Origin of the sequence: Saccharopolyspora sp. ID03-671 (assembly GCF_045278815.1) — a bacterium.
Taxonomy (GTDB): domain Bacteria; phylum Actinomycetota; class Actinomycetes; order Mycobacteriales; family Pseudonocardiaceae; genus Saccharopolyspora; species Saccharopolyspora ipomoeae.
This window is the reverse complement of record NZ_CP134054.1, coordinates 4121115-5043860: the sequence shown is the minus strand read 5'-3', so window position 1 is coordinate 5043860 and position 922746 is coordinate 4121115. Positions and strand designations below refer to the sequence as shown.

The window sequence follows — 922746 nt, the reverse complement described above, 5'->3', positions numbered from 1 at the left end:
CGACCCGCAGCGTGCCGCGCTGGACCAGGACCGTGGCCACCGGGCCGCGACCGCGGTCCAGGTGCGCCTCGATCGCGACGCCCTGCGCCGACATGTCCGGGTTGGCCCGGAGGTCGAGCGAGGCGTCGGCGGTCAGCAGGATCGCCTCCAGCAGACCGTCGATGTTGGTGCCCTGCTTGGCGGAGATCTCGACGAACATCGTCTCGCCGCCGTACTCCTCGGCCACCAGGTTGTACTCGGTCAGCTGCTGGCGGATCTTGTCCGGGTTCGCGCCCTCGACGTCGATCTTGTTGACCGCGACCACGATCGGCACACCGGCGGCCTGGGCGTGGTTGATCGCCTCGACCGTCTGCGGCATGACGCCGTCGTCCGCGGCGACCACCAGCACGGCGATGTCCGTCGACTTCGCACCGCGGGCACGCATGGCGGTGAACGCCTCGTGACCCGGGGTGTCGATGAAGGTGACGGGCCGCTCGTTGCCCTCCAGCTCGGTGACGACCTGGTAGGCACCGATGTGCTGCGTGATGCCGCCGGCCTCGCCGGCCTGCACGTTCGCCTTCCGGATGGTGTCCAGCAGTCGCGTCTTACCGTGGTCGACGTGACCCATGACGGTCACGACCGGCGGACGCGCCGCCAGCTCCTCGTCGGAGGAGCCCGGGTCGCCGTAGCTGATGTCGAACGACTGCAGCAGCTCCCGGTCCTCGTCCTCGGGCGAGACCATCTCGACCTTGTAGTTCATCTCCTGGCCGAGGAGCTCGAGGATCTCGTCGGAGACGGACTGGGTCGCGGTGACCATCTCGCCGAGGTGGAACATCGCCTGCACCAGCGAGGCCGGGTTGGCGTTGATCTTCTCGGCGAAGTCGGTCAGCGAAGCACCGCGGCGCAGGCGAAGGACTTCGCCGTTACCGCGCGGGAGGCGGACGCCGCCGACCGACGGCGCCTGCATGTTCTCCATGTACTCCTGGCGCTTCTGCCGCTTCGACTTGCGACCGCGCTTCGCGGGCCCGCCGGGACGACCGAAGGCACCCGCGGTACCGCCGCGACCACCGGGACCGCCCGGACGGCCACCGCCACCGGGACGACCGCGGAAGCCACCGCCGGCCGGAGCTCCACCCGGAGCGCCACCGCCGCCACCGGGGCGGAATCCACCGCCACCGCCGCCGGGACGACCGCCGCCACCGGGACCGCGGCCACCGCCGCCGCCACCACCGGGACCGCCGCGACCGCGACCGCCACCGGGGCCGCCGTTGCCGCTGCGAGCAGGGCGGGGCGGCATCATGCCCGGGTTCGGGCGCGGCGGCATCATGCCCGGGTTCGGGCGCGAACCGCCGCCACCGCCGCCTTCACCGCGCGGGGCGTTGCCGCCACCGGCGGGAGCGGTGCCGGCACCCTGGCCGCCACCACCGCGGCGCTGGTCGTCACGACCGCGACCGGGGCCCTGCTGGCCGCCGCGGTCCTGACGCGGGCCCGGACCGGGACGACCCGGGCGCTGCTGCGGAGCACCCTGGCCGACGCCGAACGGGTTGTTGCCGACGCGCGGGGCCTTCGGACCCGGCTTCGGCGCCTTCGGGCGCGCGGCGTCGCCGTCGCCACCGGGCTTCGGACCGGGCTTGGGGCCCGGCTTCGGGCCCGGCTTGGGCCGGTCGCCCTGGGACTCCGGCTTGGGCTGCTCGGTCTTGGGCTGCTCGAACCGGGGCTCTTCGACCTTGGGGGCCTGCTGCTTCGGCTCGGCCTCGGCGGCCGGGGCCGGCTCGGCCTTCGGTTCGGGCTTGGGAGTCGGTTTGGGACCCGGCTTCGGGCCGGGCTTGGGTGCCTCGGCGCGCGGGCCGGGCTTGGGTCCGGGCTTGGGCGCCGGGGTTCCGGCAGCCGCCCCTCCGGTACTGACCGCCTTCGACTCGCCCTGAGCGGGCTTGCCGCTGTCGCCGCCGCTCTTCTTCGACGACTTCGTGTAGGCGTCGCGAAGCCTGCGAGCCACCGGGGCTTCCACGGTGGACGACGCCGACTTGACGTACTCGCCCTGCTCGGCGAGCTTGTTCAGTACTTCCTTGCTGGTGACACCGAGCTCTTTCGCGAGCTCATGTACGCGGGCCTTGCCTGCCACTGCTCTCCTCATCTGGGTGAGGCCGGGCGGCAGTCCCGCTCGACCTCGTCCTATCGCCGATGCGCGTTCATGGCTTCAGCTTCACGGCTGATTCATGACGGGTCGACCTGCTTTCCTTCGGTTGCCTGGCGCGGGACGGATCCCGCGTCGGTCATGTCTTGAGCCGCGACGGACGGTTGTCCGGCACTCAAGTGGTCCTGCACAGCTGAGGTGTCGAGAGATCCCGGCACGCGAAGTGCCCGCGGAAAAGCCCGGCGCCGTTCGGCCAGACGAAGGCAAGCCGGATCGGGATGCAACCAGGCTCCCCGACCCGCTCGCCGATGCCGCGGATCGGGAACCACGAGGGGACCCGAACCACCGACCTCAGCCACCACGCGTAGCAGCTCAACGGCCGACGTCCGAGTACGACAACCCACACAGGTACGAACCGGCACATGGCGTCCGCCATTCCCGGGTGCACTGGTGTGGATTGATCGCTCCCCTCGCGTCGAGCCTCAGCTATCGATTCTAACCCGACGGCGTCACTCGGCCGAACCCACGGTGGGCAGTCCCTCAACCGCGGGGTCCGGACCGGTCGGCTGCACGGGCGCCTGACCGCTCGTGGTGGTCGGCGACGACGGGTCGGCATCGCTGCGGATGTCGATCCGCCAGCCGGTCAGCCGGGCCGCCAGCCGGGCGTTCTGGCCTTCCTTGCCGATCGCCAGCGACAGCTGGAAGTCCGGCACGATCACCCGCGCGGTCTTGGTCCGCTCGTCGACCACCTCGACCGAGACGACCTTGGCGGGCGAGAGCGCGTTGCCGACGAACGTGGCCGGGTCGTCCGAGTAGTCGATGATGTCGATCTTCTCGCCACCCAGCTCGCTCATCACGTTGCGCACCCGCGCACCCATCGGGCCGATGCAGGCGCCCTTGGCGTTGACACCGCTGACCGCGGACCGCACCGCGATCTTGGACCGGTGGCCGGCCTCCCGCGCCACGGCCGGGATCTCGACGGTGCCGTCGGCGATCTCCGGGACCTCCAGCGCGAACAGCCGCCGGACCAGGTTCGGGTGGGTGCGCGACAGCGAGATCTGCGGCCCGCGGGCGCTGCGCGCCACGCCGTAGACGTAGCACTTGATCCGCGTGCCGTGCTCGTAGTTCTCCCCCGGCACCTGCTCGGCGCCCGGGATGACGCCCTCGCTGTCACCGATCTGCACGATCACCATGCCGCGCGAGTTGGCCCGCGCGTCGCGCTGGATCACGCCGCCGATGATCTCGCCTTCCTTGGCGGCGAACTCGCCGAAGGTCCGCTCGTGCTCCGCGTCGCGCAACCGCTGCAGGATGACCTGCCGCGCGGTCGTCGCCGCGATCCGCCCGAACCCCTCCGGCGTGTCGTCCCACTCCTCCGAAACGCTGCCGTCGGCGTTGAGGGAGTGCGCGATGACCCGCACGATGCCGGTCTTGCGGTCGACCTCCACCCGCGCGTGCGGCTGGTGCCCCTCGGTGTGACGGTATGCGGTGAGCAGTGCCGATTCGATCGCTTCCAGGACCGTCTCGAACGGGATGTCCTTGTCGCGTTCGATCGCCCGCAGCGCCGCGATGTCGACGTTCACCTCGACTCCTCCGTGTCTTCCCGGTCGTCCCCCTGCTGGGAAACGCCGCTCGCAGCCCGCTCCAGCTTGCGCAACTCCTCCGCGGGTGGCTGCTGGAACTCCACCTCGACCACCGCGCGCTCCACCTCACGGTAGGCCACCTGGCGCAGCTCGGCGCCCACCAGCACCTGCACGCTCTCATCGCCGGCGTCGCCGACCCGCGCCACCAGCTGCTCGCCGCCGGTCAGCCGGATCTTGACCAGCCGGTAGCGGGCGCGCTTCCAGTGTCGCTGCTTGGTCAGGGGCCGGTCCACGCCGGGCGAGGTGACCTCCAGCGTGTAGGAACCGGCCAGCACGTGCTCGTGCGCGTCCAGGACCTTGGCGACCGAGCGGCTCACCTCGGTGATGTCGTCGAGGCCGACACCGCCATCGGAGTCGATGACGACCTTGACCAGCCGGCGACGACCGGCCTGCTGCACGTCGAGTTCTTCGAGGTCGAAGCCCTGCTCGGCCACGGCCTCGGCGACGACGGGCTCCAGCTGCGCGGTGATCTCACCACGCGGCGGGCTGGACACGTTGGCACTCCTAGGTTTCGGTTCTGGTCTGGTTCAGACCCCATGCGTGGCGACCCGGGCTCGTCCGCGGGCGCGATCGGCCCGCGTCCGGTGCACCCCGGCCGCGGTCGCCCAGGGTATCGCGTCCGCCCGCACCCGAGCGCGACGTGGGACCCCAACGATCGGCGGATCCCGCACGACCCCGAACGGGTCACCGGTTCGACCGCTCCCGCGGTGGCACCCAGGGTGCGCGCGATGATCGCGGGTGCTGGCAGGATAGGTCGGCGTGGAACTCTCCCGCGCATCCCGTTCGGTCGTCGAGCGTCGGCGCGTGCTGCGGTGGATCGCGGCGGCACCCGCGGTGGCCGCGCTGACCGCCTGCGGCACCGGCTCCGACGAGCCCGATCAGCTGCTCCCGCTGGCCGCGGCGGCCAAGGCCGACGCCGCGCTGGCCGACGCGATCGCGCGGACCCACTCCGGACTCGCCGAGACCGCCCGCGAGCTGGCGGCCGCGCGCACCGCGCACGCCACCGCGCTGCAGCGGGAGATCGACCGCCTCGCCCCGCGCGACCCCGAGGACCCGCCGTCGGTGCCCGACCCGGCGCCGAAGAAGGCGCCCTCCTCGGCGTCCGCGGCCGCCGACGCGCTCCGCACCGCGGCGCGCGAGGGGCAGCAGCAGGCGGCGAACCTCGTTCCCGGGCTGCCCGGCTACCGCGCGGGCCTGGTCGCCTCGATCTCGGCCGGCTGCGCGTGCTTGCAGGAGGTGCTGGGATGAGCGAGCTGTCCGAGCAGGCGGGCAAGGCGCTCGGCGACGCGCTGGGCGCGGAGCACGCCGCGCTGTGGGTCTACGGCCTGGCCAACGCCTTCATCGGCGAAGCGCGGGTGCGCGACGCGGTCGAGGACGCCGTCGACCAGCACGAACGGCTGCGCGACACCGCCGAGCAGGCGATGCGGGAGGCCGGCCTGACGCCCACCCCCGCGCAGCCCGCGTACGACGTCGGTGGCGGTGTGCAGAACCAGTCGAGCGCGATCGAGCTGCTCATCACCGCCGAGGGCGACTGCGAGGTCGGCTGGCGCTCGGTGCTGGACAACACCGAGGACCCGGGCCTGCGCCGGACCGCCCTGGACGGGCTGACGACCTCGGCCGCCCGCGCCACCCGCTGGCGGCTGACGCTGGGACGCCAGCCCGCCGTGGAGCACTTCCCCGGCCAGCGCTGATTCGGGCCCGGCTCACTTCGGGGCCCGGCTCACTTCGGGGCTTGGTCCTGGGGCCAGCCCAGCTTGAGGGCCTCGTTGGTGACGTCGCTCAGCGCCGGGTCCTTCTTCGAGGACTTGCCGAAGAACGCCGAGTCGCCGATCACCACGAGCCGGTCCTGACGTCCCGAGGCGTAGGCCGCGTCGTCGAGGTCGGGCATGTCCTTGGTGCCGTCGCGCTCGTCGTCGACCAGGTCCCGGATGTTGCCGGTGCCGTCCTTGGTGGTGAGCTCGTTGAGCTGCCCCGCGACCTGCGGCGTCGGCATCAGCACGGTGATCACCGAGGTGAGCACGCGGCGGCCGTCGGGCAGCGTCGTGGTGTACAGGGCGCGGGTGAGGTGGTCGCACTCCTGCTTGGCGAAGTACTTCTGGATGTCGTCGGTGGAGACGCCCTTGCAGCCCTGGAACGCCTCTTCCTTGCGGACCAGGGTGAAGTCGTAGCGCAGCTGCGGCGGCGCGGGCGCGGCGACCTCGTCGTCGGGCTTGATGGCGCTCCAGATCAGACCGGACACCACCGCGACGAGCACCAGGACGAGCCCGCGCAGGGCCCAGCCCATCGGCGTGACCCGCTGCTGCGGGCGCTGCTGCGGTGGCGGCGGTGGCGCGGGCTGTCTGCTGGTGCCCGGGTAGGACTGCTGCGGTGCCTGGTGCGGCGGCTGCTGCGGCGTCGGCGGGTGCGTGATCACCGGCCGGGTCGCGTGGTCCGGGGTCGGCGTGGCCACCTGGCGGTCCTGCCTGATGTAGGAGTTGTCCCGCCGCAGCGGCGCCGTCTCGCGCTGCGTGTTGCCTTGCGCTCCCGTCACGTCCTCGGGCACACCCTGTCGGTCTGACACGAGTGCCTACGGTAGCGGTTACGGATTACGGGACGGATACCCCGATGCCCGGTTGCGCTGATCAGAGCAGTGCGCGCACCGCCCGTTCGACGTCGTCGGCGGTGTTGTAGAGGTGGAAGGACACCCTGGTCCGGCCGCCCCTGCTGGCGCACGCCAGACCGGCCCCGGTGAGCTTGGCCACCGCGTCGGGCCTGGCCAGCGACACGATCGCCGAGCCGGCGGGTTCCTCGCCGAGCTCGGCGAGGAACCCGTCCGCCAGTCCCGTGCAGTGCGCGGCGATCTCGGCGAGATCCCGACAGGCCAGCCACTCCATCGACGCGGCCGCACCGACCTGCGCGAGCCACACCGGGGAGAGGTCCAGTCCGCGCGCGTCGTCGGCCAACCGGAGCGGCAGGCCGTAGGTGGCCTCCCACGGGTCGTCGGCGGCGTACCAGTTGGCGCTGTGCGGCACCGGGCGCGGCGCGTCGGGGTGCACGGCCAGCCACGCGGAGCCGCGCGGCGCCATCAGCCACTTGTAGCCCGCGGCGGCGACCCAGTCGGCCCAGTCCAGGCTCAGCGGCATCCAGCCCGCGGCCTGGGTGACGTCGAGCAGGACCCGGGTGCCGTGCTCGCGCCTGGCGAGTTCGAGGGCCTCGAAGTCGGCGATGCGGCCGTCCTTGGACTGCACGGCGCTGACGGCGACGACGTCGAAATCCGGTGCGCGCGCAGCGATCTCGTCCAGCTCGACCTCGGTGACGGTGACGCCCCGGCCGGCCTGAGCGGCGAACGGGAACAGCACGCTGGTGAAGTCGTCGGTGGCCACCAGCACCCGCGCCCCGTCCGGCACGCTCGCGGCCACGAGGCCGATCACCTGGGAAGCGCTGGCCCCGATGGCGACCCGGTCGGCGGGCACGCCGACGAGGCGGGCGAAGGCGTCGCGGGCGGTGGCGACGTGCTCGTCGAAGTCGCCGGGCCGGTCCAGGCCGCTGCCCCAGCGCTGCACGGCTTCGGCGACCTTGCGCACGGTCTCGGTCGGCGGGATGCCGATGCTGGCGGTGTTGAGATACCCGTCGGGAACGTCGAAAACCGCGTCGAAGGCCTTCCGCATGGTCGACATCCTCGCACCGATCGGGCCGTCGCGGGGAGGTCGAGCCTACGGTTGGGACATGCACAGCGAAGAGATCGAGATCCGCACCGGGAGCCGCGAGGTGGTTCGCGACCTGCGCGACGAGTGCGCGCGGTTCCTCGCTTCGGCCGGTGCCGGCGACGGGCTGCTCAACCTGTGGGTGCCGCACGCGACGGCGGGCCTGGCGATCATCGAGACCGGCGCGGGCAGCGACGACGACCTGCTCACCGCCCTGCGGGACCTCCTGCCGGGCGACGACCGCTGGCGGCACCGCCACGGCTCCCCCGGCCACGGCCGCGACCACGTCATGCCCGCGTTCGTCCCGCCCTACGCCACGATCCCGGTCCTCGACGGCCGCATGACCCTCGGCACCTGGCAATCGGTCTGCCTCGTGGACACCAACATCGACAACCCCACCCGCAAGATCCGCCTCAGCTACCTCCCCGGCTGAGCGACCCCCGATCGAAAACCGCAACCTTCATCGCGTCGAAAACCGCGGTTTTCGTGCGACGAATGTTGCGGTTTTCGCGCGATGAATATGGGAGTTTTCGACGCGGGTGGGGGTTTCAGCTGGTCAGGAACTCCTGGAGGCCGGCCAGGTCGTCGGAGTTGATGTGGTCGACGCCGACCTCCCGCAGGACGCCCCAGACGGCGTCGCGTTCGGCGCCCTCGCTGTCGGGGGTCGCCCAGAAGCGGACTCGCTGTCCTGCGGCGTGGGCGTCGCCGACGATCTGCTCCAGCTTCTCGCGCTCCTCGGCGGGCATGTCGCCCGAGCCGTTCCAGCCGAACACCTCGGTCCAGTCGTCCGAGACCAGCGGCACCAGGTTCGGGTCGGCACCGATCGAACCGCCGGTGCCGCCGTCGAGGAACGCGTAGCGGTCGGTCTGGCCCTCGACGTACTCGGTGGGCTTCTCACCCGAGATCACCACGGTCACCGGGCCCTTCGTGACGGTGCCGTTGTCGTAGTGGGTGAACAGACCCGCGTACTCGTCGTCGCGCATGATCTCGTCGAGCCGCTTGTAGCCGTCCTCGCCGAAGGTCTTGAAGTCGACCAGCAGCTGGAAGTCGACGTCGTGGCCCGGGTAGAGGCCACCCGCGTTGACGCTCTCCACCAGCGGGTCGAGGTAGAGCGACTCGATGGTCCGGTCGGGGCGGAGCTGGAACGGGTCGTGGCCCACCAGCAGCTGATCGCCCAGCGGGTAGATGTCGGCCTCGACGCTGGTGAAGCCGTGGTCGAGCGCGTCCAGCAGCGGGCGTTCGTGCAGGTAGTCGTTGTGCGCGTGCGCCTGGGCCAGCGGCTCGACCTCGGCCGGAGCGGCGTGGGCGCTGGGGGCGAGCAGGGTCAGCGCCGCGATCGCGGGTAACAGGAAACGCGTGGGGGAACGCATGGAAAAAGGCCTCCGGTGGTGATCAGTCGATCACCACCGGAGGCTAGTGCGCTCGCCCAGCTCAGCGGGCTCGCTGACGTGATTTACCCACGCACGACGCCGATGAGGTGCGACACGGCCTCGTCCGCGGCGACCTCGGTGCGCTCACCGGAGATCCGGTCGCGGACCTCGACGACGCCGTTGGCCAGGCCCTTGCCGACCACCAGGATCGACGGGATGCCGACGAGCTCAGCGTCGGCGAACTTCACGCCCGGCGAGACCGTGCGGTCGTCCAGCATCACCTGCACACCGGCCCGGTCGAGCTCGGCGGCCATCTCCTCGGCGCGGGAACGGACCGCCTCGTCCTTGCCCGCGATGACCACGTGCACGTCTGCCGGGGCGACCTCGCGCGGCCACGCCAGGCCCATGTCGTCGTGGCTCTGCTCGGCGATAGCCGCCACCAGGCGGGACACGCCGACGCCGTAGGAGCCCATCGTGATGCGCTTGGGCTTGCCGTCCTGGCCGAGCGCGTCCAGGCCGAACGCGTCGGAGTACTTGCGGCCCAGCTGGAAGATGTGGCCGATCTCGATGCCGCGCGCGGCGACCAGCGTGCCCTGGCCGTCGGGCGACGGGTCGCCCTCGCGGACCTCCGCGGCCTCGATCGTGCCGTCCGGGGTGAAGTCGCGGCCGCACACCAGGTCCAGCACGTGGTGATCGGTCTTGTCCGCGCCGGTCACCCACGCGGTGCCGGTGACCACGCGCGGGTCGACGACGTAGCGAACACCGTTGTCCTGCAGGGCCTTCGGGCCGATGTAGCCCTTGACCAGGAACGGGTTGGCGGCGAAGTCGGACTCCTCCAGCAGCGCCACCTCGGCGGGCTCGACGGCCGCCTCGAGGCGCTTCATGTCGACCTCGCGGTCGCCGGGGACGCCGATGGCCAGCAGCTCCCACTCCTGCGCACCCGGCCGGCGGGTCTTGACCAGCACGTTCTTCAGGGTGTCAGCGGCGGTGAACTTGCGGTCGGTGTTGGCGTTGAGGAAGTCGACCAGCGACTCGATCGTCGGCGTGCTGGGCGTGTGGTGGACCTCGGCGGCCGGCTTGTCCTCGACGGACTCCGCGGGCGGCGCGGGCGTGACCACGGCCTCGACGTTCGCGGCGAAGCCGGAGCCGGTGCTGCGGACGAAGGTGTCCTCACCGGTCTCGCTCTCGGCCAGGAACTCCTCGGAGGCCGACCCGCCCATCGCACCCGAGGTGGCGGCCACGATCACGTAGCGCAGGCCCACCCGGTCGAAGATCCGGATGTAGGCGTCGCGGTGCTTGCGGTAGGACTCCGACAGGCCCTCGTCGTCGATGTCGAACGAGTAGGAGTCCTTCATCACGAACTCGCGGCCGCGCAGGATGCCCGCGCGGGGCCGCTCCTCGTCCCGGTACTTGGTCTGGATCTGGTACAGCATGACCGGGTAGTCCTTGTAGGAGCTGTACTCGCCCTTGACGGTGAGCGTGAACAGCTCCTCGTGCGTCGGACCGAGGAGGTAGTCGGCGTTCTTGCGGTCCTTGAGGCGGAACAGGTTGGGGCCGTACTCGGTCCACCGGTTGGTCGCCTCGTAGGGCTCCTTGGGCAGCAGCGCCGGGAAGTGGATCTCCTGCGCGCCGATCGCGTCCATCTCCTGGCGCACGACCTCCTCGACGCGCCGCAGCACGCGCAGCCCCAGCGGCAACCACGAGTAGATGCCGGGCGCGATGCGCCGCACGTAGCCGGCCCGCACGAGCAGCTTGTGGCTCGGCACCTCGGCGTCGGCCGGATCCTCGCGCAACGTACGCAGGAACAACGTCGACATCCTCGTGATCACGGCTACCGGCTCCTAGTTCGACCGAAGTAAGGGAATACAGGCAGGGTAGCGACCCCCCGGTCTCGCAACGCTGTGCGGTTGCGGATGGCGCGACATCCGATGCTCCCGCACCCCGAACAACCTGGTCAAACGAATATCAACCCTCCCGAGAACCCACCACCCGGCCACACCCCGCCACCGGAGGTGACGGATTACGGCCGCAATCGGCACCAGGAATGCTCCCGTAACCAGGAACCGGATTACGGCCGGATTCGGCGACCCGATTACGCCCGTAGTCCGTTCCCCGATTACGGGCGTAATCCGGGTCCCCAAGCGCACTCCCCGGATTACGCCCGTAATCGGGGTGCGGGTTACGGGCGTAATCCGTACCACCACGTCGAGGACCCGTGCTCGAATCACTCCTTGAGGGTGTATCCGCGTCAAAACCGGCGTCCGGTGTATCTGGGGAAGGGTCTCGTTCCTCTTTATCGGTGTGAGAGTCCAACAACCGCCTCCGGTCATCGACGACCTTCCGATCACCGTCTTCCGCCGATGCGACGCGCTGGCTGCGGGCCTGACCGACGAGCAGATCTACGCGCGCTTCCTCCGCGTGTTCCACGGCGTCTACACCACGCCCACCACTCCCCTGACCCATCAGCTGAAATCCGCGGCAGCGGCGGTGATCCTCCCCAAGGGCTCGGTCATCACCGGCAGATCCGCCGCAACCCTGCGCGGCGTGGATCTCGCCGGATTCGGAAACCCCGTGGAGGTGATCGTCCCGACGAAGGACCTTCTTATGCGCAGGCAAGGGCTGCGCTGCTCCTCGGTGCGGATCGGCGAGTTCGAGCATTCGCCGTGGCGTGGTGTTGGGGTGGCGGGGTTCCCGCGGATCGCGTTCGACCTGCTCAAGCAGCGGGCCATCACGCAGGCCGTCGCCTGCTGCGACGCGCTGCTGCACGCCGGCGTCATCACCGCGGACGAGATCGCCGGTTCTCTCGTCGGCCGCCACGACCACGGGATCCGACGTGCGCGGATGCGACTCCCCTACCTGGACGGACGGGCCGAGTCGATCCCCGAATCCGTCCTGCGGGTCGAGCTCGTGCTCCGCGGGCTGCACCCGGTTCCGCAGCTGGAGGTCTTCGACGGGGACCGGTTCGTCGCCCGGCTGGACTTGGCGTTCGAAGAGGCGAAGGTCGCGGTTGAGTACGACGGGGGCTGGCACGCTGACCCCGCGCAGGTCGAGCACGATCGCCGTCGCCGGGACAGGCTGCGCGGGCTCGGGTGGACGGTGATCGTCGTGACCAACGATCAGCTGCGAGACGGCGTGGAACGGGTCATCGCCGAGGTGGCGGCTGCTGTGAGGTGGCGGGGAGGGGTGGCTGCGTGACGCTTACCCTGGTGGGGTGTTGGTTCTGCTGCCTCCTTCGGAGACCAAGGCCGCGGGTGGGGACGGTGCTCCGCTGGAGCTGGACGCCCTGTCGCACCCGGAGCTGAACGGGACTCGCCGCGAGCTCGTCGACGCTCTGTCCACTTTGGCCGGTGATGTGCCGCGAAGCCTTGAGGTGCTGGGGATTTCCGAGCGCCAGGTCGACGAGGTCGAGCGCAACGCCGAGCTGTGGACGTCCCCGACGACGCCCGCACTGGAGCGCTACACCGGCGTGCTCTACGACGCCCTGGACGTCGGCTCGCTGGAGCCCGCGCAGCGCAAGCAGGCCGATGCGCGGCTCGCGGTGGCCTCGGCGCTGTTCGGGCTGGTGCGCGGCACCGACTCGATCCCCGCCTACCGGCTCTCCGGCGGAGGTTCGCTGCCGGGCCTGGGCACGTTGCGCAGCGTGTGGCGGCCGGTGCTGGAACCGGTGCTGGCGGCAGCCGACGATCTCGTGCTCGACCTGCGATCGGGCGCCTACGCGGCGCTGGCCAAGGTCCCCGGCGCGGTCGAGGTGCGGGTGCTGTCCGAGGACGCCGCCGGCAAGCGCAAGGTCGTCAGCCACCACAACAAGTCGCACAAGGGACGCCTGGCGCGGGCGCTGGCCTGCGCCGCGGAGGAACCGGCCACCGTCGAGGACGTCCTGGAGGTCGCCGCCGAGGCGGGACTGCGGGTGGAGCGCGAGGCCGACCGCAAGCTGTGCGTCGTCGTCAACGCCTGAGACGTTCCGCACAGCCGACTCCTGCGGCCCGGCGGCCGCGGCCGGTCGGATAGACTGCGGGGTGTCCGCGGCCGGAACTCGGCCGCAATGCGAGCGGCGTCCGCCGCGTTCGCCCACCCATCGGCGCGAGATCGCGCCGGGCTCGTCCTCGTGATCGCCCGCGGAATGGCCCGCGAAGCTCTCCCCGTGACGTGCCTACTTCCGGGGAGTGCTCTTCGTGCCTTCTTCTTCCGCCACGCCCGCACGCCGCAACCAGCAGGGACGTCCGCGTCGGCGTCGCCCGCAGGCCAAGGCGGGCAACGCCAAGCCGGCGAAGCGCAGCCTGTTCGACGAGGTCGGCGTGACCGCCGTCGACCCGGCGCCGTTCGCCGACCTGGGCCTGCCGAAGCGACTGGTGCGCGCCCTGCACGACAACGGCATGCGGGAAGCCTTCCCGATCCAGGCCGCCACGATCCCGGACGCGCTGACCGGCCGCGACGTGCTCGGCCGCGGCCAGACTGGGTCCGGCAAGACGCTTGCGTTCGGGCTGCCGCTGCTGGCGATGCAGACCGAGAACGCGCGCCCGATGCGTCCGCGCGCGCTGGTCCTGGTGCCGACCCGCGAGCTGGCCACGCAGGTCACCGATTCGCTCAAGCCGCTGGCCAAGTCGCTGGGCCTCTACGTCCGCGAGGTCGTGGGCGGCACGTCGTTCAACCGGCAGGTCGACACGCTGCGGCGCGGCGTGGACGTCCTGGTGGCCACGCCCGGCCGGCTCAACGACCACCTGCGGCAGGGCACCTGCGATCTGTCCGAAGTGGAGCGCACCGCGCTCGACGAGGCCGACCAGATGGCCGACATGGGTTTTCTCCCGCAGGTGCGGGAAATCCTCGACCTGGTGCCCGCCGACGGTCAGCGACTGCTGTTCTCGGCGACCCTCGACGGTGACGTCGACAAGCTGGTCGAGCGGTACATGACCGACCCGGTGGTGCACTCGCTGGCGCCGCCGTCGGCGAGCGTGGACAGCATGGAGCACCACCAGTTCCTGGTGTCGACGACCGACAAGCAGTCGGTGCTGGCCCGCATCGCAGCGCGCGACGGCCGGACCATCATGTTCGTGCGCACCAAGCACCACGCCGACCGGCTCGCCAAGAAGCTGCGCGCGGTCGGCGTCGAGGCCGGTGCGCTGCACGGCGGGAAGGCGCAGAACGCGCGCACCCGCATCCTCGACGAGTTCAAGAACGCCTCGTCGAGCACGCTGGTGGCCACCAACGTCGCGGCGCGCGGCATCCACATCGACGACGTGAGCCTGGTGGTGCACGTCGAGCCGCCGGCGGACCCGAAGGACTACCTGCACCGCGCCGGTCGCACCGCCCGCGCCGGTTCCAGCGGCACGGTGGTGACGCTGGTGACCGACGACCAGAAGCAGGCGTTCCGCGCGATGGCCAACCAGGCCGGTGTCACGGCCATCACGACCGAGATCCGGCCGCACGACGCCGAACTCGCCCGCCTCACCGGCGCCCGCGAACCGTCCGGCACCCCGCTGGCCGCCCCGCAGCGCCAGCAGCCCAAGCCCGCGAAGTCCCGCGGCGAACACCGCCCCCAGCGCGCCCCGCGGGGCACCGAACCCTCCCGCCGGGGCGGAGATTCGCCCCGCCGCGGCACCGGCTCGGGCTCCGGGAACAACCGCGCCCGCCGAGGCGGCACCAACGGCGGCCGCACGGGGGCTCAGCAACGACCTCGCCGCTCCAACTCCCCCCGCTGACCCCTCCTCACCAACACGGGCGACCACGAATGCCGTTGTGGTCGCCCGTGTGCTGCCCGCTGCGGGTGTTTCACGATTTCAATGGAAGTCGGAACCCCGATTTCAATGGGAATCAGGCGTCTGAGTTCCATTGAAATCGTGAAACCCGGTGCGGGATCCCAACGGCAGATGTCCCTGGCGAGTGAGTGCTCGCCAGGGACATCTGCCGTTGGGGATCCGTTGTGCGGTCAGTCCTTGAGGGCCGCTACCGGGCCGATGACGATGACCGCCGGGGGTTTGATGTCGTGGGCGCGGACGTCGTCGGCGACCTGGGCGAGGGTGGTCTTCAGGGAGCGCTGGGTGTCGGTGGTGGCTTCCTGGACGACCGCGACCGGGGTGTCGGCCGGGCGGCCGTTCTTGATCAGCACCTCGGCGAACGCCTCGATGCGCTGGACCGCCATCAGCAGCACCAGGGTGCCGCGCAGCCGGGCCAGGGCCTCCCAGTCGACCAGCGAGCGCTCGTCGTCGGGGGCGACGTGGCCGGAGACCACGACCGCCTCGTGCGCCACCCCGCGGTGCGTGACCGGCACGTCGGCCATCGCCGGGGCCGAGAACGCGCTGGTGATGCCCGGGACGACCGTCACCGGCACACCGGCTTCGGCGCAGGCCAGCAGCTCCTCGAAGCCCCGCCCGAACAGGTACGGGTCGCCGCCCTTGAGCCGGGCGACGAACTTGCCCGCGCGGACCTTCTCGATCAGCGTCTCGTTGATCACCTGCTGGCTCGCCGAACGCCCGTAGGGGATCTTCGAGACGTCGATGACCTCGACGTGCGAGCCCAGTTCCTCCAGCAGCTCGCGCGGCGCCAGGTGGTCGGTGAGCACCACGTCGGCCTTGGCCAGCAGCCGCCGCCCGCGCACCGTGATCAGGTCGGGGGCACCGGGCCCGCCGCCGATCAGCGCGACGCCGGGGGCGTGCGGTTCGGGGTGCTCGTCGACGACGCCGGACTGCACGGCCTCCAGCAGCGCGTCGCGGACGCCGGCGCTGCGGCGCGGCTTGCCGCCCGCGAGCACGCCGAGCAGCAGCCCGTCGTGCTCGGCGACGGCGGGCGTGACGGCGCTGCCCTCGGTGGCGTTGTCGGAGCGGACGCAGAACACCCGGTCGCGCTCGGCTTCCGCGCCGACGGCCGCGTTGACCTCGTCGGACGAGGTCGCGGCCACGGCGTACCAGGCGCCGTCGAGGTCGCCGTCGCGGTAGTCGCGGCGATGCCAGGTGATCTCGCCTGCGTCGGCGAGCGCCTCGACCGCGGGCGTCGCCTGCGGGGCGATCACCTCGACGGCGGCGCCCGCCTTGATCAGCCGGGGAAGCCGCCGCTGCGCGACGGGCCCGGCACCGACCACCACGACGCGGCGACCGGTGAGGTCGAGTCCGGCGAGGTAGTGGTTATCCGATGGAGTGGCCATGTGCGTGTCCGTGTGCGTGACCGTGTCCGGTCGGGTCGTCGGGGTGGTGGTGCGGCGTCTGCGGCGCACCCAGTTTGTCCTCGAATCCCGGCAGCAGCACCCGGTACGCGCAGGTGTCGCAGTTCATCCGGATGTCGCCGTGGAGGGCCTCGTGGTAGCGCTCCACGACGAGGTCGACCAGGGCGTCGCAGTCTCCCAGGTATCCGGCGACCCGGACGTCGATGTCCTGCGCGGTGTCGGCCCACTCGCGCGCCTGCGTCACGACGCGCTGCGGCAGCACGCCGTCGAACAGGAAGTACGGGGCCACCACGACGCGCTTGGCCCCGAGCTTGCGAGCCCGGTCCAGCCCGCCGGGGACGTCCGGCGATGCCAGGGAGATGAACGCGGTCTCAACAGTGTCGAAGCCGCAGGTCTCCTGCAAGAGGCGTGAGACCTTGCACACCTCGGCGTTGGCGTCGGGGTCGGTGGAGCCGCGGCCGACGAGAACCACTGCGGTGTCGGCCCATTCCTCGCGCGGGACCTGCTCGGCGATCCGCTCGGCGAGCAGGTCCAGCAGGATCGGGTGCGGCCCGAGGGGACGGCCGAAGACGAACGACGTGCCCGGGTGGCGGCGGACCTCGCGCTCCAGCGCGGCGGGGATGTCGCCCTTGCCGTGGCCCGCGGCGACGAGCACCAGCGGCACGGCGGCCATCCGGCGGTGGCCCTTGTCGGTGAGTTCGGTCCAGGACTCGGTGACCGCGGGGGCGGACAGCTCGATGAAGCCGCCGGAGGCGTCGACTCCGGCGGCGGTCATGCGCGCCTTGAGCCGCTCCAGGAAGGAGTGGAACTCGGCCACTCCGCGCTCGTCCACCGTGCCGTGGCCCACGACCAGCAGCGGTTCGGTCACCGGTTACCTCCAGGTTCTGCCCAGTAGAGCAGGGCGTTGACGGCGGCTGCGGCGATCGCCGCGCCACCGCGTTCGGTCAGGGTGCTCACGGCCGGCAGGCCGCTGCGCCGCAGAGCGGCCTTGCTGTCGACGGCGCCGACGAACCCGACGGGCACGCCGATGATCAGCGCCGGTTCCAGCTCGCCGTGGTCGGCGAGCCGGAGGAGCTCGGTGAGCGCGGTGGGTGCGTTGCCGACCGCCCACACCGCGCCGCGCGGGTGCTCCCGGGTGGCCAGCCGCATCCCGGCCGCGGAGCGGGTGAGCCCGTCGGACGCGGCCAGGTCGGCAACGCCCGGGAAGTCCAGTCCGATGGTGACCTCGCGGGCGGTGACGCCGGAGGCGACCATGCGCACGTCGGTGATCAGCGGCGCGCCGGAGAGCAGGGCCTCGCGGCCCTGCCGCAGGGCGTCCTCGTCGGCGACGACCTCACCGGTCCAGCTGGGGTCGGCGGTGGTGTGCACGACGCGTTCGACGACCGCGCGGGTCAGCGGTGCGAACCGGTCGAAGTCGGCTCGGGACCGCATGATCCGGTAGGACTCGGTCTCGATCGGATGGACTGCGCGCCTCATGGTCTTCCCTGTTCCCTATCCGATTTCCGCGCTTTTTCGTGCGGTGAACCGCCACCACATCGCCGCACCGCCCCAGACCAGCAGGAACAGCGCCAAGGTCAGGTAGCCGAGCAGCTCGAACTGGTCCGAGATGGCCGCGATCCCGCTCAAGAAGTCCACGCCCAGGTCGGCCAGCAGGCCGCAGAGGACGACGAAGGCGACCAGGGCGGCGAGCCCGACGGTCAGCGCGGTGGTGGTGACGTTCACCCACAGCCGCCGCAGCGGGCGGGCCAGCGACCAGGTGTAGGCGCGGGACATCAGCATTCCGTCCACGCTGTCGACAGTGCACATCCCGGCGGCGAACAGCAGCGGGAGGCTCAGCACGGCGATGGCCGAGAGGTTCGCACCCGGGGTGACCATCGCCAGCACGGTGATCTCGGTGGCGGTCTGCATCCCGAGGCCGAACAGCAGGCCGATGCCGAACAGGTGCCAGGAGCGGGCGACGCCCTGCATTCGGCCGCGCAGCACGCGCGCGAGCAGTCCGCGCCGTCCCAGGACGAGTTCGACCTCGTCCTCGTCGACGGCGCCGCTGCGGGCGCGGCGCAGCAGCCGCCAGGCGTCGCGCAGCACGAGTCCGTTGAGCACCGCGAGGGCGGTCAGCACGATGACGACGATCAGGTGGACGAAGGTGGCCATCCGCACGCCGGTCTGCTCGGCCCACTGCTGGGCGGCGGGTCCGGCGATGAAGGCGACGGCGCAGGCCAGCAGCAGCACGACGCTGGCGTGGCCGAGGGCGAACCACATGCCGGTGGACACCGGGCGCCTGCCGCGCTGCATGAGCAGCCGGGTGGCGTCGTCGATGACGGCGACGTGGTCGGCGTCGAAGCCGTGCCGCAGGCCTAGCAGGTAGGCGGTGGTGCCGGCGGCGGCGAGGCCCCCGGCGGCGCTGAACGCCTGTTCGTGCAGCAGGTAGGCACCCCAGCCCGCGAGGTGCAGTGCTCCGATGGCGGCCAGCAGGGCCGCTGATTTCCGGCGCTCGCGTGCGCCCCAGCCGGCGGTGCGCCGGCTCACTTCGGCATCCCGACTCATGGGATCTCCGACCTCCTGGGTTCTCCCGCCCGGGGTTCGGTGGCCGCGCGCCGCGGGTTCGCGGCACGGGGCCGGCGCGCAGTGTCCTGACTCCCGGATCGGCGTGGTTCCCCCGCCTTCCAGCTGGTGGCAGCCGTGGCGATGGGTGGGGACCACTCCCCGGTCACAGTGGCGGGACCGTCCCGGATTCGCACCGGGTTCCTGCACTGTCGGCGACAGTCATCCTTGCCTGATCTACGGTCCGAGGTCAAACCTGGTGAAATCGATCACGTTGCGTGATCTAGTCGGCCGCACCCTTCGACCGAAGGCGCTTTCAACCGGCTCGATCGGGGTACTCGGTCGGGTGAGCCCGTTGCTCGGCTCGACGCGCGTCAAGGAGGTCATCATGAACGAGACGCACTCGATCACGCTGAACATGCAGGTCGTGGAGGCGGGAGCGAAGACGACGGCCGACGTCGGACTCACCACGCCGAGCGGGCAGCCGCTGCACGGTCACGGCACGGCGCGCAGGCACCCCGACGATCCCGAGGTACCGCAGATCGGCGACGAGATCGCCATCGCCCGCGCCCTGTTCGAGCTCGGCCACAAGCTCCTCGACCACGCCTCCGACGACATCGGGGACCGCCTCCACCGGCGGGTCCACCTCCCGGCCTGAGGCCGGACCCCACCCCACCGAGAACGGGAGGTTTTCATGAAAACCTCCCCACCACCTGGAGGTGAACACCCCCACGATCCCCTCGGGGGAGTCGAAGTTCTCATGAAAACGTCGTCCTCTCGGAGTGGGGGAGGTTTTCATGAGAACCTCCCTGTTCCCTCGTGAACGGAGGCCTTCCGGCACTCGATCCCCTTCGGGGAAATGACAGTTTTCATGAAAACTTCCCCCACCCTGGGAACGGACGGTTTTCATGAGAACTGTCGCGAGTGGGTGATCACGCGACCGCCGTGAGGACGTCGCGGACGACTCGGGCGGCGACCGCGGGGACGTCCGGGAGCAGGCCCGGGCGGGCGCGGACGCGCAGCTCGACGGGGTCGAGGCGAGGCAGGTCGCGGCGCTCGACCAGACCGACCGGCCGCGTCCGCGTCGAGGGCAGGAGCGTGACGCCGAGGCCCGCGCGGGTCGCCGCGAGGACGCCGGAGAGATCGGCGGCCTCGCACACCAGGTCCGGGCCTCGGCCGAGCGCGTCCACCGCTGCGATCGCGTGCCTGCGCAGGGTGCACGGTTGGTCGAACACCACCATCGGCAGCGGCCGGTCCTCGGTCGGCGGCTCCCAGCCCGGTGCGGAGAACCACTCCAGCCGGAACCGGCCCGCGTCGAAGCTGCGCTCGTCGACGGTGTCGTCGATGAGCAGCGCGATGTCGATGCCACCGCGATCGACGGAGTCGGCCAGCCGGGCCGTGCGGTCGAGGCGGAAGCGGATCTCGCGGTCCGGGAACGCCGCGCGCAGCCCGGAGGCCAGCTCGGGCAGGAAGCGGTCGGCGGCGTGCTCGGTGGAGCCGAACACGAGCGTGCCGCGCCCCTCCGCGCCGAGCCTGCGCACCGCGTCGTCGTGCACGTCGAGGATGCGGCGGGCCTCGGCGAGCAGCAGTTCGCCCTCGGCGGTGAAGCGGGCCTGCCTGCCCTCGCGGACGACCAGCTTGCGGTCCAGGGTCCGCTCCAGCTTGCGCAGGTGCTGGCTGATCGCGGACTGCGTCAGGTACAGCGCCGCCGCGGCCCGGTGGAACCCGCCGCAGTCGGCGACGGCCACCAGGCTGCGCAGCGCGACGACGTCGAGCACTGCACTCATGCGCCCAGCCTAGACCGATCAGCATCCGCGATCGATCGCGATCGCTTATCGTTGTTGGACGCCGAGCTGTTCGAGGCCGGATTCTGTTAGCCATGCAAACCTCGCGGTCGATACCGCTCTCGCTGGCCGCCCCGATCGTCTTCTTCTGGGCCAGCGGCTACCCGACCGGAGCGCTGGGCGTGGCCGCCGCGTCGCCGTTCCTGCTCACCGCCGTCCGACTGACGCTGGCCGCGGCGATCCTGTCGGCGATCGCGCTGGTCGGACGGGCCGTGTGGCCCAGCGGCGGGGCCATCGGGCACAGCGCCGTGGCGGGACTTCTGACGCACGCCACGCAGTTCGGCGGCTGCTACGGCGGCATGGCCGCCGGGGTTCCCGCGTCCGTGACGGCCCTGGTGATCTCGATGAACCCGGTGCTCACGGCCGCGCTGGCGGCGCTGCTGCTGCGCGAGCGGCTGAGCCGGTCCCGGCTGCTCGGGCTCGTGCTGGGCGTGCTGGCGGTGCTGGTCACCCTCGGCGGGCAGGTGGCGGCCGAGGGCGAGTGGAACCCGGCGATCCTGCTGACGCTGCTGGGGCTGCTCGGCTTCTCGGCCGGCGGCCTCTACCAGCAGCGCTACTGCGGCGGCATCGACATCCGCTCCGGCGCCGCCGTGCAGACGATCGCCGGGGCACTGGTCATCGCCGCCATCGCGGTCGTCGAGGACGGCCACGTGACGGAGTGGGCGCAGGCGGGGGTCGCGGTGCTGTGGCTGGTGATCACGGGGTCGGTGCTGGGCGTGAGCTGCTACCTGCGGGCGGTGGCGGTCGGCGGGGCGGCGCGGGCCAGCGCCCTGTTCAGCGCCGTGCCGCCGCTGACCGCCGTGATCGCCTGGCCGGTGCTCGGCGAAACCCCTTCGCTCGCAGTGCTTCTCGGCATCGCCCTGGCGACCGCGGCGTGCGTGCTGGGCACTCGCGCACCGGTTCAGGCGGTGCGGCGGATCTGATCCCAGGCCGCTTCGACGTGCCTGCGCTCGGTGGCGGGCGAGCCGATGGCCAGCCGCAGCCACGTCCGGCCGTCGATCTTGGTGTGGGTGAGGAAGAGCTCGCCGGAGTCGTTGAGCGCGTCCATCACCCGGTGGGTGCGCGCGTTGGCCTCCTCGACCGCCAGGTCCGGGTAGCGCGGCCGGAAGCACACCAGCCCGAGCGGATGCGGCTCCAGCAGCGCGAAATCGGGGTCGTCGCGCACCCGTCCGGCGAACTCCTGGGCGAGCGCGACGGTGCCGCGGATGTGCTCGCGCAGCCCTTCGGCGCCGTACCAGCGCAGCACCGACCACAGCTTCAGGGACCGGAACCGGCGACCTAGCGGCACCTGCCAGTCCCGGTAGTCGATCACCTCGCCGGATTCGCTGGCCGCGTTGCGCAGGTACTCCGGCAGGATCGACAGCGCCTCGATCATCGGCGCCCGGTCGGCCAGCCACAGCGCGCTGCAGTCGAAGTTCGTCAGCAGCCACTTGTGCGGGTTGGTGCAGTAGGAGTCGGCGAACTCGGCGACGCCGTCGTTGATCCAGCGCAGCTCCGGGCACACCGCCGCCACGCCCGCGTAGGCGGCGTCGACGTGCAGCCACACCCCGCGCCTGCGGCAGACCTCGCCGATCTCGCGCACCGGGTCGATCGCGGTGGTGGAGGTGGTGCCGATCGTCGCGCACACCACCGTCGGCACCGCACCGGATTCGAGGTCGGCGGCGATGAGCTCGTCGAGGTGGCGGACGTCCATGCCGAGCGAGTCCGGGGCGGTGTCGACCACGCGCACGTTGTCGGCCCCGATCCCGGTCATCCGCGCGGCACGCTCCAGCGAGGAGTGGGTGTGCGCGGAGACGTAGAGGACGTGGCGGCGGGTGATGCCGCGCCGCGCGACGTCCTCACCGGTCCGCTGCAGCGCCGCCAGGCAGGCCACGAGCACGGCGCTGGACGCGGAGTCCTGGATGACCCCGCCCCCGGCCGCGTCGGTGCGGAAGTGCGGTGGCAGACCGAGGAGTTCGACCAGCCAGTCCATCACGACGGTCTCCAGCTCGGTGCAGGCCGGGCTGGTCGCCCACACCATGCCCTGCACGCCGAGACCGCTGGAGAGCAGGTCGCCGAGGACGGAGGGACCGGTGGCGTTCGACGGGAAGTAGGCGAAGAACCCCGGGTGCTGCCAGTGCGTCACCCCCGGCAGGAGGATCTCGTCGAGGTCCCGGAGGACCTGGTCGAACCCCTCACCGCGCTCCGGCGGGTGCGCGGGCAACTTCGCCCGCACCTCCCCCGGCCCCACCTGCGACCGCACCGGGAACGACTCGATCCCCGCCCGGTAGTCCGCGATCCAATCCACGACCTGCTTGCCCCAACGCCGGAACTCCTCCGGCGACATCTCCCCGCTCACCGAACCACCCTCGCACCCCGCACGAGCTCAGCGCAGCAGGTCGATGGCGTCCCTGGGGCAGATCTCGACGCATTCCCCGCAGGACGTGCAGGCTTCGGCGACGACCCGGGGGCGGCCCGGAGCCGGGCGGAGGGCGTGTTCCGGGCAGGTGAGCAGGCACGCGCCGCAGGCGGTGCAGGCGTCGGTGATCGTCAGCGGGTCAACGGACATCGCCCGCCATCCAGCGGTAGCCGCGCGGGGTGACCATCCGGCGACCGACCACGGTGGACTGCGAGGAGCCGACGACGACCGTCGTGAACATGTCCACCTCGGCCGGGTCGAACTCGGCGATCGGGGCGCACCAGACCTTCTCGTCCGCGCGGCTGGCCTGACGGACCGCGCCGACCGGGGTGGTCGCCGGGCGGTGCTCGGCGAGGATCTCCAGGGCCCGGCCGAGCTGCCAGTGCCGCTGCACCGAACGCGGGTTGTAGAAGCACACCACGAGGTCGCCCTCGGCGGCGGCGCGCACCCGGCGCTCGATCATCTCCCACGGCGTGTGCAGGTCGGACAGGCTGATCAGGGCGTGGTCGTGGCCGAGCGGAGCGCCCAGCAGCGACGACGCCGACAGCGCCGCCGTCACGCCCGGAACGCCGACGACCTCGATGTCCACGTCGGCCTTCTCCAGCGCCGGGCTGGCCATCGCGTACACGCCCGCGTCGCCCGAGCCGATCAGCGCGACCGCGCGACCCTGCTTGGCGAGCTCCACCGCCTCGGCCGCGCGCGCCTCCTCGGCGCCCAGGCCGGTGGCGCGCTCCTCGGTGCCGGGGCGAAGCAGGTGCCGGACCTGGTCGAGGTACTGGTCCAGGCCCACGACCACCGAGGCGCGGCGCAGCTCGGCGTCGGCGCGCGGGGTGCGCAGGTCGGGAGCGCCGGGCCCGATGCCGACGATGGCGAGCCTGCCGCGCGGGCTGATGCGGGCCGCGGCGACGGTGACGTTCTCGCCCTTGATCTTGTCGGCGACCAGCTCGACCGGGGCGCCGTAGGCGAGCTCGTCGGCCGCGTGCAGCGCGGAGGCCTCGGCGACGCTGGGCGTGCCGACCTCGCTGCGCACCACCTCGCTCGGGTTCGGCACCTCGACCCCGGCCAGCACGTCGGCGGAGTAGGTCAGCAGCGACAGCTCCTCGCCCTCACCGGAGTGCCGAAGCCCAGGTCCTGCACGGCGTCGAGGATGCCGGCCTCGTCCGCCTTGAGGTCGACGCTGGCGAAGGCGCGGATGGCGCGCGGGTCCAGCCCGTGCTCGCTGTCGAGCCGGGCGATGGTCTCGGTGACCGCGGTGCGCGAGACGCCGCGCGCGGACCCGACGCCGACGACCAGGGTGCGCGGGATGAGGCGCAGCGTGCGCTCCTCGTCCTCGACCGGGCGGCGGTCGTCGATCACCACCGTCCACGCCGGGTTCGCCACGTCGGCGGCGACGTTGGACGGCAAGGCGGGCAGCGGGAAGCCGTGCGGGTTGACCAGCCGGACCGGCTCGCCGTCGAGGATCGCCACCCCGCAGGACGGCAGGTCGCCGTCGACGGTCGCGTCGAGCTGGTCGACGAGCTCGTCGAGCGCGGTCGTGCCGGTGGAGTCGGTGGCGGTGGTGATGACCGGGGTGCAGCCGAAGACCTCGGCGACCTGCTCCGCCAGCTCGTTCGCACCGCCGCCGTGGCCGCCGGCCAGGGCGATGGCGAAGCGCTGCGCCTCGTCGACGCTGACGATGCCCGGGTCGGTGTGCTTGTCCTGCAGCAGCGGCGCGACCAGGCGGATCGTGGCGCCGCTGGCGAGGAAGAACACCGCCGCGTCGAGGTGGTCCCAGAGCCGGCGGACGGCCGGTCCGATCGGACCGTCGGCGACCAGGGCTTCCGGCCCCAGCCGTCCGGCGAGTTCGGCGGCCGCCCGCCGTCCCGCCGCGGTCACCGCGAACAGACCGATCACTGCTACTCCCCTACCTCGTTCGTCTCGTTCCCCGGATCGGGTGAAAACACCCTACGACACTCCGAGCCGGGGGCAGTTTTCGCCAGAACTGCCCATGATCAATACCCGTTTTGCCCGGACAGTTCTCACTAAAACCGTCCCCTGGCGACCGAGGCCCGCGCGGAACCCCGCTCCCCGGACGGAGGTCAGGGCTTCTTGGTGCCTGTGAGGAGGACCACGGGGTTGGCGGCTTCCAGGCGGGAGGAGCCGTCCGGGAGTTCCGCGAGGCGGGAGGACGCGAGCTGGACGCCCTCGACCGCGTAGCCCGCCGAGCGCAGCGTCTCCCGGGACGGGCCGACCCGGTCCAGGGCCGCCAGGGCCACCACGACGCGCGACGCTCCCGCGTGGGCGCAGGCGGTGACGACCTCGTTGCCGCCGCCACCCACGAAGATCGCGTCCGGCTTGGGCAGCTCGCGCAGCGCCTGCGGCGCCTTGCCCTCCTCGATCCGCACGTCCACGCCGTGCCCCGCGGCGTTGGTGACCATCCGGACCACCTGCGCCTCGTCGGACTCGATGGCGATGGTCGCCGCGCCCATCCGGGCGCACTCCACGGCCACCGAACCCGAGCCCGCACCGACGTCCCAGACCAGCACGCCCGGGCGCGGGGCCAGCCGGGCCAGCGCCACGGCGCGCACCTCGGCCTTGGTGATCATGCCGTCGCGGTGCGAGAACTCGTCCTCCGACAGGGCCCACCCGGTCGCGGGCGGGACCGGCTCGCCACCGGCCATCCAGCCGCGCTGCGGCACCTCGTCGGCATCGGCCAGGCACAGCACCACGTTCGGCTCGAACCAGGTGCGCTTGGCCGCGTCGGCCGGGTCGATGGTCACCACCGACTCGTTCGGCCCGCCCAGGTCCTCGCCGACGATCATGGTGCGCCGCCAGCCCGCCAGCCCGGACGCGATCTGCGCCGGACCCGACTTCGGCGCGGTCAGCACCGCCACCGCCGGGCGCGCCCGGCAGACGTTGATCGCCGCGCCCAGGTCGCGCCCGTGCGCGCTGACCACCACGACGTCGTCCCAGGACCGGCCCGCGCGCGCCATCAGCCGCTGCACGCTGGACGTCGCGGGCAGCACCGCGCACCGGACGCCGCGCTCGCGCAGCGCGCGCACCGCGCCGAAGAAGCCCGGGTCACCGGAGGCCAGCACCACGCCCTGCTCGTCGCCGGAGAGCGAGGACAGCGCGTTGAGCGCCGGTTCCAGCGGTCCGAGTTCGAGCCGCTTCGCGTGCTCGGGCGCGTGCGCGTCCAGGTGCCGCTTGCCTCCCACGACCAGCCGCGCCTGCTCCAGGACCTCCGCGCCACCCGGCGGCAGCGCTGCCCCGTCGACCCCGATCACCGTGACTGCCACGTCACCCACCTCGCCTCGGTGGCCGCGACCACGTGCTCACCCTCGAAGTCGACCATGGCGACCCGAACACGCAGCCTGCGACCGCACTCCTCGCTGAACCGCTCCAATACTGCTGCCACCAGCTCGCACAACCGGTGCGCACACGCCGAGAAGAAGTCACCGCGCTGCCACACCTCGTACGCGCGGCGGGCCGTGGCGGCCTCGCTGACCTCGGCGACGTCCTGCTCGCTGCCGCCGAACTCCGCCGTCAGCCGACCGAGCAGACCGGTGTCCACCTTGGACCGCGTGTAGTGCGTCATCACCACGCCGGAGGCGAGCTTGGTGAGCTTGCCGATCATGCCGACGAACACGACCTCCTCCAGCCCGTGCTCCACCGCCCGGCGCACGGCGGCGCCGGTGAAGTCGCCGACCTCGATGAAGGCGACCTCGGGTTCGTCGGGCAGCAGCCGCATCGCGACCCGCTCGGTGCGCCCGCCGGTGGACAGCACGGCCACCCGGCCCCGCTGCGCGGACAGCACCGACACGGCCTGCTCGACGCTGGAGCGCCACGACGCGGTGGAGAACGGCCGGACGATGCCGGTGGTGCCGAGGATCGAGATGCCGCCGAAGATGCCCAGCCGCCGGTTGGTGGTCTTGTAGGCCATCTTCTCGCCGCCGGGCACCGTGATCGTGACGTCCGCGCCGCGCTCGCCGAGCACCTCGCGGACCGAATCGGTGATCATCTGCCGGGGCACCGGGTTGATCGCCGGGCCGCCGACCTCCAGCCCCAGGCCGGGTTTGGTGACGGTGCCGACGCCCTCGCCACCGTGCAGCACGACCTCGCCGTCCTCGCGGGACGTCACGGAGACCGTCAGCCGCGCGCCGTGCGTGACGTCGGGATCGTCGCCCGCGTCCTTGACCACCACGGCCGTGGCCGGCTCGGCACTGCCGGAGTCGACCGGGAAGCGCCGCCGCTTGCCGTCCGGGAAACCGATGTCCACGGTGGCCGGGAGCTCGCCGGTGACCAGCAGCTCGGCCGCCGCCCTGGCCGCCGCCGCGGAGCAGGCACCGGTGGTGAAACCGGTGCGCAGCGCCTTGGGCCGGACCTTCGCGGTGCGCGGGAGGTCCGGCTCGCGCAGCGGCGGCTGCGGATCACTCTGACTGCTCATCCGGCTTCGCCGCGGGCTTGCGCTTGGCAGGCTGCTTGGACTTCGCCGCCGGCTTGGCCGGGGCCTTGCGCTTGGTCGTGCCGGACTTCGCGGTGCCGGTCGACTTGCGCGCGGTACCGGTCTTGGCGGCCGTGCGAGTGGTCGTGGCGGTCGATTCCGCCTGCGGCGCAGCGGTTTCCGGAGCCGCCTGCTCCGGTTCGGCTGCGTCCTCGGCGGTGAACAGCTCGGACTGCGACTCGTCGGCCTGGCGGATCGGAATGGAGCGGTTCGCGCCGAAGCGCGCCGCGCCGCGCGCGGTCTCCTGCCAGTCGCGCACCGCCCACCAGGCCGCGTCGGACTCCTTGAGCTGCGTGGCAGCGTCCGCCGCGGCCACGTCGGCCTTCGCCGTCTCGGCCTTCGCCGGGGCTGTCTCAGCCTTCGTCGGGGCCGGGGCCGGGTCGGGCTCCTGCGGCTTGTCGGCCCGGCGGGAGGAGCGCTCGGCGCGCAGCGCGCGGCGGGCCTCCTTGTCGGCCTTGCGGAAGGTGTGGAAGTGGCCCGCGTGGTACAGGTGCGAGCGCGTGCCACCGGCGGTGAGGCCCTTGCCGATGATGAACAGCGTGTGCCGCCACAGCTTGTGCTTCTTGCAGTCCGCCTCCAGCTGCCCCAGCGTGCTGCGCACCAGCAGCTCGTCCGGCCAGGTCACCTTGTAGGCCACCAGCACCGGGGTGTCGTCCGGGTAGCCGCCCGCGCGCAGCTCCTCGACCAGCTGGCCGGTGCGCGCTGCGGACAGGAACAGCGCCATCGTGGTGCCGTGCTTGGCGAACTCGCGCACCTTCTCGCCGTCGGGCATCGGCGTCTTGCCGCCCTCCAGGCGGGTCAGCACCAGCGACTGGGCGACCTCTGGGACGGTCAGCTCGCGGCCGATGGACGCCGCGGCGGCAGAGAACGCTGCGACGCCGGGCACGATCTCGACTTCCAGGTTCATCTTGATCGCGGAGTCGTACTGCTCCTGCACCGCGCCCCACAGCGAGGGGTCACCGGAGTGCACGCGGGCGACGTTGAGCTTGTCGCGCTCGGCGCGCCGGTAGATCTCCAGCGCCTGCTCGTGGGTGAGCCGGGAGGAGTCGACGAGCTCGGCGTCCGAGCGCGCGTGCTCCTGCACGCACTCCGGCGTGACCAGGCTCGCGGCCCAGACCACGATGTCGGCTTCGGCGATTCGCTTGGCGCCGCGGACCGTGATCAGGTCGGCCGCGCCGGGTCCGGCGCCGATGAACGAGATCCGGCCAGTCACCATTGCTCTCCTCTTCCGCCTCGGGGTGGCAGCACTACCACTGTCGACAAGTAAGGCGCATCGTCCACATCGGACACTTCAGCAAGCGGTAGTACCCGCGCATCCGGCGTGCCCAGGTGCTCGGCGTAGACCGAGCGGTCCAGAGCTCCGCTCTCGCCGATCGCGTCGCGCAGCTCACCCAGGCGTCGCCCGCCTTTGTAGGCAACGACCGTACCGCGCGACCGCAACGCCTCCCGCAGCGCGGTGACGTCGCGCAGCACCGGCATCACGGTGAGTGGTTCCGAGCCCTCGGTGAGCGCGATGCCCGCCTGCGACGCGGTCGCCTGCATCGCGGTGATCCCGGGCACCGTCGCGATCTCGACCTCGGGCAACAGCTCGGCGACGGCCGCTGCCAGATAGCTGAAGGTGGAGTACACGGCGGGGTCGCCCAAGGTGGCGAAGGCCACCGTGCCGCCCTGATCACGCAGTCGCTTCGCGACGGTCTCGGCCGCGTCGTCCCAGTGCCTGCGGCGGCGTTCCTGCGGCCCGTCGACCGGATCGGCGAGCGCGAACACGAGCCGCTGGACGCGGGTGTCCGCGCCCAGGTGCGCGCGCACGATCGCTTCGGCGCGCCCCTGCTCCTCGGGGGCGAGGACGGGCACGTACACGGTGTCGGCGTCGCGGATCTCGCGCAGCGCCTTCAGGGTCAGCATCTCCGGGTCGCCGGGTCCGACCCCGACTCCGACGAGTCTCATCGCAGGCACCTCTCGACGAATCGGGCCACCGCGCCGGGATTCCCGGCCGGGTGGGTGTGCAGGTAGGAGGCGTGCACCCCGCCGCGGACGAATCCCTCGCGGTGCGCGCCGGAGGGACCGCGCCAGAACCAGGCCGGCGGATCGCCGTGGCCGGGTTCGGTTGCGGTGCGGTGGAATTCGTGGCCGCTCACGCGGGCCCCCTCGGCGAACAGCGGGGATTCGCCCGCGGCGACGGCGTCGCGGTAGCCGAGGGTGAGCCGCGGCGACATGGCCGCGCGCACCGGCAGCGCCCCGCACATCGGCTCGCCGTCGAGGGATTCGCCGAGGTAGAGCAGCCCGCCGCACTCGGCGTGCACGGGGGCGCCGGAGGCGGCGAAGGCGCGGATCTGGTCGCGCAGCGCGGTGTTCGCCGACAGCGCGGAGGCGTGCTGCTCCGGGAACCCGCCCGGCAGCACGAGCCCGGCGGTGCGCTCGGGCAGTCGCTCGTCGCGCAGCGGGTCGACGAGCGCGACCTCGGCCCCGGCGGCTTCGAGGAGTTCGACGTGCTCGGCGTAGCCGAAGCTGAACGCGCGCCCGCCGGCCACGGCGACCACCGGTCGCCCCTGCGGGGTAACTTCGGCGTCCGGGTCCCAGGCGGATCCGGGCAGGTCACCGGCGGTGCGGGCGAGCGCGGTGACGGCGTCGAGGTCGACCGAGCGCTCGACGACGTCGGTCATCGCCTCCACGGCCCGCAGCGCTTCGGCGCCGTGCTCGACAGCGGTCACCAGGCCGAGGTGCCGCGAGGGCACCTCCAGGTCGTCGGTGCGCGGGATGGCGCCGAGCACCGGTAAGCCCGCGTTGTCGGCGGCGGTGCGCAGCACCTCCTCGTGACGCGGCGAGCCGACGCGGTTGAGCAGCACCCCGGCCACCCGCACCTGCGGCCGGTAGGCGCGGAAGCCGTGCAGCAGCGCGGCGAGGCTGTGGCTCTGCCCCTTGGCGTCGACGACGAGCACCACGGGTGCGTCGATTAGCTGCGCGACGTGCGCGGTCGAGCCGAAGGCGACCTCCTCGTCACCCCCTATGCGGCCGTCGAACAGGCCCATCACGCCTTCCACCACGGACAGGTCGGCACCGGCCGACCCGTGGTGCAGCAGCGGTGCGATGCGGTCGGCGCCGACCAGCACCGGGTCGAGGTTGCGCGCGGTCCGGCCCGCGGCGATCCGGTGGTACCCGGGGTCGATGTAGTCGGGTCCCACCTTGAAGGGCGCGACGCGGTCACCGCGTCTGCGCAGCGCACCGAGCAGGCCGGTCACCGCGGTGGTCTTGCCCTGCCCCGATGCCGGGGCGGCGAAGACCACCCGGTCGGGGTTCACCACTCGATGCCCTTCTGGCCCTTCTGCCCGGCGTCCATCGGGTGCTTGACCTTGCCGGTCTCCATCACGAGGTCGGCGGCGTCGATGAGGGCCTGCGGCGCGTAGCGGCCGGTGATGACGACGTGCTGGTGGCCTTCGCGCTCGCGGAGCTTGGCGACGACCTCGTCGACGTCGACCCAGCCCCAGTGCAGCGGGTAGGTGAACTCGTCGAGGACGTAGAGGCCGTGGCGCTGCTCGTCGAGGCGGCGGGCGATCTCCTGCCAGCCTTCGAGCGCGGCGGCGGCGTGGTCCTCCTCGGTGCCCTTCTTGCGGGTCCAGGACCAGCCCTCGCCCATCTTGTGCCACTCGACCGGTCCGCCTTCGCCGGTCTCCTCGTGCAGGCGGCCGAGCGCCCGGAACGCGGACTCCTCGCCGACCTTCCACTTGGCGGACTTGACGAACTGGAAGACGCCGATGTCCCAGCCCTGGTTCCAGCCGCGCAGCGCGAGCCCGAACGCGGCGGTGGACTTGCCCTTCATCTCACCGGTGTGCACCACGACCAACGGCCGGTTGCGGCGCTGGCGAGTGGTCAGTCCATCGGCTGGCACGGAAGAAGGCTGTCCCTGAGGCATGCACTGACCCTAACCAAGAGCATCCCCAGCGCACGGCCCCGCATGAGGTGGGCAACTTCACCGCCGCATCCGGCGTTCGAGGCGTGAAGATGGACGAGCGTCCCAGAACTAGGAGCCGCCGCATGCCCACCAGACCGCCTCTGGTGTTGTCCACAGCCTCGTTCATCAGCAGTTTCGACCGGTTCGCCGTGACCCCGATGCTGGTGCTGATCGCGCTGAGCATGCACGTCCCGATGGCTTCGGCAGTGACGGTGGCCAGCGGCTACTTCCTGGCCTACGGCCTGTCGCAGCCGGTGTGGGGCATCCTGTCGGACCGCTTCGGCCGCATCCCGATCATGCGCGCGACGCTGCTGGCGGCGGCCGCGACCGGCCTGATCTCCACGTTCGCCCCGTCGCTGCCGGTGCTGATCGGGGCCCGGGTGCTGGCGGGCGCGTTCATGGGCGCGGTGGTTCCGACGACGCTGACCTACGTCGGCGACACGGTCTCCCAGGAGCGGAGGCAGGGCGCGCTGTCGGACCTGATGGCCGCTCAGGCGCTGGGCACGGCGATGGCGATGGCGGTGGGCGGCGTCCTGGCGCACTGGCTGGACTGGCGCGTGGTCTTCGCGGTGCCGGCGGTGTTCGCGGCGATCTGCGCGCTGCTGCTGCGGAACCTGCCGGAGCCGCAGCGCGCGGCGGTGACCGGCGGTGTGGGCGCCCACATCGGCGGCGTGCTCCGCAACCGCTGGGCCCTGCTGGTCTTCGGCCTGGTCTTCGTGGAGGGCGCGGTGCTGCTCGGCACCATGACTTTCCTGGCATCGGCCCTGGTCAGCGCAGGCCTGGACGTGGCGGTCGCGGGCCTGGCCACCGGCGCCTACGGCGTGGGCGTCCTGATCTTCTCCCGCGTCGTCAAGGCGATCAACTCGAAGCTCCCGGTCTCCCGCCTGATCGCCATCGGCGGCACCCAGATGGTCGTCGGCTACGCCCTGGTCAGCCTCGACACGAACCTCACCACGACGATCATCACGGCCCTCCTGCTCGGCGGCGGCTGGTCCTTCATGCACTCCTCCCTCCAGGCCTGGGCCACCGAGGTCGCCCCGGAGGCGAGAGGAACAGCGGTGGCCCTCTTCGCCTGCGCCCTCTTCCTCGGCAGCGCAGCAGCCTCAGCAGCAGCAGGCCCCCTTGCGGACCACGACCAGTACACGATCCTGTTCGCCACAGCAGGAGCAGTAGCGATCCCCCTGGTAACCACAGCCACATACGCCAGAAACCGCTACAAGAACAAACAACCACAACCAGCCTGAACAGCAAGAACGTCAGGCAAGCACCGAAGGTGCTTTCTCCTTACCCCACCTAGGACGCTTGCACCGCCGCGGGTTCTCAGACGTTCTCTGGGGAGGACAGCCGTAGCGCCGTGTATTGGCATACATAAGTCTCGGATCCCGGAGCCAGAGGGCGTCTGAGGTTCCGCTACTGGCACCGCCAAGCAACCCAGCCACCGGAGTAATCCCGTCGAAAAAAGAGCCCCGCGCTCAACCGGCCTGGGGGTCGCTGGGAGCGCGGGGCACTTTGGAGGTCCACCCCTGGGGGTCAGGTGGACTGGTCGTCACCGTACCAATCCGACCGAAGGGTCGGTACTCGCAGGGTTGAATCTCGTAACCAAAACGAGACTAAGCCGCCAACCCGCTGTCACCGCTGACGGCCCGGACGACTCCGGCGACGTTCTCGGCGGAGAGCTCTTCGAGCCGCAGGCTGGGCCCGCCCAGGGCTGTGGCCAGCTGGTTCGCGAGTCCGAGCTTGACGGCACCGTTCTCGCAGTCGACGACGACGGAGGCGGTTCCGGTGCTCGCGAGGACGCGGGCGGCGCGCAGGGAGTCGTCGACGGCCTGCTTGGTGCCGGTGGTCCCGCCGACGCCGACGGTGGCCTTGCCGTCGGTGAGCAGCACGACGAGGGGCCGGCGCTGCGGGTCGCGGGTGGCTTCGGTGCGGATGACGTGCTGGGTGCGCAGCAGCCCGTCGGCGAGCGGGGTGCGCCCGCCGGTGCGGAGGCTGCGCAGCCGGGCGGCGGCGATGTCGACGGACGAGGTGGGCGGCAGGGCGAGTTCGGCCTTGTCGCCGCGGAAGGTGATCACGCCGACCTTGTCGCGCCGCTGGTAGGCGTCGCGCAGCAGGGACAGGACGGCGCCGCTGACGGCGCTCATCCGGTCGCGTGCGGCCATGGAGCCGGAGGCGTCGACGGCGAAGAGCACGAGGTTGCCCTCGCGGCCTTCGCGCAGGGCCCGGCGGACGTCGTCGGAGCGCAGGACCAGACCGGGTCCGCTGCGGCCGCGCGCGGCCTGGTGGGGCGCGGCGGCGGCGAGGGTGGCGGTGACGTGCAGGCCATGGCCGTCGACGGTGGTGGCGCGGGTGGTGCGTCCGCTGCGGGAGCGGGCGCGGGACCGGCGTCCGGGCGCGCCTTCGCCGAGCCCGGGCACTTCCAGCAGCCGGGCGCGGAAGGACTGCCCGGCGCCGACCGGGGAGCGTTCGGAGTCCCCACCTCCGGGCTGTTCCTGCTGCTCACCGCCTCCGCCGCCGTTCGGTCCGGTGGGCTCGTCCTGGGGTTCGCCGCCTCCACCGGGGCCGCCGTCGCCGCCTCCGTCGGGGTCGTCGTCCGGGTCTTCCGGCGCCTGGTCGTCGGCCTGCTCGGCGGCGTCGGACATCGCCTGCTGGAGCTGGTCCTCGGCCATGCCGGGCTCGTCGAACGGGTCGCGGCGGCGCCGGTGCGGCAGCGCGAGCCGGGCGGCGGCCTCGACGTCCTCCTCGGCGACGGCCCCGGCGCCGCGCCAGGCGGCGTGGGCGACGGCGGTGCGGGCGAGCACGAGGTCGGCGCGCATCCCGTCGACGTCGAAGGCGGCGCACAGCGCGGAGATCCGGCGCAGTTCGGAGTCGGGCAGCACGACGGTCTCGACGCGGTCGCGGGCGGCGCGGATGTGCTCGGCGAGTTCGGCGTCGGCGTCGGCCCACCGGGCGGCGAACCCGGCGGGGTCGGCTTCGAAGGCGAGCCTGCGGCGGACGACCTCGGTGCGGGTGCTGACCTCGCGGCTGGCGGCGACCTGCACGGTGAGGCCGAAGCGGTCGAGCAGCTGCGGCCGCAGCTCGCCTTCCTCGGGGTTCATGGTGCCGACGAGCAGGAACGACGCGGCGTGCGAGACGGAGACGCCGTCGCGCTCGACGTGCGCGCGGCCCATGGCGGCGGCGTCGAGCAGCAGGTCCACGAGGTGGTCGTGCAGCAGGTTGACCTCGTCGACGTAGAGGACGCCGCGGTGCGCTCCGGCGAGCAGGCCGGGCTGGAAGGCGCGGACGCCTTCGGTGAGCGCGCGTTCGAGGTCCAGGGAGCCGATGAGCCGGTCCTCGGTGGCGCCGACGGGCAGTTCGACGAGCTGCGCGGGCTTGCGGGTGGCGGTCTCGCCGTGCGGGGCGTCCGGGCACTGCGGGTCGGGGGCGGTGGGGTCGCAGCCGAAGCGGCAGTCGTCGACGACGTCCAGCGCGGGCAGCAGCGACGCCAGTGCGCGCACGACGGTCGACTTGGCCGTGCCCTTCTCGCCGCGCACCAGCACACCGCCGATGCGCGGGTGCACCGCGTTGAGCAGCAGCGCGAGCCGCAGGTCGTCGTGGCCGACCACGGCGGAGAAGGGGAAGCGGGGGGCAGCGGACATGCCGGTGTGGTTCCTTCCTCGGGGTGCGGACGCCCCGCTGTCGGGAACAAGGGGCCGCAGTGTCCTGACTCCCGGATCGTCACGTCCCTCCGGCCTTCCCAGGTCACCCCGGTGGCTCGCGCGGGAGGTCCGCTCCTCGGTCACAGTGGCGCCGACCGTGCCGGACTCGCACCGGCTTCCTGCCAACACCCCTTGCAAACGGATTCAGCTCGATGATCCCAGAAGGAGATCAAGCACCCAACCGCCGGCGCGGGAACTCACAGTTTCACGAGCTTGGCGGTGCGGGTAGCGGAACCTGATCGGCTCCGCGGACTCCGCGCGCCGCTCCTGATGCACGCCGACACGGAGTACTCGCCACGAAGAGGGAACCTCAACGACCGGCGGTGACGCTTGCTCGGCGGGGTTCGCGGCGCATGTCGACGTGCGGGATGCCGTCTTCGAGGTATTCGTCGCCGACCTCGACGAAGCCGAAGGACGCGTAGAAGCCCTTGGCGTAGGTCTGGGCGGACAGCACCGCGGGCGAGTTCTGCACCTCGGCGACGGCGGCGCGCATGAGCTTGCGGGCGATGCCGAGGCCGCGGGCGCTCTTGGCGGTGCAGACGCGGCCGATGCGGTAGGTGCCGTCGGGGTCCTCCAGCAGCCGGAGGTAGCCGAGCACGTAGTCGTCGGCGGAGTCGACCCAGAAGTGGCGGGTCGAGTCCTCCAGGTCGCGGCCGTCGAGCTCGGGGTACGGGCACTCCTGCTCGACCACGAAGACGTCGACGCGCAACCGCAGCATCCGGTAGAAGTCCGAGGCGTCGAGGTCTGCGGTGTAGGCGCGTTGCACGGCTGTCGCGAGCGGCTGAAGGGTCACCCTTACCTGGATATCACAGGGCTTCCCCGATCCCAGCATTCGCGGGCGCCGGGAGTTGTGCAGACCACTCGCCCCGCATCACGGCGCGTAGCTGGCCAGGCGGGTGTAGACGCCGGGCGTTCCGGGACGGCCGCAGCCGGTGCCGTAGGACACCACGCCTATGAGCCTGCCGTCGGCGACGATCGGGCCGCCGGAGTCCCCGCGCACGCGTCGCGGCCGCCTTCGGGGTAACCGGCGCAGAACATGCTGCGCGGGTCGTAGGTCGGGTAGGCGGAGCGGCAGGAGTCGTCGGGGGCGACGGGCACCTCCACGGAGCGCAGCGTGTCGGAGGCGGGCCCGTCCTCGCTGGTGCGGCCCCAGCCGTAGACGCGCGCCGCGGTGCCCGGCCGGTACGGCTCGGTGTCGCCGGGGGTGACGACGGGCAGCGGGCGCTGCGGCAGCGACGTGGCGAGTTCGAGCACGGCGAGGTCGTCGCCGGTGGTGAAGTCCTCGTAGCCGGGGTGCACCTTCACCTCGTCGACCTCGGCCTCGGTGCCCTCGGTGCTGCGCAGGTCGGTGCGCCCGGCGATCACGCGGATGTCCTTCGGGGAGCGCTCGGCCCCGGTGAGCGGGTCGTGCGCGCAGTGCGCGGCGGTGATGACCTCACCGGCGCGGATGAGGGTGCCGCCGCAGTACTGGTTGCCGTAGCGGTCGGTGAGCGCGACGACCCACGGCGCGTCCTCGGTGCTGGCGCCGGAGCCGCCGAGGATCCGGGACTGCGGCTGGTCGTCGCCGGTGATCGCCGGCCCGGCGTGGGCGACGGGGCTCCCGACTGCCATCGCGGTGACGGTTCCGGCGAGGGCGAGCGCGCGCAGCGCCCGGTTCTTGTCGATCGGTCCGTGGTCGTCGCGGCCCAATGCGGGTGCCTCCAGCTGTCGCGGTGATCGTGCGGAGCGGACACACCGTAATCACCCGCACACCGAAACATCACGAGGCGCAACTCACAGGTTCGCGGGAAAATATTTCGTTAAACTTGGTTCCGGAAACAAATCCTTTCGCGCTTGTCGCCGTCGACCGGCGCGCCTCCATCCCGCGGCGACGCGGACCCGGGGTCCCTCCACCACCGGCGTCCGCCGATTTCGCCTGACCGGATGACGAGATGAACCTGATCAAGCGACGCAGCAGCGGTTGCTGCCCGATTCGGAGAGGACTCCGCCGTGCTCCTGGACCTGACGCCGTTGCCCGCCTTCCTGCTGGCGAGCGCCGTCGTGATCATCACACCGGGAGTGGACGTCTTCCTGCTGCTGCGCACATCGCTCAACCACGGCCGCAAGGCCGGGCTGCTGGCGCTGGCCGGCATCCACACCGCCAGCGCGTTGCAGGTCGCGCTGGTCATCTCCGGGCTGGGGGCGCTGATCACCAGCGCGCCGGGCGTCATGGTGGCGCTGAAGTGGGTCGGCGCGGCCTACCTGCTCTACCTCGCGGCGACGATCGTGCGCGGCTACTGGCTGACCCGCCGCGAGACCGGCTCGCTGGACGTGCCGCCGCCGGAGGACGCCAACCCCTACCTGCGGGGACTGCTCAGCAACCTCACCAACCCGAAGATGCTGCTGTTCAGCCTCGCGTTCCTGCCGCAGTTCGTCGGCGCCTCGACGCAACCGGCGCTGCAGCTGGTCGCGCTGGGCGCGGTGTTCCTGCTGCTCGCCGCGATCTGGGAGGTGACGATCGTGCTCTCGGCCGCCGGGATCGCCGACCGGCTAAAGAACCCCCGAGTCTCGAAGTCGCTGGACGCGCTGAGCGCGACGGCCTTCGTGACCATCTCCATCGGCCTCGTCGCGAGCTGACAGCAGCGTCAGCAGCGCGAGCCCGGCCAGCACCAGCAGCACGACCGGCACCGACACCACCCCGGAGAGCAGGCTGATGACGAACGGCGTGCAGAAGCCCAGGTAGGCCAGCACCCACATGATCGCGGTCAGCCCGGCCAGCTCGGCGGGCCCGGCGATCCGGCCGACCATCGTCAGGCAGTAGGTCGACACGAAGCCGTAGCCGGTGCCCAGCGTCAGCGAGGCCAGCAGCCCCAGCCACGGCTGCACCTGCCACGCCGCGATCGCCGCCAGCACCAGCCCGGCGGCGATCGCCGGGAGCCCGAACACTGCCGTGGCCCGCACCCCGTTGCGGGCGATCCGGCGCGCCCACGGCTGCACGACCGCCCCGAAACCCGGCGCGCACAGCGTCGACAAGCCCGCGTAGAGCACCTCGAAGCCGGGTGCGTGGGCGGTGACCTGCGCGGGAAGGACCGCGAAACCGACGGTCGGGCACAGGAAGATCCACGGCGCCACCGGCGCCACCCGCCGCAGGAAGCGCGGGTCGCGCGCACCCCGCCCGCGCGGCGCCCCGGCCGCGTGCTCGACGCGGGTCTCCGGGCAGCGCCACGCAAGCGGCAGCGTCACCGCGCACAGCAGCAGGTGCGGAACGTAGGCGCTGACCAGCGGGAACGGGCCCCAGGTAGCGACCAGCGCGGAGGCCAGCCCGCTCACGCTGAAGCCGACGGCCAGCAGCACCCCGGCCCGACGCGCACCGGCCCCGTCCTCGGTCGCGGTCCCGAACGGCGGGTGCGACAGGTCCCGCACCCACGCGCTCCCGGCGGCCAGCACGGCCCCGGTGCTCACCCCCACCAGCAACCGGCCGATCACCAGCCCCGGCACGACGTGCGCCCCGAGCATCAGCGCGACGGTGGCCGCAGCGTTGATCACGATCGACCAGAGCACCACCGGCCTGCGCCCCCGCCGGTCCGCCAGCGGACCCCCGAACAGCAACCCGGGCACGAGCCCCACGACGTACAAGGCCAACAACCCGGTCGCCGCCGAGGGGCTCAACCCCAGTTCACCCCGATAAGCCCCCAGCAACGGCGAGAACTGGTTAGCACCCCACCCGGCCACCATCAACAACAGACCAGCAGGCACCCAAACGCTTCGCACCCCTAACGTTCTACGTCCCCGAACCACCCCAATGCCCCCACCGTTCGGTTTTCCCGAACGACTACGCCTCTCCAAGACGCTCCAGGCCCGTGCGAATCGATCGAGGCCCTCGTCGAGAACGGAATCGATCCGTCTCATCACGTCCTCCCGTTGGGAACCGTCGGTTCGCGGGTTCTCCACGATCGGCTCAGCTTCGAAGCCGCTGATGCTGCGGGGGTTCGTCGTTATGCGTGCCTCTTTCGCTGGTTTCGGGGTATCGCCGGTCGTAGCTTGCTCGTATGGAGTTCCGGCGGTTGGAGACTTTGCTCGCGGTGGCCGAGGAGGGGCACTTCGGGCGGGCCGCTGAGCGGTTGTTCCTGGCGAAGGCGACCGTGACCGAGCACGTCAAGCAGCTGGAGCAGGACTTCGGGGTGCCGTTGCTGGAGCGCGGGCCGGTGCGGTTGACGCCCGCCGGGCACCGGCTCGCGCGGCACGCGCGAGCGCTCCTGGCCGCCGCCGAGCTCGCCCGCGAGGACGTCGCCGAGGCGGCGACGGCGCAGCCGGGCGTGCTGCGGGTCGGCGTGATGGGGCACGGCTCGGCCGAGCTGACCCCGGCGACCGTGCGGGCGTTCCGGACCGCCCACCCCGAGATCGACCTGCGGCTGGTGCCGCTGGACTTCACCGAGCACGTGTCGGCGCTGCTGGAGCACCGGGTGGACGTGGCCTTCGTGCGCCCGGCGCCGGAGGACGAGCGCGTCGAGATCGACGTGCTCACCACCGAGCGGCGGATCGTCGTCGTCTCGGCCCGCTGGGAACTGGCCGACGCGCCCGAGGTGCGGTTGGCCGACGTGCTCGACCTGCCGTTCATCCGGCTACCCGAGCGCACGCCGCGGCCGTTCAGCGACTACCTGTACTTCACCGCGGCGCGGGGCGGGGAAGCCCCGCGCCGCGGTCGGGACGACGCCGTCACCCCGCACGAGGTGCTGGCCACCGCGGCCGCCGGGCGCGGGGCGGGGTCTGCGCTGGAGTCCTTCGAGCGCTTCTACCCGTGGCCCGGCACCCGGTGCGTGCCGGTGGCCGACGCGCCGTGGGAGCACAGCGTGCTGGTCAGCCGCGCCGGTGACCCGGACCCGCAGGTCCGGGCCTTCCGGACGCTGGCCGCCGGCCTGGCCCGGGAACTCGGCCCCGGACTGCGGCTGACCCCGGCTTGATCAGCACGACCGGTGGTCAGCGCTGCGCCGTGAGCTGGGCCTGGATGTCCGGCTGGTAGGCGGCGGTGCGGGTGTAGATGCCCGGGCTTCCCGGCCGGGCGCAGCCGTTGCCGGTGGAGACGATGCCGACGAGCTTGCCGTCGACCACCAGCGGGCCGCCGGAGTCGCCCTGGCAGCTGTCCACGCCGCCTTCGGGGAACCCGGCGCAGACCATCGCCTTCGGGTCGTACTGCTCGTAAGCCTTCTTGCAGTCGGCGTCCGAGGTCAGCGGCACCTCGGCCTTCTGCAGGGTCTCGGAGGCGTCGCCGCCCTCGGAGGTGGCGCCCCAGCCGAGCACGGCGGCCATCTTGCCCGGCTCGTAGGCGGCGGTGTCCTCCGGCGTGGCGACCGGCAGCGGGGCCTGGGGCAGTTCCTGGTCGAGGGTCAGCACCGCGACGTCGGAGCCGGTGTTGGCGTCCTGGTAGCCGGGGTGCACCCAGATGTCGGTGACCGCGGCTTCGACGCCCTCGGTGGTGGACTTGTCCTCGCGGCCCGCGACGACCTTGACCGCCGTGGGCTGCTCGCCCTCGACGCAGTGAGCGGCGGTGATGACCTTGTTGGCCGCGCCGATCGTGCCGCCGCAGAACTGGTTGCCCTGGTTGTCGGCCAGGAAGACCACCCACGGGTGGTCGGCGATCGGGGCCTGCTGCCCGCCGACGATCGGCGGTGCGGCCGCGCCCTGCTCGGAGGCGTGCGCGCTGGTCGTCAGCAGCCCGCCGAGCAGGCTCATCGCCGCGAGCGTTCCGGCCGCCGCCCGCGCCCCGAATTTCGTGTCCGACATGGTTCGTCTCCTCCCCCGGAGCCTCCCCGGCGGCCGTCCGACCGCCGCTCCGGCTCGTCCAAAGTGTCCACGAGTAAGAGGAGATGAACCCCCTGTCAGATACACCTCGACCGTGAGCGCAACACGAACGAGTGGAATTCTGCGGTACTTTCCACCCGAACGGCCCACCGCATCAGTCCACTGTGGAGAGACAGGAGAAGGTACATTCCGCCCGGGACCGGCACCCCGGTCCCGGGCGGACGATCAGTCCTCCAACTGGCCTTCCAGCTCCAGGTACACCGACCGCAGGTCGTCGAGGACCTGCTCGTCCGGCTCGGCCCACAGCCCCCGGTCGGCGGCCTCCAGCAGGCGCTCGGTCATGCCGCGCAGCGCCCACGGGTTGGAGTTGCGCAGGAACTGCTGCACCTGCTCGTCGAAGACGTAGGACTCGGCCAGCTTGGTGTACATCCAGTCGTCGACGACCCCGGCGGTGGCGTCGAAGCCGAACAGGTAGTCCACGGTCGCCGCGAGCTCGAACGCGCCCTTGTAGCCGTGGCGCTGCATCGCCGAGATCCACTTCGGGTTGACCACCCGGGCCCGGAAGACCCGCTTGGTCTCCTCGCCCAGCGTCCGCGTCTTGACCGCGTGCGGCACCGCCGAGTCACCCACGTAGGCGGCCGGGTTCTGCCCGGACAGCGAGCGCACCATCGCGACCATGCCGCCGTGGTACTGGAAGTAGTCGTCGGAGTCGGCGATGTCGTGCTCGCGGGTGTCGACGTTCTTGGCCGCCACCTGGATGCGCTTGAACGCCGTCTCCATGTCGCCGCGCGCCTCGCGCCCGTCCAGGCCCCGCCCGTAGGCGTAGCCGCCCCAGGTCGCGTAGACCTCGGCGAGGTCGGCGTCGCTGCGCCAGTTGCGGGCGTCGATCAGCGGCAGCAGACCGGCACCGTAGGCGCCCGGCTTCGAGCCGAAGATGCGGGTGGAGGCCCGGCGGTCGTCGCCGTGCTCCGCCCTGTCGGCGCGGTAGTGGGCGGCGACGTAGTTGTCCTCGTCGGGCTCGTCGAGGACGGCCACGGTCTGCACCGCGTCGTCGATCAGCGACACCACGTGCGGGAACGCGTCGCGGAAGAAGCCGGAGATGCGCACCACCACGTCGATGCGCGGGCGCCCCAGCTCGGCGACCGGGACGACCTCGAAGCCGGTGACCCGGCGGGACGCGTCGTCCCACTTCGGGCGGCAGCCCAGCAGCCACAGGATCTCGGCGATGTCGTCGCCCTGGGTCCGCATCGCCGAGGTGCCCCACACGGTCAGGCCGACCGAGCGCGGGTTCTCCCCGGTGTCGGCGACGTGCCGGGCGATCAGCGACTCGGCCAGCGCGGAGCCGACGTCGAAGGCGTTGCGGGACGGGATCGCCTTGGGGTCCACCGAGTAGAAGTTGCGGCCGGTCGGCAGCACCGAGATCAGACCGCGGGTCGGCGACCCGGACGGCCCGGCGGGCACGAAACCGCCGTCGAGCGCGTGCAGCACGTTGTCGACCTCGTCGGTGGTGCGCGCCAGCCGCGGCACCAGCTCGGCGCAGGCGAACCGCAGGATGCGGCCGACGTCGGCGATCTCGGCGCCGATCACGCCGGTGACGACCTCCTCGGCCCGCTCGGCGTCCCAGCCGGTGTCGGCGAGCGCCTCGACGAGCCTGCGCGCCAACGACTCCAGCAGGTCCACCGCGTCCGACGCCGAGGCCGACGGGCCCTCGACGAGCTTCGTCAGCTCGGCCGGGACGTCCGCGCGCGCACCGGGTTCGGCCAGCAGCGCCTGCTCGTCGAGTCCGAAGTGGACCGACAGCGCGGAGCGCAGGCCGGGCAGCGCGCCGACCGTGCCGCCGAAGACCTGCTTGGCGCGCAGGATCGCCAGCACGTCGTTGACCAGCTCCTCGTCGCGCGGCGCACGGCCGAGGATGTGCAGGCCGTCGCGGATCTGCACGTCCTTGATCTCGCACAGGTAGCCGTCGACGTGCATCACGAAGTCGTCGAAGGACTCCTCGTCCGGCTGACCCTCCTGGTGCAGGTCGTGGTGCAGCTCGGCGTGGGTGATCAGCTCCCAGATCTGGTTGCGCAGCGCCGGCTTCTTCTCCGGGTCCAGGTCTGTGACCAGGGCGTACTCGTCGAGCAGCTGCTCCAGCTTGGCGATGTCGCCGTAGGCGTCTGCGCGCGCCATCGGCGGGATCATGTGGTCGACCACGGTCGCGTGGCCGCGCCGCTTGGCCTGCGTGCCCTCGCCCGGGTCGTTGACGATGAACGGGTAGACGAACGGCATGTCGCCCAGCACCGCGTCCGGCGCGCAGTCCGCGGCCAGGCCCAGCCCCTTGCCGGGCAGCCACTCCAGGGTGCCGTGCTTGCCGAGGTGGATCACCGCGTCGGCGCCGAACTCCTCGTCCAGCCAGCGGTAGGCGGCCAGGTACTGGTGCGACGGCGGCAGGTCCGGGTCGTGGTAGATCGCGATCGGGTTCTCGCCGAACCCGCGCGGCGGCTGAATCAGGATCACCACGTTGCCGAAGCGCAGCGCGGCGACGTAGAGGTAGCCCTCGTCGTCGACGTAGAGGCTGCCGGGCGGGGCGCCCCAGTGCTCGGTCATCGACGCGCGCAGCTCCTCGGGCAGCGCGTCGAACCACTCGCGGTAGCGCGGCGCCGGGACGCGGATCGCGGCCTCGGCCATCTGCTCCTCGGTCAGCCACTCCACGTCGTGCCCACCTGCGGAGATGAGCCGGTGGATGAGGGTGTCGCCGTCCAGGCCGGCCACGTCCAGCCCGCCGAGGTCGTAGCCCGCGGCCTCCAGCGCGCGCAGCAGCACCACCGCGGAGGCCGGGGTGTCCAGGCCGACGGCGTTGCCGACGCGGGAGTGCTTGGTCGGGTAGGACGAGAGCACGACGCCGAGGCGCTTGGCGGAATTGTCGACGTGCCTCAGCCGCGCCAGCGACACCGCGGTGGAGGCCACCCGCGCCGCGCGCTCGGCGTCGGCGACGTAGACCGGGATGCCCTCCGGGCCCTCCTCCTTGAAGGAGAACGGGACGCTGATCAACCGGCCGTCGAACTCCGGCACCGCGACCTGCATCGCGGCGTCCATCGGCGACAGCGCGGCGTCGCTGTCGGCCCACACCGCGCGGCTGGTCGTCAGGCACAGGCCCTGCAGCACCGGGATGTCGAGCTCGGCCAGCGCACCCGCGTCCCAGGAGTCCTCGTCGCCGCCCGCGCTGGCGTCGGCGGCCACGGCACCGCCCGCGGCCAGGACGGTGGCGATCAGGGTGTCGCAGCCGGCCAGCAGCTCGCGCAGACCGGCGGCGTCGGACAGGCCGCGCAGCGAACCGCAGAACACCGGCACGACGTTGGCCCCGGCGGCTTCGACCTGGTCGGCGAGGGTGTCGACGAAGGCGGTGTTGCCCGACAGGGCGTGCGCCCGGTAGAAGACCACGCCGATCGTGGGCTTCGACGGGTCGTGGGCGCGCTCGCCGTGCAGCCCGAACTCGGGCATCGACTGCGGCTCGGTGAACCCGGTGCCGGTCAGCAGCACCGTGTCGGACAGGAAGTTCGCCAGCTGCGCGAGGTTCTCCGGACCGCCTTCGACCAGGTAAGCCAGGGCCTGGGTGGACACACCGGCGGGCACCGTGGACAGCGTCATCAGCTCGGCGTCCGGGGTCGCCTCACCGCCCAGCGCCACGGTCGGGAGGCCGGAGGCCAGCACGGCGTCCAGGCCCTCCTCCCAGGCGCGACGGCCGCCGAGCAGGCGCACGACCACGACGTCGACGCCGTCGAGCAGCGCGGGAACGTCCTCGGCGGCCACCCGGGAGGGGTTGGCGACGCGGTAGTCGGCCTCGGCGGCGCGGGCGGCCAGCAGGTCGGTGTCCGCAGTGGACAGCAGCAGAACTCGGGCGTCGCGGGCAGGCTCGCTCACGGTGATCCTCTCTCGGGGTGCGCGCCCCGGCGGGGGTCACGGCGGCAGGAGTTCCTGGCTCCCGGATCCTCGCGGGGTCCCCGCCTTCCAGCCTGTCAGGGCCGTGGCTGCCAGGGGCCCGCTCCCCGGTCACAGTGGCGCGACCGCCCCGGCCTCACACCGGGTTCCTCCACGTCACCGCCGTACTGGCGAAGCCATCCTATCGATCGAGAGACCCCTCACCACCCACCGCGCGATTTCGCGAGAAAGATCTCGTTCCCCGCTCAGTACCCGGCGGTCACGTCGACCAGCCCGAGGAGGGGCTGACCTGCGATGTGGCGGCGGACGTTCTCCTCGACGCGGCGTGCCAGGGCCGGCATCTGCAGGTGCGGCGGGTTGGCCGTGTGCGGGGAGATCAGCGCGCGCGGGTGGCCGAACAGCGGGTGGCCGTCGGGCAGCGGCTCCGGATCGGTGACGTCGAGCGCGGCACCGCCGATGCGGCCCGCGTCCAGAGCCTCGACCAGCGCGTCGGTGTCGACCAGGGAGCCGCGCGCGATGTTGATCAGCCACGCGTCGGACTTCATGGTCTCCAGCGCGGCGGCGTCGACGAGCTTCGAGGTGGCCGAGGTCGCCGGGGCCGCGACCACGACGAAGTCCGAATTGGCGAGCAGCTCCCGCATCCCGTCGGCGTCGTCGGCGGGCCAGGTCCGCTCGGCGCCCAGCACCGGCTTGCCGGAGCGGTTCACCGCCAGCACCCGCACCTGGAAGGGACGGAGCATCTCGATCAGCGCCTTGCCGATGCCACCGGCACCGATGATGCCGACGGTCGATCCGGTGAGGCTGCGCATTCCCTCGGGACGCTGCCAGGTGGTGGCCCGCGCCATCGCGGCGAGCTGCCGCGCGCCGGACAGCATCAGGCCGAGGGTGTGCTCGGCGACGGTCTGGGCGAAGGTGCCCGCGGCGGAGGTGAAGGTCAGGTCCTCGCGCAGCACCCCGGAGGCCACCCAGGACTCGATGCCCGCCGAGGGCAGCTGCACCCACTCCAGCCCCGGGCGGTCGTACTCGGCGAACCGGTTCGGCTCGGCACCGAACCACACCAGCGCGTTCGCGTCCTCGGCGGAGCTCAGCTCGGCCCCCGCCGCCACCACGGCGGCCTCCAGATCGGGCTGCGACACCGGACCAACGTGGACCTTCACGACTTCTCCTCCATCACACGACGTTCCCGAGACCCCACCACGACCGGGTTGTGGGGACGGTTCTCATGAAAACCTCCCCTCACCCAGACACCGGGAGGTTTTCATGAAAACTTCCCCCACCACGCGACGAGACCCTCCGTGAGGTGGGAGAACGTCACCAGGTGTTCCCCACACCACGTCGAACTCATCCGGGGTTGGGGGAGGTTTTCATGAAAACTTCCCCTACCTCTCGATGAGGTCGGCGAGGGCGGGGAGTTGGGTTTCATCTTCCAGGGCCGAGCCGACTGCGACGACGTCGGCTCCCGCCGCCAGGAACTCGGGGGCGTTGCGGGCGTTCATGCCGCCGGTGGCGACCACGCGCAGCGCGGGGAACGGGCCCTTCATCGCGCGGAACCAGCTGCTGCCCAGCTCGGCGGCGGGGAACGCCTTGACCCAGCTCAACCCGAGGCGCAGCGCCTGCTGGATCTCGCTGGGGGTGGCGACGCCGGGCACGTGCGGCAGGTCGAGTTCGGCGCTGAGCCGCACGATCTCGGCGTCGAGCCCGGGCGCGATGGTGAAGGCCGCACCCAGGTCGCGGGCGGTGCGCAGCTGCTCGGGGGTGACGATGGTGCCCGCGCCGACCGGGCGGCCGCGCTCGGCTCCGGCGCGCACGGCGGCGGCCAGCGACGGTTCGGCCTTCGGCGTCTCGATCGGCACCTCGACGGCGTCGATGCCCAGGTCCCAGGCGCGTTCGGCGAGTTCGACCGTCCGCTGCGGGTCCATGCCGCGCAGGATCGCCATCACCGGCCGGGCGAAGAGGTCTTCCAGGAAGGGCACTTCTCACTCGCTCCCGTCGAATCGCAGTGCGCCCCAGCGCTGTTCGTCGAGCCCCAGCCAGCGCTCCAGCGACTCGGCGTCCGGCGCGGCGGCGTGGTCCTCGGTGCTGCGCAGGCTGTGCGCGGCCAGCAGGTGGCCGCGGCGCAGGCAGCGCTGGTCGTCCTCGCCGCGCAGCACGCCGGAGAGGAACCCGGCGGCGAAGGCGTCCCCGGCTCCGACCGGTTCGACGACCTCGACGGTCGGCGCGGGCACGGCGGTGTTGCGCTCGCCGAGCGCGTAGGCCGCCTCGGCACCGTCCTTGACCACGACCGTGACCGGTCCGTCGAGGAGTTCCCGCACGTCATCGGCGGTCTTCACGCCCCACAGGGCGGCGGCCTCGTCGAGGCCGACGAAGACCACGTCGGCGAGCTGGGCGAGCTCGGCGAGGACCGGGGCGGCCCGGCGAGCCGACCACAGCGCGGGCCGGTGGTTGACGTCGAAGGAGATCGGGGCGCGGCGCGGCCGGGTCAGCAACCGCCGGATCAGCCGGTCGCAGCCCTCCGACAGGGCCGGGGTGATGCCGCTGATGTGCAGGACGCGCGCGGCGTCGACGACTTCGTCGGCGAGGAAGTCCTCATCCATCGTGGAGGCGGCCGAACCCGCGCGGTAGTAGTGCACGCGGGTTCCCTCGGGCCGGGGGTCCTTGAAGTAGACGCCGGTGGGCGCGTCGGCGCGCACCTCGACCAGGCCGGTGTCGACTCCGGCGGCGGCGATCGAGGCGACCAGGCGGCGTCCGAGCGGGTCGTCGCCGACGCGGCCGGCCCACTGCGCGCGGTGCCCGAGCGAGGCCAGGTGCACGGCCACGTTGGACTCGGCGCCCCCGGCGGAGAGCGTGAAGGAGGGGGCTCGTTCGAGCGGCGCCGGGGCGGCCGGAGCGACCAGCGACATCGTCTCGCCCAGGCACAACACCTCGGCCTCGTTGCCCGGCTGCACCACGTGTCCTCCCGTTCATCACTGGGTCGGGCGACAGCTTAGCGACACCGCGATGCAGGATGCACACTCCCCATTGCGCATCGCGCAACGAAGCCGATAGATCCGGCGCGCTCGGCCCGCGTGGGTTCTCCTAGGCTGGGCCCGGTGATCGCCGACGATCACCCCCTAGCCACAGGAAAAGGAGGATGCTCGCATGAGTCTGGAGCGCCCGATCGATCCTGATCCGTACTCGTTCCTGCCCGCGGTTCCCGAGTTCACCGTCACCTCCAGCGACGTGGCCGACGGCCGGGCGATGTCCAAGGCCCAGGCCTTCGACGGCATGGGAGCGGACGGTCAGAACCTCTCGCCGCAGCTGAGCTGGTCGGGGTTCCCGGAGACCGCGAAGAGCTTCGTGGTCACCTGCTTCGACCCGGACGCGCCGATCCCGGGCGGTTTCTGGCACTGGATCCTGGTCGACGTCCCGGCCGACGTCACCGAGCTGGCCACCGACGCGGGCAACCGCAGCGGCCAGAACATCCCGGCCGGTTCGTTCCACGTCTCCAACGACATGGGCGAGCGCGCCTTCGGCGGTGCCGCTCCGCCGCCCGGTGACCGGCCGCACCGCTACTACTTCGTGGTGCACGCGGTCGACACCGACAAGCTGGGCGTGGACGAGAACGCCTCGGCGGCGGTGGTCAGCTTCAACCTGGCCTTCCACACCGTCGGTCGCGCCGTCATCACCCCCACCTACCAGCACTGAGGCCGGTCCTCGTCGAGCCCGCCCGGAACGCTCCGGGCGGGCTCGACGTCGTTTTCACCCGTTCGAGATGTATTTCCGGAGGGGGTTCGCGCCTCTTTACAAGTGGGGGAGGTGCGAGAGATGAGTCTGCTGCCGGGGTCCGCCGCCGTCGTGATCGCGACCGGTGTCGCCGCGCTGCTGTTCCCGTCGTTCGTCGCCGGTCAGCACCGGCGGCACGGCGAGCTGCGCGCGGGAGAGGCCGTGCTGCGCTTCGCCGCGCTGCTCTACGCGATCGCGCTGGCCTGCTACGTGCTGCCGCCTGCGGGGACGACCTGCTTCGCGGCGCAGCTGCGACCGCTGGCGAGGCTGTCCAGCGCGGTCGGGTTAGGGCAGTTCGCCTGCAACGTCGCGCTGTTCGTCCCGCTGGGCGCTCTGCTGCGGCGGGCACCACCGGTGGCGGTGCTGGCCGGGGCGGGCCTGTCGGTGTTCATCGAGGTCACCCAGCTGACCGGGTTGTGGTTCCGCTTCCCGTGCCCGGTGCGGGTGTTCGACGTCGACGACGTCCTCGCCAACACCCTCGGCGCGGTGCTCGGCGGCCTGCTGGTCCCGCTGCTGCCTCGGCCCTCCCCCGTCACCGGACCGGCCGGTGCGCCACGTCCGGTGACGGCCGGTCGACGGCTGCTGGGGATGAGCTGCGACGGCCTCCTGCTGTGGTGGCTGGGCGCGGTCTGCGCGACCGCGACCGGTGCCGTGCTGCGCTGGTCCGGGGTCGTGGCCACGCCGCTGCTGCAGGTGGGCGCGACCTGGCTCGCCCCCGCGCTGATCCTGCTGGTCGCGAGCCTGCGCGCGGACGGCACACCAGGTCAGCGGCTCGTGCTGCTGCGCGCCCGAGCGCCGAACCGGTGGTCGGTGGTGCTGCGCTGGGCGCTGGGGACCGGTGGCCTCGCGCTGCTGCAGGCGGGCTGCGAGCTGGTGCGCGGTGCGCCCGGCGCAGCGCTCGGCGTGCTGTGGTGCGCCGGGCACGCTCTCGGCGCGCTCCGGAACCAGCGCGGAATCACAGATCCGCGCGGAATCACCGGCAGGCTCGCCGGGTTGGAACTGACCGACGTCCGCGGACCGGCGACGGCCCGCACCCCGTGAGGCAGGATGGAACCGTGCGGCACTTCGACCTAGTCATCATCGGCTCCGGCTCCGGCAACTCGATCCTCGACGACCGGTTCGCCGACTGGAACGTGGCCATCGTCGAGAAGGGCATCGGCCCGAACGACGCCTACGGCGGCACCTGCCTCAACGTCGGCTGCATCCCGACGAAGATGTTCGTGCACACCGCGGACATCGCCGGCGCCCCCGACGCCGGTGCCGGGCTGGGGGTCGACCTGGAGCGCCGGGGCGTGCGCTGGCCGGAGATCCGGGACCGGATCTTCGGCCGCATCGACCCGATCTCCGAAGGAGGTCGCCAGTACCGCGCGGAGGGCTCGCCCAACGTCACGCTGCTGACCGGCAACGCCCGGTTCACCGACGTCAAGCAGCTCACGGTGCAGACCGCCGACGGCGCCGAGACGATCACCGCCGACCGGTTCGTGGTGGCCGCGGGCGGCCGCCCGGTCATCCCGGCCGTCCCCGGCCTGGACCAGGTGGAGGTGCGCACCAGCGACACCGTGATGCGCCTGGACGAGCTGCCCAGCAGCATGATCATCATGGGCACCGGGTTCATCGGCGCCGAGTTCGCGCACGTCTTCAGCTCCCTCGGCGTGCGGGTCACCATGATCGGCCGGTCCGGCCGCGTGCTGCGCGCCGAAGACGAGGACGTCTCGGCCCGGTTCACCGAGATCGCCGACCGGCGCTGGGACCTGCGGCTCCACCGCAAGGTCGTCGCCGCCGAGAAGGCCGGCGGGCAGGTCCGGCTGAAGTTGGAGGGCCCGGACGGCGAGGAGACCGTCGAGGCCGAGGAGCTGCTGGTCGCGGTGGGCCGCACCCCCAACGCGGACCTGATCGACGCGGCCGCGGGCGGCCTGGAGCTCACCGACGACGGCAAGATCGCCGTCGACGACACCCAGCGCACCTCGGTGGAGGGCGTGTGGGCGCTCGGCGACATCAGCTCCGACCACGAGCTCAAGCACGTCGCCAACCACGAGACCCGCGTCGTGCAGCACAACCTGCTGCACCCGGACGCGCCGATCTCCTCCGACCACCGCTTCGTGCCGCACGCGGTGTTCTCGGGTCCGCAGATCGCCTCGGTCGGCCTCACCGAGCGGGAGGCCCGGGACAAGGGCGTCGACTACGTGACCTCCACCCAGGACTACGCGGGCATCGCCTACGGCTGGGCGATGGAGGACACGACCGGTTTCGCCAAGCTGCTGGCCGACCCGAGCAGCGGGCTGCTGATCGGCGCGCACATCATCGGCCCGCAGGCGCCGACGCTGCTGCAGCCGATCATCCAGGCGATGCACTTCGGTCTGGACGCGCGCAGCATGGCGCGCGGCCAGTACTGGATCCACCCGGCGATGCCGGAGCTGCTGGAGAACGCCCTCCTGGACCTCCCCCTGGGCTGAACCTGCCGCTCAGCTGAGTCGTCGCACGTCAAGCGGGGTTTCGACCGCGGTCCCGTCGGGCCCGCGGTCGACCCGGTAGGCCCCGGCCCGACCCCGCTCGGCGAGCGCTTCGACGAGCTCGGTGCCCCGGTAGAGCAGACCGGCCCCGTCGTCGGTGGCGTAGCCGGGCGGCAGCGCGCCCTCGGCGATGAGCCGCTGGAACAGCGGGCGCCGCTGCGGCTCGCTGTCGTAGTGCACGCCGTTGGAGTGCGGCAGCAGGCCGAGCCCGTCGGTGATCGGCCGCAGGTCGGGGCCGAACGAGTCGGTGGTGCCGCCGATGTGCCAGCAGATCGATCCGGCCGACACCCCGGTGAGCACCACCCCCGCCTGCCACGCCTCGCGGAAGATCTCGTCGAGCCCGTGCAGCCGCCACATCGCCAGCAGCCCGGCGACGCTGCCGCCCCACACCCACACGACGTCCCTGCTCAGCAGGTGTTCCCGCACCTCGGCCAGGTTCGGCATCGGGAACAGCGCCAGGTGACTGGCCTGCCACCCCTCGGCGGCCGCGTTGGCGTAGAAGGTGCTGATCGTCTTCGGGTCGTCGCCGACGGCGGTGGCCAGCAGGCACACGCGCGGCGCGCGGCCGCTGGTCCCGGCGAGGTCGACGGCGTGCCGGGTGAGCGGAGCGACCTCCCACTGCAGGCGCTGCGCCGCGCGCAGACCACCGCTGGTGGCGAGGATCGTCGGGGCGTCAGCGGGCATGGGCGGAGGCTATCCGGCTCGGCGGGAGCATCGGCGCCGCTCGCTCACGCGGTCCCCGGATCGGACCAGTAGTCGGTCCCCACGTCGAAGGTCCCGCCGTCGTGCGGGGCGACCCACGAGGCGGCGACGACGCCGGCGGCGAAGGCACCGCCGCGCTGCGCGGGCACGGGTGACGGTTCCAGCGACACGGCGGGCGCGCCGAAGCGCGTGATCACGACGTGCTCGCCGGCCTCGGCGCGGTCGATCAGCTCGGTCAGCCGCTCGCGGGCTTCGTCCACGGAAAACTCAACAGCCATGCCGACAAGTTACCCGCATCACACGGATGTTGAGACCATTTCGGGTAGTGGTGTGGGCGGTTCTACCTAGTCCGAAACCGACGAACGCGACATCTGGCCCAGTGAAGCGCGCACCTGCGGCAGCCCCTTCGGCGGGCCGTCGTCGAGGAGCCTGCGCAGCGCGTCGGTGTCGAGGTGCCGGGCGACGAGATCGCCGAGCAGGTCGAGCTGGGCGGCGCGGATGTCGGCGAAGACGGTGTCCTCGGCCGCCCGGAACCCGTCGCGTCCGGCACGCAGCGCCGCCCAGGTCAGGAACTCGCGGCGGAACGCGTCGTTCTCGAACAGGCCGTGCCAGTGCGTGCCCAGGACGGGACCCGAGATGCCGCCCTCCCCTTCACCGTCGGGCAGGGTCACCAGCGGCGGCAGGTCGCCGCGCCGGACCGCGACGCCGTGGTGGATCTCGTACCCCGCGACGGCCTCGCCGAAGGCGGCCCCGCGCGGTGTGGCCAGGGTCTTGTCCGGCGCGAAGTCGATCTCCAGGTCGAGGAGGCCGAGGCCGTCGACCGCGCCGGTGCGGGACTCGACCTCGTCGTGGATGCGCTGGGACAGCATCTGGAACCCGCCGCAGATCCCGGCGACCGGCAGTCCGGCGCGCGCGTGCTCGCGGATCGCTTCGGCAAGCCCGGTCTCCCGCAGCCAGGCCAGGTCGGCGACGGTCGCCTTCGACCCGGGCAGCACAACCAGGTCGGCGTCGGACAGCCTCGACGGCTCGGTCACGAACCGCACGGCCACGCCGGGTTCGGCGGCGAGCGCCTCGACGTCGGTGGCGTTGGAGATCCGGGGCAGCCGGGGCACGGCGACCCGCAGCCACTGCCCGCCGCGCGGCGGTGCCGGTCGGCCCACGACGCCGTCGGCGACGTAGGACAGCGAGTCCTCGGCGTCGAGCCACAGGTCCTCGGCCCACGGCAGCACTCCGTGCACGGGCCGCCCGGTCAGCGCCCGCAGCTGGTCCAGGCCCGGCCGCAGCAGCTCGGGGTCGCCGCGGAACTTGTTGATCACGAATCCGGCGACCAGCGCCTGATCGGCGGCGTCGAGCAGCGACAGGGTGCCGAAGAGCTGCGCGAACACGCCGCCCCGGTCGATGTCGCCGACGACGACCACCGGCAGCCGCGCGGCCTGCGCGAGCCCCATGTTGGCGATGTCGCTGGCCCGCAGGTTGATCTCCGCGGGCGACCCGGCCCCTTCGCAGATCACGTGGTCGTAGTCGCGCCGCAGATCATCCAAAGTGGACGAGACGGTTTCCAGCAGCGCGGCCTTGCGCTCCCGGTAGGACATCGCGGTCACCTCACCGGCGACCCGCCCCAGCACCACGACCTGCGACTGCCGGTCGCTGCCGGGCTTGAGCAGCACCGGGTTGAACCGCACCGAGGGCTCGATCCCGCACGCCGCGGCCTGCACCGCCTGCGCCCGCCCGATCTCCCCGCCATCGGGCGTGACGACGGAGTTGTTCGACATGTTCTGCGCCTTGAACGGCGCCACCCGAACCCCGGACCGGGCCAACCACCGGCAGATCCCAGCGGTCACCACGCTCTTCCCAGCATCCGACGTCGTCCCAGCGACCAACAGCGCATTCACAACCACGTTCCTACCCCATGCACCTGGCACGGGGACCAACCCCCGAAACCCGGACACAGGACGAATCGCCTCAACTACTCTCCCGGTTGGCCCGACCACTCCGACCCCACGGATTCCGATGACCACACCTGACGACTACAACGCCAAGCTGCAGGTCAGATGGCCGAGGTCGGGCAGCAGTTCGTCGGCGGCAGTGCCACCCTCGCATTCGTCGAGAACCGCATCCCCCACCGCTACGCGGGCGATGACCCCAAAAGACCCCGGACAACCATGCGATTCAAGGCACCGGGCGGGGTTTGGAAGGCAGCACGCCAGCGCTGCGAAGGACGCGTGGGCTGAGCTTCAAGTGAGAAAGGAATCTCCTACGTCATGGGACTGTGGAACTCGAACAACCTCGCGGTCCGACTGACGAAGCTGATCGGTGGGCTCACAGTCACGGCGGCCATCCTGATGTTGTGGCCGACAGTCGTCTTCTCCTTCCCGCAGAAACACGAAAAGCCGAACTCGACGGCGCATGTCCAGTCATGCGAAGACACCGGCCCTATCACCAGACGCGGATTCGGGAGCAACTGGAACTGCGCTGTCACGATTCGCGATGATGAAACCAGCGAGACCTGGACAACCGACCTGGACATGAACTTCTTCACCCCAGATGACGTGGGAAAGGAGAAGCGCCTCACCTGGGGGTATGGCGGTGGCCGTTTCAACAGCAACAAGGAACTGCGGAGGTCAAAGCAGCACGCCGGAGGGCGAGGGAGCAGCGGAAGGCCGCCCGCAAGCGAAGCAGTTCGGGTCCGAACTCTGCGACTGGACCGGGTGGAGGCGGTTCCGGGAGAACCGCCCCTCCGTCGTCTCAGGGTTGGGTGAGGATTTCGTTGCCGTCTTCGGTGATGAGGATGGTGTGCTCGAACTGGGCGGTCCAGCTCTTGTCCTTGGTGGTGACCGTCCAGCCGTCGTCCCACATGTCGTACTCGTGGGTGCCGAGGGTGATCATCGGCTCGATGGTGAAGGTCATGCCGGGTTCGAGGACGGTCTGCACCGACGGCTCGTCGTAGTGCAGGATCACCAGTCCGCTGTGGAACGAGCGGCCGATGCCGTGGCCCGTGAAGTCGCGGACCACGCCGTAGCCGAAGCGCTTGGCGTAGGACTCGATGACGCGACCGATCACGTTGAGCTGGCGGCCCGGCTTGGCGGCCTTGATGCCGCGCATCGTCGCCTCGTGGGTGCGCTCGACCAGCAGGCGGGCCTCCTCGGAGACGTCGCCCGCCAGGAACGTCGCGTTCGTGTCGCCGTGCACGCCGCCGATGAAGCCGGTGACGTCGACGTTGACGATGTCGCCGTCCTCGATGATCGTGGAGTCCGGGATGCCGTGGCAGATCACCTCGTTGATCGAGGTGCAGCAGGACTTCTGGAAGCCCCGGTAACCCAGCGTCGACGGGTACGCACCGTGGTCGAGCAGGTACTCGTGCACCACGGCGTCGACGGAATCGGTGGTCACACCCGGTTCGATCGCCTTGCCCGCCTCAGCCAGGGCCTGCGCCGCGATCTTGCTCGCGTACCGCATCGCCTCGATGACCTCGGGCGGCTGCACGTCGGGGTCGGTGTTGCGCTGGGGAGCCGGTTTGTCCACGTACTCGGGACGCTCGATGTGCGCTGGGACTTGGCGGCGCGGCGTCGCAACGCCTGGCTTCAACGGGGCTCGAACCGGCATGCCCCCACTCTAACCACGCTCACCGGACCCGACTCCGGGCGGTAACCGCGGGTGGGCGAAGTTTCAGCGGGAACTCCGCCCACGCGGTCGGAACGACTCTCAGGCCGGGGACGCGGTGGCCAGGCCCGCTTCCTTGGCCGCTTCCAGCAGCGCCGGGTCGTAGGAGACGTAGGTCACCGGCTCGTTGCGGATGCCGCAGGCCGAGGCGAGGTGGATGGCCTCCACCGGGCCGAGGTCCGCGCGCAGCTCGCTGGCGCTGTCGAGCACCTCCTGCTGCACGGGCAGCGTGTCGAGCTTCGACACCACGATCGAGGCCAGGTCCTCGGCCGCCGGGCCCTGCTCGCGGAAGTTGCGCAGCACGTCGACCTTGGACAGCGCGCTGGTCACCCGCGGCTGCTCCCAGCGGTCGCGGATCCACTGGCTCAGCGCCTGGCTCTCCGGTTCGGGGGCGATCATCTTGATCAGCGCGGAAGAATCGAAGTAGATCAAAACCACTCCTGTTCACACCTGGGCGGCGCCGGCGACCTTCGGGGGAGGCGTTGCCGGCACGGTTCGTCGGGGATGCCCGCCGCCGGCGGAGCGGCGGCGCGATGCGCGTCCGGACAGGCCGGACACCGGGCCGCCGTCGCCCACAGCCGCAACGCAGCGTGGCGGCCGGATCGCGCGTCAGTGGCGCTCAACCGGTGACGACCCCACGAGAACAGCAACGAGACCCCGCTGCTGCGCTCGATGGGCTACAACCTAGCACCCAACTGACCCTAAGTGATCACCCAATCACGTGAAGCGACCGCGTTTCCCCCGCACGGCGGTGCCGGGCGGGGGAACGACGACGCCGCCCGGCTCTCCGAGAACCGGGCGGCGTCGCGATGATCAACCCTCAGGGGCGACCCACCGTCACAGGCCGCCGAGGAACCTCTTCGCCGCGTCGACCGACGGGCCCGAAGCGCCCGCGTCGGTGATGAGCACCGCGAACGCGACGTCGTCGCGGTAGCCGACGAACCAGCCGTGCGAGTGCGTGCCGTCGCCGAACTGCGCGGTACCGGTCTTGCCCCGGACCTCGCCCGACCCGGCCAGGCCGCGCGCCGTCCCGCCGGTGACGACCTCGCGCATCATCGAGCGGAGCTGGTCCAGCGCCGCGGGCGAGACCTTCTCCGGGGTGGCGTCGGCCTTGGTCTCCTGGCCGCGCATCAGCGTCGGCGTCGGCATGCCGCCGTTGGCCACCGACGCCGCGGCCAGCGCCATCCCGAACGGGCTGGCCAGCACCTTGCCCTGGCCGATGCCGTTCGCCGCGTGCTGGGTGACGGTCTCGGCGTTGGTGACCTTGCCGGTGATCGTCGTCGCGCCCGGCATGTCGAAGTCCACGCCCAGGCCGAACTTCGCGGCCTCCTTCGGCAGCGCGTCGTCGGGCAGGTCCACCGACAGCTGCGCGAACGTGGTGTTGCAGGACTGGGCGAACGCCGTGTGCAGCGGCACCCGGCCCAGGTCGAACTCCTTGTCGTTGGGCAGGGTCATGCCGTCGAAGACCTTCTTCGCCGGGCACTCCACCGGGGTGTCGGCGCGGACCTTGCCCGACTCCAGCGCGGCCGCGCCGGTGACCATCTTGAACGTCGACCCCGGCGGGTACTGCCCGGACAGCGCCATCGGGCCCTGCGCGTCGGCCGGGTCGTTCTGCGCGACCGCCAGCACCTCGCCGTTGGAGGGCTTCATCGCCACGATCATCGCGGCCTGCGGGATCGGGTCCAGCGCCTTCTCGGCGGCGCGCTGGGTGCGGTCCGACAGCGTCACCGAGGTCGGCGGGACCGGCTTCTCGGCGACGGTGTGCAGCTTGCGGACCTCGGTGCCCTTGCCATCGGTGATGGCCACCTGCCACCCGGCGTTGGCCTTGACCTGCTCGTCGACCTTCTTCGAGACGCCCGCCAGCACCTGGGAGGCGTAGCCGCGCTCGGCGGCGAGCAGCCGCATCTGCGCCGGGAACCGCACGCCCGGCAGGTCGTAGATGCTCGCGCGCACCTTGTCGTAGTCGGCCTGCCGCAGCGTGACGACCTGGTACGGCTGGCCGGGCGGGGTCTTGCCGACTCCCTCGACGATGGACTGCTGGGTGATCGCCGGTTCGATCGGGCTCAGCGCCTGGGCCAGCTTCCCGGCCACGCCCGGAACGTCACCGGCCTCCTGGCCGTTGAGGCTGACCGTCACCACCGGCTCCGGCCCCATCAGCTGCCGGCCCTCGGATCCCGTCACGGCTCCGGGAGCGGGCAGCACCTCGCTGTAGGCGAGCGTCTGACCGGGCTTGAGGTCGGGGTGCAGCACCGACGGCGCCCACAGCACCTTCCAGCCCTCGGACTCGTCGACGAGCTGCACGGTGCTGGTGTAGCGCCAGACCTTGCCCTCGCCGAAGTCCCAGGAGAGATCGACCTTCGCCGACGCGCCCTGCTCGTTCTCGGTGACCTGGCCGAGAGCGGCGTGCGAAGCGGTCGGGGCGAGGGTCTTGCGCGCCTGCTCCAGTCCGCGGCGCGCGGCGTCGGGATTGTTGGTCTGGGCCGCCGCGCCCGCCGCGTCACCTGCGGCGACGGCGTTGACGAACGAGGTGGCCACGTCCTTCTCGGATGGTCCGGTGCTGCACCCCGCCACTGGAACCAGCAGCAGTGCGGTGAGCCCGACCATGATCCGCGAGGCAAGCATGCCCGCGAGTATGCCGAACCTTTGTGCGGCACCGAATCCGGGTTCCGGCACACCGGGCGAAAACCGTCACGGGGACGTCCGGTTCAGGTCACAGCAGGACGGTCGCGAACTCCCCGACGCGGCGGAAGCCGACCTTCTCGTAAGCGGCCCGGGCGGCGACGTTGAAATCGTTGACGTACAGGCTCGCGGTCCGCCCCAGCCCCCGCACCAGCCGGTCGGCGACCGCCGCGGTGCCCGCGGTGCCCAGGCCCGTGCTGCGGCGGTCCGGGTGCACCCAGACGCCCTGGATCTGGCCGACCGTCGACGACAGCGCCCCGATCTCGGCCTTGAACACGACCTCGCCGTCCTCGAAGCGCGCGAACGCCCGCCCGGAGGTGATGAGATCGGCCACCCGCGCCCGGTAGCCCGCACCGCCGCCGTCGGTGGAGGGGTCGACGCCGACCTCCTCGGTGAACATGGCTACCGCGGCCGGCAGGTAGCGCTCCAGCTCCTCCAGCCGCACCGGGCGCACCAGCGGGTCCGGCTGCACGCGCGGGGCGCTCGGAGAGCACCATGAGCGGCTGCTCCGCGCGGACCTCCCGGGCGGGACCCCACTGGGCCTCGACCTCGTCCCACAGCATCAGCACCTGCTCGGCGGGTCCGACCAGCGAGGAGCACACCCGGCGGCGGCGCAGCGCGCGGTCGGCGAACGCCCGCATCGCGTCCGCGCCACCGCGCAGCGGGACCAGGTTCGCCCCGGAGAAGCACATGCCGGTCAGCCGGGTTCCGTGGCCCCAGAGCTCGCCGCCGAGGCGCAGCGGGTGCACCCCGGCCTCCTCGACGCGCGCGGCGACCATGCAGGCGGCGACGGGCGCGGAGTCCAGCACGGAGCGGACCAGGTTCGCGTCGCGTTCCTCCAGCAGGCGGGCACCGGCAACCTTGAGCACCAGCCAAGACTGCCAGAAATGCCACGCTAACGGCTGACCGGTGGAGATCCACCACATCCGGCACGGCCGTGCTCACCCGTTCGGAGCAGCGGAAACGCCGTGGAAACGGATCAGCCGCCCGGAGCGCGTCCGGGCGGCTGATCGGTGCGGGAGTCAGCTGACGGTGACGGTCGGGCTCGCGCCCTCCTCCACGGTCTCGCCCATGTCCTCGGCGATGCGCATGGCCTCTTCGATCAGGGTCTCGACGATCTGGTGCTCGGGCACGGTCTTGATGACCTCGCCCTTGACGAAGATCTGGCCCTTGCCGTTGCCGGAGGCCACGCCCAGGTCGGCCTCGCGGGCCTCACCGGGGCCGTTGACGACGCAGCCCATGACCGCGACGCGCAGCGGCACCTCCATGCCCTCCAGACCGGCGGTGACCTCGTCGGCGAGCTTGTAAACGTCGACCTGGGCGCGTCCGCAGGACGGGCAGGAGACGATCTCCAGCTTGCGCGGCCGCAGGTTCAGCGACTGCAGGATCTGGGCACCGACCTTGATCTCCTCGACCGGCGGGGCCGACAGGGAGACGCGGATCGTGTCGCCGATGCCCTGGCGCAGCAGCGCGCCGAAGGCGGTCGCCGACTTGATGGTGCCCTGGAAGGCCGGGCCGGCCTCGGTGACACCGAGGTGCAGCGGGTAGTCGCACTGCTCGGCGAGGATCTCGTAGGCGCGCACCATGACCACCGGGTCGTTGTGCTTCACCGAGATCTTGATGTCGTGGAAGTCGTGCTCGGCGAACAGGCCCGCTTCCCACAGCGCCGACTCGGCCAGCGCCTCGGGGGTGGCCTTCCCGTACTTCTCCATCAGGCGCGGGTCGAGGGAACCGGCGTTGACGCCGATCCGGATCGGCGTGCCGTGGTCCTTGGCGGCCTGCGCGATCTCCTTGACCTTGTCGTCGAACTTCTTGATGTTGCCGGGGTTCACGCGCACCGCCGCGCAACCCGCTTCGATCGCCGCGAAGACGTACTTCGGCTGGAAGTGAATGTCGGCGATGACCGGGATCTGCGACTTCTTCGCGATGGCCGGCAGGGCTTCGGCGTCGTCGGCGCTCGGGCACGCGACCCGGACGATGTCGCAGCCCGCGGCGGTGAGTTCGGCGATCTGCTGCAGCGTGCTGTTGACGTCAGCGGTGACGGTCGTGGTCATGGTCTGCACGGAGATGGGGCTCTCGCTGCCCACTCCGACCGGTCCGACCTGCAACTGGCGAGTCTTGCGCCGCTCCGCGAGCACCGGGGCGGGGCCCGCGGGCATGCCCAGATCGACGGTCATCGATACCTCTCCACCTCTTCTGGTGTGCTTCGGACGGTGTCCCGCCCGCATTCCACGATACCGGCGCACCTTCATCCGGCTGGACGTCCGGGCGTCTGACGGATCACGTTGGGTGATCGACATCGGCCGTTCATGTCCCGTTCGGCCCACGAATTCGAGCCGCGGATCACCCTATCGGTGATCTTGCGCTCACAACGACGCACCACTGCCGTCGCTAAGCCCGACGCACCCTCCCCCGCTGTGAACCCCCTCCACCACAGCGGTGAACTTTCCAGGGCGAAGTCTCCGGGCGGCTAGTACAGCGTCACCGGGTTGACGATGTCGGCGACCAGCACCAGCAGCGAGTACGCGATGAACACCAGGCTGACCGCGTAGGCCAGCGGCATCAGCCGAGCCGTGTCGAACGGGCCCGGGTCGGGGCGCCTGACCAGCTTGGCGAAGCCGCGCCGGATCGACTCCCACAGCGCGCCCGCGACGTGCCCGCCGTCCAGCGGCAGCAACGGCAGCATGTTGAACACGAACAGCGACAGGTTCACGCCCGCGAGCAGGTTGAACATCAGGATGATCCGGTCGTCGACCGCGATCTGGTCCGTGGCCAGCACCTCACCGCCGAGGCGGCTGGCGCCGACGATGCCCACCGGCGAGTCCTTGTGACGCTCGCCTCCGAAGATGGCCGAGACCAGGTCCGGGATCCGCTGCGGCAGCTCGACGATCTTCTGCGCGGTCAGGCTGACGAAATCACCGATCGTGTTGGCCACGCCGCCGATGTCCTGCTTGACCAGCACCGACGTCGGCGACAAGCCCAGGAAGCCGACCGTCTCGTACTCGCTGGTCGAGTTCAGCTTGGGCCGCTCGGTCTGCATCAGGTCGGCGGTCAGCGTCTGCCGGTGCCCCTCGCGCTCGACCACCACCGGGACCGTGCCCTTCGAGGTGCGGATCTCCTGCTGGAGGTCCTCCCACGTCTGGAACGGCTTGCCGTTGAACTCCAGGATCCGGTCACCCGGCTTGAACCCGGCCGCGGCGGCCGGCGAGGGCTTCGCGCCGGGCGGGCACTTCTGCGTGTCGGGGGCGTCGGCGGGCAGCACGCACTCGCTGACCGTGGACACCGTCAGCGTCGGGGTGTTGAGGCCGTGCCCCATCAGGATCGCGGCGAAGATGCCGACCGCCAGGATCAGGTTCATCACCGGGCCGGCCATCATCACGATGATCCGCTTCCACGGCGAGCGCTGGTAGAACTGCCGGTGCGCGTCCTCGGGCTTGACGTCCTCGGCCGACATCTGCCGCGCGTCGTCGATCATCGCCCGGAACGGCGAGGACGAAGCGGAGCGGCCCATCTCCTCGTCCTTCTGCGGCGGGAACATGCCGATCATGCGGATGTAGCCGCCGAACGGGATGAGCTTCACCCCGTACTCGGTCTCGCCCTTCTTGCGGGACCAGATGGTCCGGCCGAAGCCCACCATGTACTCGGTGACCTTGACGCCGAACATCTTCGCGGTCGCCAGGTGCCCCAGCTCGTGCCACGCGATGGAGAACAGCAGCCCGAAGAAGAAGATCAGAATGCCAACGACGACCAGCACTTACTCCGCCTTCCCTCCGGCCAGCTCACGCGCCCGGGTCCGCGCCCACTCCTCGGCCGCGAAGACCTCGTCGAGCTCCGACGGTGCGCCGCGCCACTGGTCGGCTGCCCCGAGCGTGTCACTGACAGTCTGCACGATCTGCGGGAACCGGAGGCGGCCGTCGACGAACGCCGCCAGCGCCTCCTCGTTCGCCGCGTTGTAGATGGCGGGCAGGCATCCTCCGCCGGAACCGGCCGCCCGGGCCAGCTCGACTGCCGGGAACGTCTCGTCGTCCAGCGGTTCGAAGGTCCACTCCTGGGCGTCGGCGAAGTCCAGCCGCGGCGCGACGCCGGGGACCCGGCGCGGCCACTCCAGGCCCATCGCGATCGGGATCTTCATGTTCGGCGGGCTGGCCTGGGCGATCGTGGCGCCGTCGGTGTAGGTGACCATCGAGTGCACGATCGACTGCGGGTGCACCACCACGTCGATGCGCGGGTACTCGATGCCGAACAGCAGGTGCGCCTCGATGAGCTCCAGGCCCTTGTTGACCAGGGTCGCGGAGTTGATCGTGACGACGTTGCCCATCGCCCACGTCGGGTGCGCCAGCGCCTGCTGCACGGTGACCTCGGCGAGTTCGTCGCGCTTGCGGCCCCGGAACGGGCCGCCGGAGGCGGTCAGCACCAACCGGTCCACGTCGGCGTTGTCGTTGCCCAGCAGGCACTGGGCGAGCGCGGAGTGCTCGGAGTCGACCGGCACCAGCTGCCCGGGCGCGGCCTTGTCCAGCACCAGCGCACCGCCCGCGACCAGCGATTCCTTGTTGGCCAGCGCGAGCTGGGCGCCGGTGTCCAGGGCGGCCAGCGTCAGCCGCAGACCGCGCGAGCCGTCGACGCCGTTGAGCACCACGTCGGCCGGGGCGGCCTCGATGAGCTCCAGCGCGGACTCGGGCCCGGCCAGCAGCCGGGGGAGCTTGAACTCGCCCTCGGCGTAGCCCCGCTTCTGCGCCTCGGAGTAGAGGGCGAGCTGGACGTCCTCGGCGGCTGTGCCCTTGGCCACGGCCACGACCGGGACCTCGAACTCCAGCGCCTGCGCGGCCAGCGCCTGCGGGTCGCTCCCGCCCGCGGCCAGCCCCACGACCCGGAACCGGTCCGGGTTGTCGCGCATCACGTCGAGTGCCTGGGTACCGATGGAACCGGTCGATCCGAGCACCAGAACGGTGCGCGGGGTGTCGCTCTGTGTGCTGGTGTCCGCGTGCATCGACGCCATTGTCCCCGAAGGAGGTGAGCCGGTGCCCCTCGCGGTGCACAAATCACCTTCGGGCGTCACGATCGGGGTATCGGCGCTGCCTGACGAATGAAGGAGGCCGTCATGGGCATCATCGGATGGATCGTTCTCGGCTTGATCGTGGGGGCCATCGCGAAGCTGATCATGCCGGGCAAGGACCCGGGCGGCATCATCGTCACCATGCTGCTCGGAGTCGTCGGGGCCTTCCTCGGCGGACTGCTCGGTCAGTGGCTCTTCGGCATCGGCCTCGAGACGTTCTGGTCGCTGCAGACCTGGATCGTGGCGATCATCGGATCGGTCGTCGTCCTCGGCATCTACCGCGTGATCGTCGGTCGCAAGGCGGTCAAGGGGTAGTCACCGCTCACCGTTCACCGGGGTGCCGCGCGAGCCGGGTTCGCGCGGCACCTTTTTCGCTGCTGATGCCGGGCAGGTGGCCGACCGGGCCCCGATCGGGTGTGCGAGGATGAGGGCGATCGTGGATCGCCGTCCGGCGGTGCGCGAAACCCAAGCAACAGGCTTTCCGGCCGCGGGTGGCCGGTGTGGCGCAGGAGGGGAACGTGGCGAGCACCGAGCTGGAGAAGAAGCCCAGCCAGGCCATCGACCCGGCCGAGGAACCGTCGGTCGAGTGGGGCTGGCACGGCGGTTTCCCGAAGGGCACCCAGATCGCCGGCTGGTTCTCGGTCGTCGCGATCCTGCTCATGCTGATCGGCAACCACCAGGGCATCCTCAGCGGTGGCGGGCACTTCAAGATGGAGGACCTCTGGCTGATCGGCACCGCCGCGGTGCTGGCCGTCGGCCTCTTCTACGACCTGGCCAAGAACAAGCGCCGCCGCTGACCGCAACTCCGCGAAGAGCCGCCCCTCGGTTTCGAGGGGCGGCTCTTCGCCGTTTCGCACCCCGAGCAGCGGTGCCTCGCGGCGGTGGAGGGGGAATCGCGTTCCGCGGTGCTCACCAGCGGACAGTTTTAGCCATAATTGTCCGGGCAAAACGGACATTGATCATGGGTGATTATGGCTAAAACTGTCCCCTGCCGCGTTCAGCGCAACGAGTGGCGCGAGAAGAAGTCCATGATCAGCGGTGTCGCGTCGATCGGAGCGGGAGCGTCGGAGTCCGGGTTGGGGTGCGTCGCGGGCCAGTCGTGAGCGACGGAGTCCATCCGGTAGTGCACGACCTCCGCACCGCCGTCGCAGCCGCGGTGCTCGACGCGGTGCACCCCGTCCCCCTCGTCGCGGGTGACGGGCTCCGCCCGGCAGCCGTTGCGCTCGGCCCAACCGGCCAGCCAGTCCGGGATCGGCGGGAGCCCTCGTTCCTCGTCGCCGTCGTAGGGGATCGTCTCGTCGACCGCCCCGTGGAAGTCGAGGATCGGCGCCGGGCGATCCGGGTCGCACTCCCCGCCCTGCGGGTAGAAGGCACCGGACACCGGCGCGAACGCGGCGATCCGGTCGCTCATCCGGCAGGCCAGCACACCGGTGAACCCGCCGCCGTTGGACTTGCCCGCCGCGTAGATCCGCGCCGGGTCGACGCACAGGTCGCGCTCCAGCTCGTCGAGCACGTCCCCGGTGAACCGCACGTCGTCGACGTCGGCCGAGTACGGCGCGCCCTGCCAGGCGGTCTCACCGTCGGTCCCGACGAGCCCCTGCGGGTAGACCGCGATGACGTCAGTGCCGGAGAACTCCGACAGCTCCTCCTGGTAGGCGGAGTCCCGCGAATGGCCGTGGAACGACAGCACCACGGGCGTCGGCCGCGCAGGCGCGTAGCTCTCCGGCACGTGCAGCAGGTAGCTGCGGGCGACCCCGCCGGAGACGATCTCCCTGCTCACCGTCTCCCCCGGCCGCACGTCACCGTTCCCGCACCCCGACGTCCCGGGCGCCCCGGGCACTTCGGCGTGGGCGGGCGCGGCGAGCAGCACCACCGCCGCCGCGACGATCGAATGAACCGCAATGCCACGAACTCTCAGGTCAGGCACCGTTGCCTCCCAGCTCGACCACTCGGACCTGAGGATCATCGACCACCGGAAGCCGGCTCACCCGCTTCTGTTCATTGCGGTCACGAGATCAGGGTTTCAGGCGCCACAACGCATCCATGGGAATCGCGCGCAGCTTGTCCCCGAACGGCAGGGTCTGCTGCCCGGTGTAGAGCACGTAACCGGCGACGAAGCGATCACCCACCTGTTTCTCCAGATGCCGTATGCCCGCCAGGTCTTCGCCGCGCACCGTCGAGCCCGCCTTCACCTCGATCCCGATCACGCGGCCGTCCGGAGTCTCGATCACCGCGTCGACCTCGACCTTGTCCTTGGTTCGGTAGTGGAACAGCTGTCCCCGCACCTCGGACCAGGTCAGCTGCCTCGCGAGCTCCATGACCACGAGGTTCTCCAGCACCGATCCGGCCGCACCGCCGGGTTCGGCCAGGCGGTTCACGTCCTGCCCCAGCAGGTGGCAGGCAACACCGGTATCGGTGAACGCGAGCTTCGGCGTGCTCACCGCGCGATGCGTGTGACCCGAGGACCACGCAGGGATCCGCTTGATCAGGAAGACCGATCCCAGCAGATCCAGGTAGCGCGTCAACGTGGTCCTCGGGATGCCCGCCTGGTTCGACAGCGCCGACGGAACGAGCAAACCGCCCACCCGTCCTGCGAGCAGTGAAAGCAGCCGCATCAGCTCACCGTGACGCTCGATGCTGGCCAGTTCCAGGACGTCTCGTTCGATGAGCGTGGACAGGTAGGAGTCGAAGAACGCGCTGCGCCTGCGCGGATTTCGCCGGACGGCCTCGGGAAATCCGCCGATCGTCGCCCGTTCCAGGTAGTCCCGGCGCTTCAGCGTCGACGAGTGATCGAGATCAGGCCCGTGCGCGAACGCGGCGTCGATGAAACCGTCCGGCTCGCCGTCGATCTCGCCCTGCGAGAAGGGCCAGAGCTCGATGATCTCCATCCGTCCGGGAAGCGCATCGGGCAGCGCCCGCAGCGCGAGCACCCGGGACGACCCGGTGAGCAGGAACCTGCCGGGACGCGGGTCGCGGTCGACGGTCAGCTTGATGGAGCTGAGCAGTTCTGGAGCCAGCTGGATCTCGTCGATCACCATCAGACCGTCGTGCTCGACGAAATCGGCCGGCGCCTCGCTCGCGGACTTCGCCGTCGTGGGGTCGTCGAGGAAGCGCATCACCGGGTCGTCGGCACGGCCTGCGGTGAGCCGAGTGAGCGTGCTCTTCCCCGCCTGCCGCGCACCGTTGACGAGCACCACCCGGGTATCGTCTAGAGCTTCGACCACAAGCCCCTCAGCATGCCGGTCGACCAGCGAGTTCTTCTTTCCCACGACACCATGGTAGACGATCAGTGGTCAATTAGCCGCTGCGTTCGTGGACACCTGGCCGCTGGGTTCGTGGGCGGTTGGCCGGGTCACTCCTCGGCTGCGAGCTGGCCGCAGGCCGCTGCGATCTCCTGGCCCCGGGTGTCGCGGACCGTGCAGGAGACGCCGGATTCGCGGACCCGGCGGACGAACTCGCGCTCGACCGGCTTGGGGCTGGCGTCCCACTTGCTGCCCGGGGTCGGGTTCAGCGGGATCAGGTTGACGTGCGCGAACTGGCCGAGGTGCTTCTTGAGCAGCTTGCCGAGCAGGTCGGCGCGCCACGGCTGGTCGTTGATGTCGCGGATCAGCGCGTACTCGATCGAGACCCGGCGGCCGGTGTGGTCGGCGTAGCCGCGGGCCGCGTCGAGGACCTCGGCGACCTTCCAGCGGTTGTTGACCGGCACCAGCGTGTCGCGCAGCTCGTCGTCCGGGGTGTGCAGCGACACCGCGAGGGTGACGTGCAGGTCCTCGGCCGTCATCTTCCGGATCGCCGGGACCAGGCCGACCGTGGAGACCGTCACCGAGCGCTGCGACAGGCCCAGGCCGTCCGGCGCCGGGTCGCAGATGCGGTGCACCGCGTCGATCACCCGGCGGTAGTTCGCCAGCGGCTCGCCCATGCCCATGAACACGACGTTCGACAGCCGCCCCGGCCCGCCCGGGACGTCGCCGTCGCGCATCATCGCCGCCGCCGAGCGGACCTGGTCGACGATCTCGGCGGTGGACAGGTTCCGCTGCAGCCCGCCCTGGCCGGTCGCGCAGAACGGGCAGGCCATGCCGCACCCGGCCTGGCTGGAGATGCACACCGTCGCGCGGTCCGGGTAGCGCATCAGGACGCTCTCCAGCAGGGTCCCGTCGTGCGCCTTCCACAGCGTCTTGCGGGTCGTGCCCTCGTCGGTGTCGAGGTTGCGGACCGGGCTGAGCAGCTGCGGCAGCAGGGCTGCGCCCAGCGCCTCGCGGCTGCCCGCCGGGATGTCGGTCATCGACGCGACGTCGGCGTTGAGCCTGCCGAAGTAGTGGTTGGCGAGCTGCTTGGCGCGGAACGGCTTCTCCCCCAGCTCGGCGACGACGGCCTTCCGCTCCTCGGCGGAGAGGTCGGCGAGGTGGCGCGGCGGCTTGCCGCGGCGCGGGGCGTCGAAGACGAGCGGCAGGGATTTCGTAGACATAGCGCCCCACAGTGTCCCACGTCGGCGAACGATCTCTCCGGGCAGCCGGGGCACCGTCCGCCGTTGGACATTCCGGTGCGCCGAGGTAGGGTTTTCGGCGTGGCGAAACCCGAACTCGCGAGCCGCCGAAACATGGCCGTGCTGGCCGTGCTCGCGATGCTCGTGTCGGGCTGCGGCACCGGGCTGAGCCGGCCCGATGACGACCGCAAGCACGTGGTCACCACCTTCACCGTGCTCGCCGACATGGCCCGCAACGTCGCCGGTGACGCGCTGGTCGTCGAGTCCATCACCAAGCCCGGCTCCGAGATCCACGAGTACGAGCCCACCCCCAGCGACATGCTCAAGGCCGCCAAGGCCGACGTGGTGCTGGACAACGGCCTCGGCCTGGAGCGCTGGTTCGACCGGTTCGTGCAGCGCAGCGAGGCCCGGCACGTGACGCTGACCGAAGGCGTCGAGCCCATCCCGATCCGCAGCGGCGAGTACCAGGGCAAGGCGAACCCGCACGCGTGGATGTCGCCGCGCACCGCCGCCACCTACGTCACCAACATCCGGGACGCCTTCATCCGGCTCGACCCCGCGCACGAGGCGACCTTCCGCGCGAACGCCGACGCCTACCTGGCCCGGCTCGCCGAGATCGACCGCTACCTGCACGACGAGCTCGCGTCGCTGCCCGCCTCGCAGCGCGCGCTGGTCAGCTGCGAGGGGGCCTTCTCCTACCTCGCGCGGGACGCCGGGCTCTCCGAGGCTTACCTGTGGCCGGTCAACAGCGAGTCCGAGGGCACCCCGCGGCAGATCCGGTCCACCGCCGAGTTCGTGCAGGCCAACCGGGTTCCGACTGTGTTCTGCGAGTCCACCGTCAACGACGGGCCGCAGCGCCAGGTCGCCCGCGAGACCGGCGCCCGGCTGGGCGAGAAGCTCTACGTCGACTCGCTGTCCGGCCCCGAGGGAACGGTGCCCACCTACCTGGACCTGCTGCGCCACGACGCGCGCGCCATCGTCTCCGGCCTGCGCGGAGGAGCCCCGTGAAACCGACCGACGCCGTGAAACCGAACGCCATCAGCGCCCACCACGTCACCGTCCGCTACGGCGACGTCCTCGCCCTCGACGACGTGTCGGTGGAGGTCGGCGAAGGACGCATCTGCGGCCTGCTCGGGATGAACGGGTCCGGCAAGTCCACCCTGTTCAAATCCCTGATGGGCCTGGTCAAGCCGGACACCGGCGACATCCGGATCATGGGCCGGAACCGCAAGCAGGCGCGGCGCGAAGGACTGCTCGCCTACGTTCCGCAGTCCGAGGCCGTGGACTGGACGTTCCCGGTGACGGTCGCCGACGTGGTGCTGATGGGCCGCTACGGGCACCTCGGCCTCACCCGCCGTCCCCGCCGCGCCGACAAGACCGCGATGCGCGCTGCCCTGACCCGGGTGGGGCTCACCGAGCTCGCCGACCGGCCCATCGGCGAGCTCTCCGGCGGCCAGCGCAAGCGGGCCTTCGTCGCGCGCGGCATCGCCCAGGACGCGCGGCTGCTCTTCCTCGACGAGCCCTTCGCCGGGGTCGACAAGAAGTCCGAGGCCATGATCAGCGCCCTGCTGCGGGAGCTGCGCGACGAAGGGCGCACCGTGATCATCTCCACCCACGACCTGGCCAGCGTCCCCGAGCTGTGCGACGAGGCGGTCCTGCTGCAGCAGCGGGTGATCGCCCACGGCCCGATCGATGAGGTGCTGGCGCCCGAGACGCTGGCCCGCACGTTCGGGGTGGAGGCGCGATGATCGAGTTCCTGCTCGAACCCCTCCAGTTCGGGTTCATGCAGCGCGCGCTGCTGGTCAGCCTCGCCGCCGGGCTGGTGTGCGCGGTGCTGTCGTGCTGGGTGACGCTGATCGGCTGGTCGCTGCTGGGCGACGCCGTCTCGCACGCCGTGCTGCCCGGGGTCGTGCTCGCCTACGTGCTGGGGATGCCGTTCTCGGTCGGCGCGTTCCTGTTCGGCGGCCTGGCGGTCGGGTTGATCGCGGGCGTGCGCAGCACCACGCGGCTCAAGGGCGACGCGGCGATCGGCGTGGTGTTCACCGGCCTGTTCGCGCTCGGGCTGGTGCTGGTGTCGCGGATCCCCAGCCAGGTCGACCTCAACCACATCCTGTTCGGGAACGTCCTGGGCGTCACCGACTTCGACATCGCGCAGGTGCTGATCATCGCCGCGGCGGTGCTGGCCGTGGCGGTGCTCAAGCGGCGCGACCTGACCCTCTACGCCTTCGACCCCACCCACGCGCACGCGGTCGGCATCTCGCCGCGCCGGGTCAGCGCGCTGCTGCTGACGATGCTGGCGCTGACGGTCGTGGTCGCGCTGCAGGCGGTCGGGGTCGTGCTGGTCACGGCCATGCTGATCACGCCGGGCGCGACCGCGTTCCTGCTGACCAAGCGCTTCCCGAAGATGCTGCTGACGGCTGCGGTCCTGTCGGTGCTGTGCGCGATCACCGGCACCTACCTGAGCTTCCACATCGACACCTCGACCGGCGGGATGATCGTGGTCTGCCAGGCCGCGCTGTTCGCGCTGGTCTACCTGCTGGCGCCGACGCAGGGCGTGATCCCCCGTGCGCTGCGACGACGCACGCTGATCGCCGACCGGACGACCGCGGGCACCGGCGCGCCCGTATCGTGAAAGTATGCCGAGCGAAACCGAGCGACCCTCGTCTTCGGTGGAGGACTACCTCCGAGCCATCTACGGCCTCCGCGAACGGGGCGAACAGGTCACCAACGCGACGCTGACGGCTCGCCTGGGACTCAGCCCCTCCTCGGTCTCCGGGATGATCAACAAGCTGGACCAGCTGGGCCTGGTCACCCACGTCCGCTACCGCAGCGTCGAACTCACCCCCGAAGGGCTCCGGCTCGCGCACGCCGTGCTGCGCAGGCACCGGCTGATCGAGCTGTTCCTGGTCGAGGAGCTCGACTACAGCTGGGACGCCGTGCACCGCGAGGCCGACGCGCTGGAGCACGCCGTCTCCGACGAGCTCGTCGAGCACATCGCCGCCAAGCTCGGCAACCCCACCACCGACCCGCACGGCGACCCGATCCCCACCGCCGACGGCGAGCTCGCCGCGCCCCGCACGCGCCAGCTCGACCAGATCGAACCCGGCACCACCGGCATCATCGCGCGCGTCTGGGACACCGACTCCGAGCTGCTGCGCTACCTCACCGAGCACGGGCTCACGCTCGGGGCGCGCATCGAGATCGTGGAGCGCAAGCCCTTCGGCGGCCCGCTCGTGGTGCGCGTCGGCGACCCCGAGAAGGCCGAAACCCACTTCGTCGGCGACGAGATCGCAGCAGCCCTCTCGATCAGCGTGCAGAACTGAGGACTTGCTCCGCTCAGCGGTGCGGGTAGCGGAACCTGAGCGCCTCCGCGGACTCCGTGCGCCGCTCCTGCATCAACAACCCCCAGGGTCGGCCGTCAAGCGCGAACCGACCGCGTGCGGGGGACCACCTGCTGCGCGGGGGCCTCCGGCTCGACCTGGGCGATCTCCTCGCCGTAGATCTGCTCGGTGATCAGCCTGCTGTGCAGCTCGTCGGTGCGGTGCGCGCCGAGCACCGCCATGAGCAGGTCGAAGCGGCTGTTGGTCAGCGTCACCGCGACGTAGCAGAAACCGCCCATGCCCGCGAAGACCAGGCTCGCCACGATCCACATGTCGAATCCCTGCGCCAAGGTCATCACCGAGGCGCCCAGGGCCACCGCGGAACCGAAGGCGACACCGCGCGCGATCAGCGCCTGCCGGAACATCGACCGGAACACCGGGTACTGGTGGCACAGCTGGCGCACCAGGCGCGCGCGCTCATCGCGATCGAGTTGAGCGAGCCGGCTCAGACCCGCGGTCACCGGCTGCGCCGCGCGGAATGACATGGCCGCTCCCGAAGAAGACCCGTGTGCGTGCAGACGACGCTTCCCAGTCGATCACGTGGTTCGGCGGCTATCAAGGCGTCATTCGGGGGCTTCGCATTGCGGGCGGGCGGTGCAGACGTGACGCTGCCTACAACGACAGGGTTTGGCGGGGGTGATCGTCGTGGGCATCGCACCGGGAGCGCCCGGATGGGCCGATCTGGCATCGCACGAGACCGAAGCCGTGCACGAGTTCTACACGGGGTTGTTCGGCTGGCGCTGGGTGCAGCGCTGCGACTGCTCGGTGGCCCTGGCCGGGGACGTCCCGGTGGCCGGGCTGGTGCCACCGGAATCCGACGACGTCCCGGCCGCGTGGACGCTGTACCTGGAGTGCGGTTCGACCCGGCGCGCGACCGAGCAGGTCCGCGCGCTGGGCGGCAAGGTCATCGTGCCACCGACCGAAACCCCTGGTGACGAGATGTTCCTCGTCGCCGAGGACCCGACCGGCGCGGTCGTGGGCCTGTGGGAAGCACCGGAGAACGCGACGTTCGGCTGGGAGCGCGCGGGCGCGCTGTGCTGGGCCGAGCTGCACACCCGCGACGCCTCGGCCGCCGACCCGTTCTACGCCGACCTGCTGGGATACCGGCAGCAGCAGATCGGCGAGCCGGGCGGCGCCTTCGACTACGCGGTCTGGCAGGTCGGCGACCGGCCGCTGCTGGGTCGCCTCGACGCGAGCTCGTCGCTGCCGGACGGCGTTCCACCGCACTGGCAGCTGTACTTCCAGGTCGACCCCGATCACGACGCCGACTCGGCGGTCGGCAAGGTGCGGGCGCTGGGCGGCGAGGTGCTGCGCGAACCCACCGACTCCCCGCACGGCCGGCTGGCGGTCGTGCGCGACGTGGTGGGCGCGAGCTTCACCCTCATCGACACCTCGCAGCGCAGCGGCTGACCTACTCCAGCACCAGCGGGTCGAGTTCGGCGATGTGGTCGCGGTCAGCGATCACCTCGATCTCGGTGATCCGGCCGTCGCGGAAGGTCAGCAGGAACACCGAGTGGGCCTTGCCGCGCGGCGCGTAGGCCGCACCGATGGTGTCGGCGATCAGCGCCGGGCGGGCCAGCTTCGCCCCGCCGTGGAAGACCTCGGCCACCGCGTTCGCGCCGCGCGCCTCGGCGGCGAGGTCCGGGGCACCGGCCTTGCGGGCGCGGGCGGCCAGGTCCACGGCCTGGTCGTCGGCGCGCAGCACCACGTCCGGGTCGAGCACGTGGAGCAGACCCTCGAAATCGCCTTCCCTGGCCGCGCGCAGGAAGGCCTCGACGACCTCGCGCTGAGCGAGCGGGTCCGGTTCGGGGCTGCCGCCGCTGCGGACCCGGCGGCGGGCGCGGCTGGCGAGCTGACGGGTGGCCGCCGGGCTGCGGCCGACGATCGCGGCGATGTCGTCGAAGGGCACCGCGAACATGTCGTGCAGGACGAACGCCAGGCGCTCGGCCGGTTCGAGGGTGTCGAGGACGACGAACAGCGCCAGCCCCAGCGAATCGGCCATCACCGCCTCGGACTCCGGCGTGGGCCCCTCGGAGCGCTCCGGCAGCTCCTCGGCGGGCTGCTCGGGCCGGGAGCGTCGGGCGCGGAGCACGTCGAGGCAGATGCGGCCGACGATCGTGGTCAGCCAGCCGCCGAGGTTGGCGACGTCGTCGGCGCCCGCCCGGTCCACCCGCAACCACGCCTCCTGCACCGCGTCCTCGGCTTCGGCGTGGCTGCCGAGCATGCGCAGCGCCACCGCCTTCAACCGCGCGCGGTGCTGCTCGAACCGCCTGGCCAGGAACTCGCTGTCGTCCATCGGTCACATTCCCTCGTCGTCGGCCGTCATGGGGGTGGACGAGCCGGACACGGCTCTTGTGACAGGGAGGTCCCCATGCAAGCACGAGTGAACAACCCGGCGATGCTCCTTCCGGGCGCGTTCGAGGCGATCCAGGCGTTGATGAAGACCATTCACGCGGCTGACGTCCCGGCGGAGACGCTGGAGCTGGTGCACCTTCGGTCGAGCCAGATCAACGGGTGCAGCTTCTGCGCGCACTACAGCTCGAAGCAGCTCAAGCAGCTCGGGTGCGACGACGACCGGCTGTGGGCGGTGGCGGCGTGGCGGGAGGCCCCGTACTTCACCGACGCCGAGCGCGTCGCCCTGGAGCTCGCCGAGGCCACGACCCGCGTCGCCGACCGCGGAGACCCGGTCGACGACGACCTCTGGAACCGCGTCACCGAGCACTACACCGAGGAGCAGATCGCGGCCCTCACCCTCATGATCGGGCTGTCCAACCTCTTCAACCGCGTCAACGCCGTCACCCGGCAACCCGCGGGCCAAACCTTCTGAGCCCTCCGCCACTTCACCCCCGGGTGCCTCGCGCTCGGGGGACGAGGGCGCGGCGGGGGAGGGTTCTAGTGAGAACTGTCCCGACATTTCGGGCATTGATCATGGGTGATTCGAGGAAAAACTGTCCCCTGCCCGGAAGGGCACCCACCGGGACCCAGGGCACGAAGGTCAGGGTGAGATCAGGCCCGCGGGTTTGGTGCGGGTTCGGAGGCGGTAGGTGACCGGGAGGGTGCGGCCCGGGGACTCGGCGACCGCGCGGGCGGCGGTCTTGGCGGAGAACTCGATGCGCAGCACCGCTTCGAGGGTCTCGCGGTCGTGGAAGCGCCAGAGCGTGGAGACCGTCGTGCTGGTGAAGTGGTGGCGGGTGAAGAACGACTCGATGGCCACCGGGTCGATCTGCGGGGCGTCGGCGCGCATCCAGTCGCCGTACGGCCGGGACGCCGTGTCCAGGTCGATGATCGCGAGCGTGCCGCCCGGCCGCAGCACCCGCTCCGCCTCGGCCAGACCCGGCTCGCAGCCCGGCCCGAAGAAGTACGCCGTCCGCGCGTGCAGCAGGTCAGCGCTGCCGTCGGCCAGCGGGAGCCGCTGTGCGGGAGCCACGCGCACGTCGACGCCCGGCGTGCCGGACATGCGGGTGCGGGCGCGCTCGGCCAGCGGTTCGTGCGGTTCCACCCCGATCACCGAACGCGCGGTGGCGGCGAAGAACGGCAGGTGGAAGCCGTCACCGCACCCGACGTCGACGACGTCCAGACCGGCCCAGTCGCGCTCGGCGCGCAACGCCGCCCACAGCGCGCCGGTCGAGTCCTGGGCGCGGTTCTCCGCCTCGTAGACCTCCGGCCAGTTCCAGATGTTCGGGCTCGGAGTGACCTCGGGAACCCGCTTCTCGCGCCAGGCCCGCATCAGCTCGGGATGAGCCAGAACAGCATCATCCAGGCCAGCGGAGCCGACGGCAGCAGCGAATCCATCCGGTCCATCAGACCGCCGTGCCCGGGCAGCAGGTTGCCCATGTCCTTGATGCCCAGATCGCGCTTGATCACCGACTCCATCAGGTCGCCGATCGTCGCGCTGCACACCAGCGCCGCGCCGACCAGCGCACCCATCCACCACTGGCCGTCGAGCATCAGCCACACCGACAGCACACCGGCCAGCACACCGCCGACCATCGACCCGCCGAAGCCCTCCCAGGACTTCTTCGGGCTGATCACCGGGGCCATCGGGTGCTTGCCGAACAGCACCCGAACGCGTACCCGCCGGTGTCGGAGGCGACCACGCAGATCAAGAACACCAGCGCCCGGAAGGCTCCGTCCTCCGGGCGCACCAGCATCGCGGCGAACGCCGTGAACAGCGGCACGTAGGCCGCGGTGAACACCGACGCCGTGACGTCGCGCAGGTAGCCGTCGACGCCGTCGCGGAAACGCCAGACCAGGCAGCCCAGCACAGTGATCGCGAACGAGATGAGGATGCCGCGCAGCCCGAACGGCCAGGACAGCCACATCATGGCCTGCCCGCCGACCAGCACCGGGACCAGCGAGACGCGGATGCCCGCCGCGCGTCGCACGGCTTGGGCCAGCTCGACGGTCGAGACCAGAGCGGCCGCTGCGGCGATGCCGATGAACACGAAACGGACCATCAGCAACGAGAGGATGACGGCCGCCCCGAGCACGACCCCGACACCGATGGCGGCGCGGAGGTCACGACCGGCCCGGGATGGACGCGAAGGCGGGTCCGGAATGCCGTCGGCCGACATTCCGGACTCGTCTGCACACTGGCCGGGCGTCACCACTCAGACCTCGAGGAGTTCCGCTTCCTTGTGCTTGAGCAGCTCGTCGACCTGACCGGTGTAGCGGTGGGTCAGGTTCTCGAGTTCCTTCTCCGCACGCGAACCCTCGTCCTCGCCGGCTTCGCCGTCCTTGACGATGCGCTCGATCTCTTCCTTGACCTTGCGGCGGATGCCGCGGATGGTGACCCGGCCTTCCTCGCCCTTGCTCTTGGCGACCTTGACCATCTCCTTGCGGCGCTCCTCGGTCATCTGCGGGATCGCGACGCGGATGAGCTGACCGTCGTTGGAGGGGTTGACGCCGAGGTCGGAATCGCGGATCGCCTTCTCCATCGCCTGGATCTGGCTGCCGTCGTAGGGCTTGATGACGACCAGCCGCGCCTCCGGGACGGAGATGCTGGCGAGCTGGTTCAGCGGCGTCGGCGATCCGTAGTAGTCGACGACGATGCCGGAGAACATCGCGGGGTTCGCGCGACCGGTGCGGACGGAGGCCAGCTCGTCCTTGGCCACCTCCACAGCCTTTTGCATCTTCTCCTCGCCTTCGAGAAGAGCTTCGTCGATCACGGCTGCTCCTTAAGTCTGCCGACCAGTGGACTTTGCAAGTGTGGCGTGTCGCTCGGCCGGCCGAACCGGCGGCCCCGCGACCAGATCAGGATCCAGCACCGTCACAGCTTCTCGGCGCCCGGGGTGCTGACCAGCGTGCCGATCTTCTCACCGCCGACCGCGCGGGCGATGTTGCCTTCCTCCAGGAGGTTGAACACCAGGATGGGCATGTGGTTGTCCATGCACAGGCTGAACGCCGTCGCATCGGCGACCTTCAGACCCTTCTCGAGCACCTCGCGGTGGGTGATGTGCTCGAACAGCTTCGCGTCCGGCGTGGTCTTGGGGTCGGCGGTGTAGACGCCGTCGACGGCCTTGGCCATCAGCACCACGTCGCAGCCGATCTCCAGGGCCCGCTGCGCGGCGGTGGTGTCGGTGGAGAAGTACGGCATGCCGGTGCCGGCGCCGAAGATGACGACGCGGCCCTTCTCCATGTGCCGCATCGCGCGCCGCGGGATGTAGGGCTCGGCGACCTGGCCCATGGTGATCGCGGTCATCACGCGGGTGTCGATGCCGTGCTCGCGTTCCAGGAAGTCCTGCAGCGCCAGGCAGTTCATCACGGTGCCCAGCATCGCCATGTAGTCGCCGCGCGCGCGGTCCATGCCGCGCTGCTGCAGCTCGGCGCCGCGGAAGAAGTTCCCGCCGCCGATCACGATGGCCACCTCGACCCCGTCGGCGACGATCTCGCCGATCTGCCGGGCCACGGTGGCGACCACCTCGGGATCGATTCCGACGCTGCCGCCGCCGAACATCTCGCCGCCGAGCTTGAGCAGCACGCGACCGTAACCGCGCTTAGCCGGGCCGTCGTCGGTCACTTGAATCCTCCCGCGAGGTCTTGATTGTGCACGTCATCAGGTGTTGTGCGGGTCGTGAACCGGATACCCGCCTCGTGAGCGACCGATACCCGTCGCGGCCCCGCCGAGGCGGGACCGCCGTGTCGTGAAGCGCCCGGAGGAGGCAAAAGTGGCCACCTCTGCAAAAGCGCCCCGCCTCCGGGCTGAAGGCGGGGCGCGGTGCCGTCTTGCACGGCCGCCGGGGCCGGGTGCGCCGGCCGGCCCGTCACCGGGCGCGACCGGCCTCCGCCGCGGCGTGGATCAGGCCTGGCCGACCTCGAACCGGACGAATCCGGTCACGGTCACGCCGGCCTCGTCCAGCAGGGCCTTGACGGTCTTCTTGTTGTCCTGCACGGACGGCTGGTCCAGCAGGCAGTTCTCCTTGAAGAAGCCGTTGAGGCGACCCTCGATGATCTTCGGCAGGGCCTTCTCCGGCTTGCCCTCCTCCTTGGCGGTCTCCTCGGCGATCCGGCGCTCGTTGGCCTGGATGTCCTCGGGGACCTCGTCGCGCGAGAGGTAGGTGGGCTTGAGCGCGGCGACCTGCATCGCGGCGCCGCGGGCGGCCTCCGCGTCGTCACCGGTGTACTCGACCAGCACGCCGACCGCCGGGGGCAGGTCCGCGGAACGGCGGTGCAGGTAGGTGGCCACCTGACCGTCGAACTTCTTGACCCGGCGCAGCTCCAGCTTCTCACCGATCTTGGCGGAGAGCTCCTGGATGACGTCGGCGACGGTCTTGTCGTCGAGCTTGGCGGCCAGCGCCGAGTCGACGTCGGTCGCGCCCGCGGCGGCCGCGGCGGCGACGACCTTGTTGGCCAGCTCGATGAACTCGTCGTTCTTGGCGACGAAGTCGGTCTCGCTGTTGATCTCGATCAGCACGCCGCCCTCGGCGACGACCAGGCCCTCGGCGGTCGCGCGCTCGGCGCGCTTGCCGACGTCCTTGGCACCCTTGATGCGCAGGCTCTCGACGGCCTTGTCGAAGTCGCCCTCGTTCTGCTCAAGAGCCTTCTTGCAGTCCATCATGCCGGCGCCGGTCAGCTCGCGAAGACGCTTGACGTCGGCCGCACTGAAGTTCGCCATCGTGCGTAGTCCGTCCCTGTTGATACGGAATTGGAAGATCTTTCCGAAATGTCGGACCCGACACCGCGCGATGCGCCGCGATCAGCGGCCGTGCTCTCGGCCCGGCGTGGGTCCGGTTGCCAGTGTGACTGGCGGGCAGCCTGATCGCGCTGCGCACCCGCCGAAGGTTCAGCGGGTGCGCAGCGCGGGTGATCAGGACTGCGCGGGCTGCTGCTCGCCGCCCTCGGCAGCCTGGCCGGAACCGGCCAGGAGCTCCTTCTCCCACTCGGCCAGCGGCTCGCCACCGGCCGGCTTCTCCTCGCCGCTCTCGGCGGCGGGGGAGCCGTTGTTGCGGCCGGAGCGGGCCATCAGGCCCTCGGCAACACCGTCGGCGACCACGCGGGTCAGCAGCGCGGCGGAGCGGATCGCGTCGTCGTTGCCCGGGATCGGGTAGTCGACCTCGTCGGGGTCGCAGTTGGTGTCCAGGATCGCGACGACCGGGATACCGAGCTTGCGAGCCTCGCCGACGGCGATGTGCTCCTTCTTGGTGTCCACGATCCACACGGCGCTGGGCACCTTGGACATGTCGCGGATACCGCCGAGCGTCTTCTCCAGCTTGTCCTTCTCGCGGGTCAGCATCAAGATCTCCTTCTTGGTGCGACCCTCGAAGCCACCGGTCTGCTCCATGGTCTCGAGTTCCTTGAGACGCTGCAGACGCTTGTGGACGGTCTGGAAGTTCGTCAGCATGCCGCCCAGCCAGCGCTGGTTGACGTACGGCATGCCGACCCGCAGGGCCTGCTCGGCGATCGCTTCCTGCGCCTGCTTCTTGGTGCCGACGAACAGGATCGTGCCGCCGTGGGCGACGGTCTGCTTGATGAAGTCGAACGCACCATCGATGTAGGTCAGCGTCTGCTGCAGGTCGATGATGTAGATGCCGTTGCGCTCGGTGAAGATGTAGCGCTTCATCTTCGGGTTCCAGCGACGGGTCTGGTGCCCGAAGTGCACGCCGCTGTCGAGCAGCTGCTTCATGGTGACGACGGCCATGGCCTGTGTTCACCTCTTGAGTCGGGCGCATCCCGGTCCGGGGACGCGCGTTGGGTTGCCGCGACGAGCCGGGTGACTCGCCGCCCTGGTGCCCGGCCCGGCTCCCCCACCCGCCCTGGAAGGGGCGGGACCGCGAGGGACCCGGCTGGTCTGCTGCGCGGACCCCGGAACGATCCGGAGGACCTGCGCGGCGACGTACGCGCGGGCACGCGTAGTCGGTTCGTGCGCACACGAAACCGCGTGGACAGTGTACTGGACGCGCAACCCACCACCCGATCGCGCACCGGCAGTTGTCCACAGCCGCCCGGTTTGTCCACAGATTCGCCGTCGGTCCTGGTCATCGCCGACGCGCGCGGGTCAGGTTGGAGGCATGCGCATCCTGATCGCGATCCTGCTCGGCGCCGCCCTCGCCTGCTCCGCCGGACTGGCCGTCGCCGCCGCTCCTTCCGCGCCCCCGGAACCGTCCGGACCGGTGGCGCTCGGGTGGCCGCTGGAACCGCCGGAGGTCCTCCGGCCGTTCGACGAGCCCGGCTCCGCGTTCGGTCCGGGGCATCGCGGGGTCGATCTGGCCGGGCGGCCCGGGCAACCGGTGCTGGCCTCCGCCGACGGCGTCGTCGCGCACGCGGGGTGGCTGGTGGACCGCGGCGTGGTCTCCGTCGAGCACGCCGCGGGACTGCGCACCAGCTACGAGCCGCTCGCGCCGACCGTCTCCCCCGGCGACCGCGTCACGCGCGGGCAGGTGATCGGCCACCTCGAAGCCGGGCATCCCGGCTGCGCGGCACCGGCCTGCCTGCACTGGGGTGCGCGGGAGGGCGATCGGTACCGGGACCCGCTCGAACTCGTCGCCGGCTCCCGGGTGCGGCTGCTGCCCTGGTGATCCCTCCGGGCGATCAGACCTGCTCGGTGAGCTTGGTCCGCAGGCGCAGGACGGCGCGGGTGTGCAGCTGGCAGACCCGCGACTCGGTGACGCCCAGGACCCGGCCGATCTCGGCGAGGGTCAGGTTCTCGAAGTAGTAGAGGGTGACGACGACCCGGTCGCGCTCGCTGAGCCGCTCGACGGCCTCGGCGAGCTGGCGGCGGCTGTCGCGATCGACCAGCGCGGCCACCGGGTCCTCGGCGCGGTCGTCGGGCAGCGTCTCGGCCAGGGAGGACTGCGCGTGCCCGGCGCCGATCAGGTCGTCCAGCGCGACGACGCTGGTCATCTGCAGCTGGGCGAACAACTCGCGCAGCTCCTCGATGGACAGCTCCAGCTCCTCGGCCAGCTCCGAGTCGGTCGCGGTGCGCTGCAGCTTCGCCTCCAGCCGCTCCAGCGCGCGCTCCACGTCGCGGGCGCGGCTGCGCACCGAGCGCGGCACCCAGTCCTGGGCGCGCAGGTCGTCGAGGATCGCGCCGCGGATGCGCTGCATCGCGTAGGTCTCGAACTTCAACCCGCGCTCGGGTTCGAACTTCTCGATCGCGTCGACCAGGCCGAAGATCCCGGACTGGATCAGGTCCGAAACCTCCACGTGCGACGGCAGACCGGTGCCCACCCGCCCGGCGACGTACTTCACCAGCGGCGCGTAGTGCAGCACCAGCCGGTCGCGCAGCTCCTGGGTGGGACGTTCCCCGAACGCCTGCCACAGCGCGACGATGCCCGCCTCGACCTCGTCACCGCTGCGCTGGCCGCCTGCGTCCCACGCCGACTCGACGGTGGCCAGAGCCAGCGCACCGGGGAGCTTCGGTCGGTGGCCATTGGCCGCACCGCCGTGGTCGCGGGCGTTCACCGGTGCCGAGTTCGCACTCGCGGCCACCGTGTCGGCGCCGCCCCCGGCATGGTCAGGAACGGGGGTGGGTTCGGTCATGGATCGCCTTCAGCCGTTCAACGGTCACGTGGGTGTAAAGCTGGGTCGTTGCGAGCGTAGCGTGACCAAGCAACTCCTGAACGCTACGGAGGTCTGCGCCACCTTCCAACAAATGGGTCGCAGCCGAGTGCCGAAGTCCGTGCGGCCCGAGATCGGGCGCGCCACCGACCGCGCCGACGGCGTCGTGCACGGTCCGGCGCACTGCCCTGGGATCGAGCCGTCCACCCCGGACTCCCAGGAACAACGCGGTGTTCGACGGTTCCCGCAGCAGTTTAGGCCGTCCGTCGCGGAGCCATCGATCGAGTGCCGCATCGGCGGGTACACCGAACGGCACAACCCGCTCCTTGTCCCCTTTACCGATCACGCGCAGGACCCGTCGTTCGCGATCCACATCACCGACGTCCAACCCGCACAGCTCGGCGACCCGAACACCGGTGGCGTACAGGACCTCCACGACCGCGTGATCACGGAGAGCGACCGGATCGCCCTGCTCGGCGCCGGACGCCGAGGCGCTCATCGCCTCGCCCGCCTGGTCGGCGCGCAGCACCGGCGGCAACCTGCGCGGACGCGACGGCACCGCCAGTCGCGGACCCGGGTCGGCGGGCAGCAGCCCGGCCTTGAACGCCCAGGCCGTGAAGGCCCGCGCCGACGCCGTCCGGCGAGCCAGCGTGGATCTGCTGACGCCCGCGCCGTGCTGCGCGGACAGCCATTCCCGCAGCACCGACAGGTCGAGGCCGCTCAGGCCCGCGTCACCCGCGACCTCGGCCACGCGGGCCAGCAGCGAGACGACGTCGGCCACGTAGCCGCGCACGGTGTGGACGGACAGACCGCGCTCGGCGGAGAGGTGCCGCTCGAAGGAGTCCACAGCGGAGCCCAGTTGTTCGGGCAGCCCGGCCCGGACCTCGCCGAGGTCGGGCCGACTGGCTCGCGGGCGTCCAGCGGTCATACCTCGACGCTCGTCGCAATCGATTCTCCGGTCAAGCATCGCCACGCGAATTCCGCTGTTTCCGAAGTCACGTTGCGAAATGATGCCATTACATGTTGTCACGAAATGCGCTGGGCACGACGACCGTCCATGCTGGAACTCGCTGATCGGAGTCGGTTCTCCCTTCCATTCCCCGGAATCCCTTTCATCGAGCTTTCACCCGTCTTTCTCTTCACCTCTTTGTCGCAGTCCACCCGCTTTCCGTTCGTCGCGCGAAGCCGTCGAGTTCCAGTTCGGGCAGCACCGCGCGCACCCGGCCGAGCCGCAGCCCGCAGTCGCGGGCCAGTTCCTCGTCGCTCGCCGAGTCCATTCCGGTCATCGCGTCCAGCACCCGCCGCGCGTCCGGGTGCAGCCGGTCCGTGGCGCGCGAGCACCCCTCCCGCTCCTCGGCCGGCCGCACGCCCAGCGGGCTGAGCAGCTCCACGATCTCCTCGGTCCGCGTGACCAGCACCGCCTGCCCGGACCGCACCATGCCGTGGCAGCCCACCGAGTTCTGCGAGGTCACCGGCCCCGGCACCGCCAGCAGCGGTCTCCCCAGCAGGTCCGCGGTGTTGGCCGTGTTCGCCGCGCCGCTGCGCGCCCCCGCCTCCACCACCACGGTGGCCTGGCCCATCGCTGCGATCAACCGGTTGCGCACCAGGAACCGGTGCTTGCGCGGCGGCGTTCCCGGCGGGTACTCGCTGACCACCGCGCCCTGATCGGCGATCGCGCGCAGCAGCCTGCCGTGCCCGGCCGGGTAGTCCAGGTCGGCGCCGCAGGCCAGGAACGCCACCGTGCGCCCGCCCGCCGACAGCGCGCCGCGATGCGCCGCCCCGTCGATGCCGTAGGCGGCCCCGGAGATCACCGCGAACCCCGCCTGCGACAGCCCGTGCCCGAACTCGGCGGCCACGTGCTCGCCGTACCCGGACGCCGCGCGGGCGCCCACGACCGCCACCGCCCGCTCGGCGAGCTCGGAGAGCTCGACCCGGCCCCGCACCCACAGCGCCAGCGGCTCGGCCATGTCCGGCAGCTCCACCTCCCGCGCTCCGGCGAGCTCGGCGAACGCCTCCTGCGGCCAGCCGGGGCCCTCCGGGACCAGCAGCCGCAACCCGGCCTCCTCCCCGGCCCGCAGCACACGCTCACCGGAGAGCTCACCGCGCCGCGACTCCACCTCCGCCAGCACCTGCGCGGGCGCCCGCTCGCGCAGGATCGCGTCCACGGCACCGCGCGCCCCGCGCTCGGCGACGAACCCGGCCAGCGCCTGCGCCGGTGGCTCGGCCACCGCCGACAGGAACGCCCTCGCGCGCAGCAGTTCCTGCCGGGTCTTCTCGCCCAGCGACGCCCACCTGCCCATCAGGCCGCCCTCCTGTCCCGGAACTCGAGCGCGGCGGCGACGTGGTCCGCCGCCGGCCGCGGACTGCCGTCGAGGTCGGCCAGCGTCCAAGCCACCCGCAGGCAGCGGTCGGCGCCGCGCGCGGTGATCGCCCCCGCTTCCAGACCTCGTTCCAGCAGGGCCGTGGTCTCCTCCGGCAGCGCGAACTCCTTGCGCAGCACCGGACCCGGCACCTCGGTGTTGGTCTGCCAGCCGTGGTCGGCCCACCGCTCGCGCGCCACCTCCCGCGCCCGCTCGACCCGCTCGCGGACCACCGCCGTGCTCTCCGGCTCGGCACCGACCGCGGTGCTCATCGCCGAGATCGGCCGGGTGCGCACCCGCAGGTCCACCCGGTCCAGCAGCGGACCGGACAGCTTGCCCAGGTAGCGCCGCCGCTGCTGCGGAGCGCACTGGCAGTCCAGCTCGCGCGCGGGCGCGCACGGGCACGGGTTGGTCGCCAGCACCAGCTGGAAGCGCGCCGGGTAGCGCAGCGTGCCGTCGCGGCGGGCCAGCCTGATCTCGCCCTCCTCCAGCGCCGTGCGCAACGCCTCCAGCCGCTTCGGCCCCAACTCGCAGGCCTCGTCGAGCAGGAGGATGCCCCGGTGCGCGCGGCTGACCGCGCCCGGGCGGGCCAGGCCGGTCCCGCCGCCGATCAGCGCCGGGATCGACAGCGACGGGTGCGGGGCGACGAACGGTGGTCGGCGGACCAGGAACTCGGTGGACTCGTCCCCCAGCGAGCGCAGAGCCGTGACCTCCAGCGACTCCGCTCTCGTCAGCTCCGGCAGCAGCCCGCACAGCCGCTTGGCCAGCATCGTCTTGCCCGTCCCCGGCGGCCCCACCATGAGCAGGTGGTGCCCGCCGGCGGCGGCGACCTCCAGCGCCCACCGGGCCTCCGGCTGGCCGAGCACGTCGGCCAGGTCCGGCACCTCCTCTGCCCGTGCCTCGGTCGGCGGCGGGGCGTCCTCGCGCAGGTCGGCGAGCTCGCGCAGCCAGGCGATCACCTCCCGCAGGTGGTCGGCGCCGAGGATCTCGATGCCGTCCACCAGGTGCGCCTCGGCCAAGCCCTCGACCGGCACCACCGCGCGCCGCACGCCGTAGCGGCGCGCCGCCAGCAGCGCGGGCAGCAGCCCGCACACGCGGCGCAGCCGTCCGTCCAAGGCGAGCTCGCCGAACAGGACCGTGCCCTGCAACCGGTGCGCGGGGACCTGCTCGCTGGCCGCCAGGACCGCGCACGCCAGCGCCAGGTCGTAGGTCGTGCCGCCCTTGGGCAGCGCGGCCGGGGACAGCGCGAGCGTGATGACCCGGTCCACGGGCCAGTCCTCCCGGCAGTTCTGGATCGCCGCCGCGACCCGGTTCTTGGCCTCCTTCAACGCGTTGTCCGGCAGGCCGATGAGCTGCACCGAGGGCAACCCCGAGCGCACGTCGGCCTCGATCTCCACCAGCACGCCGTCGACCCCGAACAGCGCGATCGCCCACGTCTTGCGCAGCGCCACTCAGAACACCCCCTCCAGGTGCTCGACGCGCGCGGGCTCGCCCGGTGGCCACAGCACCGACACGACGTCGAAGCGCACCCGGCAACCGACCAGGTCGCGCTCGGCCAGCCAGGCTCGCGCCACGCTGCGGACGCGGGCCACCTTGTCCGGGCCGATCGCGCCCAGCGGGCCGCCGTAGTCCATCCCCGATCGGGCCTTGACCTCGCAGAACACCACCAGGTCGCCGTCGGTGGCGACGATGTCGAGCTCGCCGCGCGGACAGCTCCAGTTGCGGTCGAGCACGGTCAGCCCGGTGCTCTCCAGCAGCTCGGCGGCGATCCGCTCGCCGACCCTGCCCAGCTCGTGCCTGCGCCCGCCCACCAGGTGGTCGGACAGCGGCGCGGTGATCTTGTCGGTGCGCACGAGAACCTCCCCCGGATTCGACACGACTCCCGACCCGGCGGCCGAAAGGAGTTCGGCACCAACGATTCCGGGAACGGGATGAGCACCACGCTGCCCACCTGGAACCGAAATGCCAAGCAGATTTCCGAATCTGTGGATGAATTCGTCTGCTGTGGACAAACACCACTCACACCTACGTGTGGTGGATTTCGTGTATCCGGGTATTCGTTCATCGAATCCGATCGCGCAGCGCGCACGAAAAAGCCCGGGCGGCCGAATTCGACCGCCCGGGCATCACATCTCGTGATCCTCGTTCGTCAGGAACCGAAGGGACCGTTCTCCGGCAACCGGAGGTCCGGCTTGTCGAGCTCCTCGACGTTGACGTCCTTGAAGGTGATCACCCGGACGTTCTTGACGAACCGAGCCGGGCGGTACATGTCCCAGACCCAGGCGTCGGACATCGACACCTCGAAGTAGACCTCCGAGTCGGAGTTGCGCACCTGCACGTCGACGACGTTGGCCAGGTAGAAGCGCCGTTCGGTCTCCACGACGTAGGTGAACTGACCGACGATGTCGCGGTACTCCTTGTAGAGCTGCAGCTCCATCTCGGTCTCGTACTTTTCGAGATCCTCGGCGCTCATCGGTGTGCGAGCCCTTCTGCGTTTCCGGTCGGACTACAAGGCCACATTGTCCACCACATCCCCCTCCGAGGCATCGAACAGACCGGGCTTGCTGGTCACAGCGCGCGGCGAGCGCATCCCGTGCCGCGTCGCGGCGGCCACGACGTTGGCGTAGGACCAGCGGTGCTGGACCGACGGACCGTGCTCGGTCAACCGCGCCGAGTGCAGCGGCGTGCTGTAGCCCTTGTGCACGTCGAAGGCGTACTCGGGGAAGTGTTCGTGCAGCTCACCCGCCATCAACCGGTCCCGGGTGACCTTCGCCAGCACCGACGCCGCCGCCACGCAGGCCGCCACCAGGTCGCCCTTGACGACCGCGACGCTCGGCGTCGCCAGGCCCTGCACCTTGAAACCGTCGGTGAGCACGTAGCCGGGGTGCTCGGTCAGCTGCGCCACCGAGCGGCGCATGCCCTCCAGGTTGGCCACGTGGATGCCCAGCGCGTCGACGTCCTCGGCCGGGATGACCACCGTCGACCAGCTCAGCGCGCGGGCGGTGATGCGGTCGTGGAGCCGATCCCGATCGGCCTCGCTGAGCACCTTGGAGTCGGTCAGGCCGTCGAACCGCTTCCCGTCGCCCGGCTTGAGCACGCACGCGGCCACCACCAGCGGCCCGGCGCACGCGCCGCGCCCCGCCTCGTCGACGCCGGCGACCGGGCCCAGCCCCCGGCGGTCCAGGGCGCTCTGCAGCGCCCAGTTGCCGCTGCTGCGCCGGATCACCGACCGGGGTGGCCGGAACTCCGTCACCGTCACTTCGATGTCACTCCGAGTGCCGTCGCTTGCTCGCTGCACCGAGAAGCCTACGACCTGCCCAGACCGCGGGGAACGCCGCGGCGAAGCCCACGCCCAGCGGCAGCCCGTGCTGCCAGGCGGGCGCGCCCAGCGCCTGCGACTGCGGGTTGGGCTCCGGGATGCTCTGCCAGCGGGTCGGCGGCAGCACGATGACCTGCGCCTTGCCGATCACGTTGTCCACCGGGACGGCGCCGTTGGTGCCGCCGCCGCCCTGCACGCGGGAGTCGGCGGAGTCGTTGCGGTTGTCACCCATCACCCACAGGTGCCCCGGGGGCACCGTGACCGGCGCGAACTCGTCCTGGCCGACCCCGCGACCCGGCTCCCAGTAGACGTAGGGCTCGGTGAGCGGCTTGCCGTCGACCAGCACCCGGTTCTGCGCGTCGCAGCACTCGACGGTCTGGCCGCCGGTGGCGATGACCCGCTTGACGAAGTCCTTCTCGTCCGGGGCGCCGAAGCCCAGCAGCGAGGCCGCGCCCTGGAAGAAGCCGGCGACCGGGTTGGTGGACTCCTGGGCGGTGAACTCGTTCTGCACCCACGGCTGCGGTCCGCGGAAGACCACCACGTCGCCGGGTTCGGGGTCGGAGAACCGGTAGGAGACCTTGTCGACCAGCACCCGGTCGTTACTGCACCCGGTGCAGCCGTGCAGGGTCTGCTCCATCGACTGCGACGGGATCACGTACACCCGGGCGAGGAACGCCTGGATGAGCACGGTGAGCACCAGGGCGGTCACGATCAGGATGGGCAACTCCACCCAGAAGGAAGACTTCTTCTTCCCCTTCGGCTTCCGGTTCCGAGCCGCTTCGCCGGGAGCACCCTCACGGTGCTCCGAGTCGTGGGGCTCTTCCGCTGATCCGCTGCGCATGACGTCGGCCACCCGGCCAGGCTACTCGAACCGCCTGCGGGCCCGTCGCGCTGCCCCGGCGCGGCGGGACGGAAAACCCGCCCGGTTACGACCCGATGACGTGCTCTTTTCCGCTTGATCCCGTTCCACCGGCACCTCCCGCATCCGTTGGGCCTGCATTGATCACCCGAAGGTGGAACAGCAGGAGGGCCCGAGCGCTGATCGCGCCCGGGCCCTCCGGTACTGCTCGTCTCGCGTCGATCAGGACGCAGCGGTCTCCCGCTTCTCCTTGATCTTCGCCGCCTTGCCGCGCCGGTCGCGCAGGTAGTACAGCTTCGCCCGCCGGACATCGCCGCGCGAGACGACCTCGATCTGCGCGATGTTCGGGGTGTGCACCGGGAAAGTCCGCTCCACACCGACACCGAAGGAAACCTTGCGCACGGTGAAGGTCTCCCGGATGCCATCGCCCTGGCGGCGGATGACTGCGCCCTGGAAGACCTGAGTCCGCTCGCGCGAACCCTCGATGACGCGGACGTGAACCTTCAGCGTGTCACCGGGCCGGAAGGCCGGGATGTCGGAACGCAGCGACTGGGCGTCCAACGCGTCCAGGGTGTTCATCGGTGGTCCGTCCTCATCCGTGTCGAAGGCACCCGTGTTCTCACATGTCGATGACCCGACCTGGAAGGTGGGCACCGCCCGACACGGGGTGAACTTGCTCTTTGCGCATGTCGAACCAGGTGGCTCGACTGCATCAACCTGTCCAGTGTGCCAGATCCGCATCTCGGCGCCTGATCCGGCCCCCAGCAGAGGGTCTCTGGAGAGGGCCGTCAGCGCGACGCGTCACCGGTCTCACCGGAACCGCCGGAAGCTTCCGACTCCCGCAGTTTATCGAGCTGTTTCCGGTCGGCCTTATCCAGGTCCCCCTCCGGCAGCGCCGCGAGGAGCTCCGGCCGCCGGTGGAAGGTGCGCTCCAGCGCCTGATCGCGCCGCCAGCGGTCGATCGCCGCGTGGTTGCCGGAGCGCAGCACGTCCGGCACCGGCCGGCCGCGCCACACCTCGGGACGCGTGTAGCAGGGGCCTTCCAGCAGCCCGTCGGAGAAGGAGTCCTGCTCGGCCGACAGCGGGTTGCCCAGCACCCCGGGCAGCAGCCGCACCACGGCCTCGATCATGGTCAGCGCCGCGACCTCACCGCCGACCAGCACGTAGTCGCCGATCGAGACCTCCTCGACCGGCATCCGGGTCGCGGCGTCGTCGATGACCCGCTGGTCGATGCCCTCGTAGCGGCCGCAGGCGAACACCAGCCACGGGTCCTTCGACCAGCGCACCGCGGTCTTCTGGTCGAACGGGCGGCCCGCCGGGGTCGGCACGACCAGCCGGGGCGTGGCCTCCTGGGGACTGCAGACCTCGTCGAGGGCCTCGCCCCAGACGTCGGGCTTCATCACCATGCCCGGGCCGCCGCCGTAGGGGCTGTCGTCGACCGCGCGGTGCACGTCGTGGGTCCAGTCGCGCAGGTCGTGCACGCCCACCGAGATGCGCTCGCGCTCGATGGCCTTGCCCAGCAGCGCTTCCCGCAGCGGGTTCAGGTAGTCGGGGAAGATCGTGATGACGTCGATGCGCATGAGATGGCCTCGTCTGGAAGTGCCCGAAGACGTATGTCTGGCGGTGGATCTTGCAAGCGGCGGAGCCGCTTTCTCCTCCACCACCCCAGCAACTCGCACCGCCGCGGGTTCTGAGGTGGTTCTCCTGCGAGGACGCCGCGACACCGTGCATCGGCCACACACCAGGAGTGGCGCCCGGAGCAGGAGGGCCGCCTCAGGTTCCGCTACCTGCGCCGCCACGCACGGCGACCACAACCTTATGCCTGGTCCAGCAGGCCTTCGGGCGGGTCCAGAACGACCCTGCCGTTGTCGAGGTCGACCTCGGGGACGATGGCGGAGACGAAGGGGACCAGGGCCTCCCGCTCGCCCTTGTCGGCCTCGGGATCGGGGATGGCGATCGCGAGGAGCTCGCCGGCGGGCGAGTGCAGCACGTCGCGCACCACGCCCACCTCGTCACCGGAGACCAGCTGCGCGCGCAGCCCGATCAACTCGGTGTCGTGGAACTCGTCGGGGTCCTCGGGGGACTCGGCCTCGTCGGAGGACACCGTGAGCAGGGCGCCGCGCAGCTCCTCGGCGGCGTCGCGACCGTCCACGCCCTCCGCGCGCACCAGCAGCCGCCCGGCGTGGTGCCGGGCGGCTGTCACGGTGAGGCTCTGCGCGCTGGACTTCCTGCCTTGACCGGATCGGCGCTTCAGACCGAGCACCGATCCGGGAACGAACCGCAGCTCCGGGCTGTCGGTGAGCACCTCGACGACGAGCTCGCCCCGCACGCCGTGCGGCCGCACCACGCGCCCCACTGCGAGGGCCTCCGGCTGGAGTTCGTTCATGCCGGTCAGCGGTCGGTGTCGACCACGTCGACCCGGATGCCGCGACCACCGATACCGGTCATCACGGTCCGCAGCGCGGTGGCGGTGCGCCCGCCCCGGCCGATGACCTTGCCCAGGTCATCCGGGTTGACGTGCACCTCGAGGGTGCGACCGCGCCGGGTCGTCAGCAGCTGGACGCGGACATCGTCGGGGTTGTCGACGATGCCGCGCACCAGGTGTTCAAGCGCGTCCGAGAGGACCGTCACGCCTGACCGTCCTCGGACTTCTGCTCGTCGGCCTTCTCCTCGGCCTTGGCCTCGTCGGCCTTGGCGTCGTCGGCCTTGGCCTCGGACTTCTTGCCACCCTTCTTCTTCGGGGTGGTGGCCTCGACGGTGGGCTCCTCGCCGGCGGCGGCCAGGGCCTCCTCGAACAGCTCCTGCTTGGACTTCTTGGCCTCGGCGACCTTGAGGGTGCCCTCGGCGCCCGGCAGGCCCTTGTACTTCTGCCAGTCGCCGGTGATCTCCAGGATGTTGCGCACCGGTTCGGTCGGCTGCGCGCCGACACCCAGCCAGTACTGCGCCCGCTCCGAGTCGACGATGATGCCGCTCGGGTTCTCCTTCGGGTGGTACTGGCCGATCGTCTCGATGACCCGGCCGTTGCGACGGGGTGCGGGCGTCCGCGATGACGATGCGGTAGTGCGGCTCCCGGATCTTGCCGATCCGCGCGAGCTTGATCTTCACAGCCACGGGTGCTGGTGCTCCTCAGACTCTCATTGATGCTCCGGTGAGCCATGCGCCAACGCGTGGGGCAGCGATCCGCAGGACTCCAGGTCAAATCGCCGGACGAGGAGTGAGAGGGACTCCTCGCAGCGAACAGCAACCCATTCTGCCAGACAGTTTTCCTCGATGACGACGGGGTCGGCTGCTCAGCGGTGCGGGTGGGGGATCCTCAGACGTCCTCCGGGTCCGGAGAGAGCGGCTACGCCGCTTGCCCGACGATCGGGCTCAGGTCGGCATCAGGCCCAGGGACACCAGCAGCAGGCCGAGCGCGGGCAGGAAGTTGTTGACCTGGTGGGCGATCACGCTGGCGGTGAGGCGGCCGGTGACCATGCGGGCCACGCCGATCGGGATGGTGATCACCAGCAGCAGCCAGGTGCGGGCCGGCTCCAGGTGACCGATCGCGAACACCGCCGTGCTCAGCACGAACACGTTGAGCTGGCTCCAGCGCAGCCGCTCCATCGCACCCCACAGCAGGCCGCGGTAGAGCAGTTCCTCGCACAGCGGCGCGATCAGCCAGATGTGCAGGAACACCAGCACCGCCACCACCGGCGGCAACCGGACGCCGTCCAGGACGCTGCTGACCGTCGAGGTCTGACCGGGATCGGCCCACTGCGTCCACAGCATCGTGGCGATCGTGGTGGTGACCAGCCCGACACCGCCGATGGCCAGCCCGATCCGCACGTCCGACCAGCGCCACTGCAACCCGAAGTCCAGCATCGGGCCGTTGCCCCGCACCACCGTGATGAGCACTGCGAGCCCGCCGGCCAGCACGGTCGGCAGCACCAGCATCAGCACGATCGACCAGACCCCGGGCGCGCCGAAGGCCGCGGCCAGCACCACCGAGGTCAGCACGAACACGGCCTCGGCCAGGAAGAACGCGCCCAGCCCCCAGCGGTGCGTGCGAACGGGCGGCACGGCCACCCAGGTGCGGCCCGCGGGTTCCCCCGCGACGTCGGATTCTTGCGTTGAGTGCACGAGCGCCTCCGTGATGCCGAGCAGCGGGTCGACGACCCGCGTGACGATGTCGGCGGACACCGGCGGAGCCGTCAGGCTATACCGGGCCCCCGCCCCACCACGATCAACACGAGGTGCGGCGGAGTGTTCATCGGGCCACAGCCTTTCCTCCGGCAGCGGCGATCCATCGGGTGGCGTTTCATCTCGCGACGGCGAACAGCAGCAGGGCGGGCAGGAAGTTGTTGGTGGCGTGGGCGACCATGCTCGCCGAGACCCGCCCGGTGATCATCCGGGCCATGCCGATGGCCAGGCCTCCCACGAACAGCACAGGCGTGCGCCAGACCTCCTGGTGGATCAGCGCGAAGATCACCGAGGTCAGGACGAGGATCACCACGCGCGGGATCCGGTAGTGCTCCAGCGCTCCCCACAGGGCGCCGCGCATCAGCAGCTCCTCGGTCAGCGGGGCGCCGAGGAACGCGAACAGGGCGAACAGGAACAGCCAGACCGTCCGGTCGCCCTGCATGAGCCGGGCCAGGTCCGTCTCCGGTGGTGGGCCGGAGACCGCGATGATCACCAGCGTCACCGTCCACGACCCGACCAGCGCGCAGAGCCCGCAGATCAGGCCGATCTTGAGGTCGCGGCGGCGCGGCAGGATCCCGAAGTCGGCGCGCAGGCCGTGCCCGCGCCACCAGGAGAAGACCGCCGGGACGAGTCCGAGCAGGACGTTCGGGGCGAACGCGAGCAGCAGCAGCGGACCGGTGTTGGGCGGCTGCGACGGGTCGAATCCGCCGTGGGGGTGGGGGCGCAGGGCGCCGAGGACGACCACGGCCAGGTAGTAGCCGCCGTAGCCGACGAAGAAGGCCGCGAAACCCCAGGCCAGCGAACCGCGTCTGGCCGCCTCCAGCTGCGCCTCCCAGAACGGGGGGTGCGCGTCGACGGCGTCGTCCACCCGGCGCATCGGCTGAAGGTAAGGATCCCGCTTCTCCCCCACAAGACGCTCCCCTCGACCCTTCAACCCTAAGGGGTCGCACAGGCCGACGCCGCTTTCACCGACGCGCGGTGGAAACGATTGCGAGAGCCGTTTTCAGCCTGTTCGAAGAGCTAGAAGACCCTGCCACCCAGCAGGATCCGCTCGGGGGCTCGCAGGACGTCGAGGTCCTTGCGGGGGTCGGCCTGGTAGCAGACCAGGTCGGCGACGGCGCCGTGCTCGACGCTCGACCAGCCCAGCCACTCGCGCGCGCCCCAGGAGGCGGCGGCCAGCGCCTGCTCGACCGACATGCCCACCCGGTGCAGCGCGGCGACCTCGTCGGCCAGCACACCGTGCGGGATGCCGCCGCCCGCGTCGGTGCCCGCGTAGACCGGGATGCCCGCCTCGATGGCCTTGCCGACCGTGCGGTCGGCGCGCTCGTAGAGGTCGGTCATGTGGGTGGCGTAGTCCGGGTACTTCGTCGCGGCGGCCGCGAAGCCCGGGAAGTTCTCCACGTTGACCAGGGTCGGGACCAGCGCGGTGCCGCGTGCGGCCATCAGTTCGACGGTCTCGTCGGTCAGGCCGGTGCCGTGCTCGATGCAGTCGATGCCCGCGTTGATCAGGCCCGGCAGCGCGTCCTCGCCGAACACGTGGGCGGTGACGCGGGCGCCGAGCCGGTGCGCGGTGTCGATGGCCTCGGCCAGCACCTCGTCGCTCCACAGCGGCGCGAGGTCCCCCACCGAGCGGTCGATCCAGTCTCCGACGAGCTTGATCCAGCCGTCGCCGTAGGCCGCCTGCTCGGCGACCGCGGCGGGCAGGTCCTGCTCGTCGTCGAGGTCGTCGGACAGCTTCGGGATGTAGCGCTTGGGCCGGGCCAGGTGCTTGCCCGCGCGGATGATGCGCGGCAGGTCGTCGCGCTGCTGCAGCGGCCGGGTGTCGATCGGCGCGCCGCAGTCGCGGATGAGCAGGGTGCCGGCGTCGCGGTCGGTCTCGGCCTGGGTGACTGCCTCGTCGAGCTCGACCGGGCCCTGCGTGCCGATGCCGACGTGGCAGTGCGCGTCGACCAGGCCGGGCAGCACGTAGCCGCCGTCGAAGACGGTCTCAGCTCCGGCGACCGGTTCCAGGGAGATCCGGCCGTCGGCGATCCAGAGGTCCCGCTGCGCGCCGTCGGGCAGCACGGTGGCGCGCAGGTGCAGCGCCGTCACTGGTCCTTCTTGCCGAAGTTGAGCTTGGACGGGTCGAAGCCGGGCGGCAGCTGGTTCGCCGTCGGGTCCAGTTTGGACAGGTCCGGGCCGGCGCCCGTGCCGGGCATGCCGCCCGGGGGCAGGCCGGGGAAGCCGCCGGGCATGCCCTTCATGCCCTTCGGCGGGGTCGGGCCGCCCTTGCCCTTCTTGCCCTTCTTCCCCTTCTTGCCCTTGCGGTTCTTGGAACCGCCGCCTCCGCCGCCGAAGCCGCCGAACTGGCCGGCCATCCGCTGCATCATCTTGCGGGCCTCGAAGAACCGGTTGACCAGGTCGTTGATGTCGCCGACGGTCACACCCGAACCGCGCGCGATGCGCTGGCGGCGGGAAGCGTTGATGATCTTCGGGTCGGCGCGCTCGGCCGGGGTCATGCCGCGGATGATCGCCTGGATGCGGTCGAGCTGCTTCTCGTCGAAGTTGGCCAGCTGGTCCTTCATCTGGCCCGCGCCCGGCAGCATGCCCAGCAGGTTCTGCAGCGGACCCATCCGCCGCACCGCCTGCATCTGCTCCAGGAAGTCCTCCAGGGTCAGCTGGCCGGTGCCCAGCTTCTCCGCGGCCTTCTCGGCCTGCTCCTGGTCGAAGGCCTGCTCGGCCTGCTCGATCAGGGTGAGCACGTCGCCCATGCCCAGGATCCGGTTCGCCATCCGGTCCGGGTGGAAGACGTCGAAGTCCTCCAGCTTCTCGCCGCTGGAGGCGAACATGATCGGCTGGCCGGTGACCTCGCGGACCGACAGCGCGGCACCACCGCGGGCGTCGCCGTCGAGCTTGGTCAGCACCACGCCGGAGAAGCCGACGCCGTCGCGGAAGGCCTCGGCGGTGGTCACCGCGTCCTGACCGATCATCGCGTCCAGGACGAACAGGATCTCGTCCGGCGAGACCGCGTCCCGGATGTCGGCGGCCTGCTTCATCATCTCCTCGTCGACGCCCAGCCGGCCGGCGGTGTCGACGATGACGATGTCGTGCTGGGCGCGCTTGGCCTCGTCGATGCTGTCGCGGGAGACCTGCACCGGGTCGCCGACGCCGTTGCCCGGCTCGGGCGCGAACACCGGGACCCCGGCGCGCTCACCGACGACCTGCAGCTGGTTGACGGCGTTGGGGCGCTGCAGGTCGCAGGCCACCAGCATCGGCGTGTGCCCCTGGCCGGAGAGCCACTTGGCGAGTTTGCCCGCCAGCGTCGTCTTACCGGCACCCTGCAGACCCGCGAGCATGATCACCGTCGGCGGGTTCTTGGCCAGCTCGATCCGCCGGGTCTCCCCGCCGAGGACGGTGACCAGTTCCTCGTTGACGATCTTGACGACCTGCTGCGCCGGGTTCAGCGCCTGCGAGACCTCGGCACCCTTGGCCCGCTCCTTGACACCCTTGATGAACCCGCGCACGACGGGGAGCGCCACGTCCGCTTCGAGCAGGGCGATGCGGATCTCCCGCGCGGTGGCGTCGATGTCGGCTTCGGACAGCCGCCCCTTTCCGCGCAGGTTCGTCAGGACCGAGGTGAGCCGGTCGGAGAGAGTGTCGAACACGGGTTCACGGGCTCCAGAGTCGAGAGGATGTACCTGGGTACCTGTGCGAGGGTAGCCGGTCCGCGCCAGGACCTGGCGCGGACCGGCCACCGAAGAAGGCCCCGATCAATTCAGCTGGCTCGATGAGCACACGGCGTGCGTGCAAGCGGCAGCGCCGCGAGCAGTGGAAACCACCCTCGCAGCCCGCACCGCCGCGGGTTCCGCTACCGGCACCGCCGAGCAGCGGGACCACGGACAATTCCCATGTCACGCACCGGTGTGGCGGAGGTCCCGCTTCGGTCCCGAGCGGTGCTGCTGCGGGGAGCGCTGACCACCGGTGCCCTGGCCCTTGCGGTGCGGGCGCGGCTTGTCGCCGCGGTCGCGGTTCCCGGCGGGGCGGCGCGGGCGGCGGGAGATGATCTCGCCGTCGGCGCGGGTGATCTTCAGGCCGCGACCGGCGACCTGCGTGGTGCGCAGCTTGCTGAGCAGCTCCTCGGGCAGGTCCGCGGGCAGCTCGATGAGCGTGTGCTCGTTGCGGATGTCGATGTGCCCGATGTTCTTGCTGGGCACCCCGCCCTCGTTGGCCAGCGCGCCGACCAGCGCGCGCGGCGTGACCCGGTTCCGGCGGCCGACCTCGACCCGGTAGGTCTCGGTATCGGCGCTGCTGGTGTGGAACATCGGGCCGTCCCGGCGAGCGGGCTCCGGCTCGGGCTCCAGCAGCAGCGGGCGGTCGCCCTGGGCCATCGCGGCCAGCGCGGCGGCGATCTCCGCGGCGGGCACGTCGTGGGTGCGCTCGTACTCGGCGACCAGCTCCTGGAAGACCTCCAGGCCGCCCTTGGCCAGCGTGTCGGTGATGCTCTGCGCGAACTTGGCGAGCCTGCGGTCGTTGACCGCGTCGATGCTCGGCAGCTCCATCTGCGGGATCTGCTGGCGGGTGGCCCGCTCGATGGCGCGCAGCAGGTGGCGCTCGCGCGGGGAGACGAACAGGATCGCCTCGCCGCTGCGCCCGGCACGACCGGTGCGGCCCACGCGGTGCACGTAGGACTCGGTGTCGTGCGGGATGTCGTAGTTGAGCACGTGCGAGATGCGCTCGACGTCGAGACCGCGGGCGGCGACGTCGGTGGCCACCAGGATGTCGATCTTGCCGTCGCGGAGGTGCCCGATGGTGCGCTCGCGCTGGGCCTGGGCGATGTCGCCGTTGATGGCCGAGGCGCTGAACCCGCGCGCCTGCAGCTTCTCCGCGAGCTCCTCGGTGAGCTGCTTGGTGCGCACGAACACGATCATCGCGTCGAAGTCCTCGACCTCGAGGATGCGGGTCATCGCGTCCAGCTTGTTGGACGCGCGCACCGGCACGTGCCGCTGGTTGATGTTGGTTGCCGTGGAGGTCTTGGTCTTGACCGAGATCTCCGCCGGGTTGTTCAGGTAGTTCTGCGTGATCTTGCGGATGCCCTGCGGCATGGTCGCCGAGAACAGCGCGACCTGGCGCTGGGAGGGCACCGACTGCAGGATCTTCTCGACGTCCTCGATGAAGCCCATGCGCAGCATCTCGTCGGCCTCGTCGAGCACCAGGTTCTTCAGCCCGGTCAGGTCCAGCGAACCCTTCTCCAGGTGGTCGATCAGGCGACCCGGGGTGCCGACGACGACCTGCGCGCCGCGGCGCAGACCGGCCAGCTGCGGGCCGTAACCGGTGCCGCCGTAGATCGGCAGCACGTGGAAGCCGGGCAGGTGCGAGGCGTAGCGCTGGAAGGCCTCGGAGACCTGGATCGCCAGCTCGCGCGTGGGCGCCAGCACCAGGGCCTGCGGCTTGGTGGCGTTGAGGTCCATCTTGGACAGGATCGGCAGCGCGAACGCGGCGGTCTTGCCGGTTCCGGTCTGCGCCAGGCCCAGCACGTCGCGGCCTTCCAGCAGCAGCGGGATCGTCTGCTCCTGGATCGGCGACGGGGCCTCGTACCCGATCTCGGCCAGCGTCTTCTGGACGCGCTCGTCGAGGTCGAGTTCAGCGAAAGTAGGCATGCGGAAAGCAGGTCTCCCTAGGTGGGTCGGCGGGGGGCTGATCGCGGAAAGAGGTCCGGCGCCCACCCCGCGCGTGCTGACGGGGCGTTGCGTCCACTCGGCGGCGTGCGGCGAACCTGTGTCGACTCCGCTTGCGCTTGACGAACCGCGCGCTCCACCCGACGCACACCCTGTTGCCAGTGACCCGCAGCTCGAAAAATCTCAGCCTGGTACCACGACATCCGGCCGTGGCACCGGACATCCAGGGTAGTCATCGCGATCAGTTGATGTCGGGGCGCCCCCGCCCAACGGGACGCAGGTCACGTCTCGACGTCCAACCGCAGGCCACCGGCCACCTGCTCGCGGGTGAACAGGTGCACCCGGCGCCACCCGGGCAGCGTCTCCCCGGCCAGCAGCCTGCGGTGCATCCGCTCGGCGCGCAGCACGTGCCGCCGGAACGAACCGGAGCGGATCAGCCTGCCCCGCGCGCGCTGCCCGTCCAGCGCCGAGCCGGCGTCGGCGTGCAGCCACACCAGCACCGTGCGCCGCCCGGTGAGGCGGGCGAACACCAGCAGCAGCATCCGGGTGCTGGCCCGGGTGGCGGGCTCGTGCGCCACCACCGGACCCCGCGCGACCAGGCAGGACCAGGCGATCCGGGAGCGGTGCGCGAGGTGCACCAGCGGCCGGTAGTAGCGGTAGGCGACGCCGGGCGAGAGCTCCCGCAACCGGGCGCGGACCTGCTCGGAGTCCAGCCGGACGACGTCGGAGCTCGCGCGCAGCTTGGCCAGCACCGTGCTCTTGCCCGCACCGGGCACGCCCGCGAGCACGACCAGCGTGCGACGGCCCACCCGCACCGAGGGCGTGGGGTGGGCGGAAACCGGGGATGCGTCCGAAATGTCCACGACCGCTCCAGATTACGCGGAACCGATCATGGACGGGCGAGATCGTGATCACGCACGAGAAGAGGCGGCCCGCTCCCCCAAGGGCGGGCCGCCTCATCGGAACTCCCGGTGCGTTACGGGGTCCCGCACCCGGTCACCGCGTGGGAGGCACGTTCCCCCCGCCTCCCACGCTCCCCCGCGATCGCGGAGCCCCCGGAAAGCCCGCCCGACCCCCAGTGCGGGCGCGTTCCCCGGTTCCTCCCTGATCACCGCGTCGCACTGAAGAGTCTGCCCGGACCAGCGGCGATGCGAGACCGTGACAATGCCCGAGTAGGGCTGCGTAGTTGTACGCATTCCCACCCCGGGAACCTGCTGAGAACGCGCGAAGGGGCGCCTCCCGATCGAGTCGGGAGGCGCCCCTTCGCGGACTGCTCCGCGAGATCAGATCGCGGCCACGCCGGTCTCGCCGGTGCGCACCCGCACCACGCTCTCCACGGCGGTCACCCAGACCTTCCCGTCGCCGACCTTGCCGGTGCGGGCGGCGTTGACGATCCCGTCCACCACCTTGTCGACGTCGGTCTCGTCGACCAGGACCTCCACGCGGGACTTCTCGACGAAGTCCACCGAGAACTCGGCACCCCGGTAGACCTCGGTGTGGCCCTTCTGGCGGCCGTAGCCCTCAACAGCGCTGACGGTCATGCCCAGCACGCCGAGCTTGCCGAGCTCCTCCTTGAGATCGTCCACCTTCTGCGGCTGAACGATCGCGGTCACCAACTTCATGCGCGGCTGCCCTCCAGCTTGCGGTCATCGACGTCGCCGGCAGAAGCCGAGGCGCGGCGGGCGGATCGGCCGTCACCGAAGTGGTACGCGGTCTCCGCGTGCTCGGTCTCGTCGATGCCCTCGGCCTCGTCCTCCTCGCTCAGCCGGAAGCCGATGGTCGCCTTGACGATCAGCGCCAGGATGAGGCTGAGCACGAAGGAGTAAATCAGCACCGCGAAGGCTCCGACAGCCTGTCGCCACAACTGATCCACACCGCCGCCGTAGAACAGGCCCGCGACGCCCGCCGGGGCCTCCGCCGAGGCGAACAGGCCGACCAGCAGCGTGCCCATCAGACCACCGACGAGGTGGACGCCGACCACGTCGAGCGAGTCGTCGTAGCCGAACTTGAACTTCAGGCTCACCGCCAGCGCGCAGACCGCGCCGGTGATCGCGCCGACCGCGATGGCGCCCAGCGGCGTCACCGACGAGCAGGCCGGGGTGATGGCGACCAGACCGGCCACGATGCCCGACGCGGCGCCCAGCGTGGTGGCGTGGCCGTCGCGGATGCGCTCGATGAGCAGCCAGCCCAGCATCGCCGCGCTGGTGGCGACCAGGGTGTTGACCAGGGTGAAGGCCGCGGTGTTGTCGGCGGCCAGGGCCGAACCGGAGTTGAAGCCGAACCAGCCGAACCACAGCAGACCGGCGCCGAGCACCACGAACGGCAGGTTGTGCGGCTTGCCGACGCCCTTGGGCCAGTTCCGGCGCTTGCCCAGCACCAGCACCAGGGCCAGCGCGGCGGCACCGGCGTTGATGTGGACCGCCGTGCCACCGGCGAAGTCGATCGCGGCCAGGCGGTTGGCGATCCAGCCGCCGACCGCGGTCACGTTGCCCGCGTCGTCGGTGTCGTCGAAGTCGAAGACCCAGTGCGCGACCGGGAAGTACACCACGACCGCCCACAGCGCGGCGAACAGCAGCCACGGGCCGAAGCGCGCGCGGTCGGCGATGGCGCCGGAGATCAGCGCGACCGTGAGGATCGCGAACATCGCCTGGAAACCGACGAACGCCAGCGACGGGATCGTGCCGGACAGCGAGTCCTCACCCAGCAGCCCCGACAGGCCGAAGTTCTCGAAGGGGTTCGCGAGCAGGCCCAGACCACCGATGTCGGTGGAGAACGCCATCGAGTAGCCGAACAGCACCCACAGCACGCCGACCACGCCGATGGAGCCGAGGCTCATCATCAGCATGTTCAGCACGCCCCGGGACCGGACCATGCCGCCGTAGAAGAACGCCAGACCTGGTGTCATCAGCAGGACCAGAGCGGCGCTCACGAGCACCCATGCGGTGTCGCCTGAATTCACATTGCCTCCCCGTGCGGACCGAGTTGCGCCGCATCTTGGGAAATGGCTGTTTCAGACGCACCGTTCTGGTGTTACGGGGGCGTGAAAAGGAGCCTGCCCGCGGTTACGCCGATGTTGACGCGTCAATTCCGTGTTACGCGGCCGATCACGGACGGGACCTGGACCGGTCGCCCGACCGATAGTCCGCACGCCAACCAGCCCGCTGAGCAGGCCAGGATCAGCACCAGCGGCACCGTCCAGGCATCGGTGAGGTCGTGCAGCAGACCGATCAGCAGCGGACCCGCCGCGGCGATGAGATATCCCCCACCTTGTGCCATACCGGACAAGGCGGTCGTGGTGTCGCTGTCCGGGGAGCGCAGGCCCAGCAGCGTCAGCGCCAGACCGAACGCCGCGCCCTGCGCGAGGCCCAGCACGACCACCGCGGGCCAGGCCAGCGACGACGGGCCCAGCAGGATGCCCCCGAAACCGGCCATGAGCATCAGCGCCAGCACCACGATGATGCCCCGCTGGTCGCGCAACCTCCGGCACAGCACCGGGATCGACATCGACCCGATCGCCTGGATCGCCGCCTGCACGCCCAGCGCCAGCCCCGCCAGCTCCGGGCTCATGCCGCGGCTCTGCAGCATCGTGGGCAGCCAGCCGAACACCACGTAGGCCAGCGAGGACTGCAGACCCATGAAGAAGGTGACCTGCCAGGCCAGCGAGCTGCGCCAGAGGATGCCGGGGCTCACCGGCTTCGGGGCGGCGACGGCGCTGCCGCGCACCGCGACCAGGCTGATCACCAGGGCGACGAGCACCGGAACGGCCAGCAGGCCCAGCGGCGCCCGCCACGCCGAGCCCAGCGCCTGCCCGATCGGCACCACGGCGGCCGCGGCCATCGCGCCGCCCAGCGTCAGGCACATCGTGTAGACGGCGGTGACCACCGGGACCGTGTGCGGGAAGTCGCGCTTGATCAGGCCGGGAACGGCGACGTTGGCGACCGCGATGCCCGCGCCGACGACGACCGTGCCCGCCAGCAGCGTCGCGACGCTGCCGAAGGCGCGCAGCGAGTTGCCGATCAGCAGCACCACCAGGCAGCCCAGCAGCACCCGCTCGTCGCCGAAGCGCTGCCGCAGCTTCGGCGCGATGAACGCGAACGCGCCCAGGCACACCACCGGCAGCGTGGTCAGGACACCGCTGAACGTGCCGGACACGCCCAGGTCGTGCTGGATGCGCTCCAGCAGCGGCGCCACCGCGGTGAACGGCGGCCGCAACGCCAGCGCCACCAGCACCACCACGATCACGGTCACGATCGCGGTGACCCGCTGGGTCCGCGGCGTTCCCCTGGACTCCCGTGTCCACGCAACATCCCTTCGATGAAAAGAGCTGGTCCGCGACGAGATCCGCTCCCAGCGGCGTCGCGGGCACAACTCAACTACATGGAACGGCCGTACCACAAACTCTCCCGCAGTGAACCTCTGCACACTTGCCGCGGGAATACCCCCGAACAGCCCAAAACCCCCTCACCAGCCACGACGCGGCTTCCCCCGGACACGAGCGAGCCCCCGGCGACGGGTCGCCGGGGGCTCGCTCCGGAAGCGGGATCAGTTCAGCAGGGCGTCGACGAAGGCGCCCGGCTCGAACGGGGCCAGGTCGTCCGGTCCCTCGCCGAGGCCGACGAGCTTGACCGGGACGCCGAGCTCGCGCTGCACCTGGAAGACGATGCCGCCCTTGGCGGTGCCGTCGAGCTTGGTCAGCACGATCCCGGTGACGTCGACGACCTCGGAGAACACCCGGGCCTGCATGAGCCCGTTCTGGCCGGTCGTCGCGTCCAGCACCAGCAGGACCTCGTCGACCTGCGCCTTCTTCTCCACGACGCGCTTGACCTTGCCGAGCTCGTCCATCAGGCCGGTCTTGGTGTGCAGCCGCCCGGCCGTGTCGACCAGGACCGCGTCCACGGCGCTGTCGCTGCCCCGGCTGACCGCCTCGAACGCCACGCTGGCCGGGTCGGCGCCCTCGTTGCCGCGCACCACCTCGGCACCGACGCGCTCGCCCCAGGTCGCCAGCTGCTCGACCGCGGCGGCGCGGAAGGTGTCGGCCGCGCCCAGCAGCACCGTGCGGCCGTCGGCGACCAGCACGCGGGCCAGCTTGCCGGTGGTGGTGGTCTTGCCGGTGCCGTTGACGCCCACGACCAGCAGCACCGCGGGCTTGCCGCCGTCGGCGGGATCGCCGTGCGGCAGGGCCCGCACCGAGCGCTCCATGTCCTGACCGAGCGCGTCGACGAGCACCTCGCGCAGGACCGCGCGGGCCTCCTCCGGGCTGCGGACGGCGCGGGAGGCGATCTCGCCGCGCAGCCGCTCGATGATCTCGGTGGTCGTGGCCGCGCCCAAGTCGGCCATCAGCAGGGTGTCCTCGATCTCCTCCCAGGAGTCCTCGTCGAGGTCACCCGCGCCGAGCAGGCCCAGCAGGCTCTGCCCGAAGGTCGTGCGGGAGCGGGAGAGCCGTCCGCGCAGCCGCTCCAGGCGACCGCTGGTGGGCTCGATCTCCTCCGGCTCGACCGCGGGCTTCTCCGGCTCCGGCGGCGCGACCGGTTCGGCGGCCGGCTCCGTCGTGGGCTCGGGTGCCGCGGGCTGGGCCGGGACCTCGGGCTCGGTGAGCGGCTCGGCCGTCGCGGTATCACCGGAACCGGCGGGCTCCTCGGGGAGCTCGACGTCGACGATGCCGCGCCGCTCGGTGTCGCGCGGGACCGCCGCGTCGTCACCGACGCCCGGCTGCCCCTCCACCTCGGTGCGCTCCTCGACCGGGTGTTCGGGAGCAGCCGGCTCGGCAGGCCCGGCGGTCTCGGGTTCGGCGGTGGCGGCGCCGCTGGCGAAGCTGATGCCCCCGCCCGCCTGGTAACCGCCGCCCTTGACCTCGGGGCGGGCTTCGGCTTCGTCCTTCTCGCGGAGGCTGATCCGCCGACGGCGGTTGAGCACCACACCGGCGACCACGGCGAGAGCCAGCACCAGCGCGACAACGACGACGATCGCAATCAGGGTTGAGGTGGTCACCCGGCCATCCTCCCACCTGCTCTAACCGCCTCGACCAGGCACCTGCCAGGCGGTTCCGTGAGCAATTCACCAACAATGCGTGCCAAGTGCTTGCTTTTTCATGTCCGAGTGCAATACACCACAGGTATGCGCTGGTGGCGAGTGGTGGGACTGCTCTCGGGGACCTCGATGGACGGCATCGACGTGGTCGCCGCCGAGATGGCCCTCGACGGCGAGGCGATCCTGCTCCGGCCGCTCGGCGACACCACCCTCGACTACCCCGCCGACCTGCGCGAACAGCTGCGCGACGCGCTGCCGCCCGGTGAGCTCGACGCCGCGGCGCTCTGCCGCCTCGACACGCACGTCGGCCAGGCCTTCGCCGACGCCGCCCGCGTCGGCGTCCAGCTCGCCGGTGGTGAGGCCGATTTCATCGCCTCGCTCGGCCAGACGCTCTACCACTGGGTCGAGGGCGACCGAGCCCTCGGCACCCTGCAGATCGGCCAGCCCTCCTGGATCGCCGAGACCACCGGGCTGCCGGTGATCTCCGACCTGCGGACCCGCGACGTCGCCGCCTCCGGCCACGGCGCACCGCTGGCCGGAGTCCTCGACGCCCTCTGGCTCGGCGGAGCGGAAACCCAGGTCGCGGTGAACATCGGCGGGATCGCGAACATCACGGTGGTCGGCGGGCCCGAGCCGCTGGCCTACGACACCGGGCCCGGCAACGCGCTCATCGACCTCGCCGCGCACCAGCGGACCGGCCGCGCGCAGGACACCGACGGAGCCCTGGCCGCCTCCGGGACACCCGACGAGGACCTGCTCAAGCTCCTGCTCGACGAGCCCTACTACGCGCTGCCCGCGCCGAAGTCGACCGGCAAGGAGCACTTCAACGCCGCCCACCTCGACCGCGCCCTCACCGAGCTCGGCAGGCCGGTCGACGACGGCGACCTGCTGGCGACCCTCACCGAGCTGACCGCGGCCACCGTCGCCGACGCCTGCCGCGCCGAGGGCGCCCACCGCGTCGTCGTCTCCGGCGGCGGCGTGCACAACCCCGTGCTGCTGGCGGCACTGCGCCGACGGCTGGACGTCCCGGTGCTGGTCAGCAACGATCTCGGGATGCCCGCCGACAGCAAGGAGGCCCTGCTGACCGCGCTGCTCGGCTTCCTCACCTGGCACGGCCTGCCCGGCAACACTCCCGGGACCACCGGAGCGGCCGGCCCCCGAATCCTCGGCAGCATCACCCCCGGCCGCACCGCCCTGCGGCTGCCGGAACCCGCCACCACCCCGCCCCGGCGGCTGATCGTGCGATCAGCCGCGACGAACTAGGAGGCCAGATGCGATCGCTCGACCTCGTCGTGATCGGCTTGTACCTGATCGCGATGCCGGCGCTGGGATTGCTGCTCAGCGGCAAGCAGCGGAGTTCGCAGGACTACTTCGTCGGCGGCAGGCGACTGCCCTGGTGGGCGGTGTGCTTCTCGGTGGTGGCCACCGAGACCTCCACGCTGACCGTGATCAGCGTGCCGACGGTGGCCTACCTCGGCAGCTTCACCTACCTGCAGCTGGCGATCGGCTACCTCATCGGCCGCATCATCGTCTCGTTCGTGCTGCTGCCCCGGTACTTCGCCGGGAACCTGGTCAGCGCCTACGCGTTCCTCGGGCAGCGCTTCGGCAACGGGCTGCAGGGCACGGCGTCGGTGACGTTCCTGATCACCCGGCTGCTGGCCGACGGTCTGCGGCTGTTCGCCACCGCCATCCCGGTCAAGGTGATGCTGGCGGCCTTCGACGTCCACCTGGCGTACTGGCAGATCATCGCGCTGCTGTCGGTGCTCACCGTCGTCTACACCTACTTCGGCGGCATCCGGGCCGTGGTGTGGGTCGACGCGATCCAGATGATCGTCTACGTCGGCGGCGCCGTCGTCGCCGGGGTCATCCTGTTCGGCGAGCTGCCCGGTGACTGGTTCTCCACGGCGATGGCCGAGGGCAAGTTCCAGCTCTTCGACTTCTCCTCGTCGATCATCACCGACCAGTACGCGTTCTTCACCGCCGTGATCGGTGGCGCGGTGTTCGCGATGGCCTCGCACGGCGCCGACCAGCTCATGGTGCAGCGGCTGCTGGCCTGCAAGGACCTCAAGGACGGTCGCCGCGCGCTGATCACCAGCGGTGTCGTGGTCGCGCTGCAGTTCGCGCTGTTCCTGTTCATCGGCACGATGCTGTGGGCCTTCTACAAGGGCGCCACCCCGGACTCGATGGGCCTTTCCAGCTCCGACGAGCTGTTCCCGCGGTTCATCGTCAACGACCTGCCGCCGGGCGTCTCGGGCCTGTTCATCGCGGGCATCCTCGCCGCCGCGATGAGCACCCTCGCGTCGTCGCTGAACTCGCTGTCGACCTCCACCGTCAGCGACCTCTACCAGCGGCTCTCGAAGAAGCCGCTCGACGACGCCTCGGTCCTGAGGATGGGCAAGTTGTGGACCCTGGTGTGGGCGGTCGTGTTCGTGGCGTTCGCGTCGATGTTCACCAGCACCGAGAACCCGGTCGTCGAGGTCGGTCTCAGCATCGCCAGCTACACCTACGGCGCGCTGCTGGGCTCGTTCCTGCTGGGATTGCTGGTCAAGCGGGCCCGGCAGGCGGACGCGATCATCGCGTTCGTCGCGACCCTCGCGGTGGTGCTGTACTTCGTCGTCGGGGTGAGCTTCCCCGACGGCGAAGGCGGCGAGACGTCGCTGGCGTTCCCCTGGTACACGCCGCTCGGCGTGATCGTCACCCTCGTCGTCGGCGGCCTACTGTCGCTGCGCCACAGCGACGAGGAGGAGCGGACGCCGGAAACCGTCTGACCACGACGCGGAACGGCCCCCGGTGCGATCACCGGGGGCCGTTCCTCTCGTCCGTCAGAGGGCCAGCGGGAGCAGGCCGACGAGCAGGACCAGGACGAACACGGCGATGCTGACGCCGATGGTCAAGCCCATGCCCGGGGTCGCCTGCGGGGTCGGGCCGATCGCGCCGTCGACGAAGACCATCGCGGGCGCCCGGTAGAAGACGTCGAGCTGCTGACCCGCGCCGACCGGGATCACCGCAGTCGCGTGGCCGATCTTCCACAGGTAGTTCACGTGCACCTGGATCTGGTGCTGTCCCGGCGGCAGGTCGATCGGGTTCTTGCCCCAGGTCAGCACCGGCCCCGGCTGGCCGTTGATCGTCACCTGCGGCTTGAACAGCAGGAACGCCCAGCCCAGCCAGTGGAACGAGCAGTCGATCAGCAACCGGCCCATGCCCGGCGGGGGCGGCGGGAACTGCGGCGGCATCTGCTGCTGCGGGGGCGGCTGCTGCTGGGGCATCGGGCCGGACTGCGGGTAGCCCTGCAGCTGGGGGTATCCCTGCGGCGGCGACGGCGGCTGCTGCGGGTACCCCTGCTGCGGATAGCCCTGCTGGGGATACCCGGGCGGCTGCTGCTGGGGCATCGGCTGCTGGGGCATCGGCCCGGACTGCGGGTAGCCGGGCGGCACGCCCTGCTGCGGGTATGGCGACTGCCCTGGCGGCGGGCCGTACGGGTTGGTCATCACGATCTCCTAGTGCCACGACGCCTCGCGGGATGCCGGATCGAACCCATCTTCGCGCATGCGTTCGCCGGTTCCCGCACCCCCGTCCGCTACAGCTCTTCAGGTTCGCGGTTCGGAAGCCGATCAAGGGGCAATGGGGATGTTCGTCCGCAGGCGGATCGGAGCGGGGACCGACCACGGGGAGTTCCAGCGCAGGCTCGACGCCTACGCGGCCGGTGAGCTCGACGACGTCGACTGGCTGATGATGCGCACGCACCTCGCCGAGTGCGCGCACTGCCAATCCCAGCTGCGCCGGCCCGCGCTGCTCAACCGCGCCGCACCGCAGCGCATCCTCGCCGACCACGACCCCGGTCGGAGAACCATGCGCGACACCGCCCCCGGCTGGACCATCGTGCTCGGCGTCGTCCTGGTCGCGGCCCTGGTCGCCTTCAGCATCGGGTACGCCCTCGGCGGCGTCTAGTCATGCGGCGGAAGCCCTAGGGTTCCGCACCGCGACCCACGAGCCGGTTCCTAGTCCAGAACCGCTGCGACGTCGCCTTCTTCCGGGGTGCCTTCCTCCGGGGCGCCTTCGGGTTTCGGTTCGCCGTCCGACTTGCCCTTGAGGCGTTGTGAGATGACCTGGGTGATGCCGTCGCCGCGCATGGTGACGCCGTAGAGCGCGTCGGCGATCTCCATCGTCGGCTTCTGGTGCGTGATGATGATCAGCTGCGAGGTCGTGCGCAGCTGGTCCAGCAAGGTGATCAGGCGGCGCAGGTTGGTGTCGTCCAGCGCGGCCTCGACCTCGTCCATCACGTAGAACGGCGAGGGCCGGGCGCGGAAGATCGCCACCAGCATCGCCACCGCCGTCAGCGACTTCTCGCCACCGGACAGCAGCGACAGCCGCTTGACCTTCTTGCCCGGGGGACGCGCCTCGACCTCGACGCCGGTGGTCAGCATGTCCTCGGGGTCGGTGAGCGTCAGGCGCCCGTCACCGCCGGGGAACAGGACCTTGAAGACGACCTCGAACTCCTTGGCCACGTCCTCGAACGCCGAGGAGAAGACCTCCAGGATCTTCTCGTCGACCTCCTTGACGACGCTGAGCAGATCGCGGCGGCTGTCCTTGAGGTCTTCGAGCTGGGTGGACAGGAACTTGTAGCGCTCCTCCAGCGCCGCGAACTCCTCCAGCGCCAGCGGGTTCACCTTGCCCAGCAGCGACAGGTCCTTCTCGGCGCGCTTGGCGCGGCGCTCCTGGGTGGCGCGGTCGTAGGGCACCGGCGGCGGGGCGCTGACCTCGTCGCCGCGCTCCTTGGCGGCCTCGTACTCGGCGACCTCGGCGGGGCTCGGCGGGACCGGGACGGTCGGGCCGTACTCGTCGACCAGGTCGTCCAGGCCGATGCCGAAGTCCTCGATGATCTTGGTTTCGAGCTGCTCGATGCGCAACCGCTGCTCGGCCCGCACGACCTCGTCGCGGTGCACGGCGTCGGTGAGCTTCTCCAGCTCGCCGGACAGCTCGCGCACCCGCGCGCGGATCACGCCGAGCGCCTGCTCGTGCTCGCTCTGCTTGGCCTGCGCGACGTCGCGCTCCTCGGTCGCGGCCTGCAGCGACACCGTGATCCGCTCCAGCGCGGTCTCGGCCCCGTCGACGACGGCGCGGGTGACGCGGGCGGCGCGCTCGCGGGCCTCGCGAGCCGCTTCGGCGCGGGCGCGGGCCTCCCGCTCGTGGCGAGCGGCGCGCCGCAGCTGGTCGGCGCGGCCCTGCACGGCGCGGGCGCGTTCCTCCGCTGTGCGCTGCGTCAGCCGCGCGTCCATCTCCTGCTGCCGCACACCGGTGAGCTCGGTGGAGAGCCGATCGCGCTCGTCGGTGTCGGGCTCGGCGGCCTCCTCCTGCTCGTTCTTGACCGCGTCGAGCCGCTCCTCCAGCTCGGCGAGCTTGGTCAGCGACTGGTCGCGGGTCTGCTCGACCTTGACGCGCTGCTCGGAGATCCGCTCGACCTCGGACGTGGCGTTGCGGGCGGCGCGCTGCAGGCTGGAGAGCCGCTCGGTGCTGCGGGCGCGGGCGACCTTGGCCTCGTTGATCTGCTCCTGCGCGGCGCGGGCCTCGGCCCGGCGCGATTCCTCCTCGGCGCGAGCGCCTTCCAGCGCCGCCGAGTGCTGCTCCAGGCGCCGCTCGGCGGCGGCGAGCTCGGCCTCGGCCTCGTCGACGGCGGCCCGGACCTCGATGACGCTCTGCTCGTCGTCGGAACCACCGGTGGCCCAGTGCGCGCCGAGCACGTCACCCGCCGAGGTCACCGCCCGCACGCTCGGCTGGGCCTGCACCAGGTCCTTCGCCGCGTCCAGGGTGTCGACCACCGCGACCCGGTCCAGCGCGCTGAGCACCGCTCCGCGCAGCTCGTCCGGCGCGCTGACCAGGTCGACCGCCCAGCGGGCGGACCCGGTCAGCTGCGGCCATCGCGAGCGGTCGACGTCGGCGTCCGACCCGACGACCACGCCGGACCGCCCGGCGTCGTCGGACTTGAGCAGCTCCAGCGCGGTGACCGCGTCGGTGACGCCGCGGACCACGACGGCGTCGGCGACCGAGCCCAGCGCCGCGGCGAGCGCCGCCTCGGCACCGGTCTCGACGGTGAGCAGCGCGGCGACCGACCCGAGCAGACCGGGCACCCGGTCCCCGGCCGCGAGCAGGGCGCCCGCGCCGTCCTTGCGCTGCAGGCCCATCGACAGCGCTTCGACGCGGGCCTTCCAGGACGCGATCTCCCGCTCGGCGGCCCGCTCCTGCTTGACCAGCTCCTCCACCCGGGCTCGGGCGGCGTCGCGGGCCTGCGCGGCGGCCTCGCGGCGCTCCTGCAGGCCGGCGTCGTCGGAGTCCTGGCCGCCGCTCTCCTCCTCGGCGTCGGCGAGCGCGCTGTGCGCCTCCTCGGCGCGGGCGGTGGCCTCCTCCAGGGACTCGGAGAGCCGCTCGATCTCGTCGGCGCTGTCGCTGACCTTGCCGCGCAACGACTCGACCTGACCGGACAGCCGCGCGGCGCCCTCGCGCCGGTCGGCGATGGCCCGGACCGCGGCCATGTGGGCCTGCTCGGCCTGCTTGAGCTGCGATTCCAGCTCGGAGCGGCGCTGCACCACCTCCTGGAGGGCTTCGCGCGCCTCCTCGACCTGCTCGCGGAGCTCGATCTCCTGCTCGGCGGCCTCCTCGGCCTCGGCGTCGAGCTGGTCGGGGTCCCGGCCGGAGCGCTGCTCCTCGCCCTGCTCGGTGAGGTGCTTGTGCCGCTCGGCGGCCAGCCGCAGCGTGCCGCGCAGGCGCTCTTCCAGCGCGGACAGGCGGTACCAGGTCTCCTGCGCCTTGTTCAGGCGCGGCGCGTCGGCGGCGACGGCCTCTTCGAGGGTCTTCTCCTCGGACTGGGCGAACTGCAGGGCACGCTCGACCTCGGTGCGCTTGGCGCGCGCGGTCTCCTGGTCCGCCTCGTCGCGGGCCAGGTCGGCGCGTGCGGTGACCAGGTCGTCGGCGATCAGCCGCAGCCGCGCGTCGCGCAGGTCGGCCTGCACGGTCTGCGCCTTGCGGGCGATCTCGGCCTGCTTGCCCAGCGGTTTGAGCTGCCGCCGCAGCTCGCTGGTGAGGTCGGTCAGACGCGTCAGGTTGGCCTGCATCGCGTCGAGCTTGCGGAGCGCCTTCTCCTTGCGCTTGCGGTGCTTCAGCACACCCGCGGCCTCCTCGATGAGGCGGCGGTTCTCGTCGGGCTTGGCCTGCAGGATCGACGCGAGCTGGCCCTGACCGACGATGACGTGCATCTCGCGGCCGATGCCGGAGTCCGACAGCAGTTCCTGCACGTCCATCAACCGGCACGAGTTGCCGTTGATCTCGTACTCGCTGGCGCCGTCGCGGAACATCCGCCGCGTGATGGAGACCTCGGTGTACTCGATCGGCAGCGCGCCGTCGGCGTTGTCGATGGTCAGCGTGACCTCGGCGCGGCCCAGCGGGGCGCGACCCGCGGTGCCCGCGAAGATCACGTCCTCCATCTTGCCGCCGCGCAGGTCCTTGGCGCCCTGCTCGCCCATCACCCAGCGCAGCGCGTCGAGCACGTTGGACTTGCCCGAGCCGTTGGGTCCGACGACGCAGGTGATGCCGGGTTCGAAGCGCAGCGTGGTGGCCGAGGCGAAGGACTTGAACCCCTTCAGCGTCAGGCTCTTGAGATGCACGGCTGCCGTCGACCTTTCCCGTCGGTTACGCGACCACGTCCGGGAGACTCTACCGTCGATCGACCTCGACTCGACGCAGAACCGCTGGTTCTAGCGCTCGACGAAGCCGTCCAAACCGCCCTTGGCTTCCATCCAGAGCTCGGCGACGTGGTCCACGCGGCCGGGCGTGCGACCGGAACGCAGGGCTTCCAGGAGCTTCTCGCAGTCCTCCCGGGGCCCCTCGGCGACGACCTCGACGCGGTTGGCGGGCAGGTTGGTGGCGCTGCCGACCAGCCCCAGCTCCAGCGCGCGCGAACGCGTCCACCAGCGAAAACCCACGCCCTGCACGTGTCCGTGCACGCGTGCGAGCAGTCGTACCGGCTCCTGTTCCGTCACGGTCCCCGATGATGCCGCGCGCCTTCCGAGGTCACATCACCGGCTGTTGATCGAGGCGAATCCGGCCCCCGGTATGATCCGCCAGATCCCGGCGCGCCGGGACACCGGGGGACGAGGACGAACCGACACGAGTTGGGGCACCGATGGACCCGTTAGACGTGGAAGACCCGGACGCCCGGCCGAAGCGCCTGGTGATGCTCGCCGCGTCCGGCATCGCCGTCGCCACGATCTTCGCCACCACCGCCGTCGTCGTAGCAGGCTCCAGCCAGCAGCGGGAATCAGCCGGACCGGGCATCACGCTCCACCCCAGCACCTCTCGGACCACCACGTCGTGGACGACGGCGCCGCCGATGCCTCCGGGCCCGCCGATCACCGGCACCACCAGCTCGGAGACGACCAGCAGCGAGAGGACGTCGGCCACCCGCACGTCGACCTCCACCAGCCCGTCGTCGACGCTGCCGCCGCCTCCGCCGCCCACGACCACGACGCCGTCGTCGCCGCGCCCGACGCCGACCCGGCCGTCCCCGACGCGCCCGTCGCCGACGCCGACGTCCACGACCGAGCCCACGACGCCGGAGCCGACGCCCTCGCCCGGCCCGAGCGCGAGCACGACCTCCCACTGATGTCGCTGGCGGTGCACGCGTGCCGGTCGCTGTGCTCCTGGCACCGGACGCCCAAGGAGCTCAACGGTCTTCCGCTGCTGGCCTGCCGCGGCTGCGGTTCGCAGTGGATCCGCAGCGAGGCGTGGACGCCGATCGACCACACCGGCCGGATCCCCGACGACGTCCGCGCCGAGCTCCGCGAGCGCTGAGGTTCAGCTCGGGTCGCCGTCGATCACCAGGTCCGCGCGGTCGCGCGTGGCGGCCACGATCGCGGCGTTGCGCTCGTCGCTGCGCTGCACCCACTCCGCGGCATCCTCGGGCGTGCGGCCGTAGTGGACGTGCCGGTCGACGAGGCGCTGCACGCGCTGCTCGTCGTCAGGGGCGAGGAACCAGCACTCGTCGAGCAGGCCGCGCACCGGCGCCCAGGGCGGGGTGTCGAGGAGCAGGTAGTTGCCCTCGGTGATGACCAGCGGAACCTCGGGGTCCACGGCGATCTCGGCCGCGAAGGACTCCTCGATCTCGCGGTGGAAGTTCGGTGCGAAGACGGTCTCGGCGCCTTCCCGGATCCGCCGCAGCAGCGCGACGTACCCGGCGGCGTCGAAGGTGTCCGGCGCCCCCTTGCGCTCGGCCCGCCCCAACCGCCGCAACTGCGCGTTCGCCAGGTGGAACCCGTCCATCGGAACGAGAACCGCGCGGTCCCCGAGCTCGGACATGACCCGCTCGGCCACGGTCCCCTTCCCGGCCCCCGGCGCCCCGGCGATCCCGAGGACCCGCCGCTGCCCACCATCAGCGAGCCGCTTCGCCCGCGAGATCAACTCCGAGTACACGCCCCCACCCTAGTTCGCGTCCCGTCCCCACCCGCGTCACCACGGGACAGTTTTAGCCACAACTGTCCGGACAAAACGGACATTGATCATGGGTGATTATGGCGAAACCCGTCCCCTGCCCACCACCACTCCCACCGCCACCACGACTCCACTCCCCACCCCGCGCGAAAACCCCGGTTTTCATCGCGCGAAAACCCCGGTTTTCGCGCGACGAATGTTGCGGTTCTTGACAGGGGGATGGGGATCGGGTGTCAGAGGAAGGTGGGGGTGGTGAAGTCGTGGGGTGTTGTGGAGGAGCCGTGGGTGGTGGGGTCGTCCCAGACTTCGGTGAGGAGTTCTCGGGTGTAGGTGGCCAGGCGGGCGTTGTCGGCCGGGGCGATGGTGCTCCAGGCGCGGCCGTCGCCGCTGGGGCGGACGACGTGCAGGTAGCGGCCTCGGTCGGTGTCGTGGAAGGCGACGACCCGACCGGCGCGGTCCGGTTTGCCGCGACCGGGGTTGCCCTCGGCGCCGAACTGGCCGCGAATCCCCATGTTGTCGGCCATGTTCGCGACGTCCGCGGCGTCGTCGTGGCCGATGCCCAGGATCCGCAGCTCGTCGGTGAGCACCAGGGGTCCGCGGGCACCCGCGGCTTCGGATGCCTTGCGCAGCACGTCGTGGGGCAGGCTCACCGCCCGTCCCGGCCCGGGCGGCACGTCGCCGGCCACCGACACGGCGGCCTCCGCCAGCGAGCCGCCGCGGATCGGGGTCATCTCGACTACGTCTCCGTCGACGACCGTCAGCAGCCCCTCACCACCGTTGGCGCAGGCCAGCGCGCGGATCGAGCGGTCCGCCCAGATCCGGACGTCGACGCTGCGCTGCGGCCGGTCCAGCAGGCCGAGCAGGTCGGCGAACTCGACCTCCACCCGGTCCCGCTTCGCCTCGGCAAGACGCTTGTGCCGCAAAGACTCCCAGGCCTGCGCGACCAGTTCAGCGCGCTCGGTGAAGGTCCTGCCGGGGCTGGGCACGTCGAGGATGATGTGCCGCCGCGCGTCGAGTCCCGCCGCCTCGCAGACGACGTCGAACTCCAGGACCGACAGGGTGATCGACTCGGATTCGGCTCCAGGGCGCACCGTCAGTCCCGCTTCTCCGGGTCGTCGTCCCCGTCCTCAGCCCCGTCGTCGGCGGCGTCCTCGGCCTTCGGCTCGACGTGCCCGAGCACGGCGGGAGCGACCAACCGGTCGTCGTCGAACGGGGTTTCCTCGGCGGTGTACTTGTTGTCGTGCTCGGCGTCCTCACCGGGCTTCTCGCCGCGCGTGGCCGCCGGCGACATCATCGACCCCGGCGCGGGCCTGCTGCCCGGAGTCCCGCCCGCGGCCTTGCCCGCCACGGTGTCACCCGGACCGCCGCCGATCGTCCCGCCGCGCGTCGCGGGAGCCTTCGGCTCGGCCCCCGGGACGACCTTGGGCCCGGCGGTCGCGGGGGCGCGGCCGCCGAGGGCCCGGCTGGCGGCGTACGCGCCGATCCCGGCCACGGCCGCGCCACCCGCGGCGACGCCGAGAACGGTGCCGGTGCTGATCCCGCCACCGGTGTCCGCGCCCGCCTGCGGGTCCGGCTCGGTGTCGAACTCGGCGGCGTGCTCGTCCTCGCCGTGATCCGGACGCTCTTCACCCGGAGGCCGCTCACCGGGTCGCTGGCCGGGTCGCTGACCGGAAGGTGGTTGTGCCGCAGGTGTTTTCGGATCCACCGGACGTTCCCCGCCGACCCGGCCACCGCCGACGCTGCCCCCGACCACGGCACCGGAGACGTCCCCGGACCCGCCCGGAGCGGATCCGAACGATCCGATCCCGGCCGAGGGGACCGATCCGGCCGACGCCGCGGGTGCGACCACGGCCGCGGGCATCGTCGGCAGCGGCTGGTAGGCCTGGGCCTGCTCGACCGAGGTGTCGCGGTAGTTCGACAGCGCCGCCTGCGCGGCCTGCTTCTGCGCCTCGATCTGCTTGGCCTCCTGGTCGTAGTCGCTCTCGTACCCGAAAGCGCCTCCGGCCCACTCGAAGACGTTCTCCGACCGGCTGTGCCGCAGCTCCTCGGCGTTGGGCAGCGTGTGCCGCGCCGACTCGTACCCACCGGCCTGCGCGTCGACGCTGCTCGCCGACACCGCGAGCGGGTCGGGCGCGTCGCCGAGGGCCACGCTCTGCTGCCGGGTCGCCTCGGCCGCGAGACTTCCCGCGCTGCCCTCCCACTCGACCTGCAGCTTCGCGAGTTCGCGGTGCAGCGTGTCGTCGAGGTCGACGACGACCTGCACGCACTTGTCGAGCGCGCGCACGGCCCCCTGCATCGCCTGGGTGCCCTGACCCTGCTTGATCTGGGCGATCCACTGCTGCAGCTCGGGGATGTCCATCCCCTTGAAGCGGATGTCGCGGATCGGATCGATGTAGGTCACGCCAGCCCCCTAGCTCTGAGCCTGCACCGTGCTGACGACGGAATGCGCCGCCGTCTGGGCTTTCTCGCACATCTGGTCGTTGTTCATGGCGTTCGGCGTCTGCAGCTGCATGTTGATCCACACCGTCTGGCCCTGCGCCGCGTCGACGAACGCATCGCACCCGAGGCTCTCGCCGCCGTTGATCTGGGACTGCACGGTCCCGAAACCGTTGAGCGCGTACACCTGCCGAGTTCCGGGACTGGAGTTGATCTTGTTCAAGAACTCCTCGATCGGCTCGGGGATGATCCGCACCCCGATCGCGAAACGCGCCGCGCCGGTGTCGCCGAGATAGCCACACCCGTTGTAGTTGCTGCCGTCCTTGGGAAGCGGCTCGCCGGGCCCGACCTGCAAGGACTTCGCTTGCTCGGTGCTCATCCAGCCGCACACGTCGGCGTCCTGCTTGCCTGCGACCGCGAGGTCGCTCGGCCGCTGCGGAAGATCCAGCGCATCGGACGCGGGCGCGGGTGCCGGTGGCACCGGGTCAGGACCGTTCACCGTGCAACCCGCCAACGCGATCACGGCGACAGCGGAGCCCACCGCTGCGAACCGACTACCGAAACGCACCGGAAGTCCTCTCACGACATGCTCCGCTTCGACTGGAACGAAGCGCTGATCTCTTCGTCGGTGTACCCGTACTGCTTCGCCGCTTCGCCCAACTGCTCGCCGAGCGCGATCACGTTGTCCACGTACTGCTGCAACCGCTTGAAGTGCGAGTCGGGGTTCCCGAGCAGGTTCGCGGTCCAGACGGCCGCGGCGCGCTTCGAGATCTCGTCGCCGGCCGGCGGGCTGACCGCCAGGCTCGGTGCGAGATCGTTCAGGCGCTCAACGGCGTCCTCGGCCGCGGACAGGATGGTCTTGCGGACCTCGAGGACGTTGTCCTCGTTGACCGTGATGGTCTGCGCGGCCGCTCCCGAATCCGGCGCGGGAGGCGGCGGCACTGGCGTCGTCATCGCGGAAACCCCCAGGTCGCGGCGGCATCTGATCACCGGGTCGGGACCGACAGTAGCAGCGCCCGAAGACGCCGAGCACCGGGTTCGGCGAACTTCCCACCCCTATTCGCAACCGCGCATGCGACGTCCTCAGGGCTCCAGCCGATACCCCATCCCGGGCTCGGTCAGCAGGTGGCGCGGGCGGCTCGGGTCGGGTTCCAGCTTCCGGCGGAGCTGGGCGAGGTAGACGCGCAGGTAGTGCGTCTCGTTGGCGTACTGCGGCCCCCAGACCTCGTGCAGCAGCTGCTTCTGCGCCACGAGACGACCCCGGTTGCGGGCCAGCAGTTCCAGCATTCCCCACTCGGTCGGCGTGAGGTGGATCTCGATGCCGTCGCGGAGGACCTTCTTCGCCGACAGGTCGACGGTGAAGGTCGCCGTCTCCACCACCGGCTGATCGGCGTCGCCGGTGGTGCTGGCCCGGCGGACCGCGGCGCGCAGCCGCGCCAGCAGCTCGTCCATCCCGAAGGGCTTGGTGACGTAGTCGTCGGCCCCGGCGTCGAGCGCGTGCACCTTGTCGGTCGAGTCGGTGCGCGCGGACAGCACGATGATGGGAACCGTCGTCCAACCGCGCAGCCCGGCGATCACCTCGCTGCCGTCGATGTCGGGGAGCCCCAGGTCGAGCACGACCACGTCGGGTTTGCCGTCCCCGGCGGCGCGCAGCGCCGAGGCGCCGTCGACGGCGGTGAGCACCTCGTACCCACGTGCGGAGAGGTTGATGCGCAGGGCGCGCAGCAGCTGCGGTTCGTCGTCGACGACCAGCACCTTCGTCATCTATTCCCCCTGTTCCGCCGCGGGCAGCGCGACCACGATCGTCAGTCCGCCGCCCGGGGTGTCCTCCGCGCGGATGGTTCCCCGCATCGCGTCCACGAAACCCTGCGCCACGTTCAGCCCGAGCCCGACACCGGCCGGTCCGGAGTCGCCGCGCTCGCCGTGCTCGCCGAGCCGCTCGAAGGGCGCGAACGCGGTGTCGGCGGCCCCGGCGGGAAGTCCCGGACCGTGGTCGACGACCCGCAGTTCCACTCGCGCGGCGTGCTCGCTGGCGCTGACCCGGATGCGTCCTTCTTCCGGCCGCCCGTACTTGAGCGCGTTCTGCACGACGTTGGCCACCACCCGCTCCAGCAGCCCGGTGTCGGCCCGGACGCGCGGCAGGCGTTCGGAGATGTCGACGTCGACGAGGTGCCGTCCGTCGAGCCCGGCCAGCGCGCGGGCCACGACCTCGTCGTAGCCGACGGGGTGCAGCTGCGGGGTGACGGCTCCGGTGGCCAGGCGCGAGGAATCCAGCAGGTTGTCGACGAGCTCGGTGAGCCGGTCGGCGGATTCCTCCACTCCCGCCAGCAGTTCGGCGGTGTCGTCGGGCGAGAGCCGCAGGTCGGGGGCGCGCAGGCTGCTCACCGAGGCCTTGATCGAGGCCAGCGGGGTGCGCAGGTCGTGGCCTACGGCCGACAGCAGGGCGGTGCGCAGCTCGTTGGCGTCGGCGCGGCGCTGGGCTTCGCGCGCGTCGTCGGCCATCCGCTGCTGCCGCAGCGCCAGCAGCGCCTGCCCCGCCGCGCCTTCCAGGACCACGCGGTCGGCGGCGGGAAGCGGCCGCTCACCGGCGCGGCGCAACGACAGGTGGGCGTCCTCGGTCACCTCGATGTCCACATCGGACTCGTCGGGTCGCAGGCACGGGTCGACGCCGGTGCTGGCCGCGACCATCCAGCCGCCCTCGGTGCGCTCCAGCAGCGCGACCGAGGTGAGGTTGAAGTTCTCGGCGACCTTCTCCAGCAACCGCGCCAAGGGGTCGGGATGGGTCAGCACGGTGCGCGCGTAGGAGGCGAGCAAGGCCGCTTCCGTGCCGGCGCGCGCCGCCTGCTCGGCCAGCCGCGCGGCGCGGTCGACGGTGAAGGCCATCAGCACCCCGACCACCATCATCGCCACCAGCGTGATCACGTTCTCCGGATCGGCCACCAGCAGCGTGTAGCGGGGCTCGGTGAGGAAGAAGTTCAGCAACCCGCCCGCCAGCAGCGCGGCCGCGATGGAGGGCGCCATCCCGCCCACCAGCGCCACCATGATCGTGGCCAGGAAGTAGCCGACGACGTCGGTGGACAGCGACACGCTGCTCGACGCGGTGCCGAGAACGGTGACCAGCGAGGGCAGCAGCGCGGCCAGCGCCCACCCCCACAGCCGGCGGCCCGGCGACAGCGGGCTGCGGGCCGGGCTCTTGGCCAGCCGCCGGGTTCCCGCCTCGTCGTGGGTGACCATGTGCACGTCGATCGGCCCCGACTTCTGCACGGTGGTGGCCCCGATGCCCTCGTCGAGCACCCGCGCCCAGCGCGATCGGCGGGAGGTTCCCACCACCAGCTGGGTGGCGTCGGCGGCGCGGGCGAACTCCAGCAGCGCCTCCGGCACGTCGTCGCCCACGACGGTGTGGAAGCTGGCACCGAGCGCGTCGGCGACCTCGCGGGCCTTGGCCAGCGCGCGCGGCGACGCCCCGGCCAGGCCGTCGCCGCGCAGCACGTGCACGCACTGCAGCTCCGCCCCGGCGCGGGAGGCGATCCGGCGGGCCCGGCGGATCAGGGTCTCGCTCTCCGGTCCGCCGGTCACCGCGACGACCACGCGCTCGCGGGCCTCCCAGGTGGCGGTGATCTGCTCCTCGGCCCGGTAGCGGCGCAGCGCCACGTCGACCTGGTCGGCCAGCCACAGCAGTGCCAGCTCGCGCAGCGCGGTGAGGTTGCCGGTGCGGAAGTAGTTGCCCAGCGCGGCGTCGACCCGCTCGGCCGGGTAGACGTTGCCGTGGGCCATGCGGCGGCGCAGCGCCTGCGGGGTGATGTCGACCAGCTCGATCTGCCCGGCGCGGCGGACGACCTCGTCGGGGACGGTTTCCCGCTGCCGCACACCGGTGATGGTCTCCACGACGTCGTTGAGACCTTCGAGGTGCTGGACGTTGACCGTGGAGAGCACGGTGATGCCGGCGTCGAGGAGCTCGTCGACGTCCTTCCAGCGCTTGTCGTTGCGGCTGCCGGGCGCGTTGGTGTGGGCGAGTTCGTCGACCACGGCGACCTCGGGGGCGCGCGCGAGCATCCCGTCCACGTCGAACTCGGTCAGCGCGACGCCGCGGTGCGTCACGGTCGCCCTCGGCAGCTCGTCGAGGCCGTCGAGCAGTGCCGCGGTCTTGGGCCGCCCGTGGTCCTCGACGAACCCGACGACCACGTCGGTCCCGCGCGCGACCCTGCGGTGCGCCTCGTTGAGCATCGCGTAGGTCTTGCCGACCCCCGGCGCCGCCCCGAGGTAGATCCGCAGCTCACCGCGCTTGCGCCCCTGCTCCACGACTCCAGTCTCCTACTGCCCGCTGCTATTAACGACGATCATCACCCACTACCAACGCCCACGCCTCACCAGCACCGGGGAGGGATCCTCCCGACCTGGTGGGAGGAATCCTGTCACGACGTGAGGAGCGAAGTTCTCATGAAAACTTCCCCACCCCGAAGGGGGAGTCCCGTCCCGGGTCGAGGCGGAAGTTCCCACGACACCCCGATTCCGGAGGACCTCCCGTCCGGAGGTGGGGAACGTTTTCATGAAAACCTCCCGATCCGGAGGGACCTCACGTCTGGTAGTGGGTGGGGAAGTTTTCATGAAAACTTCCCCACCCCAGGTCAGCGGGTGGCCGCGTGGACCGCCGCGTTGAGGGTGGTGACGTTGACGATCCGGGGTGAGAGGAAACCTCCCTCCTCGTTGTCGGCGACGAGGGCCTGGACCTGCATGACGGGGAGTCCTGTCACGCGGGCGACGCGCGGGACTTGGAGAGCGGCGTAGGCGGGGCTGATGTGCGGGTCGACTCCGCTGGCGGAGGCGGTGACCGCGTCGGCCGGGACCGCGTCGGGGACGACTCCCTCGCGGGCCGCGATCGCCGCGCGGCGCTCCTGGACGACAGCGAGGAGCCCTTCGTCGAAGCCGCCGAGGTTGGTGCCGCCGGAGGTGGCCGGGTCGCCGGGACCGAGGGAACCTTCCGCCGACGCCGACGGGCGGGTGTGGAAGAAAGGATCCCTTGCTCCGCTCGCGGGCACGGGGTCGATCCCGATCAGCGACGAACCGACTACGCGGCCGTCGGCGACGATCTGCGAGCCCTCGGCCCTCCCCGCCAGGCCCGGCAGGTGGCCGACTCCCCAGATCGCCAGCGGGTAGCCGACGCCGAGCAGGACCGTGGCCACCAGCAGGAGCCGGAGACCGGCCCAGGTCTGCCGCAACAACGCGTTCACTCCCTTCACCCGATTCCGGGGACGAAACGGATCACCAGGTCGATCAGCCAGATCCCGGCGAACGGCGCGACCACCCCGCCCAGGCCGTAGACCAGCAGGTTCCGCCGCAGCAGGACGGCCGCGGTGGACGGGCGGTAGCGGACTCCGCGCAGCGCCAGCGGGATCAGCGCGACGATGATCAGCGCGTTGAACACCACCGCCGACAGCACCGCCGAGTCCGGGCTGGCCAGTCGCATCACGTTCAGCGCGTCGAGCTGCGGGTAGATCGCCACGAACAGCGCGGGCAGGATCGCGAAGTACTTGGCCAGGTCGTTGGCGATGCTGAAGGTCGTCAACGCACCGCGGGTGATGAGCAGCTGCTTGCCGATCTCGACGATCTCGATCAGCTTCGTCGGATCCGAGTCGAGGTCGACCATGTTGCCGGCCTCCTTGGCGGCGGCCGTGCCCGTGTTCATCGCGACCCCGACGTCGGCTTGGGCGAGGGCGGGGGCGTCGTTGGTGCCGTCGCCGGTCATGGCCACCATCCGCCCACCGGCCTGCTCGGCCTTGATCAAGGCCATCTTGTCCTCCGGCCGGGCTTCGGCGAGGTAGTCGTCCACCCCGGCCTCGACCGCGATGGCGCGGGCGGTGAGCTCGTTGTCCCCGGTGATCATCACCGTGCGGATGCCCATCGCGCGCAGCTCGGCGAAACGTTCCCGCATCCCCGGTTTGACCACGTCGGACAACCGGATCACGCCCATCACCCGGTCGTTCTCGGCGATGACCAGCGGTGTCGCACCGGCCGCGGCGATCTCCTCGGCGCAGCGCACGACCTGATCGGGAAGTTCCCCGACCAGGTCCGCGACCGCGCCGGTGGCTCCCTTGCGGATGCGGCGGCCGTCGAGGTCGATGCCGCTCATCCGGGTCTGCGCGGTGAAGGGAACCTTCCGCGCACCGACCTCGGCACCGACGGGACCTTCGGGCAGGCCGAACTCGGCGGCGCAGAAGGCCACCACGCTGCTGCCCTCCGGCGTGGGGTCGGCGAGGCTCGACAGGCGGGCGACCTCCGCGAGCTGCGCGGGCGGGACGCCGTCGACGGGGACGAGTTCGGTGCAGCGCCGGTTGCCGAAGGTGATGGTCCCGGTCTTGTCGAGCAGCAGCGTGTCCACGTCACCGGCGGCTTCCACCGCGCGACCGGACTTGGCCAGGACGTTGCGCTGCACGAGCCGGTCCATGCCCGCGATGCCGATCGCCGACAGCAGCGCGCCGATCGTGGTGGGGATCAGGCACACCAGCAGCGCGGTCAGGGTGGTGACCTCGATGAGCGACCCGGAGTAGGCCGCCATCGGCTGCAGGGCGACCACCGCGAGCAGGAAGATGATCGTCAACGTGGACAGCAGGATCGTCAGCGCGATCTCGTTGGGCGTCTTCTGCCGCTGCGCGCCTTCGACGAGCGCGATCATCCGGTCCACGAAGGTCTCGCCCGGCGCGGCGGTGACGCGCACGACGATCCGGTCCGACAGCACGGTGGTGCCGGCGGTGACGGCGGAGCGGTCGCCGCCGGATTCCCGGATGACGGGGGCGGATTCGCCGGTGATGGCCGACTCGTCGACGGTCGCGATGCCCTCGACGACGTCGCCGTCGCCGGGGATGGTCTCGCCCGCCTCGACCACGACGTGGTCGCCGACGGCCAGTGCGGTGCCGGGAACCTTCCGCTCACCGCCCTCGACGAACTTGCGGGCGACCGCCTCGGTCCTGGTGCGCCGCAACGATTCCGCCTGCGCCCGGCCGCGTCCCTCGGCGACGGCCTCGGCGAGGTTGGCGAACAGCACCGTGAACCACAGCCACGCGGCGACGGCGATGGCGAAGGCGCTCGGGGAGAACGCGGCCAGCGCTGTGGTGAGCACCGAACCGGCCCAGACCACGAACATCACCGGGTTGCGCAGCTGGTGCCGCGGGTCGAGCTTGCGCAGCGCCTCGGGCGCGGAGGTGAGCAGTTGTCGTGGCCGGAAGGTTCCCGCTGCGGCGCGCCTGGGCGTCGTGGTGGGAACGTCGAGATCGGGTTCGAGGGTGGTGGTCATGCCAGGGCCTCCGCGATCGGGCCGAGCGCGAGCGCGGGCAGGAACGTCAGCGCTGCGACGAGAACGACCGTGCCGCCGAGCAGTCCGGCGAACAGCGGTCCGGTGGTGGGCAGGGTTCCGGCGGTGGCGGGAATCCGCTGCTGCTGCGCGACGCAGCCGGCGAGCATGAGCACCGCCAGGATCAGCACGAACCTTCCCAGCAGCATCGCGATGCTCAGCGCGACCTGGAAGAACGGGCTGGTGACGGTGAGTCCGGCGAAGGCGCTGCCGTTGTTGTTGCCCGCCGAGGCGAACGCGTAGAGCACTTCGGAAAGACCGTGCGCGCCGGTGTTGTTCAGCGCGTCGCGGGTGGCGGGAAGCGCCATCGCGAGCCCGGCGCCGAGCAGCACGACCGTCGGCATCGCCAGCACCGACAGTGCGGCGGCCGTCACCTCGCGGCGGCCGAGCTTCTTGCCGAGGTACTCCGGTGTGCGGCCGACCATGAGACCCGCGAGGAACACGGCGATCACCGCGAGCACGAGGATCCCGTAGAGCCCGGCTCCGACACCTCCGGGCGCGACCTCGCCGAGGAGCATGGTGAGCAGCACGGTCCCGCCGCCGAGCCCCGTGAAGCTGTCGTGCATGGCGTTGACCGCTCCGGTGGAGGTCCCGGTCGTGCTCACCGCCCACAGCACCGAGGCGTCGATGCCGAAGCGCGCCTCCTTGCCCTCCATCGCGGCTCCGGCGGCCAGGGCGGCGGGCCCGTTGGGGTGCGTCTCGGCCCACCAGGTCGCCGCCAGCATCGCCGCCCACAGGGTTCCCATCACCGCGAGCAGCGCGTGGCCCTGCCTGCGGTCGCCGACCAGGACGCCGAAGGTGCGGGTCAGCGAGACGGGGATGACCAGCAGCAGGAAGTTCTCCAGCAGGTTGGACGCACCGCCGGGGTTGGACAGCGGGTGCGCGGAGTTGGCGTTGAGCACACCGCCGCCGTTGGTGCCGAGCTCCTTGATGGCCTCCTGGCTCGCGATCGGAGCGGTGGCGATGGTGTGCGCGTGCCCGTCGAGCCCGGTGACCTCGATGCCGGGCGCGAAGCTCATGGCCACGCCGAGCGCGATCAGCACGATCGCGGCCGCGGCGGCGACGGGCACCAGGACGCGGGTGCAGCCGCGGGTGATGTCGACCCACACGTTGCCGATCCGTCCGGTCCCGTCACCGGTGAAGCCGCGCACGAGGGCGACCGCCACGGCCATGCCGACCGCGGCCGACAGGAAGTTCTGCACGGTCAGCCCGGCCATCTGGACGCCGTGGCCGAGGACCTCCTCGGGCGCGTAGGACTGCCAGTTGGTGTTGGTGACGAAGCTGACCGCGGTGTTGAAGGCCATCTCCGGCGGCACCGCGCCGCGCCCGAGGTTCAGCGGCAGCAGCGGTTGCAGCCGCTGCATCGCGTGGAGCAGGGCGATGGAGGCCATCGAGAGACCGAGCACGCCGGCGGCGTAGCTGGTCCAGCGCTGGCGCGCGGTGGGGTCGACGCCGACCAGGCGGTAGACGATCTTCTCGATCAGCCAGTCGGTTTCGCTCGTGTAGACGCGAGCCATGTAGTCCCCGAAGGGCTTGTGCGCGATCGCGAGGGCGGCGACGAGCAGGCCCGCTTGCAGCAGCACCATCAGAACCTCTCCGGGCGGACGAGCGCGACGAACAGGTATCCGATGAGCAGCAGCGCCAGCACTCCGCCGGCGGCGTTGGCGATCACGACGCTCACAACCGCTCCAAACCGCGCAGCAGCAGCGCCAGGATCAGGAATCCGCCGACCAGCAACGCCGCGAAGGCGAGATCGACCACGACCGGTTCTCCTCTCGGGTTTTCTTCCTCGTGGTCCAGCCAAGTCCTTCACGACGTGCGCGGTCGAGGCCCATGACGAGTCCTTGACGCGGCGGTGGGAGGCCTTGACGCATTTTTGATGTGAGTCGCTTTTCTTCCGCTTTCGGTGAATCTGAACGATTTGTGAGTGGGTGACTTCACTCGGTTAGTTGGTTTCACCGATGCAACGATCTCGTTACTCTCGCTAACAAGCCGTGGCGCTGAAATCTCCTGGAAAAGCGCCTGAAAACGGTAGGAAACAAACGAGATTGGGGATACGTCCGGAAATGTGCGGAATCTCCGGCTGGATCGACTTCCAGCGCGACCTGACCCAGCACCGCGCCACCGTCGACGCCATGTGCGAGACCATGACCTGCCGCGGCCCGGACGCCGGGGACACCTGGGTCAGCGCGCACGCCGCGCTCGGGCACCGGCGACTGGCCATCATCGACCTGCCCGGAGGCGCGCAGCCGATGGAGGCCGAGAGCGGCCAGGTCGCCATCGTCTACAGCGGTGAGGCCTACAACTTCACCGAGCTGCGCGACGAACTCCGCCGCCGCGGCCACCGCTTCGACACCGACAGCGACACCGAGGTCGTGCTGCACGGCTACCTCGAATGGGGCGCGCAGGTCGCCGAGCACCTGAACGGCATGTTCGCCTTCGCCGTCTGGGATTCCCGCGAGGACAAGCTGCTGCTCATCCGCGACCGGATGGGCATCAAGCCGCTGTACTACTACCCGACCGAGGACGGCGTGCTCTTCGGCTCGGAGCCCAAGGCCATCCTCGCCAACCCGCTGGCCGAGAAGGTCGTCGACGCCGACGGCATGCGCGAGCTGTTCGGCATGGTCAAGACCCCCGGCCAGGCCGTGTGGTCAGGTATGCGGGAGGTCGAGCCGGGCACGATCGTCACCCTCGACCGCAAGGGCCTGCGCGAGCAGGCCTACTGGAAGCTGCAGGCCACCGAGCACACCGACGACCAGCAGTCCTCGGTGTCGCACGTCCGCGAGCTCCTCGACGACATCGTGCAGCGCCAGCTCGTCTCCGACGTGCCTCGCTGCGTGCTGCTCTCCGGCGGCCTGGACTCCAGCGCCATCACCGCGCTGTCCGGACTGCACCTGGCCAAGAGCGGCGAGCAGGTGCGCAGCTTCGCGGTCGACTTCCTCGGCCAGACCGAGAACTTCGTCCCCGACCCGATGCGCGCCACCCCCGACGGGCCCTACGTGCGCGACGTCGCCGAGCACGTCGGCTCGCAGCACCAGGACATCGTGCTGGACCCCGACACCCTCGCCGACCCCGACGTGCGCCGCGCGACCGTGCAGGCGCGCGACTTCCCGATGGGCCTGGGCGACATGGACCAGTCGCTGTACCTGCTGTTCAAGGCGATCCGGCAGCACTCCACGGTCGCGCTGTCCGGCGAGTCCGCCGACGAGGTCTTCGGCGGCTACAAGTGGTTCCACGACCCGGACGTGCGCGCGGCCGACACCTTCCCGTGGCTGGCCGCCGTGCAGAGCCAAGGCCAGGGCTACGACATGCTCGACCCCGACGTCGCCGCCGCGCTCGACATCCCGTCGTTCATCGCCGACGGCTACCGCACCGCGATCGGCGAGGTCCCGACCCTCGACGGGGAGAGCGACCTGGAGCGGCGGATGCGGGAGATCTGCTACCTGCACCTGACCCGCTTCGTGCGCATCCTGCTCGACCGCAAGGACCGGATGAGCATGGCCGTGGGCCTGGAGGTGCGCGTGCCCTTCTGCGACCACCGCCTGGTCGAGTACGTCTTCAACACCCCGTGGTCGCTGAAGACCTTCGACGGCCGCGAGAAGAGCCTGCTGCGCCACGCCACCGCCGACACGCTGCCCCGGTCGGTCGTCGAGCGCGTCAAGAGCCCGTACCCGTCGACCCAGGACCCTGAGTACGCGGCGGTGCTGCAGCGCCAGGTCCGCGACCTGGTCAAGGCCGACAGCCCGGCGCTGTCGCTGCTCAACAAGCAGTGGGTCGCCGAGGCCGTGGAGCAGGACCCGGCCCACATCGAGATGGCCGCCCGCTACACCTTCGAGCGCGCCCTCGACCTCGCGATGTGGTTCGACATCCACAACCCCACGGTCAAGCTCTGACCTGAAAAGCCCAGGGGGGAGCCGTCTTCCGCGACGGCTCCCCTCTCAGGTCAGGGGGAGCAGCAGGCGGAACGTGCTGCCGCCGCCGGGCGCGGCGTGCAGTTCGAGGCGGCCGTTGTGGGCCTGGGCGAGGGCCGCCGTGATGGCCAGGCCCAGGCCGCTGCCACCCGCCGCCCTCGTCCGGCCGTCGTCGACGCGGTAGAAGCGGTCGAAGATCCGCACCGCGTGCTCCGGCGGGATGCCCGGGCCGCTGTCGCTCACCGACACCGCCGCCATCCGCGTTCCCGGGCCCGGCTCGGCGCCGACCGCCGCGATCGCCCGGTCGCTCGCGGCTTCGTGGCCGACGTCGACGGTGATCGGCGAGCCCGCGGGCGTGTGCACCAGAGCGTTGTTGACCAGGTTGGTCAGCACCTGCCGCAACCGCGCCCCGTCACCGAGAACGCGCAGGTCATCAGGGCTGTTCAAGGTGATCTCGCGCTCCGGGTCGCGAGCCCGGGCGTCGTGCACCACGTCGTCGGCCAGCGGCACCAGGTCCAGCTCGACCAGGTCCGCGGTGCGCTCCCGGTCCAGCCGGGCCAGCAGCAGCATGTCCTCGACCAGGCCGCCCATCCGCACCGACTCCGACTCGATGCGGCCCATCATCATCCGCACGTCCTCCGGCCGGTGCTCCTCGCTGCGCCGGTAGAGCTCGGCGAAACCGCGGATCGAGGTCAGCGGCGTGCGCAGCTCGTGCGAGGCGTCGGCGACGAACCGGCGCAACCGGTCCTCGGAGCGCTCCCGCTGCTGCAGCGCATCGGTGAGCCTGCCCAGCATCGTGTTCAGCGCCTCGCCCAACCGGCCCGTCTCCGTGCTCGGATCCTGATCCGGCACCCGACGATCCAGCTGACCTGCGGCGATGGCGTCGGCGGTGTCCTCGATGCGCGCCAGCGGGCGCAGGCTCAGCCGCACCGTGACCGCCGCGGCCAGCGCCAGCACCAGCAGCACGGCCCCGCCCACGGCCAGTTCGATGACCACCAGCTGGTGCACGGTGGCCTGGGCGGTGCCCAGCGACAGCGCCAGCACCGCGGTCCGCCCGTCCGGCAGCGCCACCCGGCGCACCCGCCAGTCGGTGCCGCCCGCCTTGTCCGGCACGGTGCCCACCTCCGGGCCCCGCTCGGGGTTGAGCACCACCGGGCCGCCGGCCTCGCCGTCCTCGGCACCGATCATGCCGCCCAGCTGCGCACCGGAGGAGTCGAAGATCAGCACCCGGAACTCGGTCGGCAGCTCGCCGCGCGTCGGCCCGTCGGGATGCCTGCGCGCCGGGTCGGGAGGCGGCATGCGTCCCTCCTCCCAGGGCATCGACATCTCGGCCAGCCGGTCGTCGGTGCGCTCCACCAGCGACCGGTTGAGCAGCGCGACGCTGGTGAAGCCCATCAGCAGCAGGCCGACCACCAGGGCGCCGACCAGCACGAGCACCAGCCGCCCGCGGAGCGTGCGCAGGAACGTCATCGGCCTCACCGGTTCTCGGGAGGCAGTCGCAGGACGTAGCCGACCCCGCGGATGGTGTGGATCAGCGGCGGCGACACCGAGTCGATCTTGCGCCGCAGGTAGCTGATGTAGGACTCGACGATCCGGGAATCCCCGCCGAACTCGTAGTTCCACACCCGGTCGAGGATCTGCACCTTGCTGACCACCTTCTCGGCGTTGATGAGCAGGTAGCGCAGCAGCTTGAACTCCGTCGGCGAGAGGCTGATCAGCTGCCCGGCCCGGCGGACCTCGTAGGTGTCCTCGTCGAGCTCCAGGTCCTGGTAGCGCAGCGTCGCGCCGTCGTCCTGCTCGGGACGGACCCGGCGCAGGATCGCGCGCAGCCGCAGCACCACCTCGTCCAGGCTGAACGGCTTGGTGACGTAGTCGTCGCCACCGGCGGTCAAACCGGCGATGCGGTCCTCCACCGCGTCGCGCGCGGTGAGGAACAGCACCGGGACGGTGTTGCCGCCGCCGCGCAGCTCGGTGGCCACGGAGAAGCCGTCGCGGTCCGGCAGCATCACGTCCAGCACCACGATGTCGGGGTGGAACTCGGCGGCCGCCCGCAACGACTCCGCGCCCGTGGCCGCGCTGCGGACCTCGAAGCCGCTCAGGCGCAGCGCCGCGGCCAGCAGTTCCAGGATGTTCGGCTCGTCGTCGACGACGAGCACTCGCGCTCCGTTGCTCTCCACCACGCCCTCCAGCATCCCCGAGCTCCCTGGGAAAACCCTGGAAACCCGCTGAACACCGCTCACCAGGTCACCCCACCACTCGATGAGGTGAGGAGGGGGCAGTTTTTCCTCGAACTATCCGGACAAAACGGACGCCAACCCCTGGCAATTCGAGGAAGAACTGCCCCCTCCCGCACCACCCCTCCCGGGAGCGCCCCGAGGAACGGGATTACCGCCGTGTACCGAGTGGCGGAACACGGCGGTAATCGGGTCTCACCCGCAGACGTAGAGCTGCTGGGAGGAGTCCGTCGAACCGCCGTAGGCGGCGGGGTCGACGAGGGTGCAGTTCTGCTTCACCCAGTTCTCCCGGTCCGTGGATGCCTGACCGCCCGGGCCGCCTCCGCCGAAGCCGCCGCCTGGGAAACCGCCCTGCCTGCCGCTCTGGCCCTGGCCGTCCTGGCCCTGACCGTCCTGGCCCTGACCGTCCTGGCCCTGACCGTCCTGGGCGTCGCCTCCGCGCATGCCGGGCATGCCCCCGCCGCCCGGGCCTCCGCCGAGGAGGACGAAACCGAGTTGGCCGGTGTTCTTCCACTCGGTGAGCTGGGCGACCGACGGTGCGTCGTCGGATCCCATGAAGCCGCCCATGCCGACCACGGTCAGATCCGTGTTGATGATGTAGCTCGACGCGCCGTTCGCGCCGCCCGACACCGCCAGCGGGATCTCCTTGTCACCCGCGTTCGCCTTCACGTAGTCGACGAGCTTGAGCTGCTCCGAGCTCAGCGAGGCACCACCCGGGCCGCCCATCATCCCGCCGCCCATGCCACCGCTCCCCATGCCATCGGGGCGGCCTTGATCCCCGGACATCCCGGGAGGCATCTGCCCGTTCATCCCGGGAGGCATCTGGCCGTCCGCGCCCGGCATGCGGCCGTCGCGCGAGCCGCCACCGGGGCCGCCCATCGACGTCTGCGGCCCGGCCATCGGGTTGACGCCGCCCATCATGCCGCTGCTGCCGCCGACGGCCCCGATCGCCGACCACGCCGTGGGCACGGTCAGCATCGCCGCCAGCGCGAGCGCGAACCCGGTCCTGGCCAGTCCGGCACGGCCGCGACGGCCGAGCAGCAGCACCACCAGCGCCAGCGCACCGAGCCCGACCGCGAGGTACCCGGCCCACGCGTTCCAGCTCAGATCCCGCGCCACCAGCGCCATCGCCCACGCCGCGGTGATCGCCACGCCGACGGGCAGCAACACCCACGCCTTCCCGCTCGGCTGCCGGTACCACTGCCAGAACCGCACCAGCCCGGCACCGACCACCGCGCCGATCGCGGGCGCCAGCATCGTCGTGTAGTAGGGGTGCATGGTGCCCTGCGCGAAGCTGAACATCACGCCGATGACGACCAGCCATCCGCCCCACAGCACCCAGCCCGCCGTCCGCTCGCGCTGCAGCGCACCACCGGACCGCCAGTGCCGGACGCCCAGCACGAGCATCGCGACCAGGATCAACGCGCTCAGCGGCAACAGCCAGCTGATCTGTCCGGCCAGCTGTTCGTTGAACAGCCGCAGCACCCCGGCGGTCCCGGAGAAACCCCCGCCCCCGCCAGGTCCGCCCCCGCCACCGGGTCCCCCGCCGCCGTTGCCTTCGCTGTTGCCGAGGATCCGGCCGAAGCCGTTGTACCCGAAGATCAGGTCCAGAGCCGTGCCGTCGGTGCTACCACCGATGTAGGGCTTCGGCGAGGGCCACAGCATGGTCGCCACCACCCACCAGAACGAGCTGACCAGCAGCACCACGGCCGCCACGCCGAGGTCGAGAACCTTGCGCCCCCAACCGTTGCGGCTGCCGATCAGGTAGGCGGCGACGAACGCCGGCAGCACCATCCAGGCCTGCAGCATCTTCGTCATGAAGCCGCAGCCGACCAGGACCGCGGCCAGCGCGATCCAGCCGGTCGAGCGGCGGTCGGAACTCGCCCGCGTCATCGCGTAGGCGGCGGCCACCACCAGCAGCACCAGCAGGGTGTCCGGGTTGTTGTCGCGGTTGATCAGCACCGTGATCGGGCTCAGCGCCAGCACCAGCGAGGCGATCAGCGCAGCGTTCTCCCCCGCCCACCGGCGCACCGCGCGGTGCAGCAGGAACACCGCGGCGACCCCGCACACGACCTGCGGGAACAGCACCGCGAACTGGTTGAACCCGAAGATCTTCACCGAGATGACCTGCAACCACAGCGCCATCGGGGGCTTGTCGACGGTGACCACGCCGGCCGCGTCGAACGATCCGAAGAAGAACGCCTCGAAGTTCGAGGCCATCGACTTCACGGCCGCCGTGTAGTAGCTGTTGCCCCAGGAACTCCCGATGCCCCAGAGGTAGAGCACGGCCGCGAGCGCGCAGGTCCCGGCCAGTGCGAGGCGCCGCCACATCGGGGGGCTGCCGCTGCTCGCCGCTGTCCGCGGCGCGGCCTCGTCGACTGCGATCATGACATTTCCTCTTCCTTGGCCGGGGCCGCGAAGACCCACGAGCGGAGCAGTACGAACCTAAGTGCGGTACCGATCACGGAGGACAGGACGAGCACCAGGACCTCCAGCCAGCGCGACGGGTTCACCGCGTAGGCCTGCAACCCGAGCAGCGCGCCGGAGGTGACGACGTAGTACAGCGCGAACACGATCAACCCCTGCGCGTGCACCCGGCCCGAGGAGCCGCGCTGCTGCAGGAACGTGTAGCGCCGGTTGGCCTCGGTGTTCCACAACGTGGTGACCGTCAGCGCCACCAGGTTCGCCAGCAGCGGCGGCCACCACCCGCGCAGGACCGCGTAGAGCACCGATGTGAGCACTGTGGACACCAGGCCGATCGCGCCGAACGAGACCAGTTGCCACAGCAGGCCGTTCTCCCGCTTGGCCAGCACGGCCTGCGGGTGCGCGGCGCGCGGCGCGGGCCGCTGCGGCAAGCCCTCGACCCGAGCGGCGCCGGTGATCTTCGCGCGCGCGACCCGCACCAGCCCGGCGATGTCGTCGGTGGCGGTGCGCACCACGTTCACCCGCGTGTCGACGTCCTCGACCCAGTCCACCGGCACCTCGTGCACCCGAAGGCCGTTGTGCTCGGCCAGCAGCAGCAGTTCGGTGTCGAAGAACCACGAGTCGTCGCGCACCTGCCGCAGCAGCGGGCGGATGACGTCGGTGCGGGCCGCCTTGAACCCGCACTGGGCGTCGGTGAACCGCGCGCCGTGGCTCCACCGGATCATCTTGTTGTAGCCGCGGGAGATCATCTCCCGCTTCCCGCCTCGCACGGTGCGCGCGCCGGGCGCCAGCCGGGAACCGATGGCCAGGTCGGAGTGGCCGTTGACCAGCGGCGCGACCAGCGGCAGCAGGGCGTCCAACCCCGTCGACAGGTCGACGTCCATGTAGACCACGACGTCGGCGTCGCTGTAGCCCCACGCGGTGCGCAGCGCCAGACCGCGTCCCTTGCGGTCCAGGTGCAGCACCCGCACGTTCGGGATCGACCGGGCCAGCCCGTGCGCCACGTCCAGCGTCGCGTCGGTGCTCGCGTTGTCGACGACGGTGATCGACCACGAGAAGGGGAACCCCTCGCCCAGGTACCGGCTCAGCACCTCCAGGCACCCGGGAAGGGAACGTTCCTCGTTGTAGACCGGGATCACCACGTCGACCGTCGCTGTCCGGTTCGACCCGGCACCACCCGGCGCCGTCTCGGCGCCGAGCTGCGGCACGGCACTCATCTTCCACCACCTCTCATCCGGTTCCGCATCCATCAAGCCGGACGCAGGTGCGAGCCCCGTTGACGGAACCTGGGAATCGGCTGGGAGTCGGGCACCCGGCGGACGTGCAGCGGACTCACACGGTCCTCCCAGCCGGAGCGGCCACCCTCGTCGCGGGAAGTTCCGCTCCGGAGAGGAATTCGCATGTCCGCTGCTCCACCGCCCGCCCGCACCGGGGAACCGAGGTGGTCGCGTCCCGCTCGCTGGGCGGTCCTGGCGTTGGCCGCTTTCCTCGACACGTGGGCGCTGTCGATCAACGAGTGGGCCAACACCTACTACTCGGCCGCGGTGCTGGGGATGACGCAGAGCTGGAAGGCGTTCTTCTACGGCGCGATGGACGCGGGCTCGTTCATCACGGTCGACAAGCCGCCGCTGGCACTGTGGGTGCAGGCGCTGTCGGCGCGGGTCTTCGGGTTCAACACCTGGAGCCTGCTGGTGCCGCAGGCCGTCGCGGGCGTGGCCGCGGTGTGGGTGGTGCAGCACGTGGTGCGCCGCGGCTTCGGGCCCGTCGCAGGCGTGCTGGCGGGTTCGGCGCTGGCGGTGACGCCGATCGCGGTGGTGATGGCCCGGCACAACAACCCGGACATGCTGCTGACCCTGTTGCTGGCGCTGTCGCTGTGGGCGGCCTCCAACGCGATCCGGTCGGGAAAGCTGATGCCGCTGGTGTGGTGCGCGGTCGCGATCGGTCTGGCGTTCAACGTCAAGATGCTGCAGGCGTTCTTCGCGGTCCCGGTGATCGCCCTGGTCTACCTGGTGGCGGCTCGTCCGGCGTGGCCGCGCAAGCTGCTCAACCTGGTCGTGGCGGGCGTCGCGCTGGCAGCGGTGAGCCTGTCGTGGCTGGTGGTGGTCGACCTCGTGCCGAGCTCGGCCCGGCCGTACGTGGGCGGCAGCAGGGACAACACGGTCCTCGACCTGCTGCTGGGCTACAACGGCCTCGGCCGCGTGGAAGGGCAGGCCCAGATCATGTCGCCCGGGATGATGGGCGGTGGCGGATCACCCGGCGGCGGTCCCGGCGGCGGGATGCCCAATGGCGGAATGCCCGGCGGCGGGACACCTCCGGCCGGTGGCGTGCCCCCGGGTGGTGGCGGACCCGGCGGTGGCGGGATGGACGGCGCCGGCCTGGCACGGCTGTTCAGCGGCGAGGTCGCTCCGCAGATCGGCTGGCTGTACCCGCTGGCGCTGTTCGGCGCGATCGCCGTGATCGTGCACCTCCGGCGCCGACCCCGGCACGACGCCCAGCGCGCCGACTTCCTGCTGTGGGCCGGAACCCTGCTGGTCACCGCAGGCGTGTTCACCTTCGCCTCGGGCATCTGGCACACCTACTACACGGTCGCCCTGGCCGCCCCGCTGGCCGCGGTCGTCGGCATGGGCATGATCGCGATGTGGCGCCTGACCCGCGACACCGAGTGGTGGGGTCTGCTGCTCCCGGCCTCGATCATCACCACCGGCCTCTGGAGCGCCCACCTGCTCGGCCAGGACGAGGACTTCCTGCCGTGGATGGGAACCTTCGTCGCAGTCGTCTCGGTGATCGCCGGTGTTGGGATGACGGTTCCCCTGCTCCTGCCCCGCGAGCGGCGCGCTGGGAAGAACCGTGTCATCGCCGCCGGTGCGCTGGTGGGAATCCTCGTGTCACTGGCGGGCCCGACGGCCTACGCGGTGACTCCGCTGTCGACCCCGGTGCAAGCAACGTTCCCCTCCGCCGGTCCCGGCAACAGCGGTCCCGGCAACAGCGGTCCGGGTGGCGGCGGCCGCGGGATGCCCGACGGCACAAGGCAAGCGGGCGGGATGCCGCCGGACGGCATGAGCGGGAACCGGCCGGACGGAACGCGCGGCGAACGCGGAGAGCGGTCGAGCGGCGAGCAGGTCAGCCCGCAGCTCATGCGCTACCTCACCGACCACCAGGAGAACGAGACGTGGCTGGTCGCGGTGGTGGGATCGATGGTCGCGGCACCGGTGATCCTGGAGACCGGCCGGCCGGTGATGGCCGTCGGCGGCTACAACGGCAACGACCCCACCCCGACGGTCGAACAGCTCGAGCAGCACATCGCCGACGGGGAGCTCCGCTACGTCTGGACCAGCGGCTCCTCGGGAGTCCAGAGCATGGGCGGCGACGTCGACACAGCGGTCGTCGACACCACGATGTCCTGGGTCGCCCACCACTGCCCGGTCGTCAACCCCACCGACTACGGCGGCAACCCCACAACCACCACCCACCTCCACGACTGCCGCGGCGCGGTGTGATTCACAGGTGGGCGTTGCGGGGTTTGGGTTGGCAGTGGGGGCAGGTGTAGGCGGAGCGGTTCATCCACGGGTCTCGGCGGATCGAGGTGCCGCAGCGCGGGCAGGGGCTGCCGCCTTGGCCGTAGACCGCCAGGGAGCGGTCGAAGTAGCCCGACTCGCCGTTGACGTTGACGTAGAGGGCGTCGAAGGAAGTCCCGCCTGCGTGCAGCGCTTCACCGATGACGTCGGTGACGGCCTCCATCAGCTCGCGCACCTTGGGACGGGTCATGGTCGAGGTCGGGCGGGCCCAGTGCAGCTTGGCGCGCCACAGGGCCTCGTCGGCGTAGATGTTGCCGATGCCGGAGACCAGGCTCTGGTCCAGCAGCGCGCGCTTGATGCCGGTCCGGCGAGCGCGGAGCCGCTCCGTCAGCCTCGCCAGGTCGAACACCGGTTCCAGCGGGTCCGGGGCGATGTGGGCCACCGGCTCCGGCAGCAGCACGCCGTCGACCTCGACCAGCTCGGCCAGCTGCAGGCCCCCGAACGTGCGCTGGTCGACGAACCGCAGCTCAGGACCGCCGTCGACGAAGCGCATCCGCACCCGCAGGTGCTTCTCGTCGGGCGCGTCGACGGGCTGCACGAGCAGCTGCCCGCTCATGCCGAGGTGCACGACGAGACCTTCGCCGTCGGGGTGCCCCGAGCTGTCGCCGAGCTCGATCCACAGGTACTTGCCGCGCCGCCGGGCAGCGGTGAGCACCCGACCGGCAAGCCTGGCCGCCAGGTCCTGGGCGCCGAGGACGTGGCGGCGCACGGCGCGCGGGTGCAGGACTTCGACGCTGGAGAGCTTCCGGTTCACGGCGTGTTCGGCGACACCGCGGCGGACCACCTCGACCTCGGGCAACTCGGGCACGAGCACATCCTGTCCCACGCCCCGAACGCCCTCGACACCGGGAGGGACGTGAAACCCGCTCCAGGACGCGAAAAAGGGACATGATCAGGGGCCGGGCGGTTCTGCGAACCGGTCCCTGATCACGTCCCTCTCAGGCGTTGCCGCCCGACCTCACGACGAGGCGTCCGCCGAGCCCTCTTCCGCCGCCTTGGCGGCGTTGACCTGCTCGTCGAGCTGGCGCCAGGCCGCCTCGGCGGCCTTCTGCTCGGCTTCCTTCTTGGTGCTGCCGTCGCCGCGACCGTAGGTCTGCCCGCCGACGGAGACGAAGGCGCTGAACTCCTTGCGGTGGTCCGGCCCCTCCTCCTCGACGCGGTACTCGGGCACGCCGAGCGCCGCGGAGGCGGTGAGCTCCTGCAGGCTGGTCTTCCAGTCCAGGCCGGCACCGCGCCGCGGCGCCTCGGCCAGCAGCGGCTGGAAGAGCTTGTGCACGACGGCGCGTGCGACATCGATGCCCTCGGCCAGGTAGACGGCGCCGAGCACCGCTTCCAGACCGTCCGCGAGGATGCTCGCCTTGTCCCGGCCCCCCGTGAGCTCCTCGCCGCGTCCCAGCAGCAGGTACTCGCCGAGACCGCCCTCACCGAGCCCGCGCGCCACTCCGGCCAGCGCGTGCATGTTGACCACGCTGGCGCGCAGCTTCGCGAGCTGCCCCTCCGGCAGGTCGGGGTGCTCGTTGTAGAGGTGATCGGTGATCACCAGTCCGAGCACCGCGTCGCCGAGGAACTCAAGCCGCTCGTTCGGCGGAAGCCCGCCGTTCTCGTACGCGTACGAACGGTGGGTGAGGGCAAGGGTGAGCAGCTCGGCGTCCAACTCGACGCCGAGCGCTGCCAACAACGGGGCCCGGTCGATCTGACGGGCCCTCGACTGCTTTCCCCCCACTACGTGACCGCCGCTCAGGCGGGCTGGACGACCTGACGGCCGTCGTACTGACCGCAGGCCGGGCAGACGACGTGCGGCAGCTTCTGCTCGCGGCAGGAGCGGTTCGAGCACTCGGTCAGCGTCGGCGCCGAGGTCTTCCACGACGAACGGCGGTGACGGGTGTTGGCCCGGGACATCTTGCGCTTCGGGACGGCCACGACTACTTCTCCTCTTCGGTACCGCCGAACCGCTCTTGAAGCGCGGCCCAGCGAGGATCAATGGTCTCATGCGTGTGCTCGGGGGCGAGTTCGGCCCACTTCACGCCGCACCCGGAGCACAGCCCCTGGCAGTCCGGCGAGCACAACGGTGCCGAGGGAAGCGACAGCAGCATCGCGTCCCGCACCACCGGTTCGAGGTCGATCAGGTCGTCCACGACCCGCTCCACCTCGTCGTCATCGGTGCTGGTGTCGGTGGCGCTGTCCGGGTAGGCGAACAGCTCGCGGACCTCCACCTCGATCTCCTCGGAGACCGGGTCCAGGCAGCGGGAGCATTCGCCGGACAGCTCGGCCGAAGCCGTGCCGGACACCAGCACGCCCTCCACCACGGACTCGGCCAGCAGATCGAGTTCGACCGGCTCGCCTTCCGGCACCTTGATCATGTCCAGCCCGAAGCCGGCCGGTGCCGGGGCGTTGCGCGTGTAGGCACGGCTGCTGCCGGCCCGGTGGCCGATTTCCCGGGTGTCGATCACCCAAGGGCCGGCTTGCGCGGTGCGCGTTTCATGGCTCTGAGACATCACGAGTTTCGGTGCTTGATGAACGGGCATGGGGCCGACGTTGGGAACGACCCCCGACAGGATCGGGCATTGCGCCCCAAGTCAGCCCTCCCAGCGTACGTGACGCCCGGCCGCGAACGACACCAACCCCTGTTCAGCGCACCGCCACCCCACCCGAGCGGTTGGACCGTTCAGCTGAGTCCCTCGACCGGCGGGCAGAACTTCCCCTCCCGCCATCAGCGGATTAGGGTGCTGGGAAATCCATCGGTCGGGGAATTTCACGAGGCATGGACTGACCCCATGAACGAGGACGGATCCCGACTCACCACGCCCGTCTACCGGTTCGTCGACCTCGCGCCCGAGGAATTGCGGCGGATCCGGAGCCAGTGCACGTGGCTGGGCTCGATCGCGACCGCGCTGAGCACCGCGGTCGGCGCGCTGATCCTGACCTGCGGTTACCGCGTGCCGAGCGCCACGGTCGCCACCCAGATCCTCACCGTCGGCCTGGGCACCGTGGCCACCGTCATCTGCCTGCTGAGCGCGCTGACCCTGCTCACCGGCGGGCGCAACGTCCGCACCGGCCGCTCCAACGCGGGCGAGGCCGCGCAGGCGCGTCAGGTGACCGTGGCCTACTGGATGATGACGCTGCTGACCTCGACGGTCTCGGCGTTGTCGTTCCACAGCGCCGTCCGGGTCGACGGCATCGCCTACGGCCACCACCTGGAGTACACGGCACCGGTGATGGCCTACCTGATGCTGCTGATCTCCCCGCTGCTGGTGGCCACCGCCACCACCGTCGCGACCCACCAGGTCCTCAAGGCGCCGACCTCAGTTGGCACCCGCTGAGGGCTGCCACTCCTCGTAGTCGAACGGGGCGCCCATCGGGCTGCGGAGCTGCTGGCGGCCCTTGCCGACGGTGCGCAGCGTGCGGCCGAGCAGGTCCTCGAAGTCGGCCAGCCGGGAGTCGACGTAGGCGTCGCACTCGCTGCGCAGCCGCTCCGCCTCCTCGCCGGCCTCCTCCGCGATGCGCTTGGCCTCGTTGTTCGCGGCCTGCACGACCTCGGTGTCGGTGACCAGGCGCGCCTGCTCGGTCTTGCCCTCGTGCACCGACTGCTCGTAGGCGGCGCGCCCGGCCTGCACCATGCGGTCCGCCTCGGACTGGGCCCGGCTCACGTAGTCCTCGTACTCGCGACGACCGGCGGTGACGGCCTGCTCGGCCTGACCGCGCGCGTCCGACAGCAGGTGGTCGGCCTGCTCCCGGGCCTCGGCCAGCAGCTGCTCGGCTTCCGCGCGGGCCTCGGCCAGCGTGCGCTGCGCCTCGGACTGGGCCTCCGCGACCGACTTGTCGGCCTCGGTCTGCGCCTTGGTGACCACCTCGTCGCGGTGGTCCAGGACGTCCTGCGCGTCGTCGAGCTCCTGCGGGATCGCGTCCCGCACGTCGTCGAGCAGCTCCAGCACGTCACCGCGGGGCACCACACAACCCGAGGTCATGGGGACGCCACGCGCCTCTTCGACGATCGTCACGAGCTCGTCGAGGGCCTCGAACACCCGGTACACCATGATCTCCCTGCAGTCGTCCAGCGCCGCGCCGCTCAAGCATCTCAGAACACCGCGCGATGCCGATCACGGGCCGTTCCCCGTCCAGTCTGCCTGCACGACCCCCGTACCCGGCGGAAATCCACCGTCCGCGTGTCAAACCCCGGACGCGAGGAGGGGAACCTCCCCGCCACCGAGGTGGCAGGAAGGTTCCCCTGCTGCGGTCACGACCTCACGCGTTGATGTCGGTGATGGAGAAGCTCTCGTAGTGGTCGTCGGTCCAGAAGAACTCCCCGTTCTCACCCACGACGAAGCGGCGGGCACCGCGGTCGTCGCTGCCGGGGGTCTCGACGGTGTACTCCTTGTAGTAGCCCTCCGCGCAGTCGGGCAGCAGCCCCTCGCGGTTGCCGAAGGTCTGCCCGTCCTCCGGGTACGGGAACGGCCCTCCGGCCTGGATGAGGTCGACCGTCTCCGCGGCCTCCGGCGGCAGCGACGACAGCGCGACCTGCTCGAAACCGGTGGTGTCGCCGCACTCGGCCTGCGCGACGGCGGCCGGGGCGGGTGCGACGGAGAAGGCGCTGGACTGGAAGCCGACGAGCCCCGCCACGGCGAGCAGGGCGGCCAGCAGGATCTGCATGGACTTCTTCATGCCGGTGACGCTAACGGCGCCGACCCACCCACCAGCGGAAATGGCGGGAATGCGAAGGGATCACCGCACGATCAGCGGAAGTTCGCGCGACCGGCGGACGTCGCGGAGGTTAACCGTTCTCAGCGAGGCGCTCGCGCAGCCGCTGCTCGATCGTCGCCGGGAGCAGGTTGGAGACGTCACCACCGTAGGTGGCGACCTCCTTGACCAGCGACGACGCCAGGAAGCTGTAGAGCGGGTTGGTCGACATGAACATCGTCTCGACCCCGGACAGCTGCTGGTTCATCTGCGCCATCTGCAGCTCGTAGTCGAAGTCGCTGACCGCGCGCAGACCCTTGACGATCGCGCCGATCTCGTTGGCCTTGCAGTAGTCGACCAGCAGGCCGTGCCAGGAGTCGATGCGCACGTTCGGCCACGGGGCCGTGACCTCGCGCAGCATGTCGAGCCGCTCGTCGACCGAGAACAGGCCCTTCTTGCTCTTGTTGATCAGCACCGCGACGACGACCTCGTCGAACAGGCCGGACGCTCGCTCGATGATGTCCAGATGACCGTTGGTGACGGGGTCGTAGGAACCTGGACATACCGCACGCCTCATGGCCAGGGACGTTAGCAGCCGGATCAGCGAACCCCCAGGACGACGTGGCCCGCCTCACCGCTGTTCGATCACGGCCCAGTGCACCGCCGTGTCGCCGTAGCGCTTCGAACGCAACCCCTCGAGGGGAGCCGGCCAGTCCGGATCCCCGCTGCGGACCGCGCGCTCGACGATCACCACGCCGCCCGGCCCCACCCAGCCGTTCTCGACGAGCCCGTCCAGCACCCGCTGCAGCAGCTCGGCCGAGAGGTCGTAGGGCGGATCGGCCAGCACCACGTCGAAAGGCTCGGCCGCAGGCGAGGCCGTCAGCGTCTCGGCCTTGGCCTGCTCCACCCGCACGTCGCGAAAACCCAGCGAAGCCGCGTTGCGCTTGAGGATCTGCGCCGCGCGACGATCCGACTCGACGAACGTGGCGTGCCCGGCACCGCGCGAGAGCGCCTCCAGACCGAGCGCCCCCGAACCGCCGTAGAGGTCGAGGACCCGCAGCCCGTCGATGTCGAGCATCGTCTCCAGCGAGTTGAACAGCGCCTCGCGCACCCGCTCCGAGGTCGGCCTGGTTCCCTTCGGGGGCACGTCCAGGCGTCTTCCGCCCGCGCTGCCCGCCACGATCCGAGTCACCGTCACATCGTCGCGCACCGCCGGTGGGCAGGTGTTTCGCGGGTGGTGAGCCACTCCGGATTCTACGCCCGGCGACCTCCCCCGGTGGCAGGCGGGACGCGTGGGGCCGCCCGGGATCGCGCGTAGTCTGTTAGGTCTGCCCACCGCGCCAGACCGGGAGAAAGTCACAGGTGTCCGAAGCATCCGAAAAGCAGGCCGAGATCGCGGTCGAGCAGGAGCACGTGGACCGCGTCTACGCCCGGCTCGACGAGCTGCGCTCCGACGCCGAGGCGATGCGCGACAAGAGCTACGAGTACGGCAAGGAGGCCACGCCCGAAGCGCTCAACGAGCGGGACGTGATGCTCCACCACGCCAACCGGACGCTGCAGGCCCTCAACGCCGAATCCGAGGGCCTGGTGTTCGGCCGGCTGGACCTGGGAACCGGCGACGCGGTGCACATCGGCCGTCTGGGCATCCGCGACCAGCGCTTCGACAACCTGCTGGTGGACTGGCGCGCCCCGCTGGCCGCCGCCTTCTACCAGGCCACCCCCGAACACCCGCAGGACGTGATCCGGCGCCGCGTGATCCGCTGCTCCCGGGAGAAGGTCATCGACGTCTCCGACGACCTGCTCGACCCCGACCGCGCGCCGTCGGACATGCGCGTGATCGGCGACGGCGCGCTGATGGCGGCTCTGACCCGCTCGCGCGGCGAGACGATGCGCAACATCGTCGCCACCATCCAGAAGGAGCAGGACGAGGCGATCCGCGCTCCCGAGAGCGGTGTCACCGAGATCACCGGCGGACCGGGCACCGGCAAGACCGCCGTCGCGCTGCACCGCGCCGCCTACCTGCTCTACCGCGAGCAGCGCAAGCTCGGCGGGCCGGGCGTGCTGGTCATCGGTCCGTCACCGGTGTTCATGAGCTACATCTCGCGGGTGCTGCCGTCGATGGGCGAGCACAACGTGGAGCTGCGCGCGCTCGGCGAGGTGCTCGACGGCATCAGCACCGCCCGGATCGACGAGCCGCGCACCGCCGAGATCAAGGGTTCCTCCCGGATGGTCAAGGTGCTGCGCCGCGCGCTGCGCCTGCCCCCACCGGAAGCCCCCGAGGCGCTGCAGCTGTTCTACCGGGGCGCGGTGCTCAAGCTGGAGGCCGACGAGCTCAAGCGGATCCGCCGCACCCTGCACAACAAGGGCGGCCAGCCCAACAAGTTCCGGATGAAGGCCGCCGACGCGCTGCTGGAAGCCCTGTGGCAGCAGGCGAAAGGCCTGGCGGGCGGCGACTTCCAGCCCGACCGGGACCGGCTGATCAGCGAGATCGGCGAGCGCATCGAGTTCCACCGCTTCCTCGTCGCCTGGTGGCCCGCGCTGTACCCGATGCAGGTGCTGCGCTGGCTGTCGGACCCGGAGCGCCTGTCCCGCGCGCCCGGCGGCTGCTGGCCGCCGAGGAGGTCGAGCTGCTGGCGAAGTCCTGGGCTTCCCTCAGCGATTCGGACGTCACCGAGTGGACGGTCGCCGACATCGCGCTGATCGACGAGCTGCGGACGATGATCGGCCCGCCGCCGAAGCGCCCCGTCCGCACCGAGCCGGACGCCGAGCAGCCGCGCCGCGCCGTCAACTACGACGAGTACGCACACGTCGTCGTCGACGAGGCCCAGGACCTCTCGCCGATGCAGTGGCGGATGGTCGGCCGCCGCGGCAGGCACGCGAGCTGGACGATCGTCGGCGACCCGGTGCAGTCGTCGTGGCCGGACCCGGCCGAGGCGGCGACCGCGCGCGAGGAGGCGCTCAGCGCCCAGCGCACCCACCGCACGTTCACGCTGCGCACGAACTACCGGAACTCGGCGGAGATCTTCGAGCACGCCTGCGACGCGGTCCGCGACCTGGTCGACCCGGACGACCTGCCGACGGCGGTGCGCACCACCGGCGTCGAGCCCGACGTCCGCGAGGTCGAGGCGGAGGAGCTGCCGGCCGCGGCCCGCGAGGCCGCGCTCGACCTGCTGCAGCGCGCGGAGGGCACGATCGGGGTCATCACCACGATGTCGCGCCGGGACGAGGTCCGCGCCTGGTTGTCCGATGTGGACGACCCGAGGCTGCGGGTGGTGGGCAGCCTCGACTCCAAGGGCATGGAGTACGACGCGGTCGCCGTCGTCGACCCCGACGGTCTGGCCACCGAGTCGACCACCGGCCGCAGGGCGCTCTACGTCGCCCTCAGCCGCGCCACGCAGTTCCTGACCGTGCTCAAACCCGCCTGACCTCGTCGGCTTCGAGCCGGTACCACCGGTTCGAAGCCGCCACCCCGTTGACCGCGCACGACGCGGCCGCCTACCTTGGAATATCAGATATCATGCGGCACGACGGGGTGGTTGCATGCACGAACCCGTTCCCACCGCTTCCGACGTGGAGGAGAAGCGGCCCGCGGGCAAGCGTTCCCAGATCCGCTGGTTGATGGTCGTCCTCGTCGCCCTGGCGACGGCCATCGCCTACATCGACCGGGCGAACCTCAGCGTCGCCGCCGATTCCATGCAGCAGGAGCTCCAGTTCTCCGACGAGCTCAAGGGAATCATGCTGTCGTCCTTCTTCTGGACCTACGCGATCTTCCAGCTGCCCGGCGGCTGGCTGGTGGACCGCTACGGACCGCGCGCGCTCTACGCGATCGCGGTGGTGTGGTGGTCGATCGGCACCGCGGCGACCGCGTTGACCAGGGGGTTCGCCGGGGTGATCGGGTGCAGGCTGGCGCTGGGCGTCGGCGAGGCACCCGTGCAGTCGGCCAACGCCCGCGTGGTCTCGGAGTGGTTCCCGCGCAAGGAGCGGGCCTTCGCGTCCTCGATCTTCGACACCGGTTCGGAGTTCGGCAGCGCGCTGTCGGTGCCGCTGGTGACGTTGCTGATCGCGCTCGTCGGCTGGCGCGGCTCGTTCGTGGTCACCGGTGCGCTCGGGCTGGTCTGGGTCGCGGTGTGGCTGCTGGTCTACCGCTCGCCGCGCAAGCAGCGCTGGGCCAACCGGGCCGAGATCGACTACATCGAGCAGGGCGGTGGCCGCACCGAGGAGAAGGAGCTCAAGGAGGGCGGCAAGGAACCGATGAAGTGGCGCGACCTGTTCCGCTACTCCACCACCTGGGCGCTGGTCGCGGGCTACACCTGTCGCGGTGTGATCATCTACTTCTTCATCACGTGGTACCCGGATTTCCTGGTCGACCAGCAGGGTTTCTCGCTGCTGGAGCTCGGATTGTTCGGCGCCATCCCCGGTTTGGCGGCGATGGTGGCGAACTGGCTCGGCGGGCTGTTCTCCGACTGGCTCGTGCGGCGCGGCACCCCGCTGGCGATGGCGCGCAAGATCCCGTTGGTCATCGGCATGCTCGGGGCCTCCACGATCGCGCTGGCCTCGATCGCGCCGAACCCGGTGTGGGCGCTGGTGTTCCTGACCGTCTCCTACTGCAGCGCGGCGGTGTCCACGGGAGCGCTGCTGTCGCTGCCTGCGGACGTGGCGCCGACGCCGCGCAACGTGGCCTCGCTGACCGGCGTGCAGAACTTCGGGTCGCAGCTGGGCGGCATCATCGGGCCGATCGTGATCGGATTCCTGCTGGGAACCGGGCAGTTCGCCTACGTGTGGCCGCTGGTCTTCGCGGGCGCGATGTGCGTGCTGGGCGCGTTCTTCTACGCGTTCGTGGTGCAGGTCAAGCCCCTGAACGAGCAGCGACCGATGTTCGGCTGATCAGGACTCGGACTTCTCGGCGGCTTCGAGGTTGGTGAGCGAGCGTTGGATGTGCTCGCTCACAAGCCGTTCGGCCTCGTCGGCGTTGCCGTCGTTGACGGCCGCGAGGATCTCGGCGTGCTCGACGAACTCCTCCCGCCAGGTGGGCCAGCGGTCCCACAGCAGGTTGACCACGCCGAGGGCGGTGAGGTCCTGCAGGTCGTCGAGCTGGTCGATGACCAGGGCGTTGCCGCAGCCCGCGTAGAGCGCCCGGTGGAACCGGCGGTTGGCCATGCTCAGGTCGTGGTTGTTGCCCGCGCTGAGCAGCCCGGCGGCCTCGTTGAGCGCATCCTGCGCGCGGTGCACGACGTCGGCGGCACCGGCGGTGGTGGTCATCCGGGCGGCCCACGGTTCGAGCAGCCTGCGGACCTCGTAGACCTTGCGGACGTCCTCCAGCGAGAGCGTGCGGACGGTGATCCCCTTGTTGGGCACGACGGTGACCAGGCCGGTGTGGGCCATGCCGATGAGCGCCTCGCGCACCGGCGTCTTCGACACGCCGAGCAGTTCCGACAGGCGCCGCTCGACCAGCGTCTCCCCGGGGCGCAGCTCGCCGGCCAGGATCGCGGTGCGGATGGAGTCCGCGACCAGGTCGGTGCGGCTGGCGGGCCCGCTGAGGGGACGCAGTCCGGAGGAATCGCTGGCCAGCTGTGTCACATCGCCGATGATATATCACCGCCTCCCAACACACCCGGGCGACCTGCTGATTCCACTCCTCCTCGGCCACCTGGTGTATGATATCTCAGGATCGAACCGGACATTGCGAGGGAACCATGCGCACAGTCGCTCAGGCCGTCGCCCGCGTGCTCGCCGACGCGGGGGTCGAACACGGCTTCACCGTGCCCGGCGAGTCGTTCTTGGGCCTGCTCGACGCGTTCGCCGAAGCCCCGGAGCTGACCTTGGTGTCGACGCGGCACGAGAGCGGCGCGTCCTTCATGGCCGAGGCGTGCGGCAAGCTGCGCGGCGTTCCAGCGGTGGCGATGGCCAGCCGGGGCCCGGGCGCGACGAACCTGTCCATCGGCGTGCACACGGCGCAGCAGGACGGCACCCCGATGGTGGTGCTGCTCGGCCAGGTCCCCTCGACCAAGCTCGGTCGCGAGAGCTTCCAGGAGGTCGACCTCGCCGCGATGTACGCACCGCTGGCCACCTCCGCCACCCAGCCCGCCACGGCCGCCGAGGTGCCGGGGGCGGTCGCGGAGGCGCTCGCGCGAGCCACCGGACCACGTCCGGGACCTGCGGTGGTGGCGGTGCCGAGCGACTTCTGGGACGAGCCCTTCCCCGGCCCGCTCCCGGTGCCCGAACGCGCCGCGACTCCGGAACCCGACGTCGCCGGAGTGGCCGAAAGGCTCGGCGCCGCGCGCGGTCCCGTGGTGATCACCGGTGCTCGCGACCCGGAGAGCCATCGCGAGCTCGTCGCCACCGCCGAGGCGCTCGGCCTCGCCGTCTACACCGGTTTCCGGCGGCAGGACTCCTTCCCGGAGGACCACCCGCAGTTCGCCGGGCACCTCGGGCTGTCGGTGCCCGACGCGCAGCTCAAGGCCCTGGAGGACGCAGACGTCGTGCTCACCGTCGGGATGCGGCTCGACGAGGTGACCAGCCAGGGATTCCGCTTCCCGCTGCCCGAGCAGGAGCACCTCGCGCTGCCGTCGTCAGCGCTCGCCGAGCTGCGCGCGAAGACCCCGGCGCGGCGGCGGGACTGGTCGGTCGCGCACGAGGCGGTCCGGGAGTTCACGACCCCACCGGAGTTCGCCCCCGGCTCTCCCCTGCACCCGACGGAGGTGGTGCGCGCCCTTCGCCGGCTCGCGCCGCGCGACGCGGTGGTCACCAACGACGCGGGGAACTTCTCCGGGTTCGCGCACCGCTACTGGTGCTTCACCGGGCCGCGCACCCAGCTCGGCCCGTGCAACGGGGCGATGGGCTACGCGGTCCCCGCCGCGGTGGCCGCCCAGCTCCTCGAACCCCGGCGCGCGGTGATCGCGATGGTCGGCGACGGCGGCGCGCTGATGACCGGCCAGGAGATCGAGACCGCGGTTCGGCACGAGGCCCCGATCGTCGTCGTGGTGTTCCAGAACGGCCTGTACGGCACGATCGCGCTGCACCAGGTCAAGAGCAGCCGACCGATGTCGGCGGTGGACATCGGCGCCGTGGACTTCGCCGGGTGGGCGCGGAGCCTCGGGGCGGCCGGGCACACCGTGGACACCCGCGAGCAGCTGGAACCGGCGATCAGCGCGGCGCTGGCCGAGCGGCGACCATGCGTGCTCGACGTCCGCACCGACCCCGACGTGCTCACCGCCGAGGCGAGGCTGGGTGACTTCCTGGAGAGCGGGGCGACTTCCTAGAGAGCTGACCGCACGCCGGCGCGCTCGGCGACACCGCGCAGCTGCTCGACGAGCGCGTCCGGTAGCGGAATCCCGTTCCGGGACCGCTCTCGTCGAGCGGCGGCCTGCGGATCTCCCGCCACCAGAACGGGTTCGTCCTCCTTGAGCGGCGGTGTGGCGTGGAGCCGGTCGACGGCGTCGTCGAGGTCGTCCTCGAACTCGCCGGGCGGGCGGAACCCGCTCGGGTCGAGGGCGAGGAAGAAGTGCCCGATGTTGTGCGGTTCCCCGGGTTCGCGGCTCGCCGGGAACGTCCCGCCGCACAGCGTCGCGGCCAGGACGTGGGCCATCATGCTCAGCCCGTACCCCTTGTGCGAGCCCATCTCCGGTGTGCCGCCGAGCGGGGTCAGCCCGCCGATGTCGTCGTGGCGCAGGATGCCCAGCGCCTCGTGGGCGTTGGTGACGGGCCGGTTGGCGGCGTCGACCACCCAGCCCTCGGGGAGGGGTTCGTCGTGGAAGTCGTAGACCTTGACCTTGTTCACGGCCGCGGTGGTGGTGGCGATGTCGAGCAGGAAGTGCGGGTTGCGCCGAGCGGGAGCGGCGAAGGCGATCGGGTTGGTGGCCAGCATCGGCACCACCGATCCGGTCGGTGGCGAGGCGGGCAGGTTCGCCGAGCTGGTGACCAGGCCGATCAGTCCCTGGCGCGCGGCCATCTCGGCGTAGTGGCCGGCGGCGCCGAAGTGGTGCGAGTTGACCACCGAGACCACGCCGACGGTGCCGGTCTTCGCCTTGTCGATGGCCCTGCGCATGGCGAACTCGCTCGCCGGGTGGCCGATGCCGCCGCGGGCGTCGACCAGAGCCGATGCGGCGTTCTCGCGCACCACGGCGGGTCTGGCGCGCAGGTCGATCCGGCCTTCGGCTCGGAAGTTCTCGTAGGTCATCAGCATCGACACCCCGTGCGAGTCGATGCCCGCCAGGTCGGTCTCGGCCATCACCTCGGCCGTGATGACGGCCAGGTCGTGGTCCATGCCCCACGCGGTGAGGACCTGGGTGATCAGTTCGCGCACTGCCTCGACGGAAACCCGCACCAGATGACTCCCAACATCCGACGATGAGAAGAAAGAGCGCTAATGCCAGGGGTTCTCGGACGCCCACCGCTCGTACTCGGCCCGGGTGGCCTCGTCCGGCGGGTACGTGCCGCGAAGCGGCAGGCCGGAGTCCACTTTGGAGAGCACGAACTCCTCGAGGTGCTCTTGCGCGGCAGCGGCTTCGGCGACCTCGTCGGCCAGGTGACGCGGGATGACCACGACGCCGTCGTGGTCGCCGACCAGCACGTCGCCCGGGTAGACGGCGACTTCACCGCACCCGATCGGCACCTGCGCGTCCACGGCGTGGTGCTGGATCAGGTTGGTGTTGGCCGAGGGGTTGCGCGCGAAGGTCGGCATCGCCAGCTCGGCGAAGCCGTCGGAGTCGCGCACCGAGCCGTCGGTGACCACGCCCGCGCACCCCCGGTGCAGCAGCCGGGTCGCCAGGATGTGGCCGAGCGAGGCGGCGCGCTGCTGCCCGCGCGAGTCGATGACCAGGACCTCGCCCGGGTTCACCGATTCCACGGCCTTGCGCTGCGGGTGGTCGTAGTCCTGGAACACCGCGAGCACGTCGAGGTCCTCGCGCGCCGGGATGTAGCGCAGGGTGAAGGCGACGCCGACCATGCGGGACCGCTCGGGGTTGAGGGCCCGCAAGCCCTGCACGAGCTGGTTGCGCAGGCCGCGGGAGAGCAGCTGCGTGGTGATGGTCGCCGTGCTGGCGTAGCGGAGGGCGCGCAGGGTGCGCTCCGGCAGCGGATCGGAAGCCTGGATCGAGCTGTCCACCATCTTCGGCCCTTCGCATCGTCGGACGTCTGAGATATCATATACCGGGCTGGCAAGGGGGCGTCCCGGACGATCTCCAGCCAAGCCCTGCGAACAGCGAGGTTCCAGACTCCGGAAAGGAGTTCGCCGGCCATGTCCCGTCCCAGGCTCACCGCCGAGCAGCTGCGCAGTCACCGCTGGTTCGGCGTGGACACCATGCGTTCCTTCGGGCACAAGTCCCGCGCCAAGCAGATGGGCTACGACGCCGAGGACTACTCGGGCAAGCCGGTGATCGGCATCGTCAACACCTGGAGCGAGATCAACCCGTGCCACCGGCACTTCCGGGAGCGAGCCGAGGACGTCAAGCGCGGCGTCCTGCAGGCGGGCGGGTTCCCGCTGGAGCTGCCCGCGATGTCGCTGTCAGAGCCGTTCCAGAAGCCGACGACGATGCTCTACCGGAACATGCTCGCGATGGAGACCGAGGAGCTGCTGCGCTCCTACCCGGTCGACGGCTGCGTGCTCATGGGCGGCTGCGACAAGACCACTCCGGGCCTGATCATGGGCGCGACCAGCGCGGACGTGCCGTCGATCTTCCTGCCTGCCGGGCCGATGCTCAAGGGGCGCTGGAAGGGCGTGACGCTGGGCAGCGGTTCGGACACCTGGAAGTACTGGGCGCAGCGGCGCGCGGGCACCCTCGGCGAGCGGGAGTGGGGCGAGATCGAGGACGGCATCGCCCGCTCCCCCGGTCACTGCATGACGATGGGCACGGCCTCGACGATGACGGCCGCGGCCGAGGCCCTGGGGCTGACGCTGACCGGCGGTTCCTCGATCCCGGCGGCGTTCTCGCACCACCCGCAGCTGGCCGTGGCCACCGGGCGCCGGATCGTCGATCTGGTCTGGGAGGACTTCCGGCCGCGCGAGTTCCTCACCCGGGAGGCGTTCGAGAACGCCGTCGCGGTGGTGATGGCGATGGGCGGTTCCACGAACGCGGTCATCCACCTGGTAGCGATGGCCGGTCGCGCGGAGGTCGAGCTGCCGCTGGAGGTCTTCGACGAGCTGTCCCGGAAGGTCCCGGCGCTGGCCAACATCCGCCCGTCGGGCGACTACCTGATGGAGGACTTCCACGACGCGGGCGGGCTGCGCGGGTTGATGGCCGAGCTCGGCGAGCTGCTGCACCGCGACGCGATCACGGTCACCGGCCGCGCGCTGGGCGAGGACCTCGACGGCGCGGAGGTCCACGACACCGACGTGATCCGCCGCCGCGAGGACCCCCTGTCCGAGCAGGGAGGGCTGGCCGTGCTGCGCGGGTCGCTGGCACCCGACGGCTGCGTGATCAAGACCAGCGCGGCCGGCCCCGAGCTGCTGCGGCACCGGGGCCGGGCGGTGGTGTTCGACTCCTACGAGGACATGGAGGCTCGCATCGACGCCGACGACCTCGACGTCGACGCGAGCTCGGTGCTGATCCTGCGCGGCGCGGGCCCGCTGGGCGGCCCGGGCATGCCGGAGTGGGGCATGCTGCCGATCCCGAAGAAGCTGCTGCGCGAGGGCGTCACCGACATGGTGCGGATCTCCGACGCGCGGATGAGCGGCACCAGCTACGGCACCTGCGTGCTGCACGTGGCTCCTGAGTCGTTCGCGGGAGGCCCGTTGGCGCTGGTGCGCGACGGCGACGTCGTCGAGCTCGACGTCGACGGCCGGAGGCTGGACCTGCGCGTCGACGAGGCGGAGCTGGAGCGCAGGCGCGCGGAGTGGACGCCACCGGAACCGGTCTTCGCGCGCGGCTACGGGAAGTTGTTCGCCCAGCACATCACCCAGGCCGACCGGGGCTGCGACTTCGACTTCCTCGAAGGCTCCGGCGGGGCGCCCGAACCGGCCATCCACTGAGACGACCGGACGACCGAGACGACCGGACGACCAAGACGACCGGCCACTGAGACGAGCGGAGACGACGATGGCGACCAGCGTCGACGCGCTGCGCGGGGTCACCGCGATCACCGTGACCCCGTTCGACGGGGCGGGCGCCCCGGACTGGTCCGGCTACGAGGCGATCGTGGCGCGGATGGGTGAGGCCGGGGTGCAGGTGATCACGCCGAACGGCAACACCAGCGAGTTCTACGCGCTGTCCCGCACCGAGTGGCAGCGGGCCAACGAGGTCACCGCGGCCGCGGCGGGCGCGTCGGTGGTGATGCCGGGCGTCGGCTACGACGTCGGCACCGCCAAGGACATGGCGGTGGCGGTGCAGCAGCTCGGGGCGCCGCTGGCGATGCTGCACCAGCCGGTGCACCCGCACCAGTCGGTGGCCGGGTGGGTCGCCTACAACCGGGAGATCGCCCAGTCCGCGCCCGGGCTCGGGTTCGTGCTCTACGTCAAGGACGCCCGGATCGGCTCCGACGCGCTGGGCTCGCTGTTCGACGCCTGCCCGAACGTGGTCGGCATCAAGTACGCGGTGCCCGATCCGCTGCGCTTCGGCGAGATCTGCGCGTCGCTGGGCACGGACCGGGTGGCCTGGTCGTGCGGGCTGGCCGAGCGCTGGGCGCCGTCGTTCTGGCCGCTGGGCGCGGCCGGGTTCACCTCGGGCGGTGTCAACGTCGCACCGAGGTTGTCGCTGGACTACCTGGCCGCGCTGCGCTCCGGCGACCAGGGGGAGGTCCGGCGGCTGTGGGCGTTGATCGCGCCGTTCGAGGAGCTGCGCGCCGAGGACGCCACGGCCCGCAACGTCGCGGTGGTCAAGGAGGCGCTGGCCCAGCAGGGCCTGTGCGGGGCGACGGTGCGGCCACCGGCTGGTGACCTGTCGCCGCAGCAGCGGGAGCGGGTCACCGAGATCCTCGCGTCCTGGGCCGAGGCGGGTTACTGACCGCCGATCCGCACGAACACCGGGCCGACGAAGGGCAATCGGTGTTGCCCTGGGGCGCTGAGGGGCTGAGAAGCGTTCAGGCACAAGAAGCGGGCCGCTCCCTCGGGGGAGGGAGCGGCCCGTTCCGGGGTCCGGCTCAGGTTGTGCGATGGGGGGCTTTCTCCTGGATCGTCCCCCACCCCGGGATCAGCCGAGTTCGATGATGAGGTCTCCGCCCTCGACCTGCTGCACCGCACCGATGGCGAGGCGCTTGACCTGGCCGCTCTGCGGGGCGGTGATCGCGGCCTCCATCTTCATGGCCTCGATCGTGGCGACGGTCTGACCCGACTCGACGGCGTCGCCCTCTGCGACGGCCAGCGTGACCACGCCCGCGAACGGGGCGGGCACGTGACCCGGGTTGCCGCGGTCCGCCTTCTCGGCGACCGGCAGGTCGGTGGCCACCGAGCGGTCGCGGACCTGGATCGGCCGCAGCTGCCCGTTGAGCACCGCCATGACGGTGCGCATGCCGCGCTCGTCGGGTTCGCTGATGGCCTCCAGCCCGATGAGCAGCCGCACGCCGGGCTCCAGGTCCACCGAGTACTCCTCCCCCGGCTTGAGGCCGTAGAAGAAGTCCTTGCTGCGCAGCAGCGAGGTGTCGCCGTAGGCGTCGCGGTGGTCCTGGAACTCCTTGGTGGGCTTGGCGAACATCAGCCGGTTGAGCGTGTTGCGCCGGTCGTTGACCAGCCCGTCGCGGTCCTCGGTGGACAGTTCCGCGACCTTGCGGGTGCTGGTGCGGCCTTCCAGCGCGCGGGTGCGGAACGGCTCCGGCCACCCGGCGGGCGGGTCGCCCAGCTCGCCCTGCAGGAACCCGATCACCGAGTCGGGGATGTCGAACTTGCGCGGCTCGGCCTCGAAGTCGGACGGGTCGACGCCCGCACCGACCAGGTGCAGCGCCAGGTCACCGACGACCTTCGAGGACGGGGTGACCTTGACCAGTCGGCCGAGGATCCGGTCCGCGGCGGCGTACATGGCCTCGATCTCCTCGAACTTGTCGCCGAGGCCGAGCGCCACCGCCTGGGTGCGCAGGTTGGACAGCTGGCCGCCGGGGATCTCGTGCGAGTAGACGCGGCCGGTCGGCGAGGCCAGGCCGGCCTCGAAGGGCTGGTAGATCTTGCGGACCGATTCCCAGTAGGGCTCCAGGTCGCACACCGACTGCAGGTCCAGGCCGGTGGTGCGCTCGGTGTAGTCGGTCGCGGCCACCAGCGAGGACAGCGCGGGCTGCGAGGTGGTGCCCGCCATCGACGCGGTCGCCGCGTCCACGGCGTCCACACCGGACCGGATGGCGGCCGTGTAGGTGGCCAGCTGCCCGCCCGCGGTGTCGTGGGTGTGCAGGTGCACCGGCAGGTCGAACTCCTTGCGCAGCGCGGTGACCAGCTTCTCCGCGGCGGGGGCCCGCAGCAGTCCGGCCATGTCCTTGATGGCCAGCACGTGCGCACCGGCCTCGACGATCTGCTCCGCGAGGCGCAGGTAGTAGTCCAGTGTGTACAGCTTCTCGTCCGGGTTGGACAGATCAGCGGTGTAGCACAGCGCGACCTCGGCCACGGACTTCCCGGTGTTGCGCACGGCTTCGATGGCCGGGCGCATCTGCTCGACGTCGTTGAGCGCGTCGAAGATCCGGAAGATGTCGATGCCGGTGTCGGTGGCCTCCTGCACGAAGTGCTCGGTGACCTCCGTCGGGTACGGCGTGTAGCCGACGGTGTTGCGGCCGCGCAGCAGCATCTGCAGGCAGATGTTGGGGACGGCTTCGCGCAGCTTGGCCAGCCGCTCCCACGGGTCCTCGGCGAGGAACCGCAGCGCGACGTCGTAGGTGGCCCCGCCCCAGCACTCCAGCGACAGCAGGTCGGGGGTCATCCGGGCCACGTGCGGCGCGACGGCCAGCAGGTCCTTGCTGCGCACCCGGGTGGCCAGCAGCGACTGGTGGGCGTCGCGGAAGGTGGTGTCGGTGACGCCGACGTGGTTGGCCTCGCGCATCCACCGCGCGAAGCCCTCGGGGCCGAGCTCGGTGAGCTTCTGCTTGGAGCCGGGCAGCGGCGCGGCGGTGAGGTCGACCTCGGGGAGCTTGAAGCTCGGGTCGGCGGCGCTCGGGCGCGGACCGTTGGGCTGGTTGACGGTGACGTCGGCGAGGTAGCTGAGCATCCGCGTGCCGCGGTCGGCGGAGTGCCGGGCGGTGAGCAGGTGCGGGCGCTCGTCGATGAACGAGGTGGTGACGCGACCCGCGCCGAAGTCGTCGTCGTCGAGCACCGCCTGCAGGAACGGGATGTTCGTGGCGACGCCGCGGATCCGGAACTCGGCGAGGGCGCGGCGGGCGCGGCCGACGGCGGTCGGGAAGTCCCGGCCGCGGCAGGACAGCTTGACCAGCATCGAGTCGAAGTGCGCGCTGATGCTGGTGCCGGCGAAGGCGGTGCCGCCGTCGAGGCGGATGCCCGCGCCGCCGGGCGAGCGGTAGGCGCTGATCATGCCGGTGTCGGGGCGGAACCCGTTGGCCGGGTCCTCGGTGGTGATGCGGCACTGCAGGGCGGCGCCGCGCAGCCGGATCTTGTCCTGGGTCATGCCCAGGTCCTCCAGCGTCTCACCGGCGGCGATGCGCAGCTGCGACTGCACGAGGTCGGCGTCGGTGACCTCCTCGGTCACGGTGTGCTCGACCTGGATGCGCGGGTTCATCTCGATGAACACGTGGTTGCCGCGCTCGTCGACGAGGAACTCGACGGTTCCGGCGTTGACGTAGCCGATCTTGCGAGCGAAGGCGACCGCGTCGGCGCAGATCCGCTCCCGCAGCTCCGGGTCGAGGTTGGGGGCCGGGGCGATCTCGATGACCTTCTGGTGGCGCCGCTGCACCGAGCAGTCGCGCTCGAAGAGGTGCACGACGTTGCCGTGCCCGTCGGCGAGGATCTGCACCTCGATGTGCCGCGGGTTGACCACGGCCTGCTCCAGGAACACCGTCGGGTCGCCGAAGGCGGACTCGGCTTCGCGCATGGCGGCTTCGAGGGCCTCGCGCAGCGCGGAGGGCTCGTCGACGCGGCGCATGCCGCGACCGCCACCACCGGCGACGGCCTTGACGAAGACCGGGAAGGTCATCTGCTCGGACGCGGCGAGCAGTTCGTCGAGGTCGCGGGACGGCGCGGAGGAGTCCAGCACCGGGACGCCTGCTTCGCGCGCGGCGGCGACGGCGGTGGCCTTGTTGCCGGTCATCTCGAGGATCTGCTGGCGCGGGCCGACGAAGGTGATGCCGGCTTCGTGGCAGGCCTTGGCCAGCTCGGGGTTCTCCGAGAGGAAGCCGTAGCCCGGGTAGACCGCGTCGGCGCCCGCCTGGCGCGCAGCCTTGATGATCTCGTCGACGGAGAGGTAGGCCCGGACCGGGTGGCCGGGTTCGCCGATCTCGTACGACTCGTCGGCTTTCAGCCGGTGCAGCGAGTTGCGGTCTTCATGCGGGAAGACCGCGACGGTCCCCGCCCCCAGCTCGTAGGCGGCGCGAAAAGCGCGAATCGCAATCTCGCCGCGGTTCGCGACGAGCACCTTGCGGAACATGCCGGCTCCCTCGGATAACAGGCGTCGGTCGGTGCAGGAGACACTACCGCGAAAATTCCCCGTTACGGGAGAACCCGTCAGGTGACGAAGACCTCGACACCCCTTATGACCAGCCCAAACGCCGGTTGTGCACAAGCTGTAGCGGAAAGAAAATCATGCGATTTTTCCACTGGCGGAACTTTCGCTCACCTATTCGAGGCTTGGAGGCCGCCGCGAGGTCACTAGCCGACGATTTTCGCCGCGATCGCCCGGTGTCGATCTTTTCCAAGATTCGGGCAGTTCTCGCCAGAACCGCCCAGCATCCGGGATTTTCACCCGATTCGGAAGATGATCACGACTTTTCGAGGTACTCAGCGCGCTCCTCGTCGACCACCTCGGCCACCATCCGCGCCAGTCCCGGATGCTCCCGCAACTCCGGATCCACCGCCACCACGCGGTCCGCCTCGTCACGCGCCTGGGCGATCACGTCCTCGTCCCGCAGCAGCGACAGCATCTTCAACCCGGACTTGCGACCGGACTGGGCCGCACCCAGGATGTCGCCCTCGCGGCGCAGCTCCAGGTCCAGCCGCGCCAGCTCGAAACCGTCCGTCGTGGAGGCGACCGCGTCCAGCCGCTCCCGCGTGGTGGTGCCGCCCATCGCCTCGGTGACCAGCAGGCACAGGCCCGGCGCGCTGCCCCGGCCAACCCGGCCGCGCAGCTGGTGCAGCTGCGAGACGCCGAACCGGTCCGCGTCCATGATCACCATGACGGTCGCGTTGGGGACGTTGACGCCGACCTCGATCACCGTGGTCGCCACCAGCACGTCCAGCTCGCCCGCGGCGAACGAGCGCATCACCGCGTCCTTGTCGTCGGGCGCGAGCCTGCCGTGCAGGATTCCCAGCCGCAGCCCCGAAAGCGGACCCGCCGCCAGCTGCTCGGCCACGTCGATCACCGCGACCGGCGGGCGCCGCTGCTCCCCGCCGTCGTCGTCCGGCGGCGGCTCCTCACCGTCACCGTCATCCACAGTGGACTTCTTCTTCGACTTCTTGCCCTTGCCCGAGGGCTCCTCGTCGTCGCCGATGCGCGGGCACACAACGTACACCTGGTGCCCGGCGGCGACCTCCTCGTGGATCCGCGCCCACGCGCGGTCCAGCCACGCCGGCTTCTCCGACACCGGGACCACGCTGGTGCTGATCGGCGAACGCCCTTGCGGGAGCTCGCGAAGCGCCGAGGTCTCCAGATCGCCGTAGACCGTCATCGCCACCGTGCGCGGGATCGGCGTCGCCGTCATCACCAGCACGTGCGGCGCGGTCTCCTCGCCCCCGCGCGCCCGCAGCGCGTCGCGCTGCTCGACTCCGAAGCGGTGCTGCTCGTCGACCACCACCAGCCCGAGATCGGCGAAGGACACCTTGTCCTGGATCAACGCGTGCGTGCCGACCACGATCCCGGCCTCACCCGAGGCCGCCTCCAGCATCGCCTGACGCCGCTGCGCGGTGCTGAGCGAACCGGTCAGCAGCGTCACCCGGGTCGCGTTCTCCGCCCCGCCCAGCTCACCGGCCATCGCCAGCTCGCCGAGCAGCTCGCGCAGCGACCGCGCGTGCTGGGCGGCCAGGACCTCCGTCGGCGCGAGCATCGCCGCCTGCCGACCGGCGTCGACGACCTGCAGCATCGCGCGCAGCGCCACGATCGTCTTGCCGCTGCCGACCTCGCCCTGGACCAGGCGGTTCATCGGGTGCGCGGTGCCCAGGTCGGCGGCGATCTGCTCGCCGATCTCCTGCTGCCCCCGGGTGAGCTGGAACGGCATCCGCTCGTCGAAGGCCGCCCGCACCCCGTCGTCGCGGCGCTCGCACACCGGCGCCGGGCGCTCCTCGATGGCGCTGCGGCGCTGGGCGAGGATCAGCTGCACGGCCAGCGCCTCGTCCCACTTGAGCCGGTCCTGCGCAGCGGCGACCTCGCCGAAGTTCTGCGGCCGGTGGATCTTGCGCAGCGCGTCCTCCAACGAGGACATGCCCAGGCGCTCGCGCAGCTCGGTGGGCAGCGGGTCATCGGTGCCGTCCCAGACGTCGAGGACCTGACCGACGCACCGGGCGATCGACCACGACGGCAGTCCCTGCGCCGACGGGTAGACCGGCAGCAGCGCGGCCGCGAACTCCTCGGCCGCCGCCCCCACGTCGGTGGCCTCCGAGTCGAACAGCTGGTACTCGGGGTGCGACAGCTGCAGCTGCTCGCGGAACGCGGTCACCTTGCCCGCGAACATGCCGCGCTTGCCCGGGATGAGCTCCCGCTCCCGCCACGCCTGGTTGAAGAACGTGCACGACAGCGAGCGGTGCCCGTCGGTGATGCGGGCCTCGACGATGGTGCCGCGGCGGGACTTCATGGTCCGCTTGGTGACCCGCTCGACCTTGGCCAGCACGGTCGCGTGCTCGCCGAGCTCCAGCCCGGCGATCGCGGTCAGCTCACCGCGCTCGGCGTAGCGGCGCGGGTAATGCCGCAGCAGGTCGCCGACGGTGACCAGGCCCAGCGCGGATTCGAGCGCCTTACCGGTCTTGGCCCCCAACAACCGGTCGAGCTTGGCGTCCAATGTGGTCACTGAAAGTCCTCCGCCTGCGTCCTCGGATGGCACCGCGAGCTACTCGGCGGTGCCCGCGGTCTCCCGGCCGCCGAACCGCCAGCCCGCCCACGCCATCGGCAGCGCCCCGAGCAGCAGCCAGCCCTCACCGGAGAGCTCACCGGCGTCGCGGAAGTCCGGCGCGTCGACGTTGGCCCACGTCGTCAGCACCACGGTCCCCAGCATCACCCAGCCGAACACCGCGATCACGGCCCCCGCCACCGCCGTGGCACGCGTCCGCAGCACACCCCGCAGCACCAGCGCACCCCACACGGCGGCGACCACCAGCCACCACACCAGCTTGCCGACCAGGAAATCGCGCAGCGAACTCGACGTCTCCGGCGTCCCGGTCGAGGTCCACTCGACGGCGATCGGCTCGGGCAACCGAGCCCGCAGCGCCATCGGCACGGCGAGCATCAGCACGGCCACGAGCAGCGTCCAGCCGGTGATCAACCACAGGTACCGGCTCCGGATTCGCACTGCTGGCTCCCTCGACGACTCGCACCGGATTAGCGGCACACCCCGACGACCCGTCCCACCACCCGCGACGACGCGCGGACGACGACAGAAAGGTTCCCATCCCCAGGTGAGAGGAACACCCCCTCCGTGGATGGCAGGAAAGTTCCCATGCACCGGTGGCACAGAGGTCCCCTTCCTCCCACGGCGTGACAGGAAGGTTCCCGTGCTCACATCGAGCGCTCCGCGAGCAGGGCGTTGACCAGTTCGGCTCCGCGTTCGGGCTTGTCGACGCTGATGACGAAGTCGCGGCCGGAGGTCAGGCGCAGGACCAGGCACTCGCCGCCGCGCAACATGATCGCCGTGGTGGCGGGGAGGACGCGGTAGCCCCAGCCACCGACTTCCAGGGCGCGGTGGTTCGCGACGCTCGCGACGCGGATCTGGTCGAGGCGGATGCGGCGGACCGGGTAGCGCTGCAGACCGAAGGCGACGTGCACGCCTCGCTCGTCGACCCGGACGCGGGCCGAGGACAGGGCCGCCACCAGCAGTCCGATCAGCAACACCGGTACGCCGACGGGCGGGTTCACCAGCAGGACCAGTCCCACCGCGACGAGCATCGTCGCCGCACCGACCGCGATGAGCACCGGGCTGGACACCGGCGAGATCCAGACCTCGCGCCGACCGGGTGCCAGGTCGAGCTCGCCGGCCGCCTCGGGTTCGGCGCCGGGCTCGTCGGGGCCGCGGTTGCCGAGCAGCCAGCCGATCCACGCGGCGACGGCCGCCCCGCCCAGCACCGGGAGCAGGTGCCACATCGGCAGCCGGACGTCCTGCCAGGCGACGTGGTCGAGGTTGACCCACACCGTCGAGCCCAGAATTCCCGCGAAGAACAGGGCACCCGCACCCAGTACCGCGGCGCTGCTGGCCCGATGGACGCGGCGCTCACCGGCGGTTCCGGCGATCACCGCGAACACCGCCAGCAGCAGCCAACCCGGCATCATGACCAGCGGGAACCGTGCCAGCGGGATGGAGTCGTCGGCGACGCCGTCGAAGCTCCAGTGGCTGGCGATCGGGTCCGGAAGCCGGTCGCGCAGCAGCACCAGCGGCGCGATCAGGGCGACCGTCACGAGCACCGACCACAGCAGCGAGACGACCAGGAACGTCTTCCGGTGGTTCACGATTCCTCCTCGATCCACCGCACGAGGTCGGCGGCGGTGTAGCCGTGGCGGTGCGCTTCGGCGAGCAGTTCGCGCGCCCGGGATCGCAGGGCCGCCTCCGGGTCCGGCTTGCGCAGCACCGTCACCCCGCGGCCGCGGCGGAACTCCAGCAGTCCTTCGGCCCGCAGTTCGCGCAGCGCGCGCAGCACGGTGTTGGCGTTGACGCGCATCGCGTCGGCGAGGTCGCGCGCGGGCGGCAACCGATCGCCCGGCTCGACCTCCCCGTCGGCGATAGCGCGCCGGATCGCGTCAGCGGCCTGCTCGTGCAGCGGCCGCTCGTCCTCAAGATCCAACGAGAGCAACATGGTGCTAATGACACTAGCACCATCGATGTCATCCTGGAACGAAGACGAGGAAGGGAACCTTCCTGCCGTGACAGAAAGGTTCCCTTCCTCGCAGAACGGGTTACTCGATGCCGATCAGCAGCAAGGCGTCCAGGGCACCCGCGGGGTAGGTGGCCATCTCCACCTCCGGGTGGGCGCGGCGGAGGTGAGCGGAAAGTTCCCCGGGCAGGTCAGCGGGAGTGTTGTCGCCCACCAGGGCGGTCAGCAGCTCGCCGCCGAGCGCCAGCATCCGGGTCAGCAGCTCCTGGGCCGTGACCGTGAGGTCCTCGCCGATGAGCACGACCTCGCCGTCGATCAGACCGAGGATGTCGCCGGGACGACAGCGACCCACCCACGTCAAGGCCTCCACGTCGGCGACGTAGAGCTCCCCGCGCCGGGTCGCCGCGGCGGCCTCGGCCATCGCGACCTGGTCGTCGGCGCGACGCCGGTACGCGTCGTGCACCGCGAGCGCGGCCAGGCCCTGCACCGGCGAGGCCGTCGGCACCACCACGACCTCCGGCGCTCCCTTGGGCAGATCGGTGACCGCGCGCTCCACCACCAGAGCCGTGTCCAGGTCGTTGGGCAGCACCACCACGTGGCCCGCGCCGGTGCCGGTGAAGGCCTCCCGCCACTCGGCCGGGACCGGCATCGACTCCACGACCAGCACGTCCGCGCCCTCGGCGGCGAAGATCTCGCCCAGGGCCTCACTGGGCACGCACGCCAGCACCGCCACGTCGCGGGCGTAGGCCTCCTGCTGATCGGCGAAGCGCGTCACCTTGATCCGGTGCACCCGGCCCGACTCGACGCCCGCCTCGATCGCTCCCCCGATCTCGTCGCAGTGCACGTGCACCGCCCACGACCCGGACCCGTCACCCACGACCGAAACGCAGTCGCCCATCTCCCCCAGCCGCTCGCGCAGCGCCTCCGCGCGGCCCGCGTCGGTGTCGGCCAGCAGGTACATGACCTCGTAGTCGAAGCTCGACTCGTGCTCCAGCAGATCCGCCTCCGCCGGAACCGGGGAGCTCGGAGCCAGCCACTCGCCGTCCCGGACCACCGCGTTCAACGCGTCCAGCAGGACCACCACGCCCCGACCGCCCGCGTCCACCACACCCGCGTCGGACAGCACCGGCAGCTGCGCCGGGGTCGCGGCCAGCGCCTCGACCGCGGCCCGGGTCGAACCCCGCACCACCTCGGCCAGCTCGTCGGTGCCCCGGGCGCCGTGCGCGGCTGCGCGCAGCACCGACAGCACGGTCCCCTCCTGCGGTTCCGCGACCGCGCGGCGAGCCAGCTGCTCCGCCCGCGTCAACGCCTCCCGCCACAGCGGACCGTCGGCCGTGACCGCGTCCCGCAGCTGCTCGGCCACGCCCCGCAACGCCTGCGACAGCAGCATCCCGGAGTTCCCGCACGCCCCGCCCAGCGCGCCCTTCGCCAACGCGTCCAGCACACCGCCGAGCGTGTCCGGCGCGGACTCGTCCAAGGTGAGCACCGCCGCCCGCATCGTCTGCAGCAGGTTCGTGCCGGTGTCGCCGTCGGCGACCGGGAAGACGTTGATGCGGTCGATCGACTCGCGCTCGGCGGTCAACGCCGACAGGGCCAGGTCCGCCCAGCGGCGGGCAGCCGCCGCGTTCAGCGTCCGCAACACCCGGGAACCTCCCACGCACGTTACGATCGGTTGGAACCGAGACTATCCGCAGTCGGCGCGCTCGCGGTGCTCCGCCGCACATCGGCCCCCACCTCGGAAGGAGCCGGTGGCGGTGGGCTAGACTGACCCGGTCCCAGGGTGGCGATGACCCCGGGCGACCGGGTTCTCCGGGCTCAGGCCGCCGCACGGCGGTGAGCAGGAAGCGCTCCCGCAGGTGCCTCTCCGCTTCGGCGTGGCACGACTGCAGAGCTCTCATCGCTGTAACCGTCAAGCAAAGTAAGGGGTGTCTGACGTGGCTGCCGTCTGCGACGTCTGTGGCAAGGGACCAGGCTTCGGCAACTCGGTCTCGCACTCCCACCGGAAGACCAAGCGCCGGTGGAACCCGAACATTCAGACCGTGCACGCCAAGATCGGTCTGTCCCAGCGCAAGCGCATGAACGTCTGCACGTCCTGCATGAAGGCCGGCAAGATCGTCCGCGGCTGAGGGTTTTGAGTCTGGGAGCCCCGAGGTGGTTGCGCCTCGGGGTTTTCTGCTGTTCAGGGCAGGAAGGACGAGCTCGTCAGGCAACCGGCGAAGCCGGTTCCTCCTTGCCCCACCCTCGCAACCCGCACCGCCGCGGGTTCTCAGAGGTCTTCTGGGGAGACAACCGACATGTCGTGTATCGGCCCATGCACAAGCCTCGGATCCCGGAGCCAGAAGGCGTCTGAGGTTCCGCTACCCGCACCGCCAAGCACAGGGACCACAGAGCAGTTGCTCTAGATCAGGGCAACTTCCAGTCGATCGGCTCCCAGCCCTTGCTCTCCAAGATCTCGTTGGTCCTGGAGAAGGGTTTCGACCCGAAGAAGCCTCGGTCTGCTGACATGGGGCTCGGGTGCGGGGATTCGACGCACTCCACGCCGGGCATCAGGGGCCGGAGGTCTCGGGCGTCGCGGCCCCAGAGGATCGCGACCAGGGGCTCCTCCCGGGCGGCGAGGGCCTTGATGGCCTGGGCGGTGACCTGCTCCCAGCCCTTGCCGCGGTGCGAGCCGGGCTTGCCGGGGCTGACGGTGAGGGAGCGGTTGAGCAGCAGCACGCCGCGCTCGGTCCACGGGGTGAGGTCGCCGCTGGACGGCTTCGGGTGGCCGAGGTCCTCGCAGTACTCCCGGAAGATGTTGACCAGGCTGCGCGGCGGTGCGACGCCCGGGGCGACCGAGAAGCTGAGCCCGACCGGGTGCCCCGGCGTCGGGTAGGGGTCCTGGCCCACGATCAGCACCCGCACGTCGTGGAACGGCTGCTGGAACGCGCGCAGCACGTTCTCCGGGGCGGGCAGGTAGGTGCGGCCCTCGGCGACCTCGGCGCGCAGGAAGTCCCCCATCGCCGCGATCTGATCCGCGACCGGCGCGAGCGCCTCCGCCCAGCCGGACTCGACGGTTTCGTGCAGTGGACGTGCTGCCATGCCGAGCAGATTAGCGATCGACTCCGAGGCGGTCGCGCACAGCCCCACGACCACCCAGAAGTGTCACACGTCACATACCGATGACGTAACGATGATCGCGAGTTCGCTCACATGCGTAATCGGAACTACTCCGAAAGCGCCATTTTCGCCCGTCATCGCGGAAATTCGTCTGTCAAATCAGTGACGCTGCGACAGGACGTTTCCGGCGCTCGGACAGCGCCGTTCCGCGAAAAGGAAATAACAGCGGAATGCTCGATCCAGCAGTTTTGGTGGCCTCGCCCAAGCCACTCGGCTAGGTTCTGGCGAAGTTCCAAATCGACCACGGCCGTGGAGACAAACACCCGGAGGTGGGCCGCACGTCATGACTTCTCAGCAACCAGCCGAAACAGAGGCCGAGCAGAAGTCGTTGCTGCGCCGCGCGGTCGGCGCAGCGGCAATCGGTAACTGCACGGAGTGGTACGACTTCGGCGTCTACGCCTACGTGGCCGCCTACGTCGGTCACCAGTTCTTCCCCGGCCCTTGGGAGACCGTCTCCGCGTTCGGCGTCTTCGCCATCTCCTTCCTGTTCCGACCGCTGGGCAGCCTGTTCTTCGGCCCGCTCGGCGACCGGATCGGCAGGCAGAAGGTGCTCGCCGTGACGATTCTGCTCATGTCGGGTTCGACGTTCCTCATCGGTCTGCTGCCGACCTACGGCGCCATCGGCATCCTCGCGCCGATGCTGCTGCTGTTGTGCCGGTTGGTGCAGGGCTTCTCCACCGGTGGCGAGTACGGCGGTGCCGCGACTTACATCGCCGAGTACGCCCCGGACCGCAAGCGCGGTTTCTGGGGTAGCTGGCTCGAATTCGGCACCCTGGTCGGATTCGGATTGGGCGCGCTGGTGCCGACGATCCTGATCCTGACGCTGGACAGCACCTCGATGGAGACCTGGGGCTGGCGCATTCCGTTCCTCATCGCCGGTCCGCTCGGCGGTGTCGGTCTGTACCTGCGGTCCAAGCTGGAGGACACCCCGGCGTTCAAGCAGCTGGAGAACACCCACCAGGTGGCCAAGTCGCCGCTGAAGGACCTGATCCGCGAGTGGTGGCGTCAGCTGCTGATCCTGATGGGCATCGTGGTGCTCATCAACGTCGCCAACTACACGATCCTCACCTACATGGAGACCTACCTGTCGGACACGCTCGAAGTGCCTGACGGGCAGGAGCACCAGGTGCTGATCCCGCTGCTGCTGACGGTCGTGTTCATGCTGGTCATCATCACGCCGGTCGGCGCGCTGTCGGACCGCATCGGCCGCAAGCCGCTGTTCGTGTCCGCGGCCATCTGCTTCCTGATCCTGCCGGTGCCCGCGTTCTGGCTCATCGGCCAGGGAACGGTGCTGACCACGATCCTGGGCCTGGCGCTGCTGGCGATCGGGCACGTGCAGCTGATCGGACCGCTGGCCTCGACGCTGCCGGCGATGTTCCCGACCAAGGTCCGCTACGCGGCCTTCTCGGTCGGCTATAACATCTCCACAGCCGCCTTCGGTGGTACTGCGCCGCTGATCAACGACGCTGTCGTGACCAACACCGGCAACAGCTACTTCCCCGCCTTCTACCTGATGGGCGCGGCACTGGTCGCACTGGTGCCGATCCTGCTCATGAAGGAGACCGCGAGGAAGCCGCTCATGCAGGACGCCCCGGCGGCGACGGCGAGCTGACGCCGGACCCACCACAGTCGAGAACGCCCCCGGATCTCATCCGGGGGCGTTCTCCACGCTCAGCGCCAGTGCTCCCAGCCGGTGGGGCCGACGTAGGGGTTGCCGTCGACGGTCACGCCCGTTCCCTCGGTCACGACGCCGATCTCGCGGAAGTCCGGCGGCAGCGGGCGGTTGGCGGGGAACGTCGCGATCAGGGCCTGGTCCTCGCCGCCGGTGAGCACCCAGTGGCGGGCGTCGGCACCGAGCGCGGAGGCGACCTCGGTGAGCCGCTGCGGCACCTCCACCTGCTCCATGCGCAGGTCGACGGCCACGCCGGAGGCGGTGGCGATGTGGCCGAGGTCGGCCAGCAGCCCGTCGGAGGTGTCCACCATGGACGTGGCGCCCGCGACGGCGGCCTGCGGGCCGGCGCCGTAGGGCGGTTCGGGCACGCGGTGCGCGCCGACGACGGCGACCGGGGAGCGGAAACCGCGCCCCAGCACGGCTAAGCCGGCCGCCGACCAGCCGAGCCTGCCGGCGACCGCGACGACGTCGCCCGGTCGGGCACCCGAGCGGGTGACGGGTTCCCTGCCCTGCAGATCACCGAGGGCTGTGATCGAGATCGTCAGTGACGGCGACGACACCATGTCACCGCCGACGATCCCGATCCCGGCCTGCTGTGCCTCTTCCCACAGGCCGTCGGACAGCTCGTCGACGACCGCCGCCGGGGTGTCCGGCGGACATCCGAGGCCGACCAGCACTCCGGTGGGCACCGCACCCATCGCGTTGATGTCGGAGAGGTTCACGGCGACCGCCTTGCGGCCCACCTGGTGCGGCGTCGACCAGTCGAAACGGAAGTGGACCTGTTCCACCAGCACATCGGTGCTGGCCACCACGCGACCGTCGGGAGCGGCGAGCACCGCGGCGTCATCGCCGGGGCCGAGCAGCGTGCCCGGTGACTGCTGACGGCCGGCCGTCACTCGATCGATGAGATCGAACTCACCCACCTGGGAAATGGTCTGTGGTTCCTGGGACGAGTCAGGACCCAACTGGGACCTTCCTTCCTTGAGCATCAGCTCGGTCAGATGGGGTAGCTTTCTGCCAGTTTCCTACCCCGAGCACATGGGCTAGACGAAGGGGCACGCCGTGGTTCAGGCATACATCCTCATCCAGACCGAGGTCGGCAAGGCAGCCGCCGTCGCGGGCGAGATCTCCGGGTCGGCCGGCGTCATCAGCGCCGAGGACGTCACCGGTCCCTACGACGTCATCGTGCGCGCCGAGGCCGAGAACGTCGACCTCCTCGGCAAGATGGTCGTCGCGAAGATCCAGAACGTCGAGGGCATCACGCGGACGCTGACCTGTCCGGTGGTTCACCTCTGAGCTGACCCCATCGCGGTCGGTGCGCGGCGTGGTGCTGTAGTGGGAACGTGGTTGAGCACGAGGGTTCCGGCGTCCCCAAGCCGGTTTTGATCGTCGCGATCGCGCTCGGCGTGCTGCTCGCGGTCGGCGTGGCCGGTGTCGGCGTCTACGGCTGGTACGGCGAGCACCGGGCGCGGGAAGAGGCCGAGGCCGCTCAGGCCGCCCGCCGCACCGGCCCGCTGGCGGCCGCGCCGATCCCGGCGCCGCGGGCCGAGTCACCGGAGTGCGCCTCGGTGATGTCCGCGCTGCCCGCCGAGCTGATGGTCGGCGGAGCCCCGGTGCCGCGCAGGCCCCTGGCCCAGCCCGCCCCGGCCGCGACGGTGGCGTGGGGCGACGCCGAGCACGACCCGATCACCGTGCGCTGCGGCATCGACGCCCCCGCCGAGCTCACCCCGACGTCGCAGCTCATGGACGTCTCCGGGGTCAGCTGGCTGGAGATCAACCAGGGCGGCGACTCCTCCTGGCTCGCCGTGGACCGCCCGGTCTACGTGGCGCTGAGCGCCCCCGCCGACACCGGCACGGGTCCCCTCCAGGACCTCTCCAAGCTCATCGGCACCAAGCTCCCGAAACAACCCGTCTTCCCCTGACCCGATCCCTCCTCCGGTCGAGAACCCCGGTTCTCGTCGCGCGAGAACCGGGGTTCTTGCCAGGAGGGATCAGCGGAGGCCGGTGCCTCGGGCTTGGGCCGTGTCGATCAGGGTGGTCAGCAGGGTCGGGTAGTCGATGCCGCTGTGGGCCCACATGCGCGGGTAGAGCGAGATCGGGGTGAAGCCCGGCATCGTGTTGACCTCGTTGATGATCAACGTGCCCTCGTCGGAGAGGAAGAAGTCCACGCGGGCCAGGCCCTGGCACTCCAGGGCGGCGAAGGCGCGGACGGCCATGTCGCGCAGCTGCGCGGTGTGCTCGTCGCTGATCTTGGCGGGCAGGTCGAACTCGGTGACGTCGTCGAGGTACTTCGACTCGTAGTCGTACCAGTCGGTCTCACCGGTGACGCGCAGCTCGGCGGGCTGCGAGGCCTCGACGCGGCCGTCGGGGAACTCCAGGACGCCGCACTCGATCTCGCGGCCGCTCACCCCGGTCTCGATGATGACCTTCGGGTCGGTCTTGCGGGCCTCGGCGATCGCGGCGTCCAGCTCGGACCAGTCACCGACCTTGGTGATGCCCAGCGACGAACCGGCGCGGGCGGGCTTGACGAACACCGGCAGCGTCAGCCGCTCGCGCTGCGCGTCGGTCAGCGTCCGCTGTCCGCGCCGCAGCACCTCGTAGGTGCCGACCTCGATGCCCTCGGCCGCCAGCAGCTTCTTGGTGTACTCCTTGTCCATCGACACCGCGCTGGAGAGCACGCCCGGGCCCACGTAGGGCACGTCGGCCATCTCCAGCAGGCCCTGGATGGTGCCGTCCTCGCCGAAAGCGCCGTGCAGCACCGGGAAGACGACGTCGACGCCGGAGAGCACCTCGCCGCCCTTCCCGGGTTCGAGCAGGACCAGCTCCTGGCGCGTCGGGTCGCCCGGCAGGGCCAGCGCGGTGCCGGAGACGACCTCGGGTTCCTTGCGGTCGCGGATCTCCAGCTGCTTCGGGTCGTCGGTGCCGAGGACCCAGGCGCCTTCCTGGGTGATGCCCACCGGCACGATCTCGAAGCGGTCCTGGTCCAGGTGGGCGAGAACGCTGCCGCCGGAGACGCAGGAGATGCCGTGCTCGGTGCTGCGCCCGCCGAAAACGACGGCCACCCGGGTCTTGCGCGAAGTCATGCGCCGGACCATACCCCGCGTGCGCTCAGGTCGTTCTACGAAGCCCTCCCGCTGACGACACGATGCGGTATCAGGGCGTTCCGCGGCACAACCGGGCCACGATCGGCAGGGCCGATCGGAGCTCATGACGACTGCAGGCGGCGTAGCCGAGGACCAGTCCGCACCAGCGCTGCGGTCCGTCGTGGTGCCGTCGCAGCCCGTCGAGGACCAGCCCCTCCTCCGCGCCGTCGTCGAGGACGCGCCGCTCGGTGTCGGCGTCGGGCAGCGGCAGCACGACGTGCGCGCCCGCGCGGTCGCCGAACACCTCGACGTCCTCGGCCGCGAGGGTCTCGACGACCAGCGCCCGGCGCTGCGACAGCTCGCGGCGCAACCGCCTCAGGTGCCGGCCGAGGTCGCCGTGGCGGGCGAACTCGACCAGCACGCGCTGGCCCGCCAGCGCCGGGCCCTGGCCGATGCGCTCGCGGTGCCGCTGCACGGCGGTGGTGATCCGCTCGGCGGCCAGCATCCAGCCGACGCCGAGCGTGGGAGTGAGGATCTTGCTGGTGGTGCCCAGGTGCACCACGACGTCGGGGGCCATCGACGCCAGCACCGGCAGCGGGGCGACGTCGTAGCGCAGCTCGCCGTCGTAGTCGTCCTCGACGATCAGCCACCCCTCGTCGCGGGCGCGCTCGATGAGCGCGATGCGGCGCTCGGCGGGCAGCCTGCCGCCGATCGGGAACTGGTGCGCCGGTGAGCAGTAGACGGCCGCGATCCCGCCGGGGATGTCGTCGACGACGAGCCCGGAGTGGTCGACGGGCGCGGGCACGACCTCCACGCCCGCTGCCTTGAGGGCACCGACCGCGCGCTGGTAGCCGGGTTCCTCGACGGCGACCTTCGCGCCGCGCGGCAGCACGGCGGCGGCGAGTTCGCCGAGGGCGGTGCTGGTGCCGCCGGTGGCCAGCACGTTCTCGGCGGTCCAGCCGCCGACGACCAGACCCCGGTGTCGCAGCAGGTGTTCCACGACGGCCTCGCGGTAGCTGAGCAGCCCCGCCCGCTGCGGTCGCAGGTCGGGGGCGGTGTCGGCGGCGGCGCGCCACGCCCGGCGCCACGCGGCGCGGTCGATCCCGTCCGCCCACGGGACCCCGGCGAACAGCTGCACCATCGGGCGTTCGGCGTGCTTGCGCTCCAGCACCGGCGGCGCGACGGCGTCGCTGCGGGCACCGGGCGGGCTGGTGGTGACGAAGGTGCCCGATCCGCGCCGCCCGACGATCCAGCCCTCGGCGTGCAGCTGCTCGTAGGCGGCGGCGGTGACGGTGCGGCTCACCGCCAGGTGCCGGGCCAGGGCGCGCGTGGACGGCAGCCGGTCGCCGCCGCGCAGCTGGCCGATCGTGGCCGCGTGCCGCAGGGCGTCGGCGAGCTGGACCGCGAGCGGCAGATCACCGTCCCGGTGCAGGTCGATGGGCAGCTCCAGCAGCGGGGAGCTCGCCGCGGGCACGTCATGTGGCATTCTGGAATTCTCGCAGATTGGCACTTCGATGAGGCCACTTGTCCGGGTGATGCTGGCGACGTGACTACGCAGCTCTCCCCCACGGAACGCTCCACCGTCCGCCGCGGCGCCCACCGGGCCAGCACCGACCGCGCCGACCTGCACGCCACCCTCGACGCCGGGCTGATCTGCCACCTGGCGATGGTCGTCGACGGTTCCCCGCGCGTGCTGCCCACCGGCTACGGGCGCCTCGACGACACCCTCTACCTGCACGGATCGAGCGGGGCCCGCAGCCTGCGGGAGGCCGACGAGGTGTGCGCGTCGGTGACCGTCGTGGACGGCGTCGTGTACTCGCGGTCGATGATGCACCACTCGATGAACTACCGGTCGGCGGTGGTCCACGGCCGCGCCCGGCGCGTCACCGACCCCGGCGAGCGCTGGGAGGCGCTGCGGGTGATCACCGAGCACCTCGCCCCCGGTTCCTGGGACCACGCGCGGCAGCCGAACAAGAAGGAGCTCGCCGCCACCGCCGTGATCGCCCTCGACCTCGGCGAGTCCTCGGTGAAGATCCGCGCCGGAGGCCCCGGCGACGACGCCGAGGACGTCGAGGCGAACGCGGCGTGGGCCGGGGTCCTGCCGCTGCACCGGACCTGGGGCGAGCCGGTGCCCGCGGCCGACCTCGTCACCGACCTGCCCGTTCCCGAGCACGTGCTGCGCCGGAGCTGATCAGCCCCGGATCGTGCGGTTGGCGCGCTGCGGCCGGTAGACGTGGATCGTCACCGCCGGATCGACGCCGAGGTTGCTGACCTGGTGGGCGTAGTGCGGGCCGAACACCCGCGACTGGCCCGCGCTCAGCGAGTGCAGCACCTCCGCGTCCCCGGCGCGGGCGACCCGCTCGGTCAGAACCCCTTGCACGACGGTGAAAGCACCGGTGGCGCCGCCGTGATCGTGCAGATCGGTGCGCTGGCCGGGCAGCCAGCTCAGCAGCCACGCCTCGTAGGCGTCGGTGCGGGCGAGCAGCCCGGCCCAGCGCTCATCGGCGTCGTAGCGCAGCAGGTGCGCCCAGGACGCGCGGTCGGCGGCGAACTCTCGGGCGATGCGGGCCGGGTGCGCGATGGTCAGGTCGGCGGGCGCGGCCACGGTGTTGGGCGGAACGGCGAACACGGTTGTGGTCCTTCGGAGATCGTGAACGAACCCCGGGGCGCAGGCGCGCGAGGACGCCGCGATCAACCCGGGAACTGGATGAGATCGATCAACACGAAGAACACGAACACAGCGCGCTGGCGACGCGGTGCAGGTCGATGTGACCCCGTCGGCCGGTGATTGCGCGCTTCAACACGCCCAGCACTCAACCAGTCCCCCACCCCGCCGTCAACCAACTCCCCACCGCACCCCCACACCCAGCGACCCACTTCACACCCGACGGGGTGAAGGTGACGCGATTGCTCCCGCATTCCGGTCCCGGATTGCGGCGGCGTTCCGTCCCGAACCCGGATTACTCCCGTATTCCGTTGACGGAGTACGGGAGTAATCCCGTCCCCACCCGACCGAGGTGAGGGTGGCGAGGACGGGTGGGTCAGGAGAGGGCCCCGGTGAGGAGAGGGCCCCGGTGGGGCTCCGGTCAGGAGAGGGCCCCGGTGGGGCTCCGGTCAGGAGAGGGCTTGGAGGACGTCTGGGACGAGGTCGTGGGGGTCTTCGCAGCCCGCCGAGAAGCGGACGAAGCCCTCCGGGACCTGGTCCCCCCACTGGGCTCGGCGGTCCGCGGTGGAGTGGAGTCCTCCGAAGCTGGTGGCCGCGACGACGAGGCGGGACCGGGCGATGAACGAGTTGACCGCCTCGGCGTCGGCGAGTTCGAAGCGGAAGACGCCGCCGAAGCGGCGCATCTGCTTGCTCGCCAGCTCGTGCGCCGGGTCCTGGGACCAGCCCGGCCAGCGCAGACCGCTCACCGCCGGGTGTCCCGAGAGGGCCTCGACCAGGGCGGCGGCGTTCTCGGCCTGCCGGGACAGGCGCAGGTCGAGGGTGCCCATGCTGCGGTGCGCCAGCCACGTCTCGAACGGGCCGGGGATCGCGCCGGACAGCGACCGGGCGCGCACCAGCCGGTCGGCGAGCTCGTCGTCGCGGACCGAGACGTGCCCCAGCAGGATGTCGCTGTGCCCCGCCAGCGCCTTGGTGTCGCTGGCGATCACGATGTCCGCACCCAGCTCCAGCGGACGCTGCCCCAGCGGCGTCGCCGTGGTGTTGTCGACCGCCAGCAACGCGCCCGCGGCGTGGGCCCGCTCGGCGAGCTCGGCGATGTCGCAGACGTCGCCGCCCGGGTTGGACGGGGTTTCCAGCAGCACCAGCCGGGCGCCGTCGAAGACGTCGTCGGTCCACGGCCCCGGCGTGGGGATCTCCCGCACGTCCAGGTCCAGCTCGCCCATCTCGTCGGCGACGAACTGGCGGGACGCGTAGTAGCCGTCCGAGGGCAGGACCAGCTTGTCACCGGTGCGCAGCACCGAGCGCAGCAGCGTGCTGATCGCCGCCATCCCCGAGGGCAGCAGAACGCAACGCCCGCCGTCGAGCTCGCCGATCGCCGACTCCAGCGCGCGCCAGGTGGGGTTGCCCGCGCGGCCGTAGAAGTCACCGCTCGGTCCGGACTCGCCCAGGTGGTACGGCGCGGCGAACACCGGCCCCGGCAGCAGCGGAGTTCCCGCCTCGGGCTCCGGGTGCCCGCCGTGCACGACGCGCGTCCCGTCGCCGAAATCCCCAAGATTCACTGTGGTCACTCCCGCACTCGCGATCGACGCGAGCACGGCGACCGGATCATTCGGCCTTGCGCTCGCGTCCCAGCAGCTCCGCCGTGGCCGGGCCCGGCTCCAGCCCCTCGTGGCACACCCGGTGCACCACGTCGGTGATGGGCATCTCCACGCCGTGCCGGTCGGCCAGCTGGCGGATCGAGGAGCAGGATTTCACGCCCTCCGACACCTGGCCGTGGGCGGCCTCCTGCGCTTGGGCCAGCGTCTCTCCCCTGCCCAGCCGCTCGCCGAAGGTCCGGTTGCGGGACAGCGGCGACGAGCACGTCGCCACCAGGTCGCCCAGACCGGCCAGGCCGGCGAAGGTCATCGGGTCGGCGCCCAGCGCCACCCCGAGCCGAGTCGTCTCGGCCAGCCCCCGGGTGATCAGCGACGACATCGTGTTGTGCCCGAACCCGAGCCCCGCCGCGATGCCGCAGGCCAGGGCGATGACGTTCTTGCAGGCGCCCGAGATCTCGATGCCGACCATGTCGGTGTTGGTGTAGGGCCGGAAGTACGGCGTGAAGCAGGCCTTCTGCAGCGCCACCGCCCGCTCCTCGTCCGGGCAGGCCACGACCGTCGCGGTCGGCTGCCCGGCGGCGATCTCCTTGGCCAGGTTCGGCCCGGACACCACGGCGACCTGATGCATCGGCACGTCGGCGACCTCGCCGACGACCTGGCTCATCCGCTTGAGCGTGCTCAGTTCCACGCCCTTGGCCAGGCTCACCAGCGTCGCGTCCGCCGGCAGCAGCGGCTGCCAGCCCGCGAGGTTCTCGCGCAGCGTCTGGCTCGGCACCGCCAGCACCACGACCTCCGCGGCGTGCACGGCCTCCGCCGCGTCGTCGGTGGCGCGCAGCCGCTCCGGCAGCTCGATGCCCGGCAGGTAGGAACCGTTGCGCCGGGTCTCGTTGATCTCCTGCGCCACCTGCGGGCGCCGGGCCCACAGCGCGACGTCGTTGCCCGCGTCGGCCAGCACCTTCGCGAACGTCGTCCCCCAGGATCCGGCGCCCAGCACCGCGATCCGCTCAGGCTGCGCCATCGGTTCCCTTCTTCTTCTTGCGGGCGGGGGCGTAGAACTCGGTGGGCGGCTGCTCCTCGCGGATCTCGCCGAGCAGGTCGCGGACCCGACTCATCACGAGGTTCGTGACCTCGCGGATCGTCTCCACGTCCGGGTCGCCGCCGCGGTAGGCCGACAGGTCCAGCGGTTCGCCGAAGACGTAGTTCACCGTCTTGCGCGGGAAGGGCCGGAACTTCTTGTTGTAGTGGTCGTAGAGCTCGCGGGTGCCGTAGCGGGCGGCCGGGATCACCGGGATGTCGTTGGCCAGCGCCAACCGGGCCACTCCGACCTTCGGCGTCATCGGCCAGCCGTCGGGGTCCTTGGTGATGGTGCCGTCCGGGTAGATCACCAGGACCTTGCCGTTCTCCAGCCCCGCGTGCGCGTCGCGCAGGCTCTTCTGCGCGTCCGCGGTGCCCCGGTAGACCGGGATCTGCTCGACGCCGACCAGCACGTTCTTGAGCACCGGCACGTTCCACAGGCTGTTCTTGGCCATGAACCGCGGCACCCGGGCCGCGCGGTGCACGGTGACCGCGTCGAAGATCGGGTCGAGGTGGGAGACGTGGTTGAGCACGATCAGCGCGCCGCCCTCGGCCGGGATGTGGTGCACCCCGCGCACCCGGACGCGCGCCAGCAGGCAGGTCAGCGGGTAGAACACCCAGCGGGCCAGGCCCAGCCAGAAGATGCCCATCCCGTGTGCCTTCTCGCTGGTCGTCCTCCGCCGGCGTCGGAGGTTCCTCGGTTCCACCACGGCCATTCCTCCAAGTCTCGAGCGCCCGTCAAATTACCCGGCACGGGGCACCGGCTCGTCAACCAGGCGGCAGTTGACCGGCCCGCCACCGCATCGGCGGACGTTGACGCAAGATGGACCCGTGACCGCCGCCGACACGCCCGACAGCACCGGGGTGCACCTGCTCGTCCCGCTCAAGCCCCTGAACCGCGCCAAGTCCCGGCTGCTGGCCGGGCGCGGACCCGCCGGGCACGCCGAGCTGGTCACCGCGATGGCGCTGGACACCGTCGCCGCCGCCCGCCGCGCCCGCGGAGTCGCCGGGGTCGTGGTGGTCTCCTCCGATCGCGCGCTGACCGAGTCCTTCACCGCGCTCGGCGTCGAGGTCCTGCCCGACGAACCGGCCGACGGCCTCAACGCCGCGCTGCGCCACGGCGACGAGGTGCTGCGCGCTCGCGGCGCGTTCCGCGTCGGCGCGCTGCAGGCCGACCTGCCCGCGCTGCGCTCCGGCGAACTCGGGTGGGCGCTGCGCGCGGCGGGAACCGATCGCTCGTTCTGCCCCGACCTGCCCGGCGACGGCACGACGCTGCTGCTGGCCGAACCCGGCCTGCCGCTGGACCCGCGCTTCGGCCCCGGCTCCGCCGATGCCCACTCCGAGTCGGGCGCGAAAACCCTGCTCGGCCCGTGGGAGTCGCTGCGCCGCGACGTCGACACCGAAGCCGACCTGACCTCGGCGAAGACCACCGGCCTCGGCCCCCGCACCCGCGCCCGGGTCGCGTCGGCGGAGTGAGCGAAAGGTTCCCACGCACCGCTGACGACGGTGGTGACACGAAGGTTCCCCTCCTCGCGCCGACCGCGTGAAGCGTCCCCTCCGGAGGCCCGGCGTGAGAGGAAGGTTCCCTCGTGCACGTCACGCACGGTGCGGCTGTGCTCAGACGAACATCGCGTGAACGTCCGCGGCGGTCGATCTGAAACGGTTTTTTGAGTGACAATGGGCCGGTGAGCACGAACAGCAGCGACCCGTCGCCGAAGCGGCCCGCCAAGCGCACCTCGTCGTCCAGCGGCAAGGCGTCGTCCAGCGGCAAGGCGTCGTCCAGCGGCAAGGCGTCCTCCAGCGGCAAGGCCTCGTCCAGCGCCAAGGCGTCCGCTGGCAACGCCTCCGCCGGGAAGGCGTCCAGCAGCAGGGCCTCCGCCGCCAGGAGGTCCAACGGCGGGGCGGCCAACGGCAAGGCCGCGAACCGCGCGCCGCGTCCTGCTCGCCGCGCCGCCGGCTCCGACACCGCGCCGCCTCCGCCGGCCAACGACGGCGCGCGGGTTCCCTCCGCGCCGCCGGCCGTCACCCGAGCAGCGGCGACCACCGACCTGCCGGAGGACCGCTACCTCAACCGGGAGCTGTCCTGGCTGGACTTCAACGCGCGCGTGCTCGCCTTCGCCGAGGACCGGTCGCAGCCGGTGCTGGAGCGGGCGAAGTTCATGGCGATCTTCGCCTCCAACCTGGACGAGTTCTACATGGTGCGGGTGGCCGGGCTGAAGCGCCGCGAGGAGACCGGGCTGTCGGTGCGCAGCGCGGACGGGCTCACCCCGCACGAGCAGCTGGTGCGCATCGCCGCCCGCAACCAGGACCTGATGGAGAAGCTCGGGCGCGTGTTCGTCGACGAGCTGCTGCCGGAGCTCGACGCGAGCGGCATCCGCATCCTGGACTGGTCCGAGCTCGACACCGACGACCAGGTCAAGCTCACCCGCTACTTCGAGGACCACATCTTCCCCGTCCTCACCCCGCTGGCCGTGGACCCGGCGCACCCGTTCCCCTACATCTCCGGGCTGTCGCTGAACCTCGCGGTGACGGTGACCGATCCGGACGCCGGGCTGCGCCGCTTCGCGCGCGTGAAGGTCCCCGACAACGTGCCCCGGCTGATCCGGGTGGAGGCCGACCGCGAGAACGAGCTGGCCACCTTCCTGCCGCTGGAAGAGCTCATCGCCGCGCACCTGGGCAAGCTGTTCCCGGGAATGCGGGTCTCCGAGCACCACATCTTCCGCGTCACCCGCAACGCCGACCTGGAGGTCGAGGAGGACCGCGACGAGGACCTCCTGCAAGCGATGGAGCGGGAGCTCGCGCGCCGCCGGTTCGGGCCGCCGGTGCGGCTGGAAGTCACCGACACCATGAGCGAGAACATGCTCGAACTCCTGCTGCGCGAGCTGGAGGTCGACCAGCACGACGTGGTGGAGGTCAAGGGGCTGCTCGACCTGTCCTGCCTGTTCCAGCTCGACAAGCTGCAGCGCCCGGACCTGAAGAACTCGCCGTTCGTGCCCGCCACGCACCCCGCGTTCGCCGAGGGCCAGACGCCCAAGAGCATCTTCTCCACGCTGCGCGAGGGCGACGTGCTGGTGCACCACCCCTACGACTCGTTCTCCACCTCGGTGCAGCGCTTCATCGAGCAGGCCGCCGCCGACCCGCACGTGCTGGCCATCAAGCAGACCCTCTACCGCACCTCCGGCGACTCGCCGATCGTCAACGCCCTCATCGACGCCGCCGAAGCGGGCAAGCAGGTGGTGGCGCTGGTGGAGCTCAAGGCGCGGTTCGACGAGCAGGCCAACATCCAGTGGGCGCGCACCCTGGAGCGCGCGGGCGTGCACGTCGTCTACGGCCTGGTCGGCTTGAAGACGCACTGCAAGACCTCGCTCGTGGTGCGCCAGGAGGGTTCGACGATCCGCCGCTACTGCCACCTGGGCACCGGCAACTACAACCCGAAGACCGCCCGCATCTACGAGGACCTGGGCCTGCTGACGGCCTCTCCGGAGATCGGCGCCGACCTCACCGACCTGTTCAACGTGCTCACCGGCTACGCCCGGCACGGCGACTACCGGAGGATCCTGGTGTCGCCGCAGGGCATCCGCACCGGCATCGTCGAGCGCATCGAGGCCGAGATCGAGCGCGCCCGGCAGGGTTTGAGCTGCGGCGTGCGGATGAAGGTGAACTCGCTGGTCGACGAGCAGATCATCGACGCCCTCTACCGCGCATCGCAGGCCGGTGTGCCGGTGCAGGTCGTGGTGCGCGGCATCTGCGCGCTCAAGGCCGGTGTCGACGGGCTCAGCGACAACATCGAGGTCCGGTCCATCCTGGGGCGTTTCCTGGAGCACTCGCGGGTGTTCCACTTCGTCGGCATCGACGAGCACTGGCTGGGCAGCGCCGACATGATGCACCGCAACCTGGACCGCCGCATCGAGACCCAGGTCCGCGTCACCGACCCGAAGCTGACCGCCCAGATGGACGCGATGATGGACTCCGCGCTGCACCCCTCGACCCGCTGCTGGGTGCTCAACGCCAAGGGCGACTGGGAAGCCTCCCCGCGCAGCGGCGAACAGGTCCGCGACCACCAGACCGAAATGCTCTCCGGCCACGGCGCCAAGGTTTCCCAGTGATGCTCAGCCCAGCGGTGCGGGCAGGAGGGGCTGAGCGGCTCCGCGGACTGCCGGCGACAACTCGTTCCCCAGGCTCGTTGAGGAAGTAGATCGTGACCGACATCCCGGTGACCGAAGCGGTGCGCGCCGCGGGGGCCGTGCTGTGGCGCCCCGGCATGCAGGGCCCCGAGGTGGTGCTGGTGCACCGCCCCCGCTACGACGACTGGTCGCTGCCCAAGGGAAAGCTCGACCCGGGTGAGCTCGCCGCGCACGCCGCCGTGCGCGAGGTCGCCGAGGAGACGGGGTTTTCGACCGCGCTCACCCGTCCCCTCACGCAGGTGCGCTACACGGCGCCCGCGCGCGGTGGCCGGACCGCGCCGAAGGTCGTGGACTACTTCTCCGCGCACCTGCTCGGTGGCGAGTTCACGCCCAATGACGAAGTGGACGAACTCCGCTGGCTACCGTTGAAGGAGGCGCGAGCGGAGTTGACCTATCCGCATGATGCGCGAGTGCTCGACGCATTCGCCGAGTCCTGCTCCGAAACGGCGACCGTATTGCTGGTTAGGCACGCAAAAGCGGGCAAACGATCCGAATGGTCAGGAGATGACGCTCTTCGTCCGCTCAGCGAAGCGGGGCGCCGACAACGGGACGCATTGCATTCCCTGTTGCCGTTGTTCGCGCCTTCCCGCGTCTATTCCGCGCCTCGCGTGCGCTGCGAACAAACCGTGGCCCCGGTGGCCCGCGACCGCGGAATCGACGTCGTGAGCGAACCGCTGTTCTCCGAAGAGGTCTATTCCGCCGATCCCGACGCGGGCGTGCGGGCGATGCTGGAGGTGGCCGGCCGCGGCGGCACCAGCGTGGTGTGCAGCCAGGGCGGGGTCATCCCGGATCTGGTGACGCGGCTGGCCGATTCAGCGGGTCTGCGCCTGGACGAGGTCGCTGCGCGCAAGGGCAGCGTGTGGACCCTCTCGTTCCGGCCCGGCGAAGTGGGGCCCGGCGAACTGGAGAACGGCGAACTGGGGAACGGCGCGATCTCGGGGAACGGTCAGGCACCGAACCTGAGCCTGGCGGCGGCCGATTACCTTCCGGATCCGCAGGCATGACCGTGAAGAACCCCTGACGGGCGCTGATCGCGCCGCTGCGCAGCGCTGCGGTCGCGTCCGCCGCAGGGGTCCGGCAACGCCGTTTCCGGCGCTCTGCGCGCTTCTCAGCGCGCGTCAACTCGGAACGGGATGCGACCCCCGCCGCCCGCGGTGCGGCGGGTTCTCGCGCGTCCCGAGCGCTGTGAGCGGGCGGCGGCACGCCCCGAAAGACGGGGCTATGCGGCCGCCCGCCCGGTCCACCTGAGCTCGCAAGCGAGGCGAGCGGTCACTTCTTGGTGGACTTGCGCGTCGTCGTGGCCTTCTTGGTGGCCGGGCGAGTGGTCTTCGCCGTGGTCTTCGGCGCCGCCTTGGTGGTGGCCTTGGCGGTGCTGGCCCGCTTCGTGGTGGAGGCCTTCGCCGGAGTCGCCTTGGCCGTGGAGGCCTTGGTGGTGGCGCGCTTCGGGGCCGCCTTGGCGGTGCTGGCCTTGGCCGTCGAGGCCTTGGCGGTGCTCGCCTTGGTGGTGGAGGCCTTGGTGGCCTTGGCGGTCGAAGCCTTCGCGGTGGAGGCCTTAGCCGTGGTGCGGGTGGCGGTCTTGCTGGCCGCGGCACGCGTGGTGGTGGGCTTGCGAGCGGTCGTGGTCTTGCTCGCCGAGGCGGTGCGCGTGGTCACGCCGCGCGTGGTGGCCGCCTTGCCCGAGGTGGTCGCGCGCGGGAGCTTCCGCTGGCCGCCCACGACTTCCTTGAACTGGGTGCCGGCGCGGAACGCGGGAACGTTGGTCTTCTTGACCTTCACGCTCTCACCGGTGCGCGGGTTGCGCGCGACGCGAGCCGCGCGAGCGCGCTTCTCGAAAACGCCAAAACCGGTGATGTTGACCTTCTCGCCTTTGTTGACGTTGCGAACGATGATGTCGACGACGTCTTCCACGGCCTGGCTGGCGGTCTTCTTGTCTCCGAGGCGTTCTGCCAGAGCCTCGATCAGTTGGGCCTTGTTCACTTCAGTCCCTCCCAGGACACAACAACGGCCCCGTTGGGCCGACTCAATGTCAACGGTAAAGCCCCGGAACAACAAATGCCATTCGCCACGCCCCATTTTTTCCTTGGGGCGCGGGCATTCGAGTCCGGGCAACGGGGTCCGAGCAGTGCTCCGAGCGAGTCTGGAGTTGTCCCTCCCGGGACGGATTTTTCCTGCTGTGAAAGGAAAAACCCGTCCCGGGCCGGGTTGGCCTCAGCCCTGGCGGGCGGGCAGCGTGGCGGGCTTGAAACTCTGGCGCCCGCGCTCAAAAGTGTCGATCGTCTCGGCGTGGCGCAGCGTCAAACCGATGTCGTCGAGGCCTTCCAGCAGCCGCCAGCGGGTGTAGTCGTCGATGCTGAAGGGCACTGTGAGGTCCTTGGCGTGCACGGTGAGTGCTTGAAGATCCACCGTGACAGCGGTACCGGGTTCGTTCTCCAGCAGCTTCCAGAGCAGTTCCACATCGGACTGCTCGCACTGGGCGGCCAGCAGGCCCTGCTTGCCCGAGTTCCCGCGGAAGATGTCGGCGAAACGGCTGGAGATGACCACTCGGAAGCCGTAGTCCTTCAACGCCCAGACGGCGTGCTCGCGGGACGAACCGGTGCCGAAGTCGGGTCCGGCGACCAGCACGCTGCCGTTCTTGAAGGGTTCCTGATTGAGGATGAAGTCCTCGTCACCGCGCCAGGCGGCGAACAGCGCATCCTCGAAGCCGGTGCGCGAGACCCGCTTGAGGTAGACGGCGGGGATGATCTGGTCGGTGTCCACGTTGGACCGGCGCAGCGGGACGCCGACCCCGGTGTGCGTCTTGAACGGTTCCATCGTCACTGCTCCTGGTGGTGGGGCGGTCAGTCGAGGTCTTCGGGCGAGGACAGGGTTCCGCGCACGGCGGTCGCGGCGGCGACCAGCGGGGAGACCAGGTGGGTGCGGCCGCCCTTGCCCTGCCTGCCCTCGAAGTTGCGGTTGGAGGTCGAGGCGCTGCGCTCGCCCGGGTCCAGCTGATCCGGGTTCATGCCCAGGCACATCGAACAACCGGCCGAACGCCATTCCGCCCCGGCGGAGGTGAAAACCTCGTGGAGGCCTTCGCTCTCGGCCTGCATCCGGACCTTCATCGAGCCGGGCACCACGAGCATCCGGGTGTCGGCGGCGACCTTGCGGCCCTTGATGACCTCCGCGGCGGCCCGCAGGTCCTCGATGCGGCCGTTGGTGCAGGAGCCGAGGAAGACCGTGTCGACGCTGACCTCGCGCAGCGGCATGCCCGCGGTCAAGCCCATGTAGTCCAACGCCTTTTCGGCGGCGTAGCGCTCGCCCTCGTCGGCGATGGCCGCGGGGTCCGGCACGTTCTCGCCCAGCGGCAGGCCCTGACCGGGGTTGGTGCCCCAGGTGACGAACGGGGTGAGCTCGTCGGCGTTGAGCGTGACCTCGGCGTCGAAGGTCGCGTCGTCGTCGGTGCGCAGCGTCTTCCAGTACTCGACGGCGGCGTCCCACTCGGCGCCCTCGGGGGCGTGCGGACGGCCCTTGATGTACTCGAAAGTCGTTTCGTCGGGCGCGATCATGCCCGCGCGCGCACCGGCTTCGATCGACATATTGCAGATGGTCATGCGGGATTCCATCGACAGCTGCCGCACGGCCTCGCCGCGGTACTCCAGGACGTAGCCCTGGCCGCCGCCGGTGCCGATCTTGGCGATGACGGCGAGGATGACGTCCTTGCTCGTCACGCCGGGGCGCAGCGATCCCTCGATGTTGATCGCCATCGTCTTGAACGGCCGCAGCGGCAGCGTCTGGGTGGCCAGCACGTGCTCGACCTCGGACGTGCCGATGCCGAAGGCCAGCGCGCCGAACGCGCCGTGCGTGGAGGTGTGGCTGTCACCGCAGACGACGGTGGTTCCGGGCTGGGTGAGGCCGAGCTGCGGGCCGACGACGTGCACGATGCCCTGCTCGGCGTCGCCCATCGGGTGCAGCCGGATGCCGAACTCGTCGCAGTTCTTGCGCAGCGTGTCGACCTGGGTGCGCGAGACCGGGTCCGCGATCGGCAGGTCGAGCCCCACGGTGGGGACGTTGTGGTCTTCGGTGGCGATCGTCAGGTCGGGGCGCCGCACCTCGCGGCCGGCCAGCCGGAGCCCTTCGAATGCCTGCGGGCTGGTGACTTCGTGCACCAGGTGGAGATCGATGTAGAGCAGGTCGGGCTCGTGCCCTTCACCCTGGCGCACGATGTGCGCTTCCCACACCTTCTCCGCGAGCGTTTTTCCCATCACTGCTCCAGTCGAGCGCGCCGAGACCCGAGGAAGGGGTCTCTCCCACAGAGTGGACTTCCCAGATGCCGGGAAGTTAGTATCGGTACGTGGGACAGCATAGCGGCATCGGAGTATTGGACAAGGCAGTGGCCGTTCTGCAGGCGGTGGCTCAGGAGCCGTGCGGCCTGGCGGAACTGTGCAGCCGGACGGGGCTGCCGCGCGCGACTGCGCACCGGTTGGCGGTGGGTCTGGAGACGCATCGCCTGCTGCGCCGCGGTTCGGATGGCCGGTGGCGGCCCGGCGCGGCTCTGGCGGAGCTGGCGGGCGGCGCGGTGGATCCGCTGCTGGAGGCGGCGTCCACGGTGCTGCCCAAACTCCGGGATGTCACCGGGGAAAGCGTCCAACTGTACCGCCGGGACGGGATGCAGCGCTTGTGCATCTCCTCGGCGGAGCCGCCGAGCGGTTTGCGGGACACGGTGCCGGTGGGCACGCCGCTGTCGATGACGGCGGGTTCGGGCGCGAAGGTCTTGGCGGCGTGGGCGGATCCGGCGACGCAGCGCGCGGTGCTCGCGGAGGCGGTGTTCGGTGAGCGCACGCTCCTGGAGGTTCGCCGCAGGGGCTGGGCCCAGAGCGTCGCGGAGCGGGAGGCGGGCGTGGCGAGCGTCTCAGCGCCCGTGCGGGACTCCCAGGGCACGGTCATCGCGGCCATCTCGGTCTCGGGCCCCATCGACCGCATGGGGAGGCGGCCGGGCGCCAGGTGGGCGGCGGACCTGCTGGCAGCAGCAGAGGGCCTGCAGAACAGGTTGTGAGCGACCCCGGGGAACAGCAGGAGCGAGAACGAGAAGAGGGGCCTCCCGGCGAACCGGGAGGCCCCTCTGCGTTGTAGTCCCGACGGGATTTGAACCCGCGCTACCGCCTTGAGAGGGCGGCGTCCTAGGCCGCTAGACGACGGGACCGCGCAACGGGCATAACTTTACAACACCCCCGAACCCCCAAGAACAACCCCCCACCCCAACCCCAAGACCAGCAAAAACAACAACCCGAGTGACCCGAACAACAAGAAGGAAAGAAGAGGAACTCCGAGCACCGAGCCCAAGACCAAAGAACAAAAGACGCAAGGAGGAGAACAGAACAACCAAACCCAACAGCAACACCCGCAGCCAAGCGAAGCGCAGCCAAGAAGCAAAGAACCAACCGAGGGCGAAGCCCGAGCAACAGAAGCACAGCAGCGCAGAGCAGGAGCGCAGCGCAGAAGAGCAGCAGCAGTGCAACGGCACGGAACCGAGGATGGCTGGTCGGCAACCCAGGCCGGAAACGCCACGACAACCGAGGAGCACTCCCCACGCCACCACCGCACCGTGGGGGGCTTGGGGGGTTCGACCCCCCAATACAATGACGAAGGAGGCGCGGCCTGCGAAATCCGCAGGCACACGCCTCCCACCTCTGTAGTCCCGACGGGATTTGAACCCGCGCTACCGCCTTGAGAGGGCGGCGTCCTAGGCCGCTAGACGACGGGACCGCGTGAGAGATCACCGGAGTGATCCGCTCGCTGGGGTACCAGGACTCGAACCTAGACTAACTGAACCAGAATCAGTCGTGCTGCCGATTACACCATACCCCATGGTGACCGACGGCCAGTTGTCTGGAATTCCGATCTCCGCTGGGAGTTCGGGCTCCGGACTTCTGTCCGCCGCGTTGGTGAATATATTAGACCACCGTTGAGAGGCCCTTCCCGGCACCCCCCTCTTTTGGGGTTGCCGCAGGTGAAGGGCCGTTTTCAGGGTGCTTGGCCGACGAGGTCGGCGAAGTGGGGCGCGGCGATCTCGGTGACGAGGAGTTCGGGGAGTTCGCGGAGTCCGGCGATGGTCGCGACTTCCCCGGCGTCGTGGGTGTCCGCGTCATGGGTGTCCGCGCCGCGGGTTCGGGGTGCGGGGATCTGGTCGCGGTTGAGCCAGATGCCGCGGAGGCCGGCGCGGGTGGCGCCTCGGGCGTCGGTGCTGAGCCGGTCGCCGACGTGGGCGACTTCGCTCGGCTGGAGGCCGAGGCGTTCGCAGGCGGTGTGGAAGATCCGCGGGTCGGGTTTGGCGATGCCGATCTCGCCGGAGATGACGACGGCGTCGAAGGCGTCGGCGAGTCCGACGGCGGCGAGCTTCTTGCGCTGGTAGGCGCCGGGGGCGTTGGTGACGGCGGCGAGCTTGAGGCCGGTGGCGCGCATCCAGTCGAGGGTGTCGACGACGTCGTCGAAGAGGCCCCAGGCGCGTTGCATGGCGGCCATGCGCCGGGTTTCGCGGCGGCGGGCTTCGTCGTGGTCGATGCGTTCGCCGAAGGCGGCGAAGAAGGCGCGGGTGCGTTCGACGCACATGTCGTCGAAGGTGAGCTGTCCGGTGACGAATCGCCCGTAGTAGCGGTCGGTGGTGCGCTGCCACACCGGCCACGCCCGGTCGGTGCCGAGGAGCTCCCTGAGGGAGCTGCGCGCTGCGCTCCGGCTGTCGAGCAAGGTGTCGTCGATGTCGAGGCAGACGGCCTTGATCTGCGCCGGATTGATCTGGGCGGGATTGCGGGGATTCGATTCGTCAGCCGCGGATGTCACCCCGAGAGGCTAGGCGTTCACGGACCGCGTCCGACTCTGCCAACCTAGTGAAGTCTGGTGTGGGAGTGCGAACACTGTGCAACCACCGGCGGGACTCATTCCGTCTTAGCAGTCGGGCTCGGACGCGTGGCGGACGATTCCGCTGGTGAGACGACGACGCCGCCGCGCGCTCAGGTGAGCGGTGCGGCGGCGTCGTGGTGTCGCGGGTTCGTTCAGCCGAGCGCCTTGCGGAGCCGGGTGAGCGAGACGTCGCGGCCGAGCAGTTCCATCGATTCGTACAGCGGCGGCGAGACGGTGCGGCCGGTGATGGCGACGCGGACGGGCGCGAACGCCTTGCGCGGCTTGATGCCGAGGCCGTCGACGACGGAGACCTTGAGGGCCTCTTCGATGGCGGCGGTGGTCCAGTCCGGGAGCGCTTCGAGCGAGCCGATGGCGGCTTCCAGGACGGGTCGGGCGTCTTCGCCGAGGGCCTTCTGCGCGGAGGCTTCCTCGGGCTGGAAGTCGTCGCCGGCGAACAGGAAGCCCATCATGCCGACGGCGTCGGAGAGCACGATGAGCCGCTCCTGCACCAGGGGCGCGGCGGCGCGGACGGTGGCCAGCTGCTCCTCGGTGGGTTGTGCGGGCAGCACTCCGCCGTCGACGAGGTAGGGCACGATCCGCTCGACGAAGTCGTCGGGCGCCAGGGCGCGCAGGTGCGCGGAGTTGATGGCGTCGGCCTTCTTCTGGTCGAAGCGGGCCGGGTTGGAGCTCACGCGGGAGATGTCGAAGGCTTCGACCATCTCGTCGAGGGTGAACACGTCGCGGTCGTCGCCGATGGACCAGCCGAGCAGCGCGAGGTAGTTGAGCAGGCCCTCGGGCAGGAAGCCGCGGTCGCGGTGGTGGAACAGGTTGGACTGCGGGTCGCGCTTGGACAGCTTCTTGTTGCCCTCGCCCATGACGAACGGCAGGTGCCCGAACTCGGGGGTGAAGCCGGTGACGCCGATGCGCTGCAGCGCCTCGTAGAGGGCGATCTGGCGGGGCGTGGACGACAGCAGGTCTTCACCGCGCAGCACGTGGGTGATCTGCATGAGCGCGTCGTCGACGGGGTTGGTGAGCGTGTAGAGCGGGTCGCCGTTGCCGCGCACCAGCACCGGGTCGGGGACGCTGCCCGCGGGGAAGGTGATCTCGCCGCGCACCAGGTCGGTGAAGGTGATGTCGCGGGCGGGCATCTTCAGGCGCAGCACGGGCTTGCGGCCTTCGGCCCGGTAGGCGTCGCGCTGCTCGTCGGTGAGGTCGCGGTCGTGGTTGTCGTAGCCGAGCTTGGGGTCGCGTCCGGCGGCCTTGTGGCGGGCTTCGACCTCGTCGGGGCTGGAGTAGGACTCGTAGAGCTCCCCGGCGGCGAGCAGGCGCTGGGCGACGTCGGTGTAGATGTCGCGCCGCTCGCTCTGCCGGTAGGGGCCGTACTCGCCGCCGACCTCGGGGCCTTCGTCCCAGTCGAGGCCCAGCCAGCGCAGCGCGTCGAGCAGCGCCTGGTAGGACTCCTCGCTGTCCCGGGCGGCGTCGGTGTCCTCGATGCGGAACACCAGCTTGCCCTTGTTGTGCCGGGCGAACGCCCAGTTGTAGAGGGCGGTGCGGATCAGGCCGACGTGCGGCGTTCCGGTCGGCGACGGGCAGAAGCGGGCGCGAACCTGCCCCGCTGCCCCTTCCTTGGCTGCGTCTGTGCTGGCTTCTGGCGTGCTCATAACGGATTCAGCGTAGCCAGGCGCTTGACCGGGGCACCCGGTAGGTGCATGCTGAGTTTATTCAACGGGCGTTGAAAACTCGGGAGGGGATCGCGATGGAGCGCACCACCTGCTGCGTCGTCGGCGGCGGACCCGCCGGCATGGTGCTCGGACTGCTGCTGGCCAGGGCCGGGGTCGACGTCGTCGTCCTGGAGAAGCACGGCGATTTCCTGCGCGACTTCCGCGGCGACACCGTGCACCCCTCGACCCTGCAGCTGCTCGACGACCTCGGCCTGGCGGAGCGCTTCGAGCAGCTCCCGCAGAGCCGGATCACCAAGATCCAGCTGCCGCTGGGGCCGGACGGGGCGTTGTTCACGATGGGCGACTTCGGGCTGCTGCGGATCAAGTACAACTACGTCGCGATGGTTCCGCAGTGGGACCTGCTGGACATGCTCGCCGAGGAGGGCAAGGCCGAGCCGGCGTTCGGGCTGCGGATGAACACCGAGGCCACCGAGCTCATCCGGGAGGGTGGCCGGGTGCGCGGCGTGCGCTACCGCACCGCCTCGGGCGAGACCGGGGAGCTGCGCGCCGACATCACGGTGGCCTGCGACGGCCGCAAGTCGTTCGTGCGCGACCTGCCGGAGCTGGAGCTGCGGGACTTCCCCACTCCGATGGACGTCCGCTGGTTCCGCCTGCCGCGCCAGGAGGGCGACCCGAGCGGGATCGTCGGGGTGCTGCGCACGCGGGCGTTCCAGGTGCTCATCGACCGGCGCGACTACTTCCAGGTCGCCTCGATCATCCACAAGGGCACCGACGGCGAGGGCCGGTCGGGGCCGGTCGAGGACTTCAACGCCCAGCTCAGGCGGGAGATCCCGTGGCTGGGTGACCGGGAGCTGGTGCGGTCCTGGGACGACGTGAAGCTGCTGCACGTGACGCTGGACCGGTTGCGCAAGTGGCACGTGCCGGGGTTGCTGTGCATCGGGGACGCGGCGCACGCGATGTCACCGGTCGGCGGCGTGGGCATCAACCTCGCGGTGCAGGACGCGGTCGCGGCGGCCCGCCACCTGGCCCGCCCGCTGCGCGAAGGACGGCTGCGCCGCAGGCACGTGGCGGCGATCCAGCGCCGCCGCTGGCTCACCACGGTGCTGATCCAGGGTTTCCAGCGGGTGGTCCACGAGAACGTGGTCGGTCCGGCGCTGCGCGGCGAGATCGACCTCGGCGACTCGGCCCGGCTGCCGCGCCCGGTGCGCGCGATCTCTCGCGTGCCCTACCTCCGCCGCTTCCCGCCCTACCTCCTCGCCTACGGCGCGCTCCGCGAGCGCCCACCCCGCGACGCCCTCCAGGGGAGCCCCCACCCGCGAAAGCACAGCGGAGCGGGGCACCGAGGGGCGCGTGAGCGCGGCAGGGGACAGTTTTAGTTAAAACTGTCCGGACAAAAGGGACATCGGAGGCGGGAAATTCGAGGAAAAACTGCCCGCCTCCAGAGGCTCACCACCCGGAGTTGACCAGCCGAGGCCACCCGGGGACGGGAGAGGTCAGGCGTTCTGGACGGGGTTCGTGAGGGCGCCGAGGCCGTCGATGGCGACGGTGACCTTCTGGCCGTCGGTCATCGGGCCGACGCCGGCCGGGGTCCCGGTGAGGATGACGTCGCCGGGCAGCAGCGTCATGATCCGCGAAACCCACGAGACCAGGCCGCCGATGCCGTGCACCAGCTGCGAGGTGCGGCCGTCCTGCTGCACCTCGCCGTCCAGGTCGGTGCGGATCGACAGGTCCGACGGGTCGATCTCGGTGTCGATCCACGGCCCCAGCGGGCAGAACGTGTCGTAGCCCTTGGCGCGGGTCCACTGCCCGTCGGCCTTCTGCTGGTCGCGAGCCGTGACGTCGTTGGCGATCGTGTAGCCCAGCAGCACCTCGGTGCCGCGAGCCTCCGGGACGTCCTTGCAGGGCTGGCCGATGATCGCGGCCAGCTCGCCCTCGAAGTCCACCCGCTCGGAGTTCGGCGGCAGCTTGATCGGCGAGTTCGGGCCGATCACCGACGTCGAGGGCTTCATGAAGATCAGCGGGTTCTCCGGCGCCTCGCTGCCCATCTCGGCGGCGTGGTCGGCGTAGTTCTTGCCGACGCAGATCACCTTGCTCGGCAGGATCGGCGCCAGCAGCCGCACGTCGGCCATCGGCCACTTGCGACCCGTGTACGTGGGCGTGCCGAACGGGTGCTGGTCGATCTCGACCGCGACGATCTTCTCGCGCGGCGCAGCCGGATCCGGCTCCAGCGCCACGAAGGACACCCCGTCAGAGTGGGCGACACGAGCCAACCGCAAGACAAAACCTCCGCACGATCTGCTGTGGACTTAGCCCAACATACTCGGCCACGCAGGCCCACCACCGCATTCGGGGGTTCAGCGCGAGGCAGCGGTCACGTTCCGGCGCAACGACTTGTAGCTCAGCGCATCGGACAGCGCCAGCCAGCTGGCCTCGACGATGTTGGCGTGCACGCCGACGGTGGTCCACTCCTGCTCGCCGTCGCGGGACTCCACCAGCACGCGGGTGACCGCGTCGGTGCCGGGTTCGTCGACGAGGATGCGGACCTTGTAGTCGGCCAGCTCAACCGATTCCAGCCACGGCAGGCGCGGCACGAGGGCCTGGCGCAGCGCCGCGTCGAGGGCGTTGACGGGCCCGTTGCCCTCGGCGGTGGCGATCACCCGCTCCCCCGACACGATCACCCGCACGGTCGCCTCGGACACGACCTCGCCGTCGTCGCGGTGGTCGAGCAGCACCCGGTAGGACTCCAGCTCGAACGGCGCGTCGAGCGCCGCGTCGCCGCTCTCGCGGCGCAGCAGCAGTTCCAGCGACGCGTCGGCGGCCTCGAAGGACCAGCCGCGCGCCTCCAGCTCCTTGACCTTGCGCACGGCATCGCCGACGGCCTCCGGCGACAGCTCCAGCCCGAGCTCGGCTCCCTTGAGCTCCAGGCTGGCGCGACCGGCCATCTCCGTCACCAGGACCCGCATGTCGTTGCCGACATCGACCGGGTCGAGGTGGTTGTAGAGCTCGGGGTCCACTTTGATCGCGCTGGCGTGCAGACCCGCCTTGTGCGCGAACGCCGAGTGCCCGACGTAGGCCTGGTGGGTGTCCGGGGCGAGGTTGGCGATCTCGGCCAGCGCGTGCGAAACCCGCGTCAGCTCGGCGAGTTTCCCTTCCGGCAGCACGGGTTTGCCGAGCTTCGCCCCGAGATTCCCCAGCACCGCGAACAGATCCGCGTTGCCCGCGCGCTCCCCGTAGCCGTTGGCGGTGCACTGCACGTGGCTGGCGCCGGCCTGCACGGCGGCGACGCTGTTGGCCACGGCGCACCCGGTGTCGTCCTGGCAGTGGATGCCGACGCGCAGGCCCGTGCGCGCGATGACCTCCTCGACCGTCTCGGCGAGCTGCAGCGGGAGCTGACCGCCGTTGGTGTCGCACAGCACCACCACATCGGCTCCGGCACCGGCGGCGGCGTCGAGCACGCGCAGCGAGGTGTCGGGGTCGAACGCGTAGCCGTCGAAGAAGTGCTCCGCGTCGAGGAACACGCGCCTGCCGCGCTCGACGAGGTACCGGACGGTGTCGGCGACCATCGCGCAGTTCTCGGCGACGTCGGTGCGCAGCGCGCGTTCGACGTGCCTGCGGTCCGATTTGGCCACCAACGTCACCACCGGAGCGCCGGAATCCAGCAGTGCCGCGACTTGACGATCTTCCTCCACAGTGGACCCCGCTCGGCGGGTGGAGCCGAACGCGACGAGAGCGGCGTGATCGAGCTCCAGTTCCCCTTGCGCCGCGCGGTGGAAGAACTCGGTGTCCTTGGGAAGCGCTCCGGGCCAACCACCTTCGATGAACCCGACGCCGAGACCGTCGAGCAGGCGCGCCACGGCGAGCTTGTCGGTCACCGAGTACGAGATCCCCTCGCGCTGCGCGCCGTCCCGCAGCGTCGTGTCGTAGACGTGGAAGTCATCGCCCAGGGGCGTGCCTGCCGGGTGGGTGCGGGTCACTGGATCGTCTCCCGTCGAGAGGGGTCGGTTCGGGGTGGACTGGCAGCGGGCAACAAAAAAGACCCCCCGCGGGATGCGAGAGGTCAGCGCGTCGGGATGCGGAGATGTTTACCCGACGCGCTCGCCAATAATGATCACACTGCGGAGAGCCACGAACCCATGCTGCACACCTCGCGCCCCGATGTCCATCGAACGCGGCGGACTTCTCACGATCCGGAAAAGCCGAAGGGCGCCTTCCCCACGGGGAAGACGCCCTTCGAGGCGGAAGAACATCAGGGCTGGGGCGCCACCTCGCGGGAGGACACCAGCGCCGCCAGCCGGTCGCCGATGGCGAACGTGGCGCCCGGCGACGAGTGGTCGCGGGTCGCCAGGTCGAAGGCCACGGAGGCCTCGACGCGCTTGCTGGCCTCGGTCAGTCCGACGTGGTCGAGCAGCATGGCGATCGACAGCACCGCGGCGGTCGGGTCGGCCACGCCCTGCCCGGCGATGTCCGGGGCGCTGCCGTGCACCGGCTCGAACATGCTCGGGTTGCGGCGGGTGGCGTCGATGTTGCCGCTGGCCGCCAGGCCGATGCCACCGGTGATCGCGCCGGAGAGGTCGGTGATGATGTCGCCGAAGAGGTTGTCGGTGACGATCACGTCGAACCGGCCCGGGTCGGTGACCATGTGGATCGTGGTGGCGTCGACGTGCTGGTAGGCCACCGTGACGTCCGGGTACTGCAGCGAGACCTCTTCGACCACGCGCGACCACAACGAGCCGGCGTGCGTGAGCACGTTGGTCTTGTGCACCAGGGTCAGGTGCTTGCGCGGCCGCGAGGCGGCGCGGGCGAACGCGTCGCGCACGACCCGCTCGACGCCGAACGCGGTGTTGATGCTGCCCTCGGTGGCGATCTCGTGCGTGGTGTCCTTGCGCAGCAGGCCGCCGTTGCCCGCGTACGGCCCCTCGGTCCCCTCGCGCACGATGACCATGTCGACCTCACCCGGGTCGGCCACCGGGCTCTTCACGCCCGGGTAGAGCCGCGCGGGGCGCAGGTTCACGTGGTGGTCGAGCTCGAAGCGCAGCCGCAGCAGCAGGCCGCGCTCCAGGATGCCGCTGGGCACCGACGGGTCGCCGACCGCGCCGAGCAGGATCGCGTCGTGCTGGCGGAGCTCGCCGAGCACGGACTCGGGGAGCAGCTCCCCCGTCGCGTGCCAGCGAGCGGCGCCGAGGTCGTAACGGGTGATCTCGGTATCCGGCACCACCTCGCCGAGCACCTTGAGTGCCTCGGCAACGACCTCCGGCCCGATCCCGTCGCCGGGGATCACAGCGAGCCGCATCTACACACCTCCCGAGAACCACCCCGAACTGCGGGGCTCGAACTGTTGAGCCGAAGGCTACCGGCATGGCCGCGCGGCGCGGCACGCCGGGCCCACCAAGTGGATGATAAGTCCCGAACTGTGGGACACCCAGATGGGTGAAGCACTGTTTCGGTCCAGGTACGCGTGAGGGGCCGTCCCAGAGACTGGAACGACCCCTCTTCACGCTTCCGAGTTATTCAGCGTGCGAACTCGGCGTCGAGCACCTACGCAGCGACACCTCGTTGCGCGCTCAAAACCCGCTCACTCGAAGCTGACCGTGCGCACGATCCGGGCGCCCACGGCGGCCCCGATCGGCTCCAGCACGCCCTGCTCGACCGGGCGGTCCACGCGCAGCAGCATGATCGCTTCCGAGCGCTCGGTGGTCTGGCTGACCGTGGCGGCCTCGATGTTCACGCCGACCTCGCCCAGCAGCGTGCCGACCTTGCCCATCACGCCCGGGCGGTCCGGGTACTCCAGCAGCAGCACGTTGCCCTCGGCCCGCAGGTCGAAGTGGCGGCCGTTGACCTCGACCAGCTTCTCCACCTCGTTCGGACCCGACAGGGCACCCGAGACGACCGAGGTGGTGCCGTCGGCCATGTGCGCGCGCAGCGACACGACGCTGCGGTGGTTCGGGCTCTCCGAGGTCGTCTTGACCTCGACCTGAACACCCAGCTCCTCGGCCAGCTGCGGAGCGTTGACGAAGGTCACCTGGCTCTCGACCGCGCCGGAGAACACACCGCGCAGCGCCGCGAGCTGCAGCACCGAGACGTCCTCGTCGGCGAGCTCGCCGCGGGCCTCGATGGTCACCGAGCTCGGGGTGCCGCCCTGCAGCGCGGCCAGCAGCTGCCCCAGCTTCTGGGTCAGCGACAGGTACGGGCGGACCTCCTCGCCGACCGCGCCGCCCTGGACGTTGACCGCGTCCGGCACGAAGTCGCCGCGCAGCGCCAGCCGCACCGACTTGGCCACGTCGGTGCCCGCCCGGTCCTGGGCCTCGGCGGTGGAGGCGCCCAGGTGCGGGGTGACCACGGCGTTGTCCAGCTCGAACAGCGGGCTGTCGGTGATCGGCTCGGACTTGAACACGTCGATGCCCGCACCGGCGATGGTGCCGTTGCGCAGGGCCTCGACCAGCGCGTCCTCGTCCACCAGACCACCGCGGGCGGCGTTGATGATGATGAGGTTCGGCTTGGCCTTCTTGAGCTCCTCGGCACCGATGAGACCCAGGGTCTCAGCGGTCTTCGGGAGGTGGATCGACAGCGCGTCGGCGCGGGTGAGCAGCTCCTCCAGGGAGACCAGCTCGATGCCCAGCTGCGCGGCGCGGGCCGGCGACACGTAGGGGTCGTAGGCGATGAGCTTGGTGCCGAAGGCGGCGACGCGGGCGGCGAACAGCTGCCCGATCTTGCCGAGGCCGACGACACCGATGGTCTTGCCGTTGAGCTCGACGCCGCCGTAGGAGCTGCGCTTCCAGGCGCCGCCCTTCAGGCTCGCGTCGGCCTGCGGCACGTTGCGGGCGACCGCGAGCAGCAGCGCCATGGCGTGCTCGGCGGCGGAGACGATGTTGGAGGTGGGGGCGTTGACCACCATGACACCGCGCTCGGTGGCGGCGGGGACCTCGACGTTGTCGAGCCCGACGCCGGCGCGGGCGACGACCTTGAGGTTCTTGGCGGCCGACAGGACTTCGGCATCGACCTTGGTTGCGGAACGGACCAGCAGCGCATCGGCGTCGGCGACAGCGTCGAGCAGCGCCGGACGGTCGGTGCCGTCCACGTTGCGGATCTCGACCTCTTCGCCGAGGGCGTCGATCACGGACGGGGCCAGCTTCTCGGCGAGAAGTACGACAGGACGGCTTGCGTTGGTCACGGGCGAACTCCAAGCTGGAAGATCACGATCGGCACGACGATGTGCCCGGACGTTGGGAGTTTAACGGGAGATTGAGAAAGCGTTCACAAGGGTGTAGCTCGGATCACCGCTCGATCCAACTCCTCGGTACCGCCCGCTCTTCCAGCATTCTCGCAGATCACCCGCCCTGCGAGGGCCTTCCGTTCCAGAGTGCGAGAAATGCGATCGCCACCCGAACGGGCCCGCACCGCCCTCCCCGACGGCACGAGACCCGAGCGGCGGCCGGACTCACGGTTCGTCGAATTCGCCGTCCTTGGCTCCCGCGACGAACGCGTCCCATTCCTCGGGGGTGAAAACGAGAACCGGCCCTTCCGGATCCGCCCCGTTCCGCATCCCGATATAACCGTCGACGAAGGCGATCTCCACGCCCGGTTCGTCCGGATCGTCGGTGCTCGTGATCCACTCTGCGACCGAGAAGTCCAGCTGGTCACGGATGTGCGCTTTGTCGTCGACGATCTCGTTCTCTGCACTCACGATGCGTACCGTATCCCTCACTCCTAGCGATATCCCGTTGTGGGAGACCCGCCCGGCGGAAACCTACCCACCACACCCGCGACGCGCGAGGCCCGGTGAAACCTCTTTCACAAGGTTTCACCGGGCCACGCGGAACACGGCTGCCGAGCGCTGGGAGCGCCCCGAGATCAACTCACTTGTTGGTCCAGGACATCAGCGAGCGCAGCTTCTTGCCGACCTCTTCGATCTGGTGGGCGTTGCCCTCGGCCTGCAGCTTGGTGAAGTTCGGGCGACCGGACTCGTCCTCGGCCACCCACTCCTTGGCGAAGGTGCCGTCCTGGATCTCGCCCAGCACCTTGCGCATCGATTCCTTGACGTGCGAGTCGATGACGCGCGGGCCCCGGGTGAGGTCGCCGTACTCGGCGGTGTCGGAGCAGGAGTAGCGCTGACCGGCGATGCCGCCCTCCCACATCAGGTCCACGATCAGCTTGAGCTCGTGCAGGACCTCGAAGTAGGCGATCTCCGGCTGGTAACCGGCCTCGACCAGCACCTCGAAGCCGTTCTGCACGAGCGCGGAGGCACCACCGCAGAGGACGGCCTGCTCGCCGAACAGGTCGGTCTCGGTCTCCTCCTTGAAGGTGGTCTTGATGACGCCGGCGCGGGCACCGCCGATGGCGGCCGCGTAGGACAGCGCCAGGGCCTGGGCGCTGCCCGAGGCGTCCTGCTCGACGGCGATCAGGCACGGCACGCCCTTGCCGTCGACGAACTGGCGGCGGACCAGGTGACCCGGGCCCTTCGGCGCGACCATCGCGACGTCGACGTCGGCCGGCGGCTGGATCAGGCCGTAGCGGATGTTGAATCCGTGGCCGAAGAACAGCGCGTCACCCTGCTTGAGGTTCGGGGCGACGTCGTTGGCGTAGATCTCGCGCTGCTTGGTGTCGGGCGCCAGGATCATGATCAGGTCGGCCTCGGCCGACGCCTCGGACGGGGTCAGGACCTTCAGACCCTCCTCCTCCGCCTTGGCGCGGGACTTCGAGCCCTCCGGCAGGCCGATCCGCACGTCCACACCCGAGTCCCGGAGGCTCAGCGCGTGGGCGTGGCCCTGGCTGCCGTAGCCGATGACGGCGACCTTGCGGCCCTGCACGATGCCCAGGTCCGCGTCCGCGTCGTAGAAGATTTCAACTGCCATGGTGATTCAGCGTTTCCTTTCGGGACTTCATCGGTTGTCGGCCGTGGCTGGCAACCGCTAGCTCATGAGCCTGGTGGGCCCTGTGTGGCGGGGTCGCCGGTTGTCAGCGCACTGCGGTGGCCGTGATGGAGCGGGGGCCTCGGCCGATCGCGATCGTTCCCGACTGCACCATCTCGCGGACGCCGTAGGGTTCCAGCATTCGCAGCAACGCGTCGAGCTTATCGGCGGTGCCGGTGGCCTCGATCGTCAGCGCCTCGGGCGAGACGTCGACCACCTTCGCGCGGAACAGCTGCACGGTCTCCAGGACCTGGCTGCGCACCGAGGAGTCGGCGCGGACCTTGACCAGCAGCAGCTCGCGCTGCACCGCGGCGTCGTCCTCCAGCTCCACGATCTTGATCACGTTCACCAGCTTGTTGAGCTGCTTGGTGACCTGCTCCAGCGGCTGGTCGCTGACGGCGACCACGATCGTCATCCGGGAGATCTCCGGGTGCTCGGTCGGGCCGACCGCGAGCGACTCGATGTTGAAGCTGCGCCGCGAGAAGAGACCGCTCACCCGGGCGAGGACACCGGGCACGTTCTCGACCAGCACGCTCAAGGTATGCCTAGTCACGCCTCGTCCTCCTCGAAAAGCGGGCGGATCCCGCGTGCCGCCATGATCTCGTCGTTGCCGGTGCCCGCGGCCACCATCGGCCACACCTGGGCGTCCTTGCCCACCACGAAGTCGATCACGACCGGTCGGTCGTTGATCTCCATAGCCCGCTGGATGACGCTGTCGACGTCCTCTTTGGACTCACACCGCAGGCCTGCGCACCCGTAGGCGTCGGCGAGCAGCTTGAAGTCCGGGATGCGGTGCTTGTGGGTGCCGAGGTCGCTGTGTGAGTAACGCTCGGCGTAAAACAGGTTCTGCCACTGCCGGACCATACCCAGGTTGCCGTTGTCGATGACGGCGACCTTGATGGGGATGTCCTCGATCGCGCAGGTGGCGAGCTCCTGGTTGGTCATCTGGAAGCAGCCGTCGCCGTCGATCGCCCACACGACCTTGTCCGGCTCACCGGCCTTGGCGCCCATCGCGGCCGGGACCGCGTAGCCCATCGTGCCGAGGCCACCGGAGTTGAGCCAGGAGCGCGGGTTGTCGTAGCCGATGAACTGCGCGGCCCACATCTGGTGCTGGCCCACGCCCGCGGCGTAGATCGCGTCGGTGCCGGCGATCGCGCCCAGGCGCTCGATGACGTACTCCGGCGACAGGCTGCCGTCGTCGGGCTCGCTGTAGCCCAGCGGGAACCGGCCGCGGATGTCGTCGAGCATCTCCCACCAGGGCTTGAGGTCGGCGGTGCCGTCCTCGGCCTCGGCGGCCTCGAAGGCGTCGGTCAGCTCGGCGATGACGTCCTTGCAGTCACCGACGATCGGGACGTCGGCGTAGCGGTTCTTGGAGATCTCGGCCGGGTCGATGTCGGCGTGCACGACCTTGGCGTCCGGCGCGAACGACGAGAGCTGCCCGGTGACCCGGTCGTCGAACCGGGCGCCCAGCGCGATCAGCAGGTCGGAGCGCTGCATCGCGGCGACCGCCGCGACCGTGCCGTGCATGCCCGGCATGCCCAGGTGCTGCGGGTGCGAGTCCGGGAACGCGCCGCGCGCCATGAGCGTGGTGACCACCGGGATGCCGGTCCGCTCGGCCAGCTTGCGCAGCTCGGCGTGCGCCTCGGCCTTGATGACCCCACCACCGACGTAGAACACCGGGTGCTTGGCCTCGACCATGAGCTTCGCGGCCTCGCGGACCTGCTTGCCGTGCGGCTTGCTGGTCGGCCGGTAGCCCGGCAGCTTCATCTCCGGCGGCCAGGAGAAGGACATGGTGGCCTGCTGGACGTCCTTGGGGATGTCGACCAGCACCGGTCCGGGACGGCCGCTGGCGGCGATGTAGAACGCCTCGGCGATGATCCGTGGGATGTCCTCGGGGTCGGTGACCAGGAAGTTGTGCTTGGTGATGGGCAGCGTGATGCCGCAGATGTCGGCTTCCTGGAAGGCGTCGGTGCCGATCAGGCCGGTGGCCTGCTGACCGGTGATCGCCACGACCGGGACCGAGTCCATGTGCGCGTCGGCGAGCGGGGTGACCAGGTTCGTCGCGCCCGGACCGGAGGTCGCCATGCACACCCCGACCTTGCCGGTGGCCTGCGCGTACCCGGTCGCCGCGTGCCCGCCGCCCTGCTCGTGGCGCACCAGCACGTGCCGGACCTTCTCGGAGTCGAGCAGCGGGTCGTAGGACGGGAGGATGGTGCCACCCGGAATCCCGAAGACGACCTCGCAACCCACGGACTCCAGCGAGCGCACGAGCGCCTGCGCACCCGTCATCTTCACCGGAGCACCGCTGGGCGGCGCGGGCTTGGGTCGGCGTCCTGGCGGGGGCGCCGGGACCGGATTCTGCCTGGTATTGGCGCTGGTCATCGGGTCAACCTCGGTGGTTGGGAGTGGGACCGGACACGAAAAAACCCCCGCAGGCCACACAATGGCCCAACGAGGGTTGGCGCGTCGACGCTGCGGTACTTCCTCAGGCGTCGACGCGCCGGGGAAGTACGAGAATGTCGTGCAGTCGCAGCATGGCCAGGACGTTAATGGGATCAGGAGCGCCGCGTCAAACCATCCGGGACGATCGTCCCGCATGCTGGGCACCCGTTCGGGCTACCTCGATCTTGCCGATCCGTGGTTTCCGCAGTTCAACAATGCCGTCTCGGCTCGATTTCCGGCCGGTGTGATGCGCGCCGCTCCCCTCGTCCCAGCGGGCGGGAAAGCGGTGCCCGTTCAACCGGATCGGGCCAGGTGAGACCATCGAGGCGTGAGCGAGACACCCCACGACGCCGGGCGGGACGACGACGCCGCCGAGCAGAGCACCGAATCCCACCCCGAGGAGAAGGCCCAGGACGAGACGGGCCAGACCGAGGCGGTCCAGGACGAGACGGTCCAGGACGAATCGGGGCAGGACGAATCGGGGGAGGACGAGCAGCCGCTCGACATCCCGGAGTCGCTGAACTTCCGGGTTCCCCGGGTGTCGCTGCTGGCCGTGCTCGCGGTCGCGGCCTGCGCGGTGCCGCTGGCCACCACCTCCGGTCCGCTGGGCCCGCTGGTCTTCCTCATCCCGCTCGCCCTGCTGTGGCTCGTGCTGCGCCCGCGCACCACCGTCGACGCCGAGCGGATCAAGGTCCGCGGCCTGGTGAGCGGCCGCACCCTGCCGTGGGAATCGTTGCAGGGCCTGGCCATCGTCAAGCAGTCCCAGGTGCGCGCCAGCACCACCAAGGGCGGCGAGGTCACGCTGCCCAACGTGCGCCCGCGCGACCTCCCGGCGATCGCCCTGGTGTCCCGGGGACACCTCCCGGACCCCACCGCCGAGTCCTCCGACGAGGGCTGACACCGGCCCCCCGCCGCGTAATCCGGACGACATGCGTGGTCAACCGCGCTGTTCGGAGGAGTAGGGTCACGAGCACACCACCACGCTTAGCGCCCACAAGGCGATGTCAGCGGGATGGGCCGATCGCGTCGAAGCTCCGCCTCCGCGCTCGGCGCTGATCCGCACCACGAGCCTGGAATCGAAGAAGGTCTCCCAAATGCCCCAGCTGCGTTCCCGAACCACGACTCACGGCCGGAATGCCGCCGGCGCCCGTTCGCTGTGGCGCGCCACCGGCATGACCGACGACGACTTCGGCAAGCCGATCGTCGCCATCGCCAACTCCTACACCCAGTTCGTGCCCGGGCACGTGCACCTGCGCGACCTCGGTGACGTGGTGGCCGAGACGGTCCGCGAGTCCGGGGGCGTGCCGCGCGAGTTCCACACCATCGCCGTCGACGACGGCATCGCGATGGGCCACAGCGGCATGCTCTACTCGCTGCCCTCGCGCGAGATCATCGCCGACTCCGTGGAGTACATGGTCAACGCCCACCAGGCGGACGCGCTGGTGTGCATCTCCAACTGCGACAAGATCACCCCGGGGATGCTCAACGCCGCGATGCGGCTCAACATCCCGACGGTGTTCGTCTCCGGCGGGCCGATGGAGGCCGGCAAGGCCGTCGTGGTCGAGGGCGTCGCGCACGCGCCGACCGACCTGATCACCACCATCTCCGCCTCGGCGAACTCGGCGATCGACGACGAGGGACTGTCCGAGGTGGAGCGCTCCGCGTGCCCGACCTGCGGTTCCTGCTCCGGCATGTTCACCGCGAACTCGATGAACTGCCTGACCGAGGCGCTGGGCCTGGCGCTGCCGGGCAACGGCTCGACGCTGGCCACCCACGCGCTGCGCCGCGAGCTGTTCCAGGAGGCCGGGCGCACGGTCGTCAACATCGCCAAGCGCTACTACCAGGACGACGACGAGACGGTCCTGCCGCGCTCGGTGGCGAGCAAGAAGGCCTTCGAGAACGCGATGGCGCTGGACATGGCGATGGGCGGCTCCACCAACACGGTGCTGCACACCCTCGCCGCCGCGCAGGAGGGCGAGATCGACTTCACCCTCGACGACATCGCCGAGACCAGCCGCCGCGTGCCGTGCCTGTCGAAGGTCGCGCCGAACTCCGACTACCACATGGAGGACGTGCACCGGGCCGGCGGCATCAGCGCGATCATGGGCGAGCTGGACCGCGCGGGCCTGCTGCACCGCGACGTGGCCTCGGTGCACAGCGCGAGCCTGACCGAGTGGCTGTCGACCTGGGACGTGCGCGGCGAATCGCCGTCGGAGAAGGCCCTCGAACTCTTCCACGCCGCCCCGGGCGGGGTGCGCACCACGCAGGCGTTCTCCACCGAGAACCGCTGGTCCTCGCTGGACACCGACGCCGCCAACGGTTGCATCCGCGACGTCGAGCACGCCTACACCGTCGACGGCGGACTGGCCGTGCTCAAGGGCAACCTGGCCACCGACGGCGCGGTCATCAAGGCGGCCGGTGTCGAGGAGGAGCTCTGGCACTTCCAGGGCCCGGCCCGCGTGCTGGAGAGCCAGGAGCAGGCCGTCTCGGCGATCCTGAACAAGGAGATCCAGCCCGGTGAGGTGCTGGTGATCCGCTACGAGGGACCCGCCGGTGGTCCCGGCATGCAGGAGATGCTGCACCCGACCGCGTTCCTCAAGGGCTCCGGCCTGGGCAAGAAGTGCGCGCTGATCACCGACGGCCGGTTCTCCGGCGGCTCCTCGGGCCTGTCGGTCGGCCACATCTCGCCGGAGGCCGCGGGCGGCGGCACGATCGGCCTGGTCGAGAACGGCGACCAGATCCTCATCGACGTCCACCAGCGCAAGCTGGAGCTGCTGGTCGACGAGCAGGTCCTGGCCGAGCGCCGCGCCAAGATGGAGGCCAGCGAGAACCCCTGGCACCCGGTCGGCCGCGAGCGCAAGGTCACCACCGCGCTGCGCGCCTACGCCAAGCTCGCCACCTCGGCGTCCTACGGCGCGGTCCGCGACGTGAACAAGTGATCTTCTTTATCCCGGTGGTCGCCTTGCTTGGCGGTGCGGGTAGGGGAACCTGAGCGGCTCCGTGGACTCCGCGCGTCGCTCCTGATGTATGTCCAATACACGGCGTCACGACGTGCCCGCCACGAAACCGCTCAGAACCCCCGGCGGTGCCGGTTGCTTGCGTGGTGAACGAGAAAGCGCCTCCGGCGCTTGCCTGACGTGAAATCGGGCCCCGCTCCTCGGTTGGAGCGGGGCCCGATTCGTGTCGGTGCGCGTCGTGTCAGGGGCGGTGGAACAGGATCAGGATCGCCGCGGCCGCGCCAGCCGCGATGATCAGCCCGAAGAAGCCGAATCCCAACGGGCGGCGGAACCACACTCGCCCGTAGTCCAAGGCCACCCGGCCGGGACCGGTGAACAACAAGCCGATCCCGACGGCGCCGAGGATGGCGTCCATCTCGAAACCGCCGTCGGCGTTGAAGAAACCGGCACCCAGCTTGACGAACACCGCGCTGGCCATCAGCCCCACCACACCGGCCGCGGCGGCCGGCGTGAACAGGCCCAGGACCAGCAGCGCACCGGCACCGAGCTCGGTGCCGCCGGTCACCAGCGAGAGCGCCGCGCTCTGCTGGAAGCCCATGCCGGAGAGAACCTCCGCGAAGCCCTCCGGGCCCGGACCGCCGAACGCGCCGAACAGCTTCTGCGCGCCGTGCAGCAGGAAGACCCCGCCCAGCGCCAGTCGCAGGACCAGCAGACCGAGGTCGGTTCCCCGTTCCAGGCGAACGGCTTGCGCTGCTTGCCGAGTTCCTCGGCGTAACCGGAGTCTTCACCGACGCCGCCCACCAGCGAGGTCGCTTCACCTGCGCTGTAGCCGTCGTCTTCGTCGTAGTAGTTGTGTTGGCGTGCGCCGAGGCTCTGCGTGCTCTTGGCCGCACCCTTCGCGCCGCGCGGCCGCTGGGCGTGCGCGCCGTAGCTGCGATCGTCGGGGGAGCCGCCCGCACCGCCGGGGCGATCGTCTTGGATCCTCACGCCGCAGGAGGCTAGGGCATCTTCACCCGATAGTGCGACCCCTGGGGAGAAAACCTTTCCCACACGTGACAGGTTCGATACCACTCGTCTCCGACCAGGGGGAAAATGTGCCGATGGAAGACCTGGAATTCCGCGAGCGCATGTCCGGAGATCTCGACGTCTCCGCAGGTCAGGAGCATTTCCGGGAAATCCGTGACGATCGGCCGTGGAGCGTCGCGGCTCCGCGGGCGGTTCTCGTGCTCCCCGAACTGGTTTCGGCGCCGGAATTGCTTCCGCTCGATTGCGCGACCCAGGTCCTGAATTGGTCCCCGGAACGCATTTCCTCCGGCACCACCGGTGATCGCATCGCCGACGTCCTCACCGTTCTCGACGACGCGGGCGCACCCGACTGCGTGGTCCTGGCCTGGTCCGGAGGCACCGCGCTCGCCGTGGAGCTCGCCGCCCGCCACCCCGACCGGGTGCGCGGGCTGCTGCTGCTCGCCGGCCCTCCCACCGCGGGCGCCGAAGCGCTGCTGGCCGGGATCGGCGTGCCCGGGCGGCTGCGGCGACTGCTCGCCGCCACCGGGTCGGCCTCGCTGCGGCTGACCGGTGACCTGGTGGAATCGGTGACCGCGCAGCTGCCCGTCGGCGACTGGCCGGGCCACCTGCTGCGCCAGGCCGGGCTGCTGCCCGCCGACTCCGACCGCGCCGCCACCGCGGCCGCGCTGCGCAACCTCGTGCGGCGCGACTGGCGCACGCACGCCGAGCTCGCCCTGGCCTGGAGCTCCTCGGTCCGCGACGGCCTGCCCGGCATCACCTGCCCGCTCACCCTGCTGGCCGGGCGCTGGGACCCCCTCGGCGAGCCGCTGACCACCGCGAAGCAGGTCGGTTCCCTCCCGCAGGCCCGGGTGCGGATGCTGGAGACCTCGCACTTCATCCCGCTGGAGGCTCCCGACACCGTCCGCGCGGAGTTCGACCTGCTGCTGCGCCGCGTCGAGGCCGTCGAGTGCGCCCGCCGCGGCATCGACCCGCCACCCCCACCGGTCCGCAGGCTCCGCATCCCCCTGCCCCAACCCCGCCGACGCCGCAGAACCCTCCACCCACCACCCCACCACCGGTGACCCGACTTCGATGGAAGTCGGAACCTCGTGGGGATCGGGTCCTGGAGGCTCACCCCGGGTTCACCGGGGGACGGATAGGGTCGGGGGCGTGATGGGTCGGTCTCGTGTGCTGGTGGGCGCCTGCGCGGTGCTCGGTGTCGTGCTGAGCGGCTGCGCCGAGTTCCCGAACGAGCACACCCGGCCGTTCGCCGACCAGCCGTCGCTGGAACCGCAGGCCGGACCGCAACCGTCCTTCGAGAGCGAGCCGCCCCCGTCGGAGGCGCCCGGCGCGCCGCAACCGCAGCAGCCCCCGCAGGCGGTGGGCTGCGAGGACCCCGACCCGGCGGTGATCACGACCTGCCTGGACCCGGTCGGGGCGATCGCGGTGCTGCCGGACGGGCAGAGCGCGCTCGTCGGCGAGCGCACCACGGGCCGCGTGCTGCGCGTGCAGAAGGGCGCGGAACCCGTTGAGCTGGCCCGGATTCCGGTGGACTCCAGCAGCGGCGGCGGCCTCACCGGTCTCGCGCTGTCGCCGACCTACCACGAGGACGAGCTCTTCTACGCCTACATCACCACGGGTTCGGACAACCAGGTCGTGCGCGTGGCCAGCGGCGATCGGCCGAAACCGGTGCTGACCGGCATCCCGAAGGGCTCCACCGGCAACTCGGGCGCGCTGCTCGACGACGGCAAGGGCGCCCTGCTGGTGGCCACGGGCAGCGCCGGTGATCCGGGCAACGCGGCCGACCCGACGTCGCTGGCCGGGAAGCTGCTGCGCATCGACGGTTTCGGGAAGCCGGCCGAGGGCAACCCGAAGCAGGACTCGCCGGTGGTGACCTCGGGGCTGAACGAGCCGACCGGTCTCTGCGGCACGTCCGCGCTCGACATGTTCTGGGTGACCGACCGCAACGGCGGCCAGGACGCCCTGCACCGGGTGAAGTTCGGTGAGCCGCTGGGCGATCCGGCGTGGACCTGGTCGGACCGGCCTGGCGTGTCGGGCTGCGCGGCGGACCCGTCGACGGTGATCGTGGCGCTGCGCGACGCCTCCGCGCTCTACACGCTGCACCCGGCTCCGGACGGCAGCTTCACCGGTCAGCCCACCAAGGTCCTGGAGAACCGCTACGGCCGCTTCGCCACCGCGGCCCTGGCCCCGGACGGCCTGGTCTGGCTCGGCACCACCAACCGCGACGGCGACCGCCCGGTCCCCAGCGACGACCGGGTCCTCCGCCTGGAACCCCCGACCGGCGGAACCGCGGGCAAGGACTGAGGACCGGTCCGTGGTCGCGCTGCTCGGCGGTGCGGGTGGCGGAACCTGACCGGCGGCGGTTGCTCAGGTGGTGGGATGCGGCTCCGCCGCGTGCGCGAACAGCACCTACCCGTTGACGCCTCGGTCGATCATGCCCGTGAGCAGGTCGATCGCGTCCTCGTCGGTGAGCGCGGCGAGCAGGGGCTGTTCCTCGACGAGCTTGGTGTGGGCGAACTGCTGGCAGAGCCCGGCGATGGCCAGCGCCGTGGCCTCGGGCCGTTCGCAGTGCGCCAGGTGGTCGGCGAGGTGGTGCACGTCGGGTTCGAGGAGCTCGGCGGCGCGGTCGGCGAAGCGCTGGTCGACCAAGGCAGCCTGGCGCAGCGCGATGAGCACGGCCCGGTGCTCGCGGAAGAAGCCCCAGTACTGGGCGACGTGCCAGCGGATGGCGGCGCGGTCGCGCAGGTCCGCCGAGTGCTCCTCGGAGGTGAGCACGTCCTGGTCCCCGGCCTCCAGCAGGTCGGCGAGCAGTGATTCGAGGAGTTCTTCCTTGCTCTTGAAGTGGTTGTAGAAGGACCCGGCGGACCGGCCCGCTTCGGCGGTGATGTCGGTGATCTTGGTGTTGAGGTAGCCCTGCCGGTCGAAGACGCGCACGGCCGCGGTCTTGAGCGCCGCCTCGGTCTCGGCAGCTTGCGCCTTGCGGATGCTTCCCGGCATCGCTTCTCCTCCCTCGCCGCTTGACGGGAAACCTAGCAAGCGGTTAACTGAATTCATATTCAGTGAATCTAAGTTCACCTAGGAGTGCTGATGGACACCCGAGTGCTGATCGCCGGCGCCGGACCCGCCGGGCTGACGCTGGCCATCGAACTGGCCCGTCGCGGCGTGCCCTGCCGGATCGTGGATGCCAGGGAGGAGCCCTTGCCCGGATCGCGCGGTGATGGCCTCCAACCGCGCACGCTGGAGGTCTTCGACGACCTGGGCGTGATCGACGAGATCGTGGCGGCCGGATTCCTCCCGCCGCCCTTCCGCACCTACACCGACGGCGTGCCCACCGGCGAGGTCCGCATGGCCGAGCACGTCGAACCCAGCCCCCAGGTGCCGCATCCGAACGGGTGGATGGTTCCCCAGTGGCGCACCGAGGAGATCCTCCGCGACCGCCTCGCCGACCTCGGCGTGAAGGTCGAGCGCGGCAACGCCCTGCAGGGCCTGCGGCAGGACGACGACTCCGTGACAGCCACGCTGACCAGCGGCGACGTGCGCGCCGAGTACCTCGTCGGAGCCGACGGCGGCCGCAGCACCGTCCGCAAGCGGCTCGGCGTCGAGTTCCTCGGCGACACCGACGAGGCCACCAAGCTCGTCCTCTTCGACGCCCGGGTGACCGGCCTCGACCACCCCGAGCTCGCCCACCACTTCCAATCCGCGACCGAACCCGGCCACGGCGTCAGCCTCACACCCCTCGCGGGAACCGATGTGCTGCAGTGCGCAGCAAGGCCTCCCTCCACCCACGAGGCCCGGGAAGATTCCTCCCACGTGCAGGGCCTGCTGGACCACTTCGGCGCTTCGCACGTGCGGATCCGGGAGCTGACGTGGTCGACGATCTGGCGACCGAACTCCCGACTGGCCGAGACCTTCCGCTCGGGCCGCGTGTTCCTCGCCGGGGACGCCGCGCACACGCACCCGCCGACCGGTGGTCAAGGGCTCAACACGAGCGTGCAGGACGCCTACAACCTGGGCTGGAAGCTCGCCGACGGCTCCCCCGAACTGCTCGACAGCTACGACGCCGAGCGCCGCCCGGTCGCCGCGAGCGTGCTCGGGCTCAGCGCGGACCTGCTGGACAAGACCCTGCGGGGAACTTCTGACGCACTGCGGCGCGGCGCCGCGACCAACCAGCTCGGAATCGGCTACCGCGACGGTCCCCTCACCACCGACGAGCGCCCGGAACCCGGCCGGGTCCGAGCAGGCGACCGCGCCCCCGGCGCCCTGCTGCGCACCCCCGACGGCGAGACGGTCGGCCTCTTCGACCTGCTGCGCGGAACCCACTGGACGCTGCTGTGCTTTGACAGGAAGGTTCCCCAGCACTCACCCCAGGTGCGGCCCCTGCACATCACCCGCCGCGAGAACCGGCAGGAAGGTTCCCTCACCGACGTCGACGCCTACACGACCTACGACGTCACCGAGGGCACCGAGGTCCTGATCCGCCCCGACGGCTACATCGCCCACATCCGCTGACCCCAACGTGGTCGTGGGTGGGGAGGTTTTCATGAAAACCTCCCCACCCACGACCCCCGGAAGACCCGCTCCCCACCCCGGAGATCGCGCAGTTTTCATGAAAACTGCACTCCACACGGGACGGGACAGTTTTCATGAAAACCTCACCCCCGTGAGGAACCGAGACCCCGAGGGAACCTTCGTCACCTGAGGAGGGGGAAGTTTTCATGAAAACTTCGTCTCCCCCGGTGTGGGGAGGTTTTCATGAGAACTGTCCCTCCCCAAAAAGGCCCCGAGACGACGAGGAGCCCCCGGCTTCAAGCCGGGGGCTCCTCGGGGGCGTGCGGGTGGGTTACTGGCCGCAGGCCTTGAGGACGAGTTCGCGGACCCGCTTGGCGTCGGCCTGGCCCTTGGTGGCCTTCATGACCGAGCCGACCACCGCACCGGCAGCTTGTACCTTGCCGCCGCGGATCTTCTCCGCGATGTCCGGCTGCGCCGCCAGCGCCTCGTCGATCGCCTTCTGCAGCGCCGAGTCGTCCGAGACGACCTCCAGACCGCGGGCGGCGACGACCTCGTCCGGCTCGCCCTCGCCGTCGAGGACGCCGTCGACGACCTGGCGGGCCAGCTTGTTGGTCAGCTTGCCCTCGCCGACCAGCGCCGCGACCCGGGCCACCTGCTTCGGCGTGATCGCCAGGTCGGCGAGCTCGACGCCGCGGGTGTTGGCCTGCTGCGACAGGTACGCCACCCACCAGGAGCGGGCGTCGCCCGGCGCGGCACCGGCCTCGACGGTCTCGGCGATGAGCTCCAGCGCTCCGGCGTTGACCAGGTCGCGCAGCTCCTCGTCGGACAGGCCCCACTCCTCCTGGGCGCGCTTGCGGCGCTCCCACGGCAGCTCGGGCAGCGTCTTGGAGAGCTCGTCGACCCACTCGCGCGACGGCGCGATCGGAACCAGGTCCGGCTCCGGGAAGTACCGGTAGTCCTCCGAGGTCTCCTTCGGCCGACCGGCCGAGGTGGACCCGCTGGACTCGTCGAAGTGCCGCGTCTCCTGCAGGATCGACCCGCCGGAGGTCAGCACCGCCGCGTGCCGCTGCATCTCGTAGCGCACCGCGCGCTCGACGCTGCGCAGCGAGTTGACGTTCTTGGTCTCGGTGCGCGTGCCGAACTCGGTGGTGCCCTTGGGCATCAGCGAGACGTTCGCGTCGCAGCGCAGCGAGCCCTGGTCCATGCGCACGTCGGAGACGTTCAGCGCCCGCAGCAGGTCGCGCAGCGCGGCCACGTAGGCGCGGGCGACCTCGGGGGCGCGCTCACCGGCACCGGTGATCGGCTTGGTGACGATCTCGATCAGCGGCACGCCGGCCCGGTTGTAGTCCAGCAGCGAGTAGTCGGCGCCGTGGATGCGACCGGTGGCACCGCCCATGTGCAGCGACTTGCCGGTGTCCTCCTCCATGTGCGCCCGCTCGATGTCGACGCGGAAGGTCTCGCCGTCGTCGAGCACCACGTCGAGGTGACCGTCGAAGACGATCGGCTCGTCGTACTGCGAGGTCTGGAAGTTCTTCGGCATGTCCGGGTAGAAGTAGTTCTTCCGGGCGAACCGGCACCACTCCGCGACCTGGCAGTTCAGCGCCAGGCCGATCCGGATCGCGGCCTCGACGGCCTTGCCGTTGACCGCGGGCAGCGCACCCGGCAGGCCCAGGCACACCGGGCAGACCTGGGTGTTGGGCTCGGCGCCGAACGCGTTGGCGCAGCCGCAGAACATCTTGGTCTTGGTGGAGAGCTCGACGTGGACCTCGAGGCCCAGCACCGGGTCGAACCGGGCCAGGACCTCGTCGTAGTCCATGATCTCGGCGACGGCGGTCACTCCTCGTCACTCCCCTTGCGCAGCGCGCGCACCGCCAGAGCGGTACCCGTGATCAGACCGAGCGCCGTGATGATGACGTCGGCCAGTTCGAGCTTGTCGTTGTTCTCGCGGGCCGCCTTGTAGCTGGCCTTCAGCCCGAAGGCCGCCGAGACCACGGAAGCGAGCTGGAACGCGGCCTTCAACTTCGGGTTCACCTTGCGACCTCCTGCATCGGTGGCGTGGGAGCGACTCATACCGCCGCCTCCAGCTTCGGGACACGGTTGATCAGCGGACCGCCCTGCTCGGCGTCGCGGGCGACCTCGTAGGCCGCGCCGACCCGGTAGAGCCGGTCGTCGGCCATCGCCGGGGCCATGATCTGCAGGCCCACCGGCAGACCGTCCTCATCGGACAGACCGCAGGGCAGGCTCATGGCGGCGTTGCCCGCCAGGTTCGACGGGATCGTGCACAGGTCGGCGAGGTACATCGCCATCGGGTCGTCGACCCGCTCGCCGATCTTGAACGCGGTGGTCGGGGTGGTCGGCGAGACCAGCACGTCGACCTGCTCGAACGCGGCGGTGAAGTCGCGGGTGATCAGCGTCCGCACCTTCTGCGCCTGGCCGTAGTAGGCGTCGTAGTAGCCCGAGGACAGCGCGTAGGTGCCGAGCATGATGCGGCGCTTGACCTCGGGGCCGAAGCCGGCCTCGCGGGTCATCGACATGACCTGCTCGGCGCTGTGCTCGCCGTCGTCGCCGACGCGCAGGCCGTAGCGCATCGAGTCGAAGCGTGCCAGGTTCGACGAGCACTCGCTCGGCGCGATCAGGTAGTAGGCGCCCAGCGCGTAGTCGAAGTGCGGGCAGGAGACCTCGACGACCTCGGCGCCCAGCTTCGACAGCTGCGCGACGGCGGCGTCGAACGCCCGCTGCACGCCCGGCTGGTAGCCGTCGCCGGAGAACTCGCGGACCACGCCGACCTTCACGCCGGTCAGGTCACCGCTGGCGCCCTGCTTGGCGGCCTCGACGACCTGCGGCACCGGCTGGTCGATGGAGGTGGAGTCCATCGGGTCGTGCCCGGCGATGACCTCGTGCAGCAGCGCCGCGTCCAGCACCGTCCGCGCGCACGGGCCCGGCTGGTCCAGCGACGACGAGAACGCCACCAGGCCGTAGCGGGACACCCCGCCGTAGGTGGGCTTGACGCCCACGGTGCCGGTCACCGCGCCCGGCTGGCGGATGGAGCCGCCGGTGTCGGTGCCGATGGCCAGGGGTGCCTCGAACGCGGCCAGCGCCGCCGAGGAACCGCCGCCCGAACCGCCCGGGATGCGGTCGGTGTCCCACGGGTTGCGGGTCGGGCCGTAGGCGGAGTTCTCGGTGGACGAGCCCATCGCGAACTCGTCCATGTTGGTCTTGCCCAGCACGACCACACCGGCCTCGCGCAGCTTGCGCGTCACCGTCGAGTCGTACGGCGCCATCCAGCCCTCGAGCATCTTGGAGCCGACGGTGGTGGGCATGTCGGTGGTGGTCAGCACGTCCTTGAGCGCCAGCGGCACGCCGGCCAGCGGCGAGGCCGCCTTGCCCGCGGCCCGGTCCTCGTCGGCCTGGCGGGCGGCGGCGAGCGCGCCCTCGGCGTCGACGTGCAGGAACGCGTGGACCAGCGGGTCCACGGCGGCGATGCGGTCCAGGTGCGCCTGCGTCACCTCGACCGACGTGACCTCCCCTGCCGCCAGCTTGGCGGCCAGCTCGGACGCGGTCAGCCCGGTCAGGCTCATCAGGCCTCCTCAGTCAGGATGCGGGGAACGCGGAAGCGGTCCTCTTCGGCCGCGGGCGCCGCGGCGAGCGCCTGCTCGCGCGTCAGCCCGGGGCGGACCTCGTCCTCGCGGAAAACGTTGGTCACCGGCACGGCGTGCGACGTCGGTGGGATGTCGTCCGCAGCGACCTGCCCCACCTTCGCCACCGCGTCGAGGATCTGGTCGAGCTGGCCTGCGAAGGTGTCGAGCTCGGCCTCGGTGACGGCCAGCCGTGCCAGGCCGGCGAGGTGTGCGACCTCGTCGCGGGAGATCTTGGACACTGCGAAGGCTCCCTGGTCATGTCCGGTTTACGAGTACGTCCCAGTCTATGGCGGCCACGCTGCCAGACCGGGCAGGGGTCGTGCCTGGCGAGGCGCGCCCGGGAACTTTCCGGAATCCCCTGGTCGTTCTACACAGCGGACGGCTGTAGCAAGATGACTACGCGGCGTCTGACACAATTTCTCCGCGGTTGTCCTCGCACGAGCTGCCGCGCAAGCGGACGAGCACGCGAAGGAAACGCGCGGCCGGCGAGGTGTCGCGCACGAAACTGGAGGCGTTGAGTCCGGTGTCCTTCCTCATCCGGGTGCAGATACCGGACCGACCCGGCAATCTCGGGTCGGTGGCGAGCGCGCTCGGCGAGATCGGTGCCGACATCCTCAGCGTCGACGTGGTCGAACGCATCGGCGGCACGGCCATCGACGACCTCGTGGTGGAGCTGCCCTCGGGGCGCCCGCCGGACGTGCTGATCACCGCCGCGGAATCCATCGACGGTGTCGAGGTCGACGCCGTCCGCCCCTACGCGGGCGTGCTGGACACGCACCGCGAGCTGGAGCTCGTCGAGGAGATCGCCGCCGAGCCCGGCCGCGGCCTGCAGATCTTCGCCGAAGGCGTCCCGAAGATCATCCGATCGGGTTGGGCGATCGTGTTCGGGCACCGCTCCGGCGGCGCCGAGCAGCTCGCCGCGAGCACCTCCGCGCCGCAGGAGGGCTACCTCGAACTCCCGTGGCTGCCGCTGCCGCGCGCCACGATCCTCGACGGCGACGAGACCTGGGTGCCCGAGACCTGGCAGGAGCTGGGCACGGAGCTCGCCGCCACCCCCATCGGCAAGCCCGATCGCGTGCTGCTCGCCGGACGTCCCGGCGGCCCCATGTTCCGCGCAGCGGAACTCGCGCGCCTCGCCCACCTCGCGGGCATCGTCTCGGTCGTCCTCGACGGCTGACCCATTCGGCTGGTCACTTCCAGCGCGTTCCTCACCAGGGGACAGTTTTAGTGAGAACTGTCCGGGCAAAACGGACATTGATCATGGGTGATTCGAGGAAAAACTGTCCCCTGGCAACGATCACCACCACCGCACCCACCCCGAAGAACCATGCGACGCACCACGTGGACACCCCGCTGCGGGAGGCCGCGCGGCAGCTGTGAGGGGTAGCAGGGGTCAGAGGTCGAGGCTGTGGCCGAGGAGGCGGACGCCCTCGGTGGGGCTCCAGTCGCGCTCGGGCATCCGCTGGAACCCCATCCGCTCGTAGAGCCGACGCGGCCGGTGCGCGGTCTCCGACACGCACAGCACGACACGCCCGACCTCCTCGGCCCGTGCCCGGTCCAGGACCGCCTCGACGAGCTCCCGGCCCACACCCCGGCAGCCGGAGGACGGATCGACCGCGAGCATCCGGAACTCCATCTCCCCGGGCAACGCGATCTCCGAGTACGAATCACCTGGACGGATCACGGTCACCGTGCCCACCGGACGGCCCTCGTCGAGAGCGACCAGCAGTTCGGCGTTGGCTGCGCGGTCGGCGGCGTCGCGCAGCACCGGCAGGTAGTAGTCGGGCGCGTTGCCCGCGTCCGCGTAGGCCTTGGCCGAGATCTCCCCGATCGTCTCGTACTCCGCCGGCAGGGCGGCTCGAATCGTTGCCATGGCACCGATCCTGCCACCCCGCACAGCGGTGTCCTCACTCCTCCGGCGGCAGCGCCCGCTCGGTGGCGGCCTCCGGGCCCTGCTGCAGCAGCACGGTGAACCCGTCCTCGTCGAGCACCGGCACCTTCAGCTGCATCGCCTTGTCGTACTTCGACCCCGGCGAGTCGCCGACCACGACGAACGCGGTCTTCTTCGACACCGAACCGGCCGCCCGGCCACCGCGAGCCATGATCGACTCCTTGGCCTCGTCCCGCGAGTACTGCTGCAGCGTGCCGGTGACCACGATCGACATGCCCTCCAGAGTCCGGGGGATCGACTCGTCGCGCTCGTCGGCCATCCGCACCCCGGCCTCGCGCCACTTGCGCACGATCTCGCGGTGCCACTCCACGGCGAACCACTCGCGCACGGCGGTGGCGATCGTCGGACCGACCCCGTCGGTGTTGGCGATCTCCTCCTCGGTGGCTTCCTCGATGCGCTCCAGCGTCACGAACTCCCGCGCCAGCGCCTGCGCCGCCGTCGGCCCGACGTGCCGGATCGACAGCCCCACCAGCACCCGCCACAGGGGCTTCTGCTTGGCCTCCTCCAGGTTCGCCAGCAGCTTCGCGCCGTTGGCCGAGAGGTTGCCCTCCTTGGTGGTGTAGAGCGGGGTCTTGAGCAGCTTCGCCTCGTCGAGGTCGAACAGGTCGCCCTCGTCGCCGAGCACACCGGCGCTCAGCAGCGCCGAGGCGCCCTCGTAGCCGAGCGCGTCGATGTCGAGGACCTTGCGGCTGGCCAGGTAGAACAGCCGTTCCCGCTGCTGACCGGGGCAGCCCTGGGAGTTCGGGCAGCGCAGGTCGACGTCGCCCTCCTTCTGCTGCGCCAGCCGGGCCCCGCACTCGGGGCAGGCCTCGGGCATGACGAACTCGCGCTCGTCGCCGGTGCGCACGTCGGCGACCGGGCCCAGCACCTCGGGGATGACGTCGCCGGCCTTGCGGATGACGACGCGGTCGCCGATGAGCACGCCCTTGCGCCGCACCTCGTCGGCGTTGTGCAGGGTCGCCATCGACACCGTCGACCCGGCGACCTTGACCGGCGCCATCACCGCGTACGGCGTGACCCGGCCGGTGCGGCCGACGTTGACCTCGATGTTGAGCAGCTTCGTGGTGGCCTGCTCCGGTGGGTACTTGTAGGCGATGGCCCAGCGCGGCGCGCGGGAGGTGGCGCCGAGCCTGCGCTGCAGCGGCACCTCGTCGACCTTGATGACGATGCCGTCGATCTCGTGCTCGGCGGAGTCGCGGTTCTTGCCCCAGTGCTGGATGTGGCCGATCAGTTCATCCACAGTGGACAGCACGACGGTGTGCCCGGACACCGGCAGCCCCCACGCCTTCAGCGCCGCGTAGGACTCCGACTGCCGCTCCGGCTCGAAACCCTCGCGCCTGCCCAGTCCGTGGCAGATCAGCCGCAGCGGGCGGGACCGGCTCACCCGCGGGTCCTTCTGCCGCAGCGACCCGGCCGCGGCGTTGCGCGGGTTGGCGAAGGGCTCCTTGCCCGCGTCGACCAGCTTGGCGTTGAGCTCGGCGAACTCGTCGACCCGGAAGAAGATCTCGCCGCGCACCTCCACCAGCTCCGGCACCGGGTACTCGTCGGTGCCGGACAGCTGCTCCGGCACGTCGCCCATGGTGCGCACGTTGAGCGTGACGTCCTCACCGGTGCGGCCGTCACCGCGGGTCAGCGCCCGCTCCAGGTGCCCGTCGCGGTAGAGCAGGTTGACCGCCAGGCCGTCGATCTTGAGCTCGCACAGGTAGTGCGCGTCGCCGCCGACCTCGCGCTCCACCCGCTCGACCCACGCCCGCAGCTCCTCGGAGTCGAAGGCGTTGTCCAGGCTGAGCATCCGCTCCAGGTGCGCCACCGGGGTGAACGCGGTGGAGAAGGTGCCTCCGACGACCTGCGTGGGCGAGTCGTGCGCCTGCAGCGCCGGGTGCTCGGCCTCCATCCGCTGCAGCCGCGTGAACAGCTCGTCGAACTCGCCGTCGGAGATCGTCGGCGAGTCCAGCACGTAGTAGCGGAACTGGTGGCCGCGAACCTCCTCGGCCAGTTCCGCGTACTGTTCGCGCACGTCGGGCGGCACGTCCTCGACGCCTTCGGCCGCACCGTGGGCGGCGGGGTCGGCGGGCACGCCCTCGGCGTCCTCGCTGGGATTGAGCTCGTCAACGTCCTTGCTGGTCACGCCCCGAGACTAGCGACCGGCACCGACACGAGCACGCAGCGGCTCAGCGCGCGTTGCGGTCCAGCTCGCGCACCAGCTCGCGCAGTTCGAGCAGGCCGATGGACCCTTCCGGCTCGGCCTCGGCGGTTTCGACCCGCCCCAGCCGGTCGGCGGCCAGCCGCTCACCGAGCGTGGCGTCCAGCGGCAGGAACGTCAGGGCCCGCCGCGCGTTCTCGTCGAGCGCGCCGAAGCCCGGGTGGTAGACGGCGACGTCGACCAGGCCCTCGGCCTCGTCGACCTGCGCGACCACCCGCACCTGCTCCAGCGGGTACTTCTCGCCGCGCAGGTTGACGGTGACCTGCGTCGGGTCCGGCACGGCCGGGACCGAGTCGTGGTACTCCCACAGCGTGTCGGCGGCGGGCGCGGCCGACATCCACGCATCGGTGTAGGGACGCAGCCCGGGATCGGCCTGGCTGCTGATGACGAGCGCGAACGCGGCCTTCTCGCCGTGCTCGATGCTGAAGGTCAGGTCCGGGTGGACGCCGGCGACCGCGTCGGCGACGAGGTTCTCGATGCGCTGGGGTTCGCTGTCGCCGAGCGCCGAGGCGATCTCGGGCAGGTTGTCGTCCCACCACGACCAGAACGCCGCCGCCCGCTCCGCCGCTTCGGCGGCCACGTCGGTCTCGGCCGCCCCTCCCTCGGCCGCCCCTCCCTCGGCCGCCCCTCCCTCGACCGACGAGGCGGGGGCTTCGGCATCACGGCGGCGCAGGAACCTGAACATGCGCACCATTGTGCCGTTCGACCGAGCTCAGCGTGGCGGGACGAGAGAACTCACGGCAGCTCGTCGCGCACGAGGGCGGTGATGGCCCCCGGCTCGACCCCGCGCACCGACGTCACGCCGGTGAGCACGCCGGACAGTGCGTGGCGGGAGTCCTCGTGCATGATCTGCCGGATGACCTGCATGGCGTGCAGCCGGTTGCGGCTGACGAGAGCGGCCGCTCCCAGATCCCGCTCCACACCAGTTCGCGCAGGGTCTGGTCGACTTCCGCGCACGGCGGCCGGTTCCCGGCGAGGATGTGCTGCACGACCGGGAGGTCGAGGCAGTCGGCGGTGGTGGCGACGTAGCGCGCCAGCGACCGCAGCACCCGTCGCTGGTCCCGCTCGCCGGCCGCGCGCAGCGCGGTCAGCATCTCCGCCGGGTAGCCGTCGAGGTCGCCCAGCGGTTGCGACACCAGGTCGTCGGGCCAGGGCGCGACCGGGTAGGTGCAGAGCTCTCCGGTCAGCCACTCCTCGCTGGGGACCTCACCGGTGATCCGCCCGGCCAGCGCCAGCATCAGCTGCACCGGGGCCCCGTCCGACCAGGGGAGGTGTTCGCGGTGCTCCTCCAGCCCGTCGGGTTCGGCGCCCTCCCGGTACTCGGGGAGCACGGCCTCGAAGGACGTCTGGATGACGCCGTCGACGGCGTGCACGAACCGCGTGCGCACGTCCTCGTCCCAGTAGCAGGAGACCGCTTCGGGACGCGCGACGCGCCGCAGCACTTCGGGCCGGACGCCCTGCCCTCCGCTGTCCTCGACCACCAGGGTCCACTCCCCGACCGTCCGCAGCGCGATCATCGGGTGCTTCTCCTGGTAGGCGAAGGCCTCTTCGCAGAACTCGTCGATGTCCAGTGACCGGCCGTACGACGTGACCGCACCGAACGACGCGGCCACCCGCCCCAGGTCGCTGTCGCGGACCAGGGTCAGGCACGCCGCGTCCTGGATCGTGCTCCGCCCGATCCAGGCGACGCGGTCAAGCTCGCTGACGCAATGACTCCCCACAGGGCTCTTCCTACCAGCGCAAAGGTCAGACCACGGGCATTTCCGCAAAACGTTCGGACAACGAGCCCACATCAACCGGTCCAAACGGACGTGCCGAACATCGCTCCACAGTGGACTTCGGTTCTCCGGGAACCCCTGTTCGCCCAGCGATTCCCCGCCAGCACCGAGTGAGACCGGAGATCAGGATTCGGCTTCGTCGGCGAAGAGCTTGGCGAGGTCGTTGGTCAGGGAGATCGCACGGCGGGCCCAGGCCGGGGACGCCCCTGCGAGACCGCAGGTGGGGGTGGGGACGGCTCGTTCGGCGAGGGTCTTCTTGCCGAAGCCGAGGCGCGTCGCGAGGTCGAACGCCGGTTGCGCGATGTCGCGCAGCTCCGCCTGTCCCGCCGGGTCGACGCTGGGGACGAGGCCGAGGAACAGCGTCGTGCCCTCCTCCCACGCCTCGCCGAGCTCGTCGGCGAAGCGGCCCGTGACCTCGCCCAGACCGGAGGCGTCCAGCGAGATCGCACCGGCCCCGGCCCGGCGCAGCAGCTCCACCGGCGGGCGCTTGGCGCAGCAGTGCACGACGACGGGTTCCCCCGTCGCCGACCCGATCTCGTCGATCACCTCGCCGAGCAGCCGCTGCACGTCCGGCTCCGGCACGGCCGCGACGTTGCCGTACCCGGACGGCGTGGGCAGCGCGCCCTTGAGCACGGCGGGCAGCGACGGCTCGTCCAGCTGCACCAGCACACGCGAACCGGTGCGCGCGGCGACCTGCCCGACGTGCCCGAGGAGACCTTCGGTGAGCGACTCGGTGAAGTCCCGCAGCGCGCCGTGATCGGTGAGCACCCGATGTCCGCGCGCCAGCTCGATCCCGGCCGCCAGCGTCCACGGCCCGGCGGCCTGCACCTTCACGACCTCCGGCGCACCGGCCTCGGTGACGGCCTGCTCCAACGCGTCGAGGTCCCAGCGCAGCAGGTCCACGGCCCGCCGGTGATCCATCCCGGGCGAGCTCGCCACGCGATACCCCGACGGCACGACCTCGACCGCCAGGTCGACCAGCAGCCCCGCCGTCCGTCCGAGGATGTCGGCCCCGACCCCGCGCGCGGGCAGCTCGGGCACCGGCATCAGCTCCGGCAGTTCCCCGACCGCGGTCCGCGCCGCCTCCACCGGATCGGTCCCGGGAAGCGACCCGACGGCGGTGGCCACACCCGGACCCCAAGCAGCATCAGTCACGAGTCCCATTATCGACCGCCGCACCTCGCCGCCCCGCCCGGGTGATCCCGGTGGTTCACGCCAGTTCGTCGCGGAGGACTCGTTTGAGGAGTTTTCCGGAGCTGTTGCGGGGGAGGTCGTCGACGAAGCGGATCTGCTTGGGGATCTTGAACCCGGCCAGCGCGTTTCGGGCGTGGTCGAGGAGTTCCTGCTCGGTGATCTCGGCCTTGGTGACGACGACGGCCGCGATCCGCTCGATCCACTTCGGGTCCGGGACCGCGATGACGGCGACCTCCGCGACCGCCGGGTGCGTGTAGAGGGCGTCCTCGACCTCGCGGGAGGCGACCAGCACGCCCCCGGTGTTGATCACGTCCTTGATCCGGTCGACGACGAAGCAGTACCCGGCTTCGTCGCGTCGCACCAGGTCACCGGAGTGGAACCAGCCGCCGCGGAAGACCTCCTCGGTCTCCTCCGGCTTGTCCCAGTACCCCGTGCACAGCTGCGGCGAGCGGTAGACGATCTCGCCGAGCTCGCCCGGCGCGACCTCCTCGCCCTGGTCGTCGACGACCTTGGCCTCCACGAACAGCACCGGCCGACCGGCCGAGTCCGGCCGCTCGTCGTGCTCCTCCGGTCGCAGCACGGTCGCCAGCGGCGCGATCTCGGACTGCCCGAAGCAGTTGTAGAAGCCCAGTTCCGGGAGCTGCTCGCGGAGTCGCCGCAGCACGGGACCGGGCATGATCGACGCCCCGTAGTAGGCCTTGCGCAGGGACTTGAGGTCGCGGGTCGCGAACTCCGCGTGGTTGGCAAGCGCCACCCACACCGTCGGCGCCGCGAAGAAGGACGTCACCTCCTCGCTCTCGACGCGGCGCAGGATGTCGGCCGGATCGGGCACCTCGACGAGGAGGTTGCGCGCCCCGATCATCAGGTGCGGCAGCAGGAACACGTGCATCTGCGCCGAGTGGTACAGCGGCATCACGTGCAGCGGCAGGTCGCCCTCGTCGAAGTCCAGCGCGTGCAGGCAGGAGACGTACTCGTGCAGCAGCGCCCGGTGCGTCATCATCGCGCCCTTCGGCAGCGACGTCGTGCCCGAGGTGTAGAGCAGCTGCACCAGATCGTCATCGGCGACCTCGACGTCGATGGCAGGAACGTTCCCCTCAACGCTGCGCGACAGCAAGGATCCCTTCGCGTCGCGCAGCGGGATGACCTGCTGCAGGGAACTTTCCTCCCGCACCTCGTCGACGTTGCCGGCCAACGCGGGATCGACCAGTGCGAGGGAACTTCCCGACTGCGCGAGGAGATAGGAGAGTTCCCCTCCGGTCAGGTTGTAGTTGATCGGCACGTGCACCAAGCCCGCCCTGGCGCAGGCCAGGAAACCGATCAGGTAGGCGTCGGAGTTCTTGCCGTAGGCGGCGATCCGATCACCCTTGACCGCCCCGGCTTCCAGCAGGAACCCGGCGGCCCGGCTGACCGCGGCGTCGAGCTCGGCGTAGCTCCAGACCCGCTCGTGGCCACCGGAATCGACGAACCGCAGCGCCTCCCGATCACCCACGCGCGCGGCGCTCCGCCGCACCACGTCCGCGACCGCGCTCCCCCGAAGCTCCACCATCAGTCCTCCCACGCCATCGTGTGAGGCCAGACACTAACCCGGCAAACCGGAGAAGACTAGGCCGGACAGATCAATCAGAGACGGGCCGCACGCGACACGAAATGCGCCACATTTCCAGCTTCCACCGGAGTCGAGGACCACCCGCATCAGCCCTTTGACCGAAGCCCGACCAACCGTTGCGCCGCGGAGGATCGAATCCTCTTTGTTCGCCCTTCCTCGGAGAGCCGCTCCAGCACGTCAATCAGATCGCACTCAGCCGCAATCCGCTTCTGCAGCCAGTCGGTTCCTGCCAGCGCCTCGTCGATCGCACCCGACTCACCACCCAGAACACGCCTGTAAAGGAACCATTCTTCGGACCGTTTTCTCGCGAAATCGAACTTCGCGATGAAGCCGCTGTACTCCGAAACCCAATCCTCAAATTCGCCAGACGAGAGGCAGGCCCGAGCAACGGCGTCGACAACATCGGTCGCCGCCGCTCCCGCCATCACGGGATCGGGGTCCGTGGAGATCGATTCGACGAGAAGCAGGAGCTCTCCCCGCCCATCCCAGGCGTCGACGATCTGCTTGTACAGCTGATAACGAAGATGCCCATCGTCCTCGACCCGACCAGGGTCGGTCTCGTCGCCAACGCTGGAAAGCAGCCCTCGAAGCACCTCGTGGAACTCGTCACCCATGACATCAATCCTCATGTTGGCGCATGTACTCACGAATGGTATCTCGGATCAGCTTGCGATTCGCATCCACAACTTCCTGCTGCCTCCGCGACAACTCGGGATCCCCCTTGAGCGGATAACCGTTCTGGCCGATTCGCGTCTCCGATCCACCGCCCTTGACATGCGCATGCGGCGGAGCGTGATCATTCGAGTAGATCTGAATCCGAACCCCTCGCTCATTTACCAAGGTCCCGACGACACTGCGCTTACCCTCTTCGTTCCCACCGTTCGGGCAGGTCTCAGACTTGAGCCCCAGGGGATCAAGCCAGCTCAGCGGGTTCGGAACGTACCGGTGTGGGTTAAATCCCCCGGCGAGCCCTAACGGATCATTGCTGCCGTAGGAGCCGGTTCCCGGGTCGTAATGCCTGTGGAAGTTGTAGTTGAACCCCGTCTCGGGGTCGGCGTACTGGCCCGGGAACCGCAAGGGTGTGTACGCCCCGGTGCGGCTTTGGTCTGTGGTGATGCCCCAGAGGGTGGTTCTGTGGAACCAGGCGATTCCGCCTTGGTCGTTGATCAGTTCCGTTGGGGTGCCGACGAGGTCGGTGACGATGGAGTAGAACTGCTCGTCGACCCACTGCTGGGGTGCGTTGCGGAGTTGGGAGCGTTCGGCCTGGATGAGTGGGCGGAAGGTTCCCGGCTCGTAGTCCCAGACCGTGACGCGGCGGTCGCCGAGCTGCGGCCCGTTGAGCACGCCGTCGGTGTGGGCCTGCTCGGCCAGGACCGTGCCGTCCCAGGTGAACTCGATCTGCTCGGCCACGCCCGTCCCGTCGGGGGTGAGGCGTTGCTTGGCGACGCGGCGGCCGAGCGGGTCGTAGCGGTAGCGCCAGCGGGTGCCGTCGGGGGTGAGGACTTCGACCAGGCGGTCGTCGGAGTCCCAGAAGTAGCGCCAGGTCTCGGGTTTCCGGGAGAGGCGTTTGCGCTGGCGGAGCACGACGCGGCCTTGGGCGTCGTGCTCGTAGCGGACGTTGCCGGCCCGCCGGATGAGGGTGCCGCTGTACTCGCGGTCGCCGATCTCCTCGGAGTCGGGCGAGGGCCACGAGGCGTGCGCGAGGTTTCCGGCCGCGTCATAGGCGTAGCGCTCGGTCCAGCCGCTGCCGGTGACCGCGGTGACGCGGCCGGCCCGGTCGAGTTCGAAGGTGCGGGGTCCGGTGAGCTGGTCGTCGAGGCCGGTGAGGTTGCCGTCGGCGCGGTAGGTGTAGCCGCGCTGCTGGAGCTGCCGACCGGCTGCGCCGGTGATGGTTTGCGAGCGCAGCTGGTGGTTGGTGTCCCAGGCCTGGGCGAGGACGGCTTGCGGGCCGAGTTGGCGCTGGACCTCGTTGCCTGCGCTGTCGTAGCCGAACCGCAGCGTGCGCCCGGCGGTGTGCAGCGCGGTGGGACGGCTGTTCCCGTCGTACTCCCACGCGCTCTCCGCGCCCGAGGGCGTGCGGCGGCGGGCCCGCCGTCCGAGCACGTCGTAGGTGGAGGCGATGGTGCGGCCGTTGATGGTTTCGGCGAGCACCCGCCCTGCCGGGTCGCGGTGGAAGGTGACCTGCGTGTCACCGTCCATCGCTTCGGTGAGCCGTCCGAGCGGGTCGAACGTGAAGGTCGAGATCGTGTCACCGCTGCGGCGTTCGATGACGTTGCCGAGGGCATCGCGGGCGAAGAAGGTCACTTCTCCCGCACCGTTCGTGCGCGTGATCAGCTGGCCGGCGGCGTCGTGCCGGTAGGAGACGACGCGACCGTTGAAGTCGGTTTCGCGCACGAGGTTGCCGACCGGGTCGTAGTCGTAGCGCCACACGGCGCCGAGCTCGTTGGTGACGCTGACCAGGCGGAGTTCGGTGTCGTAGCCGAACTGCAAGCGCGTCCCGTCGGGGCGGGTCTCCGCCGAGGGCAGGTCGAAGTGGGTGACGTCGGTGCGCGTTTCCTGCCCGAGCGCGTCGACGTGGCTGCGAAGGTTCCCTTCACCGTCGTAGATCCACCGCTCGGTGGCCCCGTCGGGAAGGGTTCGCCACGCGGGTTTACCGTCGACGGTCCATCCGAACTGGGTGATGCCGCCCAGCGGGTCGGTCATCTCCGAGACGCGGCCGAACGCGTCTCGGGTGAAAAGCGTCCTCGCTCCGAGCGGGTCGGTCAGCGCGATGGGAAGTCCCGCCGCATCGGTCTCGACGTGCTGAACGTGTCCCATCGCGTCGGTGATGCGCGAAAGGTGCCCTTGCTCGTCGTAGGCGTAGCCGGTGACGGCCCCGGTCGGGTCGATCGACTTGGTGACGTTGCCGTGCTGGTCGTACTCGCGGCGTGACACGGAGCCGTCCGGCGCGACGATCGTGATGGGAAGCCGCAGCGCGTTGTACTCGAAGCGGGCCTGGGTGCCGTCGGGCCGGGTGACCGCGACGAGGTTTCCCTCGTCGTCGTGGTCGTAGCGGACGGTGCGGCCGAGCGGGTCGGTGCGGGAGAGCAGCCGGTCGAATTCGTCCCACTCCGACAGCGTTTCTCCGCCGAGGGAGTCGATCTCGCGGATCGTCTGACCGGCCTCGTTGAGGTGGTAGGTGGTGCTGGCGCCTTGGGAGTTGGTCCAGGTGGTGATCCGGTTCTCGACGTCGTAGGTCATGGTGCCGCTGAGGAATCCACCGGATCCCTCACCTGCGATGACACGGCCTTCGGCGTTGTAGCTGAAGCGGTACCACTTGTCGTTGCGGTCGGTCCAGCCGGTGATGCGCCCGTGGCTGTCGTAGTCGAACCGCAGCGGCAGGCCGGAGGCGTTGACGACCTCGGTGAGCCTGCGGTCCTCGTAGACGTAGCGCATGAGGGGAACGTCGTTGCCGGTGTCGGCGCCGCGCAGGTGCAGGGCGGTGACCAGACCGTCCTCGGAGTCGATGCGGATGCGGTAGCCGCCGGAGTGCCGCACTTCGACGGGTGTTCCGGTCTCGTCGTGGTCGAAGTCGATGCGATCGCCGTTGCGGGCCACGATCGCGGTCAGGGGAGCGTTCGTGTCACCGGTGGTGAAGTGCAGTGTCCGGCCGGTGTCGAACTCGGTGATCGTGAAGTTCCCTTCCCCACCACGGGTGAGCTCGTGAAGGGAACCGGCGAACCGCGCCGTGGCACCGACGGCCGGTGTGGGAGCCACCAGCAGCTTGCCGTCCTCGGCCGCGAAGGACACCCCTGAGCTGGTGAACTCCAGCCGCTGGTCCAGCGTCGACGTCCAGAACTCGCCGAATCGCTGCCCCACCCGGTACGAGGACAGGTGGGTGCGCTTGAGCACGAGCGGGAGCACGCCCTGCAGCTCGACGTCGGTCTGCTGCAGGATCATCTCGCCGCTGGCGATGTCGATCGGATCGCCTTCGGTGTTGCGCTTGTTGGCGTCCGTCGTCGGGTTCTGCGGGTCCGAGCTCCGGTCGTTGAGGTCCGCGTCGCCGGGTTTCGAGTTCGGCGAGGTTCCTGCCGGATCGGTCCGCGACGGCGGCGGGCTCGCACCAGCCGGGGCCGTCGAGTTCCCGTTGCCGCCCGCACGCCCGCCCTGCGCGAACTGGTGGGTGGCGTCCTGCGCGCTGGAGACGCTCTTGCTCGCGTCGACGTTGCCGACCTTCTGCGACGGCCTGCTGGACGAACCTCCCCCGGCGTCCCCGTCCGGCTTCGACGTCGTACCCCCGGTGCCCTTGGTCTTGGCCACGGATTCCCCTTATCCGTTGAGCAGCTTGGTGAGGTTGGTGAGGCTGGTGATCAGGCCGGTGATGTAGGTGAAGATGCGCCCGACCCACTTGAGCACCGCGGAGACGATCTGGGCGGCGATCACCGGGATCGTCACCACGAAGATCGCTTCCACCGCCCACACGACCACCCGCGCCACCAGGTCGGCGATGAGATCGCGCACGAGCTCGCGGGTCTGCTGCACCAGTCCACCGGCGCCTTCGGTGGCCGAGGCCATCGCGGCCGAGATCGCCGCGAGGCCACCGATGGCCTGCACGTTGTTGCCCATCATCTGCTGGTAGGCGTCGGCGGCGACGCCCTTCCACTCGCCGAGGTCGCTTTCCAGGCTGGACTTGAGCTCTTCGGCCATCGCACCGAGTTCGGTGGCCATGTTGTTCCAGGTCGCCGCGTGGGAGCGGACGACATCGGGCATGCCAGTGAGCTCGTCGAGCATCTCGCGCAGCGGCTCGAAGTACTCCATCGCCCAGCCGATCCCGTTGGACAGCAGCGCGCTGAACGGGTCCAGCACGGCGGAGGCGACTTCCAGCCCGGTGCCGAGACCGGCCAGCGCGGCGTCCACCCAGTCCTCGCTCTGGATGGAGGTGACGAGGCCTTCGACGCTCTCGGCCATGCTCGATCCGGTCCAGGCCTTGCGGGTCGATTCGACCGGTGCGACCAGCGAGTCCCCGCTCACGGCATCCCTCCACCGGACGTTTTGATCTGCGCCGCGTGGTCCTCGTCCATCGCCTGGTAGTCGTCGGCGGCGGCGCGGAGGGATTCGGCGGCCAGCGACAGGTTCTCGGCCACGTACGAGATGAGCTCGTCCTGCCGGGCGTGACGGCTCTCCAGGATTCCCGAGATCCACCCGCACAACAGCCCGTAGGCCTGGTCGTCCTGGGTGATGTGCGCGCTCGCGGACTTCACCGCGTCGAAGCGGGCCTGGATCTGCTCGACCTTGGCGGCGTGAGCACGGATCTGCTCGGCGTTGACGGTGTATCCGTCGCCCACGGCTACCACTTCTCCATGAACGAGCGGTTCTCGTTGTCCTCGTCGTCCGGGGGTTCCGGCGCGCTCGGCTTCGCGGCGACGGCGCCGGGATCGGCCGCGAGCTGCGCGCCGACGCTGTCGGCGATCGCCCGCGCCGCCGGGGATTCGGTGCCCATCGTCTCGGCGATGATCTCCTGCGAGCGCTGGGCGAGCTGGTTCTTGGCTTCAGCGAAGGCCGTCATGATGGCGCGCGAGACGGCGTCGGGGTCGCTGCCCTTCATCTTGGAGGTCAGCTTGATGTCGGCCAGCCCGCCTGACGAGTCGATGGTGACCTCGACGATCCCGCCCGGATCTTTCGCGGTGACGCGCACTTCCTGGAACCGCTGACTCATCGTCTGCGTGTCCGCCGCGAGCTTCTCGATCCGGCCCTTCCACGCGGCCAACCGCTCGTGCGCGCTGTCCGGATCGAGGATGTTCCCGTCCATGCCACTCCGATCCTCGGGACGCCAACCTCAAGATCAGAGCCTAGGGAGCACAAGACCCGGACGTGGTGCTTTCGATCAAAAAGACCGGGGAATCAGCTGGCCAGGGCCACAACTAGCCGGACCACCCGTCTACATAGCCTCCGAGATCGATGCCGCCTACTTCATCGCTGCCGATCTCGGAAAACGATGACACGACCTCGAAGTCTGGCTCATAGCTGGATTTCACACGCAGCGGATGCCCTGCGTGCTCGGCCAAGAACCTCCACAACGACTTAGTGATCAACGGATTCTCCGAGTTGGGCAGAGACCCTTCCTCTTCGAGGTGGAAGTGATCAACACTCGCAGCGTCCTTCATGACCGGCTTACCGAGCGCGATGAGAACCCGACACGAGAAACAAACCATGTAGGCGGATGCACTCACTCCCGTTCCTCCTGACCAGTGCCCCTCCGGCTCCGGCAGACAACGTCATCGGTCGAAACGGCCCGACTTCAGGGCGTCCAGAAACACACGCCACTGCCGCGAGGTCGTGGTAAGTACCCGGCTTCGATGTTCTTCGAATCACGCACTGCCGCACCGGATTCGACCGCGCCGACCTCGACGCACGTGCTCTCCTGGTTCGAGCGCGACGACTTCCGCCAGCCAACAGGTTCGGATAAGGGCATTACCGCAGCTCACCTTCGATTGCTTCCACGCGACTGCGGATGAAACCGCGAGACTCGGCCGAACTCATCGCTCGGTCCCGAATATCGGCCAGCGCCTCCTGGTAGTCGCGAACGTCCCTCACGTTACGGACGAAGGCCGTGGTTCGAAAGTGCTCCAGATGCACGATGGGGTTCTGGTCGGCGAACTCCAGCAACAAGAAGGGGCCTGCGTGGGCGGCGTGCCAGGCAGATGTGCTGAACGGCAAGACCTGGACGGTCATCATCGACCGCTCGCCAACGCTCAGGAGATACCGCAGCTGCTCGGCCATCACCGCTGGGCCACCGATCATTTCGTGAAAGACCGCTTCGTTGAGGATGACCGAGTAGTCAGGCGGACGAACGGAGTCCAGGACCTCCCTCCGGCTCAGCCGGAACGCGATCCGCGCTTCACGCGTCGCCCTCGGCAACGAGGCCATGACGGCGGTCATGTAGTCCCGCGTCTGAAGGATTCCCGGAACGACGTGCGTCTGAACTTCCGTGATCGCGGTCGCCGTACGCTCGAAATCCGCCATCGCGGCAACCTCCCCCTTCACACCGGGGAACCCGGATGCCAGCCAGTCCGGATCTCGAACACCGCGGGCACCCGCGATGATCCGATCCTTGTCCTCGCCTTTGACCCCGAGAACGGTCAGGACGCTGGCGGCTTCTTCGGGCGTCGGAGGCTTGAGTCCTGACTCGTATCGCCAGATCGTGGTGTGGCCGACGCCCAGGACTCGTCCCAGTTCCCGAACACCGAAGCCTGCTTCTTCTCGTAGTTGTCGCAGCTCGGCTCCCAGTGCGCGAGCTCGCGGATTCGCCTTGGTGGTTCGGGTCATGAACCGATCTTATCCCGATAAAACCGCAGGTGAGAACGCTCTTCTAGGTGATTGCGCAGCTGTCACCGCAACGGAAGCATGGTTCTCAGAACCAGTAATGAGGACGAGAACCGAGGAGTCCGATGTATCCGTTCCACTGGGTGCCGTGCGAGGGGCGGCGGCACGCGAGTCTCGACGAGCACCCGCACGGGCGCTCCTACCCGACCGGGACCGAGGTCACGACGTTGTGCGGGCAGGAGTTGACCGCGGAGAACAGCGATTTCGGCTGGTTCTGGGACACCTGCCCGACCTGCTACCGGGAAGCGCTTCGCCTGGCGGGGATTCCGGCGCGATGACCAAGCAGTCCACGGCGCTGGCCGTGCACCTCCGCCAAGCCCAGTGGCTCCTCGACGAACTCGCCTTCGACGCCGGCTCCGACCGCCTCGACGCCCACCAGATCGCCGAAGCCGTCGTCACCCTCTCCCAGCTCAACGCCCTGCTCAGCGGCGTTCACGCCACCATCGTCAGCGGAGTGGGTGGCGAAGTTTTCATGAAAACTTCCCCGTCGACGTCAGGGGACAGTTCTCATGAAAACTGTCCCCTCGAAACGGGACAGAAGTTCCCATGACCCTCGGTTTCCCCAGGACCGAGGGAAGTTTTCATGAAAACCTCGGTTTCAAGAGCGGAGGGAAGTTTTCATGAAAACTTCCCCGAACCCCGAACCCCGTCACCGGGTGGCGGAGATGATCCCGCTGCCGAGGACGAGGTCTCCGGCTTCGTCCGGGCGGTAGAGGACGACCGCCTGGCCCGGGGCGACGCCCTGGAGTTCCTGGCGGAGCTGGATCTTGAGGTGCTCGCCGTCGAACTCGGCGACCGCGTCGGCCGTGCCGCCGTGGGCGCGGACCTGGACGACGCACTCGGTCGGGCCGTCGAGCGGCTGCTCCGACGGCCAGATCGGGCGCTTCGCGTCGATCTCGGTGACCGCCAGGCGATCGCGGGAACCGACCTTCACCGTGCCCGAAACCGGTTCCAGGGACAGCACGTAGCGCGGTTTCCCGTCCGGGGCGGGGGCGTCGATGCCGAGGCCCTTGCGCTGGCCGATCGTGAAGCCGTGCACGCCGGTGTGCTCGCCGAGCACCGCGCCGGTCTCCTCGTCGACCAGCTGACCGGGGGCCTGGCCGAGCTTGTTCTCCAGGAAGCTCTTGGTGTCGCCGTCCGGGATGAAGCAGATGTCGTGGCTGTCGGGCTTCTTGGCGACCGCCAGGTCCTGCTCGGCGGCCTCCTCGCGGACCTCGGACTTCAGGGACCCGCCCAGCGGGAACATCGAGTGCCGCAGCTGCTCGGAGGTCAGCGACGCCAGCACGTACGACTGGTCCTTGCCCTCGTCGCGGCTTCGGCGCAGCTCCGGAACACCGTCCACCGTGGACAGGCGGGCGTAGTGACCGGTGCAGACCGCGTCGAAGCCCAAGGCCATCGCCTTCTCCAGCAACGCCTCGAACTTGATCTTCTCGTTGCAGGTCAGGCACGGGTTCGGGGTGCGGCCGGCCGCGTACTCGCCGACGAAGGTCTCGATGACCTCCTCGGTGAAGCGCTCGGCGAAGTCCCACACGTAGAACGGGATTCCCAGCAGGTCAGCGGCACGACGCGCGTCGTGCGAGTCCTCGATCGTGCAGCACCCGCGCGCACCCGTGCGCAACGTCCCCGGCTTGGCCGACAGCGCCAGGTGCACCCCGACCACGTCGTGACCTGCGGCGACCGCCCGGGCCGCCGCGACCGCGGAGTCCACTCCACCGCTCATGGCCGCCAGCACTCGCACGACTCACACCTCCGTGGCGGCCGCGGCCGCCGAAGATCGGCGCAACCCGGCCAGCCCGGCGCTGCGCGCTCGTTGCACCACCGGCCCGATGGCCTCGGTCAGTGCCTGTACATCGGCCGCGGTCGAGCTGTGCCCGAGGGAGAAGCGCAACGACCCGCGCGCGGCCTTCGGATCGGCCCCCATCGCCAGCAGCACGTGGCTGGGCTCGGACACGCCCGCCGTGCACGCCGATCCGGTGGAGCACTCGATGCCCTTGGCGTCCAGCAGCATCAGCAGGCTGTCGCCCTCGCAGCCGGGGAACGTGAAGTGCGCGTTGCCCGGCAGCCGCGACGGCCCACCCGCGATGATCCCGTCCCCGGGATCGCCGTTGACCACCACGTCCGGCACCACCGCCCGGACCCCGCTGATCAGCTCGTCGCGCAGCTTCGCCAGCTGCGGCGCGTGCGACTCGCGCTCGGCGACCGCTTCGCGCACCGCCGCGGCCAGCCCCAGCACGCTCGGGGTGTCCATCGTCCCGGACCGCACCTCGCGCTCCTGACCGCCGCCGTGCAGCACCGGAGTGCACTTGACGTCGCGGGACAGCAGCAGCACCCCCGCACCGTACGGTCCGCCGACCTTGTGGCCGGTCATGGTCAGCGCCGAAGCACCCGAGGCCGCGAAGTCCACCGGCAGCGTCTCCACCGCCTGCACCGCGTCGGTGTGCAGGGGGATGCCGTGCCGGTCGGCGATGGCGGCGAGCTCGGCGATGTCGTTGACCGTGCCGACCTCGTTGTTCGCCCACATCACCGTCGCCAGCGCCACATCGTCATCGCTGGTCAGGGCCGCCTCGAAGACCTCGGGGGTGATCCGGCCGAGCGCGTCGGCCTCCAGCCAGGTGACCTCGGCGCCCTCGTGCTCGGCCAGCCACTCCACCGCGTCGAGGACCGCGTGGTGCTCGACCGTGGCGGCCAGGATCCGACGGCGGGCCGGGTCGGCCGCGCGGCGCGCCCAGAAGATGCCCTTGACCGCGAGGTTGTCGCTCTCGGTGCCCCCGGCTGTGAACAGCACCTCCGAGGGCCGCGCGCCCAAGGCGTCGGCGATGTCCTCGCGGGACTCCTCGACCTGCCGCCGCGCCTGCCGACCCGAGGTGTGCAGGGACGAGGCGTTGCCGATCCGGGTCAACGCCTCGCTCATCGCGGCCACCGCTGCGGGCCGCATCGGGGTCGTAGCGGCGTGGTCGAGGTAAGTCATCGCTCATCCAGGGTAATGCAAGCCGCCCGCCACCTCCCCCGAGGTCCGACAGAAGACGCAGGTCAGACCGGTTCGACCCGCCCCGGCCGGACCAGCATCACACCCCACCAGCAGCGCACCCGGCCTCCGACCGACCACCTGGGGCCTGCGGGGCGGGGCGGTCCCCATGAGAATTCCCCGCCCCCGACCCCCGACCAGCAGCACCCATCCGGCCCCGTCCAATCCTCGCAACCCGGCCGACGAAGCCCCCGGCGTCAAAAACCGCGGTTTTTGACGTCGAGGCCGACCCCGTGTCATCGCCGGGGCAGTACGGATCGGTGCGTGGGTCAGGCGGCGAGGGCTTCGGCGGGTGCGGCGTGGGTGCGGCGTGCGCCGGTGGCTCCCGTGATCGCGTCCTGGGCCTGCCGGGCGAGGGTCTTGCGGTCGGTGCCGGTGAGCTCCGGCAGGACCACGACCTCCACCACCAGGTCGCGCATGCGCGCCACCGAGAACACCGAGTCCGCCAGGCTCGCGTCGCCCAGGAACGCCGCCGCGGTCGTCAACTTCCCGCGACCGTCGCGGAAGCGGACCGCGACCGGCTGCATCCGGGCACCCGCGTCCAGGGCCGCCTGGAACACCGCGGGACGGAACGTCCCACCGGCCGCACCGCACCACGTGGTGCCTTCCGGGAACGTTCCGATCACCGAACCGGCCCGCAGCTCGTCAGCGATCGTGGCCACCGCGCCCGGCAAGGCCGACAACCGGTCGCGGTCGATGTACACCGTCCCGATCCGCCCGGCCAGAGAACCCAGCACCGGCCATGACCGGACCTCGACCTTCGCCAGCATCTTCATCGGGGTGAGCACCTGAAGGGCCACCACATCCAGCCACGAGACGTGGTTGCACACCACGAGCCCGCCACCGGGCGTCAAGGTGCCGTCGATCTCCAGGCGGATGCCCAGCCCTCGCAACAACATCCGGAACCACCGGGGCACCGCGCGCTGCCGCAGCGCGGACGGCAGCGCCAGCACCATCGCGCTGCCGATCAGCAGCAACCCGACGGTGATCCCGATGCGCAAGGCCAGCCGCAGCCGGCCGACCTCGGTGCCGGGGTCGCGCGGCGGAAGGCACTCCGGCCCGCACGGCGACTCCGGCATCCACGAGTGGTTCATGCCGCCTCTCCGAGGAAGAACCGCATGTATCTCTGATCGGCGCGTTCGAGGTCGACCAGCACGAAGAAGTCCGCCACCCCGAAGTCCGGGTCGTGCGCGGGCGGGCCGCACACCTCCGCACCCAAGCGCAGGTAGCCGCGCAGCAGCGGCGGGATCGTGGAGCGCTCGTCGCGCTCACCCGGCTCCCACGGCTGGTGCGGGTGCACGCGCCGCTCCTCGGGTGCGTAGTGCTTCTGCGACACCGTCCGCCACACGTGCGCGGCCTGCACACCGCCGTCGTCCAGCGGCACCGAGGCGCAGCCGGCGAGCATGGTGTGCCCGTGCAGCAGCATGTAGCGGGCGATTCCCGCCCACACCAGACTCACCACGGCACCGTTGCGGTGATCCGGGTGCACGCACGAGCGGCCCGTCTCCACCAGGGAGGGGCGCAGCGGGTCGAGGGCGGAGAGGTCGAATTCGGTTTCCGAGTAGAGCATTCCGGCGGAGGCGGCGCGGTCGGGCGGCAGCATCCGGTAGGTGCCGACCACCTCGCCGCTGCGGTCCTCCCGCACGATCAGGTGGTCGCAGTGGTCGTCGAAGGAGTCCTGGTCGACGCCGAGCTCCCCGCCCTTGACCGTGGCGCCCATCTCCTCCGCGAACACCCGGTGGCGCAGGCGTTGTGCGGCGTGGACCTCATCGGCGTCACGAGCGACGAGAAGCGAGTAGTGGGCGTCGGCCGCCGCGTTCGGTGCGGCGCTGGCCAGCAGCTGCGTCTCGGACATGTCCCAGGTGTATCGCCGCGAGCCGAACGCCCAACACACCAGCGGATGACACGGAGCCGGAACTTTCGGTGAATGCCAGGTGCGTGCCAGCCCATCCGTCCCCTCGATGCCGCCCATCGCAGCACGTCAGAGGGGAGGCCCACCCGTCTCATCAGACCTCGACCCGATGTTGATCTTACCCGCCGGCACGCCCTCCGCACCGCTGGTCCCCCACTTCCGGGAGTTGGGCAACTTTCGTGCCAGTCACCGACGTGAGCACGGGAACTTTCCTGTCACCCGGCCGATCGCCGACCTGCGCGCGGGAACTCCTCTGTCACCGATCCGGCCGCCGACGTGAGCATGCGACCCTTCCTGCCACCACACCCCGCAGCAGCGCCGGAGTGGGGAAGGGAACCTTCCTCGCACGGCGCTGCCCGATCACCCCGGGGGCGGCGGCTAGATTCAGCGCATGCAGACCGAGCGCGTCGAACTCTTCACCGATGGCGCATGCAGCGGGAACCCCGGCCCGGGCGGCTGGGGCGTGGTGCTGCGCTATGGCGATCACGAGCGGGAGCTCTACGGGAAAGACCCGACCACGACCAACAACAAGATGGAGCTGATGGCCGTGATCGAGGGGCTGGCCGCCCTCACCCGGCCGATCCCGGTGGTGCGCGTCTACACCGACAGCACCTACGTGCTCAAGGGCATCACCGAGTGGATGCGCGGCTGGAAGCGCAACGGCTGGATGACGTCGGCGAAGAAGCCGGTCAAGAACGCCGATCTGTGGCAGCGGCTGGACGCGGAGTGCTCCCGTCACGGCGAGGTCCAGTGGGAGTGGGTGAAGGGCCACGCCGGTCACCCGGAGAACGAACGCGCCGACAAGCTCGCCTGCCAGGGGCGCGACGAGGCGCGATGAACGGAGAACGGGCCGCGCTCCCGGTGGAGCGCGGCCCGTTCCCGTTGCGTGAAGGGGCTCAGCCCTTGCGCTTGGTGACCTCGTCGGTCAGCTGCGGCGCGACCTTGAACAGGTCGCCCACGACGCCGTAGTCGGCGATCTCGAAGATCGGGGCCTCCGGGTCCTTGTTCACCGCGACAATCGTCTTCGACGTCTGCATGCCCGCCCGGTGCTGGATCGCACCGGAGATACCGAGGGCGATGTAGAGCTGCGGCGAGACCGTCTTACCGGTCTGACCGACCTGGAACTGGTGCGGGTAGTAGCCGGAGTCGACCGCGGCACGCGAGGCACCCACGGCGGCACCCAGCGTGTCGGCGAGCTTCTCCACGACCTCGAACTGCTCGGCCGAGCCGACACCGCGACCACCGGAGACCACGATGCTGGCCTCGGTGAGCTCGGGGCGGTCGCCGGCCTCGGCCGGCTGCCGACCGGTGATCTTGGCGCCGGACGAGGCCGGAACCTCGACCTGCTCGACCGCCGCGGCACCCGAAGCCTGCTCGGCCTCGATGGAGCCGGGCAGCACGGTGATCACCGGGGTGCCCTTGGTGACCTTCGCCTTGGCGTCGTAGGTGCCACCGAACAGCGAGTGCGACGCCACGCCCTCACCGTCGACGTCCACGACCTCCGACAGCAGACCCGCCTCCAGGCGGATCGCCAGGCGACCGGCGATCTCCTTGCCGTCGACCGACGCCGGAACCAGCACCGCCGCCGGGGACGCCGAACCGGCCAGCTTGGCCAGCACGTCGACCTGCGGGGTCACCAGGAACTCGGCGGCCTCGGCGGACTCGGCCGCGTAGACCTTCGCCGCGCCGTAACCGGCCAGGGCCTCGGACAGCTTGCCCGCGGTGCCCGGCTCGCCGACCACGACGGCCGACGGCTCGCCGATGCGGCGGGCCGCGGTCAGCAGCTCGTACGTGACCTTCTTGACCTCGCCGTCCACGTGATCGACGAGGACCAGAACCTCAGCCATGAATTTGCCTCCTCGAAAACCGTGAACGACTCAGAGCAGCTTCTCGCCGGCCAGGAACTCGGCGACCTGAACGCCGCCTTCGCCCTCGTCGGTGACCTTCACACCGCCGGACTTCGGCGGCTTCGGTGCGGACTCGACGACCTGGGAGCCGGCGTTGGCCAGGCCCACCTCGGAGGCGTCGATCCCCGCGTCGGCCAGCGACAGCGCGCTCACCGGCTTCTTCTTCGCGGCCATGATGCCCTTGAACGACGGGTACCGCGGCTCGTTGATCTTCTCCGTCACGCTCACCACAGCCGGCAGACCCGACTCGACGGTCAGGATGCCCGCGTCGGTCTCGCGCTCGACCTTCACCGACGATCCGTCGGTCTCGACCTTGCGCGCGAAGGTCAGCTGCGGCCAGCCGAGCACCTCGGCGACCATGGCCGGCACCGCACCGGAGCGACCGTCGGTCGCCTCGTTGCCGGCGATGACCAGGTCGACACCCTCAACGGTGCCGATGACCTTCGCCAGCGCCTTGGCGGTGGCGGGCGCGTCGGTGCCGTGCAGCGCCTCGTCGGCGAGGTGCACCGCCTTGTCGGCACCCATCGACAGCGCCTTGCGGATGGCATCCGTGGCGCGATCCGGGCCCATGCACACGACGGTCACTTCGCCGCCCTGAGCCTCCTTGATCAACAGCGCCTCCTCCACGGCGCGCTCGTTGATCTCATCCAACACGGCGTCCGCTGCTTCACGGTCCAACGTGTGATCCGCAGCAGACAGCTTCCGTTCGGAATACGTGTCGGGCACCTGCTTAACCAGGACGACGATGTTCATGGGCCCTCTTCGACCTCCTGCGGACTCAACTGACGCTCGCTGGTCCTCCAGCGGCTCTGCTTGTGGACCCGGCGCGTTCCGTCCGGGTTAGGTTGACCTTGCCATGCCCCCAGCGGGAAAGCACAGTGATGCCAACCACCAAGGATGTTACTTGCCAGTAGCCCGGGTGCAACCAGGTCCCACCCGTGACAGTACTCACCCTCCCCCGACGAAGATGATCGACCTTCGCAAAAGCGGGAACGGGTCATCCGGAAAGTATGTGAATGAACCTTACGTATTAGTAGCCTTGCCGCCATGAGAAGACGCGTCGCCATCGTGACCGATTCGACGGCTTCCGTTCCGCTCGACGTGGCCGACCGGCTGGGGATCTCCATCGTGCAGTTGGAGCTGACGGTCGGTGCTGAACAGAACGACGAGCGACGGGTGCTGCACCCCCAGATGGCCGAGGCAATGCGAAACAACGTCCCGGTCTCCACCAACCCTCCCCCTCCTCCCGCCTTCTACTGGAATTACGCCGATGCCGCGGCATCGGGAGTCGAAGCGATCATTTCGATCCACATTTCCGAGGGAATGTCGCAAACGTGCCAATCCGCGCGCATCGCCGCGGCCGAGATCGGCGTGCCGGTCTACGTCGTGGACGCGCGCCTGACCGGGCTGAGCCTCGGATTCCCGGTGATCGCCGCGGCCGAGGCCGCCGCGGCCGGCGCCACGCCGCACGGCGTGATGAACGTCCTGGAGCACCGGCTGCGCAGCACCACGCAGCTGCTCTACGTCGACACCCTCGAATACCTGCAGCGCAGCGGCCGGATCGGCCGCGCTCAGGCGTGGGTCGGCCAAGCGCTGTCGATCAAACCGGTGCTGATCATGAAGGACGGCGTGATCGACCAGCTGGCCAAGGGCATCGGCGAGGAGCGCGCGCTGCGCAAGGCCATCGCCACCGCCGTGGAGCGGGCCGGCCGAGGCCCGGTCGACGTGGGCGTGGAGCACTTCGAGGCCGCCGACCGCGCCAAGGAGGTCCTCGACGCGCTGTGCTCGCGGCTGCCGCAGGTGCGCAGGGTCACGCTGGAGGAGACCAGCGCGATCATCGGAGCGCACACGGGCCCGGGAGCGCTCGGCATCGCGGTCTCGCCCGCCAACCCCTGAGGCGCTCGCCCCGCCGCGAAGTCCGGTGCGGGGACCGGACTCGCCTCGGCGACGCAGCGACCACCGAAGAGCGAATTCCTTTCACGAGACGACCTTTTCGCTCGCCGTCTCGCAGTTTCGCCTGCTTTTCCCTTGCTCTTCCACCCTTTTGAGTGGTGCGAACGCGCGTTCGATCGCGGATACTCGTTGTCACCGGCCCCGAAACCTCTCGCACGGGACCGAATTCCGCATCCGCTGATCTACAGCACCATCACTCAGGGGGAATCATGCGCGCCACGACGATTGCCGAGCCGTACCGCTCACCGATCTCAGTCCTGGAGCTTGTCCATCGCTCGGTGCACGCGCTTGACCGATACCGGTCTCGGCGTACCCAACGACTGCGCGAACAAGCTCACGCGCAACTCCTCGACCATCCACCCCACGTCGAGCAGGGCCTCGCTGGGCGAACGCCCCTGCGGCACCCGGGACAGCAGATCCCGATAGCGCTGCCGGACCTCGTCCACCTGATACATCCACTCCCGGTCGCGCTGCGGCTGGTGCTGCGCCTTGTCCAGCCGCTGCTCGATCGCGCGCAGGTAGCGGACCAGGTCGCGGAGCCGATCGAAGCCGGTCTCGGTGACGAAGCCGGGATGCAGCAGGCCTTCCAGCTGCTCCCGGATGTCGGCCAGCGACTCCGCCGACACGCCCTTGGGGCGGTCGGCGAGCACCGCCTCGACGTGCTGCGCGGCCACCAGGACCCGCTCCACCTCGGCCAGCACGGCCACGGTGTACTCGCCCAGACCGGCGCGGACCTTCGCCTCCAGCGAGGCGTAGGCCTCGCCGTCCCACACGGGCCCGCCGTTGTCGAGCATCAGCTTGTCCACGGCGCAGCGCACGCAGTCGTCGAGGATCGAGCCGAGATCGCCGTACTGGCTGCCGCCGAGCACCAGGCGGCTGGTCGCGGTCATGCCCCGCTGGATCGACTTGGCCGGCGAGGGCACGTTGAGCAGCAACAACCGGCGCGTGCCGTGCCACAGCGCGCGCCGCTGCTCCCGCTCGGTGTCGAACATGCGCACCGCGACCGTCTCGCCCTCGTCCACCAGCGCCGGGTAGGCCTTCACGGCGTGCCCCGAGCGCTGCTGGGAGAAGGTGCGCGGCAGCTCGCCGAAGTTCCAGGAGCGCAACCCGCTCTGCTCGACGTCGTCGGCCGCGGCCGAGATCTCCTCGCGCACCTTGGGTTTGAGCCGCAGCTTGAGCTCGTCGAGATCCTTGGACTCGGCCAGCTTCCGGCCGCGGCGGCCCACCACGCGGAAGGTCATCTTGAGGTGGTCGGGAACCTTGTCCGGGTCCCACTCCGAGCTCGGCACCTCGACGCCGGTGAGCTGGCGGAGGCTGCGCTGCAGGGTCTCCAGCAGCGGCCCGTCGTCCGGTCCGACGCGGGAGAGCACGGCCTTGGCGAAGTCCGGCGCGGGCACGAAGTTGCGCCGCGTCTGCTTCGGCAGCGATTTGAGCAGCGTGGTCACCAGCTCTTCCCGCAGGCCGGGGATCTGCCAGTCGAAGCCCTCGGGGTCGATCTGGTTGAGCACCTGCAGCGGGATGTGCGCGGTGACGCCGTCGGCGTCGGCTCCCGGTTCGAACTGGTAGGTCAGCTTCAGCCGGTGGTCGCCGTAGGTCCAGTGGTCCGGGTAGTCCTGATCGCTGACCTGCGCCGAGCGCTCGTTGATCAGCATCGACTTCTCGAAGTTGAGCAGGTCGGGCTGGTCGCGGCGGGTCTTCTTCCACCAGGTGTCGAAGTGCCTGCCCGAGACCACCTCCGAGCCGATGCGCTGGTCGTAGAAGTCGAACAGCGTCTCGTCGTCGACGAGGATGTCGCGGCGGCGGGCGCGCTCCTCGAGGTCCTCGACCTCGTCGAGCAGCGCCCGGTTCTGGCGGAAGAACTCGTGCCGGGTGTCCCAGTCGCCCTCGACCAGGGCGTGCCGGATGAACAGCTCGCGGCTGACCTCGGGGTCGATGCGCCCGTAGTTGACCTTGCGGTCGACCACCAGCGGAACGCCGTAGAGCGTGACGCGTTCGGTGGCGACCACGGCTGCGCGGTCCTTCTCCCAGTGCGGCTCGCTGTAGTTGCGCTTGACCAGGTGCTCGGCGAGCGGCTCGATCCACTCCGGTTCCACGCGGGCCGCGATCCGAGCCCACAGGCGGGAGGTCTCGACGAGTTCGGCAGCCATCACCCAGCGCGGCGGCTTCTTGAACAACGACGACCCGGGGAACACCGCGAACCGGGCGTTGCGGGCTCCCTGGTACTCGTTGGCGCCGCGCCCGGGCGGCCCGGAACGCTGTGCGCCGTTGCGCTTCTCAACGTCCTTGAGACCGACGTGCGAGAGCAGCCCGGCCAGCAACGACTGGTGGATGCGGGTGGCGTCGGCCGGCTGATCGGCCAGCGTCATGCCCATCGACTTGACCATCTGGCGCAGCTGGCCGAACAGGTCCTGCCACTCGCGCACCCGCAGGTAGTTGAGGAACTCGTTGCGGCAGAGCTTGCGGAACTGGTTGGAGGACAGCTCCTTCTGCTGGGCCCGCAAGTACTCCCACATCCGCAGGAAGGAGAGGAAGTCGGATTCGGCGTCCTTGTCGACGAAGCGCGCGTGCTTCTGGTCGGCGGCCTGCTGGTGCTCGGCGGGGCGTTCCCGCGGGTCCTGGATGGACAGCGCGGCCACGATCACCAGCACCTCGCGCAGACAGCCGTTGCGCTCGGCCTCCAGCACCATCCGCGCCAGGCGCGGGTCGATGGGCAGCTGGGCGAGGCTGCGGCCGATGCGGGTGAGCTTGCGGTCGGCGGCGGACTTGGTGCTCTCCAGCGCGCCGAGCTCGTGCAGCAGGGAGACACCGTCGGTGATCTGCCTGCGGTCCGGTGGTTCCAGGAACGGGAAGGACTCGATCTCGCCCAACCCCAGCGACGTCATCTGCAGGATGACCGAGGCCAGGTGGGTGCGCAGGATCTCCGGGTCGGTGAACTCCGGCCTGGCCTCGAAGTCGTCCTCGGAGTACAGCCGGACGCAGATGCCCTCGGAGACGCGGCCGCAGCGGCCCTTGCGCTGGTTGGCCGATGCCTGCGAGATCGGCTCGATCGGCAGCCGCTGCACCTTGGTGCGGAAGCTGTAGCGGGAGATGCGCGCCGTGCCGGGGTCGATGACGTACTTGATGCCGGGCACGGTCAACGAGGTCTCGGCGACGTTGGTCGACAGCACGATCCGGCGGCCGGTGTGGCGCTGGAACACCCGGTGCTGCTCGGCGGCGCTCAACCGCGCGAACAGCGGGAGGATCTCGGTGTCGCGGAGGTTCAGCTGGCCGAGGGCGTCGGCGGCGTCGCGGATCTCCCGCTCGCCGCTGAGGAACACCAGGATGTCGCCGGGCCCCTCGGCGGACAGCTCGCGCACCGCGTCGCAGATGGCCTGCGGCTGGTCGCGCACCTCGGTCGTGGGGTCTTCGGGATCGTCGGAGTCCTCCAGCAGCGGCCGGTAGCGCACCTCCACGGGGTAGGTGCGTCCGGAGACCTCGATGACCGGTGCGTCGTCGAAGTGCCGGGAGAACCGCTCCGGGTCGATCGTCGCCGAGGTGATGATGACCTTGAGGTCGGGACGGCGCGGCAGCAGCTGCTTGAGGTAGCCGAGGATGAAGTCGATGTTGAGGCTGCGCTCGTGGGCCTCGTCGATGATCAGGGTGTCGTAGCGGCGCAGCAGCCGGTCGTGCTGGATCTCGGCGAGCAGGATGCCGTCGGTCATCAGCTTGACCAGCGTGTCGTCGCCGGTGCGCTCGGTGAAGCGCACCTGGTAGCCGATGGCGCCCCCGATCTCGGTGCCCAGTTCCTCGGCGACGCGTTCGGCCACCGTGCGCGCCGCGAGCCTGCGCGGCTGGGTGTGCCCGATGACGCCCTGGACGCCGCGACCGAGCTCCATGCACATCTTGGGCAGCTGCGTGGTCTTCCCGGAACCGGTTTCCCCGGCGACGATGACGACCTGGTTGTCCCGAATGGCTTCGAGCAGGTCGTCCCGGCGCTGGCTGACCGGCAGGCTTTCCGGGTAGGTGATCTCGGGACGGGCGTCGCGGCGGTTCTGCACCCGCAGCTCGGCGGTCTCGACGTCGCCGGCGATCTCCGCGGTGACCGACTTCAGGGCCTCCGGGTCGCGGATCTTGCGGGCGCCCTCGATGCGACGGCGCAGCCGACGCTGGTCCTGCAGCATCAGCTCGGGCAAACGTTCCCGCAGATCAGCGAGCGGAGATTTCACAGACGACGTACCCATACTCCGCACAAGCATAGAGAAGGCGTCGGCGGCGCTGCCTCCCAATTTCGCCGTGCTCACAACCGGCACCCGATCAGTGACGCACATCACCAACCTTCGGGGCGTGGTCGCTCAGGTGCGCTCCGCCCGGCACAGGTAGGCCACCGCCTGGTCACCGACCCTGGTGATCACGACGCTGGCCTCCTGCGAACCCTTGGGCTTGAGCCTGCGCCGCAACGCGTCGGGATCCACGTCGACACCGCGCACGAGGATCTCCAACCGGCCCACGTCGTGCTTGCGCAGCAGCGTGCGCAGAGCCTTCTCGTTGAACCGGCCGTGCTCGACGACCCGGAACGCCCGCACCCCGGGCGGCGGGACGTCGCCGGTGAGGTAGGCGATGCGCGGATCGAGCTGCACCAACCCGTGCCGCGCCGCGTAGTGGCGGACCAGGCCTGCGCGCACCACCGCGCCATCCGGGTCGACGATCCACTCGCGGGCGTCCTCGGCCGGGCAGTCGTCGGACTCGGCATCGGTGATGGTCCACGCGCTGCCGTCCGAGCGCAGCACGCTCGCCCGGCGGCGCGCGGTCGGGTCCGCGAGCGAACCGAACCACAGCGCAGCCTCCCGCACACCGCCGTCGAGCGAGATCACCTCGGCCTCGACGTCGTCGGGCACCGCCGCGAAGTCCAAACCCGGGGCGCACTTGATCACCAGGTCGCGGCCCGCGTAGACGTCCACGAGCTCGTCCAGCGGGGGCACCAGATCGGCGGGATCCCAGCGCCGCCTACCACCTTCGTCGCGGCGCGCCGGATCTGCCACCACCACGGTGTCGCGGGTGACCGGGCGAAGCGCGTCGGCCTCCACGACCGCCGCGTCGAGACCGGCCGCAGCCAGGTTGTGGCGGGCCATGAGCAGCCGAATTCGGTCCACGTCGGAGCCGACGCTGCGCCGCGCGACGGCCGCCACCGCGGCCAGGTCGGCGCCGATCGAGCAGGTCACGTCGTGCACGTCGCGTCCGGCAAGGCGCTGAGCTCGGTGCCGGGCGACGACGCTCGCGGTGGCCTGCTGCAACGCGGAATCGGTGAACAACCAGTCGCCGCCACCGTCCAACTTGGACTCGGCTTTGCGGCGCAGCACCGCGGTTTCCAGAGCCGCCGCAGCGAACCGCTCGCCCACCAGTCGCCGCGCCGCAGCGACGTCGGACAACCGGGACTTGCCGGTGAGCGCGAGCCCGGACAGCTCGGCGACGGCAGCGCACCCCTCCGCCGAGCGCAGGAACAGCACGTCGTCGAGGTCGAACGAGTACCCCACCACCGCCTCCTAGCGCGCACCCGAAGCGCGCGACCGGCGCGAACCGGGGACCGGGTGGTGGGGTGTGCTCGTCACGACCGCTTCCGCTGCTTCCTGCCGGGTCAGCGCCCGGTGAACTTCGCCTTGCCGGGACCGTTCTCGATGAACGACCGCATGCCGATCGTCTGGTCCTCGGTCGCGAAAGTACCGGCGAACAGGTGCGTTTCGAGCTTCAGACCGTTGTCCAGGTCCACGTCGAGACCACCGTCGATCGCGGCCTTCGCCGCCGCCAGAGCACGCGCCGCGCCACCGGTGAACTGCTCGGCCCAGCGCTTCGCCGTCTCGTAGACCTCGGCGGAGGGCACGATCTCGTCGACCATGCCCAGCGACAGCGCCTCCTGCGCCTCGACGAACCGGCCGGTGTAGATGATGTCCTTGGCCTTGCTCGGCCCGATCAGCCGCGCCAACCGCTGCGTGCCACCGGCGCCCGGGATGACGCCGAGCAGGATCTCCGGCTGGCCGACCTTGATGTCGTCCGCCGCGATGCGCCGGTCGCAGGACAGCGCCAGCTCGAAACCGCCGCCCAGCGCGTAGCCGGTGAGCGCCGCGACCGTGGGCTTCGGGATGGCCGCGACCTGGCTCATCGCGTCGGAGAGCCCGCGCTGCTCCTTGCCGGCCATGTCCGCGTAGGACATGTCGGCCATCTCCTTGATGTCCGCGCCCGCGGCGAAGACCTTCTCCCCGCCGTAGACGATCACGGCACGGATGTCGTCGCGCTCGGCGGCCTCGATCGCCACGTCGCGCAGCTCGGTCTCGATCTGCCTGTTCAGCGCGTTCATCTTCGGCCGATCCAGCCGGATCGTGCCGATCGCACCTTCGACCTCAAGCCTGACGAACTCGCCCACGCAGCAACCTCCTCGTCGAACCACCGCTTGTCGCGGGGAGGCTATCGCGCCCCACCCGAAATCTGCTGTGTCACCGATCTCAACCCGCCGCGGCACCGGCCGGAACCGGACGCTTCCCCTGCTGGTCAGGGCCTGCGTCGGGCGAAGTAGCGGTCTCCGGCGCGCTGCAGTTCGAGGTTCTGGTCGAAGGTCTTGGACAGGTTGTCCTCGGTGAGCACGTCCTCGAGCAACCCCTGCGCGACGATGCTGCCCTCCCGCAGCAGCAGGCAGTGCGTGAAACCGGGCGGGATCTCCTCGACGTGGTGGGTGACCAGCACCGATGCGGGAGCGTCCGGGTCCAGCGCCAGGGTCGACAGCCGACTGACGAGGTCTTCGCGGCCACCGAGGTCCAGCCCGGCGGCGGGCTCGTCGAGCAGCAGCAGCTCCGGGTCGGTCATCAACGCGCGGGAGATCATGGCCCGCTTGCGCTCGCCCTCGGACAGGGTGCCGAACTCGCGGTCGGCGAGGTGCGCGACACCGAGCAGCTCCAGCAGTTCCACCGCGCGATCGGTGTCGAGGTCGTCGTACTCCTCGCGCCACCGGCCGAACACCGAATACCCGGCGCTGACCACGACGTCGCGGACGATCTCGTCGCCGGGAACGCGGTTGACCAGCGCACCCGAGCACAGCCCGATCAGCGGGCGGATGTCGAACACGTTGGTCTTGCCGAGCCGCTCGCCCAGCACGTCGACGGTGCCGGTGGTCGGGTGCATCTCGGTGCTGGCCATCTTCAGCAGCGTCGTCTTGCCGGCCCCGTTGGGGCCCAGCACGACCCAGCGCTCGTCGAGTTCGACCGACCAGTTCACGTCGGCCAGCAGCGTCGTCTTGCCCCGCCGGGCACCGACGCCATCCATCTGGATGACCAGGTCGTCCACGTCTACCTCCCAGCCGTGACTGACCGCGGCGGCGCAACCAGGCGCGCACTCGGCGTTCGTCTTCGTCGCGGGACCGCCGCAGGTTCCGGCGGATCCCCTCCCGGGGAACATTCTTCCCGCCGCAACCGCACCGCCTGCGAGCGGGATGCCGCTCACCACTCGCCCGCCCGGGTGAACCTGATCATCCCTGCGCATCCAGGTCGTCCACATCCCGGGAGCCCTGGCCTCGGCGGCGTCCCGGTGCCAGGATCAGCGGCGTGTCCGATTCGTTTCTCACCCGCGATCGCGTGATCGACCTGTTCCGGGTCGTCGCCTCCGCCTGTCGCTGAAAGCGGTCCGAGGGACCACTCCCGCTTCCCGACGTCATCGCGGCACGACGAATCGTCACAACACCTGTCTCTTCTTCGAGGAACTCCCCTGTCCCGGGGAGAGGTGTGTCGTGCCGGTGCCACACCGCAACACACCTGGAGACACCGTGAGCATCACGCAGCCCGAGAACCCGTCCGCCCCGCTGTCCGCCTACACCCCGACCGCACCGGTCCCCGCGCCCGGCGACGCCGAACTGCACCCGTCGCTGAACCAACCGCTGCTGCGCGACCTGATCCGCCCGGACCACCTCCACTGGAGCGCGCGCGAACTCCGCGACCTCACCGGACTGGTCGCAGGAGAGCTGACCTCCGACCTGATGAACATCGTGCGCGTCGACGAGCAGGAGCGGTGGTGGGCCAAACTCGCCCTCACCGCCGGAGTCGAGCTGTGGCTGCTGTCGTGGGCACCCGGCCAGGGAACACCTGCCCACGACCACGGCGGCGCCTCCGGTTCGTTCTCGGTCCTGTTCGGCGCGCTGCGCGAGGACTACCGCTACCCGAGCGGCCCGGTCCGCACCCAGCACCACGACCTCGGCGCCGGGATCGGCTTCGGCCCCGGCCGGGCGCACCAGGTCACCAACGTCAGCTCGGTCAACTCGGCCAGCGTGCACGCCTATTCGCCGCCGCTGCTTCCGGTGAACTACTACGCCGACCTCGCCGAGATCCCCGCCGTCCCGCCGCAGCGAATCGAGGGAACCCGATGACCGTCCCCGAACCCCGCACCGAGTCCATCGGCCTCGGCCCGTACGGGATCGAGCACCTGCTGGCCGAATCCCGCGAGAAGCTCGCCCGCGTCAGCCCGCAGGAAGCGTTCGAGATCCAGCGAGACGGCGGGCTGATCATCGACATCCGACCGGAGTCCGACCGGCTCAGGCACGGCGAGATCCCGGGAGCGCTCACGGTCGAACGCATCGTCCTGGAATGGCGCCTCGACCCGGCCGGCCCGCACCGCCTCACCGGCCTGCACCCGCAGCGCCCGGTCGTGCTGGTCTGCAACGAGGGCTACGCCTCCAGCCTCGCCGCCGCCCAAGCCCAGGAACTCGGTCTCACCAGAGCCACCGACCTGGCGGGCGGCTTCCACGCGTGGAAGCGAGCGGGCCTTCCCACCACCGCCGCCGTCGCCTGACCTGAGCAAGGGAACCTTCCTGTCATTCGCCTCGCCGACCGGTGACAGGAAGGTTCCCTTGCTCACCTTCAAAGCGCCTCCCCGGTGGGCGCGGGTCCCGTAGGCTCCGGGCCTTGTGCGAGCGCAGAGCCTCTTGTTACGCCCGTGGGTGCTGGTCACCGTGGTGGGCGCGGTTGTCCTAGCGGTGGTCGAGCTGGTCCTGGGGACCGGTGTCGCCGGTGTCGCGGCCGGTTGGGCGGGCGGTGTGGTGGGAGCGATCCTGCTGCCGGTGGCCACGCAGATCGGGTTGCTCCTGGGATCGGTGCTGTTCGGACTGCGCGTGCGGCAGGTGGTCTTCGGCGCGATGCGGGAGGTCGCCTCGTTCCGGCGCGGCAGCACGACTTTCACGTTCCGGGCCCTACCCGTGACGTTGCGGGCGCAGATCGGGCCGTGGCGGTCGCCGGTGATCCTGCGCTGCTGGCTGGCCGGGTTGCTCTCGGCGCTGGCGGGTTTCGCCGCCGTGGCCGTGGCGTGGCTGGTGGTCCCCGGGGCGTTCGGGCGCGGTCTCGCGCTGGTGATGAGCGCGTTCATGCTCGTCAAGCTGTGGCCGAAGCGAGTTCCGCTGACGACCTCGACAGGTTGGTTGCTGTTCTCGTTGCCGCGCATGCCGGAGCAGGAGCGTTCGGACTTCCTCGCGGCCCCGTTGGCGGCGCGCGCCTACGAGGCGCTGCGGGCCGGTGATCTCGACGTGGCGCAGGCCCGCGCCGACGAGCTCGCCGACCGCTTCCCCGGCATCAACGCGACGGTGTCCTGCCAGATCGCGGTGCTGGAGTCGCGCGGGCTCTACGCGCCCGGTGTGCTGCTGCTGTTGAAGTTCCTGTCCGACAACGACGTTCCGCCGCGGAAGATGGCCTACTTGCTGGCCGGACTGGCGGGTTTGGGCTTCAAAGCCGTTGAGTCGGGGCAGATGCCGGCCGAAAGCCTGCTGCCGACGGCGAAGAATGCCCTTGAGGACGCCGTGCAGCTCGGCTATCCGGAGTTCGAGCTCAACGGCACGAACGGCCTGCTGGCGTTGATCGAGGGCAACGCCGACGACGCGATCCGGCTGGCCACCAGCGGAGCCGAGTACAACCACTCGCCGCTGTCCCGCGCCGACGACTTCGCGACCCTCGCCCGCGCGCACATGGCGTTGCACGACAACGCCGCGGCCCGCACCGCCCTGGATCGCGCCGAGGAACTGGCGCCGTGGTCGCCGCGCGTCACCGAGACCCGCCAGCGCCTGTCGGTGAGCTGAAGCAGGGGAACCTTCCTGCCACCTGCGTGACAGGAAGGTTCCCTTGCACCGGTCGGAGCGGGTGTCAGTCGATGGTCAGCACGAGCTTGCCCTGGGTGCGGCCGGTCTCGCCCTGGGCGTGAGCCTTGGCGGCGTCGGCCAGCGGGAAGGTGCCGGCGATCTCGGCGCGCAGCTTGCCCGACTCGACCAGTTCGCGGACGGCCTGCATGCCGGCCTGGTCGGCTTCGACGAGCATGAGCTCGGCGCGAACGCCCAGCTCCTCGGCTTCGGCGACGAGCTCTTCGCGGTCGTAGGGCAGGATCGACACGAGGATGCCGCCCTTGCGCAGCACCTGCAGCGAGCGGCTGCGGTAGTCGGCGGCGATCGGGTCGAGCACGACGTCGACGTCCTTGACGGCCTCGGTGAAGTCGGTCTCGGTGTAGTCGATGAGCTCGTCAACGCCGAGCCCGGTCAGGAACTCGTGCTTGCTCTTGCTGGCGGTCGCGATCACGTGGGCGCCCTTGGCCTTGGCGATCTGCACCGCGAGGTGCCCGACGCCGCCCGCGGCCGCGTGGATCAGGATCCGCTGCCCGGACTGCAGGTTCGCGGTGTCGTTGAGGGCCTGCCACGCGGTGAGCGCGGCGAGCGGGATCGCACCCGCCTGCACGTGGTCGGTCCCGGCCGGCTTCGGGGCGAACGCCCGGGCCGGGCCGGTGACGTACTCGGCGTGGGAGCCGAGGCCGAACGGGTAGGGCAGCATGCCGAAGACCTCGTCACCGGGCTTGTGCAGGGTGACGCCGGTGCCGATGGCCTCGACGACGCCGGAGACGTCCCAGCCGAGGATGCGCGGGGGCTCGGAGAGGAACCCCTGACCCGCGCGGTGCTTCCAGTCGGTGGGGTTGACGCCCGCGGCGTGCACGCGGATGAGGACCTCGCTGGGTCCCGGCTCGGGCTTGTCCAACTGCGCCTCGCGCAGCACCTCGGGACCGCCGTAGGAGTCCTGGGTGATGGCACGCATGGTTTCACTCATGCCCCCACCCTGCCTCATCTGCACCGATCTCGAAATGGCAGGAAGGACAACATTCGATAGGATCGTGCCATGCATCGCGTCGTCGTTCTCGCACTGGACGGTGTGTACCCGTTCGAGCTGGGCATCCCGCAGCGCGTGTTCGGCAGCGCCGACGGCCTCTACGAGATCATGACCTGCACGGTCGACGGTGCCCCGGTGCGCAGCAACGCCGACTTCATGGTCTCGGTCGAGCACGGGCCGGAGCTGCTGACCACCGCCGACACCGTGATCATCCCGCCGTTCGACGTGGCCCTGATCTCGCCGGAAATCCCCGATCCGGTGATGCGCGCCCTGACCGCGATCAGGGCCGGGACCCGGATCGTGTCCATCTGCACCGGGGCGTTCATGCTCGCCGCCGCCGGGCTGCTCGACGGAAGGCCCGCCACCACCCACTGGCTGCTGGCCGACGACTTCCGCCGCCTGTTCCCCTCGGTGCAGCTGGACCCGGACGTGCTGTTCGTCGAGGACGGTGACGTGCTCACCTCGGCCGGCGCCGCTTCCGGCATCGACGTGTGCCTGCACCTGGTGCGTTCCGACCACGGCAGCCAGGTCGCCAACCAAGTGGCGCGGCGCTGCGTGGTGCCGCCGTTCCGCGACGGCGGCCAGGCCCAGTACATCGAGCAGCCCGTCCCCGAACCGGGCGACCAGGGCACGGCGGCTGCCAGGGCGTGGGCGCTGGAGAACCTGCACCGGCCGTTGACCGTGGCCGACCTGGCCGAGCAGGCGCGGATGAGCAACCGCACGTTCGCCCGCCGCTTCCGCGACGAAGTCGGGGCCAGCCCCGGCCGGTGGCTGACGCAACAGCGGCTGGCTCGCGCGCGACAGCTGCTGGAGACCAGCGACCTGTCGATCGACCAGATCGCCGGTCAGGTCGGGTTCGCCACCGCCGCATCGCTGCGCCAGCACCTGCACGCGGCGATCGGGGTCGCCCCCGTGACCTATCGGCGCACCTTCCGGACCGGCGCGGCGGCGAGCTGAGCCAGGGGACCTTTCTGTCACCACCCCCGCCCGGTGGAGCCAAAGAAGGGAACCTTCCTGTCACCGACCTACCGGGCGTCGTGAGCAAGGGAACCTTCCTGTCACCGGCGTGAGCGAAAGGTTCCCATGCACCGCGTCGGCTCAGTCGGGGTTGGTGAGGCGGCGGACTGCTTCGCGGGAGGCCGCGCGCAGGTCGTCGACGTCGGTGTCGCCGAGGATCAGCCGGCTCAGCTGCGGGACGACGAGGGGCCAGCTGACCGCGCCGAGGGCGAGCAGGACGAGCACGCCCGGGTCGAGGTTGCCGGTGACGGCGCCGGTGCGCTGGGCGCGGCGGACGGCGTCGACCTTGTGGCGGTAGTGCTCGGCACGTTCGGATTCGGCGACGACGCCGCTGTCGCCGCGCTCCAGCGACTCCCACATGAGCAGGCGCAGGACGTGCGGGTTGGCGGCGTGGTAGGCGGCGAGCCGGTCGGCGTAGCCGGGCAGGTCCTCGCCGTCGATGGGAACCTCGGCGGCTAGTTCGGCCATCGCCGCTTCCAGCACGGCCGTGAACAGGGCGTCCTTGCTGCCGAAGTAGGCGTAGATCAGCTGCTTGTTGGCCTGGGCCTGCTTGGCGATGCGATCGACCCGGGCACCGGCGATGCCGTGCGCGGCGAACTCGGTCGTCGCGGCCTGGAAGATCCGGGCCTTGGTGGCTTCGGCGTTGCGGGACACAGCCGCACCATACCGCCGCGACCAACCGGTCGGTTGACACGCGCGAGGGCCGCCACCACACTGTAACCAACCAGTTGGTTACATCATTGTCCCTGCGGAGAGCTCATGACCGCCGTCGCCCCCGACACCGGGCGTCTCAGCCGCGCGCTGCTGTTCGCCGCCGCGCTGTGCGCCGGGATCACCGTCGCCAACATCTACCTCGCGCAGCCGATCATCGGCCCCATCGCCGAGACCTTCGGCGCCTCGCCGCAGAGCGCGGGAATCGTGGTGACCGCGGCGATGCTCGGCTACTCCGCCGGGCTGCTGTTCGTCATCCCCCTCGGCGACAGCCTCGACCGCCGCAAGATGGTCGGCACGCTCAGCGTCCTCACCGCCCTGCTGCTGGTGGGAAGTTCCCTCGCACCGTCGCTGCCGGTGCTGGCCGTGCTCGCCGGGCTGGCGGCCGTGACCACCGTCGTGCCGCAGATCCTGATCCCGCTCGTCGTGCAGCTGGCCGACCCTGCGCAGCGAGGCACCGCCATGTCCTGGGTCCAGGCCGGCCTGATCACCGGGATCATGGGTGCCCGCGTCGTGTCCGGGCAGCTGGCCGGGTTCATGGGGTGGCGGTCCGTGTTCGCCGTCGGCGCCGCGCTGACGCTCGTCGTCGGCCTGTGGACGGTGCGCGCGCTGCCCGGCGACGGCGAGCGGGAACCGGTGAACTACTGGTCGCTGCTGCGGTCGCTCCCCGGCTACCTGCGACGCGAACCCGGCCTTCGCCGCGCCTGCCTGCGCCAGGCCGGTGGTTTCGCGGCCTTCAACGCCATCTGGACCACCCTCGCCCTCGTGCTCACCGCACCACCGCACGGCTTCACGGTCGCCGAAGCCGGACTGTTCGGACTCCTCGGACTGATCAGCGCAGCGCTCGCACCCGTCGCCGGGAAGATGGTCGACCGGCGCGGCCCCCGCCTCGTCGGCGCGCTGGGCCTCGGCGTGCTCGCGTTCGCAGCACTCGTGATGATCCTCGGCACGAACTCGCTGATCGCGCTGCTCATCGGCACCGCAGCGGTCCCGATCGGCCTGCAGGTCGGTCAGGCCGCCAACCAGAACGCGGCGCTGTCGGTCAACCCCGCCGCAGGCGGCAGGCTGAACACGATCTTCATGCTCTCGACGTTCCTGGCGGGCGCCCTCGGCTCCGCCCTGGGCAGCGCCGCCTACGGCGCCTACGGGTGGCCGGGCGTGTGCGTCACCGCGCTGGTCTTCCTCGCCCTCGGCGCCTTCGGCATCCGCCGCGTGCGATGAAGGTTCCCTAGCCCGCCAGCACCACCTTGCCGAGCTCGGCCGGTTCCGACAGCAGCGGGTGCCGCGGCAGGACCCGCACGTTGTAGCCGGCCGGGCCCGCGTGCGGCAGGGTCACCGCCGCCGCGTAGCGGTCCTCGCCGATCGGCTTCATCGACGCGGTGACGAAGTCGTGCAAGACGTCGTTGTCATCGACCCGGCCCACCACGACCTCGACGTCCACGTCGGACGGGTCCAGACCGGCCAGGTCCACCCGGGCGCGCACCGTGACCTGCCCGCCGAGCAGCGGAGTCCCGTGATCCACCGACATCTCGGTGTCCCCGACCCGGACCCGGCTCCAAGCCGCCTGCAACCGCGCCCGGTAGTCGGCGATCTCCCGCGCCCCGCGGAAGTCGTCCGCGGACATCGCGCGCATCGACTGCGCAGCCGGCGTGTAGTGCACATCGACGTACTCGCGGATCATCCGCGACGCCTGCACCCTCGGCCCCAAGGTCGCCAGGGTGTGCCGCACCATCGACATCCACTTGCCCGGCACGCCGTCGCTGTTGCGCTCGTAGTACATCGGCGCCACGTGCTCGGAGATCAGCTCGTAGAGCGCGGCCGCCTCCAGGTCATCGCGCCGGTTCGGGTCGCTGACGCCGTCGGCCGTGGGAATCGCCCACCCGTTGCGGCCGTCGTACATCTCGTCCCACCAGCCGTCGCGCACCGACAGGTTCAGCACCCCGTTGAGCGCGGCCTTCATCCCCGACGTGCCGCACGCCTCCAACGAACGCACCGGGTTGTTCAACCACACGTCGCACCCCGTCACCAGGTAGCGGGCCAGCGACATGTCGTAGTCCGGCAGGAACACGATGCGATGCCGCACATCGGCGCTGTCGGCGAAGCGCACGATCCGCTGGATCATCGCCTTGCCGCCCTCGTCCGCCGGGTGGGACTTGCCCGCCACCACGATCTGCACCGGGCGCCGGGAATCCAGCAGCAACTCCCGCAGGCGCTCGGTGTCGCGCAGCATCAACGTGGCGCGCTTGTAGGTGGGAACCCGCCGCGCGAAACCGATGGTGAGCACCTCGGGATCGAAAACCGAGTCGCACCAGCCCAGTTCCAGGTCCGAGGCGCCGCGCTGCTTCCAGGCCACGCGCAGCCTCCGCCGCACCTCGTCGATCAGCCGCTGCCGCAGCGAGCACCGCAGCTCCCACAGCAGCGAATCGCTGACCGGTTCCATCCCGCGCAACCCGGCACCGCTGTCCATCTCGGACTCGCCCAGCAGCTTGCCCAGCTCCCGCGCCGACCACGTGGGCCCGTGCACGCCGTTGGTGACCGAGCGGATCGGGACCTCCTCGACCCCGAACCCCGGCCACAGGTTGCGGAACATCTTGCGGATCACTTCGCCGTGCAGCTCCGAGACCCCGTTGGCGCGCTGCGCCAACCGCAACCCCATGTGGGCCATGTTGAACATGCCCGGGTTGTCCTCGGCCCCCAGCGCCAGCACCCGCTCCGACGGCACGCCCGGCAGCAACGGCCGCTCAGCACCGTCGTCGAAGTAGTGCCGCACCAGGTCCACCGGGAACCGGTCGATCCCGGCCGGAACCGGGGTGTGCGTGGTGAACACCGTTCCCGCCCGCACCGCCGCGGTGGCCTGGTCGAACTCCAGCCCCGGGTCGGCCTGCAGCTCGCGGATCCGCTCCAGCCCCAGAAAACCGGCGTGGCCCTCGTTGGTGTGGAACACCTCGGGCTGCGGGTGCCCGGTGATCCGGCAGTAGGCGCGCACCGCCCGCACCCCGCCGATGCCGGCGAGGATCTGCTGGCGGATCTTGTGCTCGGCGTCGCCGCCGTAGAGGCGGTCGGTGGTGCCGCGCAGGTCGTCGTCGTTGTCCGGCAGATCGCTGTCGAGCAGCAGCAGCGGAACCCGCCCGACCTGCGCCTTCCACACCCTCGCGTGCAGCGTGCGGCCCGCGGGCATCGCGACCTCCACCACGACCGGGCGGTTGTCGGCGTCGGTGAGCACCTCCAGCGGCAGGCCGCGCGGGTCGATCACCGGGTAGTGCTCGACCTGCCAGCCCTCCGACGACAACCCTTGCCGGAAGTAGCCCGAGCGGTACAGCAGCCCGACGCCGATGAGGGGAACCCCCAGGTCGGACGCGGACTTGAGGTGATCACCCGCGAGCACGCCCAGGCCGCCCGAGTAGTTCGGCAGCGCCTCGGTCAGCCCGAACTCCATCGAGAAGTAGGCGATCGAGGCGGGAAGTTCGGCGCCCTCGTCCTGCCGCTGCTGGTACCAGCGCGGCACCGTCAGGTAGCGGCGCAGGTCGTCACCCACCGCGCGGGTGCGCGCCAGGAAGTCCTCGTCGGCGGCCAGCTGCCGCAACCGCTCCGCGGGCACCTCGGACAGCATCCGCAGCGGATCGGCTCCCACCGCCGCCCACACCTGCGGATCGACCGCAGAGAACAGGTCCTGGGTCGGCGGGTGCCAGGCCCAGCGCAGGTTGGTGGCCAGCTTGCCCAGAGCGGCGAGCGGCTCGGGCAGGTGGGCCCGGACGGTGAAGCGGTGGACTGCTCTCACGGGAGCGGACCCTATCTCGCTCGACACGCTCGCGTGCGACGCGCACCGACGCCGCCGAGACCCCCGAGACGGGTGGGAAGCTGGGGTGCGTGCGTGCATTCGGACTCGTCGCGGTGACCATCGCGCTGATCATCAGCGCCTGCTCCACGCCCGCTGCGCCACCGCCGGGTGTGGCGGAACCCACGGTCGATCCGGGGTTCGTGCACGGCACCGACGGCGGCGGCACCGACCGGTTGGCGGCCACCGTCGTCACCGACGTGCAGCGCTACTGGGCGCAGGCCTACCCCGAGACGTTCGGTTCCCCGTGGCGGGATCTCGACGGCGGGTTCTTCTCGGTCGACACCAACGACGCCACAGGAACCGCGCCGCCCTGCGCGTCCGACCCGCGGGAGGTGGAGGGCAACGCCTACTACTGCCAGTCGGTGGACGCCATCGCCTGGGACCGGGCGGCGCTGCTGCCGGTGCTGCGCGAGCACTACGGGGACACGGCCGTGGCGGTCGTCCTGTCCCACGAGATCGGGCACGCCGTGCAGCAGCGAGCCGGGCTCGCCGACGGCGAACCGCTGCGGCTGGAGTCGATGGCCGACTGCTACGCGGGATCGTTCCTGCGCTGGGTCTCCGACGGCCGCGCCCCGCACCTGCGCACCAGCCCGGACCGGCTCGACGACGCGCTGCGCGCCATCACGGTCTTCCGCGATCCGGTGGGCACCTCCGGTCACGGCACCGCGTTCGACCGGGTGACGGCGTTCCAACAGGGCTTCGACAGCGGGCCGCGCGGCTGCGCCCAGGTGCGCGAGAGCGAGGTGGCCGAGCCGACCGACGCCGACCCGAACGCTCCCCTCGCCTCGGTCCTGGACACGACCGCGATCGCCGACTACTTCGGCGACGTCGTCACCGAACGCGGCGGGCGATGGGTTCCCCCGGCCCGCGCGGCCCGCTGCGCGGGCGCCAGCGGGCCGGTCGGCTTCTGCCCCTCGCCCCCGACGGTCGCCGCGGACCCGGCCGGTCTCGCCGGCACCCACGACGACGTCGGAGACCAGGCCGTCACCACCCTCATCGCCTCCCGCTACGCCCTGGCGGCGCTGACCGAACTCGGCCACCGCCCGACCGGGGCCGCGATCTCCTGCCTGACGGGAGCGTTCACCGCAGCCCAACCGCACCTGTCCCCCGGCGACCTGGACGAGGCGGTGCGGATCGTCCTGGAATCCGACGCGGTGTCACGCGGCGGAGGGACCCCGATGAGCGGCTTCGACCGGATCGCGTCCTTCCGCGACGGCGTCCGCTCCGGCTCCGGCGGGTGCCTGACGTGAGCAAGGGAACCTTCCTGCTACAACGGCCAGGCCCGTGAGCTGAGCAAGGGAGCCTTCCTGTCACTCCCGTCGGCCCCGCGGGCGGGGCGTGGGAACCTTCCTGTCATTCCTTGATCGGCGGCCTCCGAGATCGGACGTGACGAAGATCGGTCACCCGATAGGCTGCTGCGCGACGACCGGGCCGCGCGACCAGCCCGGTGCGAACGAATTCGGTACCGGCGGCGAGATGGGGCGCGTGGAGTGGTGGCGACGGCAAGTTCGCGGCGGAGGCGGATCCTCGGTGCCGTGATCTCGGCATTCACCTGCGCATCGCTGGTCAGCGGGTGTTCTCAGGTCATCAGCGGTGTTCCCACCACGTTGGGCGGCTATTCGACGACCAGCGTGGCCGGGCTGCCCGCCGCCGACGGGCCGAGCGGGCCGAAGGACGGTGCGCCGCAGGCCCCGCTTCCGGTGGAGGGCACCGACAACGGCGAGATGGACAAGATCGCGCGCAACGCGGTCGCCGACGTCGACGCCTACTGGGCCGAAGCCTTCCCGGACGCGTTCCGCGGCAAGAAGTTCGAGCCCCTCAAACGCCTGATCTCCTACGACTCGGGCGCTCCCGGCGGCCCGTTGTGCGGGCAGAACACCGCGGGCATGGTCAACGCCTTCTACTGCCCGACCGAGGACCTCGTCGCCTGGGACCGCGGAACGCTGCTGCCGCAGCTCAACAACAGCTTCGGGCCGCTGGCGGTGGTGACCGTGCTGGCGCACGAGATGGGTCACGCCGTGCAGCACCGGGCGGGCACCGTTGAGCAGAACGATCCCGTCATCGTGCTGGAGCAGCAGGCGGACTGCTTCACCGGCGCCTACTTCCGGCACGTCGCCGAGGGGTCGTCGCAGTACTTCCAGGTGTCCACCGGTTCGGGCCTCAACGAGGTCATGGGCGTGCTCAACTTCATCCGGGACTCACCGGGGACCTCGGACTTCACCGGCAGCAACGCGCACGGCACCGCTTTCGACCGGGTCAGCGCCTTCCAGTACGGGTTCAGCGACGGTCCGCAGCGCTGCGCGGAGATGACCAACGAGGAGGTCACCCAGCGCACGACGCTGTTCCAGAACTGGAAGCCCGCCCAGCAGGAGACCGAGCTGCCCATCGACGACCGGAGCCTGCGGGCGGTCGCGGACAGCCTGCACGCGGTCTTCCGGGACACCGGGGTCGAGCCGCCGGAGATCGTGAACGACCCCAAGACGTGCTCCGGCCGGCAACCGACGTCTCCCGCCTCGTACTGCTCGGAGACGAACACGATCTCGCTGAACGTGCCGGAGCTGCGCGAGATCGCGACCCCGCCGAGCAAGAACAGCCAGTCCGCCGGGTACGGCGACTTCGCCGCCTACGCCCAGGTCGCCTCCCGGTACGCGCTGTCGGTGCAGAAGGCGGCGGGTTACTCCCTCGACGACGAGGCCGCCGGGCTGCGCACGGCGTGCATGGTGGGCGCGTGGAGCGGGCTGCTGGTGGAAGATCCGATCGGCCAGCGCAACCCCGTCGGCAAGCTGCGGATCGTGCCGCAGGACATCGACGAGGGCGTGTCGGCGCTGCTCGGTGACGAGAGCCTGATCTCGGCGAACGTCAACGGTGACCAGGTCCCGGTCGGTTTCGCCCGGGTGGAGGCGTTCCGCGTCGGCGTGCAGGAGGGCCTGTCCCCCTGCACGACGAAGTACGACGGCTGAGGCGTTCTCGGACAACCCCGCGCGGGCCCGCACGTCCCCAGAACATGAGCCGACAGCGGATCCTGGACTTCGACGGTCTCGTCAACGCCCGCGACCTGGGCGGTCTGGCCGCTGCGGGCGGGCGGACCCGCTGGGGTGCGGTGGTGCGCGCCGAACACCCGGCGAACTTGAGCGCATCGGGCTGGGGCGACGTTCAGCGGCACGGGGTGCGCACGATCATCGACCTGACCGGCGAGGACGAGGCCGAACCCGATCGGGGCCCGCGCCCGGCCGGGATGACCACCATCCGGATCCCGCTGGACGATCCGTCCGACACCGAGTTCTGGGACCGGTGGGGCGGGGTGTTCAGCGGCACGCCCCTGTACTACGGGCCGTTCCTGGACCGGTTCCCCGGACGCGTCGCCGAGGTCGTCGACGCGCTGGTCCGCGCCGAGCCGGGCGGCGTGCTGCTGCACTGCGGCGGCGGCCGGGACCGCACCGGGCTGATCGTGCTGGTCCTGCTCGCCTCGCTCGGGGTGAGCGCGGCCGACATCGCCGAGGACTACGCGCTGAGCCACCAGCGCCGCGCGGAGCTGTGCGCGATGGCGGGGCTGGGTGACGACACCCCGAAGATCCGGGCATTCCTCGCCGAGCGGGGCACCACCGAGGGCCGAGCCCTCGACGAGGTTCTCGGCGGCCGCGACTTCACCGACTACCTGCGCACCGCCGGGCTCGGGGAGGAGGGGTTGGCCGCGCTCCGCGAACGCCTGCTGGACCCGGCGTGAGCGGTGGAAGGGAACCTTTCTCCCACCGGGACGCGCGAACGCCCCCGACACCGGTGGTGGTGCCGAGGGCGTTCGCGCGCTGGAACGGCGCGCTGATCAGAACAGGGCGCTGGCGAGGTTGCGGCGGGCCTTGGTGACCCGCTCGTCGCCGTCCGGGAAGATCTCGAACATCTCGACCAGGTGCGTGCGCACGCGGTCGCGGTCGTCGCCCGAGGTGCGCTTGACGGTCTGGATCAGGCGCGTGAAGCCCTCCTCGACCTTGCCGAATGCGACCTCCGCGTCGGCTGCGGCGAGCTGGGCGTCGATGTCGTCCGGGGCCGCGTCGGCGCGCTCGACGGCCGACGGGTCGGCCTGCTCGGCGCGCGCCATGAACCGCACCTGCATCAGGGCGGCCTTGGCCTGCTCGTTGTTCGGCTCGCTGTCGAGGATCTGCTGGTAGGCGGCCTCGGCCGCGGCGTAGTCGCCGTTCTCCAGGGCGTCCTCGGCGGCGGTGAACCGCGGGTCCTCGGGCTCCTCTTCGGGCTCGGCCGCCGCGGCGCCCTCCTCGGCCGCGCGGATGCCGGGCAGCTGGTCGCGCAGGGCGTTGAGCAGCGAGCTGATCCACTCGCGCAGCTGCGGCTCGGGCTGCGCTCCGGCGAACCCGTCGACCGGCTGGCCGCCGGCCACCGCGATCACCATCGGCACCGACTGCACCTGGAACAGCTGCGCGATGCGCGGGTTGGCGTCGACGTCGATCTTGGCCAGCACCCAGGAACCGTTGCCTTCGAGCGCGAGCTTCTCCAGCGCGGGGGACAGCTGCTTGCACGGCTCGCACCAGGTGGCCCACAGGTCAACGACGACCGGGACCTGCAGGGACCGCTCGACCACCTCGGCCTGGAAGTCGGCCTCGGTGACCTCGATGATCGCCGGGTGGGCTTGCCCGGCCGCGCCGTCGCCACCACCGGGCGGCTGGGCGGCGGAGTTCGCGGCGGCCTCGGCACGGTTCTTGAGTGCCGACAGGTCGACCGCGCCCGACATCGCGGCGGACATGGCTGCTGCGTTCTGGCGTGGATCCGGCCTCGTCACGCGTCCATCCTGACACGTCCGACCAGCGGCGTGGTGCGTGGGCGGGCGATGCGGGGAACCTTTCTCGCACGGCGCGCCACAAGGTCACGTCCGGGCGGCGGCCGGGTCACCGAATGCGCTCGACCCGACACGCCGAGAACATCAGAGATCAATTCGAACCGGTGAACGAAGCCACTCGAAAAGGTGGTGTTGGCGATCAACCCCTCAGGTATCCCCGCAGTGATCGCCGAAGAGGACACAGAGCCCACGAGGGACTGCTGTCCTCCGTGGGTTGCGGGGTCTCTCGTGGGGGACCTTCGGCCAGTAGTTCAACGAGAGGTTCGAAACAGTGCGTATTGCAACTCGTGTTGCCGGTGCCGCCGGCGTCGCCGCCCTCAGCATCGTGACCCTGGGCAGCGCCGCGTTCGCTGACACCGCCGACAACGACGGCGTCAACCTGCTGGACGACAACAACATCAGCGCCGTCCCGGTGCAGGCCTGCGGCAACAACGTGGGTGCCGCCATCGGCGTCGTCGTCCCGGTCCTGTCGCCGCAGAGCAGCGAGTGCGTCAACGCCCCGGTGGTCGACCACCCGCAGGGCTGACGTCAGTCGCAAGCCTGACGTGACAACGGGGGTGGTGTCGATGACGACACCACCCCCGTTCCGCGTTCACCTACTGTTCCCGGAGATGTTGCTCGACCCGCTCGACCTTCTCCCGCAGCTGCCCGGTGTGCCCGGGGCGGATATCGGCCTTGAGCACCAGGCTGGTGCGCGGCGCGTGCGCCGAGACCGCCTCCGTGGCCCGCTTGACCACGTCCATGACCTCGTCCCACTCGCCCTCGATCGTGGTGAACATCGAGGTCGTCTCGTGCGGCAGACCGGAATCCCGCACCACCTTCACCGCGGCTGCGACCGCCTCGCTGACGCTGTCGCTCTCACCGGCACCGCTCGGGGCAACACTGAAGGCCACCAGCACGTCCGCTCCCATCGCCTGATCCACGTTGACATGAGTCCTAGAAGAAGTACTAGCAGCACAGCCATCGGGCTCGCACTCTCGCGCTGCTAGCGTCGGTGGTTATGAGCTCCCGTGGTCCACTGCCCTTCGACCCCATCGCGCGCGCGGCCGAGACCTGGGCAGAGCGGATCGGCCCGTCCACGACGATGGCCGCGGTGACCAGCGTGATGCGCGTGCAGCAGATCCTGCAGTCCGCCGTCGACAACGCGCTGCGCCCGCACAACCTGACCTTCGCGCGTTACGAAGCGCTGGTGCTGCTGACCTTCTCCAAGCGCGGCAGCCTGCCGATGCGCGTCATGGGTGACCGGCTGCAGCTGCACCCCACCAGCGTCACCAACATCGTCGACCGGCTCGAGCAGGACGGACTGGTCCGCCGCGTCCCGCACCCGACCGATCGGCGCACCACCCTGGTGGAGATCACCGACGAGGGCCGCAACCTCATGCAGAAGGCCACCGACGCGGTCAACCAGATCGACTTCGGCCTCGGCGGCATCACCGAGCGCCAGACCCAGCAGCTGACCGAACTCCTCGGCAAGGTCCGCCACGCGGCGGGCGACTTCTAGTTCAGCTCCTTGAGGGCGTAGCGGACCTGCCCCCAGAAGGTCGGCGCATCGGACTCCGGTTCGGTGAGCAGGCCCTTCCGCTGGGCCCAGCGCTCGAACCACACGGTGGCCAGCGGCGGCACCGAGGCCACCAGGGCGAGCGCCAACGTCCAGAAGCGCCACCGCAGCGGGCTGAACACGACCAGCGTGATCAGCACGTACGCGGTGAACATGGCTCCGTGCACGGAACCCATGATGGTCACGCCCAGCGGCCAGCCGAGCCCGTACTTGAACGCCATCGCCACCAGCAGACCCGCCCAGGAGAACGCCTCGGCGATCGCCACCAGCCGGAACCACCCGCCATAGCCACGCGGCACGTCGACCCCACTTCCGATTGCACGGCACCTCCTAGCGAGTGTGCCTGGTGGCGCGCGTCACGGGGACGGTGGAGTGGTCTGCTCGTCGACCCACGTCAGGTAGTCCGGGTTCCCGCCGACGATCGGCGTCGCGATGATCTCGGGCACGTCGTAGCCGTGATGGGCCTTCAGGTGCGCGATGAGGGGGTCCAACCTGCCACCGGAGGTCTTGATCTGCAGCTGCCACTCCGGGTCGTCCTGAGCCGCGCCGTCCCACACGTAGAAGCTGCGGATCGGCACGACCTGCACGCACGCCCCCAACCGCGCCTCCACGACACCCCGCGCGAGCTCGGCGGCGGATTCCTCGGAATCGGTGGTGGTCACCACCAGCACGTGATCGGCCATGACACCAGCGTATCCGCGCGGCGCAGCGCACATGGGAACCTTCCTGTCACCGCGGTGGCAGGAAGGTTCCCATGCTCAGGTCAGCGCCGCGCTCCCCGCAGCAGGTTCGCCTCGGTGCTCAGGTAGTTGTCCCGGTAGTCGAGGCGCGGGGTGTCGGAGAACAGCAGCCAGTAGTACTTCATCTGCTCCGACCACCAGTAGCCCGGGCACGTGTCCTCTTGGGACGGTGGCGTGGCCGTCACGTCGGCCAGGGACGCGAAACCGTAGGTCGTCTTGGACGTGCTCCGCATGTTCTCGAAGTGGATGCGGGCGCGTTCGCGGAACACCTCGTCGCCGGTGGCCAGCCACAGCATCAGCGCCGAGTCCGCGAACTCCGGGCGCAGCGCGTTGTCGACGCGCGTGGCGGTCATCGTCGAGTAGTCCACGAAGGTCGGGATCACGCCGAAGCGGTCCTGCACGACGGAGAACGCGTCGTGGTAGGCGCGGCCTTCGGCGAGATGGCCGGATTCGGCGAGCAGTCCCGCGTAGAAACCGGCGAGGACGCTCTGCTCGCGGCTGAGCACCTCCCCGGTGAACGCGTCGACCTGCGGGAACCACAACAGCCCGTCCCGCCGTTCGGCCTGCCGCGTCAGGATCGCCTCGGTGAGGGTGTCGTACCACTGCTTGAGGTCGGGGTCGCCGAAGAGCCGGTACCCGTCCCAGAGGTACTCGTAGTAGGAGTCTCCGGGCGGGCCGATGGTGGCCTGCCGGTTGCGCCACCGGCCGGTCTCGGCGTTGATGTCGTGCGGCAGCAGGCCGAGTTCGGTGCGGTTGTCGTAGGCGACGCGCATCGCCCGCTTCGCCAGGTCGTAGTAGCGGGAATCCCCGGTCCACTGCGTGAGGACGCCGAATTCGGCGATGTAGGTGCCGATCTCGACGATGTTGGTCTCAGGGTCGCTGACCTGCCCGGTCGCCAGGTTCACGTACCGGTAGGGCAGTCCCGTCGGTGACCGGGTGAAGGCCGGCAGCAGCCGGTCGGCGATGTCCTTGGCGCGATCGAGCAGCCGGGAATCACCGGTGCAGTGGTAGGCGGCGGCGAGCCCGCCGACCATGCGGATGTTGGTCTCGAAGGCCTGGAACGGCGCGTCGATGTCGAAGTCCAGGTGGTCGACGATCCACTGCACGGCAAGGGCGACCTCGTCGTCGGCCTCCATCAGCCACAGCGTGTCGACCGCCTCGACCAGGCTCAACCCCACCGAGTGGCCCTCGACGAAGAAGTCCTCCCGACCACCGGAGATCGGCTTGATGTGATCGGCGCCGAGAGCGCGATCGACGTAGTGGCGCCACGCCCACAGGTATTCCTCGCGGACGGTGTCGGCGACCGGTTTCCAGCTCCCCTGAGCCGAAACCGGACCGGCCGTGGTCGAGATCGTCCCACCTGCCACCGCGACGGCACCCAACGCGCGCAACACGGACCTTCTGGACATGCCTGGAAGCATCGTCATCTCCGCACCTGGACAACCTTGTCAAGCCACGCAGCACCACCGTCGCGGGCCGTCGCCGACCAGGTCAACGCGCAGCGCCGTTCCTGTCGTTTTTGGACACGGCGAGCATCGATCAGCCGCACCGGTTGCCGCCGTCGGGCGCCTTGACCACGACCTTCACACCGACGAAACGGGAGCGAGGGAACCTTTCTCCCATCTCCCGCGCGCGAAAAGAGCCCTTCCACCGGCTGGGCCGAGCAGAGCATTCCGCGCATCCGGCTGCAGCAGGTTCGGCCTCCTGGCGTTGACACGGCGATCTTCCGCGGGGTCCAATCCGCGACATCATGACAACGTTGTCTGATTCGAGGAACGTTCGTCGTGCCACCATGACCGACGTGGCGCGGCTGGCCGGCGTGAGCGTCAAAACGGTCTCCCGCGTCGTCAACGCCGAGGCCGGCGTGCACCCGGTGACCGCGCAGCGCGTGCTGTCGGCGATCGACCAGCTCGGGTTCCGCCGCAACGTCAGCGCCCGAAACCTGCGCCGCGGCACCGGAACCGGAACGCTCGGCCTGGTCCTGGAAGACCTGGCCAACCCCTTCTACTCGGTGCTGACCCGCGCGGTGGAGGAAATCGCCCGCGTCCAGGGCAAGCAGGTGCTCACCGGTTCCTCCGACGAGGACCCCACCCGCGAGCGGGAGCTGGTCCTGGAGTTCTGCTCGCGGCGCGTCGACGGACTCGTCGTCGTTCCCGCAGGTCACCAGCACGGCTACATCGCGCACGAGATCAACGCCGGAACACCGGTGGTGTTCGTCGACCGACCACCGGGCAACCTCGACGCCGATGCGGTGCTCATCGACAACGCCGGCGGCACCGCGCAGGCGGCGCGGCACCTCGCCGACCACGGGCACCGCCGCATCGCGTTCCTCGGCGACTCCCCCGACATCCACACCGCGGCCGAGCGGCTGCGCGGATTCCGGGAAGGCTGCGCCCAGGCCGGTGTCCCCTTCGACGCCGACCTGGTCGTGATGGGCCCGCACGACGACACCACCGTCGCCGAAGCCCTGTCCGGGCCGCTGCGCGACGCCACCGCGCTGGTCACCGGCAACAACCGGATCACCGTGCACGCGCTGCGGGCGCTGGCCGGACGGCCGGACCGCCCGGCGCTGGTCGGCTTCGACGACTTCGAACTGGCCGACCTGCTGGATCCACCGATCACCGTGGTCACCCACGACACCTGGGCGTTGGGCAAGTCCGCGGCCGAGTTGCTGTTCGCGCGGCTGGACGGCGACACCTCGCCGCCCGGTCGCGTGGTCGTCCCGACCAGGCTGCTGGTCCGAGGCTCTGGAGAGGTAGTGCGTTGAGTTCCGTCCACGGTTCACCTCCCGCGCGGGTCACGGCCCTGCCGGCGAACCAGCCCCGGCAGTTCTACCGGGGTGGCGCGTCGATCGCCGCGCTGCGCGGCGGTGGTCACGACAGCGAGTTCGGCCCCGAGGACTGGGTCGCCTCCACCACCGCCCGCTTCGGGCACGACGAGTCCGGGCTCTCCCGCCTGCCCGACGGGAGGCTGCTGCGCGACGCCGTCAGCGCCGACCCGCGGGCCTGGCTGGGAGCCGAGCACACCTCGACCTTCGGCGACAGCACCGCGCTGCTGGTGAAGCTGCTCGACGCCGGGCAGCGGCTGCCGGTGCACTGCCACCCCGACAACGGTTTCGCCCAGCAGCACCTGGGTTCGCGCTTCGGCAAGACCGAGGCGTGGATCGTGGTGGGAACCAGCGGTCCGAACCCCGTGGTGCACCTGGGTTTCCGGGACGACGTGTCACCGGAGACCGTCGCCGAGTGGGTGCGCACCCAGGACTCCACGGCGATGCTGGGCTCGCTGAACGAGATCCCGGTCAAACCGGGCGACACGGTGCACGTGCCCGCGGGCACACCGCACGCCATCGGCGCCGGGGTGTTCATCGTCGAGCTGCAGCAACCCACCGACTTCTCGATCACCTTGGAATGGCGGGGATTCCTGTCCGACGCCGAGAGCGCGTTCCTCGGCCTGGAGACCGCCACCGCCCTGGAAACCGTCAACCGCACCCGGTTCGACGACGCGCTCCTGTCGTCGTTGATCAAGCGCACCGGCGATGCGGGTGAAGGACGCGTTCCGCTGCTGGCCGATGACGCCGCACCGTTCTTCCGCGCGGACCGCCTGCACGGATCGGCCGAACTGGACCCGTCATTCGGGGTGCTGATCGTCCTCGACGGCAGCGGCGAGCTGCACTGCGCGGAAGGTTCCCCTCTGCAGCTCAACCGGGGCACCACCGCCGTCGTGCCGCACGCCGCGGGGGCGACCCGAATCGAAGGCGACCTCACCACCGTGCTGTGCAGACCTCCGTCAGCTGGGAGCCACGCATGACCGAACCCCTTCTCGAAGCACGCGACCTCGTCAAGCGCTACGGCAGCGTGGAGGCGCTGCGCGGAGCGTCCTTCACCGTGCACCCCGGTGAAGTGGTGGCGCTCATCGGCGACAACGGTGCGGGCAAGTCGACCCTGGTGAAGTGCCTGTCCGGGGTGGAACAGCCCGACTCGGGCCAGATCCTGGTCAACGGCGAACCGGTGTCGCTGGACTCCCCGACCGCAGCCCGCGGTCACGGGATCGAAACCGCCTACCAGGACCTGGCCGTGGCGCCGGACCTGGATCCGGCCGCGAACCTGTTCCTCGGCCGCGAGATCCGCAAACCGGGTTTGCTCGGCAAGATCGGGATGCTGGACAAGGCGAAGATGCGCGCCGAAGCGACCGAGCAGTTCGCCAAGTTCGGGGTGTCGCTGCAGGACCTGTCGGTGCCGATCGGTTCCCTCTCCGGCGGCCAGCGCCAGAGCGTCGCGGTGGCGCGCTCGGTGGCGTGGGCGAGCCGGTTGGTGTTCCTCGACGAACCCACCGCCGCGCTGGGTGTGGTGCAGCGCGAACGCGTCCTCGACGTCGTCCGCCGCGTCCGCGACACCGGCATGGCCGTCGTGCTGATCAGCCACAACATGCCCGAGGTGCTCTCGGTCGCCGACCGCGTCGAGGTGCTGCGCCTGGGCAACCGCGTCGCCCGGTTCAAGGCCGCCGAAGCCCAGTTGGAGGACCTGGTCGGTGCGATGACCGGGGCCCTGGCCCAGGAGGACGCGAGCTGATGCCCACTCCGCAGAAGACCTCCGCCGAGACCCCGGTGCAGCAGACGCCGGACGACAAGACCGCGAGCCTGCGCTCGCGGCTGGCCGGCTCCAACACGGTGTGGACCGGCCTGGTGCTGGTGGCGTTGTGCGTGCTGTTCGGCGCGCTGCGCCCGGACGCGTTCCTGACCCTGTTCAACGTGCAGAACCTGCTGGTGCAGGCCGCTCCGCTGCTGATGCTCGCGGTCGGCATGACCTTCGTGATCATCACCTCCGGGATCGACCTGTCGGTGGGGTCGGTTCTGGTGTTCGCCGGGGTCGTCTCGGCGATGACCATGGAAGCGCTCAGCGGCGGTGACGCCACCGGCGCCGGGTGGGGCGTGATCGTCATCGGCCTGGTCGTGTCGCTGCTCGGCGGCGCGGTGTGGGGTCTGCTCAACGGCCTGCTGGTGGCGGTGGCGCGGGTGCCCGCGCTGATCGTCACGCTCGGCTCGTTCGGCGCGGCGCTGGGTGCCGCGCAGCTGCTGACCAACGGCGTCGACGTGCGCACGGTTCCCTCGGTGCTGCGCACCACGCTGGGCACCGGAACGTCGTTCGGGGTGGTGCCGAACCTGGTGATCCTGGCCGCGATCATCACGCTGCTGGCGTGGTGGCTGCTGCACACCACGGTTTTCGGCCGCTACACCTACGCGATCGGTTCCAACGCCGAGGCCGCTCGACGCAGTGGCATCAAGGTGACCCGCCACCTCGTGGTGGTCTACGCGCTGACCGGTGTGCTGGCGGGTCTGGCCGGGTTCATGTCGTTGGCCTACTTCGGCACGACCACGATCAGCGGCCACAGCAACGACAACCTCAACTCGATCGCCGCGGTGGTGCTCGGCGGGACCAGCCTGTTCGGCGGCATCGGGTCGATTCTCGGCAGCGTCATCGGCATCTTCATCCCGGCGGTGCTCGACGCCGGGTTCGTGATGGCCGGTGTTCGCCCGTTCTGGCAGCCGATCGCCGTCGGGGCGGTCCTGGTCGCCGCGGTCTACCTGGACCAGCGGCGGCGGCGAGCCCGCAACAGCCGGTGAGAACCCCAGCTCGTTGACAAACCGATTCCTTGGAACCGAAGCCTTTTTCAACACAGAGTCGTGTGGAGGTCGTTTCGATGAGAACGCACAAGGGACTGCTGGCGCTGGGCGCTGCGGCACTGCTGTTGGCCGGCTGCGGTTCCGGGCAGATCGGTGATTCGGGCGGGCAGACCGACCCGAACAACAAGAACCTGGCCCTGATCACCGGTCAGCGAGGGGAACCGTTCTACGTCTCCGTCGAGTGCGCCGCGCAGCAGGAGGCCGCGGCGCAGGGCTACCAGCTCAACGCGCAGGCGCCGGAGAAGTTCGAGCAGGCCGAGCAGTCGCAGATCCTCGGCGGCATCGTCAGCAGCAAGCCGGGCGCGGTGATCATCGCTCCGACCGACGACAAGGCCCTGGCGGCTCCGCTGCAGCAGGCGAAGGGCAACGGCATCCAGGTCGTCGAGGTCGACACCGCGCTGGAGGACCGGTCCGTCGCGGTCACCTCGCTGTCCTCGGACAACTACGCCGGTGGGCAGCTGGCGGCGCAGACGCTGGTGCAGCTGCTGGGCGGCAAGGGCGGTTCGGTCCTGGCGCTCAACACCAAGGCCGGCACTTCCACCACCGACGAGCGCGCCAAGGGTTTCGAGGACGAGATCCGCAAGCACCCGAACCTGAAGCTGCTGCCCACCCAGTACACCGAGAACGAGCCGGCGACCGCCGCGCAGATCGTGTCCTCGACCCTGGCGGCCAACCCGGACCTGGTGGGCGTGTTCGGCACGAACCTCAACACCGGTGAGGGAGCGGGCACGGCGCTGTCAAACGCGGGCAAGTCCGGCCAGGTGCAGCTGGTGGGCTTCGACGCCAGCCCCAAGCAGGTCGACGACCTGCGCAACGGTCGGGTGCAGGCCCTCATCGCGCAGAACCCCGGCAAGATCGGCCAGGAGGGCGTCAAGCGCGCCATCTCGGCGATCAAGGGTCAGCCGGTGGAGCGGGAGACCAAAACGGAGATGATCTCCATCACCCGCGACAACATGGACCAGCAGGCCCAGTACTTCTACAAGTCGCAGTGCTGATCCCGATCGGTTGATCGGGAGGTGCCCGTCTCGCCGCGGTGAGGCGGGCACCTTCGTCCCGCGGGCCGTGCGGCGCGAGCACGGGAACCTTCCTGTCACACCTGCGCGTCGTCGCAGCTCGCGGTTACCGTGGGGGCATGGCCGCAATCGGTGAGATGTTCCCCGGTCGCAAGCTCAAGCACGAGGGCGATCAGGACGGCGTGTCCCGGAAGCACGATCCCGGGGGTCCGCTGGACCTGGACAAGGGCGTGGTGTTCCTCTCACCGCGCGAACCCGCCGCGAAGCAGGACCAGGAGCAGGACGACCGCCCGCAGGACTGACCTCCGCTGCTCGGACTCCGCGTGGCAGTCACAGACTGGTCGCGGATCCGGTGGATCACGCACCGCGTCCGATCGCCTCCGCTACTGTGCCACGGGCAGTTGACGCAATTCGCTCGAAAGAGTCTTCGGTCGTCACTGCCCGTTGGCCGTGTGGAACGCGTGGTGCGCGCGTGATCGAAGCAAGGGGGATGCCGTGCAGCCGAACAACCTGTCCGGGAGCGCCGCTCTCGAACAGACCGAGGCGGTCGAGGACGGCACCGCGCTGATCGGAAGCCTCACCCCCGCCGGCGCCGGGAACATCAGCCCCGCGCAGAAGCAGGCCATCGCACGCAAGATCGGCCAGGACTGGCAGCGGATCAGCTCCGCGGTCGCCGAGCTGTTCGCCACCGGCGTCCCCAGCAACGACCCCCGCACCCAGCAGGTCGTGCACGACCACTACCAGTGGCTCGGCCACTTCTGGACCCCCGACCGCGCCTCGTACCTGCGGCTGGCCGAGATGTACGTCAACCAGCCGAAGTTCCGGCACCGCATCGAACGCCGCAAGCCCAAGGGCATGGCCGCCTACCTCCGAGACGCCATGACCACCTACGCCTGGGCGCGCCTGCGCTGACCCCGCCGGGCCGCAGCGTGACAGGAAGGTTCCCCTGCACCGGTCACGCTGATCGCGAGGTTCCCCCGATCCGGACCCGGGACGGCGCTCACGGCCCTGCCTTGCGGGCCGTTGTCGGTCCGTTCGAGTTCAATGAACCCCATGAGGTGGGTGCTGCACATGGACATGGACGCGTTCTTCGCGTCCGTGGAGCAACTCACCCGGCCCACCGTGCGGGGACGTCCGGTGCTGGTGGGCGGGCTCGGGCCGCGGGGCACCGTCGCCGGCGCCAGCTACGAGGCCCGCGAGTACGGGGCGAAGTCGGCGATGCCGATGGGCGAGGCGCGCCGCCGCTGCCCGATCGCGGTGGTGCTGCCGCCGCGATTCCGCGTCTACCAAGCGGTGAGCCGGCACGTGCTGGAGATCGTGCGGGAGGTCTCCGACGTGGTGCAGCAGGTGTCGGTCGACGAGGCGTTCCTCGAACCCACCGAGCTCGCCGGGGCCTCGACCCGGCAGGTCGAGGAATTCGCGGCCGCGCTGCGCGCCCGCGTGCAGCGGGAGGTCGGGGTGGTGGCCTCGATCGGCGCGGGCCCGGGCAAGCAGCTGGCGAAGATCGCGTCCGGTCTGGCCAAACCCGACGGCATGCTGGTGGTGCCGCCCGAGGAGCAGCTGGAACTGCTGTGGGCGCTGCCGGTGCGCAAGATGTGGGGCATCGGTCCGGTCACCGAGTCCAAGCTGCACCGCATCGGCGTCAGCACCATCGGTGAGCTCGCCGCGCTGCACCCGCAGGACGTGACCTCGCTGCTCGGGCAGGCGGTCGGCGGTGAGCTGCACCGCTTGGCCCAGGGCATCGACGACCACCCGGTGGCCGAGCGCGCCGAGGCGAAGCAGGTCAGCGCGGAAACGACCTTCGACACCGACATCACCGACCGCGCAATGCTGCTCGCCGAGGTGATGGGGCAGGCCGAGAACGCGCACCGGCGGCTGGTGTCGTCCGGGCGCGCCGCGCGCACGGTGACGCTGAAGGTGCGCGACTCGGATTTCACCACGATCAGCCGGGCCGAGACGTTCTCCTCCGCGACCAGCGAACTCCACACCCTCTCGGCCGCGGCACGCCGCCTCCTGCCGATCGCCGTGCCACCGGGCACGCCCGTGCGGCTGGTGGGCGTCTCGTACTCGGGTCTGGCGACCTCCGAGCAGGAGTCGCTGTTCGACCACCCCGCCGACCCGGACGACGCCGCGCAGCCGGAGGCCGAAGCGCCCGACCCGGTCGAGACCCCGGGGCCCGCGACGCGGCAGTGGCGGGCCGGCGACGACGTCCACCACGCCGAACGCGGTCACGGCTGGGTGCAGGGCGCCGGGCACGGCCGGGTCACGGTCCGCTTCGAGACCGCGGCCACCGGCCGGGGCGTGGCGCGGACCTTCTCGGTCGACGACCCGCAGCTGGTCAGCGCCGACCCGATCGACAGCCTGGGGCTCAGCCCTGCGGCGGACGAGGCAGGTGACGCCGGTACTGGCCGACCCACTTCTGCGGAGCGATGTCCTTGATCGCGGCTTCGAGGTCCTTCGGGAGCCTGCTGAACGGCGGCAGGTGGAAGCGGTAGCGGTCCGGCGGCAGCCCCTGCACGGTCGGCGGTTCCTCGACCCACCAGCGGTCGAGCTCGGGGTGCCGTTCGGCGAAGCCCGCGTCGGCCGGGTAGATCTCCAGCGCACGACGGCGCTCCGGGTTCACCGGGCGCTTGTTCTCCACCCACGGCAGCGCTCCGATGCCCACGGCCTGGATCTCTCGCCAGTCGACGCCGACGACCTCGCCCATGGTGCGCGCGTAGAAGCCGCTGCGGTCGATCAGGAAGCCGCGTCCGCGCAGCATGCCGCGCGAGCCCATCACGAACCACAGGAACGCGACGCCGAAGACCAGCTGCCAGAACCACATGCCCGCGGTGCTGCCGTTGTTGACCAGGGTCGCCGCGATCAGCACGGTGCCCAGGCCGCTGATGCCGCCGCCGATGAGCAGCGAGCGGAAACCCGCGGCGCTGACGTCGACGTCGTGGGCGTCGGCACCGAGCAGCGTGGGCGCGGGCGCCCCGGCCGGCGGGCGGTGCGGCTCCGCCGCCGGGCGCCCCGAGGTGTAGCGAGCGGTGCCGCGCGGGATCGTGCGCGTCGGCTCGCTCCAATCAGCTCGTTGCCATCCGCCTGGAAGCCATCTCATGCGTTCCAGGGTAGCCACGAACCAGACAGTTGATCATGGAGGTGGGCAAATCCCCGGGTCCCTCTCAGGGATTTACCGGGGAAACCCGGATCAGGCGGACGGGACGTTCAGCAGCAGCGCGTCACCCTGGCCACCGCCGCCGCACAGCGCGGCGGCACCCGTTCCGCCCCCGCGCCGCTTGAGCTCCAGCGCCAGGTGCAGGGCCAGCCGGGCACCGGACATGCCGATCGGGTGTCCCAGCGCGATCGCGCCACCGTTGACGTTGACCTTGTCCTCGTCGATGCCCAGCTGGCGGGTCGAGACGATGCCGACCGCCGCGAAAGCCTCGTTGATCTCCACGAGGTCCAGGTCACCGGCCTCGACCCCGGCCTTGCGGCAGGCCTTGGCGATGGCGTTGGACGGCTGCTCGTGCAGGCTCGCGTCCGGCCCGGCGACCACGCCGTGCGCGCCGATCTCGGCCAGGTAGTCCAGACCCAGCTCCTGCGCCTTGGCCTTGCTCATCACCACGACCGCGGCGGCGCCGTCGGAGATCTGCGAGGCCGAGCCCGCGGTGATCGTGCCGTCGGCGGCGAAGGCCGGGCGAAGCTTGCCGAGCGTCTCGACAGTGGTGTTACCGCGCACGCCCTCGTCGGTGTCGAACACCACCGGGTCGCCCTTGCGCTGCGGGATCTCGACCGGGGTGATCTCCTCGGCGAACGCTCCGGAGGCGATCGCGGCCGCCGCGCGCTGGTGGGAACGGGCGGAGAACGCGTCCTGCTCCTCGCGGGTCAGCCCGTGGCGCGAGTTGTGCTTCTCGGTCGACACACCCATCGCGACCTGGTCGAACGCGCAGAACAGACCGTCGTGGGCCATGTGGTCGAGCATCGTGGTGTCGCCGTACTTGAAGCCCTCGCGGGACCCGGTGAGCAGGTGCGGCGCCTGGGTCATCGACTCCTGGCCACCGGCCACGACGATGTCGAACTCACCGGCGCGGACGAGCTGGTCGGCCAGCGCGATCGCGTCGAGCCCGGACAGGCAGACCTTGTTGATGGTCAGCGCGGGCACGTCCATCGGGATGCCGGCGGCCACCGCTGCCTGGCGGGCCGGGATCTGACCGGCTCCGGCGGTCAGCACCTGGCCCATGATCGTGTACTCGACCTGCTCGGGCGCGACACCGGCGCGCTCCAGCGCGGCCTTGATCGCGACCCCGCCCAGCTGCGCACCGGAGAAGTCCTTGAGCGAACCGAGCAGTCGTCCCATCGGGGTCCGCGCGCCCGCAACGATCACAGAACCACTCACGACTGCCTCCCGGTCATCGTCGACACAAACGTTCTCGGCTTCGCACCCATCATCACCCGCGAACGCCCTGGGGACCATACCCGCGAACCGCGCGGGCACCGCCTGTGACGACCGCCATAAGCGCGGTGGGCGGGTGAGCGAAAGGTTCCCGTCCTGCGGTTTCGCCGGGGCCGGGGTGACAGGAAGGTTCCCATGCTCACACCGGCCCCGGGCCCCGCGGCGGCTCGGGAGGAACGGGCTCAGCAGTTGCCGGTTCCGGTCGTGGCGTCGCACAGCGACGACTCCTCCGCCCAGGAAAGCTTGCTGCGCGCGTCCACGCCCAGTTCCCGGGAGGCGGACACGTCGGTGTCGGCGCCGGAGTCTCCCTTGAGCCAGTAGCGGACCTCGTAGTCCACGCCGTCCTCGGTGTAGGTGAAGGCGTAGAAGGGGGCGGGCACCGGGGCGGGCCCGTAGTCGGGGGAGGTCCAGGCGTCCTCGCCCTGGGCTTCGGCCGGGTCGACGTAGAGGCAGTCGTACTCGGCGCCTTCGAAGGTGCAGGTGCGCATCTCGGCGCCGCCGTAGCGGTCGACTCCGTCGTCCTTGGTGACGCCGTCGGAGCTGAGCCGCTGGTAGACGTCCTCGCAGGCGCCGGAGTCGCAGGCGTGCCAGTCGCCCCAGGCGGAGGCGCGCGCCTGGGCTTCGCTGTTGCCGGCGTTGATCGCCGAGCAGTACTTGCCGACCATTCGGGGAGCCATCGCGGCGGCCGCGCTGGAGCTGTCGATGGCGGTGGCGGCCGTTTCCTTCGCGCCGAGCCCCGCGGAGTCGAGCTGCCAGATTCCGACGCCGGGGTTGAAGAACAGCCCTTCGGCCCGCTGCTCGGGGTCGGCCAGCGAGGCCTGGTCGTCGTAGCGGGACAGCGTCATCGGCGATGGGGAGGCCCCGGACGGGGACACTTCCGGCCATGTCGTGGACAGCGTCAGGTAGGTGGCGGCGGTGGTGCTGATGCTGCAGTCGGCCTCCCCCGCCGCGGTGGCGGCCGCGGTCTCGACCGCCTCGTACGGCTCGGCGCCGAAGTGCAGCGGTGCGAGGGGAACGACCCAGCCGCGATCGCGGCTCATCTGCTCGGCGCGCGGGTTGGGCCCACCACCGCCGCTGATGGTCCCGTCATCGCCGGCCGCGTGAGCGAGGGGAGCCGTTGTCGCGGCGGCGATGCCGAAGGCGAGGACTGCCCCGGCGAGTCTGCGTTTCCGTTGCGTCTGACCACTTCAACCCCTTCCACGTGAATGGTCCACATGCTCGCCTCTGGATCAGAGCACCCGACTCCGCCTGTTGGGGCAATCCGATCTTCGGATTTCGCCGCTTTTCCCACGGTTTCCGCGACGGTTACGCTGCGACCCATGCGAGCGGAACTGAACGACCTGGTCACGGCAATCGATCACGTGGGCATCGCGGTCCCCGACCTCGACGAGGCCATCGCGTTCCAGCGCGACACCTTCGGCCTGGAGGTGGCGCACTCCGAGGAGAACGAGGAGCAGGGCGTCCGCGAAGCGATGCTGCGCGCCCCGGGCGATGTCACCGGTGCGACCCAGATCCAGCTGCTCGCACCGCTGCGCGAGGACTCCACGATCGCCAAGTTCCTCGACAAGAACGGCCCCGGCCTGCAGCAGCTGGCCTACCGGGTCACCGACGTCGAGGCCGCGATGGCCGCGCTGAAGGCCAAGGGTCTGCGCCTCCTCTACGACGCACCCCGCCGCGGCACCGCGGACAGCCGCATCAACTTCGTCCACCCCAAGGACGCCGGCGGAGTTCTCGTCGAACTCGTCGAACCGGCCGCCACCGGCCACTGATCCCCGAACGCGGACGGCGGGTCCGAAGAGGACCCGCCGCCGTCACGCCTCCTCCCCGTCACGTCGGGAGCCCCATCACGCCGGGACGAGGAGGATTCGTCGTTCCGCGAGGCTTTCGACCGCATCCCGGGTGTAGGCGAGTGGGAAGTAGGTTCCCTTGCGCCAGCGCTCGGCGAGGTCCCGGTAGTGCGGGTCGGACGGGTTGCCGGATTGGCCCGGTGTGTTCACCGCGACCGAACGGTCCCAGTCGCCGACGTCGAGGACCATCCGGAACGACGGACCGTTGGTCTGGCGGAAATCCTTGACGCGGTAGGCGGACTGGTTCACCGTCGCCGACGAACCGCCGCGCGGGAACGGGCCGACGTCGAAGCGGGCGCGCTGGTGCTCGCTGAAAGCGCCAGAGGCGGGGTGCGCGAAGTAGCTGTGGTGCAGTCGTCCCCACCGCCACGTGGTCTCGGCGTGACCCAGGCGCTCGCGCACCTCGGCGTAGGCGGTGCGCAGGGTGTCCAGCAGCAGCCGGTCGCGGGCCGCGGCGTCGGGCAGCCAGCGTCCCGGCCTCTCCAGCTCGGTGAGCATGACGAGGTCGTCGACGGCCTCGATGTGCGCGGCGGCCTTCGGGACCGCGACGCGCGCGAAACCCGGCCCCAGGTGCTTGGACCTCCACACCTCGAACAGGGCCGCCGCCGCGGAATCCGCCCCCACCACCGCGTCCCAGTCGCGCAGCAGCCGCAGCGCGCGGCGCAGATCCGCCTCGCCGCTGTCCACACCGGACAGCAGCGCCTGGATCCGGCGGGCGGGCAGTGACAACTGGTCGTTCTGCAGCAGTTCCGAGTCCCGGACCGCGTGCCGGCGCTGGCCGGAGAGGACCTCCACGATCCGCTGGTGGCGGAACGGGTTGGTCCACTCGTAGCCGAGCCCCAGGTTCTGGTGCCCGGCGGGCAGGTTGAACTGGTTGGCGGTCGCGATGAACCCCTCATCCGGGTTGAGCACCCGCGGCAGGTCGTCGCCCGAGTGGAAACCGTCCCACTCGTAGCGGCCGTCGCCGGGAACCGGCAGCAGCCCGTCGTAGCCGACGCGCTTGGGCGCCAGACCACCCGGGACCCAACCGATGTTTCCCGCCACGTCGGCGTAGACCTGGTTCTCGGTGGGCGCGCCCCAGTTGCGCATGGCGCGGGTGAACTCGGTGAAGTTCCGCGCCCGCATGTAGGCGATGCTGCCGAAGTAGGGCGACATGCCCGGTTCCAGCCACGCGGTGCGCACCGCGTAGGCGAGGTTGCGCTGCCGGTCGACGCGGATGACCGGGCCGTGCCGGGTGAAGGCCAGTTCCACCTCGCGATCGGCTTCGCCGCGCACCCGGACCGGTTCGCGCAGCACCGTCATCGACTCCCAGCCCGAGCCGTAGCGGTAGCGGGTCGCGTCGGCCGGGTCGAGCTCGTAGACGTAGAGGTCCTCCTGATCCATCGGGAAGATCGTGAGCCCGAAGGCGATCGTGCCGTTGTGGCCGATGGAGATGCCGGGCAGCGCGGGCTCCCCCGCGCCGATCACGTCCAGCCCCGGCGCGGACAGGTGCGCGATGTAGCGCAACGAGGGCGTCGAGTAGGCGCGGTGCGGGTCGTTGGCCAGCACGGGACGTCCGGTCGCGGTGCGCTCGCCGCCGACGACCCAGTTGTTGCTGCCCTCGCTGGTGGCGTCGCGGGGGACGCGGCGAATGGAACCTTCCCGGAACTCGACGTCCTGGGTGGCCAGGTCGAACACGTCCAGCACGTCGTCGGGCAGCGCGCAGGGGTCGAACCCGTCCGGGACGACGGTGCGGTGCTCGGGCTGCAGGCCCTGGCGGACGAGGTCGGCCTCCACGCCCGCCGCGCAGACCACGCGGGAGCGCTCGACCTCGCTCTCCAGGTTGCGGGTGAGACCGTGGCTGCGGATGCGCACCACATCGGCCGGTTCCCAGCGCGCGGGCCGGTAGCCGAGGACGCCGAACTCCTCGGGGATCCGCTCGGGGTGCTCGTCGAGCCAGTCGAGGTAGGCGTTGATGCCCCGGGTGAACCGGGTGGCGACGAGCCGGGCGTCGTCGGAGTAGCGCGCCCACTCGGCGTCCATGTCGCCGCGGTAGAGGAACAGCCTGGTCGCGCGGTCCTGCTCGACGTAGTCGGCGCCGAGCACCTCGGCGAGCCGGCCCAGGCCGCGCCGCCGCCACAGGTCGATCTGGAAGAGACGTTCCCTCGCCGCGTTGAAGCCCTGCGCGAGGAACAGGTCCTCCTCGCTGCGGGCGTAGAGGTGCGGAACGCCGTAGCGGTCCTCGATGAGCTCGACCGCCTCGGCCAGCCCGGTCACGGGGTAGGACGCCGGGTCGGGCGTCGCGTCACCGACCGAGGTCATGGCACCCGCCCCGGCGATGCCGAATCCGGTCGCGATGAGTCCTTGCCGACGGGAAAAGCGAACGCGCCCAATGCCCACCCCAACCTCCCGCAGTGATCACCTGCCGGAATGTCTAGTGCCGCGAACGCCCGGCCACAAGGCCGAGAGCGCGTCAGGCGGGCTCGACCGCAGCGCCGAGTTCGAGGGCCTTGGCGATGAACCCGATCTCGCGGTCCAGCTCGTCATCCTCGGTGCGGTGGCGGGCGACCGAGTGCCGGTGGTTGATCACCCGGGCGAGCAGCATGGCGGCCGCCTCGATGTCGCAGCCCGCCAGCCCGCGCGGCATGGCCAGCTCGATGACCCGGCGGATCTGCTCGACGACGACGCCGAAGCGCTGCTGCATGGCTTGGCGCACCGCGTCGTGGGTGTCGGCTTCCCGCCACAGCAGGTGGCTGAGCAGCATCGACGACTCCAGTCGGGCGTCGAGCTCGCTCACCAGCCGCCGGAGGCTGCCCGCGACGTCGCCGCGCACGACGAGGGCGTCGGACTCCACCTCTTCGTCGGGCAGCCGTTCCACGAGCGCGGCCAGCAGGTCCTGCTTGCGGCGGAAGTAGTAGTGGATGAGTCCCTTGGGGACCTCGGCGCGCTCGGCGATGCGGGAGGTCGGGGTCGCGTTGAAACCGTGCTGGGCGAACAGCTCACCGGCCGCGGTGAGGATGCGCTCGCGGGTGCTCGCACCGCGATCGTCGTCGGGGTCCGAAGTGGACGGGCGTCGACGGGCTCGTTCGCCCACCTCGTTCGACATGTGCGCCCGACCTCCTCCTGGCGGGTTGAACGCGAAAGCGCGGCCCGGAGATTACCGCCGGGCCGCGCGATTGTCGCAACCGTGCACTTCCTGCTCGTCACCGCTTCGCACCCGCGCCGAACGCTTCGCGGGACGGAGCGGTGCGGTGGTGGGGATCAGTGCTGCCCCGCGATTCCGCGGTGGCTCGCATTGGCTTCGGGTAGTGCCGCCGCACCGGCGATCACGGCCAGCACGCCGACGATCCACGAGGTCCACGACGCCGCCATCATCTCGGTGTAGCCGAGGACCCACGGGGAGATGAACAGCAGGACGCCGAGCAGCATGTGGCTGTACTCGCTGGTCATCGATCCCGGCATCGCCAGCGACCACACGCTCGCGATGAGCAGCAGCGCGCCCAGCACGATCATCGCCGACATCGCGGAACCGTTCGTCGACGTCCACATGGTGGCGAGGATGAGGTAGGCGCCGAGAACGACCCCGGCCCAGTCCTGCCAGCGAACCCACGGCTTCGAAGCCGAAGCGCTCGACCTGTCGGCCACGTCGATCACCTCCGTTATGTCCGAGTTGACCAGTCCATGTTCACTCTTGGTTGGCCAGCCGGTCAATAGCGGGTTTTTCGCGGGTCGCGACCCCGACCACCCGAGGTGAGGAAAATCCTCCCGAGACCCAGCCGCACCTCCCACAACAACGTCGGCTACCAGGTAGCTTGGTTGTCATGGGCCTTGCCGACGACCGCGATTTGCTGCCACTGGGATCGGGCTTCGATCTCGCTCGCAAGAACGGCTACGACCGCGCCCAGGTCGACGAGCACCTCGAGCGCCTGGACGCCGACATCCGCATCCTCACCTCCGACCGGGATGCCGCGGTGTCGCAGGCCGGCGACCTCTCCAAGCAGCTCGAAGCGGCCCGCTCGGAGATCGAGAGCCTGCGCGGTCAGGTCGATCGGCTGGCCAAGCCGCCGACAACCCTCGAAGGCCTCAGCGAGCGGCTGCAGCGGATGCTGCGCCTGGCCCAGGACGAGGCCGCCGACATCCGCTCCCGCGCCGAGGGCGACGCCGCCCAGATCCGCGCCCGCTCCGAAGCCGAGGCCGTCAACCTGCGCACCCGCTACGAGCGGCTGATCAGCGAGGTCGACAACCGGCGCAGCGAGATGGAGACCGAGCACCGGTCGCTGATGGAAGGCGCCAAGGCCGAGGCCGAACGCATCACCCGCGAAGCCGAGGAGAACCGCAAGCGCGCCGACCAGGAGTCCGAAGCCCACCGCACCCAGGTGGAGGAGGACTTCGAGATCGCGATGTCGGCCCGCCGCACCGAGTCCATGCGGGCCCTCGCCGAGCAGGAAGCCACCAGCAAGTCCGAGGCCGAACGCCGCGTCCGCGAGGCCACCGAGGAGGCCAACCGCAGGCTGCGCGAAGGCACCAACGAGGCCCACCGCCGCGTCCAGGAAGCCACCGACCAGGCGACCACGCTGGTCAGCGACGCCACCGCCAAGGCCGAGAAGCTCGAGAAGGACTCCACCGAGGCCGCCGAGAAGCTCGAGCGCGAATCGACCGAGGCCGCGCACGCGCGCGAGGCCTCCAGCAAGGAAGCAGCGCAGCGCCGCATCCAGGAGGCCAAGCAGGAAGCCGAGCGCCTCGTCGGCGACGCCACCGAGAAGTCCGAGCGGATGATCCGCGAGTGCACCGAGGAAGCCACCCGGCGCATCGACGTCGCCACCCGCGAGGCCAAGCGCCTGGTCGCCGCCACCCGCGCCGACGCGCAGCGCAGGCTCGGCGCCACCACCGAGGAGGTGCAGCGCAGGCTCGCCCAGGCCGACGAGCACGTCCACTCGCTCACCCAGCTCCGCGACACCGTCGCCAAGAAGCTCCGCGACGCCGCGGAACTGCTCGGCCAGACCACGCCGCTGCTGGAACGCCTCGACCTCGAGGACGCCGAGGAGGAGAAGCTCCGCAAGGCCGCGGTGGAAGCCCGCGAACAGGCCCGCAAGGACGCCGAGGAGGCCATCGCCCGCGACGGACGCGAAACCGGCGAGGTCCACGACACCCCCAGCGAGCCCGAGCAGACCGTCACCGAATCGGGCCTGCCCAAGCGCACCCCGGGTCAGGGCGGTTCACCGCGACCGTCGGTCGACCAGTCCACCGACAAGATCCAGCGCAAGCAGCTCTCCGCGGACGAACCGACCCGCCGCATCCAGCTCCCGGTGCCCGGCGAGCAGCAGTCCGAACAGCACTCGCAGGACTCGGACCGGGTGAACGCCAACCAGCAGAGCTGATCGCGTTACCACTGGTCAGGTGACCGCGCGTCATCGTTTCGGAGCAGCGCTCTCTCTATGGGCGAGGTCGGCCGTGAGCCGGCGCCCCAGGAGAGGACCAATCGATGGCGGACAACGACCCCGGAAGTGACACCGCCGGCACCCGGTCGCGCGGACAGCGCGACTCGGGCCGGTACTTCATGTTGCCCAGCGAGACCGCGGAGCGGTTCCGGCGCGAGGAGCGCCAGCCGGAATCCACCCAGCACGCGAAGGACGACGACCGCGGCCGCGATGACTAGCGCTCACACGTCGATGCTCGCCAACCACGGCAGCAGCACCTGAGCCAGAGCGTCCGGTGCCTCCAGCGACGGCAGGTGCCCCACCCCGGACAGTTCGACCAGCTCGCCGTTCGGCAACGCATCGACCATCTCCCGAGCCGCCTCCGGCGGGGTGATGGTGTCCTCGGAACCGACGACGACCATCGCCGGTCCGTCGAACCCGCGCAGCGCGGCGAGGCTGTCAGGCCGAGACGCCATCGCGCGCTGCGCCCAAGCCACCCCGTCGGCGGGCTGCGCCTCGATCAGCGCCCGGAGCTCCTCCACGACCTCCGGGCGCCGCTGGCGCGTGCTCGCACCCAGCAGGTTCGGCAGCATGCTCTCGGCCAACCACCCGGAAATACCCTCCTGCTCGGCACGTGCGGCCACGTTGAGCCGATTGGCCCGCTGCCCCTCGGTGTCGGCGGCCGCCTTGGTGTCCACCAGCAGCAGCCCCGCGACCCGCTGCGGCGCGGCGCGCAGCACCGCCGAGGCCACGTACCCGCCCATCGAGCAGCCGCCCAGCACCACCCGCGGCAACTCCAACCGGTCGAGCAGCTCCACCACGTCCGCCGCGGCCACGTCGACACCGGGACGGTCGACGATCAGCGAGGCCGACCGCTCGTCGACCATGCCGCGCGCCGACAACCCGTCCAGCGCGCTCTCCCCCAGCCCCCGCTGATCGGGCGCGATGATCCGAACCTGCTCCTCCAACCGCCCGCGCAGCGGATCCCACATGCGCGCGTCGACGGGGAAGGCGTGCAGCAGCACGACGGGCGTTCCGGCTCCGGATTCGATGTAGTGCACGGGAACCATCCTGCCGGACGGCCCCCACCTCGGACACCCACCGAGCCGCGCCGACGTGGGGCCGCGCCGAGCATGGGAACCTTCGTGTCACTTTCACGCCTGCGGCAACCCGGAAAATCGGCTGCAGGGCGACCATCACGCCCACTAGCGTGCGGAAGGTGTCCGTCCCCTCGGAGATCCGCACCCGCCGGCTGCTGCTGCGACGTCCGCTGCCCGCCGACACCGAACCGTTCGTCGAGGTGCACACCAGCCCCGACACGCACGTCTTCCCCGGTGTCGCACCGCGCGACCGAGCCCAGTCGCTGCGGTTGCTGGACGGCGTCCAGAACGACTGGGACACCCGCGGCGTCGGCTACTGGACGGTGCTGTCGGTGACCTCCGGCGACGTGCTGGGCTTCGGTGGCCTGCGGGAATGCGTCGACGACGCCGAGGACGTGCTCAACCTGTACTTCCGGTTCCTGCCCGCGGCTTGGGGGCGCGGCTACGCGCCGGAGATGGGCCACGCGGCGCTGCGGTGGGCGCACCGCAACCGCCCCGGGCTGCCCGTCGTCATCGCCACGTCCGTCCGCAACGCCCCCGCGATCCGGGTCGCCGACAAGCTCGGCTTCGGACGAGTCCGGGAACGCCTCCACGAAGGCGTCCCCGAAGTCCTCTACCGGTGGTCGGTTCCCGAGCCGCTGAGGTGAGCACGGGAACCTTCCTGCCACCCCACCGCCTGGTTCAGGAGTTGACGATGGTGACCTGTCGGGTCTCCGACGGACCGTCCCAAGTGCGGGGCAGCGGGGTGTCGACGTCGGGCGCGACGGCCTGCACGATGGCGTCCAGCGCGGCCTCCGCCTTGCCGACCCACAGGTGCTTGGTGTCGGTGAAGCCGATGACCTCCGCCTGCGGGATGAGGGAGAAGCGCTCGCGAGCCTCCTCCGGCCGCAGGTAGTCGTCGAACTCCGGGATCAGGGCGTGCACCGGTTTGCCCGAATCACCCCAGGCTCGCAGGTGGTCCTCGGTGCTCCAGCGCAGCGGCGGCGAGATCAGCACCGCACCCTCCACCAGCGGATCCAGGCCGTGCACGAGGGTCAGGTCGGTGCCGAAGGACCAGCCGACCAGCCACACGTTCGGCAGGTCGTGGAACTCCGCGTACTCCAGGGCGGCCGCCACGTCGAAGCGCTCCGAGTCGCCGTTGTCGAAACTGCCCTGGCTGCGTCCGGCCTCGCTGGCGGTGCCGCGGGTGTTGAAGCGCAGCACCGCGATGTCGGCCAGAGCGGGAAGCCGGAACGCGGCCTTGCGGTAGATGTGCGAGTCCATCATGCCGCCGTGGGTGGGCAGCGGGTGCAGGCAGACCAGCGTGGCCCGCGGCTGCCCGGACTCGGGAAGGGCCAGCTCACCGATCAGTTCCAGCCCGTCAGCGGTGTGCAGGGTGATCTGCTCGCGACGGGCGGGCAGCATCGTGTTGGCGCGGATCTCGGTGCTCATCGGACCCGATCCTGCCACGAACGGGTGGCCTGCTCGTGGTGACCTGCTCTGCTGTGGTGCGGACTACGACCAGCGACGAGTCGGGCCGCGTCGGGCGCGGGCCTTCCAGCAGCCGGTGTGCCAGTGCCTGCGCTCGTCGACGCCGCCGAGCTCCGCTTCCGGCCACGCCACCACGTGGGCGATGCCCGCCTGGATCTCGTGGTCGCAGCCCGGGCAGCGGTAGATCTTGGTGGCCTGCGCTGCGGGAACGGTGCGCACCATCCAGTCACCGTCCGGCCCCTGCTCGACGCGGGACGCCCCGTAGGCGGTGCCGGCTCCGCGGTGGCTGGTGTCCGCGCGGAGACCCTTGTGGCGCTGCTGTCGATTGCGTCGAGGCACGACAACAACGGTAACCGGTTCGGCGCTCAGGGATTCGCAGGCGGCAGGCTCGGCCACGCCAAGCGCGCCAGGCCCCGGGCGTAGGCGCAGGCGTCGGGACCTGTCTCACCGGGCACCGCGACGACGAGCTGAGCGACCTCGACCTGCCCCGCGACGGTCCCGAACGGGATGTGCGGGGTCTCCGCCGAGCACAGGGGAACCCGCGGGTCACCGCCCACGACGCTGAGCACGGTGGGACGCCCGTCCACCTGCTCTTCCACCGCGGCCCCGTGCAGGATCCTGGGCGGTTCACCCGCGGTGTGCTGCAGCTGCACGCGCGGGGAGTCCGCGGACTGCTCACCCCACGAGCACTGGTGGCCGCCGACGGCCGGTCGGGGGCGCGCTTCTTCCAGACCCGGCACCTGGTTCACGGCGGCCGTGTCCAGCACGGTGCACGGGTCGACCAGGGCCAGCGAGTTCGGCGGGTAGTCGCGATGCCCGGCCCTGCCCTGCTGAACCGCGTCGGCAACCGACTCGGCCCCGGCATCGGCGATGCCGCACAGCCCCGCACCGGGTTCACCACCGAGCAGATCGGCGCTGACCTGCAAGGAAACACCGTCGCCGAACCGCACCTGGCGCGTGCAGTGCCCGGGGACGGGCGCGTTCTGCGCGATGCGCAGCGCTCCCCGCTGCACGACGGGATCCCCCGGCCGGCTGCTGTCGGGGCCGGCCAGCTCACCGACGGCCAGCTGGACGAGCGTGCCGTCGTCGGGTTTGACGTGCAGCAGGCAGTAGTCCAGCGACACCGTCCCCGCGTTCGACACCGCGCCGAAGCGCTGCAGCGCTTCGGTATCGGTGAGCGTGCAGGGATCGAGGGTGCGGAGGTCACCGAGCATCGCGCGCGCACTCGTGTCGACCGGTCTGGAACCGCCGGTCGGAGTGGTGGGCTGCGCGGTGCACGCGGCGATCAGCACCCAGCACAGCACCAGCAGCAGCATGCCTCGGTGGCGACGCGGCGACATCGACTCAGCCTAGCCCTCGATGACCTTGGAACACAGCGACCGACACCGGCGTGAGCGAGGGAACCTTCATGTCACCACCGCGCGCACGAGGGAACCTCCCTGCCGCGGAGATGACAGGAAGGTTCCCTCGCACTGGTCCGCGGCTACTCGTCGAAGTCGCGGCGGGCGAGGTCGATGATGCGCTCGACCGCTTGGACCGCGTCGGGACCGTCGGCGGTCAGCGTGAGGTGGTCGCCCTTGCGGGCGCCGAGCCCCATCAGGCCGAGGACGCTGGCCGCGTCCGCCTGCTTGTCGCCGAGGGCGATCTTGACCGTGGCCTGCAGTCCGGTGAGGCTGCGGGCCAGCAGTGCGGCCGGGCGTGCGTGCAGACCGACCTCGTTGGTCAGTTCCAGCTCGCGGGTGACCTGGCCGGACTCCGGTTCCGAACCGGCCGGTTCGGCCGCTGCGGAGTCCGCGCTGCCGCGGGCGCTCTCCGCCGCCCGGGCCACGGTCTTCATGTCGTTGCCGCCCTGGGCCGACACGGCTGCGGCAACGGCTCCCTCCACCAACGGGGCGTCCACGACCAGCGCGCTGTCGGGATCGCCCAGCGTCTCCACTGCGAGATCGGCGACCATCTGCGCGCTGCCCAGGTCGTAGAGCACGACAGCGCCCGATCCGGTGTCGGCGTCCGACAGCGCGGCCGAGACCTTCTCGAAGTCGGTGCCGATCCCGCCGTCGGGCAACCCGCCTGCCGGGACGATGCGCACCTCGGGGGCCATCTGCGCGGCGAGTTCCGCGACTCCCTCCGCGAGGCCGGTGCTGTGCGAGACGACGACCAGTCCCACGCTCATGAACGGGCTCCTGCGGCTTCGGCGAACGCGGTCAACAGCAGCGCGGTGGAACGCGCACCCGGGTCGATGTGCCCGGCGCTGCGCTCTCCCAGGTAGGAGGCGCGTCCCTTGCGGGCGACGAGCCCTTCGGTGTCCTGGGCGCCCTGGTGCGCGGCCTCGGCCGCGGCCGCCAGCACCTTGGCCCCGTCGGCTCCGGACTCGGCCGCGTTGCGGGCGGACTCGACGGCGGGCGCGAGCGCGTCGATCATCGTCTTGTCGCCGACCTCGGCGCGGCCGCGCCCGACGACGCCCTCCATCCCGGCCTGCAGCGCCGCGGCCACGGCCCGGCCGTCGAGCTCGGTCTCGTCACCGACCGCCGTGGCCGCGCGCAGGAACGCCGTGCCGTAGAGGGGACCCGATGCCCCGCCGACGGTGGAGATGAGGACCGTGGCGGCGAGCTTCAACGTGGCGGCCGGGGTTTCCGGGCCGGCCGTCTCCAGCTTCGCGATGACCGCGCGGAACCCGCGGTCCATGTTCTCGCCGTGGTCGGCGTCGCCGATCTCGCGGTCCAGCTGGATCAGCTCGTCGCGGTGCTCGGCGACCACGGCGGCACCCGCCCGCAGCGCCGCGGCGATGTCCTGTGCTGTGCAACCCATTCCGGGACTCCTCCTCACCAGTGCAGCGCCGCGGTGTGCACGGGCGCGTCCCAGAGCTCGGTGAGCTCGTCGTCCAGTTTCAGCAGCGTCAGGCTCATGCCCTGCATCTCCAGGCTCGTCACGTACGGGCCGACGAGTCGCCGGCGCACGGTGATGCCGCGCTCGGCGAGCAGCCGCTCGGCGACGCCGTGCGCGAGGTACAGCTCAAGCTGCGGGGTACCGCCCATGGAGTTGGTGAACAGCAGCACCTCGTCGCCCTCGACGAAGGGCAGGTCCTCCAGGATCGGGTCGAGCAGCTGCGCCACGATCTCGTCGGCGGTCCCCATCGGCACCCGGGCCCGACCGGGCTCGCCGTGGATGCCGATGCCGATCTCCATCTCGTCATCGGCGAGCTCGAAGCTCGGCTGCCCGGCGTGCGGCACGGTGGGGGCGCTCAGCGCCATGCCCATCGACCGCACCTGGGAAACGACCTTGCGGGCGAGTTCCTCGCACTTGTCGAGGCCGTCGCCTCGCGCGGCCGCAGCACCGACGATCTTCTCGACCATCACCGTGCCGCCGACCCCGCGACGCCCGGCCGTGTGCGTGGAGTCCTTGACGGCGACGTCGTCGTCGATGACGACGCTGCGCACGTCGATGTCCTCGATGCCGGCGAGTTCCGCGGCGGTCTCGAAGTTGAGGACGTCGCCGGTGTAGTTCTTGACCAGCAGCAGCGCACCGGCACCGCCGTGGGTGGCGGTGATGGCCGCCTGCACCGCGTCCGGGGTCGGGGAGGTGAACACCGCGCCCGGCACGGCCGCGGCGAGCATGCCCGCGCCGACGAAACCGCCGTGCAGCGGCTCGTGGCCCGAACCGCCACCGGAGATGACCGCGACCTGCCCCGCCACCGGGGCGTCGGCGCGGACGATCACCGCCGGATCGGTCTGCACCCGGAGCAGTTCGGGGTGGGCCGCAGCCACGCCCCGCAACGCTTCGGCGACCACGTCCGTCGGATCGTTGATGATCTTCTTCACCCGCTGGCCTCCCTGCCTGCGCTCCCGCTGCCGAAGTCACCTGAAGGACTCGGCGCGATCAACCGTGCGCGGTCAACTCTGCACGGGACGAGCGCCCGCGCGCATCCCCCTCGGTCAGGGAGGGGGATGCGAGCAAGGGAACCTTCCTGTCACCACGGGCGCAAGCCAAAACACCGACCGCGGTGGTCCCGATCCGCTCAGCGACCGCGCATGACCTTGATGAGCTTGACGACGGTGCGGACGGTGCCCTTGGGGCGGGCGAAGCTCATCGGGTTGAGCGGGATCTTGAACTTGGTGCGGGTGACCGACTGCGGGCGGGCGAACTCGCGCAGGCCGTCGGCACCGTGGATCCGGCCGAAGCCGGAGTCGCCGACGCCGCCGAACGGCAGCGCGGGCACACCGGCGAAGGCGATCACCGAGTTGACCGCGACCATGCCGCTGCGCAGCCGACGCGCCAGTTCCAGGCCGCGGGCGCGGGAGAAGACGGTGGCGCCCAGCCCGTACTTGGTGGCGTTGGCGAGGGTGACGGCCTCGTCCACGTCACGCACCCGCTGCACCACCAGGGTCGGGCCGAAGGTCTCCTCGGTGACGGCGGCGGAGTCCTCGGGGGCGTCGGCGATCACCACGGGCTCGACGAACGGCGGGCGCACCGAGTCCCGGCCGCCGATCACGGCGCGGCCGCCGCGGGTGATGGCGTCGTCGATGTGGTCGCGGATGATGTTGACCTGCGAGGCCATCGTGATCGGGCCGAAGTCGGCGCCGGGCTCACCGCCCGGACGCAGCTTGGCGGCGCGGTCGCTGACCATCTTCAGGTACCGGTCGGCGACGGCTTCGTGCACGTAGACGCGCTCGACGCCGATGCAGGTCTGGCCCGCGTTGGACATCGCGCCCCACACCGCCGCGTCGGCGGCGGCGGCGAGGTCGGCGTCGGAGTCGACGATGAGGGCATCCTTGCCGCCGCACTCGACGAGCACCGGGACGAGGTTCTCCGCGCAGGAGGCCATCACGCGCTTGCCGGTGGCGGTGGACCCGGTGAAGGCCACCTTGTTCACACCGGCCTGGCACAGGGCGGCGCCGGTCTGCCCGAACCCGGTCACCAGCTGGAACACCGGGTGCTCGGGTACGGCCTCGGCGAAGCTCTTGACCAGCCACTCCCCGACCCCGGGGGTGAGCTCGCTGGGCTTGAACACCACGGCGTTGCCCGCGGCGAGCGCGTAGGCGATGGAGCCCATGGGCGTGAACGCCGGGTAGTTCCAGGGGCCGATGACGCCGACGACGCCGTACGGGAGGTACTCGACCGTGGCGGTCTGGTTGGACATCAGCACGCCGGGCGAGACCTTGCGGCGCTTGAGGACCTTCTCGGCGTTGGAGGTCGCCCAGGCGAGGTGGTCGATGACCAGGACCAGTTCGAGCTTGGCGTCTTCGAGCGGCTTGCCGGTCTCGGCGCAGATCACGCCCGCGAGCTCGTCCAGGCGTTTGACCAGCAGTTTCCGCCAGCGGTCGAGATGCTGCTTGCGGCCGGAGAAGCCGAGCGCATCCCACGCCACCTGCGCTTCGCGCGCTGCCGCGACCCGGTTGCCGACCGTCTCCGCGTCGTGGATCGGATGCTCGCCCACCACCTCACCGGTGCGCGGATCGATCGACTCGAACGTCTCGAACCGCGCGTCGGCGATCTCCTCGACGTTCCCACGGGCGGTCTGGGTCATGGCCGGCCTCCCACCATTACGACGGTCGTTGTCACGATGCAGCCTACGAAATCACGGGTCGGGAAAGAACCGTCCTGTACCGCCCGACTCATGTGCTGGACACGGGGCGTTGACCACTGGTCCACTTGTCAGCTGCGTTCCGGCCGCCACCGTAGCCAGCGGATCTTGAAATGAGGGCGGGAACGGGGGAATCGGTGCCGAAATGCAAGACGGCGCCCGCGCTCACCGGGAGCTCGGACGCCGTCTCGGGCGATCTCAGGTCACGTCATTCGGCGGTGGTGCCGCCTTCGACGTCGTCGGGAACCGTGATCGGGCGCAGTCGCGCCCAGGCGACGAACACCGCCGCGAACACCACCATGCCGACACCGGCCCACAGGTTGATGTTGATTCCCGCGGACTTCTCGACCTCGGGCTGGACGAAGCCGAGCACGACGAGAACGACGCCGTAGATGCCGAACAGCAGCGCGATCACCGTGCGAATGTCGAAGGCACCTGCGCTGTGCCCCGAACCTCCACTAGCCATGAGATTTCCTCCCAGTCCTGGCTCAGCCGAAGATGATGTTGAGGGCGATGATCAGGATCAGCGCGATGCCTGCCAGCAGGCCCGGCCGCCGGTACCAACCGGCGTCCTCACCCGTGGTGGACGCCTGCAGGTTCTCCTTCGGCGTCAGCGACCACACGAGACCGACCAGCTGCTCCTCGGTCTTGGGCTTGGTGGCCAGCGAAACCACGACGCTGACGATGACGTCGACCACGAAGGCGACACCGGCACCGACGAAGCTGGCGCCCTGACCGGGCAGGTCCCACACCCCGCTCTCGGCCAGAGCGTAGACCGCGATGGCCGAGGCCGTACCGAACACCAGACCGGACCAACCGGCGTGGGCGGTCATCCTCTTCCAGAACATGCCGAGGATGAAGGTCGCGAACAGCGGTGCGTTGAAGAACGAGAACAGCTGCTGGAGGTAGTCCATCAGGTTCTCGTAGCCGGAGGCGATGAACGCCGTGCCGACGGCCGCGAGGGTGGCGCCGACGGTGACCCAGCGGCCCATCTGCAGGTAGTAGTGGTCCGGCTTGTCCTTGACGACGTAGGCCTGCCAGATGTCGTAGGTGAACACCGTGTTGAACGACGACAGGTTGGCGGCCATACCGGCCATGAACGACGCCAGCAGACCGGCGAGCGCGATGCCGAGGATGCCGTTGGGCAGCAGGTCTCGCATCATCAGCAGGATCGCGTCGTTGTAGTCGTACGGACCCTGCTCGGTCAGCTTGTAGTTGGTCATCTCCGGGATGATCACCGCGGCGATCATGCCGGGGATGATCACGATGAACGGGATGAACATCTTCGGGAAGGCGCCGATGATCGGCGTCCGCTGCGCGGCCGACATCGACTTGGAGGCCATCGCGCGCTGGACCTCGACGAAGTTCGTGGTCCAGTAACCGAAGGACAGCACGAAGCCGAGACCGAAGATCATGCCGATGACGCTGAGGACCGGGTTGTCGAAGCCGGTCAGCTCAGCGCCCGGCCAGGCGGTCAGCTGCTCGGCGCCGCCCTTGCTGGCGGTGACCTTGTCGACCAGGCCCTGCACACCGCCGACCTTGACCAGGCCGACGATGGTCAGCGGCAGCAGCGCCGCGACGATCACGAAGAACTGCAGCACCTCGTTGTAGATGGCGGCGGACAGGCCGCCCAGCGCGGTGTAGGAGAGCACGATCAGCGCGGCGATCAGGACCGACACCCACAGCGGCCAGCCCAGCAGCGCGTTGACGATGCTGGCCAGCAGGAAGAGGTTCACGCCTGCGATGAGCACCTGGGCCAGGGCGAAGGAGATGCCGTTGACCAGGTGCGCCGCTTTGCCGAATCGGCGGAGCATGAATTCGGGAACGCTTCGGACCTTGGAGCCGTAGTAGAACGGCATCATGACCACGCCGAGGAACAGCATGGCCGGGACTGCACCGATCCAGAAGTAGTGCATCGTCGGCATGCCGTATTCGGCGCCGTTGGCCGACATGCCGATGATTTCGATGGCGCCGAGGTTCGCCGAGATGAACGCCAGACCCGTCACCCACGCGGGCAGCGCGCGCCCGGAGAGGAAGAAGTCAAGACTGGTGGAAACGGCCCGCCTCGCGAGCCAGCCGATTCCCAGTACGAACGCGAAATACAGCGCCAACAACGCGTAGTCGACGCCGTTCGCGTCGAGTAGCTGACCTTGGGCTAGCAGCACTGCCGCCCCACCTCCCACAGACCCAACAAAGTCAAACGAGAACCACCACATTCGCGATAGCGGTCGGACAGTACCGCACAGATGAGGCGGTGGCCGTAAGCCGATATCAATTCGTTGGAGAAGACACTAAATCGATCACGGAACTTCCGCCGAGTGGCGTCACGCAGGAGACTTTCCGGTCGTACGCGTGCGCACCCCGTGAGCACCCGGGTCCATGCGAGTGATATACGCATTGCCCCGCCGAATTCGACTCACCGTGACTGTATCGTCACGGTATGCATTCGCAACGCCGCGGGGAGGAATCGTGAACGCCCGGATCGATTTGGCGATCAGCGCCGGACTCGCGGAATACCCGATCGAGGAATCGCGGTCCGGCGACATCGCGCCGACCGAATCCCGCCGCGAAGGACTGCTCCACCAGCTGACCGCAGTGCTCGCACCGCTGACCGCGCCGCGCCTGCACCCCTGCGACTGCCCCGGCCACGCGCACCGCTGACCCGCCCGCTACCCGCATCAAGTCCCGCTCGCGTCGCCGCGGGGGCACGAGCACGGGAACCTTTCTGCCACTCCCGGACGAACGGCGATCATCATCGACCCGACGAAGAGGTCTAGATCAATTCTTCGACTTGGGAGCGCGGTGAGAGGGGAACCTTCCTGTCATCGCCAGATCCGCACCACCGCCGATCAAGATCGACTTTTGGCGGAGTGCGATCCCCGGAAAGCCATCGCGAAACGATCGTTCCCCCGATGACCTGAGGAAGGGAACCTTCCTGTCACTCCAGCGCCGAACGCACCCCCGCGACGACGGGAGCGCTCGTGCGATCAGAACAGGCGGTACTCGTCGGGCTCGATGCCGCGGAGCTTGTCGTAGTCCAGGACGACGCAGCGGATACCGCGGTCCTCGGCCAGCGTCCGCGCCTGCGGCTTGATCTGCTGCGCGGCGAACACACCCGAGACCGGTGCCAGCAACGGGTCGCGGTTGAGCAGCTCGAGGTAGCGGGTCAGCTGCTCGACACCATCGATCTCGCCGCGACGCTTGATCTCCACGGCGACGCTCTTGCCGGCGTCGTCGCGGCACATCAGGTCGACCGGCCCGATCGCGGTCGGGAACTCCCTGCGCACCAGCGACCATCCGTCACCCAGGGTCGTCACGTGCTCGGCCAGCAGCTCCTGCAGGTGCGACTCCACGCCGTCCTTGACCAGGCCCGGCTCCGCACCCAGCTCGTGCTTGGAGTCGTGCAGCACCTCGGCGACGGTGATCACCAGCTTCTCGCCGGCCTTGTTCTGCACCGTCCACACGTCGGGGTCCTCGATGAGCCAGCACGGCGGGCTCATCCAGTTCAACGGCTTGTAGGCGCGGTCGTCGGAGTGCACCGACACCGAACCGTCGGCCTTCACCAGCAGCAGTCGCTGCGCCATCGGCAGGTGCGCGGTGAGGCGTCCGACGTAGTCCACCTGGCAGCGGGCAATCACGAGTCGCACCCGGCACAGAGTACGGGCGTGGTGATCGATGTCGAGCACCCCCACGGGTGATCAAGCTCGGTCACCCGGTCAGGACCCGCTCCACCAGGCCTCCCACCACCGGAGTTACCGTTACCGCTCGTGTCTTTCGCCCGCAGCCTGCTCCGCGTCAAACCAGCCGAACAGCTCTCCAGCGAGGGCTCGCACAGCGAGTTGAACCGGACCCTCGGCCTGGTCCCGCTGGTGGCGCTGTCAGTGGGCGCGACGCTGGGAACCGGCATCTTCGTGGTGCTCGCCGAGGCCGCACCGGCGGCCGGTCCGGCCGTCGTCGTCTCGTTCGTTCTCGCGGGTCTGGCCGCGCTGTGCTCGGCGCTGTCCTACGCCGAGCTCGCGGGCAGCGTCCCCGTCTCCGGGTCCGCCTACTCCTACACCTACGCGACCCTCGGCGAGATCGTCGCCTGGATCTGCGGCTGGTGCCTGCTGCTGGAGTACGGGGTGTCGGTCGCCGCCGTCGCGGTCGGCTGGGGCGGCTACCTCAACGAATTCCTGCAAGGCACCATCGGCGTGACCATCCCGGACGCGCTGGCGGCACCGCCCGGTGAGGGCGGGGTCATCAACGTGCCCGCCGCGATCGTCGTGCTGCTGGCCACCGCCGTCCTGCTGCGGGGCGTGCGCGAGAGCGCGTGGGCCACGACCATCACCACGGTGCTCAAGATCGCGGTGCTGGTGTTCTTCGTCGCGGTCGCCCTCACCGCGTTCAACTCCGGCAACCTCACCCCGTTCGCTCCGGCGGGCATCGCGGGCATCTCGGTCGGGGCCTCGGCCGTGTTCTTCTCCTTCATCGGCTTCGACGCCGCCTCCACCGCAGGTGAGGAGGCCCGCAACCCGAAGCGCGACCTGCCCAGGGCGATCATCCTGTCGCTGATCATCGTCACCGCGATCTACGTGCTCGTGGCCTTCGCCGCAGTCGGCGCGGTCGGCGCCGGGACGCTGGGAGAGTCCGACGCATCGCTGGCCACCGCCCTGCGCATGGTCACCGGCCAGGGCTGGCCCGCCGTCGTGCTCGCCCTCGGAGCGGTCATCGCCATCGCCTCGGTCGTGCTCACCGTCCTGTACGGGCAGACCCGCATCCTGGTGTCGATGTCGCGCGACGGCCTCGTCCCGCCAATGCTCTCGAAGGTCAACCACCGCGCGGTCCCGGCCCGCAACACCCTCCTGGTCGGCGTGCTCGTCGCGCTGCTGGCCGCGGTCGTGCCGCTCAACCAACTCGCCGAGGCCACCAGCATCGGCACGCTCGTCGCGTTCGGCCTGGTCAACATCGGTGTCGTGGTGCTGCGGCGAACCCGCCCGGAACTGCCCCGCAGCTTCCGCACCCCGCTCATGCCGTTCGTTCCGCTGCTCGGCCTGGCCCTGTGCGCCTACCTGATCACCGGTCTGGACGCGGTCACCTGGCTCACCTTCGCGATCTGGACGCTGATCGGCCTTGCCGTCTACTTCGGCTACGGCCGCCGCGCATCACGCCTCCACGGCGCCGCGGAGTAAGGGAACATTCCTGTCACCACAGCCCCGACCAGCGGATTCGCCGGGCCGGGTTGGCAGGAAGGTTCCCATGCGCACGTCACCGCCCCGTCGACGGCACGATGGAGCGCATGGAGCAGACCAGCAGCCGCGAGGTGTACTCGAATCCGTGGATGACCGTGCGGGAGGACGGCGTCCGCCGCGACGACGGGTCCGACGGAATCTACGGGGTCATCGACAAGCCGGACTACGCGCTGGTGATCCCGCTCGACGGGGATCGCGTGCACCTCGTCGAGCAGTTCCGCTACCCGCTGGGCCTGCGCCGCTGGGAATTCCCGCAGGGCACCGCGCCGGACCGGGCCGATGTCGAGGCCGGTGAGCTCGCGGCGCGCGAACTGCGGGAGGAGACCGGGCTGCGCGCGGCCACCATGCGCGAGCTGGGGCTGCTCGACGTCGCCCCTGGCATGTCCAGCCAGCGCGGGCGCGTGTTCGTCGCGACCGACCTGACGGAAGGAGCGCACGAACGCGAGCACGAGGAGCAGGACATGCGCACCGCGTGGTTCAGCCGCGCCGAGTTCGAGAAGATGATCGCCGCAGGTGAGGTCACCGACGCCCAGTCCGTCGCCGCCTACGCGCTGCTCCTGCTGCACGAGCGCCGCAACGGCTGAGCTCCCGGCAGCCCGACCAGCCGGGCCGGACGTGAAGGGGTCGGATCAGAGGCCGACGCCGCCGAGCGCGTCCAGGTCGATCTGCTCCGGCGGCTCGGCCAGCATCCCCAGCACCGCGTTGAGGTCGATGTCGCGGTGAGTGGCCACGGTGGTGGCCAGGGCCGCGTCGGCGCTGGCGAAATCCGTCCACGCCTCCACGACGCGCACCGTGTCGGGAGCTTCCGCGTCACGGCTGACCAGGTAGAGCTCGCAGCCGAACGAACCGCGCAGGCCTTCGGCCACCTGCATCATGATCGAAGCCAACTCCGCGCCCCTGCCGGGCGTCGCGGTGAAGGTCATGATTCGGCCGACCCGCGCGGTGGTGCTCATCGGTTCCCTTTCCGGATTCTCACCAGGACCACGAGGACTCTAGCCACGCGGCCGGAGCCGATGATCACGATCCCCGGCACGACCGTGCACTGCGGCCGGCACCCCCGGTCCGAAACGGGGCACCGGCCGCAGGACAGGCGAAATCAGTCGGCGACGCGCTCGATGTCGGCGCCCAGCGCGCGCAGGTTCTCCACGAAGTTCGGGTACCCGCGGTCGATGTGGAAGACATCCCACACCTCGGTGTCGCCGTCGGCGCACAACCCGGCCAGCACCAGGCCCACGCCCGCGCGGATGTCCGTGGCCCACACCGGCGCGCTGGACAACCGATCCAGTCCGCGCACCACGGCGTGGTGGCCATCGGTGCGCGCGTCGGCACCCATCCGCACCAGTTCCTCGATGAACCGGAACCGGGACTCGAACAGGTTCTCGGTGATCATCGACGTGCCGTCGGCCACCGCCGACAGGGCCAGCGCCATCGGCTGCAGGTCCGTCGGGAAACCCGGGTAGGGCAGCGTCACGTAGTCCACGGCCTTCGGGCGTTCCGGCATGACCACCCGGAAGCTCTCCTCGTCGGTGATCACCTCCGCGCCCGCGCTGCGCAGCTTCTCCAGCATCAGGTTGGTGTGCCGGGGGTCGACGCCGTTGACCGTGATGTCACCGCGCGTCGCCGCCGCTGCGAACGCCCAGGTCGCACCGACGATCCGGTCGCCGATCACGCGGTGCTCCACCGCGCGCAGCGAGGACACGCCGTGCACCGTCAGCGTGGAGGTGCCCGCGCCCTCGATCTTGGCGCCCATCTGCTGCAGCATCACGCACAGGTCGACGATCTCCGGCTCGCGAGCCGCGTTGTCGATCACCGTGGTGCCTTCCGCCAGCACCGAGGCCATCAGGATGTTCTCGGTGGCGCCCACGCTCGGGAAGTCCAGCCAGATCTGCGCGCCCTGCAGGTTCTCGGCCTCGGCGACCACGGCGCCGTGCTCGATGTGGCTGGTCGCGCCCAGCTTGCGCAGCCCGTTCTGATGCATGTCCAGCGGCCGCGAGCCGATCGCGTCGCCACCCGGCAGCGTGACGACCGCCCGGCGGCAGCGCGCCACCAGCGGCCCCAGCACGCACACCGAAGCGCGCAGCTTGCCCATCGACGGCGAGACGGCCTCGTGGCTGATCGAGGCGGGCGTGGTGATGCGCACCGTGCCGCCGTCGATGGTCACCTCGCAGCCGAGGCTGCGCAGCACGTCGGCCATCAGCGGAACGTCCAGGATCTCGGGACAGTTCACGATCGTCGTCGTGCCCTCGGCCAGCAGCGCCGCCGCCATCAGCTTCAGCACGCTGTTCTTCGCCCCGACCACGTCCACCGCGCCGACGAGGCGGGCTCCGCCGCGTACCCGGAAGTGCTCACTCACGAGCATCGAGGTTACGGCCCCGGCGTGGCGCGCATCGGAGCGGGTCACGAGCGAGTGAGGGAACCTTCCGCCCACCGGATGGGAGGAAGGGAACCTCCCACCCGCACCCGCGTGATGATGGGAACCTTCCTGCCACTCTCCACCCGGCACCGGCGCGCCTAGGGTGTGGGGCATGGCAGTCCACCTGACGAAGATCTACACGCGGGCCGGGGATGCGGGCACCACGCGGTTGTCGGACAACTCGAAGGTTCACAAGACCGATCCGCGCCTGGTCGCCTACGCCGACGTGGACGAGACGAACTCGGTGCTGGGAGTGGCGCTGGCGACCGCTGAGCTCGCCGACGACGTCGTGACCGTGCTGCGGGCCGTGCAGAACGACCTGTTCGACGTGGGCGCGGACCTGTCCACTCCCGTGGTGGAGGCTCCCGAGTACCCGCCGCTGCGCGTCACCCAGTCCTACGTCGACCGGCTCGAGGGCTGGTGCGACGAGTTCAACGAGCGGCTCGGCAAGCTCGACTCGTTCATCCTGCCCGGCGGCACCCCCGGTGCCGCCCTGCTGCACCAGGCGCGCTGCGTGGCACGTCGCGCAGAGCGCTCCGCCTGGGCCTTGCAGGACGCCGACGCCGAGCGCACCTCACCCCTGCCCGCGAAGTACCTCAACCGGCTCTCGGACCTGCTGTTCATCCTGGCCAGGGTCGCCAACCCGGACGGCGACGTGCTGTGGAGGCCGGGCGGCAACGCCTAGAGGTCCTTGGCGAAGCAGCGGCTCCGCGGATCGTCGCGGTAGACGCCGAAGTTGTCGATCTGCTCGTACCCGGACGACGTGTAGAGCGCGACGGCTTCGGGCTGCTCGGTGCCGGTCTCCAGCACCACGCGCTTGCGCCCGGCCAGCGCGGCGGTGGACTCCAGTTCGGCGAGCATCCGCCTGGACCATCCGTTGCCGCGCTGATCAGGGACGATGTACATCCGCTTGAGCTCGGCGTCGCCGTCGCGGAAGTCCTCCTCGCCGGACTCGTGCGCCCGCCAACCACCGGACGCGACCGGCTCGTCGCCGAGGTAACCGAGCAGGAACAGCCCCTGGGGCGGGGAGAACTCGGCCGGGTCCACGGGAGTGATGTCGGCTTCGCCGTAGCGCACGACGTACTCCTGCTGCAGATCCTCGATCAACCGCTGTGAATGGGGGTGGTCGTAGTCGACGATCTCGATGCGCACACCCGCAGCGTAATCGGCTCCGGACCAGGTCAGCCAAGGCTCTTCTCGAACCAGTGCGCGGCGTACGGGTTGTCGTTGTAGGCGGGGATCTCGACGTACCCGGCCTTCGCGTACATCGCCCGCGCCTCCCCCAGCTCGGCCGCCGTGTCCAGCCGCACCCGGGAGAAACCCAACCGCCGCGCCTGCTCCTCCAGCGCGCTCAGCAGCGCGCGGCCGGCGCCCCTGCCGCGCAGCTCCGGCGAGACCCACATCCGCTTGATCTCCGCAATGCCCGCGGACTCGGTCCGCACCCCGCCGCAGCCCAGCACCGCCCCGTCCCGGCGCAGCAGCAGGAACACGCCCTTCGGCGGCGTGAAAGCGTCCTCAACGGGCCGCGCACCCCTATCCGGATCGAACCCATCCGGAAAGCGCGCCACGAGCTCAGCGACGTACTGGGCCAACGCCCACCGGGCGTCGGCGCTGTCGAACGGTTCCGGGGCGATCGCGAAGTCCTCAGCCACGCCCGCCAGTCTCGGCGAAACCCGCCGCAGGACGGCGCGCGGGTCGCTGCGAGCGTGGGAACCTTCCTGTCACCACCGGCGCGATCAGGGCAACGTACCCGCCCCTCATCCGGGCTGGAGTGACACGAAGGTTCCCACGCTCCCACCCCCGGACACGAAAAAGCGGGGCCCGTGGTGGGCCCCGCTGTTGTTCGTCGGGCGTGCTACGACGCCCACGGCACCGATCGTCCCGGTGGTGCCGATTCGAGCCAGGAGAGGAAACCGGTCAGCGCGTCGCTGTTCATCGCCAGCTCCAGGTCCGGTCCCGTGAGGTCCAGGACGGTGGAGCCGCTCGGCATCGCGTACGCCTCGGCGACCGAGGGTTCGCGGCGCTGGGCGATGTCCACGGTTCGCCGGTTGATCACCCAGTTCGGGCCGGAGCGAAGGCTCAGGATGCGGTACCAGGCGAACTCCTCGCCCCGGTAGTGCGCCACACCCAGCTGCCAGCCGCGTCCCTTGCCATCGGTGGCGCGCAGCGCCACGTCGATGCCTCCGACCCGCAGTTCGCGCACTCGTCGCCACGCGAGCAGGCCCACCACCGCAGCAGCGAGCACCAGCAGCGTCAACGCTGCGACGAGCACCACGACCGGCGACCCCATGCTGGCCCGATCAGTCCGCTTGGCCCGCTGCTCGCAATCGGGCGGACGCCTGCGTTCTGGCCAGCTCGTCGTCGCTCTTGGCGTCCTGACGGGCCTGGGCCACGTCGATCTCCTGGGCCAGCTCGGCGGACTCGGCGAGCACGCTCACGCCGACACCGGTCACCGAGAGGAAGCCACCGTGCACCGCAGCGGTCACGGTCTCCTTGTCGGTGGTGGTGATGCGCACGACGCCACCCTCCACCAGCTGCCCGAGCAGCGGCTCGTGACCCGGCAGGATGCCGATCTCTCCCTCGGTGGTCTGCGCGACCACCGCGGTCGCCTCCCCGGACCACAGCAGGCGCTCGACGGCGACCAGTTGGACGGACATGTTGGCCACGCGCGTCTCCTTTGTCGGGTGTGTGCCCGCAGTCTAGCCAACGCCACCGGGGCGATCGTGACTGCCGGGCTGGAAGTGCCTAGTGGCAAAGGGGGTCGGGACCGCTCCGGGTCCCGACCCCGCTCGCCGGTCTCACCACGCCCCGCCGCGCTCGGCGGGGCGGGCGATCACTGCTCGGTGAGCTTCTTGTACGACGCCTCGAGGTCGTCGAGACCACCGATGGACAGGAACGCCTGCTCCGGGTAGTGGTCGAAGTCGCCCTTGCACAGCTTGTCGAAGGCCTCGATGGTCTCCTTCACCGGGACGAAGGAGCCCTCCTGGCCGGTGAACTGCTTCGCGACGAAGAAGTTCTGCGACAGGTAGCGCTGGATGCGACGCGCCCGCTGCACCGTCACCTTGTCCTCTTCGGACAGCTCGTCCATACCGAGGATGGCGATGATGTCCTGCAGCTCCTTGTACTTCTGCAGGATCCGCTTGACCTCCTGGGCCACGCGGTAGTGCTCGTCACCCACGATCGACGGGTCGAGGATGGTGGAGCTGGAGGTCAGCGGGTCGACCGCCGGGTAGATACCCATCTGGGAGATCGGACGGGAGAGCTCCGTCGTCGCGTCCAGGTGGGCGAAGGTCGTCGCCGGCGCCGGGTCGGTGTAGTCGTCCGCCGGCACGTAGATCGCCTGCATGGAGGTGATCGAACGACCCCGGGTCGAGGTGATGCGCTCCTGCAGCTCACCCATCTCGTCGGCCAGCGTCGGCTGGTAACCCACGGCCGAAGGCATGCGGCCCAGCAGGGTCGAGACCTCCTGGCCGGCCTGGGTGAACCGGAAGATGTTGTCGATGAACAGCAGCACGTCCTGGTTCTGCACGTCGCGGAAGTACTCCGCCATCGTCAGAGCGGACAGCGCCACGCGCATACGGGTGCCCGGCGGCTCGTCCATCTGACCGAACACCAGGGCGGTGTCGGCGAGAACGCCGGACTCGTCCATCTCCACCCAGAGGTCGTTGCCCTCACGGGTGCGCTCGCCGACACCGGCGAACACGGAGGTACCACCGAAGTTCTTGGCGACTCGGCGGATCATCTCCTGGATCAGAACGGTCTTGCCGACACCGGCACCACCGAACAGACCGATCTTGCCACCCTGCACGTACGGGGTGAGCAGGTCGATCACCTTGATGCCGGTCTCCAGCACCTCGGTCTTGCCCTCGAGCTGGTCGAAGGCCGGCGCCTTGCGGTGGATCGCCCAGCGCTCGGCGTCCGAGCCGTAGCCCGGCTCGTCCAGGCAGTGGCCCAGCGCGTTCCACACGTGGCCCTTGACCTTGTCGCCGACCGGGACGGAGATGGCGGCGCCGCTGTCCACGACGTTGACGCCGCGGACCAGGCCCTGGGTGGGCTGCATGGAGACCGTGCGCACCACGCTGTCACCCAGGTGCTGGGCGACCTCGAGGGTCAGGGTCTTGGCCATGCCCTCCGCCGTGATCTCGGCGGTGAGGGCGTTGTTCAGGTCCGGCACCTGGTCACGCGGGAACTCGACGTCCACGACCGGGCCGAGCACCCGGACGACGCGGCCCGTGCCAGTGCTGGTGGCAGTAGCAGCAGTCATGTCACTCACTTCCTGCGGACGAGAGCGCCTCGACACCGCCGACGATCTCGCTGATTTCCTGGGTGATCTGGGCCTGGCGGGCCTGGTTGGCCTCGCGGCTGAGGTTGCGGATCAACTCGTCCGCGTTGTCCGTCGCCGACTTCATCGCGGTCCGCCGCGCCGCGTGCTCCGACGCCGCCGAATCCAGCAGACCCGCGAACAGGCGGGTCTTGATGTACTTCGGCAGCAGGGCGGAGAACAGCGTCTCGGCGTCCGGCTCGAACTCGAAGACGGGCTTGAGCTTGCGCTCGTCGGTGTACTCGACCTCCAGCGGAGCGATCCGCCGGACCGCCGGCTTCTGCGTCAGCATCGACACGAAGTCGGTGCTGACGAGGTGGAGCTCGTCCACACCCAGCTTACCGTCCGGACCACCGTCGTCGAGGTAGTCGTCGGCGCCCGCCAGGAACGCCTTGACCAGGGTCTCGCCGACCTCGGAGGCGTTGGCGTACTCGGGCCGGTCGCTGAAACCGGACCAGCTGGCCTCGATCTCGCGCTGCCGGAACCGGTAGTACGACTCGCCCTTGCGGCCGATGACGTAGAGCACCGGCTGCTTGCCCTGCTCGCGGAGCAGGGCCTGCAGCTCTTCCGCCGCCTTGATGACGTTGGCGTTGTACCCACCGCAGAAACCCCGGTCACTGGTCACGACCAGCACCCCGGCCCGCTTGGGGTTCGAGCGCTCGGTCAGCAGCGGGTGGTCCAGCGTGCTCACGTCGGCCAGCGCGGACAGGACGTTGGTGATCTCCTCGGCGTACGGCCGCGAAGCCTCGACCCTGGCCTGCGCCTTGGTGATGCGCGAGGTAGCGATCAGCTCCTGCGCCTTGGTGATCTTCCGGGTCGATTTCACCGACCGGATGCGATCCCGGAGTTCCCGAAGGTTGGCCATGGCTTATCTGGTCACTCCTTCGGGGCGGGCTTGGCGACCTTCACGGTCTCCTGCCCGACCTCGTCGGCGGCCAGAGCCTCGGCGTCCGGGCCGCTCGGGGCGGCCGAACCGGCGGAACCGGTGAAGCTCTTCTTGAACTCCTCCACCGCGTCGACGATGACCTTCTCGCCGTCGGCCGACAGCTTGCCGGTCTCGACGATCTCCTTGAGCGTGGTCTCGTGCGAGCGACGCATGTGAGCGCGGAACTCGGCCTCGAAGCGGCGCACGTCGCCGACCGCCACCGAGTCGAGGTGACCCTTGGTGGCGATGAACAGCGTCAGGACCTCTTCCTCGACCGGGAGCGGCTCGCCCTGGCCCTGCTTGAGGACCTCCATCAGGCGGGCACCGCGGTCCAGCTGGGCCTTGGAAGCGGCGTCCAGGTCGGAGGCGAAGGCCGAGAAGGCCTCCAGCTCGCGGTACTGGGCCAGGTCCAGACGCAGCGAACCGGTGACGCCCTTCATCGCCTTGATCTGCGCGGAACCACCGACACGCGACACCGAGATACCGACGTCGATGGCGGGGCGCTGACCGGCGTTGAACATGTCCGACTGCAGGAAGCACTGGCCGTCGGTGATCGAGATGACGTTGGTCGGGATGTAGGCCGACACGTCGTTGGCCTTGGTCTCGATGATCGGCAGACCGGTCATCGAACCCGCGCCCAGCTCGTCCGACAGCTTCGCGCAGCGCTCCAGCAGACGCGAGTGCAGGTAGAAGACGTCACCCGGGTAGGCCTCGCGGCCCGGCGGACGACGCAGCAGCAGCGAGATCGCTCGGTACGCCTCGGCCTGCTTGGTGAGGTCGTCGAAGATGATCAGGACGTGCTTGCCCTGGTACATCCAGTGCTGGCCGATGGCCGAACCGGTGTAGGGGGCCAGCCACTTCAGACCCGGGGAGTCCGAGGCGGGGGCGGCGACGATGGTGGTGTAGTCCATCGCGCCGGCTTCCTCGAGGGACCGCTTCACACCGGCGATCGTGGAGCCCTTCTGGCCGATCGCGACGTAGATGCAGCGGACCTGCTTGGCCGGGTCGCCCGACTCCCAGTTCTGCTTCTGGTTGATGATCGTGTCGACGGCGACCGTGGTCTTGCCCGTCTTGCGGTCACCGATGATCAGCTGACGCTGACCGCGACCGACCGGGGTCATCGAGTCGATGGCCTTGATGCCGGTCTGCATCGGCTCGCCGACGCCCTGCCGCTGCACGACCGTGGCGGCCTGCAGCTCCAGCGGGCGGTGCTCCTCGGCGACGATGTCGCCGAGACCGTCGATGGCCTCACCCAGGGGGTTCACGACGCGGCCGAGGAAGTTGTCGCCGACCGGGGTCGACAGGACCTGGCCGGTCCGCTTGACCTCCTGGCCCTCCTCGATCTTGTCGGACTCACCCAGGATGACCGCACCGATCTCCTGAGCCTCCAGGTTCATCGCGACACCGTAGATGCCGCCGGGGAACTCCAGCAGCTCCTCGGTCATGACCGAAGGCAGGCCCTCGACATGGGCGATGCCGTCACCGGTCTCGGTGACGACCCCGACCTCCTCGCGGCTGACCTCCGGGGAGTAGCTGGAGACGTAATTCTCGATCGCACTGCGGATCTCGTCCGACGAGATCGTCAGCTCCGCCATGTCTCGTTCCTGCCCTCGGTTAGTTCTTGGAAGGGAGTTGGTGTTGCGCGCCGCGCGCCCGGCTCGGTCAAGCCGGGGCGCGGCGTCGGCATCAGTCGGCCAGGTCGCGCCGCAGCGTCTGCAGGCGTCCCGTCACGCTGCCGTCGATGACCTCGTCACCGACCTTGATCAGCAGCCCGCCCTCGACACCGGGATCGATCTCCAGGTGCAGAGCGATCGGACGGGCGTAGATCCGCTGCAGGGTGCGCGACAACCGGTCCTGCTGTTCCGCGCTGAGCGGGAAAGCGGATCGGATGTGCGCCACCGAGCGTTCCCGGCGCTTCGCCGACAGCTCGGCCAGCTCTTCCAGCCCCTCGCTGACCCGCCGACCGCGCGGCCGGGCCACGAGCTGCCGGACCAGTTCGAGGGTGACCGGTTCGACCTTGCCCTCGATGAGCCGATCCAGCACGGCGGTCTTGGCCGCCGGGTCCCCGGAGGGATCCGACAGCAAGCGCTCCAGATCCACCTCGGAGCCGATGATCCGGCCCAGGCGGAACAGCTCGTCCTCGACGGCGTCGAGACGACCTGCCCGCTCGGCCTGCACCAGCAGCGCGGTGCGGGCCAGCTGCTCCAGACCGCCGACGAGGTCGTTCGGGCTGGACCAGCGGGCGCGGACGGCTTCGACGATCACCGGAAGCGCCCGGGCGCCGACCTTGGTCTCCAGCAACCCGCGGGCCAGGTTCTCCCTGGACTGCGCGTCGGTGGAGGCATCGGCGAGCGCCCGCCGCAGCGTGGACTCACGGCCCAGCAGAGCGGCCACGCCGAACAGCTCGTCGGCGAGCCCGGTGATCTCCGCAGCCTGAGCCCCGTCAGTGGCCTGCAGCAACTGCAGCTGGCTCGCTGCCATCGCCTCACGGCTCGCGGCGTTCACGAGGGTGCTCAACTCTCAGCGCCTTTCACTAGATTCAGGGCTTGGCCGACTCGGCCGGGGCCGAGGTCGCGTCCAGCTCGTCGAGGAACCGGTCCACGGTTCCGCGACGACGCGCCTCGTCCTCCAGGGACTCGCCGACCACCCGGCTGGCCAGGTCGACCGCCTGACGTCCCAGATCGGCACGCAGCTCGGCGACGATCTGCGCCCGCTGGTGCGTCAGCTGGGCCTGACCCTGGCTGACGATGCGGTCCGACTCGGTCTGAGCCTGAGCGCGCATCTCCTCCAGGATCTGCTGCCCTTCGGCACGGGCGTCGTCGCGAATGCGTGCGGCCTCGGCGCGGGCCTCGGCCAGCTGCGACTTGTACTGCTCGAGGGTCCGCTGAGCCTCGGCCTGCGCGGCCTCGGCCTTCGCGATGCCGCCCTCGATCCGCTCGCTGCGCTCCGCGTAGATCTTTTCGAAGCGCGGGACCGCGAACTTCCAGAGCACGAACAGCAGCAGCAGGAACGCGATCAGACCGACCACGATCTCCGCGGGCTCCGGGATGATCGGGTTGTGCTCGCCTTCAGCGGCCAGCAGCATCTGGGTCTTCACCACAACGTCTCCCAACGCGTTGAGCCGTCAGATGATCAGGCAGCCGACGCGATGAAGTAGACGACCAGACCGATCAGCGCCAGCACCTCGACCAGAACGAAGGAGATCCAGGCGATGCCCTGCAGCTGACCCTGGGCCTCCGGCTGGCGGGCGGTGCCGTTGATGACCGCGGCCCAGATCAGGCCGACGCCGATGCCCGGGCCGACGGCGCCGAGGCCGTAGCCGATCGCGGCGAGACCGGGGTTGATGCTGCCCGCAGCCTCAGCGGCCTGCGCGAGAACGATGTTGCTCACTTTCACTACCTTTCACTCGGTCCGCTTTATCTGGGCGGATCGACAGGTCCTTTTTCGGATCGGAAAGTCTTTGTCGTCGCCCGGTTTTTATTTGTGTCGGGCCCTCAGTGGCCTTCGGCCAGTGCCGCGCCGATGAAGTTGGCGGTCAGCAAGGCGAAGATGTAGGCCTGAAGCACCTGGATCAGGGCTTCGACAAAGGTCAGGGCGATAGCGAAGGCGAACGCCACCACGGAGATGGGCTTGAACGCCGCGCCCGCCTCGAGGAGCAGGTACTCACCGCCGAGCGTGAACACCAGCAGGATCAGGTGCCCGGCGAACATCGCGGCGAAAACTCGGACCGCCAGAGCGGCCGGCTGCGCGATGAACTTCTGCAGGAACTCGATCGGCGCCAGCAGGATGTAGATCGGCTTCGGAACCCCGGGCGGGAACATGATGTGCTTGAAGTAGCCCAGGAAGCCGTGCCGAGCGAATCCGACCCCGTGGAACACCAGGTACACCACGGCTGCCAGCGCGATCGGGAAACCGATCTTGGACATCGTGGGGAACTGGATGATCGGGATGATGCCGAAGAGGTTGTTCACCAGGACGAACGTGAACAGCGCGAAGATCAGCGGCACGAAAGGACGGAAGTCCTTGGCACCGATCTGCTCGCGGGCGATCTTGTTCCTGCTGAACTCGTAGGCGAACTCGGCCACGAACTGACCCTTGCCCGGAACCAGCTTCAGGTTTCGGGTGGCGATCAGGAAGTAGGCGCCCACGATGATCGCCGAAGCGATGACGAGAACCATCGGCTTGGTGACTCCGCCGGCGATCGGCGGGAGGAAAAAGCTATCGGCGCCCGGCGGCTGGAATGTTCCGCCTTCGGCCAGCATCAGCGCGCCCAACTGGGCTCCTTCCGGTTCTCCCGGCCGAACTTCACTCTTCCGGGGGAATCGTCACGTTTTGCACTTAACGTACCTGATACGCGATCCGGCACGCGGAGGGGCCCACCCCACCTAGTGGTGTCTCAAGGGCCGGCCTCCTGGTGCCCTTCAACCCGCTGTGCAGGGAAGGCTTGCGGTTCAGACCTTACCAGCGGGTACGTAGCCAACCGACATGCTGGTCGGCTACCCCTGCGATTCCACCCGTCCGCAGGGCCGGATTACGCCGTGAGAACGGTTCAGTTACCCGGAATGATGGTCGGGATCCTGGTGCGTTTGAAGGCCACGACCTCCGCACCGGCCCACACCATCACGGTGGCCAGCATGGTGAACGCCAGCGACTCCCGGTGAATGGCGTCAACGCCTCCCAGCAGCGTCATCACCACCAGCAGCACCAGCATCTTGCCCACGTATCCACCCAATGCGACAACCATCACAAACTGCGGGTTCATACCTCCGGAGAACCGCATCAGCCAGATGGTCAGCAGCGAGGACCCGAAGGCCACGACCCCGCCGATCAGCGCCCCGACCAGCCCGGGAACACCGACCAGCACCGTCGCCACGATCGCCCCGACGACCACGGTGGCCACACCCGGCCACACGGCGGTGCGCAGCATCGCCGAGGCCAACCTGCGCACGACCTCGGCGTGCGGGTTCACCGGCTCGGCCTGCACGGCCTGCTCGCCGGTGGCGGGCTCGGATGCTTCGCTCATCAGGACTCTCGATCGGCTCGGGTTCGCATGCGCGGAATCAACGAGATGATAGCGGCCAGCAGGACGACCAGTCCCACGACCCAGCCGACCACCCACGTGTTGAACAGCGTCAACGACACCGCGCCGAAGGCGATCACGGCCGCCCACAGGTACATCAGCAGGACCGCGCGGCGCTGCGAATGACCGATCTCCAGCAGCCGGTGGTGCAGGTGCATCTTGTCGGCGTGGAAGGGGCTCTTGCCCGCCTTCGTCCGCCGCACCACCGCCATGATCAGGTCCAGCAGCGGGACGAACAGCACCGCCGCCACCACCAGCAGCGGCGACAGCAGCGCGATCGTGTCGCCCGGCCCGGAACCGGTGTAGATGATGCGGCCGGACGCCGAGGTGCTCGCGGTGGCCAGCATCAGGCCGATCAGCATCGACCCCGAGTCGCCCATGAAGATCTTCGCGGGCTGGAAGTTGTGCGGCAGGAAGCCCAGGCAGGCACCGGCGATGGCGGCCGCGATCAGCGCCGGCGGGTAGGCGTTGACGTCGCCGTTCTGCCGGTCCAGCACGCTCAGGCAGAACACGAACGTCGCCGCAGCCGAGATCAGCCCGATGCCCGAGGCCAGCCCGTCGAGGCCGTCGACGAAGTTCATCGCGTTGATCATCGCCACGACCAGCAGGACCGTCAGCAGCTGCCCCTGGTTGCTGCCCAGCACCAGCAGCTGACCCACGTGCCCGTCGGAACCGCCCCACGGCACCCAGAACACGAACCACTGCACGCCGCCGAGCACCAGGATCCCGGCCGCGGTGACCTGACCGGCGAGCTTGGTCAGCGAGTCCAGCTCGAACCGGTCGTCGAGCGCGCCCACCAGCACGATCAACCCGCCCGCGATGAGCACGGCGAGGGAATCCCTGGAGTAGCTGAACCCGCGGGACAGCGCGGGCAGGTTCGCGGCCAGGAAGATCGCGGCCAGCACGCCGCCGTACATCGCCACGCCGCCCATCCGCGGCATCGGCTTGACGTGCACGTCCCGGACCCGCGGGTAGGCGACCGCGCCCACCCGGATGGCCAGCAACCGGACCAGACCGGTCAGCAGGAAGGTCGTGACGGCCGCCGTGAGCAGGACCAGCAGGTACTCACGAGCGGGCAGTCCGACCGGGGCGAAGGGTGCGTAGTCCATGCCGGTGGCTCACCCGCGCTGCGGCGCGCGGTCGAAGTCCAGCCCCCAGAACGGCGTAATCAAACCCGGCGCTCCTCGTCGCTTGAGAATCGCGGTCCCGCCGGCGTCGCCGCGGCGCCTGGCACCCGCGCGGCGAGACCGCCGCCCGCCCCGACCGGGACGGCAGGTCCGCACTGTTACAGGCCTAACGCTATCGATCGCGCCACCGGGACCGTTCACCGGTCCGCTTCGAGCTCCACGCCCAGCACGTCGGACAGCTCCGCCCTGCTCACAGCGCCGTCGCGGAGGATCCGCGGCGTGCCCTGGGTCAGGTCGACGATGGTCGAGGCCACCGGCTCCCCCGACGGCCCGCCGTCGAGGTACACCTGGACCCGGTCACCGAGCTGCTCCTCGGCCTCGGTGACGTTGCCGGCAGGCGGCTGACCGGTGAAGTTGGCGCTGGAGACGGCCATCGGGCCGACCTCGCGCAGCAGGTCGAGGGCGACCGGGTGCAGCGGCATCCGCAGGTTCACGGTGCCCCGGGTCTCGCCCAGGTTCCAGTTCAGTGACGGTGCCTGCGGCAGCACCAGCGACAGCCCGCCCGGCCAGAACGCCTCGATGAGCGCTCGCGCCTGCTCCGGGACCGACATGACCAGGCCGTCCACCGTGGACCAGGAACCGACCAGGACCGGCACCGGCATGTCCGGGCCCCTGCCCTTCGCCGCCAGCAGCGACCGCACGGCCTCGGCGTCGAAGGCGTCTGCGCCGATGCCGTAGACCGTGTCGGTCGGCAGCACGACGAGCCCGCCTGCGCGGACCGCGTTCGCCGCGGCGGCCAGTCCCGCCTTGCGCTTGTCCTGACTGCTGCAGTCAAAAACGGTGCTCACACCACGAATCCTGACACGCCACGCCGAGACACCAGCGGGTGGTGCACCAGATCACCGTCGGGGGCATCCTGACTAGTAACGCCGGAGCATCGGCCCGAGATCAATTCGGGTGTGGCCGTGGACGTGGAACGAACCCGGCCTCCCACGCGTCTGCCGGACACGGGCGCCGATCGAGCACAGAAATGAGGAGAACGCTGATGACCGCCCCACCCCAGGGTGTCGAGGTCGACCAGATCGAATTCCCGGCCGGCAAGGTCCGCTACTACAAGGCGGGAACCGACGGACCGCCGATCGTCCTGCTGCACGGAGGCGGCCCCGACAACGCCCTGCTCAGCTGGCGCCACACCATCGGCGCCCTCGCCCCCGACCACCGCGTCTACGCCCCCGACCTGCCCGGTCAGGGAGGCAGCACCGAGTGGCGCGGCCGCGGCAACCAGCGCACCTTCGAGGAGGTCCTGCGCTGGCTGCTCGACGCCTGGCAGGTCCCGCAGGCGATCCTGGTCGGCCTGTCGATGGGCGGCAGCATCGCGACCGGCTTCACGCTGCGCCACCCCCAGCGGGTCCGCGCGCTCGCCCTCGTCGACAGCACCGGCGTGCAGCACCGCATGCCGCACCACCTGCTGACCTACCTGCTGATGCGCACCGACCTGACCGGCCGGGTCGCCGCCAAGCTGCTGCGCGGCAACCGCGCCCTGGTGCGCACCGCCCTGAACAAGGTGTTCTTCGCCGACTCGACGTCGGTGCCCGACCTGGACGCCGTCGTCGAGGAGGTCGGCGCCGAGGCCCGGGTCCGCCGCTCGGTGTTCGCCGACTGGCACGCCGACGCCATCAACCGGCGCTCGATGAGCATCAACCACCTGCCGCAGCTCAACCGGATCACCTGCCCGGTCACGGTCGTCCACGGCGAGAAGGACGCCCTCGTCCCGGTCTCCTCCGCCCAGGCGGTGGCCGGAGCGATCCCCGGCGCCCAGCTGCGGATCATGCAGCAGGCCGGTCACTGGCCCAACCGGGAACGCCCCACGGAGTTCAACGCCCTGCTCCGCGAGTTCGTCAACGCGCTCAACGCCCCGCCCCCGGCGGCACCGCCGGCCTCGGCCCCGCAGCGCGATGCGACCGCAGAGGCCCCCACGCAGCGCATGAAGGTCCCCGCCACTCCGCAGGACGACGGGCCCGGCGCCGACGCCGAGACCCAGATGATGAAGATCGGCACGTCCGCGTCCGAGGACGTGAAGTCGCAGGAGCGGTCCGAGGAGTCCCCCGACAAGCCCGAGAACACCTCGGAGGCCACCGAGACGACCGACGAGGCGTCGGAGAGCACCGCTGCCCCCTCCGACGAGAGCGGCGATGACAGGAAGGCGACCACCGACGCACCGACCCGCTTCATCAAGCTCGACTCCACGCCGAAGGACGGAGACGACGCACCGGCGGATTCCGAAACGGCCCAGGACGCAGCAACGGCCGAAGAAGCCGAGACGGCCCAGGAACCCGAGACGGCCGAGAAGACGGAGCCGAAGCAGGAGACCGGGTCGACCGACGAAGCCGAGTCGTCCGAGAAGGCCGCCGCCGAACCGGCCGCCACCAACACCTCGGATGCCGACGACAGCGACAGCGAGACCTCCGACGCCGACACCGATTCGGACGCGGACACCAGCGGCACCGACGCGAAAACTCCCACCGCGGACGACGAGACGGACGCCCCTGAGGAAACCGAGAAGCCGAAGAAGACCGACTCGAAGAGCACCGACGACAAGCCCGTGACCTGAGCAAGGGAACCTTTCGCGCACCACCGGCGCTCGCTTCGCGGGCTTCACCGCCACGACGCCCGGCCGTGCGCGAAAGGTTCCCCTCCTCCGCGCGAGCAGGGGAACCTCCCTGTCACTCCGGCTGGGTGCGGCGGGCGGTGGCGAAGCGGGGGCGACCGGCGAGGTCGGGGTGTTCCCGCACGTCGGTGAGGACCCTGCGGGCGCGCAGGAGAGCGGGCACCGAGCCGCCGTGGGTGTCGTCGTGCTCGATCGCCACACCGCCCCCCGGCTTGAGCAGGCGGGCCGCGCACGCCACCACGTGGCGGACGACGTCGAGACCGTCGCGGCCGCCGAAGACCGCCTCGTGCGGGTCGTGGTTGCGGACCTCGGGCGGGACCGGCGTCCCGTCCGGCACGTACGGCGGGTTGCAGACGACCAGGTCGACGAGGCCCTCGAGCTCCATGAACAGCATCGGGTCGGTGACATCGCCCGAGTACAGGGCGATCGGGCTGTCGCCGGACTCCGCTCGCCGCTCGGCGTTGCGCCGGGCCCACGACAGCGCGGTGGGGTCCTTCTCGACCGCGTGCACCGCGGCGTCCGGCCGGGCGTGCGCCAAGGCGAGCGCGAGCGCACCCGATCCCGTACACAGGTCGACGATCACGGGCTTGTCGATGTCCTCGATGACGCCCGCTCCCCATTCGAGGAGCAGCTCGGTCTCCGGGCGGGGCACGAACACGCCCGGCCCCACTTCGAGGTTCACCTCTCCCAGGAAGGCCTGCCCGGTCAGGTGCTGCAGCGGGACCCGCGCGGCACGGCGGCGCACCAGGTCCTGCAGCGCCTGCACGACCGGCGGGTCGACCAGCGGCACCATCATCAGCTTGGTGCGCTCGACGCCGAGCAGGTGCGCGGCGAGCAGCTCGGCGTCGGTGCGCGGGCTCCCCACGCCCGCCGCCGTGAGTGTGCGCTCGGCCTCCAGGATGGCCAGGCGCAAGGGCTGTCGGGTCACGTCGGTCAGCTTAGAGCGCGAGGCGCTCGTTGCGATCCGCAGCCAGCAGCGCGTCGAGCACCGCTTCCAGGTCGCCGTCGAGAACGTGATCGAGGTTGTACGCCTTGTAGTTGACCCGGTGATCGGAGATGCGGTTCTCCGGGAAGTTGTAGGTGCGGATGCGCTCGGAGCGGTCGACCGTGCGGACCTGGCTGCGGCGGGTCTCCGACGCCTCCCGCTCGGCCTCCTCCTCGGCTGCGGCCTGCAGGCGCGCCTTGAGCACCTGGATGGCGCGCAGCTTGTTCTGCAGCTGCGACTTCTCGTTCTGGCAGGACACCACGATGCCGGTCGGCAGGTGGGTGATGCGCACGGCCGAGTCGGTGGTGTTCACGCTCTGCCCACCGGGCCCGGACGACCGGTAGACGTCGATGCGCAGGTCCTTCTCGTCGACCTCGACCTCGATCTCTTCGGGCTCGGGGTAGACCAGGACGCCGGCGGCGGAGGTGTGCACGCGGCCCTGGGACTCGGTGACCGGGACGCGCTGCACGCGGTGCACGCCGCCCTCGAACTTCATCTTCGACCACACGCCGTCGGGGCTGTTGTCGCCGGACTTGGCCTTGAGCGCGACGGTGGCGTCCTTGTAGCCGCCGAGGTCGGACTCGGTGGAGTCGAGGATCTCGGCCCGCCAGCCCTGGCGCTCGGCGAACCGCAGGTACATGCGCAGCAGGTCGCCCGCGAACAGCGCGGATTCCTCGCCGCCCTCACCGGACTTGACCTCGAGGACCACGTCGGAGCCGTCGTGCGGGTCGCGGGGCAGCAGCAGCTCGGTGAGCTTGTCCTCCAGCTCGGGGACGCGCTCGGCGAGCCGCTCGGCCTCCTCGGCGAAGCCCTCGTCCTCGGTGGCGAGCTCGCGCGCGGTCTCCAGGTCGGAGCGCGTCTCGTCGAGTTCGCGGGAGGTGCGGATGATCGGGGTGAGCTCGGCGTAGCGGCGGCCGAGCTTGCGGGCGTTCGCCTGGTCGACGTGCACGCTCGGGTCGGCCAGCCGCTTCTCCAGATCGTCGTACTCGGCCAGCAGACCTTCGAGCTTCGATGTCTCCACGGGGCGACCCTTTTCCTGACGGCTTGAAGTCGGTCTCGGCGCGGCCGCCCCGGTCGAGACGGCCCTCACGCAATGACGGCGCCCGCCCTCGCGCGTGGGAGCGGAGGGCGGGCGCCGTCGGCGCAGCTACTTCTTGCGCTTGCCGTACCGGGCCTCGAAGCGGGCCACGCGACCACCGGTGTCCAGGATCTTCTGCTTGCCCGTGTAGAACGGGTGGCAGTTCGAGCAGACCTCAACGGTGATCTGACCGCTCTTGCGGGTGCTGTGGGTGGTGAAGCTGTTGCCACAACCGCAGTTGACCTGCGTCACCACGTACTCGGGGTGGATGCCACTCTTCAACGGCTTTTCCTCTCGACTTGGCCGCCGGGTCCACGCGCACATCGCGACGTGGTGAACCGGGACCGGAACCAGCCTTCGATTGTGCCAGACCACGGCACGCGACCTGCAACGCAGGTGTTCGGAGCAGTATTCCCGGCGCCGTTCGTCGCAGCTGCGCGACCGCCCGGCGCATCGGAACAACCGTCCGGCGAGACCGGGTCGTGCCCCGGATGCAGAACTCCGTGAACACCGTTCATCATCTTCCCGTGTCGTTCTGCGCTGCCCTGGGAAGACTCACGGTCCGGTCGTGGGTGTCACTCCCCCTGCTCTTCTTGGGCTGCGCCACCGGTGTGGCGGCGCTCATCGACCTGATGCTGCAGTCCGACCCGACGCTGGCGGGCGAGCTGTCGCTGTCGGCTCCCCTGCTGTTCGGCTTCGCGGGTGGCCTGGCCCTGTTCAGCGCCGGCCACGTGCAGTGGAGCTTCCGCTGGCAGCGCTTGAGCCTGCGCGTCGCCTACCCGCTGGCGATGCTCGTGTGCGCGATCGCGATGGATGCGCTCACGCTCCCGATGAGCGCAGCGCTGATCATCGGTCCGATCGCCGCGCTGCTGCTCGCGGCGCTGCTGGTTCGCGCCCACCACGCCCGCGACGAGGCCGACTGCCTCGCCTCCTGAACCGCCGCTGACCGGCGCAAGGGAACCTTCGCCAACCACGGCCCGAGGGGAACCGCCCAAGGGCTCTCCTGCTGCGCCCGCCCGCGCTGCAGTGAGCAGGGGAACCTTCCTGTCACCGCTGGACCGCAAAAAGGGCCCGCGCCTCTCGGGTGCGGGCCCTGTTCTGCGGGAGGGACGGGTCAGTCGTCGTCCTTGCCCGGGGTGTTCTTGGCGACCTGCATCAGGAACTCGATGTTGGTGCGCGACTTGCGCAGCCGGTCCTGCAGGAGTTCCAGCGCCTGCTGCGCGTCGAGGGCGGCGAGCACCCGGCGCAGCTTGTGGGTCACGGCCAGCTCGTCGGGCGAGAGCAGGATCTCGTCCTTGCGGGTGCTGGAGGAGTCGACGTCGACCGCCGGGAACAGCCGCTTGTCGGCGAGCTTGCGGTCCAGCTTGAGCTCCGCGTTACCGGTGCCCTTGAACTCCTCGAAGATGACCGTGTCCATCGTCGAACCGGTCTCGACCAGCGCCGTGGCGAAGATCGTCAGCGAGCCGCCGTTCTCGATGTTGCGGGCCGCGCCCAGGAACCGCTTCGGCGGGTACAGGGCGGTGGAGTCCACACCACCGGACAGGATGCGCCCGGACGCCGGGGCCGCCAGGTTGTAGGCGCGGCCCAGCCGGGTGATCGAGTCCAGCAGCACGACGACGTCGTGCCCCATCTCCACCAGGCGCTTGGCGCGCTCGATGGACAGCTCGGCGACCGTGGTGTGGTCCGACGGCGGGCGGTCGAAGGTGGAGGCGATGACCTCACCCTTGACCGAGCGCTGCATGTCGGTGACCTCTTCCGGACGCTCGTCGGCCAGGACGACCATCAGGTGGCACTCGGGGTTGTTCGTGGTGATCGCGTTGGCGATCGCCTGCAGCACCATCGTCTTACCGGCCTTGGGCGGCGAGACGATGAGCGCGCGCTGCCCCTTGCCGACGGGCATCACCAGGTCGATGATCCGGCCGGTGAGGTTCTGCGGCTCGGTCTCCAAGCGCAGGCGCTCGTTGGGGTACAGCGGCGTCAGCTTGTGGAACTCGGAGCGGCTCTTGGCGGCTTCGGGCTCCAGGCCGTTGATGGAGTCCACCCGCACCAGCGGGTTGAACTTCTGGCGCTGCTGCTCGCCTTCGCGGGGCTGGCGGATGACGCCCTTGATGGCGTCGCCGCGGCGCAGCCCGTACTTGCGGACCAGCGACAGCGAGACGTAGACGTCGTTGGGTCCGGCGAGGTAGCCGGAGGTGCGCACGAACGCGTAGTTCTCCAGCACGTCGAGGATGCCGGCGACGGGCAGCAGCACGTCGTCCTCGCGGACCTCCGGCTCGCCGCCCTCGCCGCGACCGCGGTTGCGGCGGCGGTCGCGGAAGCGACGTCCCCGGCCCCTGCCGCGGCCCTCGTCGTCATCGTCCTGCCGGTTGTCGCGGTCCTGACGATCCTGGCGGTTGTCCCGGTCCTGCCGGTTGTCGCCTCGGTCCTGGCGGTTGTTGTCGGACTTGCGCTCGGCGTTGCCGCCGCCGCGCTGGTCCTCGGCACCGCCCGACTCGGTGCTCGCGTTGTTGCGCCCGTTGGAACGGCGACGGCGGTTGTTGCCGCGGCGGTTGTCGTCCTCGCCGCCGCTGTCGCCGGACTGCCGACGGGTGCGGGTGCGCGTGGCGGCGGAGCCGTTGTTGTTCGACCCGTTCCCGGCCGACCCGCTCGCGGTCGACCCGCCTCCGGTCGACTCCGCCGCGGTGTCGCGCGAAGCGTTGTCACCCTCGTTGGTGGTGCTGTCGAGGGTCTGCTGGCTGGCCTTGGCGGGGGATTCTTCGCTGCGCACCTGCGCCTTCTTCGCGGTCGAGCGGGTGCGCGGCGCAGTGCTGCCGCTCCCCTGCTTCTCCTTGATCGCGGCGATCAGGTCGCCCTTGCGAAGGCCGCCGGTCTCGATCCCCAGTTCCCCCGCGAGTTGGCGCAGCTCGGCAAGAACCATGCCGGAAAGCCCGCCGCGTCGCCGCGGAGTGCCGTTGGCCTCGGCATCCTGCTGGCCAGCAGATGAGGTGCCGTTGGCGGCCTCGCTGCTCAACAGTTCGGTGTTGCTCACGAATGTCCTTCCTGACCGGATCGCGCCTCCTACGCGACCCAGCGGATTGCCCGCCCGCTCGTTTGAGTGCGGACGGCCGGTATGTGCTACCAGCCCTGTCGCCGGTCGGATTCGCCCCTCGGACGCAGCATTACCGACTTCGACGTTGGCTCGGGGAACCAGCAGCACCGGGCAGTGGGAGGCACCCGGCTCGCGTGGTCCATGTGCGACGCATCCACTCCGATCCACACGTGCCGATGCACGTCCTGCCGCCTCATTCCAGGAATCCCCGACTCTCGGATTGCCCCGGTGGTGAACCGGGAAACTTCGGGTTCCGGGTCGGCGTCATGGTCACCTTGAGAGGCCACACCGTGGAACTTAAGGCCCCCACCCCGACATCGGCAACGGATTGGCGCCGATGATCCCGAAGCGAACTCACTTTGAGTTGACAACTCCTGCCTCGGTCACCGCGGTCGCCAGACCCGCCTGAAGTTGATCTTCACCCATGCCGGGCGAAGTCCAATTCACTGCGGGAGATGCGCCCCGGAAAACGATGTTCCGGGCACGGCACCGGCCCTAGGCGCGGTGACTGATTGACCTTGAGGGTAGACGCCCCGTAGTTCGGGTGCAACAACCCCCTGCGGGCGTGTACCGCCCTCGCAGATCAAGCCGTCGACATTTCCGCGAGCGAAGACCCCGGACGCGGTCGCGATCCCATTTCCGGGACCGGTCCGCGTGATTCCCTCCAGCGACTCGCGCTAGCGGACCGTCGGCGACAACTCCTTTCTACCACTTCCGGCGAAGCCGCCGCGCCGGGGGCCGATGAGCAGGGCCTTTACCCCTCGACGAACCCCGGCCGCCGGCGGCCCGACGCCTGATCGCGAAGCGGCGGAGTCAGTCCTCGACGTGCGTGCGGACCCCGACGCGGTCGACCGGCAGGTCCAGCGCGGCGAAGCTCCCGGGGGCGAGCTCGCGCGCGTTCACGTTCTTCACGGGCAGCGCCAGCGCGGTCGGCCCCGCGCCGGACACGGCCGCCGCGATCCCCTCCGCGCGCAGCGCGCGCACCAGCGCCACGGTCTCCGGCCACGCCGGCTCGCGGTAGTCCTGGTGCAGCCGGTCGTCGGTCGCGGCCAGCAGCAGCGACGGGTCGCGGGTGATCGCGTGCACCGCGAGCGCGGCACGCCCCGCGGCGAACGCGGCGTCGGCGTGCGGAACCCGCTCCGGCAGCAGCCCTCGCGTCACGTTCGTGGCCGATTCCGCTTGCGGCACAAAGACGATCGGCGACACGTCGGGGTGCGCGGGCGAGCTCACCGCGCGGAAGCGCTCCGATTCCCGCCACGCCAGCACGAAATCACCCAGCAAGCTCGCCGCCACGTTGTCGGCGTGCCCCTCGCGAACCGCGGCCAGGTGCAGCGCGCGTTCCACGTTTTCCGTTGCGCGCAAATCGATTCCCGCCAGACCGTGCGCGACGGCGATCCCCGCGACGATGGCGGCGGCCGAGGACCCGAGACCCCGCGAGTGCGGAATGCTGTTCTCGCAACGCAGTTCCAGCGCGGGCGGAGCCGAAAAACCCAGCTCCGCAAGGGTGTCGTGGACGACCCGCACGACGAGGTGCCGCTCGTCGCCGGGCACCGAACCGGCGCCCTCCCCGGTCACCGACACCGTCGCCGAGCCGCCCGGGCCGTCGACCACGCGCGCGGACACGACGTCGTGCAACGACAACGCCATGCCCAACGCGTCGAAACCCGAGCCGAGGTTCGCCGTCGACGCGGGAACCTCGACCCGGACCGCGCTCACCGGCAGCGAACTCACCGCAGCTCCAGCGCGTCGGCGACCGCGCTCGGGTCGACCGGCAGCGGCTCGACCTCGACCATGCCCGCCAGCGCGGTGTCGGGGTCCTTCAACCCGTGACCGGTGACCGTGCACACCACGACCGAGCCCTTCGGCAGGCGCCCGTCGGCCGCGGTGGCCAGCAGGCCGGCGACGCTGGAAGCCGAGGCGGGCTCGACGAACACGCCCTCGCGGGCGGCCAGCGTGCGGTATGCGGCGAGGATCTCCTCGTCGCTCACCGCTGAGAACAGGCCCTGCGAGGCGTCCTTGGCCTTCTCCGCGCCCTCCCACGAGGCCGGGCTGCCGACGCGGATCGCGGTCGCGATCGTCTCGGGCTCGGCGACCGGGTGGCCGTGCACCAGCGGTGCGGCACCGGCGGCCTGGAAGCCGAACATCCGCGGCAGCGAATCGGTGATCCCCTCGCCGTGGTACTCGGTGTAACCCTTCCAGTAGGCCGTGATGTTGCCCGCGTTGCCGACCGGCAGGCAGTGGATGTCGGGCGCGCGGCCCAGCACGTCGCAGATCTCGAACGACGCGGTCTTCTGGCCCTCCAGGCGCACCGGGTTGACCGAGTTGACCAGCGTGACCGGGTGCTCGGCGGCGGTCTTGCGGGCCAGTTCCAGGCAGTCGTCGAAGTTGCCCTGGACCTGCAGGATCTTCGCGCCGTGCACGACGGCCTGGGCCAGCTTGCCCAGCGCGATCTTGCCCTGCGGCACCAGCACCGCCGACGTCAGCCCGGCGCGCGCGGCGTAGGCGGCCGCCGAGGCCGAGGTGTTGCCGGTGGACGCGCAGATGACGGCCTTGCTGCCCTCGGCGAGCGCGTGGGTGATGGCCACCGTCATGCCGCGGTCCTTGAACGACCCGGTCGGGTTGGCGCCCTCCACCTTCAGGTAGACGGTGCAGCCGGTGCGCTCCGACAGGTGCGGCGCGGGCACCAGCGGCGTGTTGCCCTCCTGCAGGGTCACGATGCGCGCACCGTCCGGGACGGCAACCCGGTCCCGGTACGCCTCGATCAGACCGGGCCAGCCGGCTCCGGACTTCGCCGGAGCGCTCTGGATGTTCGTCACGTCGGTTCACCTTCCACGCGCATCACGCTGACCACGTCGCGCACAATCGGGAGCTGCGAATCTTGTCCACTGTGGACGACAGTGCCGCGTCGTCGGCGGTGTGCGTGACCACCACGAGGCTGGCCTCGGCACCCCTGCCCTGCTGACGCACCACCGAAATGCTCACATCGTGCTCGTTGAACGTCGCCGCGACCTGCGAGAGCACGCCCGGCTTGTCGGCCACGTCGAGGCTGATGTGGTACCGGGTCGGGGTCTTGCCCATCGGCTGCACCGGCAGCTGGGCGTGCGCAGACTCGCGCGGCCCCTTGCCCTCGACCACCAGGTTGCGGGCGACCGCGACGAGGTCGCCCAGCACCGCGCTCGCGGTCGGCGCCCCACCGGCGCCCTGGCCGTAGAACATGAGCTGACCGGCGGCCTCGGCCTCCACGAACACCGCGTTGAACGCCCCGCCCACACCGGCCAGCGGGTGGCTGCGCGGGATCATCGCCGGGTGCACGCGCGCCGACACCGACTCGGTGCCGTCCTCGTCGATCACCCGCTCGCAGATCGCCAGCAGCTTCACCGTCCGGTCCAGCGTCGCCGCGGCCGCGATGTCGCCCGGGGTGACCCCGGAGATCCCCTCGCGGTGCACGTCGCTGGCCGTGACGCGGGTGTGGAACGCCAGCGACGCGAGGATGGCGGCCTTCGCCGCAGCGTCGAACCCGTCCACGTCCGCCGTCGGGTCCGCCTCCGCGTAACCCAGGCGACCGGCCTCGTCGAGCGTCTCCGAGTAGCCGGCGCCGGTGGAGTCCATCGCCGAGAGGATGTAGTTCGTCGTGCCGTTGACGATGCCCATGACCCGGTTGATCCGGTCCCCGGCCAACGACTCGCGCAGCGGCCGCAGCAGCGGGATCGCGCCCGCCACGGCGGCCTCGAAGTAGATGTCGGCACCCGACTCGTCGGCCGCGGCGTAGAGCTCCGAGCCGTGCTCGGCCAGCAGCGCCTTGTTCGCCGTCACCACCGACTTGCCCGAGCGCAGCGCCGACAGCAGCAGCGAGCGGGCGGGCTCGATGCCGCCGATCAGCTCCACCACGACATCGACGTCACCCTCCACCAACGCCTGCGCATCGGTGGTCAACAGGTTCTCGGGCACCTCCGGATGCTTGTGCGGACGGCGCACAGCGACGCCGGTGACCAGCATCGGGGCCCCGGTTCGCGCCGCGAATTCCTCCGGTTGATCCTGCAGCAGCCGCAGCACCTCGGTGCCCACGGTGCCGCAGCCCAACATCGCGACCCTGATCGGTTCACGGTCCCGGATCACTCACACCTCCAGCCGGAGCAGGTCGTCCTCGGTCTCCCTGCGCAGCAACAATCGCGCCTGACCAGCTCGAACCGCAACCACCGGCGGCTTGGGCAGGCGGTTGTAGTTGCTGGCCATCACGTAGCAGTACGCCCCGGTGGCGGCCACCGCGAGCAGGTCTCCCGGAGCAATGTCGCTCGGAAGCCAGCAATCGCGCACCACTACGTCACCGGATTCACAGTGCTTGCCCACGATGCGGGACAGAACGGGCTCCGCCTCGGCCGATCGGGACACCAATCGGCTGTCGTAGACGGCGTCGTAGAGCGAGGTGCGGATGTTGTCGCTCATCCCGCCGTCCACGCTGACGTAACGCCGCTCGACGTCCGAACCCAGCGCCACGTCCTTGATCGTGCCGACCTCGTAGACGGTCATCATGCTCGGGCCGACGATCGCGCGCCCCGGCTCCACCGCGATCTTGGGCACCGGCAGGCCCGCGTTCTCGGCCTCCTTGCCGACGATCTCGAAGAGCCTGCTCGCCAGCTGCGCGGGCGGCATCGGATCGTCCTCGGGCGTGTAGGCGATGCCCAGGCCACCACCGAGGTCCACGGTGTCGGCCGAGGCCAGCGCGTCGGTGCCGTGCTCCTCGCGCAGGTCCGCCAGCAGCCGCACCACGCGGTGCGCGGCCAGCTCGAACCCGTCCACCTCGAAGATCTGGGAACCGATGTGGCTGTGCAGCCCGGCCAGCTCCAGCGCATCGGCCTTGAGCACGCGGGCGACCGCCTCCGCCGCCTGACCCGAGGCCAGCGAGAACCCGAACTTCTGGTCCTCGTGGGCGGTGGCGATGAACTCGTGGGTGTGCGCCTCGACGCCGACCGTCACCCGCACCAGCACCCGCTGCTTCGCGCCGCGCTGGGAGGCGATGTGGTCGAGCCGGGCGATCTCGTGGAACGAGTCGAGCACCACCGAACCGACCCCGGCCTCCACGGCGGCGGTCAGCTCGGGCACGGACTTGTTGTTGCCGTGGAAGGTGATGCGCTCGGCGGGGAAGCCGGCGCGCAGCGCCACAGCCAGTTCGCCGCCGCTGCACACGTCCAGGCTCAGGCCCTCCTCGGCGACCCAGCGGGCCACCTCGGTGCACAGGAACGCCTTGGAGGCGTAGTGCACGGCGGCCGGATCGCCGAAGGCCTCGGCGTAGTCGCGGCAGCGCGACCGGAAGTCGTCCTCGTCGAGCACGAACAGCGGGGTGCCGTACTGCTCGGCGAGCTCCCGCACGTCGAGGCCCGCGACGCGCACGACGCCGTCGGCACCGCGCTCGCTGTTGCGCGGCCACACGTGCGGATGCAGCAGGTCGATCTCCCCCGTACTGGACGGGGACGGTCCTGCGGTGTTGCCGGGCGGCACGACATCGGCGTGCCGCGGCCCGGCGGGATGGGCGCGCATGTTGACAAAGCTCCTTAGCGCAGCCTGCCGCTGGACAGGCGGTGAAGTGGCAGGAAGGTTCCCTCCACGTCGAGGGATCCCGCCTGCCCGCGATTACATCTGTTCCGGCGCGCTCACGCCGAGCAGGCCCAGACCGTTGGCCAGCACCTGGCGGGTGGCCTCGCACAGCTGCAACCGCGCGATGGTCAGCGGGTTGGCCTGGTCATCACCGGGCTGCAGAACGCGGCAGGCGTCGTAGAACTTGTGGTACGCGCTGGCCACGTCCTCCAGGTACCGAGCCACCCGGTGCGGTTCGCGCAACTCGGCGGCCGAGCGCACCACGCGCGGGAACTCGCCCAGGGTGCGGATCAGGTCGCCCTCACGTTCGTGGGTGAGCAGCGACAGATCGGCATTCTCCACGGCTCCCCGCTCGATGCCCAGGGAGGCGGCGTTGCGCTGCAACGACGACAGCCGGGCGTGCGCGTACTGCACGTAGAAGACCGGGTTCTCGTTGGTGCGCTTGCTGATCAGGTCCAGGTCGATGTCGACGGCGGAGTCCACCGAGGAGCGGATCAGCGAGTAGCGGGCGGCGTCGACGCCGACGGCCTCGACGAGGTCCTCGAGGGTGACCACGGTGCCGGCGCGCTTGCTCATCCGGACCGGTTTGCCGTCGCGCACCAGGTTGACCAGCTGGCCGATGAGGACCTCGACCACCGACGGGTCGTCGCCCAGCGCCGCGGCGGCGGCCTTGAGCCGGGCGATGTAGCCGTGGTGGTCGGCGCCGAGCATGTAGAGGCACAGGTCGAAGCCGCGGGAGCGCTTGTCGCGCAGGTACGCGATGTCTCCGGCGATGTAGGCGGGGTCGCCGTCGCTCTTGATGACGACCCGGTCCTTGTCGTCGCCGTACTCGGTGGAGCGCAGCCACCAGGCGCCGTCGGCGGCGTAGAGGTGATCGGAGGCCTTGAGCTGCTCCACGCACTGCTCGACCTGGCCGGAGGTGTGCAGCGAGTCCTCGTGGAAGTAGACGTCGAAGACGGTGCCGAAGTCGGTGAGGCTCTGCTTGATCTCCTCGAACATCAACCCGACGCCGATGCGGCGGAAGGTCTCGTTCCGCTCGTCCTCGGGCTGTTCCAGCACGCCGGGCTCGGCCTCGACGACCTTGCCCGCGATCTCGGCGATGTAGTCGCCGCCGTAACCGTCCTCCGGTGCGGGCTCGCCCTTGGCGCCGGCGACGAGGGACTTGACGAAGCGATCGATCTGCGCGCCCGCGTCGTTGAAGTAGTACTCGCGGGTCACCTCGGCGCCCTGAGCGGAAAGTACCCGTCCCAGCGCATCGCCAACGGCGGCCCAGCGGGTGCCGCCCAGGTGGATGGGGCCGGTCGGGTTCGCCGAGACGAACTCGAGGTTGACCTTCAGGCCGCTGTAGAGCTCACCGGTGCCGTAGTCGGCGCCCGCGTTGAGCGCCTCGCGCACGATCTGCCCCTGGGCGTCGGCGGCGAGCCGCAGGTTGAGGAAGCCCGGACCGGCGACGTCGACCGAGTCGATGCCGTCCTGGCTGGTCAGCGCCTCGGCGAGCCAGGTGGCGAGATCGCGCGGGGCGACTCCGGCCTTCTTGGCGATTTGCATCGCGAGGTTCGTCGCGTAGTCGCCGTGCTCCGGCTTCCGCGGGCGCTCGACGGTGACCGCCTCGGGCAGCACCGACGTGTCCAGCCCACGGGCGGAGAGCACGTCGACGGCGGTGTTGCGGACCAGTTCAGCGAGCGCGGCGGGAGTCACCTGATGAAGTCTAGGGATCCTTCCGCGCAGTTCAGACGTCGGGTTGCCGCCCACTCCGTGGACTCCGCCCCCTCCGTTCGGCCCAGCCGGGGCCTCCGACCGCGCGCAAGACCGGCCGCGGCCGCTTCCGAGACGACCACGGGGCGTGATCGAAGCGTTGTCTGTGTGTGAGAACGTGTGGTGGCGAGCATGCGCCGATCGGCACACCGCCGTTCGGGCACTCTCTACACTGGCGGGCGCTGTCCCCAGGTTCGGGCGAGACGAGGTTTGCGAGCAGCATGGCTAAGAAGAACGCGGTGCGCGGCGCCGCCGTGGTCAACCAACGGTCGATCCCCTGGATGCTGGTGTCCGGGGTAACGGTGGTCGCGGTGTTCGCTGCGGTGATCTTCGGGTACGCCTACAGCCGTTGGTCCGACCAGGCCGCGACGCGTGACGCGCAGGCCGCCGCCGAGAAGGCCACCGAGGCGTTCAAGCCGTCACCGCAGAACCCCGACCCGTCGAAGGCGATCCCCGGGGTCGTCACCGCCGACTACAAGGGCCAGCAGCACGTCCAGCCCACCCAGCGCGTCGCCTACGACAAGAACCCGCCGTACGGCGGCCCGCACGACGGCGTCTGGGCCGACTGCACCGGCGTCGTCTACCCGGAGGCCGTGCGCACCGAGAACATGGTGCACTCGCTGGAGCACGGCGCGGTCTGGATCGCCTACAACCCGGACAAGGTCGACGAGGCCGGGCTGGACCGGCTCAAGGTCCGCGCCCAGGGCAAGCCGTACACGATGCTGTCGCCGTACCCGGGCCTGGACAAGCCGATCTCGCTGCAGTCCTGGGGCCACCAGCTCAAGCTCGACAGCGCCGACGACCCGCGGATCGACCAGTTCATCACCGCGCTGCGGCTGAACAACAACGGCGTCTACCCCGAGGTCGGCGGTTCCTGCCAGGCCTACCCGGGCGCGTTCGACACGAACAACCCGCCGAAGTTCGACGCGAGCCCGCCTGGCCCGGACGCGGTCACCATGGACGGCAAGGGCGCCAACGCCGGCACCGGCGAAATGGGGCAGTGAGCCCGTTGGTCGAGGCACGACGCATCTCTCACGTCGTTGTCGCCATCGTCGCGGCGTTCTCGCTGCTGCTGCTGGGGGCGGCGCTCGGACTGCTGATCCGGGTGCCGTCCTTCGAGCACGCCGCCCCCGAGGCGACGGCGACCGACATCGGTTTCTCCCAGGACATGAGCGTCCACCACCAGCAGGCGGTGACCATGGCGACGCTGGCCCGGGAACGAGCCGACGACGTCGCCGTCCGGCAGCTGGCCTTCGACATCGAGACCAACCAGCGCGACCAGATCGGGCGCATGCAGGGCTGGTTGAGCATCTGGAACCAGCCGGCCCAGGCCACCGGCCCCGTCATGCAGTGGATGAAGGAAACCGGCGAGCACCAGCACGGCGCCACCGCGATGCCGATGTCCGACGGCGCGCTCATGCCCGGCATGGCCAGCAGCGAGGAACTCGCCCGGCTCGGCTCGCTGCGAGGACCGGAGTTCGACGTCTTCTTCCTGCAGCTGATGCTGCGCCACCACCAGGGCGGCGCCCCGATGGCCGAGTACGGTGCCACCCACGCAGCGGTCCCGGCGGTGCGCGCCCTGGCCGAGAACATGCTCGGCTCCCAGGGCAGCGAGATGGAACTGATGAAGACCATGCTCAACCAGCGAGGCGCCCAACCGCTCGGTTGAGCGGGCGCTGAGCTGAGCATGGGAACCTTCCGCTCACTCCGCCGAGGAAGAAGGGTCCCTCTCGCTCACCAGGTCAGTTCGCGGCACCGGCGCGCGCACTCGGTGGGTTCGACCTGCAGGGTGGCGTGCTCGATGCGGTAGCGCTCGGACAGCAGGCGCTGCGCCGCGGTGAGCACTCCGCCGTGGTCGGCGTCCTGGCTCGCGGTCAGGTGCGCCGAGGCGACCTCCATGCCGGAGGTCAGCGTCCACACGTGCAGGTCGTGCACTTCGGTGACCGAGGGCAGCGCGGCGAGGTCGTCGCGCATCTCCTGCAGGTCCAGCCCCTCCGGCGCCTGCTGCACGAGGATCCGCAGCGCCTGGCGCGCGAGCTTGAAGGTCCGGGGCAGCACGAACAGCCCGACTCCGACGGCGATGATCGGGTCGGCGAGGTACCAGCCGAAAGCCCAGGTCACGAAGCCGCCGACGAGCACGCCCGCGGAGCCGATGGTGTCGGCGAGGACCTCCAGGTAGGCGCCGCGCACGTTGAGGCTCTCGTCAGCACCCTTGCGCAGCAGCGCGAACACGACCAGGTTGGCGAGCAGACCGGCGGCCGCGGTGGCCATCATCGGCAGCCCGGCGACCTCGTGCGGCCGCTGGAAGCGCTCCACGGACTCGATGAGGATGTAGCCGGCGACGCCGAACAGCAGCACCGCGTTGGCCAGCGCCGCGAGGACCTCCACCCGGTAGAGGCCGAAGGTGCGCTTGGTGCCGGTGGGACGACGCGCAGCGGTGATCGCGGCCAGGGCCATCCCGACGCCGAGGACGTCGGTGAGCATGTGCCCGGCATCGGACAGCAACGCCAGCGAGGACGTCATCCAACCGACGACGGCTTCGAGCACGAAGAACGCGAGCAGCACGCCGAAGGCGATGGACAGCCTGGTCAGGTAGCGGCCGGACGCGTGCGCCGCGTCGGCGGCGGAACCGTGCCCGTGGCCGTGCCCCATCTCGTCGCCTCCTCACATCCGCACCAGATACATAGCGAAGTATGCATGATTCGCGGCGCGCGACGAAAGTGCCCTGCAACTCAGATCACGACCTTCACCCGAACCTCCGCACCCGTGGTGACAGAAAGGTTCCCCCTGCACCGGCCACCGGGGAACCCCCAGATGAACGCGACCGCCCCGCCACAACCCGACCCCGCCCCAGGCACCTGCGAGGCGTGCGATAGGCTATCGATCGTCCACAGCGACCAGCCCTCGTAGCTCAGTGGATAGAGCACTGCCCTCCGGAGGCAGGTGTCATAGGTTCGAATCCTATCGAGGGCGCCTGAGAACGACGAGCAAAGCCGCCTCTGGCCAGCACGAACTGGGCCAGGGGCGGTTGCTTTTCAGTGGCCGGCGCTCCACCGCCGAGCTCGGCGTCGTGCTGACGTCAGTTCACGATCAGGTCCTGCGGGAGCGGGGTGTCGGTCTCCATCGCTTCGAACAGCCGCAGCGCCTTCTCCTTGTCCCACTGGTGAGCGGTGGAGTCGGTAACGGGAACCGTCGTCGTCACGACACCGCCCGAGGAGATGCCGCGCATCGCCCATGCCAGCGACAGCAGGTCGCCCGGGCCGTCCGAGTCGAGCATCGTCAGCGCGCCCGCGCCCTCGTCGGCCAGCGCGTACGCGCGGAACGGGTTGATCAGGGTGCTGATGCTCGACGCCTCGGATGCCAGGGCGCCGATGAACTTGCGCTGGTTGGCGACCCGGTCCAGGTCGGAGCGCGGGGTCGCGTCGCTGTAGCGCATGCGCACGAAGGTCAGGGCGTCCGGGCCGTTCAGCGTCTGGCAGCCGGCTTGGAGGGTCTGGCCCGTCTTGACGTCGTGCATCTCCTGTTCGAGACACATCTCGACGCCACCGACCGCGTCGACCAGACCCGAAAAGCCGCCGAACCCGATCTCGGCGTAGTGATCGATGCGCAGCCCGGTCGCCTGCTCCACGGTCTGCGCCAGCAACTTCGGCCCGCCGACGGCGAAAGCCTCGTTGATCATCGTCCGGCCTTGTCCCGGGACCGGCACCCGCGAGTCGCGCGGGATGCTGATCAGCGTGGGAGTCGTGGAGTTGTCCGGCAGGTGCGCGACCAGGATCGTGTCCGTGCGCTGGCCGTCCGCGTCCCCCACGTGCAGGCCCTCCGCGGTCTCCGGATCCAGCCCTTCCCGACTGTCCGATCCCACGACCAGCCAGTTCGCGCCCGCGGTGGCCTCCGGTCGGCCCGGGTAGTCCGGGAAGGCGTCGATCCGGTGCACCGCCGAGTCGATGTGGAACCAGAGCCAGCCCGCGAACACCACCGGAAGCACGATCAGGGCCACCAGCAGCGCCACGAAGGGCCTCTTCCTGCTCCGCCGCCGCGGCACCGGCACCCGCCCCACCGGGCTCCCCACCGGCCGCTGCTGCGCGCTCCAGTCACGCTGGATCCGATTGCTGTTCATATTTCTGGAGACGCCGTGGCGGGTCGAAGGTTGTCCGCGCCACCGAAAAGGGGAAGGCCCACTTCCCCCTCCGGCCTCGCGGGCACGAGTTCCGATCACGACGCGAGGCTCCCGCGACACCGCCCCTGGCCAGCGGATTCTCAACCAGGGGCGGTGTCGTGCGCAGCGGGATCAGCCGAGGAGATCAGGAATCGAAGTCGACCGTGATCGCGTCCGTCACCGGGACCGACTGGCAGGTCAGGACGAACCCTTCATCCACCTCCGCCTGCTCCAGGGCGAAGTTGCGCCGCATGTCGACCTTCCCGTCGGTGACCTTCGCGCGACAGGTCCCGCACACCCCGCCCTTGCAGGCGAAGGGAAGATCCGGTCTGGCCCTCTGCGCGCCGTCCAGGACCGTGTTCTCGCGCGGCAGGGCGGTGGTCGTGCGCCGGCCGTCCAGGACGATGGTCGCTTCCGTCATCTCCCCCACCGGCTTCGCGTCGACGTGACGCACGGGTTCCGGCGGGACGTCGTCGACGTAGAACAGCTCGCGGTGGATGCGCTCGTCACCGACGCCGAGTTCGGACAGCAGTTGCTGGGCGCCCGTCACCATGCCGAACGGCCCGCACAACCACCACTCGTCGACCTCACCGACCTCGGGCACGAGCGCCAGCAGGTCGCGGAGCTTGGCCGCGTCGAGGCGACCGGTGAACAGGTCCGCTTCGCGCGGCTCCCGCGAGAGCACGTGCACGAGTTCCAGGCGCTCCGGGTAACGATCTTTGAGGTCGGCGAGCTCGTCGGCGAACATCACCGTGTCGGTGCGCCGGTTGCCGTACACGACGGTGACGGTCGCGTCCGGGTCGCGCAGGACCGTTCCCGCGATCGAAAGCAGCGGGGTGATCCCGGATCCAGCGCCGATCAGCACGTGGTGACCGGAAGGCGACCGCGGTGTGAACGACCCGGTGGGAGCACCGACTTCGATCTCGTCGCCCGCCCGGACCTCGTTGACCAGCCAAGTGGAGAACAGCCCCTCGGGAACCTCTCGCACACCGATGCGCGGAAGGTTCCCCTCCGCCGTGCAGAGGGAGTACGACCGCCGCTCCTCGCGGCCGTCGACGACGCGACGCAGCGTCAACGACTGCCCGGCTCGGAAGTCGTAGACGTCCTCCAGCTCCGGCGGCACGGCGAAGGTGACCGCGACGGCGTCGTCGCACAGGCGGCTGACGTCGGCGACGGTCAGCGTGTGGAACTCGCCCCGCACGCGGGATTTCGTCAACGCGGCCACCTCAGATCTCCTTGACGTGTTCGAACGGTTCGGCGCACGACCGGCAGCGACGCATCGACTTGCACGCCGTGGCACCGAATTCCGACAGCAGCTCCGTGTCCGCGGCACCGCAACGCGGGCAGGGAACCTCCCTGCCAGGCGGGAGGAGCGTGAGCGGAACCGGCCCCGGCGTCGGGGCCGGTGCGCCGCCCGGTGGCGCGATGCCGGCTTCGGCGAGCTTGCGGCGGCCCCGCTCGCTGATCCAGTCCGTGGTCCACGGCGGGTTGAGAACCGTGCGCACCTCGACGCTGGCGTACCCGGCCTCGCGCAGTGCGTGGACCAGGTCGTCGCGCATCGTGTCCATGGCAGGGCAGCCGGTGTAGGTGGGTGTGATGGACACCTTCACCTCACCGTCCTGTTCGGACACCTCGCGCAAGACTCCGAGGTCGGCGAGCGTGAGCATGGGCAGCTCCGGGTCGCAGACCGTTTCGGCGACGGCGCGCGCGGTCACCACGTCGCCTCCGGGTGAGCTCGGGCGACGCTCTGCAGCTCCGCGAGGAGGTATCCCATGTCCTCGGTGTGCCGCCCGTGCCTGCCGGTGCCGCCGGCGATCCCGGCCTTGCCCGTGATCGCGGGCAGTTCGAGCGTCGCGGGCTCGATGACCTGGTCCAGCACGCCGTCGAACTCGTCGCGCACTGCGGCCGGATCGACCGCGACACCGGACTCGGCCAGGCGTGATTCGATCTCGTGCGCGGTGAACAGCTCGTCCACGTACGGCCAGACGTCGGTCAAGGCCGCCTGCATGCGTTCTCGCGAGAACGGGGTTCCGTCACCGAGCCGAACGGCCCACCGGGCCGCGTAGTCGCGGTGGTACGTCAGCTCCTTGACGCCCTTGTCGGCGATCGCGGCCAGCACCGGGTCCGCCGAGGTCGTCAGCCGCTGGAACAGCGCGAGCCGCCACGTGGACAGCACCAGCAGGACCGCGACGAGCCGGCCGAAATCGCCGCGCTCCAGCTCGGCGAGCCGCACGTTGCGGAACTCGTTCTCGTGGCGGAAGAACGCGTAGTCGTCCTCACCACGTCCGCTGCCGTCGGCCTTTCCCGCGCGGGCCAGCAGGAGCCGGGCCTGCCCCAGCAGGTCCAGGCCGATGTTGGCGATCGCGACCTCGTCCTCCAGCTCGGGAGCGAAGGTGCACCACTGCTGCAGCCGGTGGGACAGGACCAGCGCGTCATCGCCGAGCATCAGGCAGTACTCGGCCAGGTCGGCACCGTCCACGCCGGGCGGAACCGAGGTGTCGATGCCCGCCAGGGGATCTTCGAACCCCGTGCCGAAGGCCCAACGAGAGTCGTCGTGGGCGTCGATGAGTGCCTCGTAGGCGTTGTCGAAGGACATCGTCGGCTCACATGTGGGGAACGTTGTCGGGAATGTCGTAGAACGTCGGGTGGCGGTACACCTTGTCCCCCGAGGGCGCGAAGAAGGGATCCTTCTCGTCAGGGGATGACGCGGTGATCTCCGATGCCTTGACCACCCAGATGCTCACGCCCTCGTTGCGCCGCGTGTAGAGGTCGCGGGCGTGGTGCACGGCCATCTCGTCGTCGGCGGCGCGCAGCGAACCGACGTGCACGTGGTTCAATCCGCGCTTGCCGCGCACGAACACCTCGTAGAGCGGCCACTCGCTCCGGCTCATGACGTCGCCTCCGTCCTCTTGCGGGCGTGCGCGGCCGCGGCTTCGCGGACCCAGGCGCCGTCCTCGTGGGCCTGGCGTCGCCGCGCGACGCGTTCGGTGTTGCACGGCCCGTTGCCCTTGATGACCTGCTTGAGCTCGTTCCAGTCGACCTCGCCGAAGTCGTAGTGCTGCCGTTCGGCGTTCCACTTCAGGTCGGGATCGGGCAGCGTCACACCGAGCACCTCGGCCTGCGGGACGGTCATGTCGACGAACCGCTGCCGCAGCTCATCATTGGTGTGCCGCTTGATCTTCCAGCGCATGGATTGCTCGGTGTGGGCCGACTCGGCGTCGGGCGGGCCGAACATCATCAGCGAGGGCCACCAGAACCGGTTCACCGCGTCCTGGACCATCTCCTGCTGCGCAGGGGTTCCCTTCATCATCGTCATCAGCAGTTCGTAGCCCTGCCGCTGGTGGAAGGACTCCTCCTTGCAGATGCGGATCATCGATCGGGCGTAGGGACCGTAGCTGGAGCGGCACAGCGGAACCTGGTTGCAGATCGCGGCACCGTCGACGAGCCAGCCGATCACCCCGACGTCGGCGAAGGACAGCGTCGGGTAGTTGAAGATCGACGAGTACTTCTGCCGTCCGGTGATCAGCTTCTCGGTCAGGTCCTGCCGGTCGCCGCCGAGCGTTTCGGCCGCCGAGTACAGGTACAGCCCGTGCCCAGCCTCGTCCTGCACCTTGGCCAGAAGGATCGCTTTGCGCCGCAACGAGGGTGCCCGCGTGATCCAGTTGCCCTCGGGCTGCATCCCGATGATCTCGGAGTGGGCGTGCTGGGCGATCTGCCGGATCATCGTCTTGCGGTAGCCGTCCGGAAGCCAGTCCCGGGGCTCGATCCGCTGGTCCTTGTCGATCGTGCGCTCGAAGTGCGCTTCGAGTTCCTCGTCGGACAACGTCGCTGTCATCGGTTCTCCTTGGCCACCAGGGTGAGCACGTCGTACTTGGCTACGGACTCCTGGTTCTGGTTGGTCACGTCGGCGTCCCAGCGGACCTCGCCGTAGTCGGCGTTCTCGCGTGGGGTGATCTGCTTGCAGGTCAAGGTCACCGTCAGGTCGTCGCCGGGCTTGACGGGTGTGAGGAACCGGAGGTTCTCCAGCCCGTAGTTGGCCAGCACCGGTCCGGGTTCGGGTGACACGAACAGACCCGCGGCGAAGGAGACGACCAAGTAGCCGTGCGCCACGATCCCGCCGAAGAGCGGGTTCTCGCGCGCGGCGGCCTCGTCGGTGTGCGCGTAGAAGGTGTCGCCGGTGAACTCGGCGAAGTGGGCCACGTCCTCGTCGGTGACGGGGCGGGGGCCGGCGACGACCGCGTCTCCGATCTTCAGCTCGGCCAGCGACTTCCGGAAGGGGTGGGTGCCTTCCTCGCGACGAGGGGCACCTTCCACCCACTGGCCGGTGACCTGGGACAGCACGTTCGGGCTCGCTTGCACGGCCGTGCGCTGCATGTGGTGCAGCACGCCGCGGATCCCGCCCATCTCCTCACCGCCACCGGCGCGTCCGGGGCCGCCGTGCACGAGCGCCGGCATCGGCGAGCCGTGTCCGGTGGATTCCTTGGCGTCGTCGGCGTCGAGCACCAGCAGGCGCCCGTGCCAGGGCGCCACCCCGAGCACGACTTCCCGCGCGAACGCCGCGTCGCCGCTGACGACTGAGCCGGCGAGGCTCCCCTGCCCGCGAGCCGCGTAGTCGACGACCTGCTCGACCGAGGTGTAGGGCATCAGCGTCGACACCGGGCCGAAGGCCTCGACTTCGTGCGGTTCGGCCCGGTCGGGGTCGCCCTTGAGCAGGACGGGTGAGTGGAAGGCTCCCTTCTCCGCGTCCGCGTCGAGGACCTCGACCGTCTCCGGGTCGCCGAAGACGATGGTGCCCGCCCCTCGCAGGGCCTTCAGGGAACGGCGGACCTCTTCGCGCTGCTCGAGGCTGGCCAGCGCACCCATCCGCACGTCGGGGTGGGCGGGGTTGCCGACCTTGATCTTGGCCAGGCGCTCCCGCGCGGCCTCGGCGACGTCGTCGAGCAGGTCGGCCGGGACGAAGGCCCGCCGGATCGCGGTGCACTTCTGACCGGCTTTGACGGTCATCTCGGTGACCAGCTGCTTGACGTAGAGGTCGAACTCGGTCGTTCCCGGTGTCGCGTCGGGGCCGAGGATCGAGCAGTTGAGCGAATCGGCTTCGGCGTTGAACCGCACCGAGTTGCGCACGATGGCCGGGTGGGCCCGCAGCTTCTGCGCGGTGGAGGCCGAGCCGGTGAACGACACCAGGTCCTGGCCTGTCACGTGGTCGAGGAGGTCACCGGCGCTTCCGCTGATCAGCTGCAGCGATCCCTCTGGCAGCAGGCCGGAGTTGACGATCAGCTCGACGAGCTTCTCGGTGAGGTAGGCGGTCTGGCTGGCGGGTTTGACGAGGCTGGGCACACCGGCGAGGAACGCCGGGGCGAACTTCTCCAGCGGACCCCACGCCGGGAAGTTGAAGGCGTTGATCTGCACCGCGACACCACGCAGGGGCGTGGCGATGTGCTGGGCCTGGAACGTTCCGCCCTTGCTGAGAGGTTCGACCCCGCCATCGACGTAGACGGTGTCGTTGGGCAGTTCGCGACGGCCCTTGCTCGAGTAGGAGAACAGGACTCCGATGCCGCCGTCGATGTCGAACTGGGAGTCGCCGCGGGTCGCCCCCGTCTTGGCTGACAGCGCGTAGAGCTCGTCGCGGTTCTCGCGGAGGTGGGATGCAAGCGCCTTGAGCAGCGCGGCGCGCTGGTGGAACGTCAGTTCCCGCAACGCCGGTCCGCCGACCCGGCGGCCGTGGTCGAGCGCGGCGGCCATGTCGATACCCGCCGAGGAGATCCGTGCGACTTCCGCTCCTGTGACGGCGTCGTGGAGCGGTGCGCCGTCGCCTTCGCCCACCTGCCAGCCGCCACTGGTGTAGCTGCGCAGGACCTTGCTCGCACCCTGAGCCATCGTGCCTCGCTCTCCCAGAATTACTAACCGAACGGTCGGGAATTAATGCTAGCGCGCCGCCGCGGAGAACGGAACCGGCCGAACCGCGATTCGCCCCCATCCGGCGTCACCGCCCACCCGGAAGCCCCTCCCCGCAGCGCGCGCCGGAAATGAAAGGAAGGTTCCCTTGCGCAGCGCACCGCCCCGCTCAACGGACGAAGTTCCAGGTGCTCACCCCGACCGCTTTCGGAAGGACTCCCTCCGCTCAGGCCGCCCTTGACAGGCGTTCGCGGGCTGACTTTTACTTGAGCAGATTTATTTACCGTCCATTCGGTCAGTAAGCATAGGCGGTGCAGACCCGTGTCCACCTCGGCGAACCGACTCACCGATTCCGCGCGCTCCATGCTCGAATCCGACGTCGCCTCGGCGTCGCTGGGCATCGACGTGACCACGGCGCACGACGGCATCGCGTCCGCCCGCATGCGAGTGACCGAGCAGATGGTCAACGGCCACGACATCGCGCACGGCGGCTACGTCTTCCTGCTCGCCGACACGACGTTCGCGGCCGCGTGCAACAGCCACGGGCCGGTCACCGTCGCCGCCGGAGCGGAGATCTCCTTCGTCACGAGCGCACGCCTCGGCGACGAGCTGACCGCGACCGCGCAAGAACGAACCAGCTACGGCCGCAACGGCATCTACGACGTCACCGTGCACCGGGCCACCCCCGCCGGACCGGAGGTCATCGCGGAGTTCCGCGGCCGGAGCCGGACCGTCGGACAGATCAAGCCCTGAGGAGTCTCCCCATGCCGACCACGCACAACGAAGTGCCGACCGCGCGCCGACTGGGCACCGCGCCCGCGGTGGACGACCTCTCACCGGCGGAACGGCTGAGCACCGACGAACTCCGCGCCCTGCAGCTCGAACGCCTGCAGTGGACGCTGCGCCACGCCTACGACAACGTTCCCTTCTACCGCAGGAAGTTCGACGACGCCGGGGTGCACCCGGACGACTGCAGGGAACTGGGCGACCTGGAGAAGTTCCCCTTCACCACCAAGCAGGACCTGCGCGACAACTACCCGTTCGGCATGTTCGCCGTCCCGCAGGAGCAGGTGCGGCGCGTGCACGCCTCCAGCGGAACCACGGGGAAGCCGACCGTCGTCGGCTACACCGAATCCGACCTGGACGCCTGGGCGACGGTGATGGCCCGATCCATCTTCGCCGCGGGCGGGCGCCCCGGGCACAAGGTGCACGTCTCCTACGGGTACGGGCTGTTCACGGGTGGGCTCGGCGCCCACTACGGCGCCGAGAAGCTGGGCACCACGGTCATCCCCGCTTCCGGCGGCATGACCGCGCGCCAGGTTCAGATCATCAACGACTTCCGTCCCGAAATCATCATGGTCACGCCGTCCTACATGCTCACGCTCCTCGACGAGTTCGAACGTCAAGGGATCGACCCCCGGAAGTCCTCGCTCCAGGTGGGGATCTTCGGCGCCGAGCCGTGGACCGAGCAGATGCGCCGCGAGATCGAGGAACGAGCGAACATCGACGCGGTCGACATCTACGGGCTCTCCGAGGTGATGGGACCCGGCGTCGCGCAGGAAGCCGTCGAGACCAAGGACGGCCTGCACATCTGGGAAGACCACTTCTACCCGGAGGTGGTCGACCCGATCGACGGCGTCGCGCTTCCCGACGGGACCACCGGTGAGCTGCTGTTCACCTCGCTGACCAAGCAGGCGCTGCCGATCATCCGCTACCGGACCCGCGACCTCACGGCACTGCGTCCCGGCACCGCCCGCCCCGCGTACCGGAGGATGGACAAGGTCACCGGCCGCAGCGACGACATGATCATCCTGCGCGGGGTGAACGTCTTCCCGACCCAGGTCGAGGAGATCGTGCTCGACACCGCCGACCTCTCACCGCACTTCCAGATCCGGCTCACCCGCCAAGAGAGGATGGACCGGCTGACCGTGCTCGTCGAAGCCCTTCCCGAGACGCCCGCGGAGCGGTGGGGAACGGCGTCGGCCGAGATCGCGGCGCGGGTCAAGGACGGTGTCGGCGTCAGCGTCGGCGTGGAGATCGTGGAGCCGGGTTCCCTGGAACGCTCGGTCGGCAAGCTCCGCAGGGTCATCGACCAACGGCCTAGAGACTGAGGTCACTTGCGATAATGGTGTCCATGACCGAACCACCCAGCAACCGCGCCACCAAGCGCGGTCGTCCCGGCTACGACCTGGAATCCCTGCTCGCGGTGGCGGTCAAGCTGTTCAACGAGCGCGGCTACGACGGCACCAGCATGGAAGATCTGTCGCGCAAGCTGCAGATCACCAAGTCCGCGATCTACCACCACGTGCGCAGCAAGGACGAACTCCTGCGACTGGCGGTCAACCGCGGGCTGGACGGGTTGTTCGCCGAAGCCGACAAGCTGGAGAGCATCGACGGTCGCGCCATCGACAAGCTCGAGTACCTGGTCCGCGCCAGCGTCAACGTGCTCGTCGAGCAGCTGCCCTTCGTGACCCTCCTGCTGCGGATTCGCGGCAACACCAAGGTCGAGAAGGCTGCGCTGGCACGTCGGCGGGAGTTCGACCAGATCGTCGCCGACCTGGTCAGCAAGGCCGCCGCGGACGGTGATCTGCGCCCGGACGTCGACCCGGCCACCGCGGCTCGCCTGCTGTTCGGCATGGTCAACTCGCTGGTCGAGTGGTACCGGCCGCAGCGCGGCGCGGACACCGAGACGCTCGCCGACACGGTGGCCGCGGTCGCCTTCGACGGGCTGCGAGTCCGCAGGGAGGAGTGACCGCCCGCGATCAGGGGCGGTGGTCGTCCCCGAGTTCGTAGAAGCCGTTGATGTGCCCGTGCAACAGCTCCACCGCCCGCCGGCCGTCGCGGTTCTCGATCGCTTCCAGGATGGATCGGTGCTCGCGGCGCACCCAACGCGAGGTCAGGCGCCAGTCGTCGAGCTGCTCGTAGGCCTCGATCATCTGCCGCTGGATCGCGGTGCGCAGCGACCCCATCAGGTGCGCGGCCAGGGAATTCCCGGTGGATTCGGCGATCCGCACGTGGAACTCGGTGTCGAGCCGGTTGAAGTCCCGGGCCGTGAGGTGCGGCGAGTCCATCTGGTCGAGGATCGCCCGCAACGCGAGGTGGTCGGCTTGAGTGGCGTGCCGTGCGGCCTCGGTCATCGCCCACTCCTCCAGCGTCAACCGGGTCCGCAGAACTTCGGCGGGGTCGAAGTGGCCGAGCGCGAGCTGCATCTTCAACAGCATCGAGAACCCGGTACCCGGGTGGCCGAGGAAGACCGTTCCGCCTTCGGGACCGCGGCCGGGCCGGACGTCGACGACGCCCAGGGCCTCGAGCACGCGCAGCGCTTCCCGCAACGAGGGTCGGCTCACTCCCAGGAGCTGGGCGAACTCCCGCTCGCTGGGCAACCGGTCGCCGGGCGCGAGACGACCGTCGAGGATGCGCTGCTCGATCTGCGACATGACCTGCTCGTAGGTCCGCACCTTGCGCGCCGGCTCCCACGAGCTGTGGGTCGCGGAACTCATGCCACTCCTCACTTCCGGCCTTCGTTGCCCAGGTCCAACCACCTTACGTCCCCGTTCACCCGAAATCGGCCCCACTGACGGCATCCTTACGCTCCGCTCGAGGCCGGTGCCCGGATTCGGGCCCTGAAAAACCCGGGAACCTTCCTGCCGGGGAAGTAGCAGGAAGGTTCCCGTTCATCGGTCAGCTGGTCAGTGGGCGCCGATGCCGGTCAGCGATCGGACCTCCATCTCGTCGGTGCGGTCGCCGTCCTCCCGCTCTCCGAGCAGGGTGCCGATGTAGCCGAACAGGAACGAGGCCGGGATCGACACCAGACCCGGGTTGTTCAGCGGGAACAAGGCGAAGTCGACCCAGGGCATCATGGACGACGGGGCGCCCGAGACGACCGGCGAGAAGATCATCAGGAGCAGGCACGTGGCCAGCCCGCCGTACATGCCCCACAAGGTGCCTCGGGTGTTGAACCTCCTCCAGTACAGCGAGAACAGCAGGGTGGAGAGGTTCGCGGAAGCGGCGAAGGCGAACGCCAGCGACACCAGGAACGCGAGGTTCTGACCGTTGACCAGGATGCCGCCGATGATCGACGTGGCGCCGATGATCAACGCCGTCAGCCGGGCCACCCGGATCTCCGAGTCCGGGTCGGCCTGGCCGCGTTTGAAGACGTTGGCGTACACGTCGTGGGCGAAGGAGGCCGACGCGGTCAACGTCAGCCCCGCCACCACGGCGAGGATCGTGGCGAAGGCGACCGCGGCAACCACTCCCAGCAGCACCGTTCCGCCGATGCGGTAGGCGAGCAGCGGAGCCGCGGAGTTCTCCCCGCCCGGGGACGACAGGATCGAGTCCGTGCCGCTGACCGCGCCCGCGCCGAAGCCGATCACCAGCGTGCACAGGTAGAACACGGACATGGTGACCGTCGCCCACACCACCGAACGCCGGGCCTGCAGAGCGTTGGGCACCGTGTAGAAGCGCATGAGGACGTGCGGGAGCCCTGCCACGCCGAGCACCAGGGCCAGCGACATCGAGACGAAGTCGAGCTTGGTGGTCCCGTTCTCGCCGTACTGGGCTCCGGGGGCGAAGATCCGCTCGCCGAGCGGGTTCTTCTCGGCCGCGTGCTGCATCAGGGACGTGATGCTGAATCCGAACTTGCCCATCAGGAACAGGGTCATGAGCGCGACGCAGAGCATCAGTGCCACGGCCTTGATGATCTGCACCCAGGTGGTTCCCTTCATCCCACCGACGAGCACGTAGACGACCATCAGCGCGCCGACCGCGGCGATCACCAGCGCTTGCCCGGCCGCGCTGTGCACGTCGAGCAGCAGCGCGACGAGGCTTCCCGCGCCCGCGATCTGCGCGATCATGTAGATGAAGGAGATGACCATGGTCGACACGGCCGCTGCCGCGCGCACCGGACGCTGGTTCATCCGGTAGCTGAGAACATCGCCCATGGTGAATCTGCCGGTATTGCGCAGGAGCTCGGCGATCAGGAGCAGGTTCACCAGCCAGCCGACCAGGAACCCGATGGAGTAGAGGAATCCGTCGTAGCCGTGCACGGCGATGGCGCCGGCGATGCCGAGGAACGAGGCGGCCGACAGGAAATCGCCCGAGAGCGCGATTCCGTTCTGCGCACCGGTGAACTGCGCACCGGCGGCGAAGTAGTCGGTGGTGGAGCCCGCACTGCTCACCCGGTAGACGATGTACAGCGTGACCAGCACGAATGCTGCGAAAATGCTGATGTTGAGCATCGGGTTGGTGTCCATTACGGCCGCTCCTCCCCGGTCGCCTCGCGGTAGAGGGCATCGGCGCGCGGGTCGATCTCGCCGGCCGCGTAGCGCAGGTAGAGGACCGTGATGACCAGGGTGCTCACGAACTGGGCGATGCCGAAGACCAGACCGATGTTGATGGTCCCGAACAGCCGGATCGCCATGAATCCGGGGTAGTACGCGGCGGCGATGACGTAGCCGATGTACCAGAGCAGGAAGATCGCGGTCATCGGGAACGTGAACTTGCGCAGCTTGCCGCGCAGTTCGCGGAAGTCGTCACTGCGCGCGAGTTCGGGGAAGTCCGGCTCCGGACGACCGAGGTCGGGCAGATCGGTGCGCCGGGCGGATTTGTCGATCTGACCGAACGTCGCTTCGGTCTGCCGCGGGGGCGGCGGGGGTTGGGTGGCGTTGCGCATGCATCCTTCCAAGCATTTCGAGCATCGCACCGGCGTGTTCCGCCGATGCTGCGAAGTCCCCCAACTCCGTCCGACCGCCGCAGTCGTTCCCGATCTCCTTCGATCGCGAATTCAGCAGCGGCCGGTGACCGCACGACTTGCGATGCCAACCGGGGCGGAGTCTAACGATCAATTCGCATTACCTGGACTACGGCAGCGACACACCACACCTATTGATGAATCGAATGATCACTACGCGTGATTGGGGCCGACTCGAAGGCGCACCTCCCCGGGTGCCGGACGGCAGCTCAGGGAGCTCCACGATCGGCCCGATGAACACCGTTTTAGCTGATCAACAGCAGAATTAGGCGAGGGTAACACAGGAAGAGCATGGGAACCTTCCTGTCGTTTTCGCCCACATCGTCACCCGATAGGAGAGATTCTCTCCATCGGGTGACTAAAGCGCGGGCGACCTCGCCGGAAATGAACACGAGCAGTGTCCAATTTGCTCGGCTAGGCCGCCACCACCCACGAAGATGATCTCCATTGATGCGAATGCGCAGGTCAGCGGTTCAAATTCAGGAACCTTGGTAGATCATTCCGGTGAGGTAGTGTTCTGCACGCCGACGACCGGTGCGAACTGATTCGATGCCGCCGCGATCACCCCCGACATCGCAGGCCTTCGAGCACCGCCGTCGAAGACCGCACGGCCACCCGCGAAAACCCCGAAACGCAGGCAGCGCCGCCAACCACGCATGACCTGCCGCGCACACCCGAGGCGGGCCGGCCTGCCCACCACACGAACGCGCAGTTGGCGACGAAAGCTTCCACCGCGCGGGAAAGGACTGCGTCGTGAGCAGCGGAGTACAAGACCCGCCCGCGAACGCGACCCGGACGTCCATGTGGTCGCGCGCCACAACTCGAATCATCACGTGGCAGAACTGGAAACTCCCGGTCAAGATCGCCGCGGTCGTGCTCGTCCCGGTCATCTTCGCGATCGTGCTGGGCGTCCTGCAGATCCGCGGTCAGATCACCGAGGCCAGCAACTACGAGCAGATGGACCGGGTCGTTTCAGCCGGCCGCGCCGTGCGCACCGCCGTCGACCGGCTGCAGGACGAACGCAGCCAGGCCGCGGAATTCCTGGCACGCGGACAGGTCACCAGCGCCGACGTCCGCAACCGGTTCGCCGACTCGGACCGGGCGCTCGCCGAAACCCAACGCCTGCTGCGCGCCGCACCGGACAGCGACGCCGTGCGCTACGCCCGCCAGGAAACCGACCGGCAATCGACCGAACTCGAACCGATCCGCAGGCTCGTGCTCGGCGGCAACGTCGACCCCGGCATCACCGCCAACTCCTACACCGAGCTCATCGACGTGATGCTCGCGCTCGACCGCACCCTGATCAGCCAGATCTCCTCGTCGGAACTCGTGGCCACGGCCACCACCATCCACGAGCTGGCCAAGATCAGCGAAGAGGTTCAGCTGCAGCAGGCGCTGGTGCTCACCGGCCTCGCGCACGAGAACTTCACCAGCGACAACCTCGCCCGGATCGCCGCCAGCGAGGCCCGCCGCACCGCGGCGGTCAAGGAGTTCCGCGCCGCTGCCGACCCGGAGCAGCGCATCCGCTACGACCGGCTCTACACCAATCCCGAGGTGCCCGCCCGGGAAACCTCGGTGCAGCTGGCCATGGCCGAGCAGAACAACACCCGATCCAGCCTCTCCTCGCACCTGGTGTCGACGACGACCTGGAAGAACCAGTCGCACACAGCCGCGCAGGCGCTCACCGACCTGCAGGCCCAGCTCGACCGCCAGCTGCACCACACCGCTTTCACGCTGCAGGACACGGCGGGCAACCTCGCCGGGCTCGAATCGGTCCTGCTGCTCAGCGCCCTGCTCGTCGCCGGAGCGATCGTGGTCGTGATGGCCCGGCACCTGCTCGGATCGCTCGACGTGCTGCGGCGCAGCGCGCTCGACACCGCCAACCACCAGCTGCCCAACGCCGTCGCCGACATCCGCGCCGGTCACGCACCGCTGGCGGTCGACCCCGTGCCGGTCTCCACCACCGACGAGGTCGGTGAAGTGGCCCGCGCGTTCGACGACGTGCACGCGCAAGCGGTCACCCTCGCCACCGAGCAGGCCGAGCTCCGCCGCAGCTACAGCGACTCGTTCATCAACGTGTCGCGGCGCAGCCAGAGCCTGCTCGAACGCCAGCTGCGGCTGTTCGAGCAGCTGGAACGCGACGAGGAGGACCCCGACCAGCTGGCGACGCTGTTCCAGCTGGACCACCTCGCGACCCGGATGCGCCGCAACAACGAGAACCTGATGGTGCTCTCCGGCGCGGACCTCGCCCGGCGGTTCACCAGGCCGACCACCCCCGCCGACCTGCTGCGGGCGGCGGTCTCGGAGATCGAGCACTACCCGCGGGTGACCGTGCAGCAACTGCCCGACACCAAGATCGTCGGATACGTGGCCAACGACCTGGTGCGGCTGCTGGCGGAGCTGCTCGACAACGCCGCGAACTTCTCCGCGCCGCAGACCCAGGTGGTGGTGTCGGGACAGCGGGAGAAGGACGGCTCCCTTCGTCTCGACATCGACGACGAGGGCATCGGCATGAACCCCGCCGAGCTCTCCGAGGCCAACCAGCGCCTGACCTCCGACGAGGAGATCAAGCAGTCCACGTCCCGGCGCATGGGCTTGTTCGTGGTCGGGCGACTGGCCCGTCGGCACGGCATCCGCGTCGAACTCGCCCCCGGTCAGGAGGGCACCGGCGTGCGCGTGTCGATGACGCTGCGGCCGGAGCTCCTGGTCGACGACGTCTCGCTGCCCGCCCCGCGCACCAACGGCGTCTACCGCCCGGACCACGACGACGACACGCTGATCCGGCAGTTCGACTGGGAGGCCGCTGAGCAGGACGCGATCAGCGATCCGCCCACCCACAACGGATTCCACCTCTTCCGCGGAGACGGCGACGAGGTGCCGAACACCGCTCCCGCGGACCTGTTCGCCACCCAGGAGATCTCCACCGAGCCGCCGCCCGCGATGGAGGTTCCCTCCACCGCGGAGTCGATCCTCGACGAGCTGTCCTCGGCGTGGTTCCAGGAACGGCCCGACGGTGAACCCGAGCTCCTCTGGCCGGACGAGGCCGACGGCCCCAACACCGAGACGTTCGCGGTGGTGGACCTGGAAGAGAAGGACCCGTCCTCCGACGACGCCGACGACTCCACGAGCGAGGCGCCGCTGCGGGACTGGAGCTTCGCCAGCGATGAGGGCAGGCAGCGCGCCGAGGAGGTCGCGGCGGCGGAACCCACCGACTTCACCTCGGCCGGGTTGCCGCAGCGGATTCCGCTGGCGAACCTGGTCGCCGGGAGCGCCGACCGGCCCGGCACCGAAGAGCCCCGGCCGACGCGGGACGCCAACCTGGCCCGAGGCAGGCTGGCCAGCTTCCAGGCAGGGGTCCAGCGGGGTCGGCACCGGCTGACCCAGGCGGGCCAGGCTGCGAGCAGCGCGGTCGAGGGACCCGCCACCGCGCCACCGGACGCGCCCGAAGACCCCGCACCCGCAGCGGTGGAGGAGACCTCCGACGAGGCCGCGCAGTACACGCCCTCCGGCCTTCCCCGCCGCACACCCAGAGCCCAGCTGGTATCGGGCTTGGCCACCGATTCGGCCACCGCACCGCCCCGCGACGCAGACGTGATGCGCGGTCGGCTGGCCAGCTTCCAACGCGGTGTCCGCGAAGGCAAGCACAGTCTCCGCGACCCTCAGCCCTCAACGGATGAGACCCGGTGACCCCCGAATCAGTTAGGAGGAAAGGAGGCGCCATGAACGCCCACAATTCCCAGCCGAGCCAGTTCGGTTGGCTCGTCACGGACTTCACCGAGCGAGTCCCCGGTGTCGCCCACGCAGTCGTCGTCTCTGCTGACGGACTGCTGCTGACCGCATCGGCGAAGCTCCCCACCGATCGCGCCGATCAGCTCGCGGCGGTGGCGTCCGGGCTGCTCAGCCTCACGCAAGGGGCTGCGAGGTGCTTCGAGGCGGGTTCGGTCACCGAAACCGTGGTCGAGATGGAACGCGGTCTGATGCTGCAGATGGCCATCAGCGACGGTTCCTGCCTGACGGTGCTGGCGGCTCCGCAGTGCGACATGGGTTTGATCGCCTACGAGATGACGCTGCTGGTCGAACGCGTCGGCCAGATCCTGACCCCCGAGCTGCGTTCTCAACTGCAGGGCACGAGCCGCGTGATGACCGGACAGTCGGTGTGAGGCGGAAATGAGCGAAGGTCCGGACCCGACCGGGCAACACCGGTGGCGTAACCCCGATGCGCCGGACAACGACGGCGTGGCGGAGGTTTTCAACCGGTTCACCCTGGACAGCGGACGCCGCGGGTGGCGCTGGAAACGTGCGCGGAAGGACCCCGGACCGCAGGGCGCGACCGAGCCGGGCGGTGACGATCGCGGGACGCGGTCGCACGCGCCGCATTCCGGTGCCTCCGCGCCCGAACCGCCGTGGCCGGCCTCCGACGGCCACGGCGAGACCGCCCCGGCACCGGTGCCCGCGTCCAGGCAGCCCTCGGACGCTTCGCCGGACCGTGACGCGATGTCGACCTCCATCCGCCCCTACGCGTGGACCGGAGGCCGCACCAGGTCCAACCACCACCTGGAACTGGAGACGCTGGTCTCGGCCAGCGAGTTCTGCACGCCGGAGCGGTTGCGGCGCACCGAGCACCACTCGATCGCCGAGATCTGCCGGCACCCCAGATCGGTGGCCGAAGTGGGCGCGATGCTCGGAGTTCCGCTCGGCGTGGCCAAGGTGCTGCTCGGTGATATGGCGGACCTGGGGTTGATCACCGTGCACGAAACCGTCAGCGACAGCGCCAGCTCGTCGCACTTCCTGTTGATGGAACGAGTTCTGAGCGGTCTCCGTCGGCTCTGACTCCCCCAGCGCGCCGGACTCCTTGGCGACGCGCCGAACGCAGCAACTCAGCTCTGACTCGATGACTGAAGTGGGCAGACATGAATCCTGATACGCAAGCCCGGCCTGAATCCCCCCGCAGGTCCCCGACCACCACCTCGGCGAAGATCGTCGTCGCCGGTGGTTTCGGCGCAGGAAAGACCACGTTCGTCGGTTCTGTGTCGGAAATCGTGCCGCTGACCACGGAAGCGGTCATGACCGAGGCCAGTCACGGAATCGACGACCTGCACGCCACTCCGAACAAGCAGACCACGACGGTGGCCATGGACTTCGGTCGCCTCTCGCTGGATTCGGACCTGATCCTGTACCTGTTCGGAACCCCCGGCCAGCACCGGTTCTGGTTCATGTGGGACGACCTGGTGCGGGGAGCGATCGGCGCGGTCGTGCTGGTCGACACGCGCCGCCTCGCGGACTGCTTCTCGGCCATCGACTTCTTCGAGGACCGGAAGCTGCCGTACATCGTCGGCCTCAACTGCTTCGACGGCACCCTTCAGCACCGCGTGCAGGAAGTTCGCGAAGCGATGGCGATCCCCGAAGACGTTCCGATCGTCACCTGCGATGCCCGAAACAGGGAGTCCACCAAGCAATCCCTGATCCGGCTGGTCGAGTACGCGATGCAGTGGTGGATGCAGCGGCATCCGGAGGAGCAGGGGAACCTTTCTGCCACGCGCTGACCCCTCCGCTCCCGGTGGGCGTGGGAGCGCTTCATCCCGGTGCTCGGCTGGGCGAAGCGTTCCCACGCCCACTTCGTAGCCGGGCGGTCACCCGTTCAGGAACCGGGTCCCAACACGCGCACGTCGACGCTTGCTTCCACGATTTCGCGCGCTGTGGGCCGATAGTTCTTGGCATGCAGAAATCGATCGCCGCCAAGGCAGCCGCCGCCAACCTGCGTCGCCGCGTCTACCGCGTCGCCGAACTCGCCAAGCTCGGGATCAGCCAGTCCACCGCCTATCGCTGGGCTCGTGCCGACGGCCCGTGGACCCGCCTGGCTCCCGGAATCGTGCTCGTCGCACCAGGTCCCGCGACGGTGCGCGACCGCATCGACGCCGCGTTGCTGCGCGCGGGCCCGGCCGCGATGGTCACGGGGATGCACGCGGCACGGCTGCACGGCTTGAAATCGCCGCCCGAGTCGGCTGACGTCCACATCCTCATCCCGCACGGTCAGAAGATCCAGAGCTATGCGGGGACGCGCTTCGAACGGACCACCCGCCTGCCGAAACCTGTTTTCGTCGACGGGATTCCGGTCGCCCCGCCGGTGCGCGCAGTGATGGACGGCGCCCGCACGTTCCTGTCCGCGGCCTTGACCAAGCAGCTCCTCTTCGAAGCGGTTCAGCACGAGAACCTCTGCGATTTCGAGGAACTGGTGACCGAGATGAATCGCGGCAGTCGCCGTGGCACGGCCTTGCCGCGCGCGACGCTGCGCGCCTACCGCCTAGACCTCGCTCCACCGTGCGATCTGCTGCGCGTCGCGCCGCTCGCCGGTTCCGGGAAACCGCCGCCGTCCGCGCGGGCAGCCCGTTCACGTCGCCATCCGCTGGCGGTGGCGGGGCGCCTGATCAGTCGCGCGTTCCTCAGGACACAGGCGCTGAATCCCTGATCGCGAGGCGATCGTCGACCGGTTTCCCGGCGATGTCCACGGCACGTCCCGGCGGGACCGGTGTCGCCGAAGGCAGCCAGTTGCCTGCGCTGCGCCACGCCGTGTCGATCAGCGCGCCGGAGTGCGCGAACGAGTAGGGCGAGAGCCCCACGACGGAAGGAGCGGGCACCACGTACAACTCGCAGCGGGAGGCGTTGAGCTGCATGTCGAGGCGTGCTGCGGAGACCATCGCCGCACCCAGGGCGGCGCCGTTGACTCCGCCGACCGAGCGCGGCGGTGTTTTCGGCGGCGGCCAGGTCGCGATGGAGCCGACCCCGCGGCGCCGGTCCGCGTTGCGCTCGAACGGCTCGGTCCCGCCGCAGGGCAGCACGAACACGCGCTGAGCTCCCTGCTCGACGGCGCGGCTGATCGGCATGAAGGCCGCGGGGCCTCCGTCGACCAGCCAGCGCTCACCGACCTTCACGGGTGGGAACATCCCGGGGATCGAGCAGGACGCCACCAGCGGTGGCAGAGCGGGCCCGTCTTCGAAGTAGACGGCTTCGCCGCTGACGAGGTCGGTCGCGGTGACGGTCAGCGGGATCTCCGCCTGGTCGAGCCTGCGGAACGGAAGGGTCTCGTGCAGCCATCGGGCGAGACCGTGGTTGCCCATGACGTGGTTGGACAGGCCGAGCTTGCCCGCGAGGATCCTCATCGGCTGGATCGGGAACACGTCGGCGCGCCGCATCGACTTCCACAGCTCGCGCAGCTTCTCGACACCGCGCACGGTGGGGTCACCGGCGATCCACGCCGCGTTGAGCGAGCCCGCGGAGGTTCCCACGACGATGTCGGGGGTGACGCCGTGCTCGATCAGTGCCGTTGCCAGACCGGCCTGGATGGCTCCGAAGGTGGAGCCGCCGGGCAGGACCCATGCTGTGCGCATCAGCTCGTTCCCTCCTGCATTCACCTTGTGCGCAAGAGTAGCGAGGAACGCGGTATTCGCAGCTCAGGCGTCGCCGGGATCACCGCGCCTGCGGTGGCGCTTGATCTCCGAGCGCCGCTTCTTGCCAGCCAGGCGCCGCCGCTGCGATCCCTTGGTCGGCTTGGTGGGGCGACGCTGGGCCGCGGGCGGTGCGACGGCGGCGGCCAGCACGGCGGCGAGGCGTTCGCGCGCGGCTTGGCGATTCGCCAGCTGCGCTCGGCTCTCGGACGCGGTGATCGTGATGACCCCGTCGACGAGCCGCTTGCCGAGCCGCTCGAGCGCCCGGGCGCGCAGCTTCTCCGGCACGGACGCCGCCCGCGCGAGGTCGAAGGACAGTTCCACGCGTGAGTCGGTGGTGTTGACGCCTTGCCCGCCAGGTCCGGACGACCTGGAGAAGCGCTCGGAGAGCTCCGCGGGCGGGATGCTCCAGGCACGGGTGACGGGCAGGTCTTCGGGCATACCGCCAGCATGCCGCAGTCCATCGGCGGGCACGGCGGCACCTGCCGAGCGGCTTGGGATCCTTCCTGCCACCTGTGCGGCAGGAAGGTTCCCAAGCAGGCGATTCAGCTCCCGGCGGGCCTCCACCCGGCGACCCCGCCTGGCACCGGGGCGTTGGCGGCGTAGGGGGTGCGGGTGAGGATGAACGTGTTGAGGTTGAGGTGGTTGGGTTTGCCGTCGGCGTCGCGGCCGATGCGCAGGATCTCGCCCGCGTAGTAGCCGTCGAGACCGGTCCAGGTGCCATCGCCGTTGGGGCGGAAGCGCGACGCCCTCCCCTTGCGTCCGTGCCCGAGCCTGAGGTCCAGAAGACCGTTGCTCAGGACCCGCAGCACGTGCGGGGACGGGCCCCAGTACCACTCACCGGTCAGTTCGAGCAGTCCCATGTCGACGTCCGGGCGGGGGATCCAGGGCTCCGGGATGCGCGGTTCGTGCTCGGCGAGAGCGTCGAGCAGGTCCGTGCCGAGGGCTCCGGTGACGCCGGCCGTGGTGTTGGCCATGAAGATCACTGCCTCGTTCTCGGCCGGGTCGGTCCAGACGCTGGCCAGGAAACCCGGCATGGAGCCGCTGTGGCCTGCGAGCCTGCGACCGTTGTGCCGGATCAGCTGGAGGCCCAGGCCGTAGCCGGAGCGCCATTCGGGTCCGTCGTCGACGGACCCGGGCACGCGCATCTCCGCCACGGTGTCCGGGTGCAGAACCTCCCCGGTGTCGCCCAGGACGAACCGGGCCCACCTGGCCATGTCGTCGAACGTCGACCACAACTGCCCGGCCGGTGCCATCGCACCGGCGTCCTCGGCCGGTTCCGGCAGCACGACATCCGCCCACGGGTGCACGGCCAGTCCTTCGGCGTGCGGTGCGACGGGGCTCAGGGTGGTCCGACGCATCCCCAGCGGCTGCAGGATTTCGCGTTCCATCACCTCGTGCCACGGGGCTCCGCGGAGGCGGGCGACCAGTTCGCCCAGGATGCCGAACCCGACGTTCGAGTAGTGGAACTGGTGGCGCGGTGTCGGGCGGATCGCGCTGTCGTCGATGGTGGCGAGCAGCTCGTCGGCGCTTCCTCCCGGGGTGCGTTCCCACCACTGCCCGGCGGGTTCCGCGGTCAGGCCGCTGCACTGGCTGAGGATCTCGCCGATGCTGCGGTTGCCGAGCGCCGTTCCAGGGAGGTGCTCGTCGAGCTTGTCGGTGAGGTCGAGGCGCCCTTCATCGCGCAGCCGCATCACCAGGACGCCCACGAACGTCTTCGTGATCGAACCGACCCGGTATTGGGTGTCGGTGGAGGCGGGTGCCCCGTTGACCTGGCCGCGGGAGTCAACCCAGATGGTCTCGCCATCGCGCAGCAGGCCGGCGATGAGGGAAGGAACCCGGTTTTCACTCTGCTCCACGGCCAGGCGTCGCAGCAGCACGCGCTGGGTGGAGGGCAGCAGACTCGTCACCATGCCTCAATGCTGTCACGCCAAAGGTCGTGCGCACGCGCATCGTCTCCGAGCGTCCGGTCGGAGTGGCAGGAAGATTCCCGTGCTTCGGCTCAGGCCTTGCGGCTGCGCCGTTCGACTCCCTTGCTGATCCCCTGCTTCACCACCGGGAACTTCACGGGCAGCTTTCCGATCATGATCAGGACGAGGATGAGCAGTGCCAGCACGATCCAGCCGGTCCACCCCAGCAAGCCGACACCGGCGTTGTCGACCGGATGTCCGGCCTGGCTGAAGACCAGTGCCATGGTGCCCGCGGAGTTGAGGAATCCGTGCGCGATCGCCGCCGGCCAGACGCTGCCCGACGCCAGCCGCAGCCAACTCAGCAACGTCCCCACCAGCACGCAGAAGCAGCCCATCATCAAGAACGCGACCACGACGGGCACGGTCGGGTAGTTGTAGCCGAGGAGCAGGATCGGGGCGTGCCACAGGCCCCACAGGACACCGGTGGTCAAGAACGCGCCGGCCTGACCGAGCGGGAGCAGCTGCTTGACCAGGTAGCCGCGCCAGCCGAGTTCCTCACCGAGCGCGGGAAGCGCGTGAACCCACCCGAGCAGGAAGATCCAGCCGAGCTGGGTCACGGCGAGCCCGGTCGGTGAGACCTGGTTCTGCTCACCGACGACGGTGGTGCCGGTCTGTTCGGCGAGTCCGGAGAACCCGGTCCAGTCCGCTTCGTAGACGCCGAGCAGGTATCCGACCACCAGGGCGAGCAGCATCGCGACCAGTGGCCCGGCGCAGCCCAGGAGTGCGTAGTGCCACCACTTCTTGATTCCGCCGGGGTTGGTCAGTCCCAGTGATCGCAGTGGGGTCGGGCTCGGGCTGATCCACCGGCTGACTACCAACCCGGCCACCGCGGGCATGAACATCATGAGCGTGAGGGCGACCGGCGCCCACTTCCACGACAGCCCCTCGCCGGTCAGCCAGAGCGGAAGGCTCAGCAGCCAGGCCGGTGCGTAGGCGAGGACGACGAACCAGACGGTGCCGCGAACATCCACTCGATCACGTTCGGAAACCACGCTGGCATTTTGCCAACGTTTTCTGAGTTGTCGCTGAGCACGCCCTGGGATGAGAGAAAGGGGGCCTTCCTGTCATCCGACATGACAGGAAGGCCCCCTCGTGGTCACGACCGCTCGCTCACGGAGTTGGTGCTCCGGGCGGCGGGGCTTGCGCGGGCGGTGCCGCCGGTGTGCCCGGGAGGGGCACGGTCGGCAGACCGTTGTGGATCTTCGTCATCGCGTCGAACCAGGTGCGCGCGGGCACCTTGCCGCCGTAGATGTTGCCGTCACCGCACAGGTACGGCGGTGCGTCGCCGCCACCGTCGCAGATGCCCTGGGGCCGCTTGCCGTCGGAGTAGGTCAGCACCGCGCCCGCCATCTGCGGGGTGGCGGCCAGGAACGCGGCGGACTTGTGCTCCTGGGTGGTGCCGGTCTTGCCGATCATCGGACGCGCCCACTGAACGGCCTGCGCCGCTGCGCGGGAGGTTCCCTCGGTGTCGTCCTTGCTGAGCCCTTGCGCCAGCCCGGTGGCCACCGCCGGCGACACCGCCTGCTCGCAGCCGGGCTCGTTGAGCGGGACCGGGTTGCCGTAGCGGTCCTTGACCTCCTCGATCGGCGTCGGTGGGCAGTAGACGCCATCGCTCATGATCGTGGCGGCGACGTTGGACAGCTCCAGCACGCTGGTCGGGGTGAAGCCGAGGGTGAAGGACCCGTTGTTGCGGTTCTTGATGGAGTCGCCCAGCGACGGCCCGTTCGACCCGTCGTCTTTGAGCGTGGATCCCAGCGCGTTGACGCCGTTGATGCTCTTGCGCATGCCGAGCTTGGCGGCCATGTCGACGGCGTTGTTCAGCCCGACGCGTTCCAGCAGCGCCACGAATCCGGTGTTCGGGGATGTTGCCAGCGCCATCTGCAGGGTGCGCGGTCCGGGCCGGACGCCTTCGGCGTTGTGCACGGTGTAGGGCGCCAGACCGTTCTTGTAGACGCGCGAGGTGTAGCTGGCGGGCACGTCGATCGTGTCGTAGATGTCCATGCCGCGTTCGAGCGCGGCCCCGGCGGTGAAGATCTTGTAGATCGACCCGGCACCGAAGGGCTGCACTCGGCTGACGATGTCGTATGCCGTCTGCCCCTTGCTGGGGTCGTTGCCGAAGTCGCGGTTGGCGACCAGTGCTCGGACCTTGTGCTTGTCCTTACCGGGTTCGACGACCGACATCGCGTTGGCGATGCCCTCGGTCTGGGTCGGGACCTGCTTCTGGGCGGCCTGCTTGGCCGCGTCGGAGGCGGTGCGGTCGAGCGTGGTGCGCACCGTGTACCCGCCGACCTTCAGCTGGTCGGTGTCGATCCCGTAGCGCTCGAGGTAGTCGCGGACGTAGGTGCAGAAGAAGCCGTCGGTGGTGCCGTCACCGATGCCGACGCAGCCGTTCGGCGGGCGCCCCAGCGGGGAGAGCACGCCCAGGGGCTCCTGCTTGGCGATCTCGGCGTCTTCCTTGGTGATGCGGATGTCGTTGTTGTTGTCCGCCATCAGGTCGATGACGAGGTTGCGCCGGGCGAGCGCGTCCTGCGGGTTGCTGTTGGGGTTCAGCGATCCGGGCTGGTTGACGACCGCGGCCAGCAGCGCGGACTGGGCGATCGTCAGCTTGTCCGGGGTGGTGCCGAAGTAGGTTTGGGCGGCCGCCCCGACGCCGAAGGTCTGGTTGCCGAAGGGAACCACGTTGAGATACCCGGTGAGGATCTCTTCCTTGGACATCGTGCGTTCGAGCTCGACGGCGATCTTGGCTTCGCGGAGCTTGCGCGCGATCGTCGTTTCCTTGGCCTGCTCGGCCTCGAGTTCGTTGGTGGCCGTGACGTGCACCAGGTAGTTCTTCACGTACTGCTGGGTGATCGTCGACGCGCCCTGGGCGGTTTCACCGCTGCCGATGTTGGTGGCCAGGGCCCGGATGGTGCCGTGCCAGTCGACGCCGCCGTGGTGCCAGTAGCGCTTGTCCTCGACCGCGGTGATGGCGGCCTTCATCGTGTCGGCGATCTGGTCCGGGCGGGTTTCGACCCGATAGTCCTTGAAGAAGTAGGCGATGGGCTTGCCGTTGCGATCGGTGACCGTGGACACCTGGGGCATTTCCTGCTTTGCCAGCGAACTCGACATTTTCGACATGGCATGGGTGGTCTGGTTGACCATCGCCCCAGCCCCGGTCGCCACCGGCAGCAGTAATGCCGCCACGAGTACGCCGGCAAGGACGCACAGTCCGAACATCTTCAACAGCACGCCGCTGCGCACGCCAGCCCCTATCACCAAAGTGTCCGCAAGATCCGGCCACCGACCGCGGGACGCGGCGCACATCCGCACTCCCGCTCACCGATCCCAGCGGTCGGAAAGAACCACCGGCTTCCGCTGCGCGGAAGCAATCGGCATCGTTTCGCTTTGCCGTCAACCAGTTCGTTGATATCACACCCGGCCGCGTGGCCAGCGTGCTGCCGAACAACTGAATTCGACTTGAAATCGACACGGAGCAGGGCCAGATCACTACACTTCGTGACAGATTGGTTCCCTTGCTCGCGGAGGAAAGATGACCGACCCGTTCCTGGATTCGTTGGCCACCGCACTCGGCGGGCAGACCGCAACCGCGCTGGGTGCCGCGGGGACGATGGCCTTGGCCAAGGTCCGCGATCTGCTGCGCCGCAGGTCGCAGCAGGATCCCGACACCCAGGCGGCCCTGGAGGCGGTCGAGCGCGACGACGCGGGTCCGGCTCAGATCACCGCGCTGTCCGAGCGCTTGGACGAGGTGTGCGCCGAGGACGTGGAGTTCGCCGAGCAGCTGCGCCGCGAAGGAGCTGCCGTGCACAACGAGATCACGGCGTCGGACAACGTGGTCAACATCAACAAGGGTCAGGTCACGAACCTCGTGCAGACCCGCGAGATCAACGGCGGGATCACCTTCAACTAGGGGACTGATCCGATTCGTTGAGCCCGGCGAGATACCGGTTGTACTCGGCCAGTTCCGGATCTTCGTCGGCGTCGACCGGGGGCGCCGGCGGCGGCACGAGCGGCCGCGTCCGGCGTTGTTCCGCTGTCTCGGGTGCTGTCGTCCGCTGTTCTTCCGGAGTTTCGGGTTCGCTGCCGGTTTCGTCCTCGCCGCGCTGCTGAGCGAAGTCCATGCGGACGAGCTTGATCCAGAGGAAGATCGTGAACGCGCCGAACAGCGGCCACTGCAGCGCATAGCCGAGGTTCTGGAAGCTCCCGCCCGCCTCGTGCGCGCGGTCCCACTGCCACACGGCGAGGAAGCCGGTGGCGATCGTGGCCACGATGAACAGCACATGCAGAAGCAGCCAACGTGGGGTCAACAGGCTGCGCAACACGCTTCCGATTCTAGGTGCTCCCCGTCCCCGGCGGCTGCCCGGCATCTGCGGCGCCGACCACCGGCCACTGTCGGTGACTTCACCGCCCTCACGCCCACGGGCGCGGTGTGGCCGACCCCACAGGACGGATGTGCCCGTGATCGGATGGTGCCCGCGCGGTCGTGACATGAAGGTTCCCGTGCTTCACGCCCACCGACGCACCGCGAGGGCCCGGCAGAGCACCAGCAGAGCGCCGGTGATCGCGAAGGTCGCCGGATATCCGGTTGCGGCGATGAGCACGCCGAATCCGATGGCCCCGAGTCCGTGGCCGCCGTCGTAGGCGATGTTCCACGCGGTGCTGGCGGTCGCCGAGTCGACGCGTTCCAGCATGAGGATGAGGGTGGTGTTCTGCACCGCGCCGAAACCGGCACCGAACAGCGCCGCGCCGGCCAGGGCGACCGGATCCGCGGTCCACGCGGCCACCGCCAGGAGCAGCACGCCGATGCCGCCGAGCAGGACCGCGGGCCGGAGGACACCTCGCTGGCCGAGCCGGTCCCCCACGTACCCCGCGAGCCACCGGCCGAGCATGGTCGCGGCGGCGAAGACGAGCAGGCCGGCGGGCGCGACCGAGGCGTCGACGGCCATCGGGAGGAAGGCGGTCAGGCCGCCTGCCGCCGCGGTGTTGACGACCATGATCGTCCAGGACGGCAGCAAGGCGACCGGACGCGCGGGCGCGGTCCGCTTCGCCTCGCCGAGGTGCACGCGCGCGATCCCCAGGGCGGTTAGCGCGGCCACGAGGGGAACCGCACCGGCGGCCCAGAACAGGGGCTCGAATCCGATCCGCTCACCGAGCCACACCCCCGCCGGTAGCAGTGCGACGTTGGGGAGTCCGATCGCCAGGCCGTAGTAGGCGGCGGCTCTGCCGCGCTGGGCGATCGGCACGAGTTCCGCGGTCAACGCTGAGCCGGTGACGGTCAGGACGCCGAAGCCGATCCCGCGCAGCGCTGACACCCCGAGCAGGGTCGCGATGTCGCTGGACAGCGCGAACAGCGGTGTGGGCGCCCCGATCAAGGCGGTGCCGAGGGCGAACAGCCCGCGGCAGTCGACGCGGCGCAGCAGCCACGGCATCACCAGTTGAGTGAGCACCGTGATCAGCATGAACACCGCGTTCGTCGCACCGGCCGCGACCTCTCCCGCGCCTCCGGAGACCGCCCACAGCGGCACGACCGGCAGCAGCAGCGCATACCCGGAGAATCCCCCGACCGTCGCGATCAGCAGGAATCGGAAGGATCGCTGTCGCAGCGGTGTCGGGGTGCCGGTGGAGACGGGTGTGCGCACCTGCTCTTGATAGGCCGCTCGAACGGCCCGTGTCCATTCGGGCAGCACCCGAGTTGTCACCTCTTGGCCGATTGTGCGTTTCGGGTCGAGCGATTTGTCTGGAGCGCGTTTCGGCTACGGCAAGGAGTTCGGCAATGCACCGTTTACGAGCACTGGCGCTGGTCGGCGTCGTGGTGGGCGCTGCGTTCGTTCCCTCGACAGCGTCGGCACCGCGCACCGCTGCGGCCCCACCACCGTGCAGCGAGGAGCCGCGGGAGAACCCGATCAGCGAGTTCACCAGCTACGACGAGATGCTGGTGGAACTCGACCGCATCGAACGGGTCAGCGAAGGCCGGGTGGCGCTCGCAGAAGCGGGCACCTCCAACCAGGGGCGCGGCATGATGCTGGCCCGGGTCGGATCTGGCCCGAAGGTCGTGTTCATCACCGCCGAGATCCACGGCAACGAGAAGACCGGGCCCGACGCCCTGCTGGACGTGGTCGACTACCTGGGAACGTCGGATTCCACTGCGGCTCAGCGGATTCGCGACCAGCTGACCGTGGTGGCGATGCCGAAGATCAACCCGGACGCGGCGTCCCTGGACCGGCGCGGGAACGACATGACCTGGGAGGAGGCGCAGGCGCGGTTCCCCCAGCTGGCCGCGTCGCCTCCGCCCTGGAACTACATCACCGACCAGCGGCAGGGTGACGACTACTCGCAGCGGCCGGGTTTCGACGTCAACCGCGACTACCACCCGGACCTGAACTACCAGCCGCAGCCGCAGGACTTCCCGGGCAGCAGCGACAGCCCGGGTTGGTTCCTCAGCCCGGAGACGCAGACGGTCCGGGACGTCTACAAGCGGCTGCGAGCGGAGTTCGGCGCGGTCGACACCTACGTCGACCTTCATCACCAGGGCGCCTGCTACACGGTGCCGGGAACCGATGACTTCGTGACGATGAGCTTGTCGGGCAAGTTCGTCGCGGACCCGCGCACGCCCGAGGGGTCCGAGTTCGCGGAGTTCGCCGACACGTTCCGGCCGGAGTACTCCCGTCAGCTCAACGTGGCCGCTTACAACGCGCTGCAGGACGCGGCCGAGCGCAACCCGGACTACGGGCACATCACGCTGTACCCGCAGGACATCAACCTGCCGGGCACCGGACTCGGGGCTTTCCAGCTCAACGGCAGCGGTGCCGTGCTGTTCGAGGTCCGGGGGCAGACCCAGACCTTGGGCGAGCAGCACCGGGAAACCCTCACCCGCACCGTCCACATCGGTTTGGACGGGATCCTCTCCTCCATCGCGAGCGGCGAGGTGACCCGGCTCGACCCGGCCGCCTACGACCAGATCCCGCCGACCGACCGGGGTGAGCGGACGCTGGGCGGACAGACGGACATCGAGGGCTGATCCGGCCCACCGCCTCGGTCCCGGACGGGATGGCACGCGGGATGTGACAGGAAGGTTCCCGTGCTCACCACCTGCGCGCGTCGGGCCGGTGCGGGGCGAGGATGCGAGGGCGTTGTCGTCCCGTCGAGGACGGGACGACAACTGCTCACTCGTCGAGTTCTTCGAGTGCCGCTTGGGCCGCTTCGAGTTCGGCCCGGAGTTGTTCGACTCGGGCCCGGTGCTGTTCTCGGGCGGCTTCGATCACCGGCTCGACTGCCGCGGCGACGTCGTCGTGCAGGAGCTTGGCCGCCTGCGCGACGGCGTTGGCCGGGACCGGGGTCGGTTTGACCAGCTTGCGCTTGGTGTTGACGACCTCGACGCTCCACTGCCCGTCCTCATCGGCGGTGAGCGTGACCACGGCGCCACCGATCTGGGGCTTGGCCTGTCGCGGCTTGCGGCGTGCCGCAGCGGTGTCACCGGATTTCGCAGCGGCCTGCGGTGTCGACGTGGCCGCAGGAGTTGCCGATTTCGCAGCGGGTTTCTCGGCCCGTTTCGCCGCAGCGGGCTGGGCGGGTTTGCTCGCCGGGGTCTTCGTCGGAGCCTTGGCCGGTTCTTGCGGAGCCTGCTTCTTGCGCGGTGGTTTGACCTGGGTGACCTCGGCGGTCGAGAAGGACAGGACGTCCTTCGAGCCGGCCGGGCGGACCTGGATGAAGTCCCCTTCGGCCGGTTCGCCGAGCGCGATCACCTTGCCGGAGCGCCCTTCTTGGACGCCGACGGCAGAGCTGGTGAACCACACCGTCGGTGTGGTTCCCGCGCTGAGTTCGTCGCGGATTGCGCGCAGTTCATCGGACGACAGCGGTGACATCGCCGCCCCTAGCTAGGGTGCGCTCCGAACGGAGCTGCTCGACAGTGACCGGATCACTATATCGAACGCTCGTGCGAAGGTTCAACGGGGCGGCGAGTCGATCACCTCAGCGCGCGGCGACCTCGTAGTCGGAGTAGTCCACCTTCCTGGTGCGCATCCAGTACTTCCAGGTGAAGCCCGGCCACAACGTGCGGTTCACGCCGTTCTCGTCGAGGTACCAGCTGCGGCAGCCGCCGACCGACCAGACCTCCCCGCCGAGCTCGTCCTGGAGCTCGCGGTTGAAGGCGTCCTGCACCGGCCGGCGCACGTCGACCTGCCCGATCTCGCCCCGGTGGATGCGGCGGATGCAGTCGATCACGTAGTTCAGCTGGGACTCGATCATGAACACGACCGAGTTGTGCCCGAGGCCGGTGTTCGGCCCGAGCAGGAAGAACAGGTTGGGGAACCCGGAAACGGTGATGCCGAGGTAGGTTTCGGACCCCTCGCGCCAGGTGTCCTGGAGCTTGCGCCCTTCGCGGCCGACGATGGCGAGGTGGTCGTAGGCGTCGGTGACGTGGAAGCCGGTGCCGTAGATGATGGCGTCGACCTCGTGCTCCTGGCCGTCGCCGGTGACCACCGAGTTCTTCCGGACCTCGGCGACGCCGCTGGTGTCGACGTCGACGTTGGGTCGGTTGAGCGCCGGGTAGTAGTCGCTGGACAGCAGGATGCGCTTGCAGCCCATCGAGTAGTCCGGCGTGACCGCCTCGCGCAGCTTCGGGTCGGAGATGGTCTTGCTGATGTAGCGCTTGGACAACCACTCGGCGGCCTTGCCCAGCCGCTTGTTGAACACCGCGAAGTAGCGGGCTTCGAGGATCCAGTACACGGCGGCGCGGGCCGCGCGCTGCGTGAGCGGCACGGTGCGGAACAGCTTCTTCACGGACTCGGGGATCGCGCGGTCGGGCTTGGGCTGGATCCACGGGGGCGTGCGCTGGAACAGGTGCAGCTTCTCGGCCTGCTCGGCCACCTTCGGCACGAACTGGATGGCGCTGGCCCCGGTTCCCACGACCGCGACGCGCTTGCCCTTCAAGTCGTAGTCGTGGTTCCACTGCGCCGAGTGGAAGATCTCGCCCTCGAAGTCCTGCACGCCCGGCAGGTCGGGGTAGCTGGGGATGTGCAGAGCGCCGACGCCGGAGACCAGGGCGCGACCGACGTACTCGGTCCCGTCGCCGGTGGTGACCAGCCAGGTCTTGCTCCGCTCGTCGTACTCGGCACCGGTGAACTCCACGCCGTGGTGCACGTGGTCGCGGACCTGGTACTTGTCCGCGCAGCGACTGAGGTAGTCGTTGATCTCGCCCTGCTCGGCGAACAGCCGCGACCAGTTCGGGTTCTGCTCGAACGAGAACGAGTACATCAGCGAGGGGACGTCGCAGGCGCAGCCCGGGTAGGTGTTGTCGCGCCAGGTCCCGCCGAGGTCGTCGGACTTCTCCAGCACGATGAAGTCATCGATCCCGGCCTGCTTGAGCTTGATAGCCATGCCGAGACCGGAGAACCCGGTTCCGACGATGACCACCGAAGTTTCGTATCGACGCTGGCCAGGCGATTGCCTCTGCACCATCAGAGCCCCTCCTCGGACACCGGCACGCTATCTACTGATCAGTAGGCTACTACGAGTAGGTTACTTGCGGTAGGGTTGATTCGTGACGAGCTCTCCTGCATTGGGCGGCCGCAAGCGGATGTCCCGCGCCGAACGCGAGGCGCAGATCCTGGAAGTCGCCGAGCGGGTCTTCGCCAGCGACGGCTACCAAGCGAGCTCGATGGACGACATCGCAGGTCAGGTGGGCCTGTCCAAGCCGATGCTCTACGAGTACTTCGGCTCCAAGGAAGGCCTGCTGCTGGCCTGCCTGCGGCGTTCCAAGCGCGAGCTCCTCGAAGCCACCAGTCAGGCCGCGGCCAACGCCACCAGCTCGGAGCAGCTGCTCTACGACTGCATGCTGGCCTTCTTCCGCTTCGGCGACGAGCACCAGCAGGCGTGGGCCCTGCTGCGGAACGAGTTCTCGATCCCCAACGCCTCGGTCAACTCGGAGCTGGAGGCCATCCGCATCCAGCAGCGCGACTTCACCGCGAACCTGCTGCGCCAGGTCCGCGGCGACCTCGACGACGAGCAGGCCGAGGCCTACGCGGAGTCGATCATCGGAGCGAGCGAACGCCTGGCGCTCTGGCGGGAGCACCGGCCGGAGGTCACCGCCGAGAAGGCCACCGAGCACATGATCACGCTGTTCACCCCCGGCCTCGGCTTCTGATCAACACGGCGCCGACCGGCGCATGGGAACCTTCCTGCCATCACCGCGCCCGCGGGCGGTGGCCGGACCGGTGCATGGGAACCTTCCTGCCACAGCCGCGAGCCGAAGGGGCCGATTCACTCGTTCGGGCTGCATTGGTCGATCACGGCTCAAGATCCTTAACAGCGTCTCCGATGTCGAGTCAGCCGTGCCAACACCTCTGACTCGAGGAGATCCAATCTTGCGCTCCTGGACCACGCGCACAGTCAAGGCGGCCGTCATGGCCGCGGGCCTCGCCACCGTCGGCACCGGTGCCGCGAACGCGGCGGGAACAACCGACATCGACAAGCCCGACCTCACGTCCGTGCCGGACGAGGTCACCGCGGAGATCCCGGCCAACGCCTGCCAGATGCAGGAAGGCCCGTCGTTCAGCCCGACGAAGGCGCCGTGCGCCGACACGCAGCTGAACGTGAGCTCGCCGAACGTCGTCAAGAAGGTCGGCGTGGACATCACCAAGACCGCGCACGGCGTGGCCGGCGAGCTGCAGGACGGCCGTCCGGTGCTCGCCCCCGGCAAGCCGAACCGGGTGCTCGGGCACGTTTTCGCCGAGACCACGCGCGTGTCGAAGATGACCAAGACCCGTCCGACCGTGAGCGGTTCGGTCACCCCGGGCCACCTCGGCGTGGTGTACGAGCACACGCCCGACGCGGCGTTGCTGGACACCGAGATCGGGCCGCGCGAGCCCGGCCACCAGGGCTTCTCCGCGGTGGACACCGCGGTCGCGCTGACCGCCGCGCAGGGCTACGAGTCCGAGCCGGTGAGCAACCCGGTGGCGCTGGTCGCCCCGACGCTCAACAACAACCCGCTGCAGACCTCCGGCGAGCCGGTGACGCTGGCCAAGCCCAGCGATGTGCTGCCCGCCGTGGAGAAGACCCCGGTGCTGTCCGAGGTCGACAAGGCCGTGGGCGGCGTGTCGGACGCTCCGCTCCAGCGGATCAGCGGGGTCCTTCCGAAGAACTGAGAGCCCCTGAGGCTTCAGCCGAAATGAAAGTCCATAGTGGAATGTCCGGTTCGCGTCACTCCATCGTGGGTATTCGGCTGAAAACGCCCTCCTGAGTTCGACTTGGACGTGCGCCATGTCGCAGACTCTGCCGCGCGACGCAGGCGAAGCGCAGAAATTCCCTGTGCCGCAAGGGTTCATCCCCTGAAGAACAGTCATCCATAAGGAGAACGACAGTGCGTACCGCTGCACGTATCGCCGGCGTCGCCGGCGCCGCCACCGCCATGCTGGCCCTGGCCGGCCCGGCGTTCGCCGACAGCGCGGACAACGAGGGCGTCAACGGGGCGAACGACAACAACATCAGCGCCGTTCCGGTGCAGCTGTGCGGAGACAACGTCGCCGTCCTCGGCGCGGTTGTCCCGGTCCTGTCGCCGCAGACCCCGCAGTGCGTCAACGCCCCGGTCGTGGACCACCCCGAGGGCTGAACTCGCTGAGCGAGCAACGAGGCGCCGGGTCCTTTCGGGCCCGGCGCCTCGTCATGTCAGCTCGCTGATCACCGTCAGCTCATCGGGCCGACGTGGCCTGCACGATCTCCGCGTCCGGCTCGCCGATGTCGAGCGACTCACCGTTGGCGGCGCGCTTGACCAGAGACTCCGGCGGCTGGAACCGGTCGCCGTAGCGCTCCGCGAGTTCGCGGGAGCGGGCGACGAAACCGGCCAGACCACCGGGGTATCCGTTCATGTACTGCACGACACCGCCGGTCCACGGCGGGAATCCGATGCCCATGATCGACCCGATGTTGGCGTCCGGCACCGAGGTCAGCACGCCCTCGTCGAAGCACTTCACGGTCTCCAGCGCCTCGGCGAACAACATCCGCTCCTGGAGATCGCCCAGGTCGACCTGGGAAGGATCGGCGTCGGCGGAACCGAAGTTCTCCACCAGCCCCGGCCACAGGCCGGCGCGCTTGCCGTCGGCGTAGTCGTAGAAACCGGCGCCGCCGGACTTGCCGGTGCGGCCGAACTCGTCGACCATCCGGTCGATGATCTGCTCGGCGGGGTGCGGGTCCCACGTGCCACCGGCCGCTTCCACCGCAGCCTTGGTCTCGTCGCGGATCTTGCGCGGCAGCGTCAAGGTCAGCTCGTCGAACAGCTGCAGCACCGGGGCCGGGTAGCCGGCCTGCGAGGACGCCTGCTCGATGGAGGCGGGGTGGACGCCCTCGGCCAGCATCGCCACGCCCTCGTTGATGAAGGTGCCGATGACGCGGCTGGTGAAGAATCCGCGGCTGTCGTTGACCACGATCGGCGTCTTGTTGATCTGCTGCACGACGTCGAAGGCGCGGGCCAGCGCGCGGTCGCTGGTGCGCTCACCCGAGATGATCTCGACCAGCGGCATCTTGTCGACCGGCGAGAAGAAGTGCAGGCCGATGAAGTCCTCGCGGTTGCGGACACCTTCGGCGAGATCGGTGATCGGCAGCGTCGAGGTGTTCGAGCACAGCAGCGCGTCACCGTCGACGACGTCCTGGATCTCGCCGAAGACCTGGTGCTTGAGCTTGAGGTTCTCGAAGACCGCCTCGATGACCAGATCGCAGCCCGACAGCGGCTCGACCTGATCGGTCGGGGTGATGCGACCCAGCAGCTCGTCGGCCTTCTCCTGGGTGGAACGGCCGCGCGCGACGGCCTTCTCCAGGATCTTCGCCGAGTAGTCCTTGCCCTTCTCGGCGTTCTCCAGCGACACGTCCTTGAGCACGACCTGCATGCCGGCCTTGGCGCAGACGTAGGCGATTCCGGCGCCCATCATGCCGCCGCCGAGCACCGCGACCTTCTTCGCCCGGAACTCCGGCACGCCGTCGGGGCGGCTGCCACCGGCGTTGATGTGCTGGAGGTCGAAGAAGAACGCCTTGCTCATGTTCTTCGCGGTCTGGCCGGTGACCAGCTCCACGAAGTAGCGGCCCTCGATGTCCAGGGCGGTGTCGAAGTCGACCTGGCTGCCCTCGACCGCCGCGGCCATGATGTTGCGCGGCGCCGGCATGGGGGCGCCCTTGAGCTGCTTGCGCAGGTTGGCCGGGAAGGCGGGCAGGTTCGCCGCGAACTTCGGGTTCGACGGGGTGCCGCCGGGGATCTTGTGGCCGTCGGTGTCCCAGGGCTGAGCGGCCTCGGGGTTGGCCTTGATCCATTCCTTGGCCTTGCCCAGCAGGTCCTCGGGGGTGTCGACGATCTCGTGGATCAGCCCGGTCTTGAGGGCCTTCTCGGGACGCAGCTGCTGGCCCTGCAGCAGGACGCCCATCAGCGCCTCGGCGATGCCCAGCAGGCGCACGCTGCGCACCACGCCACCGGCGCCGGGCAGCAGACCCAGGCTGACCTCGGGGAACCCGAAGCGGGCCTTGGGGTTGTTCAGCGCGATGCGGTGGTGGCAGGCCAGCGCGATTTCGAGGCCGCCGCCGAGGGCGGTGCCGTTGAGCGCGGCGACGACGGGCTTGCCGAGGGTTTCCAGGCGGCGCAGCTGCTTCTTCACGTTGGCCGTGGTGGCGCCGACGGTCTCGGCGTCACCGGGCCGGGCCTGGATCAGTTCGCGCAGGTCACCACCGGCGAAGAAGGTCTTCTTCGCGGAGGTGAGGACCACGCCGGTGATGCTGTCGCGCTCGGATTCCAGGCGGTCGAGGACCGCGTCCATGCTCGCCTGGTAGCGCAGGTTCATGGTGTTGGCCTGCTGCTGGGGGTCGTCCAGGGTCAGCACGACGATGCCGTCGGCGTCGGACTCCCAGCGGATGGTGTTCTGCTCGCTCATGTCTGATGTGCCCCTCAGCCGATCCGTTCGACGATGGTCGCGATCCCCATGCCGCCGCCGACGCACAGCGTCGCGAGGCCGTACCGGAGGTTGCGGCGTTCGAGCTCGTCGATGACGGTGCCCAGGATCATGGCCCCGGTGGCGCCCAGCGGGTGGCCCATGGCGATCGCACCGCCGTTGACGTTGACCTTGTCGTGGTCGACGCCGAACTCCTTCATGAACTTCAGCGGCACCGCGGCGAACGCCTCGTTGATCTCGATCAGGTCGATCTGCTCGATGCTCATGCCCGCCTTGGCAAGCGCCTTGCGCGCGGCCGGGCCGGGGCCGGTGAGCATGATGGTCGGGTCGGCGCCCGACAGCGCGGCGGCCACGATGCGGGCGCGCGGCTTGAGACCGGTGCGCTCGCCGAGGTTCTCGCTGCCGATCAGGGCCAGCGCGGCGCCGTCGACGATGCCCGAGGAGTTGCCCGGGGTGTGGACGTGGTCGATCTGCTCGACCCAGTGGTACTGCTGCAGCGCGACGGCGTCGAACCCGCCCATCTCGCCGATGCCGGCGAAGGAGGGCTTGAGCCCGCCGAGGGAGTCGGCGGTGGTGCCTGCGCGGATGTGCTCGTCGCGGTCGAGGACGGTCACGCCGTTGCGGTCCTTGACCGGGACCACGGAGCGGGCGAAGCGGCCGTCGGCCCAGGCCTTGGCGGCGCGGTCCTGCGATTCGGCGGCGTAGGCGTCGACGGTGCCCCGATCGAAGCCCTCGATGGTGGCGATGAGGTCCGCGCCGATGCCCTGCGGGACGAAGCCGGTCGAGTAGTTGGTCTCCGGGTCCATCGCCCACGCGCCGCCGTCGGAGCCCATCGCGACGCGCGACATGCTCTCGACACCACCTGCGAGGACGGCGTCCTCCCAGCCGGAGCGGACCTTCTGCGCGGCGATGTTGACGGCTTCCAGGCCGGAGGCGCAGAAGCGGTTCAGCTGCACGCCCGCGACAGTGTCGGGCAGCCCTGCGGCGATCGCCGCGGTCTTGGCGATGTCGCCGCCCTGATCGCTGACCGGCGAGACCACGCCGAGGACGACGTCGTCGATCAGCGCGGGGTCGAGCTCGGGGTGGCGGCGCTGCAGCTCCTCGATCAGGCCCACGGTCAGGGAGATGGGTTTCACCCCATGCAACGACCCGTTTTTCTTTCCACGACCCCGCGGTGTGCGGATCGCGTCGTAGACGAACGCCTCGGACATGTGTGGCGTGCCTCCTCATTGCGGCAGGTGCTCCACTCAGAGTGTGACACCAATGCTGTCACAGTCAATGACAATCCTGATGTCCGCCGGAGGGAGCGGGCGGTGTTGGGAGCGTGGGAACCTTTCGTTCACCTTCCCCCCGCAGCGGCGCGCGGCAACTCGGCAGGAAGGTTCCCCTGCTCGGCACCGCACACCCGTTTCAACGACGAAGCGGGGACGCCGCAACGACGTCCCCGCTTCCGGTCACCGACATCACTTCAACAACGTCTCCACGCCCGCGCCGCGGATCGAGGCGTCGAGCACCTGCACCGTGTGCGCCATCGACATGGCCTCGTCGCGTCGTTCCAGCGCCGTGCGGATCTGCATGGAGCAACCCGGGTTGGCCGTCACCAGCAGCTGAGCCCCGGTGTCGAGCACGTTGGCGGCCTTGCGGTCACCGAGCTCCCGGGCGGGCTCGGGTTGCAGCAGGTTGTAGACGCCCGCCGAGCCGCAGCACAGCTCCGCGCGGTTGATCTCGGTGAGCTGCAGCCCCGGGATGGCTCGCAGCAGCTCGCGCGGCTGCGAGCGGATTCCCTGACCGTGGGCCAGGTGGCACGCGTCGTGGTAGGCGACCTTCACCGGCAGCGGGTGCCGCTCGGCCACGGGACCGAGTTCCACCAGGAGTTCGGCGATGTCGCGGACCTTCGAGGAGAACCGCTCGGCCTTCTCCCGGTACACCGGGTCGTCCTGGAGCAGTCGCGGGTACTCCTTGAGCGTGGAGCCGCACCCGGCGGAGTTGATGACCACGTGGTCCACCCCGGCTGCTTCGAAGCTGTCGAGCAGGTCGCGGGCGAAGGCCACCGCTTCGGCTTCGCGCCCCGAGTGCTCGCTGAGCGCACCGCAGCAGCCCTGCGAGGGCGGGACGACGACGTCGCAGCCCTCGGCGGCGAGGATGCGGGCGGTGGCCGCGTTGACGTCGGGGAAGAACGCCGACTGGACGCAGCCGGTGATCATGCCGACGGTCGCCCGCTTGGCCGAGCGGGCCGGGATCCGCGCGGGGAGCTTCTCGGCGCGGTTGATCGGCGGCGCCAGGGATTCCATGACCTGCAGGCCTGCGGGCAGCTTGGCCATCAGCCCGGTGCGCTTGAGCAACCTGCCCAGGCGCGTGCGCTGGTAGAGAGCGAGCGGGCCGCGCATCGCGCGCAGCCGCTTCGGGTACGGGAAGAGCGTGAAGATGATGGTGCGCATCAGCTTCTCGAAGCGCCCGCGTTCGTGGTGCCGCTCGACCTGCGCGCGCGTCTCGGTGATCAGCGTGCCGTACTGCACGCCGGACGGGCAGGCGGTCACGCAGGCCATGCAGCCCAGGCAGGCGTCGAAGTGCTCGACCATGTTGTCGGTGAGCGGTTCGCCTTCGAGTCCTTCCTTCATCAGGTAGATGCGTCCGCGCGGGGAGTCCATCTCCTCGCCCCACAGGTCGTAGGTGGGGCAGCTGGGCAGGCAGAACCCGCAGTGCACGCAGTCGTCGATGAGTTCGCGCTGGGGCGGGTGAAAGGCGTCGAAGGCGCCGGGGCGGGCCGGGGTCTCGGTCATCAGATTCCTCCCACGAACCGGCCGGGGGCGAGCCGGTGTTGCGGATCGAACTGGTCCTTGGTGCGGCGCATCAGCGCGAGCGGTCCGGCGCCGATCGGGCCCCACGGGTCCACGGCCTGGAGCACCTCGCGCGGGGCGCGTTCGAGCACCGCGTAGTCGCCGCGGTCGCGCAGTCGCGAGGTGAGCCGCGCGATCGCGGTCGGGTCGGAGTCGGCCGGGAGGCCCAGGTGCAGGACACCGAGCCCGATCGCGCCGCGCACGGACACCGGCAGCTCACCGGCGAGCTGTTCGACGGCGCCCAGCAGATCGCGCATGGCGGTGGGCTCGGCTCCGACGCGCAACCCGGTGCCGTCGGGGGTGAAGGGATGCTTCCCCCACCACTGCGGCGGCTGGTCGACGACGTCGCCGCCGATCTCGGCCGCCAGCTCCAGCGCGCGGGCGTGGGTGGCAGAAGGGCGTCCTTCCACCTGTCCGCAGACCGTGAAGGGGCCTCCTGCGGGACGGTCGACCTCGATGGCGGTCGGCATCGCCTGCGAGTGGCGGATGGTGTCCGCGGCGGCCGCCGCTGCTGCGGCGTCGTCGGTGGTGACGGTGATCCACCGGTGCTCTTCGGCGACGGGGTGCAACCGGAACACGGCTTCGGTGATGACGCCTAGGGTCCCGAACGAACCGGTGTAGAGCTTGCAGAGGTCGTAGCCGGCGACGTTCTTGACGACCTTGCCGCCCGCGGTGGTGACGGTGCCGTCGGCGAGCACCACGGTGATGCCGATCAGCAGGTCGCGGACGCCGCCGAACAGGTGCCTGCACGGTCCGGAGTTCGCGGTGGCGATGACGCCGCCGACGGTGGCGGAGTCGATGGGCTGGTCGATCGCCAGTTGTTGCCCGCCGCTGCGCACGGTCCGGTTGATCTCGGCGATGGGGGTGCCGGCCAGCGCGTGCACGACGAGGTCGCCCGCGGCGTGCTCGACGACCTCGTTGGCCGGTGAGAGGTCCAGCAGCAGGTCGACGTCGCGGGGCGGGGCGCCCCAGTCGAGCTTGCTGCCGGAGCCCTTGGGCACGACGCGCAGCTGGTGTTCCGCGGCGACCTTCATCGCGGCCGCCGCCTGCTCGGTTCCCTCCACTGCGGCCACCAGGGAGTGGCCGATCCCGTGGTCCTGGTCGTTCGCCGCGCGGACGTGGTCGGGGCCGAGCGCGGCGACCAGTGCGTCGTGGGCGGCTTCGGTGGTCTTCGTGGGCATCAGAACTGGTCCGCCAATCCCGCTTCGGTCAGGGGGTGCACGCCGGTGCGCCGACCCGGCACTTCTCCGCACAGCCGGGGTGTGGGGAAGACCTTGCCGGGGTTGCAGATCCCGACCGGGTCGAACGCGCAGCGCACCCGCTGCATGGTGTCGAGGTCGTCGGCGGTGAACATGCGCCCCATGTACTTGACCTTGTCCGCCCCGACTCCGTGCTCACCGGTGATGGAGCCGCCGTGCTCGATGCACAGGTCCAGGATCGCGCCGGAGACGGCTTCGGCGCGCTCACCCGCGCCGGGTTCGGCGTTGTCGAAGAGCACGAGCGGGTGGAGATTCCCGTCGCCGGCGTGGAAGACGTTGGCCACGCGCACACCGGATTCGCTGGACAGGCGGGCGATGCGGCCCAGGACCTCGGGCAGCGCGGTGCGCGGGATGACCCCGTCCTGGACGATGTAGTCGGGGCTGATGCGGCCGACGGCGGCGAAGGCCGATTTGCGGCCTTTCCAGATCATGGCCCGCTCGGCGTCGTCGGCGGCGACGCGGATCTCGAAGGCGCCGTGGGCGCGGCAGTGCCGTTCGACCTCGGTGAAGGTGTGCTCGACCTCGGCCGCGGGCCCGTCCAGCTCGACGACCAGCACCGCGCCCGCCCCGTCCGGATATCCGCACTGCACGGCCTGTTCCGCGGCCTCGATGGCGAGCGCGTCCATCATCTCGATGGCCGCCGGTGTCACGCCGTCGGCGATGATGGCCGACACCGCGGCACCCGCTTCGTCGGTGGAGGGGAACCCCGCGAGCAGGGTTTGCACGGATTCCGGTTTGCGCAGCAGCCGCACGGTGATCTTGGTGACGACGCCGAGGGTGCCTTCGCTGCCGATGAAGGCCCCCAACAGGTCGTAGCCGGGAGCGTCGCGCGCGTCGGACCCGAGTTCGACGAGTTCTCCGTCGGGGGTGACGACTTCGATGCCGAGAATGTGGTTGACGGTGAAGCCGTACTTCAGGCAGTGCGCGCCGCCGGAGTTCTCGGCCACGTTGCCGCCGACCGAGCACACCTGCTGGCTGGAGGGGTCGGGGGCGAAGTAGTAGCCGTGCGGCGCAGCGGCTTTGGTGACGTCCAGGTTGATCACGCCGGGTTCGACGACGGCGCGCTCGTTCGCGGTGTCGATCTCCAGGATGCGGCGCATCTTGGAGGTGACCACCAGAACTCCGGAGGAGTGCGGGAGCGCACCTCCGGACAGGCCGGTTCCGGATCCTCGTGCGACGAAGGGGATCTCGTGCGCGGCGCAGGCTCGTACGACATCGCGGACCTGATCGGCGGTCTCGGGCAGCACGACCACGGCCGGGACGACCCGGTGGCTGGCGAGTCCGTCGCATTCGTAGGTCCGCAGCCGCTGCGGATCGGTGATCACCGCTCCGTCGGGCAAGGCCGCGCGGAATTCCCCTATCGCGGTGTCCAGCGCGGTCGGGCCTCCCGCCGCGCGCTCGGCTTCGACACTGGCCGACTGCATTGTTCAGCCTCCCGGGAAACTTCCGCCTAGCAGAAAAGTGGTTCCGTGAAAGGAAATCCTAGGTTGCTCACAACATAGATACAAGAGGTGGACAAGATGCGGGTGCCCACCCCGAGTGTGCCCGAATATGCACTTCACAGACGATCTCCGCAGGGCGGCGCCGCCCCGGAGACGTGGAAGAAAGGTTCCCTTCCTCCCGGCCGCTAGAGCTCCGCGAGCGACCGCGCGGAAGGGAAGGCCCCTTCACCCAGCCGCTCCACCGCGCGCAGCACGTGCCCGCTGGGGAACCGGTAGCGCAGCCGGTCGGGCACCGCCTTGCCCGCGGTGCGGAACGCACGCGCACCGGCCGTGGTGGCCGACTCCGGCAGCGGCGTCCGGCCGTGCAGGTCGTGCGCCCAGCCCGGCAGCAGCGAGTACGCCAGCCGCCCGATCGGCAGATACCCCAGGTTCAGCGGCCGCCAGCGCCTGGCGCGCAACGGGTGGTGCAGGAACCGGAACACGACCTCCGACTCGTCCGTGCGCGCCAGCTCCGGGCGCACCCGCCGGAAGTAGTCCGCCACCTCGCCACGCGACCCGGGCACCCGCTGCGGATCGAGCCCCACGAGCTCGGCGGAACGGCGCTGCTCGTCGAGGTAGCGGTCGTGCTGGGCGTCGGTGAGCGGAAAACCCGCGCGCCGCACCACCTCCGCGAACGTGGCGACCTCCGCGCAGTGCACCCACAGCAGCAGATCCGGGTCGTCGAGCCGGATCCGCTCACCCGTCCTCGGATCGCTGGCGCTCAGCGCGCGATGCACGTGGCGGACGCGTTCCGCAGCGGCAGCGGCCTTGTCGGTGGTGCCGTAGGTGGCCACACCCACGAAGTCGCTGGTGCGGCGCAACCGGCCGATCGGGTCCTGCTGGAACCGCGAGTTCTGCACCACCGCGGCCACCGCCCGCGGGTGCAGGGCTTGCAGGAAGAGGCTGCAGATCCCCGCGATCCACATCGTCGGATCACCGTGCAGCTGCCAGGTCACCGTCCTGGGCCCGAACAAGCCCTCGTCGACCGCCACCGACTCACCCTCCCGTCACCAGCACCGGCACCAGCTGCTCGGCGGCGGTCAGCGACCCGTGGTGGCCCCGCAACGCCGACTCCCCCGGCTCGACCGCGGAACGGATCACCCCACCGGTGCGCATGATCGCCAGCACGTCGCCGATGCGCGGTGCCACCTCCGCCGACACCGGCCCGAAGTAGCCCTCATCCATCGCCTGCTCGCCGGTCATCACCGCACCGGCCGGACCGACGGTGTCCCGCCAGGCGGCGAGCACGTCGCCCCGCGCACCCGCCCGCGCGTAGACGTGGCGGACGCGCACCTCTCCGCCGAGCAACCGGACCCCTTCGCTCAGCGCGGGATCGCTGTCGGCGTCGATCGCCTCGGCAGGGTCGAGGTCGACCATGCCGTGGTCGGCCACGACTCCGAGCACCGCTCCCGGCGGGAGCGCTTCGGCGATCATCCGCACGAATGCGTCGACCTGCCGCAACTGCATGCGCCACGGGACCGACCCCGGCCCGTGGACGTGTCCCAGCAGGTCAACGCCCCCGTGGTAGCCGTAGCAGAGGGTCGGTCCGGGGCTCTCGGCGGCGGCGAGGAGCTCCGCGGCGAGATCGCCCAGCTCCCGCACGCCCCGGAACCGGCCGCCGCGCAGCGAGGCCCGGGTCAGCCCGGTGCCCTCGAAGTGCGGCGGCACGGCGGTGCGCACGTCCACGCCCGCGGCCACGGCGCGTTCCAGAACGGTGGTGTGCGGCTGCACCTGCTCGGGAGGCCACTTCTCGATCAGGCTGCTGCGCTCGTCGTCGGCACCGCCGGGGGCGCTGCGCGCCGTCCAGCTCAGGGGGTGCAGCAGCCCGCCGCCGGGTTCGGCGAAGGTGTATCCGACGAGCCCGTGCTCGCCCGCGCACCGGCCGGTGGCCAGCGAGGTGATGCTGGTGACGGTGGTGGTGGGGAACCCCGCTGTCAGCGGCGGCGTGGTCTGCAGACTCGACAGGAACGGGGCATCGGCGGCGTGCTCGCGCAGCAGTTCGTGGCCGAGCCCGTCGACGAGCAGCACCAGGGCGTTGCGGCACGGCGGGATGCCGATGGTGTCGGTGAAGTCCTCGACGCCCATCGCGGACAGCATCGAGGGCAGGACGTCGCGCAGCGCGCGACCGCTGGGATCGGGGGCGACGATCCAGTCCACGGCTCGCCTCCTTCGCGGCGGGGCGCGGTGACCGGCGGGCGCCGGTCACCGCCAACACCGTCAGAATCCCATGGACCGGCCGATGATCTCCTTCATGATCTCGGTCGTGCCGCCGTAGATGGTCTGCACCCGGGAGTCCAGGTAGGCCTTGGCCACCGGGTACTCGGTCATGTAGCCGAAGCCGCCGTGCAGCTGCAGGCAGCGGTCGATGACGCGCTTGTTGAGCTCGCTCAGCCACCACTTGGCCATCGCGGCGTGCTCGACGCTCAGCTCGCCGCGCACGTGGTCGCGCACGCAGCGGTCGGCGAAGACCTGGCCGATCTCGACCTCGGTGGCCATCTCGGCGAGCTCGAACCGGGTGTTCTGGAACTTGCCGATAGGACGGCCGAAGGCGGTGCGCTCGCGGCAGTACTCCTTGGTGAGCTCGAGGATCTTGGTGGCCGAGGCGATGGCGGCGACGCCGATCGACAGTCGTTCCTGCGGCAGGTTCTGCATCAGGTAGACGAAGCCCTGCCCCTCCTCGCCGAGGAGGTTGCGGGCCGGTACCCGCACGTCGTGGAAGAACAGCTCGGCGGTGTCCTGCGACTTCTGGCCGATCTTGTCGAGGTTGCGGCCGCGTTCGAAGCCCGGCATGTCGCGCTCGACGACCAGCAGGCTGATGCCCTGGTGCCCGGCGTCGGGATCGGTGCGGGCCACCACGATCACCAGGTCGGACATGATGCCGTTGCTGATGAAGGTCTTCTGCCCGTTGAGCACGTACTCGTCACCGTCGCGGATCGCGGTGGTGCGGATGCCCTGCAGGTCGCTGCCCGCACCGGGTTCGGTCATGGCGATGGCCGAGATGAGCTCACCGGAGCAGAACCCGGGCAGCCAGCGCTGCTTCTGCTCGTCGTTGGCCAGCCTCATCAGGTAGGGCGCGACGATGTCGTTGTGCAGGGGCGATCCGAACCCGGAAACGCCTGCGGCGACGAGCTCCTCGTCGAACACGACGTTGAACCGGAAGTCGTCGACTCCCCCGCCGCCGAACTCGTCGTCGACGGCGAAGCCGAGGAGTCCCTGCGCACCGGCGGCGCGCCAGGCCTCCCTGCTGACCTGACCGGCTTCTTCCCACTCCTGCACGTGCGGCACGAGTTCCTTGGTGACGAAGGTCCGAACCGTGTCGCGGAACGCCTCGTGCTCGGACTCGAACAACTCCCTGCGCATCATCACGCATCCTTTTCGTTCGTGGCGGGCGGCGCGAGGAAGGGAACCTTCCTGTCACCACCGGCCCGCGGGACCGCTTCGAGGGGACGGGATCTCACGACGGGTCGCGTCGCGGGACGTCATGACGCGGAGCGCATCGCCCCGGAGTCGAGCAGGTCCTGGGGAAGACCCCAGTCGCGCAGGACCTCTTCGGTGTGCGCGCCCGGTGTGGCGACCGGCCCGGGCTCGGGGTTGGGGGTGTGGCTGAAGCGCGGGGCGGGAGCGGGCTGCAGGGTCCCGTCACGTCGCACAAGGGTCTGGCGGGCGGCCAGGTGCGGGTGCTGTTCGGCCTCGGCCATCGACAGCACCGGCGCGAAGCAGGCGTCGGAGCCCTCGAACACCTCGGTCCACTCCTGGCGGGTTCGCTGCTTGAACGTCTCGGCGAACGTGGCCCGCAGCTCGGGCCAGTTCGAGGCGTCGTCGCGGTCCGGGACCTTCCCCGTCAGTTCGAGCCGGTCGAGCAGCTCGGCGTAGAACTTGGGTTCCAGCGCTCCGACGGAGATGTGCTCGCCGTCGGCGGTCTCGTAGACGTCGTAGTAGGGCGCCCCGGTGTCGAGGAGGTTGGTGCCGCGTTCGGTGCTCCACCCTCCGGAGCCGAAGAAGCCCCAGAGCATGGCGCCCAGGTGCGCGGTGCCGTCGACGATGGCGGCGTCGACGACCTGCCCGCGTCCGCTGGAGCGGGCTTCGAGCAGTGCGGCCAGCACTCCGACCGCCAGGTACATGGCGCCGCCGCCGAAGTCGCCGAGCAGGTTCGCCGGTACCTGCGGCGGCCCGTCCTTGCGGCCGATGAGGTGCAGCATCCCGGTCAGCGACACGTAGCCGACGTCGTGGCCGGAGGTGTGGGCGAGCGGGCCGTCCTGCCCCCAGCCGGTCATCCGGCCGTAGACGAGGCGGGGGTTGCGTTCCCAGCACTGCTCGGGGCCGACGCCGAGGCGTTCGGTGACACCGGGCCGAAGTCCTTCCAGCAGCACGTCGGCCTCTTCGGCGAGGGCGAGCACCGCTTCCGGCCCCTTCTCGTGCTTGAGGTCGACCTGCACCGACCGCTTGCTCCGGTTGAGCAGGTCCTCGCCGCCGCCGGCGGTGCCGGGCCGGTCGACCCGGACCACGTCTGCGCCGAGGTCGGCCAGCAGCATCGAGCAGAACGGCGCCGGACCGATCCCGGCGAGCTCGACGACTTTCACCCCGGCCAGCGGGCCACCCGTTGCCGTCACGACAGAGTCCTCTCCACGACGCGGAAGCCGGAGCCCTCGAACAACGCGGGCCCCAGGACAACGCTGTGTCACGCGACACAAGAATCACGACGCAATCAGTGTTACATCGTTGGTGTAACAGCGGTCAAGGAGTAGCGTGACCGGCATGCTCCGAACTGCGGACGAAGAGCTCACCATCGACGAACTGGCCGCCCGTGCCGGGGTGACCGTGCGGACGGTCCGCTTCTACTCGTCGCGCGGCCTGCTGCCCGCACCGCGTCTGCGCGGTCGTCTCGGACTGTACGGCGCCGAGCACCTCGCGCGACTGGATCTGATCCGCGAGCTGCAGACGCTCGGCTTCACCCTGTCGGCGATCGAGCGGCACCTGCAGCGCATCCCCGAGGGGTCCTCGCCGGACGAGCTGGCGCTGCAGCGGGCGCTGATCGCTCCGTGGACCGATGAGCACGCCGAGGAGCTCGACCGCCACGAGCTGGATCGCCGCGCCGGTCGCCACCTCGACGACGACCTGGTCGAGCACCTGGTGGAGCTGGGGATCCTGCAGCGCATCGACGACTCCGACGAGCTGCGGTTGCCCAGCCCGGCGATGCTCGGGGTCGGCCTGCAGATCCTCGACCTGGGGCTGCCGCTGGAGATGCTGGTGCAGGCCAAGGGAATCGTCGAGCAGCACACCGCGCAGATCGCGACCGAGCTGCGGGAGCTGTTCGCGGCGAACGTCCTGCGCCCCTACATGGAGCACGGGCGCCCCGAGGACGAGCGGGAACGGGTGCGGGCGGCCACGGACCAGTTGCGTCCGCTGACCATCCAGGTGCTGGTCAACGGGTTCCAGCACGCCGTCAACGACGTCATCCGCGACCACGTCTGATTTCGCCGTTTCTTCCGGATGGGCGGCCAGGTCTACCGGTTGGGCGGAACGTGATTCCAGCTTTCGGCGCTGGTTTCCCTCGGCCCTGATCAGGTTTCATCGCCTCAACGCGCGACATTCGCAACCGTCGTTCGGGGCGAGGGGAGATCCGGCTGCGATGAGCACCGTGGACGACTGGGCCGAGGCAGCACTGGAAACGACGATCCCGCGACTGCTCTCCCGCACCACCGCGCGCTTCGCGGACGAACCGGCCCTGACCGACGGCGAACGGACCTACACCTGGAAGCAGACCGGCGAGGAGGTCGAACTGCTGGCCGCTGCGCTGCACGCGCTCGGCCTGCAACGGGGCCAGACCATCCTGCTGATGATGTCCAACCGCGCCGAGCACTGGCTGGCCGATGTGGCCGCCGCGCACCTGGGCGCGGTTCCCAGCACGCTGCACCCGGGGCTGAGCCAGGACCAGGTGCACGCCATCGTCGCGCACAGCCGCGCCCGCGTCGCGGTGCTGGAGAGCGGCGATCAGTTGCGGCGATGGGCCAAGGCGCTGCGCAACGACAGCACGATCGAGCACGTGGTGGTGCTCGACGAAGCGGTGATGGTCAGCGCCGATCACCGCTTCCGCACCTGGGACGACCTGCGGAGACAGGGCGCGCGCCGAGCGGAGGAGGACCCGGGGCTGCTGCAGCGCGCCGGCGCCCGGATCTCCCCCGGCACACCGGCGGCCGTCGTCTACCCGAGCGAGGACTGCGACCACCTCAAGGGCGTGGTGCTGACGCACCGCAACCTGTGCTTCGCCGCCGCGGCTCTGCACCGCGTCAACCGTCCCGAACCGGGCACGACGCGGCTGAGCTACCTGCCGCTGAGCCACATCGCCGAGCGGGTGGCGGGTGTGCACGCGGCGATCCACGACGCCGCGCACGTGCACTTCTGCAGGGACCGCACTCGGGTGCTCGCCGAACTCCCGCGGACCAGGCCCGCGCTGTTCTTCGCCTCGTCGGAGGTGCTGTCGCAGCTGACGGGCGCTCTCCGCGACATCCCTGCGGAGCAGCGCAGCACGCCTCGCGACGGGCAGCGGGTGCGGGCGCGGATCGGCCTGAGCGGCACGGTGTGGCCGTCGACCAGGTCCGGTCCGATCGACTCCGAGGTGCTGGAGCTGTTCAGCGGAATCGGGCTCGAGGTGTGCGAGGGGTGGGGGCTGATCGAGACCACCGGGTGCGCCACCGCGAACCATCCCGATGCCCGCCGCACCGGCACGGTGGGCCGCGCGATGCCGGGCGTGGAGCTGCGCATCGCGCCCGACGGCGAAGTACTGGTGCGCGGCCCGCTGGTGTGCGCGGGCTACCTGGAGGCGGACGGGATGATCCGTCCCGTCACCGACGCCGACGGATGGCTGTGCACGGGCGAAGTCGGCGAGCTGGACTCCCACGGGTACTTGACGATCACGGGCCGCAAGGCGGAGCTGTTCGGCGGCAACGTGCCCTTGGCCCGGTGAGCACGACGAGCACGGGAACCTTCCTGTCATTTCGGCTGGAGCACGGGAACCTTCTTGTCGCCTGGGGCGGAGGGGTGAGCGGCGGCTGTTCCGCCATTCGGACCGGATAACCTCAGGTCATGGCGACCGATGGCGAAGAGCGGACCACGCGTTGGCCGCGTCGGCTCTACGAGGAGGGCGACGAGCCCGATCCCCGGTTCACGCTGGCCAACGAGCGGACCTTCCTCGCCTGGATCCGCACGGCGTTGGCGTTGATGGCCGGCGGGGTCGGTGTCGAGGCGCTCAACGCCGTGGCCGCCGAGCCCAGCCCCATCCGCACCGTGCTGGCGGTCGCGCTGCTGCTGGCCGGGGTGCTGTGCAGTGCCACGGCCTTCACGCGGTGGGTGTCGACCGAGCGCGCGTTGCGGAGGGGTCGGCCGCTGCCCGCGCCGCGCCTGGCTCCGGTGCTGGGTTACGGGTTGGCCGTGATCGGGGTGCTGGCCTGCGTGCTGCTGTTCGTGACCGGGTTCTGACGGTGAGCGGGAATCAGCCCTGGGATCCGGGTCTGCAGATCGAGCGCACGACGTTGGCGTGGTTGCGCACGGTGTTGGCGTTCATGGCGAGCCTGCTGGTGCTGCTGAAGTTGATCTCGCACCACAGCACGGTCGCGGCGGTGGTGTGCGCGCTGGTGACGTTGCCGTTCAGCGGTGTCGTGGCGTGGCTGCTGTGGTGGCGCCATCGCCGCAGCGAGCGTCGGCTGCGCGCGCGAACGCCGCTGCCGGGCGGGGTGTTGCCCGCCGCGACAGCGGCGCTGGCGATGCTCGCCGGTGCCACCGGCGCGGTGTACGTCCTGTTCGCGTAGCGGATCAGGCGGCGACGCGGACGTCGATGTCGATGTTGCCGCGCACGGCGTTGGAGTACGGGCACACCGCGTCCGCGGCCTCGGCGAGCTGCTGCGCCTGGTCGGCGGGAACGCCGGGCAGTTCGACGGCGAGCGCGACCTGGAGGCCGTAGCCGCCCTGGCCGTTCGGGCCGATGCCGACCTCGGCGGTCACCGAGGAGCCTTCGATGTCGACCTTCTGCTTGCGGGCGACGACCTGCAGCGCGCTGTGGAAGCAGGCGGAGTAGCCGGCGGCGAACAACTGCTCGGGGTTGGTGGCACCGCCGGGACCGCCCATCTCCTTGGGGATGGCCAGCTCGAGGTCGACGAGGCCGTCTGAGGTGCGGGTGCGGCCGGCGCGGCCGGCTCCGGTGGCGGTGGCCTCCGCGGTGTAGAGAACGGTCATGATCGCGTCTCCTGATTCTCGGTGACCCGGCGGGCCGCGTCGTTCAACGTGGTCGTCAGGTTTTCCAATGTGGACCGAAGTTCCTCGACGTCGCCGAGTTGCATCCCGGTGGCGGCGACCATCCGCTGGGGGATGTCGCGCGCCTGCTGTCCGAGCGCGCGCCCGTCGTCGGTGATCGCGACGCGCACCGACCGCTCGTCGGTCTCGCTGCGCGCGCGGACCAGGACTCCGCGAGCCTCGAGTCGCTTCAGAAGGGGTGACAGCGTTCCGGAGTCGAGCCGGAGCAGGGCTCCGAGCTCTTTGACGGTGCGCGACTCGCGTTCCCACAGGACGAGCATCACCAGGTACTGCGGGTAGGTCAGGCCGATCTCGTCGAGGAACGGCCGGTAGAGGTTGGTGAACGCCCGCGACGCGCTGTGCAGCGCGAAGCAGAGCAGCCGGTCCAGCGTCGTTCCGGGTTCTGTCGCCACGCCACGAACAGTAGCGCACCATTCAGTTGTGCACAACTAAATTGGGCACAATGATGCTGCGGGTGTTCGCGTCGAAGGTTCCCCCGATACTCGAACGAGCAGGTCAGGGGCGCGCTGAGGCCCGAGGCGATGACAGGGAGGTTCCCCTGCTCACCCCGGGCCGCCGTTCAGCACTCGATGACGTTGACGGCCAGGCCGCCGCGCGCGGTCTCCTTGTACTTGACCGACATGTCGCGACCCGTCTCCCGCATCGTCTTCATGACCTTGTCGAGGGACACGTAGTGCGTGCCGTTGCCCCGCAGGGCCATGCGCGCGGCGGTGATCGCCTTGACCGATGCGACCGCGTTGCGCTCGATGCACGGGATCTGCACCAGCCCGCCGATGGGATCGCAGGTGAGCCCGAGGTTGTGCTCCATCGCGATCTCGGCGGCGTTCTCCACCTGCTCCGGCGTGCCGCCCAGCACCTCCGCCAAACCGGCCGCCGCCATCGAGCAGGCCGAGCCGACCTCGCCCTGGCAACCGACCTCGGCACCGGAGATCGAGGCGTTCTCCTTGAACAGCACCCCGATCGCCCCTGCCGTCAGCAGGAATCGCACCACACCGTCCTCATCGGCACCGGGGACGAAACGGGCGTAGTAGTGCAGAACGGCGGGAACGATGCCGGCCGCGCCGTTGGTCGGAGCCGTCACCACGCGCCCGCCCGCCGCGTTCTCCTCGTTGACCGCCAGCGCGAACAACGTGACCCACTCCAGCGGGTCGTCGCGGTCGGTCAACGACGCCGCCAGCTGCGCCGCGCGCCGCCGCACCTTCAACCCGCCCGGCAGCTCACCGGTGCTGCGGCACCCGTTGTCGACGCATTCCCGCATCACCCGCCAGATGTCGAGCAGCCCCGCGCGAACGGCCGACTCCTCGCGCCACGACAGCTCGTTGGCCAGCATGACCCCGCTGATCGGCAAACCAGACCCGGTGCTGTGCAGCAGCAGATCGGCCCCGGTGCGGAAGGGCATGGGAACCTTCGTGTCATCGGCCTTGACCCGATCCGCCCCGGCAGCGTCCTCGTCCACGACGAAACCGCCGCCGACCGAGTAGTAGATCGCCGAGTCGAGCTCCCCACCGTCGTTGCCGAGGGCGGTGAACCGCATCCCGTTGGGATGCTGCGGCAACGACTTGCGCCGGTGCAGCACCAGATCGCGCGCAACGCTGAAGGGCAGCACCTGGTCGCCGCCGAGCCGCAACATGCCGCTGCGCTCGATCTCGTCGACGCGCTCCGCGCCGGCCACCGGGTCCACCGCCTCCGGGCGGTTCCCCTCGAGCCCGAGCACCACGGCTCCCGGGCTGCCGTGACCGTGACCGGTCGCGCCGAGAGAACCGAACAACTCCGCTTTGACTCTGTTGACCTGGGAGATCACGCCGTTCTCGCGCAGCCTGACGGTGAACCGCTGCGCCGCGCGCATCGGCCCCACGGTGTGCGAGCTGGACGGACCGATTCCCACCGAGAACAGGTCGAAGACACTGATCGCCATTGATCGCCTCGCCTCGTTCCGGGCTCCGCGACTACTCGTTGATCAAGTCGGAGTACTGCTGGGCCGTGAGGGTCGCACCGGTCTCGGTGACGCGCACCTCGATCAGCCAGCCCTCGCCGTAGGGGTCGGAGTTGACCACGGCCGGGTCGTCGACCGCAGCGTCGTTGATGGCCACGACCTCACCGGTGACGGGCGCGAACAGGTCGCTGACGGACTTGGTCGACTCGAGCTCACCACACGCCTGACCGGCCTCGATCTTGTCGCCGACCTCGGGGAGCTGCACGAAGACGATGTCGCCGAGGGCGCTGGCGGCGTGCTCGGTGATGCCGACGCGGGAGATCTCGCCGCGGTCCTCGATCCACTCGTGCTCTTCGGTGTAGGCCAGGTTGGTGGGCAGCGTCATGAGGGAGGCTCCAAAGCGGTTTCGAGGGGCGTTGATCCCCGGTTTCGGCTGGGCCTCCCCCTCTGTTGCGGAACCTGAGAGCTTCGCCGCGGCGGCGGCTTGCACCGTGGGTGGCACGTCTGCGTCGACGAGCGCTTTCCAGAGTCGCCTCGCCCGAGCGGTCGTGGGTGCCTGAGAGTTTGCTGGGGAGTGTTGCTCCTTCGGCGCCCTGCGCTGCTGGCAGGGTCTCTCCCGCACGGGGTCGATGGCCGGTATGCGATTGTCGATGTGCTCAGCAACGATAAACGCGCCAGCGGCACTGTCAATGCACATGTGATCTCCGCCGGTGCGTCTTGGTCGAGGAGGCCCCTTCGATGCTCGACATCCGGGCGCTGGTCGAGCGGGTCGGACCGGCTCTGCTGCGCACCGTGATCAGCCCGGAAGCCAGCACCGTCGCCGGTGATGTGGTGATCGCCGAACCCGATCAGCCCACACCCGCCACCGGTGGCGACCTCGTGCTGGGAGTGGGCATCGCCGATCGCGAGCAGGCGCTGCGGCTGGTGCGCGAGAGCGGCGAGAGCGGTGCGGCGGCGGTGCTGCTCAAACCCCCGGTGGCGGCGCTCGCCGAGGTGGTGGAGGCGGTGCGCGAGGCGGGGATCGCGCTGGTCGAGGTGCGGCCGGGCACGGCGTGGGCGCAGCTGGTGTGGTTGATCCGCGCGGCGCTCGCGGGCGGGATCCGGCAGACCGAGGAGAGCGGGGTCGGGGTCGCCGACCTGTTCCGGCTGGCCGACGCGGTCGCCGACGTCGTGGACGCCCCGGTGACCATCGAGGACGCCCACTCCCAGGTGCTGGCCTACTCGGCCCGGCAGGACCTGACCGATCCGGCGCGGATCTCCACGATCATGGGACGCAAGCAGCCGGACGACGTGCTCGCGAAGTTCCGCGCCCGCGGCACGTTCCGGCAGCTCACCAAGGGCAGTTCGGCGATCTTCGTGCCCGCGCAGCAGGACGGCACGCTGCCGCGGCTGGTGGTGCCGATCCGCATGGGAGGTGAGCTGCTCGGGTCGATGTGGGCGGTGGTGCCGGGACCGGTCTCGGAGGAGCGCGCCACGGCCTTCGCCGACACCGCGCCATTGGTGGCGCTGCAGTTGTTGCGCTGGCGCGCGGTCGCCGACGTGCAGCGGAAGCGCTCGGCCGAGCAGGTGCGGCTGCTGCTCGACGGAGGGGACGGCTGGCGCTCGGCGGCCACCGAACTGGCCGTGCCCAACGAGGAGCACCGGGTGATCGCGATCGAGATGCCGGCGTCCGACGAGCCCGCCGAGGGGCAGCGGCTGGCGATGTGGGAGCGGATCACCCGCGGCATCGGGCGACGTCCGCTGGTCACCGAGATCGGTTCGGTGCTCTACGCGCTGGTGCCCGATCGGGGACGCGGTGGCGGCTGGCCCGAATTGCGCCAGGCCCTGCTCTCGCACGAGTTGTCCCCTCGCCCCCTCGTCGCGGTGGGAACGTCCGTGCCGGTCACTGACGTACCGCGGTCGCGCGCGCAGGCCGACGAGCTGATCGGGCTGCTGCGCACGGGCCTGGTGCGGCAGCGCGTCGCGGTCTACGACGACCTGTGGCACCTGCTGGTGCTGAGCCGGATGGCGGGGGCCGCCACCGATGCCGGGGTTGCCACGTTGGGTCCCCTGCCGGTGCTGCGCGAGCACGATCGCGCGCAGCACACCGACTACCAGGCCACGCTGCACGCGTGGCTGCGTCATCCCGGTGATCCGCGTCAGGCGAGCCGGGAGCTGCGGGTCCACCCCAACACCTTCCGGTACCGGATGAAGCGGATCGGCCAGCTGGTGGACGTCGACCTCGACGACCCCGACGTCCGGTCGGCGCTGCTGGTGCAGTTGCTGGCCGAGCGGTGGGCCCAGCACGGCTGAGTCCGTCGCGGGGCGAGCACGGGAACCTTTCTGTCACCACCGGCCCCGCACGCACCGCTGTTGTGCCGGCAGCACAAAGCCCCCCACCCAATCTCATGCCGCGGACATGATGCGTCCTGCGCCACATCGTCCGATCGTTGTTTCCACACGACGAAAGGACCCCACGGTGAAGATCGCAGTGCCTCGCGAGATCAAGAACAACGAGTATCGGGTGGCGATCACTCCTGCCGGTGTGCACGAGCTGACCGCGCGTGGTCATGACGTGTTCGTCGAGGCGGGCGCCGGCGCCGGATCGTCCATCCCGGACGAGGACTACCTCGCTTCCGGCGCGAAGGTCCTGGCCACCGCCGACGACGTGTGGGCGGAAGGCGACCTCGTGCTCAAGGTCAAGGAGCCGATCGCCGAGGAGTACCCGCGGCTGCGCCGGGACCAGGTGCTGTTCACCTACCTGCACCTGGCCGCCTCGGCCGAGCTGACCGACGCCATGCTGAACTCGGGCGTCACCGGCATCGCCTACGAGACGGTGCAGACCGCGGATGGCGGGTTGCCGCTGCTGGCGCCGATGAGCGAGGTCGCCGGGCGGCTGGCGCCGCTGGTGGGAGCGCATTCGCTGTTGCGCCCCAGCGGTGGCCGCGGTGTGCTGCCGGGCGGCGTTCCGGGCGTGCACCCGGCCCGGGTCGTGGTGATCGGCGGCGGTGTCGCCGGGCTCAACGCGGCTCGGGTGGCCCTGGGCATGGGCGCCGACGTGGAGCTGCTGGACACCAACGTCGGCAAGCTGCGCGAGATCGACCGCGACTTCCACGGCCAGATCCGCACCGTCACCTCCAACCGCTACGCGGTGGAGCAGGCGGTCCGCTCGGCCGACCTGGTGATCGGCGCGGTGCTGATCGCGGGAGCGAAGGCCCCGAAGCTGGTGTCCAACCACCTGGTCTCGGAGATGAAGCCGGGCAGTGTTCTGGTCGACATCGCCATCGACCAGGGCGGGTGCTTCGCCGACTCGCGTCCGACCACGCACGACGACCCGACCTACCGGGTGCACGACTCGGTCTTCTACTGCGTGGCGAACATGCCGGGCGCGGTGCCCAACACCTCCACGCACGCGCTGACCAACGTGACCCTGCCCTACGTGCTGCGCATCGCGGAGGCGGGCTGGCGGCAGGCCTGCCGTGGTGACGCGGCGCTGGCCGGTGGCCTCAACACCCACGACGGGCACTTGGTCAACCAGGCCGTCGCCGAGGCCCACGGCCGCACGAGCCTGCCGCTGAACAGCGTCCTGGACTGACTTCGGCCGGGTCGATCGAGCCTCGGGGTTGCGCGGAAGGTTCCCTTCCGCGCAGCCCCGCCGGTCTTCGTCGGCAAGAAGGTTCCCTTGCTCGCGCGCGATGGCATCGGCGGGCACCCGGTCACGTCCGAGCGGCTGCGGCACCGGAGCAGAACCGCGGGATGATGTTGCTCTCCTGCGGCTCTGCCCGGCACACCCCCAAGCGATTACACGATCGTGGAATCTCGACAGAGAGTAGTATCAAATGCGAGAATCCGTCAATCGGGGGAACGGACCTGGGGGTGATCCTGTGCCCGAGAAGCGCGAGAGCACGGTGAGCGATCAAGGGGACACGCTGGCGGAGAGGCTGGCGTGGCTGCGGCGATCGTTCCCCGACCCGGAGACCGGGCGGCCGTACGAGGTCAAGCGGATCTCCGCGGAGACCGGCATTTCCGGATCGCAGCTCTACAAGATCCTCAGCGGGGAGTCCCCGAACCCGGGCTGGCAGCACCTGCGGGCGCTGGCGGCGTTCTTCCGCGTGCCGCTCGACACCTTCGACTCCGGTGAGCACGCCGACTCGGTGCGGGCCCAGCTCGCGACGCTGGTCGAACTCCGGGAGCTGAAGGAGTCCGGTGTGGAATCGCTCAGCTTGCGCGGGCTGACCCCGGCCCAGGCCGAGCGCATCCGCGGTGTGGTCGCCGATCTGCGCGACAGCAACACCGCGAGCAACGATGACGCATGATCCGGAACATGAGCATGCGTCGGCGACCGCACCGTTCCGCTGCGCGCGCCTGGTGCTCGTCCCGGGCGATGATCGCGGCGTGACCCCCTCCGACGATCACGCGCAGCCCGGCACGATGCGGGCGTGGTGCCAGGAACTGGCGTCCGCGCTTCCGCTGCCGACGCCGTGGGACCTGCGCACGTTCATCGACGAGCTGGGGCGGGCCCGCGGGCGCCCGATCACGCTGCGCCAGGTCTCCGCGGTGGAGTCCGAAAGCCCCTGCGGCGCCCTGATCTCGCTCGCCGACCACGACGTGATCGGCTACGTGCCCAGCACCCCGCTGCACGAGGAGCACATCATCCTGCACGAGGTCGGGCACCTGGTGTGCGGGCATTCGGACACCAAGCTGGCCGATTCGCCGATGGTGGCCGCCTTGGTGCCGGACCTGTCGCCCGAGCTCATCCGCAGCGTCCTGGGGCGCTCCGCGTTCGACGCCGTCACCGAGCAGCAGGCCGAGCTCGTGGCCAGCCTGTACCTCTACCGCGCCGGGCGCGCACCGGCACCGCTGCGGGGCGTGCGCAAGCTGGACGCGCGGTCCGGCCGCACCCTGCGCGAGATCCAGGCGACGTTCGGCAGCGCTCGCCGACGCGGGCCCGAGAAGCGATGAGCAGCATCGTCCTCCCCTGCGTCGGCCTGATCGCGGTGCTGGCCGCGGTCGGAAAGGCCGTTCAAGGCCACCGCAGGCGGTCCCTCACGCCGAGCACGCTGTACCTGTGCGGCGCGATCGGCAGCGTGGGCCTGTCCGCGGCGCTGGTGGCTCCGGTTTCCCTGAGGTGGATGTCGACCTGGGAACCCGTGCCCAACCTCGGGCGTCTGGTGGCCAACGTCCTGGCGATGCTCGCGGCCGTGTGCGTCCAAGGGCTGGTGGCGCACCTGCTGCACGAACCGGCGCGCGCCCGCGCGGTGATGCGCGTGCAGATACCGATCGTGGTCCTGGCGTCAGCCGCGATGGCGCTGCTGCTGCTCACGGCCGATCTCCCGTTCCACCTGGCCTACTTGGCCGGCTACGCCCACCACCCGGCCGTAGCCGCCTACATCGTCGTGTTCACCCTCTACATCCTCTGGTCGACGTCGGTGTTCGGCTGGTTCCTGCACCACTACATCGCGCGAACCCCGCGCAGGTGGCTGCGCGCCGGGCTGCGCACGATCCAGGCCGGGTGCCTGGCATCGGCGGGGTGGGCGGCGGCCAAGATCACCGGTGCGCTGTGGGTGGTGAGCGGCCGCAGCCCCGTCGCGATGGAACCGGTGGCGGACCTGGCGAGCGCGTGCGCCGCGGCGTGCGTCGCCCTGGTCGCCGCCGGGGCGACCATGCCCGTCTGGGGTCCGCGCGCGGCGGTCCCGGTCTCGTGGTGCCGCGCGGTCCTCCAATCCCGGCGGCTGCGCCCGTTGTGGCAGCGGCTGGCCGGCGAGCTGCCGCAGATCACCTTGCCCGCCGCCATGTACGCCCACGCCGACGCGCGGTTCGCCCTGTACCGGCGGGTGGTGGAGATCCGCGACGCGCAGCTGGTGCTGCGCTCCTACGTCCACCCCGAGGCCCACGCGTGGGCTCGCCGCGCCGCCGAGCGGGCGGGGCTCGGCCCCCGGCGCGCCCATCAGGTCGTCGAGGCGGCGTGCTTGGCCAGCGCGCTGGACGCTCACGCCGCGGGGCAGCGGCATCAGCCTGACCCGGACGAGTCCACCGCGCCGTATCGCGGCGTGGGCTCGGATCCGCACGCCGAGGCGCGGTGGTTGATCGAGATCGGCCGCCTCGTGGAGCGCTCCCCGATCGTGGCCGACATCCGGTCCCGCACCCGGGCCGACGTTCCCGGCTGAGCTCTCAGCCGAGGGCGGCGAACAGGCCGCCGCCGATGGCGGCGCCGATCAGCGCGCCGAGGACGACCTGCGCGGTGGTGTGGTCGCGGACCTGCACGCGCGACCAGGAGATCGCCGCCACCAGCACCATCAACGCCCAGTACACCGGGTGGTAGGTCACGGCGAGGATCACCACCGCGCCCGACGCCACCGCCGAGTGCATCGAGATCTTCCACCGCGCCGTGATTCCTCCCGTGACGAGCAGGGAGGCGATCATGGCGACGTCCAGGACGATCACCTGCCGCGGCGCGCCCAGGGCGGCGAGCAGGCCCAGGCCGACCAGGCTCATGACGATCAGCGCGATGAGGGGAACCAACCTGCCCGCGCGGTCGCGGACGTGGTGGCCGTCCCACCGGCCGGTCCTGGCTCCCCAGACGATCACCGCCATCGGGAGGATGCTGCTGGTGGCCGCGACGAGCAGGCCCCAGCCGAGCGCGGGGAGCACCAGGTGCGTCGCGCGCCAGGCCACCGCCAGCGGCAGCAGGACGACGATCACCCACGGTGCGAACACCTCGGTGAGCACGCGCGCGAGTCGGTCGCGCAGGTCGCGCGCCGGGCTGCCGATCGTGGTGTTCTCGGTCGTCGGGCAAGCGTCCACGGGCACAGTTTCACATGCTCAGCGGACCGCACCCGCCAGCAGCTCACCACCACCAGCGCGAGGTTTGGGGAATTTGCCCCTAGTTCGAATTCGAATTGGTGGATGAGCAACTCAAGTCCGAATGCGGGTCAATTGCCGGAGCGCATGAATCGCAGTGCGGCGAAAAAGGGGAATTAGGGGCGGCCCGCTCAACCAGCCTGGGGGTCACCGGGAGCAGGCCGCCACGCTCAGTGTAGGGCAAGATCGCCGGTTTGCCGACGACGTGAGCGAGCCCTTCGCCGCCAATTTTCAGCCGAATCGATAACCACTCGATGGGGTGAGTCTCGCCGGGTGGCCGTGCAGGCGTGAACCGCTGATGCCGATGTCACCCATCGGAGTAACGGCGGGTGACTGATCGACGGACGCTCCCGCCGGAAACTCCGTGGCAGCAAAAGCACGCTGAGGGTGGGAGAAAAACGTGACGGACACGGCACTGCGCAAGGCGGTTCTCGACCGGCTCGACACGCTGGACAGAGCGATGGGCGAAGGCGCTCCCGAAGTGCTCCTCCCCATTGCCCGATCCGAACTGCATCGACTCACCGAAGCCCTCCAAACCCTGTTAGCCGATCACGAACCCGACAAGGACGGACGCTGCCCGTCCTGCCGCGGAACGCTGCGCGGCCGCCCCTGGCCCTGCAAGGTGTGGCAGGCCGCGCACCACCAGCTCATCACCGAGCGCTCCGCCTCGCAGGAACGTCGCAGCAACCTCCGCCGCCAAACCGGATCGCACCCCCGCACCCCCGAACCCGAGGTCCCGGTGATCAGCGAGCCGATCGTGTCGACCGTCGGACGAGGCCCCTCCGACTGGGACACAGACGAGTTCATCCGGCCCGACCTGACCACCGTCCCGATGACCCCGCCGCTGCTCGCCCAGCCGGCCGACGCCGAGCGCGGCACGATCTACCGCGCGGCCGTCGTCGAACGCTCCTGACCTGCCGCTCTCCCCCACGTCCGGCGCCCGATGACCTTTGCGGCCGCGACACCGCACCGGGCCGCGCCCGCCTGTCCGGCAGGATGGGGGCCGTCAGGGTTGGCACACCGACGGGTGACCGGACGTGGGAGGGCGCGTGCACGACGGCAGCGGTCGCATCCACGTGCAAGGGCTGAACAAGACGTTCGGCCCCGTGCACGCGGTGCAGGACCTCAGCTTCACGGTGCAGCCCGGCGCGGTCACCGGTTTCCTCGGCCCCAACGGGGCGGGCAAGACCACGGCGCTGCGCATGATCCTCGGCCTGGTCGCGCCCACCTCGGGCACCGCGACCATCAACGGACTGCCGTTCCACCGGCTGCCGAAGCCCGGCGGGATCGTCGGGGCGGTGCTCGACGCGCACGGGTTCCACCCGAACCGCACCGCCCGCCACCACCTGCGCTGCTACGCCGCCGCGATGGACGTCCCCGACTCGCAGGTGGACCGGGCGCTGGAGCTGGTCGGCCTCGCCGCCGCCGCGGACCGCAAGACCGGCGGCTTCTCGCTGGGCATGCGGCAACGCCTCGCGCTGGCCACCGCGCTGCTCGGGGATCCGCAGATTCTGGTCCTCGACGAGCCCGCCAACGGCCTGGATCCCGAGGGGATCGCGTGGTTGCGGGGTTTCCTGCACGCGTTCGCCGCCGGGGGCCGCACGGTGCTGATGTCCAGCCACTTCCTCCGCGAGATCGAGAACACCGTCGACCGGCTGGTCATCATCAGCCAGGGCCGCTGCGTCTACGACGGGCACGTCGAGGAGCTGCGCGCCGCCCAGCAGGCCCGCGCGCTCGTGCAGGCCGACAGCCCGGAGGTGCTGGTCGGCAAGGTCCAGGAAGCCGGTTTCGGGGTCGAATACCTGCCGGACGGGCGACTGGCCGTGATCGGAGCCGATTCCCGCGCGGTCGCCGACCTGGCGCGGGAAGCGGGCGTCGCGCTCTACGCGATGCAGGACGAGCGCATCGACCTGGAGCAGTTGTTCTTCCGCCTCACCCACGGCCAGTACGCGGGACTTCCGCAGTACGCCCCACCGGTTCCGGGGACGTGGACTGGCCGGCCAGGCGAAGGTGGGGACGTGTGATGATCGCGCTGATCAAGGCCGAGTACCGGAAGATCTTCACCACCAGCCTGTGGTGGGCGCTGCTGATCCCCGTGGTGGTGCTCGGGTTCGGCGCGGGCTGGTTGGGCACCGCCTTCGGCGGGATCATCGACATGGTCGAGGAGTTCAGCGCGTCCCTGCCGCTGGGCCTGCTGTCGGTGGCGCTGTCGACGAACTTCGGCACGATCTTCGCGCTGCTGTTCGGCGCGATGTCCTTCGCGGGCGAGTTCCGCTCCAAGTCCATCACCACGACCTACCTCACGGCCAACCCGCGCAGCTCGGTCCTGTGGGCGAAGCTGATCGCCTGCGCCGGCATCGGGGTGCTCTACGGTTTGGCGAACGTGCTGGTCGCGAGCTTCGGCGCACTGCTCGGCGCCGGCCAGGACATGGGCAACTTCGGCGGTCTCGGCAGCTGGCTCGGCGTCGGCGGGGCCGGTGTGCTCGCGATGCTGCTGTGGACGCTGCTCGGGGTCGGTTTCGGGGCGCTGATCGCCAACTCCGTCCTGGTGATCATCCTGCCGCTGGTCTACAAGTTCGCGGTCGAGTTCATCCTGTCGATCAGCCTGATCGACACCGCGGTCTCGGGCATCAGCCCCTACCTGCCGGGCGCGGCCGGCAACGGGATCGTGTCGAACCTGGCGGTGCCGCTGTTCGTCTCCGCGGTGGCGGGACCCGACGAACCGAACACGCCGCGCGCCGCGTTCGAACTCCTGCACCTGTTCTTCGGCGGCACCTACGGGCACCCGTGGTGGGCGAGCCTGCTGACGTTCCTCGGTTACACCGCGCTGTTCGTGGCCGGGGGCTGGTTCGTGAGCACGCGGCGCGACGTGGTGTGAGGAAGGGAACCTTCCTGTCATCCCTCCCGGGCTGCGGGCGAAATGACGGGAAGGTTCCCTTCCTCACCCGTTGGCGCCGGTCACACCGCGGGATCGGTGGTGCTGCGACGTCGGTGCGGCGGCCTAACCTGACGGGGTGAGCGACTCCGAGAATCCCCGCCGTTCCTCCGGCGGCTGGATCCGTCGCCTCTTCGCCGCATGTCGGCGCCACCCGGTCGCGTTGACGTTGGCGATGGGCGCCTCCGTGACCGCGGTGGGGCTGGAGGCGCTGGTTCCGCTGCTGACCAAGCTCGCGGTCGACGACGCGGTGGCGCGCAGCACCGAACGGCTGTGGTGGATCGTGCTCGTGCTGCTGGTGCTGGGGGTGTTCGGTTCGCGGCCGCGTTCGTCCGCCGCTACAGCGCCGGACGCCTGGCCTTGGACGTGCAGCACGACCTGCGGCGGGCGGTGTTCGCCGCGATGCAGCGGCTCGACGGGGGCAAGCAGGACGCGCTCCGCACCGGCCAGGTGGTGTCGCGGTCGATCAGCGACCTGCAGCTGGTGAACTCGCTGCTGTCGATGCTGCCGCTGGCGGCGGGCACCGCGGTGCTGGCGGTGTTCGCGATCGCGGCGATGCTGTGGCTGTCCCCGCTGCTCACGGTGGTTGCCTTGATCGTCGCGCCGCTGATCGCGGTCGTCTCGGCGCGCAGCAAGAAACGGCTGTTCCCGGCGACCTGGTCGGCTCAGCAGCGCGCGGCCGACATCGCCCAGCACGTCGAGGAGACCGTCACCGGCGTGCGCGTGGTCAAGGGCTTCGGGCAGGAGGAACGGGAGGTCTCCCGGCTGGAGACGCGGGCGCGGCGGTTGTTCGCCGCGCGGCTGCGCGCGCGCCCGCATGACCTCGCTCCCGGCGGCGAGCCTGGCGACGCTGCCGTCGGCCGGTCAGGTCGGCGTGCTCGGCCTGGGCGGCTGGATGGTGCTGCAGGACCAGGTGAGCTTGGGAACCTTCGTGGCATTCGCGGGCTACGTGGCGATGCTGTCCGGCCCGGCCCGCATGCTCTCCAGCGTGATGATCCAGGCCCAGCTGGCGCGGGCCGGGGTCGAGCGCATCCACGAGCTCACCGACTCCCAGCCCGAGGTCGAGGAGAAGCCCGACGCCCGCAGCCTGCCCGAGGGTCCGCTGGAGGTCCGCCTCGACGAGGTCGGGTTCGGCTACACCCGCGATCAGCCGGTGCTGCGGGACGCGACGTTGCGGGTCCGCCCGGGCGAGACGGTGGCGCTGGTGGGGCCCGCCGGGTCGGGCAAGTCGACGGTGTCGCTGCTGCTGCCCCGCTTCTACGACGTGCACTCGGGCCGCGTCGCGATCGCCTCCGCCGACACCGGGGAGACCTTCGACCTCCGCGACCTGCGGCTGGATTCGCTGCGCGGCGCGGTGGGCGTGGTCTTCGAGGAAGCGTTCCTGTTCTCCGACACCATTCGCGGCAACATCGCATACGGTCGCGCCGACGCGAGCGAGGAGGACGTGATCGCGGCGGCGAAGGGTGCGGAGGCCCACGAGTTCATCTCCGCCCTCCCGGACGGGTATGACACGACCGTCGGCGAGCGCGGTCTGACGCTGTCCGGGGGCCAGCGGCAGCGGGTGGCGCTGGCCAGGGCCCTGCTGTCGAACCCCCGGGTGCTGGTGCTCGACGACGCGACCTCGGCGGTCGATCCGGCGACCGAGGCCGCCATCCACGACACGCTGCGGTCGGTGACAGCGCAGCGCACGACTCTGCTGATCGCGCACCGGCGGTCGACGCTGGCGCTGGCCGACCGGATCGCGGTGCTCGACGGGGGACGCGTCGTGGACGTGGGCACCGAGAGCGAGCTGCGGGAGCGGTGCGAGCTGTTCCGGTCGTTGCTGGCCGGTCCCGGCGAGACCATCGACGAGCCGCACGACGGTGGCGCGGACGTGTCCCCCGACGGCATCACCCCGGAGCTGTGGCGGCGGGAGGAGCAGCCCGCGGATGAGGTGACGGGAACCTCCGTGTCAACGCCGGGCAGGCACGGGATGGGTGAGGGGTCCGTTCCTCCCACTCCGGAGTTGGTCGAGGGCATTCGCGCGTTGCCGCCGGCGCGCGATCTGCCTCGGGTGCGGGGAACCGATCCGACGGCGCCCGACCCGCAGTTCCGGCTGGCGCGCCTGCTGCGCCCGATCCGGTGGGGGTTGGTGCTGACGGTCGCCCTGGTCGCCGGGGACGCGTTGACCTCGGTGCTGCTGCCGTCGCTGGTGCGGCACGGCATCGACAGCGGTGTCGGGACCGGCAACGTCGACACGTTGTGGCTGGCCACGGGCCTGGCGGCGGTGCTGGTGGCCGGTGGCTGGCTGGTGATCAAGCTGCAGACGGTGATCACCGCCCGCACCGGCGAGACCCTGCTCTACGTGCTTCGGTTGCGCAGCTTCGCGCACTTGCAGCGGTTGGGCCTGGACTTCTACGAGCGGGAGCTGGCCGGGCGGATCATGACCCGGATGACCACGGACGTCGATGCGCTGTCGTCGTTCTTGCAGACGGGTTTGGCGACGTTCGTGGTGAGCGTGCTGACGTTGCTGGGCATCGCGGGCGCGCTGCTGTTCACCGACCCGTCGCTGGCGCTGGTGGCGATGGCGGTGCTGCCGGTGCTGGTGGTGGCCACGATCGTGTTCCGCAGGGTCTCGTCGACGGCTTACGCCGAGGCGCGGGAGCGGGTCAGCACCGTCAACGCCGACCTGCAGGAGAACGTCTCGGGCATGCGGGTCGCACAGGCCCACCGCCGCGAGGGCCACGCCGCGACGGTGTTCGCGCAGCGCAGCGATGCCTATCGGCGGTCGCGGCTGCGGGCTCAGCGCTACATCGCCACGTACTTCCCGTTCGTGGCGCTGCTGTCGGAGATCGCGCAGGCCGCGGTGCTGGGAGTGGGGGCGACGCGGGTCGCTTCGGGCGAGCTGACGGCCGGCGTGCTGGTCGCCTTCCTGCTGTACCTGGGGCTGTTCTTCTCGCCGGTGCAGCAGCTGTCCGGTGTGTTCGACGCCTACCAGCAGGCTCGCGTCGGGTTGCGGCGCATCGGCGAGCTGCTGCGCACGCCGACGTCGGTTCCGGAGCCCGCCGAGCCGGTGGAGGTGCCCGAGCGGCTGCGCGGCGAGGTGGAGTTGCGGGACGTCTCGTTCCGCTACCCAGGCACCGAGCAGTGGGCGCTGCGGGACGTGAACCTGCGCGTGCGGCCCGGGGAGACGGTGGCGCTGGTGGGGGCCACGGGTGCCGGGAAGTCGACCTTGATCAAGCTGATCGCCCGGTTCTACGACGTCACCGACGGCGCGGTGCTGGTCGACGGGACGGACGTGCGCGGCTACGAGCTGGCGGCGTTCCACCAGCGGCTGGCGGTGGTGCCGCAGGAGGGGCACCTGTTCACCGGCGACGTCTCCGACAACATCACCTACGCCCGCCCCGATGCGGGGCCTGCGGAGGTGGAGGCCGCCGCCCGGGCGGTGGGGGCGCTGCCGGGGATCGCGATGCTGCCGCACGGGTTCCGGCAGGAGGTGGGTGAGCGCGGTCGAGGTCTGTCGGCGGGCCAGCGCCAGTTGGTGGCGTTGGCGAGGGCGCAGCTGGTGGAGCCGGACGTGCTGCTGCTGGACGAGGCGACGGCGGCGCTGGATCCGGCGACGGAGTCGATGGTGGTGGCGGCCAGCGACCGGTTGGCGGCGCAGCGCACCACGTTCGTCGTCGCGCACCGGTTGGGCACGGCGGCCCGCGCGGACCGGATCGTGGTGGTCGACGGCGGGCGCATCGTCGAGCAGGGCGGGCACGAGGAGCTGCTGGCCCGGCGCGGTCACTACGCGCGGCTGTGGCGGGCGTCCGACGCGCACGACTCACCTGGGGGCGGCGCCGTGGCGGAGACGAGCAACATCGCGTGAGGAGGGGAACCTTCCTGTCACCCCGGGACCGCGAGGGGAGCGCTACTTCCGGGTCACCGCGAGGTCGCCGACGGGTGTGAGGAAGGGGACCTTTCTGTCACGATCGCCACATCTCAGCCCACGAGCGCACGCACCGGGATCAGGCGGGCACGTTCCGCGATCGCTAAACGGAAAAAATCGGGCACTCGGGTGAGGGTCGGTGGGAGCGCTCCCGCCATGCGGTCGATTCGGTTACCAGTTGAGAACACAGCGTGGCGGTGAAACGCCATAATGGACGCGTACGACAACCCGTATGGACCAGCGCTGAACGGCGCTGATCAGCGAACGAAGCACGCTCAGGACGGCTGATGATCACTCGAACGGCTCGGGCGGGGTCTCATCTCCGCTGGCCGGACGATCCTGATCGATTCTGTGACAGGAGTCCTTCCGCCGAACGGCCGTCCTGTGTGTCAACCTCGCGAATCGGGCGGCTAGCCTGGTACCCGAGTGTGTCTGTAAATCACGAGCATATGGATCGAGGCGAACGCCAGCCGTGTCCAGCAGCCCCGCGTCACAGTTCGGCCCCAATGAGTGGTTGATCGAGGAGATGTACGAGCAGTTCCTCCAAGATCCCACTTCCGTAGACTCGGCGTGGCACGAATTCTTCGCCGACTACAAGTCGGACCAGGCGAAAAACGAGAACACCGCTACCGCTGCTGCGGCCGGCGCTGCAGCGGCCCCGACACCGACGGCCACAGCGACCCGCGCCGCTGAGACCAACGGCCAGGCGTCCGCCGCGCCCGCGGCCAAGCCCGCCGCACCGAAGCCCTCCCCGCAGCAGGCCGCCAAGGCCGCGCCGGTGAAGCAGCCGCAGGCCGAGGGCGACGTCAAGACCCTGCGCGGTGCCGCGGCCGCGATCGCCAAGAACATGGACCAGTCGCTGACGGTCCCCACCGCGACCAGCGTGCGCGCGGTGCCGGCGAAGCTGCTGTTCGACAACCGGATCGTCATCAACAACCACCTCAAGCGGAACAAGGGCGGGAAGGTCTCCTTCACGCACCTGATCGGCTACGCGCTGATCAGGGCGGTCAAGGACTTCCCGAACATGAACCGCCACTACGGCGAGGACGCCAAGGGCAAGCCCGCGTCGGTCACGCCGGAGCACATCAACCTGGGCCTGGCCATCGACATGCCGGGCAAGGACGGGTCGCGCAACCTCGTGGTCGCCTCCATCAAGGGCTGCGAGGACATGACGTTCTACCAGTTCTGGCAGGCCTACGAGGACATCATCCGCAAGGCGCGCGGTGGCGCGCTGACCGCGGACGACTTCTCCGGCACCACGATCTCGCTGACCAACCCGGGCCCGTCGGGCACCAACCACTCGGTGCCGCGGCTGACCAAGGGGCAGAGCGCGATCATCGGTGTCGGCGCGATGGACTACCCCGCCGAGTTCCAGGGCGCCAGCGAGAAGACGCTGGTCGACATGGGCATCAGCAAGATCGTGACGCTGACGTCCACCTACGACCACCGCGTCATCCAGGGCGCCGAGTCCGGTGACTTCCTGCGCCGCGTGCACCAGCTGCTGCTGGGCGAGGACGGGTTCTTCGACGACATCTTCGCGTCGCTGCGCATCCCGTACGAGCCGGTGCGCTGGACGCAGGACATCCCCGAGGGCGCGGTCGACAAGACCGCCCGGGTGCTCGAGCTGATCGACGCCTACCGCACCCGCGGCCACCTGATGGCCGACATCGACCCGCTGAACTACCGGCAGCGCCGGCACGAGGACCTCGACGTCCTGTCGCACAGCCTCACCCTCTGGGACCTGGACCGCGAGTTCGCCGTGGGCGGTTTCGCCGGTCGCGAGAAGATGAAGCTGCGCGACGTGCTCGGCGTGCTGCGCGACTCCTACTGCCGCACCGTCGGCGTGGAGTACATGCACATCCTGGAGCCCGACGAGCGCGAATGGCTGCAGCAGCGGGTCGAGAAGCCGCACACCAAGCCGGACTCGACCGAGCAGAAGTACATCCTGTCGAAGCTCAACGCGGCCGAGGCCTTCGAGACGTTCCTGCAGACCAAGTACGTCGGGCAGAAGCGGTTCTCGCTGGAAGGCGCCGAGACCGTGGTGCCGCTGCTGGACGCGGTGCTGGACAACTCCGCCGCGCACGAGCTCGACGAGGTCGTCATCGGCATGCCGCACCGCGGCCGGTTGAACGTGCTGGCCAACATCGTCGGCAAGCCGATCTCGCAGATCTTCCGCGAGTTCGAGGGCAACCTCGACCCGGGCCAGGCCCACGGTTCCGGTGACGTGAAGTACCACCTGGGCGCCGAGGGCAAGTACTTCCGGATGTTCGGCGACGGCGAGACGAAGGTGTCGCTGACCTCGAACCCGTCCCACCTGGAGGCCGTGGACCCGGTGCTGGAGGGCATCGTCCGCGCCAAGCAGGACATCCTGGACAAGGGCCAGGAGGGCTTCACGGTGCTGCCGGTGCTGCTGCACGGTGACGCCGCGTTCGCCGGTCAGGGCGTGGTCGCCGAGACGCTGAACCTGTCGCTGCTGCGCGGTTACCGCACCGGCGGCACGGTCCACGTGATCGTCAACAACCAGGTCGGCTACACCACCGCGCCGGAGCACTCGCGTTCCAGCAAGTACTGCACCGACGTGGCGAAGATGATCGGCGCGCCGGTCTTCCACGTCAACGGCGACGACCCCGAGGCCTGCGTGTGGGTCGCGCGGCTGGCCGTGGAGTACCGCCAGGCGTTCGGCAAGGACGTCGTGATCGACATGGTCTGCTACCGCCGTCGCGGCCACAACGAGGGCGACGACCCGTCGATGACGCAGCCGAAGATGTACGACGCGATCGACAAGATGCGCAGCGTCCGCAAGGTCTACACCGAGTCGCTGATCGGCCGCGGTGACATCACCGTGGACGAGGCCGAGAAGGCCCTCAAGGACTACGCCGCGCAGCTGGAGCACGTGTTCAACGAGGTCCGCGAGCTGGAGAAGCACCCGCCGACGCCGAGCCCGTCGGTGGAGTCCGAGCAGCAGGTTCCGCGTGGTCTGTCGACCGCGATTTCGCAGGAGTCCCTGGAGCGGATCTCCGAGGCGCAGATCAACCTGCCGGAGGGCTTCGCCCCGCACCCGCGCGTGAAGCCGGTGCTGGAGCGTCGCGCCAAGATGGGCCGCGAGGGCGGCATCGACTGGGCGTTCGGCGAGCTGCTGGCGTTCGGTTCGCTGGTCATGGAGGGCCGCCAGGTCCGCCTGACCGGTCAGGACAGCCGCCGGGGCACGTTCGGTCAGCGCCACTCGGTGCTCATCGACCGCAAGAACGACTCCGAGTACACGCCGCTGCAGAACCTCTCGGACGACCAGGGCAAGTTCCTGGTCTACGACTCGGCGCTGTCGGAGTTCGCCGCGCTGGGCTTCGAGTACGGCTACTCGGTGGGCAACCCCGAGTCGCTGGTGCTGTGGGAGGCGCAGTTCGGTGACTTCTTCAAACGGCGCCCAGTCGATCATCGACGAGTTCATCTCGTCCGGTGAGGCCAAGTGGGGCCAGCGCTCCGACGTGGTGATGCTGCTGCCGCACGGCCAGGAGGGCCAGGGCCCGGACCACAGCTCGGGCCGCATCGAGCGGTGGCTGCAGCTGTGCGCCGAGGGGTCCATGACGGTCGCGATGCCGTCGACTCCGGCGAACTACTTCCACCTGCTGCGGCGGCACGCCCTCGACGGCATCCACCGCCCGCTGGTGGTGTTCACGCCGAAGTCGATGCTGCGCCTGAAGGCCGCGACCAGCCCGGTCGAGGACTTCACCGAGGGCAAGTTCACGTCGGTCATCGACGACCCGGCCCAGCCGGACCCGTCGCAGGTCAAGAACCTGGTGCTGTGCACCGGCAAGCTCTACTACGAGCTGGCGGCCTACCGCGACAAGAACGGCATCACCGACACCGCGGTGGCGCGGCTGGAGCAGCTCTACCCGCTGCCCCACCGCAAGCTGGGCGCCCTGTTCGAGCGGTACCCGAACCTGGAGTCGGTCCGCTGGACGCAGGAGGAGCCGGCGAACCAGGGTGCGTGGCCGTTCCTGGGCCTGGCGCTGACCGAGCAGTTCCCGGAGCTGATCGGCAAGCTCAAGCGGGTCTCGCGTCGTCCGATGGCCGCCCCGGCCACCGGTCTGGCGAAGGTCCACGAGGTCGAGCAGGCCGAGGTCGTGTCGAACGCCTTCGCCTGATCTCCACGGCTGAAGCGGGCCGTCGGTTCCTCCCGGAACCGGCGGCCCGCTTTTTCGCGCCCGGGCGGAGCGCGGTGGGGCGGCGGAGTGTGCACGGGAACCTTCCGCTCATCTCGGCCGGGGTTGTTTCGTTGTGGTGAAGGGTCGTTTCGTACCCTGCTGTTCCCGACCGCACCGCGTCGAAGATCGACCGAGCACTAGGAGGAAGCGGTGTATTTCACCGACCGCGGCATTGAGGAACTCGAGGAGCGTCGCGGTGACGACGAGGTCACCTTGGCGTGGGTCGCTGACCGGATGCGGGCCTTCGTGGACCTCAATCCGGACTTCGAGGACGCCACTGAGCGTTTGGCGACCTTCCTCGCGCGCGACGACGCCGACGACGAGTGAGCCGGGCCCGGCCGCGCACCCCCTGCGAGCGCGGCCGGGCCACGTTCAGGGGCGCAGCACGGCGCGCCCGGAGATCTCGCGTCGTTCGATGGCCGCGTGGGCGTCGGCGACCTCCTCCAGCGGGAAGCTGCCGCCGATGGCCGGGGTGATGCGTCCCGCGGCGGCCTCGGCCAGGGCCTTGCGGAGCAGGTCCCGACGCCGCTCGCGCGTGGCGTGCTGGATGCCGAGGAGCCCGGTGACGGTCACGCCGCGCCGACCGGCCTCGGTGGTGTCGATGTCGGCGAAGTCGCCGTCGGAGGCACCGTAGGCGATGACGCGCCCACCGTCGCCGACGGCGCGGAACGCGTCGCGACCGTAGTGCCCACCGGCTCCGTCGAAGAGGACGTCGACTCCCCCGGTCAGGTCGCGGACCCGTTCCGCCCAGTCCGGTGCGCCGTAGTCGACCGGCTCGGCGCCGAGTGCGCGCACGCGGCCGAGCTTCTCGTCACCGCGCGCCGCACCGATGACGTGCGCTCCGGCGGCGGCGGTGAGTTGGACGATGATGGACGCCGCTCCCCCGGCGGCCGCGGTGACGAGCACTTTCTCCCCCGGTCGCACGGCCGCGTGGTCGACGAGTTGCAGGGCGGTGACCGCGTCGTGCAGCAGCACCGCGGCCGCCTGCTCGTCGAGCCCGTCGGGGATCACCACGAGTTCGCCGGTGGGGACGGCGACGAGTTCGGCGCAGGTGCCGCTGTTCTCGGTGCTGGCGACGACGGTCTTGCCCAGCCACGCCGGGTCGACGCCCTCGCCGAGCGCGACCACGTCCCCGGCCACGCCGTCGCCGGGGACGTAGGGCGGGTTCATGTCGAAGTAGTCGCGTCCCCACCCCTGGCGGAGCTTGGTGTCGAGGAACAGCACGTCCACGGCTGCCATCTTGACCAGGACTTCTCCGGCTCGTGGTTCGGGGGCGGGTCGTTCGATCACCGACAGGACTTCCGGTCCGCCGAACTTCGTCACCTGCACCGCTCGCATTTTCGATCACTCCGCTCTCGGTCGACTGCACCCACCGTCGGACTTCGAGTTAGCTGGAGGTCAAGGGGATTTTTCGATCAGCAGCAGCGCTGCCCGCGCCAAGCCTGCCGACCTTCGTCGACGGCGACGGCCGCGATGATCAGCGCCACCACCGGGTCGGCCCACGACCAGCCGAAGAGGCTGTTGAGCACCAGTCCGAGCAGCAGCACCCCGGACAGGTAGGTGCACAGCAGGGTCTGCTTCGAGTCGGCGACGGCGCTGGCCGATCCCAGTTCCCGACCCGCCCGCCGTTGCGCGGTGGACAGCAGCGGCATGATCACCAGTGACAGGGAAGCGACCACGATTCCGGCCGTGGAGTGCTCGGCGGAGCCGGCACCGAGCAGGGAGCGAACGGATTCGACCGCGACGTAGGCGGCGAGCGCGAAGAACGACACGGCGATGACCTTCAGCGCGGTGCGCTCGCGGGATTCGGGGTCGGTTCCGGAGAACTGCCAGGCGACGGCTGCGGCGGAGGCGACCTCGATGACCGAGTCGAGGCCGAATCCGATCAGCGCGGTGGAGGACGCGGCGGCCCCGGCGGCGATGGCCACGACGGCTTCGATCACGTTGTAGGTGATCGTCGCCGCCACCAACCAGCGGATCCGTCGCTGCAGGGTGAGGCGTCGGGGTTCGGCGATGGTGGTCGCTGAGGGCGCTTGAGAGCGGTCGGCGCAGCACGGGTCGGCGCAGGTGTCCTTGCTGGTCCGCCGGGAGGCCGGGTCGTCACTCATGCCGACCTCCGTCGGGGAGCGACTCGACGCCGTAGTTCGGGCAGAGCGCCGCGGCGTTGCCGGTGGCGGCCAGGAGGGACTCCGCCGAGGCCAGCAGGTCGATCAGTTCGGGCCTGGCCAGGGAGTAGAACACCTGCCTGCCCTGCGGGCGACCGTCGACGAGGCCGCAGTCGCGCAGGCACGCGATGTGCGCCGACACCGTCGACTGGGCCAGGCCGAGCCGGCCCACCAGGTCGGCGACCCGGGCTTCACCTTCGGCGAGGTGCCGCACGATGGCCAGCCGAGTGCCGTCGGAGAGGCTGTGGAACAGGGCCACGGCGGAGTCGACTCCCGCCTGATCGATCGTCATACGACGATGATAGCGCTCCTCGACGATGCATTGATCAGCCGAGCCGCTGCGCGCACGCGAGCTGGGTCAGGTAGCGCTTGGTGATGGTGCCGCCGCCCTCCTCGACGCAGCGTCCGATGCAGGTCAGGAGCCGCTCGCGCGCCGACTCCGGCATCGCCCGGTGACCCGAGTAGGTCATCAGCAGGTCCAGGTACTGCTCTTCCGCGTAGGTCACCTCCCACTCGTAGCGGTGGAACTCGGGCCGGCTGAACCGGCCCGAGCGGTAGAACTCCTCCGGATCCTGGGCGATCTCGTCCGCGGTGGGGAGGCGCCGCCCGGGTTCGGTGACGGGGTCGAACCGCTCGTAGCAGCGCTGGATCCGGGTGAAGGACTCCTCGCTGCCACCGGCGATGTGGTGCGTCGACACCACCGCCAGGACACCTCGCGGACGCAGCGCGTCGGCGGCCTTGACCATGCGCAGCGCGGGGTCGAGCCAGTGGAACGAGGTCGCGGCCACCACGAGGTCGAACCCGACCGGCGGCAGCGCCCAGGTCTCGAAGTCCTCGACGACGACCCGAGCCGAGGGGTAGTCGTCCAGGCGTCCCCGGGCGATCTTCGCCATCTCCTCGCTCCGGTCGAGCGCGGTCAGCGCGAAACCCCTGCCCGCCAGCGGCACGCTCGCCTGCCCGGTGCCGCAGCCGATCTCGAGAACGCGGGCCCCTTCACCCACCGCGGTCGTGAGCACGTCGAACACCTGCGACGGATACCCCGGACGGCACCGGTCGTAGCGCTCGGCGTCCTCGCCGAACACCGAGCGCAGCCGCTCGCGGTCGCTCACCGAGCCATGTCCGAACCGCAGGCCATGAACGCAGTGTACGAAGGGGCGGCGGTGTTGACAGGAAGGTTCCCACGCTCCCGCCCGAAGGCGTCAGCGAACGCGGTCGCCTTTCCGCCACACCGCGTGGGTGAGGGGAACACCCGGTCGATACGCCAGCCAGGTCGCGCTCGGGGCGTCCAGGACCTGCAGGTCCGCGCGGGAGCCGGGGCTCAGCACCCCGACCGCGCCGTCGCCGGTCTCGCGCCGCAGAGCGCGCGCCCCTCCCCAGGTGGCGGCGCGCACGGCTTCGGCGACGCTCATCCGCATCTGCAGCACCGCGGTCGCCACGCAGAACGCCATCGACGAGGTGTAGGACGAGCCGGGGTTGCAGTTGCTGGCGAGGGCGACGGTGGCTCCCGCGTCCAGCAGCGTGCGGGCGTCCGGGAGGGGCTGGCGGGTCGACAGGTCGCAGGCCGGCAGCAGCGTCGCGACGGTGTCGGAGTTCGCGAGCGCGTCGACGTCGGCGGAGGCCAGGTGGGTGCAGTGGTCGACGCTGGCCGCGTCCAGCTCGACCGCCAGCGCCACCCCGGGTCCCGGCCCGAGCTGGTTGCCGTGGACCCGCAGTCCCAGGCCGCGCTTCCGGGCTGCTGTCAGCACTCGCCGGGATTGGGCGGCGTCGAAGGCACCTTCCTCGCAGAACACGTCGCACCAGCCGACGTGCTCCGCGACGGCGTCGAGCATTTCCCCGCACACCAGGTCCACGTAGTCGGCCGAGTCGGTGCCCGGGGGCACGAGGTGCGCGCCGAGGAACGTGACCTCGTCGGCGATGGCGGCGGCGACCTGGGCCGACCGCAGTTCGTCGGCGACCGTCAACCCGTACCCGGTCTTGGTCTCCACGCACGTCGTGCCCTGGGAGGCCGCTTCGTCGACGTGGCGGCGGAGGGTGTCGGCGAGTTCCGCGTCCGAGGCACGTCTGGTGGCGTCGACGGTGACCGCGATCCCGCCCGCCCGGTAGGGCTGTCCGGACATGCGGGCGGCGAACTCGGCGGTGCGATCGCCGGCGAAGACGAGGTGGGTGTGGCTGTCCACCCAGCCCGGCAGGACCGCTCGCCCGCCGACGTCCACGCGCTCGTCGGCGTCGGGGACGTCCCGGGCGGACCCGACCCAGGCGATCCGGTCGTCCTCGACGACCAGCGCGGCGTCGGTGCGGGTCCCGAGCTCGTCGTCGTGGGTGGTGAGTTCACCTATCCCAGTGATAACAGTGGCTGCCATCGTTGACCATTTCCTCACGTTCGCAGTGCCGTGATGGATTCCCGCAGTTCGCGTGCGGTGTCGATGTCGGTGTGGGCACCGTCGACGACCACCGTCCTGCCGTCGACGATCACCTCGCGCACGTCGGCGGCCCGCGCGACGGCCGGAACCGCCTCCGGCGCGACGCCCGCCAACCGCGTCGAGTCGAGGTCGACCGCGACGAGATCCGCGCGGGCCCCCACTTCGAGCCGTCCCGCGTCGGGATGCCCCAGGGCCGCGTGCGCGGTGGCCATCGCCAGCAGCTCCCCCGGCGCGTGGTGGCCGCGCGTCTCCGTCGCCAACCGCTGGTAGGACTCCACGGCCTGCGCCTCGGCGAGCACGTCGATCACGGAGTGCCCGTCGCTGCCCAGCGACAGCGGGCTTCCCGCCACCGCCAGCGCCCCGGCAGGACCGATCCCATCGGCGAGATCGGCCTCGGTCGTCGGGCACAAGCACACCCCGGTCCCGCTCCCGCCCAGCAGAGCCACGTCCCGGGCCGCGAGGTGGGTGGCGTGCACGGCGGTGACGTCGTCACCGAGCGCGCCGCGCTCGGCCAGCAGCTGCGTCGGGGTCCGCCCGTGCGCGGCCAGGCACGCTTCGTTCTCGGCGCGCTGCTCGGACAGGTGGAGGTGCAGGGGAACCTCCCTGTCACGCGCCCACCCGGCGACCTCCTCGATCGCCTCGCCGGGCACCGCCCGCACCGAGTGCACGGCGGCCCCGGTCAGCACGCCGGTCGCGGTGAAGGACTCCGCGCGCTCACCCCAGCGGCTCGCGTCGCCGTCGGAGAACCTCCGCTGCACCGGATCGAGCTCGCGGCCGAAACCGCCGGTGAGGTAGCAGGTGTCGAGCAGCGTCAAGCGGATCCCGGCGTCGCGGGCGGCGTGCGCCAGGGCGTGGCTCATCGCGTTCGGGTCGCGGTAGCGGGAGCCCCCGGGTGCGTGGTGCAGGTAGTGGAACTCGCCGACGCCGGTGATGCCGGCCTGCACCATCGCCGCGTAGACGCCGCGGGCGAGCAGGTAGTAGCCGTCCGGGTCGAGCCGCTCCGCGACCCGGTACATCCGCTCCCGCCAGGTCCAGAACGTGCCGCGAGCGCTGTCCCCGCGCAGCGCCCGGTGGAAGGCGTGCGAGTGCGCGTTGGCCAGGCCGGGCAGCACGAGCCCGGGAAGCCGTCGCGCCCCGCCCGGCGCCTCACCTCGCCGCACCGCCGTGATCCGGCCCGATTCGACCTCGAACAGCACGTCCTGGCAGGGACCTTCGGGCAGCCACGCCCACGCGCACCAGAACATCCCCTTCACCCCGCCAGCTCGGCCAGGACGCGGGCCAGGGCATGGGAACCTTCCTCGCAGTCCTCGGCGGTCGCGTGCTCTTCGGGGGCGTGGCTGATGCCGGTGGGGTTGCGCACGAACAGCATCGCCGTCGGTGTCTCGGCCGCGAGCACTCCCGCGTCGTGGCCGGCGCCGGTGGGGAGGATGGGTGCGTCGTCGAGAACTCCGCGCAGCCGGTCGCGCAGCGTCGGGTCGAAGTGGACGGTGTCGCCGAAGGATTCCTCGACGACGTCGACCCGGCAGCCTTCCTGCCAGGCGAATTCCCTCGCCTGCTCGGTCAGGTCGTCGACCAGGGACCGCGCTCCGCGGGGCGCGCGGGCGTCGAGGTGAACGTCCACTGAGGACGCGATGACGTTGGTGCCGCCCGGGGTGGGGACCAGTCGGCCGACGGTGGCGCGACCGTCCCGCGTCGCCTCGGCCGCGCTGCGGGCGGCGAGGACGAGCCGGGCGGCGGGAATCATCGGATCGTGGCGGTCGTCGATGAGGGTGGCGCCCGCGTGGTTCCCCTGACCGCGGAACCGGAACCGCCACCTGCCGTGGCCGAGGATCGAGTCGGCGACCGCGACCGGCCGGTCCAGGTCGATCAATCCCTTGCCCTGCTCGACGTGCAGTTCCACGAAGGTCCCGATGCGACCGAGGGCACCGTCATCCCGGCCGATGCGGGCCGGGTCCGCGCCAAAAGTTCCCATCGCTTCGGCGAAGGTGAGCCCGTCGGCGTCGCGCAGACCGCGAGCGCGATCCGGGTGGATGGTTCCCGTCATCAACCGCGAACCCAGGCAGGGGATGCCGAACCGGCCGCCTTCCTCCTCGGCGAAGACGATCAGCGCCAGCGGCGCGCGGGGCTGAAATCCGCGTTCCCGCAGCAGGTCCACGGCTTCCAGCGCGCTGACGACGCCGAGCGGGCCGTCGAAGGCCCCGCCGCCGGGCACCGAGTCGAGGTGGCTTCCGGTGACGACCGCTCCCGGGCCTGGCCGTCCCCACCAGGCCCAGATGTTGGTGTTGGCGTCGGTTTCCACCGCGAGCCCGCGCCGCTCGGCCTGCTCGACGAACCATTCGCGCAGGGTCCGCTCGGCGTCGTCGAAGACGTGCCGCGAGTAACCGCCGCGCCGCCGGTCGGCGCCGATGCCGGCGAGGTCGTCCAGCCCGCTCATCGACCCACCAGCGGAGTCCGCACGCCGCGCTGCGCGGCGACCTCCTCGGCGCGTTCGTATCCGGCGTCGACGTGCCGGATCACCCCCATGCCGGGGTCGTTGGTGAGGACGCGTTCGAGCTTGCGGGCCGCGAGCTCGGTGCCGTCGGCGACCGTGACCTGGCCGGCGTGCAGGGAACGCCCCATGCCGACTCCGCCGCCGTGGTGCAGCGACACCCAGGTGGCGCCGGACGCGGTGTTGACCAGGGCGTTGAGCAGCGGCCAGTCGGCGACGGCGTCGGAGGAGTCGGCCATCGCCTCGGTCTCCCGGTAGGGGGAGGCGACGGAGCCGCAGTCGAGGTGGTCGCGCCCCAGGACGACGGGGGCGGCGAGTTCGCCGGAGGCGACCATCTCGTTGAACCGCAGGCCCGCGGCGGCGCGTTCGCCGTAGCCGAGCCAGCAGATCCGGGCGGGCAGGCCGTGGAAGGGAACCTTCCTGTCAGCCAGCCGCAGCCAGCGGGCGAGGTGCTCGTCGTCGCCGAAGAGTTCCAGCACGGCCTTGTCGGTCTTGGCGATGTCGGCGGGGTCGCCGGACAGCGCAGCCCAGCGGAAGGGACCTTTTCCTTCGCAGAACAGCGGCCGGATGTAGGCGGGGACGAAGCCCGGGTAGGCGAAGGCCCGGTCGTACCCGGCGAGCTGGGCCTCACCTCGCAGCGAGTTGCCGTAGTCGAAGACCTCGGCGCCGGCGTCGAGGAATCCGACCATCGCTTCGACGTGCTGGGCCATGGATTCCCGCGCGCGGGTGGTGAACTCGTCGGGTTTGCGCGCGGCGTAGTCGGCCCAGTCGTCCAGTTCCACGCCGAGCGGCAGGTAGGACAGCGGGTCGTGGGCGGAGGTCTGGTCGGTGACGATGTCGGCGGGCACGCCGCGGCGCAGCATCTCGGGCAGCAGGTCGGCGGCGTTGCCGATGACGGCGACCGAGTGGGCGCGGCGGTCGCGCTTGGCGGCGACGGCCTTGTCGATGGCCTCGTCGAGGGAGTCGGCGACCTCGTCGAGGTAGCCCTGCCGGGCGCGGCGGTGGGCGCGTTCCGGGTCGCATTCGACGACGAGCGCGGCCCCTTCGTTCATGGTGATCGCCAGCGGCTGCGCGCCGCCCATCCCGCCGAGCCCGGCGGTGACCGTGAGGGTTCCGGCGAGCGTTCCGCCGAAGCGCTTGGCCGCGATGGCCCCGAACGTCTCGTAGGTGCCTTGGAGGATCCCTTGCGTGCCGATGTAGATCCAGGATCCGGCGGTCATCTGGCCGTACATCATCAGGCCGAGCTCGTCGAGGCGGCGGAACTCGCTCCAGTTCGCCCAGTCGCCGACGAGGTTGGAGTTGGCGATGAGCACCCTCGGCGCCCACTCGTGGGTCTGCAGGACGCCGACGGGTTTGCCGGACTGCACCAGCAGGGTTTCGTCGTCGCGCAGCGTCGTGAGCTCCCGGACGATGGCGTGGTAGCTGGGCCAGTTGCGGGCGGCTTTACCGGTCCCGCCGTAGACGACGAGGTCGTGGGGGCGTTCGGCGACGTCGGGGTCGAGGTTGTTCCGCAGCATCCGCAGCGGCGCTTCGGTGCTCCAGCTGCGGGCGGTCAGCGTCGTGCCGCGCGGGGCTCGCACGTCGGTCATCGATCCCTCCCTGCGTCGGCGGCGGCGAGGACGTCGCCGCCGCGGATGAGTTCTTCGGCCGCCGCGATCTCGGGGGCGACGTGCCGGTCGGGTCCGGGTCCGGGCACGCGGGTGCGGAGCAGGTCGCGGACCGCCCCGGTGGCGGGTCCGGGGTCCAGCGGTGCGCGCAGGTCGAGGGCTCGGGCGGCGGTGAGCAGTTCGACGGCGAGCACGGTGGTGAGGCCGTCGACGGCGCGGCGGAGCTTGCGGGCGGCGGACCAGCCCATGGACACGTGGTCTTCCTGCATGGCGCTGGTGGGGATGGAGTCGACGGAGGCGGGCGCGGCGAGGCGCTTGAGCTCGGAGACGATCCCGGCCTGGGTGTAGTGGGCGATCATGTGCCCGGAGTCGACACCGGGGTCGTCGGCGAGGAACGCCGGGAGACCGTGGGAGCGGGCGACGTCGAGCATCCGGTCGGTGCGCCGGTCGCAGATGCTGGCCACGTCGGCCAGGGCGATGGCCAGGAAGTCGAGGACGTACCCGAGCGGGGCGCCGTGGAAGTTGCCGTTGGATTCGATGCGCCCGTCGGGCAGCACCACGGGGTTGTCGATGGCGGCCGCGAGTTCGCGGTCGGCGACGGTCTCGGCGTGGCCGGCGGTGTCGCGGGCGGCGCCGTGGACCTGCGGCGAGCAGCGCAGCGAGTAGGCGTCCTGGACGCGCGGGCAGTCGGGGCCGCGGTGGCTGGCGACGATGGGCGAGCCTGACAGGAAGGCGGCCATCCTCGCGGCCGAGACGGCTTGGCCGGGGTGCGGGCGGAGCGCCTGCAGGTCGGCGGCGAAGGGACGGTCCGTCCCCAGCAGGGCTTCGACGCTCATGGCGGCGGTGAGGTCGGCGACGTCGATGAGGTCGCCGATGTCGCGCAGGGCGAGCACCAGCATGCCGAGCATGCCGTCGGTGCCGTTGGTGAGCGCGAGGCCTTCTTTCTCGGCGAGCGCGACGGGGGCGATCCCGGCGGCGGCGAGGGCGTCGGCGGCGGGGCGCTGTCGTCCTTCGGCGTCGAGGACGTCGCCTTCTCCGGTGAGGGCGAGGGCAACCGTGGCGAGGGGCGCGAGGTCTCCGGAGCAGCCGAGCGAGCCGTGCTCGTGGACGAGGGGAACGATGCCGGCGTTGAGCATCGCGGCCAGGGCGTGGGCGGTTTCGGGGCGGACGCCGGTGCGGCCGGTGGCGATGGTGTGCAGGCGCAGCAGCATCTGGGCGCGCACGACTTCGGGTTCGACGACGTGACCCGCCCCGGCGGCGTGGGAGCGGACGAAGGATTGCTGCAAGGCCGCCCTTCTGCCACTGGGGATGTGGCGCACGGCCAGGGCTCCGAAGCCGGTGGAGACGCCGTAGACGGGTCGTTCCTCGGCTGCCAGCGCGTCGATGTGCTTGCGGGTGTCGGCGATGCCCTGTTCGGCGAGTTCGCTGAGCCGCACCGGGGTTCCGCCGCGTGCGACGGAGACGACCTCGGCTCGCGTGAGCGGCTGCGGGCCGATGAACAACTCGTTGTGCATGTCTCCATCCCAGCTCGCGGAAGCTCCTGGCAGAAGCCCTGATGGTGGGTCTCTGTCTGGGATGTCAGACTCCGGGCGTGGGCGAGAGCAGCGATGTGCCCGCGCTGCGGCGCGGGTTGGCGATCCTGCGGGCGCTGGCCGGGCGGGCGGGTCCGGTGTCGGCTGGGGTGTTGGCCCGCGAGCTGGATCTGCCGAGGTCGACGACGTATCACCTGCTGGCGGAGCTGGTGGCGGGTGGTTTCGTGGTGCACCTGCCGGAGGAGCGCCGCTACGGGCTGGGGGTGGCGGTGTTCGAGCTGGGTTCGGCGTATCTGCGGCACGATCCGCTGGAGCGCCTGGCGGGGCCGATCTTGCGGCGGCTGGTGGACCGGGTGGGGCGCGCGGCGCAGCTCGGGGTGTTGCGCGGGGGCGAGCTGCTGTACCTGATCAAGGAGCGCCCTTCGCAGCCGCAGACGCTGGTCACCGATGTCGGTGTGCGGTTGCCTGCGCAGCTGCCTGCGTCGGGTCGGGCGATGTTGGCGCATCTCCCGGCGGCGCAGGTGCGCGCGATGTTCCCTTCTTCCGAGCGCTTCGTGCTGCGCACGGATCGGGGGCCGCGCAGCCTGCCGGAGTTGCGGCGGTTGCTGGCCGAGGAGCGGCGCCGGGGCTGGGCGGTGGAGGACGGTGTCATCACGCCGGGTTTCGCGTCGGTGGCGTGCCCGGTCTTCGATCACACGACGCGTCCCATCGCGGCGATCGGGGTGACCTTCCGGCATTCGTGCGAGGGGCCGGGGTGCGGTGAGACGTGGCCGAACCTGGCCGAGGAGGTGGGGCGTGCGGCCGCCGAGCTCACGTCGCGGATCAGCGGCCGCACGGCGTGACCGGCCACCGCTGGGGTGGCCGGTCGATCGAGGTCAGAGACCGACCGTGGCGATGAATTCCTTGGCGACGTCGGCGGGGTTGGCCTTGTCGACTTCGAGCCGCTTGTTGAGCTCGGTGAGCTTGTCGGTGGTCAGGGCCCGGGAGACCTTGTTGAGGACGTCGGCCTGGGGCGGGGTGAGCTTGCCCTTGCCCGCCAGGGGGACGACGTTCTGGGCGGGGAACATGTTCTTCGGGTCGTCGAGCTTGACCAGGTCGTTGGTGGCGATCTGCGACGAGGTGGTGAACAGGTTGGCGACCTGGATCTCACCGGCGGTCAACGCGTTGACTGTGATGGTGCCGGCTTCGACGCTGCGGATCTCCTTGAAGGTGCAGCCGTAGTCGCGGGCGATCGTGGTCTCCCACCGCGATTTCCATTCGGCGGGTGCTCCGAGGACGAGTTCGCCGCAGCGCGGTCCGAGGTCGGCCATCGAGCGCAGGCCGCTGTCGGCGGTGGCGCGGGTGACGGTGAGGACGTCGGAGTCCTCGGCGGGTGACTGCTCGAGGAGTTCCATGTCGGGTGCGACCTTGGTGCCGAGCTGGTCGTAGACCTGCTGGGATTCGGTGGCGGTCGAGGCCGGGTCGAGGAACTGCAGCAGGTTGCCGGTGTATTCGGGGACGAGGGTGAGTTCTCCGTTGCGGACGGCGTTGACGTAGAACTCGCGGGCGCCGATGCGGGGTCTCGTCTGCACGTCGGCCCCGGTGGTCTTGAGGGCTTCGGCGTAGACGTGCATGAGCAGTTCGCTCTCGGCGAAGTCAGCGGAGCCGATGACCACCTGGCCGCCCTGGGCCTTGTTGGCTTCCAGGGGGTCTTGCGATCCGCAGCCGGTGAGCAGCACCGCCGCGGCGGCGGCCAGGGCCAGGAGTCGTTTCATCGATCGTTTCCTCCTCGTCGGGCGGCCAGGGTCAGACCGCGGGGTACCACGAGCCGGGTCAGCCCGGCCAACGCCAGATCGAGCAGGACGGCCAGGACCGCGATGACGATCGCCGCGGAGGCCATCTGGGCGTAGTCGCTGATCTTGAGCCCGTCGAGCAGGATGCGTCCGAGCCCGCCGAGACCGACGTAGGCGGCGACGGCGGCGGTGGCCACGACCTGCAGCATCGCGCTGCGGATGCCGCCGAGCACCAGCGGCAGCGCGGTCGGCAGCTCCACCTGCCACAGCACTTGGGCGGGCCGCATTCCCATTCCCCGTGCGGCGTCGACGGCGTCGGCGGGCGCGTTGCGCACGCCCGCGTAGGCGCCGGAGAGGATCGCCGGGATCGCGAGGATCACCAGGCCGGCGAGCGCGGGGGTGACCCCCAGCCCGAACCCGAGCACCAGCAGGGTGACGACGCCGAGCGTCGGCAGCGCCCGCATCGCGTTGCCGAAGGCCACCACGAGCACCGAACCCCGCCCGGTGTGTCCGATGTAGACGCCGAGGGGGATGGCGATGAGAGCGGCGACGAGGACGGACACGACGCAGTAGTAGAGGTGCAGCAGCGTCTGCGCGGGGATGCCGTCCGGTCCGCTCCAGTGCGCGGGGTCGGTCAGCCACGCGATCATCTCGCCGATCATGACCGCGTCCACGGGGTCGCGAGTCGCCACAGCAGCACGAGCACCAGGTCCACCACCAGGGCGAGCAGGAGCGTCAGCACGATGCCGATGACGATCTGCTCGGGGTAGTCGCGTTGGAATCCGTCGGTGAAGAGCCGTCCGAGCCCGCCGATGCCGACGAGGGCGCCGACACTGACGAGGCTGATGTTGCTCACCGACGCCACCCGCACGGCCGCGGCGAGAACCGGCACTGCCAGGGGCAGTTCGACGGCGAGCAGCCGCCTGCCTGGCCGGTATCCCATCGCGGTGGCGGCGGCGACGATGTGGCCGGGAACCGAGTCGAGGGCGTCGCGCACCGGCCGCACCAGCAGCGCCGCGGTGTAGAGGGTGAGGGCGATGATGACGTTGAGCGGCGACAGCAGAGGGGTTCCCATCAGCCCGGGCAGGATCACGAACAGCGCCAGGGAAGGGATGGTGTAGAAGACGTTGGCGATGTTCTGCAGGGCTTCGCGGAGCCAACCGACGCGCTGCGCGAGGCGTCCCAGCGGCAGCGCGATCAGCACGCCGAGCAGCAGCGGGAGCAGCGACAGGTAGAGGTGCTGGCCGAGCTGGGTGATCACCAGTTCCCGGTTGCTCGGCGACCCGAAGAAGTCGATCATGTCGCCGCCCGCTGCCGGTCGAGCAGCGACAGCACCTCGTCGGCGGTGACCACGCCGACCACACCGCCGTCGGAGTCCACGACGACACCGAGCCCTGAGGGCGCGGACAGCGCCGCGTCCAGGGCGCCACGAAGGTTCCCGTGCTCCACGTGCAGCGATCCGCCCGCCACCAGCGCCTGGTCGTCGAGCCCCTCACCGGCGTCGGCGCCCGGGGGCAGCCAGCCGCGAGGGCGGTTCCCCTCATCCACCGCGAGCCGCCAGTCGTGGGAGGAGGGGAACCTCTCTCCCACGCGGACCGTCGGGACCGGACGTGGCCGCAGGCTCGTGGCGTCGGCGAAGGACAGTCTGCGGTAGCCGCGGTCGCGGCCGACGAAGGACGTCACGAAGTCGTCGGCGGGCGCGGCCAGCAGGTCGTCGGGGCGGGCGTACTGGGCGAGGTGGCCGCCTTGGCGCAGGACGGCGACCTTCTCGCCGAGCTTGATGGCCTCGTCGATGTCATGGGTGACGAACAGGACGGTCTTGCCCAGCTCGTCCTGCAGCCGCAGCAGTTCGTCCTGCAGCCCTTCGCGGACGACGGGGTCGACGGCGCTGAAGGGTTCGTCCATGAGCAGCACCGGCGGGTCGGCGGCCAGGGCGCGGGCCACGCCGACGCGCTGCTGCTGCCCGCCGGACAGCTGGGCCGGGTAGCGCTTGCCGAGGTCGGCGGGGAGTCCGACCAGGTCGAGGAGTTCACCGGCGCGGTCGCGGGCGGCGCGGCGGGTTTCCCCGGCGAGCAGCGGGACGGTGGCGATGTTGTCGACGACGGTGCGGTGCGGGAACAGCCCGGCCTGCTGGATGACGTAGCCGATGCCGCGGCGCAGCTGCGCGGGATCGCGGTCGCGCACGTCCGTGCCGTCGACGGACACGGTGCCCGAGGAGGGGTCGATCATGCGGTTGACCATCCGCATGAGGGTCGTCTTGCCGCAGCCGGAAGGCCCCACCAGCACGGTGATGGTTCCCGTCTCGACGGACAGGCTGAGCTCATCGACGGCGACGGTGCCGTTCGGGTACTGCTTTCGGACAGCTCGGAACTCGATCAAGCGAGCCCCCTCTCGCGCGGGTCCCCCAAACGCGGCCGACCCTAGCCGGGCGCGTCACTCACCGCGATCTCCTGAGATCGATGCGTGATCTGCTCCCATGATGCGGGAAGTGCCTGCGCGTTGAACCATTCTCGACGACACGAACGTTCCCGTCGCCGCATTCGGGCACCGATTAGGCTGTGCATTCCCATGGACAACGCCCCCTCATCCAGCGCCCCTTCCGCCGGCAACCCGTCGTCCGGCGGCCCGGCATCCGGCGCTGCGTCAGACGTTCCCCCGATCGAAGCCGTCCGCGAGCTGCGCGCCGAGCAGGGCCTGCTGGGCCACCAGGTGCGTCGCGTGCTGGCCGAGCTCACCACCGCTGCGCGCTCGCTGGACGAGCTGATCCGGCGCACCGGGGTGTCGCGCCGCACCGTCGAGCAGGTGCTCGCCGCGGCCGGTGCCGACGTCGACGAGCGCGGCGGCGCGTTCTGCATCAAGGACTCCCTCCTCCCGCTGTACCGGCGGGAGCTGGACCTCGACGCGCTGCCGGTGGTGCGGGAAGAAAGCGACCTCGATGCCGGTGCGCTGGAGGCGATGGCCGGTTTCGTGGCGTCCGGGCCCCGACCGGAATCGGCGCTGGACCACGTGACGGCCACACCGGAGACGGCGTTGCGCCGGGCGATGTGGTTGCGCGACCACTACGACCTGGACGGCCGGAAGGTGCTGTGCCTGGGCGACCACGACCTGACGTCGCTGGCGCTCGCGCTGGTGGCGCCGTCGGCCGAGGTGCGGGTGGTGGACCTCGACGAGCGGGTGCTGCGGCACATCGACTCGGTCGCCGCCGAGCGCGGTTTTCCCATCGTCACCACCCACGCCGACCTGCGGTTCGGGTTGCCGCCGACGTTGGAGGGCTGGGCCGACGCGGTGTTCACCGACCCTCCCTACACCCCGGAGGGAATCGGCCTGTTCGCGACGCGGGCCGCCGAGTGCCTGGCGCCGGGGAACGGCCGCCTGTTCCTGGCCTACGGCTGCAGCCCGCGCACCCCGGCGTTGGGCTGGAAGGTCCAGCAGGAGCTGATGCGACTGGGTTTCGCGTTCGAGGCGATCCTGCCGCAGTTCAACCGCTACTACGGGGCGCAGGCCATCGGCAGCGCCAGCGACCTGTACGTGTGCCTGCCGACGGCGCGCACCCGCAAGCTGGCGCTGCGCCAGGGCCAGGCGATCTACACCCACGGCCCGCAGTCGGTGGAGGCCGCCGGTGACACGCCGGAGGCCTTGCCGCAGGCCGCGGCGGAGCGGCTCGGCGCGCCGGTCGCCGAGCTGCGGCGGGCGAGCTGGGCGCGGCCGGTGCGGGAGTCGGGGCCGGTGGCGTTCGACCTGCGGGCCGATCCGGGCCCGTGGCTGCTGCGGATGCTGCTGGCCTGCGGTGCGCAGAAGGTCGCCTTCGTGCTGGGGAACAACCACCCGGACGTGACCAGCGAACGCGCCCAGTCCGAGCTGCGGGACCTGGTGGCGGCCAAGTACCGGCTGGCGCTGCACCGCAGCACCCCGGACGGCAAGCACGCGATCGTGGTCGCCGAACGACCGGGAACCGAAGCGGCCGAGGAGTCGGCGGCCGGTTTCCTGCTGCAGCGCGTCCACGGCAAGCTCGGCAACGTCTGGCGGGAGGCGCTCATCGCGGGGTCCGGTGACCTCACCAAGCGGCAGGCGCGCGAGAAGGTCGCGGAACTGGCGCCGCACTCGCGGGACCTGGAGCTGCGGTTGATCGACCTGCCCCGGCACCGCATCGCCGACGTGCTGCGCGCGATGCGGTGAGCGCGGGTCACGGGACGGTGAGCGGCCCGTCGGCGAGCATCTCGCGGAACTTCGGCGCGGGGATCGCGCCGGAGAAGAGCCACCCCTGGTAGGCCTCGACGCCGACACCGCGCAGCAGCCGGAACTGGGTGGCGTCCTCGACGCCTTCGGCGACGCACTGCCGGTCCATCGCGTAGGCCATGTCGACGACGGCGCGGGCGACGGCGAAGTCGGAGGCGTCACCGCCGACTCCGGCGACGAACCGCCGGTCGACCTTGATGATCTGCGCGGGCAGGTCCTTCAGGCGCGCCAGCGACGAGTAACCGGTGCCGAAGTCGTCGACGGCGAACCGCACGCCGCGGGAGACGAGTTCGCCCATCTCGTGGCGGGTGCGGGAGGGCAGGTCGACGAGCGAGGTCTCGACGAGTTCGAGGATCACCCGGTCCCAGGCGATGCCGGTCTCGGCGACGATGTCGGCGACGGAGTCGACGAAGTCGGGGCCGCCGGGCACGAGACCGGCGAGGTTGACCGCGATGCTGACGGGCCGGCCGTTGCGGACCGGCCAGGACGCGGCTTCGCGCAGCGCGGTGCGCAGCACCCAGCGGTCGAGTTCGCGCAGCAGGTCGCCTTGTTCGGCCACCGGCAGGAACGCGTCGGGCGAGAGCATGCCGCGTTCGGGGTGCGGCCAGCGGATCAGCGCTTCGGCGCTGACCACGGTGCCTTCGGCGTCGACGACGGGCTGGTAGTGCAGGGCCAGGCCGTCGTTGCTGAGCGCTTCGCGCAACTGCCCTTCGAGGTGGAGCTGGCGGTCGGCGGCGGCCATCAGCGCGGGGCTGGCGAGCGAGACCTTGCCGGTGCCGCGGCGTTTGGCCTCGAACATGGCGGCGTCGGCGAAGCGCAGCAGGTCTTCGCCGCCGGCGCCGGAGCCGTTGGGCACGGCGGCGCCGATCGAGGACGACACGCGGACCAGCTGTCCGTGCACGGGCACGGCGGTGCGCAGCAGCGCGGAGACTCGGGTGGCGAGCTGGTCGACGCCGCCGCTGGCCTCGACGTCGGAGCAGATGATGACGAATTCGTCGCCGGACAACCGGGCGGGGGTGCAGCCCTCCGGCAGGCCGCCTTCGAGGCGTCGGGCCAGGGCGACGAGCAGTTCGTCGCCCGCGTCGTGGCCGAGGGAGTCGTTGACCCGCTTGAAGTTGTCGATGTCGCAGAACAGCACGGCGATGCCGGGTGAGTCGGCGCGCCCCAGCAGGCGGCCGAGGAGGTCCTTGACGGCGGTGCGGTTGGGCAGTCCGGTCAGGTCGTCGTGGGTGGCCTGGTACCGGAGGGCTTCGGCGGCGCGGCGGCGTTCGGTGATGTCCTGGAACACCACGAGCCAGAACTCGGTGCCGTCGTCCTGCACGGAGCTGGAGGTGTGCAGTTCGCAGTAGACGGGTTCGCCGTCGGCGCGGACCATGACGCGCTGCGGTGCGCGGCGGCGGAACCCGGAGGGCTCGTCGGGCGCGGGCAGGCTGGGGTCGACCTCGTCGGGGTGGGTGATGTCGCGGATGCTGAGCCCGCGCATCTGGTCGAGCCGGTACCCGAGGAGTTCGCAGAGGGCTTCGTTGGCGTTGACGAGCCGTTCGGAGCGGTCGAACAGGCCGATGCCGACGGGGGTGATGTTGACCAGGTCGGAGAAGCGCTGGCTGGAGCGTTCCATCCGGGTGACGACGGCCCGCTGCTCGGTGACGTCCTGCGCAGTGCCGACCAGCAGGTCCCTGCCGTCGGCGTCGGCGATGCGGGTGCCGTGGATGCGCAGGATCCGAGTGCTGTCGGGGGTGCGCTGGTAGCGGTGCTCGATCTCGACCTGCTCGCCGCACTCGATGAGGGGCCGCCACGCCTGGCGCACCCATTCGCGGTCGTCGGGGTGGACGCGGTCGAGGTAGCGGTCGAAGGTGCCGGTGCTGCTGACGGGCTGGCCGAGGATCTCGTAGAGCATGCTCGACAGCCGCATGACGTTGGTGCGCGGATCGACTTCCCAGGTGCCGAGGCGGGCGATGCGCTGGGCGTCCTGCAGGCGGCGGCGTTCGTCGCGCAGCTGCCGTTCGAGCGCGCGGTGCTCGGTGACGTCCTGAACGGTGCCCTGCACGCGCACGATCTGCCCGGCGCGGTCGTACTCGGCGCGCCCGGTGCACAGGAAGATGCGGGTGCCGTGGAGGTTGCGGAGCTCGACTTCGAGGAGTTCACCTTCGCGGGCGTTGAGCACGTCGGCGTAGAACTGGGCGGCGCGGTCGCGGTCGTCGGGGTGGGTCGTGGAGATCATCGCCGTGACGTCGTCGGCGTGTTCGGCACCGCCCGCGCCGAGGAAGTCGGCGAGCAGCGGGCTTCGGTAGATGGCGCCGGTGTCCGGGTAGTAGACCCAGCTGGCGACCTTGGCGAGGCGTTGGGCGTCGATGAGCCAGTAGCGCTCTTCGGAGTCGCGCGGGCCGCCGACCGCCTCGGGGCTGCTACCGGTGAGGTCGGAGACGTCGACGAGCAGCGTGATCTGCAAGGCCTCGTCGTCGGGGTGCGGCCAGGTCTGCAGCCGCACGGGGGTGCGGCCGGAGGCGCCGACGAGCCAGGTCTCGCGGCCTTCGCGTTCGATGAGGTCGGCGAGCTTGCTGCCGACGAGTGCGCCGGGTGCGTCGTGCCCGGCCAGCGTGGCGGCCTGCGGGCTGGCTGCGACGACGAGGCCGTCTTCGGCGCTGAGCAGCGCCGGTGCCTCCGGCAGTGACAGGCCGTGCACGCGCGCCGGGGTGCCGGCCAGGCCGAGACCACCGGACGTCGGTGACATCCGGCTCCGCTCGCTCCGCTCGGTCAACTGCACCCCTCCTGCGTTGCAGCCGCGCAACGGCCGTCCACTCCGGCCCCGATGACCCATCATCGAGTGATGCGCGCCACAGCGAGTCGTATCGCAGACCCTACCGGTCCGCGCACGGCCGGTACCGCCATGGTGCCGGGACCTGAGGCCCGTTCCCTGAAGAGGTGACAGCCTTCGCCCGACATGATGACGCCGACTCACCAAAATCTTTTTGAAGTCGGTTCCGACGCCATCGACGAGTGGGGCCGGGAGAGCCCTCGAGGACTCTCCCGGCCCCACTCGATGCCGGTGTAGAACCTACCGCCGACCCACCGACGGGCGACAGGGTTCGTTGATCACGCGGTGGCCACACCTTCGGCACGAGCCGCCTTCGCGACCGCCGCGCTGACCTCCGGTGCGACCCTCGGGTCCAGCGGCGAGGGCACGATGTAGTCGGCGCTGAGGTCGTCGGCGGCCACGGCCGCGATGGCCTCGGCCGCGGCGACCTTCATGCCGTCGGTGATGCGCCGCGCACCCGCGTCGAGGGCTCCCTTGAAGATGCCGGGGAACGCCAGGACGTTGTTGATCTGGTTCGGGAAGTCGCTGCGCCCGGTGGCCACGACCGCCGCGTACTTGCCCGCGACCTCCGGGTGGATCTCCGGGTCGGGGTTGGACAGGGCGAAGATGATGGAGTCCGGGGCCATCGAGGCCACCTGCTCCTCGGGGACCTGCCCGATGGAGACGCCGATGAACACGTCCGCGCCGCGCATCGCCTCGGCGGGGCCGCCGCTGATGCCGCGCGGGTTGGTGAACTCGGCCAGCTCCTGCTTGATCGGGGTGAGCCCGTCGCGGTCGGCGCTGATCACGCCGCGCGAGTCGAGCACGATGATCTCGCCGACACCCGCGGTGTGCAGGATCTTCGCGCAGGCGACACCGGCGGCACCGGCGCCGGAGATGACCACCTTGAGCGACTCCAGCTCACGGCCGGAGACGCGGGCGGCGTTGCGCAGCGCGGCCAGCACGACCACGGCGGTGCCGTGCTGGTCGTCGTGCATGACCGGGCAGTCCAGGGCCTCGGTGACGCGGCGCTCCAGCTCGAAGCAGCGCGGCGCGGAGATGTCCTCCAGGTTCACCGCGCCGAACGAGGGGCGCAGCCGGACCAGGGTCTCCACGATCTCGTCGACGTCGTTGGTGTCCAGGACCAGCGGGATCGAGTCGAGCCCGGCGAAGGTCTTGAACAGCGCGGACTTTCCCTCCATGACCGGCAGCGAGGCCTTCGGCCCGATGTCCCCGAGACCGAGCACCGCCGACCCGTCGCTGACCACGGCGACCAGCCGCTGCGTCCAGGTGTAGCGGTCGGCCAGGGACGGATCGCTCGCGATCGCCCGGCTGACCTGCGCCACCCCGGGGGTGTACGCGATCGACAGGTCGCGCGCGCTGTCGAGCGGGGCGGTCACCGCAGCGGTGAGTTTGCCCCCTTCGTGCGCGGCGAAGATCTCTTCGTGGGTCAGCTCGGCACCGATTCCATTGGCGGTGCCCTCGTTCATGGTGGTCACGGCGTCCCTCCTGTTGCCATGCCTGCGGCCCGAGCACAATTCCGAGCCGGGCGGATGCGACCTTCATCGGTCGCTTTCGACGCCGACTTTCCGGGCGTTCCGGAGAAGTGGACGTCTTATCGAAATACCGGTACCGGCCATCCTGTTCGGACAGCGGCTCGGTGGACGCTGCGGTCCGGTTAGTGTGCCAGCCCCGCGATGGCATGTCAGCGACAGGGATCACACGCTCGACCAGCAAAAAGGCGAGATTTTTACGGAACATGACAGTACGCGCGTCATATTTTCCGCACACGTCAAGCAGTACGTACGTCCGGTTTGCAATTCGCGGAGTTGCGGACCAACCGAGCCGTTTCAGAATCTGAATCGAAACTGTTCACAAAAACGCGTTCCCCGACCTCGCATTTTCCGCGATGCGATCGAGCACGGGAACCTTCCTGTCACCGCCGCCCCGTCGCGGGAACCGACGATCACGCCTCCTAGGCTCGGCCCGTGCAGGTACGTCGACTTGAAATCACCGGGGCGTTCGAATTCACCCCGAAGGCCTTCCCGGATCACCGGGGGCTGTTCGTCGCCCCCTTCCAGGGGGAGGCGTTCGCCGAAGCCACCGGGCACCCCATACGCCTGGGGCAGACCAACCACAGCGTCTCGGCCCGCGACGTCATCCGCGGCGTGCACTTCGCCGACACCCCGCCCGGCCAGGCCAAGTACGTCTACTGCCCGCAAGGCGCCCTGCTGGACGTGATCGTCGACGTCCGCGTCGGTTCACCCACCTTCGGCCGGTGGGAGGCGATCCGCCTCGACTCCACCGAGTACCGCGCCGTCTACCTCGCCGAAGGACTCGGGCACGCGTTCCTCGCCCTGACCGACAACACGGTGATGACCTACCTGTGCTCCACCGGCTACAACCCCTCCGGCGAGCACGGCATCAACCCGCTGGACCCCGAGCTCGACCTCCCCTGGTCCGGTGAACTCGCCGGCGAGCCGATCCTGTCCGAGAAGGACCGCGACGCCCCGACCCTCGCCGAAGCGAAGGCCGATGGCCTGCTCCCGGACTTCGCCACCTGCCTCACCCACTACGAGTCGCTGCGCTCGGCGACGTGAGCACGGGAACCTTCCTGCCACCGCCGAGGTGATGGCAGGAAGGTTCCCCTCCTCAGCGCACGCGCCCCGGCGACGGCCACAACCGCCACCGCACCACTCCCAGCACCTGGGCCGGACCGAGCTCGCGGGAGTCGGTGGAACCGAAACCGTTGTCGCCCTCCACGTGCCAGCCGTCGGCCTCCCGGCGGACCGCGCGCTTGACCGACAGCTGCTCGGGACGCTGCCGCCACCGCACGAGCACGACATCACCCGGCCGGGCAACATCGCCGGTCCGGAACACCACGACGTCCTGGTCCCGAAGAGTGGGAACCATCGACGGTCCGCGCACCCGCAACCGGCGCAACGGCCACGGTCCGAGTGATTTCACCGGCACCTCCAGTAGGACTACGAGGATCTTCAAGAGTAGGGTCGGCCCCGTCGGAGCACTCACTGTCAGGGAGGAAACATGCGACTCCTGTCGCGCATCCTCGGCCCCCGTCTTGAGGCGACCGCGCACTGCGACCTTCCGTGCGGCGTTTACGACCCCGCGCAGGCGCGGATCGAGGCGGAGTCGGTCAAGGCGGTCCAGGAGAAGTACCAGGCCAACGAGGACCCGGAGTTCCGCACTCGTGCGATCATGATCGCCGAGCAGCGCTCCGAGTTGGTCAAGCACCACCTGTGGGTGCTGTGGACCGACTACTTCAAGCCGCCGCACTTCGAGAAGTACCCGCAGCTGCACGAGCTGGTCAACAAGGCCACCAAGGCTGCCGGCGCCACCGGCACCAAGGGCTCGATGGACCCGGCCAAGGGTCAGGAGCTGCTGGACTACATCGCCGAGATCGACAAGATCTTCTGGGAGACCAAGAAGGGCTGAGTAGTCCGCCCGCTGAAGACGCCGACCTGCGCCTCGCCGCAGGTCGGCGTCTTTTTTGCGCTCCGTCCACTTTCCACACCCGAGCACGCCGACCGCGTGACCGCAGTCACATCATCACCGAGCTGGGGTCGTGCTCCCGCGCTGATCGATACGTTCCCCGCATCTGCCGTCCGCGCACTGGGGGTTCGCTGAGTGGAGTGGCACAAGTGGAGCGCCGTGCTCGGCAGCCTGGTGTTCCCCACCGCGGTGGTGCTCGTGTTCGCGCTCGCGCTGTGGTCCGATCGCACGCGCGCGCTGAAGATGGCGCGGAAGTGGGGAGTTCCGGAACCCGCCGACGGGCAGGTCGACGAAGTTCTCCGCTACCGGCGCGTGCGCTTGGCCTGCTACCCGGTGCTGTACGCGGTGTTCGGGATCTGGGGTCCGCTCGCGCAGAACGACCAGGGCGGCACCACCAACGGCGGAATGGCTGTGCTGCCGATGTTCCTGTGCGGGGCGGTGATCGCGGAGGTCCTCGCTCTCCACCGGGGTCGAGGGCGACGATCGCGACCTGTTCGGATCCGGCTCTTCGCCCTGGTCTCGCGCTGGGGAGCGGTTGTTTATGCCGCGCTCGTGCTGACGACGTTCGCGCTGGGCCTGATCGACCTGCGGGCGCAACCTCACATCACCCCCGCCCTGCTCCGCGCGGCCCGCGAGCACGGCACGGGCGATCAGCTCGGAGCCCCGATCACCGTTCCTTTCGCGGGCACCGCGGCGGTCCTGGTGCTCGTCGCCTTCGTCCTCTGGACGGCGCAGAACCGCTCGGTGAGCTCGAACGACGAGATCGACCGCGCCCTGCGGACCCGGAGCGCGCGCGTGGCGCTCGGACTGGGCATCGCGATGCAGATCTCGCTGCTGTCCCTGTCGACCTGGCGGATGGCTTTCGTCGCCCGGCACAGCGCCCAGGAACTCATCCCCACCGGTCCCGACACCTTCGGCCCCGATCCCGCCGCGACCGCCATCCGCGACTGGGCGCAGAACACCTACGACTCGGTCGGTTCCTGGACGTTCCTGATCTGCATCGTCGCGATCCTCACCTGGATCTACGCCGCGAACCCGCGAACAACCGCGACGACGAACCTCCTGTCGAGGACATCGCGCGACTGACCGGCCCGGTGGCAGAAAGGTTCCCGAGCACTCCCCCGCGAGCCGATGCGCGGAAGGTTCCCGTGCACTCCGCGAGGTGATCGGGAGGTTCCCTTGCTCGCGTTCCGGTGATCGGAAGGTTCCCATGCCCCGGTCGGGGCGCCGGTGACGACCATGCGGGCGGTCTGGGGCGGTCCTAGGGTGAGCGATATCGGACATCGACGTCTGGAGGCAGTCATGACCACGGCATGCCGCGAGCACACCGGTCACGATCACCAGCACGGTCCCGGGTGCGGGCACGTCGCCGTGCCGCACGGCGACCACGTCGACTACGCCCACGACGGGCATCTGCACGTCGATCACGGCGGGCACTACGACGAGTGCGAGGCCGAGGGACATCACGAGCACGGTTCCCATCAGCACGTGCACGGCGAGGGGTGCGGGCACGTCGCGGTGCCGCACGGCGATCACGTCGACTACGTCCACGACGGACACCGGCACGCCGTGCACGGGGAGCACTACGACGAGCACTGACCGATGTGGACTCGGCACGTCGCCGTGCGGAACGAGCCCGGGTCCGTAGGCTGCGGTGCGTGGAGCAGCGCGTCTACATCCTCCGGCACGGCACCACCGAGTGGTCCCTGACCGGCCAGCACACCAGCCGCACCGACATCCCGCTCACCGCGGAGGGTGAGCTGCGCGCTCGTCAGGCGGGGCAGACCCTGACCGCGCTGCGCCCGCCCGGTCCGGTGCTGGTGCTGTGCAGTCCGCGCAAGCGGGCGCAGCGGACCGCCGATCTCGCCGGGCTCGCCGACGTGGTCACCGAACCGCTGCTGGTGGAGTGGGATTACGGCGACTACGAGGGCCTGACCACCGACCAGATCCGCGAGACCGTTCCGGATTGGACGGTGTGGAGCCACCCCTGCCCCGGCGGAGAGACCGCGTCCAACGTCGCCACCCGCGCCGACGACCTCCTGACCCGGGTGCGCGAGGCGGGAACCGACGTGGTGCTGGTCGGCCACGGGCACTTCAGCCGCTGCCTGATCGCGCGCTGGCTGAACCTGCCGATCGCCGCGGGCGTGCACTTCGCGCTGGACCCCGCGGCCGTCACGGTCCTCGGCGACGATCGGGGCGCCCCGCAGATCCAGCGCGCCAACGTCCCCGCCTGGCAGCACGGCTGAGACCTGCCTCGATCCCCGCGCGCACGGCTGCGCAGAATGGACCGGCAGGAACCGAGTCGGTCGTGGAGGTCGGATGATCAGGCGGGCCCGTGAGCAGGACGTGGCGGCGATGGTCGAGCTGGTCTACGAGCTCGCCCGCTACGAGGAGGAACCCGAGTCCTGCCACCTCACCGAGCAGCAGCTGCGAACGGCGCTGTTCGGGCCCGATCCCGCGCTGTTCGGTCACGTGGCCGAAGTGGACGGTGCCGTGGTCGGGTTGTCGCTGTGGTTCCTGAACTTCTCCACCTGGGAGGGCGTGCACGGGATCTACCTGGAAGATCTCTACGTGCGCCCCGAGCACCGCGGGTCGGGTCTGGGCAAGGAGCTGCTGCGGACGCTGGCGCGCGAGTGCGTCGAGCGCGGTTACGCGCGGCTGGAGTGGTCCGTGCTGGACTGGAACGAGCCCTCGATCGCGTTCTACAAGGCCCAGGGCGCGTTCCCGATGGACGGCTGGAGCGTCTACCGGCTCACCGGCGACGCCCTGACGTCGTTCGGCGGCTGAGCGGGTCCTGGTCAGTCCTCGCGGGCGTCGGGGGCCATCGAGGCGTGGAACGACCACTCGCGGCCCTGGCGGTTGAACAGGAACCACAGCACGGCGATCGCGGGGACGGCGATGATCAGGCCGATCAGCGGCCGCCCGGACGGGCCGGTGGCGTACCAGGCGGTGCCCAGCAGCAGCAGCTGCAGCAGCAGGGCGGGGGTGCGGGCCCAGTGCTTGCCCTTGATCAGGCCGATGCCCGCGGCGAGCACGCCGGCGGCCAGCAGGGCGTAGTAGCCGGCCTCGCCCCAGGTCTCGCCGCGTTCGAGCTGGCCGACACCGCCGAGGTCGGTGGAGGTGCTGCGGACCAGCAGCGCCACGACGAACACCAGTCCCGCCACGGCCTGCAGCGTGGTCAGCAGGCCGGCGATGCGCACCGTGCGGGGAACGATCTCGGTAGCCAAGGGGCCCTCTCAGAATCGGGGCCTGGACCCCGCTAGTGACTCTGCGTGTGCACTTTCGATGGTAATACCGCCCGATCGCCGCATAGCTGCCGCTCGCCCCAGACGCCATGATCGACTCATGGCTGAAGCGGCGATCGCGGATATCGGGGTGTCCGCCCAGCTCGCCGCGTGCACGTCGGCAGCCGGTGGACGACGAGCGGGTGCGTTCCGGGGTTACGCATCGAGTCGTCACCGGAAACCGGTGATCAGCGGCGTGGCGCACTCGCTCCTGGTGCGCTCCACCGCCGCGTCCGCCCGTGCCGCGCACCTCGGCCGGTCCCGTCGGTCGTCGAAGCCGGAGGTGGCCGGACAGCCCAGTTGAGACTTCGCGGGCCAGTTGAGACTTCGCGGGCCGGTTTGAGACTTCTCAGGCCGGTTGAGACCGCTCGCCGCGCGTACCCGAGCCCCCGCGCTCGACGGACACGAAACCGTCTCGCTTAGGCTTCGGGTCGTGCGCGCTGTTCTCGTCGTCAACCCGCAGGCGACCTCCACCACCGCCAGCGGCCGGGATGTGCTGGCCGCGGCGCTGGCCAGCGTGCTGAAGCTGGACGTGGTGGAGACCCGGCACTTCGGGCACGCCGCGGAGGCCGCGCGGGACGCGGTGCGGGACGGCGCCGACCTGGTCATCGCGCACGGCGGTGACGGCACGGTCAACGAAGTGGTCAACGGCATGTTCGAGGTCGCCGAGCCCGGCGATCCGTCGATGCCGACGCTGGGCGTGGTGCCCGGCGGGTCGGCGAACGTCTTCGGCCGCGCGCTCGGGCTGCCCAAGGATCCGGTGGACGCCACCCACCACCTGATGCGCGCGCTGGCGGATCGCAGCACCCGGCGGGTCGGGCTGGGCAAGGCCGATGAGCGGTGGTTCACCTTCAACGCCGGCATCGGCTGGGACGCCGAGGTGGTCGCCGAGATGGAGCGGCAGCGGTCGCGCGGCCGGGAGGCGACGCCCGCCCTGTACGCCCGGATCGCCCTGTCCTGCTACTTCCGGATGGCGCGCGGCGAGCCGAAGCTCACCTTGCAAATTGGTGACGACGAACCGAGTGACCTACTACACAGCGTGTTCGTCTCCAACACCGACCCGTGGACCTACCTGGGGTCGACTCCGGTGCGCATGAGCCCCGAGACCAGCTTCGACAACGGTCTCGGCGTGTTCGCGCTGACCAAGACGAGCGTTTACCCTGTGTTGCGACACGTAGCGGAGATGCTACGCGGTAGAGGGAAACCACACGGAAGAAACTCAATTCAGGCTGCGGATGTGCCCCATCTACGCGTAGCCTGTACGGAGCCGTTGCGCCTGCAGGTGGACGGCGATTGCCTGGGTGAGCGATCGGTGGTCGAGTTCTCCTCAGTCCCGAACGCTCTCCGCGTCGCTGTATAACCTTCTCGTAACGGATGGACGTCGCTGTCGGCTCATGACCCCCGTCTGAGCCCGGGAGCACACCGAAACCCCTGGTCAAGTCTCGTCGATCTTTCAGGTGAGTTGGCTCACCGCTCGAGATCGACCTCTTGACATCGCGGCAGTTCGTGAAAGCATTCACAAGCACACGGACTCCGTGAAAGCATTCACAAACACCCCGAACGAACTATCGGCGCGCGCATGGCGTGCCTAGCGAGGAGCAAGGAACAATGGACTGGCGCCACGATGCGGTTTGCCGTGACGAGGACCCGGAGCTGTTCTTCCCGGTTGGGAACAGCGGTCCTGCTGTGCTGCAGATCGCCGAGGCGAAGGCCGTATGCCGCCGTTGTCCGGTTGCCTCTCAGTGCCTGGCGTGGGCGCTCGAGAGCGGCCAGGACGCCGGTGTCTGGGGCGGCATGAGCGAAGACGAGCGGCGTGCCCTCAAGCGGCGCAACGCTCGCACCCGGGCGCGCACCAACGCCTGAGTAGCAGCTCGCTGAGACGCGGCAGGTCGGTCGCACCCCCGGTGACCGACCGCCCGTCTCGCCCCGGGCCGCACACGGCCTCGCAGCGTGAACTGACCCACCCCGACTAGTAGCTACTCGGCCGATCAGCGTCGATGTCGGTCCCGCACGTTCCAGCCGATCTCCCCATCTCGACGGGGTAGCCGGAACCCGGCCGGGAAACCGACTCGATCGGCCCGACGTCCCAGGCGCGTTGGGACGTCACTCGAACGATCGACGCATCAGCGTGGCGCCCAGCATACGGGCCGTCATCGCCGGTACTTCAGAGGCACCCGCAAGACCGCCTCGGTACCACGTTGATGACCGCGGCCACGCAAGCTCAACGACCCGCGGAGCTCCGACTCCACGAGGGTCCGCACGATCTGCAGGCCGAGACGTTCGGCGCGCTCGAGGGAGAATCCCTTCGGCAGGCCACGACCGTCATCCGAGATGACGACGTCGAGCCAGCGCGCCGAACGCTCCGCCTGCACGACCACTTCCCCGCCCTGCCCCTCCGGGAAGGCGTGCTCGAAAGCGTTCTGCACCAGCTCGGTCAGGACCATCACCAGCGGCGTGGCCAGCTCGGCCGACACCACGCCGAACTTCCCGCCGCGGCTGACCTTCACCCCGGTCTCGGCCACGGCGACATCGCTCATCATCGGGATCACCCGGTCCACCACGTCGTCGAGGTCGACCCGCTCGTCGACCGACATCGACAGCGTCTCGTGCACCAGGGCGATCGAGGTGACCCGCCGCACCGACTCGTCCAGCGCCAGCCGCGCCTCGTTGTTGCCGGTGCGCCGCGACTGCAACCGCAGCAGCGCGGCCACGGTCTGCAGGTTGTTCTTCACGCGGTGGTGGATCTCGCGGATCGTGGCGTCCTTGGACATCAGCGCGCGGTCCCGCCGCTTGACCTCGGTGACGTCGCGCACCAGCACCAGCGCGCCGGCCGTCTGACCGCGCGGGCGCAGCGGCAGCGCGCGGAACAGCACCGTCGCACCGCGGGCCTCGGCCTCGATGCGCATGCTCGGCTCGCCGCCCATCGCCCGCCGGACCCGCTGCGCGACCTCGTCGGCGTCGAACGGGTCGTTGAGCAGCGACCGGGTCAGCGGCGCCAGCTGCGCTCCCACCAGGTCCGCGGCGTGGCCCATGCGGTGGTAGGCCGACAGGGCGTTGGGGCTGGCGAACACGACCGTGCCCGAGTTGTCCAGGCGGATCAGCCCGTCACCGACGCGCGGGCTGGTGTGCACGTCCGGGGCGGGTTCCGGCGTCGGGAAGGTGCCGTCGGCGACCATCTGGCACAGGTCGGCGGCGCTGCCCAGGTAGGAGATCTCCAGCGGGCTGGGCACCCTCGGCACGGCCAGGTTGGTGTCGCGGCTGAGCACGGCCACGATCTCGTCGCCCAGCTTCACCGGGATGGTCTCGCGCCGGACCGGCACGCCCAGGTGCCAGCGCGGGTCCTCCTCGCGGCAGATGCGGCCCTCCAGGGCCGCGCGGCGCAGCTGCGGGTGGTCGTCCTGGGTCACCTCGGAGCCTACGACGTCCTCCGGGTGCGCGGTGGGCGCCGTGGTGGGGCGCGCCTGCGCGACGCACAGGAAGCGGTCCTCCGGTGCCTCGGACGGGCCGATCGGGACCCACATGATGAAGTCGGCGAACGACAGGTCGCTCAGCAGCTGCCACTCGGCGACCACGAGTTGCAGGTGGTCGGCAGCGGTGCCGGACAGGCCGGTGTGCTCGGCGAGAAGGTCACTCAGCGTGGACAAGTCGGCCCTCCGGGTCGGCTACGCGGATCTCCCCCGCCATTCTTCCTCCTCGTCACGGCCGTCACCGGCCCCCGCTTAGGAAACCACGAGCGCCACCACCCGCCGGAGGCAGGTATCGGACATGGCAGACTGGAACCTCGAAATCCCAGCGGAGACCGGGTGTCAGTTGATCACTCGCGGTCACCGGGCTGGAGTGAATCTCGACTTTCGAGGGAGTCGCCTTATGGGCAAGCGCGCGCGCAAGAAGAAGGACCGGCGCAAGAACAAGGCCAACCACGGCAAGCGCCCCAACTCGTGATCTCGGCGGCTCTTGGCCGCACCCGAGATGAGAATGGCCCCGGACCGATCGGTCCGGGGCCATTCTCATCGCTGACGGTCAGCGCTTGCGCTTCTTGTTGTCGGCTCGGGCCGCCGCGCGGCGCTCGCGGCGGGTGCCGCCCCGGGACTCGGGGGTGTCGGCGTCCTGGTTGGTCTGCACGTCGCCGGTCTCGCTCGGGCCCGAGTAGCTGAGCCGCTGGTTGGCGGGAGCCTGCAGGCCACCACCGGCCAGCGCGGCCGGGGGCTGCTCGCCGCCCTGGGCGGGGCCACCGGCGAGCTGGCTCAGCGCCGGGCCCGCCGAGGCGGGCTTGGCGCGCCGGGCGCGGGCTCCCTGGGGCTGAGCCGCCGCCTGCGGGGCCTGCGGCGTCTGCGGGACCTCCGGGACCCCGTTGCCGGCCTGGCTCACCGAGACGGGCACAGCGGGCTGCTCGGCGGCGGGCTCGGGCTCGGCGGCCTCGACCTGGACGTTGAACAGGAATCCGACCGACTCCTCCTTCAACGCGTCCAGCATCGCGCCGAACATGTCGAAGCCCTCGCGGCGGTACTCGATCAGCGGGTCGCGCTGCGCCATGGCGCGCAGGCCGATGCCCTCCTTGAGGTAGTCCATCTCGTAGAGGTGCTCGCGCCACTTGCGGTCCAGGACGCTGAGCAGCACGCGCCGCTCCAGCTCCCGCATCGCGCCCGGGCCGACCTTGCCGTCGACGTCGGCCTCGCGCCGGGCGTAGGCCTCCTTGGCGTCGGCGACGATGAGCTCCAGCAGGTGCTCCTTGCTGAGGTCGTCGTCCTCCTCGACCAGCTTCTCCCAGCTCAGGCCGACGGGGTACAGCGAACCCAGAGCCTTCCAGAGCTTCTCGAAGTCCCAGTCCTCGGCGTAGCCCGCGGAGGTCTCGGCGTCGACGTAGGCGGTGATGACGTCGGTGAGCATGTGCATGACCTGCTCCTGCAGGTCCTCACCGGCCAGAACCCGGTGGCGCTCGTCGTAGATGACGGTGCGCTGCTGGTTCATCACCTCGTCGTACTTGAGGACGTTCTTGCGGATCTCCATGTTCTGCTGCTCGACCTGCGTCTGAGCGCTGCGGATCGCGCGGGAGACCATCTTGTGCTCGATCGGGACGTCGTCGGGCACCTTCAGGCGCGTCATGACGGTCTCGACCATGGCGGAGTTGAAGCGGCGCATGAGCTCGTCGCCCAGCGACAGGTAGAAGCGGGACTCGCCCGGGTCGCCCTGACGGCCGGAACGACCGCGCAGCTGGTTGTCGATGCGGCGGGACTCGTGGCGCTCGGTGCCCAGCACGTAGAGGCCGCCCGCCTCGCGGACGCGGTCGGCTTCGGCGTCGACCTGCGCCTTGATCTTCTCGACGACGGCGGGCCACTCGGCCTCGTACTGCTCGCGGTTCTCGACCGGGTCCAGGCCGCGCTGGCGGAGTTCGGCGTCGGCGAGGTGGTCGACGTTGCCGCCGAGCACGATGTCGGTACCGCGACCGGCCATGTTGGTGGCGACGGTGACCGCGCGGAGGCGACCGGCCTCGGCGATGATCGCGGCCTCGCGCTGGTGGTTCTTCGCGTTGAGCACGTTGTGCGGGATGCCGCGCTTGGTGAGCAGCTTCGACAGGTACTCGGAGCGCTCGACGCTGGTGGTGCCGACCAGGACCGGCTGGCCCTTCTCGTGGCGTTCGGCGATGTCCTCGGCGACGGCCTCGAACTTGGCGGGCTCTCCCTTGTAGACCAGGTCGGGCTGGTCGATGCGGGCCATCGGCTCGTTGGTGGGGATGGGCACCACGCCGAGCTTGTAGGTGGTGTGGAACTCGGCCGCCTCGGTCTCGGCGGTACCGGTCATGCCGCCGAGCTTGTCGTAGAGCCGGAAGTAGTTCTGCAGCGTGATCGTGGCCAGCGTCTGGTTCTCGGCCTTGATCTCGACGCCTTCCTTGGCCTCGATCGCCTGGTGCATGCCCTCGTTGTAGCGGCGGCCGGCCAGGATGCGGCCGGTGAACTCGTCGACGATGGACACCTCGCCGTCGCGGACGATGTAGTCCTTGTCGCGCTGGTAGAGCTCCTTGGCCTTGAGCGCGTTGTTGAGGTAGCCGACGAGCGGCGTGTTGGCGGCCTCGTAGAGGTTGTCGATGCCGAGCTGGTCCTCGATGATCGACACGCCCTCCTCGGTGACGCCGACGGTGCGCTTGCGCTCGTCGACCTCGTAGTGGGCGTCGCGCTTGAGGATGGGGGCGAGCCGGGCGAACTCCTGGTACCAGCGCGAGGACTGGTCGGCCGGGCCGGAGATGATCAGCGGCGTCCGGGCCTCGTCGATGAGGATGGAGTCGACCTCGTCGACCACGGCGAAGTGGTGGCCGCGCTGCACGCAGTCGGCGAGGCTCCAGGCCATGTTGTCGCGCAGGTAGTCGAAGCCGAACTCGTTGTTGGTGCCGTAGGTGATGTCGGCGGTGTAGGCCTGGCGGCGCTGCTCCGGGGTCATCTCGGCGAGGATCGCGCCGACCTCGAGGCCGAGGAAGCGGTGCACGCGGCCCATCCACTCGGCGTCGCGCTTGGCGAGGTAGTCGTTGACGGTGACCACGTGCACGCCCTTGCCGGTGATGGCGTTGAGGTAGGCGGGCAGGACGCAGGTCAGGGTCTTGCCCTCACCGGTCTTCATCTCGGCGATGTTGCCCAGGTGCAGGGCGGCACCGCCCATCAGCTGCACGTCGAAGTGGCGCTGGCCGAGGGTGCGCTTGGCGCCTTCGCGGGCGACGGCGAACGCTTCGGGGAGCAGCTCGTCCAGCGACTCGCCGTCGCTGTAGCGGCGCTTGAACTCGTCCGTCTTGCCCCGCAGCTCGGTATCGGACAAACCGACGACGGTGTCTTCGAGCTCGTTGATGTGCGCTGCGATAGCGCGCAGGCGCTTGAGCATCTTGCCCTCGCCGGCGCGGAGCAGTCGGGACAGGACCATCCGGTCGACCTCGCTAGCTGATCGTGACGCGTCCGTCACGGACGCTTTGTGGCCATCGTATTAGAGCTGGCTGTGGGGGTGTGCCGTAGTCCGCTGCAGCGTTGGCGGACCGCAACACGCGGCTGTCCCCCGCGAACCACCGTACGCGGGGGACAGCCGTGCGGGTCGGGCGTGGCGCAGACTCGCCCTGAGGGGTTCTCCGGCGACGTGCGCGGAACCGCCCGGATTGTGTGGTCAGGCGTCGGCGAGTCGGATCACGCCGTAGTCGAATCCCTTCCTGCGGTAGACGACGCTGGGACGGCCGCTGTCGGCGTCGGCGAAGAGGTAGAAGTCGTGGCCGACGAGTTCCATCTGGGAGAGGGCCTCGTCGACGGTCATCGGTTTGGCCGTGTGCTCCTTCTCGCGCACGACCTGCCCGGGGGCGTAGTCGTAGTCCTCCTCGGTCATGCGCTGCCCCGGCACCTCGGCGGTGCGCTCGGGGGCTTCCTGGGGCGCTTCGAGCAGCGCGGTCCGGCCTTCGGCCATGCCTGAAGGGCTGGAGCCGGTCACGACGGGCCGGTCGGCCATCGCTGCGGTCGCCTCTGCCACGGAAGTGGGGTTGTGCTGTCCGTAGTGCACCTTTCTACGGTCGTGCATGCGCCGGAGCCTGCTCTCCAGCTTGGTCGTCGCGGCGTCGAGCGCGGCGTAGAAGTCGCCGGCGCAGGCTTCGGCGCGGATGGGAGCGCCCTTGCCCTTGAGTGTGATCTCGACTCGTTGGCAGTTCTTGGCCTGGCGGGGGTTCTTCTCGTGGAACAGTTCCACTTCCGCCCGAATGGCCTTCCGGTTGTACCGCTCAAGCCGGGTCATCTTGGTGGTGACGTGCTCCCGGTAGTGATCGGGAACCTGAACGTTACGACCCTTGACGACGATATCCATTCACGACCTCCGTTCCTTGCATGCTCCGTAGGCGAGGTGTGCACGGGGGCGCCTTGAAAGGGAGATCAGCTCGCTTTCGGCGCCAGGGACATGGTTTTCGCTCCTTCCCTCCGCCTCGAGTTGGCTGGATTGGTTCGCCACGTTAGCTCGGTTTATCGATTTGTGACACCCCCTCGGTAGGGCGAAGTCAAGCATCCACCGAGAGTGATATTTGCAGCCGAAAGCACGAGATCACGCTGAGTGCCAGGCGTGCCCGAAAAGAGCCGCCGAACGGGTTGTTCACCCGTTCGGGTAGGTAGTGTCGTCGCTCTGCGCAGGGTGGCGATCTGACTGTTCACCCAGCTCATACCCGGAGAACGAACGGGAGGGCCCTCGGGTTCCTGGGCCGATCAGGTATGGCCGAATCACCCGGGGAGATCAGCCCGCCGTCGCGGTCAGCGCGAGCACCAGCGAAACCGGACATCGCGCCGCGTTCAGGGCGGCCGCCGAACCGGCCGCCGTGGCACCGGAGGTGACCACGTCGTCGAGCAGCGCGACCTGCGTTCCCGCTGGTGGGAGGCGTTCCGGGCGCACCAGCACGCGGCCGTTGAGGTTGTCGGAGCGCTGCTGCGGGGTCAGTCCCGCCGAATCCGCCGCGCCACGTGCGGTCAGCAGGCAGTCCGCGGCCCGCGCCGGCATCCCCGACTCGGTGAGCGCGGTGGCCGCGTGCCGCGCGATCCGGCCCATGTGGGAACCACCCCGACGCCGCGAGGCCATCGCCCGCGACGGCGCCGGGACCAGCCACCACTCCCCCGGCAGCGCGCGGTCCAGGGTGATCGAGCGCAGCGCGACCGCGAGCTGCGCGGCCAGCGGAGCGGCGAGATCGCGCCGTCCCGACTCCTTGTAGGCCAGCACCGCCCGGCGAGCGGCACCCCGGTACCTGCCGAGCGCGAACACCGGTGGCCCGTCGGCGAGCAGCGGCCGCTCGACGCGCCGCAGCCCGCCCAACCGGCCCGCGCACTCGCGGCACCACGCGGTGCCCGCGACGTCGCAGCCGACGCAGTGCTGCGGCAGCAGCAGGTCGGCCAGTCCGGAGAGCGCGTCGCGCAGGCGGGTGAGCACGCCCCGATCATGACGTTCCCGCCGACCCGACTCACCGGCGCGTGTCGGGCGTCAGCCCGGGAAGAACGGGATGGAGGCGCCGCCGATGGGGACGTCCAGCAGGGACCAGACGTCCTCGGTGTCCTGGGACTGCCAGATCCCGTGGCGATCGGCGACCACGACCTGGCCGCCCGGGCCGACCGTGATGGCGGTGAGCGGCTGGCCGAGGTTGGCGGCCGTGTAGGGCTCCCAGCGGAAACCGTCCACCGACAGGTCGAAGACCGGGAAGTTGTTGCTGTCGGTGGTCGCGACCAGCGATTCGTCCTGCCGCCACTCGACGGAGGTGATCCGCACGTCCTGCGGCGGGCGCAGCACCACCGGCCGCTGCAGCACGGCCCGGCCGTCGTGCTCACCGATCCCGGCGACCACGACCTCGTCGTCGACGACGGCGGCGACGCGGGTGCCGTCGCGGGACAGCCGCAGGTCCGTGATCGGGCGACCGGCCGGCAGCGCCCGGGTGTCGACGGTCTGCGGCACCCACCCGGCCGCGGTGGCCATCGCGCGCACCACCTCGCGGCCGTCGACGACCGTCCAGGCCTCCTCCTCGCCGCGCCAGGTCGGCTTGCTCATGTAGTTGCCCGCGGTGGGCAGCTCGGCCAGCTGCCCGCCGAAGTCGCCGACGCGCAGCGCCACACCACCGGGCCGCCGGGTGACCGCGGCGAACTTGCCGCCGTGCGGCGACCGACCGGCCCGCACCACGTCGTACTCGCCGGAACCGGCGGGTCCGGGGATCGGTTTGGCCTGCCGGTCGAGCACCAGCACCCGCTCGGAGACGACGGCCAGGCCCGGCAGGTCGGGGCGCTGCAGGTTGTCGGCCTCGTAGTTCTCCATGTCGGTGGGGCGCAGGTCCTTGCCGTCGGCGAGCAGCGGCATGCCCTCCTCCTTGATGCGGACCCGCGCGCTGCTGACGCCTTCGAGCGTGTAGACCACCTGCGCGGCGATCAGCCTGCGGGTCTCCGGCGAGACCTCGCCGAGCTGGCTGAGGTTCACCTCCAGCGCGCCGTCGGCGGCTTCGGTGGTGTTGGTCTTGGGGTGCACGCCCGGCGGGATCGCGGTGCGCATCGCATCCCGCATGCCCTCCGACGGGCCGGAGGTGAGCAGCTCGATGACCCGGCGCGGCAGCGTGGTCGCCGGTTGCGACACGACGTAGCGCAGGTCCGGGGCCACGCCGCTGAGGTCGTGGTCGAGGAAGTACACCGGCACCGGGCGGAAGACGCTGCTGAACGAGGTCTTGCTGACGACCATCTCCTGCGGCGGGGTGGTGATCCGCCACTGGCCGTTGCCCTGGCGCTCCACCCGCACGTCCACGGTGAGCTCACCGGTCTCGGGCACGAAGGAGGAGTCGGCGAGCAGCCTGCCGACCCGGTCGGCGCGCAGCGTCACCAGCTGGACGCCTTCGGGCAGCGGCTGCGGCGGGGTGGCCGGGATGGTGTCGACGTTCTCGACGATGAGCATGCCCGGCGGCGGGGTCCAGTTGCGCTCGATCGAGGGCGCCAGGTGCTTGCGGGCGGACTCGTGGTTGCTGGCGGGCGAGGCGGCCTTGTCGACGAAGCTGCGCACCAGCGCCAGCGGGTCGATGTCGTCCGGCGGCGGGTTGATCGGGATCGTGGTGTTGCTGCCGTCGACCTCCTTGACGGCCTTGGGCTCGGAGCTCTCCGGGATCGACGCGCAGGCCGACACCGTCAGCAGCAGGACGAGCAGTGCCACCCACCGGCGTGCCGCGCGCATCACTTCTCCTCCCGGGGCTCTTCGGAGAGCCGGGCCGGGCCCTGGTCCCGGACCTCCTGCTCGCCGTCCGATTCGGACGGTCGTTCCACGCCGGCGGCCAGCAGCGCCTCGGGCGCGGCGATGCGCCGGGTGCTGGGCAGCGACAGCGGGCTGGTCTCGGCTTCCTCGCCGGGCTTGCGGGGCAGCGTCAGGCGGAAGCAGGAGCCCTCGCCGGGTTCGCCCCAGGCGTCGAGTTCGCCTCCGTGCAGGCGGGCGTCCTCCAGGCTGATCGACAGGCCGAGGCCGGTGCCGCCGCTGCGCCGGTTGCGGGACGGGTCGGCGCGCCAGAAGCGGGTGAACACCAGCTCGGCCTCACCGCTGCGCAGGCCCACCCCGTAGTCGCGAACGGTGACGGCGACGGCCTGCTCGTTGCCGCCGAAGCGCAGTTCGACCGGGCCGCCCTCGGCGTGGTCGATGGCGTTGGCGACGAGGTTGCGCATGATGCGCTCGACGCGGCGGGCGTCGGCGACGATGTGCAGGTCGGTGCCGTCGGCGGGCGGGTGCACGCGGAGTTCGACGCCGCTGGTCTCGGCGATGGCGCGCACGGACTCGACGGCGCGGGTGGTGATCTCCTGCAGGTCGAGCTCCCCGGCGGCCAGGTCGGCGACGCCGGCGTCGAGGCGGGAGATCTCCAGCAGGTCGGCCAGCAGCAGTTCGAACCGGTCGAGCTCGTCGACGAGCAGCTCGGTGGAGCGGGACAGGCCGGGCGGGAACTCCTCGCGGGAGGCGTGCAGCACGTCGGCGGCCATCCGCACGGTGGTGAGCGGGGTGCGCAGCTCGTGCGAGACGTCGGAGGTGAAGCGGCGCTGCAGCTGGCCGAACTCCTCCAGCTGGGTGATCTGCTGCTTGAGGCTGTCGGCCATCTCGTTGAACGACTCGGCGAGCCGGGCCACGTCGTCCTCGCCGATCACCCGCATCCGCTTGTCGAGGTCGCCTTCGGCGAGCTGCTCGGCGATCTGCGCGGCCTGCCGGACCGGGCGCACCACCTGGCGGGTGACCAGGTTGGTGATCGCGCCGAGCAGCGCCAGCAGCACTACGGCGCTGACCAGCAGGGTTCGCTGCATGACGGCGAGGGTCGTCTGCTCTGCGGTGAGCGGGAACAGCAGGTAGATCTGCAGCGGTCGGGTCGCGCTGGAGACCGGGGTGCCGACGATGACCATCGTGACGGGGCCGGTCTCGCGCTGAACGGTGTAGATCTTGGTGGCGAGCTGGCCGCGCTCGACGAAGCCGCGCAGGTCCTCGGGCACGTCCTCGACGGGTCCGGCGGCGGGCTGCTTGCTGCGCTCACCGGGTGCCCGGCCGTCGACGAGGACGGGGGTGAAGGCCCCGGCGACGGTCTCGGTGGTGGACTGGCCGGACGAGGAGGTGGTGAGCCGGTTCAGGGCGGCCTGCAGCTGCTCGGCGACGCTGTCGGAGTTGGGGTCGACGGCGGTGAGCTCGCGCTCCAGGATCGGCAGGCTGTACTCGGCCTGCGAGATCGCGGCCTGCTCCTTGGAGTCCAGCAGCTGCGAGGTGATCTGCCACTGCAGCACCATGCCCAGCACGATCACCACGGCCAGCGACAGCGCGAGGGTGCTGACGACGACGCGCAGCTGCATCGAGCGCCGCCACATGGCCTCGAACCGGTGCCAGCGGGTGCGCGTCTCCTCCCGGACACGACTGCTCAACAACCGCACCCAGCGGCTTTGTCGAGTCCACACGCTCACGGCGACCTCAAGGCTGCTAGTACTCGTTTTGCGTAGCGGTGCAGGTAGCGGAACCTCAGACGCCGCCTGGCTCCGGGCGCCGCTCCTGATGTATGCCAGCCAATACACGGCGTCCCGGCGTCCTCACCAGGCAACGTCTGAGAACCCGCGGCGGTGCGGGCTGCGAAGGTGGTCTTCACGGCTCGCGGCTGCGCCGCTTGCTCCTGACGCTCCCCATCGGACCCTTGCAGACGAGGTGGCGTCCGGAACGAGGTGGTCAGCTGATCACGGGGGGCCTGCCTTGTATCCGACTCCTCGGACGGTGAGGACGACCTCGGGGCGTTCCGGGTCGCGCTCGACCTTGGAGCGGAGGCGCTGGACGTGCACGTTGACCAGGCGGGTGTCGGCGGCGTGCCGGTAGCCCCAGACCTGCTCCAGCAGGACCTCGCGGGTGAAGACCTGGCGCGGCTTGCGGGCCAGGGCGACCAGCAGGTCGAACTCCAGCGGGGTCAGGGCGATGGGTTGGCCGTCGCGGGTGACCTCGTGGCCGGGCACGTCGATGATCACGTCGCCGATGGTCAGCACCTCGGCGGGCTCGGCGTCGGTGCGGCGCAGCCGGGCGCGCAGCCGGGCGACGAGCTCCTTCGGCTTGAAGGGCTTGACCATGTAGTCGTCGGCACCGGATTCCAGACCGAGGACGACGTCGACGGTGTCGCTCTTGGCGGTGAGCATGACGATGGGCACCACGGACTCGGTGCGGATCGCCTTGCACACGTCGATGCCGTTCATCCCGGGCAGCATCAGGTCGAGCAGGACCAGGTCGGGCTTGAGCTCGCGCAAGGCGGGCATCGCCTTGGTGCCGTCGCTGACGACGGCCGTCTCGAATCCCTCTCCCCGGAGCACGATGGTCAGCATTTCGGCCAGGGCCGGATCATCGTCCACCACGAGCACGCGTGCCTTCATGCACCACATCGTTGCACTTGTCACTTGGCGCCCGTGCATCCACCCGCCGGGTGTCGTCGCAGGTCGCGAACTCGGCGCCGGATTAGCGGAGCTCATACCGCCGAATGGAGCAGGGTCGGTGTGGTGTGGGTTTCAGCTCTCAACCCATGACGTGCTCGTCCACCAGGGCGGCGAAGTCCACGTCGGCCGCGCCGTCGACGACGACCCACGGCGTCCACCAACCGGCCTCGGCCAGTTCGGCGTAGACCTCGGCGCAGCGCTGCTGGAGCGGGGTGTCGGACTCGAAGCGGTCGCGGCGGCGGTCGGTCTCGGTGCGCTCGCGGTGCTCGGCCCGCCCGGTGGCGACCTCGGCGGGAACCCGCAGCAGGATCTGCAGGTCGGGTTCGGGCAGGCCGAAGCGGGTGATCTCCAGGTCGCGGACCCAGGACACGAACTCGCCGTCGGCGCGCTGGTGCAGCCGTGCCGCGCCGTAGGCGGCGTTGGAGGCGACGTAGCGGTCCAGCAGGACGACGTCGTGGGCGTCGAGGTCGGCGCGCAGCGCGACCGCCGCTCCCCTGCGGTCCAGCGCGTAGAGGACGGCCATGCCGTGCACCGAGGACCCGAGGTCGCCGTGCTCGCCGCGCAGCGCTTCGGCGACGAGTTCGGCGTGCACGTCCTCGGTGTAGCGCGGGAACGCCGCCCCGGCGACGGTGCGGCCCCGCGCGGTCAGCTCCTCGGTGATCCCCCTGGCCAGGGTGCGCTTGCCCGCGCCGTCCAGTCCCTCGATGACGATGAGTCGTCCCACGTCGCAGAACCGTAGCGGAGCGGGTCGGGTCGTCTTCCGCCGCGCCGGTCCCGCCGTGCGAAACCCCGGAAAACCATGACATCACCTGCCGTGACGATCACAATCGTTCGCGTAGAGGTCGCCAGGTGTGGATCTGCGATGGACAATCACCACGGCGTTCGATGATCACCACCTGCTCGGGAGGACCCTGTGCAAGTACCCGGGCCCGACACCCGCGTCGTTGAGCTGCGCGTGCACGGAATCCTCGGCACCACCGGCGACGAGCTGACCGACTCGGTCGCGTCGGTGGACGTGGCCGGGGACGGGGTGGGGCGCATCATGCGTCCCGCCGACCGGCTGCGCCGTCCCGTTCCGGGCCCGATGCTCAACGCCGGTGAGCGCTCGGTGCCCCGGATCGTCGAGGGCTACGTGTGGGGCGCGATGACCTCGGGCGGCCTGGCGAAGGCGACCTGGGCGCTGCTGTTCCCGTTCGCGCTGGCCAACATGGCGCACTGGATGCTGCCGCCGACGCGCACCGACAACCCGGTCAGCCGGGTGCTGTGCTCCTCGCTGCGCGCGTTGATGCGGATCTCCGCGCTGCTGCTGACGATGCTGATGGTCGCGCAGATCACGGTGATCACCTTGGACCTGGTGGGCTCGCAGTGCCTGGCTCCGGGGGCGCGGTGCCTCGGCTTCGTGCCGGAAGCGGCGCGCGGCGCGGACGTGCTGCGGTCGGTGGTGCTGCTGATCCCGGTGGCTCTGGTCGTGCTGCTCATGCACCGGCTGTCCACTGTGTCCTGGCGGGTGTCGGCGCCGAAGGACGACAGCCCGCAGCACTCGGCGCTGGCGCCGATGCTGCCGGGCGGCAACGTGGTGTCCGATCCGGACACTCCCGCGCTGCGAGCGCTGCACGTGGCGGCCGCGCTGGCCACGGCGGCGCTGGTGGTGCTGGGCGGTCCGCTGACGTTCAGCCTGGACCCGCGGTGGCTGGTGGCGGTCGCGGTGCTGCTGGTCGCCGTGATCGGCACGGCCGGGCTGGACGACCCGGCGGGGATGCGCGAGACCAGCAAGCTGTTCCGCGCGCTGCTGGGCCGCCGCAGCAGGCGGGTGCTGATGTCGGTGGCCGGGGTGTTGCTGGCCTCGGTGGCGCTGCTGCCGGGCGAGCCGGCGGGTCCGCTGCCGGGGTCGGGGGCGACGATCGACGCGCTGACCGCGCTGCTGGTGCTGACCTGCGTGGCGGTCGCGGTGCTGCTGCTCCCGGCGTCGCTGCTGGCGCGGCCGGTGTGGAAGTCGCAGCCGAAGCAGTTGCGGCCGTGGGCCGGTGGCTGGATGGCGGCGCCGGTGCTGATGCTGGCGGCGATGCTGGGCAACGGTTTCGGCGCGGGTCTGGCGCTGAGCGTCCGGCAGACGTTGAGCGTGCCGCGGGCGCCGGGCGCGGCGCCGCTGCTGCTGCCGGCCGCCTTCGACGACGTGACGATCTTCTGGGGCACCGCGGTGGTGCTCATGGCCGTGGCGCTGGTGGTGGCGGTGCCGTGGCTGCTGGTGCGGCGGTTCCGGCGCGACGACGAGGACCCGATCCCGGACGAGGTCGCGCTGCTGCACGCCGGTCGTCGGGAGGACCAGCGCAAGGCCGCGAGCGCGTGGCGGATCGCCGACCTGCAGCGCCGCTACTCGCACCAGCTGTTCCTGGTGATCGCCGGGGTGCTGACGGTGAGCACCGCGGCGAGCCTGGCGGCCCGGTTCGCGGGGATGCCGCGGCTGCCGTGGTTGAGCGCGATCGGCGTGGTGGCGCTGGCCGGTCTGGCGGTCGGGTTGCTGCGCATGGTGTTCCTGGCGGCGACGAAGCGCGACACCGCCCGCTACCTGGGCGTGCTGGGCGATCTGGCGTTGTTCTGGCCGCGCGAGGCGCACCCGGTGGTGCCGCCGTGCTACGCGCTGAAGGTGATCCCGGAGCTGGCCGACCGGGCCACCGAGCACCTCAAGGACCCGAACACGCGCGTGGTCCTGGTCGGGCACAGCCAGGGCAGCCTGCTGGCGGCGGTGGCCGCGGCGCGGCTGCTGGAGTCGTTGCCGGAGTCCGACCGCGAGCGGGTCGGCCTGGTGACGGCGGGCTCGCAGCTGCAGTGGGCGTACCCGAGGGCGTTCCCGGGTGTGGTGCCGCACGCGGCGCTGCGGGACCTGGCCGGGGCGATGGGCGACCGCTGGCGGTCGCTGTGCCGGGGCACGGACCCGCTGGGAGGTGCCGTGACGACCTGGAACCGGCAGGTCTACAACGGGATGCTGATCGGCGTCGGCCTGCGCGGTGACGGCACGGAAGGTCCGCTGCCCGCGGCGACGCGGGGTCCGACGGGCGCCCTGGTGCTGGGCGGGGACCACTGGCTGCCGGACCCGCAGCGGGGGCCGTTCTCGTGCCGCCGCTGGGTTCCCGGCGTGCTGGGGCACTCGGACTACAGCGGCGACCCGGAGTGGGATCGCGCGGTGGCGATGGCGGCGGGTCTGGAGCGCCCGGTGCGCGGCGCGGCGCTGCCGCTGTCGGAGGCGCCGCAGATCCCGTCCGCACCCGATCCGCGAGCGGTCGGGTCCGGTGCTGTGGGGTCTGGTGCCGTCGGGTCCGGTGCGCTGTCGCCGCAGGGCGATGACGGCGGGTCGATCGGTGACTCGGTGGAGGACCTCCCGAGGAGGACCGCCGGGGAGACGGCGGAGGCGGCGAGGTCGAAGCGCTCGAAGTCGATCCGGGCGTTCCGCAAGGAGTCGAAACGCCCGGTCGAGGCCGAGGTCCCGGAGCAGCAGTCGCACGAGGAACCGCCTCCGGAGGCCGCCGAGTCCTCCCCCGATCTGCCCGCGCAGCAGGACTCCGAGCCCCGCTCGGAACCGTCGGTGCTGCCGGAGATCACCGAGCCCAGGGGCCGCATCGCCCCGTGGGAACGAGGCTCGTCCCTGCGCTCCACGGACTCCTGACCGCACAACGACCGACCCCCGGTCCCCGGCCACCGCAGCGGCCCCTGGGAGCGGCCCCCGGGAGCGGTCCCCCGGAGCGGTGCCCCCGCGGCGGTGCCGGGGTGGGTCACCAGTGGACGGTTTTAGCCATAATCACCCATGATCAATGTCCTTTTTGCCCGGACAATTATGGCTAAAACCGTCCACTGGTGACGCTCGGGCCCTCCGGGAGGACAACGAAAAGCGGCGCCGTCCCCGGGTGGGGACGGCGCCGCTTCTGCGTGGTGCGGGCTAGCCGGTGACCTGGCCGCCGTTGGCGACGTCGCCCTGCTTGCCCAGGCGCGAGTGCGACCGGCCGTACAGGAAGTAGATCACCACACCGGCGATCATCCAGACCACGAACCGGATCCAGGTCAGCGCCGTCAGGTTCAGCATCAGCCACAGGCAGGCGATGATCGCCAGGATCGGCACCAGCGGGACCAGCGGGGCCTTGAAGCCACGCGGCAGGTCCGGACGGGTCCGCCGCAGGACGATCACACCCAGCGACACCAGCACGAACGCGAACAGCGTGCCGACGTTGACCATCTCCTCCAGCTTGTCCGCCGGGAAGAAGGCCGCGGCCAGCACGACCACGATGCCGACCAGGATGGTGGCGCGGGCCGGAGTGCCCTTGCTGGAGGTCTTGGCCAGGGCACCGGGCATCAGACCGTCGCGCGACATCGCGAACAGCACGCGGGTCTGGCCCAGCAGCAGCACCATGACCACCGTGGTCAGACCGGCCAGCGCACCGACCGAGATGATCGCCGCCGCCCAGGTCACGCCGTGGATCGCGAAGGCGGTGGCCAGCGTGGAGCGGGTGCCGTCCTCGGCGGTGGCCAGGTCGGTGTAGGGCACCATGCCGGTGACGACCAGCGCGACCGCGACGTAGAGCACGGTCACGATGACCAGGCTGCCGATGATGCCGCGCGGGGCGCTCTTCTGCGGGTTCTTGGTCTCCTCCGCGGTGGTCGCGACGATGTCGAACCCGATGAACGCGAAGAACACCAGCGACGCACCGGCCAGCAGGCCGAACAGGCCGTAGTTGCTGGTCTCGCCGCCGAGGATCAGCGACAGCAGCGACTGCTCGATCGCAGGGCTGTCCTCCGTCGCGGCCTGCGCCGGCGGGATGAACGGCGTGTAGTTCGCGGCGTTGATGTAGGCGAGGCCGACCACGATCACCAGCAGCACGACGGCGACCTTGATGATGGTGATGACCAGCGACACCCGGGCGGACAGCTTCGTGCCGACCGCCAGCAGCGTGGACAGCACGGCCACCAGCAGCAGTGCGCCCCAGTCGAACTGGAGCGCCCCGAACTCGAACACGGTGGGCACGTTCAGCCCGATGAGCGCGAGGACCTCCTGCAGGTACACCGACCAGCCCTTGGAGACGGCCGCCGCGGCGACCGCGAACTCCAGGATCAGGTCCCAGCCGATGATCCAGGCGATGAACTCGCCGAAGGTGGCGTAGGAGTACGTGTAGGCGCTGCCGGCGACCGGCACCGTCGAGGCGAACTCGGCGTAGCACAGCGCGGCGAGGCCGCAGGCGATCGCGGAGAGCACGAAGGCCAACGACACCGAGGGCCCGGAGACGTCACCCGCCGTACGTGCCGCGAGCGTGAAGATACCGGCACCGATGACGACTGATACGCCGAAGACGATCAGATCCCAGGTGCCCAGATTTTTGCGTAGTTTGGTGTCCGGCTCGTCGGTGTCGAGAATGGATTGCTCTACCGACTTGGTACGCCACAGCCCAGTGCCTGGCACTGTCGCCTCCTCCATCAAGTCCCAAGTGTCGTGGGTGCACGCACCCTAACTCGCGCATGTCGCTCCGGGTAACGACCGACTAGTATTCGCCCTAGCTTTCGTTAACCCGTTGTGATGACAAGACGTTGTCTTGTGTCAGGCCGTGGTCATGCGGCCACGGTCGAGATCCGGTTCCAGGTAGATCAGGCGCGCTGCCGGAACCTTCGCTCGAATCCGCTGCTCTGCACCATCGATCTCGGCGGCGACATCCGCAACCGAGAGCGACGGGGCCAGGCCGATCTTCGCGGCGACCAGCAGCTCCTCCGGGCCCAGGTACTGGGTGCGGATGTGGATGACGCGCTCCACCCGCTCGGACTCGATCTGCCGGATGATGTCGTCGAGCACCTCGCGGCTCGCGCCCTCACCGATGAGCAGGCTCTTGGTCTCCACGATCAGCACCACCGCGATCACGCCCAGCAGCACGCCGATGCACACGGTGCCGATGCCGTCGAAGACCGGGTTGCCGGTGAGCACGGTCAGCCCGACGCCGCCGAGCGCGAGCACCAGGCCGATCAGCGCGCCGAAGTCCTCCAGCAGCACCACCGGCAGCTCCGGCGTCTTGGCCTGGCGGATGAACTGCCACCAGGTCAGCTTCCCCTTGATCTCGCGCGATTCCTTGATGGCGGTCCGGAAGCTGTAGGTCTCCAGGGCGATCGCGATGACCAGGATCAGCACCGCCACCCACGCCGACTGCAGCGGCTCGGGGTGCTCGATCTTGTGGATGCCCTCGTAGAGCGCGAACACCGAGCCCAGCGTGAACAGCATCAGCGCGACGACGAACGAGTAGAAGTACCGGTCGCGGCCGTAGCCGAAGGGATGTTCCTCGTCGGCCTTGCGCTGCGAGGTCTTCTGGCCGAGCAGCAGCAACCCCTGGTTGGAGGTGTCGGCCAGTGAGTGCACCGATTCCGCCAGCATCGACGACGAACCGGTGAACAGGAATCCGCCGAACTTGGCCACCGCGATTCCCGCGTTCGCGGCCAACGCGGCCAAGATGGCCTTGGTCCCGCCCCCTGCTGACACGATCTCCTCCAGGTCCTCCGGCTGCGATGACGGGAGGAATGTACCGGGTGCGCAGGGGAGGAATGGGACGACCGGGAAGATCGCCGACTTGAGATCGCTCTCAGAACGAGCCGGCGGCCGCCCGGAACACCTGGGCCTGCCCGTCGGGGTCCAGCTCGGCCGGGCGGACTTCGACCGCCGGGTCGCTGGCGGCCAACCACACCGAGTGGCCGCGCTGCAGCACCAGTTCCCGCGGCAGCGACCCGTTCTCGCGGTGACCGCTGGTCAACCGGACGCTTCCCTTGGTGCACAGCAGGATCTGCGGGCCCGGCGAGTCCAGGTGGACGGTGCCGGACTCGGCGGGCGTCCAGTCCAGCCTGGACAGCTCGAACTCGGCGGCCGGGGTGCGGTAGGCGGTGAGGTTGGCGTCGAGCGACTCGCCCTTGAGGACCCGCATGTCGCCGCAGGCGAAGTCCAGCACCTTCAGCAGCTCCGGCACGTCCACGTGCTTCGGGGTCAGCCCGCAGCGCAGGATGTTGTCGGAGTTGGCGAGGATCTCGATGCCGGTGCCGTGCAGGTACGCGTGCAGGTTGCCCGCGGGGAGGAAGATCGCCTCGCCGGGCTGCAGCACCAGCCGGTTGAGCAGCAGGCTCGCCAGCACGCCCGCGTCGTGCGGGTAGGCCTCGCCCAGCTCCAGCACCGTGCGGCACTCCAGGGCGAACTCGCCGCGCTCCTTGACGTGCGCGATGCAGGCTTCCAGCAGCTCCGGCAGCACGTCGCGCAGGTAGTGCTCGGGCAGCGTGATCCAGGTCGTGAACAGCGCCCGCAGCCCGTCGGCGTCGGGCTGGGCGGCGAGCAGCTCGCGGTGGGCGCGCAGGCTCGGCACGTCCAGCGCGTCCAGCAACCGGACCGTGCGCTGCGCCTCGCGGAACCCGGCCAGGGCGTGGAACTCGGTGAGCGCGCAGATCAGCTCGGGCTTGGCGGTGGGGTCCGGGTAGTTGCGGTCGGCGGCGTTGCGCGCGATGCCCGAGCTCTCCTCGCGGGCGAAGCCCTCGGCGGCCTGCTCGGCGGAGGGGTGCGCCTGCAGGCTCAGCGGCTCGTCGGCGGCCAGCACCTTCATCAGGAACGGCAGCCTGCCGCCCCAGCGGCGCACGCACTCGTCGCCGAGGTGGTGGGCGGGTTCGGAGTCCAGCAGCGACAGCAGCGAAACCTCGTCCCCGCCTGGGCGCAGGACCCGCGACGGGTCGCCGGGGTGAGCGCCCATCCACAGCTCTGCTTCCGGGTGCGGTGTGGGGACGGGCCGACCGAGCAGATCCGCGATTGCGGTGCGCGAACCCCACGCGTAGGGGCGCACCGCGTTGCGCAGTAGCTCCACAGTCGTTCTCGCTTCCTCGTTCTCGCGCTTGCTCGTCCGGCCAGCACACCCCGTCCGCGCAGCGCGCGGTATCGGGGGCTTCCCGGATTTTCGGTGCCGGGCCCGCGCCTCAGCTCATGGCCAGTGCGGGCCAGCCCGGGCCGTTGAGCGTGCCCGCGGCCAGGCCCAGGTAGACGGCGGCCAGGTCGAAGCGGGCGGCCAGGACCGCGGCGCGCAGCAGCGGGTCGGCGCGCACCGAGTCGCCCGGCGCGACCACGTCGGCACCGGGCAGGTCCCGCAGGGCGGACCGTTCCCCCACCTCCCCCTGCTCGTCGTGACGCGTGCTGATCAGCAGGACCCGCAGCGCCGCCCCGGTCTCGTCGTCGGGGTCGGCGAAGATGTCCGCCTCGGACCCGACGGAGGCCGCGGCGCGGTGCAGCCCGCGCTGCGCGACGGCCTGCCGGTACTCGGCGACGTGGCCGGGGACGCCCGCGTGCGCGCCGAGCGCGAACGCGGCGTGTCCGGCCACGGCGGCGGCGACCGGGCCCAGGCCCCACAGCAGCGGGGTGTGCTCGGCCATCCGCAGCGCCAGCGATTTGGCGGGGTTGCTCAGCGACTCGTGGCCGGGGTGGGCGCGCTCGGCTTCCTTGTCGAGCTCGTCGGCGAGCTCCTCGACGTCGAAGTCCAGCAGGCCGAGGGCCCGGAAGGTGGTGATGCCTGCGGCGAAGACGTAGGCGAACGCGAGCGCGGGCGGCACCGGAACCCTCGGGACCAGGACCTTCGCCCGCCCGGCGCCGGCGGCGGCCACGGGACCGTCGGAGGGAGCTGCGAGCACGACGCTGGCGCCCCGGCGGCAGGCGGTGGCCACGGACTCGGCGAGGGTGACATCACCGACGTCGTCGGTGTGGGCGAACACGACGTCGAGCGCGCCGACCCAGGACGGCAGCTCGTCGGCGACCACGACCGGGACCGGGCAGCGCGGTCCGGTCAGCGCGACCAGCAGCCGCGCCACGCTCACCGCGACGCCGGGCCTGGTCAGCAGCACGACCGCGCGGGGGCGGTCGTCGGCCAGGTCGTCGAGGCCGATCTCGGCCGCGGTCTCGGCGGTGGCGCGCACCTGCGCGCCGGAGAGCGCAGCCAGCCTCAGCAGACCGCCGGAGTCGGTGTCGGCCAGCCTGGCCGGGTCGTCGAGGAGGGTGTCGTCCAGCACCGGCGCCTCACCTCTTCTCGGCGCCGCCGGGAGATCCGCCCCCGACGGCCTCGTCCAGCAGCAGCACGGGGATGCCGTCGCGCACCGGGTAGCCGCGGCCGCAGGAGGTGCAGGTCAGGTAGTCGGCCTGCGCGTCGTCGGCCAGGCCGGGTCGCAGCGACCCGTGCTGCTCGCACGGGCAGGCCAGGATCTCCAGCAACTGCGCTTCCAGGTCAACGGCCACGTCTTCCTCCCCAAACTCGCGCGCTTCGGCGAGTGTCACTCGTGTCAGGACCGGCGGTCATCCGCGGATGACCGCGAGCACCTCGTCGCGCAGCGCGGTCATGGCCTCAGTGTCCCTCGCCTCGACGTTGAGCCGGAGCAGCGGTTCGGTGTTGGACGGGCGCAGGTTGAACCACGATCCGTCCGACAGCTCCACGGTAAGCCCGTCGAGCTCGTCGACAGAAGCGCCATTCCGGTCACCGAAGGTCTCGGCGACGGCCCGCATCCGGCCCTGCTGGTCGTCGACGGTGGAGTTGATCTCACCGCTGGCGGCGTAGCGGGAGTAGTCGGCCATGAGCTCGGACAGCGGCTTGTCCTGCTCGCCGAGGGCGGCCAGCACGTGCAGCGCGGCCAGCATCCCGGAGTCGGCGCGCCAGAAGTCGCGGAAGTAGTAGTGCGCGGAGTGCTCCCCGCCGAAGATCGCCCCGGTCTCGGCCATCGTCTGCTTGATGAACGAGTGACCGACGCGGGTGCGCACGGGCTTGCCGCCGAGCTCGGTGACGATCTCGGGCACGACCTTGGAGGTGATCAGGTTGTGGATGATCGTCCCGCCGGGTTCCTTGGCCAGCTCGCGGGAGGCGACCAGCGCGGTGATCGCGCTGGGGGTGACCGGCTCGGCGCGCTCGTCGACGACGAAGCAGCGGTCGGCGTCGCCGTCGAAGGCCAGGCCCGCGTCGGCGCCGACCTCGCGGACCTTCGCCTGCAGGTCGACGATGTTGGCCGGGTCCAGCGGGTTGGCCTCGTGGTTCGGGAACGAGCCGTCGAGCTCGAAGTACATCGGCACGAGTTCGACCGGCAGGTCGGCGAACACGGTGGGCACGGTGTGCCCGCCCATGCCGTTGCCCGCGTCGACGACGATCTTGAGCGAGCGGATGTCGCGCAGCTGGACCAGGTCGAGCAGGTAGGCCGAGTAGTCGGCGACCATGCCGCGCTCGCTGGTCGAGCCCTTCGCGCCGAGGAACTCGGGCACGCCGTGGGCGACGAGCTCCTGGATCTCCGACAGGCCGCTGTCCTGCCCGACCGGCGCGGCACCGGCGCGGCAGAGCTTGATGCCGTTGTACTTCGCGGGGTTGTGGCTGGCGGTGAACATCGCTCCCGGCAGCTCCAGCTTGCCGGAGGCGAAGTAGAGCATGTCGGTGCTGGCCAGCCCGATGTTGATGACGTCGACGCCCTGACCGGTGACGCCCTCGGCGAACGCCTGCGCCAGCCCCGGCGAGGAGTCGCGCATGTCGTGACCGATCACCACGGCCGGCCCACCGACCAGTCTGGTGAACGCCGCTCCGATCTCCCGCACCACGTCGGCGTCCAACCCGTCGCCGACCACCCCGCGGATGTCGTAAGCCTTGACGATCCCCGACAGGTCCCGCACGCTGCATCCTCCCCGTTCCCGACCAACGTGGTTGGCAGCCTACCGGCGATCGGCGGGTCGGTGGCAGCATCCGGTTTGACCAGAGCTGTTCGTCACGATCTGTTCACTCGTCGACGGGGTCGGGCAGCGCCCGCAGATGCCCCCGACGGCCGGGTCCCGGAGCGCTGACCTGCGGCTCCACCGGCCTGTCCGGTCTGCCCGCTTCGCGCACCGCCTCGGCGAGCGCGGTCAGGTCGTCGTCCGACGGGGTCGGCGGCGCGAACTCGCCTTCGTGCCGGACGACCTCCCAGCCGTTGGGGACGGTCAGGCGCAGCGCGTGCGCCTCGCACAGGTCGTAGCTGTGCGGTTCGGCGTAGGTGGCGAGCGGGCCCACGACCGCGGTCGAGTCCGCATAGGCATAAGTGAGCGTGGCGACGGCCGGGTTGACACACCCGGTCCGCGAGCACCGCCTCACGCTCCGCACGACACGCACGATAGCGCCTCCTGTCCACCTCGCGGCGCAGGCACGCGGAATCTCTTTCACGAGCCACGCCGAACACCAGTTTCCACCCTGCCTCCAGCCGACTCGATCGGGTGTCCGCTTCCGGCGAACAGATGCACTCGATCACCACCTGAAATCCCCGCGGCGGCTGTCCCGGCCGGGCACGCCGAGGGCGTACCCTCAGCCCGTGGTGACCGCACGTGGATCTCGGCGTCGAACCCGCTTCCGGCGGGATCGGCGCGGTCGTGGCCTGCGCGGACCGCTGTACCCCTCGTCGGTCCCGGTCTCGCGCAGCCGCTCGCAACGCTTCGACGCGCTGGTGCTGGAGGCGCTGGAACCGATCGAGCAGCGCTGGCACGCCGAACTGACCCAGCTCGACGTCGCCGTCGACGAGGTGCCGGAGATCAGCGACACGGCTCCGGAGAAGGTGGCCTGGGACGACGACGTCGTGGTCGACGCCAACGTCCCGCTGGCCCGGCTCGTCCCGGCCGGGGTGGACAGGCGCGGCCTGCCCACCCGCGCGCGCATCGTGCTCTACCGCAGGCCGCTGGAGGCCCGCGCCCGCGACGGCACGGACATGGCAGACCTGCTCCACGACGTCCTCGTCGAGCAGGTCGCCACCTACCTCGGCCTGGACCCGGACGTCATCGAAGGCCAGTGAGCGCTCGGCGTCGGCGGCCCGGGATGGCGGCGATGATCGTGAACAGGACGACCGCGGCCTGGACCACCAGCAGCGTGGTGCGGGGCAGCTCGGTGTAGCCGACCTGGACCTCCGCGGCCTGCTCGGGCAGCGGCACCGCGACCTGGTGGCCCCAGGCGGTGGCCAGCGGGAGGCGCTTGCCGTTGACCGCGGCGTACCAGCCGGGCTCGTTCTCCGCGCCGAGCACCAGCGCGCGCCCGGTGCCGCCCTCGGAGATCCGCACGGTGAACGAGGGCAGCTGGGCGTCGACCGGCAGCGGGCGGGCCTCGGGCGCCGGGCCGGGTTCGGTCTGGGCCTGCCGGGCGAGGTCGGGGCCGACGAGCTTGACCGGCGTCGCCGGGATCAGCAGCCGCAGCTCGCGGGTGGGGCCGGTGAGCGCGCCGTCGTCGACGACCATGTCGTGGGCGAGCTCGGCCAGCCGCGAGCCGGCCGGGACGATCACGTGCTCCGCACCCCTGGCCGCGACCGCGGCCAGCGCCCGGCGCACCCGCGCGCTGTCGTCGCTGAGCAGGTCCTCGTCGACCTGGCGCAGCCAGTCGGCGGCGGTGCCCGCCGGGGCGAGGTCGTCGTCGCCGAAGCGCGGGCCGTCGCCGGTGATCAGGCGGGCGGGTTGCGGTCCGGGCTCCAGCACCAGCCGGGTTCCGGTCTCGGGCTCGGCCTGGTGGATCCGCAGCGGGCCGGAGGCGGTGCCGATCGCCGAGCCCGCGCCCAGCACCAGCAGACCCGCGGCCAGCACCGGCGCGGTGATCTTCCAGCTCAGCCGGGGGACCTCGGCGACCAGCACGATCCAGGCGCAGCCCGCGGCGACCAGCACCAGCGGTCCGCCGGTCCAGCCGGGGCTCGCGACGCCGCCGGTGAGCGGTTCGGCGGACACGGTGCCGACGACGATCGCCACCAGCCAGCCGAGCAGCGCGACGCCGATGCCGGCGAGCATCCGGACGTCGAAGCAGACCGCCAGCGCGAGGATCGCGGCCAGCACCAGCAGCGCGCCGAGAACCCCGGCGAGCGAGGCGTCCGGGCTGAGCACCGCCATCAGCACGGACGCGGGCTGCTCGACGACTCGGGCGCCGAGGCCGTGCACCAGGATCTCGGGGTGCCCGAGCAGCACCGAGGGCCACGGCAGCAGGCACGCGACCGGCAGCAGGACGAGCGCGACGAGCCCGGCGGCCCTGCGGCGTCCGCGCAGCCCGTTGCCGGGGACGAGGACGTGGGCGAGCAGCGCGAGCGCGATCAGCGACAGGTGCACCAGCGGCGCGAAGGCGCCGAGGACGGCGAGACCGAGCGCGGTGAGGCAGGCGGTGCCGAGCCACTGACCGTCGGAGCGGCGGATGACCGCGGTGATGCCGGCCAGCAGCGGCGGGACGAGGACGTGCGCGACGACGACGTCGAGCCGCCCCTCGCCCGCGGAGATCGCGGCGGCGGGCAGCAGCGCGTAGGCGCCGGCGACCAGGGCGCGGCGCAGCGGTGTCGCCAGGGAGCGGGTGGCGAGGTAGGCGCTGAGCCCGGCGAGCGGGACGCCGAACAGCAGCAGCGCCGAGACCACCACCGACGGTCCACCCAGGACGGACCCGAGCAGCGCCAGCACGGCCAGCGACGGCGACGCGGGCGCCCCGGTCCCACCGCCGACGGCGTGCCAGGCGTTGAGGTAGTCACCCCAGGTGGTGGCCAGATCCGCGGTCGGCAGCAGCCGCCCGCCGGCCAGCGCACCACCGAGACGACCGGTGACGAGCGCGGTCACGAGCGCGAAAACGACCAGCACGGCGACCATCGCGGTCCCCGGTGAGCGCAGCGCGGCCGCGGCCCGCGAGCCGAGCGAGGCTGCGCGCGGTTCCGGCGCGTCCCCGGGTTCGGGTGTCGCGGACTCGGGCGGCCCGGACTCACGTGGCGCCGGTGTCGGCTGACCGGTCCGACCGCTTCGCTGAAAGGAGTTGCGGTGCAGCAGTTTCAAGCCCCGCAACCGCGACTTCGACGGCTCGTCCACCCGCGCTGGTCCTCCCGCTCGTCCGAACCCCTACGGCCCGAACGGTAATGCACGCGAGAGACCCGGCGGCGGGGGTGCGATGTCCTGATCCCTGTTCGGGACCGAGGACGCCGCGATGGCACGCACCGGGAGCGGCGCCCGGAGTCAGCGGAGCGCTGAGGTTCCGCTGCTCGCACCGCCGCGCAAGAAGTCAGTCAGACCGCGCGGCGCTTGAGCTTGCGGCGTTCGCGTTCCGAGAGCCCGCCCCAGATGCCGAAGCGCTCGTCGTGCTGCAGCGCGTATTCCAGGCATTCCGAACGGACTTCGCAGCCGGAGCAGATGCGCTTGGCTTCGCGCGTGGATCCGCCCTTCTCCGGGAAGAAGGCCTCCGGATCGGTTTGCGCGCACAGCGCGCGCTCCTGCCACTCCTGTTCCTCTTCCATCTCGAAGAGCTCGGCGAGCGCGTCGAACTCCGCGACCGTGGCGGTGGCGGTGGCATCCCCGCGCTCCACGAGACGGCTATCTCCTGATTCCCACATGACTCCCCCGATTTCTCCCCGTTATCCCACCGGTCCTCCCCAGGACCGGAACAGGACGCACTCCTGCTCGCAGGTTTCCGGTCCCGCCAGCGGGACCGGACGCATCGACGGCGGTGCCGTCGCCGACCGCTCACCCCGTCGCCCTCTCACTGCCGACGAAGTGCCGGTCGACCTCGTGCCCGGCCGGGTTCTCCCGCACCCGGCCGACCGCCGCCGCGACCACCTGCCGCAGCGAGGCGTTCGATTTCAGCAGCGAATGACACTGCTGTGATTACACCCGTGTAGCTCCTTGCGGTCAAGCCGGGACCATCCGTAGGGGGATATCCGGATCTTCGGATTCCCAGGTCCGGCAGCGCCAATCGGTCCAGCGCGTTCGGCACAGGTCCTGTGCTCCGTACGGCGCATCGCGCTGCGCCAAGATCATTAATATCACCCGCCGACGATCAGCGCGCGCTGAATCCGATCAACACGCCAGCGGCGAGTCGTGGAGACTTGGGTCGTGACTACCTCCGCCGTGCGGGTCAGCCCGCTGTTCCTCGGCATCGTCGCGGTCACCGCTCTCGGCGGCGTGCTGACGACGCTCACCAACACCGCGGCCCTGACCGGCGGGATCATCCTGCTGGTCCTGGGCGGCTGGGCGGCGTCGCTGTGCCTGCACGAGTTCGGGCACGCGGCGACGGCCTACCGGGGCGGTGACTGGTCGGTGCGCTCGAAGGGCTACCTGACGCTGGACCCGCGCCGCTACACCGATCCAGTGCTGAGCATCATCCTGCCGCTGATCTTCGTTGCGATCGGCGGCATCCCGCTGCCCGGCGGCGCGGTGTGGATCAACCACGGGGCGCTGCGGGGACGTCGCGTGGAGTCGATGGTCTCGCTCGCGGGACCGCTGACGAACCTGGTGCTGGGGCTGGTCCTGACGACGGTCGTCGCGCTGGTCCCGATGCCGCTCGGGCTCACGGCGGGACTGTCGTACCTGGCGTTCCTGCAGGTGATCGCGTTCGTGCTGAACATCCTGCCGGTGCCCGGCCTCGACGGGTACGGCGCGATCGAGCCGTGGTTGTCCGCGCCCGCGCGCCGGTTCGGCGAGAAGGCCCGCCCGTGGGCGCCGCTGGTGCTGTTCGTGCTGCTGATCGGCGTGCCGATGGTGGGCCGGTGGTTCTTCGAGCTCGCCTACTTCGTGTTCGACCTGGTCGGCGGCGACTCGGCGATGACCTCGCTGGGCCAGAGCCTGTTCCGGAGCGTCTTCGGCGGCATCTGAGTCCGCTGACCGGGAGCGTCCGGGTTCACACCTGCCGCGTCGTGCGGGCGTGCGAGGATCGGTGGTGTGAAGGTCGTAGTTCTGGTCGGCGGCGTCGGTGGCGCCCGTTTCCTGCTCGGGGTCAAGAGAGCGCTCGGGCTGCCCGCGATCGGCGAGGCGGAGAGTTCCGAGCACGAGGTCACCGCGGTGGTCAACGTGGGCGACGACGTGTGGATGCACGGGTTGCGGGTCTGCCCGGACCTCGACACCTGCATGTACACGCTCGCCGACGGCATCGACACCGAGAAGGGCTGGGGCCGGGTCGACGAGACCTGGTCGGTCAAGGAGGAGCTCGCGGCCTACGGCGCCGAGCCGACCTGGTTCGGCCTGGGCGACCGCGACATCGCCACCCACCTGGTGCGGTCCCGGATGCTGCGGGCGGGTTACTCGCTGTCGGCGGTGACCGAGGCGCTGTGCGACCGCTGGCGGCCGGGGGTGCGGCTGCTGCCGGTGACCGACGACCGCGTCGAGACGCACGTGGCGATCGACGACCCGGAGTCCGGCGAGAGCCGCGCGGTGCACTTCCAGGAGTGGTGGGTGCGCTACCGCGCCGAGCCGAAGGCGCGCGCGATCGTGCCGGTCGGCGCCGACGAGGCGAAGCCGACCCCCGAGGTGCTGGACGCGATCGCGCAGGCCGACGTGGTGCTGCTGGCCCCGTCGAACCCGGTGGTGAGCATCGGAACGCTGCTGGCGGTGCCCGGTTTCCGCTCGGCGCTGCGGGAGACGGAGGCCGCCGTGGTCGGGTTGTCGCCGATCATCGGCGACAAGCCGCTGCGCGGGATGGCCGACGCGTGCCTGAGCGCGATCGGCGTGGAGACCTCCGCGGAGGCCGTCGGCCGCCACTACGGCGCGCGCGGCGACGCCGAGGGGATCCTGGACGGCTGGCTGGTGCACAGCGACGAGACCGCCGAGGTGCCCGGTGTGGAGGTGCGCTCGGTGCCGCTGCTGATGTCCGATGTGGACGCCACCGCGGCGATGGCCCGGGCGGCGTTCGACCTGGGCTCGGAGGCGTCATGAACGGCACTCGGCTCGCCCGCGCTCATGATCGCCGACGGGGTGCGGGTGTCCCGCGGGCTGGAGCGGAGCGATGAGGGACCACGCTGCCGCTGCGGGTCTGCAGCTGTTCGCGGTGCCGGGGTTGCCGGAGTTCGTCGAGGGGGACGACCTGGCGGCGTCGATCGCGGCGGCCGCACCGTGGTTGAGCGATGGTGACGTGCTGGTGGTGACCAGCAAGATCGTGTCCAAGGCCGAGGGCCGGATGGTCACCGCGCCCGAGGACCCCGAGCAGCGGGACGCGCTGCGCCGGGAGCTGGTGCTCTCCGAGGCCATCTCGGTGCTGGCCCGCAAGGGCCGGACGCTGATCACGCAGAACAAGCTCGGCATCGTGCAGGCGGCGTCCGGGGTGGACGCCTCGAACGTCGCGCAGGACCAGATCGCGCTGCTGCCGGAGGACCCGGACGCGTCCGCGCGGCGGTTGCGGGACGGCATCGCCGAGCGGCTGGGCGTGCGGGTCGCCGTGGTGGTGACCGACACGATGGGCCGGGCTTGGCGGGTCGGCCAGACCGACGCGGCCATCGGCTCGGCCGGTCTCGCGGTGCTGCACCGCTACGCCGGCAGCACGGACGCGCAGGGCAACGAGCTCGCGGTCACCGAGGTCGCGATCGCCGACGAGATCGCCGCGGCCGCGGACCTGGTCAAGGGCAAGCTCGGCGGCGTCCCGGTCGCCGTGCTGCGCGGTCTGACCACTGTGGACGATTCGTCGACGGCGCGGGACCTGGCCCGGCCGGTCGAGGAGGACCTGTTCCACCTCGGAACGGCGGAGGCCGTCGCGCAGGGCCGCCGGGAAGCGGTGCTGGTGCGCCGGTCGGTGCGCGAGTTCGCCGACACCCCGGTGGACGAGGACGCGGTGCGCCGCGCGGTCGGCGCGGCGCTGACCGCACCGGCCCCGCACCACACGCGCCCGGTGCGGTTCGTGTGGCTGCGCGACCGCGCGCTGCGGATCAAGCTGCTCGACGCTATGCGCACGGCGTGGCTGGAGGACCTGCGCGCCGACGGCCTGTCCGAGCAGGCCGCGCAGCGCCGCGTCACCCGCGGCAACCTGCTCTACGCCGCCCCCGAGGTGGTGCTGCCGTTCCTGGTTCGCGACGGCGCCCACGACTACCCGGACGCGGCCCGCTCGGACGCCGAGCGGCAGATGTTCACCGTCGCCGGGGGCGCCGCGGTGCAGGGACTGCTGGTGTCGCTGGCCGCCGAGGAGCTCGGCTCGTGCTGGGTGTCCTCGACGCTGTTCTGCCCGGACGTGGTCCGCTCGGCCCTGGACCTGCCGGTGAACTGGGAACCTCTCGGCGCGGTCGCCGTCGGCCACCCGGCCACCCCGGCCGAGGGCCCGCGACCCCCGCGCGACCTCGACGACGGATTGGTGGAGCTGTGAGCGGACCGCACGCCGACGCGACCCGGGTGCTGGGCGAATGGCGCCCGGCCGATCCGCAACAGGAGGCGCTGCGCCAGGCGTTCCTCACGCTGCTCGACGCCCGCGACGACGCCTGCCTGCGCGCTTGCGAACCCGGCCACGTCACGGCTTCGGCGGTGCTGCTGGACTCGGCGGGCGACAACGTGCTGCTCACCCTGCACCCGCGGGTCGGCCGGTGGCTGCAGCTGGGCGGGCACTGCGAACCCGAGGACGACACCCTCGCGGGTGCAGCGCTGCGCGAGGCGACCGAGGAGTCCGGGATGACGGGCCTGGTCGTGGATCCGGAGCCGGTGCACCTCGACGTCCACCCGATCACCTGCTCGCTGGGCAAGCCCACCCGCCACTTCGACGTGCGCTACGTCGTCCGCGCCCCGGACGGCGCCGAACCCACCCGCAGCGACGAGTCCCTCGACCTGCGCTGGTGGCCCCTGACGACCCCGCCGGAGAACACCGACCTGGGCCCGCTGCTCACCGCGGCGTCCTCAGGCTGACCGGTTGAAGACGGCGTCTTCGAGGCGCTTCAGCCGCGCTTCGACGCCGTTCGGCTCGGTGCGCGCGAGCTCGGACTCGATCAGTCCCCTGATCCAGGCCGTCGTCTTCACGTCCTCGGCCGCAGCCCGGTCGCGGACCTGATCCAGCAACGATTTCGGCAGCCGCAACGACGTGGTGATCATCGGGTCGGGTTCCGGGGGCTCTTCCACCCAATGCCCCGACTCCATGACCTCCGACATGTCGTGGCTGTCGTAGTACTCAGCGATCTTGTCCAGCTTCGTCATGTGATTCACCTTCCCTTACGCCGGAAGGTTCGGCGTTCTCTGAGTGTCATCTCGCGCGCAGTCACGACGTACCAACGTCCGTCCGCTCCCCCCGCCAGCACGACCAGCAGGTACCTGCCGGAATGAGTACGACCGAAGAGCATGGTCGTGTGGCCTGGCCCGCGCACTGCCCACAGCGGCCTGCTACCGACCACTTCCTCGGCTTCGCTCGGGTGGACGCAATGCCGAGCGATGTGGTCCTCAGACTGTTCGGTCCAACAAATCTCACGCACGGCCAGAGTAGAACACGACGCATTGCTTTGCAATGCGAATCTGGGTTCGATTCGCTCGGCAGGATGGCCCGGACCGCCACTGAAGCGGGACCGAACCGGACCCGATCACTTTGCGTGATCAGCGAGATCAGAACGCGCGGTAGTCGCGGGCTGGGAGGCGTGGGGCGTGGCGGGGGCGGTTGACCCCTGCTGCGGCGAGGTAGCGGACCGCGCGGTGGCGGTGGCCCTCGTAGGGGCTGAGCGCGTCGAGCATCCCCTCGTCGTCGAGGGGGTGGCCGACCAGGGCGGTGCCGACGATCGTGGGCAGGTGGAAGTCGCCGACGCTGACCGCGTCGGGGTCGCCCCAGGCGCGCTGCGCGACCTCGGCCGCCGTCCACGGGCCGATGCCGGGGATCTTCCGCAGCAGGTTCCGCCCCTCCTCGCCGCGCAGGACGACCGCCTTCTCCAGGCTGCGCGCCGACGAGGCCGCTGCGAGCAGGGTGCGGCGGCGTGCCCCGTCGATGCCGGCGCGGTGCCACTCCCAGTCGCGGATCTGCCGGACCTGCTGCGGGTCGGGCACCGTCCACAGCTCCGCCACCGGCCCCGGCGCGGGATGGCCGAAGCGGCGGCACAGCTCCCGCCACGAGCGCCACGCCTCCCGGTTGGTGACCTTCTGCTCCAGGATCGCGGCGACGAGCACGTCCCACACCCGGCCCGACGCGCACAGCCGCAGGCCGTTCGCGGCCTTCACCCCGCGCGTGACCACGTCGTGGGCGGGTTCGAAGCCGCTGGCGTCGTCGGAGGCGCCGAGCAGGTCGGGCACCCCCTCCAGCACCGCTTCGGCTCCCGGCCCCCAGGCGGATGCGCGAACGGTTCCCCCGCTCGCCCGCCGCAGGCGCAGGGTCGCCGGGCCGAGGGAGGTGGTGCTGGCCCACCACAGCGCGTCCGGCTCGACGCGGGTCGTCGGGTCGCCGCTGCCGCGTCGCAGCGGCGCGAGGACCCGGACCAGGTCGAGCGGGTAGTCGTGGTGCCAGTCACGGGTGAGGGGTTCGTTCATGCTGCTCAATCCGCCGAGAACCGTACTCCGTTCGGCGGCAGCTCGACGCCGGGCCAGATCCGGATCCCGTCCACCAGCTCGCACCCGGCCCCGATGACCGCGGCGTCACCGACCACGGCGTCCCGCAGCACCGCCCCGGCCCCGATCCGGGCCCCGGTCCCCACCACGCTGCGCTCCACGACCGCGCCGGGCTCGACCGTCACGCCCTCGAAGAGCACCGAGCCGCTGACCTGAGCATGGGAACCTATCTCGCACTGCGCGCCCACGGTGCTGCCGCCGTCGACCACCGCGCCATCGGCGACCGTCGCGCCGCCGAGCACCAGGGCCCGCCCGGTGGGGCCGGGCAGTGCGGCGGAGGGCGCGTTGCCCTGGACCAGGTCCGCGCTGCCGCGCACGAACGCGGCGGGAGTTCCCATGTCCAGCCAGTACGACGCGTCGATGTAGCCCTGCACGCGCGCGCCCTCGGCCAGCAGTCCCGGGAACGTCTCTCGCTCGACCGAGACGGGACGACCGGAGGGGATCCTTTCGATCACCTCTCTCCGGAACACGTAGCAACCCGCGTTGATCTGGTCGACCGGCGGATCGTCGGTCTTCTCCAGGAAGTCGGTGACCCGCCCGTCGCCGTCGGTGGGCACGCAGCCGAAGCGGCGCGGATCGTCGACCTTCACCAGGTGCAGGGTGACGTCGGCGGAGGTCTCGCGGTGGGTGTCGAGGAGTTCGCCGAGGTCGACGCCGGAGAGGATGTCGCCGTTGAACACCAGCACGTCGTCGGCGCTGAGCCGGTCGGCGACGTTGCGGATCGCGCCCGCGGTGTCCAGCGGTTCGGACTCCACCACGTACTCGATGCGCAGACCGAGATCGGAACCGTCACCGAAGTGCTCCTCGAAGACCTCCGCCTTGTAGGAGGTGCCGAGCACCACGTGCTCGATGCCGAGGGCGCGGATGCGCGAGAGCAGGTGCGCCAGGAACGGCACCCCGGCGGTCGGCAACATCGGTTTCGGTGCCGACAGGGTCAGAGGCCGGAGCCGGACCCCCCGACCGCCCACCAGCACGACCGCTTCCGCCTTCGGGCGCGGTTCGGCCGGGGTCTGCGCATCCGCGGACATCGGCGTCGTCCTCCTCTACCTGACCTAGATCGATGACGAAAACCCATTGGGGGGAATACTCTGGCAGTGGCACCGGCATAATGACACTGGGCCCGTGCCCGATGGCCGTGCCCGGTTCAACACCACACCCGGATTTTTCCCGGGTATGGCACCACCGACTGCGAACGACTGAGAGGGCATCCACATGGACCCGCGCCTCCGAGCCGACGAAGCACTTGCTCGCGCGCGGGCACGCGGCGCGTTCGTCGTCACACCGGACAACGCCACGTCGCCGATGGATGCGGCGAACACCGTGCGGATCCCGCGCGACATCGTCAACAGCGCGGTCGACAGCGACACGGACACCACCATGCTGCCGGCGGCGGGTCAACAGATGCCCGCCCCGAACCAGCAGCAGCCCCAGTTCCCCACCGCCGACCCGCACACCGGGTGGCCGACCGAGGACTACGGGCAATCGCAGCAGGCCCTGCCGCCCAATCCCTACCAGGCGCAGCGCAATCCGAACGAGTTCGGACCGCTGGGTTCGCAGCCCATGCAGCAGTACCCGCAGCAGTACTGATCAGGGATTTCTCACGGCGTCGCGGATCCGCGGCGCCGTTGTTCGTCTACGACCAGGTCAACGGGCCTGGATCTTGGCGCGCGCTGCGAGGCCGAGCTTGAGGGCGAGGCGCAGCGGCGCCCACTTCGGGCCCCGGTAGCGGTCGGCGAGGTAGCGGTAGGCGGAGCGGTGGTGCTCGGCGAGCATCCGCTTGGAGGCCTTCGACGTGGAGGCGCCGCCGATGTGCATGATCTCGGCGCTGGGCACGTAGACGTTGAGCCAGCCGGCGCGGCCCAGCCGGTCGCCGAGGTCGACGTCCTCGAAGTACATGAAGTAGCGCGGGTCGAAACCGTCGACGGAGTCGAAGGCCTCGCGGCGCACCAGCAGGCACGAACCCGACAGCCATCCGGCGGTGCGCTCGCTGCGCCCGGTCTCGGACTGCCGGTAGGCGCGCGACCAGGGGTTACCGGGCCAGATCTTGACGAACAGCGCGTGCCCGACACCGCGTCCGATCGACGGCAGCAGCCGCGCGGACGGGTAGACCTCCCCGGTCGGCTCGGTGATCAGCGGGCCGAACGCGCCGCCGCGCGGCCAGCGGCCGGCCGCCGCGATCAGCTCGTCGAGACTGCCCGAGCCCCACTCCAGGTCCGGGTTGGCGATGACGATCCAGCCGTACTCGGACCCGAGCGAGGCGACTCCGCGGTTGGCGCCGCCGCCGTATCCGAGGTTGCCGCCGGTGGGCACGAAGTCGACGTGGTCGTGCTGCTCCGCCGCCCGCTGCGGCGCACCGTCCTGCGAACCGTTGTCGGCGAGGACCACCCGGACCGGGCGTTGCGTGGCCTTGTCGAGGGTGTCGATGAAGCGCTGCAGCGTCTCGCCGGGCGAATAGGTCACGGTGACGACGGCGAGCTGATCGCCGTAGGTGCGCGCGTTGGTCACGCCGTCACATTCTGCTGCAACGCGGTCGCCGTGAGGTCAGCGGGTGCGGGCGTGGTGGGCCCGGGCGTAGGCCTCGCGGTGCTGGGTAGCGCAGGCTTCCCAGGTGAACTCCTTGGCACGCAGCTGAGCGGCGTTGGCGAGCGCGGCGCGGCGGGCCGGGTCGTCGAGGAGTTCCCGCAGCCCTGCGGCGATGTCGGTGGGGCGCACGCCGCAGTAGGCGACGGCGTCACCGCCGACCTCGGGCAGGCTCAGCCGACGGGTAGTCAGCACCGGTGCGCCGCAGGCCATCGCCTCCAGCACGGGAAGCCCGAACCCCTCGCCGAGGCTCGGGTAGGCGACGAGCCGCGCCCCGCCGAGGAATCCGGCGAGCTGGCCGAACGGCAGGTATCCGGCCCTGATCACCCGGATCCGGTGCGGCACCGACTCCAGCGCCCGCTCCACCTGCGTGTCCCAGCCGGGCTGACCGGCGAGGACCAGCGCAGGAGCATCAGCGCGCCTTCCCCGGCAGGCCTGGGTGAAACCGCGGATGAGCGCGGGGACGTTTTTGCGCGGTTCCAGCGCTCCGAGGAACGCGACGTAGGGCTGGTCGAAGAGGCCGAGGCGGTCGCGGACGACCTGGATCTCCTCGGGGGTCGGCGGGTGGAACCGGTCGGGGTCGACCCCGTGGTAGCTGACGGCCATCCGGTTGCGGTCGGCGCCGACGGTGCGCGCGAGCTCGGCGGCGGTGGCCTGGCTGGGCACCAGGCAGATCTCGGCCCGGCGCAGCGCACCTCGCGTCCAGGCCCGGAAGAAGCGGGCCTTGACCGGTGAGTGCACGCGGCGGTTGGTGAAGAAAGTGGCGTCGTGCAGGGTGACCACGGACGCGGCCGGGTTGGCCAGCGGTGTCGTGTAGTGCGGCGAGTGCAGCACGTTCACGCCGAGCCGCTTGACCAGCAGCGGCAGCGTCGTCTGCTCCCACGTCAACCGCGCGGTCCGGGTCGCCACGGCTTCGGCGGCGGGAACGATCCGCGCGCCGGGCGCGAGGGTCGCGTACAACCCGGCGTCGCGCGGCTGGCACGCCACGCTGACTCGCGCCCCGTCGGAATCGAGGGCGGCGAGCAGGGAATCGACGTACCGTCCGACGCCGCCGCGGTCCGCGGGCACCGCGGTCGCGTCGATCAGAACAGCCGGTTCGCCTCTGCGCACCAGAAGAGAGTACGGCGAAGCCACCCGCCCCCGTGCCCAGTACGGGAAAAACGTGCGGGCGCTTTCAGCCCCGCTGTGAGCAAGGGAACCTTCCTGTCATTCCGGCCGAGCCGAGGGCGCCTCGTCCCCCCGGCCGGGGTTCTCGCGGGCCGGGCCCTGATCGCACGGTGCCCTTCATGACGTGCGCAAGGGAACCTTTCAGTCACCGACGAGGTTTCGGTGGAGGTTCCAGATCTCGTGGGCGGTTCGTTCCCAGGTGAAGGTCGCAGCTCGGCGTTGGCCGGTTTCGGCGAGGTGGGCGCGGTGGTCGGGGTCGTCGGCGAGGCGGCGGAGCGCGGTGGCCAGGGCCGGTGGATCGGCTCGGGGGACCTCGACTCCCGCGCCGCCCGCGACCTCGGACAGGGCCGGGGCGTCGGCGTGGACGACCGGGACGCCGAGGGCCATCCCTTCCAGGAGCGGGAGGCCGAAGCCTTCCGCGAGGCTCGGGACGACCAGGGCCATCGCGCGGCGCAGCACCGCGGCGAGTTCGGCGTCGGTGACGTCGGTGAGCACCCGGAGACCGCGGTAGCCGAGCTCGTCGGCGAGGGCCGGCAGGTCGAGGTCGCCCCAGCCGGGGCGGCCGACGATCAGCAGCGGCAGGTCGGGGGCGTTCGGTTCGGCGAGGGCGCGGATGAGGTGCTGGTAGCCCTTGCGGGGTTCGACCGTGCCGATGGCCAGCAGGTACCGGTCGGGCAGGTCGAGGCGCGTCACCGGTGCGGGTTCGGCGAGCAGGTCGGGGCTCACGCCCTCGGCCAGCACCCGGGGCGGGGTGGTGAGCGGAACTCGACCTGCGAGGTCGTCGGCGACGGCCCGGGTGGGCACCACCAGGGCGTCGGCGTGCCGGGCGGCGCGGGTGATCATGCGGCGGTGCCAGGCGACTCCGCGCGGGGTGAGGGTTTCAGGATGGGTCCAGGGGACGGTGTCGTGGACCGTGACGACCAGGCCGCGCCCGCGCCGCCGGGGCGGGGCCAGCGGTGTCATCGCGTGCACGCTGTCGCCGCCCGGCCACAGCGGGACGCCGCGTTCCCACGCGGCGATGAGCGCTCGACGCGGCAGCGGCAGCACGCGCGGGCCCCGCACGCCCGGCACCCGGGCCTCGGCCGGGTCACCGGTGCGGCTGATCGCGCTGGTCAGCGTCCAGCCGTCGGGGGTTGTGGCGGCGAGGGCGCGCAGCAGTTCCCGGGTGTAGCGGCCGGTGCCGCCGGGGACCGGGGCCAGCAGCTGTTCGGCGAGGGCAACCAGCTCGGGCACGCGCTCAGCTTCGCACGCGCGGGGACACCGCAGGCGCGTGACGCTAAGTTTCCCGGGTGACATCCGAGGGAGTCCGCACCACGGTCGTCGTGATCACGTGGCGCGGGCGAGAGCACATCGACGCCTGCCTGGACGCGCTGGCCGCGCAGACTCGTCCACATCGGACGCTCGTGGTGGACAACGCCTCCGACGACGGCACCGCCGACCTGCTCGCCGCGCGCACCGGGGTCGAGGTGCTGCGCCTCCCCCGCAACCTCGGTTACGCGGGCGGGCTGGCCGCCGCGCTGCCCCGGGTGGACACGCCCTTCACGGCCTGGCTCAACGACGACGCCGCGCCCTCCCCGGACTGGCTGGAGGTGGTGGAAGGGAACCTTTCTGCCACCACCCGCGCCGCGGCGGCCTCCTCCGTGCTGCTGACACCGGACGGCGGGGTGCAGTCGACCGGGGTGCGGCTGACCTCCGACGGGCACGGGGCCGACGCCACCGGGCGCGGTGCGGTGTTCGGGTTCTGCGGTGGTGCTGCGCTGCTGCGCACCGACGTGCTGCGCGACGCGGGCGGTGTTCCGGCCGAGTTCTTCTGCTACTACGAGGACACCGACACCGCGTGGCGGCTGCGGCTGGCCGGTTTCGACGTGGTGCGCACCGAGGCGACGGCCGCGCACCTGCACGGGGCCAGCACCCGGCCCGGTTCGGTGCTGTTCCACCGCTGGAACGAGGGGAACCGCCTGCTCACCCTGCTGCGCTGCGCACCGGCGGGGGTGGCGCTGCGCGAGCTCGCGCGGTTCGCGGCCATCACGGCGCTGCTGCCGTGGCGGCGCCTGCCGCATCCCCCGCCGAACCTGCGGGCCGGTGTGCGGCTGCGGGTGCTGATGAAGGTCGCCTTCCTGCTGCCCTCGGCGCTGCGGGCGCGGTGGCGGATCGGGAAGCGGGCGAAAGTGTCCCGACGCGAGGTGTGGAAGACCTGGGCGGGGCGCTGAGTTCGGTTCAGCGCTGTGCAAGTGGGTTGTAAGCGACCTGCCCACACTTCGTGGGCATGACTACGAGTGGAGATCATCAGCGTTCGGTCGCGATCGTGGGGATGTCCTGCCGGCTTCCCGGTGCGACCGGCCCCGACCAGTTGTGGGAGCTGCTGCGCGCCGGTGTCGACGCGACCTCGGAGACGCCCGCCGAGCGCTACGACGCGGCGGCGCTGCGGTCCACCGGCGGCCCGGCCGCCTCGCGCGGCGGATTCGTCGAGGGCGTCGCCGATTTCGACGCCGAGTTCTTCGGCATGTCGGCGGCCGAGGCCACCGCGCTCGACCCGCAGCAGCGGCTGCTGCTGATGTGCGCGTGGGAGTCCCTGGAGGACGCCGGGATCGTCCCGGAGCACCTGCGCGGCACCCGAACCGGCGTGTTCGTGGGCAACTCCCGCGCGGACTTCCTCGAAACAGCACTTCAGCAAGGGCTTTCCTCGGCGACGGCGACGCAGTTGGGAAACGTTCGCTCACTGCTGGCGGCTCGCCTGTCGCACGTGCTGGACCTGCGGGGCCCGAGCGCGGTGGTCGACACGGCGTGCTCGTCGGCGTTGACCGCGGTGCACCAGGCGGTGCGGAGCCTGCGGTCCGGTGAGGTGCCGGTCGCGCTGGTGGCGGGGGTGAACCTGCCGCTGCGGCCCGACGAGGGCGTGATGATGTCGCACGCGGGAGCGCTGTCGCCGGACGGTCGCAGTCGTTTCGGCAGCGCCGACGCCGACGGCCACGCTCCCGCCGACGCGGTGGCGGTGATCGTCCTCAAACCGCTGGAAGCCGCGCTGGCCGACGGCGACCGGGTGCGGGCGGTGATCGCGGGCAGCGCGGTCGGCAACGACGGCGGCAGCAGCTCCTCGGTGCTCAACCCGTCGCTGGAGGGCCAGTTGGACGTGCTCCGCTGGGCGTACGAGGACGCGCGGATCGCACCGTCCGAGGTGGACTTCGTGGAGGCGCACGGGGCCGGTTCGCCGCTGCTGGACCCGCTGGAGCTCACGGCGCTGGGCCGGTGCATGGGAACCTTCCGCTCATCGCAGCGGCCGCTGCTGGTCGGGTCGGTGAAGTCCAATCTCGGGCACGCCGAGGCCGCGAGCGGGCTGGTCGGGTTGATGAAGGCCGCGTTGTGCTTGGAACGCAGGCAGGTTCCGGCGAGCCTGCACGCTGAGCTGCCGCGTCCCGACGTGGATTGGGCGGGGTTGTCGATCCCGCAGGAGATCACCGACATCCCGGAGCGGGCCGTGGCCGGGGTTTCGGCGCAGGGCTCGTCGTCGCTGAACGCGCACGTGGTGCTGCGCAGCGCCGAGCCGGCGCGGCGGGACGCCGATGACGGGACGCGGTGGCCGCTGGTGCTGTCGGCGCGCACGCCGGAGGCCTTGGCGGAGTTGACCCGCGCCTGCGCGGAGCACCTGGCCGGGCCGGGCGCGGCGTTCCCGGTGCGGGACCTGTGCCGCAGCGCCGCGCTGCGCCGCACCCGCTTCGAGCACCGCGCGGTGGTCATCGGTGCGACGCACCAGGAGCTGATCGAGGCGCTGCGCACCGGCAGCACCCCGGAGCTGGACCGGTTCCTGGGCGCGGAATCGGTGGATCGCGACGGGCTGTTCGGGCCAGGGGTGCACGCGCCGCTGCCGACCTACCCGTGGCGGACGCGCCGCTACTGGCCCGGCGACGAACCGGTCGACGGCGACGATCCCGCGGAGTGGCTGCTGGGCAAGCACGCGCGCACCGCGTTCGACCAGGACTCGACGCTGGCCGACATCGGCATCGATTCGCTGGCGAAGTTGCAGCTGATGGTGGAGGTGCAGCAGCGCACCGGTCGCGAGATCGACCCCGAGGAACTGGCGGCGCTGCGCACCGTGCGCGACCTGTGCCGCTGGGCGCGGGAGCTGACGGAGGTGTCCCGATGAACGTGCACACCTGGTTCGAGCGGGCCGCGCAGCGGTTCCCCGATCTGCCCGCGCTGGAGGTCGAGGGCGTCAGCCTCACCTACGCGGAGCTGCGCGAGCTCGTGGAGCGGTTGGCGGCGCGACTGCAGGCGGCGGGCGCGCCGCGGCGGGTCGGTCTGCTGGCGAACCGCTCGGTGCTGGCCTACGCCGGATACCTGGCGGTGCTGCGCTCCGGTGCGTCGGTGGTTCCCCTCAACCCGCAGCACCCGCCGGAGCGGATCCGCGAGCTGGTCTCCCGGACCGGGGTCGAGCTGCTGCTGGCGGAGGAGTCCCAGGCGGCGGATGAGTGGAAAGTTCCCATGCTCCGCGCCGGGCGGAACGAGCCCTTCGGGCGTGCGCGGGAGGTGGCGGTGGCGCCGGAGGACGTCGCCTACGTCATCTGCACGTCGGGGTCGACGGGGACGCCGAAGGCGGTGCCGATCTCGCACGGCAACGTGCAGGCGTACCTGGTGGAGGTCGCGGAGCGGTACGGGATCGGGCCGGGGAGCCGGGTGTCCGGGAACTTCGACCTGACCTTCGACGGGTCGGTGCACGATCTGTTCGTCACCCTCGGCCAGGGCGGGACGCTGGTGGTGCCGGCGGAGGGAGCTCTGCTGTCACCGGTGCGGACGATCAACGCGCTGGGGTTGACGCACTGGTTCTCGGTGCCGTCGCTGATCTCCTTCGCGGAGCGGCTCGGCACGCTGCGGCCGGGGGCGATGCCATCGTTGCGGTGCGCGATCTTCGGGGGCGAGGCGGTGCCGGTGGAGGCGCTGCGCGGGTGGAAGCGCGCGGCTCCGCAGGCCGAGATCGAGGTCCTGTACGGGCCGACGGAGCTGACGGTGGCCTGCACCGGGTACCGGTTCCCGGCCGAGGAGTCGGCGTGGCCGGTGACGCCGAACGGGGTGGCGCCGATCGGTGAGTGCTTCGGCTCGCTGGAGTTCCGGTTGCTCGATCCCGGTGGCAGGCCCGCCCAGCGGGGTGAGCTGTGCGTGCGGGGTCCGCAGCGGTTCGCCGGGTACCTCGACTCGGCCGACGACGCGGGACGTTTCGTCCCGGGCGGCTGGTACCGGACCGGGGATCTGGTGGCTGTGGAGGACGGGTTGCTGCTGCACCTGGGCCGCACGGATCAGCAGGTGAAGGTCCGCGGCCATCGCATCGAGCTGGGTGAGATCGAGGCCGCCCTCCGCTCGTTGCCGGGCGTGGCGGACGCGATCGTGCTGGCGGTGCCGACCGACGGCGAGCCGGAGCTGGCGGCCGCGGTCGGGGGTGACTGCGTGCCGGAGGCGTTGCACGCGGGTCTGCGGGATCGGCTCCCGCCGTACATGCTGCCGCGCCGGATCACGGTGCTGGACCGACTTCCGCTCAACGCCAACGGCAAGTTGGACCGCCGGGCGTTGCGCATCGAGCTGGAGGGGTGAGCGATGGGTTTCGACGCGATCGTCGTGGGGGCGCGCTGCGCGGGGTCGCCGACCGCGATGCTGCTGGCTCGGGCGGGGCACCGGGTGCTGCTGCTGGATCGGGGTGAGTTCCCGTCCGACACGATCTCCACCCACGTCATCCACCAGCCGGGGGTGGCGGCGCTGGCCCGCTGGGGGTTGTTGGAGGAGTTGCGGGCCACCGGGTGCCCGCCGCTGCGGCACTTCCGCTACCAGGTCGGGGACGTGCGGCTGGCGGGGTGCGGCCGGGGTGTGGCCGGGCAGCGGGCAGCGTTCGCGCCGCGCCGGTTCGTGCTCGACGACCTGCTGGCGCGGGCGGCGGTGGCCGCGGGCGCGGAGTTGCGGGAGAAGTGCCGGGTCACCGGGCTGCTGCGGGACGACAGCGGCCGGGTCGTGGGGGTGCGCGGCGAGCACCGGGGCGTGGAGTTCACCGAGCGGGCCGCGCTGGTGGTCGGCGCGGACGGGATGCGCTCGTCGGTGGCGGCGCACGCGGGCGCCGCGTTCACGACCTGGGACGAGCGGTTGACCTGCGCGTACTACTCGTACTGGACGGGGGTGCCTGCCGATCTGGAGATCTACGAGACGCCGGGCAGCTGGGTGGCGGCGACGCCGACGCACGGGCACGCGACGCTGGTGCTGACCTACTTCCCGCAGTCGCGGTTCCGCGCGGTGCGCGCCGATGCCCGTCGAGCGCACCTGGAGCGGGTTCGCGGCACCGCTCCCGAGCTGTTCGAGCGGCTTCGGGGTGGCGAGCAGGTGGAGAGGTTGCGCGGTTCCGGGGATCAGCAGAACTTCTTCCGGGAGGCGACGGGGCCGGGTTGGGTGCTGGTGGGTGATGCGGGGCACCACAAGGATTCGATCACCGCGCGCGGTATCAGCGACGCGTTCGGCCAGGCCGAGTCGCTGGCGCGGCACATCAGCGGCGAGCTGGATTCGCCGTCGCGGCTGGACGCGGCGTTGCGGGGCTTCGCCGCCGAGCGGGACGGGGCCCTGACCCCGGGGTACGGGGCGACGTTGTCGGTGGCGCGGATGATGCCGCCGAACGAGCACCGGATGGCGCTGCTGCGGGCGATCCAGCGGGACGAGGAGTTGACGTCGATCTACTTCGACGCGTTCGCGGGGGCCACCGACATCACGGCGCTGTACACGCCGCGGCTCCGGGAGCTGCTCGTCGAGGACATGGGGTGATCCCTGCCCGGGCGGTTCGGGGGAGAACTGTCCGCTGGTGACGCGGCCGCCCGGGCCGGGAACGGTGCTCGGCGACCGAATTGACCGAACACCCGGGCGGCTCGGGTGGGCGATGGTGCAGGCTTGGGGCGTGGTCGAACCGAACCTTCCTGCCCGTCGCCCCCTCGCCGGTCGTGTCCCTGCCGGTCGTGTCCGTGATCGTCGTCAACTACCGCGGCGCCGACGACACCATCACCTGCCTGCGCGCGGTGCGCGACGAGCTGGACTACCCGGCCGACAAGCTGGAGGTGCTGTGCGTCGACAACGCCTCCGGCGACGACTCCGCGCGGCGCATCCGCGAGGCGGTGCCGGAGGTGCGGCTGATCGAGTCCGCCACCAACACCGGTTTCGCGGGCGGCTGCAACCTGGCCGCCGCCGAGGCGTCCGGGCAGGTCCTGGCGTTCCTCAACAACGACGCCCGCCCGGACCGCGGCTGGGTGCGCTCCGCGGTGGAGGTGCTGCGCGCGGAACCGACCGTCGGCGCCGTGGCCAGCAAGGTCCTGGACTGGGACGGCAAGCGCATCGACTTCGTCGACGGCGGTCTCACCTGGTTCGGCATGGGCTACAAGCGGCACGCCGGTGAGCTCGACGACGGGTCGCACGACGCCGCCCGCGACGTGCTGTTCGGCACCGGATCGGCGCTGTTCGTGCGCTCCGAGCTGTTCACCGCGCTGGAGGGCTTCGACGAGCGCTTCTTCATGTTCTACGAGGACGTGGACCTGGGCTGGCGTCTGAACCTGCGCGGCTGGCGGGTCCGCTACGAGCCGAGGTCGCTGACGTTCCACCGCCATCACGCCTCGATGGCCGAGGTGTCGTCGTCGCGCGAGCACTACCTGCTGGAGCGCAACGCGCTGGCGGCGCTGTACAAGAACGTCTCCGACGAGACGCTGGCCCGGGCGCTGCCCGCGGCGATGGCGCTGGCGGTGCGGCGAGCGACCGCGCGCGGCGAGATCGACCCGACGCAGCTGGAGATCACCCGCCGCGGGGAGACCGAGGACGACGCGCCGGTTCCCGTCGACCGCTCCGCGCTGGCCGGGATGCTGGCCATCGACCAGTTCGTGGAACTCCTGCCGTCCCTGAAGGTCTCGCGGGAGCAGGAGCAGCGGGCGCGGGTGCGCACCGACACCGACCTGCTGCCGCTGATGCGCAAGGCGATGGAGCCCGCCTACCCGCTGCCCCGCTACCTGGCGGCGCACGACGCGCTGGTGGAGGCCTTCGAGCTGGACGAGGTGTTCGGCAGGCCCCGCAAGATCGTGGTGATCACCGGTGACGCGGTCAGCGAGCGGATGGCGGGCCCGGCGATCCGCGCCTGGCACATGGCCGAGGTGCTCGCCGCCGAGCACTCCGTCCGGCTGGTCAGCGTCAACGCGCGGGTGGACCCGCCGGAGTCGGACTTCGAGGTGGTGGCGGCCAAGCCGCGCGAGCTCGCCGAGCACGTCGAGTGGGCCGATGTCGTGGTGCTGCAGGGTCACGTGCTGGAGATGGTGCCGACGCTCAAGCGCGTCGACTCCACCAAGATCGTGGTCTGCGATGTCTACGACCCGATGCACCTGGAACTGCTGGAGCAGGGTCGCGACACCGACGACGAGCGCCGCGCGAAGGACCTCGCCGGGGTCACCGATGTGCTCAACGCGCAGCTGGAGCGGGGCGACTTCTTCCTGTGCGCTTCGGAGCGCCAGCGGCACTTCTGGCTCGGTCACCTCGCCTCGCTGGGCCGGTTGACGCCCGGGCTCTACGACTCCGATCCGACGGTGCGCTCGCTGCTGTCGGTGGTGCCGTTCGGGTTGCCGTCGGCGGCGCCGCGGCGCACCGCTCCCGCGATCAAGGGCACCCGGCCGGGCATCTCGGCCGACGACAAGGTCGTGCTGTGGGCGGGCGGGGTCTACAGCTGGTTCGACCCGCTGACGCTGCTGCGCGCGGTCGACCGGCTGGCGCAGCGGCGCAGCGACGTGCGGTTGTTCTTCCTGGGCATGAAGCACCCGAACCCGGACGTGCCGGAGATGGGCATGGCCGGGCAGACGCGGGCGCTGGCGCAACGTCTGGGCCTGACCGACAAGTTCGTGTTCTTCAACGAGACCTGGGTTCCCTACCAGGAGCGGCAGAACTTCCTGCTGGACGCCGATTGCGGTGTCACGACCCACTTCGAGCACGTGGAGACGACCTTCGCGTTCCGCACTCGGGTGCTGGACTACCTGTGGTCGGGGCTGCCGGTGATCACCACCGACGGCGACTCGTTCGCGGATCTGGTGCGCGCCGAGGGCATCGGCGTGGTGGTGCCGCCCGAGGACCCGGATGCGCTGGCCGACGCGTTGGAGAAGGTCCTCTACGACGCCGAGTTCGCCGCCGAGTGCCGTCGCCGGATCGAACCGGTGCGGGAGCGGTTCACCTGGGAGTCGGTGCTGGCGCCGCTGACGGCGTTCTGCCGCGATCCGCGCCCGGCCGCCGACCGGCTCAGCGCGTCCGCGCCGCTGGTGCGCGCGGCGCAGCCGGGCCGGGTGGAGTCGGTGCGCCGGGATCTGGCGCTGCTGCGGGAATATCTCGACGCCGGTGGCCCGGCGGAGGTCGCCAAGCGGGCGACCGGGCGGTTGCGGCGCCTGGCCGGGGAACGGCTTCGTGGCCGCTGACCTGCGCGTCCTGCTCGACGCCACGCCGCTGCTGGGCACGCGCACCGGGATCGGCCGGTACACGGCCTCGCTGGTGACCGCGCTGGCGTCCGATGTGGACGTTCGGTTGATCGGGTTCAGCGCGCGCGGCTGGCGCCGGTTGCGGGGCGGAGCTCCTGCCGGGACGCGCGTGGTGGGGCCGCCGGTTCCGGCGCGCGCGTTGCGGATGTTGTGGCGCGTTGGGCGCTTTCCACCGGTCGAGGTCCTGTCCGGACCGGTGGATGTGGTGCACGGGACGAACTTCGTGCTGCCGCCGTCGCTGCGCGCCGCGGGCGTCGTGACAGTCCACGACCTGGCGTTCCTCGACGACCCGTCGCTGGCGGAGCCGGATCTGCCCGCGCTGGTGCGGCTTTCGGCGCAGCGGGCGCGGGTGGTGTGCACGCCGACGGCGGCGGTGGCCGATCAGGTCGCCGAGCGCTTGGACGTCGCCCCGGAGAAGCTGGCGGTGACGCCGCTGGGCCTGGATCCCGAGTGGTTCTCGGCATCACCGGTCCGCGACGACCGGATTCCGCCGGAGTACCTGCTCTTCGTGGGCGCGGACGGGCCGCGCAAGGGTCTCGACGTGCTGCGCGCCGCGCTCGCACCGGATCTCCCGCCGCTGGTCATCGCCGGTCCGGGCGCTGCGGGCGAGGCCGACGGCGTGATCCGCACCGGCTACGTCTCAGAGGAGCGGCTGCGGTCGCTGGTGGCCGGGGCGAGCGCCCTGGTACTGCCCTCCCGCGACGAGGGATTCGGCCTCCCGGTCCTGGAGGCCCTGGCCTGCGGCGTCCCGGTGGTCTGCTCGGACGTCCCCGCGCTGCGCGAGGTTTCGGGCGGCCACGCGCACTTCGCCCCGGTCGACGACCCGGCCGCGCTGCGCGACGCCCTGCGTCAGGCCCTCACCGCTCCCCCGGATCCCGAAGCGGGACGCCGGCACGCCAAGACCTTCACCTGGGACCGCTGCGCCGCCCGCACCCGCGGGGCCTACCTCCGCGCCCTCGCCTAACCGCCGCTCCAACCCCGACCACTAGGAGGGAGGTTTTCATGAAAACTTCCCTCCCCCACGAAGTCCCACACCCACTGAACGGGGAGGTTTTCATGAAAACCTCCCCACCCACTGAACCCCCGCCAGGAACTCCGATGCCGATGTAGTTCCTGGTCACGGCACTTTCCGGGTCCAGTTCTCTTGCGGGTCGTCGCGACGTTCTCATGAAAACCTCCCCCACTCACGACGTCGCCGCCGAGGTTTCGGTGATCGGGGAAGTTTTCATGAGAACTGCGCATCATCCGGGGTGGAAGGCCTCGGGGTTGGTGGTGAGGGCTTGGTGGAGGGCCTCGTGCCACGGGCGGAGCGGGGTGAGGCCCGCGTCGTGCCAGGCGTCGCCGGAGAGGACCGAGTATGCGGGGCGCGGGGTCTTGGTCGGGTAGTCCGCGGTCGTGCAGGGGTTCACCCGCCGCGGGTCGAGTCCGAGCTCGGTGAAGATCGCGCGGGCGAACTCGAACCAGCTGGTGCTGCCGGTGTTGGTGCAGTGCAGGACCCGCTGCGACGGTCCGAGACCGGTCGCGACGGGTTCGGCCAGTTCCAGCAGTCCGGCCGCCAGGTCGGCGGCCCAGGTGGGTGACCCGATCTGGTCGTCCACGACGGACAGCTCGTCGCGCTGGGCGGCGAGCCGAGCCATGGTCTTGACGAAGTTGCCGCCGTGCGCGCCGTAGACCCACGCGGTGCGCACGATCCAGGCGCGCGCACCGGAGTCCAGCACCGCCTGCTCGCCGTCGAGCTTGGTGCGGCCGTAGACGGTGCGCGGCCCGGTGTCGTCGGTGGGCTCGTAGGGCCGGTCGGCGTCGCCGGGGAAGACGTAGTCGGTGGAGACGTGCAGCAGCGGCAGGTCGCTGTCGCGGCAGGCTTCGGCCAGCGCGGCCGGGCCCGCGACGTTGACCTGGTGGGCGCCGTCGGGGTCGGATTCGGCCGCGTCGACGGCGGTGTAGGCGGCGGTGTTGATCACCACCGGGTGCAGGTCGGTGTCGCGTGCGGCTTCGGCGAAGGCCTCGACGGCGTCGCGCACCTCCTCGCGATCGGTGATGTCGAGCTCCGCCGAACCCGGTGCGTGCACGAGGGTGCCGCGCCGGGAAGCGAGGATCGCCGACAGCTCCGAGCCGACCTGGCCCTTCCCGCCGGGCACCAGCACCGCCAGGCGGGTCACCGGGTCACCGCCGCGCGCTGCTTGAGCGGTTCCCACCAGGCCCGGTTCTGCCGGTACCAGGCGATGGTGTCGCGCAGGCCGGTCTCGAAGTCGACCTGCGGGGCGTAGCCGAGCTGCTCGGTGATCTTGGTGTGGTCGACCGAGTAGCGGCGGTCGTGGCCCTTGCGGTCGGCGACCTGCTCGACCATCGAGAAGTCCAGCCCGAACTCGGCGAGCAGCCGTTCGGTGAGTTCGCGGTTGGTCAGCTCGGTGCCGCCGCCGATGTTGTAGATCTCGCCCGGCGTCCCGGACTCGGCGACCAGCTGGATGCCGCGGCAGTGGTCGTCGACGTGCAGCCAGTCGCGCACGTTCATCCCGTCGCCGTAGAGGGGAACCTCGCGCCCGTCCATCAGGTTGGTGATGAACAGCGGCAGCACCTTCTCCGGGAACTGGTACGGGCCGTAGTTGTTCGAGCACCGCGTGATGCACACCGGCAACCCGTGGGTGCGCTGGTAGGCGCGCGCGAGGAGGTCGGAACCGGCTTTGGCGGCGGAATATGGCGAGTTCGGCTCGAGAAGATGATCTTCTGGCCACGAACCGGTATCGATCGTCCCGTAGACCTCGTCGGTGGAGACGTGGACGAACCGGCCGACGCCGGCGTCCAGCGCGGCCTGCAGCAGCGCGTTGGTACCCACCACGTTGGTCATCACGAAGGCGTCGGAGCCGGCGATGGAGCGGTCCACGTGGGTCTCGGCGGCGAAGTGCACGACGACGTCGACGCTGGTCATCAGGCCCGCGAGCAGGTCTCGATCGCAGATGTCGCCGCGCACGAACCGCAGTCTCGGATCGTCGGCGACCTCGGCCAGGTTGGCCTCGTTGCCCGCGTAGGTCAGCTTGTCGAGCACGACCACTTCGGCGTCGCCGAAGGCGGGGTAGGCCCCGCCGAGCAGCTGCCTGACGTAGTGCGAGCCGATGAAGCCGGCTCCACCGGTGACCAGAATCCGCATTCCGCCTCTTCCTCGTCCTGCGCGGGCAGTAGGCGCACCGCCCGCGATGGGCAGTCTGACATGCGCCGATGCCCGCCCGAATCGACTCCCAAGTTACGTACGGTTACGGCGCGACTTCACCCATATGAGTGAGGTCACCAGATTCCGAGGGACCCGTCATGGTTCGAGTGGATCACCGTTAGCCTTCATCAGGAAGTCGGGCAACATCACTCCTGAAGGTGTAACGCTCGCCCCCGCAGCCCCCGAGGAGGAATCGCGTGGACGACCGGCCGAGGCGGCCCGGGAGCCCTGATGGGCGGCCCGGCCGAGGTGTTCCGCCCCGTGGGTCGGGTGGCGGATCGGCTCGTCCCGGCGCAGCCGCCGGACGGCCGCAGGGCGCCCGCCGCACCGGTGCTGCCAGCGCCGCGAAGGCCGGTGCCGCCGGTGCCGTGAAGAGCGCTCCCGCAGCTGCTCAGAGTAAGGCCGCAGCGCGGAAATCCGCTCGAACCGGTGAAGACATATCGCCTGACGATGTGTGGAGCCGAGGCGGTTTCTGGCAGCGCAAGGCCACCCGCAACGGAGCCCGCACGCTCACCGCCCTGCTGTCGGTGATCGTCCTGTGCGTGACCGGGTTCGCCTGGGCCATGTTCCGCCCGGGCGCGGGCGGCACCGGCACCGCCGACGTCATCGGCGGCGGCTTCTCCGCCCCCGACGGCGCCACCGACATCCTGCTGATCGGCAACGACAGCCGCACCGACGCCCAGGGCAACCCGCTGCCCAAGCAGCTCCTGCAGGAGCTGCGCACCACCCAGGAGGGCGGCGACCTCACCGACGCGGTGATCCTGGTGCGCATCCCCAACGACGGCAAGAGCGCCAGCGCGATGTCCTTCCCCCGGGACACGATGGTCGACAGCGGCTTCGGCGACGGCAAGCACAAGCTCACCGAGACCATGAACCGCGGCAAGGACGCCGAGCGCGCAAAGCTCCAGGAAGACGGGGTCACCGACCCCAAGGAGCTCGACGAGAAGTCGCGGCTGGCCGGCAAGCAGGCGCTGCTGGAGACCATCGAAAAGCTCACCGGCGTCAGCATCGACCACTACGCCGAGGTGAACCTGCTCGGCTTCTACGAGATCACCAAGGCCGTCGGCGGCGTCGAGGTCTGCCTCAACGAGGCCACCAAGGACAGCTACTCGGGCGCCGACTTCGCCAAGGGCGTGCAGACGATCGAGGGCGCCGACGCGCTCGCCTTCGTGCGGCAGCGGCACGGCCTGCTCAACGAGCTCTCCCGCGGCAAGCGCCAGCAGGTGTTCATGTCGGCGCTGGCCCGCCGCATCCTGTCCTCCGGCACGCTGGCCAACCCGGCCAAGCTCAGCGACCTGATCGACGCGATCAACAAGTCGGTCACCCTCGACCCGGCGCTGGCCAACGACATCCTCGGCTTCGCCGAGCAGATGCAGGGCGTCGCCGGCGGCAACGTGCAGTTCTACAGCGCCCCGGTGCACCTGGTCGGCGAGTCCGGCCAGGAGGACGTCACGCTCAACATCGCCGAGAGCAAGCAGTTCGCGGCCGACCTGCTGCTGCCGCCGCAGCAGCGCGCCCAGAAGCTGGCGACGCTGAAGTCCCCCACCAAGATCAGCACCAGCGTCTACAACGCCTCCGGCATCAGCGGCCTGGCCGCCAACGTGCTGGAGGAGCTGACCAGCCAGGGCTTCCAGGAGGGCAGCAGCGCCAACTCCGAGACCCGCAGCTCCTCGGTCGTCTACTACGCCAACGGCGAGGAGGACGCGGGCAAGATGGTCGCCGAGTCGCTCGGCGGTGGTATCGCCACGGAGGTCAGCCCCAACCTCAGCGCGGGCAGCGTCGAGGTCTACATCGGCAAGGACTACAAGGGCCCCGGCAAGCAGAACTTCACCGGCGCCCCCACCCTCCGCCTCGACGGCCTGAACAAGGCCGCCCCGCTGCGCACCCAGGCGGACACGGGCAACGACCCGATCACCGCCGACGGCGTGCCCTGCATCGACTGACGAGCTGGGGAACCTTCCTGTCACCGCGGTGGCAGGAAGGTTCCCCTGCTCTCCGGTGACACATCGATTCCCCTCGCCTGGTGGCAGGAAGGCTCCCTTCCTCTCGGGTGACAGGAAGGTTCCCTCGCGCACGTCGGGCGGGGGACGTTCTCTCCGCGATTCCTTTCCGGACGCCGGGCAACCAGTTCGGCTCCGAGGCGTCTTACAGGGCAGAGGCGGGAGGAACGCTCCCGCGACGCACAACCCTGGGGGAAGGACTCACTCATGTCGAAGCGACTTCGGACCATCGGCGCCGCCACCGCTCTGCTCGGCGGCACCCTGCTGATCACCGGGTGCGGCGGGGCCGCGGCGACCCAGGCCGTCACCGCGCACGGCGCCTCGGCGTCCGACGTCTCGGCCTCGAACTGCTCGGCCACCGACTTCGAGATCAAGCTGCAGGCGCAGCCCGACCCGAGCCAGTACCTGCTGACCATGACCAACACCTCGGACGAGGCCTGCGAGCTCGGCGGCTGGGTGAACCTGACGCCCACCAACATGGCCGACGAGCCGATCGAGGAGGTGCCCAGCAGCAACGTCGAGAAGCCCGGCGGGCCCGCCGACATCACCCTGGAGCCGGGCCGGACCGCCTTCGCCGGCGTGCACGCCGACCTGGGCGACAAGGGCGACCCGAACACCTACGTGACCAGCGGTTTCGTCGCCACTCCGGCGGACATGAGCGGGTCGGTCAACGCGCCGGTCAACGGCCTGAACAACGAGCCGGTCACCGAGATCCCGCTCAAGGGGCTCCAGGTCGGCACCCTGCAGCCGTCGGCGCAGGGCGTGCTGTTCTGACCTGATGCTTCCCGCGGCGCCCGCACCGGACTCCCGGGGCGGGCGCCGTCGTGTCACGAGTGGGAGAAAGGTTCCCCTCCTCGCCCCACGGAGATCATCTCCGGCGGTTACTGTGAAGCCCGGCGCACAACTCGGGGGAGGCGTTGGTGGACGAACCGGACCAGGAGCAGCAGCTCCCCGACCCGGACGACACCCGCGGCGCACCCGTCCGACGCCGGTCCGCTGCGCGGATCGCCGGGCGCAGCGCGATCGCGCTCGCCTCGGTCGTCGTGCTGGGCCTGAGCGCCGTCGGCTGGTTCGTCACCGATCGGCTCAGCGAGGTCAGCTCCGCGAAGGTGCTGACCGAAGTGCCCCAAGCCCCGCCGCCGGACGACGGGGCCACCGACGTGCTGCTGGTGGGCAGCGACAGCCGCACCGACGCGCAGGGCAACCCGCTGCCGCTGCGGGTGCTCAAGCGGCTGCGCACCGAGGCCACCGGCGGGCTCAACACCGACAGCCTGGTGCTCATCCGCGTCCCGCACAGCGGCGCGCCGCCGACCGCCGTGTCCATCCCGCGCGACACCTACACCGAGACGCCGTCCGGCCGCCCCGACAAGATCAACTCGGTGTACGGGCTGACCAAGCGGGCCACCTCCGACGAGCTGGCGGGCGAGAACCTGCCCGCCTCCGAGGTGGAGCACCGCGCGAAGGTCGCCGGGCAGCGGGCGCTGGTGCAGACCGTGCAGACGCTGACCGGGATGCGCGTCGACCACTACGCCGAGATCAACCTGCTCGGGTTCTACGAGCTCACCGACGCCGTCGGCGGTGTCGAGGTGTGCTTGAACAACGCGACCAGCGACAAGGACTCCGGCGCCGACTTCAGCGCCGGCAGGCAGACCGTCACCGGCGGCGACGCGCTGTCGTTCGTCCGCCAGCGGCACGGGCTGCCGCGCGGCGACCTGGACCGCATCGTGCGCCAGCAGGTGTTCATGGCGGGCCTGGCCAACAAGGTCCTGTCGACCGGCACGCTCACCGATCCGGCGATGGTCAACGACCTGGTCGCCGCCACCCAGCGCACCGTGGAGCTCGACGAGGCCTGGGACGCACTGGGTTTCGTGCAGCAGATGCAGCAGATCGCCGCGGGCAGGGTCAGCTTCGTGACGATGCCGGTGCTCAGCGCCGGAGCGCGCGACGAGCGCGGCCAGAGCATCGTGTCCGTCGACCGGGACGCGGTGCAGCGGTTCTTCACCGGTCTGGCGGCCAGTCCCCCGGGCATGGCGCCGAAACCCGCGCTGCGCCTCGACGGCAGCGCCCAGCGCCAACCCATCACCTCCGACAGCGACGTCCCCTGCGTGAACTAGGTCCAGGAGTGGCGCCCGGTTCCAGAGGGCCGCTGAGGTTCCGCCACCCGCACCCCGAAGCGCAGTGATAATTCAACAGCTCCTAGCCTGCCGGGCATGAGCATCACCCAGTCCCTCCTCGGACCGCTGCTGGCATCCGGCGCGCCCAAGCCGCTGATCACGCACTACGACGACACCACGGGTGCGCGCATCGAGCTGTCCCGCGCCACCACCGCCAACTGGGCGGCCAAGACGGCGAACTGGCTGGTGGACGAGGTCGACCTGGAGCCGGGGATGCCGGTGCTCGTGTCGCTGCCCGCGCACTGGCAGACCGTCGGCGTGCTGCTGGGCGCCTGGTGGGCGGGGGCGCACGTGACCGATCGGGCCGAGGGCGCGGAGGTCGCGTTCGTCCCGGCGTCCGACCTGGCGCGCGGCGAGGGCGCGCACACCGTGGCCGCGGTCGGCCTGGACCCGCTGGGGGCACCGGTGCGCGACCTGCCGCCCGGTGTCGCGGACTACGTCTCGGAGATCCGGGTGCACGGCGACGACTTCAGCCCGATCTCACCGGTGGCCGGGGACGCGCCCGCGCTGCTGGAGATGTCGGTGGACGAGGTCGTCGAGCGGGCGCGGCGGCGCGCGGGCGAGCTGGGCGTCGGCCGCGACGACCGGGTGCTGTCCGCTCTGGACTGGACGCTGCCGGACGGCGTCGTGGACGGGCTGCTGTCGGTGCTCGCCGCGGAGGCGGCCCTGGTGCACTGCACCAACCCGGACGCCTCCCGCCTCGACAAACGGCGTGCCGACGAGCGCACGACGGTCGAGCTCGGGCTCTGAGAGGACCCTCACAAACCGCCCCTACCGCCAACCTACCGGCGGGTAACCTCGGTGCATGCGTGATGCCGAGTCGCTGTTCCGCGTGGAGGACGGGTTCCTCGTGCCCAACGAGGCGTCGGGGAACCCGTGGGGCGAGCTGACCGGCGGCGGACCGGTCGCGGGCCTGATCGCCCGCGCCATCGAAGCCGCCAACGACGACCCGGACCTGTTCGTCGCCCGGCTCACCGTGGACCTGATGCGCCCGGTCCCGCGCGCACCGCTGTCGATCGAGGTGCGCCCGCTGCGCACCGGCAAGCGGCTGCAGGTGGTGCGGGCGACGCTCACCCAGGACGGGACGCTCTGCACCAACGCCACCGCTCACCTGCTGCGACGCTCCGACCTCGACGGGCCCGAACCCGACACGTCGGTGCCGTTCACGGGGCCCGAGGGCATCGAGGACCGCACCCTGCTGCCGCCGGAACTCGGCTTGCGCTGGGGAGTGCACGACGTGATGCGGGTCCGCTGGATCGACGACCAGTCGGCCACCGGCACCAGCCGCGCGTGGATGAGCATGCCGCTGCCGCTGCTCCCGGACGAGCCCCTCAGCCCCCTGTCGCACGTCGCGATCCTCGCCGACGCCATCAGCGCCGCCAGCCCGGTCGGCCCCCTCTTCGGCCCGTGGATCAACACCGACGTCTCGATCCACCTCCACCGCGAGATGCGGGGCGAGTGGCTGGGTTTCGAGATGCGGCGAGACGTCCAGCGCACCGGGATCGGCACGGCCCACGCCCGCCTCTACGACACCCGAGGCCCCATCGGCACGGCCCAGGAAACAGTGATGGTCAACCAACTCGGCTGACCCGCGCGGTCATCTCCACGCGATTTCAACGGAAGTCCGAACCACGATTTCCATTGAAATCGCGTCCCCGACTTCCATTGAAATCGTGTTCCGACCGCGCGGACGGATTTCCCTGCTGTGGCCGACAAGTTCAGGGCAGGGGTGGAGAGGGGTTGCGGGTCAGGCTTCGGTGGCCTTGTGCTGGAGGGCTTCGTGCTTGTCGTGGACCATCTTCTCGAGGTCTGCCTGGAAGTCCGCCATCTGAGAGCGGAGGCGGGCGCCGAGGTCGCCGGAGTCGGCGGCGAGGGTGCGGACCGCGAGGAGGCCCGCGTTGCGGGCTCCGCCGACCGAGACCGCGGCGACCGGGACCCCTGCCGGCATCTGGACGATGGAGAGCAGCGAGTCCATGCCGTCGAGGTGCTTCAGCGGCACCGGGACGCCGATGACCGGCAGTACCGTCGCCGAAGCGACCATGCCCGGCAGGTGGGCGGCGCCGCCCGCCCCGGCGATGATCACGCGGATGCCGCGGTCGGCGGCCTCGCGGGCGTAGTCCAGCATGCGCTGCGGAGTGCGGTGCGCGGAGTAGACGCCGACCTCGTACGGAACCCCGAACTCGGTGAGGGCGTCACCGGCGGCGCGCATCACCGGCCAGTCGGAGTCGCTGCCCATGATCACACCGACGAGCGGCTGCTCAGTCACGCGGAGAACCTCCCGGAGAAGTCGGAACCTACTGGAAGTCAGTGAATCTCGTGGCCGTCGAGCCACTCGCCCGCCGACAGCCAGTGCGCGGCCAGCCGGGCCTGCTCGCGGACCTCGGCCATGTCGTCGCCGAGAACCGTGATGTGCCCCAGCTTCCGGCCCGGGCGCTCGCTCTTGCCGTACAGGTGGACCTTGGCGTGCGGGTAGCGGGCGAACAGGTGGTGCAGCCGCTCGTCGACGCTCATCGCCGGTTCGGTCTCGGCGCCCAGCAGGTTCGCCATGACCACCGCGGGCGCGGTCTGCTCGGTGCTGCCCAGCGGGTAGTCCAGCACCGAGCGCAGGTGCTGCTCGAACTGGGAGGTGCGGGAGCCCTCGATGGTCCAGTGCCCGGAGTTGTGCGGGCGCATCGCCAGCTCGTTGATCACCAGACCGTCCTCGGTCTCGAACAGCTCGACCGCCAGAACGCCCGTCGCGCCCAGCGATTCGGCGACGTTGAGCGCGATGTCCTGGGCCCGCTCGATGAGCTCCGGCGACGCGTCCGGGGCCGGGGCGAGCACCTGCACGCAGATGCCGTCCTCCTGCACCGTCTCCACCAGCGGCCACACCGCGCCCTGCCCGAACGGCGAGCGCGCGACCAGCGCGGCCAGCTCGCGGCGCAGCGGAACGCGCTGCTCGGCCAGCAGCGGAGCACCACCGTCGAGGAGCTCGGTGACGACGCGCTCGGCGTCGGCGGCGTCGTCGAGCATCCACACGCCGCGGCCGTCGTAGCCGCCGCGCGCGGTCTTGAGCACGCACGGGAAGCCGTGCTCGGCGCCGAAGGCCAGCACGTCGTCGACGGAGGTGATCTCGGCGAACGGCGGCACCGGCAGACCCAGCTCGGCGAGCTTGCGGCGCATCACCAGCTTGTCCTGGGCGTGCAGCAGGGCGTCCGGGCGCGGCTGCACCGACACCCCGGCGGCCTCCAGGGCGCGCAGGTGGTCGCCGGGCACGTGCTCGTGGTCGAAGGTGACCACGTCGCAGCCCTCCGCGAACTTCTTCAGCGCGTCCAGGTCGGTGTGGTGGCCGAGCTCGACGTTCGAGGCCACCAGCGCGGCGGACTCGTCGGCGGAGTTCGCCAGCACCTTCAACGACTGGCCGAGCGGGATGGCCGCCTGATGGGTCATCCGGGCGAGCTGGCCACCGCCGATCATGCCGACGACTGGGGTTCCGGTGCGCTGGTCCACGCGCTCAGCCTAAGGTGACGCACCCCTCGCACCGGCACCGGGACGGGTCAACGCGACCTGGTTCACAGGCGGTCACAGCGACGCCAGCATCCGGCACACCTCGGCGTGGTCACCGGGCAGCGCCTCCTCCTGGAGCCGGATCTGGCCGCAGTCGCGCAGCGCCGGGTCGGCGGCGAGGCGGTGCTCGATCATCCAGCGCGCCTGCACGCACCGGCTCCGCAGCTCGGGCGTGCGGGGCGCGAGGACCGCGGCGGTGGCAGAGCGCACCAGCGCCGTAGTCTCGCCTGCGTCGAAGACGGTGCGCAGCGCGTCGGCGATGAGCACCATCGCCACCAGCCGCGGGTAGCCGGCCGTGGACACCCCCAGCATCACGGTGATCAGCGCGTAGTCGTCGTCGGGCGCGGCCCCGCGCGAGTGCGCCTCGCGGTAGACCTCGTGCAGCCGGGTGCGCAGGTAGCCGACGGTGTTCAGGCCGGTCAGCGGGTCCTCGACCTCGCGGCCGACGGCCATGCCGCTGACCGCGTCCGCCCAGCCCAATGCCGTGGTGCGGAGCATCGACGAGGGCACCGCGTCCGGGTCGGCCGAGACCAGCCCGTCGGAGTTCTCGCCGGACACCGCGTGCAGCGCGGCCAGGTCCTGCAGCGTGCCGGACAGGCCGACACCGGCTTCGGCGCGCGAGGCGCCGAGATCGGCGAGCGGGGTGCTCAGGTCTTCCCCGGCCACGACGGCCGCGCACACCGCGTCCACGGCCGGCACCTCCCAGTCACTGGGAAACGGCCATCCCGCTGCTAGGCTCGCCGTTCGCCAGCGCACGCGCATCGCTCGCTGCAGCGTCCGCGCTGTCGACGCGTCACACCTCAGTGGCCAGTCCGGCATGCTCAACGTCCCTCCCCGATGGGCCTACTCGTGAGCGAGACGAAGCAAGCGGTCGCCCATGACGGTGGAGTCGCTGGCTTTGGTCATACGATTCGGATCACAATATTCGTCGAATTCCACATCCGGTGGTTTTCGCCGACCAGAGCTCCCAGGTAGGACTGACAAGGACATGCCCCCTCTGGGGAGGAAGGTGCGGCGTGGTAGCTGTCCCGGCAGAAGTCCAGGGCCCCAGCGACGGTGAACTGCTGGAGGAAGTGCGCGGCGGTTCGTCGGAGGCGTACGCCCAGCTCTACGAACGTCACGTGGCCGCGGCCTACAACATGGCCCGCCAGGTCGCCAAGTCCGCGGCCGAGGCCGACGACCTCGTGTCCGAGGCGTTCGCCAAGGTCCTCGACACGCTGCGCGAGGGCCGCGGCCCGACTTCGGCGTTCCGCGCCTACCTGCTCACGGCCCTGCGGCACACCGCCTACGACCGGACGCGCCGCGAGAAGAAGGTGCAGCTGGCCGACGACGTCGCCGAGGTCTCGGGTGCCGACGTCAGCGTGCCGTTCAACGACACAGCCGTCGCCGGGTTGGAGCGCACGCTCGCCGCGCAGGCGTTCTCGCGGTTGCCGGAGCGCTGGCAGACGGTGCTCTGGCACATCGAGATCGAGGGGCAGACGCCCGCCGACGTCGCGCCGCTGCTGGGGCTGACGCCCAACGGCGTGTCCGCGCTGGCCTACCGGGCGCGCGAAGGACTCCGCCAGGCGTACCTGCAGGTCCACCTGGGACAGCTGGAGGCGTCCGGGTCCGGTGTGGAGCAGTGCCGGGCGGCCGTGGACCGGCTGGGCGCGTGGACCCGAGGCGGACTGTCCAAGCGGGAGACCGCGCAGGTCGAGACTCACCTGGACACCTGCGACCGGTGCCGGGCGCTGGCCGCCGAGCTCGCCGACGTCAACGGTGCGCTGCGCGTCATCATCGCGCCGCTGGTCCTGGGCGTCACCGCCACCGGCTACCTGGCGGCCGCGTCGTCGGGGACCGCCGCCGGTGCCGTCGTCGCGGGCAGCGCCGCCGGAGGTGCCGGTGCCGCCGGTGCCGCCGGGGACGCGGCCGGCTCCGGTCCCCGCCAAGCGGTGACCGCGGGCGTGGCCACGGCCGTGCTGGCCGCGGCGATCGCGGTGGCCATGACGGGGGCCGACCAGTCCATCCCGGTCGCCCAGGCGCCCGCACCGCCACCGGCCGCGCCTCCCGCACCGGCACCGCCGCCCGCTCCCCCGGCCGCACCCGCACCCGCGCCGCCGGCGGCGCCCGCACCGGCACCGCCGCCCGCAGCTCCGGCTCCGGCGCCCGCACCCGCACCCGCCCCGGCTCCCGCCGCACCGCCGCCCGCGGTGGCCCCGTCGCTCAACGCCGCCGGGCCGTCGCAGCCGTTGCAGCTGGTCGCCGGGGGTGCGCCGGTGTCGGTGCCGATCCGGGTGACCAACAGCGGCACCGGTCCGTCGGTGCCGCTCACCTCGACGATGGCGCTGCCTCCGGGCGTCACCGCGCAGCTGCCGGGCGCCGCGTCCGCGCCCGCCGCGACCACCCCGCAGTCGGCGTCGACCCCGGCGAGCACCTCGCCCGCGTCGGCGTCGCCGAGGTCGCTGCGCACGCAGGCCCCCGGGACCCCGGCGATCTCCTGCAGCGGCCAGACCGGCACCGTCACCTGCACCACCGACCGGGGCCTGAACCCCGGCGAGTCGCTGGTGTTCGACTACCTGGTGCGGGCCGACGAGTCGGCGACCGGCGGCGAGATCACCGTGAACATCAAGGCCGGTGGCCAGGTCGACCTGCGGCTGCCCGCCGTTCCGGTGATCGTGGAGCCCGCGCCGGAACCCGAACCGCCCGAGCCGCCGAAGCCGGTCGACGACATCGACCTCCACGCCTGGTCCTGGGACCAGCCGTGGATGGACGTCAGCCGGATCGCGGTCGGGGTGCGCAACACCGGCACCAGCACCGGTCGCGCCGCGGCCGTGGCCACGCTGCCGGAGGGCGTCGAGGCCGACTTCGTGCCGAACGGCTGCAGCGCCGTCGGCAACACCGTGACCTGCACCGATGACGACCTCCGCCCGCAGGAGGGCTTCTACCGGGAGCTGTGGGTCTCGCGCGAGCACGATCACCCGGGCTGGCCGTGGTGGCCGGTGCAGGACCCGGACGCGGTGACCGTCGACGGCCGCCGCCAGCACGACGTGTGGGTGCCGATCACCGCGAAGCTCGGCGAGGCGACCGATCAGCAGTCCGTCCCGCTGCGGCTGTGGCTCCCGTGGTGGCCGCCGAAGCCCCCGGAGCCGACGCCTCCGACGACCCCGCCGACGACCACGAGCACGACGACGTCGACGACGACCAGCACCCGGCCCGACTGCCCGCCGTGGTGGCCGCCGGGCCACACCGGCGAGCCCCCGTGGCCGCCCGGCGAGCATCCCGGCCACGGTCACGGCAACGGTCACGACCGCCCGTGGGACCACTGCGGCCCGCCGTCGCACGAGCGGCCGCTGCCCCCGCCGCAGCCGTCGCCGACGACGCCCCCGCCGGCGCCCACGACGACCCCGCCGCAGACGACCACGACGACGCCGAGCCCGACCCCCAGCTCCACCCCGAGCTCGACGCCGCCCCCGTCGTCGTCCACCCCGCCGTCGTCCACCACGACCACGCCGCCGACGTCGTCGACCACCACGAGCTCCGGCTCCTGACCCGATCCGTCCGAGCCGTCGAGAACCCCGGTTTTCGCGCGACGAGAACCGGGGTTCTCGACGGCCGGAGGCGGAGAAGTGAGGCGTGCTACTCCGGTGCCGGGGTGAGAGGTCGGGACCACTCCGTAGACTCGGGGGTGTGTCCGTTGCAGATTCGGTGCTCGCGCGGGTCCCGCAGGCGTACCGAGCGCTCGCTGTGCGGCACCGGGAGCTGCTCAAGTTCGGTGTCGTCGGGGCGATCACCTTCTTCATCGACACGGGCATCTTCTACGCGCTCAAGCTGACGATCCTCTCGCCGAAGCCCGTGACCTCGAAGGTCATCGCGGTGCTGGTGGCGACGCTGGTGTCCTACGTGCTCAACCGGGACTGGTCGTTCCGCACGCGCGGCGGTCGCCGCAGGCATCACGAGGCGACGCTGTACTTCATCATCAGCGGCATCGGCGTGGGCCTGTACTCGGCGCCGCTGTGGGTGTCGCGCTACGTGCTGCACCTGCAGACGCCGTTCACCAGCAGGCTCGTCGAGGAGCTCGCCGACTTCACCTCCGGCCAGGTCGTCGGCCTGCTGCTGGGGATGGCGTTCCGCTGGTGGGCGTTCCGCAAGTGGGTCTTCCCCACCGATCACGAGGACGAGGACCAGCGGGAACGCGTCCTGGCGCGCTGAACGGCCAGGATCTCGTGCCCTCAGCGCGGGGTGGGTTCGGGTTTCCAGGGCAGGCCGAGGACGTCGTCGGCGCGGGCGACGCGCAGGAACACCTCGAACATCGCCGGGCGGGCCTGGCTGAGCTCCAGCCGCCCGCCGTCGGCCTCCACCAGCGCCCTGGCCAGCGCCAGCCCGACGCCCGTGGAGCCGTGGCCGGAGAAGCCGCGCTCGAAGACGTGCGGCACCAGCGCGTCCGGCACCCCGGATCCGGAGTCGGAGACCTCGATGAGCACCGTGCCGCCGCCGTGCCGGGCGGTGAGCGAGACGGGGCCCTCGCCGTGCCTCAGCGCGTTGTCCAGCAGCACCCCGATCGCCTCCCGCAGCCGGGCCGGGGTGGCGCGGGCCAGCAGCTCGTCGGCGACCTTGAACCGCAGGGCGCGGCCCTGGGCGCGCAGCGGTTCCCGCCACTCGTCGGCGACCTGGGTGAGCAGGCTGGTGACGTCGAGGGGTTCGGCGTCGCGGGCGCGGGCGGCGGTCGCCGCGGCCAGCAGGTCGTCGAGGACCGCGGAGAGCCGTTCGGCCTGCTCCAGCGCGGCCCGCGCCTCCTCGGCGACGTCGGCGTCCTCGACGGCGGCCAGCGCCTCCAGCCGCAGGTGCAGGGCGGTCAGGCGGCTGCGGAGCTGGTGCGAGACGTCGCCGACGAGTTCGCGTTCCCGCTGCACCAGCTGCGACAGCGCCGCGCCTGAGGCGTCCAGCGCGTCGGCGACCCGGTCCAGCTCGGGAACCTCGTGCCGCTGCGGGTCGGGGCGGAAGTCACCGGCGCCGAGCCGGGCGGCGCGGGAGGCGACGTGGCGGAGCGGGTCGGCGAGCCGCCGCGCCGTCACCGAGGCCACGATCATGCCGGTGCCCGCCGAGAGCACCACCAGCATCAGCACCAGGCCCGCGACCTGGAGCTGCTGGGTGCGCACCGGGGCGCTGGGCGCGGCGATGGTCACCGAGCCGCTCTGCACCATCGGCACCATCTGCACCAGCGGGGCCTCGCCCGGGTCGGGGCCGTAGACGTAGTCGTGGGACTGGGTGCGCACGACCAGCCGGGCGCCGCGCGGCACGGCCAGCCGCACCGCGTTGAGGTCGATCGGCCGCTGGTTGGCGACCTGCTCGTCGAGCAGCGTCGCGATCTGCTGGGCGCGGGTCGACAGGTCCGCGCCGGTGAGGTCCTGGACGAGCTTGAGCGCGGTGAAACCCAGCGGCAGCCCCAGCACGACGGTGGTGACGGCCACTGCGAGCAGCGTGGCCTGCAGAATCCGGCGGCGCATCCGCGACTAGTCCGAGTTGAAGCGGAACCCGACGCCGCGGACGGTCGCGATGCGGGTCTCGTCGAGTCGTCCGTTGCTGTCGCTGAGCTTCCGGCGCAGCCACGAGATGTGCATGTCGAGGGTCTTGCTGCCCTTGCGGTCGGACTCGGGCCAGACCTCCTCCAGGATCTCCTCGCGGGTCACGACCTGGCCCGCGTGCTGCATGAGCACCCGCAGCAGCTCGTACTCCTTGTTGGCCAGCTGCACCTCGTGCTCGTCGACGAGGACGCGCCGCGCGGTGAGGTCCAGGCGCACGCCCGAGTGCTCCAGGGTTTCCGGTGCGCCGCGGCGCAGCAGCGCGCGGATGCGGGCCATGAGCTCGGCGAGCCGGAACGGTTTGGCCACGTAGTCGTCGGCACCGGCGTCGAGACCCACCACGAAGTCGACCTCGTCGGTGCGCGCGGTGAGCATCAGCACCGGGAGTCCGCGGCCTTGCGCGCGCAGCCTGCGGCACACCTCCAGCCCGTCCATGTCGGGCAGTCCGAGGTCGAGGACCAGCAGGTCGACGCCGCCTTCGGCGGCGGTGCGCAGCGTCGAGGGACCGTCCTCGATGACCTTCACCGTGTACCCCTCGCGCTGCAGCGCCCGGGACAGCGGCACAGCGATGGCCGGGTCGTCTTCTGCCAGCAACACCACGCTCACGTGCCCCAGACTAGTTGGCCCGCAAGATCTCGTCCGCCGCGTGGGCCGTTGGGCGCGGTGACCGCCGGTGCTGCTAGCGCCCGAGCCGCTGCCGCCCTGGGCGGGCCCGCCGAGCGCGAGGCGTTAGGGTTTCCGGTCGTGACCAGCGATCTCGACCTCGCCCTGCAGCTGGCCGACGTGGCCGACTCCATCACCACGGCGCGGTTCCGCGCCCGCGATCTCGGCGTCGACCGCAAACCCGACCGCACGCCGGTGACCGACGCGGACCTGGCGGTGGAGGACGCGGTGCGCGAGGTGCTCGCCGAGCACCGCCCCGGTGACGTCGTGGCCGGTGAGGAGCGCGGCGGCACGGCCGGGGACGGTCGCGCGTGGGTGCTCGACCCGATCGACGGCACCAAGAACTTCCTGCGCGGTGTCCCGGCCTGGGCGACGTTGATCGCGCTCGTCGACCGGCAGCGCCCGGTAATGGGCGTGATCAGCGCCCCGGCGCTCGGCAAGCGCTGGTGGGCGGCCTCCGGCGAGGGCGCGTGGTGCCGGACCGGGCAGGGCGAGCCGGAGCGGATCTCGGTGTCCGGGGTGCGCGACACCGCCGACGCCTACGTCTCGACGACGCACCTGGGCACGTGGGTGGAGCACCACTCGCGGGAGTCCTACCTGCGGTTGATCGACGCGTGCTGGGAGAACCGCGCGTTCGGCGACTTCTGGCACCACTGCCTGGTCGCCGAGGGCGCCATCGACATCGCCGCCGAGCCGATCGTCAACCCGTGGGACGTGGCCGCGGCCCAGGTCCTCGTCGAGGAGGCCGGCGGCCGGTTCACCGACCTCTCCGGCGAAGCCCGCTACGACAACGGCAGCGCCCTGTCCACCAACGGCCACCTGCACGACGAGGCGCTGCGCCTGCTTCAGCGCTGAGGACTGTCGCCCTGGTCGCTTCGCGTGGCGGTGCGGGTGGCGGGACCTGAGCGGCTCCGCCGCACCCTGAACCCGTTTCTAATCGGCCTGCCTGGTCAGGAGCTTGGCGTAGCCGACTCCGGCGGTGAGCAGGATGAGGCCCGCGCAGAGGAAGGCGATGACGCGGGCGAAGCCGTCGAGGGTGCCGAGGTCGAACAGCAGCAGCTTCGCCAGCGACACGGCCGTGAGCACCATGCCGCCGATGCGCAGGTGCCGGGCGCGGACTCCGCGCAGCAGCAGGGCGATCGCGAACACCACCCAGCACAGGGTGATCAGGATGTGCCCGGTCAGGAACGCGCCGCGCGAGTCGCTGACCAGCAGGCAGGCGGCCATCGTGGCGCTGGCGGTGCCGTAGAGCAGCGCGATCGCGGCCGAGGCCCACAGCGGCAGCGAGCTCGGGAGGCTGCCGATCGCGCCGAGGCGCACGCCCGCGGTGGGCAGCGCGACCGCGACGACGCCGATCAGCAGGCCCGCGACCAGCCCGGCCACCCCGGCCGGCTCGTCGAAGACCACCAGCGCCGAGATCGGCACCTCGTTGCCCAGGGCCAGGAAGAACCCGAACACCGCGTAGCAGGCGGCGCCGAGCAGGATTCCGCCGCGCCGCAGCAGGTGTCCGGCGGCGGTCAGCAGCAGCGCCTCGCAGAGCAGACCGGTGGCCCAGCTGGAGACGTCCAGGGCGGTGATCGTGGCCTGGCCGGTGGCGATCACGGCCATCGCGCCGACGGCGGCGAGGAAGCGGCTCGGCAGCCAGTCGGCGAACGCGGGCAGGTAGCGGCCGACGGCCCAGATCGCGGCCAGCAGCAGCGCCATGCCGGCACCGGTCGCGGTCGCCTCGGCGCGCTCCAGCAGCATCGGTCCGGCCAGGAACGCGGGGGTGGGCGCGGCGACGAGCAGGCCGATCGCGGTGCGCTCGGCGGCGGGCCGGAACCCGGCGGTGACGGCGGCGACGACCACGCCGAGCACGGCCGCGGCGAGGATCGCGGGCACCAGCACCGGGTTCGGGTAGGCCAGGCCCCAGAACGCTCCGGCGAACGCGGCCAGCACGGTCGGGACGCCCGCGGCGAGCGCGAGTCCGCCCCAGCCGCGGCGCACCTGCACCGGCGAGGCGGCGACCTGCAGCAGCACCACGAAACCGATCAGCAGCGCGTCGGCCTCACCGGTGATCATCGGCGCGCAGATCGCGGAGGCCAGCACCACGCCGATGGCCAGCGGCTGCGCCTGCCAGCGGTCGGCGAGCAGCAGCCCGCCGACGGCGACGAGCAGTCCGACACCGAGCCCGGCCGGGACGGGGAGGAATTCGTAGAGCGCGGTCGCGGCGACGACGTCGAGGAACAGCGCGGCGAAACCCGTGGTCGCCAGCGCGATCGAGGCGATCCGCTGCTCGGCGGCGGCCCGGTGCACCCACCAGCCCGCCGCGATCAGCAGCCCGGCCAGCACGGCTCCCCCGCCGACGCGCGCGGCGGGCCCGAGCCAGTCCTGCTGCACGGCCAGGACCAGCAGGAACACCACGCCGAGCAGGGTCACGCCGCCACCGACCCAGGCCAGCACCCGGCTCGGTTCGAGATCGGCCCGGAACCGCCGCCGAGGCTCGGCCACGGCCGGAGACGGGTACGACGGCACGGAGCCGGGCTCAGCACCAGCTGTCGACGACGCAGCGGCCTGCTGCGGCTCGGCCTGCTGGGGCTCGGGCTGCTGGGGATCGGGCGCAGCGGTCGGCGGAACCGCCGCCGGAGGCCGGTTCGCGGCCTCGCTCTGCAACACGCTGCCCAGGTACGACAAGCGCTGCCCGATCGCGGCCAGCTCACCGGCGACCAGCTGAAGAGCGTCCCCCTGCTGCGGATGCGACATGCGGACATGCTCCACGCCACTCGCCCGCACGGCATCGGTAGCACTACTCAGATCCCACCCCTACGTCGAGAACCCCGGTTCTCGACGCGCGAACCCAGCGGTTTTCGACGCGGGACCGGTCACTTGGGGAGGGGGGTTCCTTGGGGTGGGGTGGCGGTGACGTCCACCGGGCCCACCACGCCTCGGAGGGCCTGGGTCCAGGTGAGTCGGCCGAAGAGGTAGAAGCAGGCGACCTGCTCGTTGCTGAAGCTCGCCCAGTCGTAGCGGTTGCCCTGCTCGCGCCAGAAGACCTCCCAGGCCGGGCCCGCGTCGGTCTCCACCCGGATCAGGCACCACGAGTCGTCGGCCTCGGCGCCGACGGAGACGAGCTCCTCCGGGACTCCCATCGCGATCAGCCAGCCGAGTACCGATTCGCCGTTCACCGCGTGCTCTCCTGTGGTGTTTCGTCCGGGGGTTCGTCGGTGGTGCCGGTGAGCACCAGGCGCAGCGTGGAGGCCTCCGACAGTTCGCGGGACCTGGTCAGCTCCACCAGGTAGCCGAGGCCGACGAGGTCGACGGCCGAGTAGGTGGCGCGGTAGCGGACACCGCCGCCGGGCTGCTCGAACCACGGCGCGGCCACCGACCGCCACACCGGCAGCGGCCGCATCAGCCGGTAGCGCCGGTAGTCCCGCTCGGCGTGGGCGGGTGGCAGCGAGCGGTGCGCGAAAGGCGTGGCCACCGCGCAGAACAGCCGCCCGTCGCCGGTGCCGAGGAGGTCGAGCACGGTATCGGGTTCGAGCACCACGGGCTCGCCGGGTTCGAAGCCGCCCTCCGGGTGCTCCTGCGGCCAGCGGTCACCGCCGCCGTAGCGGCGTTCCCAGTCGAGTTCGCTGAGCTCGCCGAGCGGGTCGTGCCCGGTGAGCAGCTCGGCGGGGATCTCGGCGCGCTCGGCGCGTTCGGCCCGGGCCCGGCGCGCGTCGTCGTAGACGGCGGTGGACCGGGCGCGGCGCAGCGCGTCGGTGTCGTCGACGAGGCCGGAGCGGGGGTGGTCCTGCGGCGGGAAGTTCAGGCCGTCGCGGGTGTCCTCGGGGTCGCGGGTGGGCAGCTGGCGGCTGGCCTGGTCGGCGGCCACCGGCATGTAGCCGATCGGGAACTGGTGCAGCACGAACGCCACCACGTCGGCGTTGCGGGGGCCGTGGCGCAGCGGCCGCTGCTGCGGTTCCGGCGCCGGCTGGGCCTGCGGCGGCAGCGGCCGCAGCGCCCCGCGCTGCACGTTCTGGGCGGGCTGGTTCGACACCGGTTGGTTCGAGGCGGGCTGGTGGTGCGCGGGCCGGTTCTGGCCCTGCGGCGGCGCGGGCGGTGCGGCCTGCCCGTAGACGACCGGACCGCGGCCGGGCTGCGGCGGCCGCGCCGGGGCGGGTCCCTGCGGCGGCTGCGGCCCCTGCGGCGGCTGCCCGGGTGCGACGGCGTATCCGCCGTGCTGCTGGTGCTGCTGCGGAGGTGGCGGCGGGGTGAAACCCGCTGGTGGCGGCGGTGGTTGCTGCCCGGGCTGCTGCCCGGCCCAGGCGGTGTGCGAGGTCTGCGGTGCGGTGCTGGGTGCCGGGTCCGGGCCGCCGATCACCGGGATCGGCCCGGTTCCGGCCTCGGCGAGCCGAGGTTCCCAACCCGGCGCGGCCGGGGCCGCGGGACCGCCGAACCCGCCTTCCGGGACCTCTTCGCGCAGCGTCTCCTGCGCTCCCCCGACTGCGTCCACTCCACGTTCCGCTTCCTCGACCGGACCACCGACATCACCGGGCACCGATTCGTCCACTATGGACTCAGCGGCCCCGGTTCCGGGGTCCAGCCTATGGCCTGCGCTGGAGCTCGCGTCCGCCAGAGCATCGGAGGGCTCGGCGTCCAGCGCGGCGGAGAGGTCCTCGTGCACCTTCGCGGCACCGGCCGCAGCGCCGCTGAGCGCGGTGTCGAGCGCGGCCAGCGCCTGCGGGTGCCCGGCGGCGGCCGCCTGCTCGGCGGCGTCGGTCTGCTTGGCCAGCGAGACGAGTTCGCGCACCAGCTCGACCTTGGCGGTGCCGACGTGCTCGGCGGCCCGCTCCAGGCGGTCGGCGTTGTCCAGGCACTTCCGCGAGGTCGACGGCAGGAGTCCGTCGTCGGCCGCGAGGGCGTCCCACTCGCGGCTCGCGGCCTGCGCGGCGTCGCCGTCGAAGGAGCGCAGCGCGCCCTGCGCGGTGGTGTCGGCGTCGCGGGCGAGCGCGTCCAGGGAGCGCGCGGCCTCGCGCCAGGAGGTGGCGGCCTCGCGCATCCGGTCCTCGTCGGCGGCGGGCCAGCGGACGCCGGCGCGGTCGGCGACGTCGCGGAGCTCGGCGGGCAGTTCGAGTCCCACGCTCATCCCTCCCCGGCGATGCGGCGCAGCGCGTCGGCCTGGTCGGCGTCGGTGCGGCGCGTGGTGTCGGCGGTGGCGGCGAACTTCTCGCCGAGGTCGCGGAGCTTGCCGGGCAGCTCGTCAGCGGCGGCCAGGGCGGCGTCGGCCTGCGGCCGGTGGGCGGCGTCGAAGCGCTGCCCGAACTCGTCGTCGCCCCAGCAGGCATCGGTGTCGCCCACGGCACGCCGGAGGGCGTCGGCGATGCTGCGCGCTCGTCCGGCGAGGTCCTCGAACTCGCCGGCGCGCTGCGCCAGCCGTTCGACGTCGCTGCGGAAACCACCCATCGTCACGTCCGTCCCCGCTGCAACCAGCTGGTGTCCGAGAAGTCCTCGTCGTCGCACGCGTCCCCGCTCGAGACATCGCTTCGGCGGGGCGTTTCGTTGCGCGGCAACGGTTCCGGCGGAGGGCCGAGCAGCAGCTCGGGATCGGTTCCGGCGGGCAGGACGTCGGCGAGCACGGCGGCGGTGCGCTGGGCGGCGGTGCGGGCGGCTTCGGCGCTGAGCCGGACGACGGTGGCGGCGAGCTCGGCGGGGCGCATCCGCTGGGCGACGTCGTCGGCGAGGACGAGTTCGCGCAGCGCGCCCTGCGGGCCGACGACGACCCGCACCCGGCCGTCGTCGCTGGCGGCGGTGGCGGTCACGGCGGCGAGGTCGCGGCGGGTGTCGTCCAGGTTCTCGCGGCTGCGCCGGTAGTCGGCGAGCAGCTCCTCGGCACGGGCCCTGTGGTCGGTCGGCACCGCTTCACCTCCCTGACGCCGGTGGTCGAGGTGTTCGATGGTTCCACGGCAGAGCCCGCTTTTCACCAACCTGCCGCGCATCCGTCGCGGAAACCGCCGGTCGCCGGAGCCCCCTGTGAGGACCCTCTCACCGCAGGGCAGGCCCGGTACCTGCGAGGATGACGGCATGGCCACCATCGCGTACGAGGACCTGACGCCGGGGCGGGTGTTCGATCTGGGCAAGACCGAGATCGACCGCGAGGAGATGCTGGCGTTCAACGCCCGCTTCGACCCGCAGCCGTTCCACCTCGACGAGGAGGCCGGCCGCAACTCGGTGCTGGGCGGACTGTGCGCGTCCGGTTGGTTCACCGCGTCGTTGTGGATGCGCGCCTACGTCGATCACGTGCTGGGCGATTCGACCTCGCAGGGATCGCCGGGCGGCAACGAGCTGACGTGGCTCGCGCCGGTGTTCCCGGGCGACGTGCTGCACTTCGGCATGGAGGTGACCGGCCAGCGCCGCTCCCGCAGCAAACCCGACCTCGGCCTGGTGGAGATCACCGGCACCGCCGACCGCGACGGTGACCGGATCCTCCGCTTCAGCTTCGTCGGAATGTTCGGAACGCGCGAGCAGGACTAAGGGCTGTCCGTGAATGCGGCGGAGCCGCATCTCTTCCACCACCCGCACCGCCACGCAGGTCGATCACAGCAACAGTTCTCAACCCATCGCCTTCACTACGGCGGAAGGGCTTGGGCGGCCTAGCTTTTCGGCCATCCAGCGGCTGGTTTCGACCAGGGCGCCCAGGTCGACGCCGTGCTCGATGCCGAGACCTTCGAGCATCCAGACCAGGTCCTCGGTGGCGAGGTTGCCGGTCGCGGACTTGGCGTAGGGGCAGCCGCCGAGCCCGCCCGCCGAGGAGTCCACGGTGGACACCCCGTGGCGGAGCGCGGTGCAGGTGTTGGCCAGCGCCTGGCCGTAGGTGTCGTGGAAGTGCACGGCCAGCTTGTCGACGCCGACACCGGCCGCGACGAACGCGCGCAGCAGGGCCTCCACGTGACCGGGCGTGGCCACGCCGATCGTGTCGCCGAGGGAGAGCTGGAAGCAGCCCATCTCCAGCAGCCGCTTGCCCGCGGCCACGACCTGCTCGACCGGGACCGCCCCCTCCCACGGGTCGCCGAAGCACATCGACAGGTAGCCGCGCACGGCGATGTCCTCGCCGACCGCGCGGGAGACGACGGGCTCGAACATGCCGAACTGGCCGTCCAGATCGCTGTTGAGGTTGCGCTGCGCGAAGGTCTCGGTCGCCGAGGCGAAGATCGCGATGTCGCGCACCTTCGACTCCAGCGCGCGGTCCAGGCCGCGCGCGTTGGGCACCAGCACGGGGTAGCGGGCGCCGGGAGCCTGGTCGAGCTCGGCGAGCAGCTCGGTGGCGTCGGCCAGCTGCGGAACCCACTTCGGGTGCACGAAGCTGGTCGCCTCCAGGACCACGAGCCCGGCGTCGGCCAGTCGCCGCAGGAACTCCAGCTTCACCTCGAGCGGGACGATCTCCTTCTCGTTCTGCAGGCCGTCGCGGGCGCCGACCTCCCAGATCGTCACCTCGGCCGGCAGCGACGCCGGTTCCGGCGAGGCGACCTTCATCGGCAAGCCCAGTTCACTCGTCGAGCCCAATTCACGGGATCCCATTCAGCCCTCCTGCGGCCGGTGTTGCGCACCATCTCCCACCTCGCGGTAGAGCAGCGTCTGCACCTGCTCCACCTGGGGGATGTCGTCGAATTCCAGCGGTTCGTCCGAGGCCGACTCGACCACCAGGGTGCCGCAGCCGAACACGCGGTCCACCATGCCGCGGCGGAAGCGCACCGAGCTGATCCGCCACATCGGGATGTCGATCCCGGAGCGGGTGAACACGCCCTCGCGAACCATCAGCCGGTGCGTGGTGATCACGAAGTGGGTGGTCCGCCAGCGGGCGAGCGGGGCGAGGGTGAACCAGACGATCAGCAGCAGACCCACGACGCCGAGCGCGATCCAGACCGGCAGCCGCCAGTCCGTCGTCGCCACCAGCGCGGCCAGGTAGGACGCGCCTCCGACCACCGCGAACAGCACCAGCACCGGGCCGAGCAGCATCTTCCAGTGCGGGTGCTTGTGCACCACGACGTCCTCGTCGTCGCCGAGCAGGCCGTCCGGGTAGGCCACGGTTCCCCTTCCTCGTTGCGGGTCTGCGAATTCACGTTACCGGCCCGCGCGGGGTGCGGAGAACGTTCAGCTCCGGCGCACGTGCACCACGTCGCCGGCCGAGACCGCCGTGGTCCGGCCGGTGTCGGCGCGGACGACGAGCCTGCCGCTGTCGTCGACGTCCACGGCCTCGCCGATCAGGTCCTCATCACCGCCGAGCTCCACCCGGACGCGCTGGCCGAGGGTCCGGCAGCGCTCGCGGTAGCGGTCGAGCAGGCCGGTGGTGACGACGTCGCCGCCCGCGTCCCGCCAGCGGCCCTCGACCTCGGCGAGCGCGTCGAGCAGAGCGAGGGTGAACTCGTCGCGATCCACCTCGGCGCCCTCGGCGGCCAGGGAGGTGGCGGGCAGGCCGCCCGCGCCGGTGGGCAGCTGGTCGCGCCGCTGCGCGAGGTTGACGCCCATGCCCAGCACGATCGCGATCCCGTCGGGTCCGGCGACGGCCTCGGAGAGGATGCCCGCGCCCTTGTGCCACTCCGCCCCGGAGCCCAGCAGCAGGTCGTTGGGCCACTTCAGACCGGCCGGGACACCGGTGGTGCGCTCGACGGTCTCGGCGAGGGCGACGCCGGCGATCAGCGGCATCCACGCCACCGCCGACGGCGGGACGCCGGGGCGCAGCAGCACGCTCACGAACAGCCCGGAGCCGCGCGGCGAGATCCACTGCCGCTGCAGCCTGCCGCGTCCGGCGCTCTGCTCCTCGGCGATGAGCACCGTCCGGTCGGCCGCGCCCTTGGCCGCGGCCTCGGCCAGGTCTGAGTTGGTGGAGCCGGTCACGGCCACCACGTCCAGCGCCGCGTACGGGCCGTCGTCGACCAGCCGACGCCTCAGCGCATCACCGTCAAGCAGAACCTCATCGCTCACGCGCTCAGCCTAGGCGCCGGGCTCATCGGCTCGGGCTCTAGCATCGAGCCCGTGCGTTTCGTGCTCGCTTCCGCCTCGCCCGCCCGCCTGTCCGTGCTCCGGTCGGCGGGGATCGACCCGCTGGTGCAGGTGTCGGGAGTGGACGAGGACGCGGTGACCGCGTCGCTGACCGACCCCGCGCCCGCCGAGCTGGTCACCGCCCTGGCCCGGGCCAAGGCCGAGGCGGTCGCCGCGGAGATCTCCGGGTCCGACGCGGTGGTCGTCGGGTGCGACTCGATGCTGCTCAAGGCCGACGGGGAGATCGTCGGCAAGCCGGGCACGCCCGAGGTCGCCGCGAAGCGCTGGGCGCAGAACGCCGGCACCGAGGCCGAGCTGCTGACCGGGCACGCGATCCTGCGGCTCCGCGACGGCGAGATCACCGGCCGCGCCTCGGGCCACCTGGGCACGACGGTCCGGTTCGGGACGCCGAGCGAGGCGGAGATCGAGGCGTACGTCGCCACCGGGGAGCCGCTGCACGTCGCGGGCGGTTTCACCCTGGAGGGGTTCGGGGGCTGGTTCATCGAGGGCGTCGACGGCGACCCGTCCAGCGTCCTCGGCATCAGCCTCTCCCTCACCCGCAAGCTCCTCGCGGACCTCGACCTCTCCATCACCAGCTTCTGGACACCGCCGAGCGCTTGACCCGTTGGGTTCGCCGCGTCACCAGTGGACGGTTTTAGCCATAATCACCCATGATCAATGTCCGTTTTGCCCGGACAATTATGGCTAAAACTGTCCGCGGGTGACCACCGACGACGCGCACGGCGGCGTTCCGCTCGCGCGTTCAGCCCCGCGCGGCGCCGACTTCGGGGTGAACGTGGGCACATTTGCTCCCTGATCGGGACTTAATCGCTCGATCGAGTGGTTATCTACTAGCGCTATGGGTGCCCTGCGACCGTGGATGCTGACCTCCCGCCTGCACGTCGATCTTCGACGGCAGGCCAGCTGCGTCTGTCGCTGACCTCCTCCGGCCGGAGCTGACGACCCCGCCGCTCATCCCGGGGCGGCTCCGCCGATCACCCGCGGCCACCCGCCGCTCCCCCGGCGCGCCTCCGCGCCCTCCGCATCAACCCTTCACGACTTCAGGAGACCCCTGTGTCCTCTACCGCTGCGCGGTCGCGCCTGCGCTTCAACCCGAAGCTGTTCGCCGTCGCCGTGCTCGCCTCGCTGGTGCTCGGCGCCCTGCTCGGCTGGATCGCCAAGCAGACCGGCGCCGAATGGCTGGTCACGACCCTGGACACCATCGGCTCGACGTTCACCAAGCTGCTCAGCTTCACCGTCCTGCCGCTGATCTTCACCGCGATCGTGGTGGGCATCAACAGCCTCCGCGGGCTCGGCGGCGGTCGCACCGCCGCCCGGCTGGGCGGCAAGACCGCGCTATGGTTCGCCCTCACCTCGCTGATCGCGGTGGTGATCGGCCTGGTCGTCGGCGGCCTGTTCCAGCCCGGCCGCGGCCTGGTCATCGAGCCCGACCCGGAGAAGCTGCAGTCCATCGGCCAGAAGACCCAGGGTTCCTGGCTGGACCTGCTCAACGGCCTGGTCCCGGAGAACCTGATCAGCGCCTTCGCCGACGGCGAGACGCTGCAGGTCGTGTTCGTGTCGCTGATCATCGGCGCCGCCACCTACAGCCTCGGCGACAAGGCCAAGCCGTTCGTCGACTTCAACAAGGCCGCCTTCGAGGTCATCCAGCGCGTGCTGGGCTGGATCATCCGGCTCGCCCCGATCGGCACCCTCGGCCTCATCGGCAACGCCGTGGCCACCTACGGCAACGAGTTCTTCGCACCGCTGCTGAAGCTGATCGGCTCGACCTACGTCGCCTGCCTGCTGGTGCTGTTCGCGGTGTACCCGCTGCTGCTGGCGCTGGTGGCCCGGGTCAGCCCGGCCCGCTTCTTCGCCAAGACCTGGACGGTCCTGCAGTTCGCCTTCGTCTCCCGCTCCTCCGGCGCGACGCTGCCGATGACCCGCCAGGCCGCGCAGAACCTCGGCGTGCCCTCGTCCTACGCCAACTTCGCGGTGCCGCTGGCCAGCACGACCAAGATGGACGGCTGCGCGGCGATCTACCCGGCGGTGGGCTCGATGTTCATCGCGAACCTCTTCGGCATCCACCTCGGCCCGGTGCAGTACCTGACGATCATCGCAGTCGCGGTGTTCGGCTCCATCGCCACCGCGGGCGTGACCGGCTGGTTCACCATGCTCACCCTGACCGTCGGCGCGCTGGGCTTCCCGCCCGAGGTGGTGGCCACCGGCATCGCGATCGCCTACGCCGTCGACCCGATCATGGACATGATGCGCACCGCCACGAACGTCGCGGGCCAGATCGTCGTCCCGGTCGTGGTGGCCCGCAGCGAGAACGTCCTCGACGACGAGGTGCTGTCCGCTCCCAGCGCTCCGCCGCTGCTGGAGAGCCGCGCACCGGCGACCGTCTGAGCCCCCCGCGGCCCGGTGCGCACCGCACCGGGCCGCGGCACTCCTTCGGGGGACGTCTCATCCGTAGGATGGGCGCGTGGACAGCGGCCGGCGGGGACGAGACCTGCGCATCGGTGACCCCGAGCGGGAGCGGGCCATGCGGCTGCTCGGCGAGCACTTCTCCGCCGGGCGCCTGGAGCTCGCCGAGTACGACGAGCGCTGCAGGCAGGCGGCGGGTGCGCGCTTCGGCTCCGAGCTCGACGAGCTCTTCGACGACCTGCCCGGGCCGCGTCCCGTCGAGCTCGCCCCCGCCACGACACGCCCCGCCCCTTCGGCGGGTGCGATCGCGCTGACGGTCGGCGCCATCGCCGCCGGGATCGCGCTCGTGGTCGTCGCGCGGCAGATCGGCGTGCTCCTGCTGATCCCGATGCTGGCGATCATCTGGTTCACCTGGCGCCGGCGGTGACGACCTGCCGTCACCGCCGACCACGTTTCGTTACGGTGAGAGCCATGCACAGCTCGCGGTTCTCCGGGGCGCGTCGGCTCAGCGCGTTGCTCGCCCTCGGCGCGCTCGCCCTCACCGGGTGCGGCGTGTGGCAGTCGGCCCCCACGGCCGGCACCACGCCGCCCGCGCCCCCACCTCCCGCACCGGTGACGAGCGCACCGCCGTCGCCGCCACCGCGACCGTTCGACCTCGGGCTCGACGGCGTCGACCCGTGCGGGCTGCTCACCGCCGACCAGCGCAACCAGCTCGGCTTCGACCGCGAACCGCTGCCGGACTCCGACGCCGGGTTCGGCAACGCCGCCACCTGCAGCTACCGCAACACCACCGCCAAGGTCGGCGCCCGGCTCGCGCTGATCACCACCGAGGGCATGGGGGTGTGGACCGACGACACCGCGCAGGTCGAGGCCTCCCCGGTCCAGGTCGCGGACTTCCCCGCGCTGGTGATCAAGACCCCGGGTCTGGACCTGTCCTGCAACGTGGCGGTCGACGTCGCCGACGGCCAGCACCTCGACGTGCTCTACCGCGACGACGGCGGGCAGCCACCGCCACCGGTCGACCAGCTCTGCGCCGGAGCGCAGCGGGTCGCCGAGGAAGCGGTGCGCACCCTGGCGAACCCGCCGGCCTCCACGTCGGAGACCCAGGCTCCGGTGCAGCAGGAATCCACCCCCTGACCAGCGCGGTCACCCCGGCCGGGGTGACACTCCCCGCATTTGGAGGACTCCACAGGGTGATGATTCGCCGATACAGTGTCCGGCGGACGTTCACCCGGGGCCGCGCCCCGGCCCGCGGGAGGGGACCTTGGGAGGGGACACCGTGCCGCTAACCGAGCCGTACGGGGCGGGCTCCGGTGGTTCGATGCAGGTCGAGCCCACCGCGATCCCGCGCCTGGTCAACTCGTTGCAGGAGTCCCTGGACGCGGTCGGGTTGCAGATCGAGCACGCCATCACCGAGCTCCGCATCCGCCCGTGGGCCGGGGATCCCGTCAGCACCGACGCCGCCGAGCTGTTCAACGAGCGCTCGGTGGGCGGCGGCGAGGACGCGCTGACCGCGCTGTGCGGGTACCGGGACCAGTTGCAGGCCGCGGCCGAATCGCTGCAGAAGGCGGGCCGCGAGTACGAGCGGATCGACCACGACAGCGCGGCCGGTCTGGGCGGGGGATGCTGATCGATGGGCGACCACCGATGGCAGGGCTACCGGCACGCCGAGCTGCACGCGCAGATCAACGAGGGTCCGGGGGCGCACGGGTCGACCGACAGCGTGCGCCGCTGGAGCGAGCTGACCCGCGCGCTCGGTGAGATCGACGGCGGTCTGGCCGCCGCGACGGCCGCGGCCCGCAGCGGGTGGCAGGGCCACGCCGCCGACAGCGCCGACTCCGGGCTGCGCCCGCTGGGCGAGTGGGCGCAGCTGGCGCAGCAGGCCAGCACGGTGATGCGGGAACGCGCCGAGCAGCAGGCGGAGTTCATCGCCAAGGCCCGCCGCGACATGCCGCCGCCGGTGGCGGTGACCAGCGAGGACCCGGGAACGGCGGTGTCGGCGCTGACGCACCTGTTCGGCGGGCAGACCGACTACGAGGTCCAGGAGGCCGCGCAGCACGCGGCCGAGCAGCGGGCGTTCGAGGTGATGCGCACCTACGAGTCCTCCACCCGGGCCAACACGACGTCGCTGGCCTCGTTCGCCCCGCCGCCGCAGGTCGTCGTGGACGCCCCGGCCTCGGGCGGTTCCGGTGCCCCGGGCGGGTCGTCGAAGGTGACGATCAGCTGGGGCCCGACCGTCGTGCCGACCTCCTCGACCGCCGGGACCGCGCCGGGGAACGCCGCCGCGGGCACGCGCTCCGCGACGCGTCCCCCCGGGACCGCGGCGAAGGCGTCGGGCAAGCGCGGGAGGTCCCGCCGCGAGGAGCCGGTCGAGCACGAGGTCACCGAGCGGCTCGGCGACGGCGGGTTCTTCGACGAACCGCAGACCGGGTCGCGCCCGGTGATCGGCGGCGAACCCGGGCGATGAACACCGCTTCCCCCACCGACCGGCGGATCAGCCTGTCGGCGCTGGAATTCGACGTGCTCACCGAACACCTCGGGCTCGACGAGCTGCCGCTGGTGCTCAAGGTCCCCTCGCCGGGCCGCACGCACTCCGAGCGGGCCGAGCTGGTCGACTCCACGTGGCGCGCGCTGTCGCGGCGCGGCCTGATCAGCGGCGGCGAGCCCGACCCCGAGCTGGAGGCGGTGCTGCGGCTCGTCGCCGAACCCGGCCGCGAGATCGACGGCCGGAACTGGCTGGGGCGCAGCGTCCGGGTGCTCGCGGCGGCCGAGAACGACGGCGAGCGCGCCGTTCTCGTGGTCAAGGACGGCGATCACCTGGAATTCTCCCCGACTTCGGCCGCGGGCCTGCCGCGCGCCGCCGTGTCACCGCTACCGGACCTGCCCGCCGGGCCGGGCCGTTCGGTGTCGGTGCCCAGCCGGGCTCTCGACGACGCCGCTGCGGACGTGGGCGACAAGGTCGAGGAGCTCCCGGCCGCGCTGCGTCGTCGCGGCGTGCGCCCCGACGACGCCGATGCGCTGACCGAGATGGTCGCCGGAGCGACCGCGCAGGGCCAGTTCGGCGCGGCGGCGCGAACGCGGTTCGGCAAGCGCGACAGGGCCGAGCGCGTCGTCGGGTTCTTCGACACCGCGCTCGGCCGCTACGTCCAGCTGCGCACCGCGTCCCCGTCCGGGGAGGTGTGGAGCACGATCGCCCCGGTGGACAACCGGCGCCTCGTCGGCCACCTCGAAGAGCTCCTCCACGAGATCACCGACAGCTGACCCGGTCGTCCCCGAGTTCCGCGCGAGATTCGAACCGGGGTCAGACGACCGGTTCCACCAGGCTGGTCCGGGCTTCCGGCGCGGCGGAGCGCTTGGCGTCGGCCGCCTGATCGCTGGGCTCGGTCTGCGAGGCGCGCTCGGCCTCGACCCGCTGGGTGTAGACCGCGACCTCGCGGGCGATGGTGTCCTCGTCCCAGCCGAGCACGCCCGCCATCAGCCTGGCCACCGCGTCGGCGCTGTCCACGCCCCGGTGCGGGTACTCGATGGAGATCCGGGTGCGCCGGGTGAGCACGTCCTCCAGGTGCAGCGCACCTTCGTGGCTGCACGCGTAGACGATCTCGGCCTGCAGGTAGTTCGGCGCGGCCGGCACCGGCTTGAGCAGCTCGGCGTTGTCGTCGGCGGTGGCCAGCACCGCGTGGACCTCCGAGCCGTAGCGGTCCAGCAGGTGCCGGATCCGGTACGGGTGCAGGCCGTGCGCGCCCGCGAGCTGATCGGCCTGGTTGACCAGCGCGTGGTAGCCGTCGGCGCCGAGCAGCGGGACCTGGTCGGTGATCGACGAGGCCATCCGGCCCGGGACGTCGGGCGAGACGGCGTCGACCGCGTCGGCCGCCATCACCCGGTAGGTCGTGTACTTGCCGCCGGCGATGGCCACCAGACCCGGCGCCACCCGCGCGACCGCGTGCTCGCGGGAGAGCTTCGAGCTCTCCTCGCTCTCCCCGGCCAGCAGCGGCCGGAGCCCGGCGTAGACGCCCTCGATGTCGTCGTGCGTGAGCGGCGTGGCCAGCACGGTGTTGACGTGTTCGAGCAGGTAGTCGATGTCGGCCTTGGTCGCCGACGGGTGCGCCAGGTCCAGGTGCCAGTCGGTGTCGGTGGTGCCGATGATCCAGTGGTTGCCCCACGGGATGACGAACAGGACCGACTTCTCGGTCCGCAGGATCATGCCGCTCTCGGCGACGATCCGGTCGCGCGGGACGACGATGTGCACGCCCTTGCTGGAGCGCACGCGGAACCGCCCGCGACCGCCGGAGAGCTTCTGCAGCTCGTCGGTCCACACGCCGGTCGCGTTGATCACCGCGTGGGCGCGGATCTCGACCTCCTCGGCGGTCTCGACGTCGCGCACCTTGACCCCGGCGATCCGGTCGGCCTCCCGCAGGAACCCGGTGACCTGCGTGGAGGTCATCACGACCGCGCCGTAGCGGGCGGCGGTGCGGGCGACCGTCATGGTGTGGCGGGCGTCGTCGGCCTGCGCGTCGTAGTAGCGGATGCCGCCGATCATCGCGTTGCGCTTGAGCGCGGGGACCATTCGCAGCGCCCCGGCGCGGCTGAGGTGCTTCTGCCCGGGAACCGAGCGGGCGCCGCCCATCGTGTCGTACATCAGCAGACCGGCCGCCGTGTACGGGCGCTCCCAGAACCGGCGGGTCAGCGGGTACAGGAACGGCACCGGCTTGACCAGGTGCGGGGCGATCCGGGTGAGCATCAGCTCGCGTTCCCGAAGGGCCTCGCGGACCAGGGAGAACTCCAGCTGTTCGAGGTAGCGCAGCCCGCCGTGGAACAGCTTGCTGGAGCGGCTGGAGGTGCCGGCCGCGAGATCGCGGGCCTCCACCAGCGCGACCCGCAGTCCCCGGGTCGCCGCGTCCAGCGCCGCGCCGGCGCCGGTGACGCCGCCGCCGATCACCACGACGTCGAACTCCTCCGACCCCAGGCGATTCCAGTTCTCGGCACGCTCGGTGGGTCCCAACGTGCCCTTGAGCCGGTTTCCCGCTTCCGTCTTATCCTTGGACACCGCGTCCTCCTAGCGTTGTTCGCATCCCACCGTTGTCACCCCACCGCCGACGCGGAACCGCCACCGGCGTTGCGGTGGCGCACCTCGGTGGTCATCATGCCCGACCTGCACGGTCCGTGCCCGGTGCAGCACGGCCCGCGACCGGCGCCTGTTCGACGAGGGCGCCGCGCTCGCGCAGCACTTCGATCTGGGACTCGGGCGTCTTCGAGTCCACGATGACGATGTCGAAGTCCTCCACCGGTGCGACCGCGTGCAGCGCGCGCCGGTGGAACTTCGTGTGATCGACGTAGAGCACGGTGCGCTGCGCCGAGGCCAGCATCGCCTTCTTGATCTGCACCATCTCCTGCTGCGGGTAGCAGCCGACGCCGTCGGTCACCGCCGAGACCGACATGATCGCCAGGTCGACCCGCAGGTTGCGCAGCGAATCCAGCGCCATGCCACCGACGAACGCGTCCGCCCACGGCAGGTAGTCGCCCCCGACGCAGATCAGGCTGATGCCAGGGGCCGAGGCGAGCTCGTCGAAGACGCCGCGGTGGTTGGTGACCACGGTCAGCGGCGCGCGTTCGGGCAGCAGCCGCGCCAGGTGGACGCCGGTGGTGGAGTCGTCGAGCACCAGCGCCTGGCCGGGCTCGATGAGTTCGGCTGCGGCGCGGGCGAGTTCGTCCTTCTCGGCCTGGTTCTGCTGCAGCCGGTATTCCGAAGCCGCTTCGTAGAGAAGTGAGGAGGCGGCCGAGACGTTGCCGCGGTTGCGGTGCACCAGGCCCTGCGACTCCAGGTCGGCGAGGTCCCGGTAGACGGTCATGGCGCTGGCGCCGATGGTCGCGACCAGGTCGTCGATGCGCAGCGTGCCCTCCGCCATCACCAGCTCGGTGATCTTGCGGCGCCGGTCCTGCTGCTTGCCGGACGGTCGTCGGCCGGACATGGTGACTCCTCGTTCCGGGTGGCGCTACCTACGACGCTCACCGTACATCTCGATAAAAACACCATCTCGACCGGACCGCAACGCTTCTTTTCACATCTCGTTTGTGATTACAGTGTTGATCGGTAGCCGGGTCGATCGTCGGTCCCCGCTGCCGGACGACGGCGTCCCCAGCTCCGCGAGTCCGGCACGCGGACACCGCCGCGCGCTCCGCGCTACCGCCGAGCGAGACGCGGATTAGGCGTTACAGACGAATGGCCTGCGCACGACTGGCGGCACTGATGGACACGTGTTGCCATGCGGCAGTACCGTCCCGACTCGCTCCACGTCGGACAGACACCGAACACCCGCCCGTGCCAACGGCGGCATCACGAGGGGAACGGAGAATGACCAGTCTTGGCGAGGTATTCCTCTGGGAGTTGCTCGGGACGGCAGTGCTGACCCTGATGGGTTGCGGCGTCGTCGCGAACGTGACCTTGAGCAGGAGTCTCGGGGTCGGAGGCGGCTGGCTGCTGGTGAACTTCGGCTGGGGTTTCGCGGTTTTCGCCGGGGCCAGCATCGCCGAACCGGCCGGGGCGCACATCAACCCCGCGGTCACCATCGGCATGGCGATCTACGGGGACACCCCGTGGTCGCAGGTCCCGGTCTACATCATCGCGCAGATCATCGGCGCCACCCTGGGCGCGGTGCTCTGCTGGGCGGCCTACAAGCTGCAGTTCGACACCACCGAGGCCCCGGCCGACACCCGGGGGATCTTCTGCACCGGACCCACCGTGCCGAACGCGCCGTGGAACCTGGTCACCGAGATCATCGGCACCTTCGTGCTGGTCTTCTGGATCATCACGAACCCGCCCGCCAGCCCGGGTGACGGCGGAGTGCCGGACTTCGGCAACGCCGCGCTGGGCTACGCGGCGGTCGCCTTCATCGTGATCGGCATCGGCAACTCGCTCGGCGGGCCGACCGGCTACGCCATCAACCCGGCCCGAGACCTGGGCCCGCGCATCGCCTACGCGATCCTGCCGATCCGCGGCAAGGGTTCGGCCGAGTGGGGCTACTCGTGGGTCCCGATCGCCGGACCGATCGTCGGCGGCGCACTGGCGGCGCTGCTCGCGCTCGCCCTGCCCATCAGCAGCTGAGAATTCTAGGAAGGTTTGAACGATGGCCTCGTACGTCGCCGCCATTGACCAGGGGACCACCTCGACCCGGTGCATGATCTTCGATCACTCCGGCAGGGTGGTCGCGGTCAACCAGAAGGAGCACCGCCAGATCTTCCCCAAGGCCGGGTGGGTCGAGCACGACCCGATGGAGATCTGGAACAACGTCCGCCAGGTGTGCGCGGGCGCCCTGGCCAAGGCCGACCTGGTCTCCACCGACATCGCCGCTTGCGGCATCACCAACCAGCGCGAGACGACGGTGGTGTGGGAGAAGGACACCGGCAAGCCGGTGTACAACGCCATCGTCTGGCAGGACACCCGCACCGACGAGATCGTCAGCGAGCTCGGCGCCACCGAGGGGCAGAACCGCTTCCAGGCCAAGACCGGTCTGCCGCTGGCGACCTACTTCTCCGGCCCGAAGGTGAAGTGGCTGCTGGACAACGTCGACGGGATCCGGGAGCGCGCCGAGAAGGGCGAGCTGCTGTTCGGCAACATGGACACCTGGGTGCTGTGGAACTGCACCGGTGGCCCGGACGGCGGACTGCACGTCACCGACCCGACCAACGCCTCGCGCACGCTGCTGATGGACCTGGAGACCCTGCAGTGGGACCCGGACATCTGCGCCGAGATCGGCGTGCCGATGTCGATGCTGCCGGAGATCCGCTCGTCCTCGGAGGTCTACGGGCAGTTCCGCGAGCGCGGCGTGTTCGCGGGCATCCCCATCGCCGGCATCCTCGGCGACCAGCAGGCGGCCACCTTCGGCCAGGCGTGCCTGTCGCCCGGTGAGGCCAAGAACACCTACGGCACCGGCAACTTCGTGCTGCTCAACACCGGCACCGAGCGGGTCATCAGCGAGAACGGCCTGCTCACCACGGTCGGCTACAAGATCGGCGACAACGACACGGTCTACTGCCTGGAGGGCTCGATCGCGGTCACCGGTTCGCTGGTGCAGTGGCTGCGGGACAACCTGGGCATGATCGGCAGCGCCCCGGAGATCGAGCAGGTCGCCAGCACCGTGGAGGACAACGGCGGGGCGTACTTCGTGCCCGCGTTCTCCGGCCTGTTCGCCCCGCACTGGCGCTCCGACGCCCGCGGCGCGATCGTCGGCCTCACCCGGTACGTCAACCGCGGGCACCTGGCCCGCGCGGTGCTGGAGGCCACGGCGTTCCAGACCCGCGAGGTCATCGAGGCCATGAACGCCGACTCGGGCGTTCCGCTGAAGTCGCTGAAGGTCGACGGCGGCATGGTGGTCAACGAGCTGCTGATGCAGTTCCAGGCCGACATCCTCGGCGTCCCGGTGATCCGCCCGGTGGTCAACGAGACCACCGCCCTCGGCGCCGCCTACGCGGCCGGCCTCGCGGTCGGCTTCTGGGGCAGCGAGGAGGACATCCGCAGCAACTGGGCCAAGGACAAGCAGTGGGACCCGTCCATGACGGACGAGGTCCGCGAGAAGCAGTACACCAACTGGCAGAAGGCCGTCACCAAGACCTTCGACTGGGTCGACTGACGCCGACGTCCTGACGACCCCAAGGTGGGGGAGGTTTTCATGAGAACCTCCCCCACCAACGTCTCAGTACCCCCAACGAAGTTTTCATGAAAACCTCCCTCCCTCTCCCGGGGATTCGGATTCCCCCAAGGCTCTGACGAGGACTTACCTCTGGGAGGACGCAGTTTTCATGAAAACGTTCACGACTCATGATTTCGTGGGTTCGGGGACGTTTTCATGAAAACTTCGGCGTGAACGAGCTCGGGGAGCCTGGGTTCGGGGAGGTTTCAGCTGGTGCTTCGGGGGCGTTGGTCGGGTGGGAGTTGGCAGGCCGGGGTGGTGCCTGGGAGGCGGTGGCGGTTGTCCGCAATCCAGCGGTAGGTGCGGGCCGCGAGGGTGCGGATCAGCGGGGCCGAGGCGAGGTGGCCGAGGACGGGCCAGGGGACGCGGCTGGACTTGAGGAGTGCGGCGACCGCTTCCGCTCCTCCGGAGACGCGGCCCGCGGTGTCGACCCAGAGGACTTCGCGGCGCGCTCGGGATTCGTCGGTGCCCAGCTCGTCGAGGTCCGCTTCCTGCCAGGGTTGGACGCGCATGCGGACCGGGAGGCGGACGGCGATGCGGACGCTGCGGGTGCAGAACCCGCAGTCGCCGTCGTAGATCAGAACAGGCCGGTCGGACATGGGTCCATCCTCCTCCGAAGAGGTTCCCGCGTCAGTCCAAGTCGTCGTGGCGCATGAGGAGGCGGCCGGCCTCGGTCAGGGAACCCGACAGGGACGGGTAGACCGAGAACGTGTTGGCCAGGTTGTCCACCGTCACCTGGTTCTGGACCGCGAGCGCGATCGGCAGGATCAGCTCGCTGGCGTTCGGCGAGACCACCACGCCACCGACGACCACACCGGTCTGCGGGCGGCAGAAGACCTTGAGGAAACCGCGCCGCAGCCCTTCCATCTTGGCGCGCGGGTTGGTGGCCAGCGGCATCATCACCGTGCGGGCCGGGACCTCGCCGCTGTCGATGGCCTGCTGGCTGATGCCCACCGTGGCGATCTCCGGGTGGGTGAACACGTTCGCGGCCACGGTCTTGAGCTTGATCGGCGTGACGCCCTCGCCCAGCGCGTGCCACATCGCGATGCGCCCCTGCATGCCGGCGACCGAGGCCAGCAGCAGCAGGCCGGTGCAGTCACCGGCGGCGTAGATGCCGGGAGCGCCGGTCCGCGAGACGCGGTCGACCTCGACGTATCCGCCGCGACCGGGCTCCCGACCTTCTCCAGGCCGATGTCGCTGGTGTTGGGCACCGACCCGACGGTCATCAGCGCGTGGCTGGCCTCGACCGCGCGGCCGTCGGCGAGGTGGATGATCACGCCCTTGTCGGTGCGCTCCACCGACTCGGCGCGCGCGTGCTTGACGACCTCGGTGCCGCGCTCGGCGAACACCTCCTCCAGCACGGCGGCGGCGTCGGCGTCCTCGTGCGGCAGCACGCGGTCGCGGGAGGAGATCATCGTGACCTTCACGCCCATCTCGGTGTAGGCGGAGGCGAACTCCACACCGGTGACACCCGAACCGATGACGGCCAGGTGCTCGGGCAGCTCCGGCAGGTCGAAGAGCTGGCGCCAGGTCAGGATCCGCTCACCGTCGGGCTCGGCGCCCGGCAGGATGCGGGGCGTGGCGCCGGTGGCGATCAGCACGACGTCGGCGGTGAGCTCCTCGAAGGTGCCGTCGGCGCGGTCGACGCCGATCTGGTGCACCGCCATGCCCGGGGTCGGGTCGGTGAAGCGCGCGCGACCCGGGATGATCTTGACGCCTTCGCGGCGGACCCGGGAGCGGATGTCGGCCGACTGGGCCAGCGCCAGGCCCTTGACCCGGCCGTGCACCACGGCGACCTCGACGTCGGCGTCGCGGGAGGAGGTCCGGATGCCGAGCTCCTCGGCGTCGCGGGAAGCCGAGCGAGCACCGGCGGAGGCGATGAAGGTCTTCGAGGGAACGCAGTCGTAGAGCACGCAGGCGCCGCCGAGACCTTCCGGCTCGACGAGCGTGACGTCCGCTCCGTTGGAAGCGGCGACCAATGCCGCCTCGTAGCCCGCCGGGCCGCCTCCCATGATCACGATGCGGGTCACTTCGCGCTCCTCCTGAGTCCGTCCGGCCGAGGGGCACCCGTTGCCGAGCGGGGCACCGGCCTCACGGTACGCCGCGACGGGTCCGGTCAAACCGGGTGGTACCGCCCGAGATGGGTGATCGTGGCGAACACCACTCCCACCCCCGGACACCGCGAGTGATCGTCATCAGGTGCCCAGTGACATCGGTGGCCAGCGACATCGGTGACCCGGTCGAGCGGGGGCTGAGCGAGAAAACCACATTCGTGCCGTGGTCCGGTCCGCCTTTCGGCTCTCGGATCGCTACCCTGTGGGGCGTGCCTCTGTACGCCGCGTACGGATCCAACATGGATCCGGCCCAGATGTTGAAGCGCGCCCCGCATTCCCCGCTGGCGGGCAGCGGCTGGTTGATGGACTGGCGGCTGACCTTCGGCGGCGAGGACTACGGCTGGGAAGGCGCCCTCGCCACGATCGTCGAGCAGCCCGGCTCGCAGGTCTTCACGGTGCTCTACGACGTGAGCCCCGAGGACGAGAAGAACCTGGACAACTGGGAGGGCGCCGAGCTCGGGATGCACAAGAAGCTGCGGCTGATGGTGCAGACCCTCGACGGTCCCGTGCTGGCGTGGCTCTACGTCCTCGACGCCTACGAGGGCGGCCTGCCCTCGGCCCGCTACCTCGGCGTCATGGCCGATGCGGCCGAAGCCGCCGGCGCCCCCGAGGACTACGTCGAGCGGCTCCGGAAGCGTCCTTGCCACAACGTCGGCCCGGGCTCCCCTCGCGAGCTGTGACGACCGGTCGTGGTCGCCCGCTGAGCCCCACGCACTCGGAACGCCGGTTCCGCCGCGCTTCTCGACCGAGCGCCTAGAGCCAGTCGCGGGCGCGGAGTTCGGCTGCGAAGCGGTGGTGCGCGTCGTCCAGGCAGGTCACTTCGGCGGGATCGGGTTCGACGAGGTCGCCGGGCGGGACCATCTCGGCCGCGGCCCTGCTCAGGTCCGGGTGGATCGAGCCCGTGGCCGCCAGCAGCGCGGCGCCCAGGGCGGTTCCCGCGCCGCGCACCCGCAGGACCGGCCGGTCCAGGACCGAAGCGCGGATCCGGCACCAGGCCGCGCTCCTAGCCCCGCCGCCCGCCGTGCGCACCGGTCCCTCGGCGACCGCGCCCAGGGTGGCGAGGCGTTCCAGCGCGAGGCGTTCGCAGAACGCGATGCCCTCCAGGCGTGAGCGGTGCTCGTCGACGCGGTCCTGCGGCGTGCCGATCAGGAACGCCTCGGCGTCGGGCGCGGCGAACGGGAACCGCTCACCGCGCCCGCGAAGCGGGTAGTTCAGCACGCTCGCCGGTCCGCGCGCCAGCGCCGCGGCGTCCAGTTCGGGCAGCTCCTCCGGGTCCACATCGGACAGCGCCGCGCCGCCGATGTTGGCGGCGCCGCCGGGCAGCCACCTGCCTTCGGGGTGCAGGTGGCTGTAGACCACGCCCGCCGGATCGTGCACGAGCTTCTCGGACACGCCCTTGAGCACCAGCGTCGTGCCCAGCACCGTCACGAACCTGCCCGGGTCGACCGCACCGGTGGCCAGCTGTCCCGCGCACCCGTCGGTCATGCCGGCGCGCACCTCGCAGCCCACCGGCAGTCCGGTGACCGCGGCGGCCTCGCGGCTCACCTGGCCGAGCACGGCGGTGGGGCGCACGACCCGCGGCAGCAGCTCTGCCGGGGACTCGGCCGCCCACTCCCCCGCGACCGGGTCGTACCCGCTCTTGAGAGCGTGGCTGCTGTCGGTGGCCACCGGGTGACCGACCAGGGCTCGGGCGATCACCTCGGGCGTGTGGCAGATCCGCTCCGCCCCCGCCGGGAGGTGCTCCGCCAGCCACGTCACCCGCGCGCGCCGGTCGTCGTACATCAGCGCCGGGCCGACCGGTTCGCCCCGGCCGTCGACGGCGACGACGGTGCCGGAGGTCGCCGAGATCGCCAGCGCGGTGATCCGGCCGCTGCGCGCGCCCAGGACCGCGGTGCACTCGGCCAGGCAGTCGCGCGCGGCGGGCCACCACGCGCGGGCGTCCTGCTCCGAGCGCCCGCCCGCGGATCGCACCGGGGCCGGCAGCGCCCGCGAGGCCTGGGCCAGCAGAGCACCGGACGGGTCGTGGACCTGCACCCGGACAGCGGCCGTGGCCACGTCGACACCGGCGACGAGGTCGCCGGTCATGACGCCAGCTTCTCCAGCGCGGCCGGGAGCTCGGCGAGCGAGCGCACCGCGACGTCGGGTTCGGCGAGCTGATCGGGCGTGGGAGCCGGTGGCGCCTCGCCGCGAAGCACCCACACCGTCCGCAGGCCGACGCGCTGGGCGCCGCGGACGTCGGTGTCGAGCCGGTTGCCGACGTGCACCGCGCGGGACGCGGGAACCCCGGCCTCGTCGAGGGCGTGCTGGAAGATCCGCGGGTCTGGCTTCTCGGCGCCGACGGTCTCGGAGATCGCCCAGACGTCGACGTGCTCGGCGACGCCGTCGCGGCGCAGCGCGTCGACGACGACCGCGCGCTGGTTGGCCACCACCGCGATCCGGTGGTGCTCGCGGATCCGGCGCAGCGCGGGCAGCACGTCGTCGTGGAGCGCCTCCGGTGGGTACTCCCAGTACCGCTCGGCGCGTTCGGAGAGCTGAGCGCGGTCGTGCGAGACGAGGAAGCGCCGCGCCACAGCGGTGCGCAGGGAACCGCCCTGGGCCTGCCTGCGCTCGTCGTAGAGGCGCAGGAAGTCCTCCTCGGCGACCTCGCGCCCGTCTTCGGCAGCGAGTTCGCAGGTGGCGCGCAGCAGCGCGTCGCGGTAGGCGGCGTCGTCGTAGACGGGGCCGCCGACGTCGAGCAGCACGAGGTCGATCGGTTCCGGCACGTCCGGTCCTTCCGCTCGCGGTCCACCAGGACCGGGATGGCACCTTCCTGTGTCAAAATAACATCGCTATCGATGTATTTAACAGTATTGACTGTGATATCTACCAGTGGCATCACAGCGCGACCCCCGCGACGGTCGGGTGCGCCCACGCGAGCTCCAGCAGCGCGTAGGCCTTGCGGGTGCCGCGCCGGTCGCGGCGCCGGGACAGCCGCTCCCCGACCAGCGCGCGGAAGTGCTCGGCCCCGGAACCGAGCCGGGACAGCGCGCGCTCCAGGCAGTCCAGCGCACGGCGCTGCGGGCCCGTGCACAGCACGTCGGCCAGCGCGACGTCCAGCGCTTGGACCCGCAGCCCGTCGAGCTCGATGACGTCGGTCTCCCGGAACCAGGCGTGGTGCACGACCAGCTCGTCCCGCGACCGCACGTCGCGGTCGTAGGGCACGGTCACGTGCACGGCTTCGTCGTCGGCCGGGCCGCAGCCGTGCATGGCCACGGCCGTCGGGCCGGAGATCACCGCCTGGTCCCCGGCGCGCAGCAGCGCGGCGGCCGCCCGCGCCATCGGGTCGTCGCTCAACGCGGCGGGCAGCACCACCCCGCCGAACGGCTCGACCCACGACCCGTCGGCCAGGGCCTCGGCGAGCTCGTCCGAGCCGAGCAGCAGCTCGGCCTCCTCACGTGGCAGGGCACCGTGCCGGGACAGCGGGCTGCGATCGGCGCCGCTGGAGTCGGGGCCGCTGGGGTCGGGGGCGCTGGGGTCGGGGGCGGGCAGGAACTGCGGGCGGTCGATGTAGGTCCTCATGCACATACAGAGGCGCGAACCCCGCCCACAGATACACCCCGGCCCGGATACACCTCGATCAGGCGGAGTTTCCGCCGCCCGGCGCCTGTTCAGCCGCCCGGCGCCTGTTCAGCCGCGCAGGGCCTGGAGGGCCGTGTGGACCATCGTGCGGACGCCCACCAGCAGGGCGCGCTCGTCGAGCGTGAACGTCGGCTGGTGCAGGTCCTTGATCCGCCCGCTGCCCGGGTGCACGCCGAGGCGCGCGAACGAGCCCGGCACGTGCTCCAGGTACCAGCCGAAGTCCTCGCCGCCGGAGGACTGCGGGGTGTCGGCCTGCGCCTGCTCGCCCAGCGCGGCGGTGATCCCGGCGCGCATCAGCTCGGTGCTCTCCGGTTCGTTGACCACCGGCGGGACGCCGCGGCGGTGCTGCAGGTCGAAGCCGACGCCCAGAGGCGCGAGCAGCGCCTGCACCAGCTCGTGGACCAGCGGCTCCAGCTTCGCCCAGGTGTCGCGGTCGGCGGTGCGCAGCGTGCCGGTGAGCACGCCGTCCTGCGGGATCGCGTTGGGCGCCTCGCCCGCGTGCACCGCACCCCAGGTCAGCACGGTCCCGGTGCGCGGGTCGACGCGGCGGGACAGCAGCGTGGGCAGTCCGGTGATGACGGTGCCCAGCGCGTGCACGAGGTCGGCGGTGAGGTGCGGCCGCGAGGTGTGCCCGCCGGGCGAGGTGAGCCGCAGCTCGATCAGGTCGCTGGCGGAGGTGATGGGGCCGACGCGGGTGCCGACGCTGCCCGCGGGCAACCGCGGGTCGCAGTGCAGACCGAAGATCCGGTCGACGTCGTCGATCCGGCCCGCGGCCAGCACGTCCAGCGCACCACCGGGCATGACCTCCTCGGCGGGCTGGAAGATCATCCGCACGCGGCCCGGGAAGTCGCGGTTGCCGGCCAGGGCGCTCGCGGCGCCGAGCGCGACCGCGGTGTGCGCGTCGTGCCCGCAGGAGTGCGCGACACCGTCCACTGTGGAGGAGTAGCTCAGGCCGGTGGCCTCGGTCAGCGGCAGCGCGTCGATGTCGGCGCGCAGCGCGACGGTCGGACCGGGCGCATTCCCCTCGATGTCGCAGGTCAGCCCGGTCCCGATGGGCAGCACGCGGGGCGCGAGCCCGGCGCGGGAGAGCTGGTCGGCGAGGAACGCGGTGGTGCGGTGCTCGGCGCGGGAGAGCTCCGGGTGGGCGTGCAGGTGGCGGCGCCAGGCGACCACCCGGTGCGCGTGCGCACCGAGCCAGGCGTCCAGCCAGGCGGGCCCGCGGCCCGCACCGAGGTCGGGCACGACGGAATCCACACTGGATTCGAAGCGGGAATCCACGTCCGCCATCGTGCTTTCGGTCGCGCCGATCGGCTCGTCAGCCACCAGCGTCGCCGGAGCTCCGGACCTCTCCTCGACCACAGCCGAACCTTCGCGGTTCGGGAACTGACCCGGGTCCGGGCCACGAGAATCCACCACGGTCACGCCACGCCTCCCGACGTGCAGAACTGTTCGGTCGAACCTTCCCGGGCGCGGTCGTCCACCCCGGCGAGCAGCCGCGCGCGCTGCGTGCCGTCGAGCCCGGCCGCCAGGGCGGTCCAGGCCATCGCCACCGCCCCGTCGAGGACCGCTCGGTCCGCCGAGGGCGTGGCGCAGGCGGCGGCGAACTCCGCCTGGTGGTTGACCGCGTCTCCGCATTCCACCGCGATCATCGGGTGGATCGCGGGCAAGGCCCTGGTCACGTTGCCCATGTCGGTGCTGCCGATGACCCGGCCCCGCTCAGTGCTCCGATCGAGCGGTTCACGCCCGAGATCGGTGATCGCGCGACGGTACGCCTCCGACAACCAGTGGTCGCAGGTCAGCTCCGCGTAGACCGGGGAGATCTGCACGATCTCGTGCGCACATCCGGTCGCCGTCGCACCCGCCTCGAAGCAGGCCCGGATGCGGTTCTCCAGGCGCTGCAGGGAGCGCGCTTCGGCAGCACGCAGGTTGTAGACCGCCGCGGTGCGCGCGGGCACGATGTTCGGCGCCGCGCCACCCTCCGTGACGATACCGTGCACCATCTGCTGCGGCTCGAGGTGCTGCCGCAGGAGTCCGATGGCCACCTGCGCCACGGTGAGCGCGTCGGCGGCGTTGCGGCCCAGCTCGGGCGCCGCCGCGGCGTGCGCGGCGCGGCCGGTGTAGTGGACTTCGAGATCGGTGATGGCCAGCGAGCTGGGCAGGCAGACGTCCTCGGGGCCGGGGTGCACCATCAGCGCCAGGGCGACGTCGTCGAAGAGACCCGCTTCGAGCATGAGGACCTTGCCGCCGCCGGTCTCCTCGGCGGGCGTGCCCAGCAGTCGCACGGTCAGCCCGGCCTCGTCGGCGACGTCGGCCAGCGCGAGGGCGGCTCCGACGGCGGAGGCGGCGATGACGTTGTGCCCGCAGGCGTGCCCGACCTGCGGCAACGCGTCGTACTCGGCGCAGATGCCGACGACGAGGTCACCGCTGCCGCGCTCGGCGACCAGCGCGGTGTCGAGACCGGCGACCGGGGTGCGGACGGTGAAGCCGTGCTCGGCGAGCAGGTCCGCGACCTTGGCGGCGCTGCGGTGCTCGGCGAAGGCCGTCTCGGGCTCGGCGTGGATGCTGCGGGAGAGCCCGGTCAGCGCCGCCTCGTTCCGGCGCACGACGTCGCGGCAGCGGTCGCGGAGCGCGGAGGAACCGGGCTCCTCGGACGCGCTGTGCTCTTCGGGCGGGGTGGTACGCATGTGCGTTCATCCTGCATCAGCCCGATCGACCGCGCGGCGCGAACACGCTTCGTGGAGACCACCGGTAGCCCTGCTGCGCCGAACGGGTGGCGGGACTTCAGCTGGGCAGAAAAAGGGGAATTCCCACTATTCCCGGACGACAGCTGAAATCGCTGGTCAAACCAGCCGTTTCAACCGCGGAACGAGGAATGGGGTGTGGGCCGGCACCGGTCGGGGGGCTTCCCGGTGCCGACCCACGTCTTTGTGGGCTACTCACCCGAGAAGCGCACGGAATGGCTCCGCACGCGATCCGGTGTGAAAATCCCACAGCTTCGCCGTCAGGTCTAGTCCATGACGGAAATTGATATTAAAGAAAGCGCTAAAACCGACCTGCTGGTCTGATATTTATTCGGATTCCCTACTTCTTCTTCTCGAAGAACAACATCGGCTTCTTCCGGAGCTTGCGCGAAAGCAGCACGATCCCGATCAGCACCACTCCCGCGACCCCCATCGCGGTGCGCTGGTTGCGCTCGGCATCGGTCTCGCGCTCCGGAGCGGGCGCCTCCGGCGTCGGCTGCTGGGCGACCACCGCGACCGGCGCCGCTTGGGCCGGGGCCTCCGCGGTCAGCGGCGTGAACAGCAGGGATAACGCGATCGCGACTCCCGCGAGCAGGCGGCCGATCCCCCACATGATGGCTCCACATCCTTCGCGTCGCGCCGGAGAACCGACACATCCGGGTCGTGCTGAAGCGACCCCATCGGGGGTCACCCGTTCCGGTCGGAGTCGATCATATCGAACACGCGTCGGGAGCGAACGGGTCGCGTGAACGCGATCGACTGCCACCTCTGAGGACAGTCCTCGATCGACCGCGCCGCGACAACCGCCGGTTCAGCGAACCCCGGGTTCACGATCGATGCGGTCACCGAGTTCATCGATGATCAAAGTGTCCCGTTCCACGCTTCCCGTGCGGTAGGCGGCGCGACCGACCAGTTGTGCCAGCACCGGGGCGGTGAGCATCTGGAACAGTCCGACGAGGATCAAACCGGTGGCGTAGACGAGGTCGAGCTGCACGCCGGTTCCGATCAGGATCAGGATCAGGCCCAGCGTCTGCGGTTTCGTGGCCGCCTGCAGCCGCGCGGTGACGTCCGGGAAGGTCAGCAGACCGATCGCGCCGAACAGGCACGACAGCGCACCGCCGATCAGGCAGATCGCGGAGAAGACGTCCGGGAAGCTCATCGGTACGGCTCCTTCTTCTCGATCAACTTGGCCGTGCTGATCGACCCGATGAAGGCCAGCAGCGCGAAAGCCGCCAGCAGCGCGATGTTCGACCCGTCCTGCTGCAGGCCCATGCCCACGCAGCTGCCCGCCACGATCAGGGTCACCAGCACGTCGACCGACACGATCCGGTCCAACGTGGTCCGACCGCGCAGCAACCGGACGACGACCAGCAGCCCGGCCACGCCCAGCAGCGCGAAGGTCACGGCGAAGACCCAGCTCATCCCGCACTCCCCCTGACCAGGTCCCGTTGCGCGGTGGACCCGACCGCCTCGACGACCAGCCGCTCCAGGAACCGCACCTCGCGGCGCACCGAGTCCTCGTCGCCGGGACGCATGCCCAGCGCGTAGACGTAGCAGGTGAGCTCGGCGCGGTCGATCTGCAGCACGAACTTGCCCGGCGCCAGCGACACCGCGCTGGCCACGATCGCGATGAGGTGGTCGGAGTCGGCGTGCAGCGTCGTGGCCACGATGCCCGCGGTCGTGGCGCGGCGGTGGGCCACCGCCTGCCAGGCCACCCGGACCGTGGAGATCACCAGGTCCCAGGCCAGGTAGGCGGCCAGCCGCAGCAGCGGCACCGGGCGCAGCACCATGCCGGTGCGGATCATCGGCAGCGGGAACAGCCACGTCACCAGCAGCGCCACCACGACCCCGAAGAACAGGGTGCCCAGGTCGAAGCTGCCCCACAGCAGCACCCACACCACCGTCAGCCAGCACACGAGCGGCAGCCTGCGCAGCGCCCGCTGGCGGCGGGTCATCCGCTCACCCACCGGAACCACCTCCCAGCACCGCGGTCCGGTAGGTCTCGCCGTGCATCAGATCGCCCGCCGCGCGACCCGCGATCTCGCCCAGCGGGCCCGCGACCAGCGCGATCACCAGGCTCGCGACCACCAGAACCCCGGTGGCGGCCAGCATCGGCCGGTTGGAGCTCGCGGTGCCCACGACCAGCTCGTCGGTCGGGTCCGGGTCCGGGGCGGGTGCCTTGACCTGTCCCCAGAACGCGCGCGTCCACACTCGCGCCATCGCGTACAGGCTCAGCAGGCTGGTCAGCACCGCTCCCGCGGTGACGGCGTAACCCGTGGTGGTGCCGCTGCCGACACCGGCCTGCAGCAGCGCCAGCTTGGCGACGAACCCGGAGAACGGGGGCACGCCGGCCAGGCTCAGCGCGGGCAGCGCGAACAGCACCGCGATCAGCGGCGTCGCCTTGGCCATGCCGCCCATGCGGGTCAGCGCGACCGTGCCGCTGTGCCGCGTGATCAGACCGCTGACCAGGAACAGCGTGGCCTGCACGGTGATGTGGTGGACGACGTAGAGGATCACGCCGGTCAGGCCGATGACGTCGTATACGCCGAGCCCGAACAGCATGTACCCGATGTGGCTGACCAGCAGGAACGACAGCAGCCGGTTGAGGTCGTTCTGCGCGAGGGCGCCCAGCGCGCCGACGATCATCGTGACCAGCGCGATGATCAGCATCAGGTTCCAGCTCTCGGAGTGCGCGAACACCAGGGTCTGGGTGCGGATCAGCGCGTAGATGCCGACCTTGGTCAGCAGCCCGGCGAACACGGCGGTGACCGGTGCGGGCGCGGTGGGGTAGCTGTCGGGCAGCCAGAAGTGCAGCGGCACCATGGCGGCCTTCACACCGAACACGATCACCACCAGCAGGGCCAGCGCGACCTGCAGGCCCTGCGGCAGCTCGGCGACCTTGCCGCCCAGGTCGGCGAGGTTGACCGTGCCGGTCGAGGCGTAGACCAGCGCGATCATGGTGATGAACAGCAGCGACGAGGCGAGGCTGACGATCGTGTAGGTCATGCCCGCGCGCACCCGGGTGGCGGTGGTGCGCCGGGTGATGAGCACGTACGACGAGCTGAGCATGATCTCGAAGGCGACGAACAGGTTGAACAGGTCGCCCGTGAGGTACGCCAGCGACACGCCCGCGCACAGCATCAGGTACATCGGGTGGAAGGTCGTGCTGGAGCGTTCCCGGCCGTAGTCGGTGATGCGCTGGCCGATCGAGTAGATCAGCACCGCGAAGGTCACCACCGAGGAGACCAGCAGCAGCAGCGCCGAGAGCCGGTCGGCGATGAGCGTGATGCCGAACGGCGCGGGCCAGGCGCCCATCTGCAGCACGACGGGGCCGCTCTGGTCGGAGACGTGCAGCAGCACCGCCGCGTCGGCGATGATCACGCCGAGCACCAGCAGCCCGAGGAGTCGCTGCAGGTCGGCGAAGCGGCCGAGGGCGAGCGAGAGCCCGGCGGCGGTCAGCGGGAGCAGGACCGGCAGGGCGACCAGAACCGTCACCGGGCGGCCTCCTTCGCGGGTTCCTCCCCTTCGGACACCACGTCGGTGTCCTCATCGGACTCCATGCGCTTCTCCAGGCGCTGGATCCGGCGGTCCTCGACGTCGTCGCGGACCTCGTCGTGGCCGAGCAGCGTCCACGAGCGGTAGGCCAGCGCGAGCAGGAACGTGGTGAGCGCGAAGGTGATCACGATGGCGGTCAGCGCCATCGCCTGCGGCAGCGGATCGGTCATCTCCTCGGGCAGGGCGGTGGTGAGCATGGGTGCGCGTCCGGGCGGGCCACCGGCGGTCTGCAGCAGCAGGTTCGACCCGTGGCCGAGGACCACGATGCCCAGCAGGATCCGCATCAGGGACCGCTGCATGAGCAGGTAGAAGCCCACCGAGTACAGCACCGCGATGACCGCGGCCAGCGTCAAGTTGATCGTCATCGTCGTCCCCTGGCTGCCGCGTGGGCGTCGGTCTCGATCCCGGATCCCAGCGTGCGCAGCAGGTCCAGCACCACGCCCACGATGAGCAGGAACACGCCGGTGTCGAGGATGACGCTGCTGACGAACTTGATCTCGCCGAGCAGCGGGACGGTGAACTTGTAGATCGCGGTCTCCAGCAGCTGGCCGCCGAACAGCAGCGGCAGGAACGCCGCGGCGCAGGCCAGCGTCAGGCCGATGCCGATCAGCACGGGCGGGCGCATCGAGACCACGGCGCTGTCGTCCATGCGGCCACCGGCGAGGTAGCGCAGCAGGAACGCCTGCCCGGCCACCAGACCGCCGGTGAACCCGCCGCCGGCGCGGTCGTGCCCGGCGAACAGCAGGTAGATCGACAGCACCAGCACCGTCGGGAACACGATGCGCGCGGCCAGCTCCAGCAGCACCGAGCGGGACTGGCCCTCGCGGCGGAAACCGGACAGCAGCCAGCGCTCGGTGGGCGCGTCCCAGTTGGTCCAGGAGCGGTGGGTCATCGGACTCACTTGCGCACCTCCTGCTGCTCGCGGCGCCTGCGCTCGTGGCGGGACGCCAGGATCAGGCTGGCCACGCCGGTGGCGGCGACCGCGAGGACCGCGATCTCGCCGACGGTGTCGAAGGCCCGGAAGTCCACGATGATCGAGTTGACGACGTTGGTGGCCCCGGCGCCCTTCTCGGCGTGGTCGATGAAGTACTCGCTGGCCTCGGGCGGGGCGTGCCGGACGGAGCTGAACCCGATCGCGGCCAGCGAGACGAACAACCCGGCGACGGTGGCGATGACCGCCTTGGGGATGCGGATGGACTTGGCGGTGTCGGCCTCGGAGAAGCGCTCCGGCAGGCGCCGCAGCACGAACGCGAAGGCCACCACGGTCAGCGTCTCCACCAGGAACTGGGCGAGCGCGAGGTCGGGGGCACCGTCCACGATGAACAGCCCGCCGATGCCGTAGCCGATGACGCCGACCAGCAGCACCGCGGTGAGCCTGCGGTGCGCGCGCAGCACGGCCAGCGCGGCGACGACCACGCCCAAGGCCAGCGGGAGCTGCATGAGGTTGTCGTAGGCGCGCAGGTCGTCGGGCACGGTGAACGAGACGAGCAGCGCCGATCCGGGAACGGCCACGACCGTCACGAGGATGATCCCGAGGTAGGTGGGCAGCGAACCCACCTGCGTCCGCGCGGTGACGGCGACCGCGACGCGCTCCAGCAGCGCGGTGATCCGCTCGTAGCCGCGCTGGGCGTTGAGCGGCTTGGGGATCCGGGTGCGCCACGCGGTCAGCGGGGTCCGCACCCGGTGCAGCAGCAGACCACCGGCGACGGCCAGCAGGGACATCGCCAGCGGGAAGTTCAGCCCGTGCCACAGCGCTAGCTCGGCGGGCTTGCCGGGCGAGTCGTAGGAGCGGGCGTAGCTGTCGGCGAGCTCGTGGGTGAGCGGGTAGGCCAGGCCCAGCAGCACTCCGCCGATCGCGGGCAGCGCGGTGGGGATCAGGGCCTGCATCTCGGCGGGTTTCACGGTGGTGGGCGCGAGGTCAGGCTTGGTGGCGAACGCGCCGAACCACATGCGCAGGCTGTAGGCGACGGTGAGCATCGAGCCGATCACCAGCACGACGTCGACGGCGACACCGGCCGGTCCGGTGAGGAACGCGCCGAAGGCGGCTTCCTTCCCGAGGAAGCCGAGCATCGGCGGCAGCCCGGCCATCGAGGCAGCGGCGAGCCCGGCGACCACCGCCAGCCACGGCTGGCTCGAAGCGAGCCCGGAGAGCTTGCGGATGTCGCGGGTGCCCGCCTGGTGGTCGATCATGCCGACGACCAGGAACAGGGTGGCCTTGAACAGGCCGTGCCCGAGCAGCATCGCGGCCCCGGCCAGCGCGGCGTCGTGGCTGCTCTCGCCGAAGAGCACCACGAGGAAGCCGAGCTGGCTGACGGTGCCGTAGGCCAGCAGCTTCTTCAGGTCGTACTCGTGCAGCGCCCGCCAGCCGCCGAAGAGCATGGTGGCCAGGCCGAACGCGATGGCCGGGTAGCGCCACTCGGGCAGCGATTCGAAGATCGGGCCGAGCCGCGCGATGAGGAAGACACCGGCCTTGACCATCGACGCGGCGTGCAGGTACGCGCTGATCGGGGTGGGCGCGACCATCGCGGCGGGCAGCCAGTTGTGGAACGGCAGCTGCGCGGACTTGGTGAACGCGCCGACCAGGATCAGCACGGCGGCCACCGAGACCGCGGTGCCCGACGGCGGGTGGGCGACGAGCTCGGAGATGCGGTAGGTGCCCGCGGATTCGCCGAGCACGACGAAACCGAGCAGCATCACCAGGCCGCCGAGACTGGTGATCATCAGCGCTTGCAGCGCCGAGCGCCGGGACTCGCGGCTGATGCCGGCCTGCCCGACCAGCAGGAAGGAGCAGACGGTGGTCAGCTCCCAGAAGACGTAGACGGTGGTGAGGTCGTCGGCGACGACGAGGCCGAGCATCGCTCCGGCGAAGGCCAGCAGCAGCGGCGCGGATCGGCGCGCGTCACCGCGTCCGCGGGCGAAGTAGGAGTCGGCGTAGACCAGCACCAGCACGCCGAGACCGCAGACCAGGATGGTCATGACCAGCGACAGCGCGTCGAGTCGGAAGCCGAAGTTCAGGCCGATCAGCGGGACCCAGGGCACGGTTTCGGTCATCGTGCCGCCGGCGAGCACCTGCGGGGTGCGGGCGAGCAGCCAGGCCGCCGCGGCGGCGGGCGGGGTCGCGGCGATGAAGAACGCGGCGCGGGTGCTGCGACGGGCAACCAGCGGCAGGAGCAAAGCCACCACCAGGTGCGCGACGACGAAGCCGAACAAGGCACCTCCTCCACACCGCTGTTGTCATGCCGGCCCGGACTCGCCCGATCATTCGCCACCCGCTCGCTGCGCGCACCGCGACGCGATCTCCAGCGCCGCGGATGTCCGGAAGGTCCGACCGGTGACAACCTATCCGCAGTAGGGGGTTACGCGCCAACACCGCCGAACCGGGCGTCCTGGCCGCTGGGAGGCGGTTTTTCGTTGCGCCGAAATGACGTTCGGAGCTAAAGGGGTTCCGCGGCGCGACGGTTCGAGTGGGATTCTTCACGTGGCGTAACATCACCTCCCGACCTGGGCGATCAACCCGTCGTCGACGGGTTTTCGAGGGCCTTTGATCCCGTTCCGGCCCCGGCTGTCGGACCGAAGGTGGAAGATGTGGCGGTGCCCACCGAGAACCAAGACACCCTCGCCGGCATCGGCCGGCTGATCGCGGGCCGCTATCGGATCGAGCGCAAGCTCGGCGGCGGCGCGATGGGCACCGTGTGGTACGCCACCGATGAGCTGCTGCAGCGCCCGGTGGCCGTCAAGGAGGTCCGCCTCGCTCCGGGCATGCCGGAGGAGGAGGCCGCCGAACTGCGCGAGCGCGCCCTGCGCGAGGCTCGCGCCATCGCGGTGCTGTCCCACCCGAACGTGGTGACGCTCTACGACGTCGCGCGCGAGCAGGCGGAGCCGTTCGTGGTGATGGAACTCGTCCCGTCGCAGAGCCTGGCGGCGATCCTCGACGACCACGGGGCGCTGGACGAGCGGCAGCTGGCGGTGATCGCCGACGGCGTCGCGGCCGGTCTCGACGCCGCGCACCGGGCCGGGATCGTGCACCGCGACGTCAAGCCGGGCAACGTGCTCATCGGCGACGACGGCCGGTTGAAGGTCAGCGACTTCGGCATCTCCCGCAACGTCGCCGAGCACACCCTCACCAACACCGGCATCCTGCTGGCACTCCCGCCTACATCGCCCCGGAAGTCGCGGCGGGCGAGGACGTCACCGCCGCCGCCGACCTGTGGGGCCTGGGCGCGACGCTGTTCGCCGCGGCCGAGGGCCGCCCGCCCTACGACGTCGGCGACGACCCGCTGGCCACGGTCACCGAGGTGGTGCGCGGGCCGGTCCCGGTGCTGCACCGGCCGGGCGTGGTGGGCGACGTGATCCGGGCGCTGATGGTCAAGGACCCGGCGCAGCGGCTGCCGCTGACGGAGGTGCGGCGCCGGTTGCAGCACCTGCTTCCCGAGCCGGGCGCGCGGCCGTTCGCGATGCTGCTCGACCCCGACTCGCCGACGGTGCGCGTGCGGCAGCGGGTGCTGCAGCAGCACTCCTCCCACCAGCAGTCCCAGCCGTCGGTGCCGCCCGCTCCGCAGCTGACCGGGTCGGCACCGCTGGCAGCCGATCCGGGGCCGCCGCCGTTCACGCTGCACGACCCGCCGAAGCCGCGGCGGCGTCCCCTTCGGACGGTCGCGCTGGTGATGGCCGCGCTGGTGCTGTTCGCGGGAGCGATGGTGGGTTCGTTCGTCGCGACCCGGCTGCTGGTCGGCGCGCCGCTGGTTCCCGGGCGGGGCACCGAGCAGCCGACGACCCCCGCCGTGTCGCTGCCGCCGCTGGTGCCGAACCAGCAGGACGCCAAGCACTCGTCGGCGCCCAGCGGCGGCGAGTTCACCATCTCGGCGCCGTCGGGCTGGCGGCCGTTCCAGAGCGAGCGCAACGACCTGGCGAACAACTCGGTGGTGGCGTTCATCTCCGGTGACGGCACCACCGAGGTCGCGGTGCAGCGCTACGGCGACTACTTCGCCGACGGCGGCACGATGGACGACTACGAGGCGAAGGCCGGATCGACGCTCGGCGGCCCGACGTCGAGCGTCAAGCTCAGCCGGCCGTTCCACGGCGAGGGCGACACCCGCCGGGTGTCCTACGTGACCCGCGCCCACCAGCTGCTGACCGGTCCCGCCAAGGAGATCACCCGCCACAGCGAGGCGTCGCTGCAGCGCTCCGGCGACGACCTGTGGATCATCCGGGTGACCGGGGCCGCGGATCAGGCGGAGATGGCCCGGGCGCTCCTGGACCGCGTGGTCCCGACGTTCAAGCCCGGGACCTGAGCACTTCCCGCAGCCGATACCGGACGAGCACGCGTGGGAAATGCGGAGAGACTAAGCTGCCCGGCCGTGACCGCTACGAACATCACCGACCCGACCGCCACCGCTCACGAGGCCTCGGCGAAGCTCGCCGAGCTCACCGGTGTCGACAGCCACGACCTGGTCGTCGTCCTGGGTTCCGGCTGGCAGCCGGCCGCCGACGAGATCGGGACGCCGGACGCCGAGATCGGCATGGACGAGCTGCCGGGCTTCGCCAAGCCGGGCGCCGTCGGCCACACCGGCAAGGTGCGGTCGGTGCCGGTGGGTGACAAGCGCGTGCTGGTCATGCTCGGCCGCACCCACCTCTACGAGGGCCACGGCATCGATCCGGTGGCGCACGGCGTGCGGACCGCGGTCGCCGCCGGGTGCCGGAGCGTGGTGCTCACCAACGCCGCCGGCGGCATCCGCGAGGGCATGCAGGTCGGGCAACCGGTGCTGATCAGCGACCACATCAACATGACGGCCAAGTCCCCGCTGGTGGGCGCGAACTTCGTGGACCTCACCGACCTCTACTCGCCGCGGCTGAGGGAGCTGGCGCGCGGCATCGACTCCTCGCTGCAGGAGGGCGTTTACGCGGGGCTGCCGGGTCCGCACTTCGAGACCCCGGCGGAGATCCGGATGCTGCGCTCGCTGGGCGTCGACCTGGTGGGCATGTCGACGGTGCTGGAGGCGATCACCGCCCGCTCGCTGGGCGCCGAGGTGTTCGGCCTGTCGCTGGTGACGAACCTGGCCGCGGGCCTGAGCGGTCAGCCGCTCAACCACGAGGAAGTGCTGGAAGCGGGCCGGGTCTCGGCGTCGCGGATGGGCCGGTTGCTGCGGTCGTTGCTGGAGGCGGCGTGACCCAGTCGGACGTTCGGGCTGCCGCGGAGCAGTGGATCGCCGACGACGTCGATCCGCTGGCTCAGGACGAGCTGCGAGGACTCCTCGACTCGCCCGAGCTGGCGGACCGGATGTCGGGCATGCCGCGCTTCGGCACCGCGGGGATGCGGGCGCCGGTGCGCGCGGGTGCGCACGGCATGAACCGCGCGGTGGTCGTGCGCACCACCGCCGGTGTCGCGAGCTGGCTGGTGCAGCAGGGGCTGGGCGGCGGGATCGTGGTGGTGGGCCGCGACGCGCGGCACGGTTCGGAGGACTTCGCCAACGACGCGGCGGGAGTGCTGGCGGCGGCGGGGTTCGACGTGCGGGTGCTGCCGGAGCCGCTGCCGACACCGGTCCTCGCGCACGCCACGCGCGCTCTCGACGCGGTGGCGGGCATCCAGATCACCGCGTCGCACAACCCTCCGCGGGACAACGGCTACAAGCTCTACCTGGGCGGCGGATCCAGCTGGTGGGCCCGGCCGACACCGAGATCGAGGCGGCGATCGCCAAGACCCCCGCGGCGAACGCGGTGTCGCGCAAGCGGAACTGGACGGTGCTGGAGTCCGCTCAGGAGGACTACCTGGCGCGGGTGTCGGCGCTGCCGCGCGGCGGGGACCGCGAGGTGCGGGTGGCGGCCACGGCGCTGCACGGCGTCGGGGCGAAGACGCTGCGGAGGGCGTTGCAGCGCGCGGGTTTCGACGACGTGCACCTGGTGACCTCGCAGTCCGAACCGGACCCCGACTTCCCGACGGTGGGGTTCCCGAACCCGGAGGAGCCGGGCGCCACCGACGAGCTGCTGCGGCTGGCCTCGGACATCAACGCGGACCTGGCGATCGCGCTGGACCCGGACGCCGACCGCTGCGCGCTGGGGGTGCGCGAGGGCGAGGCGTGGCGGATGCTGCGCGGCGACGAGACCGGTGTCCTGCTGGCCTGGCACGTGCTCTCCACTTTGGACGAATCGGCGCCGGACCCCTTGGTGGCCACGACGATCGTGTCGTCCAGCATGCTGCGGTCGATCGCCGCCGAGTTCGGCGTCCGCTACGCCGAGACGCTGACCGGCTTCAAGTGGCTGGTGCGCGCGGGCGACGGCGAGGGCACCGGCCTGGTCTACGCCTACGAGGAGGCGCTGGGGCACTGCGTCGACCCGGAGCGGGTGCGCGACAAGGACGGGATCTCGACGGCGGTGCTGGCCTGCGACCTGACGGCGAGCCTGCTGGCTTCCGGCGATCACCTGCTGGACCTGCTCGACGAGCTGTCCACCGAGCACGGCGTGCACGCCACCGGGCAGGTGTCGGTGCGGGTGACGGACCTGGCGGTGATCCCGCGGATCATGCGGCGGCTGCGCGAGGAGCCGCCGTCGGAGCTGTCGGGTGCGGAGGTGGAGGTCCGCGACCTGCTGCCGGACACCGACGCGCTGGTGGTCACCGGTGCGGGCGGGTTGCGGGTGGTGATCCGCCCGTCGGGAACCGAGCCGAAGCTCAAGTGCTACCTGCAGGTGGTCGAGCAGGTCGGCGAGCTGCCGCTGGCGCAGGCCAAGCAGCGCGCCGCCGACCGGCTGGAGGAGCTGACGCAGGCCGTGACCGCGCTGGTGGAGGAGTAGATGCCGACGCTGCTGATCGTGCACCACACGCCGTCGCCGGGGATGCAGGCGATGTTCGAGCAGGTGGTGGCCGGTGCCACGACCGACGAGATCGAGGGCGTCGAGGTGCGGCGCCGCCCGGCGCTGGGCGCCACGGCCTCCGACGTGCTGGAGGCCGACGGCTACCTGCTGGGCACCCCGGCCAACCTCGGCTACATGTCGGGGGCGCTGAAGCACTTCTTCGACACGATCTACTACCCGTGCCTGGACGCCACGATCGGGCGACCGTTCGGGTACTACGTGCACGGCAACGAGGGCGTCGAGGGCGCGCAGCGCGCGATCGGGTCGATCACCACGGGTCTGGGCTGGCAGCAGGCCGCCGAACCGGCGATCGTCCTGGGCACGCCGGAGAAGTCCGACCTGGAGTCCTGCTGGGAACTGGGCGCCACGGTAGCCGCGGGCCTGATGCCGTAGGTGGTCCCGGGACCACCCAGTTGATCTTGGTTGGCCTGTTTCGAGTAACCTGATCGTGTCGTCGGGGCGCGCCCCTTGACGACGGCGGGGCGCCCCGGACAGAGCCCGCCTTCCCTCATCACGTGCGATGTTCGGGGCGCCCCGCACCTTCGCTCATCGTAATCGGACGCGATGGCCTGGTTGCGACCGTCGAGCGATCAGCAGGACCTCCAGCAGCATTTCCGGGTCCGAACGCGTTACCCTGCGACAGTGAGTGAGGAAACGATCCGACTCGAACTCGATGACTCCGGCGTCTCCGTGGATCTCCCCAAGCCCCCTGGTCCTGACGACCAGGTTCAGGGCGTTCCGTACCGGCCGGTCGAGTTCCGCGACGACGACCTGCCGGCGGCCTTGGAACGATCCGCCAAGTGGCTTCGCGAAGCCCAGAACTGGCTCGGGGAACCCATCGACGTGATCGCAGTGCATCTCGATTACGACGACCGGGACGGCGCCCCGTACTACGACCTGAAGTTGATGTGCAACGAGGAGGACCTGGCAGGCGCGCCGATCGCCATGCGCAGGTTGCGAAGCGACTCGGTCGGCTGACCCGCTTCACCCTCCCAACTCGATGGCCCGGCCGGCTGTCCGGCCGGGCCTCTCTTCGGGTCCGACCGGCCACTAGAACGTCGACCGGCGTCCTTTCCACTGGTCACGACCCCGATGGGCGCGAACCGCGCCGTCGAGCAGCAGCACGCCGAACAGGGTCCCGCTGACCGGCGCGAGCGGCGCGAGCTCCGGGTTCGAGCGCATGAACCGGGCCGTCCCGGCGTGCGCGGCGCCCTGCGCGGCGCAGCCGAGCAGCCCCAGCGCGGTCAGCACCGGCCTGCGCCTGCGCCCCACCAGCACCGACAGCGGCGCGGCCAGCGACATCGCGATCTGGCCGAGGCCGATGGCCGCCAGCGTCGGCGCCGAGCCCTTGGTGCCGGCCACGAAGCTCTTCCGGAACGACGCCCAGCCCTGCCCGAACGGGTCCATACCGCTGGTGCGCAGGTGGTCGAGGCCGTCGACGGTGCGCGTGGTGCCGCCGTGGTCGCGCACGGCGGTGGCGATCGCGACGTCCTCGTTGCGGATCGCGGAGAACGCCGCCCAGCCGCCGACCTTCTCGTAGTGGGAGCGGCGCACCAGGATGCAGTGCCCGATGGCGAAGGCCTTGCGGCCCCGGCCGTCCGGCGAGGCGTTCTCCCCGATCAGCTGCAGGCCCGGCGGCATGAGCAGCGGCCAGGTGGCGGAGGGCTGCGCGGGCGGGCCACCCGGCGTGGACACGAGGTCGGCCTCGACGGAATCAGCGGTGGCCAGCAGGCGGCTGAGCAGCTCGGGCGCGGCGACCGTGTCGGCGTCGAGGAACAGCAGCCACTCCCCGGCCTCCGGCGGGCCGGACGCCTCCACGCCGACGTGCATCGCGTGCACCTTGCCGCCCCAGCCCGGCGGCGGCGAGTCCACCCGGATCGGCACGACGCGCGGGTCGCGCCGGGCGGCCTCGCGCGCGATGTCGCCGGTGCCGTCGGTCGAGCCGTCGTCGACCACGACGACCTTGAGCAGGCCGTCCTGACCGGCGCCGTGGGTCTGGCCGATGATCGAGTCCAGGCAGTCGGCGAGCACGGCGGCCTCGTTGCGGGCCGGGACGACGACGGTGACCTTCGGCGGGGAGACCGCACCGCTGCGGGGTTGGCGCAGCGGGACGATCGCGCGCGTCTGGCGCAGCGTCCGCGCGCTGCGGATCAGCACTCCGGCGGCGACCGCACCGAGCCCCCAGGACCAGCCCTTGGTGTGTCTTCGCGGTGAAACCACGCCCTCAGACTGCCACGAAAGGGGCAAAGAGGCGCTGTGCAAACGCCCGAACTGGTCTTGAACTTCGCGTTGCGCCGAAACCCCGCACCGGTTGCGAACAGCTCAGAAACCCCAGCTCGAACGGCCCCACCGAAAACCGCGGTTTTCGACGTGCAAAAACCCCGGTTTTCGCGCGACGAAAACCGCGGTTTTCGACACGAGGGACTCGAACGGCCCTGTCTCGAGCTGCGCCGACTCGGACCGCGCCGTCGGACTGCGGCCCCGCCTCAGACGGCGCCGTACTCGCGGTCTCCGGCGTCGCCGAGGCCCGGGACGATGTAGCCGGACTCGTTGAGCCGCTCGTCGATGCTCGCGGTCACCACGCGCACCGGCAGTCCCGCTTCCTCCAGGCGCCGGACGCCCTCAGGGGCGGCGAGCGTGCAGATCGCGGTGACGTCGGTGGCGCCGCGCTCGACCAGCAGCTCGATGGTGTGCACCATCGATCCGCCGGTGGCCAGCATCGGGTCGAGCACCAGCACCGGGCGGCCGGTCAGGTCCGCGGGCAGCGACTCCAGGTAGGGCGTGGGCAGCAGGGTCTCCTCGTCGCGGGCGAGCCCGACGAAGCCCATCTGCGCCTCGGGGATCAACCGGTGCGCCTGGTCGGCCATGCCCAGCCCGGCCCGCAGCACCGGCACCAGCAGCGGCGGGTTCGCGATCCGGTAGCCGGTGGTCTTGGCGACCGGCGTGTGGATCGGCTCCTCAGCCAGCTCGGCCCCCCGCGTCGCCTCGTAGATGAGCATGAGCGTCAGCTCCTGCAACGCGGCCCGGAACGCAGCGCTGTTGGTGCGCGCATCGCGCATCGTCGACAACCGCGACTTCGCCAGGGGGTGATCCACAACCCGAACATCCATGACCGACAACAGTAACGACCAACCCCCGCCCCAACACCACCGACGTGCACAAACGTGTCCCCAGTCGCACACCGACGACGACAACCCGATGCCGACCCCGCCCCAGACCAACCCGCGCACGAATCCACCCCAGAGCAGCACGCTGTGCGCGATGGGAAGTTCTCATGGTTCCCGACCGAACCGCCGACCAACTCCCCCAAGCCCTCAGAACTCCTGAAGGCGACAGGACTTCACCTCCGCACTTGGCGGCCGGGGCGAGCCTCAGCTCTGCTTGGGTGCGCCTCGGCAGGGGGCAGTTTTAGTGAAAACTGTCCGGACATAACGGACATTGATCATGGGTGATTCGAGGAAAAACTGTCCCCTGCCGAGCACCACGACGACGCGGTCGGGGCATCCGGGCCGGGGAGCGCGGAGCGAGGGTGGATTTTGTGGATTGTGCGGGTGGCGGGTTGGTTCCATCGGGGTGCCGGCGGGTGGTGTGGACCTAGACTGCGGGCATGGCTCGGACGCCTTTTGATCTTGATGACGCCGTGCGGGATGACCGGTCGCTTCGGCGGTTTCTGCGCGGGCTGCCCGGGGTGGACCAGGTGGGGTTGGAGCAGCGGGCTGCCGGGTTGGCGACTCGGAGCATCAAGAAGGCTTCGAAGCTGCAGGCCATCGACACCGCGATCTCGATGGTGGACCTGACGACGCTGGAAGGCGCCGACACCGAGGGCAAGGTGCGGTCGCTGTGCGCCAAGGCGCGCCGCCCCGATCCCGGGCAGGACGGGGTTCCGCAGGTCGCTGCCGTGTGCGTGTACTCCGATCTGGCCGCCGCGGCCGTCGAGGAGCTCGACGGGTCGAGCGTGCACGTGGCCTCGGTGGCCACCGCGTTCCCGTCCGGGCGGGCGGCGCAGGCCGTGAAGCTCGCCGACGTGGAGCACGCCGTGGCGGCCGGGGCCGACGAGATCGACATGGTCATCGACCGGGGCGCGTTCCTGGCCGGGCGCTACGGGCAGGTCTTCGACGAGATCAAGGCCGTCAAGGCCGCCTGCGGGGACGCGCACCTCAAGGTCATCCTCGAAACCGGCGAGCTCGCCACCTACGACAACGTGCGCCGGGCCTCCTGGCTGGCGCTGCTGGCCGGGGGCGACTTCATCAAGACCTCCACCGGGAAGGTCTCGCCCGCCGCGACGCTGCCGGTCACGCACCTGATGCTGCAGGCCGTGCGCGACTGGCGGGACGCCACCGGTGAGCTGCGCGGCGTCAAACCCGCAGGCGGCATCCGCAGCACCAAGGACGCGATCCGCTACCTGGTGGCGGTCAACGAGGTCGCCGGACCCGAGTGGCTCACCCCCGAGCTGTTCCGGTTCGGGGCGTCCAGCCTGCTCAACGACCTGCTGATGCAGCGGCGAACCCAGCTCGAAGGCCACTACAGCGGCCCCGAACACGTGGCGGTGGACTGATGACCAGCCCTTGGGAGTACGCGCCCGCGCCGGAGTCGCGCGAGCTCGCCGACCTCAAGCCGAACTACCGGATGTTCGTCGACGGCGAGTTCGTCGACGGCGGCGGCCAGCCCATCAAGACCCTCAACCCGGCGACCGGGGAAACCCTCGCCGAGGTCTCGGCCGCCGACACCGGCGACGTCGACCGGGCCGTCGCCGCCGCTCGCCGCGCCTACGAGCAGGTGTGGTCGACGCTGCCGGGCAAGGAGCGGGCCAAGTACCTGTTCCGGATCGCGCGGCTCATCCAGGAGCGCGGCCGCGAGCTGGCGGTGCTGGAGACGCTGGACAACGGCAAGCCCATCAAGGAGTCCCGCGACGTCGACATCCCGACCGCGGCCGCGCACTTCTTCCACCACGCCGGGTGGGCCGACAAGCTCGACCACGCCGGGTACGGGCCGAACCCGAAACCGCTGGGCGTGGCCGGTCAGGTGATCCCGTGGAACTTCCCGCTGCTCATGCTGGCGTGGAAGATCGCACCCGCGCTGGCCTGCGGGAACACCGTCGTGCTCAAGCCCGCCGAGACGACCCCGCTCAGCGCGCTGGTCTTCGCCGACCTGTGCCGCCAGGCCGGGCTGCCGCCGGGCGTGGTCAACATCGTGCCCGGCGCCGGGGACGTCGGGGCGGCGCTGGTGGCGCACTCCGATGTGGACAAGGTGGCGTTCACCGGTTCCACCGAGGTCGGCAAGCAGATCCAGCGCGCGGTGGCCGGGACCGGCAAGAAGCTGACGCTGGAGCTGGGCGGCAAGGCCGCCAACATCGTCTTCGACGACGCCCCGCTGGACCAGACCGTCGAAGGCATCGTCACCGGCATCTTCTTCAACCAGGGCCACGTGTGCTGCGCGGGTTCCCGGCTGCTGGTGCAGGAGTCGATCGCCGAGGAGCTGCTGGAGAAGCTGCGCGCGCGGGTGAGCGCGTTGCGCGTCGGCGATCCGCTGGACAAGAACACCGACGTGGGCGCGATCAACTCCGCCGAGCAGCTCGGCAAGATCACCGAGCTGGCCGCCAGCGGCGAGTCGGAGGGCGCTCAGCGCTGGAGCAGCCCTTGCGAGCTGCCCGAACGCGGTTTCTTCTTCGCGCCGACGGTGTTCTCCGAGGTGCAGCAGTCGATGCGGATCGCGCGCGAGGAGATCTTCGGCCCGGTCCTGTCGGTGCTGACCTTCCGCACGCCCGACGAGGCGATCGCCAAGGCCAACAACACGCCGTACGGGCTGTCGGCGGGGATCTGGACGGAGAAGGGTTCGCGCATCCTGTGGGCGGCGCAGCAGCTGCGGGCGGGCGTGGTATGGGCCAACACGTTCAACCGGTTCGACCCGACCGCGCCGTTCGGCGGCTATCGGGAGTCCGGGTTCGGCCGCGAGGGCGGTCGGGCCGGTTTGGAGGCGTACCTCGATGTCTGACGTGACCGGCCGGTTGGCCGTTGCCAAGACGTGCAAGCTCTACATCGGTGGCGCGTTCCCGCGCTCCGAGTCGGGACGGGTGTTCGCGGTGACCTCTGCCGACGGGGAGTTCCTGGCCAACGTCGCCCACGCCTCCCGCAAGGACGTGCGGGACGCGGTTTCCGCGGCGCGCAAGGCCTTCGGCGGCTGGTCGGGCGCCACCGCCTACAACCGAGGTCAGGTGCTGTTCCGCATCGCAGAGGTGATGGAGGGCCGCCGCGAGCAGTTCGCCGCCGAAGTGGCTGCGGCCGAAGGCGTCTCGCACGGCGCAGCACTGTCCACAGTGGATGTGACGGTGGACCGGCTGGTCTGGTACGCGGGCTGGACGGACAAGATCGCAATGGTGCTGGGTGCGTCGAACCCCGTTGCGGGACCGTACTTCTCGTTCTCCACGCCGGAGCCGACCGGTGTCGTCGGAGTGCTCGCACCGCAGGAGTCGTCACTGCTGGGCCTGGTGAGCGTCGTCGCGCCGGTGATCGCGGCGGGCAACACCTGCGTGGTGGTGACCTCGGGCGAGCGCCCGCTGCCCGCGATCACGCTGGCCGAGGTGCTGGCGACCTCCGACGTGCCCGGCGGGGTGGTCAACCTGCTGACCGGGCGGGCCTCCGAGCTCGGCCCGTGGCTGGCCTCGCACGCCGACGTCAACGCGCTCGACCCGACCGGCGCCCCGGCCGAACTGCGCGGCGAGCTCGCGCGCTCGGCCGCCGACACCGTCAAACGGGTGCTGCCGGTCCGCGGTGAACCCGACTGGACCGGCGAACCCGACCTCCAGCGCCTGCGCGCCTTCACCGAGATCAAAACCGTCTGGCACCCGGTGGGGACGTAGGTCCCGGCTGGAACGTCATTTCTTCTCGGGGTAGCGGACGCGGCCTCGGCGGATGGAGTGGATGAGCATCCCGAACATGGCGACCAGGAACACGGCGCCGAGGGTGAGGATCAGCCAGCTCGGGGCGGTGATGACCGGGGTTTCGTCGTCGAGGTACCAGCGGGCGGGGAACTGCGCGGCCAGGCCCACGACCGCCGCGACGACGGCTCCGATGCCGTAGATCTTGCGGTGGCTGAACGCGGTGCGCGCGTAGAACAGCAGCACCGCGAAGGCGATGATCGCCACCAGCATCAGCGGCTGCGACACGACGTCGCTCATCGTGTAGTGCACCCCGGCGGGGTCCATCGACAGCCCGTCGCCCCAGAACCGCTGGCCGAACAGCGCCAGGACCGCCGCGAGGACGAAGGTGAGGATGACTCCGCCGGTCGAGCGCTTGCCGGTGGCGGGGTCGAGCTGCGCGGCGACCTGCCGGGCGTACTCGCGGGGCTTGCCGAACGCGTCCACCGGGTCGTCCCCGGTTTCGGCGACGTGCGCCTCGACCTCGGCGAGCACCTCGCCGATGCGGTCGCCGGATATCTCGTGGAAGCGCAGGGCCTTGTACAGGTCGTCGCGGTACTTCGCGTCCAGCGTCATCATGCCTTCATCCCTCGTTCGACAACGGTGATCGAGTTCCGGGCGAACTCGGTCCACTTCGGTCCCATCTCGGCCAGCACGGCGCGGCCCTGGTCGGTGAGCGTGAAGAACTTCCGCCCCGGGCCGCCCTCACCGGCCCGCCACTCGGTGTCCAGCAGGCCGTCGGCGGCCAGCCGGTTGAGCAGCGGGTACAGCGTTCCGGCCTTCATGTCCGGCAGTCCGGCCTCGGCCAACCGCTGCAGCAGCGTGTAGCCGTAGCCCTCCCCGCCTTCGGCCAGCAGCGCGAGCACCGCGAGGTCGAGCACCCCGCGGAGCCACTGCGTCTGCCTGGTGGTCGTCCGTTCCGCCATGACTAGAACGTAACACCGACTAGTGTGTGAGACCAACTAGTGGGTCGGAAAAAATCCCCACCGGATCTCCGATGGGGATGCGACCAGGAGTTGTTGAGCGATGCGGCGGAGCCGCACCCTCGTTCACCACCCTCGAAACCGGCACCGCCGCAGGTTCTGATCGGCTTCGCGGCGAGCACGCCGGGACGCCGTGCAATTGGCGTACATCAGGAGCGGCGCCCGGAGTCCACGAAGCCGATCAGGTTCCGCTACCCGCACCGCCAAGCAGAGGAATTCCCGCACAGCCCCTAGCGGATTTGCCAGTCCAGGCGGCCGTCCTCGGTCACCGTCGGGTAGCTGTGCCCGGCCGGGACGCCGTTGATCAGGGCTCGGTGGACGTCGGTCAGCATCGCCGCGATGCCCTGCCACTCCGGCCGCAGCACCTGCGCGTGCTCCTGCTCCCACTCCAGCACGCAGCCGTGCAGCGGACCCGGTCTCAGGTCCACCACCAGCTCGTCGGCGAACCCGTCGCCGGCGATCGGGATCCACGACGGGTGGAAGCTCGATCCCGGCGAGCCCGCGTAGTAGTCGCAGGCCGGCCGCTCCCACTGCGCCGTCCAGTTCTTGCGGTGATCGCGCCACGACGCCAGCGCCTGCTCCGCCCCGTAGGGCGTGTAGAACGGCGGCAGGACGTCGGCGAGCACATCGCCCTCGGTGCCACCGCAGCTGAGCCACAGCGCGCGCAGCTCGCCGGGGAGCTCCACGGAGAACTCGGCCTCCAGCTCGGCGAAGTCCGGTTCCCGGACGGGCGGACGCAGGGCGGCTGCGGTGACCGGCGCATGACGCCCGAGCCAGTGCGCGATCTGACTCCACAGCTCCGTGACATTCATTCTGATCATGGTCTCGCCCCGGGAACCCCGGCGGTACCGCCAAAGGGGACCCGGCGAGAACGGTGAGCCCCGCGACGAACCACTGGGCCGAACAGCGGAACCGCGTTCCTCCGACGCCGCAGAAGCGACAGACCATCGTTACGAACTGTTCCGTTGACCGTTGCAATGATCGAACCAGCTACGGTGACACCGGACCAGGGCACTAGCGGCCCAAGGCCAACCCGTAGGCTCCCGCGGGGTCTGGTTCCGGTGACCGGAGGTAGAGAGATGGCGCAGGACATCGTCCCCATCGAGCTCGGGCTGCCGCAGGGCGACGTCGTCACCCTGTGGGCACCGCACTGGCGCGAAGATGGCGAGGAATGGGAAGCGTTCCTCGGATACGGAGATGACCTCTACGGATTCCCCGATCCCGCGCGGCTGGCCGCGTTCGTCAGAACCGCGCGCGAGCACGACCTCGACGACCACCCCGCCTGGCACGTGGTACCCGCGCTGTCGGCCGTGGAGCTCAGCCCCGACGAGGACCACCAGTTCGACCTCGTCGGCGTGCCGGAGCTGGTGGCCGAGCCGCTGGACACCTGGACCGTCGCCGAGCTCGCCGACATCGTCGAGATCGCCCGGTCGCTGGCCGAGGTGTGCGAGCTCGACGCCGTCACCGAGGTCCTCGACGCCGCCGACGGTTTCTCGCTGCTCAACCAGGGCATGCTGGCCTTCAACGGCCGCGACGGGCAGAAGCGCTGGAACGAGGTGTGCAAGGTCGTCGTGGAGCGCTGGGACGAGGTCCTCGACGCCATCGACGCCGTGGTGAGCACCCCCGAGGTGCCCGCGGACGCGGTCGCCACCGCCGAGACCGAGCTCGCCGAAGCGCTGGAGACCGACGCCGACGAGGAGACCGCCGCGGCCACGCCGTCCGACGTGGACGAGATCGAGGAGGTCGAACTCGGCTTCTGGGGCGAGATCGGCATCGACCCGATCCACATCATCACCAGCGACGCCGAGTACTACACGCTGCGCTGCTACCTCGGCGACGACCCGGTCTTCCTCGGCCACGACGGCAAGATCGACGTGTTCGGATCGCCGCGCGCCCTGGCCCGCTTCCTCACCGACGACGAGGCCGTCGAGGACACCGACATGGCCCGGGTCGCCACCTGGCAGCAGCTGCGCGACGCCGCCACCGGCGGCGAGCTCGACGTCCAGGTCGAGTCGGACAACACCTACGTGCTCAACGGCCTCGACACCGACCTGCTCGCCGGTCCGTCCGAAGTGGACCCGACGCAGCTCGACCTCGCCGAGGAACTGCTGCTGGACGCGGCCGCCTGGGCCGGTGACGACACCGCCGACAAGGCGCTGCAGTCCTCCGAGCGGCTGGGCTGGCTGGTCTCGTTCGTGCTGCGCCCGAACCCGAACCGGATGCCCCCGAGCGCACCGTTCGACGACGAGGTCGAGGTGTGGCGCAAGCTGGTCGCGGACCTGGAGGCCCGCTTCCGGACGCACTGATCAGGCGGCCTCGGTGAGCGCCTGCAGCCCCGGCAGGGCCTCGTTGTAGGCCTGCCGGAGGCCCTTGCGCGCCCGGTAGACCAGGGCCGCCGCGCTGTTGCGGCTGATGTTGTAGCGGCGGCTCAGGTCCGACGGCGTCTGGTTCTCCACTTCCACCGACCACAAGACCTGGCGCCAGCGCTGCGGCAAGCGGGAGAACGCCTCGCAGACCCGGGTGCGCTCCCACTCCTCGCTGATCGGATCGGTGCACGGCACCGGTTCCTGCGGTTCGCAGTAGCCGTCCAGATCAGCGGCGAGCAGCGTGCGGCGGGACTTGGCGGCGTGGGCGGCCGCGAGGTTGCGGATCGTGGTCAGCAGGTAGGCGCGGAACGCCTGCTCCGGACCGCCACCTCGGCGCAGCACGTCGAGGATCTTGGTGAACGCCTCGGAAACCAGGTCCTCGGCATCAGCGGGAACGGTCGCGACCTGGACCGCCATCGTGTGGGCCGCGGCCTGGTGCCGGGCGTAGAGCTCCGCGAACGCGACCATCGACCCGGAACGGACGTTGCGCAACAACTTCCGGTCGTCGCCGGCTGGCATCGGATACCCCTCGTTGGCTGACTGCTTTCAAGTCTCCCGCCGCGCCGGAGAGGCCGACAAGGCACGGCTTTTCAGATGGTGATCCCGGAACCGCTCAGTTCCAGCTCGGGTAGTTCCCGGCCACGGCCAGGGACCGCGAGATCCGCTCGGCCGCCGCGCGCAGCGGGCGGACGTAGTCGCGGGTGGTGGCGAGCTTGCGCGCCGGGAACGAGATGGCCAGCGTGACCGGCAGATCCGCGACCCGGATCGGCGCCGCCAGGCACGCCGTGCCCAGCGAGTACTCCTCGGTGTCGGTGACCAGCGCCGACCTCGGGGCCTCCACCAGGTCGCGCAGTCCGGTGATGGTGCGCGGGGTGAGGCCCTCCGGCGGGTGGCGGCGGAAGTGGTCGGTGCGCTCGTCCTTGCTCAGCCCGGACAGCAGGCACTTGCCGACAGCGGTGGCGTGCGCGGCCTGGCGGAAGTCGACCCAGGCGTCCACGCGGGGTGTCCGGGGGCTGTCGACGATCTCGTCGACCAGGACCTCCCCGTCGTCGTAGCGGGCCAGGTACGTGGCCGCGCTGAGGTCCTCCCGCAGCTCGATCATCGTGCTGCGGATCGTGCTGCGCAGCTGCTGCGCCTGAGCCGCGTCGTGCAGACCGGCGACCTGCTCGCCGACGATGAACGCGCCGTCGTCCAGCTTGGTGAGGTAGCCCTCGTGAACGAGGGTGCGCAGCAGGTGATACGTCGTGGGCAGGGCTAAACCCGTGTTGCGGGCCAGGCACTTCGCCGTGATGCCGCTCGGGTGCTGCCCGACCACCTCCAGCAGCCGAAGAGCCCGCTGGACCGATGCGATCAACGTGGGTTCGCTGCCTCTGTTCACCTGCGCCTCCAGGACCGTGCAGCGGCTCGTACCTGCGGGACTCCGGCAGCACCCCGTCGCGCCGCCGGAGACCACGCAGCCTACTTGCCGCGCACCGCCCGAGTCATACCAGCATGTCCGAATATCCCGGCTTGATCTGCTCGTTGATGATGGCCAGTCGTCCGTCGAAACCGATGAACGACGACTTCATCGCGTTCACCGTGAACCACTGGAACTCCTCCCAGCCGTACCCGAATGTCTCATGCAGCGCGGCGAATTCGCTGGACATCGAGCAATGACTCATCAACCGGTTGTCGGTGTTGACCGTGACCCGGAAGCGCAACCGGGCGAGCAGCCCGATCGGATGATCGGCGAGCGCGGAGACCGCCCCGGTCTGCAGGTTCGACGACGGGCACATCTCCAGCGGGATGCGGCGGTCCCGCACGTAGGACGCGAGCCTGCCCAGGTGCACCGTGCCGTCGTCGTCGACCTTGATGTCGTCGACGATCCGCACGCCGTGCCCGAGGCGCTCGGCGCCGCAGTGCTGGATCGCCTCCCAGATCGAGGGCAATCCGAACGCCTCACCTGCGTGAATGGTGAAATGCGCGTTCTGCTGGCGCAGGTATTCGAAGGCGTCGAGATTGCGAGTGGGCGGAAATCCCGCCTCCGGACCCGCGATGTCGAAGCCGACGACCTGCGCGTCGCGATAGCGAACGGCGAGATTGGCGATTTCGGTGGATCGCGCGTTCTGCCGCATCGCGCACAGCAGCGTGCCGATTCGGATTCGCTTGCCCGCGGCCGCCGCGCGGCGCTCTCCCTCGCGGAATCCGTCCTGCACGGCCTGCACGATCTCGTCCAGGGTCAGGCCCTGCTCCTGGAACAGCTCCGGCGCGTAGCGGACCTCCGCGTAGACGACGCCGTCGTCGGCCAGGTCCTCGGCGGCCTCGGCCGCGACGCGGGACAGCGCGTCCGCCGTCTGCATGACCCCGACGGTGTGCGCGAAGGTCTCCAGGTAGCGCTCCAGCGAGCCCGAGTCGGCCGCGGTCACGAACCAACGCGCGAGGTCATCGGCGTTGTCGTGGGGCAGACCGTGATAACCGCCCTCGCGGGCGAGGTCGAGGACGGTCTGCGGACGCAGCCCGCCGTCGAGGTGGTCGTGCAGCAGCACCTTCGGCGCCTGCCGGATGTTTTCCAGGTTCACCGGTGTCGACATGCGCCTACGTTACCCGCCTGCCCTCGGCGCCTCACAGAGCGCCACCGCACGATCACCCTGGGGCCTCACAGCTGTTCAGCGGCGCTCCACCGCTGCGCCGATCGGGGTTCACTACCAATTGGCCCAACATGACCCGCGAAAAAACTCACCCGTATGGAGGCAATCACGATTCTTGCTGCATCCGGTTCAGGATCGCTGATCCCATCAGACCAACGAAACAGAGCTGATCGGACCCAATTGGCGGATCAATGTCGCCGAATGTAACGGGGGGCGGCTATGGGCGCGAGAAAGGAGTGGCTAGGCTTCTCTAGTCCTCACCCCCCTCGACGAAGGACGCCCCTAGCCGTGACCGAGAACATGTCGTTCGACCGCATGCGCAACATGCTCACGCGTGCGGCTGAGATCCGCGAAAGCGAACAGCAGCAGATTTTCGACGCACTCGACGAAATCCACGCCCGGCTCTCCCCGCTGGAGTCCCTGGGCTCCGTGCGCAAGCGCCTGTCCGAGCTGCCCGACCGCACCGAGGTCAGCGTCCTCGCCGAACGACTCGACGAGGCCCTGGCCAAGCTCGAGGCGCACGACGGCGCGCTGCTCGACCTCAAGGGCGCTGTCGAGGCCGTGGTGGACAAGCTCGCCAAGCCCTTCGCCCAGCTCGACGGCCGCCTCGACGGCGTCGCCGGTCGGATGGACGGCGTGTCCGGCCGCATGGACGGCCTGGAGGACAAGCTCGGCCACATCCACAACCGGATGGACGAGCTCGGCGCGCACCTGGACAAGCAGGACGCGCGCCTGGAAGCCCTTCCGGCGTCGGTCAACGACCCGGTGCGCGACCGCATCGACTCGCTGGAGACCAGCCTGCGCGGCCGGTTCGCCGAGATCGACGAGGGCGTGCACGAGCACCTCGACGGCACCCGCGAGGCCCTGCAGCGCGCGGTCACCGACTCCGCGGGCACCACCCAGAAGGACCTGAGCGAGGCCCAGAAGGAGCTGGCCGCGTCGCAGAAGGAGCTGGCCGACGCCGTCGCCGGCACCCGCGACCAGCTGGACGGCAAGCTCGACCACCTCGCCGAGCGCCCGGCCGTGGACCCGACCGACAAGCTCAACGACCTGGCGCAGCGCCTCGAAGCGCTGACCGACCGGCTGGACCAGGTCTCCGGTCGCCTGTCGCAGGTCGAGGAGGGCGTCAACACCCGCATCGACACCGTCGAGCAGGGCGTCAACTCCCGTTTGGACACCGTCGAGGAGGGCGTCAAGACCGGCCTGGGCGAGCTGGGCGGCACGCTGTCGCAGAACCTCTCGCAGCTGTCCGGCACGCTGTCCCAGCGTCCCGACGCCGACAAGCTCAACGCGCTGGTCCGCGAGGCCAACGAGGAGAGCGAGCAGCGGCACGCCGGTCAGCTGGACGAGGCGATGGCGACCTTCGCCGAGCTCATCCTCGGTGGCAGCGCCCAGTCCACCCCGCCGCCGCCGACCACGCTGCCCCGGCAGCAGCGCCGCGGTCGCTCGAAGAGCGCCAAGCGGGAGAGCAGCGAGAACAAGGCCATCGAGAGCGGCGACGAGGACTTCACCGCCGAGAGCGCCTGATCATCGGTCCGAGGTGACCTTGTCGAGGATCAGCGGTGTCGACTCCACGTCGGCACCGCTGATTTCGTACGCGGCGGCGAGTGCTTCCCGAACCGGTTCGAGGGTCTCGGGCCGGTCGGTGTGCAGTTCCAGCAGCGGCCGGCCCTCGGTGACCTGCTCGCCTGGTTTGACCAGGCAGCGCACGCCGGCGCCGTGGTCGACGGCGTCCTCCTTGCGGGCCCGGCCCGCGCCGAGGCGCCACGCGGCGAGGCCGACGGCGTAGGCGTCGAGGCGGGTGAGCGTTCCGGTGGCCGGTGCGGTGACGGTCTCGACGTGCCGGGCGCGCGGGAGCGCGGCGTCGGGGTCGCCGCCCTGGGCGGCGATCATCCGGCGCCACACGTCGTGCGCGCGGCCGTCGGCCAGCGCCTCCGCCGGGTCCACTTCGGACACCCCGGCGCGCCGCAGCATCTCGCGGGCGAGTTCGACCGTCAGCTCCACGACATCGGGTGGCCCGCCGCCCCGCAGCACCTCGACGCTCTCGGCGACCTCCAGCGCGTTGCCGACCGCCCGGCCCAGCGGAACCGACATGTCGGTGATCAGCGCGCTGACCCGAAGCCCGTGCGCCGCACCGATGTCGACCAGCGCGGTGGCGAGTTCCCCGGCCTGATCGGGGGTTTTCATGAACGCGCCGGACCCGCACTTGACGTCGAGCACCAGCGACTCGACGCCTTCGGCGATCTTCTTGCTCATGATCGAGCCGGCGATCAGCGGCACGGACTCGACGGTCCCGGTGACGTCGCGCAACGCGTAGAGCTTCCGGTCCGCGGGGGCCAATCCCTCGGTCGCCGCGCAGATCACCCCGCCGACCTCGCGCAGCCGGTCGCGGATCTCGTCGGCGCTCAGGCTCGCCCGCCACCCGGGGATCGATTCGAGCTTGTCCAGCGTGCCGCCGGTGTGCCCCAACCCGCGGCCGGACAGCTGCGGAACGGCGGCCCCGCACGCGGCCACCAGCGGGGTCAGCGGCAAGGTGATCTTGTCCCCCACGCCCCCGGTGGAGTGCTTGTCCACGGTGGGCCGTCCCAGTCCGCTGAGCACCAGCGTCTCGCCGGAGGCGATCATCGCGGCCGTCCAGCGGGCGGTCTCCGGTGGCGTCATCCCCCGCAGCAGCACGGCCATCGCCAGCGCCGACATCTGCTCATCGGCCACCTCACCCCTGGTGTAGGCATCGATGACCCAGTCGATCTGCTCATCGCTGAGCCGACCCCCATCACGCTTCACCCGAATCACGTCCACCGCGGAATGCACGACGACACCTCCAGCACTCGGCCGCTCACTTCGCCCTCACCAGTACAGAGGCGCACACCGCCGCTGAAAATGCACGTTCGGCCGAATGCACCTCGATCGTGTGGTCTTTCCTCGGCACCGCACCGGTTTCCGCCGAGGTCGACGCGATTTCGATGGAAGTCGGGTCCCTGATTTCCATTGAAATCGGAGCCCCCGGCGGTACCCGGCCGGTGTCAGAGTTCGAAGGCGTCGGGGAGGACCCGGTGCATCGGTAGGACGCCCCCGGGGGTGTCGACGAGGCAGTCGGGGCCGCCGAGTTCGTGGAGGATCTGGCGGCAGCGGCCGCAGGGCATGAGGAGGTCGCCGGTGCCGCTGCGGGAGGCGACCGCGACGAAGCGGCCGCCGCCGGTGAGGTGGAGCTGGCCGGCCAGCGTGCACTCCGCGCACAGCGTGACGCCGTAGGAGCCGTTCTCGACGTTGCAGCCGGTCACGACGCGGCCGTCGTCGCAGAGCGCGGCGGCACCGACCTGCAGCCCGGAGTACGGGCAGTAGGCCAGCGCCGCGGCCTCGACCGCCTTGGCGCGCAACGATTCCCAGTCGACGTCCACCTAGTCCATCCCCCTCCGGTACTGCAGCCCGTTGGCCGCCGGTGGTCGCAGCTGCTGCGCGGCCACGCCGAGCACGACCAGCGTCACCAGGTGCGGCGTGTAGGCCGTGAGCTCCTCGGGCAGCTCGTCGGTGAACCAGTACACCGAGTACATCGCCGCCGCGGCCACCAGCGAGATCCCCGCGGCGAGCCAGTGCCGCCGGTGGACCTGCAGCGCCGCGACCACCACCAGCAGCAGGGTGGCCCCGTAGAACAGCGCGTGCACGCTGGTCTCGCCGCTGCGCAGCTGCAGCCCGTCGGAGTAGCCGAACAGCGCGGCACCGCCGAGCAGCCCGCCCGGCCGCCAGTTGCCGAAGATCATCGCGGCCAGGCCGATGTAGCCCCGGTTGTTGGTCTGGCCTTCGAGGTACCCGGCCTGACCGGGGTTGAGGATCAGCGCGGCGCCGCCGATCCCGGCCAGCGCGCCGGAGATGATCACGGCGAGGTACTTGTACCGGTAGACGTTCACCCCCAGCGACGCGGCGGCGACCGGGTTCTCGCCGCAGGACCGCAGCCGCAGCCCGAACGGCGAGCGCCACAGCACCAGGTAGCTCACCGGGACCAGCAGGTAGGCCAGCATCGTCAGCGGCGAGACGCCGGAGACCAGCCCGCCGAGGACGCCCGCGACGTCGGAGATCCCGACCCGCTGCAGGTCCTCCAGCTGCTGGAGCCAGCCCGCGACCGGCTGCATCGAGTAGGTGTCGAACTTCGGCACCGGCGGCGACTGCCGGGGGTTCTGCGAGATCGGCTCGAAGATCAGCGTCGACAGGTACTTCGCGGCCCCGGCGCCGAGCAGGTTGATCGCCACGCCGGAGACGATGTGGTTGACGCCGAAGGACACCGTGGCGATCGCGTGCAGCAGCCCGCCGAGCGCCCCGAACGCGGCGGCCGCGATCAGCCCGGCCAGCGGTCCCCACTGATACCCGGCCCAGGCACCGCCCCAGGTACCCATGATCATCATGCCTTCGAGGCCGATGTTGATCACGCCCGCGCGTTCGGCCCAGAGCCCGCCGAGCGCGGCCAGCAGGATCGGGATGCCCAACCGCACGGCGGCCTGCACGGTGCCCGACCCCGTCAGCTGCGGCACGCCCGTCTGGTACGAGGTGATCGCCAGCGCGACGAACCCGACCACGACCCACAGCAGCACCCGCGCCCAGCCGGGCAGCTTCTTCCCGCCCTGCCCTGCGGAAGGGATCCTTCCTGCCAACACCGAGGTCACGCCCGCTCACCCCCGCTCGCGGCGACCGGTTCCGGGGCCCGGAGCGCGGTGCCGACGCGCCGCTGCTCGGCGGCCAGCTCGCGGCGGCGCACCAGCTCGTAGGCGACCACGACCGACAGCACGATGGTTCCCTGCAGGATGGTCACGATCTCCTTCGGAACGCCGATGTTGTCCAGCGTCAGCGAGCTCTTGTCCAGGAACGACCACAGCAGCGCGCCGAAGGCCACTCCCAGCGGGTGATTCCGCCCCAGCAGCGCGATGGCCAAGCCCGCGAAGCCGTAGCCGGTCGGGAAGTTGATGGTGAACGTGTGGTCGCGGCCGAGGATCTCCGGCAACCCGGCCAGGCCCGCGATCGCTCCCGAGAGCAGCATCGCGGTCAGGACCATGCGCTTGGAGTTCACGCCGCCCGCGCGCGCCGCCGTGGGCGACAGGCCCGAGGCGCGCAGCTCGAAGCCGTAGCGGGTGCGATCCACCAGCAGCGCGTACCCCACGCCGACCAGCACGGCCAGCAGCACCAGGCCGAACACGGTGCCCGCACCGCCCAGCGGCAGTCCCGGCACCAGACCGCTCGGCGGGATGATCGCGGTGCCCTGGCTGTTGCCGCGCATCTCGCCGAAGACCCGCACCAGGAAGGCGATCAGGCCGATGGACAGGGTGTTGAGCATGATCGTGGAGATCACCTCGGACACCCCTCGGTAGACCTTGAGCAGGGCCGCGATGCCGCACCACACCGCTCCGGTGACCGCGCCGACGACCACGACCAGCGCGGCGTGCAGCCCGAACGGCAGGCTCACCGCACCGGCCACGATCGCGGCCACGCAGGCCGCCAGTCGGCACTGGCCCTCGATGCCGATGTTGAGCAGGTTCATCTGGAACCCGATCGCCGCCGCGATGGCCACCAGGTAGTAGGCGCCCGCCGTGTTGACGATGTCCACGGCGGTCGTGCCCCGGCCGACCTGGGCGACCATCTCCAGCAACGTCGCGATCGGGTCGGCCCCGGAGACCAGCAGCACCGCGCTGCACAGCACCGCGGAGAAGACGATCGCCAGGGCCGGCGGCAGCAGCCGCGCCCGCCAGGTGTTCACACCGCCTCCTGGGTACCGGTCATGGCAGCTCCCAGCTGCTCGGGCGTCACCGAGCGCGGGTCGGCCTCGGCCACGAGGCGGCCGCGGAACATGACCCGGACGGTGTCGGACAGGCCGATGAGCTCGTCGAGGTCGGCCGAGATCAGCAGCACCGCGAGGCCCTCGGCGCGGGCGCTGCGCAGGTGCTCCCAGATGCCCGCCTGCGCGCCCACGTCCACGCCCCGGGTGGGGTGCGCGGCGATGAGCAGCCTCGGGTCGCCGGACAGCTCCCGGCCGATGATGAGCTTCTGCTGGTTGCCGCCGGACAGCGCGGCGGCGTCGACGTCGATGCCGGGGGTGCGCACGTCGAACCGCTCGACGATGCGCCGGGTGTCGTCCTTGGCGCCCTGCCGGTCGATCCAGGGGCCCCGGGAGACCGGTGGCCGGGTCTGGTGGCCGAGGACGCGGTTCTGCCACAGCGATTCGTCGAGCAGCAGCCCCTGGCGGTGTCGGTCCTCGGGTACGTAGCCGATCCCGGCCTCGCGCCGGGCCAGCGTGCCGAGCCCGGTGATGTCCCGGTCTTCCAGCTCGATCCGACCGGAGGTGATCGGGCGCATGCCCATGATCGCCTCGACGAGCTCGGTCTGGCCGTTGCCCTCGACCCCGGCGATGCCCACGACCTCGCCGGAGCGCACGGTCAGGTCGATGCCGGCGAGCACCGGGCGGTCCCCTTCGAGCGCGTCGAGCCCGGTGACCGAGAGCACCGCGCGGTCGGTCACCGTGGACGGTCCGCGCTCGGGGACGGGCAGCTCGCTGCCCACCATCATCTCGGCCAGCGCGCGGCTGCTGACCTCCGAGGCGGCGACGGTGCCCACGGTGGTGCCGCGCCGCAGCACCGTGACGGTGTCGGCGATGCCGCGCACCTCGTCGAGCTTGTGCGAGATGAACAGGAACGTGAACCCCTGCGCGCGCATGGTGCGCAGGGTCGCGAACAGCTCGTCGACCTCCTGCGGCACGAGCACGGCGGTCGGCTCGTCGAGGATGATGATCCGCGCGCCCCGGTAGAGGACCTTGAGGATCTCCACCCGCTGCCGCTCGGCCACGCCCAGGCGCTCGACCAGCTCGTCCAGCCGCACCTCGAAACCCGCCTGCTCGGCGAGTTCCCGGATCCGGCGCCGCGCCTCCGCGCCGATGCCGTGGGCGCGTTCGGCGCCGAGCACGACGTTCTCCAGCACGGTCAGGTTGTCGGCGAGCATGAAGTGCTGGTGGACCATGCCGATGCCGGCCTTGATGGCCTCGGCGGGGGTGCGGAAGGCGACCTCCTCGCCGCGCACCCGGACGGTTCCCGAGTCCGGCGCCTGCATCCCGTAGAGGATCTTCATCAGGGTCGACTTGCCCGCGCCGTTCTCCCCGCACAGCGCGTGCACCTCGCCCGCGCGCACGCGGAGGTTGACGTCGGAGTTCGCCACGACGCCGGGGAAGGTCTTGGTGATCCCGGTCAGCTCGACGGCGGGCGGGTCACCGGGGTCGGGTTCGGCAGAGGTGTTCATGGCGCTCCTGGACGGGTCTCACCGGCAGCGAACCAGGGGGACGCTCAACAGTGGACGGTTTCACCGCGCGACCGGCGTTCTTGGCGTGAACACGCCACCGTCACGACGCGCTCACCGCCCCGAGGACGAAATTCCGAGGTTCTCGGCCGGTCGATTACCGCAGTTTTCGACCGGCCGAGAACCGCTGCTTTTCGTCGGGTCGAATACCGCGGTTCTCGACCCGACGAAAACAGCAGGGGTGATCAGGGCTGTTCGGGGACCTTGATCTGGCCGCTCGCGATGGCCGCCTTGTAGGCGTCGAGGGTCTGCTCGAGGTCGTCGATCTTGCCGCCCGAGGTGGAGTAGGTGACCCCGTCGATGGCGACGTCGAACTTCTTCGGCACGGTGCTCAGGTCGTCGCGCGCGACACCGGCGATGTAGTCGTAGACCGCCAGGTCGATGCGCTTGAGCATCGAGCTGATGATGACGTCCTTGTACTCGGCCACGGTCGGCTGGTTGTACTGGTCGGAGTCGACCCCGATGGCCTGCGCGCCCGCGCCCTGGACGGCGCCGAACACGCCCTTACCGGAGGCGCCCGCCGCGTGGTAGATCACGTCGGCGCCCGCTTCCAGCTGGCCGGTGGCGACCTCGGAGCCCTTGTTCGGGTCCTGGAAGCCGCTGAAGTCACCGGCCGGGGTCAGGTACTCCCGCTCGATCCGGATCTCCGGCGCGGCGGCCTTGGCGCCCGCCTCGAACCCGGCCTGGAACTTCTGGATCAGCGGCGTCTGCACGCCCCCGACGAACCCGACGTGGCAGCTCTTCGACTTGTGCGCGGCCACCACGCCCGCCAGGAAGGAGCCCTGCTCCTCGGCGAAGACCAGCGAGGTCACGTTCGGCACGCCGTCGATCTGCTCGTCGATGATGGCGAACTTCGTCCCGGGGAACTCCGGCGCGACGATCTTGAGCGCGTCGGCGTAGGCGTAGCCGACCGCGATGACCGGGTTGAAGCCCTCGCGGGCGAGCTGGCGCAGCCGGGTCTGCTTGGCGTCCTCCGGCTCACCGGCCCCGGCGTCGAGCTCCTTGGTCTCGCCCAGGCCCATGTCGCCCTTGGCCCGGTCCAGGCCCGCGACCGAGGCGTCGTTGAACGAGGCGTCCCCGCGACCGCCGATGTCGAAGGCCAGCCCGACCCGCATCCCGCTCGCGTTCGGCGGCGGCAGCTGCTGGGTCGTCGAGCCGGTCGGCGCCGCCGTCGCCGCGGGCGGCGCGTTCAACCGGCACGGCCCGCTCCCCCCGTCGGCGCTCCCCCCGCCGGTGTCCTTCGCGCAGCCCGCCAGCGCTAACGCGCCGGTGAGCAGCAGTGCGACCGTCGCGACGCCTCCGCGTCGTCCGGCACCCGAGCGCCGTGCTGATGTCGGCGTTCGCCGCATGCCGTTCCCCTTTCATCCGAGGGCACCGAGCCTCCCCCGGCCGCGCCCCGGATCAGCGGGACGAGCGGCGCCCGAGCGAAGATCCACTTTCGGGTGGATCTCACGCTCAGGACTCGGCGCACGTCAGCCGGTGACGTGACTCTCGAAATTAAGGCTTGACGCTGCTGCTTACGCATTGCTCGCGCGTCACGAAATGATTTCTTGCTCGATTAACCCCGCCACCCGGCTTGTCTGGTCGATCACAGACAGCTCGGGCGAGTAGGCCGAGGCGATTAGTCGGGTCTAGCATCCCATTCGTCAAGGCCCCAGTTCGTGGCCGGTGACGGGAATGCACCCAACATCGCTTGGGACCAACTGCAACTCGGGGCCGGCCGCCCTCGTTCCCGAACGCGGGGCCGCCAGTCCACCAGCGAGGTTGGAGGCCTTCCACCATGGCCAGCACCACCGCCTCCGCGGCCGACGCACCGACGCGCGCCGAAAGCGTGCGCGCCAAGGGACGTCTTTACCGCGGCGATCTGGGCATGTGGTCGTGGGTCGCCCACCGGATCACGGGCGTACTCACCTTCTTCTTCTTGTTCGTGCACGTCCTGGACACCGCCCTCGTCCGGGTGTCGCCCAACGCGTACGACACGGTCATCGAGACCTACAAGCACCCAGTGATGATCCTGTTCGAGCTCGGGTTGCTGGCCGCAGTGCTCTTCCACGCGTTCAACGGCATCCGCGTCATGCTGGTCGACTTCTGGTCCCAGGGCACGAAGTACCAGAAGCCGATGCTGTGGACCGTGATCGGGCTCTGGCTCGTCCTGATGATCCCGGCCGCGATCAGCATGCTCACCCGCGCCGTCACGGAAATCCTCGGGGGTTAAGCGCCAATGTCCGTCACCGACGCACCTCTCGCCGTGGAGAAGCCGCGCACCCCGAGCCGGTCCGCCGCACGACGCAACAACTTCGAGCTCTACGCCTGGTTGTTCATGCGTCTGTCCGGTGTGGTCCTGCTGTTCCTGGTGCTGGGCCACCTGCTGATCATGCTGTTCCTGGACGGCGGCGTCCACAAGATCAACTTCGCCTTCGTGGCGGGCCGCTGGGCCTCCCCGTTCTGGCAGTTCTGGGACTTGACGATGCTGTGGCTGGCCGGCCTGCACGGCGGCAACGGGCTTCGTACCGTCATCAACGACTACTCCCGAAAAGACGGCACGCGCTTCTGGCTGAAGATGCTGCTGTACGTCTCCGTCCTGCTGACCGTGGGTCTGGGCAGCTTCGTGATCTTCACCTTCGACCCGAACATCGGCTAGCGCCGCAGAGACGACCACAGCGTGGCGAGGCTGAGCCGATCGCGGGTCCCGCCACAGCCCGAGGAGGCGACCATGCAATTCCACAAGTACGACGTGGTCATCGTCGGCGCCGGTGGCGCCGGGATGCGCGCCGCGATCGAGTCCGGCCAGCGCGCCAGGACCGCGGTGCTGACCAAGCTGTACCCCACCCGCTCGCACACCGGTGCGGCGCAGGGCGGGATGTGCGCGGCGTTGGCCAACGTCGAAGAGGACAACTGGGAGTGGCACACCTTCGACACGATCAAGGGTGGTGACTACCTGGTCGACCAGGACGCCGCGGAGATCATGGCCAAGGAGGCCATCGACGCGGTCCTGGACCTGGAGAAGATGGGGCTGCCGTTCAACCGGACCCCCGAGGGCAAGATCGACCAGCGCCGCTTCGGCGGTCACACCCGCGACCACGGCAAGGCCCCGGTCCGCCGGGCCTGCTACGCCGCGGACCGCACCGGCCACATGATCCTGCAGACGCTGTACCAGAACTGCGTCAAGCACGGCGTGGAGTTCTACAACGAGTTCTACGTCCTCGACGTCATGATGAGCGAGGACGCCAACGGCGAGCAGGTCTGCACCGGCGCCATCGCCTACGAGCTGGCCACCGGCGAGATCCACGTCTTCCAGGCCAAGTCCGTCGTGTTCGCCACCGGCGGTTTCGGCAAGGTCTTCAAGACGACGTCCAACGCGCACACCCTCACCGGTGACGGCATGGGCATCATCTACCGCAAGGGCCTGCCGCTGGAGGACATGGAGTTCTACCAGTTCCACCCGACCGGCCTGGCCGGTCTGGGCATCCTCATCACCGAGGGCGTCCGGGGTGAGGGCGGCATCCTCCGCAACGCCGACGGCGAGCGCTTCATGGAGCGCTACGCCCCGACGATCAAGGACCTCGCACCGCGCGACATCGTCGCCCGATCGATGGCCCTGGAGGTGCTCGAAGGTCGCGGAGCTGGTCCGAACAAGGACTACGTGCTCCTCGACGTCACCCACCTCGGTGAAGACCTGCTGATGTCCAAGCTTCCGGACATCATGGAGTTCTCCCGCACCTACCTGGGCGTCGAGCCGACCGAGGAACCCGTCCCGGTCTACCCGACCGCGCACTACGCGATGGGCGGCATCCCCACGAACGTGCAGGGCGAGGTGCTGCGGGACAACGAGAACGTCGTCCGCGGCCTCTACGCCGCCGGTGAGTGCGCCTGCGTCTCGGTGCACGGTTCCAACCGCCTGGGCACCAACTCGCTGCTGGACATCAACGTGTTCGGCCGCCGCTCGGGCATCGCCGCCGCCGAGTACGCCCACAGCGCCGAGTTCGTCGACATCCCGGAGAACCCGGCCAAGCTGGTCGAGGGCATGGTCGACCACCTGCGCACCAACACCGGTGGCGAGCGGGTCGCGACCATCCGCACCGAGCTGCAGCAGACGATGGACGCCAACGCCTCGGTGTACCGCACCGAGGAGACGCTGAAGACGGCGCTGTCGGACGTGCAGGCGCTCAAGGAGCGCTACGGCCGGATCGCCGTGCACGACAAGGGCAAGCGGTACAACTCCGACCTGCTGGAGGCCATCGAGCTGGGCTTCCTGCTCGACCTGGCCGAGGCCCTGGTCAACGCGGCCCTGGCCCGCAAGGAGTCCCGCGGCGGTCACGCGCGCGAGGACTACACCTCCCGGGACGACACCAACTTCATGCGGCACAGCATGCAGTACAAGGTGCTGCCCGAGTCCGAAGATCCGAACGCGCCGCTCGGGTTGACCGGGTTCCAGGCCGACATCCGCCTGGACTACAAGCCGGTCACCGTCACCCGGTACCAGCCGATGGAGCGTAAGTACTGATGACTGCCGCCACCACAGAACCGAACCCCACGCAGATCCCGGACGACGCCCCGCCGATCCCGGACGACGCGGTCATGGTCACCGTCAAGATGCTCCGCTACAACCCGGAGCAGGACGAGGAGCCGCACTGGGAGTCGTACCGGATCCCGGCGCTGCCGTCGGACCGCGTGCTCAACCTGCTGCACTACATCAAGTGGTACGTCGACGGCACGCTCACGTTCCGCCGCTCCTGCGCCCACGGCGTGTGCGGCTCGGACGCGATGCGGATCAACGGCGTCAACCGGCTCGCCTGCAAGGTCCTCATGAAGGACATGCTGAAGAAGGACGGCGAGACCACGCTGACCATCGAGCCGATCAAGGGCCTTCCGCTGGAGAAGGACCTGGTCGTGGACATGGAGCCGTTCTTCGAGGCCTACCGGTCGGTGCAGCCGTACCTGCAGACCAAGGGCAACGAGCCGACCCGCGAGCGGATCCAGTCGGTGGCCGAGCGGGAGCGCTTCGACGACACCACCAAGTGCATCCTGTGCGCGGCGTGCACCACGTCGTGCCCGGTGTACTGGTCGGACGGCAACTACTTCGGCGGCCGCGATCGTCAACGCGCACCGGTTCATCTTCGACAGCCGCGACGAGGCCGCTGAGGAGCGCCTGGACATCCTCAACGACGTCGACGGCGTGTGGCGCTGCCGCACGACCTTCAACTGCACGGACGCCTGCCCGCGTGGCATCCAGGTCACCAAGGCGATCCAGGAGGTCAAGCGCGCGCTGATGTTCCGCCGCCGCTGACCGGCACAGCTCAACGGCGCCCACCCCGCACACGGGTGGGCGCCGTTGTCACGTTCAAGGGGTCACGTTCAGGAGCGGGTGGCTCGGAAGGCGCGCCAGCCGAGGACCCCGATGATGGTGCCCAGGACGAGCGAGACCACGGCGATGACCAGGTGGACGATCAGGTAGGCCGTGGGGCTGCCCTGCGCCCAGGAGTGGTCGCTGTTCCAGATGTTGCGCATGAACGTCGGCCACAGCAGGTAGGACCAGACCCCGAAGGCCAGCAGGAACAGCGCAACTCGGCGAGAAATCGTCACGTCCCCGAGTATCCGCTGTTACCGGGCTCACCCCGGGTCCCGGGTCGAGTGCGCGCCGGACGTTCATGGACGGGACCCGTTAACCTCTCCCGTGTGCCTCCGCGTCCACACCGCTCGGCGAAATCCCGTGCGAAATCACCTTTTTGGCCGATTCTCGCCGCGATGCTCGCCGCTCTCCCGCTCCTGACCACCGCACCCGCCGCCGCGCAGGCGCCGGCCTGCCCGCACGTCGAGGCGCCTCCGCCGCCGGTGGACACCTCCGAGGTCCCGGCTCCCGGCCAACCCGCACCCGCCCCGGTGCCGGTCCCCGAGACGCCCGTGGGCGGGGACGCGATGGCCGGCTGCGAGCTGCGGACGGCCCCGGAGCGGCCCGGTCCGCCGCCGGACGTCGCCAACGCCGCCGCGGGCTGGGTGCTCGCCGACCTCGACACCGGTGAGGTCCTCGCGGCCAAGGACCCGCACGGCAGGCAGCGCCCGGCCTCCACCATCAAGGTGCTGACCGCGTTGACCGCGCTGCGCGAGCTCAAGCTCGACGACACCCTGGTCGCCACCCAGGAGGACGCCAACCAGGAGGGCACCCGGATCGGGCTGCAGCCCGGCCTGACCTACAGCGTCGGGCAGGTCTTCCAGGCGATGCTGATGGGCTCGGGCAACGACGCGGCGCACGCCCTGGCGGTGAAGATGGGCGGCGTCGACGTGGCGCTGCGGAAGATGAACGCGGTGGCCGCCGAGATCGGCGCGCTGGACACCCGCGCCGCCACACCGTCCGGACTGGACGGTGCCGGGATGAGCACCTCCGCCTACGACCTGGCCACGATCTTCCGGCTGGCGATGCGCGAACCCGCGTTCGCCCAGGCCATCGCCACGCCGATGATGGTGCTGCCCGGCGCCCCCGGGCAGCCGCCGTACGAGCTGTGGAGCGACAACCAGGTCCTGCGCAAGTACCCGGGCGGCCTGGGCGGCAAGACCGGGTTCACCGACGACGCCCGGCACACCTTCATCGGCTCCGCCCAGCGCGACGGGCGCCGCCTGGTGGCGGTGCTGGTGCGCGGCGAGAACCACCCGGTGCGGTTGTCGCACCAGGCGATGGCGCTGCTGGACTACGGCTTCTCGCTGCCGAGGGGCACCGCGGTGGGCGAGCTGGTGACGACCTCGCCGCGCGCCCCGGAGGCGGTGGCCCCAGCCGCCCGCGCCGACCTGCCGCCGCCGGGAGCCGACGGCGTCGGCGTCCGCGACTCGTCGTTCTTCGGCACGATCACCGGCCCACTGCTGCTGCTCGCCGCGGCGCTGGTCGCGGTGGCCGCGGCCGTGCTGCTGCGTCGTCGCCGAGCCCAGCTCGCCCAGGCCCGCCGCCAGGCCGCGGCGGAGTCCGCGGAGCACCCCTGAGCACCGTTGCCGTGGTCGACCGAGTGGCGGAGCCCGAGCGCCGCTAGGAGTCCCGGCGCCTGCCCAGCAGCCAGCCCGCGAGGGCGCCCGCGCCGAGGAGACCGGCGGTGGTGCGGGCGCCGGGCCGGCGGTGGAGGCGGACCGTCGGGCGGATGACGGCCGGTCCCGGGGCGGGCACCGCGGCCGCATCGCGGTTCTCCCGGGCGGAGGCCGTCCAGGCGGTCACGAACAGCACGAACCGCGACATCAGGTTGGCGAACACCAGCAGACCCAGGATCGGGCCGAACGCCGCCCCGGCGGGCGAGTTGGTGACCGTGTTCAGGTAGATCACGCCGACCTGCTTGAGGATCTCGAATCCCACCGCTGCGAACAGCCCGCCCCAGATGGCGCTGCGCAACGTCACGGGCTTGCGCGGCAGGCGCGCGAGCACCCACACGAACACCAGCCACCCGGCCAGCAGTGACAGCAGGACCGACAGCACCCGCAGCACCATCCCGGCGATCGCGCTGCGCTCGAACCCGGCGGCCTCCAGCAGGATCCGCCCGGCGCCGCCGCCGAGCGCGCTGATGCCGAACGAGAGCGCCATCGCCAGCCCGAGACCGAGCAGCGACACCAGGTCCGAGGCCATCCGCTTGAGCATCGGCTGGGCGCTGGGGATCTGCGTCCACTGGGCGGTCAGCGCCTCGCGCAGGTTCGTCATCCAGCCCAGACCGGAGTACAGGGCGGTGAGCAGGCCGATGATCCCGACCGCCCCGGCCTGCTCGATGGCCTGGTCGACGACCTTGTTGAGCATCTCGCTCATCGCCGGGCTGGGGACCGCCGAGGTGATCGACTGACGGAGGCTCGCCAGCAGGTCCGGGTTGCCGCCGAGCACGAAACCGGCCACCGCGAACCCGATCATCAGCAGCGGGACCAGGGCCAGCACGCTGAAGTAGGTGATCGCGGCGGCGTAGTAGTCGCCGTACTGCTTCTGGTAACCGGCGGCGGCGCGGACCAACCGGTCGAGCCACTCGTGCCGCCGACGCAACCGGGCCAGGCGCCCCTCCGGCTCCTGGTGACCCGGTCGCTCCTGCTGCTCCTGTTGCTCCGCCACGGTGCGCCTCCCACCCAACGGCGTTCCCCCGAACGGTGGCAGGCTACCGGCGGTTGATCACGTCAGCGCAACGGAGACAGGAATCCCACCCGTTCGAACACGGCCTGCAGGGTCTGCGCGGTGACCTCGCGGGCCTTGTCCGCGCCGCGCTGCAGGACCTTGTCCAGCTCGGCCGGGTCGTCGAGGTAGCCGTTGACCTTCTGCTGCAGCGGCGTCACGAACTCGACGACGACCTCGCCGAGCTCCTTCTTCAGGTCGCCGTAGCCGCGCCCGTCGTAGGCGGTTTCGAGCTCGGCGACGCTCTGGCCGGTCAGCGCCGAGTAGATCGCCAGCAGGTTGGAGATGCCGGGCTTGTTCTCGACGTCGTAGCGGATCTCGCGCTCGGTGTCGGTGACCGCCGAGCGGATCTTCTTCGCCGAGCGCTTGGGCTCCTCCATCAGCTCGATCACGCCGCTGGGCACCGACTTGCTCATCTTGGAGGTCGGGTCCTGCAGGTCGTAGATCTTGGCGGTGTCCTTCGGGATGTGCGCCGAGGGAACCGTGAAGGTCTCTCCGAAGCGGGAGTTGAAGCGCTGCGCGAGGTTGCGGGTGAGCTCCAGGTGCTGGCGCTGGTCCTCGCCGACCGGGACCGCGTCGGCCTGGTAGATCAGGATGTCGGCGGCCTGCAGGATCGGGTAGGTGAACAGGCCGACGCTGACGTGGTCGGCTTCCTGGCGGGCGGACTTGTCCTTGAACTGGGTCATCCGGCCCGCTTCGCCGAACCCGGCGATGCACTCCAGCACCCAGGACAGCTGGGCGTGCTCGGGGACGTGGCTCTGCACGAACAGCGCCGAGCGGTCGGGGTCGATGCCGAGGGCGAGCAGCTGGGCCGCCGACAGCCGGGTGCGCTGCCGGAGCAGCTCGGGGTCCTGCTCGACGGTGATCGCGTGCAGGTCGACGACGCTGTAGAAGCACTCGTAGGTGTCCTGCATGGTGACCCATTCCCGCAGGGCGCCGAGGTAGTTGCCGAGGTGGAAGGAGTCGGCCGTCGGCTGGATGCCGGACAGGACTCGGGGCCGCCGGCCCTCGGACCGGCCGCTGGTCTGGGTTGCGGGGCTGTCGCTGCTCACGAGTCCGATTCTCGCAAGAGCCGCCCCGCGCCCGGGACCGGGCTCAACCCTTGCGCTGGTTCTCCGGCTGGATCTTCTTCTTCCGGAAGACGCCGACGACCATGCCCGCGACGCCGAGCACGACGGCGCTGAGACCGACCGGGCCGAGCGAATCCATCGACGGCGCCGCCAGGACGGCGGCTTCGGACTGGGCTTCGGCGAGGCCCGCGGTCGCCGGCAGGAGCGCTGCCGCGACGGCACCGGGTGCGGAAACCCGCCCGATCACGCGAGATATTCGGCTACGCAAGAGCGTGCCTCCCTGCGAAAGTTGACCCTTTCGGGGGCCATCTACTCGTGTGGTCCGATGGCGGACAGTACCGACCGCCTGTTGCCATCGCGGTTGCCTTGCGTAAACCAACCACGACGGGGTGATCATATTTTCCGGACCTAAGTAGTTTTCCCCGGGTTGTTGATCACGGCTTTCGCAGGTGAGCGGTGGGGTCAGCGGCTCGCCGACCCCACCAAGCGTCACCGAGAGACCTGAATCTCACTCAAATGGAGCATTCAGGGCTTCAAACAGCGCTGATGCCGAGCTGCACCTGACCCACTCGCCCGTACGTCGTAGTGCGCTGCCGCGCGGTGCGGCCCGCGCGACCCGCGAGCTCGTGCAGCTCCTCGACGCTGCGCTCCGACCCGTGCTCGGACCCGGCCATCCGGCTGATGGTCTCCTCCATCAACGTCCCGCCGACGTCGTTGGCACCGCCGTTGAGGACCTCGGTGGTCCCGGAATCACCGAGCTTGACCCACGAGGTCTGCACGTTGTCGATCCGGCCGTGCAGCAGGACCCGGGCCATCGCGTGCACCGCCCGGTTGTCCCGCCGCGTCGGACCCGGCCGGGCCAGGCCCGCCAGGTAGATCGGGGCGTTGCGGTGCACGAACGGCAGCGGCACGAACTCGGTGAACCCGGCCTGTCCGTGCTCGCGCGCCCGGTCCTGCACCCCCGCCAGCGTGCGGAAGTGCCCCAGCCAGTGCTCCGGGTGGTCGACGTGGCCGTACATCATCGTCGACGACGACGGGATGCCCAGCCGGTGCGCCGTGCTGACCACCTCGATCCACTCGGCCGCGGGCAGCTTGCCCTTGGTCAGCACCCAGCGGACCTCGTCGTCGAGGATCTCGGCCGCGGTGCCCGGGATGCTGCCCAGACCGGCCTCCTTGAGCTCGGCGAGCCAGTCCTCGACCGACACGCCGGCCTTCGCCGAGGCGCTGACGATCTCCATCGGGCTGAACGCGTGGACGTGCATCTCCGGCACCCGCGCCCGCACCGCCCGCACCAGGTCGGCGTAGCCCGACACCGGCAGCCGCGGGTCGATGCCGCCCTGCACGCACACCTCGGTGGCCCCGGCCCGCCACGCCTCGTCGGCGCGCTCGGCGACCTCCTCCGGCGAGAGCCGGTAGGCGTCGGCGTCGCGCTCGCGCTGCGCGAAGGCGCAGAACCGGCAGCCGACGTAGCAGATGTTGGAGAAGTTGATGTTGCGGTTGACCACGTAGGTGATGTCGTCGCCGACGACCTCGCGGCGCAACCGGTCGGCGATCCCGGCGAGCTCGTCCATCGCCGCTCCGTCGCAGGTCATCAAGGCCATCGCGGCCTCGTGGTGCTGCTCCTCCAGCAGCACCGCCGGGTCCGACTCGGCCAGTCGCAGCCCCTGCTTGACGTCGGCGTCCAGCCGCTCCGGCGACGCGGCCGAGGGCACCTGGCCGCGCAGCTCGTCCCAGTCGCCGTAGACGGTGTCGAAGTCGGTGCGCCGGTCCTCGGTGCGGCCGTCGGTGTCGATGCTGCGGTGCAGGTCGGTGCGCCCGATCGACTCGAACCCGCCGTCGGGCTCCTGCCACTCCCTACCGGTGATCTCGGCGTCGGGATCGGCGAAGCCGTCGGCGTCCGACAGGGCGTCCACGTGCGAGGCCACCCGCAGGTCCAGCCACTGCGTGCTGTCCCCGGCCAGCCCCTTGCGCACGTAGCGCGGGTAGGCCGTGAGCCGCTCCCGCAGCGCGAACCCGGCCTGGCCGGTGAGCTCGTCGAGCTCGTCGATCTGCGGCCACGGGCGCTCCGGGTTGACGTGGTCCGGGGTCACCGGCGAGACGCCGCCCCAGTCGTCGATGCCGGCGCGCAGCATCAGCAGGTGCTCCTCGCCGACCAGGTTCGGCGGCGCCTGCACGCTCACCCCGGAGGGCATCAGCAGCCGGGCCACGGCGATCGTGGCGGCCAGGTCGTCCAGGTCGGCGTCGGGCATGCTGCGCATCGCCGTCTCCGGCTTCGCCCGGAAGTTCTGGACGATGATCTCCTGGATGTGCCCGTACTGGCGGGCGGACTGGCGCAGCGCCAGCAGCGACTCGGCGCGCTCGGTGCGGGTTTCGCCGATGCCGATGAGGATTCCGCTGGTGAACGGCACCGCGACGCGCCCGGCGTCGGTGAGGACCCGCTTGCGGACGGCGGGTTCCTTGTCCGGGCTGCCGAAGTGCGGGCCGCCCTTCTCGCTCCACAACCGCTCCGAGGTCGTCTCCAGCATCATCCCCATGCTGGCCGCGACCGGCTTGAGCCTGGTCAGCTCGGACCAGGACAGGACGCCCGGGTTGAGGTGCGGTAGCAGACCGGTCTCCTCCAGCACCGCGATCGCGCAGGCCCGGACGTAGTCCACTGTGGAGGAGTAGCCGCGCGCTTCGAGCCACTCGCGGGCGGCGGGCCAGCGCTCCTCGGGGCGGTCGCCCAGCGTGAACAGGGCTTCCTTGCAGCCCGCGGCCGCGCCCTGGCGGGCGATCTCCAGGACCTCGTCGCGCTCCAGGAACGCCGACTCGACCTTGTGCGGGACCGTGGCGAAAGTGCAGTAGTGGCACCGGTCCCGGCACAGCCTGGTCAGCGGGATGAACACGTTGCGGCTGTAGGTGACGACGTCCGGGTGGCCTTCGGCGACCAGGTGGGCATCGCGGGCCCTGCCCGCTGCGGTCAGGAGTTTGTCCAGGTCATCGCCGCGCGCGTGCAGCAGAACCGCGGCCTCGGTGGCGTCGAGGGTGACACCGTCGGTGGCGCGGCGCAGCGCGCGCCGCATCGCCGATGCGCTGGGGGTCTGTTCCGGCGGGGTGATGTTCAGATCTGCAACCGACACCTGACGACTCTAAGTCCGCTCGAAGTCGTTGCCCAGCCATCCCGCGAGTGCGCAGTCCCTCACTTTCGGCTATCGAATTGCTCCGTTGAGACCTACCGGGTGTCCCCGAATCAGGCGCAAAATCCGACGAATGCCACTGGGTGAACCAATTCTTCGTCTCCACGGGAGGGACAAGTTGTCACGCAGAAGTAGGAGTGGTCGTTCGCTGCGGATCGCGGGATCGGCCCTCGCCCTGACGTTGCTGCTGCCCGCAGGTCTGCTGGGTTCGGCGCCACAAGCGCCCGCGACCTCGGCCGTTCCGGCGCACTTCGTGGTCGTCGGCCCGGTCGGCGACGGGCTCGCGCGGACCGAGGACTCGGTGCGCGCCGTCGGCGGCACCGTCGTGCAGAGCTGGCCGCAGATCGGCGTGGTCGTCGCCAGCTCGCCCGATCCGGCGTTCGCCGCGACCGTCCGGGAGCAGCCGGGCGTGGAGCAGGCGGGCGCGAGCCGCAACCTCGCCGAGCAGCTGCCGCCGACCGAGTCCACCCGGCTGGAGACCCTCGAAGGCCACGCGAGCGGCGTCGGCGCCGCCGCGGTCGACGGGGACGAACCGCTGGAAGCCGACCAGTGGGACCTGCCGCAGATCAAGGCCGACCGGGCCCACGCGATCTCGCAGGGCAGCGAGGACATCACCGTCGGCGTCCTCGACTACGGCATCGACCCCGCTCACCCCGACCTGGCGCCGAACCTCGACGTGTCCCGCTCGGTGAGCTGCGTCGACGAGGGCGTGCCGGACCAGAACCAGGAGGCGTGGCAGCCGCAGGACCCGACGCAGGACCACGGCACGCACGTCTCGGGCACCATCGCCGCCGCGCGCAACGGCGTCGGCGTCGCCGGGGTCGCGCCGAACGTCACGCTGGCGTCGGTGCGGGTCATCGACGACGGCGGGTTCATCTACCCCGAGTACGCGATCTGCGGGTTCATCTGGGCCGCCGAGCACGACTTCGACGTCACCAACAACTCCTACTTCGTCGACCCGTGGTTCCTGTGGTGCGACAGCGACCCGGACCAGAGGGCCGCCGCCGAGGCGGTCCGCCGCGCCGTCGCCTACGCGCAGGGCCACGACGTGGTCAACGTGGTCTCGGCGGGCAACAGCAACTGGGACCTGTCGCAGCCGATCCACGACACCGAGAGCCCGAACAACGGCGGGCCGACCCAGGACCGGCACACCGGTCCGGAGTGCCACGTGCTGCCCGGTGAGCTGCCGGGCGTGGTGTCGGTGTCCGCGGTCGGCGTGAACGCGGTCAAGTCGTACTACTCCAACTACGGCCTCGGCTCGATCTCGGTGACCGCCCCGGGCGGCGACGCGAAGCAGATCCCGCAGACCCCGTCGGCCAACGGCCGGATCCTCTCCAGCGTCCCCGGCGGGGGTTGGGGCTGGATGCAGGGCACCTCCATGGCGGGCCCGCACGCCGCGGGCGTCGCCGCCCTCGTCCGCAGCACCCACCCGGACTGGACGGCCGAGCAGGTCATCGGCGCGATGAACGACCAGTCCGACCCGCTGCCCTGCCCGAAGGACTACGACGGGGACGGCGACGGCGTCGTCGACGCGGTCTGCGCCGGCGGCCCCACCGGAGCCGGCTTCTACGGCTCGGGCCTCATCGACGCCCTCGACGCAGTCACCCGATAAGGCCCTCAAGTCGAATACCGCAGTTCTCGCGCGGTCGGGAACTGCGGTGTTCGACGGGTCGAAAACCCCGGTTCTCATCTTGAGGGGCCCGGCGGTCCGTTCACCCGAAAGCGGCCGGCCCGAGGTCGGCGGCTCCGGTTGCCCGGTTCCGGTGGTGGCAGGACGCTTCGGGGGTGGGAGATTCCGAGAACTTCGTGATCGTCGGCGCGGGCATGGCCGGCGCGAAGTGCGCCGAGGCGCTGCGCGACCAGGGATTCGACGGGCGGATCACCCTGCTGGGCGATGAATCGCACCGCCCCTACGAGCGACCGCCGCTGTCCAAGGAGTACCTGATGGGCAGCGCCGAGTTCGACTCCGCCTACGTCCACCCCGAGTCCTGGTACGCCGACAACGACGTCGACCTGCGGCTGAACACCTCCGCGCGGCGCATCGACCGCTCGCTGCGCAGGCTGGAGCTCGCCGACGGGTCGCACCTCGACTTCGACAAGCTGATGCTGGCCACCGGCGCCCACCCGCGTTCCCTGCCGGTGCCGGGCCACGACGCCGACGGCGTCCTGCAGCTGCGCCGGGTCGGCGACTCCGACCGCATCAAGCAGGCCCTGTCCGGCATCGAGCACCTGGTGGTCGTCGGTGCGGGCTGGATCGGCCTGGAAGTCGCCGCAGCGGCCCGCGAGGCCGGGGTGGCGGTGACGGTCGTGGAGACCGCCGAGCTGCCGCTGCTGCGGGTGCTGGGCCGCGAGGTCGCGGAGGTCTTCGCCGCGCTGCACCGCGACCGGGGCGTGGCGTTCCGCTTCACCACCGCCGTCGACGAGATCCTCGCCCCGTCCGGCGAGGTCACCGGCGTCCGGCTCACCGACGGCCTGGAGATCGAGGCCCAGGCGGTGCTGGTCGCGGTCGGCGTCGACCCGGACGTGGAGCTGGCCGCCGAGGCGAAGCTGCGCGTGGACAACGGCGTGCTGGTCGACGCGACGCTGCGCACCGGAGACCCGAACATCGTCGCCGCCGGCGACGTGGCCAACGCCTTCCACCCGCTGCTGGGCAAGCAGATCCGCGTCGAGCACTGGGCCAACGCCCTGAACCAGCCCGCCGTGGCCGCCTCGTCGATGCTCGGCGGCGACACCACCTACTCCGAGCTCCCGTACTTCTTCACCGACCAGTACGACCTGGGCATGGAGTACCTGGGTCACGTGGACCCCGGCGGCTACGACGAGGTCCTGTTCCGCGGCGACGTCGAAGCCCGCGAGTTCATCGCCTTCTGGCTCGCCGAGGGCCGGGTCCGGGCAGCGATGAACGTCAACATCTGGGACGTCGGAGACCAGCTCAAAACGCTCATCACCTCGGCCACCACGATCGACCGCCGAGCCCTCGAAGACCCCTCGGTCCCCCTCAACGAACACATCGCCCGCTGACACCAAACCCAACGTCGTCAGGAGTCCAACAGCTTCCGCAACACGTCGGAAAGCGCGGGAAGCCTGTCGGTGAGCACTTGCCACACCAAGGCGTCGTCAACCGTGGCATAGCCGTGGATGAGGATGTTGCGGAAGGACACGATCCGAGCGAGATCCGGGATCTTCTCGGCAAGCTCTCGATCGACCTTCGACAGCTGGTTCAACGCCTCTCCGATGATCTCGAACTGCCGCTCGACAGCCGATCGCATCATCGCCTGAGCCTGGTAAGACGCGAAGTCCTCACCCTTGGTGAACTCACCGACCAGCTCTGCTGCCTGGAGCGCGTCCCAGAGATACGTCCGAACGTCACGCTGCATAGAGGAGTTCCCTGGTGTCCAGAACCTGCTGCTTGAAGTAGGGGTTGCGAATGCTCGACGCGCTCACGAGATCGACCGGGCGCCCGAGAATCCGCTCCAAACCCTCTTTCAGGTCGAAGTAGGTGCCGAAGTAGTCGAAGCCCGGACCGACCGCGAAGTCGACCAAGACATCAACGTCGCTGCTGTCGACGTCGAACGAGGTGCCGACCGCCGAACCGAAGAGGTCGAGGCGCCGCACGGACAGCGTCTGGCACAGCGCTTCGATCTCGTCACGCTTCGCCTCGATCAGCTCGTGCATGGTCAACACCTCCCGACCTCATTGTGCCTGATCACGGACACCGAGTCACTTCACTGCGCACCCTCCCACCCAACGTCAAGTGCCCACCCGGTTGAGTGTTGCGCACTCACAACATCCGTTGCGCCGTCGCTGAAAGTGGAGAACCGTTCTTCACAACACTCAACGACATGATCGCGAACGTTGACGACGAGCGTTGTCAGATCACAGTTTCTCGGGGTCTTCCAGGAATCGCGCGAACCCCGCGGTTCTCCCGGTGATCGTGAGCGGAATTCCACTTTCCGCCATGGGTTGCAGACCTTCTCGGACCGCGTCGTCGGGAGGCCCGTACACCTCGAAGCGCTCGACCTCGCAGTGCTCCGTGACGCCCCGGATGTAGGGGTCCGACAGCCGCCAGTGCTCCCGGATCGCGTCGGAGTTCCGGTAGAGCTGGAAGCTGTGGGCGAGCATCCGCTCCTCGTCGACGTGCACGTCCACCATCAGCTGCGGCCCGTGCACCTCGACGAACGCCACCGCCCTGCGCACGGCCTCGACGAACTCGTCCAGGTGCCCGGCGGCGATCTTCATGGTGTTGCGGAAGAGGATCGGCCCTTCGTCGGATGTCAGCATGCGACGAGTGTCGAACTTCGAGCTATCTGGAGGTCAAGCCCCGGCTGCGCAGGTCCGCACCGTGGCCGCGGAGCTCCTGATCAGAGGTCGTAGGTGACCGTGACCGGGGCGTGGTCGGACCAGCGCTGGTCGTAGCTCGGGGCGCGCTCGACGACGGCCGCGGTGGCGCGCTCGGCCAGACCGGGGGTGGCGACCTGGTAGTCGATCCGCCAGCCGGAGTCGTTGTCGAAGGCCTTGCCCCGGTAGGACCACCAGGAGTACGGGCCGGGGCCTTCGGGGTGGAGGCTGCGGACGACGTCGGTGTAACCGGACTCGAAGACCTCGGTCAGCCAGGCGCGCTCCTCCGGGAGGAAACCCGCGGACTTCTGGTTGGCCTTCCAGTTCTTCAGGTCGACCTCCTGGTGAGCGATGTTCCAGTCACCACAGACCACGACCTCGCGCCCGGCGGAGGTGGCGCGCTCCCGGAGTCCGGTGAGGTACTCGCCGAACTCCTTCATGAAGCGCTCCTTCTCGTCCTGCCGCGCGGTGCCGACCTCGCCGCTGGGCAGGTAGAGACTCGCGACCGTCACGCCGGGGAGGTCGAACTCCAGGTAGCGGCCGCTGTCGTCGAACTCGGCGGAGCCGAAACCGATGCGCACGTCCTCCGGTTCGGTGCGGCTGTAGATCGCCACGCCCGCGCGGCCCTTCGCCGAGCTCGGGGCCAGCGTCGCGTGCCAGCCCGCCGGCTCGCGCACCTCGGCGGTGAGCTGGTCGGGTTCGGCGCGCGTCTCCTGCATGCAGATCACGTCCGCACCGGTTCCGGCGAGCCACTCGACGAAACCTTTCTTCGCGGCGGCGCGCAAACCATTTACATTCACCGTTGACAAAGTCAGCACATCGACGAGCCTAACTACCGCCTTTCCTCCCGCGAACCGCCCCGCACGAGTGATTTCGGCCGCTGATCGACCCGCTCGGCGGATTCACCCGGATTCCAACACTCCGCAATCCGCTGATTTCGCGGGTTTGACCTGGGAAACCCCGATCGAGTCGGGGCGAGCTACTGGACCTTCGGCGGTATTCCACTAAGATCGCCTCCCGTAACGTTCCACACCTCCGACTCGACAACGGGTCGTAGAGCATGGAAAAACTCCTGCAGGAGGTCTTGCGTGGCCCCGGACAGCGCCACGGGAAGCGGCCCCACGGCCCGCCGTCTCGTGTTGGGCAGCCAGCTGCGCAGGTTGCGCGAGGCCAAGCAGATCTCCCGCGAGGACGCCGGTTACGCGATCCGCGGCTCCGGCTCGAAGATCAGCCGACTGGAGCTCGGCCGCGTCGGCTTCAAGGAGCGCGACGTCGCCGACCTGCTGACCCTCTACGGCGTCGCCGACGAGTCCGAGCGCGAGTCCTTTTTGGACCTGGTGCGCCGCTCCAACGAGCCGGGCTGGTGGAACCGCTACAACGACCTGATGGCCCCGTGGTTCCAGGACTTCGTGGGCCTGGAGGAGTCCGCCTCCCGGATCCAGACCTACGAGCTCCAGTTCATCCCGGGACTGCTGCAGACCGAGCGCTACGCCCGCGCCGTCGCCAGCCAGGGCCGCCCGGAGGCCGAGGACGAGGAGGTCGACCGCCGGGTCCGGCTGCGCATGCAGCGGCAGCGGATGTTCGCCCAGCCGAAGTCACCGCGCGTGTGGGCGGTGATCGACGAATCGGTGCTGCATCGCCCGATCGGCGGCAAGAGCGTGATGCGCGAGCAGATCGAGTCACTGCTCGACGCCACGAAGCTGCCGACCGTCACGCTGCAGGTGCTGCCGTTCGCGCTCGGCCGCTCCGCCGCCGAAGGCGCCTACACGATCCTGCGGTTCGCCGAGCCGGAGATCCCGGACATCGTCTACCTGGAACACCTCTGCGGAGCGTTGTACCTGGACAAACCCGAGGAGATCGAGGTCTACAGCAAGGTCAGCCACCGCCTCGCGGTGGACGCGCTGACCCCGGAGGGCACCCGCAAGATGCTGCAGGACCGCCTCCGAGAATTCTGAGCGAAACTCGGGAAATTCCCAGTTCATAGGCCGTTCGGTCGATCAAGAACCTACGTTCGCCATGCAACCGGCACCGAGTGCCGTCGTTCCGCGTACCCCCATCCGTGTGATCACGGTCTCAGTGATCTGCACGTGCATTCAACCGTGCATCTGCAACTGATACCTTCGGTGCACGATCAACTGCACGTGCAGATGATCCGTGCAAGACGAGAGTCGGGGAAGGGTGGGGTTCGGATGACGAACATCCAGAACGGCATGCCCGCGAAGCAGCTTCCCAACGCTGACTGGCGCAAGAGCCGGCACAGCGGAGCGGTGGGCAACTGCGTGGAGCTGGCACCGTTGGTCGACGGCGGGGTTGCCGTCAGAAACTCGCGCTACCCCGAGGGCCCGGCACTGGTCTACAGCAGGGACGAGATCGCAGCGTTCCTCAACGGAGCAAAGGACGGCGAGTTCGACGACCTGATCGTCTGACCGTCGCCACATGGTCTGAGCCCCTACGACGAACAACGGTGGCGCCATGAACGACATAACCAACGGCCTGCAAGCCCTGGTCGCCCGCGACTTCCAGTTCACGCATCCCCGCGATGCCAGCGGAAGCCTGGTCGCTGTGGTCGGAATCCGCGTGCACCGCGGCGTTTTCGACATCCTGCAGCTGTTCGGCGAGAACGACGCCGACGCCGCGCGCATCCCGGCCGACGAGCCGGACGTGCTCTTCCCCAGCCGCGTGCTGTGGCGGACCAACGGTCCCGCCCTCGACGTGATCAACGAACTCCTGGCGATGCCGGAACCGCTGCCGGAGAGCGGCGCGGAAGCCGCCGGCTGCTGGATCCCGACCCACGCCGGCCGGTCCCGCTGGCTCGCCGTCACGGCTTGATCCCGGTTCTCAGCAGGACCTGATTCGCGGTGGGCTCGTCCCACCCCGGGCCTGGTCCTGCTGCCGCGAAACCCCCGTCCGACGACCGGTGCGCGAACACCCCCCATCCCGCGCCGGTTCGGGCACCCCCGAGGGGTCGGGTTCCCGCGCATCGAGTCCCCCAGCGCGCGGGAACCCGACCTTCTTCTTGCGCAGTGCGAAAAAGGCGGCTGCTCCACCGCGGAAACGGTGGTGCAGCCGCCTTTTCAGCTCCCTCAGATGTCGAGCTTGAACGCCTGGGTGTCCATCGCGTGGTGATCGGCTTGGGTGGAATCGCTGGTGACCTGTTCTCGTTCGGTGAGCCGCAGGGTGCCGCTCTTGGACGGGGTCTGCTGGATCGCGACGACGAGGTGCGGCGCGGACTTCGGGCTGATGACGACGGTTCCGTCGTTGCGGCGCTTGACCGTCCAGGTCTGGGCGTCGTCGGCGGCGTCGCAGTCGGCGGTGCGCAGTTCGCCGCCGGCGCGCCCCGGTGCGGTCGCGCACTGGTGGTTCTGCCTGCTCTGGATGGTCATCGAGCCGTCGGGGCGCTTGGTGATGGCCCACAGGTCGGTCGCCCGGGGCTGCGGGACCGACTGGGGTGCCACGGCGGTGATCGCGGCGTCGGCGTCGGCGACGACCCAGCGGGACTGGTCCGCCACGTTGGTGATCTTGGTGATGAGCACGGAATCGGCCGAGGCCGGGAGCGCGGGCGCGACGGTCAGTGCCGCCAGCGCGCCGAGCGCACCCAGCGTCCAGCGAGCGCGTCTCATGATCGATCTCCTCCACTATGAAGGTTTTTCGGGGTTGGCGAACCCGTCCGGTTCGCCCGGAATCGATACTTACCAGCGCCTCCCGGGCCGGACGCGGCCAGTAATCACAACGGGCGAAGCCCGCTCGAGCCGAGGTGTTCACCCGCGCGACGGGTCCGATGAGTAGCCTGGCGGCTCGGTGTTCCCTAGGAGCTGCGGGGTTTTCGTGAGCGACTACCAGTACTACGAGTTCCTCGCGGTCGACCGGCCGTTGAGCGACGACGAGCAGACCGAGGTGCGGGCGCTCTCCGAGCTGGCCTCCGTCGACGAGACCTCGTTCGTCGCCGTCTACGAGCAGGGATCGTTCCGCGGCGACCCGGACGTGCTCGTCGAGTCCTACTACGACGCGCACCTGCACGTGACGGCCTGGAGCACCCGGCGGCTGATGCTGCGCGTCCCGCTGACCGCCCTCGACGACTCGCTGGCCGAGGAGTTCGAGGTCGCCGAGCGGGTGGAGGTCTGGAGCTCCGACGAGCACGTGGTGCTGGACCTGCTCAGCGAGGAGGAGGAACCGGCCGATCCGCCGGCGGACCACGAGGAGCTGCTGCCGGAGCTCGCCGCGGTGCGCGACGAGATCATCGACGGCGATCTGCGGGCGCTCTACCTGGCGTGGCTGGCCGGGTACGGCGCGTGGGAGCGCGACGAGTTCGCCTTCGACACCGACGCCGAGAACGAGCCCGAGCCGGTCGTGCCGCCGGGCCTGACCCAGCTCACCCCGGCTCAGCGGAAGCTGGCGGAGTTCCTGCGCCTCGACGACGACCTGCTGGCGGTCGCGGCCGAGAACAGCACCCCGCTGCAGGACGCCCTGGACCCGAAGGCCCTCGGCGCCTGGGTGACCGACCTCCCCTCCGCGGACAAGGACCTGTTGTTGCTGCAGGTGGCCCAGGGCCAGGCCACCGAGGCCCGCATCGAGCTCCTCCGCCGCTTCAACGGCGACAACGCCGTCGGCCGCCGCACCGTCGGCGAACTCCTCGACCAAGCCGCCCAACGCCGCTCCTGACCCCGAACCCCTCCCCACGTCGAAAACCGCAACATTCATCGCGCGAAAACCGGGGTTTTCGACGCGGTGACCGGTGCGATCTACGTCTCGGTGCTGTTGCCAGGTTGTTGCTACAGCAAGTGGGGAGTGCTTAACCTCGGACGGAGTGGTTCCGGTTGAGGGGGTTGTGCCGTGGTGCGGCAGGGCGGGGAGTACCAGGTCGGGGAGTACACGGTGCGGCGTGCCGCGCCCGACGACGTCGAGGGCGCGCGGTCGTTGATGCTCGACACGTTCTACCGGGAGATGGGGACCGGGTACGTGCCCGCGTTCCACGTGGACGTGATCGACCTGGAGCGGACCTACCTGCGCACTCCCGGTCAGGCGCTGTTCGTCGCCGAGCGCGGCGGCGAGGTCGTGGCCACCGGCGGTGTGCGCTCGGGCGGCCCGAAGAGCCCGCCGAACCCGCTGTGGTTGGCCGAGCACTACGCGCGCGGGGCGACCGCGCAGCTGGTGCGCACCTACGTGCGGCCCGCCCACCGCAGGCGGGGCCTGGCCCGGGCGCTGGTGGACCTGTGCTGCGAGTTCGCCGCCGAATCCGGCTACGACACCGCCTACCTGCACACCAATCCCGAGATCGACGGCGCCGAACCGTTCTGGCGGAGCCTCGCCAAGGAGGTCCTCGACGAACGCCCCGACGGCGAGCCCGTCGTCCACTTCGAGATCGCGCTCCCCCAGTCCCGCTCGTGACCGCCACCGACACCCGGCGCGGCCGCTGGTCGCTGCTGGCGCGGTTCGCGGTGCTGCCAGGGCTCGCCCGGTTGCTGCTGCTCACGCAGCTCGCCTTCAACATCGGCTTCTACCTGGTGGTGCCGTTCCTCGCCACGCACCTGGCCGACGACCTGGCGATGGCCGGGTGGGCCATCGGGATCGTGCTGGGCGTGCGGACGTTCAGCCAGCAGGGCATGTTCGCGCTCGGCGGGGCGCTGGCGGACCGCTTCGGCGTCCGGCCCACGGTGCTGGCGGGTTGCTCGGTGCGCATCGCGGGCTTCGTCGTGCTCGCCGCCGCGGGTGATTTCGCGACGGTGCTGATCGGGACGGTGCTGATCGGCTTCGCCGCGGCGCTGTTCTCCCCGGCCGTCGAGTCCGCGCTGGCCGTGCAGGGCACGGAGCTTGAGGAGCGCGGGATCATCACCCGCACCGAGCTGTTCGGGCTGTTCGCGGTGTGCGGCGAGGTCGGTGCGGTGACCGGGCCGCTGCTCGGGGCGGCGCTGCTCAGCGTCGACTTCGGGCTGACCTGCTCGGTGGCGGCCGCGGTGTTCGTGATCATCCTTCTCGCGCACGCGCGCTTCCTGCCGCGCGGCCCGCACGCCGAGCGGCGGCCGCTGCTGGCGGGGTGGGCCGACATCGCGCGCAACCGCACGTTCCTGGTCTTCGCCGCCGGTTACAGCGCCTACCTGCTCAGCTACAACCAGCTCTACCTGGCGCTGCCGGTGGAACTGGGCCGGTCGGGCGCGGAGTGGGCGCTGGGCTGGATGTTCGCGCTGGCCTCGGTGCTGGTGGTGTTCGGCCAGCTGCCGATGGCGGCGTGGGCCCGGACGCGGCTGGGCGCGCACCGTGCGCTGCCGCTGGGGTTCGGCCTGCTCAGCCTCTCCTTCGCCGCGGTCGCCGTGCTCTCGCCGTGGGCGCTGCCCGGTGGCCTGTCGCTGGTGCCCGCCGCGGTGTTCGTGGTGCTGCTGACCTGCGGGCAGATGCTCGCGGTGCCGGTGGCCCAGGACCTGGTGCCGCGGCTGGCCGGTGGCCGCAATCTCGGCTCGTACTACGGCTTCCTGGCCTCGGCCGGTGGTCTGGCGGTGCTGGTCGGCAGCGGTGTCGCGGGCGGGCTGCTCGACCTGGCCGCGCACCCGGGGCCGATGGCTCCGGTGCCGTGGGCGGCGCTGGCCGCGCTGCCCGCTGTGGGTGGCCTCACGCTGCTGGCACTCGCCAAGCGGTACAGGAATGAAAGTCGTTCTCATTAATCTGGGTGTTCCTGCACCCTAGGAGGTTCGTACCCGCATGCCCTCGCCCCACCGATTCGCTCGCGTCGTCGCGCTGTTAGCCGGTGCGCTCGTGCTCTCCGGCTGCTTCGCCGCCGCTCCCGGAGGCGGCGCGGAGAACCGGCTCGGCGTGGCGCTGTCGTTCCAGCCGGTCGCGAACCTCTCGCCCTACAGCGACGACGCGCTGCTGCTCACCAAGCTCGGCACCACCGAAACCCTCACTGTCCTCGACGCCGACGGCATGCCGCGCCCCGGCCTCGCCGAGAGCTGGGAGCAGACCGATCCGCGCACGCTGCGGCTGAACCTGCGCCCCGGCGTCACCTTCCACGACGGCACGCCGCTGACCGCCGAGAACGCGGCCGCGTCGATCAACCACGTCACCACCGCGACCACCCCGCCGCGGGCGATCAAGGGCGTGCAGCTGACGGCGAGTGCCGCGGGCGAGCGGACGTTGGAGATCACCACCGCCGCGCCGGACCCGATCCTGCCGCAGCGGCTCACCGCGCCCCAGCTGGCGATCCTCGCGCCGTCGGCCTACGCCGACCCGGCCGCGCCGAACCCGGTGCGCGCCGGAACCGGCCCCTACGCGCTGGATTCGGTGCAGGGCGCCTCCGGCGCGACGTTGAGCGCCAACCCCGGCTACTGGGGCGGGGCGCCGAAGACCGCCGGGATCGACGCGCGGTTCATCGCCGACGGCGCGAGCCGCGCGAACGCGCTGCGCGCGGGCGAGGTCGACGTGGTCGACACCGTGCCGGTCTCGCAGCTGCCGACCGTCTCCGGCAACGAGGTCCTCGACGTGCCGCTGCCCCGACTCGTCGGTGCGCACCTCAACACCCGCTCGGCGGTGTTCGCCGACCCGGCGACGCGCGCGGCGGCGCGGCAGGCCATCGACCCGACCGCCATCACCCAGGGCGTCTACGCAGGTCAGGCGGATCCCGCGCGGGGGCTGTTCGGGCCCGCGAGCCCGTGGGCCGGGGAGGCGCCGCGTCCCGCGACGGCACCGGGGGCGGCGCGCGGAACGATCCGCATCGCCACCTACGACGAGCGCCCCGAGCTGCCCGAGATCGCCTCGGTGGTGGCCGAGAACCTGCGCGCCGCCGGGTTCCAGGTGAGCGACGTGGTCGCGCAGGAGTACTCGACGATCGAGTCCGACCTGCTCTCCGGCACCTACGACGTGGTGATCGGGGCCCGCAACTACTCCGTCGACACCGGGGACCCGATCAGCTACCTGAGCAGCGACTGGACCTGCGACGGCGCCTACAACCTGTCGCGGCTGTGCGATCCGGCGATCGACGCCGCCGTCGACGCGGCCCGCTCCGCACCGATCGAGGAGCGCGAGCGCGCCGCGGTGCGCATCGCCGAGCAGGTCATCGGCACCGACGCGGTCGTGCCGATCGCGCACGAGCGGACCCGCATCGGCGTCGCTCCCGGCGTGCGCGGCGTGGCTCAGGACGGCTTCGACCACAGGCTGATCACGGCCGAAACCGCGCTCGGCGCATGAGGTTCCTGCGCTTCCCGCTCCTGGCCGCAGGAGCGGTGCTCGTTCCCGCGTTCGTGGTGGGCGCGCTGCCGTGGCTCAGCGGCGACGACCCGGCGCAGACGGTGCTGCGCGCCCGCTCCGCCGAGCAGGAGCTCGACCCGGCGGTGCTCGCCGCGATCCGCCGCGAGGCGGGGATTCCCGACGACCCGCTCACCGGTGCGCTGAGCTGGCTGGGCGGTGCGGTGCGCGGCGACTTCGGGCGTTCCTGGGTCAGCGGCGTGCCGGTGTCGGAGTCGGTCGGTCCGGCCATCGGTGTCTCGGTGACGCTGGCGCTGGTGGCCGCCCTGGTGGCGCTGGTGTGCGCGCTGCTGGTGCTCGCCCCGAGCCTTCGGCGGGCGGCGCGCGGCACCGGTGGGGTCGGGCGGGGCGCTGTGGCCGTCGGCGCGGTGCTGGCGGCGTTGCCCGAGTTCCTGCTGGCCGCGGGCCTTCTCGTGGTGGTGGCCGCGCACTGGCGGCTGGCGCCGACGTCGGGCTGGACGGGTCCGGCGAACATGCCGCTTCCCGCGCTGGCGCTGGGACTTCCGGCGGCCGGGGCGTTGAGCCGGGTGCTGGCCAGCGCGATCGACGGCGCGCTGTCGGAGCCGTGGGTGCGGGTGTGGCGGGCCAACGGCGTGCGCCGCCGAGTGGTGCTGCGGGCCGTGCTGCGCCGCGCGGTGGCGGTGACGCTGCCGCAGCTGGTGCTGCTGTTCGTCGGGCTGCTGGGGTCGGGCATCGTGGTCGAGACGGTCTTCGCGATCCCCGGGCTCGGGGCGACGGCGCTGCACGCGGTGCTGGCCCAGGACCTGCCGGTGGTGCAGGGCTGCGTGATCGTGCTCGCGCTGCTGGGACTGGCCTTCGGCGGGGTCGGGGTGCTCGCGCACCGGTGGATGCTGGGCCCGGCGCTGCGCGGCGCGGGACTGCCGCAGTCCACATCGGACTCCGGGGGGAGCGCGCGCTGGGCGCTGGCGGCGGCCGGGGTGTTGGCGGTGGCAGTGGTGGCCGGGCTGCTGCGGGACCCGAGCGCGATCTCGTTGACCGACCGGCTCGCGGCGCCGACGGCGGCGCACCCGTTCGGCACCGACGCGCTGGGCCGGGACCTGCTGGCCCGCTTCGGGCACGGCGCGCTGCTGAGCATCGGCGGATCACTCGTCATCGGCACGATCTCGCTGGTCATCGGGGTTGTCGTGGGCATGACGCGCGCTCGCGCCGGCGTGGCCGACGTGCTCAACGCGGTGCCGCCGGTGCTGGCCGGGATCGTGGTCGCCGCGGTCGCCGGGCCCGGGATGGCCGGTGCCGTGGTCGCGGTCGGCGCCGTGGCGTGGATCCCGCTGGCGGTGCACACGCGGACGCTGGTGGCCGAGGTCCGCGACGCGGGATTCGTCCGCGCCGCACGGGCTTCCGGCGCCGGACGCGCGCACGTCGCGCGCCGCCACCTGGTCCCGTCGGTGCTGCCGCCGGTGCTGCGCCACGCCCTGATCCGGTTGCCGCACAACGCCTTGGCCCTGGCGGGCCTCGGCTACCTCGGTCTCGCGGCCCCGCACGACTCCCCGGAGTGGGGCGCGATCCTCGCCCAGTCCCTGGACTACGCCGAGACCGCCCCCTGGGCGGTCGCCTTCCCCACCGCAGGCCTGACCCTCCTCGGCCTCACAGCAGCCCTCACCCCCCGCACACCCCGCTAACAACCCCACGAGTTCGAACGGCACCGAGGCCGCGGTGGAACTCCCCTCGCCAGTGGACAGTTTTAGTGAAAACTGTCCGGACAAAAGGGACATTGATCATGGACAGTTCTCACTAAAACTGTCCACTGTCGACCACGTGCGAGCACACGCCCGCCAGGCCCACCCCAGCCCGCGCTCCGCGCGAGGTGCCCTCGTGCCCGGGCGACGGAGCCGTCAGGCGCCGCGGACGAGGTGGTGGACTCTGGTGAGGACGTCGAGTTGGGCGGGGTTGTAGAGGTCGACGAGGGCTTTGCCCGCTGTCCGCCAGGCGTGCCGGGCGCCGCCCGGGGCGTCGGCGTCGAGGTCGCGCAGGCCGGGGTGCTTCTCGTAGAGACCTCGGGTGAGCTCGGCGAGGGTCTCGGCCACCGACTGCCGGGTGGCCTCGTCGGCGTCGGGGGCCATGTGGTCGAACTCCGGCAGCGTGGCCTCCTCGGCGGTGGTGCGCAGCATCTCCGCGTAGGTCTCCAGCGCTCGCGGCCCGACGACCCGGGACATGACGACGAGGAAGTTGCGGTCCGCCTCGGTCATCTCCACGTCGCCGGCGACCGGCCCGAGCTCGGGCGGCAGGTCGGTGGGTGCGGACTGGTTCAGCAGGAGGCCGAGTTCGACGCGGGCCCGCTGGAGTCGTTCGATGGTGGCGGCGAGTTCCGCGTCCAGTGCGCGCAGGGCTTCCTCCGGGTGCGTGTCGGCGTCGCCCATGGCGGCGATCTGGGACAGCGAGAAACCGAGGTCGACCAGGCGCTTGATGCGCAGCAGCCGCACCAGGTGGGCGACGCCGTACTGCTTGTAGCCGTTGGCCCGCCGTTCGGGCTCGTCGAGGAGCCCGACCTCGTGGTAGTGCCGGACCGCGCGCAGGCTCGTACCCGCCAGCTCGGCGATTTCACGGGTGCTCCAGGCCACCGGTCTCTCCTCGTCCCTCGTGGATTGCGGTTCCAGTGAAAACCGTGCCGCTGCGGCACGGTCAACCGTGACGCGCATCACCGCTCCAGGGTATTGAGCATGCCGCAGCGGCACGCCTTGGACTGGTTCCACCGACACCGACATGGGGGAACCACCATGAAACCCGCTCACCTCTCGGTCGAGAGCCTGTTCAGCGACCCGCACCGGCTCAAAGCCCGCATCTCGCCGGACGGCACCCGGATCGCCTTCCTCGCGCCGTGGAAGAACCGCCTCAACGTGTGGGTGCAGGACCTCGAACCCGGTTCCGAGCCGCTGTGCGTGACCGCCGACGAGACCCGCAGCGTCGAGAACTTCCACTGGGCCGACGACCCGCGCTGGCTGCTCTACCTGCAGGATTCCGGGGGCGACGAGAACTGGCACCTGCACCGCGCCGACGTCCACGCCCCGGGCGTGCCCGCGGTGGACCTGACGCCGTTCCCGGGAGCCCGGGTCGTCTCGGCGGAACCGTCGATCGGCCGGCCCGGCAAGCTCACCGTCCTGCTCAACGCGCGCACCCCGGCCGAGTTCGACCTGCACGAGCTCGACGTCGCCACCGGGGAGCTCACCCTGCTCGGCCGGAGTCCCGGGCTCGGCCGCAGCTGGTTCCAGGCTTCCGGTGAACTGCTCGTCACCGGTCTCACCGCCGACGGCGACCTCGAACTGCTGCGCCCCGATGCCGACGGCGAGCTGCACCGCGTCGTGCTGCTCCCGGGAGCCGACCACCCGGTGGGCCACCTGTCGCAGATGACGCCCGACGGCACCGGCATGTGGATCGGCTCGTACGAGGACGGCGACCGCTCGCGGCTGGTCCGCGTCGACCTGGCCACCGGCGAGCGGACCGAGGTCGACAGCCACCCGACGTTCGACCTGGACCCGATCCCGAAGGTGTTCCCGACCGCGCCCGCCACGTTCGTCCTCGACCGGCGCGGCGAGCTGCTGGGCGCCCGCTACCGGGGCGCGCGCCAGGAGATCCGCCCGATCGACCCGCACTTCGCCGAGGTGCTGGCCGAGCTGGAGAAGCTCTCCGACGGCGATGTGGGCGAGCTGTCGTCCGACTACGCCGGGCAGCGCTGGATCGTGTCGTTCCAGCACGACCGCGATCCGGGCGTGACCTGGTTCTACGACCACGCCACGGGCGAGAAGCGGTTGCTGTTCAAGCCCTACGAGCACCTCGACCCCGAGTCGCTGGCCCCGATGACGCCGGTGACGATCACCGCGCGCGACGGGCTGGAGCTGCCGTCGTACCTGACGCTGCCGGTCGGCGCGGAGCCCTCGGAGCTGCCGATGGTGCTGCTGGTGCACGGCGGGCCGTGGCACCGCGACCACTGGGGCTTCAACCCGCTGGTGCAGCTGCTGGCCAACCGCGGGTACGCGGTGCTGCAGGTCAACTTCCGGGGTTCGGACGGGTTCGGCAAGGCGCACATGCAGGCCGCGATCGGCGAGTTCGCGGGCAAGATGCACGACGACCTCATCGACGCCGTGGACTGGGCGATCGAGCGGGGCTACGCCGACCCGGACCGGGTGGCGATCATGGGCGGCTCGTACGGCGGCTACGCGGCGCTGGTCGGCGCCACTTTCACGCCCGACCGGTTCGCGGCCGTCGTCGACTACGTGGGCATCTCCGACCTGGCGAACTTCATGCGCACCCAGCCCGAGTTCGTCAAACCCGCCCTGATCACCAACTGGTTCCGCTACGTCGGCGACCCGGCCGATCCCGAGCAGGAGGCCGACATGCTGGCCCGCTCGCCGATCAGCCACGTCGACAAGATCCGCTCGCCGCTGCTGGTCGTGCAGGGCGCCAACGACGCCCGCGTCGTGCAGGGCGAATCCGACCTGATCGTCGAGGCGGCCCGCGCTCGCGGCCTCGACGTCGAATACCTGGTGTTCCCCGACGAGGGGCACGCCGTGGTCAACCCGGAGAACCGGGTGACCATGTTCCGCGCCGCCGACCGCTTCCTCGCCCGCCACATAGGAGATGCCCGATGACCGCGACCGAGAAGCCCACCGACGTGAAGCAGGCCCTGGTCGACGGCGTCGGCGGGCCGATGGGAATGCTCTACACCGCCCTGCCGGTGGTGGTGTTCGTGACCGCGGTCCCGTTCCTGCCGCTCATGGTGGCGATCGGCGTCGCCCTCGCGGCGGCGCTGGTGCTCACCGGTGTGCGGGTGCTGCGCGGGGAACGCCTCTCCTCGGCCCTGGGCGGCGTGATCGCCATCGCTGCGGCCGGCGGTGTCGCGGCGCTGACCGGGTCCGCGAAGGACTTCTTCCTCATCGGGATCTGGGCCAGCCTCGCCGGGGCGATCGTCATGCTCGTCTCGCTGCTGGTCGGACGACCGCTGACCGGCGTGATCTGGAACCTGCTGCACGGCGGCCAGAACGCGTGGCGGCAGGACCGCTCGGCCCTGCGCGCCCACTACCTCGCCTCGCTGGCGGTGACGGCGGTGTTCGCGGCCCGGTTCGTGGTCAAGGAGTACCTGTACCTCGCCGACTCCACGGGCTGGCTGGCCTTCGCCAAGATCGCGATGGGCACACCCCTCACCGCACTGGCGGCGCTGGTCGTCCTCTGGGCCTTCCGCCACACCACCAAGCGGTTCTGACCGAGCACACCTCCGAAACGAATTCGTTCCACCGGGAAACGCGGATTCCCTCGTGTGAAAGACCGCATCCGGCTTCGCCTCCCGGCGAGCGAATCTCTATGGTGGGCTCCGTGCATCGATCGACGGCGCGCGAGCTGGAGAAGGGGAAGTGGATCGCACTTCCCCTTCTCGTGCTGGGCTTGCTCGTCGTCCCGTTCGTATTCCTCCCCGCGCACGCACTTCCCGGGCACGCCGCGATGATGGCGGCATCGCATTCGGCCGCCCCGCACCACGACGAGTCGGCCGAGCACGAGCATCACGGTCCCGGAGAATCCGCGCCGGGAACCGCCGGTCACCACGACGGCCCCGGCAGCGGTGCCCCGGACTGCGACGCAGGCCCGGATTACAGCGCGATCAGCATCAACAGGGGCATCAACAACCCCGATGACCTGGACTTCCTCCTCTTCGCGCTGATGCTCACCGCGGTGGTGGCGGCACTGCCGGCGGGCTCGGCCTCCTGGGCCGCACGGCTCCGGCAGTGGCTCTCCCGACCACCGCGGAGAACAACCGGAATCGAGTTCCTCCACTTCGCGTGCATTGCGCGGACGTGATTCACCGAATGCAGCACTTCGCCCGGATGAACAGCAGGCGAATTGATTTCCGAACCCCTCGCCGCGCTGATTCCTGAAACGGGCACGTGCCGCTTCTTCGCGCGCTGACGACGGCCCCGAAACACGCGCCACTCGTCATCCGCGCATCGGTTCACGCTTTCCGCTCCTCGCAATGCGGTGGCGCCATGACGCGCGCCCGAGAACTCGGAGGTTCCAGTGATCCACGATTCGGTGATCGGCTGCGTCGGATCAACCCCGATGATCCGACTCGACCGGTGCTTCCCCGAACCCGGCGTGGAAGTGCTCGCCAAGCTCGAAATGCTCAACCCCGGCGGCAGCATGAAGGACCGGCCCGCCCGGTTCATCGTCGAACGCGGCCTCGCCGACGGGACTCTCCGGCCGGGCATGCGCCTGGTCGAGAGCACCTCGGGCAACCTGGGCATCGCCCTGGCGATGGCAGCGGGACTCCACGGGTTGTCCTTCACCGCCGTGGTCGACCCCAAGACGTCCCCGGCCAACCTCCGCCTGCTCGAACTCTTCGGCGCCGACGTCGACATGGTCACCGAGCTCGACGAAGCGGGCGGTTACCTGCACTCGCGCGTGCGGCGCGCCCGCGAGATCGCGGCAGCCACCCCGAACGCGACGCTCATCGACCAGTACGCCAACGAGCTGAACTGGCGCTCCTACCACGAGACCGCGGGCGCGGAGATCCTCGCCGACCTCGAAGGCCCCATCGACTACCTGGTGGCCGCCGTGTCCACCACCGGCTCCATCCAGGGAATCGCCCGCCGACTGCGCGAGCACCACCCTTCGCTGGAGGTCGTCGCCGTCGACGCGGTCGGCTCGATCATCTTCGACGCGCCGCCCGGGCCGAGGCAGATCCCGGGCTTCGGGGCCAGCCGGGTGCCCGAGATCTACGAGCCGGGCGAGATCGACGACGTCGTGCACGTCGCCGACGCCGAATCGGCCGCCGGATGCCGACGGCTGCTGGCCACCGAGAAGATCTTCGCGGGCGGGTCCTCCGGCGCGGTCATCGCCGGTGTCGAGCACCTCGTCTCACGGCTGGAGGGGCCTGCCCGCATCGTCACCGTGCTGCCCGACCGCGGAGAGCGCTACCTCGATCTCGTCTACGACGACGACTGGGTCGCCGCGCTTCCCGAGCCGTGGGAGCCGGAGGTGACGGCACCGTGACCGCCGCTGCGCACGCCCCGTCGACGAACCGGGAGCAGGACGCGAAGCCCGGCGGCGAGCGCAACATGCTCCTGCTCTGGACGGGCCAGTTCGTCAACACGGCCGGGCTGATGATGCTGGTGCCGATCATGCCGTTCTACCTGGAGCAGATCGGCACCAGCACGACCGCCGAGACCCAGACCTGGGCGGGCGTGGCCATCGCCGCTCCCGCTCTGGCGCTGACCGTCGCGACACCGCTGTGGGGCCGGCTCGGCGACCGGATCGGCCGCAAGTGGATGGTGGTGCGCGCGCTGCTGGGACTCGCCGCGGCCATGGTGGTGATGGCCGCGGCCGACACTCCCCTCGCGCTCGTCGTCGGGCGCCTGCTGCAGGGAACGCTCGGCGGGGTCGTCGAGGCCGCCGCCGCGTTCGCCGGAGCCGCCGGATCGGACCGCACCCGCGGGTCCTCGCTGGGCAAGTCGTTCAGCGCCACCGCGGCCGGAGCTCTCGCCGGTCCCGTGGCCGGTGGCCTGTTCGTCGGCTCCGGTGGTCTGCGCGAGCTCATGCTCGTCATCGCCGCCGCGGCGGTCGCGCTGGCCATCGCCTGCGCGGCAGGGCTCCGCGAACCCCGCGTCCCGCGCGCCACCACCGCGCGCCGCGACCCGGTCCGGACGCCGCCCGTCTCGCAGGTCCCCGGAGCCGCCGCGCTGGCGTTCGCGGCGATCGCGGTCCACTTCGGCGTCTACGGGCTGATCCCGGTCTACGCCGAACACGTCGCAGGCGTGCTCCCCGACCGCGACATCGCGAGCGCATGGGTGGGCGTGCTGCACTCGGTGATGTGGGGAGCGACCCTGCTCGGGTCGTTCTGGTGGGGCAGGCACAACGACGGCACCGGACGTCCGCTGCGCACCTTCGCGGTCGCCGCCGCGGGATGCGCGGTCGCCATCGCGCTGCTGTCCCTGCCGCTGGACCCGTACGCGATGCTCCCGGTGCGCCTGGTCCAGGGCTTCTGCTTCGCGGCCCTCGCCCAGTCGCTGTTCCTGCACTTCAGCAAGCACGCCCCGGAGGAACGCAGGAGCAGCCACGTCAGCACCGCCAACAGCTGGCTGCTCATCGGCCAGTCCGCCGGGCCGCTGCTCGCCGGACCGATGACGGGATTGCTGCCCGTCTCCGGGTCCGTGCTGGTCATGGCCCTCGCGTGCGCGCTCGGCGCGCTGCTCGCCGCTCTGGCGTCCCGCGCCGAGCGCCGCGGACCGGACGAATCCCCGCCGGAATCGGAGATCACGACGCGGATCCGGGTCACCGAGCCGGTGCGCACGGGTGTGGCCGCGGTGCCGTTCCGAGGCGGTCTCGTCGTCCCGCCTCACCTGAGTGCCCTGGCCGCGAGGTACGCGACGCCGTGGAGCCCGGACCAGGACGCCGCCACCTGGCGGCGCTCGGTGGTCCAGGACCGGCTGCCCGCGTTCTACGCCTACGAGCAGCACGGACCGCACGGGCACGTGCGCGGCGTGCTGGCGTCGGTTCACCTCGACAGCGGGCTCCACGCCCCCGAGGAACTCGTCCCCGACCGGGTCGGGAGCATGGTCGAGAGCATGCGCGCCCAGGGGTGGAGCCTGGCGCCCGCGTTGGTCGGCTTCGCCGGCGACGGGCGCGCCACCGCGCTCATGCGCGAAGCCGCGACCCGCGACCCGGACACCGAGGTGCGGGCCGACGACGGCAGCGCCCACCGGCTCTGGCGCATCACCGAGCACGAGGCGCAGGACTCGATCACCTCGGAGATCGGCGCGGGTCCGGCGTTCCTCGCGGAGGGCCACCACCGCCACGCGGCGGCCGTCCGCTACCGCCGGGCCGCCCACGCGGCGGGCCGGGGCCCGGGGCCGTGGGACTACTTCCCGGCGCTGCTGGTCGACACCACCGCGACGCCGCTGCGGATCACCCCGATCCACCGGGTGTTGCCGGGCGCGGACCCGCGACGCGTGCTGCGCGCCGCCGCGAACCACTTCCGGGTGCAGGCGCTCGGCGGTGATCCGGCGCGCTGGATCACCGCGCTCAAGCGGCACGGGCAGCACGGGCCGTCGTTCGTCGTCGCCACCGCGTCCGGCGGCTATCTCCTCGACCGACCGCATCCGGGCTTGCTGGAGTCGGCACTGCGCGAGGAGCCCGCGCGCCTCCGCGGCCTGCACGTGACGGTCCTGAACACCGCGCTGATCAAGGGGATCTGGCAGTTCCCCGACGACGCGCACCACCGCGAACCCAGTGCCGCCAGTGCCGCCAGGGCCGTTCGGCACGTTCAGCGCAGCGGCGGGATCGCGGTGCTGACCAGCTCACCCTCCACCGAGGAGGTCACCACCGCTGCGCGCGAAGGCGTTCGGCTGCCCGCAGGATCGGTGTCGTTCGGCCCGGAACCGCACCCCGGCCTGGTCTTCCGGAACCTGGAGCGAACGTGACCCTCACCCGACGGCCTCTCGGGCGGCGCGGCGGCGGCGCTGGTCGTCCTCCGGGCCTTCCGCCACACCACCGAGCGTCTCACCCGATCGTGACCTGGCCGGCGTAAGACGTTCTGTCTTACGCTGGGTTCATGGCCGACACCATCACGATCCGCAGCGACGCCGAGACGGAGCACGCGCTGGACGTGCTCACCCACGACGGCGCGTCGCGCTCCGCAGCCATCCGGCAGGCGGTCATCGACGCCGCGCTCCGCAAGGAACGCGCGGTGGCGATGCGGCGCACCGTCCTGCGGATGGGAATGGAGGCTGCGGACGGCGTGGACCTGGCGGCCGAGATCGCCCGCGACCGCGGGGACGAGCGCTGATGTTCTACCTGGACTCGGCGGCCATCGTGAAGCTCGTCCACGCCGAGGCCGAGTCGCAGGCGCTCCGCAAGTGGCTCGACGCCCGGGCCGAGACCGGCTGGGTCAGCTCGGTTCTCGCCGAGATCGAGACCTCGCGAGTGCTGGCACGACATGCCCCGCAGGCGATCGGCCGCCTGCACCCGGTGCTCGACCTGATCGAGCTGATCGAGATCGACTCCTGCATCCGCATCCTCGCCCAGACCGTGAAGCCGGCGGCCGTGCGCACCCTCGACGCCCTCCACCTGGCCACGGCGCTGCGACGCAAGGACGAGATCACGTCGTTGGTCACCTACGACAAGCGGCTCGCCGACGCGGCCCGCGACTCCGGGCTGCCGGTCGACATACCGACTTGATCACTCGGTGGCCTCTCGGGCGGCGCGGCGGGCGATGGCGATCTCGCGGGAGGGTTGGACGGTGTCGAGCTCGGCGTTGACGGCGCCGCCGAGCAGCACCGCGAAAGCCGTGACGTAGAGCCACAGCAGCACGCCCATCGGTGCGGCTATCGCGCCGTAGACCGGGGAGTTCTCCAGGCTCACGTCCAGGTAGATCCGCAGGCCGAAGCTGCCCGCCAGCCACACCAGCAGCGCCACAACGGCTCCCGGCAAGTGCTCGTGCCAGGGCGTGCGGATCGGGACGGACACCATGTACAGGGTGCTCAGCGACGCGATCGAACCGAGCACGACCGCCGGCCAGTACAGCCCGTACACCAGCGCGGACACCTCGGGGAGCCATCCGGCGATGACCGACGGGCCGACGGCGAGCAGCGGCAGCAGCACCAGCGAGACGAGCAGTCCCACCACGTAGATCAGGATCGACATCAGCCGCTGCCGCACCGCGCTGCGCTGCCCGCCGAGGCCGTAGACCACCGAGATCGTGTCGATGTAGACGTTCAGCGCTGCCGACCCGGACCACAGCGCGAGCAGGAAACCGATCGAGATGATCCCGGCCCGTCCCGATCCCAGGATCTCCACCAGCACCGGACGCAGCAGCTCATCGATGGCCTCCGGTGACAGCACCGCCCCGGCCGCGTGCACCAGGGCCTCCTCGACCGCGGCCAGGGTGTCCTCGCGCCCCAGCCATCCGGCGAAGTAGCCGAGCGTGCCGACGACGCCGAGCAGCACCGGCGGCAGCGAGGTCAGCGTGAAGAACGCCGCCTCCCCGGCCAGACCCATCAACCGGTAGCGACCGCTGCTCTCCACGGTCCGCTCGGTCAACCGGATCAGGCCGCGGACCCGCCGGTTGCGCGGGTGCCGGAGCCGCGCGAAGAACGTCTGCGGCACGACCCCTCCTCCCAGCGCTCCGCCGATCGCGAACCGCGCGCACCGCGGTCCGACGCCGTGATTTTCGACGACGCCGCACCGAACGGCCTCGACGACACGCGGTTCGTGATCGAACGGCGACGGGGCCGGTATCAGATGACCCCGAGGTCGAGCATCGTGTCGGCCACCTTGACGAAACCGGCGATGTTCGCGCCGAGGACGTAGTTGTCGGGAACCCCGTAGGACTCGGCCGTCTCCTGGCAGGCCCGGTGGATGTCGGCCATGATCTCCGACAGCCGGTCATCGGTGTAGTCGAAGTGCCAGGAATCCCGGGACGCGTTCTGCTGCATCTCCAGACCGGAGGTGGCCACCCCACCGGCGTTGGCCGCCTTCCCCGGCCCGAAGAGGGTCCCGGCGTCCTGGAAGATCTTCACCGCGCCCGGGGTCGTCGGCATGTTCGCCCCCTCGCCGACCGCGACCACGCCGTTGCGCACCAGCGCGAGGGCGGCTTCGTCGTCGAGCTCGTTCTGGGTGGCGCAGGGCAACGCGATCGCGCACGGCACGTCCCAGATCGAACCGGCTTCGACGAACCTGGCGCGGTCGTGGTCCTCGGCGTAGGCCTTGATGCGTCCGGCGCGGACCTCCTTGAGCTCGCGGACCGCTTCGACGTCGATGCCGGCCTCGTCCACCACGTAGCCCTCGGAGTCCGACATGGCCACCACGGTGGCGCCGAGCTCGACGGCCTTGCGGGCCGCGTAGATCGCGACGTTGCCCGACCCGGACACCACGACGCGGCGTCCGTCGAGGCCCTCGTCGCGGGTGCGCAGCATCTGCTCGACGAAGTACACCGTGCCGTACCCGGTCGCCTCCGTGCGCACCTGCGAACCGCCCCAGTTGAGCCCCTTGCCGGTGAGCACGCCCGACTCGTAGCGGTTGGTGATGCGCTTGTACTGGCCGAACAGGTAGCCGATCTCGCGCCGTCCGACGCCGATGTCCCCGGCCGGGACGTCGGTGTACTCGCCGAGGTGGCGGTGCAGCTCGGTCATGAACGACTGGCAGAAGCGCATGATCTCGGCGTCGGACTTGCCCTTCGGGTCGAAGTCCGAACCACCCTTGCCGCCGCCGAGCGGCAGGCCGGTGAGCGCGTTCTTGAAGATCTGCTCGAAGCCGAGGAACTTGACCACGCCGATGTTCACCGACGGGTGGAACCGGAGGCCGCCCTTGTACGGCCCGAGCGCGGAGTTGAACTCGACGCGGAAGCCCCGGTTCACCCGCACCGCACCGGAGTCGTCGGTCCACGGCACCCGGAAGATGATCTGCCGTTCGGGTTCGCACAACCGCTCCAGCACACCTGACCGCAGGTACTCGGGGTGCCGGGCGAGCGCGGGTTCCAACGACTCCAGGACCTCGTAGACGGCCTGGCCGAACTCGAGCTGATGCCCGTCGCGAACCTGGATGGCCCGATAGGTGTCGGCTGTCAGCTGCAGGTCATCCGGGTTGCGACTCATCACGGGTGCAATCTCCTCGGCGTCGGATACCAGAAGGGCTCACCTGCTTTTAACAGAACGGTGACGCGTTTGAAACAACAGCGGCGCACGTCACACCGCACGAAAACCAGTCGGATCCACTGTGGACGGACAGGCGGAACGGGCCCGGAAACGACGAAAACCCCTGCCAGCGAACTGACAGGGGCTCGAAACGGTGCGCGATACTGGGATTGAACCAGTGACCTCTACCGTGTCAAGGTAGCGCTCTCCCACTGAGCTAATCGCGCTCGGCGGTGTTCGCCGCCAGCGGTGGAGAGCTTATCTCAGCGGTTTCCGGGCGTTCACACCCACCCCTGCCCGTCAGGGAACGCAGGCGCTTCCCGGCAGCGGCACGAGGAACTCGGTGGCGGCCCAGCGGCCGGAGCCGATCTCGCGGAAACCGTCGACGACGTTCGGCGTCGCCTCGACCTGCTCGCCCGCTCCGAGTCGATCGACGCGCGAGGCCTCCTCGTCCGGGGCCGAGCGGACGTTGAGGGCGTCGGCGGAGACCTGGAACGCGCAGTCGTCCGGCTTGGCCGCATCGCTGTCCCGGTCAGCGCCCATCGCGTAGACGACGGCGATCAGGCCGACACCGGCCAGCAGAACCGGGCGGGGAACTGGGAGCACACCGAACCTCCAGGTCAAGAACGTCGCCCCCAGCTATAACGACCCTCCAGGCGAACATGAAAGTCCCGCCACACCACCGCGCCACCGATTCAACAACCCCAGGGACACCCGCCCGAGCCCCACAGCGCCCGGTAATCGGCGATCCGGGAACAGCGGGATCAGCCGCTACGCCGACGAGGGCTTGATCTCGGTCGCTCTCGTGACACCCGGGGGTCGGTACAAGTTCGACCTGGACGTGGTGCGGAACGAGCTTCGCGAGCTCGCCGAGAAGCGCCGTGAAGGGCGCTCCTGACCTCGGTGCATCAGACCAGCGGACCTCGGCAACGGGCGCCCGCCGCCTGAGGTGATCGTGCTCTTCGGGAGCGTGGTGGGGCGAAGTTTTCATGAAAACTTCGCGACCCCGAACGCAAAAACGCCGCCCCACCGTGCGGTGGTAGCGGCGCTTCGCGTCAGGCGAAGATCAGCGGTCGGCCATCTTCTTCTGCAGGTTCTCGTCCAGGGTGGCGAGGAATTCCTCGGTGGTCTGGAACGGCTGGTCGTTGCCGACCAGCAGGGCCAGGTCCTTGGTCATCTTGCCGCTCTCGACGGTCTCGATGACGACCTGCTCCAGCGCCTCGGCGAAACCGATGACCTCCGGAGTCGAGTCCATCTTGCCGCGGGCCTGCAGACCCCGGGTCCAAGCGTAGATCGACGCGATCGGGTTGGTCGAGGTGGGCTTGCCCTGCTGGTGCTGGCGGTAGTGGCGGGTCACCGTGCCGTGCGCGGCCTCGGCCTCCACCTTGCCGTCGGCGGTCATCAGGACCGAGGTCATCAGACCCAGCGAGCCGAAGCCCTGCGCGACGGTGTCCGACTGCACGTCACCGTCGTAGTTCTTGCAGGCCCAGACGTAGCCGCCCTCCCACTTCAGGGCGGTGGCGACCATGTCGTCGATCAGCCGGTGCTCGTAGGTGATGCCCTTGGCGTCGAACTGGGCCTTGTACTCGTTCTCGTAGATCTCCTGGAACACGTCCTTGAACATGCCGTCGTAGGCCTTCAGGATCGTGTTCTTGGTCGACATGTAGACCGGGAAGCCGCGGTCCAGGCCGTACCGGAAGGACGCGTGCGCGAACTCCTCGATCGACTTGCGGTAGTTGTACATGGCCATGGCCACGCCACCGTCTTCACCGAACTTCGCCACCTCCATCTCGATCGGCTCGGAGCCGTCCTCGGGGGTGTAGGTGATGGTGACGGTGCCCGGCCCCGGGACCTTGAAGTCGCTGGCCTTGTACTGGTCGCCGTGGGCGTGACGGCCGATGACGATCGGCTTGGTCCACGTCGGCACGTACCGCGGGATGTTGGAGATGACGATCGGCTCGCGGAAGATGACGCCGCCGAGGATGTTGCGGACGGTCCCGTTCGGGCTCCGCCACATCTTCTTCAGGCCGAACTCCTCCACGCGCGCCTCGTCGGGCGTGATGGTGGCGCACTTCACACCTACGCCGTGCTTGGCGATGGCGTTCGCGGCATCGACGGTCACCTGGTCGTCGGTGGCGTCCCGGTGCTCGATGCCCAGGTCGTAGTAGTCGAGGTTGACGTCCAGGTAGGGGTGGATCAGCTTGTCCTTGATGAAGGACCAGATGATCCGGGTCATCTCGTCGCCGTCCAGTTCGGCGACCGTGCCCTGGACCTTGATCTTGCTCATGTGGCGGGGTGCTCCTCTCGCGAGAATGCAAGCGGTACAAGCGTACTGCTAGCGCTTTCGATTGTGCCTTGCCCCCGTCGCCCGCCACCAGGGTCACGGCGCATCCGAAGTCAGATTCACAGCTGCCACCCCCAGGGCAATGCCCGGCCGCGCCGCGATCTTCTTCTACTCTCGAACTCACAGACGAGTGATCTTGTCGAGCAGCTGTTCGGCGCGGCAGGCGATGCGGGAGAGACATGGCGACAGGACCGACGCACGCGATGAGCGGGTTGGCCGCATGGGCAGCGGTGACCGCCCTGGCCGACACGCACGCGCTGGGGCAATTATCCCCCAAGACCTGGGTGGTCGGAGCCACTCTTTCCGCAGGCGCCGCGCTGCTGCCCGACATCGATCACCCGTCCTCGACCGTCGCGGCCACCTTCGGCGCCATCTCCAAGGGCTTCTCCGCCGCCATGAGCGGGCTCAGCGGCTTCCTCTACCGGCTCACCCGCACCAAGAAGGACAGCGACCGCGAGGGCACGCACCGCGGCTTCACCCACACCGTCGTCTTCGCGATCCTCGCCGGGCTCATCACCACCGCGATCGTGCAGACCAGCGAGGGCAGCGCGCTGGGCGTGCTGATGTTCTTCTTCGCCGGCCTCGCAGTGCGCGGGCTGATGCACACCTGGTGCTCCCGCCGCGACGCGCTGCTCATCGCGGGCACGTCGCTGCTGCTCACGGTCGCGTGCTGGGCCTGGGCCGGGGACCAGCCGACCGACGCCGCCGCGTTCGGAGTCGCGGTGATGATCGGCTGCATCGCGCACTTCATCGGCGACGCCATCACCGAGCAGGGCTGCCCGATGCTGTGGCCGGTGCCGCTGGGCGGCAAGACCTGGTACCCGGTCGCGCCGCCGAAGAAGCTGCGGATGCGCACCGGCGGCGCCGTCGAGCTCGCCATCGTCGGCCCCGGCCTGACCCTGGTGTCGCTGGCGCTGACCTGCGTCGTCCTCTACCGCATCGGCGCCGCTCCCTGGCTGGCCGGACTGGACCTGCCGCCCGCCGTGATGACCTGGATCGAGGCGGGCCCTTGAGCCAGTCGGAGCAGGGTTTAGACCATTAGCACCTAAAACAAGACAAAGTGCACAATCCCTCTGGTCGCACCGATAAGGTGCACGTGCAGCGCCACCGAGGCACTGCGCCTTGTCCCCGGAGGGAAGATGCGAGCTCGAACGCGGATCGCGGTGGCGGTCCTGGCATTACCCCTGCTGACCGGACTCGCCTCGTGCGGCGAGATCCAGGAGGCCCAGCAGGGGCTGCAGGACGCCAACCAGCAGCTCCAGGGCGCGCAGCAGACCCTGGACTCCGCGCAGGCGTGCCTGCGGGCGATCAACGCCGCGAACTTCGTGCCGAACTTCGCCGACCCGCAGAAGGCCCAGGCCGACGCCCAGGCCAAGGTCGCCGAGCTGGAGCAGCTCACCAGCGCGACCGCTGACGAGACGCTCAAGCAGAACCTGCTCGACGTGCAGGAATCGGTGCAGCAGGTCGCCGACGGCAAGGTCGACATCGAGGCCGGCGCCGAGTGGACCTCCGCCCAGCTGGACAAGTACCAGGCGGTCACCACGACCTGCTCACGACTGGCGGAATGACGACTGCTGCGATCTGCATCACACCTCGCCTAGCCTGATGGGGCGGAGGTGATGGGTGATGAGAGCAGTCGTGGGCGACCAGCTCCACGTGCACAGCAAGCACGTCGACGAAGCCGAGAAGTACGCCGAGATCCTGGAGGTTCTCGGCCAGGACGGCGAACCGCCGTACAAGGTCCGCTACACCGACGGCCACGAGGGAATCGTCTTCCCCGGATCGGACTGCGTGATCGAAGCCCCTTCGCAGCGCCGGGGCGACTAGTCCCAGGGGTCGGCGAGGACGGATTCGACTTCGGCCCGGAACAGCGGTTCCGGGTCGACGCCCATGCCCCCGAACTGGCCGATCACCTCGAGGCTGATCACGCCGTGCAGGCGTGACCAGGCGCGGACGGCCTTGCGCAGCGCGGGCAGCGGCGGCTGCGGGCCACCTCGGCGGTCGCGCCAGGCCAGCAGCTGCCGGTCGAGCGCGCTGCTCGGCGGCGACTCCGGCGCGAGCGCGGCCAGGGCCTCCAGGATCGGCGCGAACGCGCGGTCGGCGAGTTCGAAGGTCTCGTCCGGAGCGACGTAGCCGGGCACGGGGGTGCCGAACAGCAGCAGGAAGCGCTGCGGCCCTTCCAGCGCCCACGCCCGGAAACCCGCCGCGACCTCGCGGAACCGGTTCTCCGGCGTCTTCCGGCGGTGCTCGTGCGCGACGTCTTCGAGCGCCTCCGCGAGGTCGCGGTAGCCGTCGGCGATGAGCTCGGTGAGCAGCGCGTCTCGATTGGCGAAGTAGCGGTAGAGCGCGGGCCCGGTGATGCCCATCCGCTTGGCGATCGCGTTCACCGAGATCCCCGACGGGCCCGACGCGGCGAGCTGCTCCATCGCGACCTGCTTGGCCTCGTTGCGCGTCTGCTCCCGGAAGCGCTCCCGAGGACTGCGCGGCTCAGCGGACATGCTCCCCCTCCCTTGACGCCTGAGAGTAACAGGTCCATATTTGCGTTAGAGCTTCTCACTTTCGCTACTTCTTATCACCCTGGGGGACCCATGACCGAGATCGTGCTCACCGGACTCGACGAGGTCGTCGTCCGCGATACCGAGACCCCCGAATTCGGGCCGCACCAGGTGCTCGTGCGCACCGAAGCCACCGGCGTCGCGTTCGCCGAGGTGCAGATGCGGCGCGGCCGCTACCCCGCCCAGCCGAAGTTCCCGTTCGTGCCCGGCTACGACCTGGTCGGCGAGATCGTCGCGACCGGACCCGGAACGCCCTGGCAGATCGGGCAGCGGGTGGCGGCGTTGACGCGCACCGGAGCCTGGGCCGAGCACGTCGTGCTGCGCGACCGCGACCTGGTCGCCGTCCCCGACGACGTCGACGCGGCCGAAGCCGTCGCGCTGGTGCTCAACGGCGTCACCGCGCGCCAGCTGCTGCGCACCGCGAACGCGCGAACGGGACGGACGGTGCTGGTGCACGGCATCGGCGGCGGCGTCGGGGCGCTGCTCGCGCAACTGGCCGCCCTCGACGGGATCCGGGTCATCGGAACCGCTTCCGCGCACCGGCACCCGGACCTGAGCGACCTCGGAGCGGAGCTGATCGATCACCGCACCGACGACGTCGCCGAGCAGGTCACCGCGCTCGCCCCCGGCGGCGTGGACGCCGTCTTCGACCCGCTCGGACCGTCGAGCCTGCCGGCGTCCTGGCGACTGCTCGCGCCCGGCGGAACGCTGGTCAGCTACGGCAGCTCCACGACGCTGGACGACACCGGCCCGTGGTTCGCTCCCTACCTCGGGATCGTGCGGATGCTGGCCGGGTGGGAGATCCGCAGGTTCCTCGGCAGGACCGGCGGACGCCGCGCGCGGCTGTACTACGTGCGCTCCGACGAGCAGTCGCGGAAGGATCTGGCCGAACTGCTCGGGATGCTCGCCCGGGGACGACTGCGCCCGCTCATCGCCGAACGGCTGCCGCTGGAGGACGCCGAACGCGCGCTCGACCTGCACCTGTCCGGGAAGCGGACCGGTCGCATCGTGCTGCAACCGGGCTCTCACCGGGAGTGATGGCCGAAATGTTAGCTGGTTTGCACCATCCCGGGCTCCCCCCGACCGTCCCGCGTCCTTAAGGTGGTCCCATCGGGGAATCGCTAGGAGGCGGTGATGTTGCAAGACGACCGGGACGCGGGGGCACCGGCCGATCTTTCTGCGGTTTTCGGCATCGGTGCCGGGGTTTCGACCGAGCTGCCACCGGGCGAGATCCTCACCGAGCAGATGTCGATGGCGGTCCACCCGGCACCGCTGTGCTGGATCAGCCTCGACACCCCGGGGCCGCAACTGGCCGCCGCGCTGCGCGCCGAGCACCGGCGCAGCGGGCTGTGGCCGCTGCTGCTCTGCGACAGCGACGAGACCTTCGGCGAGCGCTGCACCGTCGGCGTCGTCTCGCCGGAACCCCTGGAGCACATCGACCGCTGGCGCGTCTACGACGTGATGGCGCGGATCTGGGACGGGCTCGTGCAGGTCGACGACGAGCTCGGCCCGGCCTACGACCTCGACGTGCTCGCGCCCTTCGACTACAGCTGCCCCGGGCCGGCCAAGGCCGGGAACCTGCTGGCGGACCCGGACGTGCTGGCCAACCAACAGCTTCCGAAGCTCGTCGACGAGGACACCCGGCTCGCGCTGGTACCGGTCAAGCGCGGTGCCGACGTGCTCACGGTGCTCGGCTGGTCCGGCGCGGCCAACCACGTCTCGCGCACCGCCGGGCTCTCGGCGATGGTGCGCTCCTGGGAGGAGCGCTTCGGCGCCCGCATCCTGCGGCTCGGACCGGACCGGCTCGACATGAGCGTCGCCGCCCCGCCGCAGACCGCCGAGCACGCGGCCGCCGTCGCCGCCGAGCACTGGACCTTCTGCCCCGACCGCATCCTGCAGGAATCCGGTTCCCTCTCGGCCTACGCGAACGAGATCCGAGGCCGACGGACCTGGTCCTTCTGGTGGGACTGACCCCTCCCGTCAAAAACCGCAACATTCATCGCGCGAAAACCGCAACATTCGTCGCGCGAAAACCGGGGTTTTCGTCGCGGGGCCGGGTGGTCCGGTGTGGAGTGTCCGGTGTGGACGTGAAAAAGGCAGGCACCCCCGGGGTGGGGTGCCTGCCTTCTGGCGGCCGGGTCAGCCGAAGAGGCCCTTGATGGTCATGGCGATGGAGATGATGACCACGCCGAAACCGGCGTAGAGGAGGATGTCGACGACTCTGCTGCGGATGGCCAGCAGACCGGCGCGCTCGTCCGGGATCATCGCGCGCAGGCCCGCCGCGACCAGCAGCGCCAGGCCCAGCACGACCGTGCCGCGGCGCCAGTGCTGCAGGGACACCAGCAGGAACCCGATCAGCCCGATGCCGCACACCAAGCCGAACGGCACGTGGATGGACAGGCGGGACCTGTCCGGCAACCAGTCGCTCACGATCCTCCAGTCCAGCGGGGCGCCACTCCGGCGAACCGGGCGCCTCAGCCCAGGTTGCGCTCGGCCGCCTCGACGACGTTCGTCAGCAGCATCGCGCGGGTCATCGGGCCGACGCCACCGGGGTTCGGCGACAGGAAGCCTGCGACCTCGGCGACGTCCGGGTGCACGTCCCCGGCCAGCCCGTCGTCGGTGCGGGTGACGCCCACGTCGAGCACCGCCGCACCCGGCTTGACCATGTCCGGGGTGATCAGGTTCGGCACGCCGGCCGCGCCGACGACCACGTCCGCGCGGGAGATCTCCGCGGCCAGGTCCTTGGTGCCGGTGTGGCACAGGGTCACCGTGGAGTTCTCGCTGCGGCGGGTCAGCAGCAGACCGATCGGGCGGCCGACGGTGATGCCGCGGCCGACGACCGCGACGCGCGCGCCGTTGAGCTCGACGTCGTGCCGGCGCAGCAGCTCGATGATGCCGCGCGGGGTGCACGGCAGCGGGGCCTCCTCGCCCAGCACCAGGCGGCCGAGGCTGATCGGGTGCAGGCCGTCGGCGTCCTTGGCCGGGGCCATCCGCTCCAGCAGCGGACCGGCGTCGAGGTGCTTGGGCAGCGGCAGCTGCACGATGTAACCGGTGCACTCGGGGTCGGCGTTGAGCTCATCGATGACCGCCTCGACGTCAGCCTGGCTGACGTCAGCGGGCAGGTCCTTGCGGATGGACTTGATGCCGACCTTCGCGCAGTCGTTGTGCTTGGCGCGCACGTAGGACTGCGAGCCGGGGTCGTCACCGACCAGCACCGTTGCCAGGCCCGGGGCCTGACCCTGCTCGACGAGCTTGGCGACGCGGGGTCGCAGCTCCTCGAAGATCGCGTCCTTGGTGGCCTTGCCGTCGAGAATCGTCGCGCTCACAGCTGCTCATCGTGGCAGATCGTCGACCGCATGACCTCGCCGGTCCGCAGTTTTTTCCACCACTTCCGCCACGGGCGAAACCGGCCCGGAGCGGCGCAGGTGCAGCAGCACGACCGCGAACGCGACCACCGCCATCCCGGCGATGCCCGCCCCGGCACCCGCCGGTCCGCTGCCGTCGAGCAACGCGCCCACCAGAGGTGAGGCCAGCGCCGCACCTCCCTGCCCGGCCGTCGACATCCAGCCGAACGCCTCACCCCGCCGATCCACCGGGGCGAGATCCGCCAGCCGGTTGTTCGCCGCCGTCAGCAGCGGGGCAACCGCCGAACCACCGATCAGCAGGATCAGCCCGACCGCCCACGGCGAGCCCCCGGAGATCGGCGGCAGCACCGGGACCAGCGCGCACAGGCCCAGCGCCGTCACCCCAGCGCGCGCCCACAACCGGTGCCGCGGGAAACCTCCCATGACCAGCCCGCCCACCAGCGAGCCCACCGCCCACACGCCCGCGAGCACCCCGGCGAGCTGCGGTTCGCCGCGGCCGCGCGCCCAACCGACCAGCAGCACGTCCACCGAGATCAGCGCACCCGCGATCAGGCAGAAGAAGCACAGCAGCGTCAGGAACCCCGGCGTCCGCACCAGGCTCCCGGCGCTCCCGCGCGAGCCACCGCCCAGCCCGCCCCGGATCCCGGCGCGCCACAGGGCCGACGCGAACAGGGCCGGGCCGACCACCGCCCACACCGCGCAGGCCACCAGCGCCGCCGGAGCGCCCCAGGCGGCGACCGCGAACGCGGCCAGCATCGGTCCGACGACGTAGAGCAGCTCCCCGATCGTCGCCTCGACCGCGTAGGCGGCCTCCCGCGCCCGACCCGTGGCGATCATCGGCCACATGGAGCGCGTCACCTGCCCCAGCGGCGGCGCGGACAGGCCCGTGGCCAGCGCGACCGGCAGCATCAACCACCACATCGCCGCGTCCGCCCAGGCCGCGGTCGCGATCATCGCCGCGAAGCCCACCGACTGGCCCGCACCGCTGACGACCAGCACCTTCGCCACCGAGCTGCGGTCCGCCGCACGTCCTCGCACCGGCCCGGCGATCGCGTGCCCGATGGTCATGGCGGTGCAGACCGCGCCGCCGAGCGCGTACGAACCGGTCCACTCGGCCATCAGGAACGTCACCACCATCACCTGGGCCGGGATGTAGAGGCGCGCCAACAGACCGAAGGTCATCAGTGACGGAGCGTGTGGGACAGCGGCCAGGAGCCGGTACGGACGAAGCACGTCCACAACTGTGTCCTTGGGCACTGACGGAGTGCCACCGGTTTTTCGGAGAACCCCCTCGCTGATCCAATACACCTGGTGGTGTGATGTTCTTTCGAACTTTCAGCAGGCAAGCTCTGGGGCGAGATCATCGGTCCCGTCCGGGGCGATCTTGAAAACCGCCACAAGACGATCACCGGCGGCGCGGATGTCACACACAGCGCACAACGCCGGGCCCGCGTCGAGTAGCGTTTCGGCGGGGTGGAGTCGGGTTGCCTCGTCGAGAGGGGGAGGATGTCACCCATGTCGCGTCCGACAGCGATCAGTCCGGAAGAGCAGGAGCAGATCGCCCGCAAGATCGGTGTTCTGCTTTTACAAGGCGCTCCTGAGGACTGGCAGGAGATCACGGTGGAGTACCGAGCCACCGGCGAATACACCGACCTGCTGGGTGAGCTCACCGCGCAGGACGGCAGTTCACGCCCGGTCGAGCCGCCGGCGGAACTGCGGGAGATCTTCGAGCGCCTGCGCGAGGGCATGTACCGCCCCGACGTGGGCACCTGGTTGAGCGCGCTCTACGTCGTCGAGCGCCCGTCCAGTTACCGAATCGATATCAACTTCGACACCGAGCCGCAGTGGCAGCGCCCGCTGCCCCGCGCGGCCTACGTCGACGAGCTTCGCCGCTACCCGCGGTCCGAGGACAACATCCCGGACTGGATGCAGGAGCGGGTCGACGGCACCTCCGCGCCGCAGGCCGAGGACGCCCCCGTGGTGCCCGACACGGTCGCGGGCCTCGAGGCCGAGGCCGCCGGGTCCGCGGAGATCGGCTCCGGCCGCTTCCGCATCACCAACGTCTTCGACGACGTCGACGACGAGGGCCGCCCGGTCGTCTCCGAGCGCCGCCCGGTTCCCGCCGACGAGGTCGGCGCGCTGCGGCAGTACCTGGAGAACGCCCCGGTCGTGCTGGCCTCCCGGGAGAACGAGGAGGACCACCTCGATCCCGAGCGCCCCCAGTCCGTCCCGGGCACCTGGCACACCGACGGGACCTGGCTGTGGCCGGGCGCGGTGGCCTACTACCTGGCGCAGTACGGCATGCCGCCGGAGTCCGCGCTGGTCGAGCACGCCCGCAGCCGCGGTTTCACCGTCGGCGAGGTCGACGACGAGACCCGCGAAGCGGCCGTGAGCGAGCTCGTGGACCAGCCCCTCCCGGACCCGTCCGGTGACGAGCCGGTCGACGAGGCCGGGGCCGACTCCTCGGTGTCGACCGGTGCCGCCGTCGCGGGTGCCGGGGCCGCCACCGTCGGCGCCGCCGCCGTCGGGGCCGCTGCTGCCGGGGTCTCCGGTCCCGAAACCGAGTCCTCCTCGGACGAGCCGGAGGAGCTCGACGAGCCCGCCGCCCCGGTCCAGGAGGAGGCCGTGCCGGCCGCCTCCGGTTCCCGGCACGTCCTCGACGAGGACGACGACGCCCCGGACTCGCAGGAAGTGCTGGCCAAGCTGCACGACCGGCTCACCGACTTCCAGATCGACAGCGACTCCTACCGGCTGGGCAGCCGCAGCACGGACGCCCTCTGCCTCGTGCAGGACGGCGACGACTGGGTCGTCACCGGCACCGAGGACGTCCGCTTCGCCCGCGTCGACCACGCCGCCGCGTACCTGCTGGGCCAGCTGCTGATGGACCAGCCGCCCGCGTCGGTCCCGGCCGCCCCGGTGGCCCCCGAGGCGGACCTGCCGCAGCGCAACGCCGAGTCGGTCGACGAGCTGCTGCCCGGCAGCTCCGAGTCCGTCGACGACCTGCCGCGCCGCGGTGCTCCGGAGCCCGAGCTCCCGCAGCGCTCCGCGCAGGAGCCGACCGATCTGCCGCAGCGCACGCCGGAGTCCGCCGAGCTCCCCCAGCGGGGCGCACCGGAATCCGACCTGCCGCAGCGGAACCCGGAATCGTCCTCGGGTCTGCCGCAGCGCACGCCGCAGGCGTCCGAACTGCCCCAGCGCGCCGCGCGCGAGCCGGAGCAGTCCGGGCCCAGCACCGGCGGGAACCCGCTGTTCACCGCGAACCAGGACGCGGCCCCGGCCGCCCAGGAACCGGTGGCGCAGGAATCCGCCCCGCAGGACCCGGTTCCGCAGAGCCCGTCGGCGCCACCCGCCGACGAGGCGACCCGGTTCCAACCCGCGCCGTCGATGGACCGGCCGCTGCCGCCGCAGGCACCGCAGTCGCCGCCGGTGGGCAACCCGGTGCAGCCGCAGGGCGGTGCGCCGGGCTCGAACCCGCTGCCCAAGCGCCAGCCCCGCCGGGACAGCAACGCGCCGGTTCCCCCGGCCGGTCCCGGCAACGGCGGACCCGCTCAGGGCCCGGCCGGTGGCGCCGACCGCCGTCCCGGACCGGGTGGTCCCGGCATGGCCGGACCGCAGCGGCAGGGCCCGCCGCCCGGACCGCCGCGTCCGCAGCAGGGGCAGCCGCAGAGCCAGCCTCCGCAGGGCCAGCCGCAGGGGTCGCCCAACGGTCAGCCGCCGCAGGGGCAGCAGATCCAGCCGCTCAACGGCGAACCGCCGCTGACGCTGTACCGGGACCGCCGGATCGTCATGCTGCAGCCGGGCACCGAGCTGGACCGCTTCGGCGAGCCGAACGGCAACGTGATGTACGCGGTGCGCACGCCGTACACGCACCGCTCGCTGCCGCCGCAGTGGGCGAACCGCACCTACGCGGCCTACCGGGTGCAGCGCCCGATCCAGGCGCTGCGGGGCACCGCGGTCGCGTGGTTCGAGCAGCCCGGTGGTGGCACGGCGTTCGTGCTCCCGGCAGCGGTCAGCGACCTGCTCTCGGACGGCACGCTCGCCGAGGTGCCGTCGCCGGAGCGCCCGCCGATGGAGTGAGCGAGAGCTGAGAGAGGGCCCTTCCCGCCTGGGAGGGGCCCTCTTTCGCGCTTCAGTCGAGCTGGAGGCCGTGGGCCGCCGCGTAGGACAGGGCCAGCGTCGTGTCGACCCGGGCGCCCCGGAAGTGGGCCTGGACGAGGGCGTCGGCGTCGAGGCGGGCGTCCCGCAGGTCGGCGTTGTCGAGCCGGGCGCCGAGCATCCGGGCGCCGGAGAAGTCGACCTCGCGGAGGTCGCAGCCGCGCAGGTCGCACTCGGTGAGGTTGGCCTCGCGGAACCGGGCGCCGTGCAGGTCCACGTCACGCAGGTCGCAGCGGCCCATCGCGACCAGGGTCAAGTCGGTCTCGCCGACCTTCAGCGAGCGCAACCGGCAGTCGACGAAGCTGGAGCCGAGCAGGCTGCAGCCCTCGAAGGAGCTCTTCCCGAACACCGTGCGTTCGAACTTGCAGGACCGGAACGCGCTCGCGACGTGCTGCGAACCGTTGAGGTCGGCGCCGGTGAAATCGCAGTCGGTGAACACGCAGTTGCGGGTGCTCAGGCCGGTCAGGTCGGCGTCGGTGAAATCGCACTGCTCGAAAACCCGGCCGGACCACTCCTGATCCGGCAACATCGCGTCCTGGAAGTCCTCGCCGACCGCGCTCGTCATGGGACACACCCTGGCACGAGCGCCCGACGTCCTGGGAAAGCGCCATGCGAATCCACCGGGTAGTGCCCAATCTCAAGACCACCGATCTCGCGGCGACGCGGGACCACTACGTGCGGGTGTTCGGCTTCGAGGTGGTGATGGACATGGACTGGATCGTCACCCTCAGCTCGCCCGAGGACCGGATGCGCCAGTTCAGCCTGATCACCGAGGACGCCACGGCGCCCGAGCACCCGGACATCTCGATCGAGGTGGACGACGTCGACGCCGCCTACGCGGCCGCGGTGGAGTCCGGTGCGGAGATCGTGCACCCGCTGACCGACGAGCCGTGGGGCGTGCGGCGGTTCTTCCACCGCGACCCGAGCGGAACCGTGGTCAACACGCTGTCCCACCGTTAGTCGCGGGTCCCACCGTTAGTCCCGGGTCCCACCGCCGGCTACGGGACGACGACCACCGGGCGGACCGCTTCGACGACCAGGGTCGCCGGGACCGTGCCGAGGAGGCCGCCTCGGCGGCGGGAGCGGCCGACGACGATGAGGTCGGCTCGGTACTGCTCGGCGACCTGCTCCAGGCCGACCGCGGGGTCGCCTCGGTGATGCACGAAGTCCCAGTCGATGTCCACCCACTTCAGGTGCGACACGACTTCCTGCTTGAGCTCCTCCACGAGGGATTCGGCGGCTTCGCTGGCCACCGCGACACCCATCGGGGACCAGTAGGCGACGCCGCCCACCGCCTCGACGTAGACCAGCACGAGACGCGCGCGTTCGCGGCGGGCGAGACCCGCCGCCCACGCGGCGGCGTGGAAGCTGGCCGGGCTGCCGTCCATGCCCACGACGATGCCGCCCAGGCCGTCCTTGCCGATCTCGAATTCACGCTCGGTGCTGTCGCCTTCGGCCACGCCGGAATGGTACTCAGTGCCCGGAACCGTTGTTCCGTCGCTGCTCGTTCCGCCGTGCGGGGGTGCTGCGCCGTGCGGGGGTGCTGCGCCGACCGGGGGTGTCCGGTGCCGGGGGCCGCGCGTTAGGTTCTGCGACGTGACCGCAGTGGAACCCCGCACCGAAGCCGAGCAGCGCGCCCTGGACGCCGTGGACGTCGACGCCATCGTCGGTGATCTCCGCGAGCTGGTGGCGATCCCCAGCGTGGGCGGCACCACGGCCGAGCACGACGCGCAGCAGTGGTGCGCCGACAAGCTCGCCGGGCTGGGCCACCGGGTCGATCACTGGCGCATCGACGTCGACGAGCTCGCCCGGCACCCCGAGTTCCCCGGCCAGGAGGCCGAGCGGGACGAGGCGTACGGCTGCGTCGGGGTCAGCGGCGAGGGTGATCCGGCGCTGGTGTTCTGCGGGCACACCGACGTTGTTCCGCCGGGCGATCTGGACCGCTGGCCGGACCGCGACCCGTACACCCTGCGCATCGACGACGGCATCGCCGCCGGTCGCGGCACCTGCGACATGAAGGGCGGCGTGGTGGCGTTCCTCGGCGCCCTGCAGGCACTGCGCGCGGCGGGTGTGGAGCTGGCCCGGCCGGTCGCGGTGCACTCGGTCGTCGCCGAGGAGGACGGCGGGCTGGGCGCGTTCGCGACGCTGCGGCGCGGTCACCGCGGTGAGGCGTGCGTGATCGCCGAACCGACGCAGAACACCATCGTGGCGGCCAACGGCGGTTCGCTGACGTTCCGGCTGGAGGTCCCGGGTCAGAGCACGCACGGCTCGACCCGCTACCGGGGCGTCAACGCGCTCGACAAGCTGGCCGAGCTGCTGCCGGTGCTGCGCGAGCTGGAGTCCCGGCGCAACGTCGACCCGGACCCGCTGGTGGAGCACCTGGAGATCCCGTACCCGCTGTCGGTCGGCAAGGCCCACGTCGGTGACTGGGCGAGCACGGTCCCGGACCTCGCGGTCGCCGAGGGCCGCTACGGCGTGCGGCTCGGCGAGTCCGTCGAGCAGGCCAAGGCCGAGTTCGCCGCCGCCGTGGCCGAGGCCTGCGCAGCCGACCCGTGGCTGGCCGAGCACCCGGTCCGGGTGACCTGGCCGGGCGGCATCTCGCCAGCGGCCGCTTCCCAGAGGGCCACCCGCTGCTGGAGGAGACCCGGCAAGCGATCGTCGCAGCGGGCGGCCCCGACCCGGAGGTCCTGGGCGCCCCCTACGGCTCGGACCTCCGCCAGTACGCGGCCACCGGAATGCCCACGCTCACCTACGGCCCGGGCGACGTCCGCTACGCCCACGCCGACGACGAACACGTCACCATCGCAGACCTGGAGCAGTGCGCCAGAACCTTCGTCCTCCTAGCAATCAACCGCTGCGGAATCGCCTGACGTCAGGCAACCGCCGCAGGCGGTTTCTCCCTGCCCCACCTGAGCAACTGGCACCGCCGCGGGTTCTGAGCGGCTCTCCGGGGAGGACAGCCGACGTGTCGTGTAATTGGCATACACAAGCCTCGGATCCCGGAGCCAGAGAGTCGCTCAGGTTCCGCTTCTGGCACCGCCAAGCAACAAGACCACGGAGTCGTGTCAGTAGACAGAACCCCGAACGACCGCACCGATGACGTCCAAAAACAGCCACAGACCTAATGAAAATCCCGAGACTCCGAAGGCACCCGAATATCCAGTTTTTGGAGTCGATCGGCCCGCAGGTTCACCACCTCCCCAGCCCGCTCAACAACCCCCCGAACCAGCAGAGCAGCACTGGTTCGTCCGACCTTCCGGTACCGAGCCCACAGCCCGGGCGAGCACACGACGTTGACGGTCCCGGTCTCATCCTCGAGGTTGAGGAACGTGATCCCGCCAGCGGTGGCCGGCCGCTGCCGGTGAGTCACGGCCCCGCCCACCAGAACCCGGGTCCCGTGCTCCACTTCGGACAGACGGGAAGCGGGCAGCGCCCCGAGCTCGTCGAGGCGCGCCCGGACGAACTGCAGCGGGAAGCTGTCGGGTGAGACGCCGGTGGCCCACACGTCGGCGGCGGCCTTCTCGACGCCGTCCATCCCGGGCAGGGCGGGGGCGTCGGAGGAGACGGTGGTGCCGGGCAACCGGTCTGGTCGTTCGCGGGCGGCCGCGGCGGCGTTCCACAGCGCTTCGCGGCGGGTCAGGCCGAGCCCGTCGAACGCGCCTCCGGTGGCCAGGGCTTCCATCTGGGGCGCGGTCAGGCGCACGCGCCGCGCCACGTCGGCCATGTCGGCGAAGGGCCCGTTCTCGGCGCGTTCGGCGACCAGCTCCTCGGCGAGGTCCTCGCCGAGCTTGCGCACCGCGGACAGGCCGATGCGCACGGCTTGCCGTCCGGCGCTGGTGGCGTCGGGTTCCAGATCGGCGTGCACTCGGCTGGCGTTGATGTCGGGTCCGCGCACCACGACGCCGTGCCTGCGCGCGTCGGCGACCAGCGATTGCGGCGAGTAGAACCCCATCGGTTGGGCCTTGAGCAGAGCCGCGCAGAAAGCGGCCGGGTAGTAGCGCTTGAACCAGGCGCTGGCGAACACCAGCAGCGCGAAGCTCAGCGCGTGGCTCTCGGGGAACCCGTAGTTGGCGAAGGCCAGCATCCGCTGGTAGATGTGCTCGGCCAGCTCTTCGCCGATGCCGTTGGCGGCCATGCCTTCGAAGAGCCTGTCGCGCAGGCGTTCCATGCGTTCGGCGGAGCGCTTGGCGCCCATCGCCCGGCGGAGCTGGTCGGCCTCGGCCGGGCTGAATCCGGCGACGTCGACCGCCAGCTGCATCAGCTGCTCCTGGAACAGCGGGACGCCCAGCGTCTTGGCCAGCGCACCGGCCATCAGCGGATGTTCGTAGTCCCACTCCTCCTCGTCGTTGCGGCGGCGGATGTAGGGGTGCACCGATCCGCCCTGGATGGGGCCGGGCCTGATCAGCGCGACCTCGACCACCAGGTCGTAGAACTCGCGGGGTTTGAGCCGGGGCAGCGTGGCCAGCTGCGCGCGGCTCTCCACCTGGAACACCCCGATGGCGTCGGCTCGGCGCAGCATCGCGTAGACCTCGGGATCGGACAGGTCCAGTTCGCCGAGGTCGACGTCGATGCCGTGGTGCTCGCGGGTCATGTCGATGGCGTGGTGCAGCGCCGAGAGCATGCCCAGGCCGAGCAGGTCGAACTTGACCAGGCCGACGGTGGCGCAGTCGTCCTTGTCCCACTGCAGCACCGTCCGGCCGGGCATCCGCGCCCATTCCACCGGGCACACCTCGCTGACCGGCTGGTGGCAGATCACCATGCCACCGGAGTGGATCCCCAGGTGGCGAGGGAATCCCATCAGCTCGTCGGCGAGATCGCGCACCGCGCCGGGGATCTCGGAGTCCTCGGGCAGCGGGCCCCAGTGCTCGATCTCCTTGCTCCAGGCGTCCTGCTGGCCGGGCGAGTAGCCGAGCGCGCGGGCCACGTCGCGCACCGCGGACTTGGGGCGGTAGCCGATGACGTTGGCGACCTGGGCGGCGTGGGTGCGGCCGTACTTGGCGTAGACGTGCTGGATGACCTCCTCGCGGCGGCCGGATTCGATGTCGATGTCGATGTCCGGCGGCCCGTCCCGCTCGGGTGCGAGGAACCGCTCGAACAGCAGCCGGTAGCGCACCGGGTCGGCGTTGGTGATGCGCAGCGCGAAGCACACGGCCGAGTTCGCCGCCGATCCCCTGCCCTGGCACAGGATGTCCTCGCGGCGGCAGAAGTCGATGATCTCGTGCACGACCAGGAAGTAGCCGGGGAACTCGAGCTCCTCGATGACGGCGAGCTCGTGCTCGATCTGCCGGTAGGCCTCCGGCGCGGCCTGCGGCGGCCCGTAGCGGTCGAGCGCGCCGAGGTAGACCAGTTCCCGCAGGTGGCTGGTCTCGGTGTGGCCGCGCGGCACGTCGAACGGGGGCAGCTGGGGGGCGACCAGGCTCAGGTCGAACGCGCAGGACTTGCCGAGCTCGGCGGCCCGCTGCACCGCGCCCGGGTAGCGGGCGAAGCGCTCGGTCATCTCGGCTCCGGAGCGCAGGTGGTTGCCGGCCCAGGCGGGCAGCCAGCCGTCCATGTCGTCCAGGCTGCGTCGCGCGCGGACGGCCGCGACGACGCTCGCCAGCCGCGCCCGGTCCGGGCGCGCCAGGTGCGCGCCGGTGGTGGCCACCGTGGACAGCCCGGCCCGGTCGGCGAGCTCGGCGAGGGCGTCGTTGCGCACCGAGTCGGTGGGCAGGCCGTGGTCGGTGAGCTCGACGGTGACGTGCTCGCGGCCGAAGAGCCCGACCAGCCGGTCGAGTTCGACCGCGGCGGCGTCCGCCCCGCCCGCGGCCAGGGCCGTCTGGACCGCGCCCTTGCGGCAGCCGGTGAGGACCTGCCAGTGCCCGGCCGCGTCGGCGGCCAGCTCCTCCAGCCGGTACTCCGGGCGTCCCTTCTCCTCGCCGCGCAGCTGCGCGGTGCTGATCGCCCGGCACAGGGAGGCGTAGCCGTCGAGGTCGCGGGCCAGCACCAGCAGGTGCCCGCCTTCGGGGTCGGGGACGCCGTTCTGCGGCTGGGTGAGCCCCAGGCTCAGCTCGGCGCCGAACGCGGTGCGCACGTCGTGCTCCTTGGCGGCTTCGGCGAACCGCACGACGCCGTAGAGCCCGTCGTGGTCGGTGAGCGCGATGGCCGCCAGTCCGAGGTGCGCGGCCTCCTCGATCAGCTCCTCGGGGTGCGCGGCGCCGTCGAGGAAGCTGAAGTTGGAGTGCGCGTGCAGCTCGGCGTAGGGGACCTTCTCGCCCGGCGGCGACAGGCCTCGTCCTCGTCGTCGATGTTCGGCCCGGGGGCGTGCCGCGGGCCCCTCGTCGCGGCGCGGCGTCATCGTGCCGGAGAGGGCCTTCTCCAGCTCGGACCAGCTCTGGGGCGGGTTGAACCAACTCATGGACCTAGTGAACTCCTGTTCGAACCGTTGGCGCTACCAGCTGGGACGACATCCACTCGAACGAGTGTTCCCCTGCTATCGGTAGGCGCCCTGGACCCACCAGTCACCGCGCTCGTGCACCAGCAGCAGCGCGATCTCGTCCGCATCGCCGGACCCCGCATCGCCGGACCCCGCCGGGGATTCCGGCGCGAGCACGACCTGGAGGCGGACCTGGGCCCGCGGCGGCACCTGCGATTCCGGCGCGGTTCGGCCGGACCCGGTGGCCAGCAGCTCGACCCACCAGCGCTCGGTCACCGGCCACGGACCGGCCCAGCCGACCACGGCGCGGGACTTCCCGCCGGCCACCTCGACCCGGTCCGGAGCGGCGGACAGACCGGTCCGGTCGGTGATCCACACCGGCTCGCCCGAGGCGTCGAGCACCCGCGCCGGCCACGGCTCGCCCGGCACCACCGTCGGCGACGGCGCCGGGATCCGGCCCGGCCACGGCGGTTCGGCGGGCAGCGTCGCGCGGCGCTCGTCGCCCCAGGGCACGAATCGCACCTGGTCGCGAGGGTCCCTGCCGCCACCGAGCACGCCGGTCAGCACCGCTTCCGGGCCGAGCATGCCCTGCACTCGCGCGAAGGCCCGGCCCGCGCGGGCGGTGGCCTCGCCGGTCGCGGAGCTGAGCAGGTCGAGCTGCAGACCGCCCGCGCCCACGACCTCCTCGGGGCTCAGGCTCAGCTCGCCGAGGCCCGCGGTGGGACGACCGGTGCGGCCGTTGAGCCAGCCGTCGAGCTGCCAGCGGACCCGGTCGGCGGTGGCGGCCGGGGTCAGCGGTTCCGCGCAGCGCCACACCCGGTGCAGCTCCTCGCCGTTCTCGGTGCGCGCCGAGATGCCCAACCGGGTGCAGGCCAGGCCGAGATCGCCCAGCTTGGCGTGCAGGTCGTCGGCGAGCGCCTTGGCGACGAACGCCGCGCGGTCCACCCGGTCCACCGGCGGGTCGAGCTCCTCGGTGACGATCAGCTCGGGCGGTGGTCGACGCCGCTTGACCGGGCGCTCCTCCTGCCCTCCCGCCGACCGGTGGGCCAGCAGAGCGGCCTGCCCGAACCGGGTCGCCACGTCCGCCGGGCCCAGCGCGGCGAACTCGCCGAGGGTGCGAATCCCCAAGCGGCGCAGCAGGTCCACGAGCTCGGGCTGCTGCGCGACCTGCTTCGGGCCGAGCCGGTCGGCGAGCTGCTCGACCTCCTCGATCGGCAGCGGGGCGAGGAAGCCCCGGCTGCCACCGGGTTCGACGTGCCGGGCGTGCCGCGCGGCGAGGATCGCGGCGAACAGCCCGTCGGCGACGCCGATCCGGCACTCCACGCCGGCCTGCGCGTCGATGTGGTCGACGAGCTTCTCCGCGACGGCCTCCTCTCCGCCGAAGTAGCGCGCAGGCCCCCGGGCGGGTACTGCGACCAGGCCCGGGCGGACGACCTCGACCCCGGGCACGAGTTCCTCGACGGCGACCACGACGGGCTCGAAGAGCCGCACGTCGCGCGCCGGATCGTGCTCGCACACGACGAGTTCCGGGCAGCGCCCCTGCGCCTCGCGGCGGCGCATCCCCCGGCGCACACCGCCCTCCCGGGCGGTCGCCGAGCAGGCGACGACCCGGTTCGCGGCGAAAACCGCTGCGGGCACGAGAGGCGCGAGCTCGGCGGCGCGCGCGGCGGCCACCACCGGCCAGTCCGGGCACCACACGACGATCCTGCGGGCGGGCACGTCGCTCACCCCGCCACCGCGCGCAGGTGAGCCCGAGCGGCCGGGCGTTCTCCGGCAGTCGCGACGTCGGAAACGGTTGCAACGGCGGAGGTTTCGACGGCAGAGCTTTCGACAGGGGGGCTTTCGACAGGGGCGATCGCGCCGTCGCGGGAGGGGAGCAGCACTCGGCAGGAACGCGGGCGCGACGCCGCGCCACGCCCTTCGGCGTGCACCGCGATCTCGCGTTCGCGCAGGTGACCGTGGCCGTGCCCGAGCCCGCGCCAGCGGGCCCCAGAACAGCGCAGCTGCACCTCCGCGCCCGGCCAGCGCCCGAAGGGCAGCAGCACCGAACCGCGGTGGCGCGCTCGCGCGGAGAGCCTGCGGGCATCGGCGTCGAGCACCCGCCCGGTCCCGCCGACCACGACCAGGTCGACGCCGTCGAGCAGCGCCGCGATCACGCCCGCCGGATCGGATCCCGGCTGCGGCACGACCGCCAGCCGCTCCAGCGACACCCCCGCCTCGGCGGCGGCGACCAGGTTGATGCCGGGCAGGCCCACCACGGTCGCCCAGGAACCGTTCGCCGTGGCCTCCGCCAGCAGCGCGAACAGCAGTGACACCGATCCGTGCACCGCCACCGTGCTGCCGCGGCGCAAACCTGGCCACGGCAGCACGGCGGCGAGTTCCGCCCGCGTCGGCAGCACCCGGCCCGCACCCGGGACACCGCCCGCCTCGACGCGCGGCACACCCACGGACACCCCGTCAGCCGTGGGCGCGCTCAGCGGCGTCGAAGACACCATCGCGGACATCGCCGCCCTCCCCACATACGTGACCGCGGTGGGTGCCCGACCCCGGCGCGGGCACCCACGAACACAGCCGCTGCGGGGAAGGCAGCGGTGGAGTCAGCGCTGCGCCTGCACCCGGACCACAGCGCCGAACCCCATCGGAGCGGCCGACCCCGACACCGGCCGTCCCCAATCTCGAACTTTCGTTCGAACAAGTCCAGTTAACCCTGCTCGGAGAGCCAAGTCAAGAACCAAGGGAACATTCGTTCGAAAGAGTGATCCGGGGCTCCGCTCCCGCCCTCCCACGAGTTCGTTTCACGCTCCGCCCGCCCCAGAGCGCAAAAGAACGAGCCCCGAGGCCGAGGGCCTCGGGGCTCGTCGTGGATGAGCGTCGTCAGTGGGCGAAGTGGCGGGTGCCCGTGAGGTAGACCGGGACTCCGGCCGCCTCCGCCGCCGCGATGACCTCGCCGTCGCGGACCGAACCGCCCGGCTGGACGACGGCGCGGACACCGGCGTCGAGCAGGACCTGCAGGCCGTCCGGGAACGGGAAGAACGCGTCCGAGGCCGCGACCGAACCCTTGGCGCGGTCACCCGCGCGGGAGACCGCCAAGCGGGCCGAGTCGACCCGGTTCACCTGGCCCATGCCCACGCCGACCGTCGCGCCCGCGTCGGCCAGCAGGATCGCGTTCGACTTCACCGCGCGGCAGGCGCGCCAGGCGAACTTCAGGTCCGCCAGCGTCGCCGCGTCCACCGGGGAACCGGTCGCCAACGTCCAGTTCGCCGGGTCGTCGCCGTCGGCGTCGATGGCGTCCGAGCCCTGCACCAGCATGCCGCCGGAGATCGCGCGCATCTCGACCCGGCCGCTCTGCGGCGGCTGGGCGGTCAGGATGCGGATGTTCTTCTTCTTGTTCAGCACGTCCACCGCGCCCTCGGCGTAGCCGGGGGCCACCACGACCTCGGTGAAGATCTCCGCGACCTGCTCGGCCATCGCCACAGTCACCTCGCGGTTGGTGGCGATCACGCCGCCGAACGCGCTCACCGGGTCGCACTCGTGCGCCTTGCGGTGCGCGGCGGCGATGTCGTCGGCGACCGCGATGCCGCACGGGTTGGCGTGCTTGATGATCGCCACGCACGGCTCGTCGTGGTCGTGCGCGGAACGCCACGCGGCGTCGGCGTCGACGTAGTTGTTGTAGGACATCTCCTTGCCGTGCAGCTGCGCGGCCGCGGCCAGGCCGGTGGCCTCCCCGCCCGAGACGTACAGCGCGGCCGGCTGATGCGGGTTCTCGCCGTAGCGCAGCGCAGAGCGGCGCTGCCAGGTCTCGCCGATCCAGCCCGGGAACGCGGCGTCGTCACCGGTCGGGACCTTGCTCATCCAGGACGCCACGGCCACGTCGTAGGACGCGGTGTGCCGGAACGCCTCGGCCGCCAGCTCGGTCCGGTCGGTCATCGAGAAACCGCCCGCGCGAACCTCCTCGAGAACCCACTCGTAGCGGCTCGGGTCGACCACGACGGCCACGTTGGCGTGGTTCTTCGCCGACGCGCGCACCATCGCCGGGCCGCCGATGTCGATCTGCTCGATCACCTCGTCCTGCGCGGCGCCCGAGGCCACCGTCTGCACGAACGGGTACAGGTTGACCACCAGCAGGTCGAACGGAGCGATCTCCAGCTCCTCCAGCTGCCGGGCGTGGGTGTCGCGACGCAGGTCGGCGAGCAGGCCCGCGTGCACCCGCGGGTGCAGCGTCTTGACCCGGCCGTCCAGCGCCTCCGGGAAGCCGGTGAGCTCCTCGACGGGCGTGACCGGCACGCCGGCGTCGGCGATCGCGCGCGCCGTGCCGCCGGTGGAGACGATCTCCACCCCGGCCGCGTGCAGCCCGGTGGCCAGCTCCAGCAGGCCCGACTTGTCCGACACGCCGATCAGCGCGCGGCGAACCGGGCGCCGCTCCTGGGAGTTCGCGGTCACGGGATATTCACCTTCCGTCCCTGCACGGTCCACCCGTGCAACGCCAGCTTCTGCAGAGTGCCGACCAGCAACCGCCGCTCGACGGCCTTGATCCGCTCGTGGAGGCTCGCCTCGTCGTCCTCGGGCAGCACCTCGACGGCTTCCTGGGCCAGGATCGGCCCCGTGTCCACGCCGGCGTCCACCACGAACAGGGTGCAGCCGGTGACGCGGACTCCATACTCCAGCGCATCCCGCACCCCGTGCATGCCGGGGAACGAGGGAAGCAGCGCCGGGTGGCTGTTGAGGTATCGGCCGTCGAAGCGGGCCAGGAAGTCGGCGCCGACGAGCTTCATGAACCCGGCGGAGACCACCAGGTCCGGCTCGTGCTCGGCGCAGGCCTCGGTCAGCGCGCGGTCCCACTCCTCGCGGGAGGCGTGGTCACCGACCTTGCGGACGAACGTGGGGATGCCTGCGCGCTCGGCGCGGGCCAGTCCCTCGATGCCGTCGCGGTCGGCGCCCACCGCGACCACCTGGACCGGGTAGTCGGGTTCGCTGGTGGCGTCGAGCAGGGCCTGCAGCAGGGTGCCGGAACCGGAGACGAGCACGACCACCCGCGCCGGGGTGGCGGTCGTGATCCGGTTCGGGTGCGCGGCGGTGCTCGGCTGGTCGGGCGTACTCGGGTTCAGCGTTCGCTCCTGACATGCCTCGGCACGATCTCCCCCGCAGCGTAAGACCTGGTTGCGGGGTCGGCTCCGGCAGGGGCCGGGCGAGTGGCGCAGCGCTCACCCCCGGTCGCGCGGCGCGGACTCCTCCTCGTCCGGCTCGGCGTCGAACTCGTCCGCCTCGACCTCGGGTTCGGCGTCGCTTTCCGCACGGGCGACCGGGATTTCGGAGACCAGGTCGTCCAGGTCGGTGTAGTCGAAGTCCTCCTCCGGCGACTCCGGATCCGGCTCTGGATCGATGTCCTCGTCGTCGAACGCGTCGGTGGCGAAGGCGGCCAGCGCCGGGTCGTCGGGCTCCTCCGCTCCGCCCAGCCAGGTCATCGCCAGCGCGGGGATCGCCAGCCAGCACAGCGTCGCCAGCGCGAGGCCCACCGGGTGGAACGAGACGTCGCCGACCGGGCCGTTGCCGAGCCGGCCGCCGGCGACCACCGCCAGGATCAGCACCGCCAGCGTCGCCACCCCGGCCGCCACCAGCACGACGACGAGACGGCGCAACAGCGGGCCGGGAACGCGTCGCGCGACCAGGCCCAGGAACATCCCGACCAGCAGCGGGAGCAGCAGCACCGCCGACCACCACACCGCCGGTCCGTCGTGCGGCAGCACCGCCAGCAGCGGCAGGTCCGGCAGCGGACCCGGCGCGTGGTTCAGCGGCTGGACGGTCTGGGACCCGATCGCGAAACCGCTGCCCGCGGCGAACGACCAGCCCGCCAGGATCGCGTTGGGCAGGTACAGCAGCGAGAGGACGGTGGCCCCGACGGCGTCGCCCGCGCCGCCCATCCGCTCCATCGACGCGGCCATCTCCGGCGCGGCGAGCACGACCCCGGCCAGCAGCACGAACGCGCCTGCCGCGACCACGGTGGCGATCGTCAGCAGGCCGATCCGCAGCCCGGTCCACACGTAGGCGTCGGTGCGCTCCCACAGCAGGTAGAACAGGCCGCAGCGGTTGGCCACCCCGGCGGTCGCGGCGATCGCGGCGGTCAGGCCGCAGCTCAGGAACGCCTCGACCGGGACCGCGCTGAACGGGCCGCCGAGCAGCATCGCGAACAGCGCGCCGACGCACGCGTGCACCAGCGCCATCGTCGCGATCACCGGCCACGCCTGGTCCGGGCGGCGCAGCCGGCAGCGGCGGGCGACGAACGCCGAGGCCGCCGCGACCAGCAGCACGACGCCGATCGTGGGCAGCATCGGCAGCACGCTCAGCGGCGCGCCGGAGATCACCAGCGGCGACTGGTAGAGCATCAGCCAGCCGGGCAGCGCGGCCATCAGGACCAGCAGCGGGTCGAAGCTCGTGCCGCTGGCGATGCCGACGACCAGGGCGAGCAGCGCCGCGACGGCGAGGAAGCCGATCAGCGGCACCGCGCCGACCACGGCGATGAACAGCCACCGGCGCAGACCCGGTTTCCGGTCGGAAGGGCCGGCGGCCACGGCATGGGGGATCGGATCCAGCGCAGACACGCGACCGAATGTCGCACCACCGCTGCTCCGAACGGCCTCGAACACGCCAGCCCATCCGCCCATCGGGGGATGCGGGCTGGGAGCAGGACAGTTTTAGCCATAACTACCCGGACAAAAGGGATCTTGATCATGGGTGATTATGGCTAAAACTGTCCACTGCCAACGACCGTTGGCAACGTCCGCTCAACGCTCCGCGAGATCGCGGCTCAGTTAGAAGGCGGGCGGCCCAGAAGGCGAGCCGCTCAGACCGCTCAGACGGCGGGTGGGTCAGAAGGCGGGTGGGTTGGTGCCCGGGTGGGGCATTTGCCGGGTGCCCTGCGGGCCGCCACCGTCCTGGTCGGATTTCGGTTGCTGAGCGTGCTGGGTGCTCGGGGGTGGCTGGGTGTTCGAGGGCGGCTGGGTGTTCGGGCCGCTTTGGGGCTGCTGCGGGGGCTGGGCGCCGGACTGGGCGTTCGGGCCGGGCTGGGCGTTCTGCTGGCCGGGGCGGTTCTGGTGAGGGCCGCTCGAGTCCGGGCCGGGGGTGGGGACGCCGCCGGAGGACGGGTTCCAGCCGCCCGGTTGCTGGGAGTCCGCCGCTGACGACTGCTGCTGAGCGGGTTGGCCGCCGGTGTTCGGGTTCCACGGAGGTGGCCCGCCGAACTGAGCTCCGGGTTGACCCTGCGGGCTCCAGCCCGGGCCACCGGGGCCGGGTCGCGGTCCTCCGGGTCCGCCCGGTCCGCGCTGCGGCCGACCCTGCGGGAACGGGGGCTGACCGTACGGCTGCGGACCGGTCCCCGGGCGCGAGGAACCGTCGCCGGACCTGCTGCCGGGCTTGATCACACCACCCTCGACGAGCAGCACGCCCAGCACGGCGGCCAGCTGCGCGAGCGCCAGCACCATCAGCACCGGGACCAGGCCCGACGCGGTGTTGCGGACGACGTCCTGCAGCAGCGCCAGCGCCGCGTAGGCCGACAGCGGGACGGCGACGAACAGCGCGTCCGGCGTCTTCGGCAGGAACCGCATGCCCGCCAGCGCGGCGGTGGAGATCAGGCCGACACCGGCCATGCTGCCCATCAGCGCGCCGACGCCGTCGTCGAAGAACCCGAGCAGGTAGCCGACAACGCCGGCACCGGCGGCCCCCATCGCGAGGATTTCTCTCAGCTCGAACGAACGGCGGTCGCCGCCGGTGCTCGGCTGTTGCGGATACGGGGCGGACATGGGATCGGACTCCTCGAAAGCACTCGATCGGGCGTGCTGATCGACGGTACCGAACCCCGGCGACGGCCAGGGCGGCCCGCCTGCTTGGGCCGGAAGACCGTTCGGGGCCGGGTTCCCGAGGGGAACCCGGCCCCGAAACGAGCGAGGTCGGAGGGTGTCAGCCCTTGACGATCTCGCGCATCAGCTTGGCGGTCTCGCTCGGCGTCTTGCCGACCTTGACGCCCGCGGCCTCCAGGGCCTCCTTCTTCGCCGAGGCGGTGCCCGACGAACCGGAGACGATGGCGCCCGCGTGACCCATGGTCTTGCCCTCCGGCGCGGTGAAGCCCGCGACGTAGCCGACCACCGGCTTGGTGATGTTGGCCTTGATGTAGTCGGCCGCGCGCTCCTCGGCGTCGCCACCGATCTCACCGATCATCACGATGGCCTCGGTCTCCGGGTCTTCTTCGAAGGCCTGCAGCGCGTCGATGTGGGTGGTGCCGATGATCGGGTCACCACCGATGCCGACGGCGCTGGAGAAACCGATGTCCCGCAGCTCGTACATCATCTGGTAGGTCAGCGTGCCCGACTTGGACACCAGACCGATCTTGCCCGGGCCGGTGATGTCGGCCGGGATGATGCCGGCGTTGGACTTGCCGGGCGAGATGATGCCGGGGCAGTTCGGCCCGATGATCCGAGTCTTGTTGCCCGTGGCGTTGGCGTGCGCCCAGAAGTAGGCCGAGTCGTGCACCGGGATGCCCTCGGTGATGACGACGGCCAGGCCGATCTCGGCGTCGATCGCCTCGATCACGGCGTCCTTGGCGAACTTCGGCGGCACGAAGACGACCGACACGTCGGCGCCGGTCTCCTTCATCGCCTCCTGAACGCTGCCGTAGACCGTGAGCTCCTTGCCCTCGATCTCGACGGTCTGCCCGGCCTTGCGGGCGTTGACACCGCCGACGATGTTGGTGCCGGAGCGCAGCATGCGGGCGGTGTGCTTGGTGCCCTCAGAGCCGGTGATGCCCTGAACGATCACCTTGCTGTTCTCGTTGAGGAAGATAGCCATGATCGCCTCACGCCCCCGCAGCCAGCTCGGCGGCCTTGTCGGCCGCACCGTCCATCGTGTCCACGACCGTGACCAGCGGGTGGTTGGCCTCGGCCAGGATCTGACGCCCCTCGACGACGTTGTTGCCGTCGAGACGCACGATCAGCGGCTTGGTGGCCTCGTCGCCGAGGATCTTCAGCGCCTGCACGATGCCGTTGGCCACGGCGTCGCAGGCGGTGATGCCACCGAAGACGTTGACGAACACGGACTTGACGTCCTGGTCGCCCAGGATGACGTCCAGGCCCGCGGCCATGACCTCGGCGGAGGCGCCGCCGCCGATGTCGAGGAAGTTCGCCGGCTTCACGTTGCCGTGGTTCTCACCGGCGTAGGCCACGACGTCCAGGGTGGACATGACCAGACCGGCACCGTTACCGATGATGCCGACCTCGCCGTCCAGCTTGACGTAGTTGAGGCCCTTCTCCTTGGCCTTGGCCTCGAGCGGGTTCTCCGCGTCCTTGTCCACCAGCTCGGCCTGCTTGGCCTGGCGGAACGCGGCGTTCTCGTCGAGGGTGACCTTGCCGTCGAGGGCGATGATCTTGCCCTCGGGGTCCTTCACCAGCGGGTTGACCTCCACCAGGGTGGCGTCTTCGGCGACGAAGGTCTCCCACAGCTTCACGATCACGTCGGCGACCTGGTCGGCGACCTCGGCCGGGAACTTGGCGGCGGAAACGATCTCCTTCGCCTTGTCCTGGTCGACGCCCTCGATCGGGTCGATCGCGATCTTGGCCAGGGCCTCCGGGTTGGTGGCCGCGACCTCTTCGATCTCCATACCGCCCTCGACCGAGGCCATCGCGAGGAAGTTGCGATTCGCGCGGTCGAGCAAGAAGGAGAAGTAGTACTCCTCCGCGATGTCGGAGGCGGTCGTGACCAGCACCTTGTTGGTGATGTGGCCCTTGATGTCGAGACCGATGATGGCCTCGGCCTTGGCCTTGGCCTCGTCCGGGTTCTCGGCCAGCTTCACGCCGCCGGCCTTGCCCCGGCCACCGGTCATGACCTGGGCCTTGATGACTACGGGCCCGCCGAGTTCTTCGGCGACTGCCTTGGCCCCTTGCGGGTCTGTCGCCACGGCGCCGGGCAGCGTCGGCACGCCGTGGGAGGCGAAGAGCTCCTTCGCCTGGTACTCGTACAGGTCCACTCGACTCTCCTGCGACGTCGGTGTCGGACTCGGTGACGATATCGACCTGCGATGACGCATGGGGCGGCGCACCTGGTGAACTGCCTCACCTGAGGTAGGGCGTCTGCCTGGGTCGACCCGTCCAACACGGGGATTCGCCTGTTTCGGCAGGAGCGATATCTGCGTTCGCGTGACGAACGGAACAGACGCCGTGACGGCGTGCAGCCAGTCTCGGGCACCGCGCGAGCGGTCACAAGACGTCCGGGCGAGTGAACTCAGTTGCTCGGTTCGGCGGTCGTGCGGGCCGCCAGAGCGGTGCCGAGCAGCACCACCGCGCACCCGATCGCGCACCACAGGCCCAGCCCCGGGGTGGCGCCGGTCAGGCGACCGGCGGTCAGCGGGAACTCCAGCGCGCGCACCGCGACCAGCAGCGCCGCGCCGAACAGCAGCGCCGCGGCCGGGCCCGGACGGCACATCGGTGCCAGCGCGGTCGCGCCGACGACGGCGGCCAGCGCCAGCACCAGGCCCCACGAGGTGGTGCCGAAGTCGGTGAACACGCCGGGCGCGCTGTAGTCGGGCGCGGTGAGCACCGGCAGGCTGAACGCCCCGGCGCCGAGCACCAGCGCGACCAGCGACGGGATCAGCACGAGTCGGCGCATCGCCATCTCGGTGAGGTCGACGTCGTCGCGCTCGACCGCCCCGGCCAGCGCAGCGAGCACCGCGGACACGGCCGCCAGCAGCACCGACAGCCCGGCCGCCCAGGCTCCCAGGCCCGCTCCGGCCCCGGCCGCCTGCACGGCGGTGAACACCGCGTCCAGCGATCCGGCCGCGGCCAGCGGCACGACCGCCCACAGCACGGTCAGCACCGGCCGCAGCGGCAGCGCGAGCTTCGGCAGCAGCATCCCGGCACCCACCACGACCAGCAGGATCCCGGCCGGGAGCAGCATCCGGGCCGGGTACTCCGAGGGGTCGCGCAGCCCGTACGGCATGGCGACGTGCGGCGTCAGCGCCGCGAGCACCGCGACGGCACCGGCCAGCAGCGCGAACACCCCGGCGAGGGTGAGCAGCCTGGTCAGCGCGGGAAGGCGCAGGTCGTCGACGTCCTCGGCCGGTTCGCCGCGCCCGGCCCGCACCGCCAGCACCAGCAGCGCCGCGGCGGCCAGCAGCCCCAGCAGCGGGCCCCAGGCGAAGCTGAGCTCGTCGAGCACCAGCACCGACACCAGCGGCGGCACGGCCACCGCGATCAGCGAGAACGCCACGCCGAGCAGGCCGCCGCGGGCGAACTCCGCGTCGGTGGACCCGGCGAGCAGACCGGCGGCGCAGGGCACCGCGACGGCCAGCAGAGCGCTGCCGATGAGCACCGGCAGCGGCCCGTCCAGGGCGGTCTCGGCGGGCAGGTAGGGGTCGTCGGAGGAGAACGGGGCCATGAGCACCGCGACCGCGCCCAGCACTCCCGCGCACAGCGCCATCGCGAGCAGGCCCTGGCGGTGCGAACCGTCGCCCGACTCGCGGGTGCCCCAGGTGGCGAGCACGCCCGCGACCAGCGCGAGCACGTGCCCGGCGGCCAGCAGCCACCAGCCGACGCCGGGTTCGAAGTTCAGCAACGAGGTGGCGCGCAGCAGCTCCGGGCGCGCGGCCATGCCCGCGTCGGCGGCGAACTGGACGTCCTGCCCGAGCCTGCCCGGCGCGAAGGCGGCCGGGCCGACCAGCAGCGCGGCGGCCACGACCGGGCGCCCGCGCCGGGCGAACACCGCGGCCGCCACCGGGGCGAGCAGCGCGAGCACCAGCAGCAACGGCCAGGCGGGGTAGGCGGCGGGGACGGCCGGGCTGGTCAGCCCGAGCAGCGGTCCGAGGCCGGTGAGCGCGGCGCCGATCAGGGAGAGCCCGATCGCGGCGCGCAGGCGAGCCGGCGTGCCGCGCGTTGGCTGCGGGTCCGTGGCCTGGGCCGGGGCCGAGGCAGACGAACCGGACGGGAGGTCGGGCCGCGCAGTCACCGGCCAGACGCTAGCAACCGGGTGACCGTTTCGGGACACCACCCGGAGCCCTCCCTCGGGGTCGGTGCGCCCCGACACGCCCGGGGAGCACCCGAACGGAGCATCTTCGGATCGCCGACAAGACGCTCTTGGGGTGTGACGTGCCGCACAACGCGGTTCCCGCGAGTGTCCGAATCGGTTCCGAGATCGAGCCCCGCTGGGCCGATCGGCACACCCCGTCCTGATCACGAACCCGCAGGTGGCTCCGCTGAGCGACGACCACGCGCAGTATCCGGACGGGGCTGACAATCCGCTTCGCAGCGGACCTTTCGAACACGAGCGGTCGCCGACGCGTCACAGATCGGGAGTTGCCCCTAGGGGATCGGCTTCGCTACTGTCCCCCGGTCCGTTGTCACGGTCTGATCACGAAGGACAACCTTCGGCCGGTTCCCCGACCGGCACCCGGAAATTCCCCGTTCCGGGCCCGCGCGATCAGGCTCCCCGAGACGGAAGGGCAGGCATTGGCTCACCACCGCTCCCCCGGCGGCGCACGACCCTTTCCCGGTCACCCGGAGGCGTCCCCCGACGACCCCTCCACCCGGGATCGGAGCCGGGGTGCATCGACAGCATCGGCTTGGCGCGGTCGCGTCGTCGTCGCCGCAGTAGCGGCGGGTGCGTTCGCAGCGGCAGGCCAGTCGCTGGCAGCGGGCGAGGGAAACGCCTCCCCCGACAGCGATGATTTCAACGCCTCCGACGCCGCGGGGTCGTTCAACACCGCGATGTCCGAGGGCAATTCGTCCTCCCCCGCGTACAACGGGATGGGCGGCAGCGCTCCCGCGCCGGCGATGCTCCCGGTCGCCAAGACCTCCGACGTCAGCTCCGAGATGGAGAAGCTGACCAAGAGCGAGCGCATCACCGAGGCCCGCGACGCGGCTCGCCGCGCGGCCGAGGAAGCCGCCAAGCAGCCGAAGTTCCACGTGCCCGCGCTGGGCAACTTCACCTCCGGCTTCGGCGGCCGCTGGGGCACCACGCACTACGGCATCGACATCGCCAACTCCAAGGGCACGCCGATCATGTCGGTCGCCGACGGCGTCGTCATCGAAGCCGGTCCGGCCAGCGGTTTCGGCCTGTGGGTCCGGGTTCAGCACGAGGACGGCACGATCACCGTCTACGGCCACGTCAACACGATCACCGTGGACGAGGGCGACAAGGTCAAGGCGGGCGACCAGATCGCGACGATGGGCAACCGCGGCTTCTCCACCGGCACCCACCTGCACTTCGAGGTGTGGAACGCGGGCGGCAAGAAGATCAACCCGCTGCCGTGGATGCGCGAGCGAGGCATCTCCCCCACCTGATCGGGCTTCGAGCGGTTCGGCGACCAACGCGCGGTCGCCGAACCGCTTCTTCACGCGATGTTGACGCTCCCGCCGCCCAGGCGGGCAGTAGCGTTGCACCGTGGCCGAACAGATCCGCTTGACCGGGGCGCAGCAGACGCTCCTCGGTCCCCTGCACGCACGCGCGCTCGACAGCCTCCGCGCCGATCCGGTGCTGGGGGACCACGCGGCCCACGAACTGGCCGCGCGCATCGACTTCGACTTCCGCCGGTTGCGGATGGACTCCGCCGACCGGATGGCCGTGGTCCTGCGCGCCAAGGAGATCGACGACCGGGCCCGCGACTTCCTCGCCGCGCACCCGGACGCGGTCGTGCTGCACCTGGCGTGCGGCCTGGACTCCCGGCCGTTCCGACTCGAAATCCCCGACGAGGCGCGGTGGTTCGACGTGGACATGCCGGACGTCGTCGAGCTCCGCGACCGGCTCTACCCGCAGCTGCGCGACAACCACCGCACCCTCGCCGCGTCCGTGACCGAGACCGGCTGGCTGGACGAGGTCCCCCCGGGCCGGCCGACGCTGGTCATCGCCGAGGGCCTCACGCCGTACTTGTCCGAGCAGGACGGGATCGCGCTGCTGCGGCGGCTCGTCGAGCGGTTCGGCAGCGGCGCGATGCTCTTCGACGTGGTGGCGCCGTGGACCGTGCGCGCCGCCAAGCACTCCGGGTTCCTGCGCAGCACCGGCGCCCGCTTCCACTGGGGAGTTGGCGATCCGCACGACCTGGAGATCAAGGTGCCGGGGCTGCACCTGCGCGGGTCGGTGCCGGTCACCGCGCTGCCCGGGGTCGCGAAGGTCGAGCCGCGCGACCGGCGCATCGCCGGTGCGATGAACGCGGTGCCGCCGCTGCGCGACGCGATGCGGGTGCTGCGCTTCGACTTCGAGCGCGAGAAGCGCATCCCGGTCGATCTGACCGGCCCGGCGGCCACCATGCTCGCGACCCTGCACCTGCGCGCCCTGGACAACCGCTCGCCGGAACCGGTGCTGGCCGATCGCTGGGCGGACGCGGCGGTGCGGCGCCTCGACTACGACTTCACCCGGCTGGGACTGCGGGCGAACAACGCGATCTCGGTGGCGATCCGCGCCAAGGCCCTAGACGAGCAGGTGCGCGCCGCGCTGCGGCCGGGGATGGCGGTGCTGCACCTGGGATGCGGGCTGGACAGCCGCTTCGAGCGGGTGAACCCGCCCGCCGACGTCCAGTGGTACGACGTCGACCAGCCCGCGGTGATCGAGCTGCGCGAGCAGCTGTTCGCGTCGTCCCCGAACCGCCGCGCGCTCGGACGCTCCGTCACCGATCCCGGTCTGCTGGACGAGATCCCCGCGGACCGGCCGGTGCTCGTCGTCGCCGAGGGCCTGACGATGTACCTGACCAGGCAGGACGGGGAATCGCTGGTGCGCCGGATCGTCGACCGCTTCCCGAGCGGGCAGCTGTTGTTCGACGCGTTCAACACGGTGAGCATCCACCTCAACAACGTCGCCAACCCGGCGGTGACCCGCTCCGGCTCGCGCCTGCACTGGGGCATCGACGATCCGCGCGGGCTGGAACCCCTGGGCCTGCGGCTGGTCTCGGAGATCTCGTTCCTGGACGCTCCGGAGCTGGCCGGTTACCCGCTTCCGGCCCGGCTCGTCTTCCGCGCCATGTCGAAGATCCCGACGCTGAACCGCCTCGGCCGAATCCTCCACTACCGCTTCTGACGGCTCACGCGGCGGAGGGGTGCCAGGCCTCCTGGAAGCAGCGGCGGGCCCGGTGCAGGCGGGACCGGACCGTGCCGACCGGCAGGTGCAGGGTCTCGGCCATCTCCTCCTCGCTCAGCCCCCACGCGCGCAGGGTCAGCACCTCGCGATGCGGGGTCGACAACCGTTCCAGGACGTCGTGGATGTGCACGCGGTCCAGCGGGTTGGCCTCGTGCCGGGCCTCGACCGAGGAGTACGTCGTGCCGTCGTTGAGGCGTTTGACCGTGCGGACCGCTTCGCGGATCGTCACCGAGCGGACCCAGCCGTAGAAGGCCGCGGGTTCGCGGACCGTCGTCAGGCCGCGGTAGATCGCCAGCAACGCCTCCTGCACCGCGTCCGAGGTGTGGTACCGGGCGACCGACGCGCACACCCGGGCCACGTACGGCGTGATGTGCGTGAGCAGCTCGTTCATCGCCTGCGACTCGCCGCTCTGGGCGCGCGGGAGCAGGGCGGGGACGGGGTTCGGTTCGTGCGCGATCGTCATCTCGGAGGCTCGCTCCTCGGGTGGAACCGGTCGGGTGCGCTCAGGTGAGGAGTCCGCGCGGGGCGGGCAGCGACAGCAGCTCCGAGCGGAGGTCGTCGCGGAACGAGCGCATGAACTCCGCGCTGAAGCATGCGGTGTGGTGCGGCAGCTCGACGGCCAGCCGCCCGTCGAAGGACACGACGCAGGCCATCAGCGGACTGCGGCCTGCCTGCGGGAAGTAGTGCTCGCGGCCCGGCACCAGGCGCACGTCGACCAGCTCCAGCCCGTCGGGCGGCCGGGGGCCGGGCACCTCGCCCATGTTCGTCGCGATCACCGTGGCCATCTGCAGCGCGGGGTGGTTCGGGACCTCCGGGGTGATCCGCATGTCGTGGAAGTGCTCGCCGCGGGCGATGGCCGCGCGCAGGTGGGCGGTGATCTCACCGGCGAGCGCGACGGGTTCGGGGTTCGCGGCGACCGGCAGCGCGTGCAGGTGGGTGGCCACCGCGGCGACCATCTCGTTCGGCGGCACCGGCGGGGTGATCCGGGAGCGCAGGTCGACCGGGGACAGGCAGCCCAGCACGCGCGGGTCGTCGCCGCCGAGGCGGGCGCGGGCGACCGACAGCAGCGCAGAGCCGATCAGCCCGTGCACCGAAACGCCTGCGCTGCGGGCGAATTCGCGCAGCGCGGTGGTGCGGTCGGCGTCGAGCAGCAGTCTGCGGACCTCGATGCGGCCGCCGCTGCGGGGTCCGTCGTAGGCGAGCAGCTCGACGGGGTTGCGCTGCACCTCGGTCAGGCGTCGCCGCAGGTGCTCGGCGGTGACGGCGTCGTCGGCGGGCGGCAGCAGACCGCTGATCGGCGCGGGCCACCCGCGTTCCACCGGGGCGGCGAGCGGGGCGCCGGAGGCGAGCGCGCGGTAGCGGTCCCAGACGGCGTTCTGCAGCGCGATCGCACTGTGCCCGTCGATGACCGCGTGGTCGACGGAGATGACCAGCAGGTGGCGCCGCCCCACCGGCTCGGAGGCCAGGGTGGCGCGCACCAGCGGGCCGCCGACCGGCAGCGGGTCGTTGAGCTCGTCGCCGTGCGCGGTGTCCATATCGGACCGCAGCCGCAGCTCCGGTCGCTCGTGCGGGCCGAGGAGTTCGAAGACGTGACCGTCGCCGTCCGGCGCGATCCGGGAGCGCAGCGTCGGGTGCTCGGCGACCACCTCGTCGAACGCCCGCGCCAGCAGCGTCGCGTCGAGGACGCCGCGCACCTCGCAGGAGAGCACGGCCCTGCTGCGCTGGCCGACGTAGAGCGCTTCCACCGGGCACAGTGCGCGTCGCATCGCTTCCGCCCTTTCCCAAACGCCGCGATCCCCTTTTTCCCGGAGAACGGAGGCGTTCCTCAGCACGCGTTTTTCCCACGCCTGAACTTCGCATCGGCAGGGTCGGGACCAGAAAAGGCGGGAGGCCGATCAGAAATCAAGACATCCGGCGCAGAAGCTAAGGATTTCCCCAGACCGAGACCGGTCGAACCAGTCCGCAACCACCCGGGCGGCAGCATCATCAACGCAGTTCACGCGGCATTCACCGGCACGATGGGCACACCCGTGCAGCCCTGCGGACTGCCCGTTCCGGCGGCTCGACACCGATACGGGAATGGGCTGGATCACGGCCCGCGAAGCGCATTCTAGGTGTTCTCCTAGATCGGACATTCCTCCCGCGTTCTCCGGTCTTGACCGGGTTGTCGCGCTCAGGCAATGTGCTCCGCGCGGCGGGAGATCGCGATTCCCGCCGAACGCGCGAACGCATTTCCCCGACCATTTCACCCCGGCTCTCCCGGCGCTTCGCCGCACCCACGCGGGGGTGCGGTCGGGTGCGCGCGCAGATCGGTGCGCCCACGACCGGCTGCGGGAGCGGGCGCCGTTGGAAGACCGCTCGCCACAACGGGGTTGGTGCCATGTCAGTCCGCCGGGAAGATCGCCGACCGCTGTCCGGAGCGCAGGAGGGCCTCTGGTTCGCCCAGCGCCTCGCCCCGGGCAGCGCCGCCTACAACACCGGTGAGCACGTGGAGATCCACGGGCCGATCGACGCCGAGCTCTTCGAGATCGCGCTGCGCCGGACCGTCTCCGAGATCGACACGTTCGCGCTGCGCTTCTTCGACACCCCGGACGGTCCGCGCTGCGACCTGGGCGCCGGTGACGACTGGCCGCTGCACCGCGAGGACTTCCGCGACTCCGACGACCCGGTGGCCGCGGCCGAGGAGTGGATCCACCGCGAGCTGGCCACGCCGGTGGACCTCGACGCGGGACCGCTGTTCTCGCACGCGCTGCTGGATCTGGGCGCCGAGCACCACATCTGGTTCCTGCGCGCGCACCACATCCTGCTCGACGGCTACAGCTACAAGATGGTCGCGCGGCGGCTCGCCGACACCTACACCGCGCTGGCCGCCGGGCGGCAGCCGGAGCCGGCGCGGTTCGAGTCCGTGCACCGGCTGCAGGAGGACGAGGCCGCCTACCTGGACTCCGAGCGCAGCGAGCGGGATCGCGCGCACTGGGCGGAGCAGCTGGCCGGGCTCCCGGAACCCGCGCGGCTGACCGACCGCACCGCCGCCCCGGTCGCGCCGTTCCTGCGCCGCACCGTCGACCTGGACCGCGACGAGGCCGAGGTGCTGTCGGCGGCGGCCGCGCGGCTCGGTGTCGCGCGCACGGATCTGCTGGTCACCGCCATCGCCGCCTACCTGCACCGGATGACCGGTGCCGACGACCTGGTGCTCGGCCTGGCCACGATGAGCCGGTTGGGCAGCGCCGCGCTGCGCACCCCGGGCACCGCCTCGGACATCCTGCCGCTGCGGATCGCGGCGGCCCCGGAGACGCCGATCGGCAAGCTCGCCGGGTCGGTGGCCGACGAGCTGCGGGCGCTGCGGCGGCACCAGCGGCAGCGCGGCGAGGTGCTGCGCCGCGACCTCGGGCTGCTCGGCGGCGGTCGGCGGATGCACGGGCCGGTGGTCAACGTCGTGCCGTTCACCGAGGACCTGGTGTTCGCGGGCAGCCCGTCGACCTCGCACCACCTGTCCGGCGGGGCGGTGGAGGACCTGCAGATCTCGATCCGGCCCGGTGCCGACCCGGAGGCGCTGTGGATCGCCTTCGACGCCAACCCGGAGCTCTACGACGAGGCCGAGCTCGACGCGCACCTGCGGCGATTCCTGCTGATGCTGCGGCAGTGCGCCGAGGCCGACGCGGAACTTCCGGTGGGCGCGGCGGAACTGCTGCTGCCGGAGGAGGAACCGCGCGACGCGGAGGCTCCCGGGCACTCGGTGACCACGACGCTGGCCCGCCGCTTCGAGGAGCGGGCGGCGCGCTTCCCGGACCGCGTCGCGGTGTCCTGCGCGGGCGAGGCCGTCACCTACGCCGAGCTCGACGCCGACGCGAACCGGCTGGCGCGGCTGCTCGTCGAGCGCGGCGCCGGGCCGGGAACGGCGGTGGCGCTGGCGCTGCCGCGCGGGATCCGCCTGGTCGCGGCGGTGCTGGCGGTGCTCAAGACGGGCGCGGCGTACCTGCCGCTGGACGTGCGGCATCCGGCCGAGCGGCTGCGGCTGGTGCTCGACGACGTCGACCCGGTCGCGCTGGTCACCGACTCGGCGCACGCCGAGCAGCTGCCGGTCCCGGCGACCGCGGTGCTCGACGACCCGGCCACCGGAACCGACCTGGCCGGGCGGGAGACCGGGCCGCTCACCGACGACGAGCGCACCGGGCCGACCGGGCCGGAGGACATCGCCTACGTCATCCACACCTCCGGTTCCACCGGGCGCCCCAAGGGCGTTCCGGTGCCGCACGCCAACGTGCTGCGGCTGTTCGACGCCGCCGCCGAGCACTTCGACTTCGGCGCCGACGACGTGTGGACGCTGTTCCACTCGTGCGCGTTCGACTTCGCCGTCTGGGAGCTGTGGGGCCCGCTGCTGCACGGCGGGCGGCTGGTCGTGGTGCCGCACGAGGTGAGCCGCTCGCCGGGCGAGTTCCTGGACCTGCTGGCGACCGAGGGCGTGACGGTGCTGAACCAGACGCCGTCGGCGTTCGAGCAGCTCGCGGCCGCCGACGACGGGCGTCCGCTGGCGCTCCGGTACGTGGTCTTCGGCGGCGAGGCGCTGCACCCGGACCGGCTGCGGCCGTGGGCCGAGCGGCGCGGCCTGGACTCGCCCGCGCTGGTCAACATGTACGGCATCACCGAGACCACGGTGCACGTCACGCACCACCGGATGACCTGGGCCGATCTCGACGACCCGCGCCGCGCGAGCGTCATCGGCCGCCCGCTGGCCGACCTGCGGGTGCACGTGCTCGACGCCTCCGGGCGGCCGGTGCCGCCGGGCGTGGTGGGCGAGATGCACGTGTCCGGGCCCGGTGTGGCGCCGGGCTACCTGAACCGGCCGGAGCTGACCGAGGAGCGGTTCGTGCCGGATCCGTTCGGTCGCCCGGGAACCCGCGCGTACCGCACCGGCGATCTGGCGCGGCGGCGCCGGGACGGCGTGCTGGAGTACGTCGGTCGCGCCGATCAGCAGGTCAAGATCCGCGGCTTCCGCGTCGAGCCCGGCGAGGTCGAGGCGGTGCTGGCCGAGCACCCGGCGGTCGCGCGGGCGGCCGTGGTGGCCCGCGCGCGGGACGGGCAGCCGCAGCTCGTGGGCTACGCGGTGCCCGGCTCGGCGAGGCCGGAACCGGCCGAGCTGCGGGAGCACCTGGCCGCGAGACTGCCCGAGCACATGGTCCCGGCGGCGTGCGTGGTCGTCGACGAGTTCACGCTGACCGCCAACGGCAAGCTCGACACCGCCGCGCTGCCCGAACCCGATTTCGCCGCCTCCGCAGGGGGAATCCCGCCGAGCACGCCGGAGCAGGCGCTGGTGTGCGGGTTGTTCGCCGAGGTGCTGGGGCTGCCGGAGGTGGGCGTGGAGGACGACTTCTTCGCGCTGGGCGGGCATTCGCTGCTGGCGACCCGGCTGCTGGCGCGGCTGCGCGCGGAGACCGGCGCGGACGTGCCGATCTCCGCGCTGTTCGACGCGCCCCGCCCGGCGGCCCTGGCCGCGCGGATCGGCGCGGGCACCGGCGCGCGGCTGCCCGCGCTCACCGCCGTCGAGCGCCCGGATCGGGTTCCGCTGTCGTTCGCCCAGGAGCGCATGTGGTTCCTCGACCGGCTCGGCGACCGGGCCGCCACCTACAACATCCCGCTGGTGGTGCGGTTGCGCCACGACGTCGACGTCGAGGCGCTGCGGGCCGCGCTGGGCGACGTCGCCGCCAAGCACGAGAGCCTGCGCACCGTCGTCGCCACCGACGAGGACGGGGTGCACCAGCTCATCCGCGAGCCCGGTGAGCTGGTACCCGAGCTGCGGGTGGTGGACTGCCCGGCCGCCGAGGTCGACGCCCAGGTCGCCGCGGCCGCGCGGCACCACTTCGACCTGACCGGCGAGAGCGCGCTGCGAGCGGGCCTGTTCGGCACCGGTGACGAGCGGGCGCTGCTGCTCCTGCTGCACCACAGCGCCGCCGACGGCTGGTCGCTGCGGCCGCTGGCCGACGACCTCGGCGCCGCCTACCGGGCGCGCGTCGCGGGCGAGGTGCCGCAACTGCCCGCGCTGCCGGTGCAGCACGCCGATTACGCGCTCTGGCAGCGGGAGCTGCTCGCGCCCGGAGCGGGCCGGATCGAGCAGCTCACCGCGTTCTGGAGCTCGGCGCTGGCCGGGCTGCCCGCCGAGAGCGCCCCGCCGGCCGACCGCCCCCGCCCGGACACCAGCGCGGGTGGGGGCGCCCACACGACCTCCACCGTGGACTCCGATCTGCACGGCCGGTTGCTGGAGCTGGCCGAGCGGGCCGACGCGAGCCTGTTCGTGGTGCTGCACGCGGCGGTGAGCGCAGTGCTGACGCGCTGGGGCGCCGGGGAGGACGTGGTGCTGGGCACGCCGGTGGCCGGGCGCGGTGATCCGGCGCTCGACGACGTGATCGGCCTGCTCACCAACACCCTCGTGCTGCGCGCCGACACCGGCGGCGACCCGACGTTCCGCGCGCTGCTGGCCCGGGTCCGCGAGGGCGACCTCCGGGCGCTGGACCACCAGGACATGCCGTTCGACCGCCTGGTGGAGGAGCTCAACCCCGCCCGGCACCCGGCCCGGCACCCGCTGTTCCAGGTGATGCTGGCGCTGCAGAACAACGACAGCGCCGTGCTGGACCTGGGTTCCGAGCGCGCGGCGCTGCGGCCCAGCGCCACCGGCACCGCCAAGTTCGACCTGTTCGTCGACGTCCTGGAGCGCCACGACCCGCAGCAGCGGCCGGACGGACTGGAGCTGCACGTCGAGTACGCCACCGACCTCTACGAACCGGCCACCGCCGAGGAGTTCACCCGCGCGCTGCGCGAGGTCCTGGAGGCGGCCTGCGCCGACCCCGACGCCCCGCTCAGCGCCCTGACCACCCGCACGCGACCGGCCGCGACCGGGAAGTCCGGCGCGGCAACGGATCTCGAACGGGCCGCCCTGGCGGTGCCCGGCATCCGCGACGCGGTGGTGCTCGACGACGGCGTGATGGCGGTGGTCCCGGACCGGCAGGGCGCCGTTGACCAGGTCGAACGATCCCTGGCGGGGGCGGCGCGGGTCGTCGCGGTCAACGACCTGCCGCGCGATCAGGACGGCGCGGTCGACGTCGCCGCGCTGCGCGCGCTGCCGCTGGTCGACCAGCGCTGCGCCCAGGAGTGGCGGGCGCGGCTGGCGGCCGTCGACGGGGTCCGCGACGTCGAGGTGCGGTTGGAGGACGTCCCGGTCGAGCTGGAGCGCCGCCACGTCGGCACGCCGCGGGTCGAAGCGGCGCACGCGCTCGAAACCGGTCCGGCGAGCGCGGTCCCGGCGCTGTCCGAGGGCCCCGTGCTGCCCGAACCGTCGGTGCCCGACTGGGCTTCGGCGCTCACCCGGGCCGCCGAGCGCGGCGACGGCGAGATCGTGCACGTCCGCCCCGACGGCACCGAGAGCCGCATGAGCTACGCGGACCTGGTCGTCCAGGCCTCCCGGGTGCTGACCGGGCTGCGCCGGGCGGGCCTGCGGCCGGGTGACCAGGTGATCATGCAGTGCGACGGCACCGAGGACTTCGTGGCCGTGCTGTGGGGCTGCGTGCTGGGCGGTTTCGCGGCGGTGCCGCTGACCGTCCCCGGCTCCTACGACACCGGGTCGGCGGCGCTGGCCAAGCTCGACGGCATCTGGCGGATGCTGGGCCGCCCGGTCATCGCGGCCTCCGCGGGCAACGAGCCCGGCATCCGCGGCCACGCCGCCCGCGAGAACTGGCCGGACCTGCACCTCCTCACCGCCGACGAGCTGCGCGCGCACCCCGAGGACCGCGACTGGTACCGCGCCGATCCCGACGACCTGCTCCTGCTGCTGATGACCTCCGGCAGCACCGGCCTGCCCAAGGCGGTCCGGCAGACGCACCGGGCGGTGCTGACCCGCTCGGCGGCGACCGAGGCGATGAACGACCTGGGCCCGCAGGACGTCTCGCTGAACTGGATCCCGCTCGACCACGTCACGGGCGTGGTGATGTTCCACCTCCGGGACGTCTACCTGGGCTGCCGCCAGGTGCACGCGCAGACCTCGTGGATCCTGGAGGACCCGCCGCGCTGGCCGGAGCTGATGGACCGGCACCGGGTCAGCGTCACCTGGGCCCCGAACTTCGCGTTCGGGCTGCTGGCCGAGCACGCCGAGCGGTTCACCGGCCGGGACTGGGACCTCTCGCCGGTGCGGCTGGTGATGAACGCCGGTGAGGTCGTGGTCGCCTCGGCCGCGCGGAAGTTCCTGCGCGCGCTGCGCCCGTTCGGGCTGCCGCAGCACGTGATGCACCCGGGCTGGGGCATGTCCGAGACCTGCTCGGTGGTCACCGACTTCGCGCTGCCCGGCGAGGTTCCCGGCTACGACGAGTCGTTCGTCAGCTGCGGCCTGCCCTACCCGGGCTTCGGGATGCGGGTCGTCGACGAGCAGGACCGGCTGCTGGTCGAGGGCGAGGTGGGCCGGTTGCAGGTGCGCGGCACCTCGGTGACCGGGGGCTACCACGACAACGCCGGGGCCAACGCCGAGTCGTTCACCGACGACGGCTGGTTCGACACCGGTGACCTGGCGTTCCTGCGCGACGGCGAGCTGTTCATCACCGGCCGCGCCAAGGACGTCATCATCGTCAACGGGGTCAACCACTACAGCCACGAGATCGAGGCGTGCGTCGAGGAACTGCCCAGCGTGGTGCGGAGTTTCACCGCCGCCTGCGCGGTGCGCTCGGACCCGTCGGTCAGCACCGACGAGCTCGCGCTGTTCGTGCACCTGGCCGAGGGGCAGGACGCGGCGGTGGCGCTGCGCGAGATCGGCGGCAAGGTGACCCGGGAGATCGGGGTGAGCCCGGCGTTCCTGATCCCGGTGGCGCCGGAGCGGATCCCCAAGACCGAGATCGGCAAGATCCAGCGCACCAAGCTGCGGAAGAGCTTCGAGGCGGGCGAGTTCGACGCGGAGGTCCGCGAGTCGCAGCTGCTGCTGGGCACGTCGGCCACCGTCCCGGACTGGTTCCTGCGCCCGGTCTGGCAGCGCGCTCGGGCCGATCACCGCGGCGCACGAGCGGTCGGGCACGCGGTGGTGTTCGCGGGTGAGCGGCCGGAGCTCGCCGAGCGCCTCGCCGAGCGGCTGCGCGCCGAGGGCGGGTTGTGCACGGTCGTCCGGCCGGGTGCGGAGTTCGAGCGCGCCGACGCGGCGGCCTACCGGGTCGGGTCCGACGAGCGGGACCTCGCCGCGCTGCTGGCCGCGCTGACCGCCGACGGCCGCGAGGTCGACGCCGTCGTGCACCTGGCGCCCGGCGGTGACCAGCCGTGGGGTGGCGGTGCGGAGTCGCTGCTGGCGCTGGCCCGCGCGCTCGCGGACCGGCCCGGACGTCCGCGCCCGCTGGACCTGCTGCACGTGACCGCGGGGGCGCAGGCCGTCGCCGACGACGAGCTGCCGTCCCCGGCGCACGCGGCGGCCGGGGCGCTGCTGAAGTCGCTGCGCGAGGAGCGGCCGTGGCTGCGCGGCGCGCACCTCGACGTCGGCGCCGGCGAGGACGCGCTGGAGCCGATCCTCTTCGAGCTCGCCCGGCATCCCGCCGACCCCGAGATCGCGGTCCGAAGTGGACGGAGGTACGCGCGCGGGCTCGCCCCGCTGTCCGCCGACCCGGCCGAACCCGCGCGGCAGGAGGGGTTCCAGCTGCTCAGCGGTGGCCTGGGCGGTGTCGGCGAGGACGTGGCCGCGCACCTGCTCAGGACACCGGGGGCCAAGCTGCTGCTGCTCGGGCGCACCCCGGCGACCGACGGCGACCGCGCGGAGCGGATCGCGGCGCTGCAGCGTCTCGGCGACGTGCGCTACGCGGTCGCCGACGTCACCGATCCGGCGCAGGTGCGCGCCGCCGTGGACGCCGCGGCCGCCGAGTGGCGGGTGCCGCTGACCGGGGTGCTGCACCTGGCGGGCGATTTCGACGAGCGCCCCGTGCAGGAGCTCTCCCCCGACGGCTGGCGGGAGGCGCTGGCCGCGAAGGTCCTGGGCGGGTGGACGCTGCACCAGGTCGCCGCCGAGCACCCGGTGACGTCGTTCGTCGCGTTCTCCTCGGTCAACGGGCACTTCGGCGGGTCGATGAACGCCGCCTACTCGGCGGCCAACGCGTTCCTCGACGCCCTGGCCGTGCACCGGCGGCGCAGCGGCCTGCCCGGCCAGAGCCTGGCGTGGAGCATGTGGCGGGAGCGCGGCATGAGCCGCGGATACCGGAACACCGAGCTCACCGAGGTCCGCGGCTACCGGGTGCTGGACCCGGCGCTGGCGCTGCGCTCGTTCGACTTCGCCCGCGGCCTCGACGAACCGCACCTGCTCATCGGCGCCGACCGCACCACCCCGTGGGTGCGCAGCCACGTGCGCGCGCCCGCGCGGCAGCTGCGGCGGCTGGCCGGGCGGGTCGGGCTGGACGCGGGCACCGACCTCGGCGCGCTGCACGAGGCCGCGGCGGCCGGGGCCGCGCCCGGCACGTGGGTGCTGCGCTCGGCCGGGACCTCGGCCCGCGCCGAGCAGGCGGGCAGCGACGACCTGAAGCGGCTCGAAGGCGAGCTCGCCGAGATCTGGGGCGGGGTGCTCGGGCGCGACGAGGTGGGGCGCGACGAGAACTTCTTCGACCTCGGCGGCAACTCGTTGCTGCTGGTCAAGGCCCAGACCGCGATCAACGGGGCGCTCGGCTGCGAGCTCGGCGTGGTCGACCTGTTCGCCCACCCCACGGTGCGCGCGCTGGCCCGGCACCTGGCCGAGCGGGGCACGTCCGCACCCGAGACCGACCGGCAGGCCGAACCCAGCGGCCTGGACCGGGCCAAGCAACGAGCACAGCGGCAGCGGGCCGCCCGCAGCGCCCGCCGCCTGCGGAAGGATCGCGATGCATGACACCACGCCGGAGGACGCACCGGCCGTCGCCGTGATCGGGATGGCGGCGCGGCTGCCCGGAGCGTCCGATGTGGACGAGTTCTGGTCGAACCTCGCCGCCGGGCGGGAGTCCGTGCGCGCCGTCGACGACGAGGAGTTCCTCGCCGCGGGCGGTGATCCGCGCGACCTGGACGATCCCGCGCTGGTCCGCATGGCGTCCACCGTGGACGGCGTGGACCGGTTCGACTCGGGGTTCTTCGGCTACAGCCCCGCCGAGGCCGCCGTGGTCGACCCGCAGCAGCGGCTGCTGCTGGAGACCGCGTACCACGCGCTCGAAGACGCGGGCCGTCCCGAACCCGACGCCGAACTCACCACCGGCGTGTACGCGGGCGCGGGCGACAGCCGCTACTACCCGGCGCACGTCCACCCGCGCTTCGCCGGTCAGCCCGGCAGCGTGGAGCTGGTGCACTCGGCCACCGCGAACTCGCTGGGCACGCTGGCCACCCGGATCTCCTACGAGCTCGGGCTGACCGGGCCGAGCGTGTCGGTGCAGACGGCCTGCTCCACCGCGCTGGTCGCGGTGCACACCGCCTGCCAGGACCTGCTGGAGTTCCGCTGCGACACCGCGCTGGCCGGGGCGGCCTCGCTGAACCCGTCGGCGGCGCTGGGCTACCGGCACGTGCCCGACGGGCCGTTCTCGCCCGACGGGCACTGCCGCGCGTTCGCCGCCGACGCGGCGGGCACCTCCTCCGGTGACGGCGTGGGCGTGGTGGTGCTCAAGCGGCTGGAGGACGCGCTGGCCGACGGCGACCGCATCCGGGCCGTCATCCGGGGCACCGCGCTGAACAACGACGGTCGGCGCAAGGTGGGCTTCACCGCGCCCAGCTCCGCCGGGCAGACCGAGGTCGTGCTCGCCGCGCAGGCCCAGGCCGACGTCGACGCGCGCACCATCGGCCTCGTCGAGTCCCACGGCACGGCGACCCGGATCGGCGACCCGATCGAGATCTCGGCGCTCACCGAGGCGTTCCGGGAGTCCACCGACGACACCGGTTTCTGCGCGCTGGGATCGGTGAAGACCAACATCGGGCACCTGGGCGCGGCCGCCGGGATCGCCGGGTTCATCAAGGCCGTGCTCGCCCTGGAGCACCGGCAGATCCCGCCGAACCTGCACTTCACCGAGCCCAACCCGCTGATCGACTTCCCGTCCGGCCCGTTCCGGGTGCCGACGGCCCTGGAGCCCTGGCCCGACCCGGGGCATCCGCGCCGGGCGGCGGTGAGCGCCTTCGGCATCGGCGGCACGAACGCGCACGTCATCCTCGAAGAGGCCCCACCGCAACGGGATTCGCCGCGCCCGCCCTGCTCCGGACGGCAGGTGCTGCCGCTGTCGGCGCGCACCGCCGGGGCGATCCGGGGCCAGGCCGAGGCACTCGCCCGGCACCTGGAGACCCATCCCGACCTGCGGCTCGACGACGTGGCGCACTCGCTCCGCGTCGACCGCCCGACCTTCCCGCACCGGCTCGCGGTCAGCGCGTCCAGCCCGGAGGAGGCCGTCGCCGCGCTGCGAGCGGCCGGACCCGCAGGTCGCGCGACCGGGGAGGACGAGCCCCGCATCGCGTTCCTGCTGCCCGGCGGCGGCACCCAGCACGTGGGCATGGGCGCCGAGCTGTACCGCGACGACGAGGTCTACCGGGACGCGGTCGACCGCTGCGCGGCGATCCTGCGCCCGGTGCTGGGCGAGGACATCCGCACCGCGCTGTTCGAGCGCGCCGAACCGGGCAGCCCGGCGGCGATGCTGGCGCTGGTCGTCACCGAGCACGCGCTGGCCACGACCCTGATCGAGGCCGGTGTGGTGCCGGACGCGCTGATCGGCCACTCGCTCGGCGAGTACACCGCCGCGTGCCTGGCCGGGACGTTGGAGCTCGACGAGATGCTGCCGCTGGTGGCCGAGCGGCTGCGGCTGATCGTCTCCGCCGGGGGCGCCACGGTCGGTGTCGCCGCCCCCGTGGAGGACGTGCGGGAGCTGCTCGACGACCGGTTGTCGCTGGCCGCGATCAACGGTCCCGAGGCGTGCGCGGTCGCCGGGCACACCGACGCCGTGGCGCGGCTGGAGGACGAGCTGACCCGACGGGAGGTGCCGTTCCGCCGGTTGCGGGTCTCCGCCGCCGCGCACTCGCACGTGCTGGACCCGGTGGTGGACGCCTTCGCCGCGCACCTGCGCGGGGTTTCGCTGCGGCCGCCGCGGATCCCCTACGTCTCCAACGTCACCGGTACCTGGGCGGGCGCGGAGGTGACCGGCGAGCAGCACTGGATCGACCACTTCCGCCGCACGGTCCGCTTCGCCGACGGCGTCGCGACGCTGTGCGAGGACGAACCGGTGCTGGTGGAGATCGGCCCGGGCGACGGGCTCACCAAGCTCGCCAGGGCCCAGTTCCCGGGGGTGCGGGCGGTCACGACGATGCGGCACGCCAAGGCGCGGCAACCCGACGGGCTGGTGCTGGCCGGTGCGCTGGGCGGGTTGTGGAGCCACGGCGTCACCTCGGCGCTGCCGGAGGTCGCGGGCGAGCCGCGTCGGGTGCGGCTGCCCGGCTACGCCTTCGAGCGGCACCGGCACTGGATCGACGCCCCCGGCGCCAGCACCGGCGGCGAGCAGCGGGCGGAACCGGTCGAGCCGGTGCTGGCCCCGCGCCCGCACCTGACCACGCCGCACCGCGCGCCGAGCACCGACCGGGAGCAGGCGGTGGCGTGGGTGTGGCAGGAGACGCTGGGCATCGAGGGGATCGGGTTGGACGACAACCTCTTCGACCTCGGCGGTGATTCCATGCGCGCGGTGCTGCTCGCCGGTCGGCTGCGTCAGGCCGGTCTGCTGGACGTGCCCGCGGCGGCGCTGCTGGCCGCGCCCACGATCGCCGGGGCGCTGGCCGCCGACGGCCCGAGCCCGAACACCCTGAGCCCGCTGCTGACGCTGCGCGCCGAGGGCGGCGAGACCCCGCTGTTCTGCGTCCACCCGGGCGCGGGCGTGGCGTGGCGCTACACCGGCCTGCTGCCGCACCTGGGCGCTGGCCAGCCGGTTCACGGCATCCAGGCGTTCGGGCTCGACGGCACCCGGCCGCCCGCCGCCGACGCCGCCGAGATGACCCGGTCCTACGTCGACCTCGTCCGCGAGGTCCAGCCGCGCGGCCCGTACCGCCTGCTCGGCTGGTCCTACGGCGGTTTCGTCGCCCACGCGATGGCCTGCGCCTGCAGGCCGACGGCGAGGAGGTGGAGCTCCTGGCGATGCTCGACGCCCCGCTACCGGAAGGTCTGCCGTACACGCCGGAGGGCATCGAACGCCAGGTCGCCGGCCTGCTCGGCCGAATCGCCGGGCTCACCGACGCCGAGGACGTGGCCGAGGTGCTGGACCGGATCGGCCGACTGTCCACAGCGGACTCCCCGGTCACCCGCGACGAGGCGACGTCGATCGCCGAGGTGATGCGCAACAGCCTGCGCATCGCCCCGCAGTTCGCCCCGGGCACCTTCGACGGCGACGCCCTCTTCTTCACCGCCACCGAGGACGTCCCCGGCGCGGCCGACGACTTCGCGCTGGCCCCCGACAAGGCGGCCCACTGGCGCCGCCACGTCACCGGCACCCTCCACGACCACCCGATCCCCTGCGACCACTACGAGATGACCGAACCCGGCCCGATCGCGCACATCGCGGAAACCCTCCGAAAAACCCTCGACCAACACCCCGGCCCCCGGTGACCGGGGTGGGGAAGTTTTCATGAAAACTTCCCCACCACCCACCTCCGGAAGGTGACATCCTCCAGCCCCGCACGAAGAAGTGAAGTTTCAGTTGAAACCACCCCCGCTCCACACCGAAGACTCAGTCGTGGACGGAAGAACCTCCTGGTCACGCAGAGGAGAAAGACAGTTTCAGTTGAAACCTTGCGGCTTCTGAGGGAGTGGGGTTTCAACTGAAACCTCCCTGGCGACGTCGTGGGGTGGTGGGGGAAGTTTTCATGAAAACTTCCCCCACCACCGACCCACAGAAGGTGACCCTCCTCGACCGGGTCAGGGTCGGAGTTGCTTCTTGAGGATCTTGCCCGCCGGGTTCCGGGGGACCGCGTCGATGAACTCGATGCGGCGCGGGCGCTTGTAGGGGGCGAGGTTCTCCTTGAGGAACGCCAGGAGTTCCCGTGCCGTGACACCGTCCGCGGCGACGTGGGCCAGCGGGACCTCGCCGTAGTCGTCGTCGGGGATGCCGATCACCGCCGCGTCCCGGACCGCCGGGTGCGTCATGAGCACCCGCTCGATCTCCGACGGGTAGACGTTCTGCCCCGCCCGGATGATCACGTCCTTGCTGCGGTCGACCAGGTGGATCCGCCCGTCCTCGTCGAGGAACCCGAGGTCGCCGGTGACGACCCAACCGTCCACGGTGACCTCGCGGGTGGCCTCCGGGTCGTTCCAGTAGCCCTGCATGACACCGGGTCCGCGCACCACGATCTCGCCGATCTCCCCGGTCGGGAGCTCGACGCCCCGCTTGTCCACCGCGCGGGCGGACATGCCCGGGATGACCCGGCCGCAGGGGATGCGGGCGGTGACGTCGCCGGGCTGCGGGTGCTCGTCCGGGCCAAGCGTCACGAACGGGCCGCCGACCTCGGTCATGCCGTAGACCTGGCGGAATCCGCAGCCGAGCCGGCGCACCGCGTCGGTGTAGACGTCGATCGGCATCGGGGCCGCGCCGTAGAGGACCTCGCGCAGCGACGACAGGTCCGCGGACTCGGCCGCCTTCGCCTGGAACATGAACCGCAGCATCTGCGGGACCAGCCACATGTGCGTGGCGCGGTGCTCCTCCACCGCCGCCAGCGCGCGCTGCGGCGTGAACCCGGGCATCAGCACCAGCGTCGCGCCCGCCGCCAGGTAGGTCAGCGACACGACCATGCTGCCGTGGTACAGCGGGCAGCAGTTGACCATCACGATGTCGTCGGTCGGCCGCGCCTGCACGAGCCAGCCGAGCGCGATGGCGCGGAACGAGCCGCTGTCGACGGTCACGCCCTTCGCCCGGCCCGTCGTCGCCGAGGTGTGCAGCACCGCCACCGGGTCGGTGTCGGCGACCTCCGGCAGCTCCACCTCCGGAGCCGTGCTGCCGAGCGCGGCGAATTCCGGCTTGTCGAAGGAGACCCGGACGCGCACCGACGGCAGGTCGGTGTGCCGGTCCAGCAGCTCGGACTCGCCGAGCATCGCCACGGCGCCGACCCGCTCGATCATCTCGGCGGCTTCCGGGGCGGCGACGCTGTGGTTGAGCGGCACGAACAGCGCGCCGACGCGCGCGATCGCGAAGTAGCTCTCCAGCACCTCGACCCGGTCCTGGGACAGCACGACGACCCGGTCGCCGCGCTGCACGCCGAGTTCGATCAGCCCGCGGGCCAGCTCGACCGTGCGGTCGTGGAACTCCGCCCAGGTGACGCTGCGGCGGTCGTCGACCAGGGCCGTGCGGTTCGGGAAGCACTGGCGGTTGCGCTCCGCCAGCTGGGCCAGCCACATCACGCGCCGCCGGTGGTGGCCGCGCGCTCGGCGATGAAGCGCTCGTAGTCGGCGATGGTGCGCAGCTCCTCGACGTCCTCGGCGGTGATCTCGACGCCGGTGCGCTGTTCGACGAGCAGCACGAGGCGCACCAGATCGCCGGAGTCGATGCCGCTGGCGGCGAGGTCGACGTCGTCGCCGACCTGGTCGGCGTACTCGGCGGTGCCGGTGAGTTCGACCAGCAGCTCCCGGATGGTGCTCATGGCAACCTCTCTCGCTTCTTCGACAACGTGTGCCCCCGGGGAGGAGGCGCGCGCGGGCGCCCGCGATCCCCGCGCCCTCGGTGAGGTTCGTCACGCCACCGGGCGGGATAGTCGGCGCCGGATCGGCACTCCTTCTCGGGTGGGAACACCGCGGGTGATCACGTGAGGAGTGGTGCGGGGTGCGCAGGCAACGCGGACGAGGCGGGAACCCGTGAGCGCCCCGCTCTCCGAACAGCGGCAGTCCGAGCAGGAGCTCACCGAGCGCTTCGAGGCCCTGCTCGCCGACGGCGCCTCGGTGGAGCCGCGCGACTGGGTCCCGGACGGCTACCGCCGGATGGTGCTGCGGCAGGTCGCCCAGCACGCCCACTCCGAGATCATCGGTATGCAGCCGGAAGGCGCGTGGCTGACCCGCGCCCCGTCGCTGCACCGCAAATCCGTGCTGCTGGCCAAGGTTCAGGACGAGGCTGGCCACGGCATGTACCTGTACTCGGCCGCCGAAACCCTGGGCGCGGACCGCGACGAGCTGCTCGACGCGCTGCACGACGGCAGGCAGCGGTTCGCCGCGACGTTCAACCACCCGGCCCTGACCTGGGCCGACACCGGCGCGATCGCGTGGCTCACCGACGGCGCCGCGGTGCTCAACCAGGCCCCGCTGTGCCACACCTCCTACGGGCCCTACGCGCGGGCGATGCGGCGCGTCTGCCAGGAGGAGACGTTCCACGTCAGGCAGGGCTACGACCAGATCCGCGCGCTGTGCCGGGGCACGCCCGCGCAGCGCGAGATGGCGCAGGACGCGGTGAACCGCTGGTGGCTGCCCGCGGTGGCGCTGATGTTCGGCCCGCCCGACACCGTCGCGGGCGGCGCCGACGAGCGCACCGCGGCGATGGGCGCGGCGGTGTCCCGGCGGGCGATCGCGTGGGGCATCAAGCGGCACACCAACGACGAGCTGCGGCAGCGCTTCGTCGACCAGGTGGTGCCGCAGGCCGAGGCGCTGGGCCTGGACCTGCCCGATCCGAACCTGCGCTGGAACGCCGAGCGCGGCCACTACGACTTCACCCCGATCACCTGGGAGGTGTACCGGGACGCGCTGGGCGACGACCTGCCCTCGGCCCGGCAGCGCATCGCCCACCGGCTCGCCGCGCACGAGGACGGGGCGTGGGTGCGCGAAGCCGCCCTCGCCCACGCGGCTCGCGAGGAGGCCTCATGAGCGGCGCTTCCTGGGAGGTCTTCCTGCGCCCGCGCCGGGGTTTGGCGCACCAGCACGTCGGTTCGGTGCGCGCGGCCGACGCGGACCTGGCGCTCACCCGCGCCCGCGACCTCTACACGAGGCGCGGCGATCCGCTGTCGCTGTGGGTGGTGGCCTCGGAGGCCGTGCACGCGTCCGCGCCCGACGAGCACGACCCGTTCTTCAGCAACGCCCGCCACAAGCCCTACCGGTACCCGGAGCAGTACCCGATGACCGAGGAGAACGGGGATGCGTGAGCACGCCGACCTCGCGGAACTGGCGCTGCGGCTGGGCGACGACGCGCTGATCCTCGGTCAGCGGCTGTGCGAGTGGATCACGCGCGCGCCGACGATCGAGGAGGACCTGGCGCTGTCCAACATCGCCCTCGACCTCATCGGTCACGCCCGGGTGCTGCTGTCCTACGGCGGCGAGCTGGACGGCAGCGGGCGGGACGAGGACAAGCTGACCTTCGGCCGCACCGAGCGGGAGTTCCGCAACGCGCTGCTGGTGGAGCTGCCCAACGGCGACTTCGCGGTGACGATCGCGCGGCAGCTGGTGTTCACCCACCACGCGGTCCCGTTCTACGAGCGGCTGGCCAGGTGCGGCGACCCCGAGCTGGCCGCGTTCGCCGAGCGGGCCGCCGCCGAATGCGCCTTCCACCGCAGGCACGCCTCCGACTGGGCGGTGCGGCTCGGGCTCGGCACCGAGGAGAGCGCCCGCCGGATGCGGGCCGGGCTGGAGCGGGTCTGGCCGCACGCGGCCGAGCTCGTCGAGACCGACCCGGTGGTGGAGCGGCTGGTCGAGGCCGGGCTGCACCCGGAACCCGATGAGGTGCGCGAGGTCTGGCACGACGGCGTCACCGAGGTGCTCGCCCGCGCCGGGCTCGCCGAGCCGAGGCCGGGCCGGCACGCCACCGGCGGCCGAAGCGGCCTGCACACCGAGGCCTTCGGCTCGCTGATCGCCGAGATGCAGTCGGTGCACCGCCAGTTCCCCGGAGGCACCTGGTGAGCGCGGACCTGGTTCGGGAGCGGGTCGAGGCGTTGCCGGACCCCGAGCTGCCGATGATCACCCTCGGCGAGCTGGGCGTGATCCGCTCCGCGCGCACCTCCGGCGACGGGCGCGTGGAGGTCGAGTTCACCCCGACGTTCCTGGGCTGCCCGGCGATCCCGGCGATCACCGAGGCCATCGAGGGCGTGCTGCGCGACTGCGGCCACCCCGACGGCCGGGTGCGGCACGTGCTCTCGCCCGCGTGGACTCCCGAGCGGATCACCGCGTCCGGGCGCGACAAGCTCGCCGAGCACGGCATCGCGCCGCCCGGCGGCCCCACGCCGGTGGGGCCCACTCCGTTGGGCCTCGGCCTGGGAACGCCGTGCCCGCACTGCGGTTCGCAGGACACCCGCCCGCACAGCTCCTTCGGCCCGACGCGCTGCCAGTCGCTGCTGCGCTGCGCGCGGTGCCGGGAGATCTTCCCGTGCATCACGGCGATGTGAGGCCCCGATGACCTGGTACCCGCTGGAAGTCACCCGCATCGACCACCTCCCCGCCGAGTCGGTGGCGCTGTCGCTGCGCGTCCCGCCGGAGCTGGCCGGGACCTTCGCGCACCGGCCGGGCCAGCACATCGTGGTCCGGCACAGCTCCCCGGCCGGGGAGCTGCGGCGCAGCTATTCGGTGTGCCCGCCGCCCGACGACCGGGCGGCGCTGCGGCTGGTGCTCGCACCCGTCACCCCCGGCGGTTTCGGCAGCTACGCGCGCACCGAGCTGGCCTGCGGAGACGTGCTCGAACTGTCCGCTCCGGCAGGCGCTTTCGGGCTGCCGGACGCTCCGGGCGCGCACCACGTGCTGCTCGCGGGCGGCAGCGGGATCACCCCGCTCGCCCCGATGGCCGCCGCCGCGCTGCGCGACGACCCGGACTGCCGGGTCTCGCTGGTGCACTCGGTCCGCACCGCCGCCGACGCCCTGCTCGCCGACGAACTCGCCCTCCTCAAGGACGAGTTCCTGAGCCGCTTCGACGTCCTCCACGTCCTCTCCCGCGAGCACGGCGGCCCCTCCCGCGAGCACGGCGGCGGGGACCTCCGCACCGGCCGCCTCAACCCCGAGAAGCTGCGCCGACTCCTGGACCTCCTCGACGCGACCCCCGACACCCGCTACGCCCTCTGCGGCCCGCCCGGCCTCCTCACCACGGCCCGGGAAGCCCTCACCGACGTCCCCCCGAACCACGTCCGCACCGAGCTGTTCCAGTCCCCCGCGTCGAGAACCGCGGCTTTCGACGCGGAGACCGACACGCCCGGGGGTGGTCGGATCTCGGCGACGCTCGGGGGGCGGACCAGCAGCGTCGCGATGCTGCCGCAGGACCGGGTGGTGCTCGACGCGGTGCTGCGGCACCGGCCCGACGTGCCCTACTCCTGCCGCGACGGCGTGTGCGGCAGCTGCCGCGCCAAGGTCGTCGCCGGCGAGGTCGCGCTCGGGCCGCAGCACGCCCTGGACTCCGACGACCTGGCCGACGGCTACACGCTCGCCTGCCGCGCCCGCCCCCGCACCGACGAGCTCGCGCTCGACTTCGACGCCTGAGGAGACGACGTGACCCCCACCCCGCGCCACGAAGGCCGCACCGCCCTGGTCACCGGCGGCAGCCGCGGCATCGGCAGGGCCATCAGCAGGCGGCTCGCCGCCGAAGGCGCCCTGGTCGCCGTGCACTACGGCCACGACCACGACGCCGCCGAGCGGACCGTCGAGGAGATCGTCGCCGACGGCGGCCGCGCGTTCCCGGTGCACGCCGAGCTCGGCGTCCCTGGCGACGCCGACACCCTGTGGGCGGCGTTCGACCGCGAGATCGCAGGTCAGGACGCCGAACCCGGACTGGACGTGCTGGTCAACAACGCGGGCATCACCCTGCCCCGCACCATCGCGAACGTGACCGAGGAGGACTACGAGCGGCTGTTCGCGATCAACACCCGGGCGCCGTTCTTCATCGTCCAACGCGGACTGCCGAGGCTGCGCGACGGCGGCGCCATCGTCAACGTCTCGTCGGTGACGACGCGCTTCGCCTACCCGGCGATCATCGCCTACACGATGAGCAAGGGCGCCCTGGACACCTTCACCCTCGCCCTGGCCAAGGAGCTCGGCCCGCGCGGCATCAGGGTCAACTCGGTCGCTCCCGGCTTCACCGAAACCGAGATCAACCCGACCCTGCGCAACCCGGAGATCCGCCGGAACTACTCGGCCGAGTCGGTGTTCGACCGGCTCGGGCAGCCCGAGGACATCGCCGCCGTCGTCGCGTTCGCGGCCGGCGGCGACGCCGGGTGGACCACCGGGCAGTGGATCGACGCCAGCGGCGGCGTCCGGATCTGAAACCCCGAATCCCGCAACCTCCGGTCCCCGTAGGAGTGGTGATGACCGACCGCGCCTCCGCCATCGCGGAGCTGTCCACCGACGACCCCCTGACCCAGCCGTTCCAGGGCTCCAGCCCCTACGACGAGTACGTCCGCGCGACGCTGCTCAACACGCTGCAGGAACCGCTGACCGACGCCGCCGACGAGATGGGTTTCCTGGTCACCACTCAGGTGATGGAGCTGTGGTTCACCCTGATCGTCCACGAGTGGCGGGCCGCGCGGGAGTCCTTCCGGGCCGACGAGCTCGACACCGCGATGGACGCGCTGCTGCGCAGCCGCCGCGGCCTGCAGGCGCTCAACAGCTCGTGGGCGCCGATCGCGGCGCTGACACCCGTGCAGTTCAACGGTTTTCGCGCCGCCTTCGGCAAGGCGTCGGGTTTCCAGTCGGCGATGCAGCGGCACATGGAGTTCCTCATCGGGCAGAAGTCGACGGCGCTGCTGCGCGCGCACTCCGGCGACCCGGACGTCCACAAGGGACTGAGCGAGGCCCACGAGGAGCCGTCGCTCTACGACGAGGTGCTGCGGTTCCTGCACCGGCAGGGGCTTCCGGTGCCCGAGCACGTCCTCACCCGCGACGTCACCGAGCCCTACTCCTCCGATCCCGGCGTGGTGGAGGTGTGGCGGCAGGTCTACGCCGGGGACCAGCGCCACCCACTGCTGCGGCTGGGCGAGCTGCTCACCGACGTCGCCGAGACGATCACCCGCTGGCGGCTGGACCACGTGATGGTGGTCCGCCGCGCGATGGGCTCCAAGCCCGGCAGCGCCGGGTCGGCGGGAGTGAAGTACCTGGAGAAGCGGGCAGCGATCCCGGTCTTCCCCGAGCTGTGGGAGGCCCGCGGTGCCATGTGACGAAACCGGGCTCTCTGAGCAATCCGGGCTCTCTGAGGAAACCGCGCCCTCTGAGAAATCCGGGCGCTCCAGGACGATCTCCGAGCGCGCGGCGGCCGAGGAGCAGCGGGTGCTGAGCCTCAAGCCGGTGCTGGCGCCGAAGCACGGCAAGTACGGCGAGCACCCGCACCACGGCTACGACGAGTGGCCGGGCGACGGGCCGCTGGTGGTGCTGCTGCACGGCGGCTACTGGCGCTACGACCGGATGCACCTGACCCCGTTCGCCGCCTACCTGGCGCGGCAGGGGTTCTCGGTGCTGCTGCCCGGTTTCCGCCGCTCCGGCGGCGCGGGCGGTTACCCGGAGACCTTCGACGACGTCGCCCGGATCGTCGACGAGCTGCCCGCCGGGCGCCCGTACGTGCTGGCCGGGCACTGCTCGGGCGGCCATCTGGCGCTGTGGTGCGCGGCGCGCGGGCTGCTGCCCGCCGACTCGCCCTGGCACTCGACGCGCCTGCCGGACGCGGTGCTGGCCCTGGCCCCGATCACCGACCTGGCCGCCACCCGCCGCGACGACCTCAGCGACGGCGCGGCGGTGCAGCTCGTGGGCTCCGCGGAGTTCGAAGCCCGGCTGCCGCTGGTGGACCCGGTGACGCTGCTGGCCGAGGCCCGGACCACGGGCGTGCGCACGGTCCTGCTGCACGGCGACGCCGACGAGGAGGTGCCGCACGGGCAGTTCACCGACTACGCGGAGGTGCACGAGGACCTGGAGACCGTGGTGCTGCCGGACACCGGCCACTACGCGCTGATCGAACCCGCCAACCCGGCCGCGGCCGCGGTGGCCGACGTGTTGCGGCGGTTGTTCCGTGAACGCGACGACGATGCGGGAGAGTGCTCCTGATGACCGAACTCGCCGAGCTCGCCGACCACCTCGACGCCACCGACCCGCTGGCGCACGTCCGGGACCGCTTCCTGCTGCCCGAGGGCGTGATCTACCTCGACGGGAACTCGCTGGGCCCGCTGCCGGCCGCGGTGCCGCCGGTGCTGGAGGACGTGGTGCACCGCCAGTGGGGCACCGACCTGATCCGCTCGTGGAACGACAACGACTGGTGGGAGTCGCCGCTGCGCGTCGGCGACGCCGTCGGTTCGCTGATCGGCGCCGCGCCGGGTCAGGTGGTGGCCGGGGATTCCACCAGCGTGCAGCTGTTCACGGCGCTCAGCGCGGCGTGCGAACTGCGCCCCGACCGGTCGCTGCTGGTCACCGACCCGGAGCACTTCCCCACCGACCGGTACCTGGCGGACTCGGTGGCCCGGCTGCACGGCCGCGAGGTCCGCCGGGTCGCGCCCGCGGATCTGCCGGAGTTCCTGGCCTCGCACGGCGATCGGGTCGCGGTGATCAGCTACTCGCCGGTCGACTTCCGCACCGGCGAGCTGCACGACGTGATCGCGCTGACCTCCGCAGCGCACGAGGTCGGCGCGCTGGTGCTGTGGGACCTGTGCCACGCGGCCGGGGCGATGCCGGTGCACCTCGACGAGTGGGAGGTGGACTTCGCGGTCGGCTGCGGCTACAAGTTCCTCTCCGGCGGCCCCGGCGCCCCCGCGTTCCTCTACGCCGCAGCACGCCACCACGATTCCTGGCGCACCCCGCTCCACGGCTGGACCGGTCACGCCGAACCCTTCGGCCTGCACGCCGACTACGCCCCCGCTGCGGGCATCGCCCGCGCCCGGATCGGCACCCCACCGATCCTCTCGCTGCTCGCCCTCGAAGCGGCCCTGACGGCCTTCGACGGCGTCGACCTCACCCAGGTCCGCGCGAAGAGCCTGTCGCTCACCGACCTCTTCCTCCGCTGCGCGGAAAGCCTGCTGGTGCCGGAGGGTTTCGACCCGATCACCCCGTCGAACCCGGACGTCCGGGCCAGCCAGGTCTCCCTCCGCCACCCGCACGCCTACGGCCTCGTCCAAGCCCTGGCCGCCGAGGGCGTCATAGCCGACATGCGCGCCCCGGACGTCCTCCGCTTCGGGGTCAACGCCCTCTACACCACCCACGAAGACGTCCTCGCGGCGTGCACCCGGCTCCACCGCACGACCACGACGGGCGCCTACGACCCCACCCCTAACCGCCCCGGCGCGGTGACCTGACCCGAGAGCTCCCCCGCCCCGACGGTGCCCGGCAGTGGACAGTTTTAGCCATAATTGTCCCGACATTTCGGACATTGATCATGCGCAATTATGGCTAAAACTGTCGCCAGGCGACGCGAGCGCCCATCCGAGACCAGGCACCCGGGGTCAGGCACCCGAGACCAGGCACCCGAGACCAGGCGCCCGGGGTCAGAGCTTGGTGAGGGGGACGCTGCCGATGAGCATGAGCTTGACCGTGCCGGCCGTGCCGAAGTCGATGGTGGCCGTGGCTCGGGGGCCCTCGCCGTCGGTGGCCACGACCGTGCCGAGGCCGTACTTGTCGTGGGTGACCTTGTCGCCGGCTTCGAGCTTGAGGGCGACCGTGTCCTTCCAGCCCTTCATGCCGGTGCTGCGCATGCCGCGCTCGGACAGGCCCGCCTGCGCCGAGTCCCCACCGGTCCGGTCGAAGCCCCCGCCACCGCGGCTGCCCCACGTGCTGCGGACCTGCGGCGCGGCGCGCTCGGGCTCGATGCGGCGCCAGTGCATCAGCTCCTCGGGGATCTCGGTGAGGAACCGCGACGCCGGGTTCGTCATCGGCTGCCCCCACGCCGAGCGCATCATGGCGCGCGACAGGTACAGCCGCTGGCGAGCCCGGGTGATGCCGACGTAGGCCAGCCGCCGCTCCTCGGCGAGCTCGGCCGGGTCGCCCAGGGCGCGGGTGTGCGGGAAGACGCCGTCCTCCCAGCCGCCGGAGAACACCACCGGGAACTCCAGACCCTTGGCGGTGTGCAGGGTCATGAGCGTGACCAGGCCGTCGCCGGTCTCCGGCAGCGAGTCGGCGTCGGCGACCAGCGAGACGCGCTCCAGGAACGCCGCCAGCGAGTCGTCGGCGATCGGGTTCTCGTCGTCCTCGTCGGGCCCGACACCGGACACCACGGCCTCCGCCGAGGGCGAGGCCTCCGCGTCGACCGGCAGCGGCGCACCCGCGCGGGCCTCGGTGAACTCGCGGGCGACGGTGATCAGCTCGGTCAGGTTCTCCAGCCGCGTCGCGTCCTGCGGGTCGTCGCTGGCCTCCAGCTCACCCCGGTAGCCGGTGCGCTCCAGGACGGTGTCGAGGGTCTCGGCGACGTCGTTCTCGGCGGCGACCCGGTTCAGCTCGTCGAGCAGCTCCACGAAGCCCGAGATCGCGTTGCGGGCGCGCGTGTTGAGCAGCGGCACCTCACCGGCGGCGGCCCTGCGCAGGGCGCTGGTGAACGAGATCCGCTCCTGCTCGGCGTGCACCGCGACCACGGCCTCCGCCCGGTCGCCGATGCCGCGCTTGGGCACGTTGAGGATCCGGCGCACGCTCACCGTGTCGTCCGGGTTGTCGAGGACCCGCAGGTAGGCGAGGGCGTCGCGGACCTCGCGCCGCTCGTAGAAGCGCACCCCGCCGACGACCCGGTAGGGCAGGCCGAGGCGGATGAACACCTCCTCGAACACGCGCGACTGGTTGTTGGTGCGGTAGAAGACCGCGATGTCGTTGAACGTGGCCTCGCCCTGGTCGACGAGCCGGTCGATCTCACCGGCGACGAAGGCGGCCTCGTCGTGCTCGTTGTCTGCGACGTAGCCCACGATCGGCTCGCCGTCGCCCGCATCGCTCCACAGCCGCTTGTCGCGGCGGTTCGGGTTGCGCTTGATCACCGCGTTCGCCGCGGACAGGATCGTCTGCGTGGAGCGGTAGTTCTGCTCCAGCAGGATGCTGCGGGCCTGCGGGTAGTCCCGCTCGAACTCCTCGATGTTGCGGATCGTGGCGCCGCGGAACGCGTAGATCGACTGGTCGGCGTCGCCGACCACGCACAGCTCCGCCGGCTCCACCCCGCTCTCCGTCGGCTCCGTCCCGACCAGTTCCCTGACCAGCACGTACTGCGCGTGGTTGGTGTCCTGGTACTCGTCGACGAGCACGTGGCGGAAGCGGCGGCGGTAGTACTCGGCGACCGCCGGGTGCTGCTGCAGCAGCTCGACCGTGCGCATGATCAGGTCGTCGAAGTCCATCGCGTTGGACTCGGCGAGCCTGCGCTGGTAGGCGGCGTAGACCTGGGCGACCTTGCGCTCCACGTCGTTGCCCGCCTGCTGCGCGGCGTCCTCGGGCGTGAGCAGCTCGTTCTTCAGGTTCGAGATGTGGATCGACAGCGTCTTCGCCGGGTAGCGCTTGGAGTCGAGGTCCTGCTCGCGGGCGATCAGGGTGATCAGCCGCTTGGAGTCGTCGGAGTCGTAGATCGAGAAGTTCGACGACATGCCCAGCGTCTTGGCCTCGCGGCGCAGCACCCGCACGCACATCGAGTGGAACGTCGAGACCCACATGACGTTGGCCCGGCGCCCGACCAGGTCGGCGACCCGCTCCTTCATCTCGGCCGCGGCCTTGTTGGTGAAGGTGATGGCCATGATCTGGCCGGGGTGCGCGCCGCTGGCCAGCAGGTGGGCGATGCGGTTGGTGAGCACCCGCGTCTTGCCCGACCCGGCACCGGCCACGACCAGCAGCGGCGAGCCGGTGTGCGTCACGGCCTCGCGCTGCTGCGGGTTCAGCCCGGCCAGCAGCGCGTCCGGGTCCGGCCCGGAGCGGCGGGCGGGCTGCGCGGGCTCGTCGCCCTGGAATTCGAGATCGAGAGGGGTGCTCATCGCCTGACCACGTTACCGAACCCCCCTGACGGCCCCCGAATCTGCCGAGCTCGCAACACGATCAAGCCCAGGACCCCTCGACCGGGTGAGGGATTCCACCTCGTGGGACGCCACGACCGAGTGGTGGATCGGTCGTCCGGGTTGTGGCAGACTGGTGTCGTGCGGACGCAGCAGTACGAGTTTTTCTACGGGCCCGGGACTCCGGCGCCCGTAGCTGCGTGAGCACGAAAACCACTACGACGCCCCGGAGTCCTCGGACTCGGGGCGTTTCGCGTTCCGGGACGGGAACGGGGCCGGAGCCGGAGGAATACGTCCGATGAACGCCACTGTGGACGGTGACCAACCGCAGTCCGAGAAGCCCTCGGCTGAGAAGGCCGCCGCGGAGGCCATCACCAACTTCCGCGAGGAGATCGACTACCTCGACGCCGAGATCCTGCGCCTGATCAAGCGGCGCGCCGAGGTCTCGCAGCAGGTCGGGCAGGCTCGCATGGCCGCGGGCGGCCCGCGCATCGTCTACAACCGCGAGATGGACGTGCTCGCCCGCTACCGCGAGCTCGGGCCGGAGGGACGCGAGATCGCCATGATCCTGCTCCGCCTCGGCCGGGGCCGGCTGGGCCACTCCTGACACCCCGAAGGGCGCCTCCGACCTGGTCGAAGGCGCCCTTCGGCGGCGTCACACCGCGTGGTCGGCGGCCAGGTCGCGCTCCCGGGTCTCCGGGGCGCGCAGCACGGCGAACAGCGTCACCACCGAGCACAGCGCCACGTAGATCGAGATCGGCACCGACGAGCCGAACGCGGCCAGCAGCGCCGTCGCGATGATCGGGGCCAGCGACCCGGCCACGATCGACGCCAGCTGGTAGCCGATCGACGCCCCCGAGTAGCGGACCCGGGTGCCGAACAGCTCCGCGAAGAACGCCGCCTGCGGCCCGTACATCGCGCCGTGGAACACCAGGCCCACGGTGGTCGCGAAGGTGATCACCCAGAACGACTTGGTGTCGAGCATCGTGAAGAAGAAGAACGCCCACACGCCCGTGCCGACCGTGCCCAGCAGGTAGATCGGCCGCCGCCCGAACCGGTCCGACAGCGCGCCCCAGATCGGGATGCTGATGAAGTGCAACACCGAGGCGATCAGCGCCGCGTTGAGCGCCACGCCGCGCGGCAGGTCCAGGAACGTGGACACGTAGGTGAGCACGAACGAGGTCAGCACGTAGTAGACGACGTTCTCGGCGAACCGGGCGCCCATCGCGGTCAGCACCTCGCTCCGTACCGCTTGAGCACCTCCAGGATCGGCGGCTTCTGCTCGGCACCGGCCTCCTGCGCCTTGCGCTGGGCCTCCAGGAACACCGGCGACTCGGCCACCGCCAGCCGCACCCACAGCCCGATCAGCACCAGCACGCCGGAGAGCAGGAACGCGATCCGCCAGCCCCAGGCCATGAACGCCTCGTCGGACTGCACCGCCGCCAGCACGGCCAGCACCGCGGTCCCGAAGACGTTGCCCAGCGGCACCCCGGCCTGCGGCCAGGACGCCCAGAAGCCGCGGCGGTCTCCGGACCCGTGCTCGGAGACGATGAGCACCGCCCCGCCCCACTCGCCGCCGATGGCGAAGCCCTGGATCAGCCGCAGGGCCGTGAGCAGCAGCGGAGCCAGCACGCCCACCGATTGGTAGGTGGGCAGCAGGCCGATCGCGAACGTCGCGCCGCCCATCATGACCAGGCTCAGCACCAACAGCTTCTTGCGGCCGATGCGGTCGCCGAAGTGACCGAACACCAGCCCGCCCAGCGGCCGCGCGACGAAGCCGACGGCGTAGGTGATGAACGCCAGCAGGGTGCCCATCAGCGGGTCGCCCGCCGGGAAGAACAGCTTGTTGAACACCAGCGCGGCGGCTGATCCGTAGAGGAAGAAGTCGTACCACTCCACGGTGGTGCCGACGAGGCTCGCCAGCACGACCCGGGTGGTCGAGGATCTGGCGGGAGCGGGCTCGGTTGTCATGGCTGGCGTCCTCCTTGACGGGCCGTGGTCACCTCGGGAAAACCTGGGTCAGTTCGCCGTCCAGCCCCCGTCCATGGACAGCGACGCTCCGGTGATCGACGTGGTCCCGGGACCGCACAGCCAGGCGGCGAACTCGGCGACCTCGTCCGGCTCGACCAGCCGCTTCACCGGGGTCCGGGCCAGCAGCACGTCCTCGGTGACCTGCTCCTCGGGAACCCGGTGCAGCCGGGCCTGCTCGGCGACCTGCCGCTCCACCAGCGGGGTGCGCACGAACCCCGGGTTCAGGCAGTTGGAGGTGACGCCGTAGGCGGCGCCCTCCAGCGCGATCGTCTTGGACAGGCCCTCGATGGCGTGCTTGGCGGTGACGTAGGCGCTCTTGAACGCCGAGGCCCGCAGCCCGTGTACCGACGAGATGTTGATGACCCGCCCCCACCCGCTGCGGTACATGCCCGGCAGGGCGGAGCGGACGATGCGGAACGGCGACTCGACCATGACGCGCAGGATCGTGCCGAAGACCTCGGTCGGGAACTCGTGCAGCGGCGCGACGTGCTGCAGCCCGGCGTTGTTGACCACGACGTCGGCGCCCTCGCCCAGGCCGTCGGCGTTGTCCGGGTCGGCGAGGTCGACGACGCGGGCCCGCGCCCCCAGCTCGTCGGCGAGCGCCGCGACCGCATCGGCGTTCCGGTCGACCGCGATCACCTCGGCTCCCGCCTCGGCGAATCTCCTGCTCACAGCGGCTCCGATGCCGCTGGCAGCCCCGGTGACCAGGACCCGCTTGCCGTTCAGATCGAGACCGGTTCGCTCGCTCATAGCGACAGAACCTAGGCGTGACGACGATCTCAAACCAGACTTGATTCACAACCTTTTCGAACCGATCCCGGAATCAGGGCGATCCCCCATATCGGACATGCCTCGTCAAGGAGCAGACTGTCGGCATGGGCATGGTTATCGGTCTGGTCGCGCTCCTGGTGACGATCGCCGCGGTGATCGCGGCGGCGGGGCACGCGGGTTATCTGGCGATGCTGACCTCGGCTGCGAAGAAGCGTCCCGGCGGTCAGCCGGCCGTCGAGTTCGCCAAGAAGCGCTACCCGGTCGCGGGCGTCGGCCTCGGCGTCACGCTGCTGGCGCTGGTGATCAGCAGCAGTGGCGTGGGCGCGGACGTCTTCGCGACGCTGCTGGCGCTCGGCGGCGGCGCGGGGTCGCTCAAGGCGCTGGGGACCACGCAGAGCCGCTTCCGCAAGGGTGAGTTCTGACATCTCCGCACGTCGGACGCGCCTTTCGGTGACGTTCGTCCGGGTGGATCTGCGCTGATATCACCCGTTCGATGCATCAAGAGCTCCATTCGGAGTACCGATCTTCCTCACGCGAAGCTCGCCGTGAACCCTCACGACTTGCAGGAAGTCGAGACTCCGATGCACAGCGGCAGAACCATCGGCTGGAGCGGCTCACTCGATGGGCCGCCGCCACCCCCGGAACCGGCACCTGGCCGGCATCGCAAGACCGACGCCGGAGCCACCTGGGCTCCGGTCCCCGCGCAGCGGACCGCGTCCGAGGACTCCTCGCCACGGCTGGTGATCGACCCGCTGATCGATACCGCGCCCGTCGGCGGGCTGCACAAGTTCGACCTCGGCATGGTGCCCGCCTCGGTGACGCCGCCGCGGTCGTGGCGCCGCGCGGCCTGGTTCGCCATCGCTTCGTCGGTGGCGGCGCTGGGCGGTCTGGTGTTCGCCACGACGCTCGTGTCCAGCCACACCACCCGCATCGAGGGCCTGGACCTGCCGAGCATGCCGCGCGGCGGCGCCTACCCCCCGCTGCTGCGCGACCCGTACTTCCTCACCGGCGATCCCACCCGGCCCACGACCTCCGGTGCCGCGCCACGGCCGCCGAGCAGCCCGAACCGGCTGGCCGCGGGCCCGCTGCCGACCGGGACCGCGACCCCGGATCCCGGCGAGGAGGCGAGCGACGACCTGCCGGAGGCGCCGGGCGACGGCGCTCCCGGCGCGGACGTCCCGGGCCCGCCGACCACGAGCAGGCCGCCCACCACCGAGGCGCCGCAACTGCTGAAGCTGACCGACACCGAGGGGATGCAGCGCAGCAGCGAGCAGTACTACGACGCGATCGCCGCGGGCGACCTGCCGGGCGCCTACGCCCTGACCACCGGTCGGCTGCGCGAGGAGGGCTACGAGTCCTTCGCCGCCCGCTACTCGCACGCGACGAAGGTCGAGGTCACGGAGGTCTACGTGACGCCCACCAGCACCACGCACGCGCTGCGGCTGACGCTCCCCGACGGCTCGCAGCGCACCGAGCGCCGCGTGCTGCGCTACGAGATGGCCGATCGCCCGCTGATCGCGTCCGACGAGCAGCTCTCGTGACCACGGATCGTGATCCACTACTCCGTTCGTGATCTTCGGGTCCACCCCATCCGGTGATTCCTGCGCGAAGTCTTCCCCTGACCGCAGCAGGCGGGTACGTCTTCAGGCCGTGGACGACCACCCCAGCGATCCCGGCGACCGGGGGCTCAGCGACCGGGGGCTCAGCGACCCGGGGCTCAGCGACCCGGGGCTCAGCGACACCGTCACGGTCGCCGAGCTGATCAGGCGCGGACCGCACACCCCCGAGCAGGGCCTGCTCGCCGGTGACCTCGACGAGCGCCCCGACCTCACCTCCGCCTCGCCGCCGCTGGGCGGGCTGGTCGCGCTGGCCGTGCTCGGCGTGCTCCTGCTGGTCTCCGCCGCCGGAGCGGGCGCCCTGGTCATGGCCAAGCCCGCGCAGCTGCCGCGCCCCACCGACTCCGCCGCGGCCATCAGCGGCGCCCTGGCGCTGCGCCCGGACCTGGTGCTGCAGGCCGCGTGGCCGTTCCACGACAACGGCGGTTTCGACGCCGCCACCGAGGGAAGCAGCGCCGTCGTCGCCGCCGAACCGGACGACGCGCACCTGGCCAACCCGGCCGCGGGCAGCGCCCAGACCACCATCGGCCTCGTCGAGGACTTCTACCGCCGCGCCCAGGACGCCCCGGACCGGCTCGGCGAGCTCATCGCGCCCGAGCTCGGGCAGGCCGAGGAGCTGCGCCGGGCGTGGGAGGCCGTCAGCGCGGTGCGCGTCGTGGGCCTGCGGAGGGAGTCCGACGCGTCGGTGTCGGCTCAGGTCGAGGCCGTCTACCCGGACGGCCGCCGGGTGCTCCTCGACCAGCACCTGCACGTCTCCCCCGGCCCGCTGCCGCGCATCGTCGGAGCCGAGCTGCGCAGCGCGCACCAGCTGCCGCCCGGCTGAGCCGACCGGCCGCGGGGGTGCACAACAATGCGGCAACGACCCGTCACCACCGCCACCCCCGCCCACCAGGAACGCCGCCGCCGGTACCGTGGCGTGAGCCGGTCGGTGCCGAGGGTCATGAGCTCAACGGCACCGGACGGCGCAGATCCGGATCACCAGCGCAAACAGCTGGGCGAACTGCCCGGATCACCCGGGCGTCCGGATCGGACGGCACCGGGTCGAAACAGGTCGTACCGATCTTTTCGACTTCGGACCTACGCCCGCACGGCGTCGGCTAGGCTGCCGTATCGCGGTTCGGTGGCAACCCGGGTCGTGCTGGAAACGTGTACTTGTGGGGGGCCGATGCCGGTCCGCCCTAATCCGCCGGTGTTCGGTGGGACGGCGTCCGGAACTCCGGGCGGTGGCACCGCTGGGCATCGATAGCAGTACGGGGAGACGTCGGTGAGCGACGAAGGTCGCCTGGTCGCCGGACGCTACCGGGTGCAGCGACGCATCGGCAGTGGCGCGATGGGCGTGGTGTGGGAGTGTGTTGACGAGCGCCTGCACCGCACCGTTGCGGTCAAGCAGTTGCTGTTGCAGCCCGGTCTGGATCCGGGTGAAGCCGAGGAAGCGCGGCAACGGGCAATGAGAGAGGGCCGGATCGCGGCCCGGCTCCAGCACTCGAACGCGATCTCGGTGTACGACGTGGCCGAGGACGAGGGCCAGCCGGTCCTCGTCATGGAGTACCTGCCGTCGACGAGCCTGGCCGCGATGATGTCCGATCACGGGCCGCTGCCGCCGCGCGAGGTGGCGCGGATCGGCGCGGAGGTCGCGTCGGCGCTCGGCGCCGCGCACGCGGCCGGTGTCGTGCACCGCGACATCAAGCCGGGCAACATCCTGCTCGGCGACAACGGCCAGGTGAAGATCACCGACTTCGGCATCTCCCGGGCGCAGGGCGACGTGCAGGTCACCAAGACCGGCATGCTCGCGGGCACGCCCGCCTACCTGTCGCCGGACGTGGCGATGGGGCAGGAGCCGACGCCGGCTTCCGACGTGTTCTCGCTGGGCGCGACGCTCTACGCGGCCATCGAGGGGCACCCGCCGTTCGGTCTCAACGAGAACACCCTGGCGCTGCTGCACGCGGTGGCCGCGGGCAAGATCGAGCCGCCGCAGCAGGCGGGCCCGATGGCCCAGCCGCTGATGGCGATGATGGCCGCCCGCGTGCAGGACCGGCCGGACATGGCGCAGTCCCGCGAGATGCTGCAGGCCGTGGCCGACGGCGGCTCGGTGAACTCCATCCCGACGATGGCCGCCCCGATCCCGCCCGCGCTGGCCCCGGAGACCCCGGAAGAGGCGACGAGCGTGATGGGCGCGGGCGCCGCCGCGGGCACCACCGTCGCCTACTACGAGGACGACCCGTACACGGAGCGCCCCTACGAGGACGCCACGTCGTACATGGGCGCCGATCCGCGCGCCGACTCGGCGGTCTACGAGGAGCCGCGGCGCAGCAGCAAGCGGCCGGTGATCATCTCGGCGATCGCGCTGGTCGCCGTCGCGGTGATCGCGGTGCTGGTCACCTCCGCGCTGCGGCCGCAGGCACCGCCGCCGCAGCCGGCCAACCAGCAGTCCGAGGCTCCGCAGGTCCCCGCGCCGCCGCCGGAGACGACGTCGGAGGAGACGACGACGAGCAAGAAGCCGACGAGGACCTCCACGGAGGAGCCGACGACCTCGGCCGAGGAGCCGACGACGTCGAGCGAGGAGCCCACGTCGACCGAGCAGCCGACGTCGAGCGCCGAGCAGACCTCCAGCAAGCCGACGAGCACCACGACGAGCCAGTCCGGCAGCATCACCACCCAGTGAGGTAGTCGGCGATCGTCTCGACGCCCTGCGGCCGGGATGCTCATCACCAGGTGAGCGTCCCGGCCGCAGGCGCATTCCGGCCCCGGGGTGCCGCCCGGAGTGGGCCGCCCAGTAACGTGGCTGCGGGCGTGACACCGTCGGGTGAAGCCGGCAGCGGGGAGTCCGGTCCGTCCTCATCGCTAACGAGAAAACAGGCAGTCCTCAGACAGGCGAGCCCCGTGGGGCGAACCAGTACCAGGAGACACCGGTGAGCGCCGAAGGTCGTTTGATCGCGGGCCGGTACCGCTTGCAGCAAAAGATCGGCAGCGGCGCCATGGGCGTGGTGTGGAAGGCCGTCGACGAGCGCCTCCACCGCACGATCGCCGTCAAGCAACTGCTGCTGCAGCCCGGTTACACCCCCGAGGAGACCGAGGAAGCGCGGCAGAGGTCGATGCGCGAAGGCCGCATCGCCGCCCGCCTCCAGCACCAGAACGCCATCGTCGTGTTCGACGTGGCCGAGGACGAGGGCCAGCCCGTGCTGGTCATGGAGTACCTGCCCTCGACCAGCCTCGCCGCCGTCATCGACGAGCAGGGCGTGCAGCCGCCGATGCGGGTGGCCCGGATCGGCGTGCAGGTGGCCGGTGCGCTGGCCGCCGCGCACATGGCGGGCATCGTCCACCGCGACCTCAAGCCCGGGAACATCCTGCTCGGCGAGAACGACCTCGCCAAGATCACCGACTTCGGCATCTCCCGGGCGATCGGCGACGTCGCGGTCACCAAGAGCGGCATCCTCGCGGGAACCCCCGCCTACCTGGCCCCGGAGGTCGCGCTGGGCCGCGACCCGGCACCGGCCTCGGACGTGTTCTCGCTGGGCTCGACGCTGTACGCGGCGATCGAGGGCGGTCCGCCGTTCGGCACCGACGAGAACGCGATCAGCCTGCTGCACCGGGTCGCGCGCGGTCAGTTCGAGCCGCCGCGCCAAGCCGGGCCGATGACGCCGGTGCTGATGCAGATGCTGTGCCCGGATCCGGTGGACCGGCCGACGATGGCGCACACCCGCGACCTGCTGCAGGCCGTCCTCGACGGCCGTCCGGTGCCCAGTGCGGCCCCGGGCGCCGGTGCGGGCTGGCAGCGCCAGCAGCAGGCGCCCGCACCGCCTCCGCCCACCGGCTCGCCCACGATGGCCTACCAGGGCGGCGGGATGGCCGGCGCAGGCATGGGCGGGGCGAGCCCGCCCACCCGCGTCGGCGGCGCCGCCCCGGTGGCGGCCGCCGCGCCGCGCCGCGGCGGCAAGCAGGTGGCGCTGTGGATCGTGGCGATCGTGGTGGCGGTCCTGGTGGGCGTGCTGGCCGCGAACGCGTTCGGCTCCGGTTCCCAGGACAAGGGCGCGGCTCCGGCCCCCGCTCCGAAACCGGTCCCGACGGCCGCGCCGGCCCCGACGTCCTCGGCTGCCCCGACGTCCTCGGCGGTCCCTGCGACCAGCAGCCGGGCTCCGACGTCGAGCGCGACGAGCACCAAGAAGCAGGTGACCAAGGAGAAGCTGGTCGCCGCGGTCAAGAAGTACTACACCCTGGTGCCCGACGACCTCGACGAGGCGTGGGAGCTGCTCGGGCCGAGCCTGCAGTCCCAGGGCAAGGAGCGCTACGAGGCGTTCTGGAAGCAGATCGACGACGTCAAGATCATCGGCGAGCCGATGCAGTCCGGCGCCAACGTCGTGGTCACGCTCCAGTTCACCAAGGACGGCAACAAGAGCGTCGAGATGCACGTCCTGGGCATGGTCGCCAACACCGACGGCGACGCCCTGATCAACACCGACAACAGGCGCTGACCACCCGAGGAGGGCTTCCCTTCCCCGACCCCCGGGGAAGGGAAGCCCTCCTCGCTGCGGTGGTCCATCGAGGTGTCGACGATGGCGGGCAGGGGACAGTTTTAATCAAAACTGTCCATGATCAATGTCCGTTATGCCCGGACAGTTTTCACTAAAACTGTCCCACTCCAGAGCACGACAACCCACTTCCACGTCAGCCCACTTCCGCGGTGGGCGCTTCTGCGGTGGGGCGCTTCTGCGTCAGGTCGCTTCTGCGGAGGGTCATTTCTGGGCGACTTCGCGGAGGCAGTGCTGGAGGGAGCCGGCGGCGGGGAGGTCGGCGACGGCTTCGCGGACGGCGAGGTGGAGGCGGCGGGTCGGCTCCGGGTTGGTGACCGCGCGGACCTCCACGCCCGGGTGCACGACGTCGAGCCCGAGCCGCGGCACCAGCGCGATCCCCATCCCCGCGGCGACGAAGCTCTGCGCGGAGTAGGTGCTGTCGGTCTCGACCACGACGCGCGGCGTGAAACCGGCGCTGGCGTAGGCGTCTTCGAGCAGCCGGGAGCAGATCCCGCCGTCGGTGACCGAGCTGTTGATCCACGAGTCGTGGGCCAGCTTGGCCATGTCGACGCTCCCCTGGTCGACCTGCGGGTGCGAGCCGGGCAGCACCACCCGGTACGGGTCGTCGGCCAGGTGCACCAGCCGCACCCCGCGCCGTTCCGGCACCGACTCGCCGAGCACGATGACCGCCAGGTCCGCCTCCCCGGCCTCGACGTCGTCGAGCAGCCCCGCCTCCTGCAGCTGCAGGTCCAGCTGCACCTCCGGGTGCTCGGCGCGGAACTTGGCCACGGCCTGCGGGATCAGGCCGACGGCGGCGGTGGTGAAGAACCGCAGCCGCAGCAGTCCCGTGCGACCGGCCCGGATGTCGGCGAGCTCGGCCTCGGTCTCGCCCAGCAGCTCGGCGATCCGCCCGGCGCGCTCGGCCAGCAGCGTGCCCGCCGGGGTCGGGCGCAGGCCGCGCCCGACCTTCTCCAGCAGCGGCGTCCCGGCCTCCTTCTCCAGCGTGGAGAGCTGCTGGCTGATGGCCGAGGGGGTGAAGCCGAGGTTGGACGCGGCAGCGCTCACCGAACCGCTGGTGACCACCGCGCGCAGGACCTGCATCCGCCTGACGTCTAGCACGCCACCGACGATACAGGATTGCTTACACGTTCGTTGAAATTAATTCGCTTGTCCTTACAGCTCGGGTTCCGCAAGCTGGTCGTACCACTTCGGCGAACCGGCTTCGACGACTCTGGGGAGCGATCATGAACAACCCGACCAGCTACCTGCGGCTGGGCGCGCTCGCGCTGTTCTGGGGAGCGAGCTTCCTGCTGATCAAGCTCGGTCTGGAAGCCCTGTCACCGACGCAGATCGCGCTGGCCCGCATCGTGCTGGGCGCGCTCACGCTGCTGGCGATCTGCGCGGTGCGCGGCCTGCGCACCGCGCTCACGCTGCTGGCGATCTGCGCGGTGCGCGGCCTGCGCATCCCCGGCGACCGCGTCCTGTGGCGGCACGTCGCCGTCGCCGCGGTGTTCGCCAACGCCCTGCCGTGGGTGCTGCTGGCCGTCGGCGAGCAGACCGTCGAGTCCGGGCTGGCCGGAGTGCTCAACGCGACGACACCGCTGTGGACGGTGCTGTTCGGCCTGCTCGCCGGCCGGGAGGCGCTGCCGCCGCGCCGCGCCGCGGGCCTGCTGCTCGGATTCCTCGGCGTGCTGGTCATCTTCGCGCCGTGGCAGGGCGGCGGGATGCTGGGCTGGGGCGTGCTCGCGTGCGTCGCGGCGTCCGCCAGCTACGGCATCGGATTCGTCTACACAGGACGGTTCATCACCGGGCGCGGCACACCGCCGCTGGCGCTGGCGAGCATGCAGCTCACCGCCGCGATCGGGTTCTCCGTGCTCGCGCTGCCCCTCGACGGGCTCCGGATGGTGCACTGGGAGCCGGTGGCGCTGCTGGCCGTCCTCGCCCTGGGCGTGGTCGGCACCGGCATCGGTTTCGCCCTGAACTACCGGCTCATCGGCGACGAAGGCGCCACCACGGCCTCCACGGTCACCTACGTGATGCCCATCTTCTCGGTCCTGCTCGGCTGGCTCCTGCTGGGCGAGCAGCTCCCGCTCCGGGTCATCCTCGGCATGGTCGTGGTGCTGCTCGGCGTCGCCCTCACGCACCGCAAGACCCCGGGCGCGCCGGCGCTGCTCACCCGCGCGGGCCGCAGCTTCGCGCGAGCGTCGGAGCTCTACGCCGACCTCGCCCGGAACCACCCGATGAAGTGACGCGCCTCCGACCGTCACACCAGGCGGCGGTCGGAGGCCCAGCGGGAGAGCTCGTAGCGGTTGGAGAGCTGCGTCTTGCGCAGGACGCTGGAGACGTGGGTCTCCACGGTCTTGACCGAGATGAACAGCTCGGAGGCGATCTCCTTGTAGGCGTAGCCCCGGGCGAGCAGGCGCAGCACCTCCCGCTCGCGGCGGGTGAGCAGGTCCAGCTCGGGATCGCCAACGGGCGCGGCGTTGGGCCCCTCGGAGAAGGCGTCGAGGACGAATCCCGCCAGCCGGGGCGAGAACACCGCGTCGCCTGCCTTGACCCGGGTGATGGCGTCGACCAGCTCGCGCCCGGAGATCGTCTTGGTGACGTAGCCGCGGGCGCCGCCGCGGATCACCGCTATCACGTCCTCGGCCGCGTCGGAGACCGACAGGGCCAGGAACACGATCTCGCCCTTGTCGTCGCCGGAGCGGGCGCGGACCTGCCGCAGCACCTCGGCGCCGCCGCCGTCGGGCATGTGGACGTCGAGCAGCACCACCTCGGGCCGGTAGTGGCCGATGCCGGCCACCGCCTCGGCGACCGAGCCCGCCTCGCCCACGATCTCGACGCCGTCGGCGGCGGCGAGCTCGGCGCGGACACCGGCGCGGAACAGCGCGTGGTCGTCGACGAGGAACACCCGGACCGAGCCCGGCTCCTCGGTGGCTTCACCGGTCACAACATCCTCCGAAAACGTCGTTTCCCCAGGCAGGCTACGCCTCACGCCGCCGACCTGGGCATTTCCATCGCGACCTCGGTGCCCTGACCGGGCGAGGTGCGCACCTTGACCTTGCCGCCGTGCCGCTGCACGCGGCCGCGGACGGAGTCGGCGAGCCCGTGCCGGTCCTCGGGGACCTGGTCCGGGTCGAACCCGGCGCCCCGGTCGCGCACGAACACCGACACCAGCTCGGGTTCGACCTCCGCGTAGACGCTGACCTCGCGGACCCCGGCGTGCTTGGCCGCGTTGACCAGCGCCTCGCGGGCCGCGTTGAGCTGCGCGGTGAGCCGGTCGTCGACCTCGCAGTCGCCGACGACGACCTGCTGCACGGTGATCGCGAAGTGGTCCTCCACCTCGCCGCAGATGCGGGCCACCTCGGCGGCGAAGGTCGCCTTCTCCGCCTCCTCGGAGGGCCCCGCGCTGTCCCCGGCCGCGCCGTAGCCGTCGGGGCCGTAGAGCCAGCCGCGCAGCTCGCGCTCCTGCCCCCGGGCGAGCCTGCGGACCTCGCGCTCGGAACCGGCCTGCTTCTGGATCAGGGCCAGCGTCTGCAGCACCGAGTCGTGCAGGTGCGCGGCGATCTCGGCGCGCTCCTGGGACCGGATTCGGCTGGAGCGCTCGACGTTGAGGTCGCGCATCATCCGCACCCACCAGGGCACGGTGAGCACGGCGACGCCGACCAGCGTGGCGCCGGAGGCCAGCAGCCCGGTCGGCAGCGCGTCCAGCGAGGTGGTGCTGCCGACGAGCAGCGCCATGCCGACGACCACCAGCGCGGCACCGGACATCACCCGGATCCAGGCGCTGCGCGCACCCGAGCCGAGCAGGGCGCCCGCGACCCCGGAGCGGGCGCCCTGCCGCCAGCGGCGGCGCTGTGAGTCGTCCGCCTCCCGCCACACCACCGCCGCCCCCACCAGGGCCACCACCAGCGGGACCGTCAGCCACGTCGGCATCGACAGCACGGCGCCGAAGGCGGCCAGCGCGCCGACGCCGAGCAGCACGATCCCGAAGCCCTGCTGCCACTCCCGCTTCGTCGCCGGGCGCGATCCGCCGCCCTGCGGCACGAACGCCCACAGCAGCGCGTACCCGAGGATCCCGGCGCCGCCGAGAGCGGACAGCACCGCGAAGGTCATCCGCACCCACAGCACCCGGACGCCCAGGTGCTCGGCCACGCCCGCGCACACCCCGGCCAGCAACCGCCCGTCGCGGGTCCGGTGCAGCTGCGGGAGCACGGGCAGCATCCGCTCGGTGGGCTCACCGCCTCGGCGCATCCGCGGGTCGGTCCGCATCGGATTCACCTTGCGCGGCGCGTGCTGCGGGGGGTTCTGGTCGTCGGGGGCCGTCACGTTTTCGATGGTCACACGGTCGAGACCCCCGGGGCATCAGGGACGTCCCCTGACCTACCCGGGGGGGTGGGAGCGTCTTCCTGACGACCTCCCCACCGAGCCCCCGGACGACGATCGACTCGGTGGCCCCACGACGCCCGTGCCGGTCGACGTGGGGTGGGGAGGTTTTCATGAAAACTTCCCCGTCCCCGAACGGACCACCACCCGGGTGACCTGCTCGAAGAGCTTTCGGAGGACCGTTCCCGACGTGCGGTGGGAGATCGAAGTTTTCATGAAAACTTCCCCGTCCCCGGGAGGCGGCGGAGCCCGGGACCGGGGTGGTCTCAGGGGACTCCCGGATTCCCGGGAGGTGCGCCGGATCGGATAGTGGTCGGCATGAACAGCACGCAGCAATCCGGTGGCGTCGACGCCACCCTGCGCGACTTCTGGGCCACCCGCCCGGTCCGGCCGCGCAGCGGGTCGAAGGCGGCGGGTGTGTCGGCGGCGATCGCGCGCCGCTACGGCGTCGACCCGATCCTCGTGCGGGTCGCCTTCGTGGTGCTCGCCTGCTACGGCGGAGCCGGGATCGTCCTCTACATGCTGGGCTGGCTGCTGTTCCCGAAGGAGGCGCCACCGCTGCCCGGCCAGACGACGCCGAGCCGCGAACCCACCGCGACGTGGATCGTGGTGGTGCTGGTGCTCCTGCTGTTCCCGAGCCTGATGTGGATGATCAGCTCGATGGCGGTGCTGGGGCTGGCGGCCGGTCCGGTCGCGCTGTACCTCCTGCACCGCAACCAGGGCGACCGCCAGGTGACCGGGACGTCGAACCCGCCGCCGCAAGCGACTCCGACCGGCGAGAACACCTGGGTCTACCCGGGTGCCGCGGCGGAGCAGCAGACCCCGCCCGCGTGGGACCCGCTGGGCGCGGCACCGTTCGCGTGGGACCTGCCGGAACCCTCTGAGCCCGAACCGCCGGAGCCGAGGTCGCGGCGGTACCGGTGGTTCAACCCGGTCGCGCTGCTCGCGGCGTTCCTGGCCGCGGTCGTGGTCGCGGGCTCGGGCGCCGGGGGCGCTCCGGCGGCGGCCGCGGGCCTGGGCGTGCTCGGCGCGGCGATGGTGATCGGCGCGTTCCTGCACGTGGGGCGCTGGCCGATCCTGTTCGCGGTGCCGCTGGCGATGTTCGCCCTGATCGCCTCGTTCGCCGACGAGTACCGGTTCAACGGCGATCTGAGCGTGGGCGACCTGCGGGTCGCGCCGATCGAGACCACCGACGTGCTGTCGAGCTACGACCGCACCGCCGGGACCGTCGAGCTGGACCTGTCGGACCTGCGGATCAGCACCGGCCAGGTCGTGGAGACCACCGCGAACGTCGGCGCGGGCAAGGTCCTGATCCGCGTTCCCTCCACTGTGGACGTGACGGCGCACTGCGACGCCGAGGTCGGCGAACTCGACTGCCTGGGCCGGCACGCCAACGGCCAGGACCTGCAGCGATCCGTCACCGACGAGGGCCCGGACGGGCTCGGCGGCGGCAAACTCGTGCTCAACGCAGCGGTGGGCACCGGAAACGTGGAGGTCGTCCGTGACTGACGAGACCACGCCCTACGAGGGCCCCGACCCGATCCTGCTGGTCGCAGGCGCCATCGCGCTGATCATCACGGCCACCGTCGCGCTCGACCTGTCGAGCTTCCTGCAGTGGATCCTCGCCGGAGTCGCGGTGATCGTCGGCGTCGTGCTGCTGGTGGCGTCGCTGCGCCGTCGAGCCGAGTGAATTTGCCAGTTCCACCAGCACTTTCGCGATCGCGTCGAGGATTTCCGGGAATTTTTCCCGTTCCTCGCCGATCACATCTCCTGCACCCTTTCCAAAACACGACAACCCCCACCGAGCGCGGCGCCGGTCTGCTGATACTGCGGTCTTGATCGATCCGAACAGCGTTGCTCCCAACACCCCCGCAAGGAGCTGGCCATGACCAGGAACCGCTTGCTCGCAGGCGGCGCCGTGCTCGCCCTGTTCGTCTCGCTGCCGTCCGCGGCGGCGGGCGCGAACCCGGCTGAGGCGCCGAAGGACGCGAAGCCGCGCGCGGAGGTCTTCTTCGACGACTTCTCCGGCAGCGAGCTCGACCGCTCGAAGTGGCAGGTCGAGGTAACCGGTGAGAACTTCGGGACCGTCAACAACGAGCAGCAGGCCTACGTCGACTCGCCCGAGACGATCTACATCGACCACGACGACAGCGGCACCGGCGCCCAGAACGGCGCGCTCGCGCTGCACCCGCGCTACCAGCAGGGCTTCCAGGCGCCCGACGGCGGCACCTACGACTTCGTGTCCGGCCGGGTGAAGACCGAGGACAAGTTCGAGTTCACCTACGGCAGCTACTCGGCGCGCATCAAGCTGCCGGAGAACGCCACCGGCTCGGGCCTGTGGCCGGCGTGGTGGTCGCTGGGCACCAGCATCAACGAGGGCAAGCCGTGGCCGGAGTGCGGCGAGGTCGACGTGATGGAGCACGTCGGCGAGCCGTGGACCAGCTCGGCGATGCACGGCCCCGAGTACAACGGCGACACCCCGATCACCCACCAGCAGAACTTCGAGGGCAAGGACCCGGCCGACTGGCACACCTACCGGGTGGACTGGACGCCGGAGGGCTTCACCTTCTTCGTCGACGACACCCAGACCTACCAGGTCACCAAGGCCGAGTTCGACGCCAACGGCTGGACCTGGGTCTTCGACGACCCGCAGTACATGATCCTGAACTTCGCCACCGGCGGTCAGTACCCGCAGAACGTCAACGGCGTCACGGAGCCCTACCCGGGCCTGCCGCAGGAGAGCGTCGACAAGATCAAGGCCGGAACGGCCCGCTACCTGATCGACTGGGTCAAGGTCGAGCAGTGAGCCGCTGAAACGCGAGAAGGGCCCCTCCGATCTGGTCGGAGGGGCCCTTCATCACGTCACTCCCACTCGATGGTGCCCGGCGGCTTGGACGTGACGTCCAGGGTCACGCGGTTGACGTCGGGGACCTCGTTGGTGATCCGGGTGGAGATCTGCTCCAGCACGTCGTAGGGCAGCCGCGTCCAGTCGGCGGTCATCGCGTCCTCGCTGGAGACCGGGCGCAGCACGACGGGGTGGCCGTAGGTGCGGCCGTCGCCCTGCACGCCGACGGAGCGGACGTCGGCCAGCAGCACCACCGGGCACTGCCAGATGTCGCGATCCAGGCCGGCGGCGGTGAGCTCCTCGCGGGCGATCGCGTCGGCGGCGCGCAGCGTCTCCAGCCGGTCCGCGGTGACCTCGCCGATGATGCGGATGCCCAGGCCGGGGCCGGGGAACGGCTGCCGGTGCACGATCGTCTCGGGCAGGCCCAGTTCCAGGCCGACCCGGCGGACCTCGTCCTTGAACAGCGCGCGCAGCGGCTCGACCAGCGCGAACTGCAGGTCGTCGGGCAGTCCGCCGACGTTGTGGTGGCTCTTGATGTTGGCCGCGCCCGAGCCGCCGCCGGACTCCACCACGTCCGGGTAGAGGGTGCCCTGCACCAGGAAGTCGATCTGCTCGCCCGCGGCACCGGCCTCGGCCTGCAGGTCGCGGGCGGCCTGCTCGAAGACGCGGATGAACTCGCGACCGATGATCTTGCGCTTCTCCTCGGGGTCGGTGACCCCGGCCAGCGCGCCCAGGAACCGGTCGACGGCGTCGATGGTGACCAGCTTGACGCCGGTGGCGGCGACGAAGTCGCGCTCGACCTGCGCCCGCTCACCGGCCCGCAGCAGGCCGTGGTCGACGAACACGCAGGTCAGCTGGTCGCCGATGGCGCGCTGCACGAGCGCGGCGGCGACGGCGGAGTCCACGCCGCCGGAGAGGCCGCAGATGGCCCGGCGGTCGCCGATCTGCTCGCGGATCGCGGCGACGGTGTCGTCGACGATCGACGAGGTCGTCCACTGCGGGCGGACACCGGCGATCTCGTGCAGGAAGCGGCGCAGCACCTCTTGGCCGTGCGGGGAGTGCACCACCTCGGGGTGGTACTGGACGCCCGCGAGGCGGCGCTCGACGTTCTCGAAGGCCGCGACCGGGGTGTCCTTGGTGCCGGCGGTGACCTGGAAGCCCTCGGGGGCCTTGCTGACCGAGTCGCCGTGGCTCATCCACACCGGGTGGTGGCCGGGCAGGTCGTTGTGCAGCCGCCCGCCGTCACCGCTGATCTCGACCTCGGTGCGGCCGTACTCGCGGGTGCCGGTGTGCTCGACGGTGCCGCCGAGCGCGGAGGTCATCGCCTGGAAGCCGTAGCAGATGCCGAAGACGGGGACGCCCGCGTTGAACAGCTCCGGGTCGACCTGCGGCGCGCCCTCGGCGTACACGCTGGAAGGACCACCGGACAGCACGATCGCCGCGGGATCGCGGGCGACCATCTCCGACACCGGGGTGTCGTGCGGGACGACCTCGGAGTACACCTGCGCCTCGCGCACCCGCCGAGCGATCAGCTGGGCGTACTGGGCGCCGTAGTCGACAACGAGAACAGGCCCTGTGGCGCTGTTGCTTGCGGAACCGGACACGTGGTCGCCGACCTCCTTGGCCATCGCACTGGTCCGCACATTGTCGCAGGTAACGAAGGCCACAACCGCATCGCCCCGGACTTCCACCACCCGCGGCCCACCGCGGAGGACGCGATGTCAATGGAAGTCGGGAACCCGGTTCCATTGACATCGCGCCACCTCGGCGACGACGTCAGACGAGGGGGAGCTGGAGGGCTGCCGGGGCCGTTGGCGGGACCGCCGGGGACTTGGGCTCGACCGGGGTGACCTTGCGGTAGGACTCGGACTGGTCCGGGCGGGTGTCGGCCTCGCCCTTGTTGGGCCAGAGGGCGAAGGCTCGCTCGGCCTGGGCGGTGATCGTCAGGGACGGGTTGACGCCGAGGTTGGCGCTGACCGCCGAGCCGTCGACGATCGACAGGTCCGGGTAGGACCAGGCGCGGTGGTACGGGTCGATGACGCCCGCGTCCGGGCTGTCGCCGATCGCGCAGCCGCCGAGGAAGTGCGCGGTCATCGGGATGTCGAACATCTCGCCCCAGGTGCCGCCGGAGATCCCGCCGATCTTCTCGGCGACCAGCTCGTTGGCCTGCTCGCCGGCCTCGATGTAGCTCGGGTTCGGCGCACCGTGCCCCTGCTTCGAGGTCAGCAGCCGCTTTCCGAGGAACCGCTTCACGCTGGTCGTCAGCGAGTTGTCGAGGCTCTGCATGACCAGCAGGATCACCGTGCGCTCGCTCCAGCCGCGCACCGACAGCATCCGCAGCGACAGCCTCGGGTTCTCCCGCAGGAACTTGCCCAGCTGCTTCCAGCGCGAGCCCCGCCCGCCGCGGGTCGCCGGGATCTGCAGCAGACCCATCGCGTTGGCGCCCTTGGTGTAGCGGACCGGCTCGATGTGGGTGTCCTCGTCCGGGTGGAACGACGACGTGATGGCCACACCGGTGGAGAAGTCCCGCTCCGGGTCGACCTTCGCGACCTGCGATCCGATGATCGCCTCGGAGTTGGTGCGGGTCAGCGTCCCCAGCTTCTTCGACAGCTTCGGCAGGTCGCCGTTGTCGACGCAGCGGTGCAGCAGGTTCTGCGTGCCCCACGTCCCGGCGGCGACCACCACCTGGTCGGCGCTGAAGATCTTCGGCTTGCGGTTGAGCTTGGCGCCGGTGCGCGAGGTCGCGATCCGCCAGCGCCCGTCGCGGCCCTTGCCGAGCCGGTTGACCGTGGTGAGCGGGAAGATCTCCGCGCCCTGCTTCTCGGCGAGGTAGAGGTAGTTCTTGACCAGCGTGTTCTTCGCCCCGACCCGGCAGCCGGTCATGCAGGCGCCGCACTCGGTGCAGCCGGTGCGGGCCGGTCCCGCACCGCCGAAGAACGGGTCGGCGTCGGTGCGGCCGGGCTCGTTGAAGTACACGCCGACGGGCGTGCGGTGGAAGGTGTCGGCCACGCCCATGTCCGCCGCGACCTGCCTCATCACCACGTCGTGCGGGGTCTCCGAGGGCTGCTCGATGACGCCGAGCATCTTGGTGGCCTGGTCGTAGTAGGGCGCCAGCTCCGACTCCCAGTCGGTGATGTGCGCCCACTGCGAGTCCTGGTAGAAGGGCTTGAGCGGCCGGTAGAGCGTGTTGGCGTAGTTCAGGGAGCCGCCGCCGACACCGGCGCCGGCGAGGATGAGCACGTCGCGGAGCATGTGGATCCGCTGCACGCCGAAGCAGCCCAGCTGCGGGGCCCAGAGGAACTTGCGCAGGTCCCAGGAGGTCTTGGGCAGCTCCTCGTCGGAGAACCGCCGACCCGCTTCGAGCACCGCGACCCGGTAGCCCTTCTCGGTCAGGCGCAGCGCGGCCACGCTGCCGCCGAAGCCCGAGCCGATGACCACCACGTCGAAATCGGTACCGCCATCACCACGTTGTGCCATGCGCGACAGCGTAAGCGAAACTACTCGCGAGTAGCTAGACCCCGCTCGGGACTCGGCCCGAGGTGCCCTCCGGTGGCCGAGCGCTCGGCAGGGGACAGCTTTTCCTCGAATCACCCATGATCAATGTCCGAAAAGTCCGGACAGTTTTCACTAAAACCGTCCCCCTCCCGGACCACGCACGCATGTGAGGTGGCATCGGCCCAGGAGGGGCACCGGAGCGACTTCCGGAGTGCGGGGTTCGGGGTCAGCCTCGGAGCATGAGGCCGACCTTCTGGAACTCCTTGAGGTCGCGGTAGCCGGTCTTGGCCATCGCGCGGCGGAGGCCGCCCATGAGGTTCAGCGTGCCGTACGGGTCGCTGGACGGACCGAAGAGCATCTTCTCCAGGTCCGCGTCCGTGCCGGTGAAGCCGACGATCTCGCTGCGCGGCAGGTTGGGGTGCGCGGCCGCCGACGTCCAGTAGTAGCCCTGGCCGGGCGACTCGGTGGACTCGGCGAGCGACTCGCCGAGCATCACCGCGTCGGCGCCGCAGGCGATCGCCTTGGCGATCTCACCCGAGTACGACAGCGCGCCGTCGGCGATGACGTGCACGTAGCGGCCGCCGGTCTCGTCCAGGTAGTCGCGGCGCGCGGCGGCGGCGTCGGCGATGGCTGTGGCCATCGGCACCCCGATGCCCAGCACCTGCGTGGTCGTCGCGGAGCGGGACTGGCCGAAACCGACGATCACGCCGGCCGCGCCGGTGCGCATCAGGTGCATCGCGGTCCGGTAGTCACCGACACCACCGGCGACCACGGGCACGTCCAGCTCGTTGATGAAGCGCTTGAGGTTCAGCGGCTCGCCGTCGCGGGCCACGTGCTCGGCGGAGATGATCGTGCCCTGCACGAACAGCATCTCCACGCCCGCGGCCAGCAGGTCGGGGGTCAGCTCCTCGGCGTGCTGCGGGCTCACCCGCGCCGCGACCGTGACGCCGGAGTCCTTGACCTGCTTGAGGGCCTCGGCGAGCAGGTCCAGCCGCAGCGGCGCGGCGTGCAGCTCCTGCAGCCGCCGGATCGGCGCCTCGGGGTCGCTGCTCTCCTCCGCGATGCGGACGACGTCGGCGATCTTGTCCTCGACGTCGGTGTGCCGAGCCCACAGGCCCTCGGCGTTGAGCACGCCCAGACCGCCGAGCTCGCCCATCCGCACCGCCGTCGCGGGCGAGACGACCGCGTCGGTCGGGTGCGCGATCGCCGGGATGTCGAAGCGGTAGGCGTCGATCTGCCAGGCCAGCGACACGTCCTTGGACGAGCGGGTGCGCCGCGAGGGCACGATCTCGACGTCGTCCAAGTCGTAGCCGCGCATGGCGGTCCGGCCCATCCCGATCTCAACCTGATCCCGCACCGTGTGTCCCTCCTAGCGGCGGATGTCCAGCGAAACATTCTCTCCGCAAGGACCCCGTGTCCGCCGCGCGGGGTCCCCCGATCACCACCCGAACCCGCGAGATCACCCAGAGCGACCGAGAGCCCGGCGCCGCGCGGGCACCGGGCTCTCGGAGGAGGTCCGAACTCAGCGGGTCGTGTAGTTCGGGGCCTCGACGGTCATCGTGATGTCGTGCGGGTGGGACTCCTTGAGCCCGGCCGCGGTGATCCGGACCAGCTTGGCCTCCTGCAGCTCCGGGATCGTGGTCGAGCCGGTGTAGCCCATGCCGGAGCGCAGACCGCCGACGAGCTGGTCGACGACCTGGGACAGCGGGCCGCGGAACGGGACCCGGCCCTCGATGCCCTCCGGCACCAGCTTGTCCTCGGACAGGACGTCGTCCTGGAAGTAGCGGTCCTTGGAGTAGGACTTGGCCTGGCCGCGCGACTGCATCGCACCCAGCGAACCCATGCCCCGGTAGACCTTGAACTGCTTGCCGTTGACCAGCACCAGGTCGCCGGGCGACTCGGCGGTGCCGGCGAGCAGGCTGCCCAGCATCACCGAGCTCGCACCGGCGGCGATGGCCTTGCCGATGTCACCGGAGTACTGGATGCCGCCGTCACCGATGATCGGCACACCGGCGGGCTTGCAGGCCATGCTGGCCTCGTAGATCGCGCTGATCTGCGGCACGCCCACCCCGGCGACCACGCGGGTGGTGCAGATCGAGCCCGGTCCGACGCCGACCTTGACCGCGTCCGCGCCCGCGTCCACCAGCGCCTGCGCGCCCGCGCGCGAGGCCACGTTGCCGCCGATGACGTCGACGGAGTTGCCCAGCTCCTTCTTCAGCGTCGCGACCGTGTCCAGCACCGCGCGGGAGTGACCGTGGGCGGTGTCGACGATCAGCACGTCCACGCCCGCGTCGACCAGGGCCATCGCGCGCTCGTGCGAGTCGGCGCCCACGCCCACGGCGGCGCCGCACAGCAGCCGGCCGTCGGGGTCCTTGGTGGCGCTCGGGTACTGCTCGGTCTTGACGAAGTCCTTAACGGTGATCAGGCCGCGCAGCTTGCCCGCGCCGTCGACGATCGGCAGCTTCTCGATCTTGTTGCGGCGCAGCAGGCCCAGCGCCGCGTCCGCGGTGACGCCGACCTGCGCGGTGATCAGCGGCGTCGTGGTCATCACCTCGCGCACCTTGCGGGTGAAGTCGACCTCGAAGCGCATGTCGCGGTTGGTGATGATGCCGACCAGCGTGCCGTCCGGGTCGGTCACCGGCAGCCCGGAGATCCGGAAGCGGGCGCACATCGCGTCGACCTCGGCGAGCGTGTCCTCCGGCGAACAGGTCACCGGCTGGGTCACCATGCCCGCCTCGGAGCGCTTGACGACCTCGACCTGCGCGGCCTGCTCCTCCACGGACAGGTTGCGCTGCAGGATGCCGACGCCGCCCTGGCGGGCCATCGCGATCGCCATCCGCGCCTCGGTCACCGTGTCCATCGCCGCCGACAGCAGCGGGACGCGCAGGCGGACGTTGCGGGAGAGCTGGGTCGACGTGTCGACCGCGCTCGGGATGACGTCCGACTCGTCGGGCAGCAGCAGCACGTCATCGAAGGTCAGACCCAGCGTCGCGAACTTATCGGGGAGGCCGGGAGCGGAGAGTTCGCTGGTCATGGCGAGGGATGTGCCTTCCTTCACGATATGGCCCACAAACCTTCGAGGTGCGGCTTGCTGGGATTACCACGGCGATCGCGTCGAAGCGTTCAGCTGTGCTGAGTAGCAACGCGGAGTCCGGATACGGGATTCCTCAGATGATAGAGACCACAGGTCAGGACGTGGATCCCCCGCCCCACCAGGGGTGCGCCACACCACGGACGGTGGTCGCAGGCGTGTGAAACCCGCCCCGACAGCCCCGCGCAGGCGACGCGCCCGGTACCGTGCGGGCCGTGCCGCACGATCCGATGCCACCAGACCCCTTCGCGGGTGATCCGGACGATCCGAGCATGGCACTCGGTGACCACGACGCCGAGGACGGCCCGCCGCTCGGCGACGAGGAGCGCGCCGAGCTGCTCGCCGACCTGACCGATCTCGCCGTCTACCAGGCGCTGCTGGAGCCGCGGGGCGTCCGCGGCATCGTCGTCGACTGCGCGGACTGCGGCGAGTGCCACTACCACGACTGGGAGCTGCTGCGCTCCAGCCTGTCCCAGCTGCTGCACGACGGCCGCATGCGCCCCCACGAACCGGCCTTCGACCCCGACCCGGGCCAGTACGTCACCTGGGAGTACTGCCGCGGCTACGCGGACGGAATGACCGAGAGCGAAACGACGCTCTGACGTCAGAGTTCCAGGCTCATCCTGCTTGGCGGTGCGGGTGGGGGAACCTGAGCGGCTCCGTGGACTCCGCGCGCCACTCCTGATGTATGTCCAATACACGGCGTCGCGGCGTGCTCGCCACGAAGCCGCTCAGAACCCCCGGCGGTGCTGGCTGCTTAGGTGGTGAAGGAGAAAGCGACTCCGTCGCTTGCCTGACGAAAAGAAGGGGCTCCTCTTTTACGAGAAGCCCCTTCTTCGCGATCTCAGGGAGTTGACGTCTGCGGCTGGTTCGGCCAGAACCAGCCGCCGGACGAGCTCTCCGAGCTGCTGGTCTCGCTCGGCGACGTGGTCGGCGAGGTCGGGTCGCTGGTGCTCGACGGCGGCGTGCTGCTGCCGGTCGGCGGAACGCCGGGGTTCGGCGGCAGCGGCTGCGACGGGGACGGCTGCGTCGTGGGCGGCAGCGTCGTCGTCGGCGTCGAGGTCTGCGAGGAGCCGCCGGTACCGCGATCGATGCGCTTGGTCAGCGACTCGTGCGCGGCCTTGAGCTCGGACAGCCCGTTCTCGGCGTCGACCTTGGCCATGTGCTCCTTGGCGGAGCGCAGCGCCTCCTCGGCGGCCAACCGGTTGCCCCGGTCCACTTCGCTCTCCGCCGTGTCCAGGTCGGTGCGCGCCGACGCCGCGGCCTGCACCGCGCGGGTGTGGTCGGTGTAGAGCACCTGGGCCACGCCCCACAGCATGTCGCCGGGCTGCGCGTCGCGAGCGGCCACGCCGACACCGGTGAAGGTGATCATCAGAACCGCTGCCGCGGTGGCCACCGGGACGAGGTGCCTGCGGCGCAGGAAGCTGCGCGGCCGGCCGGCCTCGGCGATCGCCGCGACGGCGGTGTCGGTGTCCACCAGGTCACCGATCGGCGCGGAGTCGACGTCCTGGCGCCAGGCCACGAGCAGCTCTTCCAGGCTGGGAGCGCCGTCGGCCGACGCGGGAACGTCGGGATTGGTCCCGCCCAGCGCGTCCAGCAGGAGGTCGTCCTCCTGCAGCGCGGCCAGGTCGATCGGTTCGTCGCTGAAGTCGTCGAGGTCGGTGAGCTCCTCGTCCGCGTCACCGCGCGGACGGAAGGTCAGCACCTCGGCACCGGCCTCTTCGCGGGAGGTCTCGGGCTCGTGCGAGCCGGAGTCCCGGTGGTTGTCGCTCAGTTCCGTTCCCTCGTCTGCGGATCCCTCAGCGGGAGCCGAGTCCCGCTCGTCTGCATGGGTCGAACGGTCCTGCTCCGGGGCGGACTCCTCGTGCGGGATGCCTCCCAGCTCCCCGTCGGGCCCTTTCCGCTCAGCCATTCAGACCACCTCCTCCGCGGACAGCGTCTTCCGCAACCGGGCCAGTGCGCGATGTTGTGCCACGCGCACAGCACCCGGTGTCGAGCCGACCGCTTCGGCGGTTTCCTCCGCCGACAGCCCGACTACCACCCGGAGCAGCAGGATTTCCCGCTGCTTGGCCGGGAGGATTTGGAGCAACTGCGCCATCCTGCCCGAGAGCTCACCCTGCATCGCCCGCTGCTCTGGACCGGCCTCGGACTCCGGGGTGTCCGGCATGTCCGCGACCGGTTCGGAACGGTTGCGAGCTGACGCACGGTGCGCATCAGCCACCTTGTGCGCGGCGATGCCGTACACGAACGCCAAGAAGGGACGACCCTGGTCCTTGTAAGTGGGCAGCGCGGTCAGTACCGCCAGGCACACTTCCTGGGCCACGTCGTCCGCCGAAGCGAACGACCTCTCGTTTCGTCCGACCCTGGCGCGGCAGTACCGCACCACCAAAGGACGGATTTCGGCCAGCAAGCGCTCAATCGACTGACGATCGCCGTCGACGGCGGCGCTTACAAGAGCGTCCAGCCCGTCCCCCACATTGGTCATCGCAGACAGCAGCCCTGGTGTTACGCGTTCAAGCGATTCGGATTTGCCCGGCGAGTTTCGCGTGCACCGCACGCCGCGCCGTGGCCACCGTACCGGGCAGGAGGCGTCCGCAGAACAGGGACCGGGGATCGGGGGCCGTCGTCGTCACACATCCACATCTACCAGAAGCCGGGGCCGGTGGCGTTTGAGCTGGCCACCGACATCTTGGTGGTGCGCGTGGGAGGAATCGGAGACGATCTTCACATCGTCTCCCGCGGGCGCCCGGCGGCGGCGACGGCCGAAGCGGAGAAGGTTCTCGCCGCCGGCACCCGCAACATCTGCCGACCGAAGGCGGCTGTGGCTCACGTCACGAAATCCCTTGCGTCGCCGCGAAACGCGGCGGCGGGACCGTGCGCGAGGCGAGCCACAGCCGCTACCGAAGCGTCAGCTCACCCGAAGTCGCTTTCATCGGACGGGCACCGGCCTCCCCCGAAACCGGCCGGTGCCGCCTGATCATCGGTTCAGGCGACGAGGCCGCGGCGGAACCCGTGCGCCACCGCTTGAGCGCGGTCGCGAACGCCGAGCTTGCGGAACAGCCGGCGAGCATGGGTCTTGACCGTGTCCTCGGAGAGGTAGAGCTCGCGGCCGATCTGGCCGTTGCTCTTGCCCTGGCTCATGCCGCGCAGCACCTGGAGCTCGCGCTCCGTGAGCTGCACGCCGGGGTCGGACGGTTGACGGGGTGCGGGCACCGAGGTGCTCGCGAGCGTGTGCGCGAGCGCGGCGACGAGCTCCGGCCGGGACGCGTCCCAGCGGAGGTAGCCGCGGGCACCACCGGCGATGGCCGCGGCGATGCTCGCCGCGTCGTCGGGGGCACCGAAGACGATCACGTTGGCTTGGGGGTGCGCGGACACGAGCCGCCGGGTGGCCTCGACGCCGTTGGGCACGGCGCGCTGCGTTCCCACCAGCACGACGTCCACGGCCTGCCGCGAGAAGCGGGCCAGCAGCTCGTCGCCGTGCGCAACGCAATCGATCCGGCTCACTCCGGGGACAGCCGACATCACACGAGTGAGCCCTTCCCGGACGCTACGTCGGTCATCGCAGATCAGGACCGTCGTCACGGGAACTCCTTTCCTGCAGGCGAGTGACGTTCCACAAGCCCTATCGGACGCAGTGGGCGAAACCTTGACACGATCCGGTGCTTAATCCGTCCAGAATTCGGGCGGCTGACACACGTGAGGGACATTCACCATAACGGAGCAGGGTCAGATCGTTACCCCTTGAATGGAGCGGCTCGCCCGCCATACCTGCGGTGTTCACCCGATCGCTGCGAATGTGACGATCACTTCGCCCGTCCGAACGAACATCGAAAACGACCCCGCACACGGTTCTGTGATTTAGGTCACATCATACTCAACTCAGCCCAGAACGGCGTCGGACACGCGCGTCACCGCAGCCTCCAGCGACCCCAGCAGCTCGACGTGACCCGGCAGCGCCTCGGGCGACCACCCCGCCCCCGCGACGAACGCGCGGGCCCGCTGCCGGGTGATCGGGATGTCGTCCAGGACGCGCGGCGCGGCGTAGTAGGGCTGATCCGCCCACAGCACGACCGCAGCGGGCGCGGAGCGCTTCACCGCCGCGGCCAGGCCCTCGCGCGGCAGCGCGGCGCCGAACAGCCGGTGCCCGACGCCCTGCGCGGCCAGCGCCGCCGCCAGCGCCACCAGCTCCAGCTCCTGCCCCTCGCCGGGAACCGGCGCGAGCACCGCGGGACGCGGGTTCTGCGGCTTCGGAGCGCCCGCGATGACCGAGCGCAGCGCGGTCGAGGCGCAGTCGTGCAGCAGCTGCAGCACCTCGACGCCGGTGCCGGAGCGCTGCCTGCGCTCGCTGACCGCGCGCAGCACCGGCTGCAGCATCTCCTGCCAGGTGCGGACCACGCCGTCGGCGTCCATCGCCTCGATCAGCAGCCGCTGCGCCGACCACGAGTCCAGCGCCAGCGCCGCCCGGCCGAGACCGCGGGCGCGCGGGCTCGCCCCGGAGAGCTTGAGACCCCGGCCGCCGGTGTTGGCACCGGCCAGGGCGAGCCCCTCGTCGCCGTCGAGAACGCCGGACAGCAGCAGGGGGCCCTCATCGGGCGACTCGGCACGCGACGGGTCCTCCACGCGCCGCTGAGGCGGCGGCGCGGCGACCGTGCGCGCGTAGCGGGCCGCCTCCATCGGTGAAGCACCGCGCAGCAGGGCGCGCTGCATCTGCTCCAGGCGCGCGATGTCGTCCGGCCCGTAGCGGCGGTGCCTGCCGCTGGTGTGATCGCTGGGTCCGAGGCCGTAGCGGCGGTCCCAGGTGCGCAGCGTGGCGGGCGCGACGCCGAGCCTGCGAGCGACCGCGGCGACGGTGAGCCTCGGCTCGTCGTCCAGGGCGATCCCCTCCGGTGCCTGTGCTGCTGCCTCCGACGCGACCGCCGGCTCGCACGCGGGCGGATCGCCGAGCGGTTCGGGGGTCTCCACCCCCACAACTGGTTCAGGCCGCGTCGTCACGCGGGACATATTCCGGTTCTGGCCTCTCAAGAGCAAGCCGGCCGGACTTCGATCACCCCATTTCCAAGGATCACACCAACGATGAACAGCTTTTGGCGCGAAAGGGGTTGAACAAGTTTTGACTCGGTTCTACGGTCGGATCATGCGAGGCTGCGGCGGTCCCGCCGTAGCGAGGGAGGGGATCCACCGGTAGGAGGTGGTTGTCGCAATGGCAGACACTCGACGTCTTCCAGGACCGAACGCCGATATCTGGGATTGGCAGATACGGGGCTCGTGCAGGGGGATGGACAGCGCGTACTTCTTCCATCCGGACGGAGAGCGAGGTCCGGCACGAGCCAGGCGCGAGGCGAAGGCGAAGGAGGTATGCCACCACTGCCCTGTTCTCGCCCAGTGCCGGACGCACGCACTGGCGGTTCAGGAGCCGTACGGCATCTGGGGAGGGCTGTCCGAGTCTGAACGCGAAGTGATCATCAAGGCGCGCAAGCGCCAGCAGCTGGCGGTCGCAGCCGGCTGACCCAGAGCCCTCGATCGGCGGTGGGGGAAAGCGCCGCGGGTCAGGTGAAGCCGGGATCGAATGGCACGAGGGGCGTCATTCGCCCCCGGCGGAGGCAAAGAATCGGGGCGGTACCCAGGTGGGTACCGCCCCGATTCTTTGCGTTCAGCAGATCAGTGACCGTGACCGTGTCCGTGGCCGTGCCCGGCCTCCTCCTCGGTCTCCTCCGGCTTGTCCACGACGGCGCTCTCGGTGGTGAGCACCATGCGGGCGATGGAGGCCGCGTTGGCGACCGCGGAGCGGGTCACCTTCAGCGGGTCGACGATGCCGGACTGCACCAGGTCGCCGTACTCGCCGGTGGCGGCGTTGTAGCCGGCGCCCCAGTCGAGGTCGCGGACCTTGGAGACCACGACCGCGCCTTCCTGGCCCGCGTTGGCCGCGATCCAGAACAGCGGCGCGTCCAGCGCGCGGCGGACCAGCTGCACGCCGGTCGCCTCGTCACCGGTCAGGCCGAGGTCGCCCTCGAGGGACTTGGCGGCGTGGATCAGCGCGGACCCACCGCCGGGCACGCTGCCCTCCTCCGCGGCGGCCTTGGCGGCCGCGACGGCGTCCTCGATGCGGGACTTGCGCTCCTTGAGCTCGGTCTCGGTGGCCGCACCGACCTTGATCACCGCGACGCCGCCGGCCAGCTTGGCCAGCCGCTCCTGCAGCTTCTCGCGGTCCCAGTCGGAGTCGGTCGCCTCGATCTCCTTGCGGAGCTGGGCGGCGCGGTCCTTGACGTCGTCGGCGGCGCCGTGGCCGTCGACCAGGGTCGTCTCGTCCTTGGTGACGGTGACCCGGCGGGCCGAACCCAGCACCTCGGGGCCGACCTCGGACAGCTTCAGGCCCAGCTCGGGAGCGATGACCTGGGCGCCGGTGACGATCGCCAGGTCGTCCATGAACGCCTTGCGGCGGTCGCCGAAGAACGGCGCCTTGACCGCGACGACCTTCAGGGTCTTGCGCACGGCGTTGACGGCCAGGGTGGACAGCGCCTCGCCCTCTACGTCCTCCGCCACGATCAGCAGCGGCTTGCCGGCCTCGACGACCTTCTCCAGCAGCGGCAGCAGCTCCTGGATGTTGGAGATCTTCTCCCGGTGCAGCAGGATCTGCGCGTCTTCGAGGACGGCCTCCTGGCGCTCGGCGTCGGTGACGAAGTGCGGCGAGACGAAGCCCTTGTCGAACTGCACGCCCTCGGTCAGGTCGAGCTCGGTGGCCAGCGTCGAGGACTCCTCGATGCTGATCACGCCGTCCTCGCCGACCTTCTCCATCGCCTCGCCGATCAGGTCGCCGATGGCCTCGTCGCGCGAGGACACGGTGGCGATCTGGGCGATGTTGTCGCGGCCCTTGACCGGGGTGGCCTTGGCCTTGAGCGCCTCGACGACGGCCTCGGCCGCCAGCGTGACGCCCTTGTTCAGCGCCGCCGGGTTCGCGCCCGCGGCCAGGTTGCGCAGGCCTTCCTTGACCAGCGACTGGGCGAGCACGGTGGCGGTGGTGGTGCCGTCACCGGCGACGTCGTTGGTCTTGGTGGCGACGTTCTTGGCGAGCTGGGCGCCCAGGTTCTCGAACGGGTCGTCGAGCTCGATCTCGCGAGCGATGGTGACGCCGTCGTTGGTGATCTGCGGTCCGCCGAACTGCTTGTCCAGCACGACGTGCCGGCCGCGCGGCCCGAGCGTGACCTTCACCGCGTCGGCGAGCTGGTTGACGCCGCTTTCCAGTGCACGGCGCGCCGGCTCGTCGAAGGTGATCTGCTTAGCCATTGTTGCTACAGCCCTTCAGATGTGTGCCTGATCCCCGACATGCAGCCGCCCCGGCGGTCCCGCGGTCGGGACCGCCGGGGCGGCTGAGCCCACGCTCGGTGGGCGCACGATGATCTGGCGTCAGTTGACGACGGCCAGCACGTCGCGGGCGGAGAGGATCAGGTACTCCTCGCCGTTGTACTTGACCTCGGTGCCGCCGTACTTCGAGTAGATGACGACGTCGCCTTCCTTGACATCCACGGGGATGCGGTTGCCCTTGTCGTCGATGCGACCCGGGCCGACAGCCAGGACCTTGCCCTCCTGGGGCTTCTCCTTGGCGGTGTCCGGGATCACGATGCCGGACGCAGTCGTCGTCTCGGCCTCGCTCGCCTGGACGACGATCTTGTCCTCAAGCGGCTTGATGCTCGCCACGGTGTGACCTCCACCTTCTGGGGCCTTCGAAGCGTTGGCTGGGAATGACGGCTCCGTTGCTCCCCGTCGTCGCGGGTGCCGGGTCGCGGTGTCGCCGTGCTGCTAGCACTCTACCCAGGAGAGTGCCAGCGCTCAACAACCACCCGCTCACCCGAACGCCGGAACGCGACTGGAGGGCATTCAACGGCACCGCTCAGCGCCCCCGATCGGCGGGGTTCATTCAACCCGCACGACACGCCCCGGCGTGTCGCGTCCGCCCGCGTTCACCCAACGGGGCGACGGCATCACTCGTGGTGGTGGCACCCGGTGTCGATCACCCCGCCCGGCCCCACCTGCGACGTCGTCACCTCCACTGCGCGCAGAGTGATCATCGCAGGTAGATCGGCATGCGGGGAATCTCACCAATGTCGCCCGGTGGTTCACACCTGAGGCGTCCGGTGCCCTAGGTTGCTCGGCATGCCAGCCCTCTCCAAGCCCGCGAACCGGCCGTGGGAACGACGTCCCCGACCCGCTCGCCCGCCTGGTCCGTCCGGCCCCCCGACCCGCGGAAGCTGGCGTCCGAAGTAAGGACGCCCCCGAGACCCCTGGCGCGCCGGAACCCCGGCCGCCGCGATGACACGGCCGCGATCCCGGACTCCCCGGGGCCGCGGCCGTGATCACGTCCACCCCTCGCGAACCCGGGATGGGAAACTGGGGCGGTGCGTGCGCTGTGGGTGATCGTGGGGGTCGCGTTCGGGGGCTTGGTCCTCCCGTTCGCCTGGGCGTGGGGTCGCAGCGCCGGACGGGTCCGGACCGCGGCCGACGCGCCCGCGACCGAGGCCGCGCTGGTGCTCGGCGCCGGGGTCCGGTGGGACGGCGTTCCCAGCCGCATCCTGCAGGGCAGGCTCGACGTGGCCGTGGCGCTGTTCCGGGCCGGGAAGGTCCGCACGATCGTGGTCAGCGGATCACCGCGGTCCCGGGGCTACAGCGAACCGGTCGTGATGCGGCGGTACCTGCTCTCGCGCGGCATCCCCGAGGACGCCGTGGTGCCGGACGAGACCGGCGTCGACACCTACTCCTCGTGCCGCACGGCCGCGAAGCGGTACCGCTCGCTGATCGTGGTCACCACGCGCTTCCACCTGCGGCGCTCGATCGCGCTCGCGCGGCGGCAGGGCATCGACGCCTGCGGCGTCGGGCACGACGCGGCGGCCGACGGCCTGCGCCGGGTCAACGCGCGGGCGACCCGCCGCGAGCTGCTCGCGACGGTCAAGGCCTTCTGGTTCCCCCGCTGATCTACTGGACGACGATCTCGTCCACCGGCAGACCCGGGTTCGCCGGTATGTCCAGCGGCGACGGCTTCGCACCCGAGAGCAGCACGTGCGCGCCGAGCGCGGCGATCATCGCGCCGTTGTCGGTGCACAGCCGGGGCCTCGGCACCCGCAGCGTGATCCCGGCCGCGGCGCAGCGCTCGCGCGCCAGTTCCGAGAGCCGCGAGTTCGCCGCCACGCCACCGGAGACCACCAGCGTGTCGACGTCGTGGTCCCGCGCGGCCCGCACCGCCTTCATCGTGAGCACGTCGGCGACGGCCTCCTGGAACGAGGCGCACACGTCCGGGACCGGGATCTCGCGGCCCTCGCGCCGCTCGGTCTCCACCCAGCGCGCCACGGCCGTCTTCAGGCCCGAGAAGGAAAAGTCGTGCCGGGCGTCGCGCGGGCCGGTGAGACCGCGCGGGAACGCGATGGCCTTCGGGTTCCCGAGCTTGGCCTGCTTGTCGATCGGCGGACCGCCCGGGTAGGGCAGGTCGAGGATGCGGGCGACCTTGTCGTAGGCCTCCCCCGCCGCGTCGTCGATGGTCGTGCCGACCTCGGTGATCTTCTCGCCGACGCCCTCCACCAGGAGCAGCTGGCTGTGACCTCCGGACACCAGCAGCGCCAGGCAGCGCTCGGGCAGCGGGCCGTGCTCCAGCGTGTCGACGGCGACGTGCCCACCGAGGTGGTTCACGCCGTACAGCGGCACGTTCAGCGCGGTCGCGTAGGCCTTCGCGGAAGCGACGCCGACCATCAGCGCCCCGGCCAGACCGGGACCCGCGGTGACCGCGATAGCGTCCACATCGGACAGGGAGAGTCCCGACTCGTCCAGCGCGCGGCGCATCGTCGGGCCCATCGCGGCCAGGTGCGCGCGGCTGGCGATCTCCGGGACGACCCCGCCGAACCGCGCGTGCTCGTCCACGCTGGAGGCCACCGCGTCGGCCAGCAGCTCCACCCGGCCGTCGTCGGAGAGCCGGACCAGGCCGACTCCCGTTTCATCGCAGGAGCTCTCGATCCCGAGAACGATCCGCTCGCTCATGACACCTCCACGGCTTCGCGTCGCATGGTGTGCGCGTCGGCCCCGGAGGGCTGGTAATAGCGCGGGCGCAGCCCGACGATCTCGAAGCCGTGGTCGCGGTACATCTTGATCGCGGCCTCGTTGTCGGTGCGCACCTCCAGGAACGTCGTCGCGCGGTGCTCGTCGGCGCGCGACAGCAGCGCGCGCAGCAGCGCCTTGCCGACGCCCTCGCCCTGGTGCTCGGGGTCGACGCCGATCGTGTGCACCTCGGCCTCGGCGTGCGGCGGGCGGCCGTTGACGGCCAGGCCCGCGTAACCGATCAGCCGCTCGCCGAGGTAGGCGCCGACGTAGTGGTGGCCCTGGTCCAGCTCGGCGGAGAAGGCCGCCCGCGACCACGGGTCGTCCCCGTCGAAGAGCACCCGCTCCAGCTCGGCGCAGCGGCGCAGGTCGGACCGCCGCAGCTTAAGCACCTCGACCTCGCTCACCGGGTGAGCACCGACTTCCGCTTGCCGGGTTCCTCGGCGTCGGGCCGCCGCAGGTACAGCGGGACCAGCGGCTCGGGGTCGGCGTCGAGGGTCGCGGCGGCCACCAGCCCGGCGGGCGTGGGGTACTTCGGCGCGACGGCGGGCAGCCCGACGGCTTCGGCGAGCTCACCGGCGGCGACCGGGTAGCCCTCGGTCGGCACGTCGGCGGGCTTGGCCACGTGCGGGCCGTCGACGCGGGTCGCGCCGTCGTAGGCGGCCCAGTAGACCTCCTTGCGGCGCGCGTCGGTGGCGACCAGCAGCGGGCCGGTCACCGCGGCGGTGGCCGCGATCGCGTCGAGACCGCACACCGGGTGCACCGGGACGTCGCGGGCCTGGCCGAGCGCGGCGGCCGTGGCCAGGCCGACCCGCAGGCCGGTGAACGGACCGGGCCCGATCCCGGCGACGATCGCGTCGACGTCGGCGAGGCCGCGACCGGCCTCCTCCAGGACGTCGACCAGTTGCGGCATGAGCAGTTCGCCGTGCGCGCGGGGGTTGATCATGACGCGCTCGGCGAGAACCCGCGGGAGTCCTCCGTCGAGGGCGACCAGCCCCGCCGTGACCGCGGGCGTCGAAGTGTCCAGCGCTATGACGAGCACAGCTGTTCAGCTTACGTCAGCGCTGGTCACGGGCCCTCATCGGGTCAGCAGGCGACCCTGCGGAGCGGCGCTGATGTCGAGCTGTTCGCCGCGCAGCCAGGTCTGCCGGACCACCCCGGCCAGCGGGCGGCCGTGGTACGGCGAGATCGGGTTGCGGTGCTGGAGCTTCTCGACGTCGACGACGAAGGCGTCGTCGGGGGCGAAGACGCAGAAGTCCGCGTCGTTGCCGACCGCGATGGAGCCCTTGCCGCGCACCCCGGCGAACTCGGCGGGGCGGGTGGCCATCCAGCGCACCACGTCGTCGAGGGAGTGGCCGCGCAGGCGGGCCTGGGTCCAGATCGCCGGCAGCCCCAGCTGCAGGCTCGACACCCCGCCCCAGGCGACGCCGAAGTCGCCGATGTCGAGGCGCTTGAGCTCCGGGACGCACGGCGAGTGGTCGCTGACCACGCAGTCGATCGTGCCGTCCGCCAGGGCCTTCCAGAGCAGTTCGCGGTTGCCCGCCTCGCGGATCGGCGGGCAGCACTTGAACTGGGTGGCGCCGTCGGGGATCTCCTCGGCGGTGAAGCTCAGGTAGTGCGGACAGGTCTCCACGGTCACCCGCACGCCGTCGGCGCGGGCCGAAGCGATCAGCGGCAGCGCGTCCGCCGAGGACAGGTGCAGGATGTGCACGCGGGCGCCGATGCGCCGGGCCAGCTCGATGACCTGGGCGATCGCGACGTTCTCGGCCCCCTTGGGGCGGGATTCGAGGAAGTCGCCGTAGTCCTCGCCGTGCGGGGTCGGGGCGGTGTCGATGACGTGCGAGTCCTCGGCGTGCACGATCATCATCGCGTCGAGCCCGGCGAGCTCGGTCAGGGACTCCTCCAGACCGGCGGGGTCCAGCGGCGGGAACTCGTCGACCCCGGAGTGCAGCAGGAAGCACTTGAATCCGAACACCCCGGCCTCGTGGAGTCCGCGCAGGTCGCCGACGTTGCCGGGGATCGCGCCACCCCAGAACCCGACGTCGACGTGCGCCTTGGCCGCGGCGGTCTTGCGCTTGAGCTCCAGCGCGTCGACGTCGACGGTCGGCGGGAGGCTGTTGAGCGGCATGTCGACGATGGTGGTCACGCCGCCGGCCGCGGCGGCGCGGGTGGCGGTCTCGAAGCCCTCCCACTCGGTGCGGCCGGGGTCGTTGACGTGCACGTGCGTGTCGACCAGCCCGGGCAACAGCACCTCGTCATCGGCGAGCTCGACGACGCGGCCCGTCCGGTTCGAGCCGTGCGGCTCGATCGCGGCGATGGTGCCGTCGCGCACGACGACGTCCGCCCCGGACTCACCGGCGGTCTCGCCGCCGGGCAGCACGATCCGTCGCGCCCGCAGCACGACCTGACCCTCGTCCACAGCACCTCCCGAAGCCCCGAAGTTTCAACAAAGTGTTGAACGTTCGAGCGCGGGCGTCAAGAGGGGACAGTTTTTCCTCGAATCACCCATGATCAATGTCCGTTTTGCCCGGACAGTTTTCACTAGAACTGTCCGCTGGTGACGGACGCACACCACGGGACCACCGCTCTCGGTCTCGGGACCGGGTGGTGGATGCGCGGCGGCCCCCGGTGGGAACCGGGGGCCGCCGCGCGTGGAGAAGTTCGCGCCCTGGGACGCGTGAGCGCCGAGGACGTTCAGCGCATCGCGTGCTGCTGCTTGGCCCGGGTGACGGCCATGACGTGCTCCATCAGGGTCGTCAGGAGCTGCTTGTTGGACTCCCGCTGGCGGGCGTCGCAGAGCATGATCGGCACGTTGTCGTCGATGTCGAGCGCGCGCCGAACCTCCTCCGGGTCGTAGATCTGCGTGCCGTTGAAGCAGTTCACGCCGATGATGAACGGCAGCCCGCGACCCTCGAAGTAGTCGATCGCCGCGAAGCAGGTGTCCAGTCGCCGGGTGTCCGCCAGCACGATCGCCCCGAGCGCCCCGTTGGCCAGTTCGTTCCACATGAACCAGAAGCGCTCCTGGCCCGGGGTGCCGAACAGGTACAGGATCAGGTCCGAGCTGATGGTGATGCGGCCGAAGTCGAACGCCACCGTGGTGGTCGTCTTGCGCTCCACACCGGTCAGGTCGTCGACCCCGGTACTGGCCTCGGTCAGCGTCTCCTCGGTTCGCAGCGGCACGATCTCGCTGACCGACCCCACGAGGGTCGTCTTGCCGACACCGAAGCCACCGGCGATGAGGATCTTCGCCGCGACCGCGTTCAGGCTGGCTTGTTCAGAGTTTGCGGATCCCATCCAGCACCTTCTGCATCATGTCGAGACTCGGCCCGGTCGTCGGTGACGAATCCGGCCCGAAGACCACGTAGTCACGCTCGATCAAGTCACTGATCAGAATCTTCACCACGCCCAGCGGGAGATCTGCCCGGGCCGCGACCTCGGCGACCGAGACCGGATATCCGCACCCCTGCAGAACCCGCTGGTAGTTCGGTGACAGCGCACGCGCGTTCGGCGGCAGCGGTTGGCGCGCCACGACGAGCGTGATCAGGTCGAGCTCGTAGCTCGTGGCCCGCGTACGCCCCTTGGTCATGGCGTACGGACGCACCACCGGTCCCGCGTCCTCGTCGAACCATCCTCGCCCACCGGACATCGCGGTCACGCATCTAACGGAGAACCGGCGGCACGGGGCGCGGAGCTGAGGTAGTTGCCCACCCGGGTCACCATGCGGTTGGCCTCGAAGGCGATCATGCCCAGGTCGGCGTCCGCCGCGGCGATCAGAGCCAGGCACGCCCCCTCGCTGGCCGCGGTGACCATGAGGAAGCAGTTCGCCATCTCCACCACGGTCTGGTAGACCTCGCCGCCGTTGAACTGCAGCGCGGCCCCCTTCGACAGGCTTTGGAACCCGGAAGCGACCGCGGCCAGGTGCTCCGCGTCGGCCTGGCCCAGCTGCGGGGTCTTGCCCAGCAGCAGGCCGTCGGAGGACAGCAGCGCCGCCTTGTCCGCGCCGGCCAACCGCTGCACGAGATCGTTGAGCAGCCAGTCAACTTCCTTGCTGTAAGCCTTCAGCGTCATGCCTCGTTTCCTCCTGGCCGCGCAGCCTCGTTGTTCGCATCGTTGGTGCGCGCTCGCTTGGTGCCTGTTTGGAAGGCGTTCATGCTGTTGCGGAACCGGTCCGGCGTCCGCGGCGGACCGCTGCTCGGAGCAGGTTGCTGCGGCGCGGATTCGGTCTTCTGGCCCTGGTCGATCTGGGCGCGCAGGGGCGCCGCGAGATTGGCCTTCTGACCGCGCCGACGCTGCGGGAGCGGCGGCTTGTCGGCCGAGCTGGACGCCGACGTGTTCACCGAAACTCCGGCGGTGGTACCGCTCTTCGGCGGACCAGCGCCGTTGGTTCCATTCGCAACTACCTCCGTCGGGAGGATTTCACCAGACGCGTTGGGCATGTTCGACGACAGCCCCGGCATGTTCGCCGGAGCCTCGGGCGTGATCCGCCGCCCCGTCGCCGGTCGCTGCTGATCGGGACGGATCTCCGGCGGCCGGTACTCGGGCTGACGAGGCGGTTCCGGCGGACGCTGCTGCGGCGACGACTGCTGTTGGGGCGCCACCGGCCTCCGGTGCTCGGCCGGATTCTGCTGCGGCACACCGATCTCGCCGGTGGTCGGCCCGGAACCGTTGGTGCCCGGGCGGGTCCAGCGCTGGGTGGCGGCGTCGGGGCCGACCGGGTTGTGCGGGGTGATCGGGCTGTCGGGCCCGATCGGGTCCGGCGCGACGTCGGGGTCGAGCCGTCCCTCCATCCAGCGCTTGCGCGGCTGCTGCCCGCTCTGCTCGGACTCGGGTTCGGCGACGACGGGCTGCTGCCCGCTCGTCTCGACCCGGTCCTGGCGCTCGGTCTGCGGACCGCGCTCGGCGACGATGTGGTTCGGGATCAGCGCCACCGCGCGGATGCCGCCGTAGGCGGAGTCGCGGAGGGTGACCTTGATGCCGTGCCTGCCCGCGAGCTGGGCGACCACGAACAGGCCCATCCGGGCCTCTTCGGACAGCGCCATCACCGCGAAGTCCGGCGGGCTGGCCAGCATCTGGTTGAGCTCGTCGAGCTTCTCCGGCTCCAGGCCGATGCCCTGGTCCTCGATCTCGACGATGATGCCCTTGCCGACCACGTTGCCGCGCACCTCGACGTGCGATTCCGGCGGCGAGAACGAGGTCGCGTTGTCCACCAGCTCGGCGAGCAGGTGCACGAGGTCGGCGACCGCGCGGCCCTGCACCGAGATCTCCGGCAGCTGCTGGATCTCGACCCGGGCGTAGAGCTCGGTCTCGGCGACCGCGCCCTGCACGACGTCGTGCAGCAGAACCGGGTTGCGCCACTGCCGTCCGGGCCGCTGACCACCGAGGATGATCAGGTTCTCGGCGTTCCGGCGGGACTGGGTGGCGAGGTGGTCGAGCTGGAACAGCAGCTCCAGCTGGTCCGGGTCCTCCAGCTTGCGCTCGGCCTTGTCCAGCACCTGCAGCTGGCGGTGGACCATGACCTGGCTGCGGTGGGCGATGTTGAGGAACACCGAGCGGACGCCCTGCCGGGTCTCGGCCTCGGCGACGGTCGCGCGGATCGCGGTGCGCTGCGCCTCGTTGAAGGCGTCGGCGACCTCACCGATCTCGTCGTGACCGAAGCGCAGCCAGGACACCTCGCGCTCGATGTCGACCTGCTTCCCGTTCCGCAGCCGCGCCACCACCGACGGCATCTCCTGCTGCGCCAGCGCCAGGGTCTTGCTCCGCAGCCGGTTGAGCCGTCGCACCAGCAGGTTCGACAGCCGCAGCGCGATCAGGAACACGATCAGGACGATGAGCACGATGATCGCGCCGGTGATCAGCGAGGTCAGCAGCGTCTCGTCGACGACCGCGCCACCGAGGTCCAGCGCGTACTGGTAGTGCGAGGTGGACAGCGCGTTGAGCTCCTGCGCCAGGTCGTGCGAGGCGCTGATCCAGTCGGTGGTGCTGACCGGGACGCGGATGACCTCACCCGCGGCCGCCTTGCCACCGGCGACCTCCATCGCGTCCTGCACGGCGTCGACGCGGAACCACGCCGATCCCTTCTGCAGCCCGGTGTAGTTCTGCTGCTCCACCGGCGTCATTCGGGGGGTCAGCGAGTTCAGGTTGTCGTGGAAGGCGCCGATCTGGTGCGCGTACTCGTGGTACTGCGCCGGCGTCATGCCGACCGAGGTGCGGCCCAGCGCCAGAGCGTGGCCTCGGGCCATCGCGTCGGCGGCGTCCATGAGGTCCGCGGAAACCGAGCTCTCGTAGGAGACCTGGGCGTCCGGGGCGTACCGGACGTAGGTCCGCAGGCTCATGTTGTAGGAGTCGAAGAGCCCGTTGTAGAACTTGTAGACCGCGTCCAGCTCGGCCGGACCGCCGTCGATCTGCTTGCGCACTTCCTTGACGGTCGCCAGCTGCGAGCGGAACTCGTCGAAGTTGCCGCGCGCCTCGCCCGGCACGCCGTCGGCGAAGTCCTCGGCCACGGCGTCCATCTCGGCCACCGAGGCGTCGAACTTCTTGCGGACGTCGTCGAGGTTGCGCCGCTCGTTGTGGTTGCTCAGGTAGACGAGGCTGAGCTGGCGCTCGTCCTGCAGGTTGGCGACGAATCGGGCCGAGGGGTCCTTGGCGTCGGCGAGTCTGCCGACGTAGTTCTGCACGCTCAGGCCCTGGAAAATCAGGTACCCCGACAAGCCGACGCCGACGAGCAGGGCCGCGACACTCGGAACGAGTGCGATGGCCAACAGACGCGCCTGGATCGTGCCGGAGGCGAAGAGGCGTTTCAGCGTTGACATGGACCTCGTCTCAAACCTTCTCCGTTGGTTGGCCGCAGCAAGAAGAACTCGCGCTGACCCGGGCTCCTCGAAACGGCCGGGCCCGGCGGGAGCGCCGAAAAATTTCGGGCCCATCGGCGCATCAGATGACGACGCAGCCTAGGACCGCTGTCATACGTGGTCAACGCGCTTGTGGAACCTATCGACGCAATTGTTATATACGCTGGTCGGGCAGGATGCGCGGGAAGATTAGCAGACGCGCCCAGCAATGCTGAATTGCATTGCCACTTATCACATCGAGACCGAACTGATCCCGAACTCCCCGGGCACCGGACGCCCGTTCTGCACCGATTCCGGCTGGCTGGCCACCCGACCAAAATAGACTGGAACTACGCGCAATTGCTCCATTCGGCCTAACGGAAACGCTGCCCAAAGGGCGATTCAGGGGCTTCTCTACCGTCAGGTAGGCTCTCGCGACGTTGGCTGGCTAAAAGCCGGCCGCACCGACTTTTCAAGCACCATTTCCCCCGACCCCAGAGGAAGTCAACGCAACCCCGGAAAGTCATCTTCGAATAGGTTCCGGTCACGGGAAGTGACATTCACGGCCAAATGCCGCAACGTGACTACTCCTGGCAACCGGAAATGAATTTTCGATAACGCGATGCTCCCTCACGGCATCGCGCGGGGTTATGACGGCCCTGCAGTCGGACAAGTCCTGCCTTGGTCTGTTCTGAGTACGTCGGCACGCCTTTCCGCTCGGTGAATGGTCCCCGGTCGGGCCATTGAGTGCCGACGCGCGAGAGGAGTTTGGATGGTTCACCCCGCCACCGATCACGAGGAAGCCGCCCCGGCCTCCGGCACGCGGCGCCGGCGCTTCCTCACCTACGTCGCGGCGGCGCCGATGCTGACGATCGCCGGCAAGTTCGTCCTAGAGGGCGAAGCAGCCGCCGCGGCCGGTCCGGTCGCGGGGCAACTCCCGCTCCCGCCGGTCTCCGGGCTGATGGACTTCGGCGACATCATGGAGATCGCCACCGCTCCGACGATGGAGCTGATGAAGCTCGAGTTCACCGCGGACAACAAGGTCCGCTTCGAACTCCCGCGCCTCGAAGTCGGTCAAGGCCTCAACACCGCCGTCGTGATGCTGCTGGCCGAGGAGCTCGGCGCCCGGACCTCCGACGTCGTCGTCGAGCTCTCCGACGCGCGCCCCGAGCTGCTGTTCAACCAGTTCACCGCGGCCTCGTCGTCGGTGCGGACCTTCTGGAAGCCGCTGCGCCAGATGGCCGCCACGGCCCGCGCCCGGCTGATGACCGCCGCCGCCAAGAAGTGGAGCGTGTCGGCGAACTCGCTGACCGCCCAGGGCAGCGGCATCGTCGGCCCGGGCGGCCGCAAGGCCACCTTCGCCGAGCTGGCCAAGGACGCGGCCAAGGTCGTCGTCCCGTCGGTCCCGGCCACGCCGAAGAAGGCCTCCGAGTTCAAGGTCCTCGGCAAGGGCATGACCCGTTCCGACGGACGGGCCATCGTCACCGGCAAGGCGCACTACGTCTCCGACATGAAGCTGCCGAACTCGGTGGTGGCCGTCGTGGTCCGCCCGCCGACGCTGGGCGGCGAGGTCGAGTCCTTCGACGACTCGGCGATCCGCAACGCCTCCGGCTTCAAGGGCACCGCCGAGATCTCCAGCGGTGTCGCGGTCTGCGCCGAGTACACCTGGCAGGCCATGGAGCTGGCCAAGAAGCTCCAGGTCACCTGGAAGTCCGGCCCGATCACCGACATGTCCTCGGCCGACATCCAGGCCAAGCTCGCCGACATGGCGGGCAGCCTCGACGACTCCGTCAACGACGACGACGGCGACGAGATCGACGAGGGCTTCGACTTCGCGTTCGTCAGCCACGCGCCGATGGAGGTCAACTACGCGGTGGCCGACGTCAAGGACGGCCGCGCCGAGGTCTGGGTCCCGACCCAGTCCCCGCAGGACGCGCAGAAGGACATCGCCGCGAAGATCGGCGTGCTCGACGTGAAGGTGCACGTCACCCGCGCCGGAGGTTCCTTCGGCCGCCACCTGTTCCACGACGCCGCGGTCGAGGCCGCCGAGGTCTCCAAGGCCATCGGCAAGCCGGTCAAGCTGATGTGGACCCGCAACGACGACACCCGGCACGGCCGGATGCGTCCCGCCTCGCACCACCGCGTGAAGGCCTCCTTCCGCGCGGGCAAGGTCCGCTCCTGGTCGCACAAGATGGCCAGCGTCGCAACGGACTTCACCCACGGCCTCGGTGACCTGATCACCTCGACCGCGGTGGAGTCCGGGATCGGCAAGCTCCCGGCCGCGCAGCTGTACTTCAACCTGACCCAGTCGGTGCCCTACGAGTTCGGCGCGACCACGATCTCGCTGCACGACCTCGACCTCGACGGCGTCAACACCGGCAGCTGGCGCTCGGTGCACTCCGGCACCTTCCGCGTCGCCGAGGATCTGGTCGTCGACCAGATCGCGGAGAAGGCCGGTTCCGACCCGGCGAACTTCCGGCTGGACAACGCCAAGACCGACCGCGCCAAGGCCGTGCTCCAGAAGGTCATGGAGGAGGGCAACTGGGGTCGCCGGATGCCCAAGGGCCACGCCCAGGGCATCTCGATGCACGAGGAGTTCAAGTCGGTCGCGGCCTGCCTGGTCGAGATCAACGCCGCCGACCCGAAGAAGCCGCGGGTCACCAAGGCCGTGATCGTCGTCGACGCGGGCCAGCCGCTGAACCCGAAGGGCATCGAGGCCCAGATGATGGGCGGCCTGACCGACGCGATCTCGACGATCCTGCAGGCCGGCATCCACATCGACAACGGCGCGGTGCGCGAGGGCAGCTACGGCGACTTCTACTGGGCTCGCCAGGGCAACACCCCGCCGGAGCTGCAGATCCACGTCATGCCCGCCACCACCGACGAACCGGGCGGCGTGGGCGAGCTGGGCGTTCCGGTGTGCGGTGGCGCGATCGCCTGCGCCTACGCGCGTGCGACCGGCACTCGGCCGCGCAGCTTCCCGATCAACTTCTGATTCCGGCCTGATCCTTCGAGGAGTTCCCGAGCGACATGCCCAAGTACGAGTTCACCGTCAACGGCAAGGACGTCGAGGTCGACGTCCCGGCGGAGATGCCCCTGCTGTGGGTGCTGCGCGATCAGCTGCGCATCACCGGTCCCAAGTACGGCTGCGGCGTCGGCGTCTGCAGGGCCTGCACCTGCTTGCAGGACGACGAAGAGGTCCAGACCTGCATGGTCAAGGCCGAAGACGCCGACGGCACCGAGATCACCACGATCGAGGGCCTGGCCGACGGAGATGAGCTGCACCCGGTGCAGCAGGCGTGGCTGGACCGCGACGTCGCCCAGTGCGGCTTCTGCCAGCCGGGCCAGATCATGACCGCCGTCGCGCTGCTCAACGAGAAGGGCGACGACGTCACCGACGCGGACATCGACAAGATCGAGAACGTCTGCCGCTGCGGCACCTACGGCCGGATCCGCCAGGCCATCAAGCAGGCCGCCGAGAACATGTGAGCCGTTGCCGGGGTCTCCTCGGGCTCGCGGTGGGGCCGGGGAGACCGCGGACGGTTTTAGCCATAATCACCCATGATCAATGTCCGTTTCGTCCGGACAGTTATGGCTAAAACCGTCCACTGCCAACCACCGTTGGCACGGTCACGGCTTCCCGAACGAGTCCACAGAGAAGTTGATGAGGGCATTGACACTTCGCAAGTCTTACGCCGCCGGACTGGTCGTCGCCTGCGCCGCGCTGTCGGCGTGCAGCGGCGGGGCTCCCGCCGAGGACCACAGCGCGCACATGCAGCACTCCGGTGGAGAGCAGGCCGGTGGCGGCATGCAGATGAACATGGGTGACCCCAACGCCACCCCGGCCAAGGACGTGGCGGGAGCGCAGCTGCGCAGCAACCCGTTCCAGCTGCTGCCCACCCGCCCGCCGGGGCTCGACCAGGCCCAGGGCACCGCGTGGCTGGCGCTGCACCAGGGCGGCACCACCGTGACGCTGGAGATGACCGGTCTGCAGCCCAACGGCGAGTACATGGCCCACGTGCACGCCAAGCCGTGCGCGGAGGAGAACGGCGGCGGTCACCTCAAGTTCGACCCCGCCGGTCCCGAGACGCCGCCGAACGAGATCCACCTGGCCTTCACGGCCGACGCGAGCGGCAAGGGCTTCATGACCGCCGAGAACGACAAGCGGGCCGACGCCGCGAAGTCGCTCGTGGTGCACCCGGCCGAGTTCTCCGACAACCGCATCGCATGTGCCGACTTCTGAGACCCACCCTCGGCGCGGTCCTGACCGCGCTGCTGGCCCTGCTGAACCTGAGCGCGGGCACCGCGCTCGCGCACAGCGGGCTCAACTCGGCCCAGCCCGGCCCGGGCGAGACCGCCCAGGCCGGGGTGGACCGGATCGAGATGGACTTCGCGGGCGCGCTGGACGCGTCGAAGCCGCCTCATGTCGAGGTGAAGAACCCCTCCGGGTCGAACCTCGTCTCGGGTGAGGCGGAGGTGGACGGCAACCACGTGACCGTCCGCATGGAGGCGTTGAAACCGGGCCTGCACACGGTGAAGTACACGACCACCTTCGACGACGGGCACACCACCGAGGGCGGCTACTACCTCAACGTGGCCCCGGCCCCGCCGGGCCAGTCCGACGACAACGGCTACACCTTCTGGCTGGCCGTCGGCGGCGGCACGGTGATCGTGATCCTGCTCCTGGTCGTCATAGCCCTGATACCCAGGCGCTCCCAGGACGAGGAGTGATCTCGGAGAACGTCCCCCTTCCCGAAGGTTCGGTGAGGGGGACGTTCTTCGTCCCTACAGGTGGGCCTTCGCGAGCTTCGCGGCGAGGGTGGTGAGGATGGGGGCCGGGTCGGCCATGCAGCGCTGCGGGTCCGGTTCGACGTCGAGGAGGGCGTGGGCGGCGTCGATGCCCGCCTCCGCGAGGCGTTCCGGGGTGAGGTCGCAGCGGCCCGCGATGGCCACGACCGGGATGCCGGCCGCGATCGCGCGGGCCGCGACACCGGCCGGGGCCTTGCCGTGCAGGGTCTGCTCGTCGAGCGCGCCCTCACCGGTGATGACCAGTCCCGCCCCGTCGAGGTGGCGGTCGAAGTCCACCAGGTCCAGCACCACGTCCACGCCCGGCCGCATCGTCGCGCCCAGCGCCGCCAGCGCGGCGTAGCCGACGCCTCCGGCGGCGCCCGCGCCCGGCTGATCGGCGACGTCCCGGCCGCCTGCGGCCTTCATGACCTGCGCGTACTTGCCCAGCGCCGCGTCCAGCAGCTCGACCTGCTCGGGGTTGGCGCCCTTCTGCGGGCCGTAGACGTGGGCCGCGCCGTTCGGGCCGGTGAGCGGGTTGTTCACATCGGACGCGAGGATCAGCTCCACCTCGCCCAGCCGCGGGTCGAGCCCGGACAGATCGATCTCGCCGACGTCGGCCAGCGGCCCGCCGCCGGGCGCGACCGGGTTCCCGTTGGTGTCCAGGATTCTCGCGCCGAGCACGGTGAGCAGACCGGCCCCGCCGTCGGTGCAGGCGCTGCCGCCGACGCCGAGCACGATGCGCCGGGCGCCGGTGCTGAGCGCGGCCAGCAGCGCCTCCCCGGTGCCGTCGCTGGAGGCGCCGAGCGCATCGAGGTCGTCGGGGTCCAGCAGCGCCAGGCCGGAAGCGGAGGCGAGCTCGACCACGGCCGTCTCGCCGTCGTAGGCGATCTCGGTGTCGACCGGGTACCCGGTCGGGCCGCTCACCGGCACCGTCATCCGGGAGTACCCGGCCGCCAGCGCGGCTTCCACGGTGCCGTCGCCGCCGTCGGCGACGGGCGCGAGCCGGATCTCCACGTCCGGGCGCTCGGCGCGCAGCCCGGCCGCGACGGCCTCGGCGACCTCCGGCGCGGTGAGCGTTCCCTTGAACTTGTCCGGTGCGATGAGAACGGGACCGGGCAACTGCGTCCTCCTTGGTTCAGCGCGAGATCCAGCCGAAGGATTCGGTGCTGGCGCCGCTGGGTCGGTACTCGAGTCCGATGTGGCCGGTGTAGCCGACCTCGTCGAGCCTGGTGAAGTAGTGGTCGAAATCGATCGATCCGGTGCCGGGTTCGCCGCGTCCCGGCGAGTCGGCGATCTGCACGTGCCCGATCGCCTCCGGGCGCTCGTCGAGCACCGCGTCCGGATCATCCCCGTTGGTGACCAGGTGGTATAGGTCGAACAGCAGGTGGACGTCGTCCACCCCGCCGGCCTCGCGCACCCGGTCGACGACGGCGAGCCCGTCGGCGGCGGTCCGCAGCGGATGCGCCGGGATCCCGCTGACCGGCTCGATGAGCACGGTACCGCCGATCCGGGCGACGCTGCGCGCGGCGCGCACCAGGTTCTCGGTCGCGATCTCGTCCTGGGCGCGCGGATCCACGCCGTCGATCCGGTTCCCGTAGAGCGCGTTGAAGGCGCGGCAGCCGAGCCGCTCGCCGATCTCGCAGAGCACGTCGATGTTGGCCGCGAACTGCCCGGCCCGGTCGGGATCGGACAGCACTCCGCGCTCACCGGCGGCCAGGTCGCCGCCGAAGAAGTTCAGTCCTACCAGCGACACACCCGCGTCGTCGATGGCGCGGATGAACTCCTCCACCTCGGACTCGGCGGGCACGGGCGCGTCGAAGGGCCACCAGAACTCGACCTCGTCGAACCCCGCGGCCTTGGCGGCGGCGGGGCGTTCGAGCAGATCGAGCTCGGTGAACAGGATCGACAGGTTGACGTCGAATCGGTCCGTTCTCATCGGCTTCCCGTGTGGGTCGTGTCGGCGACCGGACGCTACCGTCTCGACAGGGAGGTCGGTCATGATGCTGCGCGCAGAGTTCACCACGGAACCGTTCGAGGGGGAAGGCGAGCCGCCGGCGCACGCGCTGGCCGCCCGCGACTGCCTGCTCGCCGCGGGCCTGGATCCGGACTTCGGTCCGCTGGGCACGGCGATCACCGCGGACCGCGAGCGGTTGCTGCCCGCGCTGGCGGAAGTGCTGGACAAGGCGCTGGCGGCGGGGGCGAGCCGGATCACCCTGCAGGTCACCGCCGACGGCGACCAGGTCTAGGCTGGTCGCGATGCATCCGCTGGCTCACGCGATCGCCCCGCTGCTGGAACAGATCGGCGGCACCGCCGTACCCGTCGACCAGCGGGAACCCGGTGACATCGTGCTCCACTGGGAAGGTTCCCCGGCCGTGGCCGTGCGGGTGCCCGGGCAGGAGCTCACCAGCGCCCTGGACCGGATGATCCGCGCGGTGGAGACCGAGCTCGGCGCCAAGCTGCCGGACCTGCCCCGCCCGGAGAAGCAGAAGGCGGTCCGGCTGCTGGAGGAGCGCGGCGCGTTCAACATGCGCAAGTCCGTCGAATCGGTCGCCAAGGCGCTCGGCGTCAGCCGCTTCACGGTCTACAACTACTTGAACCGGGAGCAGTCCGAGGGCTGACCTCGCGCACCTGGAGTTCACTTCCGCATCATCGTTAACCTGGGTTTTTCAACAAACTGTTGACACCCCGTCAGGCCAGTCGTAACTTTTTGCGCACCGGACCGGCACTGCGGTCACCGGGTTCGCCCGGGACCATCCAGCCGGCATGTGAACCACTTCAGCGGAGAAGCGCATGGCTACGACCACCGGTGTGCAACGGCTCAACGACTCGTCCCGAGCCGATCTCATCGACAGGCTGCTGAGCTGCCTGGACATCACCCGATGGGCGGCCGACGTCGCCGACGCGCGCCCCTTCGCCGACGCCGAAGCCGTGCTCAAGGCCGCCGACGTCGCCGCCCCCGGACTCACCGACTCCGAGATCCACCAGGCCCTGGCAGCGCACCCCCGGATCGGGGAGCGCCCGAAGGACACCGGCCGCAGCGCCGAGTTCTCCCGCAGCGAGCAGGCCGCGGTCAGCGACGACCTCGCCGAGGAGCTGCGGGCCGCCAACCTGGAGTACGAGGAGCGCTTCGGCCACGTCTACCTGGTGTGCGCCAGCGGCCGCAGCGGTGAGGAACTCCTGGAGATCCTGCGCTCCAGGCTCGACAACACCCCGGCCGACGAGCTGCGCATCGTCGACTCCGAACTCCGCAAGATCGCCGCTCTGCGGCTGGCGAAAGAGATCGAAGCATGAGCGCTGTGACCACCCACGTCCTCGACGCCGCCCAGGGCAAGCCGGCGACCGGCGTCGCCGTCCGGCTGGAGACCGCCGACGGGAAACCCCTGCCCGACGGGACTCCGGCGGCCACCGGCCGGACCGACGCCGACGGCCGCTGCCGCGACCTCGGCCCCGACCGCCTCGACGCGGGCGACTACCGGCTGACCTTCAACACCGGCGAGTACTTCGACCAGCGGGGTACCGCGACCTTCTACCCGGAGGTGGCGATCACCTTCCGGATCACCGATCCCGAGCAGCACCACCACGTTCCACTGCTGCTGAGCCCGTTCGCCTACTCCACCTACCGAGGGAGCTGAATCATGGGCATCTCCATGGGCCCGAACCAGTACGGCAAGGCCGAGGTCCGCATCGTCACCGTGGACCGCTCGACGCCGCGGCACTCCATCAAGGACCTCAACGTCAGCAGCGCGCTGCGCGGTGACCTCGACGCGGTGCACCTGACCGGCGACAACGGCAACTGCCTGCCGACCGACACCCAGAAGAACACCGTCTACGCCTTCGCCAAGCAGGAGCCGATCGGCGAGATCGAGGACTTCGCGCTGCGGCTGGGCAAGCACTTCGTGTCCACCGCCGACGGCATCACCGGCGCCCGCATCCTCATCGACGAGTACAACTGGCAGCGGATCCAGGTCGAGGGCACCGGCCACGACCACTCGTTCTCCCGCGCCAACGACGAGAAGCGCACCACCGCGGTCACCATCGACGGCGACCGGGCGCACGTGGTCTCGGGCATGAAGGACCTGGTGGTGCTCAAGTCCACCGGCTCGGAGTTCTGGGGCTACCCGAAGGACCAGTACACGACGCTGGCCGAGACCAACGACCGCATCCTGGCCACCGCGGTCACCGCTCGCTGGCGCTACCTGAGCACCGACGTCGACTGGGGCAAGAGCTTCGAGTCGATCCGCGCGACGATGCTGGAGGCCTTCGCCACCACGCACAGCCTCGCGCTGCAGCAGAGCCTCTACGAGATGGGCAAGGCCGCGCTGGAGAAGCACCCCGAGCTGGCCGAGGTCCGGCTCTCGCTGCCCAACAAGCACCACTTCCTCGTCGACCTCTCCCCCTTCGGCCTGGAGAACGACAACGAGGTCTTCTTCGCCGCGGACCGCCCCTACGGCCTCATCGAGGGCACCGTCCGCCGCGACGACGTCGAAGACGCCCCGATGGCCTGGTACTCCCTCGCGGAGTTCTGAGACTCCTCCACTGGACCGGCTCGTCTTGCGCAGCGGTGCAGGTAGCGGTGCAAGTTGCGAGGGTGGGATCTACACCTCGCGGCTCCGCCGCTCGCGCTCGCAGCAGGATCACGAGCCATGAAACACCTTGGTAACCAAGGCGTTCCGAATGAGACGCCCGGTCCGCCGTGCCCAAAAGTCCACTGTGGATCGTAATTGCGTTGCAACACAACGAAAACCCGGAAAGAACAGCTAGTGCCGATAGTGACGTGAATTCAAGAACCGGCGGGCTTGGGAGCTAGAGCATGGCCAGAACCGACACCGGAAGCGCAGTGCACCCGGTCGACGAGGTACTACCACCGACACGACTCATCGCCTTCGGCGTGCAGCACGTCGCGGCGATGTACGCGGGAGTGGTGGCACCACCGCTGATCGTCGGCGAGGCCATCGGCCTCCCCCCGTTGCAGATGACGTTGCTCATCGGCGCCAGCCTGTTCACCGCGGGCATCGCCACGGCGCTGCAAGCCCTGGGCGTGTGGAAGATCGGCGCCCGGATGCCGTTCGTCAACGGTGTGACGTTCGGGTCCGTGGCGCCGATCCTCGCGATCGTCGCCCAGCAGAGCGGGTCGGCCAACCCGCTGTCGGTGGTCTACGGATCGGTGCTCATCGCCGGCGTGCTCGCCTTCGTGGCGGCACCGTTCTTCTCCCGGCTCGTGCGGTTCTTCCCACCGGTGGTCAACGGCACCGTGATCACCCTGATCGGGCTCTCGCTGATGCCGGTGGCGATCAAGTGGATCGCCGGTCAGGACAGCGATGCCCCCGACTACGCCGCACCCCAGAAGATCCTGCTCGGCGCCATCACGTTCGTGCTGGTGCTGCTGTTCAACCGCTTCCTCACCGGGTTCCTCAACCGGATCGCGCTGCTCATCGGCCTGCTCGCGGGCACCCTGATCGCCTGGCCGATGGGTCTGATCGACACCAGCACCTTCGAATCCGCCCCGCTGTTCAACCTGCCGATGCCGTTCGAGCTCGGCGCCCCCGCGTTCAGCCTCACCGCGACGCTGTCCATCTGCATCGTGATGCTCGTGGCGATGATGGAGAGCACCGCCGACATGATCGCGCTCGGCGAGATCGTGGACCGGCCCGCCGACGAGAAGACCATCGCCGCGGGCCTGCGCGCCGACGGCGCGGGCAGCGCGATCTCCGCCCTGTTCGGCGGTTTCACCTGCAGCGCCTTCGCGCAGAACATCGGCCTGGTCGCGCTGACCGGCGTGCGCAGCCGCTTCGTGGTCGCCACCGGCGGCGGCGTGCTGGTGCTGCTGGGGCTGTTCCCGGTGGCGGGCGCGGTCGTCTCGCTGGTGCCGCAGCCGGTGCTCGGCGGGGCCGCGCTGGTGCTGTTCGGATCGGTCGCCACCAGCGGCATCCGCACCCTGAGCACGGCCGGTCTCGACGACCCGCGCAACGGGCTCATCGTCGCCGGAGCCCTCGGGCTCGGCCTGATCCCGGTCGTGGCGCCGTCCTTCTACGAGCACTTCCCCGCGGCGCTGCAGACCGTCCTCGACTCCGGCATCAGCACCGGCTGCATCGCGGCCCTGCTGCTGAACCTGCTGTTCTCCCAACGGCAGAAGAAGACCGAGTTGGCCTAGCGCCGGAAATGCCGGGAGCCGCACGGTTTTTGCCGTCACTCAACTGAGATGTTCACAGTCCGCATTGCTCCACGCGCATGAATATCGGCTCGTGAACGGACCCATTCACAGTTGCGCGGGAAACCATCGCCGACCGGGCTCGTTGATCCTCCAAATGCCGCGCCAACCCCAAGGAACTCGTATGCGGATGCGGAGCCTGATCACCACGAGCCTGGTCGGCTTATCACTGGTGGCCACCCCAGCGAGCGCCGGCGCCGCCGCCGGTGACCCGATGATCGACAAGCAGTGGGGCCTGCAGCAGCTGCACGCCCCCGAGGCATGGGCGACGAGCACGGGATCCGGCCAGACCATCGCGGTGGTCGACACCGGCGTGGACCTCGGTCACCCCGAGTTCGCCGGGAAGCTCGTCCCGGGCGCCACCTTCTCCTGCGGCGGAGCCCCGGCACCCTGCGGCAACGGCGACTGGACCGGCACCGACGGCGTCGGCCAGGAGACCGACGTCCACGGCACGCACGTCGCGGGCATCGCGGCGGCGGCCGCGGGCAACGGAGCCGGCGGCGCGGGTGTCGCCCCGGACGCCAAGATCATGCCGATCAAGGCGCTGGAGAACGGTACGGGCACGTTCGAGGAGATCGGGGCGGGCGTGCGCTACGCCGCCGACCACGGCGCCAACGTGATCAACCTGAGCCTGGGCGCCCAGCCGGGCATCCAGGTGCTGACCCTGCTCGGCCTGCAGTCGGCCACCAAGGACGCCATCGCCTACGCCCGCGACAAGGGCGCGGTCGTGGTGGCGTCGGCCGGAAACGAGACCTCGCCGCTGTGCGACACCCCGTCCTGGGAGCAGGGCGCGCTGTGCGTGGCGGCGACCGACGCCGACGAGATGCACGCCGTCTACTCCAACCTCGGCGTCAAGCTCAACCTGCGGGCCGTCTCGGCCCCGGGCGGGTCCTCGCTCGGCGACTGCGACGCCGACGTCTGGTCCACCGTCCCGCGCGGGGCCGGCAGGCCGGAGTGCGGGCAGGCCGACTACGACGCGCTCGCGGGCACGTCGATGGCCGCCCCGCAGGTCGCCGGTGTCGCGGCGCTGCTCGGTGCGCAGGGACGGGACGCCGCCGACGTCGAGGACGCGCTGATCCGCACGGCGCGGACCCCGGTCGTCGGTCTGCGCGGGGTCTACAACCCCGTCTACGGCTACGGCGTCGTGGACGCCGCGGCCGCGGTCGCCTACCAGGGCTGACCTCCGCCCCCGGAAGCCGCGGCTGGTAGTAGCTCTCGCTATTACCAGCCGCGGCTTTTCATTCGCTGCGCGAAGCGCTTTTCATTCGAAATCGGTCGCATGAGCCACTCGATCTACGGAAGAATGGTCCGATGGGTTGCCCCCGAGTGACCCGAATGATCATGAAATCCCCCGGGAGCGTGCAGTGGACCTTTCCAAGCTGTTCAACATGGTGTCCCCCGCGAAGCAGCATCATTCGCGCGGCAGCAGCGACCACCGCCGACGGCGCCACGACAGCAGCGACGACCACCGCCGTCGTCGCGACAGCAGCGACCACCGCCGCTACCGGCGGGACAGCAGCGACGACCACCGGCGTCGCCGGGACAGCAGCGACCACCGCCGTCGCCACCGCAGTCACAGCTGATCTCCGCTGTGCTGATCGATTCGGTGACCTCGTCCTACTACTACGGAGAACCGGAGCAGGACTGGGGAACGCCGGGAGCGCCGCTGGCGCCCGGCGATTCCCTGGCCTCCGGCTACCACGTCGTCGACCACATGCGGCGCGGCAGCCGCCTCGACGTCTACGACGTCTGGAGCGAGCAGCGGTCCTGCCGCTGCATCGCCAAGACGATCCGGCCCGAGCGCGCCGGCGATGAGCGCGCGATCGCGTGGCTGCGCAACGAAGGCGTGCTGCTCACCCAGCTCACCCACCCGCACCTGGTGCGCGGCTACGAGATCGTGCGCAGCAACGAACCCGAGCGCCCGGTGGTGATCACCGAGACGTTGCCCGGGCACACGCTGAGCTACCTGATCAGCGCGCTGGGCAAGCTCCGGCCCGCCGACGCGGCGGTGCTGGGCATCCAGCTGTGCTCGGTGCTCGGCTACCTGCACGGGCACGGCTGGGCGCACCTGGACGTGAAACCGTCGAACGTGGTGGAGATCGGCGGCCGCGCGGTGCTGCTGGACCTGAGCCTGGTGTGCCGGATCGGCGAGAAGAGCTCGGCGGGCACCTTCGACTACCTCTCCCCGGAACAGGCCCGGGGCGAGCGGATGTCACCCGCCGCCGACGTGTGGGGTCTGGGAGTGACGCTCTACGAGGCGTTGTCGGGCACCACGCCGTGGGCGTCGGCCTCGCACCGGGAACGCACCGCGGGCGGCAGCAGGCACTACCCGCAGCGCGACGAGCAGGCTGCCCCGCTGCGCACCCACCGGAGGCTCCCCGCGATCCTCTCGCGCACCGTCGACGCCTGCCTGACACCGGACCCGAAGTCGCGCCCGAGCATCGCCGAGGTCTCCGCCCGGCTCGTCGAGTTCTCCGGCGTGGACCCCCGATCCGTGGGGACCTAGCGGCGGCGGAAGGCGATCGCGCACGCCACGACGGCGGTCGCTAGAGCGAGCTGGCCACCCCAGACGATCTTGTTGACGCTCACGGCCGGGTGCCAGGAGACCGTCCCGTCGGCCCTGATCGAGAACGCGCCCAGCGCCCGGCCGCGCACCGCTCCGCCACCTCCCGACTCGTCGTCGCGGCCGCCCCACCCCCCGGCGAGCTGCACCTCGCCGACGGGGACGAGCGTGGTGTCGCCCTGTCGCACGGGCTCCCCGAAGATCTGGTGGTCGCCGAGGTGGCCCTTGAGCCTGTCGAGCACGTCCTTCTCCATGTCCGATCCCTTCGCGTGACGTCTGCGAGCAGTGTGCCCGGTTCGCCGCGTAACACGCTGTGCACATGACCGGAACGCGTGCGTCACGACCCCCGGCCTCGACGTCCGTATTTTCGAGGGCTGTCGGATTTCGGGATCACGAGGAGGAATGACGTGAACACCCTCCGCGTTCTGGGGAGCTCGGGCGTTCTGGGGAGCATGGGTCTTCTGGGGAGCATGCGATGAGCAGGAAGCGCGTGGTCGGCCGGACGGGCGCGCGGTTCGGCTCGGCCGCGATGCGCGAGACGTGGGAGGCGGCCGAGTCGGAGGAGGACCTGCTCCCGCCCGACGAGGACGACTCGATCACCGAGCTCTCGGGTGCCCGGTTCGGCTCCCCGTCGCTGCGCAGACGCTGGAAGCGCGAGGCCGAGCGAGCCCGCGAGCCCGTGGAAACCGAAGCGCTGCAACCGATTCCGCCACCACCGGAACCGGGGTCCGAACCCACCGAGCTGATCGAGGCCAGGCCCGTCCCGCTCCGGCCCCTCCCGGAGACCGAGTGGGACGAGCCGCCCGCCTCGCTGATCCGCCCGTACGCGCACACCGCCGGTCGCACCCGGGCGCGCCGGTCGCTGCCGCTGGAGGCGCTGATCTCCGCGACCGGCCGCTGCCCGCTCGACGACCGACCGCCGGAGTGGCGGACGATCGCCGGGTTGTGCGCGGCGCCCCGGTCGGTCGCCGAGATCTCGGCGACGCTGTCGATCCCGGTGGGCGTCGCGCGCGTGCTCATCTCCGACATGGCCGACTCGGACGCGGTCACCGCCCACGACACCGCCGGGGGCGGCGGCCCGGTGCCGGACCAAGCGCTGATGCAGCGCGTCCTCGAAGGACTGCGGCGGCTGTGAAGACCTAGCGGATGTCGAGGACCACGGCGGTGACGTTGTCGTCGGCGTCGTGGTCGAGGGCGGCTTCGACGAGCGCGTCGCAGATCTGCTGCGGTTCGGCGTCGGTGCCCAGCAGCGCGGCGAGTTCCTCGGGGGTTTGGGCGTTGTAGAGCCCGTCGGTGCACAGCAGGACGCGGTCGCCGGGCTCGACCGGCACCTCGGCGTGGTCGACCTCGACCTCGGGCCCGACGCCGATGGCCCTGGTCAGCACGTGCCGGTACTGGTGGTTGCGGGCCTCGTCGTCGGTGACCCGGTGGGCGCGCAGCAGCTCGGCCGGGACCGTGTGGTCATCGGTGAGCTGCTCCAAGTTCCCGTCGCGCAGCCGGTAGAGCCGGGAGTCGCCGACGTTGAGCGCCACCGCTCCGGCGTCCTCGGTCATGGCCAGCGCGACGACGGTGGTCCCCATCGACGTGCCGTCTCTGTTCGCGCGCTCCCACACCACCTCGTTGGCCCGCCGCACCGCCTCCAGCAGTCCGGAGGTCGTGCGGTCCTCGGCGAAGGCCTGCTCCAGCGCGTCCAACGCGAGCCGGCTCGCGACGTCGCCCTGGGAGTAGCCCCCGATCCCGTCCGCCACGGCGAACAACCCCTCGGCCACGAGCGAGGAGTCCTGGTTGGTCTCCCGGCCACCGACGTGCGTGCTGCTCCCCGCCAGAACTGTGCTGGTCACGGCATATCCCTTCCTAGGCGGTGCTGCGGCCCAGGAACACCGCACCGTCGCGGGACCAACGCCCGCCACGACCACTCCCGGATGCCCAACAGCTCGTACAGCCCAAGAGCATGGACCCGCACCCCCGCGAAATCCCAACCCCACACGCCCCCGCACCCAACCCGAGACAAAAACCCGGCGTTCACCCGATCGAAAACCCCGGTTTTCGTCGCGCGAAAACAGCGGTTTTCGCGCGACGAATCCGATGGTTCTCGACCTGGTCCGGGTGGTCCGGGTGTGTCGGGAGCGGGGTCAGAGGCGGCCGAGGGCGCGGAGGTCCGGTTCCGGGAGGCCGGTGAGGGCCTTGACCTCGTCGGCGTCGGTGGCGCCGTTGTCGAGGGCGCGGACGAAGGAGGCCGCCAGGGCGCGGGCCGTGGCGGGTTCGTCGAGGACCTCGGCGGACCCGGTGCCGGTGTAGGCCGCGAGGCGGGCCGCCTCGGCCGGAGCCGAGTCGCGGAACGCCGCGAACACCGCCGCGTAGCGGGTCACGAGCTGGGCCGGGTGCAGGTCCCAGCCCTGGTAGAACCCGTGCTCCAGGGAACGCCGCACCAGCCCGTAGTGGGTCTGCCAGCCGTGGACGACCCGGTCGCCGACGGGCAGCACGTTGGTCGAGCCGTCGGACAGGAACACGCCGGTGCCGGCCGCGGCCACCTGCATGGCGTGCCGCGCGTAGTCGCAGGCGCGGTGCGCGAGGTGCTGGTGCGCGGCGGTGAGCCCGCAGGACGCGGTGTAGTCGTAGGTCCCGAAGTGCAGGCCGGTCACCCGCCCGGCCCCGGCGCGCAGGAAGCGCGGCAGCGCGAAGCGGCCCTCGGAGTCCACGATGGACTGCGTGGTCTCGACCTGGATCTCGAAGCGCAGCGCGCCCTCGTCGAGCCCGAACCGCTGCTCCAGCAACCCGAGGATCTCCACGAACACCTCGACCTGCGCGACGTCGACGACCTTCGGGAAGGTCAGCACGAACCCGTCGGGCACGCCGCCGGTGCGCGCCAGCAGCGCGGTCAGGAACAGGTCCAGCGTCCGCACCGAGCGCTCGCGCAGCTCGGGCGTGTCGTAGGACTTCACGCGGAGCCCGAAGTTCGCCGGTGCCACGCCGTCTCGCAGCCAGTCGGCCACGACCGCGGCGGTGCGCACGGCGTCGTCGTCCTCGGCGTCGGCGAGGTACCCGTCCTCGAAGTCGATCCGCAGGTCCTGCACCGGGGAACCGGCCAGCTTCGCGCGGATCCTGGGGTGCACGGCTTCGGCGATCGCCGAGGTCAGGCCGAGGACCTCGGCCAGTCTCGAGGGTGTGGCGGCGTGCTCGTCGAGCACCGCCAGCGCCTGATCGGCCCAGTCCCGCAGCACGGTCGCCCCGACCTTGTCGGCGGGGACGTAGCAGGTGTGCACGGGTTGCCGGTCGGAACGAGCACCCGGGTAGGTCCGCACCATGTGCTCGTCCACAGTGGATAAACGAGCAAGCCGCCGGGCGACTTCCGCGGAATCCAACGAGGTTTCAGCCACTTGCACCCTCCCTAGAGACAAAGCGGGGGCACCGGTGCGCCCGGTACCCCCGCGATGACAACTCAGTCGATCTGCTCGTACGCGGGCAGCGTCAGGAAGTCGACGAACTCGTCGGCCACCGCCACCTGCTCGAACAGCTCCACGGCGCGGGAGAGGTTCTCGGTCGGGAACCCGGGCTCCGCGCGCAGCGCCTTCTCCGCGTCCGCCAGCGTCTGCCGGACCAGCTCCAGCGTCACGGTCTGACCGTCGGCCAGCTTCACGCTGTTGTGCAGCCACTGCCAGAGCTGCGAACGCGAGATCTCGGCGGTCGCGGCGTCCTCCATCAGGTTGTGGATCGCCGCGGCGCCGTTGCCGCCCAGCCAGGACACGATGTAGCGGACACCGACGTCCACCGCGCCGCGCACGCCCTCGATGGTCTTCTCACCGGGGGTCTCCGACACCGCGAGCAGCTGGTCGGCGGTGACGGTGACGTCGTCGCGCTTGCGGTCGATCTGGTTCGGCTTGTCGCCCAGGACCGCGTCGAACTCCTCGAAGCAGATCGGCACCAGGCCCGGGTGCGCCACCCAGGAACCGTCGAAGCCGTCGCCGGCCTCGCGCTTCTTGTCGGCGTGGACCTTCTCCATCGCCGCGGCGTTGGAGTCGTCCTTGGTCGGGATGAACGCGGCCATGCCGCCGATGGCGAACGCACCGCGCTTGTGGCAGGTGCTCACCAGCAGCTCGGTGTAGGCGCGCATGAACGGCGCGGTCATGGTCACCGCGTTGCGGTCCGGCAGGATGTACTTGTCGGAGTCGCGGAAGGTCTTGATGACGCTGAACAGGTAGTCCCAGCGACCGGCGTTGAGACCCGCGGAGTGGTCGCGCAGCTCGTAGAGGATCTCCTCCATCTCGAACGCGGCCGGGTAGGTCTCGATCAGCACCGTGGCGCGCACCGAGCCGTGCGGGATGCCCAGCTCCTTCTGCGCGTGGGTGAACACGTCGTTCCACAGCCGGGCCTCGAGGTGGCTCTCCATCTTCGGCAGGTAGAAGTACGGGCCGCTGCCGCGGTTGAGGAGCTCCTGGGCGTTGTGGAAGAAGTGCAGGCCGAAGTCGACCAGCGCGGCCACGACCGGCTTGCCGTCGACCTCGATGTGCTTCTCGTCGAAGTGCCAGCCGCGCGGGCGCACCAGCGGGACGGCGTGGGTGACGTCGTCGCGCAGGGTGTAGGACTTGCCGCCCGGGACGTGCAGCTCGATCTGCTTGCGGACCAGGTCGAAGAGGTTGACCTGACCGGAGACGACGTTGTCCCAGTGCGGGGTGTTGGCGTCTTCGAGATCGGCCAGCCAGACCTTCGCGCCGGAGTTCAGCGCGTTGATGGCCATCTTGCGGTCGGTCGGGCCGGTGATCTCCACGCGGCGGTCGGCGATGTCGGCCGGCGGCGCGGCGACCTGCCAGTCACCCTCGCGGATGTGCTTGGTCTCCTCGAGGAAGTCGAGGCGACCCTTCTCGGCGGCTTCCGCGCGACGCTGCTTGCGGCGTTCGAGCAGCTCATCGCGCCGAGCACCGAAGGCGCGCTGCAGACCGGCCACGAACTGCAGCGCCTCGGCGGTGAGGATCTCGTCGCCGCGCTCGACGGCGCCGCCGAGGACCTTCACCCCTGCCGTTTCGGACATGAATCGTCCACCTCTTTCTGCTGCCGGATTTCAGACGGTGGCTGAGGGCTCACCTTGCCGCGTGACGAGCCGGCGCGCACCCGCGAGCAGGGCCGTCACAAGCGGAGAACATCCACATGAAATTCTGCATCGTGGATGTTAGTTTCCACATAGCGTCAAAAGCAACATGAGCTTGCGCACGCGCCACGAACTAGACTTCGGCTGGATCCACAAGAGGGAGTTCTGCGATGACGACTGGCCCACGGCGGGCGAACCAGGGCGGAGGGGTGCAGTCGGTCGAGCGCACCTTCGAGCTCCTGGAGCTGATGGCCGATGCCGGCGGCGAGGTCGCCCTGTCCGAGCTGGCCGACAAGTCCGGACTGCCGCTGCCGACCATCCACCGCATCATCAGGACCTTGGTGAACAGCGGTTATGCCCGTCAGCAGCCTTCGCGGCGGTACGCGCTGGGCCCGCGGCTGATCCGGCTCGGCGAGACCGCCAGCCGCGCGCTGGGCTCCTGGGCGCGGCCGTACCTGGCGGAGCTGACGGAGGTCACCGGCGAGTCGGCGAACATGGCCGTCCTCGACGGCACGCAGATCGTCTACGTCGCCCAGGTCCCCTCACCGCACTCGATGCGGATGTTCACCGAGGTCGGCCGCCGGGTCGACGCCCACGCCACCGCCGTCGGCAAGGCCGTCATGGCCACCATGCCCGCCGACGAGGTCACCCAGCTGCTCTCGCGCACGGCGATGAACCCGCAGACCGAGCGGACCATCACCGACGTCGAGGCGATGCACGAGGAGCTGGGTCGCATCCGCGAGCAGGGCTACGCCGTCGACGACGGCGAGCAGGAGGTCGGCGTCCGCTGCTACGCGGTCGCGGTCCCCGGTGCCCCGGCGGGCGCGGGCATCTCCATCTCGGGCCCGGAAGGCCGCATGACCCGCATCGCCACCGACGAGATCATCCCCGTCATGCAACGCCTCGCCCGATCCCTCTCCACGGAGCTCAGCGCAACCGCCTGACCGGCTCCCGATTTCAACGGAAGTCGGGTTCCTGATTTCCATTGAGATCGGAGACCCGACTTCCATTGAAATCGCGGCGACGGCGGGACCACCAGAGCAGCGCGACGATGACCGCGGCCAGGGCCAGGACGGGGAGGCCGAGGAGGCCGACAGTGGTGCGGACGTGGTCGTAGGCGTCGCCCGAGTAGGCGCCGAGGAGGGTCAGGCCCGTTCCCCAGAGGAGGCCGACCGGGGTGTTGCAGGCCGTGAAGCGCAGGTGGGACATGCCCGAGCGGGCCGCCAGGCGCGGGACGAGGGTGCGCACGACGGCGAAGCACTGGGAGATCGCGGCGGTGCGCCCGGCTCGCCCGTCCAGGGCGGATTCGACGCGCTTCACGCGGGCCTCGCCCACCCGCTCGACCAGGCGCCGGTTCAGCGCGCCGGGGTGGGAGCCGCGGTAGAAGCCGTGCTGGCAGCCGAGGACCGTGGCCGCCGAGGCGCCGAGCGCCGCCGCCCACACCGGCAGGGCCGTGCCCGGCCAGCCAGCCCAGCGCCAGGACCGTGCCCGACCCGGGCAGGAAGACCCCGATGAGCAGCCCGGACTCGGCGAACAGCACCGCCGCCGCGACCGCCAGCGCGAGCAGACCGGGGAACCCGGCCAGGAACTCCGTCACCCGGTGAGCTCGCCGAGCCGTTCCGGCCAGCCCTCGCCGTGCGGCTCCAGGGTGAGCTCGCGGACGTCGTCCTGCCTGCGGCGCAGCCGCAGCATCAGGTGCGTGTCGGAGAGCTGGTCGGCCAGGCCCTCGCCCCACTCCACCACCACGACGGCGTCGGTGAGGTCGGTGTCCAGGTCGAGGTCGTCGATCTCCTCCAGCCCGCCGAGCCGGTAGGCGTCGACGTGCACCAGCGACGGCCCGTCGGTCTCCGGGTGGTGCACCCGGGCGATCACGAACGTCGGCGAGGTGATCCGGCCGGTCACACCCATGCCCGCCGCGATGCCGCGGGTCAGCACGGTCTTCCCGGCACCCAGCGGTCCGTCGAGCAGCAGCAGGTCGCCGGCGCGCAGCGCGGTGCCCAGCCGTCGGCCGAACTCCAGGGTGTCGGTTTCCTGCGGCAGTTCCACGGTCTTCAGCGCGGCGCTCAACTCCCGGTCCCCTTCTTGAACTTCATCCCGGTGGCGCGCCGCAGCATAGCCACGATCTCGTTGGTGACCAGCTCGGGGCGTTCCAGCATCACCGGGTGCCCGGCGCCCTCGACCTTCACCAGCGTCGCGTCCGGCAGCTCACCGGCCAGCACCTCGGCGTGCGGGGAGAACGGCGTGAGCTTGTCGACGTCGCCGCTGAGCACCAGCACCTCGCAGGTGCTGAGCGCGGCCAGGGCCTTCTTGCGATCGTGCAGGCTGATCGTCTCCAGGAAGTCGGTGACGACCTCGACGGAGGTGGCGCCGATCATCTCGGCCATCAGGTCCACCACCGCCGGGGACACCTTGCGGTCCCCGAACGACAGCGCGCGGATGATGCTCCACGCCAGCCGGTCGCCCATCTTGCGGGTGCGCTCGACCAGGCCCGGGTTGAGCTCGGACAGCAGCGCGAGGCCGCGCGGGACGGGGTTGGCGCGGGACAGCCAGGTGCGCGGCAGCCCGGCTTCGCCGAGCTGACCGGCGGAGGTGCCGATGAGGGCCACCGCGCGGACCCGGTCGGCGAACAACTTCGGGTTCTGCTCGGCCAGCGCCATGATCGTCATGCCGCCCATCGAGTGGCCGACCAGCGCGATCGGGCCGCGCGGGGCGGCGGCGCGCAGGACGGCGTCGAGGTCGCGGCCGAGCTGGTCGATGGTGCTGTTCTTCTTGCTGGAGTGGCCGGAGCGGCCGTGGCTGCGCTGGTCGTACTGCACCAGCCGCACCTTGGGGCCGAGCAGTCCGGGCAGGTCGCGGCGCTGGAAGTGCCAGCACCGGGAGTCCAGCGCGAAGCCGTGCACGAGCACGACGGTCAGCGCGGGCTCGCCACCGGAGGCCGGGCCGATCTCCTGCACCGACAGCGGGACGCCGTCGTCGGCGGCGACGGTGGACTGCCGGTCCGGGCGCAGCCTGCCGAGAGGTTCCTCGACGAACGCCTCGTCGCCCTTGCGCTGCACGGCGGCGCGCGTGCTGTGCGCGGCCGCACCGACGGCGGCGCCGGTGACCGCGGCTCCGATCACCCCGCTCGTCCAGGCCAACGCCTGCCACACCGGTTTCACGTCGCCTCCAGTCGGCTCCAGCGGCGGAACGTGAAGATCGTTACAGAGCGCGGTGCCGATTGCCCAGCTCTGTGTGCGGTGCGCCCCACCACCGTCACCGAATCCTGGGCAAAATGACGCTTTCCGGTCATGTTCCCTCCGCTTCGGAGTTCACGACCGTCCGCGTCACGCGCGGCCGGAACATGCCGGTGACGATCTCGTAGTGGATGGTGCCGAGCTCGTCGGCCCACTCGGCGGCGGTCGGCTCGCCCCGGTCCCCGGGACCGAAGACGATCACCTCGTCGCCTTCGCGGACCTCGTCGTCGCCGCAGTCCACGACCAGCTGGTCCATGCACACCCGGCCGCGCACCGGCCTGCGCCGCCCGGCCAGCCACACGTCCATCCGGCCGGACAGGCTGCGCGGCACGCCGTCGGCGTAGCCGACCGGCACCAGCGCCAGGTTGGTGGCCTTCTGCGCGGTCCACGAGTGGCCGTAGGAGACGCTCTCACCTGCGGGGACGCGCTTGGTCAGGGAGACCGAGGAGCGGAAGGTCATGGCCGGGCGCAGGCCGTGATCACCGGCCTGCGGCACGGGGTCGAGCCCGTAGACGGCGATGCCCGGGCGGACCAGCTCGAAGTGCAGGTCGGGACGGGTGAGCACGGCGGCGGAGTTGGCGAGGTGCCGGATCGGGTCCAGCCCGGCGGCCCGCGCCTGCTCGTAGGCGCGGGCGAAGCGCTCGGCCTGCATGTCGATCGACGGGTGGCCGGGCTCGTCGGCGCAGGCCAGGTGCGACCAGACGGCCTCGACCCGGATGCGCCCGGCGGCCTCGGCCTTCGCGGCGGCCTCGACCAGCGCGGGCCACAGGTCGGCGGGGCAGCCGCTGCGCGCCAGCCCGGTATCGATCTTGAGGTGGACCCGCGCGACGCGGTCCTGCGCCGTTGCGGCGGCGACGATGCGGGCCAGCGTGGCCTGCGAGGACGCGGAGAGCTCGATGTCCGCGGCGATGGCCGGGCCGAACTCGTCGCCCTCGGTGAACAGCCAGCACAGCACCGGTGCGGTGATGCCGCCCTCGCGCAGCTGCAACGCCTCGCCGAGCGCGGCGACGCCCAGCCGGTCGGCTCCGGCCTCCAGCGCGGCGCGCGCGACGGTCAGGGCCCCGTGGCCGTAGCCGTCGGACTTCACGATCACCATCGTGCGCGCGCCCGAGTCGGCGGCACGGCCCGCGAGAACCCGGACGTTGTGGCGGATCGCATCGACGTCGATCCGCAGGTCGGCGCGGTACACGTGCTGGTCACTCATGGCCCGGTCATGCTCCCACATGCGCCGTCCCGCCCTTCGCCCGACGTGGCCTTTCCCCAGCTCAACGCACTGACGGGACGACCCGCGAACGCGAAATCCACGCCACATCCCACCATCGTGTGGAATCCGCTCGAATCCCGCGCGAAGTTCGGACCTTCACGCGGGTCAGGCGCTCAGGGCTGCGTCCCGGACCGCGCGGATGGCCGCCGGGACCGCCTCCAGCAGGGCCGAGGCACCGATCGGGGCGCCGGCTTCGGAACGCGGGCCGTCGCCGGAGGCGCCGTGGGCCGCGATCTCCGCCGCCAGGGAGTGGACGTGGGCGGCGTAACCGCAGGCCAGCAGGGGTTCGACGCCGGTGGCGAGCAGCGCGCCGATGAGTCCGGTGAGCACGTCGCCGGAACCGGCCGTGGCGGGCCACGCCTGCCGGGCGTCGTTGACCAGGACCCTGCCGTCGGGGGCCGCGATGACCGTGGTGTTGCCCTTGAGCAGCACGAACGCGTCGCAGCGGGCGGCGACCTCGCGGGCGGCCCGGACTCGGTCGGCGCCGAGCTCGGCACCGGCCAGCCGCGCGAACTCGCCCGCGTGCGGGGTCAGGACGAGCGGCGCGTCCGGGTCGCGGGAGTCCCACATCGCGTCGTCGTCGGCGAGGATCGTGATCGAGTCGGCGTCGGCGCACACCGGCCGCCCGGACTCCAGCACGAACCGCAGCACGTCGCGACCGCTGGCGCCCACCCCGATGCCGGGTCCGACCGACCACGCCTGCACGCGTCCGGCGTCGCCGATCGAGCCGGTCGCCACGGTCTCCGGCCAGCGGGCCCGCACCTCGTCGGCGGCGGGACCGGCGTAGCGCACCATCCCGGCGGTGGCCCGCACGGCGGCGCCGGTGGCCAGGACCGCCGCGCCCGGGTAGGTCGCCGAACCGGCGGCGACGCCCACCACACCGGTGCTGTACTTGTCGTCCTCCGGGCCCGGCACCGGCCAGTTCTCGCCGATGTCGGCGGCGTCGAGCAGCGACAGCTCCGGGTCGGGCAGTTCCTCGGTGATGCCGATGCCGACGGCGATGACCTCGCCGGAGCGCACCGCACCGGCCCCGAGCACGTGGCAGGGCTTGAGCCCGCCGAAGGTCACCGTCAGATCCGCCGAGACCGCCGAGCCCTCGACGGCCCCGGTCATCGGGTCCACGCCGGACGGCAGGTCCACGGCCACGATCGGCACGATCACCCGCCGCACCAGCTCGGCCGCGACCGGCCGCAGCGGGCCGCTCCCGGACAGGCCCACGATCCCGTCGACGACGAGGTCCGCGCGCTCCAGCGCGTCGGCGGCCTCGGCGCCGATCCCGGTGGTGTCGGCGCCCGCGCCCTCGGCCGGAACCGCCCGGCCACCGGCGCGGCGGAGCCCTTCGAGCCCGGCCGCGTGGGTCTTCTCCGGCGCCAGCAGCACGGCGGTCACGCCGACGCCGCGCCGACGCAGGAACGCGCCCGCCCACAGCGCGTCGCCACCGTTGTTCCCGGCCCCGACCAGCAGCGCGACCCGCCGCCCGGTGACGCCGCCGGTCTGATCGGCGAGCACCCGCGCGCACTGACCGGCCACCGCGTAGGCGGCCCGGCGCATCACGACGGGTTCCGGGGTCCGGGCGAACAATCGCTGCTCGGCGGCCCGAACCTGGTCAGGAGTCCACACGCCCTGCATCACGGGTCCTCTCGCCCGGGGACAAGATCCGCCGACAGTCTGCCCCAGGCCCGCTGCCACCTCCCGGGTGACACGATTTCAGTGGAAACCCGGGTACCCGATCTCCACTGAAATCGGGGCCCGGACTTCCGCTGAATTCCGGGCCCCCGGGGATCACTCGACGGTGACGGACTTCGCGAGGTTGCGCGGCTTGTCGACGTCGTAGCCGCGGGAACGGGCGATCTCCGCGGCCAGGACCTGCAGCGGGATCGTCGACACCAGCGGCTGCAGCAGGGTCGGCACGGCCGGGATGGTGATCAGCTCGTCGGCGAAGGGCTCGATCTCGTCGTCACCCTCCTCGGCGATCACGATCGTGCGAGCACCGCGCGCCTGGATCTCCCGGATGTTGGAGACCATCTTGGAGTGCAGCAGCGCCCTACCGGTCGGCGACGGCATCACGATCACGACCGGCAGCTGGTCCTCGATCAGCGCGATCGGGCCGTGCTTGAGCTCGCCGGCGGCGAAGCCCTCGGCGTGCATGTAGGCGAGCTCCTTGAGCTTGAGCGCGCCCTCCAGCGCCACCGGGTAGCCGACGTGGCGCCCCAGGAACAGCACCGCCTTCGAGTCCGCCAGCTCCTTGCCGAGCTTGCGGACCTGGTCGACGGTCGACAGCGTCGCGCTCACCGCCTCCGGCATCGCGGCGAGCTCGTTGAACTCGCGCGCCACCTCGTCGGAGTACTTGGTGCCGCGGGCCTGCGCCAGGGCCAGCCCGACCAGGTAGTTCGCCGCGATCTGGGCGAGGAACGTCTTGGTGGCGGCGACGCCGATCTCCGGGCCGGCGTGGGTGTAGAGCACCGCGTCGGACTCGCGCGGGATCTGCGCCCCGTTGGTGTTGCAGATCGCCAGGACCCGCGCCCGCTGGGTCCGCGCGTGGCGCACGGCCTCCAGGGTGTCGGCGGTCTCACCGGACTGCGAGATCGCCACCACCAGGGTGTCGCGGCCCAGGACCGGGTCGCGGTAGCGGAACTCGCTGGCCAGCTCGACCTCGACGGGGATGCGGCACCAGTGCTCGATGGCGTACTTGGCGAGCAGGCCCGAGTGGTAGGCGGTGCCGCAGGCGACGATGAAGACCTTGGTGATGTCGCGCAGGTCCTGCTCGGTGAGCCGCTGCTCGTCGAGGACGACCTGGCCGTGGGCGAAGTGGCCGCGCAGGGTGTCGGCGAGCGCCGCGGGCTGCTCGTCGATCTCCTTGAGCATGAAGTAGTCGTGGCCGCCCTTCTCGGCGGCCGACAGGTCCCAGTCCACGCGGAACGGCTTGGCCTCGACCTCGGCGTTGTCGAAGTCGGAGACCCGGTAGCCGTCGCGGGTGATGGTCACGACCTGGTCCTGACCGAGCTCCACCGCGTCCCGGGTGTGCTCGATGAACGCCGCCACGTCGGAGGCGACGAAGTGCTCGCCCTCGCCGACGCCGACCACCAGCGGCGAGGAGCGCCGCGCGGCCACGATCGTCCCCGGCTCGTCGGCGTGCGTCACGACCAGCGTGAACGCGCCTTCGAGGCGTCGCGCCACGGCGCAGACGCTGGAGGAGAGGTCACCGGCGGTCGGTCCGGCCGCGTAGGCCGCGGACACCAGGTGCGCGGCGGTCTCGGTGTCGGTCTCGCTGGCCATCTCGACGCCGTCGGCCTCGAGCTCGGCCCGCAGCGCGGCGAAGTTCTCGATGATGCCGTTGTGCACCACCGCGACCCGGTCGGTCGAGTCCCGGTGGGGGTGGGCGTTGCGGTCGGTGGGTGCACCGTGCGTCGCCCACCGGGTGTGCCCCATGCCCGCGTTGCCCTCGAACCGGGAGCCGTCGCTCTCGGCGAGCTTCTTCTCCAGGTTCGACAGCGCTCCGGCCGCCCGCTCCACCGCGAGGCCGCCCTCACCGTCGAGCAGCGCCACGCCCGCCGAGTCGTAACCCCGGTACTCAAGTCGCCGAAGTCCGCCCAGCACGACTTCCAGCGCCTGGCGATGTCCTACGTAACCCACGATGCCGCACACGCGAGCCAGGGTAGCCATTCCGCCCGAACAGAACATGACGGAGCCCTGGTGACCCACGTCGCTCAAGGTTCTCCTACCCGCACCGCCGAGCAAGGCGACCACCGGATAACGGTTGACGCGCGCGTGCGCGTAGATCCGCTACCGTTGTCGACCATGGCGCGCAAAGCCAAGAAGCTGCCCTCCGCGAAGCACGCGTTCGTCGAGCTGTCCCGTCGTGGTCCGCACGACGTGCTGCACGGCGACATGGCCCTGGTCGGTCTGCCCGGCACGGTCTGCACCCCGCGCACGGGGACGGGTCTGCCCGCCGTCGTGTTCGGGCACGGCTGGTTGCAGCCGCCGCGCCGCTACCTGGCCCTGATGAGGCACCTCGCGAGCTGGGGCATCGTCGTGGTCTCGCCCGCCACCCACCGCGGCCCGCTGGCCTCGCACCGGCTCTACGCCGAGGACATGCGCGCCGCCCTGGACGTCGCGGTCGGCGTCCGGCTGGGCGAGGGCAAGATCAGCGTGGACGAGAACAAGCTCGGCGCCGCCGGTCACGCGATGGGCGGAGGCTGCGCCGTGCTGGCCGCGGCCGAGGATCAGCGCATCAAGGCGGTCGCCACCCTCGCCGCCGCCGAGACCCACCCGTCGGCCCTCGACGCGGCCCCGAAGGTCAAGGCCCCGGCCATGCACCTCGCGGCCGCCGAGGACCTGCTCACCCCGCCGGTCGCCAACGCCGAACCGATCTCCCGCGCCTGGGGCGGCCCGGTGCAGCTGCGCACCATCAAGAAGGCCACCCACCTCGGCTTCACCGAGGGCGCGCACTGGTCCCAGCTGCTGCTGCACGGCAAGCCGGAGTACACCACCCAGCGCATCACCAAGGGCCTGCTCACGGCGTTCTTCCTCCGCGCCCTCGCCAACGACCGCCGCGGAGACCTCCTGCTCAACGAGAACATCAAGGGCAGCACCATCGACCAGGTCAACACCCACGGGAAACTCGCCGCGTAGACCTTCCCGGAACCCTCCCGGTGCGACGAACGGATGCGGGAGAATCCCGCCCATGACCTCGCCGCAGCCGCCCCACGGTCAGCCCCAGCAGCCCGGTGTTCAGCCACCCGGCTACCCGCAGCAGGGACTTCCACCTCAGGGCCATGCCCAGCCGGGATACCCCCAGCAGCCTGCTCATCCGCAGCAGCAAGCAGGTTATCCACAGGGTTATCCACAGCAGGCGGGACCGCAGCAGGCCGGTTCTGGTCCAGGCCGGATCATCGGGTTCCTCACGGCCGCCATCGCGATCATCGCGGGGCTCGTCGTCCTCTTCGACGGGATGGACAGCCTCCGCGGAATCGTCATGTGCGTGACCGGTGGACTGGTGTTGATCGCGGGCGGTGTCCTGCTGATCCTCCGGCTCTGGTTCGCGCCGTTCGTCGTGCTCGGGGGCGGCGTCCTGCTGCTGGGGAACCTGGTGTGGGCGGTGATCTTCGGGCTGATGACGATGGACCGCGACGACACGATCGCCGAAGCGCTCCTCCCCTTCGCCGGGATCGCGACGTTCCTGCCCGGGCTGGTCGTCACGGTGCTCGCGTTCCTGCCGGTCGTGCGCAAGTCGCTCAAGCCCAAGCCCGGCGGTTCCCGCGCGGCGCAGCCGGTGCAGTTCGGCGGACATCCCCAGCAGGGCGGGTTCGCCTACCCGCCTCAGCAAGCGGGATACCCGCAGCAGCAAGGATTCCCGCAGCAGCCCGGGTATCCGCCGCAGCAGCCCGGGCATCCGCCGCAGCAGCCGGGTGGACCGCAGCAGCCGGGCGGCTATCCGCAGCAGTGACGAATCGGGCCGTGATCCTGGGGATCACGGCCCGAATTGCGTTCAGCGCAGCCAGCTCTGGTTCTCGTAGTCATCGTCGTCGTCGAACACCGGTTGCTGCCGTCGCGGCGCGGGCTTCGGCGGCGCAGGCGGTTTCGGCGCGGCAGGCGGCGGCGAGGGCGGCGGAGCGTTCCGCCGACCGAAGCGCCCGGCCTGCACGTTCCACCCGTTGTCGGCCGGAGGTGCTTGCGGCGCGGGCGGAACCGGCGCGTGGCCGACCTGCTGCGGGGCCTGCGGTTCCGCGGCCTGCGCGGTCGTCGCGGCGGCTTCCTCCGCCTTGCTCTTCTGCGTCGCGTAGAGCTGCTGCCCGAACCGCTCCACCTCGGGATCGGGGTCCACGGTCTCCGGCTCCTCGCCGACGGAGATCTCCTGAACGCCGGACTTCTCGTCGGCGCGGCGCAGGTTCTCAGCGCGCTCGCGGATGCGCTCGACGAGCTTCTGACCCTTCTCCGTGGTCTCCTGCGCGGACTTGTCCGCGGCCTTCGCCGAGTCCGCCCAGCTCTGCTGGACGGCGCGGACGTTCGCCGAGTTCTCCCGCACCAGACCTTCCATCGCGTTGCGGAAGGCCTTGGCGTTCTCACTGATCACCGCTGCACTCCTTCACCGGGATTCACTGATCCCGGTCCTCGCCCAGCACGGACTGGAAGCGCACGTTGGACGCTTCCACCCCGTCGTCGAAGAGCTGGCCCTGGGTGCGCCACGGGCTGTCGTTGGTGCGTTCCTGCTCGCCGCCCTGCTGCCCCTGGCCGGCGCCCATCATGCCGCCCATCATGCCGCCGCCCATCGCGCTCGAACCGCCCTGCCCGTTCTGCGAACCACCGGTCTGCGCACCGGCTCCCGGGTCGCCGCCGAGCGAGGAGAGACCGGTCGACCCCGCGCCTTGAGCCGCTCCTCCAGCGGGATCGCTGCCCAGCGAGGAGAGCCCTGCGGAACCGGAAGGTGCCTGCGCGTCCGGGGCACCGCCGAACAGGTCGCCGGACATGCTCCCGAAGGAGTTCTGCACGCCGTCGCCGGAAGCCCCGGACGAAGCGACTCCCGCGGCTTGCGCGGTGGTGGCCGCCGGGGCACCGGGCACCGGTTCGGCCGTCGTGTCCGCAGCGGGCATCGTGGTGAATCCGCTCGTATCCGCAGCGGGCATCGTGGTGAACCCGCTGGTGTCGGGAGCGGGCATGGTCGTGAAGCCGCTCGTCGCACCGGCTTCCGCGGGTTCGGGAATCGGCGGCGCAGGCGCAGGTTCCGCCGGAGGCGGACCCGGCGCGACCGGGGGCGCTTCCGGCGTCAAGGACTGCGGGGGCTCGCCCGGGTGCGGGCCGCCGACGATGCCGCCCTCAGCGGGAGGAGCCTGCCCACCCAAGGTGGGTGGCTGCGGCTCGTCGCCGAAGTCGATCGTCTGGTTCAGCGGGGGCTGGCCGCCGCCGTTGTCGACGTTGACCTTGATCTCGCCACCGGCGCCCTGCTCCAGCGTGATCGTGCGGTCGCCCTCGTGGATGACCGCGCGCCCGTCGGGACCGGCCTGGACCGGGATCGGCTGCGGCCCACCCGGTGCGGGGGCTCCCGGAGCACCGGGCGCCGGTGCGGGCATGGTCTGCACACCGCCCGGAACCGCACCGGGCTGCCCGGGCATCTGCCCCGGCTGCCCCTGTCCGAAGTCGACCGCGTAGGTCTTGGGCTGGCCGTCCGGCCCGGTCAGCTGGACCTGGGGCTTGCCGTCCGCGCCCGGTTCCTGAACCGTCACGGCGTTCTGGCCCTGGCCGAGCGTGACCTTCTCCCCCTCGGGCCCACCCGGGCCGCCCTGGCCGGGCATGCCCGGGGCCTGCGGCATCTCCGGCATCTCGGGGGGCTTGGGCATCTCCGGAGCAGCGGGCATGGCACCGCCGCCACCACCGGCACCGGCGCCTCCGCCCGCACCGCCACCAGCAGCACCGCCACCGGCACCGCCGCCAGCGCCACCTCCGGCTCCGCCACCGGCACCGCCGCCCGAGCCTCCGCCCTGCTGGCCGCCGGGCTGCTGCTGACCGCCCGGCTTCGGGTCACCGCCCTTGTCGGCCGGCCCGGGGTTCTTGAAGGGGTTCTCCTCGGCCTTGCCCAGTTCCTCGTTGAGCTTCTTCCACGCCTCGTTGATGTTCTTCTTGGTGTCCTCGCACATCTTCACGAACTGATGGGTCGTGTCCTCGACCGTCTTCGCGAAGGTCTGGCGAACGACCTTGCGACACTCGTCGCAAATCTTGTCCTTCACGTCCTGCGTGAGGTCGCCGCAGCTCTCGTCGATCTGGATGTCCCAGATGGAGCACGCTTTGCGGAGCGTGGTGTCGTCATCGGTGCCGTTGGCCACCGTGATGGTGGTGTCCCAGTCCTGCTCGGCCTTGCCGCCGATCCTCGTGGAGTACTGGTCGAGCTCCAGCGCGGCGTTGGCCTTCGTCTGGATCAGCGACGAAACGGCCTTCACCGTCTCCTTGGTCGTCGACGCACCGTCGCTGACCGTCTGGATCACGCGCTCCTGCGCGGTGGGGGTGAACTTCGACGAGAAGAAGTCCTGCGAAGCATCGGACGCACCACCGGTCCAGCTCTTCCACAGACCGCCGAGCTTGTCGGACATGGTCTGCATCGACTCCCGCATGCCCTTCTCGGCTTTTTCGAGGTCGTCGATGTTCTTGGCGAACTTGTCGAAGTTCAGCCGGCGCTGCTCGTCGTAGTGCTCCTTGATCTTGTCGAGCTTCGGGACCTTGCTCTTGTCGTTGTAGTCGTGCTGGATCTTCTCGTAGAGCGGAACCCAGGTCTCGAAGAACTTCAGCCCCGGCTTGCCGGCGTCGAGCAGCTCGTCCCCGGATTTGGCGCCTGCGCCGCCGTTCTCACCGTTCTCGGACTTGCGCTTGACGTCTTCGAGCTTGTCCTTGCCGTCGCTGACTGCCTTGTCGTGCGCCTTCTCCGCCTTCGCGGCCTTGTCGGCTTCGCCCTTGGCGTCCTTGTAGGAGTCCGTGAGGTTCTGCTCGGCGTCCGCGTTGAGGAAGCCCTCTCCCGCTAGACGCCAGGAGCCGTCGTCGTACTTGTCAAGGTAGGGCTCGACCTCGTCATTGATGCCATTTCCCCAGATCTCGTCGGAGTTCTGGGCGTAAGCGAGAGTGAGCTGGCGCTTCTTGTCGTCCGAGACGTTCGGGTCGTCGAGGACGGTCTTGACGTCTTCCCACTTCGGGAGGTCGTCCGACATCAGTTACCCCCAGACTTTCCGACGGTGCTGGCCGCATCAGCGTCGGACCAGGTGTAGCCGGAGCCGCTCTGCTCCAGCTTCCCGGCGAAGTCGTCCATGCCGTCGGCGAGGCTCGCGACGCACTTGGAGATCTTGTCCATCGCCTGCTGGTAGGGCTGGAAGTTCTCGCCGTGGGCCTTGCCGAAGTCGGCCTGACCCATCCCCATGTCGGCGATGTCCTTGCTGTGCTTGTCGCGGACGGGATCCGCCGCAGCACGAATGCTTCCTCCTACCGATGAGAACTCACCGGCGTTGGCCCCGAACCCGGTCACCCTTCCCCCTCCATCCGAAGAACCCGCCGTCGCTCGCACGGCGCTCAAGCACAGGTTCCGACGCGAACCAAGACGGTCTGGTTCCTCATCTTGGCAGGAAAGAGGCCCGCGGAAGGCCGGAACGACCAGGTACTTGCAACCGCGAAGGCATCACTGCTGCGGCGGGTACTGCTGCTGCGGATTGCCCCACTGCTGAGGGGTTTGCGGGAGTTGAGGCATCTGGCCCCACTGCTGCGGCGCCTGCACGGGCTGCTGCGGCGCCTGCGGATGGCCCCAGGCCTGAGGCGCGTGGGGATAGCCCTGCTGAGCTGGTCGTTTCTTGAACACCAGGAATCCACCGAGGAAGCCGAGGCCACCTCCGATGACGAGCCCGACCAGCAGCCAGAGTCCGATGAACACGCGTGTCCCTCCATCCGTCCTCGATTACCTCGCGAACCTATCGGACGCGAGGAGACGGAGGTGAGCGCTCAGTGCATGAGGGTGTGGAGGCCCCAGCCCTGGGCGAGGACCACTGCGAACACCAGTGCGCCCAGGAGCAGGCAGAGGAGCGGGACGATCAGGATCGTCCAGACGTCGCCGAGGAGGCGCATCGGGATCTCACACCTTGTGGTGGCGTCGGTTGACGTACCAGGAACGGCCCTCGTGAGCTGCGTTGACAGCCTTGAGAGCTCCGATCATCAGCGCTCCGAACGCGATGATCCCGACAACGAGCCCAACAGCGATGAGCCCGACAACCATGGCGACGACGATGGCACCCATGTGAGCAGGGTCTCACAGAATCAAGCTCCGTGGAGACCCAAATCACAAAGATCACCGGATAGCGGAGACAATCTTCGCCAGTCTGTCCGCGATGTCCTGCGCGTCCTGTTCGCTCGCGGCCTCGACCATGACCCGGACCAGCTGCTCGGTGCCGGACTGGCGGAGCAGGACCCGACCGGTCTCGCCCAGCTCGGTCTCGGCCGCGGCGACGGCCTGGGTGACCTCGGGCGCGACGACGGCCGCGGCCTTGTCGGCGACGGGAACGTTGATCAGCACCTGCGGCAGCCGGCGCATGACCTTCGCCAGCGAGGACAGCGGGGTGCCGGTGGACGCGACGCGGCCCATCAGGCGCAGCGCGGTGAGCAGACCGTCGCCCGTGGTGGCGTGGGCGGGCAGCACGACGTGGCCGGACTGCTCGCCGCCCAGCGAGTAGCCACCGGCGCGCAGCTCCTCCAGCACGTAGCGGTCGCCGACGGCCGTGGTGCGCAGCGACACCCCGTGCTCGCGCATCGCCAGGTGCAGACCGAGGTTGCTCATGACCGTCGCGACCAGCGTGCCCTCGGCCAGCTCACCGGACTCGCGCATGTCCACGGCCAGGATCGCCATGATCTGGTCGCCGTCGACGACCTCGCCCGCGGCGTCCACGGCCAGGCAGCGGTCGGCGTCGCCGTCGTGCGCGATGCCCAGGTCGGCGCCGTGCTCGACCACCGCCGCCTGCAGCACATCCAGGTGGGTGGAGCCGACGCCGTCGTTGATGTTGAGACCGTCCGGCTCGGCGTTGATCGCGATGACCTCGGCGCCCGCGCGGCGGTAGGCGTCGGGGGCCGCCTCGGAGGCGGCGCCGTTCGCGCAGTCGACGACGACCCTGAGGCCGTCGAGCCGGTTCGGGGCCGCGACCAGCAGGTGATCGGTGTAGCGGCGCAGCGCGTCCGGGACGTCGCGGACGCGACCGACGTGCACGCCGGTCGGGCGGTCCACCTGCTCGCCCAGACGGGTCTCGATCTCGTCCTCCAGCGCGTCGGGGAGCTTGTTGCCACCGGCGCTGAAGAGCTTGATGCCGTTGTCCGGCATCGGGTTGTGCGAGGCGGAGATCATCACGCCGATGTCGGCGCCCAGTTCCTTGACGAGGTGCGCCAGGGCCGGGGTCGGCAGGACTCCGATGCGCTCGACGTCGGCGCCGGCCGAGGTCAGGCCCGCCACGACGGCGGCCTCCAGCATCTCGCCGCTGGCCCGCGGGTCACGGCCGACCAGCGCCACCCGGCGCCGGGAGTCGTCCCGGTCATAGAGCACGCGAGCGGCGGCGGAGCTCACCGACATCGCCAGTTCCGGCGTGAGATCGCCGTTGGCCAATCCGCGCACACCGTCGGTGCCGAACAACCGAGCCATCAGCAGCAAGTCCTCCTCGTGTCTGCGACCGGTGGCACACAGCCTCGCACAACCGGTCGGTCGGCACTCCACAGCGGTCCCGGACAGTTTTAGCCATTACTGCCCATGATCAAAGTCCGTTTTGCCCGGTCAATTATGACTAAAACTGTCCCCACCCCGACAAACGACTGCGGGAGCAGGCCCGCCCGGAAAGGAACGGACCTGCTCCCGCAGGTGATGCTGGGGTCGCGTCAGCGCTTGCTGTACTGCGGCGCCTTGCGGGCCTTCTTGAGGCCGTACTTCTTGCGCTCCTTCTCCCGCGAGTCGCGGGTGAGCATGCCGGCCTTCTTCAGCGCCGGGCGGTCCTCGGAGTCGAAGGCGGTCAGCGCGCGAGCGATCGCCATGCGCAGCGCACCGGCCTGGCCCGAGGGGCCGCCACCGCTCAGGGTGGCCAGCACGTCGAAGTTCTCAACGCGCTCGACGGTGACCAGCGGCTCCTTGATGAGCTGCTGGTGAACCTTGTTCGGGAAGTACTGCTCGAGGCTCTTGCCGTTGAGCTTGAAGCCGCCGTTGCCCGGCACCAGCCGGACGCGGACCACGGCTTCCTTGCGACGACCCACGGTCTGCACCGCGCCACCGGCCGGAACCGGAACCGGGGCGGGAGCCGGGGCCTCGTCGACGGTCTCCTCGGCGGCGACGGCCTCGACCGTCTCCTCGGCAGCGGTCACTGCCTCTTCCTGCTGCAGTTCTTCGTCAGTCACTTCTCGACCTTCGCCTTAATCTCGAACGCCTGCGGGTTCTGGGCCTGGTGCGGGTGCTCCGGACCGGCGTAGACCTTGAGCTTCTTGCCCATGGCCCGGCCGAGCTTGTTCTTCGGGAGCATGCCCTTGATCGCCTTCTCCAGCAGCCGCTCGGGGTGCGAGTCGAGCACCTGGCCGAAGGACTGCTTGCGCAGGCCACCCGGGTACCCGGAGTGCCGGTAGTGGAACGCCTGCTCGCGCTTGTTACCGGTGAGGGCCACCTTCTCGGCGTTGATGATGACGACGAAGTCACCGGTGTCGACGTGCGGCGCGTAGGTCGGCTTGTGCTTGCCGCGCAGCAGCGTCGCGGCCTGAGTTGCCAACCGGCCGAGCACCACATCCTCGGCGTCGATCACATGCCAGGCGCGGGTCACCTCGCCGGGCTTCGGGCTGTACGTGCGCACGGGTCTACCTCGTCGTCGTTCGCGTCGGAATCTCAGTGCGGAGCCCGTCTCGATCACGCCGGACGGTTCACACGAGGTCTGCTCGTGGAACCGGCACGTCCGCCAGTACCGCCGCCGGGACCGCGACTCGCTGAGCGAGTCCGTTCCGCTGGCGCGAACTGCAGCCGCGCACCGCACAACAAAGAATGAGGGTACTTGGTGGCTTCTGGGCCGGTCAAAACGGGTCCTCGGTTCTTCTTTTGAGGCCCTGACCTGCCAGATCGCCGAAACCAGCATAGCAATGCCCGCTGGTCGCCGACGGGCGCCCCGGCAAAGCCGATCGGACCTCCGCAAATGGAGATCACCCGCCGGACGCGTTGATGGCCCCGGCGAAAACGCCGGAGCCATCAGCGCGGAAATCAGTGCGAAGTGAGCTCAGCCACCGAAACGGCCGGCGTTCTTCTTCTCACCGGCCTGGAAGGACTCGTTGGCCGCACCGACGGCCATGCCCATCTTGGCGGCGGTCTCCTGCATTTTGGCGGCTTCCTGGTCCCAGGCGCGCTGCGCCTCCTGGTAGGCACCCACGGCCTCGCCGTCCCAGGTGGCGACGAGCTTCTGGATCTTGCCCTCCAGGTCGTCCAGCTCGCCCTGGATCTTCTGGGCGGCCGTCTGCAGGTCATCGGAAGCCTGCTGCAGCTCCGCGAAGTTGACGTTGATCTCGCTCATTACCTGTCCCCTCGGAATCTTCTAGATCAAGAAATGTGGAATCTGCGAACTGCGGAAGCGAAATCAGCCGTCGAGCAGGCTGCCGATCTTGGACTGCATCTCCTGCGCCTGCTCCTCCTGGGTGGCGGCGTAGTCCTGACCCGAGGACTTCACGTTCTGGCCCAGCTCGTCGAGCTTCTGGATGATCGTCTTGCCGCTCTGCTCGTACTGCTCCATCAGCTTGCGGAAGACGTCCGCCGCAGCGCCCTTCCAGTTCTGCACCGGGCCCTCCAGCTGCCCCTGCAGCTGCTGCAGCGCCTGCTCGACGGCGTTGCGGGCCTCGTCGATGTCGACCGACGCCTGCTGGATCGCCTCGGTGTCCGCACCAATTCCAGCCATCTCTCCGATGACCCCCTTCAAACTCGGTATCAAGCTCTGATGAACCTGCGACGCAGACATTGCCACGTTCGGTTCCCCGTTGTCCTGGATTTCTTCGCAAGCCGTTGCTGTTGTAAACGCGGAACGGGGAACCCGCTGGTCAACAACGGTTTTGCGGTTGCGAAAACCTCAAAGGCGACTCGTCCGAACGGACCCCGTTCGCATTCGCATCAGCCGAGCGCGAGAGAACCCACGACCTGTTCGCAAGCGCGAACGACCTCTTCCCTGCCGTCGGCGCCGTACTTGCAGCCCACGCTGACTTTGAATTGACCTTTGTACAGCGTGTACCACTCGACCGTCGCCGAAGGCAGCGTTTCGCGGTAGTAGACGACGTCCCGCCCGGCGAAGCTCGTGGACGGCGTGAACAGCGAGAAGTCCTCACCCGCCGCGACGCTCTTCTCGTACTCGCCGCGCAGCAGCTGCACCGCGCGGTTGCGATCGCCGTCGGTGTCGAAGGTCAGCCGCCCCTCCTCGACCGCGACCAGCGCGCCCTGCGGGCCGGCCGCGGGTTCGACGAGGGTCTGGAACTTCGCCGGATCACCGCCCGCCGGACGCCAGCCGCCGGGATAGGCGAAGTGGTAGTCGTAAGCCGCCATCTGCTGCGCGGGCACGGCCGGATCGGCCTGCGGCGGCGCGTCGGTGAGCAGCAGCGCGGTCACCCCGGCGACCGCGGCGAGCAGCACCGCTCCGGCGCCGATGATCCACGGGGTCTTGCGCTTGCGCTTGATCTTCGGGCGCTTGGTGACCGGCCGGGTCGGCTCGTCGCCGGTCATGATCACGGTCCGGGCGCGGCTGAGCGAGTCGCCCCTGGTCGTCTGCCCGGGAAGCGGGTAGTCGCGCACGGTCGTGCCCGCCCACGCACCCGTCGGGGCGAGTCCGCCGCTGCGCCCGGGATCGAGCCGCACGGCGCGCAAAGCGCCTCGGGCGACGACGGTTTCGGGCTGGTCGAGCGTCGCCGGGACGACGCCGGTGCGTTCGTGGATCAGCCGCGCGACCATCGGGATCCGGCTGGAGCCGCCGACGAGGAACACCCCGGCGAGCTGTCTTCGCGGCACCTGACCGTCGCGCAGGGTGCTCAGCACCAGGTCGGCGGCCCGGGCCAGCGGTGCGGCGATGAGCTTTTCGAGGTCGGCGCGCGTGACGTGCGCGTCGGAGAACGGCGGCGGCATCGGGACGTCGGTGTAGGCGTGGCGGGACAGCGTCTCCTTGGCCCCGCGCACGTCCTGGCGCAGCACCCGGCGGCGACGCCGGTCGGGCATCTCGCGGCCTTCGACGAGCTTGCGCCACGCGGCCGGATCGGTGCTGCCGACGAGCTCGCCGACGTGCTCCAGCAGCAGCTGGTCGACGTCGGCGCCGCCGAAGTTCGGTTCTCCCTTGGTGGCCAGGACCTGGAACGACGCGCCCTGCTTGCGCACCACGGAGGCGTCGATGGTGCCGCCGCCGAGGTCGAGCACGGCCAGCGCCCCACCGTCCGGGAGCCCGTTGCCCGCCGAGTGGAACACCGCGGCGGCCACGGGTTCGGGCACCAGCACGATCTCCTTGCCGAGGCCGGTGGCGGCCTGGCGGAGTTCGGCGGCGCGCACCGAACCCCAGTCGGCGGGGTGGGTGAGCACGAGGAGGTCGACGGCGGCTCCACCCGCGAAGCGGCGGGCCTCGCCGACGGCGCGCTGCAGGACGGCCCGGATGACGTCGCCGACCTTGAGGACGGTGCTGCCGAGCAGCAGTTCGCCCTCGTCGATGCGGCGCTTGGGGTGCGGTTCGAAGCGGGCGGGATCGACGGCGGCCTGGCGCTCGGCCTCGTGGCCGACGAACAGCGTGCCGTCCGCGGCGGCGAAGACCGCCGAGGGCACCAGCGGCTGCCCGTCGATGACGACCACCTGTGGTTCGGCACCGCCGACCGAGACCACCGTGCATGTGCTCGATGTGCCGAAGTCGATCGAGACGTGCAGGGACACCCAGTACTCCATTCACCGTCGCCGCAGGCCCTCGCCTGCGACGACGTCGTCAACCGGCCCGCCGTCCGGACGGCACCGTCCCCCCGGGTGAGCACCCTAGAGGCCCCGCCCGCCCCAGCACCAACATCCTCCCGCGCCTCACCCGCGGGTGACGGGATTACGCCCGTATTCCGGTCCCCGATTACGGCCGTATTCCGGGTCCGACGCGCGCCCGCGCAGGTGGTGCGTCCGATTTCAATGGAAATCGGGTTCCTGAATTCCATTGAAATCCGGTGGAGCACGGCGAGAACCGCAGGTGGGCGAGGCTGTGACACCCGGTCGGGTGTTGGTCAGGACTGGGCGAGGGCGCGGACTTCGGCGACTCGGTTGTCGAGAGCGGCGGTGAGTTCCGGGGCTCCGAGACCCGCGAGGATGATCTCCACGCCGACGCCAGGGCGTTGGGCCTGGGTGAGGCCGTAGCGGCCGTCGGGTTCCGGTGCGTCGAACCACTTGAGGACCGCTGAGCGGTGGGTCCGGCCGAAGCGGTCGCGGAGGTTGGCCGTGAACTGACCGTCGCGGAAGTGCGGGGCCTCGACGAAGCCGCGCAGGGTCTCGGCCGCCGGGGCCTTGCGCGGTCCCGCCGACTGCATGTGGTCGATGTTCTCGAAGTCGTCGGCGGGCTTGCGCTGCGCCATGTCGGCGGCCGGGACCGCCAGGCGCGGGCGCTTGCCGACCGGCGCCGGAGGCATCCCCTGCACGGCCGCGGCACCGATCGAGGTGCGCGGCAGGACGGAGATCCGCAGGTCACCGCCGTAGCTCTCGGAGTCGCCGGGTTGCTGGACGAGCAGCAGCGCGCCCTGCTCGGTGGCGACCGACAGGAGCCGGGCCGGGGAGTCACCGGTGTCGTCGGGCATCCACAGGCCCTCGATCCACAGCCCCGGCTTGGCCAGCTGGCCGAGGATCTCGGCGAAGCGCTGGGTCAGGCCGTTCTGCCCGAGCAGACCGGCGTTGTGCAGGTCGGGGAGGGTGCGCTGGCGCAGCACGGCCCGCTCTTCGAGCGTTTCGCCGTGCGAGCGAACGGAGATCGGGAACGGGTGCTCGTCGAACCCGCCGATCTCCCAGCACAGGTCGAACCACAGCGGTGGCAGCAGCCAACGCTCCGACACGCTTTCCTCCCCCAGCTTCCTGCGGATCGGTGGTGGGCGAAGTTTTCATGAAAACTTCGCCCACCCTCGTCATTCCCCGAAGACCGGCGGTGCGGTCTTGGGCATGTCGTCCATCCAGATGTCTTCTTGCTCTTCGAGCCACGAGGGACGCTCGTGCTCGTTGTCCTCGTCGCCCTGACCGCGCTGACCGGCACCGGCGCCACCACCGGGCGCGCCCGCGGCACCGCGACCACCGGCGCCCGCACCGGCAGCACCACCGGCTCCGGCACCCGCGCCGAGACCGCCCATCCCGGCCCGGCCACCGGCACCCATGCCGCCACCGGCCTTGCCGCCGGCACCCATGCCTGCACCGCGCGCACCACCCGCGCCACCGGCACCACGACCTGCTCCGGCACCGGCTCCCGGCGGCATCGCCCCGGCGAACCCGGCGGCCGGACCGCCCTGACCGGGATTCGCCCCGGGCGGCATCCCGCCACCGGCACCGGGACCGGTCGGAGAGGGAGAAGCCCACTGCGAACTGCTCTGCGCAGGAGCGGAACCCGAGTACCCACCGCCGGAACCACCGCCGACGGACGAGCCGGAGTACCCGCTGCCGCTACCGGACCCGGCCCCCGAGCCGGAGCCCGTGCCAGGCCCACCCGGAGTCTCACCACCGGGCGGAGGCGGCGGAGGAGCGAGCGGATTCACCGGTGGCGGGAACGTCGGAGTGCTCGTGTCCACGGCCTGGTAGCTCTTCGCGTAGACGTTCTCCGCGACCTGCCGGGCCTGCTGATCGGCTTCCTTCTGCTCCCGCATCTGCATGGCGCCGTCCACGAGCGCGCCGCTCGGGCCCAGCATCGCGGACATCCCGCCGCGCACCGAGTCGTACCCGGCCGGAGGCTGCAGCGACGCCTTCGTCTGCTCCGCCGCGACCCCGGCCTCCTGGATCTTCAGGCCCGTGCCGCGCACGGAGTCCCCGAACGCACGCCCCCACTCCTGCAACGGCTTCGAGGCGTTCAGACCAGCTTCCGCAGCCTGGCCGCGCATGCCGTCACCAGCTTCACGGCGAGCGAGTTCATCCAGGTTGCCGAAGATCTCGGCGATCTCGTTCCCGAGTTTTTCCCACGAGTGGCCGGACTTGGCGATCTGCTCAGGACTCAGCGACGGCTTCAGCTGAGTCGCGAGACGGGCCTGATCCCAGTTCTGCCAGTTGTCCTGCTGGGTGATCGACGCAGGGTCATGCCCGTTGGCGAGTTGGAGATCCCGCTGTTCCTTCGTGAGCGCCCTGAGGTCTTGGCGCCCCTGCTTCGCAGCATCCTCCCGCGCCAATCGAGCTTCTTCCTGCGCGGAAGTCTCACCGCCGACAGCGCCAACGAACAAGTCACCAGCCGACGACGCGACGCCGCCGACGAAGTCGGTGAATCCGTTCCCCATGTCGTCCCCTCGACAGTTCTACTTCGGCAAGGTCGGCTCGACGGCCTGAGCGATCTCCATCGCCTTCGCACACGTCGCGTCGTCGTTCGGCTCGTTGCCGGAGTTGTTCACCTGCACAGACACAGATCCGCTGCCGACCTCGATCACCTGGTTGCAGATCCCCTGGCCAACAGCGCCCTTCGACACCTGCTTGATGCCCTTGCGCGCGCCGACCTGATTCGGCTCGAAGACTCCGAACCGATCGCGCTGGCCTTCCCAGAACTGAAGGCTGTCGTTCTCGCCCTTGTAGACAGCGACAATGGCGTCCCCTGCCTCGAATTCACAGCCCTGCTCGCCGCTCCCGTCATCGACCGGCTCACCCGGAGCCGTCGCTCCGAGCGCTTGCGGGTCGACCTTGCACGGATCAAACCCGGCCAGGACGTTCTGCGGAGCTGGCTGCCCGGTCTCACCTGCGGAACCTCCGCCAGAACACCCGGCCAGGACGGACCCAGCGGCAACGACGGCAACCGCCGCCACAAATCGTGTCGTACGCATAGTCACCATCAGATCAGACAATCCGCTTCTGGTTGCTGGCGTGCTCGTCGTCGATGTTCTTCATGTCGCGTGCGGAGTCCCGATATGCCGAAGCCATGTCTTCCAGGACCTTCTTCATCTGGCCAAGGATCGCGACGAGACCGACGTTAGGCGCATTGACCTTCTGGTCGAACTTCTGCTCAAGCTGACGCCCGATGAAGCAGTCCCCGAATCCCTGACGCACGACGAGGCGGTCCAGACGACCTGTCAGCTTCTGAAGCTCTTTAGCCTTGTCGTCGTAGACCTTGGCGACGGCTTCGGCTCTCTCCGGGTCCATGACGAGCTGGCCGTTGTCGACGGCTGCGCGCAGGCCGGCTGACTGGCCTGCCAGCGCGTTCGCGCCGGCCGCTAAGCCTTCCATCCCGGTGGTCATCGAGAGCCCCCTCCACGTTCGTGATCATGAACGTCACTCAACCGAGCGATCACGGACGCAGAGAGTACAAGGCGACGAACCGGTGCGGAGGCGGTTTCGAGGGACCTACCTCACACACCATCCGAACAGCCCAGAACGTCAGCCGGAACGGCGTAGTCCCTCGACGAACTCAGCCCACCGCTCCGACGAAAACACCAGGACACCGCCCTGACGATCCTTCGAATCCCGAACCCCGACGACCTCCGGAGCCCACCCGACCTCGACGCAGTCCGCCTGCGCTCCGCTGCGGGAGGACTTGCGCCAGCCGGATAACTCGCCCTTCATGCCGCCTCACCTTCGTACTTCTTCAGGTACCCGCTCACGATCTCCACCGAGGAAGCCGGATCCGCGGCCTGCGCGTCAAGGCTTTTCACGGCCTCGTCGAACAAGCTCACATCTTCAGGCTCGTCGATGAAAGCACCGGAGCTTCGACCTTCCAAGAAGACGATCGGGCGAGCTTTCACGAATTCCATGACTACGAACGTGCCGCTCAGCCCGGCATGCGCACCGACCTCAAGCGGAAGCACGCGCAACGTGACGTTGGGCGCGTCAGCAGCCGAAATGAGCTTCCGCAGCTGTTCGGCCATCACACGAGTGCCACCAATAGGACGCAGCAGCGCCGTCTCATCGATGAACGAGCACAGCTCAGCCGGGTCGTGCTTGCTCAGAATTCCTTGCCGGACCTGACGAATCGACACGTGATCGTCGAGCTCGTCGACCGAAACGCCTCCCGCGACCATGATTTCCCGCGTGTACGCGCGAGTTTGGAGCAGGCCGGGAATCGTGTTCAGCGAGGCGTTGGTGATCCGAACGGCGCGTTGCTCGGCATCGATGAGCGCGGTCAGCTGCTCGGGCAGCTCACGGCCGAGCTCCCACCACGCCGGTTGGTCGATCTCGCGGGCCATCTTGAGCAGCCGATCGCGATCAGTCCCGGTCACGCGCAGGACCGCGAGGATCGCCGAGACGTCGGACTCGGTGATGCCCTGCTTGGCGTTCTCGACGCGACTGACCTTCGCCTCGGACCAACCGAGCTGCTTGCCGACGAGCTTCATCGACAAACCGACCTCATTACGGGCGGCACGGAGTTCCTTGGCTAGCGCACGAGCACGCGGTGAGTTCGACACGCGGCCACTTTACGGGTGTTCACCAGCGCATTCGATACACCCAATCGTGGATCTTGCAAGTCTTGCAGATCTCACGAGAGCCTTTAACGACACCAACTCACTGGGGAGTCTCGATGCCCGAATACTTGACCTACGTCTGGCGCCCCGTGCCCGGAAGCCGCCACGCGTTCCCGATCGCCGCCACCAAGCTCGCCCCCGAGGAGACCGCCACCGCCTACTGCGGAACCGAGGTCGAAGCCGCGAAGCTCCACGACCTCGACGAACTCGCCTGGATCCTCGAACCCACCTGCATGGACTGCTGGAAGCACCTCGCGAACACCCCACCACGCACCTGAGGGGCGCAGTCCTGGCGAAACGACAGTTTTAGTGAAAACTGTCCAGACAAAACGGACATTGATCATGGACAGTTTTCACTAAAACTGTCCACTGCCCACCATCGTCGACACCCTCGCGGAACCACCGCAACGAAAAAGCCTCCCCCCGAACCGTGTAAGTGGTTCGGGGGAGGCTTTTTCAGCGCTCAGGTCACTGCTGTTGTTCGGTGATCATCGCTGTTTGGATCATCTGCGGGCCTCCGCGGAGGGTGCGGGAGACGAGAGTGCCTCGGCCCGGGGGCAGCTGGCGCGACTTGATGTTGGCGACCAGCTGTCCGTCGTCCTTGTTGGCGCTCATCGCCAAGCCCGGGGCCGACGTCTCGCGCATCTTGCCGATGACCGGCTCGAACAGCGCACGTCCCGCGCCACCGGAGTTGCGGGCCAGGATGATGTGCAGACCCACGTCGGCCGCCTGCGGGATGAACTCCGCCAGCGGGGCCAGCGGGTTGTTCCCCTGCGGTGCGACCAGCTCGTAGTCGTCGACGACCACGAACAGCTCCGGGCCCTTCACCACGAGCGGTCCCGCAGCTGCTCCTGCGTGACGTCCGGTCCGGGCAACCGCTTCTTCAACGACGCCGTGACGTCCTTGATGTTGCTCTTGAGCTGGTCCGCGCTGACCGAGTACTCCAGCAGGTGGGAGTTGAGGAAGCCCAGCATCGAACGCCGGTAGTCCACCAGCAGGATCAGCGCTTCCTTCGGCGTGTACCGCTCGGTGATGCCGCGGACGATCGTCTTGAGCAGCGCCGTCTTGCCCGACTCCCGCTCGCCGAACGCGTAGAAGTTCGGCTCCGCGCGGAAGTCCAGGTAGACCGGGTGCAGGCCGTCCTCGTTGATGCCGATCGGCACCAGCTTCGGGTTCGGCTGCTGCTCCGGACGCGGGAGCTGCTGGTGCGGCAGCAGTTCCGGCAGCAGGCGGACCTGCGGGGCCGGACGCCCCTTCCACGAGCTCTTGACCCGGTTGACCAGGTCGGCGACACCGTCGGAGACGTCGTCGTTGTAGAGCTCCCAGCCCATCCGCGCGGGACGGCGCTCGTCCTCGGCGGCCTGCTTCTCGACCTCGACGCGGTCACCGATGTTCTCGCTGTCCACACGAGGCAGGGCCATCAGGAAGTGCAGCTTCGAGTCGTGCATGCCGCGACCCGGACGCCCCTGCGGCACCTTCACCGCGGCCTTGCGGTCGATCTCCGACTCGCTCGGATCACCCAGCCGCAGCTCGATGCGGGTCTGGATCAGGTCCTTCATCGCGGGCCGGATCTCCGCCCACCGAGTGGCCGTGACCAGCACGTGGATGCCGAACGCCAGACCGTTCGAGGCCAGGTTCAGCACGTCCTGCTCCAGCGCCGCGAACTCCTCGCGGAACGCGCGCCAGCCGTCGATGACCAGGAACAGGTCGCCGTACGGGTCGTCGTCGAACTCACCGCGACGCTTGCGGTTGCGGTAGTCGTTCATGCCCTCGACGCCCAGCTGCTGGAACCGGCCCTCGCGCTCGGCCAGCACCGCCTTGAGCTCGGCGATCGACCGGCGGACCGTGTCCGGGTCGCGCCGCGACCCGTAGCCGCCGACGTGCGGCAGACCGCGCAGCGAGGTCAGCGAACCACCACCGAGGTCGACGCAGTAGAACTGCATCTCCTGCGGCGTGTGGGTCAGCGCCGCCGAGCCGATGATCGCGCGGATCGCGTTCGACTTGCCGGAACCGACACCGCCGACCACGGCACCGTGACCGCCCTGACCCGACAGGTCCAGGACCATCGGGTCCTGACGCTGGTGGTAGGGCACGTCGATGATGCCGATCGGGATCTGCAACCGGGAGCTGCCCGAGTACCCCGCGGCCGTGTAGCCGCGATCGTCGGTCTGCTGCAGCGGCGGCAGCAGGGTGTCCAAAGTGGGCGGTGCGTCCAGCGGCGGCAACCACACCTGGTGCGCCGGGACCGCAGCGATCTCCTTGAACTTGTCGACGATGATCTGGAAGTCGGTGTACTCCGGGTCCTTCTGCTCCTCCTTGGCCTCCGGCTCGACCGGCTTCTCCGGTTCCGGGGGCTTCTCGATGAAGTCCGGGATGAAGTAGCGCGGCATCTTCTCACCGGTCACCGGCGACGCCCCGCCCCGCAGCGCGGGACGACGACCGCTGGTCTGGTGCATGTGGCCGGACACGTAGGCGGCGCGGAAGCGATCCATGCCGTTGGGGTGCTTCAGGTAACCGTGACCACCGCTGGCCGGCAGGTCCGCGGCGTCCGGAACACCGATCGCGGCGCGGGATTCCGCCGCGTTGAACGTCTTCAGACCGATCCGGTACGACAGGTGCGAGTCGAGACCGCGCAGCTTGCCCTCTTCCAGGCGCTGCGAGGCCAGCAGCAGGTGGACCTGCAGCGAACGACCCAGACGACCGATCATCACGAACAGCTCGGCGAACTCCGGCTGCTGCGAGAGCAGCTCGGAGAACTCGTCGATGACCACGAACAGCGCGGGCAGCGGCTCCTGCGCGTGCTCGTCACCGGCCTCGGCCATCTTCCGGTAGTCCCAGACGTTCTTCGCGCCCGCCTTGTTCAGGACCTCCTGGCGGCGGTTCATCTCACCGGCCAGCGCGTCCTGCATCCGGTCGATCAGCGAGCCGTCGCCTTCGAGGTTCGAGATCGACGCCGACACGTGGGGCGTGTCGAACCCGTTGAAGGTCGCACCACCCTTGAAGTCGACCAGCACGAAGTTGAGCATCGCCGACGAGTGCGTGGCCATCAGGCCCAGCACGATCGTGCGCAGGAACTCCGACTTACCGGAACCGGTCGCACCGATGCACAGGCCGTGCGGGCCCATGCCGCCCGAGGCGGTCTCCTTGATGTCCAGGTGCACGATCTCGCCCTGCTCACCAGGACCGATCGCGACCTTGTAGAGATCGTCGGTGGGACGCGGGCGCCAGGCCTCGTTGAGGTCGAAGGTGACCACGTCACCGGCCAGGCCCAGCTGCTCGATGTAGTTCAGCGGCGTGGTCAGCGGCTCGTAGCTGCCCGAGTCGGTGTCGACGGCCGGACCGCCCGCGACCCGGTACGGCGCCAGCTGGCGGGCCAGCGACGTCGCCTCCTCCATGGTCAGCGAGTCCGGCTTGCCGAACCACTCCACACCGGACCCGCCGCGGGCACCGATGCGGTCCTCCTCCACGACCATCCGCATCCCGCGGCGCGCCGTCAGCGGACCCAGCAGGTCGGACAGGTCGATCATGGTGACGCCCGCCAGGCCGCCCTCGACGTAGAGGGCCTCCTCCCGGCTGATCTCGGCGTCGTCGATCAGGATCACCACGTGCGGCTGGCCCTCCGGCGGAGCCGCGTTGCGCTGGAAGCGCGGGCGCTCGGCGAGCTGCTCGGCGAGCATGCTCTCGACCGTGGCCAGCGAACCCGCCATCAGCCGCATCTGGCCGATGCCGTCGGTCTCGGTGGGGTGCTGCGCGTGCGGCAGCCACTTCACCCACTCCCACTCGCGGCGCGCCTGACCCGAGCTCGCGACCGCGATGATCACGTCCTCGGGCGTGTGGAACGTCGCCAGCTGGCACAGCATCGCGCGGGCCAGACCCCGCACCTGCTCCTTCTCGCCCTGCAGCCCGACCGCCGCGAAGCCGCGCAGCGACGTCGCGATCGGCAGGTCCTGCACCAGCGAGTGCGCGCGCACGAAGCGGCGCAGCGCCAGCGTGGTGATCGGCTCCAGCTCGTCGACGGGGCCGGTCTGCGGCGGGACCAGGCGGGTCTCCAACCGCTGCGAACCGCGGCCCACGCGGACCTGGCAGAAGTCGTTGTCGTTGGGGCGCCGCTCCCACATGCGGCGGCTGCCCGCCGCCATCGACCACAGGGTCTGCGGATCGGGGTGCACCCACTCGCGGGCCAGCCGCTGCTCGTCGGCGGCCTCGCGGGCGCGGTCCCGCATCTGGCCGAGGTACCGCAGGTAGTCCTTGCGGTCCTCGTCCATCTCGGCCTTCTTCTGACTGCCGTCCCGACCGCCGCCGGCCATCATCCCGAATGTTGAGATGAGCATCATCATCGGCATCATCATCATCATCGGGTTGTTCTGGGCCCGCGTGAACATGAACGCCATCATTCCCAGCGACGCCACGATCATCAGGCCCGGCAAGACCTTCTGAACGATGTTGCCCGGGATGGTCCGCGGAATCTCCGGCGGTGGCTCGAGATGCACCTCCCCGCCCGGTGGCCGGGGCGCGGCCAGGCGTGGCGTTCGCTTGAACTGCAGCGTGCTCACCGGACGCAACAACCTTTCTCAGACGTGCCTGGAAACACCAGAAGACCTCCGGTGCTCGTCGAACTCGCAGCCAGCATTGTTCACTGCCGCGCAGCTCTGGATGACGGGGTGCGGCTCAGCGTGACCAACCAGATACCAAGTAGTTGACACGAGTTCCGCCAAACCCGTCACCCGTGGACGGTCGGTGTGGCCATACTAGGGGCGCTCTCCGATCGGGCGGGTGGGTTTCGACAAGAAAACCCGAGCTTGGTTGGATCGAGCCCTCGACAAATGAATGCAAGGCAATCAACTTTCAGGGAGTAGGGGGCCCAAGTGGCGACCGGGACCACGGTGTTCAGCCGCGTGACGGTGGTGGCGCCTACAACTCGTATCGACCTGGCGCTGCCTTCAGACGTATCGGTGGCGGACCTGCTGCCGATGCTGCTGGACATGGCCCGCGAGATGACCCCGGACGGCGGTTCGCGGCACGGCGGCTGGGTGCTGGCCAAGCTCGGTGAGAGCGCGGCGCTGGATCCGAGTCAGTCGCTGTCCTCGCAAGGCGTCGTCGACGGCGACATCCTGCAGCTTCGCCGCCGGTCGGACGACCCGCCGCCGCCGCTCTACGACGACGTCGTCGACGCGCTCGCGGAGGCGGAGCCGGGCAGCTACCGGCCGTGGACCAAGGAGACCTCCGCGAAGGTCGGTCACACCGCCGGTGCGCTGGGCCTCGTCGCGGCGGCCGCCGCGCTCGGCCTCGCCGGACCCGCCGGGATGCTGCACCCGACCACCTCCAGGGCACGACCGCGGTCGTGTTCCAGCTGGTCGCGGCCGTGGCGGCGATCGTCGTCGCGATCTTCGCGACCGGCATCGGCTCGATCGTCACCCGCGCCTACGCGGCGTCCACGACAGGCACCGTGATCGCTGCCGCCGGTGGACTCCCGATGGCGTTCGTGGCCGGCTTCAACATGGTTCCCGGCAACACGCTGGAACCGCGGTTGCTGCTGGGCAGCGCGCTGGTGTTCATCTTCTCCTCGGTGGCGATCATGGTGATCGGCGCGGGGATCGTGACGTTCATCGCCGCCGCCACCGCCGGCGCCTTCGGCACCATCGCCTTCATCGTGGCGACGATCTTCACCCAGGTCACCGCCTCCGGTGTCGCCGCAGGTGCGGGTGCCGTCGCGCTGGCGGGGATCTCCCTGCTGCCGCGCATCACGATCCAGCTGTCGAAGCTGCCGCTGCCGCACGTGCCGGGCAGCGCGGAGGACCTCAAGGAGGACTCCGGCTTCCCCGAGTTCCGGATGATCGAGCGGCAGACCGGGCTCGCCCACCAGTACATGACGGGCCTGATCATCGGCTGCGGTCTCGTCGCCGCCGTCGGCGCGATCGTCGCCGCCGCCACCAACCCCATCTGGGGCGCGGCGTTCGCGATCGTCGTCGCCGCAGTCCTGCTGCTGCGCGGCCGCAACTACGCCAACGGCAGCCAGGCCCTCGCGCTGCTGTTCAACGGCCTGCTCGCCGCCGGCGGCATCGCCATCGGCCTGCTCGCCCAGGTCGCCGACAACCCGCTGTACGTGGCCGCGGTGTTCCCGCCGCTGCTGATCCTCGGCGGCCTCGCGGTGATCTTCGGCGTGGTGTTCCCGAACCGCCGGTTCTCGCCGGTGCAGCGGCGGATGGTCGACATCCTCGAAGCCGTCCTGATCGCCCTCGTGCTCCCGCTGGCGCTGGCCGCGATGGACCTCTACATGGCCATCCGCGACCTGAACCTGAACTTCTAAGAGGGGCCTCGCACATGGGCTTCAAGCACCCCCGCTCTCGCGGCGCACGGCGCGGTCTCGCGCTGTGCGCCGCGGTGGGCGTCCTCGGGCTCAGCGGACCGGCGGCCCCGGCCCTGGCGCAGCAGGTGGGGCCACCGCCTCTGGACCCGAGCCAGGTGGCCGGGTCGAACCTCTCGACCCAGAAATTCCCGCAGAAGCAGGGCTGCATGAACGGCAGCCCCGGCAGCACGATCCCCGAGAAGCCCTGGAGCCAGCTGGTCCTCGGCTACGAACGGGCTCACGAGCTGGGGCTGACCGGTGCGGGCTCGAAGGTCGCCGTGATCGACACCGGTGTGAACAGCGCCCAGCCGAGGCTCGGCGCCGGCGGGGTCGAGTCCGGTGGCACCGCGATCCCCGACGGCCGGGGCACCAACGACTGCGACGGCCACGGGACCATCGTGGCCGGCATCATCGGCGCCGACCCGGACCCCACCGGGGAGACCGGGTACGTCGGCGTCGCGCCGAACGCGACGATCCTGTCCATCCGGCAGACGTCGAACCTGTTCGTCGACGACCAGACCAACGCCACCGTCGGCACCACCGAGACGATGGCGCAGGCCATCAACATGGCGGTGGACCGCGGCGCGAAGGTCATCAACATCTCGCAGTCGTCGTGCCAGCCGGTCGCGCAGGCCGGCCAGTACAGCAACTGGGGAAACCAGATGCTGCACAACGCGGTCAAGAAGGCCTACAACAGCGACGTCGTGATCGTCGCGGCGGCGGGCAACGTCGGCGGGAACTGCCAGAAGAACTCCCCCGGCAGCCCATCGACGGCCGTGCTCCCCGCCTGGTTCGACGACGAGGTGCTCACCGTGGCCTCGCTGAACCAGCAGGGCGCCCCGTCGGAGTTCACGGTGCCCGGCCCCTGGGTCGACGTGGCCGCGCCCGGCGAGAACCTCATCGCCATCGACCCCGGCCAGGGCGGGAACGGCCTGGTCAGCCAGATCGCGGAAGGCCAGCAGGGGCAGATGGGCCCGATCCAGGGCACCAGCTTCGCGGCGCCGTACGTGTCCGGGCTCGCCCTGCTGATCCAGCAGAAGTACCCCGGGATGTCGGCCGCGCAGGTCATGGACCGGATCAAGACCACGGCGCTGCACCCGGGCGGGGTCAACGGCCGCAACGACATCGTCGGCTACGGCATGATCGACCCGATGGCCGCGCTGCAGGACGTCGTCCCGTCCGAGCACGGCAAGCAGGAACCGCCGAAGAAGACGACGCACCTCGCGGCGGACGCCCTGCAGCAGAAGGACTTCCCGGCGATCATCGTCGCCATCGGCGGCGCGGGAGCCGGCATCGCGGGCATCGTCTTCACGGCGTTCCTCGCCAACGCGGTCCGCAACGTCCGAGCCCGAGCCCGCCAGAACCGCTGAAGCACGACGACAGCTTCCGCGACCGAAGCGCGACATCCGCTTCCAACGCGTGAAGCGAAACGTCCGCTTCCAACACCGAGAAAGGGCCGTCTCCCTGCGGAGACGGCCCTTTCTCACATCCACACATCACGCGCGTCACAAAGTACATTCCCAGCGAAAGTTAACCAAGGATTTGAGCGCACCACCGAGCGCCCGACTCCCCCTGGTTCCCCGACTCGCGTCGGGCGTGTCGGGGCCGGGGACAGTTTTAGCCATAATCACCCATGATCAATGTCCGTTATGTCCGGACAGTTATGGCTAAAACTGTCCCCGGCCCAGCACTTCGAGACGCGAGGGACCTAACCGCGGGGCTTCGGCGGAGGCGCGTCCTCCACTCCAGCGGTCCGCACCTCGGGCGTCGAGCCCTTGGAGTCCTGGAGCACCCCGGCTTCGACCGTCGGCCCCGAGTTCTGGGACGTCGTGGGGGCCTGCGAGGTCGTGGGGGTCTGCGAGGTCGTGGGATTCTGGAGCGTTGCGGGGTTCTGGGACGTCGTGGGGTTTTGGGAGGTTTGGGGTGGGGCTAGGGCTTCGTCGATGGAGGGTTTCGGCGGTGCCGGTTGGAGGGTCGAGGGGAGGTCCAGCTTCGACCTGGCGCTGTCAGGCTGGTCCTGTTGGGCCTGCTGGGGTTTCGCCGTCTCGCCGAAGACCGAGGGCGGGGCTTCCGGCGCGCTGCCGAAGAGCTCCTCGGGGTTGGACTTCAGGCGGGAGGAGTTCTGCCGCTCCTTGCCACCGCCACCGCCGCGCTGACCGAGCATTCCGCCCATCATGCCCATCGGCATCATGCCCATCCCGACACCGGCGGCCCCCACGGCGGCACCGCCCACGGCCGCACCCGCAGCCGCCCCGGCACCGGACCGGTCCTCTTCAGACTCCCCCGACGCACTCGCCGCAGCGGTCCCAGCAGCCCCAGGAACCCCAGAGCTCCCGGAAACCCCGGTGTTCTCCGGTTCTCCCGTGGTGGGCGAAGTTTTCATGAAAACTTCCCCCGCCTCCCAACGGCCGGGCTCCCGAGTCGCCCCGCCGGCCATGTCGTCGCAGAGGCGGGTGAAGGCCGTGTAGTAGTCCGCGATGGACTCCAGCAGCTCCCGAGCCGGTTCGCCGAGCTCCGCCAAGCGCTCGCGAGCGCCGTCCTCATCGGAGGCGTCCATCGCGGCCCTGACGTCCTCAGCCGTCTGAGCTACCAGGTCGGTGAAACGTCGCAGCTGCGCACCCACGCCCTCCGCGGTGTGCTCCAGCGCATCGGCGAGGCCGGTCATCGCGTCCGCGAGGTCCTTGCCCGCCAGCCCGGCGTCGCGGATGTGCGCGACGAACGCCTCCGCGTCCGCGCCCTGCCAGGCGGTGTCGATCCCGCCCAGCTTGCCGTCCACATCACCGGAGGAGTCCTCGACCGCGGCGGCCGCCTCGCGCCAGACCCGGGCGGCATCGCGGAAGTCGTCCGGACGCCCGATGAGCTCGCCCGCGTCGGCGGGGATGGACTGCGCGACGTCGAGCTCGTCGGCGATTCCGGCGAGGTAGTGCAGGTTCTCGGCCGACATCGTCACGCCTCCTGTCTGCGCAGGTCAACAGCGCTGTCATCGTCACCGACCGAATGGAAGTCGACCACCTCGCGAAGCTCGTCGCCCGCGCTGGTCAACGTCTCGGCGGCCTTGCGGTGCCGGTCCAGCAGCTGCTCGCACAACCGCCGGTAGGCCTCCGGCGCACCGGATTCCCGCCCGATCTCGCCGAAGGAATCAGCGCCGAGCTCGGCCTCCGCCAGCCGCGCGCGGCCGGTGGTGATGTCCTCGCCCGCCTCGCGGACCTGTCGCGCGTGGGTCGACAGCCAGTCGATGTCGATCCTGATCCCCGACATCCGCACCTCCAAGATCGGATCTGGCTTCCCAGACGAAACCGCCCGCAGCTCACCGTGGCTGCGGGCGGTTTGCTCGTTCCCTCGGACGTCCGAACCCGGCGGTCCGGTTCCTCGTGAGCGGGGGAAGTTTTCATGAAAACTTCCCCCACTCCCACACGACTAGGCCCCTCCGGCCTGCGGCTTCGGAGCGGGGCGGTTCACACCGCCCGGACCCACCGAACCGAGTCGTAGGTGACGCTCGCCCCCGCCGGATCCAGGAAGTCACCGCGCGGCAACGTCCGCATCAGCCACGACGGGCCCGCCTTGATGTCACCCGCGCTCTTCGCCACGCCCAATCCCTGCGCCGTCGCGACGTCCTTCACGCCGTACTGCACGCCCTGGTCCGAGACCAGGAAGATCGGGCCGCTCTCGGCACCGGCCTCGTTCGACGTGCCGCGCACGACCGCCGCCTTGCCCGCCGGGCCGTAGTAGTAGTCGACCTTCGGGCCGGAACCGTCGTACTGCGCCAGCTTCACCGCGGGCTTGACCGCCGGGGTGCCCTTGTTCAGGGTCACCGTGATCACCTGCGCGCCACCGACGTTCTTCCAGCTCAGGCACGAGGTGTCGGCCTGCTGGAAGGAAACCGGCTTCGGCACCGACATCGGGAAGTAGTCGAGGTCGACCGGGCTCTCGGTGCGCGGCGCGTCGGTGATCGCACCGGTGACGTTCGGGATGTCCTTGCTGTTGAGCCGGCCCGCGTGCAGCACCGCGGCCGCACCCTCGGCGCTCAGCTCCTGCTTGCCGTCCTGCATCAGCACGAAGAACTGCTCCGGCTCACCGGGAACGCTGCGCTTGACCACGTCACCGACCTTGTAGCGGGTCAGGTACGACGCGGGGCTGCCCTCACCCGAGATGCTCGGCACCGAGAGGTCCGGCACGCTCGGGATCGCGTTGAGCATGTTGGTGCTGATGGTGCGCGGGGTCGCGCCGTCGAGCCCGAACACGTCGCGCACGACGGACTCGTTCTTGCCGATCTTCGACTTCACCGCGTGCGTGTTGTCGTCCCGGCCGACCCGGTAGACCAGGTACTCGTCGCCGGAGCTCTGGTCCTCGACGAACAGCGACTGGTCGGGGTTGAGCTCGATGCCGTGGTTGCCGTCACCGCCGATGACCGTCGTCTCGACCTTCGTGGCCGCCTCCACCCGCTCGGAGTTGAGGTTGCCCTGGACCTGGCCGACGTCGCAGATCGCCCACGAGGGCTCGGCGGGGTTGTCCGCGCTCGGCACGTACGTCGGCGCGTTGACCATGCCGGTGAGCGGACCGCGCGGGAAGTCCGCCAGCGCCGCCTCCTTGACCGTGGTCGTCGGCACCGCGCCGCTGCCCTGCTTGCCGCCCTGCTGCATGACCAGCAGCTTCGCCGAGGCCATGTTCAGCATCGGGATGAGCCGCTTCTGCGCCTTGTCGTCGGAGGTGACGACGAAAACGCTGCCGCTCTCCTTGGCCACGACGATGTTCCCGGGCTCGGGAACCGTGCCCTTGCCGCCGAACAGGCCCCAGACGAGGAACCCGATCACACCGACGGCCGCCAGCACCGCACCCGCGACCGTGGCCCGCTTGTGCGAGCCCATCGGATCGTGGAGCATCACCGCGTCTTTCCGCACCAGCGCCGACTCCATGCGGCGAAGCACGAACCGATAGGCCTGAACCTGTGACTTCGTTGTGGGTGTTGATGCCATTCTTCGCCTACAGCTCTCCCGTCCGAGGTACGGTTTCGCAGGATAGTCGCTGAGATATACCGAATGGGTGCGGTTCGGCGGACTCCGTCAGTATTCTCTGCACGCGGCTCAACTCCGACGAACGCGTCCGCCGCACCTACCTGCGAGGGGGAGAGACCGAACGGATGTCCGTGCCCACACAACATCCGGCCCAGCCGAAGGCTCCCGGGCCAGCCAACCCGACCCGCGCCCGGATTCGCGCGCGGCGTCGGCGGATCAACGGCGTGACGCTCGCCGGAATCCCGGCGGCCAACATCGTGCTCATCGAAGTCGGCCTGGGAATCGGCGCCGGCGTGTTCCTGATCAACCCGCGCGATCCCGTCATGTGGTCGATCGCGGGTGGAATCGCCTTGCTGGCCTTGATCCTCGCGCTGCTGCGCCGTCGCGGCCGCTGGTTCACGCAGTGGTTCGGCCAGGTCCTGGAGTACCGCAGCCGCAACCACACCCGCGTCTCGCACCCGGCCAACGTCGACATCGCCGAGCCCGCTGAGGACAAGGACGGCGACGGCATCATCGGCCCGGACGAGAACCACCGGGTCGCGCTGCTGCGCGTCGTCGTCGAAGACCTCGTGATCGCCCGAGCGCAGGACCACGACCGCAACCCGGTCGGGATGTCCTGGCACGACGGCAAGTGGACCGCGGTGCTGATGGTCGAGCCGACCCCCTCGCTGCTCAACCCCGTGGACAACGCGCCGAACCTGCCGATGAGCGCTCTCGTGCCGTGCCTGGAGGACCGCGGCGTGGTGCTCGACGCGATCCAGGTCATCTGGCACTGCTACCCGGGAAGCGCGGCGCTGCCGTCGAACTCCCCGGCGCTGAACTCCTACCTGGAAGTGCTGGGCCGGCTCCCCGCCGCCGCCCGCCGCACCACCTGGATCGCCGTGCGGCTCGACCCGCAGCGGTGCGCCAAGGCCATCGGCGAGCGCGGCGGCGGCGTCCTCGGCGCCCAGCGCGCGCTGATCGGTGCTCTCTCGCGCGTGCGTTCCTCCTTGGAGCAGCAGGGAATTCCGGCCCGCCCGCTGGACCCGGACGAGCTGCTGCAGGCCGGCGTCTCGTCCGCGGAGCTGCACACCGTGCTCGGCACGAACCGCCCCGTGGCGCTCAAGGAGCGCTGGGACGGCGTCACGGCGGGCGGTGTGGGTCACTCCAGCTACGCCGTCACGTCGTGGCCGAACCAGATGAACGACAGCCTCAACGCGCTCACCGGCATCCGGGCGCTGTCGACCAGCATCGCGCTGTCGGTGTCGCCGGTCGGAGAGGAGGGCGAGGTCGGCCTGCGCGGTCTGGTCCGCGTCTCGGCCCGCACGCCCGCAGAGCTCGACACCGCCGACGCGCGGTTGAAGGCCATCAGCAACCGACTCGGGTTGACGCTCACGCCGCTGCGCGGTTCGCAGCTGGCCGGTTACGCAGCGACGCTGCCGCTCGGAGGTGCGGCATGAGCCGAAGCAGGACGATCGACGTTCCCGGAAGCCACGGTCCGGCACCGGAGTTCCTGGTCACCCCGGAGACGCTGGACGCGATCAGCCCGTCCGGCGACCGCGGCGGCGTCATCATCGGGTCGGACCCGCAGGGCGGGGCGCAGGCCGCGTCGATCCTGCGGTCGCTGCCGACCCGCATGGTCACCGTCGGCGGCCTCTACCTGGCCCGCCAGCTCGCGCTGCGCGCGATGGCGACCGGCGCGTGGGTGATCATCGCGACCGGGCGTCCGGCCGCGTGGAAGATGCTGGAGCGCGCCGCGGGCGAGACGCCCGACGGCAAGCCGGTGCCGCTGGTGCAGATCCGCCGGCTCGCTCCGTTCGACCTGCCGAGGTCGTCCGAGGACACCCCGCTGCTGGTGATCCACGACGGCGGCGCGGTCCCGCAGGAGCTGTTCCCGCCGCGCGCCCCGTGGCAGACCACCATGTACGTGCTGCCGTACCTGCACCCGCAGGTCAGCAGCGGCACGGCGGCCAACACCGCGGACCTGGTGCTGCTGCAGCGGTTGCCGCTGAACCAGGCCCAGCTCGCGCAGCGCATCTGGAGCCTGCGCAACCACCAGGTGCAGCCGCTCACGCAGCTCCAGGACGACCAGCTCATCGCCCTGGGCAACATGACCTGGACCATGATCCGCCTGGTCACGAACCAGAAGGAGAAGGACATCCTCGGCCCCATCCGCCGAGGCGACTGACCTCCACCTCCGCGAAAAGCCCCTGGGACCTCGAACCGAGGTCCCAGGGGCTTCTTCCGTTCCACCCGGTCAATTCCGACCGACAATGCCCGCTATCAATAGCCTCCGCTATCAGCGGATGCTGTTCCGCCTCACGTGGACCGGAGACAGTTTTAGCCAGAATTGACCGGGCATAACGGACATTGATCATGGGTGATTATGGCTAAAACTGCCCCACGGCCGAACACGGCGCTCCCGAACCCGGGCGACATAGAGGTTCTCGGGCTGCGCGGGGTCAGGGGAGGGTTCGGGTGGCTCGGGTTTGGGTTTTGCGGGCGGCCAGTTCCGAGTTCGGGGGGTAGTCGATGGCTCGGAGGGTGAGGCCGTGGGGTGGGGCCACCGCTGTGGTGCGGGTGCCCTCCGCGAGGAGGTCCGCCGGGTGGGAGTCCGAACGCCGGCCGTCCCCGGTCATCAGGAGGGTGCCGACGAGGCTGCGGACCATCGAGTGGCAGAACGCGTCGGCCGAGACGTCGGCGACGATGAGGTTGTCCTCAACCCGGCTCCAGGTGAAGCGCTGCAGCTCCCGGATCGTCGTCGCACCCTCGCGCGGCTTGCAGTACGCCGCGAAGTCGTTGAGGCCCAACAGCTCCCGTGACGCGGCGTTGAGCGCGTCCACGTCCAGCGGGCGGTTCCAGGCCAGCGTGTCCTTGCGCCGCAGCGGATCCGCGCCCCACGGCGCGTCCGAGACCTGGTAGCGGTAGTGGCGGCGCAGCGCCGAGAAGCGCGCGTCGAACTCGGCGGGGACCACCTGAGCGCCCAGGATCCGCACGTCCGGCGGCAGGATCCGGTTCCAGCGGTGCACCATCCGCGTCAGGTCCGGAATCCCCCGCTCGTCGACGGCCAACCGCCCGGGCGCCGAGGGGTCCAGCGGGACGACGTCGAAGTGCAGCACCTGACCCGTGGCGTGCACGCCGGTGTCGGTGCGACCGGCGACCACCACCGACTTCGGCACCTCGCGGCCCGGCGGCTGCTTGGCCAGGGCGTCCTCCACCAGGCCCTGCACCGTGCGCAGACCCGGCTGCTTCGCCCAGCCCTTGAAGTCCGTGCCGTCGTAGGACAGGTCGAGGCGCACGCGAACGAGCCCGTCATCCCCAGCGGGGACAACGGGCTCGTTCACAGCATCACTGCCCAGAATCAGGACTCGTCCTTCTTCTCGGCGGCGGTGTCCTCAGCGGACTCCACCTGGGCCTCGGCGGCCTCGGTGGTTTCCTCGGCCTGGGGCTCAGCGGCCTTCGGCTCGTCCTTGGCGAACGTGGTGCCGCGGGCGGCCTCCGCCTCGGAGGTGACGGTCTTCTCCGCCACCAGCGCGATCACGGCCATCTTCGCGTTGTCACCCTTGCGCGGCATCGTCTTGACGATGCGGGTGTAACCGCCGTTGCGGTCGGCGAAGAACGGGCCGATCTCGGCGAAGAGCTTGTGCACGACGTCCTTGTCGCGGATGGTCTTCATGACCTCGCGACGGTTGTGCAGGTCGCCCTTCTTGGCCTTGGTGATCAGCCGCTCGGCGATCGGCCGCAGCCGCTTCGCCTTCGCCTCGGTGGTGGTGATCCGACCGTGCTCGAACAGCGAGGTGGCCAGGTTGGCCAGGATGAGCCGCTCGTGCGACGGGGACCCGCCGAGACGCGGACCCTTGGTCGGGGTGGGCATCGGTTGCTCCTCTCGAGGGCGCGCCGGTGAACCCCGGACGCGCAACACAGCTACAGCTGCTCTGTCTCCGCGTAGTCCTGACCGTCGTCGTAGCCGTGGTCCTCGACGGGACCCGCCGAGCCGACGATGACCTCGTCCTCGGCGGTCCAGCTCTCCGCGGGGTACTCGGCCGCGGCAGCGGACGGGTCGAACCCGGGCGGGCTGTCCTTCAGGGCCAGGCCCAGACCGGCCAGCTTCATCTTGACCTCGTCGATGGACTTCGCACCGAAGTTGCGAATGTCCAGCAGGTCGGCCTCGCTGCGCGAAACCAGCTCGCCGACGGTGTGGATGCCCTCCCGCTTGAGGCAGTTGTAAGAGCGAACCGTCAGGTCCAGGTCCTCGATCGGCATCGCGTAGGCCGCGATGGTGTCGGCCTCCGCCGGCGACGGGCCGATCTCGATGCCCTCGGCATCGACGTTGAGCTCGCGGGCGAGCCCGAACAGCTCGACGAGAGTGCGACCCGCCGACGCCACCGCATCGCGGGGCGTAATGGAGGGCTTGCTCTCGACGTCGAGGATCAGCTTGTCGAAGTCGGTGCGCTGCTCGACACGAGTGGCCTCGACCTTGTAGGTCACCTTCAGAACCGGCGAGTAGATCGAGTCGACCGGGATCCGGCCGATCTCAGCACCGGTCTGCTTGTTCTGCATCGCGGGGACGTAGCCACGGCCACGCTCGACGACGAGCTCGATCTCCAGCTTGCCCTTCGCGTTGAGCGTGGCGATGTGCAGATCGGGGTTGTGCACGGTGACACCGGCCGGCGGGACGATGTCCGCGGCGGTGACCTCACCCGGGCCCTGCTTGCGCAGGTACATGGTGACCGGCTCGTCCTCCTCGGAGGAGACGACGAGCTCCTTGATGTTCAGGATGACGTCGGTGACGTCCTCCTTCACACCCGGAATCGTGGTGAACTCGTGCAGCACACCGTCGATGCGCAGGCTGGTGACCGCCGCCCCCGGGATGGAGGAGAGCAGCGTACGGCGCAGCGAGTTGCCCAAGGTGTAACCGAAGCCCGGCTCCAGCGGCTCGATGACGAACCGGGAACGGGTCTCCGACACGGCCTCTTCGGACAGTGTGGGTCGCTGGGAGATGAGCACTTCGTATTCCTTTCCTCACGGCGCCCGCTATTTGACGCCGATGGAACGGCATGCCCGCGAAGGATCGCGGGCCGGCGACGGATTCCTGCACCGCCACCGCTGGCTGCGGCCGCCGGCGACCTCGCGAGGAGATCGCCGGCGGGACGCGTCACTTCGAGTAGAGCTCGACGATGAGCTGCTCGGTGACCGGGGTGTCGATCTGCGCGCGCTCCGGGCGCTGGTGCACCAGGATGCGCAGGTTCGAGGGCACGACCTGGAGCCAAGCCGGCACCGGGCGCTCGCCCAGCGTCTCCTTGGCGATCAGGAACGGCGTGGTGCCGGCAGCCTTCGGCTTGACGTCGATGATGTCCCACTTCGAAACCTGGAAGCTGGGGACGTTCACCTTCTTGCCGTTGACCAGGAAGTGACCGTGGCTGACGAGCTGACGCGCCATCCGGCGGGTGCGGGCCAGACCGGCGCGGTACACGACGTTGTCCAGCCGGCACTCCAGCAGCTGCAGCAGGTTCTCACCCGTCTTGCCGGGGCGGCGGTTGGCTTCCTCGTAGTACGCGCGGAACTGACGCTCGAGCACGCCGTAGGTGTACCGGGCCTTCTGCTTCTCCTGGAGCTGCAGCAGGTACTCGGTTTCCTTGATGCGCGCGCGACCGTGCTGCCCCGGCGGGTACGGGCGACGCTCGAATGCCTGGTCTCCGCCGACAAGGTCAACCTTGAGACGACGGGACTTGCGGGTCGCGGGACCGGTGTAACGAGCCATTGGTGATCCTTACTCCTTTCCCGCGGCTCAGACCCGACGACGCTTCGGCGGGCGGCAGCCGTTGTGCGGCTGCGGGGTCACGTCCTGGATGGTGCCCACCTCGAGGCCTGCGGCCTGCAGCGAGCGGATCGCCGTCTCCCGGCCCGAGCCCGGACCCTTGACGAAGACGTCGACCTTCTTCATGCCGTGCTCCGCGGCCTTGCGGGCCGCGTTCTCGGCGGCCATCTGCGCGGCGAACGGGGTGGACTTGCGGGAGCCCTTGAACCCGACGTGGCCGGCGGAGGCCCAGCTGATCACCGCACCGGTGGGGTCGGTGATCGAAACGATCGTGTTGTTGAACGTGCTCTTGATGTGAGCCTGCCCGTGGGCAACGTTCTTCTTCTCCTTGCGCCGCACCTTCTTGACGGCGCCAGCGCGAGCCTTGGGTGGCATAGCTTCAGCTTTCTCCTAGCGAGGCTTACTTCTTCCCGGCCTTCTTCTTGCCGGCGACCGTCTTCTTCGGCCCCTTGCGGGTACGCGCGTTGGTCTTCGTCCGCTGCCCGTTCAGGGGCAGGTGACGACGGTGGCGCACACCCTCGTAGCAACCGATCTCGATCTTCCGGCGGATGTCGGCCTGGACCTCGCGGCGGAGGTCACCCTCGACCCGGTAGTTCTCCTCGATGAAGTCGCGCAGCTTGGTCAGCTGCTCGTCGTCGAGGTCACGCGGCTTCGCGTCGGCGGAGACGCCGGTGCCGGAGAGGATCTCCTTGGCCCGGGTCTTGCCGATCCCGAAGATGTAGGTAAGCGCGATCTCCATGCGCTTCTCGCGCGGGAGGTCGACGCCAACGAGCCGTGCCATGTCGGCTCCTTCTCCTTAGATCGGTCCAGGTCTGCTCCCACGCCGCCCCCGCACGTGACGTGCGGAGCCCCGGCCTGGTCCGGAGGTCAGCCGGCTCATCTCTCGAGCCGACAGGTCGTGGGAGTTCTTCTCGATGTCGTCTGCGACCGAAGTGGTCTGCGCTCAGCCCTGACGCTGCTTGTGACGGGCGTTGTCGCAGATCACCAGGACCCGTCCGTGACGACGGATGACCTGGCACTTGTCACAGATCTTCTTCACACTCGGCTGGACCTTCACGGTCGTGCTCTCCTGTTGGACGCGTGTCCGGGTCGCCCCGGACACCGTGGAGGTCACTTGTAGCGGTAGACGATGCGCCCACGGGAGAGGTCGTACGGCGAGAGCTCCACCACAACCCGGTCCTCCGGGAGGATTCGGATGTAGTGCTGGCGCATCTTGCCACTGATGTGCGCGAGGACCTTGTGGCCGTTCTCCAACTCGACACGGAACATCGCGTTGGGAAGCGGCTCGATCACCCGACCCTCGACCTCAATGGCCCCGTCTTTCTTGCCCATGTCCTCCGCGTTTCGTGACGGTGACGGTTTGTGGGGCTAACAACCCCTGCCACGGGCACCGGAGGCCCCGGAACCCATGACCGACACACGCGGGGTCCGATTCGAAATACCGATGAACCACCCGATCCGGATACTCTGAGAACCAGAGTCGCGCGGACGGACACTCCGGGCACAACGAACCGGCGCCACTTGTGCGCCGATAGTCCATCGTACGCGCAGCCGAATGAGCACCACACATCGGGGCTGCTCACAGCGCATCCGACGCCATCGGCGGCTTGCGCGGTTCTTCTCCGGCTCACTAGTTTCGATCGCATACTCGACACCCTCGACACCGGCGTCGGGGCGCGGCCACCCCGGAAGACCCGAGGAGCAGCGTGACAGCCCATCAGCAGCGCACCGGTATGCCGTTGACCGGCAAGTTCGCCGAGTACCGCACCTTCTTCACCACCGCGGTGCGCAACCCGCGCATGGTCGGCGCGGCCACCCCCACCTCCTCCGCGGTCGCCGCGACCGTCGCCCAGGTAGTGCCCAGCACCGGCAACCCCGTGGTCGTCGAGCTCGGCCCCGGCACCGGATCGCTGTCCGACGGCATCCACGCGCGGCTGCCCGCCGGGGCCCGCCACCTGGGCATCGAGCTGGGTGCCGACCTGGTCGCCCACCTGCGCGACAACAAGCCGTGGCTGGAGGTCGTGCACGGCGACGCGGGCGAGCTCAAGGCGGTGCTCGCCGACCGCGGCATCGACCGGGTGGACGCGGTCATCAGCAGCATCCCCTGGTCGCTGCTCGACGACCCCGTCCAGGGCCACATACTCGACCAGGTCACGCAGGCCCTCGCGCCGCACGGGGCGTTCACCGCCCTGACCTACCTGCCCGCCGAGCGGACCCGCAACGCGCGGCGGTTCCGGGAGCGGCTGCACGAGTCCTTCGACGAGGTCCTCACCCACACCACGTGGCGAAACTTCCCGCCGATCCTGCACTACCTGTGCCGGCGGCCCCTGGCCTGAGGTTCCCGACCCCGACGAGCGGGTACTTCCAGGCAAAAGCCCGGGATCGGTCGATGTCGGAGCCCGATTGCGGACCGGTTACGGTCGGGCGGCATCTCAACCCGGGGAGGGGCAGGAGAACCGTGAACAAGTCACGCGAATACCTGACGTTCGTGGGCCGCGCCGTGCAGAACCCGTCCAAGGTGGGCGCGGTGCTGCCGACGTCGGAGCACGTGGCCCGCGCGGTCGCCGACGTCGTGCCCAGCAACCGCCCCAGCACGGTGCTGGAGCTCGGCCCGGGCACCGGGGCGCTCAGCGGGCCGATCCGGGACCGCATCGCGCCCGGGTCCCGGCATCTGGCGGTGGAGATCGACCCGGCGCTGGTGCGCTACCTCAACCGCACCAAGCCGTGGCTGGAGGTGATCCACGGGGACGCTTCCGACCTGCGCAAACTCCTCGCCGACGCGGGCGTGGACGGGGTCGACGCGGTGATCAGCTCGATCCCGTGGACGCTGCTGCCGGGCGACAAGCAGCGCGAGCTGCTGCACGAGACCGCCTCCGTCATGTCGCCGGACGCCGTGTTCACCACGGTCACCTACCTGACGACGCTGTGGCGCGCGCAGACCAAGGAGTTCGTCGGCGCCCTCGACGAGACGTTCGACGAGGTGTTCCCGCGCAGCGCCGTCTGGCGCAACATCCCCCCGGCCCGCGTCTACGCCTGCCGACGACCCAAGGCCTGACCCCTCACCCCTCGGGTGGGGAAGTTTTCATGAAAACTGCCCCACTCCCCACGAACCCCAAGTTCCTCACCCGACTCGGGGAGTCCGGTTTCCGTCGGAAACCTCCCTGGTCAGGAGGGACGGACGTGTCCTGGGGATATTCGTGTGGTTGGGGGGAGGGAAGTTTTCATGAGAACTTCCCGTGGTGCGGGGAAGCGCAGTTCTCATGAAAACTTCGCTCCGTCAGGAGTCCTCGGGGGCGGTCAGCACCCACGGGCCCTCATCGGTGATGGCGACCGTGTGCTCCCAGTGAGCGGCGCGGGAGCCGTCCTCGGTGACGACGGTCCAGGCGTCGTCGAGCTCCTCGGTCTCCGCGGTGCCGCCGGTGAGCATCGGCTCGACCGCCAGGCACATGCCCACGCGCAGCTTCGGTCCGCGGCCGGGCTTGCCGAGGTTCGGCAGGAACGGCTCCATGTGCATCTGGGTGCCGATGCCGTGGCCGCCGTACTCGGCGATGATGCCGTACTCGCGGCCGTCGGCCTTCGCCGCGGCGAGCGCGGCGGTCTCCACGGCGTGCGAGATGTCGGTGAGCCGGTTGCCCGCGCGCACCTTCTCGATGCCCGCCCACATCGACGCCTCGGTCGCGGCCGACAGCGCCCGGTCGGCGTCGCTGATCTCGCCGATGGCCAGCGTGACGGCGGAGTCGCCGTGCCAGCCGTCGAGGATCGCGCCGCAGTCGACGGACAGGATGTCGCCCTCGGAGAGGGTCTCGCGCACCGACGGGATGCCGTGCACGACCTTCTCGTTCAGCGAAGCGCAGATCGAGGCCGGGAAGCCGTGGTAGCCCTTGAACGAGGGCACCGCGCCCGCGTCGCGGATGACCTGCTCGGCCACGGCGTCGAGCTCGCCGGTGCTGGCGCCCGGCACGGCCTTCTCCCGGACCGCGGCCAGCGCACGCGCGACGACCAGACCGGCGGCGCGCATCGCCTCGATCTCACCGCGCGACTTGAGCTCGATGCCCTTCCCCCGACGCAACAAGGCACTCACCTTCGAAGTATGTCCAGACGGTGCCGGGTCGCGCCCGGCGGGATGCAAGAAGAAGCTGGTGGAAATGCGACGGCCGGCCACCCGAGGTGACCGGCCGCGCCAACGTTCACTGGTGGCTGCGCAGCGCTTCCAACGCGCGGCCGGTGATCTCCTCGATCGAGCCCAGGGCGTCGATCTTGATGACCTTGTCCTTGTAGTAGCCCAGGATCGGCTCGGTCTCCTCGTGGTACACCGCGAGGCGACGCCGGATGACGTCCTCGGTGTCGTCGGAGCGGCCGCGCGCCAGCATGCGCTTGACCAGCTCCTCCTCCGGGACGTCGAACTGCACGACCGCGGTCAGCTGCAGGTCCTTCTCACCGAGGATGCCGGTGAGCACCTCCGCCTGCGCGGTGTTGCGCGGGTAGCCGTCGAGCAGGAACCCCCGGGCCGCGTCCTCGTCGCCGAGGCGGTCGCGCACCATCTCGTTGGTGACCTCGTCCGGCACCAGTTCACCGGCGTCCATGTAGCTCTTGGCCTTCTGGCCGAGCGGCGTGGAGTTGCCGATGTTCGCGCGGAACAGATCTCCGGTGGAGATGTGCGGCACACCGAGCTTCTCGCTGAGCACAGCCGCCTGGGTACCCTTACCGGCACCGGGCGGGCCGACGAGAACCAATCGCACCAAGGGTCTGCCTCCGAATCCTCACCATCGCGCGCCAACTGCTGACGAGCTGCGCCGCGCCGCCCCGGACCGACGGCGCCGCGATCCCAACCACCCTACGCATGGACGGCGGGCGTGCGAACACGCCCATGCGGAAGTGAGCGCAAGGGCACGCACGCAGGTCCGGGCGTGTGTGGCACACGCCCGGACGCTCCAGCCTACCGGAGGAAGCCCTCGTACTTGCGCTGCGTGAGCTGGCTCTCGATCTGCTTCACGGTGTCGAGGCCCACGTTGACCATGATCAGAACCGCGGTGCCGCCGAACGGGAAGTTCTGGTTCTGGCCCTGACCACCGGTCAAGCCCAGGAAGAACATCGGCAGGATCGCCACGATGCCCAGGTACAGCGCACCGGGCAGGGTGATGCGGGAGAGCACGAAGCTCAGGTACTCCGCCGTCGGGCGCCCCGGGCGGATGCCGGGGATGAACCCGCCGAACTTCTTCATGTCGTCCGCCCGCTCCTCCGGGTTGAACGTGATCGACACGTAGAAGTAGGCGAAGAAGATGATCAGGAGCATGTACAGCAGGATGTGCACCCAGCTGGACGGGTCGACGATGTAGGTCTGCAGGAAGCGCGCCCACCAGCTGTCCTGGTTGCCGGCCAGCTGACCGATCAGCTGCGGCAGGTACAGCAGCGACGAACCGAAGATGACCGGGATGACACCCGCCTGGTTGACCTTCAGCGGCAGGTAGGTCGACGTCCCGCCGTACATCCGGCGGCCGATCATGCGCTTGGCGTACTGCACCGGGATGCGGCGCTGAGCCTGCTCGATGAAGACCACCGTGGCGATGATCGCGACCGCGAACAGGCAGATCATCGCGAACACCAGCGGACCGTGCGAGGTCAGGATGTTGCCGCCCTCGGCCGGGATGCGCGAAGCGATCGAGACGAAGATCAGCAGCGACATGCCGTTGCCGATGCCGCGCTCGGTGATCAGCTCGCCCATCCACATCAGGATGGCGGCACCCGCGGTCATGACGACCACGATCGTGATCAGGTTCAGCACGGAGTCGTCCGGGATCGGCGAGACCGAGCAGCCCTGGAACAGCTGCCCGCGCACCGCGAGCGCGACGATGCCGGTGCCCTGCAGGATCGCCAGCGCGATCGTCAGGTACCGGGTGTACTGGGTGAGCTTGGCCTGGCCGGACTGGCCTTCCTTCTTCAGCTGCTCGAAGCGCGGGATGACCACCTGCAGCAGCTGGATGATGATGCTCGCCGTGATGTAGGGCATGATGCCCAGCGACAGCACCGACAGCTGCAGCAGCGCGCCGCCGCTGAAGAGGGTGAGCAGTGAGTACACGCTCTGGGCGCCGCTGCCCTGAATCTGCTCGATGCACTGCTGGATGTTGGGGTACGACACACCGGGCGACGGGATCGTCGCGCCGAGGCGGTACAGCACCACCATTCCCAGCGTGAACAGGATCTTGCGGCGCAGGTCCGGCGTTGCCAGAGCCGAGCGGAAGGCGCCGAGCACGCGAACCTCCTGTACGCGAGCCGGTCGGAACCGGCCGGAAAACAAGCGGCCGGCTTCGCCAGCCGGCACGGCGGGAAACTCCATGGACAAGGGCCGTGGTCACCCACGGCACTACCGCGCGACTTTAGCAGGCCGCGAGGTGGATACGGACAGCGACCGAACCCTCACGACGATCAACGTTTCGCAACATCGCCGCCCAACAGCGGCAACCGCGCCCGGTTCGGCGCGGTTGCCGTTATTCACAGGGTGACCTGCGGTGTTCCGGGGCGGGGGAAGTTCCCGCGAGAACGTCCCCCGCCTCGGATCAACCGCAGTGGGCGGCCTTCTCGTCGTCGGTCATCGGGCGTGTCGACTGCGTGACCGTGCCTCCCTGGTCGTCGGCCGGACCGCTGGCCTCGAAGTCGTTGACGTACCAGATGTAGTGGTCGTAGAACTTGTCCTCGAAGTGCAGCTCGTAAGTGCCCTTGGCCTTCTGCATCTTCGACCCGTGGTAGACCTGCCCGACCTCACCGGGACGCACCGTGACGAAGGTCGTCTGCGACTCGGTGTGCTCGGAACGCCACTCGTGACCGTACGTGGCCTTGAAGGTCACCTTGAACACCTCGCCGAAGCTGGTGCTCATCGACAGACCGACGCTGTTGCTCTCCGCGGTGCTGTCGGACCAGGCGACGCTCATCATCTGCTCCTTGTCGGTGCAGTTGAAGACCGGAGCGCCCACCTCCTCCGAGGTGTTCTGGTAGTACTCCACCTCGCCCTCCGGGTGGAACACGCAGCTGTCGGTGCCGTTGTCGCACTTCTCCAGCAGCTCCCGGACCGTGGGCTCGTCCGCCGCCGCGGCCGGCGGGGCCAGCAGCAGCGCCGCCCCGATCACCGACGCGCAGCTCATCGCGATGCGCTTGTTCATCGAGTTCCTCTCGATCGGCTCCCCGTTCCAACCTCACGCCCCGAGATGACCGGAATACGGCCGTAATCGGATGACGGATTGCGGCCGTGTTCCGGTCGTCCCGTGCGGGGCGGACGGTCACGGGCAGGCGTTGACCTCGTCCTCGGTCATGTCGCGGGTGTGCTGGCTGACGGCCGACGAGGAGTCCTCGGCGGGCCCGGTCGCCTCGAAGTCGTTGACATACCAGATGTAGTGGTCGTGGAACTTGTCCTCGAAGTGCAGCTCGTAGGTGCCGCGGACCTTCTGCATCTGCGCCGCCCGCTCGACCCAGCCGACCTGGTGCGAGCTCGTGTCCACGAACGTCGACTGCGATTCGGTGTGCGACTCCTCCCAGGTGTGCTGGAAGGTCTGCTCGTAGCTGACCGCGAAGACCTTCCCGAAACCCGCCTCGGTGGTCATCGACAGCCCGACGCTGTTGCTCTGCGACGTGGTGTCCGACCAGGTCACGTTGTGCCGCTGGTCGTCCGGCGTGCAGTTGTAGACCGGGTCGCCGACCTGCTTGGCGTCGGCGGTGAAGTACTCCGGCTCACCTGCCGGGTGGAACACGCAGCTGTCGGTGCCGTTGTCGCACTTCTCCAGCAGCTCGCGCACCGTCGGGTCCTCGGCGGCGTGCACCCCGCGGGCGTTGATCACGCCGGCGTCCTCCGCGGTGGCGGTAGCGGTTGCGGGGGTGACCAGCGCGCCGAGCACGCTCGCCGAGGCCACCAGGGTGCGGATCGTTCGTGCCTGCATGGCGGAATCCCCTCAGCTCAGACCGACGGACTGGGTGCGGTCGTTCATCATCGAACCGACGTCGGGCGTGTTCTCGTCGAACGGCCCGTCGCGCTCACCGCCGAGGTCCGGCTCGGGGTACAGCCAGATCCAGCACCCGCCCCACGGCTGGACCGACGAGACCGTGTTCTTCCAGTCGTCGGGCAGGTTGATCTGGAAGTTGACGACGCCGTCCTTCTCGCACATGTCGGAGCCGTAGACGGTGAAGCTGCCGCCGCCGTAGTTCGGGTCGGCGAACAAGGTCGCCTGGATGACGTCGCCGCGCGCGTCCCGCGACTGCGCGGTGGCCTCGGCCAGCGTCGCGAAGCACCGGGTCTCGCCGGTGCTGAAGTGGTAGCTGCAGTGCGGCGGGGCCGCCTGGCCGTCCGCCTGCGCCACCGCCGCTCCCGGGACGACCGCGGCCAACACCGCGACGATCATCAGAACGGCACGCCGTCCCACCTGTCGTGGTCGCATCGCCGTCGCTCCTCCCTCGATTGATCAAGCGCCGTCCGGTCGGAACGGCGCCGATCAAGCTAGGGAGTCCTGTGATGGCGGCAACACCCACGAAAAGGAGCCGTGGCAGCCCACTTTCGCTTGAAACTCATCGGCGCAGCCGCTTGGACCGGCCGGGTGCCCCGGAACTCGCGCATCTCGGGGCCGCGGAACTCGCGATCCGGCTAAGTGAACTGCCCAGGGTGATGTGCCGGGTGCGCAGCGTATCCCGACTGGGAACCAGTGGGAATCAGCGGAAAGGAGGGGGATGAACGGGAAAAGAAAAGACCCGCCACCCCGTGGGGTGGCGGGTCTTCCCGTGAGCTGGATCAGCGCTCGATCTTGGTGACCGAACCGCCGGCGGCGGTGATCTTCTCCTGAGCGCTGCCGGTGAAGGCGTGAGCGGTGACGTCCAGCTTGACGCCCTCCAGGTCCCCGTCGCCGAGGATCTTCACCAGTTCGTTCTTCTTGACCAGGCCCTTGGCGACGAGCTCGTCGAAACCGACGGTGCCGCCCTCAGGGAACGCCTGGGCCAGCTTGCCGAGGTTCACACCCTGGTACTCGGTGCGGAAGCGGTTCTTGAAGCCCTTGAGCTTCGGGAGCCGCATGTGGATCGGCATCTGCCCACCCTCGAAACGAGGGGAGACGGTCTTGCGGGCCTTCGTGCCCTTGGTACCGCGACCGGCGGTCTTGCCCTTGGAGGCCTCACCGCGGCCGACGCGGATCTTGTCGCGCTTGGCACCGGGGGCCGGACGCAGGTCGTGCAGTTTGATGACCATGTCAGTCGACCTCCTCGACCGTCACCAGGTGACGGACGGCGTTGACCATGCCGCGCACGTTCGAGTCATCCGGGCGCACCACGGACTGACGGATCTTGCGCAGACCGAGGCTGCGCATGGTGTCGCGCTGGTTCTGCTTGGTGCCGACCAGCCCGCGCACCTGAGTGATCTTGAGCTGAGCCATGACGATCAGACCCCCTGCCCGGCAGCGCGTGCCCGCATGATGAACGCCGGAGCGACATCTTCCAGCGGCAGGCCGCGACGAGCCGCGACCTCCTCCGGACGCTGCAGCTGCTTCAGGGCGTCCACCGTGGCGTGCACGATGTTGATCGGGTTGTCCGAGCCCAGCGACTTGCTCAGCACGTCGTGGATGCCGGCGCACTCCAGCACCGCGCGCACCGGGCCACCGGCGATGACACCGGTACCGGCGCTCGCCGGACGCAGCAGCACGACGCCCGCGGCGTCCTCGCCCTGCACCGGGTGGGTGATGGTGCCGCCCAGGCGCGGGACGCGGAAGAAGTTCTTCTTCGCCTCCTCGACGCCCTTGGCGATGGCCGCGGGAACTTCCTTGGCCTTGCCGTAGCCGACGCCGACCACGCCGTCACCGTCGCCGACGACGACGAGAGCGGTGAAGCTGAAGCGCCGACCACCCTTGACGACCTTCGCGACGCGGTTGATGGTCACGACACGTTCGAACTGCGGGGTCTTCTCTTGGGCCGCCCCGCCACGGCCGCCGTCGCGGCGGTCCCGGCGGTCCTTGCCGCCGGACTCCCCGCCTTCACGCCGAGTGCGTCCAGGCATCAGGCGTCCCTTCCAGTCTCGTTCTTACGCACTTGTCAGAACTCCAGTCCGCCGTCACGGGCGGCGTCGGCCAGAGCGGCGACGCGACCGTGGTAGGCGTTGCCGCCGCGGTCGAACACGACCTTCTCGACACCGGCGTCCTTGGCCCGGGCGGCGACGAGCTCGCCGACCTTGGTGGCCACGGCCTTCTTGTCACCCTCGAAGCCGCGGAGCTCGGACTCCAGGCTCGTGGCCGAGGCCACGGTGAAGCCCTTGGTGTCGTCGATGACCTGCGCGGTGATGTTGCGCAGCGACCGGGTGACGACCAGACGCGGGCGCTCGGCGGTGCCCAGGATCTTCTTCCGGAGGCGCGTGTGACGCTTGGCGCGGGAGAGCCGACGCTTGGTCGAGATGTCCTTGCCAACCGGCTTGCGCTTGGTAGCTGTCTCGCTCATGGTCACTTACCCGTCTTTCCGACCTTGCGGCGGATGGTCTCACCCGCGTACCGGACACCCTTGCCCTTGTACGGGTCGGGCTTGCGCAGCTTGCGGATACGAGCCGCGATCTCGCCGACCAGCTGCTTGTCGATACCCTTGACCGAAAGCTTGGTCGGGCCGTCGACCGCGAACTGGATGCCGTCCGGCGGCTCGATCACGATGGGGTGGCTGTAGCCGAGGGAGAACTCGAGGTTCGATCCCTTCAGCAGCACGCGGTAACCGACGCCCTGGATCTCCAGATCCTTCTGGTATCCCTGGCTGACGCCGATCACCATGTTGTTGACGAGGGTCCGGGTCAGCCCGTGCAGGGACCGGCTCTCCCGCTCGTCGTCCGGGCGCTTGACCAGCACCGCGCCGTCCTCGTCCTTCTCGACGACGATCGGCTCGCGGACCTGGTGGGCAAGCTCGCCCTTGGGGCCCTTCACGGTCACCGCCTGGCCGTCGATGTTCACCTCGACGCCGGAGGGGACGGTGATCGGCAGCTTTCCGATGCGCGACATGGCCGCTCCTCCTCCCTTACCAGACGTAGGCGAGGACTTCCCCGCCCACGCCCTTCTTCATGGCCTGCCGGTCGGTCACGAGACCGCCGGAGGTCGAGATGATGGCGACGCCCAGACCACCGAGAACCTTGGGCAGGTTCGTGGACTTGGCGTAGACCCGCAGACCGGGCTTGGAGACCCGGCGCAGGCCCGCGATGCTCCGCTCGCGGTTCGGGCCGTACTTCAGCTCGACGACGAGGTTCTTGTGGGTGTCCCCGTCCTCGACGCGGGAGCCGGCGACGTAGCCCTCCCGCTTGAGGATCTCGGCGATGTTCGCCTTCAGCTTGGAGTGCGGCATCACGACCTCGTCGTGGTATGCCGAGTTTCCGTTGCGCAGACGCGTCAGCATGTCTGCGATCGGATCGGTCATCGTCATGACCTGCTCAACCTTTCTCGTCTGGTTCCGATGAGCCCGGACCGGTCACGCCCTGCGGGCGGACGTCTCGGCTCTGGCCTGGACGAAGTCGGGGCCTCCCGCCACGGTGACGGAGCCCTTTTTGCAGTCGTGCACGAGCACGGCTCGCGTGCGGAGCGTGGGCATCAGCCCTGGTAGCGCCTGCTTCAGGGTAAAGGCCGCCGATTCGCACCGGACAACCGGGACCCTGAAGCAGGCGTCACGTCACCAGGAGGACTTGCTCACGCCGGGCAGCTCGCCCGCGTGCGCCATCTCGCGGAAGCAGACGCGGCACAGACCGAACTTGCGGAAGACCGAACGCGGACGTCCGCACTTCTGGCAGCGGGTGTAACCGCGAACCTTGAACTTCGGCTTCTGGGCCGCCTTGTGAACCAGCGCCTTCTTCGCCATCGCTCAGTTCTCCTTGAACGGGAAGCCCAGGTGCTTCAGCAGCGCCCGGCCCTCTTCATCGTTGGTGGCAGTGGTAACGACGGTGATGTCCATGCCTCGCGGACGGTCGATCGAGTCGGGGTCGATCTCGTGGAACATCGACTGCTCGTTGAGGCCGAACGTGTAGTTGCCCCTGCCGTCGAACTGCTTCGGCGAAAGACCGCGGAAGTCACGGATGCGCGGCAGCGCGATGGTGACCAGGCGGTCCAGGAACTCCCACATGCGGTCGCCGCGCAGGGTCACCCGCGCGCCGATCGGCTGGCCCTCGCGCAGCTTGAACTGCGCGATGGACTTGCGGGCCCGACGAACCTCGGGCTTCTGGCCGGTGATGGCGGTGAGGTCGCGGACCGCGCCCTCGATCAGCTTGCTGTCCCGCGCGGCGTCGCCAACACCCATGTTGACCACGACCTTGACCGCGCCCGGCACCTGCATGGCGTTGGCGTAGTTGAACTCCTCGTTCAACGCCGAGCGGATCTCTTCGCGGTACCGGGTCTTGAGCCGGGGGACGATCTTCTCAGCAGTGGTCATGATCAGATGTCCTTACCGTTGCTGCGCGCGACGCGGACCTTCTTGCCGTCCTCGTCGACGCGGTGTCCGACGCGGGTGGGCTTGCCGTCCGAGTCCACGACCATCACGTTGCTCACGTGGATCGGGGCTTCCTGGGTCACGATGCCGCCGGACTGCGCACCGCGCTCGGTCCGGGAGACCTTGGTGTGCTTCTTGATCCGGTTGACACCCTCGACCAGGACCCGCTGCTCCGCCGGCATGGCCTGGATGACCTTGCCCTTGGCACCCTTGTCCTTACCGGAGATGACGACGACCGTGTCGCCCTTCTTGATCTTCATGATCACAACACCTCCGGCGCGAGCGAGATGATCTTCATGAACTTCTTGTCGCGCAGCTCTCGGGCCACCGGCCCGAAGATGCGGGTACCCCGCGGCTCGCCACCCGGCTTCACCAGGACGGCGGCGTTCTCGTCGAACCGGATGTAGGAACCATCCGCGCGACGCTTTTCCTTCTTCTGGCGGACGATGACGGCCTTGACCACATCGCCCTTCTTGACTCCGGCACCCGGGATGGCTTCCTTGACGGTCGCCACGATGATGTCCCCGAGGCCCGCGTAGCGCCGGCCCGACCCACCGAGGACACGGATCGTGAGGATCTCCTTGGCCCCGGTGTTGTCGGCGACGCGAAGTCGCGACTCCTGCTGGATCACGTCTGACTCCTGACCCTAAGTGCCCGGACCTTGTGCCCGGACACACTCTGGCGTGCCAAATTCCCGACCTGACACGCGCGGTCAACTTCCACAAGCGAAACGGCCGGTCGCTGATCTTGCCGACGACCGGCCGGTTCACCGTGTCGTTTTGAGAACCGCCTGCGCAGCGTGACCACCGGCGGGTTCTCAGACGTCTTCTCGTGAGGACGGCTCGGACGTGGTGCATTGGCATGCATGATGTCCGAGATCCCGCAGCGAGAAGGCGTCCGAGGTTCCGCTACCTGACCCATTGCGCAGGACGACCCAAAACTCTGTTGATTACTTGGCCTTCTCGACGACCTCGACCAGTCGCCAGCGCTTGCTGGCCGACAGCGGCCGGGTCTCCATCAGCAGCACCCGGTCACCGACGCCGGCCGAGTTGGCCTCGTCGTGCGCCTTGACCTTGGTGGTCTGACGCATGACCTTGCCGTAGAGGGCGTGCTTCTTGCGGTCTTCCAGGGAGACCACGATCGTCTTGTCCATCTTGTCCGAGACGACGTAGCCCTCGCGCACCTTCCGGCTGTTGCGCTCCACGCCCTGTCCTTTCTCACTCATGCCGCGCCCTCCTCAGCGCCTTCGGGGTTAACCGTCAGGCCCAGTTCGCGCTCGCGCATGATGGTGTAGATCCGGGCGATGTCCTGGCGGACGACGCGCAGCCGCCGGTTGTTCTGCAGCTGACCCGTGGCCATCTGGAACCGGAGGTTGAACAGCTCTTCCTTCGATTCCTTCAGCCGCTGCACGAGCTCCTCGTTGTTCAGCTCGCGGAGCTCGGATGCGGTGACACCCGCTGCCATCAGAAGTCACCACCCTCGCGGGACACGATCTTGCACTTCATCGGGAGCTTGTGCGCCGCACGAGTCAGCGCCTCGACCGCCGTCTTCTCGTTCGGGAAGGTCAGCTCGAACATGATGCGTCCGGGCTTGACGTTGGCGACCCAGGACTCCGGCGAACCCTTACCGGAACCCTGACGGGTTTCGGCCGGCTTCTTGGTCAGCGGGCGGTCCGGGAAGATGTTGATCCACACCTTGCCGCCACGCTTGACGTGCCGGGTGATGGCGATACGGGCCGACTCGATCTGACGGTTGGTCACGTAGCCGTGCTCGATCGCCTGAATGCCGTACTCGCCGAAACTGATCCGGGTGCCACCCTTGGCGAAGCCCTTACGCTTCGGCGCGTGGCTCTTGCGCCACTTCACCCTGCGTGGGACGAGCACGTCTCAGCCCTCCGTCTTCTCTTCAGCCGGCGCGGCCTGCTGCTCGCCCTCCGGGGCCTTGGCCTCGGTCTTGGCGGACTTGTCAGCACCACCGCGCTCACCGCGGTCGCCACCGCGGCGACGGCCACCGCGGTCACCGCGGCCACCACGCTCGTTGCGGTCGTTGCCGCCGCCGCGCGGCGGACGAACCTCGGACTCCTGCTGCTTCTGCTTCAGGCCACCGACCAGCTCACCCTTGTAGATCCACACCTTGACGCCGATGCGCCCGAAGGTGGTGCGGGCCTCGAAGAAGCCGTAGTCGATGTCCGCGCGCAGCGTGTGCAGCGGAACGCGACCCTCGCGGTAGAACTCCGAGCGCGACATCTCCGCGCCGCCCAGGCGGCCGCCGCACTGCACCCGGATGCCCTTGACCTGCGAGGAGCGCATGGCCGACTGAATGGCCTTGCGCATCGCACGACGGAAGGACACGCGGTTGGACAGCTGCTCGGCCACACCCTGTGCGACGAGCTGGGCGTCCGCCTCGGGGTTCTTGACCTCGAGGATGTTGAGCTGGACCTGCTTGCCGGTCAGCTTCTCCAGCGAACCGCGGATGCGGTCCGCCTCGGCACCGCGACGGCCGATGACGATGCCCGGCCGGGCGGTGTGGATGTCCACGCGGACGCGCTCACGGGTGCGCTCGATCTCCACCTTCGAGATGCCGGCGCGCTCCATGCCGCGGGACAGCTGCTTGCGAATCTTGACGTCTTCCGCGACGTACTCCGAGTACTGCTTGTCGGCGTACCAGCGAGACTTCCAGTCCGTGGTGATGCCGAGTCGGAAGCCGTGCGGGTTGATCTTCTGACCCACTACCGGGCACTCCCCTTCTGGCTCTTTCGGGACTTGGTCGCCGCCGGCCGAGATTCGACCTCGACCGTGATGTGGCTGGTCCGCTTCCGGATCCGGTACGCGCGACCCTGCGCGCGCGGCCGGAACCGCTTCAACGTCGGACCCTCGTCCACGTACGCGTGGCGCACGACCAGCGTGTCGGGGTCGAGGGAAAGGTTGTTCTCCGCGTTGGCGATCGCACTGGCGAGCACCTTCGACACCGGACCGCTGGCGGTCTGCGGCGCGAACTGAAGCACGGCCAGGGCATCGCTGGCGCTCCGGCCCTTGATGAGCTCGACCACGCGGCGCGCCTTCATCGGCGACACGCGGACGAACCGGGCCCGCGCCACTGCGTGCGGGGCTTCCGCCGCAGTGGAGTCGGAACGGGCTGTCATCCTGCTACCCCTTGCTCTTACTCGTTCGTGTCACAGACCCGCTCAGCGGCGGCGCGACTTCCGGTCATCCTTGACGTGGCCCTTGAAGGTGCGGGTCGGGGCGAATTCGCCCAGCTTGTGCCCCACCATCGCCTCGGTGACGAACACCGGGACGTGCTTGCGACCGTCGTGCACCGCGAAGGTGTGGCCGAGCATGTCCGGGATGATCGTCGACCGGCGGGACCAGGTCTTGATCACGGTCTTCTTGCCGGACTCGTTCAGCGCGTCCACCTTCTTGAGCAGGTGGTCGTCCACGAACGGGCCCTTCTTCAGGCTGCGTGGCATGTTTGCTTACCTCCCTGCTCAGCGCTTCTTGCCGGTACGGCGGCGGCGGACGATGAGCTTGTCACTCGGCTTGCGGAGACGGGTACGACCCTCCGGCTTGCCGTTCGGGTTGACCGGGTGGCGACCACCGGAGGTCTTGCCCTCACCACCACCGTGCGGGTGGTCCACCGGGTTCATGACGACACCGCGGACGGTCGGGCGCTTGCCCTTCCACCGCATGCGGCCGGCCTTGCCCCAGTTGATGTTGGCGTGCTCCGAGTTGCCGACCTCGCCGACGGTGGCGCGGCAGCGCGCGTCCACGTTGCGGATCTCGCCCGAAGGCATCCGCAGCTGGGCGTACGGGCCGTCCTTGGCCACCAGCTGCACCCGGGCACCGGCCGAACGAGCGATCTTCGCGCCCTGACCGGGGCGGAGCTCGATCGCGTGGATCACGGTACCGGTGGGGATGTTGCGCAGCGGGAGGTTGTTACCCGGCTTGATGTCGGCCCGAGCGCCGCTCTCGATGGCGTCGCCCTGCTTCACACCGTTCGGCGCGATGATGTACCGCTTCTCGCCGTCGGCGTAGTGCAGGAGAGCGATCCGAGCGCTGCGGTTCGGGTCGTACTCGATGTGCGCGACCTTGGCCGGCACACCGTCCTTGTCGTTGCGGCGGAAGTCGATCAGGCGGTAGGCCCGCTTGTGACCGCCACCCTTGTGCCGCGTGGTGATCTTGCCCTGAGCGTTGCGGCCCGCCTTGCGGTTCAGCGGGACGATCAGCGACTTCTCCGGCTCCGTCCGGGTGATCTCGGCGAAGTCGGACACGCTCGAGCCACGACGGCCAGGCGTCGTCGGCTTGTACTTGCGAATGCCCATTTCTAAAGAAACCTCGTCCTAATCAGCACCGTCAGGCGGCCGGACCGCCGAAGATCTCGATCGCCTTGCTCTCCGGCGTCAGGGTGACGATCGCCCGCTTGGTGTCCTTGCGCTTGCCGAACCCGGTGCGGGTGCGCTTGCGCTTGCCGTTGCGGTTGATCGTGTTGACGCTGGCGACCTTGACGTCGAAGATCTGCTCGATGGCGATCTTGATTTCGGTCTTGTTCGAGCGCGGGTCCACCAAGAAGGTGTACTGCGACTGCTCCAGCAGCCCGTAGCTCTTCTCGGAGATCACCGGCTTCAGGATGATGTCCCGGGGGTCGGCGCTCACTGCTCAGCCTCCTCAGCGGAAGAAGCGGCGGCCTTGACCGACCGGCCCTTGGCCGGGCCCGCGACGAAGCGGTCGTAGGCGGCCTTGGTGAACACCACGTCGTCGCTGTTGAGCACGTCGTAGGTGTTCAGCTGACCCGGGTCGATCAGGTGCACGTTCTCAAGGTTCCGCAGGCTCAGCCACGAGTTCTGCTCCTCGTGGCGGTCGAGCACGACCAGAACCTTCTTGGCCTCGGTCCAGTTCCGCAGCGCGGTCTTGGCCGACTTGGTGGACGGCTGCTCGCCGCCGACCACGCCGGTGACCACGTGCAGCTGGCCGGCGCGAACCCGGTCGGAGAGGGCACCGCGCAGGGCGGCGACCTTCATCTTCTTCGGGGTCCGCTGGGTGTAGTCCCGCGGCTGCGGGCCGTGGACGGTGCCACCACCGGCGAACTGGGGGGCGCGGATGGAGCCCTGACGGGCGTTACCGGTGCCCTTCTGCCGGTACGGCTTCTTGCCGCCGCCGGAGACCTGACCGCGGGTCTTGGTGGCGTGCGTGCCCTGGCGAGCCGCGGCCATCTGAGCCACGACCACCTGGTGCATCAGCGCCACGTTGGCCTGCGCGTCGAAAATCTCGGCCGGCAGCTCGACGGTGCCGTCGGTCTTGCCGTCCGGGGTACGGACGTCGAGCGTCAAGCTCATCACGCACCACCCTTCGCGGGGCTCTTCACCAGCACCAGGCCGCCCTTGGGGCCGGGCACGGCGCCCTTGATCAGCAGCAGGCCGTTGTCGCCCTCGACCTTGTGCACCTTCAGGTTCTGCGTGGTGACGCGGTTGGAACCCATCCGCCCCGCCATGCGCATGCCCTTGAAGACGCGACCGGGGGTCGCGCAACCGCCGATGGAACCCGGCTTGCGGTGCACGGCCTGAGCACCGTGGCTCATCGGCTGACGGTGGAAGCCGTGCCGCTTGATCGTGCCCGCGAAGCCCTTGCCCTTGCTGGTGCCGACCACGTCGACCACCGCGCCGGCCTCGAAGAGGTCCGCGCTGATCTCCTGGCCGAGCTCGTACTCGCCGGCGTCCGCGGTGCGCAGCTCCACGACGTGGCGGCGCGGGGTGACACCGGCCTTGGTGAAGTGGCCGCTGCGCGGCTTGTTCACCCGGCGGGGGTCGATGGCGCCGAACGCCAGCTGCACGGCCGAGTAGCCGTCCTTCTCGGGGGTCCGGATCTGGGTGATCACGTTCGGCCCGGCCTGCACGACGGTCACCGGGATGACCCGGTTGTTGTCGTCGAAGACCTGGGTCATGCCGAGCTTCGTGCCCAGAATCCCCTTGATCTGCCTGTCAGACATTGGTCTCGTTCTCTCCGCTACCTCGTCGCCGTGCCTTACTGGATGTTCACGTCGACGCTGGCCGGCAGGTCGATGCGCATGAGCGCGTCAACCGTCTTCGGTGTCGGCTCGAGGATGTCGATCAGCCGCTTGTGCGTCCGCATCTCGAAGTGCTCCCGCGAGTCCTTGTACTTGTGCGGGGAGCGGATGACGCAGTAGACGTTCTTCTCAGTGGGCAGCGGCACCGGCCCGACGACCCGAGCGCCGGTGCGCGTCACGGTCTCGACGATCTTGCGTGCGGACGCGTCGATCGCCTCGTGGTCGTAGGCCTTGAGCCGGATGCGGATCTTCTGTCCCGCCATGGTGGCTTGCCGTTCCTCTAGTCTCGTGCCGCGGTCAGGTACTTGGGTGCAGGGCGCACCCATCGGTGCCCCTCACGGCCCTCAGCTTGGTGTCGTCCCCGATTACCGGGAGCCGTCACAGCTCTCAGTCCGCCCCTGTTCAGGTGTGTAGGTGCCCGGTACACGCGGTCGGGCGTGTCGCCCGGCTGTCGCAGACCGGTCCCCTCGAACGTCGCCGATGGGGTGGGCCCGGAGGCCCGTACACCTTTCTTGTGCCCTGCTCGGCCGACCGAGCGGCCGGGGAATCGGAATCCGAAGGAGAACGGAGCCGAACACCGAACAAGGGCGCGAGGCCCTCGCACCAGGGCGGCCGGAGCTTCAACGCGGAAAATCCGGCCGCCCTGAACGAGCAACCCACATAGGATGGCACATCCTCTGCACCACCCAAAATCGGGGGTCGTTTTACGGGACCGAAGTCACGCAAAACAGAAGAGGGCCCGCCTCCCGTGCGGAAAGCGGGCCCTCGTCACATCACTTGGTGATCTTGGTGACGCGACCGGCGCCGACGGTGCGACCGCCCTCGCGGATCGCGAACCGCAGACCCTCGTCCATCGCGATGGGCTGGATCAGCTGGACCGACATCTCGGTGTTGTCGCCCGGCATGACCATCTCGGTGCCCTCGGGCAGGGTCACAACGCCGGTGACGTCCGTGGTCCGGAAGTAGAACTGCGGACGGTAGTTGTTGAAGAACGGCGTGTGACGGCCACCCTCGTCCTTGGACAGGATGTAGACCTGCGCCTCGAACTCGGTGTGCGGGGTGGTGGTGCCCGGCTTCACGACGACCATGCCGCGCTCGACCTCTTCGCGCTTGATACCGCGAATCAGCAGACCGACGTTGTCGCCCGCCTGGCCCTCGTCGAGGAGCTTGCGGAACATCTCGACACCGGTGACGGTGGTCTTGAGCGGCTTCTCCTTGATGCCGACGAGCTCCACCTCCTCGTTCACCTTGATGACACCACGCTCGATGCGGCCGGTGATCACGGTGCCGCGGCCGGTGATCGAGAAGACGTCCTCGACCGGCATCAGGAACGGCTGGTCGGTGGCGCGCACCGGGTCCGGGACGTTCTCGTCGACGGCGGTCATGAGCTCGACGATCTTGTCGGCCCACTCGGCGTCGCCCTCCAGCGCCTTCAGCGCGGAGACGCGGACGACCGGAACGTCGTCGCCCGGGAACTCCTGGGACGACAGCAGCTCGCGGACCTCCATCTCGACGAGCTCGAGGATCTCCTCGTCGTCGACCATGTCGGACTTGTTCAGCGCGACCAGGATGTAGGGGACGCCGACCTGGCGAGCCAGCAGCACGTGCTCGCGGGTCTGCGGCATCGGGCCGTCGGTCGCGGCGACCACCAGGATCGCACCGTCCATCTGGGCGGCACCGGTGATCATGTTCTTCACGTAGTCAGCGTGACCCGGAGCGTCGACGTGAGCGTAGTGACGCTTCTCCGTCTGGTACTCGACGTGCGCGATCTGAATCGTGATGCCGCGCTCTTTTTCCTCCGGCGCCTTGTCGATCTCGTCGAACGGCGTGAAGGGGTTCAGCTCCGGGTACTTGTCGTGCAGAACCTTGGTGATGGCTGCGGTGAGCGTGGTCTTGCCGTGGTCAACGTGACCGATGGTCCCGATGTTGACGTGCGGCTTGTCCCTCTCGAACTTCGCCTTCGCCACTGGATTGTCCTCCTGGACTTGTTAACTTTCCGCCGTACGACTTGTTGTGCCAGGCGGAGTCCTGTCGGGTAGGTGACGAGCGGATCGCTCACCCCGGAGGGATCGCGTCCCGCTCGCCGCCGTCTGGAGGGGATTGCTCCCCGGTCGCCTTTCGCGAGGCGTCGCCTCTGGGCCGGCCCCGGTCACCCGGAACCGGCCAGCAGGTCACTCGCCCGTTGCCTTGGCGATGATCTCCTTAGCCACACCGGCCGGAACCTCGGCGTAGGAGTCGAACACCATCGAGTAGTTGGCACGACCCTGGGTCTTGGACCGCAGGTCGCCGACGTACCCGAACATCTCGGACAGCGGCACGAGAGCCTTGACGACGCGGGTACCGCTGCGCTCCTCCATGGCCTGGACCTGGCCACGGCGGGAGTTCAGGTCACCGATGACCTCGCCCATGTAGTCCTCGGGCGTGGTCACCTCGACCGCCATCATGGGCTCGAGCAGTGCCGGGGACGCCTTCGCGGCGGCCTCCTTCATCGCCATCGAGCCCGCGACCTTGAACGCCATCTCCGAGGAGTCGACCTCGTGGTACTGGCCGTCGAGCAAGGTCATCTTCACACCGACCAGCGGGTAGCCGGCCAGCACGCCGTACTGCATGGCGTCCTGAGCACCCTGGTCGACCGACGGGATGTACTCCCGCGGGATGCGACCACCGGTGACCTTGTTGACGAACTCGTAGGTCGCGCTCTCGGACGTCTGCTCGATCGGGTCGAGCTGGATGATCACACGCGCGAACTGACCGGAACCACCGGTCTGCTTCTTGTGCGTGTACTCGTACTTCTCGATCGACTTGCGAATCGTCTCGCGGTAGGCCACCTGCGGCTTACCGATGTTCGCCTCGACCTTGAAGTCGGTCTTCATGCGGTTGACCAGCACCTCGAGGTGCAGCTCACCCATGCCCTTGATGATGGTCTGACCGGTCTCGTCGTCCAGCTTGACCTGGAACGTCGGGTCCTCCTCGGCGAGCTTCTGGATCGCCGTGGAGAGCTTCTCCTGGTCGGCCTTCGTCTTGGGCTCGATGGCCACCTCGATGACCGGCGCCGGGAACGTCATCGACTCGAGGACGATCTGGTTCTGCGAGTCGCAGAGCGTGTCACCGGTGGTGGTCTCCTTGAGACCGATCACCGCGTAGATGTGGCCGGCCTGGATCTCGTCGACCGGGTTCTCCTTGTTGGAGTGCATCTGGAACATCTTCCCGATGCGCTCCTTGCGGCCCTTGGTCGAGTTGATGACCTGGGCGCCGGAGGCGGCCTTGCCCGAGTAGACCCGGATGTAGGTCAGCTTGCCGAAGAACGGGTGCACCGCGACCTTGGAGACCAGGGCGGCGAACGGCTCGTCGGTGCTGGCCTTGCGCTCGGCCGGGGTCTCGCCGTCGGGCAGGGTTCCCTGCACCGGCGGGACGTCCAGCGGCGAGGGCAGGTAGTCGACGACCGCGTCGAGCATGGGCTGAACGCCCTTGTTCTTGAACGCGGTACCGCACAGCACCGGGAACGCGCTGCGCTCGATGGTGATCTTGCGGATGCCGTCCTTGATCTGCTGCTCGGTCAGCTCCTCGCCACCGAAGTAGGCCTCCATGAGGGCCTCATCGGTCTCGGCGACGGCCTCGACCAGCTTCTCCCGGTACTTGGCCGCCGTTTCGACCAGGTCCTCCGGGATCTCCTCGATCGCGTACTCGGTGCCCTTCTGGACATCGCCACGCCAGGTCAGAGCCTTCATCTGGACGAGGTCGACCACGCCCTCGAACTCGGACTCCGCACCGATCGGCAGCTGCAGGACCAGCGGGGTGGTGTTGAGCCGGTCCTCGATGGTGCTCACGGTGTAGTAGAAGTCGGCGCCCAGCTTGTCCATCTTGTTGACGAAGCAGATGCGCGGGACGTCGTACTTGTCCGCCTGGCGCCAGACCTGCTCGGACTGGGGCTCGACACCTTCCTTGCCGTCGAACACCGCGACCGCGCCGTCGAGGACGCGCAGCGAGCGCTCGACCTCGACGGTGAAGTCGACGTGACCGGGGGTGTCGATGATGTTGATCTGGGTGTCGCCCCAGAAGGTGGTGGTAGCAGCCGAGGTAATGGTGATACCCCGCTTCTGCTCCTCCTCCATCCAGTCCATCGTCGCGGCGCCGTCGTGCACCTCGCCGATCTTGTACGTGATCCCGGTGTAGTACAGGATCCGCTCGGTCGTGGTGGTCTTGCCCGCATCGATGTGGGCCATGATGCCGATGTTGCGGACCTTGGTCAGGTCAGTCAGCACGTCGCGTGCCACGAGATTCTTCCCCGTTCCCTAACAGCAGGTGCAAAGTCGAGGTGACAGGTGCAAAGCTGTCGAATCGGTTCGGCTGGCGGGCAAGACCCACCAGATGTCACCAGCGGTAGTGCGCGAAGGCCTTGTTGGACTCCGCCATCTTGTGCGTGTCTTCACGCTTCTTGACGCTCGCGCCGAGACCGTTGCTCGCGTCCAGCAGCTCGTTCATCAGGCGCTCGACCATGGTCTTCTCGCGACGCTGCCGCGAGTAGGTGGTCAGCCAGCGCAGCGCGAGGGTGGTGGACCGGCCGGCCCGCACCTCGATCGGCACCTGGTAGGTCGCGCCACCAACGCGGCGGCTGCGGACCTCCAGGGTCGGCTTGACGTTGTCCAGGGCACGCTTGAGCGTGACGACCGGGTCGGTGCCGGTCTTCTCCCGGCAGCCTTCCAGCGCCGCGTAGACGATCTTCTCGGCCAGCGAGCGCTTGCCGTCCACGAGGACCTTGTTCACCAGCTGCGTGACCAGCGGCGAGCCGTACACGGGATCAGCGTGCAGCGGCCGCTTCGGGGCCGGACCCTTGCGGGGCATCAGCTCTTCTCCTTCTTCGCGCCGTAGCGGCTGCGAGCCTGCTTGCGGTTCTTCACACCCTGGGTGTCAGCGGAACCGCGGATGATCTTGTAGCGCACGCCGGGCAGGTCCTTCACACGGCCGCCACGAACGAGCACGATCGAGTGCTCCTGCAGGTTGTGGCCCTCGCCCGGGATGTAGGCGGTCACCTCGATGCCGCTGGTCAGCTTCACACGAGCGACCTTGCGCAGCGCCGAGTTGGGCTTCTTCGGGGTGGTCGTGTACACGCGGGTGCACACACCACGCCGCTGCGGGCTCCCCTTGAGCGCCGCGGTCTTGGTCTTGGCGACCTTGTCCTGGCGGCCCTTACGGACCAGCTGCTGGATGGTGGGCATGGACCGGCTTTCTGTCAGCGTTCGCGTCTTTTAGGTACTCGACCAAGCAGCCGCTCGTTCGAGCTTCGGCGTGCCCTGGGCGTCGAGCACCTGTCAGGCACTGTGTTTCGGGACTCCCCCGCACCACGAGGTCGGGCGTGTCGCCCACTCCTCGGCCCCTGCAGCGCCCGTTTCGGCCGAAACCGAGGTAGACCCCAGAGGGTTTTCGGAAGAGTTCCACACATCCTCGGCGCTGCCGCGGCCCTCCGCTCGGGCGGCCACGTCATGCACGGGCATGCGGATCGACCCGATTGGCGTCGGGTCCGATAAACAAAGATACCCGGCCCGTTCTCAGAGGGTCAAAACGGGGGTCCCCTTGACCTGCTCGATCACCTGGCGCGGCCGGAGCGCCGCAGAAGAGGTGCGAGCTGGCGTCGACTTCTCCCGCCACCCTACCCCGTGTGACAAGAGCCTCCCGGCAGGCGAGAACGGGATGTCCCCCGTGGACACCCCCGTTCTCGTCGGCAGGTCAGGCCTCGGCCAGCCAGCCCTCCTCGACGAGGACCTTCGTCGAGTTCGGCAGGAGGTAGGCGGTGCCGCCGCCGACCTGGCCGTGGTCCGGGCGCACGATCCCGGTGATCGCCTCGAACTCCCGCACCACCCGGTAGCGGTGGTACGGCCCCGGCGGCTCGCCGGGCGCGATGCTGCGCTGCGGGATCGTGGTGCCCGCGACATAGGCGGTGTTGCCGGTCGGCTCGCCGAAGCGGTCCACCTCGTCACCGGGCCGCAGCCGGACCACGAACTTCTGGTCGTAGGCCGACAGCGGCGGTTCGCCCGCCATCTCCGGCCACGGGCACTCGAAGTCCAGCAGCGGCTCGTCCGGCTCGCGCAGGTAGCGCTCGCGCTCGACGGTCATGGCGCCGATGAGGAAGCAGCCGGCCGTCCACGGGTCCGGGAAGCGGTGCTTGGGGTTGGGCCGGTCGTCGTGGGCCTCCACCGCCCACCAGCCGTCCGGCTCCGGCCGCATGCTCCAGCCGCCGCCCACCGGTTCGTCGAAGCTGTAGAACCGGCTGCTCACGCCCTGCGCCGCCAGGTGCGAGCCGACCAGGGCGAAGGCCTCCTCCGGCTGCCGGGCCAGCATCGCGACCGGGTCGGTGGCCAGGATCATCGCCTTGGCCCGCGCCGAGGCGATGTCGGCGACCGCGGTCGGCGCCTGGTAGCGGGCGCGGCGGATGTGGTCGAGGAACTCCGGCGGCGGGGCGATGTCGTGCTCTTCGAGGTAGTAGGCCATCGCCTGCGGCCACACGAACACGCCGTCGGTGTGGAACTGCTTGGGCACCTCGGGGCGGCGCTGCGGGTCCAGCTCGTCGGCGTCGGTCGACATCGCCGAGAGCACGATCTCGCCGCCGTTGAGGTAGCTGAAGACCTCGCGCTTCTCGATCCACGGCACCGCGGGGCGGAACACCTGCGGGCGGCCCTGGGCGTCCCGGCCGTCGAACACCGGCAGCATCCGCAGCGGACCGGTCGCCCCGTCCGGGTAGGTCACGGCGTCGACGAAGTGGTCCCAGGCGGGCGCCAGCAGCCACTGCTCGGGGTTGCGGCGCGGGTAGAAGCGCAGCTCGTCGAGGTGGGCGCGGCCGTCCTCCGGCGGCGTCCGCCACTGCGGCTCGCCGTGGGCGGTGCGCAGCTCGCCCCCGGAGAGCACCGCGCTCGTCCACGCCCCGGTGTCCGGGGTGTAGCCGACGTCGCGGATCCGGCGCAGCAGTTCGAACGCCTCGTCCCCGGCATCGGTCTCGTACCGGGTCCCGAGCGCCGTGCAGCGGATCTCGGTGGAACCGGCCACGGCCCGCAGCTCCTCCAGCAGCCCGGCGAGCTCCGCGGAGCGGTCCGGGAAGGTCCCGAACGCGGCGGGCGCCGGGAACGGCGGGTGCACCGGGAACGGGTCACCCTGCCTGACGTTGATCAACTGTCCCCCTCAGCGGTATCGGTGTGAGCCACTCCGTCGAGGCGGCGACGCGGCGCCGGCTTCGGCGACGGGATGCCGCCGCTCTCGGCCCCGACGGTGGCGGGTTCGGCCGACCACTGCGGTCGGACCGGGTAGCGCTCGTTCCAGTCATGATCGGACGGCGGGTCGATGGCGGCGCGGCCTGGCTGGAACCCGCCGCGGCCGAACTCGGCGACGCAGTCCAGGGCGGTCTGCTCGATGACGTCGCGCAGCTCCAGCTCCGCCAGCCAGTCCAGCGGCAGCGCGCCCACTCCCTGCAGCGCGCCGACGATGTTGCCGCAGATCGCGCCGGTGGAGTCGCTGTCGCCGTCGTGGTGCACGGCGATCTGCAGCGCCCGCTGCACGTCGTCCCCGGCGACCAGGGCCGCGCACACCGCGATGGCCACGGCCTGCTCCCCGACCCAGCCGCCGCCGAGGACCTCGGCGATCCGCTCCGGCGTCGGCTCGCCCTCGGCGGCCAGGTCCACGGCGGCCTTGATCGCGGCGGTGGTCTCGTCGTGGTCGTCCCAGGTCTCCAGCACCTGCAGCGCCAGCCACACGCCGTCGTCGAGGCTGCGGCCCAGCAGCGCCTGCTGCACGATCACCGCCAGCGCGCCCGCCGAGTGGTAGCCGGCGGGGTGGCTGTGGGTGATCGCGGCGGTGCGCGCGGCCAGCTCGAACACCTCGGCCGGGTCGGTGGAGGTCAGCGCGACCGGGGCGGCGCGCATCGCACCACCGCAGCCCTTGGAGTCGTTGACCTTCTCCGTCAGCGATCCGGCGGGCTTGCCGTCGCCGAAGCCGGTCAGCGCGCGGAAGATCGTCTTGCCCGGGGCGCGGGTCTTGAACAGGCCCGGCACCTCGATCAACCAGCCGTCCGGCACCGGGTACTCGGCGAGGAACGGGCCCGCGGCCGCGTCCCACTCGACGCCCTGGGTGTGCAGCCAGCGCTGGTAGGCGAGCTGGACCTCCGGCAGCGGGTCGTCGGCGCCGAGCGTGCGCGCGGCGACGCTGCCCCGGATCAGGCCCTCGGCGGTGAACAGCGTCATCTGGGTGTCGTCGGTGATCGCCCCGTGCACGCCGTAGGCCTCGCGCAGGCCGTCGGGGCCGGAGGGACCGAAGCGCTCGGTGATCTGCGCGGCCTTGGTGAACTCCAGGTCCGAGCCCAGCGCGTCACCGAGGGCACCGCCGAGGAAGCAGCCCAGGACTCGCTCCGTCAGCGACGGCTCAGCGTCGCTGGGACCGTCGCTCTTGGCGTGCACGCGACGACCACCCGAGGCCGGAATGGCCTCGGTGACCTGCGGTTCTTCGGTCTCGGTGGTGTCCCGCGCCGGTTCCGCTCCCTCGGGTTCCTCCCGTTCCTCGGAAACCTCCGGGGGCTCCGCGGAGATCTCCGGGGGCTTCGCGACGCCGGGCAGGACGTCCGGGTCCGGGGTGAGGTCGATCGGCGCGGGTTCCGAGTCGGCGTCGGCGAAGCGGAGCTCCGGGTCCGAGTCCCGGGTGAAGCGGGCGTCGGGCTCCGGCTCGTTCTCGCCCCGCTCGGGGACGGAGATCAGGTCGAAGGGCGAGCCGATGCCGCTCACGTCGACCACGGTCGAACCGGACGGTTCGGCGTCAGCCGTCGCGAAGTCGTCGGCGGGCTCGGGCTCGTCGGCGGGCTCTAATTCGGCGGCGGGCTCGGCCATGGGCTCGGTATCGGTCACGGGCTCGGCATCGGTCACGGGCTCGGGGTCGATGGCTTCCCGGGGGTCGGCGTCGACGTCCCGGATGGCTTCGACGACGTCGGTGGTCTCGGCCGCCGACTCGGGTTCGAGCTCGCGCACGGCCTCGACGACCTGCGTGGTCTCCACGTCCGACTCGGGCTCGACCTCCGGTTCGAGGTCGGTCTGCGGCTCGGCGGCCTCCGGTTCGAGGTCGTTCGCCGGTTCGGGCTCCGGGTCGGACGCGCTCCCCGGCTCGAAGGCGGCCGCCTCGACCACCGGTTCCGGGTCGAGGTCAACCACGGGTTCCGGCTCGGGCTCCGGGTCGCGCTCGGCCTCGACCAGCGGCTCCGGTTCGGGCTCCGGATCCGGTTCGAGGTCGACGCGGGGAGTCTCGGGGATCGGCGCGGGCGCCTCGATCTCCGGCTCGGGTTCCTCGGCCTCGCCCGGGTCGAGGTCGATGGGCGTGCGGTAGCGCGGTTCGAGGTCCACCGGCGCGCGCTCGGGTTCCGGCTCGGAACCGATCGCGGCGAAGACCGCGGTCGTCTCGGCCTCCTGAACCGGCCGCTCGGGACGCTGCTCGACCGGCTTCTGCTCGACCGAATACTGCTCGACCGAATTCTGGGCAGCAGGCCGCTCCTCGACGGGCGCCGGGAACGTCGGCGCACCGATCCGGCCGTCGAACCGCGGAACCTCCTCCTGCACAGGCGGTTCCGACGCGACGGGCTGCGGTGCGGCGGGCTGCGATGCGGCGGGCTGGGGCACAGCGGCTCGCGGCGGTTCCGGCGCGGGAGGCGGCGAGTCGTCCTTGATCGCGGGCATGACCATCGTCTGCTCGGCCGAGCCCTCGACGGTCTTGGCGGGCCCGGCGGGGATCTGCCGCGGCCCGGTCGGCTGCGGTCCGCGCGTGTAGCGCTGCGCCCACTGCGGCGGTGGCGGCGGCACGAACGCCTCGGCCGCGTCGCCGCACAGGGTCTCGATGACCTCGCGGAGTTCGAGCTCGTCCAGCCACTGCCGCGGAATCCCGCCGGGCCCGTGGACGGCGCCGGCGAGCTGTCCGGCGAGCGCACCGGTGACGGCGCTGTCGGCGGAGTTGTTGACGGCGACCTGCACGGCGTCGGCGAAGTTGCGGGTGCTGCCGACGGCGGCGAGCGCGATGCCGAGCTCTCCGGGCTTGTCGACGACGTCGAACTCGATGTCGATGTCCAGCGGTCCGGGGACGCCGCCGCGCTGCCCGACGAACATGGCCGCGTGCACGGTCCGCCGCACGTCGGCGGGCACCCCGGCGACCCGGTAGGCGGCGTTGAGCCGACGCTGGTCGGACTGGGTGACCGCGTCCCACAGCGGGATGCCGCGGATGAGCTGCGCCAGCACGTCGGCGTGCACCCCGGAGGCGGCGACGGTGTTGGCGCCGGAGGTGTAGAGGTTCGCGATGCCCGCGCCCGCCGCGTACACGCCTTCGGGCACGTTCGACCACACCATCGCGGGCGCGGCCAGCACCGAGTGGTCGGCGGAGCCGTCGACGACGACCGGGGGTTGCGGTCGGCCGTCGGGGCCGATGGGGTATCGCGCGGCCATCCGCCCGAGCAGTCCGAGCGAGAAGCCCGCCGGGTTGCGGGTGGAGTACAGCTCGCGGCGTTCCAGCAGCCAGCTGGTCGGCGCGGGTTCGGTCGCGGCGAACGCGGCCATCGCGTACTCCCACGGCACGCCCTGGGTGTGCAGCCAGCGGAGGTGGTTGGCGAGGACGAACTCGGTGGGTAAGCCGGTGCAGCCCTCGGCCTTCGCGCGCAGCAGTCCTTCGAGGGTGAACACGGTGAGCTGCGTGAGGTCGGTGACGGCCCCGCGCCGCCCGTAGACGGGGAGGTAGTCGACGACGCCGCGCGGCCCGAACCACTGCTGTATCTCGGCGGTCGAGGTGTGCCGGACTCCGGCGCCGAGGGCGTCGCCCACGGCACCGCCGAGCAGCGCCCCGCGGAAACGATCGGCCCAGCTCAGCTGCGGTTGCGGGTCGGTCATCGCCTTCTCCTCAATTGCTCACCAGGCGGGATAGCGCTGCGCCCACCCCGGATCCGAGGGCGGTCCGGGGCTGAACTCCGCCAGCGCGTCCCGGGCCGCGGTCTCGACCAGTCCGCGCAGTTCGAGGGTCTCCAACCATTCCGCCGGAACGGCCCGAGCCCCGTGAAGCGCCCCGCCAATGTTGCCGCACACCATTCCGGTGGAGTCCGAGTCCCCCGAGTGGTTCACCGAAAGAAGCAGCGCCTCGCGCAGTCCGTCGGTGGCCAGCACGGCGTAGAGCCCGATCGCGAGCGCTTCCTCACCGACCCAACCACCCCCGAGCTCCTGCGCGATCTCCTCAGGTGACACGGGTCCGCGCTCGGCGAGCGCGACGGCCCCGTCCAGCGCCCGGAGCTGCTCCTCGTGCTCCGGCCACCGCGTCAGCAGTTCCCGATCCAGGGCCACGGCCCCGCGCAGCGGCACCTCGCGGACCAGCTGGTGGACGATCACGGCCAGCACCCCGGCCGACTCAGGAGCGGGAAGCGCTGATCCCATTCATCATCATCCCTCGGGAATTCCCTCAGCTGCTCCGGAACGTCCTGGGAAAGTCTGAACACCAGCTTGGCCGACATCGAGAGACCCTCGGCCCAGTACGCCGGGATGCCGCCAAGACCTTCGAAACTCGCACCTCCGATGGCTCCCGCCAACGCCCCGGTCACCACGCTGTTGCCCGAGTGGCTGACCGCGATCCGCAGCACCTCGTCGAAATCGAGTCCCCCGACTGCACCGCACACGCGGCGATCGCCAGCGCCGAGAACGGTCTGCAACCGTCTCCCAACGTCTCGATCTGCTCAGGTGTGATGCCGGGCGATGCCAAGGAATCAGCGGCCCGCATGAGACGCAACAGCTCTGCGTCCCCAGCACCTAGTTCATCGGCATCAACCTCGATGACCTGGCCGAATCCACGGACGTAGTTCTTGGTCATCACAGTCTGCTGCAGAATCGCCCCAAGAGCCTGAGCTGCTTGAACCGACTCACCACGCATCCCGAGCACACCGCACGCCCGCCCCACATGCTCGACGACCTCTCGACTGACCAGAGAGGACACACTTGCGGGAATGGCCGAGTACAGGAACTCGGGCAAGCCCGCAGGCCGCCCGGGAAGACCGGCGGCGACAGCCGCAACAGCACGCGAACCGGCAATCCGGGGTGGAAGGTGCCTTCCCAGCCAACCGGCCTGTCCTTGCGCTTCAGCGGAACTCGACGACCAGAGAGCGTAGGTAGCCCGCAACTCGGCCATCGGATCCAAGCCACGAACCAACGCACGATCGGACCTGATCAAACCATCCAGGGACAGAGCCAGCGTCACCAGACCGTCCGACATCGGCGGCTCTTCGGCGCCTGGCTCCAACGAGGTCGCACCCGGTGCACCGAACCGTTCCCCGTTCTTCGGCCAACCCGATGACGTGACCCGGTGTCCAAGCGCGTCCCCGATCATCGCTCCGACAACAGCACCGAGGAATCGCTGCGCGCGTTCCGCAGCGAGTTCCCCGTCTCCCAGCACGGGACGCCTCACCGGCTTGCCGGCGGTCTCCGGCCCTGTACCGCCCATCACAACCATCCGTACCTCGAACGATCACCAGGCCGGGTAGCGCTGGGGCCAGGAGGGGTCTGTGGGTGGTCCGGGGCTGAACTCGGCGAGGGCGTCGTTGGTGATGGTTTCGATGATCTGGCGAAGCTCCAGGGTTTGCAGCCAATCCGCCGGGATGGCGCGGGTTCCGTACAGGGCGCCGCCGATGTTGCCGCAGACGATGCCCGTGGAGTCTGAGTCGCCGGAGTGGTTCACCGACAGCAGCAGCGCATCGCGCAGGTTGTCGGTGGCCAGCACGGCGTAGAGGCCGATGGCGAGCGCTTCCTCACCGACCCAGCCTTCGCCGAGCTCGGCCTTCAGCTCCTCGGGTGTCACGCGACCGCGTTCCGCCAGCGCCACCGCGCGGTCGAGGACCTGCAGCTGCTCCTCGTGCTCCGGCCAGCGCGTCAACAGGTCCCGCGCCATCCGGACCGCATCGCGCAGCGCGACCTCGCGCAGCAACTGGTGCACGATCACCGCCAGCACACCGGCCGACAGGAACCCGCTCGGGTGGCTGTGGGTCAGCGCGGCGGTCCGCACCGCCACGAGGAAGACCTCGCTCGGGTCGTTCGACCACGCCGCCACCGGCGCCGCCCGCATCACCCCGCCGCAGCCCTTGGAGTTGTTGATCCGGTGCTGCGGAGTCGCGAAAACGCCCGTCTGCGCGAAGTTCGCCAACGCCGACATGCACGTGCTGCCCGGAGCCCGCGACGCGAACAGGTCCCGGTTCGTGATCAACCAGCCGTCCGGCCGCTGCAAGTGCTGCGCGTAGGGCCCACCCGAGGTGCGCCACTCCGGCCCCTGCGTGTGGTACCAGCGCTGATACGCGTGCTGCACCTCGGGAACCGGATCGTTGTCCCGCGGCTGCATCCGCCGAGCCACGTGCGCCCGGATCAGCCCCTCCAAAGTGAACAGCATCATCTGCGTGTCATCGGAGACCTGAGCAACCCCGTCCCGCAACACCGGCCCCGTCACGCCATCAGCCCCGTGATGCCGCCGAATCATGTCGATGTCGTTGAACTCGACCGCATAGCCCAGCGCATCCCCCATCGCCCCACCGAGCATGGCCCCGAGGAACCGCTCTTGGGCACTGATGGGCTCCGCAGGAACGGCAGCGGGCTGAGGGTTCTGCCCAGCAGCTCGGCGCTTCTCGAGTTCCTGCTTGAGCACCGAGCCTTCGATGAACGCCTGGTGCCGCGTGGCGATGTCGAGCACGAGACCGGCTTCGTCCAGGAACGGCTCGATCGAGGCCAGGTTGGCCTTGTGCGCCCCCTTCGCGAAATCCGGGACGTACTTGACCGCCGACGCACCGAACAGAACCTTCCTGCCGCCGAGCGGGAAGATCGGGGCGGCCCCGTCTTCCTCGACCACCAGCGCGAAGTCGCTGTCCGCGAGAACGGTCACGAGCGCGCCGGTCGAAACGTAGCCGGCGGTGTGCAGGTGCAGGACCTTCTCAAGCATGCTCACCGGCTCCGGAAACCCGAGCGTCAGTGGAGACGGCTTGTACTTCGAGCTCGGCCGGTACTGCCCCGTCACGGCGCCGGCATCGTCAACCCAGTACTCACCGACGAACGCGTGCTCGGGAACCTTGTCGCGCGGCTGCCCCTGGTACATGCGGTCCGGCACAGCGATCCAGGTACCAGGCGCTGCTGTGCCGCGGCTCGCAACTCATCGGTGATCTCGGGCGCCGACTGCAGAATCGCCCGTGAACCGATCAGCATCACGTCCTGCGCGTCAGGACCGGTCGCGACATGCACGTTCAACTCGGGCAGCATCGGCAAGAGCTGGTACCCGTTCACGACGGTCGTGCCAGGAGCGAAGTCCGGTACGGCCTTCTTGTTCGTGCACACCCAGACCTGCTGCTTCTCCTGGCCCTCGACGCTGACCATCACCGGATCCGCCGAGTCCTCCGACGTGACCAGGAACAGCTTGGCGATCAGGAACTCCCGGTACACCTGATCGATCGCCTCAGGATCATTCGCGTACCGCTCGATGGCCTGCTCAAGAGCAGTCGTCGGCCCCTGCTGGCTCATCCCGCTTCTCCGTCCTCGACCGCGCCCTCCGCGTCGCGCCTCCGCTTGGCGGGGAAGGGCTTGAAGTCGTCATCCAGCCCGATGGGGAAGTTGTCCCCCGGTTTGGGAGTCCCCTGACGCCCACTGCGATGCAATTCGCGCATCCACTCCCGTGAAGCTTCCAGAGCCTCCCTCTTCTCCGGAGGGAGCTTGCTCCAATCCGCGCTGTACTTCCGCACGAGTTCCTCATGACTGAGCGGCTCGGTCCCACGGTCCCGCAGGTGGACGACCCACTTCCCCAGCTCGTCGCTGAACTCCTTGCTCAGCAGCTCGAAGCGACTCTTCGGCGGCCAGACAACTTCTTCGTCCAAGACCACCTCACCGCCCAAGATCAGTCAGGTAGATCGTCCACTTATCAGTTTCCTCATCAAATTTTCTGCTACTGACCGCAAAACGGCTACCTGGGGGCCACGCCACCTCACGCATGCCCCCATACGGCTTGAGGAACTCGAGGTCTTTACCTTCACGTGCCTCGATCACGAACTCGACATTTCCGGGGAAGGGATCCCCCTTCGAGGAACTCGTAAAGGCGTTCTCCGTGACCTCTGCGCCATCCGAATACCGCTCCAGGAAATCTTCCATGTTCCAGGAATCGATGAAAATGCCACGGTGAACCGTGGGGACATCCGGAGTCGCAGTCCAGTCCGGGAGTTTGTTCATACCCGACACGGCGTTGCGAATCACGGTCTCATACCTGCGCACCTCTTCGACGTCTCCGCCGCGGAGCGCCTCGTTCCAGTACTGGTGATCCATACCGGTGTAGAGGTACATCGCGGAAAGTTCCTCGTCGGTGATGTGCTCGATATCCGGCCGTCGGCTTCGGATCTCTCGGAGTTCGGCATCACTCAGCACCTTGCCGAGCTGCCGAAGGGCAGAGTGGTCCTCGGCCGTCGCGCGGAAGTCCCTGTCGCCGAAGAAGTCGAGCTCGTCGAGCGGATTGCGTTCACCGAGTCCAGGTACATCCGGGTCCGGGCCGTCCGGCAGCAACGTTCCCTGTTCGAACCCGTTGTCGCTCAGGAAGTCGTCATAGGATCGGGTCGGCGGGGTCACATCCGGAGGAGGCGGGAAGCTCGCCGCGCCGGAGTCGACTCGCGGAGTTCCAAAGTTCGGGCCCGGAGCCTCAGAATACGCCACTGGACGATGGGAGGCGGTCTGCTGAGGTCCCGTTGCGCGCCCGCTTACCGGCGGAGCTGGAGTGCTCTGAGGTGCGTTCCACCGCTGTTGCGGACTGCCTGATGGGGAAGCGTTCGGTTGCCCACCCTGAACCGGATTCCCTTGGGCCTGCGGCGCGTTTTGCCGAGGCTGTGTGGGGACTGGCTGTTGAGGCGGGCGGCCGCCTTGCGCGTGCTGCGGCGACCCGTATCCGGCGTGTTGCGGATACTGCGGATTCGCGTACTGGGGCTGCTGCGGGTAGCCACCTTGTTGGGAAACGTGCTGCGGTTGCTGCGGGTAGGCGCCGCCCGCCTGCTGCGAGTTCTGCGGAGCGGCGTGCTGCGGATATCCCTGCGGGGCGCCCTGCTGCTGGTAACTCTGGTGCGGCTGAGCCGAGTAGTGCTGCGGAGCGTTCGGCTGGGCGTAGTGCTGTGCCGGTCCCTGCTGCGGATAGCCCTGCTGCTGGTATCCGTGCTGCGGGTGCCCCTGATTCGGCCCGGGCTGCGCGTAGCCCTGCGGGTGCTGCGCGAACCCTTGGCTCTGCGGAGGCTGGACGCTCTGCTGCTGGAATCCCTGCTGCGGGTTGTACGCCTGGTGCTGCTGGTTGTACGCCTGGTGCTGCGGGGTATACGCCTGGTACTGCTGCTGCGGGTTGTAAGCCTGCTGCTGTTGCGGACTGTAAGCCTGCTGCTGTTGCGGGTTGTAGGCGTGGTTCGGCTGCTGTGGTGGGGGGTGAGATCCCGGTGGCCCGGTTCTGTAGTCGTGGCCTGTGGCCGCGTCGATTGCGAAATCTTCTTCCTTGAGTCGTCGGCGGAAGAAGCCTCGTCGTTGGGCTGCTTCTGCTTGTACTCCTCCTCGGGTCCACTCGGGGTTGTGGCCTGGTGGGTAGGGGCTGGTGTGGACTGCTTTGGTGCCGTCCGGGCGGAAGGCGGTCCACTCGCCCGGGGAGTCCATGCGGGGGTGCGGGGTGCCGGACTCGTCCCTGTCGAAGTTCGCGCGGGTTTCGCTGGCGTAGATGTTGCCGTAGTTGTCGACCCACGCGTTGCTGTTCGGGGCCAGGACCTCGACGCCGAGCTCCTCGGAGAGCTGCTGGGCGAAGTTCTTGCCGCCGGGGACGTCGGCCCCCGTCTCGCACGAGACCAGGCGGATCGGGGTGCCGTCCTTGTAGCCCGGGGAGCCCTTGATGATCTCGGCGAGTTCCTTGGCGTCGAGGTCCAGGTCCTTGAACCTCACGCCGTTCGGTCCGCCGTGCATCTCGACGGTGAAGCGGTTCGGGTCGACCGAGCAGCGCGGCCGCTTGTTGGCCCACTCCGCGCGGCCGAAGTAGTGCTCCTTCGGCGGCCTGGTGAACGACAGCCCGGCCGTGTTCGCCTCGATGTCGCGGCGGCGCGGCCCCAGCTTCTCGCGCAGCTCGTCCGAGATGTCGAGGCGCGGCGTGTGCGACGCCTTGTGGTGGCCGGCCTGCCACGAGTCCTTCGGCGGGGTCTCGGCCGCCATCGACTCCGCCGTCGACGGCTTCGGCTGGTCGGGTTTGGGCTGGTCAGGAAGGCTGTTCGGCGCTTCCGGGGTGCGCTGGGCCGGGATCGGCGTGCGGGGCGCCTCGGCCGTGCGCAAGTGCTCCGGGCGGGGCGGGGCCGCGGTCTGGCGGTGCACCGGGGCTCCGGGGCGAGCCTGGGATGCGCGGGACGGGCTCGGGGCTCCGCGCCCACCGCGCGGCGCGTGCGCCGAGGCCTCCACGCGCGGCCGACTCGGGGCATCGACGTGGGGCCGGTTCGGCGCATCCGCGCGCGAGGCCGCAGGACGATTCGGCGCGTCCCCACGCGAGGCCGCAGGGCGGTTCGGCGCGTCCGCGTGGGGTCGGTTCGGGGTGTGCGCGGCGCCCGGATGGCCGGACGTGCCGGTCCACCCGGGCGATCCCTGGCGTCCCGCGCCGCGCGGCGACGGCGCGCCACCGGACGGGGAACCACCTGACGGGGCCGAAGGGCTCGCGGCTCCGCCCGGAGCCGCGCTCGACGGCTGGTCCGGGCGCGGAGCGGACGGAGCCGACTGCGGAGCGGCGGCCTCCGGCGGCCTGGCGGGTGCGTCGACGCCGGCTGCGGAGGTGTTCGCGGGAGCGCGCTGGGCGTCGGGAGTCGAAACGCCGGAACCCGTGTGGGTCTGCGCGGACGGCGATCCGGCGTCGCCGCGAGGGGCGTCGGTGTGCGTCGCACCGCCAGAACCCGAGTGCGTGGAACCTGAACCGGACTGCGAGCCCGAATCGACGTTCGACCTGCTCGAACCCGAATCCGCCTGCGCCGAACCGGAATCCGTCCGCGACTGCGAAGCCGCGTCAGCGTGGCTCGAACCCGAATCCGCCTGCGCCGAACCGGAGTCGGGACGCGACTGCGGCCCCGCATCAGCAGAACTCGAACCCGACTGACCCGAATCGGAACTCGACCGCGACTGCGATCCCGCGTCACCGTGGCTCGAAACCGAATCCGCCTGCGCGGAAGGCGAATCCGAGCTGGACCGCGACTGGGCCGACCCGCTCGAACCCGGGTCGCCGGACGCACCCGAGCCGGAGTCACCGCTGCCCCCGGAACTCGAACCCGACTGCGCCGAACCAGCCCCCGAGGCCCCCTCCGACTGCGAACCGCCGTCCGAGGTCGACCCCGATCGCGTGGACGCATCCCCCTGGGACGACGAACGGCCGCCCTCCGCGGACGGCGAACCGCCGTCGTCGCCCGAGTCCGGGGCGTTCGGGCTGTCCGGCCCGCCGAACCTGGCGTTGTGGCGGCCGACGACGTCGGTGCCGAAGGTCTCGTCGATCTTCTTCCAGGACTTGGCGGCCAGGTGCTCGGCGACGTCGAGCTTCTCCGCGACCTTGCTGACCGCCCCCGCTCCGGCCTTCGCCTTGCCGCCCAGGGTCTTCATGATGTCGCCGAAGACCTCGGCGAGCTTGGCGAGCTTCGGGGAGACGTTGCTGATCGTCTTGATCAGCTTGTTGACCACGTCGGCGATCTTGCTGACGGTCTTGGAGATGAACGCGACCGCCTGCGGGACCACCCAGGCCAGCGAGGCGATCGGCGGCAGCAGGGCTTCCAGCGCGTAGGTGATCAGCCGCGAGATGCAGTCGGCGACCAGGTCGCGGACGAACTCGCGGACGAACGCGACGACCTCGCCCATGACCGTCACGACCGAGCTGATGGTGCCCGCCAGCTTCGCCGCACCCGCGAGCGCTTCGCCCTTCTCCGCGGCGGTCCGCCGGTAGGCGTCGCCCGCGGCGCCGGTCCAGTCGGCGGTGTCGGCCTTGACGGCGTCCTCGTACTGGCTCGCGGCTTCCTCGACGGCCTTGGAGACGTTCTCCCAGGTCTTGCCGTAGGCGGCGACGCCGTCGGGGTCGCCGGCGAACCAGTCGAGGGCCTCCTTGAGCGGCTGGACGTGCTCGATCAGCCAGGACAGGCCGTAGGACAGCAGCGTGCCGATCGGGTCGACGGCCATGCTGATGCCTTCGAGCGCGAGACCGCCGTAGGCGAGCCCGGATTCGACCCAGCTGGACCCCTCGTTGAGGCTGGAGACGTCGTTGACGGACTCGGCGATGCCGATGCCCGCCGCCCAGCCCTGGTCGCCGGTGCCCTTGGTGATGAAGCCGTCGTCGCTCTCCGGCTGCTTCTCGACGAGCGGGTTGCTCACGGCTGCACCCCGCGGATCATCTCGCTGTTGCGGTCGTCGATCTCCTGGTAGTCCTCGGCGGTCGTGCGCACGTCATCGGCGATCTGCTGCATCGACTTCACCGCTTCGCGGACCGCGTCCACGCCCTGCTGCTCGGCGATGTCGATCATCTGCGCGAACGGCTGGCACAGGACTCCGTAGGCGCTGTTGTCCAGCGAGACCTGCTGCGAGGCGTCGACCGCCGTGCTCAGCTGATCCACCACACCATCCACTTTGGACGCGTGGGTGCGCAGGTTCTCGATGACGACGGTCATCTCGTCAGGCATGTGCGATCCCCCAGATCAGCGCAGGAAGGAGCCGTTGCCGAAGTCCTCGTCGTCGAAGTCGTCCGGCCTGCGACGACCCGGGGACTGCTGCGGGGGCTGGGGGCGGCGCGGCGGCTGGGCGGTGTCCTCGACGGGCGTCCGGATCTCGTTGCGCCCGCCGCCGCGCGCCGGTGGTTCCTCCTCCGGCGGCGGCTCCGGGAAGTGCCTGCGGGCCTGGTCGAGCACGTGCTGAGCGGCCGAATCACCCATGCCGACGGTGTCCTCGACGGCCTGCTGCATCTGCCCGGGGATCTTGGCCTGCGCCTGCTGGACGAGGCGCATGATGTCCGCGCCGAGCCGGGCCATGGGGCGGTTGTCGGCGTTGTCGGCGAGCTGGAGGTCCTGCAGCATCCCGCTGGAGGCGACGGTCACCCGGATCGCGCCATCGCGGGAGGACTCGGTCACCGCGATGTTCTCGACCTGCTGTTGCAGCCGGGTGAACTTCTCGGCCTTCTCCGCCGCGCGGTCCTGCCACTCCCGGACCATCCGCTCGGCGGCGCCGATGTCCCTGCCGAAGTCCTCCGCCACAGCACTCCCCGTCGATCAACTGGCCAGCGGATGAGCACGTTATCAACCGATCGTGTGCCGGTAGACCGGATCCGAACTTTCCCGCCCGAGGCGAGGATCACGCTGTCCGGGAACCCGGAATGTAAGGTCGGGACCGTGACGGGGGGATGGTTCGCTGCGTTGGTTCGGCCGGACAGCAAGCAGCTGACCGAGACCCTCAGGGCCGCCATCCGCGACGGTTCGCTGGCCGCCGGGAGCCGGGTTCCCTCGACCCGCTCGCTCGCCCAGGAGCTCGGGATCGCGCGCGGCACCGTCACCCGGGCCTACGACCAGCTCGCCGCCGAGGGCTTCCTCATCGCCCGGCAGGGCGCGCCCACGGTCGTCGCCGAGCTGCTCGCCACCCCCGCTCCCGAGGAACCCGCACCGGCCGAGCCGGAGCCCGAGGTGGCCCGCTGGGACTTCCGTCCGGGGCGGCCGAACCTGAGCGCCTTCCCGCGCCGGGACTGGCTGGCGGCCAGCCGCCGGGCGCTGCGCGACGCGCCCACCGACGACCTCGACTACGGCGACCCGCAGGGTCACCCGCGGTTGCGGGAGGCCCTGGCCGACTACCTCGCGCGCGAGCGGGCGGTGGCCGCGCCCCCGGCCAACATCATCGTCTGCAACGGCTACACCCAGGCGTTGTCGCTGCTCAGCAATGCCCTCGCGGATCTGGGCGAGACGTCGGTGGACTTCGAGGACCCGTCCGCGCCGCACCTGTGGGACATCCCGGCCGGGTTCGGGATGGCCGTGCACGGCATCCCGGTGGACGCCGAGGGCATCGACGTGTCGCGGCTGCGGAGCCGGGCCGTGGTGGTGACCCCGGCGCACCAGTTCCCGCTCGGCGTGAGCATGAGCTCCGCGCGGCGGACCGAGCTCGCTCGCCGCGCCAAGGACGAGGACCTGCTGGTCATCGACGACGACTACGACGGCGAGTTCCGCTTCGACCGGCAGCCGGTGGGGTCGCTGCAGGGGATGGCGCCCGAGAACGTCGTCTACGCCGGGACGGCGAGCAAGACGCTGGCCCCGGCGCTGCGCCTGGCGTGGCTGGCGCTGCCGTCGCGGCTGGTGGAGCCGGTGCGCGAGCTCAAGCGCAACAGCGGTCTGCACGCACCGCTGTTCGAACAGCTGGCCATGGCAGAGTTGATCTTGTCGGGGGCCTACGATCAGCACGTCCGCCGATCGCGCGCCACCTACCGGCAGCGCCGCGAGCAGCTCGGTGAAGCGCTGCGCGGGATGCGTGCGAACCACCGGCCGCACCCGGCCGGGATCTCGGCGGGCCTGCACGTGACCTTGCAGCTGGATCCGGAAGGACCCGCGGAAGGCGAGGTGCTGGACAGGGCGCGGCGGCACTCGGTGGAACTCCAGGTGCTGGGGCCGCACTGGGTCGCTCCCGGTGCGCACCCGCCCGGCGTGATCGTCGGGTACGCCGCACCCTCGGACCACGCGTTCCGTCCCGCACTGCGAGCGCTGGTCACCGTCCTGGAGCGGTGACTCGATCGGGCGACACTGCGCGTCGCCGCTGTGTCCGTAGCACGAACGGGGAACACTTGTTCTATTCTGGTGTCCCCTCCCGCGATAAACAGGAGACAAGTTGACCGAAGAGCAGACCACCCCGGCCGAGGCCACCGGCTTCGACAGCACCGCCTCCACCGCTGTCGCCACCGAGCCGACCTCGCCCGAGACTCCGGCAGCTCCGGCGCCGGCTGCCGCCGAGACCCCCGCTGAGACTTCCGGGGCTCCTGCCGAGGCCGAAGCGCCGAAGAAGCGCCAGACCCGCAAGAGCTCGGCGAAGAAGACCCGCACGGTCGAGCTCACCCTCACGGTCACCGGCACCGCCGACGGCGAGTGGCAGGCGGAGCTGATGCACCAGGGCAAGCGCGTCGTCCAGGCCCTGCCGGTCGCCGCCGCCGCGGTGTCCAAGGCAGCCGCCGAGCTGAACCCGGAAATCTTCGAGACCATCGAAGGCGTCATCAACGAAGCCCGCCAGCAGCACGAGGCCAAGCTCGCCGAACTCGAGGCCGAGGTCGAGCGGGTCCGCAAGGCCCTCGCCGAGCTCGAAGGCTAACCCGAAGACTCCCGGGGCGCCGTGGTCCCCTCCCAGGCACGGCCCCCTGGACATGAGAAAGCCCCTGCTCAGCAGGGGCTTTTTCATGTCTTGAGTCCTCCGGGCTCGTTGTGGGGTGGGGAAGTTTTCATGAAAACCTCCCCACCCCCACAACGAGCCCGGAGCTGAGGACGGGATCCGGATCGCGCCGGAGTAGTCAACGAAATGATCAAGGGAGGTTCCGGACAGGTCCCACCTGGACTAGCTTCCAGAACCATGACCCAAGCCCCCGTTGAGCAGACCCTGCCCATGCCGAAGATCGAGGCCGAAGCCCTCGCCGACCACTACGACGCCCAGCCCGCCGCGGGCGACGAGCCCGCGGACGAGGACTGACCAGCACGAACCCGGTCACGCGGCCGGGGACGGAGCACAGCAGTCCGCTCCACCCCGCGCCGCTCGTGGCGGCCCCGGAACGAGAAAGAGCCCCTGCCCGGAGGAGTCGGGCAGGGGCTCTCGGCTACTTCACTCGGAACTTCAGCGGTAGTCCCGGCCGAAGTCGTAGTCGTCCAGCGGGACGGCCGCACCGGTGCCGGCGCCGAACACATCCGGGGTGTAGTAGCTGTCGTCGTAGGACGGGATCGCGTAGGCCGCGGCCCGTGCCTCCTCGGTCGGCTGCACCTGGATGTTGCGGTACCGGTTGATGCCCGTACCGGCCGGGATCAACTTACCGATGATCACGTTCTCCTTCAGGCCGACCAGCTTGTCACTCGCGCCCTCGATCGCGGCGTTGGTGAGGATGCGGGTCGTCTCCTGGAAGGAGGCCGCCGACAGCCACGACTCGGTGGCCAGCGACGCCTTGGTGATGCCCATCAGCACCGGACGGCCGGAAGCCGGGTCGCCGCCCTCGGCGACGACGCGGCGGTTCTCCGCCTCGAACTGCGAGCGCTCGACCGGCGAACCGGGCAGGAACTCGGTGGCACCCGAGTCGATGATGATGACCCGGCGCAGCATCTGGCGGACGATGACCTCGACGTGCTTGTCGTGGATGCCCACACCCTGCGACCGGTACACCTCCTGCACCTCGTTCACCAGGTGCAGCTGGGCCTCGCGCGGGCCCATCACGCGCAGCACCTCGTGCGGGTCGACCGCGCCTTCGAGCAGCTGCTGCCCGACCTCGACGTGGTCGCCGTCGGAGATCTGCCGCTCGGTGCCGTCGACCGAGATCGCCGCGAGCCGCTGACGCTTGGACAGCTTGTCGTAGACGATCTCCTCGCCGCCGTCGTCCGGAATGATCGTGATCTTCCAGTAGCGGTCGTTGTCCTCCAGCCGGATGCGGCCGGAGGTGTCGGCGATCGGGGCCTTGCCCTTCGGGACGCGGGCCTCGAACAGCTCCTGCACACGCGGCAGACCGGTGGTGATGTCGTCACCGGCGACACCGCCCTGGTGGAACGTGCGCATCGTCAGCTGCGTACCGGGCTCACCGATGGACTGGGCGGCGACGATGCCGACGGCCTCGCCGACGTCGACCAGCTTGCCGGTGGCCATCGAGCGGCCGTAGCAGACCGAGCAGACGCCCACGCCGGACTCGCAGGTCAGGACGCTGCGGACCTTGACCTTGGTGACCTTGGCGGCGAGCAGCTTCTCGATCGCCGGGTCACCCAGGTCCGAACCGCGGGCCAGCACGATGTTGCCGTCGGCGTCGGTGACGTCCTCGGCGGTCGTGCGGGCGTAGACGCTGGTCTCGACGTGCTGGTGACGCATGATCCGGCCGTCGTGCAGCACCTCGGCGATCGGCATCTTCACACCGCGCTCGGTGCCGCAGTCGGTCTCGCGGACGATGACGTCCTGCGAGACGTCCACCAGACGACGGGTCAGGTAACCCGAGTCGGCGGTGCGCAGCGCCGTGTCCGCCAGACCCTTGCGGGCACCGTGGTTGGAGATGAAGTACTCCAGCACGGACAGGCCCTCGCGGAAGTTCGCCTTGATCGGGCGCGGGATGTACTCACCCTTCGGGTTCGACACCAGACCACGCATACCGGCCAGCTGAACGACCTGGGTCATGTTACCGGCGGCCCCGGACTTCACGATCGTGCTGATCGAGTTGTCCTCGGGGAAGTTGGTCTCCATGGCCTCGGCGACCTCGTCCTTGGCCGCCGTCCAGACCTTGACCAGCTCGGCGTTGCGCTCCTGGTAGGACAGCGCACCGCGGCGGTACCGCTTCTCGACCTGGTCCGCCTTGGCCTCGTAGCTGTCGAGGATCTCGGTCTTGTTCGGCGGCACGACCACGTCGGTGATCGACACGGTCACACCGGAACGGGTGGCCCAGTGGAAACCGGCGTCCTTCAGCTTGTCCAGCGTCTGGGCGACGGTGACCATCGGGTACCGCTCGGCGAGGTCGTTGACGATCGCGGCCTGCTTCTTCTTCGGCAGCAGGTCGTCGACGAACGGGTAGTCCTCCGGCAGCAGCTCGTTGAACCAGACGCGGCCCAGCGTGGTCTCGGCGATCCACTGCTGGCCCGGCTCCCAGCCCTCCGGCATCTGCTCGGCGTTGGGGACCAGGTCCCGCAGCCGGATCTTGACCTTGGCCTGCAGGTCCAGCACGCCGCGGTCGAAGGACATGATCGCCTCGCCGACCGAGGAGAACGCCAGGCCTTCGCCCTTGGCGCCCTCGACCAGGCGGGTCAGGTGGTACAGGCCCGTGACCATGTCCAGACGCGGCATCGCCAGCGGCCGACCGGAGGCCGGCGACAGGATGTTGTTGCTGGACAGCATCAGGACCCGGGCCTCGGCCTGGGCCTCGGCCGACAGCGGCAGGTGGACCGCCATCTGGTCACCGTCGAAGTCCGCGTTGAACGCCTCGCAGACCAGCGGGTGCAGCTGGATGGCCTTGCCCTCCACCAGCTGCGGCTCGAAGGCCTGGATGCCGAGGCGGTGCAGCGTGGGAGCACGGTTGAGCAGCACCGGGTGCTCGGCGATGACCTCTTCCAGCACGTCCCACACCTGCGGGCGCTGGCGCTCCACCATCCGCTTCGCGGACTTGATGTTCTGCGCGTGGTTGAGGTCGACCAGCCGCTTCATGACGAAGGGCTTGAACAGCTCGACGGCCATTTCCTTCGGCAGACCGCACTGGTGCAGCTTCAGCTGCGGGCCGACGACGATGACCGAACGGCCCGAGTAGTCGACTCGCTTGCCCAGCAGGTTCTGGCGGAAACGACCCTGCTTGCCCTTGAGCAGGTCGGACAGCGACTTCAGCGGCCGGTTGCCCGGGCCGGTGACCGGACGCCCGCGACGGCCGTTGTCGAACAGCGCGTCCACGGACTCCTGCAGCATCCGCTTCTCGTTGTTGACGATGATCTCGGGCGCGCCGAGGTCGATCAGTCGCTTGAGGCGGTTGTTGCGGTTGATCACGCGGCGGTACAGGTCGTTGAGGTCGGAGGTCGCGAAGCGACCACCGTCGAGCTGCACCATCGGACGCAGGTCCGGCGGGATGACCGGCACGCAGTTGAGCACCATGCCGCTCGGGTCGTTGCCGGTGGCCTGGAAGGCCGCCACGACCTTGAGCCGCTTGAGGGCGCGCAGCTTCTTCTGGCCCTTGCCGCTGCGGATGGTCTCGCGCAGCGACTCGGCCTCGGCGCCGATGTCGAAGTTCGCCAGCAGCGTCTGGATCGCCTCGGCGCCCATGCCACCGGTGAAGTACTCGCCGTACCGGTCGTAGAGCTCGCGGTAGAGGACCTCGTCGGCGATGAGCTGACGCGGCTCCAGCTTGGTGAAGGTGTCCCAGATCTCGTCGAGCTTGTCGAGCTCGCGCTGCGCGCGGTCGCGCAGCTGCTTCATCTCGCGCTCGGCGCCTTCCTTGACCTTGCGGCGCTGGTCGCTCTTGGCGCCCTCGGCCTCAAGCGCGGCCAGGTCGGTCTCGAGCTTCTGGGCCCGGGCCTCCAGGTCGGCGTCGCGCTGGTCGGCGACGCGCTTGCGCTCGACGCTGATCTCGCTCTCCAGCGTCGACAGGTCGTTGTGCCGCAGCTCGGTGTTCACACCGGTGATCACGTAGGCCGCGAAGTAGATGATCTTCTCGAGGTCCTTCGGGGCCAGGTCCAGCAGGTAGCCCAGCCGCGACGGAACGCCCTTGAAGTACCAGATGTGCGTGACGGCGGCGGCCAGCTCGATGTGGCCCATCCGCTCGCGGCGCACCTTGGCGCGGGTGACCTCGACACCGCAGCGCTCGCAGATGATGCCCTTGAAGCGGACCCGCTTGTACTTACCGCAGTAGCACTCCCAGTCCCGGGTCGGACCGAAGATCTTCTCGCAGAAGAGCCCGTCCTTCTCCGGCTTCAGGGTTCGGTAGTTGATGGTCTCGGGCTTCTTGACCTCGCCGTACGACCACTGGCGGATGTCGTCGGCCGTGGCGAGGCCGATGCGGAGTTCATCGAAGAAGTTGACGTCAAGCACGTCGGGTCTTCTCCCTTGGTCGAATGGTGCTCCTCCCGGTGCCACCGGGGGAAGCGAGTGCCAGGTTGGGTCGGTCGCCGACCCGCGGGAGCAGTCCCGCGGGCCGGCGGCGAGGGTCAGTGAGCGATGTCGTCCACCGACGGGTTCTCGTTGCGCGACAGGTTGATGCCGAGGTTGGCAGCGGCGCGCTCCAGGTCCTCGTCCTCGGTGTCGCGCATCTCGATCGCGGCGCCATCGCTGGAGAGCACCTCGACGTTCAGGCACAGCGACTGAAGCTCCTTCAGCAGCACCTTGAACGACTCCGGGATACCCGGCTCGGGGATGTTCTCGCCCTTGACGATCGCTTCGTAGACCTTGACGCGGCCCACCACGTCGTCGGACTTGATCGTCAACAGTTCCTGCAGGGTGTAGGCCGCACCGTAGGCCTGCATGGCCCAGCACTCCATCTCACCGAAGCGCTGACCACCGAACTGCGCCTTACCGCCCAGCGGCTGCTGGGTGATCATCGAGTACGGGCCGGTGGAACGGGCGTGGATCTTGTCGTCCACCAGGTGCGACAGCTTGAGGATGTACATGTAGCCGACCGCGGTCGGGTACGGGTACGGCTCACCGCTGCGGCCGTCGAACAGCTGCGCCTTGCCGTCGGCGCCGACCATGCGGTCGCCGTCGCGGTTCGGCTTCGTCGAGGCGAGCAGACCGGTGATCTCCTCCTCCCGCACACCGTCGAACACCGGCGTGGCGGTGTTGGTGCCGGGCTCGACGTCGAGCAGCTCCTCCGGCAGGCGCTGGGCCCACTCGGCGTCCGGGTCGATCGTCCAGCCTCGCGACGCGATCCAGCCGAGGTGCGTTTCCAGCACCTGACCGATGTTCATACGACGCGGAACACCGTGGGTGTTCAGGATGATGTCGACCGGGGTGCCGTCGGACAGGAACGGCATGTCCTCGGCGGGCAGGATCTTGCCGATGACGCCCTTGTTGCCGTGGCGGCCGGCGAGCTTGTCACCGTCGGAGATCTTGCGCTTCTGCGCGACGTAGACCCGGACCAGCTGGTTGACGCCCGGGGGCAGCTCGTCGTCGTCCTCGCGGTTGAACACGCGGACGCCGATGACCTTGCCGGTCTCGCCGTGCGGCACCTTCAGGGAGGTGTCGCGGACCTCGCGGGCCTTCTCGCCGAAGATGGCGCGGAGCAGGCGCTCCTCCGGGGTCAGCTCGGTCTCGCCCTTCGGCGTGACCTTGCCGACCAGGATGTCGCCGCCCTGGACCTCGGCACCGATGCGGATGATGCCGCGCTCGTCGAGGTCGGCCAGCACGTCGTCGGAGACGTTCGGGATGTCCCGGGTGATCTCCTCGGCGCCGAGCTTGGTGTCGCGGGCGTCGACCTCGTGCTCCTCGATGTGGATCGAGGTGAGCACGTCGTCCTGCACCAGGCGCTGGCTCAGGATGATCGCGTCCTCGTAGTTGTGCCCCTCCCACGGCATGATCGCCACGAGCAGGTTCTTGCCCAGGGCCATCTCGCCGTTCTCGGTGCACGGACCGTCCGCGATGACCTGACCCGCCTCGATCCGGTCGCCCTCGTTGACGATCGGCTTCTGGTTGATGCAGGTGCCGTGGTTGGACCGGGAGAACTTCTGCATCCGGTACGAGCGGCGGCTGCCGTCGTCGGCCATGATCGTGACGAAGTCCGCGGTCAGCTCCTCGACCACGCCCGCCTTCTCGGCGGTGATCACGTCACCGGCGTCGACCGCGGCGCGGAGCTCCATGCCGGTGCCGACCAGCGGGGACTCGCTGCGCAGCAGCGGCACCGCCTGACGCTGCATGTTCGCACCCATCAGGGCGCGGTTGGCGTCGTCGTGCTCCAGGAACGGGATCATCGCGGTCGCGGCGGAGACCATCTGCCGCGGCGAGACGTCCATGTAGTCGATCTCGTTCGGGGCGAGCAGCTCGACCTCGCCGCCCTTCCGCCGACCCAGGACGCGGTCGTCGACGAAGTTGCCCTCGTCGTCGATCTTGGCGTTCGCCTGCGCCTTGACGTAGCGGTCCTCTTCATCGGCCGTGAGGTAGTCGATCTGGTCGGTGACCCGGCCGTCGATGACCTTGCGGTACGGCGTCTCGATGAAGCCGAACGGGTTGACCCGAGCGAACGTGGCCAGCGAGCCGATCAGACCGATGTTCGGGCCTTCCGGCGTCTCGATCGGGCACATGCGGCCGTAGTGCGAGGGGTGCACGTCTCGGACTTCCATGCCGGCGCGCTCACGGGACAGACCGCCCGGGCCGAGCGCGGAGAGGCGACGCTTGTGCGTCAGACCCGCGATCGGGTTGGTCTGGTCCATGAACTGCGACAGCTGCGAGGTGCCGAAGAACTCCCGGATCGCCGCCGTGATCGGGCGGATGTTGATCAGGGTCTGCGGCGTGATCGCCTCGACGTCCTGCGTGGTCATCCGCTCGCGGACGACGCGCTCCATGCGGGACAGGCCCACCCGGACCTGGTTCTGGATCAGCTCGCCGACGGTGCGGAGGCGGCGGTTGCCGAAGTGGTCGATGTCGTCGACCTCGACCGGGATGTTGTCGCCGGCCTCGTCACCGCGAGCCGCCATCTCGGTCTCGCCCGCGTGCAGGCGGACCAGGTACTCGATGGTGGTGACGATGTCCTCTTCGGTCAGCACGCCGGTCTCGTAGGACTGCGAGAGACCGATCTTCTTGTTGACCTTGTAGCGGCCGACGCGAGCCAGGTCGTAGCGCTTCTCCTTGAAGAACAGGTTCTCCAGGAGGGTCTGCGCGCTCTCCTTCGTCGGCGGCTCGCCCGGGCGCAGCTTGCGGTAGATGTCGAGCAGCGCCTCGTCGGTGCCGCCGGTGTGGTCCTTCTCCAGGGTCGCCATCAGCGTCTCGGAGAAGCCGAAGCGCTCGCGGATGGCCTCGGTGGACCAGCCCAGCGCCTTGAGCAGCACGGTGACCGGCTGGCGGCGCTTGCGGTCGATGCGGACACCGACGGTGTCGCGCTTGTCGACGTCGAACTCCAGCCACGCACCGCGGCTGGGGATGATCTTGACGCTGAAGACGTCCTTGTCGGTGGTCTTGTCGACCGACTGGTCGAAGTAGACACCGGGGGAACGCACGAGCTGAGAGACGACGACCCGCTCGGTTCCGTTGATGATGAAGGTGCCCTTGTCGGTCATCATCGGGAAGTCACCCATGAACACCGTCTGGCTCTTGATCTCGCCAGTGGAGTGGTTGGTGAATTCCGCGGTGACGAACAGCGGGGCGGCGTAGGTCATGTCCTTGTCCGTGCACTCCCCGACGGAGGCCTTGACCTCGTCGAAGCGCGGATCGGAGAAAGACAGCGACATCGATCCGGAGAAGTCCTCGATCGGGGAGATCTCGCTCAGGACCTCCTCAAGACCACCAACCGGATTGTCCTCGCCGGCGTCGACCCGGCGCTGGAACCAGGCCTCGTTACCGACAAGCCATTCGAAGGACTGGATCTGCAGGTCTAGCAGGTTCGGCACGTTCAGCGGTTCGCGGATGTTCGCGAACGAGACCCGCTTGGGTGCCCCAGGGATCCCCGACGTGTAGTTGGAAGCTGCAGAGACCTTGGTCGCGCGGGAGACTGCCAAGATGCGTCCTTCCGGGACTCTGAACTGGCTACAGCCGTGCTCGCCGCAACAAGCGCGCGTCAGGCAAGCGCGCAGATCGCTAGCACAGCTGTCAAGGGTGCAATGGCGCCGACCATCCTACGGTCCAGTGCGGGACAGACCAATAAGAGGGCAGCGCAAAGTAGCAGTCTAGCCGGAAGGACGCCAGCTGTCGAGGGGGCCCACCGATGGCGGCCCAGCCCCGCGTTGAGGACCAGAGTGAACCCGCACGCGCTCTCAGTCAAGAGATCACCGATCGATCACTCTCGTGGCGGAAAACACGATCACCTCACGTGACCGCTGAGAACCCTTTTTAACCTGGTCAGGCGCTTTTGATCATCGTGTGCGGTACTCCCGTCACGCCGTTGGCGAACCCCCTCCGATCGGCTCTTGACAACGCTCTGAACCCTCCTGCGAGTCCACGGAGGAGGGTGGCGCGAGGCCGCGCGGATCACATCGCGCGGTCGTCGAGACCACCCGAGACCACCCGGCGGGTGGGAGGTCCACACGAAAGTGGGCGGTTCGCTCCTCCCTCCGAGGGGGTCGGCGCAATTCCCACCCGCCCCACGCGACCCAATTCGCACACCCGGCGGATTGGGCCGCGCGAAGAAATTCGGGCGTCCCACTTTCGCGATCTTGAAAAGATTGGTCCACGCCAATTCGCGGGACCACCCGAGACCACTCGGGCGGCCCGAGAGGATCTGGAAACGACTGTTCATGATCAACTACGGTGTGTGACGTCGCGCCTCGTGACCTGGACGGCCGTCCCCCGAACGTCGTAGCGAACGAGCCTCGACATCAACGCGGAGCGATGATCATGCTCGCTTGACCGCATCGAGACCACGGGTTGCCTCAAACATTCCCCTACGGGGCTGAACCCGTCGCGCAGAGCTAGTAGTTTCTCCCAACGAAGCTCAGCAATTACATCCAACGGGGGGACGCGCAGCCTCCGGAGGCGATCCCACCGAGTAACACATGGGCTACTCGACAATTACCTCCGCCGGTAACGTGAGATCACCACCGGCCCCCGACCGGTGCCCGGCAGGCCACAGGAGAAACGACCGATGACAGACGATGCAAGCCGCGCGAGCGAGCGGTTCCGCGGGCTGCAGCGTTGGACCGGAGGCCAGGACCAGAGCGGCCCGCAACCCTCGCAATCCAGTTGGTTCGCGCCGGAGGACGACGGCGAGACCACCGGGGAAGCGCCCGACGCGAGATCGGGCGGCCCGCACACCGGCACCAACCCGGGCTACGGGACCAACCCGGGACATGGGACCAACCCGGGCTACGGGACGAATCCGGGAACCGGCGGGCACCGGGCCGTCGGACAGCACCCGGGCCCGCCCAACCCCGGACCGCCCGGGCCGGGGAGTGGTGAGCGTCGCAGCGCCGAGCAGCGCTACGCGGACGCCATCGCGGCGATGAACCAGATCGTCACCAGCCTCGACTTCACCAACCTGCCCTGGGTCACCGAGATCTTCCGCAACACCGCGGGCGTGCTCCGCGCGGACGACCCCGCGCGGGCCGGCGTGCTCAACAACCTCGGCAGCGCCGCGCAGCTGCGCTACGTGCAGAGCCGCGACCTCGCCGATCTCGAGGACGCCATCGGCTACTACCGCTCGGCCACCGACTCGGCGCACTCCGGCGACCGCGACCGCATACTCTACTTCTGCAACCTCGCGCTCGCCCTCACCGACCTCGCGGCCAAGACCGGTCAGCCCCGGATCGCCGCCGACGGCGCGCAGGTCGCCCGCGACGCCGTCGCCCAGACGCCCAAGCGCGACCAGCGGCGGCCGATGGTGCTGCTGCGGCTGGCCAACGCGCTCAAGCTGCACGCCCAGCTCGCCGACTCGCCGGAGTCCGACGAGGAGTCGATCGCGGTGTTCCGGGAGGCCGCCCGGATCTCCCCGGCCTCCGACGCCACCACCTCCGAGCTGCTGATCAACCTCGGCGCCGCGCTGATGCGCCGCTACCAGCGCGGCAGCGACCCCGACGACCTCGACGAGGCGATCAAGCACCTCTCGGCCGGCTCCGGGGCGCTGCCGGACGGCGACACCCGGCGCGGCGGGCTGTGCCGCTACGCCGAGGCGCTGCGGCTGCGCTTCCAGCGCAACGGCGACCTCACCGACCTCAACTCCGCGATCAACGAGCTGATCGGCGTCCTCGGGGTCCTGGAAGGCGGGAACCCGCAGCTCGGCACGGCCGTGTGGCAGCTGTGCGCGGCGACCATCGAGCACGTCGACGCCACCGGCGAGTCCGGGCAGCTGCGCCGCGTGCTGCGGCCGATCACCCCGGCCGTGCGGGCGATGGCCGCCGAGGACACCTCCCGATCGCTGGCGCTGGGCGGCTACGCGATCCTGCTGCGCAGGCACTTCCTGCACGGCGGCGAGGCCAAGGCGCTGGACACCGCGGTCACCGCCGGGGAGGCGTCGGTGGAGGCCGCGGCGCCGTCGCAGCGCGCGCGGATGATCACCGCCCTGAACACGAGCCTGCTGGTGCGCTACGAGCACGGCGAGAGCCGCGACGACCTCGACCGCGCCGCCGACCTCGCGCGCGAGGCGGCCAAGGACGCGGTGCCGCAGACCCAGCAGATCGCGTGGGTCCAGCTCGGCGCCGTGCTCACCCACCGGTTCCAGCGGGCCGGGCGCGCGCAGGACGTCGAGACCGCGATCGAGCTGTTCGACCAGGCCCTGATCGCGATGCCGGAGACCACCCCCGGCCGGGCGGCGGTGTCCATCCAGCTCGGGCTCGCGCTGCAGGCGCTGCACCAGCGCACCGGCCGCAGGCGGTACTACCGGTGGGCGCGCAAGGTGCTCACCGAGGCCGCCGGCCAGGGCAACGCCCCGTCCGAGCAGCGGTTGCGAGCCGCTGCGCTGGCGGGCCGGATCAGCGCGCAGGAACAGCGCTGGTCGGAGGCGCTGGAGTCGTTCACCACCGCCGTCGAGCTGCTGCCGCTGATGACGCGCGGCAAGCGCGTCGTGGCCTCGCCGAGCGCGCAGCAGCGGTGGGCGTCGATCGTGGCGGACGCCGCGGCCAGCGCCATCGAGGCCGGTGAGCCGGACAAGGCCGTGGAGCTCATCGAGCACGGCCGGTCGGCGATCCTGGCCGACTTCCTGCCCAGCGGCGGCGAGCTCGGCGCGCTGCACCGCGACCACCCGGACCTGGCCGACGAGGTCGTGCGGCTGCGGCGGTTGCTGGACCGCCCGGCCGAGGACCCCGACCTCGGCGACGCCGACGACCGGATGCGGCTGGCCGACGCCTGGTCCGCGCTGATCGCCGAGGTGCGCGAGGTTCAGCCCGGGCACCTGCGGGTGCGGCCGTTCTCCGAGCTCAGCGGGGTCGGCGGTGACGGGTCGGTGGCGATCGTCAACCTCAGCCGGTACCGGTCGGACGTGCTGGTGATCTTCGGTGGCCGGGTGCTGACCGTCCCGATCTCGCACGCGACCCCGGACAAGGCCGGTGAGCAGTCGCTGGCGCTGCTGACCGCCGCGCAGCAGGACGACCACGCCACGATGGCCGAGGTGCTGGACTGGACGTGGGTGCGGGTGGTGCGTCCGGTGCTGGACCGGATGGGGTACCTCAACACGCCCGCCGCGGGCGCCCGCTGGCCGCGCGTCTGGTGGAGCTGCTTCGGGGCGGCGGCGTACCTGCCGCTGCACGCCGCGACCGCGCACGCCGGGGCCTCGGCGCTGGACCGGGTCGTGTCCTCGTACACGCCGACGCTGGGCTGCCTGCTGCGCGCCCGCACCCGCCCGGTGCCGGAGGGCGAGGCGCTGGTGGCGGCGGGCTCGGCGGTCCAGGTGTCGCGGGAGCTGCCGCCGCAGAACCAGGTGCTTGCCCGGTTCTGGCCGACCGCGGAGATCGTCTCGACGGAGAGCGCGAGCGCGACCGACGTGCTGCGGATGCTGCCGAACTACCCGTGGGTGCACGTCTGCGAGCCAAGCTCGCAGTTCCCGGCGCAGCCGGCCGCGGGGATGCTGCTGGACCGGGACGGGCAGCGGCCGCTGGGGCTGGTGGAGCTCGGCCAGGTCGCCTTGGACCAGGCGGAGTTCTGCTACCTGGGGCAGGTGGCCACCGCGGCGGATCAGCCGTGCGCGGCGGCGCTGTCGCTGGCCTCGGCGCTCGGGTTCGCCGGGTTCACGCACGTCATCGGCACCCTGTGGGAGGTCGACGCGACGAGCTCGATCGACGCGCACGCGGACTTCTACTCGGAGGTCTTCGGGCAGAACGGCTACGGCACCGACGGCGCGGCCTACGCCCTGCACAACGCCGCCCGGGAGCTCCGCAACGCCCGCCCGAACGACCACGCCACCTGGAGCGCCCACATCCACGTCGGCCCCTGACCCCGCCACCCCGCCGCACCACGGAAGCGCGGAAGGTTGAAGTGCGGAGGGGTGGAAGTCGGTGGGGCTGGGGAGGTGCGGGGGGTTCCCGGCTCACCAGGGGACAGTTTTAGCCATAATCACCCATGATCAATGTCCTTTTTGTCCGGACAATTATGGCTAAAACTGTCCCCTGGTGACGCGCGAGCCCCTCCGGCACCGAGGTTTCGGGGCGGGAGGGGCTCGTGGGGGTCGGTCAGCGGAGGGTGAGGTTGGCGATCTTCCAGGTGTCGCCCTGCTTCTCGGCGGAGACCGAGAGCTGCGCCGGGCCGATGTTGGACTCGCCGGTGTTGGCGCGCATGGCGTGCTGATCGACGAAGACCAGGACCTCGGCGCGGTCGCCCTCCAGGCGGGTCACGCGCTGTTCTTGACCGTGGTCGTGACGATCAGCTGCTGCTGCGGGGCCTGCTGCTTGACCAGGGCGAACAGCTCGTTGTACTTCTGCACGGCCGAGCCGACCAGGAGGTCCTTGGCGGCGTTCTCCGTCTTGGCCGTGTCGTTGAAGTCGTAGGAGAACAGCTTCTGGACGCCGTCGCTGACCTGACCGTTGACCTCGCTGGTCTCGCCCGCCGAGGTCAGCGCCTCGTTGGCGGCCGGGCCGGTGTTGTAGGTCGTGTAGGTCGCTAGGCCGAAGAAGATCGCCAGCGCGAACAGCAGGGCCGTCGCCGCCCACAGCACCCACGGCTTCCCGGACTTCGCCTCGCCCTCGGAAGACTTCGACTCGGCCTCAGCGGATTCAGGTTCCCCGGACGTCGCGGCCGCACCGGACGCGTCGGAGGACTCGTCCTCATCGGACGCCCCGGACTCCTCGGTGGACCCGGACTCGGAAGAACCGGCCCCCTCGGAAGAACCGGAACACCGGAGGAACCGGGCTCCTCAACGGACTCGAGCGTCTCCGACGGCTCGGGCGTCTCCGACGGCTCGGCCGCCTCGGACGAGCCGGACTCCCCCGACGACGCAGCGGCCCCGGACTCCTCCGACCCGGCCGGGGCCTCGGCGGCCTCCGGCTGCTCGGTCACCGCAGTGCCGTTGACCGCCTCGTCCTCCGCCGGGGCGGCGTCGGTCGAGGCGGGCGAGGTGGGGCGCTTGCGCAGGCCGGCGACCTTCGGCCGGCGGGCCGAAGGCTGCCGGTTCGCGCCGGAACGGCGGTTGCTTGGCACTGGCTGTACTCCTCGAATCGCTCTCGGGTGTCGCCGTTCAGCCGACCGGGACGGTGCCCAGTCCGCTGAGCTTCCAGACGTCGCCCTCACGCGTGAGTTCTGCCTGGTAGCGATCCTGCTTGTTGGCCGGGGGCTGGCCCTCGACGGTCACCGTGATCTGCACGACCGCGATCATCCGCGCCTTGCCCGCGTTCTCGTCGAGCTCGGCGATGCCGGCGTCGAGCACGCGCGCCGTGGTGGTGCTCTTCGCCTGCTGGATCCGGGTCGCGTAGTCCTTGCGGCCCTTCTTGACCTCGTCCCGCAGCGGCCCGGTGGAGTAGTCCTCCCACCGCTGCAGGCCGCGGTCGACGTCCTTGTGGTCCAGGGTGTTGAAGTTGATGATCGCTTCCTGGCCCTGCTGCAGCGCCTCGTCGCGCGTCTCGGCGTAGGCGACCGAGGAGTTGTTCAGCGCGAACACCCACAACACCCCGAACACCAGGGCGCACACCAGGCTCACCACGAACAGCACCAGCGACAGCGTGGGCCGCCGGCGAGCGGTCTCGGCTTCTTCGGTCACGTGTTGCCTCTCTTACTGCCCGGGTGCGTTCTGCGCGCCGCGCACGTTGATCGGACTGCCCGGAGGCTCCGCGCAGCGCGCGTCCTTGTTCAGCGGTGCCGGCGACATGTCGGTACCGGTGCGTTCCGGCGTCCCCTCATATCCCTTGGTACACGGCATCGGGTCGAACAGGTTGAGAACCAGTCCGAAGTGAGCGGTGCCATCCCCGGGGACGACGGTGTTGGACACCGCGACCTGCGCCGGGTAGCTGATGAACAGCTGCTCGATGCCGTCCCGGTGCGCCGAGAGCAGTTGCGAGGTCGTGGTGAGGTTCGCCAGCAGCGGGCCGATCCGCGGGTTGTCCTTGATCAGCCCGGACAGCTGCTGGGCCGCGGGCGGCGCCTTCTGGATGACGCCGCGCAGGTCCCCGTCGGACTTCTCCAGGGACTGCGACAGCAGGTTCAGGTCCTTGCTGAACGACTTGATGGCCGAGCCCTGCTCATTCTGCGTGCCCAGGACCGTCTTGCCGTCCTCCAGCAGCTGCACCGTCTGCGGCAGGTGGTTCTGCGCCTGCGTGGTGAACTCGCGAGAGGTGTCCAGGATGGTCTGCAGGTGTCCGCCGTTGTCGCGGAACGCGGTGCCGAGCTCGCTGACGACGGTGCGCAGCGAGTCCTGCGGCACCGACTTGGCGAACCCGTCCAGGTTCATCATCAGGTCCTGGACCGGCAGCGGCGTGGTCGTCCGGGACTCGGCGATGACCGAGCCCTCCTTGAGGTACGGGCCCTTGTCCTGCTTGGGACGCAGGTCCACGTACTGCTCACCGACCGCCGAGCGGTTGGTGACCACGGCCTCCACATCGGACGGGATGGGCGGCGCGCTGTTCTCGATGTCCAGCGGGACCTGCACGCCGTCATCGGTGAGCTTCAGCTCGCCGACCCGGCCGATCGGCACGCCCCGGTAGGTGACCTCGGCGTTCTGGAAGACACCGCCGGTGCTGGCCAGCTGCAGCGCCACCACGTAACCGCGGTTGCCGAAGAGCCGGTCGACACCGGCGTACTTGAATCCGGCGTAGCTGCAACCGATCAGCGCGATCAGCACGAAGCCGATGATCTGGAATCGGGCTCGACGGGTGAGCATCAGTTGTCACCTCCGAACAGCCAGCCCAGCACACCGCCGCCGGATTCCTGCTGCTCCGGCTTCGGCTGGGTCGGTGCGGGTTGCTGCTGCTCCTGTTGCTGACCGTTCAGCGGCAGCGGGACCGAGTCGGGCAGCGGGATCAGCGGCTGCCGGGAGCGCCCGAGGTTGTCCACGATGGTGCTCAGGTTCAGGTCGACCTTGAGGAACAGGTTGTTGTAGTCGCTGCCCCCGATGCCCTGCACCGCGTTGTCCGGGAACGGGAACGTGACCAGGGTTTCCAGCGACTTCGGCAGCGAGTCGCCCGCGGCGGCCAGCTGGTGCAGCGTCGGGGCCAGCTGGTTGAGGTCGTGCACCAGGTCCTCGTGGGACTTGTCGACGACGTCGGTCGCCACGCCCGAGAGCTTGTCCAGCGACTGCAGCATGGTCACCAGCTGCCCGCGCTGCTCGTTGAGCACCTGCAGCCCGGGACCGAGGTCGTTGAGCGCGGTGTCGATGCTGCCGCGCTGCTCGTTGAGCTTGGCCGAGAGCCGGTTGATGCTGTCCAGCGCGCGCACGATGTCGTCGCGCTGCGCGTCGAGCCCGGCGACGAGCTCGTCGAGGTTGTTGAGCAGGCCGCGGATGTCGGACTCGCGTCCGCTCATGGCCTTGTTGAGCTCCTTGGTGATGTCCTGCAGCTGCGCGACACCACCGCCGTTGAGCAGCAGCGACAGCGCGCCGAGGACCTCTTCCACCTCGGGGTTGCGGTTGGTGCGGTCGATCCCGATGGTGTCGCCGTCGGTGAGGCGCCCGGAGGCGGCCTGCGGCGGCGCGGCGAGTTCGACGTACTTCTCACCGAGCAGGCTGGACTGGCGCAGCCGCGCGATGGAGTTCGCGGGCAGCTTCACGTCGCCGTTGACGGTGACGGTCACCTCGGCGTCCCAGCTGCCGGGCGCCAGGCTGATGTTGGAGACCTTGCCGACGGCGACGTCGTTGACCCGCACGCCCGCGTTGGGCACCAGGTCGAGGACGTCGGCGAAGTGGACCTTCACGTCGTACGGGCGGTCGCCGACGTCGGCCCCGCCGGGCAGCGGCATGTCGTAGACGCCGCGCGAGGAGCACCCCGACAGCGCCAGCAGGCCGACGGTCGCCACCGCACCCACCTTGACCGCGGAGGAGCGGTTGAACACGGATCGCACGAACCGCGAGATCACTGGCCACCTCCGGCGGGCTGGAGTCCGTTGGTCAGCGGCAGCGGCAACGGCGGCAGCGTGCCGTTCTGCACCGAGTTGAGCGTCTGGGCCAGCGTCGGCAGCTTCTCGGTGCCGCCGAGCACCGGCTTCAGCGCGTCGCAGGCGCTGCTGACCTCGATCGGGACCTGCTGCGGCGTGGACTGGTCGAGCAGCTTGCACACCGACACCAGCGGCGGCTGGTTGAGCTCGTTGAACATCGCCCGCTGGTCCAGCGTCCCGGAGGCGCCGTTGTAGGTGTTGTTCAGGTTGCTCATCGCCAGCGGCGCGGTGGTCAGCGACTCGTTGAGCGCTTCCTTCTGCTTGACCAGCACCGCGGCGACGTCGTGCAGCTGGCTGACGTTGGACTGCAGCAGCCCGCGGTTGTCGCGCACGAACGACTCGACCTTGCCCAAGGCCACCGACAGCTCGGCCAGCGCGGCGCTCATGTCGTTGCGCTCGCCGGCGAGGTTGCTGCTGACCTCTTCCATCTGCGTGTTGAACCGGCGCATCTGGTCGTCGTTGTCGGCCAGCATCCCGGTGAACTTCTGCAGGTTGTCGACGGTCTTGAACAGCTCCTCGCTGTTCCCGGACATCGTCGTGCCCGCCTCGCCGAGGTTGCGGAGGGTTTCCGACAGCGCCTTGCCGTTCCCTTCGAGGTTGGCGGCACCGGTGTTGAGCAGGTCGGTCAGCGCGCCGTTCTTGTTGGCGCCGTTGGGGCCCAGGGCCTGGGTGAGGTCGTTGAGGCTGCGGTAGATGTTGTCCAGCTCGACCGGGGTCGCGGTCTTGTCGGCCGGGATCACCGCGTTGTCACCGAGTTTCGGGCCTCCCTTGTAGACCGGCGCGAACTGCACGTACCGGTCGGAGACGATGCTGGGCGAGACCGCGACCAGGTTCGCGTCGGCCGGGATCGCGGTGTCGCGGTCCACGCTGAGCACGACCTTGACCTGCTTGCCCTGCGGCGTGACCTCGTCGATGGTGCCGACCGGCACGCCGAGGATCCGCACGTCGCCGCCCGGGTAGAGGCCGACGGCCGCGTCGAAGTAGGCGGTGACCTTGCGCTCGGCCGCTCCGTAGAACAGCCACCAGCCGCCGACCGCGCCGAGCAGCACGACCACGATCCCGATGGTGAGGATCTTGGCGAGGTTGGAGCTCTTCGAGGGTGCGTTCGTCATTGCTTGCAACCCTCCTGGTTGATCGGCCCGACGGCGGGCGGCAGCAGACCGCAGATGTAGGTGTCGAACCAGTGCCCGCTGCCGAGCACGTTGGAGAACAGCCGCGTGAACGGAGCGAAGGTGTTGAGGCTCTTGTCCAGGTTGGCCTGGTTGCGCTGCAGCATCTTGGTCACCTTGTCCAGCTGTTCCAGCGTCGGCTTGAGCTGGGCCTGGTTGTCGTCGACCAGACCGGTCAGCTGCTGCGACAGCTCCTGGGTGCCGGTCAGCAGCGAGGAGATCGAGTCGCGGCGCGCCCGCAGCTCCTGCAGCAGCAGGTTGCCGTCGGAGAGCAGCTTCTCGAAGTCCTCGTTGCGGTCGGCGAGCTGCTGCGAGACCTGCGTGGTGTTGTTGAGCAGGTGCTCGATCTGCTCGTCGCGCGACGAGATCGTCTGCGACAGCTGGGAGAGCCCGTTCAGGGCGCCGCTGACCTCACCGGGGGTGTCCTTGAACGTGCTCGACAGCGTCTCGAAGCTCTTGGCGAGCTGCTGGGTGTCGATCTGGTCGACGTTCTTGGACAGGTCGCTGAACGCGTCGATGACGTCGTAGGGCGACATCGTGCGGTTCAGCGGGATCGGCTGGTCCTCGTCCATCGGCTTGGAGCCCTGCGGGTCCAGCGCCAGGTACTTCTGGCCGAGCAGCGTCTTGACCTTGATCGCCGCCGTGGTGTGGTCGCCCAGCTCGGCGTCGGAGACCCGGAAGCTGACCAGCACCCGGTCGCCCTTGAGCTCGACGTCGGAGACCGAGCCGACCTTCACGCCCGCGACGCGGACCTCGTTGTCCGCCCGCAGGCCCGCGGCCTCGGAGAACTCCGCGGTGTAGGTGGTGCCGCTGATGAACGGCAACCGCTCGTAGTTCGCGGCCAGCAGGAACAGCACCACCAGCACCAGGATGCCGGCGACGCCGATCTTGAGCGGATCGCGCTTGGAGAAGGAACTCATCGCTGACACCTCGGCTGGGTCACGGGCGCCAGCGGCAGCGGCAGGTTGATGTCGCCGACGCCGACGTTGCCGGAGGTCTGGCACAGGAAGAAGTTGAACCACGACCCGTGCGAGGCGGTGCGGGACAGGCTCTCGAGCTTGTTCGGCATGTTGTGCAGCACCCGGTCCACCAGCTGCTCGTGGCCGTTGAGGTTCTGCGACAGCTGACCGAGACCGTCGATGTCGGCCTGCAGCCCCGGCCTGGCGTCCTGCAGGAGCCCGGCGGTGGTGTTGGTCAGCCCGTCCATCGCGGTGATCGCGCTGCCGATGGAGTCGCGGTCCTCGGCGAGCCCGGACACCACCTGCCGCAGCTGGCCCACCAGCTCGGAGAGCCGCTGGTCGCGGGCGTTGACGGTGTCGAGCACGCCGTTGAGGTTGTTGATGACCTCGCCGATCACCTGGTCGCGGGAGGCGATGGTGGTGGTCAGCGACGCCGTGTGGGACAGCAGGCTCTCGACCGTGCCGCCCTCGCCCTGCAGGACCTGGATGATCTCGTAGGACAGCTTGTTGACGTCGTCCGGGTTGAGCGCCTGGAACAGCGGCTTGAAACCGCCGAGCAGCACCGTCAGGTCCAGCGCGGGCTTGGTCCGGTCCAGCGGGATCGTCTCGCCCGGCGCCAGGTACCCACCTCGGACGGTGCGACCAGGGGCCGCGGCGGCGCCGCCGTTGCCGGTGGGCGTGGCGCCCTGTTCGAGCGCGATGTAGCGCTGCCCCACCAGGTTCCGGTACTTGATGGTCGCGGTCACCGACGAGGGCAGGCGCCGGTCGGCGACGTTGAACTCGACCTCGGCGACCTTGTTGTCGACCAGCTCGATGTCCTCGATCTCGCCGACCTTCACGCCCGAGATCCGCACCTCGTCGCCCACGTTGAGCGCGGTGACGTCGGTGAACCGGGCCTTGTAGGAGCTCGCCGAGCGCAGGTCCTGGTTCGCGATGGTCATGATCAGCAGGCCGGTGGCCAGCGAGGTGATCACCACGAAGATCAGGAACTTGGTCAGCGGTCCGCGAATGCTGATCCCGTTCATCGGTAGCTCACCTCCGCGCCTCGCAGCACCGGTCCGACGAGCAGGCCACCCCAGTCGGGCACCTCCGAGGAGGGCCTGCCCAGGGCCGGGGCCAGCACCGTGGCCACCATGTCGCGCTCAGCGGGCGAGTTCACCCACTGCGTCGCGGTGCCGGCCGGGGTCGACTGCTGGGTGGTGGTCGCCGGCGGGTTCAGGCCGCCGGTCACCGCGCGCGACGGCGCGGGCGGGACCGAGCCGTCCTTGAACGGGCCGTCCGGCGGGTACTCCGGCATCGGGTTCAGGTGCTCCATGAAGTTGTAGCAACGCGGCCCCCGGTGGTCGGCGAACTCGGGTTCGTCCTGGTTGGGGCGGTACTTGCCGCGGTGCGGGGCGATCTCCAGCGTCACGTGCAGGCCGGGCTCGTCGGTGCCCTCGCCGAACGCCTGGCGGATGCGCGGCACGAACTCCGCCATCTCGCCCAGGAAGCACGGGTAGGTCGGCGAGTACCGGGACAGCAGGTCCAGCGTCGGGCGCTGCGCGTCCGCGAGCCGGATGATGTTCTGCCCGTTGTTGTCGAGGAACGTCGTCAGATCACCGGAGGTCGTGGTGACCTGGCCGGTCAGCTTCTGCAGGTTCTGCTTCTGCTCCACCAGGGTCCGGGCCGTGGTGGAGAAGTTGTCCAGCGCGTTGATGACGTCCGGCGCGGCCTCCTCGTAGGTCTGCGCGACCCCGACCAGCTCCTGGAGGTTGTCCCGCAGGTCCGGGATCGCCGGGTTCAGCCCGTCCAGGTAGGTGTTGAGCTGCGACAGCGTGTCGCCGACCTGGTCACCGCGACCCGACAGCGCCTGGTCGAGCGCGTTGAGCGTCGCCGCCAGGTCGTCGGGGTTGACGGCCTGCAGCACCGGCATCGTGTCGGCCAGCACCGTCTCCAGCTCCAGCCCGGCGCGCGTGCGGTCCTGCTCGATGACACCGCCGGCCGCGAGCGTCTTCGACGAGGGCTTGTCGGGCAGCTCCAGCGCCACGTAGCGCTCGCCGAACAGGGTGCGCGGCAGCAGCTGCGCGGAGACGTTCGCCGGGATCGCCTCGGCCTTGTCCGGCTGCAGCGCCAGGTGCAGCTCGGCGCCCTTCCCGACGGACTTCACCTCGACGACCCGGCCCACGACCATGCCGCGGACCTTCACGTCGGAGTCCGGCAGCAGCTGGTTGCCGGTCGAGGCGGCCTTGAGGATGACGTCCGAGGAGGACGTGAAGGACTTGTTGTAGAACGCCAGGCACAGCACGACGAACATGACCATGCTCATCAGCAGCGCCAGACCCATCAGCCTGCGCTTGACCTTGGGGACCGCTCCCTGCGCGCTCATCCGGTGATCCGAACGGTCGTGGTGGTGCCCCAGATGGCGAGGCTCAGGAAGAAGTCCAGCAGCGCGGTGGTGACGATCGCGGTCCGCACCGCACGTCCCACCGCGACGCCGACCCCGGCGGGGCCGCCGCTGGCGCGGTACCCGTAGTAGCAGTGCGTCATGATCACCACCACGCTGAAGATCAGGACCTTCCCGAAGGACCACAGCACGTCCTCGGGAGGCAGGAACAGGTTGAAGTAGTGGTCGTAGGTGCCCGCCGACTGCCCGTAGAGGTAGACGGTGACGGCCCGCGACGCGACGTAGGACGTGAGCAGGCCCAGCACGTACAGCGGCACGACCGCGATGAACCCGGCCATCACGCGGGTGGTCACCAGGTACGGCAGGCTCGGCACGCCCATGACCTCCAGCGCGTCGATCTCATCGGAGATCCGCATCGCGCCGAGCTGGGCGGTGAACCCGGAACCCACCGTCGCCGACAGGGCCAGACCGGCCACCAGCGGCGCGATCTCCCGGGTGTTGAAGTACGCGGAGATGAAGCCGGCGAACGCCGAGGTGCCCAGCTGGTCCAGGGCCGCGAAGCCCTGCAGACCCACGACGGTGCCGGTGAACAGCGTCAGGCCGATCATCACGCCGACCGTGCCGCCGATGACCGCCAGGGCGCCGCTGCCGAAGCTGACCTCGGCCAGCAGGCGCAGCGTTTCCCTGGAGTAGCGGGTGATGGCCCGCGGAATCCACGCCAGCGAGCGGATGTAGAACGACATCTGGTCACCCAGGTCGTCCAGCAGCTCCACCGGCCGTCGGGCCGCGCGCTTCGCGCGCTGCGAGATCGTCACCATGTTCCCATTCCCCTGGCGGCCGTCACATTCCCTTTGGCGGGACCAACTGCAGGTACAGCGTCGTGAGGATGAAGTTCACCGCGAACAGCAGCAGGAAGGTGATCACCACCGACTGGTTCACGGCGTCCCCGACGCCCTTCGGACCCGGTGGCGGGTTCAGGCCGCGGAAGGCGGCCACCACTCCCGCCAGGAAGCCGAAGATCAGGGCCTTGAGCTCGCTGATCCACAGGTCCGGCAGCTGGGCCAGCGCGTTGAAGCTGGCCATGTACGCACCCGGCGTACCGCCCTGCATGATCACGTTGAACGTGTAGCCGCCCATCACGCCGACGACGCTGACCATGCCGTTCAGCAGCACGGCCACCAGCATCGCGGCCAGCACCCGGGGCACCACGAGGCGCTGGATCGGCGAGACGCCCAGCACCTCCATCGCGTCGATCTCGTCGCGGATCTTGCGCGAACCCAGGTCCGCGCAGATCGCCGAGCCACCGGCACCGGCGATCAGCAGCGCCGTCACGATCGGGCTGGCCTGCTGGATGATCGCCAGCACGCTCGCGGCACCGGTGAACGACTGCGCGCCGATCTGCCGGGTCAACGACCCCAGCTGCAGCGCGATGACCGCGCCGAACGGGATCGACACCAGCGCGGTCGGCAGGATCGTGACGCTGGCGATGAACCAGCACTGCTGGATGAACTCGCGGATCTGGAACGGACGCGAGGGCATGGCCCGCACGATGTCCATGCCGAGTGCGAACAGGCGGCCCGTCTGGCGCAGCCCGCCGGCACCGGGGAACTGCACCCGGGACGCGCTCACTGCTCACCTCGCTTGCGGCCGAACCAACGCCGGCGGCCACCCGCCGACTCCGTCTCCTGCTCCGCCTGCAGACCGCCCGGCCACACCGGCTCCTCCTGCTGGCGCGGGTGCGGCGAAGGCCGCTGCTGCTGCGGAGGCTGGGACTGCTGGACCTGGGGCTGCTGGGGCTGCTGGGCCTGGGGCTGCTGCTGCGGGAAGCTCTGCGGCGGCGGGGCCTGGCGCTGCTGCGGCTGGGCCTGCTGCGGCTGGGGCTGCTGCGGCTGGGGCTGCTGCGGCTGGGGCTGCTGCTGGGGCCACGAACCCGTCGCCGGGGACTGGAAGCCGTAGAGCGCCAGCTCCTCCGGCGTCAGGCTCTTGAGGATCTCCTCTTGCGCCGAGGGGTTCAGCGAGCGCAGCTGCCGCAGCACGCGGTCCTTGCGGCGGTGCACCGCGGAGCGGTCCGGCAGCCCGGGGCTGACCTCCAGCTGCGGCATCATGTGCGGCACCTTCGGCCGACCGTGCTTGGCCAGCTCCGCCTCGACCAGCGCGCTGTCCTTCTCCTCGCTCATGCCGATCGGCCCGTCGGGACGACCGTTGAGGAACTGCACGACCACGGGCTCGTCGGAGGTCAGCAGCACCTCGCGCGGCCCGAACATCACCAGGTTCCGGCGGTAGAGCATGCCGATGTTGTCCGGCACGGTCCGCGCGGTGTTGATGTCGTGGGTGACGATCAGGAACGTCGCGTCGATCTGCGCGTTGAGGTCGACGATCAGCTGGTTCTGCACCGCGGTCCGGACCGGGTCCAGACCCGAGTCCGGCTCGTCGAACAGCAGGATCTCCGGGTCCAGCACGAGAGCGCGGGCCAGACCGGCGCGCTTCTTCATACCGCCCGAGATCTCACCGGGGAGCTTGTCCTCCGCACCGATGAGCCCGACCATCTCCATCTTCTCGAGAACCACGTTGCGGATCTCGGACTCGCTCTTGCGCGTGTGCTCGCGGAGCGGGAAGGCGATGTTGTCGTAGAGGTTCATCGAACCGAACAGCGCGCCGTCCTGGAACAGCACGCCGAAAAGCTTGCGGACCTCGTAGAGATCACTTTCGGAACAGGTGCAGATGTCCGTTCCGTTGATGATCACCTGACCCTCGTCCGGCTTGAGCAGACCCACCAGCGACTTCAGGAACACCGACTTACCGGTGCCGGAAGGCCCGAGCAGCACGCTGATCTCGCCCGGGGGCAGATTCAGCGAGACGTCCCGCCAGATGGTCTGCGGGCCGAAGGACTTCGAGAGCCCGTCGACAACCACCTCGACGCCCATCCGAACCTCCGCGTCCTCGATTACACCGATTCCGGGGACGACATTCCCCGGAGAAGCACCCTTGCACATGTGACGCGCTTAACGAAGGTAGTTGGCGTCACACCTATGCAACGAGCACGACGCAGCAGGGTTACTCATGAGTTCACTACAAATCAAGTGACCCGCAGACATACGTCCGAAAAAAGATGGTTGTTTCCGTCCTCAGGAAAAGAGAACGGGCACCCGCAACAGCGAGTGCCCGTTCTCTTACTGTGAGTCCTCAGACCAGAAGTAGGTCTTCGGCCCCAGAGCCGTGAGTCAGAAGGCTCACTTGATGACGACCTTGGCGCCGGCCTCTTCCAGCTTGCCCTTGGCCTCCTCGGCCTTCTCCTTGTCGACCTTCTCCAGGATGGCCTTGCCGGACTCCTCGACCAGCTCCTTGGCCTCCTTCAGGCCCAGGCCGGAGACGATCTCGCGAACGACCTTGATGACCTGGATCTTCTTGTCGCCAGCGCCCTCGAGGATGACGTCGAACTCGTCCTGCTCCTCAGCGGCGGCGGCCTCGCCACCGGCGGCCGGGGCCACGGCGACCGCGGCCGGGGCGGCGGCGGTGACGTCGAAGGTCTCCTCGAACTGCTTCACGAACTCCGACAGCTCCAGGAGGGTCATCTCCTTGAAGACGTCCAGCAGCTCGTCGTTGCTCAGCTTCGCCATGTCGGCGTTCCTTTCTGCTCAAAGCCCGGGCACCGGCGGCGTCCGGGAAGGGGTTTCGCGCGAAAGACGTTCCTGCGGCCCACTTCGGCGGCGCGCTCTCACGCACCGTCCACTGCGGACTGCGGAGAGCCTTACTCGCCCTTCTTCTCCTGAAGGGCAGCGGCCATGCGAGCCACCTGCGACGCCGGCGCCTGGAACAGCGCGGCGGTCTGGTTCATCTTGGCCTTCATCGCGCCGGCCAGCTTGCTCAGCGTGACCTCGCGCGAGTCGAGATCGGCGATGCTCTCGACCTCGGACACGGACAGCGGGCGGCCGTCCATGTACCCGCCCTTGACCACCAGGTTCTGGTTGCCCTTGGCAAATTCCTTGATGGCCTTGGCAGCGTCGACCGGCTCGCCCTCGACGAAGGCGATCGCGGTCGGACCGACGAACAGGTCGTCGAGGCCCTCGACGCCCGACTGCTCGGCGGCACGCTTGACCAGCGTGTTCTTCGCGACACGGTAGCTCACGTTCGAACCGAGCGCGCGTCGCAGCTCAGACAGCTGAGCCATCGAGAGACCGCGGTACTCGGTCACCACGGCAGCGGTGGAGTTGTTGAACTTCTCCGCGATTTCGCTGACCGCATCGACCTTGTCGGACTTCGCCATGTCGCCTCCTCTCTGTTTCCGACTGCGGCAGACCTAGCCGGTCAGAGTCGGCCCTGAGACGACGAAACGCCCCGGCGCAGGGCAGCACGGGGCGTGAAGAACGATGTCGCGCGCACGAAACGCGCTTCACCAGCCTCGGACCTCCTGCGCGGGTCGCCCGCATCTCACGGGACCTTCGTTCCTCGCGGCCCGTCGCCGAGCGTGGAGGAAGACCAGCGGTCTTGGGTGGAACCTCCTCAAGAGTACTGGACCCGGTGCGGGCGCTTCCACCGACCCCCCGCTGCCCGGCATCATGTGTGCGTGGCTGATCAGCGGGAACCGCGCTCCGACAACCTGCCCGAGATCGTCGACGCCGAGGTCGTCGACGTCGCCGAGACCGACCGGGCCGCCGAGTCCGACCGGGCCCCTGAACCGCCCCCGCGCCCCCAGGCGCCGAAGACCGCCGAGGACGCGGAGTACCAGGAGTTCTTGGAGTTCAAGCGGTTCAAGGAGTGGCAGGCCGCCCAGGGCGGCGGCGCAGCGGGCGCCCCGCAGCCCGAGAAGCCGTGGTGGAAGAAGGCTCTCGGGACGCTCCGGTACAAGTGGGTCCGCCGGATCCTCTACGTGCTCATCGCCCTGCTCCTGCTGAACCTGGCCTACGACCACTACTTCGGCGACGGCGGCGGCTCGTCGAGCGGCGGTGGCACCGGCGGCAGCGCCCCGGTGGACGCGGTCCCGATGACCGCGCAGAACCCGCAGCAGGCCATCCGCAGCGTCCACAACTACCTGCGCGCCGAGCCGCCGGAACAGGCCTGCGCGCTGTTCGACGCCCAGGGCAAGGCCGGGTTCGGCAGCGCTCACGGCGCGCCCGGCGACTGCACCGCGGCCGCCCGGGCGGTGCACGCGCAGATCACCGATCCCAACGCCTACGCGAATCCTGGATTCGGCCACGACGCGATCGTCGAAGCCGGTTCCGAAGCGCAGGTGCTCGGTTGCCGGATGCAAGTCACCGGCGGTCCGCAGCTCGGCACGTTCAAACTCACCAGGACTCCGCAGGGCGGTTGGACCATCTCGGCCTACGCCCGCACCTCGTCCGCCTGCCCGTGAATTCCACCGGCCCGGAAATGGGTGAATCGCGAGTGACCGGCTCGGCACCCGCCGTCACCATTTCCGGGCCGAGAAGTTTTCCGCTGCAATTGACCGGGCAAAAAAGATATCGATCTTGAGCCCGCTCGGGAAAACGAGAAAAAGAGGGCGAGCGCTCCAGCGAGCGCTCGCCCTCTTTTCTCAGATGCGGTGTTCCGGTCAGGCGGAAGCCGGCGCGCGCGTGGCGGCCGGGTCCACCGGGATGCCCGGGCCCATCGTGGTCGTGAAGGTGACCTTCTTCAGGTACCGGCCCTTCGACGCCGACGGCTTGGCGCGCAGGATCTCGTCCAGCGCGGCCGCGTAGTTCTCCACCAGCTTGTCGGTGTCGAACGACGCCTTGCCGATGATGAAGTGCAGGTTGGCCTGCTTGTCGACGCGGAAGTTGATCTTACCGCCCTTGATGTCCGCGATCGCCTTGGTGACGTTCGGGGTGACGGTGCCGGTCTTCGGGTTCGGCATCAGGCCGCGCGGGCCGAGCACCCGAGCGATCTTGCCGACCTTGGCCATCTGGTCCGGGGTGGCGATCGCCGCGTCGAAATCGAGCCAGCCGCCCTGAATGCGCTCGATCAGGTCCTCGGAACCAACCGCGTCCGCGCCGGCGGCCTCGGCCTCAGCGGCCTTGTCGCCGGTGGCGAACACGATGACGCGGGCAGTCTTACCAGTGCCGTGCGGCAGGTTCACGGTGCCGCGGACCATCTGGTCTGCCTTGCGGGGGTCGACGCCGAGTCGCAGAGCGACCTCAACGGTGGCGTCGTACTTGACCTTGGCGGTCTTCTTCGCCAGCTCGGCGGCCTCGGCCGGGGTGTAGAGGCGCTCCCGGTCGACCAGCTCGGCCGCCTGCTGGTATGCCTTGCTGCGCTGTGCCATGTCTGTCCTTGAAGTCAGTGTGGATCAGTTGTGGTTGGTCGGGCCGCGCGAGCCCTCCCACTGCCCTCTCGCGCCGGTGGGACCGGCAGCGGATCAGGCCTCGACCGTCAGGCCCATCGACCGAGCAGTACCGGCGATGATCTTCGCGGCCTGGTCGATGTCGTTGGCGTTGAGGTCTTCCATCTTGGTCTGGGCGATCTCCTTGACCTGCTCCATGGAGACCTTGCCGACCTTGGTCTTGTGCGGCTCGCCGGAGCCCTTCTGCACGCCGGCGGCCTTGAGCAGCAGCTTCGCGGCCGGCGGGGTCTTCAGCTTGAAGTCGAAGGACCGGTCTTCGTACACGGAGATCTCAACCGGCACGACGTTGCCACGCTGAGCCTCGGTGGCCGCGTTGTACGCCTTGCAGAACTCCATGATGTTGACGCCGTGCTGACCCAGCGCCGGGCCGACCGGCGGAGCCGGGTTGGCTTGGCCGGCCTGGATCTGCAGCTTGATGATCCCTGCCAGCTTCTTCTTCTTGGGCGGCATGTTTGCTTCCTGTGTCTTCGCTATCCGGTTGCTCGGCGACGCCGGAAGGCGGCACCGAATCTGGCGAGACCACGAGACGGTGGAATCGCCCCTGCTGCGCGGGTCCTGCCAGGTCCGCGCGCAGCCCGCCGCGCTCCCGCGACCGGGAGAGCGGTCAGAGCTTGGAGACCTGGTCGAACGAGAGCTCGACCGGGGTCTCGCGGCCGAAGATCGACACCAGCACCTTGAGCTTCTGGGCGTCGGCGTTGACCTCGTTGATGGTGGCCGGCAGCGTCGCGAACGGGCCGTCCATCACCGTGACGGACTCGCCGACCTCGAAGTCGACCTCGACCGCGGTCTTGGTCGCCGCGGCGGCCTGGCCGCTCGGGGCCTTCTTGCCCGCCTCCGGCTTCTTCTCCTCGACCTGCGGGGCGAGGAACTTCAGCACGTCGTCAATGGTCAACGGCGACGGCTTGGAGGTCGCACCGACGAATCCGGTCACACCCGGCGTGTTGCGCACGGCGCTCCACGACTGATCGTTGAGATCCATCCGGACCAGGATGTAGCCGGGCAGCACCTTGCGCTGCACCATCTTACGCTGGCCGTTCTTGATCTCGGTGACCTCTTCGGTCGGCACCTCGACCTGGAAGATGTAGTCCTCGACGTCGAGCGTCTGAGCACGGGTCTCGAGGTTGGTCTTGACCTTGTTCTCGTAGCCCGCGTAGGAGTGGATCACGTACCAGTCGCCGGGCGCGCGGCGCAGCGCGGCGCGCAGCTCCTCGACCGGGTCGGCCTCTTCGGCCTCGTCAGCGGCGTCCCCGGAAGCAGCGTCCTCGGAGTCGGCTTCCTCGGAGGTGGCGTCGGCGTCGGTGGTGTCACCGGCCTCGTCGGCGGAGTCGGTGTCCGCGGAATCGACTGCGCCGGCCTCTTCAGCCTCGACGGACGCGGCCTCGGCTTCGGCAGCCTCGGGCTGCACCTGCTCGTCGGTGAGGCCGGTGGCTTCCTGGGAGGTCTCCTCGTGCGAGGTCACAGTCGGTCTCGCTTCCTCTCGTGCGTTGCGTGCCGGGTCGTCATTTCGCCGCCGGCACCACTTAGGCGGGCCCGGAGGTTCAGCCAGTGCCGAACAGCCAGCCCACGCCCTTCGCGAAGAGCACGTCCACGCCGGCGACGAACGCCACCATGATGCTGACGAACACCAGCACCACGAGCGTGTAGGTCATCAGCAGCTTGCGCGTCGGCCAGATGACCTTACGCAGCTCGGCGACGACCTCGCGCAGGAAGCGTCCGATCTTCCGGAACAGCGAAACCCGACCCTGCCGGCCATCCCGCGAGGGCGTCGGCCGACCCTTCGACTCAGTTGTGCGCGCCGGACCGGAGTCCGACCCGGAACGGGCGGAGGCACGACGCTCGCGACGCGCCGCAGCGCTGGACGGACGTGCGCCTTCGCGCTCACCGTCTTGGCCCTGCTCGCGGTCCTCGCTCACGACCATCCTCCGCTCACCGTCGCATCGACGCAGGGGTGACAGGACTTGAACCTGCAACCTGCGGTTTTGGAGACCGCTGCTCTGCCAATTGAGCTACACCCCTCTGCGGCCCGTGGAGCCCGACCGCAAAGTCGGGACGCCCTTGACCATCCCTGGAACTCGGGGTTCCAAGGTGCTCGGGCATCCCAGGTTCGAAAGTGTACGGCACGACCGGAACGCTCCTCCAACGGCACCCCCCGTGTTGGCGGGAAGACGACTTCGCCGCTGGTGAGCGCAGGGTGTCACGCCGCGACACGCACCGTGGCGGACGCCCCGCCGAGCACGCCCTGATCCGCCGACTTCGCGGTGATGGCGACCTTCACCGTGCCGTCGTCGTTGATCTTCGCGACCTTGCCGCTGAGCTCCACCGTCGCGCCCTCGTCGTCGTCCGGGACGACGACCGGCCGGGTGAACCGGACGCCGTAGCGCACGATCGCGCCCGGGTCGCCGGTCCAGTTGCTCACCAGCCGCCCGGCGACGGCCATCGTGAGCATCCCGTGGGCGATCACGTCGGGGAGGCCGACGCCGGTGGCGAACCGCTCGTTCCAGTGGATCGGGTTGAAGTCCCCCGAGGCCCCCGCGTACCGGACGAGGTCCGAGCGCACGAGCGGCACGCTCAGGCCCGGCAACTGGTCGCCCACGGAGATCTCCGACAGCTTCAGGCTCACGCTTCAGGCCCCCTCACGACCAACATCGACGTGGCGGTGCACACCGGCTCGCCGTCGGTGGTGGCGATCTCGGCGCGGACGGTCAGGAAGTCGTTGCCCGCGCGCGTCTTGATGTCGTCCACGTGCGCCACCGTCACCAGCCGGTCGCCGGCCCGGATCGGGCGGTGGTGGACGAAGTCCTGCTGGCCGTGCACGACCCGGCTGTAGTCGAGCCCGAGCTGGTCGTCCTCGACGATCTGGTCCTGGGCGGCCATCGAGAGGATCACCGCGAAGGTCGGCGGGGCGATCACGTCGGGGTATCCCGCGGCCTTGGCCGCGTCCACGTCGACGTGCAGCGGGGAGTCGTCCTTGATCGCGCGGGCGAACTCGCGGATCTTCTCCCGGCCCACCTCGTAGGGCTCGGTGGGCGGGTATTCACGTCCGATGAATGACTGGTCGAGCGGCACGCGGGAAGGCTACCCGGTCGCCTTTGAAGCGGCGGAGCCACTTTCTCCTCCACCACCTGAGGCGCCGGCACCGCCGCGGGTTCTGATCGGCCGCCACGCAGCAGGACCGCTGACCCGTCCTGAGAACGAGAAGAGCCCGTCCCCAGGAGGGAACGGGCTCTCGAAGGCGTTCGCGAAGGAACCGCTGGTGTCAGCGGGTCTCCTTGTGGAGCTTGTGCGTGCCGCAGTTCATGCAGAACTTCTTCATCTCCAACCGGTCCGGGTTGTTGCGCCGGTTCTTGTTGGTGATGTAGTTGCGGTTCTTGCACTCCTCGCACGCCAGCGTGATCTTGGGTCGAACGTCGGTGGCGGCCACGGGGGTGCCTTTCTCTCGGTCGTTACTGGGCGGTTCGCTGGACAGATCCTCGCGAACCCGTGACTGGTAGCGGTGGCCGGACTTGAACCGGCGACACAGCGATTATGAGCCGCTTGCTCTACCGACTGAGCTACACCGCCATGCCGAGGACGCGGTGTGAACCGGTTGCCTCAAGCGACGCAGGATATCCCACGCAAAACAGCCACAGCACCCAGTTTACCGAGCACCGCAGCTGTCTTTCGAGCCCCAATACGGAATCGAACCGTAGACCTTCTCCTTACCATGGAGACGCTCTGCCGACTGAGCTATTGGGGCGTTTCCTTGCGGAACGGGTAGAACTTTACACACCGCCCGAACCCCTGCGAACAGGGGGGTACCTTTTCGTGAAACCGCAGGTCACAGCCGCCTTTTCAGCCAGCGCCCCACCGGATCGGGTTACGCGGGTCATCAGTGCAGGAGTGTGAGCACGGTCTCCTCGCGACTGCCGCGGTCGCGCTTGGTGCGGGCCTGCAGCCACGCCTCGAAACGCTCCTCGGACAGCGGGCGGGAGATCAGGTAGCCCTGGGCCACGTCGCACCCCATGCCGACCAGCTGATCGCGCGCGGCGTCGTCCTCGACGCCCTCGGCCACCACCGCCAGGTCCAGCGAGTGGCCGAGCTCGACGATCGTGCGGACGACCGCCAGGTCGCTGAGATCGGTTCCCATGCCCAGCACGAAGCTCTTGTCGATCTTGACCTCGTCCACCGGCAGCTGCCGCAGGTAGGCCAGCGACGAGTAGCCGGTGCCGAAATCGTCCACCGCGAGCACCACGCCCATCGCGTGCAACCGCCGCAGGACCGGCAGGGACCGCTCCTTGTCGGCCATCACGCTGGACTCGGTCAGCTCCAGGGTGAGCAGCTCTGGCGGGATGTCGTGGCGCTCCAGCGCCTCGGCGACCCGGTCCGGGAAGGTCTCGTCGGCGAGGTTGCGCACCGACAGGTTCACCGCCACCGACATCCGCAGCCCGCGGTCGAGCCACTGCCGGATCTTGATCAGCGCGCACTCCATGACGAACGCGGTGAGCGCGTCTACCAGGCCGGTGGCCTCCACCAGCGGCACGAACTCGTCCGGGTCCAGCCGCCCGTACTCCGGGTGCGACCAGCGCACCAGCGCCTCGGCGCCGACGACCTGGCGCTCCGGGAGCGCCACCTTGGGCTGGTAGTGCACCTCGACCTGCCCGGTGTCCAGCGCCTGCCGGAACTGGGTGACCAGCTGGAAGCGCCGCAGGAAGACCTGCCCCATCGCCGGGGCGTAGCAGCGGACGCCGTCCTCGCCGTTGCGCGCGGCCCGCACCGCCACGTCGGCGTGCTGCAGCAGCGTGTCCACGTCCGTCTCGGCCTCGCCGTCCTCCGGATCGGACGAGGCGTAGCCGGCGACCCCGGCGGCCTCGACGACGATCCGGTCCAGCGGGTAGGACATCGCGATCACGTCGCAGAGCTTCACGGCGACCTCGTGCGCCTGCTCCTCGGTGTGGTCGAGCAGCAGCACCGCGAACGAGTTCGCCTCCAGGCGGGCCAGCGGCGCGTCGCCCAGGGCCTCGCGCATCCGCTGCCCGGCTGCGACGACCATCCGGTCGCCCCAGGTGTAGCCCAGCGCCTCGCTGACGGTGGTGAGCAGGTCCAGGTCGACCCGCAGCACCACGGCGGCGCGGCCGCTGCGCAGCTCCTCACCGGAGATCTCGCGGAAGCCGGTGCGGTTGAGCAGCCCGGTCAGCGGATCGTGGTAGGCGTCGTGCCGCAGTCGCGCGAGCAGCCTGCGGTTGTCCATCGCGGTGGCCAGGTGGCTGGCCAGGGTGTGCAGCAGGCGCACGTCGGCGCGGCCGAACCCGCGCCAGCGGCTGACCCGGTCGTGCACCTCGACGGCGCCGAGCAGCTGGCTGGCACCGCGCAGCGGCACCACCAGCGCCTCGTAGGCGCCGCGCTGCCGCAGCACGCGGCGCACCTCCTCGGGCGCTTCGAGGGTCCGGAAGGACCGCACGTGGCTGCCCGGCAGCTGCAGCAGCGGGTCGTCGCGCAGCGCGTCGGGCGCGGCCTGCACCGCGGCGTCCGGCAGAGCTTCACCGGCGACGAGCGTGGTGACCTCACCGCGCGGGTCCAGCCGGAGCCGCAGCACGACCCGGGTGGCGTTGAGCTGCTCGCGGATCCGCTCGGCGACCGGTTCCCACTCGCCCACCGGCACGGCCTGCTCGCCGACGGGGTCGGGAGCGGCGGGCGCGCCCTGCCCGGAGCGGGCCACGCTGAGGCTGACGTCGCTGAGCGCCTCCAGGTCGCGCTGCTCGCGCAGCAGGTCGGAGTAGGCGCGGTAGAGGCCGATCACCGCGACCGCGACGAGGCCGACGAGCAGCCAGCCCCACGGGGTGCCGATGGCGACCTCGTAGCCGATGAGGCCGACGGAGGTGTTGAGCAGGCCGACGGCGAGGGTGCGGCCGGCCAGCCGCGCACCGGCGGCGACCTTCATCGCACCGCCGAGCACGGTCAGCGCCGCCAGCGCGAAGCCGCAGCTGATCAGCGGCGAGGTCAGGGTGCCCAGGACCGGGCCGAACCAGTCGGGGGCGACGCCGACGAGGGCCGCGTTGACCAGGTTGGCGACCGCGAACGGCACCGCGATCTCCAGGCACAGCACACCGGCGTTGTAGACGACGTGGGTCGCCGCGCGCCTGCCCACCTGGGCGCCGAGCCCGGCCAGCAGGTTCGCCGCGAGGACGACCTCGAACGGCGCGGTGAGCAGGCCCAGCAGCAGCGGGATCTCGGTGAAGGAGATCGTCCAGCCGACGCGCTTGACGTCGACGTCGATGGTCAGCTGCTCGGCGAGCAGGAACCCGACCGCCAGCAGCGGGCCGATGAACAGCAGCTCAGGGCTGTACCGCCCGGGCGAGCCGCCCGCGGTGAGCAGCGAGACGAGGATGCCCGCCGCCAGCACCACGAACGAGAAGATCGCGAACGTCCGGCGTCGGACCGGATCCACTTCGGCTCTGACCGGAGGCCTGGCTGGTTCCAGACCGGAATGCGGACCAAGGGAGCGGTGACGCTCGATCATCCACGCTCCTCCCGCTGGCGATACGGCCGTACCACATGTGTCCGTCCGCCGATCGTGACGCACGAGAGCACGGATGGCCAGGGTCGAATGGTCGCGCCAGGGCACTCCGGATGCACGCATCAGATGAGTTCAACCGGCCGGTGGCGTGGTTCTTCGTTCCGCCAGAAGCACTCTGACCTGCGAAGATTGAACCGATCAAGTGGAATCGGAAGATACGCTTGCGCTCAGCGGCGCCGGTGAACAACTTTGTGAGGATCACCGCAACAACACCACACGCCGGTAACGGTACGTGTTCGGTCTGACCACAAGAGGTCATCATTGGAGATCGAACTCGTCCAGGAAGTCACGCACAGCACGGTCGAGGTCGGCCAGCCCGGACTCCTCGACGGGCAGGTGACCGGCCCCGCGCAGGGCCGCCGACCGGGTCGGCGCGGCGATCCGGTCGAAGAACGCCTCCGACAGCAGCGGCGGCGTCCACCGGTCCTCGTCGGGGTGGGCGAGCAGCAGCGGCGTGCCGGTGAAGCGCTCCGGCGGCAGCGCCGGGGCGGTCGCCAGGCAGCTGCGGGCGAAGCGCAGCGAGAGCCAGCCACCGCCGGCGAGCTCGTCGGCCCACACGAGGTTGGCGTACTGGGACTGGTTGGACACCGCGGCGATGTTGACCAGCCAGTGCACCGGCACCCGCGCCGCCGACAGCGGCGGCCGCACCAGCGACAGCAGCCCGGACCAGCGCGCCATCTCGGGCCGCGCCGCCAGCACCCGCCGGACCTCGTCGCGGCTGGGATCCACGAGGCAGGTGGTGATGACGCCGTCGACCTGCGTCGTCGCGGCGACGTCGTAGGCGAGCCTGCCGCCGGTGCTCACGCCGAGCAGCACGATCGGTCGCGAGTCGCGTTCCCGCTCGCAGCGCACCAGGTCGCGCACGCAGTCCAGCCAGTCCGCGTAGGTCGCGCCGAGCAGCGGGGCGCCGGTGAGACCGAATCCGGGCAGGTCGGGGGCGATGTACTCCAAGTCGGCCAGCGCGGGCAGCCTGCCGTAGGGCGCGAGCATGCGGCCGTAGGTGCCGACGCCGTGCAGCGCGATGACCTTGGCGGGGGCGTCGAGGCGGTCGACTCGGTCCACGTGCACCTTGAGCCCGCGCCACCGCCACCACTGCTCGTCGGGCGCGTTGTCGGCGCTCAGGCGCAGCGCGCCCGGGAAGAACGCCTGGTAACGCTGCCAGTGCAGGTGGTCGCGGTAGCCGGGGCCGACGTCGGTGGCGGACCCTGGGGTGGATGGAGCGCTCGAAGGCACACCTCGAACATACGGAGTCCGGGTGACCATGCGCATCAGCCGAGAGCAGGCACGTGATCGAATCGCCGCGGCCAGGGTGGCCCGGCTGGCCAGCGCGGACGCCGCGGGCAGGCCGCACGTGGTGCCGATCGTGCTCGCCGCCGCGGGCGATGAACTGATCACCGCGGTCGACTGGAAGCCGAAGTCGGGGCGCGAGCTGCGCCGGATCCGCAACATCGAGGAGAACCCGCTGGTGTCGGTCCTGGTCGACGGCTACGACGAGGACTGGTCGAAGCTGTGGTGGGCCCGCGCCGACGGCACGGCGGAGATCCTCCAGGAGCACCCGCTGCTGGACGCGCTGATCGCGAAGTACCCGCAGTACCAGCGGAAACCCCCGGGAGGCGCGCTGATCGCGGTGCGCGTGGACCGTTGGACCGGCTGGGCTAGTTCTGGGGTTTGAGGCGCACGACGTCGGAGTCCAGATCCAGCGGTCCGGCCCCGGACTCGCGCTCGTCCTCCTTGGCCACCTCGACCCAGGCCAGGTGGTCGAGCTGGTGCTTGACGCCCACGTTGAACAGCCCCTCGACCTCCATCGCCACGGACCCGACTCGGGAGGGCTCCGGCTTGGGCTCGGGCTGGGACACGGGATGGGCCGCCCGCAGCTCCGCGCGCCGCTTCGCCCGTCCCGCCCGATCGATGGCCATGCGTCCACGCTAACCCGGCGAAGCGCTCATCAGCACCATCCGCGGCGTTCGGCCACCAGTAGGGTCGCCCCGTGCCCGACCCGTACCACGTCCAGGTCCCGACGGAGGACCTCGCGGACCTCACCCGAGCCCTGGAGCTCCTCGACTCCCGCGCGGACCTCAACGACCGCTACCGCGCGATGCTGCAGGAGTCCCTGGCCCTGCTGACCGAACGGCAGATCCGCCTCACCCAGGCCAGGGGCCTGGCGAAACGCCTCATGGTCCTGATCAAGGCAGCAGGCCCGGATTTCCCCGACACCCTCGACGAAACGTCCCGGAACACCCTCACCGCAGGCCGCTCGAAAGCCGACGACCTGGTCTTCCACCCAGAGGAAACCTGACCCGGGACCCCGCCGGAACATCCCGCGAAGCGGTCTGTATGCTTTTTCCCGCAAGCCAGCACGCTGGCGAGCACGCCGGGTTGCCCGAGCGGCCAAAGGGAGCTGACTGTAAATCAGCCGGCATTGCCTTCGGAGGTTCGAATCCTCCACCCGGCACAAGCAGGAAAAAGACCCCGTGACCAGCACCAAAGCGGTCACGGGGTCTTTGCTTTGCAGTCCGGCTGTGTCCGGTGCCGTCCGGCCGTGTACGACGATCCACGGCAAATACACGGCAAAGCTCAGGCTTGGGCTAGCGCCTGTTCCACTCGCTGGCGGGCTGCCTGCTCTCCGCCGTCCAGACACTTCGCGTATACGCGAAGCAGCACGGTGGTCATGCAAGTACTGCGTCAGCTCTGGCGCGCACGGGGCCTGGCGGCTCTGCCGTCTTCATCTCGGTGCTCAGAGGACGCTGCTCGCTCCAGGTTGGAGAGTTGGTCCGCTCGGCTCCGATCTCCGGAGCGGAGTGTTCGAGGTAGAGCTCGCCCCAGCCGTCCTTCGGCAGCGACAAGTTGTGCTTGCGGAAGTTTTGCGGCATCCTCCGACGGAAGCGCCGCGAAGCACACCAAGGCGAAAAACGCCTGAAGACGCTCGTTCACCTCGCCGACGGCTTGCAACAGCTGCGAGCCTGCACCGGGTTGACGCCGCAGACGGACGTGTCGGCTGCCGCTCGCGTGCTGTCAAGCTTGAGCTCAAGCGCACCCTGGAGCCCCGAAGCACATCTGGCTCAGCGAGTTCAACCACACGCCGGCTGTTGTCCTGCACCCAACGAAGCTATCGCTCGACTTGGGCCGAATGAAGAGGTCCGCCTGATATGCGGACCAGAGCTGTCCTGGACTGCGCCTACCGTCGGCAGCGATATCCCTGATGGACGAGGAGCAACGCTATGGGTGGACGGCTGCTGATCTACGGGGCGAATGGCTACACCGGCCGTCTCGCCCTCGAGCGGGCGGTGGAGGTCGGCCTCGACATCGTCGTCGCCGGCCGCAACACCACCAAAGTCACGGCGCTCGGCGCCGAGTTCGGTGTCGAGTCTCGCTCCTTCGCATTGGACGATCCCTACACGGCGCGCAGTGGCTTGAAAAGTGTGGACTGCGTGCTGCACGTCGCGGGGCCGTTCCAGGAGACCGCACAGCCGATGATGCAGGCATGCCTGGATGCCGGGGTGCATTATGTCGACTCGACCGCCGAGTACCCGACGTTCGCGCTTGCCGAGTCGATGGATGCGGTCGCCAGACGAGCCGGGGTCATGGTGCTGTCGGGAGGCGGTTGGCAGTCCGTTCCCAGCGACTGCTTGGTGATGCACACGGCCCGGCGAGTGCGGGACCCGCAGCGAGTGGCAATCGGCCTGCACGTCACCGGTGGCTTCTCCCGCGGCTCGATCGCCGGCTCGTCGATCATCATGGATCTGGGTGTACTCGTCCGGCGCGGTGGCGAGGTCATCAGCGTCGACAGCCCGCAGCCGCGGACGTTTGACTTCGGAGACGGCCTGGTGGAATGCATGCCCGCGGCGATGGGCGAACTGATCACCAGCTGGCGATCGACGGGGATTGGTGACATCGAATGTTACCTGGGCACCGATTCAGGCTTCCCCGACGACATCGTCGGCAACGGCCCAAGCGCGCAGGAGCGCGCCGCGAACCGCTACCAAGTGCTCGCGGAGGTAACCGGCCACGACGGCCAGGTCGCACGCTCGATGATCGACACTCCGAACGGGTACACCTACACCCCGCTGGCCGGGATCGAGATCGCACGCCGAGTGCTGGACGGCCACGCACCGGTCGGCTATCAGACCCCGGCGTTGGCATACGACACAGACCTGGCGCTTTCAGTCGGCGACACGACGATCACCGACTTGTAAACGTCTGAGCGCCCTAGTCCGGATCTACGCCGCGATCAAGCACGTGGTGCGCCTCATGCAGGAATGAGTCGCGCTCGATCCCGGCAACGGCCAATCCCCACGTCAAGCCACTCGCTCGCCGGCAATGATCACGCCGATCGCAGACGCAACCCCATCAACTCCTGCACACCCGAGCGCCGGGCAGGGCTCCGCACTGCGGCCACCGCTGACGGAACCGCGTTAAGGATCCGGACCGGATCTGACCGGGTTGGTCCGTAGCATCCGAAGCCGTGATGAGCACCTCCTCACGGCTGCTGAAGCTCTTGTCCCTGCTGCCGTCGCGACCGAGTTGGACCGCCGGTGACCTGGCAGAGCGCATGGGGATCACCGAGCGCACGGTACGGCGGGACATCGCCCGGCTGCGCGACCTCGGCTACGACGTGTCCTCCGATCCAGGCCGATGGGGCGGTTACAAGCTCGGAGGCGGCGGTAAGCAGTTGCTGCTCGTGCTCGACGACGAAGAGTCGCTGGCGGTCAGCGTTGCGTTGCGCGAGGCCGCGCAAACCCGCGTTCTCGGCGACGACCAAGCTGTGTTGTCCGCATTTTTGAAGCTGCGGCAGCTGTTGCCATCCCGGATGGCCGCCCGGCTCGGCGCGATGGATGACGTTTTCGAGCACACAACTCGGGTCTGTGGCCAACCGTTGTCGCCCGGCATGCTCGCCGGGTTGGCGAGTGCCTGCCGCCGCAGTGAGCGAATCACCCTGTCTTATCGGGATATGCGGGGCGACGAGACCATTCGCGACGTGGACCCGCACCGGCTCGTCTTCACCGGGAACCGCTGGTACTTCGTCGCCCGTGACGTGACCAAGGGCGAATGGCGAACGTTTCGCGCTGACCGCGTGATCGAGGCCCAGCCCACTGGGCGCGTGGTCCACATCGAGAACCCGCCCGAAGCGGCACAGGTCGTCACCGAGATGCTCACCAGCGACTACCCGCTCTATGCCACCATTCGTCTGCCGCTGTCGCAGCAGGACGCGCTCCGCGTCGTTCCGCCCACCGCCGGAGTCCACCGGCCGGATGGGCCGGACACCACGATCGTCGAGATCGGCGGGGCCGATCCGGTGTCGCTGGGTGCCTACCTGATGCGGCTGGGCACCCCGTTGACCGTGCTCGCACCGGACTCCGTTCGGGAGGTGGTGCGGCGACGAGCCGCCGCGATGGCGACGGACAACGCCGAGATCAGTCCGGGAGCAGGGTGAATTCCACCCGACCGAAACGCACTCCGTTGACCTGCAACTCGATGCGGTGCAGTCCGGGATGGTAGCGGCGAGTCGTCAGCGGCCGGAACGAGTGCCCCCGGGTGAGTTCGATGGTTTCGCCGGGGCCGACGGTGCGGGTGGTCAGCTTGAACGTCTTGCCGGTCAGGTCGCCATTTGCCTTGCGGTGGTGGACGACGTAGTCGATCGCGAGCCGAGCGGGCTCCGACTCGCGGTTGCGCACCGATGCGCTGAACGTCAGAGTCTGCCCGATCGTCACGGTGTTCGATGCGAGCAACGGGCCGGTCACGTCGAGCCTGGCCGGGGTGAATCCCAGTAGTTCCAGCGCGCCCGGGTGGCCTTGCTTGACGAGCGTGCGCAGCCCGTGCCGAACGAGGCGAACCGTGTTGTCGGAGCTGGCTCCCTCCATCCATGCTGCCGCGGTTTTGACGGCCAGATCTGGTTCGCGGCGGCTGAGGTCGTTGAGGTGGTTGGCGACCGAACGCCGGACGTACTCGCTTTGGTCGCAGTACAGCGCGTCCAGAATCGGCAGGGTCGAGCGGGGCTCGGCTAGGACTCCCGGGACTCGCACGGCCCACGGCAGGAACGGCCGAGCTCCCTCCGACGCCAGCCGGCGCACGTGTTCATTCTCCGACGCGGTCCATCCCAGGACCGTCACCAGCGCGCGTTCGAGGTCATGGCTGAGCAGCACCCGCAACGCGAACTCCGAAGACAGTCGGGGAGTCAGCTCCGCCAGCAGCGCAAGAGCATCGTCGAAGGCCTCACCGGTTCCATTCTCGATGGACTTGACCGCGACGGCGCTGGTAACCGGCCAGATCAACCAGCCGGTGAACGACGTCGCCCGTTCACTCGCGGCACGCACGGTCGCGGCGAACGAGTCGTAGTCACCTGGCAGATCGGCCAGCAGAGCGTCGCGCAGCAGATCACTGCGTTCACGCAGCGGCAGCGGCGCCAAGACAAACTCGGCCGCGCGCAACTTGGCCAACCGCGCACGTGGTTCGGCCGCGCGCAGGGCGGCTGTCAGGGCACGGACGGTCTGAGCGCCGATCAGCTCATCGGCGAAAGGCATCAGCTCTCCCCGTCGGGCCGCATCAGGCGCCCGTCTGCGTGATTGTTCGTTCGAGACCCGCTGCGATTTTGGCCATGGTCGTCCCGTACGCCTCGGGCATGTCCACACCCAGCTTGTCGGCGAGCACGAAGACCCACCACAGGCACTCGGCCAGCTTGTGGCGCAGTTCGGCGTCGACATCGCAGTCGATGTCCCAGGTGCGCTCGGCTGCCAGCACGAGCCGACCGACATATGCCGCGTCGTTGGTGAACCCGACCGCGAGCTCCGGCACCGTCCAAGTCCGCTCCAGCAGGCGCTGCTCGAGCCGCTCGTACAGGGCGCGCACCTCTAGTGCCGTGGCATTCGCCTCGGCGAGACCCGCCTTGCCACCGGACTGCACGTCGTTCATGCCTGTTCCTCTCTTCGAAGGCTTGCCGAGTTCGGACGGTAGACCCGAACCCGGACCACTCGGGTCCTGTTCTCGGCCGCTACACCACCGCCCGAGTGTCGAACGCATCACTTCCCACCGCAGGTGGCGGAAACTCACGGCAGACCGAGGCCGAACGCTCGCCGTTCAGCGGCGTCGACTTTCACCGCCATCGACCACGAGTTCGGCTCCTGTCATGAAGGTGCTCTGATCGCCGGCCAGGAACATCGCCGCGTCGGCGGCCTCCTCGGCACGCCCGAGGCGTCCCAGCGGCACGCCCGCGCTCAACCGCCCGCGCGCCCGCTCTTTCGCCTGCTCGTCGCCCGCACCGGCGAGGAGCCCCGGCGTCTCGATGTATCCCGGCGCCAGCGTGTTGACCCGGATACGACGCCCGCTGAGTTCGTTCGCCCACACCCGAGCGATTGCGTGCACCGCACCCTTGGAAGCCCCGTAGACGCCGAAGGCCGGGTTTCCGGTGAACGCCGCTGTGGAACCGGTGAGGATCACCGAGGCGCCGTCCACCAGCAGGGGAAGCATCTTTTGCACGGTGAACACGAGTCCACGCACGTTCGTCCGGAAGATCTGGTCGAAGTGCTCCTCTGTGACGTCCTCCAGCGTGCGGAACGAGCCGCCACCAGCGTTGGCCAACAGAACATCGATCCGCTCTCCCGCCGCCGTAATCGTCGCCGCCAACCGGTCGAGTTCGACGATCTCGGACACGTCGCCTCGGAACGGGGTGGCGAGCGGGCCGATCTCCGCGACGGCAGCCTCGAGCTCCGGCGTGCGTCGGCCGGTCACGTACACGTGCGCGCCGTCGGCGGCGAACCGCTTCGCTGCTGCCAGTCCGATCCCGGCGCTGCCGCCCGTGACGACAGCCGTCCTGCCATCCAGTTGTCCCATGATCAGTCCCTTCGCTCCCGCAGTCCCCGGCGGACCACGCCATTACGTGTGCGGACGACGTTATTGGCGGTTCCGGACAGGTTTGGCCCGCGAATGCGCCGTAGGGTGTGTTTCTGTGATTAGCGCCTCTGCTCGCCTCCTCCGTCTGCTGTCGGTGTTGTCGACTCGCCCGGAGTGGTCAAGCCAGGACCTGGCCGACCGCTTGGACATCCACGAGCGCACCGTCCGCCGCGACATCTCGAAGCTGCGAGAACTCGGCTACGGAATTGAATCCACCTCCGGGCCATACGGTGGCTACCGGCTGGGGGGCGGTTCGCGGATGCCGCCGTTGAGCCTCGAGGACGACGAGGCACTGGCCGTCGCGATCGCCCTGCGGCAGGCGGCCTGGGACGGTCCCGACACCGCCGGACACTCCGCACTGACGGCGTTGGCCAAGCTCCAGCACTCGTTGCCGCGCACGATCGGCAATCGGCTGCGCTCGCTAAACGCGACGGTCGAGCACATCGGGGACCGCAACTCCGAGCACTGGGGACGCGCGGATCCGCAGGTCCTGCTCGATCTCGCCAACGCCTGCCGGGAGGGCGACCGCGTGCACTTTTCCTACCTGGACCGTCAGGGTGTCGACAGCCTGCGCGATGTGGAGCCGCAGCGGTTGGTCCGTACCGCGCACCGTTGGTACCTCGTCGCCTGGGGCCTCGACCGCCGCGACTGGCGCACATTCCGGGCGGACCGCGCCCGCGACGTCGTGGTCACCGGTCGCGCCGCCCCAGACCGCCCGGTCGCCGACGCAGCAGCACTCGTCGACGCAGCCATCACAAGCACGCCGTACGAGATGTACGCCGACGTCGAGTTCCCGCTACCGCTGAACGAAGTGCGCGAGCTCGTGCCCGCCACGGTGGCCGAACACCGATCGGCGGGCGATCGGCTGACAGTCTCCCGGGTCGGCGGTCCCAACGCGCAATGGCTGTCCGGATACCTCATCCGCCTCGGCGTCCCACTTCGCATCATCAGCCCTCTGGAGGTCCGCCAGGCAGTCATCACGCACGCGCGCGACATGCTCGTGATGCAAGAGGAAAAGGGCGGACACCGCAAAACCGGGCGGTAGCTGTCCTCAACTGCTCCTAACATCGACCCGGACGACCGATCGCGAAGAGGAGAAACACGTGGACCGCCGCGCAGATCACTTCACCGCCCCCGACGAACCCGAGACCACCTGGATCGGACCAGCCCAGTACGTATCAGTGCGCGGTGAGGGACCGCCTGGTACCGAAGCCTTCTACACCCGCAAGTCCCTCGTCGAAACGGCGGCCCACGAGCTGCGGCGGATCCGATCGGACCCCGCCTGGACGCCCGGAGACATCACGGAGATCGCCTACTGGTACGACGACGTCCACGGCGACATCGGCATTGCCAACTTCTACTCGTCCGTAGCCCTCGAATACCTACACTTCCGCATGTTGGTCCAAATACCCGACGAAGTAACGAACGACCACCTCGACATCGCGTGGCGGAACCTGCCCGACGCTGTGCGAACTGCCGGGATCAAACCCGAGCTGTACAGGACCCCTGGCAGGATGGTTGTCCAGGTAATGCACCACGGGCCATTTGCCAACGAATTCGACACGCTCCACCGCCTCGGAGAATTCGCTGCCCGAAGTCATCTCGAACGCAGCGGACCGCACCACGAGCTCCATCTGGACCCCTTCTCCCACGGCAGCTCCCAAGAGCAACTCCGCACTATCCTGCGAGACCCGGTTACCCCGGTGGGCCTGTAGTTTTGGTCTATCATCGTGGATCGCCACGTTGAGGGCGGTGTGCATGGCGGGCAGCCTAGGCCGCAGGTAAACGCATAGATGTGGGCAAGTCCCCGGCACGAGAGCCTGCTGGGTTAACCGGCCATGCGCTCGTGGTAACCGGCAATGTTTCGTGGTGGGCCAGTTTGATCAGCGGGTTCGAACCCACGCCCCCTTTAACCGTCTGTCATGTCACGGACCGCGAGGGCCAAAGCCCGAGGTGCAGCGCCTTAAACAGAAGCGGTCCAGGCTCCGGTCGGTGAGCCGTGCAAGCGGCACCATGGACAGCCCCCGCGAGCTGAGGTGCCGCGAGCTCTGCCGTCCGTAGCCATTGGGGAACCCGGATAGCTCAGGCTTGGGCTAGCGCCTGTTCCACTCGCTGGCGGGCTGCCTGCTCGCCGCCGTCCAGACACTTCGCGTAGACGCGAAGCAGCACGCCAACGCTGTGGCCGGCCCATTCGGCGACACGAGTCGGCTCGACCCCGCCGTTGAGCCAGGTGGACACCGCGGCATGGCGTAGGTCATAAGGCCGTTTCCCGAGCGGTGAGTGAGCCTGTTCCGGGGTGAGGGCGGTTTCCCGGGCCTTAGCCCAGGCCCGGCCGTAGACCGTGCTTGAGATCCGCCCTCCGTTCCGCCGTCCTCGGAAGAGACGGCCGTCAGCAGCGGTCCCGAACTTGTCGAGGTGGTCGTGCAGGTACTGCGTCAGCTCGGGCGGACACGGCACCTGACGACCACTGCCGTCCTCCCGGTGCTTCAGCGACCGCTGCTCGCTCCGGATCCGCGAGTCAGTCCACTCGGCTCCGATCTCGGGGGCCGACTGCTCAAGAAAGAGCTCACCCCACCCTGACCGCGGCAGCGACAAATTGTGCTTGCGGAGGTTCGCGGCCTCCTCCGGACGAAGCGCCGCGAAGTACATCAGAGCGAAGAACGCCTGCAGTCGTTCATTCACCTCACCAACCGCTCCGAGGAGCTGTCGGGCCTGCGTTGGGTTGACGACGCTGCGTCGGTCAACCTGCTGCATCCGTGTCCGGTGTTTCTTCACCCGCACCTCCGTCAAAGGGTTCTCCGCCAGCACCTTCGTCTCGACCGCGTAATCCAGGGCGTTGCCGAGCGTTGTCCGCCGCAGACGGATCGTGTCCGCAGCTGCCCGGGCACCGTCGAGCTTGAGATCGAGGGCCGCCAGGAGCCGTCGAAGCACGTCCGGTTCAGAAAGCTCAGCCACCTGCCGACTGTTGTCCTGAACCCACCGGAGCCGTCGCGTGGTCTCGGCCGGGTGCTCTTCGTCTCGCCAGCTGGGGTTCAGGCCGCGCCTCAACGCCGCACGCACGGCCTTCTGGTCACGCTCGGACGGCTGGGGCTTCAGCATCCAGATCGTGATCGGTGTCAGGGAGTCGACCAGGCTCTTGCGGTGGCCGGGTGAGGCATCGGGCCACTTCATAGCCAGGTAGTCCCGAGCGAACTCAAACCACCCGATCTTCGACTCTTCCGCCTTCAGCATCGTGACCGGCAGGCCGCAGGCGACATCGAACGCGACGCCTTCGGCCATCGCCGAGTTGAGCTTCGATTCAAAGCTCTTGGCCAGACCGGCCGACGAGAAGCCCTTCTGGAACTCCTGTTTCGCGACCGCCCAGCGCACGTAGTGGGTGGTCCGTGTCTTCCCGACGTACTTTCGCCTCTTCCACAGCCTGACTTCGTACGAGGTCTTCATCAGGCGGCCTCCTCGTGAGCGTCGAACCAGCGCTCGGCCTCTGCCTGCCGGATGCGCAGTTCGCCGTTGGGCAACTTCATGCAACGCGGGCCGATCCCCTTCGCGCGCCACTCGTAGAAGGTTGAGCGGGCGATCCGGAGCTCTCGGCAGAACTCAGCAACAGTCATGGGCGCTCGGCGCGTATCCATGTCCTGGTTCCTCCCCTGGTCTGGCACGTGCGTGCCTTGCCCGCGTTATGCGGGCTGTTTGGTGCGGTGGGTCTGCGGAAGAAGCGGAAATGCGGAAGAAGTGCGGGAAACCGGCCCGTGACCTGGCGTTTTGGTGCTGGTACTTCTTCCGGGGCGGATGCGGAAGAAGTGCGGAGAAAGTCGGTGTGGGGGGCTTTTTCCGCAGTTCTTCCGCAGGGGTCGCGGCGAAAGTCGCGTGCTGGTTTTGCCTGATCAGGGCGGTTGCTCTGGGACTTTTTCCGCACTTCCGCTTCTTCCGCAGGGCTGGCGAGCCTGGGGGCGGAGGATGAACCGGGTTGAGGGCCGGCCGCGGCCGGTGCGGGTTTCTTGGGTGACGATGCCGTCGCGGATGAGCAGGGCGATCATTTCGAGGGCCTGCTCGGCGGCTTTCTTGTGGCGCTTGGCGAAGTCGTTGTAGACCTCGGACTTGCCGCGGCCGGTCTCTCCGGCTTCGGCGAGCCAGGCCATGAGGCGTTCGACTTCTTCCTGGTCGTCGAGTTGGCCGTAGAGCCAGTGGATGGATTCCTCGGTGTAGGCCCACAGCGCCCGGGCGGCGTGCAGGTGCTCGGCGTCAACGGCCTGGGAGCCGTCGAGGAGGGCGTAGGCCAGCGCGAGGCGCGGGATCATCGGCCGCCCCCGCGCCAGCAGCGCGGTGACCGGGCCGTCCGGGCGGGGGCGTGCGAGGTCGCGGTAGATCGGCTCCCACGCCTCGATCGCGGCCGGGGTGAACGGCACCTCACCCAGCCCGGAGAGCTTGCGCAGCCGGTCGGCGAGCTGCCCGGCGATGTCGGCGACCATGCCGTCGGGGAGGTTGCCGCCTTCGGGCAGCAGCTGGGTGCGGCGGCTGGCCACGATCAGCATCCGGTTGAGCCCACCACCGAACACCTCGGCACTGGTCATCCGCTCACGCAGCTCGCGCGGGGTGACGTGGCCGATGACGGTGATGCTGGGGTCGGTGGCGGTGACGGGGTTGGAGCGGGTGACCGACTGCAGGCTCTTGCCGTCCCAAGCCTCCCGCAGGGTCATCGACAGCGTGTTGCCCGAGCGCTCGAACTGAGCGAGCACCTTCGCGTACTCCTCCTCCACCACCAGCAACCGCCGGTCGGATCGCGGGGTGATGTCGCCGGTGTCGTCGTCCTTCTCGTCGGCGACCTGCTCGATCAGCCCCTCACCCGAGGACAGGCCCCGGACTGTCTTCAGCGGCCACTCGGAGGTCTTGGCGACCTCGCGGAACAACCGCTCGATGACCGCCTGCGCCGTGCCCTTCGCCCCGTCAGAGGTCCGGCCGGTAATCAGCGGCCACACCCGCCCGGGGTGCACGCTGTTGGCTCGGTAGAGATACGAGCCGGTGCCGACCCACGCGCCGAAGGTGGACAGCAGAATCGCCAGCAGAGCGGCCGGGTGCGCCTCGGTCGTCGGCGCGACCTCGCGGACGATCCGGCCCGCGGTGCCCTGCAACGCCGCAGGGCTGAGGTTCGGAAACCCCACCACCGGCAACGGGGTCTCGTCCTCCCCCGCCGGGGTCGGGAACGGCACGACCCGGCCACCCTCACCCGGGTCCGCTCCGTGATCGAGGTGTTCTGCGTGCGTCATGCGGCCCTCCGGTGCTCGATCACGTCCGGACCGATGTCGCGCTGCCACCGGGCGAGGTCGGTGGCCAGGCGCTGTCCCAGGTCCACCAGCTCATCGCTCGGCTCCAGCAGGGCCAGCAGCTGTTCGGTCGCGGCGGTCTCGGCAGCCTGTGCCAGGCGCTGGGCGTGCTCGGCAACGGCACGGCGGTAGGCGGTTTCGAGGACGTGCGTGCGCAGCACCCATCCGGCCTCAGGCCACGGAGCCCGCTGGTAGGTCTCGAAGATCCACATCGCCAGGCCGTGAGCCTGGTCCCGAGTGGTCAGCAGGCCACGGCGGCGGGCTTCGGCGACCAACACCTGCGGGTCCGGCGAGACACCGGCCGCGGTCACCCGCACGGCCAGGTCGAATACGACCCCGCGCACACCGGGGTCGGCATCGGATGGGCGCATCCCGGCCAACAGCTCCCTGGCACGCTCGGCGGAGCAGGCCATCAGGCAGCCCAGGAACGCCCGCACCGGGTCGAACTCCGTCTCGCCGTACGGCTTCTCCAGGTTCGTCACCATCGGCCTCCTTTCGGTCGAGTTGGTCATGGCGGGCTTCGTCAGTGACGGTGGTGGTTGGCGCGGTGGACGCGGCGTGCGGCGTTGATGACCCGGCGGCCGGGGCGCAGCCGGAGCCCGGTGCCGGTGCAGCGGCGGCAGAGGCGGATCGCGCGGCCGAACGGGGAGCGGAGCTTTCCGCCGCCTCGGCAGGTGCGGCAGGCCTTGAAGGGCCAGAACCAGCACGTCATGCCGTAACCGAACGTGACCAATAGGAGTGCGAGGAACAGGACGGTGCTAGCGGAGTCAGCGGGGGTCACAGATGGCCTCCAGGGCGGTTTTTGGGCGCAGTGGCCCACGCGCCTCTAGGAACTAGGGCGCTGGTGAGAAAGGGGATGGGGGTCTAGCGGGGTCTCTAGACCTAGAAGGGCTGGCGTCTAGGTCTAGAGACCCGGCGAGGACTAGCTAGCCCCCTCGCGGCGATTACGCTCCGCGACTTCTTCGGCGATGTCGGCGCGGGTGACGCCGATGCGGCTGGCGCCCTTACCGTCGTCGGTGGTGCCCCACACCTGGCCGGTGCGGACACCGTGGCGCTTGAGCGCGGCGGTCAGGTCGGCCGACTCGCGATAGGTCCCGTAGACCTCCGGCCTGAGCTCATACAGGCGGGCAATGACCCGCTCGTTCCACACCTTCTTCTCGGACTCAGGAACGACGGCCAGGATGTCTTCGAGCAACGTGTCCTTCTTGGACACCGACTCGTCGACCTCCGGGACTTCGCCGATGGCGTGGCCGGTCAGGGTGCCGGCCTGCTCGCGGAGGGTGCGGGCGTAGGCGGCGACCTTCTCCGACGCCGGACCATCCAAACCCGCCACGGTGCGCACGATTTGGGCGTCAGAGCCTTCGCCGACCAGGTAGCCGATGCCCTTGTCGGCCCAGGCGAACGTTGTTGCGCGCACGCCCTGCTTGTACTTCGAGGTGCCCAGGACCATGTCGTTTTCGGTCTGGCCCTGCACCTTCAAGCAAAACCGCGTGGACACGTTCGCCGAGATACCGGTGGGGAGGCTCTTCGCGTCGGGGCGCTGGGTGGCCAGCATGATGATGATTCCCAGCGCGGGTCCGCGTTTGACCAGGTCGGTGCAGATGGCCTCGAACTCTTCCCCGTGGTCGGGGTGCTCGAACCACACCTGGCACTCATCCACACCGATCACGATCGGATGCAGACCCAGCGACTGCTTGCCGGCCAACTCGGGGGTGACCTTGTTCTCCGGCGCCAGGCCCTGCTTGGCGAGATCCCGGATGAGCTTGGCCCGTCGCCGCAGCTCCTCGCGGAGTTTGCGCAGGTCACTAATGGCCTTTTCGATTTCTTCGTCGTCGTCTCCGACGCCGTGGGCGTGGGTGACCTTTTCCAGGGGGTCGAGGTCGCCGGTGCCCTTGAGGTCGTAGGTGTGCAACTCCGCCCTCGGGTCAAGTGCGGCGATGAGCAGCAGCTCGCGCAGGGCGAAGGTCTTGCCCATGCGCGGGATCGCCCCGATCGCGACGCTGGTGAACATCAGGCGCAGGTCGACCCAGCGTCCGCGCTGGTCGGTGCCGAAGGGCTGGGGCTGGAACAGGTCGACCTTGACGCCCTTGCGCAGTGCCCAGGCGGGTTGCTTGGCCTTGCGCATGTCCTGGTCACCGACCCAGAGGATGAGGCGGGCGGCGTGCTCGCCGTTGTCGGCCTCGGGCCACACGCAGCCCAGCGGTCGGCGGAGACCACTCGCGAGTTTTTCGCGGCGGTCCATGATGTCGCCCGGCGTGACGCCGTGCGGGAGGTCGATGTCGGCCCGCCATCCCTTGCCATCACGGGAGATGGGCTTGGGGAACCCGATGCCTTCGCCTCCCTTGCCCATCGCCTGGTTGATCCCGGAGATGCCCAGGGAGGCGAGGGCGATTTCGACGGCGTTGCTGGTCAGCTTCGGCACCTTCGTCGCCTCCACCGCCCGCGACGCGATCGGCTGGTCCGCCGGAGCACCCAACCACCCGACCGCGCCCACGGCGCCGGCCACGATCGCGTACTGCACGATCTCGGGCAGCAGCTCGCGGCCGAGGAAGAACGCCGCCAGGGCGGCCACGCCCAAGCCCACGGTCGTGTAGACGCGGCCCCGGACCCGGCTATCACGCTGCCCGGAAAGCCGGAGGTATTCGGCGGCGTCGGCGCGGTCAGCAGCAGCGTGTCGAACTGGCCGGCCTTCGGCGTCGGTCACCCACCGCAGAAACCCACGCAACAGCCGCAGGGTCCCTTGCGGAACGCGGATCAGGATGCGGGCTATGTAGACCGGGCAGCGCACCGCGTGGAAGGCGAAGGTGTGGCCGGCGTAGCCGACCGCCCACTTCGCGGTCTCCCGGAACTCCTCAACGCTGCTCGCCCAGGCGGGCAGGACCGGTTCGCGCTTCTCCCGGCGGACCAGGCTCGAACCCGCCGCTGCGGCCTGGTGCTGGTCGACTTGCTGGGCCTGGTCGGCATCGTCGACCAGCTCCCCGTCGATCACCTGCGACTCGGTCTCGGTCTGGGCTTGGTCGTGGTTGAGGCGTTCGGAGGGGAAGCGCAGCACGCGCGCCTGCTCCTCGGCCGCCTGGTGCTCATTGTCCTCGGGCTTAGGGGTGTTCGGCTGTTCGGTCATCGCTGCACCTCCCGGTGGTCATTGGTGTCTTTGATCAGGTGGGCAAGGCCGGCTCCCATGCCCAGCACGGCGACGGGCAGGCACGCGACTGCTGCGGTGATGAGCCAGGGAGCCGAGGTCATCCCGGCGGCCTTCATCAGGTGAAACGCGATCTGACCCAACGCCCCCAGCCCGAGCGAGCCCAGCGCGGAGTACTTCGCGAACCGCCGAGCACGGGCCGGAACCTGCCCCGAGAGCCAGACCCGCAGGGCATAGGCCGCGTAGGTCTCCACCCCGATCGGAAGCGTGATCGCGGTGTTGATCGCGAACCCGTCCGCGATGCCCGGTAGCGGGTGCACGATCCCGAACCCGGTCAGCTGACCGAGTCCGACCCAGCCGGACCAGATCGCCACGAACGCGGGCAAAGCCAGCAACATGACCGGCCACACCGCCACCGGCTTCACCGCCTGGTCGACGGTGAGTTTGGCCGGGTCCGCGTCAACCGTGATCGGCTCAGACCCCACCTCACCAACCGGCTCCGACTCCTCAGACGGAGCCGGGGCAGACTCGCTCGCCTGGTCCGTCTCGGCGGACTCGTGCCCGGGTTCGGCGGACTCGTCATCGTGGGTCTCGGTGGGTTCGTCCTCGTCCGGGGCGGGGTCGGTGACCACGTGCAGCCCCGCCGGGTTGGAAGCCTTCACCGGGTGCTCGTCGGCCAGGCGGTCCAGGATCTCGCGGGCCTTCGGTGCCCCGATGCGCAGCTCGGCCATGAGCTGGTTCCGGCTCGGCGTGCGGCCCAGTTGTTTGACCAGCTGACGGGCCTGCGGCAGCAGGTCAGCGACCGGCACGGGGTAGGAGCTTTTCGCGGTGGTCATCGGCTCACCCCCAAGGGAAGCCGCGGAGCAGGCACCCGAGCGCCCGCCGCGTCGACGGTGGCCATGACCAGCCGTAGGACCACGCCCAGACCGAAGAGACCGAGGCCGGCGGTGCGGGCGATCCCGGAGGTCACCGCCAGTGCCAGCAGCACGACCAGCGGCAGGACGGTCACCACGGTGATCCGCAGCAGCCCGGCCACCGCCAGCAACACCAGCGGCAGCACCACGACCACGGCCAGGTGCAGAACCAGGCTCAACAGCCCGATGATCAGGGTCTTCATCGCACACCCCCACTGGGGCTGGTGGCGATCCGTAGCATCAGAGATCTCCTAACGGTTTCGTGATCGGTGGGAGACCCGGCCCAACAGGCGTTCTTGGCGGAAGGACTGTTGGGTCGGGACATCAAAAAGGCCAGGTGGTCTCGCCGCCGTCGACGCGATCGGCAGCCCGGAACAGGGCCTCGGCCATCCAGGCGTCGTTGTTCTGATCGGCCCAGTAGGCCTCATCCCGCGCCGCATTCGGCCCGTACCGCTTGACGTACTCCCTGGCCTTCCGGTCGCAGCGCAGCTCGCGCTCCGCCTGCTCCGACGCGCTCACCTCGACCTCCTCGGCGGCCGCTTCGGTGCGCTCGACCGGCAAGGGCTTGCCGGTGATCTGGGACCGCCACGGCCCCTTCTTGCCCTGAAGGCCCCTGCGCTCCATCTCCAGATACGCCGCCGTGGGGACCTCATCGACGTGCGGCGGAGGCGCGTCGATCTCGAAGCGATAGGCACCGCAGTCGCAGGTCCACCGCACTGACACCTCGCTGACCTGCTCACCACTGCTCGGCCGGTGCTCCGGGCAGGTCAGCTCACGCCGCCGCCTAGCACCCCGAGAACCGTCCTCAGTCGAAAACCGCGGCACCCGCCGGCCCGACAACAGCCAACTCACCAGCCCGTTCACGCCGCCTCCCCGGAATCCGAACCCGCGTCCACCTCGGTCGTGATCAGCCGCAGCACCGCGCCGGCCTCGCGCCGCTCGTAGCGACGCAGCCGCGTGCGCTCCCCCGCGCCCAGCTCCGACCACACGAACGGCGCCACCGGGACCTCGCCCAACTCCTCGGCGATGACCTGCGACCAGTAGTCCTGCACCGCCTCCTGCTCGAACTCGTCGAGCTCGGCCTCGCAAAACGCGAGCTCGGCACCCACCGAGACCCTGTCCGCGTCGTTCATCTCTACCTCCAGATGTTCTAGAACTTTCTTGATGTTCTGTAACTTAAGGGCTAGGCGTTCCACTGTCAACCTGATGTGTCAGAACATCGAGTACGCTGATCGCATGGCTGCCAACGACGCTCGCGAGGACAAACGCCGTGCTAGCCAGCGCGTCGCCGACGCCCTACAGGGGCGGATCGACGCCGGCGAATTCGCCCCGAAGGAGCAACTTCCGCCTTACCGAACCCTGGCGGCGGAATACAGCGTCGCCCTGGGCACAGCGATCAATGCGGTGAAGCTCCTCCGAGACGCCGGCATTGTGAAGATCCGTCCCAATGCCGGCGCCTACGTTCCGGAACCGTCTGAACAGCTCGACGTAGTTGCGGAGCTCAAGCGGGCACGTGCCCAGCTGGCGACCCTCGACGAGACCGCGAAGGAAATGGGCTCGACGATCAGGTCCCTCGAAAATCGCCTGGCTGAGATCACGGATCAGCTGGACGAGTCCTCGTAGCGGTCGCCTGCCCCCGGGCTGCCCAGTCACGCCATCAGCCCCTGAAAGAACTGCGCGAAGCCGCTGACCAGGGCCAGGAAGAGCTCAAACGCTCCCTTGGCCCATACCGCCGACTCGGCGGGGTGCTTCACGATGAGGACGAGAACCGCGAACGTGATGGCTGCACCGATGAGCTTGGGCATGATGCCGCCACCGGCCTGAACTCCGGGAATCGTCTGCTTGGCCATGACTTCCTCCTTCGTGGAACCGGCTTTCAGGGAACTCGGTCTGTTCCCGCCGCCGTTTCCGTTGTCATGACTCAAGAATCGCCGCCGCAACGCTGACACATCAGTGCACAAAACAGGGCGCATTGGCGCACAGGGGGCACATGCCGTGTGCCTCGTGTGCCCCCTTCCGGCCGGTACGCGTGTTTTACTACCTGGCAGGAGGGGCACGATCATGGCTGCGAAGGAACCGAACCGTCGACTAGCTGCGCTGATGCGCGAGGCCGGCCTGACCAACAAGGGCCTCGCCAAGCGCATGACCGACCTCAGCAACATCGATGGCGGCGACCCCATCGCGCCGACGCACACCAACGTCGACAAGTGGCTGCGCGGGGAGACACGGCGCCCGAAGGCCCGCACCTGCCATGTGCTGGTTCGAGTGCTCTCCAACGCGCTCGGACGGCCTGTCACGGTCGATGACGTCGGGTACGGCGAAGTGCCGGCCGAAAACGTCGACGACACCCTCGAATACCCCGAGACCCTGTCCGACTCGGTGACGACCCTGACGCGCCTCGCAGAGTTCGACCTCCGGCCGAACGGGCAGGCGGACAAGCTGCTTGTCGTCCCCGCTGCCTGGAGCAATCTCCTGGTCAAGTGGATGTTCGGCAGCGACGGCGAGAAGTCGAAGCCGGTGGAACCGCGGCCTATCAGCGAGTTCGACGTCCAGGCCGTGAAGGACGCCACCTCGATGTTCGCCAACTACGACTACCGCTACGGCGGTGGTCGCCCCAAGCCCCTGGTCGCGCAGTACCTGGAAAGCGAAGTTCTCCCGTTGCTGCCACACGTGCAACCGGACACTGAGCTGGGACGACGGTACTTCCAGGAGGTAGCAGCGCTTACGCGGTTGGCGGGCTGGACCTGTTACGACACTGGTCAGCACGCTCTCGCGCAGCGGTATCTTCACCAGGCGTTCCGTCTGGCCAAGGCAGCCGGCGACCGCGCTTTGGCCGGCCGCATTCTCGCGGGCATGAGCCACCAGGCCAACTTCCTCGGCTACTACGAACAGGCGGTGCACCTCGCTCGCGGTGCAGCTCAGGGCGCCCGCGGGCAGGCCACCCCAACAACGATGGCGCTCTTCCATTCGATGGAGGCTCGCGCGCTTTCTTCGCAGGGCAACGAGCAGGAAGCAACCGCTGCGATGCTGGAAGCCGAGAAGTGGCTCAGCTCCAGCAACCCCGACGATGACCCGGAGTGGATCAGGTACTTCGACCTCGCCGAGCAACGCTGAGTTTGCTCACTGCTTCCGTGACCTCGACAAACCTGACCTTGCGACCGAGCACGCGGCCAAGTCCATTGAGGTCTCTGAGAGCCTGTACGTCCGCAGCCTGTCCTTCTGCCGCACCGTGCTAGCCACGTCATATCTCCAGGCCAACGAGGTCGAGCAGGCCGTCACCGTCGCCCGCGAAGTCGTCGACACCGCCGCCGGCCTGAAGTCCTACCGCGTCAACTCCTACCTCGACGAGTTCCGGCACCGTCTACGCCAGCATTCCGACTCACCGGTCGTCGCGGAGTTCGAGTCGTACGCAAGTACGCAAAGGTAAGACCATCGAAACCAACGAATCCAGCCCACGCGCACCGCGCCGAATGTGATCATCACTGTGTGGTGGACTCGAACGCACGTAGGCATGGCCGTGTCGTTTGGCAAGGGTGGCTCGGGGGCGGCCTAGTCCTCAGCGCCATCCTGATCTGGACCCCACGGCCGGTTTACGCCGCAACTGGAGCCTTCGTGCTGGCTCAGTGGCGGATACTCTTGACTGGCCTCTTCATCCTTAGCCTGGCCGGAATCGCCGGTTCGACTGTTGCCGCACGTAGGCGACTGGATCAGGAAGCGGGCTCCGACGACGAGGCGAAGCCGCTCTTGCGGGAGATACCTGGTTGGGCGATCTGGGCCGGCATGGCATGTCTCGTCGCGGTCGGTCTGCTCGCGACCTGGTGGCTCGTCACCAGCTACGGAAGCGGCGATTCCAAAACGATCGAACAGAACCGGGTCAAGCTCGAAGCCATCAAGCTCGCGGGAAGCGTCGTCGTTGGAACCGGCGGGGTCGCCGCGCTCCTGCTAGCCGCGCGGCGACAGCGAGTCAGCGAGCTGGATCTCCTTCAAAGAGACCGTGTAGCCGACGACAACCGCCACGATGCGAACGAACGTCGCGCGACCGAGCTGTACACAGCTGCTGCTGAGCAGCTCGCTTCCGACAAAGCACCGGTTCGCATGGCAGGCATGTACGCACTCTCGCGTTTGGGCGAGAATAACCATGGTCTCCGTCAAACAATCATCAACCTGCTCTGCGCATACCTGCGCATGCCTGATATCAGCATCCGCGAGGACACAGCAACGTCCGAAGCAGCGCCCGGCGATCCACGCAACCACGGCACGCTTCACCGCCGCGAAGGTTCGCCAGCGGTGGTGCTCGACCTGGCTTCCGCCCCTCTAGCTGCCCTGACTGCTCTAGCACCGGACCTATCTGCACAACGACAGCAAGAACGTCAAGTACGCCTCACCGCGCAACGAATACTCGTCCAACACCTCCAGCCAAGGCGCTACGCCCAGGAACCCACGAATCCCGCCTTCTGGCCGGATATGAACATCGACCTTTCTATGGCAAGCCTACACGAGTGGAATTTTATTGGCTGCGAAGTAAGGAGTGCCAATTTCAAAGGAACCAACTTCTATGGCGACTCCTGGTTTAACGAGACACGATTCTATGACGATGTCGATTTCGACAACGCAAAGTTCCACGATGCGGCAGTTTTCAAGGGAGTCCAATTTCATGGATGGACAACCTTCCAGGGTTCACATTTTTATGACGCCGTGAACTTCGATGAGGCGACTTTCCACGATTACGCATTCTTTCTTGAAGTCCATTTTCACGGCCCCGCGGGCATCGATAAGGTAGAGTTCTGCAAGCTCGCTGGATTCGATGAGGCTCAATTTTACGTCCACTCCTGGTTCGACAAGTCACAGTTCCACGAACAGGTACTATTCAACTTTGCGCTGTTCCACGGAGAGGCACGTTTCGATGAGGTAGAATTCCGCCACCTTGCGGGGTTCGAAAACTCGCATTTCTACGGCGATGCCAAATTCATCAAAGCTCGGTTCCATAGGGGCGCCAGATTCGACGATGCGTCCTTCGATGCGAAAATCATTCTGGATGGCACCCGCATATGGTCCGACGCAAGTACGCGAAAATCCGTGTGGCCACCGGGATGGAGTCCAAGTCACCTTAACCTCGATGGTGACCACGGTGAGAAGTGGGACTCACTGGTCCCTGAGGAGACGTTTGATGGATCGAGCGCTCCGACAGGAGACTAGAACGTCCGCCACTGTCGCGGGCGTTCTGAGTCCCGCAGATCCGCGATCCGCTTATGCACTTCGTCGTCGATATCTGTAGATTGTCCTAGCTGTTGGGCAAGCCATGTGGTCATGTTGAGTTCCCTGATCGCCCTAATCACCGGAAACCCGTCCCACTCCAACGGATCGAAGCCGTATTCCTTTACATACGAGGCGTACTCATCATCGCTGACCCACCCCAGAGCGCGATAGCGGACAGCCTCCACGCTGGCATCCCACTCACGTGGCCCCCAGCAGAAGTCTTCGAAATCGATAACCTTGACGAGGCCGTTTCGTTCGCGCATGAGGTTGGCTTTATGGAAGTCGCCGTGCACTGGTCCGAACCCAAGCTGGAAGTTCAGGCCGGCAAACTGCTCGTCGAGCTCGTCCTTCCGATTGCCGAGAAAGGCCCGCTCATCCTCAGAGAGAGCACCTCCAATTGCGTTGAGGCGGCTTTCAACCTTCGGCATGGGCTCGAAGAAGGGCAATGCCAGGTCAGAAGGTTCAGGGATGGAGTGCAAGCGCCGCAGCACCTCGCCGAGCTCGCCGGAGCTGACTGGCTCCTCGCTCTCTTCGATGAACTCCCAGAAGGTCACGACGAGATCCCCGACTGTCACGAACTCGTGGTCGGTCGGGGCGAGCTGAGCGGCAGGGAACTGGTGAGAGGCGAGCCAGGTAGCGATGCGCGCCTCTTTGCGGCCGGCCGTGATCGACCGGCCCACACGGGCAATGATCGGGGCAGAGGCGAGGCGGAACATCGCGTTCTCGCCCATGCGCACCAGTTCGGCGCCGCTGGGGTCGACGCCGGCGCACTCGCAAGCGGTCTCCAGAACTTGGCGGGTGGTCTGCGGCGTGAACGTCGCGTTCTCCATCAAGCGCTGCTCCTCCTCGGCTCGCTCCAGCAGGCTACGGCCCGACCGCGCAGCTGCCTAGGCGACATACGGTCCTTCCACATGCCAGGAAGCGGCAGTGCCGCCACAGGCGTTCTCATGGACAGCTGAGAGCTTCATAGACGGCCTGAACGGCCCTTTCCTAGGGGGTTGGGCCGCCCGTCCGCAATCATCCGGGCTAGCCCGCCTCTTCATCACGCGGCGCTTGAGCCACCTGCTTGGCACTCCTCGTGTTGGTGGAGTCCGGGCGAATCGAAAGGGCCAGCTGGTGAGCGCTACGAACGTGCCAGTCGAGCGCATCCAGACCCATCGCGCCAAGGTCCACCAATACGCGACCGCAGCGATGCCCTCTAACCGGGCAGACGTACCACTCCCGATTGTCGATCAGTACAACGTCTAGCTCCACCTCGCCCACCCCAAATCGGACAACCGTGGCAATCGTGGTGATCGCGAGTATAGAGCTTGATCACTGCATACACGGCAGATGATGAGCGTTCACTCGAAGGGACGCATACGGTCCGATTCGTGGCGGACGAGCTACTGACGTCAGGTCAGGTCGCGAAGCGTCTCGGGATCAACCCGAGCACGCTCGCCCGCTATGTCCGCGAAGGGAAGCTCAAGCCGTCGTTGACCCTGCCGAGCGGACACCACCGGTGGACCTGGGAAGACGTGCTCGAACAGCTAAGAGCCCAGCAAGGCGAGAACTAACCGCGCGAGCGGGGACTCACCGCGTGCGCCGGCACCCACCACAGGTGCCGAACCCCGCCAGCTCCAGGTGCCACGCCTCGCTGCAGACGAATGCGAACCTCGCCCCACCAGCGACCGCCAGTGTCTCGCCGCCAGGCAACCAGCTCGCCGTCCACGGTCGCCGTCATATCCCATCCGTCGGGCAACTCTGAGTCGGGCCCTGCAGGTCGGATGGCGAACACGACCGAGAGGTCCACGCGGACCGGGACCGGTGGGCGTCGCTCCCGATCGTCACCCGGAAGTGAGGGCGGATGCGCTTGGACGCGTTCGAACATGTGGTCTAGTATTGCCGATGTGTGCCTCGACAGCACACCCGTTCACCGAGGTAGGGGAAGTGCCGACGGTGGACACGACAGCGCCCCGCGCCACCTGACCATGGCGACGCGGGGCGCTTCGTCGTCCGCTCGCCCCTGCTCCTTCAGCCGGTCTCACGCTGCCCAGCGCTGCGCGCCTGGCGGGCCTGGTCGAGGCTGACCCGCAGCGCCTCTTCCAGATCCGCAGCTTCCTGCGAGCGGGGCTCCGGTACGGCGATCTGGCGGTGGGCAAGCTTGGCATCGATCAGCGCCTGCAGCGCCTCGCGTGAGTGGTCCCGATAGGTCGTGGGGTCGAAGGTCGTGCTCGACAGCGACAGCACCAGCTGTTCGGCCATCCGCTGCTCCTGCTCGCGGGGCTGCGGAGCCTGATCGGTGAACCATTCGAAATCCGGTTCCCGCACCTCATCCGGCCACAACAACGTGACCAGACTGATCCCCGCCCCATAGGGCCGCAGCAGTGCTAACCGCTCCCGAGTCCGGATCGCCACCCGCCCCAACCCCACGTGCCCGGTGTCGGTCATGGCGTCGCGCAGCAGGCTGTAGGCGCCGAGTGCGACCTGGTGCGGCTGCAGGAAGTACGAGCGGTCGAACAGGATCGGATCCACCGCGTCGGCCGGGACGAACTCGGCCACCTCGATGGTGTGCGCACTGGGCAGCGGCAGCTCCGCCAGCTCGTCCTCGGTCAGCACGACCATCCGGCCGTCGGGCAGCTCGTAGCCCTTGGCGATCTCCTCCCACGGCACCCGGCGGTCCTCCGCGGTGCAGACCCGCTCGTGCCGCACCCGGGCCCCGTCGGTTCGGTGCACCTGCCGGAAGCTGATCGAACGTGACTCCGTCGCCGCCGCCAGCCCGACCGGGATCGCCACCAGCCCGAAACTGATCACACCGTTCCACAGCGTCCTCACAGCGCCAGCCTGCGCCCAGCCGGCAAGCCCGCCCAAGGCCCTTCGGCCCTTCACACCCGACACCGTCCGCCGAGACTGGATCCCACCTGCCTGCGTGGGCGGAAGGACGACCAGGCTGCTGGCCGCCCGCCAGTCCACTGACATCGACGATGACCCGCCCCCAGGCAGGCCCATCCAGCAGCGACGAAAGCTCACCGGGGGAGAGTGTGATGGCCATGAGCAGCGCCGATCATCGGGCCAAGGCCGACCATTACCTGAAGAATGCCGCAGCCTCGGAGGGCCACGACAAGGCGGAGCAGCTAAACCTCCAGCGAGCCCAGGTCCACGCGACCCTCGCGATCGCACTCGCGCTGTCGGAGAACCACGACGATCAGCAGGAGGGCTTCCACACCTCCAAGAAGTGGTGATCGCCGAGGCCTGCGCCGTTCACGAGTTACTCGGCGGTCTCCGGGAATGGGCGCACACCGACCTTGCCGTTGTTGTCCTGGTCCATCACGCCGCATGGATCAGCTGCCAACGCAGCCAGCAACGCCTGGACGGCCTCATCCGCGGCTGCGCGCCTGTCGAACTTCCACAGGTCGGCCGAGCCGTACTCGGCTCCGGGGTAGCTGACTCGCACGGTCGAGGTCTCGATCTTCTTGCCGTAGGAGTACGTGCTGCCCGTGCTCACCCTCACCTCGGTGATCTCGCTCCCCCTGATGAACGTCTCTACGGACTTCGCCACGTACCGAACCCACACATTGGACGCCATGATCAGCAGGCTAGCGGTGTGGGCAGACAGTGCGAGCGTGGACGAGCCCGTACCCCGCCTGCCCGTCGCGCCGACGAGTCCGCGCCGCAACAGCTGAAGGGTCCTGCGGGCTCCCAACAGGAGTCGCCACGTGGCCGTGTACGGCAAATACACGTCCAAACGACCGAAGCGGGGAACAAAAAGGCTGGTCAGACGACATCTAGCCGGGAGCCTGTAAATCAGCCGGCATTGCCTTCGGAGGTTCGAATCCTCCACCCGGCACTCCGAGAAGGGCCCCTGACCAACAGGTCAGGGGCCCTTCTCGCGTTCTCACTCCCGTGCGAGTCGGTGCTTGGGAACGATCGGTCAGGTTCCGGCGAGCCAGGTGTCATAGGTGGGGCGGTCGTGGACTCCGGGTGGGGAGCCTCGGCGTGATTTGCGGAGGACCTGGACGTAGGTCCACAGGGTGTCGGCGTCGAGGAAACCCACGATCACCGCGGTTTTCAGGAGCTTCCAGGTCGTGACGGTCGTGATCCCGTTCTTGCCCGCGAGGCGCTGCGCTTCGCGGTCGTCGGTGACGAAGAAGGCGTTCAACCCTCGGCGCAGCACGATCGCGATGGTCTCCGCCTCTCCCAGGTGCTTGTGGGGCGCATCGCCCGGGCCTGCCAGTTCATCGCGCAGCAGGTGGGCGTCCAGCTTCTCAGCGCGATCCGGGGACAGCGGTGAGCCGAAGATCGCGCCGACCTCCGTCAGCGCGGCCAGCTCCGGTCGCAGCGACGACGCGTGGCATTCGCTCGCGACCGTGGCGCACCACTGGCCATTACCGTTGACCAGCCGCTCCAGCAGATCCATCCGGTCGATGAGCGCGAAGTTGACCAGAACCGTGTTGTCGGGGAAGAGGAGCGCGGCCACCTCGGATCAAAGCCCCAGCGCTGAAGCGAGCTGATCGGGCTCCGGCTCGGACTGCTCGGGGGCGTCGACGTCGAGGACGTCCGGGTCGATGTCGAGCATCCAGGCGAGGGTTCGCTTCCCGATCTCGCCGCGCTCGATGCGCGCCAGGTGCGCCTCTTGGAGCGACAGCGGAAATCGACGCTGGGACGCGGCGTCCATCCGCATCGTGATGTGGTCGATCTCGTCCTTCAGCGGCAGGTGGTGCCGCAGGAGGCGCTGCGTCGAGTGCCCCACCCAGCGCTCGACGGGCGCGGGAGTCGCACCGATCAGCGAGTCGAGACGCCGGGCCAGGGCATCGGTGGAGACCCCCCAGGACCAGATCAGATCCGCGAGCCGGTCGTCGGCGACGCGGTTCCAGTCCACTGGTCGGACCTGATCGGCGGGCAGCAGCAGCTCAGCGGCGAACGAGTTCGCCGCGGCCTCGTGCTCGTCCGAGACGTCCGCGTCCGCGCCGTCGTCGTGGTGTCCCAGCACGAGGTGCCCGAGCTCGTGCGCCATGCTCCAGTTCTCGCGGAACCAGTTGCCGGTGGCCGGGACGGCGATGACGTGACGTCCCCCGACGGAGAAGGAGTACGCGGTGGACAGTTCCTTCACGCGGACGATGTCGATGCCGAGCCCGTCCTCCAGGCGTTCGGCGAACGGCCGCACGAAACCCTCCCCCAACGCAGCCCGCACGGCCCGCACGGTGGCCGGCAAGGCCGGTTTGGGTTCCGGGTCCGGATACGCCTGGCGGTAGGCGAGCGCGATGTCGTTCAGGGTCTGCTCGTCTCCGTCGCGGCCGGGCACGTCGCGGTGACCGGTGTCGTGGTCGAAGCCGTGCCGCGCGGCGACCCGGAGCTTGTGCGGGTCCGGAGAGCCCGTGATGAGCCAGTACACGTCGGTGTTGAGCAGGTCCGAGAGCTGGACCATCTCGAGCGACGAGAAGTGACGGGCCCCGTTGAGGGCGCGCGAGAACGCATCGGGTGTCATCCCGATGGCCTGCGCGATCTCGCGCTGCAGCGCGTCCGGGCGGACCTGCTTGATCCGCTGCGACACGCGCTCTCCGATGCCGTCCATGCCTCCACCGTAGACCCGGATTGGGAAAATCCCAACCGTCTCGCTCGAAAGTGTGTACGAATGGCGGTGGGGTTCCGGCGGGGGCGTCTGGAGCATGGGGCGATGCGGATTTCTCTGGTTTCCCTCGTGGTCGATGAGTACGACCGGGCAGTCGAGTTCTTCGTGGGGGTGCTGGGGTTCGAGCTGGTGGAGGATTCCCCTTCGCTGACCAACGACGGGCGGCCGAAGCGGTGGGTCGTGGTGCGGCCACCGGGCGCGGGGACGGGGTTGCTGCTGGCGCAGGCCGACGGGGACGCGCAGGTCGCCGCCGCGGGGAACCAGACCGGAGGTCGGGTGGGGTTCTTCCTACAGGTGGACGACTTCGACGGGCAGTACCGGCGGATGGTCGAGGCCGGGGTGGAGTTCCTCGGCGAGCCCCGGAGCGAGCCGTACGGGCGGGTGGTGGTGTTCCGCGACATCGCGGGTAACAAGTGGGACCTGCTCGGCCCCCGGTAGCGTGTTCAGGCAGACCTGAACAGCGCGCACTTGGGAGGTAGTCAAGGTGGCAAACCCGTCCTTCGACGTGGTCAGCAAGGTGGATCACCAGGAGGTGGACAACGCGCTGAACCAGGCGGCCAAGGAGCTCGCCAACCGGTTCGACTTCCGGGGCACCGGGACCAAGATCTCCTGGTCCGGCGAGGACGCCGTCGTCCTGGAGTCGGAGACCGAGGAGCGCTGCAAGGCCGCGATCGACGTCTTCAAGGAAAAGCTGATCAAGCGGAACATCTCGCTGAAGGCCCTGGACATGGGCGAGCCGGCGAGCTCCGGCCAGATCTACAAGGTCACCGGCAAGATCGTGCAGGGCATCTCGCAGGACATCGCGAAGAAGATCTCCAAGAAGGTCCGCGACGAGGGCCCCAAGGGCGTTCAGGCGCAGATCCAGGGCGACGCGCTGCGGGTGTCCGGCAAAAAGAAGGACGACCTGCAGGCGGTCATCTCGCTGCTGAAGTCCTCCGACTTCGACGTGGCGCTGCAGTTCGAGAACTACCGGTAACCCCCTGGCACCTCTGGGCCCGTTCCGCCGGCCCGACCGGCGGAACGGGCCTCTTCGCGCTCGGACCGGCACGCGCGTGGCGGGTTCGTGCCACGGAACACCTCGCACGGGCTCTGGCCCGACCGCGGGCCTCCGCGCTGGCTACCCTCGTGCGAGGGTTCGTCCGCCGGACGAGCCGGTGCGACTAGAGGTTCAGTGGAGGCTTGTGTGAAGGGGATCGTGCTGGCCGGCGGGAGCGGGACGCGGTTGCACCCGCTCACCCAGGCGGTGTCGAAGCAGCTCCTCCCCGTCTACGACAAGCCGATGATCTACTACCCGATCTCGGTGCTGATGCTGGCCGGGATCCGCGAGGTGCTGCTGATCTCCACGCCATCGGACCTGCCGCTGTTCCGGCGATTGCTGGGCGACGGCTCGCAGTTCGGGCTGGACATCTCCTACGCCGAGCAGCCCCAGCCCAACGGGCTGGCCGAGGCGTTCGTGATCGGATCCGACTTCGTCGCCGACGAACCGGTGGCGCTGGTGCTCGGTGACAACATCTTCTACGGCCAGGGCTTCTCCGGGATCCTCCGCAACTGCGCCCGCGACCTGCTCGGATGCACCCTGTTCGGCTATCCCGTGCGGGACCCGCAGCGCTACGGCGTGGGCGAGGTCGACGACAGCGGCAAGCTGCTGTCGATCGTCGAGAAGCCCGCCGAACCCCGGTCGAACATGGCGATCACCGGGCTCTACTTCTACGACAACGCCGTCGTCGACATCGCCAAGGGACTCACCCCGTCGGCGCGAGGCGAGCTGGAGATCACCGACGTCAACCTCGCCTACCTGCGGGAAGGCCGCGCGCACCTGACCGAGCTGGGCCGGGGTTTCGCCTGGCTGGACACCGGCACCCACGACTCGCTGCTGGAAGCCGGGCAGTTCGTGCAGGTGCTGGAGCACCGCACCGGCGTGCGGATCGCCTGCCTGGAGGAGATCGCGCTCAAGATGGGCTTCATCACCGCCGAGGCCTGCTACGAGCTCGGCGCCGAGCAGGCCAAGTCCGGCTACGGCGAATACGTGATGGAGGTCGCCCGCAAAGCGGGTGCCTGAGTCAGCGGATCGGCGGCAGCTGACGTCCCGCCATGCCCTCCAGCCGGGAGATCCGCTCCGCCATCGGCGGGTGCGTGGAGAACAGCTTCGCCAGGCGCTCGCCCGGGCGGAACGGGTTGGCGATCATCAGGTGCGACTGCGAGACCAGCTGCGGTTCCGGGGCCAGCGGGGCCGCCTGCGTGCCCTTCTCCAGCCGCCGCAGCGCTGAAGCCAGGGCCAGCGGGTCACCCGTGAGCTGGGCGCCCGAAGCATCGGCCTGGTACTCGCGGGACCGGCTCACCGCCATCTGCACCACGGCCGCCGCGATCGGGCCGACCAGGGCCACCAGCAGCATCGCGAACGGGTTCGGCCGATCCTCGTCGTTGCCGCCGAACATGCCGAAGAACATCCCGAAGTTCGCCAGGAACGTCACGACGCTGGCCAGCGCGCCGGCCACGCTGGAGATCAGGATGTCGCGGTTGTAGACGTGGGAGAGCTCGTGGCCGAGCACCGCGCGCAGCTCGCGCTCGTCGAGCAGCTCCAGGATTCCCTGCGTGCAGCACACCGCGGCGTTGCGCGGGTTGCGGCCGGTCGCGAACGCGTTCGGAGCTCGGGTGGGGCTGACGTAGAGGGCGGGCATCGGCTGCCGCGCCGACGTCGCGAGCTCGCGCACGATCCGGTACATCGCCGGCTGCTCGGCCTCCGACACCGGTCGTGCGCGCATCGAGCGCAACGCCATCTTCGCCGAGTTGAAGTAGGCGTACCCGTTCATGCCCAGCGCCACGACCAGCGCGATGACCAGACCGGCCCGACCGAAGATCGCGCCGACCAGCAGCACCAGCGCGCTCATGCCGCCGAGCAGCACCGCGGTTTTCAGACCGTTGAAATGACTGTGCACCTCTGCCTCCGCCTGTGATTCAACTGGAAAACGCGCGGGCGCGGCGAGTGGTTCCGCTGAACGGATGTGCGGAATGCAACTCCGCCCACCGATCGGATGAAATCGTGCTTCGATCTAGGCTGAAAGTTCTAGCGGATGACACCGAAAATCATCCTCCGCTTCCCCCCAACGGAGGATGTTCAGAAGGGATTCTCAATGGTTTTCGCCAAGCTGCGCCGACTCTGGTCGGCCAGCGAGGGCACCCCGGCGCGCTCCCCACGCGGCGGGGGATTCTCCCTCCACCCGACGCCACTGGACAGCGGTCTGGTGAGCGGTCAGGTGCACGACGAACGCGGTGCGCTCCTCCCCGGCGCGAGCGTCACCGTCGTCGACCGTCTGAATCAGGTTATCGGAGAGTCGCAGACCGACTCCTACGGCGGCTTCGCGCTCGCGGTCTCGCCCGGCACGCACCGGCTGTCCGTCGCCTCCGGCGGCTACCGCCGGTACAGCACCCGCATCCAGGTGCAGGTCAACCAGCACACCCCGCTCGGCAGCCTCGGCCTGGAACCCGATGACTCGCTGCAGCTCCCGCAGCCCGGCCGCTACCGGTTCGACCCGTACCACACGGAGATCCGGTTCGTCGCCCAGCACATCGGGATGTCCAAGATCCACGGGGAGTTCCGCGAGTTCGACGGCGTGATCGAGGTCGCGCCCCGGTTCGAGGACTCCCAGATCGAGGTCGTCATGGAGGCGGCCTCCATCGACACCGGCGTGAAGATGCGCGACGACCACCTGCGGTCCGCGGACTTCCTCGACGTCGAGTCGCACCCGAAGGTCCTGTTCCGCAGCGAACGGCTGACCCACCTGCGCGCGGACCGCTGGAACGTCAGCGGCCGGCTCACGCTGCGCGGCACCACCAGCCCCGTCGACCTGGAGACCTCCTACCTGGGGCAGCGCAGGTTCCAGGGCCCGGGCTTCGACGGTGACCTGCGGGTCGCCTGCGACGCCAAGGCCGTCCTGCGGCGCGAGGACTATTCGGTGAACTGGCAGGCCACCCTCGCCAAGGGCATCGCGGTCGTCGGCCCCACGATCAACATCGAGCTCGGCGTTCAGGCCGTCATGGAATGACGGCGCGGCGGACGGCCGCGCAACGCTCTTGCGCGGCCGTCCCGGCCGATCACACGGGGCCGCGGTTCAGGAGTGCAGCTCCAGCGTGCAGCACTTCGGGCCGCCACCGGACTTGCGCAGCTCCGACATGTCGAGCCCGATCACCTCGTAGCCCCGGTCCTCCAACTGCTTGGCCAGTCCCGTCGCCTCGACCGGCAGCACCACGTGACGGCCGTCGGAGACGCCGTTGAGGCCCAGGCAGGCGGCGTCGGCGGCGTCGGCGATCACCGCGTCCGGGAACATCCGGGCCAGCACCCGCCGGGAGCCCTCCGAGAACGCCTCCGGGTAGTAGGCGATCTGCGCGTTCGGACCCTTGTCCAGCACGAACAGCGCCGTGTCCAGGTGGTAGTAGCGCTCGTCGACGAGGGTGAGCGAGACGACCGGCACCCCCAGCGCCTCCTGCGCCTCGGCGTGCGCCGAGGGATCGGTGCGGAACCCCGTCCCGGCCAGCAGCACCTCGCCGGTCCAGGCGAAATCCCCCTCCGCCTCGTTGATCCGGGTCGGCATCACCAGGTCGCGGTGGCCGTGCGCGACGAACCAGCGGCGGAAGTGCTCGGCCTCGGCGGCGCGCTCCGGCGCGCGGAACCTCGACCCCAGCACGCGGCCCTCGATGACGGTCCCCGAGTTGGCGGCGAAGACCATGTCGGGCAGGCCCGGCTGCGGCTCGATGGTGTCCACGGTGTGGCCGAGCCGGAGGTAGGTGTTCTTGAGCTCCTCCCACTGCGCCATCGCCAGTTCCGCGTCCACCGGCTCGTCCGGGTTCATCCACGGGTTGATCACGTACTCGACGGTGAAGTACGTGGGCGGGCACATCAGGAAGTGGCGTGCGGTGGCCTGTTCGGCCGCGAACGTGTCGGCGGGTCGCGCCGCTGTTGCCGTCATGAATCGAAATCTAAGCGGTGTTGATACCGGCCATCAACGCCGCTCCGTTCGCGATATGCGGCAGAATGTTGCGCATGGATGCCCTGGATCAACGAATCATTTCGCGCCTGGTCGCGGACGCGCGCGCGAGCTACGCGGAGATCGGGTCCGAGGTGGGGCTCTCCGCGCCCGCGGTGAAACGACGGGTGGACAAGCTGCTCGACCAGGGCGTTCTGCAGGGGTTCACCGCCGTGGTCGACCCGGAGGCACTGGGCTGGGGGACCGAGGCGTTCGTGGAGGTCCACTGCCACGGCAACGTCCCCGCGCACCGGATCCGCACCGGACTCGAACCGCTGCCGGAGGTCATCGCCGCCTACACCGTGTCCGGGCAGGCGGACGCGATCGTGCACCTGCGCGCGGCCGACATCCACCACCTGGAGGAGGCGATGGAACGGCTCCGCGAGGTCGACTTCGTCTCCCGCACGGTCTCGACCGTCGTGCTGTCCCGCCTGCTCGAACGCCAGCCCCAGCAGGCCGAGTGAACCCCGGCCCGCCCGAGCCCCTGCGGGGGCTCACCTGTGCCAGGGCTCGAAGCCGGCGATCTCGGCGTCGGACGGGGTCCGGAACCAGACGTCGGCGGTGATCCGGTCGTACTCGGGCGACTCCGGGCTGTGGTACTTCCGGGACGCCGAGTGGCCCTTGATCATCGGACCGGAGGAGGACTCCGGCTTGGGGGTCTCGGGCTTGGGCAACTCCTGCTTGGGCGACTCCGACGGGGTCTCCCACTTCGCGTCGCGGCCGGGGTGCGGACCCGCGCCCGGGGTCCGGCGGGGCAGCGGGGACGACTCGTCCGGGTTGTCGACGAGCTTGATCTCCGCCGGGTCGCCCGTGCTCTCATCCGCCTTCGGCAGCGGCTTGCCGTCCGCGACGTGCCTGCGCAGCGATTCCGGGATCTGCGGAACGTCGGCGCGGCCGGAGTCGTCGCGAACCTGGTCGTCCTGAGCCGTGTGCGCCATCTCGGGGCGCGGCTGCGGCGTCCGCTTCGGCAGCGGTGCCGCGGCGGAGGTCCCTGCGTCGTCGAGGCTGCCGGTGACCTGCGCGGACGCGTCCTGCTCGCGGGGCACGGCGGGGATGACCTGGGTGGCGTCGGCGCCGACCGGCGGCGTGTACGGCTCCTGCGCCCCACCCGCGGATTCCGGCTCGAACAGCGAGCGCAGCTGACCCGAGAGCTGCCCGGAGTCCTCCTCGTCGGCCCCCGGCGGGAACTGCGACGGCCGCGTCTCGCCCCGGGCCTCCTCGGCCTCGGGATTGCGGAACCAGGTGTTGTCACCCGACGGTTCGAGATCCGCCTCGACCACCGATTCCGGCTGGGGCTCGGGCTCGGGCTCCGGGTCGGGCTCGGGCAGGCGCTGGGTCCCGGTGGGGGCGGAGCGCAGCGTCTCCGGCGACACCCACGGGCGGGGCCTGCGGTCCCACTCGTCCTGCTGCTCCTCCGGCGGCTCCCACTGGCGCGGCTGCTCCAGCAGGTCCAGAGGAGCGGGCTGGTGCGCGACCGTCCGATCGTCCGCGTACTCCTCGCCCGCGTAGCCGTCGTCCGGGTGGTGCTCGTCCCGGAAGCGGTCGTCCCGGAAGCGGTCGTCGACGTGGGCGGCGTCCTCGTAGACCCGCTCGTCGTACACGGGCTCGTCGTACACGGGCTCCGCGTACAGCGGCCTGGCCAGCTCCGCCTTCAGGCGGCGGCGCAGCGGCCGGACGAACAGCAGCCAGGTGATGAACGCACCCAGCAGAAATGCGGCGAGGCTCCACAGCCACACCTGGGTGAACAACCAGGTGATCACGAGTGACGTCCCTCCTCCGGGGTTCCAGCGGCACCGCCGGTCATCCTCGGGTTCCTACCACGCGTCCGGCGCGCCCCGGTACCTCTTTGACCCGCTCGTGACGCACGCGGCAAGTTCAAGACAGCACCCGGCTCACGACGCGGCCCACATCACGGGACAACCCAGATCACGGGACAGCGCAGATCACGGGACGACGCGGGTCACGAGACGGCTCACCAGGTGCGCGCGACCACGTAGTCGACCAGCGAGGACAGCGCCTCGCGGGCCGGCACGTCGGGCAGCGAGGCGAGTTCCTTGCGCGCGTCGTCGGCGAACTCCTGCAGCGTGCCGCGGGTCCGCTCCAGACCGCTGCTCTCGCGCAGCAGCTCCAGGGCCTCGGTGACCTCTGCGTCGGAGGACAGCGGGCGGGAGAGCAGGTCCCGCAGTCGCGGCGAGCAGTTCTCGTCGGCCAGGGCGTACAGCATCGGCAGCGTCTTGACGCCCTCGCGCAGGTCGGTGCCCGGGGTCTTGCCGGACTCCTTCGACGGCGAGGCGATGTCGATGATGTCGTCGGAGATCTGGAACCCGGTCCCGATCAGCTTGCCGATGCGCTCCAGCGACTCGACGGTCGCCTCGTCGGCCCCGGAGAACCAGGCGCCGAAGCGACCGGCGGTCGCGATCAGCGAACCGGTCTTCTCGTAGATCACCTTGAGGTAGAAGTCGACGGCGTCCTCGCCGTCGCGGACGCCCTCGGTCTCCCGCATCTGCCCGGTGACCAGCGCCTCGAAGGTGATCGCCATCCGGCGAACGGCCTCGGCGCCGAGGTCGGCGATGAGCTGGGAGCCCTTGGCGAACAGGAAGTCGCCGGTGAGGATCGCGACCGAGTTGTCCCAGCGGGCGTTGGCGCTGGTCGCACCCCGCCGCATGGTGGCCTCGTCCATCACGTCGTCGTGGTAGAGCGTCGCGAGGTGGATCATCTCCACCACGGCGCCGGACTTGATCACCTCGTCCGCCGCGGGGTCGCCGAACTGGGCGGCGAGCAGCACGAACAGCGGCCGGAACCGCTTGCCGCCCGCGTCCACCAGGTGGAGCGACGTGCGCGTGGCGAAGTCGAGATCGCTGCGCACCTCGTGGTGCAGCAGCTGCTCGACGCGTGCCATGCCCTGCTTGACCGAGTCGGCCAACGCGGCGTCGGTGATCTGGAAACCACCCGACCCGCCTGCCGTCAGTTCACTGATCGGGTCATCCGCTGGCCTGCTCACGTCACCGTCGCCTTCGCTCCCCCACGATCGCCCTACGGGCGAGCACTCTACGACACGAAGCCACCGACGTTCGCCCAGTCCAGGGCCAACGTCGGCAACACGCCCAGCAACAGCGTCACGACCACGCCCAGCGTGATCGCCGCCGTCGTGAACGCACCCGGCACGCTGACGGTGGGGCCGTCCGCAGCCGGTTCTTGGAAGTGCATCAGCACGATGACACGAAGGTAGAAGAAGGCCGCAACCGCACTCGCCACCAGGGCCACCACGACCAGCGGCGCCATCCCGTCGGTCAGCGCGGCCTCGAAGACCACGAACTTCCCGACGAAACCGCTGGTCATGGGGATACCCGCGAGGGCGAGCAGCAGGAACGTGAACACCCAGGCGACGAGGGGTGACCGCTTTGCCAGACCTGCCCAGTCCGAAAGGTGAGTTGCCTCACCGTCGGAGCGCCGCACGAGGCTGATCACACCGAACACGGCGATCGTGGTGAAGCCGTAGGCCAGCAGGTAGAACAGCGTCGCCGCGAGCCCGCGGTCGGACAGCGCGAGGGCTCCGAGCAGCATGAACCCGGCGTGCGCCACCGACGAGTAGGCGATCATCCGCTTGATGTCGCGCTGGGTCAGGCCCAGCACCACGCCGATGACCATGGACACCACGGCGATCGTCCACACCACGCCGCGCCACTCCCAGCTGGAGGCCTCGAAGGCCACTTGCAGCACGCGCAGGATGCCGCCGAACGCCGCGACCTTGGTGCAGGCCGCCATGAAGCCGGTCACCGAGGTCGGGGCGCCCTGGTAGACGTCCGGGGTCCAGGTGTGGAACGGGCCGACGGAGGCCTTGAACAGCAGGCCCACCAGCAGCAGGCCGAGACCGGCGAACAGCAGCGTGTCCGACCGCTCCGAGCCGGCGGTGGCGTCGGCGATCGCCTGCAGCTTCACCGAACCCGCGTAGCCGTAGAGCAGCGCGAGGCCGTAGAGGAAGAACGCGGAGGCGAACGCGCCGAGCAGGAAGTACTTCACGGCCGACTCCTGCGACAACAGCCGGCGGCGCTTGGCCAGCCCGCACATCAGGTACAGCGGCAGGCTCAGCACCTCGAGCGCGATGAGCATCGTCAGCAGGTCGTTGGCCGCGCAGAACACCATCATCCCGCCGAGCGAGAACAGGGCCAGCGGGAAGACCTCGGTGCGCATCCCGGCCGCCGACGCGGCGGCGCGGCTCATCGTCCCCGGGCCCTCGGCCGGGGTCGCCTCGGCCACGAACGCGCCGCCCGGTTCCACCGAGCGGTCGGCGATCAGCAGCACCGAACCCAGGCCGAGCGCCAGCAGCGTGCCCCACAGGAACAGCGTCGGCGGGTCGACGGCCAGCGAGTCCGACAGCGTGGTCACCCCGGTGCCCGCGGACCGCGCGAAGACGGCCAGGGCGACACCGGCGACGACGATCGCGACCAGGCTCAGCCCGACCTGCACCGACCACCGCTGGTGCCGGGGCAGGAACGCCTCGACCAGGATCGCCAGGCACGCGGCGCCCAGGATCACCAGCACCGGCGCGATCGCCGCGTAGTCGATCGGCGGGACCTCGACGTGGCCCAGCTGGCTCGGGAAGCCGGCGGTCACTCCCATGAACGCTCCCACTGTCAGTTACCTCCCTGCGAGGTCACGGGGTCGGTGACGCCGACCTCGCTCATGGTTGCCGCGACCGACGGGTTGATCACGTCCAGCACCGGCTTCGGGTACACGCCGAGCCCGACGATCAGCACGATCAGCGGGGCCAGCACGGCGACCTCCCGGGCGCCGAGGTCGGCGAACCGGAGCCGGTGCGCGCCTTCGCGATTCGGGTCGGTGACCGCTCCCGGGCCGCCCGCGGTGCCCAGCAGCGCGTCGCCGCGCACCGGGCCCTGCATGGTGCGCTGGTACAGCCGCAGCACGTAGACCGCGGCCAGCACCATGCCGATCGTGGCCAGCGTCGCGTACACCGGTCGGGTCGCGAAAGACCCGACGAGCACGAGGAATTCGCTGACGAAGGAGTTCGTCCCCGGCAGCGACAGGGTGCTCAGACCGGCGATGAGCAAGCTGCCCGCCAGCAGCGGGGTCACCTTCGCCATGCCGCCGTAGTCGGCGATGCGGGTCGACCCGCCGCGCGCGATGACCATGCCGATGACCAGGATCAGCATGCCGGTGGCGACGCTGTGGTTGACCATGTACGACGCCGACCCGACCTGGGCCTGGCTGGTGAACGCGAAGATCCCCATCGCGATGAAGCCGAAGTGCGCGATGGACACGTAGGCGACGAAGCGCTTCAGGTCGGTCTGCCCGAACGCCTGCAGCGAGCCGTAGAGCACGCCGATCACCGCCAGCACCAGCACCAGCGGTGCCAGCTGCTGCGAGGCCTGCGGGGTCAGCGGCAGGCTGTAGCGCAGGAACCCGAAGGTGCCGACCTTGTCGAGCACGCCGACCACGATCACCGCGACGCCGATCGGCGCCTGCTGCGCGGCGTCCGGCAGCCAGGTGTGGAACGGGATCAGCGGCGCCTTGATCGCGAACGCGACGAAGAACCCCAGGAACAGCCAGATCTGCACGTTCACCGGGGCGTCGGACAGGATCGGGACGAGCTTGGCCCAGTCGAAGGTGCCCTCGCCGGTGACCTGCGCGCTGTAGCTGTAGGCGCCGATCGCCGAGGCCAGCATGATCAGGCCGCCGAGGAACGAGTACAGGAAGAACTTGACCGCGGCGTAGGTGCGGTTCTCACCGCCGTAGCCGCCGATGAGGAAGTACATCGGGATCAGCATGATCTCGAAGAGCACGTAGAACAGGAACACGTCGGTGGCGGCGAACACCGCGACGGTCAACGCCTGCTCCAGCAGCAGCAGCGAGAAGAACCCGCCGTGCGTGCGCCCCTCGGGCAGCCGCTCGCCCCAGCTGTAGCCCAGCACCAGCGGGGTGAGCACGGCGATGACCACGATCATCACCAGCGCGATGCCGTCGACGCCGAACGACAGGTTGATGTCGAACGACGGGATCCACGGGATCGAGCTGGTCAGCTGCAACCGGGGCCCGGCCGGGTCGTAGGCGAACCAGGCGGCCACCGCGATCACCAGCTCGGCGAGGGAGAACCCGAGCGCGGCCCACTTCGCCGCGCCGGTGTTGCCGCGCAGCAGGGCCACGACGACCGACCCGGCGATGGGCAGCAGCACCAGGGCGAGCAGCAGGGTCATCGGATCTCCTCCCGGAGCTGGATGGACTCGACGGGCAGCTTCATGACGGGCGGCTTCATGACGGGATCCCCACTGCCATCAAGGCGGCGATCACCACGACGCCGCCGAAGAGCATGGACAGGGCGTAGGACCGGACGAACCCGGTCTGCCAGCGGCGCATCCGGCCGGAGGCGAAGGTGAGCAGCCCGGCGATGCCGGACACCGCGCCGTCGACGCCCTTGCGGTCGACCGCGAGCAGCCCCTTGGTCAGGCCGAAAGTGGGGCGCACCGCGACCAGGTCGTTGAACTTGTTGCCGCCGAGGTCGGCGCGGGCCGCGCGCACGACCGGGGAGACCTTCGCCGGGCGCTGCACCGGAACCGGCTTGCGGCCCACCACCAGCCACGCGATCAGCACGCCCAGCGCCGAGAACGCCACCGTGAGGACGGGGATGAGCGCGTGCGGGATGGCGGTGTGGTGCGCCTCCTGCAGCTCGCCCAGCGACGGCGACAGGAACGTCACCAGCCGGTCGCCGCCGGCCAGGAACATGCCCGCCGCGACCGAGCCGACCGCCAGCACGATCATCGGCGCGGTCATGATCGCCGGGGACTCGTGCGGGTGGAATTCCTTGCCGTCGCTCGACTTCAGGTCCTTCCAGCGCTTCTCGCCGAAGAACGTCATCAGCACCAGGCGCGTCATGTAGAACGCCGTGATGCCCGCGCCGAGCATGGCCGCGCCGCCGAAGACCCAGCCGCGCCAGCCCTCCTGGCCGAACGCCGCCTCGATGATGGCGTCCTTGGAGTAGAAACCGGACAGGAACGGGAACCCGATCAGCGCCAGGTAGCCGAGCCCGAAGGTGCCGAAGGTGATCGGCATGTACCGGGCGAGGCCGCCGAACTTGCGCATGTCGACCTCGTCGTTCATGCCGTGCATGACGGACCCGGCGCCGAGGAACAGCCCGGCCTTGAAGAAGCCGTGGGTGAGCAGGTGCATGATGCCCAGCGCGTACCCGGCCGGGCCGAGCCCGACCGCCAGCATCATGTAGCCGATCTGGCTGACCGTGGAGTAGGCCAGCACCTTCTTGATGTCGTCGTAGGCGCACCCGATGACGCAGCCGACGAGCAGCGTCACGGCGCCGACGACGGTGACGGCCAGCTGCCCGCCGGGCGAGAGCGAGAACAGCGGGTTGGAGCGGGCCACCAGGTAGACGCCCGCGGTGACCATCGTCGCGGCGTGGATCAGCGCCGACACCGGGGTCGGGCCCTCCATCGCGTCCGGCAACCAGGCCTGCAGCGGGACCTGGCCGGACTTGCCGCAGGCGCCGAGCAGCAGCAGGAGCGTGATCGCCAGCAGCACGCCCGGCGAGAGCTCACCGGCGCGGGCGAAGACCTCCGCGTACTGGGTGGTGCCGAGGTTCGCGAACAGCAGGAAGATCGCCAGCGCCAGGCCGACGTCGCCGACCCGGTTCATCACGAACGCCTTGGTGGCCGCGGCCGCCGCCGACGGGCGGTGCTGCCAGAACCCGATCAGCAGGTAGGACGCCAGGCCGACGCCCTCCCAGCCGAGGTAGAGGGTCACGAAGCTGTTGCCCAGCACCAGGACCAGCATCGCGGCGACGAACAGGTTCAGGTAGCCGAAGAAGCGGCGGCGCTCGGTGTTGTCGGAGCCGGTGCGCCCCTGCTGGTCGTGGCTCATGTAGCCGATCGAGTACAGGTGGATCAGCGACCCGACACCCGTGATCAGCAGCACGAACACCATCGCCAGCGGGTCCAGCCGGAGCCCGAAGTCGACCTGCAGCGCGTTCACCGGGATCCACGAGAACAGGTGCAGCTCGCGGACCTGCTCGCTCTCCGGGCTGCCGGCGACGGAGGTGAACAGCCAGAGCCCGTAGACGAACGAGGCGATCACCGTTGCCGACCCCAGCAGATGGCCCCACCCGTTGGCCCGCCGTCCCGCGATCAGCAGGATCGCAGCGCCCACCAGCGGGAACGCGATCAGCAGCCAGGCGTAGGACTGCGCCGGACCGGTCGCGTCGGCGACCTCCGCTGCGGTTTCAAGCATCATTGCCGTCACCACGCGCCCTCTCAGTCATTCTCAGCAGCTCAGTACTTGAGGAGGTTGGCGTCATCGACCGAGGCCGAGCGACGCGTCCGGAAGATCGACATGATGATGGCCAGGCCGACGACCACTTCGGCGGCCGCGACGACCATCACGAAGAACGCCATGACCTGCCCGTGCACCGTGCCCTCGATGCGGGCGAAGGTGACCAGCGTCAGGTTCACCGCGTTAAGCATCAGCTCGACGCACATGAACACCACGATGGCGTTGCGCCGCACCAGGACTCCGACCGCGCCGATCGAGAACAGCAGCGCCGACAGCAGCAGGTAGTAGGTGGGGGTCACTGGTGAACCTCCTCGGTGGCGTGCCCCGAGCGCGCGCGCCCGTTCTCCTGGGAGCCGTTGGGCACCGGGATGTCCGGTCCGTCCGCACCGGACCCGCCCGGCTCACCGGACTTGCCGGCCCCGGACTGCTCGGACTGCTCGGGCACCTCGGGCTCGCCACCGGCCAGGGCATGCGGATCGGGTGCCGGTTCGTCCCCGGCGATCGCGCGGCGCTCCTCGTCGAGCTTCTCGGCGGGCAGGTTCTCCAGCAGCTCGGACAGCGACTCCGGCGCCACCGAACCGTCCGGCAGCAGCGCGGGCACCGCGACCGAGTTGGCCGTGGCGTACACGCCGGGACCGGGCAGCGGCGACGAGCGGTCGCTGCGGAACCGCTGGTTGGCGCGCTCCCGCTGGCTCAGGCGCGGGCCGCGGCCCTTGCCGCCGTAGGCCAGCACCATCGCGCCGACGGCCGCGGTGATCAGCAGCGCGGAGGTCAGCTCGAACGGGAACAGGTAGTCGGTGAAGATCAGCCGGCCGAGTCCGCCCGCACCGCCACCGGCGGGCTGCCAGGCGTCCAGCGGCGGGGCGGCCTGCACCGAGGTCAGCGACCGGGCGAGGCCCGCGACCAGCAGCGCGGCCAGGCCGACCCCGCCGAGACCGGCCCAGAGGCGTTGTCCGCGCAGGACTTCCACCACCGAGTCCGACGAGTCGCGGCCGACCATCATCAGCACGAACAGGAACAGCATCATGATCGCGCCGGTGTAGACGATGATCTGGGTGAAGCCCAGGAACGCGGCGCTCTGGCCCATGTAGAGCACGCCCAGGCTCAGCATCGTCAGCACCAGCCACAGCGCGGAGTGCACCGCGTTGCGGGCGAAGACCATGCCGAGCGCGCCCAGCAGCGACAGCGGTCCTAGGACCGAGAACAGAACCGTCTCCCCGGTGCCGACCACGTCGCCGGCCTGCGCCAGCACGATTCCGGTGCTCATCGCGCATCCACCTCCGGACCGGATTCCACCGTCGCCCCCTCGGGAACACCGCGCTGCTTCGCGAGTTCGGGGCCGTTGACGTAGTAGTCCTGCTCGTCGTCACCGAGGCGCATCGCGTGCGGCGGCTGCTCCATGCCGGGCAGCAGCGGCGCGAGCATGTCGGCCTTGGTGTAGATCAGGTCCTGGCGGTTGTCGTCCGCGGTCTCGTACTCGTTGGTCATCGTCAGCGCCCGGGTCGGGCAGGCCTCGATGCACAACCCGCAGCCGATGCAGCGCAGGTAGTTGATCTGGTAGTCCATGCCGTAGCGCTCGCCGGGCGAGTAGCGGGCCTCGTCGGTGTTGTCCCCGCCCTCCACGAAGATCGCGTCGGCCGGACACGCCCACGCGCACAGCTCGCAGCCCACGCACTTCTCCAGCCCGTCCGGGTGCCGGTTGAGCTGGTGGCGGCCGTGGAACCGGGGTGCGGCGACCTTCTTGACCTCGGGGTACTCCTCGGTGACGACCTTCTTGAACATCGTCGAGAAGGTGACGCCGAATCCCTTGATCGGATCAAACATTCCCATGGGGCGCCTCCTCGCCTTCCGGACCCGCGAGTTCGCCGGAACCGGTGCCGCTGCGCACCGGGGTGCGTCGCGGCGGGGTCTTGGGGACTTCCAGGTCGAGCGGTGGCACGGGGAACCCGCTGCCCGCCATCGGCACCTCGTCGCGGTCCTCGGCGGGCTTGCGGTCCGGGATGAGGAACGTGGCCGCGACCAGGATCACCACCACGACCGCCCCGCCGATCATGAACTGCTGGGTGCTGACGGTGTCGGTGTTGCGCAGCGCGCGGATCACGGTCACCGCCACGATCCACACCAGGCTGACCGGGACCAGCAGCTTCCAGCCGAGGTCCATGAACTGGTCGTAGCGCAGGCGGGGCAGGGTGCCGCGCAGCCACACGAAGAAGAACAGGAACGCGATCGTCTTGCCGAGGAACCACAGCACCGGCCACCACCCGGTGTTGAGGACCCCGTCGCCGATCAGCGACAGCGGCCACGGCGCGTGCCAGCCGCCGAGGAACAGCGTCGTCGCCAGCGCCGAGACGGTGACCATGTTGATGTACTCGGCGAGGAAGAACAGCGCGAACTTCAGCGACGAGTACTCGGTGTGGAAACCGCCGACCAGCTCGGACTCGGCCTCCGGGAGGTCGAACGGGGCGCGGTTGGTCTCGCCGACCATCGACACCACGTAGACCAGGAAACTCACCGGAAGCAGCGCGAAGAACCAGCCGTTCTCCTGCGCGGCGACGATGCCGGAGGTGGACAGCGTCCCGGCGTACATGATCACCGCGACGAACGACAGGCCCATCGCGATCTCGTAGGAGATCACCTGCGCCGCGGACCGCAGCGAACCCAGCAGCGGGTACGGCGATCCGGACGCCCACCCGGCGAGCACGATGCCGTAGACGCCGACCGAGGCGCAGGCCAGCACGACCAGCAGGCCGACCGGCAGGTCGACCAGCTGCAGCGCGGTGCGCTCGCCGAAGATGGTGACCTCGGGGCCGATCGGGATCACCGAGAACGACACCAGCGCGGGCGTCGCGGAGATCGCCGGGGCCAGGAAGTACACCCACTTGTCGGCCATGACCGGCCGGATGTCCTCCTTGAACGCCAGCTTCAGGCCGTCGGCCAGCGACTGGAGGATGCCGAAGGGCCCGGCCCGGTTCGGCCCCGGCCGGTGCTGCATGCGGCCGATGACCCGGCGTTCCGCCCAGATCGTCAGCAGCGTCATGAGCACCAGGAACGCGAAGATCGCCACGACCTTGATCAGGATCAACCAGATCGGGTCGTCGGCGAGCAGTTCGGCTGTCTCGGTCATGCGTTCCCCCCGCGGTGGTGGGCGGAGTTGCCGTTCACGCTGGTCGTGCCGTTCGGGGAGTACCCGTTGCTCCCCGCGTCCCCGGTGACCGGAGCGAGGTCGACGAGCGCCCCGTGCCCGGCGCCGAGTGCCTGGTGGACCCGGGCCGGGCCGGAGTCGGTCGGGACCCACACGACGTCGTCGGGCATGTCGGCGATCTCGACCGGCAGCACGATCCTGCCCCGCTCGGTGCGGATCTCCAGGCGCTGTCCGGAACTGATCTCGACGCGCTTGGCGGTCTCGGGCGAGACGATCGCGACCCGGTTGCGGGCGGTGCCGGCCAGGTTCGGCTCGTCGGCCTGCAGCGACCCGTTGTCCAGCAGCTGCCGCCAGGTCCCCAGCACGGCCTGCCCGGGCCCGGGTCGCGGCGCGTGCGCGGCGGCCTCGTCCGGGAAGGGCGTGCGGGCACCGGTGTGCGTGCCGAGCCGGTCGAGCTCGGCCGCTGCGGCGGCCGGGCTCTGGGTGAACAGGTCCGCGTCCATCTCCACGGCGAGGGTGTCGAGCACCCGGCAGTCCGGCAGCGCGCCGGTGCCGTCGATGGTGGTGGCGAACTCGCGGCGGCGGCCTTCCCAGTTGAGGTAGCTGCCGTTCTTCTCGGCGCTGGGCGCGATGGGGAGCACCACGTCGGCCCGCTCGGTCACCGCGCTCGGCCGCAGTTCGAGGCTGACCACGAAATCGGCCGCTTCCAGGGCCTTCCGGGCCAGCTCCGGGTCGGGCAGGTCGTCCGGGTCGACGCCGCCGAGCACCAGCCCGGACAGCTCGCCGGACGCCGCGGCGGTGAGGATCTCGGTGAGGTCGCGCCCCGCCGAGGCGGGCAGCGACCCGGGCGCCATGCCCCAGGTCCGCTCGACGTCGGAGCGGGCGTGGTCGTCGACGACGGGCCGGGCACCGGGCAGCAGCGTCGGCAGCGCACCGGCCTCGACGGCGCCGCGCTCCCCGGCCCGGCGCGGGATCCAGGCGACCTGGGCCCCGGTGCGCTGGGCGGTGCGCAGCACCTCGGAGAGCAGGCCGGGCACCTCGGCGGCGCGCTCGCCGACGACGAGCACCGCGCCCTGCTGCCGGATCGCCTCGTCCACCTCGGACGGCAGTTCCCGCAGCGCGGCGGCCTCGCCGCCGGGCACGCACTCGACGAGCGAGCCGGTGCGCACCGGGCCTCCGGCGTGGGTGATGACCGTGGTCTTCTCCACGCCCGGCGAGGTGCGCGGGGCGACGTGGAAGACCTGCGTCGTGCCCTGCCGCGCCGCCTTGCGCAGCCGGAGGAAGACGATCGGCGACTCCTCCTCCGGCTCGAACGCCACGCACAGCACCGCCGGGGCGGATTCCAGGTCGCCGTAGGTGACACCGGTCTCCGGCGTCACGCCGACCACCGCGGACTCCAGGAAGCGCAGCTCCTCGGCGGAGTGCGGGCGGGCCCGGTGGTCGATGTCGTTGGTGCGCAGGGCGACCCGCGCGAACTTCGAGTAGGCGTAGGCGTCCTCGACGGTCAACCGGCCGCCGGGCAGCACCCCGACGCCGCGCGCGTCACGCGCCGCGGTCAGGCCCTTCGCGGCCGCCTGCAGCGCCTCGGTCCAGGAGGCTTCGCGGAGCTCGCCGTCGACCCGGATCTGCGGGCGGGTGATGCGGTCGGCGGCGTTGGCGTAGCGGAACGCGAAGCGGCCCTTGTCGCAGATCCACTCCTCGTTGACCTCCGGGTCGTCCCCGGCCAACCGGCGCATGACCTTGCCGCGCCGCCAGTCGGTCCGGGTCGCGCAGCCCGAGGCGCAGTGCTCGCACTGCCCCGGCGTGGAGACCAGGTCGAACGGCCGGGACCGGAACCGGTAGGCGGCGCTGGTGAGCGCGCCGACCGGGCAGATCTGGATGGTGTTGCCGGAGAAGTAGGACTGGAACGGCTGCTGCTCGCCGATGCCGATCTGCTGCAGCGCACCGCGTTCCAGCAGCTCGATGAACGGGTCACCGGCGATCTGCTTGGAGAAGCGGGTGCAGCGCTGGCACAGCACGCAGCGCTCGCGGTCCAGCAGCACCTGCGAGGAGATCGGGACCGGCTTGGCGAAGGTCCGCTTCGTGTCGTGGAACCGCGACTCCGCGCGACCGTGCTTGAGCGCCTGGTTCTGCAGCGGGCACTCGCCGCCCTTGTCGCAGATCGGGCAGTCCAGCGGGTGGTTGATCAGCAGCAGCTCCATCACGCCCTGCTGCGCCTTGTCCGCCACCGGCGAGGAGTTCTGCGTCTTGACGACCATCCCGTCGGCGACGGTCATGGTGCAGGAGGCCTGCGGTTTCGGCATCGGCCGGCCGTTCATCTCGACCTCGACCAGGCACTGCCTGCAGGCGCCCGCCGGGTCCAGCAGCGGGTGGTCGCAGAACCGCGGGATGGTGATGCCCATCCGCTCCGCGGTCCGGATCAGCAGCTCGCCCTTGGGGGCGTCGACCTCGATCCCGTCGATGGTGAGCCGGACGTGCCCTTCGGGGACCGGGCGCGCTTCGGATTCGGGTGCCAGGGTCATCGGGCCGCTCCCACGAGGTCCGGAGCCGTCTTGTTCTTGTTGGAGTCGCACAGCGCGAGGAACTCCTCGCGGAAGTACTTGATGCCGCTGGTGATCGGGCTGACCGCGCCGTCACCGAGCGCGCAGAAGGAGCGGCCGAAGATGTTGTCGCAGACGTCGAGGAGGGTGTCGATGTCCTCCTCGGTCCCGTGCCCGTCGACCATCCGCTCCAGCACCTGCGCCATCCAGTAGGTGCCCTCCCGGCAGGGGGTGCACTTGCCGCAGGACTCGTGCTCGTAGAACTGGGTCCACTTCATCACCGCCCACGGCACCGACACCGTCTCGTTGAACACCTGCACGGCCGTGGTGCCCAGCATCGATCCGGCTTCGGCCGCGCCCTCGAAGTCCAGCGGGACGTCGAGGTGGTCGGCGGTGAACAGCGGCGTGGACGACCCGCCGGGGGTCCAGAACTTCAGCGGGACGCCGTCCTTCATGCCGCCCGCGAGTTCCAGCAGCTGACGCAGCGTGGTGCCCATCGGCGCCTCGTACTGGCCGGGCCGCTCCACGTGACCGGAGATCGAGTAGATCTTCGGTCCGGGCGACTTCTCGCTGCCCATCGTGCGGAACCAGTCCGAGCCGCCGTTGACGATGAACGGCACCGAGGCGATGGTCTCCACGTTGTTCACCGTCGTCGGGCAGGCGTAGAGCCCGGCCGCGGCGGGGAACGGGGGCTTGAGCCGCGGCTGGCCGCGCTTGCCCTCCAGCGAGTCCAGCAGCGCGGTCTCCTCGCCGCAGATGTAGGCGCCCGCCCCGGCGTGCACGACGATGTCCAGGTCGAAACCGGAGTCCAGGATGTTCTTGCCCAGGTACCCGGCCGCGTAGGCCTCGCGGACCGCGTGGGTGAGCCGCCGCATCGGGTGCAGGGCCTCACCGCGCACGTAGATCATGCAGTGGTTGGCCCGCATCGCGTAGCTGGCGATGATGCAGCCCTCGATCAGCGAGTGCGGGTCGGCCATCATCAGCGGGATGTCCTTGCAGGTCCCCGGCTCGCCCTCGTCGGCGTTGATGACCAGGTAGTGCGGCTTGACCGGGTCCTTCGGCATGAAGCTCCACTTCACGCCCGCCGGGAAGCCCGCACCGCCCCGACCGCGCAGGCCGGCGGCCTTGACCAGCTCGATCAGCTGGTCCGGGTGCGCGCCCAGCGCCTTGCGCAGGGCGGTGTAGCCCTCCAGCCGCTCGTAGGTCTCCAGCCGCCAGGCGTCCGGCGACAGCCACCGCTTGGTCAGCACCGGGGTCACCGGGCTGGGACTCGGTTCGGTCATGGCCACCCTCACTTCTTCTCCGGCAGCGGCGGGAGTTCCGCGTCATCGGGCATGCTCGGCGCGATCCAGCCGCGCTCCTGGGCCAGCGCCGCGCCGCGGTTGGTCTCGGTCGCCTGCGAGGAGCCGGTCACCGTCTCGTCGAGGTCGTCGAAGAACCCGGCCAGCTGGCGCTCGGCGCCCCGGAAGTCCGAGAGCGCCGGGCCGCGCGACGGCGCGGGCTTCTCACCGCGCTGCAGGGCCTTGACCAGTTCCAGCGCCTGCTCGGGCGTCTGGTTGTCGTAGTACTCGTAGTTGACCTGGAGCACGGGGGCGAGGTCGCAGGCCGCGAGGCACTCGGCGTGCTCCAGGGTGATCGAGCCCTCGGTGCCGGGTTCGCCGGCGGTGCCCTCGTGCCCGACGCCCAGGTGCTCGCCGAGCGTCCGGTAGATCGCGTCGCCGCCCAGCGCCGCGCACATCGTGTTGGTGCACACGCTGACCAGGTGCTGACCGCACGGCTTGCGCTTGTACATGGTGTAGAAGGTCGCCACGGCGCTGACCTCGGCGACCGACAGCGCCAGCTCCTCGGCGCAGAACTTCATGCCCGCCGGGCTGACGTGCCCCTGCACCGACTGCACCAGGTGCAGCATCGGCAGCAGCGCCGACCGCGACTCCGGGTACCGGGCGATGATCTGCTTCGCCTCGGCCCGGGTGTCCTCTCCGAACACCGAGGTGTCGACCGCGTCGGTCCGCTCCTCGGTGGTGGTGAACTCGAACTGCTCGGTCATCGATCCACCCCGCCCATCACCGGGTCGATGGAGGCGACCGCCGCGATCACGTCGGCCACCAGTCCGCCTTCGCACATCGCGGGCATCGCCTGCAGGTTCACGAAACTGGGTTCGCGGACGTGCACCCGCATCGGCCGGGTGCCGCCGTCGGAGACCAGGTGCGCGCCGAGCTCGCCGCGCGGCGACTCCACCGGCGCGTACGCCTGGCCGGGCGGCACGTCGAAGCCCTCGGTCACCAGCTTGAAGTGGTGGATCAGCGACTCCATGGACTGGCCCATGATCTTGCGGACGTGCTCCAGGGAGTTGCCCATGCCGTCGGCGCCGATGCTCAGCTTCGACGGCCAGGCGATCTTGGCGTCCTCGACCATGTGCGGCCCGGACTCCATCTTGTCCACGCACTGCCGGATGATCTTCAGCGACTCGTGCATCTCCTGCACCCGCAACATGTAGCGCGCGTAGCAGTCGCCGGCGTTGCTGGTGGGCACCTCGAAGTCGAATTCCTCGTACCCGCAGTACGGTTCGACCTTGCGCAGGTCCCACGGCAGGCCCGCGGCGCGCAGCAGCGGCCCGGTCACGCCCAGCTGCAGCGCGCCGTCCAGCGGCAGGTAGCCGACGTCCTTGAGGCGCTGCTTCCAGATCGGCTGGCCGGTGAACAGCTTGTCGTAGTCCGGCAGCCGCGTGTCCATGACCTTGATGAACTCCCGCACCTTGTCCTGCCAGCCCTCCGGCAGGTCCTGGGCGACACCGCCGGGCCGGACGAACGCGTGGTTCATCCGCAGACCGGTCAGGAACTCCAGCAGGTGCAGGACCTCCTCGCGCTCCCGGAACCCGTAGGTCATGCCGGTGGTCGCGCCCAGCTCCATCGCGCCGGTGGCCAGGAAGACCAGGTGCGAGGAGATCCGGTTGAGCTCCATCAGCATCACGCGGAACGTCTGGGCCCGCTTCGGCGCCTCGATGCCCAGCAGCTTCTCCACGGCCAGGCAGTAGGAGGTCTCGGTGAACAGCGGCGCCAGGTAGTCCATGCGGGTCACGAAGGTGACGCCCTGGGTCCACGTCCGGTACTCGGTGTTCTTCTCGATGCCGGTGTGCAGGTAGCCGATGACCGAGCGGGCCTTGGTGACCGTCTCGCCCTCCAGCTCCAGCACCAGCCGCAGAACCCCGTGCGTGGACGGGTGTTGCGGGCCCAGGTTGATGACAACCCGCTCCTCGCCGCCGGTTTCGTCCAGGAACTCGTCCCAGTCGCCACCGGTGACGGTGAAGATGCGGCCCTCGGTGGTGTCCCTCGACTCCGCCGGGTGAGCACCCGCGAGTGATTCCGTGGTCATCGCACACACCTCTCCGCGATCACGAGTAAGCCCTGCGCTGGTCCGGCGGCGGGATCTCCGCGCCCTTGTACTCCACCGGGATCCCGCCGAGCGGGTAGTCCTTGCGCTGCGGGTGGCCGTCCCAGTCGTCGGGCATCAGGATCCGAGTGAGCGCCGGGTGCCCGTCGTAGATCAGGCCGAACATGTCCCACGCCTCGCGCTCCTGGAAGTCGGCGGTCGGGTAGACCGGCACCACCGACGGCAGGTGCGGGTCCTCCACGTCCACGGCGACCTCGAGCCGGACGCGACGCCGGTAGGTCATCGACGTCAGGTGGTAGACCGAGTGCAGCCGCTGCGGGGCGTCCGGTCCGTAGTCCACACCGGACACCGAGCTGCACAGCTCGAAGCGCAGCGCCGGGTCGTCGCGGAAGATCCGGCACACCTCGAGCAGGTGCTCGCGGCGCAGGTAGAAGGTGATCTCACCGCGGTCCACGGTCACCTGCTGCACGGTGTCGTCCGGAATCCCCTCGGCGCGCAACGCTTCGAAGAGCGCGTCGACGACCTCGTCGAACCAGCCGCCGTAGGGGCGATCGCTCGCGGGCGGCACGTAGGCCGGCAGGTGCAGCCCGCCGTAGCCCGAGGTGTCGCCGGTGCCGCGCACGCCGAACATGCCCTGGCGCTCGCGTCCCGCGATCGGGGCTCCCGCGCGGGCCGGCTCGGCGCCGGTGGGCGCCAGGTCGGTCGCGCGCTCGGCGCTCGAACCGGGTTCGCCGGGCGCCGGGGTGGTCTCGTCTGCCACTGGATTCACCTACCCGCCTTGGTTTCCTGGCGCTGCTCCGGACCCTGGGAGAGCTCCGGGCGCACCGGAGCGCTCTCGAAGGCACCGAGCTCGTCGGATCCGCCCATCTCGCGCCGCTGCGCGGCCTGCTGCCGTTCGGCGCGCTTGCGCTGCGAGGCGTTCTTCGGCGCGTACCGGACGGAGGAGGGGATCATCGGCGTGCGGTCACCGCGCTCCAGCTTCTCCTGAGCGCGCTTGGCGTTGATCGGCTCGTCCATGATCTTGGCGTGCAGCTTGAGGATCGCGTCGAGCAGCATCTCGGGGCGCGGCGGGCATCCCGGCAGGTACATGTCCACCGGCACCACGTGGTCGACGCCCTGCACGACCGCGTAGTTGTTGAACATGCCGCCGGTGGAGGCGCACACGCCCATCGCCAGCACCCAGCGCGGCTCGGGCATCTGGTCGTAGATCTGGCGCAACACCGGGGCCATCTTGTTGGTCACCCGACCGGCCACGATCATCAGATCGGCCTGCCTCGGGGTGGCGGAGAAGCGCTCCATGCCGAACCGGGAGATGTCGTAGCGGGAACCGCCGACGGTCATCATCTCGATGGCGCAGCAGGCCAGCCCGAACGTCGCCGGCCACATCGACGTCTTCCGGGTCCAGTTGACGAGCTTCTCCACGTTGGCCAACAGGATGCCGTTGGGCAGCTGCTCTTCGAGCCCCATCGCCGGCACTCCTTCCCGCGTCTTTGCGGCTAGTCCCTGCAGTTCGTCCAGGCGCCCGGCGGGTTACCGGGCTCAGCGCTCCGGTTTCAGTTCCAGTCCAGCCCGCCTCTCCGCCAGACGTAGATGTAGGCGAAGCCGACGGTCGCGATGAACAGCACGATCTCGATGACGCCGAACATCCCCAGGGAATCGGCGGAGACCGCGAACGGGTAGAGGAAGACCATCTCGATGTCGAAGAGGATGAACAACATCGCGGTCAGGTAGTAGGCGACGGGCATCCGGCCGCCGCCGATGACGGGCTGCGGCGAGGGCTCGATCCCGCACTCGTAGGCGTCGAGCTTCGCCTTGTTGTAGCGGCGGGGACCGACGAGCGGTGCGATCGCGACCGAGAACACGGCGAACCCCAGCGCCAGCGCGAACAACAGCACCAACGGGATGTACGGGTCGAGCACCTTTGCTGCCCTCCAACCGGTTCCGGCTGTGTGGCCCGGAACACACTTCGTCAGTCCCCGCCGAGACGCAGGTCACGCCTCAGGCATTCGGTGCGCACTCTATGCGGTCGGCCGAATCGGCTCCGTAGTGAGGCGAACCTAACTTTATGACGTGTCTCACGCTTACCGGGACATCTGACCAGACACTCAGGGTCACGCGCTAGGGGTGACGCGAGTAGTGGCGCTGATCACACGATCCATGGCGTCCCCGCCCTTCTCGTCGTAGAGATTTGCCAGCAGCTTCAACACGAAACGCATCAACGTCTGCCTCGGCAGGCCGTGCTTCGTGGCCATCCGCATGACCGTGGGATTGCCAATCAACTTGCTGAAGATATTGCCGAGCCGGAAGTAGCCGCCGAGCTCCTGCTGCACCGCCGTCGGGTACCGGCGCAGCGCCTGCTCCCGGGAGAACGAGGTCGGACGGGCCATCGCGTGCACCGCGCACTCGGCCGCCAGCCGCGCCGACTGCATGGCGTAGGCGATGCCCTCGCCGTTGAACGGGTTGACCATGCCGCCCGCGTCGCCCACCAGCAGCAGGCCGTCGCGGTAGTGCGGGGTGCGGTTGAAGCCCATCGGCAGCGCGGCGCCGCCGATCTTGCCGGTGGCGTTCTCCTCCCGGAACCCCCACTCCTCGGGGGTGCCGTCCAGCCAGGCGCGCATCAACTGGCGGTAGTCGGTCTTGCCGTAGGCCGACGAGGTCGACAGGATGCCCAGCCCGGCGTTGACCGTGCCGTCGCCCATGGCGAACAGCCAGCCGTAGCCCGGCAGCAGGCGCGGTTCGTCCGGGTTGGACCGGTCCCACAGCTCCAGGTGGGACTCCAGGTACTCGTCCTTGTGGCGCGGGCTGGTGTAGTACCGGCGCACGGCCACGCCCATCGGGCGGTCGTCGCGCTTCTGGATGCCCACCGACAGCGCGAGCCGCGCCGACACCCCGTCGCAGGCCAGGACCAGCGGCGCCCGGTAGCTGACCGGCTCGCGCTCGGGACCGGTCTTGGCCTCGACGCCGACGACCCGGCCGGTGCGGTCGTCGGTGAGCGCGCCGGTGACGCTGGTCTGCTGGAACAGCCGGGCGCCGGCGAGCTGGGCGTTGCGGGCCAGCAGGTCGTCGAAGTCGTTGCGCGGGCGCACCACGCCGTAGGGCGGGAAGTCCGACAGGCTCGGCCAGTCGAGGTCCAGGCTGACCCCGCCCCCGACGACGCGCAGACCCTTGTTGTGCAGCCAGCCGGCTTCTTCCCGGGTGTCGATCCCCAGGTCGATGAGCTGCTTGACGCCCCTCGGCGTGATCCCGTCGCCGCAGACCTTCTCCCGCGGGAAGACGCTCTTCTCCAGCAGCAGGACGTCGAGTCCCGCTCGGGCCAGGTACGTCGCAGCCGTCGAGCCGGCCGGTCCGGCCCGACGACGATCACGTCGGCGTCGTCGTCCGGTCCGCGGCGGCTGGTGGCGCTGGTCATGACACTCCTCGAACTAGTGCAGTGCTCGGTGCGAACCCGCTTGTGAACGAGTTCACTAATTCCGAGTCTAGGCCGCTGCACCAGCGCGATCGACCCTTTCTCCTACGCCACCCGAGTGAGGAAGCCCGCCCTCCAGGTGCACCGCACGAGCCCGCGAGGGGGTCGCCAGGTGACGGTTTTAGCCATAATTGACCGGACAAAAGGGACGCCGCACCCGGGCGATTCTGGCTAAAACCGTCCCCTGGCGAGCCGGAGCGCTCAGAGCTCCAGGGCGAGGAGGCGGGAGCTGAGGGTCTTGCCGTGGGTGTCCAGGGCGAGGGACGTGGTGACACCGCCGTCGAGGGCCTGCTGGCAGGTGAACTGCAGGGCCTTCAGCAGCGGCAGCTCGTAGCGGACGACCTCGCCCCTGACCTGGCCGGACAGGTGCTCGCGGACCCGGTCCGCGGTGAGCTCGCGGCGGAGCCGCTCGTAGTCGGCGTCGTCGAGGGGGAACACCGAGAGGATCGAGGTGTCGCCCTTGTCGCCCGCGCGGCAATGCGCGATCTCATGCAGTCGCATCGTCCACCTCCAGGGTCGTGACCTGCGAGGACACGTCCGTTCGGGGAATCAGGGCGGAGACGATGCCGATCACCTCGCGGACGTCGGCGCGGACGCCGCCGCCCCCGGCCGGGCCGTTGGTGTAGAGCGATTCGACCTCGTGGCAGACGGTCAGCGCCGCCATCCGGTCCTCCACCATCGCCGCCACCCGCAGTCGGCACTCACCGTCCGGATCGCCCATCGCGCCCAGGACGTCGGCGCGCACCCGGAGCCCCGTTCCGCCCAGCCTCGCCGTGACGACGTCGGCGGCCAGCCGCGCCCGGTCGGCGGCGCCGGGACCGGCGTAGCTGATGCCGCACTCGGCCCGGTGACCTGCGCGGTAGCCGACGCTGACCTTCAGCTCGTCGGGTCGCCGCCGCCCACGGGCACCGCTGATGCGGACCCGGTCGCGGCCCGCCCGCTCGGCCCGGACCTCGCGGAAGTCCAGCTCCACGTCGGGCGTGCGGTAGCCGGTCGGGTCGGCGACCTCGTAGAGCAGCTGCTCCCGCACGGTGCCGACGGTGACCATCCCGCCGCTGCCCTCGGGCTTGCCGATGGTCGCGCTGCCGTCGGCGGCGACGTCGGCGAACGGGAAACCGAGCTCGGCCAGCCCGGGCACGTCCTTGACACCCGGATCGGCGAAGTAGCCGCCGGTGACCTGCCCGGCGCACTCCAGGACGTGCCCGACCAGCGTCGCGGCGGCGGTGCGCGGCACGTCGTCGAGGTCCCAGCCCAGGCGCTGGACGATCGGCGCCACGAACAGCGAGGGGTCGGCGACCCGGCCGGTGATCACCACGTCGGCGTCCAGCGCGGGCAGCAGCTCCTCCGCCCCCAGGTAGGCGTTGGCCGAGACGATCTCGCCGTGCTCGGCCAGCGGCCGCCCGTCCTCCAGCGCGGGCGCGTCCGGGTCGAGCCGGTCCAGCACGTCGTCGCCGGTCAGCACGGAGATCCGACCGGTGAGCCCGGCCGCGGCCATGACCTCGCGGGTGACCTCCCCGGCGCGCAGCGGATGGGCGGCGCCCATGTTGGTGATCACCCGTGCTCCGTTCGCCAGCGCCACCGGCAGCAGCCGCTCGAAGCGCGCCCGCAGCAGCGGGTCGTGGCCCTGGTCCGGATCGCCCAGCCTGCGCTGCTGCCCGAGGGCGATGGTGCGTTCGGCCAGGCACTCCAGCACCAGGTCGTCCACCCCGGCCCGGGCGAGCTCGACGGCCGGTTCGATCCGGTCCCCGGCGAACCCGGCTCCGCTGCCGATCCGCATCGCGCGCACTACAGCACCCCCGTGACCAGCGCGACCAGCGTCATCACCAGGGTGGTGCCGAAGGCCCAGCCGAAGATGAACCGCTGGTGGTCGCCGATGTCGACCTTGGACATGCCCAGCAGGATGAACGTCGAGGCGGTCAGCGGGCTCAGCGGGAAACCGGTGGTCATCTGCCCGAGGATCGCCGCCCGACCGATCGCGGCCGGATCACCGCCGAGCGCCGCGCTGGTCTCGGCCAGCACCGGCACCACTCCGTAGTAGAAGGCGTCCGGGGTGAACACCAGGCTCAGCGGCATCCCGGCGATCGCGGTGATCACCGGCAGCACCGCGCCCCCGGCGTCGGGGATGACCGCGACCAGGCCCTCGGCCATCGCCTCGATCATGCCGGTGCCGGTGAGGATGCCGGTGAACACGCCGGCCGCGAAGATCACCACGACGACCAGCACCACGTTGTAGGCGTGCTTGCCGAACAGCTCCTGCTGGCCCTGCCAGGTCGGCCGGTTGACCAGCAGCGCGACCAGGAAGGCCACCAGGAACAGCACTTCCAGGTCGGCGAGCTGGAACAGCAGGCAGCCGACGAGGGCCAGCGTGAGCAGGGCGTTGAACCAGAACCGGGCCCGGTCGGCGCCGGTGAGCCGCACCCGCTCGACGTCCTCCACGGCGATCACGCCGAGCCGCTTCCGCTCGGAGCGGCCGATCAGGTACGCGGCCAGCAGCACCCAGCATATCCCCGCGATCATCGCGGGCAGCACGGGCAGGAACAGCTGCGCCGAGTCGAGCTTGAGCGCGGCCATCGCCCGCGCGGTAGGACCGCCCCACGGCACCATGTTCATCACGCCCGCGCCGAGGCAGACCACACCGGCCAGCACGATCCGCCGCATGCCGAGCCGCTGGTAGATCGGCAGCAGCGCGGAGACGGTGATCAGGAAGGTGGAGGCGCCGTCGCCGTCGAGGGCGACCAGCAGCGTGAGCAGCGCGGTCCCGACGGTGATCTTGAGCGGGTCACCCTTGGCCCAGGCCAGGATGCGGGTGACGGCGGGGTCGAACAGCCCCGCGTCGATCATCAGGCTGAAGTAGAGCACCGCGAAGGTGATCATGATGGCGACCGGGCGACCGTGACCAGTCCGTCGGCCACGAGCTCGCCGAGCTTCGCACCGTGACCGCTCAGCAGCGCAGCGGCGATCGGGACGAGGGTGAGCGCGAACAGCACCGACACCCGGCGCGAGAGCACCAGGGCCAGGAACACGCCGATCGTGAGGAATCCGCTCGCGGCGAGCATGGGCGACCTCCGAACACCGCCGTTGGGTCGGACGGGAAGCGAACCGAACGGGAAGACTGTGATCCACACCGCTCATGCCGGTCAAGCAATAAAAACGGATAGATTCATGTGCCATGAGCATGGATCTGACGGTGCAGCAGCTCAGACTGGTCCTGGCCGTGCACGACACCGGCGGGTTCACCCCGGCCGCCGAGCGGCTGCACCTCGCGCAGTCCTCGATCAGCCGCGCGGTGCGCGACGTGGAGCGCAGGGTCGGCACCACGCTGTTCCGGCGCACCACCCGGCAGCTGGTCACCACTCCGGAAGGCGTGGAGTTCTGCCTGGTCGCGCGGCGCGTGGTGGAGTCGTTCGACGCCGGGATCAACCACTTCCAGGGCTTCCTCGCCGGGTCCCGGGGCCGGGTCCGGGTGGCGGCGCTGCCGTCGATGGCGGCGATCCTGCTGCCGCCGGTCGTCTCCGCCTACCGCGCCGAGCACCCGGACGTGGAGCTGTCGATCACCGACGGCATGTCCGACGAGGTGCTGGCAGAGGTCCGCGCGGGCACCGCCGACCTGGGCGTCACGGTCGTCGCCGAGCCGCCGCTGGACCTGGTGGTGCTCCCGATCGCGACCGACCGGATGTGCGCGGTCTTCCCGCCGGAGCACCGCTTCGCCGCTCGCGCGGCGCTGACCTGGGCCGAGCTGGCGGGCGAGCCGCACATCGCGTTCGGCGCGGACTCCAGCATCCGCCAGCACGCCGACCGCTCCTTCGCCGCCGCCGGGACGCGACCTCGCGTGGTGCTGGAATCCGGCAACATCACGGCGGTCGCGGGGCTCGTCGCCGCAGGTCTGGGCACCGCGGTCATGCCGGGCACGGTGCTGCCGCTGGTGGCCTTCGCCGGTCTCGCGCACGTCCCGCTCACCGAACCGGAGACCCACCGCCGGATCGCGGTGATCCGCGCGCCGCACCACCCGCAACCCCCGGCGACCAGGGCGTTCACCGAAGCCCTGACCCGAGCGCGCACACCCGCGCCGGAGACGTCCTGGCTCTGAGCCGCTCCCGTGCGGAAGCGCTCAGATACCGCGCCCGCGGTGGGCCCCGCGGTTCTCAGAGCGGGTTTCGGGCGTGGTGGACCGCGACCACTCCGCTGGTGAGGTTCTTCCAGGTGGTGTCGGTCCAGCCGGCCTCGGCGATGAGCTCGGCGAGCGCGCGCTGGTCCGGCCAGGAGCGGATGGACTCCGCGAGGTAGACGTAGGCGTCCGGGTTGGAGGAGACCGCGCGGGCGATCGGCGGCAGCGCGCGCATCAGGTAGTTCATGTAGACGCCGCGGAACGGCTGCCAGGTCGGGGTGGAGAACTCGCACACGACCAGGCGCCCACCGGGCCGGACGACCCGGCGCATCTCGCGCAGACCGGCCACCGTGTCGGCGAGGTTGCGCAGGCCGAACGAGATCGTCGCGGCGTCGAAGGCGTCGTCGGCGAACGGCAGGTGCAGCGCGTCGGCGGCCACCAGCGGCACCCCGCGCCCCTTGCCGACCGAGAGCATGCCCAGCGAGAAGTCGGCCGCCACGCAGTAGGCGCCGGAGCGCGCGAACTCGACCGTCGACACACCGCTGCCCGCGGCGAGGTCGAGGACCTTCTCGTCCTGCTGGGGCGCGAGCAGCTGCCGGGTCACCTTCCGCCAACGCCGGTCCTGCCCGAAGGACAGCACCGTGTTGGTCAGGTCGTACCGGCGCGCGACACCGTCGAACATCGCCGCGACTTCGCGTGGGTTCTTGTCCAAGCCTGCCCGAGACACACCCGCAGCGTACGTGGCCGACGCTGAGCCGGGTTCAGGCAGCCGCCGACTCCGCCCAGCCGCAGACGGCGGCGTAGTGATCCACCAGCTGGCGGCACAGCGCGGGCCAGGTGCGCCCGGCGACGGCGTTGCGGGCGTGGCCGCCGAAGCGCTCGCGCAGGGCGGGATCGCGCAGGTCGTCCAGGGCTCGGCGGAGCGCCTCGGCGTGCTCGGCGTCGTCGTGCGCGGGCAGCAGGTAACCGGTGCGACCCACGTCGACCAGGTCGCGGGGACCGCCCGCGTCGGGCGCGATGACCGGGACGCCGGAGGCCATCGCCTCCTGCACCGCCTGGCAGAACGTCTCGTGCGGGCCGGTGTGCACGAACACGTCGAGGCTCGCGTAGATGTCGGCGAGCTCGTCGCCGGTGCGCTGGCCGAGGAACGCCGCGTTCGGCAGCTCCCCGCGCAGCCGTTCGCGCTCCGGCCCGTCGCCCACCACGACCAGCCGCACGCCCGGGTCGCCGTCGATCTCGGCGAGCCGCTCGATGCGCTTCTCCGGCGCCAACCGGCCCACGTAGCCGACCAGCAGCTCCCCGTTCGGCACCAGCTCCGACCGCAGCCGCGGGTCGCGCCTGCGCGGCGTGAAGCGCTCGGTGTCGACCCCGCGCCCCCACCGGTGCACCCGCGGAATCCCGTGCTCGCGCAGGGTTTCCACGGCCCACGTGGACGGGGCCAGGGTGCGGTCGGCGTGGCAGTGCAGGCGGCGGATCCACTTCCACGCGGCCTTCGCGGTCAGCCCGAGCCCGTAGGACTCGGCGAAACCCGCCACGTCGGTCTGGTACACCGCGACCGTCGGGACCCCGAGCCTGCGCGCGGCGTTGAGCCCCCGCGCGCCCACCACGAAGGGCGAGGCCAGGTGCACCACGTCGGGCCGGAACTCCTGCAGCCCGCGCAGCACGCGGCGGCTCGGCAACCCGATCGGCAGCGAGGACACGATCGGCAGGTCCATCGCGGGCAGTCTGATGACGGGGAAGCCCTCGTAGGAGTCGGGGCCCGGACCAGGGGCGATGACCAGGGCCTGGTCCCCTCGGCGACGCAAGTGCTCCAGCACCCGCAACACCGAGTTCGTCACTCCGTTGATCTGCGGCAGGAAGCTCTCGGTCACGATCGCGATGCGCACGCGGAACACGGTCGCGGCCGGTTCGGGCGAACAGCCGACGCCCATGTGACGCGACCACCAACGACAACCGAAGTCCGCCCCAACTCGGACATCGGTCCGCAAACGTGGCCTGCGGCTCCACGGCCGGTCACCTCGGCGTTGCTGGGCGGTCACCCGCCGCGCGGAGGCTGGGGACGCATGACGGCCCTGCCTACTCCTCCCGCACAGATCGAACCGGCCCTGGTGTCACGGGCTTTCGAGGTCGCCGGCCGGCTCGCCAACGACGCCGCGGACGTGATCATCGCGACGGCGGGACGAGGGGCGCGGCCGGAACCGAGCGAATCGCCGTTCGACTGGGTCACCGACACCGGCCGCACGCTGGAGCGGCACACCCGCCGCATCCTCGCCGACGAGTTCCCCGGCACCCCGGTGCTCGGCGAGGAGTTCGGGGAGGAGCCCAACGGCCCGCCGCAGCAGGGCGGGGCGCGGTTCCGCTGGTCGGTCGACCCGGTCGACGGCACCGCCAACTACGTGGCCGGACTCCCCTGGTGCGCCTACAGCCTGGCGATGCTCGACGCGCACGGGCCGGTGGTGGGCGTGGTCGCCGACCCGTACCGCACCCAGATCTACGCGGCCGCGCGCGGCCGGGGCATGCGCGCCAACGGAACCCCGGTGCGGCTGCCCGATCACGGCGAGATCCGCGGCGGCATCGTGTGCACCGAGCTGACCCGCAACGGGCCGTGGCCCGGCATGGACCGGTTCATCACCAACGCGGCGTCCGCGCAGGTCGGGGTGCGTTTACTGGGCTCACCGGCGCTGGCCATCACCCAGGTCGTGCTCGGGCACGCGGTGGCGGCGGTGCTCGACGACTACCAGGAGTGGGACGTGGCCGGCGCGCTCGCGCTGGCCACCGAGGCCGGTGCCACCGTCCTCGACCGGCGCGGCGAACCGGACCCGCTGCCCCGCGACGGCCTGCTCGTCGCCGCCCCCGGCGCGGCCGCCGAGGTGCACCAGTGGTGGCTGCAGGCCGCCGGGATCACGACCGGCTGACCTGCTCAGCGGCGTCGGCGCGACGCCTCAGCACGACTGGCCGACCGGCTCCGGCAGTACCGCGGAGAGCGGCTTGACCAGCGGGAACCGGCAGCGCAGCTGCTGAACCCGCTGCGGATCGGTGTCCTCGACGAGGTCCAGCACCTCGGCGGTGACCTCCGCGAAGCGCTGCTCGGCGGCGGTGAGCTCGGCCCGCACGCGGCGGGCTATCTCCACGTCGCGCGGCGCGGATCCCAGGCCCCGGCCGAGTTCGGCGAACACGCGCAGGCTGGGGAGCTCGGCGTCCATCCGGCGCACCACGGTCCGCAGCAGGTTGCGGGCCCGCAGCGACGACACGGCCTCCACGGCACGGCAGGCCCGCCGCACCGCCTGCTCGCAGTGCTGCACGAACGGCTCCCAGCCGTCCGGCTCGGACCGCGGCAGCGGCTCCGGGTCCGCGGCCACGACCGCCTCGGCCGGTTCCTCCGGCACGCCGCGACGCCGCACCGCGAGCACGACGCCCGCACCGGCGGCTCCCGCGATCAACGCCACGAGCACTTGCAACCAGATCTCGTCCATCCCAGTTGCGCCCTTCCACTAGACCCCGACAGGGGAACGCGGAAGGCCCCCAGGCCAGTGCTTCCGGCGTTCCGATACCCCCTCGATCACTGTGCTCCGGGCCGGTGCTCATCGGCGTGCGGGGAACTACTCATCTTCGATTGCGTTTCCGACACTTCCCCGCCCTGGCGGTCGTGCTTCCCGGCCGGGCCGGTCCCCGGGCGCGCGCGGGGTCAGGCGGCTGCTCGCCAGCCCCGCCCTGGCCAGGTGCTGCAGGTCGGCCAGCAGGAACTCCAGGGCACCGGTGTGCGCGCCGTCGCGGCCGCCGGGCCGGGTGAACTCGCCGAACCCGGCGGGCACCGGCAGCCGGGCGATGGAGAACACCTCGTCGAGGGACTGGCCCACGCGGGCGCGCACGCGGGAGGGGTCGACGCCGCAGCCCGCCTCGGCCAGCCGCGCCTCGACGGGGTGCGGGACGAACAGCTCCGCTCCGAGCGGCCGCACCAGCTGCCACCCGGCGGTCATCTCCCCGTCGGCGTCCCCGAGCTTGATGACCCACTGGGCGGCGTGGTCGCGGTGTCGGCCGAGCTCGTCCAGCGAGCGCGCTGCCAGCGTCGCCAGCACCGCGTCCGAACTGCCCGTGAGCTCCTCGAAGACCGCGAAGCGCCAGGTGGTGAACAGCAGGAGGCGGGCGACGGTGGTCGGGAAGTTCCCGCCCGGGCCGGGCCCGCAGTCGATCTCGGCCAGCCGCACGTTCCGGAACTCGGCGGGTTCTCGCAAGTAGGCGAGGCCGTCCGGGTCGGTCCGACCGGTGACCTCGGTGACGCGGCCGAGCAGAACCCGTGCGTGTCCCAGCAGTTCGTGGGCGATCTCGCCGAGCGCGGCCGACTCCTCCAGGCCCGCGCGCAGCCCCCACTCGGAGAGCCGGTGAGCGAGCACCAGGGCGTCATCTCCGAGCATCGTGCAGTACAGGGCCAGGTCAGCCGGGTCCGCCCCGGCGGGAACCGAGCGGTCGACGGTGGCCAGGACCGGGGCTCCGAGCACCCAGCGCTGACCCTGGTCGCGTTCCTCGAAGAGCGCTCTGGGGGTGTTCATGGCAACGACCTCGCAGACGCGGGGCCGGCTCGTCGACTCGTCGGCCACCGACCCCCTTTCGGCGGACACTCAGTCTCGCACCGGCCGCGGGGCGGCGAAAAGGGCCTTCAGTCCTGGTGAGATCTCCTGAGCAGCCAATACGTCGGCAGCACCACGGCCCACAGCACGGCCAGCGAGCTGAGGACCGGGAGCAGCGAGATGAGCGCGGTCCGCCCGGCGACCCGCACCAGGTCGGGGTTGCGGGAGTCGTACTCGACGCGCACCAGCTGCCCCACCTGGAGGTCGGTCGGGTAGAGCACGCCGTTCGGCGGGATGTAGACGCGACCGTCCTCGGTGTTGAACCGCACGACGGTCCGGGTCAGCGAGGTGTCCACGACCTCGGCGACCGCCTGGCCCCGCGATTCCACGATCGTGCGGTCGTTGATGAAGCAGGCCCCGATGATCGACAAGCCCATGACCGTGAGCAGCGCACCGGTGATGAGCACACCCCGGGCCACCCGGCGGCGGACACGGCCGGGCGAGGACTTCGACGCCGCCCGATCACCGTCCGTGTCGGAGCCGGTCACCGAGTCGGCCGCGTCCTGGGTCACCGCGTCGCCTGCCACGGTGACCGATTGTAGGGGTCGAGCGGTGCGGTGCCGGGCTCGTGTCGAGAGCCACGTGGCCGCTCGGCACACCCGAACCGCCACGCCGAATACGCTCCAAGCGTGGCGACTACATCCCGGCGGCTGATGGCGCGCACCCGCAGGCTCGACCCGGCCGACCCCCGGCACGACCGGCCGCTGCTGGACCTGCTGCCCGGTGGCGAGTCGCTGAGCTGGGTCCGCGAGGGCGAAGGCCTGGTCGGATGGGGCTGCGCGGCCCGCCTCGACACCTCCGGCGCCGCCCGCTTCGCCGACGCCGACTCGTGGTGGCGGCGGCTGTGCGGGCACATCGACGTCGACGACGCCGTGGGCCTGCCGGGCTGCGGCCCGGTGGCGTTCGCGAGCCTGGCGTTCGCCGACCAGCCGGGCGATTCGGTAGTGGTGCTGCCCGAGGTCGTCGTCGGGGAGCGCGACGGCGTCCGCTGGATCACCACGGTCGGCGATCCGGACTCGGCCCCCACCACCGGCAGCGATGCCGCTGAGCTCGCGCGGGAGCCACTGCGCCAGCCGGGCACGGTCTCCTACAGCGACGGGTGGCTGTCGGCCACCGGCTACCGGCAGGCGGTCGCCGAGGCGGTGCGGCGGATGCGCTCCTCCGGCGACGAGCTGCGCAAGATCGTTCTCGCCCACGACCTGCTCGCCAACACCTCCGAGCCGCTCGACGAGCGGTTCCTGCTGCACAACCTGGCCGCGCGCTACGACAACTGCTGGACCTTCGCGGTGGACGGGCTGGTCGGCGCCACCCCGGAGCTGCTGCTGGAGCGGCGCGGCTACGAGGTCCGCTCGCGGGTGCTGGCCGGCACGGCCTGGCCGCACCCGGGTCGCACCGACGACGAGATCGCCGCCGAGCTGCTGAGCTCGGAGAAGAACCGCAGCGAGCACTCCTACGCCGCCGAGTCGCTGGCCGAGGCCTTGCGCCCGTTCTGCAGCGAGCTGTCGGTGCCCTCGGCCCCGTCGGTGCTGCGGCTGCGCAACGTGCTGCACCTGGCGACGGACGTGGAGGGCAAGCTCGCCGACACCCCGACCCGCTCGGGCAGCCCCGACCTCCCGGGCGTTCCCGACGGGTCCGGCCTGCTCACGATGGTCGAGGCGGTGCACCCGACCGCGGCGGTCGGTGGCACGCCCACGGCCGACGCGATCCCGGCGATCGCGGAGCTGGAGGGGATGGACCGCGGCCGCTACGCGGGCCCGGTCGGCTGGATCGACGGCGCGGGCAACGGCGAGCTCGGCATCGCCCTGCGCTGCGGACAGATCGAACAGCAGAGCACCGCCGGAGGCGTCTCCGGCGGTGCTCGCAGTGCCCCCGGGGTTCGTGGGGGCCCCGGGGTCCGTGGCGGTCGGGTCCGGCTGTTCGCCGGAGGCGGAATCGTCCCCGACTCCGACCCGGACCTCGAAGTGGCCGAAGCCGAGGCCAAACTCCTCCCGGTGCGCGAAGCGCTGGAAGGTGTTCTCTAGCCCGTCAGTGCTCGTGCAGGAGTTCGTGGGCGCGGTCGATCTCGGCGGCTGCCGGGGGTGCGGGCACGTTCTCGCGGGCGGCGCTGGCGGCGACGCCGGTGGCCGGGTTCACCGCGGGCTTGCCGGGGGTGAACAGCCAGGCGTTGAACACGTCGTCGAGCTGCTTGCCCGACTTCTGCTCCGCCAGCTCCACGAACTGCTCGATGGTGCCGGTCGAGTGGCGACGCTCGACCGCCCAGGTGCGGGTGATGTCGATCATCGCCTCGTCGCCGACGACGGTGCGCAGCGCGTGCAGCGCCATCGCACCCCGGTCGTAGACGGCCTCGTGGAAGACGTTGTCGGGTCCGGGGTCACCGGGCAGGACCTGCCAGAACGGGTCGTCGGCCGGGTGCGAGTCGTAGTAGTGGTCGAACAGCTCCTGGGCGGTGCCGGTGCCGTGCGCCTCCGACCACAGCCACTCCGAGTAGGACGCGAATCCCTCGTTGAGCCAGATGTCGCGCCAGGTGTCGGCCGACACCGAGTCGCCGAACCACTGGTGGGCGTTCTCGTGCACGACCACCGACACGTTCGCCGCGCTCTGGAAGAACAGGTGGCTGTAGGTCGGCCGGGTCTGGTTCTCCAGCGCGAAGCTGGGCCCTCTGACGGGACGACGCCGCCTTGGGCGGACACCGGGTACTCGCCGAACAGCCCGCTCAGGAAGTCCAGGACCTCCGGGGTGCGCTCGATGCTCGCCTTCGCCGGACCGGCCAGCGGGCCGAGCTTGTCGGAGTAGGCGGTGACGAACGGCTGCCCGAAAGCGCCGGTCTTGCTGACGATCTCGTACTGGCCGATGGTCATGAACGCCAGGTAGGTGGCGGTCGGCTCGGTGTTGCGCCAGTTCCAGGTGGTCCAGCCGGCGAGGGTGCTGCGGCGGGTGTTCACGCCGTTGGAGACGACCTCGGTGCCGTCGGGCACCGTGACGGCCACGTCGTAGGTCGCCTTGTCGCGCGGGTGGTCGTTGCCGGGGAACCACCAGGAGGAGATCTCCGGCTGGCCGATCGCCAGCGCCCCGTCGGAGGTGCGCACCCACGGGTTGAAGCCGTTGACGTCGACGGCCGAGGGCGTGCCCTCGTACTCCACGACGAACGTCGCCATCTCGCCCTCCGCCAGCGTGTCCGGCGGGGTCACGGTGAGCTCCAGCCCGTTCTGGGAGAACTGCGCCGGTGCGCCGTTGACCAGCACGGACTTGGCGGTCAGCGCGAAGTCCAGGTTGAACGCCGTCAGGTCCTGCGTGGCGGTCGCGACGATCGTCGCGGTGCCCCGCAGGTGGTCGTCGGCCGGTTGGTAGCGCAGCTGCAGGTCGTAGTGCGACACGTCGTAGCCGCCGTTGCCGTAGCCCGGGAAGTAGGGGTCACCCGCTCCCGGCGCACCCGGCCCCGCACTGCCCGCCAACGCCGGCGCAGCGAACATCGCGCTCGCGCAGCAGGCCGCCATCACCGCGCGCAAGCTCCTCCGCTTCACCGCCTTGCCGGGCCGCTTCATCACCCTGCTGAGTCGAATCACCCTGCCACCTCCTCGAACTTCAGGTCCGATCAGGAGAGTAGGCAACCGCGTTCACACCCGGCGGGCTTTTCGAGCCGAGTTTTTCCCATCACCACACGGAAAAACGCGAATGCACACCAATGGAGTACGGCGTTGACGGGGTGCGGCGTTGCACCGGCCACAATGGCCGGTCGAACACCCACGAGCCCTGGAAGCGCACCGCGTTCGCGTTCCGTCGAGCCAGGAATCGTTCGTCCCGCAACGACTTTCACGTCGCGCGCCAGGCCTTTCAGGCCGGTCGCGCCTCAGCCGAGCAGTGCGGACCGGACCGCCGCGTGCAGCCGCTGGTGCACCGCGCGCAGTTCCTCGCGGTCGGCGCGCACCTCGACCACGCGCAGACCGGGCTGCGGCCGCAACGCCTCGCGCAGCTCGGCGTGGCCCGGGACCTGGACGTGCTCGACGCCGTGCGCCGCGCACAGCCGCCCCAGGTCGGTGCCGTGCGGCGTGCCGAAGACGCGGTCGAAGGAGTCACCCCTCTCCGGGCCGCGCTGATCGGGGTTGCGCTGATCGGGGTTGCGCTGATCAGGGTTGCGCTGATCCGATCCGCGCTGCTCCGGGCTGCCCTGTTCCAGCAGGCTGAAGATGCCGCCGCCGTCGTCGTTGAAGACCACGATGGTCAGGTCGGGTCGCTGCTCGTACGGGCCGAGCACGAGGCCGTTGCTGTCGTGCAGGAACGTCAGGTCGCCCAGCAGCGCGTAGGCCGGGCCGCCGTGCCCGGTGGCCGCGCCGAGCGCGGTCGACACCGTCCCGTCGATGCCGGCCGCACCGCGGTTGCGGTGCACCAGGACGTCGGGGCGCTGCCGGGCGGCGAGCGCGACGTCCCGGCTCGGGTTCGACGACCCGAGCACCAGCAGCGCGTTCTCCGGCAGCGCGTCGACGACCTCGCGCGCCACGGCGGGTCCGTTCGGCCACCGCTCCAGGTCGAGCGCGGCGTGCAGCGCCGCCGAGGCCTTCTGGTCGGCCTGCTGCCAGGCCGTGAGCCACTGCGGGTCCACCACGCCCGGCCCGCTCGGATCGGGTCCGGAACCGAATGCCTCCGCGACCTCGCGCACGTTGTGCGCCGGCGCGGGCCAGTCGGCCCCGCTCCCGTCAACGCCCCCGTGCGCCAGCAGCACCTCCACGTCGGTGTCGGCCAGCAGTCGCTGGACCTGGCGGAACACCGTCGGGCGCCCCACGCAGAGCACCTGCTCGGGCCGGTGTTCGCGGACGAACTCGGGCAGGTTGAGCAGCCACATGCCGGTGCTGATCGCGGCCGCGCCGGACACCCCGACGCCGCCGACCTCCGACAGCACGGGCCAGCCGTAGCGCTCGCCCCAGGCGCTGGCGGCCTCGGCGCCCCAGTCGCCGACCAGCACCAGGCCGCGCCCGGGCCGGAGCCGCGACAGCGAGCTCGGCCCCGCGCCGCGGTCGGCGACCTCGGTCCACCGCTCCCCGCCGGGACGCCCCTCCAGCGACTCGAACCACTCCGCGTCGTCGTCGGGCACCAGCGGCTCGCGGAAGGGCACGTTGAGGTGCACCGGTCCTCCGCGCATGCCGCAGGAGGCCGCGCTCCACGCTCGGCAGACCTGACTGCGCCAGTAGGCGTTCTGGCCCGCCCGGGCCTCGGCCACGCCGAGCTCGTCGAACAACCGCACCTCGCTGCCGTACAGCCGATGCTGATCGATGGTCTGGTTGGCGCCCGCCGCGCGCAGCTCCGGCGGCCGGTCGGCCGTGATCACCAGCAGCGGCACGCCCGCGTGGTACGACTCGCTGACCGCCGGGTGCAGGTTGCTCGCGGCCGTGCCGGAGGTGCAGAACACCGGGACCGGCCGGTGCGTGCGCGCCGCCAGACCCAGCGCCAGGAAACCCGCGCTGCGCTCGTCGATCCGGACGTGCAGCCGCAACCGCGCTGCGTGCGCGGCCCGATGCAGAGCGTAGGCGAGAGGTGCGTTGCGGGATCCCGGGGCGAGCACCGCGTGGCGCACCCCGTTCCGGACGAGCTCATCGACGATGACCTCAGCCTGGGCTGTGGACGGGTTCAACCGATCACCTCTGAAATCGCCTGGCGGACAACGGAGAAGGGTCCGCGGCGACCTTCTCCGGCGTCCACGCAAGCACCGGGGGACCGCGGGGAGGACCCCGCGCCGAGCACTTGCTACCCCTATTGTCCCAGGTGTGCAGAATCCCGTTGTGTCTGAGCTGTTTGATCCGAAGTTGTGGGAGCCGGTCGAGGGCTTCGACTTCACCGACATCACCTATCACCGCTGCGTCGAGGACGGCCCCGGCAGGGGCACGGTGCGCATCGCTTTCGATCGCCCCGAGGTCCGCAACGCCTTCCGGCCGCACACCGTCGATGAGCTCTACCGCGCTCTGGACCACGCGCGGATGTCCAGTGACGTGGGGTGCGTGCTCATCACCGGTAACGGCCCGTCGGCCAAGGACGGTGGCTGGGCCTTCTGCTCCGGTGGTGACCAGCGCATCCGCGGCCGTTCCGGCTACCAGTACGCCGGGGGTGAGACCGCCGAGACCGTGGACCCGGCGCGCGCGGGCCGGCTGCACATCCTGGAGGTGCAGCGGCTGATCCGGTTCATGCCCAAGGTGGTGATCGCGGTCGTGCCGGGCTGGGCCGCCGGGGGCGGGCACAGCCTGCACGTGGTGTGCGACCTCACCCTGGCCAGCGCCGAGCACGCCATGTTCAAGCAGACCGACGCCGACGTCGGCAGCTTCGACGGTGGTTTCGGCTCGGCCTACCTGGCCCGCCAGGTCGGGCAGAAGTTCGCCCGCGAGATCTTCTTCCTCGGGCGCCCCTACACCGCCGGGCAGGCCCACGAGATGGGCATGGTCAACGAGGTCGTCCCGCACGCCGAGCTGGAGGCCACCGCCCTGCAGTGGTCCCGGGAGATCAACGGCAAGTCCCCGACGGCGCAGCGCATGCTCAAGTACGCGTTCAACGCCCTCGACGACGGGCTGGTCGGTCAGCAGCTCTTCGCCGGTGAAACCACCCGGCTCGCCTACATGACCGACGAAGCCGTCGAAGGCAGGGACGCGTTCCTGCAGAAACGAGACCCCGACTGGTCCCAGTTCCCCTGGTACTTCTGAGACCTCCCAGTCCTCGTCGGGCAGCACGCCGGACAGCAGCAGCCCTTGGCCCTGCTCGTCCGGCGTCTCCCGCTCGGGCCCGGCCGGGTCGGCACCGCCGCTGCCGGACCTCACGTCCTCCGGCGACCCCGGCTCGCCGGCAGGGGACGGCCCGGTGAAGACGGGGATGACCAGCACGAACACGAGAAACATCGCCTTCTCCTTCCGCTCGCCCCCACATCATCGACCGATCCTTTCGAACACTTGATCGCTCGAACAGGTGAGCTAGTGTCGAACCTCTCGGTCTCCCGACGGCCGCGCTCCCGGCCACCGCGCCGAGAATGGAGCCCATGCCGAACGCCCGGGACCTGCAGCCGCTCGAAGTGCCACCGGGAACCCGGGCGTTGGACGTGCTGCCCGCTCTCCGCCGCGCGCTCGACGGCGCCGGACCCGCCCTGCTGCCGGTCGCGGCCGACGCCCCCGAGGAGGCGCAACGCCTGGCCACGGCCCTGAGCGGCCCGCTGAACCCCGGCGAGGACGCCCAGGACGACCCGACCGCGCTGGTCATCGCCACCTCCGGCTCCACCGGCGCGCCCAAGGGGGTGCTGCTGCCCGCGAGCTCGCTGCGCGCCTCGGCGGAGGCCACCCACCGCAGGCTCGGCGGAGCCGGGCACTGGCTGCTGGCGATGCCGGCGCACCACGTGGCGGGCGTCCAGGTCCTGGTCAGAGCGCTCCTGGCGGGCACCCGACCGCACGCGGTCGACACCTCGAACGGCTTCCGCCCGGACGCCTTCGCCAAGGCCGCGCGCCCCCTCCTGGCCGCCGACGGCCCGCACTACACGGCCCTGGTGCCGACCCAGCTGTCCCGGCTGATCGCCGACGGCGGCGCGGGCCTGACCGCGCTGCGCGAGTTCGACGCCGTGCTGCTCGGCGGCGCCGCCACCCCGCCCGCCCTGCTCGCCGACGCCCGGGAGCTCGGCGTGCGGGCGACCACCACCTACGGCATGAGCGAGACCGCGGGCGGCTGCGTCTACGACGGCGTCCCGCTGGACGTGGCGCGGGTCGACGTCGAAGGCGACCTCGGTCCGATCCGGCTGGCCGGGCCGATGCTGGCCAGGGGCTACCGCAACCGGCCCGACGCCGAGGTCTTCGCGGGCGGCTGGTTCCGCACCGGCGACCTCGGCCGCTTCGCCGACGGCAGGCTGGAGGTGCTGGGCCGCGCCGACGACGTGATCATCACCGGTGGCGAGAAGGTCGCCCCGCTGCCGGTCGAGCGGGTCCTCACCGAGCAGCCCGGCGTCCGAGAGGCCTGCGTGCTCGGCGTGGACGACGCCGAGTGGGGCCAGGCCGTGGTGGCCGCGATCGTCCCGGACCCGGCCGCCGAACCCGACGTCGACGCCCTCCGGGCCGCCGTCCGCGCGCGGCTGGGCGCCGCGGCCGCGCCGAAGCGCATCGCCCTGCTCGAAGAGCTCCCGCTGCGCGGGCCCGGCAAACCGGACCGGCGCGCGCTCGCCGCCCACCTGACCTGCTGAGAACCCAGCTGACCTGCTGAGAACCGCTTCGCGGTCACCTCGCTCGGCGGTGCGGGTAGCGGAACCCGAGCGGCTTCCGGGCTCCGCGCACCGCTCCCGATGTGTGCCACCTGCTAGCCGAGCCGCATCGCCGGTGAGCGAAGATGAGGCTCATGGCGACTGTCGCGCAATGGATCGAGGGTGCCCGTCTGCGCACCTTCCCGAATGCGATCGCGCCGGTGCTGGCCGGGACCGGCGCCGCCGCGGGAGTGGACTCGTTCGACCCGCTGATCGCGCTGCTGGCCCTGGTGGTGGCCCTGAGCCTGATCATCGGGGTCAACTTCGCCAACGACTACTCCGACGGCATCCGCGGCACCGACGACTCGCGCGTCGGCCCGTTCCGGCTGGTCGGATCGCGCTCGGCGCGGCCGGGAGCGGTCCGCAACGCCGCGTTCGCGTGCTTCGGCGTGGCCGCGGTGTCCGGGCTCGGCGTCGTCGCGCTGAGCGGCCAGTGGTGGCTGCTGGCGATCGGCGCGCTGTGCATCGCGGGTGCCTGGTTCTACACCGGCGGCAGCAAGCCCTACGGCTACGCGGGCCTGGGCGAGGTCGCGGTTTTCGTCTTCTTCGGCCTGATCGCCGTCCTGGGCACGATGTTCGTGCAGGCCGGGACGATCTCGGGCTTCAGCATCGGCGCGGCGGTGGGCATCGGCTCGCTGTCCTGCGCGGTGCTGGTGGCCAACAACCTCCGCGACATCCCCTCCGACCGGGTCACCGGCAAGCGGACCCTGGCGGTGATGCTCGGCGATCGCGACACCCGCACCCTCTACACCGCGCTGGCGCTGGTGCCGTTCGTCATCACGGTCCTGATCGGGCTGCGCAACTCCTGGGTCCTGCTGGGATTCCTGGCCCTGCCGCTGCTGCTGATCCCGCTGCGCGCGGTCATCCGCGGCGCCACCGGCCGCTACCTGATCCCCGCGGTCCGGGACACCGGCTTCGCCATGCTCGCCTGGGGCGCCATCACGGGCGCCACCCTGGCGTTCGGCTAGAGGCCAAGCGCCGCAGGTGCTTTCCCCGCACCGCCAAGCAAAGCAACCACGGACCTAAGAAAGCACAGGCAGGACGTACTGGGTGACGTCCGAGGCCATGCGGCAGAGGTCGGAGTCGGTCTCCCCCGAGATCACCGACACCTGGAGGGTCGCCTCGGCGACCGGGGCGTAGACGGTGCAGTCCGAGGTGCGCAGGACCTTGGTGCCGCGCACCGGGCCGAGCTCGATCTCCTCGTCGCCCAGGTCGGCGTAGCCGGGGGCCTGCGCGCCGATCAGGACCTGACGTCCGCCGGTGCGGGACTCGAACGCGCAGCCGCGCACCGGCGGCTCGATGCCGACCTCCCGGGGCCGACCGGGCTCGACGTCGAAGGCCAGCGCCGCGATCTCGTCGGGCCGGAGGAGCCCGCACAGGTCCGCTGCCGTCAGCGTTCCCAGCATCCGCCGCTGCTCCGGCGGCACGTCGCGGGTGATCGACGGGGCCGTGCTGGTCGCCGTGGACTCCTCGGACGTGCTCGGCTCGGACGACGGCGGCGTGGGCACGACCTCCTGCACCGCGCTGCACCCGGCGAGCGCGGTGCAGGCGACGGCGCTGATCAGCAGGCGTTCGAGCACCGGACCTCCTCCGCGAAAGATCGACGGGCCCTAGTCTGCCTGGAACTCACCGGTGGTGTGGAAGCGGTCCAGGACCTTGCGCGGGGCTTCCAGGTCCATGCCCTGCTCGGCGACCCACGCGTCGTCGAAGTAGGTGTGGGTGTAGCGCTCGCCCCCGTCGCAGAGCAGCGTGACGATGCTGCCCCGGCGGCCCTGCGCGAGCATCTCCGAGACCAGCGCGAACACGCCCCACAGGTTGGTTCCGGTGGAGCCGCCGACGCGGCGGCCGAGGACGTGCTCGGTGCAGCGGATGGTGGCGATGGAGGCCGCGTCCGGCACTTTGATCATCCGGTCGATGGCCTGCCCGATGAAGGACGGCTCGACGCGCGGCCTGCCGATCCCCTCGATGCGGGAGCCGGTGTCGCTGGTCAGCCCCGGGTCGCTGTCGCGCCAGGCCTCGAAGAACACCGAGCGCTGCGGATCGACGACGGCCAGCCGGGTGCCGAGCCTGCGGTAGCGCAGGTAGCGGCCGATGGTGGCGCTGGTGCCGCCGGTGCCAGCTCCGACCACGATCCAGGCGGGCTCGGGGTGCGGTTCGAGCGTGAGCTGGTCGAAGATCGACTCGGCGATGTTGTTGTTGCCCCGCCAGTCGGTGGCCCGCTCGGCGTGGGTGAACTGGTCCATGAAGTGGCCGCCGAGCTCGGCGGCGAGCCGTCGCGACTCGGTGTAGATCGCGCCGGGCTCGTCCACGAAGTGGCAGCGCCCGCCCTGCCACTCGATCAGCGAGACCTTCTCGGCACTGGTGGAGCGGGGCATCACGGCGATGAACGGCAGTCCGAGCAGGCGGGCGAAGTAGGCCTCCGACACCGCCGTCGAGCCCGACGACGCCTCGATCACGGGTGTGTTTTCGGTCACCCAGCCGTTGCAGATGGCGTAGAGGAACAGGGATCGGGCCAGTCGGTGCTTGAGCGAACCGGTCGGATGTGTTGACTCGTCCTTGAGGTAGAGGTCGATCCCCCACTCCGCGGGCAGCGGGTACCGCAGCAGGTGGGTGTCGGCGCTGCGGTTGGCGTCGGCCTCGATGATCCGGACGGCCTCGCTGACCCACGCCCTGGTGCGCTCGCAGGAGCGGTCGATGTCGCTGGTCATTCGGCGTCCGCCGGGGCGTCGCCGCGCAGTTCGGCGCGCAGCTGCTCGCGGCGCTGCCTGCGGTCCTCGGTGCGCTCGGCCATGCCGATCGCGACCCTGCGCCGCAACCGGCCGAAGACCAGCAGCGACAGCGGCATGACGACGACCACCGACACCGCGATCGCCACCAGCACCGGCACCTGGGCCAGCATCAGCAGCGCGGCGACGATCGCGACCAGGCCGAACCGGGCGACCGTGTAGAGCGCGATGTCGCGGGCAAGGTTGGGCTTGACCTCGGACGTCCCGCCGGTCGGCTGCTCGGTGCCCGCCTCGGGAGCGGTCGCTGTGGTCGCCTCGGACTCGCCGGTCGTCGTCTCCTGCTGTTCCCGCACGTCATCCAGGGTAGAGCACCTGCTGACCGGCCCGTCCCGGCGGATGCGGTCCGCGACGGCCACCGCCCGATGCGCCGCTTTCGTCCCTTACCTTCCCTTTACCTAAACCCAAACGTTCGAGTACCTGGCCCCTGAAGTGCCAGGATGCGACCGGAATGCCCGAATACCAGTTATCGCAAATGTGGAGGTCACCTGTGACCGCGTCGACTCAGCAGCCTCGCCAGAACGGTCAGGAGCAGCTCCTCACCCCGGGTGAGGTCGCGGCGCTCTTCCGGGTCGACCCCAAGACCGTGACCCGATGGGCGACCGCCGGCCGGATCGGTTCCATCCGCACCCCCGGTGGTCACCGTCGTTTCCGCGAGTCTGAGGTCCGCACCCTGCTGGCCGAGCTGACCAACGATGTGAACCGCACCGCCTGACCGAGTCCGGCAGCGGAGAACATCTCGAAGCGGCGCGGAAGTCAACGCGGCGGTGGCTCAGGACCACTCCCCAAGACCCCTCGTGGTGAGTGCCCCGAACACCGCTGCAGGCGCCGAGGAAGCAGTCTGCACAGCCGAGAATCACTGCACCAAGTCGAAGATCGCTGGGCGGCCGGCCGATGACGACCGCCGCCCCTGGTGACGCCTCGCGCAGGTGCGAGGCGTCACCAGGGGCCCCGCTAGACGAACACCGCTAGATGAACACCGCTGGAAACCGGACACCTCCGGACAAAGACGCCACCCGCTCTGATTGGCTAATCTCGTAAGCGGAACGGTTGGAGGTGCCCTCGATGATCTACGTCCTCGCCGCGATCGGCGCGCTCACCATCGCTGTGCTGATGTGGAAGGCGTTCGGACCGCAGGTCGCGACGACACGTCCGCGCAGAGCGCCCGTCGCCCCCGACGACGACCCGGAGTTCCTCCGCAGGCTCGCCGAGGAGCAGCGCAAGAACAAGCGCCCGACCGACGAGGAGTGAACCCCACCCGCCGGGCAAGGACCGGTGTCAGGTTCCGCTACCCGCGCCGCCGAGCAGGGTGACCACAGGCCTCTACCCCTGAGAGGCCTGCCGTCCTGAGGCGTGCGGAAAGTCGTCGGCGACCATCGCCGCCAGGTCCAGCAGCGCCATGCGCGTGGGAGCCGCCAGCTGGTCGAGCTCGACCTCGGCGCCCTCCTCCAGGTGGGCGTCGAACGGGATGCGCGAGACCGCGCGGCAGCGGGCCGCGAAGTGGGCGCCGAGCTTGTCCACGTCGACCTTGCCCGAGGCCGGGCGCACCGAGTTGATGACCGCGACGGAGCGCGACACCAGGTCGCCGTAGCCGTGCGCGTCCAGCCAGTCCAGGGTCGCCGAGGCGCTGCGGGCGCCGTCGAGGGAGCTGGACGAGACGATCACCAGCGAGTCGGCGACGTCGAGCACGCCCTTCATCGCGGAGTGCATCAGGCCGGTGCCGCAGTCGGTGAGCACCACGTTGTAGAAGTGCTCCAGCAGCGTCACCGTGCGCCGGTAGTCGTCCTCGCTGAACGCCTCGGAGACGGCCGGGTCCTGCTCGCTGGCGAGGATCTCGAGACGACTCGGGCCCTGCGAGGTGTAGGAGCGGACGTCGCTGTAGCGGCGGATCCGGTGCGCGTCGCGCAGCAGGTGCCGGACGGTCGCGGTGGTCTCCAGCGGGATCTTCTGGCTCAGCGTGCCGCGGTCGGGGTTGGCGTCGACCGCGATGACCCGGTCACCGCGCAGCGACGCGAACGTGGCGCCGAGGGTCGCGGTCGCGGTGGTCTTGCCGACGCCGCCCTTGAGGCTGAGCATCGCGATCTTGTAGCAGCCCTGCAGCGGCTGGTTGACCCGCGCGATCAGCTCCCGGCGCTTGCGGTCGGTCGGTCCCTCGCCGAAGTTCACGGTCTTGCCGCTGGCCAGGTAGACGGCCTTGCGCCAGCCGGACTGCGGCGGCCGCTTGGTCTGGCGCAGCAGCTGCGCCGAGGACAGGTCGGCGTTCGGCTGCGGCCCCGGCTGGGGCGGTCCCTGCTGGGGAGCCTGCTGCGGCGGGTACGGCTGGCCCGTCGGGAACGGACCGGACGGACCGCCGGACACCGGCGCGTACGGGCTCACCGGACCGGAACCGCCCTCGGCGACCGGGTACGGGCCCGAGGAGACGGGGTACGGACCGGACTGCCCGGGCCACTGCTGCCCCTGAGCCTGCGGGGCCTGGGCCTGCGGCGGCGTCTGCTGGGCCTGGGGCTGCTGGGCCTGCGGCTGGGCGTGCGGGCCGGACTGGGACGGGTCGGGGTACACCGGCGCTCCGCTCGGGTAGTACGGCTGCGGAGCCTCCGCGACCGGGAAAGGACCGGAGACGTCCGGCTGCGACGGGTCCACGTACGACGGCTCGGGGTGCTCCGGAACCGGTTTCGGCTGCTGCGGGCGGGTTTCCGGCTCGGTGTAGGAGCCGTTGCCGTTCTTGCCGGTCTCCGCCTCGGTGCCGGCCGGGCCGTCGGTCCGCGGCGCGGTCGCATCGATGTCCCGCCGCGTCTCGGGCTCTTCGTACTGTCCCGTCACCGTCGCCGTCCCTCCCACGTTCGAGTCGAGCCCATCATGTTCGGGCGGGCTCCACGTCGGCAAAACCTAACGCCACCCATACCCCCTAGTCACCATAGGTGGCGGGTAGGCGCCTCGGTTCTCCCGGACACCAAACGCGATGCACGCCACGACTGCGAGCCGAACGCGCCGTGGCGCTGCTGCGAACGCCGGATCGGGTGCTCACAGACCGGCGTAGGAGTGCAATCCCGTCACGACGAGGTTCACGAAGAACAGGTTGAAGATCATCACGGCCAGGCCGAGGATGTTGATCCACGCCGAGCGCACCCCGCGCCAGCCCGCGGTCGCGCGGGCGTGCAGGTAGGCGGCGTAGACGATCCAGGCGATGAACGCGCAGGTCTCCTTGGGGTCCCAGCCCCAGAAGCGGCCCCACGCGGCCTCGGCCCAGATGGCGCCGGCGACGATCGCGAACGTCCACACCGGGAAGATGATCACGGTGGCGCGGTAGGCCATCCGGTCCAGCGCCTGGCTGGTGGGCAGCCGCGAACCGAACTTGACCATCTTCAGCGGGTTGTTCTCGTACCGGCTGCGCAGCAGGTAGAGGATGCTGGCGACACCGGCGAACAGCAGCGCGCCGCTGGAGACGATCGCGGCGGCGACGTGGATGATGATCCAGTACGACTGCAGCGCTGGCTGCAGCGGCGCGGCGTCGGCGTAGAGCACGGTGCCGGACAGGAACAGCAGCAGCGTCACCGGCAGCATCAGGAATCCGCCGAGCCCGCGCAGCTGGGCCGGGGTGGCCTCGCGGCGAGCGTTGCGCAGCTGCCGGAACAGCACGATCAGCCAGGCCACGACGGCCGCCAGGCAGATCGCCGAGCCGAACTCGTACATGTTGCCCCACGGCACCCGGCCTGTGGCCAGACCGCGCGTGAGCAGGGAACCGAAGTGGACCAGCGCGCCGAGCACGGTCATCGACACGGCCATGCCGCCCAGCCGCTCGGCCAGCGGGCGCTTCGGCGCGGCCGGGACGTGGCCGATGACGTCCTTGGCGTCCGAGGACTTCTCGGCCCCCGACTTCTGGGCACCGGACTTCACGCCGACCAGCGCGGCCTCCCGCGCCTGGGCGGCCGTGGCGACCCGGCCCAGGGCGAATTCGCCGAAGTACAGCAGCATCGAAGCGATGTAGATGACCACCGAGGTGGCGTAGGCCATGTCGCTGTAGTTGGACAGCGTCTGGTTGACCGGCATCAGCTCTTCCTTTCGCGCGCGGTCCCTGCGTCCGCGCGGGGCTGGGGCGAGTGGTCGACATCCGCACCGAGCAGGTCGTCGGCGATCCGGGCGAACTCCTCGCCGTACCCGGCCTGGTCGGTGCGGGCGAGCCCGCCGACCTCGACAACGGTACGCGCGGAGCCGTTTTCGCCGGGTTCCGGGTGCGGAGCGGCCCGCACCCAGATGCGGCGGCGCTTGATGATCAGCGAGGTGCCGAGCCCACCGATGATGAGCACCGCGAAGACCAGCACCGAGGTCTGGAACGGGTCGTGCGAGATCTGCAGGTTCGCCCAGCGCTCGACGCCGTCGAAGCGGACCGTGGTGCCGTCGTCGAGGCGGATCTCCTGGCCGACGCGGACGTTCTCGCGCGCGACCCGCTGGAGCCTGCCCTGCTGCACCATCGACTGGTCCACGCCGAAGATCGACTGGCCGCGGCCGGAGTCCAGCCCGAGGTCGCCGCGCATCACGTCGATGGCCGCGGTCGGGTCCAGCAGGTCGGGGAACCCGGAGCTGAGGATCTTGCCGTCGAACGCGGCGGTCGGCGCGAACAGACCCGTGATGGCCAGCTGGTTCTGCCTGCGCTGCGCCTCGTCGGTCACGCCGGGCGGGTCGAACTTGGTGGCGCCCTGCGACAGCATCGTCTGCGGCGACATCGGCTGCCACTGCACGAGTTGGGTGCGCTGCTGGCCGTCGGGCCAGGTGACGGTGAACCGGGGCGCGTAGCCGTTGCCGGTCAGGTAGACCCGGTCGCCCGCGGTGCGCAGCGGGTGGTTGACCTGCAGGTCGTAGGGCCTCCAGGTGTTGGTCTCCAGGTCCTCGTCGGACTGGTACTGCATGCCGACGTTGTAGCTGGCGACCTGACCGTTGGGCTGGTACTGCACGTCGAAGTCGTCGACCTTGACGCAGAACGGGGACAGCTGGGTGCCGTCGACCGACAGCCCCGCGCGGAACGAGTCGTAGTTGTAGGTGCCGGAGTTGCAGAACTCCGAACCGTCGGCGACCACGATGACCTGGCCCTCGTAGCCGTAGAGCTTGCCGCCCGCGAGCCCGATCAGCAGCCCGACCAGCGCGAAGTGGAACACGAGGTTGCCGATCTCGCGCAGGAATCCGCGCTCGGCGCTGATCGAGCGGGCCCCGTCGGCCTCGGTGTGCTCGACCATCCGCCAGCCGCGCAGCCGCTTCTTGGCGTCGTCGATGGCCGCGTCGACCGAGGTGTCCAGCGTCTTCTCGGCGTGGTGCGGCAGCCGGGCGAGGTTGCGCGGCGTGCGGACCGGCTTGCTGCGCCACTGCTTGTAGTACTCCCAGCAGCGCGGCAGCAGGCAACCGATCAGCGAGATGAACAGCAGCACGTAGATCGAGGCGAACCAGACGGAGCTGAACACCTCGAACATGCCGATCTTGTCGAGCAGCGGCGCGATGTCCGGGTAGTCCTGGAAGTACTTGTCCACTTCGGACTGGTTCAGCGAGCGCTGCGGGATCAGCGCGCCGGGCAGCGCGGCCAGCGCCAGCAGGAACAGCAGCACCAGAGCGGTGCGCATGGACGTCAGCCCGCGCCAGGTGTTGCGCAGGAAGGACAGGGCGGTTCGGAGGTGGTCGCGCATCAGATCGGCGTCTCGAAACCGGCGATCGGGCCACGAAGCATCGAGATCAGCTCTCCCCACAGACCGGTGACGAGCAGCAGGCCCACCACCACCAGCAGCACTCCACCCGCGATCTGGATCGCGCGTCCGCGTCGCCGCAGCCACCCCGCGCTGCGCACGGCCCAGCGGGCACCCAGCGCCAGCACGACGAACGGGACGCCGAGACCGACGCAGTAGGCGAGCACCAGCAGGATTCCGCGCAGCGCGGTCCCGGTGTCCACATCGGTGCCCGCGGCGACCGAGATGACGCCCACGAGAGTCGGTCCCAGGCACGGCGTCCAGCCGAGGCCGAACACCGCGCCGAGCAGCGGCGCGCCCCACACCCCGGCGCGGGGCACGCGGTGCACGCGCACGTCCCGCTGCAGGGCGGGGATCAGGCCGAGGAACACCAGGCCCATCGCGACGGTGACGACGCCGCCGATGCGCTGCAGCAGCAGCTCGTTGGTCAGCAGGGCGTCGGACAGGCCGAGCAGCAGCAGCGCTCCGGCGGCGAACACGACGCTGAAACCGGCCACGAACAGCAGCGCGGCACCGGCCACCCGCCAGCGACCGCGCCGGTCCTGCTCGGTCTCGGCCTCGTCGACCGGCGGCGCATCGGCACCCACGACCCCGGCGAGGTACGCCAGGTAGCCGGGGACCAGCGGCACCACGCAGGGCGAGGCGAAGCTGATCGCCCCGGCGAGCGCCGCGATGGCCGCCGCGAACAGCAGCGGTCCGGACGCGGCGAGCTCGGTGGGGTTCACGCTTCGAGGGTAGGAAAGCCGACGTCGCCCTCACGCACCGGGCTCGGTGAACCGGCCCACAAACGCCCAGGTGAACGCGACTCCCAGGCACGAACCGCGCGCCGGGGGGACGTTGGTCCCGCCGATTTCAGGACCAACGTCTCCCCGCGGGAGACCGGCGTCACAGACTCTCAGGCGGGTTCGGAAGCGATCTTCTGGACTTCTGGGAGGAGTTCGCTCTCCAGCATTTCGGTCAGGAAGATCGCAGCGACCCGGTGCTGGCGGTCCAGGACGATCGTGGCCGGGACCGTGCTGCGCGGGAACTGGCGCAGCGACAGCAGCGTGCGGCCGGCCGGGTCGAAGATCGACGGGTAGGTCAGGCCGCGGTCGCGGTGGAAGTCCGCCGCGGCGCTCTGGCTGTCCCGGACGTCGATGCCCAGCACCTGCACGCCCTGCGGGCCGAGCTTGTCCTGCACGGCCTGCAGGTCGTCGGCCTCCGAGCGGCACGGGCCGCACCAGGAGCCCCAGATGTTGAGCACCACGACCTGGCCCGGGAAGTCCTGGATGCCCAGCTGCTTGCCGGGCGTGAGCAGGTCGTCGCCGGACAGCGAGCTGATCTTGCCCCGCTGATCGGCCGGGTAGAAGATCCGCGTCTGCCCGCCGGGCGAGACGAACGTGAACTCGCCCCCGGCCTTGTTCGAGTCCTCCTGAGCGGCGCAGCCGCCCACCATCGCCAGCACGGCCGTGATCAGGCCGAGCCGCACCAGAAGCTTCCTCATGCGCCCGTCACTCTCGGATCGGTGCCACCAGCGGGTTCCACGTAGGCCACCCGCACGAGTTCTTCGCCCCGGAACACCAGGGTCGTCAGGGACGCCAGCGAGCACTGCCTGCGCCGGGGGTCGTGCCACATCGGCTTGCCCTCGACGTAGCGGCGCAGCGTCCAGATCGGCAGCTGGTGCGACACGCACACGGCCTCCCGGCCGTAGGCGGCGGCCCGCGCGCGGTGCGCGGCGCCGAGCATCCGGTGCGCGATCTCCAGGTACGGCTCGCCCCACGAGGGCGCGAACGGGTTCCACAGCTTCGGCCAGTGCCGCGGCGAGCGCAGCGCGCCGTCGCCGACGGAGACCTTCAGGCCCTCGAAGCGGTTGTCGGCCTCGATGAGCCGGTCGTCGGTGGCCACCTCGGTCTGGAACATCGCGCCCAGCGGGCGGGCGGTCTCCTGCGCGCGCTGCAGCGGCGAGGCGATCACGCGGGCGATGTCGTGGCCGGAGAGGAACTCAGCGACCAGCTTGGCCTGCTGCTCGCCCCGGTCGGACAGCCGGTAGCCGGGGAGGCGCCCGTAGAGGACGCCCTCCGGGTTGTGGACCTCGCCGTGGCGGAGGAAGTGAACGAGGGTCTTCTCGCCCTGCGGCTCGGTCCCGCTCTGCTGCTGGGTCACTTCGACGCCTCCGGAGCCGTCGCGGCGGCGGCCGCGCGCGCGGCGTGCGGGAGGGCGTCGGCGATCTGCTCGAACGCGGCGTCGTCCATCGCCGCGTTGACGAACCAGGTCTCGAACGCGCTCGGCGGCGGGTAGACGCCGCGCGCCAGCAGCTCGTGGAAGAACGGCGGGAAGCGCCAGGTCTGCTGGCCCTGGGCCTGCTCGTAGCTGTGCACCGGCGTCTCGCTGAAGAAGACGCTGAGCATGTTGCCCGCCGAGGCGATCTGGTGCGCCACGCCCTCGGCGGTCAGCGCCGAGCCGATCAGCTCGCGCAGCCGATCGGCGTTGCGGTCCAGCGCCGCGTACACCGAGGCGTCGGCGGCGCGGAGGTTGGCCAGGCCGGAGGCCACGGCGATCGGGTTCCCGGCGAGCGTGCCCGCCTGGTAGACCGGGCCGGTCGGCGCGAGCCGCTCCATCACGTCGGCGCGACCGCCGAACGCGGCGGCGGGCAGCCCGCCGGACATGACCTTGCCGAAGGTGTAGAGGTCACCGGCGACGCCGTCGATGCCGAACCACCCGGCGGACGAGACGCGGAAGCCGGTCATCACCTCGTCCATGATCAGCAGCGCGCCGTTGGCGCTGGTCAGCTCCTTGAGGCCGGCGTTGAAGCCGGGCAGCGGAGCAACCGTGCCCATGTTGCCTGCGGCGGCCTCGGTGATCACGCAGGCGATCTCGTCGCCCTGCTCGGCGAAGACCTGCCGCACGGCGTCGAGGTCGTTGTAGGGCAGCACGAGGGTGTCGGCGGCCTGCGCACCGGTCACGCCCGGCGAGGTCGGCAGGCCCAGGGTGGCGACCCCGGACCCGGCCGCGGCCAGCAGCGCGTCCACGTGACCGTGGTAGCAACCGGCGAACTTGACGATCTTCTGCTTGCCGGTGAAGGCCCGGGCGAGCCGGACGGCGGTCATCGTCGCCTCGGTACCGGAGTTGACCAGCCGGACCTGCTCGACGGGCTCGACCCGGTCGATGATCTCCTGCGCCAGGTCGATCTCACCGACGCCGGGCGTGCCGAACGACGTGCCGTGCACGGCCGTGTCGCGCACCGCGGCGACGACGTCGGGGTGGGCGTGCCCGTTGATCATCGGGCCCCAGGACGAGACCAGGTCGACGTAGCGGTTGTCGTCGGCGTCCCAGAGGTAGGCGCCCTCGCCGCGAACCATGAACCGCGGCGTGCCGCCGACGGACTGGAAGGCGCGGACCGGGGAGTTGACGCCGCCGGGCGTCACCGCCTGCGCACGCTCGAACAGCTGCCGCGACTGCGGAGCCGGATCGTCGTGCCGGGTCGAAGCGGAGTTCGCAGAAGCTGTCACGCTCCCCAGTCTGACACCCCCGGCCGTGTGGCCGGGCGCACCCCGACAACGAACGGTCGGTGGTCACCTCGCTCGGCGGTGCAGGTCGCGGTGCCGGCGCCTCAGGTGGTGGAGGAGAACGCGGCTCCGACGCGTGCGCGGAGCGCGCCTACTCGCGACCCGCTCGGGCGGCGAGGACGATCTGGCGCACGGCGTCGATGAGCAGCAGTCCGCCCAGGGTCGCGGCGATCACCGAGCCCGACAGCCAGCTGCCGAGGGAGCGGGTCACGACGTCGACGGCGCCGTGCGGTCCGGGCAGGTAGATGGTCACCACGCCCCGGCCCCACGCCCACCAGGCCAGCAGCCCGAGGGCGACCGCGGCGACCAGTTCGATCCCGGCCACCGCCGCCCGCCACGGCTGGTTGAGCCGGCCACCGGCGCGTTCCGGTTCGGCGTCGCCGTCGAGCTTCGGCCCGTCGCTGGGCCACGGTTCGGCAGTCACGGCCGAAAGCGTCTCACATCCCGCGTTCCGGACCGCGCCGATCCGCCGACTGCAGCCCAAGCGACTGCCGCCCGGGCGACTACAACTCGGACTTCTCGACGAGCCTGGTCAGCTCGGCGGAGAGCTTCTCGGAGTCCTTGGCCCAGGCCAGCACGACGGTGTCGTCGTCGAGGCGCAGCGGGATCTCGCCGGTCCCCTTCGGGGTGGTCCAGCTGCCGCCGAGCACCCGCGCGCCGACCGGTGCGCCGACGTCGCTGACCGAGGCGATGCGCTTGACCTCGACGGTCTCCCGGCCGAGCACCAGTTCGGACGGGGTCAGGGTGACCGACAGCAGCCTGCGCCTGCCGTAGACCCAGATCGCGGCGGCCACGGCGAGCCCGAGGCCGACGAAGATCCACATCGCCACGTGCTCCGGCCCCAGCGTGACCTGCTCGGCGACCAGTCCGAGTCCCGCGAACACCGGCCCCCAGAGCACCGGCCACCAGCTGCTGCCGCGTTCGGAGTACAACACCGGATCGCTCATCGCTCTCCTGTCAGCCAGTCGGAGCTCTGCCGCGCCCACATCAATACGGTTCCGGCGACACCGAGCGCAAGCAGGAGCATCGGGATGCCGAAACCGGCACCCGAAACGACCATCAGCACCAGGTGCGCGGCCGCGAAGATCGTGAGCGCGAGCCGCGCCCACGCCCTGCGGCGGAACACCATCGCCCCCAGCACCAGGTAGATCGCGGCCAAGACGATCCCGACGACGGTGTTGACCAGCAGCAACCGGTCCTCGATCGCCGGGTCGAACCAGCTCAGCCCGGTCTCCAGGAGGAGCAGCAGCGCGACGACCCACCACAGCACGACGGAGATCCGCAGCGGTTTCGGCGGTGCCATCCGTCAGTACCGGGGGCGGGAGGCGTCGAAGTAGGCGTTGGAGGCCGACATGAAGACCAGCACCACGAAGGCCACCGTGCCGAGCACGCCGAGCCCGCCCTGCACGTAGCTCAGCGCGTAGTAGGAGCCTGGCAGCGCGTCGCCGTCGGCCATCCCGGCCGCCACGCCGCCGGAGCCGAGCGTGCCGACGCTGGACATCGCCCAGAACCCGGCGAAGATCGTGAGGGTGACGCGCGCCCAGTTGCGCCCGGCCCGCAGCTTGAAGCCGAAGGCGATCCACAGCCCGGTCAGGATCAGGTAGAAGATCGTCAGGACGATGAAGAAGACCATCATCACGCCGTTGACGGCCGACGACATCTCCGCCGCGAGATCCTCGTCCGTCCCGCCGGCGATCGAGTCCTGCACCCAGCCCTGCAGCAGCAGGTAGCTGACCACGTTGAGCACCGTCACCAGCAGCGGGAGCACCACGGCGATCCAGAACGCGGTCTCCACGGTGGCGGGACGGCGCGGCACCGCCATCTCGTGCACCGGCACCGGCGGCGCGCTGAACGGGTTCTGCGGATGGGGCTGGTAACCGCCGGGAGCCTGCTGCGGAAAACCACCCGACGGGGTCCCCGACTGCGGGTAACCACCCTGCTGCCAAGGATTCTGCGGATAACTCACGCAAGAACCCTAGAAACCCCCGATACCCCTGTCCACCACTTCAGGTCAAGTACCCCCGAACACGACGCGGATCGCACGGGCTGCGATTCGGGTCAGAAGTGGCCCGGGGGCGTGGTGCGGGGTTGGAAGTGGGGGTTGGAGGGGGTGAGGTAGGCGTAGATGATCGTGGCTGCGAGGGCCGCGAGTTGGAGGACCGCGGCGAGGGTGGTCAGGACGGCGCCGGTGGCTCCGCCGATGACCGTGGGGATCGTGAGCAGGAACCAGAGAGCGCCGACCACCGTGATCACGATGCGGGCCCAGTTGCGGCCGTTGCGCATGAAGATCAGGAACATGATCCACAACCCGGCCAGGACCAGGCAGAACACCACCACGATCGCCATCGTCACCCGGAACAGCGCGCGGGCCTGGTCGAGGGTGAGCGTCTGCCCGCCGGCCGCTCCCGCCTCGCCGAGGATCATCTCCAGCTCGGCGTCGGTGATCACCGAAAACGACAGCGCGAGCAGCACGAACCCGATGATCGGGCAGGCGATGCCCGCCCAGAACGAGTAGTCGACCGTGCGCGGCCGCCGCGACCCGGAGCCTTCCGGGGGCGGCGGGGCGGCTCCGTACGGGTTGACTGCGTCAGGCGGCGTCACCAGGCCAGACTAGGAACACCCCGGCGGGGTGTCCAACGCGACAGTCACAGCACGGTGCGCGGCGGCTGCGGGCGGTGACCCCGGTTCTCCCGGATGAAGCGGTTGGACTCCGGCCGGTACATGTGCACGATCGCGGCGACCTCCACCGCGGCCACCAGCACCGCGAACACCACGTCCGAGCCGCCCACGGCCATCCCGGTGAGCTGCTCGATCAGCTCCGGGCCGACCAGCGACACCGTCAGCACCGTGATCACGGCGTTGAGCACTCCGAACGCGCCGAACACGGTCAGCGTCACCCGGGCCCAGTTGCGGGCCTCCAGCACCCGCCTGCTCAGCAGCACGTACACCATCAGCGTCAGCGCCTTGAACATGAAGGTGAACATGATGCCGCTGTTGGCGGCGGCGTCCAGGTCGGTCTGGGTCATCTCCGGCTGGAGCTGCCGCAGCTCGCCGATCAGCCGCTCGCGGTCGAGCAGCTGGATGAACGCCTGCACCACGCCGACCAGCACCGAGGCCACCCACAGCCACCGCGCGATCTGCAGCGCCCGGGGCGGCTGCGGCGGTTCGGGCTGCTTGACGGGTCGGCCGAAGGCGTCCACCTGCTGCTCCACTCCGGTCATGCGCGCGCGTCCTGCAACCCCGAGCCCTGGAACCCCGAGTCCCGAAGCCACTGGGCCGCTTCGGTCGCCCAGTAGGTGAGCACGATGTCGGCGCCCGCGCGGCGGATCGACGTCAGCGTCTCCAGCACGGTGCGCTTCCGGTCGAGCCAGCCGTTCGCCACGGCCGCCTCGACCATCGCGTACTCGCCGGAGACCTGGTAGGCGGCGACCGGCACGTCGGCGACGCCGGCGATGTCGCGCAGCACGTCCAGGTAGGACAGAGCGGGCTTGACCATCACCACGTCGGCGCCCTCGGCCAGGTCGAGGTCGGCTTCGCGCAGGGCTTCGCGGCCGTTGGCCGGGTCCTGCTGGTAGGTCTTGCGGTCGCCCTTGAGCTGGGAGTCGACGGCCTCGCGGAACGGGCCGAAGAACGCCGAGGCGTACTTCGCGGAGTAGGCCATGATCGACACGTCGTCGTAGCCGGTGGCGTCCAGCGAATCGCGGATCACGCCGACCTGGCCGTCCATCATGCCGCTGGGCGCGACCACGTGGGCGCCGGACTGCGCCTGCACCACGCCCATCTCGCCGTAGATCTGCAGCGTGCGGTCGTTGTCGACGTTGCCGTCCTCGTCCAGCACGCCGCAGTGGCCGTGGTCGGTGAACTCGTCCAGGCACAGGTCCGCCATCAGCACCGTGCTGTCCCCGACCTCGGCGCGCAGGTCGCGCAGCGCGACGTTGAGGATGCCGTCCGGGTCGACCGCGCCCGATCCGACCGCGTCGTGCTCCTCCGGCACGCCGAAGAGCATCAGCCCGCCGACACCCGCGCTGACCGCCTCGACGGCGGCCTTCTTCAGGGAATCGCGGCTGTGCTGGACGACTCCCGGCATCGAGGAGATCGGCGACGGCTCGGTGGCGCCCTCGCGGACGAACATCGGCAGCACCAGGTGCCGCGGCTCCACGGAGGTCTCGGACACCAGACGACGCACCGCCGGATTGCGGCGGAGACGACGGGGACGGCTCGTCGGGTACATAACTGCGGCTCCCCAAGCAGACTCGGCGGGGTGACCCCCCGAGCGTAGCGATCCCACCCATCCGCACTCCGCAGGCCTCGACGGATGGTGACCGGAACCGCCGCACCGACGGGGTGCAGGTCCGCGGCGAACCACCACCGGCGCCGGGATCCAGCTGGTACCCAGGCTGTTCCCATCACGACGCCCAAGGAGGGGTTTTCGCCGGAGGGATGCGAGGGACGGAGATGACGAAGGGCGCCTCCCCGGTGGGGAGGCGCCCTTCGGTCAGGTGCTTCAGCTGCGGCGGGCTCGCTTGGCCTTGCGCGGGGGCGGCAGAGCGCCTTCCGCGCGGAGGCGGGCCGCGTGGGCCGCCAGGGCGTCGACCAGCTCCTCGACCCTGGGGGCCTCGGGCTGCACGTCGACGCGCAGGCCGAACTCCTTGGCCGTTTCGGCCGTGTTCGGGCCGATGCAGGCGACCAGCGTGCGGGCGTGCGGCTTGCCCGCGATGCCGACCAGGTTGCGCACCGTGGAGGACGAGGTGAAGCAGACCGCGTCGAAACCACCGGTCTTGATCATCTCGCGGGTCTCGGCCGGCGGCGGCGCGGCGCGGACGGTCCGGTAGGCCGTCACGTCGTCGACCTCCCAGCCGCGCTCCTGCAGACCCGCCGACAGCGTCTCGGTGGCGATGTCGGCGCGCGGCAGCAGCACCCGGTCCACCGGGTCCAGGATGTCGTCGTGCGGCGGGAACTCCTGCAGCAGGCCCTCGCTCGACTGGTCACCCGAGGGCAGCAGCTCCGGGATGATGCCGAAGGCGCGCACCTTCTCCGCGGTGGCCTCGCCGACGCAGGCGATCTTCACACCGGAGAACGCGCGGGCGTCCAGGCCGAACTCCGCGAACTTCTCCCACACCGCGCGGACCGCGTTCGCCGAGGTGAACACGACCCACTGGTAGCGGCCGTCGACCAGGCCCTTGACCGCGCGCTCCATCTGCGCGGGGCTGCGCGGCGGCTCCACGGAGATGGTCGGCACCTCGTGCGAGACCGCACCGTGCGACCACAGCCGCTCGCTCATCACACCGGCCTGCTCCTTGGTGCGCGGCACCAGGATCTTCCAGCCGTACAGGGCGCGGGACTCCCACCAGGACAGCTTGTTCCGCTCGGAGACGATGTCGCCGATCGTCACCACCAGGTGGCCCTGCAGCTCACCGGCGTCGGCGGCCAGCGAGGCCAGCGTGGTGTCGATCGTGCGCTGCGCCACCGTGGTGCCGGACGCGGTCACCGCGACGGGGGTGGTCGCCGGACGGCCGTGCTCGACCAGCCGCGACGCCGCCTCGGCGAGGTGGCTGCCGGTCGTGTGCAGCACCAGCGCGCCGGGAACACCGGCCAGCGCGGGCCAGTCGGCGTCACCGCGGACGTCGACCTCGGTGTGCACCGCGCCCAGCGCGATGCCGGCGTAGGCCGGAACCGCGCTGCCGCTGGCGACACCGGGGATCACGTCGAACGGCGCCTCGGTCTTGGCGACCTCCTGCGTCTCGCGGACCACCGCGTCGGCGGTCAGCGGGTCGCCGGCGACGAGCCGGACCACGTTGCGGCCGGTGTCGGCCTCGTTGGCCAGGTCCTTGGCGACGTCGGCCGGGTCGCCGACGGCGGGGCGGACCTCCGCCCCCTCGGCGGCCAGGGCGACGATGTCGGAAGGTACGTCCGGGTCGGTCACCAGCAGCGAAGCGCGGGCGATCACATCCCGGCCCCGAACGGTGAGCAGTCCCGCGTCACCGGGACCGGAGCCCACGAAAGCAATCCGTCCGGGGGTCTTACGTGCTCGGGTCATCAGGGCACTCCCCATCAACTACTGCCGGGGCCGCTGAGCAGTGCGGCCCGGGCTTCGAGCAGCTCATCGGCCAGTTCCAGGCCGAGCTGCTCTGCGGCGGTCGTCTCACCAGTGGCGGAGGCGCGGACCAGAACGTCGTCGTCTGTCGCCACCACTCCACGCACGGACAGGCGCAGCGCCACGCGCCCGTCGTCGTCGAGGTCCTCCACCACCTCGGCCAGCGCACCGACCGGCGCGTGGCAACCGGCTTCGAGCCGGGCCAGCACGGCGCGTTCGGCGGCAACCGCGGCGCGGCTGGCCTGATCGTCCAAAACGGACTGCAGCAGGTGCTCTGTGTCCACGTCTTCGACGCGGCATTCCACTGCGAGCGCGCCCTGGGCGGGCGCGGGCAGCATCTGCAGCGGATCGAGCGTTTCCGTGATCACCGAAAGCCGGCCCACCCGGGCCAGCCCGGCGCGGGCGAGGACGACGGCGTCCAGCTCGCCGTCGGTCACCTTGCGCATTCGGGTGTCCACATTGCCGCGGATGCCGCGCACCTCCAGCCCCAGGCCTGCGGCCCGGAGCTGACTGGCGCGGCGCGGCGAACCGGTGCCCACAACGGACCCCGGGGGCAGTTCGCCGAGCGTCAGACCGTCCCGTGCCACCAGCGCGTCCCTCGGGTCCTCCCGGACCGGGACGGCGGCCAGCGACAACCGGGGGTCCGGTTCGGTCGGCAGGTCTTTGTAGGAGTGGATCGCGACGTCGACCTCGTCGGCGGCGAGCGCCTCGCGCAGCGCCGAGGTGAACACGCCGACACCGATCTCGGCGATCGGGGCCATCGACTTGTCACCGGGGGTCGCGACGGTCACCAGCTGGGTCGGGTAACCGGCCGCCTCCAGCTGCTCGGCGACCCACGTGCTCTGCGCCATCGCCAGCGCGCTGCCCCGGGTGCCGATGCGGAGGGTCTTGTTCAACGGTCCTCACCGTCCTGTTCCGCTCGTCCGCGCAGCAACGCCTGGGCGACCGTGACACCGCCGGGGAGGTTCTCCTCGGCCTGCGGGGTGCCGATCACCGCAGCGGTCTGCGGGTCGAGCTCGAAGAGTTCGCGGAGGGCGTCGGCGTAGCCGGAACCGCCCGGCTGCGACGCGAGTTGCTTGACGCGCACGGTCGGCGAGTGCAGCAGCTTGTCCACCACGCGGCGGACGGTGCGGCTGAGCTCCTCGCGGGTCGGGGCGTCGATGTCGGGCAGCCGCGAGTCCAGCCGCAGCAGCTCGCTGTCGACGACCTCGGCGGCGCGCTTGCGGAGCGCGGTGACCGTGGGGGTCACCTCGGCCGAGCGCTGCGCGGCGAGGTAGCCGCGCACCTCCTCGGCGACGATCTCGGCGGCCCGGTCGGACTCGTTGCCGCCCTGCTTGGCCGACAGCCGCTGCTGCAGGCTCGCCAGGTCGACGACGGTGACGCCGGGCAGGTCGCCGACCTCGGCGGCGATGTCGCGCGGCAGACCGAGGTCGCAGCACAGCAGCGGCCGGTCGTCGCGGACGGTCAGCGCGGCCGACACGACATCCTCGGTCACCACCGCACCGACCGCGCCGGTGCAGGCCACGACCAGGTCGGCGGCGGCGATCGCCTCGGCCAGGCCGGACAGGTCCGCGGTCCCGGCGTCCACGCCGTCGGCGCGCAGCGACTCGGCCAGCCGCTCGCCGTTGGCGGCGGTGCGGTTGGCGATGACGATGCGGCCGATGCCGGCGCGCTTGAGCTGCGCGGCGGTCAGGCCGCCCATCGAGCCCGCACCGACCAGCAGCGCGTTCTTGCCCGCGAGCCCGTCGAGCGCGATCTCGGCGTCGGCCAGGGCTTCGGAGACGACCGAGGCGCCCTCGTTGTCGATGCCGGTCTCGCTGTGCACCCGCTTGCCGACGCGCAGCGCCTGCTGGGCCAGCTCGTGCAGCGTCTTGCCGACGGTGCCGCGCTCGTCGGCGGTGCCGTAGGCCTGGCGCAGCTGGCCGAGGATCTGGGCCTCGCCGACGACCATCGAGTCCAGCCCGGACGACACCGAGAACAGGTGCTCGACGGCGGCACCGGCGTAGTAGACGTAGAGGTGGTCGGCCAGCTCGGAGACCTCGGCGCCGGAGTGCCGCGACAGCACGGCCGTCACGTCGTCCAGGCCGCCGTGGAAGGTCTCGGCCAGCGCGTAGATCTCGACCCGGTTGCAGGTGGAGATCACGAACGCCTCGGCGATGTGCTCGCGGAGCACGAGCTCGTCGAGGATCTTGTTGATGTCCCCGCCACTGATGGCGACCCGCTCCAGGACCCGGACCGGGGCGCTGTGGTGGGAAATCCCGACGGTGAGCAGGTTCACAGCCGTTCCACCATCCTGTTCGCCGAATCGATCTCGCCCGGGAGCCCTGCGCCGCCGCCCGGCGGACCGGCCCCGTTGACCTGGCCGGACGCGACCTGACCGGACGCGGCTTCGCCGGAGGCGGCCGCTTCCTGCTGCCGCCGGGCCACGTGGAACGACAGGATCTGCATCTCCACCGCCAAGTCGACCTTGCGCACCTCGACGTGCTCGGGAACCTGCAGCACGACCGGGGCGAAGTTCAGGATGCACGTGACGCCGCCCGCCACCAGGCGGTCGCAGACCTCCTGCGCGCCCTGGGTGGGGGTGGCGATGACGCCGATGGTGACCTCGCGCTGGGAGCACACGTCGACGATGTCGTCGATGTGGCTGACCGGGATGCCGCCGACCGGCACGCCGACCAGGTCGTCGTCGAGGTCGAACAGCGCCGACACCGGGAAACCGCGGCCGGGGAACCCGCCGTAGTTGGCCAGCGCGTGGCCGAGGTTGCCGATCCCGACCACGGCGACGCTGTGCTTGCGGGTCAGGCCGAGCGTCCGCTCGATCTGACCGATCAGCACCTCGACCTCGTAGCCGACGCCGCGGGTGCCGTAGGAGCCGATGTAGGAGAGGTCCTTGCGCAGCTTGGCGGAGTTCACGCCCGCCGCGGTGGCCAGCTCCTCACTGGAGACCGTGGTGATGTCCTGCTCGGCGAGCGAGGACAGGGCGCGCAGGTAGACCGCGAGCCGGGCGACGGCCGCCTCCGGGATGGAGCGGGCGCGCTCGCGAGCGGCCGGGACCTCGATGGCCGCCCCATTGGTCTGGTCGCCGTTGGTCTGGTCGCCGTTGTTCTGGCTCCCGTTGGTGCCGGCGGCGTCGGTCGCGTCGGCGTCCGGGGTCCGCGGGGACGCAGCGGTCCGGGCAGAGCTCTGCCCGTCTCCTTCTGGCACGTCCGCTCCTTGGGCCGTCACGCTGGATCTCCCTCGCCTGCTGGTGGTCTGCCCCTCGGGCGGCATCGAGGTGGGACGAACACCGGGGAAGCGGTGAGACCGAACCACCTGATCCGCTGATCCGCGCCGGAGAATCCGGCGGGGAGTTCCGGCGGCACGACCCTTACACCGTAGCCATTTGTGAATGCATGCACAAAGTCGGCGGGGGCCGCAGCACCGGAGGCGCAAACCTTCCCCGCCATCATTGCGGATACCCCCCTGAAGTGCCAAAACGGGTGGTACAGGGCACGTGACGGGGCTCGCGGGCTCCGAACCGGGGCTAGTCGCCCAGCGCTCGGCGGAGGCGTTCCTCCTCGACCTTCCAGAAACCGTGCTCGGCTCCATCGATCAAGATCACCGGGACCCGGTCGCCGTACTCGGCGCGCAGCTCCGAGTCGCCGTCGACGTCGCTGACCGACCACGGGACCCCCAGCTCATCGCAGATCCGGCGCACGTCGGAGATCGCGTCGACGCAGGAGTGGCAGCCCTCGCGGGAGATCACGGTGACCTCGTGCACGTCGCCTCCTCGGCGGGTCGTTCGAAAAAAATCCGCGACTCCAACGTACTCAGCCCGCGACCGGGCGGAGACCGGGCTCACTGGCGCGATCGTCCTGCTCACGTGGCCAAAATCACCCGGCGTGATCGGGCTCATCCCGCCAGGAGGCCACGCAACGCGACCGGACCGTCACCGCAATGAACTACCTACTTCTGAGTAACAACACGTATGCTGCTGCTCCAACGCCCACTTCGGTGGGAGGTCGGCCAGTCGAGTGAAGGCCCGATCGAGCGGTACCGGCGCAACCCGTCGGCCCTGATCGGTCCCCGGATCAGGTGTCCGTCACGGGCACGACGACATGGTTGCCGGCGCGGTGCGTCCCCGTACCACCGCCAGTCGGCGAAGCCAACGAAGGCAGGAGGTCGCCGGAGATGAGCAGCCCCGAGACGCTCGCACCCCCCGCCCCCGACACCGCAGGCCGCACTCACCACGTGCGGTCACGGCCTGTGAGTTCACCGAGCACGCCCGACGCCTGGTCGGAGATCGCGGACACCGTCCTGGACAACCGCGTCCCCGACAGCTGGGCCTACGTCAGCGCGGCCCAGCAGGGCGACAACGACGCCTTCGGCAGGCTCTACGACGAGTACTCGCAGACCGTCTACCGGTACGTGCTGTTCCGGGTCAGCGATCACTGCCTGGCCGAGGACATCACCAGCGAGACGTTCCTGCGGGCGCTGCGGCGCATCGCCTCGATCAGCTACCAGGGCCGCGACGTGGCGGCCTGGTTCATCACCATCGCCAAGAACCTCATCCTCGACCACATCAAGTCGAGCCGGAACCGGCTGGAGATCCCCACCTCGGAGGTCACCGACCACCTGCCCGCCAAGGGCTCGCACGTCGGGCCCGAGCACCAGGTGCTGCTCGACGCCACCAACAGCGAGCTGCTGCAGTGCATCCGCCAGCTCAACCCCGACCAGCGGGAATGCATCCGGCTGCGGTTCCTGCAGGACCTCTCGGTGACCGAGACCGCCGTGGCGATGCAACGGAACGAGGGCGCCGTCAAGGCCCTGCAGCACCGCGCGGTCCGCCGACTGGCCCAGCTCCTGCCCGACGATCTCCGCTAGTCCTCAGGAGATCGCGCTCCCCCCGCTCGGCGGTGCGGGTGGGGCCGCGAGGCAGCTCACCGAGAAGAAAAAGCGGCTCCGCCGCTTCGACACGATCAAGGTTCTTGCCGTTCCCGGCGTAGGTGCGCAATCGTGGCGCGGGCGAGGTCTTAAGCTAGGAGGACGCCGACCCGGACGGCATCCTCGGAGCGGGTCGGATCGGACCACGGACTTCGCACATCACCACTCCGGAGGAACCCGGGAGGCGCGGCGGTGCCGACACGGCAGGGCTCGGCCGATGACGCGGACCACAACGGCATGCGCACGTCCAGCACAGAGCAGATCGACAGCGCGAAGGTAGCGGGTCGCGCCTCAGCGGAGGCCGCGGTCGCCGCTGCCCCGGTCCAGGACGGCACGCTCACGACGCCGCCCGACCTGACCGCGGCGGCGTTCTTCGACGTCGACAACACGATGATGATGGGCGCCTCGCTGTTCCACTTCGCCCGAGGTCTGGCCGCCCGCAAGTTCTTCAACGCCGGTGACCTGGCCGGATTCGCCTGGCAGCAGCTCAAGTTCCGCATCGGCGGGCGGGAGAACCCGCAGGACATCCAGGCCAGCCGGGAGCAGGCGCTGTCGTTCGTGGCCGGGCGCAGCGTCGAGGAGCTGGTGAACCTCAGCGAGGAGATCTACGACGAGCTGATGGCCGACCGGATCTGGGCGGGCACCCGCGCGCTCGCGCAGATGCACCTCGACGCCGGTCAGCGGGTCTGGCTGGTGACCGCGACCCCGGTCGAGCTGGCCTCGATCATCGCGCGGCGGCTGGGCCTGACCGGCGCGCTGGGCACGGTGTCGGAGAGCGAGAACGGGATCTACACCGGCCGGCTCGTCGGCGAGATGCTGCACGGTCGCGCGAAGGCGCACGCGGTCCGAGCGATCGCCGCCAGCGAGGGCCTGGACCTGCGGCGCTGCACCGCCTACTCGGACTCGGCCAACGACATCCCGATGCTGTCCGTGGTGGGCACGGCCGTCGCGGTGAACCCGGACCAGCGGCTCCGCGAGATCGCGCGCGCCCGCGAGTGGGAGGTCCGCGACTTCCGCACCGGCCGCAAGGCCGTCCGCATCGGCCTCAACTCCATGCTCGGCGCGGGAGCGGCGGCCGGAGCGGTCGCAGCGGGCATGGCCTACCGCCGCCGCGACCGCTCCTGAGCTCAACCGGAGATGTCGACCATCCAGTTGATGCCGAACCTGTCGGTGCACATGCCGAACTCGTCGCCCCACATCTGCTTCTCTAGCGGGACGTGGACCTGGCCGCCCTCGGAGAGCTTCGCGAAGTAGCCGCGGAGGGCGTCGCCGTCGGCCGCTTCGCCGCTGATGCTGATCGAGAAGTTGCTGCCGGGCTGCGGTGTCGTGTCCGGCGGCGCGTCGGCCGCCATGATCGTGAACCCGAGCTCGGAGATCAGGTTCCCGTGCATGATCTTGTCCGCGAGCGGGCCGTCGGCCTGACCGAACTGGCCGTAGGTGTTCAGCGCCAGATCACCGCCGAGCACCGAGCGGTAGAACTCCAACGCCTGCCGGGCGTCGCCGTTGAACTGCAGGTACGGGTTGAGCTTCGCCGCCACCGGAATCGCCTCCAGTAGTAGGGGTGCGGACGGGCCGGCGCGGCGGCATCCCCGCCCGTCGCGCCGGCCAGCTACATCCTGAACATCCGGCGGCGCCCCCTGCATGCCCGATGGGGCGGGATCATCAGACCGGGTGGATATCAGCCGAGGAAGACGTTCGTGCGCTGGGACAGCAGGCGGTAGAGGGTCTGCTGGATGATCTCGCGGACCTGGTCGGAGAGGCTGAACACCAGCATCGGGTCGTCGGCCGCGCCCTCCGGGTAGCCGCTGGTCTCGATCGGCTCGCCGAACTCGATGTACCACTTCGACGGCAGCGGGACCGCGCCCAACGGGCCGAAGTGCGGGAACAGCGGGGTCACCGGGAAGTACGGCAGCCCCAGCAGGCGGGCGAGCGGCTTGAGATCGGCCAGCTTCGGGTAGATCTCCTCGGCGCCGACGATCGCGCACGGGATGATCGGCGCCCCGGTGCGCAGGGCGGCCGACACGAAGCCGCCGCGGCCGAACCGCTGCAGCTTGTAGCGGTCCTTGAACGGTTTGCCGATGCCCTTGAAGCCCTCCGGCCAGACGCCGACGAGCTCGCCGTTGGTCAGCAGCCGCTCGGCGTCGGGGTTGCAGGCCAGCGTGTGCCCGGCCTTGCGGGCCAGCGGCCCCAGCACCGGCATCCGGAACACCAGGTCCGCGCCCAGCATCCGCAGGTGCCGCTCGGCCGGGTGGTGGTCGTGCACGGCGATGGTGGTCATCAGCGCGTCCCACGGCAGCGTGCCGGAGTGGTTGGCGACCAGCAGCGCCCCGGTCTCGGGCACGTTGTGCGCGCCGATGGTCTCCACCCGGAACCACTTCTCGTAGAACGGGCGGATCAGGCGCAGCAGCACCTCGTCGGTGAGCTCCTCGTCGAAGCCGAACTCGTCGACCTGGTAGTCGCCGAGCAGGCGGCGGCGGGCGAAGGCGAGCACGTCGATGACGGACTCCTCCCACCCCGGTTCCTCGGGGTGGGGCGGGATCCGGTCGCCGTCCTCCGGTCGCAGCGGGATCACCTGCGCATCGGCCATCGCGCCTCCGTCTCTCACCGCAGTCTGGAAAGCAGGTCCCCGGCGCGCCGTTCCAGCGCCATGATGTTGTCCGGCTCCACCACGGGGCGGAGTCCGCGACCGCGCACGAAGTCGTCGAACGCCTGCTGGGTGGTCCAGCGCGGGGTGTACCCGAAGGTCTCACGGAGCCGTGTGGCGTCCACCACCCGGCCGAAGTTGAGGAAGCGCAGCTGCTCCGGGGAGAAGTCGACCAGCCGGGCGCTGCGGAACAGCTGCGTCACGGCCGGGACGGACACGCTCGGCAGCGGCAGCGCCACCCGGCCCGCGCGGCGGATCGCCTGGGACAGCATCAGCACCCCGTCGCCGGCGACGTTGTAGACGCCGGTCTTGTCCCCGAGCGTCGCGCGCTCCAGCACGGCCAGCGCGTCCTCCGAGTGCAGCAGCTGGAAGCGCGCGTCGAAACCGAGGACGGTGGGCACCACCGGGAGCATGAAGTAGCGGGCCAGCATCGCGTCGATGCGCGGGCCGATCAGGTTGGAGAACCGCAGCGTGGTGATGTCCACGTCGGGCCGGCGGCGGCCGAAACCCCGCACGTAGCCCTCGATCTCGACCGCGTCCTTGGCGTAGCCGGACGAGGGCAGGTCCTTGGGCTCGACGTCCTCGGTGAACACGGCGGGATCCCGCGAGCTCGACCCGTAGACGGCGCAGGTGGAGCGCACCACGACCTTGCGGACCCGGGGAGACTGCTGGCAGGCGGCGAGCAGCTGCATGCTGCCGATGACGTTCATCTCCTTGAGCGTCGCGCGCCCGCCCGGACCCGTGTGGGTGTTGATCGCCGCGTGCACCACGGTGTCCACCCCGGCGTTGTTGATGACCTTGCTGATCAGCGGGTTCCTGATGTCGGCGCGCACGAACTCGGTGCGCCCCATCCGCCGCAGCAGGTCGCGACCGGGTTGGACGGTGTCGACCCCCAGCACCCGGTCGATCGCCGGGTTCGCCGCCAGCCGCGCCGCCAGGTGGCCGCCCAGGAAGCGGCTCACACCCGTCACCAGCACGACGTTCGGCCCCATTAGTCACCCCGCGCAGTCGAAGGAGTGCCGCCCGAGATCGATGCTACAGGCGCACCCGCCCCCGACCGGGTTGACCGGGCGTTACCAAGCGGGGTCGTGCAAGAAAAACCGCCGTCGACTCCAGTGGTCGACGGCGGTTCTCACATCACTTGCCCAACTTGCGACGCTGGACGCGCGTCTTGCGAAGCAGCTTGCGGTGCTTCTTCTTGGACATACGCTTGCGGCGCTTCTTGATGACCGAGCCCATGCGGACTCCTTCACTCTTGACGGCGGTTCGAACGTCTTCCGTGCCGGAGCAGCTGCCAGGAGCGCATCAGGCACGACCAACCCAAAACTTTACCCGCCCTGGTCTCGGGGCTGCCGCCGTGGTCCGGCAAGCGCGGTTCGATCACCCCCGGGCGCACCTGGGGGTGATCATCGCGGTCGGCTCATCCCGCGTCGTAGTAGGCGTGCTCGAGGTAGGCGTGGACGTCCTTCTCGGCGACCCGGAACGAGCGCCCCACCCGCGCCGCGGGCAGCTCACCGGCGTGCACGAGCCGGTAGACGGTCATCTTCGAGACCCGCATCAGCTTGGCCACCTCGGCGACGGTGAGGAACCGCACCTGACCCATGTTGGGAGGCGCCTGCTGGCTGGGTTCGGAGTTCGCAGACATGCTTCACCGTGCCCTTCGCACGTGTCGCCCCCGGCGGCTTCCCCTCCGCCGGAAACCTCACGCACGTGCTCCACCGAGACTAACGGGACACAGCGAGATTGTTGAGTTGACTTCGGAACCACCCGTGCCGCGCGGAGGTCGCCAGTGGACAGTTTTAGCCATAATTGTCCCGACAAAACGGACATTGATCATGGGTGATTCTGGCTAAAACTGTCCACTGGTGACGCACCCACCCACAGCGACCCTCCGGAACCGGCTTCGCCGGTGGGCTGACGTTCGTCAGTCCTCGTGGGCCTTGCCGAGCTCCACCGAGCGGTCTCGGGCCGCTTCGATGGCGTCGATGAGGGCTGCGCGGACTCCGTGCTTCTCCAGTTCGCGGATTCCCGCGATCGTGGTTCCCGCCGGGGAGGTGACCGCCTCGCGGAGCATCACCGGGTGGCCGTCGCCCTCGCGGAGCATGGCGGCCGCCCCGACAGCGGACTGGACGATGAGGTCGGCGGCCGTGGCGCGCGGGATGCCCAGCAGGATCCCGGCGTCGATCATGGCCTCGACCAGGTAGAAGAAGTACGCCGGACCCGATCCGGACAGCGCGGTGACCGCGTCCTGCTGGCTCTCCGGGACGCGGGCGACCTTGCCGACGCTGCCCAGCAGCTCCTCGACCAGGTCCAGGTGGTGCTCCTCGGCGTGCGCACCGCCGGAGATGGCGGCCATCGCCTCGCCGACCAGCATCGGCGTGTTCGGCATGACCCGCACGACCGCCGTGCCCTCCGGCAACCGGCGCTCGAACAGCTTCGTCGGCAGGCCCGCGCACAGCGAGACGACCAGCTTGCCCGACGGGATCTTCGGCGCCACCTCGTCCAGCAGCGGCTCGATGTCCTGCGGCTTGACCGCGACCACGATGACGTCCGCGCGCTCCACCGCCGCGGGCACGTCCACGTGCGAGATGCCGTAGGTCTTGGTCAGCTCCTCGGCCCGGGTCGGGAAGCGCTCGGTGAACAGCAGGTCGGACGGGGCCCGGCCTGCCTTGATCAGGCCCGAGAGCAGGGCTTCTCCGATCTTCCCGGCTCCGAGCACGGCGATGGTCGTCATGCGCCTCAGGGTGCCAGACCACGCTGCGTGTCGAGCCCTCCCGTTGACCCGGCCTGGAAGATACTGTGTCTTGCACCACAAACCGAAGGTCTTTCACCCCGCCACACCGAGCGATCCCCACCCGAAGGAGCTTCGACCATGTTGAGCACGATGAACGACGGTCCCCTCTCGATCGCCCGGATCCTGCGGCAGGGCTCCGGCCCACACGGCGCCTCCGCCGAGGTCGTCACCTGGACCGGGGACGGGGCTCGGCGCAGCGACTACGCCGAGGTCGGCCGGGACGCCGCTCGCCTGGCCCACGCCCTGCGCGGCCTCGGCGTCACCGGTGACCAGCGCGTCGGCACGTTCATGTGGAACAACGCCGAGCACCTCGCCGCGTACCTCGCGGTGCCGTCGATGGGCGCGGTGCTGCACACCCTCAACATCCGCCTGTTCCCGGAGCAGGTCGTCTACGTCGCCAACCACGCCGAGGACCACGTGGTGCTGGTCGACCACACGCTGCTGCCGCTGTTCGGGAAGCTGCTGCCGGACATGAAGACCGTCCGGCACGTCGTCGTGGTCGGCGGTGACGCGGCGGCGCTGGAGGCCCCGTCCGGGGTCGAGGTGCACGGCTACGCCGAGCTCCTCGCCGGGCAGCCCGACGAGTTCGACTGGCCCGAGCTGGACGAGCGCTCGGCGGCGGCCATGTGCTACACGTCCGGGACCACCGCCAACCCCAAGGGCGTCGTCTACTCGCACCGCTCGATCTACCTGCACTCGATGCAGGTCTGCATGACAGACGGCATGGGCCTGCGGCAGGGCGACCGGGGCCTGGCGGTCGTGCCGATGTTCCACGCGATGTCGTGGGGCCTGCCCTACGCGGCGTTCATGGTCGGCGCCTCGATGATCATGCCGGACCGGTTCCTGCAGCCCGAGCCGCTGGTGACGATGATGGCCGCCGAGCGCCCGACGATGGCGGCCGCGGTGCCCACGATCTGGCAGGGCGTGCTCGCCGAGCTCGACGCGAACCCGCGCGACATCTCCTCGATGCACGAGGTCGTGATCGGCGGATCGGCCTGCCCGCCCGCGATGATGCGGACCTTCCAGGAGCGCTACGGCATCACCGTCGTGCACGCCTGGGGCATGACCGAGACGTCCCCGCTGGGCAGCCTCGCCCGGCCGCCGGCCGCGGCCACCGGCGAGGACGTGTGGGCCTACCGGGAGAGCCAGGGCCGGCTGCCCGCCTCGGTGGAGGGGCGGCTGGTCGGCGACGACGGCCGGATCCTGCAGTGGGACGGGCAGAGCGTCGGTGAGCTGGAGGTTCGCGGCCCGTGGGTGGCCAAGGCCTACTACGGCGACGACGACCCGGAGAAGTTCCACGACGGCTGGCTGCGCACCGGTGATGTCGGGTTCCTGACGCCGGAGGGCTTCCTGCACCTGACCGACCGGGCCAAGGACGTGATCAAGTCCGGCGGCGAGTGGATCTCCTCGGTGGAGCTGGAGAACCAGGTCATGGCCCATCCGGCGGTGGCCGAGGCGATGGTCATCGGCGTCCCCGACGAGAAGTGGTCGGAGCGCCCGCTGGTGGCGGTGGTGCTGCGCGAGGGTCAGACCGCCGACGCCGCCGAGCTCCGCGAGTTCCTCACCGGCTCGGTCGCGAACTGGCAGCTCCCGGAGTACTGGACCTTCATCACCGAGGCCCCCAAGACCAGCGTCGGCAAGTTCGACAAGAAGCGCCTCCGCCAGCACCACGCCGAAGGCGCCCTCGACGTCATCCACCTCACCTGACCCGCGCACCCGGAGAGGGAACCCGGTTTCAACGGAAGTCGTGGACCTGATCTCCATTGAGATCGGGTTCCCGACTTCCGTTGAAATCGCGGCCCCCGGTCGGTCCGGGTGCACCGGTCAGGAGGGGGAGAGGGCGAGTTGGCGGGATTGGCAGATGAGGCGGCCCACCGAGTCGATGACCTGGACGTCCTCGTCGAACCACTGGCCGTGGACGGCACGGCAGTCGACGAGCATCCGCAGCCAGCCGTTGGCCGGGTGCGCGCGCAGGTAGGCGGTCAGCTGGACCGTGGGGGCCCAGCCGAAGCGGCCCAGGTTCAGCGTCACCGGGACGGTGAGGTCACCCGCGACCAGGCCGAACAGCAGATCCGGGTGGCCGTCGCGCGGCTTGACCCACATCCGGTAGCGGGGCTCGCCGGTGCCGCCGTTGAGGAACTCGGCGGTGTTCGGGTCCAGCCGCATGTCGCAGACCTCGGCGAGGTGGAAGAACCGCGTCGACTGGCTCAGGTCGACGGCGTCCGGCGGCGGGTTCACCGGCATCGACGGCAGGTCCGACCACTCCGGTTCGGCCGCGGGCATCCGCCCGGCGGTGACCGTTGCGTCGACGCACACCTGGCCGCGCTGCTCCAGGGACGCGCGCACGACGGTGACGGTCTTGCCGGTCTTGAGCGGTTGCAGCCGGATCATCACCGGACCGACGCGCGGCGGCCGCAGGTACTGCGCGCTGATCGACAGCGGTTCCAGCCCGGTGCCGTCGCAGACCGCTCTGGTGAGCAGTGCCAGCAGGTAGCCGCCGTGCGGGTTGTCCCCGACAGCCCAGTCGGGGTGGAGGTTCGCGACGTAACTGCCGTCGCCGAGCGAACGCACCGAGGTGGCCGCGGAGAACGAGTCCTGGACCTCGGTCACGTGGGGTCCACCGGTCGAAAGCCCACTGCGCGCAACGAGTTCATGATCGAGGATTCTAATGACCGCCGCCGAAGTTGATCATCAGGCGTCGGTTAGCGGCCCTAAGTGCCCAGCGGTTCGAGGTGCAGACGGGCGAAGAGCAGGGCTTCGGCCAGGAGATCGGCTCGTTGCTGGGGATTCTTGGCCTTGCGGGTGTTGACCTCCAGCACGACCGAGCCCTCGTAGCCGTCGGCCGCCAACGCCTCGCACACCTCGGCGCACGGCTGGCTCCCCTGACCCGGCAGCAGGTGCTCGTCGTGCGCTGCCCCGGTGCCGTCGGCCAGGTGCACGTGGGCGAGTCCACTGCTCATCCGCTTGAGCAGCTCGATCGCGTCAACGTGCGCGGCGGCCGCGTGCGAGAGGTCCAGGGTGTAGTTCCGGAAGCCCACGTCGGTCGGGTCCGGCGAGGGCTTGAACGCCGACAGCCCGCCGTTGCCCTTGGCCCCGGACGACCGGGCGGTGCGCAGCCGGTTCAGCGAGTTCGGCGGGCGCAGCGGGAACATGTTCTCCACCGCGATCTTGATGCCGCTGGTCTCCTCCAGCTCCTCCACCAGTTCCGGGAACGCCTCGGCGTAGCGGCGCTGCCAGCGGAACGGCGGGTGCACCACGACCGTCGAGGCACCCAGCTCGGAGGCCGCCACCACGGCCTTGCGCAGCCGCTCCTCGGGTTCCGGCGACCACACGCGCTGGGTGATCAGCAGGCAGGGCGCGTGCACGGCCAGGACCGGGACCCCGTGCTGCCGGGACAGGCGGCTCAGCGCCTTGACGTCCTGGCTGACCGCGTCGGCCCAGACCATCACCTCGACCCCGTCGAAACCGAGGTCCGCCGACATCTCGAAGGCCGCGCGCGCCGGCTGCGGCCACACCGAGGCGCTGGACAGCCCCACCGGTATCCGGTCGGGGGCGTCCTGCCGCTCGGGTCGGGTTGGTTGTCCAGTCATCTCGAACCAAGCATGACCGACGGTCGTGGAGCGGTTGCGCAGCGGTCGGGCGTCCGGACGTTCACATCACCTGTCCGAGCCAACACCGACGACCTCTCATTGGTTGATCAGCAGCAGCGCCGCGGGCGACACCGTGCAGAACAGGCCCACCAGCACCGACAGCAGGATGGTCTGCAGATCGTTGGTGCGGAAGAACTTCCACGCAACGAGCACCAAAAGGCCGGTGAACACCAGTGCCGCGCCGAACGCGGCGATCGTCGCGTTGATCCACAACCAGCGGAAGCCGACCCACACCGCACCGCCGCCGACCAGGCCGAGGACGCCCTGCAGGGCCAGCGTGCCCCACTCCTTGCCCGCCGACGGCGGCCGGTCGCCCTCGTCCGGGTCGTAGTCGTCGTCGAGCCCGGCGGGCGCCGAGAGGTCGTAGTCCTCGTCGTAGGACTGGTCGTACGGCTGCTCGTAGGGGGCCTGCTCGTAGCCGCCCTCGGCGAGGCTCTGATCGTCGAAGTCGTACGGGTCGGACTCGGGCTCGGCCTGCGCCGGGTAGGCGCCGACGCCGCCGTCGATGCGCGGGATCTGCTCCGTGAAGCTCTCCGGCAGCTGCGGCGGTCCGGCCGGAGCCATCGGCGGACCGGCAGCGGGCCCGGCGGCAGGACCGGCGGCCGGTCCGGACGGGGGCGGCGCCGGCAGCGCGGGCTGCCGGATCGTCGCCTCGGCGTCGGTGCTCGGCGCGGACGGCGCCGGGGAGGCGGACGCGCCACCGGCGCTGCCGAAGCGCTGCGCCCAGTAACCGGCGCTGCCGGGCTGCGGCCCGGACTCCGCCGGGGTCTCCGGTGCCGGGCGCGCGGGCGGCTGCGGCGCGGCCGGAGGTGCCTGCGGCGGCTGCTGCGCCGCGGGCGGGGCCGCAGGCGGTGGTGCCTGCGGTGCCTGCGACTGAGGCGGCTGAGCCTGAGGTGCCTGTCCCTGGGGTGCCGGGGCCGGAGGTGTCTGCGGCGGCTGCCCGCCGTGCCTGCGGCTCGCCGGGGCCTCCTCGTCCGGGTTGACCGCGCGCATCTGACCGCTGTCCGACAGGACGCGGTTGATGATCTCCTGCGGCGCGGTCTCGGTCGGGTCCTCGGCCTTCCTGCGCCGGCGCCGGGAGCTCTTGTCGGAGCTGCCGCCGTACTCGGCCAGCAGCTCTGCCACGGTGCGCTGGGTGGGCTGGTCCGCCCCGCTGTCCCGACTCATCGTTCCCACCGTGCCCCGTGCCGCGGTTGCAGTCCAGTTCCGTCCACCGGTGCCTCGGTTTCATTCCGTGTCGGGCCGGACGCATTCTCCTGCGCCGGCACGAGCCCGCCCGTGCCCCCCGCACGCACCGGAACGCCGCTCTTGAACGCAGTGTGACTATCTCCGTTGGTGTGGTCCAGCCGCCGAAGGATGACTCCCTCGCGCAGCGCCCACGGGCAGATGTCGAGTTCGGTGACTCCCAGGGCCTTCATCGCGGCCTCGGCGACCAGGGCACCGCCGACGAGCTGGTGCGCCCGGGCGGAACTCACACCGTCGAGTGAAGCCATGTCGTTCGAGGACATCCGGGTGATGAACGCCAGCAGCTGCCGCAACCCCGTGTCGGTGAGCTTGCGCGGCACGCGCTGGCCCGCCGAGGACGGCGCGGAACCGGTCAGCCGGGCCAGCGAGCGGAACGTCTTCGACGTCGCCACCACGCGGTCCGGGCGGGCGAGCTTCCGGAACTTCTTCGCGGTCGGCGCCAGCTGGCCCTCCAGCCACTCGCGCGCCTTCTTGATCTCGTCCTGCTTCGGCGGGTCGTGCAGCATCGTGCGGCTCATCCGGCCCGCGCCCAGCGGCAGCGAGACGGCCAGGTCGGGCTGCTCGTCGATGCCCAGCGCCATCTCCAGCGAACCGCCGCCGATGTCGAGCAGCAGCAGGTTGCCCGCCGACCAGCCGTACCAGCGGCGGGCCGCGAGGAAGGTGTAGCGGGCCTCGTCCTCGCCCGGCAGCACCTCCAGCTCGACGCCGGTCTCGGCGCGCAGCCGGTCCAGGACCTCCGCGGCGTTGTCCGCGTCGCGGATCGCCGAGGTCGCGAAGGCCATCAGCTCCTCGCACCCGGCGGCCACGGCCGCTTCCTGCGCGTCGGCGATCGTCCGGATCAGCGCGTCCGCGTCGTCGTCGGCGAGTCGGCCGCCCTGCGCGCCGATCCGCTCGGCGAGTCGCAGGACGGTCTTCTCCGATGTCATCGGGGTCGGATGCGCACCGCGGTGCGCGTCCACCACGAGCAGGTGGACGGTGTTGGATCCGACGTCGAGGACCCCTAGGCGCATGACCGACAAATTACCGGCTGCGCACGTCCCCGGGCTGCAGGTGGGCGGGAAACTGCGTCCCGGAACACTCCCGCCGCACCCGTCACCAGGTCATCAGGGCCCGCCACCAGGTCAGCAGCCTCTCGGGGATGCGACCGGTCACACCCGGCCGGCTCAGGCCTCGAACTTGTAGCCAAGACCACGCACGGTGATCAGGTAGCTCGGGTCCGCAGGGTCCGGTTCGACCTTCGAGCGCAGCCGCTTGACGTGCACGTCCAGGGTCTTGGTGTCGCCGACGTAGTCCGCGCCCCAGACCCGGTCGATGAGCTGACCGCGGGTGAGCACCCGGCCGACGTTGCGCAGCAGGTACTCCAGCAGGTCGAACTCCTTGAGCGGCAGGTTCACGTCCTCGCCCTCGACGGTGACCACGTGCCGCTCGACGTCCATCCGCACCGGACCGGCCGCCAGCACCTGCGGCTGCAGCTCCTCGGCCTCGCCGCGGCGGCGCAGCACCGCCCGCACCCGGGCGATGAGCTCGCGCGCCGAGTAGGGCTTGGTGACGTAGTCGTCGGCGCCCAGCTCCAGGCCCACGACCTTGTCGATCTCGCTGTCGCGCGCGGTCACCATGATCACCGGCACGGCGGAGCGCTGCCGCAGCTGCTTGCACACGTCGGTGCCGCTCATCCCGGGCAGCATCAGGTCCAGCAGCACGATGTCCGCGCCGTTGCGGTCGAACTCGTCCAGGGCATCGGTGCCGTTGGCCGCGACGGCGGCCGTGAAGCCCTCCTTGCGGAGCATGAAGGCAAGCGGGTCGGCGAAGGACTCCTCGTCCTCCACGATCAGCACTCTGGTCACCGGACTCCTCCTGTTTCGACGGTTGTCACGCCGTCCGCACTGTCGGTGGTGGACCGCGCGGCAGGTGCCGCCCGATCGGGTTCGGTGGTCGCCTCGTCGTCGCCCTCGGCAACGCTGTGCCGGGGCACCCGGATGGTGAAGGTGGAGCCCGTCCCCGGCCTGCTCCACAGCTTCACCTCGCCTCCGTGGTTCGCGGCGACGTGCTTGACGATGGCCAACCCCAAGCCGGTACCGCCGGTGGCCCGCGAGCGCGCGGGGTCCACCCGGAAGAACCGCTCGAACACCCGCTCGTGGTGCTCCGGCTCGATCCCGATGCCGCGGTCGGTGACCGCGATCTCGACGAAGTCCTCGGACAACCGGCGCGAGATCGACACCGGGCTGCCGTGGGGGGAGTAGTTGACCGCGTTGGTGACCAGGTTCGTCAGGGCCGTGACCAGCAGCGCCCGGTCGCCCTCCAGCAGGTAGCCGGACGGTCCGTCCACCGCGATCTCTATCCCGGCGGACTCGGCGGCCAACCGGGACCGGCCCAGCGCCTCCTCGACCACGTCGTCTACCTCGACCGTGGTCAGCTCGGGCAGCCGCTCGGCGCCCTGCAGCCGCGACAGCGCGATCAGCTCCGAGACCAGCGTTCCCAGGCGCGTGGACTCGTGCAGGATCTTGGTGGAGAAGCGCTTGACCTCGTCGGCGTCGTCGGCGCTGTCCAGCAGCGCCTCGGCCAGCAGCGCCAGCGCGCCCACCGGGGTCTTGAGCTCGTGGCTCACGTTGGCCACGAAGTCGCGCCGGGTCGCCTCCAGGCGCACCGAGTCGGACTGGTCGGCGGCGTCGACGACGGCGAAGCCGTCCCCGAGCGGCCGGACGTCGCCGAGCACCGCGGCCGGGCCGCGGCCGGCCAGCGAGGCGCGCCCGTCCAGCGGGCACAGGTCGACGGTCACCGGCTCGCCGGTGCGCACGGCCTGCTCGGCGGCCTTCTGGGCGCGCGCGTCGGCCCGGTAGTCCTGGATGACGCCCAGCTCGGCGGCGCGCGGGTTGTGCAGCACCACGTCGCCGAAGCGGTTGAGCACGACGACGCCGTTGGTGCTGGTGTGCACCAGGCGCTGCAGGAGTTCGGCGACGGTGGGGCCCTGGGGCTTGGACGTGCGGTAGGGCCGGGATCCTCTGGCAACCAAGAATCCGCCGACCGCGCCCAGCAGGAGCGCGGCGATGATCAGGGCGGTCCAGCCCAATGCGGTCACGTCTGCATCGTAAGCAAGCTCGGGTGGGCGAATGCCAGTCCACGAGGGCGTTCCGTGACGCCCGTGACACGAATCGGGCGCTTCTTCACCTGTGGTTCACCCCCTGATCGGAGCTGGTTCAGCTACCACCCGGGCCTCGGTAGCGCTCCGTTCCCCGACTCGGCGACTTCTCGCCACTCGTCACCCACGTGAGCGACGCGTGGAGGGCACCTCGGGAACGTTCCCGAGGTGCCCTCCCCCGCGAAGCCGGTGGTTCAGCGGCCCGCCGGTGGTTCAGCGGCGGGTCAGCGGCCCTGGTTCGCCACGGCCGCGGCGGCAGCGGCGGCGGCCTCCGGGTCGAGGTAGGTGCCGCCCGGGTTGGTGGGCTTGAAGTTCTCGTCGAGGTCGTAGCGCAGCGGGATGCCGGTGGGGATGTTCAGCCCGGCGATGTTCTCGTCCGAGATCCCGTCCAGGTGCTTGACCAGCGCCCGCAGCGAGTTGCCGTGCGCGGCGACCAGCACCGTCTTGCCCGCCTGGAGATCCGGCACGATCGCCGACTCCCAGTACGGCAGCAGCCGGGCCACGACGTCCTTGAGGCACTCGGTCCGCGGCATCTCCGCGCCGAGGTCGGCGTAGCGCGGGTCGGAGTCCTGGCTGAACTCGTCGCCGAGCTCGATCTCCGGCGGCGGGGTGTCGTAGGAGCGGCGCCAGAGCATGAACTGCTCCTCGCCGTAGGCCTCCAGCGTCTGCTTCTTGTTCTTGCCCTGCAGCGCGCCGTAGTGGCGCTCGTTGAGCCGCCAGTCGCGCTTCACCGGGATCCAGTGGCGGTCGGCGCCGTCGAGGGC

The 922746-nt window shown here is 70.4% G+C and carries 857 protein-coding genes, 9 tRNA genes, 16 pseudogenes and 4 riboswitches (2 of these 886 running past the window's edge); of the genes and pseudogenes, 288 read left to right on the top strand and 594 right to left on the bottom strand.

All coding sequences use genetic code 11. The features are described 5' to 3' along the window. From infB to rimP, 4 genes are all read right to left on the bottom strand, one after another. Positions 1–2101 carry the 5' portion of a translation initiation factor IF-2 gene (gene infB / locus REH65_RS23380; protein WP_406689091.1) on the bottom strand. It extends 890 nt beyond the left edge of the window, so the window shows 2101 of its 2991 coding nt (coding positions 1–2101); the start codon lies at positions 2099–2101; its stop codon lies beyond the left edge, outside the window. A gap of 92 nt (positions 2102–2193) precedes the next feature. After that, positions 2194–2472: a YlxR family protein gene (locus REH65_RS23375; protein WP_406693222.1), complete on the bottom strand. Its 279-nt coding sequence runs from the start codon at positions 2470–2472 to the stop codon at positions 2194–2196. A 150-nt stretch (positions 2473–2622) separates the two neighbouring features. Beyond that, positions 2623–3693, bottom strand: a complete 1071-nt coding sequence (gene nusA / locus REH65_RS23370) for a transcription termination factor NusA (protein ID WP_281454795.1) — start codon at positions 3691–3693, stop codon at positions 2623–2625. Further along, the gene (gene rimP / locus REH65_RS23365) at positions 3690–4247 is read right to left on the bottom strand and encodes a ribosome maturation factor RimP (RefSeq protein ID WP_281454796.1); all 558 of its coding nucleotides are present in this window, start codon (positions 4245–4247) and stop codon (positions 3690–3692) included. The genes nusA and rimP overlap by 4 nt, the downstream gene beginning before the upstream one ends. Positions 4248–4557: 310 nt before the next feature. Between rimP and REH65_RS23360 the strand changes: the two genes are divergently transcribed. Next, entirely contained in the window at positions 4558–5001 is a 444-nt protein-coding gene (locus REH65_RS23360) for a hypothetical protein (RefSeq protein ID WP_281454797.1), read from the top strand. After that, positions 4998–5444 carry a ferritin-like domain-containing protein gene (locus tag REH65_RS23355; protein WP_406689090.1) on the top strand — a complete coding sequence of 149 codons (447 nt, stop codon included), beginning with the start codon at positions 4998–5000 and terminating at the stop codon, positions 5442–5444. Before REH65_RS23360 ends, REH65_RS23355 begins: the two co-directional genes overlap by 4 nt. 29 nt (positions 5445–5473) lie before the next feature. Here REH65_RS23355 and REH65_RS23350 read toward each other — a convergent pair whose 3' ends face one another. Next, complete coding sequence (locus tag REH65_RS23350) at positions 5474–6313, bottom strand: hypothetical protein (protein WP_281454799.1); 840 nt, start codon at positions 6311–6313, stop codon at positions 5474–5476. Positions 6314–6374: 61 nt separating this feature from the next. Beyond that, positions 6375–7400 carry an aminotransferase class V-fold PLP-dependent enzyme gene (locus tag REH65_RS23345; protein WP_406693221.1) on the bottom strand — a complete coding sequence of 342 codons (1026 nt, stop codon included), beginning with the start codon at positions 7398–7400 and terminating at the stop codon, positions 6375–6377. A gap of 58 nt (positions 7401–7458) precedes the next feature. Between REH65_RS23345 and REH65_RS23340 the strand changes: the two genes are divergently transcribed. Further along, positions 7459–7869 carry a secondary thiamine-phosphate synthase enzyme YjbQ gene (locus REH65_RS23340; protein WP_406689089.1) on the top strand — a complete coding sequence of 137 codons (411 nt, stop codon included), beginning with the start codon at positions 7459–7461 and terminating at the stop codon, positions 7867–7869. 115 nt (positions 7870–7984) lie between these two features. Here REH65_RS23340 and REH65_RS23335 read toward each other — a convergent pair whose 3' ends face one another. Then, positions 7985–8806, bottom strand: a complete 822-nt coding sequence (locus REH65_RS23335) for a phosphatidylinositol-specific phospholipase C/glycerophosphodiester phosphodiesterase family protein (RefSeq protein WP_406689088.1) — start codon at positions 8804–8806, stop codon at positions 7985–7987. A gap of 83 nt (positions 8807–8889) precedes the next feature. Beyond that, positions 8890–10635 (bottom strand): proline--tRNA ligase, encoded by a 1746-nt coding sequence (locus tag REH65_RS23330; protein WP_406689087.1) that lies wholly within the window; start codon positions 10633–10635, stop codon positions 8890–8892. 472 nt (positions 10636–11107) lie between these two features. Here REH65_RS23330 and REH65_RS23325 point away from each other — a divergent pair, with 472 nt between their 5' ends. The 3 genes from REH65_RS23325 to REH65_RS23315 all read left to right on the top strand — a co-directional run bounded on the left by REH65_RS23325 (position 11108) and on the right by REH65_RS23315 (position 14502). After that, positions 11108–12001, top strand: coding sequence for an endonuclease domain-containing protein (locus REH65_RS23325; protein WP_406689086.1), 894 nt, complete (start codon positions 11108–11110; stop codon positions 11999–12001). A 16-nt stretch (positions 12002–12017) separates the two neighbouring features. Continuing rightward, positions 12018–12761: a peroxide stress protein YaaA gene (gene yaaA, locus REH65_RS23320; RefSeq protein ID WP_406689085.1), complete on the top strand. Its 744-nt coding sequence runs from the start codon at positions 12018–12020 to the stop codon at positions 12759–12761. Between the two features lie 217 nt (positions 12762–12978). Next, positions 12979–14502 carry a DEAD/DEAH box helicase gene (locus REH65_RS23315; protein WP_406689084.1) on the top strand — a complete coding sequence of 508 codons (1524 nt, stop codon included), beginning with the start codon at positions 12979–12981 and terminating at the stop codon, positions 14500–14502. A gap of 227 nt (positions 14503–14729) precedes the next feature. Here REH65_RS23315 and cobA read toward each other — a convergent pair whose 3' ends face one another. Genes cobA through REH65_RS23295 form a run of 4 tightly spaced genes read right to left on the bottom strand, consistent with a single transcriptional unit; the run spans position 14730 to position 18485 of the window. Beyond that, complete coding sequence (gene cobA, locus REH65_RS23310) at positions 14730–15941, bottom strand: uroporphyrinogen-III C-methyltransferase (protein ID WP_281454806.1); 1212 nt, start codon at positions 15939–15941, stop codon at positions 14730–14732. After that, the gene (locus REH65_RS23305; RefSeq protein WP_406689083.1) at positions 15922–16827 is read right to left on the bottom strand and encodes a sirohydrochlorin chelatase; all 906 of its coding nucleotides are present in this window, start codon (positions 16825–16827) and stop codon (positions 15922–15924) included. Before REH65_RS23305 ends, cobA begins: the two co-directional genes overlap by 20 nt. Continuing rightward, on the bottom strand, positions 16824–17435 hold the full coding sequence (locus tag REH65_RS23300) for a precorrin-8X methylmutase (RefSeq protein ID WP_406689082.1): 612 nt from the start codon (positions 17433–17435) through the stop codon (positions 16824–16826). The genes REH65_RS23305 and REH65_RS23300 overlap by 4 nt, the downstream gene beginning before the upstream one ends. A gap of 15 nt (positions 17436–17450) precedes the next feature. Further along, positions 17451–18485, bottom strand: coding sequence for a HoxN/HupN/NixA family nickel/cobalt transporter (locus tag REH65_RS23295; protein ID WP_406689081.1), 1035 nt, complete (start codon positions 18483–18485; stop codon positions 17451–17453). 97 nt (positions 18486–18582) lie between these two features. Then, positions 18583–18707, bottom strand: a riboswitch (cobalamin riboswitch). Positions 18708–18888: 181 nt separating this feature from the next. Between REH65_RS23295 and REH65_RS23290 the strand changes: the two genes are divergently transcribed. Continuing rightward, entirely contained in the window at positions 18889–19158 is a 270-nt protein-coding gene (locus REH65_RS23290) for a DUF1876 domain-containing protein (RefSeq protein WP_281454810.1), read from the top strand. A gap of 274 nt (positions 19159–19432) precedes the next feature. Here REH65_RS23290 and REH65_RS23285 read toward each other — a convergent pair whose 3' ends face one another. After that, entirely contained in the window at positions 19433–20287 is an 855-nt protein-coding gene (locus REH65_RS23285; RefSeq protein ID WP_406689080.1) for a LysR substrate-binding domain-containing protein, read from the bottom strand. 92 nt (positions 20288–20379) lie between these two features. Here REH65_RS23285 and REH65_RS23280 point away from each other — a divergent pair, with 92 nt between their 5' ends. Continuing rightward, positions 20380–21267, top strand: coding sequence for a DMT family transporter (locus tag REH65_RS23280; protein WP_406689079.1), 888 nt, complete (start codon positions 20380–20382; stop codon positions 21265–21267). On the opposite strand, the gene REH65_RS23275 is transcribed toward REH65_RS23280, so the two are convergent. From REH65_RS23275 to cobO, 10 genes are all read right to left on the bottom strand, one after another. Further along, entirely contained in the window at positions 21246–22670 is a 1425-nt protein-coding gene (locus REH65_RS23275) for an aminotransferase class I/II-fold pyridoxal phosphate-dependent enzyme (RefSeq protein ID WP_406693220.1), read from the bottom strand. The two genes, REH65_RS23280 and REH65_RS23275, sit on opposite strands and share 22 nt — an antisense overlap. A gap of 39 nt (positions 22671–22709) precedes the next feature. After that, the gene (locus REH65_RS23270) at positions 22710–22892 is read right to left on the bottom strand and encodes a DUF362 domain-containing protein (RefSeq protein ID WP_281454813.1); all 183 of its coding nucleotides are present in this window, start codon (positions 22890–22892) and stop codon (positions 22710–22712) included. Continuing rightward, positions 22882–23811, bottom strand: coding sequence for a precorrin-3B C(17)-methyltransferase (gene cobJ / locus REH65_RS23265; RefSeq protein WP_406689078.1), 930 nt, complete (start codon positions 23809–23811; stop codon positions 22882–22884). Before cobJ ends, REH65_RS23270 begins: the two co-directional genes overlap by 11 nt. A gap of 14 nt (positions 23812–23825) precedes the next feature. Then, on the bottom strand, positions 23826–24635 hold the full coding sequence (locus REH65_RS23260) for a cobalamin biosynthesis protein (RefSeq protein ID WP_406689077.1): 810 nt from the start codon (positions 24633–24635) through the stop codon (positions 23826–23828). A gap of 185 nt (positions 24636–24820) precedes the next feature. Beyond that, on the bottom strand, positions 24821–26020 hold the full coding sequence (gene cbiE / locus REH65_RS23255; RefSeq protein WP_406689076.1) for a precorrin-6y C5,15-methyltransferase (decarboxylating) subunit CbiE: 1200 nt from the start codon (positions 26018–26020) through the stop codon (positions 24821–24823). Further along, complete coding sequence (locus REH65_RS23250; protein WP_406689075.1) at positions 26005–27168, bottom strand: cobalt-precorrin-5B (C(1))-methyltransferase; 1164 nt, start codon at positions 27166–27168, stop codon at positions 26005–26007. Before REH65_RS23250 ends, cbiE begins: the two co-directional genes overlap by 16 nt. Beyond that, on the bottom strand, positions 27152–28441 hold the full coding sequence (gene cobM, locus REH65_RS23245; RefSeq protein ID WP_406689074.1) for a precorrin-4 C(11)-methyltransferase: 1290 nt from the start codon (positions 28439–28441) through the stop codon (positions 27152–27154). The genes REH65_RS23250 and cobM overlap by 17 nt, the downstream gene beginning before the upstream one ends. Beyond that, the gene (gene cobI / locus REH65_RS23240; RefSeq protein WP_281454818.1) at positions 28435–29172 is read right to left on the bottom strand and encodes a precorrin-2 C(20)-methyltransferase; all 738 of its coding nucleotides are present in this window, start codon (positions 29170–29172) and stop codon (positions 28435–28437) included. The genes cobM and cobI overlap by 7 nt, the downstream gene beginning before the upstream one ends. Further along, complete coding sequence (locus REH65_RS23235) at positions 29169–30527, bottom strand: cobyrinate a,c-diamide synthase (RefSeq protein ID WP_406689073.1); 1359 nt, start codon at positions 30525–30527, stop codon at positions 29169–29171. Before REH65_RS23235 ends, cobI begins: the two co-directional genes overlap by 4 nt. Continuing rightward, on the bottom strand, positions 30521–31135 hold the full coding sequence (cobO, locus tag REH65_RS23230) for a cob(I)yrinic acid a,c-diamide adenosyltransferase (RefSeq protein ID WP_406689072.1): 615 nt from the start codon (positions 31133–31135) through the stop codon (positions 30521–30523). Before cobO ends, REH65_RS23235 begins: the two co-directional genes overlap by 7 nt. A 122-nt stretch (positions 31136–31257) precedes the next feature. Here cobO and REH65_RS23225 point away from each other — a divergent pair, with 122 nt between their 5' ends. Continuing rightward, positions 31258–32418, top strand: coding sequence for an MFS transporter (locus tag REH65_RS23225; RefSeq protein WP_406689071.1), 1161 nt, complete (start codon positions 31258–31260; stop codon positions 32416–32418). A 366-nt stretch (positions 32419–32784) separates the two neighbouring features. Here REH65_RS23225 and REH65_RS23220 read toward each other — a convergent pair whose 3' ends face one another. The 3 genes and pseudogenes from REH65_RS23220 to REH65_RS23210 form a co-directional block, all read right to left on the bottom strand. After that, positions 32785–34809, bottom strand: a complete 2025-nt coding sequence (locus REH65_RS23220; RefSeq protein ID WP_406689070.1) for a putative cobaltochelatase — start codon at positions 34807–34809, stop codon at positions 32785–32787. 38 nt (positions 34810–34847) lie between these two features. Next, a riboswitch (cobalamin riboswitch) is annotated at positions 34848–35033 on the bottom strand. Between the two features lie 146 nt (positions 35034–35179). Next, positions 35180–35662, bottom strand: a complete 483-nt coding sequence (locus REH65_RS23215; protein ID WP_406689069.1) for a GNAT family N-acetyltransferase — start codon at positions 35660–35662, stop codon at positions 35180–35182. A 78-nt stretch (positions 35663–35740) separates the two neighbouring features. Beyond that, positions 35741–36480, bottom strand: a pseudogene (locus tag REH65_RS23210) (S1 family peptidase). 378 nt (positions 36481–36858) lie between these two features. Between REH65_RS23210 and REH65_RS23205 the strand changes: the two are divergent. Beyond that, positions 36859–37485 carry a LysE family translocator gene (locus REH65_RS23205; RefSeq protein WP_281454825.1) on the top strand — a complete coding sequence of 209 codons (627 nt, stop codon included), beginning with the start codon at positions 36859–36861 and terminating at the stop codon, positions 37483–37485. Here REH65_RS23205 and REH65_RS23200 read toward each other — a convergent pair. After that, entirely contained in the window at positions 37399–38604 is a 1206-nt protein-coding gene (locus REH65_RS23200; protein ID WP_406689068.1) for an MFS transporter, read from the bottom strand. The two genes, REH65_RS23205 and REH65_RS23200, sit on opposite strands and share 87 nt — an antisense overlap. A gap of 308 nt (positions 38605–38912) precedes the next feature. Here REH65_RS23200 and REH65_RS23195 point away from each other — a divergent pair, with 308 nt between their 5' ends. Next, positions 38913–39809 (top strand): LysR substrate-binding domain-containing protein, encoded by an 897-nt coding sequence (locus REH65_RS23195; protein ID WP_406689067.1) that lies wholly within the window; start codon positions 38913–38915, stop codon positions 39807–39809. 16 nt (positions 39810–39825) lie between these two features. Here the strand turns inward: REH65_RS23195 and REH65_RS23190 are convergent, their stop codons facing one another. The 5 genes from REH65_RS23190 to REH65_RS23170 all read right to left on the bottom strand — a co-directional run bounded on the left by REH65_RS23190 (position 39826) and on the right by REH65_RS23170 (position 47513). Continuing rightward, the gene (locus REH65_RS23190; RefSeq protein WP_406689066.1) at positions 39826–40629 is read right to left on the bottom strand and encodes a S1 family peptidase; all 804 of its coding nucleotides are present in this window, start codon (positions 40627–40629) and stop codon (positions 39826–39828) included. Between the two features lie 243 nt (positions 40630–40872). Next, a complete protein-coding gene (cobN, locus tag REH65_RS23185; protein ID WP_406689065.1) occupies positions 40873–44550 on the bottom strand; it encodes a cobaltochelatase subunit CobN in 3678 nt (1225 codons plus the stop codon). Between the two features lie 25 nt (positions 44551–44575). After that, positions 44576–44764, bottom strand: a riboswitch (cobalamin riboswitch). 49 nt (positions 44765–44813) lie between these two features. Beyond that, positions 44814–45725: a D-isomer specific 2-hydroxyacid dehydrogenase family protein gene (locus REH65_RS23180; RefSeq protein ID WP_406689064.1), complete on the bottom strand. Its 912-nt coding sequence runs from the start codon at positions 45723–45725 to the stop codon at positions 44814–44816. A 222-nt stretch (positions 45726–45947) separates the two neighbouring features. Continuing rightward, on the bottom strand, positions 45948–46541 hold the full coding sequence (locus REH65_RS23175; RefSeq protein WP_406689063.1) for a bifunctional 4-hydroxy-2-oxoglutarate aldolase/2-dehydro-3-deoxy-phosphogluconate aldolase: 594 nt from the start codon (positions 46539–46541) through the stop codon (positions 45948–45950). A 3-nt stretch (positions 46542–46544) separates the two neighbouring features. Next, on the bottom strand, positions 46545–47513 hold the full coding sequence (locus tag REH65_RS23170) for a sugar kinase (RefSeq protein WP_406689062.1): 969 nt from the start codon (positions 47511–47513) through the stop codon (positions 46545–46547). A 193-nt stretch (positions 47514–47706) separates the two neighbouring features. On the opposite strand from REH65_RS23170, the gene REH65_RS23165 reads away from it, so the two are divergent. From REH65_RS23165 to REH65_RS23155, 3 genes are all read left to right on the top strand, one after another. Next, positions 47707–48252, top strand: a complete 546-nt coding sequence (locus REH65_RS23165; RefSeq protein ID WP_281454835.1) for a YbhB/YbcL family Raf kinase inhibitor-like protein — start codon at positions 47707–47709, stop codon at positions 48250–48252. Between the two features lie 120 nt (positions 48253–48372). Continuing rightward, positions 48373–49371 (top strand): VanZ family protein, encoded by a 999-nt coding sequence (locus REH65_RS23160; RefSeq protein ID WP_406689061.1) that lies wholly within the window; start codon positions 48373–48375, stop codon positions 49369–49371. 14 nt (positions 49372–49385) lie between these two features. Continuing rightward, positions 49386–50783: a mycothione reductase gene (locus REH65_RS23155; protein ID WP_406689060.1), complete on the top strand. Its 1398-nt coding sequence runs from the start codon at positions 49386–49388 to the stop codon at positions 50781–50783. Between the two features lie 9 nt (positions 50784–50792). Here REH65_RS23155 and REH65_RS23150 read toward each other — a convergent pair whose 3' ends face one another. From REH65_RS23150 to REH65_RS23140, 3 genes are all read right to left on the bottom strand, one after another. Next, positions 50793–51524: a Type 1 glutamine amidotransferase-like domain-containing protein gene (locus REH65_RS23150; RefSeq protein WP_406689059.1), complete on the bottom strand. Its 732-nt coding sequence runs from the start codon at positions 51522–51524 to the stop codon at positions 50793–50795. Between the two features lie 44 nt (positions 51525–51568). After that, on the bottom strand, positions 51569–51820 hold the full coding sequence (locus REH65_RS23145) for a type II toxin-antitoxin system Phd/YefM family antitoxin (protein ID WP_406689058.1): 252 nt from the start codon (positions 51818–51820) through the stop codon (positions 51569–51571). A gap of 66 nt (positions 51821–51886) precedes the next feature. Next, positions 51887–53434, bottom strand: a complete 1548-nt coding sequence (locus REH65_RS23140; protein WP_406689057.1) for a cobyric acid synthase — start codon at positions 53432–53434, stop codon at positions 51887–51889. A gap of 369 nt (positions 53435–53803) precedes the next feature. On the opposite strand from REH65_RS23140, the gene REH65_RS23135 reads away from it, so the two are divergent. Further along, complete coding sequence (locus tag REH65_RS23135; protein ID WP_406689056.1) at positions 53804–54301, top strand: DUF6346 domain-containing protein; 498 nt, start codon at positions 53804–53806, stop codon at positions 54299–54301. Here REH65_RS23135 and map (REH65_RS23130) read toward each other — a convergent pair. The 7 genes and pseudogenes from map (REH65_RS23130) to dxr all read right to left on the bottom strand — a co-directional run bounded on the left by map (REH65_RS23130) (position 54288) and on the right by dxr (position 62877). Next, positions 54288–55145, bottom strand: a complete 858-nt coding sequence (map, locus tag REH65_RS23130; protein WP_406689055.1) for a type I methionyl aminopeptidase — start codon at positions 55143–55145, stop codon at positions 54288–54290. The genes REH65_RS23135 and map (REH65_RS23130) overlap by 14 nt on opposite strands. A gap of 99 nt (positions 55146–55244) precedes the next feature. Then, positions 55245–55634, bottom strand: a complete 390-nt coding sequence (locus REH65_RS23125; RefSeq protein ID WP_281454847.1) for a type II toxin-antitoxin system VapC family toxin — start codon at positions 55632–55634, stop codon at positions 55245–55247. A 405-nt stretch (positions 55635–56039) separates the two neighbouring features. Continuing rightward, a complete protein-coding gene (locus REH65_RS23120) occupies positions 56040–57824 on the bottom strand; it encodes a penicillin-binding transpeptidase domain-containing protein (protein ID WP_406689054.1) in 1785 nt (594 codons plus the stop codon). Positions 57825–57912: 88 nt separating this feature from the next. Continuing rightward, positions 57913–58750, bottom strand: a pseudogene (locus tag REH65_RS23115) (GNAT family N-acetyltransferase). A gap of 153 nt (positions 58751–58903) precedes the next feature. Next, positions 58904–60058 carry a flavodoxin-dependent (E)-4-hydroxy-3-methylbut-2-enyl-diphosphate synthase gene (gene ispG / locus REH65_RS23110; RefSeq protein ID WP_281454850.1) on the bottom strand — a complete coding sequence of 385 codons (1155 nt, stop codon included), beginning with the start codon at positions 60056–60058 and terminating at the stop codon, positions 58904–58906. A gap of 293 nt (positions 60059–60351) precedes the next feature. Further along, a complete protein-coding gene (locus REH65_RS23105) occupies positions 60352–61635 on the bottom strand; it encodes a site-2 protease family protein (RefSeq protein ID WP_281454851.1) in 1284 nt (427 codons plus the stop codon). After that, a complete protein-coding gene (gene dxr, locus REH65_RS23100; RefSeq protein ID WP_406689053.1) occupies positions 61636–62877 on the bottom strand; it encodes a 1-deoxy-D-xylulose-5-phosphate reductoisomerase in 1242 nt (413 codons plus the stop codon). It lies immediately after the preceding gene. Positions 62878–62979: 102 nt separating this feature from the next. Here dxr and REH65_RS23095 point away from each other — a divergent pair, with 102 nt between their 5' ends. Together REH65_RS23095 and REH65_RS23090 are read left to right on the top strand one after the other, a co-directional pair. Beyond that, on the top strand, positions 62980–63249 hold the full coding sequence (locus REH65_RS23095) for a GlsB/YeaQ/YmgE family stress response membrane protein (protein WP_281454853.1): 270 nt from the start codon (positions 62980–62982) through the stop codon (positions 63247–63249). A gap of 203 nt (positions 63250–63452) precedes the next feature. Beyond that, positions 63453–63731 (top strand): DUF2631 domain-containing protein, encoded by a 279-nt coding sequence (locus REH65_RS23090; RefSeq protein WP_281454854.1) that lies wholly within the window; start codon positions 63453–63455, stop codon positions 63729–63731. Between the two features lie 200 nt (positions 63732–63931). On the opposite strand, the gene REH65_RS23085 is transcribed toward REH65_RS23090, so the two are convergent. The 3 genes from REH65_RS23085 to rlmN all read right to left on the bottom strand — a co-directional run bounded on the left by REH65_RS23085 (position 63932) and on the right by rlmN (position 67399). Beyond that, positions 63932–64861: an alpha/beta hydrolase family esterase gene (locus REH65_RS23085; RefSeq protein WP_406689052.1), complete on the bottom strand. Its 930-nt coding sequence runs from the start codon at positions 64859–64861 to the stop codon at positions 63932–63934. A gap of 88 nt (positions 64862–64949) precedes the next feature. Continuing rightward, positions 64950–66131, bottom strand: coding sequence for an ATP-binding protein (locus REH65_RS23080; protein WP_406689051.1), 1182 nt, complete (start codon positions 66129–66131; stop codon positions 64950–64952). Positions 66132–66286: 155 nt separating this feature from the next. Next, entirely contained in the window at positions 66287–67399 is a 1113-nt protein-coding gene (rlmN, locus tag REH65_RS23075; RefSeq protein WP_406689050.1) for a 23S rRNA (adenine(2503)-C(2))-methyltransferase RlmN, read from the bottom strand. 132 nt (positions 67400–67531) lie between these two features. Between rlmN and REH65_RS23070 the strand changes: the two genes are divergently transcribed. From REH65_RS23070 to REH65_RS23055, 4 genes are read left to right on the top strand one after another with little or no spacing between them, the layout of a single operon-like run. Further along, positions 67532–68425 (top strand): metal ABC transporter substrate-binding protein, encoded by an 894-nt coding sequence (locus REH65_RS23070; protein WP_406693219.1) that lies wholly within the window; start codon positions 67532–67534, stop codon positions 68423–68425. Beyond that, complete coding sequence (locus tag REH65_RS23065; RefSeq protein ID WP_406689049.1) at positions 68422–69165, top strand: metal ABC transporter ATP-binding protein; 744 nt, start codon at positions 68422–68424, stop codon at positions 69163–69165. Before REH65_RS23070 ends, REH65_RS23065 begins: the two co-directional genes overlap by 4 nt. After that, positions 69162–70049: a metal ABC transporter permease gene (locus tag REH65_RS23060; RefSeq protein WP_406689048.1), complete on the top strand. Its 888-nt coding sequence runs from the start codon at positions 69162–69164 to the stop codon at positions 70047–70049. The genes REH65_RS23065 and REH65_RS23060 overlap by 4 nt, the downstream gene beginning before the upstream one ends. A gap of 4 nt (positions 70050–70053) precedes the next feature. Further along, positions 70054–70740, top strand: a complete 687-nt coding sequence (locus REH65_RS23055) for a metal-dependent transcriptional regulator (protein ID WP_406689047.1) — start codon at positions 70054–70056, stop codon at positions 70738–70740. Between the two features lie 95 nt (positions 70741–70835). On the opposite strand, the gene REH65_RS23050 is transcribed toward REH65_RS23055, so the two are convergent. Next, a complete protein-coding gene (locus REH65_RS23050; protein ID WP_406689046.1) occupies positions 70836–71282 on the bottom strand; it encodes a hypothetical protein in 447 nt (148 codons plus the stop codon). A gap of 160 nt (positions 71283–71442) precedes the next feature. Between REH65_RS23050 and REH65_RS23045 the strand changes: the two genes are divergently transcribed. After that, complete coding sequence (locus tag REH65_RS23045; RefSeq protein WP_281454860.1) at positions 71443–72207, top strand: VOC family protein; 765 nt, start codon at positions 71443–71445, stop codon at positions 72205–72207. A 1-nt stretch (position 72208) separates the two neighbouring features. On the opposite strand, the gene REH65_RS23040 is transcribed toward REH65_RS23045, so the two are convergent. Next, positions 72209–73093 (bottom strand): sigma-70 family RNA polymerase sigma factor, encoded by an 885-nt coding sequence (locus REH65_RS23040; protein WP_406689045.1) that lies wholly within the window; start codon positions 73091–73093, stop codon positions 72209–72211. Positions 73094–73168: 75 nt separating this feature from the next. Between REH65_RS23040 and REH65_RS23035 the strand changes: the two genes are divergently transcribed. Further along, positions 73169–73624 carry a carboxymuconolactone decarboxylase family protein gene (locus REH65_RS23035; RefSeq protein WP_406689044.1) on the top strand — a complete coding sequence of 152 codons (456 nt, stop codon included), beginning with the start codon at positions 73169–73171 and terminating at the stop codon, positions 73622–73624. 168 nt (positions 73625–73792) lie between these two features. Here REH65_RS23035 and REH65_RS23030 read toward each other — a convergent pair whose 3' ends face one another. The 6 genes and pseudogenes from REH65_RS23030 to rpsB all read right to left on the bottom strand — a co-directional run bounded on the left by REH65_RS23030 (position 73793) and on the right by rpsB (position 78934). Continuing rightward, positions 73793–74524 carry a class I SAM-dependent methyltransferase gene (locus tag REH65_RS23030; protein ID WP_406689043.1) on the bottom strand — a complete coding sequence of 244 codons (732 nt, stop codon included), beginning with the start codon at positions 74522–74524 and terminating at the stop codon, positions 73793–73795. Continuing rightward, a pseudogene (locus REH65_RS23025) lies at positions 74524–75371 on the bottom strand (phosphatidate cytidylyltransferase). Before REH65_RS23025 ends, REH65_RS23030 begins: the two are co-directional and overlap by 1 nt. A gap of 36 nt (positions 75372–75407) precedes the next feature. Next, positions 75408–75965 carry a ribosome recycling factor gene (gene frr, locus REH65_RS23020; RefSeq protein WP_281454865.1) on the bottom strand — a complete coding sequence of 186 codons (558 nt, stop codon included), beginning with the start codon at positions 75963–75965 and terminating at the stop codon, positions 75408–75410. A gap of 101 nt (positions 75966–76066) precedes the next feature. Further along, positions 76067–76816, bottom strand: a complete 750-nt coding sequence (gene pyrH / locus REH65_RS23015) for a UMP kinase (protein ID WP_093413360.1) — start codon at positions 76814–76816, stop codon at positions 76067–76069. 279 nt (positions 76817–77095) lie between these two features. Then, positions 77096–77911, bottom strand: a complete 816-nt coding sequence (gene tsf / locus REH65_RS23010; protein ID WP_281454867.1) for a translation elongation factor Ts — start codon at positions 77909–77911, stop codon at positions 77096–77098. 192 nt (positions 77912–78103) lie between these two features. Then, complete coding sequence (gene rpsB / locus REH65_RS23005; RefSeq protein ID WP_281454868.1) at positions 78104–78934, bottom strand: 30S ribosomal protein S2; 831 nt, start codon at positions 78932–78934, stop codon at positions 78104–78106. Positions 78935–79304: 370 nt separating this feature from the next. Between rpsB and REH65_RS23000 the strand changes: the two genes are divergently transcribed. After that, positions 79305–79811 carry a M23 family metallopeptidase gene (locus tag REH65_RS23000; RefSeq protein WP_406689042.1) on the top strand — a complete coding sequence of 169 codons (507 nt, stop codon included), beginning with the start codon at positions 79305–79307 and terminating at the stop codon, positions 79809–79811. Positions 79812–79824: 13 nt separating this feature from the next. Here the strand turns inward: REH65_RS23000 and whiG are convergent, their stop codons facing one another. The 23 genes and pseudogenes from whiG to ftsY form a co-directional block, all read right to left on the bottom strand. After that, on the bottom strand, positions 79825–80775 hold the full coding sequence (gene whiG, locus REH65_RS22995; RefSeq protein WP_281454870.1) for an RNA polymerase sigma factor WhiG: 951 nt from the start codon (positions 80773–80775) through the stop codon (positions 79825–79827). Next, positions 80750–81721 carry a tyrosine recombinase XerC gene (locus tag REH65_RS22990; protein WP_281455169.1) on the bottom strand — a complete coding sequence of 324 codons (972 nt, stop codon included), beginning with the start codon at positions 81719–81721 and terminating at the stop codon, positions 80750–80752. Before REH65_RS22990 ends, whiG begins: the two co-directional genes overlap by 26 nt. 211 nt (positions 81722–81932) lie before the next feature. Then, positions 81933–83093 carry a DNA-processing protein DprA gene (gene dprA, locus REH65_RS22985; protein ID WP_281454871.1) on the bottom strand — a complete coding sequence of 387 codons (1161 nt, stop codon included), beginning with the start codon at positions 83091–83093 and terminating at the stop codon, positions 81933–81935. After that, entirely contained in the window at positions 83093–84604 is a 1512-nt protein-coding gene (locus tag REH65_RS22980; protein WP_406689041.1) for a YifB family Mg chelatase-like AAA ATPase, read from the bottom strand. Before REH65_RS22980 ends, dprA begins: the two co-directional genes overlap by 1 nt. Next, positions 84605–85006 carry a YraN family protein gene (locus REH65_RS22975; RefSeq protein WP_281454873.1) on the bottom strand — a complete coding sequence of 134 codons (402 nt, stop codon included), beginning with the start codon at positions 85004–85006 and terminating at the stop codon, positions 84605–84607. It lies immediately after the preceding gene. 296 nt (positions 85007–85302) lie between these two features. Continuing rightward, a complete protein-coding gene (locus REH65_RS22970) occupies positions 85303–85626 on the bottom strand; it encodes a DUF2469 domain-containing protein (RefSeq protein WP_093413373.1) in 324 nt (107 codons plus the stop codon). Between the two features lie 33 nt (positions 85627–85659). Beyond that, the gene (locus REH65_RS22965; RefSeq protein WP_406689040.1) at positions 85660–86412 is read right to left on the bottom strand and encodes a ribonuclease HII; all 753 of its coding nucleotides are present in this window, start codon (positions 86410–86412) and stop codon (positions 85660–85662) included. A 7-nt stretch (positions 86413–86419) separates the two neighbouring features. Beyond that, on the bottom strand, positions 86420–87313 hold the full coding sequence (lepB, locus tag REH65_RS22960; protein WP_406693218.1) for a signal peptidase I: 894 nt from the start codon (positions 87311–87313) through the stop codon (positions 86420–86422). A 240-nt stretch (positions 87314–87553) separates the two neighbouring features. After that, complete coding sequence (gene rplS / locus REH65_RS22955; protein WP_093413378.1) at positions 87554–87910, bottom strand: 50S ribosomal protein L19; 357 nt, start codon at positions 87908–87910, stop codon at positions 87554–87556. Between the two features lie 209 nt (positions 87911–88119). After that, the gene (gene trmD / locus REH65_RS22950) at positions 88120–88911 is read right to left on the bottom strand and encodes a tRNA (guanosine(37)-N1)-methyltransferase TrmD (protein ID WP_406689039.1); all 792 of its coding nucleotides are present in this window, start codon (positions 88909–88911) and stop codon (positions 88120–88122) included. Positions 88912–89147: 236 nt separating this feature from the next. Further along, a complete protein-coding gene (gene rimM, locus REH65_RS22945) occupies positions 89148–89717 on the bottom strand; it encodes a ribosome maturation factor RimM (RefSeq protein ID WP_281454877.1) in 570 nt (189 codons plus the stop codon). A gap of 5 nt (positions 89718–89722) precedes the next feature. Beyond that, positions 89723–89962 carry an RNA-binding protein gene (locus REH65_RS22940; RefSeq protein WP_093413382.1) on the bottom strand — a complete coding sequence of 80 codons (240 nt, stop codon included), beginning with the start codon at positions 89960–89962 and terminating at the stop codon, positions 89723–89725. Beyond that, positions 89959–90442: pseudogene (gene rpsP, locus REH65_RS22935) on the bottom strand (30S ribosomal protein S16). The gene REH65_RS22940 and the pseudogene rpsP overlap by 4 nt, the downstream one beginning before the upstream one ends. A gap of 258 nt (positions 90443–90700) precedes the next feature. Then, positions 90701–91510: a lysostaphin resistance A-like protein gene (locus tag REH65_RS22930; RefSeq protein ID WP_406689038.1), complete on the bottom strand. Its 810-nt coding sequence runs from the start codon at positions 91508–91510 to the stop codon at positions 90701–90703. Between the two features lie 118 nt (positions 91511–91628). Further along, positions 91629–92387 carry a type II CAAX endopeptidase family protein gene (locus REH65_RS22925; protein ID WP_281454880.1) on the bottom strand — a complete coding sequence of 253 codons (759 nt, stop codon included), beginning with the start codon at positions 92385–92387 and terminating at the stop codon, positions 91629–91631. 143 nt (positions 92388–92530) lie between these two features. Continuing rightward, positions 92531–93601, bottom strand: a complete 1071-nt coding sequence (locus tag REH65_RS22920; protein WP_406689037.1) for an amidohydrolase family protein — start codon at positions 93599–93601, stop codon at positions 92531–92533. Beyond that, positions 93598–95154: a signal recognition particle protein gene (ffh, locus tag REH65_RS22915; RefSeq protein ID WP_406689036.1), complete on the bottom strand. Its 1557-nt coding sequence runs from the start codon at positions 95152–95154 to the stop codon at positions 93598–93600. Before ffh ends, REH65_RS22920 begins: the two co-directional genes overlap by 4 nt. Before the next feature lie 246 nt (positions 95155–95400). Continuing rightward, the gene (locus REH65_RS22910) at positions 95401–97146 is read right to left on the bottom strand and encodes a DEAD/DEAH box helicase (protein ID WP_406689035.1); all 1746 of its coding nucleotides are present in this window, start codon (positions 97144–97146) and stop codon (positions 95401–95403) included. A gap of 299 nt (positions 97147–97445) precedes the next feature. Continuing rightward, the gene (locus tag REH65_RS22905; RefSeq protein WP_406689034.1) at positions 97446–98027 is read right to left on the bottom strand and encodes an AAA family ATPase; all 582 of its coding nucleotides are present in this window, start codon (positions 98025–98027) and stop codon (positions 97446–97448) included. A 420-nt stretch (positions 98028–98447) separates the two neighbouring features. Further along, positions 98448–98786: a P-II family nitrogen regulator gene (locus tag REH65_RS22900; RefSeq protein WP_281454885.1), complete on the bottom strand. Its 339-nt coding sequence runs from the start codon at positions 98784–98786 to the stop codon at positions 98448–98450. Further along, positions 98783–100123 carry an ammonium transporter gene (locus REH65_RS22895; protein WP_406689033.1) on the bottom strand — a complete coding sequence of 447 codons (1341 nt, stop codon included), beginning with the start codon at positions 100121–100123 and terminating at the stop codon, positions 98783–98785. Before REH65_RS22895 ends, REH65_RS22900 begins: the two co-directional genes overlap by 4 nt. A gap of 122 nt (positions 100124–100245) precedes the next feature. Next, positions 100246–101412 carry a CynX/NimT family MFS transporter gene (locus REH65_RS22890; protein ID WP_406689032.1) on the bottom strand — a complete coding sequence of 389 codons (1167 nt, stop codon included), beginning with the start codon at positions 101410–101412 and terminating at the stop codon, positions 100246–100248. Positions 101413–101706: 294 nt separating this feature from the next. Further along, the gene (ftsY, locus tag REH65_RS22885) at positions 101707–103152 is read right to left on the bottom strand and encodes a signal recognition particle-docking protein FtsY (protein WP_406689031.1); all 1446 of its coding nucleotides are present in this window, start codon (positions 103150–103152) and stop codon (positions 101707–101709) included. A 126-nt stretch (positions 103153–103278) separates the two neighbouring features. On the opposite strand from ftsY, the gene REH65_RS22880 reads away from it, so the two are divergent. Further along, positions 103279–104454, top strand: a complete 1176-nt coding sequence (locus REH65_RS22880) for an anhydro-N-acetylmuramic acid kinase (protein ID WP_406689030.1) — start codon at positions 103279–103281, stop codon at positions 104452–104454. An 8-nt stretch (positions 104455–104462) separates the two neighbouring features. Next, entirely contained in the window at positions 104463–105959 is a 1497-nt protein-coding gene (locus REH65_RS22875) for a sodium:solute symporter (protein WP_406689029.1), read from the top strand. Between the two features lie 54 nt (positions 105960–106013). Here the strand turns inward: REH65_RS22875 and REH65_RS22870 are convergent, their stop codons facing one another. Further along, positions 106014–106679, bottom strand: coding sequence for a hypothetical protein (locus REH65_RS22870; protein ID WP_406689028.1), 666 nt, complete (start codon positions 106677–106679; stop codon positions 106014–106016). 133 nt (positions 106680–106812) lie between these two features. On the opposite strand from REH65_RS22870, the gene REH65_RS22865 reads away from it, so the two are divergent. After that, the gene (locus REH65_RS22865) at positions 106813–107139 is read left to right on the top strand and encodes a zf-HC2 domain-containing protein (RefSeq protein ID WP_406689027.1); all 327 of its coding nucleotides are present in this window, start codon (positions 106813–106815) and stop codon (positions 107137–107139) included. 50 nt (positions 107140–107189) lie between these two features. Here the strand turns inward: REH65_RS22865 and smc are convergent, their stop codons facing one another. From smc to REH65_RS22850, 3 genes are all read right to left on the bottom strand, one after another. Next, positions 107190–110846 carry a chromosome segregation protein SMC gene (gene smc, locus REH65_RS22860; protein WP_406689026.1) on the bottom strand — a complete coding sequence of 1219 codons (3657 nt, stop codon included), beginning with the start codon at positions 110844–110846 and terminating at the stop codon, positions 107190–107192. A gap of 90 nt (positions 110847–110936) precedes the next feature. Then, positions 110937–111221 (bottom strand): acylphosphatase, encoded by a 285-nt coding sequence (locus tag REH65_RS22855; RefSeq protein ID WP_281454894.1) that lies wholly within the window; start codon positions 111219–111221, stop codon positions 110937–110939. Positions 111222–111252: 31 nt separating this feature from the next. After that, the gene (locus REH65_RS22850) at positions 111253–111831 is read right to left on the bottom strand and encodes a hypothetical protein (RefSeq protein ID WP_406689025.1); all 579 of its coding nucleotides are present in this window, start codon (positions 111829–111831) and stop codon (positions 111253–111255) included. Between the two features lie 12 nt (positions 111832–111843). Between REH65_RS22850 and REH65_RS22845 the strand changes: the two genes are divergently transcribed. Then, positions 111844–112032: a hypothetical protein gene (locus REH65_RS22845; RefSeq protein WP_406689024.1), complete on the top strand. Its 189-nt coding sequence runs from the start codon at positions 111844–111846 to the stop codon at positions 112030–112032. A 3-nt stretch (positions 112033–112035) separates the two neighbouring features. Here REH65_RS22845 and REH65_RS22840 read toward each other — a convergent pair whose 3' ends face one another. The 11 genes from REH65_RS22840 to kdpF all read right to left on the bottom strand — a co-directional run bounded on the left by REH65_RS22840 (position 112036) and on the right by kdpF (position 124130). Then, complete coding sequence (locus REH65_RS22840) at positions 112036–112650, bottom strand: nucleoside/nucleotide kinase family protein (RefSeq protein WP_406689023.1); 615 nt, start codon at positions 112648–112650, stop codon at positions 112036–112038. Positions 112651–112901: 251 nt separating this feature from the next. Further along, positions 112902–113759, bottom strand: a complete 858-nt coding sequence (locus REH65_RS22835) for an ESX secretion-associated protein EspG (RefSeq protein ID WP_406689022.1) — start codon at positions 113757–113759, stop codon at positions 112902–112904. 2 nt (positions 113760–113761) lie between these two features. Next, a complete protein-coding gene (locus tag REH65_RS22830) occupies positions 113762–115069 on the bottom strand; it encodes a hypothetical protein (RefSeq protein WP_406689021.1) in 1308 nt (435 codons plus the stop codon). 9 nt (positions 115070–115078) lie between these two features. Continuing rightward, positions 115079–115627, bottom strand: coding sequence for a DUF3558 family protein (locus REH65_RS22825; RefSeq protein WP_406689020.1), 549 nt, complete (start codon positions 115625–115627; stop codon positions 115079–115081). A 56-nt stretch (positions 115628–115683) separates the two neighbouring features. Further along, positions 115684–116058, bottom strand: a complete 375-nt coding sequence (locus REH65_RS22820; protein ID WP_406689019.1) for a hypothetical protein — start codon at positions 116056–116058, stop codon at positions 115684–115686. A 129-nt stretch (positions 116059–116187) separates the two neighbouring features. Continuing rightward, complete coding sequence (locus REH65_RS22815) at positions 116188–116868, bottom strand: response regulator (protein ID WP_281454901.1); 681 nt, start codon at positions 116866–116868, stop codon at positions 116188–116190. Further along, complete coding sequence (locus REH65_RS22810; RefSeq protein ID WP_406689018.1) at positions 116869–119403, bottom strand: DUF4118 domain-containing protein; 2535 nt, start codon at positions 119401–119403, stop codon at positions 116869–116871. It lies immediately after the preceding gene. A 326-nt stretch (positions 119404–119729) separates the two neighbouring features. Next, complete coding sequence (locus REH65_RS22805; RefSeq protein WP_406689017.1) at positions 119730–120332, bottom strand: potassium-transporting ATPase subunit C; 603 nt, start codon at positions 120330–120332, stop codon at positions 119730–119732. 5 nt (positions 120333–120337) lie between these two features. Next, the gene (kdpB, locus tag REH65_RS22800) at positions 120338–122392 is read right to left on the bottom strand and encodes a potassium-transporting ATPase subunit KdpB (protein WP_406689016.1); all 2055 of its coding nucleotides are present in this window, start codon (positions 122390–122392) and stop codon (positions 120338–120340) included. Next, positions 122389–124035, bottom strand: a complete 1647-nt coding sequence (gene kdpA / locus REH65_RS22795; RefSeq protein ID WP_406689015.1) for a potassium-transporting ATPase subunit KdpA — start codon at positions 124033–124035, stop codon at positions 122389–122391. The genes kdpB and kdpA overlap by 4 nt, the downstream gene beginning before the upstream one ends. Further along, positions 124035–124130: a K(+)-transporting ATPase subunit F gene (gene kdpF / locus REH65_RS22790; RefSeq protein ID WP_281454906.1), complete on the bottom strand. Its 96-nt coding sequence runs from the start codon at positions 124128–124130 to the stop codon at positions 124035–124037. The genes kdpA and kdpF overlap by 1 nt, the downstream gene beginning before the upstream one ends. Positions 124131–124515: 385 nt before the next feature. On the opposite strand from kdpF, the gene asnB reads away from it, so the two are divergent. Then, the gene (asnB, locus tag REH65_RS22785; protein WP_406689014.1) at positions 124516–126342 is read left to right on the top strand and encodes an asparagine synthase (glutamine-hydrolyzing); all 1827 of its coding nucleotides are present in this window, start codon (positions 124516–124518) and stop codon (positions 126340–126342) included. A 45-nt stretch (positions 126343–126387) separates the two neighbouring features. Here asnB and REH65_RS22780 read toward each other — a convergent pair whose 3' ends face one another. The 4 genes from REH65_RS22780 to REH65_RS22765 form a co-directional block, all read right to left on the bottom strand. After that, on the bottom strand, positions 126388–127830 hold the full coding sequence (locus tag REH65_RS22780) for a sensor histidine kinase (RefSeq protein WP_406689013.1): 1443 nt from the start codon (positions 127828–127830) through the stop codon (positions 126388–126390). A 5-nt stretch (positions 127831–127835) separates the two neighbouring features. After that, the gene (locus REH65_RS22775) at positions 127836–128552 is read right to left on the bottom strand and encodes a response regulator transcription factor (protein WP_406689012.1); all 717 of its coding nucleotides are present in this window, start codon (positions 128550–128552) and stop codon (positions 127836–127838) included. Positions 128553–128789: 237 nt separating this feature from the next. Further along, a complete protein-coding gene (locus tag REH65_RS22770; protein ID WP_406689011.1) occupies positions 128790–130982 on the bottom strand; it encodes an ArnT family glycosyltransferase in 2193 nt (730 codons plus the stop codon). Then, a complete protein-coding gene (locus tag REH65_RS22765; RefSeq protein WP_406689010.1) occupies positions 130979–132235 on the bottom strand; it encodes a glycosyltransferase in 1257 nt (418 codons plus the stop codon). Before REH65_RS22765 ends, REH65_RS22770 begins: the two co-directional genes overlap by 4 nt. Before the next feature lie 183 nt (positions 132236–132418). Between REH65_RS22765 and REH65_RS22760 the strand changes: the two genes are divergently transcribed. Further along, positions 132419–134515, top strand: a complete 2097-nt coding sequence (locus REH65_RS22760; RefSeq protein WP_406689009.1) for an ArnT family glycosyltransferase — start codon at positions 132419–132421, stop codon at positions 134513–134515. A gap of 1 nt (position 134516) precedes the next feature. Here REH65_RS22760 and mutM read toward each other — a convergent pair whose 3' ends face one another. The 4 genes from mutM to REH65_RS22740 all read right to left on the bottom strand — a co-directional run bounded on the left by mutM (position 134517) and on the right by REH65_RS22740 (position 137088). Further along, a complete protein-coding gene (gene mutM, locus REH65_RS22755; RefSeq protein WP_406689008.1) occupies positions 134517–135401 on the bottom strand; it encodes a bifunctional DNA-formamidopyrimidine glycosylase/DNA-(apurinic or apyrimidinic site) lyase in 885 nt (294 codons plus the stop codon). 150 nt (positions 135402–135551) lie between these two features. Beyond that, on the bottom strand, positions 135552–136316 hold the full coding sequence (rnc, locus tag REH65_RS22750; protein WP_281454916.1) for a ribonuclease III: 765 nt from the start codon (positions 136314–136316) through the stop codon (positions 135552–135554). A gap of 14 nt (positions 136317–136330) precedes the next feature. After that, positions 136331–136513 (bottom strand): 50S ribosomal protein L32, encoded by a 183-nt coding sequence (gene rpmF, locus REH65_RS22745; protein WP_093413438.1) that lies wholly within the window; start codon positions 136511–136513, stop codon positions 136331–136333. 2 nt (positions 136514–136515) lie between these two features. Further along, entirely contained in the window at positions 136516–137088 is a 573-nt protein-coding gene (locus REH65_RS22740; RefSeq protein WP_281454917.1) for a DUF177 domain-containing protein, read from the bottom strand. Between the two features lie 279 nt (positions 137089–137367). Here REH65_RS22740 and REH65_RS22735 point away from each other — a divergent pair, with 279 nt between their 5' ends. Next, positions 137368–137913, top strand: coding sequence for a hypothetical protein (locus tag REH65_RS22735; RefSeq protein ID WP_406689007.1), 546 nt, complete (start codon positions 137368–137370; stop codon positions 137911–137913). Here the strand turns inward: REH65_RS22735 and REH65_RS22730 are convergent. From REH65_RS22730 to rsmD, 4 genes are all read right to left on the bottom strand, one after another. After that, entirely contained in the window at positions 137896–138624 is a 729-nt protein-coding gene (locus tag REH65_RS22730) for a DivIVA domain-containing protein (protein WP_281455170.1), read from the bottom strand. The two genes, REH65_RS22735 and REH65_RS22730, sit on opposite strands and share 18 nt — an antisense overlap. Positions 138625–138835: 211 nt before the next feature. Further along, positions 138836–139252, bottom strand: a complete 417-nt coding sequence (locus REH65_RS22725; RefSeq protein ID WP_406689006.1) for a ribonuclease domain-containing protein — start codon at positions 139250–139252, stop codon at positions 138836–138838. Positions 139253–139361: 109 nt separating this feature from the next. Then, positions 139362–139844: a pantetheine-phosphate adenylyltransferase gene (coaD, locus tag REH65_RS22720; protein WP_281454920.1), complete on the bottom strand. Its 483-nt coding sequence runs from the start codon at positions 139842–139844 to the stop codon at positions 139362–139364. A gap of 54 nt (positions 139845–139898) precedes the next feature. Next, positions 139899–140459: a 16S rRNA (guanine(966)-N(2))-methyltransferase RsmD gene (rsmD, locus tag REH65_RS22715; RefSeq protein WP_406689005.1), complete on the bottom strand. Its 561-nt coding sequence runs from the start codon at positions 140457–140459 to the stop codon at positions 139899–139901. Between the two features lie 170 nt (positions 140460–140629). On the opposite strand from rsmD, the pseudogene REH65_RS22710 reads away from it, so the two are divergent. Beyond that, a pseudogene (locus tag REH65_RS22710) lies at positions 140630–142692 on the top strand (HelD family protein). Positions 142693–142807: 115 nt separating this feature from the next. Beyond that, positions 142808–144151 (top strand): MFS transporter, encoded by a 1344-nt coding sequence (locus REH65_RS22705; protein WP_406689004.1) that lies wholly within the window; start codon positions 142808–142810, stop codon positions 144149–144151. Here the strand turns inward: REH65_RS22705 and REH65_RS22700 are convergent, their stop codons facing one another. Then, positions 144152–144844 (bottom strand): GntR family transcriptional regulator, encoded by a 693-nt coding sequence (locus REH65_RS22700; RefSeq protein ID WP_281454924.1) that lies wholly within the window; start codon positions 144842–144844, stop codon positions 144152–144154. Between the two features lie 116 nt (positions 144845–144960). Here REH65_RS22700 and REH65_RS22695 point away from each other — a divergent pair, with 116 nt between their 5' ends. Then, on the top strand, positions 144961–146526 hold the full coding sequence (locus REH65_RS22695; protein ID WP_406689003.1) for a thiamine pyrophosphate-dependent enzyme: 1566 nt from the start codon (positions 144961–144963) through the stop codon (positions 146524–146526). Here the strand turns inward: REH65_RS22695 and REH65_RS22690 are convergent. Together REH65_RS22690 and REH65_RS22685 are read right to left on the bottom strand one after the other, a co-directional pair. Then, positions 146523–147590, bottom strand: coding sequence for an Ldh family oxidoreductase (locus REH65_RS22690; protein ID WP_406689002.1), 1068 nt, complete (start codon positions 147588–147590; stop codon positions 146523–146525). The two genes, REH65_RS22695 and REH65_RS22690, sit on opposite strands and share 4 nt — an antisense overlap. A 39-nt stretch (positions 147591–147629) precedes the next feature. Further along, positions 147630–148373: a ribonuclease activity regulator RraA gene (locus REH65_RS22685; protein WP_406689001.1), complete on the bottom strand. Its 744-nt coding sequence runs from the start codon at positions 148371–148373 to the stop codon at positions 147630–147632. Between the two features lie 129 nt (positions 148374–148502). On the opposite strand from REH65_RS22685, the gene araD reads away from it, so the two are divergent. Continuing rightward, positions 148503–150233: an L-arabinonate dehydratase gene (araD, locus tag REH65_RS22680; RefSeq protein ID WP_406689000.1), complete on the top strand. Its 1731-nt coding sequence runs from the start codon at positions 148503–148505 to the stop codon at positions 150231–150233. A 67-nt stretch (positions 150234–150300) separates the two neighbouring features. Beyond that, positions 150301–151203 (top strand): dihydrodipicolinate synthase family protein, encoded by a 903-nt coding sequence (locus REH65_RS22675; protein ID WP_406688999.1) that lies wholly within the window; start codon positions 150301–150303, stop codon positions 151201–151203. 186 nt (positions 151204–151389) lie between these two features. Here REH65_RS22675 and REH65_RS22670 read toward each other — a convergent pair whose 3' ends face one another. The 6 genes from REH65_RS22670 to REH65_RS22645 form a co-directional block, all read right to left on the bottom strand. After that, positions 151390–154767, bottom strand: a complete 3378-nt coding sequence (locus tag REH65_RS22670; RefSeq protein ID WP_406688998.1) for a pyruvate carboxylase — start codon at positions 154765–154767, stop codon at positions 151390–151392. A 331-nt stretch (positions 154768–155098) separates the two neighbouring features. Beyond that, positions 155099–157336: an ATP-dependent DNA helicase RecG gene (recG, locus tag REH65_RS22665; RefSeq protein ID WP_406688997.1), complete on the bottom strand. Its 2238-nt coding sequence runs from the start codon at positions 157334–157336 to the stop codon at positions 155099–155101. 39 nt (positions 157337–157375) lie between these two features. Further along, on the bottom strand, positions 157376–157834 hold the full coding sequence (locus REH65_RS22660) for a hypothetical protein (RefSeq protein WP_281454932.1): 459 nt from the start codon (positions 157832–157834) through the stop codon (positions 157376–157378). Between the two features lie 206 nt (positions 157835–158040). Next, positions 158041–158985, bottom strand: a complete 945-nt coding sequence (locus tag REH65_RS22655; protein WP_406688996.1) for a DUF1648 domain-containing protein — start codon at positions 158983–158985, stop codon at positions 158041–158043. Then, entirely contained in the window at positions 158982–159329 is a 348-nt protein-coding gene (locus REH65_RS22650) for a GntR family transcriptional regulator (protein WP_406688995.1), read from the bottom strand. Before REH65_RS22650 ends, REH65_RS22655 begins: the two co-directional genes overlap by 4 nt. Before the next feature lie 100 nt (positions 159330–159429). Beyond that, a complete protein-coding gene (locus REH65_RS22645; RefSeq protein ID WP_406688994.1) occupies positions 159430–160989 on the bottom strand; it encodes a DAK2 domain-containing protein in 1560 nt (519 codons plus the stop codon). A gap of 292 nt (positions 160990–161281) precedes the next feature. Between REH65_RS22645 and rpmB the strand changes: the two genes are divergently transcribed. Next, positions 161282–161473: a 50S ribosomal protein L28 gene (gene rpmB, locus REH65_RS22640; RefSeq protein WP_281454936.1), complete on the top strand. Its 192-nt coding sequence runs from the start codon at positions 161282–161284 to the stop codon at positions 161471–161473. A gap of 277 nt (positions 161474–161750) precedes the next feature. On the opposite strand, the gene REH65_RS22635 is transcribed toward rpmB, so the two are convergent. Beyond that, entirely contained in the window at positions 161751–162425 is a 675-nt protein-coding gene (locus REH65_RS22635) for a uracil-DNA glycosylase (protein WP_281454937.1), read from the bottom strand. A gap of 361 nt (positions 162426–162786) precedes the next feature. Here REH65_RS22635 and REH65_RS22630 point away from each other — a divergent pair, with 361 nt between their 5' ends. Further along, on the top strand, positions 162787–164115 hold the full coding sequence (locus tag REH65_RS22630; RefSeq protein ID WP_406688993.1) for an MFS transporter: 1329 nt from the start codon (positions 162787–162789) through the stop codon (positions 164113–164115). A 59-nt stretch (positions 164116–164174) separates the two neighbouring features. Here REH65_RS22630 and REH65_RS22625 read toward each other — a convergent pair whose 3' ends face one another. Continuing rightward, complete coding sequence (locus REH65_RS22625) at positions 164175–165164, bottom strand: thiamine-phosphate kinase (RefSeq protein WP_406688992.1); 990 nt, start codon at positions 165162–165164, stop codon at positions 164175–164177. Positions 165165–165237: 73 nt separating this feature from the next. Between REH65_RS22625 and REH65_RS22620 the strand changes: the two genes are divergently transcribed. Further along, positions 165238–165471: an Lrp/AsnC ligand binding domain-containing protein gene (locus REH65_RS22620; RefSeq protein ID WP_281454940.1), complete on the top strand. Its 234-nt coding sequence runs from the start codon at positions 165238–165240 to the stop codon at positions 165469–165471. A gap of 47 nt (positions 165472–165518) precedes the next feature. Next, positions 165519–166097, top strand: coding sequence for a DUF3515 domain-containing protein (locus REH65_RS22615; RefSeq protein WP_281454941.1), 579 nt, complete (start codon positions 165519–165521; stop codon positions 166095–166097). Positions 166098–166166: 69 nt separating this feature from the next. Here REH65_RS22615 and REH65_RS22610 read toward each other — a convergent pair whose 3' ends face one another. Both REH65_RS22610 and REH65_RS22605 read right to left on the bottom strand, forming a co-directional pair. After that, positions 166167–167258, bottom strand: a complete 1092-nt coding sequence (locus REH65_RS22610) for a D-alanine--D-alanine ligase family protein (RefSeq protein WP_406688991.1) — start codon at positions 167256–167258, stop codon at positions 166167–166169. A gap of 70 nt (positions 167259–167328) precedes the next feature. Further along, positions 167329–168744, bottom strand: coding sequence for a PLP-dependent aminotransferase family protein (locus REH65_RS22605; RefSeq protein ID WP_406688990.1), 1416 nt, complete (start codon positions 168742–168744; stop codon positions 167329–167331). A gap of 60 nt (positions 168745–168804) precedes the next feature. Here REH65_RS22605 and REH65_RS22600 point away from each other — a divergent pair, with 60 nt between their 5' ends. Beyond that, positions 168805–169449 carry a pyridoxamine 5'-phosphate oxidase family protein gene (locus REH65_RS22600; protein ID WP_406688989.1) on the top strand — a complete coding sequence of 215 codons (645 nt, stop codon included), beginning with the start codon at positions 168805–168807 and terminating at the stop codon, positions 169447–169449. Here the strand turns inward: REH65_RS22600 and REH65_RS22595 are convergent, their stop codons facing one another. From REH65_RS22595 to REH65_RS22580, 4 genes are all read right to left on the bottom strand, one after another. After that, the gene (locus REH65_RS22595; protein WP_281454945.1) at positions 169450–169887 is read right to left on the bottom strand and encodes a cysteine dioxygenase family protein; all 438 of its coding nucleotides are present in this window, start codon (positions 169885–169887) and stop codon (positions 169450–169452) included. It lies immediately after the preceding gene. A 485-nt stretch (positions 169888–170372) separates the two neighbouring features. Next, a complete protein-coding gene (locus REH65_RS22590; protein ID WP_406688988.1) occupies positions 170373–171479 on the bottom strand; it encodes a cystathionine gamma-lyase in 1107 nt (368 codons plus the stop codon). Positions 171480–171525: 46 nt separating this feature from the next. Then, positions 171526–172533 (bottom strand): NAD(P)H-dependent glycerol-3-phosphate dehydrogenase, encoded by a 1008-nt coding sequence (locus tag REH65_RS22585; protein ID WP_406688987.1) that lies wholly within the window; start codon positions 172531–172533, stop codon positions 171526–171528. Continuing rightward, positions 172520–173239 (bottom strand): lysophospholipid acyltransferase family protein, encoded by a 720-nt coding sequence (locus REH65_RS22580; RefSeq protein ID WP_281454948.1) that lies wholly within the window; start codon positions 173237–173239, stop codon positions 172520–172522. The genes REH65_RS22585 and REH65_RS22580 overlap by 14 nt, the downstream gene beginning before the upstream one ends. A 181-nt stretch (positions 173240–173420) precedes the next feature. Between REH65_RS22580 and cofC the strand changes: the two genes are divergently transcribed. From cofC to REH65_RS22565, 3 genes are all read left to right on the top strand, one after another. Further along, the gene (gene cofC, locus REH65_RS22575; protein WP_406688986.1) at positions 173421–174065 is read left to right on the top strand and encodes a 2-phospho-L-lactate guanylyltransferase; all 645 of its coding nucleotides are present in this window, start codon (positions 173421–173423) and stop codon (positions 174063–174065) included. Positions 174066–174274: 209 nt separating this feature from the next. After that, entirely contained in the window at positions 174275–176695 is a 2421-nt protein-coding gene (locus REH65_RS22570; protein WP_406688985.1) for an RNA degradosome polyphosphate kinase, read from the top strand. 107 nt (positions 176696–176802) lie between these two features. Next, positions 176803–177777 carry an NUDIX domain-containing protein gene (locus REH65_RS22565; protein ID WP_406693217.1) on the top strand — a complete coding sequence of 325 codons (975 nt, stop codon included), beginning with the start codon at positions 176803–176805 and terminating at the stop codon, positions 177775–177777. A gap of 265 nt (positions 177778–178042) precedes the next feature. Here the strand turns inward: REH65_RS22565 and REH65_RS22560 are convergent, their stop codons facing one another. The 3 genes from REH65_RS22560 to leuC all read right to left on the bottom strand — a co-directional run bounded on the left by REH65_RS22560 (position 178043) and on the right by leuC (position 181014). Continuing rightward, entirely contained in the window at positions 178043–178750 is a 708-nt protein-coding gene (locus tag REH65_RS22560; RefSeq protein ID WP_406688984.1) for an HU family DNA-binding protein, read from the bottom strand. A gap of 231 nt (positions 178751–178981) precedes the next feature. Continuing rightward, positions 178982–179584: a 3-isopropylmalate dehydratase small subunit gene (leuD, locus tag REH65_RS22555; protein WP_281454952.1), complete on the bottom strand. Its 603-nt coding sequence runs from the start codon at positions 179582–179584 to the stop codon at positions 178982–178984. Positions 179585–179610: 26 nt separating this feature from the next. Further along, positions 179611–181014 (bottom strand): 3-isopropylmalate dehydratase large subunit, encoded by a 1404-nt coding sequence (gene leuC / locus REH65_RS22550; protein WP_406688983.1) that lies wholly within the window; start codon positions 181012–181014, stop codon positions 179611–179613. Between the two features lie 89 nt (positions 181015–181103). On the opposite strand from leuC, the gene REH65_RS22545 reads away from it, so the two are divergent. After that, positions 181104–181805 carry an IclR family transcriptional regulator gene (locus tag REH65_RS22545; RefSeq protein ID WP_281454954.1) on the top strand — a complete coding sequence of 234 codons (702 nt, stop codon included), beginning with the start codon at positions 181104–181106 and terminating at the stop codon, positions 181803–181805. A gap of 74 nt (positions 181806–181879) precedes the next feature. Here the strand turns inward: REH65_RS22545 and REH65_RS22540 are convergent. The 5 genes from REH65_RS22540 to gltX form a co-directional block, all read right to left on the bottom strand. Continuing rightward, a tRNA-Glu gene (locus REH65_RS22540) sits at positions 181880–181952 on the bottom strand. 490 nt (positions 181953–182442) lie between these two features. Next, positions 182443–182515: transfer RNA gene (locus tag REH65_RS22535), tRNA-Glu, on the bottom strand. A gap of 30 nt (positions 182516–182545) precedes the next feature. Then, positions 182546–182617, bottom strand: a tRNA-Gln gene (locus REH65_RS22530). A 156-nt stretch (positions 182618–182773) separates the two neighbouring features. Then, positions 182774–183586, bottom strand: coding sequence for an HAD family hydrolase (locus REH65_RS22525; RefSeq protein WP_406688982.1), 813 nt, complete (start codon positions 183584–183586; stop codon positions 182774–182776). Between the two features lie 212 nt (positions 183587–183798). Then, positions 183799–185307, bottom strand: a complete 1509-nt coding sequence (gene gltX / locus REH65_RS22520) for a glutamate--tRNA ligase (RefSeq protein WP_281454956.1) — start codon at positions 185305–185307, stop codon at positions 183799–183801. A gap of 95 nt (positions 185308–185402) precedes the next feature. Here gltX and REH65_RS22515 point away from each other — a divergent pair, with 95 nt between their 5' ends. Further along, positions 185403–186704: an FAD-dependent oxidoreductase gene (locus REH65_RS22515; RefSeq protein ID WP_406688981.1), complete on the top strand. Its 1302-nt coding sequence runs from the start codon at positions 185403–185405 to the stop codon at positions 186702–186704. A 117-nt stretch (positions 186705–186821) separates the two neighbouring features. Here the strand turns inward: REH65_RS22515 and REH65_RS22510 are convergent, their stop codons facing one another. The 8 genes from REH65_RS22510 to REH65_RS22475 form a co-directional block, all read right to left on the bottom strand. Next, on the bottom strand, positions 186822–187604 hold the full coding sequence (locus REH65_RS22510) for a fumarylacetoacetate hydrolase family protein (RefSeq protein ID WP_281454958.1): 783 nt from the start codon (positions 187602–187604) through the stop codon (positions 186822–186824). Between the two features lie 78 nt (positions 187605–187682). Further along, positions 187683–189302, bottom strand: a complete 1620-nt coding sequence (gene cimA, locus REH65_RS22505; protein ID WP_406688980.1) for a citramalate synthase — start codon at positions 189300–189302, stop codon at positions 187683–187685. 272 nt (positions 189303–189574) lie between these two features. Then, positions 189575–190618 (bottom strand): 3-isopropylmalate dehydrogenase, encoded by a 1044-nt coding sequence (locus REH65_RS22500; RefSeq protein ID WP_406688979.1) that lies wholly within the window; start codon positions 190616–190618, stop codon positions 189575–189577. A 282-nt stretch (positions 190619–190900) separates the two neighbouring features. Beyond that, on the bottom strand, positions 190901–192496 hold the full coding sequence (gene serA / locus REH65_RS22495) for a phosphoglycerate dehydrogenase (protein WP_281454961.1): 1596 nt from the start codon (positions 192494–192496) through the stop codon (positions 190901–190903). A gap of 267 nt (positions 192497–192763) precedes the next feature. Beyond that, a complete protein-coding gene (locus tag REH65_RS22490) occupies positions 192764–193009 on the bottom strand; it encodes a DUF397 domain-containing protein (protein ID WP_281455172.1) in 246 nt (81 codons plus the stop codon). Positions 193010–193181: 172 nt separating this feature from the next. Beyond that, complete coding sequence (ilvC, locus tag REH65_RS22485; protein WP_281454962.1) at positions 193182–194177, bottom strand: ketol-acid reductoisomerase; 996 nt, start codon at positions 194175–194177, stop codon at positions 193182–193184. 103 nt (positions 194178–194280) lie between these two features. Continuing rightward, positions 194281–194787, bottom strand: a complete 507-nt coding sequence (ilvN, locus tag REH65_RS22480) for an acetolactate synthase small subunit (protein ID WP_093413489.1) — start codon at positions 194785–194787, stop codon at positions 194281–194283. Next, positions 194784–196616: an acetolactate synthase large subunit gene (locus REH65_RS22475; protein WP_406688978.1), complete on the bottom strand. Its 1833-nt coding sequence runs from the start codon at positions 196614–196616 to the stop codon at positions 194784–194786. Before REH65_RS22475 ends, ilvN begins: the two co-directional genes overlap by 4 nt. A 214-nt stretch (positions 196617–196830) precedes the next feature. Here REH65_RS22475 and REH65_RS22470 point away from each other — a divergent pair, with 214 nt between their 5' ends. From REH65_RS22470 to ilvD, 3 genes are all read left to right on the top strand, one after another. After that, the gene (locus tag REH65_RS22470; RefSeq protein ID WP_406688977.1) at positions 196831–196992 is read left to right on the top strand and encodes a hypothetical protein; all 162 of its coding nucleotides are present in this window, start codon (positions 196831–196833) and stop codon (positions 196990–196992) included. Between the two features lie 12 nt (positions 196993–197004). Then, complete coding sequence (locus tag REH65_RS22465) at positions 197005–197574, top strand: PH domain-containing protein (protein ID WP_406688976.1); 570 nt, start codon at positions 197005–197007, stop codon at positions 197572–197574. 196 nt (positions 197575–197770) lie between these two features. After that, entirely contained in the window at positions 197771–199615 is a 1845-nt protein-coding gene (ilvD, locus tag REH65_RS22460) for a dihydroxy-acid dehydratase (RefSeq protein ID WP_406688975.1), read from the top strand. A gap of 259 nt (positions 199616–199874) precedes the next feature. On the opposite strand, the gene REH65_RS22455 is transcribed toward ilvD, so the two are convergent. Together REH65_RS22455 and REH65_RS22450 are read right to left on the bottom strand one after the other, a co-directional pair. Continuing rightward, a complete protein-coding gene (locus REH65_RS22455) occupies positions 199875–200288 on the bottom strand; it encodes a DoxX family protein (protein ID WP_406693216.1) in 414 nt (137 codons plus the stop codon). Next, positions 200195–200620: a hypothetical protein gene (locus tag REH65_RS22450; protein WP_406688974.1), complete on the bottom strand. Its 426-nt coding sequence runs from the start codon at positions 200618–200620 to the stop codon at positions 200195–200197. Before REH65_RS22450 ends, REH65_RS22455 begins: the two co-directional genes overlap by 94 nt. Positions 200621–200733: 113 nt before the next feature. On the opposite strand from REH65_RS22450, the gene REH65_RS22445 reads away from it, so the two are divergent. Both REH65_RS22445 and REH65_RS22440 read left to right on the top strand, forming a co-directional pair. Then, a complete protein-coding gene (locus REH65_RS22445; RefSeq protein WP_406688973.1) occupies positions 200734–201720 on the top strand; it encodes an alpha/beta fold hydrolase in 987 nt (328 codons plus the stop codon). Between the two features lie 91 nt (positions 201721–201811). Beyond that, positions 201812–202963 carry a PQQ-dependent sugar dehydrogenase gene (locus REH65_RS22440; RefSeq protein ID WP_406688972.1) on the top strand — a complete coding sequence of 384 codons (1152 nt, stop codon included), beginning with the start codon at positions 201812–201814 and terminating at the stop codon, positions 202961–202963. Positions 202964–203068: 105 nt separating this feature from the next. On the opposite strand, the gene REH65_RS22435 is transcribed toward REH65_RS22440, so the two are convergent. Further along, entirely contained in the window at positions 203069–203656 is a 588-nt protein-coding gene (locus REH65_RS22435; protein ID WP_406688971.1) for a TetR/AcrR family transcriptional regulator, read from the bottom strand. Between the two features lie 90 nt (positions 203657–203746). Between REH65_RS22435 and REH65_RS22430 the strand changes: the two genes are divergently transcribed. Continuing rightward, positions 203747–205168, top strand: coding sequence for an FAD-dependent monooxygenase (locus REH65_RS22430; protein WP_406688970.1), 1422 nt, complete (start codon positions 203747–203749; stop codon positions 205166–205168). 331 nt (positions 205169–205499) lie between these two features. Here the strand turns inward: REH65_RS22430 and gatB are convergent, their stop codons facing one another. Genes gatB through gatC form a run of 4 tightly spaced genes read right to left on the bottom strand, consistent with a single transcriptional unit; the run spans position 205500 to position 209045 of the window. Beyond that, entirely contained in the window at positions 205500–207005 is a 1506-nt protein-coding gene (gatB, locus tag REH65_RS22425; RefSeq protein ID WP_281454971.1) for an Asp-tRNA(Asn)/Glu-tRNA(Gln) amidotransferase subunit GatB, read from the bottom strand. Further along, positions 207002–207199 (bottom strand): hypothetical protein, encoded by a 198-nt coding sequence (locus REH65_RS22420; protein WP_093413503.1) that lies wholly within the window; start codon positions 207197–207199, stop codon positions 207002–207004. Before REH65_RS22420 ends, gatB begins: the two co-directional genes overlap by 4 nt. 35 nt (positions 207200–207234) lie before the next feature. Continuing rightward, positions 207235–208746, bottom strand: a complete 1512-nt coding sequence (gene gatA / locus REH65_RS22415; RefSeq protein WP_093413505.1) for an Asp-tRNA(Asn)/Glu-tRNA(Gln) amidotransferase subunit GatA — start codon at positions 208744–208746, stop codon at positions 207235–207237. Then, complete coding sequence (gene gatC, locus REH65_RS22410; RefSeq protein ID WP_093413507.1) at positions 208746–209045, bottom strand: Asp-tRNA(Asn)/Glu-tRNA(Gln) amidotransferase subunit GatC; 300 nt, start codon at positions 209043–209045, stop codon at positions 208746–208748. Before gatC ends, gatA begins: the two co-directional genes overlap by 1 nt. A gap of 284 nt (positions 209046–209329) precedes the next feature. Between gatC and REH65_RS22405 the strand changes: the two genes are divergently transcribed. Next, positions 209330–209983, top strand: a complete 654-nt coding sequence (locus REH65_RS22405) for an amino acid-binding protein (protein ID WP_281455173.1) — start codon at positions 209330–209332, stop codon at positions 209981–209983. A gap of 216 nt (positions 209984–210199) precedes the next feature. Here the strand turns inward: REH65_RS22405 and REH65_RS22400 are convergent, their stop codons facing one another. The 14 genes from REH65_RS22400 to REH65_RS22335 all read right to left on the bottom strand — a co-directional run bounded on the left by REH65_RS22400 (position 210200) and on the right by REH65_RS22335 (position 224843). Further along, the gene (locus REH65_RS22400) at positions 210200–210679 is read right to left on the bottom strand and encodes a GNAT family N-acetyltransferase (RefSeq protein WP_406688969.1); all 480 of its coding nucleotides are present in this window, start codon (positions 210677–210679) and stop codon (positions 210200–210202) included. 34 nt (positions 210680–210713) lie between these two features. Further along, positions 210714–212885: an NAD-dependent DNA ligase LigA gene (ligA, locus tag REH65_RS22395; protein WP_406688968.1), complete on the bottom strand. Its 2172-nt coding sequence runs from the start codon at positions 212883–212885 to the stop codon at positions 210714–210716. Between the two features lie 43 nt (positions 212886–212928). Then, positions 212929–213645 carry a hypothetical protein gene (locus REH65_RS22390; RefSeq protein ID WP_406688967.1) on the bottom strand — a complete coding sequence of 239 codons (717 nt, stop codon included), beginning with the start codon at positions 213643–213645 and terminating at the stop codon, positions 212929–212931. Positions 213646–213757: 112 nt separating this feature from the next. Continuing rightward, complete coding sequence (locus REH65_RS22385; protein WP_406688966.1) at positions 213758–214681, bottom strand: DUF6461 domain-containing protein; 924 nt, start codon at positions 214679–214681, stop codon at positions 213758–213760. Between the two features lie 180 nt (positions 214682–214861). Continuing rightward, positions 214862–215893: a methionine synthase gene (locus REH65_RS22380; RefSeq protein ID WP_406688965.1), complete on the bottom strand. Its 1032-nt coding sequence runs from the start codon at positions 215891–215893 to the stop codon at positions 214862–214864. Positions 215894–215948: 55 nt separating this feature from the next. After that, positions 215949–217478: a fatty acyl-CoA synthetase gene (locus REH65_RS22375; protein WP_406688964.1), complete on the bottom strand. Its 1530-nt coding sequence runs from the start codon at positions 217476–217478 to the stop codon at positions 215949–215951. Between the two features lie 146 nt (positions 217479–217624). Next, positions 217625–218152, bottom strand: coding sequence for a hypothetical protein (locus REH65_RS22370; protein WP_406688963.1), 528 nt, complete (start codon positions 218150–218152; stop codon positions 217625–217627). A 4-nt stretch (positions 218153–218156) separates the two neighbouring features. Beyond that, complete coding sequence (locus REH65_RS22365) at positions 218157–221837, bottom strand: RHS repeat-associated core domain-containing protein (RefSeq protein WP_406688962.1); 3681 nt, start codon at positions 221835–221837, stop codon at positions 218157–218159. A gap of 9 nt (positions 221838–221846) precedes the next feature. Beyond that, positions 221847–222548, bottom strand: a complete 702-nt coding sequence (locus tag REH65_RS22360; protein WP_406688961.1) for a WXG100 family type VII secretion target — start codon at positions 222546–222548, stop codon at positions 221847–221849. Further along, positions 222545–222862: a type VII secretion target gene (locus REH65_RS22355; RefSeq protein WP_406688960.1), complete on the bottom strand. Its 318-nt coding sequence runs from the start codon at positions 222860–222862 to the stop codon at positions 222545–222547. Before REH65_RS22355 ends, REH65_RS22360 begins: the two co-directional genes overlap by 4 nt. Positions 222863–222864: 2 nt before the next feature. Further along, positions 222865–223326, bottom strand: a complete 462-nt coding sequence (locus REH65_RS22350; protein ID WP_406688959.1) for a YbaB/EbfC family nucleoid-associated protein — start codon at positions 223324–223326, stop codon at positions 222865–222867. Between the two features lie 112 nt (positions 223327–223438). Further along, a complete protein-coding gene (locus REH65_RS22345; RefSeq protein ID WP_406688958.1) occupies positions 223439–223747 on the bottom strand; it encodes a hypothetical protein in 309 nt (102 codons plus the stop codon). Between the two features lie 68 nt (positions 223748–223815). Then, a complete protein-coding gene (locus REH65_RS22340; RefSeq protein ID WP_406688957.1) occupies positions 223816–223989 on the bottom strand; it encodes a DUF397 domain-containing protein in 174 nt (57 codons plus the stop codon). Continuing rightward, on the bottom strand, positions 223989–224843 hold the full coding sequence (locus REH65_RS22335) for a helix-turn-helix domain-containing protein (protein ID WP_406688956.1): 855 nt from the start codon (positions 224841–224843) through the stop codon (positions 223989–223991). Before REH65_RS22335 ends, REH65_RS22340 begins: the two co-directional genes overlap by 1 nt. Positions 224844–224965: 122 nt before the next feature. Between REH65_RS22335 and REH65_RS22330 the strand changes: the two genes are divergently transcribed. Then, on the top strand, positions 224966–225178 hold the full coding sequence (locus REH65_RS22330; RefSeq protein WP_406688955.1) for a zinc finger protein: 213 nt from the start codon (positions 224966–224968) through the stop codon (positions 225176–225178). Next, positions 225175–225450 (top strand): hypothetical protein, encoded by a 276-nt coding sequence (locus tag REH65_RS22325; RefSeq protein ID WP_406688954.1) that lies wholly within the window; start codon positions 225175–225177, stop codon positions 225448–225450. Before REH65_RS22330 ends, REH65_RS22325 begins: the two co-directional genes overlap by 4 nt. Positions 225451–225549: 99 nt before the next feature. On the opposite strand, the gene mnmA is transcribed toward REH65_RS22325, so the two are convergent. From mnmA to REH65_RS22305, 4 genes are all read right to left on the bottom strand, one after another. Then, positions 225550–226638 carry a tRNA 2-thiouridine(34) synthase MnmA gene (gene mnmA, locus REH65_RS22320; RefSeq protein WP_406688953.1) on the bottom strand — a complete coding sequence of 363 codons (1089 nt, stop codon included), beginning with the start codon at positions 226636–226638 and terminating at the stop codon, positions 225550–225552. Between the two features lie 3 nt (positions 226639–226641). After that, positions 226642–227868 (bottom strand): cysteine desulfurase family protein, encoded by a 1227-nt coding sequence (locus REH65_RS22315; protein WP_406688952.1) that lies wholly within the window; start codon positions 227866–227868, stop codon positions 226642–226644. A 326-nt stretch (positions 227869–228194) separates the two neighbouring features. Continuing rightward, positions 228195–229019: a lysophospholipid acyltransferase family protein gene (locus tag REH65_RS22310; protein ID WP_406688951.1), complete on the bottom strand. Its 825-nt coding sequence runs from the start codon at positions 229017–229019 to the stop codon at positions 228195–228197. Then, entirely contained in the window at positions 229016–229780 is a 765-nt protein-coding gene (locus REH65_RS22305; protein ID WP_406688950.1) for a GNAT family N-acetyltransferase, read from the bottom strand. Before REH65_RS22305 ends, REH65_RS22310 begins: the two co-directional genes overlap by 4 nt. Before the next feature lie 448 nt (positions 229781–230228). Here REH65_RS22305 and rnhA point away from each other — a divergent pair, with 448 nt between their 5' ends. After that, positions 230229–230675, top strand: a complete 447-nt coding sequence (gene rnhA / locus REH65_RS22300; protein ID WP_093413535.1) for a ribonuclease HI — start codon at positions 230229–230231, stop codon at positions 230673–230675. A 58-nt stretch (positions 230676–230733) separates the two neighbouring features. Here the strand turns inward: rnhA and REH65_RS22295 are convergent, their stop codons facing one another. Both REH65_RS22295 and REH65_RS22290 read right to left on the bottom strand, forming a co-directional pair. Beyond that, positions 230734–231684, bottom strand: a complete 951-nt coding sequence (locus REH65_RS22295; RefSeq protein ID WP_406688949.1) for an electron transfer flavoprotein subunit alpha/FixB family protein — start codon at positions 231682–231684, stop codon at positions 230734–230736. Between the two features lie 30 nt (positions 231685–231714). After that, complete coding sequence (locus tag REH65_RS22290; protein ID WP_406688948.1) at positions 231715–232497, bottom strand: electron transfer flavoprotein subunit beta/FixA family protein; 783 nt, start codon at positions 232495–232497, stop codon at positions 231715–231717. A gap of 294 nt (positions 232498–232791) precedes the next feature. Between REH65_RS22290 and REH65_RS22285 the strand changes: the two genes are divergently transcribed. Beyond that, entirely contained in the window at positions 232792–233640 is an 849-nt protein-coding gene (locus REH65_RS22285) for a DegV family protein (RefSeq protein ID WP_281454990.1), read from the top strand. 308 nt (positions 233641–233948) lie between these two features. On the opposite strand, the gene hrpA is transcribed toward REH65_RS22285, so the two are convergent. The 4 genes from hrpA to REH65_RS22265 form a co-directional block, all read right to left on the bottom strand. Then, on the bottom strand, positions 233949–237857 hold the full coding sequence (gene hrpA / locus REH65_RS22280) for an ATP-dependent RNA helicase HrpA (RefSeq protein WP_406688947.1): 3909 nt from the start codon (positions 237855–237857) through the stop codon (positions 233949–233951). Between the two features lie 171 nt (positions 237858–238028). Next, positions 238029–239207: a THUMP-like domain-containing protein gene (locus tag REH65_RS22275; protein ID WP_406688946.1), complete on the bottom strand. Its 1179-nt coding sequence runs from the start codon at positions 239205–239207 to the stop codon at positions 238029–238031. A gap of 101 nt (positions 239208–239308) precedes the next feature. After that, positions 239309–240091, bottom strand: coding sequence for an enoyl-CoA hydratase/isomerase family protein (locus tag REH65_RS22270; RefSeq protein ID WP_281454993.1), 783 nt, complete (start codon positions 240089–240091; stop codon positions 239309–239311). 125 nt (positions 240092–240216) lie between these two features. Further along, complete coding sequence (locus REH65_RS22265) at positions 240217–240984, bottom strand: ABC transporter ATP-binding protein (RefSeq protein ID WP_406693215.1); 768 nt, start codon at positions 240982–240984, stop codon at positions 240217–240219. Positions 240985–241516: 532 nt separating this feature from the next. On the opposite strand from REH65_RS22265, the gene REH65_RS22260 reads away from it, so the two are divergent. The 3 genes from REH65_RS22260 (at position 241517) to REH65_RS22250 (ending at position 243772) form a co-directional block, all read left to right on the top strand. Beyond that, on the top strand, positions 241517–242077 hold the full coding sequence (locus tag REH65_RS22260) for a cysteine dioxygenase (RefSeq protein WP_406693214.1): 561 nt from the start codon (positions 241517–241519) through the stop codon (positions 242075–242077). Beyond that, positions 242074–242499, top strand: a complete 426-nt coding sequence (locus REH65_RS22255) for a rhodanese-like domain-containing protein (RefSeq protein ID WP_406688945.1) — start codon at positions 242074–242076, stop codon at positions 242497–242499. Before REH65_RS22260 ends, REH65_RS22255 begins: the two co-directional genes overlap by 4 nt. A 133-nt stretch (positions 242500–242632) precedes the next feature. Further along, entirely contained in the window at positions 242633–243772 is a 1140-nt protein-coding gene (locus REH65_RS22250; protein WP_406688944.1) for a hypothetical protein, read from the top strand. A gap of 64 nt (positions 243773–243836) precedes the next feature. On the opposite strand, the gene REH65_RS22245 is transcribed toward REH65_RS22250, so the two are convergent. Beyond that, positions 243837–244781 carry an NADP-dependent oxidoreductase gene (locus tag REH65_RS22245; RefSeq protein WP_406688943.1) on the bottom strand — a complete coding sequence of 315 codons (945 nt, stop codon included), beginning with the start codon at positions 244779–244781 and terminating at the stop codon, positions 243837–243839. Positions 244782–244850: 69 nt separating this feature from the next. Between REH65_RS22245 and REH65_RS22240 the strand changes: the two genes are divergently transcribed. After that, positions 244851–245798 (top strand): GlxA family transcriptional regulator, encoded by a 948-nt coding sequence (locus REH65_RS22240; protein WP_406688942.1) that lies wholly within the window; start codon positions 244851–244853, stop codon positions 245796–245798. A 141-nt stretch (positions 245799–245939) separates the two neighbouring features. On the opposite strand, the gene REH65_RS22235 is transcribed toward REH65_RS22240, so the two are convergent. After that, positions 245940–246512 (bottom strand): TetR family transcriptional regulator, encoded by a 573-nt coding sequence (locus REH65_RS22235; RefSeq protein ID WP_406688941.1) that lies wholly within the window; start codon positions 246510–246512, stop codon positions 245940–245942. A gap of 105 nt (positions 246513–246617) precedes the next feature. Here REH65_RS22235 and REH65_RS22230 point away from each other — a divergent pair, with 105 nt between their 5' ends. Then, entirely contained in the window at positions 246618–247790 is a 1173-nt protein-coding gene (locus REH65_RS22230; RefSeq protein WP_406688940.1) for an MFS transporter, read from the top strand. Between the two features lie 7 nt (positions 247791–247797). Here REH65_RS22230 and glgP read toward each other — a convergent pair whose 3' ends face one another. Then, positions 247798–250347 carry an alpha-glucan family phosphorylase gene (gene glgP / locus REH65_RS22225; protein WP_281455001.1) on the bottom strand — a complete coding sequence of 850 codons (2550 nt, stop codon included), beginning with the start codon at positions 250345–250347 and terminating at the stop codon, positions 247798–247800. 89 nt (positions 250348–250436) lie between these two features. On the opposite strand from glgP, the gene REH65_RS22220 reads away from it, so the two are divergent. The 3 genes from REH65_RS22220 (at position 250437) to REH65_RS22210 (ending at position 254131) form a co-directional block, all read left to right on the top strand. Further along, positions 250437–251657, top strand: coding sequence for a peptidase (locus tag REH65_RS22220; protein WP_406688939.1), 1221 nt, complete (start codon positions 250437–250439; stop codon positions 251655–251657). Between the two features lie 285 nt (positions 251658–251942). Continuing rightward, the gene (locus REH65_RS22215; RefSeq protein WP_406688938.1) at positions 251943–253367 is read left to right on the top strand and encodes a neutral zinc metallopeptidase; all 1425 of its coding nucleotides are present in this window, start codon (positions 251943–251945) and stop codon (positions 253365–253367) included. Between the two features lie 44 nt (positions 253368–253411). Next, the gene (locus tag REH65_RS22210; RefSeq protein ID WP_406688937.1) at positions 253412–254131 is read left to right on the top strand and encodes a tyrosine-protein phosphatase; all 720 of its coding nucleotides are present in this window, start codon (positions 253412–253414) and stop codon (positions 254129–254131) included. A gap of 96 nt (positions 254132–254227) precedes the next feature. Here the strand turns inward: REH65_RS22210 and REH65_RS22205 are convergent, their stop codons facing one another. Further along, on the bottom strand, positions 254228–255148 hold the full coding sequence (locus REH65_RS22205; protein WP_406693213.1) for a tetratricopeptide repeat protein: 921 nt from the start codon (positions 255146–255148) through the stop codon (positions 254228–254230). A gap of 376 nt (positions 255149–255524) precedes the next feature. Between REH65_RS22205 and REH65_RS22200 the strand changes: the two genes are divergently transcribed. Beyond that, positions 255525–255779 carry a hypothetical protein gene (locus REH65_RS22200; protein ID WP_281455005.1) on the top strand — a complete coding sequence of 85 codons (255 nt, stop codon included), beginning with the start codon at positions 255525–255527 and terminating at the stop codon, positions 255777–255779. A gap of 70 nt (positions 255780–255849) precedes the next feature. Here REH65_RS22200 and REH65_RS22195 read toward each other — a convergent pair whose 3' ends face one another. Then, positions 255850–256152, bottom strand: coding sequence for an MTH1187 family thiamine-binding protein (locus REH65_RS22195; RefSeq protein ID WP_093413563.1), 303 nt, complete (start codon positions 256150–256152; stop codon positions 255850–255852). 101 nt (positions 256153–256253) lie between these two features. Between REH65_RS22195 and REH65_RS22190 the strand changes: the two genes are divergently transcribed. Next, positions 256254–256754, top strand: coding sequence for a MarR family winged helix-turn-helix transcriptional regulator (locus REH65_RS22190; protein ID WP_406688936.1), 501 nt, complete (start codon positions 256254–256256; stop codon positions 256752–256754). On the opposite strand, the gene REH65_RS22185 is transcribed toward REH65_RS22190, so the two are convergent. The 3 genes from REH65_RS22185 to REH65_RS22175 all read right to left on the bottom strand — a co-directional run bounded on the left by REH65_RS22185 (position 256751) and on the right by REH65_RS22175 (position 258960). Further along, the gene (locus REH65_RS22185) at positions 256751–257110 is read right to left on the bottom strand and encodes a DUF3817 domain-containing protein (RefSeq protein WP_406688935.1); all 360 of its coding nucleotides are present in this window, start codon (positions 257108–257110) and stop codon (positions 256751–256753) included. The genes REH65_RS22190 and REH65_RS22185 overlap by 4 nt on opposite strands. 57 nt (positions 257111–257167) lie before the next feature. Next, the gene (gene cutA / locus REH65_RS22180; protein WP_281455008.1) at positions 257168–257494 is read right to left on the bottom strand and encodes a divalent-cation tolerance protein CutA; all 327 of its coding nucleotides are present in this window, start codon (positions 257492–257494) and stop codon (positions 257168–257170) included. 80 nt (positions 257495–257574) lie between these two features. After that, a complete protein-coding gene (locus tag REH65_RS22175; protein ID WP_406688934.1) occupies positions 257575–258960 on the bottom strand; it encodes a glycoside hydrolase family 47 protein in 1386 nt (461 codons plus the stop codon). 383 nt (positions 258961–259343) lie between these two features. Here REH65_RS22175 and REH65_RS22170 point away from each other — a divergent pair, with 383 nt between their 5' ends. The 8 genes from REH65_RS22170 to REH65_RS22135 all read left to right on the top strand — a co-directional run bounded on the left by REH65_RS22170 (position 259344) and on the right by REH65_RS22135 (position 266683). Next, the gene (locus REH65_RS22170; protein WP_406688933.1) at positions 259344–260318 is read left to right on the top strand and encodes a LacI family DNA-binding transcriptional regulator; all 975 of its coding nucleotides are present in this window, start codon (positions 259344–259346) and stop codon (positions 260316–260318) included. Further along, positions 260315–261358 (top strand): class I mannose-6-phosphate isomerase, encoded by a 1044-nt coding sequence (locus REH65_RS22165; protein WP_406688932.1) that lies wholly within the window; start codon positions 260315–260317, stop codon positions 261356–261358. The genes REH65_RS22170 and REH65_RS22165 overlap by 4 nt, the downstream gene beginning before the upstream one ends. Next, a complete protein-coding gene (locus REH65_RS22160) occupies positions 261355–262119 on the top strand; it encodes an ATP-binding cassette domain-containing protein (RefSeq protein WP_406688931.1) in 765 nt (254 codons plus the stop codon). The genes REH65_RS22165 and REH65_RS22160 overlap by 4 nt, the downstream gene beginning before the upstream one ends. Next, positions 262119–263171 carry an ABC transporter permease gene (locus REH65_RS22155; protein WP_406688930.1) on the top strand — a complete coding sequence of 351 codons (1053 nt, stop codon included), beginning with the start codon at positions 262119–262121 and terminating at the stop codon, positions 263169–263171. The genes REH65_RS22160 and REH65_RS22155 overlap by 1 nt, the downstream gene beginning before the upstream one ends. Positions 263172–263248: 77 nt before the next feature. Continuing rightward, positions 263249–264226 carry an ABC transporter substrate-binding protein gene (locus tag REH65_RS22150; RefSeq protein ID WP_406688929.1) on the top strand — a complete coding sequence of 326 codons (978 nt, stop codon included), beginning with the start codon at positions 263249–263251 and terminating at the stop codon, positions 264224–264226. Positions 264227–264363: 137 nt separating this feature from the next. Further along, a complete protein-coding gene (locus REH65_RS22145; protein ID WP_406688928.1) occupies positions 264364–264546 on the top strand; it encodes a hypothetical protein in 183 nt (60 codons plus the stop codon). A 193-nt stretch (positions 264547–264739) separates the two neighbouring features. After that, positions 264740–265156 carry a TipAS antibiotic-recognition domain-containing protein gene (locus tag REH65_RS22140; RefSeq protein ID WP_281455015.1) on the top strand — a complete coding sequence of 139 codons (417 nt, stop codon included), beginning with the start codon at positions 264740–264742 and terminating at the stop codon, positions 265154–265156. Between the two features lie 141 nt (positions 265157–265297). Then, entirely contained in the window at positions 265298–266683 is a 1386-nt protein-coding gene (locus REH65_RS22135; RefSeq protein ID WP_406688927.1) for a DNA polymerase IV, read from the top strand. Here REH65_RS22135 and REH65_RS22130 read toward each other — a convergent pair. From REH65_RS22130 to REH65_RS22120, 3 genes are all read right to left on the bottom strand, one after another. Next, entirely contained in the window at positions 266613–267344 is a 732-nt protein-coding gene (locus REH65_RS22130) for a hypothetical protein (RefSeq protein ID WP_406688926.1), read from the bottom strand. The genes REH65_RS22135 and REH65_RS22130 overlap by 71 nt on opposite strands. Positions 267345–267434: 90 nt before the next feature. After that, positions 267435–268622: an acetyl-CoA C-acetyltransferase gene (locus REH65_RS22125; RefSeq protein WP_406688925.1), complete on the bottom strand. Its 1188-nt coding sequence runs from the start codon at positions 268620–268622 to the stop codon at positions 267435–267437. A gap of 239 nt (positions 268623–268861) precedes the next feature. Continuing rightward, entirely contained in the window at positions 268862–269719 is an 858-nt protein-coding gene (locus REH65_RS22120) for a hypothetical protein (RefSeq protein WP_406688924.1), read from the bottom strand. Between the two features lie 279 nt (positions 269720–269998). Here REH65_RS22120 and mce point away from each other — a divergent pair, with 279 nt between their 5' ends. Beyond that, on the top strand, positions 269999–270448 hold the full coding sequence (gene mce, locus REH65_RS22115; protein WP_406688923.1) for a methylmalonyl-CoA epimerase: 450 nt from the start codon (positions 269999–270001) through the stop codon (positions 270446–270448). 75 nt (positions 270449–270523) lie between these two features. Here the strand turns inward: mce and REH65_RS22110 are convergent, their stop codons facing one another. The 3 genes from REH65_RS22110 to REH65_RS22100 form a co-directional block, all read right to left on the bottom strand. Beyond that, positions 270524–272827, bottom strand: a complete 2304-nt coding sequence (locus REH65_RS22110; RefSeq protein WP_406688922.1) for a penicillin acylase family protein — start codon at positions 272825–272827, stop codon at positions 270524–270526. A gap of 151 nt (positions 272828–272978) precedes the next feature. Continuing rightward, positions 272979–273611, bottom strand: a complete 633-nt coding sequence (locus REH65_RS22105) for a TetR/AcrR family transcriptional regulator (protein WP_406688921.1) — start codon at positions 273609–273611, stop codon at positions 272979–272981. Between the two features lie 155 nt (positions 273612–273766). Further along, positions 273767–274150 (bottom strand): SPW repeat protein, encoded by a 384-nt coding sequence (locus REH65_RS22100; RefSeq protein ID WP_406688920.1) that lies wholly within the window; start codon positions 274148–274150, stop codon positions 273767–273769. Positions 274151–274326: 176 nt separating this feature from the next. Here REH65_RS22100 and REH65_RS22095 point away from each other — a divergent pair, with 176 nt between their 5' ends. Further along, positions 274327–275883, top strand: a complete 1557-nt coding sequence (locus REH65_RS22095; RefSeq protein WP_406688919.1) for a M protein — start codon at positions 274327–274329, stop codon at positions 275881–275883. 104 nt (positions 275884–275987) lie between these two features. After that, complete coding sequence (locus REH65_RS22090) at positions 275988–276161, top strand: hypothetical protein (protein ID WP_406688918.1); 174 nt, start codon at positions 275988–275990, stop codon at positions 276159–276161. A gap of 3 nt (positions 276162–276164) precedes the next feature. Here REH65_RS22090 and REH65_RS22085 read toward each other — a convergent pair whose 3' ends face one another. Then, positions 276165–276983, bottom strand: coding sequence for an alpha/beta fold hydrolase (locus REH65_RS22085; RefSeq protein ID WP_406688917.1), 819 nt, complete (start codon positions 276981–276983; stop codon positions 276165–276167). 158 nt (positions 276984–277141) lie between these two features. Here REH65_RS22085 and REH65_RS22080 point away from each other — a divergent pair, with 158 nt between their 5' ends. Continuing rightward, complete coding sequence (locus REH65_RS22080) at positions 277142–277669, top strand: GNAT family N-acetyltransferase (RefSeq protein WP_406688916.1); 528 nt, start codon at positions 277142–277144, stop codon at positions 277667–277669. A gap of 34 nt (positions 277670–277703) precedes the next feature. On the opposite strand, the gene REH65_RS22075 is transcribed toward REH65_RS22080, so the two are convergent. The 9 genes from REH65_RS22075 to REH65_RS22035 form a co-directional block, all read right to left on the bottom strand. Then, entirely contained in the window at positions 277704–278453 is a 750-nt protein-coding gene (locus tag REH65_RS22075) for an alpha/beta hydrolase (RefSeq protein ID WP_406688915.1), read from the bottom strand. 63 nt (positions 278454–278516) lie between these two features. Further along, complete coding sequence (locus REH65_RS22070; RefSeq protein WP_281455029.1) at positions 278517–278831, bottom strand: hypothetical protein; 315 nt, start codon at positions 278829–278831, stop codon at positions 278517–278519. Between the two features lie 26 nt (positions 278832–278857). Continuing rightward, positions 278858–279832: a DUF3558 family protein gene (locus REH65_RS22065; RefSeq protein WP_406688914.1), complete on the bottom strand. Its 975-nt coding sequence runs from the start codon at positions 279830–279832 to the stop codon at positions 278858–278860. 143 nt (positions 279833–279975) lie between these two features. Further along, entirely contained in the window at positions 279976–280662 is a 687-nt protein-coding gene (gene dhaM, locus REH65_RS22060) for a dihydroxyacetone kinase phosphoryl donor subunit DhaM (protein ID WP_406688913.1), read from the bottom strand. Continuing rightward, on the bottom strand, positions 280659–281297 hold the full coding sequence (dhaL, locus tag REH65_RS22055) for a dihydroxyacetone kinase subunit DhaL (protein WP_406688912.1): 639 nt from the start codon (positions 281295–281297) through the stop codon (positions 280659–280661). The genes dhaM and dhaL overlap by 4 nt, the downstream gene beginning before the upstream one ends. A 14-nt stretch (positions 281298–281311) precedes the next feature. Further along, positions 281312–282307: a dihydroxyacetone kinase subunit DhaK gene (gene dhaK, locus REH65_RS22050; protein ID WP_406688911.1), complete on the bottom strand. Its 996-nt coding sequence runs from the start codon at positions 282305–282307 to the stop codon at positions 281312–281314. A 197-nt stretch (positions 282308–282504) separates the two neighbouring features. Beyond that, a complete protein-coding gene (locus tag REH65_RS22045) occupies positions 282505–284013 on the bottom strand; it encodes an aldehyde dehydrogenase family protein (protein WP_406688910.1) in 1509 nt (502 codons plus the stop codon). A gap of 265 nt (positions 284014–284278) precedes the next feature. Beyond that, a complete protein-coding gene (locus REH65_RS22040) occupies positions 284279–284536 on the bottom strand; it encodes a hypothetical protein (protein ID WP_281455035.1) in 258 nt (85 codons plus the stop codon). 22 nt (positions 284537–284558) lie between these two features. After that, on the bottom strand, positions 284559–286286 hold the full coding sequence (locus REH65_RS22035; protein ID WP_406688909.1) for a sodium:solute symporter family protein: 1728 nt from the start codon (positions 286284–286286) through the stop codon (positions 284559–284561). A gap of 253 nt (positions 286287–286539) precedes the next feature. Here REH65_RS22035 and REH65_RS22030 point away from each other — a divergent pair, with 253 nt between their 5' ends. Continuing rightward, a complete protein-coding gene (locus tag REH65_RS22030) occupies positions 286540–286731 on the top strand; it encodes a hypothetical protein (RefSeq protein ID WP_406688908.1) in 192 nt (63 codons plus the stop codon). A gap of 326 nt (positions 286732–287057) precedes the next feature. Here REH65_RS22030 and nucS read toward each other — a convergent pair whose 3' ends face one another. Then, positions 287058–287717 (bottom strand): endonuclease NucS, encoded by a 660-nt coding sequence (nucS, locus tag REH65_RS22025; protein WP_281455037.1) that lies wholly within the window; start codon positions 287715–287717, stop codon positions 287058–287060. A 120-nt stretch (positions 287718–287837) separates the two neighbouring features. On the opposite strand from nucS, the gene REH65_RS22020 reads away from it, so the two are divergent. Both REH65_RS22020 and REH65_RS22015 read left to right on the top strand, forming a co-directional pair. Continuing rightward, positions 287838–289238, top strand: coding sequence for an amino acid permease (locus REH65_RS22020; RefSeq protein ID WP_406688907.1), 1401 nt, complete (start codon positions 287838–287840; stop codon positions 289236–289238). Between the two features lie 107 nt (positions 289239–289345). Next, positions 289346–289882, top strand: coding sequence for an NUDIX domain-containing protein (locus REH65_RS22015; RefSeq protein ID WP_406688906.1), 537 nt, complete (start codon positions 289346–289348; stop codon positions 289880–289882). Between the two features lie 45 nt (positions 289883–289927). On the opposite strand, the gene REH65_RS22010 is transcribed toward REH65_RS22015, so the two are convergent. Together REH65_RS22010 and murA are read right to left on the bottom strand one after the other, a co-directional pair. Then, positions 289928–290251, bottom strand: a complete 324-nt coding sequence (locus tag REH65_RS22010) for a putative quinol monooxygenase (RefSeq protein WP_281455040.1) — start codon at positions 290249–290251, stop codon at positions 289928–289930. A gap of 143 nt (positions 290252–290394) precedes the next feature. Further along, positions 290395–291651: a UDP-N-acetylglucosamine 1-carboxyvinyltransferase gene (murA, locus tag REH65_RS22005; RefSeq protein ID WP_281455041.1), complete on the bottom strand. Its 1257-nt coding sequence runs from the start codon at positions 291649–291651 to the stop codon at positions 290395–290397. Between the two features lie 172 nt (positions 291652–291823). Between murA and REH65_RS22000 the strand changes: the two genes are divergently transcribed. Beyond that, positions 291824–292396 (top strand): cob(I)yrinic acid a,c-diamide adenosyltransferase, encoded by a 573-nt coding sequence (locus REH65_RS22000; protein ID WP_406688905.1) that lies wholly within the window; start codon positions 291824–291826, stop codon positions 292394–292396. Here REH65_RS22000 and REH65_RS21995 read toward each other — a convergent pair. The 14 genes from REH65_RS21995 to REH65_RS21930 form a co-directional block, all read right to left on the bottom strand. Next, on the bottom strand, positions 292393–292863 hold the full coding sequence (locus REH65_RS21995; RefSeq protein ID WP_406688904.1) for a GNAT family N-acetyltransferase: 471 nt from the start codon (positions 292861–292863) through the stop codon (positions 292393–292395). The genes REH65_RS22000 and REH65_RS21995 overlap by 4 nt on opposite strands. Positions 292864–292892: 29 nt before the next feature. After that, positions 292893–293363: a GNAT family N-acetyltransferase gene (locus tag REH65_RS21990; RefSeq protein WP_406688903.1), complete on the bottom strand. Its 471-nt coding sequence runs from the start codon at positions 293361–293363 to the stop codon at positions 292893–292895. Positions 293364–293566: 203 nt separating this feature from the next. Beyond that, complete coding sequence (locus tag REH65_RS21985; protein ID WP_281455045.1) at positions 293567–294001, bottom strand: DUF2550 domain-containing protein; 435 nt, start codon at positions 293999–294001, stop codon at positions 293567–293569. Positions 294002–294011: 10 nt separating this feature from the next. Then, entirely contained in the window at positions 294012–294377 is a 366-nt protein-coding gene (locus REH65_RS21980; RefSeq protein ID WP_406688902.1) for a F0F1 ATP synthase subunit epsilon, read from the bottom strand. A gap of 167 nt (positions 294378–294544) precedes the next feature. Then, complete coding sequence (gene atpD / locus REH65_RS21975) at positions 294545–295975, bottom strand: F0F1 ATP synthase subunit beta (RefSeq protein ID WP_281455047.1); 1431 nt, start codon at positions 295973–295975, stop codon at positions 294545–294547. A 1-nt stretch (position 295976) separates the two neighbouring features. Next, positions 295977–296897: a F0F1 ATP synthase subunit gamma gene (locus tag REH65_RS21970; RefSeq protein WP_281455048.1), complete on the bottom strand. Its 921-nt coding sequence runs from the start codon at positions 296895–296897 to the stop codon at positions 295977–295979. An 11-nt stretch (positions 296898–296908) separates the two neighbouring features. Beyond that, on the bottom strand, positions 296909–298552 hold the full coding sequence (atpA, locus tag REH65_RS21965; protein ID WP_281455049.1) for a F0F1 ATP synthase subunit alpha: 1644 nt from the start codon (positions 298550–298552) through the stop codon (positions 296909–296911). A 91-nt stretch (positions 298553–298643) separates the two neighbouring features. Then, positions 298644–299474, bottom strand: a complete 831-nt coding sequence (locus tag REH65_RS21960) for a F0F1 ATP synthase subunit delta (protein WP_281455050.1) — start codon at positions 299472–299474, stop codon at positions 298644–298646. 22 nt (positions 299475–299496) lie between these two features. Then, positions 299497–300054, bottom strand: coding sequence for a F0F1 ATP synthase subunit B (locus REH65_RS21955; RefSeq protein WP_093414614.1), 558 nt, complete (start codon positions 300052–300054; stop codon positions 299497–299499). A 35-nt stretch (positions 300055–300089) separates the two neighbouring features. Further along, positions 300090–300347 (bottom strand): ATP F0F1 synthase subunit C, encoded by a 258-nt coding sequence (locus REH65_RS21950; protein WP_029534827.1) that lies wholly within the window; start codon positions 300345–300347, stop codon positions 300090–300092. 104 nt (positions 300348–300451) lie between these two features. Then, positions 300452–301231 carry a F0F1 ATP synthase subunit A gene (gene atpB / locus REH65_RS21945; RefSeq protein ID WP_281455051.1) on the bottom strand — a complete coding sequence of 260 codons (780 nt, stop codon included), beginning with the start codon at positions 301229–301231 and terminating at the stop codon, positions 300452–300454. Positions 301232–301506: 275 nt separating this feature from the next. Beyond that, positions 301507–301980, bottom strand: coding sequence for a hypothetical protein (locus tag REH65_RS21940; protein WP_406688901.1), 474 nt, complete (start codon positions 301978–301980; stop codon positions 301507–301509). Beyond that, positions 301980–303146, bottom strand: coding sequence for an MraY family glycosyltransferase (locus tag REH65_RS21935; protein WP_281455053.1), 1167 nt, complete (start codon positions 303144–303146; stop codon positions 301980–301982). The genes REH65_RS21940 and REH65_RS21935 overlap by 1 nt, the downstream gene beginning before the upstream one ends. Positions 303147–303361: 215 nt before the next feature. After that, positions 303362–304012, bottom strand: a complete 651-nt coding sequence (locus REH65_RS21930; protein WP_281455054.1) for an L-threonylcarbamoyladenylate synthase — start codon at positions 304010–304012, stop codon at positions 303362–303364. Positions 304013–304209: 197 nt separating this feature from the next. Between REH65_RS21930 and REH65_RS21925 the strand changes: the two genes are divergently transcribed. Further along, positions 304210–305775, top strand: coding sequence for an alpha/beta fold hydrolase (locus REH65_RS21925; RefSeq protein ID WP_406688900.1), 1566 nt, complete (start codon positions 304210–304212; stop codon positions 305773–305775). 112 nt (positions 305776–305887) lie between these two features. Here REH65_RS21925 and prmC read toward each other — a convergent pair whose 3' ends face one another. The 3 genes from prmC to rpmE all read right to left on the bottom strand — a co-directional run bounded on the left by prmC (position 305888) and on the right by rpmE (position 308177). Continuing rightward, positions 305888–306760 (bottom strand): peptide chain release factor N(5)-glutamine methyltransferase, encoded by an 873-nt coding sequence (gene prmC / locus REH65_RS21920; RefSeq protein WP_406688899.1) that lies wholly within the window; start codon positions 306758–306760, stop codon positions 305888–305890. Positions 306761–306770: 10 nt separating this feature from the next. After that, positions 306771–307838 (bottom strand): peptide chain release factor 1, encoded by a 1068-nt coding sequence (gene prfA, locus REH65_RS21915; protein ID WP_406688898.1) that lies wholly within the window; start codon positions 307836–307838, stop codon positions 306771–306773. A gap of 126 nt (positions 307839–307964) precedes the next feature. Further along, a complete protein-coding gene (gene rpmE, locus REH65_RS21910; RefSeq protein ID WP_093413636.1) occupies positions 307965–308177 on the bottom strand; it encodes a 50S ribosomal protein L31 in 213 nt (70 codons plus the stop codon). 290 nt (positions 308178–308467) lie between these two features. Between rpmE and REH65_RS21905 the strand changes: the two genes are divergently transcribed. Next, entirely contained in the window at positions 308468–308830 is a 363-nt protein-coding gene (locus tag REH65_RS21905) for a hypothetical protein (protein WP_406688897.1), read from the top strand. A gap of 179 nt (positions 308831–309009) precedes the next feature. Here the strand turns inward: REH65_RS21905 and rho are convergent, their stop codons facing one another. The 6 genes and pseudogenes from rho to argS all read right to left on the bottom strand — a co-directional run bounded on the left by rho (position 309010) and on the right by argS (position 318273). Then, a complete protein-coding gene (gene rho / locus REH65_RS21900; RefSeq protein ID WP_406688896.1) occupies positions 309010–310923 on the bottom strand; it encodes a transcription termination factor Rho in 1914 nt (637 codons plus the stop codon). An 873-nt stretch (positions 310924–311796) separates the two neighbouring features. Further along, positions 311797–312714 (bottom strand): homoserine kinase, encoded by a 918-nt coding sequence (gene thrB, locus REH65_RS21895; protein ID WP_406688895.1) that lies wholly within the window; start codon positions 312712–312714, stop codon positions 311797–311799. Next, the gene (gene thrC / locus REH65_RS21890; RefSeq protein ID WP_281455061.1) at positions 312711–313799 is read right to left on the bottom strand and encodes a threonine synthase; all 1089 of its coding nucleotides are present in this window, start codon (positions 313797–313799) and stop codon (positions 312711–312713) included. The genes thrB and thrC overlap by 4 nt, the downstream gene beginning before the upstream one ends. Beyond that, positions 313796–315099, bottom strand: a pseudogene (locus REH65_RS21885) (homoserine dehydrogenase). Before REH65_RS21885 ends, thrC begins: the two are co-directional and overlap by 4 nt. After that, positions 315100–316518, bottom strand: a complete 1419-nt coding sequence (gene lysA, locus REH65_RS21880; protein WP_406688894.1) for a diaminopimelate decarboxylase — start codon at positions 316516–316518, stop codon at positions 315100–315102. It abuts the pseudogene before it with no gap. Between the two features lie 93 nt (positions 316519–316611). Continuing rightward, positions 316612–318273, bottom strand: coding sequence for an arginine--tRNA ligase (gene argS, locus REH65_RS21875; protein ID WP_406688893.1), 1662 nt, complete (start codon positions 318271–318273; stop codon positions 316612–316614). Positions 318274–318551: 278 nt separating this feature from the next. On the opposite strand from argS, the gene REH65_RS21870 reads away from it, so the two are divergent. Beyond that, complete coding sequence (locus REH65_RS21870) at positions 318552–319334, top strand: DUF3105 domain-containing protein (RefSeq protein WP_406688892.1); 783 nt, start codon at positions 318552–318554, stop codon at positions 319332–319334. Beyond that, complete coding sequence (locus REH65_RS21865) at positions 319331–319999, top strand: DUF305 domain-containing protein (RefSeq protein WP_406688891.1); 669 nt, start codon at positions 319331–319333, stop codon at positions 319997–319999. The genes REH65_RS21870 and REH65_RS21865 overlap by 4 nt, the downstream gene beginning before the upstream one ends. Positions 320000–320064: 65 nt before the next feature. Here REH65_RS21865 and REH65_RS21860 read toward each other — a convergent pair whose 3' ends face one another. Further along, the gene (locus tag REH65_RS21860) at positions 320065–320982 is read right to left on the bottom strand and encodes a cation diffusion facilitator family transporter (protein ID WP_406688890.1); all 918 of its coding nucleotides are present in this window, start codon (positions 320980–320982) and stop codon (positions 320065–320067) included. A 248-nt stretch (positions 320983–321230) separates the two neighbouring features. On the opposite strand from REH65_RS21860, the gene REH65_RS21855 reads away from it, so the two are divergent. Then, positions 321231–321303 (top strand) — tRNA-Arg (locus REH65_RS21855). 106 nt (positions 321304–321409) lie between these two features. Here the strand turns inward: REH65_RS21855 and REH65_RS21850 are convergent. The 7 genes from REH65_RS21850 to paaZ form a co-directional block, all read right to left on the bottom strand. Continuing rightward, positions 321410–322339 (bottom strand): LCP family protein, encoded by a 930-nt coding sequence (locus tag REH65_RS21850; RefSeq protein ID WP_406688889.1) that lies wholly within the window; start codon positions 322337–322339, stop codon positions 321410–321412. A 292-nt stretch (positions 322340–322631) separates the two neighbouring features. Continuing rightward, entirely contained in the window at positions 322632–323711 is a 1080-nt protein-coding gene (paaE, locus tag REH65_RS21845; RefSeq protein WP_406688888.1) for a 1,2-phenylacetyl-CoA epoxidase subunit PaaE, read from the bottom strand. A gap of 1 nt (position 323712) precedes the next feature. Further along, positions 323713–324204, bottom strand: a complete 492-nt coding sequence (gene paaD, locus REH65_RS21840; RefSeq protein WP_406688887.1) for a 1,2-phenylacetyl-CoA epoxidase subunit PaaD — start codon at positions 324202–324204, stop codon at positions 323713–323715. Next, positions 324198–325082 (bottom strand): 1,2-phenylacetyl-CoA epoxidase subunit PaaC, encoded by an 885-nt coding sequence (paaC, locus tag REH65_RS21835; RefSeq protein ID WP_406688886.1) that lies wholly within the window; start codon positions 325080–325082, stop codon positions 324198–324200. The genes paaD (REH65_RS21840) and paaC (REH65_RS21835) overlap by 7 nt, the downstream gene beginning before the upstream one ends. Before the next feature lie 7 nt (positions 325083–325089). After that, positions 325090–325377 carry a 1,2-phenylacetyl-CoA epoxidase subunit PaaB gene (gene paaB, locus REH65_RS21830; RefSeq protein ID WP_281455071.1) on the bottom strand — a complete coding sequence of 96 codons (288 nt, stop codon included), beginning with the start codon at positions 325375–325377 and terminating at the stop codon, positions 325090–325092. After that, a complete protein-coding gene (gene paaA, locus REH65_RS21825) occupies positions 325374–326321 on the bottom strand; it encodes a 1,2-phenylacetyl-CoA epoxidase subunit PaaA (protein ID WP_281455072.1) in 948 nt (315 codons plus the stop codon). The genes paaB (REH65_RS21830) and paaA (REH65_RS21825) overlap by 4 nt, the downstream gene beginning before the upstream one ends. Beyond that, positions 326318–328363: a phenylacetic acid degradation bifunctional protein PaaZ gene (paaZ, locus tag REH65_RS21820; RefSeq protein WP_406688885.1), complete on the bottom strand. Its 2046-nt coding sequence runs from the start codon at positions 328361–328363 to the stop codon at positions 326318–326320. The genes paaA (REH65_RS21825) and paaZ overlap by 4 nt, the downstream gene beginning before the upstream one ends. Positions 328364–328744: 381 nt before the next feature. On the opposite strand from paaZ, the gene paaI reads away from it, so the two are divergent. The 3 genes from paaI to REH65_RS21805 are packed head-to-tail and all read left to right on the top strand — an operon-like array spanning position 328745 to position 331133. After that, positions 328745–329134, top strand: a complete 390-nt coding sequence (gene paaI / locus REH65_RS21815) for a hydroxyphenylacetyl-CoA thioesterase PaaI (protein ID WP_406693212.1) — start codon at positions 328745–328747, stop codon at positions 329132–329134. Between the two features lie 11 nt (positions 329135–329145). Beyond that, positions 329146–330492 (top strand): phenylacetate--CoA ligase PaaK, encoded by a 1347-nt coding sequence (gene paaK / locus REH65_RS21810; RefSeq protein ID WP_406688884.1) that lies wholly within the window; start codon positions 329146–329148, stop codon positions 330490–330492. A 23-nt stretch (positions 330493–330515) separates the two neighbouring features. Then, a complete protein-coding gene (locus tag REH65_RS21805) occupies positions 330516–331133 on the top strand; it encodes a TetR/AcrR family transcriptional regulator (protein WP_406688883.1) in 618 nt (205 codons plus the stop codon). Positions 331134–331143: 10 nt separating this feature from the next. On the opposite strand, the gene REH65_RS21800 is transcribed toward REH65_RS21805, so the two are convergent. The 3 genes from REH65_RS21800 to REH65_RS21790 form a co-directional block, all read right to left on the bottom strand. Beyond that, entirely contained in the window at positions 331144–331881 is a 738-nt protein-coding gene (locus REH65_RS21800) for a FadR/GntR family transcriptional regulator (protein ID WP_406688882.1), read from the bottom strand. A gap of 189 nt (positions 331882–332070) precedes the next feature. Beyond that, positions 332071–333633, bottom strand: coding sequence for a cation acetate symporter (locus tag REH65_RS21795; RefSeq protein ID WP_406688881.1), 1563 nt, complete (start codon positions 333631–333633; stop codon positions 332071–332073). Then, complete coding sequence (locus REH65_RS21790) at positions 333633–334052, bottom strand: DUF485 domain-containing protein (protein ID WP_406688880.1); 420 nt, start codon at positions 334050–334052, stop codon at positions 333633–333635. Before REH65_RS21790 ends, REH65_RS21795 begins: the two co-directional genes overlap by 1 nt. An 831-nt stretch (positions 334053–334883) precedes the next feature. Between REH65_RS21790 and REH65_RS21785 the strand changes: the two genes are divergently transcribed. The 5 genes from REH65_RS21785 to REH65_RS21765 all read left to right on the top strand — a co-directional run bounded on the left by REH65_RS21785 (position 334884) and on the right by REH65_RS21765 (position 340596). Further along, positions 334884–337817 (top strand): nitrate- and nitrite sensing domain-containing protein, encoded by a 2934-nt coding sequence (locus tag REH65_RS21785; RefSeq protein ID WP_406688879.1) that lies wholly within the window; start codon positions 334884–334886, stop codon positions 337815–337817. 32 nt (positions 337818–337849) lie between these two features. Further along, positions 337850–338290: a roadblock/LC7 domain-containing protein gene (locus REH65_RS21780; RefSeq protein WP_281455080.1), complete on the top strand. Its 441-nt coding sequence runs from the start codon at positions 337850–337852 to the stop codon at positions 338288–338290. A gap of 7 nt (positions 338291–338297) precedes the next feature. Continuing rightward, on the top strand, positions 338298–338960 hold the full coding sequence (locus REH65_RS21775) for a DUF742 domain-containing protein (protein ID WP_406688878.1): 663 nt from the start codon (positions 338298–338300) through the stop codon (positions 338958–338960). Positions 338961–339040: 80 nt separating this feature from the next. Beyond that, positions 339041–339673 (top strand): GTP-binding protein, encoded by a 633-nt coding sequence (locus tag REH65_RS21770; protein WP_406688877.1) that lies wholly within the window; start codon positions 339041–339043, stop codon positions 339671–339673. Between the two features lie 173 nt (positions 339674–339846). After that, on the top strand, positions 339847–340596 hold the full coding sequence (locus tag REH65_RS21765; protein WP_406688876.1) for a hypothetical protein: 750 nt from the start codon (positions 339847–339849) through the stop codon (positions 340594–340596). Here REH65_RS21765 and REH65_RS21760 read toward each other — a convergent pair. The 5 genes from REH65_RS21760 to REH65_RS21740 form a co-directional block, all read right to left on the bottom strand. Next, on the bottom strand, positions 340571–341515 hold the full coding sequence (locus tag REH65_RS21760) for a patatin-like phospholipase family protein (RefSeq protein ID WP_406688875.1): 945 nt from the start codon (positions 341513–341515) through the stop codon (positions 340571–340573). The two genes, REH65_RS21765 and REH65_RS21760, sit on opposite strands and share 26 nt — an antisense overlap. A 63-nt stretch (positions 341516–341578) precedes the next feature. Next, positions 341579–342013, bottom strand: coding sequence for an alternative ribosome rescue aminoacyl-tRNA hydrolase ArfB (gene arfB / locus REH65_RS21755; RefSeq protein WP_281455085.1), 435 nt, complete (start codon positions 342011–342013; stop codon positions 341579–341581). Positions 342014–342117: 104 nt separating this feature from the next. Next, the gene (locus REH65_RS21750; protein ID WP_406688874.1) at positions 342118–343485 is read right to left on the bottom strand and encodes a serine hydrolase domain-containing protein; all 1368 of its coding nucleotides are present in this window, start codon (positions 343483–343485) and stop codon (positions 342118–342120) included. 89 nt (positions 343486–343574) lie between these two features. Continuing rightward, a complete protein-coding gene (locus REH65_RS21745) occupies positions 343575–344513 on the bottom strand; it encodes a lysostaphin resistance A-like protein (RefSeq protein WP_406688873.1) in 939 nt (312 codons plus the stop codon). Between the two features lie 139 nt (positions 344514–344652). Beyond that, positions 344653–346782 (bottom strand): transglycosylase domain-containing protein, encoded by a 2130-nt coding sequence (locus REH65_RS21740; RefSeq protein ID WP_406688872.1) that lies wholly within the window; start codon positions 346780–346782, stop codon positions 344653–344655. 289 nt (positions 346783–347071) lie between these two features. On the opposite strand from REH65_RS21740, the gene REH65_RS21735 reads away from it, so the two are divergent. Then, positions 347072–347449 carry a hypothetical protein gene (locus REH65_RS21735; RefSeq protein ID WP_406688871.1) on the top strand — a complete coding sequence of 126 codons (378 nt, stop codon included), beginning with the start codon at positions 347072–347074 and terminating at the stop codon, positions 347447–347449. Here the strand turns inward: REH65_RS21735 and REH65_RS21730 are convergent. Further along, positions 347442–347861, bottom strand: coding sequence for a hypothetical protein (locus REH65_RS21730; RefSeq protein ID WP_406688870.1), 420 nt, complete (start codon positions 347859–347861; stop codon positions 347442–347444). The genes REH65_RS21735 and REH65_RS21730 overlap by 8 nt on opposite strands. 183 nt (positions 347862–348044) lie before the next feature. Beyond that, complete coding sequence (locus REH65_RS21725) at positions 348045–349178, bottom strand: MFS transporter (protein ID WP_406688869.1); 1134 nt, start codon at positions 349176–349178, stop codon at positions 348045–348047. Between the two features lie 134 nt (positions 349179–349312). On the opposite strand from REH65_RS21725, the gene REH65_RS21720 reads away from it, so the two are divergent. Then, positions 349313–350557, top strand: coding sequence for a M14 family zinc carboxypeptidase (locus REH65_RS21720; protein WP_406688868.1), 1245 nt, complete (start codon positions 349313–349315; stop codon positions 350555–350557). 145 nt (positions 350558–350702) lie between these two features. Here REH65_RS21720 and REH65_RS21715 read toward each other — a convergent pair whose 3' ends face one another. Together REH65_RS21715 and REH65_RS21710 are read right to left on the bottom strand one after the other, a co-directional pair. Next, the gene (locus REH65_RS21715) at positions 350703–351401 is read right to left on the bottom strand and encodes a DUF6319 family protein (protein WP_406688867.1); all 699 of its coding nucleotides are present in this window, start codon (positions 351399–351401) and stop codon (positions 350703–350705) included. A gap of 106 nt (positions 351402–351507) precedes the next feature. Continuing rightward, on the bottom strand, positions 351508–352995 hold the full coding sequence (locus REH65_RS21710) for a flavin-containing monooxygenase (RefSeq protein WP_406688866.1): 1488 nt from the start codon (positions 352993–352995) through the stop codon (positions 351508–351510). 82 nt (positions 352996–353077) lie between these two features. Here REH65_RS21710 and REH65_RS21705 point away from each other — a divergent pair, with 82 nt between their 5' ends. The 3 genes from REH65_RS21705 to REH65_RS21695 all read left to right on the top strand — a co-directional run bounded on the left by REH65_RS21705 (position 353078) and on the right by REH65_RS21695 (position 355144). After that, positions 353078–353680, top strand: coding sequence for a TetR/AcrR family transcriptional regulator (locus tag REH65_RS21705; protein WP_406688865.1), 603 nt, complete (start codon positions 353078–353080; stop codon positions 353678–353680). Between the two features lie 220 nt (positions 353681–353900). Then, entirely contained in the window at positions 353901–354680 is a 780-nt protein-coding gene (locus REH65_RS21700) for a hypothetical protein (protein WP_281455094.1), read from the top strand. 215 nt (positions 354681–354895) lie between these two features. Beyond that, complete coding sequence (locus tag REH65_RS21695; protein WP_245775586.1) at positions 354896–355144, top strand: hypothetical protein; 249 nt, start codon at positions 354896–354898, stop codon at positions 355142–355144. 79 nt (positions 355145–355223) lie between these two features. Here the strand turns inward: REH65_RS21695 and REH65_RS21690 are convergent, their stop codons facing one another. The 9 genes from REH65_RS21690 to REH65_RS21650 form a co-directional block, all read right to left on the bottom strand. After that, positions 355224–357443: a 3-hydroxyacyl-CoA dehydrogenase NAD-binding domain-containing protein gene (locus REH65_RS21690; protein WP_406688864.1), complete on the bottom strand. Its 2220-nt coding sequence runs from the start codon at positions 357441–357443 to the stop codon at positions 355224–355226. 14 nt (positions 357444–357457) lie between these two features. Next, positions 357458–358672, bottom strand: coding sequence for an acetyl-CoA C-acetyltransferase (locus REH65_RS21685; protein WP_281455096.1), 1215 nt, complete (start codon positions 358670–358672; stop codon positions 357458–357460). A gap of 252 nt (positions 358673–358924) precedes the next feature. Then, positions 358925–360241 carry a (Fe-S)-binding protein gene (locus tag REH65_RS21680; RefSeq protein WP_406688863.1) on the bottom strand — a complete coding sequence of 439 codons (1317 nt, stop codon included), beginning with the start codon at positions 360239–360241 and terminating at the stop codon, positions 358925–358927. Continuing rightward, positions 360241–361479: an FAD-binding oxidoreductase gene (locus REH65_RS21675; RefSeq protein WP_406688862.1), complete on the bottom strand. Its 1239-nt coding sequence runs from the start codon at positions 361477–361479 to the stop codon at positions 360241–360243. Before REH65_RS21675 ends, REH65_RS21680 begins: the two co-directional genes overlap by 1 nt. Then, on the bottom strand, positions 361479–362981 hold the full coding sequence (locus REH65_RS21670) for an FAD-linked oxidase C-terminal domain-containing protein (protein ID WP_406688861.1): 1503 nt from the start codon (positions 362979–362981) through the stop codon (positions 361479–361481). The genes REH65_RS21675 and REH65_RS21670 overlap by 1 nt, the downstream gene beginning before the upstream one ends. Positions 362982–363184: 203 nt before the next feature. After that, a complete protein-coding gene (locus REH65_RS21665) occupies positions 363185–364030 on the bottom strand; it encodes an oxygenase MpaB family protein (protein WP_406688860.1) in 846 nt (281 codons plus the stop codon). 4 nt (positions 364031–364034) lie between these two features. Then, a complete protein-coding gene (locus REH65_RS21660) occupies positions 364035–365195 on the bottom strand; it encodes an alkaline phosphatase family protein (protein WP_406688859.1) in 1161 nt (386 codons plus the stop codon). A gap of 60 nt (positions 365196–365255) precedes the next feature. Then, positions 365256–366398, bottom strand: a complete 1143-nt coding sequence (locus REH65_RS21655) for an acyl-CoA dehydrogenase family protein (RefSeq protein ID WP_406693211.1) — start codon at positions 366396–366398, stop codon at positions 365256–365258. A gap of 119 nt (positions 366399–366517) precedes the next feature. After that, positions 366518–367648, bottom strand: a complete 1131-nt coding sequence (locus tag REH65_RS21650) for a CaiB/BaiF CoA transferase family protein (protein ID WP_406688858.1) — start codon at positions 367646–367648, stop codon at positions 366518–366520. 145 nt (positions 367649–367793) lie between these two features. On the opposite strand from REH65_RS21650, the gene REH65_RS21645 reads away from it, so the two are divergent. The 4 genes from REH65_RS21645 to REH65_RS21630 all read left to right on the top strand — a co-directional run bounded on the left by REH65_RS21645 (position 367794) and on the right by REH65_RS21630 (position 370843). Then, positions 367794–368510, top strand: coding sequence for a MerR family transcriptional regulator (locus tag REH65_RS21645; RefSeq protein WP_406688857.1), 717 nt, complete (start codon positions 367794–367796; stop codon positions 368508–368510). A gap of 157 nt (positions 368511–368667) precedes the next feature. Continuing rightward, complete coding sequence (locus tag REH65_RS21640; protein ID WP_406688856.1) at positions 368668–370002, top strand: AMP-binding protein; 1335 nt, start codon at positions 368668–368670, stop codon at positions 370000–370002. A gap of 119 nt (positions 370003–370121) precedes the next feature. After that, the gene (locus REH65_RS21635) at positions 370122–370514 is read left to right on the top strand and encodes a YidH family protein (protein WP_281455105.1); all 393 of its coding nucleotides are present in this window, start codon (positions 370122–370124) and stop codon (positions 370512–370514) included. Between the two features lie 2 nt (positions 370515–370516). Then, the gene (locus REH65_RS21630; protein ID WP_406688855.1) at positions 370517–370843 is read left to right on the top strand and encodes a DUF202 domain-containing protein; all 327 of its coding nucleotides are present in this window, start codon (positions 370517–370519) and stop codon (positions 370841–370843) included. Between the two features lie 4 nt (positions 370844–370847). Here the strand turns inward: REH65_RS21630 and REH65_RS21625 are convergent, their stop codons facing one another. The 4 genes from REH65_RS21625 to gcvH form a co-directional block, all read right to left on the bottom strand. Continuing rightward, complete coding sequence (locus REH65_RS21625) at positions 370848–371267, bottom strand: organic hydroperoxide resistance protein (RefSeq protein ID WP_406688854.1); 420 nt, start codon at positions 371265–371267, stop codon at positions 370848–370850. Next, positions 371264–371737: a MarR family winged helix-turn-helix transcriptional regulator gene (locus tag REH65_RS21620; RefSeq protein ID WP_406688853.1), complete on the bottom strand. Its 474-nt coding sequence runs from the start codon at positions 371735–371737 to the stop codon at positions 371264–371266. Before REH65_RS21620 ends, REH65_RS21625 begins: the two co-directional genes overlap by 4 nt. A 167-nt stretch (positions 371738–371904) precedes the next feature. Continuing rightward, entirely contained in the window at positions 371905–373260 is a 1356-nt protein-coding gene (locus tag REH65_RS21615) for an L-serine ammonia-lyase (protein WP_406688852.1), read from the bottom strand. A 31-nt stretch (positions 373261–373291) separates the two neighbouring features. Beyond that, on the bottom strand, positions 373292–373663 hold the full coding sequence (gene gcvH, locus REH65_RS21610) for a glycine cleavage system protein GcvH (protein WP_406688851.1): 372 nt from the start codon (positions 373661–373663) through the stop codon (positions 373292–373294). 148 nt (positions 373664–373811) lie between these two features. Next, positions 373812–373907, bottom strand: a riboswitch (glycine riboswitch). 109 nt (positions 373908–374016) lie between these two features. Between gcvH and REH65_RS21605 the strand changes: the two genes are divergently transcribed. The 5 genes from REH65_RS21605 (at position 374017) to REH65_RS21585 (ending at position 379424) form a co-directional block, all read left to right on the top strand. Then, positions 374017–375570 carry a helix-turn-helix domain-containing protein gene (locus REH65_RS21605; protein ID WP_406688850.1) on the top strand — a complete coding sequence of 518 codons (1554 nt, stop codon included), beginning with the start codon at positions 374017–374019 and terminating at the stop codon, positions 375568–375570. Positions 375571–375736: 166 nt separating this feature from the next. Further along, the gene (gene ald / locus REH65_RS21600; RefSeq protein WP_406688849.1) at positions 375737–376852 is read left to right on the top strand and encodes an alanine dehydrogenase; all 1116 of its coding nucleotides are present in this window, start codon (positions 375737–375739) and stop codon (positions 376850–376852) included. Positions 376853–377141: 289 nt separating this feature from the next. Next, positions 377142–377573 (top strand): hypothetical protein, encoded by a 432-nt coding sequence (locus tag REH65_RS21595; protein WP_406688848.1) that lies wholly within the window; start codon positions 377142–377144, stop codon positions 377571–377573. Between the two features lie 79 nt (positions 377574–377652). Further along, entirely contained in the window at positions 377653–378219 is a 567-nt protein-coding gene (locus tag REH65_RS21590) for a hypothetical protein (RefSeq protein ID WP_406688847.1), read from the top strand. After that, positions 378216–379424, top strand: a complete 1209-nt coding sequence (locus REH65_RS21585) for an MAB_1171c family putative transporter (protein ID WP_406688846.1) — start codon at positions 378216–378218, stop codon at positions 379422–379424. The genes REH65_RS21590 and REH65_RS21585 overlap by 4 nt, the downstream gene beginning before the upstream one ends. 4 nt (positions 379425–379428) lie before the next feature. Here the strand turns inward: REH65_RS21585 and REH65_RS21580 are convergent, their stop codons facing one another. Then, the gene (locus tag REH65_RS21580) at positions 379429–380067 is read right to left on the bottom strand and encodes a phosphatase PAP2 family protein (RefSeq protein WP_406688845.1); all 639 of its coding nucleotides are present in this window, start codon (positions 380065–380067) and stop codon (positions 379429–379431) included. Positions 380068–380518: 451 nt separating this feature from the next. Here REH65_RS21580 and REH65_RS21575 point away from each other — a divergent pair, with 451 nt between their 5' ends. From REH65_RS21575 to REH65_RS21545, 7 genes and pseudogenes are all read left to right on the top strand, one after another. Next, positions 380519–381031, top strand: coding sequence for a hypothetical protein (locus REH65_RS21575; protein ID WP_281455116.1), 513 nt, complete (start codon positions 380519–380521; stop codon positions 381029–381031). A 136-nt stretch (positions 381032–381167) separates the two neighbouring features. Continuing rightward, complete coding sequence (locus REH65_RS21570) at positions 381168–382142, top strand: ABC transporter ATP-binding protein (RefSeq protein ID WP_406688844.1); 975 nt, start codon at positions 381168–381170, stop codon at positions 382140–382142. Beyond that, on the top strand, positions 382142–382996 hold the full coding sequence (locus tag REH65_RS21565) for an ABC transporter permease (RefSeq protein WP_281455118.1): 855 nt from the start codon (positions 382142–382144) through the stop codon (positions 382994–382996). Before REH65_RS21570 ends, REH65_RS21565 begins: the two co-directional genes overlap by 1 nt. 136 nt (positions 382997–383132) lie before the next feature. Then, positions 383133–386903 (top strand): annotated as a pseudogene (locus REH65_RS21560) (ABC transporter ATP-binding protein). 586 nt (positions 386904–387489) lie between these two features. Further along, a complete protein-coding gene (locus REH65_RS21555; protein ID WP_406693210.1) occupies positions 387490–390420 on the top strand; it encodes a multifunctional oxoglutarate decarboxylase/oxoglutarate dehydrogenase thiamine pyrophosphate-binding subunit/dihydrolipoyllysine-residue succinyltransferase subunit in 2931 nt (976 codons plus the stop codon). Next, positions 390365–391105, top strand: a complete 741-nt coding sequence (locus REH65_RS21550; RefSeq protein WP_406688843.1) for a hypothetical protein — start codon at positions 390365–390367, stop codon at positions 391103–391105. Before REH65_RS21555 ends, REH65_RS21550 begins: the two co-directional genes overlap by 56 nt. A gap of 210 nt (positions 391106–391315) precedes the next feature. Then, a complete protein-coding gene (locus REH65_RS21545; RefSeq protein ID WP_093413728.1) occupies positions 391316–391492 on the top strand; it encodes a DUF6104 family protein in 177 nt (58 codons plus the stop codon). Between the two features lie 45 nt (positions 391493–391537). On the opposite strand, the gene REH65_RS21540 is transcribed toward REH65_RS21545, so the two are convergent. The 9 genes from REH65_RS21540 to hutH all read right to left on the bottom strand — a co-directional run bounded on the left by REH65_RS21540 (position 391538) and on the right by hutH (position 401359). Then, the gene (locus REH65_RS21540) at positions 391538–392494 is read right to left on the bottom strand and encodes a zinc-binding dehydrogenase (protein ID WP_406688842.1); all 957 of its coding nucleotides are present in this window, start codon (positions 392492–392494) and stop codon (positions 391538–391540) included. Between the two features lie 86 nt (positions 392495–392580). Then, positions 392581–393273 (bottom strand): cation transporter, encoded by a 693-nt coding sequence (locus tag REH65_RS21535; RefSeq protein WP_406688841.1) that lies wholly within the window; start codon positions 393271–393273, stop codon positions 392581–392583. Then, complete coding sequence (locus REH65_RS21530; RefSeq protein WP_406688840.1) at positions 393266–393622, bottom strand: ArsR/SmtB family transcription factor; 357 nt, start codon at positions 393620–393622, stop codon at positions 393266–393268. The genes REH65_RS21535 and REH65_RS21530 overlap by 8 nt, the downstream gene beginning before the upstream one ends. 34 nt (positions 393623–393656) lie before the next feature. Next, complete coding sequence (locus REH65_RS21525) at positions 393657–394439, bottom strand: class I SAM-dependent methyltransferase (protein WP_406688839.1); 783 nt, start codon at positions 394437–394439, stop codon at positions 393657–393659. 90 nt (positions 394440–394529) lie between these two features. Beyond that, the gene (gene hutI / locus REH65_RS21520; RefSeq protein WP_406688838.1) at positions 394530–395690 is read right to left on the bottom strand and encodes an imidazolonepropionase; all 1161 of its coding nucleotides are present in this window, start codon (positions 395688–395690) and stop codon (positions 394530–394532) included. A 14-nt stretch (positions 395691–395704) separates the two neighbouring features. After that, positions 395705–396994, bottom strand: coding sequence for a formimidoylglutamate deiminase (locus REH65_RS21515; protein WP_406688837.1), 1290 nt, complete (start codon positions 396992–396994; stop codon positions 395705–395707). A 5-nt stretch (positions 396995–396999) separates the two neighbouring features. Further along, positions 397000–398184: an allantoate amidohydrolase gene (locus REH65_RS21510; protein ID WP_406688836.1), complete on the bottom strand. Its 1185-nt coding sequence runs from the start codon at positions 398182–398184 to the stop codon at positions 397000–397002. After that, positions 398181–399827: a urocanate hydratase gene (hutU, locus tag REH65_RS21505; protein ID WP_406688835.1), complete on the bottom strand. Its 1647-nt coding sequence runs from the start codon at positions 399825–399827 to the stop codon at positions 398181–398183. The genes REH65_RS21510 and hutU overlap by 4 nt, the downstream gene beginning before the upstream one ends. Then, a complete protein-coding gene (gene hutH / locus REH65_RS21500) occupies positions 399824–401359 on the bottom strand; it encodes a histidine ammonia-lyase (protein WP_406688834.1) in 1536 nt (511 codons plus the stop codon). The genes hutU and hutH overlap by 4 nt, the downstream gene beginning before the upstream one ends. A 77-nt stretch (positions 401360–401436) precedes the next feature. Here hutH and REH65_RS21495 point away from each other — a divergent pair, with 77 nt between their 5' ends. After that, on the top strand, positions 401437–402219 hold the full coding sequence (locus REH65_RS21495; RefSeq protein WP_406688833.1) for an IclR family transcriptional regulator: 783 nt from the start codon (positions 401437–401439) through the stop codon (positions 402217–402219). 33 nt (positions 402220–402252) lie between these two features. Here the strand turns inward: REH65_RS21495 and REH65_RS21490 are convergent, their stop codons facing one another. Genes REH65_RS21490 through REH65_RS21475 form a run of 4 tightly spaced genes read right to left on the bottom strand, consistent with a single transcriptional unit; the run spans position 402253 to position 405528 of the window. Beyond that, positions 402253–403131: an ABC transporter substrate-binding protein gene (locus tag REH65_RS21490; protein WP_406688832.1), complete on the bottom strand. Its 879-nt coding sequence runs from the start codon at positions 403129–403131 to the stop codon at positions 402253–402255. After that, positions 403128–403811, bottom strand: coding sequence for an ABC transporter permease (locus REH65_RS21485; protein ID WP_281455186.1), 684 nt, complete (start codon positions 403809–403811; stop codon positions 403128–403130). The genes REH65_RS21490 and REH65_RS21485 overlap by 4 nt, the downstream gene beginning before the upstream one ends. Beyond that, entirely contained in the window at positions 403808–404449 is a 642-nt protein-coding gene (locus REH65_RS21480; protein WP_406688831.1) for an ABC transporter permease, read from the bottom strand. Before REH65_RS21480 ends, REH65_RS21485 begins: the two co-directional genes overlap by 4 nt. Then, positions 404446–405528 (bottom strand): ABC transporter ATP-binding protein, encoded by a 1083-nt coding sequence (locus REH65_RS21475; protein ID WP_406688830.1) that lies wholly within the window; start codon positions 405526–405528, stop codon positions 404446–404448. The genes REH65_RS21480 and REH65_RS21475 overlap by 4 nt, the downstream gene beginning before the upstream one ends. Positions 405529–405717: 189 nt before the next feature. On the opposite strand from REH65_RS21475, the gene REH65_RS21470 reads away from it, so the two are divergent. After that, complete coding sequence (locus tag REH65_RS21470) at positions 405718–407325, top strand: bis-aminopropyl spermidine synthase family protein (protein ID WP_406688829.1); 1608 nt, start codon at positions 405718–405720, stop codon at positions 407323–407325. A gap of 7 nt (positions 407326–407332) precedes the next feature. On the opposite strand, the gene REH65_RS21465 is transcribed toward REH65_RS21470, so the two are convergent. Together REH65_RS21465 and REH65_RS21460 are read right to left on the bottom strand one after the other, a co-directional pair. Continuing rightward, a complete protein-coding gene (locus REH65_RS21465; RefSeq protein ID WP_406693209.1) occupies positions 407333–410116 on the bottom strand; it encodes an EAL domain-containing protein in 2784 nt (927 codons plus the stop codon). A 362-nt stretch (positions 410117–410478) separates the two neighbouring features. Next, positions 410479–411669 carry an NADP-dependent malic enzyme gene (locus tag REH65_RS21460; RefSeq protein ID WP_281455188.1) on the bottom strand — a complete coding sequence of 397 codons (1191 nt, stop codon included), beginning with the start codon at positions 411667–411669 and terminating at the stop codon, positions 410479–410481. Between the two features lie 498 nt (positions 411670–412167). Between REH65_RS21460 and REH65_RS21455 the strand changes: the two genes are divergently transcribed. Then, positions 412168–412779, top strand: a complete 612-nt coding sequence (locus REH65_RS21455) for a dTDP-4-dehydrorhamnose 3,5-epimerase family protein (RefSeq protein WP_406688828.1) — start codon at positions 412168–412170, stop codon at positions 412777–412779. Between the two features lie 52 nt (positions 412780–412831). Here REH65_RS21455 and REH65_RS21450 read toward each other — a convergent pair whose 3' ends face one another. Then, positions 412832–413146, bottom strand: a complete 315-nt coding sequence (locus tag REH65_RS21450) for a S24 family peptidase (protein ID WP_281455136.1) — start codon at positions 413144–413146, stop codon at positions 412832–412834. Between the two features lie 78 nt (positions 413147–413224). On the opposite strand from REH65_RS21450, the gene sodN reads away from it, so the two are divergent. The 5 genes from sodN (at position 413225) to REH65_RS21425 (ending at position 416476) form a co-directional block, all read left to right on the top strand. Next, a complete protein-coding gene (gene sodN, locus REH65_RS21445) occupies positions 413225–413632 on the top strand; it encodes a superoxide dismutase, Ni (RefSeq protein WP_093413746.1) in 408 nt (135 codons plus the stop codon). Positions 413633–413824: 192 nt separating this feature from the next. Beyond that, positions 413825–414775: a hypothetical protein gene (locus REH65_RS21440; protein WP_406688827.1), complete on the top strand. Its 951-nt coding sequence runs from the start codon at positions 413825–413827 to the stop codon at positions 414773–414775. Positions 414776–414991: 216 nt separating this feature from the next. Continuing rightward, the gene (locus tag REH65_RS21435; RefSeq protein ID WP_281455138.1) at positions 414992–415288 is read left to right on the top strand and encodes a hypothetical protein; all 297 of its coding nucleotides are present in this window, start codon (positions 414992–414994) and stop codon (positions 415286–415288) included. Between the two features lie 59 nt (positions 415289–415347). Beyond that, positions 415348–415935, top strand: coding sequence for a histidine phosphatase family protein (locus tag REH65_RS21430; RefSeq protein ID WP_406688826.1), 588 nt, complete (start codon positions 415348–415350; stop codon positions 415933–415935). Positions 415936–416008: 73 nt separating this feature from the next. Next, on the top strand, positions 416009–416476 hold the full coding sequence (locus REH65_RS21425) for a GNAT family N-acetyltransferase (protein ID WP_281455140.1): 468 nt from the start codon (positions 416009–416011) through the stop codon (positions 416474–416476). 11 nt (positions 416477–416487) lie between these two features. On the opposite strand, the gene REH65_RS21420 is transcribed toward REH65_RS21425, so the two are convergent. Next, complete coding sequence (locus REH65_RS21420) at positions 416488–416916, bottom strand: hypothetical protein (RefSeq protein WP_281455141.1); 429 nt, start codon at positions 416914–416916, stop codon at positions 416488–416490. Between the two features lie 118 nt (positions 416917–417034). Between REH65_RS21420 and REH65_RS21415 the strand changes: the two genes are divergently transcribed. The 3 genes from REH65_RS21415 (at position 417035) to REH65_RS21405 (ending at position 418836) form a co-directional block, all read left to right on the top strand. After that, entirely contained in the window at positions 417035–417277 is a 243-nt protein-coding gene (locus REH65_RS21415; RefSeq protein WP_406688825.1) for a hypothetical protein, read from the top strand. A 129-nt stretch (positions 417278–417406) separates the two neighbouring features. Beyond that, positions 417407–418333: a diacylglycerol/lipid kinase family protein gene (locus REH65_RS21410; protein WP_406688824.1), complete on the top strand. Its 927-nt coding sequence runs from the start codon at positions 417407–417409 to the stop codon at positions 418331–418333. Between the two features lie 248 nt (positions 418334–418581). Continuing rightward, entirely contained in the window at positions 418582–418836 is a 255-nt protein-coding gene (locus tag REH65_RS21405; RefSeq protein ID WP_093413759.1) for a WhiB family transcriptional regulator, read from the top strand. A 287-nt stretch (positions 418837–419123) separates the two neighbouring features. Here the strand turns inward: REH65_RS21405 and REH65_RS21400 are convergent, their stop codons facing one another. Continuing rightward, the gene (locus tag REH65_RS21400; protein WP_281455143.1) at positions 419124–420617 is read right to left on the bottom strand and encodes a PAS domain-containing sensor histidine kinase; all 1494 of its coding nucleotides are present in this window, start codon (positions 420615–420617) and stop codon (positions 419124–419126) included. 223 nt (positions 420618–420840) lie between these two features. Here REH65_RS21400 and REH65_RS21395 point away from each other — a divergent pair, with 223 nt between their 5' ends. Beyond that, positions 420841–420915 carry a 50S ribosomal protein bL37 gene (locus REH65_RS21395; protein ID WP_372448851.1) on the top strand — a complete coding sequence of 25 codons (75 nt, stop codon included), beginning with the start codon at positions 420841–420843 and terminating at the stop codon, positions 420913–420915. 78 nt (positions 420916–420993) lie between these two features. On the opposite strand, the gene secA is transcribed toward REH65_RS21395, so the two are convergent. The 7 genes from secA to REH65_RS21360 all read right to left on the bottom strand — a co-directional run bounded on the left by secA (position 420994) and on the right by REH65_RS21360 (position 431130). Continuing rightward, positions 420994–423876, bottom strand: a complete 2883-nt coding sequence (gene secA / locus REH65_RS21390; protein ID WP_406688823.1) for a preprotein translocase subunit SecA — start codon at positions 423874–423876, stop codon at positions 420994–420996. A 234-nt stretch (positions 423877–424110) separates the two neighbouring features. Next, complete coding sequence (hpf, locus tag REH65_RS21385; RefSeq protein ID WP_281455146.1) at positions 424111–424791, bottom strand: ribosome hibernation-promoting factor, HPF/YfiA family; 681 nt, start codon at positions 424789–424791, stop codon at positions 424111–424113. A 417-nt stretch (positions 424792–425208) separates the two neighbouring features. Further along, positions 425209–425892 carry a ComF family protein gene (locus REH65_RS21380; RefSeq protein WP_406688822.1) on the bottom strand — a complete coding sequence of 228 codons (684 nt, stop codon included), beginning with the start codon at positions 425890–425892 and terminating at the stop codon, positions 425209–425211. 51 nt (positions 425893–425943) lie between these two features. After that, positions 425944–427659 (bottom strand): LpqB family beta-propeller domain-containing protein, encoded by a 1716-nt coding sequence (locus REH65_RS21375; RefSeq protein WP_406688821.1) that lies wholly within the window; start codon positions 427657–427659, stop codon positions 425944–425946. Continuing rightward, positions 427659–429311: an MtrAB system histidine kinase MtrB gene (gene mtrB, locus REH65_RS21370; RefSeq protein WP_406693208.1), complete on the bottom strand. Its 1653-nt coding sequence runs from the start codon at positions 429309–429311 to the stop codon at positions 427659–427661. Before mtrB ends, REH65_RS21375 begins: the two co-directional genes overlap by 1 nt. Before the next feature lie 357 nt (positions 429312–429668). Further along, positions 429669–430346 carry an MtrAB system response regulator MtrA gene (gene mtrA, locus REH65_RS21365; protein WP_093413767.1) on the bottom strand — a complete coding sequence of 226 codons (678 nt, stop codon included), beginning with the start codon at positions 430344–430346 and terminating at the stop codon, positions 429669–429671. A gap of 139 nt (positions 430347–430485) precedes the next feature. Further along, positions 430486–431130, bottom strand: a complete 645-nt coding sequence (locus REH65_RS21360) for a dTMP kinase (RefSeq protein WP_406688820.1) — start codon at positions 431128–431130, stop codon at positions 430486–430488. A gap of 189 nt (positions 431131–431319) precedes the next feature. Between REH65_RS21360 and REH65_RS21355 the strand changes: the two genes are divergently transcribed. After that, positions 431320–434067: a hypothetical protein gene (locus tag REH65_RS21355; protein WP_406688819.1), complete on the top strand. Its 2748-nt coding sequence runs from the start codon at positions 431320–431322 to the stop codon at positions 434065–434067. Between the two features lie 270 nt (positions 434068–434337). Here the strand turns inward: REH65_RS21355 and REH65_RS21350 are convergent, their stop codons facing one another. From REH65_RS21350 to REH65_RS21320, 7 genes are all read right to left on the bottom strand, one after another. After that, on the bottom strand, positions 434338–435849 hold the full coding sequence (locus REH65_RS21350; protein WP_406688818.1) for an amino acid permease: 1512 nt from the start codon (positions 435847–435849) through the stop codon (positions 434338–434340). A gap of 135 nt (positions 435850–435984) precedes the next feature. Further along, positions 435985–436908: a cation diffusion facilitator family transporter gene (locus REH65_RS21345; protein ID WP_406688817.1), complete on the bottom strand. Its 924-nt coding sequence runs from the start codon at positions 436906–436908 to the stop codon at positions 435985–435987. A gap of 100 nt (positions 436909–437008) precedes the next feature. Further along, positions 437009–438262, bottom strand: a complete 1254-nt coding sequence (gene manA, locus REH65_RS21340; RefSeq protein WP_281458379.1) for a mannose-6-phosphate isomerase, class I — start codon at positions 438260–438262, stop codon at positions 437009–437011. 109 nt (positions 438263–438371) lie between these two features. Continuing rightward, positions 438372–439451 carry an SIS domain-containing protein gene (locus REH65_RS21335; RefSeq protein ID WP_281458380.1) on the bottom strand — a complete coding sequence of 360 codons (1080 nt, stop codon included), beginning with the start codon at positions 439449–439451 and terminating at the stop codon, positions 438372–438374. Positions 439452–439458: 7 nt separating this feature from the next. Further along, complete coding sequence (locus REH65_RS21330; protein WP_281458381.1) at positions 439459–439674, bottom strand: Trm112 family protein; 216 nt, start codon at positions 439672–439674, stop codon at positions 439459–439461. Positions 439675–439731: 57 nt separating this feature from the next. Continuing rightward, positions 439732–441081 carry a phosphomannomutase/phosphoglucomutase gene (locus REH65_RS21325; RefSeq protein ID WP_406688816.1) on the bottom strand — a complete coding sequence of 450 codons (1350 nt, stop codon included), beginning with the start codon at positions 441079–441081 and terminating at the stop codon, positions 439732–439734. A gap of 103 nt (positions 441082–441184) precedes the next feature. Further along, a complete protein-coding gene (locus REH65_RS21320) occupies positions 441185–441544 on the bottom strand; it encodes a DUF3499 domain-containing protein (RefSeq protein ID WP_093414646.1) in 360 nt (119 codons plus the stop codon). A 205-nt stretch (positions 441545–441749) separates the two neighbouring features. Between REH65_RS21320 and REH65_RS21315 the strand changes: the two genes are divergently transcribed. Continuing rightward, entirely contained in the window at positions 441750–442223 is a 474-nt protein-coding gene (locus REH65_RS21315; RefSeq protein ID WP_281458383.1) for a metallopeptidase family protein, read from the top strand. Here REH65_RS21315 and REH65_RS21310 read toward each other — a convergent pair. Both REH65_RS21310 and REH65_RS21305 read right to left on the bottom strand, forming a co-directional pair. Then, complete coding sequence (locus REH65_RS21310) at positions 442207–444243, bottom strand: hypothetical protein (RefSeq protein WP_406688815.1); 2037 nt, start codon at positions 444241–444243, stop codon at positions 442207–442209. The genes REH65_RS21315 and REH65_RS21310 overlap by 17 nt on opposite strands. 194 nt (positions 444244–444437) lie before the next feature. Continuing rightward, entirely contained in the window at positions 444438–444665 is a 228-nt protein-coding gene (locus REH65_RS21305; RefSeq protein ID WP_093414649.1) for a WhiB family transcriptional regulator, read from the bottom strand. A 595-nt stretch (positions 444666–445260) separates the two neighbouring features. On the opposite strand from REH65_RS21305, the gene REH65_RS21300 reads away from it, so the two are divergent. From REH65_RS21300 to REH65_RS21285, 4 genes are all read left to right on the top strand, one after another. Next, positions 445261–446019, top strand: coding sequence for a site-2 protease family protein (locus REH65_RS21300; protein WP_406688814.1), 759 nt, complete (start codon positions 445261–445263; stop codon positions 446017–446019). A 66-nt stretch (positions 446020–446085) separates the two neighbouring features. Then, positions 446086–447075 (top strand): 2-phospho-L-lactate transferase, encoded by a 990-nt coding sequence (gene cofD / locus REH65_RS21295; RefSeq protein ID WP_281458386.1) that lies wholly within the window; start codon positions 446086–446088, stop codon positions 447073–447075. 70 nt (positions 447076–447145) lie between these two features. Further along, entirely contained in the window at positions 447146–448489 is a 1344-nt protein-coding gene (locus tag REH65_RS21290; protein WP_406688813.1) for a coenzyme F420-0:L-glutamate ligase, read from the top strand. Further along, positions 448486–449019 (top strand): NUDIX hydrolase, encoded by a 534-nt coding sequence (locus REH65_RS21285; protein WP_406688812.1) that lies wholly within the window; start codon positions 448486–448488, stop codon positions 449017–449019. Before REH65_RS21290 ends, REH65_RS21285 begins: the two co-directional genes overlap by 4 nt. Here the strand turns inward: REH65_RS21285 and REH65_RS21280 are convergent. The 3 genes from REH65_RS21280 to REH65_RS21270 all read right to left on the bottom strand — a co-directional run bounded on the left by REH65_RS21280 (position 449011) and on the right by REH65_RS21270 (position 451718). Next, the gene (locus REH65_RS21280) at positions 449011–449304 is read right to left on the bottom strand and encodes a hypothetical protein (protein WP_406688811.1); all 294 of its coding nucleotides are present in this window, start codon (positions 449302–449304) and stop codon (positions 449011–449013) included. The genes REH65_RS21285 and REH65_RS21280 overlap by 9 nt on opposite strands. 399 nt (positions 449305–449703) lie before the next feature. Continuing rightward, positions 449704–450612 carry a DNA-3-methyladenine glycosylase family protein gene (locus REH65_RS21275; protein WP_406688810.1) on the bottom strand — a complete coding sequence of 303 codons (909 nt, stop codon included), beginning with the start codon at positions 450610–450612 and terminating at the stop codon, positions 449704–449706. A 5-nt stretch (positions 450613–450617) separates the two neighbouring features. Beyond that, a complete protein-coding gene (locus tag REH65_RS21270; protein ID WP_406688809.1) occupies positions 450618–451718 on the bottom strand; it encodes a sugar phosphate nucleotidyltransferase in 1101 nt (366 codons plus the stop codon). 184 nt (positions 451719–451902) lie between these two features. On the opposite strand from REH65_RS21270, the gene REH65_RS21265 reads away from it, so the two are divergent. After that, positions 451903–452277, top strand: a complete 375-nt coding sequence (locus REH65_RS21265) for a hypothetical protein (RefSeq protein ID WP_406688808.1) — start codon at positions 451903–451905, stop codon at positions 452275–452277. A 57-nt stretch (positions 452278–452334) separates the two neighbouring features. Here the strand turns inward: REH65_RS21265 and REH65_RS21260 are convergent, their stop codons facing one another. From REH65_RS21260 to REH65_RS21250, 3 genes are all read right to left on the bottom strand, one after another. Further along, positions 452335–453195, bottom strand: coding sequence for a glycosyltransferase family 2 protein (locus REH65_RS21260; RefSeq protein ID WP_406688807.1), 861 nt, complete (start codon positions 453193–453195; stop codon positions 452335–452337). 36 nt (positions 453196–453231) lie between these two features. Further along, a complete protein-coding gene (locus REH65_RS21255; RefSeq protein ID WP_406688806.1) occupies positions 453232–454380 on the bottom strand; it encodes a glycosyltransferase family 4 protein in 1149 nt (382 codons plus the stop codon). Between the two features lie 198 nt (positions 454381–454578). Beyond that, positions 454579–455670 (bottom strand): glycosyltransferase family 4 protein, encoded by a 1092-nt coding sequence (locus REH65_RS21250; protein WP_406688805.1) that lies wholly within the window; start codon positions 455668–455670, stop codon positions 454579–454581. A 56-nt stretch (positions 455671–455726) separates the two neighbouring features. Here REH65_RS21250 and REH65_RS21245 point away from each other — a divergent pair, with 56 nt between their 5' ends. The 6 genes from REH65_RS21245 to REH65_RS21220 all read left to right on the top strand — a co-directional run bounded on the left by REH65_RS21245 (position 455727) and on the right by REH65_RS21220 (position 464910). Next, positions 455727–456647 (top strand): glycosyltransferase family 2 protein, encoded by a 921-nt coding sequence (locus REH65_RS21245; RefSeq protein WP_406688804.1) that lies wholly within the window; start codon positions 455727–455729, stop codon positions 456645–456647. Between the two features lie 56 nt (positions 456648–456703). Further along, complete coding sequence (locus REH65_RS21240; RefSeq protein WP_406688803.1) at positions 456704–458578, top strand: beta-ketoacyl synthase N-terminal-like domain-containing protein; 1875 nt, start codon at positions 456704–456706, stop codon at positions 458576–458578. Further along, positions 458575–460017: an AMP-binding protein gene (locus REH65_RS21235; protein WP_406688802.1), complete on the top strand. Its 1443-nt coding sequence runs from the start codon at positions 458575–458577 to the stop codon at positions 460015–460017. Before REH65_RS21240 ends, REH65_RS21235 begins: the two co-directional genes overlap by 4 nt. Positions 460018–460020: 3 nt before the next feature. Further along, on the top strand, positions 460021–461223 hold the full coding sequence (locus REH65_RS21230; protein WP_406688801.1) for an FAD-dependent oxidoreductase: 1203 nt from the start codon (positions 460021–460023) through the stop codon (positions 461221–461223). A gap of 173 nt (positions 461224–461396) precedes the next feature. Further along, on the top strand, positions 461397–463886 hold the full coding sequence (locus tag REH65_RS21225) for a glycosyltransferase (RefSeq protein ID WP_406688800.1): 2490 nt from the start codon (positions 461397–461399) through the stop codon (positions 463884–463886). Further along, a complete protein-coding gene (locus REH65_RS21220) occupies positions 463876–464910 on the top strand; it encodes a glycosyltransferase family 4 protein (RefSeq protein ID WP_406688799.1) in 1035 nt (344 codons plus the stop codon). Before REH65_RS21225 ends, REH65_RS21220 begins: the two co-directional genes overlap by 11 nt. A 277-nt stretch (positions 464911–465187) precedes the next feature. Here REH65_RS21220 and rfbD read toward each other — a convergent pair whose 3' ends face one another. Together rfbD and rfbB are read right to left on the bottom strand one after the other, a co-directional pair. Beyond that, positions 465188–466105 (bottom strand): dTDP-4-dehydrorhamnose reductase, encoded by a 918-nt coding sequence (rfbD, locus tag REH65_RS21215; protein ID WP_406688798.1) that lies wholly within the window; start codon positions 466103–466105, stop codon positions 465188–465190. After that, positions 466102–467091 carry a dTDP-glucose 4,6-dehydratase gene (gene rfbB, locus REH65_RS21210; RefSeq protein WP_406688797.1) on the bottom strand — a complete coding sequence of 330 codons (990 nt, stop codon included), beginning with the start codon at positions 467089–467091 and terminating at the stop codon, positions 466102–466104. Before rfbB ends, rfbD begins: the two co-directional genes overlap by 4 nt. A gap of 512 nt (positions 467092–467603) precedes the next feature. Here rfbB and REH65_RS21205 point away from each other — a divergent pair. The 5 genes from REH65_RS21205 to REH65_RS21185 all read left to right on the top strand — a co-directional run bounded on the left by REH65_RS21205 (position 467604) and on the right by REH65_RS21185 (position 472913). Next, positions 467604–469094 (top strand): LCP family protein, encoded by a 1491-nt coding sequence (locus tag REH65_RS21205; protein WP_406688796.1) that lies wholly within the window; start codon positions 467604–467606, stop codon positions 469092–469094. A gap of 264 nt (positions 469095–469358) precedes the next feature. Next, complete coding sequence (locus tag REH65_RS21200; RefSeq protein WP_281458406.1) at positions 469359–469925, top strand: DUF4232 domain-containing protein; 567 nt, start codon at positions 469359–469361, stop codon at positions 469923–469925. A 146-nt stretch (positions 469926–470071) separates the two neighbouring features. Further along, entirely contained in the window at positions 470072–471265 is a 1194-nt protein-coding gene (locus tag REH65_RS21195; RefSeq protein WP_406688795.1) for an LCP family protein, read from the top strand. Positions 471266–471361: 96 nt separating this feature from the next. After that, positions 471362–472075: a TIGR03089 family protein gene (locus REH65_RS21190; protein WP_406688794.1), complete on the top strand. Its 714-nt coding sequence runs from the start codon at positions 471362–471364 to the stop codon at positions 472073–472075. A gap of 55 nt (positions 472076–472130) precedes the next feature. After that, entirely contained in the window at positions 472131–472913 is a 783-nt protein-coding gene (locus REH65_RS21185; protein ID WP_406688793.1) for a thioesterase family protein, read from the top strand. 159 nt (positions 472914–473072) lie between these two features. Here REH65_RS21185 and purE read toward each other — a convergent pair whose 3' ends face one another. From purE to REH65_RS21170, 3 genes are all read right to left on the bottom strand, one after another. After that, positions 473073–473561: a 5-(carboxyamino)imidazole ribonucleotide mutase gene (gene purE, locus REH65_RS21180; protein ID WP_281458458.1), complete on the bottom strand. Its 489-nt coding sequence runs from the start codon at positions 473559–473561 to the stop codon at positions 473073–473075. A gap of 68 nt (positions 473562–473629) precedes the next feature. After that, positions 473630–474814: a 5-(carboxyamino)imidazole ribonucleotide synthase gene (locus REH65_RS21175; protein WP_406688792.1), complete on the bottom strand. Its 1185-nt coding sequence runs from the start codon at positions 474812–474814 to the stop codon at positions 473630–473632. A 72-nt stretch (positions 474815–474886) separates the two neighbouring features. Then, positions 474887–475561, bottom strand: coding sequence for a hypothetical protein (locus REH65_RS21170; RefSeq protein WP_406688791.1), 675 nt, complete (start codon positions 475559–475561; stop codon positions 474887–474889). A 326-nt stretch (positions 475562–475887) separates the two neighbouring features. Here REH65_RS21170 and REH65_RS21165 point away from each other — a divergent pair, with 326 nt between their 5' ends. Together REH65_RS21165 and REH65_RS21160 are read left to right on the top strand one after the other, a co-directional pair. Next, a complete protein-coding gene (locus REH65_RS21165) occupies positions 475888–478398 on the top strand; it encodes a sigma-70 family RNA polymerase sigma factor (RefSeq protein WP_406688790.1) in 2511 nt (836 codons plus the stop codon). A gap of 139 nt (positions 478399–478537) precedes the next feature. Continuing rightward, on the top strand, positions 478538–479059 hold the full coding sequence (locus REH65_RS21160; protein WP_281458413.1) for a GtrA family protein: 522 nt from the start codon (positions 478538–478540) through the stop codon (positions 479057–479059). Between the two features lie 20 nt (positions 479060–479079). On the opposite strand, the gene REH65_RS21155 is transcribed toward REH65_RS21160, so the two are convergent. Both REH65_RS21155 and REH65_RS21150 read right to left on the bottom strand, forming a co-directional pair. Next, entirely contained in the window at positions 479080–480354 is a 1275-nt protein-coding gene (locus REH65_RS21155; protein ID WP_406688789.1) for an ATP-binding protein, read from the bottom strand. A 6-nt stretch (positions 480355–480360) separates the two neighbouring features. Next, positions 480361–481035 (bottom strand): response regulator transcription factor, encoded by a 675-nt coding sequence (locus tag REH65_RS21150; protein ID WP_406688788.1) that lies wholly within the window; start codon positions 481033–481035, stop codon positions 480361–480363. A gap of 138 nt (positions 481036–481173) precedes the next feature. Between REH65_RS21150 and hisN the strand changes: the two genes are divergently transcribed. Then, positions 481174–481947: a histidinol-phosphatase gene (gene hisN / locus REH65_RS21145; protein WP_406688787.1), complete on the top strand. Its 774-nt coding sequence runs from the start codon at positions 481174–481176 to the stop codon at positions 481945–481947. A gap of 78 nt (positions 481948–482025) precedes the next feature. Here hisN and REH65_RS21140 read toward each other — a convergent pair whose 3' ends face one another. The 5 genes from REH65_RS21140 to REH65_RS21120 all read right to left on the bottom strand — a co-directional run bounded on the left by REH65_RS21140 (position 482026) and on the right by REH65_RS21120 (position 486968). Further along, a complete protein-coding gene (locus tag REH65_RS21140) occupies positions 482026–483834 on the bottom strand; it encodes a DUF2339 domain-containing protein (protein WP_406688786.1) in 1809 nt (602 codons plus the stop codon). Positions 483835–483953: 119 nt separating this feature from the next. Continuing rightward, a complete protein-coding gene (locus REH65_RS21135; RefSeq protein WP_281458418.1) occupies positions 483954–484256 on the bottom strand; it encodes a hypothetical protein in 303 nt (100 codons plus the stop codon). Further along, positions 484253–486199 (bottom strand): TNT domain-containing protein, encoded by a 1947-nt coding sequence (locus REH65_RS21130; RefSeq protein WP_406688785.1) that lies wholly within the window; start codon positions 486197–486199, stop codon positions 484253–484255. Before REH65_RS21130 ends, REH65_RS21135 begins: the two co-directional genes overlap by 4 nt. After that, on the bottom strand, positions 486196–486516 hold the full coding sequence (locus REH65_RS21125; protein WP_406693207.1) for a WXG100 family type VII secretion target: 321 nt from the start codon (positions 486514–486516) through the stop codon (positions 486196–486198). The genes REH65_RS21130 and REH65_RS21125 overlap by 4 nt, the downstream gene beginning before the upstream one ends. Positions 486517–486518: 2 nt before the next feature. Further along, on the bottom strand, positions 486519–486968 hold the full coding sequence (locus tag REH65_RS21120; RefSeq protein ID WP_406688784.1) for a YbaB/EbfC family nucleoid-associated protein: 450 nt from the start codon (positions 486966–486968) through the stop codon (positions 486519–486521). Between the two features lie 166 nt (positions 486969–487134). Here REH65_RS21120 and REH65_RS21115 point away from each other — a divergent pair, with 166 nt between their 5' ends. Next, a complete protein-coding gene (locus tag REH65_RS21115) occupies positions 487135–487584 on the top strand; it encodes a MaoC family dehydratase (protein ID WP_406688783.1) in 450 nt (149 codons plus the stop codon). 78 nt (positions 487585–487662) lie between these two features. Here the strand turns inward: REH65_RS21115 and REH65_RS21110 are convergent, their stop codons facing one another. The 3 genes from REH65_RS21110 to REH65_RS21100 form a co-directional block, all read right to left on the bottom strand. Next, on the bottom strand, positions 487663–488628 hold the full coding sequence (locus tag REH65_RS21110; RefSeq protein ID WP_406688782.1) for a hydroxymethylglutaryl-CoA lyase: 966 nt from the start codon (positions 488626–488628) through the stop codon (positions 487663–487665). Continuing rightward, positions 488629–489135 carry a PH domain-containing protein gene (locus REH65_RS21105; RefSeq protein WP_406688781.1) on the bottom strand — a complete coding sequence of 169 codons (507 nt, stop codon included), beginning with the start codon at positions 489133–489135 and terminating at the stop codon, positions 488629–488631. Positions 489136–489201: 66 nt separating this feature from the next. Continuing rightward, positions 489202–490032 carry a biotin--[acetyl-CoA-carboxylase] ligase gene (locus REH65_RS21100; protein ID WP_406688780.1) on the bottom strand — a complete coding sequence of 277 codons (831 nt, stop codon included), beginning with the start codon at positions 490030–490032 and terminating at the stop codon, positions 489202–489204. Between the two features lie 51 nt (positions 490033–490083). Between REH65_RS21100 and REH65_RS21095 the strand changes: the two genes are divergently transcribed. From REH65_RS21095 to REH65_RS21060, 8 genes are all read left to right on the top strand, one after another. Beyond that, the gene (locus REH65_RS21095; RefSeq protein WP_406688779.1) at positions 490084–490710 is read left to right on the top strand and encodes a nucleoside triphosphate pyrophosphatase; all 627 of its coding nucleotides are present in this window, start codon (positions 490084–490086) and stop codon (positions 490708–490710) included. Positions 490711–490948: 238 nt separating this feature from the next. Continuing rightward, positions 490949–491029, top strand: coding sequence for a putative leader peptide (locus REH65_RS21090; protein ID WP_406693206.1), 81 nt, complete (start codon positions 490949–490951; stop codon positions 491027–491029). A 134-nt stretch (positions 491030–491163) separates the two neighbouring features. Continuing rightward, positions 491164–492495: a dicarboxylate/amino acid:cation symporter gene (locus tag REH65_RS21085; RefSeq protein ID WP_281458425.1), complete on the top strand. Its 1332-nt coding sequence runs from the start codon at positions 491164–491166 to the stop codon at positions 492493–492495. 76 nt (positions 492496–492571) lie between these two features. Further along, entirely contained in the window at positions 492572–492940 is a 369-nt protein-coding gene (locus REH65_RS21080) for a DUF1707 domain-containing protein (protein WP_406688778.1), read from the top strand. A 44-nt stretch (positions 492941–492984) separates the two neighbouring features. Further along, positions 492985–493650 carry a DUF3558 domain-containing protein gene (locus REH65_RS21075; RefSeq protein WP_281458427.1) on the top strand — a complete coding sequence of 222 codons (666 nt, stop codon included), beginning with the start codon at positions 492985–492987 and terminating at the stop codon, positions 493648–493650. Positions 493651–493792: 142 nt separating this feature from the next. After that, the gene (locus REH65_RS21070) at positions 493793–494143 is read left to right on the top strand and encodes a hypothetical protein (protein ID WP_281458428.1); all 351 of its coding nucleotides are present in this window, start codon (positions 493793–493795) and stop codon (positions 494141–494143) included. Positions 494144–494146: 3 nt separating this feature from the next. Beyond that, positions 494147–494980: a PPE domain-containing protein gene (locus REH65_RS21065; protein WP_406688777.1), complete on the top strand. Its 834-nt coding sequence runs from the start codon at positions 494147–494149 to the stop codon at positions 494978–494980. Further along, a complete protein-coding gene (locus REH65_RS21060) occupies positions 494977–495774 on the top strand; it encodes an ESX secretion-associated protein EspG (protein WP_406688776.1) in 798 nt (265 codons plus the stop codon). The genes REH65_RS21065 and REH65_RS21060 overlap by 4 nt, the downstream gene beginning before the upstream one ends. Positions 495775–495814: 40 nt before the next feature. On the opposite strand, the gene glpD is transcribed toward REH65_RS21060, so the two are convergent. Both glpD and REH65_RS21050 read right to left on the bottom strand, forming a co-directional pair. Further along, on the bottom strand, positions 495815–497557 hold the full coding sequence (glpD, locus tag REH65_RS21055) for a glycerol-3-phosphate dehydrogenase (protein WP_281458431.1): 1743 nt from the start codon (positions 497555–497557) through the stop codon (positions 495815–495817). A gap of 94 nt (positions 497558–497651) precedes the next feature. After that, positions 497652–498479: a DeoR/GlpR family DNA-binding transcription regulator gene (locus tag REH65_RS21050; protein WP_281458432.1), complete on the bottom strand. Its 828-nt coding sequence runs from the start codon at positions 498477–498479 to the stop codon at positions 497652–497654. A gap of 383 nt (positions 498480–498862) precedes the next feature. Here REH65_RS21050 and REH65_RS21045 point away from each other — a divergent pair, with 383 nt between their 5' ends. Then, positions 498863–499612 carry an MIP/aquaporin family protein gene (locus REH65_RS21045; RefSeq protein ID WP_406688775.1) on the top strand — a complete coding sequence of 250 codons (750 nt, stop codon included), beginning with the start codon at positions 498863–498865 and terminating at the stop codon, positions 499610–499612. 22 nt (positions 499613–499634) lie between these two features. Then, positions 499635–501137 (top strand): glycerol kinase GlpK, encoded by a 1503-nt coding sequence (gene glpK, locus REH65_RS21040; protein ID WP_281458434.1) that lies wholly within the window; start codon positions 499635–499637, stop codon positions 501135–501137. A gap of 266 nt (positions 501138–501403) precedes the next feature. Here the strand turns inward: glpK and REH65_RS21035 are convergent, their stop codons facing one another. After that, complete coding sequence (locus REH65_RS21035; protein ID WP_406688774.1) at positions 501404–501796, bottom strand: thiol-disulfide oxidoreductase DCC family protein; 393 nt, start codon at positions 501794–501796, stop codon at positions 501404–501406. 31 nt (positions 501797–501827) lie between these two features. Then, positions 501828–503227, bottom strand: a pseudogene (locus REH65_RS21030) (NAD(P)H-quinone dehydrogenase). 293 nt (positions 503228–503520) lie between these two features. Here REH65_RS21030 and REH65_RS21025 point away from each other — a divergent pair. Then, complete coding sequence (locus REH65_RS21025; RefSeq protein ID WP_281458437.1) at positions 503521–503991, top strand: gamma-glutamylcyclotransferase; 471 nt, start codon at positions 503521–503523, stop codon at positions 503989–503991. A gap of 73 nt (positions 503992–504064) precedes the next feature. Here REH65_RS21025 and REH65_RS21020 read toward each other — a convergent pair whose 3' ends face one another. The 13 genes from REH65_RS21020 to mbhE all read right to left on the bottom strand — a co-directional run bounded on the left by REH65_RS21020 (position 504065) and on the right by mbhE (position 516435). After that, on the bottom strand, positions 504065–505396 hold the full coding sequence (locus REH65_RS21020) for an FGGY-family carbohydrate kinase (RefSeq protein ID WP_406688773.1): 1332 nt from the start codon (positions 505394–505396) through the stop codon (positions 504065–504067). Further along, complete coding sequence (locus tag REH65_RS21015) at positions 505393–506073, bottom strand: HAD family hydrolase (protein ID WP_406688772.1); 681 nt, start codon at positions 506071–506073, stop codon at positions 505393–505395. The genes REH65_RS21020 and REH65_RS21015 overlap by 4 nt, the downstream gene beginning before the upstream one ends. 112 nt (positions 506074–506185) lie before the next feature. Next, a complete protein-coding gene (locus REH65_RS21010) occupies positions 506186–506869 on the bottom strand; it encodes a hypothetical protein (RefSeq protein WP_406688771.1) in 684 nt (227 codons plus the stop codon). Positions 506870–506977: 108 nt separating this feature from the next. Beyond that, complete coding sequence (locus REH65_RS21005; protein ID WP_406693205.1) at positions 506978–508216, bottom strand: amidohydrolase; 1239 nt, start codon at positions 508214–508216, stop codon at positions 506978–506980. Positions 508217–508347: 131 nt separating this feature from the next. Then, entirely contained in the window at positions 508348–509613 is a 1266-nt protein-coding gene (locus REH65_RS21000; protein ID WP_406688770.1) for a M20 family metallopeptidase, read from the bottom strand. 397 nt (positions 509614–510010) lie between these two features. Next, positions 510011–510283: a hypothetical protein gene (locus tag REH65_RS20995; RefSeq protein ID WP_281458442.1), complete on the bottom strand. Its 273-nt coding sequence runs from the start codon at positions 510281–510283 to the stop codon at positions 510011–510013. Between the two features lie 198 nt (positions 510284–510481). Continuing rightward, positions 510482–510829, bottom strand: a complete 348-nt coding sequence (gene mnhG / locus REH65_RS20990; RefSeq protein WP_281458443.1) for a monovalent cation/H(+) antiporter subunit G — start codon at positions 510827–510829, stop codon at positions 510482–510484. Next, on the bottom strand, positions 510826–511092 hold the full coding sequence (locus tag REH65_RS20985; protein WP_281458444.1) for a monovalent cation/H+ antiporter complex subunit F: 267 nt from the start codon (positions 511090–511092) through the stop codon (positions 510826–510828). Before REH65_RS20985 ends, mnhG begins: the two co-directional genes overlap by 4 nt. Then, on the bottom strand, positions 511089–511637 hold the full coding sequence (locus tag REH65_RS20980; protein ID WP_281458445.1) for a Na+/H+ antiporter subunit E: 549 nt from the start codon (positions 511635–511637) through the stop codon (positions 511089–511091). The genes REH65_RS20985 and REH65_RS20980 overlap by 4 nt, the downstream gene beginning before the upstream one ends. Further along, the gene (locus REH65_RS20975) at positions 511630–513165 is read right to left on the bottom strand and encodes a Na+/H+ antiporter subunit D (RefSeq protein ID WP_281458446.1); all 1536 of its coding nucleotides are present in this window, start codon (positions 513163–513165) and stop codon (positions 511630–511632) included. The genes REH65_RS20980 and REH65_RS20975 overlap by 8 nt, the downstream gene beginning before the upstream one ends. Next, a complete protein-coding gene (locus REH65_RS20970; RefSeq protein ID WP_281458447.1) occupies positions 513162–513590 on the bottom strand; it encodes a Na(+)/H(+) antiporter subunit C in 429 nt (142 codons plus the stop codon). The genes REH65_RS20975 and REH65_RS20970 overlap by 4 nt, the downstream gene beginning before the upstream one ends. After that, positions 513587–514117, bottom strand: coding sequence for an MnhB domain-containing protein (locus REH65_RS20965; protein WP_343231408.1), 531 nt, complete (start codon positions 514115–514117; stop codon positions 513587–513589). The genes REH65_RS20970 and REH65_RS20965 overlap by 4 nt, the downstream gene beginning before the upstream one ends. Before the next feature lie 5 nt (positions 514118–514122). After that, the gene (gene mbhE / locus REH65_RS20960; protein WP_406688769.1) at positions 514123–516435 is read right to left on the bottom strand and encodes a hydrogen gas-evolving membrane-bound hydrogenase subunit E; all 2313 of its coding nucleotides are present in this window, start codon (positions 516433–516435) and stop codon (positions 514123–514125) included. Positions 516436–516816: 381 nt separating this feature from the next. Between mbhE and REH65_RS20955 the strand changes: the two genes are divergently transcribed. From REH65_RS20955 to REH65_RS20930, 6 genes and pseudogenes are all read left to right on the top strand, one after another. Then, the gene (locus tag REH65_RS20955; protein ID WP_406688768.1) at positions 516817–517575 is read left to right on the top strand and encodes a serine/threonine-protein kinase; all 759 of its coding nucleotides are present in this window, start codon (positions 516817–516819) and stop codon (positions 517573–517575) included. Further along, positions 517521–518516 (top strand): hypothetical protein, encoded by a 996-nt coding sequence (locus tag REH65_RS20950; protein ID WP_406688767.1) that lies wholly within the window; start codon positions 517521–517523, stop codon positions 518514–518516. Before REH65_RS20955 ends, REH65_RS20950 begins: the two co-directional genes overlap by 55 nt. 66 nt (positions 518517–518582) lie before the next feature. Beyond that, complete coding sequence (locus REH65_RS20945) at positions 518583–519392, top strand: purine-nucleoside phosphorylase (RefSeq protein ID WP_406688766.1); 810 nt, start codon at positions 518583–518585, stop codon at positions 519390–519392. Next, positions 519389–521010: pseudogene (locus tag REH65_RS20940) on the top strand (phospho-sugar mutase). The gene REH65_RS20945 and the pseudogene REH65_RS20940 overlap by 4 nt, the downstream one beginning before the upstream one ends. Further along, positions 521011–521463: a flavodoxin family protein gene (locus tag REH65_RS20935; protein WP_406688765.1), complete on the top strand. Its 453-nt coding sequence runs from the start codon at positions 521011–521013 to the stop codon at positions 521461–521463. Between the two features lie 249 nt (positions 521464–521712). Further along, on the top strand, positions 521713–522048 hold the full coding sequence (locus REH65_RS20930) for a hypothetical protein (protein ID WP_281458454.1): 336 nt from the start codon (positions 521713–521715) through the stop codon (positions 522046–522048). 72 nt (positions 522049–522120) lie between these two features. Here REH65_RS20930 and REH65_RS20925 read toward each other — a convergent pair whose 3' ends face one another. Continuing rightward, on the bottom strand, positions 522121–523290 hold the full coding sequence (locus REH65_RS20925; protein ID WP_406688764.1) for a glycosyltransferase: 1170 nt from the start codon (positions 523288–523290) through the stop codon (positions 522121–522123). A gap of 266 nt (positions 523291–523556) precedes the next feature. Next, complete coding sequence (gene upp / locus REH65_RS20920; RefSeq protein WP_406688763.1) at positions 523557–524180, bottom strand: uracil phosphoribosyltransferase; 624 nt, start codon at positions 524178–524180, stop codon at positions 523557–523559. A gap of 497 nt (positions 524181–524677) precedes the next feature. Between upp and deoC the strand changes: the two genes are divergently transcribed. Genes deoC through REH65_RS20905 form a run of 3 tightly spaced genes read left to right on the top strand, consistent with a single transcriptional unit; the run spans position 524678 to position 527926 of the window. Then, complete coding sequence (gene deoC, locus REH65_RS20915) at positions 524678–525625, top strand: deoxyribose-phosphate aldolase (RefSeq protein ID WP_406688762.1); 948 nt, start codon at positions 524678–524680, stop codon at positions 525623–525625. Beyond that, positions 525625–527061 (top strand): aldehyde dehydrogenase family protein, encoded by a 1437-nt coding sequence (locus tag REH65_RS20910; protein ID WP_406688761.1) that lies wholly within the window; start codon positions 525625–525627, stop codon positions 527059–527061. Before deoC ends, REH65_RS20910 begins: the two co-directional genes overlap by 1 nt. Next, positions 527054–527926: an aldehyde dehydrogenase family protein gene (locus REH65_RS20905; RefSeq protein ID WP_406688760.1), complete on the top strand. Its 873-nt coding sequence runs from the start codon at positions 527054–527056 to the stop codon at positions 527924–527926. Before REH65_RS20910 ends, REH65_RS20905 begins: the two co-directional genes overlap by 8 nt. 15 nt (positions 527927–527941) lie before the next feature. Here REH65_RS20905 and REH65_RS20900 read toward each other — a convergent pair whose 3' ends face one another. The 3 genes from REH65_RS20900 to REH65_RS20890 form a co-directional block, all read right to left on the bottom strand. After that, complete coding sequence (locus REH65_RS20900) at positions 527942–528562, bottom strand: HAAS signaling domain-containing protein (RefSeq protein WP_406688759.1); 621 nt, start codon at positions 528560–528562, stop codon at positions 527942–527944. Beyond that, positions 528559–528909 carry a PadR family transcriptional regulator gene (locus REH65_RS20895; protein WP_406688758.1) on the bottom strand — a complete coding sequence of 117 codons (351 nt, stop codon included), beginning with the start codon at positions 528907–528909 and terminating at the stop codon, positions 528559–528561. Before REH65_RS20895 ends, REH65_RS20900 begins: the two co-directional genes overlap by 4 nt. Positions 528910–529196: 287 nt before the next feature. Further along, a complete protein-coding gene (locus REH65_RS20890) occupies positions 529197–529778 on the bottom strand; it encodes an SMI1/KNR4 family protein (protein ID WP_093413906.1) in 582 nt (193 codons plus the stop codon). A gap of 267 nt (positions 529779–530045) precedes the next feature. On the opposite strand from REH65_RS20890, the gene REH65_RS20885 reads away from it, so the two are divergent. Then, complete coding sequence (locus REH65_RS20885) at positions 530046–531272, top strand: primosomal protein (RefSeq protein ID WP_093413907.1); 1227 nt, start codon at positions 530046–530048, stop codon at positions 531270–531272. Here REH65_RS20885 and REH65_RS20880 read toward each other — a convergent pair whose 3' ends face one another. The 3 genes from REH65_RS20880 to REH65_RS20870 form a co-directional block, all read right to left on the bottom strand. Next, positions 531273–531851 carry an RNA polymerase sigma factor gene (locus REH65_RS20880; protein WP_406688757.1) on the bottom strand — a complete coding sequence of 193 codons (579 nt, stop codon included), beginning with the start codon at positions 531849–531851 and terminating at the stop codon, positions 531273–531275. Positions 531852–531945: 94 nt separating this feature from the next. Then, on the bottom strand, positions 531946–532710 hold the full coding sequence (locus REH65_RS20875; RefSeq protein WP_406688756.1) for an IclR family transcriptional regulator: 765 nt from the start codon (positions 532708–532710) through the stop codon (positions 531946–531948). Positions 532711–532813: 103 nt separating this feature from the next. Beyond that, the gene (locus REH65_RS20870) at positions 532814–533902 is read right to left on the bottom strand and encodes an adenosine deaminase (protein ID WP_406688755.1); all 1089 of its coding nucleotides are present in this window, start codon (positions 533900–533902) and stop codon (positions 532814–532816) included. A gap of 345 nt (positions 533903–534247) precedes the next feature. Between REH65_RS20870 and REH65_RS20865 the strand changes: the two genes are divergently transcribed. Next, positions 534248–535486, top strand: a complete 1239-nt coding sequence (locus REH65_RS20865) for a hypothetical protein (protein WP_281455200.1) — start codon at positions 534248–534250, stop codon at positions 535484–535486. Here the strand turns inward: REH65_RS20865 and REH65_RS20860 are convergent, their stop codons facing one another. From REH65_RS20860 to REH65_RS20835, 6 genes are all read right to left on the bottom strand, one after another. Continuing rightward, positions 535487–536743: a thymidine phosphorylase gene (locus tag REH65_RS20860; protein ID WP_406688754.1), complete on the bottom strand. Its 1257-nt coding sequence runs from the start codon at positions 536741–536743 to the stop codon at positions 535487–535489. A 239-nt stretch (positions 536744–536982) separates the two neighbouring features. Further along, entirely contained in the window at positions 536983–537357 is a 375-nt protein-coding gene (locus tag REH65_RS20855; RefSeq protein WP_406688753.1) for a cytidine deaminase, read from the bottom strand. Continuing rightward, positions 537358–538614 carry an ABC transporter permease gene (locus REH65_RS20850; protein WP_406688752.1) on the bottom strand — a complete coding sequence of 419 codons (1257 nt, stop codon included), beginning with the start codon at positions 538612–538614 and terminating at the stop codon, positions 537358–537360. Continuing rightward, positions 538611–539699 carry an ABC transporter permease gene (locus REH65_RS20845; RefSeq protein ID WP_406688751.1) on the bottom strand — a complete coding sequence of 363 codons (1089 nt, stop codon included), beginning with the start codon at positions 539697–539699 and terminating at the stop codon, positions 538611–538613. Before REH65_RS20845 ends, REH65_RS20850 begins: the two co-directional genes overlap by 4 nt. After that, positions 539696–541228, bottom strand: a complete 1533-nt coding sequence (locus tag REH65_RS20840) for an ABC transporter ATP-binding protein (RefSeq protein WP_406688750.1) — start codon at positions 541226–541228, stop codon at positions 539696–539698. The genes REH65_RS20845 and REH65_RS20840 overlap by 4 nt, the downstream gene beginning before the upstream one ends. 242 nt (positions 541229–541470) lie before the next feature. Further along, positions 541471–542634, bottom strand: coding sequence for a BMP family protein (locus tag REH65_RS20835; protein WP_406688749.1), 1164 nt, complete (start codon positions 542632–542634; stop codon positions 541471–541473). 431 nt (positions 542635–543065) lie between these two features. Between REH65_RS20835 and sdhC the strand changes: the two genes are divergently transcribed. From sdhC to REH65_RS20815, 4 genes and pseudogenes are all read left to right on the top strand, one after another. Continuing rightward, positions 543066–543500 (top strand): succinate dehydrogenase, cytochrome b556 subunit, encoded by a 435-nt coding sequence (sdhC, locus tag REH65_RS20830; RefSeq protein ID WP_281455207.1) that lies wholly within the window; start codon positions 543066–543068, stop codon positions 543498–543500. A gap of 6 nt (positions 543501–543506) precedes the next feature. After that, positions 543507–543926, top strand: coding sequence for a succinate dehydrogenase hydrophobic membrane anchor subunit (locus REH65_RS20825; RefSeq protein ID WP_281455208.1), 420 nt, complete (start codon positions 543507–543509; stop codon positions 543924–543926). A gap of 72 nt (positions 543927–543998) precedes the next feature. Then, positions 543999–545789, top strand: coding sequence for a succinate dehydrogenase flavoprotein subunit (gene sdhA, locus REH65_RS20820; RefSeq protein ID WP_281455209.1), 1791 nt, complete (start codon positions 543999–544001; stop codon positions 545787–545789). Next, a pseudogene (locus tag REH65_RS20815) lies at positions 545789–546572 on the top strand (succinate dehydrogenase iron-sulfur subunit). Before sdhA ends, REH65_RS20815 begins: the two are co-directional and overlap by 1 nt. Before the next feature lie 68 nt (positions 546573–546640). Here REH65_RS20815 and REH65_RS20810 read toward each other — a convergent pair. Continuing rightward, positions 546641–546868 (bottom strand): SCO4848 family membrane protein, encoded by a 228-nt coding sequence (locus REH65_RS20810; protein WP_406688748.1) that lies wholly within the window; start codon positions 546866–546868, stop codon positions 546641–546643. Between the two features lie 162 nt (positions 546869–547030). Between REH65_RS20810 and REH65_RS20805 the strand changes: the two genes are divergently transcribed. Continuing rightward, positions 547031–548254: a D-alanyl-D-alanine carboxypeptidase family protein gene (locus REH65_RS20805; RefSeq protein WP_406688747.1), complete on the top strand. Its 1224-nt coding sequence runs from the start codon at positions 547031–547033 to the stop codon at positions 548252–548254. A gap of 43 nt (positions 548255–548297) precedes the next feature. Here REH65_RS20805 and yhjD read toward each other — a convergent pair whose 3' ends face one another. From yhjD to REH65_RS20785, 4 genes are all read right to left on the bottom strand, one after another. Beyond that, positions 548298–549347 carry an inner membrane protein YhjD gene (gene yhjD / locus REH65_RS20800; RefSeq protein ID WP_406688746.1) on the bottom strand — a complete coding sequence of 350 codons (1050 nt, stop codon included), beginning with the start codon at positions 549345–549347 and terminating at the stop codon, positions 548298–548300. A gap of 62 nt (positions 549348–549409) precedes the next feature. Beyond that, positions 549410–550456 carry a tryptophan--tRNA ligase gene (gene trpS / locus REH65_RS20795; RefSeq protein WP_281455214.1) on the bottom strand — a complete coding sequence of 349 codons (1047 nt, stop codon included), beginning with the start codon at positions 550454–550456 and terminating at the stop codon, positions 549410–549412. A 43-nt stretch (positions 550457–550499) separates the two neighbouring features. Next, positions 550500–550721 carry a hypothetical protein gene (locus REH65_RS20790; RefSeq protein WP_281455215.1) on the bottom strand — a complete coding sequence of 74 codons (222 nt, stop codon included), beginning with the start codon at positions 550719–550721 and terminating at the stop codon, positions 550500–550502. A 286-nt stretch (positions 550722–551007) separates the two neighbouring features. Further along, the gene (locus tag REH65_RS20785; RefSeq protein ID WP_406688745.1) at positions 551008–553593 is read right to left on the bottom strand and encodes a bifunctional FO biosynthesis protein CofGH; all 2586 of its coding nucleotides are present in this window, start codon (positions 553591–553593) and stop codon (positions 551008–551010) included. A gap of 175 nt (positions 553594–553768) precedes the next feature. Here REH65_RS20785 and REH65_RS20780 point away from each other — a divergent pair, with 175 nt between their 5' ends. Further along, positions 553769–555262, top strand: a complete 1494-nt coding sequence (locus REH65_RS20780) for a S8 family peptidase (RefSeq protein WP_406688744.1) — start codon at positions 553769–553771, stop codon at positions 555260–555262. Between the two features lie 173 nt (positions 555263–555435). Next, entirely contained in the window at positions 555436–556671 is a 1236-nt protein-coding gene (locus REH65_RS20775) for an NAD(P)/FAD-dependent oxidoreductase (protein WP_406688743.1), read from the top strand. Positions 556672–556688: 17 nt separating this feature from the next. Here REH65_RS20775 and REH65_RS20770 read toward each other — a convergent pair whose 3' ends face one another. From REH65_RS20770 to REH65_RS20755, 4 genes are all read right to left on the bottom strand, one after another. Next, complete coding sequence (locus REH65_RS20770; protein ID WP_406688742.1) at positions 556689–557027, bottom strand: DUF86 domain-containing protein; 339 nt, start codon at positions 557025–557027, stop codon at positions 556689–556691. Next, positions 557017–557325, bottom strand: a complete 309-nt coding sequence (locus REH65_RS20765) for a nucleotidyltransferase family protein (RefSeq protein WP_406688741.1) — start codon at positions 557323–557325, stop codon at positions 557017–557019. Before REH65_RS20765 ends, REH65_RS20770 begins: the two co-directional genes overlap by 11 nt. 201 nt (positions 557326–557526) lie before the next feature. Next, positions 557527–557931 (bottom strand): hypothetical protein, encoded by a 405-nt coding sequence (locus REH65_RS20760; protein ID WP_406688740.1) that lies wholly within the window; start codon positions 557929–557931, stop codon positions 557527–557529. Between the two features lie 80 nt (positions 557932–558011). Then, complete coding sequence (locus tag REH65_RS20755; RefSeq protein WP_406688739.1) at positions 558012–558806, bottom strand: exodeoxyribonuclease III; 795 nt, start codon at positions 558804–558806, stop codon at positions 558012–558014. 270 nt (positions 558807–559076) lie between these two features. Between REH65_RS20755 and REH65_RS20750 the strand changes: the two genes are divergently transcribed. The 3 genes from REH65_RS20750 to REH65_RS20740 all read left to right on the top strand — a co-directional run bounded on the left by REH65_RS20750 (position 559077) and on the right by REH65_RS20740 (position 560817). Beyond that, positions 559077–559943 (top strand): helix-turn-helix transcriptional regulator, encoded by an 867-nt coding sequence (locus REH65_RS20750; protein ID WP_281455223.1) that lies wholly within the window; start codon positions 559077–559079, stop codon positions 559941–559943. Positions 559944–560177: 234 nt separating this feature from the next. After that, positions 560178–560414 carry a DUF397 domain-containing protein gene (locus REH65_RS20745; protein ID WP_093413953.1) on the top strand — a complete coding sequence of 79 codons (237 nt, stop codon included), beginning with the start codon at positions 560178–560180 and terminating at the stop codon, positions 560412–560414. 46 nt (positions 560415–560460) lie between these two features. After that, entirely contained in the window at positions 560461–560817 is a 357-nt protein-coding gene (locus tag REH65_RS20740; RefSeq protein WP_281455224.1) for a hypothetical protein, read from the top strand. Positions 560818–561071: 254 nt separating this feature from the next. On the opposite strand, the gene REH65_RS20735 is transcribed toward REH65_RS20740, so the two are convergent. After that, positions 561072–561608, bottom strand: coding sequence for an RICIN domain-containing protein (locus REH65_RS20735; RefSeq protein ID WP_406688738.1), 537 nt, complete (start codon positions 561606–561608; stop codon positions 561072–561074). A gap of 205 nt (positions 561609–561813) precedes the next feature. On the opposite strand from REH65_RS20735, the gene REH65_RS20730 reads away from it, so the two are divergent. The 5 genes from REH65_RS20730 to REH65_RS20710 all read left to right on the top strand — a co-directional run bounded on the left by REH65_RS20730 (position 561814) and on the right by REH65_RS20710 (position 567857). Continuing rightward, entirely contained in the window at positions 561814–562647 is an 834-nt protein-coding gene (locus REH65_RS20730; protein WP_406688737.1) for a hypothetical protein, read from the top strand. Between the two features lie 171 nt (positions 562648–562818). Then, positions 562819–563373, top strand: a complete 555-nt coding sequence (locus tag REH65_RS20725; protein ID WP_406688736.1) for a GNAT family N-acetyltransferase — start codon at positions 562819–562821, stop codon at positions 563371–563373. Then, positions 563370–564641: an MFS transporter gene (locus tag REH65_RS20720; protein WP_406688735.1), complete on the top strand. Its 1272-nt coding sequence runs from the start codon at positions 563370–563372 to the stop codon at positions 564639–564641. Before REH65_RS20725 ends, REH65_RS20720 begins: the two co-directional genes overlap by 4 nt. A gap of 37 nt (positions 564642–564678) precedes the next feature. Continuing rightward, positions 564679–566160 carry an ABC transporter substrate-binding protein gene (locus REH65_RS20715; protein ID WP_406688734.1) on the top strand — a complete coding sequence of 494 codons (1482 nt, stop codon included), beginning with the start codon at positions 564679–564681 and terminating at the stop codon, positions 566158–566160. After that, a complete protein-coding gene (locus REH65_RS20710; RefSeq protein ID WP_406688733.1) occupies positions 566157–567857 on the top strand; it encodes an ABC transporter permease subunit in 1701 nt (566 codons plus the stop codon). The genes REH65_RS20715 and REH65_RS20710 overlap by 4 nt, the downstream gene beginning before the upstream one ends. A 213-nt stretch (positions 567858–568070) precedes the next feature. Here REH65_RS20710 and REH65_RS20705 read toward each other — a convergent pair whose 3' ends face one another. Further along, positions 568071–568796, bottom strand: a complete 726-nt coding sequence (locus REH65_RS20705) for a MerR family transcriptional regulator (RefSeq protein WP_406688732.1) — start codon at positions 568794–568796, stop codon at positions 568071–568073. A 156-nt stretch (positions 568797–568952) separates the two neighbouring features. Between REH65_RS20705 and REH65_RS20700 the strand changes: the two genes are divergently transcribed. The 7 genes from REH65_RS20700 to REH65_RS20670 all read left to right on the top strand — a co-directional run bounded on the left by REH65_RS20700 (position 568953) and on the right by REH65_RS20670 (position 576396). Further along, entirely contained in the window at positions 568953–570821 is a 1869-nt protein-coding gene (locus REH65_RS20700; RefSeq protein WP_406688731.1) for a S9 family peptidase, read from the top strand. Further along, positions 570818–571432: a DUF3159 domain-containing protein gene (locus REH65_RS20695; protein ID WP_406688730.1), complete on the top strand. Its 615-nt coding sequence runs from the start codon at positions 570818–570820 to the stop codon at positions 571430–571432. The genes REH65_RS20700 and REH65_RS20695 overlap by 4 nt, the downstream gene beginning before the upstream one ends. Positions 571433–571542: 110 nt before the next feature. After that, positions 571543–572022, top strand: coding sequence for a hypothetical protein (locus tag REH65_RS20690; protein ID WP_406688729.1), 480 nt, complete (start codon positions 571543–571545; stop codon positions 572020–572022). 216 nt (positions 572023–572238) lie between these two features. Then, positions 572239–573213: a 2,3-diaminopropionate biosynthesis protein SbnA gene (gene sbnA / locus REH65_RS20685; protein ID WP_406688728.1), complete on the top strand. Its 975-nt coding sequence runs from the start codon at positions 572239–572241 to the stop codon at positions 573211–573213. Further along, positions 573210–575639: an MFS transporter gene (locus tag REH65_RS20680; protein ID WP_406688727.1), complete on the top strand. Its 2430-nt coding sequence runs from the start codon at positions 573210–573212 to the stop codon at positions 575637–575639. Before sbnA ends, REH65_RS20680 begins: the two co-directional genes overlap by 4 nt. A 131-nt stretch (positions 575640–575770) precedes the next feature. Continuing rightward, positions 575771–576004 (top strand): hypothetical protein, encoded by a 234-nt coding sequence (locus REH65_RS20675; RefSeq protein WP_406688726.1) that lies wholly within the window; start codon positions 575771–575773, stop codon positions 576002–576004. Beyond that, complete coding sequence (locus tag REH65_RS20670; RefSeq protein ID WP_406688725.1) at positions 576004–576396, top strand: type II toxin-antitoxin system VapC family toxin; 393 nt, start codon at positions 576004–576006, stop codon at positions 576394–576396. Before REH65_RS20675 ends, REH65_RS20670 begins: the two co-directional genes overlap by 1 nt. Here REH65_RS20670 and REH65_RS20665 read toward each other — a convergent pair whose 3' ends face one another. The 5 genes from REH65_RS20665 to REH65_RS20645 all read right to left on the bottom strand — a co-directional run bounded on the left by REH65_RS20665 (position 576397) and on the right by REH65_RS20645 (position 581136). Then, a complete protein-coding gene (locus REH65_RS20665; RefSeq protein WP_406688724.1) occupies positions 576397–577323 on the bottom strand; it encodes a YihY/virulence factor BrkB family protein in 927 nt (308 codons plus the stop codon). A 131-nt stretch (positions 577324–577454) separates the two neighbouring features. After that, positions 577455–578810, bottom strand: a complete 1356-nt coding sequence (gene gdhA, locus REH65_RS20660; protein WP_406688723.1) for an NADP-specific glutamate dehydrogenase — start codon at positions 578808–578810, stop codon at positions 577455–577457. A gap of 194 nt (positions 578811–579004) precedes the next feature. Further along, positions 579005–579076: transfer RNA gene (locus REH65_RS20655), tRNA-Val, on the bottom strand. Positions 579077–579149: 73 nt separating this feature from the next. Further along, entirely contained in the window at positions 579150–579455 is a 306-nt protein-coding gene (locus REH65_RS20650) for an SH3 domain-containing protein (RefSeq protein ID WP_406688722.1), read from the bottom strand. A gap of 460 nt (positions 579456–579915) precedes the next feature. Continuing rightward, complete coding sequence (locus REH65_RS20645; RefSeq protein WP_281455259.1) at positions 579916–581136, bottom strand: NADP-dependent isocitrate dehydrogenase; 1221 nt, start codon at positions 581134–581136, stop codon at positions 579916–579918. Between the two features lie 236 nt (positions 581137–581372). On the opposite strand from REH65_RS20645, the gene REH65_RS20640 reads away from it, so the two are divergent. The 3 genes from REH65_RS20640 to REH65_RS20630 all read left to right on the top strand — a co-directional run bounded on the left by REH65_RS20640 (position 581373) and on the right by REH65_RS20630 (position 583020). Beyond that, entirely contained in the window at positions 581373–582206 is an 834-nt protein-coding gene (locus tag REH65_RS20640; RefSeq protein WP_281455260.1) for a metal-dependent hydrolase, read from the top strand. A gap of 126 nt (positions 582207–582332) precedes the next feature. Continuing rightward, positions 582333–582761: a hypothetical protein gene (locus tag REH65_RS20635; protein ID WP_281455261.1), complete on the top strand. Its 429-nt coding sequence runs from the start codon at positions 582333–582335 to the stop codon at positions 582759–582761. A 58-nt stretch (positions 582762–582819) separates the two neighbouring features. Next, positions 582820–583020 (top strand): DUF1918 domain-containing protein, encoded by a 201-nt coding sequence (locus REH65_RS20630; protein WP_281455262.1) that lies wholly within the window; start codon positions 582820–582822, stop codon positions 583018–583020. Here the strand turns inward: REH65_RS20630 and REH65_RS20625 are convergent. After that, positions 583017–583691 (bottom strand): TetR/AcrR family transcriptional regulator, encoded by a 675-nt coding sequence (locus tag REH65_RS20625; protein WP_406688721.1) that lies wholly within the window; start codon positions 583689–583691, stop codon positions 583017–583019. The genes REH65_RS20630 and REH65_RS20625 overlap by 4 nt on opposite strands. Before the next feature lie 90 nt (positions 583692–583781). Between REH65_RS20625 and REH65_RS20620 the strand changes: the two genes are divergently transcribed. Together REH65_RS20620 and REH65_RS20615 are read left to right on the top strand one after the other, a co-directional pair. After that, complete coding sequence (locus REH65_RS20620) at positions 583782–584786, top strand: medium chain dehydrogenase/reductase family protein (protein ID WP_406688720.1); 1005 nt, start codon at positions 583782–583784, stop codon at positions 584784–584786. A gap of 96 nt (positions 584787–584882) precedes the next feature. After that, positions 584883–585719, top strand: a complete 837-nt coding sequence (locus tag REH65_RS20615; protein WP_406688719.1) for a DUF4253 domain-containing protein — start codon at positions 584883–584885, stop codon at positions 585717–585719. Between the two features lie 168 nt (positions 585720–585887). Here REH65_RS20615 and REH65_RS20610 read toward each other — a convergent pair whose 3' ends face one another. The 3 genes from REH65_RS20610 to REH65_RS20600 are packed head-to-tail and all read right to left on the bottom strand — an operon-like array spanning position 585888 to position 588295. Then, positions 585888–586178: a DUF3017 domain-containing protein gene (locus REH65_RS20610; RefSeq protein WP_281455266.1), complete on the bottom strand. Its 291-nt coding sequence runs from the start codon at positions 586176–586178 to the stop codon at positions 585888–585890. 44 nt (positions 586179–586222) lie between these two features. Further along, positions 586223–587074 carry a bifunctional methylenetetrahydrofolate dehydrogenase/methenyltetrahydrofolate cyclohydrolase gene (locus REH65_RS20605; RefSeq protein ID WP_281455267.1) on the bottom strand — a complete coding sequence of 284 codons (852 nt, stop codon included), beginning with the start codon at positions 587072–587074 and terminating at the stop codon, positions 586223–586225. Positions 587075–587080: 6 nt separating this feature from the next. Continuing rightward, positions 587081–588295 (bottom strand): MFS transporter, encoded by a 1215-nt coding sequence (locus REH65_RS20600; protein ID WP_406688718.1) that lies wholly within the window; start codon positions 588293–588295, stop codon positions 587081–587083. A 333-nt stretch (positions 588296–588628) separates the two neighbouring features. Between REH65_RS20600 and REH65_RS20595 the strand changes: the two genes are divergently transcribed. Next, positions 588629–591190, top strand: coding sequence for a glycohydrolase toxin TNT-related protein (locus REH65_RS20595; RefSeq protein ID WP_406688717.1), 2562 nt, complete (start codon positions 588629–588631; stop codon positions 591188–591190). A 52-nt stretch (positions 591191–591242) separates the two neighbouring features. On the opposite strand, the gene REH65_RS20590 is transcribed toward REH65_RS20595, so the two are convergent. Next, complete coding sequence (locus REH65_RS20590) at positions 591243–591833, bottom strand: pentapeptide repeat-containing protein (protein WP_406688716.1); 591 nt, start codon at positions 591831–591833, stop codon at positions 591243–591245. Between the two features lie 44 nt (positions 591834–591877). On the opposite strand from REH65_RS20590, the gene REH65_RS20585 reads away from it, so the two are divergent. After that, positions 591878–592228: a VOC family protein gene (locus REH65_RS20585; protein ID WP_281455271.1), complete on the top strand. Its 351-nt coding sequence runs from the start codon at positions 591878–591880 to the stop codon at positions 592226–592228. A 38-nt stretch (positions 592229–592266) separates the two neighbouring features. On the opposite strand, the gene REH65_RS20580 is transcribed toward REH65_RS20585, so the two are convergent. After that, a complete protein-coding gene (locus REH65_RS20580) occupies positions 592267–592728 on the bottom strand; it encodes a universal stress protein (RefSeq protein WP_125092946.1) in 462 nt (153 codons plus the stop codon). On the opposite strand from REH65_RS20580, the pseudogene REH65_RS20575 reads away from it, so the two are divergent. Together REH65_RS20575 and REH65_RS20570 are read left to right on the top strand one after the other, a co-directional pair. After that, positions 592655–593755: pseudogene (locus tag REH65_RS20575) on the top strand (M20/M25/M40 family metallo-hydrolase); the annotation flags it as partial. The gene REH65_RS20580 and the pseudogene REH65_RS20575 sit on opposite strands and share 74 nt — an antisense overlap. 65 nt (positions 593756–593820) lie before the next feature. Next, positions 593821–594138, top strand: coding sequence for a M20/M25/M40 family metallo-hydrolase (locus REH65_RS20570; protein ID WP_406693204.1), 318 nt, complete (start codon positions 593821–593823; stop codon positions 594136–594138). Between the two features lie 251 nt (positions 594139–594389). On the opposite strand, the gene REH65_RS20565 is transcribed toward REH65_RS20570, so the two are convergent. The 10 genes from REH65_RS20565 to REH65_RS20520 all read right to left on the bottom strand — a co-directional run bounded on the left by REH65_RS20565 (position 594390) and on the right by REH65_RS20520 (position 609662). Beyond that, the gene (locus REH65_RS20565) at positions 594390–597662 is read right to left on the bottom strand and encodes an error-prone DNA polymerase (RefSeq protein ID WP_406688715.1); all 3273 of its coding nucleotides are present in this window, start codon (positions 597660–597662) and stop codon (positions 594390–594392) included. Between the two features lie 75 nt (positions 597663–597737). After that, positions 597738–599408, bottom strand: a complete 1671-nt coding sequence (locus tag REH65_RS20560; RefSeq protein ID WP_406688714.1) for a DNA polymerase Y family protein — start codon at positions 599406–599408, stop codon at positions 597738–597740. Next, positions 599405–600184: a hypothetical protein gene (locus REH65_RS20555; protein WP_406688713.1), complete on the bottom strand. Its 780-nt coding sequence runs from the start codon at positions 600182–600184 to the stop codon at positions 599405–599407. Before REH65_RS20555 ends, REH65_RS20560 begins: the two co-directional genes overlap by 4 nt. Positions 600185–600554: 370 nt before the next feature. Next, the gene (gene purH, locus REH65_RS20550) at positions 600555–602120 is read right to left on the bottom strand and encodes a bifunctional phosphoribosylaminoimidazolecarboxamide formyltransferase/IMP cyclohydrolase (RefSeq protein WP_406688712.1); all 1566 of its coding nucleotides are present in this window, start codon (positions 602118–602120) and stop codon (positions 600555–600557) included. Further along, positions 602117–602734, bottom strand: a complete 618-nt coding sequence (purN, locus tag REH65_RS20545) for a phosphoribosylglycinamide formyltransferase (RefSeq protein ID WP_406693203.1) — start codon at positions 602732–602734, stop codon at positions 602117–602119. The genes purH and purN overlap by 4 nt, the downstream gene beginning before the upstream one ends. 147 nt (positions 602735–602881) lie before the next feature. Then, positions 602882–604276 (bottom strand): DUF6350 family protein, encoded by a 1395-nt coding sequence (locus tag REH65_RS20540; RefSeq protein ID WP_406688711.1) that lies wholly within the window; start codon positions 604274–604276, stop codon positions 602882–602884. 267 nt (positions 604277–604543) lie between these two features. After that, positions 604544–605473, bottom strand: a complete 930-nt coding sequence (locus REH65_RS20535; RefSeq protein ID WP_406688710.1) for a DUF5336 domain-containing protein — start codon at positions 605471–605473, stop codon at positions 604544–604546. 157 nt (positions 605474–605630) lie between these two features. Next, positions 605631–606515 carry a succinate--CoA ligase subunit alpha gene (sucD, locus tag REH65_RS20530; RefSeq protein ID WP_281455279.1) on the bottom strand — a complete coding sequence of 295 codons (885 nt, stop codon included), beginning with the start codon at positions 606513–606515 and terminating at the stop codon, positions 605631–605633. 7 nt (positions 606516–606522) lie between these two features. Continuing rightward, entirely contained in the window at positions 606523–607689 is a 1167-nt protein-coding gene (gene sucC, locus REH65_RS20525; RefSeq protein WP_406688709.1) for an ADP-forming succinate--CoA ligase subunit beta, read from the bottom strand. A gap of 254 nt (positions 607690–607943) precedes the next feature. After that, positions 607944–609662, bottom strand: coding sequence for a hypothetical protein (locus REH65_RS20520; RefSeq protein ID WP_406688708.1), 1719 nt, complete (start codon positions 609660–609662; stop codon positions 607944–607946). 500 nt (positions 609663–610162) lie between these two features. On the opposite strand from REH65_RS20520, the gene REH65_RS20515 reads away from it, so the two are divergent. Together REH65_RS20515 and REH65_RS20510 are read left to right on the top strand one after the other, a co-directional pair. Beyond that, positions 610163–610996 (top strand): M23 family metallopeptidase, encoded by an 834-nt coding sequence (locus REH65_RS20515; protein ID WP_406688707.1) that lies wholly within the window; start codon positions 610163–610165, stop codon positions 610994–610996. Positions 610997–611096: 100 nt separating this feature from the next. Continuing rightward, positions 611097–612722 carry a class I SAM-dependent methyltransferase gene (locus REH65_RS20510; RefSeq protein ID WP_281455282.1) on the top strand — a complete coding sequence of 542 codons (1626 nt, stop codon included), beginning with the start codon at positions 611097–611099 and terminating at the stop codon, positions 612720–612722. A 4-nt stretch (positions 612723–612726) separates the two neighbouring features. On the opposite strand, the gene REH65_RS20505 is transcribed toward REH65_RS20510, so the two are convergent. Both REH65_RS20505 and REH65_RS20500 read right to left on the bottom strand, forming a co-directional pair. Beyond that, positions 612727–613245, bottom strand: a complete 519-nt coding sequence (locus REH65_RS20505) for an RNA polymerase sigma factor (protein ID WP_406688706.1) — start codon at positions 613243–613245, stop codon at positions 612727–612729. A 40-nt stretch (positions 613246–613285) separates the two neighbouring features. Continuing rightward, complete coding sequence (locus tag REH65_RS20500) at positions 613286–614548, bottom strand: phthiocerol/phthiodiolone dimycocerosyl transferase family protein (protein WP_406688705.1); 1263 nt, start codon at positions 614546–614548, stop codon at positions 613286–613288. 614 nt (positions 614549–615162) lie between these two features. Between REH65_RS20500 and REH65_RS20495 the strand changes: the two genes are divergently transcribed. The 3 genes from REH65_RS20495 to REH65_RS20485 are packed head-to-tail and all read left to right on the top strand — an operon-like array spanning position 615163 to position 627366. Next, positions 615163–623646: an amino acid adenylation domain-containing protein gene (locus REH65_RS20495; protein WP_406688704.1), complete on the top strand. Its 8484-nt coding sequence runs from the start codon at positions 615163–615165 to the stop codon at positions 623644–623646. Further along, positions 623639–627094: a type I polyketide synthase gene (locus REH65_RS20490; protein ID WP_406688703.1), complete on the top strand. Its 3456-nt coding sequence runs from the start codon at positions 623639–623641 to the stop codon at positions 627092–627094. Before REH65_RS20495 ends, REH65_RS20490 begins: the two co-directional genes overlap by 8 nt. Beyond that, complete coding sequence (locus tag REH65_RS20485) at positions 627007–627366, top strand: hypothetical protein (protein ID WP_406688702.1); 360 nt, start codon at positions 627007–627009, stop codon at positions 627364–627366. Before REH65_RS20490 ends, REH65_RS20485 begins: the two co-directional genes overlap by 88 nt. A 309-nt stretch (positions 627367–627675) precedes the next feature. Here REH65_RS20485 and REH65_RS20480 read toward each other — a convergent pair whose 3' ends face one another. Next, complete coding sequence (locus REH65_RS20480; RefSeq protein ID WP_406693202.1) at positions 627676–629148, bottom strand: class I adenylate-forming enzyme family protein; 1473 nt, start codon at positions 629146–629148, stop codon at positions 627676–627678. Further along, positions 629148–629390, bottom strand: coding sequence for an acyl carrier protein (locus REH65_RS20475; protein WP_406688701.1), 243 nt, complete (start codon positions 629388–629390; stop codon positions 629148–629150). The genes REH65_RS20480 and REH65_RS20475 overlap by 1 nt, the downstream gene beginning before the upstream one ends. Positions 629391–629601: 211 nt before the next feature. Between REH65_RS20475 and paaA (REH65_RS20470) the strand changes: the two genes are divergently transcribed. From paaA (REH65_RS20470) to kynU, 9 genes are all read left to right on the top strand, one after another. Next, on the top strand, positions 629602–630597 hold the full coding sequence (gene paaA, locus REH65_RS20470; RefSeq protein ID WP_406688700.1) for a 1,2-phenylacetyl-CoA epoxidase subunit PaaA: 996 nt from the start codon (positions 629602–629604) through the stop codon (positions 630595–630597). Continuing rightward, positions 630594–630872, top strand: coding sequence for a 1,2-phenylacetyl-CoA epoxidase subunit PaaB (paaB, locus tag REH65_RS20465; protein WP_093414020.1), 279 nt, complete (start codon positions 630594–630596; stop codon positions 630870–630872). The genes paaA (REH65_RS20470) and paaB (REH65_RS20465) overlap by 4 nt, the downstream gene beginning before the upstream one ends. Continuing rightward, complete coding sequence (paaC, locus tag REH65_RS20460; protein WP_406688699.1) at positions 630865–631623, top strand: 1,2-phenylacetyl-CoA epoxidase subunit PaaC; 759 nt, start codon at positions 630865–630867, stop codon at positions 631621–631623. Before paaB (REH65_RS20465) ends, paaC (REH65_RS20460) begins: the two co-directional genes overlap by 8 nt. Continuing rightward, positions 631620–632105, top strand: a complete 486-nt coding sequence (gene paaD, locus REH65_RS20455; protein ID WP_406688698.1) for a 1,2-phenylacetyl-CoA epoxidase subunit PaaD — start codon at positions 631620–631622, stop codon at positions 632103–632105. The genes paaC (REH65_RS20460) and paaD (REH65_RS20455) overlap by 4 nt, the downstream gene beginning before the upstream one ends. Before the next feature lie 7 nt (positions 632106–632112). Further along, positions 632113–633183 carry a 2Fe-2S iron-sulfur cluster-binding protein gene (locus REH65_RS20450; protein WP_406688697.1) on the top strand — a complete coding sequence of 357 codons (1071 nt, stop codon included), beginning with the start codon at positions 632113–632115 and terminating at the stop codon, positions 633181–633183. Positions 633184–633192: 9 nt separating this feature from the next. Continuing rightward, entirely contained in the window at positions 633193–633963 is a 771-nt protein-coding gene (locus tag REH65_RS20445; protein ID WP_406688696.1) for an SDR family oxidoreductase, read from the top strand. Between the two features lie 41 nt (positions 633964–634004). Further along, positions 634005–634853 carry a tryptophan 2,3-dioxygenase gene (locus REH65_RS20440; RefSeq protein WP_406688695.1) on the top strand — a complete coding sequence of 283 codons (849 nt, stop codon included), beginning with the start codon at positions 634005–634007 and terminating at the stop codon, positions 634851–634853. Between the two features lie 109 nt (positions 634854–634962). Continuing rightward, positions 634963–635730 (top strand): alpha/beta hydrolase family protein, encoded by a 768-nt coding sequence (locus REH65_RS20435; RefSeq protein WP_406688694.1) that lies wholly within the window; start codon positions 634963–634965, stop codon positions 635728–635730. Further along, positions 635730–636968 (top strand): kynureninase, encoded by a 1239-nt coding sequence (kynU, locus tag REH65_RS20430; RefSeq protein ID WP_406688693.1) that lies wholly within the window; start codon positions 635730–635732, stop codon positions 636966–636968. Before REH65_RS20435 ends, kynU begins: the two co-directional genes overlap by 1 nt. 189 nt (positions 636969–637157) lie before the next feature. Here the strand turns inward: kynU and REH65_RS20425 are convergent, their stop codons facing one another. Further along, positions 637158–639602 (bottom strand): UvrD-helicase domain-containing protein, encoded by a 2445-nt coding sequence (locus tag REH65_RS20425; RefSeq protein WP_406688692.1) that lies wholly within the window; start codon positions 639600–639602, stop codon positions 637158–637160. A 316-nt stretch (positions 639603–639918) separates the two neighbouring features. On the opposite strand from REH65_RS20425, the gene REH65_RS20420 reads away from it, so the two are divergent. Next, complete coding sequence (locus tag REH65_RS20420; RefSeq protein ID WP_093414032.1) at positions 639919–640227, top strand: chorismate mutase; 309 nt, start codon at positions 639919–639921, stop codon at positions 640225–640227. A 48-nt stretch (positions 640228–640275) separates the two neighbouring features. Here the strand turns inward: REH65_RS20420 and REH65_RS20415 are convergent. Both REH65_RS20415 and REH65_RS20410 read right to left on the bottom strand, forming a co-directional pair. After that, a pseudogene (locus REH65_RS20415) lies at positions 640276–641591 on the bottom strand (MFS transporter). Between the two features lie 48 nt (positions 641592–641639). Next, complete coding sequence (locus tag REH65_RS20410) at positions 641640–642401, bottom strand: 3-hydroxybutyrate dehydrogenase (RefSeq protein ID WP_406688691.1); 762 nt, start codon at positions 642399–642401, stop codon at positions 641640–641642. Between the two features lie 125 nt (positions 642402–642526). Here REH65_RS20410 and REH65_RS20405 point away from each other — a divergent pair, with 125 nt between their 5' ends. The 5 genes from REH65_RS20405 to REH65_RS20385 all read left to right on the top strand — a co-directional run bounded on the left by REH65_RS20405 (position 642527) and on the right by REH65_RS20385 (position 648507). After that, positions 642527–642844, top strand: a complete 318-nt coding sequence (locus REH65_RS20405) for a hypothetical protein (RefSeq protein ID WP_406688690.1) — start codon at positions 642527–642529, stop codon at positions 642842–642844. Between the two features lie 159 nt (positions 642845–643003). Beyond that, positions 643004–643963, top strand: a complete 960-nt coding sequence (locus REH65_RS20400; RefSeq protein ID WP_406688689.1) for a hypothetical protein — start codon at positions 643004–643006, stop codon at positions 643961–643963. Between the two features lie 109 nt (positions 643964–644072). Further along, positions 644073–644861 carry a hypothetical protein gene (locus REH65_RS20395; protein WP_406688688.1) on the top strand — a complete coding sequence of 263 codons (789 nt, stop codon included), beginning with the start codon at positions 644073–644075 and terminating at the stop codon, positions 644859–644861. A gap of 441 nt (positions 644862–645302) precedes the next feature. After that, positions 645303–646700: a serine/threonine-protein kinase gene (locus tag REH65_RS20390; protein ID WP_406688687.1), complete on the top strand. Its 1398-nt coding sequence runs from the start codon at positions 645303–645305 to the stop codon at positions 646698–646700. 247 nt (positions 646701–646947) lie between these two features. Further along, positions 646948–648507 (top strand): serine/threonine-protein kinase, encoded by a 1560-nt coding sequence (locus tag REH65_RS20385; RefSeq protein ID WP_406688686.1) that lies wholly within the window; start codon positions 646948–646950, stop codon positions 648505–648507. A 261-nt stretch (positions 648508–648768) separates the two neighbouring features. Here REH65_RS20385 and REH65_RS20380 read toward each other — a convergent pair whose 3' ends face one another. After that, a complete protein-coding gene (locus REH65_RS20380; RefSeq protein WP_406688685.1) occupies positions 648769–649665 on the bottom strand; it encodes a LysR substrate-binding domain-containing protein in 897 nt (298 codons plus the stop codon). 125 nt (positions 649666–649790) lie between these two features. On the opposite strand from REH65_RS20380, the gene REH65_RS20375 reads away from it, so the two are divergent. Then, positions 649791–650795, top strand: a complete 1005-nt coding sequence (locus REH65_RS20375; protein WP_406688684.1) for a DMT family transporter — start codon at positions 649791–649793, stop codon at positions 650793–650795. A gap of 14 nt (positions 650796–650809) precedes the next feature. Here the strand turns inward: REH65_RS20375 and REH65_RS20370 are convergent, their stop codons facing one another. Then, on the bottom strand, positions 650810–651496 hold the full coding sequence (locus REH65_RS20370; RefSeq protein WP_406688683.1) for a response regulator: 687 nt from the start codon (positions 651494–651496) through the stop codon (positions 650810–650812). A 41-nt stretch (positions 651497–651537) separates the two neighbouring features. Further along, complete coding sequence (locus tag REH65_RS20365; RefSeq protein ID WP_406688682.1) at positions 651538–652890, bottom strand: PspC domain-containing protein; 1353 nt, start codon at positions 652888–652890, stop codon at positions 651538–651540. A gap of 360 nt (positions 652891–653250) precedes the next feature. Between REH65_RS20365 and REH65_RS20360 the strand changes: the two genes are divergently transcribed. The 3 genes from REH65_RS20360 (at position 653251) to REH65_RS20350 (ending at position 655738) form a co-directional block, all read left to right on the top strand. After that, positions 653251–654441, top strand: a complete 1191-nt coding sequence (locus REH65_RS20360) for a PspC domain-containing protein (RefSeq protein WP_406688681.1) — start codon at positions 653251–653253, stop codon at positions 654439–654441. Beyond that, positions 654434–654622, top strand: a complete 189-nt coding sequence (locus tag REH65_RS20355) for a hypothetical protein (protein WP_281455297.1) — start codon at positions 654434–654436, stop codon at positions 654620–654622. Before REH65_RS20360 ends, REH65_RS20355 begins: the two co-directional genes overlap by 8 nt. Before the next feature lie 195 nt (positions 654623–654817). Next, positions 654818–655738 (top strand): glycoside hydrolase family 16 protein, encoded by a 921-nt coding sequence (locus REH65_RS20350; protein ID WP_281455298.1) that lies wholly within the window; start codon positions 654818–654820, stop codon positions 655736–655738. Positions 655739–655794: 56 nt separating this feature from the next. Here REH65_RS20350 and guaA read toward each other — a convergent pair whose 3' ends face one another. From guaA to guaB, 4 genes are all read right to left on the bottom strand, one after another. Then, the gene (gene guaA, locus REH65_RS20345; protein WP_406688680.1) at positions 655795–657381 is read right to left on the bottom strand and encodes a glutamine-hydrolyzing GMP synthase; all 1587 of its coding nucleotides are present in this window, start codon (positions 657379–657381) and stop codon (positions 655795–655797) included. A 172-nt stretch (positions 657382–657553) separates the two neighbouring features. Next, positions 657554–659254: a GMC family oxidoreductase N-terminal domain-containing protein gene (locus REH65_RS20340; protein ID WP_406688679.1), complete on the bottom strand. Its 1701-nt coding sequence runs from the start codon at positions 659252–659254 to the stop codon at positions 657554–657556. 244 nt (positions 659255–659498) lie between these two features. Further along, positions 659499–660629: a GuaB3 family IMP dehydrogenase-related protein gene (locus REH65_RS20335; protein ID WP_281455301.1), complete on the bottom strand. Its 1131-nt coding sequence runs from the start codon at positions 660627–660629 to the stop codon at positions 659499–659501. Positions 660630–660794: 165 nt separating this feature from the next. Then, a complete protein-coding gene (gene guaB / locus REH65_RS20330) occupies positions 660795–662306 on the bottom strand; it encodes an IMP dehydrogenase (RefSeq protein WP_281455302.1) in 1512 nt (503 codons plus the stop codon). Between the two features lie 287 nt (positions 662307–662593). Here guaB and REH65_RS20325 point away from each other — a divergent pair, with 287 nt between their 5' ends. After that, positions 662594–662965 carry a DUF5319 domain-containing protein gene (locus REH65_RS20325; protein ID WP_093414677.1) on the top strand — a complete coding sequence of 124 codons (372 nt, stop codon included), beginning with the start codon at positions 662594–662596 and terminating at the stop codon, positions 662963–662965. Positions 662966–663207: 242 nt separating this feature from the next. On the opposite strand, the gene REH65_RS20320 is transcribed toward REH65_RS20325, so the two are convergent. From REH65_RS20320 to REH65_RS20305, 4 genes are all read right to left on the bottom strand, one after another. Beyond that, a complete protein-coding gene (locus REH65_RS20320; protein ID WP_406688678.1) occupies positions 663208–664275 on the bottom strand; it encodes an anti-sigma-D factor RsdA in 1068 nt (355 codons plus the stop codon). After that, the gene (locus REH65_RS20315) at positions 664276–664848 is read right to left on the bottom strand and encodes a sigma-70 family RNA polymerase sigma factor (protein WP_093414059.1); all 573 of its coding nucleotides are present in this window, start codon (positions 664846–664848) and stop codon (positions 664276–664278) included. 500 nt (positions 664849–665348) lie between these two features. Continuing rightward, the gene (locus REH65_RS20310; protein WP_029536209.1) at positions 665349–665945 is read right to left on the bottom strand and encodes a response regulator transcription factor; all 597 of its coding nucleotides are present in this window, start codon (positions 665943–665945) and stop codon (positions 665349–665351) included. Between the two features lie 297 nt (positions 665946–666242). Beyond that, positions 666243–667325, bottom strand: a complete 1083-nt coding sequence (locus REH65_RS20305) for a MerR family transcriptional regulator (RefSeq protein WP_406688677.1) — start codon at positions 667323–667325, stop codon at positions 666243–666245. 238 nt (positions 667326–667563) lie between these two features. On the opposite strand from REH65_RS20305, the gene REH65_RS20300 reads away from it, so the two are divergent. Next, positions 667564–667869: a WhiB family transcriptional regulator gene (locus REH65_RS20300; protein WP_281455305.1), complete on the top strand. Its 306-nt coding sequence runs from the start codon at positions 667564–667566 to the stop codon at positions 667867–667869. Between the two features lie 152 nt (positions 667870–668021). Here REH65_RS20300 and groL read toward each other — a convergent pair whose 3' ends face one another. After that, complete coding sequence (gene groL / locus REH65_RS20295; protein ID WP_281455306.1) at positions 668022–669644, bottom strand: chaperonin GroEL; 1623 nt, start codon at positions 669642–669644, stop codon at positions 668022–668024. A gap of 120 nt (positions 669645–669764) precedes the next feature. After that, positions 669765–670055 carry a co-chaperone GroES gene (groES, locus tag REH65_RS20290; RefSeq protein ID WP_093414065.1) on the bottom strand — a complete coding sequence of 97 codons (291 nt, stop codon included), beginning with the start codon at positions 670053–670055 and terminating at the stop codon, positions 669765–669767. A 698-nt stretch (positions 670056–670753) separates the two neighbouring features. On the opposite strand from groES, the gene REH65_RS20285 reads away from it, so the two are divergent. Beyond that, the gene (locus tag REH65_RS20285) at positions 670754–671326 is read left to right on the top strand and encodes a YdcF family protein (RefSeq protein WP_281455307.1); all 573 of its coding nucleotides are present in this window, start codon (positions 670754–670756) and stop codon (positions 671324–671326) included. Position 671327: 1 nt separating this feature from the next. Here the strand turns inward: REH65_RS20285 and tsaD are convergent, their stop codons facing one another. The 8 genes from tsaD to REH65_RS20245 all read right to left on the bottom strand — a co-directional run bounded on the left by tsaD (position 671328) and on the right by REH65_RS20245 (position 679246). Next, positions 671328–672380, bottom strand: a complete 1053-nt coding sequence (tsaD, locus tag REH65_RS20280) for a tRNA (adenosine(37)-N6)-threonylcarbamoyltransferase complex transferase subunit TsaD (RefSeq protein WP_406688676.1) — start codon at positions 672378–672380, stop codon at positions 671328–671330. Then, positions 672377–672844 carry a ribosomal protein S18-alanine N-acetyltransferase gene (gene rimI, locus REH65_RS20275; protein ID WP_406688675.1) on the bottom strand — a complete coding sequence of 156 codons (468 nt, stop codon included), beginning with the start codon at positions 672842–672844 and terminating at the stop codon, positions 672377–672379. The genes tsaD and rimI overlap by 4 nt, the downstream gene beginning before the upstream one ends. Then, positions 672841–673479 (bottom strand): tRNA (adenosine(37)-N6)-threonylcarbamoyltransferase complex dimerization subunit type 1 TsaB, encoded by a 639-nt coding sequence (tsaB, locus tag REH65_RS20270; RefSeq protein ID WP_406688674.1) that lies wholly within the window; start codon positions 673477–673479, stop codon positions 672841–672843. Before tsaB ends, rimI begins: the two co-directional genes overlap by 4 nt. Positions 673480–673515: 36 nt before the next feature. Beyond that, the gene (allB, locus tag REH65_RS20265; RefSeq protein ID WP_406693201.1) at positions 673516–674838 is read right to left on the bottom strand and encodes an allantoinase AllB; all 1323 of its coding nucleotides are present in this window, start codon (positions 674836–674838) and stop codon (positions 673516–673518) included. Between the two features lie 293 nt (positions 674839–675131). Beyond that, positions 675132–675731: an ATP/GTP-binding protein gene (locus REH65_RS20260; protein WP_281455312.1), complete on the bottom strand. Its 600-nt coding sequence runs from the start codon at positions 675729–675731 to the stop codon at positions 675132–675134. After that, positions 675712–676083 carry a DUF742 domain-containing protein gene (locus REH65_RS20255; RefSeq protein ID WP_281455470.1) on the bottom strand — a complete coding sequence of 124 codons (372 nt, stop codon included), beginning with the start codon at positions 676081–676083 and terminating at the stop codon, positions 675712–675714. Before REH65_RS20255 ends, REH65_RS20260 begins: the two co-directional genes overlap by 20 nt. A 5-nt stretch (positions 676084–676088) precedes the next feature. Next, positions 676089–676505 carry a roadblock/LC7 domain-containing protein gene (locus REH65_RS20250; protein WP_281455313.1) on the bottom strand — a complete coding sequence of 139 codons (417 nt, stop codon included), beginning with the start codon at positions 676503–676505 and terminating at the stop codon, positions 676089–676091. Then, the gene (locus REH65_RS20245; RefSeq protein ID WP_406688673.1) at positions 676502–679246 is read right to left on the bottom strand and encodes a nitrate- and nitrite sensing domain-containing protein; all 2745 of its coding nucleotides are present in this window, start codon (positions 679244–679246) and stop codon (positions 676502–676504) included. Before REH65_RS20245 ends, REH65_RS20250 begins: the two co-directional genes overlap by 4 nt. Positions 679247–680036: 790 nt before the next feature. Here REH65_RS20245 and REH65_RS20240 point away from each other — a divergent pair. The 4 genes from REH65_RS20240 to REH65_RS20225 all read left to right on the top strand — a co-directional run bounded on the left by REH65_RS20240 (position 680037) and on the right by REH65_RS20225 (position 683995). Further along, positions 680037–682259: a molybdopterin cofactor-binding domain-containing protein gene (locus REH65_RS20240; RefSeq protein WP_406688672.1), complete on the top strand. Its 2223-nt coding sequence runs from the start codon at positions 680037–680039 to the stop codon at positions 682257–682259. A 35-nt stretch (positions 682260–682294) separates the two neighbouring features. Continuing rightward, positions 682295–682753, top strand: coding sequence for a (2Fe-2S)-binding protein (locus tag REH65_RS20235; RefSeq protein WP_281453595.1), 459 nt, complete (start codon positions 682295–682297; stop codon positions 682751–682753). Positions 682754–682928: 175 nt separating this feature from the next. Beyond that, positions 682929–683507: a hypothetical protein gene (locus REH65_RS20230; protein ID WP_406688671.1), complete on the top strand. Its 579-nt coding sequence runs from the start codon at positions 682929–682931 to the stop codon at positions 683505–683507. Continuing rightward, positions 683492–683995: a copper resistance CopC family protein gene (locus REH65_RS20225; protein ID WP_406688670.1), complete on the top strand. Its 504-nt coding sequence runs from the start codon at positions 683492–683494 to the stop codon at positions 683993–683995. The genes REH65_RS20230 and REH65_RS20225 overlap by 16 nt, the downstream gene beginning before the upstream one ends. Before the next feature lie 54 nt (positions 683996–684049). Here REH65_RS20225 and REH65_RS20220 read toward each other — a convergent pair whose 3' ends face one another. Beyond that, entirely contained in the window at positions 684050–685171 is a 1122-nt protein-coding gene (locus REH65_RS20220) for a glycerate kinase (protein ID WP_406688669.1), read from the bottom strand. A gap of 16 nt (positions 685172–685187) precedes the next feature. Further along, positions 685188–685988: a hydroxypyruvate isomerase family protein gene (locus REH65_RS20215; RefSeq protein WP_406688668.1), complete on the bottom strand. Its 801-nt coding sequence runs from the start codon at positions 685986–685988 to the stop codon at positions 685188–685190. 61 nt (positions 685989–686049) lie between these two features. Between REH65_RS20215 and REH65_RS20210 the strand changes: the two genes are divergently transcribed. The 9 genes from REH65_RS20210 (at position 686050) to REH65_RS20170 (ending at position 692767) form a co-directional block, all read left to right on the top strand. Then, positions 686050–686298 (top strand): hypothetical protein, encoded by a 249-nt coding sequence (locus REH65_RS20210; protein ID WP_281455320.1) that lies wholly within the window; start codon positions 686050–686052, stop codon positions 686296–686298. Positions 686299–686308: 10 nt separating this feature from the next. Beyond that, positions 686309–686671 carry a helix-turn-helix domain-containing protein gene (locus tag REH65_RS20205; protein ID WP_281455321.1) on the top strand — a complete coding sequence of 121 codons (363 nt, stop codon included), beginning with the start codon at positions 686309–686311 and terminating at the stop codon, positions 686669–686671. A gap of 172 nt (positions 686672–686843) precedes the next feature. Further along, positions 686844–687344, top strand: coding sequence for a 2-oxo-4-hydroxy-4-carboxy-5-ureidoimidazoline decarboxylase (gene uraD / locus REH65_RS20200; RefSeq protein ID WP_406688667.1), 501 nt, complete (start codon positions 686844–686846; stop codon positions 687342–687344). Then, a complete protein-coding gene (gene uraH, locus REH65_RS20195) occupies positions 687341–687685 on the top strand; it encodes a hydroxyisourate hydrolase (RefSeq protein ID WP_281455323.1) in 345 nt (114 codons plus the stop codon). Before uraD ends, uraH begins: the two co-directional genes overlap by 4 nt. Before the next feature lie 3 nt (positions 687686–687688). After that, positions 687689–688579, top strand: coding sequence for a factor-independent urate hydroxylase (gene pucL / locus REH65_RS20190; protein WP_406688666.1), 891 nt, complete (start codon positions 687689–687691; stop codon positions 688577–688579). A 284-nt stretch (positions 688580–688863) separates the two neighbouring features. Continuing rightward, positions 688864–690204 carry a nucleobase:cation symporter-2 family protein gene (locus REH65_RS20185; protein ID WP_281455325.1) on the top strand — a complete coding sequence of 447 codons (1341 nt, stop codon included), beginning with the start codon at positions 688864–688866 and terminating at the stop codon, positions 690202–690204. A 181-nt stretch (positions 690205–690385) separates the two neighbouring features. After that, positions 690386–691441 carry a S8 family serine peptidase gene (locus REH65_RS20180; protein WP_406688665.1) on the top strand — a complete coding sequence of 352 codons (1056 nt, stop codon included), beginning with the start codon at positions 690386–690388 and terminating at the stop codon, positions 691439–691441. Between the two features lie 184 nt (positions 691442–691625). Then, positions 691626–691844, top strand: a complete 219-nt coding sequence (locus REH65_RS20175; protein ID WP_281455327.1) for a hypothetical protein — start codon at positions 691626–691628, stop codon at positions 691842–691844. 8 nt (positions 691845–691852) lie between these two features. Then, positions 691853–692767 (top strand): serine/threonine-protein kinase, encoded by a 915-nt coding sequence (locus tag REH65_RS20170; protein WP_406688664.1) that lies wholly within the window; start codon positions 691853–691855, stop codon positions 692765–692767. Here the strand turns inward: REH65_RS20170 and REH65_RS20165 are convergent. Continuing rightward, positions 692764–693078 (bottom strand): hypothetical protein, encoded by a 315-nt coding sequence (locus REH65_RS20165; protein WP_406688663.1) that lies wholly within the window; start codon positions 693076–693078, stop codon positions 692764–692766. The genes REH65_RS20170 and REH65_RS20165 overlap by 4 nt on opposite strands. A gap of 221 nt (positions 693079–693299) precedes the next feature. On the opposite strand from REH65_RS20165, the gene REH65_RS20160 reads away from it, so the two are divergent. Next, positions 693300–693959 carry a DUF742 domain-containing protein gene (locus REH65_RS20160; RefSeq protein WP_406688662.1) on the top strand — a complete coding sequence of 220 codons (660 nt, stop codon included), beginning with the start codon at positions 693300–693302 and terminating at the stop codon, positions 693957–693959. A 4-nt stretch (positions 693960–693963) separates the two neighbouring features. Here the strand turns inward: REH65_RS20160 and REH65_RS20155 are convergent, their stop codons facing one another. The 3 genes from REH65_RS20155 to aceB all read right to left on the bottom strand — a co-directional run bounded on the left by REH65_RS20155 (position 693964) and on the right by aceB (position 697850). Then, the gene (locus REH65_RS20155) at positions 693964–694665 is read right to left on the bottom strand and encodes a protein phosphatase 2C domain-containing protein (protein WP_406688661.1); all 702 of its coding nucleotides are present in this window, start codon (positions 694663–694665) and stop codon (positions 693964–693966) included. 291 nt (positions 694666–694956) lie between these two features. Next, complete coding sequence (locus REH65_RS20150; RefSeq protein ID WP_406688660.1) at positions 694957–696141, bottom strand: DUF6986 family protein; 1185 nt, start codon at positions 696139–696141, stop codon at positions 694957–694959. Positions 696142–696263: 122 nt separating this feature from the next. Next, a complete protein-coding gene (gene aceB / locus REH65_RS20145) occupies positions 696264–697850 on the bottom strand; it encodes a malate synthase A (protein WP_406688659.1) in 1587 nt (528 codons plus the stop codon). A gap of 227 nt (positions 697851–698077) precedes the next feature. On the opposite strand from aceB, the gene REH65_RS20140 reads away from it, so the two are divergent. After that, positions 698078–698851, top strand: coding sequence for an IclR family transcriptional regulator (locus REH65_RS20140; RefSeq protein WP_281455334.1), 774 nt, complete (start codon positions 698078–698080; stop codon positions 698849–698851). A gap of 13 nt (positions 698852–698864) precedes the next feature. Here REH65_RS20140 and REH65_RS20135 read toward each other — a convergent pair whose 3' ends face one another. The 6 genes from REH65_RS20135 to glmS all read right to left on the bottom strand — a co-directional run bounded on the left by REH65_RS20135 (position 698865) and on the right by glmS (position 706049). After that, positions 698865–699350 (bottom strand): DedA family protein, encoded by a 486-nt coding sequence (locus REH65_RS20135; protein ID WP_406688658.1) that lies wholly within the window; start codon positions 699348–699350, stop codon positions 698865–698867. A gap of 150 nt (positions 699351–699500) precedes the next feature. Further along, the gene (gene tsaE / locus REH65_RS20130; protein WP_406688657.1) at positions 699501–699974 is read right to left on the bottom strand and encodes a tRNA (adenosine(37)-N6)-threonylcarbamoyltransferase complex ATPase subunit type 1 TsaE; all 474 of its coding nucleotides are present in this window, start codon (positions 699972–699974) and stop codon (positions 699501–699503) included. Then, the gene (locus REH65_RS20125) at positions 699971–701065 is read right to left on the bottom strand and encodes an alpha/beta fold hydrolase (protein WP_406688656.1); all 1095 of its coding nucleotides are present in this window, start codon (positions 701063–701065) and stop codon (positions 699971–699973) included. The genes tsaE and REH65_RS20125 overlap by 4 nt, the downstream gene beginning before the upstream one ends. Positions 701066–701192: 127 nt before the next feature. Continuing rightward, entirely contained in the window at positions 701193–702344 is a 1152-nt protein-coding gene (gene alr, locus REH65_RS20120) for an alanine racemase (protein ID WP_406688655.1), read from the bottom strand. 165 nt (positions 702345–702509) lie between these two features. After that, the gene (locus REH65_RS20115) at positions 702510–704033 is read right to left on the bottom strand and encodes an NAD(P)H-hydrate dehydratase (RefSeq protein WP_406688654.1); all 1524 of its coding nucleotides are present in this window, start codon (positions 704031–704033) and stop codon (positions 702510–702512) included. 153 nt (positions 704034–704186) lie between these two features. Then, positions 704187–706049: a glutamine--fructose-6-phosphate transaminase (isomerizing) gene (glmS, locus tag REH65_RS20110; RefSeq protein ID WP_406688653.1), complete on the bottom strand. Its 1863-nt coding sequence runs from the start codon at positions 706047–706049 to the stop codon at positions 704187–704189. 153 nt (positions 706050–706202) lie between these two features. Between glmS and REH65_RS20105 the strand changes: the two genes are divergently transcribed. Together REH65_RS20105 and REH65_RS20100 are read left to right on the top strand one after the other, a co-directional pair. Continuing rightward, entirely contained in the window at positions 706203–707036 is an 834-nt protein-coding gene (locus REH65_RS20105; protein ID WP_406688652.1) for a dienelactone hydrolase family protein, read from the top strand. A gap of 52 nt (positions 707037–707088) precedes the next feature. After that, positions 707089–707850, top strand: a complete 762-nt coding sequence (locus REH65_RS20100) for a hypothetical protein (protein WP_406688651.1) — start codon at positions 707089–707091, stop codon at positions 707848–707850. A gap of 42 nt (positions 707851–707892) precedes the next feature. Here REH65_RS20100 and REH65_RS20095 read toward each other — a convergent pair whose 3' ends face one another. The 18 genes from REH65_RS20095 to REH65_RS20010 form a co-directional block, all read right to left on the bottom strand. Then, the gene (locus tag REH65_RS20095) at positions 707893–708477 is read right to left on the bottom strand and encodes a hypothetical protein (RefSeq protein WP_406688650.1); all 585 of its coding nucleotides are present in this window, start codon (positions 708475–708477) and stop codon (positions 707893–707895) included. 22 nt (positions 708478–708499) lie between these two features. Then, positions 708500–711094: a hypothetical protein gene (locus REH65_RS20090; protein WP_406688649.1), complete on the bottom strand. Its 2595-nt coding sequence runs from the start codon at positions 711092–711094 to the stop codon at positions 708500–708502. Beyond that, a complete protein-coding gene (locus tag REH65_RS20085) occupies positions 711094–711405 on the bottom strand; it encodes a hypothetical protein (RefSeq protein WP_406688648.1) in 312 nt (103 codons plus the stop codon). The genes REH65_RS20090 and REH65_RS20085 overlap by 1 nt, the downstream gene beginning before the upstream one ends. Before the next feature lie 150 nt (positions 711406–711555). Continuing rightward, complete coding sequence (locus tag REH65_RS20080; RefSeq protein WP_406688647.1) at positions 711556–711804, bottom strand: hypothetical protein; 249 nt, start codon at positions 711802–711804, stop codon at positions 711556–711558. A gap of 68 nt (positions 711805–711872) precedes the next feature. After that, positions 711873–711995 (bottom strand): hypothetical protein, encoded by a 123-nt coding sequence (locus REH65_RS20075; protein WP_406688646.1) that lies wholly within the window; start codon positions 711993–711995, stop codon positions 711873–711875. 7 nt (positions 711996–712002) lie between these two features. After that, a complete protein-coding gene (locus REH65_RS20070; protein WP_281455348.1) occupies positions 712003–712164 on the bottom strand; it encodes a hypothetical protein in 162 nt (53 codons plus the stop codon). A 51-nt stretch (positions 712165–712215) separates the two neighbouring features. After that, positions 712216–713550, bottom strand: a complete 1335-nt coding sequence (gene glmM / locus REH65_RS20065; RefSeq protein ID WP_406688645.1) for a phosphoglucosamine mutase — start codon at positions 713548–713550, stop codon at positions 712216–712218. Positions 713551–713780: 230 nt separating this feature from the next. Beyond that, positions 713781–714290 carry a 30S ribosomal protein S9 gene (gene rpsI / locus REH65_RS20060; protein ID WP_406688644.1) on the bottom strand — a complete coding sequence of 170 codons (510 nt, stop codon included), beginning with the start codon at positions 714288–714290 and terminating at the stop codon, positions 713781–713783. Further along, positions 714287–714733: a 50S ribosomal protein L13 gene (rplM, locus tag REH65_RS20055; RefSeq protein ID WP_132624452.1), complete on the bottom strand. Its 447-nt coding sequence runs from the start codon at positions 714731–714733 to the stop codon at positions 714287–714289. Before rplM ends, rpsI begins: the two co-directional genes overlap by 4 nt. A 414-nt stretch (positions 714734–715147) precedes the next feature. After that, positions 715148–715438, bottom strand: coding sequence for a WXG100 family type VII secretion target (locus REH65_RS20050; RefSeq protein ID WP_406688643.1), 291 nt, complete (start codon positions 715436–715438; stop codon positions 715148–715150). A gap of 63 nt (positions 715439–715501) precedes the next feature. Beyond that, a complete protein-coding gene (locus tag REH65_RS20045) occupies positions 715502–715816 on the bottom strand; it encodes a WXG100 family type VII secretion target (RefSeq protein WP_281455351.1) in 315 nt (104 codons plus the stop codon). A gap of 209 nt (positions 715817–716025) precedes the next feature. Next, positions 716026–717810 carry a type VII secretion-associated protein gene (locus REH65_RS20040; RefSeq protein ID WP_406688642.1) on the bottom strand — a complete coding sequence of 595 codons (1785 nt, stop codon included), beginning with the start codon at positions 717808–717810 and terminating at the stop codon, positions 716026–716028. A gap of 329 nt (positions 717811–718139) precedes the next feature. Next, on the bottom strand, positions 718140–718955 hold the full coding sequence (locus tag REH65_RS20035) for an ESX secretion-associated protein EspG (protein WP_406688641.1): 816 nt from the start codon (positions 718953–718955) through the stop codon (positions 718140–718142). A gap of 69 nt (positions 718956–719024) precedes the next feature. Further along, complete coding sequence (locus tag REH65_RS20030) at positions 719025–720263, bottom strand: hypothetical protein (RefSeq protein WP_406688640.1); 1239 nt, start codon at positions 720261–720263, stop codon at positions 719025–719027. A 123-nt stretch (positions 720264–720386) separates the two neighbouring features. After that, a complete protein-coding gene (locus tag REH65_RS20025; protein WP_406688639.1) occupies positions 720387–720923 on the bottom strand; it encodes a DUF3558 family protein in 537 nt (178 codons plus the stop codon). Then, positions 720916–721314, bottom strand: a complete 399-nt coding sequence (locus REH65_RS20020) for a hypothetical protein (RefSeq protein WP_406688638.1) — start codon at positions 721312–721314, stop codon at positions 720916–720918. Before REH65_RS20020 ends, REH65_RS20025 begins: the two co-directional genes overlap by 8 nt. A gap of 138 nt (positions 721315–721452) precedes the next feature. After that, positions 721453–721638, bottom strand: coding sequence for a DUF397 domain-containing protein (locus REH65_RS20015; protein ID WP_406688637.1), 186 nt, complete (start codon positions 721636–721638; stop codon positions 721453–721455). Beyond that, complete coding sequence (locus tag REH65_RS20010) at positions 721635–722477, bottom strand: helix-turn-helix domain-containing protein (protein WP_406688636.1); 843 nt, start codon at positions 722475–722477, stop codon at positions 721635–721637. Before REH65_RS20010 ends, REH65_RS20015 begins: the two co-directional genes overlap by 4 nt. Before the next feature lie 113 nt (positions 722478–722590). Between REH65_RS20010 and REH65_RS20005 the strand changes: the two genes are divergently transcribed. Continuing rightward, entirely contained in the window at positions 722591–722812 is a 222-nt protein-coding gene (locus REH65_RS20005; protein ID WP_406688635.1) for a zinc finger protein, read from the top strand. A 190-nt stretch (positions 722813–723002) separates the two neighbouring features. Here REH65_RS20005 and eccCa read toward each other — a convergent pair. Further along, positions 723003–727087: pseudogene (eccCa, locus tag REH65_RS20000) on the bottom strand (type VII secretion protein EccCa). 312 nt (positions 727088–727399) lie between these two features. Between eccCa and eccD the strand changes: the two are divergent. Together eccD and mycP are read left to right on the top strand one after the other, a co-directional pair. Beyond that, positions 727400–728841, top strand: a pseudogene (gene eccD / locus REH65_RS19995) (type VII secretion integral membrane protein EccD). A gap of 14 nt (positions 728842–728855) precedes the next feature. Then, on the top strand, positions 728856–730250 hold the full coding sequence (mycP, locus tag REH65_RS19990; RefSeq protein WP_406688634.1) for a type VII secretion-associated serine protease mycosin: 1395 nt from the start codon (positions 728856–728858) through the stop codon (positions 730248–730250). Between the two features lie 338 nt (positions 730251–730588). Here the strand turns inward: mycP and REH65_RS19985 are convergent, their stop codons facing one another. The 3 genes from REH65_RS19985 to eccB all read right to left on the bottom strand — a co-directional run bounded on the left by REH65_RS19985 (position 730589) and on the right by eccB (position 733805). Then, positions 730589–731824 carry a WXG100 family type VII secretion target gene (locus REH65_RS19985; protein ID WP_406688633.1) on the bottom strand — a complete coding sequence of 412 codons (1236 nt, stop codon included), beginning with the start codon at positions 731822–731824 and terminating at the stop codon, positions 730589–730591. Between the two features lie 2 nt (positions 731825–731826). After that, a complete protein-coding gene (locus REH65_RS19980) occupies positions 731827–732138 on the bottom strand; it encodes a hypothetical protein (RefSeq protein ID WP_281455364.1) in 312 nt (103 codons plus the stop codon). 197 nt (positions 732139–732335) lie between these two features. After that, entirely contained in the window at positions 732336–733805 is a 1470-nt protein-coding gene (gene eccB, locus REH65_RS19975; protein WP_406688632.1) for a type VII secretion protein EccB, read from the bottom strand. 212 nt (positions 733806–734017) lie between these two features. Between eccB and eccE the strand changes: the two genes are divergently transcribed. Further along, positions 734018–735331: a type VII secretion protein EccE gene (eccE, locus tag REH65_RS19970; RefSeq protein WP_406688631.1), complete on the top strand. Its 1314-nt coding sequence runs from the start codon at positions 734018–734020 to the stop codon at positions 735329–735331. Beyond that, positions 735328–736059: a hypothetical protein gene (locus tag REH65_RS19965; RefSeq protein WP_281455367.1), complete on the top strand. Its 732-nt coding sequence runs from the start codon at positions 735328–735330 to the stop codon at positions 736057–736059. Before eccE ends, REH65_RS19965 begins: the two co-directional genes overlap by 4 nt. 274 nt (positions 736060–736333) lie before the next feature. On the opposite strand, the gene truA is transcribed toward REH65_RS19965, so the two are convergent. The 8 genes from truA to infA all read right to left on the bottom strand — a co-directional run bounded on the left by truA (position 736334) and on the right by infA (position 741021). Continuing rightward, entirely contained in the window at positions 736334–737215 is an 882-nt protein-coding gene (truA, locus tag REH65_RS19960) for a tRNA pseudouridine(38-40) synthase TruA (protein ID WP_406688630.1), read from the bottom strand. A gap of 17 nt (positions 737216–737232) precedes the next feature. Continuing rightward, a complete protein-coding gene (gene rplQ, locus REH65_RS19955) occupies positions 737233–737745 on the bottom strand; it encodes a 50S ribosomal protein L17 (protein ID WP_406688629.1) in 513 nt (170 codons plus the stop codon). Between the two features lie 50 nt (positions 737746–737795). Next, positions 737796–738878 carry a DNA-directed RNA polymerase subunit alpha gene (locus REH65_RS19950; protein WP_281455370.1) on the bottom strand — a complete coding sequence of 361 codons (1083 nt, stop codon included), beginning with the start codon at positions 738876–738878 and terminating at the stop codon, positions 737796–737798. Between the two features lie 148 nt (positions 738879–739026). Further along, a complete protein-coding gene (gene rpsD / locus REH65_RS19945; protein ID WP_281455371.1) occupies positions 739027–739632 on the bottom strand; it encodes a 30S ribosomal protein S4 in 606 nt (201 codons plus the stop codon). A 27-nt stretch (positions 739633–739659) separates the two neighbouring features. Then, positions 739660–740064 (bottom strand): 30S ribosomal protein S11, encoded by a 405-nt coding sequence (rpsK, locus tag REH65_RS19940; protein WP_093414154.1) that lies wholly within the window; start codon positions 740062–740064, stop codon positions 739660–739662. Between the two features lie 25 nt (positions 740065–740089). Then, entirely contained in the window at positions 740090–740470 is a 381-nt protein-coding gene (gene rpsM, locus REH65_RS19935; RefSeq protein WP_093414155.1) for a 30S ribosomal protein S13, read from the bottom strand. Positions 740471–740632: 162 nt separating this feature from the next. Next, a complete protein-coding gene (rpmJ, locus tag REH65_RS19930; protein ID WP_093414693.1) occupies positions 740633–740746 on the bottom strand; it encodes a 50S ribosomal protein L36 in 114 nt (37 codons plus the stop codon). 53 nt (positions 740747–740799) lie between these two features. Beyond that, positions 740800–741021 (bottom strand): translation initiation factor IF-1, encoded by a 222-nt coding sequence (infA, locus tag REH65_RS19925; protein ID WP_009948665.1) that lies wholly within the window; start codon positions 741019–741021, stop codon positions 740800–740802. A 401-nt stretch (positions 741022–741422) separates the two neighbouring features. Between infA and REH65_RS19920 the strand changes: the two genes are divergently transcribed. Continuing rightward, complete coding sequence (locus tag REH65_RS19920) at positions 741423–742025, top strand: methyltransferase domain-containing protein (RefSeq protein ID WP_281455472.1); 603 nt, start codon at positions 741423–741425, stop codon at positions 742023–742025. Between the two features lie 122 nt (positions 742026–742147). Beyond that, positions 742148–742744: a class I SAM-dependent methyltransferase gene (locus REH65_RS19915; protein WP_281455372.1), complete on the top strand. Its 597-nt coding sequence runs from the start codon at positions 742148–742150 to the stop codon at positions 742742–742744. Positions 742745–742966: 222 nt separating this feature from the next. On the opposite strand, the gene map (REH65_RS19910) is transcribed toward REH65_RS19915, so the two are convergent. The 41 genes from map (REH65_RS19910) to REH65_RS19710 all read right to left on the bottom strand — a co-directional run bounded on the left by map (REH65_RS19910) (position 742967) and on the right by REH65_RS19710 (position 778477). After that, positions 742967–743761 carry a type I methionyl aminopeptidase gene (gene map / locus REH65_RS19910; protein ID WP_406693200.1) on the bottom strand — a complete coding sequence of 265 codons (795 nt, stop codon included), beginning with the start codon at positions 743759–743761 and terminating at the stop codon, positions 742967–742969. A 115-nt stretch (positions 743762–743876) separates the two neighbouring features. Next, the gene (locus REH65_RS19905; RefSeq protein ID WP_281455373.1) at positions 743877–744431 is read right to left on the bottom strand and encodes an adenylate kinase; all 555 of its coding nucleotides are present in this window, start codon (positions 744429–744431) and stop codon (positions 743877–743879) included. Between the two features lie 194 nt (positions 744432–744625). Then, the gene (gene secY, locus REH65_RS19900; protein ID WP_281455374.1) at positions 744626–745939 is read right to left on the bottom strand and encodes a preprotein translocase subunit SecY; all 1314 of its coding nucleotides are present in this window, start codon (positions 745937–745939) and stop codon (positions 744626–744628) included. 304 nt (positions 745940–746243) lie between these two features. After that, a complete protein-coding gene (locus tag REH65_RS19895; RefSeq protein ID WP_406688628.1) occupies positions 746244–746843 on the bottom strand; it encodes a hypothetical protein in 600 nt (199 codons plus the stop codon). Positions 746844–746960: 117 nt separating this feature from the next. Further along, positions 746961–747614 (bottom strand): hypothetical protein, encoded by a 654-nt coding sequence (locus REH65_RS19890; RefSeq protein ID WP_281455376.1) that lies wholly within the window; start codon positions 747612–747614, stop codon positions 746961–746963. Positions 747615–747626: 12 nt separating this feature from the next. Then, positions 747627–748109 carry a hypothetical protein gene (locus REH65_RS19885; RefSeq protein WP_406688627.1) on the bottom strand — a complete coding sequence of 161 codons (483 nt, stop codon included), beginning with the start codon at positions 748107–748109 and terminating at the stop codon, positions 747627–747629. Between the two features lie 347 nt (positions 748110–748456). Beyond that, positions 748457–748906, bottom strand: coding sequence for a 50S ribosomal protein L15 (rplO, locus tag REH65_RS19880; RefSeq protein ID WP_281455378.1), 450 nt, complete (start codon positions 748904–748906; stop codon positions 748457–748459). A 1-nt stretch (position 748907) separates the two neighbouring features. Continuing rightward, a complete protein-coding gene (gene rpmD / locus REH65_RS19875; protein WP_093414171.1) occupies positions 748908–749090 on the bottom strand; it encodes a 50S ribosomal protein L30 in 183 nt (60 codons plus the stop codon). Between the two features lie 5 nt (positions 749091–749095). After that, positions 749096–749707: a 30S ribosomal protein S5 gene (rpsE, locus tag REH65_RS19870; protein WP_281455379.1), complete on the bottom strand. Its 612-nt coding sequence runs from the start codon at positions 749705–749707 to the stop codon at positions 749096–749098. A gap of 35 nt (positions 749708–749742) precedes the next feature. Next, entirely contained in the window at positions 749743–750141 is a 399-nt protein-coding gene (rplR, locus tag REH65_RS19865; protein ID WP_281455380.1) for a 50S ribosomal protein L18, read from the bottom strand. Between the two features lie 2 nt (positions 750142–750143). Continuing rightward, entirely contained in the window at positions 750144–750683 is a 540-nt protein-coding gene (rplF, locus tag REH65_RS19860; RefSeq protein WP_281455381.1) for a 50S ribosomal protein L6, read from the bottom strand. A gap of 16 nt (positions 750684–750699) precedes the next feature. After that, on the bottom strand, positions 750700–751098 hold the full coding sequence (gene rpsH / locus REH65_RS19855) for a 30S ribosomal protein S8 (RefSeq protein WP_093414178.1): 399 nt from the start codon (positions 751096–751098) through the stop codon (positions 750700–750702). Between the two features lie 243 nt (positions 751099–751341). Continuing rightward, positions 751342–751527 (bottom strand): type Z 30S ribosomal protein S14, encoded by a 186-nt coding sequence (locus REH65_RS19850; RefSeq protein WP_093414180.1) that lies wholly within the window; start codon positions 751525–751527, stop codon positions 751342–751344. A gap of 3 nt (positions 751528–751530) precedes the next feature. After that, positions 751531–752094 (bottom strand): 50S ribosomal protein L5, encoded by a 564-nt coding sequence (gene rplE, locus REH65_RS19845; RefSeq protein ID WP_281455382.1) that lies wholly within the window; start codon positions 752092–752094, stop codon positions 751531–751533. 2 nt (positions 752095–752096) lie between these two features. After that, entirely contained in the window at positions 752097–752411 is a 315-nt protein-coding gene (gene rplX, locus REH65_RS19840; RefSeq protein ID WP_093414697.1) for a 50S ribosomal protein L24, read from the bottom strand. Between the two features lie 2 nt (positions 752412–752413). Further along, a complete protein-coding gene (gene rplN, locus REH65_RS19835; protein WP_010315405.1) occupies positions 752414–752782 on the bottom strand; it encodes a 50S ribosomal protein L14 in 369 nt (122 codons plus the stop codon). Positions 752783–753100: 318 nt separating this feature from the next. Then, entirely contained in the window at positions 753101–753376 is a 276-nt protein-coding gene (rpsQ, locus tag REH65_RS19830; protein WP_132624370.1) for a 30S ribosomal protein S17, read from the bottom strand. Then, positions 753373–753615 carry a 50S ribosomal protein L29 gene (gene rpmC, locus REH65_RS19825; protein WP_093414185.1) on the bottom strand — a complete coding sequence of 81 codons (243 nt, stop codon included), beginning with the start codon at positions 753613–753615 and terminating at the stop codon, positions 753373–753375. Before rpmC ends, rpsQ begins: the two co-directional genes overlap by 4 nt. Next, positions 753615–754034 carry a 50S ribosomal protein L16 gene (gene rplP / locus REH65_RS19820; RefSeq protein ID WP_132624366.1) on the bottom strand — a complete coding sequence of 140 codons (420 nt, stop codon included), beginning with the start codon at positions 754032–754034 and terminating at the stop codon, positions 753615–753617. The genes rpmC and rplP overlap by 1 nt, the downstream gene beginning before the upstream one ends. Positions 754035–754037: 3 nt before the next feature. Continuing rightward, positions 754038–754880: a 30S ribosomal protein S3 gene (gene rpsC, locus REH65_RS19815; protein ID WP_406688626.1), complete on the bottom strand. Its 843-nt coding sequence runs from the start codon at positions 754878–754880 to the stop codon at positions 754038–754040. After that, complete coding sequence (rplV, locus tag REH65_RS19810) at positions 754880–755293, bottom strand: 50S ribosomal protein L22 (RefSeq protein ID WP_281455384.1); 414 nt, start codon at positions 755291–755293, stop codon at positions 754880–754882. Before rplV ends, rpsC begins: the two co-directional genes overlap by 1 nt. Before the next feature lie 42 nt (positions 755294–755335). Further along, a complete protein-coding gene (gene rpsS, locus REH65_RS19805) occupies positions 755336–755617 on the bottom strand; it encodes a 30S ribosomal protein S19 (RefSeq protein WP_093414191.1) in 282 nt (93 codons plus the stop codon). An 18-nt stretch (positions 755618–755635) separates the two neighbouring features. Next, the gene (gene rplB / locus REH65_RS19800; protein WP_093414192.1) at positions 755636–756469 is read right to left on the bottom strand and encodes a 50S ribosomal protein L2; all 834 of its coding nucleotides are present in this window, start codon (positions 756467–756469) and stop codon (positions 755636–755638) included. 31 nt (positions 756470–756500) lie between these two features. Beyond that, complete coding sequence (gene rplW, locus REH65_RS19795) at positions 756501–756800, bottom strand: 50S ribosomal protein L23 (RefSeq protein WP_093414194.1); 300 nt, start codon at positions 756798–756800, stop codon at positions 756501–756503. After that, a complete protein-coding gene (rplD, locus tag REH65_RS19790; RefSeq protein ID WP_281455385.1) occupies positions 756797–757480 on the bottom strand; it encodes a 50S ribosomal protein L4 in 684 nt (227 codons plus the stop codon). The genes rplW and rplD overlap by 4 nt, the downstream gene beginning before the upstream one ends. Beyond that, positions 757480–758130 (bottom strand): 50S ribosomal protein L3, encoded by a 651-nt coding sequence (gene rplC / locus REH65_RS19785; RefSeq protein WP_281455386.1) that lies wholly within the window; start codon positions 758128–758130, stop codon positions 757480–757482. Before rplC ends, rplD begins: the two co-directional genes overlap by 1 nt. A 35-nt stretch (positions 758131–758165) precedes the next feature. Next, a complete protein-coding gene (gene rpsJ, locus REH65_RS19780) occupies positions 758166–758471 on the bottom strand; it encodes a 30S ribosomal protein S10 (protein ID WP_009948626.1) in 306 nt (101 codons plus the stop codon). A gap of 510 nt (positions 758472–758981) precedes the next feature. Then, entirely contained in the window at positions 758982–760175 is a 1194-nt protein-coding gene (tuf, locus tag REH65_RS19775) for an elongation factor Tu (protein WP_281455387.1), read from the bottom strand. Positions 760176–760379: 204 nt separating this feature from the next. Beyond that, positions 760380–762482, bottom strand: a complete 2103-nt coding sequence (gene fusA, locus REH65_RS19770) for an elongation factor G (RefSeq protein WP_281455388.1) — start codon at positions 762480–762482, stop codon at positions 760380–760382. A 97-nt stretch (positions 762483–762579) separates the two neighbouring features. After that, the gene (gene rpsG, locus REH65_RS19765; RefSeq protein ID WP_093414201.1) at positions 762580–763050 is read right to left on the bottom strand and encodes a 30S ribosomal protein S7; all 471 of its coding nucleotides are present in this window, start codon (positions 763048–763050) and stop codon (positions 762580–762582) included. After that, positions 763050–763424, bottom strand: a complete 375-nt coding sequence (gene rpsL / locus REH65_RS19760; protein WP_009948619.1) for a 30S ribosomal protein S12 — start codon at positions 763422–763424, stop codon at positions 763050–763052. Before rpsL ends, rpsG begins: the two co-directional genes overlap by 1 nt. A 508-nt stretch (positions 763425–763932) precedes the next feature. Beyond that, positions 763933–765369, bottom strand: a complete 1437-nt coding sequence (locus REH65_RS19755; RefSeq protein WP_281455389.1) for a TNT domain-containing protein — start codon at positions 765367–765369, stop codon at positions 763933–763935. Beyond that, positions 765366–769100, bottom strand: coding sequence for an ADP-ribosylglycohydrolase family protein (locus tag REH65_RS19750; RefSeq protein WP_406688625.1), 3735 nt, complete (start codon positions 769098–769100; stop codon positions 765366–765368). Before REH65_RS19750 ends, REH65_RS19755 begins: the two co-directional genes overlap by 4 nt. A gap of 18 nt (positions 769101–769118) precedes the next feature. Further along, positions 769119–769634, bottom strand: coding sequence for an ADP-ribosylglycohydrolase family protein (locus REH65_RS19745; RefSeq protein ID WP_406688624.1), 516 nt, complete (start codon positions 769632–769634; stop codon positions 769119–769121). Further along, positions 769586–769906, bottom strand: coding sequence for a hypothetical protein (locus REH65_RS19740; RefSeq protein WP_406688623.1), 321 nt, complete (start codon positions 769904–769906; stop codon positions 769586–769588). Before REH65_RS19740 ends, REH65_RS19745 begins: the two co-directional genes overlap by 49 nt. Before the next feature lie 809 nt (positions 769907–770715). Next, positions 770716–772170, bottom strand: coding sequence for an ADP-ribosylglycohydrolase family protein (locus REH65_RS19735; protein ID WP_406688622.1), 1455 nt, complete (start codon positions 772168–772170; stop codon positions 770716–770718). A gap of 71 nt (positions 772171–772241) precedes the next feature. Continuing rightward, on the bottom strand, positions 772242–772742 hold the full coding sequence (locus REH65_RS19730; RefSeq protein WP_406688621.1) for a hypothetical protein: 501 nt from the start codon (positions 772740–772742) through the stop codon (positions 772242–772244). Then, positions 772739–773092 (bottom strand): hypothetical protein, encoded by a 354-nt coding sequence (locus tag REH65_RS19725; RefSeq protein ID WP_406688620.1) that lies wholly within the window; start codon positions 773090–773092, stop codon positions 772739–772741. Before REH65_RS19725 ends, REH65_RS19730 begins: the two co-directional genes overlap by 4 nt. A 7-nt stretch (positions 773093–773099) precedes the next feature. Continuing rightward, a complete protein-coding gene (locus tag REH65_RS19720; protein ID WP_406688619.1) occupies positions 773100–777605 on the bottom strand; it encodes a hypothetical protein in 4506 nt (1501 codons plus the stop codon). After that, the gene (locus REH65_RS19715; RefSeq protein WP_406688618.1) at positions 777602–777910 is read right to left on the bottom strand and encodes an ESX-1 secretion-associated protein; all 309 of its coding nucleotides are present in this window, start codon (positions 777908–777910) and stop codon (positions 777602–777604) included. Before REH65_RS19715 ends, REH65_RS19720 begins: the two co-directional genes overlap by 4 nt. Positions 777911–777925: 15 nt before the next feature. After that, on the bottom strand, positions 777926–778477 hold the full coding sequence (locus REH65_RS19710) for a YbaB/EbfC family nucleoid-associated protein (RefSeq protein ID WP_406688617.1): 552 nt from the start codon (positions 778475–778477) through the stop codon (positions 777926–777928). Between the two features lie 159 nt (positions 778478–778636). On the opposite strand from REH65_RS19710, the gene REH65_RS19705 reads away from it, so the two are divergent. After that, complete coding sequence (locus REH65_RS19705) at positions 778637–779986, top strand: PLP-dependent aminotransferase family protein (RefSeq protein WP_406688616.1); 1350 nt, start codon at positions 778637–778639, stop codon at positions 779984–779986. A 100-nt stretch (positions 779987–780086) separates the two neighbouring features. Further along, positions 780087–780560, top strand: coding sequence for a DUF6319 family protein (locus REH65_RS19700; RefSeq protein WP_281455399.1), 474 nt, complete (start codon positions 780087–780089; stop codon positions 780558–780560). A gap of 513 nt (positions 780561–781073) precedes the next feature. Here the strand turns inward: REH65_RS19700 and REH65_RS19695 are convergent. Further along, a complete protein-coding gene (locus tag REH65_RS19695) occupies positions 781074–784985 on the bottom strand; it encodes a DNA-directed RNA polymerase subunit beta' (protein ID WP_281455400.1) in 3912 nt (1303 codons plus the stop codon). A gap of 116 nt (positions 784986–785101) precedes the next feature. Continuing rightward, the gene (gene rpoB / locus REH65_RS19690) at positions 785102–788596 is read right to left on the bottom strand and encodes a DNA-directed RNA polymerase subunit beta (protein WP_281455401.1); all 3495 of its coding nucleotides are present in this window, start codon (positions 788594–788596) and stop codon (positions 785102–785104) included. A gap of 1082 nt (positions 788597–789678) precedes the next feature. Between rpoB and REH65_RS19685 the strand changes: the two genes are divergently transcribed. Continuing rightward, entirely contained in the window at positions 789679–792957 is a 3279-nt protein-coding gene (locus REH65_RS19685) for a CHAT domain-containing protein (protein ID WP_406688615.1), read from the top strand. A gap of 235 nt (positions 792958–793192) precedes the next feature. Here REH65_RS19685 and REH65_RS19680 read toward each other — a convergent pair whose 3' ends face one another. The 14 genes from REH65_RS19680 to rplJ all read right to left on the bottom strand — a co-directional run bounded on the left by REH65_RS19680 (position 793193) and on the right by rplJ (position 805871). Next, on the bottom strand, positions 793193–793354 hold the full coding sequence (locus tag REH65_RS19680) for a hypothetical protein (protein WP_406688614.1): 162 nt from the start codon (positions 793352–793354) through the stop codon (positions 793193–793195). Next, positions 793351–793674, bottom strand: coding sequence for a hypothetical protein (locus tag REH65_RS19675; protein WP_406688613.1), 324 nt, complete (start codon positions 793672–793674; stop codon positions 793351–793353). Before REH65_RS19675 ends, REH65_RS19680 begins: the two co-directional genes overlap by 4 nt. Before the next feature lie 519 nt (positions 793675–794193). Next, on the bottom strand, positions 794194–794712 hold the full coding sequence (locus REH65_RS19670) for a hypothetical protein (protein ID WP_406688612.1): 519 nt from the start codon (positions 794710–794712) through the stop codon (positions 794194–794196). 12 nt (positions 794713–794724) lie between these two features. Beyond that, positions 794725–795828, bottom strand: coding sequence for an MlaD family protein (locus tag REH65_RS19665; RefSeq protein ID WP_281455405.1), 1104 nt, complete (start codon positions 795826–795828; stop codon positions 794725–794727). Further along, the gene (locus REH65_RS19660; RefSeq protein WP_406688611.1) at positions 795828–796958 is read right to left on the bottom strand and encodes an MCE family protein; all 1131 of its coding nucleotides are present in this window, start codon (positions 796956–796958) and stop codon (positions 795828–795830) included. Before REH65_RS19660 ends, REH65_RS19665 begins: the two co-directional genes overlap by 1 nt. A 56-nt stretch (positions 796959–797014) precedes the next feature. Beyond that, positions 797015–798208 (bottom strand): MCE family protein, encoded by a 1194-nt coding sequence (locus tag REH65_RS19655; protein ID WP_281455407.1) that lies wholly within the window; start codon positions 798206–798208, stop codon positions 797015–797017. Then, a complete protein-coding gene (locus REH65_RS19650; protein WP_406688610.1) occupies positions 798205–799185 on the bottom strand; it encodes an MCE family protein in 981 nt (326 codons plus the stop codon). The genes REH65_RS19655 and REH65_RS19650 overlap by 4 nt, the downstream gene beginning before the upstream one ends. Then, the gene (locus tag REH65_RS19645) at positions 799182–800249 is read right to left on the bottom strand and encodes an MCE family protein (RefSeq protein WP_406688609.1); all 1068 of its coding nucleotides are present in this window, start codon (positions 800247–800249) and stop codon (positions 799182–799184) included. Before REH65_RS19645 ends, REH65_RS19650 begins: the two co-directional genes overlap by 4 nt. Then, positions 800246–801589 (bottom strand): MCE family protein, encoded by a 1344-nt coding sequence (locus REH65_RS19640; protein ID WP_406688608.1) that lies wholly within the window; start codon positions 801587–801589, stop codon positions 800246–800248. Before REH65_RS19640 ends, REH65_RS19645 begins: the two co-directional genes overlap by 4 nt. Beyond that, complete coding sequence (locus REH65_RS19635) at positions 801586–802425, bottom strand: ABC transporter permease (RefSeq protein WP_281455411.1); 840 nt, start codon at positions 802423–802425, stop codon at positions 801586–801588. Before REH65_RS19635 ends, REH65_RS19640 begins: the two co-directional genes overlap by 4 nt. A gap of 22 nt (positions 802426–802447) precedes the next feature. Continuing rightward, positions 802448–803236, bottom strand: a complete 789-nt coding sequence (locus tag REH65_RS19630) for an ABC transporter permease (protein WP_324266226.1) — start codon at positions 803234–803236, stop codon at positions 802448–802450. After that, complete coding sequence (locus REH65_RS19625) at positions 803233–804531, bottom strand: ABC transporter ATP-binding protein (RefSeq protein WP_406688607.1); 1299 nt, start codon at positions 804529–804531, stop codon at positions 803233–803235. The genes REH65_RS19630 and REH65_RS19625 overlap by 4 nt, the downstream gene beginning before the upstream one ends. 306 nt (positions 804532–804837) lie before the next feature. Continuing rightward, positions 804838–805224 (bottom strand): 50S ribosomal protein L7/L12, encoded by a 387-nt coding sequence (gene rplL, locus REH65_RS19620; RefSeq protein ID WP_093414235.1) that lies wholly within the window; start codon positions 805222–805224, stop codon positions 804838–804840. A 131-nt stretch (positions 805225–805355) separates the two neighbouring features. After that, the gene (rplJ, locus tag REH65_RS19615) at positions 805356–805871 is read right to left on the bottom strand and encodes a 50S ribosomal protein L10 (protein WP_281455414.1); all 516 of its coding nucleotides are present in this window, start codon (positions 805869–805871) and stop codon (positions 805356–805358) included. A 300-nt stretch (positions 805872–806171) separates the two neighbouring features. On the opposite strand from rplJ, the gene REH65_RS19610 reads away from it, so the two are divergent. Further along, on the top strand, positions 806172–806957 hold the full coding sequence (locus REH65_RS19610; RefSeq protein ID WP_406688606.1) for a hypothetical protein: 786 nt from the start codon (positions 806172–806174) through the stop codon (positions 806955–806957). A gap of 198 nt (positions 806958–807155) precedes the next feature. Here REH65_RS19610 and rplA read toward each other — a convergent pair whose 3' ends face one another. The 12 genes from rplA to REH65_RS19550 all read right to left on the bottom strand — a co-directional run bounded on the left by rplA (position 807156) and on the right by REH65_RS19550 (position 815727). Beyond that, complete coding sequence (gene rplA / locus REH65_RS19605) at positions 807156–807863, bottom strand: 50S ribosomal protein L1 (protein ID WP_281455416.1); 708 nt, start codon at positions 807861–807863, stop codon at positions 807156–807158. A 93-nt stretch (positions 807864–807956) separates the two neighbouring features. Next, positions 807957–808391, bottom strand: a complete 435-nt coding sequence (rplK, locus tag REH65_RS19600) for a 50S ribosomal protein L11 (RefSeq protein WP_406688605.1) — start codon at positions 808389–808391, stop codon at positions 807957–807959. Positions 808392–808545: 154 nt separating this feature from the next. Beyond that, complete coding sequence (nusG, locus tag REH65_RS19595; protein ID WP_406688604.1) at positions 808546–809400, bottom strand: transcription termination/antitermination protein NusG; 855 nt, start codon at positions 809398–809400, stop codon at positions 808546–808548. 79 nt (positions 809401–809479) lie between these two features. Continuing rightward, positions 809480–809854: a preprotein translocase subunit SecE gene (secE, locus tag REH65_RS19590; protein WP_281455419.1), complete on the bottom strand. Its 375-nt coding sequence runs from the start codon at positions 809852–809854 to the stop codon at positions 809480–809482. 30 nt (positions 809855–809884) lie between these two features. Further along, positions 809885–809957 (bottom strand) — tRNA-Trp (locus tag REH65_RS19585). Positions 809958–810135: 178 nt separating this feature from the next. Further along, a complete protein-coding gene (locus REH65_RS19580) occupies positions 810136–810561 on the bottom strand; it encodes a MaoC/PaaZ C-terminal domain-containing protein (protein ID WP_406688603.1) in 426 nt (141 codons plus the stop codon). After that, positions 810558–811007 carry a MaoC family dehydratase N-terminal domain-containing protein gene (locus REH65_RS19575; protein ID WP_281455421.1) on the bottom strand — a complete coding sequence of 150 codons (450 nt, stop codon included), beginning with the start codon at positions 811005–811007 and terminating at the stop codon, positions 810558–810560. The genes REH65_RS19580 and REH65_RS19575 overlap by 4 nt, the downstream gene beginning before the upstream one ends. Before the next feature lie 190 nt (positions 811008–811197). Continuing rightward, positions 811198–811362 carry a 50S ribosomal protein L33 gene (gene rpmG, locus REH65_RS19570; RefSeq protein WP_132621563.1) on the bottom strand — a complete coding sequence of 55 codons (165 nt, stop codon included), beginning with the start codon at positions 811360–811362 and terminating at the stop codon, positions 811198–811200. A 64-nt stretch (positions 811363–811426) separates the two neighbouring features. Then, a tRNA-Met gene (locus tag REH65_RS19565) sits at positions 811427–811502 on the bottom strand. A gap of 102 nt (positions 811503–811604) precedes the next feature. Then, a tRNA-Thr gene (locus REH65_RS19560) sits at positions 811605–811677 on the bottom strand. Between the two features lie 132 nt (positions 811678–811809). Further along, a complete protein-coding gene (locus tag REH65_RS19555; protein ID WP_281455422.1) occupies positions 811810–814437 on the bottom strand; it encodes a bifunctional diguanylate cyclase/phosphodiesterase in 2628 nt (875 codons plus the stop codon). 315 nt (positions 814438–814752) lie between these two features. Further along, positions 814753–815727, bottom strand: a complete 975-nt coding sequence (locus REH65_RS19550) for an alpha/beta hydrolase (protein WP_406688602.1) — start codon at positions 815725–815727, stop codon at positions 814753–814755. A gap of 28 nt (positions 815728–815755) precedes the next feature. On the opposite strand from REH65_RS19550, the gene REH65_RS19545 reads away from it, so the two are divergent. After that, positions 815756–816166, top strand: coding sequence for a TIGR03668 family PPOX class F420-dependent oxidoreductase (locus REH65_RS19545; RefSeq protein ID WP_281455474.1), 411 nt, complete (start codon positions 815756–815758; stop codon positions 816164–816166). Here REH65_RS19545 and REH65_RS19540 read toward each other — a convergent pair. After that, positions 816150–816410 (bottom strand): hypothetical protein, encoded by a 261-nt coding sequence (locus REH65_RS19540; RefSeq protein ID WP_406688601.1) that lies wholly within the window; start codon positions 816408–816410, stop codon positions 816150–816152. The two genes, REH65_RS19545 and REH65_RS19540, sit on opposite strands and share 17 nt — an antisense overlap. A gap of 71 nt (positions 816411–816481) precedes the next feature. Here REH65_RS19540 and REH65_RS19535 point away from each other — a divergent pair, with 71 nt between their 5' ends. The 4 genes from REH65_RS19535 (at position 816482) to REH65_RS19520 (ending at position 819925) form a co-directional block, all read left to right on the top strand. After that, positions 816482–816790 (top strand): hypothetical protein, encoded by a 309-nt coding sequence (locus tag REH65_RS19535; protein ID WP_406688600.1) that lies wholly within the window; start codon positions 816482–816484, stop codon positions 816788–816790. A 74-nt stretch (positions 816791–816864) separates the two neighbouring features. Next, positions 816865–816946 (top strand) — tRNA-Tyr (locus REH65_RS19530). 766 nt (positions 816947–817712) lie between these two features. Then, entirely contained in the window at positions 817713–818687 is a 975-nt protein-coding gene (locus REH65_RS19525; RefSeq protein ID WP_406688599.1) for a saccharopine dehydrogenase family protein, read from the top strand. 272 nt (positions 818688–818959) lie between these two features. Beyond that, positions 818960–819925, top strand: coding sequence for a helix-turn-helix transcriptional regulator (locus REH65_RS19520; protein ID WP_406693199.1), 966 nt, complete (start codon positions 818960–818962; stop codon positions 819923–819925). On the opposite strand, the gene REH65_RS19515 is transcribed toward REH65_RS19520, so the two are convergent. The 3 genes from REH65_RS19515 to REH65_RS19505 all read right to left on the bottom strand — a co-directional run bounded on the left by REH65_RS19515 (position 819906) and on the right by REH65_RS19505 (position 822318). Beyond that, positions 819906–821012, bottom strand: coding sequence for a DNA alkylation repair protein (locus REH65_RS19515; protein WP_406688598.1), 1107 nt, complete (start codon positions 821010–821012; stop codon positions 819906–819908). The two genes, REH65_RS19520 and REH65_RS19515, sit on opposite strands and share 20 nt — an antisense overlap. Before the next feature lie 22 nt (positions 821013–821034). Further along, on the bottom strand, positions 821035–821400 hold the full coding sequence (locus REH65_RS19510) for a hypothetical protein (RefSeq protein ID WP_406688597.1): 366 nt from the start codon (positions 821398–821400) through the stop codon (positions 821035–821037). A 165-nt stretch (positions 821401–821565) separates the two neighbouring features. Then, entirely contained in the window at positions 821566–822318 is a 753-nt protein-coding gene (locus REH65_RS19505; protein WP_406688596.1) for an SDR family NAD(P)-dependent oxidoreductase, read from the bottom strand. Here REH65_RS19505 and REH65_RS19500 point away from each other — a divergent pair. Both REH65_RS19500 and REH65_RS19495 read left to right on the top strand, forming a co-directional pair. Continuing rightward, positions 822317–823423 carry a helix-turn-helix transcriptional regulator gene (locus REH65_RS19500; RefSeq protein WP_406688595.1) on the top strand — a complete coding sequence of 369 codons (1107 nt, stop codon included), beginning with the start codon at positions 822317–822319 and terminating at the stop codon, positions 823421–823423. The genes REH65_RS19505 and REH65_RS19500 overlap by 2 nt on opposite strands. Before the next feature lie 58 nt (positions 823424–823481). Continuing rightward, positions 823482–824093 carry a hypothetical protein gene (locus REH65_RS19495; protein ID WP_406688594.1) on the top strand — a complete coding sequence of 204 codons (612 nt, stop codon included), beginning with the start codon at positions 823482–823484 and terminating at the stop codon, positions 824091–824093. Between the two features lie 367 nt (positions 824094–824460). Here REH65_RS19495 and REH65_RS19490 read toward each other — a convergent pair whose 3' ends face one another. The 10 genes from REH65_RS19490 to REH65_RS19445 form a co-directional block, all read right to left on the bottom strand. Next, positions 824461–825819, bottom strand: coding sequence for a tyrosine-type recombinase/integrase (locus REH65_RS19490; RefSeq protein WP_406688593.1), 1359 nt, complete (start codon positions 825817–825819; stop codon positions 824461–824463). Next, positions 825819–825986, bottom strand: a complete 168-nt coding sequence (locus REH65_RS19485; RefSeq protein WP_363871777.1) for a helix-turn-helix domain-containing protein — start codon at positions 825984–825986, stop codon at positions 825819–825821. The genes REH65_RS19490 and REH65_RS19485 overlap by 1 nt, the downstream gene beginning before the upstream one ends. Before the next feature lie 273 nt (positions 825987–826259). After that, positions 826260–827639, bottom strand: coding sequence for a hypothetical protein (locus REH65_RS19480; RefSeq protein WP_406688592.1), 1380 nt, complete (start codon positions 827637–827639; stop codon positions 826260–826262). Then, positions 827636–828181, bottom strand: coding sequence for a hypothetical protein (locus tag REH65_RS19475; RefSeq protein WP_406688591.1), 546 nt, complete (start codon positions 828179–828181; stop codon positions 827636–827638). Before REH65_RS19475 ends, REH65_RS19480 begins: the two co-directional genes overlap by 4 nt. A gap of 38 nt (positions 828182–828219) precedes the next feature. Beyond that, the gene (locus tag REH65_RS19470; RefSeq protein ID WP_406688590.1) at positions 828220–828408 is read right to left on the bottom strand and encodes a hypothetical protein; all 189 of its coding nucleotides are present in this window, start codon (positions 828406–828408) and stop codon (positions 828220–828222) included. 210 nt (positions 828409–828618) lie between these two features. Next, positions 828619–830817 carry a cell division protein FtsK gene (locus tag REH65_RS19465; RefSeq protein WP_406688589.1) on the bottom strand — a complete coding sequence of 733 codons (2199 nt, stop codon included), beginning with the start codon at positions 830815–830817 and terminating at the stop codon, positions 828619–828621. Then, a complete protein-coding gene (locus REH65_RS19460) occupies positions 830814–831671 on the bottom strand; it encodes an ABC transporter permease (RefSeq protein WP_406688588.1) in 858 nt (285 codons plus the stop codon). The genes REH65_RS19465 and REH65_RS19460 overlap by 4 nt, the downstream gene beginning before the upstream one ends. Next, positions 831668–831952 carry a hypothetical protein gene (locus tag REH65_RS19455; protein WP_406688587.1) on the bottom strand — a complete coding sequence of 95 codons (285 nt, stop codon included), beginning with the start codon at positions 831950–831952 and terminating at the stop codon, positions 831668–831670. Before REH65_RS19455 ends, REH65_RS19460 begins: the two co-directional genes overlap by 4 nt. Positions 831953–832073: 121 nt before the next feature. After that, on the bottom strand, positions 832074–832613 hold the full coding sequence (locus REH65_RS19450) for a hypothetical protein (protein WP_406688586.1): 540 nt from the start codon (positions 832611–832613) through the stop codon (positions 832074–832076). Continuing rightward, positions 832610–832882, bottom strand: a complete 273-nt coding sequence (locus tag REH65_RS19445; protein ID WP_406688585.1) for a hypothetical protein — start codon at positions 832880–832882, stop codon at positions 832610–832612. Before REH65_RS19445 ends, REH65_RS19450 begins: the two co-directional genes overlap by 4 nt. A 103-nt stretch (positions 832883–832985) precedes the next feature. Between REH65_RS19445 and REH65_RS19440 the strand changes: the two genes are divergently transcribed. Then, positions 832986–833372, top strand: a complete 387-nt coding sequence (locus tag REH65_RS19440) for a GntR family transcriptional regulator (protein WP_406688584.1) — start codon at positions 832986–832988, stop codon at positions 833370–833372. A 26-nt stretch (positions 833373–833398) separates the two neighbouring features. On the opposite strand, the gene REH65_RS19435 is transcribed toward REH65_RS19440, so the two are convergent. After that, positions 833399–833599 (bottom strand): hypothetical protein, encoded by a 201-nt coding sequence (locus REH65_RS19435; RefSeq protein ID WP_406688583.1) that lies wholly within the window; start codon positions 833597–833599, stop codon positions 833399–833401. Between the two features lie 211 nt (positions 833600–833810). Here REH65_RS19435 and REH65_RS19430 point away from each other — a divergent pair, with 211 nt between their 5' ends. The 3 genes from REH65_RS19430 (at position 833811) to REH65_RS19420 (ending at position 836945) form a co-directional block, all read left to right on the top strand. Beyond that, a complete protein-coding gene (locus REH65_RS19430; protein WP_406688582.1) occupies positions 833811–834863 on the top strand; it encodes a hypothetical protein in 1053 nt (350 codons plus the stop codon). A gap of 115 nt (positions 834864–834978) precedes the next feature. Continuing rightward, positions 834979–835176 (top strand): hypothetical protein, encoded by a 198-nt coding sequence (locus REH65_RS19425; protein ID WP_406688581.1) that lies wholly within the window; start codon positions 834979–834981, stop codon positions 835174–835176. A 185-nt stretch (positions 835177–835361) separates the two neighbouring features. Then, positions 835362–836945, top strand: coding sequence for a pentapeptide repeat-containing protein (locus tag REH65_RS19420; protein ID WP_406688580.1), 1584 nt, complete (start codon positions 835362–835364; stop codon positions 836943–836945). On the opposite strand, the gene REH65_RS19415 is transcribed toward REH65_RS19420, so the two are convergent. Beyond that, positions 836942–837835, bottom strand: coding sequence for a phosphotransferase enzyme family protein (locus tag REH65_RS19415; RefSeq protein ID WP_406688579.1), 894 nt, complete (start codon positions 837833–837835; stop codon positions 836942–836944). The two genes, REH65_RS19420 and REH65_RS19415, sit on opposite strands and share 4 nt — an antisense overlap. A 543-nt stretch (positions 837836–838378) precedes the next feature. Here REH65_RS19415 and REH65_RS19410 point away from each other — a divergent pair. Continuing rightward, positions 838379–838561 carry a MerR family DNA-binding transcriptional regulator gene (locus REH65_RS19410; protein ID WP_406688578.1) on the top strand — a complete coding sequence of 61 codons (183 nt, stop codon included), beginning with the start codon at positions 838379–838381 and terminating at the stop codon, positions 838559–838561. Positions 838562–839018: 457 nt separating this feature from the next. On the opposite strand, the gene REH65_RS19405 is transcribed toward REH65_RS19410, so the two are convergent. Continuing rightward, positions 839019–839819 carry a Ku protein gene (locus tag REH65_RS19405; RefSeq protein ID WP_406688577.1) on the bottom strand — a complete coding sequence of 267 codons (801 nt, stop codon included), beginning with the start codon at positions 839817–839819 and terminating at the stop codon, positions 839019–839021. A gap of 209 nt (positions 839820–840028) precedes the next feature. Between REH65_RS19405 and REH65_RS19400 the strand changes: the two genes are divergently transcribed. Beyond that, positions 840029–840226, top strand: a complete 198-nt coding sequence (locus REH65_RS19400) for a hypothetical protein (protein ID WP_406688576.1) — start codon at positions 840029–840031, stop codon at positions 840224–840226. Positions 840227–840252: 26 nt separating this feature from the next. Here REH65_RS19400 and REH65_RS19395 read toward each other — a convergent pair whose 3' ends face one another. The 3 genes from REH65_RS19395 to REH65_RS19385 form a co-directional block, all read right to left on the bottom strand. Further along, positions 840253–840570 (bottom strand): hypothetical protein, encoded by a 318-nt coding sequence (locus REH65_RS19395; RefSeq protein ID WP_406688575.1) that lies wholly within the window; start codon positions 840568–840570, stop codon positions 840253–840255. 345 nt (positions 840571–840915) lie between these two features. Next, a complete protein-coding gene (locus tag REH65_RS19390; RefSeq protein WP_406688574.1) occupies positions 840916–841461 on the bottom strand; it encodes a hypothetical protein in 546 nt (181 codons plus the stop codon). 6 nt (positions 841462–841467) lie between these two features. Beyond that, positions 841468–842556: an ImmA/IrrE family metallo-endopeptidase gene (locus tag REH65_RS19385; protein WP_406688573.1), complete on the bottom strand. Its 1089-nt coding sequence runs from the start codon at positions 842554–842556 to the stop codon at positions 841468–841470. A 102-nt stretch (positions 842557–842658) separates the two neighbouring features. On the opposite strand from REH65_RS19385, the gene REH65_RS19380 reads away from it, so the two are divergent. The 3 genes from REH65_RS19380 to rfbA all read left to right on the top strand — a co-directional run bounded on the left by REH65_RS19380 (position 842659) and on the right by rfbA (position 844672). Continuing rightward, on the top strand, positions 842659–843051 hold the full coding sequence (locus REH65_RS19380) for a VOC family protein (protein WP_406688572.1): 393 nt from the start codon (positions 842659–842661) through the stop codon (positions 843049–843051). 46 nt (positions 843052–843097) lie between these two features. After that, positions 843098–843589, top strand: coding sequence for a YajQ family cyclic di-GMP-binding protein (locus REH65_RS19375; RefSeq protein ID WP_093414257.1), 492 nt, complete (start codon positions 843098–843100; stop codon positions 843587–843589). Between the two features lie 207 nt (positions 843590–843796). Further along, the gene (rfbA, locus tag REH65_RS19370; RefSeq protein ID WP_406688571.1) at positions 843797–844672 is read left to right on the top strand and encodes a glucose-1-phosphate thymidylyltransferase RfbA; all 876 of its coding nucleotides are present in this window, start codon (positions 843797–843799) and stop codon (positions 844670–844672) included. Position 844673: 1 nt separating this feature from the next. Here rfbA and htpX read toward each other — a convergent pair whose 3' ends face one another. Beyond that, positions 844674–845549, bottom strand: coding sequence for a zinc metalloprotease HtpX (gene htpX / locus REH65_RS19365; protein ID WP_406688570.1), 876 nt, complete (start codon positions 845547–845549; stop codon positions 844674–844676). A gap of 195 nt (positions 845550–845744) precedes the next feature. On the opposite strand from htpX, the gene REH65_RS19360 reads away from it, so the two are divergent. After that, positions 845745–846656, top strand: coding sequence for a YceI family protein (locus tag REH65_RS19360; protein WP_406688569.1), 912 nt, complete (start codon positions 845745–845747; stop codon positions 846654–846656). A gap of 66 nt (positions 846657–846722) precedes the next feature. On the opposite strand, the gene ddaH is transcribed toward REH65_RS19360, so the two are convergent. Then, positions 846723–847577, bottom strand: coding sequence for a dimethylargininase (gene ddaH / locus REH65_RS19355; RefSeq protein ID WP_406688568.1), 855 nt, complete (start codon positions 847575–847577; stop codon positions 846723–846725). A gap of 74 nt (positions 847578–847651) precedes the next feature. On the opposite strand from ddaH, the gene REH65_RS19350 reads away from it, so the two are divergent. Next, positions 847652–848098: an Lrp/AsnC family transcriptional regulator gene (locus REH65_RS19350; protein WP_406688567.1), complete on the top strand. Its 447-nt coding sequence runs from the start codon at positions 847652–847654 to the stop codon at positions 848096–848098. Positions 848099–848128: 30 nt separating this feature from the next. On the opposite strand, the gene REH65_RS19345 is transcribed toward REH65_RS19350, so the two are convergent. The 21 genes and pseudogenes from REH65_RS19345 to REH65_RS19245 form a co-directional block, all read right to left on the bottom strand. Next, entirely contained in the window at positions 848129–849394 is a 1266-nt protein-coding gene (locus REH65_RS19345) for a hypothetical protein (protein ID WP_406688566.1), read from the bottom strand. A gap of 212 nt (positions 849395–849606) precedes the next feature. Further along, positions 849607–850635, bottom strand: a complete 1029-nt coding sequence (locus tag REH65_RS19340; protein ID WP_406688565.1) for a polyprenyl synthetase family protein — start codon at positions 850633–850635, stop codon at positions 849607–849609. A gap of 47 nt (positions 850636–850682) precedes the next feature. Further along, positions 850683–852224 carry an NADH-quinone oxidoreductase subunit NuoN gene (gene nuoN / locus REH65_RS19335; RefSeq protein WP_406693198.1) on the bottom strand — a complete coding sequence of 514 codons (1542 nt, stop codon included), beginning with the start codon at positions 852222–852224 and terminating at the stop codon, positions 850683–850685. A 44-nt stretch (positions 852225–852268) separates the two neighbouring features. Further along, entirely contained in the window at positions 852269–853846 is a 1578-nt protein-coding gene (locus REH65_RS19330; protein ID WP_406688564.1) for an NADH-quinone oxidoreductase subunit M, read from the bottom strand. 55 nt (positions 853847–853901) lie between these two features. Then, the gene (nuoL, locus tag REH65_RS19325) at positions 853902–855887 is read right to left on the bottom strand and encodes an NADH-quinone oxidoreductase subunit L (RefSeq protein ID WP_406688563.1); all 1986 of its coding nucleotides are present in this window, start codon (positions 855885–855887) and stop codon (positions 853902–853904) included. Between the two features lie 38 nt (positions 855888–855925). After that, entirely contained in the window at positions 855926–856225 is a 300-nt protein-coding gene (nuoK, locus tag REH65_RS19320; RefSeq protein ID WP_093414272.1) for an NADH-quinone oxidoreductase subunit NuoK, read from the bottom strand. After that, on the bottom strand, positions 856222–857193 hold the full coding sequence (locus REH65_RS19315; protein WP_406688562.1) for an NADH-quinone oxidoreductase subunit J: 972 nt from the start codon (positions 857191–857193) through the stop codon (positions 856222–856224). Before REH65_RS19315 ends, nuoK begins: the two co-directional genes overlap by 4 nt. Continuing rightward, entirely contained in the window at positions 857190–857756 is a 567-nt protein-coding gene (gene nuoI / locus REH65_RS19310) for an NADH-quinone oxidoreductase subunit NuoI (RefSeq protein WP_281455447.1), read from the bottom strand. The genes REH65_RS19315 and nuoI overlap by 4 nt, the downstream gene beginning before the upstream one ends. Continuing rightward, positions 857743–859050, bottom strand: coding sequence for an NADH-quinone oxidoreductase subunit NuoH (gene nuoH, locus REH65_RS19305; RefSeq protein WP_281455448.1), 1308 nt, complete (start codon positions 859048–859050; stop codon positions 857743–857745). Before nuoH ends, nuoI begins: the two co-directional genes overlap by 14 nt. After that, positions 859047–861590 (bottom strand): NADH-quinone oxidoreductase subunit G, encoded by a 2544-nt coding sequence (locus REH65_RS19300; RefSeq protein WP_406688561.1) that lies wholly within the window; start codon positions 861588–861590, stop codon positions 859047–859049. Before REH65_RS19300 ends, nuoH begins: the two co-directional genes overlap by 4 nt. Beyond that, entirely contained in the window at positions 861587–862891 is a 1305-nt protein-coding gene (nuoF, locus tag REH65_RS19295; protein WP_281455450.1) for an NADH-quinone oxidoreductase subunit NuoF, read from the bottom strand. Before nuoF ends, REH65_RS19300 begins: the two co-directional genes overlap by 4 nt. 8 nt (positions 862892–862899) lie before the next feature. Then, entirely contained in the window at positions 862900–863655 is a 756-nt protein-coding gene (gene nuoE, locus REH65_RS19290; protein WP_281455451.1) for an NADH-quinone oxidoreductase subunit NuoE, read from the bottom strand. Beyond that, on the bottom strand, positions 863652–864980 hold the full coding sequence (locus REH65_RS19285; RefSeq protein ID WP_406688560.1) for an NADH-quinone oxidoreductase subunit D: 1329 nt from the start codon (positions 864978–864980) through the stop codon (positions 863652–863654). The genes nuoE and REH65_RS19285 overlap by 4 nt, the downstream gene beginning before the upstream one ends. Before the next feature lie 19 nt (positions 864981–864999). After that, the gene (locus REH65_RS19280) at positions 865000–865767 is read right to left on the bottom strand and encodes an NADH-quinone oxidoreductase subunit C (protein WP_406688559.1); all 768 of its coding nucleotides are present in this window, start codon (positions 865765–865767) and stop codon (positions 865000–865002) included. Continuing rightward, a complete protein-coding gene (locus REH65_RS19275; protein ID WP_406688558.1) occupies positions 865764–866465 on the bottom strand; it encodes a NuoB/complex I 20 kDa subunit family protein in 702 nt (233 codons plus the stop codon). The genes REH65_RS19280 and REH65_RS19275 overlap by 4 nt, the downstream gene beginning before the upstream one ends. A gap of 86 nt (positions 866466–866551) precedes the next feature. Further along, the gene (locus REH65_RS19270; RefSeq protein WP_281455454.1) at positions 866552–866917 is read right to left on the bottom strand and encodes an NADH-quinone oxidoreductase subunit A; all 366 of its coding nucleotides are present in this window, start codon (positions 866915–866917) and stop codon (positions 866552–866554) included. A gap of 192 nt (positions 866918–867109) precedes the next feature. Then, positions 867110–868407, bottom strand: a pseudogene (locus REH65_RS19265) (geranylgeranyl reductase family protein). 258 nt (positions 868408–868665) lie between these two features. Beyond that, complete coding sequence (locus REH65_RS19260; RefSeq protein ID WP_281455456.1) at positions 868666–868965, bottom strand: hypothetical protein; 300 nt, start codon at positions 868963–868965, stop codon at positions 868666–868668. Next, positions 868952–870241, bottom strand: coding sequence for an acyclic terpene utilization AtuA family protein (locus tag REH65_RS19255; protein WP_406693197.1), 1290 nt, complete (start codon positions 870239–870241; stop codon positions 868952–868954). Before REH65_RS19255 ends, REH65_RS19260 begins: the two co-directional genes overlap by 14 nt. An 8-nt stretch (positions 870242–870249) precedes the next feature. After that, positions 870250–871338 carry a CitMHS family transporter gene (locus tag REH65_RS19250; RefSeq protein WP_406688557.1) on the bottom strand — a complete coding sequence of 363 codons (1089 nt, stop codon included), beginning with the start codon at positions 871336–871338 and terminating at the stop codon, positions 870250–870252. Continuing rightward, positions 871335–871520, bottom strand: coding sequence for a hypothetical protein (locus REH65_RS19245; protein WP_406688556.1), 186 nt, complete (start codon positions 871518–871520; stop codon positions 871335–871337). The genes REH65_RS19250 and REH65_RS19245 overlap by 4 nt, the downstream gene beginning before the upstream one ends. Before the next feature lie 113 nt (positions 871521–871633). On the opposite strand from REH65_RS19245, the gene REH65_RS19240 reads away from it, so the two are divergent. Continuing rightward, a complete protein-coding gene (locus REH65_RS19240) occupies positions 871634–872551 on the top strand; it encodes a LysR family transcriptional regulator (protein ID WP_406688555.1) in 918 nt (305 codons plus the stop codon). Positions 872552–872606: 55 nt separating this feature from the next. On the opposite strand, the gene REH65_RS19235 is transcribed toward REH65_RS19240, so the two are convergent. Both REH65_RS19235 and REH65_RS19230 read right to left on the bottom strand, forming a co-directional pair. After that, the gene (locus REH65_RS19235) at positions 872607–873296 is read right to left on the bottom strand and encodes a demethylmenaquinone methyltransferase (protein ID WP_281455459.1); all 690 of its coding nucleotides are present in this window, start codon (positions 873294–873296) and stop codon (positions 872607–872609) included. A 34-nt stretch (positions 873297–873330) separates the two neighbouring features. Beyond that, positions 873331–874455: a glycosyltransferase family 4 protein gene (locus REH65_RS19230; protein ID WP_406688554.1), complete on the bottom strand. Its 1125-nt coding sequence runs from the start codon at positions 874453–874455 to the stop codon at positions 873331–873333. Between the two features lie 177 nt (positions 874456–874632). On the opposite strand from REH65_RS19230, the gene REH65_RS19225 reads away from it, so the two are divergent. Further along, positions 874633–875484 (top strand): inositol monophosphatase family protein, encoded by an 852-nt coding sequence (locus tag REH65_RS19225; RefSeq protein ID WP_406688553.1) that lies wholly within the window; start codon positions 874633–874635, stop codon positions 875482–875484. Between the two features lie 27 nt (positions 875485–875511). Here the strand turns inward: REH65_RS19225 and REH65_RS19220 are convergent, their stop codons facing one another. The 3 genes from REH65_RS19220 to REH65_RS19210 all read right to left on the bottom strand — a co-directional run bounded on the left by REH65_RS19220 (position 875512) and on the right by REH65_RS19210 (position 877721). Further along, positions 875512–876042, bottom strand: coding sequence for a hypothetical protein (locus tag REH65_RS19220; protein ID WP_406688552.1), 531 nt, complete (start codon positions 876040–876042; stop codon positions 875512–875514). A 126-nt stretch (positions 876043–876168) separates the two neighbouring features. After that, positions 876169–877116, bottom strand: coding sequence for a 1,2-phenylacetyl-CoA epoxidase subunit PaaC (paaC, locus tag REH65_RS19215; RefSeq protein ID WP_406688551.1), 948 nt, complete (start codon positions 877114–877116; stop codon positions 876169–876171). A 107-nt stretch (positions 877117–877223) separates the two neighbouring features. Then, the gene (locus tag REH65_RS19210) at positions 877224–877721 is read right to left on the bottom strand and encodes a DUF3592 domain-containing protein (protein ID WP_406688550.1); all 498 of its coding nucleotides are present in this window, start codon (positions 877719–877721) and stop codon (positions 877224–877226) included. 102 nt (positions 877722–877823) lie between these two features. On the opposite strand from REH65_RS19210, the gene REH65_RS19205 reads away from it, so the two are divergent. After that, complete coding sequence (locus REH65_RS19205; protein ID WP_406688549.1) at positions 877824–879215, top strand: isochorismate synthase MenF; 1392 nt, start codon at positions 877824–877826, stop codon at positions 879213–879215. A 4-nt stretch (positions 879216–879219) separates the two neighbouring features. Here the strand turns inward: REH65_RS19205 and REH65_RS19200 are convergent, their stop codons facing one another. From REH65_RS19200 to menD, 3 genes and pseudogenes are all read right to left on the bottom strand, one after another. Continuing rightward, entirely contained in the window at positions 879220–879732 is a 513-nt protein-coding gene (locus tag REH65_RS19200) for a M1 family aminopeptidase (RefSeq protein ID WP_406688548.1), read from the bottom strand. 386 nt (positions 879733–880118) lie between these two features. Continuing rightward, positions 880119–880664, bottom strand: a pseudogene (locus tag REH65_RS19195) (M1 family peptidase); the annotation flags it as partial. 377 nt (positions 880665–881041) lie between these two features. Continuing rightward, positions 881042–882817: a 2-succinyl-5-enolpyruvyl-6-hydroxy-3-cyclohexene-1-carboxylic-acid synthase gene (gene menD, locus REH65_RS19190; protein ID WP_406688547.1), complete on the bottom strand. Its 1776-nt coding sequence runs from the start codon at positions 882815–882817 to the stop codon at positions 881042–881044. A gap of 133 nt (positions 882818–882950) precedes the next feature. Between menD and REH65_RS19185 the strand changes: the two genes are divergently transcribed. From REH65_RS19185 to REH65_RS19175, 3 genes are all read left to right on the top strand, one after another. Beyond that, positions 882951–883874, top strand: a complete 924-nt coding sequence (locus REH65_RS19185) for a 1,4-dihydroxy-2-naphthoyl-CoA synthase (RefSeq protein ID WP_406688546.1) — start codon at positions 882951–882953, stop codon at positions 883872–883874. 329 nt (positions 883875–884203) lie between these two features. Further along, positions 884204–885385: an o-succinylbenzoate--CoA ligase gene (gene menE, locus REH65_RS19180; RefSeq protein WP_406688545.1), complete on the top strand. Its 1182-nt coding sequence runs from the start codon at positions 884204–884206 to the stop codon at positions 885383–885385. 152 nt (positions 885386–885537) lie between these two features. After that, the gene (locus REH65_RS19175; RefSeq protein WP_281457498.1) at positions 885538–886410 is read left to right on the top strand and encodes a 1,4-dihydroxy-2-naphthoate polyprenyltransferase; all 873 of its coding nucleotides are present in this window, start codon (positions 885538–885540) and stop codon (positions 886408–886410) included. A gap of 54 nt (positions 886411–886464) precedes the next feature. Here REH65_RS19175 and REH65_RS19170 read toward each other — a convergent pair whose 3' ends face one another. From REH65_RS19170 to REH65_RS19160, 3 genes are read right to left on the bottom strand one after another with little or no spacing between them, the layout of a single operon-like run. Continuing rightward, complete coding sequence (locus REH65_RS19170) at positions 886465–887022, bottom strand: DUF3558 family protein (protein WP_281457497.1); 558 nt, start codon at positions 887020–887022, stop codon at positions 886465–886467. A gap of 30 nt (positions 887023–887052) precedes the next feature. Beyond that, complete coding sequence (locus tag REH65_RS19165) at positions 887053–888150, bottom strand: PLP-dependent cysteine synthase family protein (RefSeq protein WP_406688544.1); 1098 nt, start codon at positions 888148–888150, stop codon at positions 887053–887055. Further along, on the bottom strand, positions 888147–888521 hold the full coding sequence (locus tag REH65_RS19160; RefSeq protein ID WP_406688543.1) for a DUF4229 domain-containing protein: 375 nt from the start codon (positions 888519–888521) through the stop codon (positions 888147–888149). Before REH65_RS19160 ends, REH65_RS19165 begins: the two co-directional genes overlap by 4 nt. Before the next feature lie 194 nt (positions 888522–888715). Here REH65_RS19160 and REH65_RS19155 point away from each other — a divergent pair, with 194 nt between their 5' ends. Together REH65_RS19155 and REH65_RS19150 are read left to right on the top strand one after the other, a co-directional pair. Beyond that, positions 888716–888940, top strand: coding sequence for a BldC family transcriptional regulator (locus tag REH65_RS19155; RefSeq protein ID WP_093414319.1), 225 nt, complete (start codon positions 888716–888718; stop codon positions 888938–888940). 350 nt (positions 888941–889290) lie between these two features. Beyond that, on the top strand, positions 889291–889476 hold the full coding sequence (locus REH65_RS19150) for a hypothetical protein (RefSeq protein WP_281457495.1): 186 nt from the start codon (positions 889291–889293) through the stop codon (positions 889474–889476). Positions 889477–889548: 72 nt separating this feature from the next. Here the strand turns inward: REH65_RS19150 and REH65_RS19145 are convergent, their stop codons facing one another. The 19 genes from REH65_RS19145 to REH65_RS19055 form a co-directional block, all read right to left on the bottom strand. Then, positions 889549–891045 carry a MinD/ParA family protein gene (locus REH65_RS19145; RefSeq protein WP_406688542.1) on the bottom strand — a complete coding sequence of 499 codons (1497 nt, stop codon included), beginning with the start codon at positions 891043–891045 and terminating at the stop codon, positions 889549–889551. A 201-nt stretch (positions 891046–891246) separates the two neighbouring features. Next, the gene (ccsB, locus tag REH65_RS19140; RefSeq protein ID WP_406688541.1) at positions 891247–892272 is read right to left on the bottom strand and encodes a c-type cytochrome biogenesis protein CcsB; all 1026 of its coding nucleotides are present in this window, start codon (positions 892270–892272) and stop codon (positions 891247–891249) included. After that, entirely contained in the window at positions 892272–893894 is a 1623-nt protein-coding gene (locus REH65_RS19135) for a cytochrome c biogenesis protein ResB (protein WP_406688540.1), read from the bottom strand. Before REH65_RS19135 ends, ccsB begins: the two co-directional genes overlap by 1 nt. Next, positions 893894–894676: a cytochrome c biogenesis CcdA family protein gene (locus REH65_RS19130; protein WP_281457491.1), complete on the bottom strand. Its 783-nt coding sequence runs from the start codon at positions 894674–894676 to the stop codon at positions 893894–893896. The genes REH65_RS19135 and REH65_RS19130 overlap by 1 nt, the downstream gene beginning before the upstream one ends. Positions 894677–894846: 170 nt before the next feature. Further along, positions 894847–895434 carry a TlpA family protein disulfide reductase gene (locus REH65_RS19125; protein ID WP_406688539.1) on the bottom strand — a complete coding sequence of 196 codons (588 nt, stop codon included), beginning with the start codon at positions 895432–895434 and terminating at the stop codon, positions 894847–894849. Next, entirely contained in the window at positions 895431–896093 is a 663-nt protein-coding gene (locus REH65_RS19120) for a histidine phosphatase family protein (RefSeq protein WP_281457489.1), read from the bottom strand. The genes REH65_RS19125 and REH65_RS19120 overlap by 4 nt, the downstream gene beginning before the upstream one ends. Beyond that, the gene (gene hemL / locus REH65_RS19115; RefSeq protein ID WP_406688538.1) at positions 896090–897439 is read right to left on the bottom strand and encodes a glutamate-1-semialdehyde 2,1-aminomutase; all 1350 of its coding nucleotides are present in this window, start codon (positions 897437–897439) and stop codon (positions 896090–896092) included. Before hemL ends, REH65_RS19120 begins: the two co-directional genes overlap by 4 nt. A 148-nt stretch (positions 897440–897587) precedes the next feature. Continuing rightward, on the bottom strand, positions 897588–897920 hold the full coding sequence (locus tag REH65_RS19110) for a hypothetical protein (RefSeq protein ID WP_281457487.1): 333 nt from the start codon (positions 897918–897920) through the stop codon (positions 897588–897590). A gap of 79 nt (positions 897921–897999) precedes the next feature. After that, positions 898000–898443 (bottom strand): DUF3093 family protein, encoded by a 444-nt coding sequence (locus REH65_RS19105; protein WP_281457486.1) that lies wholly within the window; start codon positions 898441–898443, stop codon positions 898000–898002. Beyond that, positions 898440–898799, bottom strand: a complete 360-nt coding sequence (locus REH65_RS19100) for a hypothetical protein (RefSeq protein WP_281457485.1) — start codon at positions 898797–898799, stop codon at positions 898440–898442. The genes REH65_RS19105 and REH65_RS19100 overlap by 4 nt, the downstream gene beginning before the upstream one ends. A gap of 3 nt (positions 898800–898802) precedes the next feature. Further along, positions 898803–899462 carry a hypothetical protein gene (locus REH65_RS19095; RefSeq protein ID WP_406688537.1) on the bottom strand — a complete coding sequence of 220 codons (660 nt, stop codon included), beginning with the start codon at positions 899460–899462 and terminating at the stop codon, positions 898803–898805. A 92-nt stretch (positions 899463–899554) separates the two neighbouring features. Further along, positions 899555–900097 carry a hypothetical protein gene (locus REH65_RS19090; RefSeq protein WP_406688536.1) on the bottom strand — a complete coding sequence of 181 codons (543 nt, stop codon included), beginning with the start codon at positions 900095–900097 and terminating at the stop codon, positions 899555–899557. A gap of 44 nt (positions 900098–900141) precedes the next feature. Then, positions 900142–900717 (bottom strand): hypothetical protein, encoded by a 576-nt coding sequence (locus REH65_RS19085; protein ID WP_406688535.1) that lies wholly within the window; start codon positions 900715–900717, stop codon positions 900142–900144. After that, positions 900714–901727, bottom strand: a complete 1014-nt coding sequence (gene hemB / locus REH65_RS19080) for a porphobilinogen synthase (protein ID WP_281457480.1) — start codon at positions 901725–901727, stop codon at positions 900714–900716. Before hemB ends, REH65_RS19085 begins: the two co-directional genes overlap by 4 nt. 273 nt (positions 901728–902000) lie before the next feature. Continuing rightward, positions 902001–903533 (bottom strand): bifunctional uroporphyrinogen-III C-methyltransferase/uroporphyrinogen-III synthase, encoded by a 1533-nt coding sequence (locus tag REH65_RS19075; RefSeq protein ID WP_281457479.1) that lies wholly within the window; start codon positions 903531–903533, stop codon positions 902001–902003. A 14-nt stretch (positions 903534–903547) separates the two neighbouring features. After that, positions 903548–904486, bottom strand: a complete 939-nt coding sequence (hemC, locus tag REH65_RS19070) for a hydroxymethylbilane synthase (RefSeq protein ID WP_281457478.1) — start codon at positions 904484–904486, stop codon at positions 903548–903550. Continuing rightward, the gene (locus REH65_RS19065) at positions 904483–905868 is read right to left on the bottom strand and encodes a glutamyl-tRNA reductase (protein ID WP_406688534.1); all 1386 of its coding nucleotides are present in this window, start codon (positions 905866–905868) and stop codon (positions 904483–904485) included. Before REH65_RS19065 ends, hemC begins: the two co-directional genes overlap by 4 nt. After that, positions 905865–906860, bottom strand: a complete 996-nt coding sequence (locus REH65_RS19060) for a redox-sensing transcriptional repressor Rex (protein ID WP_406688533.1) — start codon at positions 906858–906860, stop codon at positions 905865–905867. Before REH65_RS19060 ends, REH65_RS19065 begins: the two co-directional genes overlap by 4 nt. Positions 906861–907113: 253 nt before the next feature. Further along, complete coding sequence (locus tag REH65_RS19055; RefSeq protein ID WP_406688532.1) at positions 907114–907350, bottom strand: glutaredoxin family protein; 237 nt, start codon at positions 907348–907350, stop codon at positions 907114–907116. 410 nt (positions 907351–907760) lie between these two features. Here REH65_RS19055 and REH65_RS19050 point away from each other — a divergent pair, with 410 nt between their 5' ends. Together REH65_RS19050 and REH65_RS19045 are read left to right on the top strand one after the other, a co-directional pair. Next, complete coding sequence (locus tag REH65_RS19050; protein WP_406688531.1) at positions 907761–908453, top strand: sigma-70 family RNA polymerase sigma factor; 693 nt, start codon at positions 907761–907763, stop codon at positions 908451–908453. A gap of 297 nt (positions 908454–908750) precedes the next feature. Continuing rightward, positions 908751–909638: an HAD-IB family hydrolase gene (locus tag REH65_RS19045; protein WP_281457508.1), complete on the top strand. Its 888-nt coding sequence runs from the start codon at positions 908751–908753 to the stop codon at positions 909636–909638. Positions 909639–909640: 2 nt separating this feature from the next. On the opposite strand, the gene REH65_RS19040 is transcribed toward REH65_RS19045, so the two are convergent. The 6 genes from REH65_RS19040 to proC all read right to left on the bottom strand — a co-directional run bounded on the left by REH65_RS19040 (position 909641) and on the right by proC (position 913891). Further along, entirely contained in the window at positions 909641–910051 is a 411-nt protein-coding gene (locus REH65_RS19040) for a VOC family protein (protein ID WP_406688530.1), read from the bottom strand. A 140-nt stretch (positions 910052–910191) separates the two neighbouring features. Then, on the bottom strand, positions 910192–911100 hold the full coding sequence (locus tag REH65_RS19035) for a lysophospholipid acyltransferase family protein (RefSeq protein WP_406688529.1): 909 nt from the start codon (positions 911098–911100) through the stop codon (positions 910192–910194). 14 nt (positions 911101–911114) lie between these two features. Beyond that, complete coding sequence (locus REH65_RS19030; protein WP_406688528.1) at positions 911115–912149, bottom strand: NAD-dependent epimerase/dehydratase family protein; 1035 nt, start codon at positions 912147–912149, stop codon at positions 911115–911117. A 145-nt stretch (positions 912150–912294) separates the two neighbouring features. After that, positions 912295–912396: a 30S ribosomal protein bS22 gene (locus tag REH65_RS19025; protein WP_010241351.1), complete on the bottom strand. Its 102-nt coding sequence runs from the start codon at positions 912394–912396 to the stop codon at positions 912295–912297. A gap of 181 nt (positions 912397–912577) precedes the next feature. Then, positions 912578–912802 carry a helix-turn-helix domain-containing protein gene (locus tag REH65_RS19020; protein WP_281457470.1) on the bottom strand — a complete coding sequence of 75 codons (225 nt, stop codon included), beginning with the start codon at positions 912800–912802 and terminating at the stop codon, positions 912578–912580. Between the two features lie 279 nt (positions 912803–913081). After that, positions 913082–913891 carry a pyrroline-5-carboxylate reductase gene (gene proC, locus REH65_RS19015; protein WP_406688527.1) on the bottom strand — a complete coding sequence of 270 codons (810 nt, stop codon included), beginning with the start codon at positions 913889–913891 and terminating at the stop codon, positions 913082–913084. Between the two features lie 138 nt (positions 913892–914029). On the opposite strand from proC, the gene REH65_RS19010 reads away from it, so the two are divergent. Further along, positions 914030–915658 (top strand): long-chain fatty acid--CoA ligase, encoded by a 1629-nt coding sequence (locus REH65_RS19010; RefSeq protein ID WP_406688526.1) that lies wholly within the window; start codon positions 914030–914032, stop codon positions 915656–915658. 117 nt (positions 915659–915775) lie between these two features. Here REH65_RS19010 and REH65_RS19005 read toward each other — a convergent pair whose 3' ends face one another. From REH65_RS19005 to REH65_RS18975, 7 genes are all read right to left on the bottom strand, one after another. Further along, positions 915776–916561, bottom strand: a complete 786-nt coding sequence (locus REH65_RS19005; protein WP_406688525.1) for a thioesterase family protein — start codon at positions 916559–916561, stop codon at positions 915776–915778. Positions 916562–916662: 101 nt separating this feature from the next. Next, the gene (locus REH65_RS19000) at positions 916663–917541 is read right to left on the bottom strand and encodes a sugar phosphate isomerase/epimerase family protein (protein WP_406688524.1); all 879 of its coding nucleotides are present in this window, start codon (positions 917539–917541) and stop codon (positions 916663–916665) included. Positions 917542–917637: 96 nt separating this feature from the next. After that, on the bottom strand, positions 917638–918768 hold the full coding sequence (locus tag REH65_RS18995) for a hypothetical protein (protein ID WP_406688523.1): 1131 nt from the start codon (positions 918766–918768) through the stop codon (positions 917638–917640). After that, entirely contained in the window at positions 918765–919856 is a 1092-nt protein-coding gene (locus REH65_RS18990) for a hypothetical protein (RefSeq protein WP_406688522.1), read from the bottom strand. The genes REH65_RS18995 and REH65_RS18990 overlap by 4 nt, the downstream gene beginning before the upstream one ends. A 153-nt stretch (positions 919857–920009) precedes the next feature. Further along, on the bottom strand, positions 920010–920690 hold the full coding sequence (locus REH65_RS18985) for a response regulator transcription factor (protein ID WP_281457463.1): 681 nt from the start codon (positions 920688–920690) through the stop codon (positions 920010–920012). Next, a complete protein-coding gene (locus tag REH65_RS18980) occupies positions 920687–921922 on the bottom strand; it encodes a sensor histidine kinase (protein ID WP_406688521.1) in 1236 nt (411 codons plus the stop codon). The genes REH65_RS18985 and REH65_RS18980 overlap by 4 nt, the downstream gene beginning before the upstream one ends. A gap of 284 nt (positions 921923–922206) precedes the next feature. Beyond that, positions 922207–922746: the 3' portion of a phosphoglyceromutase gene (locus REH65_RS18975; protein WP_281457461.1), read on the bottom strand. 204 nt of this gene lie beyond the right edge of the window; the window shows 540 of its 744 coding nt (coding positions 205–744); its start codon lies beyond the right edge, outside the window; it ends in the stop codon at positions 922207–922209.

Coding starts and splice junctions, on each gene's coding strand:
- REH65_RS23355 (WP_406689090.1), top strand. CDS start 4,998: ATGAGCGAGCTGTCCGAGCAGGCGGGCAAGGCGCTCGGCGACGCGCTG.
- REH65_RS23345 (WP_406693221.1), bottom strand. CDS start 7,400: ATGCGGAAGGCCTTCGACGCGGTTTTCGACGTTCCCGACGGGTATCTC.
- REH65_RS23340 (WP_406689089.1), top strand. CDS start 7,459: ATGCACAGCGAAGAGATCGAGATCCGCACCGGGAGCCGCGAGGTGGTT.
- REH65_RS23335 (WP_406689088.1), bottom strand. CDS start 8,806: ATGCGTTCCCCCACGCGTTTCCTGTTACCCGCGATCGCGGCGCTGACC.
- cobA (WP_281454806.1), bottom strand. CDS start 15,941: ATGGCCACTCCATCGGATAACCACTACCTCGCCGGACTCGACCTCACC.
- REH65_RS23300 (WP_406689082.1), bottom strand. CDS start 17,435: ATGAGGCGCGCAGTCCATCCGATCGAGACCGAGTCCTACCGGATCATG.
- REH65_RS23290 (WP_281454810.1), top strand. CDS start 18,889: ATGAACGAGACGCACTCGATCACGCTGAACATGCAGGTCGTGGAGGCG.
- REH65_RS23285 (WP_406689080.1), bottom strand. CDS start 20,287: ATGAGTGCAGTGCTCGACGTCGTCGCGCTGCGCAGCCTGGTGGCCGTC.
- REH65_RS23280 (WP_406689079.1), top strand. CDS start 20,380: ATGCAAACCTCGCGGTCGATACCGCTCTCGCTGGCCGCCCCGATCGTC.
- REH65_RS23275 (WP_406693220.1), bottom strand. CDS start 22,670: ATGTCGCCGGAGGAGTTCCGGCGTTGGGGCAAGCAGGTCGTGGATTGG.
- REH65_RS23270 (WP_281454813.1), bottom strand. CDS start 22,892: ATGTCCGTTGACCCGCTGACGATCACCGACGCCTGCACCGCCTGCGGC.
- REH65_RS23250 (WP_406689075.1), bottom strand. CDS start 27,168: ATGAGCAGTCAGAGTGATCCGCAGCCGCCGCTGCGCGAGCCGGACCTC.
- cobM (WP_406689074.1), bottom strand. CDS start 28,441: ATGGTGACTGGCCGGATCTCGTTCATCGGCGCCGGACCCGGCGCGGCC.
- cobI (WP_281454818.1), bottom strand. CDS start 29,172: ATGAGACTCGTCGGAGTCGGGGTCGGACCCGGCGACCCGGAGATGCTG.
- cobO (WP_406689072.1), bottom strand. CDS start 31,135: ATGCCTCAGGGACAGCCTTCTTCCGTGCCAGCCGATGGACTGACCACT.
- REH65_RS23225 (WP_406689071.1), top strand. CDS start 31,258: ATGCCCACCAGACCGCCTCTGGTGTTGTCCACAGCCTCGTTCATCAGC.
- REH65_RS23220 (WP_406689070.1), bottom strand. CDS start 34,809: ATGTCCGCTGCCCCCCGCTTCCCCTTCTCCGCCGTGGTCGGCCACGAC.
- REH65_RS23190 (WP_406689066.1), bottom strand. CDS start 40,629: ATGTCGGACACGAAATTCGGGGCGCGGGCGGCGGCCGGAACGCTCGCG.
- REH65_RS23165 (WP_281454835.1), top strand. CDS start 47,707: ATGAGTCTGGAGCGCCCGATCGATCCTGATCCGTACTCGTTCCTGCCC.
- REH65_RS23160 (WP_406689061.1), top strand. CDS start 48,373: ATGAGTCTGCTGCCGGGGTCCGCCGCCGTCGTGATCGCGACCGGTGTC.
- REH65_RS23150 (WP_406689059.1), bottom strand. CDS start 51,524: ATGCCCGCTGACGCCCCGACGATCCTCGCCACCAGCGGTGGTCTGCGC.
- REH65_RS23145 (WP_406689058.1), bottom strand. CDS start 51,820: ATGGCTGTTGAGTTTTCCGTGGACGAAGCCCGCGAGCGGCTGACCGAG.
- REH65_RS23135 (WP_406689056.1), top strand. CDS start 53,804: ATGGGACTGTGGAACTCGAACAACCTCGCGGTCCGACTGACGAAGCTG.
- map (WP_406689055.1), bottom strand. CDS start 55,145: ATGCCGGTTCGAGCCCCGTTGAAGCCAGGCGTTGCGACGCCGCGCCGC.
- REH65_RS23120 (WP_406689054.1), bottom strand. CDS start 57,824: ATGCTTGCCTCGCGGATCATGGTCGGGCTCACCGCACTGCTGCTGGTT.
- ispG (WP_281454850.1), bottom strand. CDS start 60,058: ATGACCGTCGATCTGGGCATGCCCGCGGGCCCCGCCCCGGTGCTCGCG.
- dxr (WP_406689053.1), bottom strand. CDS start 62,877: ATGGCGTCGATGCACGCGGACACCAGCACACAGAGCGACACCCCGCGC.
- REH65_RS23095 (WP_281454853.1), top strand. CDS start 62,980: ATGGGCATCATCGGATGGATCGTTCTCGGCTTGATCGTGGGGGCCATC.
- rlmN (WP_406689050.1), bottom strand. CDS start 67,399: ATGTCTACGAAATCCCTGCCGCTCGTCTTCGACGCCCCGCGCCGCGGC.
- REH65_RS23070 (WP_406693219.1), top strand. CDS start 67,532: ATGGCCGTGCTGGCCGTGCTCGCGATGCTCGTGTCGGGCTGCGGCACC.
- REH65_RS23060 (WP_406689048.1), top strand. CDS start 69,162: ATGATCGAGTTCCTGCTCGAACCCCTCCAGTTCGGGTTCATGCAGCGC.
- REH65_RS23055 (WP_406689047.1), top strand. CDS start 70,054: ATGCCGAGCGAAACCGAGCGACCCTCGTCTTCGGTGGAGGACTACCTC.
- REH65_RS23050 (WP_406689046.1), bottom strand. CDS start 71,282: ATGTCATTCCGCGCGGCGCAGCCGGTGACCGCGGGTCTGAGCCGGCTC.
- REH65_RS23040 (WP_406689045.1), bottom strand. CDS start 73,093: ATGGACGACAGCGAGTTCCTGGCCAGGCGGTTCGAGCAGCACCGCGCG.
- REH65_RS23035 (WP_406689044.1), top strand. CDS start 73,169: ATGCAAGCACGAGTGAACAACCCGGCGATGCTCCTTCCGGGCGCGTTC.
- REH65_RS23030 (WP_406689043.1), bottom strand. CDS start 74,524: ATGCGGGCCTGGCGCGAGAAGCGGGTTCCCGAGGTCACTCCGAGCCCG.
- tsf (WP_281454867.1), bottom strand. CDS start 77,911: ATGGCGAACTTCAGTGCGGCCGACGTCAAGCGTCTTCGCGAGCTGACC.
- rpsB (WP_281454868.1), bottom strand. CDS start 78,934: ATGGCCGTCGTCACCATGAAGCAGCTGCTCGACAGCGGCGTGCACTTC.
- REH65_RS23000 (WP_406689042.1), top strand. CDS start 79,305: ATGCGCATCCTGATCGCGATCCTGCTCGGCGCCGCCCTCGCCTGCTCC.
- whiG (WP_281454870.1), bottom strand. CDS start 80,775: ATGACCGAACCCACCCCCGTTCCTGACCATGCCGGGGGCGGCGCCGAC.
- REH65_RS22990 (WP_281455169.1), bottom strand. CDS start 81,721: ATGACCGCTGGACGCCCGCGAGCCAGTCGGCCCGACCTCGGCGAGGTC.
- dprA (WP_281454871.1), bottom strand. CDS start 83,093: ATGGGCAGGTGGGCGTCGCTGGGCGAGAAGACCCGGCAGGAACTGCTG.
- REH65_RS22970 (WP_093413373.1), bottom strand. CDS start 85,626: ATGAGCGCCGAGGATCTCGAAAAGTACGAGACCGAGATGGAGCTGCAG.
- lepB (WP_406693218.1), bottom strand. CDS start 87,313: ATGCGCAGCGGATCAGCGGAAGAGCCCCACGACTCGGAGCACCGTGAG.
- rplS (WP_093413378.1), bottom strand. CDS start 87,910: ATGAACACCCTGGACGCGTTGGACGCCCAGTCGCTGCGTTCCGACATC.
- trmD (WP_406689039.1), bottom strand. CDS start 88,911: ATGCGCATCGACGTCATCACGATCTTCCCCGACTACCTGAACCCGCTG.
- rimM (WP_281454877.1), bottom strand. CDS start 89,717: ATGAACGAACTCCAGCCGGAGGCCCTCGCAGTGGGGCGCGTGGTGCGG.
- REH65_RS22925 (WP_281454880.1), bottom strand. CDS start 92,387: ATGCGCCGGGTGGACGACGCCGTCGACGCGCACCCCCCGTTCTGGGAG.
- REH65_RS22910 (WP_406689035.1), bottom strand. CDS start 97,146: ATGCCTACTTTCGCTGAACTCGACCTCGACGAGCGCGTCCAGAAGACG.
- REH65_RS22900 (WP_281454885.1), bottom strand. CDS start 98,786: ATGAAGTTGGTGACCGCGATCGTTCAGCCGCAGAAGGTGGACGATCTC.
- REH65_RS22880 (WP_406689030.1), top strand. CDS start 103,279: ATGCGCTGGTGGCGAGTGGTGGGACTGCTCTCGGGGACCTCGATGGAC.
- REH65_RS22875 (WP_406689029.1), top strand. CDS start 104,463: ATGCGATCGCTCGACCTCGTCGTGATCGGCTTGTACCTGATCGCGATG.
- REH65_RS22870 (WP_406689028.1), bottom strand. CDS start 106,679: ATGACCAACCCGTACGGCCCGCCGCCAGGGCAGTCGCCATACCCGCAG.
- REH65_RS22865 (WP_406689027.1), top strand. CDS start 106,813: ATGGGGATGTTCGTCCGCAGGCGGATCGGAGCGGGGACCGACCACGGG.
- REH65_RS22845 (WP_406689024.1), top strand. CDS start 111,844: ATGTCGCTGGCGGTGCACGCGTGCCGGTCGCTGTGCTCCTGGCACCGG.
- REH65_RS22820 (WP_406689019.1), bottom strand. CDS start 116,058: ATGACGACGCCAGTGCCGCCGCCTCCCGCGCCGGATTCGGGAGCGGCC.
- REH65_RS22815 (WP_281454901.1), bottom strand. CDS start 116,868: ATGACGAAGGTGCTGGTCGTCGACGACGAACCGCAGCTGCTGCGCGCC.
- kdpB (WP_406689016.1), bottom strand. CDS start 122,392: ATGACCACCACCCTCGAACCCGATCTCGACGTTCCCACCACGACGCCC.
- kdpA (WP_406689015.1), bottom strand. CDS start 124,035: ATGGTGCTGCTGCAAGCGGGCCTGCTCGTCGCCGCCCTCGCGATCGCG.
- asnB (WP_406689014.1), top strand. CDS start 124,516: ATGTGCGGAATCTCCGGCTGGATCGACTTCCAGCGCGACCTGACCCAG.
- REH65_RS22780 (WP_406689013.1), bottom strand. CDS start 127,830: ATGACGTTCCTGCGCACGCTCCGCGGGCGGCTGGTGCTCGTGCTGGTC.
- REH65_RS22775 (WP_406689012.1), bottom strand. CDS start 128,552: ATGCTGGAGGGCGTGGTGGAGAGCAACGGAGCGCGAGTGCTCGTCGTC.
- REH65_RS22770 (WP_406689011.1), bottom strand. CDS start 130,982: ATGATCGCAGTCGACGAGGCCGCGCCGCGGACAGCGGCGAGCAGCGGC.
- REH65_RS22765 (WP_406689010.1), bottom strand. CDS start 132,235: ATGAGTGCCGTGCCGCAGCTCGGCGCCGAGACGGCGCCGGGTGGTGCC.
- REH65_RS22760 (WP_406689009.1), top strand. CDS start 132,419: ATGTCCGCTGCTCCACCGCCCGCCCGCACCGGGGAACCGAGGTGGTCG.
- REH65_RS22740 (WP_281454917.1), bottom strand. CDS start 137,088: ATGTCTCAGAGCCATGAAACGCGCACCGCGCAAGCCGGCCCTTGGGTG.
- REH65_RS22735 (WP_406689007.1), top strand. CDS start 137,368: ATGAACGAGGACGGATCCCGACTCACCACGCCCGTCTACCGGTTCGTC.
- REH65_RS22725 (WP_406689006.1), bottom strand. CDS start 139,252: ATGAAGAAGTCCATGCAGATCCTGCTGGCCGCCCTGCTCGCCGTGGCG.
- coaD (WP_281454920.1), bottom strand. CDS start 139,844: ATGAGGCGTGCGGTATGTCCAGGTTCCTACGACCCCGTCACCAACGGT.
- REH65_RS22705 (WP_406689004.1), top strand. CDS start 142,808: ATGCACGAACCCGTTCCCACCGCTTCCGACGTGGAGGAGAAGCGGCCC.
- REH65_RS22695 (WP_406689003.1), top strand. CDS start 144,961: ATGCGCACAGTCGCTCAGGCCGTCGCCCGCGTGCTCGCCGACGCGGGG.
- REH65_RS22685 (WP_406689001.1), bottom strand. CDS start 148,373: ATGGTGGACAGCTCGATCCAGGCTTCCGATCCGCTGCCGGAGCGCACC.
- araD (WP_406689000.1), top strand. CDS start 148,503: ATGTCCCGTCCCAGGCTCACCGCCGAGCAGCTGCGCAGTCACCGCTGG.
- REH65_RS22675 (WP_406688999.1), top strand. CDS start 150,301: ATGGCGACCAGCGTCGACGCGCTGCGCGGGGTCACCGCGATCACCGTG.
- REH65_RS22670 (WP_406688998.1), bottom strand. CDS start 154,767: ATGTTCCGCAAGGTGCTCGTCGCGAACCGCGGCGAGATTGCGATTCGC.
- REH65_RS22650 (WP_406688995.1), bottom strand. CDS start 159,329: ATGTTGCTCTCGTTGGATCTTGAGGACGAGCGGCCGCTGCACGAGCAG.
- REH65_RS22635 (WP_281454937.1), bottom strand. CDS start 162,425: ATGGCAGCACGTCCACTGCACGAAACCGTCGAGTCCGGCTGGGCGGAG.
- REH65_RS22630 (WP_406688993.1), top strand. CDS start 162,787: ATGACTTCTCAGCAACCAGCCGAAACAGAGGCCGAGCAGAAGTCGTTG.
- REH65_RS22625 (WP_406688992.1), bottom strand. CDS start 165,164: ATGCTCAAGGAAGGAAGGTCCCAGTTGGGTCCTGACTCGTCCCAGGAA.
- REH65_RS22610 (WP_406688991.1), bottom strand. CDS start 167,258: ATGACTTCGCGCAAGACCCGGGTGGCCGTCGTTTTCGGCGGGCGCAGC.
- REH65_RS22605 (WP_406688990.1), bottom strand. CDS start 168,744: ATGCCACATGACGTGCCCGCGGCGAGCTCCCCGCTGCTGGAGCTGCCC.
- REH65_RS22585 (WP_406688987.1), bottom strand. CDS start 172,533: ATGGCGCAGCCTGAGCGGATCGCGGTGCTGGGCGCCGGATCCTGGGGG.
- REH65_RS22580 (WP_281454948.1), bottom strand. CDS start 173,239: ATGGGCATCTTCTGGCTGGGCCTGGCCCGCTGGGTGTTCTACCCGCTG.
- leuD (WP_281454952.1), bottom strand. CDS start 179,584: ATGGAACCGTTCAAGACGCACACCGGGGTCGGCGTCCCGCTGCGCCGG.
- leuC (WP_406688983.1), bottom strand. CDS start 181,014: ATGGGAAAAACGCTCGCGGAGAAGGTGTGGGAAGCGCACATCGTGCGC.
- gltX (WP_281454956.1), bottom strand. CDS start 185,307: ATGAGCACGCCAGAAGCCAGCACAGACGCAGCCAAGGAAGGGGCAGCG.
- REH65_RS22515 (WP_406688981.1), top strand. CDS start 185,403: ATGGAGCGCACCACCTGCTGCGTCGTCGGCGGCGGACCCGCCGGCATG.
- REH65_RS22500 (WP_406688979.1), bottom strand. CDS start 190,618: ATGCGGCTCGCTGTGATCCCCGGCGACGGGATCGGGCCGGAGGTCGTT.
- ilvC (WP_281454962.1), bottom strand. CDS start 194,177: ATGGCAGTTGAAATCTTCTACGACGCGGACGCGGACCTGGGCATCGTG.
- REH65_RS22475 (WP_406688978.1), bottom strand. CDS start 196,616: ATGACCAGCGCCAATACCAGGCAGAATCCGGTCCCGGCGCCCCCGCCA.
- REH65_RS22470 (WP_406688977.1), top strand. CDS start 196,831: ATGCTGGGCACCCGTTCGGGCTACCTCGATCTTGCCGATCCGTGGTTT.
- ilvD (WP_406688975.1), top strand. CDS start 197,771: ATGCCCCAGCTGCGTTCCCGAACCACGACTCACGGCCGGAATGCCGCC.
- REH65_RS22445 (WP_406688973.1), top strand. CDS start 200,734: ATGGAAGACCTGGAATTCCGCGAGCGCATGTCCGGAGATCTCGACGTC.
- REH65_RS22440 (WP_406688972.1), top strand. CDS start 201,812: ATGGGTCGGTCTCGTGTGCTGGTGGGCGCCTGCGCGGTGCTCGGTGTC.
- REH65_RS22435 (WP_406688971.1), bottom strand. CDS start 203,656: ATGCCGGGAAGCATCCGCAAGGCGCAAGCTGCCGAGACCGAGGCGGCG.
- REH65_RS22430 (WP_406688970.1), top strand. CDS start 203,747: ATGGACACCCGAGTGCTGATCGCCGGCGCCGGACCCGCCGGGCTGACG.
- gatA (WP_093413505.1), bottom strand. CDS start 208,746: ATGAGCCTGACCGGGCTGACCGCGTCCGAGCTGGCCGCCAAGCTGGCG.
- REH65_RS22400 (WP_406688969.1), bottom strand. CDS start 210,679: ATGGCAACGATTCGAGCCGCCCTGCCGGCGGAGTACGAGACGATCGGG.
- REH65_RS22390 (WP_406688967.1), bottom strand. CDS start 213,645: ATGTTCAGGTTCCTGCGCCGCCGTGATGCCGAAGCCCCCGCCTCGTCG.
- REH65_RS22375 (WP_406688964.1), bottom strand. CDS start 217,478: ATGGTGGAGCTTCGGGGGAGCGCGGTCGCGGACGTGGTGCGGCGGAGC.
- REH65_RS22370 (WP_406688963.1), bottom strand. CDS start 218,152: ATGGGTGACGAGTTCCACGAGGTGCTTCGAGGGCTGCTTTCCAGCGTT.
- REH65_RS22350 (WP_406688959.1), bottom strand. CDS start 223,326: ATGGACGGGAACATCCTCGATCCGGACAGCGCGCACGAGCGGTTGGCC.
- REH65_RS22340 (WP_406688957.1), bottom strand. CDS start 223,989: ATGCCCTTATCCGAACCTGTTGGCTGGCGGAAGTCGTCGCGCTCGAAC.
- REH65_RS22335 (WP_406688956.1), bottom strand. CDS start 224,843: ATGACCCGAACCACCAAGGCGAATCCGCGAGCTCGCGCACTGGGAGCC.
- REH65_RS22330 (WP_406688955.1), top strand. CDS start 224,966: ATGTATCCGTTCCACTGGGTGCCGTGCGAGGGGCGGCGGCACGCGAGT.
- REH65_RS22325 (WP_406688954.1), top strand. CDS start 225,175: ATGACCAAGCAGTCCACGGCGCTGGCCGTGCACCTCCGCCAAGCCCAG.
- REH65_RS22315 (WP_406688952.1), bottom strand. CDS start 227,868: ATGACTTACCTCGACCACGCCGCTACGACCCCGATGCGGCCCGCAGCG.
- REH65_RS22310 (WP_406688951.1), bottom strand. CDS start 229,019: ATGAACCACTCGTGGATGCCGGAGTCGCCGTGCGGGCCGGAGTGCCTT.
- REH65_RS22305 (WP_406688950.1), bottom strand. CDS start 229,780: ATGTCCGAGACGCAGCTGCTGGCCAGCGCCGCACCGAACGCGGCGGCC.
- rnhA (WP_093413535.1), top strand. CDS start 230,229: ATGCAGACCGAGCGCGTCGAACTCTTCACCGATGGCGCATGCAGCGGG.
- REH65_RS22295 (WP_406688949.1), bottom strand. CDS start 231,684: ATGGCTGAGGTTCTGGTCCTCGTCGATCACGTGGACGGCGAGGTCAAG.
- REH65_RS22290 (WP_406688948.1), bottom strand. CDS start 232,497: ATGAACATCGTCGTCCTGGTTAAGCAGGTGCCCGACACGTATTCCGAA.
- REH65_RS22285 (WP_281454990.1), top strand. CDS start 232,792: ATGAGAAGACGCGTCGCCATCGTGACCGATTCGACGGCTTCCGTTCCG.
- hrpA (WP_406688947.1), bottom strand. CDS start 237,857: ATGCTGCAGGACCAGCGTCGGCTGCGCCGTCGCATCGAGGGCGCCCGC.
- REH65_RS22265 (WP_406693215.1), bottom strand. CDS start 240,984: ATGGATGGCGTCGGTGCCCGGCGGGGCAAGACGACGCTGCTGGCCGAC.
- REH65_RS22255 (WP_406688945.1), top strand. CDS start 242,074: ATGACCGTCCCCGAACCCCGCACCGAGTCCATCGGCCTCGGCCCGTAC.
- REH65_RS22245 (WP_406688943.1), bottom strand. CDS start 244,781: ATGAGTGAAACCATGCGTGCCATCACCCAGGACTCCTACGGCGGTCCC.
- REH65_RS22240 (WP_406688942.1), top strand. CDS start 244,851: ATGCATCGCGTCGTCGTTCTCGCACTGGACGGTGTGTACCCGTTCGAG.
- REH65_RS22230 (WP_406688940.1), top strand. CDS start 246,618: ATGACCGCCGTCGCCCCCGACACCGGGCGTCTCAGCCGCGCGCTGCTG.
- REH65_RS22210 (WP_406688937.1), top strand. CDS start 253,412: ATGAGCCGACAGCGGATCCTGGACTTCGACGGTCTCGTCAACGCCCGC.
- REH65_RS22205 (WP_406693213.1), bottom strand. CDS start 255,148: ATGTCGGGCGCGGTCGACCTGTCGGCACTCAAGAACCGTGCCGAGGCC.
- REH65_RS22190 (WP_406688936.1), top strand. CDS start 256,254: ATGAGCTCCCGTGGTCCACTGCCCTTCGACCCCATCGCGCGCGCGGCC.
- cutA (WP_281455008.1), bottom strand. CDS start 257,494: ATGGCCGATCACGTGCTGGTGGTGACCACCACCGATTCCGAGGAATCC.
- REH65_RS22175 (WP_406688934.1), bottom strand. CDS start 258,960: ATGTCCAGAAGGTCCGTGTTGCGCGCGTTGGGTGCCGTCGCGGTGGCA.
- REH65_RS22170 (WP_406688933.1), top strand. CDS start 259,344: ATGACCGACGTGGCGCGGCTGGCCGGCGTGAGCGTCAAAACGGTCTCC.
- REH65_RS22160 (WP_406688931.1), top strand. CDS start 261,355: ATGACCGAACCCCTTCTCGAAGCACGCGACCTCGTCAAGCGCTACGGC.
- REH65_RS22155 (WP_406688930.1), top strand. CDS start 262,119: ATGCCCACTCCGCAGAAGACCTCCGCCGAGACCCCGGTGCAGCAGACG.
- REH65_RS22150 (WP_406688929.1), top strand. CDS start 263,249: ATGAGAACGCACAAGGGACTGCTGGCGCTGGGCGCTGCGGCACTGCTG.
- REH65_RS22145 (WP_406688928.1), top strand. CDS start 264,364: ATGGCCGCAATCGGTGAGATGTTCCCCGGTCGCAAGCTCAAGCACGAG.
- REH65_RS22135 (WP_406688927.1), top strand. CDS start 265,298: ATGAGGTGGGTGCTGCACATGGACATGGACGCGTTCTTCGCGTCCGTG.
- REH65_RS22130 (WP_406688926.1), bottom strand. CDS start 267,344: ATGAGATGGCTTCCAGGCGGATGGCAACGAGCTGATTGGAGCGAGCCG.
- REH65_RS22120 (WP_406688924.1), bottom strand. CDS start 269,719: ATGAGCCGCGATCGCGGCTGGGTCGTTCCCCTCGCACCGCTGCACTTC.
- mce (WP_406688923.1), top strand. CDS start 269,999: ATGCGAGCGGAACTGAACGACCTGGTCACGGCAATCGATCACGTGGGC.
- REH65_RS22110 (WP_406688922.1), bottom strand. CDS start 272,827: ATGACCTCGGTCGGTGACGCGACGCCCGACCCGGCGTCCTACCCCGTG.
- REH65_RS22105 (WP_406688921.1), bottom strand. CDS start 273,611: ATGTCGAACGAGGTGGGCGAACGAGCCCGTCGACGCCCGTCCACTTCG.
- REH65_RS22095 (WP_406688919.1), top strand. CDS start 274,327: ATGGGCCTTGCCGACGACCGCGATTTGCTGCCACTGGGATCGGGCTTC.
- REH65_RS22090 (WP_406688918.1), top strand. CDS start 275,988: ATGGCGGACAACGACCCCGGAAGTGACACCGCCGGCACCCGGTCGCGC.
- REH65_RS22075 (WP_406688915.1), bottom strand. CDS start 278,453: ATGAGCACCGAGATCCGCGCCAACACGATGCTGCCCGCCCGTCGCGAG.
- REH65_RS22065 (WP_406688914.1), bottom strand. CDS start 279,832: ATGTCGCCGCGTCGCCACCGAGGCATGCTGCTGCTGGTGCTGTGCTGG.
- dhaM (WP_406688913.1), bottom strand. CDS start 280,662: ATGAGCGTGGGACTGGTCGTCGTCTCGCACAGCACCGGCCTCGCGGAG.
- dhaL (WP_406688912.1), bottom strand. CDS start 281,297: ATGGGTTGCACAGCACAGGACATCGCCGCGGCGCTGCGGGCGGGTGCC.
- REH65_RS22045 (WP_406688910.1), bottom strand. CDS start 284,013: ATGACCCAGACCGCCCGTGGGAACGTCGAGGAGATCGCCGACGCGCGG.
- REH65_RS22040 (WP_281455035.1), bottom strand. CDS start 284,536: ATGGCTAGTGGAGGTTCGGGGCACAGCGCAGGTGCCTTCGACATTCGC.
- REH65_RS22035 (WP_406688909.1), bottom strand. CDS start 286,286: ATGTGGTGGTTCTCGTTTGACTTTGTTGGGTCTGTGGGAGGTGGGGCG.
- REH65_RS22015 (WP_406688906.1), top strand. CDS start 289,346: ATGGAGCAGACCAGCAGCCGCGAGGTGTACTCGAATCCGTGGATGACC.
- REH65_RS22010 (WP_281455040.1), bottom strand. CDS start 290,251: ATGAGCACCACCGCGCGGGTCGGCCGAATCATGACCTTCACCGCGACG.
- REH65_RS22000 (WP_406688905.1), top strand. CDS start 291,824: ATGGCAGTCCACCTGACGAAGATCTACACGCGGGCCGGGGATGCGGGC.
- REH65_RS21985 (WP_281455045.1), bottom strand. CDS start 294,001: ATGGGGTCGCCGGTCGTGGTGCTCGTCGCAGCGTTGACGCTGCTGGTG.
- atpD (WP_281455047.1), bottom strand. CDS start 295,975: ATGACTGCTGCTACTGCCACCAGCACTGGCACGGGCCGCGTCGTCCGG.
- REH65_RS21970 (WP_281455048.1), bottom strand. CDS start 296,897: ATGGCCAACCTTCGGGAACTCCGGGATCGCATCCGGTCGGTGAAATCG.
- atpA (WP_281455049.1), bottom strand. CDS start 298,552: ATGGCGGAGCTGACGATCTCGTCGGACGAGATCCGCAGTGCGATCGAG.
- REH65_RS21940 (WP_406688901.1), bottom strand. CDS start 301,980: ATGAGCGAAGCATCCGAGCCCGCCACCGGCGAGCAGGCCGTGCAGGCC.
- REH65_RS21935 (WP_281455053.1), bottom strand. CDS start 303,146: ATGGACTACGCACCCTTCGCCCCGGTCGGACTGCCCGCTCGTGAGTAC.
- REH65_RS21925 (WP_406688900.1), top strand. CDS start 304,210: ATGACCGCCCCACCCCAGGGTGTCGAGGTCGACCAGATCGAATTCCCG.
- lysA (WP_406688894.1), bottom strand. CDS start 316,518: ATGCGCGCCCATCCCGCCGGGCCGCGGCACGCCGATGTCGTGCCGCCC.
- REH65_RS21870 (WP_406688892.1), top strand. CDS start 318,552: ATGGCTAAGAAGAACGCGGTGCGCGGCGCCGCCGTGGTCAACCAACGG.
- REH65_RS21860 (WP_406688890.1), bottom strand. CDS start 320,982: ATGGGGCACGGCCACGGGCACGGTTCCGCCGCCGACGCGGCGCACGCG.
- paaC (WP_406688886.1), bottom strand. CDS start 325,082: ATGTCCTTCGACAACGCCTACGAGGCACTCATCGACGCCCACGACGAC.
- paaB (WP_281455071.1), bottom strand. CDS start 325,377: ATGAGCCGGAGCGAGTGGCCGCTCTACGAGGTGTTCGTGCGCGGCAAG.
- paaA (WP_281455072.1), bottom strand. CDS start 326,321: ATGACAGCGACGTTGTCCGACGAGGAACTCGAAGCGCACTTCGAGCGC.
- paaZ (WP_406688885.1), bottom strand. CDS start 328,363: ATGGCTCAGGGTGCGAGCAAGGTCCTGCGCAGCTACACCAGTGGCGGC.
- paaI (WP_406693212.1), top strand. CDS start 328,745: ATGCTCGAATCCGACGTCGCCTCGGCGTCGCTGGGCATCGACGTGACC.
- paaK (WP_406688884.1), top strand. CDS start 329,146: ATGCCGACCACGCACAACGAAGTGCCGACCGCGCGCCGACTGGGCACC.
- REH65_RS21805 (WP_406688883.1), top strand. CDS start 330,516: ATGACCGAACCACCCAGCAACCGCGCCACCAAGCGCGGTCGTCCCGGC.
- REH65_RS21800 (WP_406688882.1), bottom strand. CDS start 331,881: ATGAGTTCCGCGACCCACAGCTCGTGGGAGCCGGCGCGCAAGGTGCGG.
- REH65_RS21795 (WP_406688881.1), bottom strand. CDS start 333,633: ATGGACACCAACCCGATGCTCAACATCAGCATTTTCGCAGCATTCGTG.
- REH65_RS21790 (WP_406688880.1), bottom strand. CDS start 334,052: ATGCGCAACGCCACCCAACCCCCGCCGCCCCCGCGGCAGACCGAAGCG.
- REH65_RS21780 (WP_281455080.1), top strand. CDS start 337,850: ATGAACGCCCACAATTCCCAGCCGAGCCAGTTCGGTTGGCTCGTCACG.
- REH65_RS21775 (WP_406688878.1), top strand. CDS start 338,298: ATGAGCGAAGGTCCGGACCCGACCGGGCAACACCGGTGGCGTAACCCC.
- REH65_RS21770 (WP_406688877.1), top strand. CDS start 339,041: ATGAATCCTGATACGCAAGCCCGGCCTGAATCCCCCCGCAGGTCCCCG.
- REH65_RS21765 (WP_406688876.1), top strand. CDS start 339,847: ATGCAGAAATCGATCGCCGCCAAGGCAGCCGCCGCCAACCTGCGTCGC.
- REH65_RS21760 (WP_406688875.1), bottom strand. CDS start 341,515: ATGCGCACAGCATGGGTCCTGCCCGGCGGCTCCACCTTCGGAGCCATC.
- arfB (WP_281455085.1), bottom strand. CDS start 342,013: ATGCCCGAAGACCTGCCCGTCACCCGTGCCTGGAGCATCCCGCCCGCG.
- REH65_RS21750 (WP_406688874.1), bottom strand. CDS start 343,485: ATGGTGACGAGTCTGCTGCCCTCCACCCAGCGCGTGCTGCTGCGACGC.
- REH65_RS21735 (WP_406688871.1), top strand. CDS start 347,072: ATGACCGACCCGTTCCTGGATTCGTTGGCCACCGCACTCGGCGGGCAG.
- REH65_RS21720 (WP_406688868.1), top strand. CDS start 349,313: ATGCACCGTTTACGAGCACTGGCGCTGGTCGGCGTCGTGGTGGGCGCT.
- REH65_RS21715 (WP_406688867.1), bottom strand. CDS start 351,401: ATGTCACCGCTGTCGTCCGATGAACTGCGCGCAATCCGCGACGAACTC.
- REH65_RS21710 (WP_406688866.1), bottom strand. CDS start 352,995: ATGGTGCAGAGGCAATCGCCTGGCCAGCGTCGATACGAAACTTCGGTG.
- REH65_RS21690 (WP_406688864.1), bottom strand. CDS start 357,443: ATGAGCGAGCAGAACACCATCCGCTGGGAGTCCGACGCCGACGGCATC.
- REH65_RS21685 (WP_281455096.1), bottom strand. CDS start 358,672: ATGTCCGAGGCGTTCGTCTACGACGCGATCCGCACACCGCGGGGTCGT.
- REH65_RS21680 (WP_406688863.1), bottom strand. CDS start 360,241: ATGACCGAGACCCCGGCCCGCCCCGGCGCCTTCGACGCCTTTCACCCG.
- REH65_RS21675 (WP_406688862.1), bottom strand. CDS start 361,479: ATGCCCACGAAGACCACCGAAGCCGCCCACGACGCACTGGTCGCCGCG.
- REH65_RS21670 (WP_406688861.1), bottom strand. CDS start 362,981: ATGCAGTCGGCCAGTGTCGAAGCCGAGCGCGCGGCGGGAGGCCCGACC.
- REH65_RS21655 (WP_406693211.1), bottom strand. CDS start 366,398: ATGCGCAGGGAGTTGTTCGAGTCCGAGCACGAGGCGTTCCGCGACACG.
- REH65_RS21645 (WP_406688857.1), top strand. CDS start 367,794: ATGCTCCGAACTGCGGACGAAGAGCTCACCATCGACGAACTGGCCGCC.
- REH65_RS21640 (WP_406688856.1), top strand. CDS start 368,668: ATGAGCACCGTGGACGACTGGGCCGAGGCAGCACTGGAAACGACGATC.
- REH65_RS21635 (WP_281455105.1), top strand. CDS start 370,122: ATGGCGACCGATGGCGAAGAGCGGACCACGCGTTGGCCGCGTCGGCTC.
- REH65_RS21625 (WP_406688854.1), bottom strand. CDS start 371,267: ATGACCGTTCTCTACACCGCGGAGGCCACCGCCACCGGAGCCGGCCGC.
- REH65_RS21615 (WP_406688852.1), bottom strand. CDS start 373,260: ATGGCGATCAGTGTCTTCGACCTGTTCTCGGTGGGAATCGGTCCGTCC.
- gcvH (WP_406688851.1), bottom strand. CDS start 373,663: ATGACGCTGCCCACCAACCTGGCCTACACCGAAGAGCACGAGTGGATC.
- REH65_RS21605 (WP_406688850.1), top strand. CDS start 374,017: ATGCTCGACATCCGGGCGCTGGTCGAGCGGGTCGGACCGGCTCTGCTG.
- REH65_RS21585 (WP_406688846.1), top strand. CDS start 378,216: ATGAGCAGCATCGTCCTCCCCTGCGTCGGCCTGATCGCGGTGCTGGCC.
- REH65_RS21565 (WP_281455118.1), top strand. CDS start 382,142: ATGATCGCGCTGATCAAGGCCGAGTACCGGAAGATCTTCACCACCAGC.
- REH65_RS21555 (WP_406693210.1), top strand. CDS start 387,490: ATGTACGAGCAGTTCCTCCAAGATCCCACTTCCGTAGACTCGGCGTGG.
- REH65_RS21535 (WP_406688841.1), bottom strand. CDS start 393,273: ATGAGTGACGACCCGGCCTCCCGGCGGACCAGCAAGGACACCTGCGCC.
- REH65_RS21530 (WP_406688840.1), bottom strand. CDS start 393,622: ATGACGATCGATCAGGCGGGAGTCGACTCCGCCGTGGCCCTGTTCCAC.
- hutI (WP_406688838.1), bottom strand. CDS start 395,690: ATGGCAGCCACTGTTATCACTGGGATAGGTGAACTCACCACCCACGAC.
- REH65_RS21515 (WP_406688837.1), bottom strand. CDS start 396,994: ATGTTCTGGTGCGCGTGGGCGTGGCTGCCCGAAGGTCCCTGCCAGGAC.
- REH65_RS21510 (WP_406688836.1), bottom strand. CDS start 398,184: ATGAGCGGGCTGGACGACCTCGCCGGCATCGGCGCCGACCGGCGGCGC.
- hutU (WP_406688835.1), bottom strand. CDS start 399,827: ATGACCGACGTGCGAGCCCCGCGCGGCACGACGCTGACCGCCCGCAGC.
- hutH (WP_406688834.1), bottom strand. CDS start 401,359: ATGCACAACGAGTTGTTCATCGGCCCGCAGCCGCTCACGCGAGCCGAG.
- REH65_RS21490 (WP_406688832.1), bottom strand. CDS start 403,131: ATGAAACGACTCCTGGCCCTGGCCGCCGCCGCGGCGGTGCTGCTCACC.
- REH65_RS21485 (WP_281455186.1), bottom strand. CDS start 403,811: ATGATCGGCGAGATGATCGCGTGGCTGACCGACCCCGCGCACTGGAGC.
- REH65_RS21480 (WP_406688831.1), bottom strand. CDS start 404,449: ATGATCGACTTCTTCGGGTCGCCGAGCAACCGGGAACTGGTGATCACC.
- REH65_RS21470 (WP_406688829.1), top strand. CDS start 405,718: ATGGACAACGCCCCCTCATCCAGCGCCCCTTCCGCCGGCAACCCGTCG.
- REH65_RS21465 (WP_406693209.1), bottom strand. CDS start 410,116: ATGTCACCGACGTCCGGTGGTCTCGGCCTGGCCGGCACCCCGGCGCGC.
- REH65_RS21460 (WP_281455188.1), bottom strand. CDS start 411,669: ATGAACGAGGGCACCGCCAATGGAATCGGTGCCGAGCTGACCCACGAA.
- sodN (WP_093413746.1), top strand. CDS start 413,225: ATGCGACTCCTGTCGCGCATCCTCGGCCCCCGTCTTGAGGCGACCGCG.
- REH65_RS21435 (WP_281455138.1), top strand. CDS start 414,992: ATGACCACGGCATGCCGCGAGCACACCGGTCACGATCACCAGCACGGT.
- REH65_RS21425 (WP_281455140.1), top strand. CDS start 416,009: ATGATCAGGCGGGCCCGTGAGCAGGACGTGGCGGCGATGGTCGAGCTG.
- REH65_RS21415 (WP_406688825.1), top strand. CDS start 417,035: ATGGCTGAAGCGGCGATCGCGGATATCGGGGTGTCCGCCCAGCTCGCC.
- REH65_RS21405 (WP_093413759.1), top strand. CDS start 418,582: ATGGACTGGCGCCACGATGCGGTTTGCCGTGACGAGGACCCGGAGCTG.
- secA (WP_406688823.1), bottom strand. CDS start 423,876: ATGGTCCTGTCCCGACTGCTCCGCGCCGGCGAGGGCAAGATGCTCAAG.
- hpf (WP_281455146.1), bottom strand. CDS start 424,791: ATGGATATCGTCGTCAAGGGTCGTAACGTTCAGGTTCCCGATCACTAC.
- REH65_RS21375 (WP_406688821.1), bottom strand. CDS start 427,659: ATGCGCGCGGCACGCCGGTGGGTGGCACTGCTCGTCCTGCTGCTGACG.
- mtrB (WP_406693208.1), bottom strand. CDS start 429,311: ATGTGGCGGCGCTCGATGCAGCTGCGCGTCGTCGTCAGCACCCTCGCG.
- mtrA (WP_093413767.1), bottom strand. CDS start 430,346: ATGAAGGCACGCGTGCTCGTGGTGGACGATGATCCGGCCCTGGCCGAA.
- REH65_RS21305 (WP_093414649.1), bottom strand. CDS start 444,665: ATGGAAGAGGAACAGGAGTGGCAGGAGCGCGCGCTGTGCGCGCAAACC.
- REH65_RS21290 (WP_406688813.1), top strand. CDS start 447,146: ATGAGGGACCACGCTGCCGCTGCGGGTCTGCAGCTGTTCGCGGTGCCG.
- REH65_RS21280 (WP_406688811.1), bottom strand. CDS start 449,304: ATGACGAAGCTGGACAAGATCGCTGAGTACTACGACAGCCACGACATG.
- REH65_RS21275 (WP_406688810.1), bottom strand. CDS start 450,612: ATGAACGAACCCCTCACCCGTGACTGGCACCACGACTACCCGCTCGAC.
- REH65_RS21270 (WP_406688809.1), bottom strand. CDS start 451,718: ATGTCCGCGGATGCGCAGACCCCGGCCGAACCGCGCCCGAAGGCGGAA.
- REH65_RS21265 (WP_406688808.1), top strand. CDS start 451,903: ATGGACCCGCGCCTCCGAGCCGACGAAGCACTTGCTCGCGCGCGGGCA.
- REH65_RS21240 (WP_406688803.1), top strand. CDS start 456,704: ATGACTACGAGTGGAGATCATCAGCGTTCGGTCGCGATCGTGGGGATG.
- REH65_RS21235 (WP_406688802.1), top strand. CDS start 458,575: ATGAACGTGCACACCTGGTTCGAGCGGGCCGCGCAGCGGTTCCCCGAT.
- REH65_RS21230 (WP_406688801.1), top strand. CDS start 460,021: ATGGGTTTCGACGCGATCGTCGTGGGGGCGCGCTGCGCGGGGTCGCCG.
- rfbB (WP_406688797.1), bottom strand. CDS start 467,091: ATGCGGATTCTGGTCACCGGTGGAGCCGGCTTCATCGGCTCGCACTAC.
- REH65_RS21200 (WP_281458406.1), top strand. CDS start 469,359: ATGTCGAAGCGACTTCGGACCATCGGCGCCGCCACCGCTCTGCTCGGC.
- REH65_RS21190 (WP_406688794.1), top strand. CDS start 471,362: ATGAGCATCACCCAGTCCCTCCTCGGACCGCTGCTGGCATCCGGCGCG.
- REH65_RS21185 (WP_406688793.1), top strand. CDS start 472,131: ATGCGTGATGCCGAGTCGCTGTTCCGCGTGGAGGACGGGTTCCTCGTG.
- purE (WP_281458458.1), bottom strand. CDS start 473,561: ATGGGCAGCGACTCCGACTGGCCGGTGATGCGCGCCGCCGGTGACGCC.
- REH65_RS21155 (WP_406688789.1), bottom strand. CDS start 480,354: ATGCGCCGCCGGATTCTGCAGGCCACGCTGCTCGCAGTGGCCGTCACC.
- REH65_RS21140 (WP_406688786.1), bottom strand. CDS start 483,834: ATGTCGCATCCGCAGCAGGGGGACGCTCTTCAGCTGGTCGCCGGTGAG.
- REH65_RS21130 (WP_406688785.1), bottom strand. CDS start 486,199: ATGAGCGTGGGACTCGAACTGCCCGCCGAGCTCCGCGACGTCGCCGAC.
- REH65_RS21125 (WP_406693207.1), bottom strand. CDS start 486,516: ATGGGTGGTTTCCGCAGCGACGTCGAACGGCTGGCGCAGCGCGCCGGC.
- REH65_RS21115 (WP_406688783.1), top strand. CDS start 487,135: ATGGCCACCATCGCGTACGAGGACCTGACGCCGGGGCGGGTGTTCGAT.
- REH65_RS21110 (WP_406688782.1), bottom strand. CDS start 488,628: ATGGGATCCCGTGAATTGGGCTCGACGAGTGAACTGGGCTTGCCGATG.
- REH65_RS21090 (WP_406693206.1), top strand. CDS start 490,949: ATGGGTGCCCTGCGACCGTGGATGCTGACCTCCCGCCTGCACGTCGAT.
- REH65_RS21075 (WP_281458427.1), top strand. CDS start 492,985: ATGCACAGCTCGCGGTTCTCCGGGGCGCGTCGGCTCAGCGCGTTGCTC.
- REH65_RS21065 (WP_406688777.1), top strand. CDS start 494,147: ATGGGCGACCACCGATGGCAGGGCTACCGGCACGCCGAGCTGCACGCG.
- REH65_RS21060 (WP_406688776.1), top strand. CDS start 494,977: ATGAACACCGCTTCCCCCACCGACCGGCGGATCAGCCTGTCGGCGCTG.
- REH65_RS21050 (WP_281458432.1), bottom strand. CDS start 498,479: ATGTCCGGCCGACGACCGTCCGGCAAGCAGCAGGACCGGCGCCGCAAG.
- REH65_RS21045 (WP_406688775.1), top strand. CDS start 498,863: ATGACCAGTCTTGGCGAGGTATTCCTCTGGGAGTTGCTCGGGACGGCA.
- glpK (WP_281458434.1), top strand. CDS start 499,635: ATGGCCTCGTACGTCGCCGCCATTGACCAGGGGACCACCTCGACCCGG.
- REH65_RS21035 (WP_406688774.1), bottom strand. CDS start 501,796: ATGTCCGACCGGCCTGTTCTGATCTACGACGGCGACTGCGGGTTCTGC.
- REH65_RS21020 (WP_406688773.1), bottom strand. CDS start 505,396: ATGACCGGCGACCTCGTCGCCGGTGTCGACGTGGCCACGGCCGCTGTC.
- REH65_RS21010 (WP_406688771.1), bottom strand. CDS start 506,869: ATGAGGACCTACATCGACCGCCCGCAGTTCCTGCCCGCCCCCGACCCC.
- REH65_RS21005 (WP_406693205.1), bottom strand. CDS start 508,216: ATGGCGGACGTGGATTCCCGCTTCGAATCCAGTGTGGATTCCGTCGTG.
- REH65_RS21000 (WP_406688770.1), bottom strand. CDS start 509,613: ATGCGTACCACCCCGCCCGAAGAGCACAGCGCGTCCGAGGAGCCCGGT.
- REH65_RS20995 (WP_281458442.1), bottom strand. CDS start 510,283: ATGTGGGGGATCGGCCGCCTGCTCGCGGGAGTCGCGATCGCGTTATCC.
- mnhG (WP_281458443.1), bottom strand. CDS start 510,829: ATGAGCTTCCCGGACGTCTTCTCCGCGATCTGCCTGATCGGCGGTGCG.
- REH65_RS20985 (WP_281458444.1), bottom strand. CDS start 511,092: ATGAGCTGGGTCTTCGCCGTGACCTTCGCGCTGCTGGGCGTGGCCGGG.
- REH65_RS20970 (WP_281458447.1), bottom strand. CDS start 513,590: ATGACGATCAACTTGACGCTGGCCGCGGTCATCGCGGTGCTGTACTCG.
- REH65_RS20965 (WP_343231408.1), bottom strand. CDS start 514,117: ATGACCCACCGCTCCTGGACCAACTGGGACGCGCCCACCGAGCGCTGG.
- REH65_RS20935 (WP_406688765.1), top strand. CDS start 521,011: ATGCCGACGCTGCTGATCGTGCACCACACGCCGTCGCCGGGGATGCAG.
- upp (WP_406688763.1), bottom strand. CDS start 524,180: ATGGATGTTCGGGTTGTGGATCACCCCCTGGCGAAGTCGCGGTTGTCG.
- deoC (WP_406688762.1), top strand. CDS start 524,678: ATGGCTCGGACGCCTTTTGATCTTGATGACGCCGTGCGGGATGACCGG.
- REH65_RS20910 (WP_406688761.1), top strand. CDS start 525,625: ATGACCAGCCCTTGGGAGTACGCGCCCGCGCCGGAGTCGCGCGAGCTC.
- REH65_RS20905 (WP_406688760.1), top strand. CDS start 527,054: ATGTCTGACGTGACCGGCCGGTTGGCCGTTGCCAAGACGTGCAAGCTC.
- REH65_RS20900 (WP_406688759.1), bottom strand. CDS start 528,562: ATGATGACGCTGGACGCGAAGTACCGCGACGACCTGTACAAGGCCCTG.
- REH65_RS20895 (WP_406688758.1), bottom strand. CDS start 528,909: ATGGCGGAACGGACGACCACCAGGCAGACGCAGTGGCTCCGCGGGGTG.
- REH65_RS20890 (WP_093413906.1), bottom strand. CDS start 529,778: ATGAATGTCACGGAGCTGTGGAGTCAGATCGCGCACTGGCTCGGGCGT.
- REH65_RS20885 (WP_093413907.1), top strand. CDS start 530,046: ATGGCGCAGGACATCGTCCCCATCGAGCTCGGGCTGCCGCAGGGCGAC.
- REH65_RS20880 (WP_406688757.1), bottom strand. CDS start 531,851: ATGCCAGCCGGCGACGACCGGAAGTTGTTGCGCAACGTCCGTTCCGGG.
- REH65_RS20870 (WP_406688755.1), bottom strand. CDS start 533,902: ATGTCGACACCGGTGAACCTGGAAAACATCCGGCAGGCGCCGAAGGTG.
- REH65_RS20840 (WP_406688750.1), bottom strand. CDS start 541,228: ATGAACACCTCTGCCGAACCCGACCCCGGTGACCCGCCCGCCGTCGAG.
- REH65_RS20835 (WP_406688749.1), bottom strand. CDS start 542,634: ATGCGGCGAACGCCGACATCAGCACGGCGCTCGGGTGCCGGACGACGC.
- sdhC (WP_281455207.1), top strand. CDS start 543,066: ATGGCCAGCACCACCGCCTCCGCGGCCGACGCACCGACGCGCGCCGAA.
- REH65_RS20825 (WP_281455208.1), top strand. CDS start 543,507: ATGTCCGTCACCGACGCACCTCTCGCCGTGGAGAAGCCGCGCACCCCG.
- sdhA (WP_281455209.1), top strand. CDS start 543,999: ATGCAATTCCACAAGTACGACGTGGTCATCGTCGGCGCCGGTGGCGCC.
- REH65_RS20805 (WP_406688747.1), top strand. CDS start 547,031: ATGCTCGCCGCTCTCCCGCTCCTGACCACCGCACCCGCCGCCGCGCAG.
- REH65_RS20770 (WP_406688742.1), bottom strand. CDS start 557,027: ATGCAGCGTGACGTTCGGACGTATCTCTGGGACGCGCTCCAGGCAGCA.
- REH65_RS20765 (WP_406688741.1), bottom strand. CDS start 557,325: ATGCACGAGCTGATCGAGGCGAAGCGTGACGAGATCGAAGCGCTGTGC.
- REH65_RS20760 (WP_406688740.1), bottom strand. CDS start 557,931: ATGCTGACATCCGACGAAGGGCCGATCCTCTTCCGCAACACCATGAAG.
- REH65_RS20745 (WP_093413953.1), top strand. CDS start 560,178: ATGACGAACATCCAGAACGGCATGCCCGCGAAGCAGCTTCCCAACGCT.
- REH65_RS20740 (WP_281455224.1), top strand. CDS start 560,461: ATGAACGACATAACCAACGGCCTGCAAGCCCTGGTCGCCCGCGACTTC.
- REH65_RS20735 (WP_406688738.1), bottom strand. CDS start 561,608: ATGAGACGCGCTCGCTGGACGCTGGGTGCGCTCGGCGCGCTGGCGGCA.
- REH65_RS20715 (WP_406688734.1), top strand. CDS start 564,679: ATGCCCTCGCCCCACCGATTCGCTCGCGTCGTCGCGCTGTTAGCCGGT.
- REH65_RS20710 (WP_406688733.1), top strand. CDS start 566,157: ATGAGGTTCCTGCGCTTCCCGCTCCTGGCCGCAGGAGCGGTGCTCGTT.
- REH65_RS20700 (WP_406688731.1), top strand. CDS start 568,953: ATGAAACCCGCTCACCTCTCGGTCGAGAGCCTGTTCAGCGACCCGCAC.
- REH65_RS20695 (WP_406688730.1), top strand. CDS start 570,818: ATGACCGCGACCGAGAAGCCCACCGACGTGAAGCAGGCCCTGGTCGAC.
- REH65_RS20675 (WP_406688726.1), top strand. CDS start 575,771: ATGGCCGACACCATCACGATCCGCAGCGACGCCGAGACGGAGCACGCG.
- REH65_RS20670 (WP_406688725.1), top strand. CDS start 576,004: ATGTTCTACCTGGACTCGGCGGCCATCGTGAAGCTCGTCCACGCCGAG.
- gdhA (WP_406688723.1), bottom strand. CDS start 578,810: ATGAGTCGCAACCCGGATGACCTGCAGCTGACAGCCGACACCTATCGG.
- REH65_RS20645 (WP_281455259.1), bottom strand. CDS start 581,136: ATGAGCAAGATCAAGGTCCAGGGCACGGTCGCCGAACTGGACGGCGAC.
- REH65_RS20640 (WP_281455260.1), top strand. CDS start 581,373: ATGGCGACAGGACCGACGCACGCGATGAGCGGGTTGGCCGCATGGGCA.
- REH65_RS20635 (WP_281455261.1), top strand. CDS start 582,333: ATGCGAGCTCGAACGCGGATCGCGGTGGCGGTCCTGGCATTACCCCTG.
- REH65_RS20630 (WP_281455262.1), top strand. CDS start 582,820: ATGAGAGCAGTCGTGGGCGACCAGCTCCACGTGCACAGCAAGCACGTC.
- REH65_RS20625 (WP_406688721.1), bottom strand. CDS start 583,691: ATGTCCGCTGAGCCGCGCAGTCCTCGGGAGCGCTTCCGGGAGCAGACG.
- REH65_RS20620 (WP_406688720.1), top strand. CDS start 583,782: ATGACCGAGATCGTGCTCACCGGACTCGACGAGGTCGTCGTCCGCGAT.
- REH65_RS20615 (WP_406688719.1), top strand. CDS start 584,883: ATGTTGCAAGACGACCGGGACGCGGGGGCACCGGCCGATCTTTCTGCG.
- REH65_RS20600 (WP_406688718.1), bottom strand. CDS start 588,295: ATGACCTTCGGTCTGTTGGCGCGCCTCTACATCCCGGCCCAGGTGATG.
- REH65_RS20595 (WP_406688717.1), top strand. CDS start 588,629: ATGTCGCGTCCGACAGCGATCAGTCCGGAAGAGCAGGAGCAGATCGCC.
- REH65_RS20590 (WP_406688716.1), bottom strand. CDS start 591,833: ATGACGAGCGCGGTCGGCGAGGACTTCCAGGACGCGATGTTGCCGGAT.
- REH65_RS20585 (WP_281455271.1), top strand. CDS start 591,878: ATGCGAATCCACCGGGTAGTGCCCAATCTCAAGACCACCGATCTCGCG.
- REH65_RS20565 (WP_406688715.1), bottom strand. CDS start 597,662: ATGAGTTGGTTCAACCCGCCCCAGAGCTGGTCCGAGCTGGAGAAGGCC.
- REH65_RS20555 (WP_406688713.1), bottom strand. CDS start 600,184: ATGTCCGCGATGGTGTCTTCGACGCCGCTGAGCGCGCCCACGGCTGAC.
- REH65_RS20535 (WP_406688710.1), bottom strand. CDS start 605,473: ATGTCCGCCCCGTATCCGCAACAGCCGAGCACCGGCGGCGACCGCCGT.
- sucD (WP_281455279.1), bottom strand. CDS start 606,515: ATGGCTATCTTCCTCAACGAGAACAGCAAGGTGATCGTTCAGGGCATC.
- REH65_RS20505 (WP_406688706.1), bottom strand. CDS start 613,245: ATGACGATCGCGCACGAACCGAACCCCGTCCCCGCCCTGCTCCCGCGC.
- REH65_RS20500 (WP_406688705.1), bottom strand. CDS start 614,548: ATGCGACGCGCACTGTGCCCGGTGGAAGCGCTCTACGTCGGCCAGCGC.
- REH65_RS20495 (WP_406688704.1), top strand. CDS start 615,163: ATGTCAGTCCGCCGGGAAGATCGCCGACCGCTGTCCGGAGCGCAGGAG.
- REH65_RS20490 (WP_406688703.1), top strand. CDS start 623,639: ATGCATGACACCACGCCGGAGGACGCACCGGCCGTCGCCGTGATCGGG.
- REH65_RS20480 (WP_406693202.1), bottom strand. CDS start 629,148: ATGTGGCTGGCCCAGCTGGCGGAGCGCAACCGCCAGTGCTTCCCGAAC.
- REH65_RS20475 (WP_406688701.1), bottom strand. CDS start 629,390: ATGAGCACCATCCGGGAGCTGCTGGTCGAACTCACCGGCACCGCCGAG.
- paaB (WP_093414020.1), top strand. CDS start 630,594: ATGAGCGGCGCTTCCTGGGAGGTCTTCCTGCGCCCGCGCCGGGGTTTG.
- paaC (WP_406688699.1), top strand. CDS start 630,865: ATGCGTGAGCACGCCGACCTCGCGGAACTGGCGCTGCGGCTGGGCGAC.
- REH65_RS20450 (WP_406688697.1), top strand. CDS start 632,113: ATGACCTGGTACCCGCTGGAAGTCACCCGCATCGACCACCTCCCCGCC.
- REH65_RS20440 (WP_406688695.1), top strand. CDS start 634,005: ATGACCGACCGCGCCTCCGCCATCGCGGAGCTGTCCACCGACGACCCC.
- kynU (WP_406688693.1), top strand. CDS start 635,730: ATGACCGAACTCGCCGAGCTCGCCGACCACCTCGACGCCACCGACCCG.
- REH65_RS20425 (WP_406688692.1), bottom strand. CDS start 639,602: ATGAGCACCCCTCTCGATCTCGAATTCCAGGGCGACGAGCCCGCGCAG.
- REH65_RS20420 (WP_093414032.1), top strand. CDS start 639,919: ATGAACGCCACTGTGGACGGTGACCAACCGCAGTCCGAGAAGCCCTCG.
- REH65_RS20410 (WP_406688691.1), bottom strand. CDS start 642,401: ATGAGCGAGCGAACCGGTCTCGATCTGAACGGCAAGCGGGTCCTGGTC.
- REH65_RS20405 (WP_406688690.1), top strand. CDS start 642,527: ATGGGCATGGTTATCGGTCTGGTCGCGCTCCTGGTGACGATCGCCGCG.
- REH65_RS20400 (WP_406688689.1), top strand. CDS start 643,004: ATGCACAGCGGCAGAACCATCGGCTGGAGCGGCTCACTCGATGGGCCG.
- REH65_RS20375 (WP_406688684.1), top strand. CDS start 649,791: ATGAACAACCCGACCAGCTACCTGCGGCTGGGCGCGCTCGCGCTGTTC.
- REH65_RS20360 (WP_406688681.1), top strand. CDS start 653,251: ATGAACAGCACGCAGCAATCCGGTGGCGTCGACGCCACCCTGCGCGAC.
- REH65_RS20350 (WP_281455298.1), top strand. CDS start 654,818: ATGACCAGGAACCGCTTGCTCGCAGGCGGCGCCGTGCTCGCCCTGTTC.
- REH65_RS20340 (WP_406688679.1), bottom strand. CDS start 659,254: ATGGCACAACGTGGTGATGGCGGTACCGATTTCGACGTGGTGGTCATC.
- guaB (WP_281455302.1), bottom strand. CDS start 662,306: ATGACCAGCGAACTCTCCGCTCCCGGCCTCCCCGATAAGTTCGCGACG.
- REH65_RS20325 (WP_093414677.1), top strand. CDS start 662,594: ATGCCACCAGACCCCTTCGCGGGTGATCCGGACGATCCGAGCATGGCA.
- REH65_RS20320 (WP_406688678.1), bottom strand. CDS start 664,275: ATGGCTGAGCGGAAAGGGCCCGACGGGGAGCTGGGAGGCATCCCGCAC.
- REH65_RS20315 (WP_093414059.1), bottom strand. CDS start 664,848: ATGACCAATGTGGGGGACGGGCTGGACGCTCTTGTAAGCGCCGCCGTC.
- REH65_RS20300 (WP_281455305.1), top strand. CDS start 667,564: ATGGCAGACACTCGACGTCTTCCAGGACCGAACGCCGATATCTGGGAT.
- groL (WP_281455306.1), bottom strand. CDS start 669,644: ATGGCTAAGCAGATCACCTTCGACGAGCCGGCGCGCCGTGCACTGGAA.
- tsaD (WP_406688676.1), bottom strand. CDS start 672,380: ATGAGCGAGCGGATCGTTCTCGGGATCGAGAGCTCCTGCGATGAAACG.
- REH65_RS20260 (WP_281455312.1), bottom strand. CDS start 675,731: ATGGGATCCGCAAACTCTGAACAAGCCAGCCTGAACGCGGTCGCGGCG.
- REH65_RS20255 (WP_281455470.1), bottom strand. CDS start 676,083: ATGTCCGGTGGGCGAGGATGGTTCGACGAGGACGCGGGACCGGTGGTG.
- REH65_RS20250 (WP_281455313.1), bottom strand. CDS start 676,505: ATGACGCTGAAGGCTTACAGCAAGGAAGTTGACTGGCTGCTCAACGAT.
- REH65_RS20245 (WP_406688673.1), bottom strand. CDS start 679,246: ATGTCAACGCTGAAACGCCTCTTCGCCTCCGGCACGATCCAGGCGCGT.
- REH65_RS20240 (WP_406688672.1), top strand. CDS start 680,037: ATGGTTCACCCCGCCACCGATCACGAGGAAGCCGCCCCGGCCTCCGGC.
- REH65_RS20235 (WP_281453595.1), top strand. CDS start 682,295: ATGCCCAAGTACGAGTTCACCGTCAACGGCAAGGACGTCGAGGTCGAC.
- REH65_RS20230 (WP_406688671.1), top strand. CDS start 682,929: ATGAGGGCATTGACACTTCGCAAGTCTTACGCCGCCGGACTGGTCGTC.
- REH65_RS20225 (WP_406688670.1), top strand. CDS start 683,492: ATGTGCCGACTTCTGAGACCCACCCTCGGCGCGGTCCTGACCGCGCTG.
- REH65_RS20215 (WP_406688668.1), bottom strand. CDS start 685,988: ATGAGAACGGACCGATTCGACGTCAACCTGTCGATCCTGTTCACCGAG.
- REH65_RS20210 (WP_281455320.1), top strand. CDS start 686,050: ATGATGCTGCGCGCAGAGTTCACCACGGAACCGTTCGAGGGGGAAGGC.
- REH65_RS20205 (WP_281455321.1), top strand. CDS start 686,309: ATGCATCCGCTGGCTCACGCGATCGCCCCGCTGCTGGAACAGATCGGC.
- uraD (WP_406688667.1), top strand. CDS start 686,844: ATGGCTACGACCACCGGTGTGCAACGGCTCAACGACTCGTCCCGAGCC.
- uraH (WP_281455323.1), top strand. CDS start 687,341: ATGAGCGCTGTGACCACCCACGTCCTCGACGCCGCCCAGGGCAAGCCG.
- pucL (WP_406688666.1), top strand. CDS start 687,689: ATGGGCATCTCCATGGGCCCGAACCAGTACGGCAAGGCCGAGGTCCGC.
- REH65_RS20185 (WP_281455325.1), top strand. CDS start 688,864: ATGGCCAGAACCGACACCGGAAGCGCAGTGCACCCGGTCGACGAGGTA.
- REH65_RS20180 (WP_406688665.1), top strand. CDS start 690,386: ATGCGGATGCGGAGCCTGATCACCACGAGCCTGGTCGGCTTATCACTG.
- REH65_RS20165 (WP_406688663.1), bottom strand. CDS start 693,078: ATGGAGAAGGACGTGCTCGACAGGCTCAAGGGCCACCTCGGCGACCAC.
- REH65_RS20160 (WP_406688662.1), top strand. CDS start 693,300: ATGAGCAGGAAGCGCGTGGTCGGCCGGACGGGCGCGCGGTTCGGCTCG.
- aceB (WP_406688659.1), bottom strand. CDS start 697,850: ATGTCCGAAACGGCAGGGGTGAAGGTCCTCGGCGGCGCCGTCGAGCGC.
- REH65_RS20140 (WP_281455334.1), top strand. CDS start 698,078: ATGACGACTGGCCCACGGCGGGCGAACCAGGGCGGAGGGGTGCAGTCG.
- alr (WP_406688655.1), bottom strand. CDS start 702,344: ATGAGTGACCAGCACGTGTACCGCGCCGACCTGCGGATCGACGTCGAT.
- REH65_RS20115 (WP_406688654.1), bottom strand. CDS start 704,033: ATGCAGGGCGTGTGGACTCCTGACCAGGTTCGGGCCGCCGAGCAGCGA.
- REH65_RS20105 (WP_406688652.1), top strand. CDS start 706,203: ATGGCGCGCAAAGCCAAGAAGCTGCCCTCCGCGAAGCACGCGTTCGTC.
- REH65_RS20100 (WP_406688651.1), top strand. CDS start 707,089: ATGACCTCGCCGCAGCCGCCCCACGGTCAGCCCCAGCAGCCCGGTGTT.
- REH65_RS20090 (WP_406688649.1), bottom strand. CDS start 711,094: ATGTCGGACGACCTCCCGAAGTGGGAAGACGTCAAGACCGTCCTCGAC.
- REH65_RS20075 (WP_406688646.1), bottom strand. CDS start 711,995: ATGCGCCTCCTCGGCGACGTCTGGACGATCCTGATCGTCCCGCTCCTC.
- REH65_RS20070 (WP_281455348.1), bottom strand. CDS start 712,164: ATGGGTGCCATCGTCGTCGCCATGGTTGTCGGGCTCATCGCTGTTGGG.
- glmM (WP_406688645.1), bottom strand. CDS start 713,550: ATGGCTCGGTTGTTCGGCACCGACGGTGTGCGCGGATTGGCCAACGGC.
- REH65_RS20050 (WP_406688643.1), bottom strand. CDS start 715,438: ATGAGCGAGATCAACGTCAACTTCGCGGAGCTGCAGCAGGCTTCCGAT.
- REH65_RS20045 (WP_281455351.1), bottom strand. CDS start 715,816: ATGGCTGGAATTGGTGCGGACACCGAGGCGATCCAGCAGGCGTCGGTC.
- REH65_RS20020 (WP_406688638.1), bottom strand. CDS start 721,314: ATGACCACCGGGATGGAAGGCTTAGCGGCCGGCGCGAACGCGCTGGCA.
- REH65_RS20015 (WP_406688637.1), bottom strand. CDS start 721,638: ATGAAGGGCGAGTTATCCGGCTGGCGCAAGTCCTCCCGCAGCGGAGCG.
- REH65_RS20005 (WP_406688635.1), top strand. CDS start 722,591: ATGCCCGAATACTTGACCTACGTCTGGCGCCCCGTGCCCGGAAGCCGC.
- mycP (WP_406688634.1), top strand. CDS start 728,856: ATGGGCTTCAAGCACCCCCGCTCTCGCGGCGCACGGCGCGGTCTCGCG.
- REH65_RS19985 (WP_406688633.1), bottom strand. CDS start 731,824: ATGTCGGCCGAGAACCTGCACTACCTCGCCGGAATCGCCGACGAGCTC.
- REH65_RS19980 (WP_281455364.1), bottom strand. CDS start 732,138: ATGTCGGGGATCAGGATCGACATCGACTGGCTGTCGACCCACGCGCGA.
- eccE (WP_406688631.1), top strand. CDS start 734,018: ATGTCCGTGCCCACACAACATCCGGCCCAGCCGAAGGCTCCCGGGCCA.
- REH65_RS19965 (WP_281455367.1), top strand. CDS start 735,328: ATGAGCCGAAGCAGGACGATCGACGTTCCCGGAAGCCACGGTCCGGCA.
- rplQ (WP_406688629.1), bottom strand. CDS start 737,745: ATGCCCACCCCGACCAAGGGTCCGCGTCTCGGCGGGTCCCCGTCGCAC.
- rpsD (WP_281455371.1), bottom strand. CDS start 739,632: ATGGCTCGTTACACCGGTCCCGCGACCCGCAAGTCCCGTCGTCTCAAG.
- rpsK (WP_093414154.1), bottom strand. CDS start 740,064: ATGCCACCCAAGGCTCGCGCTGGCGCCGTCAAGAAGGTGCGGCGCAAG.
- rpsM (WP_093414155.1), bottom strand. CDS start 740,470: ATGGCACGGCTCGTTGGCGTCGACCTCCCGCGCGAGAAGCGCATGGAG.
- infA (WP_009948665.1), bottom strand. CDS start 741,021: ATGGGCAAGAAAGACGGGGCCATTGAGGTCGAGGGTCGGGTGATCGAG.
- REH65_RS19920 (WP_281455472.1), top strand. CDS start 741,423: ATGCCGTTGACCGGCAAGTTCGCCGAGTACCGCACCTTCTTCACCACC.
- REH65_RS19895 (WP_406688628.1), bottom strand. CDS start 746,843: ATGAACAAGCGCATCGCGATGAGCTGCGCGTCGGTGATCGGGGCGGCG.
- REH65_RS19890 (WP_281455376.1), bottom strand. CDS start 747,614: ATGCAGGCACGAACGATCCGCACCCTGGTGGCCTCGGCGAGCGTGCTC.
- REH65_RS19885 (WP_406688627.1), bottom strand. CDS start 748,109: ATGCGACCACGACAGGTGGGACGGCGTGCCGTTCTGATGATCGTCGCG.
- rplO (WP_281455378.1), bottom strand. CDS start 748,906: ATGGTCATCAAACTGCACGACCTGCGTCCGGCCCCCGGTGCCAAGCGC.
- rpmD (WP_093414171.1), bottom strand. CDS start 749,090: ATGGCTCAGCTCAAGATCACTCAGGTGCGCGGGCTGGTCGGCACCAAG.
- rpsE (WP_281455379.1), bottom strand. CDS start 749,707: ATGCCTGGACGCACTCGGCGTGAAGGCGGGGAGTCCGGCGGCAAGGAC.
- rplR (WP_281455380.1), bottom strand. CDS start 750,141: ATGAGCGAGACAGCTACCAAGCGCAAGCCGGTTGGCAAGGACATCTCG.
- rplF (WP_281455381.1), bottom strand. CDS start 750,683: ATGTCGCGCATCGGAAAGCTGCCGATCACCGTCCCCTCCGGCGTCGAG.
- rpsH (WP_093414178.1), bottom strand. CDS start 751,098: ATGACGATGACCGATCCGATCGCAGACATGCTGACGCGTCTGCGCAAC.
- REH65_RS19850 (WP_093414180.1), bottom strand. CDS start 751,527: ATGGCGAAGAAGGCGCTGGTTCACAAGGCGGCCCAGAAGCCGAAGTTC.
- rplE (WP_281455382.1), bottom strand. CDS start 752,094: ATGACCACTGCTGAGAAGATCGTCCCCCGGCTCAAGACCCGGTACCGC.
- rplX (WP_093414697.1), bottom strand. CDS start 752,411: ATGAAGATCAAGAAGGGCGACACGGTCGTCGTCATCTCCGGTAAGGAC.
- rpsQ (WP_132624370.1), bottom strand. CDS start 753,376: ATGAGTGAGAAAGGACAGGGCGTGGAGCGCAACAGCCGGAAGGTGCGC.
- rpmC (WP_093414185.1), bottom strand. CDS start 753,615: ATGGCAGCGGGTGTCACCGCATCCGAGCTCCGCGAGCTGAACAACGAG.
- rplV (WP_281455384.1), bottom strand. CDS start 755,293: ATGACAGCCCGTTCCGACTCCACTGCGGCGGAAGCCCCGCACGCAGTG.
- rpsS (WP_093414191.1), bottom strand. CDS start 755,617: ATGCCACGCAGCCTGAAGAAGGGCCCGTTCGTGGACGACCACCTGCTC.
- rplB (WP_093414192.1), bottom strand. CDS start 756,469: ATGGGCATTCGCAAGTACAAGCCGACGACGCCTGGCCGTCGTGGCTCG.
- rplD (WP_281455385.1), bottom strand. CDS start 757,480: ATGAGCTTGACGCTCGACGTCCGTACCCCGGACGGCAAGACCGACGGC.
- rplC (WP_281455386.1), bottom strand. CDS start 758,130: ATGTCTGACAGGCAGATCAAGGGGATTCTGGGCACGAAGCTCGGCATG.
- rpsJ (WP_009948626.1), bottom strand. CDS start 758,471: ATGGCGGGACAGAAGATCCGCATCCGGCTCAAGGCCTACGACCACGAG.
- rpsG (WP_093414201.1), bottom strand. CDS start 763,050: ATGCCCCGCAAGGGTCCGGCCCCGAAGCGGCCGCTGCACGCTGATCCC.
- rpsL (WP_009948619.1), bottom strand. CDS start 763,424: ATGCCCACCATCCAGCAGCTGGTCCGTAAGGGCCGCCAGGACAAGGTC.
- REH65_RS19750 (WP_406688625.1), bottom strand. CDS start 769,100: ATGACCGACCCGCAACCGCAGCTGAGCTGGGCCGATCGTTTCCGCGGG.
- REH65_RS19745 (WP_406688624.1), bottom strand. CDS start 769,634: ATGGGATCAGCGCTTCCCGCTCCTGAGTCGGCCGGGGTGCTGGCCGTG.
- REH65_RS19735 (WP_406688622.1), bottom strand. CDS start 772,170: ATGCTTGAGAAGGTCCTGCACCTGCACACCGCCGGCTACGTTTCGACC.
- REH65_RS19730 (WP_406688621.1), bottom strand. CDS start 772,742: ATGAGCCAGCAGGGGCCGACGACTGCTCTTGAGCAGGCCATCGAGCGG.
- REH65_RS19715 (WP_406688618.1), bottom strand. CDS start 777,910: ATGCCTGACGAGATGACCGTCGTCATCGAGAACCTGCGCACCCACGCG.
- REH65_RS19685 (WP_406688615.1), top strand. CDS start 789,679: ATGACAGACGATGCAAGCCGCGCGAGCGAGCGGTTCCGCGGGCTGCAG.
- REH65_RS19665 (WP_281455405.1), bottom strand. CDS start 795,828: ATGCTCACCCGTCGAGCCCGATTCCAGATCATCGGCTTCGTGCTGATC.
- REH65_RS19655 (WP_281455407.1), bottom strand. CDS start 798,208: ATGACGAACGCACCCTCGAAGAGCTCCAACCTCGCCAAGATCCTCACC.
- REH65_RS19650 (WP_406688610.1), bottom strand. CDS start 799,185: ATGAGTTCCTTCTCCAAGCGCGATCCGCTCAAGATCGGCGTCGCCGGC.
- REH65_RS19645 (WP_406688609.1), bottom strand. CDS start 800,249: ATGAACGGGATCAGCATTCGCGGACCGCTGACCAAGTTCCTGATCTTC.
- REH65_RS19640 (WP_406688608.1), bottom strand. CDS start 801,589: ATGAGCGCGCAGGGAGCGGTCCCCAAGGTCAAGCGCAGGCTGATGGGT.
- REH65_RS19635 (WP_281455411.1), bottom strand. CDS start 802,425: ATGGTGACGATCTCGCAGCGCGCGAAGCGCGCGGCCCGACGGCCGGTG.
- REH65_RS19625 (WP_406688607.1), bottom strand. CDS start 804,531: ATGGGCGTCGAGGTGGTTGTCGACGGGCTCTCGAAGTCCTTCGGCCCG.
- rplL (WP_093414235.1), bottom strand. CDS start 805,224: ATGGCGAAGCTGAGCAACGACGAGCTGCTGGACGTCTTCAAGGAGATG.
- rplJ (WP_281455414.1), bottom strand. CDS start 805,871: ATGGCGAAGTCCGACAAGGTCGATGCGGTCAGCGAAATCGCGGAGAAG.
- rplA (WP_281455416.1), bottom strand. CDS start 807,863: ATGGCACAGCGCAGCAAGGCATACCAGCAGGCGGCCGAGCTGGTCGAC.
- rplK (WP_406688605.1), bottom strand. CDS start 808,391: ATGCCGCCCAAGAAGAAGAAGCTGGCAGGGATCATCAAGCTGCAGATC.
- REH65_RS19555 (WP_281455422.1), bottom strand. CDS start 814,437: ATGATCGAGCGTCACCGCTCCCTTGGTCCGCATTCCGGTCTGGAACCA.
- REH65_RS19545 (WP_281455474.1), top strand. CDS start 815,756: ATGCGCATCAGCCGAGAGCAGGCACGTGATCGAATCGCCGCGGCCAGG.
- REH65_RS19540 (WP_406688601.1), bottom strand. CDS start 816,410: ATGGCCATCGATCGGGCGGGACGGGCGAAGCGGCGCGCGGAGCTGCGG.
- REH65_RS19525 (WP_406688599.1), top strand. CDS start 817,713: ATGGGTGGACGGCTGCTGATCTACGGGGCGAATGGCTACACCGGCCGT.
- REH65_RS19520 (WP_406693199.1), top strand. CDS start 818,960: ATGAGCACCTCCTCACGGCTGCTGAAGCTCTTGTCCCTGCTGCCGTCG.
- REH65_RS19515 (WP_406688598.1), bottom strand. CDS start 821,012: ATGCCTTTCGCCGATGAGCTGATCGGCGCTCAGACCGTCCGTGCCCTG.
- REH65_RS19510 (WP_406688597.1), bottom strand. CDS start 821,400: ATGAACGACGTGCAGTCCGGTGGCAAGGCGGGTCTCGCCGAGGCGAAT.
- REH65_RS19500 (WP_406688595.1), top strand. CDS start 822,317: ATGATCAGTCCCTTCGCTCCCGCAGTCCCCGGCGGACCACGCCATTAC.
- REH65_RS19505 (WP_406688596.1), bottom strand. CDS start 822,318: ATGGGACAACTGGATGGCAGGACGGCTGTCGTCACGGGCGGCAGCGCC.
- REH65_RS19490 (WP_406688593.1), bottom strand. CDS start 825,819: ATGAAGACCTCGTACGAAGTCAGGCTGTGGAAGAGGCGAAAGTACGTC.
- REH65_RS19485 (WP_363871777.1), bottom strand. CDS start 825,986: ATGACTGTTGCTGAGTTCTGCCGAGAGCTCCGGATCGCCCGCTCAACC.
- REH65_RS19480 (WP_406688592.1), bottom strand. CDS start 827,639: ATGACGCACGCAGAACACCTCGATCACGGAGCGGACCCGGGTGAGGGT.
- REH65_RS19475 (WP_406688591.1), bottom strand. CDS start 828,181: ATGGTGACGAACCTGGAGAAGCCGTACGGCGAGACGGAGTTCGACCCG.
- REH65_RS19470 (WP_406688590.1), bottom strand. CDS start 828,408: ATGACGTGCTGGTTCTGGCCCTTCAAGGCCTGCCGCACCTGCCGAGGC.
- REH65_RS19465 (WP_406688589.1), bottom strand. CDS start 830,817: ATGACCGAACAGCCGAACACCCCTAAGCCCGAGGACAATGAGCACCAG.
- REH65_RS19460 (WP_406688588.1), bottom strand. CDS start 831,671: ATGACCACCGCGAAAAGCTCCTACCCCGTGCCGGTCGCTGACCTGCTG.
- REH65_RS19455 (WP_406688587.1), bottom strand. CDS start 831,952: ATGAAGACCCTGATCATCGGGCTGTTGAGCCTGGTTCTGCACCTGGCC.
- REH65_RS19445 (WP_406688585.1), bottom strand. CDS start 832,882: ATGAACGACGCGGACAGGGTCTCGGTGGGTGCCGAGCTCGCGTTTTGC.
- REH65_RS19440 (WP_406688584.1), top strand. CDS start 832,986: ATGGCTGCCAACGACGCTCGCGAGGACAAACGCCGTGCTAGCCAGCGC.
- REH65_RS19435 (WP_406688583.1), bottom strand. CDS start 833,599: ATGGCCAAGCAGACGATTCCCGGAGTTCAGGCCGGTGGCGGCATCATG.
- REH65_RS19430 (WP_406688582.1), top strand. CDS start 833,811: ATGGCTGCGAAGGAACCGAACCGTCGACTAGCTGCGCTGATGCGCGAG.
- REH65_RS19415 (WP_406688579.1), bottom strand. CDS start 837,835: ATGGAGAACGCGACGTTCACGCCGCAGACCACCCGCCAAGTTCTGGAG.
- REH65_RS19400 (WP_406688576.1), top strand. CDS start 840,029: ATGGCCATGAGCAGCGCCGATCATCGGGCCAAGGCCGACCATTACCTG.
- REH65_RS19395 (WP_406688575.1), bottom strand. CDS start 840,570: ATGGCGTCCAATGTGTGGGTTCGGTACGTGGCGAAGTCCGTAGAGACG.
- REH65_RS19385 (WP_406688573.1), bottom strand. CDS start 842,556: ATGGACGGCATCGGAGAGCGCGTGTCGCAGCGGATCAAGCAGGTCCGC.
- REH65_RS19380 (WP_406688572.1), top strand. CDS start 842,659: ATGCGGATTTCTCTGGTTTCCCTCGTGGTCGATGAGTACGACCGGGCA.
- REH65_RS19360 (WP_406688569.1), top strand. CDS start 845,745: ATGGTTTTCGCCAAGCTGCGCCGACTCTGGTCGGCCAGCGAGGGCACC.
- ddaH (WP_406688568.1), bottom strand. CDS start 847,577: ATGACGGCAACAGCGGCGCGACCCGCCGACACGTTCGCGGCCGAACAG.
- REH65_RS19350 (WP_406688567.1), top strand. CDS start 847,652: ATGGATGCCCTGGATCAACGAATCATTTCGCGCCTGGTCGCGGACGCG.
- REH65_RS19330 (WP_406688564.1), bottom strand. CDS start 853,846: ATGACCCTGCTGCTCGCCCTGGTGCTGCTGCCCATCGCCGGGTCGGTC.
- nuoL (WP_406688563.1), bottom strand. CDS start 855,887: ATGATGCTTGAAACCGCAGCGGAGGTCGCCGACGCGACCGGTCCGGCG.
- REH65_RS19315 (WP_406688562.1), bottom strand. CDS start 857,193: ATGAGCACCGGAATCGTGCTGGCGCAGGCCGGCGACGTGGTCGGCACC.
- nuoI (WP_281455447.1), bottom strand. CDS start 857,756: ATGGGAATGTTTGATCCGATCAAGGGATTCGGCGTCACCTTCTCGACG.
- nuoH (WP_281455448.1), bottom strand. CDS start 859,050: ATGACCGAGACAGCCGAACTGCTCGCCGACGACCCGATCTGGTTGATC.
- REH65_RS19300 (WP_406688561.1), bottom strand. CDS start 861,590: ATGACCCTGGCACCCGAATCCGAAGCGCGCCCGGTCCCCGAAGGGCAC.
- nuoF (WP_281455450.1), bottom strand. CDS start 862,891: ATGACCGAACCGAGTCCCAGCCCGGTGACCCCGGTGCTGACCAAGCGG.
- nuoE (WP_281455451.1), bottom strand. CDS start 863,655: ATGACCGAGCAGTTCGAGTTCACCACCACCGAGGAGCGGACCGACGCG.
- REH65_RS19285 (WP_406688560.1), bottom strand. CDS start 864,980: ATGACCACGGAATCACTCGCGGGTGCTCACCCGGCGGAGTCGAGGGAC.
- REH65_RS19275 (WP_406688558.1), bottom strand. CDS start 866,465: ATGGGGCTCGAAGAGCAGCTGCCCAACGGCATCCTGTTGGCCAACGTG.
- REH65_RS19260 (WP_281455456.1), bottom strand. CDS start 868,965: ATGCGACTGCATGAGATCGCGCATTGCCGCGCGGGCGACAAGGGCGAC.
- REH65_RS19255 (WP_406693197.1), bottom strand. CDS start 870,241: ATGCGGATCGGCAGCGGAGCCGGGTTCGCCGGGGACCGGATCGAACCG.
- REH65_RS19250 (WP_406688557.1), bottom strand. CDS start 871,338: ATGATCACCTTCGCGGTGCTCTACTTCAGCCTGATGATCGACGCGGGG.
- REH65_RS19245 (WP_406688556.1), bottom strand. CDS start 871,520: ATGCTCGCCGCGAGCGGATTCCTCACGATCGGCGTGTTCCTGGCCCTG.
- REH65_RS19240 (WP_406688555.1), top strand. CDS start 871,634: ATGAGCATGGATCTGACGGTGCAGCAGCTCAGACTGGTCCTGGCCGTG.
- REH65_RS19225 (WP_406688553.1), top strand. CDS start 874,633: ATGACGGCCCTGCCTACTCCTCCCGCACAGATCGAACCGGCCCTGGTG.
- REH65_RS19220 (WP_406688552.1), bottom strand. CDS start 876,042: ATGGACGAGATCTGGTTGCAAGTGCTCGTGGCGTTGATCGCGGGAGCC.
- paaC (WP_406688551.1), bottom strand. CDS start 877,116: ATGAACACCCCCAGAGCGCTCTTCGAGGAACGCGACCAGGGTCAGCGC.
- menE (WP_406688545.1), top strand. CDS start 884,204: ATGCCGAACGCCCGGGACCTGCAGCCGCTCGAAGTGCCACCGGGAACC.
- REH65_RS19175 (WP_281457498.1), top strand. CDS start 885,538: ATGGCGACTGTCGCGCAATGGATCGAGGGTGCCCGTCTGCGCACCTTC.
- REH65_RS19165 (WP_406688544.1), bottom strand. CDS start 888,150: ATGACCAGCGACATCGACCGCTCCTGCGAGCGCACCAGGGCGTGGGTC.
- REH65_RS19150 (WP_281457495.1), top strand. CDS start 889,291: ATGATCTACGTCCTCGCCGCGATCGGCGCGCTCACCATCGCTGTGCTG.
- ccsB (WP_406688541.1), bottom strand. CDS start 892,272: ATGCCGGTCAACCAGACGCTGTCCAACTACAGCGACATGGCCTACGCC.
- REH65_RS19135 (WP_406688540.1), bottom strand. CDS start 893,894: ATGCGCGACCACCTCCGAACCGCCCTGTCCTTCCTGCGCAACACCTGG.
- REH65_RS19125 (WP_406688539.1), bottom strand. CDS start 895,434: ATGAGGAAGCTTCTGGTGCGGCTCGGCCTGATCACGGCCGTGCTGGCG.
- REH65_RS19105 (WP_281457486.1), bottom strand. CDS start 898,443: ATGAGCGATCCGGTGTTGTACTCCGAACGCGGCAGCAGCTGGTGGCCG.
- REH65_RS19100 (WP_281457485.1), bottom strand. CDS start 898,799: ATGGCACCGCCGAAACCGCTGCGGATCTCCGTCGTGCTGTGGTGGGTC.
- REH65_RS19085 (WP_406688535.1), bottom strand. CDS start 900,717: ATGACCGGAGTGGAGCAGCAGGTGGACGCCTTCGGCCGACCCGTCAAG.
- hemB (WP_281457480.1), bottom strand. CDS start 901,727: ATGTACCCGACGAGCCGTCCCCGTCGTCTCCGCCGCAATCCGGCGGTG.
- REH65_RS19075 (WP_281457479.1), bottom strand. CDS start 903,533: ATGACCCGAGCACGTAAGACCCCCGGACGGATTGCTTTCGTGGGCTCC.
- REH65_RS19060 (WP_406688533.1), bottom strand. CDS start 906,860: ATGCCGCCCGAGGGGCAGACCACCAGCAGGCGAGGGAGATCCAGCGTG.
- REH65_RS19050 (WP_406688531.1), top strand. CDS start 907,761: ATGAGCAGCCCCGAGACGCTCGCACCCCCCGCCCCCGACACCGCAGGC.
- REH65_RS19045 (WP_281457508.1), top strand. CDS start 908,751: ATGCGCACGTCCAGCACAGAGCAGATCGACAGCGCGAAGGTAGCGGGT.
- REH65_RS19035 (WP_406688529.1), bottom strand. CDS start 911,100: ATGGCCGATGCGCAGGTGATCCCGCTGCGACCGGAGGACGGCGACCGG.
- REH65_RS19030 (WP_406688528.1), bottom strand. CDS start 912,149: ATGGGGCCGAACGTCGTGCTGGTGACGGGTGTGAGCCGCTTCCTGGGC.
- REH65_RS19025 (WP_010241351.1), bottom strand. CDS start 912,396: ATGGGCTCGGTCATCAAGAAGCGCCGCAAGCGTATGTCCAAGAAGAAG.
- REH65_RS19020 (WP_281457470.1), bottom strand. CDS start 912,802: ATGTCTGCGAACTCCGAACCCAGCCAGCAGGCGCCTCCCAACATGGGT.
- proC (WP_406688527.1), bottom strand. CDS start 913,891: ATGACGACCATCGCCGTGCTCGGAGCCGGGAAGATCGGAGAAGCCCTG.
- REH65_RS19010 (WP_406688526.1), top strand. CDS start 914,030: ATGTTGAGCACGATGAACGACGGTCCCCTCTCGATCGCCCGGATCCTG.
- REH65_RS19000 (WP_406688524.1), bottom strand. CDS start 917,541: ATGACTGGACAACCAACCCGACCCGAGCGGCAGGACGCCCCCGACCGG.
- REH65_RS18995 (WP_406688523.1), bottom strand. CDS start 918,768: ATGAGTCGGGACAGCGGGGCGGACCAGCCCACCCAGCGCACCGTGGCA.
- REH65_RS18990 (WP_406688522.1), bottom strand. CDS start 919,856: ATGCGCCTAGGGGTCCTCGACGTCGGATCCAACACCGTCCACCTGCTC.